Annotated in this window: 833 protein-coding genes, 8 tRNA genes, 3 other RNA genes, 9 pseudogenes and 3 riboswitches (2 of these 856 running past the window's edge); of the genes and pseudogenes, 404 read left to right on the top strand and 449 right to left on the bottom strand. The window is 68.9% G+C overall.

Going from position 1 to position 899,045, the window contains the following annotated elements:
- From kaiC (ACWH49_RS22715) to ACWH49_RS22690, 6 genes are all read right to left on the bottom strand, one after another.
- Positions 1-1,616, bottom strand: partial view of a circadian clock protein KaiC gene (gene kaiC / locus ACWH49_RS22715; RefSeq protein ID WP_448173509.1) — the 5' portion only. Its footprint begins 112 nt before the window's first position; the window shows 1,616 of its 1,728 coding nt (coding positions 1-1,616); it begins with the start codon at positions 1,614-1,616; its stop codon lies beyond the left edge, outside the window.
- 14 nt (positions 1,617-1,630) lie between these two features.
- Positions 1,631-2,794, bottom strand: coding sequence for an OmpA family protein (locus ACWH49_RS22710; RefSeq protein WP_448173508.1), 1,164 nt, complete (start codon positions 2,792-2,794; stop codon positions 1,631-1,633).
- 26 nt (positions 2,795-2,820) lie between these two features.
- Positions 2,821-4,398 carry an ice-binding family protein gene (locus tag ACWH49_RS22705; protein WP_448173507.1) on the bottom strand — a complete coding sequence of 526 codons (1,578 nt, stop codon included), beginning with the start codon at positions 4,396-4,398 and terminating at the stop codon, positions 2,821-2,823.
- Positions 4,399-4,524: 126 nt separating this feature from the next.
- Complete coding sequence (locus tag ACWH49_RS22700) at positions 4,525-4,740, bottom strand: response regulator transcription factor (protein WP_448173506.1); 216 nt, start codon at positions 4,738-4,740, stop codon at positions 4,525-4,527.
- 10 nt (positions 4,741-4,750) lie between these two features.
- Positions 4,751-5,185 (bottom strand): response regulator transcription factor, encoded by a 435-nt coding sequence (locus tag ACWH49_RS22695; RefSeq protein ID WP_448173505.1) that lies wholly within the window; start codon positions 5,183-5,185, stop codon positions 4,751-4,753.
- Complete coding sequence (locus tag ACWH49_RS22690; protein WP_448173504.1) at positions 5,172-7,295, bottom strand: ATP-binding protein; 2,124 nt, start codon at positions 7,293-7,295, stop codon at positions 5,172-5,174. Before ACWH49_RS22690 ends, ACWH49_RS22695 begins: the two co-directional genes overlap by 14 nt.
- Here ACWH49_RS22690 and ACWH49_RS22685 point away from each other — a divergent pair.
- Entirely contained in the window at positions 7,294-8,196 is a 903-nt protein-coding gene (locus tag ACWH49_RS22685; RefSeq protein WP_448173503.1) for a Crp/Fnr family transcriptional regulator, read from the top strand. The genes ACWH49_RS22690 and ACWH49_RS22685 overlap by 2 nt on opposite strands.
- Positions 8,197-8,264: 68 nt before the next feature.
- Here the strand turns inward: ACWH49_RS22685 and mgtA are convergent, their stop codons facing one another.
- A complete protein-coding gene (gene mgtA / locus ACWH49_RS22680) occupies positions 8,265-11,063 on the bottom strand; it encodes a magnesium-translocating P-type ATPase (protein ID WP_448173502.1) in 2,799 nt (932 codons plus the stop codon).
- The gene (locus tag ACWH49_RS22675; RefSeq protein WP_448173501.1) at positions 11,039-12,475 is read right to left on the bottom strand and encodes a phenylacetate--CoA ligase family protein; all 1,437 of its coding nucleotides are present in this window, start codon (positions 12,473-12,475) and stop codon (positions 11,039-11,041) included. The genes mgtA and ACWH49_RS22675 overlap by 25 nt, the downstream gene beginning before the upstream one ends.
- Positions 12,476-12,633: 158 nt before the next feature.
- On the opposite strand from ACWH49_RS22675, the gene ACWH49_RS22670 reads away from it, so the two are divergent.
- The 3 genes from ACWH49_RS22670 to ACWH49_RS22660 all read left to right on the top strand — a co-directional run bounded on the left by ACWH49_RS22670 (position 12,634) and on the right by ACWH49_RS22660 (position 15,560).
- Positions 12,634-13,614 (top strand): CBASS cGAMP-activated phospholipase, encoded by a 981-nt coding sequence (locus ACWH49_RS22670; RefSeq protein ID WP_448173500.1) that lies wholly within the window; start codon positions 12,634-12,636, stop codon positions 13,612-13,614.
- Positions 13,615-13,812: 198 nt separating this feature from the next.
- Entirely contained in the window at positions 13,813-14,634 is an 822-nt protein-coding gene (gene trhO / locus ACWH49_RS22665) for an oxygen-dependent tRNA uridine(34) hydroxylase TrhO (RefSeq protein WP_448173499.1), read from the top strand.
- Positions 14,631-15,560: a pseudouridine synthase gene (locus tag ACWH49_RS22660; protein WP_448173498.1), complete on the top strand. Its 930-nt coding sequence runs from the start codon at positions 14,631-14,633 to the stop codon at positions 15,558-15,560. The genes trhO and ACWH49_RS22660 overlap by 4 nt, the downstream gene beginning before the upstream one ends.
- On the opposite strand, the gene ACWH49_RS22655 is transcribed toward ACWH49_RS22660, so the two are convergent.
- The 10 genes from ACWH49_RS22655 to rimP form a co-directional block, all read right to left on the bottom strand.
- Entirely contained in the window at positions 15,551-16,351 is an 801-nt protein-coding gene (locus ACWH49_RS22655; RefSeq protein ID WP_448173497.1) for a PRC-barrel domain-containing protein, read from the bottom strand. The genes ACWH49_RS22660 and ACWH49_RS22655 overlap by 10 nt on opposite strands.
- 107 nt (positions 16,352-16,458) lie before the next feature.
- The gene (locus tag ACWH49_RS22650; protein WP_448173496.1) at positions 16,459-17,778 is read right to left on the bottom strand and encodes an MFS family transporter; all 1,320 of its coding nucleotides are present in this window, start codon (positions 17,776-17,778) and stop codon (positions 16,459-16,461) included.
- 95 nt (positions 17,779-17,873) lie between these two features.
- Positions 17,874-19,955, bottom strand: coding sequence for an elongation factor G (gene fusA, locus ACWH49_RS22645; RefSeq protein WP_448173495.1), 2,082 nt, complete (start codon positions 19,953-19,955; stop codon positions 17,874-17,876).
- Between the two features lie 223 nt (positions 19,956-20,178).
- Positions 20,179-20,757 carry an N-acetyltransferase family protein gene (locus tag ACWH49_RS22640; RefSeq protein WP_448173494.1) on the bottom strand — a complete coding sequence of 193 codons (579 nt, stop codon included), beginning with the start codon at positions 20,755-20,757 and terminating at the stop codon, positions 20,179-20,181.
- Positions 20,758-20,872: 115 nt separating this feature from the next.
- Positions 20,873-22,690 (bottom strand): translational GTPase TypA, encoded by a 1,818-nt coding sequence (gene typA / locus ACWH49_RS22635; RefSeq protein ID WP_056469392.1) that lies wholly within the window; start codon positions 22,688-22,690, stop codon positions 20,873-20,875.
- Positions 22,687-23,658 (bottom strand): tRNA pseudouridine(55) synthase TruB, encoded by a 972-nt coding sequence (truB, locus tag ACWH49_RS22630; RefSeq protein ID WP_448173493.1) that lies wholly within the window; start codon positions 23,656-23,658, stop codon positions 22,687-22,689. The genes typA and truB overlap by 4 nt, the downstream gene beginning before the upstream one ends.
- Positions 23,659-23,662: 4 nt before the next feature.
- Positions 23,663-24,028, bottom strand: coding sequence for a 30S ribosome-binding factor RbfA (gene rbfA / locus ACWH49_RS22625; RefSeq protein ID WP_448173492.1), 366 nt, complete (start codon positions 24,026-24,028; stop codon positions 23,663-23,665).
- 71 nt (positions 24,029-24,099) lie between these two features.
- Complete coding sequence (infB, locus tag ACWH49_RS22620; RefSeq protein WP_448173491.1) at positions 24,100-26,949, bottom strand: translation initiation factor IF-2; 2,850 nt, start codon at positions 26,947-26,949, stop codon at positions 24,100-24,102.
- 72 nt (positions 26,950-27,021) lie between these two features.
- A complete protein-coding gene (gene nusA / locus ACWH49_RS22615) occupies positions 27,022-28,500 on the bottom strand; it encodes a transcription termination factor NusA (RefSeq protein ID WP_448173490.1) in 1,479 nt (492 codons plus the stop codon).
- Entirely contained in the window at positions 28,497-29,087 is a 591-nt protein-coding gene (gene rimP, locus ACWH49_RS22610; RefSeq protein ID WP_235580503.1) for a ribosome maturation factor RimP, read from the bottom strand. The genes nusA and rimP overlap by 4 nt, the downstream gene beginning before the upstream one ends.
- Positions 29,088-29,302: 215 nt before the next feature.
- Here rimP and fabI point away from each other — a divergent pair, with 215 nt between their 5' ends.
- Both fabI and ACWH49_RS22600 read left to right on the top strand, forming a co-directional pair.
- Complete coding sequence (gene fabI / locus ACWH49_RS22605) at positions 29,303-30,088, top strand: enoyl-ACP reductase FabI (RefSeq protein ID WP_448173489.1); 786 nt, start codon at positions 29,303-29,305, stop codon at positions 30,086-30,088.
- Between the two features lie 11 nt (positions 30,089-30,099).
- Positions 30,100-31,059: a glucokinase gene (locus ACWH49_RS22600; protein WP_448173488.1), complete on the top strand. Its 960-nt coding sequence runs from the start codon at positions 30,100-30,102 to the stop codon at positions 31,057-31,059.
- Between the two features lie 10 nt (positions 31,060-31,069).
- Here the strand turns inward: ACWH49_RS22600 and ACWH49_RS22595 are convergent, their stop codons facing one another.
- On the bottom strand, positions 31,070-33,343 hold the full coding sequence (locus tag ACWH49_RS22595; protein ID WP_448173487.1) for an Orn/Lys/Arg family decarboxylase: 2,274 nt from the start codon (positions 33,341-33,343) through the stop codon (positions 31,070-31,072).
- Positions 33,344-33,454: 111 nt separating this feature from the next.
- Between ACWH49_RS22595 and ACWH49_RS22590 the strand changes: the two genes are divergently transcribed.
- The 5 genes from ACWH49_RS22590 to ACWH49_RS22570 all read left to right on the top strand — a co-directional run bounded on the left by ACWH49_RS22590 (position 33,455) and on the right by ACWH49_RS22570 (position 35,610).
- The gene (locus ACWH49_RS22590) at positions 33,455-33,886 is read left to right on the top strand and encodes an NfeD family protein (RefSeq protein WP_448173486.1); all 432 of its coding nucleotides are present in this window, start codon (positions 33,455-33,457) and stop codon (positions 33,884-33,886) included.
- Positions 33,887-33,910: 24 nt separating this feature from the next.
- Complete coding sequence (locus ACWH49_RS22585) at positions 33,911-34,828, top strand: SPFH domain-containing protein (protein WP_056469366.1); 918 nt, start codon at positions 33,911-33,913, stop codon at positions 34,826-34,828.
- Positions 34,829-34,848: 20 nt separating this feature from the next.
- On the top strand, positions 34,849-35,217 hold the full coding sequence (locus ACWH49_RS22580) for a DUF2237 family protein (protein WP_056469364.1): 369 nt from the start codon (positions 34,849-34,851) through the stop codon (positions 35,215-35,217).
- A 13-nt stretch (positions 35,218-35,230) separates the two neighbouring features.
- Positions 35,231-35,320: transfer RNA gene (locus ACWH49_RS22575), tRNA-Ser, on the top strand.
- 131 nt (positions 35,321-35,451) lie between these two features.
- Positions 35,452-35,610, top strand: a complete 159-nt coding sequence (locus ACWH49_RS22570; RefSeq protein WP_448173485.1) for a hypothetical protein — start codon at positions 35,452-35,454, stop codon at positions 35,608-35,610.
- A gap of 95 nt (positions 35,611-35,705) precedes the next feature.
- Here the strand turns inward: ACWH49_RS22570 and ACWH49_RS22565 are convergent, their stop codons facing one another.
- A complete protein-coding gene (locus tag ACWH49_RS22565; RefSeq protein WP_448173484.1) occupies positions 35,706-36,614 on the bottom strand; it encodes a serine hydrolase in 909 nt (302 codons plus the stop codon).
- Positions 36,615-36,746: 132 nt separating this feature from the next.
- Here ACWH49_RS22565 and ACWH49_RS22560 point away from each other — a divergent pair, with 132 nt between their 5' ends.
- Positions 36,747-37,007 (top strand): hypothetical protein, encoded by a 261-nt coding sequence (locus ACWH49_RS22560; RefSeq protein ID WP_162247136.1) that lies wholly within the window; start codon positions 36,747-36,749, stop codon positions 37,005-37,007.
- Between the two features lie 24 nt (positions 37,008-37,031).
- Here the strand turns inward: ACWH49_RS22560 and ACWH49_RS22555 are convergent, their stop codons facing one another.
- From ACWH49_RS22555 to glgC, 3 genes are all read right to left on the bottom strand, one after another.
- Positions 37,032-38,489 (bottom strand): DUF3943 domain-containing protein, encoded by a 1,458-nt coding sequence (locus ACWH49_RS22555; protein WP_448173483.1) that lies wholly within the window; start codon positions 38,487-38,489, stop codon positions 37,032-37,034.
- Between the two features lie 77 nt (positions 38,490-38,566).
- Positions 38,567-40,033 (bottom strand): glycogen synthase GlgA, encoded by a 1,467-nt coding sequence (gene glgA, locus ACWH49_RS22550; RefSeq protein WP_448173482.1) that lies wholly within the window; start codon positions 40,031-40,033, stop codon positions 38,567-38,569.
- Complete coding sequence (glgC, locus tag ACWH49_RS22545) at positions 40,030-41,301, bottom strand: glucose-1-phosphate adenylyltransferase (protein WP_448173481.1); 1,272 nt, start codon at positions 41,299-41,301, stop codon at positions 40,030-40,032. The genes glgA and glgC overlap by 4 nt, the downstream gene beginning before the upstream one ends.
- A 201-nt stretch (positions 41,302-41,502) precedes the next feature.
- Here glgC and ACWH49_RS22540 point away from each other — a divergent pair, with 201 nt between their 5' ends.
- The 3 genes from ACWH49_RS22540 (at position 41,503) to glgX (ending at position 48,339) form a co-directional block, all read left to right on the top strand.
- Positions 41,503-43,989 (top strand): glycogen/starch/alpha-glucan phosphorylase, encoded by a 2,487-nt coding sequence (locus ACWH49_RS22540; RefSeq protein WP_448173480.1) that lies wholly within the window; start codon positions 41,503-41,505, stop codon positions 43,987-43,989.
- Between the two features lie 70 nt (positions 43,990-44,059).
- Positions 44,060-46,255, top strand: a complete 2,196-nt coding sequence (gene glgB / locus ACWH49_RS22535; protein ID WP_448173479.1) for a 1,4-alpha-glucan branching protein GlgB — start codon at positions 44,060-44,062, stop codon at positions 46,253-46,255.
- Positions 46,243-48,339, top strand: a complete 2,097-nt coding sequence (gene glgX / locus ACWH49_RS22530) for a glycogen debranching protein GlgX (RefSeq protein WP_448173478.1) — start codon at positions 46,243-46,245, stop codon at positions 48,337-48,339. The genes glgB and glgX overlap by 13 nt, the downstream gene beginning before the upstream one ends.
- 4 nt (positions 48,340-48,343) lie before the next feature.
- On the opposite strand, the gene ACWH49_RS22525 is transcribed toward glgX, so the two are convergent.
- The 5 genes from ACWH49_RS22525 to ACWH49_RS22505 form a co-directional block, all read right to left on the bottom strand.
- A complete protein-coding gene (locus tag ACWH49_RS22525; RefSeq protein WP_448173477.1) occupies positions 48,344-49,411 on the bottom strand; it encodes a sensor histidine kinase in 1,068 nt (355 codons plus the stop codon).
- Between the two features lie 265 nt (positions 49,412-49,676).
- A complete protein-coding gene (locus tag ACWH49_RS22520) occupies positions 49,677-50,819 on the bottom strand; it encodes a branched-chain amino acid ABC transporter substrate-binding protein (protein ID WP_056469305.1) in 1,143 nt (380 codons plus the stop codon).
- 170 nt (positions 50,820-50,989) lie between these two features.
- Positions 50,990-51,370: a hypothetical protein gene (locus ACWH49_RS22515; protein WP_448173476.1), complete on the bottom strand. Its 381-nt coding sequence runs from the start codon at positions 51,368-51,370 to the stop codon at positions 50,990-50,992.
- On the bottom strand, positions 51,367-51,798 hold the full coding sequence (locus ACWH49_RS22510; RefSeq protein WP_448173475.1) for a DNA polymerase III subunit chi: 432 nt from the start codon (positions 51,796-51,798) through the stop codon (positions 51,367-51,369). Before ACWH49_RS22510 ends, ACWH49_RS22515 begins: the two co-directional genes overlap by 4 nt.
- A gap of 6 nt (positions 51,799-51,804) precedes the next feature.
- Positions 51,805-53,265: a leucyl aminopeptidase gene (locus ACWH49_RS22505; RefSeq protein WP_448173474.1), complete on the bottom strand. Its 1,461-nt coding sequence runs from the start codon at positions 53,263-53,265 to the stop codon at positions 51,805-51,807.
- Between the two features lie 43 nt (positions 53,266-53,308).
- On the opposite strand from ACWH49_RS22505, the gene lptF reads away from it, so the two are divergent.
- Genes lptF through ACWH49_RS22480 form a run of 5 tightly spaced genes read left to right on the top strand, consistent with a single transcriptional unit; the run spans position 53,309 to position 58,017 of the window.
- On the top strand, positions 53,309-54,415 hold the full coding sequence (gene lptF / locus ACWH49_RS22500) for an LPS export ABC transporter permease LptF (RefSeq protein ID WP_448173473.1): 1,107 nt from the start codon (positions 53,309-53,311) through the stop codon (positions 54,413-54,415).
- Positions 54,412-55,527: an LPS export ABC transporter permease LptG gene (gene lptG, locus ACWH49_RS22495; protein ID WP_448173472.1), complete on the top strand. Its 1,116-nt coding sequence runs from the start codon at positions 54,412-54,414 to the stop codon at positions 55,525-55,527. The genes lptF and lptG overlap by 4 nt, the downstream gene beginning before the upstream one ends.
- Positions 55,524-55,910 (top strand): sirohydrochlorin chelatase, encoded by a 387-nt coding sequence (locus ACWH49_RS22490; RefSeq protein ID WP_448173471.1) that lies wholly within the window; start codon positions 55,524-55,526, stop codon positions 55,908-55,910. The genes lptG and ACWH49_RS22490 overlap by 4 nt, the downstream gene beginning before the upstream one ends.
- On the top strand, positions 55,907-56,851 hold the full coding sequence (locus ACWH49_RS22485) for a CysB family HTH-type transcriptional regulator (RefSeq protein ID WP_448173470.1): 945 nt from the start codon (positions 55,907-55,909) through the stop codon (positions 56,849-56,851). Before ACWH49_RS22490 ends, ACWH49_RS22485 begins: the two co-directional genes overlap by 4 nt.
- A gap of 17 nt (positions 56,852-56,868) precedes the next feature.
- Complete coding sequence (locus ACWH49_RS22480) at positions 56,869-58,017, top strand: pyridoxal phosphate-dependent aminotransferase (RefSeq protein ID WP_448173469.1); 1,149 nt, start codon at positions 56,869-56,871, stop codon at positions 58,015-58,017.
- A 1-nt stretch (position 58,018) separates the two neighbouring features.
- Here the strand turns inward: ACWH49_RS22480 and ACWH49_RS22475 are convergent, their stop codons facing one another.
- A complete protein-coding gene (locus tag ACWH49_RS22475; protein WP_448173468.1) occupies positions 58,019-59,995 on the bottom strand; it encodes a type IV pilus assembly protein FimV in 1,977 nt (658 codons plus the stop codon).
- 136 nt (positions 59,996-60,131) lie between these two features.
- Between ACWH49_RS22475 and ACWH49_RS22470 the strand changes: the two genes are divergently transcribed.
- Complete coding sequence (locus ACWH49_RS22470; RefSeq protein ID WP_448173467.1) at positions 60,132-60,911, top strand: oxepin-CoA hydrolase, alternative type; 780 nt, start codon at positions 60,132-60,134, stop codon at positions 60,909-60,911.
- A 1-nt stretch (position 60,912) separates the two neighbouring features.
- On the opposite strand, the gene ACWH49_RS22465 is transcribed toward ACWH49_RS22470, so the two are convergent.
- Positions 60,913-61,692, bottom strand: a complete 780-nt coding sequence (locus ACWH49_RS22465) for a class II aldolase/adducin family protein (RefSeq protein WP_448173466.1) — start codon at positions 61,690-61,692, stop codon at positions 60,913-60,915.
- Positions 61,693-61,800: 108 nt separating this feature from the next.
- Between ACWH49_RS22465 and ACWH49_RS22460 the strand changes: the two genes are divergently transcribed.
- Genes ACWH49_RS22460 through ACWH49_RS22450 form a run of 3 tightly spaced genes read left to right on the top strand, consistent with a single transcriptional unit; the run spans position 61,801 to position 64,904 of the window.
- The gene (locus tag ACWH49_RS22460; protein WP_056469270.1) at positions 61,801-62,505 is read left to right on the top strand and encodes a Crp/Fnr family transcriptional regulator; all 705 of its coding nucleotides are present in this window, start codon (positions 61,801-61,803) and stop codon (positions 62,503-62,505) included.
- A gap of 53 nt (positions 62,506-62,558) precedes the next feature.
- Positions 62,559-63,635 carry a phosphotransferase gene (locus ACWH49_RS22455; RefSeq protein ID WP_448173465.1) on the top strand — a complete coding sequence of 359 codons (1,077 nt, stop codon included), beginning with the start codon at positions 62,559-62,561 and terminating at the stop codon, positions 63,633-63,635.
- A gap of 27 nt (positions 63,636-63,662) precedes the next feature.
- Positions 63,663-64,904 (top strand): acyl-CoA dehydrogenase family protein, encoded by a 1,242-nt coding sequence (locus tag ACWH49_RS22450; RefSeq protein ID WP_056469264.1) that lies wholly within the window; start codon positions 63,663-63,665, stop codon positions 64,902-64,904.
- A gap of 13 nt (positions 64,905-64,917) precedes the next feature.
- Here ACWH49_RS22450 and ACWH49_RS22445 read toward each other — a convergent pair whose 3' ends face one another.
- Entirely contained in the window at positions 64,918-65,658 is a 741-nt protein-coding gene (locus ACWH49_RS22445) for a hypothetical protein (RefSeq protein WP_448173464.1), read from the bottom strand.
- Positions 65,659-65,732: 74 nt separating this feature from the next.
- On the opposite strand from ACWH49_RS22445, the gene ACWH49_RS22440 reads away from it, so the two are divergent.
- The 3 genes from ACWH49_RS22440 (at position 65,733) to ACWH49_RS22430 (ending at position 67,224) form a co-directional block, all read left to right on the top strand.
- Positions 65,733-66,425, top strand: a complete 693-nt coding sequence (locus tag ACWH49_RS22440) for a glutathione binding-like protein (RefSeq protein ID WP_448173463.1) — start codon at positions 65,733-65,735, stop codon at positions 66,423-66,425.
- A 17-nt stretch (positions 66,426-66,442) separates the two neighbouring features.
- On the top strand, positions 66,443-66,925 hold the full coding sequence (locus ACWH49_RS22435) for a CreA family protein (RefSeq protein ID WP_448173462.1): 483 nt from the start codon (positions 66,443-66,445) through the stop codon (positions 66,923-66,925).
- A gap of 80 nt (positions 66,926-67,005) precedes the next feature.
- On the top strand, positions 67,006-67,224 hold the full coding sequence (locus ACWH49_RS22430; protein ID WP_448173461.1) for a hypothetical protein: 219 nt from the start codon (positions 67,006-67,008) through the stop codon (positions 67,222-67,224).
- Between the two features lie 15 nt (positions 67,225-67,239).
- Here the strand turns inward: ACWH49_RS22430 and ACWH49_RS22425 are convergent, their stop codons facing one another.
- The gene (locus tag ACWH49_RS22425) at positions 67,240-67,800 is read right to left on the bottom strand and encodes a low affinity iron permease family protein (protein ID WP_448173460.1); all 561 of its coding nucleotides are present in this window, start codon (positions 67,798-67,800) and stop codon (positions 67,240-67,242) included.
- Between the two features lie 305 nt (positions 67,801-68,105).
- Between ACWH49_RS22425 and ACWH49_RS22420 the strand changes: the two genes are divergently transcribed.
- The 6 genes from ACWH49_RS22420 (at position 68,106) to ACWH49_RS22395 (ending at position 81,255) form a co-directional block, all read left to right on the top strand.
- Positions 68,106-75,254, top strand: coding sequence for a HAMP domain-containing protein (locus tag ACWH49_RS22420; protein WP_448173459.1), 7,149 nt, complete (start codon positions 68,106-68,108; stop codon positions 75,252-75,254).
- Positions 75,251-77,764 carry a response regulator gene (locus ACWH49_RS22415; RefSeq protein WP_448173458.1) on the top strand — a complete coding sequence of 838 codons (2,514 nt, stop codon included), beginning with the start codon at positions 75,251-75,253 and terminating at the stop codon, positions 77,762-77,764. Before ACWH49_RS22420 ends, ACWH49_RS22415 begins: the two co-directional genes overlap by 4 nt.
- Positions 77,765-77,846: 82 nt before the next feature.
- Positions 77,847-78,875, top strand: coding sequence for a sulfate ABC transporter substrate-binding protein (locus tag ACWH49_RS22410; RefSeq protein ID WP_448173457.1), 1,029 nt, complete (start codon positions 77,847-77,849; stop codon positions 78,873-78,875).
- A gap of 106 nt (positions 78,876-78,981) precedes the next feature.
- Complete coding sequence (locus ACWH49_RS22405) at positions 78,982-80,625, top strand: FAD-dependent oxidoreductase (protein WP_448173456.1); 1,644 nt, start codon at positions 78,982-78,984, stop codon at positions 80,623-80,625.
- The gene (locus ACWH49_RS22400; RefSeq protein ID WP_448173455.1) at positions 80,622-80,801 is read left to right on the top strand and encodes a hypothetical protein; all 180 of its coding nucleotides are present in this window, start codon (positions 80,622-80,624) and stop codon (positions 80,799-80,801) included. Before ACWH49_RS22405 ends, ACWH49_RS22400 begins: the two co-directional genes overlap by 4 nt.
- Before the next feature lie 10 nt (positions 80,802-80,811).
- Positions 80,812-81,255 carry a MarR family winged helix-turn-helix transcriptional regulator gene (locus ACWH49_RS22395; RefSeq protein WP_448173454.1) on the top strand — a complete coding sequence of 148 codons (444 nt, stop codon included), beginning with the start codon at positions 80,812-80,814 and terminating at the stop codon, positions 81,253-81,255.
- Positions 81,256-81,278: 23 nt separating this feature from the next.
- On the opposite strand, the gene ACWH49_RS22390 is transcribed toward ACWH49_RS22395, so the two are convergent.
- The gene (locus ACWH49_RS22390; protein WP_448173453.1) at positions 81,279-81,932 is read right to left on the bottom strand and encodes a redoxin domain-containing protein; all 654 of its coding nucleotides are present in this window, start codon (positions 81,930-81,932) and stop codon (positions 81,279-81,281) included.
- A 21-nt stretch (positions 81,933-81,953) separates the two neighbouring features.
- On the bottom strand, positions 81,954-85,154 hold the full coding sequence (locus ACWH49_RS22385; RefSeq protein WP_448173452.1) for an adenylate/guanylate cyclase domain-containing protein: 3,201 nt from the start codon (positions 85,152-85,154) through the stop codon (positions 81,954-81,956).
- Positions 85,155-85,390: 236 nt separating this feature from the next.
- Here ACWH49_RS22385 and ACWH49_RS22380 point away from each other — a divergent pair, with 236 nt between their 5' ends.
- Entirely contained in the window at positions 85,391-86,611 is a 1,221-nt protein-coding gene (locus tag ACWH49_RS22380; RefSeq protein WP_448173451.1) for a GGDEF domain-containing protein, read from the top strand.
- Between the two features lie 130 nt (positions 86,612-86,741).
- Here the strand turns inward: ACWH49_RS22380 and ACWH49_RS22375 are convergent, their stop codons facing one another.
- The 20 genes from ACWH49_RS22375 to ACWH49_RS22280 form a co-directional block, all read right to left on the bottom strand.
- Positions 86,742-87,380: a DUF72 domain-containing protein gene (locus tag ACWH49_RS22375; protein WP_448173450.1), complete on the bottom strand. Its 639-nt coding sequence runs from the start codon at positions 87,378-87,380 to the stop codon at positions 86,742-86,744.
- Positions 87,381-87,505: 125 nt separating this feature from the next.
- On the bottom strand, positions 87,506-88,690 hold the full coding sequence (locus ACWH49_RS22370; protein ID WP_448173449.1) for an acetyl-CoA C-acyltransferase family protein: 1,185 nt from the start codon (positions 88,688-88,690) through the stop codon (positions 87,506-87,508).
- Positions 88,691-88,693: 3 nt separating this feature from the next.
- On the bottom strand, positions 88,694-88,984 hold the full coding sequence (locus ACWH49_RS22365) for a DsrE family protein (protein WP_448173448.1): 291 nt from the start codon (positions 88,982-88,984) through the stop codon (positions 88,694-88,696).
- Entirely contained in the window at positions 88,981-90,033 is a 1,053-nt protein-coding gene (locus tag ACWH49_RS22360) for an MBL fold metallo-hydrolase (RefSeq protein WP_448173447.1), read from the bottom strand. The genes ACWH49_RS22365 and ACWH49_RS22360 overlap by 4 nt, the downstream gene beginning before the upstream one ends.
- 107 nt (positions 90,034-90,140) lie before the next feature.
- Positions 90,141-91,868, bottom strand: coding sequence for a thiosulfohydrolase SoxB (gene soxB, locus ACWH49_RS22355; RefSeq protein WP_448173446.1), 1,728 nt, complete (start codon positions 91,866-91,868; stop codon positions 90,141-90,143).
- Positions 91,869-91,901: 33 nt separating this feature from the next.
- Positions 91,902-92,546 carry a sulfur oxidation c-type cytochrome SoxX gene (gene soxX, locus ACWH49_RS22350; protein ID WP_448173445.1) on the bottom strand — a complete coding sequence of 215 codons (645 nt, stop codon included), beginning with the start codon at positions 92,544-92,546 and terminating at the stop codon, positions 91,902-91,904.
- A 12-nt stretch (positions 92,547-92,558) separates the two neighbouring features.
- Positions 92,559-93,350, bottom strand: coding sequence for a sulfur oxidation c-type cytochrome SoxA (gene soxA / locus ACWH49_RS22345; protein WP_056469202.1), 792 nt, complete (start codon positions 93,348-93,350; stop codon positions 92,559-92,561).
- Between the two features lie 64 nt (positions 93,351-93,414).
- A complete protein-coding gene (gene soxZ, locus ACWH49_RS22340; RefSeq protein WP_448173444.1) occupies positions 93,415-93,726 on the bottom strand; it encodes a thiosulfate oxidation carrier complex protein SoxZ in 312 nt (103 codons plus the stop codon).
- 44 nt (positions 93,727-93,770) lie between these two features.
- The gene (gene soxY, locus ACWH49_RS22335) at positions 93,771-94,226 is read right to left on the bottom strand and encodes a thiosulfate oxidation carrier protein SoxY (RefSeq protein WP_448173443.1); all 456 of its coding nucleotides are present in this window, start codon (positions 94,224-94,226) and stop codon (positions 93,771-93,773) included.
- Positions 94,227-94,290: 64 nt separating this feature from the next.
- Complete coding sequence (locus ACWH49_RS22330; RefSeq protein WP_448173442.1) at positions 94,291-95,415, bottom strand: c-type cytochrome; 1,125 nt, start codon at positions 95,413-95,415, stop codon at positions 94,291-94,293.
- Between the two features lie 20 nt (positions 95,416-95,435).
- Entirely contained in the window at positions 95,436-96,758 is a 1,323-nt protein-coding gene (gene soxC / locus ACWH49_RS22325) for a sulfite dehydrogenase (protein ID WP_448173441.1), read from the bottom strand.
- Between the two features lie 64 nt (positions 96,759-96,822).
- Complete coding sequence (locus ACWH49_RS22320; protein WP_056469186.1) at positions 96,823-97,170, bottom strand: ArsR/SmtB family transcription factor; 348 nt, start codon at positions 97,168-97,170, stop codon at positions 96,823-96,825.
- A 239-nt stretch (positions 97,171-97,409) separates the two neighbouring features.
- A tRNA-Arg gene (locus ACWH49_RS22315) sits at positions 97,410-97,486 on the bottom strand.
- Between the two features lie 32 nt (positions 97,487-97,518).
- A tRNA-Pro gene (locus tag ACWH49_RS22310) sits at positions 97,519-97,595 on the bottom strand.
- A 16-nt stretch (positions 97,596-97,611) separates the two neighbouring features.
- On the bottom strand, positions 97,612-98,139 hold the full coding sequence (locus ACWH49_RS22305) for a hypothetical protein (RefSeq protein ID WP_448173440.1): 528 nt from the start codon (positions 98,137-98,139) through the stop codon (positions 97,612-97,614).
- A gap of 15 nt (positions 98,140-98,154) precedes the next feature.
- On the bottom strand, positions 98,155-98,409 hold the full coding sequence (locus ACWH49_RS22300; RefSeq protein ID WP_448173439.1) for a GlsB/YeaQ/YmgE family stress response membrane protein: 255 nt from the start codon (positions 98,407-98,409) through the stop codon (positions 98,155-98,157).
- Between the two features lie 115 nt (positions 98,410-98,524).
- Positions 98,525-102,403 carry an ATP-dependent RNA helicase HrpA gene (hrpA, locus tag ACWH49_RS22295; RefSeq protein ID WP_448173438.1) on the bottom strand — a complete coding sequence of 1,293 codons (3,879 nt, stop codon included), beginning with the start codon at positions 102,401-102,403 and terminating at the stop codon, positions 98,525-98,527.
- 82 nt (positions 102,404-102,485) lie between these two features.
- Positions 102,486-102,875 (bottom strand): VOC family protein, encoded by a 390-nt coding sequence (locus ACWH49_RS22290; protein WP_448173437.1) that lies wholly within the window; start codon positions 102,873-102,875, stop codon positions 102,486-102,488.
- 61 nt (positions 102,876-102,936) lie between these two features.
- Positions 102,937-103,557 (bottom strand): response regulator, encoded by a 621-nt coding sequence (locus ACWH49_RS22285; RefSeq protein ID WP_448173436.1) that lies wholly within the window; start codon positions 103,555-103,557, stop codon positions 102,937-102,939.
- A gap of 8 nt (positions 103,558-103,565) precedes the next feature.
- A complete protein-coding gene (locus ACWH49_RS22280; protein ID WP_448173435.1) occupies positions 103,566-104,921 on the bottom strand; it encodes a cache domain-containing protein in 1,356 nt (451 codons plus the stop codon).
- 186 nt (positions 104,922-105,107) lie between these two features.
- Here ACWH49_RS22280 and ACWH49_RS22275 point away from each other — a divergent pair, with 186 nt between their 5' ends.
- The 13 genes from ACWH49_RS22275 to hemH all read left to right on the top strand — a co-directional run bounded on the left by ACWH49_RS22275 (position 105,108) and on the right by hemH (position 123,235).
- The gene (locus tag ACWH49_RS22275; RefSeq protein WP_448173434.1) at positions 105,108-106,307 is read left to right on the top strand and encodes an ABC transporter substrate-binding protein; all 1,200 of its coding nucleotides are present in this window, start codon (positions 105,108-105,110) and stop codon (positions 106,305-106,307) included.
- Between the two features lie 91 nt (positions 106,308-106,398).
- Positions 106,399-107,274, top strand: coding sequence for a branched-chain amino acid ABC transporter permease (locus tag ACWH49_RS22270; RefSeq protein ID WP_056469168.1), 876 nt, complete (start codon positions 106,399-106,401; stop codon positions 107,272-107,274).
- Between the two features lie 5 nt (positions 107,275-107,279).
- The gene (locus tag ACWH49_RS22265) at positions 107,280-109,208 is read left to right on the top strand and encodes a branched-chain amino acid ABC transporter ATP-binding protein/permease (RefSeq protein WP_448173433.1); all 1,929 of its coding nucleotides are present in this window, start codon (positions 107,280-107,282) and stop codon (positions 109,206-109,208) included.
- Positions 109,209-109,217: 9 nt separating this feature from the next.
- Positions 109,218-109,946 (top strand): ABC transporter ATP-binding protein, encoded by a 729-nt coding sequence (locus ACWH49_RS22260; RefSeq protein ID WP_448173432.1) that lies wholly within the window; start codon positions 109,218-109,220, stop codon positions 109,944-109,946.
- Between the two features lie 31 nt (positions 109,947-109,977).
- Positions 109,978-111,360, top strand: a complete 1,383-nt coding sequence (locus ACWH49_RS22255; protein ID WP_448173431.1) for a CoA transferase — start codon at positions 109,978-109,980, stop codon at positions 111,358-111,360.
- Positions 111,361-111,439: 79 nt separating this feature from the next.
- Positions 111,440-112,780 carry an amino-acid N-acetyltransferase gene (argA, locus tag ACWH49_RS22250; protein ID WP_448173430.1) on the top strand — a complete coding sequence of 447 codons (1,341 nt, stop codon included), beginning with the start codon at positions 111,440-111,442 and terminating at the stop codon, positions 112,778-112,780.
- A gap of 16 nt (positions 112,781-112,796) precedes the next feature.
- Positions 112,797-113,072, top strand: a complete 276-nt coding sequence (locus tag ACWH49_RS22245; RefSeq protein ID WP_056469151.1) for an oxidative damage protection protein — start codon at positions 112,797-112,799, stop codon at positions 113,070-113,072.
- Between the two features lie 61 nt (positions 113,073-113,133).
- The gene (locus tag ACWH49_RS22240; protein WP_448173429.1) at positions 113,134-113,439 is read left to right on the top strand and encodes an H-NS histone family protein; all 306 of its coding nucleotides are present in this window, start codon (positions 113,134-113,136) and stop codon (positions 113,437-113,439) included.
- A 178-nt stretch (positions 113,440-113,617) separates the two neighbouring features.
- Positions 113,618-116,644: an EAL domain-containing protein gene (locus ACWH49_RS22235; protein WP_448173428.1), complete on the top strand. Its 3,027-nt coding sequence runs from the start codon at positions 113,618-113,620 to the stop codon at positions 116,642-116,644.
- A 36-nt stretch (positions 116,645-116,680) separates the two neighbouring features.
- Positions 116,681-118,570 carry a DNA primase gene (locus tag ACWH49_RS22230; RefSeq protein WP_448173427.1) on the top strand — a complete coding sequence of 630 codons (1,890 nt, stop codon included), beginning with the start codon at positions 116,681-116,683 and terminating at the stop codon, positions 118,568-118,570.
- A 316-nt stretch (positions 118,571-118,886) separates the two neighbouring features.
- Positions 118,887-121,085, top strand: a complete 2,199-nt coding sequence (gene rpoD, locus ACWH49_RS22225; protein ID WP_448173426.1) for an RNA polymerase sigma factor RpoD — start codon at positions 118,887-118,889, stop codon at positions 121,083-121,085.
- A gap of 105 nt (positions 121,086-121,190) precedes the next feature.
- Positions 121,191-122,147 carry an adenylate/guanylate cyclase domain-containing protein gene (locus ACWH49_RS22220; RefSeq protein WP_448173425.1) on the top strand — a complete coding sequence of 319 codons (957 nt, stop codon included), beginning with the start codon at positions 121,191-121,193 and terminating at the stop codon, positions 122,145-122,147.
- Complete coding sequence (gene hemH / locus ACWH49_RS22215; RefSeq protein ID WP_448173424.1) at positions 122,144-123,235, top strand: ferrochelatase; 1,092 nt, start codon at positions 122,144-122,146, stop codon at positions 123,233-123,235. The genes ACWH49_RS22220 and hemH overlap by 4 nt, the downstream gene beginning before the upstream one ends.
- On the opposite strand, the gene ACWH49_RS22210 is transcribed toward hemH, so the two are convergent.
- From ACWH49_RS22210 to ACWH49_RS22200, 3 genes are read right to left on the bottom strand one after another with little or no spacing between them, the layout of a single operon-like run.
- Entirely contained in the window at positions 123,236-124,744 is a 1,509-nt protein-coding gene (locus tag ACWH49_RS22210; RefSeq protein ID WP_448173423.1) for a tripartite tricarboxylate transporter permease, read from the bottom strand.
- A gap of 10 nt (positions 124,745-124,754) precedes the next feature.
- Positions 124,755-125,255, bottom strand: a complete 501-nt coding sequence (locus ACWH49_RS22205) for a tripartite tricarboxylate transporter TctB family protein (RefSeq protein ID WP_448173422.1) — start codon at positions 125,253-125,255, stop codon at positions 124,755-124,757.
- A gap of 2 nt (positions 125,256-125,257) precedes the next feature.
- Positions 125,258-126,217: a tripartite tricarboxylate transporter substrate binding protein gene (locus tag ACWH49_RS22200; protein ID WP_448173421.1), complete on the bottom strand. Its 960-nt coding sequence runs from the start codon at positions 126,215-126,217 to the stop codon at positions 125,258-125,260.
- Between the two features lie 117 nt (positions 126,218-126,334).
- Here ACWH49_RS22200 and ACWH49_RS22195 point away from each other — a divergent pair, with 117 nt between their 5' ends.
- The 8 genes from ACWH49_RS22195 to ACWH49_RS22160 all read left to right on the top strand — a co-directional run bounded on the left by ACWH49_RS22195 (position 126,335) and on the right by ACWH49_RS22160 (position 135,470).
- Positions 126,335-127,015: a response regulator transcription factor gene (locus tag ACWH49_RS22195; RefSeq protein ID WP_448173420.1), complete on the top strand. Its 681-nt coding sequence runs from the start codon at positions 126,335-126,337 to the stop codon at positions 127,013-127,015.
- Positions 127,012-128,442 (top strand): sensor histidine kinase, encoded by a 1,431-nt coding sequence (locus ACWH49_RS22190; protein ID WP_448173419.1) that lies wholly within the window; start codon positions 127,012-127,014, stop codon positions 128,440-128,442. Before ACWH49_RS22195 ends, ACWH49_RS22190 begins: the two co-directional genes overlap by 4 nt.
- Positions 128,439-128,858 carry an RNA-binding S4 domain-containing protein gene (locus ACWH49_RS22185; protein ID WP_448173418.1) on the top strand — a complete coding sequence of 140 codons (420 nt, stop codon included), beginning with the start codon at positions 128,439-128,441 and terminating at the stop codon, positions 128,856-128,858. The genes ACWH49_RS22190 and ACWH49_RS22185 overlap by 4 nt, the downstream gene beginning before the upstream one ends.
- A 100-nt stretch (positions 128,859-128,958) precedes the next feature.
- A complete protein-coding gene (gene grpE / locus ACWH49_RS22180) occupies positions 128,959-129,498 on the top strand; it encodes a nucleotide exchange factor GrpE (RefSeq protein WP_448173417.1) in 540 nt (179 codons plus the stop codon).
- Positions 129,499-129,594: 96 nt separating this feature from the next.
- Positions 129,595-131,541, top strand: a complete 1,947-nt coding sequence (gene dnaK / locus ACWH49_RS22175) for a molecular chaperone DnaK (RefSeq protein ID WP_448173416.1) — start codon at positions 129,595-129,597, stop codon at positions 131,539-131,541.
- A 105-nt stretch (positions 131,542-131,646) separates the two neighbouring features.
- A complete protein-coding gene (dnaJ, locus tag ACWH49_RS22170; protein ID WP_056469111.1) occupies positions 131,647-132,798 on the top strand; it encodes a molecular chaperone DnaJ in 1,152 nt (383 codons plus the stop codon).
- Between the two features lie 52 nt (positions 132,799-132,850).
- Positions 132,851-134,524: a phosphoethanolamine transferase gene (locus ACWH49_RS22165; RefSeq protein ID WP_448173415.1), complete on the top strand. Its 1,674-nt coding sequence runs from the start codon at positions 132,851-132,853 to the stop codon at positions 134,522-134,524.
- A gap of 37 nt (positions 134,525-134,561) precedes the next feature.
- Positions 134,562-135,470, top strand: a complete 909-nt coding sequence (locus ACWH49_RS22160; RefSeq protein WP_448173414.1) for a cation diffusion facilitator family transporter — start codon at positions 134,562-134,564, stop codon at positions 135,468-135,470.
- Between the two features lie 9 nt (positions 135,471-135,479).
- Here the strand turns inward: ACWH49_RS22160 and ACWH49_RS22155 are convergent, their stop codons facing one another.
- On the bottom strand, positions 135,480-136,619 hold the full coding sequence (locus ACWH49_RS22155) for a PA0069 family radical SAM protein (RefSeq protein WP_448173413.1): 1,140 nt from the start codon (positions 136,617-136,619) through the stop codon (positions 135,480-135,482).
- 97 nt (positions 136,620-136,716) lie between these two features.
- On the opposite strand from ACWH49_RS22155, the gene ACWH49_RS22150 reads away from it, so the two are divergent.
- From ACWH49_RS22150 to ACWH49_RS22095, 12 genes and pseudogenes are all read left to right on the top strand, one after another.
- Positions 136,717-137,196: a restriction endonuclease gene (locus ACWH49_RS22150; protein WP_448173412.1), complete on the top strand. Its 480-nt coding sequence runs from the start codon at positions 136,717-136,719 to the stop codon at positions 137,194-137,196.
- A 125-nt stretch (positions 137,197-137,321) separates the two neighbouring features.
- Positions 137,322-138,071 carry a DUF4397 domain-containing protein gene (locus tag ACWH49_RS22145; RefSeq protein ID WP_448173411.1) on the top strand — a complete coding sequence of 250 codons (750 nt, stop codon included), beginning with the start codon at positions 137,322-137,324 and terminating at the stop codon, positions 138,069-138,071.
- 984 nt (positions 138,072-139,055) lie between these two features.
- The gene (locus ACWH49_RS22140; RefSeq protein ID WP_448173410.1) at positions 139,056-139,268 is read left to right on the top strand and encodes a helix-turn-helix transcriptional regulator; all 213 of its coding nucleotides are present in this window, start codon (positions 139,056-139,058) and stop codon (positions 139,266-139,268) included.
- A gap of 210 nt (positions 139,269-139,478) precedes the next feature.
- Positions 139,479-139,700, top strand: a complete 222-nt coding sequence (locus ACWH49_RS22135) for a hypothetical protein (RefSeq protein WP_448173409.1) — start codon at positions 139,479-139,481, stop codon at positions 139,698-139,700.
- A pseudogene (locus ACWH49_RS22130) lies at positions 139,697-139,882 on the top strand (helix-turn-helix domain-containing protein); the annotation flags it as partial. The gene ACWH49_RS22135 and the pseudogene ACWH49_RS22130, both read left to right, overlap by 4 nt.
- Positions 139,883-140,251: 369 nt before the next feature.
- Positions 140,252-140,527, top strand: coding sequence for a hypothetical protein (locus ACWH49_RS22125; protein ID WP_448174411.1), 276 nt, complete (start codon positions 140,252-140,254; stop codon positions 140,525-140,527).
- Positions 140,524-141,900, top strand: coding sequence for a replicative DNA helicase (locus tag ACWH49_RS22120; RefSeq protein ID WP_448173408.1), 1,377 nt, complete (start codon positions 140,524-140,526; stop codon positions 141,898-141,900). The genes ACWH49_RS22125 and ACWH49_RS22120 overlap by 4 nt, the downstream gene beginning before the upstream one ends.
- Before the next feature lie 265 nt (positions 141,901-142,165).
- Positions 142,166-142,450 carry a hypothetical protein gene (locus tag ACWH49_RS22115; RefSeq protein WP_448173407.1) on the top strand — a complete coding sequence of 95 codons (285 nt, stop codon included), beginning with the start codon at positions 142,166-142,168 and terminating at the stop codon, positions 142,448-142,450.
- Complete coding sequence (locus ACWH49_RS22110) at positions 142,447-142,989, top strand: hypothetical protein (protein ID WP_448173406.1); 543 nt, start codon at positions 142,447-142,449, stop codon at positions 142,987-142,989. The genes ACWH49_RS22115 and ACWH49_RS22110 overlap by 4 nt, the downstream gene beginning before the upstream one ends.
- Before the next feature lie 53 nt (positions 142,990-143,042).
- Positions 143,043-143,693 (top strand): hypothetical protein, encoded by a 651-nt coding sequence (locus tag ACWH49_RS22105; protein WP_448173405.1) that lies wholly within the window; start codon positions 143,043-143,045, stop codon positions 143,691-143,693.
- On the top strand, positions 143,690-143,920 hold the full coding sequence (locus ACWH49_RS22100) for a hypothetical protein (protein WP_448173404.1): 231 nt from the start codon (positions 143,690-143,692) through the stop codon (positions 143,918-143,920). The genes ACWH49_RS22105 and ACWH49_RS22100 overlap by 4 nt, the downstream gene beginning before the upstream one ends.
- 42 nt (positions 143,921-143,962) lie before the next feature.
- Positions 143,963-144,283: a hypothetical protein gene (locus ACWH49_RS22095; RefSeq protein ID WP_448173403.1), complete on the top strand. Its 321-nt coding sequence runs from the start codon at positions 143,963-143,965 to the stop codon at positions 144,281-144,283.
- Between the two features lie 1,706 nt (positions 144,284-145,989).
- Here the strand turns inward: ACWH49_RS22095 and ACWH49_RS22090 are convergent.
- From ACWH49_RS22090 to cysS, 16 genes and pseudogenes are all read right to left on the bottom strand, one after another.
- Positions 145,990-146,823 carry a hypothetical protein gene (locus ACWH49_RS22090; RefSeq protein WP_448173402.1) on the bottom strand — a complete coding sequence of 278 codons (834 nt, stop codon included), beginning with the start codon at positions 146,821-146,823 and terminating at the stop codon, positions 145,990-145,992.
- The gene (locus ACWH49_RS22085) at positions 146,820-147,401 is read right to left on the bottom strand and encodes a hypothetical protein (protein ID WP_448173401.1); all 582 of its coding nucleotides are present in this window, start codon (positions 147,399-147,401) and stop codon (positions 146,820-146,822) included. The genes ACWH49_RS22090 and ACWH49_RS22085 overlap by 4 nt, the downstream gene beginning before the upstream one ends.
- 476 nt (positions 147,402-147,877) lie before the next feature.
- Positions 147,878-148,087: pseudogene (locus tag ACWH49_RS22080) on the bottom strand (integrase core domain-containing protein); the annotation flags it as partial.
- A gap of 23 nt (positions 148,088-148,110) precedes the next feature.
- Positions 148,111-149,006, bottom strand: a pseudogene (locus ACWH49_RS22075) (IS3 family transposase); the annotation flags it as partial.
- Positions 149,007-149,162: 156 nt separating this feature from the next.
- Positions 149,163-150,206 carry a hypothetical protein gene (locus ACWH49_RS22070; RefSeq protein ID WP_448173400.1) on the bottom strand — a complete coding sequence of 348 codons (1,044 nt, stop codon included), beginning with the start codon at positions 150,204-150,206 and terminating at the stop codon, positions 149,163-149,165.
- Between the two features lie 76 nt (positions 150,207-150,282).
- On the bottom strand, positions 150,283-153,462 hold the full coding sequence (locus tag ACWH49_RS22065; protein ID WP_448173399.1) for a type I restriction endonuclease subunit R: 3,180 nt from the start codon (positions 153,460-153,462) through the stop codon (positions 150,283-150,285).
- A 76-nt stretch (positions 153,463-153,538) separates the two neighbouring features.
- A complete protein-coding gene (locus ACWH49_RS22060) occupies positions 153,539-155,710 on the bottom strand; it encodes an N-6 DNA methylase (protein WP_448173398.1) in 2,172 nt (723 codons plus the stop codon).
- Between the two features lie 56 nt (positions 155,711-155,766).
- On the bottom strand, positions 155,767-156,012 hold the full coding sequence (locus ACWH49_RS22055) for a hypothetical protein (RefSeq protein ID WP_448173397.1): 246 nt from the start codon (positions 156,010-156,012) through the stop codon (positions 155,767-155,769).
- A 583-nt stretch (positions 156,013-156,595) separates the two neighbouring features.
- Entirely contained in the window at positions 156,596-156,790 is a 195-nt protein-coding gene (locus ACWH49_RS22050) for a hypothetical protein (RefSeq protein WP_448173396.1), read from the bottom strand.
- A 254-nt stretch (positions 156,791-157,044) separates the two neighbouring features.
- Positions 157,045-158,262, bottom strand: a complete 1,218-nt coding sequence (locus ACWH49_RS22045) for a tyrosine-type recombinase/integrase (protein ID WP_448173395.1) — start codon at positions 158,260-158,262, stop codon at positions 157,045-157,047.
- A 176-nt stretch (positions 158,263-158,438) separates the two neighbouring features.
- Positions 158,439-158,531, bottom strand: a tRNA-Ser gene (locus ACWH49_RS22040).
- Between the two features lie 49 nt (positions 158,532-158,580).
- On the bottom strand, positions 158,581-159,849 hold the full coding sequence (locus ACWH49_RS22035) for an aspartate kinase (protein ID WP_448173394.1): 1,269 nt from the start codon (positions 159,847-159,849) through the stop codon (positions 158,581-158,583).
- An 85-nt stretch (positions 159,850-159,934) separates the two neighbouring features.
- Positions 159,935-161,236, bottom strand: coding sequence for a tRNA lysidine(34) synthetase TilS (gene tilS / locus ACWH49_RS22030; RefSeq protein ID WP_448173393.1), 1,302 nt, complete (start codon positions 161,234-161,236; stop codon positions 159,935-159,937).
- Between the two features lie 22 nt (positions 161,237-161,258).
- Positions 161,259-162,230 (bottom strand): acetyl-CoA carboxylase carboxyltransferase subunit alpha, encoded by a 972-nt coding sequence (locus ACWH49_RS22025; protein ID WP_056469090.1) that lies wholly within the window; start codon positions 162,228-162,230, stop codon positions 161,259-161,261.
- Positions 162,231-162,269: 39 nt separating this feature from the next.
- Complete coding sequence (locus ACWH49_RS22020) at positions 162,270-162,938, bottom strand: DNA-3-methyladenine glycosylase family protein (protein ID WP_448173392.1); 669 nt, start codon at positions 162,936-162,938, stop codon at positions 162,270-162,272.
- Positions 162,938-164,311: a cysteine--tRNA ligase gene (gene cysS / locus ACWH49_RS22015; RefSeq protein WP_448173391.1), complete on the bottom strand. Its 1,374-nt coding sequence runs from the start codon at positions 164,309-164,311 to the stop codon at positions 162,938-162,940. Before cysS ends, ACWH49_RS22020 begins: the two co-directional genes overlap by 1 nt.
- A 233-nt stretch (positions 164,312-164,544) precedes the next feature.
- Between cysS and ACWH49_RS22010 the strand changes: the two genes are divergently transcribed.
- Genes ACWH49_RS22010 through ACWH49_RS21990 form a run of 5 tightly spaced genes read left to right on the top strand, consistent with a single transcriptional unit; the run spans position 164,545 to position 167,787 of the window.
- Positions 164,545-165,123: a tetratricopeptide repeat protein gene (locus ACWH49_RS22010; RefSeq protein WP_448173390.1), complete on the top strand. Its 579-nt coding sequence runs from the start codon at positions 164,545-164,547 to the stop codon at positions 165,121-165,123.
- Complete coding sequence (locus ACWH49_RS22005; protein ID WP_448173389.1) at positions 165,120-165,692, top strand: peptidylprolyl isomerase; 573 nt, start codon at positions 165,120-165,122, stop codon at positions 165,690-165,692. Before ACWH49_RS22010 ends, ACWH49_RS22005 begins: the two co-directional genes overlap by 4 nt.
- 2 nt (positions 165,693-165,694) lie before the next feature.
- Positions 165,695-166,198: a peptidylprolyl isomerase gene (locus tag ACWH49_RS22000; RefSeq protein WP_448173388.1), complete on the top strand. Its 504-nt coding sequence runs from the start codon at positions 165,695-165,697 to the stop codon at positions 166,196-166,198.
- Between the two features lie 13 nt (positions 166,199-166,211).
- On the top strand, positions 166,212-167,009 hold the full coding sequence (locus ACWH49_RS21995; protein WP_448173387.1) for a UDP-2,3-diacylglucosamine diphosphatase: 798 nt from the start codon (positions 166,212-166,214) through the stop codon (positions 167,007-167,009).
- A 7-nt stretch (positions 167,010-167,016) separates the two neighbouring features.
- The gene (locus tag ACWH49_RS21990) at positions 167,017-167,787 is read left to right on the top strand and encodes a M90 family metallopeptidase (protein ID WP_448173386.1); all 771 of its coding nucleotides are present in this window, start codon (positions 167,017-167,019) and stop codon (positions 167,785-167,787) included.
- Between the two features lie 55 nt (positions 167,788-167,842).
- Here ACWH49_RS21990 and clpA read toward each other — a convergent pair whose 3' ends face one another.
- Positions 167,843-170,149, bottom strand: coding sequence for an ATP-dependent Clp protease ATP-binding subunit ClpA (clpA, locus tag ACWH49_RS21985; RefSeq protein ID WP_448173385.1), 2,307 nt, complete (start codon positions 170,147-170,149; stop codon positions 167,843-167,845).
- Positions 170,146-170,502 (bottom strand): ATP-dependent Clp protease adapter ClpS, encoded by a 357-nt coding sequence (gene clpS, locus ACWH49_RS21980; protein WP_056469063.1) that lies wholly within the window; start codon positions 170,500-170,502, stop codon positions 170,146-170,148. Before clpS ends, clpA begins: the two co-directional genes overlap by 4 nt.
- Before the next feature lie 189 nt (positions 170,503-170,691).
- Between clpS and ACWH49_RS21975 the strand changes: the two are divergent.
- Positions 170,692-170,954 (top strand): annotated as a pseudogene (locus tag ACWH49_RS21975) (cold shock domain-containing protein).
- A gap of 3 nt (positions 170,955-170,957) precedes the next feature.
- Here the strand turns inward: ACWH49_RS21975 and ACWH49_RS21970 are convergent.
- Entirely contained in the window at positions 170,958-172,172 is a 1,215-nt protein-coding gene (locus ACWH49_RS21970) for an acetylornithine transaminase (RefSeq protein ID WP_448173384.1), read from the bottom strand.
- Positions 172,169-173,140, bottom strand: coding sequence for an N-acetyl-gamma-glutamyl-phosphate reductase (gene argC, locus ACWH49_RS21965; protein WP_448173383.1), 972 nt, complete (start codon positions 173,138-173,140; stop codon positions 172,169-172,171). Before argC ends, ACWH49_RS21970 begins: the two co-directional genes overlap by 4 nt.
- A 96-nt stretch (positions 173,141-173,236) precedes the next feature.
- Here argC and ACWH49_RS21960 point away from each other — a divergent pair, with 96 nt between their 5' ends.
- Positions 173,237-174,121 carry a LysR family transcriptional regulator gene (locus ACWH49_RS21960; RefSeq protein WP_448173382.1) on the top strand — a complete coding sequence of 295 codons (885 nt, stop codon included), beginning with the start codon at positions 173,237-173,239 and terminating at the stop codon, positions 174,119-174,121.
- A gap of 9 nt (positions 174,122-174,130) precedes the next feature.
- On the opposite strand, the gene ACWH49_RS21955 is transcribed toward ACWH49_RS21960, so the two are convergent.
- Positions 174,131-175,189, bottom strand: a complete 1,059-nt coding sequence (locus ACWH49_RS21955; RefSeq protein ID WP_448174383.1) for an L-idonate 5-dehydrogenase — start codon at positions 175,187-175,189, stop codon at positions 174,131-174,133.
- A gap of 147 nt (positions 175,190-175,336) precedes the next feature.
- Positions 175,337-176,596 (bottom strand): NADP-dependent isocitrate dehydrogenase, encoded by a 1,260-nt coding sequence (icd, locus tag ACWH49_RS21950; protein WP_448174382.1) that lies wholly within the window; start codon positions 176,594-176,596, stop codon positions 175,337-175,339.
- A 119-nt stretch (positions 176,597-176,715) separates the two neighbouring features.
- On the opposite strand from icd, the gene ACWH49_RS21945 reads away from it, so the two are divergent.
- A complete protein-coding gene (locus ACWH49_RS21945; protein WP_448173381.1) occupies positions 176,716-177,171 on the top strand; it encodes a DUF192 domain-containing protein in 456 nt (151 codons plus the stop codon).
- A 58-nt stretch (positions 177,172-177,229) separates the two neighbouring features.
- Here the strand turns inward: ACWH49_RS21945 and ACWH49_RS21940 are convergent, their stop codons facing one another.
- Together ACWH49_RS21940 and xseA are read right to left on the bottom strand one after the other, a co-directional pair.
- A complete protein-coding gene (locus ACWH49_RS21940; protein WP_056469042.1) occupies positions 177,230-177,811 on the bottom strand; it encodes a superoxide dismutase in 582 nt (193 codons plus the stop codon).
- Positions 177,812-177,922: 111 nt separating this feature from the next.
- Entirely contained in the window at positions 177,923-179,230 is a 1,308-nt protein-coding gene (gene xseA, locus ACWH49_RS21935) for an exodeoxyribonuclease VII large subunit (RefSeq protein WP_448173380.1), read from the bottom strand.
- Between the two features lie 356 nt (positions 179,231-179,586).
- Between xseA and ACWH49_RS21930 the strand changes: the two genes are divergently transcribed.
- From ACWH49_RS21930 to ACWH49_RS21900, 7 genes are all read left to right on the top strand, one after another.
- Positions 179,587-180,228, top strand: a complete 642-nt coding sequence (locus ACWH49_RS21930; RefSeq protein WP_056469035.1) for a MotA/TolQ/ExbB proton channel family protein — start codon at positions 179,587-179,589, stop codon at positions 180,226-180,228.
- A 16-nt stretch (positions 180,229-180,244) separates the two neighbouring features.
- A complete protein-coding gene (locus tag ACWH49_RS21925; protein ID WP_448174381.1) occupies positions 180,245-180,673 on the top strand; it encodes an ExbD/TolR family protein in 429 nt (142 codons plus the stop codon).
- A gap of 12 nt (positions 180,674-180,685) precedes the next feature.
- Entirely contained in the window at positions 180,686-181,741 is a 1,056-nt protein-coding gene (gene lpxK / locus ACWH49_RS21920; protein ID WP_448173379.1) for a tetraacyldisaccharide 4'-kinase, read from the top strand.
- Complete coding sequence (locus tag ACWH49_RS21915) at positions 181,722-181,943, top strand: Trm112 family protein (RefSeq protein ID WP_448173378.1); 222 nt, start codon at positions 181,722-181,724, stop codon at positions 181,941-181,943. Before lpxK ends, ACWH49_RS21915 begins: the two co-directional genes overlap by 20 nt.
- Positions 181,940-182,692, top strand: a complete 753-nt coding sequence (gene kdsB / locus ACWH49_RS21910; protein ID WP_448173377.1) for a 3-deoxy-manno-octulosonate cytidylyltransferase — start codon at positions 181,940-181,942, stop codon at positions 182,690-182,692. The genes ACWH49_RS21915 and kdsB overlap by 4 nt, the downstream gene beginning before the upstream one ends.
- A 160-nt stretch (positions 182,693-182,852) precedes the next feature.
- Positions 182,853-183,506 carry an adenylate kinase gene (gene adk / locus ACWH49_RS21905; RefSeq protein WP_056469023.1) on the top strand — a complete coding sequence of 218 codons (654 nt, stop codon included), beginning with the start codon at positions 182,853-182,855 and terminating at the stop codon, positions 183,504-183,506.
- Positions 183,507-183,521: 15 nt separating this feature from the next.
- Complete coding sequence (locus ACWH49_RS21900) at positions 183,522-184,280, top strand: 3-hydroxyacyl-CoA dehydrogenase (RefSeq protein ID WP_448173376.1); 759 nt, start codon at positions 183,522-183,524, stop codon at positions 184,278-184,280.
- A gap of 71 nt (positions 184,281-184,351) precedes the next feature.
- On the opposite strand, the gene ACWH49_RS21895 is transcribed toward ACWH49_RS21900, so the two are convergent.
- The 14 genes from ACWH49_RS21895 to ACWH49_RS21830 all read right to left on the bottom strand — a co-directional run bounded on the left by ACWH49_RS21895 (position 184,352) and on the right by ACWH49_RS21830 (position 202,943).
- Positions 184,352-185,569 carry a hypothetical protein gene (locus ACWH49_RS21895; protein WP_448173375.1) on the bottom strand — a complete coding sequence of 406 codons (1,218 nt, stop codon included), beginning with the start codon at positions 185,567-185,569 and terminating at the stop codon, positions 184,352-184,354.
- A gap of 21 nt (positions 185,570-185,590) precedes the next feature.
- On the bottom strand, positions 185,591-186,022 hold the full coding sequence (locus ACWH49_RS21890; protein ID WP_448173374.1) for an ExbD/TolR family protein: 432 nt from the start codon (positions 186,020-186,022) through the stop codon (positions 185,591-185,593).
- 9 nt (positions 186,023-186,031) lie between these two features.
- Positions 186,032-186,460, bottom strand: a complete 429-nt coding sequence (locus tag ACWH49_RS21885) for an ExbD/TolR family protein (protein WP_056469014.1) — start codon at positions 186,458-186,460, stop codon at positions 186,032-186,034.
- A 28-nt stretch (positions 186,461-186,488) separates the two neighbouring features.
- Positions 186,489-187,367: a MotA/TolQ/ExbB proton channel family protein gene (locus ACWH49_RS21880; protein ID WP_448173373.1), complete on the bottom strand. Its 879-nt coding sequence runs from the start codon at positions 187,365-187,367 to the stop codon at positions 186,489-186,491.
- A gap of 95 nt (positions 187,368-187,462) precedes the next feature.
- The gene (locus tag ACWH49_RS21875) at positions 187,463-188,074 is read right to left on the bottom strand and encodes an energy transducer TonB (protein WP_448173372.1); all 612 of its coding nucleotides are present in this window, start codon (positions 188,072-188,074) and stop codon (positions 187,463-187,465) included.
- 302 nt (positions 188,075-188,376) lie between these two features.
- Positions 188,377-191,133, bottom strand: a complete 2,757-nt coding sequence (locus tag ACWH49_RS21870; RefSeq protein ID WP_448173371.1) for a TonB-dependent receptor — start codon at positions 191,131-191,133, stop codon at positions 188,377-188,379.
- 238 nt (positions 191,134-191,371) lie between these two features.
- Positions 191,372-194,167 (bottom strand): TonB-dependent receptor, encoded by a 2,796-nt coding sequence (locus ACWH49_RS21865; protein ID WP_448173370.1) that lies wholly within the window; start codon positions 194,165-194,167, stop codon positions 191,372-191,374.
- 363 nt (positions 194,168-194,530) lie between these two features.
- Positions 194,531-196,384: an ABC transporter ATP-binding protein gene (locus ACWH49_RS21860; protein WP_448173369.1), complete on the bottom strand. Its 1,854-nt coding sequence runs from the start codon at positions 196,382-196,384 to the stop codon at positions 194,531-194,533.
- A 10-nt stretch (positions 196,385-196,394) separates the two neighbouring features.
- A complete protein-coding gene (locus ACWH49_RS21855; RefSeq protein WP_448174380.1) occupies positions 196,395-197,837 on the bottom strand; it encodes an ABC transporter permease in 1,443 nt (480 codons plus the stop codon).
- A gap of 5 nt (positions 197,838-197,842) precedes the next feature.
- The gene (locus tag ACWH49_RS21850; RefSeq protein ID WP_056468999.1) at positions 197,843-198,826 is read right to left on the bottom strand and encodes an ABC transporter permease; all 984 of its coding nucleotides are present in this window, start codon (positions 198,824-198,826) and stop codon (positions 197,843-197,845) included.
- 1 nt (position 198,827) lies between these two features.
- The gene (locus tag ACWH49_RS21845; protein WP_448173368.1) at positions 198,828-201,062 is read right to left on the bottom strand and encodes an ABC transporter substrate-binding protein; all 2,235 of its coding nucleotides are present in this window, start codon (positions 201,060-201,062) and stop codon (positions 198,828-198,830) included.
- On the bottom strand, positions 201,059-202,030 hold the full coding sequence (locus ACWH49_RS21840; RefSeq protein ID WP_448174379.1) for an LD-carboxypeptidase: 972 nt from the start codon (positions 202,028-202,030) through the stop codon (positions 201,059-201,061). Before ACWH49_RS21840 ends, ACWH49_RS21845 begins: the two co-directional genes overlap by 4 nt.
- Positions 202,031-202,038: 8 nt before the next feature.
- Entirely contained in the window at positions 202,039-202,581 is a 543-nt protein-coding gene (gene tadA, locus ACWH49_RS21835; RefSeq protein WP_448174378.1) for a tRNA adenosine(34) deaminase TadA, read from the bottom strand.
- Positions 202,582-202,619: 38 nt separating this feature from the next.
- Positions 202,620-202,943, bottom strand: coding sequence for a hypothetical protein (locus tag ACWH49_RS21830; RefSeq protein WP_448173367.1), 324 nt, complete (start codon positions 202,941-202,943; stop codon positions 202,620-202,622).
- A 90-nt stretch (positions 202,944-203,033) separates the two neighbouring features.
- On the opposite strand from ACWH49_RS21830, the pseudogene ACWH49_RS21825 reads away from it, so the two are divergent.
- Positions 203,034-203,150: pseudogene (locus ACWH49_RS21825) on the top strand (putative inorganic carbon transporter subunit DabA); the annotation flags it as partial.
- A gap of 222 nt (positions 203,151-203,372) precedes the next feature.
- On the top strand, positions 203,373-204,323 hold the full coding sequence (locus ACWH49_RS21820) for a fasciclin domain-containing protein (protein WP_448173366.1): 951 nt from the start codon (positions 203,373-203,375) through the stop codon (positions 204,321-204,323).
- Positions 204,324-204,374: 51 nt separating this feature from the next.
- On the opposite strand, the gene guaA is transcribed toward ACWH49_RS21820, so the two are convergent.
- Genes guaA through guaB form a run of 3 tightly spaced genes read right to left on the bottom strand, consistent with a single transcriptional unit; the run spans position 204,375 to position 208,761 of the window.
- Positions 204,375-206,003 carry a glutamine-hydrolyzing GMP synthase gene (gene guaA / locus ACWH49_RS21815; protein ID WP_448173365.1) on the bottom strand — a complete coding sequence of 543 codons (1,629 nt, stop codon included), beginning with the start codon at positions 206,001-206,003 and terminating at the stop codon, positions 204,375-204,377.
- 31 nt (positions 206,004-206,034) lie between these two features.
- The gene (locus ACWH49_RS21810; protein WP_448173364.1) at positions 206,035-207,279 is read right to left on the bottom strand and encodes an MFS transporter; all 1,245 of its coding nucleotides are present in this window, start codon (positions 207,277-207,279) and stop codon (positions 206,035-206,037) included.
- Between the two features lie 9 nt (positions 207,280-207,288).
- A complete protein-coding gene (guaB, locus tag ACWH49_RS21805; RefSeq protein ID WP_448173363.1) occupies positions 207,289-208,761 on the bottom strand; it encodes an IMP dehydrogenase in 1,473 nt (490 codons plus the stop codon).
- Positions 208,762-208,889: 128 nt separating this feature from the next.
- Between guaB and ACWH49_RS21800 the strand changes: the two genes are divergently transcribed.
- The gene (locus ACWH49_RS21800; RefSeq protein ID WP_448173362.1) at positions 208,890-209,411 is read left to right on the top strand and encodes a DUF4124 domain-containing protein; all 522 of its coding nucleotides are present in this window, start codon (positions 208,890-208,892) and stop codon (positions 209,409-209,411) included.
- A 10-nt stretch (positions 209,412-209,421) separates the two neighbouring features.
- Here ACWH49_RS21800 and ACWH49_RS21795 read toward each other — a convergent pair whose 3' ends face one another.
- Together ACWH49_RS21795 and ACWH49_RS21790 are read right to left on the bottom strand one after the other, a co-directional pair.
- Positions 209,422-209,739, bottom strand: a complete 318-nt coding sequence (locus tag ACWH49_RS21795) for an RnfH family protein (RefSeq protein ID WP_448173361.1) — start codon at positions 209,737-209,739, stop codon at positions 209,422-209,424.
- Positions 209,726-210,181 carry a type II toxin-antitoxin system RatA family toxin gene (locus tag ACWH49_RS21790; RefSeq protein WP_448173360.1) on the bottom strand — a complete coding sequence of 152 codons (456 nt, stop codon included), beginning with the start codon at positions 210,179-210,181 and terminating at the stop codon, positions 209,726-209,728. The genes ACWH49_RS21795 and ACWH49_RS21790 overlap by 14 nt, the downstream gene beginning before the upstream one ends.
- Before the next feature lie 47 nt (positions 210,182-210,228).
- Here ACWH49_RS21790 and smpB point away from each other — a divergent pair, with 47 nt between their 5' ends.
- Together smpB and ACWH49_RS21780 are read left to right on the top strand one after the other, a co-directional pair.
- On the top strand, positions 210,229-210,696 hold the full coding sequence (smpB, locus tag ACWH49_RS21785) for an SsrA-binding protein SmpB (RefSeq protein WP_448173359.1): 468 nt from the start codon (positions 210,229-210,231) through the stop codon (positions 210,694-210,696).
- The gene (locus ACWH49_RS21780) at positions 210,689-212,143 is read left to right on the top strand and encodes a cytochrome P450 (RefSeq protein WP_448173358.1); all 1,455 of its coding nucleotides are present in this window, start codon (positions 210,689-210,691) and stop codon (positions 212,141-212,143) included. The genes smpB and ACWH49_RS21780 overlap by 8 nt, the downstream gene beginning before the upstream one ends.
- A 3-nt stretch (positions 212,144-212,146) precedes the next feature.
- Here the strand turns inward: ACWH49_RS21780 and ACWH49_RS21775 are convergent, their stop codons facing one another.
- The 15 genes from ACWH49_RS21775 to ACWH49_RS21705 form a co-directional block, all read right to left on the bottom strand.
- Positions 212,147-213,340, bottom strand: a complete 1,194-nt coding sequence (locus ACWH49_RS21775; protein WP_448173357.1) for a PLP-dependent transferase — start codon at positions 213,338-213,340, stop codon at positions 212,147-212,149.
- Positions 213,341-213,384: 44 nt separating this feature from the next.
- Positions 213,385-214,764 carry an FAD-containing oxidoreductase gene (locus ACWH49_RS21770; RefSeq protein ID WP_448173356.1) on the bottom strand — a complete coding sequence of 460 codons (1,380 nt, stop codon included), beginning with the start codon at positions 214,762-214,764 and terminating at the stop codon, positions 213,385-213,387.
- Positions 214,765-214,807: 43 nt separating this feature from the next.
- Positions 214,808-216,202, bottom strand: coding sequence for a 30S ribosomal protein S12 methylthiotransferase RimO (gene rimO / locus ACWH49_RS21765; protein ID WP_448173355.1), 1,395 nt, complete (start codon positions 216,200-216,202; stop codon positions 214,808-214,810).
- Between the two features lie 17 nt (positions 216,203-216,219).
- On the bottom strand, positions 216,220-216,663 hold the full coding sequence (locus ACWH49_RS21760; RefSeq protein ID WP_448173354.1) for a hypothetical protein: 444 nt from the start codon (positions 216,661-216,663) through the stop codon (positions 216,220-216,222).
- A gap of 56 nt (positions 216,664-216,719) precedes the next feature.
- Entirely contained in the window at positions 216,720-217,754 is a 1,035-nt protein-coding gene (locus tag ACWH49_RS21755) for a M35 family metallo-endopeptidase (RefSeq protein ID WP_448173353.1), read from the bottom strand.
- 41 nt (positions 217,755-217,795) lie between these two features.
- Positions 217,796-218,410: a polyhydroxyalkanoate synthesis repressor PhaR gene (phaR, locus tag ACWH49_RS21750; RefSeq protein WP_056468956.1), complete on the bottom strand. Its 615-nt coding sequence runs from the start codon at positions 218,408-218,410 to the stop codon at positions 217,796-217,798.
- 97 nt (positions 218,411-218,507) lie between these two features.
- Positions 218,508-219,656 carry an ABC transporter substrate-binding protein gene (locus ACWH49_RS21745; RefSeq protein WP_448173352.1) on the bottom strand — a complete coding sequence of 383 codons (1,149 nt, stop codon included), beginning with the start codon at positions 219,654-219,656 and terminating at the stop codon, positions 218,508-218,510.
- A gap of 36 nt (positions 219,657-219,692) precedes the next feature.
- Positions 219,693-220,346, bottom strand: coding sequence for a TetR/AcrR family transcriptional regulator (locus tag ACWH49_RS21740; protein ID WP_056468950.1), 654 nt, complete (start codon positions 220,344-220,346; stop codon positions 219,693-219,695).
- A gap of 14 nt (positions 220,347-220,360) precedes the next feature.
- A complete protein-coding gene (locus ACWH49_RS21735; protein ID WP_056468947.1) occupies positions 220,361-221,167 on the bottom strand; it encodes an enoyl-CoA hydratase-related protein in 807 nt (268 codons plus the stop codon).
- Between the two features lie 80 nt (positions 221,168-221,247).
- Positions 221,248-222,330, bottom strand: coding sequence for a DNA topoisomerase IB (locus ACWH49_RS21730; RefSeq protein WP_448173351.1), 1,083 nt, complete (start codon positions 222,328-222,330; stop codon positions 221,248-221,250).
- A 19-nt stretch (positions 222,331-222,349) separates the two neighbouring features.
- The gene (locus tag ACWH49_RS21725) at positions 222,350-222,676 is read right to left on the bottom strand and encodes a Rho termination factor N-terminal domain-containing protein (protein ID WP_448173350.1); all 327 of its coding nucleotides are present in this window, start codon (positions 222,674-222,676) and stop codon (positions 222,350-222,352) included.
- Positions 222,677-222,877: 201 nt separating this feature from the next.
- Positions 222,878-223,780 (bottom strand): non-homologous end-joining DNA ligase, encoded by a 903-nt coding sequence (gene ligD, locus ACWH49_RS21720; protein WP_448173349.1) that lies wholly within the window; start codon positions 223,778-223,780, stop codon positions 222,878-222,880.
- Between the two features lie 7 nt (positions 223,781-223,787).
- Positions 223,788-224,684, bottom strand: coding sequence for a non-homologous end joining protein Ku (ku, locus tag ACWH49_RS21715; protein ID WP_448173348.1), 897 nt, complete (start codon positions 224,682-224,684; stop codon positions 223,788-223,790).
- A gap of 14 nt (positions 224,685-224,698) precedes the next feature.
- On the bottom strand, positions 224,699-224,926 hold the full coding sequence (locus ACWH49_RS21710; RefSeq protein WP_448173347.1) for a hypothetical protein: 228 nt from the start codon (positions 224,924-224,926) through the stop codon (positions 224,699-224,701).
- Positions 224,927-225,020: 94 nt separating this feature from the next.
- A complete protein-coding gene (locus ACWH49_RS21705; RefSeq protein ID WP_448173346.1) occupies positions 225,021-232,820 on the bottom strand; it encodes an ATP-binding protein in 7,800 nt (2,599 codons plus the stop codon).
- Positions 232,821-233,120: 300 nt separating this feature from the next.
- Between ACWH49_RS21705 and ACWH49_RS21700 the strand changes: the two genes are divergently transcribed.
- On the top strand, positions 233,121-233,396 hold the full coding sequence (locus ACWH49_RS21700; RefSeq protein WP_056468928.1) for a hypothetical protein: 276 nt from the start codon (positions 233,121-233,123) through the stop codon (positions 233,394-233,396).
- A 61-nt stretch (positions 233,397-233,457) separates the two neighbouring features.
- On the opposite strand, the gene ACWH49_RS21695 is transcribed toward ACWH49_RS21700, so the two are convergent.
- The 5 genes from ACWH49_RS21695 to ACWH49_RS21675 all read right to left on the bottom strand — a co-directional run bounded on the left by ACWH49_RS21695 (position 233,458) and on the right by ACWH49_RS21675 (position 237,831).
- Positions 233,458-233,766 (bottom strand): hypothetical protein, encoded by a 309-nt coding sequence (locus ACWH49_RS21695; RefSeq protein WP_448173345.1) that lies wholly within the window; start codon positions 233,764-233,766, stop codon positions 233,458-233,460.
- A 68-nt stretch (positions 233,767-233,834) separates the two neighbouring features.
- A tRNA-Val gene (locus tag ACWH49_RS21690) sits at positions 233,835-233,909 on the bottom strand.
- Between the two features lie 22 nt (positions 233,910-233,931).
- A complete protein-coding gene (locus ACWH49_RS21685; protein ID WP_448173344.1) occupies positions 233,932-236,169 on the bottom strand; it encodes a RelA/SpoT family protein in 2,238 nt (745 codons plus the stop codon).
- Positions 236,166-237,068 carry an alpha/beta fold hydrolase gene (locus ACWH49_RS21680; protein ID WP_448173343.1) on the bottom strand — a complete coding sequence of 301 codons (903 nt, stop codon included), beginning with the start codon at positions 237,066-237,068 and terminating at the stop codon, positions 236,166-236,168. Before ACWH49_RS21680 ends, ACWH49_RS21685 begins: the two co-directional genes overlap by 4 nt.
- Before the next feature lie 52 nt (positions 237,069-237,120).
- Positions 237,121-237,831: an SIMPL domain-containing protein gene (locus ACWH49_RS21675; RefSeq protein WP_448173342.1), complete on the bottom strand. Its 711-nt coding sequence runs from the start codon at positions 237,829-237,831 to the stop codon at positions 237,121-237,123.
- A 159-nt stretch (positions 237,832-237,990) separates the two neighbouring features.
- Here ACWH49_RS21675 and ompR point away from each other — a divergent pair, with 159 nt between their 5' ends.
- Both ompR and ACWH49_RS21665 read left to right on the top strand, forming a co-directional pair.
- Positions 237,991-238,725 (top strand): osmolarity response regulator transcription factor OmpR, encoded by a 735-nt coding sequence (ompR, locus tag ACWH49_RS21670; RefSeq protein WP_448173341.1) that lies wholly within the window; start codon positions 237,991-237,993, stop codon positions 238,723-238,725.
- A 66-nt stretch (positions 238,726-238,791) separates the two neighbouring features.
- The gene (locus tag ACWH49_RS21665; RefSeq protein WP_448173340.1) at positions 238,792-240,120 is read left to right on the top strand and encodes an ATP-binding protein; all 1,329 of its coding nucleotides are present in this window, start codon (positions 238,792-238,794) and stop codon (positions 240,118-240,120) included.
- A gap of 19 nt (positions 240,121-240,139) precedes the next feature.
- Here ACWH49_RS21665 and ispF read toward each other — a convergent pair whose 3' ends face one another.
- Both ispF and ispD read right to left on the bottom strand, forming a co-directional pair.
- Positions 240,140-240,643, bottom strand: coding sequence for a 2-C-methyl-D-erythritol 2,4-cyclodiphosphate synthase (gene ispF / locus ACWH49_RS21660; protein ID WP_448173339.1), 504 nt, complete (start codon positions 240,641-240,643; stop codon positions 240,140-240,142).
- Positions 240,640-241,347, bottom strand: coding sequence for a 2-C-methyl-D-erythritol 4-phosphate cytidylyltransferase (gene ispD, locus ACWH49_RS21655; RefSeq protein WP_448173338.1), 708 nt, complete (start codon positions 241,345-241,347; stop codon positions 240,640-240,642). Before ispD ends, ispF begins: the two co-directional genes overlap by 4 nt.
- Before the next feature lie 98 nt (positions 241,348-241,445).
- Here ispD and mfd point away from each other — a divergent pair, with 98 nt between their 5' ends.
- Positions 241,446-244,892: a transcription-repair coupling factor gene (gene mfd, locus ACWH49_RS21650; RefSeq protein ID WP_448173337.1), complete on the top strand. Its 3,447-nt coding sequence runs from the start codon at positions 241,446-241,448 to the stop codon at positions 244,890-244,892.
- On the top strand, positions 244,889-245,611 hold the full coding sequence (gene serB, locus ACWH49_RS21645; protein ID WP_448173336.1) for a phosphoserine phosphatase SerB: 723 nt from the start codon (positions 244,889-244,891) through the stop codon (positions 245,609-245,611). The genes mfd and serB overlap by 4 nt, the downstream gene beginning before the upstream one ends.
- A 43-nt stretch (positions 245,612-245,654) precedes the next feature.
- On the opposite strand, the gene rraA is transcribed toward serB, so the two are convergent.
- Both rraA and ACWH49_RS21635 read right to left on the bottom strand, forming a co-directional pair.
- Entirely contained in the window at positions 245,655-246,155 is a 501-nt protein-coding gene (gene rraA, locus ACWH49_RS21640) for a ribonuclease E activity regulator RraA (protein ID WP_448173335.1), read from the bottom strand.
- Entirely contained in the window at positions 246,152-246,649 is a 498-nt protein-coding gene (locus ACWH49_RS21635; protein WP_448173334.1) for an Lrp/AsnC family transcriptional regulator, read from the bottom strand. The genes rraA and ACWH49_RS21635 overlap by 4 nt, the downstream gene beginning before the upstream one ends.
- Before the next feature lie 87 nt (positions 246,650-246,736).
- Between ACWH49_RS21635 and yedA the strand changes: the two genes are divergently transcribed.
- Positions 246,737-247,651: a drug/metabolite exporter YedA gene (gene yedA / locus ACWH49_RS21630; protein ID WP_448173333.1), complete on the top strand. Its 915-nt coding sequence runs from the start codon at positions 246,737-246,739 to the stop codon at positions 247,649-247,651.
- Here yedA and ACWH49_RS21625 read toward each other — a convergent pair.
- The 5 genes from ACWH49_RS21625 to ACWH49_RS21605 form a co-directional block, all read right to left on the bottom strand.
- Positions 247,599-249,521 carry a putative bifunctional diguanylate cyclase/phosphodiesterase gene (locus ACWH49_RS21625; protein ID WP_448173332.1) on the bottom strand — a complete coding sequence of 641 codons (1,923 nt, stop codon included), beginning with the start codon at positions 249,519-249,521 and terminating at the stop codon, positions 247,599-247,601. The genes yedA and ACWH49_RS21625 overlap by 53 nt on opposite strands.
- Positions 249,518-250,663 (bottom strand): FIST signal transduction protein, encoded by a 1,146-nt coding sequence (locus ACWH49_RS21620; protein WP_448173331.1) that lies wholly within the window; start codon positions 250,661-250,663, stop codon positions 249,518-249,520. The genes ACWH49_RS21625 and ACWH49_RS21620 overlap by 4 nt, the downstream gene beginning before the upstream one ends.
- 109 nt (positions 250,664-250,772) lie before the next feature.
- Positions 250,773-251,543 (bottom strand): response regulator transcription factor, encoded by a 771-nt coding sequence (locus tag ACWH49_RS21615; RefSeq protein ID WP_448173330.1) that lies wholly within the window; start codon positions 251,541-251,543, stop codon positions 250,773-250,775.
- 176 nt (positions 251,544-251,719) lie between these two features.
- The gene (locus tag ACWH49_RS21610) at positions 251,720-252,433 is read right to left on the bottom strand and encodes a hypothetical protein (RefSeq protein ID WP_448173329.1); all 714 of its coding nucleotides are present in this window, start codon (positions 252,431-252,433) and stop codon (positions 251,720-251,722) included.
- A gap of 26 nt (positions 252,434-252,459) precedes the next feature.
- The gene (locus ACWH49_RS21605; protein ID WP_448173328.1) at positions 252,460-254,178 is read right to left on the bottom strand and encodes a thiamine pyrophosphate-binding protein; all 1,719 of its coding nucleotides are present in this window, start codon (positions 254,176-254,178) and stop codon (positions 252,460-252,462) included.
- A gap of 99 nt (positions 254,179-254,277) precedes the next feature.
- On the opposite strand from ACWH49_RS21605, the gene ACWH49_RS21600 reads away from it, so the two are divergent.
- The 9 genes from ACWH49_RS21600 to ACWH49_RS21560 are packed head-to-tail and all read left to right on the top strand — an operon-like array spanning position 254,278 to position 263,050.
- A complete protein-coding gene (locus tag ACWH49_RS21600) occupies positions 254,278-254,928 on the top strand; it encodes a TetR/AcrR family transcriptional regulator (RefSeq protein ID WP_448173327.1) in 651 nt (216 codons plus the stop codon).
- Positions 254,929-254,973: 45 nt separating this feature from the next.
- Positions 254,974-255,711, top strand: a complete 738-nt coding sequence (locus ACWH49_RS21595) for a phytanoyl-CoA dioxygenase family protein (protein ID WP_448173326.1) — start codon at positions 254,974-254,976, stop codon at positions 255,709-255,711.
- Between the two features lies 1 nt (position 255,712).
- Positions 255,713-256,492, top strand: a complete 780-nt coding sequence (locus tag ACWH49_RS21590) for an ABC transporter permease (RefSeq protein WP_448173325.1) — start codon at positions 255,713-255,715, stop codon at positions 256,490-256,492.
- Positions 256,493-256,540: 48 nt separating this feature from the next.
- Positions 256,541-257,539 carry an ABC transporter substrate-binding protein gene (locus ACWH49_RS21585; RefSeq protein ID WP_448173324.1) on the top strand — a complete coding sequence of 333 codons (999 nt, stop codon included), beginning with the start codon at positions 256,541-256,543 and terminating at the stop codon, positions 257,537-257,539.
- Complete coding sequence (locus ACWH49_RS21580) at positions 257,536-258,381, top strand: ABC transporter ATP-binding protein (RefSeq protein WP_448173323.1); 846 nt, start codon at positions 257,536-257,538, stop codon at positions 258,379-258,381. Before ACWH49_RS21585 ends, ACWH49_RS21580 begins: the two co-directional genes overlap by 4 nt.
- Before the next feature lie 16 nt (positions 258,382-258,397).
- The gene (locus ACWH49_RS21575) at positions 258,398-259,783 is read left to right on the top strand and encodes an enolase C-terminal domain-like protein (RefSeq protein WP_448173322.1); all 1,386 of its coding nucleotides are present in this window, start codon (positions 258,398-258,400) and stop codon (positions 259,781-259,783) included.
- 17 nt (positions 259,784-259,800) lie between these two features.
- The gene (locus tag ACWH49_RS21570; RefSeq protein ID WP_448173321.1) at positions 259,801-260,964 is read left to right on the top strand and encodes a Gfo/Idh/MocA family protein; all 1,164 of its coding nucleotides are present in this window, start codon (positions 259,801-259,803) and stop codon (positions 260,962-260,964) included.
- A gap of 11 nt (positions 260,965-260,975) precedes the next feature.
- Complete coding sequence (locus ACWH49_RS21565) at positions 260,976-262,166, top strand: dihydrodipicolinate synthase family protein (RefSeq protein ID WP_448173320.1); 1,191 nt, start codon at positions 260,976-260,978, stop codon at positions 262,164-262,166.
- A gap of 17 nt (positions 262,167-262,183) precedes the next feature.
- On the top strand, positions 262,184-263,050 hold the full coding sequence (locus tag ACWH49_RS21560; protein ID WP_448173319.1) for a sugar phosphate isomerase/epimerase family protein: 867 nt from the start codon (positions 262,184-262,186) through the stop codon (positions 263,048-263,050).
- A 2-nt stretch (positions 263,051-263,052) separates the two neighbouring features.
- Here ACWH49_RS21560 and ACWH49_RS21555 read toward each other — a convergent pair whose 3' ends face one another.
- The gene (locus tag ACWH49_RS21555; RefSeq protein WP_448173318.1) at positions 263,053-264,306 is read right to left on the bottom strand and encodes an MFS transporter; all 1,254 of its coding nucleotides are present in this window, start codon (positions 264,304-264,306) and stop codon (positions 263,053-263,055) included.
- A gap of 70 nt (positions 264,307-264,376) precedes the next feature.
- Here ACWH49_RS21555 and ACWH49_RS21550 point away from each other — a divergent pair, with 70 nt between their 5' ends.
- Together ACWH49_RS21550 and ACWH49_RS21545 are read left to right on the top strand one after the other, a co-directional pair.
- Entirely contained in the window at positions 264,377-265,222 is an 846-nt protein-coding gene (locus tag ACWH49_RS21550; protein WP_448173317.1) for an AraC family transcriptional regulator, read from the top strand.
- Between the two features lie 143 nt (positions 265,223-265,365).
- Positions 265,366-266,628: a hypothetical protein gene (locus tag ACWH49_RS21545; RefSeq protein WP_448173316.1), complete on the top strand. Its 1,263-nt coding sequence runs from the start codon at positions 265,366-265,368 to the stop codon at positions 266,626-266,628.
- Positions 266,629-266,653: 25 nt separating this feature from the next.
- On the opposite strand, the gene rnhA is transcribed toward ACWH49_RS21545, so the two are convergent.
- Together rnhA and ACWH49_RS21535 are read right to left on the bottom strand one after the other, a co-directional pair.
- On the bottom strand, positions 266,654-267,133 hold the full coding sequence (gene rnhA, locus ACWH49_RS21540; RefSeq protein ID WP_448173315.1) for a ribonuclease HI: 480 nt from the start codon (positions 267,131-267,133) through the stop codon (positions 266,654-266,656).
- Complete coding sequence (locus ACWH49_RS21535) at positions 267,130-267,987, bottom strand: class I SAM-dependent methyltransferase (protein WP_448173314.1); 858 nt, start codon at positions 267,985-267,987, stop codon at positions 267,130-267,132. Before ACWH49_RS21535 ends, rnhA begins: the two co-directional genes overlap by 4 nt.
- Between ACWH49_RS21535 and gloB the strand changes: the two genes are divergently transcribed.
- Positions 267,986-268,765: a hydroxyacylglutathione hydrolase gene (gene gloB, locus ACWH49_RS21530; RefSeq protein WP_448173313.1), complete on the top strand. Its 780-nt coding sequence runs from the start codon at positions 267,986-267,988 to the stop codon at positions 268,763-268,765. The genes ACWH49_RS21535 and gloB overlap by 2 nt on opposite strands.
- Positions 268,762-270,432 carry a transglycosylase SLT domain-containing protein gene (locus ACWH49_RS21525; RefSeq protein WP_056468842.1) on the top strand — a complete coding sequence of 557 codons (1,671 nt, stop codon included), beginning with the start codon at positions 268,762-268,764 and terminating at the stop codon, positions 270,430-270,432. Before gloB ends, ACWH49_RS21525 begins: the two co-directional genes overlap by 4 nt.
- A 9-nt stretch (positions 270,433-270,441) precedes the next feature.
- Here the strand turns inward: ACWH49_RS21525 and recR are convergent, their stop codons facing one another.
- Genes recR through dnaX form a run of 3 tightly spaced genes read right to left on the bottom strand, consistent with a single transcriptional unit; the run spans position 270,442 to position 273,229 of the window.
- On the bottom strand, positions 270,442-271,029 hold the full coding sequence (recR, locus tag ACWH49_RS21520; RefSeq protein ID WP_448173312.1) for a recombination mediator RecR: 588 nt from the start codon (positions 271,027-271,029) through the stop codon (positions 270,442-270,444).
- Between the two features lie 17 nt (positions 271,030-271,046).
- Positions 271,047-271,373 carry a YbaB/EbfC family nucleoid-associated protein gene (locus ACWH49_RS21515; RefSeq protein ID WP_056468836.1) on the bottom strand — a complete coding sequence of 109 codons (327 nt, stop codon included), beginning with the start codon at positions 271,371-271,373 and terminating at the stop codon, positions 271,047-271,049.
- 20 nt (positions 271,374-271,393) lie between these two features.
- Positions 271,394-273,229: a DNA polymerase III subunit gamma/tau gene (dnaX, locus tag ACWH49_RS21510; RefSeq protein ID WP_448173311.1), complete on the bottom strand. Its 1,836-nt coding sequence runs from the start codon at positions 273,227-273,229 to the stop codon at positions 271,394-271,396.
- Between the two features lie 53 nt (positions 273,230-273,282).
- Between dnaX and ACWH49_RS21505 the strand changes: the two genes are divergently transcribed.
- From ACWH49_RS21505 to ACWH49_RS21490, 4 genes are all read left to right on the top strand, one after another.
- Positions 273,283-274,401 carry an AIR synthase-related protein gene (locus ACWH49_RS21505; protein WP_448173310.1) on the top strand — a complete coding sequence of 373 codons (1,119 nt, stop codon included), beginning with the start codon at positions 273,283-273,285 and terminating at the stop codon, positions 274,399-274,401.
- A 4-nt stretch (positions 274,402-274,405) separates the two neighbouring features.
- Positions 274,406-275,968, top strand: a complete 1,563-nt coding sequence (locus ACWH49_RS21500) for a phospholipase D family protein (RefSeq protein ID WP_448173309.1) — start codon at positions 274,406-274,408, stop codon at positions 275,966-275,968.
- 38 nt (positions 275,969-276,006) lie between these two features.
- Positions 276,007-276,103: signal recognition particle sRNA small type (ffs, locus tag ACWH49_RS21495), an RNA gene on the top strand.
- A gap of 98 nt (positions 276,104-276,201) precedes the next feature.
- Positions 276,202-277,953, top strand: coding sequence for a DUF6538 domain-containing protein (locus ACWH49_RS21490; RefSeq protein ID WP_448173308.1), 1,752 nt, complete (start codon positions 276,202-276,204; stop codon positions 277,951-277,953).
- On the opposite strand, the gene ACWH49_RS21485 is transcribed toward ACWH49_RS21490, so the two are convergent.
- Positions 277,933-278,772, bottom strand: a complete 840-nt coding sequence (locus ACWH49_RS21485; RefSeq protein ID WP_448173307.1) for a hypothetical protein — start codon at positions 278,770-278,772, stop codon at positions 277,933-277,935. The genes ACWH49_RS21490 and ACWH49_RS21485 overlap by 21 nt on opposite strands.
- A gap of 640 nt (positions 278,773-279,412) precedes the next feature.
- Positions 279,413-280,183 carry a HEPN domain-containing protein gene (locus ACWH49_RS21480; protein WP_448173306.1) on the bottom strand — a complete coding sequence of 257 codons (771 nt, stop codon included), beginning with the start codon at positions 280,181-280,183 and terminating at the stop codon, positions 279,413-279,415.
- 226 nt (positions 280,184-280,409) lie between these two features.
- On the opposite strand from ACWH49_RS21480, the gene ACWH49_RS21475 reads away from it, so the two are divergent.
- Positions 280,410-281,099, top strand: a complete 690-nt coding sequence (locus ACWH49_RS21475; protein ID WP_448173305.1) for a hypothetical protein — start codon at positions 280,410-280,412, stop codon at positions 281,097-281,099.
- A 50-nt stretch (positions 281,100-281,149) separates the two neighbouring features.
- Here the strand turns inward: ACWH49_RS21475 and ACWH49_RS21470 are convergent, their stop codons facing one another.
- A complete protein-coding gene (locus ACWH49_RS21470; RefSeq protein WP_448173304.1) occupies positions 281,150-283,174 on the bottom strand; it encodes an AAA family ATPase in 2,025 nt (674 codons plus the stop codon).
- A 531-nt stretch (positions 283,175-283,705) separates the two neighbouring features.
- Between ACWH49_RS21470 and ACWH49_RS21465 the strand changes: the two genes are divergently transcribed.
- The 3 genes from ACWH49_RS21465 to ACWH49_RS21455 all read left to right on the top strand — a co-directional run bounded on the left by ACWH49_RS21465 (position 283,706) and on the right by ACWH49_RS21455 (position 285,209).
- The gene (locus ACWH49_RS21465) at positions 283,706-284,341 is read left to right on the top strand and encodes a recombinase family protein (protein ID WP_448173303.1); all 636 of its coding nucleotides are present in this window, start codon (positions 283,706-283,708) and stop codon (positions 284,339-284,341) included.
- Between the two features lie 219 nt (positions 284,342-284,560).
- Positions 284,561-284,866, top strand: a complete 306-nt coding sequence (locus tag ACWH49_RS21460) for a hypothetical protein (protein WP_448173302.1) — start codon at positions 284,561-284,563, stop codon at positions 284,864-284,866.
- A gap of 64 nt (positions 284,867-284,930) precedes the next feature.
- Positions 284,931-285,209 carry a hypothetical protein gene (locus tag ACWH49_RS21455; RefSeq protein ID WP_448173301.1) on the top strand — a complete coding sequence of 93 codons (279 nt, stop codon included), beginning with the start codon at positions 284,931-284,933 and terminating at the stop codon, positions 285,207-285,209.
- Between the two features lie 160 nt (positions 285,210-285,369).
- On the opposite strand, the gene istB is transcribed toward ACWH49_RS21455, so the two are convergent.
- Complete coding sequence (gene istB / locus ACWH49_RS21450) at positions 285,370-286,167, bottom strand: IS21-like element helper ATPase IstB (RefSeq protein WP_448170693.1); 798 nt, start codon at positions 286,165-286,167, stop codon at positions 285,370-285,372.
- Positions 286,157-287,722 (bottom strand): IS21 family transposase, encoded by a 1,566-nt coding sequence (gene istA / locus ACWH49_RS21445; RefSeq protein ID WP_448170694.1) that lies wholly within the window; start codon positions 287,720-287,722, stop codon positions 286,157-286,159. Before istA ends, istB begins: the two co-directional genes overlap by 11 nt.
- Before the next feature lie 141 nt (positions 287,723-287,863).
- Between istA and ACWH49_RS21440 the strand changes: the two genes are divergently transcribed.
- A complete protein-coding gene (locus ACWH49_RS21440; RefSeq protein ID WP_448173300.1) occupies positions 287,864-288,208 on the top strand; it encodes a hypothetical protein in 345 nt (114 codons plus the stop codon).
- Positions 288,209-288,226: 18 nt separating this feature from the next.
- Complete coding sequence (locus ACWH49_RS21435) at positions 288,227-289,138, top strand: hypothetical protein (protein ID WP_448173299.1); 912 nt, start codon at positions 288,227-288,229, stop codon at positions 289,136-289,138.
- A gap of 78 nt (positions 289,139-289,216) precedes the next feature.
- Here ACWH49_RS21435 and ACWH49_RS21430 read toward each other — a convergent pair whose 3' ends face one another.
- Entirely contained in the window at positions 289,217-289,420 is a 204-nt protein-coding gene (locus ACWH49_RS21430) for a hypothetical protein (protein ID WP_448173298.1), read from the bottom strand.
- Positions 289,421-290,040: 620 nt separating this feature from the next.
- On the opposite strand from ACWH49_RS21430, the gene ACWH49_RS21425 reads away from it, so the two are divergent.
- The 3 genes from ACWH49_RS21425 (at position 290,041) to ACWH49_RS21415 (ending at position 291,098) form a co-directional block, all read left to right on the top strand.
- The gene (locus tag ACWH49_RS21425) at positions 290,041-290,283 is read left to right on the top strand and encodes a hypothetical protein (RefSeq protein ID WP_448173297.1); all 243 of its coding nucleotides are present in this window, start codon (positions 290,041-290,043) and stop codon (positions 290,281-290,283) included.
- A 112-nt stretch (positions 290,284-290,395) separates the two neighbouring features.
- A complete protein-coding gene (locus ACWH49_RS21420) occupies positions 290,396-290,539 on the top strand; it encodes a YHYH domain-containing protein (protein WP_448173296.1) in 144 nt (47 codons plus the stop codon).
- Positions 290,475-291,098: a HupE/UreJ family protein gene (locus tag ACWH49_RS21415; RefSeq protein WP_448174377.1), complete on the top strand. Its 624-nt coding sequence runs from the start codon at positions 290,475-290,477 to the stop codon at positions 291,096-291,098. Before ACWH49_RS21420 ends, ACWH49_RS21415 begins: the two co-directional genes overlap by 65 nt.
- A 686-nt stretch (positions 291,099-291,784) precedes the next feature.
- Here the strand turns inward: ACWH49_RS21415 and ACWH49_RS21410 are convergent.
- The 3 genes and pseudogenes from ACWH49_RS21410 to ACWH49_RS21400 form a co-directional block, all read right to left on the bottom strand.
- Positions 291,785-292,099: a hypothetical protein gene (locus ACWH49_RS21410; RefSeq protein ID WP_448174410.1), complete on the bottom strand. Its 315-nt coding sequence runs from the start codon at positions 292,097-292,099 to the stop codon at positions 291,785-291,787.
- Between the two features lie 16 nt (positions 292,100-292,115).
- Positions 292,116-292,466: pseudogene (locus ACWH49_RS21405) on the bottom strand (SOS response-associated peptidase family protein); the annotation flags it as partial.
- Positions 292,467-292,658: 192 nt separating this feature from the next.
- On the bottom strand, positions 292,659-293,804 hold the full coding sequence (locus ACWH49_RS21400) for a nucleotidyltransferase family protein (RefSeq protein WP_448173295.1): 1,146 nt from the start codon (positions 293,802-293,804) through the stop codon (positions 292,659-292,661).
- On the opposite strand from ACWH49_RS21400, the gene ACWH49_RS21395 reads away from it, so the two are divergent.
- From ACWH49_RS21395 to ACWH49_RS21385, 3 genes are read left to right on the top strand one after another with little or no spacing between them, the layout of a single operon-like run.
- Positions 293,803-294,087: a PqqD family protein gene (locus ACWH49_RS21395; protein ID WP_448173294.1), complete on the top strand. Its 285-nt coding sequence runs from the start codon at positions 293,803-293,805 to the stop codon at positions 294,085-294,087. The genes ACWH49_RS21400 and ACWH49_RS21395 overlap by 2 nt on opposite strands.
- Before the next feature lie 41 nt (positions 294,088-294,128).
- The gene (locus ACWH49_RS21390; protein WP_448173293.1) at positions 294,129-294,347 is read left to right on the top strand and encodes a hypothetical protein; all 219 of its coding nucleotides are present in this window, start codon (positions 294,129-294,131) and stop codon (positions 294,345-294,347) included.
- Positions 294,348-294,359: 12 nt separating this feature from the next.
- Complete coding sequence (locus ACWH49_RS21385; protein WP_448173292.1) at positions 294,360-295,217, top strand: hypothetical protein; 858 nt, start codon at positions 294,360-294,362, stop codon at positions 295,215-295,217.
- 54 nt (positions 295,218-295,271) lie between these two features.
- Here ACWH49_RS21385 and ACWH49_RS21380 read toward each other — a convergent pair whose 3' ends face one another.
- The 6 genes from ACWH49_RS21380 to ACWH49_RS21355 all read right to left on the bottom strand — a co-directional run bounded on the left by ACWH49_RS21380 (position 295,272) and on the right by ACWH49_RS21355 (position 306,644).
- Positions 295,272-295,967 (bottom strand): SOS response-associated peptidase, encoded by a 696-nt coding sequence (locus ACWH49_RS21380; RefSeq protein ID WP_448173291.1) that lies wholly within the window; start codon positions 295,965-295,967, stop codon positions 295,272-295,274.
- A gap of 42 nt (positions 295,968-296,009) precedes the next feature.
- Positions 296,010-296,246: a hypothetical protein gene (locus ACWH49_RS21375; RefSeq protein WP_448173290.1), complete on the bottom strand. Its 237-nt coding sequence runs from the start codon at positions 296,244-296,246 to the stop codon at positions 296,010-296,012.
- Between the two features lie 110 nt (positions 296,247-296,356).
- Positions 296,357-298,738: a protein kinase domain-containing protein gene (locus tag ACWH49_RS21370; RefSeq protein ID WP_448173289.1), complete on the bottom strand. Its 2,382-nt coding sequence runs from the start codon at positions 298,736-298,738 to the stop codon at positions 296,357-296,359.
- On the bottom strand, positions 298,735-300,615 hold the full coding sequence (locus ACWH49_RS21365; protein WP_448173288.1) for an HDOD domain-containing protein: 1,881 nt from the start codon (positions 300,613-300,615) through the stop codon (positions 298,735-298,737). Before ACWH49_RS21365 ends, ACWH49_RS21370 begins: the two co-directional genes overlap by 4 nt.
- A gap of 105 nt (positions 300,616-300,720) precedes the next feature.
- Complete coding sequence (locus ACWH49_RS21360) at positions 300,721-303,981, bottom strand: UvrD-helicase domain-containing protein (RefSeq protein WP_448173287.1); 3,261 nt, start codon at positions 303,979-303,981, stop codon at positions 300,721-300,723.
- The gene (locus ACWH49_RS21355; RefSeq protein ID WP_448173286.1) at positions 303,978-306,644 is read right to left on the bottom strand and encodes a PD-(D/E)XK nuclease family protein; all 2,667 of its coding nucleotides are present in this window, start codon (positions 306,642-306,644) and stop codon (positions 303,978-303,980) included. The genes ACWH49_RS21360 and ACWH49_RS21355 overlap by 4 nt, the downstream gene beginning before the upstream one ends.
- A gap of 111 nt (positions 306,645-306,755) precedes the next feature.
- Between ACWH49_RS21355 and trxA the strand changes: the two genes are divergently transcribed.
- From trxA to ACWH49_RS21335, 4 genes are all read left to right on the top strand, one after another.
- Positions 306,756-307,085: a thioredoxin TrxA gene (gene trxA, locus ACWH49_RS21350; protein ID WP_056468802.1), complete on the top strand. Its 330-nt coding sequence runs from the start codon at positions 306,756-306,758 to the stop codon at positions 307,083-307,085.
- 245 nt (positions 307,086-307,330) lie between these two features.
- Positions 307,331-308,593, top strand: coding sequence for a transcription termination factor Rho (rho, locus tag ACWH49_RS21345; protein ID WP_056468796.1), 1,263 nt, complete (start codon positions 307,331-307,333; stop codon positions 308,591-308,593).
- Between the two features lie 97 nt (positions 308,594-308,690).
- Positions 308,691-308,951, top strand: a complete 261-nt coding sequence (locus ACWH49_RS21340; RefSeq protein WP_056468786.1) for a type B 50S ribosomal protein L31 — start codon at positions 308,691-308,693, stop codon at positions 308,949-308,951.
- Between the two features lie 123 nt (positions 308,952-309,074).
- Positions 309,075-310,715 carry a hypothetical protein gene (locus tag ACWH49_RS21335; protein ID WP_448173285.1) on the top strand — a complete coding sequence of 547 codons (1,641 nt, stop codon included), beginning with the start codon at positions 309,075-309,077 and terminating at the stop codon, positions 310,713-310,715.
- Positions 310,716-310,728: 13 nt separating this feature from the next.
- Here the strand turns inward: ACWH49_RS21335 and ACWH49_RS21330 are convergent, their stop codons facing one another.
- Entirely contained in the window at positions 310,729-311,598 is an 870-nt protein-coding gene (locus ACWH49_RS21330; RefSeq protein WP_448173284.1) for an MBL fold metallo-hydrolase, read from the bottom strand.
- Between the two features lie 100 nt (positions 311,599-311,698).
- Here ACWH49_RS21330 and ACWH49_RS21325 point away from each other — a divergent pair, with 100 nt between their 5' ends.
- Positions 311,699-312,589 carry a LysR family transcriptional regulator gene (locus ACWH49_RS21325; RefSeq protein ID WP_448173283.1) on the top strand — a complete coding sequence of 297 codons (891 nt, stop codon included), beginning with the start codon at positions 311,699-311,701 and terminating at the stop codon, positions 312,587-312,589.
- Here the strand turns inward: ACWH49_RS21325 and phoR are convergent.
- The 11 genes from phoR to ACWH49_RS21270 all read right to left on the bottom strand — a co-directional run bounded on the left by phoR (position 312,570) and on the right by ACWH49_RS21270 (position 324,401).
- The gene (gene phoR, locus ACWH49_RS21320) at positions 312,570-313,916 is read right to left on the bottom strand and encodes a phosphate regulon sensor histidine kinase PhoR (RefSeq protein WP_448173282.1); all 1,347 of its coding nucleotides are present in this window, start codon (positions 313,914-313,916) and stop codon (positions 312,570-312,572) included. The genes ACWH49_RS21325 and phoR overlap by 20 nt on opposite strands.
- Before the next feature lie 16 nt (positions 313,917-313,932).
- The gene (phoB, locus tag ACWH49_RS21315; protein ID WP_448173281.1) at positions 313,933-314,670 is read right to left on the bottom strand and encodes a phosphate regulon transcriptional regulator PhoB; all 738 of its coding nucleotides are present in this window, start codon (positions 314,668-314,670) and stop codon (positions 313,933-313,935) included.
- A gap of 11 nt (positions 314,671-314,681) precedes the next feature.
- Entirely contained in the window at positions 314,682-315,389 is a 708-nt protein-coding gene (gene phoU, locus ACWH49_RS21310) for a phosphate signaling complex protein PhoU (protein ID WP_056468767.1), read from the bottom strand.
- A 19-nt stretch (positions 315,390-315,408) separates the two neighbouring features.
- Entirely contained in the window at positions 315,409-316,194 is a 786-nt protein-coding gene (pstB, locus tag ACWH49_RS21305; RefSeq protein ID WP_056468763.1) for a phosphate ABC transporter ATP-binding protein PstB, read from the bottom strand.
- Between the two features lie 9 nt (positions 316,195-316,203).
- Positions 316,204-317,094 carry a phosphate ABC transporter permease PstA gene (gene pstA, locus ACWH49_RS21300; protein ID WP_056468760.1) on the bottom strand — a complete coding sequence of 297 codons (891 nt, stop codon included), beginning with the start codon at positions 317,092-317,094 and terminating at the stop codon, positions 316,204-316,206.
- On the bottom strand, positions 317,091-318,068 hold the full coding sequence (gene pstC, locus ACWH49_RS21295; RefSeq protein WP_056468757.1) for a phosphate ABC transporter permease PstC: 978 nt from the start codon (positions 318,066-318,068) through the stop codon (positions 317,091-317,093). The genes pstA and pstC overlap by 4 nt, the downstream gene beginning before the upstream one ends.
- Before the next feature lie 111 nt (positions 318,069-318,179).
- Complete coding sequence (gene pstS, locus ACWH49_RS21290; protein WP_448173280.1) at positions 318,180-319,220, bottom strand: phosphate ABC transporter substrate-binding protein PstS; 1,041 nt, start codon at positions 319,218-319,220, stop codon at positions 318,180-318,182.
- Positions 319,221-319,348: 128 nt separating this feature from the next.
- The gene (gene glmM, locus ACWH49_RS21285; protein ID WP_448173279.1) at positions 319,349-320,680 is read right to left on the bottom strand and encodes a phosphoglucosamine mutase; all 1,332 of its coding nucleotides are present in this window, start codon (positions 320,678-320,680) and stop codon (positions 319,349-319,351) included.
- Between the two features lie 37 nt (positions 320,681-320,717).
- On the bottom strand, positions 320,718-321,554 hold the full coding sequence (folP, locus tag ACWH49_RS21280) for a dihydropteroate synthase (RefSeq protein WP_448173278.1): 837 nt from the start codon (positions 321,552-321,554) through the stop codon (positions 320,718-320,720).
- A 69-nt stretch (positions 321,555-321,623) separates the two neighbouring features.
- Positions 321,624-323,531: an ATP-dependent zinc metalloprotease FtsH gene (gene ftsH / locus ACWH49_RS21275; protein ID WP_056468748.1), complete on the bottom strand. Its 1,908-nt coding sequence runs from the start codon at positions 323,529-323,531 to the stop codon at positions 321,624-321,626.
- Between the two features lie 153 nt (positions 323,532-323,684).
- The gene (locus ACWH49_RS21270) at positions 323,685-324,401 is read right to left on the bottom strand and encodes an RlmE family RNA methyltransferase (protein ID WP_448173277.1); all 717 of its coding nucleotides are present in this window, start codon (positions 324,399-324,401) and stop codon (positions 323,685-323,687) included.
- A 20-nt stretch (positions 324,402-324,421) separates the two neighbouring features.
- On the opposite strand from ACWH49_RS21270, the gene ACWH49_RS21265 reads away from it, so the two are divergent.
- Positions 324,422-324,898 (top strand): YhbY family RNA-binding protein, encoded by a 477-nt coding sequence (locus ACWH49_RS21265; protein WP_448173276.1) that lies wholly within the window; start codon positions 324,422-324,424, stop codon positions 324,896-324,898.
- On the opposite strand, the gene ACWH49_RS21260 is transcribed toward ACWH49_RS21265, so the two are convergent.
- The 4 genes from ACWH49_RS21260 to carA all read right to left on the bottom strand — a co-directional run bounded on the left by ACWH49_RS21260 (position 324,873) and on the right by carA (position 330,312).
- Complete coding sequence (locus tag ACWH49_RS21260) at positions 324,873-325,331, bottom strand: DUF4149 domain-containing protein (protein ID WP_448173275.1); 459 nt, start codon at positions 325,329-325,331, stop codon at positions 324,873-324,875. The two genes, ACWH49_RS21265 and ACWH49_RS21260, sit on opposite strands and share 26 nt — an antisense overlap.
- A complete protein-coding gene (greA, locus tag ACWH49_RS21255) occupies positions 325,331-325,807 on the bottom strand; it encodes a transcription elongation factor GreA (RefSeq protein ID WP_056468736.1) in 477 nt (158 codons plus the stop codon). The genes ACWH49_RS21260 and greA overlap by 1 nt, the downstream gene beginning before the upstream one ends.
- Positions 325,808-325,880: 73 nt before the next feature.
- On the bottom strand, positions 325,881-329,135 hold the full coding sequence (gene carB / locus ACWH49_RS21250) for a carbamoyl-phosphate synthase large subunit (RefSeq protein ID WP_448173274.1): 3,255 nt from the start codon (positions 329,133-329,135) through the stop codon (positions 325,881-325,883).
- Positions 329,128-330,312 carry a glutamine-hydrolyzing carbamoyl-phosphate synthase small subunit gene (gene carA / locus ACWH49_RS21245; RefSeq protein WP_448173273.1) on the bottom strand — a complete coding sequence of 395 codons (1,185 nt, stop codon included), beginning with the start codon at positions 330,310-330,312 and terminating at the stop codon, positions 329,128-329,130. Before carA ends, carB begins: the two co-directional genes overlap by 8 nt.
- 236 nt (positions 330,313-330,548) lie before the next feature.
- Between carA and ACWH49_RS21240 the strand changes: the two genes are divergently transcribed.
- Positions 330,549-331,460, top strand: a complete 912-nt coding sequence (locus ACWH49_RS21240) for a DMT family transporter (protein WP_448173272.1) — start codon at positions 330,549-330,551, stop codon at positions 331,458-331,460.
- A 6-nt stretch (positions 331,461-331,466) separates the two neighbouring features.
- On the opposite strand, the gene ACWH49_RS21235 is transcribed toward ACWH49_RS21240, so the two are convergent.
- Positions 331,467-331,874, bottom strand: a complete 408-nt coding sequence (locus ACWH49_RS21235) for a GlcG/HbpS family heme-binding protein (RefSeq protein ID WP_056468727.1) — start codon at positions 331,872-331,874, stop codon at positions 331,467-331,469.
- A gap of 166 nt (positions 331,875-332,040) precedes the next feature.
- On the opposite strand from ACWH49_RS21235, the gene ACWH49_RS21230 reads away from it, so the two are divergent.
- Complete coding sequence (locus ACWH49_RS21230; protein WP_056468724.1) at positions 332,041-332,742, top strand: Bax inhibitor-1/YccA family protein; 702 nt, start codon at positions 332,041-332,043, stop codon at positions 332,740-332,742.
- Positions 332,743-332,785: 43 nt separating this feature from the next.
- Here ACWH49_RS21230 and rlmD read toward each other — a convergent pair whose 3' ends face one another.
- Positions 332,786-334,144, bottom strand: coding sequence for a 23S rRNA (uracil(1939)-C(5))-methyltransferase RlmD (gene rlmD / locus ACWH49_RS21225; protein ID WP_448173271.1), 1,359 nt, complete (start codon positions 334,142-334,144; stop codon positions 332,786-332,788).
- Between the two features lie 30 nt (positions 334,145-334,174).
- Positions 334,175-334,277, top strand: a riboswitch (glycine riboswitch).
- An 8-nt stretch (positions 334,278-334,285) separates the two neighbouring features.
- A riboswitch (glycine riboswitch) is annotated at positions 334,286-334,397 on the top strand.
- A gap of 51 nt (positions 334,398-334,448) precedes the next feature.
- Between rlmD and gcvT the strand changes: the two genes are divergently transcribed.
- From gcvT to ACWH49_RS21200, 5 genes are all read left to right on the top strand, one after another.
- Positions 334,449-335,564: a glycine cleavage system aminomethyltransferase GcvT gene (gcvT, locus tag ACWH49_RS21220; protein WP_448173270.1), complete on the top strand. Its 1,116-nt coding sequence runs from the start codon at positions 334,449-334,451 to the stop codon at positions 335,562-335,564.
- A gap of 48 nt (positions 335,565-335,612) precedes the next feature.
- On the top strand, positions 335,613-335,987 hold the full coding sequence (gene gcvH, locus ACWH49_RS21215; RefSeq protein WP_448173269.1) for a glycine cleavage system protein GcvH: 375 nt from the start codon (positions 335,613-335,615) through the stop codon (positions 335,985-335,987).
- A 23-nt stretch (positions 335,988-336,010) separates the two neighbouring features.
- On the top strand, positions 336,011-338,920 hold the full coding sequence (gcvP, locus tag ACWH49_RS21210; protein ID WP_448173268.1) for an aminomethyl-transferring glycine dehydrogenase: 2,910 nt from the start codon (positions 336,011-336,013) through the stop codon (positions 338,918-338,920).
- A gap of 12 nt (positions 338,921-338,932) precedes the next feature.
- Positions 338,933-340,324 (top strand): L-serine ammonia-lyase, encoded by a 1,392-nt coding sequence (locus ACWH49_RS21205; RefSeq protein WP_448173267.1) that lies wholly within the window; start codon positions 338,933-338,935, stop codon positions 340,322-340,324.
- An 84-nt stretch (positions 340,325-340,408) separates the two neighbouring features.
- Entirely contained in the window at positions 340,409-340,831 is a 423-nt protein-coding gene (locus ACWH49_RS21200; RefSeq protein ID WP_448173266.1) for a cupin domain-containing protein, read from the top strand.
- Here ACWH49_RS21200 and ACWH49_RS21195 read toward each other — a convergent pair whose 3' ends face one another.
- Positions 340,832-341,569, bottom strand: coding sequence for a glutathione S-transferase family protein (locus ACWH49_RS21195; protein WP_448173265.1), 738 nt, complete (start codon positions 341,567-341,569; stop codon positions 340,832-340,834).
- A gap of 104 nt (positions 341,570-341,673) precedes the next feature.
- Here ACWH49_RS21195 and ACWH49_RS21190 point away from each other — a divergent pair, with 104 nt between their 5' ends.
- Complete coding sequence (locus tag ACWH49_RS21190; protein ID WP_448173264.1) at positions 341,674-342,891, top strand: polyhydroxyalkanoate depolymerase; 1,218 nt, start codon at positions 341,674-341,676, stop codon at positions 342,889-342,891.
- A gap of 7 nt (positions 342,892-342,898) precedes the next feature.
- On the opposite strand, the gene yjjJ is transcribed toward ACWH49_RS21190, so the two are convergent.
- From yjjJ to ACWH49_RS21160, 6 genes are all read right to left on the bottom strand, one after another.
- On the bottom strand, positions 342,899-344,281 hold the full coding sequence (yjjJ, locus tag ACWH49_RS21185) for a type II toxin-antitoxin system HipA family toxin YjjJ (protein ID WP_448173263.1): 1,383 nt from the start codon (positions 344,279-344,281) through the stop codon (positions 342,899-342,901).
- 99 nt (positions 344,282-344,380) lie between these two features.
- Positions 344,381-347,611: an efflux RND transporter permease subunit gene (locus tag ACWH49_RS21180; protein ID WP_448173262.1), complete on the bottom strand. Its 3,231-nt coding sequence runs from the start codon at positions 347,609-347,611 to the stop codon at positions 344,381-344,383.
- A gap of 1 nt (position 347,612) precedes the next feature.
- The gene (locus tag ACWH49_RS21175; protein WP_448173261.1) at positions 347,613-348,785 is read right to left on the bottom strand and encodes an efflux RND transporter periplasmic adaptor subunit; all 1,173 of its coding nucleotides are present in this window, start codon (positions 348,783-348,785) and stop codon (positions 347,613-347,615) included.
- 100 nt (positions 348,786-348,885) lie between these two features.
- The gene (locus ACWH49_RS21170; RefSeq protein WP_448173260.1) at positions 348,886-349,629 is read right to left on the bottom strand and encodes an MFS transporter; all 744 of its coding nucleotides are present in this window, start codon (positions 349,627-349,629) and stop codon (positions 348,886-348,888) included.
- Positions 349,626-350,738 (bottom strand): chorismate synthase, encoded by a 1,113-nt coding sequence (gene aroC / locus ACWH49_RS21165; protein ID WP_448173259.1) that lies wholly within the window; start codon positions 350,736-350,738, stop codon positions 349,626-349,628. The genes ACWH49_RS21170 and aroC overlap by 4 nt, the downstream gene beginning before the upstream one ends.
- 77 nt (positions 350,739-350,815) lie before the next feature.
- Entirely contained in the window at positions 350,816-351,280 is a 465-nt protein-coding gene (locus ACWH49_RS21160) for a CBS domain-containing protein (RefSeq protein ID WP_448173258.1), read from the bottom strand.
- Between the two features lie 95 nt (positions 351,281-351,375).
- Here ACWH49_RS21160 and ACWH49_RS21155 point away from each other — a divergent pair, with 95 nt between their 5' ends.
- The 3 genes from ACWH49_RS21155 to ACWH49_RS21145 all read left to right on the top strand — a co-directional run bounded on the left by ACWH49_RS21155 (position 351,376) and on the right by ACWH49_RS21145 (position 354,884).
- Positions 351,376-352,689, top strand: coding sequence for an O-acetylhomoserine aminocarboxypropyltransferase (locus ACWH49_RS21155; protein WP_448173257.1), 1,314 nt, complete (start codon positions 351,376-351,378; stop codon positions 352,687-352,689).
- The gene (locus ACWH49_RS21150; RefSeq protein WP_448173256.1) at positions 352,689-353,501 is read left to right on the top strand and encodes an alpha/beta fold hydrolase; all 813 of its coding nucleotides are present in this window, start codon (positions 352,689-352,691) and stop codon (positions 353,499-353,501) included. The genes ACWH49_RS21155 and ACWH49_RS21150 overlap by 1 nt, the downstream gene beginning before the upstream one ends.
- A gap of 102 nt (positions 353,502-353,603) precedes the next feature.
- Positions 353,604-354,884 carry a diguanylate cyclase domain-containing protein gene (locus tag ACWH49_RS21145; protein ID WP_448173255.1) on the top strand — a complete coding sequence of 427 codons (1,281 nt, stop codon included), beginning with the start codon at positions 353,604-353,606 and terminating at the stop codon, positions 354,882-354,884.
- A gap of 15 nt (positions 354,885-354,899) precedes the next feature.
- Here the strand turns inward: ACWH49_RS21145 and ACWH49_RS21140 are convergent, their stop codons facing one another.
- Complete coding sequence (locus tag ACWH49_RS21140) at positions 354,900-356,153, bottom strand: YihY family inner membrane protein (RefSeq protein ID WP_448173254.1); 1,254 nt, start codon at positions 356,151-356,153, stop codon at positions 354,900-354,902.
- Between the two features lie 19 nt (positions 356,154-356,172).
- On the opposite strand from ACWH49_RS21140, the gene ACWH49_RS21135 reads away from it, so the two are divergent.
- Positions 356,173-356,574 (top strand): DUF2069 domain-containing protein, encoded by a 402-nt coding sequence (locus tag ACWH49_RS21135; RefSeq protein ID WP_448173253.1) that lies wholly within the window; start codon positions 356,173-356,175, stop codon positions 356,572-356,574.
- Complete coding sequence (locus tag ACWH49_RS21130) at positions 356,571-357,971, top strand: FAD-binding oxidoreductase (RefSeq protein ID WP_448173252.1); 1,401 nt, start codon at positions 356,571-356,573, stop codon at positions 357,969-357,971. Before ACWH49_RS21135 ends, ACWH49_RS21130 begins: the two co-directional genes overlap by 4 nt.
- Positions 357,972-357,989: 18 nt before the next feature.
- Here the strand turns inward: ACWH49_RS21130 and gcvA are convergent, their stop codons facing one another.
- Complete coding sequence (gcvA, locus tag ACWH49_RS21125) at positions 357,990-358,922, bottom strand: transcriptional regulator GcvA (protein ID WP_448173251.1); 933 nt, start codon at positions 358,920-358,922, stop codon at positions 357,990-357,992.
- A 138-nt stretch (positions 358,923-359,060) separates the two neighbouring features.
- Here gcvA and ACWH49_RS21120 point away from each other — a divergent pair, with 138 nt between their 5' ends.
- A complete protein-coding gene (locus ACWH49_RS21120) occupies positions 359,061-359,300 on the top strand; it encodes a DUF2917 domain-containing protein (protein WP_056468666.1) in 240 nt (79 codons plus the stop codon).
- A 9-nt stretch (positions 359,301-359,309) separates the two neighbouring features.
- Here ACWH49_RS21120 and ACWH49_RS21115 read toward each other — a convergent pair whose 3' ends face one another.
- The 25 genes from ACWH49_RS21115 to ACWH49_RS20995 all read right to left on the bottom strand — a co-directional run bounded on the left by ACWH49_RS21115 (position 359,310) and on the right by ACWH49_RS20995 (position 383,069).
- Complete coding sequence (locus tag ACWH49_RS21115; protein ID WP_448173250.1) at positions 359,310-359,756, bottom strand: DUF1178 family protein; 447 nt, start codon at positions 359,754-359,756, stop codon at positions 359,310-359,312.
- A 25-nt stretch (positions 359,757-359,781) separates the two neighbouring features.
- Positions 359,782-360,375 (bottom strand): NUDIX domain-containing protein, encoded by a 594-nt coding sequence (locus ACWH49_RS21110; protein ID WP_448173249.1) that lies wholly within the window; start codon positions 360,373-360,375, stop codon positions 359,782-359,784.
- A complete protein-coding gene (locus ACWH49_RS21105) occupies positions 360,372-360,671 on the bottom strand; it encodes a DUF2818 family protein (protein ID WP_056468654.1) in 300 nt (99 codons plus the stop codon). The genes ACWH49_RS21110 and ACWH49_RS21105 overlap by 4 nt, the downstream gene beginning before the upstream one ends.
- Positions 360,672-360,675: 4 nt before the next feature.
- Positions 360,676-362,157 (bottom strand): NADH-quinone oxidoreductase subunit NuoN, encoded by a 1,482-nt coding sequence (gene nuoN / locus ACWH49_RS21100; RefSeq protein WP_448173248.1) that lies wholly within the window; start codon positions 362,155-362,157, stop codon positions 360,676-360,678.
- Between the two features lie 16 nt (positions 362,158-362,173).
- On the bottom strand, positions 362,174-363,655 hold the full coding sequence (locus ACWH49_RS21095; protein ID WP_448173247.1) for an NADH-quinone oxidoreductase subunit M: 1,482 nt from the start codon (positions 363,653-363,655) through the stop codon (positions 362,174-362,176).
- A gap of 20 nt (positions 363,656-363,675) precedes the next feature.
- Positions 363,676-365,712 (bottom strand): NADH-quinone oxidoreductase subunit L, encoded by a 2,037-nt coding sequence (gene nuoL / locus ACWH49_RS21090; RefSeq protein WP_448173246.1) that lies wholly within the window; start codon positions 365,710-365,712, stop codon positions 363,676-363,678.
- A gap of 6 nt (positions 365,713-365,718) precedes the next feature.
- Positions 365,719-366,036 carry an NADH-quinone oxidoreductase subunit NuoK gene (gene nuoK, locus ACWH49_RS21085; RefSeq protein ID WP_056468642.1) on the bottom strand — a complete coding sequence of 106 codons (318 nt, stop codon included), beginning with the start codon at positions 366,034-366,036 and terminating at the stop codon, positions 365,719-365,721.
- On the bottom strand, positions 366,033-366,671 hold the full coding sequence (locus ACWH49_RS21080; RefSeq protein WP_448173245.1) for an NADH-quinone oxidoreductase subunit J: 639 nt from the start codon (positions 366,669-366,671) through the stop codon (positions 366,033-366,035). Before ACWH49_RS21080 ends, nuoK begins: the two co-directional genes overlap by 4 nt.
- A gap of 42 nt (positions 366,672-366,713) precedes the next feature.
- Positions 366,714-367,211: an NADH-quinone oxidoreductase subunit NuoI gene (gene nuoI, locus ACWH49_RS21075; protein WP_056468637.1), complete on the bottom strand. Its 498-nt coding sequence runs from the start codon at positions 367,209-367,211 to the stop codon at positions 366,714-366,716.
- A 22-nt stretch (positions 367,212-367,233) separates the two neighbouring features.
- Positions 367,234-368,331 (bottom strand): NADH-quinone oxidoreductase subunit NuoH, encoded by a 1,098-nt coding sequence (nuoH, locus tag ACWH49_RS21070; RefSeq protein ID WP_056468634.1) that lies wholly within the window; start codon positions 368,329-368,331, stop codon positions 367,234-367,236.
- 2 nt (positions 368,332-368,333) lie between these two features.
- Entirely contained in the window at positions 368,334-370,649 is a 2,316-nt protein-coding gene (gene nuoG, locus ACWH49_RS21065; RefSeq protein WP_448173244.1) for an NADH-quinone oxidoreductase subunit NuoG, read from the bottom strand.
- A 4-nt stretch (positions 370,650-370,653) separates the two neighbouring features.
- Positions 370,654-372,021: an NADH-quinone oxidoreductase subunit NuoF gene (gene nuoF / locus ACWH49_RS21060; RefSeq protein ID WP_448173243.1), complete on the bottom strand. Its 1,368-nt coding sequence runs from the start codon at positions 372,019-372,021 to the stop codon at positions 370,654-370,656.
- A complete protein-coding gene (locus tag ACWH49_RS21055; RefSeq protein WP_448173242.1) occupies positions 372,018-372,503 on the bottom strand; it encodes an NADH-quinone oxidoreductase subunit NuoE family protein in 486 nt (161 codons plus the stop codon). The genes nuoF and ACWH49_RS21055 overlap by 4 nt, the downstream gene beginning before the upstream one ends.
- Positions 372,500-373,753, bottom strand: a complete 1,254-nt coding sequence (locus ACWH49_RS21050) for an NADH-quinone oxidoreductase subunit D (protein ID WP_448173241.1) — start codon at positions 373,751-373,753, stop codon at positions 372,500-372,502. Before ACWH49_RS21050 ends, ACWH49_RS21055 begins: the two co-directional genes overlap by 4 nt.
- Positions 373,753-374,346, bottom strand: coding sequence for an NADH-quinone oxidoreductase subunit C (locus tag ACWH49_RS21045; protein ID WP_448173240.1), 594 nt, complete (start codon positions 374,344-374,346; stop codon positions 373,753-373,755). Before ACWH49_RS21045 ends, ACWH49_RS21050 begins: the two co-directional genes overlap by 1 nt.
- A 76-nt stretch (positions 374,347-374,422) precedes the next feature.
- Entirely contained in the window at positions 374,423-374,902 is a 480-nt protein-coding gene (locus ACWH49_RS21040; RefSeq protein WP_056468617.1) for a NuoB/complex I 20 kDa subunit family protein, read from the bottom strand.
- A 27-nt stretch (positions 374,903-374,929) separates the two neighbouring features.
- Positions 374,930-375,289: an NADH-quinone oxidoreductase subunit A gene (locus tag ACWH49_RS21035; RefSeq protein WP_448173239.1), complete on the bottom strand. Its 360-nt coding sequence runs from the start codon at positions 375,287-375,289 to the stop codon at positions 374,930-374,932.
- Positions 375,290-375,382: 93 nt separating this feature from the next.
- Positions 375,383-375,467 (bottom strand) — tRNA-Leu (locus ACWH49_RS21030).
- 170 nt (positions 375,468-375,637) lie between these two features.
- A complete protein-coding gene (gene secG / locus ACWH49_RS21025; RefSeq protein ID WP_448173238.1) occupies positions 375,638-376,066 on the bottom strand; it encodes a preprotein translocase subunit SecG in 429 nt (142 codons plus the stop codon).
- 43 nt (positions 376,067-376,109) lie between these two features.
- Positions 376,110-376,850 carry a triose-phosphate isomerase gene (gene tpiA / locus ACWH49_RS21020; protein WP_448173237.1) on the bottom strand — a complete coding sequence of 247 codons (741 nt, stop codon included), beginning with the start codon at positions 376,848-376,850 and terminating at the stop codon, positions 376,110-376,112.
- 26 nt (positions 376,851-376,876) lie between these two features.
- Positions 376,877-377,863 carry an NAD(P)H-quinone oxidoreductase gene (locus ACWH49_RS21015; protein WP_448173236.1) on the bottom strand — a complete coding sequence of 329 codons (987 nt, stop codon included), beginning with the start codon at positions 377,861-377,863 and terminating at the stop codon, positions 376,877-376,879.
- Positions 377,864-377,873: 10 nt separating this feature from the next.
- The gene (gene pnp, locus ACWH49_RS21010) at positions 377,874-380,006 is read right to left on the bottom strand and encodes a polyribonucleotide nucleotidyltransferase (protein WP_448173235.1); all 2,133 of its coding nucleotides are present in this window, start codon (positions 380,004-380,006) and stop codon (positions 377,874-377,876) included.
- A 203-nt stretch (positions 380,007-380,209) separates the two neighbouring features.
- Complete coding sequence (gene rpsO, locus ACWH49_RS21005) at positions 380,210-380,479, bottom strand: 30S ribosomal protein S15 (protein ID WP_056468601.1); 270 nt, start codon at positions 380,477-380,479, stop codon at positions 380,210-380,212.
- Positions 380,480-380,673: 194 nt separating this feature from the next.
- Positions 380,674-381,825, bottom strand: a complete 1,152-nt coding sequence (locus ACWH49_RS21000; protein WP_448173234.1) for a pyridoxal phosphate-dependent aminotransferase — start codon at positions 381,823-381,825, stop codon at positions 380,674-380,676.
- Entirely contained in the window at positions 381,825-383,069 is a 1,245-nt protein-coding gene (locus tag ACWH49_RS20995; protein WP_448173233.1) for a branched-chain amino acid ABC transporter substrate-binding protein, read from the bottom strand. The genes ACWH49_RS21000 and ACWH49_RS20995 overlap by 1 nt, the downstream gene beginning before the upstream one ends.
- Before the next feature lie 132 nt (positions 383,070-383,201).
- Between ACWH49_RS20995 and ACWH49_RS20990 the strand changes: the two genes are divergently transcribed.
- Positions 383,202-383,654 (top strand): Hsp20/alpha crystallin family protein, encoded by a 453-nt coding sequence (locus tag ACWH49_RS20990; RefSeq protein ID WP_448173232.1) that lies wholly within the window; start codon positions 383,202-383,204, stop codon positions 383,652-383,654.
- Between the two features lie 10 nt (positions 383,655-383,664).
- Here the strand turns inward: ACWH49_RS20990 and tsaD are convergent, their stop codons facing one another.
- The 5 genes from tsaD to ACWH49_RS20965 form a co-directional block, all read right to left on the bottom strand.
- Positions 383,665-384,693 carry a tRNA (adenosine(37)-N6)-threonylcarbamoyltransferase complex transferase subunit TsaD gene (gene tsaD / locus ACWH49_RS20985; RefSeq protein ID WP_448173231.1) on the bottom strand — a complete coding sequence of 343 codons (1,029 nt, stop codon included), beginning with the start codon at positions 384,691-384,693 and terminating at the stop codon, positions 383,665-383,667.
- A gap of 41 nt (positions 384,694-384,734) precedes the next feature.
- Complete coding sequence (locus ACWH49_RS20980; RefSeq protein ID WP_448173230.1) at positions 384,735-386,885, bottom strand: peptidase domain-containing ABC transporter; 2,151 nt, start codon at positions 386,883-386,885, stop codon at positions 384,735-384,737.
- A 2-nt stretch (positions 386,886-386,887) separates the two neighbouring features.
- Complete coding sequence (locus ACWH49_RS20975; RefSeq protein WP_448173229.1) at positions 386,888-388,147, bottom strand: HlyD family efflux transporter periplasmic adaptor subunit; 1,260 nt, start codon at positions 388,145-388,147, stop codon at positions 386,888-386,890.
- A 9-nt stretch (positions 388,148-388,156) separates the two neighbouring features.
- On the bottom strand, positions 388,157-388,369 hold the full coding sequence (locus ACWH49_RS20970; RefSeq protein ID WP_448173228.1) for a hypothetical protein: 213 nt from the start codon (positions 388,367-388,369) through the stop codon (positions 388,157-388,159).
- 156 nt (positions 388,370-388,525) lie between these two features.
- A complete protein-coding gene (locus ACWH49_RS20965; protein WP_448173227.1) occupies positions 388,526-389,239 on the bottom strand; it encodes an autoinducer binding domain-containing protein in 714 nt (237 codons plus the stop codon).
- A gap of 76 nt (positions 389,240-389,315) precedes the next feature.
- On the opposite strand from ACWH49_RS20965, the gene ACWH49_RS20960 reads away from it, so the two are divergent.
- Entirely contained in the window at positions 389,316-389,780 is a 465-nt protein-coding gene (locus tag ACWH49_RS20960) for a hypothetical protein (protein WP_157615759.1), read from the top strand.
- Between the two features lie 169 nt (positions 389,781-389,949).
- Positions 389,950-390,243 carry a hypothetical protein gene (locus ACWH49_RS20955; RefSeq protein ID WP_448173226.1) on the top strand — a complete coding sequence of 98 codons (294 nt, stop codon included), beginning with the start codon at positions 389,950-389,952 and terminating at the stop codon, positions 390,241-390,243.
- A 12-nt stretch (positions 390,244-390,255) separates the two neighbouring features.
- Here the strand turns inward: ACWH49_RS20955 and kdpE are convergent, their stop codons facing one another.
- The 13 genes from kdpE to uvrB all read right to left on the bottom strand — a co-directional run bounded on the left by kdpE (position 390,256) and on the right by uvrB (position 405,873).
- Positions 390,256-390,951, bottom strand: a complete 696-nt coding sequence (gene kdpE / locus ACWH49_RS20950) for a two-component system response regulator KdpE (RefSeq protein ID WP_448173225.1) — start codon at positions 390,949-390,951, stop codon at positions 390,256-390,258.
- The gene (locus ACWH49_RS20945; RefSeq protein WP_448173224.1) at positions 390,948-393,668 is read right to left on the bottom strand and encodes a DUF4118 domain-containing protein; all 2,721 of its coding nucleotides are present in this window, start codon (positions 393,666-393,668) and stop codon (positions 390,948-390,950) included. The genes kdpE and ACWH49_RS20945 overlap by 4 nt, the downstream gene beginning before the upstream one ends.
- Positions 393,669-393,681: 13 nt before the next feature.
- The gene (kdpC, locus tag ACWH49_RS20940) at positions 393,682-394,257 is read right to left on the bottom strand and encodes a potassium-transporting ATPase subunit KdpC (protein WP_448173223.1); all 576 of its coding nucleotides are present in this window, start codon (positions 394,255-394,257) and stop codon (positions 393,682-393,684) included.
- A 15-nt stretch (positions 394,258-394,272) separates the two neighbouring features.
- Entirely contained in the window at positions 394,273-396,399 is a 2,127-nt protein-coding gene (gene kdpB, locus ACWH49_RS20935; protein ID WP_448173222.1) for a potassium-transporting ATPase subunit KdpB, read from the bottom strand.
- Positions 396,396-398,117: a potassium-transporting ATPase subunit KdpA gene (kdpA, locus tag ACWH49_RS20930; protein ID WP_448173221.1), complete on the bottom strand. Its 1,722-nt coding sequence runs from the start codon at positions 398,115-398,117 to the stop codon at positions 396,396-396,398. Before kdpA ends, kdpB begins: the two co-directional genes overlap by 4 nt.
- A 124-nt stretch (positions 398,118-398,241) precedes the next feature.
- Positions 398,242-398,580: an ISC system 2Fe-2S type ferredoxin gene (gene fdx / locus ACWH49_RS20925; protein WP_056468556.1), complete on the bottom strand. Its 339-nt coding sequence runs from the start codon at positions 398,578-398,580 to the stop codon at positions 398,242-398,244.
- Between the two features lie 14 nt (positions 398,581-398,594).
- Positions 398,595-400,451, bottom strand: a complete 1,857-nt coding sequence (gene hscA / locus ACWH49_RS20920; protein WP_448173220.1) for a Fe-S protein assembly chaperone HscA — start codon at positions 400,449-400,451, stop codon at positions 398,595-398,597.
- A 4-nt stretch (positions 400,452-400,455) separates the two neighbouring features.
- Positions 400,456-400,974: a Fe-S protein assembly co-chaperone HscB gene (gene hscB / locus ACWH49_RS20915; RefSeq protein WP_448173219.1), complete on the bottom strand. Its 519-nt coding sequence runs from the start codon at positions 400,972-400,974 to the stop codon at positions 400,456-400,458.
- Between the two features lie 55 nt (positions 400,975-401,029).
- Positions 401,030-401,353 carry an iron-sulfur cluster assembly protein IscA gene (iscA, locus tag ACWH49_RS20910; protein ID WP_056468547.1) on the bottom strand — a complete coding sequence of 108 codons (324 nt, stop codon included), beginning with the start codon at positions 401,351-401,353 and terminating at the stop codon, positions 401,030-401,032.
- Between the two features lie 5 nt (positions 401,354-401,358).
- Entirely contained in the window at positions 401,359-401,745 is a 387-nt protein-coding gene (iscU, locus tag ACWH49_RS20905) for a Fe-S cluster assembly scaffold IscU (RefSeq protein ID WP_056468544.1), read from the bottom strand.
- Positions 401,746-401,754: 9 nt separating this feature from the next.
- Positions 401,755-402,969 carry an IscS subfamily cysteine desulfurase gene (locus tag ACWH49_RS20900; RefSeq protein ID WP_448174376.1) on the bottom strand — a complete coding sequence of 405 codons (1,215 nt, stop codon included), beginning with the start codon at positions 402,967-402,969 and terminating at the stop codon, positions 401,755-401,757.
- Between the two features lie 58 nt (positions 402,970-403,027).
- Complete coding sequence (gene iscR / locus ACWH49_RS20895) at positions 403,028-403,561, bottom strand: Fe-S cluster assembly transcriptional regulator IscR (RefSeq protein ID WP_056468539.1); 534 nt, start codon at positions 403,559-403,561, stop codon at positions 403,028-403,030.
- Between the two features lie 200 nt (positions 403,562-403,761).
- Positions 403,762-405,873 carry an excinuclease ABC subunit UvrB gene (uvrB, locus tag ACWH49_RS20890; protein ID WP_448173218.1) on the bottom strand — a complete coding sequence of 704 codons (2,112 nt, stop codon included), beginning with the start codon at positions 405,871-405,873 and terminating at the stop codon, positions 403,762-403,764.
- A gap of 87 nt (positions 405,874-405,960) precedes the next feature.
- Between uvrB and ACWH49_RS20885 the strand changes: the two genes are divergently transcribed.
- The 5 genes from ACWH49_RS20885 (at position 405,961) to ACWH49_RS20865 (ending at position 410,558) form a co-directional block, all read left to right on the top strand.
- Entirely contained in the window at positions 405,961-407,163 is a 1,203-nt protein-coding gene (locus tag ACWH49_RS20885; protein WP_448173217.1) for an amino acid aminotransferase, read from the top strand.
- Positions 407,164-407,319: 156 nt separating this feature from the next.
- A complete protein-coding gene (locus ACWH49_RS20880) occupies positions 407,320-408,675 on the top strand; it encodes a polyhydroxyalkanoate depolymerase (protein WP_448173216.1) in 1,356 nt (451 codons plus the stop codon).
- Entirely contained in the window at positions 408,672-409,253 is a 582-nt protein-coding gene (gene rsxB / locus ACWH49_RS20875; protein WP_448173215.1) for an electron transport complex subunit RsxB, read from the top strand. The genes ACWH49_RS20880 and rsxB overlap by 4 nt, the downstream gene beginning before the upstream one ends.
- Positions 409,250-409,945, top strand: coding sequence for an endonuclease III (nth, locus tag ACWH49_RS20870; RefSeq protein WP_448173214.1), 696 nt, complete (start codon positions 409,250-409,252; stop codon positions 409,943-409,945). The genes rsxB and nth overlap by 4 nt, the downstream gene beginning before the upstream one ends.
- A gap of 7 nt (positions 409,946-409,952) precedes the next feature.
- Positions 409,953-410,558: a GAF domain-containing protein gene (locus tag ACWH49_RS20865; protein WP_448173213.1), complete on the top strand. Its 606-nt coding sequence runs from the start codon at positions 409,953-409,955 to the stop codon at positions 410,556-410,558.
- Between the two features lie 21 nt (positions 410,559-410,579).
- Here the strand turns inward: ACWH49_RS20865 and ACWH49_RS20860 are convergent, their stop codons facing one another.
- From ACWH49_RS20860 to ACWH49_RS20845, 4 genes are read right to left on the bottom strand one after another with little or no spacing between them, the layout of a single operon-like run.
- Complete coding sequence (locus ACWH49_RS20860; RefSeq protein ID WP_448173212.1) at positions 410,580-411,350, bottom strand: ABC transporter ATP-binding protein; 771 nt, start codon at positions 411,348-411,350, stop codon at positions 410,580-410,582.
- The gene (locus ACWH49_RS20855; RefSeq protein WP_448173211.1) at positions 411,347-412,366 is read right to left on the bottom strand and encodes a FecCD family ABC transporter permease; all 1,020 of its coding nucleotides are present in this window, start codon (positions 412,364-412,366) and stop codon (positions 411,347-411,349) included. Before ACWH49_RS20855 ends, ACWH49_RS20860 begins: the two co-directional genes overlap by 4 nt.
- The gene (locus ACWH49_RS20850) at positions 412,366-413,262 is read right to left on the bottom strand and encodes an ABC transporter substrate-binding protein (RefSeq protein WP_448173210.1); all 897 of its coding nucleotides are present in this window, start codon (positions 413,260-413,262) and stop codon (positions 412,366-412,368) included. Before ACWH49_RS20850 ends, ACWH49_RS20855 begins: the two co-directional genes overlap by 1 nt.
- Positions 413,263-413,275: 13 nt before the next feature.
- Positions 413,276-415,153: a TonB-dependent receptor domain-containing protein gene (locus tag ACWH49_RS20845; protein ID WP_448173209.1), complete on the bottom strand. Its 1,878-nt coding sequence runs from the start codon at positions 415,151-415,153 to the stop codon at positions 413,276-413,278.
- A gap of 77 nt (positions 415,154-415,230) precedes the next feature.
- Positions 415,231-415,473, bottom strand: a riboswitch (cobalamin riboswitch).
- Positions 415,474-415,522: 49 nt separating this feature from the next.
- Here ACWH49_RS20845 and ACWH49_RS20840 point away from each other — a divergent pair.
- The 5 genes from ACWH49_RS20840 to ACWH49_RS20820 all read left to right on the top strand — a co-directional run bounded on the left by ACWH49_RS20840 (position 415,523) and on the right by ACWH49_RS20820 (position 417,597).
- The gene (locus ACWH49_RS20840; protein WP_448173208.1) at positions 415,523-415,762 is read left to right on the top strand and encodes a cell division protein ZapB; all 240 of its coding nucleotides are present in this window, start codon (positions 415,523-415,525) and stop codon (positions 415,760-415,762) included.
- On the top strand, positions 415,759-416,070 hold the full coding sequence (locus tag ACWH49_RS20835; protein WP_448173207.1) for a cell division protein ZapA: 312 nt from the start codon (positions 415,759-415,761) through the stop codon (positions 416,068-416,070). Before ACWH49_RS20840 ends, ACWH49_RS20835 begins: the two co-directional genes overlap by 4 nt.
- 37 nt (positions 416,071-416,107) lie before the next feature.
- Positions 416,108-416,286: non-coding RNA, 6S RNA (gene ssrS, locus ACWH49_RS20830), on the top strand.
- Positions 416,287-416,314: 28 nt separating this feature from the next.
- Positions 416,315-416,782: an EVE domain-containing protein gene (locus ACWH49_RS20825; RefSeq protein ID WP_448173206.1), complete on the top strand. Its 468-nt coding sequence runs from the start codon at positions 416,315-416,317 to the stop codon at positions 416,780-416,782.
- Entirely contained in the window at positions 416,779-417,597 is an 819-nt protein-coding gene (locus ACWH49_RS20820; protein ID WP_448173205.1) for a sulfite exporter TauE/SafE family protein, read from the top strand. Before ACWH49_RS20825 ends, ACWH49_RS20820 begins: the two co-directional genes overlap by 4 nt.
- A 19-nt stretch (positions 417,598-417,616) precedes the next feature.
- Here ACWH49_RS20820 and ACWH49_RS20815 read toward each other — a convergent pair whose 3' ends face one another.
- Positions 417,617-418,666, bottom strand: coding sequence for a GGDEF domain-containing protein (locus ACWH49_RS20815; protein ID WP_448173204.1), 1,050 nt, complete (start codon positions 418,664-418,666; stop codon positions 417,617-417,619).
- Positions 418,667-418,940: 274 nt separating this feature from the next.
- Here ACWH49_RS20815 and ybiB point away from each other — a divergent pair, with 274 nt between their 5' ends.
- The 3 genes from ybiB to ACWH49_RS20800 are packed head-to-tail and all read left to right on the top strand — an operon-like array spanning position 418,941 to position 422,301.
- Entirely contained in the window at positions 418,941-419,903 is a 963-nt protein-coding gene (gene ybiB, locus ACWH49_RS20810) for a DNA-binding protein YbiB (RefSeq protein WP_448173203.1), read from the top strand.
- Positions 419,904-419,962: 59 nt separating this feature from the next.
- The gene (locus tag ACWH49_RS20805) at positions 419,963-421,096 is read left to right on the top strand and encodes a sterol desaturase family protein (RefSeq protein WP_448173202.1); all 1,134 of its coding nucleotides are present in this window, start codon (positions 419,963-419,965) and stop codon (positions 421,094-421,096) included.
- Positions 421,084-422,301, top strand: coding sequence for an NAD(P)/FAD-dependent oxidoreductase (locus ACWH49_RS20800; protein ID WP_448173201.1), 1,218 nt, complete (start codon positions 421,084-421,086; stop codon positions 422,299-422,301). The genes ACWH49_RS20805 and ACWH49_RS20800 overlap by 13 nt, the downstream gene beginning before the upstream one ends.
- On the opposite strand, the gene ACWH49_RS20795 is transcribed toward ACWH49_RS20800, so the two are convergent.
- The 10 genes from ACWH49_RS20795 to ACWH49_RS20750 are packed head-to-tail and all read right to left on the bottom strand — an operon-like array spanning position 422,302 to position 431,399.
- Positions 422,302-423,051, bottom strand: coding sequence for a sulfite exporter TauE/SafE family protein (locus ACWH49_RS20795; protein WP_448173200.1), 750 nt, complete (start codon positions 423,049-423,051; stop codon positions 422,302-422,304).
- Between the two features lie 22 nt (positions 423,052-423,073).
- Positions 423,074-424,702: a thiamine pyrophosphate-binding protein gene (locus ACWH49_RS20790; protein ID WP_448173199.1), complete on the bottom strand. Its 1,629-nt coding sequence runs from the start codon at positions 424,700-424,702 to the stop codon at positions 423,074-423,076.
- Positions 424,703-424,712: 10 nt separating this feature from the next.
- Entirely contained in the window at positions 424,713-425,693 is a 981-nt protein-coding gene (locus ACWH49_RS20785; protein ID WP_448173198.1) for a Bug family tripartite tricarboxylate transporter substrate binding protein, read from the bottom strand.
- Between the two features lie 45 nt (positions 425,694-425,738).
- On the bottom strand, positions 425,739-427,469 hold the full coding sequence (locus ACWH49_RS20780) for an L-aspartate oxidase (protein WP_448173197.1): 1,731 nt from the start codon (positions 427,467-427,469) through the stop codon (positions 425,739-425,741).
- A complete protein-coding gene (locus tag ACWH49_RS20775) occupies positions 427,466-428,080 on the bottom strand; it encodes a fumarate hydratase C-terminal domain-containing protein (protein WP_448173196.1) in 615 nt (204 codons plus the stop codon). The genes ACWH49_RS20780 and ACWH49_RS20775 overlap by 4 nt, the downstream gene beginning before the upstream one ends.
- A 13-nt stretch (positions 428,081-428,093) precedes the next feature.
- Positions 428,094-428,969, bottom strand: a complete 876-nt coding sequence (locus tag ACWH49_RS20770) for a fumarate hydratase (protein WP_448173195.1) — start codon at positions 428,967-428,969, stop codon at positions 428,094-428,096.
- 9 nt (positions 428,970-428,978) lie between these two features.
- Positions 428,979-429,965, bottom strand: coding sequence for a Bug family tripartite tricarboxylate transporter substrate binding protein (locus tag ACWH49_RS20765; RefSeq protein WP_448173194.1), 987 nt, complete (start codon positions 429,963-429,965; stop codon positions 428,979-428,981).
- Between the two features lie 23 nt (positions 429,966-429,988).
- The gene (gene sdhC, locus ACWH49_RS20760; protein ID WP_448173193.1) at positions 429,989-430,342 is read right to left on the bottom strand and encodes a succinate dehydrogenase, cytochrome b556 subunit; all 354 of its coding nucleotides are present in this window, start codon (positions 430,340-430,342) and stop codon (positions 429,989-429,991) included.
- Positions 430,342-430,686: a succinate dehydrogenase gene (locus ACWH49_RS20755; RefSeq protein ID WP_448173192.1), complete on the bottom strand. Its 345-nt coding sequence runs from the start codon at positions 430,684-430,686 to the stop codon at positions 430,342-430,344. Before ACWH49_RS20755 ends, sdhC begins: the two co-directional genes overlap by 1 nt.
- Positions 430,683-431,399 carry a succinate dehydrogenase/fumarate reductase iron-sulfur subunit gene (locus ACWH49_RS20750; RefSeq protein WP_056470955.1) on the bottom strand — a complete coding sequence of 239 codons (717 nt, stop codon included), beginning with the start codon at positions 431,397-431,399 and terminating at the stop codon, positions 430,683-430,685. Before ACWH49_RS20750 ends, ACWH49_RS20755 begins: the two co-directional genes overlap by 4 nt.
- An 85-nt stretch (positions 431,400-431,484) precedes the next feature.
- Here ACWH49_RS20750 and ACWH49_RS20745 point away from each other — a divergent pair, with 85 nt between their 5' ends.
- The 4 genes from ACWH49_RS20745 to ACWH49_RS20730 all read left to right on the top strand — a co-directional run bounded on the left by ACWH49_RS20745 (position 431,485) and on the right by ACWH49_RS20730 (position 433,649).
- A complete protein-coding gene (locus ACWH49_RS20745; protein ID WP_448173191.1) occupies positions 431,485-432,381 on the top strand; it encodes a LysR family transcriptional regulator in 897 nt (298 codons plus the stop codon).
- 165 nt (positions 432,382-432,546) lie between these two features.
- Complete coding sequence (gene rpsU, locus ACWH49_RS20740; protein ID WP_056468472.1) at positions 432,547-432,759, top strand: 30S ribosomal protein S21; 213 nt, start codon at positions 432,547-432,549, stop codon at positions 432,757-432,759.
- Positions 432,760-432,861: 102 nt separating this feature from the next.
- Positions 432,862-433,308, top strand: a complete 447-nt coding sequence (locus tag ACWH49_RS20735) for a GatB/YqeY domain-containing protein (RefSeq protein WP_448173190.1) — start codon at positions 432,862-432,864, stop codon at positions 433,306-433,308.
- The gene (locus tag ACWH49_RS20730; RefSeq protein ID WP_448173189.1) at positions 433,305-433,649 is read left to right on the top strand and encodes a TIGR01244 family sulfur transferase; all 345 of its coding nucleotides are present in this window, start codon (positions 433,305-433,307) and stop codon (positions 433,647-433,649) included. The genes ACWH49_RS20735 and ACWH49_RS20730 overlap by 4 nt, the downstream gene beginning before the upstream one ends.
- A gap of 6 nt (positions 433,650-433,655) precedes the next feature.
- Here ACWH49_RS20730 and pmbA read toward each other — a convergent pair whose 3' ends face one another.
- Positions 433,656-435,053 (bottom strand): metalloprotease PmbA, encoded by a 1,398-nt coding sequence (gene pmbA, locus ACWH49_RS20725; RefSeq protein ID WP_448173188.1) that lies wholly within the window; start codon positions 435,051-435,053, stop codon positions 433,656-433,658.
- A gap of 116 nt (positions 435,054-435,169) precedes the next feature.
- Here pmbA and yjgA point away from each other — a divergent pair, with 116 nt between their 5' ends.
- From yjgA to ACWH49_RS20710, 3 genes are read left to right on the top strand one after another with little or no spacing between them, the layout of a single operon-like run.
- A complete protein-coding gene (gene yjgA / locus ACWH49_RS20720) occupies positions 435,170-435,718 on the top strand; it encodes a ribosome biogenesis factor YjgA (protein ID WP_448173187.1) in 549 nt (182 codons plus the stop codon).
- Complete coding sequence (gene mog / locus ACWH49_RS20715) at positions 435,715-436,323, top strand: molybdopterin adenylyltransferase (protein ID WP_448173186.1); 609 nt, start codon at positions 435,715-435,717, stop codon at positions 436,321-436,323. Before yjgA ends, mog begins: the two co-directional genes overlap by 4 nt.
- 9 nt (positions 436,324-436,332) lie before the next feature.
- Positions 436,333-438,027, top strand: a complete 1,695-nt coding sequence (locus tag ACWH49_RS20710) for a FecR domain-containing protein (RefSeq protein ID WP_448173185.1) — start codon at positions 436,333-436,335, stop codon at positions 438,025-438,027.
- Positions 438,028-438,054: 27 nt separating this feature from the next.
- On the opposite strand, the gene cysE is transcribed toward ACWH49_RS20710, so the two are convergent.
- Entirely contained in the window at positions 438,055-438,834 is a 780-nt protein-coding gene (cysE, locus tag ACWH49_RS20705) for a serine O-acetyltransferase (RefSeq protein ID WP_056468447.1), read from the bottom strand.
- A gap of 78 nt (positions 438,835-438,912) precedes the next feature.
- Positions 438,913-439,653 carry an RNA methyltransferase gene (locus ACWH49_RS20700; protein ID WP_448173184.1) on the bottom strand — a complete coding sequence of 247 codons (741 nt, stop codon included), beginning with the start codon at positions 439,651-439,653 and terminating at the stop codon, positions 438,913-438,915.
- A gap of 111 nt (positions 439,654-439,764) precedes the next feature.
- On the opposite strand from ACWH49_RS20700, the gene ACWH49_RS20695 reads away from it, so the two are divergent.
- The 12 genes from ACWH49_RS20695 to ACWH49_RS20640 all read left to right on the top strand — a co-directional run bounded on the left by ACWH49_RS20695 (position 439,765) and on the right by ACWH49_RS20640 (position 453,693).
- Complete coding sequence (locus tag ACWH49_RS20695) at positions 439,765-440,802, top strand: inositol monophosphatase family protein (RefSeq protein ID WP_448173183.1); 1,038 nt, start codon at positions 439,765-439,767, stop codon at positions 440,800-440,802.
- Between the two features lie 22 nt (positions 440,803-440,824).
- Complete coding sequence (locus ACWH49_RS20690; RefSeq protein ID WP_448173182.1) at positions 440,825-442,999, top strand: FUSC family protein; 2,175 nt, start codon at positions 440,825-440,827, stop codon at positions 442,997-442,999.
- Complete coding sequence (gene mutS / locus ACWH49_RS20685; protein WP_448173181.1) at positions 442,996-445,587, top strand: DNA mismatch repair protein MutS; 2,592 nt, start codon at positions 442,996-442,998, stop codon at positions 445,585-445,587. Before ACWH49_RS20690 ends, mutS begins: the two co-directional genes overlap by 4 nt.
- Positions 445,584-446,408 carry a peptidase gene (locus ACWH49_RS20680; RefSeq protein ID WP_448173180.1) on the top strand — a complete coding sequence of 275 codons (825 nt, stop codon included), beginning with the start codon at positions 445,584-445,586 and terminating at the stop codon, positions 446,406-446,408. The genes mutS and ACWH49_RS20680 overlap by 4 nt, the downstream gene beginning before the upstream one ends.
- Positions 446,408-447,238, top strand: a complete 831-nt coding sequence (locus tag ACWH49_RS20675; RefSeq protein WP_448173179.1) for an alpha/beta fold hydrolase — start codon at positions 446,408-446,410, stop codon at positions 447,236-447,238. Before ACWH49_RS20680 ends, ACWH49_RS20675 begins: the two co-directional genes overlap by 1 nt.
- Before the next feature lie 47 nt (positions 447,239-447,285).
- On the top strand, positions 447,286-448,938 hold the full coding sequence (locus ACWH49_RS20670; protein WP_448173178.1) for a CTP synthase: 1,653 nt from the start codon (positions 447,286-447,288) through the stop codon (positions 448,936-448,938).
- 13 nt (positions 448,939-448,951) lie between these two features.
- A complete protein-coding gene (gene kdsA, locus ACWH49_RS20665) occupies positions 448,952-449,809 on the top strand; it encodes a 3-deoxy-8-phosphooctulonate synthase (protein ID WP_448173177.1) in 858 nt (285 codons plus the stop codon).
- 30 nt (positions 449,810-449,839) lie between these two features.
- Complete coding sequence (gene eno, locus ACWH49_RS20660) at positions 449,840-451,123, top strand: phosphopyruvate hydratase (protein ID WP_448173176.1); 1,284 nt, start codon at positions 449,840-449,842, stop codon at positions 451,121-451,123.
- A 21-nt stretch (positions 451,124-451,144) separates the two neighbouring features.
- Entirely contained in the window at positions 451,145-451,423 is a 279-nt protein-coding gene (ftsB, locus tag ACWH49_RS20655; RefSeq protein ID WP_448173175.1) for a cell division protein FtsB, read from the top strand.
- Positions 451,424-451,461: 38 nt separating this feature from the next.
- Entirely contained in the window at positions 451,462-452,085 is a 624-nt protein-coding gene (gene pnuC, locus ACWH49_RS20650) for a nicotinamide riboside transporter PnuC (protein WP_448173174.1), read from the top strand.
- Positions 452,082-452,735: an AAA family ATPase gene (locus ACWH49_RS20645; RefSeq protein ID WP_448173173.1), complete on the top strand. Its 654-nt coding sequence runs from the start codon at positions 452,082-452,084 to the stop codon at positions 452,733-452,735. The genes pnuC and ACWH49_RS20645 overlap by 4 nt, the downstream gene beginning before the upstream one ends.
- Before the next feature lie 100 nt (positions 452,736-452,835).
- The gene (locus ACWH49_RS20640) at positions 452,836-453,693 is read left to right on the top strand and encodes a zinc ribbon domain-containing protein (RefSeq protein ID WP_448173172.1); all 858 of its coding nucleotides are present in this window, start codon (positions 452,836-452,838) and stop codon (positions 453,691-453,693) included.
- A 27-nt stretch (positions 453,694-453,720) separates the two neighbouring features.
- On the opposite strand, the gene hslO is transcribed toward ACWH49_RS20640, so the two are convergent.
- Positions 453,721-454,695, bottom strand: coding sequence for an Hsp33 family molecular chaperone HslO (hslO, locus tag ACWH49_RS20635; RefSeq protein WP_448173171.1), 975 nt, complete (start codon positions 454,693-454,695; stop codon positions 453,721-453,723).
- Entirely contained in the window at positions 454,692-455,216 is a 525-nt protein-coding gene (locus ACWH49_RS20630; RefSeq protein WP_448173170.1) for a gamma carbonic anhydrase family protein, read from the bottom strand. Before ACWH49_RS20630 ends, hslO begins: the two co-directional genes overlap by 4 nt.
- Positions 455,217-455,302: 86 nt before the next feature.
- Between ACWH49_RS20630 and ACWH49_RS20625 the strand changes: the two genes are divergently transcribed.
- Both ACWH49_RS20625 and ACWH49_RS20620 read left to right on the top strand, forming a co-directional pair.
- On the top strand, positions 455,303-456,103 hold the full coding sequence (locus ACWH49_RS20625) for a ferritin-like domain-containing protein (protein WP_448173169.1): 801 nt from the start codon (positions 455,303-455,305) through the stop codon (positions 456,101-456,103).
- A 10-nt stretch (positions 456,104-456,113) separates the two neighbouring features.
- Positions 456,114-457,637, top strand: coding sequence for a M81 family metallopeptidase (locus tag ACWH49_RS20620; RefSeq protein WP_448173168.1), 1,524 nt, complete (start codon positions 456,114-456,116; stop codon positions 457,635-457,637).
- An 11-nt stretch (positions 457,638-457,648) separates the two neighbouring features.
- Here ACWH49_RS20620 and ACWH49_RS20615 read toward each other — a convergent pair whose 3' ends face one another.
- Positions 457,649-458,248 carry a MarC family protein gene (locus ACWH49_RS20615; RefSeq protein WP_448173167.1) on the bottom strand — a complete coding sequence of 200 codons (600 nt, stop codon included), beginning with the start codon at positions 458,246-458,248 and terminating at the stop codon, positions 457,649-457,651.
- A gap of 37 nt (positions 458,249-458,285) precedes the next feature.
- Entirely contained in the window at positions 458,286-459,083 is a 798-nt protein-coding gene (locus tag ACWH49_RS20610; RefSeq protein ID WP_448173166.1) for an alpha/beta hydrolase, read from the bottom strand.
- Between the two features lie 20 nt (positions 459,084-459,103).
- On the opposite strand from ACWH49_RS20610, the gene ACWH49_RS20605 reads away from it, so the two are divergent.
- From ACWH49_RS20605 to ACWH49_RS20585, 5 genes are all read left to right on the top strand, one after another.
- Positions 459,104-462,322: an efflux RND transporter permease subunit gene (locus ACWH49_RS20605; RefSeq protein ID WP_448173165.1), complete on the top strand. Its 3,219-nt coding sequence runs from the start codon at positions 459,104-459,106 to the stop codon at positions 462,320-462,322.
- Positions 462,323-462,326: 4 nt separating this feature from the next.
- Positions 462,327-463,562 carry an efflux RND transporter periplasmic adaptor subunit gene (locus ACWH49_RS20600; RefSeq protein WP_448173164.1) on the top strand — a complete coding sequence of 412 codons (1,236 nt, stop codon included), beginning with the start codon at positions 462,327-462,329 and terminating at the stop codon, positions 463,560-463,562.
- Complete coding sequence (locus ACWH49_RS20595) at positions 463,559-465,034, top strand: efflux transporter outer membrane subunit (RefSeq protein ID WP_448173163.1); 1,476 nt, start codon at positions 463,559-463,561, stop codon at positions 465,032-465,034. Before ACWH49_RS20600 ends, ACWH49_RS20595 begins: the two co-directional genes overlap by 4 nt.
- Before the next feature lie 96 nt (positions 465,035-465,130).
- A complete protein-coding gene (locus tag ACWH49_RS20590) occupies positions 465,131-466,195 on the top strand; it encodes an AI-2E family transporter (protein WP_448173162.1) in 1,065 nt (354 codons plus the stop codon).
- Between the two features lie 87 nt (positions 466,196-466,282).
- On the top strand, positions 466,283-467,179 hold the full coding sequence (locus ACWH49_RS20585) for a YihY/virulence factor BrkB family protein (protein ID WP_448173161.1): 897 nt from the start codon (positions 466,283-466,285) through the stop codon (positions 467,177-467,179).
- Positions 467,180-467,239: 60 nt separating this feature from the next.
- Here the strand turns inward: ACWH49_RS20585 and ACWH49_RS20580 are convergent, their stop codons facing one another.
- On the bottom strand, positions 467,240-468,793 hold the full coding sequence (locus ACWH49_RS20580; protein WP_448173160.1) for a methyl-accepting chemotaxis protein: 1,554 nt from the start codon (positions 468,791-468,793) through the stop codon (positions 467,240-467,242).
- A 33-nt stretch (positions 468,794-468,826) separates the two neighbouring features.
- The gene (locus ACWH49_RS20575) at positions 468,827-469,348 is read right to left on the bottom strand and encodes a cache domain-containing protein (protein ID WP_448173159.1); all 522 of its coding nucleotides are present in this window, start codon (positions 469,346-469,348) and stop codon (positions 468,827-468,829) included.
- Positions 469,349-469,521: 173 nt separating this feature from the next.
- Between ACWH49_RS20575 and ACWH49_RS20570 the strand changes: the two genes are divergently transcribed.
- Entirely contained in the window at positions 469,522-470,157 is a 636-nt protein-coding gene (locus ACWH49_RS20570; protein WP_448173158.1) for a glutathione S-transferase family protein, read from the top strand.
- 11 nt (positions 470,158-470,168) lie between these two features.
- On the opposite strand, the gene ACWH49_RS20565 is transcribed toward ACWH49_RS20570, so the two are convergent.
- The 3 genes from ACWH49_RS20565 to ACWH49_RS20555 all read right to left on the bottom strand — a co-directional run bounded on the left by ACWH49_RS20565 (position 470,169) and on the right by ACWH49_RS20555 (position 472,119).
- Entirely contained in the window at positions 470,169-470,732 is a 564-nt protein-coding gene (locus ACWH49_RS20565) for a hypothetical protein (RefSeq protein WP_448173157.1), read from the bottom strand.
- Positions 470,733-470,805: 73 nt separating this feature from the next.
- On the bottom strand, positions 470,806-471,279 hold the full coding sequence (locus ACWH49_RS20560) for a YciI family protein (protein ID WP_448173156.1): 474 nt from the start codon (positions 471,277-471,279) through the stop codon (positions 470,806-470,808).
- Positions 471,280-471,288: 9 nt separating this feature from the next.
- On the bottom strand, positions 471,289-472,119 hold the full coding sequence (locus tag ACWH49_RS20555; protein WP_448173155.1) for a DUF2189 domain-containing protein: 831 nt from the start codon (positions 472,117-472,119) through the stop codon (positions 471,289-471,291).
- 80 nt (positions 472,120-472,199) lie between these two features.
- Here ACWH49_RS20555 and ACWH49_RS20550 point away from each other — a divergent pair, with 80 nt between their 5' ends.
- Both ACWH49_RS20550 and ACWH49_RS20545 read left to right on the top strand, forming a co-directional pair.
- Positions 472,200-473,312 carry a DUF1615 domain-containing protein gene (locus tag ACWH49_RS20550; RefSeq protein ID WP_448173154.1) on the top strand — a complete coding sequence of 371 codons (1,113 nt, stop codon included), beginning with the start codon at positions 472,200-472,202 and terminating at the stop codon, positions 473,310-473,312.
- Positions 473,313-473,379: 67 nt separating this feature from the next.
- Positions 473,380-474,216 (top strand): alpha/beta fold hydrolase, encoded by an 837-nt coding sequence (locus tag ACWH49_RS20545; protein ID WP_448173153.1) that lies wholly within the window; start codon positions 473,380-473,382, stop codon positions 474,214-474,216.
- Between the two features lie 26 nt (positions 474,217-474,242).
- On the opposite strand, the gene ACWH49_RS20540 is transcribed toward ACWH49_RS20545, so the two are convergent.
- Together ACWH49_RS20540 and ACWH49_RS20535 are read right to left on the bottom strand one after the other, a co-directional pair.
- Complete coding sequence (locus ACWH49_RS20540; protein WP_448173152.1) at positions 474,243-474,617, bottom strand: hypothetical protein; 375 nt, start codon at positions 474,615-474,617, stop codon at positions 474,243-474,245.
- Between the two features lie 46 nt (positions 474,618-474,663).
- A complete protein-coding gene (locus ACWH49_RS20535; RefSeq protein ID WP_448173151.1) occupies positions 474,664-478,059 on the bottom strand; it encodes an ATP-binding protein in 3,396 nt (1,131 codons plus the stop codon).
- 92 nt (positions 478,060-478,151) lie between these two features.
- Between ACWH49_RS20535 and ACWH49_RS20530 the strand changes: the two genes are divergently transcribed.
- The 3 genes from ACWH49_RS20530 to ACWH49_RS20520 are packed head-to-tail and all read left to right on the top strand — an operon-like array spanning position 478,152 to position 480,750.
- Complete coding sequence (locus tag ACWH49_RS20530; protein ID WP_448173150.1) at positions 478,152-479,399, top strand: hypothetical protein; 1,248 nt, start codon at positions 478,152-478,154, stop codon at positions 479,397-479,399.
- A gap of 18 nt (positions 479,400-479,417) precedes the next feature.
- Complete coding sequence (locus tag ACWH49_RS20525; RefSeq protein ID WP_448173149.1) at positions 479,418-480,422, top strand: hypothetical protein; 1,005 nt, start codon at positions 479,418-479,420, stop codon at positions 480,420-480,422.
- A 25-nt stretch (positions 480,423-480,447) separates the two neighbouring features.
- On the top strand, positions 480,448-480,750 hold the full coding sequence (locus ACWH49_RS20520; RefSeq protein WP_448173148.1) for a hypothetical protein: 303 nt from the start codon (positions 480,448-480,450) through the stop codon (positions 480,748-480,750).
- A 22-nt stretch (positions 480,751-480,772) separates the two neighbouring features.
- Here the strand turns inward: ACWH49_RS20520 and ACWH49_RS20515 are convergent, their stop codons facing one another.
- Positions 480,773-481,906 (bottom strand): mechanosensitive ion channel family protein, encoded by a 1,134-nt coding sequence (locus ACWH49_RS20515; protein ID WP_448173147.1) that lies wholly within the window; start codon positions 481,904-481,906, stop codon positions 480,773-480,775.
- Between the two features lie 176 nt (positions 481,907-482,082).
- Between ACWH49_RS20515 and ACWH49_RS20510 the strand changes: the two genes are divergently transcribed.
- From ACWH49_RS20510 to ACWH49_RS20500, 3 genes are read left to right on the top strand one after another with little or no spacing between them, the layout of a single operon-like run.
- Complete coding sequence (locus ACWH49_RS20510) at positions 482,083-482,460, top strand: hypothetical protein (protein ID WP_448173146.1); 378 nt, start codon at positions 482,083-482,085, stop codon at positions 482,458-482,460.
- Positions 482,460-482,720 (top strand): DUF5985 family protein, encoded by a 261-nt coding sequence (locus ACWH49_RS20505; protein ID WP_056468356.1) that lies wholly within the window; start codon positions 482,460-482,462, stop codon positions 482,718-482,720. The genes ACWH49_RS20510 and ACWH49_RS20505 overlap by 1 nt, the downstream gene beginning before the upstream one ends.
- 12 nt (positions 482,721-482,732) lie before the next feature.
- The gene (locus ACWH49_RS20500) at positions 482,733-482,996 is read left to right on the top strand and encodes a DUF5985 family protein (RefSeq protein WP_448173145.1); all 264 of its coding nucleotides are present in this window, start codon (positions 482,733-482,735) and stop codon (positions 482,994-482,996) included.
- Positions 482,997-483,017: 21 nt separating this feature from the next.
- Here ACWH49_RS20500 and ACWH49_RS20495 read toward each other — a convergent pair whose 3' ends face one another.
- From ACWH49_RS20495 to ACWH49_RS20475, 5 genes are all read right to left on the bottom strand, one after another.
- The gene (locus tag ACWH49_RS20495; RefSeq protein ID WP_448173144.1) at positions 483,018-483,923 is read right to left on the bottom strand and encodes a c-type cytochrome; all 906 of its coding nucleotides are present in this window, start codon (positions 483,921-483,923) and stop codon (positions 483,018-483,020) included.
- On the bottom strand, positions 483,920-484,087 hold the full coding sequence (locus tag ACWH49_RS20490; RefSeq protein WP_448173143.1) for a hypothetical protein: 168 nt from the start codon (positions 484,085-484,087) through the stop codon (positions 483,920-483,922). Before ACWH49_RS20490 ends, ACWH49_RS20495 begins: the two co-directional genes overlap by 4 nt.
- On the bottom strand, positions 484,084-484,851 hold the full coding sequence (locus ACWH49_RS20485) for a hemerythrin domain-containing protein (RefSeq protein ID WP_448173142.1): 768 nt from the start codon (positions 484,849-484,851) through the stop codon (positions 484,084-484,086). Before ACWH49_RS20485 ends, ACWH49_RS20490 begins: the two co-directional genes overlap by 4 nt.
- Positions 484,852-484,954: 103 nt before the next feature.
- Positions 484,955-486,286, bottom strand: a complete 1,332-nt coding sequence (locus tag ACWH49_RS20480; protein ID WP_448173141.1) for a mechanosensitive ion channel family protein — start codon at positions 486,284-486,286, stop codon at positions 484,955-484,957.
- On the bottom strand, positions 486,279-487,214 hold the full coding sequence (locus ACWH49_RS20475) for a histone deacetylase family protein (RefSeq protein WP_448173140.1): 936 nt from the start codon (positions 487,212-487,214) through the stop codon (positions 486,279-486,281). Before ACWH49_RS20475 ends, ACWH49_RS20480 begins: the two co-directional genes overlap by 8 nt.
- Positions 487,215-487,250: 36 nt before the next feature.
- Between ACWH49_RS20475 and ACWH49_RS20470 the strand changes: the two genes are divergently transcribed.
- The 4 genes from ACWH49_RS20470 to mltB all read left to right on the top strand — a co-directional run bounded on the left by ACWH49_RS20470 (position 487,251) and on the right by mltB (position 492,446).
- Positions 487,251-488,195, top strand: coding sequence for an AAA family ATPase (locus tag ACWH49_RS20470; protein ID WP_056468337.1), 945 nt, complete (start codon positions 487,251-487,253; stop codon positions 488,193-488,195).
- The gene (locus ACWH49_RS20465) at positions 488,192-489,196 is read left to right on the top strand and encodes a DUF58 domain-containing protein (protein ID WP_448173139.1); all 1,005 of its coding nucleotides are present in this window, start codon (positions 488,192-488,194) and stop codon (positions 489,194-489,196) included. Before ACWH49_RS20470 ends, ACWH49_RS20465 begins: the two co-directional genes overlap by 4 nt.
- 89 nt (positions 489,197-489,285) lie before the next feature.
- The gene (locus ACWH49_RS20460; protein WP_448173138.1) at positions 489,286-491,292 is read left to right on the top strand and encodes a transglutaminase family protein; all 2,007 of its coding nucleotides are present in this window, start codon (positions 489,286-489,288) and stop codon (positions 491,290-491,292) included.
- A gap of 29 nt (positions 491,293-491,321) precedes the next feature.
- Entirely contained in the window at positions 491,322-492,446 is a 1,125-nt protein-coding gene (gene mltB, locus ACWH49_RS20455; protein ID WP_448173137.1) for a lytic murein transglycosylase B, read from the top strand.
- Between the two features lie 22 nt (positions 492,447-492,468).
- Here mltB and ACWH49_RS20450 read toward each other — a convergent pair whose 3' ends face one another.
- The 8 genes from ACWH49_RS20450 to ACWH49_RS20415 all read right to left on the bottom strand — a co-directional run bounded on the left by ACWH49_RS20450 (position 492,469) and on the right by ACWH49_RS20415 (position 506,345).
- Entirely contained in the window at positions 492,469-493,707 is a 1,239-nt protein-coding gene (locus ACWH49_RS20450; RefSeq protein ID WP_448173136.1) for a serine/threonine-protein kinase, read from the bottom strand.
- Between the two features lie 96 nt (positions 493,708-493,803).
- A complete protein-coding gene (locus ACWH49_RS20445) occupies positions 493,804-494,223 on the bottom strand; it encodes a hypothetical protein (protein WP_448173135.1) in 420 nt (139 codons plus the stop codon).
- Positions 494,224-494,374: 151 nt separating this feature from the next.
- Positions 494,375-495,388, bottom strand: coding sequence for a transglutaminase family protein (locus ACWH49_RS20440; protein WP_448173134.1), 1,014 nt, complete (start codon positions 495,386-495,388; stop codon positions 494,375-494,377).
- Entirely contained in the window at positions 495,388-497,880 is a 2,493-nt protein-coding gene (locus tag ACWH49_RS20435; RefSeq protein WP_448173133.1) for a circularly permuted type 2 ATP-grasp protein, read from the bottom strand. Before ACWH49_RS20435 ends, ACWH49_RS20440 begins: the two co-directional genes overlap by 1 nt.
- A gap of 48 nt (positions 497,881-497,928) precedes the next feature.
- Entirely contained in the window at positions 497,929-501,351 is a 3,423-nt protein-coding gene (locus ACWH49_RS20430; protein ID WP_448173132.1) for a transglutaminase family protein, read from the bottom strand.
- A gap of 49 nt (positions 501,352-501,400) precedes the next feature.
- Positions 501,401-502,393 (bottom strand): alpha-E domain-containing protein, encoded by a 993-nt coding sequence (locus ACWH49_RS20425; protein ID WP_448173131.1) that lies wholly within the window; start codon positions 502,391-502,393, stop codon positions 501,401-501,403.
- 22 nt (positions 502,394-502,415) lie between these two features.
- Positions 502,416-503,852, bottom strand: a complete 1,437-nt coding sequence (locus ACWH49_RS20420) for a circularly permuted type 2 ATP-grasp protein (RefSeq protein ID WP_448173130.1) — start codon at positions 503,850-503,852, stop codon at positions 502,416-502,418.
- Positions 503,853-503,906: 54 nt separating this feature from the next.
- Positions 503,907-506,345, bottom strand: coding sequence for a DNA internalization-related competence protein ComEC/Rec2 (locus ACWH49_RS20415; RefSeq protein ID WP_448173129.1), 2,439 nt, complete (start codon positions 506,343-506,345; stop codon positions 503,907-503,909).
- Between the two features lie 48 nt (positions 506,346-506,393).
- Between ACWH49_RS20415 and ACWH49_RS20410 the strand changes: the two genes are divergently transcribed.
- Positions 506,394-506,858, top strand: coding sequence for a RidA family protein (locus tag ACWH49_RS20410; RefSeq protein ID WP_448173128.1), 465 nt, complete (start codon positions 506,394-506,396; stop codon positions 506,856-506,858).
- Positions 506,855-507,340 (top strand): disulfide bond formation protein B, encoded by a 486-nt coding sequence (locus ACWH49_RS20405; RefSeq protein WP_448173127.1) that lies wholly within the window; start codon positions 506,855-506,857, stop codon positions 507,338-507,340. Before ACWH49_RS20410 ends, ACWH49_RS20405 begins: the two co-directional genes overlap by 4 nt.
- 10 nt (positions 507,341-507,350) lie before the next feature.
- Here ACWH49_RS20405 and ACWH49_RS20400 read toward each other — a convergent pair whose 3' ends face one another.
- The 5 genes from ACWH49_RS20400 to ACWH49_RS20380 form a co-directional block, all read right to left on the bottom strand.
- Positions 507,351-507,866, bottom strand: coding sequence for a pyridoxamine 5'-phosphate oxidase family protein (locus ACWH49_RS20400; protein WP_448173126.1), 516 nt, complete (start codon positions 507,864-507,866; stop codon positions 507,351-507,353).
- A 114-nt stretch (positions 507,867-507,980) separates the two neighbouring features.
- Positions 507,981-510,296: a DNA topoisomerase IV subunit A gene (gene parC, locus ACWH49_RS20395; protein WP_448173125.1), complete on the bottom strand. Its 2,316-nt coding sequence runs from the start codon at positions 510,294-510,296 to the stop codon at positions 507,981-507,983.
- Positions 510,297-510,335: 39 nt separating this feature from the next.
- Complete coding sequence (locus ACWH49_RS20390; RefSeq protein ID WP_448173124.1) at positions 510,336-511,961, bottom strand: long-chain fatty acid--CoA ligase; 1,626 nt, start codon at positions 511,959-511,961, stop codon at positions 510,336-510,338.
- 17 nt (positions 511,962-511,978) lie between these two features.
- Positions 511,979-512,497 carry a GNAT family N-acetyltransferase gene (locus tag ACWH49_RS20385; protein ID WP_448173123.1) on the bottom strand — a complete coding sequence of 173 codons (519 nt, stop codon included), beginning with the start codon at positions 512,495-512,497 and terminating at the stop codon, positions 511,979-511,981.
- Positions 512,494-514,467: a DNA topoisomerase IV subunit B gene (locus ACWH49_RS20380; RefSeq protein WP_448173122.1), complete on the bottom strand. Its 1,974-nt coding sequence runs from the start codon at positions 514,465-514,467 to the stop codon at positions 512,494-512,496. Before ACWH49_RS20380 ends, ACWH49_RS20385 begins: the two co-directional genes overlap by 4 nt.
- Positions 514,468-514,525: 58 nt before the next feature.
- Between ACWH49_RS20380 and ACWH49_RS20375 the strand changes: the two genes are divergently transcribed.
- The 5 genes from ACWH49_RS20375 to ACWH49_RS20355 all read left to right on the top strand — a co-directional run bounded on the left by ACWH49_RS20375 (position 514,526) and on the right by ACWH49_RS20355 (position 519,000).
- Positions 514,526-515,485: an aldo/keto reductase gene (locus tag ACWH49_RS20375; protein ID WP_448173121.1), complete on the top strand. Its 960-nt coding sequence runs from the start codon at positions 514,526-514,528 to the stop codon at positions 515,483-515,485.
- Between the two features lie 10 nt (positions 515,486-515,495).
- Complete coding sequence (locus ACWH49_RS20370; protein WP_448174375.1) at positions 515,496-516,092, top strand: class I SAM-dependent methyltransferase; 597 nt, start codon at positions 515,496-515,498, stop codon at positions 516,090-516,092.
- On the top strand, positions 516,089-516,970 hold the full coding sequence (gene dapA / locus ACWH49_RS20365) for a 4-hydroxy-tetrahydrodipicolinate synthase (protein ID WP_448173120.1): 882 nt from the start codon (positions 516,089-516,091) through the stop codon (positions 516,968-516,970). The genes ACWH49_RS20370 and dapA overlap by 4 nt, the downstream gene beginning before the upstream one ends.
- Before the next feature lie 83 nt (positions 516,971-517,053).
- On the top strand, positions 517,054-518,202 hold the full coding sequence (gene bamC / locus ACWH49_RS20360) for an outer membrane protein assembly factor BamC (RefSeq protein WP_448174374.1): 1,149 nt from the start codon (positions 517,054-517,056) through the stop codon (positions 518,200-518,202).
- A gap of 18 nt (positions 518,203-518,220) precedes the next feature.
- Entirely contained in the window at positions 518,221-519,000 is a 780-nt protein-coding gene (locus tag ACWH49_RS20355; RefSeq protein ID WP_448173119.1) for an MBL fold metallo-hydrolase, read from the top strand.
- Between the two features lie 84 nt (positions 519,001-519,084).
- Here the strand turns inward: ACWH49_RS20355 and ACWH49_RS20350 are convergent, their stop codons facing one another.
- The 3 genes from ACWH49_RS20350 to ACWH49_RS20340 form a co-directional block, all read right to left on the bottom strand.
- Complete coding sequence (locus ACWH49_RS20350) at positions 519,085-519,441, bottom strand: hypothetical protein (RefSeq protein ID WP_448173118.1); 357 nt, start codon at positions 519,439-519,441, stop codon at positions 519,085-519,087.
- Between the two features lie 147 nt (positions 519,442-519,588).
- The gene (locus ACWH49_RS20345) at positions 519,589-520,083 is read right to left on the bottom strand and encodes a hypothetical protein (RefSeq protein WP_448173117.1); all 495 of its coding nucleotides are present in this window, start codon (positions 520,081-520,083) and stop codon (positions 519,589-519,591) included.
- 13 nt (positions 520,084-520,096) lie between these two features.
- On the bottom strand, positions 520,097-521,236 hold the full coding sequence (locus ACWH49_RS20340) for a JmjC domain-containing protein (protein ID WP_448173116.1): 1,140 nt from the start codon (positions 521,234-521,236) through the stop codon (positions 520,097-520,099).
- A 24-nt stretch (positions 521,237-521,260) separates the two neighbouring features.
- Here ACWH49_RS20340 and ACWH49_RS20335 point away from each other — a divergent pair, with 24 nt between their 5' ends.
- Positions 521,261-521,782, top strand: coding sequence for an FKBP-type peptidyl-prolyl cis-trans isomerase (locus tag ACWH49_RS20335; RefSeq protein ID WP_448173115.1), 522 nt, complete (start codon positions 521,261-521,263; stop codon positions 521,780-521,782).
- Positions 521,783-521,794: 12 nt separating this feature from the next.
- Here the strand turns inward: ACWH49_RS20335 and ACWH49_RS20330 are convergent, their stop codons facing one another.
- From ACWH49_RS20330 to ACWH49_RS20305, 6 genes are all read right to left on the bottom strand, one after another.
- Positions 521,795-524,905: an efflux RND transporter permease subunit gene (locus ACWH49_RS20330; protein WP_448173114.1), complete on the bottom strand. Its 3,111-nt coding sequence runs from the start codon at positions 524,903-524,905 to the stop codon at positions 521,795-521,797.
- Positions 524,902-526,119, bottom strand: coding sequence for an efflux RND transporter periplasmic adaptor subunit (locus tag ACWH49_RS20325; RefSeq protein WP_448173113.1), 1,218 nt, complete (start codon positions 526,117-526,119; stop codon positions 524,902-524,904). Before ACWH49_RS20325 ends, ACWH49_RS20330 begins: the two co-directional genes overlap by 4 nt.
- A 151-nt stretch (positions 526,120-526,270) precedes the next feature.
- Positions 526,271-526,720, bottom strand: coding sequence for a dUTP diphosphatase (gene dut, locus ACWH49_RS20320; protein ID WP_056468255.1), 450 nt, complete (start codon positions 526,718-526,720; stop codon positions 526,271-526,273).
- Positions 526,717-527,940 carry a bifunctional phosphopantothenoylcysteine decarboxylase/phosphopantothenate--cysteine ligase CoaBC gene (gene coaBC, locus ACWH49_RS20315; RefSeq protein WP_448173112.1) on the bottom strand — a complete coding sequence of 408 codons (1,224 nt, stop codon included), beginning with the start codon at positions 527,938-527,940 and terminating at the stop codon, positions 526,717-526,719. Before coaBC ends, dut begins: the two co-directional genes overlap by 4 nt.
- Positions 527,940-528,752 carry a signal peptidase I gene (lepB, locus tag ACWH49_RS20310; RefSeq protein ID WP_448173111.1) on the bottom strand — a complete coding sequence of 271 codons (813 nt, stop codon included), beginning with the start codon at positions 528,750-528,752 and terminating at the stop codon, positions 527,940-527,942. The genes coaBC and lepB overlap by 1 nt, the downstream gene beginning before the upstream one ends.
- Positions 528,753-528,835: 83 nt before the next feature.
- Entirely contained in the window at positions 528,836-529,402 is a 567-nt protein-coding gene (locus ACWH49_RS20305) for a TlpA family protein disulfide reductase (RefSeq protein ID WP_448173110.1), read from the bottom strand.
- Between the two features lie 76 nt (positions 529,403-529,478).
- Here ACWH49_RS20305 and egtD point away from each other — a divergent pair, with 76 nt between their 5' ends.
- Complete coding sequence (gene egtD / locus ACWH49_RS20300; RefSeq protein ID WP_448173109.1) at positions 529,479-530,441, top strand: L-histidine N(alpha)-methyltransferase; 963 nt, start codon at positions 529,479-529,481, stop codon at positions 530,439-530,441.
- Between the two features lie 175 nt (positions 530,442-530,616).
- On the opposite strand, the gene alaS is transcribed toward egtD, so the two are convergent.
- On the bottom strand, positions 530,617-533,256 hold the full coding sequence (alaS, locus tag ACWH49_RS20295; protein WP_448173108.1) for an alanine--tRNA ligase: 2,640 nt from the start codon (positions 533,254-533,256) through the stop codon (positions 530,617-530,619).
- A gap of 190 nt (positions 533,257-533,446) precedes the next feature.
- Here alaS and ACWH49_RS20290 point away from each other — a divergent pair.
- Positions 533,447-533,600 (top strand): annotated as a pseudogene (locus tag ACWH49_RS20290) (arginase family protein); the annotation flags it as partial.
- An 18-nt stretch (positions 533,601-533,618) separates the two neighbouring features.
- Here the strand turns inward: ACWH49_RS20290 and ACWH49_RS20285 are convergent.
- From ACWH49_RS20285 to dacB, 5 genes are all read right to left on the bottom strand, one after another.
- Positions 533,619-534,542: a GGDEF domain-containing protein gene (locus tag ACWH49_RS20285; RefSeq protein WP_448173107.1), complete on the bottom strand. Its 924-nt coding sequence runs from the start codon at positions 534,540-534,542 to the stop codon at positions 533,619-533,621.
- A 40-nt stretch (positions 534,543-534,582) separates the two neighbouring features.
- Positions 534,583-535,851, bottom strand: a complete 1,269-nt coding sequence (locus ACWH49_RS20280) for a DUF1996 domain-containing protein (protein ID WP_448173106.1) — start codon at positions 535,849-535,851, stop codon at positions 534,583-534,585.
- Between the two features lie 406 nt (positions 535,852-536,257).
- A tRNA-Gly gene (locus tag ACWH49_RS20275) sits at positions 536,258-536,331 on the bottom strand.
- Positions 536,332-536,362: 31 nt separating this feature from the next.
- A complete protein-coding gene (locus ACWH49_RS20270) occupies positions 536,363-537,499 on the bottom strand; it encodes a glycosyltransferase (protein WP_448173105.1) in 1,137 nt (378 codons plus the stop codon).
- Between the two features lie 66 nt (positions 537,500-537,565).
- The gene (gene dacB / locus ACWH49_RS20265) at positions 537,566-539,050 is read right to left on the bottom strand and encodes a D-alanyl-D-alanine carboxypeptidase/D-alanyl-D-alanine endopeptidase (protein WP_448173104.1); all 1,485 of its coding nucleotides are present in this window, start codon (positions 539,048-539,050) and stop codon (positions 537,566-537,568) included.
- A gap of 126 nt (positions 539,051-539,176) precedes the next feature.
- On the opposite strand from dacB, the gene trmB reads away from it, so the two are divergent.
- The gene (gene trmB / locus ACWH49_RS20260) at positions 539,177-539,875 is read left to right on the top strand and encodes a tRNA (guanosine(46)-N7)-methyltransferase TrmB (RefSeq protein WP_448173103.1); all 699 of its coding nucleotides are present in this window, start codon (positions 539,177-539,179) and stop codon (positions 539,873-539,875) included.
- Here the strand turns inward: trmB and ACWH49_RS20255 are convergent.
- On the bottom strand, positions 539,872-540,696 hold the full coding sequence (locus ACWH49_RS20255; protein WP_448173102.1) for an undecaprenyl-diphosphate phosphatase: 825 nt from the start codon (positions 540,694-540,696) through the stop codon (positions 539,872-539,874). The two genes, trmB and ACWH49_RS20255, sit on opposite strands and share 4 nt — an antisense overlap.
- 170 nt (positions 540,697-540,866) lie before the next feature.
- On the opposite strand from ACWH49_RS20255, the gene ACWH49_RS20250 reads away from it, so the two are divergent.
- The 8 genes and pseudogenes from ACWH49_RS20250 to ACWH49_RS20215 all read left to right on the top strand — a co-directional run bounded on the left by ACWH49_RS20250 (position 540,867) and on the right by ACWH49_RS20215 (position 551,126).
- Entirely contained in the window at positions 540,867-541,529 is a 663-nt protein-coding gene (locus tag ACWH49_RS20250; RefSeq protein WP_448173101.1) for a TetR/AcrR family transcriptional regulator, read from the top strand.
- Between the two features lie 8 nt (positions 541,530-541,537).
- Positions 541,538-542,704, top strand: coding sequence for an efflux RND transporter periplasmic adaptor subunit (locus ACWH49_RS20245; protein WP_448173100.1), 1,167 nt, complete (start codon positions 541,538-541,540; stop codon positions 542,702-542,704).
- A 4-nt stretch (positions 542,705-542,708) separates the two neighbouring features.
- On the top strand, positions 542,709-545,879 hold the full coding sequence (locus tag ACWH49_RS20240) for an efflux RND transporter permease subunit (RefSeq protein ID WP_448173099.1): 3,171 nt from the start codon (positions 542,709-542,711) through the stop codon (positions 545,877-545,879).
- 35 nt (positions 545,880-545,914) lie between these two features.
- Complete coding sequence (locus ACWH49_RS20235; RefSeq protein WP_448173098.1) at positions 545,915-546,580, top strand: protein-L-isoaspartate O-methyltransferase family protein; 666 nt, start codon at positions 545,915-545,917, stop codon at positions 546,578-546,580.
- The gene (locus ACWH49_RS20230; RefSeq protein ID WP_448173097.1) at positions 546,580-546,915 is read left to right on the top strand and encodes a rhodanese-like domain-containing protein; all 336 of its coding nucleotides are present in this window, start codon (positions 546,580-546,582) and stop codon (positions 546,913-546,915) included. The genes ACWH49_RS20235 and ACWH49_RS20230 overlap by 1 nt, the downstream gene beginning before the upstream one ends.
- Before the next feature lie 45 nt (positions 546,916-546,960).
- Entirely contained in the window at positions 546,961-548,367 is a 1,407-nt protein-coding gene (locus tag ACWH49_RS20225; RefSeq protein ID WP_448173096.1) for a TolC family outer membrane protein, read from the top strand.
- 123 nt (positions 548,368-548,490) lie between these two features.
- Positions 548,491-549,905 (top strand): annotated as a pseudogene (locus tag ACWH49_RS20220) (DUF1800 domain-containing protein).
- A 21-nt stretch (positions 549,906-549,926) separates the two neighbouring features.
- Complete coding sequence (locus ACWH49_RS20215) at positions 549,927-551,126, top strand: DUF1501 domain-containing protein (RefSeq protein ID WP_448173095.1); 1,200 nt, start codon at positions 549,927-549,929, stop codon at positions 551,124-551,126.
- A gap of 20 nt (positions 551,127-551,146) precedes the next feature.
- On the opposite strand, the gene ACWH49_RS20210 is transcribed toward ACWH49_RS20215, so the two are convergent.
- The 5 genes from ACWH49_RS20210 to acs form a co-directional block, all read right to left on the bottom strand.
- Positions 551,147-551,593: an SRPBCC family protein gene (locus ACWH49_RS20210; protein ID WP_448173094.1), complete on the bottom strand. Its 447-nt coding sequence runs from the start codon at positions 551,591-551,593 to the stop codon at positions 551,147-551,149.
- 52 nt (positions 551,594-551,645) lie between these two features.
- Positions 551,646-552,950 carry a lipid IV(A) 3-deoxy-D-manno-octulosonic acid transferase gene (gene waaA, locus ACWH49_RS20205; protein WP_448173093.1) on the bottom strand — a complete coding sequence of 435 codons (1,305 nt, stop codon included), beginning with the start codon at positions 552,948-552,950 and terminating at the stop codon, positions 551,646-551,648.
- Positions 552,947-553,933 carry a lipopolysaccharide heptosyltransferase I gene (gene waaC, locus ACWH49_RS20200; RefSeq protein WP_448173092.1) on the bottom strand — a complete coding sequence of 329 codons (987 nt, stop codon included), beginning with the start codon at positions 553,931-553,933 and terminating at the stop codon, positions 552,947-552,949. Before waaC ends, waaA begins: the two co-directional genes overlap by 4 nt.
- Positions 553,934-554,039: 106 nt before the next feature.
- The gene (locus ACWH49_RS20195) at positions 554,040-555,440 is read right to left on the bottom strand and encodes a phosphomannomutase/phosphoglucomutase (RefSeq protein WP_448173091.1); all 1,401 of its coding nucleotides are present in this window, start codon (positions 555,438-555,440) and stop codon (positions 554,040-554,042) included.
- 71 nt (positions 555,441-555,511) lie between these two features.
- Positions 555,512-557,482, bottom strand: a complete 1,971-nt coding sequence (gene acs, locus ACWH49_RS20190; RefSeq protein ID WP_448173090.1) for an acetate--CoA ligase — start codon at positions 557,480-557,482, stop codon at positions 555,512-555,514.
- 150 nt (positions 557,483-557,632) lie between these two features.
- Between acs and ACWH49_RS20185 the strand changes: the two genes are divergently transcribed.
- Complete coding sequence (locus ACWH49_RS20185) at positions 557,633-558,250, top strand: TIGR00645 family protein (protein ID WP_448173089.1); 618 nt, start codon at positions 557,633-557,635, stop codon at positions 558,248-558,250.
- Here the strand turns inward: ACWH49_RS20185 and nhaA are convergent.
- The gene (gene nhaA, locus ACWH49_RS20180; protein ID WP_448173088.1) at positions 558,222-559,397 is read right to left on the bottom strand and encodes a Na+/H+ antiporter NhaA; all 1,176 of its coding nucleotides are present in this window, start codon (positions 559,395-559,397) and stop codon (positions 558,222-558,224) included. The genes ACWH49_RS20185 and nhaA overlap by 29 nt on opposite strands.
- Positions 559,398-559,451: 54 nt before the next feature.
- Between nhaA and ACWH49_RS20175 the strand changes: the two genes are divergently transcribed.
- Positions 559,452-560,990: a fumarate hydratase gene (locus ACWH49_RS20175; protein ID WP_448173087.1), complete on the top strand. Its 1,539-nt coding sequence runs from the start codon at positions 559,452-559,454 to the stop codon at positions 560,988-560,990.
- Between the two features lie 16 nt (positions 560,991-561,006).
- Entirely contained in the window at positions 561,007-561,273 is a 267-nt protein-coding gene (locus ACWH49_RS20170) for a hypothetical protein (RefSeq protein ID WP_448173086.1), read from the top strand.
- A 57-nt stretch (positions 561,274-561,330) separates the two neighbouring features.
- On the opposite strand, the gene ACWH49_RS20165 is transcribed toward ACWH49_RS20170, so the two are convergent.
- The 3 genes from ACWH49_RS20165 to ACWH49_RS20155 are packed head-to-tail and all read right to left on the bottom strand — an operon-like array spanning position 561,331 to position 565,143.
- The gene (locus ACWH49_RS20165; protein ID WP_448173085.1) at positions 561,331-562,581 is read right to left on the bottom strand and encodes a glutamate carboxypeptidase; all 1,251 of its coding nucleotides are present in this window, start codon (positions 562,579-562,581) and stop codon (positions 561,331-561,333) included.
- Positions 562,582-562,609: 28 nt separating this feature from the next.
- Positions 562,610-564,220: a WS/DGAT/MGAT family O-acyltransferase gene (locus ACWH49_RS20160; RefSeq protein WP_448173084.1), complete on the bottom strand. Its 1,611-nt coding sequence runs from the start codon at positions 564,218-564,220 to the stop codon at positions 562,610-562,612.
- Positions 564,221-564,231: 11 nt separating this feature from the next.
- Positions 564,232-565,143: an alpha/beta fold hydrolase gene (locus ACWH49_RS20155; RefSeq protein ID WP_448173083.1), complete on the bottom strand. Its 912-nt coding sequence runs from the start codon at positions 565,141-565,143 to the stop codon at positions 564,232-564,234.
- Positions 565,144-565,263: 120 nt separating this feature from the next.
- On the opposite strand from ACWH49_RS20155, the gene ACWH49_RS20150 reads away from it, so the two are divergent.
- The gene (locus ACWH49_RS20150) at positions 565,264-565,962 is read left to right on the top strand and encodes a low temperature requirement protein A (RefSeq protein ID WP_448173082.1); all 699 of its coding nucleotides are present in this window, start codon (positions 565,264-565,266) and stop codon (positions 565,960-565,962) included.
- Positions 565,950-566,156 (top strand): hypothetical protein, encoded by a 207-nt coding sequence (locus ACWH49_RS20145; RefSeq protein WP_448173081.1) that lies wholly within the window; start codon positions 565,950-565,952, stop codon positions 566,154-566,156. The genes ACWH49_RS20150 and ACWH49_RS20145 overlap by 13 nt, the downstream gene beginning before the upstream one ends.
- 60 nt (positions 566,157-566,216) lie before the next feature.
- Here the strand turns inward: ACWH49_RS20145 and ACWH49_RS20140 are convergent, their stop codons facing one another.
- The 4 genes from ACWH49_RS20140 to ACWH49_RS20125 all read right to left on the bottom strand — a co-directional run bounded on the left by ACWH49_RS20140 (position 566,217) and on the right by ACWH49_RS20125 (position 568,913).
- On the bottom strand, positions 566,217-566,486 hold the full coding sequence (locus tag ACWH49_RS20140) for a GlsB/YeaQ/YmgE family stress response membrane protein (RefSeq protein ID WP_056468150.1): 270 nt from the start codon (positions 566,484-566,486) through the stop codon (positions 566,217-566,219).
- A gap of 152 nt (positions 566,487-566,638) precedes the next feature.
- Positions 566,639-566,956: a hypothetical protein gene (locus tag ACWH49_RS20135; RefSeq protein WP_448173080.1), complete on the bottom strand. Its 318-nt coding sequence runs from the start codon at positions 566,954-566,956 to the stop codon at positions 566,639-566,641.
- An 86-nt stretch (positions 566,957-567,042) separates the two neighbouring features.
- The gene (gene xerD, locus ACWH49_RS20130; protein WP_448173079.1) at positions 567,043-567,945 is read right to left on the bottom strand and encodes a site-specific tyrosine recombinase XerD; all 903 of its coding nucleotides are present in this window, start codon (positions 567,943-567,945) and stop codon (positions 567,043-567,045) included.
- A complete protein-coding gene (locus ACWH49_RS20125) occupies positions 567,942-568,913 on the bottom strand; it encodes a tripartite tricarboxylate transporter substrate binding protein BugE (RefSeq protein WP_448173078.1) in 972 nt (323 codons plus the stop codon). The genes xerD and ACWH49_RS20125 overlap by 4 nt, the downstream gene beginning before the upstream one ends.
- 112 nt (positions 568,914-569,025) lie before the next feature.
- Between ACWH49_RS20125 and ACWH49_RS20120 the strand changes: the two genes are divergently transcribed.
- On the top strand, positions 569,026-569,928 hold the full coding sequence (locus tag ACWH49_RS20120) for an AEC family transporter (RefSeq protein ID WP_448173077.1): 903 nt from the start codon (positions 569,026-569,028) through the stop codon (positions 569,926-569,928).
- Here ACWH49_RS20120 and ACWH49_RS20115 read toward each other — a convergent pair.
- The 3 genes from ACWH49_RS20115 to queG form a co-directional block, all read right to left on the bottom strand.
- A complete protein-coding gene (locus tag ACWH49_RS20115; protein WP_448173076.1) occupies positions 569,912-572,179 on the bottom strand; it encodes a TonB-dependent receptor in 2,268 nt (755 codons plus the stop codon). The genes ACWH49_RS20120 and ACWH49_RS20115 overlap by 17 nt on opposite strands.
- 88 nt (positions 572,180-572,267) lie before the next feature.
- Positions 572,268-573,146, bottom strand: coding sequence for a phytanoyl-CoA dioxygenase family protein (locus ACWH49_RS20110; protein WP_448173075.1), 879 nt, complete (start codon positions 573,144-573,146; stop codon positions 572,268-572,270).
- Positions 573,143-574,261: a tRNA epoxyqueuosine(34) reductase QueG gene (gene queG, locus ACWH49_RS20105; protein ID WP_448173074.1), complete on the bottom strand. Its 1,119-nt coding sequence runs from the start codon at positions 574,259-574,261 to the stop codon at positions 573,143-573,145. Before queG ends, ACWH49_RS20110 begins: the two co-directional genes overlap by 4 nt.
- On the opposite strand from queG, the gene tsaE reads away from it, so the two are divergent.
- On the top strand, positions 574,262-574,738 hold the full coding sequence (gene tsaE / locus ACWH49_RS20100; protein WP_448173073.1) for a tRNA (adenosine(37)-N6)-threonylcarbamoyltransferase complex ATPase subunit type 1 TsaE: 477 nt from the start codon (positions 574,262-574,264) through the stop codon (positions 574,736-574,738).
- A 29-nt stretch (positions 574,739-574,767) separates the two neighbouring features.
- On the top strand, positions 574,768-576,114 hold the full coding sequence (locus tag ACWH49_RS20095) for an N-acetylmuramoyl-L-alanine amidase (RefSeq protein WP_448174373.1): 1,347 nt from the start codon (positions 574,768-574,770) through the stop codon (positions 576,112-576,114).
- On the opposite strand, the gene ACWH49_RS20090 is transcribed toward ACWH49_RS20095, so the two are convergent.
- The gene (locus ACWH49_RS20090) at positions 576,111-576,971 is read right to left on the bottom strand and encodes an alpha/beta hydrolase (protein WP_448173072.1); all 861 of its coding nucleotides are present in this window, start codon (positions 576,969-576,971) and stop codon (positions 576,111-576,113) included. The genes ACWH49_RS20095 and ACWH49_RS20090 overlap by 4 nt on opposite strands.
- Positions 576,971-577,678 (bottom strand): TetR/AcrR family transcriptional regulator, encoded by a 708-nt coding sequence (locus ACWH49_RS20085; RefSeq protein WP_056468123.1) that lies wholly within the window; start codon positions 577,676-577,678, stop codon positions 576,971-576,973. The genes ACWH49_RS20090 and ACWH49_RS20085 overlap by 1 nt, the downstream gene beginning before the upstream one ends.
- Before the next feature lie 163 nt (positions 577,679-577,841).
- Here ACWH49_RS20085 and ACWH49_RS20080 point away from each other — a divergent pair, with 163 nt between their 5' ends.
- The 16 genes and pseudogenes from ACWH49_RS20080 to ACWH49_RS20005 all read left to right on the top strand — a co-directional run bounded on the left by ACWH49_RS20080 (position 577,842) and on the right by ACWH49_RS20005 (position 594,341).
- Entirely contained in the window at positions 577,842-578,708 is an 867-nt protein-coding gene (locus ACWH49_RS20080; RefSeq protein WP_448173071.1) for a fumarylacetoacetate hydrolase family protein, read from the top strand.
- A 3-nt stretch (positions 578,709-578,711) separates the two neighbouring features.
- Positions 578,712-579,509, top strand: a complete 798-nt coding sequence (locus ACWH49_RS20075) for an alpha/beta fold hydrolase (RefSeq protein WP_448173070.1) — start codon at positions 578,712-578,714, stop codon at positions 579,507-579,509.
- A gap of 2 nt (positions 579,510-579,511) precedes the next feature.
- Positions 579,512-580,807, top strand: a complete 1,296-nt coding sequence (locus tag ACWH49_RS20070; RefSeq protein ID WP_056468116.1) for a metal-dependent hydrolase family protein — start codon at positions 579,512-579,514, stop codon at positions 580,805-580,807.
- A gap of 11 nt (positions 580,808-580,818) precedes the next feature.
- Positions 580,819-582,102, top strand: coding sequence for an amidohydrolase family protein (locus tag ACWH49_RS20065; protein ID WP_448173069.1), 1,284 nt, complete (start codon positions 580,819-580,821; stop codon positions 582,100-582,102).
- On the top strand, positions 582,099-583,046 hold the full coding sequence (locus ACWH49_RS20060; RefSeq protein WP_448173068.1) for a branched-chain amino acid ABC transporter permease: 948 nt from the start codon (positions 582,099-582,101) through the stop codon (positions 583,044-583,046). Before ACWH49_RS20065 ends, ACWH49_RS20060 begins: the two co-directional genes overlap by 4 nt.
- Positions 583,047-583,069: 23 nt before the next feature.
- Positions 583,070-584,215 carry a branched-chain amino acid ABC transporter permease gene (locus tag ACWH49_RS20055; RefSeq protein ID WP_448173067.1) on the top strand — a complete coding sequence of 382 codons (1,146 nt, stop codon included), beginning with the start codon at positions 583,070-583,072 and terminating at the stop codon, positions 584,213-584,215.
- Positions 584,212-585,465 (top strand): ABC transporter substrate-binding protein, encoded by a 1,254-nt coding sequence (locus ACWH49_RS20050; RefSeq protein ID WP_448173066.1) that lies wholly within the window; start codon positions 584,212-584,214, stop codon positions 585,463-585,465. The genes ACWH49_RS20055 and ACWH49_RS20050 overlap by 4 nt, the downstream gene beginning before the upstream one ends.
- 20 nt (positions 585,466-585,485) lie before the next feature.
- On the top strand, positions 585,486-586,313 hold the full coding sequence (locus ACWH49_RS20045) for an ABC transporter ATP-binding protein (RefSeq protein ID WP_448173065.1): 828 nt from the start codon (positions 585,486-585,488) through the stop codon (positions 586,311-586,313).
- A pseudogene (locus ACWH49_RS20040) lies at positions 586,313-586,807 on the top strand (ABC transporter ATP-binding protein); the annotation flags it as partial. The gene ACWH49_RS20045 and the pseudogene ACWH49_RS20040, both read left to right, overlap by 1 nt.
- A gap of 516 nt (positions 586,808-587,323) precedes the next feature.
- Complete coding sequence (locus tag ACWH49_RS20035) at positions 587,324-588,538, top strand: Tm-1-like ATP-binding domain-containing protein (protein WP_448174372.1); 1,215 nt, start codon at positions 587,324-587,326, stop codon at positions 588,536-588,538.
- 12 nt (positions 588,539-588,550) lie between these two features.
- A complete protein-coding gene (locus ACWH49_RS20030) occupies positions 588,551-589,381 on the top strand; it encodes a phosphoenolpyruvate hydrolase family protein (protein ID WP_448173064.1) in 831 nt (276 codons plus the stop codon).
- Positions 589,382-589,393: 12 nt separating this feature from the next.
- Positions 589,394-591,085, top strand: coding sequence for a flotillin family protein (locus ACWH49_RS20025; RefSeq protein WP_448173063.1), 1,692 nt, complete (start codon positions 589,394-589,396; stop codon positions 591,083-591,085).
- Between the two features lie 3 nt (positions 591,086-591,088).
- Positions 591,089-591,529 carry an SRPBCC family protein gene (locus ACWH49_RS20020; protein ID WP_056468096.1) on the top strand — a complete coding sequence of 147 codons (441 nt, stop codon included), beginning with the start codon at positions 591,089-591,091 and terminating at the stop codon, positions 591,527-591,529.
- Positions 591,529-592,992, top strand: a complete 1,464-nt coding sequence (locus ACWH49_RS20015; RefSeq protein ID WP_448173062.1) for an SRPBCC family protein — start codon at positions 591,529-591,531, stop codon at positions 592,990-592,992. Before ACWH49_RS20020 ends, ACWH49_RS20015 begins: the two co-directional genes overlap by 1 nt.
- Positions 592,993-593,016: 24 nt before the next feature.
- Entirely contained in the window at positions 593,017-593,382 is a 366-nt protein-coding gene (locus ACWH49_RS20010; protein WP_448173061.1) for a VOC family protein, read from the top strand.
- A 17-nt stretch (positions 593,383-593,399) separates the two neighbouring features.
- Entirely contained in the window at positions 593,400-594,341 is a 942-nt protein-coding gene (locus ACWH49_RS20005; protein ID WP_448173060.1) for an alpha/beta hydrolase, read from the top strand.
- Here ACWH49_RS20005 and ACWH49_RS20000 read toward each other — a convergent pair.
- Positions 594,331-594,984, bottom strand: a complete 654-nt coding sequence (locus tag ACWH49_RS20000; RefSeq protein WP_448173059.1) for a DedA family protein — start codon at positions 594,982-594,984, stop codon at positions 594,331-594,333. The genes ACWH49_RS20005 and ACWH49_RS20000 overlap by 11 nt on opposite strands.
- A 47-nt stretch (positions 594,985-595,031) precedes the next feature.
- Positions 595,032-596,252, bottom strand: coding sequence for an HD-GYP domain-containing protein (locus tag ACWH49_RS19995; protein WP_448173058.1), 1,221 nt, complete (start codon positions 596,250-596,252; stop codon positions 595,032-595,034).
- A gap of 225 nt (positions 596,253-596,477) precedes the next feature.
- Between ACWH49_RS19995 and mutL the strand changes: the two genes are divergently transcribed.
- Together mutL and ACWH49_RS19985 are read left to right on the top strand one after the other, a co-directional pair.
- Positions 596,478-598,316 carry a DNA mismatch repair endonuclease MutL gene (gene mutL / locus ACWH49_RS19990; RefSeq protein WP_448173057.1) on the top strand — a complete coding sequence of 613 codons (1,839 nt, stop codon included), beginning with the start codon at positions 596,478-596,480 and terminating at the stop codon, positions 598,314-598,316.
- A gap of 31 nt (positions 598,317-598,347) precedes the next feature.
- The gene (locus ACWH49_RS19985; RefSeq protein WP_448174371.1) at positions 598,348-599,208 is read left to right on the top strand and encodes an alpha/beta hydrolase; all 861 of its coding nucleotides are present in this window, start codon (positions 598,348-598,350) and stop codon (positions 599,206-599,208) included.
- 18 nt (positions 599,209-599,226) lie between these two features.
- Here the strand turns inward: ACWH49_RS19985 and ACWH49_RS19980 are convergent, their stop codons facing one another.
- The 8 genes from ACWH49_RS19980 to ACWH49_RS19945 form a co-directional block, all read right to left on the bottom strand.
- Positions 599,227-599,667, bottom strand: a complete 441-nt coding sequence (locus ACWH49_RS19980; RefSeq protein ID WP_448173056.1) for a type IV pilin protein — start codon at positions 599,665-599,667, stop codon at positions 599,227-599,229.
- Between the two features lie 14 nt (positions 599,668-599,681).
- Positions 599,682-603,017 (bottom strand): pilus assembly protein, encoded by a 3,336-nt coding sequence (locus ACWH49_RS19975; protein ID WP_448173055.1) that lies wholly within the window; start codon positions 603,015-603,017, stop codon positions 599,682-599,684.
- A 26-nt stretch (positions 603,018-603,043) separates the two neighbouring features.
- Positions 603,044-603,628 carry a pilus assembly PilX family protein gene (locus ACWH49_RS19970; RefSeq protein WP_448173054.1) on the bottom strand — a complete coding sequence of 195 codons (585 nt, stop codon included), beginning with the start codon at positions 603,626-603,628 and terminating at the stop codon, positions 603,044-603,046.
- Entirely contained in the window at positions 603,625-604,359 is a 735-nt protein-coding gene (locus tag ACWH49_RS19965) for a PilW family protein (protein WP_448173053.1), read from the bottom strand. The genes ACWH49_RS19970 and ACWH49_RS19965 overlap by 4 nt, the downstream gene beginning before the upstream one ends.
- A complete protein-coding gene (gene pilV / locus ACWH49_RS19960) occupies positions 604,356-604,898 on the bottom strand; it encodes a type IV pilus modification protein PilV (protein WP_448174370.1) in 543 nt (180 codons plus the stop codon). Before pilV ends, ACWH49_RS19965 begins: the two co-directional genes overlap by 4 nt.
- A gap of 5 nt (positions 604,899-604,903) precedes the next feature.
- Positions 604,904-605,479, bottom strand: a complete 576-nt coding sequence (locus tag ACWH49_RS19955; RefSeq protein WP_448174369.1) for a GspH/FimT family pseudopilin — start codon at positions 605,477-605,479, stop codon at positions 604,904-604,906.
- Between the two features lie 194 nt (positions 605,480-605,673).
- Entirely contained in the window at positions 605,674-606,237 is a 564-nt protein-coding gene (locus tag ACWH49_RS19950; protein WP_448173052.1) for a GNAT family N-acetyltransferase, read from the bottom strand.
- Between the two features lie 3 nt (positions 606,238-606,240).
- Entirely contained in the window at positions 606,241-606,624 is a 384-nt protein-coding gene (locus ACWH49_RS19945) for a GFA family protein (protein ID WP_448173051.1), read from the bottom strand.
- 64 nt (positions 606,625-606,688) lie between these two features.
- Between ACWH49_RS19945 and ACWH49_RS19940 the strand changes: the two genes are divergently transcribed.
- The 5 genes from ACWH49_RS19940 to ACWH49_RS19920 all read left to right on the top strand — a co-directional run bounded on the left by ACWH49_RS19940 (position 606,689) and on the right by ACWH49_RS19920 (position 610,519).
- Positions 606,689-607,930, top strand: coding sequence for a pseudouridine synthase (locus ACWH49_RS19940; RefSeq protein WP_448173050.1), 1,242 nt, complete (start codon positions 606,689-606,691; stop codon positions 607,928-607,930).
- The gene (locus ACWH49_RS19935; RefSeq protein WP_448173049.1) at positions 607,927-608,418 is read left to right on the top strand and encodes a TspO/MBR family protein; all 492 of its coding nucleotides are present in this window, start codon (positions 607,927-607,929) and stop codon (positions 608,416-608,418) included. The genes ACWH49_RS19940 and ACWH49_RS19935 overlap by 4 nt, the downstream gene beginning before the upstream one ends.
- 63 nt (positions 608,419-608,481) lie before the next feature.
- Positions 608,482-608,844, top strand: a complete 363-nt coding sequence (locus ACWH49_RS19930) for a hypothetical protein (RefSeq protein WP_448173048.1) — start codon at positions 608,482-608,484, stop codon at positions 608,842-608,844.
- Positions 608,841-609,929: a PHA/PHB synthase family protein gene (locus ACWH49_RS19925; RefSeq protein WP_448173047.1), complete on the top strand. Its 1,089-nt coding sequence runs from the start codon at positions 608,841-608,843 to the stop codon at positions 609,927-609,929. The genes ACWH49_RS19930 and ACWH49_RS19925 overlap by 4 nt, the downstream gene beginning before the upstream one ends.
- Positions 609,926-610,519 carry an N-acetyltransferase family protein gene (locus tag ACWH49_RS19920; RefSeq protein WP_448173046.1) on the top strand — a complete coding sequence of 198 codons (594 nt, stop codon included), beginning with the start codon at positions 609,926-609,928 and terminating at the stop codon, positions 610,517-610,519. Before ACWH49_RS19925 ends, ACWH49_RS19920 begins: the two co-directional genes overlap by 4 nt.
- A 12-nt stretch (positions 610,520-610,531) precedes the next feature.
- Here the strand turns inward: ACWH49_RS19920 and ACWH49_RS19915 are convergent, their stop codons facing one another.
- Positions 610,532-611,116, bottom strand: a complete 585-nt coding sequence (locus ACWH49_RS19915) for a DUF1579 domain-containing protein (protein ID WP_448173045.1) — start codon at positions 611,114-611,116, stop codon at positions 610,532-610,534.
- A 94-nt stretch (positions 611,117-611,210) separates the two neighbouring features.
- Between ACWH49_RS19915 and miaA the strand changes: the two genes are divergently transcribed.
- From miaA to ACWH49_RS19895, 4 genes are read left to right on the top strand one after another with little or no spacing between them, the layout of a single operon-like run.
- The gene (gene miaA / locus ACWH49_RS19910) at positions 611,211-612,158 is read left to right on the top strand and encodes a tRNA (adenosine(37)-N6)-dimethylallyltransferase MiaA (protein WP_448173044.1); all 948 of its coding nucleotides are present in this window, start codon (positions 611,211-611,213) and stop codon (positions 612,156-612,158) included.
- Positions 612,155-612,814, top strand: coding sequence for an ABC transporter ATP-binding protein (locus ACWH49_RS19905; RefSeq protein WP_448173043.1), 660 nt, complete (start codon positions 612,155-612,157; stop codon positions 612,812-612,814). Before miaA ends, ACWH49_RS19905 begins: the two co-directional genes overlap by 4 nt.
- 11 nt (positions 612,815-612,825) lie before the next feature.
- Positions 612,826-615,348, top strand: a complete 2,523-nt coding sequence (locus tag ACWH49_RS19900) for an FtsX-like permease family protein (RefSeq protein ID WP_448173042.1) — start codon at positions 612,826-612,828, stop codon at positions 615,346-615,348.
- A gap of 55 nt (positions 615,349-615,403) precedes the next feature.
- A complete protein-coding gene (locus ACWH49_RS19895) occupies positions 615,404-615,982 on the top strand; it encodes a cysteine hydrolase family protein (RefSeq protein WP_448173041.1) in 579 nt (192 codons plus the stop codon).
- On the opposite strand, the gene ACWH49_RS19890 is transcribed toward ACWH49_RS19895, so the two are convergent.
- Positions 615,907-616,482 (bottom strand): M48 metallopeptidase family protein, encoded by a 576-nt coding sequence (locus ACWH49_RS19890; protein ID WP_448173040.1) that lies wholly within the window; start codon positions 616,480-616,482, stop codon positions 615,907-615,909. The two genes, ACWH49_RS19895 and ACWH49_RS19890, sit on opposite strands and share 76 nt — an antisense overlap.
- Before the next feature lie 63 nt (positions 616,483-616,545).
- Here ACWH49_RS19890 and ACWH49_RS19885 point away from each other — a divergent pair, with 63 nt between their 5' ends.
- Entirely contained in the window at positions 616,546-616,899 is a 354-nt protein-coding gene (locus ACWH49_RS19885; protein WP_448173039.1) for a DUF1304 domain-containing protein, read from the top strand.
- Between the two features lie 71 nt (positions 616,900-616,970).
- Positions 616,971-617,969, top strand: a complete 999-nt coding sequence (locus tag ACWH49_RS19880; protein WP_448173038.1) for an extracellular catalytic domain type 1 short-chain-length polyhydroxyalkanoate depolymerase — start codon at positions 616,971-616,973, stop codon at positions 617,967-617,969.
- Here the strand turns inward: ACWH49_RS19880 and ACWH49_RS19875 are convergent.
- Both ACWH49_RS19875 and ACWH49_RS19870 read right to left on the bottom strand, forming a co-directional pair.
- Positions 617,948-618,625, bottom strand: a complete 678-nt coding sequence (locus ACWH49_RS19875) for a hypothetical protein (RefSeq protein WP_448173037.1) — start codon at positions 618,623-618,625, stop codon at positions 617,948-617,950. The genes ACWH49_RS19880 and ACWH49_RS19875 overlap by 22 nt on opposite strands.
- 122 nt (positions 618,626-618,747) lie before the next feature.
- Positions 618,748-618,942: a DUF2805 domain-containing protein gene (locus ACWH49_RS19870; RefSeq protein ID WP_448173036.1), complete on the bottom strand. Its 195-nt coding sequence runs from the start codon at positions 618,940-618,942 to the stop codon at positions 618,748-618,750.
- A gap of 39 nt (positions 618,943-618,981) precedes the next feature.
- Here ACWH49_RS19870 and ACWH49_RS19865 point away from each other — a divergent pair, with 39 nt between their 5' ends.
- Positions 618,982-620,052: a lipocalin-like domain-containing protein gene (locus ACWH49_RS19865; protein ID WP_448173035.1), complete on the top strand. Its 1,071-nt coding sequence runs from the start codon at positions 618,982-618,984 to the stop codon at positions 620,050-620,052.
- A gap of 14 nt (positions 620,053-620,066) precedes the next feature.
- Here the strand turns inward: ACWH49_RS19865 and ACWH49_RS19860 are convergent, their stop codons facing one another.
- The 4 genes from ACWH49_RS19860 to ACWH49_RS19845 form a co-directional block, all read right to left on the bottom strand.
- Positions 620,067-621,674: a DHA2 family efflux MFS transporter permease subunit gene (locus ACWH49_RS19860; protein WP_448173034.1), complete on the bottom strand. Its 1,608-nt coding sequence runs from the start codon at positions 621,672-621,674 to the stop codon at positions 620,067-620,069.
- A gap of 19 nt (positions 621,675-621,693) precedes the next feature.
- Positions 621,694-623,043: an HlyD family secretion protein gene (locus ACWH49_RS19855; protein WP_448173033.1), complete on the bottom strand. Its 1,350-nt coding sequence runs from the start codon at positions 623,041-623,043 to the stop codon at positions 621,694-621,696.
- A 52-nt stretch (positions 623,044-623,095) separates the two neighbouring features.
- On the bottom strand, positions 623,096-624,538 hold the full coding sequence (locus tag ACWH49_RS19850) for an efflux transporter outer membrane subunit (protein WP_448174368.1): 1,443 nt from the start codon (positions 624,536-624,538) through the stop codon (positions 623,096-623,098).
- A 138-nt stretch (positions 624,539-624,676) separates the two neighbouring features.
- Positions 624,677-625,159, bottom strand: coding sequence for a MarR family winged helix-turn-helix transcriptional regulator (locus ACWH49_RS19845; protein ID WP_056468017.1), 483 nt, complete (start codon positions 625,157-625,159; stop codon positions 624,677-624,679).
- A gap of 109 nt (positions 625,160-625,268) precedes the next feature.
- Between ACWH49_RS19845 and ACWH49_RS19840 the strand changes: the two genes are divergently transcribed.
- From ACWH49_RS19840 to ACWH49_RS19825, 4 genes are all read left to right on the top strand, one after another.
- The gene (locus tag ACWH49_RS19840; RefSeq protein ID WP_448173032.1) at positions 625,269-627,092 is read left to right on the top strand and encodes an ABC transporter transmembrane domain-containing protein; all 1,824 of its coding nucleotides are present in this window, start codon (positions 625,269-625,271) and stop codon (positions 627,090-627,092) included.
- Between the two features lie 139 nt (positions 627,093-627,231).
- The gene (locus ACWH49_RS19835) at positions 627,232-627,909 is read left to right on the top strand and encodes an OmpA family protein (protein WP_448173031.1); all 678 of its coding nucleotides are present in this window, start codon (positions 627,232-627,234) and stop codon (positions 627,907-627,909) included.
- Between the two features lie 71 nt (positions 627,910-627,980).
- Positions 627,981-628,799 (top strand): thymidylate synthase, encoded by an 819-nt coding sequence (locus tag ACWH49_RS19830; protein WP_448173030.1) that lies wholly within the window; start codon positions 627,981-627,983, stop codon positions 628,797-628,799.
- A gap of 74 nt (positions 628,800-628,873) precedes the next feature.
- Positions 628,874-629,122: a hypothetical protein gene (locus ACWH49_RS19825; protein ID WP_448173029.1), complete on the top strand. Its 249-nt coding sequence runs from the start codon at positions 628,874-628,876 to the stop codon at positions 629,120-629,122.
- Between the two features lie 16 nt (positions 629,123-629,138).
- Here the strand turns inward: ACWH49_RS19825 and ACWH49_RS19820 are convergent, their stop codons facing one another.
- The 4 genes from ACWH49_RS19820 to ACWH49_RS19805 all read right to left on the bottom strand — a co-directional run bounded on the left by ACWH49_RS19820 (position 629,139) and on the right by ACWH49_RS19805 (position 631,951).
- Positions 629,139-630,215: a hypothetical protein gene (locus ACWH49_RS19820; RefSeq protein WP_448173028.1), complete on the bottom strand. Its 1,077-nt coding sequence runs from the start codon at positions 630,213-630,215 to the stop codon at positions 629,139-629,141.
- A 75-nt stretch (positions 630,216-630,290) separates the two neighbouring features.
- Positions 630,291-631,325, bottom strand: a complete 1,035-nt coding sequence (locus tag ACWH49_RS19815) for a hypothetical protein (protein ID WP_448173027.1) — start codon at positions 631,323-631,325, stop codon at positions 630,291-630,293.
- A 90-nt stretch (positions 631,326-631,415) separates the two neighbouring features.
- Positions 631,416-631,655 (bottom strand): hypothetical protein, encoded by a 240-nt coding sequence (locus ACWH49_RS19810; protein WP_448173026.1) that lies wholly within the window; start codon positions 631,653-631,655, stop codon positions 631,416-631,418.
- A gap of 35 nt (positions 631,656-631,690) precedes the next feature.
- Positions 631,691-631,951, bottom strand: coding sequence for a hypothetical protein (locus tag ACWH49_RS19805; protein ID WP_448173025.1), 261 nt, complete (start codon positions 631,949-631,951; stop codon positions 631,691-631,693).
- Between the two features lie 73 nt (positions 631,952-632,024).
- Between ACWH49_RS19805 and ACWH49_RS19800 the strand changes: the two genes are divergently transcribed.
- Together ACWH49_RS19800 and ACWH49_RS19795 are read left to right on the top strand one after the other, a co-directional pair.
- Positions 632,025-632,249 (top strand): hypothetical protein, encoded by a 225-nt coding sequence (locus ACWH49_RS19800; RefSeq protein ID WP_448173024.1) that lies wholly within the window; start codon positions 632,025-632,027, stop codon positions 632,247-632,249.
- Between the two features lie 200 nt (positions 632,250-632,449).
- Entirely contained in the window at positions 632,450-632,653 is a 204-nt protein-coding gene (locus tag ACWH49_RS19795; protein WP_448173023.1) for a hypothetical protein, read from the top strand.
- Positions 632,654-633,205: 552 nt separating this feature from the next.
- Here the strand turns inward: ACWH49_RS19795 and ACWH49_RS19790 are convergent.
- Together ACWH49_RS19790 and ACWH49_RS19785 are read right to left on the bottom strand one after the other, a co-directional pair.
- On the bottom strand, positions 633,206-633,577 hold the full coding sequence (locus ACWH49_RS19790; protein ID WP_448173022.1) for a hypothetical protein: 372 nt from the start codon (positions 633,575-633,577) through the stop codon (positions 633,206-633,208).
- Positions 633,578-633,895: 318 nt separating this feature from the next.
- A complete protein-coding gene (locus tag ACWH49_RS19785) occupies positions 633,896-634,615 on the bottom strand; it encodes an SHOCT domain-containing protein (RefSeq protein WP_448173021.1) in 720 nt (239 codons plus the stop codon).
- Positions 634,616-634,958: 343 nt separating this feature from the next.
- Between ACWH49_RS19785 and ACWH49_RS19780 the strand changes: the two genes are divergently transcribed.
- Complete coding sequence (locus tag ACWH49_RS19780; RefSeq protein WP_448173020.1) at positions 634,959-635,390, top strand: hypothetical protein; 432 nt, start codon at positions 634,959-634,961, stop codon at positions 635,388-635,390.
- Between the two features lie 31 nt (positions 635,391-635,421).
- On the opposite strand, the gene ACWH49_RS19775 is transcribed toward ACWH49_RS19780, so the two are convergent.
- The 17 genes from ACWH49_RS19775 to ompA form a co-directional block, all read right to left on the bottom strand.
- Positions 635,422-635,865, bottom strand: a complete 444-nt coding sequence (locus ACWH49_RS19775; RefSeq protein WP_448173019.1) for a thermonuclease family protein — start codon at positions 635,863-635,865, stop codon at positions 635,422-635,424.
- A gap of 46 nt (positions 635,866-635,911) precedes the next feature.
- Positions 635,912-636,130 carry a hypothetical protein gene (locus tag ACWH49_RS19770; protein WP_448173018.1) on the bottom strand — a complete coding sequence of 73 codons (219 nt, stop codon included), beginning with the start codon at positions 636,128-636,130 and terminating at the stop codon, positions 635,912-635,914.
- A 1-nt stretch (position 636,131) separates the two neighbouring features.
- A complete protein-coding gene (locus tag ACWH49_RS19765; protein WP_448173017.1) occupies positions 636,132-636,314 on the bottom strand; it encodes a hypothetical protein in 183 nt (60 codons plus the stop codon).
- On the bottom strand, positions 636,311-636,922 hold the full coding sequence (locus ACWH49_RS19760) for a hypothetical protein (RefSeq protein WP_448173016.1): 612 nt from the start codon (positions 636,920-636,922) through the stop codon (positions 636,311-636,313). The genes ACWH49_RS19765 and ACWH49_RS19760 overlap by 4 nt, the downstream gene beginning before the upstream one ends.
- Positions 636,919-637,512 carry a hypothetical protein gene (locus ACWH49_RS19755; protein WP_448173015.1) on the bottom strand — a complete coding sequence of 198 codons (594 nt, stop codon included), beginning with the start codon at positions 637,510-637,512 and terminating at the stop codon, positions 636,919-636,921. The genes ACWH49_RS19760 and ACWH49_RS19755 overlap by 4 nt, the downstream gene beginning before the upstream one ends.
- 2 nt (positions 637,513-637,514) lie before the next feature.
- Positions 637,515-637,949, bottom strand: a complete 435-nt coding sequence (locus ACWH49_RS19750; RefSeq protein ID WP_448173014.1) for a hypothetical protein — start codon at positions 637,947-637,949, stop codon at positions 637,515-637,517.
- The gene (locus ACWH49_RS19745; protein WP_448173013.1) at positions 637,946-638,176 is read right to left on the bottom strand and encodes a hypothetical protein; all 231 of its coding nucleotides are present in this window, start codon (positions 638,174-638,176) and stop codon (positions 637,946-637,948) included. The genes ACWH49_RS19750 and ACWH49_RS19745 overlap by 4 nt, the downstream gene beginning before the upstream one ends.
- Positions 638,177-638,516: 340 nt before the next feature.
- Positions 638,517-638,774, bottom strand: coding sequence for a hypothetical protein (locus ACWH49_RS19740; RefSeq protein ID WP_448173012.1), 258 nt, complete (start codon positions 638,772-638,774; stop codon positions 638,517-638,519).
- Between the two features lie 243 nt (positions 638,775-639,017).
- The gene (locus ACWH49_RS19735) at positions 639,018-641,435 is read right to left on the bottom strand and encodes a phage/plasmid primase, P4 family (RefSeq protein WP_448173011.1); all 2,418 of its coding nucleotides are present in this window, start codon (positions 641,433-641,435) and stop codon (positions 639,018-639,020) included.
- Complete coding sequence (locus ACWH49_RS19730; protein ID WP_448173010.1) at positions 641,432-641,779, bottom strand: hypothetical protein; 348 nt, start codon at positions 641,777-641,779, stop codon at positions 641,432-641,434. Before ACWH49_RS19730 ends, ACWH49_RS19735 begins: the two co-directional genes overlap by 4 nt.
- Positions 641,780-641,833: 54 nt before the next feature.
- Complete coding sequence (locus ACWH49_RS19725) at positions 641,834-642,115, bottom strand: hypothetical protein (RefSeq protein ID WP_448173009.1); 282 nt, start codon at positions 642,113-642,115, stop codon at positions 641,834-641,836.
- Entirely contained in the window at positions 642,112-642,327 is a 216-nt protein-coding gene (locus ACWH49_RS19720; protein WP_448173008.1) for a helix-turn-helix transcriptional regulator, read from the bottom strand. Before ACWH49_RS19720 ends, ACWH49_RS19725 begins: the two co-directional genes overlap by 4 nt.
- A 107-nt stretch (positions 642,328-642,434) precedes the next feature.
- Complete coding sequence (locus ACWH49_RS19715) at positions 642,435-643,712, bottom strand: tyrosine-type recombinase/integrase (RefSeq protein WP_448173007.1); 1,278 nt, start codon at positions 643,710-643,712, stop codon at positions 642,435-642,437.
- Between the two features lie 172 nt (positions 643,713-643,884).
- Positions 643,885-644,255: a transfer-messenger RNA gene (ssrA, locus tag ACWH49_RS19710) on the bottom strand.
- A gap of 12 nt (positions 644,256-644,267) precedes the next feature.
- Entirely contained in the window at positions 644,268-644,936 is a 669-nt protein-coding gene (gene gph / locus ACWH49_RS19705) for a phosphoglycolate phosphatase (RefSeq protein ID WP_448173006.1), read from the bottom strand.
- Positions 644,933-645,634, bottom strand: coding sequence for a bifunctional 2-polyprenyl-6-hydroxyphenol methylase/3-demethylubiquinol 3-O-methyltransferase UbiG (gene ubiG, locus ACWH49_RS19700; protein WP_448173005.1), 702 nt, complete (start codon positions 645,632-645,634; stop codon positions 644,933-644,935). Before ubiG ends, gph begins: the two co-directional genes overlap by 4 nt.
- Before the next feature lie 89 nt (positions 645,635-645,723).
- Positions 645,724-646,383, bottom strand: a complete 660-nt coding sequence (ompA, locus tag ACWH49_RS19695; RefSeq protein ID WP_056467995.1) for an outer membrane protein OmpA — start codon at positions 646,381-646,383, stop codon at positions 645,724-645,726.
- Between the two features lie 282 nt (positions 646,384-646,665).
- Between ompA and gyrA the strand changes: the two genes are divergently transcribed.
- The 13 genes from gyrA to ACWH49_RS19630 all read left to right on the top strand — a co-directional run bounded on the left by gyrA (position 646,666) and on the right by ACWH49_RS19630 (position 660,902).
- Entirely contained in the window at positions 646,666-649,332 is a 2,667-nt protein-coding gene (gene gyrA / locus ACWH49_RS19690) for a DNA gyrase subunit A (RefSeq protein ID WP_056467993.1), read from the top strand.
- Positions 649,332-649,943, top strand: a complete 612-nt coding sequence (locus ACWH49_RS19685; RefSeq protein WP_448173004.1) for a hypothetical protein — start codon at positions 649,332-649,334, stop codon at positions 649,941-649,943. Before gyrA ends, ACWH49_RS19685 begins: the two co-directional genes overlap by 1 nt.
- A gap of 85 nt (positions 649,944-650,028) precedes the next feature.
- Complete coding sequence (gene pheA, locus ACWH49_RS19680) at positions 650,029-651,141, top strand: prephenate dehydratase (protein ID WP_448173003.1); 1,113 nt, start codon at positions 650,029-650,031, stop codon at positions 651,139-651,141.
- Positions 651,142-651,154: 13 nt separating this feature from the next.
- Positions 651,155-652,039 carry a prephenate dehydrogenase gene (locus ACWH49_RS19675; RefSeq protein ID WP_448173002.1) on the top strand — a complete coding sequence of 295 codons (885 nt, stop codon included), beginning with the start codon at positions 651,155-651,157 and terminating at the stop codon, positions 652,037-652,039.
- Positions 652,040-652,070: 31 nt separating this feature from the next.
- Entirely contained in the window at positions 652,071-654,080 is a 2,010-nt protein-coding gene (locus ACWH49_RS19670; protein WP_448173001.1) for a bifunctional 3-phosphoshikimate 1-carboxyvinyltransferase/cytidylate kinase, read from the top strand.
- A 148-nt stretch (positions 654,081-654,228) separates the two neighbouring features.
- A complete protein-coding gene (rpsA, locus tag ACWH49_RS19665) occupies positions 654,229-655,947 on the top strand; it encodes a 30S ribosomal protein S1 (protein WP_448173000.1) in 1,719 nt (572 codons plus the stop codon).
- A 21-nt stretch (positions 655,948-655,968) separates the two neighbouring features.
- The gene (locus tag ACWH49_RS19660; protein ID WP_056470881.1) at positions 655,969-656,301 is read left to right on the top strand and encodes an integration host factor subunit beta; all 333 of its coding nucleotides are present in this window, start codon (positions 655,969-655,971) and stop codon (positions 656,299-656,301) included.
- 75 nt (positions 656,302-656,376) lie between these two features.
- Positions 656,377-656,688: a LapA family protein gene (locus tag ACWH49_RS19655; protein WP_448172999.1), complete on the top strand. Its 312-nt coding sequence runs from the start codon at positions 656,377-656,379 to the stop codon at positions 656,686-656,688.
- Complete coding sequence (gene lapB / locus ACWH49_RS19650; RefSeq protein WP_448172998.1) at positions 656,678-657,829, top strand: lipopolysaccharide assembly protein LapB; 1,152 nt, start codon at positions 656,678-656,680, stop codon at positions 657,827-657,829. Before ACWH49_RS19655 ends, lapB begins: the two co-directional genes overlap by 11 nt.
- Positions 657,829-658,764 carry a D-glycero-beta-D-manno-heptose-7-phosphate kinase gene (rfaE1, locus tag ACWH49_RS19645; protein ID WP_448172997.1) on the top strand — a complete coding sequence of 312 codons (936 nt, stop codon included), beginning with the start codon at positions 657,829-657,831 and terminating at the stop codon, positions 658,762-658,764. Before lapB ends, rfaE1 begins: the two co-directional genes overlap by 1 nt.
- Positions 658,761-659,756 (top strand): ADP-glyceromanno-heptose 6-epimerase, encoded by a 996-nt coding sequence (gene rfaD / locus ACWH49_RS19640; RefSeq protein ID WP_448172996.1) that lies wholly within the window; start codon positions 658,761-658,763, stop codon positions 659,754-659,756. Before rfaE1 ends, rfaD begins: the two co-directional genes overlap by 4 nt.
- Positions 659,757-659,858: 102 nt before the next feature.
- Positions 659,859-660,398 (top strand): ComEA family DNA-binding protein, encoded by a 540-nt coding sequence (locus ACWH49_RS19635; protein ID WP_448172995.1) that lies wholly within the window; start codon positions 659,859-659,861, stop codon positions 660,396-660,398.
- 192 nt (positions 660,399-660,590) lie between these two features.
- Positions 660,591-660,902 carry a ComEA family DNA-binding protein gene (locus ACWH49_RS19630; protein WP_448172994.1) on the top strand — a complete coding sequence of 104 codons (312 nt, stop codon included), beginning with the start codon at positions 660,591-660,593 and terminating at the stop codon, positions 660,900-660,902.
- 3 nt (positions 660,903-660,905) lie between these two features.
- Here the strand turns inward: ACWH49_RS19630 and ACWH49_RS19625 are convergent, their stop codons facing one another.
- Complete coding sequence (locus ACWH49_RS19625; RefSeq protein WP_448172993.1) at positions 660,906-662,099, bottom strand: patatin-like phospholipase family protein; 1,194 nt, start codon at positions 662,097-662,099, stop codon at positions 660,906-660,908.
- Complete coding sequence (dnaE, locus tag ACWH49_RS19620) at positions 662,096-665,602, bottom strand: DNA polymerase III subunit alpha (RefSeq protein ID WP_448172992.1); 3,507 nt, start codon at positions 665,600-665,602, stop codon at positions 662,096-662,098. Before dnaE ends, ACWH49_RS19625 begins: the two co-directional genes overlap by 4 nt.
- Before the next feature lie 41 nt (positions 665,603-665,643).
- Here dnaE and ACWH49_RS19615 point away from each other — a divergent pair, with 41 nt between their 5' ends.
- Together ACWH49_RS19615 and egtB are read left to right on the top strand one after the other, a co-directional pair.
- Positions 665,644-666,384 (top strand): sulfurtransferase, encoded by a 741-nt coding sequence (locus tag ACWH49_RS19615; RefSeq protein ID WP_448172991.1) that lies wholly within the window; start codon positions 665,644-665,646, stop codon positions 666,382-666,384.
- A gap of 51 nt (positions 666,385-666,435) precedes the next feature.
- Positions 666,436-667,731 (top strand): ergothioneine biosynthesis protein EgtB, encoded by a 1,296-nt coding sequence (gene egtB, locus ACWH49_RS19610; RefSeq protein WP_448172990.1) that lies wholly within the window; start codon positions 666,436-666,438, stop codon positions 667,729-667,731.
- A gap of 10 nt (positions 667,732-667,741) precedes the next feature.
- On the opposite strand, the gene ACWH49_RS19605 is transcribed toward egtB, so the two are convergent.
- From ACWH49_RS19605 to ACWH49_RS19595, 3 genes are read right to left on the bottom strand one after another with little or no spacing between them, the layout of a single operon-like run.
- Complete coding sequence (locus ACWH49_RS19605; RefSeq protein WP_056467952.1) at positions 667,742-668,446, bottom strand: DUF599 domain-containing protein; 705 nt, start codon at positions 668,444-668,446, stop codon at positions 667,742-667,744.
- Positions 668,447-668,501: 55 nt separating this feature from the next.
- The gene (locus ACWH49_RS19600; RefSeq protein ID WP_448172989.1) at positions 668,502-668,912 is read right to left on the bottom strand and encodes a DoxX family protein; all 411 of its coding nucleotides are present in this window, start codon (positions 668,910-668,912) and stop codon (positions 668,502-668,504) included.
- Between the two features lie 49 nt (positions 668,913-668,961).
- A complete protein-coding gene (locus tag ACWH49_RS19595; protein ID WP_448172988.1) occupies positions 668,962-669,699 on the bottom strand; it encodes a pirin family protein in 738 nt (245 codons plus the stop codon).
- Positions 669,700-669,814: 115 nt separating this feature from the next.
- Here ACWH49_RS19595 and ACWH49_RS19590 point away from each other — a divergent pair, with 115 nt between their 5' ends.
- The 4 genes from ACWH49_RS19590 to ACWH49_RS19575 all read left to right on the top strand — a co-directional run bounded on the left by ACWH49_RS19590 (position 669,815) and on the right by ACWH49_RS19575 (position 673,113).
- A complete protein-coding gene (locus ACWH49_RS19590) occupies positions 669,815-670,870 on the top strand; it encodes a LysR substrate-binding domain-containing protein (RefSeq protein ID WP_448172987.1) in 1,056 nt (351 codons plus the stop codon).
- 2 nt (positions 670,871-670,872) lie between these two features.
- The gene (gluQRS, locus tag ACWH49_RS19585; RefSeq protein WP_448172986.1) at positions 670,873-671,775 is read left to right on the top strand and encodes a tRNA glutamyl-Q(34) synthetase GluQRS; all 903 of its coding nucleotides are present in this window, start codon (positions 670,873-670,875) and stop codon (positions 671,773-671,775) included.
- Between the two features lie 85 nt (positions 671,776-671,860).
- Complete coding sequence (locus tag ACWH49_RS19580; RefSeq protein ID WP_448172985.1) at positions 671,861-672,208, top strand: FKBP-type peptidyl-prolyl cis-trans isomerase; 348 nt, start codon at positions 671,861-671,863, stop codon at positions 672,206-672,208.
- Between the two features lie 23 nt (positions 672,209-672,231).
- Complete coding sequence (locus tag ACWH49_RS19575; protein ID WP_056467941.1) at positions 672,232-673,113, top strand: transglutaminase family protein; 882 nt, start codon at positions 672,232-672,234, stop codon at positions 673,111-673,113.
- Positions 673,114-673,179: 66 nt separating this feature from the next.
- Here ACWH49_RS19575 and ACWH49_RS19570 read toward each other — a convergent pair whose 3' ends face one another.
- Both ACWH49_RS19570 and orn read right to left on the bottom strand, forming a co-directional pair.
- On the bottom strand, positions 673,180-674,754 hold the full coding sequence (locus ACWH49_RS19570) for a DEAD/DEAH box helicase (protein WP_448172984.1): 1,575 nt from the start codon (positions 674,752-674,754) through the stop codon (positions 673,180-673,182).
- 357 nt (positions 674,755-675,111) lie between these two features.
- A complete protein-coding gene (orn, locus tag ACWH49_RS19565) occupies positions 675,112-675,672 on the bottom strand; it encodes an oligoribonuclease (protein WP_448172983.1) in 561 nt (186 codons plus the stop codon).
- A 44-nt stretch (positions 675,673-675,716) separates the two neighbouring features.
- On the opposite strand from orn, the gene ACWH49_RS19560 reads away from it, so the two are divergent.
- Both ACWH49_RS19560 and rsgA (ACWH49_RS19555) read left to right on the top strand, forming a co-directional pair.
- Positions 675,717-677,000, top strand: a complete 1,284-nt coding sequence (locus ACWH49_RS19560; RefSeq protein WP_448172982.1) for a M48 family metallopeptidase — start codon at positions 675,717-675,719, stop codon at positions 676,998-677,000.
- Positions 676,997-677,902 carry a ribosome small subunit-dependent GTPase A gene (gene rsgA, locus ACWH49_RS19555; RefSeq protein WP_448172981.1) on the top strand — a complete coding sequence of 302 codons (906 nt, stop codon included), beginning with the start codon at positions 676,997-676,999 and terminating at the stop codon, positions 677,900-677,902. Before ACWH49_RS19560 ends, rsgA (ACWH49_RS19555) begins: the two co-directional genes overlap by 4 nt.
- A 9-nt stretch (positions 677,903-677,911) precedes the next feature.
- Here the strand turns inward: rsgA (ACWH49_RS19555) and ACWH49_RS19550 are convergent, their stop codons facing one another.
- From ACWH49_RS19550 to rpsP, 6 genes are all read right to left on the bottom strand, one after another.
- A complete protein-coding gene (locus ACWH49_RS19550) occupies positions 677,912-678,901 on the bottom strand; it encodes a CobD/CbiB family protein (RefSeq protein ID WP_056467926.1) in 990 nt (329 codons plus the stop codon).
- A gap of 31 nt (positions 678,902-678,932) precedes the next feature.
- Positions 678,933-679,616 (bottom strand): CoA pyrophosphatase, encoded by a 684-nt coding sequence (locus ACWH49_RS19545; RefSeq protein WP_448172980.1) that lies wholly within the window; start codon positions 679,614-679,616, stop codon positions 678,933-678,935.
- Positions 679,617-679,680: 64 nt separating this feature from the next.
- Entirely contained in the window at positions 679,681-680,034 is a 354-nt protein-coding gene (gene rplS, locus ACWH49_RS19540) for a 50S ribosomal protein L19 (protein WP_448172979.1), read from the bottom strand.
- Positions 680,035-680,145: 111 nt separating this feature from the next.
- A complete protein-coding gene (gene trmD, locus ACWH49_RS19535) occupies positions 680,146-680,904 on the bottom strand; it encodes a tRNA (guanosine(37)-N1)-methyltransferase TrmD (protein WP_448172978.1) in 759 nt (252 codons plus the stop codon).
- Positions 680,905-680,914: 10 nt separating this feature from the next.
- Positions 680,915-681,520: a ribosome maturation factor RimM gene (rimM, locus tag ACWH49_RS19530; RefSeq protein WP_448172977.1), complete on the bottom strand. Its 606-nt coding sequence runs from the start codon at positions 681,518-681,520 to the stop codon at positions 680,915-680,917.
- Between the two features lie 23 nt (positions 681,521-681,543).
- Positions 681,544-681,792 carry a 30S ribosomal protein S16 gene (gene rpsP, locus ACWH49_RS19525; RefSeq protein ID WP_056467912.1) on the bottom strand — a complete coding sequence of 83 codons (249 nt, stop codon included), beginning with the start codon at positions 681,790-681,792 and terminating at the stop codon, positions 681,544-681,546.
- Between the two features lie 202 nt (positions 681,793-681,994).
- Between rpsP and ACWH49_RS19520 the strand changes: the two genes are divergently transcribed.
- Both ACWH49_RS19520 and ACWH49_RS19515 read left to right on the top strand, forming a co-directional pair.
- On the top strand, positions 681,995-682,537 hold the full coding sequence (locus tag ACWH49_RS19520; protein WP_448172976.1) for an N-acetyltransferase family protein: 543 nt from the start codon (positions 681,995-681,997) through the stop codon (positions 682,535-682,537).
- Positions 682,534-683,001, top strand: coding sequence for a TM2 domain-containing protein (locus ACWH49_RS19515; protein ID WP_448172975.1), 468 nt, complete (start codon positions 682,534-682,536; stop codon positions 682,999-683,001). The genes ACWH49_RS19520 and ACWH49_RS19515 overlap by 4 nt, the downstream gene beginning before the upstream one ends.
- Here ACWH49_RS19515 and ACWH49_RS19510 read toward each other — a convergent pair.
- The 12 genes from ACWH49_RS19510 to murJ form a co-directional block, all read right to left on the bottom strand.
- The gene (locus tag ACWH49_RS19510; protein WP_448172974.1) at positions 682,971-683,984 is read right to left on the bottom strand and encodes an anion permease; all 1,014 of its coding nucleotides are present in this window, start codon (positions 683,982-683,984) and stop codon (positions 682,971-682,973) included. The genes ACWH49_RS19515 and ACWH49_RS19510 overlap by 31 nt on opposite strands.
- A 3-nt stretch (positions 683,985-683,987) precedes the next feature.
- Positions 683,988-684,635, bottom strand: coding sequence for a DUF47 domain-containing protein (locus ACWH49_RS19505; RefSeq protein WP_448172973.1), 648 nt, complete (start codon positions 684,633-684,635; stop codon positions 683,988-683,990).
- Between the two features lie 89 nt (positions 684,636-684,724).
- Positions 684,725-685,393: a deoxynucleoside kinase gene (locus tag ACWH49_RS19500; protein ID WP_448172972.1), complete on the bottom strand. Its 669-nt coding sequence runs from the start codon at positions 685,391-685,393 to the stop codon at positions 684,725-684,727.
- Positions 685,393-685,749, bottom strand: coding sequence for a DMT family protein (locus ACWH49_RS19495; RefSeq protein WP_448172971.1), 357 nt, complete (start codon positions 685,747-685,749; stop codon positions 685,393-685,395). Before ACWH49_RS19495 ends, ACWH49_RS19500 begins: the two co-directional genes overlap by 1 nt.
- Entirely contained in the window at positions 685,743-686,210 is a 468-nt protein-coding gene (gene folK / locus ACWH49_RS19490) for a 2-amino-4-hydroxy-6-hydroxymethyldihydropteridine diphosphokinase (protein ID WP_448172970.1), read from the bottom strand. The genes ACWH49_RS19495 and folK overlap by 7 nt, the downstream gene beginning before the upstream one ends.
- A gap of 34 nt (positions 686,211-686,244) precedes the next feature.
- Positions 686,245-687,390 carry a serine hydrolase domain-containing protein gene (locus ACWH49_RS19485; protein ID WP_448172969.1) on the bottom strand — a complete coding sequence of 382 codons (1,146 nt, stop codon included), beginning with the start codon at positions 687,388-687,390 and terminating at the stop codon, positions 686,245-686,247.
- Positions 687,391-687,400: 10 nt separating this feature from the next.
- The gene (gene pcnB, locus ACWH49_RS19480; RefSeq protein ID WP_448172968.1) at positions 687,401-689,017 is read right to left on the bottom strand and encodes a polynucleotide adenylyltransferase PcnB; all 1,617 of its coding nucleotides are present in this window, start codon (positions 689,015-689,017) and stop codon (positions 687,401-687,403) included.
- A gap of 7 nt (positions 689,018-689,024) precedes the next feature.
- Positions 689,025-689,696 (bottom strand): histidinol-phosphatase, encoded by a 672-nt coding sequence (locus ACWH49_RS19475; protein ID WP_448172967.1) that lies wholly within the window; start codon positions 689,694-689,696, stop codon positions 689,025-689,027.
- Positions 689,693-690,364, bottom strand: coding sequence for a DnaA regulatory inactivator Hda (hda, locus tag ACWH49_RS19470; protein WP_448172966.1), 672 nt, complete (start codon positions 690,362-690,364; stop codon positions 689,693-689,695). The genes ACWH49_RS19475 and hda overlap by 4 nt, the downstream gene beginning before the upstream one ends.
- Positions 690,361-691,422 carry an AI-2E family transporter gene (locus tag ACWH49_RS19465; protein WP_448172965.1) on the bottom strand — a complete coding sequence of 354 codons (1,062 nt, stop codon included), beginning with the start codon at positions 691,420-691,422 and terminating at the stop codon, positions 690,361-690,363. Before ACWH49_RS19465 ends, hda begins: the two co-directional genes overlap by 4 nt.
- A gap of 89 nt (positions 691,423-691,511) precedes the next feature.
- Positions 691,512-692,396, bottom strand: a complete 885-nt coding sequence (locus tag ACWH49_RS19460; protein ID WP_448172964.1) for a SirB1 family protein — start codon at positions 692,394-692,396, stop codon at positions 691,512-691,514.
- Positions 692,397-692,406: 10 nt separating this feature from the next.
- The gene (gene murJ, locus ACWH49_RS19455) at positions 692,407-693,963 is read right to left on the bottom strand and encodes a murein biosynthesis integral membrane protein MurJ (protein ID WP_448172963.1); all 1,557 of its coding nucleotides are present in this window, start codon (positions 693,961-693,963) and stop codon (positions 692,407-692,409) included.
- Positions 693,964-694,071: 108 nt separating this feature from the next.
- Here murJ and rpsT point away from each other — a divergent pair, with 108 nt between their 5' ends.
- Positions 694,072-694,377, top strand: a complete 306-nt coding sequence (gene rpsT, locus ACWH49_RS19450) for a 30S ribosomal protein S20 (protein ID WP_056467875.1) — start codon at positions 694,072-694,074, stop codon at positions 694,375-694,377.
- A gap of 65 nt (positions 694,378-694,442) precedes the next feature.
- Here the strand turns inward: rpsT and ACWH49_RS19445 are convergent, their stop codons facing one another.
- A complete protein-coding gene (locus tag ACWH49_RS19445) occupies positions 694,443-694,772 on the bottom strand; it encodes a DUF3579 domain-containing protein (RefSeq protein ID WP_448172962.1) in 330 nt (109 codons plus the stop codon).
- Between the two features lie 140 nt (positions 694,773-694,912).
- Between ACWH49_RS19445 and ACWH49_RS19440 the strand changes: the two genes are divergently transcribed.
- The 5 genes from ACWH49_RS19440 (at position 694,913) to kynA (ending at position 699,872) form a co-directional block, all read left to right on the top strand.
- The gene (locus ACWH49_RS19440) at positions 694,913-696,127 is read left to right on the top strand and encodes an acetylornithine/succinylornithine family transaminase (RefSeq protein ID WP_448172961.1); all 1,215 of its coding nucleotides are present in this window, start codon (positions 694,913-694,915) and stop codon (positions 696,125-696,127) included.
- A complete protein-coding gene (gene argF, locus ACWH49_RS19435) occupies positions 696,124-697,056 on the top strand; it encodes an ornithine carbamoyltransferase (protein ID WP_448172960.1) in 933 nt (310 codons plus the stop codon). Before ACWH49_RS19440 ends, argF begins: the two co-directional genes overlap by 4 nt.
- A 76-nt stretch (positions 697,057-697,132) precedes the next feature.
- Entirely contained in the window at positions 697,133-697,756 is a 624-nt protein-coding gene (gene kynB, locus ACWH49_RS19430) for an arylformamidase (RefSeq protein WP_448172959.1), read from the top strand.
- Complete coding sequence (gene kynU, locus ACWH49_RS19425) at positions 697,756-699,030, top strand: kynureninase (protein WP_448172958.1); 1,275 nt, start codon at positions 697,756-697,758, stop codon at positions 699,028-699,030. The genes kynB and kynU overlap by 1 nt, the downstream gene beginning before the upstream one ends.
- On the top strand, positions 699,030-699,872 hold the full coding sequence (gene kynA, locus ACWH49_RS19420; RefSeq protein ID WP_448172957.1) for a tryptophan 2,3-dioxygenase: 843 nt from the start codon (positions 699,030-699,032) through the stop codon (positions 699,870-699,872). Before kynU ends, kynA begins: the two co-directional genes overlap by 1 nt.
- 23 nt (positions 699,873-699,895) lie before the next feature.
- Here kynA and ACWH49_RS19415 read toward each other — a convergent pair whose 3' ends face one another.
- Positions 699,896-701,410 (bottom strand): Do family serine endopeptidase, encoded by a 1,515-nt coding sequence (locus ACWH49_RS19415; RefSeq protein WP_448172956.1) that lies wholly within the window; start codon positions 701,408-701,410, stop codon positions 699,896-699,898.
- A gap of 114 nt (positions 701,411-701,524) precedes the next feature.
- Entirely contained in the window at positions 701,525-702,250 is a 726-nt protein-coding gene (locus ACWH49_RS19410; RefSeq protein ID WP_448172955.1) for a DUF3047 domain-containing protein, read from the bottom strand.
- Positions 702,251-702,421: 171 nt separating this feature from the next.
- Here ACWH49_RS19410 and ACWH49_RS19405 point away from each other — a divergent pair, with 171 nt between their 5' ends.
- Positions 702,422-703,147 (top strand): Crp/Fnr family transcriptional regulator, encoded by a 726-nt coding sequence (locus tag ACWH49_RS19405; protein ID WP_448172954.1) that lies wholly within the window; start codon positions 702,422-702,424, stop codon positions 703,145-703,147.
- Here the strand turns inward: ACWH49_RS19405 and ACWH49_RS19400 are convergent.
- The 3 genes from ACWH49_RS19400 to ACWH49_RS19390 are packed head-to-tail and all read right to left on the bottom strand — an operon-like array spanning position 703,114 to position 705,631.
- A complete protein-coding gene (locus ACWH49_RS19400; RefSeq protein WP_056467848.1) occupies positions 703,114-703,545 on the bottom strand; it encodes a hypothetical protein in 432 nt (143 codons plus the stop codon). The two genes, ACWH49_RS19405 and ACWH49_RS19400, sit on opposite strands and share 34 nt — an antisense overlap.
- Positions 703,542-704,945 (bottom strand): ATP-binding protein, encoded by a 1,404-nt coding sequence (locus ACWH49_RS19395; protein ID WP_448172953.1) that lies wholly within the window; start codon positions 704,943-704,945, stop codon positions 703,542-703,544. Before ACWH49_RS19395 ends, ACWH49_RS19400 begins: the two co-directional genes overlap by 4 nt.
- A complete protein-coding gene (locus tag ACWH49_RS19390) occupies positions 704,942-705,631 on the bottom strand; it encodes a response regulator (RefSeq protein ID WP_448172952.1) in 690 nt (229 codons plus the stop codon). The genes ACWH49_RS19395 and ACWH49_RS19390 overlap by 4 nt, the downstream gene beginning before the upstream one ends.
- A gap of 27 nt (positions 705,632-705,658) precedes the next feature.
- Between ACWH49_RS19390 and ACWH49_RS19385 the strand changes: the two genes are divergently transcribed.
- Both ACWH49_RS19385 and ACWH49_RS19380 read left to right on the top strand, forming a co-directional pair.
- On the top strand, positions 705,659-707,041 hold the full coding sequence (locus tag ACWH49_RS19385; protein ID WP_448172951.1) for a TAXI family TRAP transporter solute-binding subunit: 1,383 nt from the start codon (positions 705,659-705,661) through the stop codon (positions 707,039-707,041).
- Positions 707,038-708,402: an NAD(P)/FAD-dependent oxidoreductase gene (locus ACWH49_RS19380; protein ID WP_448172950.1), complete on the top strand. Its 1,365-nt coding sequence runs from the start codon at positions 707,038-707,040 to the stop codon at positions 708,400-708,402. The genes ACWH49_RS19385 and ACWH49_RS19380 overlap by 4 nt, the downstream gene beginning before the upstream one ends.
- 12 nt (positions 708,403-708,414) lie before the next feature.
- On the opposite strand, the gene ACWH49_RS19375 is transcribed toward ACWH49_RS19380, so the two are convergent.
- A complete protein-coding gene (locus ACWH49_RS19375; protein WP_448172949.1) occupies positions 708,415-709,479 on the bottom strand; it encodes a hypothetical protein in 1,065 nt (354 codons plus the stop codon).
- A gap of 200 nt (positions 709,480-709,679) precedes the next feature.
- Between ACWH49_RS19375 and ACWH49_RS19370 the strand changes: the two genes are divergently transcribed.
- From ACWH49_RS19370 to ACWH49_RS19355, 4 genes are all read left to right on the top strand, one after another.
- Positions 709,680-711,485 carry an aminopeptidase P family protein gene (locus ACWH49_RS19370; RefSeq protein WP_448172948.1) on the top strand — a complete coding sequence of 602 codons (1,806 nt, stop codon included), beginning with the start codon at positions 709,680-709,682 and terminating at the stop codon, positions 711,483-711,485.
- 158 nt (positions 711,486-711,643) lie between these two features.
- Positions 711,644-711,826: a hypothetical protein gene (locus ACWH49_RS19365; RefSeq protein ID WP_448171050.1), complete on the top strand. Its 183-nt coding sequence runs from the start codon at positions 711,644-711,646 to the stop codon at positions 711,824-711,826.
- A 136-nt stretch (positions 711,827-711,962) separates the two neighbouring features.
- Positions 711,963-712,898, top strand: a complete 936-nt coding sequence (locus tag ACWH49_RS19360; protein WP_448172947.1) for an ROK family protein — start codon at positions 711,963-711,965, stop codon at positions 712,896-712,898.
- Between the two features lie 153 nt (positions 712,899-713,051).
- Positions 713,052-713,282 (top strand): hypothetical protein, encoded by a 231-nt coding sequence (locus ACWH49_RS19355; RefSeq protein ID WP_448172946.1) that lies wholly within the window; start codon positions 713,052-713,054, stop codon positions 713,280-713,282.
- A gap of 7 nt (positions 713,283-713,289) precedes the next feature.
- Here ACWH49_RS19355 and ACWH49_RS19350 read toward each other — a convergent pair whose 3' ends face one another.
- The 6 genes from ACWH49_RS19350 to ACWH49_RS19325 form a co-directional block, all read right to left on the bottom strand.
- The gene (locus ACWH49_RS19350; protein ID WP_448172945.1) at positions 713,290-714,078 is read right to left on the bottom strand and encodes a LytR/AlgR family response regulator transcription factor; all 789 of its coding nucleotides are present in this window, start codon (positions 714,076-714,078) and stop codon (positions 713,290-713,292) included.
- Positions 714,078-715,151: a sensor histidine kinase gene (locus ACWH49_RS19345; RefSeq protein ID WP_448172944.1), complete on the bottom strand. Its 1,074-nt coding sequence runs from the start codon at positions 715,149-715,151 to the stop codon at positions 714,078-714,080. The genes ACWH49_RS19350 and ACWH49_RS19345 overlap by 1 nt, the downstream gene beginning before the upstream one ends.
- A 122-nt stretch (positions 715,152-715,273) precedes the next feature.
- Complete coding sequence (locus tag ACWH49_RS19340) at positions 715,274-718,000, bottom strand: zinc-dependent metalloprotease (protein WP_448172943.1); 2,727 nt, start codon at positions 717,998-718,000, stop codon at positions 715,274-715,276.
- 105 nt (positions 718,001-718,105) lie between these two features.
- Positions 718,106-719,770 carry an energy-dependent translational throttle protein EttA gene (ettA, locus tag ACWH49_RS19335; protein WP_448172942.1) on the bottom strand — a complete coding sequence of 555 codons (1,665 nt, stop codon included), beginning with the start codon at positions 719,768-719,770 and terminating at the stop codon, positions 718,106-718,108.
- Between the two features lie 97 nt (positions 719,771-719,867).
- Positions 719,868-720,332: a YybH family protein gene (locus ACWH49_RS19330; protein WP_448172941.1), complete on the bottom strand. Its 465-nt coding sequence runs from the start codon at positions 720,330-720,332 to the stop codon at positions 719,868-719,870.
- Positions 720,332-721,330 carry a bile acid:sodium symporter family protein gene (locus ACWH49_RS19325; RefSeq protein WP_448172940.1) on the bottom strand — a complete coding sequence of 333 codons (999 nt, stop codon included), beginning with the start codon at positions 721,328-721,330 and terminating at the stop codon, positions 720,332-720,334. The genes ACWH49_RS19330 and ACWH49_RS19325 overlap by 1 nt, the downstream gene beginning before the upstream one ends.
- Before the next feature lie 84 nt (positions 721,331-721,414).
- Here ACWH49_RS19325 and ACWH49_RS19320 point away from each other — a divergent pair, with 84 nt between their 5' ends.
- The 5 genes from ACWH49_RS19320 to ACWH49_RS19300 all read left to right on the top strand — a co-directional run bounded on the left by ACWH49_RS19320 (position 721,415) and on the right by ACWH49_RS19300 (position 728,107).
- Positions 721,415-724,015, top strand: a complete 2,601-nt coding sequence (locus ACWH49_RS19320) for a serine/threonine-protein kinase (protein ID WP_448172939.1) — start codon at positions 721,415-721,417, stop codon at positions 724,013-724,015.
- Positions 724,016-724,166: 151 nt separating this feature from the next.
- Positions 724,167-725,552 carry a DEAD/DEAH box helicase gene (locus tag ACWH49_RS19315; RefSeq protein WP_448172938.1) on the top strand — a complete coding sequence of 462 codons (1,386 nt, stop codon included), beginning with the start codon at positions 724,167-724,169 and terminating at the stop codon, positions 725,550-725,552.
- Between the two features lie 7 nt (positions 725,553-725,559).
- The gene (locus ACWH49_RS19310) at positions 725,560-726,243 is read left to right on the top strand and encodes an NAD(P)H-binding protein (protein ID WP_448172937.1); all 684 of its coding nucleotides are present in this window, start codon (positions 725,560-725,562) and stop codon (positions 726,241-726,243) included.
- Positions 726,240-727,478, top strand: a complete 1,239-nt coding sequence (locus tag ACWH49_RS19305; protein ID WP_448172936.1) for an MFS transporter — start codon at positions 726,240-726,242, stop codon at positions 727,476-727,478. The genes ACWH49_RS19310 and ACWH49_RS19305 overlap by 4 nt, the downstream gene beginning before the upstream one ends.
- Complete coding sequence (locus ACWH49_RS19300; RefSeq protein ID WP_448172935.1) at positions 727,475-728,107, top strand: RluA family pseudouridine synthase; 633 nt, start codon at positions 727,475-727,477, stop codon at positions 728,105-728,107. Before ACWH49_RS19305 ends, ACWH49_RS19300 begins: the two co-directional genes overlap by 4 nt.
- A 19-nt stretch (positions 728,108-728,126) precedes the next feature.
- On the opposite strand, the gene rsgA (ACWH49_RS19295) is transcribed toward ACWH49_RS19300, so the two are convergent.
- A complete protein-coding gene (gene rsgA, locus ACWH49_RS19295; protein WP_448172934.1) occupies positions 728,127-729,251 on the bottom strand; it encodes a ribosome small subunit-dependent GTPase A in 1,125 nt (374 codons plus the stop codon).
- Positions 729,252-729,730: 479 nt separating this feature from the next.
- Here rsgA (ACWH49_RS19295) and ACWH49_RS19290 point away from each other — a divergent pair, with 479 nt between their 5' ends.
- Positions 729,731-730,633 carry a Tim44 domain-containing protein gene (locus ACWH49_RS19290; RefSeq protein ID WP_448172933.1) on the top strand — a complete coding sequence of 301 codons (903 nt, stop codon included), beginning with the start codon at positions 729,731-729,733 and terminating at the stop codon, positions 730,631-730,633.
- Entirely contained in the window at positions 730,630-731,391 is a 762-nt protein-coding gene (locus ACWH49_RS19285) for an SDR family NAD(P)-dependent oxidoreductase (protein WP_448172932.1), read from the top strand. The genes ACWH49_RS19290 and ACWH49_RS19285 overlap by 4 nt, the downstream gene beginning before the upstream one ends.
- Before the next feature lie 118 nt (positions 731,392-731,509).
- On the opposite strand, the gene ACWH49_RS19280 is transcribed toward ACWH49_RS19285, so the two are convergent.
- A complete protein-coding gene (locus ACWH49_RS19280; protein WP_448172931.1) occupies positions 731,510-732,247 on the bottom strand; it encodes a 2OG-Fe dioxygenase family protein in 738 nt (245 codons plus the stop codon).
- A 127-nt stretch (positions 732,248-732,374) separates the two neighbouring features.
- Between ACWH49_RS19280 and ACWH49_RS19275 the strand changes: the two genes are divergently transcribed.
- Positions 732,375-735,200, top strand: a complete 2,826-nt coding sequence (locus tag ACWH49_RS19275; protein ID WP_448172930.1) for a DUF3857 domain-containing protein — start codon at positions 732,375-732,377, stop codon at positions 735,198-735,200.
- A gap of 12 nt (positions 735,201-735,212) precedes the next feature.
- Here the strand turns inward: ACWH49_RS19275 and ACWH49_RS19270 are convergent, their stop codons facing one another.
- From ACWH49_RS19270 to ACWH49_RS19260, 3 genes are read right to left on the bottom strand one after another with little or no spacing between them, the layout of a single operon-like run.
- Positions 735,213-735,437, bottom strand: a complete 225-nt coding sequence (locus tag ACWH49_RS19270; protein ID WP_448172929.1) for an RNA-binding S4 domain-containing protein — start codon at positions 735,435-735,437, stop codon at positions 735,213-735,215.
- Entirely contained in the window at positions 735,434-736,432 is a 999-nt protein-coding gene (locus ACWH49_RS19265; RefSeq protein WP_448174367.1) for an LLM class flavin-dependent oxidoreductase, read from the bottom strand. Before ACWH49_RS19265 ends, ACWH49_RS19270 begins: the two co-directional genes overlap by 4 nt.
- Positions 736,433-736,437: 5 nt before the next feature.
- Positions 736,438-736,893 carry a cupin domain-containing protein gene (locus ACWH49_RS19260; protein WP_448172928.1) on the bottom strand — a complete coding sequence of 152 codons (456 nt, stop codon included), beginning with the start codon at positions 736,891-736,893 and terminating at the stop codon, positions 736,438-736,440.
- 271 nt (positions 736,894-737,164) lie between these two features.
- Between ACWH49_RS19260 and ACWH49_RS19255 the strand changes: the two genes are divergently transcribed.
- The 3 genes from ACWH49_RS19255 (at position 737,165) to ACWH49_RS19245 (ending at position 741,762) form a co-directional block, all read left to right on the top strand.
- Entirely contained in the window at positions 737,165-737,374 is a 210-nt protein-coding gene (locus ACWH49_RS19255; protein ID WP_056467777.1) for a cold-shock protein, read from the top strand.
- A 141-nt stretch (positions 737,375-737,515) separates the two neighbouring features.
- Positions 737,516-738,547 carry an NADP-dependent oxidoreductase gene (locus ACWH49_RS19250; protein WP_448172927.1) on the top strand — a complete coding sequence of 344 codons (1,032 nt, stop codon included), beginning with the start codon at positions 737,516-737,518 and terminating at the stop codon, positions 738,545-738,547.
- Between the two features lie 143 nt (positions 738,548-738,690).
- Entirely contained in the window at positions 738,691-741,762 is a 3,072-nt protein-coding gene (locus tag ACWH49_RS19245; protein ID WP_448172926.1) for a PAS domain-containing protein, read from the top strand.
- A gap of 6 nt (positions 741,763-741,768) precedes the next feature.
- On the opposite strand, the gene ACWH49_RS19240 is transcribed toward ACWH49_RS19245, so the two are convergent.
- From ACWH49_RS19240 to ACWH49_RS19225, 4 genes are read right to left on the bottom strand one after another with little or no spacing between them, the layout of a single operon-like run.
- Entirely contained in the window at positions 741,769-743,862 is a 2,094-nt protein-coding gene (locus tag ACWH49_RS19240) for a M3 family metallopeptidase (RefSeq protein WP_448172925.1), read from the bottom strand.
- Between the two features lie 42 nt (positions 743,863-743,904).
- The gene (locus tag ACWH49_RS19235; protein WP_448172924.1) at positions 743,905-744,378 is read right to left on the bottom strand and encodes a hypothetical protein; all 474 of its coding nucleotides are present in this window, start codon (positions 744,376-744,378) and stop codon (positions 743,905-743,907) included.
- A 43-nt stretch (positions 744,379-744,421) separates the two neighbouring features.
- Positions 744,422-745,780, bottom strand: a complete 1,359-nt coding sequence (gene gorA, locus ACWH49_RS19230; protein ID WP_448172923.1) for a glutathione-disulfide reductase — start codon at positions 745,778-745,780, stop codon at positions 744,422-744,424.
- 45 nt (positions 745,781-745,825) lie between these two features.
- Complete coding sequence (locus ACWH49_RS19225) at positions 745,826-746,098, bottom strand: hypothetical protein (RefSeq protein WP_448172922.1); 273 nt, start codon at positions 746,096-746,098, stop codon at positions 745,826-745,828.
- A gap of 98 nt (positions 746,099-746,196) precedes the next feature.
- Here ACWH49_RS19225 and ACWH49_RS19220 point away from each other — a divergent pair, with 98 nt between their 5' ends.
- From ACWH49_RS19220 to ACWH49_RS19205, 4 genes are all read left to right on the top strand, one after another.
- Complete coding sequence (locus ACWH49_RS19220; RefSeq protein WP_448172921.1) at positions 746,197-746,751, top strand: YaeQ family protein; 555 nt, start codon at positions 746,197-746,199, stop codon at positions 746,749-746,751.
- An 84-nt stretch (positions 746,752-746,835) separates the two neighbouring features.
- Positions 746,836-747,114, top strand: coding sequence for a GNAT family N-acetyltransferase (locus ACWH49_RS19215; RefSeq protein WP_056467751.1), 279 nt, complete (start codon positions 746,836-746,838; stop codon positions 747,112-747,114).
- A 1-nt stretch (position 747,115) separates the two neighbouring features.
- A complete protein-coding gene (locus tag ACWH49_RS19210; protein ID WP_448172920.1) occupies positions 747,116-749,782 on the top strand; it encodes a DUF924 family protein in 2,667 nt (888 codons plus the stop codon).
- Positions 749,783-749,839: 57 nt separating this feature from the next.
- A complete protein-coding gene (locus ACWH49_RS19205; RefSeq protein ID WP_448172919.1) occupies positions 749,840-750,862 on the top strand; it encodes a GGDEF domain-containing protein in 1,023 nt (340 codons plus the stop codon).
- A gap of 12 nt (positions 750,863-750,874) precedes the next feature.
- Here the strand turns inward: ACWH49_RS19205 and ACWH49_RS19200 are convergent, their stop codons facing one another.
- Both ACWH49_RS19200 and ACWH49_RS19195 read right to left on the bottom strand, forming a co-directional pair.
- Positions 750,875-751,573, bottom strand: coding sequence for an ABC transporter ATP-binding protein (locus tag ACWH49_RS19200; protein WP_448172918.1), 699 nt, complete (start codon positions 751,571-751,573; stop codon positions 750,875-750,877).
- Positions 751,566-752,837: a lipoprotein-releasing ABC transporter permease subunit gene (locus tag ACWH49_RS19195; RefSeq protein ID WP_448172917.1), complete on the bottom strand. Its 1,272-nt coding sequence runs from the start codon at positions 752,835-752,837 to the stop codon at positions 751,566-751,568. The genes ACWH49_RS19200 and ACWH49_RS19195 overlap by 8 nt, the downstream gene beginning before the upstream one ends.
- A 45-nt stretch (positions 752,838-752,882) precedes the next feature.
- Here ACWH49_RS19195 and ACWH49_RS19190 point away from each other — a divergent pair, with 45 nt between their 5' ends.
- The 9 genes from ACWH49_RS19190 (at position 752,883) to ACWH49_RS19150 (ending at position 762,063) form a co-directional block, all read left to right on the top strand.
- Positions 752,883-753,824, top strand: coding sequence for a hypothetical protein (locus ACWH49_RS19190; protein ID WP_448172916.1), 942 nt, complete (start codon positions 752,883-752,885; stop codon positions 753,822-753,824).
- Positions 753,821-755,602 carry a single-stranded-DNA-specific exonuclease RecJ gene (gene recJ / locus ACWH49_RS19185; protein WP_448172915.1) on the top strand — a complete coding sequence of 594 codons (1,782 nt, stop codon included), beginning with the start codon at positions 753,821-753,823 and terminating at the stop codon, positions 755,600-755,602. The genes ACWH49_RS19190 and recJ overlap by 4 nt, the downstream gene beginning before the upstream one ends.
- A gap of 88 nt (positions 755,603-755,690) precedes the next feature.
- Positions 755,691-757,295 carry a hypothetical protein gene (locus ACWH49_RS19180; protein ID WP_448172914.1) on the top strand — a complete coding sequence of 535 codons (1,605 nt, stop codon included), beginning with the start codon at positions 755,691-755,693 and terminating at the stop codon, positions 757,293-757,295.
- Positions 757,295-758,404, top strand: coding sequence for a PQQ-dependent sugar dehydrogenase (locus ACWH49_RS19175; protein WP_448172913.1), 1,110 nt, complete (start codon positions 757,295-757,297; stop codon positions 758,402-758,404). The genes ACWH49_RS19180 and ACWH49_RS19175 overlap by 1 nt, the downstream gene beginning before the upstream one ends.
- A 75-nt stretch (positions 758,405-758,479) precedes the next feature.
- Positions 758,480-759,331, top strand: a complete 852-nt coding sequence (locus tag ACWH49_RS19170) for a 3',5'-nucleoside bisphosphate phosphatase (protein WP_448172912.1) — start codon at positions 758,480-758,482, stop codon at positions 759,329-759,331.
- The gene (locus ACWH49_RS19165; protein ID WP_448172911.1) at positions 759,328-760,260 is read left to right on the top strand and encodes a DMT family transporter; all 933 of its coding nucleotides are present in this window, start codon (positions 759,328-759,330) and stop codon (positions 760,258-760,260) included. The genes ACWH49_RS19170 and ACWH49_RS19165 overlap by 4 nt, the downstream gene beginning before the upstream one ends.
- 4 nt (positions 760,261-760,264) lie before the next feature.
- Complete coding sequence (locus tag ACWH49_RS19160; RefSeq protein WP_448172910.1) at positions 760,265-760,906, top strand: L-threonylcarbamoyladenylate synthase; 642 nt, start codon at positions 760,265-760,267, stop codon at positions 760,904-760,906.
- Between the two features lie 50 nt (positions 760,907-760,956).
- Positions 760,957-761,850, top strand: a complete 894-nt coding sequence (locus ACWH49_RS19155; RefSeq protein WP_448172909.1) for an SPFH domain-containing protein — start codon at positions 760,957-760,959, stop codon at positions 761,848-761,850.
- Positions 761,851-761,874: 24 nt separating this feature from the next.
- Complete coding sequence (locus ACWH49_RS19150; RefSeq protein WP_448172908.1) at positions 761,875-762,063, top strand: hypothetical protein; 189 nt, start codon at positions 761,875-761,877, stop codon at positions 762,061-762,063.
- A gap of 9 nt (positions 762,064-762,072) precedes the next feature.
- Here the strand turns inward: ACWH49_RS19150 and folE2 are convergent, their stop codons facing one another.
- The 4 genes from folE2 to xseB form a co-directional block, all read right to left on the bottom strand.
- Complete coding sequence (gene folE2 / locus ACWH49_RS19145; RefSeq protein WP_448174366.1) at positions 762,073-762,888, bottom strand: GTP cyclohydrolase FolE2; 816 nt, start codon at positions 762,886-762,888, stop codon at positions 762,073-762,075.
- A gap of 88 nt (positions 762,889-762,976) precedes the next feature.
- Positions 762,977-764,884: a 1-deoxy-D-xylulose-5-phosphate synthase gene (gene dxs, locus ACWH49_RS19140; protein ID WP_448172907.1), complete on the bottom strand. Its 1,908-nt coding sequence runs from the start codon at positions 764,882-764,884 to the stop codon at positions 762,977-762,979.
- A 16-nt stretch (positions 764,885-764,900) separates the two neighbouring features.
- Complete coding sequence (locus ACWH49_RS19135; protein ID WP_448172906.1) at positions 764,901-765,794, bottom strand: polyprenyl synthetase family protein; 894 nt, start codon at positions 765,792-765,794, stop codon at positions 764,901-764,903.
- Positions 765,791-766,063 carry an exodeoxyribonuclease VII small subunit gene (gene xseB, locus ACWH49_RS19130; protein ID WP_448172905.1) on the bottom strand — a complete coding sequence of 91 codons (273 nt, stop codon included), beginning with the start codon at positions 766,061-766,063 and terminating at the stop codon, positions 765,791-765,793. The genes ACWH49_RS19135 and xseB overlap by 4 nt, the downstream gene beginning before the upstream one ends.
- A gap of 217 nt (positions 766,064-766,280) precedes the next feature.
- Here xseB and ACWH49_RS19125 point away from each other — a divergent pair, with 217 nt between their 5' ends.
- The 4 genes from ACWH49_RS19125 (at position 766,281) to ACWH49_RS19110 (ending at position 769,711) form a co-directional block, all read left to right on the top strand.
- Complete coding sequence (locus ACWH49_RS19125; RefSeq protein ID WP_448172904.1) at positions 766,281-767,393, top strand: aromatic ring-hydroxylating oxygenase subunit alpha; 1,113 nt, start codon at positions 766,281-766,283, stop codon at positions 767,391-767,393.
- A gap of 13 nt (positions 767,394-767,406) precedes the next feature.
- Positions 767,407-768,300: a DMT family transporter gene (locus ACWH49_RS19120; RefSeq protein WP_448172903.1), complete on the top strand. Its 894-nt coding sequence runs from the start codon at positions 767,407-767,409 to the stop codon at positions 768,298-768,300.
- Positions 768,300-769,163 carry a sulfurtransferase gene (locus tag ACWH49_RS19115; RefSeq protein WP_448172902.1) on the top strand — a complete coding sequence of 288 codons (864 nt, stop codon included), beginning with the start codon at positions 768,300-768,302 and terminating at the stop codon, positions 769,161-769,163. The genes ACWH49_RS19120 and ACWH49_RS19115 overlap by 1 nt, the downstream gene beginning before the upstream one ends.
- A gap of 113 nt (positions 769,164-769,276) precedes the next feature.
- Entirely contained in the window at positions 769,277-769,711 is a 435-nt protein-coding gene (locus ACWH49_RS19110) for a universal stress protein (protein WP_448172901.1), read from the top strand.
- A 25-nt stretch (positions 769,712-769,736) separates the two neighbouring features.
- Here the strand turns inward: ACWH49_RS19110 and ACWH49_RS19105 are convergent, their stop codons facing one another.
- Positions 769,737-770,609: a dienelactone hydrolase family protein gene (locus tag ACWH49_RS19105; RefSeq protein WP_448172900.1), complete on the bottom strand. Its 873-nt coding sequence runs from the start codon at positions 770,607-770,609 to the stop codon at positions 769,737-769,739.
- Positions 770,610-770,704: 95 nt separating this feature from the next.
- Between ACWH49_RS19105 and ACWH49_RS19100 the strand changes: the two genes are divergently transcribed.
- Positions 770,705-772,237 (top strand): Ppx/GppA phosphatase family protein, encoded by a 1,533-nt coding sequence (locus tag ACWH49_RS19100; RefSeq protein ID WP_448172899.1) that lies wholly within the window; start codon positions 770,705-770,707, stop codon positions 772,235-772,237.
- Here the strand turns inward: ACWH49_RS19100 and sixA are convergent.
- Genes sixA through ACWH49_RS19075 form a run of 5 tightly spaced genes read right to left on the bottom strand, consistent with a single transcriptional unit; the run spans position 772,234 to position 777,404 of the window.
- Positions 772,234-772,695 carry a phosphohistidine phosphatase SixA gene (gene sixA, locus ACWH49_RS19095; protein WP_448172898.1) on the bottom strand — a complete coding sequence of 154 codons (462 nt, stop codon included), beginning with the start codon at positions 772,693-772,695 and terminating at the stop codon, positions 772,234-772,236. The two genes, ACWH49_RS19100 and sixA, sit on opposite strands and share 4 nt — an antisense overlap.
- A 1-nt stretch (position 772,696) precedes the next feature.
- On the bottom strand, positions 772,697-774,790 hold the full coding sequence (gene ppk1 / locus ACWH49_RS19090; protein WP_448172897.1) for a polyphosphate kinase 1: 2,094 nt from the start codon (positions 774,788-774,790) through the stop codon (positions 772,697-772,699).
- Positions 774,791-774,833: 43 nt separating this feature from the next.
- The gene (locus ACWH49_RS19085; protein WP_448172896.1) at positions 774,834-775,658 is read right to left on the bottom strand and encodes a phosphatase PAP2 family protein; all 825 of its coding nucleotides are present in this window, start codon (positions 775,656-775,658) and stop codon (positions 774,834-774,836) included.
- Positions 775,648-776,445 (bottom strand): metallophosphoesterase family protein, encoded by a 798-nt coding sequence (locus ACWH49_RS19080; protein ID WP_448172895.1) that lies wholly within the window; start codon positions 776,443-776,445, stop codon positions 775,648-775,650. Before ACWH49_RS19080 ends, ACWH49_RS19085 begins: the two co-directional genes overlap by 11 nt.
- A complete protein-coding gene (locus tag ACWH49_RS19075) occupies positions 776,442-777,404 on the bottom strand; it encodes a diacylglycerol/lipid kinase family protein (RefSeq protein WP_448172894.1) in 963 nt (320 codons plus the stop codon). Before ACWH49_RS19075 ends, ACWH49_RS19080 begins: the two co-directional genes overlap by 4 nt.
- A gap of 169 nt (positions 777,405-777,573) precedes the next feature.
- On the opposite strand from ACWH49_RS19075, the gene ACWH49_RS19070 reads away from it, so the two are divergent.
- From ACWH49_RS19070 to ACWH49_RS19050, 5 genes are all read left to right on the top strand, one after another.
- Complete coding sequence (locus tag ACWH49_RS19070; RefSeq protein WP_056467682.1) at positions 777,574-777,795, top strand: hypothetical protein; 222 nt, start codon at positions 777,574-777,576, stop codon at positions 777,793-777,795.
- A gap of 116 nt (positions 777,796-777,911) precedes the next feature.
- Positions 777,912-779,657: a circadian clock protein KaiC gene (gene kaiC / locus ACWH49_RS19065; protein WP_448172893.1), complete on the top strand. Its 1,746-nt coding sequence runs from the start codon at positions 777,912-777,914 to the stop codon at positions 779,655-779,657.
- Position 779,658: 1 nt separating this feature from the next.
- Positions 779,659-779,985 carry a circadian clock KaiB family protein gene (locus ACWH49_RS19060; protein WP_448172892.1) on the top strand — a complete coding sequence of 109 codons (327 nt, stop codon included), beginning with the start codon at positions 779,659-779,661 and terminating at the stop codon, positions 779,983-779,985.
- Positions 779,986-779,988: 3 nt separating this feature from the next.
- Complete coding sequence (locus ACWH49_RS19055; RefSeq protein ID WP_448172891.1) at positions 779,989-780,333, top strand: circadian clock KaiB family protein; 345 nt, start codon at positions 779,989-779,991, stop codon at positions 780,331-780,333.
- On the top strand, positions 780,330-782,576 hold the full coding sequence (locus ACWH49_RS19050; protein WP_448172890.1) for an ATP-binding protein: 2,247 nt from the start codon (positions 780,330-780,332) through the stop codon (positions 782,574-782,576). The genes ACWH49_RS19055 and ACWH49_RS19050 overlap by 4 nt, the downstream gene beginning before the upstream one ends.
- Before the next feature lie 21 nt (positions 782,577-782,597).
- Here ACWH49_RS19050 and ACWH49_RS19045 read toward each other — a convergent pair whose 3' ends face one another.
- Both ACWH49_RS19045 and polA read right to left on the bottom strand, forming a co-directional pair.
- On the bottom strand, positions 782,598-783,800 hold the full coding sequence (locus ACWH49_RS19045; protein WP_448172889.1) for an MFS transporter: 1,203 nt from the start codon (positions 783,798-783,800) through the stop codon (positions 782,598-782,600).
- Positions 783,797-786,517, bottom strand: coding sequence for a DNA polymerase I (polA, locus tag ACWH49_RS19040; RefSeq protein WP_448172888.1), 2,721 nt, complete (start codon positions 786,515-786,517; stop codon positions 783,797-783,799). Before polA ends, ACWH49_RS19045 begins: the two co-directional genes overlap by 4 nt.
- A 59-nt stretch (positions 786,518-786,576) precedes the next feature.
- On the opposite strand from polA, the gene ACWH49_RS19035 reads away from it, so the two are divergent.
- The 7 genes from ACWH49_RS19035 (at position 786,577) to ACWH49_RS19005 (ending at position 792,360) form a co-directional block, all read left to right on the top strand.
- Positions 786,577-786,903: a hypothetical protein gene (locus ACWH49_RS19035; protein WP_448172887.1), complete on the top strand. Its 327-nt coding sequence runs from the start codon at positions 786,577-786,579 to the stop codon at positions 786,901-786,903.
- A gap of 3 nt (positions 786,904-786,906) precedes the next feature.
- Positions 786,907-787,893 carry a homoserine kinase gene (locus tag ACWH49_RS19030; RefSeq protein ID WP_448172886.1) on the top strand — a complete coding sequence of 329 codons (987 nt, stop codon included), beginning with the start codon at positions 786,907-786,909 and terminating at the stop codon, positions 787,891-787,893.
- Positions 787,890-788,723 carry a BPSS1780 family membrane protein gene (locus ACWH49_RS19025; protein WP_448172885.1) on the top strand — a complete coding sequence of 278 codons (834 nt, stop codon included), beginning with the start codon at positions 787,890-787,892 and terminating at the stop codon, positions 788,721-788,723. Before ACWH49_RS19030 ends, ACWH49_RS19025 begins: the two co-directional genes overlap by 4 nt.
- Complete coding sequence (locus ACWH49_RS19020) at positions 788,720-789,466, top strand: SDR family oxidoreductase (protein ID WP_056467654.1); 747 nt, start codon at positions 788,720-788,722, stop codon at positions 789,464-789,466. The genes ACWH49_RS19025 and ACWH49_RS19020 overlap by 4 nt, the downstream gene beginning before the upstream one ends.
- A gap of 202 nt (positions 789,467-789,668) precedes the next feature.
- On the top strand, positions 789,669-791,369 hold the full coding sequence (locus ACWH49_RS19015) for a hypothetical protein (protein ID WP_448172884.1): 1,701 nt from the start codon (positions 789,669-789,671) through the stop codon (positions 791,367-791,369).
- Between the two features lie 108 nt (positions 791,370-791,477).
- A complete protein-coding gene (locus ACWH49_RS19010) occupies positions 791,478-792,173 on the top strand; it encodes a mobilization protein (protein ID WP_056467646.1) in 696 nt (231 codons plus the stop codon).
- Positions 792,166-792,360, top strand: a complete 195-nt coding sequence (locus ACWH49_RS19005; RefSeq protein WP_448172883.1) for a hypothetical protein — start codon at positions 792,166-792,168, stop codon at positions 792,358-792,360. Before ACWH49_RS19010 ends, ACWH49_RS19005 begins: the two co-directional genes overlap by 8 nt.
- 8 nt (positions 792,361-792,368) lie before the next feature.
- On the opposite strand, the gene ACWH49_RS19000 is transcribed toward ACWH49_RS19005, so the two are convergent.
- Both ACWH49_RS19000 and ACWH49_RS18995 read right to left on the bottom strand, forming a co-directional pair.
- On the bottom strand, positions 792,369-792,983 hold the full coding sequence (locus ACWH49_RS19000) for a hypothetical protein (RefSeq protein ID WP_448172882.1): 615 nt from the start codon (positions 792,981-792,983) through the stop codon (positions 792,369-792,371).
- 13 nt (positions 792,984-792,996) lie between these two features.
- Positions 792,997-795,375 (bottom strand): UvrD-helicase domain-containing protein, encoded by a 2,379-nt coding sequence (locus tag ACWH49_RS18995; RefSeq protein ID WP_448172881.1) that lies wholly within the window; start codon positions 795,373-795,375, stop codon positions 792,997-792,999.
- A gap of 97 nt (positions 795,376-795,472) precedes the next feature.
- On the opposite strand from ACWH49_RS18995, the gene ACWH49_RS18990 reads away from it, so the two are divergent.
- Complete coding sequence (locus tag ACWH49_RS18990; RefSeq protein WP_448172880.1) at positions 795,473-796,087, top strand: cation transporter; 615 nt, start codon at positions 795,473-795,475, stop codon at positions 796,085-796,087.
- A 13-nt stretch (positions 796,088-796,100) separates the two neighbouring features.
- On the opposite strand, the gene mdtD is transcribed toward ACWH49_RS18990, so the two are convergent.
- Positions 796,101-797,468, bottom strand: coding sequence for a multidrug transporter subunit MdtD (mdtD, locus tag ACWH49_RS18985; protein WP_448174365.1), 1,368 nt, complete (start codon positions 797,466-797,468; stop codon positions 796,101-796,103).
- A 161-nt stretch (positions 797,469-797,629) separates the two neighbouring features.
- On the opposite strand from mdtD, the gene ACWH49_RS18980 reads away from it, so the two are divergent.
- Positions 797,630-798,607, top strand: coding sequence for a GMP reductase (locus ACWH49_RS18980; protein ID WP_448172879.1), 978 nt, complete (start codon positions 797,630-797,632; stop codon positions 798,605-798,607).
- 25 nt (positions 798,608-798,632) lie between these two features.
- Complete coding sequence (locus tag ACWH49_RS18975; RefSeq protein WP_448172878.1) at positions 798,633-801,473, top strand: valine--tRNA ligase; 2,841 nt, start codon at positions 798,633-798,635, stop codon at positions 801,471-801,473.
- On the opposite strand, the gene ACWH49_RS18970 is transcribed toward ACWH49_RS18975, so the two are convergent.
- Positions 801,415-802,392 carry an NAD(P)-dependent oxidoreductase gene (locus ACWH49_RS18970; protein ID WP_448172877.1) on the bottom strand — a complete coding sequence of 326 codons (978 nt, stop codon included), beginning with the start codon at positions 802,390-802,392 and terminating at the stop codon, positions 801,415-801,417. The genes ACWH49_RS18975 and ACWH49_RS18970 overlap by 59 nt on opposite strands.
- A gap of 102 nt (positions 802,393-802,494) precedes the next feature.
- Here ACWH49_RS18970 and galU point away from each other — a divergent pair, with 102 nt between their 5' ends.
- On the top strand, positions 802,495-803,361 hold the full coding sequence (galU, locus tag ACWH49_RS18965; RefSeq protein WP_448172876.1) for a UTP--glucose-1-phosphate uridylyltransferase GalU: 867 nt from the start codon (positions 802,495-802,497) through the stop codon (positions 803,359-803,361).
- 8 nt (positions 803,362-803,369) lie between these two features.
- Here the strand turns inward: galU and ACWH49_RS18960 are convergent, their stop codons facing one another.
- The 4 genes from ACWH49_RS18960 to ACWH49_RS18945 form a co-directional block, all read right to left on the bottom strand.
- The gene (locus ACWH49_RS18960) at positions 803,370-803,597 is read right to left on the bottom strand and encodes a sulfurtransferase TusA family protein (protein WP_056467621.1); all 228 of its coding nucleotides are present in this window, start codon (positions 803,595-803,597) and stop codon (positions 803,370-803,372) included.
- Between the two features lie 23 nt (positions 803,598-803,620).
- Positions 803,621-804,178 (bottom strand): NUDIX domain-containing protein, encoded by a 558-nt coding sequence (locus ACWH49_RS18955; protein WP_448172875.1) that lies wholly within the window; start codon positions 804,176-804,178, stop codon positions 803,621-803,623.
- A complete protein-coding gene (cysM, locus tag ACWH49_RS18950) occupies positions 804,175-805,107 on the bottom strand; it encodes a cysteine synthase CysM (RefSeq protein ID WP_448172874.1) in 933 nt (310 codons plus the stop codon). The genes ACWH49_RS18955 and cysM overlap by 4 nt, the downstream gene beginning before the upstream one ends.
- A 57-nt stretch (positions 805,108-805,164) precedes the next feature.
- A tRNA-Leu gene (locus ACWH49_RS18945) sits at positions 805,165-805,249 on the bottom strand.
- Between the two features lie 94 nt (positions 805,250-805,343).
- Between ACWH49_RS18945 and ACWH49_RS18940 the strand changes: the two genes are divergently transcribed.
- A complete protein-coding gene (locus ACWH49_RS18940; RefSeq protein WP_056467612.1) occupies positions 805,344-805,931 on the top strand; it encodes a rhomboid family intramembrane serine protease in 588 nt (195 codons plus the stop codon).
- A gap of 1 nt (position 805,932) precedes the next feature.
- Here ACWH49_RS18940 and ACWH49_RS18935 read toward each other — a convergent pair whose 3' ends face one another.
- Together ACWH49_RS18935 and ACWH49_RS18930 are read right to left on the bottom strand one after the other, a co-directional pair.
- Complete coding sequence (locus tag ACWH49_RS18935; protein WP_448172873.1) at positions 805,933-806,832, bottom strand: 2-hydroxyacid dehydrogenase; 900 nt, start codon at positions 806,830-806,832, stop codon at positions 805,933-805,935.
- Positions 806,833-806,843: 11 nt separating this feature from the next.
- Entirely contained in the window at positions 806,844-807,734 is an 891-nt protein-coding gene (locus tag ACWH49_RS18930) for an SDR family oxidoreductase (protein ID WP_448172872.1), read from the bottom strand.
- Positions 807,735-807,808: 74 nt separating this feature from the next.
- On the opposite strand from ACWH49_RS18930, the gene ACWH49_RS18925 reads away from it, so the two are divergent.
- The 5 genes from ACWH49_RS18925 to ACWH49_RS18905 all read left to right on the top strand — a co-directional run bounded on the left by ACWH49_RS18925 (position 807,809) and on the right by ACWH49_RS18905 (position 812,095).
- Positions 807,809-808,846 carry a CDP-6-deoxy-delta-3,4-glucoseen reductase gene (locus tag ACWH49_RS18925; protein ID WP_448172871.1) on the top strand — a complete coding sequence of 346 codons (1,038 nt, stop codon included), beginning with the start codon at positions 807,809-807,811 and terminating at the stop codon, positions 808,844-808,846.
- 9 nt (positions 808,847-808,855) lie between these two features.
- The gene (locus ACWH49_RS18920; RefSeq protein ID WP_448172870.1) at positions 808,856-809,425 is read left to right on the top strand and encodes a cytochrome b; all 570 of its coding nucleotides are present in this window, start codon (positions 808,856-808,858) and stop codon (positions 809,423-809,425) included.
- The gene (locus ACWH49_RS18915) at positions 809,422-809,976 is read left to right on the top strand and encodes a YceI family protein (protein ID WP_448172869.1); all 555 of its coding nucleotides are present in this window, start codon (positions 809,422-809,424) and stop codon (positions 809,974-809,976) included. The genes ACWH49_RS18920 and ACWH49_RS18915 overlap by 4 nt, the downstream gene beginning before the upstream one ends.
- Positions 809,977-810,056: 80 nt before the next feature.
- Positions 810,057-811,085, top strand: a complete 1,029-nt coding sequence (locus ACWH49_RS18910) for a CsgG/HfaB family protein (protein WP_082549198.1) — start codon at positions 810,057-810,059, stop codon at positions 811,083-811,085.
- Between the two features lie 11 nt (positions 811,086-811,096).
- Entirely contained in the window at positions 811,097-812,095 is a 999-nt protein-coding gene (locus tag ACWH49_RS18905) for a Bug family tripartite tricarboxylate transporter substrate binding protein (RefSeq protein ID WP_448172868.1), read from the top strand.
- A gap of 48 nt (positions 812,096-812,143) precedes the next feature.
- Here the strand turns inward: ACWH49_RS18905 and ACWH49_RS18900 are convergent, their stop codons facing one another.
- The gene (locus ACWH49_RS18900) at positions 812,144-812,851 is read right to left on the bottom strand and encodes a PEP-CTERM sorting domain-containing protein (protein ID WP_448172867.1); all 708 of its coding nucleotides are present in this window, start codon (positions 812,849-812,851) and stop codon (positions 812,144-812,146) included.
- Between the two features lie 238 nt (positions 812,852-813,089).
- On the opposite strand from ACWH49_RS18900, the gene ACWH49_RS18895 reads away from it, so the two are divergent.
- The 13 genes from ACWH49_RS18895 to fabG are packed head-to-tail and all read left to right on the top strand — an operon-like array spanning position 813,090 to position 824,533.
- Positions 813,090-813,359, top strand: coding sequence for a phosphopantetheine-binding protein (locus tag ACWH49_RS18895; RefSeq protein ID WP_448172866.1), 270 nt, complete (start codon positions 813,090-813,092; stop codon positions 813,357-813,359).
- A 10-nt stretch (positions 813,360-813,369) separates the two neighbouring features.
- Positions 813,370-814,002, top strand: a complete 633-nt coding sequence (locus tag ACWH49_RS18890; RefSeq protein WP_448172865.1) for a hypothetical protein — start codon at positions 813,370-813,372, stop codon at positions 814,000-814,002.
- Entirely contained in the window at positions 813,999-815,372 is a 1,374-nt protein-coding gene (locus tag ACWH49_RS18885) for an AMP-binding protein (protein WP_448172864.1), read from the top strand. The genes ACWH49_RS18890 and ACWH49_RS18885 overlap by 4 nt, the downstream gene beginning before the upstream one ends.
- Entirely contained in the window at positions 815,369-815,683 is a 315-nt protein-coding gene (locus ACWH49_RS18880; protein ID WP_448172863.1) for a 3-hydroxyacyl-ACP dehydratase FabZ family protein, read from the top strand. The genes ACWH49_RS18885 and ACWH49_RS18880 overlap by 4 nt, the downstream gene beginning before the upstream one ends.
- On the top strand, positions 815,680-816,729 hold the full coding sequence (locus tag ACWH49_RS18875) for an acyl-CoA synthetase (RefSeq protein WP_448172862.1): 1,050 nt from the start codon (positions 815,680-815,682) through the stop codon (positions 816,727-816,729). Before ACWH49_RS18880 ends, ACWH49_RS18875 begins: the two co-directional genes overlap by 4 nt.
- A complete protein-coding gene (locus ACWH49_RS18870; RefSeq protein WP_448172861.1) occupies positions 816,701-817,336 on the top strand; it encodes a LolA-related protein in 636 nt (211 codons plus the stop codon). Before ACWH49_RS18875 ends, ACWH49_RS18870 begins: the two co-directional genes overlap by 29 nt.
- 5 nt (positions 817,337-817,341) lie before the next feature.
- Positions 817,342-819,744, top strand: coding sequence for an MMPL family transporter (locus ACWH49_RS18865; RefSeq protein ID WP_448172860.1), 2,403 nt, complete (start codon positions 817,342-817,344; stop codon positions 819,742-819,744).
- A 45-nt stretch (positions 819,745-819,789) separates the two neighbouring features.
- Positions 819,790-820,617 (top strand): polysaccharide deacetylase family protein, encoded by an 828-nt coding sequence (locus ACWH49_RS18860; RefSeq protein ID WP_448172859.1) that lies wholly within the window; start codon positions 819,790-819,792, stop codon positions 820,615-820,617.
- Positions 820,614-821,342 carry an SAM-dependent methyltransferase gene (locus ACWH49_RS18855; protein WP_448172858.1) on the top strand — a complete coding sequence of 243 codons (729 nt, stop codon included), beginning with the start codon at positions 820,614-820,616 and terminating at the stop codon, positions 821,340-821,342. Before ACWH49_RS18860 ends, ACWH49_RS18855 begins: the two co-directional genes overlap by 4 nt.
- Entirely contained in the window at positions 821,339-822,523 is a 1,185-nt protein-coding gene (locus ACWH49_RS18850) for a beta-ketoacyl-[acyl-carrier-protein] synthase family protein (protein WP_448172857.1), read from the top strand. Before ACWH49_RS18855 ends, ACWH49_RS18850 begins: the two co-directional genes overlap by 4 nt.
- A complete protein-coding gene (locus tag ACWH49_RS18845) occupies positions 822,520-823,320 on the top strand; it encodes a beta-ketoacyl synthase chain length factor (protein ID WP_448172856.1) in 801 nt (266 codons plus the stop codon). Before ACWH49_RS18850 ends, ACWH49_RS18845 begins: the two co-directional genes overlap by 4 nt.
- Entirely contained in the window at positions 823,317-823,796 is a 480-nt protein-coding gene (locus tag ACWH49_RS18840) for a hydroxymyristoyl-ACP dehydratase (protein ID WP_448172855.1), read from the top strand. The genes ACWH49_RS18845 and ACWH49_RS18840 overlap by 4 nt, the downstream gene beginning before the upstream one ends.
- Positions 823,793-824,533: a 3-oxoacyl-ACP reductase FabG gene (gene fabG / locus ACWH49_RS18835; protein ID WP_056467564.1), complete on the top strand. Its 741-nt coding sequence runs from the start codon at positions 823,793-823,795 to the stop codon at positions 824,531-824,533. Before ACWH49_RS18840 ends, fabG begins: the two co-directional genes overlap by 4 nt.
- A gap of 20 nt (positions 824,534-824,553) precedes the next feature.
- Here fabG and ACWH49_RS18830 read toward each other — a convergent pair whose 3' ends face one another.
- The 13 genes from ACWH49_RS18830 to ACWH49_RS18770 form a co-directional block, all read right to left on the bottom strand.
- On the bottom strand, positions 824,554-825,333 hold the full coding sequence (locus ACWH49_RS18830) for a glycosyltransferase family 2 protein (RefSeq protein ID WP_448172854.1): 780 nt from the start codon (positions 825,331-825,333) through the stop codon (positions 824,554-824,556).
- Positions 825,330-826,061 carry a lysophospholipid acyltransferase family protein gene (locus ACWH49_RS18825; protein WP_448172853.1) on the bottom strand — a complete coding sequence of 244 codons (732 nt, stop codon included), beginning with the start codon at positions 826,059-826,061 and terminating at the stop codon, positions 825,330-825,332. Before ACWH49_RS18825 ends, ACWH49_RS18830 begins: the two co-directional genes overlap by 4 nt.
- 8 nt (positions 826,062-826,069) lie before the next feature.
- On the bottom strand, positions 826,070-826,945 hold the full coding sequence (locus ACWH49_RS18820) for a MipA/OmpV family protein (protein WP_448172852.1): 876 nt from the start codon (positions 826,943-826,945) through the stop codon (positions 826,070-826,072).
- On the bottom strand, positions 826,942-827,967 hold the full coding sequence (locus ACWH49_RS18815; RefSeq protein ID WP_448172851.1) for a chorismate transformation enzyme, FkbO/Hyg5 family: 1,026 nt from the start codon (positions 827,965-827,967) through the stop codon (positions 826,942-826,944). The genes ACWH49_RS18820 and ACWH49_RS18815 overlap by 4 nt, the downstream gene beginning before the upstream one ends.
- On the bottom strand, positions 827,964-829,295 hold the full coding sequence (locus tag ACWH49_RS18810) for an NAD(P)/FAD-dependent oxidoreductase (protein WP_448172850.1): 1,332 nt from the start codon (positions 829,293-829,295) through the stop codon (positions 827,964-827,966). The genes ACWH49_RS18815 and ACWH49_RS18810 overlap by 4 nt, the downstream gene beginning before the upstream one ends.
- Before the next feature lie 50 nt (positions 829,296-829,345).
- Complete coding sequence (locus ACWH49_RS18805) at positions 829,346-830,062, bottom strand: ABC transporter ATP-binding protein (RefSeq protein ID WP_448172849.1); 717 nt, start codon at positions 830,060-830,062, stop codon at positions 829,346-829,348.
- A gap of 17 nt (positions 830,063-830,079) precedes the next feature.
- Positions 830,080-830,856, bottom strand: coding sequence for an ABC transporter ATP-binding protein (locus tag ACWH49_RS18800; RefSeq protein ID WP_448172848.1), 777 nt, complete (start codon positions 830,854-830,856; stop codon positions 830,080-830,082).
- 13 nt (positions 830,857-830,869) lie between these two features.
- Complete coding sequence (locus tag ACWH49_RS18795; RefSeq protein ID WP_448172847.1) at positions 830,870-832,036, bottom strand: branched-chain amino acid ABC transporter permease; 1,167 nt, start codon at positions 832,034-832,036, stop codon at positions 830,870-830,872.
- A 95-nt stretch (positions 832,037-832,131) separates the two neighbouring features.
- On the bottom strand, positions 832,132-833,055 hold the full coding sequence (locus tag ACWH49_RS18790) for a branched-chain amino acid ABC transporter permease (protein WP_056467546.1): 924 nt from the start codon (positions 833,053-833,055) through the stop codon (positions 832,132-832,134).
- A 253-nt stretch (positions 833,056-833,308) separates the two neighbouring features.
- Positions 833,309-834,625 (bottom strand): replication-associated recombination protein A, encoded by a 1,317-nt coding sequence (locus ACWH49_RS18785; protein WP_448172846.1) that lies wholly within the window; start codon positions 834,623-834,625, stop codon positions 833,309-833,311.
- Positions 834,622-835,245, bottom strand: coding sequence for an outer membrane lipoprotein chaperone LolA (gene lolA / locus ACWH49_RS18780; protein ID WP_448172845.1), 624 nt, complete (start codon positions 835,243-835,245; stop codon positions 834,622-834,624). Before lolA ends, ACWH49_RS18785 begins: the two co-directional genes overlap by 4 nt.
- Positions 835,242-837,614, bottom strand: coding sequence for a DNA translocase FtsK (locus ACWH49_RS18775; protein WP_448172844.1), 2,373 nt, complete (start codon positions 837,612-837,614; stop codon positions 835,242-835,244). The genes lolA and ACWH49_RS18775 overlap by 4 nt, the downstream gene beginning before the upstream one ends.
- Before the next feature lie 17 nt (positions 837,615-837,631).
- The gene (locus ACWH49_RS18770; RefSeq protein WP_448172843.1) at positions 837,632-838,300 is read right to left on the bottom strand and encodes a Crp/Fnr family transcriptional regulator; all 669 of its coding nucleotides are present in this window, start codon (positions 838,298-838,300) and stop codon (positions 837,632-837,634) included.
- A 220-nt stretch (positions 838,301-838,520) separates the two neighbouring features.
- Between ACWH49_RS18770 and trxB the strand changes: the two genes are divergently transcribed.
- The 3 genes from trxB to rpmG all read left to right on the top strand — a co-directional run bounded on the left by trxB (position 838,521) and on the right by rpmG (position 840,009).
- Complete coding sequence (trxB, locus tag ACWH49_RS18765) at positions 838,521-839,471, top strand: thioredoxin-disulfide reductase (protein WP_056467534.1); 951 nt, start codon at positions 838,521-838,523, stop codon at positions 839,469-839,471.
- A 124-nt stretch (positions 839,472-839,595) separates the two neighbouring features.
- Positions 839,596-839,829: a 50S ribosomal protein L28 gene (gene rpmB, locus ACWH49_RS18760; RefSeq protein ID WP_056467531.1), complete on the top strand. Its 234-nt coding sequence runs from the start codon at positions 839,596-839,598 to the stop codon at positions 839,827-839,829.
- A 12-nt stretch (positions 839,830-839,841) separates the two neighbouring features.
- Positions 839,842-840,009, top strand: a complete 168-nt coding sequence (gene rpmG / locus ACWH49_RS18755) for a 50S ribosomal protein L33 (protein WP_056467528.1) — start codon at positions 839,842-839,844, stop codon at positions 840,007-840,009.
- A gap of 134 nt (positions 840,010-840,143) precedes the next feature.
- Here rpmG and ACWH49_RS18750 read toward each other — a convergent pair whose 3' ends face one another.
- Both ACWH49_RS18750 and ACWH49_RS18745 read right to left on the bottom strand, forming a co-directional pair.
- Positions 840,144-841,367, bottom strand: coding sequence for a DesA family fatty acid desaturase (locus ACWH49_RS18750; RefSeq protein ID WP_448172842.1), 1,224 nt, complete (start codon positions 841,365-841,367; stop codon positions 840,144-840,146).
- A gap of 125 nt (positions 841,368-841,492) precedes the next feature.
- On the bottom strand, positions 841,493-842,752 hold the full coding sequence (locus ACWH49_RS18745; RefSeq protein WP_448172841.1) for an RsmB/NOP family class I SAM-dependent RNA methyltransferase: 1,260 nt from the start codon (positions 842,750-842,752) through the stop codon (positions 841,493-841,495).
- A gap of 19 nt (positions 842,753-842,771) precedes the next feature.
- Here ACWH49_RS18745 and ACWH49_RS18740 point away from each other — a divergent pair, with 19 nt between their 5' ends.
- Positions 842,772-843,017, top strand: a complete 246-nt coding sequence (locus ACWH49_RS18740) for a DUF1653 domain-containing protein (RefSeq protein ID WP_448172840.1) — start codon at positions 842,772-842,774, stop codon at positions 843,015-843,017.
- Positions 843,014-843,670 carry a DUF1345 domain-containing protein gene (locus tag ACWH49_RS18735; RefSeq protein WP_448172839.1) on the top strand — a complete coding sequence of 219 codons (657 nt, stop codon included), beginning with the start codon at positions 843,014-843,016 and terminating at the stop codon, positions 843,668-843,670. The genes ACWH49_RS18740 and ACWH49_RS18735 overlap by 4 nt, the downstream gene beginning before the upstream one ends.
- Before the next feature lie 7 nt (positions 843,671-843,677).
- On the opposite strand, the gene purN is transcribed toward ACWH49_RS18735, so the two are convergent.
- A complete protein-coding gene (gene purN, locus ACWH49_RS18730) occupies positions 843,678-844,304 on the bottom strand; it encodes a phosphoribosylglycinamide formyltransferase (RefSeq protein WP_448172838.1) in 627 nt (208 codons plus the stop codon).
- Positions 844,305-844,347: 43 nt separating this feature from the next.
- Between purN and trpS the strand changes: the two genes are divergently transcribed.
- Complete coding sequence (gene trpS, locus ACWH49_RS18725; protein ID WP_448172837.1) at positions 844,348-845,343, top strand: tryptophan--tRNA ligase; 996 nt, start codon at positions 844,348-844,350, stop codon at positions 845,341-845,343.
- A gap of 9 nt (positions 845,344-845,352) precedes the next feature.
- On the opposite strand, the gene ACWH49_RS18720 is transcribed toward trpS, so the two are convergent.
- Genes ACWH49_RS18720 through ybaK form a run of 5 tightly spaced genes read right to left on the bottom strand, consistent with a single transcriptional unit; the run spans position 845,353 to position 848,601 of the window.
- Positions 845,353-846,648, bottom strand: a complete 1,296-nt coding sequence (locus ACWH49_RS18720; protein WP_448172836.1) for a tryptophan--tRNA ligase — start codon at positions 846,646-846,648, stop codon at positions 845,353-845,355.
- Positions 846,645-847,034: a glutaredoxin family protein gene (locus tag ACWH49_RS18715; protein ID WP_157615713.1), complete on the bottom strand. Its 390-nt coding sequence runs from the start codon at positions 847,032-847,034 to the stop codon at positions 846,645-846,647. Before ACWH49_RS18715 ends, ACWH49_RS18720 begins: the two co-directional genes overlap by 4 nt.
- 17 nt (positions 847,035-847,051) lie before the next feature.
- Complete coding sequence (locus tag ACWH49_RS18710; protein WP_448172835.1) at positions 847,052-847,405, bottom strand: RidA family protein; 354 nt, start codon at positions 847,403-847,405, stop codon at positions 847,052-847,054.
- Positions 847,402-848,055, bottom strand: coding sequence for a glycerol-3-phosphate 1-O-acyltransferase PlsY (plsY, locus tag ACWH49_RS18705; protein WP_448172834.1), 654 nt, complete (start codon positions 848,053-848,055; stop codon positions 847,402-847,404). Before plsY ends, ACWH49_RS18710 begins: the two co-directional genes overlap by 4 nt.
- A 60-nt stretch (positions 848,056-848,115) precedes the next feature.
- Complete coding sequence (gene ybaK, locus ACWH49_RS18700) at positions 848,116-848,601, bottom strand: Cys-tRNA(Pro) deacylase (protein WP_448172833.1); 486 nt, start codon at positions 848,599-848,601, stop codon at positions 848,116-848,118.
- Between the two features lie 72 nt (positions 848,602-848,673).
- Here ybaK and ACWH49_RS18695 point away from each other — a divergent pair, with 72 nt between their 5' ends.
- The 5 genes from ACWH49_RS18695 (at position 848,674) to ACWH49_RS18675 (ending at position 852,742) form a co-directional block, all read left to right on the top strand.
- Positions 848,674-849,474, top strand: a complete 801-nt coding sequence (locus ACWH49_RS18695; protein WP_448172832.1) for a TSUP family transporter — start codon at positions 848,674-848,676, stop codon at positions 849,472-849,474.
- Positions 849,471-850,184, top strand: coding sequence for a phosphatase PAP2 family protein (locus tag ACWH49_RS18690; protein ID WP_448172831.1), 714 nt, complete (start codon positions 849,471-849,473; stop codon positions 850,182-850,184). The genes ACWH49_RS18695 and ACWH49_RS18690 overlap by 4 nt, the downstream gene beginning before the upstream one ends.
- The gene (locus ACWH49_RS18685; protein WP_448172830.1) at positions 850,181-850,420 is read left to right on the top strand and encodes an acyl carrier protein; all 240 of its coding nucleotides are present in this window, start codon (positions 850,181-850,183) and stop codon (positions 850,418-850,420) included. The genes ACWH49_RS18690 and ACWH49_RS18685 overlap by 4 nt, the downstream gene beginning before the upstream one ends.
- Positions 850,417-851,640, top strand: a complete 1,224-nt coding sequence (locus ACWH49_RS18680) for a beta-ketoacyl-[acyl-carrier-protein] synthase family protein (RefSeq protein WP_448172829.1) — start codon at positions 850,417-850,419, stop codon at positions 851,638-851,640. Before ACWH49_RS18685 ends, ACWH49_RS18680 begins: the two co-directional genes overlap by 4 nt.
- A 70-nt stretch (positions 851,641-851,710) precedes the next feature.
- Positions 851,711-852,742 carry an isocitrate/isopropylmalate dehydrogenase family protein gene (locus tag ACWH49_RS18675; protein WP_056467489.1) on the top strand — a complete coding sequence of 344 codons (1,032 nt, stop codon included), beginning with the start codon at positions 851,711-851,713 and terminating at the stop codon, positions 852,740-852,742.
- Positions 852,743-852,757: 15 nt separating this feature from the next.
- On the opposite strand, the gene ACWH49_RS18670 is transcribed toward ACWH49_RS18675, so the two are convergent.
- Complete coding sequence (locus tag ACWH49_RS18670; RefSeq protein WP_056467486.1) at positions 852,758-853,015, bottom strand: hypothetical protein; 258 nt, start codon at positions 853,013-853,015, stop codon at positions 852,758-852,760.
- A gap of 48 nt (positions 853,016-853,063) precedes the next feature.
- Between ACWH49_RS18670 and ACWH49_RS18665 the strand changes: the two genes are divergently transcribed.
- Positions 853,064-853,687 carry a rhomboid family intramembrane serine protease gene (locus ACWH49_RS18665; RefSeq protein WP_448172828.1) on the top strand — a complete coding sequence of 208 codons (624 nt, stop codon included), beginning with the start codon at positions 853,064-853,066 and terminating at the stop codon, positions 853,685-853,687.
- A 7-nt stretch (positions 853,688-853,694) separates the two neighbouring features.
- Here ACWH49_RS18665 and ACWH49_RS18660 read toward each other — a convergent pair whose 3' ends face one another.
- Positions 853,695-854,486 (bottom strand): IclR family transcriptional regulator, encoded by a 792-nt coding sequence (locus ACWH49_RS18660; protein WP_448172827.1) that lies wholly within the window; start codon positions 854,484-854,486, stop codon positions 853,695-853,697.
- A gap of 104 nt (positions 854,487-854,590) precedes the next feature.
- Between ACWH49_RS18660 and ACWH49_RS18655 the strand changes: the two genes are divergently transcribed.
- Positions 854,591-856,270, top strand: coding sequence for a GMC family oxidoreductase (locus tag ACWH49_RS18655; protein WP_448172826.1), 1,680 nt, complete (start codon positions 854,591-854,593; stop codon positions 856,268-856,270).
- Entirely contained in the window at positions 856,267-857,598 is a 1,332-nt protein-coding gene (locus ACWH49_RS18650; protein ID WP_056467474.1) for an MFS transporter, read from the top strand. The genes ACWH49_RS18655 and ACWH49_RS18650 overlap by 4 nt, the downstream gene beginning before the upstream one ends.
- Positions 857,599-857,601: 3 nt before the next feature.
- On the opposite strand, the gene gshA is transcribed toward ACWH49_RS18650, so the two are convergent.
- Complete coding sequence (gene gshA / locus ACWH49_RS18645) at positions 857,602-859,155, bottom strand: glutamate--cysteine ligase (protein WP_448172825.1); 1,554 nt, start codon at positions 859,153-859,155, stop codon at positions 857,602-857,604.
- Between the two features lie 146 nt (positions 859,156-859,301).
- Here gshA and ACWH49_RS18640 point away from each other — a divergent pair, with 146 nt between their 5' ends.
- From ACWH49_RS18640 to ACWH49_RS18630, 3 genes are all read left to right on the top strand, one after another.
- The gene (locus ACWH49_RS18640) at positions 859,302-860,204 is read left to right on the top strand and encodes an SDR family oxidoreductase (protein ID WP_448172824.1); all 903 of its coding nucleotides are present in this window, start codon (positions 859,302-859,304) and stop codon (positions 860,202-860,204) included.
- 18 nt (positions 860,205-860,222) lie between these two features.
- Entirely contained in the window at positions 860,223-860,825 is a 603-nt protein-coding gene (locus tag ACWH49_RS18635; protein WP_448172823.1) for a hypothetical protein, read from the top strand.
- A 174-nt stretch (positions 860,826-860,999) separates the two neighbouring features.
- Entirely contained in the window at positions 861,000-862,178 is a 1,179-nt protein-coding gene (locus ACWH49_RS18630; protein ID WP_448172822.1) for a GGDEF domain-containing protein, read from the top strand.
- Here ACWH49_RS18630 and ACWH49_RS18625 read toward each other — a convergent pair.
- From ACWH49_RS18625 to tauA, 4 genes are read right to left on the bottom strand one after another with little or no spacing between them, the layout of a single operon-like run.
- On the bottom strand, positions 862,175-863,947 hold the full coding sequence (locus ACWH49_RS18625; RefSeq protein WP_448172821.1) for a SulP family inorganic anion transporter: 1,773 nt from the start codon (positions 863,945-863,947) through the stop codon (positions 862,175-862,177). The two genes, ACWH49_RS18630 and ACWH49_RS18625, sit on opposite strands and share 4 nt — an antisense overlap.
- 29 nt (positions 863,948-863,976) lie before the next feature.
- A complete protein-coding gene (locus ACWH49_RS18620) occupies positions 863,977-864,846 on the bottom strand; it encodes an ABC transporter permease subunit (protein WP_448172820.1) in 870 nt (289 codons plus the stop codon).
- A complete protein-coding gene (locus ACWH49_RS18615; protein ID WP_448172819.1) occupies positions 864,839-865,627 on the bottom strand; it encodes a taurine ABC transporter ATP-binding protein in 789 nt (262 codons plus the stop codon). Before ACWH49_RS18615 ends, ACWH49_RS18620 begins: the two co-directional genes overlap by 8 nt.
- A 16-nt stretch (positions 865,628-865,643) precedes the next feature.
- Entirely contained in the window at positions 865,644-866,639 is a 996-nt protein-coding gene (gene tauA / locus ACWH49_RS18610; RefSeq protein WP_448172818.1) for a taurine ABC transporter substrate-binding protein, read from the bottom strand.
- A 234-nt stretch (positions 866,640-866,873) separates the two neighbouring features.
- Between tauA and ACWH49_RS18605 the strand changes: the two genes are divergently transcribed.
- Positions 866,874-867,278, top strand: coding sequence for a DoxX family protein (locus ACWH49_RS18605; RefSeq protein ID WP_448172817.1), 405 nt, complete (start codon positions 866,874-866,876; stop codon positions 867,276-867,278).
- A 15-nt stretch (positions 867,279-867,293) separates the two neighbouring features.
- Here the strand turns inward: ACWH49_RS18605 and pdxR are convergent, their stop codons facing one another.
- Positions 867,294-868,829 (bottom strand): MocR-like pyridoxine biosynthesis transcription factor PdxR, encoded by a 1,536-nt coding sequence (gene pdxR, locus ACWH49_RS18600; RefSeq protein ID WP_448172816.1) that lies wholly within the window; start codon positions 868,827-868,829, stop codon positions 867,294-867,296.
- Positions 868,830-868,941: 112 nt separating this feature from the next.
- Between pdxR and ACWH49_RS18595 the strand changes: the two genes are divergently transcribed.
- The 14 genes from ACWH49_RS18595 to ACWH49_RS18530 all read left to right on the top strand — a co-directional run bounded on the left by ACWH49_RS18595 (position 868,942) and on the right by ACWH49_RS18530 (position 883,670).
- Positions 868,942-869,340 carry a nuclear transport factor 2 family protein gene (locus ACWH49_RS18595; protein ID WP_056462922.1) on the top strand — a complete coding sequence of 133 codons (399 nt, stop codon included), beginning with the start codon at positions 868,942-868,944 and terminating at the stop codon, positions 869,338-869,340.
- A gap of 11 nt (positions 869,341-869,351) precedes the next feature.
- Complete coding sequence (locus ACWH49_RS18590) at positions 869,352-870,803, top strand: NAD(P)/FAD-dependent oxidoreductase (protein WP_448172815.1); 1,452 nt, start codon at positions 869,352-869,354, stop codon at positions 870,801-870,803.
- 128 nt (positions 870,804-870,931) lie between these two features.
- Positions 870,932-872,518, top strand: coding sequence for an ABC transporter substrate-binding protein (locus ACWH49_RS18585; protein WP_448172814.1), 1,587 nt, complete (start codon positions 870,932-870,934; stop codon positions 872,516-872,518).
- Positions 872,519-872,617: 99 nt separating this feature from the next.
- Entirely contained in the window at positions 872,618-872,872 is a 255-nt protein-coding gene (locus ACWH49_RS18580) for a hypothetical protein (RefSeq protein WP_448172813.1), read from the top strand.
- Between the two features lie 28 nt (positions 872,873-872,900).
- The gene (locus tag ACWH49_RS18575) at positions 872,901-874,190 is read left to right on the top strand and encodes a phospholipase D-like domain-containing protein (protein WP_448174364.1); all 1,290 of its coding nucleotides are present in this window, start codon (positions 872,901-872,903) and stop codon (positions 874,188-874,190) included.
- Positions 874,191-874,274: 84 nt separating this feature from the next.
- Positions 874,275-875,249 carry an ABC transporter permease gene (locus ACWH49_RS18570; RefSeq protein WP_056462911.1) on the top strand — a complete coding sequence of 325 codons (975 nt, stop codon included), beginning with the start codon at positions 874,275-874,277 and terminating at the stop codon, positions 875,247-875,249.
- Positions 875,246-876,139 carry an ABC transporter permease gene (locus ACWH49_RS18565; protein WP_448172812.1) on the top strand — a complete coding sequence of 298 codons (894 nt, stop codon included), beginning with the start codon at positions 875,246-875,248 and terminating at the stop codon, positions 876,137-876,139. Before ACWH49_RS18570 ends, ACWH49_RS18565 begins: the two co-directional genes overlap by 4 nt.
- A complete protein-coding gene (locus ACWH49_RS18560; RefSeq protein ID WP_448172811.1) occupies positions 876,139-877,158 on the top strand; it encodes an ABC transporter ATP-binding protein in 1,020 nt (339 codons plus the stop codon). Before ACWH49_RS18565 ends, ACWH49_RS18560 begins: the two co-directional genes overlap by 1 nt.
- Entirely contained in the window at positions 877,155-878,189 is a 1,035-nt protein-coding gene (locus ACWH49_RS18555) for an ABC transporter ATP-binding protein (RefSeq protein WP_448172810.1), read from the top strand. Before ACWH49_RS18560 ends, ACWH49_RS18555 begins: the two co-directional genes overlap by 4 nt.
- Positions 878,190-878,192: 3 nt before the next feature.
- Positions 878,193-879,854, top strand: coding sequence for an amidohydrolase (locus ACWH49_RS18550; protein ID WP_448172809.1), 1,662 nt, complete (start codon positions 878,193-878,195; stop codon positions 879,852-879,854).
- Positions 879,855-879,864: 10 nt separating this feature from the next.
- The gene (locus ACWH49_RS18545; protein WP_448172808.1) at positions 879,865-880,869 is read left to right on the top strand and encodes a CobW family GTP-binding protein; all 1,005 of its coding nucleotides are present in this window, start codon (positions 879,865-879,867) and stop codon (positions 880,867-880,869) included.
- Positions 880,870-880,902: 33 nt separating this feature from the next.
- The gene (locus ACWH49_RS18540; RefSeq protein WP_448172807.1) at positions 880,903-881,532 is read left to right on the top strand and encodes a class I SAM-dependent methyltransferase; all 630 of its coding nucleotides are present in this window, start codon (positions 880,903-880,905) and stop codon (positions 881,530-881,532) included.
- Between the two features lie 34 nt (positions 881,533-881,566).
- Positions 881,567-882,496, top strand: a complete 930-nt coding sequence (locus ACWH49_RS18535) for an SMP-30/gluconolactonase/LRE family protein (protein WP_448172806.1) — start codon at positions 881,567-881,569, stop codon at positions 882,494-882,496.
- Position 882,497: 1 nt separating this feature from the next.
- Positions 882,498-883,670, top strand: coding sequence for an HPP family protein (locus ACWH49_RS18530; RefSeq protein WP_448172805.1), 1,173 nt, complete (start codon positions 882,498-882,500; stop codon positions 883,668-883,670).
- Positions 883,671-883,835: 165 nt separating this feature from the next.
- Here the strand turns inward: ACWH49_RS18530 and ACWH49_RS18525 are convergent, their stop codons facing one another.
- From ACWH49_RS18525 to ACWH49_RS18515, 3 genes are read right to left on the bottom strand one after another with little or no spacing between them, the layout of a single operon-like run.
- Positions 883,836-884,771 carry a dimethyl sulfoxide reductase anchor subunit family protein gene (locus ACWH49_RS18525; RefSeq protein ID WP_448172804.1) on the bottom strand — a complete coding sequence of 312 codons (936 nt, stop codon included), beginning with the start codon at positions 884,769-884,771 and terminating at the stop codon, positions 883,836-883,838.
- The gene (locus ACWH49_RS18520) at positions 884,768-885,544 is read right to left on the bottom strand and encodes a 4Fe-4S dicluster domain-containing protein (RefSeq protein WP_448172803.1); all 777 of its coding nucleotides are present in this window, start codon (positions 885,542-885,544) and stop codon (positions 884,768-884,770) included. Before ACWH49_RS18520 ends, ACWH49_RS18525 begins: the two co-directional genes overlap by 4 nt.
- A complete protein-coding gene (locus ACWH49_RS18515; RefSeq protein ID WP_448172802.1) occupies positions 885,541-888,474 on the bottom strand; it encodes a molybdopterin-dependent oxidoreductase in 2,934 nt (977 codons plus the stop codon). Before ACWH49_RS18515 ends, ACWH49_RS18520 begins: the two co-directional genes overlap by 4 nt.
- Before the next feature lie 134 nt (positions 888,475-888,608).
- Between ACWH49_RS18515 and ACWH49_RS18510 the strand changes: the two genes are divergently transcribed.
- The 10 genes from ACWH49_RS18510 (at position 888,609) to ACWH49_RS18465 (ending at position 897,400) form a co-directional block, all read left to right on the top strand.
- Positions 888,609-889,529, top strand: coding sequence for a LysR family transcriptional regulator (locus tag ACWH49_RS18510; RefSeq protein ID WP_448172801.1), 921 nt, complete (start codon positions 888,609-888,611; stop codon positions 889,527-889,529).
- A 222-nt stretch (positions 889,530-889,751) separates the two neighbouring features.
- Positions 889,752-890,606, top strand: a complete 855-nt coding sequence (locus ACWH49_RS18505) for an STAS domain-containing protein (protein WP_448172800.1) — start codon at positions 889,752-889,754, stop codon at positions 890,604-890,606.
- Between the two features lie 3 nt (positions 890,607-890,609).
- Positions 890,610-890,999, top strand: a complete 390-nt coding sequence (locus tag ACWH49_RS18500; RefSeq protein ID WP_448172799.1) for an STAS domain-containing protein — start codon at positions 890,610-890,612, stop codon at positions 890,997-890,999.
- Positions 890,989-891,387, top strand: a complete 399-nt coding sequence (locus tag ACWH49_RS18495; protein ID WP_448172798.1) for an anti-sigma regulatory factor — start codon at positions 890,989-890,991, stop codon at positions 891,385-891,387. The genes ACWH49_RS18500 and ACWH49_RS18495 overlap by 11 nt, the downstream gene beginning before the upstream one ends.
- Before the next feature lie 4 nt (positions 891,388-891,391).
- Positions 891,392-892,405 (top strand): SpoIIE family protein phosphatase, encoded by a 1,014-nt coding sequence (locus ACWH49_RS18490; protein WP_448172797.1) that lies wholly within the window; start codon positions 891,392-891,394, stop codon positions 892,403-892,405.
- Positions 892,406-892,417: 12 nt separating this feature from the next.
- Positions 892,418-893,287, top strand: a complete 870-nt coding sequence (locus ACWH49_RS18485; RefSeq protein ID WP_448172796.1) for a sensor histidine kinase — start codon at positions 892,418-892,420, stop codon at positions 893,285-893,287.
- The gene (locus tag ACWH49_RS18480; RefSeq protein WP_448172795.1) at positions 893,284-895,263 is read left to right on the top strand and encodes a response regulator; all 1,980 of its coding nucleotides are present in this window, start codon (positions 893,284-893,286) and stop codon (positions 895,261-895,263) included. The genes ACWH49_RS18485 and ACWH49_RS18480 overlap by 4 nt, the downstream gene beginning before the upstream one ends.
- Positions 895,244-895,588 (top strand): response regulator, encoded by a 345-nt coding sequence (locus ACWH49_RS18475; RefSeq protein ID WP_448172794.1) that lies wholly within the window; start codon positions 895,244-895,246, stop codon positions 895,586-895,588. Before ACWH49_RS18480 ends, ACWH49_RS18475 begins: the two co-directional genes overlap by 20 nt.
- A gap of 176 nt (positions 895,589-895,764) precedes the next feature.
- On the top strand, positions 895,765-896,568 hold the full coding sequence (locus ACWH49_RS18470; RefSeq protein WP_448172793.1) for an SDR family NAD(P)-dependent oxidoreductase: 804 nt from the start codon (positions 895,765-895,767) through the stop codon (positions 896,566-896,568).
- An 85-nt stretch (positions 896,569-896,653) separates the two neighbouring features.
- Positions 896,654-897,400 (top strand): glutathione peroxidase, encoded by a 747-nt coding sequence (locus ACWH49_RS18465; protein ID WP_448172792.1) that lies wholly within the window; start codon positions 896,654-896,656, stop codon positions 897,398-897,400.
- A 7-nt stretch (positions 897,401-897,407) separates the two neighbouring features.
- Here ACWH49_RS18465 and ampC read toward each other — a convergent pair whose 3' ends face one another.
- On the bottom strand, positions 897,408-898,604 hold the full coding sequence (gene ampC / locus ACWH49_RS18460; protein WP_448172791.1) for a class C beta-lactamase: 1,197 nt from the start codon (positions 898,602-898,604) through the stop codon (positions 897,408-897,410).
- 423 nt (positions 898,605-899,027) lie between these two features.
- Between ampC and ACWH49_RS18455 the strand changes: the two genes are divergently transcribed.
- On the top strand, positions 899,028-899,045 hold the 5' end (the start) of the coding sequence (locus ACWH49_RS18455; RefSeq protein WP_448172790.1) for a DNA cytosine methyltransferase. Its footprint extends 1,197 nt past the window's final position; the window shows 18 of its 1,215 coding nt (coding positions 1-18); it begins with the start codon at positions 899,028-899,030; its stop codon lies off the right edge, out of view.

The following is an 899,045-nucleotide window of genomic DNA, read 5'->3' as shown; positions in this document are numbered from 1 at the left end:
TTCTCGGTGCGCTTGGCCACCAGCTCGATCTGCAGCGACTTCAGGCGCACTTCCAGTTCGGCCTCTTCGGCGTCCAGCCGCACCCGCTTGAGTCGCGCGGCGACTTCGGCCGTCTCGGCGGCCAGCCGCACGGCACGCTCCTTCTCCCAGCGCAGCGTTCCCATCAGCACCTCGCCGCCGGCGGTGTAGATGTCGGCCAGGGTCACGCCGTCGTCGCCGAGCACCAGTTCGCGAACCTGGTTCGAATGCGCGGTGCCGCGCGACTTGATGATGGACAGCCCGCGATTGCGTTCGCCGGCCTGCACGAGATAGCTGAGGTGGATCCAGGTGTCGGCGAGCGTCGAGACGTGCAGCGGCGAGCCGGAGCCGACGCCGCCGCTGAGCTCGTCCAGCAGGCTGGTGCAGACGAGCGTCATCCCGTCGGCCTTCGACCAGTCGATCAGCCGCTCGGCGACGCCATGCGCCGTCAACTCGTTGCCGGCCTTCGACAACGTCGACACCGGATCGATCACGAGGCAGCGCGCCCCGTGCGCCAGCGCCAGGTCCTTGATCCGCACCAGGAAGGTCTCCGCGCTGCCGGTGATCGCGCGCGCCGAGACCATCTGCAGCAGGCCACTGGCGACATAGCGTTCGAGCTGGATGCCGACCGACGCCAGGTTGCGCACGACCTCGCTGCCGTCCGAGTCGAAGCTGACGAAGAGCGTGCGCTCGCCGCGCGCACAGGCGGCTTCGGCGAACGCGCCGCTCAGCGTGGTCTTCGCCGTGCCGGGGAACCCAGTGACGAGCACGGTCGCGCCGCGGTAGTAGCCGCCGCCCAGCATCGTGTCGAGGCGCGCCACGCCGCTGCCGACCCGTTCGGTGCTGACCAGCGCGTCGACACGCCCGAGCTTGCGCGTGATGGCGACGTCGAACCCGGCCGGGCCGATCACGAACGGCGATTCGTTCTCGTCGAACGTGGAGCCGCGGTACTTCAGCACCCGCAGGTTGCGCTGCGAAACACCCAGCGCGACGTTGTGGTTCAGCGCGATCGCGCAATCGACCATGAACTGCATGAAGGCGTACGGCTGCTCGCCGATGCCGCGGTGGAAGTCGCCGTCCGCCTTGGCGGTGATCAGCGCGGTGAATCCCGAGCGGTTCAGCCAGTCGTGCAGGCGGAAGACCTCGCGCCGCCGCGCGGCGGCGTCGGGCATCAGCTCGAGCATGTTGTCCAGCGCGTCGAAGACGATGCGGTTGGCACCCATCGCGCGCGCCTTCACTTCCAGCACGGCCAGCATGCCACCGAGGTCGAAGCCGCCGGACTGCACCAGGTCCGCCGGCGGCTGGGCGTCGACGAAGGCGAGCCGTCCCGGCTGCAGCGCATCGAGCGCCCAGCCGAAACCGGCGAGGTTGGTGGCGATGCGGGTCGGGCTTTCCTCGAACGCGACGAAGATGCCCGGCTCGTCACGGTACCTGGCGCCGTGCACGAGGCTCTGCATCGCGAAGATCGTCTTGCCCGAACCCGGCCCGCCCACCAGCAAGGTCGTGCGTCCCCGCGGCAGGCCGCCGCCGCTGACCTGGTCGAAGCCGGCGATGCCGGTGAGCGCCTTGTGCAGCGGCGCGGCGGGAGTAGTGTCCACGAGAGGCGCCTTGCTCAGCGCGTGCCGGTCACTTCGACCTCGACCCGGCGATCGGGCTGCAGGCAGGCGATCAGGCGGGCGGTGGGCAGGCTGCCCCGGCAGTCCTCCGGCTTCGTGACCGGGGCCGACTCGCCCTGCCCGACGACCGAGACCTTCGCCGCGTCGACCCCGCCCTGCGCCACGAGGTATTGCTCGACCGCCTTGGCGCGCCGCAGCGAGAGGGCCTGGTTGTACGACGGCGAGCCGAGGCGGTCGGTGTGGCCCTCGACCTTGATCACCTCGAAGCGCGTGCCGTTCAGTTCCTTCGCGAACCGGTCCAGCGCCGCGCGGCCTTCTGGCTTCAGCATCGACTGGTCGAAGGTGAACAGCGAGTCGGCGGCGAACCGCACGCGGCGCCGCTCGGCGACGACCGGCACCGGCGCCGGCGCCGGAGCGGGCGGCGCGATGGCGACCACGACCGGCTCCGGCATCGGCGCCGGAACCACTTCGGCGACTCGCGCGGGGCGTGACGCGGACGTCGGCGTGCGACCGATCGGGATCACCAGGCTCACCGAGAACAGGTTCACGTCGCCGCGGTTGCCGACGGCGTCGTTGATGCGGTAGCGCTCCGCTTCGGCGCGCACCAGGAACGCGGGCGTGACCTCGTACTGCAGGCCGGCGCCGAACTTGTAGTTGGCCGCGTGCTTGGAAGGGCTCGTGTTCAGCACCGAGACCGCGCCCGAGCCGCTGAAGGTGTCGCGGGCGTAGGCGTACTGCGCGCCGACGCGCCCGATCACCGACAGGCCGCCGACCACGGGCAAGGTCCCCACCAGGTCGAGGTTCACGCCCTGCAGCTTGATCTGGCCGTTCAGCGCGCCGGCTGGCACGGTCGTCGACGTGAAGCCGAACTTGCCGAGGTTGAAATAGCCCGCCTCGAGCGCGAGGTTCTTGTTGAACTGGTAGCCGCCGAAGACCTTGTATCCGGTGTCGTGCTCGTCGCGCGTCATCGACGTGGTGGTCAGGCCGGCGCCCAGCAGCGTGGCGGTGATGCGCGGCTCGTCGATGCGGGCGCGGGATTGGCCGAGTGCCAGGCCGCCGTAGTAGTAGGCATCCTGGGCACCGGCCGTCGTGGCTGTCATCGCGCCCAGGGCGCCAATACCGGCCAGCCCGAGCAGGTGCATGGTGTTGAGTTTCTTCATCTTGTGCTTTCGATCGGGGCTCGGGGTCAGGGGGCGACGATGGTGGTGTTGACCATCGTGACGGAGGCCGTGAGGCCGAGCGCACGCCCGGTGAGGGTCGTCTGGACGGTCTGGCCGGCGGTCGAGATCGTCACGCCGGCCGGCGCGATGATCGTGCCCGCCATCGCGCTGCCGTCCTCGATCCGGGCCGCGCTGCCGACCTGCCAGAACACGTTGCCGGCCTGTGCGCCGTTGATCAGCATGACCCGGCGCGGCGTGGCGGCGATGCCGACAGTCAGCGCCGCGGCGCTCTGGAACACCCAGACCGCGCCGGTGTCGCCTTGCGCATCGAGCGTCAGGTCGCCGGTCGTGACCGCGAACGTGCCGCCGGCGGACGTGTAGACCCCCGGCGTCAGCACCAGGCCGCCCAGCTGGCCGGCGCCCGGGTCGCTGCCCGCCGGCAGTGCGGCGAGTTCGTTGTACGCGGCCAGCGCGTCGGCCCGCGCCTGCGTGGCGATCGTCATCGACGCCGCGGTCCCCGGTGCGGGCGGAGCGCAGTAGACGCTGCCGTTCACGGCGCCCACGTTGAGAGGCGTCTGCGTGTAGACCGCGTTCGCGTCGTGGAAGCCGGTCATCAGCGTGCAGGCCGCCGTGGTGCCGAGGTGGCCGCCGACCACCGTGTTGATGCCCTGGTTGGTGACGCCCGCGGCGCCGCCGAACGCACCGAAGGATGCCGCCGAGCGCAGGTTGACCGGCGCGAGGCAGGCCTGCGAACCCGTCGCGAAGCTCCAGGTCCGGTCGGCGACCAGCGCGTTGCCGGCCAGGTCCTTGACGCCGTTGGTGCCCGACTTGATGGTGACGACTTGAGTGGCAGCGGCCGCCCACCCGTTCGAGTCGGTCGGCACGAAGCTGGCCACCTGGCTCGGCGCGTCGTAGCTGACCGTGCCGGGCACCGCGACGCCGTTGACGCTGACACCGAAGGTCGCCGTGGTCAGCGTCGTCGCATCCATCGGCTCGCTGAACGTGGCCGTGGCCGACTTCGTCCGGCAGACGGCGGTGCTGCCGTCGGCCGGCGTGATCGAGGTGACGGTCGGCGCCACGAGGTCACCGATGCCGCTGGTGGCGAACGACCACGTGTGGCTGCCGGCGGCGGGTGCAGCCGCGGTGTTGCCGGCCAGCGTGTTGCCGCTCGCGTCGGTGGCGGCTGCGGATACCGTCGCGGTGAACTGGCTGTTGCTGGCCAGCGGGGCCCCGGTCGGCGTGAACGTGGCGGTGCGCGCCGCCGCCGAATAGTCCACCGTGCCGGCCACCGCCGCGCCAAGCGTGGTGTTCGTGACGGTGAAGCTGGCGGCCGTGATCGTCGCCGGGTCCATCGCTTCGCTGAAGGTCGCGGTGATGCGGGTGTTGGTCGCGACGTTGAGCGCGTTGGCGCCCGGCACGGTCAGCACGACGGTCGGGCGCGTGGTGTCGGCGACGGTCGGCGTGGCGGCGGTGACGACGGTCGCCACGGCCGGACTCCCCAGCACGGGGTCGAGGCCGCCACCGCCGCAGCCGGCCACGAAGACCGGCAGCAGCGCGAGGATCAGCGCGGCTCGAGAGGGGAAGATGCTGCGATACAGGTTCATGGGGTCTTCTCTGCGGAGGGCCGCTTCAGGCGATCGGGATCAGGGGCTGTCGAATGCGGGCACCGAGGGGCGCGCCGGTCATGAACAGTAGTGACAGACCGCGCGCCGGGGCATACGTATGCGTACCTACAGGCCGTGAAGACCTGACAGGGACTCGATGCTCATGCGCACGAGTTCGGGGAGATGGCGTGCTTCCATCTTGCGCATCACCTGGGCCCGGTGGATCTCGATGGTCCGGAAGCTGCCGCCCAGCTCGCGTGCAATCAGCTTGCTGCTCAGGCCGGTGACGAGGAGGTCGAAGACCTCGCGCTCGCGCGGGGTCAGGGTCTCGAAGCGGGCCACGACTAGCGGGTCAGGCAGTCGACCCGGGGGCAGCGCCCGGTCGGCGTGACGGGCTCCGGCGCGGTGAATGCGCTCGACCAGCGCGGAGGCGTCGAACGGCTTCTCGATGAAATCGGCGGCGCCGTTGCGCATCGCAGTTGACCGCCATCTCCAGGTCGGCGGCGCCGCTGATGAACACGACGGGCAGGTCCACACCGCGGCGCACGAGCAGGTCGTGCAGGTCGAGGCCCGACATGCCAGGCATCTTCACGTCGAGCAGCAGCACATCCGAGGACGCCAGGTCGGCATGGCCGAGCAGTTCGGCCGGGGAGCCGTAGCAGGTCACGTTCATACCGGCACCGGTCAGCACGCGGCCGAGCAGGTCGCGCATGAAGCCGTCGTCATCGACCGCGACGACGTGGATCGCGGGGGCGACCGCCCGCACAGCCGACTCACGGCCTCGCATGGCGATGGCTTCGAACCCTCGAGAGCAGGCCCTCGAGCGCCGGCAAGTCGATCGGCTTGGTGAGGTAGTCGTCGAACCCGGCCGCGCGCGCCAGGGCGATCGCCTCGGGCAAGGCGTCGGCGCTGAGGGCGACGATGGGGATGCCGGCCGCGCCGATGCGCAGTCTGAGCGTTCGAATCACGTCGAGACCGTGTCCGTCCGGCAGATTCATGTCGAGCACGATCAGGTCCAGCGTCAGGGCGGACACCATCCGTACCCCGCTGGCCGCGGTATCCGCATGGTGCATCTCGACGTGACCCAGGTGCGCCATCATCCGGTCGAGGACCAGTGCGTTGACCGGATCGTCCTCGATGTACAGGACGCCCAGCGAGGTGGCGGCGGAGGCCGGCGTTGCGGCCGTCGCCAGACCGGCAAAGTCGGTTTCCTGAGCCGCATCGCCGTCGTGCTCGGCGGCCCGCAGCGTCACGGTGAAGCAGGACCCGGTGCCGGGTTCCGATTGAACCGACAGTTCGCCGCCCATCGCATCGACCAGCGCCCGGCTGATCGACAGCCCCAGACCGGTACCGCCGCGCTTGCCGCTCGCGGACAGTTGACTGAACGGCTGGAACAGCCCGGGCAACAGGTGGGCGTCAATGCCCCGACCTTCGTCGATCACGTCGATCGCCGACCGATCTGCGGACACCTGGCGCACGTTCACGCGAACGCTGCTTCCCGCGCGGCTGCACTTGAGCGCATTGCTCAGCAGATTCAGCAGCACCTGGGTCAATGCGCGCATGTCGGCGCACACCGCATCCGCGCCCGGCGCGACGGTCCATTCGACGCCGACGCCACGCTGGCGGGTCTCGGGCTCCATGAGGCCGATGCATCGCCTGACGACGCGCCGGGTCGAGACCGACCGCAGATCGACACGTTCCCGACCTGACTCGAGTCGGGCCAGGTCCAGCATGTCGTTCACCAGGGCGAGCAGGTGCGTCGCAGCGCGCTCGATCTGCGTGGCATAGAGGGGCGTGTCGGTGGCGTCGCGCGCGAGGATCTGCGAGAAGCCGAGCACGGCATTCAGCGGCGTGCGCAGTTCGTGACTGACCCTGGACACCAGTTCGCTGCGCAACTGCGCCGATCGCTGGGCGCTGTCTCGCTGGAGCCGCAGGGTCATGTCGGCCTCATGACGCTGTTGTTCGTGGGCGACCGAGGCACTGACGTCGCGCGCCGTTCCGCGAAACCCCACCAGCCTGCCGCCATCGTCCAGCTGCGGAAGCGCCGAGAACGACAGGTAGCGTTCGTCCGGAGCGACGCCCACTGCGATCGTGGCGCGCACGATGCCGCTCCGGCGGGTGAGCAGCGCGTGAAAGGTGGACGGCGGTTGCAGCGCCTGGCCCCGCCCGTCCAGCAACGGGCCATCGGGCAGCAGGGTGCCTTCGGTCAGCAGCTCGTCGCCAAGGTGCGCGGCCAGGTGGGCGGCACTCCACTGCACGTGGTGGTCGATGTCGGCGTCCCAGAGCCAGTCGCCGGAGGCCAGCGCGATGTCGGCCAGTCGGCGCTGATGCGCGCGCAAGTCGAGCGTCGACCTGCGCGCGGCGATCAGCGCCTCCACCGCATGCCCCATGCCCCTCAGCGCGCGCCGGACGGCGCTCGACAAGCGGCGCGGCCGGGTGTCGATCACGCACAGCGTGCCCAGCCGGACGCCGCCGAACGTCAGCGGCTGACCGGCGTAGAACCGGATGTGAGGCGCGCCCGTGACCGACGGGGTGTCCGCGAATCGCGGGTCGGTCCTGGCGTCCTCGACCTCGAACAGCCGGTCGTGCGCGACGGCGTGCGCGCAGAAGGAACTCGCGATCGGCGTTTCCGTGGCGAGCAGCCCGATCGACGACTTGAACCATTGCCGCTTGCGATCGAGCAGGCTGATCAGGGCAATCGGACAGCCCGCCAGCACGGCGGCCGCATCGGCCAGCCCATCGAAGCCCGGTTCGGGGGCACTGTCGAGAATGCCCAGACCGCGAAGCAACGCGACGCGTCGGGCCGCGTCGTGCGCGTGCCCCGCCGCCGCCGTCGGCGCGGCGTCGGCCGGGGCCGAGCCCCCGATGAACGCTGCGCCGAACACTGCTTGATCCATGTCGCCTTCCCCTGGAGTTGATGCGGGCGACAGACGGCTGTCGGCCGGGCCGGGACGTTGCAGCAAACCACCCCGGAAATCTAGCGGTCACCGCCCAGATCGCGTGCGTCAAAAAACGTGGCCGAAAGTGGACGGGCAGCCGCAAAAGAGCGCAAAGTCGGCCATGACCGAGATCCCCTGCACGGAGTGCCCGCTGCGACCGCTGCCGCTGTTCGTCCAGCACACCGACGAGGAACTGCGACTGGTGCAGTCACTGAAGCGTCGCGAATTGCGCCTGCGGGCGGGCGAGACGTTGATTCAGGAGGGCCAGACCGACGCGCCACTGTTCACCTTGCTGTACGGATGGGCGTTCCGGTTCAAGACCTTGCGTGACGGTCGTCGACAGATCCTCGGCTTCCTGATGGGCGGCGACTTCATCGGCGTGCAGCAGAAGATGGGCGACGCCTCGGCCCACGGCGTCGACACGCTCACCGACGCGTTGTTCTGCGTCTTCCAGCGAGATTCGCTGTGGGAGCTGCACCGTGGCTCGCTGTCGATGGGTTTCAACATCACGTGGCTGGCGGCACACGAGGAGTCGATGCTGGACGAGACGCTGCTGTCCGTCGGTCGACGCAGCGCGGATGAGCGGGTCGCCAGCCTGCTGATTCTCCTGTTCAAGCGCGCGGCGGCGCTGCAGGCGGACGGCGGGGCGTCCGGCGTGCCGTTTCCGCTGACTCAACAACACATTGCCGACGGCCTCGGTCTGTCGCTGGTCCACACCCACAAGACCTTGCGCAAGCTCGAGAAGCGCGGACTGCACCGGATCGAGAACGGCCGTCTTCGCCTGTTCGACATCAAGGCGATGGCGCGCCTGGCGGAGTTGTACGGCGACGGTCGGCCCCCTGCCCGTCCTCTCGTCTGATCCGGCGAAGGATCGCGCGCCGCGCAGAACCACGAAACGGGGTCGGCCGAAGTCGATGTCGTCGGGCGCTACTGCCAGCCACGGCGGCGAAGGTAGATGCGCTTCATCGCCGTCGCCAGGGCGCCATAGGCCAGCAGCATGGCCACCAGCCAGCCGAAGTACGCGCTGGGCAACGGGACGAACTTGAAGTAGCCCGCCAGCGGACCCATCGGCAGGAAGATGCCGACCGCCACGATGGCCAGCGTCGTGAGAGTCAGCGGCGTGGCGGCGCGGCTCTCCACGAACGGCAGCTTCGGCGTGCGCAGCATGTGGACGACGAGCGTCTGCGTCAGCAGCCCGACGACGAACCAGCCCGATTGGAACAGCGCCTGATTCGCCACGCTGTCGGCCGCGAACACCCACCACATCAGCGCGAACGTGGCCAGGTCGAACAGCGAGCTGACCGGCCCGAAGAACAGCATGAAGCGGCCGATGCCCCGCGGGTCCCAGGCGATCGGCTTCTCCACGAGTTCCGGATCGACATGGTCGAACGGAATGCCGGTCTGCGCGATGTCGTACAGCAGGTTCTGCGTGAGCAGCTGCAGCGGCAGCATCGGCAGGAACGGCAGGAAGGCGCTGGCGACGAGCACCGAGAACACGTTGCCGAAGTTGGAACTCGCGGTCATGCGGATGTACTTGAGCATGTTGCAGAAGGTGCGGCGACCTTCGACGACGCCCTCGTCCAGCACCATCAGGCTCTTCTCGAGCAGGATGATGTCGGCCGCCTCCTTCGCGATGTCCACGGCCGTGTGGACCGAGATGCCGACGTCGGCCGCGCGCAGTGCAGGCGCGTCGTTGATGCCGTCGCCGATGAACCCGACCACGTGGCCGTTCCGCCTGAGCGCCTTCACGACGCGCTCCTTGTGCAGCGGTGCGAGCTTGGCGAACAGCCGGTGGCGTTCGACCGCGCCGGCGAGCTCGCCCTCGCTCATCGACTCGATCTGTGCGCCGAGCAGCACGTCTCCCGCTGCGTCGCCGTCGACCAAGCCGACCTGCCGGGCCACGCTGGCCGTGACGAACTCGTTGTCGCCACTGAGCACCTTGACGTGCACGCCGTGCGATGCCAGTGCCTGCAGGGCCGGCGCGGCGGAGTCCTTCGGCGGATCCAGGAAGGCGACATAGCCGATCAGCGTCAGCCCGGCCTCGTCGGCGACCGAGTAGACGGTCTGGTCGGGCGGCAGGCGTTTGACGGCGACGGCGATGACGCGCAGCCCCTCCTGGTTCAGCCCTTGCGTGACGTGTTTCAGCTGCGCCAGCACGGACGGGTCGAGCGCGCCGTCCTGTGCCGTGGAGCCGCTGCCGGTGCGCACACGGGTGCAGGCGGCCAGCACTTCCTCCACGGCACCCTTGCAGATGAGCTCGTGGTGCTCGTCGCGCTCGGACACGACCACCGACATGCGCCGGCGCTCGAAGTCGAACGGAATCTCGTCGACCTTGCGGTAGTCTTGCGTGAGCTTGAGCTCGGCCGGCAGTTCCACATGCGCGAGCACCGCGCGATCGAGCAGGTTCTTCAGCCCCGTCTGGTAGTGGCTGTTCAGGAACGCGAAATTCAGCGCGTCGCCGGACGGGTTGCCGAACGCGTCGGTGCTCCTTGCCAGGGCCACCTGGTCCTGCGTGAGGGTGCCGGTCTTGTCGGTGCACAGCACGTCCATCGCGCCCAGGGTCTGGATCGCGTCGAGCCGTTTGACCACGACCTTGCGGCGCGACAGCATCACGGCCCCCTTGGCCAGCGTGGAGGTCACGACCATCGGTAGCATTTCGGGGGTCAGGCCGACGGCCACCGAGAGTGCGAACAGCGCGGCCTGCAACCAGTCGCCCTTCGTGAGGCCGTTGATCAGCAGCACGATCGGCACCATCACGAGGCCGAACCGGATCAGCAGCCAGCTCACGCCGTTCACGCCGGCCTGGAACGCGTTCGGCTCCGCCTCGGTCGCCACCACCCTGGATGCGAGCGCGCCGAAATAGGTGCGCCGCCCGGTCGCCACCACCACGACGGTGGCGGACCCGGAGACCACATTGGTGCCCATGAACGCGAGATTGCTCTGAGCGAGCGGCTCGTCGGTGTCGCCAAGGCGCTCGGCGTGTTTCTCGACCGGCAACGATTCGCCGGTCAGCGCCGCCTGCGCGACGAACAGGTCCTTGGCGATGAGCACCCGGCAATCGGCCGGAACCATGTCGCCCGCGGCCAGCACCACGAGGTCGCCACGCACGACCTTCCGGATCGGGATCTCCAGCTGTCGGGAGGCTGCGTGGATCGCCGGATCTCCTGTCGGGGCGGCCCCGCGCCGGATGACCAGCGCGGTGTTGCCCACCAGCGCGACCAGGTGTTCGACGGCCCGCCGGGAGCGCCCTTCCTGTGCGAACCGGATGAGCGTGCTGAGCCCTACCATCACGCCGATCACGACGGTTGCGCGCCGATCCGCGCTCAGGTAGGACACGGTGGCCAGTACCGTCAGCAGGAGGTTGAACGGATCCTTGTAGCAGTGCCAGAGGTGAACCCACCAGGACACCGGCCGGTCGTGCTCGACATCGTTGACGCCGCCATGCGCCAGCCGCGCGGCCGCTTCGCGCACGCTCAATCCGTCGGCGTGTGAGTCGAGCCGGGCGAGTGCACCTGCCGGTGTGTCGTGCGCGACGAGGAGCAGCGACCGGGTCAGTTCGGCGCCCGCGGTGCCTGCCGGTCCGTGACCGGCGAAGGCGTCCACCAGCGGATGCCGGCCGAAGTGCCGCCGCGTGCGGCGTCGACGCAGGAAGCCACTGAACCGTCGGGTCAGGCGGCCCCAGTCTCCCGCCCCGCCTGCGCTCAGGTCGGCACCTGGGCGTGGCATGGTGCAACGGTGCGTTGGGACAGCGTGACGATGCGCTTGATCTTGCCGGTGCGTCCCGGCTGTGCCGGCTCGCCACAGCGGCACCGGATGCGCAAGCCGGGCGCGCCCTGCTCCGCCAGGAACGCCGCGAGCATCCGACCGGCGCGTTGCAGCGTGTCCCGGGCCGTGCCGCCCTGCAGCCCGGACCGCAGCAGCAGGTCCCGGGGTCCCTGCTGGACGAGCTGGAAGTCGAAGAGTCCGGCCTCGTCCTCGAGCACCGTGCTCAGTGCGAGCGGCGACACTTGCACCAGGCGGTCCTTCGCTGCCGAGAAGCACAGCGTGTCGTCGCTGCGGCCCTCGACCTCGATGCGCGGGAGATGCGAGCCGCACGCGCACGCCGTGGCATGGAGGGTCACCCGGTCGCCGAGGTCGTAGCGGATCAGCGGCTGCACATGGTTGGCCAGGTTGGTCAGCAAGGTCGTCGCGCCCGCAATGCCCGGCGGCACCGCGGCGCCGCGTTGGTCGACCGATTCGAGGATCGCCCAGTCGCTGTTGAGGTGCAATTGGCCGAGCCGGCATTCGGACGCGAGCGACAGGAACTCGGAGGCGCCGTAGCTGCTGGCCACCGGGCAGTCGAACGCATCAGCGACAAAGCGGCGCATCGACGGCGTGACCGTCTCGCCCCCCAGCCACACTTCGTTCAGGCCCACGCGCAGCCGCCCGGCACGTCGTTCCGCGGCCAGCAGCACTGCGGCGCTCGGGTAGGTGGCCAGGCTTGTCGGCCCCCATGCATTCAACCGGGCCACGAGCTCCGGCATCGGCAACAGCAGCGAGACGGCGAGCATGCGTGCGCCGAGCAGCGGGTTCAGGCGACGCAGCCGCTCGATCGACACGATGCTCGCGAAGTGCCCGCCGATGGCGCCGACGAACGCCGTCCTCGCCTGCATGCCCCACGGGTCCCACCAGCCCTGGAACGGGCGCAGCGCCGGCCGGCGCAGTCCCTCGAGCGCGTCGTAGGTGGCCATCGCCGCACTGTCCTGGACGAAGACACCAGGCTCGCCGCTGCTGCCGGAGCTCTCCCACACCGTGTAGCGCCCGAGGAACGGCGCGGCGATGCGCGTCGGGTCGGCGACGAATGCGCGCAGCGCAGCCAGGCGCAGATCCGGGTCGCAGACCCAGTCCGCGAACCGGGCCATCAGCTGGGCCTTGTGCATGACCGGAAGGGATTGCAGCGAGAGCGTGGACATCTCGCGCCCGCGCAGCAGGCGCCGGTACAACGGCGAATCGCGCGCCACAGCGGCCAGCAGCGCGGTCAGCCGCGCCCGGCGACGGGTGTCGAGCCCGGCGTCGTCGGCCAGCGACGCGGCCGCGACGTCCGCGGCGAGGGCGCAGGATCGCCAGGCATCGAACGGCGGCAATGCGGTGCCCAGCACGCTCACCCCTCGAGGAACGCGACGGTCTGCAGGTTCCAGACGTTCAGCATATTCAGCATTCGAGCACTGCCCCGCGCCCGCCGGTTGCGCTGGATCAGTCCGGACGAACTCCTGTCATGCCGAAATGGCGCTCGCCGAGCCACCTCGTACCTCACCTCATGGCCCTTCCACCCCCACCTCGTTCGTCGGCTTCCGGGCAGCGTCCGCTGCGCGTGCTTTCGCTGGCCGGAGGGGGCTTCCTGGGGCTGTACACGGCTGTCGCGCTGGAGGCGCTCGAGGCGCGGGCCGGTGTTCCGCTGGCGCGCCGCTTCGACCTGCTGGCGGGCACCTCGATCGGCGGTGTGCTCGCGCTCGCGCTGGCGTTCGAGATCCCGATGTCGCGGCTGGTGACCCTGTTCAAGACGCACGGGCCGGATGTCTTTTCGGGGCGCTCGATGCCCACCGGCACCCTGGGCCGGCTGCTGGACCTGAGCCGCTCGGTCCTCGGGCCGAAATACTCGGGCGAGCCCTTGCGCAACGCGCTGCGCGCCCACCTCGGCCACCAGCGGCTGGAGGACGCGCTGCACTCGGTGGTGATACCCGCCGTCGACGTCGAGCGGTGCCGGACCAAGATCTTCAAGACCCCGCACGCGTTCGCTTCGCGCGGCGATGGCGAGTTCCGCGCCGTGGACGTCGCGATGGCCGCCTGCGCCGCGCCCGCCTACTTCCCGGCGGTCCGGGTCGGCGAGCGGCTGTACGCCGACGGCGGGCTGTTCGCGGTCGCGCCGGACCAGGTGGCGCTGCACGAACTCGAGCACTTCATGAAGATGGATCCGCACCGGGTGTCGATGCTGTCGATCGGCACCGCGACCGCGCACTATCGGCCGGCATCAGGCGTGAGCGACGATGCCGGTGCCGTCGGGTGGCTGGCCGATGGCCGGCTCGTGCTCACGCTGCTGTCGGCCCAGCAGCAGCACGTGCAGGCGATGCTGGAGGACCGCCTGGGCGATCGCTATCTCCACCTCGACGCCGACTGGCCGCCCGAGGCGGGCCTGGGGATCGACGTGGCGACGCCGGCAGCGATCGCGACGCTGAGCGGGCTGGCCGAAGCCACGGTCCGTGACGCGCCGGCGCAGCGCCTGGCCGCATTCCTGGCGTGAGCGGCCGAGAGCCGACCCGCGCCCTGCCTCAGAGCCAGACCCAGATCTTTCGCAACCAGGCGGGCGTGCGGTCGGGTTTGGGCTGGTAGTGTTGGCGCAGGAACTGGTGCATCAGGTACCTCCTTGGATGTCGGTACTGTATTTGCATACAGTACCGGACGCAAGCTCTCCAGCATCCACCGGCAGAATGGCGCCCTGATGACACCGCTGCCCGACCTGTTCCATATCGCCTTCTACCGGTTCGTGCGGCTCGGCGATCCGCAGCGTGCCGCTGCCGTGGTGCGCGAGCTCGGCAATGGCCTGCACGGCAGCGTGCTGCTGGCAGCGGAAGGGATCAACGGCATGCTGGCCGGCCCGGCCGCGGTGCTCGACCGATTCGAGTCCGCGCTGCGCAGCGACAGCCGGCTCGGTGGGGTGTTTGCCGGCCTTTCGTTCCGCCGCACAGTTTGCGCCGTCGCACCGTTTCGCCGCCTCAAGGTCCATGTGCGCGCCGAGGTGCTGCCGCTCGGCGTGCCGGAGGTCGACCCGGTCGGCCGGCGCGGCCTGCAGCTCGATCCGGCGCAGTGGCGTGCGCTTCTGGACCTGCCCGGCGCAGTGGTCATCGACAACCGCAACGGCTTCGAATTCCGCCTCGGTCGATTTCGCGGCGCGCTCGACCCGCAGGTCGGCAACTTCCGCGACCTGCCCGACTTCGTCGCCGCGCACGCGGCCGAGTGGAAGGCCGAGCGCCGCCCGCTCGCGATGTACTGCACCGGCGGCATCCGCTGCGAAAAGACCGCCGTGTGGATGCGGGACGCGTTCGGCCTGGAGGTCGCGCAGCTCGAGGGCGGCATCCTGCGCTACCTGGCCGAGGTGCCGGACGCGGACCGGGACTGGCAGGGCGAATGCTTCGTCTTCGACAACCGCCTCTCGCTCGACGCGGCGCTGCGGCCCGGCACCGCCCGCCTTGTCGACGTCTACGGCCACGCGCCGGATGAAGCCTGGCGCCTGGCGCGGGCGCGCCGGCTCGCCACCGCATGACGACGCCCGCTCCGCTGCCGACCCGCGACGGCGTCGGCGCGAGTTGCGTGGTGCTGCCGGACGGACCGTGGCCGACGATCGCGGCGTTTCTGGTCGCGCGTTTCGCACGGGTCGCGCCGCAGGCGTGGACCGAGCGGATCGCTGCCGGCCGGGTGGTCGACGCGGCCGGCGAACCCGTGACGGCCGACCGGCCCTACCAGCGCGCGCTGAAGGTGTACTACTACCGCGATCCACCGGCCGAAGCCGAGTGGCCGCAACCGGAGACGCTCGTCTATCGCGACGCGCACATCGTCGTCGCCGACAAGCCGCATTTCATGCCGGTCACGCCGTCGGGGCGACACCTGCACCAGACGCTGCTCGTGCGGCTGAAGCGCAGTCTCGGGATCGACACGCTGGCGCCGGTCCACCGCATCGACCGCGAGACGGCGGGGCTGGTCCTGTTCACGATCGACCCCGCGACACGCGGAAGCTACCAGCGCCTGTTCGCCGAGCGCGATGTCGACAAGCGCTACGAGTGCATCGCGCCATGGCGTGCCGAGGCGCCCCCTTCATTCGTCCGCCGCAGCCGCCTCGTCGACGATCCGGCGCACTTCATGCGGATGACCGAGGTCGACGGTGAGCCGAATGCCGAAACCGGCGTTCGGGTGATCGAGAGGCGCGACGCGCTGGCGCGCTACGAGCTCACGCCGCGCACCGGCAAGCGCCACCAGCTGCGCGTGCACTGCGCGGCGCTGGGCATGCCGATCGTGGGCGACCGCATCTACCCTGCCCTGCACCCTGCCGATACCGACGACACGGCCGATCCGCTGCGCCTGTTGGCCGCGTCGCTGGCGTTCACGGACCCGGTGACCGGCGCGACGCGCCGCTTCGAGAGCGCTCGCCGCCTGGAATGGCCGGACGACGCGTCAGCGGGCCGTCACCAGTAGCCGGTGCGGTCGTAGTGGCGATAGATCTCGGTCTCCTGCGCGCGATCGGGCGGCAGGGTCGGGTCCCATTCGGGCGCGCTTTCGATCGCGGCGCGGGTCATGTTCACCGACACCGTGTTCTCGGCCCAGCTGACTTCCTGGATCCAGCCCGGCGCAACCAGCACCTGGTGCCCGGCCCACCAGTTGCTCGTGTCGATCACGAGATAGCGGATCGCCCAATCGGTTTCGTCGACGATGAAGCCTTGCACGTGGCCGATCTCGCCGTCCTGCGCCTTGATGTGGTAGCCGGTCACGTCCTTGCACGAGCGCAGGTGCGGGTCGTCGTCGGCATGCTGAGCGGCCTGCTCGGCCGCCAGCGCGCGCTCGGTCTCGAGCACACCGACGCCGGAGAGTGCCGCCGGCGGCGCCATGCCGGCCTCGGGCAACATCATTCCGGGCAGCGCGCCCGCGCCCCAGATCCCGACGCTGTCCCAGTACGGCGCGTAGCCGTAATAGCCGAGGTAGTCGGCCTCGTGCTGGCGCGAGACCGGCTTGTCGGTGTCGATGTCCGGGCTGTTGCGCACCTGCTCGCGCGTGATCGACACCGGCAGCACGTGGGCCGCCTCGTCCGGCCGCCCGATCGCGTGCGGCGAGATCAGGACCTTGCGGCTTTGCAGCCAACTGCCCGTCTCGACGATCAGGTAGCGCACGACCCAGCGGTCGTCGTCGAAGTAGAAGTCCTTGATCGAGCCGACGTCGCCGTCGGTCGCGCGCAGCGCGTAGCCCTGCAGGTCCTTGAGATTGCGCAACATGGGTTCCCCTTCTCGTTCCGGTGCGACGAGTCTGCGGAGCAGACCGCGGCGGGTCTGTCGGCAGCGAGGGCCCTGCCCGGTAGGAGCGGGCCTACGCGCGGCCCGCGTCAGTGGTCGTGGTGCAGGTAGCTGCCATGCCGCGGCAGCCGCAGCGCGACCAGGAACGCGATCACCATCATCACGGTCACGTACCAGTAGAACGCCGGTTCATGGCCCGCGTCCTTCAGGTACAGCGCCACGTATTCGGCCGAGCCGCCGAAGATCGCGTTGCCGATCGCGTAGGCCAGGCCGACGCCGAGCGCGCGGATCTCGGGCGGGAACATCTCGGCCTTCACGATGCCGCTGACCGAGGTGTAGAAGCTCACGATCGCGAGCGCCAGCGTGATCAGCGCCCCGGCCATCAGCGGCGATGTCACCGCCTGCAACGCGCTCAGGATCGGCACGGTGCTGAGCGCGCCGAGCGCGCCGAACAGCAGCATGTTGTTGCGCCGTCCGATGCGGTCGGACAGCGCGCCGAACAGGGGCTGCATGCACATGTAGAGGAACAGCGAGACCGTCGACACGGTGGTCGCGGTGCGCGGCGTCATGTGGACCGAGTTCACCAGGAATTTCTGCATGTAGGTGGTGAAGGTGTAGAAGATCAGCGAGCCGCCGGCGGTGTAGCCGAGCACCGTGAAGAAGGCGGCCTTGTGGTGGCGGAACAGCTCCGCCATCGTCCCGGCCCCCTTGCTGCCACGAGTCTCGGCCGTCGTGGTCTCGTGCAAGGTGCGGCGCAGCAGCAGCGCGATCACCGCCGTGATCGCGCCGATCACGAACGGGATGCGCCAGCCCCAGGCCTTGAGTTCGGCGTCGGTGAGGAAGGTCTGCAGCAGCACCACGACGAGCGCGGCAAGCAGCTGCCCGCCGATCAGCGTGACGTACTGGAACGACGAGAAGAAGCCGCGCCGGCCCTTCAACGCGACCTCGCTCATGTAAGTGGCGGTCGTGCCGTACTCGCCGCCGACCGACAAGCCCTGCACCAGCCGGGCGAACAGCAGCAGGCCCGGCGCCCACGCGCCGATCTGCGCGTAGGTCGGCAGGCAGGCGATCACCAGCGAGCCGCCGCACATCATCACGACCGAGATGACCAGCGAGGTCTTGCGGCCCTTGCGGTCGGCGATGCGGCCGAACAGCCAGCCGCCGATCGGCCGCATCAGGAAGCCGAGCGCGAACACGCCGGCGGTGTTGAGCAGCTGAACCGTCGGGTCCGACTTGGGGAAGAACGCCGGCGCGAAGTAGAGCGCGCAGAAGGCGTAGACGTAGAAATCGAACCACTCGACCAGGTTGCCGCTGGACGCGGCGAAGATCGCGAAGATGCGGCGGTTGCGCTCTTCCGGGGTGTAGATGCCGGCCGTACCGGCCGCGGGTTGGGCAAGGATGCTGGACATGTCGCAAAGTATCCGCGTGTGCCCGCGCCGAGGCCAGCACGGAAACAAAAAACTGCAGAAGGCGCTTGCACGCCCCCTGCAGCGGTGGTCCCTCGTCAGGCGGCGATCAGCTCGGCCGACACGCTGGCCGGCGCCGCCGCGTAGTGGTCGAACTGCATCGAGTACTGCGCGCGTCCGGAAGTGAGCGCGCGCAGGTGGCCGATGTAGCCGAACATCTCCTTGAGCGGCACCTGCGCATCGACGACCGCGGCGTTGCCGCGCGGCGCCTGGCCGCGCACCGAGCCGCGCCGGCGATGCAGGTCGCCGATCACGTCGCCGAGGTGCTCGGTCGGCGTGATCACCTCGACCGCCATCACCGGCTCGAGCACCTGCGGCGCGGCGCGTCTGGCGGCGTCGCGAAACGCCGCGACGGCGGCGAGTTCGAACGCCAGCGTCGACGAATCGCGCTCGTGGAACGCGCCGTCGAGCAGCGTGGCCTCGAAGTCGATCAGCGGGAAGCCCGCGACCACGCCGGCCTCCGCGGCACGCCGCACGCCCGCCTCGACCGCCGGCACGTACTCGCGCGGGATCGCGCCGCCCACGCTCGCGTTCGCGAAGCGCACGCCCTCGCCCCGCGCCAGCGGCGCGAGTCGCAGCGTGACCTGCGCGAACTGCCCGGGCCCGCCGCTCTGCTTCTTGTGCAGGTGCGTGACCTCCGCGCCCTGGGTGATCGTCTCGCGGTAGGCGACCTGCGGCCGCCCGACGCCGACGTTCACGCGGTGCCGCGCGCGCAGCTTCTCGACCGTCACCTCGAGCTGCAGTTCGCCCATGCCGGACAGGATGGTCTGGCCGGATTCGGCGTCCTGCCGCACGCGCAGGCTCGGGTCTTCCTTCACGAGCGCGTGCAGCGCCTTGCCGAGCTGCTGCTGGTCGGCCTGCGTGCGCGGCTCGATCGCGACGTCGATCACCGGCTCGGGGATCGCGATCTGCTCGAGCACCAGCGGATGCGCGCGGTCGGCGGCGCCGTTGCCGGTCAGCGTCTGGCCGGTCAGCGTGTCCTTCAGGCCGACGAGGGCCGCGATGTCCCCCGCTTCGATCTGCGCGCGCTCGGCATGCTTGTCCGCGTGCACCTCGTACAGGCGCGAGACGCGCTCGGTCCGGCCGGTGCTGGTGTTCAGCACCGTGTCGCCGGCCCGCAGGCGCCCGCGGTAGACCCGCACGAAGGTCATCGTGCCGTGGTCGTCGGTCACGACCTTGAACGCGAGCGCGGCCAGCGGGCCGTCCGGGTCGGCTTCGGGCTGGGTCGCCTCGCCCGCGTGATCGCGGTCGGCTTCGCCGGGCGCGGGCAGGTAGGCCACGATCGCGTCGAGCAGCGGCTCGACGCCGCGGTTCTTGAACGCCGAGCCGGCCAGCACCGGCACGAAGGTCCCCGCCAGCGTGCCGCGGCGGATGCCCGCGCGCAGTTGCGCCGCCGAGGGCTCGACGCCGTTCAGCCAGGCCTGCAACAGGGCGTCGTCCTGCTCGACGACCGCCTCGACCAGGCGCGCGCGCCAGACCGCGGCCTGCTCGCGCAGGTCGTCGGGGATGGGCTCCACACGCACCGGCTCGCCGGCCACGCCGCTCCACAGCAGCGCGCGCGGCTCGACCAGGTCGATCACGCCGCGGAACGCGTCTTCCGCGCCGATCGGCCACTGCAGGACCAGCGGATGCACGCCGAGGCGCTCGCGCATCATCTCCACGACACGCGGGTAGTCCGCGCCGACGCGGTCGAGCTTGTTGATGAAGGCCAGGCGCGGCACGTGGTACTTGTCGGCCAGGCGCCAGTTGGTCTCGGTCTGCGGCTCGACGCCGGCCACGCCGTCGAACACGACGACCGCGCCGTCGAGGACGCGGAGCGACCGGTTCACCTCGATGTTGAAGTCGATGTGCCCCGGGGTGTCGATCACGTTGATCTGCGCGCCCTGCCAGAACACGGTCGTCGCGGCGCTGTTGATCGTGATGCCGCGCGCCCGCTCCTGCGGGTCGAAATCCATCGTGGTGTTGCCGTCGTGGACTTCACCGACGCGGTGGTTCTCGCCGGTGTAGAACAGGATGCGTTCGGTGGTCGTCGTCTTGCCGGCATCGACGTGGGCGATGATGCCGATGTTGCGCAGCGCGGTGGCGCGGCGCGGTGTCTTCGAGTTGGTCTTGGTGTTCATGCGAATCTCTCGGGTGCCTGAAGGCCGGAGCCCAGGCGAAGAGATTCGCGCGAGGCTCAGCCGCTGACTTGCGAAACGGTGTTTGCCAGGACGGCGCCAAAGGGCGAGCGCAAGCTCCCCGCACTTCGGCGGGTCCGAATCGTGGCAATCAGCTTGTCGAAGGTGCGGGAGGGACGCATGGTGGCGAGATGGGTTCGGTCACGTTGAATTCAAGAACGATCGTTCAGGAATTCAATGCGGAAGCGGAGGATAGCGCAACGCGTGCGTCCTTGCTGGTGGCGGCCAGGTCGAACTCGACCCGCACCACGGTCGCGTCACCGGGGATTCGCCGAAGCGTCGCGCCGAGGTGGCGCGCGAGCAGGATCATCGCGTTGTTGCCCCAGAGCACGTCGCCGAAGAGGCGCCGCACGCCGTGCCGGCGCGCTTGCACGGCCAGGCGCGTGAGCAGTTCGCGGCCCAGGCCGGCGCCCTGCCAGGCATCGGCGATCGCGATCGCGAACTCGGCGTCGGCGCTGTCGGCCCGCATCACATAACGGGCGTCGGCGACGATCGCCGAGCCGCCGACAGGCCGCGCGACGAACGCGACGTGGTGATGCTGGTCCACGTCCGCCATCGCGCGCGACTGCTCCGGCGAGAGCTCGCGCAGCCCGAAGTGGAAGCGGCGGTAGCGCGAGACTTGCGACAGGGCGTTGACGAACAGGCGTTCATCGGTCGCGTCGCCGGGGTGGATCGGCGAGAGTGCGACTTCGCGTCCGTCGCTGAGCGCGATCGTGACCGGAATGGATGCGGGCGGGGAATGCATGGTTGCATGGTCGTGCCACGCGAGCCCCTTCGCAAACGATCCTTTCGCACTTCTCGCATTCCACTAAGGCATGCAAAACGGCCCCGAAGGGCCGCTTTCAGAACGCGATGTCAGTTCACGCGCCGACGCGCGAGGCCTTCTTGCGGTCGTGTTCCTTCAGGTGGCGCTTGCGGATGCGGATCGATTTCGGCGTGATCTCGACCAGCTCGTCGTCGGCGATGAACTCGACCGCGTACTCGAGCGTCAGGATGATCGGCGGCGTGATCTTGATCGCGTCCTCCTTGCCCGAGACGCGGAAGTTCGTCAGCTGCTTGCCGCGCACCGCGTTGACCACGAGGTCGTTGTCGCGCGAGTGGATGCCGATGATCATGCCTTCGTACAACGGGTCGCCCGCCTTGACGAACATGCGGCCGCGGTCGTCGAGCTTGCCGAGCGAATACGTCACCGCTTCGCCGTCGTCCTGGCTGATCAGAACGCCGTTCTTGCGGCCCTCGATCTCGCCCTTGTAGGGCTCGTAGCTGTCGAAGATGTTGCTGATCAGGCCGGTCCCGCGCGTCAGGTTCAGGAACTCGTTCTGGAAGCCGATCAGGCCACGCGCCGGGATCTTGTAGTCCAGGCGCACGCGGCCCATGCCGTCCGGCTCCATGTTCGTGAGCTCGCCCTTGCGCTCGCCCAGCGCCTGCATCACGGCGCCCTGGTGCTGGTCCTCGACGTCGGCGGTCACGGCCTCGATCGGCTCGAGGCGCTCCTCGCCCTCCTGGCGGAACACGACGCGCGGCTTCGAGACCGCGAGTTCGTAGCCCTCGCGGCGCATCGTCTCCAGCAGGATGGTCAGGTGCAGTTCGCCGCGGCCCATCACCTCGAAGATGCCGTCCTCGTCGGTCTCGCGCACGCGCAGCGCGACGTTGCTTTGCAGCTCGCGCTGCAGGCGATCCCACAGCTGGCGGCTGGTGACGAACTTGCCTTCACGGCCCGCCAGCGGCGAGTTGTTGACGCAGAAGTTCATCGTCAGCGTCGGCTCGTCGACGTTGAGCATCGGCAGCGGCACCGGGTTCTCGATGTCGGTCAGCGTGACGCCGATGCCGATGTTCTCGATGCCGTTGATCAGCACGATGTCGCCGGGGCCGGCCTCGGTCGCCTGCTGGCGCTCCAGGCCCTCGAACTTCAGCACCTGGTTGACGCGGGCGTTGAACGGCGTGCTGTCCGGGCCGCTGAAGACGGCGACGTTCTGCATCGGCTTGAGCGTGCCCTGGTTGATGCGACCGATGCCGATGCGACCGACGTAGGTGGAGTAATCGAGCGAGCAGATCTGCAGCTGCAGCGGCGCGTCGGCTTCGCCGCCGTGCGCGGGCACGTGGCTCAGGATGGTGTCGAACAGCGGCGCCAGCGTGGTGCCCACTTCGCCCTGCGTCATCGTCGCCCAGCCGTTCAGGCCCGAAGCGAAGACAACGGGGAAGTCGAGCTGCTCTTCGGTCGCGCCGAGCTTGTCGAACAGCTCGAAGGTCGCATTGATCACGTAGTCCGCGCGTGCGCCGGGGCGGTCGACCTTGTTGACGACGACGATCGGCTTCAGGCCGAGCGCGAGCGCCTTCTTGGTGACGAAACGGGTCTGCGGCATCGGGCCTTCGACGGCGTCGACCAGCAGCAGCACCGAGTCGACCATCGACAGCACGCGCTCCACTTCGCCGCCGAAGTCGGCGTGGCCCGGGGTGTCGACGATGTTGACGTGCGTGCCCTTCCACTCGACTGCGCAGTTCTTCGACAGGATCGTGATGCCACGCTCCTTCTCGAGGTCGTTGTTGTCCATCACGCGTTCGGCGACCTTTTCGTTCTCACGGAAGGTGCCGCTCTGGCGCAGCAGCTGGTCGACCAGCGTGGTCTTGCCGTGGTCGACGTGGGCGATGATGGCGATGTTGCGGATCTGGCGGGTCATGGTGTGGCAGCTTTCACTTCTCTTGGATTCAATTCTGGGGACGCGAGAAGGCCTTGCACCTCCACGGGGCTGAGCAGCCTGGTCGAAATCAGTTCACCGGCACTGATGTGCGCGCCGCCGAGGAAGGCCTTCGGCTCCGGGCCGTAGACGCGAACGTGGGCGGCGTCGGGCAACGCGGTGCGGCGGCGCAGGCCGGTCAGGAAGCGGCCGGCGTCTTCGGTGTCGAGGCGCACGACCGGCCAGTCGGCCAGCAGCGCGTCTGCGTCCATCAGCGCGGCGGCGCGTTCGCTTTCGGACATCGCTTCGAGCTGCTCCAGTGTCAGCGCGCCGGCCAGCGACAACGCGCCGCTGCCGGTGCGGCGCAAGGCGCTCAGGTGCGCGCCGCAGCCAAGCGCCGCGCCGATGTCTTCGGCGAGCGTGCGGATGTAGGTGCCTTTCGAGCAGCGCACGTCGAGCGTCCAGGTGTCATTCCCGCCACCGACGATGTCGATCGCGTGAATCGTCACCGCGCGCGCTTCGCGTTCGATCTCGATGCCGGCGCGCGCGTATTCGTAAAGCGCCTTGCCGTCGCGCTTCAGCGCGGAATGCATCGGCGGCACCTGCTGGATCGGCCCGGTGAAGCGCTCGCACGCGGCCTGCAGCCGCGCGCGGGAGACGTTCACCTCGCGCGTCTCGATCACGTCGCCCTCGGCATCGGCCGTGGTCGTCGTGATGCCGAGCTTCAACGTCGCGAGGTAGCGCTTGTCGGCGTCGAGGCTGATCTGGGAAAACTTGGTCGCCGCGCCGAAGCACAACGGCAGCAGCCCCGTCGCGAGCGGATCGAGCGTGCCGGTATGGCCGGCCTTCTCGGCGCGGTACAGGCGCTTGGCTTTCTGCAACGCATCGTTGCTCGACAGGCCGAGCGGCTTGTCGAGCAGCAGCACGCCATGCACGGCGCGCCGGGGAATGCGGATGCGTTGCGGCTGCATCGGTTCAGTCGTCCTTGGCCCGCGTCGAGTTGGCCTTGGCGATCAGCTCGCTCAGCTCCAGCGCGCGCTCGGTGGTGCGGTCGAACTTGAAGTGCAGCGTCGGCACGGTGTGGATCTGCAGGCGCTTGAACAGGCCGTTGCGGATGAAGCCGGCGGCCTCGTTCAGGCCGGCCTCGCACTCGACCGGGTCGCCGATGAGCAGCGAGAACAGGATCGTCGCGTGGGCATAGTCGGGCGTGACCTCGACCGCGTTGACCGTGACCATGCCGATCCGCGGATCCTTCAGATCGCGGATCAGCTCGGCCACATCGCGCTGGATCTGGTCGGCCACGCGGAAACCGCGGTTGGGGATGGAGCGTTTATGTCGCATGGATGGGTGCCTTCAAACACAAACCCCGCCGTCTTGTGGAGGGCGGGGTTCGGGACGAGACCAAAACCGCCTTACAGCGTTCGGGCCACTTCCTTGACCTCGAAGAATTCGAGCTGGTCGCCTTCCTTGATGTCGTTGTAGTTCTTGAGCTTGATACCGCACTCGAAGCCCGACGCCACCTCGCGCACGTCGTCCTTCAGGCGGCGCACCGATTCGACCTCGCCGGTGTAGACGACGACGTTTTCGCGCAGCAGGCGGAACCGCGCGCCGCGACGGACCAGGCCCGCCGTGACCATCGAGCCCGCGACCGTACCGATCTTGGACGCCACGAACACCGTGCGGATCTCGGCCGTGCCGATGACCTCTTCGCGCTGCTCGGGAGCCAGCATGCCGGTCATCGCCGCCTTCACCTCGTCGACCGCGTCGTAGATGATGTTGTAGTAGCGGATGTCGACACCGTTGTTCTCGGCCAGCTTGCGCGAGCCGGCATCGGCGCGCGTGTTGAAGCCGATGATGACGGCCTTCGAGGCGATCGCCAGGTTGACGTCCGACTCGCTGATGCCACCGACCGCGGCGTGCACGATCTGCACCTTGACCTCGGCCGTGCTGAGCTTGAGCAGCGATTGCGCCAGCGCTTCCTGCGAGCCTTGAACGTCGGCCTTGATGATCAGCGGCAGGGTCTGGGTCGCGCCCTGGCCCATCTGCTCCATCATGTTCTCGAGGTTCGCGGCCTGGCGCTTGGCCAGCTTCACGTCGCGGTACTTGCCCTGGCGGAAGGTCGCGATCTCGCGCGCACGGCGCTCGTCGCCCAGCACCATGAACTCGTCGCCGGCCTGCGGCACTTCGGTCAGGCCCTGGATCTCGACCGGGATCGACGGGCCGGCCTCGGTGATCGGCTTGCCGTTCTCGTCCAGCATGGCGCGAACGCGGCCGAAGCTCGAGCCGGCCAGCACCACATCGCCACGCTTGAGCGTGCCGCTTTGCACCAGAACGGTCGCGACCGGGCCGCGGCCCTTGTCGAGCTGCGCTTCGATCACGATGCCCTTGGCCATCGAGTCCTTCGCGGCCTTCAACTCCAGCACTTCGGCCTGCAGCAGCACCTGCTCGAGCAGCTTGTCGATGCCCTGGCCGGTGCGCGCCGAGACCGGCACGAACGGCGAATCGCCACCGAAGTCCTCCGGCACGACCTGCTCGGCCACCAGCTCGGACTTCAGGCGCTCGATGTTCGCGTCGGGCTTGTCGATCTTGTTCATCGCGACGACGATCGGCACGCCGGCCGCCTTCGCGTGGTGGATCGCTTCCTTGGTCTGCGGCATCACGCCGTCGTCCGCCGCGACCACCAGGATCACGATGTCGGTCGCCTTGGCGCCGCGCGCGCGCATCGCCGTGAAGGCCGCGTGACCCGGCGTGTCGAGGAAGGTGATCATCCCGCCCGGCGTATCGACGTGGTACGCGCCGATGTGCTGGGTAATGCCGCCGGCCTCGCCCGCCGCCACCCGCGAGGTGCGGATGTAGTCGAGCAGCGAGGTCTTGCCGTGGTCGACGTGGCCCATCACGGTCACGACCGGGGCGCGCGGGAGGCTTTCGTGCGCGGCGTCGGTCACTTCCTCCTCGAGGAACGCGTCGGGGTCGTCGAGCTTGGCCGCGAGCGCGGTGTGGCCCATTTCCTCGACCACGATCATCGCGGTTTCCTGGTCCAGCTGCTGGTTGATCGTGACCATCTGGCCCAGCTTCATCAGCTGCTTGATGACCTCGGACGCCTTGACCGACATCTTGTGCGCCAGGTCGGCCACGCTGATCGTCTCCGGCACGTGCACTTCCTGCACCTGGGCTTCCTGCGGGGCGACGAAGGTCGATTGCGAACCGTCGCTGCGCTCGCCGCGGCGGCCGACGCGCGGTGCGCGCCAGCCCGGGCGGTTGCCACCGGCCGGTGCGCGCTGGCCCGGCTTCAGCGCCGTGCGCTTCTTGGCGTCGTCGGCCCAGCTCGACGAAAGCTTCTCGGACTTGACGGCCTTCTTGTCGCCCGGCTTCGCGACCGCGGTGGTCGTGGCGGCGCCGGGCGCGCCGACCTTCTTGTGGATCGTGCCCTTGATCTCGGTCGCGGCCGGCTTGACCTCTTCCGGCTTCTTCGCGACCAGCACCTTCTTCGGCGCATTCATCATCGCGCGGATGGCGGACGCCTCGTCCTCGGCGGCCTTGCGGCGCTTGGCCAGGTCGGCGGCGCGCTGCTTCTCCTCGTCGACGACGTCGGCGGCCTTGATCACGCGCAGCGCGGGCTTCGGCGCCTCGACCGGCGCCGGTGCGGGCGCTTCGGCGGCCTTGGCGGCATCCGCCTTGGCTTCCTCGACCGTCTTGGGTTTGGGCGGCGGTGCGACGGCGGCGGCCAGCGCAGCGGCGGCCTGCTCGGCGGCGAGCTTGGCGGCGGCTTCACGGGCGGCGGCAGCGGCAGCTTCGCGTTCGCGGGCCTCCTGCTCCTCGCGCACGCGGCGCTTCTCGGCCAGGTCGGCCTCCTGCTGGCGCAGCAATTGCGCCTGGGCCTGGGCCTCTTCCTCGCGGCGGGCGAGTTCGGCGTCGCTGATCACCGGCTCGGCCGGTTCCTCGACGGCGGGTGCCGCATCGTCGCGCTTGATGAAGGTGCGCTTCTTGCGAACTTCCACCTGGATCGTGCGGGCCTTGCCGGAGGAGTCGGCCTGCTTGATCTCGCTGGTCGATTTGCGGGTCAGCGTGATCTTCTTGCGCTCGGCGCCGGCGGCGGTGCCGTGGGTCGCGCGCAGGTGGTCGAGCAGGCGTTCCTTGTCCGACTCGGTCAGCGAGTCGTCCGTCGACGCCTTCGTGACGCCAGCCGACTGCAGCTGCTCGAGCAGCGCCGCGGCGGAGCGATTGAGCTCGGCGGCGAGTTGGGCGACGGTGGTCGAAGCCATGTATTGCGTTCCTTGGTGTTGCGTCTGCAGTCTGTCGTTCTAGCGGGCCGGCGTGTCAGGCGTGCGGCTGGTTCAGGTGGTGAACCAGTGTTCACGCGCCTTCATGATCAACGCCTTGGCCTGCGCCTCGTCGACCTCGGTCATCTCGACCAGCTCGTCGACCGCCAGGTCGGCCAGGTCGTCGCGCTTGTGCACGCCGCCCACGGCCAGCTTGCCGATCAGTTCCGGCGTCAGGCCTTCGAGGTCGCGCAGGTCCTGCGAGACATCGTCGACGCCCTCTTCCCTGGCCAGCTCCATCGTCAGCAGCGCATCCTTGGCACGGGTGCGCAGCTCGTTGACGGTGTCCTCGTCGAAGCTCTCGATCTCGAGCATCTCCTGCATCGGGACGTAGGCGACTTCCTCGAGGCTGGCAAAGCCCTCGTTGATCAGGATGTCGGCGACTTCCGCATCGACGTCCAGCTTCTCGACGAACAGCTTGCGCACGTGGTCGGACTCGGAGGCCTGCTTGGTGGCCGACTCTTCCGCCGTCATGATGTTGATGCGCCAGCCGGTCATCTCGGAGGCCAGGCGCACGTTCTGGCCGCCGCGGCCGATCGCGATCGCGAGGTTTTCCTCGTCGACGACGACGTCCATCGCGTGGCGCTCCTCGTCGACGACGATCGACTGCACGTTCGCCGGCGCGAGGGCACCGATCACAAATTGGGCCGGATCTTCCGACCACAAGACGATGTCGACGCGCTCGCCGGCAAGCTCGTTGGTCACCGCGTTGACGCGCGAACCACGCACGCCCACGCAGGTGCCGATCGGATCGACCCGCTTGTCGTGCGAGACCACGGCGATCTTGGCGCGCGAGCCCGGATCACGAGCGCAGCTCTTGATCTCCAGCAGGCCCTGTTCGATCTCCGGCACTTCCTGCGCGAACAGTTCGATCATGAAGCCCGGCGCGCTGCGGCTGAGCAGGATCTGCGGGCCGCGCAGGGTCGGGTCGACCTCGGCGATGAACGCGCGAACGCGGTCGCCGGAGCGCAGGTTCTCCTTCGGGATCATCTCGCTGCGGCGCAGGCGCCCTTCGATGCGACCCTGCTCGACGATGATGTCGCCCTTGTCCAGACGCTTGACGGTGCCGACGAAGATCTTCTCGCCGCGCGAGAGGAAGTCGGTCAGCAGCTGCTCGCGCTCGGCGTCGCGGATCTTCTGCAGGATCACCTGCTTCGCGGCCTGCGCGCCGATGCGGCCGATCGAGACGGACTCGACCGACTCCTCGATGTAGTCGTCGACCTCGATGTCGGGGATCTGCTCCTGTGCTTCGAACAGCAGGATCTCCGAGTCGGGCAGCTGCAGGCCGGCTTCGTTCGGCACCACGTGCCAGCGGCGGAAGGTCTCGTATTCGCCGCTCTCGCGGTCGACCGACACGCGCATGTCGACCTCACCGCCGTGCAGCTTCTTCGAGGCTGACGCAAGCGCCGCTTCGACCGCCGCAAACACGACTTCCAGATCCACGCTCTTTTCGCGCGAGATGGCGTCCACCAGCATCAACAATTCGCGGTTCATTGAATACGACCTCCGTCAACTTCATCGTCGGGGAGCCCTGCACCGGCCGCGACTTCGGGGGCGGCGAAACGCCGGCCCTTGAAATCGACCACCGGCACCAGGTGTGCCTCCCGTACTTCGTCCAGTGAAAAATCCAGGGCTTGATCCGTCTCGGGCGCGTTCGCCGCGGCCGCTGCGCGCTTCACGCCGCGCGTGGGCTTGGGCGCGTCGAGCACGAGCCGCCAGCCTTCGCCCAGCGCCTGCAGCTCGCCGCTGAACTTCTTGCGGCCCTTGAACGGCAGCTTCAGCGTGATCTCGACCTGCTGGCCGGCAAACCGCGCGTAGTCGGCGGCCTTCTTCAGCGGCCGGTCCAGACCCGGCGACGAGACTTCGAGGCGCTCGTAGGCACAGCCTTCGACCTCGAGCACGTGCTGCAGCTGGCGCGTGACCTTCTCGCAGTCGTCGACCGTGATGAACGCCTCCGACGGGGGCAAATTGTCGATGTAGACACGCAGCAAGCCGCCGGCGCTCTTTTCAGCGTCGACCAGGTCGTAACCCAAGCCCGTCACAGTGCGCTCAACGGCACTTTGCCAATTCGTCAAAAGCACGTCCCAATCAGGAAAGCCCAAAAAAAAAGGGCTGGATGAATCCGCCCAAGATCGCTCTAGTATCTAACCAGTAACAAGACCAGTTCTAGCTATCTAGCAAAACGAGGATTGTACTCCGGGGTGCGGGTACAGGCAAGCGTCGGCGCTGTCAAGACGCATAAGTCGCGTCCGGGGCCATGCCAAAATCCGCCGCCACACGACACTGGGGTGACCACATGGGATTTCTGGCCGGCAAGCGCTTTCTGATCACGGGCGTGCTCTCCAACCGCTCCATCGCCTACGGCATCGCGCGGGCCTGTCGCCGCGAGGGCGCCGAACTGGCGTTCAGCTACGTCGGCGAGCGCTTCAAGGACCGCGTCACGGAATTCGCGGCCGAGTTCGATTCGAGCCTGGTTTACGACTGCGATGTCGCCAGCGACGAACAGATCGACGCGATGTTCGCCAACCTGGCCCGGACCTGGCCGCAGTTCGACGGCTTCGTCCACTCGATCGGCTTCGCGCCCAAGGAGGCGATCGCCGGCGACTTCCTCGACGGCCTGTCGCGCGAATCGTTCCGCATCGCGCACGACATCTCGGCCTACAGCTTCCCGGCGATGGCCAAGGTGGCCGCGCCGCACCTGCGCCCCGGCGCCGCGCTGCTGACGCTCACCTACCTCGGCGCGCTGCGCAGCATGCCGAACTACAACACGATGGGCCTGGCCAAGGCCTCGCTCGAGGCGAGCGTGCGCTACTTGGCGGCCTCGCTCGGGCCGAAGGGCGTGCGCGTCAACGGCATCTCCGCCGGGCCGATCAAGACGCTGGCCGCTGCGGGCATCAAGGGCTTCGGCAAGATGCTCGAGGCCTCGGCGCATTCGCCGCTCGGGCGCAACGTGACGATCGACGACGTCGGCAATGCGGCGGCGTTCCTGTTGTCCGACCTGGCGGCCGGCATCACCTCGGAAATCACCTACGTCGACGGCGGGTTCAGCCAGGCGACGCTGGGCGGCCTGGCGGACGCCTGACGAGTCCCGACATGACCGGACTGGCCCGAGTCCTCGGCGACGTCGGCGGCACCAACGCCCGCTTTGCCTGGCAGGACGGCGACGGCGCGCCGCTGCGCGACATCGCGACCATCCCGACCGCCGACCACCCCTCGATTGCGGCCGCCCTCGCCCACTACCTGCACGGCCTGGAGCGCGCCGCGCCGCCCTGGTGCGCGATCGGCATCGCCAACCCGATCACCGGGGATCATGTCCAGATGACGAACAGCCACTGGTCGTTCTCGATCGAGGGGGTCCGTCGCGAACTGGGCTTCGAGCGGCTGGTGGTGATCAACGACTTCACGGCGCTGGCGCTGGCGATCCCGGATCTGGCGCCGGGCGACCTGCGGCAGCTCGGCGGCGCCGCGGCCGTGGATGGCGGGCCGATCGCGCTGGTCGGTCCGGGGACCGGGCTGGGCGTGTCCGGCCTGGTGCCGGGCAGCGAGGCCGGCCGCTGGGTCGCGCTGCAAGGCGAAGGGGGTCACGTGACGCTGGCGGCGACGAACGACCGCGAGGCCGCAGTGTTGGGCGTGCTGCGCAAGCGCTTCGGGCACGCGTCGGCCGAGCGTGCGGTGTCGGGGCAGGGGCTCGAGGCCCTGCATGCGGCGCTCTGCACCCTGGACGGCGCCGACGATGCCACGCCGCCGACCGCCGCCGAAATCAGCCGGCTCGGGCTGGCGGGCAGCGATGCGCGCTGCGTCGAGGTGCTCGACCTGTTCTGCGCCTTCCTCGGCAACGTGGCCGGCAACCTCGCGCTCACGTTGGGGGCCCGCGGCGGCGTCTACATCGGCGGCGGCATCGTGCCGCGGCTGGGTGATGCGTTCGCGCGCTCGCGCTTTCGCGCGTGCTTCGAGGACAAGGGGCGCTTCCGCGGCTACCTCGCGTCGATCCCCGTCTACGTGATCCACGCCGAGGTATCGCCCGCGCTGCTCGGGGCAGCGCGGGCGCTCTAGTCAGGCCGCATCAGGCAGCGCCGTCCGCGGCGACGCAGTCGACGAAGTAGAGGTGATTGCCGGTGTCGTCGCCGGACTCGACCAGGCCGTGCACATCGGTGTCGAAGCCCGGGAACGCGGCGTTGAACTCGCGCGTGAATTTCAGGTAGTCGACGATCTTCTTGTTGAAGCGCTCGCCCGGGATCAGCAGCGGGATGCCCGGGGGGTACGGCGTCAGCAGCGAGGTCGTGATGCGGCCTTCGAGTTCGTCGATCGGCACGCGCTCGGTCTTGCGGTGCGCGATGTAGGCGAACGCGTCGGTCGGCTTCATCGCCGGCTGCAGGTCGGACAGGTACATCTCGGTGGTGAGCCGCGCGATGTCGCCCTTGGCATACATCTTGTGGATCGCCTGCGACAGGTCCTTGAGGCCGACGCGCTCGTAGCGCGGGTGCGCGGCGCAGAACTCCGGCAGGATGCGCCACAGCGGCTGGTTGCGGTCGTAGTCGTCCTTGAACTGCTGCAGCGCGGTCAGCAACGTGTTCCAGCGGCCCTTCGTGATGCCGATCGTGAACATGATGAAGAACGAGTAGAGGCCCGTCTTCTCGACGATCACGCCGTGCTCGGCCAGGAACTTGGTGACGATCGCGGCCGGGATGCCGGTATCGGCGAACTTGCCGGACATGTCCAGCCCGGGCGTGATGATCGTGCACTTGATCGGGTCGAGCAGGTTGAAGCCCTCGGCCAGGTCGCCGAAGCCGTGCCACTTGGCGCCGGCCTTCAGGATCCAGTCCTCGCTCTTGCCGATGCCTTCCTTGGCGATCCTGTCCGGGCCCCAGACCTTGAACCACCAGTCCTTCTTGCCGTAGTCGGCCTCGACCTTGCGCATCGCGCGGCGGAAGTCCATCGATTCGGCGATGCTCTCCTCCACCAGCGCCGGGCCGCCCGGCGCTTCCATCATCGCGGCGGCCACGTCGCAGCTGGCGATGATCGCGTACTGCGGGCTCGTGGAGCTGTGCATCAGGTAGGCCTCGTTGAACAGGCTGCGGTCGAGCTGGCGCTCGGTCGAGTCCTGAACCAGCACCTGCGAGGCCTGGCTGATGCCGGCGAGCAGCTTGTGGGTCGATTGCGTGGCGAACACGAGCTGGTTCTTCGGGCGCGCGCGCTTGCGGCCCATCGCGTGGAAGGTGCCGTAGAAGGTGTGGAACGCGGCGTGCGGCAGCCAGGCCTCGTCGAAGTGCAGCGTGTCGATGTAGCCGTCGAGCGAGTGCTTGATCGTCTCGGTGTTGTAGAGCACGCCGTCGTAGGTGCTTTGCGTCAGCGTCAGGATGCGCGGCTTCACGCCCTTGACGTCGGTGCCCTTGAGCAGCGGGTTGGCGGCGATCTTCTTCTTGATCGCGGCCGGCGAGAACTCGCTCTCGGGGATCGGGCCGATGATCCCGTAATGGTTGCGCGTGGGCCGCAGGAACACCGGCACCGCGCCGGTCATGATGATCGCGTGCAGGATCGACTTGTGGCAGTTGCGGTCGACCACGACCACGTCGCCCGGCGCGACCACGTGGTGCCAGACCATCTTGTTCGAGGTGCTGGTGCCGTTGGTGACGAAGAAGCAGTGGTCGGCGTTGAAGATGCGCGCGGCGTTGCGCTCGCTCTGCGCGATCGGGCCGGTGTGGTCGAGCAGCTGGCCGAGCTCGTCGACCGAGTTGCAGACGTCGGCGCGCAGCATGTTCTCGCCGAAGAACTGGTGGAACATGCGCCCGACCGGGCTCTTCAGGAACGCCACGCCGCCCGAGTGCCCCGGGCAGTGCCACGAGTACGAGCCGTCCTGCGCGTAGTCGACCAGCGCCTTGAAAAACGGCGGCGCCAGACCGTCCATGTAGCTCTTGGCCTCGCGGATGATGTGGCGCGCGACGAACTCCGGCGTGTCCTCGAACATGTGGATGAAGCCGTGCAGCTCGCGCAGGATGTCGTTCGGCAGGTGCTGCGAGGTGCGCGTCTCGCCGTAGAGGTAGATCGGCACCTCGGCGTTCTTGAAGCGCACTTCCTCGATGAACTTGCGCAGGTTCAGCACCGCCGGATCGAGCTCGGGGCCGGCGGTGAACTCTTCGTCGTCGATCGAGAGGATGAACGCGCTCGCGCGGCTCTGCTGCTGCGCGAACTGCGACAGGTCGCCGTAGCTGGTCGCGCCCAGCACCTCGAAGCCCTCTTTCTCGATCGCGGAGGCGAGCGCGCGAATGCCCAGGCCCGAGGTGTTCTCGGAGCGGAAGTCCTCGTCGATGATGACGATCGGGAAGTTGAAACGCAGCATGGGCGGGCCTCGAGTGCGGGGGCGTGGAAAAAGCGCGAAGCGCGAAGTGTAGGGCCAGCAGATGACGCGCCGGCCTACACTGCAGCCGGGCCCCGCCCGAAGGACAACACCATGAATTTTTCGATCGCCACGCTGTGGTGGGTTGCGGCCGGCATCGCGGTGGCGGCCGAGCTCGCGACCGGCACGTTCTACCTGCTGATGATCGGTCTCGGTCTGGCCGCCGGCGCCGTCGCCGCGCAGCTGGGTTTCGGGCTGACGACCCAGGTGCTCGTCGCGGCCTTGCTCGGCGGCGGCGCCACCGCGCTGTGGCACTGGCGCCGCTACAACCAGCCGCAATCGGCGCCCGCGCGCGAGAACCGCGACGTCAACCTCGACATCGGCGAGCGCGTCACCGTCACCGCCTGGGCCGCCGACGGCACCACCCGGGTCCAGTATCGTGGCTCGGGCTGGACGGCACGGCTCGCGCCCGGCGCACCGGCCGCGCCCGGTGTGCACCTCGTCAGCGCCGTCGAAGGCAACTGGCTCGTCCTCTCACCGCTCTGACATCACTCCGCTTCGAAAGTCCCCATGGAAGTCGCGCTCATCCTCGCGGTCATCGCCGCCCTCTTCGTCATCCGCACGATCAAGATCGTGCCGCAGCAGAACGCCTGGGTCGTCGAGCGGCTCGGCAAGTACGACCGCACCCTGACGCCCGGCCTCAAGTTCGTCGTGCCCTTCATCGAACGAGTGGCCTACAAGCACTCGCTGAAGGAAGTGCCGCTCGACGTGCCGAGCCAGGTGTGCATCACCAAGGACAACACCCAGCTGCAGGTCGACGGGATCATCTACTTCCAGGTCACCGACCCGATGCGGGCGAGCTACGGCTCGTCCAACTACATCTCCGCGATCACGCAGCTGGCGCAGACACTGCTGCGCTCGGTGATCGGCAAGATGGAGCTGGACAAGACCTTCGAGGAGCGCGACCACATCAACATGTCCGTGGTCGCGGCGCTCGACGAGGCGGCGACCAACTGGGGCGTCAAGGTGCTGCGCTACGAGATCAAGGACCTGACGCCGCCGGCCGCGATCCTGCACTCGATGCAGGCGCAGATCACCGCCGAGCGCGAGAAGCGCGCGCTGATCGCCGCCTCCGAGGGCCGCAAGCAGGAGCAGATCAACATCGCCACCGGCGAGCGCGAAGCCTTCATCGCGCGCTCCGAGGGGCAGCGTCAGGCCGAGATCAACAAGGCGCAGGGCGAGGCCGCGGCGATCGTCGCGGTGGCGGACGCGACCGCCGAAGCGATCCGCAAGGTCGCCGAGGCGATCCGCTCGCCCGGCGGCGAGCAGGCGGTTCAGCTCAAGGTCGCCGAGAAGGCGGTCGAGGCCTACGCGCAGCTCGCGCAGAAGAACAACACGATGATCGTGCCCGGCAACATGAGCGAGGTCTCGGCGCTGATCGGCACCGCGATGGCCCTGATGAAGGGCAAGGCGCCCGGCGGCGCCTGAGCCGCCAAGGAAGAACGACGATGGCTTTCAATGTCCTCGGCACCGCGCTGGTGCCCTGCTCCTACGACCCGCTGACCGGCTTCTACCGCGACGGCTGTTGCAACACGGCCGAAGACGACACCGGCAGCCATGTGATCTGCGTCAAGGTGACCGAGGAGTTCCTCGAGTTCTCCGCGCGGCGCGGCAACGACCTGTCCACGCCCCGCCCGGAGTACCGCTTCCGCGGGCTGCACGCCGGCGACCGCTGGTGCCTGTGCGCGCTGCGCTGGCGCGAAGCCTTCGACGCCGGCGCCGCCCCCGCGGTCATCCTCGAATCCACCCACGAGCGCGCGCTCGACTTCGTCCCGATCGCGTGGCTGCGCGCGCATGCGCTTCATCCGGTAGGCTAAACTCGCGGCCTCCGGAGAGGTGGATGAGCGGTTTAAGTCGCACGCCTGGAAAGCGTGTGAGGGGTAAAACCCTCCGCGGGTTCGAATCCCGCCCTCTCCGCCAGATCGCCAGGGAAAACGGGCCTTCGCGGCCCGTTTTTTGTCGGTCCAGGTCTAAGGAATCCGTCGATGAAGTCTGCGCTCGCGATAGCGGCGGTTCTGGCACTGGCCGCATGCGGATCAAGGGAGCCCGTCATGGCCAAGTTGGTGGATTCTCGGCCCGGATCGTCGATGACCGGCGTGACGAACACGACATGTACATATCGGTACAGCGATGTCCGCGGCGACCATGAGGTCAAGAAGTCCCTGGCCAAGGAAGCGACCTGCCCGCCCTCGATCAAGGTCGAGCGTTGAGTTCTGAGCGGGGCCAACGCACGCTCATCACCCGCTCAGGCCAGATTGCCAGAAGACACGGGCCCACCACGGGCCCGTTTTGCATGCGGTGACGCTCAGGCCGTCTGCATCTTCTTCTTCGACCGCCCGCCCGCCTTGGACACCCGCTTGACCGGCCCGCTGCTGCCGAACTCCGGCGTCAACGTCTGCACCGGCTCCGCACCGGCGACCAGGCGATTCACGTTGAGCGCGTCGAGCGTGCGCCCGGTGCCGGCGGCGGCGTCCATCAGCACGACGAGCACAGTGCGGCCGGCGGAGCGCAGGCGCATCACCAGGCAACGGCCGGCTTCGTTGGTGAAGCCGGTCTTGGACAACAGGATGTCCCAGCCCTTTCGCCCGACCAGGTGGTTGGTGTTGCGGACCAGATCGGCCTCGCCGTGGGGCTGCTCGGTGCGCTGTGCCTGGCTGGTGATGCGCGCGATGTCGGGATAGGCGGACGCGGCCGACACCACGGCGACCAGGTCGGCGGCGGTCGATCGGTTCTCCGGCGACAGGCCGGTCGGCTCGGCCAGCGTCGTGCGAACGAGGCCGAGCGCAGCGATCTTCTGACGGGCCGCGTCGAGGAATGCCGGCATGCCGCCGGGGAAGTGACGCGCCAGGCTCGAGGCGGCGTGGTTGTCGGACGCGAGCAGCGCGCGCTCCAGCAGCGAACGGCGGGTGTAGCGGTGACCGACGGGCACGCCGCGGCGGGTGTGCTTCAGGGTGTCGAGGTCGTCGGTGCCGATCGTCAGCAACTCGTCCGGGTCCTGCTGCGCGTCGAGCACGACCATCGCGGTCAGCAACTTCGTCAGCGAGGCCATCGGCGCGATGTCCTGCGAGTTCTTCTCGACCAGCACCTGGCCCGTCGCCTCGTCGACAACCAGCGCGCGGCTCGAATACAGGGGCAGTTCGGCGGCGCTGCCGGCCCGGGCGACGAGGAGCAGCGCGACGACCAGCATGGCGCGGCGGAAGGAGGTGACGGTCATGGCAGTGTCCCGGTGATCACTGCTTATCGGCACGCCGCGCCAGGGCTTGAGCGCGCGCGCCCTTCGTGACCGGCATCACGTCCTACACCACAGAACTGCGCGCCATTCCTAGAATGCCGGTCATTCGGCGAGGTGACGATGTGGCGATCCCATGACTTCCAACAAAGTTGGTGCGACGATTTCGCGCGCTACTTGCTGGCGTTGCGGCCCTCGATGTCGACGCGCGAAGCGCAGCCGATCGCCCGGCGGTTCTACGACAGTTCGCTGAACTTCGACCCGCACGAGGCGGTCCGCATGGCGCTGAACTCCAACCTGATCCGGCGTTCCGACGCGCACGGATCCTGGGACGGCGACACCTCGCCGGGCATCTTCGATCGGCGCGCCGCGCCCTGAGTCTCGGGGGCGGCCCCGCGGGGCTTACTTGGGCGCCCGCCAGTCGACCGTTCCGAAGGTGTCCAGCCCCAGCAGCGTGTAGTACACGCCCACCGTCGCGACGGTCTGCACCCGGTCCGGCGCCACCGGGAAGTTGGCGTGCCGGTGCGACCACGCGTACTTGACGCCGATGGCATGACGGCCGTGCACGCGCCAGGTCAGCGCCGCGTCGACGCGCGACACGTCGTCCGCACCCGCGCCGCGGTTGGCGATTCGACCCATGAAGTACTTCTGCGCATCCAGATCGAACGACACCGTCGAGCCGGCGATCGCCCGCATCGACACGCCGATGCGCGGCGCGACGCCGTAGTGGTAATCGCGGTCGTCGGCGGTCGGCCTCCAGGCGCTCGCGGCGGAGTAGCCCAGGCCCGCCATCAGCGTGCCCTGCAACGCCAGCGATTCGCGGGCCCACCACTGGCCGGTGGTGCCGATCGAGACCGCCGTGGTCGACAAATGGAAGAGCTGCGGCGCCAGGTAGTCGTAGTTGGCGTACAGCCCCCAGATGCCGCGGTAGTTGGCGCCGACCGCGTAGTCGGTGCCGACCAGCAGGCCGCGGCTGCTGACGATCTCGATGCCGTTCGCACTCGTCGCGGCGGCGCGGAAGTTGAAATAGTCGAATGGCCGGGTGTAGGTGTAGCCGGGCGAACCGGGCAAGCCGTAGTCCATCGCGAAATCGATCTCGCCGGTGTTGCGCTCGACGTTGTCGGCCGCCTCGGTTCCGCGCACGCCGCGGTTCGCACCGATGCGCAGCCGGGCGTAGTAGATCGGGTCGTGGTCGTCGAAGCTGCTCTCGAAGCGGTCGCCGAACACCAGGCGGTTGAATCCGTAGGACGGCGACACGGCCGCCGCGCCCCAGGCGCGCCATGCGTACGGCACTTCGCTGCGCCGGTTCAGCATCAGCCGCGCCATTCGGTACAGCGGTTCGCCGAGAAAGCTGCCGGCGATGCCGCTGGCGATCTGGTCGTTGCGCGACGGTGGCGTCTGCTCGCCGGTGATCTCCCACCAGACGCTGCCGAGGAACGCATAGCCCGACGATTCCCAGTAGCCCAGGCCTGCCGACCGGGCGGCCGTGTGGTAGATCGAGCCCTGGTAGGGATGGGCGAACTGGTTGATCGAGAACGGGTCGTTGTCGACCACCCAGGGGCCGCGCAGGTTGCGCCGGATCGAGGCGCCGCTGACGTCGTAGTCGGTCGAACCGCTGAAGCGACGGTTGTAGCGGTTGAGCAGGAAGTCGAAGCCGATGATCTCGGCGGCCGGGATCGCGTAGCTCTTCGCCGCTGCGGGAGCCGCGCCCTCTGCGGCGGCCGCAGCCGACGCGGCACCGGCCGGGGGAACGGGATCGCGGAGCGTCGGGGCGGCCTGTGCGAAGGCGCTGCCGGACGAGCACAACACCCCGCCGACAAACAGGATGACGGAGTTCGAGCGTGTGCGTTTCGTAACCATTCGTCATTCTTGGCGAATGGCCGCGCGCGCCGTGTGGGGCGCCACCGCAATTTCGGGGGTGAAATCGTCCTACGCGGTCAATCTGCCCTGTTGCGGAGCGAGACCAGGTCGCGGTAGAGCGCCATGTATTTCTGTGCGGCGCCTTCCCAGGAGAAGTCCTGTGCCATCGCGCGTGCCATCAACTGCTTCCAGCGCGCCGGCTGGGCGTAGGTGGCGATGGCGCGCTGCAGTGCGCCATCGAGCGCTGCCGGGGTCGCCGCATCGAAGCTGAATCCGGTGGCACGATCGGCCTGCACGGCTTCGTCGGTGGCGTCGACCACGGTGTCGATCAGGCCGCCGACGCGCCGCACGACCGGCAGCGTGCCGTAGCGCAGCCCGTAGAGCTGCGTCAGCCCGCAGGGCTCGAAGCGCGAGGGCACCAGGATCGCGTCGGCCCCGGCGACCAACCGGTGGGCGAAGGCCTCGTCGTAGCCGATGCGCACCGAGACCGCGCCCGGGTTGGCCCGGGCGGCGGCGACGAACGCGGCTTCGAGCGCGGGGTCACCGGCACCCTGCAGCGCGAGTTGGCCGCCCCGCTCGAGCAGCCCGGGCAACGCGCCGAGCACGAGGTCGAGGCCCTTCTGCGACGTGAGCCGGCTGACGACGCCGAACAGCGGCGCATCGGCGCGCGGCGCCAGGTTGAGTTCCGTCTGCAGCGCGAACTTGCAACGTGACTTGCCGGCGAGCTTGCCCGGCGCATAGCGCGCCGCGATCGCGGTGTCGGTGGCCGGATTCCAGACCGCGCCGTCGACACCGTTCAGCACGCCGCTCACGTCGGCGCCGCGGCCGCGGATCACGCCGTCGAGGCCGAAGCCGAACTCGGCCGTGCCGATCTCGCGGGCATAGGTCGGGCTCACGGTGGTCACCCGGTCGGCGAACTTCAGGCCGGCCTTCATGAAAGACACCTGCTGGTGGTACTCGAGACCGGTCGACGCCATGAATCGCGAACCCAGCCCGAGCAGCGCGAAATCGCCTTGCGGGAACAGCCCCTGGTACGCCAGGTTGTGGACCGTGAACACCGAGGCAGCGCTGGCGGGCGGGTGGGCCTCGAGGTACGCGCAGGCCATCGCGGCATGCCAGTCGTGCGCATGCAGCACGTCCGGCCGCCAGGCCGGGTCGAGCTCGCCCGATGCCAGGTGCGCGCCGACCCAGCCCAGCAGCGCGAACCGCTCGGCGTTGTCGGCCCACTCGTCGCCGTCGGGGCCCTGATACGGCCCGCCGGCGCGGCGATACAGCAGCGGCGCATCGATGACGTAGACGGGCACGCCGCTGTCCGGCATCCGGCCGAGCCGCAGGCCGACGCGGGCCGCACCGAAGCAGGGGCCGATCTCGCCGACCGGTCGCTGATCGCGCACCGCGTCGGCGATCGCGGGCAGGCCCGGCAGCACGAGCCGGACATCCGCGCCCTGCCCGATTAGCGCCTGCGGCAGCGCCCCCAGCACATCGGCCAGGCCACCGGTCTTGACGAGAGGGAACACCTCGGCCGCGACATGCAGGACCCTCATGCGAGCGTGAGCTTGTCGAGCATCTCGCGGGTGACCAGCGTGATGCCGTTCTCCGAACGGTAGAAGCGTTCGTTGTCGCGCACCGGGTCCTCGCCGATCACCATGCCGTCGGGGATGGTGCAGCCGCGATCGATCACGGTGCGCGTCAGCCGTGCATGGCGCCCGACCTGCACGCCCGGCAGCAGCACCGACCAGCTGACGACCGAATGCGAATGCACGCGCACGCTCGAGAACAGCACCGAGCGGTGCACGTTGCCGGAGACGATGCAGCCGCCCGAGACGACCGATTCGATCGCCATGCCGCGGCGGTCGTCCTGGTTGTGCACGAACTTGGCCGGAGGGAGCTGCGCCTGGTACGTCCAGACCGGCCAGCGGGTGTCGTACAGGTTCAGCAGCGGGTCGGTCGCGGTCAGGTCGATGTTGGCGTCCCAGTACGCGTCGATCGTGCCCACGTCGCGCCAGTACGGCTCTTCGTTGACGCGCGTGCCGACCGCGCTGAGCGAGAACGGGTGTGCGGACGCGTTGCCGTTGCGCACCGCGCGCGGGATGATGTCCTTGCCGAAGTCGTGGCTGGACTCCGGGTCGTTGATGTCGCGCTCCAGCTCCTTGTAGAGGAAGCGCGCGTTGAAGATGTAGATGCCCATGCTCGCGAGCGAACGGGTGTCGTCGCCGGGCAGGGTCGGCGGCTCGGGCGGCTTCTCGACGAAGTCGGTGATCTTGTAGTGCTCGTCGATCGCCATCACGCCGAACGCGGTCGCCTCGGCCCGCGGCACCGCGATGCAGCCGACGGTGCAATCGCGCCCCTTGGCCACGTGGTCGGCCAGCATCAAGGCGTAGTTCATCTTGTAGATGTGGTCGCCGGCCAGCACGACGATGTAGTCGGCACCGTAGCTCGCGAGGATGTCCTGGTTCTGGTAGACGGCGTCGGCGGTGCCGCGGTACCAGCTCTCGTCGTCGGTGCGCTGCTGCGCCGGCAGCAGGTCGACGAACTCGTTCATCTCGCTCTTCAGGAACCCCCAGCCGCGCTGCACGTGGCGCAGCAGGCTGTGGCTCTTGTACTGGGTGATGACGCCGATGCGGCGGATGCCGGAATTCAGGCAGTTCGACAGCGCGAAATCGACGATGCGGAACTTGCCGCCGAAGTAGACCGCGGGCTTCGCGCGGCGATCGGTCAGGCTTTTCAGCCGGCTCCCGCGCCCCCCGGCCAGTACCAGCGCCACGGCGCGTTTGGGAAGGTCCAGGCTCAGGGCCAGTTCGTCGGGCGTCATCGCGTCATCTCCTCGGTCTCGTCGTCATTGTGGGCCGGCCGGCGCACACCCTAAGTGTGGCCATTTTTGTGCTCGCGCAACACTCACGATCTTCCCCTATCGGGGTCGGCGCACGCTGCGGGGCACGGGCGCAAAAATTGCGTTGCCATGATTCGACCGCAGGTCGTGCGATGAGACACTGACCGGCATGGCAATTTTCAGATGATGAAGGATCCGACAGTGATACCCAATTTCCAGCCTTCGACGCTCGGCGTCACCAGCGGCACCGCGCGCAGCGTGGCCACCGGTGTTGAAGAAGAATTGCTCGACCACGTCGGCGTCGCGCCGGCGAGCGCCACCCCCACCGACCTGATGCAGGCGGTCTCGCAGGTCGCGCGCCAACGGCTCTCGCAGCGCTGGGTTCGCACGCAGCAGCAGCAGACCGATGACAAGGCGCGCCGCGTCTACTACCTGTCGATGGAATTCCTGATGGGCCGCACCCTGGGCAACGCGCTGGCCGCGCTCGACCTGCAGGGCGAAGCCGCCGCTGCGCTCGCCGCGCATGCGCAGCGCCTCGAAGACGTCGCCGATCGTGAGCCCGATGCCGCGCTCGGCAACGGCGGCCTGGGCCGGCTCGCGGCCTGCTTCCTCGACTCGATGGCCACGCTCGGCCTGCCGTCATTCGGCTACGGGATCCGCTACGAGTACGGCATGTTCGCGCAGGAAATCAAGAACGGCGCACAGATCGAGCATCCCGATCCCTGGCTGGAGGACGGCACGGCGTGGGAGTTCCCGCGTGCCGCCATCACGTACCCGGTGCGCTTCGGTGGCTGGGTCGAACATACCGGCAGCGGCCCCGACGCGCGCGCGCTCTGGCGCCCCAGCGGCGAGGTCGCCGCCAAGGCCTACGACATGGTGATTCCCGGCCACGGCACCGACAAGGTCAGCACGCTGCGCCTGTGGAAGGCCGCCGCGCCGGCGCACATCGACCTGAACGCCTTCAACACCGGCGACTACGCGCGCGCCGCCAGCGCCAAGAACGAATACGAGAACATCTCGTGGGTGCTGTACCCGAACGACAGCACGCCCGCCGGCCGCGAGCTGCGGCTGCGCCAGGAGTACTTCTTCGTCGCCGCGTCGATGCAGGACCTGATCGATCGCCACCTCGCCGAGCACGGCACGCTGGCGAACCTGGCCGAGAAGGTCGCGATCCACCTGAACGACACCCACCCGGCAATCGGCGTGGCCGAGTTGATGCGCGTGTTGTGCGACGACCACGGCATGCACTGGGAGCAGGCCTGGACGATCTGCGTCAAGGTGTTCTCGTATACCAACCACACGCTGATGCCGGAGGCGCTCGAGACCTGGCCGGTGGCGCTGATGCAGCACGTGCTGCCGCGCCACCTGGAGATCATCTTCCGCATCAACCAGGACCTGATGGACCTGGCCGCGGCGCACCGGCCCGGCGATGTCGGGTTCATGTCGAGCGTGTCGCTGATCGACGAAGGCGGCGAGCGTCGCGTGCGCATGGCGAACCTGTCGATCGTCGGCAGCCACAAGGTCAACGGCGTCTCGGCGCTGCACTCCGACCTGCTGGTGCAGACGATCTTCAAGGACTTCGCCAGCCTGTGGCCGGAGCGTTTCACGAACATGACCAACGGCGTGACACCCCGCCGCTGGCTCGCGCAGGCGAACCCCGGCCTGTCCGACCTGCTGGACCGCACGCTCGGCAAGAGCTGGCGGCTCGACCTCGACAAGCTCGCCGAACTGAACAAGGTCAAGGCGAGCCCGGGTTTCCGCGACGCCTTCATGACCGTCAAGCGCCACAACAAGGCACGCCTGGCCGCGCTGATCGAACGCAAGACCGGCGTGCGCGTCGACCCGGCCAGCCTGTTCGACGTGCAGGTCAAGCGCATCCACGAGTACAAGCGCCAGCTCCTCAACGTTCTGCACGTGGTGACGCGCTACCAGGCGATCCTCGCGCAACCGGAGGCGGACTGGGTGCCGCGCACCGTCATCTTCGCGGGCAAGGCGGCGTCGAGCTATGCGATGGCCAAGAACATCATCCGGCTGATCCACGATGTCGGCAGCGTCGTCAACACCGACCCGCGCATCGGCGACAGGCTCAAGATCGTCTTCGTCCCGAACTACGGCGTCTCGGTGGCGGAGACGATCATGCCGGGCGCCGACCTGTCCGAGCAGATCTCCACCGCCGGCACCGAGGCCTCGGGCACCGGCAACATGAAGCTCGCGCTGAACGGGGCCCTGACGATCGGCACCGACGACGGCGCGAACATCGAGATCCGCCAGAACGTCGGCGACGACAACATCTTCATCTTCGGCCTGAAGACCCCCGAGGTGCAGGCGCTGAAGCAATCGGGCTACCAGCCGATGCGCTACTACGAAAGCGTGCCGGGCCTGAAGATGGTGCTCGACGCGATCGCCGGCGGCGCGTTCTCGCCGGACGAGCCGGGCCGATACCGCGGCCTGGTCGACTCGCTGCTCTGGGGCGGCGATCACTACCTGCTGCTGGCGGACTACGAGTCCTACGTCGCGACGCAGGCCCGCGTCGATGCGCTCTACCGCGAGCCGGGCGCCTGGGCCGAGCGCGCCATCGCCAACGTGGCCGGCATGGGAGCGTTCTCGTCCGACCGCACGATCCGCGAGTACGCGAAGCAGATCTGGGGCATCGCGCCCGAATCGCGCTAGTCCGATCGCCCGTGGCGGCGCTACGATGCGTCGCACCGAGCCTGCACCTTTCCGGCTTCGCGCCCACGACATGCTTTCCGACTCCGAGATCGACGCGTTTCGCCACGCGACCCACAACGACCCGTTCGCCGCGCTGGGCATCCACGCCGACCGCGACGGCCAACTCTGGCTGCGTGCGATGCTGCCGGGTGCCTCGCAGGTCGCCGTGCTCGATGCGAGCAACGGCGAGCTGATCGGCGCCCTCGCCCGCCGGCATGCCGACGGGCTGTTCGAAGGGCCGCTGACCATCACGGTGCGGCCGAACTACCGGCTCCAGGTGCGCTGGGAGGACGGCCGCTCGACGATCGTCGACGACCCCTACCGCTTCCCGCCGGTGCTCGGCGAGCTCGACGTCTGGCTGCTCGGCGAGGGCACGCACCTGCGGCCGTTCGAGGTGCTCGGCGCCACCCAGCGGGTGCTGCTGGGGGTCGCCGGCACCAGCTTCGCCGTCTGGGCGCCGAATGCGTCGCAGGTCAGCGTGGTCGGTGACTTCAACCACTGGGATGCCCGCTGCCACCCGATGCGCCTGCGACGCGAGTGCGGCGTCTGGGAGATCTTCCTGCCCGGCGTGATCGCCGGCGCCAAGTACAAATACCAGCTGCGCGCCGCCGACGGCCGCGTCCTGCCGCAGAAGGCCGATCCATACGCGCTGCAATCCGAGTTGCGGCCGGCCACGGCCAGCGTCGTCGCGCGCATGCCGGCCGTGGTGCCGCCTTCCGAGGCGCGACGCCGGGCGAATGCACTCGACGCGCCCGTCAGCATCTACGAGGTGCACCTGGGCTCGTGGCGCCGTCACCATGACCACACCAGCGGCCCCGATGGCCGCTACCTGAACTGGGACGAGTTCGCGAGCCTGCTCGTGCCCTACGCGCGCGACATGGGCTTCACGCACATCGAACTGCTGCCGGTCTCCGAGCATCCGTTCGACGGTTCGTGGGGCTACCAGCCGATCGGGCTGTACTCGCCGACCTCGCGCTTCGGTGATGCGGCGGGGTTCAAGCGCTTCGTCGAACGCTGCCACGCCGAGGGTTTGGGGCTGCTGCTCGACTGGGTGCCGGCGCACTTCCCGTCCGATGCGCACGGCCTGGCCGAATTCGACGGCACGCACCTGTACGAATACGCCGATCCGCGCGAAGGTTTTCACCAGGACTGGAACACGCTGATTTACAACTTCGGCCGCACCGAGGTCAGCAACTTCATGGTCGCCAACGCGCTTTATTGGCTCGAGCGCTACGACGTCGACGGGCTGCGCGTCGATGCCGTCGCCTCGATGCTCTACCGCGACTACAGCCGCCAGGCCGGCGAGTGGGTGCCGAACGTGCACGGCGGTCGCGAGAACCTGGAGGCGATCGCGTTCCTGAAGCGCATGAACGAGATCGTCGGCACCGAGCGGCCGCAGGCAGTCACGCTCGCGGAAGAATCGACCGCGTTCCCTGCCGTCTCGCGCCCGGTCCATGCCGGCGGCCTGGGCTTCCACTACAAATGGAACATGGGCTGGATGCACGACACCCTGCAGTACATGCAGCGCGATCCGATCCATCGCCGTCACCACCAGGGCGAGATGAGCTTCAGCCTGGTCTACGCGTTCAACGAGAACTTCGTGCTGCCCCTCTCGCACGACGAGGTGGTGCACGGCAAGGGCTCGATGCTCACCAAGATGCCGGGTGACCGCTGGCAGAAGTTCGCCAACCTGCGCGCGTACTACGGCTACATGTTCGGCCACCCCGGCAAGAAGCTGCTGTTCATGGGCTGCGAGTTCGCGCAGGAACGCGAGTGGAACCACGACCGCAGCCTCGACTGGCACCTGCTCGACGACCCGTTGCACGACGGCGTGCGCAAGCTGCTGCGCGACCTGAATGCGCTCTATCGGGCGACCCCGGCGCTGCACGAGCGCGATTTCACGCCCGACGGCTTCGAGTGGCTCGACCACCAGGATGCCGAGAAATCGGTGCTGAGCTTCGTGCGGCGCGGCGAGGCCGACGACGCGCTCGTGGTGGTGGTTTGCAACTTCACGCCGACGCCGCACCGCGCGTACCGCGTCGGGGTGCCGCGACCGGGCGTCTACCGCGAGTGCCTGAACACCGACTCCGAGCACTATGGCGGCAGCAACGTCGGCACGCCGCTCGGCGCCGCGACGGCGCAGCCGGTACCGCTGCATGGCCGCGCGCAATCGATCGTGATCGACCTGCCCCCACTGGCCACCGTGATGTTCGAATGGAAGGCCTGAGCCGGCTCGGCAGCGGCCGCTCCTGGCCCCTGGGCGCCCACGCCGACGATCGCGGCGTCAACTTCGCGGTGTTCTCGGCGCACGCGCAGGCGATCGACCTGTGCCTGTTCGACGCCACCGGCACCCGCGAGATCGAACGCCTGCGTTTGCCCGGGCACACCGGCGATGTCTGGCACGGCCGCATCGACGGCGCCGCCGCGGGCCTCGTGTACGGCCTGCGCGCGCACGGACCATGGCGGCCCGACAAGGGCCACCGCTTCAACCCGAACAAGCTGCTGCTCGATCCGTACGCCCGCGAGATCGTCGGCAGCTTCGACTGGTCGGACCTGCACTTCGACGCCGACCGCGTCCACCCGCGCCAGATGGACCCGCGCGACAACGCCGCGACCGCACTGAAGGCGCGCGTGGTGCGCGACCGCCACGACTGGGCCGACGACCGCCCGCCGGACACGCCGCTGGCGGACACGGTCCTGTACGAGATGCACGTCAAGGGCTTTTCCAAGCTGCACCCCGACGTGCCCGAGGCCCTGCGCGGCACCTACGCGGGGCTCGGGCACGGCGCCTCGATCGCGCACCTGAAGCAGCTCGGCGTCACGGCCGTCAGCCTGCTGCCGGTGCACCAGCGCATCGACGAGGAACGCCTGGTCAAGATGGGCCTGACGAACTACTGGGGCTACAACACGATCGGCTTCTTCGCCGTCGAGCCGCGGCTCGGCAGCACGCCGCACGACGCGGCCGCGACGCGCGCCGAATTCCGTGCGATGGTGGCGGCGCTGCATGCGGCCGGCATCGAGGTGATCCTCGATGTCGTCTTCAACCATACCGCCGAGAGCGACGCGCTCGGCCCGGCCGTCTCGTTCAAGGGACTGGACAACGCCACCTACTACCGCCTGCCGCCCGACGCACGCAGCGCCTACGACAACTACACCGGTTGCGGCAACACCGTCGACCTGCGTCACCCGCGCGTGCTGCAGCTGGTGATGGACTCGCTGCGCTACTGGGTCGAGGAGATGCACGTCGACGGCTACCGCTTCGACCTCGCACCCGTCCTCGGCCGTGGCGACGAGGGCTTCATGCGGCAGACGGCCTTCTTCGCCGCGGTGGCGCAGGACCCGGTGCTGGCCGGCGTCAAGATGATCGCCGAGCCCTGGGACCTGGGCCCGGGCGGCTACCAGGTCGGCGGCTTTCCGAACGGCTGGGCCGAGTGGAACGACAAGTTCCGCGACGACATGCGGGCGTTCTGGCTTCGCCACCCGGCCACGCGCGGCGGCTTCGCGCAGCGGCTGTGCGCGTCGAGCGATCTGTACGAGGCACGCGGCCGGGCCCCGGCCGAGTCGGTCAACTACGTGATCTCGCACGACGGCTTCACGTTGCGCGACCTGCTCAGCTACAACGAGCGCCACAACCTCGCCAACGGCGAAGACAACCGCGATGGCACCGGCCACAACCTGAGCTTCAACGCCGGTGTCGAGGGGCCGAGCGACGACCCGGCCGTCAACCAGCTCCGCGGACGGCTGCAACGCGCCGTGCTGGCGACGCTGCTGCTGGCGCAAGGCACACCGATGCTGTGCGCCGGTGACGAACTGGGCCACACCCAGTCCGGCAACAACAACCCTTATTGCCACGACAGCGAGATCACCTGGATCGACTGGTCCAGCGCGGACGCGGACCTGCTCGAGTTCACCGCCCGACTGGTCCGCGTGCGCCGCCTCGCCCGGCCGTTTGCGAACCGCTGGTACAGCGGCCTGACCGACCCGCTCGGCCTGCACGACATCGCCTGGCTGACGCGCGACGGCGAACCCTTGCAGGGCGTCGCGTGGAGCGATCCGGACAGCCGCGTGCTGGGCTGCCTGATCGGCGAGCCCGGCCGTGCGGCGGCGCCCTTGCTCGTGCTGGTCAACGCCGGTGCTGCCGACACGCAGTTCCTGCTGCCGGCCGGGGTGTGGGAAGTCATCGTCGACACCACCGAGCCGACCGGTCGTGGCGCCTGGCACGGCCAGGGCGAGGTCGCGCTGCCCCTGCCGGCGGGATCGTTGCTGCTACTCGCCGCAGCCGGCGCTGGCATCCGGCTCGACGGGTGTTGAGCCGCTAGCCGAGCTGACCCAGGTCGCTCCGGCGCTCGACCAACGAGCTCGGGAATGAGATGGTGAAGACGCAGCCCACCTGGGGCAGGTCCTTCACCGAAAGCGTGCCGCCCATCGACTCGACATTCTGTCTTGCGATCGACAGCCCGAGACCCAGCCCGGTGCGGTCAGCGCCCAGCTGAGTAAAGGGCAGGAACATCGTCTCCGCGTGATTGGGCGCGAGGCCTCCGCAATGGTCCTCGACGTCGATGTAGACACGGTCGTCGATGTCATACGCGATGAGGTGAACCGCGGTGTTCCGGTGCGTGAACTTGAATGCATTGCTGAGCAGGTTGCCCAGGGCACCCAGCAGCAGGTCCCGGTTCGCCTCGACCCGCAGAACCGGGTCCACGGTGGCGACGATGAGCTCGCATCCACGGACATCCGCTTCCAGCTGCGCAGCGGTTGCGGCGTCGATGATGAGTGACGACAGCGAGAAGATGCTGGTCGGAATCGCCGTCGCGCTTCGCGCGCGGACTTCAGCCAACGAACTGTCCACCAGGGCGCGCATCGACGTGAGACTGCGCTTCAAGACGGAACCGGTGGCACCGGCAAGAGACAGGCTTCCGATTTCCATCGCACGCACCGAGAGATTCGCAATTTGCAGGGCGTTGCGGAGCTCGTGCGCGAGATAGGCAAGCCGTTCGTTCGCCTCCGTCGACAGACGTTCGGCCACGGCAGAGTCGCGCTGTGTACTGAACTCCGACACGGCGTCCGCGATGGCGTTGTCCAGGCAGCGGTTCAGCGTCCTGAACTCGGACACCTGGAAAGGCGCATCCCGCTCCTCGGCGAGCTCGGTGATCGCCTGGCACAGGTCGCCGTAGTCATGCACGACCTGGTCGACCGAGAAGCCCAGACCCAGCAGCGCCTTGCCGTGCGCCATGGCGCCCACCCCGATCTCGGATGGCGCCTCGACATCTCCACCCGAACTTCCGGACACTTCCACGCTGAGCGCGGCGTTCCCTTCATCCTCGGCAATCAGCGTGCGGATCAGCTGGTCCAGAAAGAGCGGAATGCCGTTGACCAGTTGCATGTCGGTCGCATTTCGCTGGAGGCGCCGGCGCACCTTCGTACTGCAGCGACCGATCAGTTCGCTGCGGTTGTTCGTTAAAAACTCATGAAGCAATGGGAGCCCTGACGTTGACGGGGCCACGCGGAAGCGGTGCGTACTGGGGATCTTCACGTCCCGGAGCGAGCCAGTCTGTACGGCACCGAACAAATGAAGGCGGCCTCCCCGCCCGGCTGGAATCAAAAGGGGCGCCCGAAGGCGCCCCAGAGCTGCAGAGCGAGGTGTTCGCTTAACGAACGACCGCGATCTGGTCGCGCTTGTCACCCTTGTAAGTGAACAGCGTCAGCGCGCCGTTCTTGATGTCGCCCTTCTCGTCGAACGCGATCGTGCCGGTCACGCCCTTGTAGCCGGCCGTCTTCGCCAGCACCGGCAGGTAGACCTTCGGATCGGCCGAGCCGGCCTTGACCATCGCGGCGACCATCACGTTGGTCGCGTCGTACACGTACGGTGCGTAGACCTGGACGTCGATGCCGAACTTCTTCTTGTAGTCGGCGCGGAACTTCTCCATCCCGACCTTCTGCTCGCCTTCGACACCGCCGGCTTCGGCGCAGACGACCTGGCCGTCGGCCATCGCGCCGCCCGCCAGCTTCGGCAGTTCGCTCGAGCAGATGCCGTCGCCGCCCATGAACTTGGCGTTGATGCCGAGTTGCTTCATCTGGCGGATCATCGGACCGGCCACGGCGTCCATGCCGCCGAAGAAGACCACGTCCGGCTTCTTCGACTTGATCTGGGTCAGGATGGCGGTGAAGTCCGTCGCCTTGTCGGTCGTGAACTGGGTTTCAGCGATCGCGCCGCCGGAGGCCTTGACGGCCTTGGTGAACTCCTCGGCGACGCCCTGGCCGTACGCGGTGCGGTCGTCGATCACGGCGATCGTCTTGCCCTTCAGCTCCTTGACGGCGTACTTGCCGAGGGTGCTGCCCAGGTGCACGTCGTCAGCGACCACGCGGAACGCGGTCTTGAAGCCCTGGCGGGTGTACTTCGGGTTGGTCGCCGACGGCGAGATCTGCGGAATCCCGGCATCCGAGTAGATCTTCGAGGCCGGGATCGTGGTGCCGGAGTTCAGGTGGCCGATCACGCCGGCGACCTTCGCATCCGCCAGCTTCTGCGCCACGGCGGTGCCCTGCTTCGGGTCCGCGCCGTCGTCCTCGGCCAGCAGTTCGAGCTTGACCTTCTTGCCGCCGATCGTCACGCCCTTGGCGTTGAGTTCGTCGATGGCCATGCGGGCACCGTTCTCATTGTCCTTGCCGAGGTGGGCGATGGCGCCGCTCGTCGGGCCGACGTGGCCGATCTTGACGACCATGTCCTGCGCGTACGCAGAAGCACCGACCATCACCAGCGCTGCGGCGACGATCGTGTTCAGTTTGACTTGCATGCAAAAACCTCCGATTGGAATGTTCAAGGAAACGGTTGATATCTCAACGGGCGACACAATACCGCAAAAGAATCGCAATCCCTATAGTGGTGAATGCTCGGTCGCCCGCCGCCTGCGCGCCTCGGCGAAGGGCCGCCGAAAGCCGTCAGGGTCAACCCACAACGCGCGGGTCAGCGAGTGCGATGACGGGTCAGTTCCTGGGCCACCGCACGGGCCACCACATCACGCAAGGTCGATGCCAGCTCGCTGCGGGCCTCGCGCACCACGCTGTCCGCGGCGCGCGTGAGCAGCGGGGTCAGGATTTCCCGCAGCCGGTAGTCGAGCATCAGGTCCATCTGGCGCTGCAGGTCGTTGAGGATGCGCTGGGTCAGCTGCTCCTCGGTGATGGACAACGGCGCCGGCAACGGCATCGCGACCTCCGGTGTCGCGGTCGTGGCCGGCTCAGCCAATGGCTCCGGGGCCGGTCCCGACGCCGGCGCGGCCGATGCACCCGGCCATGCCACCACTTCCGTCAGCGTCGGCACGCGGTCCGGCGGCAGCGGCGAGTTCACGCGGCCACCTCGTGCTTCTGGATCGCGTACCCGCGGGTCGCGTAGTGGCGCCAGCGCGCGCGCGCGGCGGTTCGTTCCACCTCGTCGGCCGAGACGATCTCGACCAGCTTGCCGAAGCTCTCGAACCCGGCGGGCGCATCCGGGCCGAGGTTGATCAGGACGTCGTGGTGACCGGGCTGGCTCGCATCCTGGGCGAGCCAGACACGGGTCGCCCGCAGGCGCGGTTCGATCGCCTGGCCCGGCCGCAGCATCACGTGCGGCAGGAACTCCAGGTCTTCGAAGGTCCAGAGCGCGCGGTCGAAATGCGCGAGCGCCGGCGCCGGACCGGCCAGCACGACGGTGGCACCCATCCGGTGTGCCTTGCGCACCAGCCGGCAGGTATAGGCGGTGCGGTCGGGCACGTTGAAATGGAAGCTGACCTCGGTCACGGCACCTCACGCCGCCTGTGCGAGCACGAAGTGGGTCAGCAAGGGCACCGGGCGGCCGGTACCGCCCTTGGCGGCACCCGACTTCCAGGCGGTGCCCGCGATGTCCAGGTGCGCCCACGGGTACTTGCCGGTGAAGCGCTTCAGGAACATCGCCGCGGTGATCGCGCCGCCGGGGCGGCCGCCGATGTTGGCCATGTCGGCGAAGTTGCTTTTCAGCCCGGCGTCGTATTCCTCGTCGAGCGGCATGCGCCAGCACGGATCCAGGCCCTTGGCGCTGGCCGCCTGCATCTGCTCGGCGATCTTGTCGTCCGCAGTGAACAGCCCCGAGTTGTGGTGGCCGAGCGCGATCACGCAGGCGCCGGTCAGCGTCGCCACGTCGACGACGACCGCGGGCTTGAAGCGCTCGGCGTAGGTCAGCGCGTCGCACAGGATCAGCCGGCCTTCGGCGTCGGTGTTCAAGATCTCGATGGTCTGGCCGGACATGCTGGTGACCACGTCGCCCGGCTTGACCGCGTTGCCGCCCGGCATGTTCTCGCACGACGGGATGATGCAGACCAAGTTCAGCTTCGGCTTGAGTTCGGCGATCGCGCGCAGCGTGCCGAGCACGCTCGCGGCGCCGCCCATGTCGTACTTCATCTCGTCCATCTCGGCGCCCGGCTTCAGCGAGATGCCGCCGGTGTCGAAGGTGATGCCCTTGCCCACCAGCACCACCGGCGCCTGCGACTTCGGGGCGCCGTCGTAGCGCGCCACGATGAAGCGAAGCGGTTCGTCGGAGGCCTGCGCCACCGACAGGAACGAACCCATGCCGAGCTTTTCGCAGGCCTTGCGGTCGAGCACCTCGACCTTCAGCGCGTACTCCTTGCCGAGCTTCCTCGCGACGTCGGCCAGGTGGGTCGGCGTGCAGTGGTTGCCCGGGCGGTTCGCCCATTCGCGCGCCAGGTTGACGCCGGCGGCGATTGCGTGCCCACGGGCCAGGCCCTGCTGCACCGGCTTCACGTCGGCCTTCGCGCACAGCACGGTGACCTTGTCGATCTTCGACGCGGCCGGTGCGCTCGGCTTGGTATGGCGGTAGAGGTAGGTGCACTCGCGCGCCGCGGTGACGACCGCCTCGGCGTGCGCATCGCTCAGGGCGCCGGCGCCCGCCAGGCCGACGGCGACGTGCTTCGCGCCGCTGCCCTTCACCTGGTTCAGTCCGTGCATCAACGCGGCCTTGAACGCTTTCACGGTCGGCGCGCCGGCCGCCGCGAACACGACGCGGGCGGCGCGCACGCCCGCCGGGCGGTGCAGGTACAGGCTCTTGCCGGCCTTCAGCGCCAGGTCGCCTTGCGCGATCGCGTCGCTCAACGCGTTCGCGAGCGCCGGGTCGAGGCTGGCGTCGACCGCCTCGCCGACGACGACAAGCACGAGCGCGTCGCAGGCCAATGCGGCCAGGTTGTCCGGAGCAGAAATCTGATGACGAAAGTCCATAATCACCCGTCCCATGAGAGCAGGACATTGAGACAAGCCGACGATGTTATTCGATTCCACCCTGCGCCGAGACCTGGCCCGCAACTTCGGGGCGACCCTGGTCGTGATCCTCACTATCGTGCTGACGATGATGCTGATCCGTACCCTCGGCCAGGCGGCCGGCGGGCAGGTGGCGCCGCAGGACGTGGTCCTGCTGCTCGGTTACGTCGCGCTCGGCCACCTGCCGACGATGCTGGCGCTGTCGCTGTTCATTGCCGTGGTCGCGACGCTGACCCGCATGTACCGCGAGAGCGAAATGACGATCTGGTTCGCCAGCGGCGTCGGCCTGACGCGCTTCGTGCGACCGGTCCTGCGCCTGGCCTGGCCGGTGCTGCTGGTGATCGGCGTGCTGGCCCTGTTCGTCTGGCCGTGGCAGAACCAGCGCGGCGTCGAGCTGAAGGAGCGCTTCGAGCGCCGCTCCGACCTGTCGCGCGTGGCTCCCGGGCAATTCCAGACCTCGAGCGACGGGACGCGCGTGTTCTTCATCGAGCGCGACACGAGTGACGCGCGGATCGGCAAGAACGTGTTCATCCTGAGCACGCAGCCGAACGCCGAGTCGGTCACGTCGGCACGCAGCGGGCGCATCGAACTGGTCGGTGACGACCGCTTCCTGCAGCTCAGCCGGGGCCAGCAGAACGAGGAGAACCTGAAGACCGGCGAAAAGACGCTGGCGCGCTTCGAGGGCTACAGCGCGCGTGCCGGCGAACGCGTGATCTCGAGCATGGACAACCTGCCGCCGAAGGCCCGCACGAGCCTCGACCTGCTGCTGCAACCCACGCCACGTCACCAGGGCGAACTGGTCTGGCGCCTCGGCCTGCTGCTCGGCGCCGCCAACATGGTGCTCCTGGGGATCGGCCTGTCGGCCTCGAACCCGCGCCGCGCCAGCAACTGGAACCTGCTGTTCGCGCTGCTGACCTTCGCGATCTACTACAACGTGATCAACCTGTCGCAGGCCTGGGTCGCGGGCGGGCGCATCGGCATGGGCAGCGCGCTGCTGCTGGCGCATGGCGGCGCGTTCGCGATCGCGCTCGGCCTGCTCTGGTGGCGCGACGACGCCAACCGGCGTGGCGCCTGGCGGGCCCGCCTGGCCGCGCGGGCGGTGCCGGCATGAAGACCGTCCGCCAGCTGTTCTATGTCGACATCGTCACCGCGGTGGCATTCGTCGCGCTCGCGTTCCTGTCGCTGTCGTTCTTCATCGACTTCATCGACCAGCTCGGCGATGTCGGCCCCGCCTACTCGGTGCTGCAGGCGACGCTGTACTCGCTGCTGCTGGTGCCGGGCCACTTCTACGAGGTCGCGCCGATCGCGGTGCTGATCGGCACGATCTACACGCTGGCGCGGATGGCGCAATCGTCCGAATACACGATCCTGCGCACCGGCGGGCTGGGGCCCGGGCGGGCCTTGTCGCTGCTGGCGGTGCTCGGGCTGGTGTTCGGCGTGCTGACGTTCGTGGTGGGCGACTACCTCGCACCGCTCAGCGAGCGCCAGGCCGGCCAGGTGCAGGCGCTCTACAAGGGCGGCGTCAAGCTCGGCCGCTCGGGCGCCTGGCTGAAGGACCACGCGACCACGCCCGAGGGTGAGCGCAACTACTCGATCAACGTCGGCTCCGCCGGACCGAAGGGCCTGCTGAACGACATCCGCATCTTCGAGTTCGACGACGGCAACCGCCTGCTGCGGCGGATCGCCGCGGCGCGCGCGCAGGTCGACCCGAAGACCCAGGCCTGGGCGCTGCAGGATGTGACAGTGACGCGCTGGATCGATGCCGGCGATGGCGCCGGTGCGCGCCAGGTGCCGGAGCAGAAGCTGCCCGAGCTGGCCTGGAACAGCCGGCTGTCGTCGGCCGTGGTCGCGGCGACGGTGTCGCCGGTCAGCGCGATGTCGACGATCGACCTGGCACGCTACATCGGCCACCTCGCCGAGAACGAGCAGGCCGCGCAGATCTACCAGATCCAGTTCTGGAAGCGCGCGCTCTACCCGTTCGCCTGTCTCGTGATGGTCGGCCTCGCGCTGCCCTTCGCGTACATGCATGCGCGCGCCAGCGGCATCAGCCTGAAGGTGTTCGGCGGCATCATGCTGGGCATCAGTTTCGTGTTGCTGAACAACGTGGCGGGGCACCTCGGGCTGCTGCGAAACTGGACACCGTGGATGGTGGCGGCGGCGCCGAGCGCGCTGTACCTGCTGCTGTCGCTGGCGGCCTTCAGCTGGCTGGTGAGGTACCGATGAAGCGCGGTCTGCTGTTGTTCGCGCATGGAGCGCGCGACCCGAACTGGGCAATCCCATTCCGCGCCGTGGCCGAGCGCGTGAGGGCGCGCGATGCCGCACTGGTGGTCGAACTCGGCTTCCTCGAATTCATGACGCCCACGCTTGGGGAGGCCGGCGCAGCGCTCGCGGCTGCGAGCTGCACGCAGGTCGACGTCGTGCCGCTGTTCCTCGGCGCCGGCGGCCACGTGCGCAAGGACCTGCCCGATCTGCTCGCCGCACTGCGCACCGCCTGCCCCGGCACCGACTGGCGCCTGCGCCGCGCGATCGGCGAGATCGACAGCGTGATCGATGCGATGGCCGTCGCGGCCCACGACCTGACGAACGAACCGCCGCCACCGCCATGAACCTGCACCAGTTCCGCTTCGTCCAGGAGGCCGCGCGCCGCGACCTGAACCTGACCGAGACCGCGAAGGCGCTGTTCACCTCGCAGCCCGGCATCTCGAAGGCGATCCTCGAACTCGAGGCCGAGCTCGGCGTCGACATCTTCGCGCGCCACGGCAAGCGCCTGCGCCGCATCACCGAGCCCGGCCGCGAGGTGCTGAAGAGCATCGAGGTGATCATGCGCGAGGTCGGCAACCTCAAGCGCATCGGCGAGGAGTTCTCGATGCAGGACGCCGGGACGCTGTCGATCGCCACCACGCACAGCCAGGCGCGCTACTTCCTGCCCGAGCCGGTCGCGCAACTGCGCAGGCGCTTTCCGAAGGTCAACATCAGCATCCACCAGGGCTCGCCCGAACAGGTGGCGCGGATGGTGCGCGACGAGGTCGCCGACATCGGCCTGGCCACCGAGTCACTGGCCGATGTGCCCGAGCTCGTCACGCTGCCCTGCTACGAATGGCGGCACGCGGTCGTGATGCCGGCCGGGCATCCGCTGTCGCAGGTCGAGCGGATTTCGCTGGAAGACCTGGCGCTGCTGCCGCTGGTCTCGTACCACCCGTCGTTCAGCGGCCGCACCCGCGTCGACCAGGCCTTCGCGGCACGCAACCTCAAGCCCAACATCGTGCTGGAGGCCATCGACGCCGACGTGATCAAGACCTATGTGCGGGTCGGCCTGGGCGTCGGCATCGTCGCCGAGATCGCGGTGCGCGACGACCCGCCGGGCGGCGACCTGGTCGCGCGACCGGTCGGTCACCTGTTCGGCAACAACGTCACGCGGATCGCGTTCAAGCGCGGCGCGTACCTGCGCAACTTCGTCTACGCCTTCGCCGAGATGCTGTCCGATCGACTGAACCGCAAGCTGATCGACGGCGCGATGGCCGGCGGTGGCGACGACTACCAACTCTGACTCCCCTCCACTCCCACATGACTCCTGCCATCACCAGCCGCCTGCCGCACGTCGGCACGACGATCTTCACCGTGATGTCCGCGCTCGCGACCGAGCACGGGGCCGTCAACCTCGGCCAGGGCTTCCCGGATTTCGATTGCGACCCGGCGCTCGTCGACGCGGTCGCCGCGGCGATGCGCAGCGGCCTGAACCAGTACCCGCCGATGGCCGGCGTGCCGGCGCTGCGCGATGCCGTGAGTGCCAAGATCGCCGCGCTGTACGGCCGCCACTACGACCCGGTCAGCGAGATCACGATCACCGCCGGCGCGACCCAGGCGATCATCACCATCATCCTCGCGATCGTGCACCCGGGCGACGAGGTGATCGTGCTCGACCCGTGCTACGACAGCTACGAGCCCAACATCGAGCTGGCCGGCGGCACGCCGGTCCACGTGCCGCTGACGCCGGGCACCTTCGAGCCCGATTTCGGGCGCATCGCCGCCGCGATCACGCCGCGCACGCGCGCGATCATCGTCAACACGCCGCACAACCCGAGCGCCACTGTCTGGTCCGCTGCGCACATGGCGCGGCTCGCCGGGTTGCTGCACGGCACCGACATCCTGGTGATCGCGGACGAGGTCTACGAGCACATGGTCTACGACGGCGAACTGCACCAGAGCGTCGCCCGCTTTCCGGAACTCGCCGAGCGCAGCTTCGTGGTCTCGAGCTTCGGCAAGACCTACCACGTGACCGGCTGGAAGGTCGGCTACGTGGCCGCGCCGGCGCCGCTGATGGCCGAGTTCCGCAAGGTGCACCAGTTCAACGTGTTCACCGTCAACACGCCGGTGCAGCACGGGCTGGCGACCTACATGGCGGACGCGTCGCGCCACCTCGCGCTGCCGGCGTTCTACCAGCGCAAACGCGACCTGTTCCGCGCGGGCCTGGCCGCGACGCGCCTGCGCGTGCTGCCGAGTACCGGCAGCTTCTTCCAGTGCGTCGATTACTCGGCCGTGAGCGAACTCCCGGAAGCCGATTTCTGCCGCTGGCTGACCACCGAGATCGGCGTCGCGGCGATCCCGCTCGCGGCCTTCTACCAGGGCGGGTTCGAACAGCGGATCGCACGCTTCTGCTTCGCGAAGAAGGACGAGACGCTGCAACTCGCGCTGACGCGGCTGGCCAAGCTCTGACTCAGCGCACCCTGTCGTCGGGCGTCGGCTCGTTCGGCAGATCGAGGTGGAAGTCGATGAAGCCAGGCTTCGCGGCGTCGCCGCGCCCGGGTTCGGACGCCGTGGCGGCCTGGTTGGACGCCAGGTTCAGATCGACCGGCAGCGTTGCCGTGTCGGCGTACTCCGAAGCCGTCGAGCCCGACGTCGCGCTCAGGCGCGACACCGGCTGCTCCGCCGAGTCGTCGAGCGGCAGCAGCAGGTCGACACCGGTGCTCGGCGGCACGCCGCCGCTCTCGGCCAGGTCACGCGCCACCGCGTACAGGAACAGCAGTTCGCGGTAGGCCGGCAAATCGAAGGTGGCATCGCCCTTGTTGCGACTCAACAGCGAGGCGTCCAGCGTCTGCATCACGCGGGTCGGCGCCGACCAGAGCGACTGCAGTCGGTCGATCGTCTCCGGGTAGTCGACCAGCGAGCGACCTTTCTGCGGATCGGCCTCGAAGTCGGGCGCGTAGGCGTTGAAGCGGCGGTTGAAGCGTTCGCGGATGCGTTCGTACGCCGCGGAGTCGCCGAGCCGGCGGTGGATTTCCAGCAGCTTCAGGTACGGCAACGGGCTGTTGCCGCCGTCGGTGCGCACGTGGCTCATCAGCAGCTCGATCGCGGCATCGTCCTGGCCGAGCACGACGAAAAACTCGGCCTGCTGCTCGAGGTCCATCAGCTCCTCGACCGACAATTCGCGCGGCGGCACGACGCCTGTCGCCAGCGGCGGTTCCTCTTCGTGCGGGAATGTCGGCACCTCGAACACGTCGTCCGTCGCCAGCGGCGCCGCGGCCGATTCGGCCGCGATCGACGGGACGGGCACCGGCACCGCAGCCGCGGGCGCCACCGTCAACGGCGCATCGGACGGCGCTGGCGTCGGCACCGGGCCGGACCACCACTGCGCCGACCGTGTGCCGCGCGTCTGGCGCCAGAACAGCAGCGCCACCAGCAAGGCCAGCAGCGCCACCAGGCCGGCGAGCAGGTACACCAGCGGGTTGGCGAAGCGTTCGGACTCGGCGTCCTTCAGGCGTGCCTGCAACGCGAGCAGCGAGGCCTGCGTGGCCTGCGAGTTCTTGGCCAGCTTGGCCATGCTGTCTTCCAGCGCCTGGATGCGCTGGCGCTCGGCGGCGAGCTGTTCGGCCGGCGACTCCGCTTTCGCGGCGGACGCGGCGTCCGCCGCCGGTGCGCTCGCCGCGCTGGCTGCCGCGGCGAGTGCGGTCGCCGCGGGCGCCGGTACCGCGGGTGCGGATGCTGCGCGTGCGATGACCGGCGCCGCCGTTTCGAGCTGCAGGCGCGGCCCGGTGGTCGTCGCCCGTGCGGTCGTGTTCGGTTGGCGCGCTGCGACGGTGCTGCTGCGCGGCTTGGCCGGCTGCGCCGTGACGCCGTCGCGCGCGGCGCGACTCACGGTCACCGGCGCGGACGGACGCGGACGGCTGCGCGGCGTGGCGCCGTCGCGCGGCGTGTCGTCCGCGCTGCGCGGTCGCGGTGCCGCGGTGCTGCGCGGGACGGCGTTGACGATCGCCGAAGTCTGCGGCTCGGCACGCGGCGGCACCGGCTCCGTGAACGCGGTCTGAGGCGCGTTGATCAGCGGCGGGTCGACGAACGCGACGAACCGCCGCGTCACCTTGGCCTGACAGCCGACGGTCACGCTGACCGTGACGACCGGCTCGTCGATCAGCGCGCTGGTCGTGATGCGAACGGTGCGCTCGCCGGCCTCGGGCGGCCCGTCGACGCTGACGCGGACCTGTCCCTGCGCGAGCCGGTTGTCGCCGGATTGAACCTCGGCCGAAACGCACTCCGCCGGCAGCGCCTCGTCGGGCTCGAGCCGGACGACCGCGCTGAAATTCAGCGGCTGGCCCAGCTGGGTGGGATTGCTGATGCGCCCGAAGCCGATGGCCTGCGCGGAGGACACCGCCAACCACAGTGCGGAGCCGATCGCGGTGAAGGTCAGAACTGCGCGCATGCGTGATCGGCGTTGGTGGGCGTGGGGGCTGTCTAGGGGTCGAGGGACTCTAGCATGAAGTAACAATTGCACGCCCTCGTGGCGCCCGAGAGACGCGTGACAGAATTCCGCAACAACGCCCCGGTCGGAGCACTTAATGACAGCCACCCTCCTCTCCGATCAGCGCGGCCCCGCCCTCGTGTTGACGCTCAGCGACCCGGCCACGCGCAATACGCTGTCGCACGAGGTCATCGCCGCGGCCATCGAGGCGCTGAACCGCGCCGAATCGGATGCCGAGATCCGGGCGGTCGTCCTGTGCGGCGACGGCGGTCATTTCTGCGCCGGCGGCAACCTGCAGGGGCTGCTCGAACGCCGGCGCAGTGGCCCGCCGGCCCAGGTGCGGATGCTCGAGCACCTGCATCAGCTTGTCGAGACGCTCGGTGCGTGCCCCAAGCCCGTGATCGCGGCGGTCGAAGGCGCGGCCGCCGGTGCCGGCTTCTCGCTCGCGCTGGCCTGCGACCTGATCGTCGCGGCCGACGACGCGCGTTTCATCCTGTCCTACGGCCGCATCGGCCTGTCGCCCGACGGCGGCGCGACGTGGCAGCTGCTGCAGGCGCTGCCGCGGGCCCAAGTGCAGCAGATGATCTGGCTCGGCGAGCCGGTGACGGCGCAACAGCTGCACGCCAGCGGGCTCGTCAGCGCGGTGGTGGACAAAGGCCGCGCGATCGACACCGCGCTGCGCCTGGCCGAACGCGTCGCCGCGATGGCGCCGAACGCACTCGCCAGCGGCAAGGCGCTGTTGCGCGAGGCCGGCGGCCGCACGCTGGCGCAGCAACTGGACGCCGAGCGCGACCACTTCGTCGAGAACCTGTTCCACGCCAACGGCGCGGAAGGCCTGAACGCGTTCCTCGAGAAGCGCGCGCCGAAATTCGGCTAGTTCAGGTTCGGTAGCCCGGGTCGGCCTTGTCGAGCCTGCGCAGCAGGCCCGGCCACGCCAATGCGCCGCCGCCCATGCCGCGCGTCACCTGCTTGGCCTGCTGCTGGGCGCCGGCGATGATGCGCGGGTCTACCGGGATCAACTCGCCCCCGCCGGCCTGCGCGCGAACCTGGATGGTGCAGACCGTCTCGAACAGGTACATGTTCAGGAACGCGTCCGGGATCGTCGCGCCGAGCGTCAGCAGCCCGTGGTTGCGCAGCATCAGGAAGCTGTTGTCGGGGCCGAGGTCGGCCACCAGGCGCGGCTTCTCGTCGTCGCGCAGCGCCACCCCCTCGTAGCCGTGGTAGCCCAGGCTCGACAGCACGAAGATCGACTGTTGCGAGATCGGCAGCACCCCGCCCTTCTGTGCCGACACCGCGATGCCGTTCAGCGAGTGCACGTGCAGCACGCACTGCGCATCGTGGCGGGCCGCGTGAATCGCGCTGTGGATCGTGAAGCCGGCGGGGTTCACGTCGTACGGCGATTCGTCGAGCTTGTTGCCTCGCGCGTCGATCCTGATCAGGCTCGACGCGGTGATCTCGTCGAACATCAGCCCGTACGGATTGATCAGGAACTCGTCGTGCCGGCCCGGCACGCGGGCGCTGATGTGGGTGAAGACGAGGTCGTCCCACTTGAACATCGCGACGAGCCGGTAGGCGGCCGCGAGGTCGACGCGGGTCTGCCATTCTTCGGGGCTGACCTGGCCCTTGCGGCTGGGGATTTCGAGGGTGAGCGGGTTCATGGCGATGTCTCCGTGTGGTGCGGTTCAAGGGCCGCCCGAGCGTCATTCACGCGTCATACACAATAGGCCGGCGCGGCGGCATGATGCTGTCACATCAGCGACTCACTCATGAATACCCCGGTTCTTACAATCGCCGAACGCTCCAACATAGACGCCGGCTCTTGGTTCTCAAAACTCTCCCAGCCCCTGCGCAACGCGATCCTGTCGCGCGCGGTGGTCAGGCGTTTGCAGGACGGCGCGATGCTCTCGGCGCGCGGCGGCCCGGCCGAAGAATGGTGCGGCGTCGCCAAGGGCGCGGTGCGTGTCAGCTCGGTCTCGCTGTCCGGCAAGCAGGTCACGCTGACCTATGTCGAGCCCGGCACCTGGTTCGGCGACATCTCGCTGTTCGACGGGCTGCCTCGCACCCACGACTCCAACGCCCACGGCGAAACCACGCTGCTGGTCGTGCGCAAGGCCGACTTCAAGGAACTGCTGTCCCAGCACACCGAGTTGTACGAGGCGTTGCTGCGCCTGAACTGCCGCCGCCTGCGGTTGATGTTCGATGCGGTGGAAGACCTGAACACCCGCCCGCTGGCCTCGCGCCTGGCCAAGCAGATCCTGCTGCTGGCGCGCAGCTATGGCATCGCGCAGGGCGAGGAGATCCGGATCGGCCTGCAGCTCGCGCAAGAAGATCTGGCGCAGCTGCTCGGCGCCTCGCGCCAGCGCGTCAACCAGGAGTTGAAGGGCTTCGAGCGCGACGGTGCGGTGCGGATCGAACCGACCCGGCTGGTGGTGCTGTCCAAGGAAAAGCTGCTCGCGATCTCGAGCAAATAGCGAACCGGCGTGTCGCGTCGGTTTACCGATAGTCCTTCATACGAATTGACGCCATGGAAGCCAACACCGGGACCAAGCCCGTCGCCGAATCGCACGCCTTCGACGTCGGTGCGTTGCAGTCGTTTCTGGCGGCGAACCTGACGGGCTTCGACGGCCCGCTGACGGTCGAGCAGTTCAAGGGCGGCCAGTCCAACCCGACCTACAAGCTGATCACGCCGGGCGCGTCCTACGTGATGCGCTCCAAGCCGGGCCCGGCCGACAAGCTGCTGGCCTCGGCCCACGCGATCGACCGCGAATTCACCGTGATGAGCGCGCTGCATGGCACCGACGTGCCGGTGCCGAAGATGCACCTGCTGTGCGAGGACGAATCGGTGATCGGCCGCGCCTTCTACGTCATGGAGTTCATGCCCGGCCGCGTGCTGTGGGAGCAGTCGCTGCCCGGCATCGAGAAGGCCGACCGGGCCGCCTACTACGACGAGATGAACCGCGTGATCGCGGCGCTGCACAACGTCGACGTCGCGAAGGTCGGCCTCGCGAACTACGGCAAGCCCGGCAACTACTTCGAGCGCCAGATCGGCCGCTGGACCAAGCAATACCTGGCGTCGATCACGCAGCCGATCCCGGCGATGGACGCGCTGATCGAGTGGCTGCCCGCGCACATTCCGGCCAGCGCGCGCGACGAGACGCAGGTCTCCGTCGTGCACGGCGACTACCGGCTCGACAACGTGATGTTCCACCCGACCGAGCCGCGCGCGATCGCGGTGCTCGACTGGGAGCTGTCGACCATCGGCCACCCGCTCGCCGACTTCAGCTACCACTGCATGTCGTGGCACATCCAGCCCGGGCAGTTCCGCGGTCTCGGCGGGCTCGACCTGGAGGCGCTCGGCATTCCCGACGAGAAGCGCTACGTGCGCCGCTACTGCGAGCGCACCGGGCGCGCCGACCCGGACGCCGTGATGGCCGACTGGAACTTCTACCTCGCCTACAACATGTTCCGCCTCGCCGGCATCCTGCAAGGAATTGCGAAACGTGTCGAGATGGGGACAGCGTCGAGCGCGCAAGCAAGGCAAGCTGGCGCCGGTGCGAGACCGCTCGCAGAAATGGGTTGGGCGCTGGCCCAGCGTGCCTGATACCCAAACACCCGAGGAGACACCAAGATGGATTTCGCCTACTCACCCCGCGCCGTGGAACTGCAGACCAAACTGCTCAAGTTCATGGACGACTACATCTATCCGGCCGAATCGAAGTACGAGGCCGAGATCGCCGCGAACACCGCGGCCGGCAAGCGCTGGACGCCGCTGCAGACGATCGAGGACCTGAAGCCCAAGGCGCGCGCGATCGGCCTGTGGAACCTGTTCCTGCCGCCGACCGCCGGCGGCGAAGGCTCCGCGCACAACGGCCGCGACTTCGGCCTGTCCAACAGCGACTACGCGCCGCTGGCCGAGATCATGGGCCGCGTGCCGTGGTCGAGCGAGGTCTTCAACTGCTCGGCGCCCGACACCGGCAACATGGAGACGATCGAGCGCTACGGCAAGGAAGAGCACAAGAAGCAGTGGCTGGAGCCGTTGCTGGACGGCAAGATCCGCAGCGCGTTCGCGATGACCGAACCGGCGGTCGCATCGAGCGACGCGACCAACATCGCGTCGAAGATCGAGCGCCAGGGCGACGACTACGTCATCAACGGCCGCAAGTGGTGGATCAGCGGCGCCGGCGACCCGCGCTGCCAGATCTACATCTTCATGGGCAAGACCGATTTCGAGGCACCGCGTCACGCCCAGCAGTCGATGATCCTGGTGCCGGCCAACACGCCCGGCATCAAGGTGCTGCGACCGCTGTCGGTGTTCGGCTACGACGACGCGCCGCACGGCCACATGGAGATCACCTTCGACAACGTGCGTGTGCCGGCCTCGAACATCCTGCTCGGCGAAGGCCGCGGCTTCGAGATCGCGCAAGGCCGCCTCGGGCCGGGCCGCATCCACCACTGCATGCGCTTGATCGGCCTGGCCGAGCGCTCGCTGGAGCTGATGTGCAAGCGCGCGTCGTCGCGCGTCGCGTTCGGCCGCACCGTGGCCGAGCAGGGCGTGACCCGCGAGCGCATCGCCGAAGCGCGCTGCCGCATCGACATGGCGCGCCTGTTGACGCTGAAGGCCGCGTGGATCATGGACGTCGCCGGCAACAAGACCGCCAAGGCCGAGATCGCGATGATCAAGGTCGTCGCACCGAGCATGGCGCTGCAGGTGATCGACTGGGCGATGCAGGCCCACGGCGGCGGCGGCGTCTGCGAGGACTTCCCGCTCGCCGGCTTCTACGCGGGTGCCCGCACGCTGCGCTTCGCCGACGGCCCGGACGAAGTCCACCGCAACGCGATCGCGAAGCTGGAACTCGGCAAGTACGCCTAAGGGCGACGCGCGCTCAGCGCGCGTCGTCTATCGCGCTGCCGGGCGGGAAGCTCTGCCAAGCGGTGCTGCGGCCGGTCGGCTCCGGTGCCCGGCCGGCCTCGCCACCGACCACGCGCAGCGCCTGCAGCACGCCGATTTCGAACAGCGCGAGCGTCGCCGCCACCGCCTTCGGATCGGGCGCGTCGAGTTGCGTGCGCAAATAGGCGCGGCCGCGCAACGTCATCAGCACAAACGGCGGCTCGGCGCGCAGCAGGCCGTGCGCCGCCTGCTCCAGTGCCGTCGCAAGCGGGCCTTCGATCCACGCCAGCCCGGTCTCCGGCACGCTCGCCACGGCGCCGAAGTGGCTGCGCAGGTTTTTCAGCGTCGTCAGGTTGACCTTCGGGAACATCACCAGCCAGCGCATCTCCTCGGGCGTCTGGGTGCCGATCTGCGTCTGCACGTTGTCGGTGAATTCCTCGAAGGTCTTGCGCTCCAGCGAGTCCATCAGCGGCCGCGACAGCACCAGCATCTGCGCGTCCGACGACAGGTCGAGTTCCATGCGCAGCCGCAACTCGTGGCCGCGGATGTAATCGCGCTGCGGCGGGCCCCATTCGATGCGCCAGGGCCGTCCCTCGAGCTTGCCGTCGATCACGAACCCGTCTTCGCCGCGCGCACGCTTGAACCCGTAGCCGCGCTGCAGGGCCCAATCGGAAACGAGCGTCAGATCCCGCTCATGGCCCTGCCGGGAGAACAAGCGCTTGAACGATTCGAGCATCGGTGCGCCCAATCAACTAGAGTGAATGTCCCGCACGACTCAGCAGCAAAGGCGTCATCGGCATGGATATGAACATGATCGAAGTGTATTCGTGGGCCACGCCCAACGGGCACAAAGTTCACATCATGCTGGAGGAATGCGGCCTGCCGTATCGCGCGCACGCCGTCGACATCGGCGCCGGCGACCAGTTCACGCCCGAGTTCCTCGCGATCAGCCCGAACAACAAGATCCCTGCGATCGTCGACCCGCAGGGCCCGGACGGCCAACCGATCTCGCTGTTCGAGTCGGGCGCCATCCTGATGTACCTGGCGGGCAAGACCGGCCGCTTCCTGCCCGAGAGCACCCGCGGCCGCTACGAGATGCTCGAATGGCTGATGTTCCAGATGGGCGGCGTCGGGCCGATGCTCGGCCAGGCGCATCACTTCCGAATCTACGCGCCCGAGAAGATCGAGTATGCGATCAACCGCTACACCAACGAAGCCAAACGTCTGTACGCCGTGATGAACCGGCGGCTCGCGCAGAGCAAGTACATCGCCGGCCCCGACTACACGATCGCCGACATCGCGATCTTCCCGTGGCTGCGCTCGTGGAAGAACCAGGGGATCGACTGGACCGACTTCCCGCACCTGAAGGGCTGGTTCGACGAGATCGCCGCCCGGCCCGCGGTCAAGCGCGGGGTCGAGGTGCTCGCGGCACAGCGCAAGCCGCTGGTCGACGACAAGGCGCGCGAGACCCTGTTCGGCGCAACCCAATACCGCACGCGTTGAACCTGCCCGGAGCATCGATGAATCAGCCCCTGCGTTGCGCCGCCATGGCGCTTGTCCTGGTCACCGTCGCGCAGGCGCCGCGCGCCGAGCCCATTGGCGAGGTCGATACCGTCTTCAAGCTGATCGGTCCGGACCACAAGATCGTCGTCGACGCCTATGACGACCCGAAGGTGTCGGGCGTGACCTGCTACGTGTCGCGCGCGAAGACCGGCGGCCTGTCCGGTGCCGTGGGCCTGGCCGAGGACAAGGCCGACGCGTCGATCGCCTGTCGGCAGGTCGGGCCGATCGGCTTCGTCGGCAAACCGCTGGCGCAGCAGGAGGAGATCTTCAACGAGCGCCTGTCGGTGCTGTTCAAGAAGCTGCGGGTCGTGCGGATGGTCGACAAGAAGCGCAACACGCTGGTCTACCTGACCTACTCGGATCGGGTCATCGAGGGGTCGCCGAAGAACAGCGTGACGGCGGTTCCGGTGGATCGAGCCACGTCAATCCCCATGAAGTAGTTGGCGAAGCTTGCGGTCGGCGGCACGCGCAATGCGCGTCGCATTGCCTAGAATTTGTGTCCCCATTCACGCCGAGTTCAATGTCCAAGTCCGTGCCGCCGAAGCCGACCGTTCCTACCGCAGATCGCCGCGCGGGCGTGGACCGGCGTCGCGCCGACGGCCTGCCGCCGGGAAAGCACGAACGGCGGCGCGGGATCGAGTCGCGCAAGCCCGAGGTGATCGAGCTCGACATGAGCAATTCGGAATGGGCCGCATTGAGCGACGGCGCCACTGCACCCTTGCCGAAGAAGCGCGCCTGAGCGCCCTGCCCGGGTTCAGCGTCCGCCGGCGCCGGCAGCGCTCGCGTTGACCAGGGTCGGCATCGGGACGCGGTCCCGGTCGGTCGGCATGCCCTCCTCGTCGATCGAGTGCGTTTCCTTGCCCTTGCCGCCATTCTTCGCGCGCGCGGCCAGGCGGACATAGAAATCAGCCACCTCGCGCAGGTCCTGCTCGTCGAGGTCCTCGATCCCGATCATGCGGTTGCTGGCCTGCTTGGTCGCGGCCAGCAGCTCGTTCAGTTTGAGGTGCAGCGCGATGCTGTCCTTGTTCTGGCTTTGCTGGATCATGAACACCATCAGGAAGGTGATGATGGTCGTGCCGGTGTTGACGACGAGCTGCCAGTTCTCCGAATAGCGGAAATAGCGCCCGGTCAGGCCCCACACCAGGATCGACAGCAGCGCGAGCGCGAACGCGACCGGCGAGCCGGCCCAGCGCGTCACGCGCGAGGCGAAGCGATCAAAGGCGCTGAGCACGGCCGAGCGCTTGGCGTACGAGACGGTGTTGGTCTCGGGCATCGATCCGACGGCGTCGGAATCACGGTCGACGGTCTGCTCCATGGTCTCTCCCGCAATCTCTCATTTCGGGCAGTCTGGTTCCGGGGCGGTCGCGGACAGGTCGGCCCGCGGGTGAATCGGCCGTAGGACGACGGCGCTCGCAGCGGGGCCCTTCACCAGGGAATCTCCGGTCAAACCGCAGCCTGAATCACAACTGCGTGCGCCGTCGTGTAGGACAAGGCCGCGTCGTGCCGAGCGCCGGCACGCCGGTGTGGTGTCCGATCCCGGCTGATGCGTCCGCACGCCCCACTGGAGTGCGCGTTGCACACCAATAATTGTTGCCGCACCGTAACTCGTCGGATCAGATCATGCAGGCACTCAAACCGGCGGTCAGACTCAACAAGCGCGCGAACGGAGTCGAGCGCGCCGGCGGCGGGACCAGCGGGCGATCGAACGGCGACGACGCGCGCTCACGCCAGATTCTGCTGGCGCTCACCGCCTTCCGTGACGGGGAGTTCGCCGTGCGCCTGCCGGCCGACTGGGACGGCATCGACGGCCAGATCGCGACCGCGTTCAACCAGACCATTGCCCATGAGGCCCGCATCGCCGCCGAGGTGGCGCGGCTGAGTGCCTCCGTCGGCAAGGAAGGCCGCCTGAAGCAGCGCATGTCGCTGCCCGGCTCGCTCGGCGGCTGGGCGACCAAGATCGACTCGATCAACACGCTGATGGACGACCTGGTGCGGCCGACCGCCGAGATCGCGCGCACGATCGGCGCCGTCGCGAAAGGTGACCTCAGCCAGGCGATGGAGCTCGAGGTCGACGGCCGCATCCTGAAAGGCGAATTCCTGCGCTCGGCCAAGCTGGTCAACACGATGATCGAGCAGCTCTCGGTCTTCACGTCCGAGGTGACGCGGGTCGCGCGCGAGGTCGGCATCGAAGGCAAGCTCGGCGGCCAGGCCAAGGTCAAGGGCGTCTCCGGCGTGTGGAAGGAACTGACCGACTCGGTGAACCAGATGGCCGGCAACCTGACGGCCCAGGTGCGCAACATCGCCGAGGTGACGATCGGCGTCGCCAACGGCGACCTGTCGAAGAAGATCACCGTCGACGTGCGCGGCGAGATCCTGCAGCTGAAGGAGGCGACCAACACGATGGTCGACCAGCTGCGCTCGTTCGCGTCCGAGGTCACGCGGGTGGCGCGCGAGGTCGGCACCGACGGCCGGCTCGGCGGCCAGGCGGTGGTGCCGGGCGTCGCGGGCACGTGGAAAGACCTGACCGACTCGGTCAACGCGATGGCGACCAACCTGACCGCCCAGGTGCGCAACATCGCGACCGTCACGACCGCGGTCGCGCGCGGCGACCTGTCGCGCAAGATCACCGTCGACGTGAAGGGCGAGATCCTGGAGCTGAAGGAGACCATCAACACGATGGTCGACCAGCTGAACGGCTTCTCGTCCGAGGTCACGCGCGTGGCGCGCGAGGTCGGCACCGAAGGCCGGCTCGGTGGCCAGGCCGAGGTGCCGGGCATCGCCGGCACCTGGAAGGACCTGACCGACTCGGTCAACTCGATGGCGTCGAACCTGACCGGCCAGGTCCGCAACATCGCGGGCGTCGCGACCGCGATCGCCAAGGGCGACCTCTCGTCCAAGATCACCGTCGAGGTCAAGGGCGAGATCCTCGCGCTGAAGAACACCATGAACACGATGGTGGACCAGCTGAACGGCTTCGCGGGCGAGGTCTCGCGCGTGGCGCGCGAGGTCGGCACCGAAGGCAAGCTCGGCGGCCAGGCACAGGTGCCGGGCGTGGCCGGCATCTGGAAGGACCTGACCGACAACGTCAACTTCATGGCGTCCAACCTGACCGGCCAGGTCCGCAACATCGCCGACGTGACCACCGCGGTGGCGAACGGCGACCTGTCGAAGAAGATCACCGTCGACGTGCGGGGCGAGATCCTGGAGCTGAAGAACACCATCAACACGATGGTCGACCAGCTGGGCGGCTTCGCATCGGAAGTGACGCGAGTCGCGCGCGAGGTCGGCACCGAAGGCAAGCTCGGCGGCCAGGCCGAAGGCCGCGGCGTCGCCGGCATCTGGAAGGACCTGACCGACTCGGTGAATGCGATGGCGACCAACCTGACCGGCCAGGTGCGCAACATCGCCGAGGTGACGACCGCGGTCGCGAACGGCGACCTGTCGAAGAAGATCACGGTCACGGTGCGCGGCGAGATCCTGGAGCTGAAGGACACGATCAACACGATGGTCGACCAGCTCAACGCGTTCGCCGGCGAGGTCTCGCGGGTGGCGCGCGAGGTCGGCACCGAGGGCAAGCTCGGCGGCCAGGCGGCCGTGCCGGGCGTGGCCGGCACCTGGAAGGACCTGACCGACAACGTCAACTCGATGGCCTCGAACCTGACCGGCCAGGTGCGCAACATCGCCGACGTGGCGACCGCGGTCGCGAACGGCGACCTGTCGAAGAAGATCACCGTCGACGTGCAGGGCGAAATCCTGGAGCTGAAGAACACGCTGAACACGATGGTCGACCAGCTCAACGGCTTCGCGTCCGAAGTGAGCCGCGTGGCGCGAGAGGTCGGCACCGACGGCAACCTCGGCGGCCAGGCGGTCGTGCCCGGCGTGGCCGGAACCTGGAAGGACCTGACCGACAACGTCAACTTCATGGCGTCGAACCTGACCGGGCAGGTGCGCAACATCGCCGACGTCGCGACCGCGATCGCGCGCGGCGACCTGTCGTCGAAGATCACCGTCGAGGTCAAGGGCGAGATCCTGGCGCTGAAGAACACGCTGAACACGATGGTCGACCAGCTCAACGGCTTCGCATCGGAGGTGACGCGGGTCGCGCGCGAGGTCGGCACCGAAGGCAAGCTCGGCGGCCAGGCCGAGGTGCCCGGCGTGGCCGGCACCTGGAAGGATTTGACCGATTCGGTCAACGCGATGGCCACCAACCTGACCGGCCAGGTGCGCAACATCGCCGAGGTGACGACCGCGGTCGCGAACGGCGACCTGTCGAAGAAGATCACCGTCGACGTGCGCGGCGAAATCCTGGAGCTGAAGAACACGATCAACACGATGGTCGACCAGCTCAACGCGTTCGCCGGCGAGGTCTCGCGCGTCGCGCGCGAGGTCGGCACGGAAGGCAAGCTCGGCGGCCAGGCCGACGTGCGCGGCGTGGCCGGCACCTGGAAGGACCTGACCGACAACGTCAACTCGATGGCGTCCAACCTCACGGGCCAGGTCCGCAACATCGCCGAGGTCACGATCGCGGTGGCCAACGGCGACTTGTCGAAGAAGATCACCGTCGACGTGCGCGGCGAGATTCTCCAATTGAAGGAGACGATCAACACGATGGTCGAGCAGCTGCGCTCGTTCGCGTCGGAAGTGACCCGCGTGGCACGCGAGGTCGGCACCGATGGCAAGCTCGGCGGCCAGGCGCAGGTGCCGGGCGTGGCGGGTACGTGGAAGGACCTGACCGACAACGTCAACTCGATGGCCTCTAACCTGACAGGTCAGGTGCGCAACATCGCCGACGTCGCGACCGCGATCGCGCGCGGCGACCTGAGCCGCAAGATCACCGTCGACGTGAAGGGCGAGATCCTGCAGCTGAAGGAGACCATGAACACGATGGTCGAGCAGCTCGGTGCGTTCGCGTCCGAGGTGTCGCGCGTGGCGCGCGAGGTCGGCACCGAGGGCAAGCTCGGCGGCCAGGCCGCGGTGCCGGGCGTGGCGGGCACGTGGAAGGACCTGACCGACAACGTCAACTCGATGGCGTCGAACCTGACCGGTCAGGTCCGCAACATCGCCGAGGTCACGATCGCGGTGGCCAACGGCGACCTGTCGAAGAAGATCACCGTCGACGTGCGCGGCGAGATCCTGCAGCTGAAGGAAACGATCAACACGATGGTCGAGCAGCTGCGCTCGTTCGCGTCGGAAGTGACGCGCGTCGCCCGCGAGGTCGGCACCGAAGGGCGCCTGGGCGTGCAGGCGGTCGTGCCCGGCGTGGCCGGCACGTGGAAGGACTTGACCGACTCGGTCAACACGATGGGCGCGAACCTGACCGCCCAGGTGCGCAACATCGCCGAGGTGACGACCGCCGTCGCGCGCGGCGACCTGAACCGCAAGATCACGGTCGACGTGAAAGGCGAGATCCTGGAACTGAAAAACACCATCAACACGATGGTCGACCAGCTCAACTCGTTCGCGGGTGAAGTGACGCGCGTGGCGCGCGAGGTCGGCACCGAAGGCAAGCTCGGCGGCCAGGCGCAGGTCTCGGGTGTCGGCGGCACCTGGAAGGACCTGACCGACAACGTCAACTTCATGGCGTCCAACCTGACCGACCAGGTGCGCGGAATCGTCAAGGTCGTCACGGCGGTCGCCAACGGCAACCTGAGCCAGCGCCTGACCGTGCAGGCCAAGGGCGAGGTCGCCGCGCTGGCCGACACGATCAACAACATGACCGACACGCTGGCGACGTTCGCCGACCAGGTGACGAACGTGGCGCGCGAGGTCGGCGTCGACGGCCGGCTCGGCGGCCAGGCCAACGTGCCGGGCGCGGCCGGCACCTGGAAGGACCTGACCGGCAACGTCAACCTGCTCGCCGCCAACCTGACCACGCAGGTGCGCGCGATCGCGGAAGTCGCCACCGCGGTGACCAAGGGCGACCTGACCCGCTCCATTCAGGTCGAGGCCAAGGGCGAGGTGTCCGAGCTGAAGGACAACATCAACACGATGATCTCGAACCTGCGCGAAACCACCGAGCGCAACCGCGAGCAGGACTGGCTCAAGACCAACGTCGCCAAGTTCACCGGCATGCTGCAGGGGCAGCGCGAGCTGCAGACCGTCAGCCGCATGCTGCTCAGCGAACTGGCGCCGCTGCTGTACGCGCAGCAAGGGACGATCTACCACCTCGGCGAGACCGGCGCCGACGCCCGCCCGCGGCTGACGCTGCTGTCGAGCTACGGCCAGTCCGGCAGCATCGCACCGGCCGAGACCATCCGCCTCGGCGAAGGCCTGGTCGGGCAGTGCGCACTCGAGAAGAAGCGCATTCTGCTGGGCGGCGTGGCGCCGGACCTGATCACGATCTCGTCGAGCCTGATCGAGGCGCGGCGCGTCAGCGTCGTCGTGCTGCCGGTGCTGTTCGAGGGGCAGACCAAGGCGGTCATCGAGCTGGCCTCGGTCCAGGAGTTCAGCAGCGGCTCGCTGGCCTTCCTCGAACTGCTGACGCAGAGCATCGGCGCGGTGTTCAACACGATCGAGGCGACCATGCGCACCGAGGGCCTGCTGTCGCAATCGCAGCAGCTCACGGTCGAACTGCAGTCGCGCCAGAGCGAGCTGCAGGAGACCAACGAACAGCTCGGCACCAAGGCGCGGCTGCTGGCCGAGCAGAACGCCGAAGTCGAGCGCAAGAACGCCGAGGTCGAGCAGGCCCGTTACGCGCTCGAGGAGAAGGCGGCCGAGCTGGCGCTGACCTCGAAGTACAAGTCGGAGTTCCTCGCCAACATGTCCCACGAGCTGCGCACGCCGCTGAACTCGATCCTGATCCTGAGCCAGCAGCTGGCCGGCAACGCCAGTGGCAACCTGTCGGACAAGCAGGTGGAGTTCTCGCGCAACATCAACTCGTCGGGCTCGGACCTGCTGCACCTGATCAACGACATCCTCGACCTGTCGAAGATCGAGTCGGGCACGGTCACGGTCGAGATCGAGGAGATCCCGTTCGTCGGCCTGCGCGAGACCATCGAGCGCAACTTCCGCCATGTGGCCGAGGCGAAGAACCTGCCGTTCCACGTCCGCTTCGCGGACGACCTGCCGCGCGCAATGGAGAGCGACACCAAGCGGCTGCAGCAGATCCTGAAGAACCTGCTCTCGAACGCGGTCAAGTTCACCGCCCACGGTCGCGTCGAGGTGCGGGTGGCAATGGCCGACGAGGGCTGGAGCCCCGACCACCCGGTCCTGAAGAACGCCGGCGAGGTGATCGCGTTTGCGGTCGAAGACACCGGCATTGGCGTGCCGCCCGACAAGCAGCGCCTGATCTTCGAGGCCTTCCAGCAGGCCGATGCCGGCACCTCGCGCAAGTACGGCGGAACCGGCCTGGGCCTGGCGATCAGCCGCGAGCTGGCGATGCTGCTGGGCGGCGAGATCAAGCTGCACAGCGTGCACGGTCAGGGCAGCACCTTCACGCTGTACCTGCCGCTGCGCTTCGCCGACCCCGACGGCAAGCGCATCGCCGCGCCTGCGCCGGGCACCAGCGAACCCCCGGTCTCGCACGCGTTCAACGTGCTCCCGCTGACGCGCGAAACGCAGGTGATCGACGACCGCGAACAGATCGCCCCCGGCGACCCGGTGCTGCTGATCATCGAGGACGACCCGCACTACGCGCGCATCGTGCTCGGACTGGCGCGTGACCGCGGCTTCAAGGGCCTGGTCGCCCTGAAAGGCGCGCAGGGTCTCGCGCTGGCGCACCAGTTCCGCCCGCTCGCGATCTCGCTCGACATCTACCTGCCCGACATGCTGGGCTGGACGGTGCTGAACCAGCTCAAGCTCGACCCGACCACGCGCCACATCCCGGTGCAGATGCTCAGCGTCGCCGAAGAGGACCGCAATCACGGCCTGGCGCACGGCGCGTTCGCGTACATCGTCAAGTCGCCGACCAGCGACGGCATGGAGCGCGCGCTCGACCGCATCAAGGAGTTCGTCGAGCCGCGCACGCGCCGCCTGCTGGTCGTCGAGGACAACGACAACGAGCGCGCCGCGATCGAGGCCCTGCTCGGCCACGACGACATCGAGCTCAGCACCGCCGCCACCGGCGAAGAAGCCCTGAAGGCGATGCGCGAGCGGCCGTTCGACTGCGTGGTGCTCGACCTGCGGCTGCCCGACATGTCCGGCTTCGACCTGCTCAAGCAGATCCAGGCCGAGCCGGCACTCGGCGACATGCCGGTGGTCGTCTACACCGGCAAGGACCTGAGCGCGGACGACACGAAGCTGCTGAAGACGATGTCGAAGAGCATCATCCTGAAGGACGTGCAGTCGCCCGAGCGCCTGCTCGACGAGACCGCCCTCTTCCTGCACCGCGTCGTGTCGCAGCTGCCGGCGGACAAGCAGCAGATGCTGCAGCGGCTGCACAGCACCAACGAATCGCTGAAGGGCCGCAAGGTGCTGGTGGTCGACGACGACGCGCGCAACATCTTCGCGCTGACCTCGCTGCTCGAGAACCAGGAGATGGACGTGATCGCGGCGACCAACGGCCGCGACGCGATCCGCCTCGTCGAGGAGACGCCCGATATCAGCCTCGTGCTGATGGACATCATGATGCCGGACATGGACGGCTACGAGACGATGCGCCAAGTCCGCCTGCGGCCGGCGTTCCGCAACCTGCCGATCCTGGCGCTGACCGCCAAGGCGATGAAGGGCGACCGCGAGAAGTGCCTCGACGCCGGCGCCAGCGACTACATCTCCAAGCCGGTCAACACGGCGCAACTGCTGTCGTTGATGCGGGTGTGGCTGTTCAGATGAGCGCCGTCTTTGCCGACGACGGCGTGCCCGCGCCGCCGCCCGATGCGGCGGACGGGCCGATCAACATCCTGATCGTCGACGACGAGCCGGCCAACCTCGTCGTGCTCGAGACGGTGCTCGACGATCCGTCCTACCGCCTGGTGCGCGCCGAATCGGCTGACCAGGCGCTGATGGCGCTGGTGCAGGAAGAGTTCGCGCTGCTGGTGCTCGACGTGCGGATGCCGGGCATGAACGGCCTGGAACTCGCGCAGCTCGTCAAGGAACGCCGCAAGACCGCGTCGGTGCCGATCATCTTTCTCACTGCGTACTACGACAAGGACCAGCACGTGCTGGAGGGCTACCAGACCGGCGCGGTCGATTTCCTCAGCAAGCCGGTCAACGCTGCCGTGCTGCGCTCGAAAGTCGCGGTGTTCGCGGAGCTGCACCGCAAGAGCCGCGCCCTGGCCCGCGCCAACCTGGCGCTGCGCGGCGAGGTCGAGGAGCGGCGCCTCGCCGAGGAGCAGCTGCGCGAGCTGAACCGCACGCTCGAGCAGCGCGTCACCGAGCGCACCGATGCGCTGCGCGTGGCCGACAAGCAGCTGCGCGACATGATGGGCAGCATCTCCGACGGGCTGCTGATGCTGGACACCGACTGGCGCTTCACCTACGCGAACGAGGAAGGCGCGCGCGTCGTCGGCGTGCCGGTCGAGCAGCTGCTGCACACCTGCATCTGGGATCTGTCGGCGCGCACGCTGAGCCTGGCGGCGCGCCGCGCCGTGCTGCAGGCGATGGCCTCGCGCCAGACCGTGACGTTCGAGGAGTTCTTCCCGGCACCGGTCGCCCGCTGGCTGCAATGCCACTGCTACCCGTCCGAGATCGGCCTGTCGGTCTACTTCCTGGACATCACCGACCGGCGCGAGGTCGAGTCCCGCCGCGAGGCCCTGCTCGAGGCGGAACGCGCGGCGCGCACCGAGGGCGAACGCGTCGCCCGCGCGAAGGAGGAGTTCCTCGCCTCGCTGAGCCACGAGCTGCGCACGCCGCTCGCGGCGATCCTCGGCTGGACCTCGATCATGCGGCGCGACAAGATCGACACCGCCACCGTGCACCGCGGCATCGACGTGGTCACGCGCAACGCCCAGGCCCTGTCGCAACTCGTGGCCGACCTGCTCGACGTGAGCCGCATCGTCTCCGGCAAGCTCAGCCTGCGCGCCGAGGCGGTCGACCTGAACCGCATCGCGACCACCGCATCCGACACCGCCCGCCCGGACGCCGAGGCGAAGGGTGTGCGCCTCGTCAACGCGTTGTCGTCGACCGCGCTCGAACTGGTCGGCGATTCGGCGCGGCTGCATCAGGTGGCGTCGAACCTGCTCGGCAACGCGGTCAAGTTCACGCGCGCCGGCGGGACCGTGACGGTCGCCACCGCGGCCACGCAGGACGGGGTCGAACTGCGCGTCAGCGACACCGGAGAAGGCATCGCGCCGGACTTCCTGCCGCATCTGTTCGAGCGTTTCACGCAGGCCGACGGCTCGGCCGCACGCCAGCAAGGCGGGCTCGGCCTGGGGCTGTCGATCGCGAAGAACCTGGTCGAGATGCACGGCGGCCGCCTCAGCGCCTTCAGCGCCGGCATCGGAAAAGGCGCGGTGTTCACGGTCTGGCTGCCGCCGGCGACGAGCGGCGACGCGTTGATCGAGTCGGCGCGTCCGGCGGACACCGGCGCACGCGCCGTCGGCGAGATCGACCTGCGCGACGTCGCGATCCTGCTGGTCGACGACCACGAGGACGTGCTGGAGGTCGAGTGCCGCCTGCTCAGCGCGAGCGGCGCGCGCGTGACGACCGTCAACAACGCCGCGTCCGCGCTCGACCGGTTGCGGCAGGAAGGTTTCGACCTGCTGCTCAGCGATCTCAGCATGCCCGGCATGGACGGCTACGAACTGATCCGCCGCGTCCGGGGCGACCTGCGCCTGACGCCCGGCATGCTGCCGGCTGCGGCCGTGACCGCTTTCGTGCGCGCCGAGGACCGTCAGCTCGCGCTGAACGAGGGCTACCAGGGCGTCATCCAGAAGCCGGTGGTGCCGAACGACATGCTGCGCCTGGTGGCCGGCCTGCTCGAGTGGCGCGACGAGCCGGCCGGTCGCATCGCGCGCGCGGCGCCGGTCGTGCCCGCGCGCGAGCTGCGCGCATTGCTGGTCGAGGACAACGAGGAACTGCAGGAGCAGATGAACTGGTTCCTCGCCGAGGAGTCGGTGCAGGTCACCACCTGCGGCTCCGCGGAGGCGGCGCTGGAGGCACTGGCCCGCGACGAGCCGTTCGACCTGATCGTCACCGACGTCAGCCTGCCCGGCATGTCCGGCGTCGACCTCGCGCGCCGGGTGCTGGCGGGCCAGCCCGATGCGCGCATCGTGTTCTCCACCGGTTACGACCTGGGCGGCCAGTTGTCCGGGCTCGGGCCCCACGTACGGGTGCTGCTGAAGCCGTTCGAGCCGGAGGACCTGAGCCGGGTGGTCGACGAGGTGCGGCGCGCGCTGCCGTAGAAAAGCAAAGCAGGATTTCGTGGTTCACGGCGGCGCGTGCGCTGCCTAGAGTGAAGGTCTTCGATCAACCGGCCCTCGCTCCATGAACCCGATCGCCTTCTTCTCGCGCCGCGCGCTGACCTTCGCCGCGGCCGCCGCCCTCTCGCTCGGTGCGCTGCCCTCGCGGGCCGACACGACGCTGCTGAATGTCAGCTACGACCCGACCCGCGAGCTGTACCAGTCCTTCAACGCGTCGTTCGCGAAGCAGTGGAAGGCCAAGACAGGCGAGACCGTGACGATCCGCCAGTCCCACGGCGGCTCGGGCAAGCAGGCGCGCTCGGTGATCGACGGGCTCGAGGCCGACGTCGTGACGCTGGCCCTCGCCTACGACATCGACGCGATCCACGACCACGGCAACCAGCTCCCTGCCGACTGGCAGAAGCGCCTGCCGAACAACGCCTCGCCCTACACCTCGACGATCGTGTTCCTGGTCCGCAAGGGCAATCCGAAGAAGATCACCGACTGGGTCGACCTGGCGCGCAGCGGTGTCGAGGTGATCACGCCGAATCCCAAGACCTCGGGCGGCGCGCGCTGGAACTACCTCGCGGCCTGGGGCTACGCGCTGAAGCAGCCGGGCGGCAACGCCGAGAGCGCGAAGAATTTCGTCAAGCGCATCTACGCCAACACCAGGGTGCTCGACTCCGGCGCGCGCGGCTCGACCACCACCTTCGTCGAGCGCGGCATCGGCGACGTGCTGATCGCCTGGGAGAACGAGGCCTACCTGTCGGTCAAGGAACTGGGCGCGGACAAGTTCGAGATCGTCACGCCGAGCCTGTCGATCCTGGCCGAGCCGCCGGTCAGCGTCGTCGACAAGAACGTCGACAAGCGCGGCACGCGCAAGGTCGCGACCGCCTACCTCGAGTACCTGTACTCGCCCGAGGGCCAGGAGATCGCCGCGAAGAACTACTACCGCCCGCGCGATGCGAAGGTCGCCGCGAAGTACGCGACGCAGTTCGAGCCGATCAGGCTGCTGACGATCGACGGCGATTTCGGCGGCTGGCGCAGTGCGCAGAAGGCGCACTTCGACGACGGCGGCGTGTTCGACCAGATCTACGCGCCCGGCGCGAAGTGATTCGTGGCTCGCCCAAGCGCAGCACCGATCGCAGCGCGCCCACCCAGGGTATCCACCCTCGGCATCCCGAATCGATCGTACTATGGTTGCGTCCGCAACTATTTGGATGTCCATGCCCTTGACCCACACCATCGAGGATCGATGGCCTCTGCGCGTTCCGGTGCTGATCGCCGGCGGCGGCCCGGTCGGGCTGGCGCTGGCCGCGCTGCTGGGCCGCTACGGCGTGGCGTGCCTGGTGGTCGAGGCGGATGCGTCGTATTGCGAGGGCAGTCGCGCGATCTGCATCTCGCGGCGCTCGCAGGAGATCATGGGCTGGGTCGGCGCGGACCGCGCGCTGGTCGAGAAAGGGCTGTCGTGGACCGGCGGCCGCAGCTTCTTCCGGGATCGCGAGGTGCTGCATTTCCGCATGCCGAGCGAACCCGGCGAGCGCTTCGCGCCGATGGTCAACATCCAGCAGTTCTACGTCGAGGAGTTCGCCGCGCGGGCGGCGCGGGAGACGGGTGACCAGGTCGACATCCGCTGGTCCAGCCGGGTCGTCGACGTGCAGCAGCACGCCGACCATGCCGAAGTGACCATCGCGACGCCGGACGGTGAGCAGCATGTCGTTCGCGCGGACTGGCTCGTCGCGTGCGATGGCGGCCGCAGCACCGTGCGCGAGCGCAGCGGGCTGGCGTTCGAGGGCATGCAGTACGAAGGCCGCTACGTCATCGTCGACATCGAACAGGCGACCGCGCGTCCGGTCGAGCGGCTGGCGTGGTTCGATCCACCGTCGAACCCCGGCTCGACGATCCTGATGCACCGCCAGCCCGACAACGTGTGGCGCATCGACTACCAGATCGCCGACGACGAGGACGCCGCCGAAGCCGTCAAGCCCGAGAACGTGCTGCCGCGCGTGCAGAGTCACCTGCAGATGATCGGCGAGACCGCGCCGTGGAAGCCGCTGTGGATCTCGATCTACAACGCCAAGTGCCTGACGCTCGACCGCTATCGACACGGCCGCGTGCTCTTCGCCGGCGACGCCGCGCACCTGGTGCCGATCTTCGGCGTGCGCGGCCTGAATTCGGGGCTGGACGACGCCGGCAACCTGGCGTGGAAGCTTGCGCTGGTGGTCGGTGGCCAGGCCGACGCGGCGCTGCTCGATTCGTATTCGTCCGAGCGTGTCCACGCGACGCGTCAGAACATCCGGTACGGCGCGAAGAGCACCGAGTTCATGGCGCCGCCGCATGCGGGCTTCACGCTGATGCGCGAGGCCGCGCTGCGGCTGGCGGGCGAGAACGAGACGGTGCGATCGCTGATCAACCCGCGCCAGTCGACGCCGATCAGCTACGCGGGGTCGCCGCTGAACCTCCCGTCCCGCACGCCACAGCCCTCGCCCGGTCCCGGCGAAACCGCGCCGGACGCGCTGGTCGGCACGCGGCACCTGACGCAGTTGTTCGGGCACGGCTTCGTGGCGCTGCTGTTCAGCGACACGCCGGTGCCGGACTTCATCGGCGGCCTGGAAACGGGCCAGGGCCTCGCCGGCCTGACCGTGTGGCGCCTGTCGCGCACGCCCGTCGGCGACCCGACCGCCGAACTGCACGACGCCACGGGCGACGCGCGGCGGCGCTACGGCGCCGCCGAAGGCAACCTCGTGCTCGTGCGGCCGGACGGCTACGTCATGGCGCGCTGGCCCCTCGCCGATGCCGCGGCCGTGAACGCCGCGCTCGCCCCCTATCGTTCGCCGCCGACGTCCGACGGAGAATCCGCATGACCGGCGACGACCTGGATCGCGGCTACACCGCCCTCAGCGAGGCGCTGGGCCGCGTCGGCGAGGACAGATCGGCCCTGCTGCTGGCCACGCTGAGCCTCGCGCTGCTGGCGCGCGAGGACGACGTGCAAACCGTGCTCGACCTGATCGCGCAGGCGGAACGGCTGGCGTCGACGTGACGGAACCGCGATGAGCCGCGTACCGCTGCAACGCACGCTGACCCACCGCCTGCACACCTTGCACAAGCTCAGCGACCGAGTGAGCCAGGCGGCCTACCTCACCGATGCCCGGATGTCGATGAGCGAGGGCCGCTGCCTGGCCGCGATCGGCGCGTTCGAGCCGCTGTCGATCCGCGACCTGGCGCAGCACGCCAACCTCGACAAGGGCCAGGCCAGCCGCGCCGCGCAGGCGCTGGTCGACGCGGGCCTGGCGCGCAAGACCGCCGACGTGCAGGACGGCCGCGGCGTGCAGCTGACGCTGACCGCGCGCGGCTGCACACGCTGGCAGCGCGTGATGGCCCTGATCGAACGGCGCAACGCCGAGATCTTCGGCTGCCTGAACGCCGACGAGCGCCGGCTTTTCGGCGACGCGCTGGACCGCCTGATCGAGCGGGCGAGGAGCCAGCTGCCCTGACCGGCGCGGATCTGGCGCCGGGCCTAGTGCGCCACGCCGCGCGCGGCCTCGAGGATCGTGGCGTCCGACGGCACCTTGCCGATGCCGGCCAGGCCGTCGGCCTGGCACTCGATGTCGGCCCAGCGGACGATGCCGTCGCGGTCGATCATGAACAGGGCCTTGAGCTGCGGCCACTGGCGCTCGATGTCCCCCTGATCGGCCGCCGTGCAGACGTAGCCGTCGCGCTCGGTCAGCACCTTGGCGGCCTCGCCGAGCGGCAGCGGTTCCGGAAACTCGCCGAACGGGTTGACCCGGACCTGCTCCAGCGCCTGCAGCATTTCCGGCGTGGGCTCCGGCTTGGGCACGCCAAACGCACGGTGGGTCGTCAGCGCGGGGTCCGAGGCCAGGCGCAAGCGGGTCGGACGGAACTTGAAGTAGAGCCGCGCATGCTCGGGGTCGGTCGCGACGACAGCGAGCGTCTCGACGCCCAGCGCCTTGAGCCGATCCTCGAGCGCGCCGAGCTGCACCAGCTGACGCCGGCAGAAAGGACACCACAGGCCGACCATCAGCGCCAGGAACAACGGGCTGCGGCCGCGGTAGTCGTCGAGCGACACGGTCGCGGCATCGGCCACGGCCGGCAAGGCGAAATGCGGGGCGGGCTCGCCCGGCGCCAGGGGAGAACGGATCGCGGTGGTCATGTTGCAAGCTCCTTCCGACGGTCAGCACAGGAACGGAAGCACCATCAGCGCGTCGGGCTCGACGCCGGCACGCTCGCAGACGGCCTGCGCCTTCGCCAGCAGCGCCTCGGCCTCGGCCGCGCGACCGGCATCGAGGTACAGCGTCGCCAGTCCATCGTAGCAAGGGAACAGGAGTTGAGGTTCGTCGATCTGCTCAGCCAGCGCAAGCGCTTCCTGATAGGCGGCGAAGGCGCGGCCGGCGTCGCCGTGGCATTGGTGGATCTGGCCGAGCACGACCAGCGGCACGGCCAGGTGCTCGACCAGGCCGAGCCGCCGATCCAGGTTGATCGCCGCCTGCGCCGCGTCGATGCCCTCGGCATCGCAGCGGTTGGTCAGCGCGCAGTAGGCCACCGCCAGGTTCGCGTACAGGCGCGATTCGAAGCCCAGGTCGCCGACCCGCTGCGCCGCCTGCAGCCCGCGCAGGCAGGTGTCGATGCCGCGCTGCGGATCGAGCGTCGCGTACAGCACGCCGAGGTTGGTGTAGCCGCGGCAGGCGGCGTGCAGCATCTCCTGCGCTTCCGCCTCGGCCACGGCGGTCTCGATGTGCATTACCGCCTCGGCGGTGCGCCCGAGGCGGGCGAGCGCGACGCCCAGCGTGTTGCGCGCCGCGGCGTGGACCTCGCCGGCCTCGCGGCTGCGCGTGGCGTCTGCGGCCGGCAGCTCGGCCAGCGCACGCTGCGCCCACTCGACCGCGGTGTCGTGCTCGCCGCCACGAAACGCCAGGCGGCCCATCTCCTGGAAAAGGTGTGCCCGCTCGATCGGGTCGCCATGCGCACCGAGCACGGCCAGGCCGTCGCGAAAGCAGGCGCTCGCGCGTTCGCGGTCGCCGGCGTCCCAATGCAGGCCGCCGGTCTTGCGCAGCACGCGGGCGTGCCGCGTGCCCTCGCCGCTTGCGTGCGCCGCCAGGATCACGCACTCGAACTGCGCGAGCGCTTCGGCGCGACGCCCCTGCAAGGCCAGCAGGTCGGCGACGCGCTCGCGCGCGTCGAGTTCGGTGGCCGCGCGGGCGGCATCCGGCACGAGCGCCGGCCCGGCGTCGACCAGCGTGCGCAGCGCGCGCTCGCAATGGCGCAGCGCGTCCTGGTTGGCGTAGACCGCGCGGGCCCAGTCGGCGGCCGCGAGCAGGTAGCGGGCCCCGCGCAGCGGGTCGCTCGAGAGGCTCCAGTGGTGCCCGAGCGCCTCCAACTCGGCCAGGCGCCGCGGAGCATGGGCTTCACCGGCTGCGGCCAGGGCCGACGCCTCCAGCGCCGCCCCGGCGCGGCCGTGCCACTCGGTGCGCCGCGTCAGCAGCAGGTTCTGGTAGACGACCTCGTGGAGCAGCGCATGCGTGAAGCGCCAGCGCGTTGCGTCCGCGTCGGCCGCATGGATCAGCCCGTGCGCGGCGAGCCGCGGCAGCGCGGCCGCCGTCGCCGCCGGATCCGCCGCCACCCGCTGCAGCAACGGGGCATCGAACTCGGCGCCGAGGATCGCGGCCTCCTGCAGCGCGCGTCGCTCGCCGGCGTCCAGGCGATCGACGCGCGACAGCAGCAGACCGTACAGTGTCGGGGGCACCGCCGCGACCGACGCGCTCGGCCCGCACACCCAATGACCTTGCTCGCGGTGCAGCGCGCCCGCGTCGACCAGGTTGCGCACGACCTCCTCGACGAACAGCGGGTTACCGCCGGCCCGCGCGACGACATGGTCGCGCAGCGCGAGCAGCGTGGTGTCCGACGCGGGCGTGGCGCCGAGCAGCGCATCGACCAGCGTGCCGGTGGCGGCGTCGGCCAGCGCTTCCAGGCGGATCACCGCGGCGGCGACGCGCGTTCCCGGCCAGGCCGGCGCATCGGCACGCTGCGTGAGCAGCAGCATCAGCGGCCGGTCGGCCAGCTGGTCGACGATCCGCCCCAGCAACGCGACCGAGGCCGCATCCGCCCACTGCAGATCGTCGACCACGATCAGCAGCGCCTGCTGCGCGAGCCGGCGCTCGATCAGCGCGCGCGCCGCCAGCGTGATCTGGCGCTGCAACTGCTCGGGCTCGATCTCCTGGGGCCCCGCGGCCCCGAGGCCGAGCAACCAGCTCAGGACCTGCGCGACCGTCGCGCTCTCCCGCGCATCGGCACCCAGCGCCGCGAGCCCGGCGTGAAGCTTGCGTTGCGCCACCTCGAGCGAGTCGGACTCGTCGACCCGGTACGCATCGCGAAACAGCGCGGCGAACGTGCCGTAGGTCGGCTCACCGAGCGACGTGCAGGCGATGCGCCGCAGCGCCATCTCGCGCAGGGTGCCCGCCGCGTCCAACCGCGACAGCCACTCGGCGATCAGCCGGGTCTTGCCGACGCCGGCCTCGCCGATCACCCGCACGACCTGCGCCTGCCCCGCCCGCGCATGCTCGCACGCCGCCCGCAGGGTCTCGAGCGCGTCGTCCCGACCGACCAGCGGCGCGCGAAGGCCGAGCGCTTCGAGGCCGCGCGCCGGGCCGGCCGCTTCGGCCACGTCGATCAACCGGTGCACGCGCAAGGGCTCCGCCCGGCCGCGCACCTCCAGCGAGGTCGCGGCCTCGAACACGCAGCGATCGCGCACGATCGCCTGCGTGGCTGCCGAGACCAGCACCGCCCCCGGCGCGGCCGCGGTGAGCAGGCGCGACGCGCAATTGACCGTGTCTCCGGTGACGGCGTAGCCCGCCCCGGCGCCGCTGCCGAGGCTGCCGGCGACGACCGGGCCGGTGTGGACGCCGATGTGCAGCGTCACCGCCCGGCCGAGGCGCGGGTTCCATTCGCGTCCGAGCGCCTCGACCCGACTCAGCAGCTCGCGCGCGGCCAGCAGCGCGCGCAGCGGGTCGTCCTCGTGGGCGTGCGGGGCGCCGAACACGGCCATCACGGCGTCACCGACGAATTTCTCGACGAAACCGTCGTAACGCGCGATGACCTCGGCCATCGTCGCGAACAGCGCGTTCTGGAACGCGCGCACGGTCTCCGGGTCGAGCCGTTCGGCCAGTGACGTGAAGCCGGTCAGGTCGGCGAACAGCACCGTCACCTGACGACGGTCGGCCTCCTGTTCGGCCGGCGGCGGCGGCGGCGCCGCCGCGACGGCGCGATCGCCCGGCGTGACCGCGCCGCGAATCGGCTGCCGGGCGCCGCAGCCCGGGCAGAACGCGAAGGCCGTCTCGCACGCGAAGCCGCAGGAAGGACAGGGGCAGGTCGTGGTCATGAAGACTCCCGACCCGGATGCTGCGCCAGTTCAGGCGCGCGCGCCACCCGAGCGTCGCGCGGCGACGAGGCGGAGACGCGTGCGGGCGATCGGCCTCAAGGAAGCGGCAATGCACGATTCGTGACGCTTTTCCAGCCTTCCGCGGCCGCCCCGATGCGCTACCGTCAGGAACAGGTTCAGGTTCGCGTCCGGCGTCCGAAAACCCGTCGCAGTCCCCACCTTCCCGCCGTTCCCGCATGCACATCGACATCGCCACGCTCCTGATCGGGATGACCGTCTGCATGATCACGATGGCCGTGGCCCTGCCGGCGGTGATGGGCGAGGTCAACCAGGCGGCGCGCCGTGCGCAGGCCGGCATCCTGATGCAGGCCTGCGGCTGGGCGCTGCTGCTGCTCTCGGGCCTGTTCGCGCCCGGCTCGCTGGCGGACCTGACAGCGTCGTCGTTCGCGATGGCCGGGCTGGCCGGCGGCCTGGCGCTCAACGCCACGGCGTTCGACCTGTGGTGCGGTCGCCCCGCCCACGACCGTGCGCCGGCGGTGATCGCGATCGTCCTGCCGGTCGGCTACGCCGTCGGGTTCTCGAGCTACGCGTTCCGCGTCGGCTGGGCCAACGGGCTCCTGACGCTGCAGATGGCGCTCGTGGCGATCGCGCTGTGGCGCAAACCTGCCGTGACCGTCGGCCGCTGGCGCTACCTGCTGTTGTTCAGCCTGGTCGGCCAGATGATCGTCACCGCCGGGCGCGGGGTGCTCGGCGCGTTCTTCACCGAGAGCTACCCGACCTTCCTGGCGCCCCACCCGATCAACCTCGCCTTCGCGCTGATGGCGAATGCGACGACGGTCCTGTCCTTGGTGGCGATCCTGCTCGCGCACCGCGACGAGGCCGCGCGCGAGCTGCAGCGCCTGGCGACCGAGGACGGCCTGACCGGCGTGCTGAACCGACGCGCCTGGGTCGCGTCGGCGACGACCGCGCTGTCCCTGAGCGAGCGCCACGGCCACCCGGTGGCCGTGCTGATGATCGACCTCGACCACTTCAAGCGCATCAACGACGCCCTGGGGCACGACGCCGGAGACCGCGCGCTCACGTTCGTCGCCCGGGCCCTGCGCGCCGCCGTCCGCAGCGGCGACCTGGTCGGGCGCTATGGCGGGGAGGAGTTCTGCGTGCTGATGAACCACGCCGACCTGCAGGCCACGATCGCGTTCGACGCGCGGATGCGTACGTTCCTGGGCGAGGCCGCCAAGGGCGAGCTGGGGTTCGAGCTCAACTACAGCGCCGGCATCGCCACCCGCGAGGGCGTCGAGGACAGCCTGGCGGCCATGCTCAAGCGCGCCGACGACAACCTCTACGCTGCCAAGCACCAGGGCCGCGCGCGCACGCTCGATTCGGCCGGGCTGAGCGTGCACGACACGATCACGCGCAACTCGGGGAACTACGCGGCAATCGCGGCGGCGTCCGGCTGAGGCGCTCCCGCCGCAGGGTCGGCCTGGCCCGCAGTCACACGCACGCCCGCAGGCGCAGCGCGTCGGACGCCGCGGCGCCGGAGGCGGTGTTGTCGAAGATGCACCAGCGGTCCGCGTCGCCGGACCAGCGCTACAGCTCGGCCGCGCGGGCCTGCAGCCAGGCGTCGCCGTAGGCCGAGTAGTAGGTTCGCGGCGAGCCGTGCCAGCGGTGGTAGACGACCGCGCCCGCGCCGTCGCCATGCGGGCCGAGCCAGCCGCCGGGGACCGCGGCGGCCGGCCACCGCGCCGGGTCGGCCGCCACCCGGCCGACGTGGAGCTTGACCAGCAGGCGATCGGCGGTGGGCTCGAACCAGGTCGCGTGCCGCGGCTCGCAGACGACCGCGCCCTCGAACAGGCGCGCCAGCAGCTCGAAGAACGTGCGCACCGGCCGGGGCTCGAACACCTGCGACGGCGGCAATTGAACCAGCAGCACGCCGAGCCGATCGCCCAGTCCGGACACTTCGTCGAGGAACCGCGTCAGCGCTGGCCGCGCGGCGCGCAGCCGCTGGTCGTGCGTGATCGTGCGCGGCAGCTTGACGGCGAAGCGGAAGCCGGCCGGCGTCTGCGCCGCCCAGCGCGCGTAGACCTCGGGCCGATGGCTGCGATAGAACGAAGTGTTGATCTCCGCGCCGTTGAGCACGCGGGCATAACGCGCGAGGTGGCTGCCATCGCCGGGGAAGGCGTCTGCCGACGCGCGTGGAATGCTCCAGCCCGCCGTGCCGATGCGCACGGGGGGCGACCCGCGCTTCGATGTCGAGGCACCGGTGGATGCCGTCCGAGCGGCAGAGATCGAGCGACGCGCCACGTCGATGGAAGCGTCGCCGAGATCCAGTGCTGCGCCTTGCCGGCGGGTGGTCAGAGCCGCTCGAACACCGCCGCGATGCCCTGGCCGCCGCCGATGCACATCGTCACCAGCGCGTAGCGGCCGCCGCTGCGGTGCAGCTCGTAGACCGCCTTGGTCGCGAGGAAGGCGCCGGAGCAACCGATCGGGTGGCCGAGCGCGATCGCGCCGCCGTTCGGGTTGACCTTCTTCATGTCGAACTCCAGCCCGCGTGCGACCGCGATCGCCTGGGCCGCGAAGGCTTCGTTGCTCTCGATCACGTCCATCTGGTCGAGCGTGAGGCCACCCTTCTTCAGCGCGAGCCGGGTCGCGGGAATCGGCCCCTCGCCCATGATCTCGTTGGGCACGCCGGCCACCGCGTACGACACCAGCCGCGCCATGGGCTTGTGGCCGGCGGCAGCCGCCACGGCGGCATCGGCAAGCACGAAGAACGCCGCGCCGTCGTTGATCCCGGAGGCGTTGCCGGCGGTGACCGAGCCGTCCTTCTTGAATGCGGGCTTGAGCTTGGCGAGCGACTCCACGGTCGTGCCCGCCTTGACGTGCTCGTCGGTGTCGAACACGACCTCGCCCTTGCGCGTCTGCTTCACGATCGGCACGATCTGCGACTTGAATCGACCCTCCGCGATCGCCGCGGCCGCCTTGCGGTGCGAGTCGGCGGCGAGCGTGTCCTGCTCCTCGCGCGTGATGCCCCACTTGGTCACCAGGTTCTCGGCGGTGATGCCCATGTGCCCGACGCCGAACGGGTCGGTCAGCGTCGCCACCATCATGTCGAGCATCTTGGTGTCGCCCATGCGCGCGCCGGTGCGCATCGCAGGCGAGAGGTAGCCCCCGCGGCTCATCACCTCGACGCCGCCGCCGACGCCGTAGTCGCAATCGCCGAGCAGGATGTTCTGCGCCGTCGTCACGATCGCCTGCAGGCCCGACGAGCACAAGCGGTTCACCGACATGGCCACCGAATCCATCGGCAGCCCGGCCTGGATCGCGGCGACCCGCGCCACATAGGCGAAGCGGCCTTCGGTCGGGATGGTGTTGCCGACCGTGACGTAGTTGATCGCCTTGGGGTCGACGCCCGAGCGGCCGACGGCCTCCTTCATCACGCTGCCCGCCAACTCGGCCGGCTCGATATCCGCCAGGGCGCCACCGAACGTCCCGATCGCCGAACGCGCCGCGCCCAGCACCACCACATCACGTTTGCTCATGCTTCATCTCCTCGCAGGTCCAGTCTCGGATGGTATCGCCGCTCTGCCGTACGGCTGACCCTTGGTGTCCTTGGCACCTTCGAGCAGGAACTCGATGCCGGGGCCGTGGGCGACAACCACGATCTTCGCTGTCGGATCGGCGTCGGGGTGGTTCCGGATGTTGTTCATCGCTCGACTCGCCTGGGCCAATCCTTCGGACAGGTGGTAGACGACCTTGACCGGGCCATCCGCTGCAAACGCGCCCGCCCACAGCAAGAGCCCGAACCCGAACAAGAGGGTGCGAATTGCCTTCATGGTGGCTCCGAGAGCGATGGCTTGGCGGACTGCGGCGGGGCCGATGGCCTGATCGAACTCAGCGCCTCGCGTTCGACATTGAGGTAGGCCTGGTACGCGTTGCGGCGATTCGCCACATCGAACGCGGGCAGTCCCGAGAAGCGGGACCAGTCGATGCGTCCATAGGCTGCATCGAAGTCCAGGCCATCGTCGAATGCAGCGGCGATCTGGTCCCTGAGGTAGACGAGGTAGTCGCGCGTGAGCGCCAGATCGGCCACGGCGTTCGTCGACTCCGGTCCGTGGCCGCCGACGACGATGCGGGGATTGAACCGGAGCACCCGGTCGATCGCCTGGATCCAGGCGGACACGTCGGCATCGGCGACGAACGGGATCCGTCCCGTGAACATCAGATCACCGACGAACAGCACGCCGTCTTCTTCCACCATCATCATCAGGTCTTCCGGCGTATGGGCCGGCCCGGCATGCACGAGGCGGAACGTGAGGCCGCCCATCCTGAAGACGGTGTCGTCGCCGACGAACCGGTCCGGCACGACGATGCGGGTGAGGTCGTTCACCCACGGCAACAGCGATTGCCTGCGCTCCGCCAGGCGCGCGGCAGGCGCGTCGGTGGCCAGGTAGTCGCGCACGAGTTCATGCGCCCAAACATCGACGCCCGGCTTCTTGAACGCCTGCAGACCGTAGAAGTGATCGGCGTGGTAGTGGCTGATGACGACACGGCGCACCGGTTGACTTGTCGTCTTCGCGATAAGATCCGCCAGGCGCTTTCCCAGCGCCGGTGTGCCCAGTGCGTCGAACACCACGACGCCCTCGGTGGTGACCACGAAGCCCGCGTTGGAGTTGAACCCTTCATTTGCGCTGGAAACCATCCCGGCCTGACCGAGCACGTAGTAGCTGTGGGGCGCGACTTGAGTGACCTGCATCGGCACGGCGACCGGCTCGAACTCGCTTGCCGCGGCGGCTGCAAGGTCGGGTCTCGCAAGGCTCCCGACGGCGACCGCCAGGACCGCCAGGACCGCCATGAGTGACGAGCGCCATGCGAACAGGTGCATCACAGCCGCCCTCTTACGGGAGGTAGACCTTCGACCACGAAGGACAGGCCGATCCAGGGGCGCAGACGGGTCGTGTTCATGGGGATCTCGGATCGACGCCGAGCGACTCAGGCGCGCGCGATTCCGGGATTGCCGTCGACGCCGACGAGCCTGGGCTGATTGAGCACCGGCGCCTTGATGACTTTCTGGTCGCGCAGGTACTGCTCCACGATGTTCCAGATCGGCTCGCCCTTGGCGCCTTCGGCGACCGGGGCCCAGCCGGCCACCTTGTAGGTCTTGCCTGCGTCGATCGGCTTGCCCTTGAGCCGCATGTCGGAGATGCGCGATCCCGCCTTCTCGCCGGGCGCGCAGGTGTATTGCAGACCACCGATGCGAACCATGTCGCCGCCTTGCTGGTAGTACGGGTCCGGATTGAAGAGGTTGTCGGCCACGTCCTCGAGAATCGTCTTGATCGTCTCGCCGGTCATGTCGGTCAGCGTCGTGTACGGGTAGGTGATCGCGAGCTGATCCATCATGAGTTCGCGCGTGATCTTCTGGCCCGGCAGCAACGAGGTGCCCCAGCGGAAGCCGGGCGAGAACGCGATGTCGGCGCCCTTCACGTCCATCAACGCATCGACGATCAGCTGATCCCAGGTCCCGTTGAAGTTCCCGCGTCGGTACAGCAGGCCCTCGCTGACGGCCAGCGTCTCGCCCAACTTGTCGGCATAGGGCGCGCGGACCTTGTCGATGTGCGCCTGCATCTCCTTGTCCGCGGGCAAGAGGTTCGAGAACACCGGCATCAGCTTGTAGCGGAAGTCCTGGACGCGCCCGTCGCGCACGTCGAAGTCGAGCACGCCGAGGAACTTGCCGTTCGATCCGGCGTTCGTCACCAGCGTCTGACTGCTGCGGTTCTTGACGACGACAGGCGCGGGCACGCCGTCATGCGTGTGTCCGCCCAGGATCGCGTCGATGCCGACCACCCGAGAGGCCATCTTCAGGTCCACATCCATGCCGTTGTGCGACAGCACGACGACGACCTTGGCGCCCTTGGCGCGAACTTCGTCCACGACCTTCTGCATGTTCTCGTCCTGGATGCCGAACGACCAGTCGGGTACCAGGTAGCGCGGGTTGGCAATCGGGGTGTAGGGAAACGCCTGCCCGATGACGGCCACCTGAACGCCGTTCATCTGCCGCATCGCGTAGGGCTCGAACACGGGATCGCCGAAGTCTGCAGTCTTGATGTTCTGCGCCAGGAACGCGATTCGGCCCTTGAAATCCTTCTCGACGATTTCCTGAACGCGCTTCGCCCCCAGAGTGAACTCCCAATGCGAGCTCATCATGTCGACGCCGAGCAACTTGCAGGCGTCGACCATGTCCTGACCGTTCGTCCACAGCGCCGTGGCCGAGCCCTGCCAGGTGTCACCGCCATCGAGCAGCAGGGCGTGCGGCCGGGTGGCGCGAACCTTCTTGATCAGCGTGGCCAAGTGCGCGAAGCCGCCTACCTTGCCGAAGGTCTGCGCGGCCTGGTCGAAGTCCAGGTACGTGAAGGCATGCGCCTTCGCCGAGCCGGGTGCAATCCCGAATTCCTTGAGCAGAGACTCACCCACGAGGTGCGGTGCCTTTCCGACGGCACCCGCCACGCCCAGGTTCACGCTGGGTTCGCGGAAATAGATCGGCATCAGCTGCGCATGGCAGTCGGTGAAGTGCATGAAGCTCACGTTGCCGTAGGCCGGCAGTTCGTAGAGCCGCTCGGAAGCGCCGGCCTCGGCAGCGAGTACCGCGCGATGTTCGAGGGTCATGCCGGCCGCCGAAGCCAGCGCGAGGATCTGCATGAAATCGCGTCGACCGATGTTCATCTGTTTTTCCTTGGCGCAGCGCTGCGCCGATTCCTATTGGTTGACGGGCGACTTCGGGTCGAGCAGCAGGGCCATCAGGTCCTGCATCTGCTTCTCGCTCAGCAGCTTCTCGTGGCCGAAACGCGGCATTCCCGAGCAGGCGTTGTAGGCCTTGGCGTTGTAGAGCTTGCCCCAGGTGTACAGGACGATGGGTGCCGATGCCGGGTCCGCCGGGTCCTTCACGCCGCGAAGCTTGCCGTAGTGGTAGAGACTCGGGCCCAGCGTGCCATAGGAGATCTCCGCCTTCGCCATCTGATGGCAGTTGTAGCAGTTGCCACCGTTGGCCGAACCGGGCGGATCGGACCATGTCATGCCGCGTCCGTTCTGGGCAAGCTTCTCGCCTTCCTTCCAGTCGCCCAGATAGCGGCCTGCCGCCGGTGGCTTGACGCTGGCGAGCGCCTCGGCTTCGAGCTTGCGCGCCACCTCGGGCGCCGGAGGCGTCGGCCCCGAACACGCCTTCTGCACCGCGTCCTGGTCGAGGCGATCGAGCTTCGCCTGCCCCTGATCCCTGAACGAGGACTTGATCATGCTCAATGCGAGCTGGTCGTAGTCGACCGGCGCAGGCGTGGACGCGCAGCCCGCCGCGATCACCACTGCTGCGGCGGCGAACGCCGTCACTACCCTGTACTTGATCGTCATGGATGTCTCCTCTCAGCGCTTCAACGCAGGTGCGATCGATGCAGCGCCCTGGGCGGTCACACCCATGTAGACGCCGAGGGCCACGGTGGCGTCGGAACCGTAGCCCGGGTAGGGAAAGCGTTGCTGCCTGAAGCAATCGTTCAGGCGCCGCTGCATGCCCCACAACTCACCGCTCGACACGCGGTACGCCGGCCACGCGCCGAAACCGGCTCCGGCGCCCTTGGCGGTCGTCAGGTCGGGCAGATCCTGCAAGCGGATCCGCTTGTCCTGCTGGCCATGGCACGACGCACAGGCGAAGTCATAAGGACCGGCACGAAAGAAGAAGATGCGCTTGCCCGCTTCATACATGTTCCGTTCTTCGACGTGCGATTGCGGCACAGCGAACTTCAGGCCGGCGGACTCCGAGGAAATCCACGCCACCAGACTCTCGATGTTGGCTTGCTCACCCTTTCCGAACGGTGTCCTGGCGATCGCCGCGGCGTCAAGACCCTGAAGGTCTTGCATGCAGGTCAGCAGCCTCGACTCGAGGTCCTGGACCCGACCCGTGTCCTTGAAGTAGCGCGGAAGGGTCACGAACGTCCCTTTGACAACGCCGGGGCCGAGGCCGAGGTCGCATTGCTGCAGCGAGGCATTCTTGGGGCCCCTCGCCTTCTTCCAGAGTTCCTCGCCTTTCGCTTCCCAGAGTTCGGCCGGGTTTCCGTCGGCCAGCAGCGCGCGGTACTGCGCAATACCGTCGCTCGCAGTCTGCGCGGACGCGTGAGAGACGACGAGCAGCGCGGTGGCTGCGGCGAACAAGACCTTCATTCTGAGTCTCCTGCGGCGCTGCGAACGCCTTGTTGTAAGGACAAGCTGCGCAATCGCGTCTCGATCAGGCGATCGCGACTTCGTCGGTTCGCGTGTCGCCGGTGTTGTCCGTCCAGGTCACCGACACCTTGTCGCCCGCCTTGGCGCCCTTGAATCGGAATTGAAGGTACGGGTTCTGCGAGATCGCCTGGCCCCACTTGGCCGTCATCACCGTCTTGCCGCCGCTCGAGGCCTTGACGTCGTTGATGTAGTGCGCCGGGATCATCTTGCCGGCGCTGTCCTTGCGCAAACCGGTTTCCATCGGATGCGACATCAATACACGCACGTCGGTCAGGCCGTCTTTCATTTGAGCGCGAATGCGCATCGGGTCACCCATGAATCTGTCTCCTGGTGAATGGTGTTGATATGGGAGCGAGTGGGTCAGCCGCCGCAGCCGCCGAGCGTGACCTTGGTCTCGCGAAAGGCCGAGTAGAGCTTGCCGTCAGCCTTGACGACGGCGTAGACGTTCGAGCTCTGGCCCATCTTGGTCCGCACCGACATGAAAGGCTCCGTGCCATCCGGAATGGTGAAGGTCGCGGTCAGCGGATTCGGATTCTTCTCGACCAGGATGTAGATCTCCTGCGTCTTGGGGATGTTGCTGGTCACGGCGACAGGCACCACCGCGCCGTTCTCTGCAATGTCCGGCGAGGTGATCACGATGTCCTTGCTGTCCACGGGTTTGCCGCCCAGGGCCTTGAGGGCGTCCTCCATGGTCTTGGCATCGAAACCCGGAGCGTCTGCTGCCAGTGCTTGTTGCGTCGTCAGCATGCCGCAACTCACCAGCATGGCGAGCAAGCCGCCTTGCTTCAGGATGTCTCGTCTCGTGGTCGTCTTCATGTCAAGCCTCTCCTGGCGTTCGAAAGTTGATGTGCGAGGGAAATACGTTCGGGAACTTCGCGAGCTACTTGGCGCCGCCCGCGATCCACTGTGCAAGCGCCCTCGCATCCGCCTCGTTCAGTTGCGCCTGCTCGGGCATGGGAATCGGGCCCCACACGCCCTGTCCACCTTTGCGAATCTTCCCCGTCAGGTAGTCCACGATGTCGGCCCGCCCCGCATACTTCTTTGCCACCGCCTCGAAGGCAGGACCGACGATCTTGTTCGCCACGCCATGGCAGGCCGTGCACGAGTTCGCCTGTGCGAGGCCAAGCCCCGCGGAGGTTCCGCCCGACCCCGAGGGCGTTGACGCAGCAGCCCGCGCGGCTGCGGGCGAGACCGTCTGGGCCGGCGCAGGGATCAGGACGCCGACCTTCTGTGTGCGAGAGGGCGCGGCCGTGTCCGTACCGCGAGCCGGACCGAACGGCCTGACCTGCTCGGAGATGTTCCCGTTCGAGTTGCGTGCGTCGTCCGGCAGGGACGATCCGATCCTGCCTTCTACCGGGCAGTCCTTCATGCACAGCGGATTGCTGACATCGCCCTTGCCGCGCACCTCCCACATGTCCTTGTAGAAGACCTTGCCGTTGCGATTGGGAAGGCGGTTCTGCACCTCGGCAATGTTCTTGTCGGACAGCGTGAAGTCGGCCGGCACGATCTCACCGAGGTTCAGGATGTACGCGAGCACGCCATAGACCTCGTCCGGCGTCAGCGACTTGGGCGCGTTCCACGGCATCGCGCGGTGGATGTAGTCCCACATCGAAGAGAGCTTCGAGACCTTCATCAGCGTGGTGCGATGCGGGTAGCCCGGGTGCGAAAGAAAGTAGGTGTGCCCGGTTTCGATGTCCTTCCTGGAGGTGCCGCCGACGATCGGCGTGAAGACCGAGTTCGACTCACCGAACGCGCCGTGGCAGGACGCGCACTTGCCGTCCCAGATGTCGGCGCCCATGCTGACGCTTCCGGCGCCCTCGGGGAGTCCCTTGAAGTCCCCGCGCACGTCGATGTCCCATGCCTTCACTTCGGCAGGCGTCGCCGTGCGACCGATCTGGTTCATGCCCGATTTGACCGCCGGATCGGCCCACGCCGAAGCAGAAACGGTCAGCGCGAAGAAGACAGCCGTGCGGACCGGCGGGGCGACGAGGAATCCGAACTTCATGCGGTTCGCTCCGACAAGGCTCAGTACATCTGCACGTTGGAGACATCGCCTGTCTCCGCCACGCGCCACGATTGGATTGCGTTGTTGTGATAGATCGACCTCGTGCCTCGGACCGCGCGGAGCTGATTGATCTTCGGCTGCACATAGCCGGTATCGTCCACGGCGCGGGACTGCAGGATCGCCGGCGATCCATCCCACTCCCAGTCGATGTTGAAGCGCGTCAGCGCCTTCGACAGGATCGGCCCTTCCAGCCGCGCCGTCCGCCAGTTGCGACCGCCGTCGACGCTCACGTCGACCCGCTTGACCTTGCCGCGACCCGACCATGCCAGACCGGTGATGTTGTAAAAGCCCCTGTCGAGCAAGGTCTGCGATCCCGATGGTGTCGTGATGACCGACTTGCACTCCTGCACCGACGTGAACTGTCGGTACATGCCGTTCGGCATCAGGTCGACATAGTGGATCTCCTCGTCTTTCGTGAAGAACGGTTGATCGCCGACCTCGATGCGCCGCAGGTACTTGACCCAGCTGACGCCCTGAACACCGGGGACGACAAGGCGCAACGGGTAACCGTTCTCGGGTCGAAGCATTTCGCCGTTCATGCCCCACGCGACGATCGCGTCATCGAGGGCGTTCGCCATCGGGATGGTGCGCGTCATCGACGATCCGTCAGCTCCCTCGGCCAGCAGATACCGGCCCACCTTCGTGTCCGCACCGCAGATCTCGAGCAAGGTCGACAGCCTGACCCCCGTGAACTCGGAACAGGAGATCATGCCGTGGGTGTATTGCACGCTCGGGACCGCCGAGTTGCCCCACTCCATCGCGCTGTTGGCCCCGCATTCGATGAAGTGGATCCGCGACACCGAGGGCAGCCGCATCAAGTCGTCCATCGTGAACACGCGCGGCTCGCGTACCAACCCATTGAGCATCAGACGATGCTGCGAGGGATCGATGTCCCACCAGCCCTGATGGTGCCGCTCGAAGTGAAGTCCGCTCGGCGTGATGATGCCGAACAGGGACTGCAACGGACAGAACGACACCGATGCCTGGGGCACCTGCGTCAACCCAGGGCTCTGTCGACGCTGGATGTTCTTCTCCCACTTCGACGGATTGCCATAGCCGGTCGCAGCGACGGGCTGACCCAGCCCCGTCGAGTGCGGTGGAAGTTGCAGGATGGCCGGATCGCCGTCGCCGACAGCCGGGGCCGCGAGCGCCGATTTCGCGCCGACGGCGCCGGCGCCCATGGCGAGGGCCTTGCCCATGAAGCTGCGCCGAGCCTTGCGCGCCTCCTCCAGCAGTGCCGGCGGCAACTGCCCTTCGGGCGCCTTCAGGATGCGTCCCGACATCTTCGTCTCGTGACTCGACATGTACCATCTCCGCAGGGGTCTGAGACCCGAACCGATGCGCCGCTCAGCGCAACTCTTCGATCAGCTCTTTGAAACTTCGCTTGAGCACCTTGTTGCCGTCCAGCTCGCCCGACACCCTGACGCAGACTGTTCGGCAGATCTCCGTCAGCGTGGCGTCCGAGACCGCGTAAAAGGCCATCGCGCCGTCCCGACGACGCTTCAACGCGCCAGCCTGGTACATCATGTTCAGGTGCCTGGACACGTTCGTCTGAGTCATCCCGGTCTCTTCGACGATCTGACCCACCGACCGCTCCTGCTGACAGATGGAGTGCAGGATGCGCAGCCGAGCCGGCTCGGCCAATATCGAGAAGTAGCGAGCCACCGACTCGAACACCTCACTCATCTCGTCCATGACATTGGCTCCCCGATCTTCAGCGATGCGTGATCGTATGCGCACCGGCGCACGTACGCATAGGTGATTTCACTCACTTTTCGAACAGCGGCATTGCGCTCCAACGCAGCCACGGTGAACCTTACGGAGCTGCCTCCTGAATCTGCGAATGCAGGCGGCTTCAAGAGCGCTTGGTGAGCGCTGAGCGTCGGTCGCGGTGAAGCGCGCCGGTCCCTGGGGAGGCTCGGCGACGCAATGAGTGGCCAGCCCGGAGGGACTCGAACCCCCGACATCCGACTTAGAAGGTCGGTGCTCTATCCAGTTGAGCTACGGGCTGGTGGAGGGGGCTGCTGAGAGCCGGAGAAAAGATGGTCGGGGCGGCGGGATTCGAACTCGCGACCTACTGGTCCCAAACCAGTTGCGCTACCAGGCTGCGCTACGCCCCGAACTCGCAGATTGTACTCAGTGCGCCGCTGCACCCGAGGGCGCGGGCAGCATCAGCTGTCTCGATACCGCCACGCATTGCTGGATGTGCTGCTCGGCGACGAACTTCAGCGACGAGAACGTCAGCGCGGCGGACACGGCCTGGCCTGCGATCGGCACGTACTTGGCGGCCTGCTGGGTCGTCAGGCGCACGCCGACGAGTTTCAGCAACTTCATGATCAGTTCGCGCGTGACGAGCCGGCCCACCAGCATGCCGCTGCCGGCCGAGATCGCCTTGTAGACGACGACCCGGCGGTCCGGGGCGAGGCGCTCGATCTGCTCGGGCGTCAGGCCGAAGGCGCGGTTGATGTCGGGGATCAGCTTCATCAGCACGGCGACGTCGGTCACCCAGTCCACGCCCGGGATCGGCACCATCGAGACACCCGCCGCGACGGCCGCGCGCTTGGTGACCAGGCGTCGGCACTGCTTCACGACGGCGTCGATCTCGGCCGGTGAGTCGGGCACGACGACCCATTCGGCGGGCACGGTGCGGTCGGGGCGGGACATCGGGTCGCTCCGGCCTCAGTTCGAGGTCGGCCCCTTGAGCTTGCTGACGATGAACAGCAGCACGATCGCGCCGACGATCGAGGCGATGAAGCCCGCCGGCTGGCCGTCGGTGTACCAGCCCATCGCCTTGCCGGCGAAGCCCGCGAGGAACGAGCCGGCGATGCCCAGCACCGCCGTCAGGATGATGCCCAGGCTCTGCGTGCCGGGCAGGATGGCCCGCGCGATCAGACCCACGACGAACCCGATGATTGCCATCCACACGTAACTCATGCACCGCTCCTTCAGAGAAATGACGCACCGCCTCGGACGCCCCATGCGCCCGACCCGCGGCACCGCGGCCCCAATGTAGCGCAAGGTGCGTGCCGGAAGATGACAGCGTCCTTCCTCAGGAAGCCAGCTGCGTCCACGCCTTCTCGAGCCGCTTGACGCTGACCGGCTGCGGCGTGCGCAGCTCCTGCGCGAACAGGCTGACGCGCAGTTCCTCGAGCAGCCAGCGGAATTCGTCGAGACGAGCATCGGCCACGCCCTTGCGCTCCGCCAGATGGCGCCAGTAGCGCGATTCGATCGGCCGCAACTCGGCCAGGCGCTGCGCATCCCGGGCGGGGTCGGCACGCTGCTTGTCCAGACGCATCACGATCGCCTTCAGGTAGCGCGGCAGGTGCGCCAGCTGAGCCCACGGTGTATCGGCGACGAAGCGCTTCGGGACAAGCCGGCCGAGTTGCGCGGTGATGTCGTCGGTGACGTCCTTGGGTGCGCGCGCGTCCTTCAGCTTGCGCAATGCCGCGGTGTGTTCGAGCAGGATCGTGCCGGCACTGCGTGCGACCTCGTTCGCGATCAGCGTCAGGCGGCCGCGCCCGTTCTCGATCGTGCGCGCGAACGCCGCGGCATCGGTCGGCAGCGCGTCGGCGAGGAACGCGCGGTCGAGCGCGACGTCGATGATCTGGTCGCGCAGTTCGTCGGCGCTGCCCTGGCTGACAAGCAGGTACGCGACGCTCATCTTCTGCAGGTCGGGGATGTTCTTCTCGAGGTACTTCAGCGCGTCCCTGATCTGCAGCGCGATCAGCCGGCGCAGCCCGGCGCGGTGCTTGCGCGCGGCCACGTCGGGCTCGTCGAACACCTCGATCTCGACGTGCGTGGCCTTGTCGATCAGCGCCGGAAAGCCGATCAGCGACTGGCCGGCCTTGCGGATCTCCATCAGTTCGGGGAGCTCGCCGAAGGTCCAGGCGGTGTACCTCTCTGCCGCCACGCTCGGCGCCTCGGCACGCGTCGGCTTGATGATCGCCGCGACATTTCTGCCCTGTGGTGCCGGTGGCGCGGCCGGCGCATCCAGCTTCAGCGCGGCAAGCGCCTGGAACGCCGAGCGCGCCTGCCCGCCGAGCTCGGCCTTCAACGCCGCCAGGTTGCGCCCGGTGCCGAGCTGGCGGCCGTGCTCGTCGTTGATGCGGAAGTTCATCAACAGGTGCGGCGGCACCTGCTCCAACTTGAAATCGGCGCGCTTGATGTCGAGCTGCGTCCTGTCGCGCACGTGCTTCAACAGCACGTCGTGCAGGCTGCCGTTGCCGAATTCGACCGCCTCGACGAACGCCTGCGCGTAGTCGGGCAGCGGCACCAGCCGCGAGCGCGGCCGCTGGTGGAGCGTCTTGACCAGCGCGAGCACCTTGTCCTTCAGCATGCCGGGCACCAGCCACTCGCAGCGCTCGTCGTTCACCTGATTCAGCGAGTAGATCGGCACCGCGACGGTCACGCCGTCCTTCGGATCGCCCGGCGAGTGGAGGTAGGTCGCGCTGCAATCGACGCCGCCGAGGCGGATCGTCTTCGGGAACGCGTTGGTCGTGATGCCGGCCGCCTCGTGGCGCATCAGTTCCTCGCGGGTCAGCAGCAGCAGCCGCGGCTGGCGCTTGACCTCCTCGCGGTACCAGCGCTCCATCGAATGGCCGCTGCAGACGTCCGCCGGCAGCTGCGCGTCGTAGAACGCGTGGATCAATTCGTCGTCGACCAGCACGTCCTGCCGACGCGACTTGTGCTCCAGCTCCTCGACCTGCGCGATCAGTTTGCGGTTGGCGGCGACGAACGGCAGCTTCGTCTCCCATTCGCCGGCCACCAGCGCCTCGCGGATGAAGAGTTCGCGCGCGGCGACCGGATCGACATTGCCGAAGTTGATGCGCCGGTTGCTGTAGATCACGATGCCGTACAGCGTCGCGCGCTCCAGCGCGATCACCTCGGCCGCCTTCTTCTCCCAGTGCGGCTCGAGCAGCTGCTTCTTGATCACGTGCGCGCCGATGCGCTCCAGCCACTGCGGCTCGATCGCCGCGATGCTGCGGCCGAACAGCCGCGTCGTCTCGACCAGCTCGGCCGCGACGATCCAGCGCCCCGGCTTCTTCGACAGGTTCGCGCCCGGGTGCTTGTAGAAGCGGATGCCGCGCGCGCCGAGGTACCAGTCCTCGTCCTCGCTCTTGCAGCCGATGTTGCCGAGCAGGCCCGCGAGCATCGACAGGTGGATCTGCTCATAGGTGGCCGGCGCGCCGTTCAGCCGCCACTTGTGCTCGGCCACCACCGTGTGCAGCTGCGAGTGGATGTCACGCCATTCGCGCACCCGGCGCGGCGAGATGAAGTTGTCGCGCAGCAGCTGCTCCTGCTTGCGTTGCGACACCTTGTGCTCCCCCTGCCCGCCCTTCGCGTCCTCGAGCCACTTCCAGAGCTTGAGGTCGCCGATGAATTCGCTCTTCTCGTCGTCGAACTTCTTGTGGGCCGCATCCGCCGCCTGCTGGTGCTCGAGCGGCCGGTCGCGCACCTCCTGAACGCTGAACGCGGCGGCGATGATCAGCACCTCGGTCAGCGCATCGCGGGTGCGCGCCTCCAGGATCATGCGGCCGACCCGCGGGTCGAGCGGCAGCCGCGCGAGCTCGCGGCCGATCGGCGTCAGTTCGTTGAAGTCGTCGACCGCGCCGAGCTCGGCGAGCAGCTGGTAGCCGTCGGCGATCGCGCGCTTCGGCGGCGGCTCGAGAAACGGGAAGTCCTCGACCGTGCCCAGACTGAGCGATTTCATCCGCAGGATCACGCCGGCCAGCGACGAGCGCAGGATCTCGGGGTCGCTGAACTTCGGCCGCCCGGCGAATTCCTTCTCGTCGTACAGGCGGATGCAGATGCCGTCGCTGACCCGCCCGCAACGCCCGGCCCGCTGGTTCGCCGCGGCCTGGCTGATCGGCTCGACCAGCAGTTGCTCGACCTTGTTGCGGTAGCTGTAGCGCTTGACCCGCGCGGTGCCGGCGTCGATCACGAACTGGATGCCCGGCACCGTCAGCGAGGTCTCCGCGACGTTGGTCGCGAGCACGATGCGGCGCGCGCTGTGCGGCTCGAAGATGTGGTCCTGCTCCTGCTGGCTCAGGCGTGCAAACAAGGGCACGACCTCGACGCCCGGCGGGTGGTGCTTGCGCAGGTGATCGGCCGCCTCGCGGATCTCGCGCTCGCCGGGCAGGAACACCAGCACGTCGCCGGTGCCAGCGGGGCCGGACGACCCGCTCCCAGTCCCTCGCCAGAGTTCGTCGACGGCGTCGCGAATCGCGTCGTTCAGGTCGTACTCGCGGCTTTCCTCGAAAGGACGCCAGCGTTGTTCGACCGGGAACAGGCGGCCCGAGACCTGGATGACCGGCGCCGGCCCGTCCTTCGACGCGAAGTGGTTCGCGAACCGGTCGGCGTCGATCGTCGCCGAGGTCACGACGATCTTCAGGTCGGGCCGGCGCGGCAGGATCTGCCGCAGGTGGCCGAGCAGGAAGTCGATGTTCAGGCTGCGTTCGTGGGCCTCGTCGATGATGATCGTGTCGTAGGCGCGCAGCAAAGGGTCGGTCTGCGTCTCCGCGAGCAGGATGCCGTCGGTCATCAGCTTGACGCTGGCGCCGGGCTGCAGCCGGTCCTGGAAGCGAACCTTGAAGCCGACGATCTCGCCCAGCGGCGTCTTCAGCTCCTCGGCGATGCGCTTGGCCACGCTCGACGCCGCGATCCGCCGCGGCTGCGTGTGGCCGATCAGCTTGCCGGTATTCGCCCTGCCGCGACCGAGTTCGAGCGCGATCTTCGGCAGCTGGGTGGTCTTGCCCGAACCGGTCTCGCCGCAGACGATGACGACCTGGTGGGCCGCCATCGCGCGCGCGATCTCGCTGCGCCGCGCCGAGACGGGCAGCGACTCCGGATAGGTGATGGGCGGCAGCGCATTCGCCGGGCGCGGCCCGGCAGCGACAGCGGGCGCGGGGTGGGCCTGGTGATTCGACATGCAGGCCGGATTATCGGAGATGCGGCGTCGGCGCGGACCGCCCCTCCCGCTTCGCCGCCGCGCGCGCCGGCGGCGCCGCTCTTCAGCCGCCGGGCATCGCGTAGGTGATGACGTTCAGCGTCGCTCCCTGCGGGTCCGCGATGACCGCGAAACGGCCCACCGACGGGATGTCCGCCGGCGGCATCATCACCTTGCCGCCGAGCGCGACGACCTGCCTCACCAGCGCGTCCACGTCGGCCACCGTCACGTACGGCACCCAGGTCGGACGCAGGCCCGGTGGCGAGCCCGGCGGCATGCCCATGATGCCGCCGATCGCGGCATCGCCGACCTTGACGACGTGGTAGGGCATGCCCATGTTCATCGCCTCGAGCTTCCAGCCGAACAGCTGCGCATAGAAGGCGGTTGCGGCGGTGGGGTCGGTGGACATCAGCTCGCACCAGCTGAACGCCCCCGGGGTCTGGAATGCATCCATGAGCAGGCTCCGTTGAACGAGGCCCCGATGCTGCGCCGCCGGGCGCAGCGCGTCAACGCGCCTAGAGCGTCGTCCAGCCGTTGGAGACGGCGATCTTCAGCAGGTCGCTCGGCGAATCGACGCCGAGCTTGCGCCGCAGGCTCAGGCGGTGCGTCTCGACGGTCCGCACGCTGATGTCCAGCTCGCGCGCAACGAGCTTGTTGCTCTTGCCGTGCGCGAGCAGCAGCAACACCTCGTGCTCGCGGGCGGTCAGCTGCGGCATGCTGTTGGCGCCGGGCTGCAGCACCAGGTCGGAGATCTGCGCGCTGAAGTAGTTGCCGCCGGCGCAGACGGCACTGATGGCCGACAGGATCTCCTCGGTCGGCGATTCCTTCAGCACGTAGCCGCGCGCGCCGGCGCGCATCGCGCTGAGCACGTACTCGCGGTTGTCGTACATGCTCAGCATCAGAACGCGGATCGCGGGATGGCGCGACCGCAGGTGCGTGGCGAGTTCGATCCCGTTCATGCCGCGCATGCCGACGTCGACCAGCATCAGGTCGGGCGCGAGGCGCCCGGCCAGCGCCAGCGCCTCGTCGCCGCTGGCCGCCTCGCCGATCACCTCGAGGCCGGCGACCACCGCGAGGCGCGCGCGCAGCCCGTCGCGCACCAGTGAGTGGTCGTCGACGATGACGAGACGAACCATCGGCTGGGTCATGCGACGGCGGTGAGCGGGAAGCTGGCGGTCAGCGCGGTGTGCCCCGGGTGCGAGATCAGCTGGAAGGTGCCGCCGTTGCGCTCGACCCGCTCACGCATGTTGGTCAGGCCGATCCCGCGGTCGCGGCTCTGCTCGATGTTCTTGACGTCGAAGCCGACCCCGTCGTCGGTGATGCGCAGCTCGAGCCGGTCGCCGGCGTCGTCGAGCCGGATGTCGATGTGCTTGGCCTGCGCGTGCCGCTCGACATTGCGCAGCGCCTCCTGCGCGACCCGGAACAGGCTCACCGCCTGCAGTTCGGGCAGCCGCTCCTCGTGCACTTGCGGCGAGACGCGCACCTCCAGCCCGCTGCGCTGCGCGAGCTCGTTGCCGATGTGCTCGAGCGCTGCCGGCAGGCCGAGGTCGTCGAGCAGTGCCGGGCGCAGGTCGTGCGAGATCCGGCGCACCTCCCCGATCGCCTTCGACAACGCCGAGATCTCGCGGTCGATCGCGGTCACCGGCGCGTCGCCCGGGTGCGCGAGGCGGTGGCCGACGAGTTCGAACTGGTACTTGATTGACACCAGCAGCTGGCAGATGTGATCGTGCAATTCACGCGAGACGCGCGCCCGCTCCTCCTCCTGCGAACTGACGACGCGGTGCGCCAGCGCCTTGAGCTTGCGGTCGGCCTGGCGTTGCTCGCTGATGTTGAGCGCCAGGCCGCCGGTGAACACTGCCAGCGCGGCGATCACCGCCACCGCGGCGAGCCCGACCAGCGTCTGGCGCACGCTCGCCAGCAGGTTGCCGCGCAGCCTTGCAGCGGCGGCGTCGACGTCGTCAAGGTAGATGCCGGTGCCGAGCATCCAGCCCCAGCGCGGCAGGTAGACCGAGTAACCGAGCTTGCGCTCGATCTTGCCAGTCGACGGCTTGGGCCACAAATAGCGCTGGAACCCGCCGCCCTCCTTGGCGCGTGCGATCAGCTCGCGGATCACGTAGGTGCCGTCGGCATCGCGCATGTTCCACAGGTTGGTGCCGACGAGCTCGGGCTGGCGCGGATGCACCAGGTTCAGGCCGTCGTCGGCATAGGCGTAGAAGTAGCCATCGTCGCCGAAGTTCATGCTGGACAGGATCGCCTTGGCCTGCTCCTTGGCGGCCTGGTCGTCGCGGCCGGCGCCGTACAGGTGGTCGATCGAGGTCAGCGCCAGCGCAATGTAACTGTGCAGTTCCTCGCGCTTGGTGCTGAGCAGGACGTCTTCGAGCACCTGGGCCTGCTGGCGTTCCAGGCGCTGCGTTTCCACCACCAGCAGCCCGCCGATCACCGCGATCGCGAGCAGCAGCGGGGCCACCGCCAGCATCAGGATCTTGGCCTTCAGTTTCATATGCAAGATTGTGCTGCGGCGCGGCGACAGGCGCGGTGCTCGGGTCTTCCCTTATGCAGAACTACGCAGTGCACCCTAGCAGTGATGCGCATGCACGGTCTTGCACGCCACCCGGATAATTACAGTGCGTTGCAACCCGGCTCGGCCGGGGCAGCCTGCCTCACTCAACCCGCTGGAGACATACGAATGATGCGTTTCACCAAGATTGCCACCGCCGTCGCCCTGGCGTCGATGGCCTCGCTCGCCGTCGCTGCCGATCCGATCAAGATCGGCGTCGACGGTCCATTCACCGGCGGCTCGTCGTCGATGGGCGTCAGCATGCGCGACGGCGTGCGCCTGGCCGCCAAGGAAATCAACGATGCCGGCGGCGTGCTCGGCCGCAAGATCGAACTGGTCGAGCGCGACGACGAGGCCAAGAACGAGCGCGGCGTCCAGATCGCCCAGGAGCTGATCAACAAGGAGAAGGTCGTCGCGGTCGTCGGCTACATCAACACCGGTGTCGCGCTCGCTTCGCAGCGCTTCTTTCAGGAAGCCAAGATCCCGGTGATGAACAACGTCGCCACCGGCACCGTGATCACCAGCCAGTTCGCCAAGGACCCGGAAAACTACGTTTTCCGCAACTCGGCCAAGGACAGCATCCAGGCGCCGATGATCGTCGAGGAGGCCATCACCCGCCGCGGCTTCAAGAAGGTCGCGATCCTGGCCGACTCGACCAACTACGGCCAGCTCGGCCGTGAAGACCTCGAGAAGGCCCTGTCCGCCAAGGGCATCAAGCCGGTCGCCGTCGAGAAGTTCAACATCAAGGACGTCGACATGACGGCCCAGCTGCTGAAGGCCAAGGAAGCCGGCGCCGAAGCCGTGCTGACCTACGGCATCGGCCCCGAGCTGGCGCAGATCGCCAACGGCATGACCAAGCTCGGCTGGAAGGTGCCGCTGATCGGCTCGTGGACGCTGTCGATGGCCAACTACATCGACAACGCCGGCCCCGGCGGCGAAGGCGCGCGCATGCCGCAGACCTTCGTCCAGGAGCCGACGAACCCGAAGCGCCAGTCGTTCATCATCAATTATCTGAAGACCTTCAACCCGAAGAACGCCCGCATGGACTCGCCGGTCTCGGCCGCCCAGGGCTACGACTCGGTCTACCTGCTCGCCGCGGCGATCAAGCAGGCCGGCAGCACCGAGGGCCCGAAGATCAAGGCCGCGCTGGAGGACCTGAAGACGCCGGTCGAAGGCGTGGTCACGACCTACAACAAGCCGTTCTCCAAGACCGACCATGACGCGATCACCGCGAACATCCCGGTGTTCGGCGAAGTCAAGGGCGGCAAGGTGATCTATGCCTATCCCGAAGACCAGAAGAAGGCATCCGTCGTCCAAGTGAAGAAGTAAGCTCCGCTTCCGGCTTCCCGCCGCCCCGGGCCCCTCGGCCTGCGGCGGCGTCTTCTTGTGCCCACGCCGGCCTCGCCCGGAGAGTCTCATCATGCAAATCCTGACCCAACTGATCTTCTCCGGCATCGCGCTGGGGATGATCTACGCCGTCATCGCGTTCGGCTACCAGCTGACCTTCGCGACCAGCGACACCCTGAACTTCGGCCAGGGCGACGCGCTGATGCTCGGCGCGCTGGTCGGCCTGACGCTGGTCGGCCTCGGCGTGAACTACTGGCTGATGATCCCGCTGGTGTGCCTGTTCGGCGCATTCCAGGGCGCGGTCGTCGAGCGCATCGGCGTGCGGCCGGCGATCAAGATCAAGAGCGAGTTCGGCTGGATCATGTCGACGATCGCGCTGGGCATCATCTTCAAGAACGTGGCCGAGAACGTCTGGGGCCGCGACGACCTGAAGTTCCCGTCGCCGCTGCCGGAGTCGCCGCTGAAGTTCCTCGGCGCCAACGTTCTGCCGATGGAAATTCTGGTCGTCGTCGGCGCGGTGCTGATGATGCTGGCGGTCGAGGTCTTCAACCGCAAGTCGATCTACGGCAAGGCCGTGGTCGCGACCTTCAACGACCGCGACGCGGCCAAGCTGATGGGCATCAACACCGGGCTGGTGATCACCTTCTCGTATGCGCTGTCGTCGATGAGCGCGGCGTTCGCCGGCGTGCTGATCGCGCCGCTGACGCTGACCGGTGCGACGATGGGCGCGGTGCTGGGCCTGAAGGCCTTCGCGGTCGCGATCATCGGTGGCTTGACCAGCGGCATGGGCATCATCGTCGGCGGGATCATCCTCGGCATCGCCGAGACGACCACCGGCTTCTACATCAGCACCGGCTACAAGGACGTGCCGGGCCTGGTGCTGCTGCTGATCGTGCTCGCGGTGCGCCCGCAGGGCCTGTTCGGCAAGAGCGTCATCAAGAAGGTCTGACCAAAATGAGCCGCAACCTTCTCATCGCTTCCATCGTCGGCATCGCCGCGCTGATGCTGTTCCCCGTTCTCGTCACGAACCCGTACAACGTCCACCTCCTCGAGACGATCCTGATCTACGCGATCCTGCTGTTCGGTCTGGACATCGTGGTCGGCTACACCGGCCAGGTGTCGCTCGGCCACGCCGGTCTGTTCGGCGTCGGTGCCTACACCGCCGGCGTGATGTTCATGAAGCTCGGGGCGCCGATCTATTTCACGCTGCCCGCCGCGGTGCTGGTCACCGCCGGCTTCGGCGCGCTGCTGGCGCTGCCGGCGCTGCGCGTCACCGGCCCGTACCTGGCGATGGTGACGCTCGCGTTCGGCACGATCATCCAGATCCTGATCAACGAGATGACCTTCCTCACCGAGGGACCGATGGGCATCAAGCTGCAGAAGCCGAGCCCGTTCGGCCACCAGCTCGACGAGCGCGAGTTCTACTGGCTGGTCGCAGTGCTGATGGTGATCTCGCTCATCGTGGTGCACCGCATCCTCCGGTCGCACCTCGGGCGCGCGTTCGAGGCGCTGCGTGGCAGCCCGGTGGCGTCGGACTGCATGGGTGTCTCGGTGTACCGCTACAAGGTCTATGCGTTCGTGATCAGCGCCGGCTTCGCCGGCCTGGCGGGCGGTCTGTACTCGTATTCCGAACAATACATCTCGCCCAATTCGTACAACTTCGAGCTGACGGTGCTGTTCCTGCTCGCGGTGATCATGGGTGGGCGTAAGAATCGGATCGGCACGATGATCGGTGCCGCCATCATCGTGCTGCTGCCCAAGCTGCTCGACGACGTCGAGATGTTCCGCTACGTCTCTGTGGGACTGGCCGTGCTGGTGGCGATCGTGGCGGTCATCGGCATTCAGCGTGGGCGCCTGACGCCGAAGCAGATGGCGATTCCCGTCGTCGGCAGCATCGCGCTGGCGGCACTGTCGTTCTGGCTCAAGACGATGACCGACTGGCGACTGTCGATCTTCGGCGTGATCATGCTGTTCGTCGTGTACTACCTGCAGGACGGCATCGTCGGCTTCGTCCGCAACGCGCTGAACATCAAGCGCCAGCAGCCCGACGCGCAAGTGGCCGGCGCGCCGCTGGCAGGCGCCGACGCGGTCTCGACCACCGCGACAGCTGGCGCCGGCGGCGAGATCCTCACCGCCAAGGGCGTGCTGATGCAGTTCGGCGGCCTGAAGGCGCTGAACAACGTCGACCTCAGCATCAAGCGCGGCACGATCCACGGCCTGATCGGGCCCAACGGCTCGGGCAAGAGCACGATGATGAACGTACTGACCGGCATCTACGTGCCCACCGCCGGCGCGATCTCGTTCGCCGGCGACTCGGTGGTCGGTCGCACGTCGTCCGACATCGCGCTGTCGGGCATCGCTCGCACCTTCCAGAACGTGCAGCTGTTCGGCGAGATGACGGCGCTGCAGAACGTGCAGGTCGGCCTGCACCACACCTTCGACAGCAACCTGCTCGACGTGGCCGTGCACACGCCGCGCTACCTGCGCGAGAGCAAGGCCGCGACCGACCGCGCGATGGGCCTGCTGCAGTTCGTCGGCCTGGCCGACCTGGCGTTCGAGGAGGCGCGCAACCTGCCCTACGGCAAGCAGCGCCTGCTCGAGATCGCCCGCGCGCTGGCGCTCGACCCGCAGCTGCTGCTGCTCGACGAGCCGGCCGCCGGCCTGACCGCGCCGGACATCAAGGAGCTGATCAGCTTCATCCGCAAGATCCGCGACCACGGCATCACCGTGATCCTGATCGAGCACCACATGGACGTGGTGATGAGCATGTGCGACACCGTCTCGGTGCTCGACTTCGGCCAGAAGATCGCCGAAGGCAACGCCGCGCAGGTGCAGGCGGACGAGAAGGTCATCGAGGCTTACCTCGGCGGCACGGCCGCTTAAGGACACATCATGCTGACCATCAACAATCTGTTCGCCGGCTACGGCAAGGTGCAAGTGCTGCACGGCGTCTCGATCGAGGTGCCCAAGGGCAAGGTCGTCACGCTGATCGGCTCGAACGGTGCCGGCAAGACGACGACGATGCGGGCGGTGTCCGGGATGATCGCGCCGACCGCCGGCGAGATCACGCTGAACGGCAAGCGCATCGACGGCCTCGAGTCGTTCCACATCGCCAAGCTCGGCCTGGCGCATTCGCCGGAAGGCCGGCGCGTCTTCGCGACGATGACCGTGACCGACAACCTGACGCTCGGCGCCTTCCCGCGCCTGACCGGCAGCCGGCCCAAGGGCGACGTCAAGGCCGACCTGGAACGCGCGCTGGAGCTGTTCCCGCGCCTGAAGGAGCGGCGCGAGCAGCTCGCCGGCACGCTTTCGGGCGGCGAGCAGCAGATGCTCGCGATGGCACGCGCGGTGATGCTGAATCCCGAGGTCGTGCTGCTCGACGAACCGTCGATGGGCCTCGCGCCGATCCTGGTCGCCGAGGTCTTCAAGATCATCGCGCGGCTGAAGAGCGAGGGCGTGACGATGCTGCTGGTCGAGCAGTTCGCGTCGGCGGCGCTCGGCGTCGCCGACTATGGCTACGTGCTCGAGAACGGCCGCATCTCGGTGCACGGCGCGGCCGAGAAACTGCGCGACGACCCAGCCGTGAAGGCCGCGTATCTCGGCGGCGGGGGCGGTCACTGACGCCAGCGGTGTCGCGGCCTAAGATGGCCGCATGACCCTGGCCGTCGAATCGATCTGGCGGGACGCGGGCCTGCCGGCGGACGCGCTCTCCCATCTCGACCTGAGGGGCGCCGAACCCGCCCTGCCCACGTCGTTCGCGGTCGGCACGGCCGCGCAGGCGTCACTGGCCGCCGCCGCGCTGGCCGCCGTGGAGATCGGCCGCTCTCGCCATGACGTTCACCAGCGGGTGGCGGTCGACATGCGGCGCGCCGCGCTCGAATGCGCCTGCCGCTTCACGCTCGATGGTCGGGTGCCCGAGCTGTGGGACCCGATCGCCGGGCTGTACCGGTGCGCGGACGGCTGGCTGCGCCTGCACACCAACTTCGCGCACCACCGCGACGGCGTGCTGCGCCTGCTCGGCCTGCCGCCGGGGCCCGACACGCCGCGTGCCGAGGTGGCGGCCGCGCTGCGGGAGCGCGACGCGTACGCGTTCGAGCAGCACGCGGCGGACGCCAAGCTCGTGGTCGCCGCGTTGCGCAGCGTCGACGAGTGGGATCGTCATCCGCAAAGCGCCGCAGTGGCCGCGCACCCGCTGGTGGAGCTCGAGCGGATCGGCGATGCGCCGCCGTTGCCGTGGCCGCAACTGGCGCGCGACGCGCCCCCGCTGGCCGGCATGCGCGTGCTCGACCTGACCCGCATCCTCGCCGGCCCCGCCGGCGGCCGCACGCTGGCCGCCTACGGTGCCGACGTGATGCTGGTCAACGCGCCGCACCTGCCGAACATCGAGGCCATCGCCGACACCAGCCGCGGCAAGCTGTCAGCGCTCGCCGATCTGCGCGACCCCGCCGGGCGCGAGGCCTTGGCCGCCGTGGTTCGCGACGCCCACGTCTTCATCCAGGGCTACCGCCCCGGAGGCCTCGCGGCCCTCGGCTTCGGGCCGGCGGAGCTCGCGGCGCTGCGCCCGGGCATCGTCATCGTCTCGTTGTCGGCCTACGGCGAGACCGGGCCGTGGGGCGGACGCCGCGGCTTCGACTCGCTGGTGCAGAGCGCCACCGGCTTCAACCTGGCCGAAGCGAAGGCGGCCGGCGCGACGGAACCGAGGGCGCTGCCGGTGCAGATTCTCGACATGGCGACCGGCTTCCTGATCGCCTTCGGCGCGCAAGCCGCACTGCTGCGCCAGCAGCGCGAAGGCGGCAGCTGGCGGGTGCGCGTGTCGCTGGCCCGCACGGGACTGTGGTTGCGCAGCCTGGGTCGTGTGGCGAACGGATTCGACGCGCCGCCGCCGGACTTCAGCGAGATGATGGAAAAGACCTCGTCCGGCTGGGGCGACCTCACGGCGATGCGCCACGCCGCCGAGTTCTCGCACACGCCGGCGCGCTGGCGCCGACCCTCGGTGCGGCCCGGCACCGATCCGCTCGCCTGGCCTGCGCGTTGAGCGAGCCCTCGAGCCGGCCGGGTACCGGCACGCGTGACAGAATCGCGTCCGCCATCCCCACCAGTGAGTGCCGCGCGCCGTGAGTCTCGTCTTTCCCCACACCTTCGTGCCCTGGTTCCGCGCCGTGGCGCCGCACATCCATGCGTACCACGGCAAGACCTTCGTCGTCGCGATCACCGGCGAGCTGATCGCCGCGGGCAAGCTGAGCTCGTTCGCCCAGGACCTGGCGATCCTGCACGCGATGGGCATCAAGCTGGTGCTGGTGCACGGCTTCCGGCCGCAGGTCAACGAGCAGTTGCGCTCGAAGGGCCACGAGGCGCGCTACAGCCACGGGCTGCGCATCACCGATGCCGTCGCGCTCGACTCGGCTCAGGAGGCCGCGGGTCAGTTGCGCTTCGAGATCGAGGCCGCGTTCTCGCAGGGCTTGCCGAACACGCCGATGGCGAACGCGATCGTGCGGGTGATCTCGGGCAACTTCCTGACCGCGCGGCCGGTGGGCATCGTCGACGGCGTCGACTTCATCCACAGCGGCGTCGTGCGCAAGGTCGACGGCGCGGCGATCCGCAAGGCGATCGACACCGGCGCGATGGTGCTGCTGTCGCCGTTCGGCTTCTCGCCGACCGGCGAGGCCTTCAATTTGACGATGGAAGACGTGGCCACCAGCACCGCGATCGCGCTGCAGGCGGACAAGCTGCTGTTCATCACCGAGGTGCCAGGCATCTACGAAGACATGAACGATGCCGAGAGCCCGATCGACACCGAGCTCGCGCTCGCCGATGCCGAACGCCTGCTGACCAGCCTGCCGCGGCCCGAGAAGCCGACCGATCCGGCCTTCTACCTGCAGCACTGCGTGCGCGCCTGCCGCGGCGGCGTGGAGCGTTCGCACATCCTGCCGTTCGCGATGGACGGGGCGCTGCTGATGGAGGTGTTCACCCACGACGGCATCGGCACGATGGTGGTCGACGAGAAGCTCGAGAGCCTGCGCGAGGCGACCTCCGACGACATCGGCGGCGTGCTGCAGCTGATCGAGCCGTTCGAGCAGGACGGCACGCTGGTCAAGCGCAGCCGCACCGAGATCGAACGCGACATCGGCCACTACACCGTGATCGAGCACGACGGCGTGATCTTCGGCTGCGCGGCGCTCTACCCCTACCCGGAAGCCCGGACCGCCGAAATGGCCGCGCTGACCGTGTCGCCGCAGGTGCAAAGCCAGGGCGACGGCGAACGGATTCTCAAGCGCGTCGAACAGCGCGCCAAGGCCATGGGCCTGGACAGTATCTTCGTGCTCACGACGCGCACCATGCACTGGTTCATCAAGCGCGGCTTCAATCAGGTCGATCCGGATTGGCTGCCCGAAGCGCGCAAACGCAAATACAACTGGGATCGGCGCTCGCAGGTGCTGGTCAAGAAACTCGGCTGAGGCAAGGAGAAAACTGATGGCCCGAATCGTTCAATGCATTTATCTCAAGAAGGAAGCCGAGGGCATGGATTACGCCCCCTACCCGGGCGAACTCGGCAAGAGAATCTACAACCAGGTCAGCAAGGAAGCTTGGCAGGCCTGGATGAAGCACCAGACCATGCTGGTGAATGAGAACCGCCTGAATCTCGCGGACCAGCGTGCCCGACAATATCTCGCCCGGCAAATGGAGAATTTCTTCTTCGGCGGCGGCGTCGAACAACCCGCCGGGTATGTGCCGCCGACCGGCGCTTGAATACGCGCCGGCCCGTCGAATAGAATATTCCGGTAAATCACAATAACCCGGAGGGTTCGACATGGCCACGCTGCAGGAACTGATCGCACAGAAGGAAGCGCTCGAAGCCGAGATTGCGCGGACTCGCGAGAAAACCCGCAGCGATGCGATCGCGCAAGTCCGCGCGCTGATGGAAGAACACCGCCTGACCATCAGCGACCTGTCGACGCGGGCCGTCGTCAAGACCCGCGCCGGCAAGGGCGCGAAAGTCGCCGCCAAGTACCGCGATGGCGCCACCGGCGACACCTGGAGCGGCCGGGGCCTGCAGCCCAAGTGGCTGAAGGCGGCGGTCGCCGCCGGGCGCAAGCTGTCCGACTTCGCCGTCTAGCGCGACCCCTCGGTCATGACCACCCAAAGCCACCCCTCGGTGGCTTTTCTTTTGGTCCGCTGCCGATCGTTGGGCAACCCCGTGAACCGGGGGCCTTTCCCGGGGTGATTTACCCGCTGTCGACGGGGCAAGAACGCGACGTTGACTTACATTTACGCACAAAGTTCAGTCGACCCACGTGCCCGCCGTCCGCCCCCTCAAGTTGCCTTCGGCGCCCGCCACGTTGTGGGGTTCGCGTGCGTGGGCCGCGCGCTCCCTGTGGGTCCTGGTGGCGTGCTACCTGGGCGGACGCGCCGCGCTGTCGATGCCTTCCATCGACGGCCACCTCAGCCTCATCTGGCCGCCCGCGGGGATCGCATTGGCGGCACTGCTGCGGTTCGGTACGGGCCTGTGGCCGGCGGTGGGCCTGGGCACGTTCGCAGTGGCGTGGTCCGCGGGGCACCCACCCTGGCTCGCGGCACTGATTGCCGCGAGCAACACGGCCGGCCCGGTGGTCGGTGCCTGGTTGCTGCAGCGCCGTGGCCTGCACCCGGCACTCGATCGCCGTCGCGACCTGTGGCTGTTCGCGGCGATCGGCGTCGGCCTCGCGGCCGCCATCGGCGCGTTGGGCCATATCGCGGCGCTCGCGCTCGGCGGCGCCCTCGACGGCCCGGACATGCTGCGCGCCGGCGCGGCGGCCTGGGTGGGCAGCGCGATGGGAACGATGCTGGTCGGCATCCCGCTGCTGACGCTGTCATGGGCCGCCTGGCGGCAGGCGGTCGGCGATTGGCGCTGGCTGCAAAGCGCCCTGCTCATGGCCGCCGCCGTCGCAAGCGCGCTGCTGCTGACCTTCTTCACCGAGCCCGGCCAGGGCATGCAGTCGCCGCTGTTCTTCCTGCCGCACCTCGTGCTGTGCGCGCTGGTGGCGCGCAGCGGCCTGTTCGCGGCATCGACGGCGGCACTGGTGCTGACGGCAGGCACCGTGATCGCCGCCGCCTCCGGCGTGGGCGCGTTCTACCGGCACGATGGCACCGACGAAATGTGGCTGCTGGTGGGGTATGCCTGCAGCCTGCTGGCCATCCCGATGGTCGCCACGGCGCTGGCCGGGGAGATCGCCGCGAACGAGCGCCGTTGGCAGATGGCGCTCGATGTCTCGGAGATCGGCATCGGCGAATGGGACGTGGCCGGTGGCCGCATGGAGCTCTCGTCGCGCTGGCTGGCCTTGCTGGGCCACCGCATGCAGCCGTTCGGTCACAGCCTGGACGCGTTCTGGACGCTGGTGTACCCGGACGACGCACGCGCGGTTCGCGAGGCGGTGGAATCGCTGCAGCAACGCCGGGAACTCACCTGCCGCGTCGAATGCCGCATGCAGTGCCGCAACGGCCGCTGGAAGCCGTTCGAACTGCACGCGCTGGTCTGCGAGCATGGACCCGGCGGCGAACCGCTGCGCGTGATCACGACGGCGCGAGACATCAGCGACATGCAGTCCGCGCGCGAGTCGCAAGCCGTCTCGGACAGTGTGTTCCGGCATCTCCATGAAGGGCTGCTGATCACCGACGCGCAGCACCGCGTCGTCGATGCCAATCCCACCTACGTCGAGATCACCGGCTACAGCCGCGAAGAACTCCTCGGCACCGTGCCGGAACTGATCAACCAGGCGTCGGCGAATGCCGAGCACCGCGCGCGCCTGGCCGCGATCTTTGTGGCGCTCTTCGCCGAAGGCGCGTGGCGCGGCGAATTGCCGCACCACCGCCGCAACGGCGAGCCGTGCCTGCTGCAGTTGGCCATCAGCACGGTGCGGCCGGCGGCTGGCGAACCGGTGCGCAATCACGTCGTCACGGTGGTCGACATCACCCACACGCGCCGACAGCTCGAACAGCTGCAGCGCCAGGCCCACTTCGACGAGCTCACCCGGCTGCCGAACCGCGTGCGCCTCGCGCAGATGCTGCAGGGGGCGATGCAGACCAGCCGGCGCGAAGGCTCGCTGCTGACGGTGTGCTATCTCGACCTGGACCACTTCAAGCCGGTCAACGACCGCTTCGGCCACGACGCCGGCGATCGGCTGCTGGTCGAGCTGGCCAACCGCATGCGCCGCTCGCTGCGCTCGTGGGCCGGCGGCGACGACGTGGTCGCGCGCATCGGCGGCGACGAGTTCGTGCTGCTGCTGCGCACCGCCACGCTCGAAGAGAGTCGCCACGCCGTCGAGCGCGTCCTGAACCAGGTCTGCCAGCCCTACGGGCTGGGCGTGGGCGCCGGGCCGGTGCTGGTGACCGCCACGATCGGCGCCACGGTGTTCCCGCTCGACGGGGCCGACGCCGAGACGCTTTTGCGCCACGCCGACCACGCGATGTACGGCGCCAAGCAGGCCGGCCGCAACGGCTACCTGTTCTTCGACGCCGAGCATGACCGCCGCGCCGAGGCGCGCTTCGTCGCGCTCGGCCGGGTGCAGGAGGCGCTCGACGCCAACGAGTTCCGGCTGTTCTTCCAGCCCAAGGTCGACATGCGCAGCGCCAAGGTGCTCGGCGTCGAGGCGCTGCTGCGCTGGAAGCATCCGGAGCAAGGCGTGGTGTCGCCGGCGCAATTCCTGCCGCTGATCGAGAACACCGGGCTGTCGATCAGCGTCGGCAACTGGGTGCTGCAGCAGGGCATCGACCAGCTCGCGCGCTGGCTGCGCATGGGGCTGGACATCACGGTCAGCATCAACGTCTCGGCCCGGCACCTGCAGGAGCCGCTGTTCGCGCAGCATCTGGCGGGACTGCTGTCGCGACATCAGGCGCCGGTCGCGCACCGCCTGATCCTCGAGGTGCTCGAGACCGCCGCGGTGGCCGACGTCGACTACACCTGCGCGCTGATGGAGGAGTGCCGCGCGCTCGGGGTGCGGTTCGCGCTCGACGACTTCGGCACCGGCTACTCGACCTTCACCTACCTGAAGCGCCTGCCGATCGACATGCTCAAGATCGACCGCTCGTTCGTGCTGAACATGCTGGACGACCGGCAGGACCTGGCGATCGTGGAGGGCGTGATCGGCCTGTCGCACACCTTCGGCTGCTCGGTGGTCGCCGAAGGCGTGGAAACGCGCGCGCAGGCCGAGCGGCTGATCGCGATCGGCTGCCCGACCGGCCAGGGCAACGGCATCGCCGCAGCGATGCCGGCCGACCAGGTGGCCGACTGGGTGCGCGACTACGACGGGATGCCGGAAGCGGCCGAACTCTTCGCGCCGGCGTGAACCGGCCCGGCCATTGACGCGGCGGTAGACTGTCGCGTGATCCCGCCCGCCTTCATCCAGGACCTGCTCTCGCGCGTCGACATCGTCGAGATCGTGGGCCGCCACGTGCAGCTGAAGAAGGGCGGCGCGAACCTGATGGGGCTGTGCCCCTTCCATGGCGAGAAGTCGCCGAGCTTTTCGGTCAGCCCGAGCAAGCAGTTCTATCACTGCTTCGGCTGCGGCGCGAGCGGCGACGCGATCAAGTTCCTGACCGAGTACAGCGGCATGAGCTTCCTCGACGCGGTGCGCGACCTCGCCCAGCAGGCCGGCCTGCAGGTGCCCGAGGAAAACGTCTCGGCGGCCGAGCGCGATCAGGCGGCGGCCCAGAAGCAGCGGCGCAGCACCCTCAGCGACGTCCTCGCCAAGGCCGCCGACGCGTACCGCAAGCACCTTCGCCAGAGTCCGCGCGCGATCGATTACCTGAAGGGCCGCGGCCTGAGCGGCGAGATCGCCGCGCAGTTCGGCCTGGGCTACGCACCTGACGGCTGGCGCAGCCTGGCCAGCGTGTTCCCGAGCTATGACGATCCGCTGCTCGAAGAGAGCGGTCTCGTGATCGCGAAGCTGTCGGATGACGAGGCGGCTGGGCCGAGCGCCGGGCCGCCCCAAGGTCCCAATTCCCCCGGGGGATCGGACGACGTACCCACCGGCCGAGGGGCTCCATCCACGAAGCGATACGACCGCTTCCGCGACCGCATCATGTTCCCGATCCGCTCGGTCCAGGGCGACGTGATCGGCTTCGGCGGGCGCGTGCTCGATCGCGGCGAGCCCAAGTACCTGAACTCCCCGGAAACGCCGGTCTTCAGCAAGGGCCGCGAGCTTTATGGTCTGTTCGAGGGCCGCGTGGCGATCCGCCAGCGCGGCTACGCCCTGGTCGTCGAGGGCTACATGGACGTGGTCGCGCTGGCCCAGTCGGGCTTCGGCAACGCGGTGGCCACGCTCGGCACCGCGTGCACACCGGACCACCTGCACAAGCTGTTCCGCTTCACCGAGTCGGTGGTGTTCAGCTTCGATGGCGACAAGGCCGGGCGCCGCGCCGCCGGGCGCGCGCTCGAGGCCAGCCTGCCGCACGCGAGCGACACGCGCACGATCCGCTTTCTCTTCCTGCCGCCCGAGCACGACCCCGATTCGTACGTGCGCGAGTTCGGCGCCGAGGCGTTCGAGGCGTGCATCGCGCAATCGGTGCCGCTGTCACGCCAGCTGATCGAGGCGGCCGGCGAAGGCTGCGATCTGGCCACCGCCGAGGGCCGCGCCCACATGCTCGCGAACGCCAAGCCCTGGTGGAGCGCCCTGCCCGACGGCACGCTGAAGCGCCAGCTGCTCGCGGACATCGCCGCCGCCGCGCGCGACGACGTCGACCAGCTGGCGCGCCAGTGGGGCCACGCGCCGGTGCGCCCTGCCGCCCACGCGGCGCCGCCGTCGCGGCCGCCGGCGCGCCGTCCCGGCCGCGTCAGCAAGGGTGCGGCGAACCTGCTCGACCGGGCGATCTGGCTGCTGCTGCAACGCAGCGAGGTCTGGGCCCGGCTCGACGGTGGCGCCCATGACCTGCTGGCGGGCCAGCCGGCGCCCTACGACGCGCTGTTCGGCGCGATCGAGCGCTGCGTCCACGAGCACGGGCCGCTCGCGCCGGCAGCCATGCTGGACGAGTTGCGGGCCCAGGCGCCGCCGGACGACCCCGGCGCGGCCGCGGTGCTGGCGCGGATCGCCGCGTTCCACGATCCGGAGCCAGAGGCCGACATCGGCCACGAGCTCTCGCTCGTCGTCACCAAGCTGCGCCTGAACGCGGTCGACGAGGAGCTGAAGTCGCTGTTCGATTCGGGGGCGCAATCGCCCGATTCGCTGCGCCGCAGCCGCGAGCTGATGGATGAGCGCCGGCGCCTGAAAGCGTGATTGCCATTGGCAAATTGCGGGGCGTGGCGGTATAATCCTCGGTTGACGTTAGCGCGGCTAAGCGTGACAGCAGCACCTCCAGGCCCCGGCCACCCTTTGAACGAGGGTCCCCCAGCGGGTTTCAGGCCAAATTTTCCTGCAAGGACTGCACGCCAAATGATCACCCGAGCTTGCCCGCAGGGACCCGCCGATGCGACCGACGTCGCCGCGGCGTACCACGCCGTTGTCGGCCCGCCGGACTTGATTTGCGCGCGATCGTGCGCAAGTCGATGAATGGGCTGTCGCAACGTCGGCCTCACACCATCCAAGGATTTGCATGACCGCGAAGAAGACCGCCCCCGCCGCCCCTGCGCCCGAAACCAAGAAGGCCGCCGCCGCGAAGCCCGCGGTCGCGTCCACGAAGAGCGTCGCGAAGGCCACCAAGCCGGTCGCCAAGGCCGAGCCGGTCGCCAAGGGCAAGCCGGGACGCAAACCCAAGGTGGACGAGAAGGCCAAGAAGGGCGAGGACAGCGACGTCGACCTGTCCGACCTCGAGTCCGACCTGGAAGGCGAGCCCGAAGTCGAGGCCGCCACCGACGAGACCAAGGTCAAGGCCAAGCCGCTGCGCATGAAGGTGTCGCGCGCCAAGGAGCGCGCGCTGATGCGCGAATTCGGCCTCGAGGAGACCGCGCTCACCGAAGAGGAAGCCACCAAGCGCCGCCAGGAGCTGAAGACGCTCATCAAGATGGGCAAGACGCGCGGCTTCCTGACCCACCAGGAAATCAACGACCACCTGCCCGAGAAGCTGGTCGACAACGAGATCCTCGAGGCGATCGTGTCGATGCTCAACGACATGGGCATCGCGGTCTACGAGCAGGCGCCCGATGCCGCCACGCTGCTGATCGCCGGCGGCGGCACGACCACCGCCACCGAGGAAGAAGCCGAAGAAGCCGCCGAGGCGGCGCTGTCGACCGTCGACAGCGAGTTCGGCCGCACCACCGACCCGGTGCGCATGTACATGCGCGAGATGGGCACGGTCGAGCTGCTGACGCGTGAGGGCGAGATCGAGATCGCCAAGCGCATCGAGGGCGGATTGCAGGCGATGATGTACGCGATCAGCGCCTCGCCGACCACGATCGCCGAGATCCTTAGCTACGCCGACCGCATCCGCGCCGGCGACATGAAGATCTCCGAGGCCGTCGACGGCTTCGTCTCCGAAGACGAGGCCGACGACTACGTGGCCGAGGAAGACGTCGACTTCTTCGACGAGGAAGACGACGACGACGGCCAGGGCGGCAGCAAGGCGCTGACCAAGAAGCTCGAGGAGCTGAAGACCGCGGCACTGGTCAAGTTCGAGACGCTCGGCGTCAACTTCGACAAGATGCGCAAGGCGTTCGAGAAGGACGGCTACCAGTCGCCGGCCTACAACAAGGCCCAGCAGGCGATCAGCAGCGAGCTGATGACGATCCGCTTCACGGTCAAGACGATCGAGAAGCTGTGCGGCATCCTGCGTTCGCAGGTCGACGACGTGCGCCGCTACGAGCGCGAGCTGCGCAAGATCCTGGTCGACAAATGCGGCATGCCGCAGGAATACTTCATCAAGCACTTCCCGCCGAACATCCTGAACCTGAAGTGGGCCGAGAAGGAAGTCGCCGCCGGCAAGCCTTACAGCGCGATCCTCGCGCGCAACCTGCCGCCGGTGCAGGAGCTGCAGAAGAAGCTGACCGACCAGCAGGCGCGCGCCGTGGTGCCGCTCGACGACCTCAAGCGCATCAACAAGCGCATGAACGAGGGCGAGAAGGCCAGCCGCGACGCGAAGAAGGAGATGATCGAGGCCAACCTGCGCCTGGTGATCTCGATCGCCAAGAAGTACACCAACCGCGGCCTGCAGTTCCTCGACCTGATTCAAGAGGGCAACATCGGCCTGATGAAGGCGGTCGACAAGTTCGAATACCGCCGCGGCTACAAGTTCTCGACCTACGCGACGTGGTGGATCCGCCAGGCGATCACCCGCTCGATCGCCGACCAGGCGCGCACGATCCGCATCCCGGTCCACATGATCGAGACGATCAACAAGATGAACCGCCTGTCGCGCCAGCACCTGCAGGAATTCGGCTTCGAGCCGGACGCCCCGACGCTGGCCGAGAAGATGGAGATCCCGGAAGACAAGATCCGCAAGATCATGAAGATCGCGAAGGAGCCGATCTCGATGGAGACCCCCATCGGCGACGACGACGATTCGCACCTGGGCGACTTCATCGAGGACACCAACAACACCGCGCCGATCGAGGCCGCGATGCAGGCCGGCCTGCGTGATGTGGTCAAGGACATTCTCGATTCGCTGACGCCGCGCGAGGCCAAGGTGCTGCGCATGCGCTTCGGCATCGAGATGTCGACCGACCACACGCTGGAGGAAGTCGGCAAGCAGTTCGACGTGACGCGCGAGCGCATCCGCCAGATCGAGGCCAAGGCGATCCGCAAGCTCAAGCACCCGAGCCGTTCGGACAAGCTGCGCACCTATCTCGACACGCTGTAAGTCGGGCGTTCGACCGCAAGGCCCCGTGGCAGCACGGGGCCTCTTTCGTTGGCGCCGCGGCCGCCGCCCTTAAACTCCGCGGATGGCCCGCCCCGCGCATTCCGCATGACCCAGATCGTCGAACGGTCCGTCCTGTTTGCCGACCTGCGCGGCAGCACCTCGATGTACGAGACGCTCGGCAATGCCGACGCCACCGCGGTCGTCACGCAGAGCGTGGCGCTGCTCGCGCAGATCGTCGGCCACCATGGCGGGCGGGTCGTCAAGACCCTCGGCGACGGCTTGATGGCGATGTTCGACGGGCCGGCGCAGGCGGTGGGGGCGGCCGTCGAGCTGCACGAATCGCTGGAGCGCATCGGCTCGCCCGCAGGCTCGGGTCGATCGGTGCCGCTGAAGCTGCAGGTCGGCCTGGCGCATGGCGAGGTGATCGAGATGTCCGGCGACGTCTTCGGCGACGCCGTCAACGTGGCGGCCCGCCTGCTCGATCACGCCGGCGACAACGAGACGCTGGTGACGGCGGTCGTGCTCGGCGCGCTGCCCGAGCTGGAGCAGGCGCGCTTCCGCAGCCTGGACCGCATGCAGCTGCGCGGCAGGGTCGAGCCGGTGCACGTGTACCTGCTCGAGGGCTCGCGCCGCTTCGGCGACACCGCGACCACGGCCTACGGCGAGATGCTGGTGTTCTCGCCGGAGCCGGAGGGCATCCGCCTCGTCTGGCTCGATCAGAACCGGATCTACGCCGGCCCCAGCCTGCCGGTGATCCTGGGCCGCAGCCCGCAGGCGACCTACATCATCGACGACACCCGGGTGTCCCGCTCGCACGCCCGGATCGTCTGGCACGGCGGCACCTTCCAGCTCACCGACCTCTCCTACAACGGAACCTACGTGCGCTTCGACCACGACCCGGAAATCATCGGCCTGCGCCGCGGCAGTTGCACGCTCCACGGCAGTGGCACGATCGGTCTGGGCGCGCCGCCGTCCGATCCGGCCAGCCCGTGCGTGCGCTTCGAGATCCTGAAGTTCGCCGACACGCACCGCGGCCCGCCGTCCGAGTTCGGCGCCCGATGAGCTTCGCGCCCGAACCGGCCTACCGCCACGGCGACCCTTCGCGCACGGCCGTCCTGCTCTGCAACCTGGGCACGCCCGACGCGCCGACCCCGGCGGCGGTGCGCCGCTACCTCGCCGAATTCCTGAGCGACCGGCGCGTCGTCGAGATCCCGCGCCTGCTCTGGCTGATGATCCTGCACGGCGTGATCCTGCGCACGCGCCCCGCCAAGTCGGCCCGCAAGTACGCCAGCATCTGGACGCCGGAAGGCTCCCCGCTGAAGGTCTGGACCGAGAAGCAGGCCAAGCTGCTGCGCGGCTACCTCGGGCAGCGCGGCCACACCGTCACGGTGCATTACGCGATGCGTTACGGCAGTCCATCGATCGCCTCGGTGATGGACGAGCTGAAGGCCCAGGGGGCGACGCGCGTGCTCGTGCTGCCGCTCTACCCCCAGTATTCGGCCACGACGACCGCCAGCGTCGGCGACGCCGTCTACGCCTGGGCGCAGCAGGCGCGCCACGTGCCGGAACTGCGCTTCGTCAACCGCTACCACGACGACGCCGGCTACATCGCCGCGCTCGCCAAGCGGGTCGAGGACCACTGGATGTCGCACGGCCGACCCGACAAGCTGCTGCTCAGCTTCCACGGCGTGCCGCGGCGCACGCTCGCGCTCGGCGACCCGTACCACTGCGAGTGCCTGAAGACCGCACGGCTACTCGGCGAACGGCTCGCACTGGGCAAGGACGACATGGTCGTGACCTTCCAGAGCCGCCTCGGCCGCGCCGAGTGGCTGCAGCCTTACACCGAGCCCACGCTGATCGCGCTCGCCCAGCAGGGGGTCAAGCGGGTCGACGTGCTGTGCCCCGGCTTCACCTCCGACTGCCTCGAGACGCTCGAGGAGATCGACCAGGAAGGCCGCGCGGCCTTCTTGAAGGCAGGCGGCGCGGAATTCAACTACCTGCCCTGCCTGAACGACCAGCACGAGTGGATCGCGGCGCTGGCGGGGGTTGCGATCCGCCACCTGCAGGGCTGGCCGACGACCGTGGCCGACGACCCGGAAGCGCGCGAGAAGCAGCGCCGGCGGGCGCTGGCCGCAGGCGCGGCGGCCTGATCAGCCCTCGCCCGCCACCACCGGCCGGCGCTTGCGCAGCAGCTTCATCGCACGCGGCAGCACCAGCACCGCCAGCACGACAATCAGCAGGCTCAGCGAACCGGGCCGCTCGACGAACACGCTCCACTTGCCCTCGCCGATCGACATCGCGTTGCGCATTTGCGCTTCGGCGAGCGGCCCGAGGATCATGCCGATCACGACCGGCGCGGCCGGGAAGTCGAAGCGCCGCATCACCAGCCCGAGCAGGCCGATCGCGTACAGCAGCACCAGGTCGAACGCCGACTGGCGCATGCCGTAGACGCCGACCGTCGCGAAGATCAGGATGCCGGCGTACAGCTGCGCCTTCGGCACCTTCAGCAGCTTGACCCACATGCCCACCAGCGGCAGGTTCAGCACCAGCAGCATCACGTTGCCGATGTAGAGCGACGCGATCAGCGCCCACACCAGCGCGGAGTTCTTGTCGAGCAGCTGCGGCCCCGGCTGGATGCCGTAGTTCTGGAAGGCGCCGAGCAGGATCGCGGCGGTGTTCGAGGTCGGGATGCCGAGCGTCAGCAGCGGGATCAGCGTCGCGGTGATCGCGGCGTTGTTGGCCGCCTCGGGGCCGGCCACGCCTTCGATCGCGCCGACCGTGCCGAACTCCTCCGGGTGCTTGGACAGCTTGCGTTCGGTCGCGTAGCTGAGGAAGGTGGGGATCTCGCTGCCGCCGGCCGGGATCGTCCCGAACGGGATGCCGATCGCGGTCGCGCGCAGCCACGCCGGCCACGAGCGCTTCCATTCCTCGCCGGTCATGTGGACCTTGCTCAGCTTGTTCTGCGTGTCGACGACCTTGCCCTCGTACAGCATCACGTACAGCGCCTCGGCGACCGCGAACAGGCCGACCGCGATCAGCACGACCTCGATGCCGTCCATCATCTCCGGCACGTTCAGCGTGTAGCGGGCCTGGCCGCTGATCTGGTCGAGGCCGATCAGCCCGATCGCCAGGCCGATGAACAGCGAGGTCATGCCGCGCAGCGTGCTCTTGCCGAGCACCGCGCTGACCGTCACGAACGCCAGCATCATCAGCATGAAGTATTCGGGCGGACCGAGCAGCACCGCGTACTTGGCCACCACCGGCGCGGCGACCGTGACGACGATCGTGCCGATCGTGCCGGCGACGAACGAGCCGATCGCCGCGGTCGCGAGCGCGGCCCCGGCGCGACCGTTCTTGGCCATCTTGTTGCCTTCCATGGCGGTGACCATGGAGCCGGCCTCGCCGGGCGTGTTGAGCAGGATCGAGGTCGTCGAGCCGCCGTACATCGCGCCGTAGTAGATGCCGGCGAAGAAGATCATCGAGCCGGTGGGTTCGACCTGCAACGTGATGGGCAGCAGCATCGCCACCGCGGTGGCCGGGCCGATGCCGGGCAGCACGCCGATCGCGGTGCCGATCGTGCAACCGGCCAGCGCCCACAGCAGGTTGATCGGCGTGCCGGCGGTGATGAAGCCTTGGAGGAGTTGGTGCCAGATGTCCATCAGGGTTCCATCAGATCCAGCCGCTGCCGGTCAGGCCGGGCAGGTTGATCGCCAGCAGCTTGGTGAACATCCAGTACACCGGCGCCGCGATGCAGGCGCCGATCAGCGCGTCCTTGACGAACGCCATCGGTGACCAGTCCGGCGCGCCTTGCGACGCCTTGTAGCCACGCACCGCGAGCACGAAGCACAGCGTGCAACTCAGGATGAAGCCGATGCGCGTGATCAGCAGCGCGTTGAGCAGCATGCCGGCGGTGACCCAGCCGAAGCCGGGCCAATAGCCGCGCTCGTCGCCCGAGGGCTCCTCCATCTCGCGAAAGCCGCCGCTGACGGATTCCCAGATCAGCAGGCCGCCGCACAGCGCGAGCGCGACCGCGACGACCCAGGGCACGAAGTTCGGCCCGACGCCGCCGTAGCCGGCCTCGGAGCTGATCTGCGTGGCACCCACGGCCATCACCGCCGCGAGCACCAGCGTCCCGACGCCGATCAGCGTCTGCGGCAACCGGGCGGTCATGCTTACACCATGCCCGACTTGTGCATGATCGCGCGCAACGACGCGAACTCGTCGTCGACGAACTTGTCGAACGCCGGGCCGGTCAACAGCGCCGGGGTCCAGCCGTTGCGCTCTATCGCCTCGGCCCAGGACTTGTGCTTGGTCGCGGTCAGGATCATGTCGGTCAACGCCTTGCGCTGCTCCGGCGTGATGCCAGCGGCGCCGTACACGCCGCGCCAGTTGCCGATCACGACGTTGTAGCCCTGCTCCTTCATCGTCGGCACGTCGACGCCCTTCAGGCGCGTCTCGGAGGTCATCGCGATCGCGCGCATCTTGCCGGTGGTGATGTACTCGGAGAACTCCGACAGGCCGCTGCCGCCGACCGTGACGTTGCCGCCCAGGATCGCCGCGGTCGCCTCACCGCCTCCACGGAACGCCACGTAGTTGATCTTGGCCGGGTCGACACCGACCTCGCGCGCCAGCATCGCCGCGGCGATGTGCTCGGTCGATCCGCGCGAACCACCGCCCCACTTGACGCTGCCCGGGTCCTTCTTGAGCTGCTCGACCACGTCCTTCATCGACTTGAGCGGCGAGTTCGCCGGCAGCACGAAGACGTTGTACTCGCTGATCAGGCGCGCGATCGGCGTGGCCTGCGAGAGCTGCACCGGCGGCTTGCCGGTGATGATGCCGCCGAGCATGACGGCGCCCATCACCATCAGCGTGTTGCCGTCGCCCTTGGCGCTGTTGACGAACTGCGCCAGGCCGATGGTGCCGGCCGCGCCGCCCTTGTTGTCGAAGCTGACGGTGCTGGCGGCACCGGAGTCCATCAGCGCCTTGCCGAGCGCGCGGCCGGTGGTGTCCCAGCCGCCGCCCGGGTTGGCGGGGATCAGCATCTTGAGGTTCGCTGCTGCCCACGCGGGCAGGGGCAGCGCACTCGCTGCGGCGAGCGCGGCGAGGGATTTGAGGAAAGTATCGCGACGCATCATGAGTCTCCAGTAGGCGTGAATGGCACCGATGGTCGATGCTCGCGAGCCAGCCTGTCAATCGGCTGTCGACCGGCCTAGGGGAAACACGAAGCCCGCGCCTGCTACCGTTGCCGCATGAAGCTGCTGCTGATCGAAGACAACCTGGCGATGCAGACCACGCTGCAGCGGACCTTTCAGCGCCGCGGCATTCAGGTGGTCTGTTGTGCCGACGGTGCACGCGCGCTCGACCGCTGGCAGGCCAGCGTGCCCGACGTGGTGCTGCTGGACCTGAGCCTGCCGGGGCTCGATGGGTTGCAGGTGCTCGAGCAGGCGCGCGTCGCCGGTCTGAAGACGCCGGTGCTGATCCTCACCGCACGCGGCACGGTCGGCGACCGCATCCTCGGCCTGAATACCGGCGCCGACGACTACCTGCCCAAGCCGTTCGACCTCGACGAGCTGGAAGCGCGGGTGCGCGCCCTCGCCCGCCGCCACGCGAGCGCCGCCGACGCCGAAGCCGACGCGAGCCCCGAATACAGCGGCCTGCGCTGCGATGCCGACAGCGGCGCGATCTACTACCGCGGCGAGCCGCTCGAACTCGCACCGCGCGAAGCCGCGCTGCTGCGCGCGGTGCTGGCGAAGGCCGGCCAGGCGGTGAGCAAGGAGCGCCTGTCCGAACTGGTGTTCCCGGGCGAATCGCAGGTGCAGTCCGACGCGATCGAGGTCGTCGCCTACCGCCTGCGCAAGAAGCTCGCCCACACCGGCGCGCAGCTCGTGACCCTGCGCGGCCTGGGCTATCTGCTGAAAGCGGCGGCGTGACCGGAGCGGGTCGCCTGTCGCTGCGCGGCCGGCTGCTGGTCGGCATCCTGGTGCCGGTGCTCGGCGTGGTGGCGATCAACACCGTCAGCCTGTACCGGCAGGCGCTGCGCTCGGCCGACACCGCCTACGACCGCACGCTGCTCGCGTCGGCCAAGACGATCGGCGAAGACCTGGAGGTGATCGGCGCGGGCGCCGACGCCCACCTCGGTGCGACCGTGCCCTACTCGGCGCTCGAGCCGTTCGAGGCCGACAACCGCAGCCGCATGTTCTACAAGGTCAGCGGCTTCCGCGGCGAGATGGTGTCCGGCTTCGCGGATCTGCCGGGTTGGAAGGGCCAGGTGCCGGCCAAGGGACCCTACGCCGCACTGGTCGACTTCTACGACGACGTCTACCAGCAGCAGCCGGTGCGCGTCGCGGTGCTGCTGCAGCCGGTGGCCGGCGCCGAGGGTCGCGGCATGGCGACGATCCAGGTCGCCGAGACGCTGGAGCTGCGCCAGACGCTCGCGCGCCAGATCCTGATCGACACCCTGTGGCGCCAGGCCGCGCTGATCGCGCTGATCGCGGGCGTCGTCGTGCTCGTCGTGCACCGCGCGACCCGGCCGGTACGGGTGCTCAGCGAGCGCATCAACGCCCGTCACGCGAACGACCTGACGCCGATCGCGCTCGGCAATGCGCCGCGCGAGTTGCTCCCGCTGGTCGACGCGACCAACCAGGTGATGGCGCGGCTGGGCCACCTGCTCGATCACCAGAAGCGCTTCGTGCGCGACACGTCGCACCAGCTGCGCACGCCGCTGGCGGTGCTGAAGACGCAGGTGCAGTCGGCGCTGCGCGGCGATGTCGAGCCGGCGCAGGCGCTGACCGAGATCGACCATACCGTGAACCGCGCGACCGAGCTCGCCAACCAGATGCTCGCGCTCGCCAAGGTCGAGCAGCTGCGCCAGCAGGGTGACGCGCCCGTGACCGACTGGGCCGAGATGGTGCGCGCGGTCGCGCTCGACCTGGCGCCGCTGATCGCCGAGCGGCACATCGACTTCTCGCTCGAGACGGTGCCGGCGCCGGTGCGGGCGCACGAGTGGGCGCTGCGCGAGCTGGCCCGCAACCTGCTGCACAACGCCGTCAAGAACACGCCCGCCGGCTCGCGCCTGGCGGTCTCGATCGTGCGCGACGCGCACCACGCGGCGCTGACGATCGCCGACAGCGGCCCCGGCATTTCCCGCGCGCAGCGCGAGCGCCTGTTCCAGCCGTTCGCGGCCGGGGCGCCGGGCCACGACCTGCGGCACGGGTCCGGCCTGGGGCTGGCAATCTGCCAGGAGATCGTCCTGGCGCTCGGCGGCGCCCTCGCCCTTGACAACCGCACGATGCGCGCCCAAGTTCAAGGGCTGGACGCCACCGTGCGGCTCCCGCTCGCCGACAATCCGCCTCGATGAAAGAATCTCCCCGAACCGACAAGGTCCGACTCGACAAATGGCTCTGGGCCGCCCGCTTCTTCAGGACCCGCAGCCTGAGCGCCGACGAGATCGGCCGCGGCCGGGTGCAGGTCAACGGCCAGGCGGCCAAGGCCTCGCGCGAGGTGCGGGTCGGTGACCTGATCGCGTTGAAGCAGGGCGCCGTCGCCCGCGTGGTGTGGGTGCGGGCCGCCACCGAACAGCGTGGCTCCGCGACGCTCGCCGCCGAGATGTTCGAGGAAACGCCGGAAAGTCTCGAGCAGCGCACCCGCCAGGCGCTGGAGCGCCGCGTGAATACCGAACCGTCGCTCGCCATCGAGCAGGGCCGCCCGACCAAGCGCGACCGGCGCCAGTTGGCCGACTGGAACCGCTGGAGCGCGTCGGTCGAGCCGGAATGAAGGCACCGGCCGAGCGATCGGCCTCAAATAATCCTGCAATCCCCTCTTGAACCTGAGGGCAATCGCCCCACGTGGGCGACTACGGAAACCCTTGCACGCCATGACGAACATCGACCCGACCTTTTCTTCCCCGCCCGCCCCCGAGTCCGCCGACCCGAGCACGGCCCAGGACAGCGCGGCCGCCAACGCCGACACCCGGCTGCAGGAGCTCGAGGCCAAGCACGCCGAAGTGGCCGATGCCTACCTGCGTGCCAAGGCCGAGGCCGAAAATACCCGCCGGCGCGCGGAGGACGAGATCGCCAAGGCGCGCAAGTACGCCGTCGAGGGCTTCGCCGACAGCCTCCTGCCCGTGAAGGACAGCCTGGAGGCCGCGATCGCGCTGCCCGACGCCACGCCCGAGCAGATGCTCGAAGGCGTTCATGCCACGCTGCGCCAGCTGGTCTCGGCGCTCGAGCGCAACAAGGTCGTCGAGATCAATCCGGCGGCCGGTACCAAGTTCGACCCGCACCAGCACCAGGCCATCAGCGTCGTGCCCGCCGCACAGGAGCCCAACACGGTGGTGACGGTGCTGCAGAAAGGCTACCTGATCGCCGACCGCGTGCTGCGCCCGGCGCTCGTCACCGTCGCGGCCTCTGCCTGACGAAAGCCGCGAGAAGTCCACAGGTTCAGGCTTGAAAGCCCACACCTTATCCACACGTTAAGAACAACTCAATCCAGTCTCCAGGAGCACACCATCATGGCCAAAATCATCGGCATCGACCTCGGCACCACCAACTCGTGCGTGTCGATCATGGAAGGCAACACCACCAAGGTGATCGAGAACAGCGAGGGTGCGCGCACCACGCCGTCGATCGTCGCGTACCAGGAAGACGGCGAGATCCTCGTCGGCGCCTCGGCGAAGCGCCAGGCCGTCACCAACCCCAAGAACACGTTGTACGCGGTGAAGCGCCTGATCGGCCGCAAGTTCACCGAGAAGGAAGTGCAGAAGGACATCGACCTGATGCCCTACAAGATCGTCGCGGCCGACAACGGCGACGCGTGGGTCGAAGTGCGCGGCAACAAGCTCGCGCCGCAGCAGGTCAGCGCCGAGACGCTGCGCAAGATGAAGAAGACCGCCGAGGACTACCTGGGCGAGACTGTCACCGAGGCCGTGATCACCGTGCCCGCGTACTTCAATGACGCGCAGCGCCAGGCCACCAAGGATGCCGGTCGCATTGCCGGCCTGGATGTGAAGCGCATCATCAACGAGCCAACCGCGGCCGCGCTCGCGTTCGGCCTCGACAAGAACGAGAAGGGCGACCGCAAGATCGCCGTGTACGACCTGGGCGGCGGCACGTTCGACATCTCGATCATCGAGATCGCCGATGTCGACGGCGAGAAGCAGTTCGAGGTGCTGTCGACCAACGGCGACACCTTCCTCGGCGGCGAAGACTTCGACCAGCGCATCATCGATTACATCGTCACCGAGTTCAAGAAGGAGCAAGGCGTCGACCTCACGAAGGACGTGCTCGCGCTGCAGCGCCTGAAGGAAGCGGCCGAAAAGGCCAAGATCGAGCTGTCGTCGAGCACGCAGACCGACATCAACCTGCCGTACGTGACGGCCGATGCCTCGGGCCCGAAGCACCTGAACATCAAGCTGACGCGCGCCAAGCTCGAGGCCCTGGTCGAGGACCTGATCGAGCGCACGATTGCCCCGTGCCGCACCGCGATCAAGGATGCCGGCGTGGCGGTCGGCGCGATCAACGACGTGATCCTGGTCGGCGGCATGACCCGCATGCCAAAAGTGCAGGAGAAGGTCAAGGAGCTGTTCGGCAAGGAGCCGCGCAAGGACGTGAACCCTGACGAAGCGGTCGCCGTCGGCGCCGCGATCCAGGGCCAGGTGCTCGCCGGCGACCGCAAAGACGTGCTGCTGCTCGACGTGACGCCGTTGTCGCTGGGCATCGAGACGCTCGGCGGCGTGATGACCAAGATGATCAAGAAGAACACCACGATCCCGACCAAGTTCGCGCAGGTGTTCAGCACCGCCGACGACAACCAGCCGGCCGTGACGATCAAGGTCTACCAGGGCGAGCGCGAGATGGCCTCTGGCAACAAGAGCCTGGGCGAGTTCAACCTCGAAGGCATCCCGCCGTCGCCGCGCGGCATGCCGCAGATCGAAGTGAGTTTCGACATCGACGCGAACGGCATCCTGCACGTCGGCGCGAAGGACAAGGGCACCGGCAAGGAAAACAAGATCACGATCAAGGCCAACTCGGGCCTGAGCGAGGCCGAGATCGAGCAGATGGTCAAGGACGCCGAGATGAACGCGGCCGACGACAAGAAGAAGCTCGAGCTGATCCAGGCCCGCAACTCGGCCGACGCGATGATCCACAGCGTCAAGAAGAGCCTGGCCGAGCACGGCGACAAGCTCGAGGCCGGCGAGAAGGAGAAGGTCGAGGCTGCCCTGAAGGACGCCGAGGAATCGCTGAAGAGCGAGGACAAGGCCGAGATCGAGGCCAAGACCGAGGCGCTGATGACCTCGAGCCAGAAGCTGGGCGAGAAGATCTACGCCGAGTCGCAGGCCGCAGCCGCTGCGGCGGGTGCCGGGGACCAGGCACAGCCGCAGGCCGAGGCCGCCTCCGCGAAGCCGGCGGCCGACGACAACGTCGTCGACGCCGAGTTCAAGGAAGTCAAGAAGGGCTGATTGGCCCAACACTGACCCTCGCCGGTTTCGGGCGGAGCACGCGGCTCCGACCGGAACCGGCGTTGGTGCTTGAAGCGAATACCGAATCGACGGAGCCCGGATTTCATGGCCAAACGCGACTACTACGAAACGCTGGGGGTGGCGAAGAACGCCAGCGAAGACGACATCAAGAAGGCCTATCGCAAGCTCGCGATGAAGCACCACCCGGACCGCAACCAGGGTGACGATGCGAAGAAGTCGGAAGAGAAGTTCAAGGAGGCCAAGGAGGCCTACGAGATGCTCACCGATCCGCAGAAGCGGGCCGCGTACGACCAGTACGGCCACGCCGGCGTCGACCCGAACATGGGCCGCGGTGCCGGCGGCCCGGGCGCGGAAGGGTTCGGCGGCTTCGCCGAGGCCTTCGGCGACATCTTCGGCGACATCTTCGGCGGCGCAGCCGCGGGCGGGCAGCGCCGCGGTGGTGGTCAGCAGGTGTTTCGCGGCAGCGACCTGAGCTATGCGATGGAGATCACGCTCGAGGAAGCGGCGCACGGCAAGGAAACCCAGATCCGCATCCCGTCGTACGAGACCTGCGAGACCTGCAAAGGCAGCGGCGCCAAGCCCGGCACCTCGCCCAAGACCTGCAGCACCTGCCACGGCCAGGGCACGGTGCACATGCGCCAGGGCTTCTTCAGCATCCAGCAGACCTGCCCGCACTGCCATGGCACCGGGAAGATCATCCCCGAGCCCTGCACCACCTGCAGCGGCCAGGGCCGGATCAAGAAGAACAAGACGCTGGAGGTGAAGATCCCCGCCGGCATCAACGAGGGCATGCGGATCCGCTCCAGCGGCAACGGCGAGCCGGGCACGAACGGCGGGCCGGCGGGTGACCTCTACATCGAGATCCGGATCAAGCAGCACGAGATCTTCGAGCGCGACGGCGACGATCTGCACTGCACCGTGCCGGTCGGCCTGACGACCGCGGCGCTGGGCGGCGAGATCGAGGTGCCCACGCTCGGCGGCAAGGCCGAGATCGAGTTGCCCGAGGGCACGCAGCACGGCAAGACTTTCCGCCTGCGCGGCAAGGGCATCAAGGGCGTGCGTTCGAGCTACCCGGGTGACCTGTACTGCCACGTGAGCGTCGAGACGCCGATCAAGCTGACCGAACACCAGCGCAAGCTGCTGAAGGAACTGGACGAGTCGTTCCGCAAGTCCGGCGACCGGCATTCGCCGAACGCCAAGACGTGGACCGACCGCGTCAAGGACCTGTTCAAGTAAATCGCCGGCTGTCCGGTCGGCCTGGACGGCCGGCCGACCGACAATCACGGGCATGACGCAGCGCAAGACCTTCTCCGGCTTGTCCAGCAGCGCCGCTGCGGGAGGCGGCTGGAATCCGTGGACGCTGGCGGTGCTGGCGGGCCTGTGGATCGCTGCGCTGCCGAACTGGCCGCTGTGGCAGGCGCTGCTGGCGCTGCCCGAGACCCAGTCGGCCCGGGGTGCGCTGTTCTTGATCGGCTTCGCCGCGATGGTCGCCGCGGTCAACGCGCTGTTGCTCACGCTGTTCGCCTGGCGCGTCACGATCAAGCCCGCGATCGCGTTCATGCTGCTCGCCGCCGCGTTCGGTGCGCACTTCATGGGCAGCTACGGTGTGGTCATCGACACCACGATGATGACCAACGTCGTGCAGACCGACCCGCGCGAGGTGCGTGACCTGCTGAACCTGCGCATGCTCGGCAGCGTGGTGCTGCTGGCCGCATTGCCGCTCCTGCTGCTCTGGCGTGCGCCGGTGCGGGGACTGGGCGTGCTGCGGCAAGCCGGTCGCAACCTCGCCGGCCTGCTCGCGCTGGTGATCGTGCTGGCCGCGTTGCTGTTCGCGCTGTTCGCCGACCTGTCGGCGACGATGCGCAACCACAAGTCGATGCGCTACCTGATCAACCCGGTGAATTCGCTCTATGCACTGGTCGACCTGGGCCTGAAGTCGAAGGCGCGTCCTGCCGGCCCGCCGCTCGCGATCGGGGCCGACGCACGGGTGCTGGCACGTGCGCCGGGCGGCAAGCCGCCGCTGGTGGTGGTCGTCGTCGGCGAGACCGCGCGGGCCGATCACTTCGCGCTCAACGGTTACGCGCGGCCGACCAACCCCGAACTCGCCAAGCTCGACGTCACCAGCTTCCGCCAGGTCATGTCCTGCGGCACCAACACGGCGGCGTCGTTGCCGTGCATGTTTTCGTCGCTCGGCAAGCAGGGCTTCGAGTCTCGCGATCGCGACCACGAGAACCTGCTCGACCTGGTGCAGCGCGCCGGCATGGCGGTGCTCTGGCTCGACAACCAGGCCGGCTGCAAGGGCCTGTGCGAGCGCGTGCCGAACGCCTTCGCGCATGACCCCGTCGCCGGCGCGCCGGCGCTGCCCGCGAACTTGTGCGATGGCGAAGATTGCCTGGACGCCGCGCTGCTGCACGGCCTCGATGCGCGCCTGGCCGCCCTGCCGGCCGACCGCCGTGGACGCGGGGTGCTGCTTGTGCTGCACCAGATGGGCAGCCACGGCCCGGCGTACTACAAGCGCAGCCCGCCCGACCGCAAGCCGTTCATGCCCGAGTGCACGACGAACGTGTTGCAGCAGTGCGGGCGCGACCCACTCGTGAATGCCTACGACAACTCGATTGCCTACACCGATCACGTGCTGGCCCAGACGATCGGCTGGCTGCGCCAGCAGTCGGCCTACGACACGACGATGCTCTACCTGTCCGACCATGGCGAATCGCTGGGCGAGAACAACCTCTACCTGCACGGGCTGCCGTACGCCGTCGCGCCAATCGAGCAGAAACACGTGCCGATGATCCTGTGGCAAGGGCCGCACGCCAGCGCCCAGACGGCCTGCGTCCGGGGCAGACGCGACGTGCCGCTGACGCACGACAACCTCTTTCACACGACCCTCGGACTGCTCGGCATTGCGGCGGTCGAGTACAAACAGCCCTTCGACGTACTCGCCGGTTGCCGCGCCCCCTGACGACGGGCGTGTGCCCCGGCTTCAACACGGGAGCACCATGTCCGCGCAGGCCGATTCACTCAGGTCGATCTTCTATGCCCTCGCCGCCAACTTCGCCATCGCGATCGCGAAGACGGCCGGCGCGGTGTACACCGGCTCGGCCTCGATGCTGGCCGAAGCGATCCACTCGTTTGCCGACTGCGGCAACCAGGCCCTGCTGATCTGGGGCCTGAAGGAGGCCAAGCGCGGTGCCTCGCCGGACCATCCGCTCGGCTACGGCCGGGCGATCTACTTCTGGAGCTTCATCGTCGCGCTGATGCTGTTCAGCATGGGCGGCCTGTTCTCGATCTACGAAGGCGTGCACAAGCTGCACGACAGCGGTCCGGTGAAGTACGCATGGGTGGCGGTCGGAATCCTGAGCTTCGGCATCGTGGCCGAATCGGTCTCGCTGTGGGGCGCGCTGCGCGAGATCAACAAGGAGCGCGGCGACATGGGCCTGTGGCGCTGGTTCCGGACCTCGCGCCAGAGCGAGCTGCTGGTGATATTCGGCGAGGACATGGCCGCCCTGGGCGGCCTCGTGGTGGCGCTCGGCTTCATCGGCTTGGCGATGGTCACCGGCAACCCGATGTGGGACGCGGTCGGCTCGATCTGCATCGGCGTGCTGCTGGTGCTGGTGGCGGTGCTGGTTGGCGTGGAGGTCAAGGCGCTGCTGGTCGGCCAGAGCGCGGAGCCCACCGTGCTGGCCGCCATGCGCGCGCATCTCGAGGCGCAGCCCCAGGTGGCCCAGGTGTACAGCCTGATCACGCAGCAGCTGGGCAGCGAGATCATGGTGGCGGTGAAGGCGAGGATGCACCCGCTCGCCTCGGACGTGGCGCTGATCGAGGCCATCAACGGCATCGAGCGCAGCCTGCGCGGTGCATTCCCGAGCACGCGGTGGATATTCTTCGAGCCCGACCTGCGCGATTGAGGCGCGACCTCAGCCGAACAGGTCCTGCTGACCGTCCGCGCGCGACTTGATCGGACGGCGGAACTGCGTCAGGTCGAGCGCGATGCGCTCGCCATCGAGACCGAAACGCGCGATCGCCTTGCGCAGGCGCTGCTGCAGCAGTTGCGCCCAGACGCCTTCGCCCTTCATGCGCGAGCCGAAGCTGGCGTCGTAGTCACGGCCGCCGCGCATCTCGCGCACGCGCGCCATGACCCGCGCCGCGCGATCCGGGAAGTGCTGATCGAGCCACTGCTGAAAGATCGGGTTCACCTCCCAGGGCAGGCGCAGCACGATCCCGAACGCCGAGCGCGCGCCGGCCGATGCCGCGGCCTCGAGCACGCGCTCGAGCTCGGGCTCGTTGATGAACGGGATCAGCGGCGAAACGCTGACACCCACCGGTACGCCTGCCTTCGACAAGGTCTCGATCGTCCGCAGGCGGCGCTGCGGCGACGCCGCGCGCGGCTCGAGGATGCGCGCCAGCGCCGGGTCGAGCGAGGTCACCGACACGTAGACCGCGACCAGCCCCTTCTGAGCCATCGGCGCGACCAGATCGAGATCGCGCTCGATGCCCGACGACTTGGTGACGAGCGAGAACGGATGCGCGCACTCCGACAGCACCTCGATCACCTGCCGGGTGATGCCGAGCTTGCGCTCCACGGGCTGGTACGCGTCGGTCGCCGAGCCGATGTTCAGCCATTTGGGCACGTAGGTGCGGCTCGAAAACGCCTCGCGCACTTTCTCGGCGGCGTTGACCTTGGCGATGATCCGGGTCTCGAAATCCAGCCCCGGTGACAGGTTCAGGTAGCTGTGCGTCGGCCGAGCGAAGCAATAGACGCAGCCGTGCTCGCAGCCGCGGTACGGATTGATCGACAGGTCGAACGCAATGTCCGGCGAGTCGTTGCGTGACAGGATCGACTTGACCCGCTCCTCGATCACCGAGGTCGCGGGGGGCACCCGCTCTTCGCTCGCCTGCTGGTCGAGCGTGCCCCATCCGTCGTCGTACGCTTCGGTCGACTGCTTCGCATAGCGGTGCTCGATCGCCCACACCGTCCCCCGCCCCTTCGTCGGGCCCTGGGACCGCCCCACTGCGTCCTCGCGCTCGCTGCCGCTGATTCGCCGACTCTCATTCATGCTGTAAATATATACAGTATTTGCCGCTGTCGGTTTGCACCAACTGTTGCAAGCGCCCGGGCCATGCCCGGCGAGCGCTCGATATGCTTGCGGCTCGATGCCGAACAACTCCGTCCTCGTTGGCGTTCCGCTGCTGCTGGGCGGCCTGGCCAGCGCCGCCTGGTGGATCTGGCGCCGGCGCCGCGGGAACGCCGGGCTCGCGCCCGCGCCGCGCAGGAGTGCGCCGGACCTGCCCGATCGCGAATTCGACGCGGTGGTCGTGCAGGCGTTCCAGCGCCAGGGCTATCAGCTGATCGATGGCGGCAAGGGCATCCGGGCGCTGACGCTGCGGCGGGATCGCGAGACGTATCTGGTGCAGTGTCGGCATCGGCACGTCGCGAAGGTGGGCGTCGACGCCGTGCAGGCACTGCACCGAGAAATGACCGCGTGCGGCGCCAACGGCGGCTTCATGCTCACCGAAGGTCGGTTCTCGCGCGAGGCGACCGCCCTCGCGGCCAGTTGCAACGTCCGCTTGCTCGAGGGCTCGGCCCTGCACGGACTGCTCGAATCGAGCCGCCCGAAGCGTCACGGCGCGTAACGTCGCCGCGCCTTGTCCGACAGGGCGGCCGGCAGACCGCTCACGCGCGCCGACGCCCCATGCCCACAAGCCGGGCTTGATGCGAATCCTAGAGTGTGGCCACTCCCAACTCCATGCCACACCCCATGAAACTCGTCCAAAAGCTCCTGCTCGCATGCATCCCTTTGGCTGCCTTGGCCGCGTGCGGCGGCGGTGACACCGAGGACCGCCTCGACGTCGCCGACCCGGTCGTGCGCTTTGTCCACGCCGCGCCTGCTGCGCCGAACGTGACGCTGTACCGCGCGGCCATCGCGCAACCGGATGCGACCAGCGTCAGCTACCTGTACGCGTCGAACTACTTCGACGTCGATCTCGGTGTATCGGACTGGTCGGTGAAAACAGCCGTAGGCGGCGTCGAGGTCGGCACGGTCAGCATCGACCCGCAGCGCGGCACCAAGTACACGATCGTCGCGCTGCAAACGTCCGCGACGAGCGCCGGGACCTACCTGATCACCGACCCGTACAACAAGGCGCTCACCAGCGACAGCACGCACCTGCGCGTGATGAACGCGTCGTACAACGCCGCCAGCGTCGACGTCTACATGAACACGCCGGGAACCGACATCGCGACCGTGACGCCCAAGATCTCCGGCACTGCATTCAACACCGCCGGCCCGGCCACCGGCAACGATTCGGCTGACATCCCGGGCGGCACCTACCAGGTGACGATCACCGCAGCCGGCACGAAGACGGTGTTGTTCAAGGGGCAGCTCAGCTTCGCGAACAACCAGGACCTGCTGATCCTGACGGTGCCCGACGCGAGCACGGCCAGCGGCGTCAGCGCGCTGGTGAAGGTGGAAGGCACGGCGGGCGCCGCGCCGATCGCGGCGATCTGATCGACTACCGGAAATGCGAAACGGGCCCGCGAGGGCCCGTTTGCATGCTGTCTGGCGGAGTCGGAGTCGTACCAATGTCCTCCTGCAAGCCGCGTAGATGCTACGTTTCGGCTTGGCACACTCGTCATAAGTCCCCCAGCTAGTCCCCCGCTTGCTTTCAGCTGCCCCCGCGGCGCAGCGCTTGCGCCGCGCCCGTCCTGCGCGCCAGCCTGACGGCTGAAATTCGCGGCCGTCGCTCTACGACAACAGTGTGAAGAAGGTGGACCGCCACGAGTCCACGCGCCCGCGCCAAAGAATTGGTCGGCCTCGCGCAACATGAACGCTGTCGTGACCTCACCGGCGGTCGTCTTGGCTACGTCGATGGCAGTCTCAAAGTGCTCCGCGGGAATCGCGGCCAGCGCCTGGAAGCGGCTGCTGTCGGACTTGGGGGACGCCGATTTCTGCGAGGGTGGTGCCTCACTGGTCGCAGCATGCGACGAGTGCTTGTTAGCGCCGCGCTTCTCGCCATCAGCGACCGTCGCCCGCGTGCCGTTCTCGGCCGACTCAATCAGCATCTCCCCGCGGGCGTGCGCCGACCCCATCACGCGGAAGCCGGGGGTCGTGGCTCGTCGACTAGCGCCAATCCGTTCAGCGGCACTCAAGCCCCACTGCGGGGCTTCCCCAATGGAATCGTGAGTTAAGAGACCTCCCCCATTCGTCGCCCACAAAGTTCGGGCCAGAGGCAATTTATAAATGGCCTCGGACTTCTGTCGTTAGCCGCCAAGAAAAGTTCTTGGGGCTTCAAAACTATATGTAGTTGCATCATTGGCGCAGGCCTTCTCTACCCGGCGTTCTCTCTTATTACGACCAAGTTGAGAGGTTCAAGTGATCGTCCTGAAGACAGCACAGGCGGTCACCCGATCGGTGTTCATCGCATCAAGGAGTTAGTCCATGACAAAGCCAAGTTCCTTCCTTCCCGAAGTGGGGTTCATCCGAGAGCCGGTGGTGCTCGCCCACGTCAGCGTCGGCCGCACGAAGTGGCGCGAACTCGTGAACGACGGGGACGCACCAGCGCCGATCCGGCTGTCCGAGCGCGTGTCTCTGTACGACGCGACGGCCATCCGCCGCTGGATCGCGGAGCGCGCGGCAGGAACACCGCTCACCAGCATGTCGACCACCGCAAAGGCGAGCGTTGCCGGAGCGGACCACCCGGCATGAAGGCGCCCGCCGACGACCGGCGCCTCCGAGAAGCCTGGCTTCTCGAGAGAACCACTCGTTGGCCCGACACCTTTGAAGCTGCAATGTCCGACCCGATACGCAGCAGCCTGGTCCGCCTCAGGGCGGCACGTTTGATGAAGACCAATCCAGCGAGCGCGCAATGCACTCGGCCCGCCTTCGACATGAAGCGCGCAGCCGCGGGAGACTTTGATGACTGATGCTCCAAAGAACTTCAGCGCAATCGGCAACGCCGTCATGGCGAACATCGCCGGCCAGCGCGACGCCAATCAACTGCTGTTCTCAATTCGCGAGGGGTGCGCTCCTGCCGACCTTCTTCTGGACGCGCTCGACCACGGTCAAAAGGCGGGCGAGGCGGAGTACATGCGCGCCTTTGCCCGCACGGTGCAGAAGGCGTTGGAGCACGGCCGGTGAGCAATGCGGTCACGACACTTTGCAGACCGTTGCGGGTTTCAGCCACGCAGAAGTCTGTTGTCATGTGCCTAGCGGACCGGGCGGATAACCAAGGGTATGCGTGGCCGTCCATCCCCAGCATTTGCGAGTGGACGTGCCTGCAACGCACCTCTGTCATCGACGCAATCAAGGTGCTGGTGAGCTCAGGTCTGTTGGCCGTATCGAAGGGTCGTCACAACTCGAACGAGTACACCTTGCAGCTGGCTGCGATAGCGACGGCAGTGTCCACACGGCCGGATGAGATGTCCGCCAAACGGACTAGTCCGGGAGACGTACTAGTCCGGGAGACGGACTACCAGAAGTCCGGGAGACGGACTACACACGTCCGGGAGGCGGACCACAGTAGTCCGGCAGACGGACCTAAAGCATCAAGAACCGTCAGTGATTCGCCAGAAGAAGCAAAGAAAGGGGCTATCGCCCCTTCGTCGCTGGCTCCCGCCCGCAACGTCACTGAGCGGCTTGCTTGCCCTCACCAGCGAATCCGCGATCTGTACGCGGAACGCCTTCCGGGCTTGCCTCAGATTCGCAAGTGGGACAGCGATCGTGAGCGCGCCCTGCGCACCCGGTGGGCGGATCAGGCCCAGGAAAAGGGTTGGAAGACGGTCGACGAAGGGGTTGAGTGGTTTGGGCGATTTTTCGATGCGGTCGGCGAGAACGACTGGGCGATGGGTCGCAGGGGTCGCGGCAAGGATCACGAGACCTGGGAGTGCAACATCGACTTCCTCCTGTCGCCCAAGGGCTTCCGCCGGATCATTGAAACGGCCGGGCGTGAAAGGCAAGCCGCATGAGCGACCGCGCGGAGCTCGACGCAATAGCCTACGAGGCGCCCATGTCGCCGGCACTCGTGTCCACCGAGGCGGAACAAGGCGTCTTGGGTGGCTTGCTGCTGGACAACGGCGCCTATGACCGCATCGGCGACGTACTCCGGCCCGACTACTTCCACGCCGAACAGCATCGCCGCATCTACTCCACTATCACTCGTATGCTGGTGGCAAACAAGCCGGCCGACATCCTGACCGTCTTCGAGGAACTCCGCGCCCACGGCGTCGCTGACAGCCTGAGTTACCTCAACGCGCTGGCGCAGAGCGTGGTCAGCGCAGCGAACATCCGTCGCTATGCCGGCATCGTCGTCGAGCGCTGGAAGGCCCGGCAGTTGATGAGCGTGGGCATGCGCGCCGTCGAGATTGCCCAGGACGCCACGACCGGCATTGACGAGCGCATCGACCAGATGCAGGGCGAGATTGGCAAGCTGTCGGAGCAGGCGGCGCAGCGCGAATCCGCCTCGCTCGACGAAGCGATGGTCCGCGCCATCGACCGGATCCAGCAGCGCGCCGAAGGCAACATCCGAGTGTTCCCGACCGGCCTGCACGACCTCGACCGCATGCTCGGCGGCGGGATTCGGCCGGGCAACCTCGCGATCCTCGCTGCGCGCCCCAGCATGGGTAAGACGGCGCTCGCCGTCTCCATTGCGTTGGCGATGACGAAGGACAGGGGCGTCGGCTTCTTGTCGCTCGAGATGAGCGAAGAGGAACTCATGGACCGGGTTGTCGCCGGGCTCGGCCACGCAGACCTTGACGATGTGCAGCGCCCTGCCAATGCGCCGGACACCTTCTGGACGAAGATCACGGACGCTGCCGAAGCGGGCGCGGGTCGCGGCTTTCACATTGACGATCAGGGCGGCCTGACATTGCATCAGGTCTGCGCCAAGGCGCGGAACATGAAGCGCAAGTATTCGATTGACGTGCTGATCGTCGATTACCTGCAATTGATGTCTGGCACGGATACGAAAGTGAGCCGCGCATACCAGCTTGAGGAAATCACCCGGGGCTTGAAGTCGCTCGCGAAGTCGCTCGGCATCGGCGTGATCGCGCTAGCGCAGGTGAACCGCAGGGTCGAAGGCGACATGCCTGGGCTGGCTGACTTGAAGGACTCGGGCGCCATCGAGCAGGACGCCGACATCGTTGCCTTCATCCATCGCCCGATTCAGGTGGATCCGACGTTGGGGTCGGAGTGGAAGCGCTTCTCAACGCTGCGGGTCGCCAAGAACCGGCAAGGCCGCACGGGCGACATACACCTGAGCTACATCGGTAACGAGACGCGGTTTGCCGGCTGGTCGGGCGAGATTCCTGTCAAGCGCGCCAGCGCAAGGCGAGACCTTTGAGAGATGTCTTTTCCCCCGTCGATGCTTCGCCCATGTTTCAGCGCGAAGGCCGTTTCTATGCTGCCGGTCATGTGCACCGCGACCTGGCTCAAGACCGTTGGAATTCTGTTCGCCGCCGCCCCGCCGGTTGTCGTCTGGCCGGCCGAGCGCAGGCGGGTCGTGCGCGGTCTCAGCGGGAATGTCATCGATCCCGACGACCTCCCGCTGCGCTTCGCTCCCACGGCGCCGCAGCACCGGCACGACGAATCAGAAAGGGAAACTCCACATGAAACCCGAATCGACAGTCTTCGACCCCCCGCACTCGATGGACCCACGGAGCCGTAAGCGCCGGGAGAAGGCAATCGCGAGAGCACAAGTCCTGCTCGGCCAAGTCCTACCCTTCGAGCGAACCGGGCTCCGCGCCAGCGTGGCCAGCCAGCCCGCCGATGTTGTCAGCGCAGCCCGGGCGCAGTACGACGAACTTGTGGCCGCGATCCGCAAACAGACAGTCGACCCGTCGCCGCGCATCGTCAAGATCAAGAAGGACGGCACCGCGGAGTTTCGGTGGTGACGAAGGCGCATCCGCGCAAGCGCCCGAAGATCGACCACGACGCGGTCGAGCGCGACTACCGCCTCGGCCAGTACACGCTCCGCGAACTCGGCTCGATGCATGGGTGCAGCCATCAGGCCGTCGCCAAGCTGGCGAAGACCGGCGGGTGGTCGCAGGACTTGTCCAAGGTGGTTCGCGCCGCGACGAACGCGAGCCTCATTCAAGAGGCCGTCAATCAGGCAGTTGCCAAGAATGGACAAGAAGTTGCCAGCGCCGTGCAGGTTGCCGCGGAACTCAACAAGTCGATCATCCTCGGTCAGCGCTCCCGACTGGCGGAAGTGGCGGCTGTCGCGGATGCCGCCAAGACCGCCCTGCTCGCCTTACTGCCCAGTGTTGCGAACCTGCGCGACGCAGCGACCGCGATGGCGGCGACGGAGTCATGGTCCCGGGTTGTCAGATCGGTGATTGATCAAGAGCGCGTCGTCTTCAAGCTCGACGACAACGACGGCGGACAGCCGCTCACCCGCGTCGTGATGGTCCCGCAAAAGGACCAACAGTAGGTCACAGCGCGTCGCCCACAATTTTCCGCAACTGCCCGTCTATGGTTCAAGGCATGAGCAGCAAAACTGAATCGCAACGCGGCAAAGGCAAGACAAATCGCCGCATCCCATGGGACGCAGTCGAGCGGGACTATCGCACCGGCGCCTACACGCTCCGCGAACTCCAAGCACGGCACAGCGTCGACAACAGCTCGATCGCACGCCGGATGCGCCAGGACCGGGCAATTGACCCGACGCGATGGGCCAAAGACTTGACGGAAGCCGTTCGCCAGGCCACCCAAGATCGCCTATTGCGCGAGACGATTGCCAGCACCGCAGAAGGCGCCGCCGCAACTTGTCAGCAGACTTCCCGGCACCAACAAGTGGCTGACGAGGCGACGGTCAACACCGTTGCGACAGAGAACACCCGGATCCTGTTGTCGCACCGCAGGTCGCTTGCAAGACTCGCAGTCGACGCAGATCGCCTGCAGGAGTTCGTTGCAAAGACGGAGGTCGCGGACCTTGCTTCCCTTGGCAGAGCGGCCAACGCCCTTGAGACGCTCGGCCGCCTGCGCCGCATGATCATCGAGCGAGAGCGTGAGAGCTTCGGCATCGACGCCGTCTCCACGAAGCCGCTCCGCGACATCAGCGACGAGGAACTCACCGCCCGACTGAATGCGCTGCTGGCTCAGACCGTCACGACAAGCGCCCGGAGGACAGCATGAGCGGCTTGAACCTCGACGCGCTCGGGCCTGACGACCGCGCTGCGGTGCTCGAAGTCATCGGCGAGCTTGAGCGCCGCAACATCCGCTGGCCCTGTTGGGGTTGCCGCCTGCTGCACATGGCCGCTGGCGATCCCGCCGACACCTCCTATTTTCGAACCTGTGTCCACGCCGAACCCGCTGGCGTGCTGCACGAGGACGCGCTGCGCGAACTCTCGCCCAGTGCCTAGAGCGAGAGACCTTCCCTCACCCAACTCCAAAAGGAACACACCATGCTTCGATTCCGCAGCCCAGACTCAGAAAGCCTCATTTACCTTGCCACTACCGCTGGCCACACCGCCGTGGTTCCCGCAGAGTTCGGCGAGCCGCCGCAGTTGTTTTACCGTGACGCGATCTTGGCCGGGGCTGAGGTGAGCGGTACCCTTTCCGGAGAGCTTCAGAAGACCGCCCTGCTGCTGAGCGCTGACAAGCACGAACGCGAGACCGCTGACGCCCAAAAGGCGGCCGATGCGGCTCGCGACCCCCGGTGGTTCCAGCGGATGGTCCAAGACGACCCGCGTAGCGCGTCGCATCGGCGCCCCGCCCCGGTCTGACTGACGGCCGCAGACGCACCAGGCCTCCGACATCGAAGCGCGCATTCTCGAAGCGCGTCAGCGGCTGGTGCGCCCGCATCGGGCCATCCAGGCAGCAATTGCGAACGCGCCGCCGACGCCTCCCTGTTGGCGCAGCCGGGCCGACTGGCTGGACTGGTTGGCCCTGACCTACACGGCAGGGCTTCCGATCACCCGCCACCGCGACGTGGGCAAGTTCAAGGGCCAGCGCGAAGGGACTCTCGTGGCCTGCTCGACATAGATCACTGCGTCTCGTGCCTCCCCAAGTTCAAGGCGGAGATGCAGCAATACGGCCGATGCGTCCCCAGCGCGGCAGAACAAGAACGAGAGCTCAAACGCCGTCAACGACGTGTTGATGTTCGCCTTCGACTACACGGCGAAAAAACTGTGGATCGGCAAGAACTGAACGTGGCAGTCTTCTGGCGACCCTGCCGCCGGCACCGGACCGGCGTGGACGTTCACGGTTGCTGGACCAGTAACCTCCGAACTGCGCCGCGGCAACAACTCGGCCGCGGCATTCGTCGCTGTCCTGAACTGCGGCGCAACGGGGTTCGTCTATGCGCCGCCAAGCGGATTCGGCGCTCTCTGATTTCGTGGTGTGGCACCTCACGTTCGCGTGAGAGCTCGCGCGGGAGGCGGACCCCGGCGGCGAGCTTCTTTTCAGTGACGCATGGGGCGGAAGGCGTCAAAGGTATCCTGCCTCCGCGAGGTCAACGTAATAGTCGCCCTTCACGAAGTCTCGGTAGTAGCGGTACGCGCTGTACGCCAAGCACGCACCCAGCCACACGAAGCAGCCGTCGACGAGCATTTCGGGCAGTTGCGTGCAGGCCGGGACCGCGGGGCGGCAGACAACATTAAACATTGACTGAGCGGCCCAGAGCACTATTAGGGCAGGCATTCCATACAGAAGCGGTGCGAGGCAGCGGAACTGGCTGAGACGTTGGCGTCGGCGTGGCATTAGATGGTTCCTCCTATAACCGCCATCCTCTCGCCGGAGAGGGTCAGTCGACATCCCCTGCGTTGGGGGTCGGCAAGCTCATCCCATGAGCTACTGGCTTGGTAGGCGGCATCGATGCATATGGGGGGTTTGGCGCGTTCAAGCGGCACGAACGATGAGCACCGCGGCAGAGGGTGAAACCCGTCCTGAGTTCCGAGTCTCGATCTGCGAGACTTCGAGACTTCGGCTGCGCTTGATCGAAGGGTCGAGCCCGCTGCAGTCTCGAGATGCAGCACGCCGGTCAGCGCAATGCTCCGGTGCCCGAAGTCGGCGCGATGCTCGCTCGGGGATTTCCGCAACTGGAGATCCCCCAATCACATCGAGACTCTCGAGAATCCGTCTATCCGCATTTAAGGCTCAGAACGGCCGTTGCTACGACTGCAATGTGGCTAATCTCTGCGCAGGAACTGCATGTGCAATTGAACTGACCCAAGAGCGTGAACGATTGAGATGCACCGCTGACCACTTACAGGCCCGATGTGACGGGGGGGAGACGACACGGCTGGCAACGTCGTTGCGGCTTGCCGTCACAACTGCGCTCGTCATCTCATGCAGTCTGCGCCGAATCCTATTAGGTACAGGGCATATGAAGCCAAACAATTGCGTCACGGCTGCTGGCACACGAGCGAGGTTCGACTGCCAATCGCGTGCCGCCATTCCGTCTCAGTGGCTAACAGCCGCTTGGGGTGGACTATTCAGACGCCTTTGGCGAGCCGCGCAGTCCGTTGATAGCGTCGATCTTCTCAGATGCGATTTGGGCAGCTGCCTGCTGCCGCAGCTTTCTCACCGCGCTAGAAATATCGCCGTCGCCGCCGCGACGCAAACCCGTTGCTGGCGTGGAATCCCGAAACGCGTTGTAGCCACTTCCCTTCTCAAACATCTCGGCAAGAAAGGCACGTCGATTGCTGTCTTCGATATCGATCGCAACGGCTTGTCGCTGCTCCAACGCACCTATACGTGCCTCGATTCGACGCTGACCGTCGAGCACGCGGTCAAGCGCATTGGTGACAGGATCATTTGTTGACTTGACGGGGGCTACCGCTTCCTTCATTTCCAGCACGGTCGCGATTCGCGCCTCCAATTCAGGCCATGCCTTCGCAAAGCTCTTCTCTAGCCGAGCGTTATCGAGCGGGGCGACACATCGACCGTTGAGTGTCTTTACCAACTGGAGCACGTCTCGATGTTCCATTCTTGTTGACTGAAAAAAACTAAGAGGACTCACGATGTCGCGCGGTTCGATGCCCACACACACGGTACACACTCGCGACGCATCTACGGCGGCCACTCCACCGGCCTCATACATCAGCCATTCACTTGCCATTGCTTCTGCGGTGAGGAAAAAGATGCCAACTCCATTAGTGCTCTGCAAGGCATCTCTTATCGACGTCAGCCACGTTGCCCCCTTGTCAATGCTTTCGCTCGATATCCAAGGCTGCAACTGCTGAACGACGTCCGGCAGCCACTCGTGAAACACCTTCGCAGCGGCATGACTCTTTTCGCCGGACCAGCTCAGGAACAACTTCATTCAGTGTCTCCTATCGTCATATTCTGAAGGGCTTGTGCGTCGAGTGCCGCAGCCGATGCTTCGGTTTGCAGAACCGACTGGTAGTCGAACTCAATGAATGCTGCGGGATCCGTCCTAAGCGTCGCCCAATCGAAGTCGTAGCGCTCCTCTAATGGCCAGATCGGGACCTTGACTCGGAAGTAACCGCCTACAGCTGGGTGAGTTCCATCTCCCGGCCCGTAAGTCACGCTGTAGTCCCGATCCAAATGATCGCCAAACTGAGAGTACAAGAGAGCCACCAGAGCACAGCAAGCTTCCACAACGTGCCCAAAGGTCGCCGCCTCAATCTCGGAGTGTGAGTCGTGCTTCGCGTCGTTGTAGGCCTTGTACCAAGGTAGTCTACGATCAGCGGTTGCCCACGGCCTGAATGGCGAACGGGCCCTGCTTCCACCATCCCAGCTTGGCAGAAACACTTGGTACTGAGAAAGCTTGTGCGTCACCTCTAGTTTTCTGTAGTGCCGCATGTTCCAGCGATCCCCTCCCGTTGGTTTAAACCCGTTCTCACGAAGAACTGCTTTGCAGTTGGACTCGATGTCCATGCATACGCGCATTAGCAGCGCGTGGATCCGATAGGACGTGCAACTCGCATTCGATTCGGCGGGTTGGACATAGTCGAATAGCTCCAATAGGTCTTTCTGCACAAGCAAGTACGTACCGAAGTATCGAGCAGCGGACTCAGCGAATCGCGGATCAGAAACGTAAGTTCCACGCGCGAACGGCCATTCGCCCTTGAGGTTGGGTCGAATCGTTCTATATGCAGGTTTCGGGATTGGCATGGGTCGTCGGGCGCTTTAGGCTTTAGTGCATCTACGGTCTAGCGGACCGGTGCGGATGGCATTTTCGGCCTCGTGATTCTCAGTGTATGCCTGTGGCAGGGCTACCGAGCTTTCTGCGCCGCCGCTCTCGCGCGCACAGGCGTTACCAGACACCAAACCTCGCGCTGACAGCCAACATACCCCGATTGACCTGCCCCCATCCGCCGTACCAATGTTGCGGCAGGAGTCCTGGTTGAAGGTTACTGGATCTCGTTGTTGGCTGGTGTGATCTGTTGAGCAGCATTGCCGGCATGCCGGCGATGCTGCTCGGCGAACCGGGCCGGTGGCATACGCCCAATGCTCCCGTGAGGCCGCGCCTCGTTGTAGTCGAGGCGCCATGCCGCGATCTCTTTGCGCGCTTGATGCAGCGTCTGGAACCAGTGCTCGCGTCGCGGAACCGGCCGTTGAAGCTCTCGATGTAGCCGTTCTGCATGGGCCGTCCTGGCTCGATCAGGATGTGTCGAATGCCATGGCTCTGTGCCCAGGCAATGAACGCTCGGCTGGTGAACTCTGGCCCGCTGTCGGTCCTGACGGCAGCCGGGTAGCCCCGGAACCGGGCGGCTTGGTCCAGCAGCCTGATCACGTACTGACCGCTGATGCCGTAGTCCACTGCAATGTCCACAGCCTCGTGGCTGAAGTCGTCGGCCACGGTCAGGCACTTAAGCCGTTTTCCATTGGCCAGGCTGTCGCTGACGAAGTCCATGCTCCATACCTCGTTGACCTGGGCGGCGATGTTCAACGGCCTGCGCTCGGCGGGTGGCCTGCGCACCTCCTTGCGCTTGCGCACTGTCAGGTTGGCCTCCGTGTACAGCCGGTACACGCGTTTGTGATTGGCGCCAGGGAAGTCCGGTCGCAACAGGTCGTGCACGCGCCGGTATCCGAAGCGACGGCGTGTGTGCGCGATCTCCACGATCTTGGTCTTCAGCGCCATGGTCTGGGCGCTGGCTACCGGCGCGTGCCGGTAGCTGTCACGGCTTAGCCCCACAAGTCTGCACGCGTGCCGCTCGGACATCTGATGCTCGTTGATCAGTCGCTCGATGGCTTGCCGCTTGACCTGTGGGGCTATCTTCTTACGCCCAGGACGCTCTTGAGCGCATGCATGTCCAGATGCGCCTCGGCCAGCAAGCTCTTGAGCTTGGCGTTCTCCGACTCCAGCTCGCGCAGCCGCTTCGCGTCCGACGCCTCCATGCCGCCGAACTTGGCGCGCCACTTGTAGAACGTCGCGTCCGAGAACCCGCCCTTGCGACAGATCTCGACCACCGCCATGCCGGCCTCGGCCTGCTTGAGGAACCCGATGATCTGTTCCTCTCTGAACTTGCTCTTCCTCATGTCCGCCATTCTCCGGGGTGGCGGACTCCTGCTACTTCAGGTTGGTATGGCTGGGAGGGTGCAGGTCACTTGGACACAAACTCGGACCCCGGGCGCGAATCAGCCTCTCAGACATAGGCCCGTCTACGCAGGCTTGCGCTACTTCTTGTGGGCGCCTCAGTCAGCGATCGATAAACCGCCGTACCAGCGCATGACGTTGTCATGCAGGGTCTCAACTGCCTTGATATCCGCCGGTGTTATGTCGTCGAAGCCCGCATGACTTGAGTGCGCAGCGATCCTGGTCAGGCAATTCAAAGCCTCGAATTGCCGAAACACCCAATCGGCCTCGAGCTCAAGGCTACTCTTCACCTGCTTCAACAGGTCGCCCAGAGTCTTCTTCTTCGCATCAAGGCCACCTAGCTGGCGTCGGAGGTAGTAGACGGACACTACTGCCTCGGAACAGCGTCGAATTTGTGTCAGTTTTTCTCTTGCGCTGCCAGACCGCATGGATCGACTGAGTTCTACGACCTCGCGTTGAACAAGATACTCCCACTCAGGCAATGTTCTTGCTACGAAATCATGATTCGTCGATTCAAGCTTATCTTCTAATTGGTGGCTAGGTGCAGCTCGCGCTTGAATAGCAGCGATGGCCTGTTCACCCAACTGGATAGTCTGGGTGAAGCTTTCAAGCACCGTCTGCGCGAGGAGGGCTTCCGATTGACCGTTGCCAATCTGTGGGTGGCCAATAGCTGTAGCTAAGCTGCGCTTTCGATCCCGAGTACCCACCCAATCCACCAGCAGGTATTGCACGACCGGGAGGCAATCCGGCCCGCCGACGTCCCTGATGGCTTTCAATATCTCGGGCCGAAGTGGTTCGCCTTCGTTTTGGGCTATCGTTTGCAGCAGCGATAGTACCAACGGCTCGACAGTCTTTAGGGCCACACCCTCACGGTAGATCTTAATCAGCGCCGACCGATCTCTCACAATGTCATTCAGCATTCGGGAAAGCAGATGATTAGATGACCCTTTGGTATAAACAATGAGCCGCACTACCTCATACAAAAGGAAGTACTTGCCGTCATGCATCGCCCTCTCAACCACCGGCAATGCTTGGGATGCATTCCCGGCATCCAGTAATGCCTTGAGCGCTAGGTTGGCTGCACTGGAGTCACCTTGCTGAATGCGGGCTATTTGGCGTTGAATTTCGGCAGACAAAGTCACTGCATTACTCTTGTAGTTTGCGGTTGAGTACTATTGGCCGACGCAAGCTGCGTAATCCCGAAACGGCTCGAAGCTTTCACAATGGCATCCCACCGGGATGGTGATCGTACAAGTGAGCATAGGCCCGCGCCATCTTTTCCATTCGAATCTCCTTGCTATATTGCGCCGGCAGCCGCCGCATCTCCATTTTCAGCGTCTGCATCACCCCCGCTTTCGCCTGCTGCTTCTCCCTCCAGTCCAGCACCAACTTCTCCCGCTTTAGCGTTTCCAGCAGCTCACGGCACACCTTCTTGACCTCCACCTCCTCGGCCTTGGTAAGCACCGGCTCGGGCTTGGTCAAGATATCAAACAGCGCCAGCTCTTCCTCGGTCAGCCCTTCGGCAATGCCACGCTGCTCCTCGGCAGACAGCGCGTGGGCAAAGTCCTTTAGCTCGGCAAAGAACGCCTCGACGTTCTGGCTGCCGGCGTTGTAATCATCGATCAGCTTCTGAAACTTCTCGGCCAGATCCATGCGTGATGCGTTGGCAGCCACCATCTGCGCCAGCTTGCCTTCGATCAGGGCCTTCAGCTTCTCGGCCTCGGTGCGCTTGTGGCCCTGGGCGAACTTGGCCTGCAGCGCGGCAAAGTCGATCTCCGACAAGTTCACCAGCGCCTGCGGGTTGCTGGCCGGGCCGATGCGGTAGCTCTCTGTGGCGATGGAGTCGTTGAGCAGCGTCTCCACATCGCCCATTACGGTGGAGATGTCGGGCGGGTCGCCCAACGCCTTGATCTTTGCCGCGAGGTACGACACCAGCACTGACAGCGGCGCCAGGCGATTGGCCAGCGGGTCGGGCAGGATGGCCTTGAACATCCGCGCCACCCGGCTGGCCAGTTGCAGGAAGTGCTTCTTGTCGGCCTCGGTAGCCAGGATGGCCTCCACCGCATCGTCGATCAGGCCGATGCGCACAAAGCCCTGCGCAGCGGCAATGGTCTCCAGTGCCACGCCACGCATCTGCGCGAAGCCGGCCACCTCGTTCAATGCGGATTGCAACGCCGCCACCAGCTCGGCCTTGTCGAGGATAGGTCCGCCTTCCTGCCCACCGCCGGCTTCTGGCCGGGCGTAGGTAGCCAGCGCGCTCTGCAGCGCCCGGAAGATGCCCACGTAGTCCACGATCAAGCCCGACTGCTTGCCCGGCGCCACGCGGTTGGCCCGAGCGATGGTCTGCATCAGCGTGTGCGCCCGCATGGGTTTGTCCAGGTAGATCGTCGAGCAGGTCGGCACGTCGAAGCCGGTGATCCACATGGCGCAGACGAACACCAGCCGCAGGTTGTCCTTCTCGTCCTTGAATTTCTCGTCCAGGCCGTCCTTCAGCATCCGCAGCCGGTGAGGCACGATGTCGAGGCCCTTGGCCTTGAGGTCTTCCACCTCGTTCTGGCCCTGGCTCACCACCACGGCCATGTCGGTGGTTTCCATGAGATGGATCCGGGCAATCAGCGCCTCGCGCGAGTCACCCGTTGCAGGAACCAATGCCGTCCAGAGCCGCGCGATCTCGGCCTGCCAATGAGCCTTCACCTTGTCGTACATGCGCACTGCCGTGGCCTTGTCAATGCATACCATCATTGCCTTGCCGCGGTATCCGCGACCGGTGAAATGCGCCACCAGGTCCTTGGCGATGGCCTCCAGCCGGTCTTCGCGAGTGATGATGTGGTACTCGCGTCCGAACTCGCGCTCCAACTTGTTCTCCTGCGCCTCGTCCAGCTCGGCCGCTTCCAGCAACGCCTCCAGTTCGCGGTTCAGTTCCCGGTTGGTGAGCTGCACCTCGGGGATGCGGTTCTCGTAGTACAACGGCACGGTGGCGCCGTCTTCGATCGAGCGGGCGAAGTCGTAGACGCTGACGTAGTCGCCGAACACGTCGCGCGTGCGCTCTTCTTCGCCCTTGATCAGCGGCGTGCCGGTGAAGCCGATGAAGCCGGCGTGTGGCAACGCGTTGCGCATATTCAGCGCAAAGATGTCGTACTGACTGCGGTGCGCCTCGTCGGTGATGACGATCACGTCCGACCGGTCCGACAACATCGGGTAGGGCTGCCCCGGCTCGTTCCTGAACTTCTGGATCAACGTGAAGATGTAGCGTTCGTTGCCGCGCAGCAGCTCCTTTAGGTGCTCTCCGCTGGAGGCGCGCACGTCCTCACGCGCAGTGGCGCCGGTGGCCTTGAAGGTCTTGCTGATCTGGACGTCCAGCTCTTCGCGGTCGGTCACGATCACAAAGGTGCAACTGCCCAGCACCTTGCGCAGCACTTTCTGCGTGAAGAACACCATTGACAGGCTCTTGCCTGAGCCCTGGGTGTGCCAGAAAACGCCGAGGCGCTTGCGTTCCAGCTTTTCCGTCTCACGCAACTCCACCAGACGGGCGATCGACTTGTTGACGCCCAACACTTGGTGGTTCTTGGCCGTCTTCTTCACCAGGCCGCCCTTAGCCTCCTCGAAGACGGTGAAGTTCTCGATGTAGTCCAGCAGCCTCGCCGGCTCCAGCAGGCCGCGCAGGGCGCGCTCCAGGCTAACCTTGCCGGCCTCGTCCTCGTCGGCCACGCGCTTCCAATCGAAGAAGTGCTCCCAGCCGCTGGTGAGCGTGCCAACCTTGGTGTCCGAGCCATTGCTCAGCAAGATGAAAGCGTTGGGGTGGAAAAGCTGCGGCACGCTCTGGCCGCGGTAGTCGCGCAGGTTGTCGTCGAAGGCACTCTTCAGCGGCACGGCCGGCTTCTTCAGCTCGATGAACACCAGCGGGAGGCCGTTGACGAAGGCCAGCAAGTCGCAGCGGCGGCGGTACATGTCGCCTGCCACCCACATCTGCGAGGCCAGGAAGAATTCATTGTTGGCCGGCGTGGCCCAGTCCATCACACGCAGCGTCTCGGTGCTGTGCCCGCCGTGCTCGTCGGGCACCTTCACCTTCACGCCGTCTTTCAGCAGCCGGTAGAAGTCGCGGTTGGCGTTGACGGCGATCTGCTTGGATCGGTCCTGGGAAAGCTGCTCGACGGCCTGCGCGTAGGCGTCGGCCGGCAGGCCGGGGTTCAGCGCCACCAATGCCGCGCGCAGGCGGCGAGCCAGGATGACGTGGGATGCGCTCTCACGCCCCTCGCTGCTGAGCTCGCCGAAGGTCTCGGCGTACAGGTTCTTGAAGCTCCAGCCCAGCGAGGTCAGCAGGTCGATCGCCGGCATCTCGACGAGGGCCAACTCACCGTAACCGGCAGAGACCTCTTTAACGTTGTGCGCTGTGGTCATATGGAAGGGGCCAGATCTCAATCGACGCGCTTACGCTCAAGTCTGCCTTCCCGCCAGTGCCGAGTTTGAGCATCGCTCAAAAACTGACGGGCTCGGCAACCGGCAGATCCAACATGCCGAGGGTGATGTCGGGTCGAAATGCAACTTTAGTGAAGGCCTCGACGGCGGCACCAAGGGCGTGGGTCAGTTCAACAACCAGTCCCGTGGTGAGCCCAGCATCCATGTCGAGATCACCATCGAAGCAGACCTCATTCAAAAATGTCTCTGTTTGAAAGTTCTTGATGCCGGTTGACTGCACCTCATACTGACCCATAACTCCATTCTCATAAAGATACTGGAGAAAGAAATACATCGTCCAAGGATCGACTTGCGCGCGATCCGGTACGAGCCGCTTGCAAAAACTTGCGCATACGAGTGGCTCGGGACTGGAGGCAATCATCGCGTCGGTTACCACTGCGCTTCGGCCCGTGGCGACTTCCTTCCCCCCACCGGAAACCTCAAGAACAATGTCACCCTGTGCCAATTGCCGAGATCGGAGCTGCGACGGCTTGATGTAACGAACGGGGCAAGTATTGAGTTCGCCCAGCATGACCCTCGGAATGTCGGTTCCGCGAATGACGCGAACAGCCTCGGTGCTTTCGTCCGTCTTTGCGGCGTCTCCCCATGTACCGCCGATGTAGCTAGAGAACAAGCTCCGGAGTGTCTGCCCCTGTTTCCAGCCTCGAAAGCGCTTCACCGTCAGAAGGGTCGCGTAGGACAACAGAAGCGTTCGATCAAGGGGAAGCTCTTGGCCAAGTCGCGCAAATGCGAGTGCGCTCTTTGTCTTCACGTCAAGTAGCCCGTCGTTCACGTCCTCAGCCGCTTCTTCAGGCGTGTTGCCATCCTCGCCACGTCCTGCGTTTTCAACGTACAGCTTTGGATTGAGGCTGTATCCCTTCGCCCTGACGGCCGAAAGCGCGACTCGTTTGCAGAATCCCTGCATGTCGGCGTAAGGCGGCGCCCCCTGCTCTCCTCTAAAACTTCGGACGACGCCAGCAATCTGCTCGACTTGGTCATCAGTCAACTCGCGAATCGCCGTATCAACTTGCCGAAATACCTTCCTAGCGTCGATGAACAGGATTTGTTCGGCTCGCGGACTAGATCGCTTCCCGTTGTCAAAGAACCATAGGGTGCACGGCAAACTTACGGTGTAGAAGAGATTCGCGGAGGTGAGAAGAACAACGTCCACCACCTTCGTCTCGATTAGTGCTTGGCGGATCTGCTCCTCTGCGTCTGCGGCAGAGTTGTGCATCACAAAGCCAGCGCGGCCCGTATCGTTCAACGACGACAGGAACAACTGAATCCAGAGGTAGTTAGCATTGTCAGCCGAGGGCATACCAAGCGGGAGTCGACGATCGTCCTTCAAGCGATCCCAGTTGACAGCAGAGACATTGAAGGGTGGATTGGCCATCACGAAATCAAAGCGGCCAAAGGCGTTGTGTGGGTCTTCGTAGTAAGTGTTGGCCTCACGCACGTCGCCCGAGAGGCCGTGCACCGCCAGGTTCATCTTCGCCAGCTTGACGGTGTCGCTGGCTTTCTCGGTGCCGAACACCGTGAGCTCGCGGGTAGCGTTTTTCTGGTGTCGCTGTACAAAGGCGGCGCTCTGCACGAACATGCCGCCTGAGCCACAGGCGGGGTCGAAGATCCGGCCGTGGAAGGGTTGCAGGATCTCGACGATCAGCCGCACGATGCTGGTGGGCGTGTAGAACACGCCGCCTTTCTGTCCCTCCTTTAGCGCGAAGTTGCCCAGGAAGTATTCGTACACCTTGCCGAAGGCGTCGCCCTCCAGGTCCAGCGGGGCCAGCAGGCGCAGCAGTTCCACCAGCGTGGCGTTGGGCAGCAGGTTGTAGCCGCGCGGCAGCACGCCCTTCAGCTCGGGGTTGTGCTCTTCAACCAGCGCCATGGCGGTGGCGATGGCCTTGCCCAGGTTTGCGCCCTCGGTCAGCGTCAGCAGGTTGCCAAAGCGAGCGGGCTCGGGCAGGTAGAGCACGCCCTCGGCCTGGTAGTCCATCGGCTCCCGCTCGTCGTCGGGGATGCCCTTGGCGTTGAGGATCGGGGCGCAGTCGGAGAAGCGCTTGTCGGCGTAGCGCAAGAAGATCAGCCCCAGCACCGGGGTGGAGAACTCGGACGGCTTCAGGCCCGTGTTGGCCCAGAGCTGGTCGGCGGTGCCCCAAAGGCGGTTTTCAATGGCGACGAGGTCAGATGACATTGGCAGTTAGGGGCCTTCGCGGGAAACCGCAAGTATTCCCGATGTCGCCCTGCGGGTCACCCCTGGTCAACCACCAAGCGACTCTGCCCCATTGCCCGTACCACTTCCTGCGCCAACTCGTGGGCGTTGTGGGCCGGCGCGACCGTGGGATGCGCCAAGTCCCTGATGATCTCGCCTTGCCGTCCCTCCGTCACGCCACCGTAGCTGTAGAAGGTGGTCAGCACGCCCTCATGACCCAGGTTCTGGCTCCAGGCCTTGGACTGCTCGGGTGTCTGGCACACGGTCTCGCCAAGCTGCGCCATGGTCCGGCGGGAAGCTGTGCGGGTAGTACGGTAGGCCGGCCGCCACAAGGGCTTGCCTGAAGATCGCTCGGATCGGCGACGCGGTGCTCCACGCCTTGCGGTCGATACCGGTCGCGTCGAAGTGGCGCGTCACGCCCAGCTCGACGCACGACGCCGGGAACAGCAGGTCGTCTTTGCCCCACAACTTGTGCTGGCGCAGGTACGCCACCCAGTCCTCAAAGATCTGCCGCACCTCTGGCCCCACGGGGAAGAAGTAGGTCGTGAAGCGCTTGCTGAACCTTGTGGCCACGTCGCGCGCGTCCTGGTAGACACTGCGGCGGCAAGGTCGTGGTGCTTCAGCCGCAGCGTCGCGAGCGCGCCATCGTGGGCGCCAGTCAGCAGCGCAAGGTCCACCAGTGCACGGTGGCGGCGCGCGATTTCGGTCGCGGCCGGCATGGTGGGGATGACATGCTTGATCTGCTCCAGCGTCGGCGCCGGGCGCTCACGGCGGGCCGTGGCCACGCGCGTGTCCTTTGTCCGACAGGTTGAAGTACTCGGCATCCGAGTAGTTCAGGCGCGACTTGTAGCCCGGCTGCAGGGCCAACTACCGGCAGAAGCGCTTTAGATTAGCGAGGGTCGAGTTCAGGGTCGCCTTGCTCAGCTTTTGGCCGGTGACCCGGCTGTCGCGCTCGGCTAGGCGGCACTTGAACGCCACCGCCCGCTCGTAGTGGAAGGCGCGGAAGTCGCGGTGCTGGGTGTCGGTCTCGAAACGCGTCAGGGCCTTGGCTACGGCGTCCACTGAGTCCTCGCTTTGGCGTTCGGCCTCCTTCAGGAATGCGAAGTACTGGCGCTTGATGCGCTCGTTGTCAGGGTGGTGCGTTTGTATGGTCTGGTGCGTCCTCCGTGAAGTCACTGTTTACGAGAGGCTGGGTTCTCCTGCCTATTCGCAATGGACTTGTTGCCTACGGAACGAAAGCCTCCGACGAATGGGTATTCCCCGAGGTCGCCTTGCAAGAACAGCTTTCCCCAAACGAACAAACTTTAGCCAGACCCCTACGCCGCTTTGAGGCTCGTGACCTTCGCGCCCTTGCGCAGCGAATCGAGGTGATCGGCCCACGCCTGCATCATCTGCCTCCGCGCCGGGAGGTAGGTCGCGAAGTTGTACGCGGCCGACACGTCGTCACGCTCCATGTGGGCGAGTTGAAGTTCAATGTGCGCGTGGTCGTAGCCCTGCTCGTGCAGGATCGTCGACGCGACACCCCGGAACCCGTGCCCGGTCATTCGGCCTGCGTACCCCATCCGCTTCAAGGCGCCGAGGATAGTTCCGTTGCTCATCGGCTTCTCGTGATCGCGCTCGCCCGGGAACAGTAGCCCGCTGAGCCCTTTGAGTTCGAGCAGGCATCTTAGAGCGTCGACCGCCTGCGACGACAGCGGCACGATGTGGGGCGTCTTCATCTTCATGCGGCTGGCGGGAATGCGCCATTCCGCCCCATCGAGGTCGAATTCGTCCCACCGCGCCTCGATCAACTCACTGGTTCGGACGAACGTCAGCGCCATCAACTGCATGGCGAAGCGCGTGAAGGGCGAGCCGGGATAGGCTTCGATCTTCCGCAGGAGCTCGGGCATCTCCTTGGCGTCGACTCGCGCGAAGTGCTGCTTGTCCCGAGGCTTGAGCGCCACGCTGGGCTTCACGTCCTTCGACGGGTTGCGCTCGATGGCTCCGTGGGCCAGTGCGTACTCGAAGACTTGGCCGCAGGTCTGCCAGCAGCGACGGGCGATGTCGTTCGCTCCGCGGCTCTCGATCTTTTTCGCCATCGCCAGCAACTGCGGCGCCGTGATGTCGCCGACAGGCTTGGCGCCCAGCGACGGGAAGACATCGGCCTCAAGGCGCCGGATGACATAGGCGGCGTGCCTGGTGGACCGCGGACCCTTCCAGTGCTCGTACCAGGCGCGGGCGACAGACTCGAAGGTGTTGCCCATCTTGAGCGAGTCGGCCAGCTTGGCATCCTTCTTCGCCTGGACCGGGTCGGCGCCGGACTTGAGGGTGTCCCGCGCCTTGTCCCGATCCCGGCGGGCGCTGGACAGGCTTACGTCCGGGTAGCTCCCAAGCGCCAAGCGCTTCTCCTTGCCGGCGAACCTGTACTTCCAGCGCCAGTGCTTCGAGCCGCTCGGCTGGACTTCCAGATACAGGCCGCCGCTGTCAGCGAAGCGCTCGCGCGCTCGTTGCGGGGGGCATTTGGCGTTCTTGCAGGCGGCGTCGGTCAGGGCCAAGGTGGGGGACTTTCTGAGAAAGTGGGGGAATTGGCCTCCCCGTTCCCCCAAATGTGCCCCCACTCGGATGCGGCTGTCAACGACCCGTCCCGACGGCTAACGAACGAAAAAGCCCCGACAGTCGGGGCTTTCAGGTGCTAAGCCCGACTGCTGTCGGCACTCAGCGAATCTATCCTTGGCGGAGTCGGAGGGATTCGAACCCTCGATGCAGGTTTTGCCCACATACTCCCTTAGCAGGGGAGCACCTTCGGCCACTCGGTCACGACTCCACGCTCAGTTTCTGAGCAGCCCGCATTGTAACTGCGAAACCGGCGCCGATCAGGCGGCCGACTGTTCCAGATCGAAGGCCTTGTGCAGGGCGCGCACCGCGAGCTCCATGTACTTCTCGTCGATCACGACGCTGGTCTTGATCTCGCTCGTCGTGATCATCTGGATGTTGATGCCCTCTTCGCTGAGGACGCTGAACATCCGGCTGGCGACGCCGACGTGCGACCGCATGCCGATGCCGACGATGCTGACCTTGCAGATCTTCGCGTCGCCGACGATCTCGCGTGCGCCGGTGACCGGCACGACTTTTGTCTTGAGCAGGTCCATCGTGCGCGCGTAGTCGTTGCGGTGCACGGTGAACGAGAAGTCGGTGCGGCCGTCGTGCGAGACGTTCTGGATGATCACGTCGACATCGATGTTCGCTTCGGCCACCGGGCCGAGGATCATGAAGGCGATGCCCGGCTTGTCGTTCACGCCGAGCAGGCTGATCTTGGCTTCGTCGCGGTTGAAGGCGATGCCGGACACAACGGCTTGTTCCATTTTTACGTCTTCCTCAAAGGTGATCAGGGTGCCCGAACGGGCTTCCTCGTCGATGTCGATGTCCCACGGCGTGAAGCTCGAAAGCACGCGCAGCGGCACGCGGTACTTGCCGGCGAACTCGACCGAGCGGATCTGCAGGACTTTGGAACCCAGGCTCGCCATTTCGAGCATTTCCTCGAAGCTGATGGTCTTCAGGCGGCGTGCCTCGGCGACGATGCGGGGGTCGGTGGTGTAGACGCCGTCCACGTCGGTGTAGATCAGGCACTCGTCGGCCTTCAGCGCCGCCGCGACGGCGACGGCCGAGGTGTCCGAGCCGCCGCGGCCGAGCGTGGTGATGTGGCCGTCCGCATCGACGCCCTGGAAGCCGGTGATCACGACGACCTTGCCGGCCGCGAGATCGGCGCGCACGCGGGCGTCGTCGATGCTCTCGATCCGCGCCTTGGTGTACGACGAATCGGTGGCGATCTTCACCTGCCATCCCGCGTAGCTGACGGCATCGATGCCCTCGGCCTGCAACGCGATCGCCAGCAGCCCGGACGAGACCTGCTCGCCGGTCGCGGCGATCATGTCCAGTTCGCGAAGCAACTGCGCGGTGGTTCGTTCCGGAGACAACTCCTTCGCGAGGCCGAGCAGGCGGTTGGTCTCGCCGCTCATCGCCGACGGAACGACCACCATCTGGTGCCCGGCGCGGGCCCATTTGGCAACGCGCTTGGCGACGTTGCGGATGCGCTCCGGCGAGCCCATCGAGGTGCCGCCGTACTTGTGGACTGTGAGGGCCATGAGTTGAATCTGATCGAGAGCGATGACAAGGTCTCGCGCACAGGCGAGCCTTCGATTCTAGCGTTTCGCTCGACGCCTCTTGACCTCAGCGCGCACTGGAATCGGGCAGCCACGCCAGCGACACCAGCGACTGCCCCGGAAGCCCGACCACGCGCGCGTCGATGCCGAGGCCCGGCACGAACACCAGTTGGGTGCCGCTGTAGAGCAACGGGCCGGCCCGCTCGTCGTCCGGGATCGCGGCGGCCTGATATTGCTTCTTCAGGCTGCGCGGCGGCCGGCCGGCGCCGGCCTGGAATGTCTCGCCGCCGACGCGCGGCTGCAGCACGAGCCGCCCGAGCCAGGCCAGCGGCACGCCACCCTCCTTCACCCGCGCCACCGTCAGAGTCCCGCCCCACCCGGGCAGCGAGAACCGTCCGACGCGCTGCACGGACAGGCTCGTCTCGCGCGGGCGATTGGTCGGGCTTGCCGCGGCGGGCAAGAAGCTCAGGCGATCGCGATAGGCGCGCAGTGCGCCGCCGGGCACCGGCCAGCGGGCCGGGCGCGCCTTGGCCAGTTCCGCGAGCAAGCGTTCGATCAAGCTGGCGGGCGCAGGGAGGCTCAAGCCCCGACGCAGCCAGACGCGCAGCGCATTGCCCCGGCGTGCCGGCGACAGTGCGACCCATCGGCTGATGATCAGGTCGCGCTCCGGAGCGGCCTGCGCCAGATCGTGCGCGGCCACCTCGTCGAGCACTGCGCACGCCTGCTGCGCCCAGGCGGCCGAGTCGGCGAGCGTCGCCTCTGCGTGCTCGAATGCGCCGGTGAGTGCCGGCCACACCGTGTGGCGAAGCCGGTTGCGCGCAAAGCGTGGGTCGCTGTTGCTCTCGTCGTCGATGTACTTCAGCCGATGGCGCCGCGCATAGGCCTCGATGTCGGCCCGCGGCCGCTCCAGCCATGGCCTCTGCCAGATGATGCCGTCGCGCACGATCCGGCCAGGCATGCCCGCCAGTCCCGTGACGCCGGCGCCGCGCAGTGCCTGCAGCAGGAAGGTCTCAGCCTGGTCGCGCCGGTGATGTGCGAGCAGCACGATCTCGGCGCCATGCGCGATCGCCAGCTCGCGCAGCGCACGGTAGCGCGCCTGCCGAGCCCAGGCCTCGACGCTGTCGCCGTGGACGGGTCGTTCGACGATGCGGGCCGCCGCGAAGGCGATCGGCAGACCGCGCCGCGCCCAGCGCGCGCATTGCGATTCGACATGCTCGAGCCAGACGTCGGCGTACGGGCTCAGGCCGTGGTGAACGTGCAGCGCAATCACCTGCACGTCGTCGATCGCGGCCTGCCGGACGGTGGCGTGCAGCAGCGCCATCGAATCGCGGCCGCCACTGCAGGCGACGGCGATGCGGCGCTCTGTCATCGCGGGCCGCGAGCGAACAGGCTCAGCGTTCCTTGGTGTCGGTGAAGCGGCCGTAGGATTGCAGGCGTTCGTAGCGGCGCTGCAGCAGTTCCTTGGGCTTCAGGTCGCTGACCTGGCGCAACGCATCGTTCAGTGCACGCTTCAGGAACGCGGCCATCTGCTTGGTGTCGCGGTGGGCGCCGCCGACCGGCTCGTTGATGATCTTGTCGACCAGGCCGAGCGCCTTCAACCGGTGCGCGGTGATGCCCAGTGCATCGGCCGCATCCGAAGCGCGCTCCGACGTCTTCCACAGGATCGACGCACAGCCTTCCGGCGAGATCACCGAGTAGATCGAGTACTGCAGCATCAGCAGCTGATCGCCGACGCTGATCGCCAGCGCGCCGCCGGAGCCGCCCTCGCCGATGATCGTGACGATGATCGGCACCTCGAGTTGCGCCATCTCGAAGATATTGCGGCCGATCGCCTCCGACTGGCCGCGCTCCTCGGCGCCGATCCCCGGGTACGCGCCCGGCGTGTCGACGAAGGTGAAGACCGGCAGGCCGAACTTCTCGGCGAGCTTCATCAGCCGCAGCGCCTTGCGGTAACCCTCAGGGCGCGACATGCCGAAGTTGCGCAGCCCGCGCTCCTTCGTGTCGCGGCCCTTCTGGTGGCCGATCACCATGCAGGCCTGCCCGTTGAAGCGCGCGAGGCCGCCGACGATCGACTGGTCGTCCGCGAACGCGCGGTCGCCGTGCAGTTCCTGGAAATCGGTGAAGATCTCGCCGACGTAGTCGAGCGTGTAGGGGCGCTGCGGATGCCGCGCGATCTGCGTCACCTGCCAGGGCGAGAGGCTCGAATAGATGTCCTTGGTCAGCTGCAGGCTCTTCTTGCCGAGCCGGTCGATCTCTTCGGAGATGTCGACCGCGGATTCGCTCTGCACATAGCGCAACTCTTCGATCTTCGATTCGAGCTCTGCAACCGGCTGCTCGAATTCGAGGAAATGGCGTTTGCTCATTCGTGTATTCCTTCGTGGGCGAAGGCGACTATCACAATGTCAGTAGTCTACCGGCAGCGGATCGAGGCTGCGCCAAAGGTACCAGGTCGCGACCGAGCGGAACGGCGCCCAGGCATCGCCGACCTCGCGCGCCTCGGCCCGCGAGACCGGCTCGCCGCTGAAGTAGTTGACGCTGATGCCCTTGATCAGCCCGACGTCGTCGAGCGGCAGCACGTTCGGTCGCATCAGGTGGAAGATCAGGAACATCTCGGCCGTCCAGCGGCCGATCCCGCGGATCGCGACCAGCTCGTCGATGATGGCTTCGTCGTCCATCTGCTGCCATTGGCCCACATGAACCGCGCCCGATTCGAAGTGCGCCGCCAGATCGCACAGGTATTCGACCTTGCGCGCCGACAGGCCGGCGCCGCGGATCGCCGTGGTCTCCAGCGCCAACACCGCCGCGGGGGCCAGCCGGGTCGACGGCCCCTGCATCAGCGCAGCGAAGCGGTTCCACACCGATTGCGCCGCGGCCACCGAGATCTGCTGGCCGACGATCGACCGCGCCAGCGTCGTGAACGCGTCGCCGCGGCTCTGCAACCGGCCTTCGCCGAGCTGCGGGATCAACTTGCGCATCACGCGGTCGCGCTTGCAGAGGTGGCGGCAGGCTTCGTCCCAGTAGTCGGGCGTGACCTCGGCCGCAGGTTCGGCCCTGACCGCGCGCGTCGACATCAGGACTTGACCCAGGTGGTGCCGCTGGCCGAGTCCTTCAGCGCGATGCCTTGCGCGAGCAACTCCTGGCGGATTTGATCGGCGAGCGCGAAGTCGCGCGCCTTCTTGGCGGCGTCGCGCGCGGCGATGCGGGCGGCGATGTCGACCTCGTCGACGCCACTGCCCGATTGCAGGTAGGTGCGCGGCGACTGCTGCAGCACACCGAGCGTCGCGGCCAGCGCCTTCAGCAACGCGGCGGTGTCGAGCGCCCGCGTGCGGTTGAGTTCATTGGCCAGTTCGAACAGCACGGCGACCGCGATCGGGGTGTTGAAGTCGTCGTTCATCGCCGCACGGAAGGTCGCGGCCTGCGGCTGCTGCCAATCGATGGCGGCGTCCGGGACGTCGAGGCCGTCGAGCGCGGTGTACAGGCGGCGCAGCGACGCGCGTGCGTCATCCAGGCTCGCGTCGCTGAAGTTGAACGGGCTGCGGTAATGGGTGCGCAACATGAAGAAGCGGATCGTCTCGCCGTCGTACCGCTTCATCACATCGCGGATGGTGAAGAAGTTGCCGAGCGACTTCGACATCTTCACCTGGTCGACATTGAGCAGGCCGTTGTGCGCCCAGACTGTCGCCGGCGGACGCCCGGTCGCGCCTTCGCTCTGCGCGATCTCATTTTCGTGGTGCGGGAACTGCAGGTCCGCGCCGCCGCCATGGAGGTCGAACTGCTCGCCGAGCAGCGCGCAGGCCATCGCGGAGCATTCGATGTGCCAGCCGGGACGGCCGGGGCCGTAGCCGGACTCGTATTTCGCGTCGGCCGGCTCCTCCGGCTTGGCCGCCTTCCACAGGACGAAGTCGAGCGGGTCGTCCTTGCCGTCGAGCACCGCCACGCGTTCGCCCGAACGAAGCTCGTCGATCGACTTGCCCGAGAGCTTGCCGTAGCCTGGGAACTTGCGCACCGCGTAGTTGACGTCCCCGCTAGCTGACTGATACGCCAGGCCGCGACTTTGGAGCCGGCCGATCATCGACAGCATCTGCGGCACGAATTCGGTCGCGCGCGGCTCGTGGGTCGGACGCAGGACGCCGAGCGCGTCGAGGTCGGCGTGCATCTCGCCGACCATCTCGTCGGTCAACGCGCGCAACGGCATGCCACGCTCGACCGCGCGGCGGATGATCTTGTCGTCGATGTCGGTGATGTTGCGCACGTAGGTGACCTGGAAACCGAGCGTGCGCAGCCAGCGGTAGATCAGGTCGAACGCGATCATCATCCGAGCGTGGCCGACGTGGCAGAGGTCGTACACCGTGATGCCGCAGACGTACATGCGGACGTGGTTCGGCTCGATCGGCGTGAAGGTCTCGAGTTGCCGCGAGAGCGTGTTGTGAATGCGTAGCGTCATGGACCGATGGCACTTTCGGACCGGCGCATCGTGGCAATGCCCGGTCGGGTAACCAGATTCTCGTTGGGGTGTCGTGCAACTCCGGGCCACAGGCCGCGTGCGGTTCGCACCGCGCGCGTCTCGGCCAGAAGGCCTGCACTACAATCGTTTCAGTATAGCGGGCAGCCTGACAATCGCTGCACGTCGGCGCGGCCGGCGACGCCACGCGACGCCCTGCCCGCCCCTTCGTACCCATGCACCAAACGCCGTTCACTTCGCGCCGCCTGCTCGCCCGCCTCTCGCTGGCAGTGCTCGTCGCGGCGGCATTCCCTGCGCGCGCCGACGAGCTGGCCGACGTGCAACGTCTCTACTATGCCGGCCAGGCCGCCACGGCCATGCAGCGTGTAGACCAGGCCCTGGCGACCAACCCGCGCGATCCGCAGATGCGTTTCCTGAAGGGCGTGATGCTGACCGACGCGAAGCGCAACATGGAAGCGATCGCGGTGTTCCAGAAGCTCAGCGACGAGTTTCCCGACTTGCCGGAACCGTACAACAACCTCGCCGCGCTGTACGCAGCGCAAGGCGACTACGCGAAGGCACGCGCAGCGCTCGAGCAGGCGTTGCGCATGAACCCGAACTACGCGACCGCGCACGAGAACCTGGGCGACGTGTACGCTGCGCTGGCCGCGCAGTCGTACGCGCGCGCGCAGAAACTCGACCCGGCGAACGTGACCGTCGCGCCGAAGCTGGCGCTGGTGCGCGACCTCTACAAGCGTGCGGCCCCCGTCGCCTCGGCCGCGTCCGCCGCCTCGACCTCGAAAGGAACCCCATGAACCTGAATCCCCTCCGTTTTGTCGGCCGCGCTGCAGTGGTGTTCGCGTTGTGCAGCGGCCTGGCGGCGCAGGCGCAGAAGGTCAAGCTCGCGACGACCTCGGGCGACATCGTGATCGAGCTCGACGCGGCCAAGGCGCCCAAGACCGTCGACAACTTCGTCAAGTACGTCAAGTCCGGCCACTACGACGGCACGATCTTCCACCGCGTGATCCCGACCTTCATGATCCAGGGCGGCGGCATGACCGCGGACATGAAGGAGAAGACGACGCGCGAGCCGATCCCGCTCGAGAGCCGCAACGGCCTGAGCAACGTGCGCGGCAGCGTCGCGATGGCACGCACCGGCGACCCCAACTCGGCCACCGCGCAGTTCTTCATCAACGTGCAGGACAACCCGCGTCTCGACGCCGCGAACGCCCGCGACGGCAACGGCTACGCCGTGTTCGGCAAGGTCGTCTCCGGCATGGACGTGGTCGACAAGATCCGCGAGACGCCCACCGGCAGCCGGCCGCCGCACGACGACGTCCCGACCACGCCGATCACCATCAAGAAAGCCACCCTGGAGAAATGACCATGAGCACCCAAGTCGACCTCGAAACCAGCAAGGGCACGATCCGCGTCGAACTCGACGAGACCAAGGCACCGATCTCGTCCAAGAACTTCCTCGAGTACGTGGACGCCGGCCACTACGACGGCACCATCTTCCACCGCGTGATTCCCGGGTTCATGATCCAGGGCGGCGGCTTCGAACCCGGCATGCGCCAGAAGTCCACCCGCGCGACGATCCTGAACGAGGCCAACAACGGCCTGAAGAACGACCGCTACACGCTGGCGATGGCCCGCACCTCGGCGCCGCATTCGGCGAGCTCGCAGTTCTTCATCAACGCGACCGATAACAACTTCCTGAACTTCACGGCCGAGACCGCCTCGGGCTGGGGCTACGCGGTGTTCGCGAAGGTCTTGTCGGGCAGCGAGGTCGTCGACGCGATCGAGAAGGTCCGCACCGGCAGCAAGGGCGGTCACGGCGACGTCCCGCTCGAGGACGTCGTGATCGTCAAGGCGTCGCGCGTCGCCTGAACCCGCCCGCGCCGTGACCGACGCGCTCGTGGCGCGCGAGATCGCCGCACCGGCAGCCTGGCTGCGGATCGATTTCATCAGCGATCTGCACCTCGCCGCGGAGACGCCTCGCACCTTCGACGCGTGGCAGACCTACCTGCTCAACACCGTGGCCGATGCGGTGTTCATCCTCGGCGACCTGTTCGAGGCCTGGATCGGCGACGATGCGCGCCACGAAGGCTTCGAGGCCCGTGGCGCGACGGTGCTCACCGCGGCGGCGTCGCGCCGGCCGGTTCACTTCATGGTCGGCAACCGCGACTTCCTGCTCGGCGACGAGATGCTCGCCGCGTGCGGCGTCGTGCCGCTGGGCGATCCGACGGTGCTCGCCGCGTTCGGCAAACGGACGCTGTTGACCCATGGCGATGCCTGGTGCATCGGCGACCTGCCTTACCAGCAGTTCCGCCGCCAGGTGCGCGATCCGGGCTGGCAGGCCCACGTGCTGGCACGCCCGCTGGCGGAGCGGCGCCTGATGGCGCGCGGGCTCCGTTCGGAGAGCGAGCGCCAGGCGATGGCGCATGAAGGCGAATGGTTCGACGTCGATGCGCCCACAGCGTTGCATGCCATGACCGAGAGCCGGGCCACCACGCTGGTCCACGGGCACACCCACCGCCCCGCCACCGAGACATGGCGACCGGACGCCGTGCGCCACGTGCTCAGCGATTGGGATCTCGACCACGCCGGCGCGCCGCGCGCGGAAGTGCTGCGCTGGGAAGCGGGCAACCGCTGGACGCGGATGCCGCCCGCCGTCGCCACTGTCGTCGGCACGCGTTGAGGCCCGCATGCGCGACTGGCTGACGCGCTGGCGCAGGGCGCGGACGCTCGAGCGGCGCGCGATTCCCGACGCGCTGTGGGCGCTGACGCTCGCACGCTTCCATTTTCTGACTTGGCGCGACGCAAACGACCTCGCCACGCTGCGCGAGATGACCACGCTGTTCCTCGCGGACAAGGAATTCACGGGCACGCACGGCCTCGAAGTCGACGACGAGATGGCGGTCGCGATCGCGGCGCAAGCGTGTCTTCCGGTGCTGCGTCTCGGCTTGCACTGGTTCGACGGCTTCAAGGGCATCGTCGTGCACGCCGATGCGGTGGTCGCGCAGCGTGAGCATGTCGACGACGCCGGCGTCGTTCACCAGTACGAGGAAGAGCTGACCGGGGAAGCCATGCATGGCGGCCCGGTCATGCTGGCCTGGCGCGATGTCGAAGAGGCGGGCGAATCCGCCGAGGAAGGCTACAACGTCGTGGTGCACGAGTTCGTCCACGTGCTGGACATGCGCGACGGGGCCGCCGACGGCGTCCCGCCGCTGCCTGACCGCGCGAGCCAGGATGCCTGGATCGCGGTGCTGGATTCGGAATACGACGGGTTCTGCCAGCGAGTCGACGCGGGAGAGGCCACACTGCTCGACCCCTACGCCGCCGAGGCGCCGGAGGAATTCTTCGCGGTCGCCTCCGAGGCATTCTTCGTCGCGCCGCATGACTTGCGCGCCGAGCACCCGCGCTTCTACGAGCTGCTGCGCGGCTTCTTCGGCCAGGACCCGGCGGCCCACGCCTGACGCCTGGCCATGAAAAAGGGGCCCGAGGGCCCCTGGTGTCGAACGCCGCGCCGCGTCAAGCCGTCGCCGGCTCGGCCTTGGGCTTGTCGATCTTCTTGACCGGCTGGATGTCGAGCACCGGCTTGCCGTCGGCGTCCACGTCGACCGTCAGGCGGCCACCATCGACCAGGCGGCCGAACAGCAGTTCGTCGGCCAGTGCCCGCCGAATCGTGTCCTGGATCAGGCGCTGCATCGGCCGTGCGCCCATCAGCGGATCGAAGCCCTTCTTCGCGAGCTGCTTGCGCAACGCGTCGGTGAAGGTGACCTCGACCTTCTTCTCGCCGAGCTGGCTCTCGAGCTGCAGCAGGAACTTGTCGACCACGCGCAGGATGATCTCTTCGTCGAGCGCCTTGAAGCTGACGATCGCGTCGAGCCGGTTGCGGAACTCGGGCGTGAACAGCTTCTTGATGTCGGCCATCTCGTCGCCCTGCTCGCGCGAGTTGGTGAAGCCGATCACAGCCTTGTTCATCGTCTCGGCGCCGGCGTTGGTCGTCATGATGATGATGACGCTGCGGAAGTCGGCCTTGCGGCCGTTGTTGTCGGTCAGCGTGCCGTGGTCCATGACCTGCAGCAGCACGTTGAAGACATCCGGGTGCGCCTTCTCGATCTCGTCGAGCAGCAGCACGGCGTGCGGCTTCTTCGAGATCGCCTCGGTCAGCAGCCCGCCCTGGTCGAAGCCGACATAGCCGGGGGGCGCGCCGATCAGGCGGCTGACCGCGTGGCGCTCCATGTACTCGCTCATGTCGAAGCGGATCAGCTCGACGCCCAGGATGTAGGCGAGCTGCTTCGCGACCTCGGTCTTGCCGACGCCGGTCGGTCCGCTGAACAGGAACGAGCCGATCGGCTTGTCCGGCCGGCCCAGGCCCGAGCGCGCCATCTTGATCGCGGCGGAGATCGCCTCGACCGCCGGCTCCTGGCCGAACACGACGCTGTTCAGGTCGCGATCAAGCGTCTTGAGCTTCGAGCGGTCGTCGTTCGACACCGCCGCGGGCGGGATGCGCGCGATCTTCGCGACGATATCCTCGACCTCGGCCCGGGTGATGGTCTTCTTCTGCTTGCTCTTGGGCAGGATGCGCTGCGCCGCGCCGGCCTCGTCGATCACGTCGATCGCCTTGTCCGGCAGGTGCCGGTCGTTGATGAACTTGGCCGACAGCTCGGCCGCGGCCTGCAGCGCGCCGACCGCGTACTTGACGCTGTGGTGCTCCTCGAAGCGCGACTTCAGCCCCTTCAGGATCTCGACCGTCTGCTCGACCGACGGCTCGACCACGTCGACCTTCTGGAAGCGCCGCGACAGCGCCGCGTCCTTCTCGAAGATGCCGCGATACTCGGTGAAGGTGGTCGCGCCGATGCACTTCATCGCGCCCGAGCTGAGCGCCGGCTTCAGCAGGTTGCTCGCGTCCAGCGTGCCGCCCGAGGCCGCGCCGGCGCCGATCAGCGTGTGGATCTCGTCGATGAACAGGATCGCGTTCGGCTGGTCCTTCAGCTGCTTGAGCACGCCCTTCAGGCGCTGCTCGAAGTCGCCACGGTACTTGGTGCCGGCCAGCAGCGCGCCCATGTCGAGCGAATAGACGTTCGACTCGGCCAGCACCTCCGGCACGTCCTTCTGCGTGATGCGCCAGGCCAGGCCCTCGGCGATCGCGGTCTTGCCCACGCCGGCCTCGCCGACCAGCAGCGGGTTGTTCTTGCGCCGCCGGCACAGGATCTGGATCACGCGCTCGACCTCGTGCTCGCGGCCGATCAGCGGATCGATCTTGCCGTCGCGTGCCATCTGGTTCAGGTTCTGCGTGAACTGGTCGAGCGGCGAGCCCTTGCCTTCGCCCTCTTCCTTTTCGGTCTCGGTACCGCCCGCGCTGCCCTCGCTCGGCTTGGCCGGCTCGGGCGGATCGCTCTTGCGGATGCCGTGTGCGATGAAGTTGACGACGTCCAGACGTGTCACGCCCTGCTGGTGCAGGTAGTAGACGGCGTGCGAGTCCTTCTCGCCGAAGATCGCGACCAGCACGTTCGCGCCGGTGACTTCCTTCTTGCCCGAGCCGGTCGACTGCACGTGCATGATCGCGCGCTGGATCACACGCTGGAACCCCAGCGTCGGCTGCGTGTCGACCTCGTCGGTGCCGCCGACGGTGGGCGTGTTTTCCTTGATGAAGCCGGTCAGGCTCTTGCGCAGGTCGTCGGCGTTGGCCGAGCACGCGCGCAGAACCTCCGCGGCGGAGGGGTTGTCGAGCAGTGCCATGAGCAGGTGTTCGACCGTGATGAACTCGTGGCGCTGCTGGCGCGCCTCGACGAACGCCATGTGCAGGCTGACTTCAAGTTCTTGGGCAATCATGCGGCCTCCATAATGCATTGCAACGGGTGGCCACCGCGGCGTGCGGCAGCCAGCACCAATTCAACCTTGGTCGCGGCGACGTCCTTGGTGTAGACGCCGCACACGCCACGCCCGTCATGGTGAATCTTCAACATGATCTGGGTCGCGGTTTCGAGGTCGCGTTTGAAATACTCCTGCAGCACCATCACGACGAACTCCATCGGCGTGTAGTCGTCATTGAGCAGGACCACCTGGTACATGCGGGGTGGTTCCGTCTTTGCAACCTTGCGCTCGACGACGACCGCCCCTTGCCCGTCGTCGGGCTTGGGTGGCGCCACCGGGGGCGCAGCGGGTGGGGTCGGTTCGTCGGGCATGGATTCATTCTATCGAGTTGACGCTGGAGCGCTTCAGCCTTTCCATATTGCACTGACACGGGCTTCTGCAAGGGCCGAACAGCGTCAAGGATGCGGCGCCCGGGAGTGTTTCCGTTCTTGACAGGCGATTTGGCACGGCCGGAAAATTGTGACGCGCGTCACGAACGCTGCCGCGCGGGAGGGGACGACATGGCCACAGGCACCGTCAAGTGGTTCAACGACGCCAAAGGGTTCGGTTTTATCGAACCCGAGGCTGGGGGGAAGACATCTTCGCCCACTTCTCCGCGATCCAGATGGAGGGGTTCCGAACCCTGAAACAGGGCGGCCGCGTCCGGTTCGAGATCGTGCAGGGCCCGAAGGGGCAGCTGGCCCAGAACATCTCGCCGATCGACTCCGCCGACGACGCCGAGGCCGCGCCGGCCGCCCCGTCCCCGTTGCCGGACGCCGCCTGATCCTTACACGGCCAAACCCGCCGCGCTGATCGCCGCGGTCAGGCCATCGACCATCAGGTCGACTTCGTCGGCGGTGACGGTGAGGGCCGGCATGAAGCGCAGCACCGACGGGCGCGGCGCATTGAGCAGCAGACCGGCGCCATCGGCGGTGCCCTCCAGCGCGAGGTGTTCGCGAGCGTGGGCCACGACGGCCGCCGCCAGGGGTTGACCGAGGTCGAGCGCGCGCAGCAGCCCGACGCCGCGCGCCGATCCGGCCCTGCAGCGATCCGACAACTCCCGCAGCCGAACGCCGAGGTGCTCGCCGGTCGTCCGCACCCGGTCCAGGAAACCATCCGCCATCACCTCGTGCAGCACCGCCAAACCGACCGCGCACATCAGCGGGTTGCCGTTGAAGGTTCCGCCCTGGTCCCCATGAGCGAACACGCAGGCGTCGCGCCGCGCCAACAGTGCGCCGATCGGGACGCCGCCGCCGAGCCCCTTGGCCAGCGTCATCACGTCCGGCACGACGCCGAAATGCTGGTAGCCGAACAGGCGGCCCAGGCGCCCGATACCGGTCTGGACTTCGTCGAAGATCAGCAGCAGCCCGTGCCGGTCACACAGCGCACGCAGGCCGTGCAGGAACTCCGGCGTCGCCTCCTGCACCCCGCTCTCGCCCTGCACCGGCTCCAGCATGATCGCGACCGTCTGCCGGCCGATCAGCGCCTGCACCGATGTCAGATCGTTGAGCCGGGCCTTCGGGAAGCCGTCGACCTGCGGCGAGAACATCCGGTCCCAGCCCGGCTTGCCCGACGCCGACATGGTCGCCAGCGTGCGGCCATGGAAGGCGTCGGCGAACGTGATGATTTCATGGGCGCCGCCGCGGTGCAGGCGCCCCCACTTGCGCGCCAGCTTGATCGCGCCCTCGTTCGCTTCGGCCCCGCTGTTGGTGAAGAACACCTGGTCGAAGTCGCTGTGCCGGCACAGCAGGTCCGCCAGCGCGATGGCGGGCTCGTTGTGGAAGGCCGGGCTGGGCGTGAGCAGCAACGCGGACTGCCGCGCCAGCGCGTCCCGCACGCACGCGGGCGCGTGACCGAGCGTGTTCACGGCCCAGCCCTGGACGAAATCGAGGTAGCGACGACCCTTTTGGTCCCACACCCAGCTGGCGTCGCCGCGCACGAAGACCAGGTCGGGGCGCGGCGTGATGTCCATCAAGCGCGATGGGTCGAGCGCGCGCTTCATGCGGCACACCGCTGGATGTTCGGTTCGGTGCGCGCACGAACCGATTCGAGGCCGAGCATCAAGCCGAGGTTCTGCACCGCGGCCCCCGCCGCGCCCTTGCCCAGGTTGTCGAAGACCGCGCTCAGCAGGAGCTGGCCCTGTGCGTCGTCGCCGAACACGGCCAGCTGCAGCGCGTCGGTGCCGTTGAGCGCCTGCGGGTCGAGCGTCGTCAGCGAGTCGGTCGCCTCCGCATCCAGGACGTGCACCTCGGGGTGTTCGCGATAGCGCTCGGCCAGCAGTGCCCGCAGTGCCTGCGGCGTCGACGCCCCCTGCAGCATGTCCGCGTGCAGGCCGATCGTCAGCGCGATGCCCTGACGGAAGCTGCCGTAGGACGGCACGAAGATCGGTCGGCGCGCGAGGCCGGCGTGGAGCCGGATCTCCGGCACATGCTTGTGCCGCAACGCGAGCGCGTAGGTCTGGAACGCCGGCGGCCGCTCGCCCGCCGGGCCTTCGTGTGCCTCGATGCCCTCGCGTCCGCGCCCGGAATATCCCGAGACCGCGTGGATCGTCAGCGGCGCGTCGCCGCGCAGCACGCCGGCCTCGACCAGCGGCCGAAGCAGCGCGATCGCCCCGGTCGGGTAGCAGCCCGGGTTGCTGACGCAGCGCGCTTGCGCGATCTGTCCGGCTTGCATGGCCGACAGTTCCGGCAGGCCGTAGGTCCAGCCCGGGTCGACGCGGTGTGCCGACGAGGCGTCGATGACCCGCACGCGCGGATTGCGGATGCCGGCCACGGCCTGACGCGCGGCCTCGTCGGGCAGGCACAGCACGGCGACATCGCAATCGTCGAGCGCCGCGGCACGCGACAGCGGATCCTTGCGCTTCTCGTCCGGGAGGGTGACGAGTTCGATGTCGTTGCGCCCGGCCAGTCGGGCCACGAGCTGCAAGCCGGTGGTGCCTTGGTTGCCGTCGATGAAAACGCGTGGCGTCATGGGGGGCTCCTGGGTCGATGCCGCAAGATTGCGGCCGCTCGGAAGATTGGTAAAGTTGAATGTTCTGACGCTGATGTTCACAACTGCTGAATCCACGTGCGACACCTCAATCTCGATCAACTGCGTACTCTCGTGACGATCGCGGACCTCGGATCGTTCGCGGCCGCCGCCCGCACCCTGCATCTGGCCGCGCCGACGGTGAGCCTGCACGTCGCCGAACTCGAATCGCGTCTGAACGCCGCGTTGCTCTTGCGTCAACGCCAGCGCGTGGTGCCCACCGGGATCGGAGAAGGCTTGATCGAACGCGCCCGGCGCCTGCTGGCCGACGCCGATGCGGCGGTGGACGATGTCGCCCGACAGGTCGACGGGCGCGCCGGCCGCGTGCGGCTGGGCGCGTCGACCGGCGCGCTGGCCTGGCTGCTGCCCAAGGTGCTCGAAACGATGGGACGCGAGCACGCCGGCATCGACGTGCAGGTCGCGGTGCTGACCTCACGCGAAGCGCTGTCGGGGGTTCAGGAGGGCACGCTCGACATCGGCCTGGTCGCCCTGCCCCAGGCCGATGTGGTCGGCGTGCAGATCGTGCCGTGGCGCCGCGATCCGGTGCTGGCCTTCGTCCCACGGGGTTGGGCCGCGCCACGGACGATCACGCCGGGCTGGCTCGCCGCGCGGCCGCTGATCGTCAACGACGCCAGCACCCGGCTGCACCGCATGACCATGGACTGGTTTGCCGCCGCCGGCGAGCAGCCGAAGGCGCGGATCGAACTCAACTTCAACGACGCGATCAAGAGCCTCGTCTCGGCCGGCTATGGCGCAGCGCTTCTGCCGCGCGAGGAGGGCGCAGCGGACGTCGATGACCGCATGGTCATCGCCCCGCTCGCCCCTCGGCTGTGGCGACCGCTGGGGGTGGCCTGCCGAGCCGGCCAACCCGAACCGGCGACGCGCCAACTGCTCGACGCGCTGGCGGCCATCCGCCAGCGCTGATCGCGGTGATCAGGCCGTCTCGGCCGCAAAGTCGAGCAGCACCTTCATCGCACGCTTGCGGTCGCCGGCCATTTCGAAGGCCTCACGGGCGCGCGACAGCGGGAACGCACCGCTGATCATCGGCCGCATGTCCACCCGGCCTTCGTTGATCAAGCGCACGGCCAGCGCGAACTCGGCGTGGAAGCGGAAGCTGCCGCACAGGCTCAGTTCCTTCGCGACGATCATGTTCTGGGGCACGGACACGTCGCCGCCCAGGCCGAGTTGCACCACCACGCCGCGCGGGCGCATCGCCTCGAGGCCAGCGCGCAACGCCCGCTCGTTGCCGCTGCACTCGAACATCACGTCGAACGTGCCCTTGTCCGCGCTGTAGCGCTCGACCCAGGCCGGCGTCTGTGCGACGTTCAGGGTGACGTCCGCCCCCATCGCGCGGGCGATCGCCAGCGTCTCGTCGGTCAGGTCGACCGCGGTGATCTCGGCGGCGCCGTGGATGCGCGCGGCCGCGACGGCCAGCGAGCCGATCGGGCCACATCCGGAGACCAGCACCCGCTTGCCCAGCAGCGCACCGGCCCGCTGCACGCCATGCAGCGCCACCGAGAACGGTTCGGCCAGCGCGGCGTGCTGCAGCGGCACGTGCGCCGCCACCGCCTCGCACTGCAACGCATCGCAAAGAAGCAGGTTGCGGAACGCGCCTTCGACATGCGGGTCGCGCATCGCGCTGCCGTAGAAGCGCATGTCGAGGCACTGGTTCGGCAGACCTTCCAGGCAGTACTTGCAGCGCGAGCACGGGCGGCTCGGGTTGACCGCGACCTTGTCGCCCGGCTTGACGCGCGTGACGTCCGCAGCTACAGCCGCGACCGTGCCAGCCACTTCGTGACCGAGGATCATCGGCCGCTTGATGCGCACCGTGCCGAAACCGCCGGCGTGGAAATAATGAAGGTCCGACCCGCAGATGCCGCCGTAGCCGACCTGCACCAGCACCTCGCCCGGGCCGAGTTCGGCCACGTCCTGCTCGACGACGCGCAGGTCGTCCGGCGCCTGGATCACCAGGCAGGTGCAGCGCATGCGCAGGGGTCGACCGGCATCCGGGTCCGTTTCGTTTGCGGTGGAACGCATGACATCTCCTGAAGGCGACGCGCGCAAAAAAAGAAACCCCTGACGTTTTCGACGAAATCAGGGGTTGCTCGGGACCGCCTCAGCGGACGGCGCTGAAATGCCTCACATGTGATCGATCATCACCTGACCGAAGCCCGAGCACGAGACCTGGGTGGCGCCGTCCATCAGGCGCGCGAAGTCGTAGGTGACCTTCTTCGATGCGATCGACTTCTCCATCGAGCTGATGATCAGGTCGGCGGCCTCGACCCAGCCCATGTGGCGCAGCATCATCTCGGCCGACAGGATCTCGGAGCCGGGATTGACGTAGTCCTTGCCGGCGTACTTCGGCGCGGTGCCGTGGGTGGCCTCGAACATCGCGATCGAGTCCGACAGGTTCGCACCCGGCGCGATGCCGATGCCGCCGACCTGGGCCGCCAGCGCATCGGAGACGTAGTCGCCATTCAGGTTCAGCGTGGCAATCACCGAGTATTCGGCCGGGCGCAACAGGATCTGCTGCAGGAAGGCATCGGCGATCGAGTCCTTGATGACGATTTCCTTGCCCGTCTTCGGGTTCTTGAATTTCATCCACGGGCCGCCGTCGATCAGCTCGGCGCCGAATTCCTTCTGCGCCAGCGCATAGGCCCAGTCGCGGAAGCCCCCTTCGGTGAACTTCATGATGTTGCCCTTGTGCACGATCGTGACCGAGGGCTTGTCGTTGTCGATCGCGTACTGGATGGCCTTGCGCACAAGGCGCTCCGTGCCCTCGCTCGAGACCGGCTTGATGCCGATGCCGGACGTGTTCGGGAAGCGGATCTTCTTGACGCCCATTTCCTCCTGCAGGAACTTGATCAGCTTCTTCGCCTTGTCGCTGCCCGACTCGAATTCGATGCCGGCGTAGATGTCTTCGGAGTTCTCGCGGAAGATGACCATGTGGGTCTTCTCCGGCGACTTGACTGGCGACGGTACGCCGGCGAAGTACTGGATCGGGCGCAGGCAGACGTACAGGTCGAGCTCCTGGCGAAGCGCGACGTTCAGCGAGCGGATGCCGCCACCGACAGGGGTGGTCAGCGGGCCCTTGATCGAGACCACGTAGTCCTTCACGGCCGAGAGCGTCTCGGGCGGCAGCCACACGTCCGGACCGTACACCTTGGTCGACTTCTCGCCCGCGTAGACCTCCATCCAGTGGATCTTCTTCTTGCCACCGTAGGCCTTGGCCACGGCCGCGTCGACCACCTTGATCATCACCGGGGTGATGTCGGCGCCGGTGCCATCGCCCTCGATGAACGGGATGATGGGCTGATCGGGCACGTTGAGCGAGAAATCGGCGTTGACGCTGATCTTCTGCCCGTTTTCGGGCACCTTGATGTGCTGGTACATGGGGATGAGGCTCCGCTCGGTGGTAGTCGACACTTGATTTTCAATTCTATGTCAGCGCCGCCGTCGGCCCACCTGCGGGGCCGCCGCGTTGATAATGAGCCGAGCCACTTCAAAGCCCTCCCACCATGATTCGCACGCCCCTGTTCCGCAGCCTGTTCGCCCTGCTGATCGCGTTAGCCGCGACTGTCGCGGCGGCGCAGACCGGCCCGCAGAAACTCCAGGCGATCAAGCTCAGCGCAGGCATGCACGTGATCCGGGCCGAGGTGGCGCAGACGCCCGAGGAACACAGCATCGGCCTGATGTTCCGCACCTCGATGCCGACCAACGACGGGATGCTGTTCATCTTCGACCGGCCGGGGCAGCAATGCTTCTGGATGAAGAACACGCTGCTGCCGCTGTCGGTCGCATTCGTGGCGGACGACGGCAGCATCACCAACATCGAGGCGATGAAACCGCAGACGCTGGACAGCCACTGCTCCACCAAGGAAGTGCGCTACGTGCTCGAGATGAATGAAGGCTGGTTCGCCAAGCGCGGCATCAAGCCGGGCATGAAGCTGCAAGGCGCCCCCTTCAAGCACTGACTTCACCACGAAAAAAGGGGTCGGCTGAGCCGACCCCTGTCGTGTCAGGCGCGCAAGCTTACGCGAAGTTCTTCGCGGCGAAATCCCAGTTCACCAGCGAGTTCAGGAAGGTCTCGACGAACTTCGGGCGCAGGTTGCGGTAGTCGATGTAGTACGCGTGTTCCCACACGTCGATCGTCAGCAGCGCCTTGTCCGCCGTGGTCAGCGGTGTGCCGGCGGCGCCCATGTTGACGATGTCTACGCTGCCGTCGGCCTTCTTGACCAGCCAGGTCCAGGCCGAGCCGAAATTGCCCACGGCGCTCTTGGTGAATGCCTCCTTGAAGGCCGCGTAGCTGCCCCATTTGGCGTTGATTGCCTCGGCCAGCGCACCGGTCGGCTCACCGCCGCCCTGCGGCTTCATGCAGTTCCAGAAGAAAGTGTGGTTCCAGATCTGGGCCGCGTTGTTGTAGACGCCGCCACTGGACTTCTTGATGATCTCTTCAAGGGTCATCGACTCGAACTCGGTGCCCTTCTGGAGATTATTCAGGTTCACGACATAGGCGTTGTGGTGCTTGTCGTGGTGGTACTCAAGCGTTTCCTTGCTCATCGCAGGAGCGAGTGCGTCGTGGGCATACGGCAGGGGCGGCAGGGTGTGTTCCATCGTGGACCTCTTCGGTAAGTGGCGGTATCGGTGCGCAGAGTCGCAGCGTCGGAACATTGTAGGCAGCTTGGCGCGGCGTCGCCGGACGCGGCGATGCCGGCCGACACGCGCTCAGGCGCTTGTCCGACCGGGCAGCTCCGTGACGACGACACCCACGGTGCCGTCGTGCAGCACGGCCTGCAGCGACTCGCCCTGCGTCAGCTCGTGGACCGACCCGATCGGTCTGCCCTCGGAGTCGCTCAGCCAGGCGTAACCACGCGTCAGCACCTGTTTCGGATCGAGTGCGCGCAGCCGCGCCGCGACGTGGGCGAGGCGCTGGGTTCGCCTGTCGAGTTCGCGCTCGACACCGCGCCGCAGGGCCGCTTGGAGCTGCGCCAGATGCTGGCGCTGCTGCTGCGCGACCCGCAGCGGCAGCGCGTCGAGCCGATGAGCCAGGACGGTCAGCTGCTCGCGCTGCGCACGCACGACCTGGCCCGGTCGAGCGAGTCGCACGGCGATGCGGTCGAGCCGCTGGGCCTGCTCGTCGAGCGCCGCGTGAACGCGCCGTTGCACGATCCCTTCATAGACGGCCAGCCTGTTCGACAACGCCTCCCGCGTCGGTGCCGCCAGCTCGGCAGCGGCTGTCGGCGTGGGCGCGCGCAAATCGGCGGCGAAATCGGCCAGGGTGACGTCGGTCTCGTGTCCGACACCGCAGACGACCGCCATCGAAGCGGAAGCGATCGCGCGCACCACCTGCTCGTCGTTGAAGGCCCACAGATCTTCGAGCGAGCCGCCACCGCGGCACACGATCAACGTATCGACCTCGGCGCGGCGTGACGCCAGTCCGATCGCCTCCACCAGCGCCGCCGGCGCGCCGGGCCCCTGCACGGCGCTGGGATAGATCACGACCGGCAGATGCGGAGCACGCCGCGCGAGTGCGGTCAGCACGTCCTGCAGCGCGGCGGCGCCGAGCGAAGTGACCACGCCGATCGCCCGCGGGTAAGGCACCAGCTCGCGCTTGCGCGCCGGATCGAACAAGCCTTGCGCCTCGAGCCGCGCCTTGATCCGCAGGAACTGTTCGTAGAGCGCACCCGCCCCGGCGGCCTGCATCGCCTCCACGACGATCTGCAGTTCGCCGCGCGCCTCGTAGACGCCCAACCGTCCGCGCATCTCGACCAACTGCCCTTCGCGCGGCGCGAAAGCCAGCAGCGACGCCGCCCGGCGGAACATCGCGCAGCGCAGCAGCGCCGCGCCGCCCTCGGCGTCCTTGAGGTTGAAGTAGCAGTGTCCGCTGGCGGCGCGCGTGAAGCCGGAGATCTCGCCCCGGACGCTGCAGACGCTGAAGCGCCCGGCCAGCCAGTCCCCGACCTCGCGCACGAGCGCTGCGACACTCCACGGCGCTCGCGCAGCGGGTGTCGCGAAACCGTCAATCACCGGCAAACCCAATGCCGGCGCGGGTCGAGAACTCCACAAGTCGACTGGACGCGGGCTGGCGCGCCGAAGATCGTGTCACAAGCCAGTCACAATTACGCAAGTCGTTGATTTTCAACAAATTTTCTCTGCCTAAACTTTGTGCAATCTGTCCTGGGCCACGTCAGTGCGGGCCTTGGCGCGCGATGCAGCCCGGTTGCCCACAAAGTTATCCACAGTTGCAGTGGATGTCTGTGCGGCACTTTTCGTGCGAAGCCAAACAGGGCGGTGCGTCGCTGCAACGCTGCCGGCGCGCCCGCGTCGCGGGGGAGCTTCGGGCCATAATCGCGCGTCCTGAAAACCCCCTCGTCACCGAAAGGGCGCGATTGTTTTCGATCATACAAGCCGCTGGCTGGCCGATCTGGCCCTTGCTCCTGTGTTCCATTGCGGCCGTCGCGCTGGTCCTGGAGCGTCTTTCCAGCCTGCGGGCGTCACGCGTCGTGCCGCCGCGCTTGCTCGACGAGGTGATCTCCGTCACACGGGCGCACCTGCCGGCTGCGGACGTGGTCAACAAGCTGGCCGACAACTCGGTGCTGGGTGCCGTGCTGGCCACCGGGCTTCGCGCGGTGATTGCCGAGCCGCGCACCAGCGAGGCCGCGTTGCGCGGCACGTTCGAATCGGCCGGCCGCGCCGCGGTGCATCGGCTGGAGCGCTACCTCAACACGCTTGGATCGATCGCCTCGGCCGCCCCGCTGCTGGGGCTCATGGGCACGGTGATCGGCATGATCGAGATCTTCGGCTCGCAGTCACCGACCGGCAACAACCCCGCCCTGCTCGCGCACGGCATCTCGATCGCCCTCTACAACACCGCCTTCGGCCTGATGATCGCGATCCCGTCGCTGATGTTCTACCGCTACTTCCGCGGCCTGGTCGACACGTACACGCTCGACATGGAACAGGCCGCCGACCGCCTGGTGCCGCACCTGATGCGCTTCGTGGTCGATCGCCGTCAACCGCCGGCAGGGTGAAGGTGCGCCGATGCCGATGAACTTCCGCAAGGCGCGGCCCGAGGAGCCGGAGATCAACCTGATCCCGTTCATCGACGTGCTGCTGGTCGTCCTGATCTTCCTGATGCTGTCGACGACCTACTCCAAGTTCACCGAGCTGCAGATCACGCTGCCGGTGGCGGACGCCGACAAGCTGCGCGAGCGGCAGCGCGAAATCATCGTGGCGGTCTCGGCCGACGGGCGCTACAGCATCAATCGCAGCCCGGTCGAAGGCCGCAGCATCGAAGCGCTGACCGCCGCGCTCACCGCCGCGGCCGCCGGCGCTAGCGACATGGTCGTCATCGTCTCGGCCGATGCGACCGCAGCGCACCAGAGCGTGATCAACGTGATGGACGCGGCGCGGCGCGCGAACCTGCCGCGCCTGACCTTCGCGACGCAGAACTCGTCGGGCGGCGACGCGCGCTGACGCGGCGCAGCGGTGAGCGCCCATCCCGCGCCGAGCTGGCCCGAGCGCCTCGCGCGTGCGTGGCTCACCCGAGGACCACTCGCCTGCGCGCTGTGGCCGCTGTCGTTGCTCTTCGGCGCAGTCACCGCGCTGCGTCGTGCGCTCTATCGCAGCGGCTTGCTGAAGACGAACCGCCTGTCCGTTCCGCTGGTCGTCGTGGGCAACCTGATTGCCGGCGGCGCGGGCAAGACGCCGACCGTCATCGAGCTCGTGGCCCAACTGCGACGCCGCGGCTATACCCCCGGGATCATCTCCCGCGGCTACGGCGGCAGAGCCACCGGCCCCACGGAGGTGACGCGCGCATCGGCTGCGACGCAATCCGGTGACGAGCCCCTGCTCATGCACCTGCGCACGGGCGCCCCGCTGGTGGTCGGGCGCGATCGGGTCGGCGCCGCCGGGTGGCTGCTTCGACGGCATCCCGACGTCGATCTGATCATCAGCGACGACGGCCTGCAGCACCTGCGCCTCGGGCGCGACGCGCAGGTGCTCGTGTTCGACGACCGAGGTGCAGGCAACGGCTGGCTTCTGCCCGCCGGCCCGCTTCGCGAATCCATCCCGGCGGCGGTTCCGGCGCGCAGCCTGGTGCTCTACAACGCCGCGCATGCGTCGACCCCGCTGCCCGGCGCACTCGCACGGCGCTCGCTCACCGGCGCCCTGCCGCTCGACAGCTGGTGGCGCGGCGAACCCGCGTCGGTCGAATCCTGGACGGGCCTGCGCGGGCGCCCGCTGATCGCCGCCGCCGGTCTTGCGCGCCCCGAGCGCTTCTTCGCCATGCTGCGCGAACGGGGGTTGACGATCACGCCCCTGCCGCTGCCCGATCACCACGACTTTGTCGCCCTGCCCTGGCCGAGTGACACTGCCGATGTGATCGTCACCGAAAAGGACGCCATTAAGCTCGACCCGAGCCGGCTCGGCGCCACGCGGGTCTGGGTCGCGCCGCTAGACTTCGACCTCGATGCGCCCTTCGTCGACGCCCTGACTGCCCTGCTGCCACCACCCGTACCCCGCCATGGAAACTCGCCTGCTTAATCTGCTCGTCTGCCCGATCTGCAAGGGACCGCTCGAGCACCTTCGCCCGCCGCAGCAGGCCAGCGTCGAACTGGTGTGTCATGCCGACGGACTCGCCTTTCCGGTGCGCGACGGCATTCCGGTGATGCTGGAAGCCGAGGCCCGCTCGCTCGACGCGGCAACGACACCGCCGGCCTCCGCCCCCACCCCGCCGGCCGCATGAATTTCACGGTACTCGTGCCGGCGCGGATGGCGTCCACGCGCCTGCCCGGCAAGCCGCTGGCCGACATCGGCGGCGAGCCGATGATCGTGCGGGTTGCGCACAACGCAGCCCGGTCGGCGGCGCAGCGCGTTGTCGTCGCGGCGGACGACGCCCGCATCGTCGCGGCGTGCGCCGCGCACGGAGTCGAAGCGCTGCTGACGCGGGACGACCACGCGACCGGCAGTGACCGGCTCGCCGAAGCGTGCGAGCTGCTGGGCCTCGACGGGGCCGACCTGGTCGTCAACGTCCAGGGCGACGAGCCGCTGCTCGAACCGTCGATGGTGGACGCCTGCGCTGCGCTGCTCGCGCAGCATCCCGACTGCGTGATGAGCACCGCGGCCCACGCGATCGACGGCACCGACGAGCTCGACAACCCGAACGTCGTGAAGGTCGTGCTCGACGCGACGGGACGTGCGCTCTACTTCTCGCGCGCGCCGATCCCGTGGTGGCGCGATGCCCGTGCCGCCGGCCTCCCGACGCTGCCTGCCTATGCGCCGCTGCGCCACATCGGGCTTTACGCGTACCAGGCCGGCTTTCTGCGGCGCTTTCCGCAATTGTCCGTCAGCCCGCTCGAGCAGATCGAGGCGCTCGAGCAGCTGCGCGTGCTGTGGCACGGCGAGCGCATCGTCGTGCATGTGAGCGGATCGCGGCCCGGACCCGGCGTCGACACCCCCGAAGATCTGGCGCGCGTGCGCGCGCTCTTCGGGTAGCGCGACACCCGGTCGACGCCTCGCGCAGCACGTGTTTTCCCGCGGCCGCGCGTCAGTTTCGTGCGGGGGAGCGCATGTTATTCTCGACGCGAAACATGCCCCGCCCGTGCCGCACGCGCTTGCGGTGCGCACACGAGACACGAGAACGAGGCCACAACCCATGAGACTGATTCTGCTGGGCGCCCCCGGTGCGGGCAAAGGAACCCAGGCGACTTTCATCTGCAAGAAATACGGCATCCCGCAGATCTCGACTGGCGACATGCTTCGCGCTGCCGTCAAGGCCGGCAGCGAGATGGGGCTGGAAGCGAAGAAGGTGATGGACGCGGGCGGCCTGGTCAGCGACGACATCATCATCGGGCTGGTCAAGGAACGCATCGCCCAACCCGACTGCGCTAACGGCTTCCTGTTCGACGGCTTTCCGCGCACGATCGTGCAGGCCGATGCGATGAAACAGGCCGGCGTCAAGCTCGACCTCGTGCTCGAGATCGACGTGCCCGACGAAGCCATCATCGAGCGCATGAGCGGCCGTCGCGTGCATCAGCCCTCCGGCCGCACCTACCACTTGAAGTTCAACCCGCCGCGCGTGGCGGGCAAGGACGATGTCACCGGCGAGGACCTGATCCAGCGCGCCGATGACGAAGAAGCCACGGTGCGCAACCGCCTCGAGGTCTACAAGAAGCAGACCCGGCCGCTGGTCGACTACTACTCGAACTGGTCCGCCAGCGGCGAAGCAGGCGCACCGCGCTACCGGAAGATCAGTGGCACCGGCAGCGTCGACGAGATCACCGCACGCGCGCTCGCCGCGCTGGCCTGAGCGAGGAACGGGACCATGGAGATTCAAGGCAAGGTGTTCATCGTCACGGGCGGCGCGTCCGGTCTCGGCGAAGGCACGGCACGGATGCTGGCCGCGAACGGCGCGACCGTCGTCATCGCCGACCTGCAGGCGGACAAGGGGGAAGCGCTGGCGAAGGAACTCGGCGGTGCGTTCGTCCGTTGCGACGTGAGTCAGGAGGCCGACGGCCAGGCGGTCGTCGCCAAGGCGGTGAGCCTGGGCAAGCTGGTGGGCCTGGTGAATTGCGCGGGCATCGCGCCGGCCGCGAAGACCGTCGGCAAGGACGGCGCCCATGCACTGGGGACGTTCGCCAAGGTCGTCACTGTCAACCTGGTGGGCAGCTTCAACATGATCCGCCTCGCCGCCGAAGCGATGAGCAAGAACACGCCGGAGAGCACCGGCGAGCGCGGCGTGCTGATCTCGACCGCCAGCGTGGCGGCCTATGACGGCCAGATCGGTCAGGCGGCGTACTCGGCGTCGAAGGGCGGCGTCGTCGGCATGACCTTGCCGATCGCCCGCGACCTGGCACGCAACGGCATTCGCAACATGACGATCGCGCCGGGCATCTTCGGCACGCCGATGCTGTTCACGATGCCGCAGGAGGTGCAGGACGCACTGGCCGCGAGCGTGCCGTTCCCGAGCCGCCTGGGTACCCCGGCAGACTATGCGAAGCTCGTGCACCAGATCGTCACCAACGAGATGCTGAACGGCGAAGTCATCCGCCTCGACGGCGCGATCCGCCTCGCACCGAAGTGACCGCTCCGACCCGCCCATGAAAAAAGCGGCCCCGAGGCCGCTTTTTTTGTGTCGACGACCTGCGAGCCCGATCACGAGGCCTTGGCACGCCGCGCGTAAAGCGCCCACAGGCGCGCCAGATCGCTCGTGCCGTCAGCGCCCGACACGGTCTTGAGCGTGGCCTGTGCCTTGCCGTTCTCGCCTGCGACGAGCTGCGCGATCGCCAGATGCAGCTTGGCATCTTCCGGTCGCTTCAGCCCGCCCTTCGCGATGCCTTGCTGCATCATCTGCAGGCCCTGAGCCTTCTTGCCTTCGTAGACCTGGTTCATGCCGATCGCGACCAGGTCGTTCCCGTCCTTCGCGGCGAGCGCCTGCTTCTCGTCCTCGGCGGCCGTCTTCTTCGCTTCGTCGATGCGCTTGTTGACCAGATCGCGCAGGCGCTTGTGACGCTCGGCCTCCGGGCCGGTCCCGAGTACCCCGGCCGCGAAGCCCTTGTCGATCACCTGCTTCGCTTCGGCACCCGATCCGGCTTGCAGCGCAAGCTGGGCCATCTCGGAATAGTCGTTCGCGGCGGTCATGCTGCCGGTGGCGAGCGAGAGCCGGTAGGTGTCGAGCGACAAGCGATCGGAGAAGTTCGGCTTGCGTTGCAAACGGCTCAGCAGACTGACCCAGTATTCCTTCTTCGGGTAGTACATGACCAGACGCTCGAGCGCGAAGGCCTCGCTCGCGACATCCTTCTGGCGGACGGCGGCGTTCATCAGCAGATTGATGCGGTCCTCGGCCGGCGTGGCGCCGTTGCGCTCGGCCGCTTGGATCTCGGCCATCAGTTCCTTCGACGCCCCAGCCAGGTCCCCGGACAGGTACTGCGTCTGGATCATCAGCGTGCGGTTGGCACTGCTGGTGCCGCCCTCGCGGAAGTACCGCGCATACCACTGCTGCGCCTTCGCGTACTCCTTGGCGCGGTAGTAGCTTCCGGCGATCGACTCGATCATGCGCAGCTTGTCGGCACCGCCCACGCTCGCGCCCACGGTCTCGAAGGCTTTCGCCGCCGTGTCGGCATCGCCCGCGCCCGACGCGGCGGCCAGGCGCATGCGCTCGACCATCAGGTTCTCGCTCGCGCTCTTGCCGCCCACTGCGTCGGCCTCACGCACCTTGGCAAGCGCCTCGCGGAACTTGCCGCCCTTGATGAGGGCCTCGGCGGCCTGCAAGGGTTTGCCGACCTCGGGCCGCATGCCGGATTGGGCGTGCGCCGCACCGAACACGAGCGCGGCGGCGGCCGCGACGATCAATCGCTGGAACTGTCTGTTCATACGCTCGCTTCTCGTCCTCGATTACTTGACGAACTGTTCGTTGCCGATCATGCCGAGCTTGGTCACGCCCAGGCGCTGCGATTCGGCCAGCACCTCGGCGACGTACTTGTACTCGACGAGTTTGTTGGGCCGCACATGGACCTCGGGCTGATCGGGCTGCGCCGCCGCGTCTCGCAGCTTCACCTCGAGCGCGTTGCGGCTAGGCACCGTCTCGCCGTTCCACAGGATCGTGCCGTCGAAGTCGATGTCGATCGTCACGACCACCGGCTCCTTGGTCGGCGGCGGCGGGTTGCCGGCCGGCATGTTCAGGTTCACCGAATGCAGCTGCACCGGGATCGTGATGATCAGCATGATGATCAGCACCAGCATCACGTCGATCAACGGCGTGGTGTTGATGTCCATCATCGCTTCCGGCTCGCCGGAGCTGCTGCCCGAACCTACGTTCATTCCCATCGCGTTCTCCTAGCCCTTGGGCGGCGGTTCGGTGACGAAGCTGATCTTCGAGATCGCCGCGCGCTGGCACGCGAAGACCACCCGGCCGATCGACTCGTAGCGCGCCTTCTCGTCACCGCGAATGTGCACTTCCGGTTGCGGGTTCAGTACCGCGACCGTCTTGAGCTTCTGGAACAGCGTCTCGTTGTCGGGCACGAGGCGCGCATTCCAGAACACGTCGCCGTCCTTGTTGACCGAAATCTCGATGTTCTCCGGCTTGGTCTGGCGCGCGATGTTCGTCTCCTTGGGGAGCGTCATCGGCACGGTCTGGGTGACGACCGGGATCGTGATCAGGAAGATGATCAGCAGCACGAGCATCACGTCAACCAGCGGCGTCGTGTTGATCGCGGAGACGACTTCGTCTTCGTCCCCATCGCTGGAACCTATGTTCATCGCCATGGCGAGCTCCTTGTTCGCTTCGCCGCGATCAGCGGCGCGCGCCGATCTTCGCGCCCATCAGGATGCCGTGCAGGTCGGCGCCGAAACCGCGCACCGCTTCCATCGTCACCTTGTTGCGGCTGACCAGCCAGTTGTAGCCAAGCACCGCCGGGACCGCGACCGCCAAGCCGATGGCGGTCATGATCAGCGCCTCACCGACCGGGCCGGCGACCTTGTCGATCGACGCCTGGCCAGCGATGCCGATGGCCGTCAGCGCATGGTAGATGCCCCAGACCGTGCCGAACAGGCCGACGAACGGCGCGGTCGAACCGACGGTCGCCAGGAAGCCCAGTCCGTCCTGCAAACGATTGCGCACGTCGTCCACGCTGCGCTGCACGCCCATCGTGACCCATGTGTTGCGGTCGATGTTGTCAGTCAGCGAGCCTTCGTGGTGGTCACCAGCCTGGATGCCGCTTTCCGCGATGAAACGGAACGCGCCGTTCGGCTTCAGCGTCTTGACGCCTTCGTTCAAGCTGACCGACTTGAAGAACGTGTTGCGCACCGACTTCGCTTCCTTCGACAGCTTGAAGCTCTCGAACAGCTTGGTCAGCAGGATGTACCAGCTGCCCAGGCTCATCAGCACGAGCAGGATCAGCACGAAGCGCGACACGAAATCGCCCTGCGCCCACAAGGCGCCCAGGCCATACGGGTTGTCGACGGTCTCCTTCGTGGTGGTCGCGTCGGCGATGGGGGCCGGCGCCGCGGCAGGCGCAGGTGCGGCGTCGGAAGCCGGGGCGGCTACGACCGCAGCCGAGGCACCCGACGCGGGCGCTTGCGCGAATGTCGGATCACTCAGGAAGATGCCGGCGACGAGCGCCAGCGCGGCGAGGATGGACTGCGGCCGCTTAAAGGAAGTAAACGAGGTCATCTTGGAGACTCCTGACAAAGATCTGAAGGCAATCGAATTATTTCGGGAATGACGATGCATGCCGTCGACTCGGACGGCCGCATGCACCGGACGTCTTACTCGAGCTTGAAGTCGAAGTCCTGAATGGCCTTGACTTCGGTGTCACCCGTGGTGGTGCACCCGTACTGCATCATCGCGGTCCGAACCGCCGATTCGTACACGCCGCGTGGCGTGGCGGACAGGATGTCGACCGCAATCACCTTGCCGCCGCGGATCGTCGCCTGTGCGCGCACGCTGCCGGTGATGCCTTCGCGAGCCGCCTTGATCGGCGTCTTCGGCGGGACCATCTGAGGGCAGACGACGCCGATGGACATCACGGCGGGAGGCGCAGGCGCCGGTGCCGGCGGGGCTACCGGGGCGGGAGGGGCTTGCGGCTTGATGTCGACCGGCGCAGGCGGCGTCGGCGACGGCGCGACCGAGATGGTCGGCTGCGGCGGTGGCGGCGTGGCGATCTGGACTTCCGGCGGGGGAATGTACGGCGGCGGCGGGGCCTCGAGCTTCGGCGGCGGCGGCAGCACCACTTCGGGCGGCGGCGGCGGCTTCTTGATCTCTTCGATCACCTTGGTCTCGATCGGCGCGCGGACGACGTCGACGACCTTCTTGGCCAACCCGGTGACCAACGCGTAGACCAGCAACGCGTGAAACAGGATGACAACCGAAAGCCCCACCAAGTGGCGGCGAGGGTCCGCTTGTCGCTGCGAGAAATTCATGTTCTGGGATCTCCAGATATGGTGACGTGAATCAGAAAAAAGCGAACCTTAGCATTCACAGGCTTGTGGCCGTGTAGGCGGACATCTGGAAGTGCCGCCAGCAACGCAGCGCGCATTCTAGCCATCTGCAAGAGTCGTTCCGGGTTGCGCGACCCGAGGAAACCCGCAGGGTTCGACCCGCATCGTTCAGACACGCAGCCGCGTCGCAGACACAGAAAGGGGCTCCGAAGAGCCCCTTTGAAGTCTTGCTTGCCAGGTGGTTACTTGAACGAGTACTTCAGGCCCAACGTGAAATACGTGCCCATCGCGCCCGACGAGTCCATCGGGTTGTAGTTGATGCCGCCGTAGGTGACGGTATCCAGCGGCGCGACCCGGTTGAACAGGTTGTTGATCGAACCATAGATCTGCAGGTTCTTGTTGACGTTCCAGCGGCCTGAAAGGTCCACCGTGTAGAAGCTCGGCAGCTTGGCGCAGTCGGTGTTGCCGTCAAGGCGCTCAAGTGAAAGGCACGTCGGGTCGCTGTTGTCACCGACGTTCTTCATGCTGCTGCGCCAGTTCACGGTAGCCGTCATGCCAACGGTCGCCGTTTCCCAGGTGGTGGACAAATTGACCTTGTCCCGCGGCGTACCAGCGCAGTTGGACACGTCGCAATTGCCATGCGTGCCGACGAAGTCACGCTTCGTGCCGTCGACAGTGATGTCCTCCCAGGTGGTGAGGCGCGTCCAGTGCAGGTCGGTTCTGAAGTTGCCGATATCCTGGATCTTCCAGCGGTATCCGACGTCCACGTCTACACCCGCAACCTTGGAGCCACCCAAGTTTGCGAACGGGGCGTACGCCACGATGATGCTGCCGGAATTCGGGATGCCCGGCAGGTTGTTGTCGGACCGGACGACATCAGGCCTGTTGAGCGCTTCCTGGAACGAGATCGTCTGGATATTGTTGGTCTTCTTGACTTGCCAGAAATCGGCACCAAAGGTCAATCCCCTCACAGGCTCGGCGACGAAGCCGAGGTTGAAGTTCTTGGACTTTTCCGGCTTCAGGTTGGGATTGCCCTGGCTGATGCCGCCCGCGGCGCTGCCGGTGCAGTCCGCAGCCACAGCGCCAGGCGCCGCCACACCACCCGGGCAACGGATCGGGTCGTAAGCCCCGCTCGAAGCGAAGGTCGCTTGAGCGGTCGGGCTCGACTCCGCCGGATTGGGCGCGCGAAACCCTTCCGAATAGGACGCGCGCAAGAGCAATTGGGGAATCGGCGTGAACTTGACCGCAAGCTTCGGCGTCGTTGCGCTGAAGCTGTCGTAATGGTCATACCGCACTGCGCCAGTGATCTCAACGCTCTTGAGCACAGGTACCAGCAGCTCGCCATACGCCGCCCAAACCTTTTCATCACCAAAAAAACCGTTGTAGCTTGCGAACACGGACCCGTCTTCGCTCCCGCTGAGCGACGGTGCCTTGAGGCTCAGCTTGCGGAATTCCGTTCCCAAAGCCACCGCCATCGCGCCGCCTTCCAGGTTCATCAACTCGCGAGAGGCACGGGCGTCGATGACGTCGAGTGTCGTCTTGCTCGCACTTGTGGCGCGAGTGAGAATCGATGCGCGTTGTGCGTCCGTGTTGAGGCCCGCATTGGCGCCCATCCGGTAGCCGAAGGTCGGACTGGCAGGATTGTTGAACGCATCGATCACGCCTTGGACGCGGAGCACCGAGTAGACTTGATCGAGCTTGGACTCGCTGTGCACCACGCCTGCGTCGATGTCCCAACCTGCAGCCGTGCCCTTGACGCCGACCATGAGACGCGTGACATCCACATCATTGGTGCGACGCTGCGGGCCGAATTCGCCGAACGCATAGCGGAAGCGCGCCGGAATTCCGAACGGGTTGTCAGGATGGCTGGCCGCAAGCGTCAGCTCCGGCACGTTGATGCCGGTGCCGTAACCGCGGAGTCCGTACGGCCCGACAATGGTGCCGGGCGTGGTGAGATTGCTGACGTCGAAGCCGGTCTTGTTCTTCGCGTAGCTCAGTTCGGCGGAGGCTTCCCAATCGTTGCTGAGGGCGAGCGTACCGCGGGCAAAGATCGACAGATTCTCCAGGCTCGGTTGGAAGCTGCGGAGCTGGCCAACGTCATACGAGCAGCCGGCGTCGCCGGCGATCGCCGGGCTGACCGCCCCACGCAGTGCGGTCGTGCAGGGCGAGATCAGTTGGTACGCGCCGCTGCTGGTACCGTTGCGGACATAGCCCGCCACGCTGGGGCTCACCGTGTTGCCGATCCGGTAGCCCGGCGTCCATTGAGTCGCGAGGGCGTCATAGCCCCATGGACGCACGTCGCCCTTGCCGATGTACTCGCGATCGCGATCGCGATAGTGAATTTCGCTGTTCCGCGACGCTTCGATATTGACGAATGCGTTCCACTTGTCGGATGCGATGTCGCCACCGCCCACGATGACTGCGGCCTTCGCTCTGTTGCCATCGCCGTACCTGGAGGTGCCCGCCTCCGCCTTGCCGATCGCACCCGAGAAGTTCTTGCGCAGGATGATGTTCACCACACCCGCCAGTGCATCCGATCCATAGATGGCCGACGCGCCATCCTTCAGCACTTCGATTCGCTCGACGGCCTCCAACGGGATCGTCGACAGGTCGGTGAACATTTTCTGGAAGTCGTCGGCGCGCGGGTACGGTGCGAGACGGCGACCATTCACCAGGACCAGAGTCGCATTGGCGCCCAAGCCACGCAGAGAAATCGCGGTCGCCCCTGCGGCGAAGCCGTTGCCGAAACCGGTCGGCAGCGAACCCTGCCCATCAAGCGCCAACGATTGCAGGTATTCCGTCAAGGTGGCCTTGCCGGAATTGCTGATTTCTTCCTTCGTGATTGTCTGGACCGGGTTGGCACCCTCCACATCGATGCGCTTGATGTTCGAGCCGGTGACAGTGACGCGCTCCAATTGGGCTTGTTGTGCCAAAGCAGGCAGCGCGTATGCGGCCAGAGCTGTCGCGACGGCCAAGCTAACGGGATTGAGTTTGAGCATTGAAGGGTTCCTGAAGGGGTTGAGAAGGAATCGCGGCAGCAAGACGCGGGCCACAGTGAACCGTTGTTAAGAACCGCGACGTTCTGTAAGTGAATTGTCACGTCGTGTTTTGCGCATCGCGTTCAGGGTATTCCTGCACGGTCGTCAAAAGGCGACGCAACTGGTGATCCAAAGATGGACGGCCCATGAAAAAAGGCGACAGCTTGCGCCGTCGCCTTCAGGTGGGACTACGTCACCGTCAGAAGGTGTACTTCGCGCCCAGCGTGAAGAACCGACCGACCGCACCAGCCTGATGCCAGGTCTGGTTGTAGTTGATGCCATAGGGGATGGCGAGATAGGCGTCAAAGGGTGCCTTGCGATCGAAGAGATTCTGAATCGAGATGTTGATGTCCAGATTCTTGATCGGGGTCCACTTCGCGAACAGGTCGAAGGTCGTGAACGATGGCAAGCGGCAGTCATTGAACGGCTGCCCCGCGGGCGTGAACACGCCGCAGTTGTATTGCCCAGCATCCGCGTAGAACACCCCCGTGTTGCCGTTGGCGATCACGCCGGGACCGGCCGATTCGGATACCTCCCCCTTGTGGTCGATCATCTTGATCGACGCGACGTAGTTCATCGAACCGGTCACCGTCCACGGGCCGCGATCCCACGTCAGGGAGAAGGTTGCCTTGTCCTTCGGCGTTCCCGCACCTGCGCTAAGCGATAGCGGACCGTGGGTGCCCGCGTAGTCGAGCGTATTGCCTTCCGAATCGGTGCGGCTGAACTTGTTGACGTGCGTCCAGTTCAGTTGCGCCGCAAGTTTGCCGGCCTCACCCAGGCTCATCTTGTGGCGGATCTCCACATCGATGCCATCGGTCTTCGTCGCGTTAGCGTTGCGATAGAAGCCGGTCAAGGTCGACAGGTTGCCCTCGTTGTCGTAGTACATGAACGAATTGGCCTGAGCACCGGGAAGCTGCGCCGATATCAGATTCGGCGTACCAAGCGTCCCGTCACAGGAAGCAAGACACGCGCCGCTCGGAATGATCGAAGCCGGGTCCGCAGATACGATCTCGTTCTTGCGATCGATTTTCCAGTAATCGATGGTGGCGCTGGTGCCGGCAAAGGGTTCGAGAATCAACCCGAGCGTGTAGCTCTTGGCCTTCTCCGGCTTAATAGACGAATTGCCTTGCGACAGGATGCCATAGCCCGTGAAACCGAAGCTGGATCCACCGCTCTCAGCGGGGCCGGGGGCCCGGAACGCTTCCGCATAGGTGCCTCGAATCGCCACTTGGTCGATTGGCTTGATCTTGAAGCCGACCTTCGGAGTCACGGAATCCCCAACGTCGGAGTAGTGGTCGTAGCGCGCGGCGCCGGTGAGCTCCAGCCATTTCGCCACCGGAGCACTCAATTCACCGTAAACGGCGCTGACACGGCGCGAGGCATTGAATGCCGAGTAGCCCAGCCCGACGATGGCGCCGGTGTCGGTTCCCGGTACCGGCGGGGTGTTGGCCGTTTCCCAGCGCGTTTCCGCGCCGAGTGCGATGCCCAGGGCGCCGCCCGGCAGTGCCATCAGCTCGCGCGATGCCTTGATGTCGATCGATTTGATCGAGCTAGTCGGCACGTTCTCCAACGTCGGCGACACCGCGGCCAAAACGCTCGGAGCCGTCGTGTTCGGGCTGTTGATTCGATAGGTTCCGTTGGTGAGCGCCGCTTGCATCGCGTCCCAGTTGATATAGCCGTAGTTGTCGTTCTTCAAGCGGCTCTTGATGTAGGCTGCACCAACATCGAAGTCCCAGCCCCACGCATTGCCCTGCAGGCCCTGGACCAAGCGCAACACCTGGTTATCGGTGCGTTGATCACGCCCGCCCAACTCAAGAGGCGCATAAGCCAAGGTGCGATCGGTTCCCGTGGGATTGTCGGGATGCGACGCCGGCAAGAGCATCAGGCCGTGCGTGACGAGCGGATTGAAAGGATCGCCCGGCTTGTACACACCGCCGTCATTGTTGCCGCCCAGCGTGCCATTCGATCTGGACTTCGAGTTGAAGAATCCAACTTCCAGGTACGCGGTCAGCGAGGGCGAGAACTGAAGGGTGCCTCGGCCGAAGAAATTGATTCGGTCAAGTGCGGGTTGCACCTCGGAATCCCGCAGGAAGTCGTAGCGGCACAAACCTGAGGTCGGATCCTTGTCGGCCGCCGCGCAGCTGAGGATGTTGACCCGCGTGCCGGTGCCGCCCGGCGGGGTTCGCATGACGCCGTACGGAGAAGTGGTTGACGGCGTCCCAGCCCCCAGGTACGACCTGATCGTGCCGTTCGTCGTATCGTAGTACCCGAGCGAAGTCCGATTGCTCGACCCGATGAAGCCGCGATCCGTCGACCAGATGTTCTTCTGCTGCGACGCTTCGAGGCTGAAGAAGACGTTGTACTTGTCCGTGTCGATGTTGCCGAAGCCCAGCGTGCCGAACGCTCGCGTGGTCTGGCCATCGCTGTGGCCCGTTTGACCATACGAACCGCCAATCGACGCGCCCGTGTAGTTGCTGCGAAGAATCACGTTGACGACACCACCCACGGCGTCTGCACCGTAGATGGCCGAAGCACCGTCCTTCACCACTTCGATGCGATCCACTGCTTCGAGCGGAATGGAGTTGAGGTCCACGAAGTTGCGCGTGCCGTCGTCGGCCAAGCCGTACGTCGTCATGCGCCGGCCATTGACGAGAACCAGCGTGGAATTGACGCCGAGACCGCGCAGCGAAATCGCCGACGAGCCGGACGCGAATCCGTTGGAGAACGACGAGGAAATCGAGCCTTGGCCGTCCGCCGTGATGCCGCGCAGCACCTCCTGGATCGACTGTTTGCCCGTCTTTTCGATGTCGCTGCGCGACAGCACTTGCACAGGGGAAGCAGTCTCGGTATCGGTGCGTTTGATGTTCGATCCGGTGACCGTGACGCGCTGCAGTTCCTGCGTAGCCTGTTGCGCGATCGATCCGGGACTGTACAAAGCAGCGGAACCACTGAACGCGATCAGTAGGCTTCTGGCCAGCGCTGTTCTCTTGAGCATCGGGAACTCCTGAAGGAAGGTTGCACAAAAAACGCCGCATCGAGCAAGCCGCATACCAGCTTTGTGAACTGGTCGTGACCCGTCTGCGAATGCGTGTAAAGGAATTGTCCCTGACGTAATTGCGCGAGCCGCCTAAGGGTAAACGTGTAGCGGTGCTTTGTGCTGCTCGCCAAGGACCACCACGTCTGCGGTCGAAGCGGCCGAAACGCAATACCGATGCGGGCTACAGCCACGAAGCGTGACAGCTCAAACGCGGATTTGGACCTCCGTCGCGCCGAACCCGCTGGCAATCCGAAGGTATGCTTTACGTTTCACGTTGGATCGAAGCAACACCCACTCACTCGTGAAAAGTTTCACGTAGGGCTATTCGGGCTGCCCCGGGAACACAAATCGCGGCACGGCTGCCAGCAAGGTGCGCGCATATGCCGAACTCGGCTCATGCAGAACTGTGCTCGTCGTACCGGTCTCCTCGACCCGGCCCCGATTCATGACCACGACCGTGTCTGCGGTGTACTCCACCACCCCGATGTTGTGCGTGATGAAGAGGTACGACACCCCGAGCTCCCGCTGCAAGTCGCGCAGCAGGTTCAGAATCTGCGCCTGGACTGACACGTCGAGCGCCGACGTCGGCTCATCGCAGACGATCAGCTTCGGCGCGACCGCGAGCGCGCGTGCGATCGCGATGCGCTGGCGCTGCCCGCCTGAAAACTCGTGCGGGTAGCGCTGCAGCACATCGCGGCGCAGTCCGACCTGATCGACCAAACGCTCGACGCTGGCGCGTCGAGCGGCGGCGGTCATGTCCGGCCGCAACGCCTGCAGCCCTTCGCCGAGGATCTCGAGCACGCGCATGCGCGGGTTCAACGAGGCAAACGGATCCTGGAAGATGATCTGGATCTGCCGCCGGGCTGCGCGCAGGGCCTCGCCCTCCAGTGCAAACAGGTCTGCACCGTCGAAGACGGCCTGCCCGGCGATCGTGGCCTGGCCGCGCAGCAGCTGCACGATCGCCTTCCCGGTGGTCGTCTTGCCGCAGCCCGATTCGCCGACGAGCGCCAAGGTCTGCCCCGGAGCGATCGTGAACGACACGTCATCGACCGCAAGGAAGGCACCACTCGCGCGCTGGAGCAAGCCCCGGCGTATCGGGAAACTCACGTGGAGGTTGCGAACGTCGAGCAGCGGGGCGGCAGCGCTCGCCTGTGCGCGCGATGGCGCCTCGAAGCGCAGCGTGGACGGTTCGCCGCGGTCGATCGCCGCCGGCGCGGTCGCGCCGTCTGCGTACAGCAGGCACCGCACCTGCCGATCCGCCAGATCGATCAGCAGCGGCGGCGTGTTGCGACACGCTTCGACCGCACGATCGCAGCGCGGTGCGAATCTGCAACCGTCGAACGTCTGCCACAACGGCGGCACCATGCCGGGAATCGCCGCCAGCGCATCGCCGCGCCTGGCGCTGTCGGGCAGCGCACGCAGCAGCAGGCGCGCGTACGGGTGCTTCGGCGACGCGAAGAACGCATCGGCCCCGCCGACTTCGATGATCTGCCCCGCGTACATCAGCGCGACCCGGTGCGCCATGCCGGCCACCACCGCCAGGTCGTGCGTGATCAGCAGCAGGCCCATGCCCTGCTCTTTCTGCAGCCGCTTCAGCAGGTCCAGGATCTGCGCCTGGATCGTCACGTCAAGTGCCGTGGTGGGTTCGTCGGCGATCAGGAAGTCGGGCTCGGACGCCAGCGTCATCGCGATCATCACCCGCTGCTTCTGCCCGCCGGACATCCGGAACGGGTAGTCGTCGATGCGTCGCTCGGGCTCCGGGATGCCGACCTTGCCCAGCCAGTCGATCGCCTTCGCGCGCGCCGCGGCACCGCGCAGCGCCGTGTGGGCCTGGATCGCCTCGACGATCTGGTCACCGATACGCATCACCGGATTCAGGCTGGTCGACGGCTCCTGGAAGATCATGCCGATGCGTCCGCCGCGCACCGCCCGCATGCCGGACTCGGGCAGCGCCAGCAGGTCGGCGCCGGCCAGCGCGACCTCGCCGCGCGCGACCCGGCCGTTCTCGGGCAGCAGCCGCATCAGCGCGAGCGCCGTCATGCTCTTGCCGCAGCCCGATTCGCCGACCAGCGCAAAGGTCTCGCCGCGCTCGATCGCCAGGCTCAGCCCGTCGATCGCCTTGACCAGCCCGGCCTCGGCGTCGAGCTCGACCGCCAGATCGCGCACGTTCAGCATCGGGCAGACCTCATGCGTCGACCGCCTTGCGCCACTTCGGCCGGAACGCCCGCGACCGCGGATCGAACGCGTCCCGCACGCCATCGGCGAACAGGTTGGCCGCGAGCACCAGCGTCACCATGAACCCGAACGCCGCGGCGAACGACCACCACACCAAGGGGTCACGGCTCATCTCGGTGCGGGCCAGGTTGATCATGCCGCCGAAGCTGTTCATCGATGGGTCGACGCCCACGCCCACGTACGACAGCACGGCCTCGTACAGGATCAGCGCCGAGAAGTCGAGCACCGTCGTGATGATGATCAGGTGCACCACGTTCGGGTACACGTGCCTCGCCATGATGCGCAGCGGGCGCACGCCGAACGCGGTCGCCGCCTGCACGTACTCGAGCTGCGCGAGCTTCATCGTCTCGGCGCGCAGCAGGCGGCACAGCGCCGCCCAGCCGGTCAGGCCCAGGATCACGCACAGCATGAACAGGCGCACGTCGGCGCGCTCGGCGCCGGTCTCGAAGAGGTCGGGATGGGTGTCGATGAAGACCTGCATCATCAGCACGCAGGCGGCGATCAGCAGCACGTTCGGGATCGAGGACAGCAACGTGTAGAGGTACTGCACCACCTCGTCGACCCAGCCGCGCAGGTAGCCCGACACGATGCCCAGCCCGACCGCGAGCGGCAGTGTCGCGATGGTCGACAGCGTGCCGATCACGAACGCGGTGCGGATGCTCTTCAGCGCCTGGTAGAACACGTCGTTGCCGGTGCGGTCGGTGCCGAACACGTGGTAGTGCTGCGCCAGCGCCGCGAGCGGGCCGAAGACCATGCACAGCAGCAGCACCGTGACCAGCACGGCACGCCACGGCAGATCGGTGTGGCCCTGCATCACGTCGCGCCAGCCTCGGCGGAGGTCGGTTCGATGGACCCGCGCGACCACGGCAGACACACCCAGCGCGGCGATGCCGGCAAGCATCGCGCCGAACGCGAGGCCGACGCCTCCCCGGAGCAGCACGTCCTGCAGCCATTCCGTTTCGTCGCGCAAGCGTTCGCCGCCGTGCAGCAGACGTGGGTACGTGCGCTGGATCTCGCCGTCGACGGCGATCGAATCCTTGGTGAACCCGCGCATCGCCAGCGGCGCCGAGTAGGACGTCTCCCGCCCGTCGATCTGGCGCGCGAGCAGCACGTCGAGCAACGATTCGGTGCGTGTTCCGTACGCCTGCTGCTGCATTGCGCCGGCGCCCGGCGCCTGGGCCAGTGCGCGCCGGAAATGAACACTGTCGATCACCGCCACCGCGAAGAACAGCACCAATACGACGCCGGAGCACATGGCGGCGCGGTCGCGCAGCACCTTGAGCCAGGTGGCTTTCAGGTTGTCGCTGCGAGCGATGCGCAGCCCGTACAGCACCAGCCCGAGCAAACTGGCGATCACCACCACGTCCGACCACAGGACGACGATCTTGGGCAGCAGCATCAGGCCAGCCTCACCCGCGGGTCGACCAGCGTGTAGGCCACGTCGATGACGATGTAGCTCGCGATGTAGATCAGCGAGCCGACGAACACCATCGAGCGCACGATCGCGAAATCCTGCCCGGTGATCGCCTCGATCACGTACGAGCCCAGCCCCGGGATGCCGAAGAAGCTCTCGAACACCAGGCTGCCGAGGAAGACGTACGGCAGGTAGCTCCCGGCACTCGTCAGGATCGGGATCAACGCGTTGCGCAGCACGTGACCGAACAGCACCCTCGGTTCCGCCAGGCCCTTGGCGCGAGCGGTGCGCACGTAGTCGCGTCCCAGTTCCTCGAGGAACATCGCGCGGTACAACCGCCCTTCACTGCCCAGCCGCGAGAGCAGCGAGAGCATCACGGGCAGCACGAGGAACCGGGCCGCGTCCCAGCCGGACTCGAAGCCCGAGATCGGGACCAGATGGAACACCCGCGAGAACAGGAACTGCCCGACGATGATGTAGAACAGCGCGCTGATCGACAGCATCAGCACGCAGGTCACCACGCCCCAGAAGTCGATCGCCGAGTGCCTGAAGAACACCAGCAGGAGCGCGAAGCCGACGCTCGCGACGATCTGCAGCAGGAACAGCGGCACCGCGAGCTGCAGGCTGATCAGCATGCGGGTCGCGATCTCGTGGCCGATGTCGGTCGCGCTCTTCGAATCGGAGCGGCCGAAGTCCAGCGCCAGCAAGGACACCGACCGGTCCCAGAACACCGTGTCGGTCGCCTGGCGCGTGCCCTGCGCCTGAGCGTTCCAGTACAGCGGCTTGTCGTAGCCGCGCTCGACCTTCCACTTCTCGATCTGCTCGTGGGTGACGCGCTTGCCGCCGATGTTCAACCGCGCCATGTCGTCCGGCGTGTTGACGGTGAAGAACAGCATGAAGGTCACGAGGTTCACGCCGATCAGCACCAGCACGCCGTACAGGCAGCGCCGCACGAGGTAGTTCAGCATGTCAGGCCTTCGCCTCGGCGGCGCGCAGGCCACGGGCCGTCATGCGCTCGCGCGCACGGAACGCGCGGCGCGCGATCCAGGCGAGCAGCAGCACGCCGAGCGCCATCAGCCCCAGCGGCCAGACCTTCGGCCGGTTCCATTCCGCCTGCAGGCGTGCGCGCATCGGTGCGTCGACCTTGTAGTACAGCGCGCGGTCGTTCGTGAACAGGCCGTATTTCGCGTCGCCGACCCACTTCTGGTACGCGCCGGCCGAGTAGGGGAAGTAGCCGAACGCCCACGGCGCGTCGCGACGCAGGATGTCGACCATCTCGTCGACCAGCTTCTGTTTGGCCGGCCCGTCGTCGAGCAGCGCGAGCTGCTTGTAGCGTCGGTCGAACTCGGGATTCTCGTAGTTCGCGGTGTTCTCGCCCTCCACCTTGGCCTTGGAGTTCGGGCCGTAGAAGAGGAACAGGAAGTTCTCGGCGTCCGGGTAGTCCGCGAACCAGCCCCACCAGAAGATCTGCTGCTTGCCCTTGAGCATCTTCTCCTGGAACTGGTTGTAGTCGGTCGCACGGATCTCGAGCTGCACGCCGACCTTGGCGAACTGCTTGACCATCCAGTCGAGCTCGGCACGGTACTCGGGCGTCGGCACGCGCTGGTAGTCGTAGTTCAGCACGAGCGGCTTGCCGGTCCTCGCGTCGCGCCCGTCCGGGTAGCCGGCCTCGGCGAGCAGCTGCTTCGCCTCGGCGATCGAGCGGCGCACCGGCTTGCCGTCGACCATCCTGTGCGTGACCGGGTTGATGTCGCCCGGCGTGCCGTGGCGCGAGCCGAACGTCCCGCCCGGCAGCGGCCCCATGGCCGCCTCGCCGGCCTTCTGGGTGAAGACGCGGCCGTAGCCCTCCTCCCAGTCGATCGCGATGCTGAGCGCGTGGCGCAGTTTGCGGTTCTTCTCCTGCTGCTCCGGTGTGTCGCCCTTGCCGACGACCGGGTCGAGCCAGTTGAAGCCGAGGTACCAGTTCTGCGGTTCGACGCTCTTCGGGAAGCGCATGCCGCGCTCCTCGAAGCGCCGCTTCACCTCGTCCGAATCGTTGGCATCTGCGAGGAAGTCCGGGCCCCAGTCGTTGCGCTCTATTTCCGGCACGTCGAGGAAGCCTTGCGTGAACTTCGCGCGCAGCGGCGTCTTGTCCTTCTCGGTGTTGAAGACGAGCTTGTCGAGGAACGGCAAGCGCTTGCCGCAGTCGTCGAGCAGGCCGAGCTCCTCGTCGCCGGGCATGCCCTCGCACGGGTAGGTGGCGCCGTGGTAGTTCGGGTTGCGCACCAGCACGTGGCGCCGGTCGGGGTCGTACTCGACGGCCATGAACGGGCCGCTGCCGACCGGCCAGACGTCGAGCGTCAGGCTGTTCTTCGCCATGCCGGGCTGGGCATAGAACTTGTCCGCCTCCCACGGCACCGGCGCGGTGAAGGTCATCGTCATCCAGTACTTCCACTGCGGGTACTTGCCCTTGATGCGGATGCGGTACGTGTACTTGTCGAGCGCCACCGCGCCGGCGAGCGGGTACTGGCGGAAGTCGAGGAACGGCTTGTCGAGGGCCGCCGGATCGCCGCCCTGGCGCAGCTTCCTGTCCTCGGCCCGGATCAGCTCGCCATAGTCCTTCAGGCCGATCACGTACTCAGAGAAGATGCCGAAGATCGGCGTCTCGATGCGCGGCGTCGCGTGGCGCTTGAGGGCGTAGACGAAGTCGTCGGCGACGACCTCACGCGTGCCGGTCTTGTCGAAGTCCAGCGGCGAATGCTTGTCGCGCACCTGCGCCGCCGTCATTGCGTGGTACAGGTAGGCACCGTTCGCGTCGGTCGCAAAGGCCGGGTGCGGCGCGTAACGCATGCCGTGCTTGATGTGGATGTCGTAGACGCTCTCGGCGACCCGTTCGCCGGGTGCATCGGCGGGCAGCGGCTTGCCGTCCTTGTCGAGGTAGCGCGGCTCGGCCAGCGCCTCGGCGGCCTTCGGCACCACCACGTAGGGGCGCTTCAGGTAGTGGTACGCGTACGGTGCCTCGTAGATCGAGTACATGTACGGCACCTCGTTGACCGCGTAGGACGCGGTCGGGTCGAGGTGGCGCGGCGAGCGCTCCTGGAACGCGATGAACAGCGTGTTGGTCGATTCGCTGCCCTTCGGGTTCGGGCTGTTGTCGCATCCGGCCGTCAGCGCCGCGATGCCGATCGCGAACGCGCCCAGCGCAGCGCGCGCCGTTCGGTTCATGCGTGTGCCGCGTGAGCGTGCACGTGGTCGTGCGCGGGCCCGCCGGCATGGCGGTGCTCCCAGCCGATCAGCACGTTGCGGCCGTCGACCAGCAGCGTCACGCGCGCACCGACCGGCATCGTCACCTTGGTCGGCACGTGGCCGAACGGCAGGCCGGTGAGGATCGGCGTCTTCGTCAGCGTGCGCAGGTGCGCGACGACGGTCTTCATCGAGAACCCGCGGTCGTGCGGCGCCTTGCGCCAGGCGCTGAACTCGCCGAGCACGATGGCCTTCTGCGCGTCCAGCACGCCGGCCTGGTGCAGCTGCAGCAGATTGCGTTCGACGCGGTATGGGTGCTCGTTCACGTCCTCGAGAAACAGCACGCCCCCCTTGATGCGCGGGAAATACCGCGTGCCGAGCATCGAGTTGACCATGCACAGGTTGCCGCCCCACAAGGTACCGCGCGCCTCCAGCCCGTCGAAGCCGGCCTCGGTGCGGAAGCCGACCGCTTCGAGCGCGCCGCTCATCGCCTCGAGGAAGCAGTCGCGGGTGATCTCGTCGACGCCGCCGGCGTCCTCGCTGCGGCCGAAATCGTCGGCGGCCAGCGGCCCGGCCCAGGTGATCGCGTCGGCGCCGAGCTTGGGCTGGGCGAGCAGGCCGAGCTGCAGCGTCGTCATGTCGCTGTGGCCGACCCAGCGTGTGCCGTGCGCGATGCTGTGCGCGATGGCCTTCCAGTCGATCCGGTCGAGCAGCCGCGTGAGGCCGTAGCCGCCGCGCGTGGCCATCGCGATGCTCGGCGCCGCGGCGGCGATGCGGTGCAGCGCGTCGAGCCGCACCTCGTCGTCGCCGGCGAAGCGCCGGTGGCGCGCACGCGCGGCGGCGTCGATCTGGACGTCGAAACCGAGTGCCTTCAGGCGCTTTGCGGCCAGGGTCAGCGGCGCGGAGCGCACCAGCACGCCCGCAGGCGAGAACAAGGTCAACAAGGTCATCGGTTCGGTCACGGTGAAGGCGGCTCGCTGGCGAGCTCGGTGGCCTCGCCGGCCGGGATATCGGGCGCTTCGGCGGCCGGCCGCGGCGCGTCGAGCGGGTTGGCACGGCGCTGCCGGTACTGCTCGCGGCGCTCCGCGAAGAAGTCGCGCAGCACGGCGCCGCATTCGTCGGCCAGCACGCCGCCTTCGACCGCCGTGTGGTGGTTCAGCTGCGGCTGCGCGAACAGGTCGACGACCGAGCCGGCCGCGCCGGTCTTCGGGTCGCGCGCCCCGAAGACCACGCGCTTGAAGCGCGCGTGCATCAGCGCCATCGCACACATCGCACAGGGCTCGAGCGTCACGTACAGCTCGCACTCGGGCAGACGGTAGTTCGAGACCAGCTGCGCGGCGTGGCGCAGCGCGACGATCTCGGCATGCGCGGTCGGATCGTGCTCGGTGATGGGTCGGTTGTAGCCGGTGGCGATCACCTGCCCCGCGCGCATGATCACCGCGCCCACCGGCACCTCGCCGACCAGCCACGCGTTGTGGGCCTGGTCGAGCGCGATGCGCATCGCGTGCTCGTCGGCGGCGGGATTCGGCTCCGTCACGATCAGGGCGCGGCGCGCGCGCCGCGGTCGGCGCCCTGCTGCAGTGCCCGCTCGGTGCTCTGCTTGAACTGCTGCTGGATGTTCTGCGCCTGCTGCGGCACGGTCAGGCCGGTCGTGTCGGCGGCCACGCCCCCGGGCATGCCGCCGGGGATCGCGAGCGTCGCGCCGTCGCGGTCACCGGTGCCCGTGACGCCGGCCGTGCCGGCGGCCTGGTTGATGCGCGTCGAGACGCCGCTGCTGCTGATGGCCTGCAGCTGCTTCTTGCCGACCGTGCCGACGATCGCCAGCACGATCAGCAGCGACAGCACTCCGAAGATCATGCGCATGTCTCACCCCCGTTTTGGTCGCGAATTGTCGCCATGCCGGGGATTATCCAGGAGCCTGCCAGCCATGGCAGCGGAGGTTCGTCAGCATCGCACGGGTCCCGCGGCAACAAGCTTCTGCAAAACGCGGTGGCCGGCCGCATCGGCGTGTTCGAAGGCGACGGCAGGGACCTTCGCATCGGGCGGGCGCAGCAGTCGCTGGTTGCTGGGACGCAGTGAAAGCCTGCGGAGCGGACGAGTCTCTTCCGGCGAATCGGAGAACGCAAAAGTCGGGCAGTCGCAAGGGAATTGCGAGCTGAATACCATTCAGTTGCTTTTGAGACTCGTCAGTTCACTAATTGAACTATTCAGTTCTGAGCATCGGTTTTCGGAGCCTGTCGCTGTCGAGGGCCGCAAACCCGCCCGCCGATTCAATCTTCAAGGAGAGACACGATGAAACGATGGTTCAAGTATCTGGCTGCACTCGGCCTGGTTGCGTCGCTCGCTGCCTGCGGAGGTGGTGACGACGAACATCCCGCTCCGGGCAACATCGCCGAGGTCGCGCAGTCGAACAACCTCACGGCGCTTCGCGCGGCAGTGACGAAAGCAGGGCTGGCGACGGCGTTGACCGACCCGAACGCCAGCCTGACGGTCTTTGCCCCGACCGATGCGGCTTTCAGTGCACTCGCGACGAAACTGGGGTTCGCCAGCGCAGGCGCACTCGTCGACGCCCTTCCGGCCAGCACGCTGGCGAGCATCCTGACGTACCACGTCCTGCCCGCCAGGAAGTCGGCAGCCGACCTGGCGGCAGGCGGCGCCATGCAGCCGACGCTGTACACGTTCGAGGGCACGAGCGCCAAGTTGACGCTGTCCACGACCGCCGGTGTCCAGATCAGCGACGCTGCCCTCACCTCGGCCAACGTCACCACGGCGGACGTGCCGGCCAGCAATGGCGTCGTTCACGTCATCGACAAGGTGCTGGTGCCACCCGGTGTGCTCAACATCGTTCAGATGGCGCAGGTCAACCCGATCTTCTCCACGTTGGTCGGCGCGGTCGTCACCGCCAACCTGCAAGGCACGCTCAGCGGCTCCGGCCCTTTCACCGTGTTCGCGCCCACGAACGACGCATTCGCCGCGATCCAGACGACCGTCGCCGGGCTGTCGACCGCGCAGCTGGCCCAGGTCCTGACGTACCACGTGCTGCCAACCCAGGTGCTCGCGGCAAACATTCCCTTCGGCACCCCGGTAACGACCGTGGAAGGCGAAACGATCACCATCAACGCCGGCACGCCGCCAACGATCACCGACAAGACCGCCACGCCGGCTCCCATCGTCGCGACGGACGTGCGTGCCAGCAACGGCGTGATTCACGTGATCGGCAAGGTCCTGATTCCGACGCTGTAGGGTCGTCGCCTGCCATCCCGCCGCCTCGGATCAGAACGGCTTTCCCGGCCCCTATTCCCATTCGATGGTGGCGGGCGGCTTGCTGGAAACGTCGTAGGTGACGCGATTGATGCCGCGCACCTCGTTGATGATGCGGCCCGAGACCTTCTTGAGCAGCGCGTACGGCAGTTCGGCCCAGTCGGCGGTCATGAAATCGCTGGTCTGCACGGCGCGCAGCGCGACCACGTAGTCGTAGGTGCGGCCGTCGCCCATCACGCCGACGCTCTTGACCGGCAGGAACACCGCGAAGGCCTGGCTGGTCAGCGCGTACCAGCTCTGGCCGCTGGCGGGGTCGATCGTGTTGCGCAACTCCTCGATGAAGATCGCATCGGCGCGGCGCAGCAGGTCCGCGAACTGCGGCTTCACTTCGCCGAGGATGCGCACGCCCAGCCCCGGGCCGGGGAACGGGTGGCGGTAGACCATGTCGTGCGGCAGGCCGAGCGCGACGCCGAGCTCGCGCACCTCGTCCTTGAACAGTTCGCGCAGCGGCTCGAGCAGCTTCAGGCCGAGCTGCTCGGGCAGGCCGCCGACGTTGTGGTGGCTCTTGATCGAGGTCGCCTTCTTGGTCTTGGCGCCGCCGGACTCGACCACGTCCGGGTAGATCGTGCCCTGCGCCAGCCACTTGGCACCCTTGACGGCCGATCGGCCGTCAACTCCAAGCCTTTCGCCTTCGGCCTTGAGCTTCGCTGCCTCGGTCTTGAAGACTTCAACGAACTCGCGGCCGATGATCTTGCGCTTCGCTTCCGGGTCGGTCACGCCGGCCAGGTGGCCGAGGAACTGCGCGCTGGCATCCACATGGATCACCTTCGCGTGCAGCTTGCCCGCGAACATCTCCATCACCATCTTGCCTTCGTTCAGGCGCAGCAGGCCGTGGTCGACGAACACGCAGGTCAGCTGGTCACCGATGGCGCGGTGGATCAGCGCCGTAGCGACGCTCGAATCGACGCCGCCCGACAGGCCGAGGATCACCTCCTCGTCGCCGACCTGCGCGCGAATGCGTGCGACCGCCTCGTCGACATAGCTGCCCATCACCCAGTCGGGCTTGGCCTTCGCGATCTCCAGCACGAAGCGGTTGAGCAGCTCGCGGCCCTGCACGGTGTGCGTCACCTCGGGGTGGAACTGCACGCCGTAGTAGCCGCGCGCCTCGTCGGCCATGCCGGCGATCGGACAGCTGGGCGTGCTGGCCATCAGCTTGAAGCCCGGCGGCAGCGCGGTGACCTTGTCACCGTGGCTCATCCAGACCTTCAGCATGCCGTGGCCCTCGGCGGTCGAGAAGTCCTCGATGCCCTGCAGCAGCTTCGTGTGGCCGTGCGCGCGGACTTCGGCGTAGCCGAACTCGCGGTGATCGGCGGCCTCGACCTGGCCGCCCTGCTGCACCGCCATCGCGAACATGCCGTAGCAGATGCCGAGCACCGGCACGCCCAGGTCCCACACCGCCTGCGGCGCGCGCAGTTCGTGGTCCTCGTAGGTCGAGGCGTGGCTGCCGGACAGGATGATGCCCTTCGGGGCGAACTCGCGGATGAACGCTTCGCTGACGTCGTTCGGGTGGATCTCGCAGAACACGTGCGCCTCGCGCACGCGACGCGCGATCAGCTGGGTGACCTGGGAGCCGAAATCGAGGATCAGGATCTTGTCGTGCATGAGGTGGTGGTGTGAAGTTTCGACTCGGAGATCACGCGGCGGCGAGCGCCTGCCGTTTGCGGCGCTCGCCGCGGAAGTGACGCAGCGCGATCAGCATCGACGCCGCCTGCAGCGCGGCGCAGAAGTAGAACGGCGCGCCGATCTTCCAGTCGCCCCGCGGCAGGTGCGAGACGGTCGCCAGCAGCGGTGCGCCGATGGCCGGCGCGATCACCGCCATCATGCTGTTCAGCGACGCCACGGCGCCGGCGGTGCGGCCCTGCGTCTGCGGGTCGGCGGCGTTGGAGATGATGCTCTGCATCGCCGCGGTGGACGCGAAGCCGAGCACGTTGACCAGGATCGCCGCGATCAGCATCCAGCCTTCCGTGGCGGCGCCGCACGCGAGGTAGAAGACGATCGACGACACCAGCCCCATGATCGCCAGGCGCTGCGGCGAGAAGCGCTTCAGCAGCCGGCCGAGCAGCACGCCTTGCACCAGCACCGACATCAGGCCGATCGCGAACAGCGACCAGCCGTTCTGCGTCGGCCCCCAGCCGAACTTGAAGGTGGTGTAGAGCACCCAGGAAGTGTGGGTCATGAACTGCACCAGGCCGCTGAGCGCGATCACGAACACCAGCGAGCCCACGCCCTTCAGTTCGCGCAAACCGCGCAGCGACGTGATCGGGTTGGCCTCGCGCAGCACGAAAGGCTGGCGCCGCTCGACCGGCAGCGATTCCGGCAGCACGAAGTAGCCGTACAGCCAGTTCAGGCAGGCCAGGCCCCCGGCCACGAAGAACGGCAGGTGCAGGTTGATGCCCCCCAGGATGCCGCCGAGCACCGGCCCGAGGATGAAGCCCATGCCGAGCATCGCCCCGAGCTTGCCGAAGGCCTGGGCGCGCTGCTCCGGCGCGGTGATGTCGGCCACGTAGGCATTGGCCACGGCGATGTTCGCCTGCATCGCGCCACTGAACAGGCGCACCACCAGCAGCATCCACAGCGCGGTCGCCAGGCCGGTGATGAAGAAGCTCAGCGCGAAGCCGCTGAAGCCGATCAGCAGCACCGGCCGCCGGCCGTACCGGTCGGACAGACGCCCGAGGATCGGCGATGCGAAGAAGTTGGCGATGCCGAAGGCGATCGTCACCGCGCCGTACCAGAACGCCTGCTCGGCCTGCGAGGTCGTGAACGTGCCGACCAGCGGCGGCAGCACCGGGATGATCAGGCCGACCGCGATCATGTCGATCAGCACGGTCGCCATGATGAAGGGCATGGCCGCCTGGCGGCCCGCGCGGGCTTGCTTCATGCGCAGCCCCTATTCCATGCGGTAGTTTGGCGCTTCCTTGGTGATCTGCACGTCGTGCACATGGCTCTCGCGCATGCCGGCCGACGAGATCTCGACGAACTCGGCCTTGTCGTGCATCTCGGCGATGCTCGCGCAGCCGCAGTAATGCATCGAGGCGCGCAGCCCGCCGGCCATCTGGAAGATCACCGCCACGACCGAGCCCTTGTACGGCACCTGGCCCTCGATGCCCTCGGGCACGAGCTTGGTCGTGTTCGGGTTGTTGCTGCCCGACGCATCCTGGAAGTAGCGGTCGGCCGAGCCCTGCTGCATCGCGCCGATCGAGCCCATGCCGCGGTAGCTCTTGTAGGTGCGGCCCTGGTACAGGATGGTCTCGCCAGGCGCCTCTTCGGTGCCGGCGAACGCGCCGCCCATCATCACCGTGTCCGCGCCGGCGGCGATCGCCTTGGCCAGGTCGCCGGAGTAGCGCACGCCGCCGTCGCCGATCAGCGGCACGCCGCTGCCCTTGAGCGCCTTCGAGACCTGCTCGATCGCGAAGATCTGCGGCACGCCGACGCCGGTGACGATGCGCGTGGTGCAGATCGAGCCCGGGCCGATGCCGACCTTGACCGCATCGGCCCCGGCCTCGACGAGCGCCAGCGCGGCCGCGCCGGTGGCGATGTTGCCGCCGATCACGTCGACGCTCGGGAAGTTCTTCTTGACCCAGCGCACGCGCTCGATCACGCCGGCGCTGTGGCCGTGCGCGGTGTCGACGACGATCGCGTCCACCCCGGCGCGCACCAGCAGCTCGACCCGCTCCTCGGTGCCGTCACCCACGCCCACCGCCGCGCCGACGCGCAGCTTGCCCATCGCGTCGCGGGCGGCGTTCGGGAAACTGGTCTGCTTGGTGATGTCCTTCACCGTCATCAGGCCGCGCAGCTCGAACTCGGGGCTGACCACCAGCACGCGCTCGAGCTTGTGCTTGTGCATCAGGGCCTTGCCGTCCTCGATCGTCGCCGACTCGGGCACCGTGACGAGGCGCTCGCGCGGCGTCATGATCTCGCTGACGGGCGCGTCGAAGCGCGATTCGAAGCGCAGGTCGCGGTTCGTGACGATGCCGACCACCGTCTTGCCCTGCAGCACCGGGAAACCCGAGACGCCGTGCTGGCGGGACAGCTCCATCACGGCCCGCACGGGGGTGTCCGGCGTCACCGTGATCGGGTCGCGCAGCACGCCGGATTCGTAGCGCTTGACCCGCGCGACCTCGGCGGCCTGCTGCTTGGGCGTCAGGTTCTTGTGCACGATGCCGATGCCGCCCTCCTGCGCCAGCGCGATCGCGAGGCGGGCCTCCGTCACCGTGTCCATCGCCGCGGAGACCAGCGGCAGGTTCAGGCGGATGTTGCGGGACAGGGGGGTCGACAGATCGGTGTCGCGAGGCAACACCCGGGAGAACGCTGGCACCAACAACACATCGTCGAAGGTGAGCGCTTTGCCAAGAAGGCGCATGGGAAAAGCTCCTGACGCAAAAGCGAATTATACGGACAGCCGATGCGCGTACTAAGCCACGCTTGGCAACCCGCGGCCTAGTCGGTCGGCGGGCCGCCGCATACACTCGCGCTCATTACAGTTCACGAATGAACGCCATGGCTCGTTGGAACATCGTCCTGCTCGCTGCGCTGCTCGGCCTGACCCTCGCCGTCCCCGCGTCGGCGCAGTGGAAGTGGCGCGACAAGGCCGGTCACACCCAGTACAGCGACCTGCCCCCGCCTCCGGGCACGCCCGAGAGCGCCATCCTGCAGCGCCCACGCGGCGGCAGCACGGCCGCCGCCCCGCGTGCGCCGATGGCGGCGGCCGCACCCGCCTCCGCCGCATCGGCCGCCCTGCCGCCCGCCGCCCGCGCCTCCGATCCGGAGCTCGAAGCCCGCCGCAAGAAGGCCGAACAGGAGATCGCGGACAAGAAGAAGGCCGAGGAAGATCGCATCGCCGCCGCGCGCGCAGAGAACTGCGGCCGGGCGAAGGAGGCGCTTCGCACGCTTGACAGCGGCATCCGCATGGCGCGCGTCAACGAGAAGGGCGAGCGCGTCGTGCTCGACGACGCCGCCCGCGCCGCCGAAACCAAGCGCGCCGAGTCCGCGGTCGCGAGCGACTGCAAGTAGGACGCGGCGCTCAGCGGCGCGGCGTGACCTGCGCGCGCTGGCGCCGCCGCCGCGCCTCCATCGGATCGACGCGAAGCGGCCGGTAAAGCTCGACCCGGTCGCGGTCCCGCAGCACCGCGTCCCGCGTACAGAACGCGCCCCAGATGCCGACCGGCAGCGTCTCCAGCGCGGCTTGCGGATGGCGCGCCTGCAGACCGCTGGCTCGAACGGCATCGGCCACCGTGGCGCCGGCCGGGAGCCGCAGTTCGACCTGGTCGACCTCGCCCGCGCGCGGGCTGTAGGCCACGCTGATGTTCAGGCCGGGCGCGGCGGCCTCAACGCTCGCCATAGACCTGCTCCGCCCGCTTGACGAACGAATCGACGAAGGTGTTGGCGATGCGGTCGAACACCGGGCTGATCAGCGCGTCGAGCGCGGCATTGGCGAAGCTGTAGCGCAACTCGAACTCGATCTTGCAGGCCTTGGCGTTTGCCCCGCCGTTGCTCGGCACCGGCACGAAGCGCCAGGTGCCGTCGAGCAGCGAGAACGGGCCGTCGACCAGCTTCAGCGTCACGCGCTCGTCGGCGGCCTGCACGTTGCGGGTCGTGAAGGCCTGGCGCACGCCGAGGTAGGACAGGTGCAGCCGCGCGGTCACGCCGTCGGCATGGGACTCGAGGACTTCCGCCTTCTCGCACCAGGGCAGGAACTTCGGGTAGTCGGCCACCGCGGTGACGAGCGCGTACATCTCGCGCGGCGAGTACCAGAGCAGGACCGACTTCTTGACATGCTTCATACAATGGCGAAATTGTATTGGGCACATCCGGCCCCACCTGAGTGCCCATGTCCATCGCCGAAAACCGCCGTGCCCATTTCGATTACCACCTCGAGGAACGCCACGAGGCCGGGATGGTGCTGCAAGGCTGGGAGATCAAGGCGATCCGCGCCGGCCAGGTGCAGCTGACTGACGGCTACGTGGTGATCCGCGACGGCGAGCTCTTCCTGATCGGCTGCCGGATCAACGCGCTGCGCAGCGCGTCGACCCACGTCAGCCCCGAGGCCGACCGCACCAAGAAGCTGTTGATGCGCAAGGAAGAGATCAAGCGACTGATCGGCAAGGTCGAGCAGAAGGGCTTCACGCTGGTGCCGCTGAACCTGCACTTCAAGGGCAGCCACGTGAAGGCCGAGATCGCGCTCGCCAAGGGCAAGGCCGAACACGACAAGCGCAACACCGAGAAGAAGAAGGACTGGGAGCGCGAGAAGGGCCGCCTGATGCGCCACAAGGTGTCGTCCAAACCCAGCCGTGACTGATTCCACCGCCGCCGCCGTCGTCCGGTTGCGCGAGATCGCCGACCTGCCCGGCCCGCGCGGCTGGCCGATCGTCGGCAACGCGTTCCAGATCGAACGCGCGCGCCTGCACCAGAACGCCGAGGCCTGGAGCCGCGAGTACGGGCCGTTCTTCCGCTTCAAGCTCGGCCCGCGCACGCTGCTGGGCGTCGCCGACCATGAAGCGCTGAGCGCGGCGCTGCGCGACCGGCCGGACGGCTTCCGCCGCACCAAGCACCTCGAGACCATCGGGCTCGAGATGGGCATGACGCCCGGCGTGTTCTCGGCCAACGGCGACACCTGGAAGCGCCAGCGCCGCATGGTGATGGCCGGCTTCGACCCGACCCACGTGCGGGCGTACTTCCCCTCGTTGCTGAAGGTCACGCAGCGGCTGCGCCAGCGCTGGACGCGCGCAGCGGCCGGGGGCGCGGCGATCGACCTGCAGCCCGAACTGATGCGCTTCACGGTCGACGCGATCGCCGGCCTCGCGTTCGGGGCCGACGTCAACACGCTGGAGTCGGATGACGAGGTCATCCAGCGCCACCTCGACAAGATCTTCCCGGCGCTGTTCAAGCGCGTGTTCGCGCTCGTGCCGTGGTGGCGCTGGTTCCCGCGCGCGGCCGACCGCGAACTCGAGCGCAGCATGGCCGCGGTCAACCAGGCGATCGCCGGCTTCATCGCGCAGGCACGGGAGCGGCTGGCGGCCGATGCAGCGCGACGCGCGCTGCCGCCGAACCTGCTGGAGGCGATGATCGTCGCGGCCGACGCCGGCGCGCGCGATGGCGCCGAGACGATCAGCGACCGCGAGGTCGCCGGCAACGTGCTGACGATGCTGCTCGCCGGCGAGGACACCACCGCCAACACGCTCGCCTGGCTGATCTACCTGCTGCACCGCCATCCCGAGACGCTGCAGCGCGCCCAGCGCGAGGTGCGTGATCTGGGGCTCGACGCCGCCGCGTTCACACCCGACCACCTGGCCGCGCTCGATTACCTCGAAGCCTGCGCGCACGAGACGATGCGGCTGAAGCCGGTCGGCCCGTTCCAGGTGATCGAGGCGCTGCGCGACACCGCGATCGCCGGCATCCGCGTCCCCAAGGGCACGAGCGTCTGGTGCGTGATGCGCGGCGACAGCCTGAGCGAGCGCCACTTCCCCGAGCCGCTGGCATTCAGGCCCGAGCGCTGGCTGCCGGAAGGCGGCGCGGGTTCGGCCAGTTCGGCCAAGCGCGTATCGATGCCGTTCGGCGCCGGGCCGCGCGTCTGCCCCGGCCGCTACCTCGCGCTGCTCGAGATCAAGATGGCGATGGCGATGTTGCTGAACCACTTCGACATCGACGCCGTGACGACCCCCGACGGCGGCGAGGCCGAGGAACTGCTGTCGTTCACGATGATGCCGGTCGGCCTGCGGATGCGGCTGCGCGCGCGCGCCGACTGAGCGTCAACCGTCCAGCGCGGCCAGCGCCTGCCTCGAGTCGGCGATCAGGTCGTCGACCGCCTCCAGGCCGAGCGAAAAGCGGACCAGCGTGCCGCGCCAGCGCGGCTTCTTGCGCATCATCGACAGGTCGTACGGCACGACCAGGCTGACCGGTCCGGCCCACGAAAAGCCGATCTTGAACAGCCGCAGCGCGTCGACGAAGGCATCGACCTGTCGCGCCGTGTAGCGCTCGTCGAACACCACTGAGAACAGGCCGGCCGACTGAGTGCACAGCCGCGCCCAGTGCTCGTGCCCGGGCGAGCCGCTCAGCGCCGGATGCAGCACCTGCGCGACCTCGGGCCGCGTCGCCCACCACTGCGCGAGCGTCCGCCCGGCGCGGTCGGCCGCGGCATAGCGCAGCGGCAGGCTCGGCAGCGCGCGCAGCAGCGCCTCGACATCGTTGGCGCCGACGCCCCAGCCCATCCGCATGTGCGCGGCGTTCAGCCTCAGGTGCAGGGCGGGATCGCGGGTCGTCACCGAACCCATCAGCACGTCGCCGCCACCCGAGGGGTACTTGGTCAGCGCGTGGGCCGAGACGTCGACGCCCAGTCCGTCTTCCAGTTCGAACGGGTTGAAGGCGAGCCCCGCGCCCCAGGTGTTGTCGAGCGCGACCAGCGCGCCCTTCGAGCGCGCGGCGCGCACCAGGTTCGGCACGTCGGGGAATTCCATCGTCACCGAGCCGGGCGGCTCGATCCAGACCAGCTTCGTCCGCGGCGTGACGCTGGCGGCGAGCGCGTTCGCGTCCATCGGGTCGTAGAAGCGATGCGCGATGCCCCAGCCGGCGAGCTCGTGCCGCGCGAGCTCCTTGTTCGGGTTGTAGGCGTTGTCGGGGATCAGCACCTCGTCGCCGGCGCGCAGCAGCGCCACGTCGGTCAGCGCGATCGCAGCCAGGCCGCTGGGCACCAGCACCGCATGCGAAGCGCCTTCAAGCGTCGCAATCCGCTCCTCGAGCGTGAAGGTTGTCGGCGTACCGTGCAGACCGTAGGTATAGCCGACCTTCTCCTTCCAGTTGCGCGCGCGCATCGCGGCGACGTTCGAGAAGATCACCGTCGAGGCCTTGAACACGCCGGGCTGCGGTGCGCTGAAGCCCGCGGGCGGCTGGTACGGGTGGTGGATCAGGGTCGTCTCGATCGACGGTTCGGGGGCGCGCTCGTTCATCGGGTTCTCGTCTGGGGACAGGCGGTCAGTCTATTCGAGCGGATTCAAACCAGCGGTTCGAGCGCTGCGAACAGGCTGGGGAGCAGCTCGCTCACGGTGGGGTGGATGAACATCGTCTGCGTGATCCGGGTGTACGGCAGGTCGGCGGCCATGGCGAGCAACAGCAACTGCACGACCTCGTCGGCCTCGATCCCGAACAGCGCAGCGCCGAGGATGCGCTCCGTCTGCGCGTCGACCAGCACCTTCATGAAGCCGGTCGTCTCGCCGCGCTCGCGCGCGCGGCCGACGCGTGCCATCGGGAAGGTCGCCACCCGGGCCGCACGGCCGCTCTGGCGCACTTCGGCTTCGCTCATGCCGATGCGGCCGAGCGGGGGGTCGGTGTAGAGCGCGTAGGCGCTGATGCGGTCCGAGACGCGACGCGTGCCGCCATCGAGCAGGTTGGCGGCGACGATCTCGTGGTCGTTGTACGAGGTGTGCGTGAACGCGCCCCTGCCGTTCACGTCGCCGAGCGCCCAGACGCCCGGCGCGCTGGTGCGCAGCTCGTCGTCGACGGTGATGAAGCCGCGCGCGTCCGTAGCGATGCCGGCCGCGGCGAGACCGAGGTCCGCCGTATTGGGCACGCGGCCAACCGCGAGCAGCAGGTGGCTGCCGTCGATCGCCTGCGTACTGCCCGCAGCATCGAACGCGACGCGCACGCCCGAGCCCTGCCGCGCCATCGAGAGGTTGGCCGCGCCGACCTGCACGTCGATCCCCTCGCCTTCCAGCAACGCACGCACCGCGGCGCTCACTTCGGCGTCCTCGCGGCCGATCAGCCGCGGGCCGGCCTCGATCACCGTGACGCGGCTGCCGAAGCGGCGGTACATCTGTGCGAACTCGAGCCCGATGTAGCTGCCGCCGACGATCACCAGGTGATCGGGCAGGAAGTCGACCGCCATCATCGAGGTGTTGGTCAAGTACGGCACGTCGCGCAGCCCGGGCCAGTCGGGCACGCTGGGCCGGCCGCCGGTGTTGACGAAGATCTTCGGCGCGCTCAAGTCGTCGGCACCGACACGCACCGTGTTCGGCCCGGTGAAACGCGCTTCGCCGCGGATGAGCTGCAGCGTCGGCAGGCCGCCGAGCCAGGTCGTCAGCCCGTTGATCGACTCGGCGACGACCGCGTCCTTGCGCGCCTTGACGGCCCGCATGTCGACCGCGACCTCGCCGCCGATCGACACGCCGTAGCGCGCCGCCGTGCGCGCCACATGCGCGGCGCGTGCGCTGGCCACCAGCGTCTTGGTCGGGATGCAGCCGTCGTTGACGCAGGTGCCGCCGAGGTGCTCGCGCTCGATCAATGCCACGCGCTGGCCGCGCTGCGCGAAGCGTGCCGCCAGCGAAGGCCCGGCCTGGCCGGCACCGATGACGATCGCGTCGAATTCCTGGTTCATCGCGGCTCCCGCAGTGGAAGCCGTGGACTCTACTGCGCGCGCCTCAGATCGGCACGCCGACCAGGTCGTGCCCCTGCGTGCCGACGATCTTCACGCGCGTGAACTCGCCGACTTTCAGTGTCTTGGACGCCTTCTCGGGCGGCAGCAGCTTCACGCTGCCGTCGATCTCCGGCGCATCCGCATACGAGCGGCCCACGCCGCCCTTGCGGCCCATCGCCGGCGCCGCGTCGACCAGCACCTGCATCGTCGCGCCAACGCGCTTGGCGAGCTTGGCGGCCGACACGGCTTCGGCCACCGCCATGAAGCGCGCGCGGCGCTCCTCGCGCAATTCGATCGGCAGCATGCCCGGCAGGTCGTTCGCCGTCGCGCCGTTCACGGCCGAATACGCGAACGCGCCGGCCCGGTCGATCTGCGCCTCGCGCATGAAATCCAGCAGGTGCTCGAACTCGGCCTCGGTCTCGCCCGGGAAGCCGGCGATGAAGGTGCTGCGGATCACGATCTCGGGGCAGGTCTCGCGCCAGCGCTGCAGCCGCTCCAGGTTCTTCTCGCCGTTGGCCGGCCGCTTCATGCGCATGAGCACATCGGGGTGCGAGTGCTGGAACGGCACGTCGAGGTACGGCAGGATGGCGCCGCTGGCCATCAGCGGCAGGATCGCGTCGACGTGCGGGTACGGATAGACGTAATGCAGCCGCACCCACGCGCCGTGCTTCGCAGCGAGTTCGGCGAGCCTCTCGCACAGATCGGTCATGTGGGTCTTGACCGGCCGGCCGTCCCAGAAGCCGGTGCGGAACTTGACGTCGACCCCGTAAGCACTGGTGTCCTGGCTGATGACCAGCAGCTCCTTGACGCCGGCCTCGAACAGGCGCTGCGCCTCGCCGAGCACGTCGCCGATCGGGCGCGAGACCAGGTCGCCGCGCATGCTCGGGATGATGCAGAACGAGCAACGGTGGTTGCAGCCCTCGCTGATCTTCAGATAGGCGTAGTGGCGCGGCGTGAGCTTGACGCCCTGCCCCGGCACGAGGTCGACGAACGGGTCGTGCGGCTTCGGGCTGTGAAGGTGGACCGCGTCCATCACCTCGTTCGTCGCGTGCGGGCCGGTGACGGCGAGCACGCTGGGGTGCATCTGACGCACCAGGTTGCCGCCGGCCTCGCCGGCCTTGGCACCGAGGCAGCCGGTGACGATGACCTTGCCATTCGCGGCCAGCGCCTCGCCGATCGTGTCGAGACTTTCCTTGACCGCGTCGTCGATGAAGCCGCAGGTGTTGACGATCACCAGGTCGGCGCCGGCAAACGTCTTCGAGGTGTCGTAGCCCTCGGCACGCAGCTGCGTCAGGATCAATTCCGAGTCGGTCAGCGCCTTCGGGCAGCCGAGCGAGACGAAACCGATCTTCGGGGCGGGGGTGGTGGTGGGACGGAGGGCGAGCGTGGGGTCGGTCATCCCGCCATTTTCGCCGATCAGCGAGCGGGCAGGACCTGGACCTCCAGCGCGGGGCAATCGAGCTTCGCCGGCACCATCGCGTCGCGCTGGCGCGGCGGACCCGTGGACACGTCGAATAGCGTCATGCGTGGCGTGACCCGGTAGCGGCCCGGCGCGGTGAAATCGAAGGGCTGCGCGAGGTCGACGCTCGCGTGCCGGCTGCGGCCAGCGGCGATGGCCACGTACTCGTCGGCAGCCGGATCGCCGCGCTTGACCATCGGGCCGGTGTAGCGCAGCAGGTTGCCGTTGTGCATGACCTGGACGTAGGGACCGAACCAACCCTCGAATGGCGTGGCCCAGTTCAGCACACGCACCGCGGCCGGGCCGCGGTTGGTGAGCGTGAAGCGCATCGGCACCGGCTGGCCGGCCTCGATGCGAGCCGGTGCGGAGAGCTTGCAGACGAGGTCAGGCGCGGCCGACACGGACATTGCCGAGAAGGAGATCGCCAATCCGGCGATCAAAGCGCGCCGCTTCGGCCTCACGGCCGCGACGGCGTGTTCTCGGCGAAGTATTCGTGGCTGTCAGCGTTGTCGAGCGCCTTGGCCGGATCGCTGATCGCCAGCGAATTGGCCGCCGACTGCCCGTACGCCCAGTCATCGGTGCTGGCGACGACATTGAAGTGCGACATCTCGTGGACCAGCGTGCCGCCCTTCGAATCGGTGCCGGTCATCGGCGCGTTCCAGAAGGCTCCGCAGAGGTAGATCTTGTACGGCTGCGTGGGGTAAACGTAGGCGTACACGCTGGGCTTCTTGCACTTGCAGTCGAGCACCAGCGCCTGCGACGTGAACGCGCTCTGTTCGGCCGCGAAATGCGATCTCGCAGTATTCCACCCGGCATTGCTGAACGCACCGAACCACGTGGTGTAGCGCGCCGTGGCCGACGGCGTGGCGCTCAGGTAGGTGTTGGCCGACGTCGCGTAACTGGATGCGGCGGCCACCGCCTCGACCAGCAGATTCTTCTGTGACGCCGAGCAGTTGCCGGTGTACGAGATCGACGAACCAGTTGCCGACGGTGCTGGCGGATTCGCCGCCACCTTCCCGCTGCGCCCCTCGAGCCACACGTAGAGCGGCGCCGACGTCTTCAGCGTCGCCTCGTCGTCGTGCTTGCCGCGGCTCACGTACTCGATCGCGTAGCGCCCGCTCTGCGACAAATCGTAGGCGCCGGTCAGTTCGGCCTGGAAGCTGATCGACTCGCCGGGCTGCAGCTTGACCTTGTCGTTCGCGCCCGGCGCAGCGCGCTTGACCAACGGGCCGAGGTAGTCGACGATCTGGTCGTCGCGCGTGACCTTGAACAGCGGGCCTTCGAGCTCGTCGCCCGGCAGCTGCCACTTCAGCAGGTTGACCGGGTGGCGCGCCGTGTTGGTGACGGTGACCGTCACGTTGACGTCGACATCGCCCCGCAGCACCGGCGTCGGCACCGTGAGCCGCACGTCGATGGTGGCGGGCGCCGCCTGGGCGAGCGCGGCAGCGGCGCACAGGATGGCGGCAAGAGAAGTCTGGGGGTAACGCGACATGGACAGGCTCCTGGTCAGTGGTGGCGGTAGGACGGTGCGCTTCAACGCTTCGGTGGCTTGAACCCCGGCATGCCCGGGAACAGGGCGCCGGCCTGCTTGGCCATCTGCTCCTGCATCTGCGAGAACATCTTGCGCGACTGTTCCATGTAGTTGCCCATCAGGTTCTGCACGACCGGGGCCTGGCCGTTGAGGAACTGGGACCACATCTCGGGCGTCTGCGCGGTCGGGTCGAGCAGGCCCTTGGACTGCTCGGCCAGGCGGGCCTGGATCTCGGTGAAGGTCTGCAGGTTCTTCTCGAGGTAGGAACCCATCATTCCCTGCATGGAGTGGCCGTAGAAGCGGATGATCTGCGCCAGCATGGGCGCCGAGAACATCGGCACGCCGCCGCTCTCCTCCTCGAGGATGATCTGCAGCAGGATGCTGCGGGTCAGGTCCTCGCCGGTCTTGGCGTCGCGCACCTCGAAGCTCTCGGCCGACAGCACCATCGCCTTCACGTCGGCGAGCGTGATGTAGCTGCTGAGCTGGGTGTCGTAGAGCCGCCGGTTCGGGTACTTCTTGAGGACGCGCGGGCCGCCGGTGGGGACCGGGGCCGCATCGGCGGGAGCGTCAGGCTCGGCGCTCGCGACCGACTTCACTGCGCGGCGGGACTGGGCCATTCGGCGTCTCCTGGGTCGTTGTGCAACTGCACAATGATTCTAGGAGGGCCCCCGGCCCGGCTCCGGAGGGTTTTCCCGCTCGATGCGCGCGCCGCGTTCAGGGTTGGTACTTCCAGGCGCCGTTCTCGATCTTGACCATCACGCGGGCGCGCTGGTCGAGGCCGAGGTGGTCGGTCTTGGACATGTTGAAGATGCCGTGCGCGCCGTGCACCTCCTTGGTGTTCTCGAGCGCATCGCGCAGCGCGGCGCGGAACTCGGGCGTGCCCGGCTTGGCCGTCTTCAGGGCGTTGGCGACCGCCACCTGCATCAGCATGCCCACGTCCCACATGTGACCGCCGAAGGTCGAGACCGAGCCCTTGCCGTAGGCCGCCTCGTACTTCGCGACATAGTCGAGCGCCGACTTCTTCACCGGGTTGCTCGCCGGCAGCTGCGCGGCCACCAGCACCGGGCCCGACGGCAGCAGCGTGCCCTCGACGTCCTTGCCGCCGACGCGCAGGAAGTCGTTGTTCGCGACGCCGTGGGTCTGGTAGTACTTGCCGGCGTAGCCGCGCTCCTTCAGCGCGCGCTGCGGCAGCACCGCGGGCGTGCCCGAGCCGGCCACCAGCACCGCGTCCGGCTTGGCGGCGACGATCTTCAGCACCTGGCCGGTCACGGACGTGTCGGTGCGGGCGTAGCGCTCGTTGGCGACGATGGTCAGCCCCTTCAACGCGGCGGCCTTCGAGAACTCCGCGAACCAGCCTTCGCCGTAGGCGTCGGCGAAGCCGATGAAGCCGACCGTCTTGACGCCGTTGTCGGCCATGCTCGCGGCGATCGCGAGCGACATCATGATGTCGTTCTGCGGCGTCTTGAAGACCCAGCGCTTCTTCGCGTCGACCGGCTCGACGATGCGGGCCGACGCGGCCATCGAGATCATCGGCGTCTGGTTCTCGGCGACGACGTCGATCATCGCCAGCGAGTTCGGCGTGACGGTCGAGCCGAGGATCACGTCGACCTTGTTCTCGGTGATCAGCTTGCGGGTGTTGCTCACCGCCATCGTCGTGTCGGACGCGTCGTCGAGCACGATGTAGTTGATCTTCTGCCCGCCGATGGTCTGCGGCATCAGCGCGACCGTGTTCTTCTGCGGGATGCCGAGCGACGCGGCCGGGCCGGTGGCCGAGACGGTGACACCGACGTTGACGTCGGCGTGGGCCAGCGTGGCCGCCGCGAAGGTGGCGGCCAGGGCGATCAGGGTCTTCTTCAGCTTCATGCAATGTCTCCGGTGTTCAGAAGGGGAAAGGGTGTCTCAGGCGCGCCGTGCGACGCGCTTGGCGCTGGCCGGTTGCGGGCGAGGCTGCGACCCGGCGACCTGCACCGAGTTCAACCCGCCGAAGAAAAGATCCGCGACGATCGGCGCCATCGCCGCGTGGGTGAGCTTGCCGCCGGGCTGCAGCCACGTGAACATCCAGTTCATCATGCCGAACAGCAGCATCGTCACGGGCTTGTGCAGTTCGGTGGCGCGCAGATCGGGCCGGCTCTCGGCGATCGCTTCGGCGAACGCATTGACGACCTCGCGCTGGCCGTCCAGCACGCGCTCGCGGTCGGCCGGCTCGAGGAATTTGACGTCCTCGGTCAGCACGCGGTGGGCCGCCTGCGCGTGCGCATAGACCTCGAGAAAGCTCGCGATCAGCGCCCGCACGCGCGCCTGCGGATCGAGCGGCTGCTGCTGCGCCTGTGCGACCAGTTCCTTCAGGCGGCCGACGTGGTCCTCGGCGATCTCGACCAGCAGTTGATACTTGTCGCGCACGTAGTGGTAGAGCGAGGGCTTGGACACGCCGCAGGCGAGCGCAACCTGGTTCATGGAGGTCGCGGTGTAGCCCTGCCGCGCGAACAGGTCCGCCGCGCGCGCGAGGATCTCCTCGCGCTGCGTGTCGTAGCCGGGGGCGCGACCGCGGGGCATCGGGCGGGGAGCGCTCAGCGGTCCGTGAAGGTCGCCGGGCGCTTCGCGATGAACGCGGCCACGCCTTCGAGGTAGTCGTGCGACGCGCTCAGGCGGCTCTGCCAGCGGCCTTCGTTGTCGAGCGCTTCGGCGTAGCCCAGGTGCATGGCCTGGTCGAGCGCCGCGCGCGTGGCCGCCAGGGCGGCGACGGGCATCGCCGCCAGGCGTTCGGCGGTGGCGCTCACCTCGGCGGCGAACGCCGTGTCGTCGACGCACTTCCAGATCAGGCCGATGCGCTGGGCTTCCTCGGCCGGCAGCTTGTCGCCTGTCATCGCCAGCGCCAGGGCATTCGCGCGGCCGACCAGTCGCGGCAGCAGCCATGTCCCACCGGCATCGGGCACGAGGCCGATCTTCGAGAACGCCTGGATGAAGCTGGCCGAGCGGGTGGCGATCACCAGGTCGCAGCCGAGCGCGATGCTGGCGCCCGCGCCGGCCGCCACGCCGTTCACCGCGGCGATCACCGGCACCGGCATCGCCCGCAGGCGCAACGCCAGCGGCTTGTAGAAGCGTTCGATCACGTTGCCGACGTCGGTCGGCCTGGCCCCCGGCGTGAGGTCCGGCGCGACGGCCGGGTCGGCCAGATCCTGCCCGGCGCAGAAGCCGCGGCCGGCGCCGGTGAGCACCAGACAGCGGACCGACCGGTCGCCTTCGACGGCGGACAACGCGGCGGCCAGTTCCTCGTGCATCTGCGACGTGAAACTGTTCAGCGCCTTCGGCCGGTTCAGCGTGATCGTGCACACCGCGCCGGACCGCGCGCTCAGCACCAGGGAATCGTCGGACATCATGGGTCTCCAGCGGCGGACCGAGTGCGCACCCGCAGCGCGTGGCGCGTCAACATACTCGACCGACCGGTCAGTAAAGTTTAGTTCGGTTTGCGGTCGGTCGAGCGGCCGCGCGACCGAGGGCTTACCCGCGGATGCCGCAGCAGCGCGAGCAGGCCGCGCTCGGGCGCCGACAAGCCCGCGCGACGCACCGGCGACAGCGGCGCGATGGCGTCGCCCTCACCCGTCAACAGGCCCAGCACGCGCGGGTGCACGTAGGCCTTGCGGCACACCGCCACCGTGTTGCCGAGCCGGGCCGCCACGTCGCTGAGCAAGCGCTTGGCGCCGGCCAATGTCGGCTTGGCGGCCTCGGCCGGATCGAGCGCGCACCACAACTGCAGCGCCAGCACGCTGCCGTGCCAGGTGCGGAAGTCCTTCGCGGTGAACTCGCCGTCGCTGGCGGTGCGCAGGTAGTCGTTGACGTCGGACGAGCCGACGACGTGCGGTACGCCCTGGTCGTCGAGGTACTGGAACAGTTCCTGCCCCGGCAGCGCCTGGCACCGCCGCACGACGCGCGCGACCCGCCGGTCGCCCAGGCGGACCTGGTGCTCCACGCCGCTCTTGCCGCGAAAGCGCAGCGTCAGCGCCTCGCCCCTGACCCGGGCGTGACGATTGCGCAGCGTGGTCAGGCCATACGATCCGTTGCTGCGCGCGTACTCGTCGTTGCCGACCCGCATGAATGTCGTGTCGAGCAGGCGCACGATCGCGGCGATTACGGTGTCGCGCAGCACCTGCTGGCCGACCGGCGCCGACAGGTCGCGTTGCACGCGGGCGCGGATGCGCGGCAAGGCGCTGCCGAACTCGGCCAGGCGCTCGAACTTGCTGTCGTCGCGGGCGCTGCGCCAGTCGGCGTGGTAACGGTACTGCTTGCGGCCGCGCGCGTCACGCCCGGTTGCCTGCAGGTGGCCATGCGGCAGCGGGCAGATCCAGACCTTCGTGTAGGCCGGCGGGATTGCCAGCTTGCGAATCCGCTGCAGCTGCTCGGCATCGCGCAGCGGTCGGCCGTCCGGCATCACGTAGCCGAAGCCGGTGCCCCGCTTGACACGGCGGATGCCCGGCGTGTCGTCGCTGACGTAGACCAGCCCGCGCGGCGCGGCCGGCAGCGCCTGGTCCGCTACGCCCACGGCAGGCCGGCCGACGCCCTCACCGTTCGAGCGCCTTGGACAACTCGGCCTTGTTCATCCGCGAGCGGCCCTTGACGCCGCGTTCGCTCGCTTCGTTGCGCAGCTGGGCCAGCGTGCGCCCTCCTGCGCCGGAATGCGAGCGCTGCCCGCCCCGCCGGCTGGCGGGCATGTCGTTCACCGACGAGGCGCTGGCGGTCTTCGATTCGCCGTGCTGCGCCCGCTCCTTGTTGACGGTGCGGGCCGCGATCTCCTCGGCGACCTTGTCGCTCTTGCCGCGATCGTGCAGGCTGTCCTTGATGTGCTCGTACTGGCGCTCGCGCTTGGCGCTCCAGGTGTTGCGCGGCATGGTGCTTCCTTTCGCAGGCACGTTGAGGGTGGACGGCCACCGGCGGCCTGTTGTCCGGTGGTTCGCGGACGGGATCGGGATGTTCGGTGGGCTGCGGATCCTCGACCGGCACCACGTCCGGGCCGGGCACGGGGGGTCGCGTCGGCGGCCGGTTCGGCACGTCCGACGGGGTCGGGGGTTCGGTGTGGTCGAAGTGGATCATCAGGTCGTCTCCGCCGGTTCGAAATCGAGGGCCTTCATCGCGCGCGCCAAAGTCTGGCGCGACGCACTGAAGCCGCCCCATGCCGTCTGGTCCAGTCGCAGGCGCGGTTCGACGTTGCGCACGGTCCAGTGCGCACCGCTCTCGACCTGCGCCAGCTCGCTCCAGTCGATCGGCACCGACACGCCCAACCCGGGGCGCGCGCGCGCCGACCAGGCGGCCGCGGTGGTCGAGCCCCAGCCATTGCGCAGGTAGTCGATGAAGATTTTGCCGACCCGGTTGCGCGGTCCGCTCTTTGCGACGAATCGCTGTGGCACGACCTCGGCCATGCGCGCCACGACGGCGTGCGCAACCTGGCGCACCACCTGCCAATCGTGCCGCGGCGCCAGCGGCACGACCACGTGCAGGCCCTTGCCGCCGCTGGTCTTGACCCAGCTCGCCAGCTTCAGCTCACCGAGGAACGCGTGGACGAGCGTGGCGGCCTCGCGCACCTCGGGCCAGGCGACACCCTCACCCGGATCGAGGTCGAACACCATCCGGTCGGCGCGCGGGATGGTTCGCGTCGTCATGTTCCAGGTGTGGAACTCGACCACGTTCATCTGCGCCGCGGAGCGCAAGCCGCGCGCCGCCGCGACCACCAGCAGCGGCTCGTGACCCGGATCGAGGGCCGGATCGAGCAGGTCGATGCCGTCCATCGCGGCGGCAGCGGCGTGCTTCTGAAAGAACAGTTCGCCGGCCACGCCATCCGGCGCGCGCACCAGCGCGACCGGCCGCGCCTTCAAGTGCGGGAGCATGGATGAAGCGACGCGCTCGTAGTAGTCGACCAGTTCGCCCTTGGTGACGCCGCTCGCCGCGTCGATCACGCGCTCGGCGTGGGTGATGGGGGTCGGCTGGTGGGTGGCCATCGTGGCGCTACCCGGTGCGTCGCTTCTTCGCGGACGCGCTCTTGGGGCGTGCGGCTCGAGTTGTCTTGCGTGCCGTCGCGGGTGCCGCGGCGCCCCCTGCCTTGCCCTCCAGGCTGCGCTTGAGCAACTCGGTCAGGTCGATGATGTCGGCCGTCTTGCCGCCCGCCTCGACCGGCGCCTGCGGGACGACCGTTTCGGTGTCGCCGGATGCGACCTTGCGCTTGACCAGCGCCATCACCTCGTCGGTGAAGGAGTCGCGGTAGTCGTCTGCCTTGAACGGCCTGGTCATGTCCTCGACCAGCTGCGTGGCCATCTTCAGCTCCGCCTCGGTCAGGCCGGCCCCCTTGCTGCCCGCCGCAGGCAGGTTCAGCTCGGTCCACGGCTTGATGTCCGCCCCCCAGCGCAGCAGGTTGAGCACCAGCGCTGGCCCGACCGGCACCAGCGCGGCCAGGTGCTGCTTGGTCTGGATCACCACGCGGGCCACGCCGATGCGCTGCGTCTTCGCAAGCGTCTCGCGCAGCAATGCATAGACCTTGGCGCCCTTGCCGGTCGGCGCCAGATAGTAGGGTCGGTCCAGGAAGACGAACGGGATCTCCGCCGCGCCGACGAACGCCTCGATGTCGATCGACTGGGTGGACCGGGGATACGCCGCGGCGATCTCCTCGTCGCTGACCACGACGTACTGGCCGTCCTCGACCTCGACGCCCTTGACGATGTTCGTCTTGTCGATCTCCTTGCCGGTCTTCTTGTTGATGCGTTTGTAGCCGACCGGGTCCATGCTGCGCTTGTCGAGCCAGTCGAAGTCGACGCCGTGGTCGGCGGTCGCGGTGTGCAGACTGACCGGGATGTGGACGAGCCCGAACGCGATGGCGCCCTTCCAGAGGATGCGCGAGCCGGTGGCCATCTCGCGCGTGCGCCTCAGCGCAACTCGTAGCAGCGCATCGCCTGCTGCGGCGACGGCGGCGGCACGATCGCTTGGAGCATGCCGTCGATCGGCGTCGGGCACGGGGTGGCACTGCGCAGCAGGCTGTCGACGATGAAACCGTCTTCCTCGATGACTTCGCCGAGCAGGTGACTGCGGCTGTCGAACAGCAGCGCTCGTGGCGCATCGTCCAGCAGCAACAGGAATTTGGGAGGTGTGTTCATGGCAACGATGCTACGCAGGCCGACCCGCCATCCCCAGTCGTGTCGGCCGGTTTCGACTGTCGGAAACGGCCTACGACGCGCGGCGGGCGAAGGTTCAGGCGATGTCGCGCAGCGCGTCGGCCAGCACGCGCAGTTCTTGCACGACCCGCGCGACGCACGCGTCGATCGCCGCCGGATCGGCATCGGCGGCGCAGCCGTCGGCGAGCGCCTGCGCCGCACGTTGCACCCCCACCGCCCCGAGGCCGGACGCGTCCCGGGCCAGCTGCTGCGCGCAGGCGGCTGCGCCGGCCGCATCGCGCCGATCTCGGGCGATCGCGAACCGGGGCGCGAAATCGGCGTGCCGGCCGCAGAAGTTGGCCAGCAGCCGCTGGTAGAGCTTGTCGTTGCCGCCAACGGCGGCGCGACCCGCGTCCGCATCGAGACACGCCGACGCATCCGTCGAGGCCAGCGGCGACACGGCGACCGGCGCCGCGACCGCCTCGGCCGGCGCCGCCCCGCCGGAGACCCGCACCCAGCGCGCCAGGGTGTCGAACAGCGCCTGCACGTCGATCGGCTTGGCCAGGTGGTCGTCCATGCCGGCGGCCCGCGCCTTGTCCAGGTCGCCGGTCATCGTGCTGGCCGTCAGCGCGATGATCGGCAAGCCGGCGAAGCGCGGATCGCGGCGGATCGCGCGGGTCGCGTCGTAGCCATCGAGCACCGGCATCTGGCAGTCCATCAGCACGCCGTCGAACATCTGCTCGTTCAGCAGCTGCAGCGCCGCCTCGCCGTCTTCCGCGACGCTGACGTGCACGCCCGCATCGGCCAGCAATTCGGTTACGAGTTCCTGGTTGATCTCGTTGTCGTCGGCCAGCAGGATGCGCGCGCCGGCCAGCTGCCCGCGGTGGTCCCGCAGCGACGCCCGCTGGTGCGCACGCAAACCGCCCGCGACGCTGGGCTCCGCCATCGGCGCCTCATTGGTCCCCGGCCCGGCGTTGATCTCCAGGCCGAACCGTCGCGCGATCTCGTCGATGTCGGCGCTGGCGTCGGCGCCCGGCGTCTGGGTCGCCACTCCGAACACCGCTTCGACGTGGAACGCGCTGCCGCGGCCGACCTGGCTCTCGGCCCACAGCCGGCCTCTCATCAACTCGACCAGCTGCCGGCTGATCGCCAGGCCCAGGCCCGTGCCGCCGCGGTGGCGCGCCGTCGACGCATCGCCCTGCTCGAAGGGCTCGAACACGCGCGCGAGCTGCTCGGGTGTCATGCCGACGCCGGTGTCGCGCACGGTGAAGCGCAGGTGGGCCTCGGTGCCCGCACGTCCGGTCAGCTCGACGCCGACCTCCACGCTGCCGCAGTCGGTGAACTTGACGGCGTTGTTGGTCAGGTTCACCAGCACCTGCCCGAGGCGCAGCGGGTCGCCGACGACCACCGCCGGCAGACCCGTCGCTGCGGCGAAGCGCAGCTTCAACCCCTTGTCGGTGGCCTTCAGCCCGACCACATTGGCGACGTGGTCCAGCACCTCCGTGAGCGCGAACGGGACAGTCTCCATGATGACCTTGCCGGCCTCGATCTTCGAGAAGTCGAGGATATCGTTCAACAGCCCGAGCAGCGACTCCGCCGAGCGCTCGACCTTCTGCACGTAGTTGTGCTGCTGCGGGTTCAGGCCGCTGCGCAGCGCGAGGTGGCTCATGCCGAGGATCGCGTTCATCGGCGTGCGGATCTCGTGGCTCATGTGGGCGAGGAACACGCTCTTGGCGCGGTTCGCATCGGCCGCCTCCTGCTCCGCGCGGCGGCGCTCGAGGTTCTCCTCGCGCAACTCCTCGGTGCGTCGCGCCACCAGCTGCTCCAGGCGTTGGTTCGCATGCGCGTTCTCGTAGGCCACCGCGAACTGCAGGCAGATGAGCCCGAGGGTGTCGAGCTGCTGCGGGTCGAGCGTCGTGTGGGCCTGGCGGTTCTCGAGGTACAGCAGACCGCGCGCCTGTCCGCGGTGGCGGATCGGCAGGCCGGCGATGGAGCGGATGCCGTCCGCGCGGACCTTCGGATCGTGACCGAAGCGTGGATGGTGCTGCACGTCGCGCAGCAGCAGCGGATTCAGGCTGTGGGTCAGGTAGTGGTAGACCGTCAGCGCCACGTGACGGTCCTCGCCGCGCGGCGCGTCGTCCTCGAACCACAGACCGTCGGCACCGAAGCCGGCACGCGCGCGCCAGTCCGCATCGTCGCGCCAGAACAGCACGCCACGGTCGGCGGCGGCGTAGCGCCTGATCTGCTCCAGCAACACCCGCGTCAGCCCGGCCGGGTCACGCTCCTGCGCGAGCACCTGGCTGGCCTGCGTGACGATCTGCAGGTCGAGCAACCCGCCGCCGCTCGCGGCAGGACGCGTCGGCACCGGGAGCAGCACGCCGGCACCGAGCAACTGCCGGGTCTTGCCGGTCGCGCCCCAGGCCTCGTAGGCCTGCAAGGCATCGGCGCGGTACGCGGCCGCCGCGCGGAACGCACCGTGGTCTGCATGGAACCCGCCCGCAAGCTCGCAGGCCAGCGCGTGATGGTACGGACGCTGGTGCTGGAGCGAGCGCTCGATCGCGCGCTCGAAGGCGGCGGTGGCGCCGGCCACGTCGCCTTGCGCCCACGCGTGCAGCGCCCACACCAGGTCGTGGGTGTGACCGAAGTTGACGGGCGATTCGGCGGCACGCCGCGCCAGCCAGTCGAGCAGCGGCCGGAGCTCGGCGAGCAGGCGGTCCCGATCCTCGTCGGCCATTCGCAGCGCAGTGCACAACGCCAGCGCATGCACCCAGCGCTGCAGGTAGCCCACGTAGTGGCCCGCCACGCTGTCGAGCAGCCCGGCGGCGCCGCGCGCCTCGCGCAGCGCAAGATCCCAGTCGCCGAACAGCGTCGCGGCCACGGCCTGCCAGGTCGCGAGGTAGGCCCGGGTCGCCTGTTCGGTCGGCCCGGTCTCCACCGCATCGAAGCGCCCGGCGACGCGCGTCTGGCCCGCCATGCAGGCGACGAACTGCCGGTAGGCGATGCGGCAGCCGAGCGGTCCGCGGGCGCGCACGCCGCGCGCGACGCTGCGCAGGCTCTGGGTCACATCGGCAAGGTTCAGCGCGCACTCGAGCGCCACAGCGCCGAGCGTGACCTGAGTCGCGGCCTCGAGCTCGGGCTGGCCGGCCTCACGCGCGAGCTCGTTCGCCTGGCGCGCGTAGCTGCCGCAGCGCTCGAGCGGTTCGAGCCAGTGTCCCAGCAGCAGCGCCTTGCGGTGGTGGACACCCGGCGCGAGCCAGGGCGAGGGATGCCGCGCGAACAGGCGCAAGCCGGCCTGCGCGATCGCGCGGCCGAGCACGAAGTCCTCCGGCGCGTCGCCCAGCGGGATGCACTCGAGCATGGCCAGCGGCAAGGTCGGGAACCATCCGAGCTCGAAGCCCAGGCGCACGGCGCGCAGCCGCGCCCAGGCCGCGATCTCGGCCTGGGTGGCGGAGGCGGCGAGCTGGGCGGCGATGAGCACGGCGCCGATGTGCGCCTGAGCCGAATCGGCCATCGGCTCCAGGTGATCGAAGCGTTCGATGCCGTGCGTGCCGATCAGCGCGCGCAATGCGCGCGCCTCCGCCTCGCGCGCGGCCGACCAGCCGGCGGCCGCGGGAAGCCGCAGGCCAAGCGCGCGGACCGTGCCGAGCCCGAGGATGACCGCGGCCGGATCGTGGCCGCGCCGCGAGAGGGCACCGAGCTGCTGCAAGGTGGCTGGCGCGAGCTGCAGCGGGCTCGGCGCCACGCCGCCGTCGAGCCCGGCCTCCAGCCGCGCGTAGACCGCGTCGGCCTCGTCGTAGCGCTGGAGTCGGCACAGCAAGGCGTGCCTCAACTCGTGGATGCGGTAGCAGCGGGCGGCATCCGGGCGCGCATGGGCAGCGAGCGCGCGGGCGCCCTCCACGCTGCGCAATGCCCGCGCGGGATCGCCCTGCTGCAGCGCGGCGCGTCCGCCGCAGATCAGGCGCTCGACGATCCGTTCGCGCTCGTCGGCGTCCGTCTCCGGCCCGTCGAGCAGTGCGAGCGCCCCCAGATCGTGCTCGGCCACGGCCGCCGGATCGACCGGCGGGACGCGCGCTCCCAGCGCGCGGGCGAACGCGAGATGCCAGCGCGCACGCGCGGGCGGGTCGAGCAGTGCATCCGCGGCCTGCTGCATGCGGTGGTGGCTGAAGCGCAGCGCGGCGGCCCCGTGCGGCGCTGCGATGGAGATCAGCAGGCCGCGCTGGAGCAGCGGCTGCAGCAGTTCGTCGACCCGCTGCACCGGCACGTCGAGCGACGCGGCGAGCAGCGCCACGTCGATGTCGCCGCCCAGGCAGGCACACCCCCCGGCCAACGCTTGTGCGTCGTGCGGCAAGCGCTTGAGCTCGTGCAGAAGGCCGTCCAGCAGGTTCTCGGAGCTCGGCAGCGCCCGCACCGCCGCGGCGTCCCACGTCCACGAATCTCCCGTTCGCTGCAAGTGCCGGGCATCGAACAACTGGCGAACGCATTGCAGCGTGAAGAACGGATTGCCGCGGGTCTTGCGGTGCAACGCTGCCGCCAGCGGCGCCAGCGTGGCGGGCCGCGCATCCAGGACATCGCCGAGCAGTGCGGCGAGGGGTGCGGGGCCCAGCCCGTCGAGGTGGATGGCGGTCACGCGGGTGCCGGCAACGCGCAGCCGGGCGAGCGCCTGGCGCAGCGGATGGCCTGCATCGACGTCGGCGTCGCGCCATGCGGCGACGATCAGCACGCTGCCGCGGCTGTGGTCATTGGCCACCGCCTCCAGCAGTTCGAGCGCGCCGGGATCGGCCCATTGCAAGTCGTCGATGAACAACAGCAGCGCCACGCCGGACAGGCGCACGACGTCCAGCACGCCGCCGATGGCACGGCGCGCGCGGATCGACAGCGGCGTGCCGTCGTCGGCATCGACGGGTGCCGCTTCCCCACCCAGCAGCGGTGCGAGCGCCGGCACCATGCGTTCGAGGAAACCGGCCTGCGCGCCCAGTCGGGACCGCAGCGCCGCGCGCGTCGCCGCGACGCGCCGGGGCGATTCGGACAGCCAGTACTGGGCCACGTCGGCGAGCGCTGCCGTCACCGCGTCCAACGCGCCACGTGGCTGGAACTGATCGTGACCGCCGGCGGCGAAGATGCCGCCGCGCTGCACCACGCTCGGCAACAGGCTGCGCACCAGCGTGGTCTTGCCGACCCCGCCGAAGCCACGAACCGCCACGACCCGCGATGTGTCCGGCGCGCCTGGATCGAACAGGCCGTCCACCAGCGCCTCCAGTCGCGCCCGTTCGGCGCCGCGTCCATGGACATGCAGCGCGGGCGCCGGGGCCGTCCGGTGGCCGCGCGCGCCCGGGACGAAGTCCGTCGCCGCGCGTTCGCCGCGCAGCACCGCAAGAACGAACTCCAGGTCGGGCAACAGGTGTGCCGCGCAGGCGTAGCGTTGCTGCGGGCTCTTGGCGAGCAGCTTGAGCACCACGGCGGCCAGCGCGTCCGGGACCGGTGGCCCGAGCCGCGCTGGCTCGGCAGTGAGCACGGCGTGATGCAGTGCGAGCGGGTCCGTTTCCAAAAACGGCGGCGCGCCGCTGAGCAGCCAGTGCAGCAGCGCGCCGAAGGCGTACCAGTCGGTCTGCGCGTCGATCGTCTCGCCCAATCGACCGGTCTGTTCCGGCGCACTGAACGGCAGCAGTGCTTCGCGCGCGGCGCGGAAGCCGGCGTCTTCGAGGCCGAGCAACGTCAGCGTCTCGCCCGCGGCGTCGACGACCACGACAGACGGGTTGAGGCGGCCGTGCACGACGCCGGCCCGATGCACGCTGTCGAGCGTCCGGGCCAGCGCGATGCCGAGGCGAACGACCTGCCCGACCTCCGCCGGTGTCGACGCGGCGACCGCTGCGCGGGCATCGAGCCGCTCGCCCGCCGGGCGCGACACGATCAGCAGGCCCGAGGCGGCATCGTGGTGCAGCACGCGCGGTACGCCCGCGATGCCTTCGAGCACGTGCAGCGCCTGCGCCTGACGGCGCAGCCGCGCCAGCGCGGCTTCCGACAGGCGCGGCCCGATGGCCACGCTGAACCGGCATGGCACCAGCGCGTCTCCCCAGACTGCGTCGCCCATCAGCAGGTCGGTCTCCTCGGCGGTGATCCGCGGGTCGTTCAATCCCGGCACGGACCAGCGGTCGCTCGCACTGCGCAGGCCCGCGTCGGACCCATCGAGCAGCGCCTCGTAGCCGACGAGGTGGCGCGAGCGCGCGAGCGGCGCCCCCCGGTGCACGCCCCAGCGCGCCGGCAACCGGTCGAGCGTGGGCTCGGACGACGGCGCGGCCGACCCCGGCGCTGCGACGCCGGCCGCCTCGACGACGCAGCCAGGCCCGATCGCGCGCGCCTGCTCCAGCGCCGCTTCCACCATCGCGAGCAAGGCGTCCGCGCGCTGCGGCGGCGCGAACGCACCCTGCCCGATGCAGGCACTGAGGCGCAGCCCGGGTGCGTACAGGCCCAGCGGAAGCGCCACGGTGGTCTGCACGCGCTCGGCGAGTGCCCGGGCCGCGGCGCGGGCGGCGTCGAGGCGCCCTTCGACGGGATCCCACAAGACGAAGCTGTCCGGCCCGGTGCGGGCGCAGCCTCGAGTGCCCAGACCCTGCAGGCGCTCGGCGATGACGCGCAGCAGCTGGTCGCCGATCGCGTGACCGAGGCGATCGTTGACACCTCGGAAATCGTCGATGTCGGCCACGACCGCGACGACCGCGCCGCCCTCACGCGCGAACGCCGCAGCGAGCATGCCTGGCAGCTGATGGCGCGTCGGCAGGCCGGTCAGTGCGTCGTCGGCGAGCGCGGCGCCGGCCTCGCGCCGGATCGTCGCGCGTTCGGCCGTCTGCTGCCCGGCCCATTCCGGCCCGCCGGGGATGTCCAGGATGTGGCCAGTGTCGCGCAGACCGCGCCCACGCATTTCCATGCGCTGGCGCTGCGCATGGACCGCCGCGGCCCGGGCGGGATCGTAGGCGGCACGAAAGACCGTCTCGAGCTGCTGGACGAAGATCAGCGTCGTCGCCGGGAACGCCAGGCGCTCGAACATGTCCCAGGCCTCGCGACCGACCCGCGCGGCCTCGGCGGGCTCGCCGGCCGAGGCCATCAGCCAGGCGAAGTTGGACAGCATCGACGCGACCGTCGCGTTCTCGAGCCGACGGGCCCGCACGGATGCCAGCGCCGCGCCGAACACGGCGCGCATCTCGATCACCGGCGCGCGCCGCACGTCGAGCGCGGCGAGCAGGTTGCGCACCGGGGACAGGATCGCCGGCAGGCAGCCGCTGTGCCGGCCGATGCGGATCGCGATACGGGCGTTCGACTCGAGGCTGCCGATCCCGGCCACGCCGCGTGCGGCGCAATGGGACAGCATCCCGTGGACGTCGCTTCGCCACGCCGCGGCCGCCCGGCTCGAATCGCCGGTCAGCGCACGCAGCAGCGACAGCGACAGATCGGCGGCGCGCTGCGCATCACCTTCCAGACCGGTGACGAGCGCACGCTGGCGCAGCAGCGCCAGTCGGACCTCGCGCGAGACCGGCCCGGCGGCGTCGATCGCGTCCAGCGCATCCATTGCGGCGGCGTACAGGCCTTCGTTCGACAGCACCGTGCAACGCGCGAATGCGAGGCTGATGGCCAACGGGCTGCCGGGCGGGGGATCGAGCCCGATCGCCTCGTCCACGAACGGCGGCAAATCATGGCCGCGGCGTGCGCCATGAAGCGCGTCGAGCGCCAGCGTCAGCGCGCGCGCGTGCCACGCGGTAGCGCGCAGCGCAACGGCAAGTCGTTGGGCGACCGGGGCGATCCGCCAGACCATGTGCGGACCATGGCGCGCGACGAAGCGTTCGGCCTTGTCCAGTTGCGCGACCGGGGTGTCGACCTGCCCGTTCGGCGGGCTGGCGGCGGGCACGCTGTCTGACCGCGCAAACGGGAGGGATGGCTTCAAGAGGCCCGCAGCCTAACGTGAAGTTCGCGACAGTCACAAGGAACCGTGACGCAGTTGGCGCGATTAATTCACCGACCTGTTGCGTCGTTTCCAACCACGCCGCGCGCGTTCGGCACAGATACGACAATGGGGTGCAGATGTCCCTCGGCCGCCCCTTGTTGCCGACCCCCGAGCTGCGGGGTGTTGGCCCGAGAGCGGTTGGTTGACACTGCATTACGATCCTACCCAGACCTGCAGCGCATCTTCACTCCAGCGAGCCCACGGATGGAACCGACCTATTTCGCACAGTACCGCGGCTTCGAGTTTCAGTGCTCTCCCGAGCGACTGGGCGACAACGCCTTCGCGCCGCGGCTGGTGATCTACGACGCATCGGAAGCCGTGACCCTGGAGATCCCGCTCGACGTGCCGACCCCGCCATTCACGAACCCGACCGTCGCCGCCCACCAGGCCTTTGCGCATGGCCGGCGCTGGGTCGATGGCGGCTTCGACGCCGCGATGGCCGCCGCCGCCGGCCGCGGCCCGCAACTGCTCGAACGCTGACTCGCGCAGACGCGTTCGCCACCATCCCGCACGAAGGGCACCGCAAGGTGCCCTTGTCGTTTCAGGCTCCGGCTGCGGGCGGGTCCTCCTCGGCCGGTGACTCGGGATCGAACGGGCGCACGCCGAGACGTCCATTCGCGCGCTCCACCTGCTGGCTCAGCTTGCCGAGCTTGCGGCGCAGTTCGGCCCAGTGGCGGATGCCTTCGTCGACCGGATCGAACGGGTAGTAGCGCTTGTGCGTCCTGTCCTTCGCGGCGGCGAGTGCGAAGCGCACCAGATCGTTCAACTCGAATGCGAGATCGAGCATCTCGCGGCGCGTGTCGGCCACATGGCTGTCGATCAGTTGCTGGCGGCGCGGCGTCATGTCCATTCGGGGGCCCTGAAATGAAAAGAGCCTGTCCCTTGCGGGGCAGGCTCTGATCAGACTTGCGACGTTTTTGGTGGGCGATGAGAGGGTCGAACTCCCGACATCCTCCACGTCAAAGAGGCGCTCTACCACTGAGCTAATCGCCCTAGCCCTCCACTATAGCACAGGCTATTTGCGCCGCACCGAACGCACACCCGCAATGTGCTGAACCAGACCGAGCACGTGCGTGAGACGCGCGGCGTCGGCCACCTCGATCGTGAACGTCATCCACGCGGTACCGCCGCCCGAGTCCTTGACCGACTGGGTCTTCACGCCGGTCACGTTCATCTTCTCCTTGGCGAACAGTTCGGTGATGTCGCGCAGCAACCCCTGGCGGTCCGCTGCCTCGACCATCACGTCGACCGGGTAGAGCGCCGCCTTGTCGCCGCGCGGCGCCCCCCATTGCACCGCGATCACGCGCTCGGGCGAGCGCGCCGCCATCTGCCGGAAGTTGGTGCAGCTCGCCCGGTGCACTGCGACGCCCTTGCCCCGCGTCACGTAGCCGCCGATCGCGTCCGGCGGCGCCGGGCGGCAGCAACGCGCCAGGCTCGTCATCAGCGACTCGACGCCGACCACCAGCACGCCGCTCTTGGGCGCCGTGGTCGACGGTCGGCGCAACGCGATCAGGTCGTCCGGCGTCGGCAGCGCCTCGACCGGGCGCAGCAGCGTCTCGATGTTGCGCAGCGAATACTCGTCCTTGCCGACGACCTCGAACAGGGCATCGGCGTTGCGGAAGCCCAGCTGCGCGGCCAGGTCGTCGAGCTTGATCGCGGTCTTGCCCTCCCGCTGCAACAGCTTCTCGACCGATTCGCGGCCGCGCGCGATGGTCTCCTTCTGCGCCTGCAGGTTGAACCAGGCGCGCACCTTGGCGCGGGCGCGGTGGCTCTTCAGGTAGCCGAGCTCGGCGTTGAGCCAGTCGAGCGACGGGCCGCCCTCCTTCGCGACAATCACGTCCACCGTCTGGCCGCTGCGCAGCGCCGTGTTCAGCGGCACCATCGCGCCGTCGACCCGCGCGCCGCGACAGCGGTGGCCGAGGTCGGTGTGAAGGGTGTACGCGAAATCGACCGGCGTCGCGCCGGCGGGCAGCTCGACGACCGCGGCGGCGGGCGTGAACACGTAGATGCGGTCCTCGGCCGCTCCACCGGCAACCGGGCCGGCAGGGTGCTCCGGCGCCGCGGTGTCCCGCTCCCAGGCCAGCAACTGGCGCAGCACGGCCTTGCGGGCTTCGGCGATGCGCGCCTGCTGGTCCGCATCGGCAACGACGCCGGCATAGCCCTTCGCCCCCGCATCCTTGTAGGCCCAGTGCGCCGCGACGCCGTGCTCGGCGTGCTCGTGCATCGCCTGCGTGCGGATCTGCACCTCCACCGCGCGGTCGTCGTCGTCGAGCACCACGGTGTGCAGCGACTGGTAGCCGTTCGGCTTGGGCCGCTCGATGTAGTCGTCGAATTCGCCGGTCACCGGGCGGAACAGCTCGTGGACGCGCCCGAGCGCCGCGTAGCAGCGCGGCACATCGGGGACGATCACCCGCACCGCGCGCACGTCCAGCACCTGCGTGAAATCGAGGCCCTTGCCCTGCATCTTCTTCCAGATGCTGTAAAGGTGCTTGGGCCGGCCCTGGACCTCGGCCGGCAGGCCGTGCGCGCGCAGATCGTCGGCCAGTCGCAGGCGGAAGCGTTCGACCCGCTGCTCGCGTTCCACGCGGCGCTCGTCGAGCAGGCGCGCGACCTGCTGGTAGCGCTCGGGCTCGAGGAAGCGGAACGACAGGTCTTCCAGCTCCCACTTGATCTGCCAGATGCCGAGCCGGTTCGCGAGCGGCGCGAAGACCTGCAGCGACTCGGCCGCCAGCGCCGGCGTGCACGGCGTCTTCGTCGCCGCGAAGAAGCGCAGGGTCTGCAGTCGCGATGCCAGCCGCAGCAGCACCACCCGCAGGTCACGCGAGAACGCGAGCAGCATCTTGCGCACCCGCTCGGTCTGCTGCGCGCGTGCCTCGGTGCCGAGTTGCGCCTCGCGCGCGGCGCGCTGCAACTGGACCAGCTTGCGGGTGTTGACGACGAGGCTGGCGTGCGACGGACCGAACGCCTTGGCGATCACCTCGTCCGGCTTGGTCAGGTAGTCACCGGCGTACACGAGGTAGGCGGCGGCGCGCATCGCCGGCGCGGCGCCGATGCCCTGCAGGATCGCCGCGACCGCGTCGGCATGCGCGAGCGCGTCCTCGCCGGTGTCGAGCAGGCGCCCGTCGAGCAGTGGCTCGGCGAACGCGCGGGCGCGCACCAGCTGCGCTGCTTCCGCGGCGGCGTCGGGATGCTCGTCGATCAGGTGAACGATGGGCGCGGCATCGCTGCGCGCGTCCAGCACGCCGGTCTTCATGCGGTGGGGTCGGGCTCCAGCAGGAAGCGGCGCACGGCGTCGACCTGCTCTGCCGCGACGAGGGTCGGCGCGTGGCCCACGCCGGCGAATTCGATCAGCCGCGCGCGCGGCCCGCGTTCGGTCATGGCCTGGGCGGTCTCGCGCGCCAGCAGGTCGGATTCGGCGCCGCGCAGCAACAGCGTCGGGCAGCGCACGGCGTCGTAGGCCGCCCAAGTCATCTTCTCGCCGGCAGCGGCGATCTCGGGCGTCATCGCCCGGATCGGCACCGCGATCGCGGGGTCGTAGTGGAGCTTGAAGCCGTCGCCATCGGCCGTCAGCATCGGCCGCGACAGCGCGAGCCATTGCTCGCGCGTGTGCGGGCCGAAAGTCGCGGAGATCGTCTGTAGATAGTCCGCGGCCTCGTCGACGCTGGCCCAGCGCAGCGGCTGGCCGAGGTAGCCGCTGATGCGGCGCAGCGCCTCGAAGCGGATCGCCGGGCCGACGTCGTTCAGCACCAGCCTGGCGATCGGCGTCTTCGGCAGCGACGCGAGGCCCATGCCGATCAGCCCGCCCATCGAGGTGCCGACCCAATGCACGGTCTGCGCATTCAGCCGGGCCAGCAGCGTAACCATGTCCGCCACGTACGCCGGGATCGCGTAGCCGGCCGGGTCGGCCAGCCAGTCGGAATGGCCGCGGCCGACCACGTCGGGGCAGACCACGCGGTACTCGCCGCGCAGTGCGCGGGCCAGCGTGTCGAAGTCGCGCGCCTGGCGGCCGACGCCGTGCACGCACACCAGCACCTTCGGGTTCGCGGCGTCGCCCCACTCCCAGTAGGCCATGCGGTGCAGCCCGCGCGCGCCCAGGCACTGGACGTGATTGAGGCGGGGTTCGTCGGCGGCGCGGCGGTCGGCTTCGTTCATGCCGACGATCGTAAGCCCTGCTCGCGCGCCGCAGCGGCGCCGACGCGGTGCCCTACTTCGTCATCTGCACCGTGCCGTTGACGTTGACCATCACCACGCCCTTGCCCGGCTCGACCGGCAGGGCCTCGTCGGCCGGGGCCGGTGCGGCGCGCGCCGACATCGCCAGCACGCGCGGCATCGGCTGCTGCTCGTTGCTCGACACGTTGACCTCGCGGATCGTGTAGCCGGCATAGCCGAATTGCCGCGCGTACTCGGCGGCCTTGGCGCGGTAGCGCGCGATCGCCTGCGCGGCGACCTCGCCTTCGGAATTCTCGCGCAGCTCGCGCGACAGCGCATAGCCGACACGGTTGATGGTCAACGTCGTGATCCTGCCGGTGAGCTGGCCGATCGCCTGCATGTCGCGGCCCTCGACGATCAATTCGGCGCTGCCCTGCCAGCCATTGGCGGCGCCCTTCGACGTGTAGCGTGGCGAGAGCGAGAAGTTGCCGGTCTGCACCTCGACCTGCCCGGGCCGCGCCGCCTTCTTCGCCTCGGCCAGCGCGGCGTCGAGCGCCTGCTTCAGTTGCGCCTGGACTGCTGCCGCGTCAGGGCCTTCGCGGGTGGTGTTGAAGGTGATGCTCAGCAGGTCGCGCACGACCTCCAGGCTCGCGCTGCTCGACAGGCTGACGACGCCCTGCGGGGGGGGCGCCTCCGCCGACCAGGCGAACGGCGCGACGAGCGCGAGCAGCAGCGCCGCGCCGCGAGGAAGGGAATGCAATGACATGGCGAAACCTCCGTTTGACGATGCAGGCTTATACGTTCAGCCCCGGTCGACGGGGTGAAATCCCGGGGGAAAAGCATTTGTAACAGGTGGTCAAACCGGGCAGAATCGGCTTGGTTTCGTGTCCAAAATCGGCTCTGTTACAAATTTGGAGCTGAATGCATGACCGCTGTTGCCAACCCGCGCCCCGACCGAGTGGTCGTCGTCGATGACGACGCCCGCATTCGCGACCTGCTGCGCCGCTATCTGACGCAGGAAGGTTTCGAGGTGCTGCTCGCCGAAGACGCGAAGGCACTGAACCGCCTGCTGACCCGCGAGACGGTGCACCTGATCGTGCTCGACCTGATGCTGCCTGGCGAGGACGGCCTCTCGATCTGCCGCCGCCTGCGCGCCGCGAACGACCTGACCCCGATCATCATGCTGACCGCCAAGGTCGAGGATGTGGACCGCATCGTCGGCCTGGAGGTCGGGGCCGACGACTACCTGCCCAAGCCGTTCAATCCGCGTGAACTGCTGGCGCGCATCCACGCGGTGCTGCGCCGCCGGCCGACGCTGGAGGCGCCCGGCGCGCCGGCGCTCGAAGCCCAGACGGTGACGTTCGGCCCGTTCGAGTTCGACCTGGCGCTGCGCCGACTGAGCAAGGAAGGCGAGCAGATCGCACTGACGACCGGCGAGTTCTCGATGCTGAAGGCGCTGGTGCGCCACCCGCGCCAGCCACTGTCGCGCGACAAGCTCGCCCAGCTGGCGCGCGGTCGCGAATTCGAGCCGTTCGACCGCAGCCTGGACGTGCAGATCTCGCGCCTGCGCAAGATGATCGAGCCCGACCCGGCACAGCCGCGCTACATCCAGACCGTCTGGGGCGTGGGCTACGTGTTCGTTCCGGACGGCGCGGCGTGAGCGCGTCCGCGAACTGACCAACGGCTCCCTCGGGAGCCGTTGTCCTGTCTGGTAGCCTGAAACCCGATGAAGCCCAAAAAAGTCGCGCTCAGCCTGTTCTGGCGCACCTTCTTCCTGATCGCGCTGCTGCTCGTCGGCGGCGTCTTCGCCTGGACCCAGACCTTCCGGGCGCTCGAGATCGAGCCGCGCGCGACGCAGCAGGGGCAGCAGATCGCGGGCCTGGTGAAGCTGGCGCGTGCGGCGCTGCAATCGAGCGACGGGATCAACCGCGTCGCGCTGATCAAGGGCATCTCGAACCAGGAGTCGCTGCGCCTCGCGCCGCGTGAGCCGGGCGACAAGTGGGAGCCGTACGAGACCGACCGCGTCACACGCGCGATCGGCCAGGAGCTGCGTCGCGAGCTCGGCCCGGACACCGTGGTCGCCGGCTCGGTCAACGGCTCGCCCGGCCTGTGGGTCGGCTTCTCGATCGAGAAGGACCCGTTCTGGCTGCAGGCCGACCCGAGCCGCGCGGGCCCGATCCTGTGGAACACGCTGACGCTGTGGGTCAGCATGGCGCTGCTCGCCACGGTGCTGGGTTCGGCCGCGATCGCACGCCTGATCAACCAGCCCCTGAAGGAACTGAGCTTCGCCGCCAGCCGCATCCGCGAGGGCGAGTTCGACTCCCGGCTCGACGAGAACACGCTGACCAGCGAGATCCGCCAGGTCAACATGGGCTTCAACCGGATGGCGCGCGAGCTCGCGAAGGTCGAACAGGACCGGGCGGTCATGCTTGCCGGCATCTCGCACGACCTGCGCACGCCGCTGGCCCGGCTGCGGCTGGAAGCCGAGATGAGCGTGCACGACGAAGAGGCCAAGCAGAACATGGCGCTCGACATCGACCAGTTGGACGCCATCATCGACAAGTTCATGGACTACGCGCGACCGGGCGACTCGGTGATGATGCCGGTGCACCTCAGCAGCGTCGTAGACCGCGAAATGGCGGCGTTCCGCGACCCGGCGCAGATCCGCATCAGCTCGCGCGTGGCGATCGACACCAAGGTGATGGCCGACGACATCGAGCTCGGTCGCGTATTGCAGAACCTGTTCGAGAACGCGCGCCGCTACGGCCGCTCGACCGACACCGGCATCGCGCGCGTCCAGGTGAGCTACGCCCGCACCGGCCCGTGGGTGATCCTGACGGTGCGCGATTTCGGCCAGGGCGCCGACCCGAAGAAGCTCGCGCAACTGACCACCCCGTTCTTCCGCGGCGACGCGGCGCGCACCGCCGCGACCGGCGCCGGCCTGGGGCTGGCGATCGTCGACAAGGCGGTGCAGCGCATGGGCGGCACGTTCGAACTCGCCAACGCACCGGACGGCGGGTTGATGGCGCACATCCGGCTCAAGAAGGCGCCTTGACCGCCCTGCTCCGGCTGGGTCAGCCCTTCCAGAGCATGCAGATCGCGCGCGCCTCGATCGCCTGGCCGAGCCCGACAGGGCCCATCTTTTCGGCGGTCTTGGCCTTCACGCTGACCTGATCCACCGCGACGCCGATCGCCTGCGCGACGCGCTGGCGCATGCCGAGGATGTGCGGCGCCATCTTCGGCGCCTGCGCGATGATCGTGCTGTCCACGTTGCCGATCAGCCAGCCGGCGCCCCGCACGCGGCGCGCCGCCTCCGCCAGCAGCGCGAGCGAGTCGGCGCCCTTGTACTGCGCGTCGGTGTCGGGAAAGTGGAAGCCGATGTCGCCCATCGCCACGGCACCGAACAGCGCGTCGGTGATCGCGTGGCAGAGCGCGTCGGCATCCGAGTGCCCCATCAGCCCGTGGGTGTGCGGGATCTCGACGCCGCCGAGCACGAGTCGCCGGCCCTCGACCAGCGCATGCGTGTCCCAGCCCTCGCCAATGCGCCACAGGGGTGGTTTGATGCGGGGTCCGTTCATGGGCGTGTTCTCAGCAGTCGTTCGGCCAGCGCGAAGTCGGCTGGCCAGGTGATCTTGAAGTTCTCGGCCGAGCAAGCGACCAGCTTCGGCGCGTGGCCGAGCGCCTCGATCGCGCTGGCCTCGTCCGTGACGTTGGCGCCGGCGTGGTCGAGCGCGTCGCGCAGCAGGCCGATGCGGAACATCTGCGGGGTCTGCGCCTGCCATTTGCCGCGGCGGTCGATCGTCGCGCTGACTCGGCCCTCCTGCTCCGACTTCAGCGTGTCGGCGATCGGCAGCGCGAGCAGGCCGCCGACCGGGTCGTCGATGCAGGCGCCGATCAGCGCATCGATCCACTCGGGGCGGACCAGGCAGCGCGCGGCGTCGTGCACCAGCACCCAGTCGGTCGCGCGCGCGCCGCGGGCCAGCAGCGCGTCCAGGCCGTTGCGCACGGTCTGCGCGCGGGTCGCGCCGCCGACTGCCGCGGCGGTCGCGCCGGTGCCGGCCAGATGTGCAACGTGCTGCGCATCGGCGGGGTTCACGACCACCAGCACCGCCGTCAGCCGTTCGACCTGCTGCAGCGCCGCGAGCGTGTGGCCGAGCAGGCTGCGGCCGGCCAGTGTCGCGTACTGCTTGGGACCACCCGCCGCGGCGCGCTCGCCCACACCGGCGCTGGGAACGAGGGCGTACAGGCGGGGCAGGGCTTCCGGGATGGAGGTCGGCGTCATCGGCGCGCGAATTCTATAATCGACCCCATCGCTCGCCCCGGGGAATGCCACGTCTGAAGGCCCCGCCGGGGCGCTTTGCTTTTTGTGCGCAAGGTTTCATGCAACTGCCCGAGATCGCCCCCGGAAAACGCTTCACGCTGCCCCGCCCCACCGGTTCGGCCGATGCCCTGCTGCTGGCGCGCTTTGCGCAGGCGCAGGCGGCGAAGCAGAAGATCACCGCGATCGTCACCGCCGAGCCGGCGGACACGCAGCGGCTCGAAGCCGAACTGCCGTTCTTCGCGCCGGGCTTGCGCATCGCCGTGTTCCCGGATTGGGAGACGCTGCCCTACGACACCTTCTCGCCGCACCAGGACCTGATCTCGGAACGCCTGGCCACGCTCTGGCGCATCCGCCAGGGCGAGGTCGACGTGGTGCTGCTGCCCGCCTCGACCGCGCTCGTGCGCCTCGCGCCACCGAGCTTCATGGCCGGCTACACCTTCCACTTCAAGCAGAAGGAGAAGCTGAACGAGGCGGCGCTGAAGGCGCAGCTCACGCTGGCCGGCTACACGCACGTGAGCCAGGTCGTCTCGCCGGGCGAGTACGCGGTGCGCGGCGGGCTGATCGACCTGTTCCCGATGGGCTCGCTGGTGCCCTACCGGGTCGACCTGTTCGGCGATGAGGTCGACTCGATCCGCACCTTCGATCCGGACACGCAACGCAGCCTGTTCCCCGTGCCCGAGGTGCGGCTGCTGCCCGGCCGCGAGTTCCCGATGGACGAGGACGCGCGCGCCCGCTTCCGCGCCCGCTGGCGCGAAAAGCTCGAAGGCGATCCCACCAAGGTGCGGCTGTACAAGGACATCGGCACCGGCCTCGCAAGCGGCGGCATCGAGTACTACCTGCCGCTGTTCTTCGACGAAACCGCGACGATCTTCGACTACCTCGGCGACGCAGCCACGCTGGTGCTGCACGGCGAGATCGACACCGCGCTCGCGAAGGTCTGGACCGACACTCGCGAGCGGCACCGCTTCCTCGCCGCCGACCGCGAGCGGCCGATCCTGCCGCCGGAAGACCTGTTCCTGAAGGCCGAGGACTTCTTCGCGCTGTGCAACCGGCATGCGCAGTTGGCACTGCGCGGTCGCGACGAAGTGGCGTGGGCACGCGCCCTGCCCGACCTGAGCGTCGACCGCGGCGCGCCCGAGCCGCTGACGCGCCTGAAGCACCATGTGGCCGATACCGCCTACCGCGTGCTGATCGTCGCCGAGACCGAGGGCCGCCGCGAGAGCCTGCTGGAGTTGCTGCGCGACAGCCAGATCGAACCACCGAGCGTCGCGACGCTGGCGGACTTCCGCGCCGGCGACCAGCATTTCGCGATTGCCGTCGCGCCGCTCGCGCAGGGCTTCTTCTGGTTCGAGCCGGACGACGACATCACGATCCAGTTCGTCACCGAAACCGAGCTGTTCGCGACCTCGCCGACGGCGCGGCGCCGGCGCAAGCAGGAGCAGGTCAGCGACGTCAACTCGCTGATCAAGGACCTGTCGGAGCTGAAGGTCGGCGATCCGGTCGTGCACGCCAATCACGGCATCGGCCGCTACGTGGGGCTGCGCAACATCGACCTGGGCGACGGCAACAGCGAGTTCCTGCACCTCGAGTACGCCGACAAGGCGACGCTGTACGTGCCGGTCGCGCAACTGCACCTGATCGCGCGCTACACCGGCGTGGCCGCCGACGAGGCACCGCTGCACCGGCTGGGCTCGCCGCAGTGGGACAAGGCCAAGCGCAAGGCGGCCGAGCAGGTGCGCGACACCGCCGCCGAGCTGCTGAACCTGTACGCCCGCCGCGCCGCGCGCGAAGGCTTCGCGTTCCGCTTCCAGCCCCACGACTACGAGGCCTTCGCCGCGAGCTTCGGCTTCGAGGAGACGCCGGACCAGCAGGCCGCGATCCACGCGGTGATCCAGGACATGGTCTCGCCGCAGCCGATGGATCGGCTGGTCTGCGGCGACGTCGGCTTCGGCAAGACCGAGGTCGCGCTGCGCGCCGCGTTCATCGCGGTGACCGGCGGCAAGCAGGTCGCGATCCTCGCGCCGACCACGCTGCTGGCCGAGCAGCACTACCAGAATATCGCCGACCGCTTCGGCAAGTGGCCGGTGAAGGTGGCCGAGATCTCGCGCTTCCGCTCCAGCAAGGAAGTCAAGGCGACGCTCGAAGGCCTGGCCGACGGCACGGTCGACATCGTCGTCGGCACCCACGCGCTGATCGGCGACAAGGTCAAGTTCAAGCGGCTCGGGCTGCTGGTGATCGACGAGGAGCATCGCTTCGGCGTGCGCCACAAGGAGGCGATCAAGGCGATGCGCGCCGAGGTCGACGTGCTGACGCTCACGGCCACGCCGATCCCGAGAACATTGGGCATGGCGCTCGAAGGCCTGCGCGACCTGAGCGTGATCGCGACCGCACCGCAGCGCCGCCTGGCGATCAAGACCTTCGTGCGCACCGAGACCAGCGGCACGATCCGCGAAGCGATTCTGCGCGAGCTGAAGCGTGGCGGGCAGGTCTACTTCCTGCACAACGAGGTCGAGACGATCCAGGCGCGCCACGACAAGCTGGCCGAGCTCGTGCCCGAGGCGCGCATCGCGATCGCGCATGGCCAGATGCCCGAGCGCGAACTCGAACGCGTGATGCGCGACTTCGTCGCCCAGCGCCACAACGTGCTGCTGTGCTCGACCATCATCGAGACCGGCATCGACGTGCCGAGCGCGAACACGATCGTGATGTCGCGCGCCGACAAGTTCGGCCTGGCGCAGCTGCACCAGCTGCGCGGCCGCGTCGGCCGTTCGCACCATCAGGCGTATGCGTACCTGATGGTGCCGGACGTCGAAGGCCTGACCAAGGCCGCGTCGATGCGGCTGGAAGCGATCCAGAGCATGGAGGAGCTCGGCTCCGGCTTCTACCTCGCGATGCACGACCTGGAGATTCGCGGCGCCGGCGAGGTGCTGGGCGACAACCAGAGCGGCAACATGATGGAAGTCGGCTTCCAGCTCTACAACGAGATGCTGGCCGAGGCGGTGCGTTCGCTGAAGGCCGGCGTCGAGCCTGACCTGCTCTCGCCGCTGTCCGCGACCACCGAGATCAACCTGCACGCCCCCGCGTTGCTGCCTGATTCGTATTGCGGCGACGTGCACACCCGGCTGTCGTTGTACAAGCGGCTCGCGTCGGCGAACGCCGCGGCGCAGATCGACGCGCTGCTGGAGGAGGTCACCGACCGCTTCGGCAAGCTGCCGCCGCAAGGCCAGACGCTGTTCGACGTCCACCGCCTGCGCGTGCTCGCCAAGCCCTTCGGTGTGACCAAGATCGATGCCGGCACCAAGCTGATGGTGATCAGCTTCCGCCCCAACCCGCCGGTCGACGCGCTGAAGATCATCGAGCTGGTGCAGAAGAACCGCCACATCAAGCTGGCCGGCAACGACAAGCTGCGCATCGAGCGCGACACGCCCGAACCCAAGGACCGCGCGCAATTGATCCGCGACGTGCTGCGCGCGCTCGGCACGCCGAAGCAACCTCAACCCGCATGACATCGACGATGGCTCACGAGTTCGCCCCCGGCTTGTTCGTTCGCGGCTTCGCACCGCGGCTGCGCCTGGCCGACTACAAGCTGGTCGCGTTCGACATGGATTCGACGCTGATCAACATCGAATGCGTCGACGAGATCGCCGCCGCGGCCGGCCGCAAGGCCGAGGTCGCCGCGATCACCGAGGCCGCGATGCGTGGCGAGATCGCCGACTACAAGGAGAGCCTGCGCCGCCGCCTCGCGCTGCTGCGCGGCGTGCCCGAGACGGCGCTGCACGAGGTCTATGCCAACCACCTGCAACTGAACCCCGGCGTCGAGCGCTTCGTTCGGGCCTGCCAGGCGGCCGGGCTGAAGACGCTGCTGGTCTCCGGCGGATTCACCTTCTTCAGCGAGCGGGTGCGCGGCCGGCTCGGCCTGGACTTCGCGCGCGCCAACATGCTGGAGGTCGAGGACGGCGCGTTGACCGGCCGCCTGATCGACCGGCCCTGGGGCGACATCGTCGACGGCGCCGAGAAGAAGCGCGTCGTGCTCGAGGTTTGCGAGCTGATGGGCATCGCGCCGGCGCAGGCGATCGCGGTCGGCGACGGCGCGAACGACCTGCCGATGATGGGCGCCGTCGGCCTGAGCATCGCCTACCACCCGAAGCCTGCGGTGCTGGAGCAGGCGATGCTGTCGATCACGAGCGGCGGCATGGACCGCGCGCTCGAGGTCTTCGGCGCGTGATCGGCGCAGCGCTCCGCCGCGCCGACGGCGTGGCGAGGCGCGGTCAGTCCGCCGCCGGCATCACGACGATGCCATCCTCGTCGGCCACCAGCCACTCGCCGGGGAGCACCCAGACCCCGTGGATATGCAGCGCCACGTCGCGCTCGCCCTGCTGGCGACGCTCGGTCGGCATCGGGATGAGCGCCAACGCGCGAATGCCGATGTCGCATTCGATCAGCTCGGCGCTGTCGCGCACGCAGCCGTCGACGACGACCCCGGCCCAGCCGTTGTTCGCGGCCGCAGCGGCGATGTTGCCGCCGACCAGCGCACGCCGCAGCGAGCCGCCCCCGTCGACGACGAGCACGCGGCCGTGGCCCGGCTCCTCGAGCGCGAGCTTGACGAACGAGTTGTCCTCGTAGCACTTGACGGTCGCGATGGTGCCGGCAAAGCGCTTGCGTCGGCCGAAGTCACGGTAGAGCGGCGGCAGCACACGGAAGCTGCCGTCCGCGTTGGCCTTGTGCGCGTCACACAGGTCGCCGGTCACGAGGTTGGAGGACTTGCTCATGCGTTGGTCACTTTCCGAATCGGCGGTTTCACGTCGCCGGCGAGCGGCGGCAACATCGGCTGGTGCTCGCGGGCCGGGTTGAGGATGATCGAGGTGGCGGTCTCGGTCAACAGGCAGAACTTGGTGACGACCGCGTCGAGATGGCTGACGTCGATCACCGCGATCTCGAGCACCCAGCTGTCGTCGCCGGTGACGTTGTAGGCATTGATGCATTCGGGCGTGCTCTGGATCAGCTTGACCACGCGCGCGTAGTCCGCCCGGCCGACGCGAATGATCGCCCGGATGCCATAGCCCAGCTTCGCCAGGTTCACGGTCGCCCGGTAGCCGCTGATCACGCCCGCCGCCTCCAGCTTTCGCACCCGCTCGGTCACCGCCGGCTGGCTCAGGTGCACACGCCGCCCGAGCTCGGCCATCGTCAGCCGCGCGTCGGACTGAAGTTCGGCGAGGATCCGGGTGTCGTGCGCGTCCAGATCCACGTTCAAGGTCGAAGTCATCAAACTCCTTTGAATCGACGGCATTGTGATCGATGAACCTGCATCGGACCATGGAGACGAGGCAGCGGCCTTCGTATCATCGTCCGCATGAACACGCTTGTCTCGACCTCGACGTCGCGCTCTTCGCCGCCTGGATTCCTGGGCCTGCCACCCCTCCTGCTCGTTTGCCTCGCCGCGACCTGGCTGATCTGGGGCTCGACCTACCTTGCCATCAAACTGGCGCTGCCCAGCTTCCCGCCGTTCCTGCAGATGGGCACGCGCTTCCTCCTCGCCGGCGGGCTGCTGATGGCGTGGATGCGCTGGCGCGGTGCGGCGTGGCCGAACCGGCGACAGTGGCGCAACGCGCTGATCGTCGGCACGCTGATGCTCGGCGGCGGCATGGGCGGGACGGCGTTCGCGGAAGTCTCGGTCGGCTCCGGGCTGGTGGTCGCGTTCATCGCCGTCGTGCCGCTGCTCATCGCGGCATTGAACCTGTGCTGGGGCGTGCGGCCGGGTCGTGTCGAAGTCGCCGGCATCGCGCTCGGACTGGTCGGCGTGCTGATGCTCACGCAAGGCGCGGGCTTCAAGGCGTCGCCGGCCGGCCTGGCGGCCATCGCGATCGCCTGCGCCACCTGGTCGCTCGGCAGCGTGCTCAGCCAGCGTGCACTGCCGCTCGCGCCGGGCGCCACCGGCTTCGCCAGCGAGATGCTGTGCGGCGGCGCGGTGCTGATGCTGCTGTCGGCACTGCACGGCGAGTCGCTGGCGTGGCCGCCGCAGCCGCTCGCCGTCGCAGCGTGGCTCTACCTCGTCGTGTTCGGCTCCCTGGTCGCGTTCAACGCCTACATGCTGCTGCTCGCCCGGGCCTCGGCCGGACTGGCGTCCAGCTACACCTTCGTCAATCCGGTGATCGCGATGCTGCTCGGGGTGGCGTTTGCCGGCGAACACGTGACCGGCTTCGAGTGGGCCGCCGTCACCGTGGTACTCGCGGGCGTATTGCTGCTGCTGTGGCGGCGCAGGGCGTAGACGTCGTGGCCGCCTCGACCGGTGCCCAGCGCGCGAACGAATCGGGCGCACCGAACAGCAGCCCCTGCATCAGCGGACAGCCGGCGTTCAGCAACGCCTCGCGCTGCAACTCGGTTTCGACGCCTTCGGCCAGCACTTCGCAGCCGACCGAGCGGGCCATCGAGACGATGCCGTGCAGCAGTGGCCCGACGCGGTCGCCTTCGATCTCGGCCACGAACGAGCGATCGATCTTGATGCAGTCGACCGGCAGCTGGCGCAGGTAGGTCAGCGACGAATGCCCGGTGCCGAAGTCGTCGAGCCAGATCGACACGCCGAGCGCCTTGATCTGCTTCAGCATCCGGATCGCGAGTTCCACGTCGTGCATCACCGCGGTCTCGGTGATCTCGATCGCGAGCCGATGGGGATCGATACCGGTCCGGGCGAGCATGCGCTCGGCATAGCGCACGAACTCCGGCGTGCGCAACTGGACCGGCGAGACGTTGATCGACACATAGCGCGTGTTGCGCAGGGCTTCGGACAACGCCATCAGCTCGCGGCACGCGGCCACCGAGACGCGCTGGCACAGCGGGCCGATGAGGCCGCTCTCCTCGGCCAGGGCGACGAAGTCGCACGGCGCGACCGGCCCGTAGTGCGGGTGCGTCCAGCGCGCCAGCGCCTCCATGCCGAGGATGCGACGGGTCCCGCCGTCGACGATCGGCTGGTAGGCGACCTGGATCTGGTCGCGCGAGATCGCCGTGCGCAGCGCGCTCACCAGCGAGCGATCGGCCTGACGCCGCGCACGCAATTCGGCGCCGAAGAACCGGGTGGTGTTGCGGCCGCTCTCCTTGGCGACGTACATCGCGGCGTCGGCATGCTTGAGCAGTTGCTCGGCCCCGCCGCCGTCTTCAGGAAAGATCGCGACACCAACGCTCGCCGACACCTCGACCCTGTCCGTGCCGTGCGGCACCGCGGCGGCACAGGCGCGGAGCACCTTGTCGGTCACCGCGGACACTTCGCCCGGCGTGCCCAGCCCCGGCAGCAGCACGACGAACTCGTCACCGCCGAAGCGGCCGACGACGTCGCTGCTGCGCAGGCAGGCGCACAGGCGCCGGGCGACACTTTCGAGCAGCGCGTCGCCGACGTGATGCCCGCAGGTGTCGTTGACGGTCTTGAACCCGTCGAGGTCGATGAACACGACCGCCACGCCGGAACCGCCGGCGCGCGCGACCTCGATCGCGTCGCGCAGCAGGTGGATGAAATGGGAGCGGTTCGCCAGCCCCGTCAACGGATCGGTGCGCGCCAGCTCGCGGGTGCGTTCCTCGATCGCGTGACGGTCGGAGATGTCGAGCACCGTGCCGTCGACCCGCTGGACGCGCCCGGTCTCGTCGGCGTGGGAGCCCATCCGGCACAGGCACCAGCGTTCGCGGCCGCCGCGCGCGACGAAGCGCACCTCGCCCGCGCGCTGCGTCGGCGCCGCGACTGCCTTCGCGAGCATCGCGCGCACGCCGGCGCGGTCGTCCGGCGCGACGAACTGGATCAGGGCCTCGAACGGCATTTGTCGCCGACCGACCTCGAGCTCGAGCAGGTCGGCCAGCTCGTCGGAGATCGTCGTCGCGCCACTGCCGACGTCATGGCTCCAGCTGCCCAGCCCGGCGAGCCGTTGCGCCAGGGACAGGGCCTGTCGGCTGCATTCCAGCTCGTCGGTGACGATCCGTTCCGAATGCGTGACGAGGTAGACCAGCTCATCGGCCTCGCGGTAGGCCCGGTCGATGCCGGACAACAACTCCCGCCACTGCGCCGCACTTTCCGGCGGCTGCGTCGGGTCCAGGCGCAGACGCCGCAGCTGCCGCTGCAACGTGGCGTGGAGCGGCGATGCCAGCGGCGCGTTCATGCTTCGCCGATGGTGGTGAGCGTCAAGGTCATGTTGTGCATGTCGCACGTCGCGCGTTGCCCGCTGGCGATCTCGCCGTACGAGTAGAAGCCGATCTGGCTGGCGCCCGACGGGAGCAACTGCGCGACCAATTCCACCTCGGCGTCGGTCTGTTCGCCGAGCACGACACGGCGACCGATGCAGCTGACGACGATGTTCAGCAGCGGCCGGTCCGCCGTCGCCGGCGTGCACCACGCGCCGAGTTCGTGCGCCGCCTGATCGGCCGCGCGCAACAACTCGCCACGCGCCGCGCGCGACAACTGCACCAGGCTGCCGCGCGGCACGTCGCCCGCGAACGTGATCGATTGCCTGACCCGGTCGATGCCCAGCACGTAGCGGATCAGCGGCGGCTCGCCCTGTGCGCCGCGGTACACGCACAGCGGAAAATGCGCGGCCGATGCCGGCAGGGCGCTCGCGTACCGGCCGAGGTACTGCTCGTAGAGTTCGAGGGCCGGTCGACCGTCGAGCTCGTACACCACGTTGCCCTGCGCATGCGTGACCCGGCGCCGCGGCCCGAAGCCGACGCTGCCGCCGCGGCTGACACTGTGGACCTGCAAGCGTTCACCGTAGAAGCCGATGGCGACCGCGGCGCCGCGCGACGGCACACCCTCGGCGATCACCCAGGTGCGGTCGAAGCGCGTGCCGTCGGCAGCCATGCCGCCGGTCAGCAGCACGCCCGCGGGCAAGCCGTCGAGCAGCCCGCGCACCAGCTCCGACCCGTCCACGAGCAAGCCGTCCGCCAGCGCCAGAACCGCCACCAGCCCGCGGCGCGTTGCCAGGTCGTGCGCCATGCGCCGGCCACCGTCGAAGTCGTGCCCGTCGTTGAAGGCGCTCACGACCGCCAATCGCGAGTGGTCGAAGCGGGTGATCGACACGGCCACCAGCGCATCGCCGATCCGGCCGCCCTCGATCACGGTGTCGCTCGAGGCGCCGGCCAGAAGTGCCCGCGGAAATGCGCGTCGGATCTCGTCGAGCAGCGCGGTCAGCTCGCCCAGTGCGGGCGGGGCGAACAGGAGCACCAGGGTGGCCGTCGAGTCCAGCGCGGTCGGCAGCGGTGCTGACCATCCGGTGGGAGCTTGCCAGGTCAGTACCGCCGAGTCCATGGCGCTAGCTTGCCTTCAAGTCCGGCTGCAGCGGGCACTCTTCCGACAGGGAAATGCAAACAATCGTGGGGCGTCCTCGGCGACGCGCGCCGGGGACGCCCCACGGAGATCAGCCCCCGGTCGGTGCCTCGGTGGCTTGCGCCACTTCGTGGTGCGCGGTCCCGGTTGCATCGGCGACAGCGTGTCCGGAAGCCGGCGGCGCAATCGCTTCAAGGCGGTAACCGACGCTGTAGATGGCCGCGAGGCGGTAGCCGTTCTCCGGGTGCAGGCCCAGCTTCGTCCGCAACCGCGACACATGGGTGTCGAGCGAGCGCGAAGAGACCTCGGCCTCGATCGCCCACACCGCCTCGAGGAGGTGCTTGCGGGACAGCAACCGGCCCATGTTCTGGAACAGGAACAGCGCCAGGTCGAATTCCTTCTGCTTCAGCGTGACCGGCACGCCGTCGACCGTGATCTGTGCGCCGGCCACGTCGAAGCGATAGCGTCCGAACGACACTTCGTTCGGCGGCTGCTGGTGGTACGCGCGGCGCAGCAACGCCTTGACGCGCGCCATAAGTTCGCCGACGCGCATCGGCTTGATCATGAAATCGTCGGCGCCGGCGTTGAGGCCTTCGATCACGTCCGCCTCGGTGTTGCGGTTGGTGACGAACAGCACCGGCACCCGCTCCTGCAGGTTCTCGCGCGCCCAGCGCAGCACCTCGAGGCCGCTGATGTCGGGCACCTGCCAGTCGAGGATCAGCAGGTCGAAGGTCTCGCGCCGCAGCGCGCGCAAGTAGGTCTTGCTGTCGGTGAAGCCGTGGCAATCGTGGCCCATCGAGGCCAGGGTCTGCCGGATCAGGTCCAACTGATCGGGTTCGTCATCCAGAGCCGCTACACGCATTCCATCTCTCCCCGGTTTTGTGTTTCCTGACGTGACGTCACTCGCGCACGGATTTTTGTCGGCACGTCATGGGGGGACTGTAGGCAGATTGACGGCCGAAATGCCACCGCACTGTCGTTGTAGCGTTAACCACTGTCAACCGCGGCGCCAACACCGTGTGGGCTGTGGAGATGGGGCTACGCCGTCGGCAAATCCGGCACGCCCGCACTCGGCAGGACGAGGCGAGTGCGGCGTCCGTTGTCGCCCGTGGACTGCACGGCCTGCCCGCCATGACGCTCGGCCACGCCCCGTGCAAAAAGCAAGCTGGAGGCCACCTTTCGGGACGCCCGCGGCGTCGTCGCCGACGGCGGGCGCGCGGGCGGTGCCACGGGCTCGGCGATCTCGAATACGCCGGCGGCGCCTTCGGCAGCCACATTGCAGTGCACCTCCGATCCAGGCGCGGCCGCGACGACCGCGTCGCGCAGCAGCTTGGCCAGCGCCGCGGCCAGCAGGGCCCGATCTCCGCGCACGCCGATCGATGCGGAGCCGGGGGCCACCTGGATCCGCACGCCGTTCTGATGGGCCGCAGTCCAGGCATCGGCCACGACCTCGACCAGCAGGTCGGTGCAGTCGAACTCGTCGTCATGCAGGGCCTGCCGACGCGCGCGGATCAGGTCCGCGAAGTCGTCGATCGCGTCGAGCGAGCGGCGCGCGTTCGCCTCGATCCGCTCGAGCAGTTGCGACAAGCTCATCGGGTCGGGCTGGATGCGGTGCAGGTCGAGCAATGCCAGGGTCGACGAGTGGCCGGAACGCGCGTCATGGCCCAGGAAGTTCAACGCGTGCTCGAGTTCCTGTTCCGCCGTGGCCGGGCTGGCGGCAGCCGGGTGTCCGGCGTTCGGGGAGCTGTCCATCGTCGCGTCGCTTTCCGGCTGCTCGATCAGCGCCGCGCATCGGCCTGTCGCCGGATCGCGGTCAGGGTGGTGCGCGAGGTGCTCACGTCAGGGTCGAGCTTCAGGTGGAGCAAGGTAGGCTGCTCCGCGGCCAGCGCAGCGGCGAACGCGGGTTCGAACTCCGCCGTCGTCGTGACGCGGCCCGCCGCCCAGCCGTGCGCGCGCGCCAGGGCAGCGAAATCGGGGTTGAACAGATCGCTGCCGCTGACGCGCCCCGGGTACTCGCGCTCCTGGTGCATCCGGATCGTGCCGTAGGTGCCGTTGTCGACCACGATGACGATCAACTTGCCGGCCCCCCGGCCGGCGCCATAGCCGGTGGCGGTCGCCAGTTCCTGGCCGGTCATCAGGAAGTCGCCGTCGCCGGCGATGTTGATGGCCGTGCGGTCCGGGTACAGCAGCGCCGCGGCCACCGCGGCCGGTACGCCGTAGCCCATCGCGCCCGAGGTCGGCGCCAGTTGCGTGCGACCGCCCTGCTGCAGCGCCGGATAGCGGTAGTAGCGGTGCAGCCAGCCGCTGTAATTGCCTGCGCCGTTGGTCAGCACGCTGTCGGCCGGTGCGAGGCGCTGGATCGTCTTGACGACCTCGGCCATGTCGAGCGGCTCGACCGGCGTCGGCACCAGGTTGGCTTCGTAGTCGGCGTGGGCGGCGGCGGTCCACTCGGCCCACGGCAGCTCGGGCGGCGGCGCCAGGGTCTCGAGTGCCTTGGCAGCGCAGGCCATCGCCGCCTGCAGCATCAGGTCGGCGGCGTAGACCCTGCCCAGTTCCTCCGGTCCGGCGTGGATATGGATCAGCTTCTGCTTCGGCCGCGGGGCCTTCAGCAGCGTGTAGCCGCCGGTCGTCATCTCGCCCAGGCGCGCGCCGACGGCCAGGATCAGGTCGGCCTCCGCGACCCGCTGCGCGAGCCTCGGATTGATGCCGATGCCGACGTCGCCGGCGTAGTTCCGATGCCGGTTGTCGAACAGGTCCTGGAAGCGGAATGCGCAACCCACCGGCAGGTTCCAGCCTTCCGCAAAACGCTGCATCGCATCGCAGGCCGCGGCGTCCCAGCCGCTGCCGCCGACGATCACCAGCGGCCGCTGCGCCGCGAGCAGCATCGTGCGCACCTCGCGCAGCGCGCCCGGCGCCGGCCACGCCAGCGCGGGCTCGACGCGCGGCAGCACCGGCACATCGGTCAGGCCCGTCAGCATGTCCTCCGGCAGCACCAGCACGACCGGTCCGGGCCGCCCCTGCATCGCGACATGGAAGGCGCGCGCCACGTACTCCGGCAAGCGCGCGGGATCGTGGATCTCGGCCACCCACTTGGCGAACCCGAGCGTGCCGGGGCCGAACATCTGGCGGTAGTCGACCTCCTGGAAGGCCTCGCGATCACGCTGGTCGCTCGCGACCTGGCCGATGAACAGGATCATCGGCGTGCTGTCTTGGAACGCGGTGTGCAGCCCGATGCTGGCGTTGGTGGCACCGGGCCCGCGCGTCACGAAGCAGATGCCCGGACGACCGCTCAGCTTGCCCTGCGCCTCGGCCATGAACGCCGCCCCGCCCTCCTGCCGGCACGCGATGAAGCGGATGCGCTCGCGGTGCTCGTACAGGCCGTCCAGCACCGCGAGGTAGCTCTCGCCGGGGACCCCGAACACGGTGTCGACACCCTGCTCGATCAGCGCTTCGACGAGGACATGCCCGGCGGGGCGGGCGGGGATGGGATCGGTCATGGAAATCGTGGGCAGCAATCGCGAAGCCGCCAGTGTGCACCGCGGCGATGCGGGTTCACACCGATTTGCACAATTCACTGATTGGTGAATTATTCGCCCATGACGACCGAGAGCGTGGCACTGCCCGAAATCCGCACCCGCGATGCCGACCGCACCCAGCAGGCGATCCTGAGCGCCGCCGTCGCGGAGTTCTCCGACGCCGGCCTGGGCGGCGCACGGGTCGAGCGCATCGCCGAGCGCGCGGGCGTCAACAAGCGCCTGCTGTACTACTACTTCGGCAGCAAGGACGATCTGTTCCTCGCCGTGCTCGAGCAGACCTACGCCGACATCCGGGAGGCCGAGAAGGCGCTGCGCCTCGAGAACCTCGAGCCCGTCACTGCGATCCGCCGGCTGGTCGAGTTCACCTGGGACTACTACCTCGCCAACCCGCATTTCCTGACGCTGCTGAACAGCGAGAACCTGCACAAGGCGGCGCACCTGAACCGCTCGTCGCGCATCCGCGAGCTCAATTCACCGCTCGTGCAATTGCTCGACGACGTGCTGCAGCGCGGCCAGCGCGCCAACCTGTTCCGCGGCGGCGTCGATCCCGTGCAGCTCTACATCTCGATCGCCAGCCTCTGCTACTTCTATCTCTCCAACAACGCCACGCTGTCGACGATCTTCGGTCGCGACCTGCGCGCGCCGGCCGCGCTGGCCGAGCGCCTGTCGCACATGACCGAAGTGATCCTCGGCTATGTACTGCGCAAGTAGCGCCACACGTCTCTAGTCACCAAACGGTTAATTGAGGACGACACGATGGACCCGTTCGACATCGCCTTCTATCGCCGCCAGGGCCACCTCACCGTCAACGGCGTGTTCACCGCCGCCGAGATGGACACGGTCGTGCGCGACATCGAGCAGTGGGGCACGGGCTTCCTCGCCGCGCTGCCGGAGTCGCAGCGCGCCTGGTACGTGGACGGCGGCGTCAGCGCGCGCACGGTGCTGCGCAAGCTCGACAACCCGCACGCGCAGCGCGACGCGGTGCAGGCGCTGGCCCGCGACCGCCGCTTGCTCGACCACGTGGAAGCGCTGATCGGTCCCGGCGTGTCGGTCTACTTCAGCCAGATCTTCTTCAAGCCGCCCGAAGGCGGTGGCCCGAAGCCGGCGCACCAGGACAACTTCTACTTCGGCCCGACCGACCCGGAGGGCATGGTCACCGCGTGGATCGCACTCGACGACGCGACGCTCGAGAACGGCTGCCTGTACTTCGGCGACGGCACCAACCTCGGCCCGGTCTACAAGCACTTCGCGCCCGAGGCCGAGCCCTACAACCTGCAGCTGCCACCGGCGATCCTGGACAAGCAGCCCATGTCGCCGGCGCCGGTGCGCAAGGGCGGCGTGAGCTTCCATCACGGCAACACCTTCCACGCATCGGGCCCCAACCACAGCCAGCAATGGCGCCGCGCCTGCGCGCTGCACTTCGTCTCGAACGACAACGAGTTCGAGTCGCCGGCGCTGCCGTACGACCACTCGCTGAAGTTCCGGGTGTCCTGAGATGCGCTGGCTGCTGCACCCCGCCGCGCGGCCGTTCTGGCTGATCGTGATGCTGCTCGTGCTGTGGGACCTGGTCGTGCGGCTCTTCAAGATTCCGCCGTACCTGGTGCCGCCGCCGCTGGCCGTCGTCAAGCAGCTGGTCGCCGAGTGGCCGATGCTGCTGTCGCAAAGCCTGCCGACGCTGTACGCGACGCTCGGCGGCTTCGCGGCCTCGGCGCTGATCGGCGTGCCGATCGCGATGTGGATCTCGTACTCGCGCACGGTCGAGAGCTTCGTCTACCCGCTGCTGGTGTTCTCGCAGTCGGTGCCCAAGGTCGCGATCGCGCCGTTGTTCGTCGTGTGGTTCGGCTTCGGCATCGTGCCCAAGGTGATCGCGGCGTTCCTGCTCGGCTTCTTTCCGGTCGTCGTGTCGACGGTGCAGGGCTTCAAGTCGGTCGAACCCGACGTGATCGACCTGGCGCGCTCGATGGGCGCCAACCCGCTGAAGATCTTTCTCAAGTTCCGTCTGCCGCAGGCGTTGCCCTCGATCTTCAGCGGGCTGAAGGTCTCGGTCACGCTGGCCGTGGTCGGCGCGGTCGTCGGCGAGTTCGTCGGTTCCAACTCGGGCATCGGCTTCGTGCTGCAGCGCGCGACCGGCACCTTCGACCTGCCGCTGATGTTCGCGGCGCTGGTCGTGCTGTCGACGCTGGGGGTGCTGCTGTTCCTCGTCGTCGAGCTGGTCGAGCGCTGGCTGATGCCGTGGCACGCCTCGCAGCGCCACGACATGAACGCCACCGCCTGAGATTCGTTCGCTTCCCCGTTCATCCACAACGTCAACAGGAGACAAGCCATGAAACGTCGCCATCTGATCCGGGTCGCATGCGCGGGGGCGCTGGCCGGCGCGCTGGTGTCGGGCGCGGTCGCGCAGACACGCGAGAAGGTCACGCTGCTGCTCAACTGGTACGTCTACAGCGAGCACGCGCCGTTCTTCCTCGGCAAGGAGAAGGGCTTCTATGAAGCCGAGGGCATCGACCTCGACATCCAGGAGGGCCGCGGCTCCGCGGTCTCGATCCAGGCCGTGTCCGCCAACTCGGCAACCTTCGGCTACGTCGACGTGCCGACGATGATCCGCGCCGCGACCAAGGGCGCGCCGGTCAAGGCGGTCGGCGTCGCGCTGCAGCTCAGCCCGATGGCGGTGATGGGCCTGGCCGAGAAGCACATCAAGTCGCCCAAGGACATCGTCGGCAAGACCGTCGCGATGACGCCGGGGGATTCGATGAGCCAGATCTGGCCGCTGTTCCTGAAGAAGACCGGCCTGCAGGAGGGCCAGTACAAGGTCGTCTCCGGGGACGGCCAGACCAAGCTGAACGCGGTGATCAACGGCCAGGCCGACCTGCTGCTCGGCTACGTGATGGACCAGAACATCAAGATCCAGGACGCGACCAAGAAGCCGGTCGAGGTGATCCGCTTCGCCGACTACGGCATCACGATGGTCAGCTCCGGCGTGATCGCCCACAAGGACACGCTCGCGAACAAGGCCGACATGGTGCGCCGCTTCATGCGCGCCACGACCCGCGCGTTCGAGGAGACCGAGAAGAACCCCGAAGCGTCGATCGACGCGATGCTGAAGGCCAACGCCAAGGCCGGCCAGCGCGACACGCTGATCGTCGGCATCAAGCTGACCACGCCGCTCTACCACTCGGCCGAGACCAAGGGCCAGCGCCCGCTGCGCGCGTCGATGAAGGACATCAACGACTCGCTCGACCTGCTGGTGCAGTACGGCGGCCTCGATCCGGCCGTGCGCGGCAAGGCCGAGGACTGGGTCACCAACGACTTCCTGCCGAAATGACCGCAGGCGCGAGCAACGTCGTCGCGCTCGGCACTGTCGCGCGCGCGGCCACGGCCGCGTCGACCGCGCCGGTGCTGATCGAGGGCCGCGGCGTCCGCAAGACCTACCGCACCCGCGAGGGCGACACCGAGACGCTGAAGCCGCTGGACTTCAGCATCCGCGCCGGCGAGTTCGTCTCGGTGGTGGGGCCGTCGGGCTGCGGCAAGAGCACGCTGATGAAGATGGTCGCCGGGCTGCTGCCGATCAGCGGCGGCGAGCTCGCGCTGGCCGGCAAGCCGGTGCGCGGGCCGCAGACGGACGTGGGCATCGTGTTCCAGAGCGCGCTGCTGCTGCCGTGGCGGCGCGTGATCGACAACATCCTGCTGCAGGCGGAGATCCGCAACCTGCCGATGGCCGCCGCGCGCGAGCGCGCCGCGGCGCTGATCGAGATGGCCGGCCTGAAGGGCTTCGAGCAGAAGTACCCCTGGCAGCTCTCGGGCGGCATGCAGCAGCGGGTGGCGATCCTGCGCGCGCTGCTGCACGACCCGTCGGTGCTGCTGATGGACGAGCCGTTCGGCGCGCTCGACGCGATGACCCGCGAGCGCATGAACCTCGAGCTGCAGCGCATCTGGATGACGTCGATGAAGACGGTGCTGCTGATCACCCACAGCATCCCCGAGGCGATCTTCCTGTCCGACCGCGTGTTCGTGATGAGCGAGCGGCCCGGGCGCATCGTCGAGGTCTACGACATCGACCTGCCGCGCCCGCGCCCGCTCGACGTGATGGGCACCGAGGCTTTCGCGCATTACGCGCGCCTGCTGCGCGCGCACTTCTACGCGCAAGGCCATCTCGACGCGCACTGATGCGCCGCGCCGCCTCATGACCACCGGCGTCAACGTCGTCGTGCGCGCGGTCGAGCTGCGGGTCCGGCCGGTCCAGCTGCGCCTGCCGTTCCGCTTCGGCGCCAGCACCCTGACGGCGTGCCCACAGCTGTTCGTGCGGGTCGAGGTGGACGTGCCGGGACACTGCAGCGGGCACGGTGTCGCGGCCGAGATGATGGTGCCGAAGTGGTTCGACAAGCGCGCCGGCCTCAGCGCCGAGCAGAACATCGCCGACCTCGCGCAAGCGACCCGCGACGCCGCAGCGGCGTACACCAACGACACGCCCGCCACCTCGTTCGGGCTGTTCGCGCGCCACTACGACGCGCTGATGGTGCAAGGCGACGCGGCGGGCCGCACGGCGCTGTCGTCCGCGTTCGGCCAGGCGGTGATCGACAAGGCCGTGCTCGACGCGTTGTGCCGTGCGCTCGACGTGTCCTTCTTCGAGGCCGCGCATCGCAACGCGATCGGCCTGGTCGACGTCCCCGTCGCGGCCGACATGACCGGCTGGGACTGGTCCGCCTGGCTGCCCACGCTGCAGCCGCTGCGCCGCATCGAGGCGCGCCACACCGTCGGCCTCCTCGACGAACTCGAGGCCGTCCGCTGCGGTGACGACGGCCTGCCGATCAGCCTGCGCGCCGTGATCGAACGCTACGGTCACCGCAGCTTCAAGATCAAGCTCGGCGGCGAGCCGGCCAGCGATCTGCAGCGACTGCGCGCCGTGCTGGGCGTGCTCGACCAGACCGTCGGCGACTACCGCTACACCGTCGACGGCAACGAACAGTACGCGAGCCTCGATGCCTTGAAGGAACTGCTCGCGGGACTGCGTGGCCTGCCGGCACCGCTGTACATCGAGCAGCCGCTGCCGCGCGAACTCAGCCTGTCGACCGCGCTGCCGGCGGACTCGCCCGTCCCGCTGCTGCTCGACGAGGCCGACGGCACGCTCGCCGCCTTTCCGCAGGGCGGCGCGCTCGGCTGGACCGGCGTGTCGAGCAAGACCTGCAAGGGCCTGTACAAATCGCTGATCAACCGCGCGCGCTGCGACCGCTGGAACCTCGAGGACGGCGGCGGCACGGCGCGCTACTTCATGTCCGCCGAGGACCTGACCTGCCAGGCCGGCCTCGCGGTGCAGCAGGACCTGGCGCTGGTCGCGCTGCTCGGCATCACGCACAGCGAGCGCAACGGGCATCACTACGGCCTCGGCTTCGGCGCCGCGCCTGCTGCCGAGCAGCAGGCCTTCGCGCAAGCTCATCCGGACCTCTACGAATGCCACGACGACGCGGCCCGGCTGCGAATCGACCGCGGCGAACTCGCGATCGACTCGCTGTTCCGCCCCGGCTTCGCCCACGGCGCGACGCCCGACTGGGCCGCGACCGAACCTCTCTGACCACAGGAACCACCACCATGGCCATCCAACGACTCGGACTCATCATGCACGGCGTCACCGGCCGCATGGGGACGAACCAGCACCTGATTCGCTCCATCGTCGCGATCCGCCAGGAGGGCGGCGTGCTCCTCTCGAACGGCGACCGCGTGATGCCGGACCCGATCCTGATCGGCCGCAACGCCGAGAAGATCGAGGCGCTCGCCAGAGCGCATGGCATCGAACGCTGGGGCACCAACCTCGACGAGGCGCTGGCCAACCCGGACGACACCGTCTTCTTCGACGCCGGCACCACGCAGATGCGCCCCACCCTGCTGGCCAACGCGATCCGCGCCGGCAAGCACGTCTACTGCGAGAAGCCGATCGCCACCAACCTGAACGAAGCGGTCGAGATCGCTCGGCTCGCGCAGGCATCGGGCCTCAAGCACGGCGCGGTGCAGGACAAGCTGTTCCTGCCCGGACTGCGCAAGCTCGACATGCTGCGGCGTGCCGGCTTCTTCGGCCGCATGCTGAGCGTGCGGCTCGAGTTCGGCTACTGGGTGTTCGAGGGCGACCTGCAACCGATCCAGCGGCCGAGCTGGAACTACCGCAAGGAAGACGGCGGCGGCATGATCCTCGACATGATGTGCCACTGGCGCTACGTGCTGGACAACCTGTTCGGCGAGGTGCAGTCGGTCTCGTGCCTGGGCGCCACGCACATCCAGACCCGCTGGGACGAGGCCGGCCGACCTTACGACGCCACCGCCGACGACGCCGCGTACGCGACCGTGCAGCTGAAGGGCCACAACGGCGAGCCGGTCGTCGCGCAGATCAACATGAGCTGGGTCACGCGGGTGCGGCGCGACGACCTGGTGACCTTCCATGTCGACGGCACGCACGGCTCGGCGGTCGCGGGCCTGTCGTCGTGTCGTGCGCAGTCGCGGGTCACGACGCCCCGGCCGGTCTGGAACCCCGACGTCAAGCAGACGATGAACTTCTTCGACCAGTGGCAGGAGGTGCCCGACTCGATGGTCTACGACAACGGCTTCAAGATCCAGTGGGAGCACTTCATCCGCCACGTCGTCGAGAACGAGCCGTACAAGTGGACGCTGCCCGAGGGCGCGAAGGGCGTGCAGCTGGTCGAGGCCGCGCTGCAGAGCTGGAAGGAACGGCGCTGGATCGACGTGCCGGCGCTGCAGGTCTGACGGGGCGCGCGATGAGCCTGACCCTGAACCTGCCGACCGCCGATGGTCGCCTGCAACGCCACACGCTGCGCGACGCCGCGCCGATCGCGACCGCGCCGCCGGGCACGCGTTTCAACCGGATCGCCTACTCGGCCGCGCATGTCGTCGCCGACCCGCGCGCCGCGATCGACCCGTGGCTGCAATGCGCCGTCGACTGGGACGCCACGATCGCGTACCGGCGCCGCCTGTGGTCGCTCGGCCTCGGCGTGGCCGAGGCGATGGACACGGCGCAGCGCGGCATGGGGCTCGACTGGCCGACCTCGCTCGAGCTGATCCGCCGCTCGCTCGACGCAGCGCGCGACGTGCCCGGCGCGCTGATCGCCTCCGGCTGCGGCACCGACCACCTCGATCCGGTGGCGGTGACCACCGTCGACGACGTGATCCGCGCCTACGAAGAACAGATGGAGGCGATCGAGAAGCTCGGCGGCACGCTGATCGTGATGGCCAGCCGAGCGCTCGCCAAGGTCGCGACCGGCCCGGCCGACTACGAGCGCGTCTACGACCGCGTGCTGCGGCAGGCGAAGCAGCCGGTGATCCTGCACTGGCTCGGCGACATGTTCGATCCGGCGCTGAAGGGCTACTGGGGTCACGCCAACGCGGACGCGGCGATGAACACCGCGCTGGCGGTGATCGACGCCCACGCCGCGAAGGTCGACGGCATCAAGATCTCGCTGCTCGACAAGGACAAGGAGATCGCGATGCGCCGCCGCCTGCCGGCCGGCGTGCGGATGTACACCGGCGACGACTTCAACTACGCAGAGCTGATCGCCGGCGACGGCGCCGGCACGCTGCCGACGCACGGCCGGAGCGACGCGCTGCTGGGCATCTTCGACGCGATCGCGCCGGCCGCGAACGCGGCGCTGGCCGCACTCGCCGCAGGCGACACCGCGCGCTTCCACGCGATCCTGGCGCCGACCGTGCCGCTCTCGCGCCACATCTTTGCGGCGCCGACCCGCTTCTACAAGACCGGCGTCGTGTTCATGGCCTGGCTGAACGGGCACCAGAGCCACTTCACGATGGTCGGCGGGCAGCAGAGCACGCGCTCGCTTGTGCATTTGGCCGAGTTGTTCCGCCTGGCCGACGCGGCCGGGCTGGTCGAGCAACCCGAACTGGCGGTCAGGCGCATGACCCACCTGATGGCGCTGCACGGCGTCGACGCCTGAACGGACGACGACACCGCATGCGCGATTTCTCCACCGACCACCGCTGGCTCTCGATCAACACCGCGACCGTGCGCGCGCAATGGCCGCTCGACCGCATCGTCGACGAGTGCGCGCGCCGCGGCATCCGCGCGATCTCGCCGTGGCGGGATCAGGTCGCGGCCGCCGGCCTCGACAGGATCGCGAACGCGGTGCGCGAGCACGGCCTCGAACTCTCGGGCTACTGCCGTGGCGGCATGTTCCCGGCGGCCGATGCCGCGGGGTTGCAGGCAGCGCTCGACGACAACCGCCGCGCGGTGGACGAGGCGAAGACGCTGGACGCCGCGTGCCTGGTGCTGGTCGTCGGCGCCCTGCCCGGCGCGCTGGCGGGTCGCGCCGTGCACAAGGACCTGACGCGTTCGCGCGCGCAGGTTCACGACGGCATCGCCGCGACGCTCGAATACGCCCGCAGCGTCGGCATGCCGCTCGCGATCGAGCCGCTGCACCCGATGTACGCGGCGGACCGTGCCTGCGTCAACACGCTGGAGCACGCACTCGATCTGTGCGATGCGCTCGATCCGGATCGTTCGGGCGTGCTCGGCGTGGCGGTCGATGTCTACCACGTCTGGTGGGACCCGAAGCTGCAGGCGCAGATCGAGCGCGCCGGCCGCGAACGGCTGCTCGCGTTCCACGTCTGCGACTGGCTGCTGCCGACCCGCGACCTGCTGAACGACCGCGGGATGATGGGCGACGGCGTGATCGACATCCCGCGCATCCGCGGCTGGGTCGAGGCGGCCGGGTTCGCGGGCTACAGCGAGGTCGAGATCTTCTCGGCCGAGGACTGGTGGACGCGCGACGGCGGCGAGGTGCTGGACACCTGCATCGCGCGCCACCGCAGCGCGGTCTGAGCTTACGCGGCAGCCGCCGACTGCGGCGCGGAGCGCGGCAGCCGGCGCGCGCCGCGCACGTTGAACGCGTTGACGATCAGCACGCCCTGCACGATCGCGATGCCCAGCCAGACCAGGCTCGGGTGGTGCAGGTCCATCAGCGTGCCGAACGCCAGCGGCGCGATGGCCTGGCCGATGTCCAGCCCGGAGTAGACGACGCCATAGACCCGGCCGGTCGCGTTCGGCGGCGAGGCACGCTTGACGATCAGGTCGCGCGACGGCCCGGCGATGCCGGCGCCGAAGCCCATCAGGCCGAACAGCACCGGCACCGCGGCGGCCGGGATGTCGGCGAAGCCGATCACGATCGCGATCGTCGCCGCCGTGCCGAAGCCGGCGCCGATGATCCGCTCGCAGCGCGCCGGGTCGGCCGCGAGAAACCCGCCGGCGACCATGCCGCCCGCGCTGCAGACCATGTAGATCGTCAGGCACATCGCGGCCCAGTCGACCGGCACCGCGTGCAGCAGCCGCGCGGCCTCGGGGGCGAACAGCTGCACGCCACTCAGCGCCGCGGCATAGAAGAAGAAGAAGCCGAAGCACATCCACACCGCCGGCAGCTTCATGAACGCGAAGCTGTGCTCGGCCGGCCCGGTGGCGCTGGTCTTGGGGGCCGGGGCCAGGTCGAGCGCCAGCTGCGCCCGGTTCAGCCACAGCACCGCCAGCACGACGAACGCGAGCGCCCCCGCGCAGAACAGCGCGACCCGCCAGCCGTAAGCCAGCGTCAGCGGCACCAGCATCGCCGGGGCGAGCGCCCAGCCGAGGCTGCCGGTGATCCCGTGCACGCTGAATGCATGGCCGAGGCGCGAGGGATGCACCTTGCGGTTCAGCAGCGTGTAGTCGACCGGGTGGAACACGCCGTTGCCGACGCCGGCGACGATTGCGAACAGCGCCAGGGTCCAGTAGCTGTGGCTGGCCGCGAAGCCCCACGCCGCCAGGCCCAGCAGCGTCAGGCCCGCGAACAGCACCGGTCGCGGCCCGAACCGATCGACGACGAAACCCGCCGCGGCCTGCACGATGCACGAGACGACGAAGAAAATGGTCATCAACAGCCCGAGTTCGGCGTAGCTGACCGCGAACGCGTCCTTCAGCCACGGGAACAGCGGCGCCAGCAGGAGCTGGCTGAAATGGCTGATCAGGTGAGCCATGCCGACGAGGCCGATCAGTTGGGCGTCCTGGCGGGCCGGGCGCAGCGGCGGAGTGGGGGCGGCAAGAGAACTCATGCACCGATCTTAAGCAGTGACAGGGCGGCGGGTTTACGATAGCTCGTCAAGTTCTGTCGAGATCCCGCCAATGGCCGCTACCCGCATCCCGCCGCCCGTCGGACCGCTGACGCCGCACCTGTACATGCCCGACGCGGCCCGTCCGGTGCGCGCCAAGCGCCAGCGCCTGAACACCGACACCCGCGTGGTGCCGCACAGCCATCCGTGGGCCCAGCTCGCGGTCTCGGCCACGGGCGTGGTGCGTCTCACCGTCGCGCACGGCACCTACATCGTGCCGCCGTCGCGCGCACTGTGGATCCCGCCGGGCGTCGAGCATGCGGTGTCGGTGGTCGAGGACGCCGACCTGCTGACGCTGTACCTGCACCAGCCGCGCGGGCGGTGCGGGCCGCGGGTCGCCCGGGCGGAGGAAGCGGCGTGGCGTCAATGCCGGGTGCTCGAAGTCTCCGACCTGCTGCGTGCGCTGGTGCTCGAACTGGACGCGACGCCCGACGGCGGCATCGCCGCGCCGGAGGCCGATGCGTTGCGGCGCGAGGCCCGCCTCAGCGCGCTGGTGCTGGACGAATTGCGCCGCGCCCGCCCGGTGCCGCTGGGCGTCGACCTGCCGACCGACAAGCGCCTGCGCTCGCTGTGCGAAGCGGTGCTGGACGATCCGGCCCGCCACGCCACACTCGACGACTGGGCGCGCGCCTGCGGCGCCAGTTCGCGCACGGTCGCGCGGCTGTTCCGCAGCGAACTGGGCACCTCGTTCCTCCAATGGCGCCAGCAGGTGCTGCTGGCCCGTGCCGTGACGCTGGCAGTGCGCAGGTGGCCGATGGCGCGCATCGCGACCGAACTGGGCTACGCCAGCCCGAGCGCGTTCAGCGCCATGGTGCGGCGCTCGGTCGGCGCCCCGCCGAGCCGGTTCCTGGCGTGCTGAGCCGGGCCTGTCACGCCTTGCTACATCCTGCGCGCGGCATCCGACGCCTGTGGGGATTGGCGCCCTGCGGGCCCGCCCCTAGACTTCGCTGATGCGTGGGCTCGGGACCGCCCGATGCACCGACCGCAACCCTGGGAGATCCCTTGCTCACCTCACTGTTCGGCGACCTGGGCGCGGCGCGCGACCCCCTCGGCAAGACGATCGAGCCCGCACCCGGTTTCGCGGCCACGTCGATCATGGAATCGGTCGCGACCGAGGTCAACGCGCGTGGCCAGATCGTCGACCGCCATTCGCACGACCTGGTCGTCACCGGCTCCCCGGCCCAGGCCATCCGCGAGCATTTTGCCGACACCCGCGCCGACCTGGACACCGCCACCTCGCTGATCACGCTGCTCGACCCGACCGGCGTGTGGGCTGCGGCGGTGATCAAGGCGCTGTCCGACGCCGGCGGACGGCCGATCGAGCGGCTGCACCTGCGCGAACCGACGACGCTGCGCACCCTCGCCACCATCGAGCGCACCACGCTCGTGCGGCGCCACGACGATACGCTGCGCATCTACCATGCCGATGTCCGCGCGCCCGGCAGCGAGAACGCCGAGATCCCGATCGCGCTGATGGAGCGCAGCCAGATGACCACCGTGATCATCGGCCCGCTGCAGCCCCACGCGATCGACGCACTGCTGGCCGCGCTTCACAACGCCGCGTTGCTGCCGACCTGGCGCTGCCCCCACCTGCTGTTCATGCTGCCGCCCGCCGCGGTCTGGATCGCCAACAAGATCGACGCGATCGCCTGGCCGACCCGGCTGCACGTGCACGTGCTGAGCGAAACCCTGACCGGCCCGTCATCGGTCTGGAACGCGATGCTCGGCGTCTGGAACCAGGTCCGCGCGCAGACCGGCTGGGAAGCGCCTTCTGGCGGCGCCGGCGCTGCGCTTCACGCCGGTCGACTGGTGACCGCGCCGGCGGCCGAGGTGCCAGGCGTGGCGCGGCCGTCGACGCCGGTGACACCGGTGACATCGGTGACACCAGTATCACTCGATGCGAACCGCGCGCGGCACGCGCTCGCCGGCATGCTCGCACTCGACGGGCTGCTCGGCTGCGCCGCGGTGGACGCCGGCAGCGGCCTGGTGCTGGCGCGCGAATCCCGCGACAAGCCGCCGCTCGACCTCGACCTCGCCGCGGCGTGCGCGGCGCAGGTCCTGCGCGCGCATCGGCAGGCGGCGCGAAGCATGGGCCTGGTCGAGCCGGTCGACGAGGTCATCACCAGCGCCGGTGCGCGCCAGCAAGTGATTCGCGGCCTTGCGCATCACCCCGAGCTGTTCCTGCTCGCGCTGTTCAACAAGCGCCATACCAACCTGGCGCTCGCGCGCTTCCAGATGATGGAAGTCGAGCGCCAGCTCGACTGAGCCGGCGCTTGCGAAGCCTGCGCGCTCAGCGCGCGGCCTCGACCCCCTTGTTCGCCAACGCGTCGGCGCGCTCGTTGCCCGGGTCGCCCGAGTGGCCCTTGACCCAGCGCCACTCGACATGGTGCAGGTTGCGCAGCGCGTCCAGGCGCTGCCAGAGCTCGGCATTCTTCACCGGCTTCTTGTCGGCCGTCTTCCAGCCGCGCAGCTTCCAGCCGTGGATCCACTCGGTGATGCCCTTGCGCACGTACTCGCTGTCGGTGTGCACGGTGACATCGCAGGTGCGCTTGAGCGAATTGAGCGCCTCGATCACGGCCGTCAGCTCCATGCGGTTGTTGGTCGTCAGCATCTCGCCGCCGAACAACTCCTTCTGATGCTCGCCGGTGCGCAGCCAGGCGCCCCAGCCGCCGCGGCCCGGGTTGCCCTTGCAGGCGCCGTCGGTGTAGATCACGACATGCGGGCGCTGGATGGCGGCGGCGGCGGGGAGAGTCTCTGTGCTGATGGTCATGGCGGAGGATCGTTCGAATTCTGATGATGATGGGTCGCGACCACCGGAGCCGGCGCGGAGTTGGGCACGGCACGCTGCGCGCGCACCATGCCCACCAGCCGCATGCCGCGCACGCGCTTGACCGCGACGACGAAATAGACCGCGCCGAACACCGGCCACCAGCGCTCGCCGACCCGCTCCATCCAGGACGAGCGCTCCAGCCACTTCAGCGACGCGACCGGCAGGCGGTAGCAGCCGAAGCGACCGTCCTCGACCTCGAAGCTCAGCAGCCGCAGCCAGTCGCGCAGGCGCCGGTAGCGCAGGAATTCCCCGGCGCTCGGCAGGAACAGGCCGCGCGCACTGCGTGGCCACAGCTGGCGGCGCCAGCGACCAAGGTGCTGACGCAGCCCCCACAGGCTGGTCGGGTTGAACCCGACGATCACGACACGGCCCTCGGGAACAAGCACGCGCTCGACCTCGCGCAATGCCAGATGCGGGTCGCGGGCGAGTTCGAGCGCGTGCGGCAGCACCACCAGATCGAGGCTGTTGCTGTCGAAGGGCAAGGCATCGAAATCGCAATGGAGCGCGACGGCAGCGCGCACCGGCACGGTCGCTTCGCCTTGTAAAGTTTCCGCGGTCGCGCCGTCATGCGCTTGCGGTGGTGCGCCGGCTTCGGCATGCTCCGTGGCGGTCCATCGATGCGGCATGCGATTGGCCCGCAGGGCCTCCAGTTCGGGCAGGCCGAGCTGCAGGGCATGGAAGCCGAACAGGTCGGCCACCGCGACGTCCAGATGGGCTTGTTCCCAATGCAGAACGTAAGCGCCTGCCGGGGTCTTGAGCCAATCGGTCAAACCTATAATCGCGCGTTCCGCCATGAACCTGATTGCCCTGCCCGCCTTCACCGACAACTACATCTGGATGCTCGACGATGGCCAGCGCGCCATCGTGGTCGATCCGGGTGAGTCTGCACCAGTGATCGACGCCCTCGAGTCACGGCAGCTGGCCCTGGCGGCGATTCTAGTGACCCACCACCATGGCGATCATGTCGACGGCGTCAATGCATTGCGCTCGCGCCTGCAGGGGCCGGTGTTCGGGCCGAAGCGCGAACGCATTCCCGAGCCGTATCGGCCGCTGGTCGATGGCGACCGCATCGAAACGCTGGGCCTGCAGTTCGAGGTGGTCGACGTGCCGGGCCACACCAGCGGCCACATCGCCTACTACCTGCCGGACGGCGGCGGCAACGACGGCGCGCCGGTCCTGTTCTGCGGCGACACGCTGTTCTCGGCCGGTTGCGGGCGCCTGTTCGAAGGCACGCCGGCCCAGATGCATCGCTCGCTGTCGCGGCTCGCCGCGCTGCCGGGCGACACGCGCGTCTGCTGCGCGCACGAGTACACGCTGTCGAACCTGAAGTTCGCGCATGCGGTCGAGCCGGCCAACGCCGACATCGCCGCGCACACCGATTGGTGTCTTGCCGAACGCGCGCAAGGCCGGCCCACCCTGCCGTCCTCGATCGCACGCGAGACCCGCATCAACCCCTTCCTGCGCTGCAACGACCCCACCGTCGCCCGCAGCGCCATCGCCCATGGCGGCGAATCCGACGAACCTGTCGCGGTCCTGGCCGCGCTTCGACAATGGAAGAACGATTTCCGATGACGCACCCCATCACGCACGGCCCGTCGGCCCCCTCCCTGTACCGCCGGTTCGCGCTGCTGATGCTGCCCCTACTGCTCGCCGCCTGCGCCACGCCCGGCGGTTCCCCGACCGACAAACCCGCGCCGCCCCCCGTCGCGGCACAACCCGAGACTCCCGCCGTCGCCGCGGCCGCGCCCGCCGCGTCGGCGGCCAGCGCGCCGGCGCCGGTCGAGACCGCGGCCGCCGCGCCGGTGCCGGTCGACCCGCTGCGGCCGGAAGTCCGCCTCGACATGGACGACCGCGCCGCACAGACCGACCTGTGGGAGCGCGTGCGCCGCGGCTTCACGATGCCGGACCTCGACACCGACCTGGTGCGCAACCGCGAGCAGTGGTACGCGACCCGGCCCGACTACGTGCAGCGCATGACCGAGCGCGGCGGCCGCTACATGTTCTACATCGTCGAGGAGCTCGACAAGCGCGGCATGCCGACCGAGCTCGCGCTGCTGCCGTTCATCGAGAGCGCGTACAACCCGCAGGCGATGTCGACCGCGCGGGCCTCGGGCATGTGGCAGTTCATCCCCGGCACCGGAAAGGACTACGCGCTCAAGCAGAACATCTTCCGCGACGACCGCCGCGACGTACTGCAGTCGACCCGCGCCGCGCTCGACTACATGCAGAAGCTCTACGCGATGTTCGGCGACTGGCACCTCGCGCTGGCCGCCTACAACTGGGGCGAAGGCAGCGTGCAGCGTGCGATCGCGAAGAACCAGAAGCTCGGCCTGCCCACCGACTACCTGTCGCTGAAGATGCCGAACGAGACCCAGTACTACGTGCCCAAGCTGCAGGCGGTGAAGAACATCATCGCGCGCCCGTCGGACTTCAACCTGACGCTGCCGCCGCTGAAGAACCACCCGTACTTCCTGAGCGTGCCGATCGAGCGCGACATGGACGTGGCCGTCGCGGTCAAGCTGGCCGGCATGCCGCTCGAGGAATTCCAGTTCCTCAATCCGCAGATGAACAAGCCGGTGATCCTGGCGGCCGGCACGCCGCAGGTGCTGCTGCCCTACGACAACGCCAACCAGTTCGTGCGCCGGTTGCCGCAGCACCGCGGTCCGCTGGCCAGCTGGACGGCCTGGGTCGCACCGAAGACGCTGCGGCCGGCCGAGGCCGCCAAGCAGGTCGGCATGAGCGAGGCGCAGCTGCGCGAGATCAACCGCATTCCGCCGCGCATGCTGGTCAAGGCCGGCTCGACGCTGCTGGTGCCGCGCGGCGAGCAGCGCCAGGCCGACGTGTCGAGCGCGATCGCCGACAACGCGATGATGGCGCTCGCCCCCGACGTGCCGCCGCTGCGCAAGATGTCGCTGAAGGCCGGCCGCCGCGACAGCGTCGCCAGCGTCGCGAAGCGCTACCGGGTCAGCCCGACGCAGGTCGCGCAGTGGAACAGCGTCGGCGCCGGCGCGAGCTTCAAGCCCGGCCAGACCATCGTCGTGTTCGTGGCCGCCAAGAGCGGCAAACCGGCCCACGCGAACCCGACGCGCACCGCGTCGAACGGCAAGGCGACCCGTACGGCGGCCCACGGCAAGTCGACTCGCACCGCGGCGACGACGCGCAAGCCATCCGGCCCCCCGTCGACCCGCGTCGCCGAGGCGCGGCGCAAAGGCGCATCGCGTACCGCCGGCGGCAACTGAAGCGCCGCGTCAGCGGCGGTCGCTCAACGCGTGGGCGATCGTGCCCAGGTCCACGTATTCGAGTTCGCTGCCGATCGGCACGCCGCGCGCCAGCCGCGTCACGCGCAGGCCGCGAGCCTTCAAGGCCTCGGCCAGCACGTGCGCGGTGGCCTCGCCTTCGGCGGTGAAGTTGGTCGCGATAATCACCTCTTCGGTGTGGCCGTCGGTCGCGCGCGCGATCAGCTCGCGCGCGCCGATGTCGTCGGTGCCGACGCCGTCGAGCGGGCTCAATCGCCCCATCAGCACGAAATACAGCCCCCGGTAGCTGCCGGTGCGCTCGAGCGCGGCCTGGTCGGCCGGGGTCTCGACGACGCAAAGCTGGCGCGCATCGCGCGTTCCGTCCAGGCACACGCTGCAGACCGCCGCCTCGGTGAAGGTGTGGCAGCGCTCGCAGTGCCGCACGTTGACGACCGCCGATTCGAGCGCGAACGCGATCCGGCGCGCGCCCTCGCGGTCATGCTGCAGCAAGTGGAACGCCATCCGCTGCGCCGATTTCACACCGACGCCGGGCAGGCGCCGCAGCGCCTCGACCAGCGCGTCTACCGACGGTTCGGCCATGCGGCTCGGCCCGTGGGCTAGAACGGGAACTTCATGCCCGGGGGCATCGGCATGCCCGCGGTCAGCTTGCCCATCTTTTCCTGGCTGACTTCCTCGGCGCGGCGCACGCCGTCGTTGAACGCGGCGGCGACCAGGTCCTCGAGCATGTCCTTGTCGTCGGCGAGCAGGCTCGGGTCGATCGTGATGCGCTTGACGTCGTGCTTGCAGGTCATCACGACCTTCACGAGGCCCGCGCCGGATTGCCCCTCGACCTCGATGTGCGCGAGCTCTTCCTGCGCCTTCTTGAGGTTGTCCTGCATCGCCTGGGCCTGCTTCATCAGCCCGGCCAACTGGTTCTTCATCATCGTGTGTGCTCCAAAAAAATTCAGTGCGGTTTGACCGATCCGGGCACGATCCGCGCGGTCTTGTACTGCGCCATCAGCGCCTGCACCAGCGGGTCGTCGTGGATGACCTGTTCGGCGTGCGCCTGACGGCGCGCGCGTTCGGCGGCGTCACGCTTGGCCGGTGAATCCTCGGCCGGGCCGGGTTCGACCTCTAGGCGCACCGCGCACTGCAGCGACTCCGCCAGCGCGGCCTGCAGCTTCTCGCACGGCGCCGCCGCGCGCAGCGTCTCGCGCTCGACCCGCAGGCGGCACACGATCGGCGTGGCCCGTTCGTCGAGCGCGACGCACTGGGCCTGCATCGCCAGCTCGCGGGTGAAGGCGCTGATGCTGCCGGCGTCGGTCAGACCGCGGACCACCTCGGCCCAGCGCGCACCGAGCGCGGTCGGGGTGAATTCGACCGCCGCGGGCCGCGCGACAGGCGGCGGCGCCGGCGCACGCGCCACGGCGACCTCCTCGCCCTCGAAGGGCGCCTCGTCCATCCAGGGCGGCGGCTCGCTCTCGCGCGCGACCACCCGCAACGCCGGCGCCGGTGCGACCACGGCCGGCTGCGCCGCGGCGGGCGCAGGCGCGGGTGCAGGCGTGGGTGCCACCCGGGGGGGCGCCGAGGCGACGGTGGCCACGGGCGCGACCGGCGGCCGGGCGGCGGTCGCGGTCGGGCGCGCCGCTGCGGCCGGGGCCGCGGTGGACGCGGCAGGCGCCCGCGGCACCGCGCCCTGCCCCTTCGGGCGGAACGCCAGCATGCGCAGCAAGACCATCACCAGGCCGCTGTATTCGTCGGGCGCGAGGCCGAGCTCGGCGCGGCCGTGCAGCGCGATGCTGTAGAGCAGCTGGGTCTCGTCGGCGGCGATCGATGCGGCCAGACGCTGCGCCTCGGGCGCGTCGGGGTCGGACGCGTCGAGCGCATCGGGCACCGCCTGCAGCACGGCCATCTGCTGCAGCAGCGTGGCCAATTCCTCGAGCGTGCCGGCGGCGGACAGGCCGAGCCCGCGCAGCGCGTCGGCGGCGGCCACCAGCGCCGCGCCGTCGGAGGCGGCGACGGCCTCGACGATGCGCACCGCGTGCCCGCGGTCGACCGCGCCGAGCATCTGGCGCACGCCCGCCTCGTTCAACGCGCCCGCCCCGAACGCGATGGCCTGGTCGGTCAGCGAGAGCGCGTCGCGCATCGACCCGCGGGCCGCGCGCGAGAGCAGGCGCAGCGCACCGGCGTCGGCCTCGATCCGCTCCTTCGCGAGCACGTCGGCCAGGTGCGCCTGCACGGTCTGCGGCGCCATCGGCCGCAGGTTGAACTGCAGGCAGCGCGACAGCACGGTCGGCGGCACCTTCTGCGGATCGGTCGTCGCCAGCACGAACTTCAGGTACTCGGGCGGCTCCTCCAGCGTCTTCAACATCGCGTTGAACGCGGTGGTCGACAGCATGTGCACCTCGTCGATCATGTAGACCTTGAAGCGGCCGACGACCGGCTTGTAGACCGCCTGGTCGAGCAGCTGCGAGATCTCGTCGACGCCGCGGTTCGAGGCGGCGTCGAGCTCGACGTAGTCGATGAAGCGGCCCGAGTCGATGTCGCGGCAGGCGTCGCACACGCCGCACGGTTGCGCGGTGATGCCGCCCTGGCCATCGGCGCCGGTGCAGTTGAGCGACTTGGCGAGGATGCGCGAGATCGTCGTCTTGCCGACGCCGCGCGTGCCGGTGAACAGGTAGGCGTGGTGCAGCCGCTGCTGGATCAGCGCGTTGGCGAGCGCCTGCACGACGTGTTCCTGCCCCACCAGCGCATCGAAATTGGGCGGCCGGTACTTGCGGGCGAGGACGACATAGGACATCGAGGCATTCTACGAGGCCCGATAATCCTCGCTTCGCTTCACGCCCTGCCCCGATGAACCCGACCTCCACGCCCGCCACGCTCAGCTACGAACAAGCCGGCGTCAACTACGACCTGATCGACCCGCTGAAGGTCACGGCGCAGCGCGCCGCCGCGGCCACGGCCGGGCACCTGGCGGCGCACGGTTTCACCGAGGTGGCGGCGTCGCGCGGCGAATCGGCCTACGTGGTCGACGTGGGTCCGTTCTACCTGGCCAGCATCGTCGAGTGCCTGGGCTCGAAGGCGCTGGTCGCCGACGAGATGCACGCGCTGACCGGCAAGAGCTACTACGACGGCATCGCGCAGGACACGATCGCGATGGCGATCAACGACTTGATCACGGTCGGCGCCACGCCGCTGGTCGTGCAGGCCTACTGGGCCGCCGGGGGCTCCGAATGGTTCGCGGACGCCCAGCGTTCGCAGGCGCTGGTGGCCGGCTGGAAGCGCGCCTGCGATGTCTGCCGTGTCGCCTGGGGCGGCGGCGAGACGCCGGCGCTGGCCGGCATCGTCGAGGCCGGGCGCATCGACCTCGCCGCCTCATGCACCGGCCTGATCAACCCGAAGACGCGACTGTCGGTCGGTGACCAGTTGGCACCCGGTGACGCGATCGTGCTGCTCGCGTCCAGCGGCATCCACGCCAACGGCCTGAGCCTGGCGCGCAAGCTGGTCGAGCGCCTGCCGCAGGGCTACCTCACCGAGGTGGAGCCGGGCCTGTCGTATGGCGACGCGTTGCTCGCGCCGACGGTGCTCTACTCGCCCGTCACCGAGGCGCTCTACGCGGCCGGCATCACGCCGCACTACTGCGCGAACATCACAGGCCACGGCTGGCGCAAGCTGCTGCGCCACCCCGCCGAGCACCGCTACCGCATCCACAGCGTGCCGGCGGTCACGCCGGTGCTGAAGTTCATCCAGCAGCATGCCGGTCAGGACGACCGCGAGGCCTACAGCACGCTCAACATGGGCGCGGGCTTCGCGATCTTCGTGGCCGCGGCCGACGCGCAGCGCACCGTCGACGTGGCACGTGCGCAGGGCATCGAGGCGCTCGTCGCCGGCCAGGTCGAGGCGGGACCGAAGGAACTGCTGATCGAACCGCTCGGCATCCGCTTCGGCACCGACGACCTGCAACTGCGCTAGGCCGATGCGGTTGGCGTGGGTCGCGTTGCTCGCGGCGCTGCTGAGCGGCTGCGCCGGCGTGCTGCCGCGGGTCGAACGTGTGCCCTCGACGATGCTGACCGCACCGGCCGACGCGCCGCTGGCGCAAGTGGCGCAGGACGCCGGCGCCCCGCCCGGCGAATCCGGCGTCTGGCCGTTGCTCCAGGCCAGCTACGCACTGGATGCGCGGCTGGCGATGATCGAGAACGCGACCACCTCGCTCGACCTGCAGTACTACCTGATTGGCGACGACTCGACCGGCCGCCCGATCCTGCGCGCGCTGCGCGACGCCGCCGCGCGAGGCGTGCGCGTGCGCCTGCTGGTCGACGACCTCTACACCGCCGACATGGACCGCCTGCTGCTCGGGCTGGCCGCCACGCCGAACATCGAGGTCCGGCTGTTCAACCCGTTCATCACCGAGCGGCGTTCGTCGTCGCGCCGGCTGCTGGCACTGGCACTCGATTTCAAGCGCCTGAACCACCGGATGCACAACAAGCTGTTCATCGCCGACGGCGTGATCGCGGTGGTCGGCGGGCGCAACCTCGCCGACGAGTACTTCCTGCGCGGCACGCAGGGCAACTTCATCGACTTCGACCTGACGCTGACCGGCGCTGCGGTGCCCCAGCTCGGCCGCTGGTTCGACCTGTACTGGAACAGCACGCGGGTCTATCCGGTGCAGGACGTGACGCGCGCGGCCGGCGTGCCGCCCGACGAGCCCGCGGTCGCGCGCGCCGTGTTCGACGAGGCCACGCGGGACGATCCGCGCCCCGACGTGCCGATGGCACCCGACTTCTTCGGCGGCCCGGCCTTCAGCACCGGGCTCGCCCAACGCAGCCTGTCGTTCCTGCCGGCCCGCGCCGACGCCTTCGCCGATTCGCCCGACAAGATCGACCCGGCGAACTTCAGCATCGCGGTCGACGACACGCTGACCCACCGCTTCCTGCTGCAGCTCGACGAGGCGCAGAACGAGGTCATGCTGTTCTCGCCGTATTTCATTCCCGGCCGCGAGGCGCTGGCGCGCATCGGCCGTCTGCGCGCACGCGACGTGCCGGTGCGCGTGGTCACGAACTCGCTGGCGGTCAGCGACGAACCGCTGGTCAGCGTCGGGCTCGAGCGCCATCAGCTGGTGCTGCTGAAGATGGGCGTCGACCTGTACGAGCTCAGTTCCAACCGCCTCAAGCTCGACCGCACGATGAAGGGCCTGCTCGGCACCTCGACCGGGCGGCTGCACGCGAAGCTCGGCTTCATCGACCGCCGCATGATGCTGGTCGGCTCGATGAACCTCGACCCGCGTTCGTCCAGCATCAACACCGAGATCGGCGTGCGCGTCGACAACCCGAAGCTGGCCGAGATGGTGCTGGCCGCCTTCAAGGTCGACCAGTTGGCCGGCGTCTATCAGGTCAAGCTGCGCCCGCACGGCATGGGCGTGCGCTGGGTCGCGATCGATGCCGACCGGCCAGAGGAACTCGAGGTGGATCCCGATACGAGCCTGTGGCAGCGCATGCGTCTGATGTTGCTGTCTCTTCTGGTGCCCGAAAGCCAGCTGTAGACCGAAGGACTTCGTGCGCGTCGCCTAGAATACGAAGCGACGGGCCTCCCCGCATGGAAGCGCGGCCAACCGGGTCAGGTCGGGAACGAAGCAGCCCCAACCGTTGCGACCAGTGCCGGGGTCAGGCTCGTCACCTTTCTCCTCCGAAACCTAGTACCAGCGCGGGTCCCAGCAGGGGCGCGGCTCTCCGGCCCGTTCGTGTGTCAGTCCAGTGTGTCACTTCGTAATGCGAAATGAACAAAACTGACCACATGGCAAAGCTACCTGGGCTGTACCTGCGCGGAGGCGTCTGGCAACTCCGCGTCATCATTCCCCTCGACCTTCAAGGTGCCTACGCGGGCCGCTCCAGGGTCATCAAGTCCCTGCAGACCGGCGACTACGAAGAGGCCAAGAGCAAGGCCAAGGCGCTTCATGCCGACTGGGACGCCACGTTCGAGCAGAAGCGCCGGGAGTTGAACCCGCAGCGGATCGAGACGGTGACACCGGAGATGTCCAAGGCGCTCGCCGAACGTGTAGCTGCAGCCCTGCTGCGCAACGATGACACGATCCGGGCCGACCCCAGCGCCGCCGCCCTCTTCCTCGACGCGCTACAGCCGTTCAGGACGCGCAGCAGCCTCCTCATTCCCGTCGATGCACCCTCACCCCTGCCGAAACACTTTGCGGCCTTTGGAGGTGCTCTGGACGGCCTAAGTCATGAGTTGGCGGGCGAACTGGCGGAGGTGAACGCCGGCATGGATCAATACAGCGCCGTGCAGATGGCCCTGCAGCGCATCGCCACGGTGCTGCCGATGGTCAAGGCGGAGGCCCGCTCGATGGGGCTGGAGTTTGACGAGAAGGCGCCGGGCGCCCTCACTGCCCTGCGAGAGTCGTTGAAGGCGTACCGCAGAGCCATGCAGTCCATCTCGGCACGCGATCAGGGCGCGGTGATCGACACCCCCGAGGTGCAGGACCGAGTGAATGCGCCGAAGGTCAAGGCTGTCCGACTGCGCGACGTGCTGCCTCAGTGGAAGGGGTCGAAGACGCGCAAGCCGCAGACCGTCCAGGCAGCGGAGAAGGCGCTCGCGCTATACGAGGAATGCACGGGCAATCCACCCATCACTACCCTCACCCGCTCGCAGGGCGTGGACATGCGGGCGTTCCTGCTTGCGGGTGGCGTTACGGCCAAGACCGCGCGGGACCGCTTCGACTATATCAAGGGCTTCTTGAACTTCGCCTCTCGCGAGTTGGAGTTGCTGCCGCGCAACCCGTGGGAAGGTCTTGCCATCGAGTACACGACGACGACGCCGCGCCGGCCATGGAGCAGTGAGCAACTTGCGGCTCACTTCTCACGGCCACTGCACAGCGCCTATGAATTGCCCACAGCATGGGAGGCCGGCGCTGACGCGGCTTACTGGGTTCCCCTGCTGGGCATCTTCACCGGGGCGCGCATCAGTGAGCTGTGCCAGCTACGAACCGCCGATGTCTCGACCGTCGATAGTGTCGCGGTCCTGCGTATCACTGACGAGGGTGAGGGACAGGGCGTGAAGACTGAGGCGGGCAGGCGCACCGTTCCGGTTCATGCTGAGTTGGTTCGTCTTGGATTCCTCGACTTCGTGGCTGCGATCCGCCAGGCAAAAAGTGTTCAACTCTTCCCCGCCCTTCCTCTACACAAGACGAAAGCCGGTCAGTACTTCTCGGAGTGGTTCGCGAGCACCCGCACACTTGCCGATGGGACGAAGCTGCCGGACTTCCACTCACTGCGGCACACCGTGCGCTCGAAGCTCGCATCGGCAGGCATCGCGGAGCCACTCATCGACACCTTGATCGGGCACGAGGTGAAGGGGAGCACCGGCGCCCGCACGTACACCATGAGAAGTACAGAAGACCTTCAGCGGGCGCTATCGACATTGGCCTATGCAGGCTTGGCACTGCCCAAGGTGTTCGTGAAGCCGGCCGTGGTGACGCGAAAACCAAAGCGGCGCAACTTACGCAAGGACGCGGAGTGAATGAATCTGGCACAGGAGCCGTAGGTAGCCTCCTCCTGTGCTCAAGATGAACACCGCGAAGTCCTCCGTAGGATTACGGCCGGCCGGTTGCCCATGTCGGTAGAAGTGGATCGCATCCACCCACTCCGCGAAAGACCTGAACACCCTCGGCCATGCCTCATCCCGCTGTGTCGCATCCCCGGGCATCGTGGCCTGCGCCGCTGCCAGTAAATCACTACGGATCATGGCGCCGTTGAGGTTCTTGTAGTTCGGAGCGATTACACGCGCCACAACTTCGACTGCCTCGAACACCTCGCGGATCGCGGCACGAGGGTCCATCGGTTCATTCATTGCTGCGAAGGCGGCCTCGTAGTGTTCCCGAGCGGAGGCAAGCTCCTCATGGCCAAGGCCTTTCAGGGTCGCAGTTCGTTGCGCAGCGAAGTCCTCGTCGACAGAAAAGCGGAAGCTCCCGTCGTCATCCATCCGGTAACCGAGATTCTCGTCCGAGAGTACCTTCCTTACGAACGCGACAAAAGATTGGACCTCGTCGGCCCTCACACGAGCAATGTAACGATGGGTCAATGTGAGCGCGGTGAGCACATTAGCGATAGGTGTCCTGTCAAAGAACCAGTCCCACATCGGCGTGCCGTCATTGTGGTTTCGATCGACTTCAATGCCCGCATGCATTCGGAGCATCGAATCGATCCGGTCAGAAAAACCCAGATTGATGACAGCGTGCTCAAACAGTGTTTTTACTCGTACACGAAACCTGGGGCTGTCCCGTCCCACTACGGAACGGTCAAGGTAGCGGTGAATGAATAGAGGGTGGTCAGTCGCCATTAGATGATGGTATCCCCTGTCGGAGCCACTCCATCGCCGCCTCATCAGGCTCCAGCCCCTTCCATCGGTCCTCCCGATGCAACGCCTCGGCCACATTCACAAGGTCTCCAGGGTCCACCCTCGGCCACTGTTCATGCAACTTCTCGGCACACCGCCAAGTCCACTCATGCGCGTTCATTTCGTCGGCTCTTGAATCATGTTCATCGGCCGGCCATCGTAGCGCAACTACTGTATGAATGTACAGTATCGACATGGAGCCCGCGCAGACCCCGTACCGATGCCGTTCGTGGCGCTGCGAGCTACCGCAGGTTGACTCATCGGGGGCCGGAAGGGGCCATGACGTACAGCGACCTCTACCGCTGCAGTGGATGCAGTGCCACGTTCGCGAACCCTGCGGCGTGGCGACAGGCCGTGGAGCCCACTACCCGTCATCCAAGTGCATCCAGAGCGTCCCCTTTCGGGATCGGCCCTTCGATTGACGCGGGGCCGGTGCTGCCGCTGTTGGCCTCGTGGGGCGGCTCGTCCGCGGTCATAGCCGTCCCGAATGCCTACGGGTACAACGAAGCGGACACCACGGCGATCAAGGAGGCCGCAGCTACGGCCAACAGGGCCAAGGGTCAGAAGTGGTGAGGACAACTCCCTACGGACGCTTAGATGGGTCGGCTCGAATCGCGTCACGGTACTCGCGCCATCCTTTCTCATTTGGGACATAGACGTACTTAACAAGTTCGTCGAGCATCTCAGGGAACAGATACAGCGGAGCGTTGAACGCCTGCATCACGTGACGCGAGCGCACTGACTTCCTGGCCCGCACGCCATAGCACGGGTTCTGCCTAACAAGGGCTTCTCGCGCGGGATGATTGGGATTGTCGAGCACAGACTCAAGGTAGCCACCTGAGAGGCGGAATGTGTGCCGGGGGCGGGAATGGCTGAGTTCCAACTCCACCACCGCAGTGTCCAAAATCCGCTGCTCCACACGGTTCAATGTCTTGTCAGTCACTACAAGAACTTGACAGTAGCGACGCAGTTCCCAAACAGCAAGGTCGAGGTCGATTAGGACATGGCCAATGGCGTGGGATGAAACATCGAGGTAGCGATGTTCTCCGTACTTGCCAACATGGTCGATGAACTCCCGTGACCGGTCGCTGAGTTGAACTGCGAAAGGCAGTTGAGCGGTGAGTGCCAGGGCCGCGATGATGTCGTGCCTCACCTTGCTGGCGCGAATGCGATTCACCAGCAGGATGTACTTGAGGTATTTTTCGAGTGCCTGCTGCGAGGACCACATGAACTGAGGCATGAGGTCGGCAGCGTGCGCGAGGCGTGCCGCAAGATAGTCTCTGTCCGCCATGTCGCGGAAAGATCGCCTTGCGAAGTCATTCAGGCGTCGCTCGATGTCGTCGTTGTCCACCATCGCCATAAGTTCAGCGATGTCCTCAGGTGACAGTTTCGCTCGTCTCGATGTTGCCGCGTGACCCGTACTTCGGCCCTGCTTAGTCATTAAGGTCTCCAGGTTTATGGGTCGGTCGCGGGCGGCGTAGTCGGCGACCCGATTTTTGACTGACCTACCTCGTAAGCGGGTTCGCCACTTCGGACGCCCAACTCCTTTAGGTCGAGCCAAGTGAGATAACCTCGACAACATGAATCCGCCCGATTTCCCTCGCCGTTCTAGCGAATCCGTCTGGCGCCGGCGCACCTTGATGCCTAAGAAGCCGAGCCGCTTGTCGAAGTTGTGGAGTGCTTTGAACTCGCACTTCGTCTTGTGGTTTCTGTCCGCTGTGCTGTTGTCCGGACTCTCGTTTTCGTATGCCAAGTGGAGTGCCGAGGCGGAGGCCATTAGGAAAGAGAAGGCCTTGATCATTCGCCTTGACCAGGAAATCGTTCACCGAATGTCGTATGGCACATCGGTAGCCGTACAGATTCAGAGCTTCCGCAAGATGCAGGCTGACGACGAAAAGCGCGTGCACCTGAAGAACGGCAGGGTGATCCTCGGCCGCGTCTTTGGCTTGCCCGATGCCGGATATGTCCTATACCCGGAATTCAAAGAAAGGACGCTTGAGTCGCTCATGCGAGAGTTGGCGACCTACCTACCTGAAAGAGAGAGCAGTTGCATTGTGTGGGCGGCTCATGACGTATGGGAAATGGGACTAAGGTTCCAGGGCATCGACAAACTGGACACGGTTGCTAACAACCTGCAGAGCAATCTAGAAAATGTTGCGAGCATCCGTTGGGGAGTCCTCGCGCTTTGGGGCATACCGGGCCAAGGTAAGGATGTGCAGCCGAAGCGAACAGATTGCGGACCGACTAACGCCGCGCCTAATGCGAAGTGACAGCGGAGCCTAAGCGCGACGCTGGTCTCGCTAGAGTTCCCAACATTGAACTATTGGAACGGGCCTCGGTTACGCAAAAGGTGCTTCGCCAGTCTGGAATTGATGCTGGTGAACAACGCTGCAAATCGTTGCGCGCTCTCGTCGGTAATAACCTTCTCTGGCTCACTCGCCATCTTCTTAAGAAACAGTGCCGCGGGTCGAGTCTTGTGGAACTTGATGTCAAGTGCCCCGAGCGCTGCCTCAAATCGCTTGGCGACTCTGGGCAACTTCGGGTTCAGTTCTAGTTTCTTGCCCTTTAACTCTGCCGCGTAGCTCTCACGCACTAACCGCTCATACACGGCCGAGTCCAGTAGGTCTTCCACATCCGCCTCCAATGGCGAGGGCGCAACGAACGCCTCCGACACGAAGATCACGTTGCTGTCAGCGATGAGCCTGCTCTTGACTAGCTGGTCTCTCGTAGCTCCCGCTTCTTTCTCCTGATCTAGCAGCACCAATACGTTCTGCTGCTCGGAGGTGAGCAAGGCAACCATATACGAGACCTTTTGTGCGCCACCTACCGGGGTGATAGTCAGGTCCAGATTGAGCGAAGGCTTCTCGAGTCCAGCAAGGTATTCGGACGCGCTAGACAAGATCCAGAAGTCAGTGACACCTTCGACGATCAGATTGTTCGATCCAATAAAGAGTCCCTGCGCGATGTTGTAGCCAAGCGCGGCCTGCAGTGGAAACAGCGTGCGCGCATCGCCGGTGGGGTCGTTGGTGACAGTGGTTCCATTCGTCTCATCTATGCTGACCGTGCGGATAGATTCAAGTCGATGCGTCGGGACCATGGATGGCGAATGCGTCGTGTAGACGATTTGATTCTTGAAGTCCTTCTCGAAGTGACCCAGGAGGTCACTTTGCGACCGAGCATGGAGGTACAGACCCGGCTCATCAAGTAGCAGGATTGCATCTTCGGCGGCACCGCCATTCGTGTCTGCGAAGAACGTGACATAGAAGGAGAAGAACCATTGAAAGCCTCTGCTACGTTCATCGAGGTTCACCTCGACCTCGTAAGTCGAACTCGGGTCAGAAACGAGAGTGTCTAGGTGGTGCGCGTCGAGGTTGAACCGGATTTTCAATGCCCGATCTTTCCAAAGCCGGCGAATCTCCGAAGTGACCACTGAGCCAGCACGATTGGCAAGTTGATTGCGAGTCTCTTGGTCGTTTTGCTGAAGCAGGGTTTCCAGTTCCTGCGGCATTAGCCCAGCCACCTTGCACAGTTTCTCGAAGTTCAGGTCAGCAGACGTACGTTGATTCTGAGCCTTACGAGCGAGGTATTCAGCGATGTCTTGATGGCCATGCAAGTCGGGGTACTCATCGACATAGATGAACTTAGGCATCTTGCCGATGACCCACGATCTTGCGGCTGCATGCTTCTCTTCATCGCTGCCGACAAGTTCAGCTAAGTGCTCCAATTCCACTACGATCGAATCTTGCTTTTCGGACAGTTCAGCATCCACTCCAGCTAGAGATTTTCGCAGCGCATTGAGGGCGCCTAACGCCTTCTTGCCCCATGCCGTCCAGTCCGACACTAAGACCATGGAAGCGTCGAACGACGAAGCCGCTTGAGAGAGCGCCGCTTTGCCGGGTTCCTCCAGTTTGTCGGCCAGGGCTTGAACGGCAGGAAAAACCTTTCGGACCTTTGCGGCTACATCGGCGGGAATGAAAGGCAGCGGTACAAGATCGACGAAGCCCACTTCACGCACTTTGCTGTAGCGTCGTGAAACCTCAACTTGCTTGACTTCTTTGGCTCTCGGGAGGATTTCGGCTAACTCGGCTTGCTCATGTGCATCGAGCGACCAAACCGAATCCACTACTTCGGTATCGTCAGTGCATTCCGAAAGCCTCCGATGGCGCGGAAAGTTCTTTATAGGACTTAGGGCAGCAATTCCCTCTGCTGGGTTGAGACTTCGCAGTGCGCGCAACAAGTTCGACTTACCACTTTCATTCCTGCCCAGAATCGCTGTGATCTGTGCCACATCGATCCATCCACTGTCGGTGACGGAGCGGAAGTTTGTGATCTTGAATGACTCCAAGCGCATATACGGTCTCTCTCTGTCCTGTAGGTGACGGAATGTACTTGCAGTACCGCAAGGCGGCCACGCCAAGGCTTCCTGGGTTTGCAGAGAAAATCTGAGCGGTGAGCTCGTGAGTGCTTCCCTGCTGAATCCCCCCGTGCCCCCTCGACTCCCTGGAGATTCAACAGGGCACCCCCCACGCCACAAGGCGACCCGGTCTTTTCCGCGTGCGGTCTGAGTCGGTCGCAACCGGCGGCCGGACGCTCACCGAATCCGTTGTCATTGCCCTGTTCTGGGGGGGTGGGCTCGAAGAGTGCTGACGCCCGGTGAAGGCTTCAAACCCCCACCTTAGGAGAACCACAGGGTTCCCGCTGCTCTTCAATGCTCCCGATGTGGCACTGTCGGAGACTGGCACGACGCGCTTGGGTCCACAAGTTGTCGGTACTGAGCCTGTCTCGGCCACCCCGCTGACAGGTGGCTCACTTCTGCACTTGTGGTAGTTGTGAACATGGCTCACAATATGGCTTGCACTACTGGGCCACCTCAACCATGAACACCGTCTACTACCTTCGCGTCAGCACCAAGGATCAATCCATCGAGTCGCAGCGGACGGCACTTGGCATCACTGACGCTACCGACCCCGACACCGTGTTCATGGATGAGGGGGTCAGCGGCGCAATCGACGCACTCGACCGGCCGGGCTTCGGAGACTGCGCCCGGTACTGCCGAAGGGGTGACGTGCTCAAGGTGACTGCGCTTGATCGACTCGGCCGGAACGCCATCGACGTGCAACAGACGTTCGCCATGCTGATCGGCAAGGGGGTCATCGTCAACGTGCATGGCCTCGGTGTCATCGACGGGGCCTTCGGCACTCTGCTGGTGACGATCCTCTCGGGTGTCGCGCAGATGGAGCGCCAGCGCATCATCGACCGAACCGAGGCCGGCCGGGAGACCGCTAAGAGGCACCTTGCAGAGCACGGCAAGACCCATCGAGGTAAGGCATCACTTGGCCGACCTGTGGGCATCGTAGGTGGATGGGCCGACCAAGCTCCGCGTTACGTTGACCCGGTAAAGGTGGTCGCATGGCGGACGGAGAACAAGGCCAGCATCTCACGCACCAGCATCGAGTTCGGCATCTCGCGCTCGACCGTCAAGAGGTACTGCCAACCGGCCCGCGTTGCCTGAGGGCTCACCGGGCGTAGTCGATTAGGGCCGACCTAAGGAGAACCACACCGATCTGATTCACCCACCTTAGGAAGAACCACACCGCTTCGCCGAGAGGCCACCCGATCGCATTCACCCGAGTGCTGTCCGGTGGCCTCTTCTACGTCAGTCAAGCCATTCCACACTGTGGGAGTGACGATCTGACGGTCTGCCTTTTCCCGATCTTCAATGGAACACCCAATGTCCCCCACCCCGTACACCAACAACACCAACAAAGTCCTCAGCCGCTACATCAAGGCCGCTGACGGAACCACCCTCGTTCTGAACTACCAGCACCGCGAGGCCAACGGCATCCGGTCCGCCATCCAGCGAATCCGCCTGACGGGTGACAAGACGCCCTCACTCGCGCTCATCGCAAGGCGCTCCATCAGCGTCTACCTCGCGCACCTCGAATCGAGCCCTACGGCATTCGCCAATGAGGTTGCTGCGCTTGAGAAGTTGGCTACACGAGTCCCTGACCGGCAACGGTCTTCAACTAAGTCATAACGCGCGTGACCGCACACGACTTCACCCACGCGTCCCATAACTCATCCACTCCGACCACACAACCATGAACAACTTCACCGTCTCTCTCAACGCCGAGCGTTTCCTTCAATGCATGCACAGCGACAGCGTCTCCGATGTAGGGACCTACATGCTGATCCGCGCCCACATGCTTCTCTCTCCAGATCACAGAATGACTAGGGCAGGCATCCATGCAGCACTTCGCACTAGTACTTTTGAAGCCATGGAGTCTGTGGAGGCAGTCATCGCCAAGCATTTCAGAACGCAACCAGACGGGTCGATCTACAGCCCCGACCTCGATGACGCACCAGAAGCGCCGATGTGAGCAGGCCCCCAACCCTGTTCGACAACAGCCGAGTCCATTCATTCCTGGCTCCGTACTACCGCCTCAAGGAACTCCTTGCCGACTACCTGTTGAGTTCCACGTAATCCTGACCCGCCTTTTCCATTCAATAGTGACCCACCCGTATTTGAGCCCCGCGGGCTCACGTTGTGGATAACTTCTTGGTCTTGGACTCCTTCTTGGGTTGGGTTGGTTGGGCTGAACTGTTCTTGAAGCGGTAGCTGTCGTTGCCGGTCTCCAGGATGTGGCAATGATGCGTGAGCCGGTCCAGCAGCGCCGTCGTCATCTTCGCATCGCCGAACACGCTGGCCCACTCGCTGAAGCTCAGGTTGGTCGTTATCACCACGCTGGTCCGCTCGTAGAGCTTGGACAGCAGATGGAACAGCAACGCCCCGCCTGACGCGCTGAACGGCAGGTAGCCCAGCTCGTCGAGGATGACCAGGTCGGCGTACATCAACCGGTGCGCGATCTGACCGGCCTTGCCCGTGGCCTTCTCGAGCTCCAGCGCATTGACCAGCTCGACCGTGGAGAAGAACCTTACGCGCCGATGATGATGCTCGACGGCCTGCACCCCGAGCGCAGTGGCCAGGTGCGTCTTGCCCGTGCCCGGCCCGCCGACGAGCACCACGTTCTGCGCATCCTCTAGGAACTCGCATCGGTGCAGCTGACGCACCAGTGCTTCGTTGACCTCGCTCTGCCCGAAGTCGAAGCCTGCGAGGTCGCGGTAGACGGGCAAGCGCGCCAGCTTCAACTGGTAGGCCACCGAGCGCACCTCGCGCTCCGCCGTCTCCGCCTTGAGCAGCTGCGACAGGACCGGCTGCGCGTCTTCGAAGGCGGGTGCACCTTGTTCGGCCAGTTCCGCTACCGCGTGCGCCATGCCGTGCATCTTGAGTTCGCGCAGCATGATCACGATCGCCGCGCTCGCAGGGTCATGACGCATGGCAGTTCTCCTTGGCCGCGTAGGCGTGCACAGCGGCCTGGGCCTTGCCCCGCAGCGCGTCGTAGCGCAGCACGTTGGCCTGCGGCTCGTTGACCAGGCGCAGAGCCTGCGGCGCGGTCACCGGCGGCGCGGGCGGCTTGCCGTCGAGCAGCCGGTGAAGCACGTTGAGCACATGCGTCTTCGTCGGCACGCCGGCTTCCAGCGCCAGCTCCACCGCGGCGAGCACGGCCTGCTCGTCATGGTGCAGCACCAGCGCCAGGATCTCCACCATCTCCCGGTCGCCGCCGGGTTGTCTGAGCAACGAGCCTTGCAGCCGCCGGAAGCCCTCGGGCAGCTCGGCGAACGGCGCGCCGTTGCGCAGCGCTCCCGGCTTCCTCTGCAGCACCGCCAGGTAGTGGCGCCAGTCGTAGACGGTCTGGCCGCTCGTGTCGTGGCGCCGGTCGATGATGCGAACGTGCTCGCACACGATCTGGCCCTCGGCCGCGACCACGAGCCGGTCGGCATAGGCCCGCAGGCTCACCGGGCGGTTGGCATACGACGCCGGCACGCTGTAGCGGTTGCGCTCAAAGTGCACGAGGCATGTCGGCGAGACACGCTTGGTGTGCTCGACGAAGCCGTCGAAGGCGCGAGGCCGCTCCATCAGGAACGCCTTCTCTTGCGCCCACACGTCGGCAACGGTGCCGGGCAGCCTGCCGTGGCTGATCTCGGCCCACAGCGCCTTGCAGCGTTGCTCGAGCCAGTCGTTCAAGGCGTCCAGCGTCGGGAACGCAGGCGTCGGTTGCCACAGCCTGTGCCGAGCGTCGCGCACGTTCTTCTCGACCTGGCCCTTCTCCCAACCGGAGGCGGGGTTGCAGAACTCGGCCTCGAACAGGTAGTGGCTGACCATGGCCTGGAAGCGCGCGTTGATGTCGCGCTCCTTGCCGCGTCGAACCTTGTCGACGGCGGTGCGCATGTTGTCGTAGATGCCGCGGCGCGGGACGCCGCCCAGCACCTCGAAGGCGTGGTTGTGCGCGTCGAACAGCATCTCGTGGGTCTGCAGCGGGTAGGCCCGCAGCAGGAACGCCCGGCTGTGGCTGAGCTTGAAGTGCGCAACCTGCAGCTTGGTGCGCTCGCCGGCAATGACGGCCCAGTCCTCGCTCCAGTCGAACTGGAAGGCCTCACCCGCGCCGAAGGTCAGGGGCACGAAGGTGCCGCGTCCAGTGGTCTGCTCGACCTCGTGCCGCTGCGCGGTCCAAGCTCTGGCGAAGGCAGCGACGCGGTTGTAGGAACCCGCGTAGCCGAGCACGACGAGGTCGGCGTGCATCTGCTTCAACGTTCGCCGCTGCTTGCGCGACTTGGTCGCCTCGGCCTTGAGCCAGCCCGAGAGTTTGTCGGCATACGAGTCGAGCTTGCTCGGGCTCGCGCGCTTCGCGTACCGGGGCTCGACCGTACCGGCCCGAAGGTACTTCCTGATGGTGTTGCGAGACAGGCCGGTGCGTCGGGCTATCTCGCGGATGGACAGCTGCTCGCGCAGGGCCCACCGCCTGATGACACTCAGTGTCGCCACGTCAATCACTCCTACTGCTCCCTGCCACTCAAAGCAGCAGGTTAGGGTTCTTGCGTGGGTCAGTTTTAAATGGAAATCAGCGGGGTCAGTGGATCACTTCTGGATGGAAATCAACAGCCGCTACTTCCCTAACCAACTCGAAAGAAAACCATGGCCACACTCAACAGCGTCCGCATCGCCTCCGCTATCGGCACCATCCACCCGGATCATCTTCAGACCCTTCTGGCGGACTCCCGATACACGGCCGCTCAAGTCGCAGCAATCGCCGGCACTACACCGGGACGCCTCGCGCAACTCTTTGCAGAGCCCGTGCTGACCCGCCAGCCCCTTAACTGGGTCTCCGAGGCAGTCGTGGGGACACCTTATCCGTACACCGGTCAGTTCGCGGGGCAACTCGCGCAGGTCTACGCCGGCCCCGGGGAACCCGGCTTCACTTGGGGGGCACCCGTGTACGTCTCCGACACCACACGCCCCATTGCTTCCATCAACGACTAAACACATCGAGAACAGACCATGACCTACCAGAGCTACATGATCGGCCAGGACGATCCGCAACCTATCCCTGACGCAATGGCACATCCGCAGTCACAGCACCGCATCGGGGGCACTGTCTCCGTGGTCACGACCATCGACGGCGTTGTCACCGAGACCACTCGCGGGCAGGACCGAGGCAACACCGGGGAACTCCATCCGTACCACGGCACCGACTCCCTCTTGGCATCTGCCCGGCACCCCCTCGGGCTTCCGCTCTATCAGATCGAGGCAACGACGCTGCTGGAAGTGAACGGGGTTCAGGCCCCGGTGTCCTTCTGGGTCAAGGAGGGCGTGCTGCAGAAGAACCAAGACGGTTCATTCACCGAGGCAGCAAGTCGGCCCATGGCTGCTGCGCAGGCCGACACTTCCGGGTTCCATCCCATCGCTGATCACCAGATGGCAATCGTGAACGCTGCACTGGGGGACGTTGATCAGGGCAACCTCGACGGCCTCGCTTCGGTGGCTATGGGCGTTGCAGTGGGTCGCCTCGATGCGTCCGCTCTGTCCCACAAGTTCAGTCAGGTTAGCGGCCACGATGGAGAACAAGGCAGCGGCCGACTCGAATCCATCCGTGCCGTGTATCAACAGCAGGCCGACTCAGCGATCACTTCGCGCTACGGCATCGCCGCCGAGGATCGTGGAGCGTTTTACTCCTGGGCCAAGCAGAACATGCAGGGTCAGCTGCAAGAGGCAGTGATGAAGCAAATGCACTACGCCGATGTCACCGGCTACAAGGCCATCGCGGCCCGCTGGCTGTCTGTCACGCCCCCGAGTGATGCTGCACTGAAGGCTGCGGGCCATCCGGTTCGCATGCAGGGGGGCCAGCGGGAAGTCTTCGTGGCCGGCCAATGGATGCGGCCCGAAGCGGCTGCGCGGATGAGCATGCTGTAGCACCCCCCCAAGAAGCAGGAAAGCCCCCTCTCGGGGGCCTCCTTCAGCACTAGCGTTGGGGACCTGTATCGGCTCGCCTTAGGCGGACTGCGGCTGCCCCTTCAGCCGGGACGCGACAAGGTGCAGACCGAAGCCCCACGCCTCGACCCCATCGCATGTGCTCACGCCGCCGAACATGGGCAGGACATCGAAGGCCATCCCATCAGTCCTTGCCCCCGTGGCGCAAGTGATGAAGATGTCATAGCCGAGGCAATGAGCGATGGTGTTGATCAGGGCGTTCATGTAGTCGGCTTTCAGTAGTGAAGGCCCGGACTCTGAACCACGTTGATCGAAGGGTACAGCCCTGAACGGCGACTGTTCCCGAGTGGGCAGCAATCCACCCGCCAATTCTGTGACCGTCACAGTTTCCGTCACGCTTACGAATTTCGATTGCCGACCGAAAACATCCATCACTTCCAACACCAAGGGGAGCCCTCAGCGGCTCCCTTTTTCATTTCCGAATCGGACTGAACATGAGACCACATCACGCGGATCGCCGCACGCCGTCAAGGCGGATCAAGCAAGCTCGACCACCACCCACAACTCTCGAAGCGGTCATCATCGACGGTGCCCCATGGTTTCGCCTTCGGGACATCCTCAGGGCCACCGAGCATCGCCCCTTCTTCATCCGCAAAAGCATGCTGCCCTTGGCGGGACTGCGGAAGTTCCTTCATGACTCGTACAAACGGCTGGCTCCCGCTGTACTCCACCGCATCAATGCCGTGTGGTGCAACAGCCGCTGATGGCGCAACGGTAGGGAGACACCCGCCGCGATTCGAGGTCAGTCGCTGGTTCTAGGGGGTGACCAGACGTAACAATGAGGCATCATGCACCGCCGCCCTTCGCGGTGTATTGGAGTAGAGATGCGAACGAAGTACCTTGTTATGGCCCTCGCAGTTTTCACGTCTGGCACTGCAGTGGCTGGCGATCATGCGGTAAAGGCGTACATCAAGAAGGACGGCACATATGTCGCTCCTGCGATGGCTACCGACCGCAACGCGACTAAGCTCGACAACTACTCGACCAAGGGGAATGTCAATCCGTACACGGGCAAGGCGGGCACCGTTGATCCGTACAAGGTCGAGCCAATGCGGCTCAAAAAGTAGAAAGGCGCGTGCGTCAAGGAACTGTGGGACGAGCCTTCAAGCACGTCCTGCCCTGGTCCCCTTCGGACCCATCGCACAGACAACTGTGCGGCACAAGTGAGAACGATTCCCCATGAAGAAAGTCATCTCTGCATCAATCGGTGCGCTGCTCATGTCACTCGCCGGCTTTGCAATCGGCCACAGTGGAGGCACTGACTCCGCCGGGTGCCACACGGAAACTGCAACCGGCCTGTACCACTGCCATAAGCCCAAGTGACTTTGGCGTTGCAAGTATCAACACGCCACTTTTAGCGTCAGCGGCGGGTGGACTCTGGGACGGACTGCTACATCCGATCCTGGGGTTCGATCATCTACTCGCTATGGTCTGCGTCGGGGTGGTCAGTGCGCTTCTTGTGCGAACCGCTGTGTGGGCCATGCCCGCTTCGTTTGTCCTTGCGATGGCCCTGGGGGGTATGGCGGGATTGCAGGGTGCCGTCCTTCCCCAAGGCGAGAAGCTAATCGCAGCATCTCTACTCGCGTTGGGGCTCGTCGTCTCTGTCGGACCCTTGCTACCTCGTCACAGACGATTGATGTTCTGGACCGCTACCGCATTCGCGGCAGTCTTCGGTGCCGCACACGGTAACGCGCATGGGCTTGAAATTCCGGGGACTGCCGATCCGGCTGCGTTCACCGCAGGCTTCTTGCTGGGCACGACAGCTTTACATCTAATTGGCGTAGGGATGGGCCTTTGGGCCGACCGCGAGCAACGTCTGATGGCCTTGCGACTTGGCGGGCTGTTTACCGCTGCGCTCGGACTGGGTCTGCTGACGAAGTGAGTCAGCACGCGGGCGGTACACAGGGCAGTTGCGCTACGAGCTGGAGCATCGACAACGTCTCCTCTGGACTGAGCATCGAGGCACTTGGGTAGGAGACGCGCGCTAACCAGACTGCCGCGCCTACGTCGGTCACCTTGCCTGACGCGAGCGCCAGTTCCGTGAACCGTCTACACCACTGCGCTTCGTACTTGTCCACTTGTTCAGGTCCTGGGCCCTTCCCCAAGGAAGCAGTGTCCTTCCCCACATCGGGCTGCAGCGACAAACGCAGACGATACTTGCAGTAGGTTTGACATAGAACAAGCGGGTGCCTTCCGCGCCCAACGCGACCCTTGCAGCGGTCATCGCGTGGGGCGAGGTAGCGTCGCTAGTGAACGCGAGTGTCAGTGCGCGACCAAAATAGTGGGAACGCTGTTTGCGTGCGTCATCCCATGGCTGCATCAACGCCGACGATCGGCGAGGGCGAGTGGCGCGCACGATTCATTTCCGCTATGAGGTCGCTGGACCCTACATCTAGCGACGCAGAGGCCGCGTGGGCAGCTGAAATCGTCTACCTGAACGCGCATCTGCTCAATCCCGAGGAGATGGCGTGGAAGTACGTTGGACTTACCGAACGGCGGTCTGTGAAGCGGACGCCATGAGTCCGTTCGACCAAGGCGGGCCACCATGCAAGGATCAGGCGCGGGCCTTCAGAGCAAGTCAGGCTGGACAGCCGTTGGCCCGTCCGGGCGTGCGTCGTACAAGTCAGTGGGCTGAAGTCGAATCAGCGCCTTCGCTTCTTCCACCGATCCGGTAAGCCAAGTGCGGAAGTCTGCGACCTCCAGTGGCACCACCGTTCGCTTGTCTTGCTGATCCATCGGTAGCAACACCTCCGGCTTGTGGAACCGACTGAGCAGCGGATGCCCGTCGCAGTTCTGCGTGAGCATGCTGTAGCTCTCGAAGACCTCGCCCGTCGCCGGATCGACCCAAGTGTTCCATGCCCGCGAGGTGCCACGGCTGCCCATCGGAGCGCCTGAACGTCCACCACACGTTCTTCCCTGACTCCCAGTTCGGGTAGTCGAATCGCTCGGCAGGAATGAGACATCGCTGACCGCGAGTCCACGGGCCCGCATAGGTCTTCTTCTGGGTCAACTCTTCAGACCTCGCGCAGTTGGTCATCCTCGGTGCGTTGTTGGGCTTCTTGTCCTTGTCGCCGATCAACGCCCACGTCCCGACGACGAGTTCAGGCTCGCCAGCGTGGGACCGAATAAAGGGGCCAATTCCGAACGGGCCGATGCCCGGTCGCCATGTCTTGTCGCCCGTGACGGGCACGCCGAACTCCCACTGGGCGCGAATGATTTCGGCGCGGGTCGGGTGGTAGCGGTTGCACATTCGGCGATGCTACTATCGCGCCTCGTGTGTCACTTTGGTGTTGCACTCACGAAATGGCATCGGCCGCAAACCCGCGCCAGTGCTAGGTTTCAGAGGAAACGAGTCGAGGGTCAGGCTCGTCACCTTCAATTCCCAAGACCCACGCTTGAACGGTCGACGACCCGAGGCGCCGCTCGGATGCTTGATCGGCATTCACCAGCCGAAAAGCGACTTGGACCGTTTGATCAGTTGATGCCGCACGCTGTATCGCCCCGGCACGGGAATCGGCAGGAACGAAGTCCAATATCGGGCACCCACCATGCAGCGATCCAGCATGCCGTGGATCATTCGCAATTCCAACGGGCCGACCAATAAAAGGCCCCGGCGCATCGCCGCCAGTCGTCTCGGCGACGCGCTTTGGACGCCAAAGCGCGGCAGATAGGTCAGCAACGCGTAGAGCGACGCACGCGCGAACGGATTGTCGACTTTGGTCAACGTTCTGTCGTCGTCCAGCAGCTCCGGATAACGCTTCGTCAGGTAGACAGCGTCGAACAACGACGCAAGAAAGCTGGGATGCGGAGGATAGTTCGTCAGATCGTTGAACCATGACGCGGCGATGTAGAGCAACTGAAACTCGGCAGACAGCCGATTCACTGGCCGACCGCGAAAGAGGCTCGGCACAACCCCCACCTGCTGAACTGTTGCGGCGATCAATGCACCGCCATTGAGTCGCAGTGGGGAATCCGCGCCAAACAACTCCGTATGAAGTTCGACCAGCGTCCGCAACGCATCGTTGCGCAACGGTGGACCATGCTGCAGGCCCTCAACTTCCGGAAAGTCCAACCGCCGGTAAGCGCTGGACAGGAGTGCCGCTTCGATGCGCGCATAGCCAGCGCGCGGGACGAGCACATCAACATCACCCATGGGGCGCAGGTGGGGTTTTGGATACAACTGCTCCGCGACCGAGATGCCCTTCAGAAGCGTCACGGGTACGCCTGTAGCGCGGCCCGCGCGCAGCACATCGAGGGCCGTTTCGACCAAGCACTGATGATTCACCTGCGCTGTCAAGTCGGCCGCCACCAAACCAGATTGCCAATCGGCCGGAACCGAAGCACCCGTGGCCTGCGAAGCGTGCCACAGCAGCGGACCCAGCCCACCCTCGAGCACCCACCGAAGCTGACGCTCAGCGTCGGTCAGCAGATCGAACCGCAGCGTCGGCCACACGCCGGCCGCGTGGCTGAGCAACTGCGAAACCAGAGGAAATGGTTCTTTCCGCTCTTTCATCTGAATACGCGGGGTCTGCACCGTGGGCTTTGCCCTCCTGAAATAATGCCGGATCAGCGAGCCGGAGAAGTACATGGCAAAGCCACCCCCCCTCGGCAACCGGGAGGGAATCATGATCCGCGAGCTTGGCAGTGAACTTGTCGCGCTAGACACCATTGAATGCCAGGTGCACCAACTGAACGCAACCGCGAGCTTGATTTGGAAGTCCAAAAGTAGCGGCCTGTCCGAACCGGAGATTGCGGAATGTCTGACGACTGCGTATGAGGTCGACCTCGAGGCCGCCTTGAGAGATGTAGTAACGACTGTTACACAGCTCCGGGCCATTGGGCTGCTCCCGGAACCAAGCGCCGAGTGCTAGAACACAAAGTGTTCTTCGTTGTGCGATCACAGGAGGCATCCATGGATCGAACCTCAGAAACCCGCCGGGATTTCTTCAAGAAGGCGGCGTACGTCGCGCCGGCCATCTTGACGCTCCAGGCTGCTCCTTCGTATGCCAAATCAGGGTCCGAGAAGCCGGACAAAGGACCCAAGGACGGCAAGGGCCACGGGAAGTCGGCAATGGACAACACGAGTTCGATCACCGGCGCACCGCTGTCGTCACAACTTCCGAGCGCTTAACGTTTCGTTCGGTTGGCTGCGGCGTACGTTTCTGTGGCTCGCGAGCTGTCGTTCAGGACGCTCGGACAGCATGTTTCGATTCGATGTGACGACGTCGAAGCAGCAGAATTGCTGGCCTTCTGTTTCTCCGCCATTCGTGACAGTGGTGGGGGCGGTGAAACTGGTTCCACGCCGGTTCTGACCTATCTGGTGCGACGGATTCCTTCCGAGCGGATACAGCTGATTTGCCCGGCAGAACGCAGCGTGGAATGCGAAGGCTGGGACGACGTCCTCTACGCACTTGAGCACGACCTGACCGTATCACTGCAACGCAAGCGACCCGAACTCCTGTTCATTCATGCGGCCGCCCTTGAACGTTCCGGGCGGGCTTACCTGCTCGCGGGAGCGTCCGGAGACGGCAAGTCAACGACTGCCTGGGGTCTCTTGCATCGCGGCTTCAATTATCTCAGCGATGAATTGAGCCCCATTGATGTGAGCACGTTGCGCGTGCATCCCTATCCGCGTGCATTGAGTCTGAAGCGCTTGCCACCGACCTCGCACCCGCTACCTGCCGCGGGTGTACGCCATTTGAAAGACACGGTGCGCATCGGCGCGGAGACCATCCCCGTATCAGGAATGCGGCTCTGCCCTATCGATTCCATCGTGTTCGTCCGGCACGACCGTCTGCGCGCGTCGCCGACGTTGCGAAGGCTGAGCTCGGCAGAGGCCGGCGCACGTCTGTACACGGCGTCGCTGAACGCGCTGGCTCACCCTGATCAGGGTCTGGATGTCGCTCTGCGAACCGCGTCTCGGATGCGATGCTTCGAGCTCGAAGCCGCCGACCTGACGCGCACCTGTGACCTGTTCTGCGAGCAAGTGCCAGTCAGGTAGGAGCGGGAACAACGGCGGCGCACCGCCTGACCCAGGCCGCGCGCAAGCATCTGGCTAGGACGGTCCCAGTTCGCCCTGCGCCGGCACCCCCATGGGATGGACCGGCCCGGCGTCGAATTCACTCGCATCGGTCAGCGTGATCAGCCCGGCCGCCTGCTCGGGCGGGCCGGCGAGCCACAGGTCGGTGTCCTCGGGCGCGATCGGGATCACGCTGCGCTTGTCCTGCCGGTCGGGCGCGAGCTTGGGATCGGGCTTGTGCATCCGCCGCATCAGCGGGTGCGCGTCAGCGTTGAGGGTGAGCATCGTGTAGCTCTCGTGGATCTCGCCGGTCGCGAGGTCGGTCCAGACGTTCCACAGTCCGGCCAGGCCCCACAGCGCGCCGTCGGCGCGACGAAAGCGCCACCAGACGTTCCTGCCGCTCTCCCAGTTCGGCTCGTCGAACGAGGCGGCCGGGATGATGCAGCGCTGCGCGCGCGCCCAGGGCTGCTTGAAGGTGGCCTTCGACGCCAGCTCTTCCGAGCGCGCGTTGCAGGTCGAATAGGTCAGCTTCGGCGTCTTCGCGAACCAGGGGATCAGGCCCCACTGCCCGACGACGAGTTCACGCTGGAACTCGGTCGAATCGCGCGCGGCGCGCAGGAACGCACCGGGCCGCTGCGGGAAGATCTCGCCGCCTCGCCAGGGGTTGCGGCGGTCGATGCGCCAGTGCCGTTCGATCGCGGCGGCATCGGGCGAGACATAGCGGGTGCACATCGGCCCGATTCTCGCAGCGCGTCGCCCCGCCGGGCGCCTGCGTCAGACCGTCGCGCGACGGCGGTCGTGCGGTGTCGCGGCCCCGGCGCGCGGCGGCTCCTGCACCTCCAGCGGCGGCACGGTGTCTTCCCACGCCGTCGAGTGGAAGCTGCGGTTCGGGCCGGCGGCCGACCACTGGGCGCGGCCCCGTTCGAGTCGTTCGTCGCGGCGGGTCAGCCACCAGTCGACGCCGATCCAGGCGGCGAACACGGCGGCGAGCAACAGAACGGCAGTCAGCATCGGGGCTCCTCGGTGCCGCTGCCGGCACGGGGCGAGCGGTCAGGCAGAAATTTAACCAATTGTTGCCCGATTGGAACCCCTGCGAATGGAGGTTTGCGGTTTCGCGACGCTCAGCTGATCTGCTTGAACGCCATCACCGCCTGGTTGCGCAGCGTGCGCAGCAGCGACAGCTCCTTCTCGCCGAGCGCGATCCCGCCGGGCTGGGCCTTGTCGGCATAGATCAGCGCGAAGGGCGCCCCCTTGATCTGCATCGGCAGCAGCAGGAAGGCCGGCGCGTTGACACTGGACCGGTACCACGCAGGCAGCCGCGCGCCGATGTGGGCCACGGTCGCGTCGGCGATCAGGGTGTCCGCGCCTTTGATGCAGACCGCCGCGAACAAGTCGCCGCCCGCCTTCAGCGGCACCTTGAAACCCTTGGCGACCGCCTCGGCCCCTTCGCCGAGACCGAACCGGCCGGTCAGCGATTCGGTGCGCGGGTCGCGCAGGCAGAACACCACGCGGCGAAAGCCGAGCGCGCGGTACATCGTCTCGAGGATCATCCGCAGCACATCGTTGAGCTGGAAGTTCTCGACCATCGTGTTGGTGATGTCCTGGATGCCCGCGGCCAGCACCTCGGCGGCGTTGTCCAGCGGCGTGCGCGGCGGCTGCTGCTCGAGCGTGACGGTGGCCTGCAGCGCGTGGGGCACCAGCGAATCGTCGCGCGGCACCGCGAGCGTGGCCTCGTGGCCGTCGGGCGTCGCGAACAGGCGCCGCGCGGGCGATTTGGCACCGACATGCAGGTTCATCGCCTGCGCCATGCTGACCAGGCGCTGCTGCGCGGTCTCGGCCGCCGCCTGGATGGCGTCGGCGCCGATGCCGAGCGAGCGCGCATAGCGCTTCGCGACGTCGGCCACCTTGGCCTTCGCCTGTTCGGGCTCGCAGCGCAGGATCGCGTCGGTGATCTGGTTCGCGGTGAAGGTCAGCCAGCGCAGCCGCTCGATCGCATCCTGCGGCGCGCGCGACGGGGGCTCGCCGGTCGGCTTGCGCATGCAGCCCTGCAGCGCGGCCGGCAAGCCCCAGGCCTGCGCCACGCCCAGCCCGAGCGCCTCGAAGCTCAGGCCCAGCACGCTGACCGCGGCCGACTCCTCGCCGACGACCGGCGCCGTGCCCTGCCCGCCGGCGGCGACGATGCCGCGCACCTGGCGCGCCTCGTCCGGAAAGTAGTACTCGGTCAGCAGCCGGCCGAGGTTCTGGAACATCGCGCCGATGAAGGCCTCCTCGCCGGAGCGCGTCAGCCCGCCGAGTTCGCTCGCCAGCATGCCGGCCATCAGCGAACGCAGGAACTCCTCCTTCAGCAGGTTGGCGTGGCCCTTGTCGTGCATGTGCTCGAGCAGCACCAGGCTCATCGCCAGGTTGCGGATGCCGGCGAAGCCGACGAGCGCGACCGCACGCGACACGGTACTGATGCTGCCGCCGGCGTTCGAGTAGGTGGCGGTGTTGACCAGGCGCAGCAGCTTGTTGGTGAGCGCCACGTCCTTCAGGATCTCGCTCGACAGGCTCGCCAGGCTTTCGTTCTCGGAATTCGCGACCCGCTGGATGCGGACCACGGAATCGGACAGCGCCGGAAAGTCGCTCTTGTGGCGCATGCGGCGCAACAGGAAGTCGAGCGTGCCGTTCTGGCCCGGCGCCGGCTGGACCGCGTCGGGAGAGGCCGGCGCCGGCGCGAGCCAGCCCTGCAGCGCGTCGCGCAGCGCCTGCGCGCTGGGCCAGCGGCGAGCAGGATCGCGCTCCAGCGCGCGGCGCAGCAGCGCGCGCAGCGCGTCGTCGGCTTCCGACAAGTCGCCCGGCAGGCGCAGGTCTTCGTTTGCGATGCGGCGCATCGCGCGGTACGGGTCGCGCTCGTTGACGAGCTTGGCGCCGCTGAGCATCTCGACCAGCACCAGTCCGGCCGAGAACACGTCCATCGCCGCGGTCGGCGCGCCGCCGCGCGTGGCCTCGGGCGACATGTACCCCGGCGTGCCGACGATCTGGTCGAGCGCGCCCGGATCGTCGAGCCGGGCCGCGATGCCGAAGTCCATCACGCGCGCCCGGCCGCTCGCATCGACCAGGATGTTCGAGGGCTTCAGGTCGCGGTGCACGATGCCGGCGAGGTGCGCGGCCTGCAGCGCGTCGAGCACGCCCGTCATCATCGAGCAGGCCTCGGTGGCCGGCAGCGCACCGCGCGCCTTCAGGTGCTGGGCCAGCGTCGGGCCCGGCACGTACTCGAACACGAGGTACGGTTGGGTGCCGTGCAGGTCCGCCTCGAACACCGGCACGATGTTCGGGTGGGTCAGCCGGCTGACGCTGCGCGCTTCGCGCAGCCACTCGCCAACGGCCAGCGCATCGGCGGCGGCCTCCGGATGCATCAGCTTGACGGCGACCTCGCGCTCGAGGCGGCGGTCGAAGCCGAGCCACACGCTCGCCTGCGCGCCCTCGCCGAGGACACGCTTGAGTTCGAACCGCCCGACGATCATGCCGCGGCGCCCGGCTCGGCAGCGCCGGCCGTCGCGCCCGGCGCGTCAATGTCGGCCGTCACCGCGGCGAAATCGCCGCGTCGTGGCGTGGGAAGCGGAACGCCCTTGCGCAGCGCCTCGCGCGCGGCCTGCAAGGCGTCGCCGACATCGCGGGCGTTGATCCCAAGCGCACGCCCGTAACGTTGCGCCACCTGGCCGATCGCCGCGAGCGCGCGCGGCCCGGTCGGACTCCCGGCGGCCGCGACGGCATCGACCACGTCGTTGGCGGCGCTGGCGGTCAGGCGCAGCACCTCGGCATCGGAATCCGGCCGGCGCACCGGCGCCTCGCGCGGCAGGCGCCGCACCATGTGCATCACGTCGTCGCCGAGGCCCCAGTGGCGGCCCACGGCCGTGCCGAGCGCCTCGATCTCGACCCCGATCACGGCGCAGGACGCGGCCTCCTCGCTCAGGCCGGGCTGCTCGGCAACGTGTGCATCGCGGTTCGCGAGCGCGGGTTTCATCAGCTGCTCGATCTGCTCGGCCTCGTCGGCGAAGTGGTAGCGCAGCATCAGCCGGCCCAGGTTCTGCAGCAGCGCGATCAGGTAGACGACCTGCGCGTCGTAGCCCTTGGGTCGCAGCGCCTGCGCGGTCTGGCCGGCCAGGCGCACGTGGTCGAGCGTGACCTGCAGCGCGGCGGCCTGGGTCTCGTTCAGCGGGCCGGGCCAGGGGCGTAGCGTGTTCGCGGCCAGGCGCACGCCGTTGACGCCGATCAGCGAGATGATCCGCCGCAGCGTCAGCACCGGGCCGTTGCCCTGCACCTGCGTCCCCTGCACCTGCGCGGAGTTGAGCGTGCGCAGCAATTCGAAGCTGAGCGCCATGTCGTCCAGCACCTGGTCGGCGATCTCGTCGGTGCGCTGGCTTTCGACGTTGGTCACGCGGGCGACCCGCGCGGCCAGGCCGGGAAGCGCCGGCAGGTGGCCGACGCTGTGGAGCCGGTCGATCAGCAGGCCGATCGGCCCGCCGCCCTCTTCCGACTGGCTGTCCAGCCACCCGGTCAGCGCACCGAGGAAGGTGCGGGTGTTCTGGTAGCGCAGCCGCTCCTGCCCCGACGTGCAGCGGTTGGCGATCGCGCGCAGTGCCTCCGGGATCGGCAGCGGCGTGCTCCACGGCAGGCGCACCAGCTCGCGCCCGAGCGGCGCGATCCGGCCGATCACGAGCGCGGTGTCGGGCTGGTCGAGCACCGGCTGGCCGGTGAGGAGGTGCTGCAGCAGGATGCCGGCGGCGAGAAGGTCGCGCGCGGCGGCGGCGCGCCGCGCGCGCAGTTCGCCGGGGTCCATCGCCATCGTGCGTTCGATCGAGCGGCCGCGCGCGGCCTCCTGCGCCATGCGGGCGGCGTCGCCGGCCACGCCCAGCCCCATCAGGCTGACCCCGCCGCGTTCGTCGATCAACAGGCTGTGCAGTTGCAGGTCGAGGTGTGCCACGCCGGCATCGTGCGCGAATGCGAGGCCGTGCAGCAGGTCGGTGACCCAACCGACGACCTCGGCCGGCTTCGGGTTGGGGTGCAGCGCCAGCCATTCCTTCAGCGTGATGCCCTGGCTGCGCTCGACGGCGATGAACGGCCAGTGGTCCTGCACGCCGATCTCGGCGACCAGCGCCAGGTTCGGGTGGTCAAGGCGGGAGCCCAGGCGCACGTCGCGCTGCCAGTGTTCGAGCGCAGCCGCGTCGGTCGGCTGCACGCGCGGCAGGCTGAGCATCGTCTCGGCGCCGCTGCGGGGGTCGTGGGCGAGCCAGACCATCGTGCCGGCGCTCTTGCCGAGCAAGCGGCGCAGCTCGAAGCGGCCGAACGCGCGGGTCGGGTTGGCGTGAGCCGGGGATTGGGGCAAGGCGTTGGCGGCCATCGGGACGGTCGTGAAGTTGTCCAATTGGAAACCGGGCCGCACCGTGCCAGTGCACCGATCAGGCGGCGCAACACCGTCCAAATGACTGGATTGGCCGCGCGACCGTCAATCGATCTCGAGCACCGCGCCGCTGCCGGTGATGAAGGCGCAGCGCACGCTCGCGCCGGGCTGCGCGCCGCGCACGGCCGCCCGGTAGCGCAGCAACTGGACGCGGTACTCGTCGAGCTGCTCGGGGGCGTGGGACAGCTTGTAGTCGAGCACCCACCAGGTGGCGCCGCCGGGCTCGTCGAGTCGCACCAGCCGGTCGATGCGCAGCGCCTCGCCGTCCATGCTCACCGGCACCTCGTTGCCCGCCCAGGCGAGCTGTGGGCCGGTGAAGAAGCGGGCCGCGTCGGGACTGCGCAGGATCGTGCGGGCGAGCGCCGCGACGGCAGCGGGGGGCGCGTCGAATTCGGCCGCGGCGGCGTGGGCGAGCTCGGTCCAAGTCGCGTCGTCGGCGGCGTGGGCGCCGGTCGCGGCGGCCCATTCCAGCGCGCGGTGGACCGCCTTGCCCAGCCGCGTGGCGTCGGTGTCCGGCGCGCGCGGCGGGCGGCGTTCGGGTGCCGGTCGCGGCGCGAAGGCCAGGGTCAGCAGCGTGGCGGGCGGCAGCGTCGAATCGTCCGCCTCGGTGTGCGCCGGTTCGATCGGCCAGGCGTCGCCTAGCGGCTCGACCCGTGCCCACCACGGCGCCGCGCCGGCCCGACGGAACGGTTCGGTCGCGCTGAACACCAACCGCTGCCTGGCGCGGGACATCGCGACGTACAGCCCGTTCAGCTCCTCGCGTTGCCGCGCGTCCAGCTCCGCCGCGAGCACGCCCTTCAGCGACTGGGGACACTGCGACTCGGCGTAGACGAACGCGCAGCGCCGCGGCGCCCCGGCCTCGACCGGCCAGTCGATCAGCAACGTGGCGGTCCCGGGATTCTTGGGCTCGGGGTCGGCGTCCATCACGAACACCACCCGCGCCTCCAGCCCCTTCGCGCCGTGCACCGTCAGCAGCTGCACCGCATCGGCATGGCTGGGCGACGCCGCCTTGATCGCGCGGCGCCGCAGCGCGCGGACGAAGTTGTAGGGCGTGGCGTAGCGGGCGCCATCGAGCGTCAGCGCCTGCGCGAGCACGGCGTCGATCGTGTCCAGCGCCGCGGCCCGCTGTACCGGCGGCACCGTCGCCGCGACGCGCTCGCGCAGCCCGCCCTCGTGGACGATGCGGTCGAGCAGGTCGTGCGGCGGCAGCGTGCGCGCCGCCGCGCGCCAGCGCGGCAGCAGCGCGCGGGCGCGTTGCAATGCGGGGCGGGTGTCCACCTCCCCTTCGACAAGCGCCTGCCACCAGTCGCCGTGGTGTTCGGCGAGTGCACGGTGCGCCAGCGCGATCAGGTCGGCGTCGCTGGCGCCGAAGAGCGGACTGCGCAGCGCCTGCGCGAGCGAGAGGCGGTGCCGCGGCGACGCCAGGGCGTCCAGCAGCGCCACCAGATCGCGGGCCTCGGGCGCGTCCATCAGCGCCGTCTCCTCCACCGCGGCATACGGCACCCGGCGCGCACGCAGCGCCTGCGCGACGAAGCGCAACGACTCGCGCTTGCGGCTCAACACGAAGATGTCGCCGGGCGCGACGCCCTCGTCCGCCACCAGGCGAGCGATCGCGTCGGCGACGAGCGCGGCTTCGCGCTCGCGCAGCACCTCCTCGGGCTCGTGGCGCGGCACGCTCAGCGTGTCGCGCCACAGCATCGGCTGGTCGTCGTCGCTCGCGGCGCGCGCCACGCGCGGCGGCCGGGGCACGCGCGGCAGCAGCGCCACGCCGGCAGCCGCGTCGGCGTCCAGCTCGGTCGTGTGCGGCCGGAAGCCGTCGAACTCCCCGCCACGCTGGGCCTGGTCGAACACGGCATTCAACGCCGCCAGCACCTCGGGCCGGTTGCGCCGCGTGTGGTCGCAGGCGAGCATGCTGCCGCCGAGGGCCTCGACGACGAATCGGCGCGCGGCCTCGAACACGCGCGGCTCGGCGCGGCGGAAGCGGTAGATGCTCTGCTTCGGGTCCCCGACGATGAACACGCCCGGCGGCCGCTGCCCGCTCGCACCGCCGCCGGCACCGGCGTAGGCAGCGAGCCAGGCGTGCAGCGCGTGCCACTGCAGCGGGCTGGTGTCCTGGAACTCGTCGATCAGGACGTGGCGGATGCGCGCATCGAGGCGCTCCTGCACCCAGCCGGCGAGCGTCGCGTCGCGCAGCAGCGCGAGACCGCAGCGCTCCAGGTCGGACATGTCGGCCAGCCCCCGGCCCTGCTTGTAGCGCGCGAACTCGGCCAGCAGCACACGGCCGAGCCGCACCATGCGCAGGTGCTCGACGTGGCAGTCGAGCTGGTGGATCTGCGCCGCGATGGCTTCGAGTTCGGTCTGCACGCCGAGCAGTTCGGCGATCTGCCCGAGCTGCTTGCGCGGCGTGCCCTTCTCGGTGAACAGCGCGTCCCAGGCGTGCTCGAAGCGGACCTGCGCTTCGCTCGCCGCGAGCGCGAGCGCCAGGCTGGTGGCGGCATCCCTGGCGCGCGCGCCGCCGAGGCCGAGCGCACGCTCCAGGTCGCGCAACGTCGCCTCCCACGCGGCGCCGAGCAGCGCCTGTGCCGGATGCGAGCCGTCGAGGTGAACCTGCGGCGCCGGAACGCTTTCCTCGAGCACACCGGCGGCGTCGGCGAGCTCGAACTCGACGCGCTTGTCCCACGCGGCCTCGAGCCACTTGCGCGTCTGGGAGCGACCGCGCCGCGCGATCATCGCCGCGTGGTCGGCGCGCAGCGCCGGCTCGGCGAGCACCGCCGCATGGAAGCGGCGGAACACCTCGCCACGGTGGTCGGCCGGGTCCTCGACCAGCTCCATGTCCTGTTGCAGGCCGAGCTCGTCGAGCAATTCCAGCGGCGCCGCCCGCAGCAACTGCGAGAACCAGGCGTGGAAGGTGCGGATCTCGACCGTTCGCCCGCCCGCCAGCAGGCGCGCGTGCAGGGTGGCGAGCTGGGGCGCGAGACGCTCGGCGTCGGCCGGCAACAGGCCGCGCTCCACCAAGGCGCGCACGCGCACCGCCTCGCTCGCGGCGGCACCGAACGCGCGCAGCCATTCGTTGAGCCGGTCGCGCATCTCGCCGGCGGCCTTGCGGGTGAAGGTGATGGCCAGGATCTCGTGAGGCTGCGCGCCGTCGAGCAAGGCGCGCAGGATGCGCGAGACGAGCATCCAGGTCTTGCCGGCGCCGGCACAGGCCTCGACGACGACGCTGCGCCGCGGGTCGCAGGCGAGCGCGTAGAAGGCGTCGCGGGCGATCGGCCGGCCGTCGGCGAGGTAGGCGGGGCCGGTCGTCATCGCGGGACCGCCTTGGTCGCGGCATCGGCGGGCGCCTCGGCCCAGTGATCACGACGGCAGATGCCGCGCGCCGCGCAGTGCTCGCAGGTCGAGCCGACGCCGAGCGCCGGCAGCCCCGCGCCGGCCTGCAGGCGGCGCAGGTCGTGCGCGAGCCCGTCGACGAGCGCGGCGGCGCTGAATTCGACTTCCGGGTGCGGCACCTCCTCGATCCCGCGCGTGCCGTCGAGCGCGAGGTAGCAGGCGGTGATCGGCTGCGTGCCGCGCTCGCGCATCAGCGCAGCGTAGAACGCAAGCTGGGTGTCCTCGAGCGGGTCGCGCACCTTCTCGCGCAGGCTGCTCGCGCTGCCGGTCTTGTAGTCGATCAGCTCGAGGACGGTTTCGCCGGGCGCGCGGCGCTCGTCGATGCGGTCGATGATGCCGCGCAGCTCGATGCCGGTGACGCCGGGCAGCGCCAGCGTCGCCTCCGCTTCGCCGGCAAGCCAGTGCGCGCCCGTCGCGTCGCGTGCATGCAGCCAGGCGATGTAGCGCGGCGCAAAGGTCTCGAACGACGCGGCGAACGGCAGGAAATCGGCATCGGCGATGCCCTGCGCGGCCTGGCTGGTGCGCGCGAGCGCAAGCAGCCGAGCGGTCTCGACGGCGCTCGCCTCGGGTGCCGCCCGCGTGCGGTGGAAGTCGTACAGCACCGTGTGCAGCCAGGTGCCGTAGTCGCGCTTCTCGACTTCGCGTTCGAGTTCGTCGTCCTCCCGCAGCCGCAGCATCGAGAGCGCGAAGAAGCGGTACGGACACGCGCGCAGCGCCTCGCTGGCGCTGGCGGACAGGCGCGCCGGCAGCAGCTCGGGCGCGGCCGGCGCCGTCATGTGGACCGGCGTCGGCGGATGGGCGACAGCGGCGCGCGGGTCGTGCCACGCGGCCAGCGCGCGGCCCCGTTCGGCGAGCGCGAGCGCAAGGCGTTCGACGAGCGGGCTGTCGGCCAGCGGCTCGCTGCCGTCGACGCGGCGGCGCATGAAGGTCACCCGCGGCACCGCGAGCAGCTGCGCGAACGCCAGCAATTCGGCACGCCGGCGCGCCGCCGGGGTCGGCAGGCCCAGCGCGGCCGCGATCGGCTCGCTGACCGGCGTCGTCGCAGGCGGCATCGCGCCGAGACGCTTGTCGTCGGCGCCGGGGACGACGGCGGCCGCGAAGGTGCGCAGCATCGCTTGTGCGAGCGGCGTCACGATCACCTCGGGCGGCGCATCGAATTCGGCCGTCGGCCGGAAGGTGGCCTGCTCGAGCACGCCGTCGACCCAGTGGCGGAATTCGTGGAGTGTCATCACCGCCTGCGCGGCACCCGCCGTCCAGGCCAGCGCGCCGGACGCCGCGGGCGTCAGGCGAAGTGCCAGCAGCACCTGACGGCCGGCGTCGTCGTCGCGCAGCAGGTCGAGCGCGCCGCAACGCTTCAGCGCTTGCGCCAGCGCCGCGAGCCACGCCGGGAGCGGCTGCCGGCGCACCGCGGCCAGTTCCGCGAGCGCTTCGGACGCAGTGGCCCACAGTCGCGCGGCCGGCGGATCGAGCGCAGCGGCATCGAGCGCGGCGGTGCGCGCCAGTTGCAGGCGGCGGCAATTCGATTCGAGCGCGGCGACGGCGTGGTCGGCATCGGTGCGTCCCCACGCGGTGCCGGCTTTCAGCCAGTCGAGCAGTGCATCGGTGCCGGCATCGGGCCGCGCGGCATGCAACAGGCTCATCACCTGCGCCGCGGCGCGGGTCGTCGACAGGGTCCAGCCGGTCTCGTCCAGCAGGCGGACGCGATGGCGCTCGAGCAGCGCGCGGATGCGGCGCACCAGCACGCGGTCCTGCGCGATCAGCGCGACCGGGCTCTCGCCACGCCCGAGGTGCAACAGCACCTGAGCCGCCGCGCATTGCGCCTCGTGCTCGAAGGCGTCGCAGAGGGCGTGCGTCGGCGTGGCATGGTGTTCCATGGAAGGGAACGGGTCGTCTTCAGGCGCATCGGTGTCGATCAGCAGGCACGGCACGCGCGCTTCCCGCATCACCCGGTCGACGAGCGTGTCGGGCCCGCCGGCCTGCACGGCGATCCATGCCGACGGCGCGGCACGTTCGAACAGCCGGTCGGTGGCCGGCGCCGGCGCGACGCTCGCCCACTCGAGCGCAACGCGCGTCAGCAGTCGCTCGCTCGCGCCCGGGCCACCGATCGGCATCATCAACTCGCGCGCCGCGGCCCAGTGGGCGGCGCGCGCCGCCGGCGGGACGGCCGCCGCCGCGCGCGCCATCTCCTGTGCCGTCGCGACGACGATGCGCACCGCCTGCTCGAAGCCACGCTGATCGCGCCGCGCCCACGCCGCACCCCACGTCTGGGCGCGCAGCAGCGCGGAAGCGCTGAGCGCATCGAGCGTCGGATCGAAGCTGAGCTCGCCGGCACGCGGCGCCACAGCAGGGCCCAGGCCCTGCGCGAACGTGCGCGTCGTCTCGATCCGCGGCATCCATCCGCCGTGCCGGGCGAACGCCCCGCGCGCTTCAGGAAGCAACTGCGCGAACGGGACCAGCAGCACCGCATCGATCAACGCGACGCGCTCGACGGCCGCCCAGGCCGCCACGTCGGCCGCGATCGCATCCCAGCGCGGCGCGCGCGCACCGCCGATTTCAAGAGCCCGCCGGACTATCGTTGCCATAGGAATGAAGAGGGGCGCCGAGGGCGCCGTGCACCGCGAAAGTCGGGGCTTTGTGTCAGAATCATTGTGCCTTGCCACCCACTTCTTGCGGTGCAGCCTCGAGGACAAACCATGAGCAGCGAACTGATCAAACACACCTCCGACGCGTCGTTCGACACCGACGTGTTGAAGTCGACCAAGCCTGTGCTGGTCGACTATTGGGCCGAGTGGTGTGGCCCGTGCAAGATGATCGCGCCGATCCTCGACGAGGTCTCGAAGGACTACGACGGTCGCCTGCAGATCGCGAAGATGAACGTCGACGAGAACCGTGACGTCCCCGCCAAGTTCGGCATCCGCGGCATCCCGACGCTGATGCTGTTCAAGGACGGCCAGCTCGCGGCGACCAAGGTCGGCGCCCTGTCGAAAGCCCAGTTGACCGCGTTCCTCGACGGTCATCTATAATTCTGCTCAACGCGGCGGGAGCCGGCGCTTTACCCAAGCCGCCGGTTGTTCTTTGTAGACCTGCCGCCAAGATTTTCGCCCCCACGCCCTGAGGGCTGCCGAAGCGGTTTCGGCGGCCACGACGCCCGAACCGGCGGCGCGTGGAATCGGCACCCCACTCCCGTTGTCGCTCGTTGTTCGCTTCGCGAGCCTGCGTACCCTTGCCGGGGCGTCGGCGCCGCCACTCACCCCGGGGTCACTCGCCCATGCATCTGTCCGAACTGAAACTGATCCACGTCTCCGAGCTCATCACGATGGGCGAGGCACTGGAGATCGAGAACGTCGCGCGCCTGCGCAAGCAGGAGCTGATGTTCGCGATCATGAAGAAGCGCGCCAAGGCCGGCGAGCAGGTGTTCGGCGACGGCGTGCTCGAGGTGCTGCCGGACGGCTTCGGCTTCCTGCGCTCGCCGGACGCGAGCTACATGGCGAGCACCGACGACATCTACCTCAGCCCGAGCCAGATCCGGCGCTTCAACCTGCACACCGGCGACGCGATCGAAGGCGAAGTGCGGGTGCCGAAGGACGGTGAACGCTACTTCGCGCTGGTCAAGGTCGACCGCGTCAACGGCGTCGCGCCCGAGGAGAGCAAGCACAAGATCATGTTCGAGAACCTGACGCCGCTCTTCCCGAAGGAGCAGTTCAAGCTCGAGCGCGAGATCAAGTCGGACGAGAACATCACCAGCCGCATCATCGACCTGATCGCGCCGATCGGCAAAGGCCAGCGCGCCTTGCTCGTTGCCCAGCCCAAGACCGGCAAGACGGTGATGATGCAGCAGATGGCGCACGCGCTGGTGGCCAACCACCCCGACGTGCACCTCATCGTGCTGCTGGTCGACGAGCGGCCCGAAGAAGTGACCGAGATGGTCCGCACCGTGCGCGGTGAAGTGATCAGCTCGACGTTCGACGAACCTGCCGCCCGCCACGTGCAGGTCGCCGAGATGGTGATCGAGCGCGCCAAGCGCCTGGTCGAGATGAAGAAGGACGTGGTGATCCTGCTCGATTCGATCACCCGCCTGGCCCGTGCCTACAACAACGTGCTGCCGTCCTCCGGCAAGGTGCTGACCGGCGGCATGGACTCGAACGCGCTACAGCGGCCCAAGCGCTTCTTCGGCGCCGCACGCAACGTCGAGGAAGGCGGCTCGCTGACCATCATCGGCACCGCGCTGGTCGACACCGGCTCGCGCATGGACGAGGTGATCTACGAGGAGTTCAAGGGCACCGGCAATTGCGAGATCCACCTCGATCGCCGCATGGCCGAGAAGCGCGTCTACCCGTCGATCCTGCTGAACAAGAGCGGCACGCGGCGCGAGGAACTGCTGCTGCAGCCCGAGATCCTGCAGAAGACCTGGATCCTGCGAAAACTGCTGTATCCGATGGACGAGATCGAGGCGATGGAGTTCATCCTCGACAAGATGAAGTCGACCAAGAACAACCACGACTTCTTCGACATGATGCGGCGCGGAGGGTAACGCGCTCGACCCGGGCTATAATCTCGGGTTTTCCGCAATCCGGAAAGTGCGCCGAACGGTTCGGCGTGGCTACCGATCAATCAGCGACGAGGCTCCCATGAAAGAAGGCATTCACCCCACGTACCGCGAAGTCTGCTTCGTGGACCTGTCCAACGGTTTCAAGTTCGTGACGCGCTCGTGCGCGACCAGCAAGGAAACCATCAAGATGGAAGACGGCCGCGAACTGCCGCTGTTCAAGCTGGAGAGCACCAGCGAATCGCACCCGTTCTACACCGGCACGCAAAAGAGCGTCGACTCGCTCGGCGGCCGCGTCGAGAAGTTCCGCAACAAGTTTGCGCACCTGGGCGCGAAGAAGTAATTCCTCTTCTTGCCCCGAAGAAAAGGCAGCTCCGGCTGCCTTTTTTGTTGCCCGAGTTGCTGCATCATTCGCGCCTTGAACTCGCCGAACCCTGCCCTCGTCACCCAACGCGCCGCACAGCGCATGCCGCGCCTGGCCCTGCTGCTGTTCTGCGCGGCCTACGTGATCCCCGGCGTGTTCGGGCGGGACCCGTGGAAGAGCGCCGACATCACAGCGTTCGGCTACATGGTCAACATCGCGCAGGGCCGCACCGGCTGGCTCGCGCCGACGGTCGGCGGCCTGCCGGCCGACGCCGCCCTGCTGCCGTATTGGATCGGTGCCGGCTTCATCAAGGTGCTTGGCCCGTGGGTCGAGCCGGCCCTGGCCGCGCGCATTCCGTTCGCGTTGCTGCTCGTGCTGGTGCTGGTGCTGACCTGGTACAGCACCTACCACCTCGCACGCACCGAGGCAGCACAGCCGCTGCCCTTCGCGTTCGGCGGCGAGGCGAACCCGATCGACTACGCGCGCGCGATCGCCGACGGCGCGCTGCTGGCGCTGATCGCGTCGCTCGGTCTGCTGCAGCTGGGGCACGAGACCACGCCGGAGCTGGCGCAGCTGGCCAGCGTGGCGCTGTTCGTCTACGCGCTCGCCGCGAGCCCGTTCCGCGTGCTCGCGGCGCGCGTGGCGGTGCTGGTCGCCCTGCCCGCGCTCGCGGCCAGCGGCGCGCCGGCGATCGCGGTGGCGCTCGGTGTCGCCGGCGGATTCGTGTGCCGCGCCTCGGGTTACGAGCCGGCGCGACGCTTCGTGCCGTGGGTCGCGGCGGCCACCGTGCTGTCGGCAGGCGCCGCGCTGGCGCTCGGCGCCTGGGCGTGGCGAATCGGCGGCGGCGCCTGGTCGCTCGCGGGCGTCTGGGAGATCCTGCGGCTGCTCGCCTGGTTCACGTGGCCGGCCTGGCCGCTCGCGCTGTGGACGCTGTGGCGCTGGCGTGGCCACCTGTCGGACCGGCACATCGCGATCCCGCTGATCGGCGTGCTCGTCAGCCTGATCGCGTGCCTCGCGATGGGCGGGTCGGAACGTGCACTGATGCTCGGTCTGCCGCCGCTGGCCGTGCTCGCCGCGTTCGCACTGCCCACGCTGCAGCGCAGCACTGCGGCGGCGATCGACTGGTTCTCGGTCTGCTTCTTCACCCTCGCCGCGGCGGCGATCTGGCTGTACTACGTCGCGATCCAGACCGGCGTGCCGGCCAAGGCGGCGGCCAGCATCGAGCGCGTCGCGCCGGGGTACGTGCCCAGCTTCTCCGTGGTGACGCTGGCCCTGGCCGCGACCGGAACGCTGGCCTGGCTGTGGCTTGTCAAATGGCGCACCGGGCGCAACCGGCATCCGCTGTGGAAGAGCCTGGTGCTGCCGGCCAGCGGCGTCTCGCTCTGCTGGCTGCTGGTGATGACGTTGCTGCTCGCGCCGCTCGATCAGGCCCGCAGCTACCGCTCGTTGATCCAGCGCATCGCGCACCGCGTGCCGACCTCCGCCTGCGTCGCGGCGCCGAACATGGCGCGTGCCCAGCTCGTCGCGCTGGAGCACCTCGGCGGCTACCGGGTCGATGCGCGGGAAACGCCCGAAGCGACCCGCTGCGACTACCTGTTGCTGACGGAAACGCGTGCGCGCCCGGCGGCGCCGGGCGCAAACTGGACGCTGCTTGCCCGCGAGCGACGCAACACCAGCGAGGACGAGATCACCGCGATCTACCGCCGCGCCGCGACCCGGCCCGCCGCAACGGCGAACCGCTGAGGCGACGCGTTGCCTACCAGGGCATCTCGCCCTTGTTGACCTTGGCGCCGATATCGAGCGAGAGCGCGCCGCCGGCCGACGGATAGGCGCGGGTCATCGCATCGATCAGCGCCGCGCCGTTGGGTGCCGTCGCCAGGTTCTTCTCGAAGGTCAGCAGGTAGTCCTTCGTGAACGCGATCGCCGTGGCATCGGTCTTCGTGCCGGGCACCATGTGGCCGGGCACGACGATCGCGGGCTGCAGCGCGGCCATCTCGTCCAGCTGTGCGACCCAGGCAGCGCGCTCGGCCGGTGCGCGCGTGTCCGCGGTCCACACGTGCAACTGACCGAACACCGCGATGTTGCCGACGATCGCGCGAAGCGACGGAATCCACGCATACGGGCGGTGCGCCAGCAGGCCGGTCGTGCCGCGGATCTCGATGGTCTCGCCATCGACCGTCAGCGTGCGGCCCTCCAGCGCCTTCGGCAGCACCGGCTTGCGCGGCGCGTTCGCGCCCATTTTCGGGCTCCAGAAAGCGACCTTTCCGGCGTGCTTGGCGCTGAGCTTGGCGAGCACGGCCGGCGTGGCGACCACCTCGGCGTCGGGGAAGAACTCCTTCAACACCTCGACGCCGAAGTAGTAGTCCGGGTCGGCCTGGCTGACGTAGATCGTCTTGAGCTGCCTGCCGCTGTCCAGCACGTTGGCGGCGATGCGCAGCGCGTCGGCGCGGCTGAAGCCCGCATCGATCACCAGGGCCTCCTTGGCGCCATAGACCAGCGCGGAATCGACGTTGAAGCTGGTCGGCCCGGCCGTGTAGACCGTCAGCTGGAGCGGCTGGGCGGCGCCGGCGGCGGTGGTCCCCAGGGCGAACAGCAGGGTCGCGGCGGAAAGCGTGGTGCGGATCATGGGATCTCTCGATCAAGTTGCGATGACAGCAGTTTGATTTCACTTTCTGAATCAATAAACGGCAAAATCCGGGCAGATCTGTTTCGAAATCCGATCGAATATGGACCGACTCACCGCGATGCGGGTGTTCTGCGAAGTCGCGCTCAGTGGCAGCTTCACCGCGACCGCGGACAAGCTCGAGATGTCGCGCGCGATGGTCACGCGCCATGTCGCCGAGATGGAGGACTGGCTGCAGGCGCGCCTGCTGCACCGGACCACGCGCCGCGTGACGCTCACCGATGCCGGCGAGCAGGCGCTGCGCCGCAGCCAGCAGATGCTCGAACTGGCCGCCACCGTCGAGGAGGAAACCGCGGCCGGCGCCGACACCTTGCGCGGCCAGTTGCGCCTGACCTGCAGCATGTCCTTCGCCCACGCCCACCTCGCAGCCGCGATCGCCGCGTTCCTGGCGCTGCATCCGAGGCTGAGGATCGACCTGAACGTCGGCGACAGCGCGCTCGATCTGGTCGAGGCCCGCATCGACCTGGCGATCCGCATCAGCCGCGACCCGGCGCCGCTGCTGATCGCCCGCCCGCTCGCGCCGTGCGATTCCGTGCTGGTGGCGGCGCCGACCTACCTCGCGCTGCGCGGCACGCCGCAGCAGCCGGCCGAGCTCGCGGCGCATCGGTGCCTGAGCCACACCCATTTCGGCAAGAGCACCTGGACGCTGTCGCGCGACGCGCAGGCGCTCGACGTCGATGTCAGCAGCCACTGCACCGCGAACGAGTCGACCGTGGTGCTGCATGCCGCGCTCGCCGGCGGCGGCATCGCGCTGCTGCCCACCTACCTCGCGAACGCCGCGGTGGCCCGCGGCGAATTGCAGGTGGTGCTGGCGGACTGGCGCCTGCCTCCGATGACGATCTACGCGCTCTATGCGTCGCGCCGGCACCTCTCGCCGGCCGTACGCGCCCTGCTCGACTTCCTGGTCGAACGTTTCAGTTCGCCGCCATGGTGAGCGCGGCCACTGGCGCCACGGCCGCACGCACGCGCGCCGCCGGGAACACCAGCCGAAAGGTCGAGCCCTGCCCAACCTCGCTCTGGATGTGCAGCTCGCCGCCATGCCGCTGCGCGACGTGCTTGACGATCGACAGCCCAAGCCCGGTGCCACCCGTGTCACGCGAACGGCTGCCGTCGACCCGGTAGAAGCGCTCTGTGAGGCGCGGAATGTGCTCGCGCGCGATGCCCAGGCCGGTATCGATGACCGCGATCTCGCCCGAGCCATCGGCCAGCACGCGCCAGCTCAGCTCGACGCGCCCGCCCTCCGGGGTGTAGCGCACCGCGTTGTTAACCAGGTTGGTGATCGCGCTGAGCAACTCGGTTTGCGCGCCGGCGATCTGCGCTTCGACCGATGGCGTCGGGAACTTCAGCGTGTGGCGGCCGGCGGAGAGCACGGCCGCGTCGGCCGCCACCTGCGCCAGCAGCGGCCCGAGCGCGACCCAGCGATCGGCATGCGGGCGCGGACTGCCTTCGAGCTGCGCCAGCGTCAGCAGATCACTGACCAGCGTGCCCATGCGGTCGGCCTGCTGCGTCATCAGCACCAGCACGCGCTTGCGCTCGACCTCGGTCAGCGGCAGGTTCGTCATCGTCTCGATGAAGCCGGCCAGCACCGTCAGCGGCGTGCGGATCTCGTGCGAGACGTTGGCGACGAAGTCGCGGCGCATCGCGTCGGAGTTCTCCCGTTCGGTGATGTCCTGCGAGAGCACGATCCGCAGGCCCTCGCCGTAGCCGCGCACCAGCACCGAGAGCGTGCGGCGGCCGCGCGGGTCGGGCATGCGGATCGGCTCGTCGAAGCGACCGCCTTGCAAGTAGGCGACGAAGGCCGGCGCGCGCACCAGGTTCGTCACGCGCTGGCGCCGATCGCGCTGCGGGTCCAGCCCGAAGTGGTCGGCGGCGAGCGAGTTGCACCAGTCGATCTGGTCGCCGGCGTCGAGCAGCATCACGCCGTTCGGCGAGGCCTCGATCGCGGAGAGGAACTGGGTGAGCCGCACCCGCTCGGCCACCGCCGACTGCTCGCGCTGGCGGATCGAGCGTTCGATGCGGTAGCCGAGCTCGCCCCACAGGCCGGCGTCGCGCGGCGCCTGCGTCTCCTGCGAGCCGCGCAGCCAGGTGATCAGGCGGTAGCCGTTCAGGGTGTCGCGCACCCCGATCACGCCGAGCGCGAACGCGAACCCGAGCAGCGCGCCGAACAGCGGGACCGAGTGCCCCGGGATCATCAGCCCGGCGACGCCGCCGAGCACCGTGGCGATCAGCACCGCGACCAGCCGCGGCAGCAACCAGGTCATCGCGCGGACAGTCGAATCAAGCCGACAGCGCGGCAGCCGCGCCGGTCGCGCCGGCCGCGCCCTGCTGGGTCAGGCGGTAGCCGGCACCGCGCACCGTCTCGATCATCGGCGCACACTGCACCGGGCCGAGCGCCTCGCGCAAGCGCTTGACGTGGACGTCGACGGTGCGCTCCTCGATGAACACATGGTCGCCCCAGACCCGGTCGAGCAGCTGCGCGCGGCTGTGCACGCGCTCCGGATGGGTCATGAAGAAGTGCAGCAGGCGGAACTCGGTCGCACCCACCTTGACTTCGCGCGGCTCGCCGTTCAGCTCGCCGCTGACGCGGCGCGTCGCCGGGTCGATCTTCAGCGGACCGACGGCGACCACGCTGTCCAGCGCTTCCGGCGCCTTGCGGCGCAGCACCGCGCGGATGCGGGCCATCAACTCGTTGGTCGAGAACGGCTTGGTGAGGTAGTCGTCGGCCCCGGCGTCCAGGCCCTGGATCTTGTCGGCCTCGTCGGCGCGCGCGGTGAGCATGATGACCGGCAGCTCGCGCGTGCGCGCCTCGCTGCGCCAGCGCTTGGCCAGTGCCAGGCCCGACTGCCCGGGAAGCATCCAGTCGAGGATGATCAGGTCCGGCAAGACGCCATCGACCGCGGCCTGCGCCTGCTCGGCGGTGGCGGCAATGGTGACCTCGAACCCGGCGTGTCGCAGGTTGATCGAGATCAGTTCGGCGATCGCGGATTCGTCTTCGACGACGAGGATGCGGCTCATGGCGTGGACTTTCAACGAACCAGGGATTCCACGTCGCCCACCGAGTTGTGGCGCACGTCGGTGCCCTTGACGATGTAGATGATCTGCTCCGCCAGGTTCTTCGCGTGGTCGCCGACGCGCTCGATCGCCTTGGCGACGAAGACCAGGTCGATGCTCGACGAGATCGTGCGCGGGTCCTCCATCATGAAGGTGATCAGCTTGCGCATCAGGCCCTCGAACTCCTGGTCGATCAGGTCGTCCTGCTTGAGCACCTCGACGGCCTTGTCCACGTCGAGACGCGCGAACGCGTCGAGCGCCTTGCGCAGCTGCGAGACCGCCAGCTCCGATTCGTACGCGAGGTCCTTCACCGGCAGCCGCAGACGGCTCGAGACGCCGCTGTTGAGCAGCCGTTGCACCGTGCGTGCGATTCGTGCCGCCTCGTCGCCGACCCGCTCGAGGTTGGCGATCGTCTTCGAGATCGCGATCAGCAGGCGCAGGTCGCGCGCGGTGGGCTGGCGCCGGGCGATGATGGTCGAGAGGTCGCGGTCGATCTCCATCTCGGTCTGGTTCACGCGTTCTTCGGTCGCCAGCACTTCGGAAGCGATCTCGGCGCTGAAGTTGGTCAGCGCGTAGACCGAACGCGCGACCTGGGATTCGACCATGCCACCCATTTCGAGCACGCGCGTGGAGATGCCGCTGAGTTCGGCATCGAACTGGGTCGAGAGGTGTTTGTCGCTCATGTGAAGTCTCCTTGGCGCTTCAACCGAAGCGCCCGGTGATGTAGTCCTCGGTGTCCTTCTTCTTCGGCTTCATGAAGACCTCGTTGGTCGGGCCGAACTCGATCAGGTCGCCGAGGTACATGTAGGCCGTGTAGTCCGACGAGCGCGCCGCCTGCTGCATGTTGTGCGTGACGATCACGACGGTGTAGTCGCTCTTCAGTTCGTGGATCAGCTCCTCGATCTTGCCGGTCGAGATCGGATCCAGCGCCGAGCACGGCTCGTCGAGCAGCAGCACCTCGGGCTTGATCGCGATGCCGCGTGCGATGCACAGGCGCTGCTGCTGGCCGCCGGACAGGCCCGAACCGCTCTGGTTCAGCTTGTCCTTCACCTCGTTCCAGAGCGCGGCCTTCTTCAGCGCCCACTCGACGCGCTCGTCCATCTCGATGCGCGGCAAGGTCTCGAACAGCTTCACGCCGAACGCGATGTTGTCGTAGATCGACATCGGGAACGGGGTCGGCTTCTGGAACACCATGCCGACCTTGGCGCGGATCAGCGAGACGTCATCCTTCGAGGTCAGGATGTTCTCGCCGTCGATCAGGATCTCGCCCTCGGCGCGCTGGTCGGGGTACAGCTCGAACATCCGGTTGAAGGTGCGCAGCAGCGTCGATTTGCCGCAGCCCGACGGCCCGATGAATGCGGTCACCTTGTGCTCGGGGATGTCCAGGTTGATGTTCTTCAGCGCCTGGAAGCTGCCATAGTAGAAGTTCAGGTTGCGCACGGAGAGCTTGGGCTTCTCGGTGACGGGCAAGTTGACCTTGATGTCCATGGGATGGCCTCAGTGTTTGTTGCGCAGGAACGTGCGCGCCAGGATGTTCAGCACCAGCACGCCGATCGTGATCAGGAACACGCCGGCCCACGCCAGCTTCTGCCAGTTCTCGTACGGGCTCATCGCGAACTTGAAGATCGTGACCGGCAAGCTCGCCATCGGCGAGCCGAGGTCGCTGGTCCAGAACTGGTTCGACAGGGCAGTGAACAGCAGCGGCGCGGTTTCTCCGGCGATCCGCGCCAGCGCCAGCAGGATGCCGGTCAGCACGCCGGCGCGGGCCGACTTCAGCGTCACGGTCATGATGACCCGCCACTTCGGCGTGCCGAGCGCATAGGCCGCCTCGCGCAGCGCGTTCGGAATCAGCGACAGCATGTTCTCGGTCGTGCGGATCACCACCGGGATCACGATCAGCGCGAGCGCGAGCACCCCGGCCCAGCCGGAGAAGCTCTTCATGCGCGCGACGACGACCGAGTAGATGAACAGGCCGATCACAATGGACGGCGCGGCCAGCAGGATGTCGTTGATGAAGCGGGTCACGCTGCCGAGCCAGGTCTTCTGTCCGTACTCGGCCAGGTAGATGCCGGCCAGGATGCCGATCGGCGTGCCCAGCAGCGTCGCGAGCGACACCATCGTGACCGAGCCGAAGATCGCGTTCGCCAGGCCGCCGGTGTCCGATTGCGGCGGCGGCGTCATCTCGGTGAACAGTGACAGCGTCAGCCCGCCCAGGCCGAGCCGCACGGTCTCGATCAGGATCCACAGCAGCCATACCAGCCCGAAGGCCATTGCCGCGAGCGAGAGCGTCAACGCGATCGCGTTGACGCGCTTGCGGCGCTGGTACTTGCCGATGCGCGCGGCGTGCAGCGCCGTGTCGCGCGGCGCCGGGGTGGTCAACGTGTTCATGCGCGTGCCCCTTCGCTCTTCTTGAGTTGTGACAGCAGCAGCTTCGAGCAGGCCAGCACGACGAAGGTGATGAAGAACAGCACCAGCCCGAGGTAGATCAGCGAGGCCTGGTGCAGGCCGGCGCCGGCCTCGGCGAATTCGTTCGCCAGGGCCGAGGTGATCGAGTTGGCCGCTTCGAACAACGACGCCGAGTTCAGCTGGTTCTGGTTGCCGATCACGAACGTGACCGCCATCGTCTCGCCGAGGGCGCGCCCGAGGCCGAGCATGATGCCGCCGACCACACCGGTCTTGGTGTACGGCAGCACGACCTTGAACATCACCTCCCAGGTCGTCGAACCGAGCCCGTAGGCCGATTCCTTCAGCAACGGCGGCGTGACCTCGAACACGTCGCGCATGACCGAGGCGATGAACGGGATGATCATGATCGCCAGGATGATGCCGGCGGAGAGCAGACCGATGCCCACCGGCGGCCCTGAAAACAGCGCGCCGATGTACGGCACGCCGCTGAACACGGCTTGCAGCGGCTGCTGCACGTATTCGGACAGCAGCGGGCTGAACACCAGCAGGCCCCACATGCCATAGACGATCGACGGGATCGCGGCGAGCAGTTCGATCGCGGTGCCGAGCGGGCGCTTGAGCCAGGCCGGCGAGAGCTCGGTCAGGAACAGCGCGATGCCGAAGCTGACCGGCACCGCGATGACCAGCGCGATCAGCGAGGTCATCAGCGTGCCGTAGATCATCACCAGGCCGCCGTACTTGTTCTGCACCGGATCCCAGTCGCTGGTCCAGAGGAACGACAGGCCGTATTCCTTGATCGCCGGCGCCGCGCCGATGACCAGCGAGACGATGATTCCCGCAAGGAGCAGCAGCGTCACCCACGCCGCGCCATGGGCGAGGATCGAGAACAGGGTGTCGGCCCACGGAGCCGCGCGCCGCGGTGCCGGCGGGCGGCCTGACGAGCGGGTACGGTCCATCTTCAGCGGCTCGTTGTACGGTGTCGCGGGGAGTGTAGCGGCCACGTTGCTTCCTCGATTCGATCGGACACGGCAAGGCCGCGCACCGCGCGGCCTTCGAGGGTTAGTCCCTTACTTCGCGGCGACGGTCTTGCCCGAGGCGTCCTTGATGCTGTCGGCCCAGAGCTTGCGCACCAGCACCTTGACGGAATCAGGCATCGGCACGTAGTCGAGGTCAGCGGCCATCTTGTCGCCGTCGGTGTAAGCCCAGCTGAAGAACTTGAGCGCGTTGGTGGCGTTGACCGGCTTGTCCTGCACCTTGTGCATCATGATGAAGGTGGCGGCCGTGATCGGCCACGAATCCTTGCCCGGCTGGCCGGTCAGCACCTGGTAGAACGACTTGTTCCAGTCGGCGTTCGCGGCAGCCGCCTTGAACGTGTCGTCGTCCGGCGCGACGAACGTGCCGGCTTGGTTCTGCAGCAGCGTGAACGACATCTTGTTCTGCTTGGCGTACGCGTACTCGACATAGCCGATCGAGTTCGGCAGGCGCTGCACGAAGGCGGAGACGCCCTCGTTGCCCTTGCCGCCCGCACCGGTCGGCCAGTTCACGGCCGTGCCCTCGCCGACCTTGGCCTTCCACTCGGCGTTGACCTTGGACAGGTAGTTCGTGAAGTTGAACGTGGTGCCCGAACCGTCGGCCCGGCGAACCGGCGCGATCGCGGCATCCGGCAGCGCGACGCCGGCGTTCAGCGCGGTGATCGCCGGGTCGTTCCACTTGGTGATCTTGCCGAGATAGATGTCGCCCAGCACCTGGCCGTTGAGCTTCAGCTGGCCCGGGGCGATGCCCTTGATGTTGACGACCGGCACGACGCCGCCGATGACCATCGGGAACTGGATCAGGCCGTCCTTGGCCAGTTCCTCGTCCTTCAAGGGTGCGTCCGACGCACCGAAGTCGACCGTCTTGGCGACGATCTGCTTCATGCCGGCGCCGGAGCCGACCGACTGGTAGTTGATGCGCGCACCGGTGGCCTTGTTGTAGGCATCGGCCCACTTGGCATACACCGGCGCCGGGAACGACGCGCCGGCCCCGGTCACGTCTTGCGCGAAAACCGCGGAACTGGCGACGCCGAACGCGGCGATCAGGAGGGAGGTACGAATCTTGAAGAGCTTCACGGGCACACCTTTCTGCGGTGATGGATCGATGCCGTGAACTCTATGAGCGCCGTGTGACAGCTCCGTGACAGCGCCGCGAAGCGCCTGTCACAAACGTGCTTTACCGGGCGTCGCTGCGTCTTTCAGGGTCAGCGCAGGGTGTCGGCAATGCGCTCGGCGCTTCGTTGCGCGAGTGCGGCGTCGCGTGCCTCGACCATCACACGGACCAGCGGCTCGGTGCCGGACGGCCGGATCAGCACGCGCCCGGCGTTGCCGAGCTCGCCGCTGACGGCGGCCTGCTCCTGGGCCAGGCGCGGGTTCGAGGCCCAGTCGGTGCCCGGCTGCAGCCGGACATTGATCAAGGTCTGCGGGAACAGCGTGACGTCAGCCAGCAGTTCGGCCAGCGCGCGGCCACTGCGAGACACCGCCTGCAACACCATCAGCGCGCTGACGATGCCGTCACCGGTCGTGTGCTTGTCGAGCGCCAGCAAGTGACCCGAGCCCTCGCCACCGAGTTGCCAGCCGCGCGCCACCAGTTCCTCGAGAACGTAACGGTCGCCGACCTTGGCGCGGACGAAGGCCACGCCGTGTTCGCGCAGCGCCATCTCGACCGCCATGTTGGTCATCAGCGTGCCGACGGCGCCCGGGACCGGCAGGCCCTGGGCCAGGCGGTCGGTCACCATCAGATACAACAGCTCGTCGCCGTTGTAGAGGCGGCCGGCCCGATCCACCAGCTGGAGCCGGTCGGCATCGCCATCGAGTGCCACGCCGTAGTCGGCCCCTTGCGCCTGGACCGCCGCGACCAGCGCCGCCGGGGAGGTGGCGCCGAAGCCGGCGTTGATGTTGGTGCCGTTCGGGCTGCAGCCGATCGCGACGACTTCAGCGCCAAGCTCGTGAAAGACGTCCGGCGCGACGTGATAGGCCGCACCGTTGGCCGCGTCGACGACGATCTTCAGACCCTTCAGCGACAGTTCGCTGCTGAACGTGCCCTTGCAGAATTCGATGTAGCGGCCGCGCGCGTCGTCGATTCGCTTGGCCTTGCCGAGGTTCGCCGAATCGACCCATTGCGGGGGCTGTTCCAGTGCCGCTTCGACCTGCTGCTCCCACGCGTCCGGCAGCTTCTCGCCGCGGGCCGAGAAAAACTTGATGCCGTTGTCGCCGAACGGGTTGTGCGACGCACTGATCACCACGCCGAGGCTCAGGCGCAGTGCGCGCGTCATGTAGGCGACGCCCGGCGTGGGCAGCGGGCCCGTCAGCAGCACGTCGACGCCGGCCGAGGCGAAGCCGGCTTCGAGCGCCGATTCGATCATGTAGCCGGAGATGCGCGTGTCCTTGCCGATCAGCACGGTGGGCCGCGCCTCGCTGGCCTTCAGCACGCGGCCGACGGCATGGCCCAGGCGCAGCATGAAGTCGGCCGTGATGGGCGCCTGGCCGACCGTGCCACGGATGCCGTCGGTGCCGAAGAATGCTCTGCTCGTCATGGGTCTGCCTGCTCTTGTCTCGCTCCCGGAGCGCGGATTATCCGCGCGCCAGGCCGGCGGCCCGCCAGACCTTCAGCGCATCGACGGTGGCTGCCACGTCGTGCACGCGCACGATCGCCGCACCCGACTGCACGGCCGCCAGCGCCGCGACGACGCTCGCCGTCACGCGCTGGCCCACGTCACGCCCGGTGATCGCGCCAAGCGTCGACTTGCGCGACCACCCGACCAGCAACGGCCGGCCGAGGGCCAGCAGTTCGCGCTGCCGTCGGAGGAGGTCAAGGTTGTGCGCGACGCTCTTGCCGAAGCCGATGCCGGGATCGAGCGTGATGCGTTCTGCGGCGATGCCGCGCCCCTGAAGCGCCGCCATGCGCTCGCGCAGGAAGGCCGCAACCTCCTCGACCACGTCGGCGTACTGCGGGCGGAGTTGCATCGACTCGGGCGTACCGCGCATGTGCATCAGGCAGACGCCGCAGCTCGGGTGCGCGGCGACCGCGTCGAGCGCGCCCGGCGCCTGCAGGGCGCTGATGTCGTTGATGATGTCGGCGCCGCGGGCCAGCACCGCGGCCATCACCGCGGCCTTGCTGGTGTCGACCGAGACGGGGCAGCCGAGCGCGAGCGCGGCGTCGAGCACCGGCAGCACGCGCGCCAGTTCCTCGTCCACCGAGACCGGGTGCGAGCCCGGCCGCGTCGACTCGCCGCCGATGTCCAGGATGTCCGCCCCTTCGTCGAGCAACTGCCGGCAATGCGCGATCGCCGCTGCCGTGCTGGCATGCGCGCCGCCGTCGGAGAAGGAATCGGGCGTCACGTTGACGATGCCCATGACCTGCGGGCGCGCCAGGTCGATGCGGTAGCGGGTGGTCTGCCAGAACGTCATCACCGGTCGATCCTGATTCATTATGAGAAACGGGGCCGAAGCCCCGTGTCTGCTAGTCGCGTTCGCCGATCAGGCCGTGGCGGTCGCCGTGCCCGGGGCCGCCGGAGGTTGCGTCGGCGGCACCGTCTTGCTCATCGACGGCGTCCAGTCCTTCGGCGGACGCGGCGGGCGGCCTTCCATGATGTCGTCGATCTGCTCGGTGTCGATCGTCTCGTACTCGAGCAGCGCGTTCGCCATCGCGTGCATCTTGTCCTTGTTGTCCTCGATCAGCTTGCGTGCGACGCCGTACTGCTCGTCGATGATGCGGCGGATCTCGCGGTCCACGGCCTGCATCGTCTGCTCGCTCATCGTCGTGGTCTTGGTGACCGAACGGCCCAGGAACACCTCGCCCTCGTTCTCGGCGTAGACCATCGTGCCCAGTGCGTCGGTCATGCCGTAGCGGGTGACCATGTCGCGGGCGATGTGGGTGGCGCGCTCGAAGTCGTTGCTCGCACCGGTGGTCATCTCGCCCATGAACACCTCTTCGGCGATGCGGCCGCCGAACAGGATCGCGATCGTGCTGAGCATGCGGATCTTGTCGGTGCTGTAGCGGTCGCCTTCGGGCAACTGCATCGTCACGCCCAACGCCCGGCCGCGCGGGATCACGGTGACCTTGTGCACCGGATCGGCCTTCGGCATCAGGCGCGCCACCAGCGCGTGGCCCGACTCGTGGTACGCGGTGTTCTTGCGCTCCTCCTCGGCCATGATCATGGACTTGCGCTCCGGCCCCATCATGATCTTGTCCTTGGCCTTCTCGAAGTCGTTCATCTCGACGACCCGGCCGCTGCGGCGCGCTGCGAACAGCGCGGCCTCGTTGACCAAGTTGGCCAGATCGGCACCCGAGAAGCCTGGCGTGCCGCGCGCGAGGATGTCCGCGCGGATGTCCTGACCGACCGGCACCTTGCGCATGTGCACGTTGAGGATCTGCTCGCGGCCGCGCACGTCGGGCAGCGTCACGTAGACCTGGCGGTCGAATCGGCCCGGCCGCAGCAGCGCCGGGTCGAGGATGTCCGGCCGGTTGGTCGCGGCCATCACGATCACGCCGAGGTTGGTCTCGAAGCCGTCCATCTCGACCAGCATCTGGTTCAGCGTCTGCTCGCGTTCGTCGTTGCCGCCGCCCAGGCCGGCACCGCGGTGGCGGCCGACCGCGTCGATTTCGTCGACGAAGATGATGCAGGGGGCGCTCTTCTTGGCCTGCTCGAACATGTCGCGCACGCGGGCCGCGCCGACGCCGACGAACATCTCGACGAAGTCGGAACCCGAGATCGAGAAGAACGGCACCTTGGCTTCACCGGCGATCGCCTTGGCCAGCAGCGTCTTGCCGGTCCCCGGAGGGCCGACCAGCAGCACGCCACGCGGGATGCGCCCGCCGAGCTTCTGGAACTTCTGCGGGTCCTTCAGGAAGTCGACCAGTTCCTTGACCTCTTCCTTGGCTTCGTCGCAGCCGGCGACGTCGGCGAAGGTGGTCGTGTTGTTGGCCTCGTCCAGCATGCGGGCCTTGCTCTTGCCGAAGCTGAACGCCCCGCCCTTGCCGCCGCCCTGCATCTGGCGCATGAAGTAGATCCACACGCCGATCAGCAGCAGGATCGGGCCCCACGACGCGAGGATGCCCAGCAGCAGCGACGGTTCTTCGCGCTGCTTGACGTCGAACTTGACGTTGTTGTTGATCAGGTCGCCGACCAGGCCACGATCGAGTTGCGTGGCAGTCGTGCGCACGTCCTTGTCGTCGGTGGTCTTGGCGCGGATCTCGGTGCTGCCGCCGCCCACGTCCTGCAGCACGACACTCTTGATGTGCTTGGCGCGGACCTCCTCGAGGAACTCCGAGTAGCCCATCGCGCTGCCCTGGGCCGCGGTTCGATCGAACTGCTTGAACACCGTGAACAGCACGAGTGCGATGACCAGCCAGACCGCAACTTTAGAGAACCATTGATTGTTCACCGCGACTCCATTTTTGGGGCATGACCACAGAGGCAGGGCTCCGCGAGCCGCCATTCCAGCCATTTGTGGACGATTTTAGTCCAGTCAAGGGCCGCAGCCCGACTCATTCTCCCCGGCTGGCGGGCGTGTATCAGGCTGTTCGCCGGGCGGACATCACCCCATGGCGTCCATATCGGCCTTCGGAAATCGACCTTGAGCCGGCACCTTGAGCCCGACCCCGACCAGGAAGGTCTCCGAGGACTTGTCCCGCGACGCCTTCGGCTTGACCGGCTTGACGATCCGGAACGTGCTCTTGAACAACCGGACCAGATCGTTGTAGCCGCTGCCGTGGAACACCTTGCAGACCAGCGCGCCCTGCGGCGTCAGGTGGGCCTGGGCGAATTCGACCGCGAGTTCCACCAAGTGGGAGATGCGGGCGGAGTCGGCACTTTCGATGCCGGAGAGATTGGGCGCCATGTCGGAGACGACCACGTCGACCGGCCGGCCGCCGACCAGCGCCTCGAGCTGCGCCAGCACCTCGTCCTCGCGGATGTCGCCCTGCAGGAACGTGACGCCCTCGATCGGCTCCATCGGCAGCACGTCCATCGCGATGATCGTGCCGTTCAACGCGCCGGCGGCCGCGCCACCGGCGCCGACCTCCTTCGGCGCGAATCGCCGCCGCACGTACTGGCTCCAGGCACCCGGCACCGAGCCGAGGTCGACCACCAGTTGCCCCGGCTTGATCAGGTGCAGCTCCTCGTCGATCTCCTTCAGCTTGTACGCCGCGCGGGCGCGGTAGCCCTCGCGCTGCGCCAGCTTGACGTAGGTGTCGTTCACGTGGTCGTGCAACCACTGCTTGTTCACCTTCTTGCTTTTGGTCTGGGTTTTCATCTGGAAGAGATAATAGGGCGATGACTGCGATCCAACTGACACCCGCCCAGCGCAAGGACCACCGCGCCGCCGCCCATCACCTCGACCCGGTGGTGATGATTGGTTCCGACGGGCTGACGCCGGCGGTCGAGAAGGAAGTGGACGCGGCCCTGAACGCCCACGGCCTGATCAAGGTACGCGTGTTCTCGGACGAGCGCGCGACCCGCGAAACCATCTTCACGACGCTGGCCGACGTGCTCGGCGCGGCGCCGATCCAGCACATCGGCAAGCTGCTGGTGCTGTGGCGGCCGATGCCGCCGAAGGAGAAGGTCGAGCGCGAGGGCCGCGGCTCCGGCCCGCGGATCGTCAAGATCCTGAAGTTCTCGAAGAGCGGCAACCACCGCGCCCAGGTCAAGAAGATCACCGTGGCCGGCAACATGCGCATCGCCGCCGGCGGCGAGTTGAAGCGCGCCGCCAAGCGCAAGACCAGCGTCAAGAAGTCGTCGCAGTCGTCCTGAGCAGGCGCCACGCCAGCGCGAGCACCAGCAGCCCCTTCAGCGCGAAGAAGCCGGCCGAGATGCCGTGCAGCGCGCCGAACGACAGAGTGCCCTGCCCGGCCCGCGCCGCGTCCATCATCGGCAGCAGCGCGAAGTGCCCGGCAACGGTGCAGAACAGCGTGCCCAGCAGCAGCATCAGGCTGGCGGTGAACAGCGAGGGCTGCCCGGCCACGCCGGATTCGCCGGTGCGCCGGCTGCGCTCGAGGACCAGCAGCACGACCGCGAGCGCCAGGCTCAGGTAGGCCTCCTGTTCGAACAGGCGCCCGACGAAACGCCCCGCATCCGGCCGCGCCAGCACGGCGAAGGCCGATGGTGCCGCAATCGCGGCGATGCACACCAGGATGCCGGCCCAGACGCCGGCGATCAACGCCGCGAACCGGGCCGCCAAACGCATCAGGCGTAGCGCACGGCGATGATTTCGTAGTGCCGCACGCCGCCCGGCGCCTGCACTTCGGCCACGTCGCCCGAGGACTTGCCGATCAGCGCTCGCGCGATCGGCGAGCTGATCGAGATCAGCCCCTTCTTCAGGTCGGCCTCGTCGTCGCCGACGATCTGGTAGGTCACGGCGGCGCCGCTGTCCTCGTCCTCGAGGTCGACGGTTGCCCCGAACACCACGCGCCCTTCGGCGTTCAGCGTCTTCGGGTCGATGATCTGCGCGGCCGCGAGCTTGCTCTCGATCTCGAGAATGCGGCCCTCGATGAAGCCCTGCTTGTCCTTGGCGGCCTCGTACTCGGCGTTTTCGGACAGATCGCCCTGGGCCCGCGCCTCGGAGATGGCTTGGATGACGGCGTGACGCTCGACGCCTTTCAGGCGCGCGAGTTCTTCCTTGAGCTTTTCGGCACCGCGAACGGTCAGCGGGATGGTGGCCATGATGTATCGAAACCCTGGGGCAAAAATGAGTCCGCCGCCGGGCGCACCGGCGGCGGAATGGATGAACGCCAGTTTAGTGCAGTTCGCGGTGCAGCTCTTGGAGAGACAACACGACCAGGTCGTCTTCGTGCTTCATGCCTTCCACCGCGGCCTCGCAGCCGGCCATGCTGGTGTAGTAGGTGACGCGGTTGGCCAGCGCCGCCTGGCGGATGTGGCGCGAGTCGGCGATCGCGGTACGGGTCTCGTCCACCGTCGTGAAGACCAGCTGGATCTCGCCGGCCTTGACCATGTCGACGATGTGCGGGCGGCCGTCCTTGACCTTGTTGACCGCCTTGACCGGCACCCCTTCCGCGGCGATCGCCGCGGCCGTGCCCTTGGTCGCGACGATGGCGAAGCCCAGTGCGTGCAAGTCGCGTGCGACGACGACCGCGCGAGCCTTGTCGCTGTTCTTCACGGTGATGCACACGGTGCCCCTGGTCGGCAGTTTCGACCCCGCGCCGAGCTGGCTCTTCAGCATCGCTTCGCCGAACGTGCGCCCGGCCCCCATGACCTCGCCGGTCGAGCGCATCTCGGGCCCGAGGATCGGGTCGACGCCGGGGAACTTGTTGAACGGGAACACCGCTTCCTTGACCGAAAAGTAGGGCGGGATCACCTCGCGCGGCGCCTTGCCGTCCTTGTCCTTCTGGCTCGCCAGGCTCTGCCCGACCATGCAGCGCGCCGCGATCTTCGCCAGCGGCTGGCCGGTCGCCTTCGACACGAACGGCACGGTGCGCGAGGCGCGCGGGTTCACTTCGAGCACGTAGACGATCGCCTGGTCGCCCTCGCCCTGGATCGCGAACTGCACGTTCATCAGGCCGACGACGCGCAACGCCTTCGCCATCGCGATGGTCTGGCGGCGCATCTCGTCCTGCAGCGCCTTCGGCAGCGAGTACGGCGGCAGTGAGCAGGCCGAGTCGCCGGAGTGGATGCCGGCCTGCTCGACGTGCTCCATGATCCCGCCGATCATCACCTCCCGACCATCGCTGATGCAGTCGACATCGACCTCGATCGCGTCGTCGAGGAAGCGGTCCAGCAGCACCGGCGACTTCTCGCTGACGCGCACCGCCTCGCGCATGTAGCGCTCCAGATCCTTGTCGCCGTGCACGATCTCCATCGCGCGGCCGCCGAGCACGTAGCTGGGGCGCACGACCAGCGGGTAGCCGATCTCCTGCGCGAGCGCCAGCGCGGCCTCCTCGGTCCGCGCGGTCCGGTTCGGCGGCTGCTTCAGGCCGATCTCGTGCAGCAGGGCCTGGAAGCGCTCGCGGTCCTCGGCGATGTCGATGCTGTCGGGCGTGGTGCCGACGATGGGTACGCCGGCGCGCTCCAGATCGAGCGCGAGCTTCAGCGGCGTCTGGCCGCCGTACTGCACGATCACGCCGACCGGCTTTTCCTTGTCGACGATCTCGAGCACGTCTTCGAGCGTGACCGGCTCGAAGTACAGGCGGTCCGAGGTGTCGTAGTCGGTCGACACGGTCTCCGGGTTGCAGTTGACCATGATGGTCTCGTAGCCGTCCTCGCGCATCGCGAGTGCGGCGTGCACGCAGCAGTAGTCGAACTCGATGCCCTGGCCAATGCGGTTCGGCCCGCCACCGAGCACCATGATCTTCTTGCGGTCGGTCGGCGCGGCCTCGCATTCCTCGTCGTAGGTCGAGTACATGTAGGCCGTCTGCGTCGCGAACTCGGCGGCGCAGGTGTCGACGCGCTTGTAGACCGGGCGCACGTTCAGCGCGTGCCGGGTCTTGCGCACTTCATGCTGGTGGGTGCCGAGCAGCTTGGCGAGGCGGCGATCTGAAAAGCCCTTCTGCTTCAGGAAGCGCAACTCGTCGGTCGACAGGTCGGCCAGCGTGCGGCCGGCGAGCGCCTGCTCGTGCTGCACGAGTTGCTCGATCTGGGCGAGGAACCACGGGTCGATCGCCGTTTCCTCGAACACTTCCTGCAGGCTCATGCCGATCCGGAAGGCGTCACCGACGTACAGGATGCGCTCGGGGCCGGCCTCGCCGATTTCCTGGACGATCTCCTCGCGGTCGGTGCTGCGTTCGCTCAGGCCGTCGATGCCGGTCTCCAGGCCGCGCAGCGCCTTCTGGAAGCTTTCCTGGAAGGTGCGGCCCATCGCCATCACCTCGCCGACCGACTTCATCTGCGTGGTCAGCTTGGAGTCGGCAGCCGGGAACTTCTCGAACGCGAAGCGCGGGATCTTCGTGACCACATAGTCGATCGACGGCTCGAACGACGCGGGTGTCGCGCCACCGGTGATGTCGTTGCGCAGCTCGTCGAGCGTGTAGCCGACCGCCAGCTTGGCCGCGACCTTGGCGATCGGAAAGCCCGTTGCCTTGGACGCCAGGGCCGAGGAGCGCGAGACGCGCGGGTTCATCTCGATCACGACCATCCGGCCGTCCTTCGGGTTGATCGAGAACTGCACGTTCGAGCCACCGGTGTCGACGCCGATCTCGCGCAGGATCGCGATCGAGGCGTTGCGCAGCAGCTGGTATTCCTTGTCGGAGAGCGTCTGCGCCGGCGCCACCGTGATCGAGTCGCCGGTGTGGATGCCCATCGGGTCGAGGTTCTCGATCGAGCAGACGATGATGCAGTTGTCCGCCTTGTCGCGGACGACTTCCATCTCGTACTCTTTCCAGCCGATCAGCGATTCCTCGATCAGCAGCTCCTTGGTCGGCGAGAGGTCGAGGCCGCGCTTGCAGATCTCCTCGAACTCCTGCGGGTTGTAGGCGATGCCGCCGCCCGATCCGCCGAGCGTGAAGCTCGGGCGGATCACCATCGGGAACCCGTTGCCGCCGGTCTCGATCGCGATGCGCTTCTGCACCGCGAGCGCATCGTCCATCGAGTGCGCGATGCCGGAGCGCGCCGAGCCCAGGCCGATGCCGGTCATCGCGTCCTTGAACTTCAGCCGGTCCTCTGCCTTCTCGATCGCGTGCTCGTTGGCGCCGATCATCTCGACGCCGTATTTCGCCAGCACGCCGTGCTTGTGCAGGTCGAGCGCGCAGTTCAGCGCGGTCTGGCCGCCCATGGTCGGCAGCACCGCGTCGGGGCGCTCCTTGGCGATGATCTTCTCGACGACCTGCCAGGTGATCGGCTCGATGTAGGTGACGTCGGCCATCTCCGGGTCGGTCATGATCGTCGCCGGGTTGCTGTTGACCAGCACGACCTTGTAGCCCTCTTCGCGCAGCGCCTTGCAGGCTTGCGCACCCGAATAGTCGAACTCGCAGGCCTGGCCGATGATGATCGGGCCGGCGCCGATGATGAGGATGGTCTTCAGGTCTGAGCGCTTAGGCATTCTTCTTCTCCGCTTGCTTGTCGGACATCAACGCCGTGAAGCGGTCGAACAGGTAGGAAATGTCGTGGGGCCCCGGCGAGGCTTCGGGGTGGCCCTGGAAGCAGAACGCCGGCTTGTCGGTGCGCATCAGCCCTTGCAGCGTGCCGTCGAACAGCGAGACGTGCGTGGGCCGCAGGTTCGCGGGCAGCGTGCTCTCGTCGACTGCGAAGCCGTGGTTCTGGCTGGTGATGCTGACGCGGCCATCGTCCAGGTCCTTGACCGGGTGGTTCGCGCCGTGGTGGCCGAACTTCATCTTGAAGGTCTTCGCACCCGAGGCCAGCGCCATGATCTGGTGGCCCAGGCAGATGCCGAAGGTCGGGATGCCGGTCTCGATCAGCTCGCGGGTCGCCGCGATCGCGTAGTCGCAGGGCTCCGGGTCGCCGGGGCCGTTGCTCAGGAAGATGCCGTCCGGCTTCATCGCCAGCACGGCGGCGGCGGGCGTCTGCGCCGGCACCACGGTGACGCGGCAGCCGCGGCTGGCCAGCATGCGCAGGATGTTGCGCTTGACGCCGTAGTCGTAGGCGACGACGTGGAACTGCGGCGACTTCTGCGCGCCATAGCCGGCGCCCAGCTGCCACTGGGTCTCGGTCCACTCGTAGGCCGCGGTCTCGCTGACCACCTTGGCCAGATCGAGCCCGCTCATGCTCGGCGCCGCCTTGGCCTTCGCGATCGCGTCGTCGACATGGGCCGGGGTGATCGCCTCGCCGAGCGGCAACGCGAGGATGCACCCGTTTTGCGCGCCGCGGGTGCGCAGCACGCGGGTGAGGCGGCGGGTGTCGATGTTCGCGATCGCGACGGTGCGTTCGCGCTGGAGGTACTGCGCCAGCGTCATGTCGCTGCGGAAGTTCGACGCCCGCAGCGGCAGGTCCTTGATGATCAGGCCCGCTGCGAAGACCTTCTTGGCCTCGACATCCTCCGCGCTGATGCCGTAGTTGCCGATGTGCGGGTAGGTCAGCGTGACGATTTGGCGGCAGTAGCTCGGGTCGGTCAGGATTTCCTGGTAGCCGCTCATCGCGGTGTTGAACACCACTTCGCCGACCGTGTGGCCGGCGGCGCCGACCGAGATGCCGCGGAACACCGTGCCGTCTGCGAGTGCCAGGACGGCCTGGGCTTGGGGGAACAGCAGTTGCGCGGGCACCGGATTCTCCGTTCTGTGCGCGCCCAGCTCTGCCTTCCGAGCCGGGCTCGTCAAGCGTGGAACAGTCGAGAAAACCGCAGGAGTTTTCGTTGGCGAGTGCCGGTGCAATTCCTGAGGAACACCTCTGGGAACCGCACGGTTTTCGCTGGGCGGGTGGGTTAAGGGTAAACCTTCGAATTATAGACCACGCGCCTCGATCGTCCGGGTCCGTCGCGCCCGCCCCGTAGACTCGCCGGGTGGATCGAACCGAACCTCTCGCCGCTGCGGATCCGACCGGCCTCACCGCCTCGCCGAACCACGTGCTGCCGCTGTTGGTCGTGGCCTTCGCCGCCGCGAGTTTCGTCAGCATGGACAGCGTGATCAAGCTGCTCGCGGCCCGCTACGACACCCTCCAACTGAGCTTCTTCCGCTTCGCCGGCGGCTGCGCGTTCGCGGTACCGCTGTGGCTGTGGCGGCGCACGCCGCTGCCGTCGCGCCCCACCTGGCGCCTGCACGCGCTGCGCAGCGTCTGCCTGCTGTTCTCGCTGGTCGGCTACTTCCACGCGCTGACGCAGTTGCCGCTCGCGCTGGCGGTGACGATCTCGTACCTGGCGCCAATTTTTGTCGCGGTGCTGTCGGTCCCGGTGCTGAAGGAGCGGCCGTCGAGCGCGATCTGGCTGGCCCTGACCGCCGGGCTCGCCGGCGTCAGCGTCTCGGTCTGGCCGGAACTGGCGGCCGGCCTCGGCGCGGTCTCGGGCGCGCGCCTGATCGGGATGGCGAGCGCCGCCGCCGCGGCGCTGTCGTTCGCCGGCGTGCTGCTGCTGGCGCGGCGCATGGCCCACCGCGACTCGATCTGGACGATCCTGCTGGTCCAGAGCCTGCTGCCGCTGCTGCTGCTCGCCCTGCCTGCCGCCGTGACCTGGAAACCGGTGCCCGCTGGCGACATCGCGCTCATCCTGCTGGCCGGCGGCCTGGGCACGCTCGGTCTGCTGTGCATCACCTGGGCGTTCACGAAGCTCGAGGCGAGCCGACTGGCGCCGATGGAATACACCAGCTTCGTCTGGGCCGCGCTGCTGGGCTACCTGCTGTTCGGCGAGTTGCCGACGACGACGACAGCCGTCTCAGCGACGCTGATCATCGGCGGCTGTTTGCTGCTCGTACGCAAATAGCGGCGCTCAGAGACCGAGCGCCGCGATGCCGGCTTTGCAGACCTGCGCATCCTCGGTCGACTTGACGCCGCTGACGCCGATCGCCCCGATGCAGTGACCATCGGCCATGATCGGCACGCCGCCCTCCAGCAGGCCCTCGACCGCCGGCACGCTCAGGAACGAGGTGCGGCCCTGGTTGATCATGTCTTCGTAGACCTTGGTCTCGCGCCGGCCCATCGCCGCGGTGCGGGCTTTGGCCGGGGCGATGTGGGCCGACACCGGCGCTGCGCCGTCCAGGCGCTGCAGCCACAGCAGGTGGCCCCCGTCGTCGACGATCGCGATCGTCACCGCCCATTTGTTGGCTTGGGCCTCGGCTTCCGCCGCGGCGGCGATGCGCTTGAGATCGTCGAGGGAAAGGATCGGCTTGCTGTTCATGGTGGGCTTGAAAGATGGTGGAACCGGGCGCAACTGTAGCCCGCGCATCGCGCCGCGGCGGTGCGGGCCAATTTGCCACGGACCCTAAGGGCATGTGCCACGCTGTAACTGCGGAACTAGAATCGATCGAACGGGTCACAGCCCGGGTTACCCACAAGGAGGCTTCATGAATCAACCCCTGCAAACCACTGGCTTCACCGGCTACACCGGCCCGGTGACGTCCGAGGAGCAGCGCAACCGCGTGTTGCGCAACACCTACTGGTTGCTGGCGCTGTCGATGATCCCCACGGTGCTCGGCGCCTGGATCGGCGTGACGACCGGCTTCACCCGCGCCATGGGCCCGGGGATGAGCGCCATCGTGTTCCTGGTCGGCGCGTTCGGATTCATCTTCGCGATCGAGAAGACCAAGAACTCGGGCGCCGGCGTGCCGGTGCTGCTCGGCTTCACGTTCTTCATGGGGCTGATGCTCTCGCGCCTGATCGGCCTGGTGCTCGGCATGAGCAATGGCGCCGGCTTGATCATGACGGCCTTCTCGGGCACCGCGGTGATCTTCCTCGGCATGGCCACGCTGTCGAGCGTGATCAAGCGGGACCTGTCCTCGATGGGCAAGTTCCTGTTCATCGGCGTGATCATGCTGCTGGTGGCGGGCATCGCGAACATCTTCCTGCAGTCGAGCGCGCTGATGGTCACGCTGTCGGTTGTCGCGATCGGCATCTTCAGTGCCTTCATCATCTATGACCTGAAGCGCGTGCGCGACGGCGAGGAAACCAACTACATCAGCGCCACGTTGTCGGTCTACCTCGACCTGTACAACATCTTCCAGTCGCTGCTGTCGATCCTCGGCATCTTCGGCGGCAACCGCGACTGAAGCGGTTCGAATCGAATCGAACGGGGCCTGCGGGCCCCGTTTTTCATGCGCGCTCGAATACCGCCATGCTCTCGACGTGGGCGGTGTGCGGGAACATGTTCACCGCCCCCGCCAGCGCGCAGCGGTAGCCGGCCTGGTGCACAAGCAAGCCGGCGTCGCGCGCCAGCGTCGCCGGATTGCAGCTGACGTAGACGATCCGGCGCGGGGGCGTGTAGCCGGGCGCGAGCGCGGGTTCGGCATGCAGGTCGGCCAGCGCTTTCGCGAGCGCGAACGCGCCTTCGCGCGGCGGGTCGACCAGCCACTTGTCCGCCGTGCCGTACGCCGCCAGGTCGGCCGGTGTCAGCTCGAACAGGTTGCGGGCCGCGAAGCTGGTGGTCCCGGCCAGACCATTGACGAGGGCGTTCTCGCGCGAGCGCTGCACCAGCGTCTCGCTGCCTTCGATGCCAAGCACCTCGCGGGCACCGCGTGCGATCGGCAGCGTGAAGTTGCCCAGGCCGCAGAACCAGTCGATCACCCGCTCGTCGGCGTGCGCATCGAGCAGGCGCAGGGCGCGCGTCACCAGTACGCGGTTGATGTGCGGACTGACCTGGGTGAAGTCGGTCGGCTTGAACGGCATCGTGATGCCGAACTCGGGCAACGCGTAGGCCAGCTCGGGCCCGCCGTCGTCGAGACGCCGCACCGTGTCCGGCCCTTTGGGCTGCAGCCACCATTGGACGCCGTGTTCGGCGCCGAAGGCACGCAGGCGGGCGAGGTCGCCGTCGGTCAGCGGCTCGAGGTGGCGCAGCACCAGTGCGGTCACGTCATCCCCGACTGCCAGTTCGATCTGCGGCAGGCGATCACGCTGGTCCATGCCGGCGACCAGCACGCGCAACGGCATCAGCAGCGCACTGACGTGCGGCGGCAGCACCGCGCAGCTCTCCATGTCGGCCACAAAGCTGGACTTGCGCTCGTGGAAGCCGACCAGCACCTTGTCCTTCTTGGCGACATGCCGCACCGACAGCCGCGCCCGGTAACGGTAGCCCCACGCCGGCCCTTCGATCGGCCGCAGCATCCGCTCGGCCTTGACTTTGCCGAGGTGCCACAGCGCGTCTTCCAGCGCGCGCTGCTTGGTCGCGACCTGCGCGCCGATGTGGAAATGCTGCATCTTGCAGCCACCGCAGGTACCGAAGTGCGGGCAGCGCGGCCGCACGCGCTGCGAACTCTCGTGGCGCAGCGCGGTCATCGTCGCCTGCTCCCAGTTGTTTTTGCGGCGGTTGACGTTGACCTGCACCTGCTCGCCGGGCAGCGCGTCCTCGATGAACACGACCTTGCCTTCGAGGTTATGGGCCACGCCCTGGGCGTCCAGGTCGAGCGATTCGACGGTCAGCCACTCGTCGGTCTGTTGAATCTTCGGGGTTCTCATCGGCCGGCATTATCCGGGCCGCTGCTACACTGGCTGCCGTCAGGAGAGAGCAACCCCGGTTGCCGCCGAAGGCGCAGAGCGAAGTTGGAAACATCGCGCTCGAACGCTCAGGCAAAAGGACTGACAAGCGCTTCAGTCGAAGCGTTCCTCGCTGGAGAGAGGCCCGCCCCGAGCGGGCCCACCGAAGGGGCAAGCGGCGCATCCGCAAGGGCGTGCCGCCAATCTCTCAGGTAAAGCGGACAGCCAGGGCAAGCCGGTGCGATCATGTCGCGTCGGTCCAAAAGACTTGCCCTCGGAGACTGTCATGTCCAACGCGCTTTCCACGACCCCGCTGCACGCGCTGCACCTCGAACTCGGCGCCAAGATGGTGCCTTTCGCCGGCTACGACATGCCGGTGTCGTATCCCGCCGGCATCCTGGCCGAGCACCGCCACTGCCGCGAGTCGGCCGCGCTGTTCGACGTCTCGCACATGGGGCAGCTGCGCCTGATCGGCGACGACGCGGCCCGTGCGCTCGAATCGCTGGTGCCGATGGACGTCGTCGACCTCGCCATCGGCAAGCAGCGCTACGCGTTCTTCACCAACAGTGCCGGCGGCCTTCTCGACGACCTGATGATCACCCGCCGCGACGGTGACCTGTTCCTCGTCGTCAACGCGGCCTGCAAGGCCGCCGACATCGCGCACCTGGTGACGAACATCGGCCACCGCTGCACCGTGCAGCCGCTGCCCGACCGCGCGCTGCTCGCGCTGCAGGGACCGAAGGCGGTCCAGGCGCTGACGCGCCTGAACGCCGAAGTCGCGGCCCTCACCTTCATGACCGGCCGCCACGCCGCGCTGGCAGGCGCCGACTGCTTCGTCACCCGCTCGGGCTACACCGGCGAGGACGGCTTCGAGATTTCGGTTCCAGGCGACCAGGCCGAGGCACTCGCCCGCGCGCTCCTCGACCTGCCCGAGGTGAAGCCGGCGGGCCTCGGCGCCCGCGACACCCTGCGCCTCGAAGCCGGCCTGTGCCTGTACGGCCACGACATCAACGAGACCACCACGCCGGTCGAGGCCGGTCTGACCTGGGCGATCCAGAAAGTCCGGCGCGCGGGCGGTGCGCGCCACGGCGGCTACCCGGGCGCGACGGCGATCGACGCGCAACTCACGGCCGGCGCCAGCACCAGGCGCGTCGGCCTGGTGGGCCTGGAGCGCGTACCGGTGCGCGAAGGCGCCCTGATCGTCGACGCGCACGGCCGCAAGCTCGGCCACGTCACCAGCGGCACGCTGGCGCCGACAGTCAACGAGCCGATCGCGATGGCCTACCTCGCCGCCAACCACGCACTGCCGCATCACGAGGTCTACGCCGAGGTCCGCGGCAAGCGCCAGCCGATGCGGGTGAGTGCCATGCCGTTCACGCCGCACCGCTACTTCCGCGGCTGACCCGGCCCCCTGCCCAATTCCCACCGTCCCGACCCACAGGAGCACCCCATGACGACGATGTACACCAACGACCACGAGTGGATCAACATCGAGGACCACGAAGCCGCCACCGTCGGCATCACCCACCACGCACAGGACGCGCTGGGTGACGTGGTCTTCGTCGATCTGCCGGCCGTCGGCAGCACGTTCAAGAAGGGCGATGTCGCCGGTGTCGTCGAGTCGGTCAAGGCCGCGGCGGACCTGTACATGCCGGTCAGCGGCGAGGTGGTCGAGGTCAACGAGGCCCTGCGCGCCGACCCGTCGCTCGCCAACACCGATCCGCTGGGCAACGGCTGGTTCTTCAAGGTCCACGTGGCCGACATGGCCGAGTTCGAGCAGTTGCTCGACGCCCCCGCCTACGACCTGCTCGTCAAGAACAGCTGAACCGACCCCAAGAAAGCCCCGCGATGTTGATGTCTGCCACCAAGCCCCTGCGCGAGCTCGAGAACGCGTCGGAATTCGTCGCCCGCCACATCGGCATCGAGGCCGACGACGAACGCCACATGCTCTCGGTGATCGGCGCCGCGTCGCGGCGCGCGCTGATCGAGGCGATCGTGCCGCGCGGCATCGTGCGCGGCGCGCCGATGGCGCTGCCCGAGCCCCTGACCGAGGCGCAGGCGCTGGCCGAGCTGAAGGCGATCGCGGGCCAGAACCGGCTGCTGAAGAGCTTCATCGGCCAGGGCTATCACGGCACCCACACGCCGGGCGTCATCCTGCGCAACATCCTCGAGAACCCGGCCTGGTACACGGCCTACACGCCTTACCAGGCCGAGATCTCGCAGGGGCGGATGGAAGCGCTCGTCAACTTCCAGACCCTGGTCTGCGACCTGACCGGCATGGCAATCGCCGGCTCGTCGATGCTCGACGAGGCCACGGCTGCGGCCGAGGCGATGACGCTGGCGATGCGCGTCGGCAAGTCGAAGTCGACGACCCTGTTCGTCGCCGACGACGTGCTGCCGCAGACGCTCGAGGTCATCCGCACGCGCGCCACGCCGATCGGCGTCGAGGTGGTCGTCGGCGCTGCCGAGGACGCGGCGCACGCGCAGGCGTTTGCCGTGCTGCTGCAATATCCGGGCGTGGATGGCGTCGTGCGCGAGCTGAAGCCGATCATCGACGCCGTGCACGCCCGCGGGGGCCTCGCGATCGTCGCCGCCGATCTGCTGGCGCTGACGCTGCTTGCTCCGCCCGGCGAGATGGGCGCCGACATCGTGGTCGGCAACACCCAGCGCTTCGGCATGCCGATGGGCAACGGCGGCCCGCACGCGGCCTACCTCGCCACGCGCGACGAGTTCAAACGCTCGATGCCCGGTCGCCTGGTCGGCGTCAGCATCGATGCGCACGGCGCCCCGACTTATCGCCTCGCGCTGCAGACCCGCGAGCAGCACATCCGCCGCGAGAAGGCGACGTCGAACATCTGCACCGCGCAGGTGCTGCCGGCGGTGGTCGCGAGCATGTACGCGGTCTACCACGGGCCCGACGGACTCAAACGCATCGCGCGCCGCGTCGCGAGCTACACCGCGATCCTGGCCGCGGGGCTGAAGGACATGGGTCGCACGCTGCTCAGCGAAGCCGCGTTCGACACCCTCACCATCAACACCGGCGACCACACCGACGCGCTGCTGCAGGCCGCGCGCGATGCGGGCTTCAACCTTCGGCGAAGCTCGGCCCGCAGCATCGGGGTCACGCTCGACGAGACCACCACGCGCGACGACATCACCGCACTGTGGTCGCTCTTCGCGGTCGGCCACCGGCTGCCCGAGTTCGCGCCGTTCGAGAAAGGCGTCGCCTCGCTGATCCCGCCGGCGCTGCAACGCGCCAGCGCCTTCATGACCCACCCGGTGTTCAACCGCCACCACAGCGAGACCGAGATGCTGCGCTACATCCGCAGCCTGTCCGACAAGGACCTCGCGCTCGACCGCTCGATGATCCCGCTCGGCTCCTGCACGATGAAGCTGAACGCGACCAGCGAGATGATCCCGATCACCTGGCCCGAGTTCGCCAACATCCACCCGTTCGCGCCGCAGGACCAGCTGGCCGGCTACGAACAGCTGCGCGTGCAGCTCGAGGACTGGCTGTGCCAGGCCACCGGCTACAGCGGCGTCAGCCTGCAACCGAACGCGGGCTCGCAGGGCGAGTACGCGGGGCTGCTGGTCATCCGCGCGTTCCACGCGGCACGCAACGAGGCCCACCGCACCATCTGCCTCATTCCCGAATCGGCCCACGGCACCAACCCGGCCAGCGCACAGATGGCGGGCCTGCAGGTGGTCGTCACGAAGTGCGACGCCGAAGGCAACATCGACCTGGCCGACCTGCGCGCGAAGTGCGAGCAGCACAGCGCGAAGCTGGCCTGCATCATGATCACCTACCCGTCCACCTACGGCGTGTTCGACACGCACGTGAAGGACATCTGCGCGCTCGTGCACCAGCACGGCGGCCGGGTGTACGTCGACGGCGCGAACATGAACGCGCTGGTCGGCGTGGCAGCTCCCGGCGAGTTCGGCGGTGACGTCAGCCACCTGAATCTGCACAAGACCTTCTGCATCCCGCACGGTGGCGGCGGGCCGGGCGTGGGGCCGACCTGCGTGGTGGCCGATCTGGTGGCTTACCTGCCGGCGCATCGCGCCGCGGGCATCGGCACCGATGCACAGGTCGGTGCGGTCTCGGCCGCCCCGCTCGGCAACGCCGCGGTGCTGCCGATCAGCTGGATGTACATGCGGATGATGGGCAGCGAGGGGCTGACCGCCGCGACCGAGACGGCGATCCTGTCGGCCAACTACATTGCCGCACGGCTGGCCGATCACTACGACATCCACTTCAGCGGCAACATCGACGGCATCAAGGGCGGCGGCGTCGCGCACGAGTGCATCCTCGACCTGCGCCCCTTGAAAGACGCCACGGGCGGTGCCAACGGCGTCAGCGCCGAAGACGTCGCGAAGCGCCTGATCGACTACGGCTTCCACGCGCCGACGCTGAGCTTCCCGGTCGCCGGCACGCTGATGGTCGAACCGACCGAGAGCGAATCACTGGATGAGCTGGACCGCTTCTGCGACGCCATGATCGCGATCCGCGGCGAGATCGCGAAGGTCGAGTCGGGCGCCTGGCCGCGCGACGACAACCCGCTGAAGGCGGCGCCGCACACCGCCGGCGCGCTGCTCAAGCCCGACTGGCCGCACGCGTACTCGCGCGAAGAGGCGGCCTACCCGCTCGCAAGCCTGCGCCGCAGCAAGTACTGGTCGCCGGTGGGCCGGGTCGACAACGTCTACGGCGACCGCAACCTGTTCTGCGCCTGCCCGCCCCTGTCGGCCTACGAAGACTGAAGACGCAGCGCCATGGCCGTCTCGGTCTTCGACCTGTTCAAGATCGGCATCGGCCCCAGCAGCTCGCACACGGTCGGTCCGATGCGCGCGGCGCGGCTGTTCGTCTCCCGCCTGCAGCACGACGGACATCTCGACGTCACACGGCGCATCTGTGCACAGTTGTACGGCTCGCTCGGCGCGACCGGCAAGGGTCACGGCACGGACAAGGCGGTGCTGCTCGGATTGCTCGGACACGAGCCGGATACCGTCGATGTCGAGCGCATCGGCGCTGCGCTCAAGCAGGTGCGCGAGGCCAAGCGCGTCGCGCTGTTCGGGACGCGCGAGGTGGCGTTCAACGAGAAGACCGATCTGGTCTTCTACCGGCGCGAGACGCTGCCGTTCCATGCCAACGGCATGCGCTTCACCGCCTTCGACGCCGATGGTGGCGAGTTGCTGACGCGGGTCTACTACTCGGTCGGAGGCGGCTTCGTCGTCAGCGACGAGATCGCGCAGGACGGCAGTCGGCAGAAGACGATTGCGCCCGACACCACCGTACTCGCCCACCCGTTCCACAGCGGTGCCGATCTGCTCGGGCTGGCGAAGCAGCACCGCTGCAGCATCGCCGAGCTGATGCGGCGCAATGAACGCCACTGGCGCACCGATGCCGAGATCGACGCCGGCCTGCTGAAGATCTGGGCCGTGATGCAGGCCTGCGTGGCGCGCGGCTGCCAGACCGATGGCGTGCTGCCCGGCGGCTTCAAGGTCAAGCGGCGCGCCGCCGACCTGCACCGCCAGCTGTGCGCCAACCCCGAGGCGGCGCTGCGCGACCCCTTGCAGGTGCTCGACTGGGTCAACCTGTACGCGTTGGCCGTCAACGAGGAGAACGCGGCCGGCGGGCGCGTCGTCACCGCGCCGACCAACGGCGCCGCCGGCATCGTGCCGGCCGTGCTGCACTACTACGCGCGCTTCACCCCCGGCGCGAGCGACCGCGGCGTGATCGACTTCCTGCTGACCGCCGCGGCGATCGGCATGCTCTACAAGGAGAACGCGTCGATCTCGGGCGCCGAGGTCGGCTGCCAGGGCGAGGTCGGCGTTGCGTGCTCGATGGCCGCGGGCGCGCTGTGCGCGGTGCTCGGCGGCACGCCGGAGCAGGTCGAGAACGCGGCCGAGATCGGCATGGAGCACCATTTGGGCCTCACCTGCGATCCGGTCGGCGGGCTGGTGCAGATCCCGTGCATCGAGCGCAACGCGATCGCCTCGGTCAAGGCCATCAACGCCGCGCGCATGGCGCTGCGTGGCGACGGCACCCACCACGTCAGCCTCGACCAGGTCATCAAGACGATGCGCGAGACCGGTGCGGACATGATGACGAAGTACAAGGAAACCGCGCGCGGCGGCCTCGCGGTGAACATCGTCGAATGCTGATCGGCGCCCCTGGCGGGGCATCGCCGCTGGAACACCTTATGCATGCTGCACCTGCACATTTCAACCCGCTGCAGGAGCCGCCCCATGTTGGACAAGACGAGCACGACCTTCTCCCACGTCAAACCGGCCGACACCGCGTGGCGCAGCGACGGCCTGCGTGATTTCTTCCTCTACAAGGACCTGGGAGTGGCGGACGCCACCCACGGCAAGGTCATCGCGCACCTGGTCAAGGCCAACATGGCACCTGAAAAGGGCACGGGCTGGCACCGCCATGAAGCGGACTTCCAGATCGTGATCATGACCAAGGGCTGGGCCAAGTTCATGTACGAGGACAAGGTGACACTTGTCGAGGCCGGCGACTGCGTGCATCAACGCCCGGGCATTGCGCACTACCTGTTCGACTACTCTCCGGACATGGAGTACCTCGAGATCGTCGGCCCGGCCGATTTCAAGTCGATCGACGTGCCGGCCGTGTGCGACGTGCCGGCGCCGACGCCCTGGGTCTGATCAAAAATCCATGTCCAACTCCTCGATGTCGTCCGGCTCGAGTCGGGCGGCGGCGATCCACTCCTTCATCTCGGGCATCGCCATGATGGTCTGGCAGTACAGGATGCAGGGCTTGGTCAGCTTGACGTCGTAGGTCAGGAAGCGCGTGACGACCGGCGCGAACATCGCGTCGGCCATGCCGCGCTGCTTGCCGAAAAGGAACGGGCCGCCGTAGGTGGCGAGGCACTCGGTCCAGATCTCGACGATGCGGTCGATATCCGGTTGCGCGCCGGCCCACACCTTGTGACCCGGAAACCTCCCCTTCAGGTTCATCGGCAGCGACGCGCGCAGGTTAGCGAAACCCGAATTCATCTCGCCGCTGACCGAGCGGCAGTGCGCGCGCGCGATCCGGTCGAGCGGCATCAGCCCGGCGTCGGGCTTGATCTCGTTCAGGTACTGGGCGATCGCCAGCGTGTTCCAGACCTTGGCGCCGTCGTGCGTCAGGCACGGCACGCGGATCGATGGCGCGAGCAGCAGCAGTTCCTTGCGGGCGTCGGCGTCGTCCGGCGAGACCATCACCTCGGTGAATTCCAGCCCGGCAAAGCGCGCCATCAGCCAGCCGCGCAGCGACCACGACGAGTAGTTCTTGCTGCTCAGCGTCAACGAGGCGGTCGGCGGCGCCTTGGCCCGGATGGCGGGTTTGGCGGCAGGCTTGGCCGCCACTTTGGACTTCGGCTTCGAGGGGGACGCAACGGGCATGGCGGGCTCTCCGGCGCTGGTGGGCCGTCTGCGGGTTGCAAGGGATGTGCCACGCTGGCGCAGGAGTTGCATTGACGCTCTCACAGAAGCGACCCGGAGAACGCATGATGTACCAGGCCTACCAGGCTCAGTCCGATCTGATGTGGCCGCTGCGCACCCTGGCCAAGCTGTCGGTGCCGATGCTGCAGGACTCGACGTTCGGCTTCGCCGCGCAGTCGACGTCGCGCCGGATGGCCGCGGCGTGCCGCGTGCTCGAACTGGCCGAGGTCACCCACAAGCGGCCGCCCTGGCGCATCGACAGCGCGATGTCGAAGGGGGAGTCGGTGCCGGTGGTCGAGGAGGTGGTGGCGACCACCCCGTTCGCCACGCTGCTGCGTTTTCGCAAACCCGGCGCGGCATCGCAGCCGAAGGTGCTGGTGGTCGCGCCGATGAGCGGCCACTTCGCCACCCTGCTGCGCGACACCGTGCGCACGATGCTGCAGGACCACGACGTCTACGTCACCGACTGGCACAACGTGCGCGACGTCCCGCTCGCCGCCGGCCGCTTCGGGCTCGACGAATACACCCAGCACCTTATCGACTTCATCGCCGCGCTGGGCCCGAACGCGCACGTGCTCGCCGTCTGCCAGCCGACGGTCGCGGCGCTGTCCGCGGTCTCGATCATGTCGGAGGACCAGCATGCCGCCACGCCGGCGAGCCTGACCCTGATGGCCGGCCCGATCGATTGCCGCATCAGCCCCACCGAGGTCAACAGGCTCGCGACCACCAAGCCGATCGCGTGGTTCGAGAAAAACCTGATCAGCACCGTGCCGTGGCGGCACGGCGGCGGCGGCCGGCGGGTGTACCCAGGCTTCGTGCAGCTGTCCGCGTTCATGAGCATGAACAAGGACCGGCACGTCAACGCGTTCAAGGAGTACTACAAGCACCTCGTTGACGACGAATTCGACAAGGCCGAGGTCACGCGCACCTTCTACGAGGAGTACATGGCGGTGGCCGATCTCTCGGCCGACTTCTACATCGAGACGGTCGACCTGGTGTTCCAGAAGTACGCGCTGCCGAAGGGCGAACTGAAGTTTCGCGGGCGCACCGTGAACCCGGCCGCGATCCGCCGCACCGCGCTGGTCACGATCGAGGGCGAGCGCGACGACATCTGCGCGATCGGCCAGACCCTGGCCGCGCAGGATCTCGCGAGCAGCCTGCGGCCCTACATGCGCACCCACTACGTGCAGCCGAACGTCGGCCACTATGGCGTGTTCAGCGGCAAGCGCTGGCAGAACGCGATCTACCCCCTGGTGCGGGACGTGATCCACATCTCGCGGTAGACCCGGCTCAGATCAGATCGGCGACCGCCCGCAAACGCATGGCGTTCGCGCTGCATGTCCGGCGGAAGGCGGTGCCGATGCGCACATCGATCGCGGCACGGTTCCAGAACGTCAGCGCGGCTGCGCAGGCAGTGAGCCAGGCGCCGCGCTGGGGCGGCAACGGCAGCGGCGGCTCGAATGGGCGCGTCGGCAACTCGCCGCCCGCCAGCGGCGCATAGAGCATCGGCAACATGTCGTAGGCCGGTGCCAGCGTCAGCCCGTCGCTCGGGACAAAGCTGAGGTTGCCGGTGTGCATGTCGGTGTTGGCGATCAGGCGGCCGAACCACCAAAGGTGCCGAACACGTTCGACCGACTCGGCGTCGAGCAGCCCGAGGCCTTGCAAACGCTCCGCGAGCATCACCCAGTCGCTGGTGCCCACCCCGAGGAGTGCCGCATCGAGCGCGGCCAAACTGACCAGCCGGCTCCGGCCGAAGCGGCCCTGGCGGTCGAAGCGCTCGACCTCGAGAAACGTGCGCCCCGCGTGCTCGACGATGCGGCTCTGAGCCGCTGCACCGCCAGGCAACTCGGCCACTGCGTCGAGCGCCAGGTGCTCGCAGACCAGCAGGTCGGACCAGCGCCGCACCGCCGCCGACCGATCGGCCCCGGAGAACTTGACCAGCACATGGGGTGTCCTGCTGCCTGCCTGCTCGCGCAGCGCGGTGAACTTCGGGAATTCGCCGGCGGCACTCGATCCGGCCGCGCCCACGCCGATCGCGAGCTCCGCCATCCGCGCGTACGCCACACCCACCGCACGCGCGCGCAATGGCTCCGGCGGCGCCAGCTTTGTCGATTGCCACTGCTCGAACGCCCGGTCGCCCAGGATCAGGTTGCCGCTCACATCGGCCCCGCTGCGACTGAGCACCCACGCGATGTCGTCGTCGCCCCATTCCTGCGGATTCGAGGAGACGCCGAGTTGACGGTGCTCGGCGCGCGCGAGCTGCCGACCCATGTAGCCCTGCGGGCGCATGTCGTACAGGGGATACGGCAGGCCGTCCCACCAGCCGTCGCGCGATTCCTCGGGCACCGGCCAGCCTGTGCCCGCCAGCGGCAGGCAACTGCCCTGCGGACGCACCAGATCCAGTGCGGCGATGCGTTCGGGCCGCCCGTCGCGGTCGACCTCGTAGAGAGAAAGCGGCGAGAACTCGCCTCGCAGGTCGCGGCGCAGCGCATAGCGGGTCCGGCGCGCCTTGCCAGTGCTGACCAGCAGGCCGTCGTCGAGCGCCTGCAGCATCCGATGCAATGTCGGGATGCTGACGCCGAGCGGGGCGGCAATCTCCGCCGCACCGACGGCGGAGCGTCGCGCCAGCACGCTGGTCAGCTGATCACGAGCGGCTTCGTTCCTCGGGCGCATGCGCCATTATGAAATGATTTCCGAGAAGATAAAAGTATCTAACTACCCCGTACAGGACGTCTGTTGGCAGCGTAGTTTTGAAAAGATCTCTCGCGCAATTCACTCCTTCGATGCCGGCATGTGCGCCGGCATCGATCCTCCCGCGGCCGGGGCATCGTGGCTCGACGCGAAACGCCGCTTCGCCCACGCGGCCAACTGGTCGACATAGCTGTAGAGCACCGGCACGACGATCAGCGTCAGCAGCGTCGAGGTGATCACGCCACCGATGATCGCGCGGCCCATCGGCGCCTGGATCTCGCCACCGTCGTCCAGGGCGAGCGCCATCGGCAGCATGCCGAAGATCATCGCCGCGGTCGTCATCATGATCGGCCGCATCCGCACCAGCCCGGCCTGCAGCAGCGCCTCGGCCACGCTCAAGCCGGTCTTGCGCACGTGGTTCGCGTAGTCGACCAGCAAGATGGCGTTCTTCGTCACCAGCCCCATCAGCATCACCAGGCCGATCATCGAGAACAGGTTCAGCGTCGAGCGGGTCAACAGCAACGCCAGCATCACGCCGATCAGCGCCAGCGGCAGCGACGCCATGATCGCGAACGGCTGCAGGAAGCTGCCGAACTGCGACGCCAGCACGATGTAGATGAACAGCACCGCCGCACCCAGCGCCAGCACGATGCCCTGAAAGGCCTCGGCCTGGTCGCGCGACTGGCCGCCCATGTCGAAGCGGTACCCGGGCGGCAGCACGGTCGAGTCGACCAGCTTCTTCACCTCGGCGCTCACGTCGCCGCTGGGCCGGCCGGTGACGCCGGCATACACCGCCTGGCGACGCTGCAGGTCCTGGCGCTTGATCACCTCGGGGTTGACGACCGGCACCACGTCGGCCACGCGCGACAGCGCGATCGGCGTGCCGTCCTTCGCGTAGGCGATCGGCAGGTTGTCGAGCTGCGCGACGTTCTCGCGCATCGGCTGCGGCAGCCGCAGCTCGACCTCGACCTGCTCGCCGTCCGGCGCCGTCCAGTAGGTCGCGACATCGCCATTGACGAAGCTGCGCAGGCTCGCCGCCAGCTGGGTCGGCGTCAGGCCCAGTTCGCGCGCGGCGTCGGCGCGGATGCGCACCGCGTAGGCCGGCAACCCGGGCTTGACCGAGGTTTCGAGGTCGGTGATGCCCTTGATCTTCGCCATCTTGTCCTGCAGCTTCAGCACCTCGCGGTCGAGCACGGCCGGGTCCGGGCCGAGCAGCGAGATGAAGATCGGCCGCTGGCCGAGCGACACGTCGGCGCCGGGGATCGGCGCCAGACCCTTGCGGATCGCCTCCTCGACCTGCTTCTGCGTCCGTTGGCGCTCGTGCGGCTTGACCAGCTGGATCGTGAGGTCGCCGGTGTTGCGCGAGCCGTTGCCCGTGTCGCCGACGCTCGTGGAGACCATGCGCACCTCCGGCATCGCCCGCACCACGTCCTCGACCTGGCGCATCTTCTCGCTGCCGCGGGTCAGGCTGGTGCCCACCGGCATGCGCACGTTCATGCGGATGTAGCTGTCGTCGGTGTCGGGGATGAACTCCGTGCCGACGACGGTCGACAGCCCGATCGCGGCAACGAAGCTGCCGATCGCGGCCCAGACGACCAACCCGCGCGAGGTGATCGTCGCGAAGCGCAGTCGGCGCGGCTCGGCCATCAACCGGCGTCCCTGCGCGTCGAACGGGTGTCCCCACGCCGGGATCGGCGGGAACCACATCCGGTGCCGACGCCCGCCGAACACCCAATGGATCAGCCGCTCGTAGATGCCATGCATCACGTCGAGCAGACGGTCGGTCGCACGCATCAGGTGGCCGATGACCGGCATCTTCAGCAGCCGGTTGGTCGGCGGCTCGCGCCAGATGCTGGACAGCATCGGGTCGAGCGTGAAGCTGACGAACAGGCTGACCAGCACCGCCGTGACGACCGTGATGCCGAACGGGAAGAAGAACTTGCCGACGATCCCCTTCATGAACGCGACCGGCACGAACACCGCGCAGATCGCGAAGGTCGTCGCCATCACCGCCAGGCCGATTTCCTCGGTCCCCTCGCGCGCCGCGGCCAAGTGGCTCTTGCCCATGTGGACATGGCGCACGATGTTCTCGCGCACCACGATCGCGTCGTCGATCAGCAGGCCGATGCACAGGCTGAGCGCCATCATCGTCATGAAGTTCAGCGTGAAGCCGAACGCGTAGATCGCGATGAAGGCCGAGATCACCGCGATCGGCAGGGTCAGGCCGGTGATGATCGTGCTGCGCCAGCTGTGCAGGAACAGGAACACGATCGCGATCGTCAGCAGCGCGCCCTCGATCAGCGTGCGCTTCACACCCTTCAGCGAGTCCTTGACCCAGTCGCTGTCGGCGTAGACCAGTCGCAGTTCGACGCCGGGCGGCAGCGACTTGCGCATCTCCTCGGTCGCGGCCTTGATGCCGTCGCCGGTCTCGACGATGTTCGCTTCCTGCTGCTTGTAGACGTAGAACGCGATGGCCGGAACGCCGTCGACCCGCGCCAGCGAGTCGGGCTCGCGCTCGCGTTCGACCAGTTCGCCCAGGTCGCCGAGCCGCACGACGAGGTTGCCGCGGTTCGCGATCACGAGATCGCCGAACGCCTTGGCGTCGCGCACCCGCCCCTCGACCCGCACCAGCGCGTCTTCCTTCGCGCTGCTGAGCAGCCCGACCGGCACGTCGGCATTGACCTTCTGCAGCGCCGCGGACACGTCGGCCGGCGTCAGCTGGTAGGCGCGCAGGCGCTGCGGATCGAGGTCGACGCGCACCTGGCGCGTCGTCATGCCGCCCACATCCACGCGGGCCACGCCGGCGACGCGCTCGATGCGCTTGCGCACGGTCTGGTCGGCCAGCAGCGACAGCTCGCGCGCGCTGCGCGTCGGGGCGATCAGCGCGAGCTGCACCGTCGGCTGCGCGTTGTCGCCGTCGAAGCGCGAGATGTAGGGCGCCTTGGCGTCGCGCGGGAAGCCGGGCTGCAGCGCCGAGACCTTGTCGCGCACGTCCTGCACCGCGCGGCTCATGTCGGCGCCGAGCAGGAACTCGACGACCGTCTCGCTGCGCCCTTCGACGCTGTTCGAGCGGATCATCTTGACGCCGGCGATGCCGTTCAGCCCGAGCTCGATCGGCCGGGTCAGTTCGGTCTCGATCGCCTCCGGCGAAGCGCCCGGGTAGGCGACACTGACGAACACGACCGGGATCGACACGTCCGGCATGCGCTCGACGCGCAGCTGGTTGTACGAGAACAGGCCGAGCACGCACAGCGCGGCCATCACCATCGTCGCGAAGACGGGGTTGTTGATCGAGACGCGAGTGAACCACATGTCAGGACGCCTTGCCGGGGGCCGCGGAACTCGCGCTCGCCGCGGGCATGCCGGAGCCGGCGCCCTTTGCGACGACCTTGGCCGGCGCGCCCTCCTTCAGCGTGTCGAAGCGCGCGGCCAGCACCTGCGCGTCGGCCGCCAGGCCCTTGGTCACCTCGACCCGCCCGTTCGACGCATCGCGCCGACCCGTGATCACGAGCCGGCGTACCAGCGCGCCGTTCTCGACCGTCCAGACGAAGTCCTGACCCGATGACTGGCCCACCGACGTGACGGGGACCGTCAGCCGCGGCGCCGGATCGTCCAGCGAGACGAGGGCGCTGGCGTACTGCCCGGCGCGAAATCGCTCGTCGGCATTCGGCAGCAGCACGACGACGCGGATCCCGCGCGTGCCCGCCTCGGCCATCGGCGCAATGCGGTCGATGCGCCCTTCGACAGCCTCGGTCGCCCCTTCGACCCGCACCGCGAGCTTCTGCCCGGGCCGCAGCATCGAGACCTGGTGTGTGCCGACGACACCACCGAGCTCCAACTCCTTCAGGTCGACCACCGTCATCAGCTCCTGCTCGGCGCTGACCTTCTCGCCCGGCACCACGTTGCGCCGGCCGATCACACCGCTGATCGGCGCGACCAGCGCCGCCTCGCGGATGCCCAGCGCCGAGGTCGCGAGCTGCGCCTGCGCCGACTTGAGCTGCGCGCGTGCCGCCTCGAGCGACGCACGCGAGCTTTCCAGCGCGTTCGCCGAGATGAACTTCTGGTTCGCCAGGTCTTCGTTCGACCTGTGGATGCGCTCGGCCTCGGCCATGCGCGCCCGCGCCGAATCGACGCCGGCGGCGCGCTCGGCATTGCGGCTCTGCAGATCGGACAAATCGATCGTGCCCAGGGACTGTCCGGCCTTGACCCGGCTGCCTTCGGCGACCGACAGCGTCAGCAACGTGCCCGCCGCCTTGGCCCGAACCACCGCGGTCCGCGGCGCCATCAGCGGGCCGGAGAACTCGATCCGCTCGGGCATCGCCGCGAGCAACGGCTTGACGACTTCAACGGGGGTGAATTCGAGCGTCACATCGGGCTTCTTGTCCTTGTTGCCGTCGCCGCTTTTGGCACGCGACTGCACCACCCCCACGGCGACGAGCGCGACGATGATCGCGACGCCTCCGCCCACCAGCCACGGCTTGCGCATCGGGCTTTCCTTCCTGTTGTTGTCCAGATTCCGGGCGAGAGTGTAGGCACGGCCCGTCGCGGTACAACCCCTTGTTGCGACAAACTGCAGATTGAAGGGGTCAGGCTGCCGCGGCGCGCGCCCGTCGGTCGAGCACGTCGGCGCGGGCCGAGCAGCCCGTTGCCAACGCCGCCGCGCCGACGGCAGACCAGAACACCGCCAGCCAGGCGCCCTGGAACCAGAACCACGCCACCTCCGCGGCCACATCGACCGCCCAGATCAGCCCGATGGCCGTCTTGCCGTAGCCGAGCGACGCCAGGTACAGCGAGAAGAACGCGTACAGGCTGGTGTGCGGGCACCGTGAAGAACACGCCGGCGAAGAACCACGCGACGACCGGCGCGCAGTACCGCGAGCGCGCCGGGTGCCGCCTCGCCGCCGTGCGGCGCGTCCTTCAACGTCCGCAACCGGGCCGCCGCGACCAAGCGCCGCCTCGCTGATCGGGATCACGCCGGCCGTGCGGACGAACAGCAGCACCGTGACGCCCGCGACCCACCCGTAGCCGGCCGGCACGAAGAAGCCGCAGGCGCTGAGCAGCGCCAACAGCACCGCGATGCGCAGCAGCTGAATGCGGCGGCCGGTGTGGTCGGCCAGCCAACCCCACGCGTGAGGGCTGAACAGCCGGGTCGAGCTCTGCAGGGAGGCGAGCGCTCCGATCGCCAGCGTGCTGTAACCGAGTTGCTGGAACCACAGCGGCGCGTAGGTGCCGAACAGGCCCGCGTACGAGAAGTACGTGAACGACACGGCGCCGAAGGCGAACAGCGTGCGCCGCGGCGGCGCAGCCGCCGACGCGGCGGCGGCGGTCATCCGGCGCGGGTCGGGGCCTGCGCGGGAATCGGCCGGGTGGCCACCACCACATCGCCGCACTGCGCGCGCTGGCGCAGTGCATGGTCCATCAGCACCAGCGCCAGCATCGCCTCGGCGATCGGCGTGGCGCGGATGCCGACGCACGGGTCGTGGCGGCCGAAGGTCTCGACCGTGGCCGGCTGGCCCGCGAGGTCGATCGATTGCCGCGGGCTGCGGATCGAACTGGTCGGCTTGATCGCGAGGCTGACGGCGATGTCCTGCCCGGTCGAGATGCCGCCGGAGACGCCGCCCGCGTTGTTGCTCAGGAAGCCCTGCGGCGTCATCTCGTCACCGTGCGTCGTGCCGCGCTGCGCCACGCTGGCGAATCCGGCGCCGATCTCGACGCCCTTGACCGCGTTGATGCCCATCATCACCTTGGCGATGTCGGCGTCGAGCTTGTCGAACAGCGGCTCGCCGAGCCCGATCGGCACGTTGCGCGCGCCGACGAAGATGCGCGCTCCGCACGAGTCGCCGGCCTTGCGCAACTCGTCCATGTAGGCCTCGAGGCGCGGGATGTCGCTCGCGTTGGCGGCGAAGAACGGGTTGTCCGGGATGTGATCGAGCGACTCGAACGGGATCTCGATGGCACCGATCTGCGTCATGTGACCGAAGAACGTCGTGCCGAACTTCTCCTTCAGCCATTTGCGCGCCACCGCACCGGCGCCGACCATCGGCGCGGTCATGCGCGCCGAGGCGCGGCCGCCGCCGCGCGGGTCGCGCAGCCCGTATTTGTGCAGGTAGGCGTAGTCGGCGTGGCCGGGGCGGAAAGTGTTGAGGATGTTGCCGTAGTCCTTGCTGCGCTGGTCGGTGTTGCGGATCAGCAGGCAGATCGGCGTGCCGGTGGTCAGGCCCTCGTAGACGCCCGACAGGATCTCGACCGCATCGGGCTCGTTGCGCTGGGTTACGTGGCGCGAGGTGCCGGGACGGCGGCGGTCGAGATCGGGCTGGATGTCGGCCTCGCTCAACGCCATGCCGGGCGGGCACCCGTCGATCACGCAGCCAATCGCGGGGCCGTGGCTCTCGCCGAAATTGGTGACGCGGAAGAGTTCGCCGAGGGTGCTGCCGGACATGCGTTGCGCGCTTTCAGGGTGCCAGAACGCCAACACCGCCCGAAGGCGGTGCTGGCACGGGGCTCGATTCTAAGAGTTCAGGAGGTCTGCTCGTCGCGGGGTTCGTTCTCGACCGGCCAGTCGCGGATGTAGGCCTTCAACATCCGGTTTTCGAAGTCCTGGCCGTCGACGACCGCCTTGGCCACGTCGTAGAACGAGATCACGCCCATCAGCGTGCGCTGGCTCATCACCGGCATGTAGCGCGCGTGGCGGCCGAGCATCATGCGGCGCACCTCGTCGATCTCGGTCTCGGGCGTGCAGGTCAGCGGGTGGTCGTCCATCACGCTGCGCACCAGCGTGCCGCCCAGTCCACCGCCGTTCTTGACGATGGCCTGGATCACTTCCCGAAAGGTCAGCATGCCGGTCAATTCGCCGTGGTCCATCACCACCAGCGAGCCGATGTCGCGCTCGGACATCGCGCTGACCGCCTCGTGCAACGCCTGATCGGGCGAGACAGTGAACAGGGTTCCGCCCTTGACGCGGAGAATGTCGCTGACTTTCATGTGGCACTCCCGAGGCGTGGTGTTGAAGTCAATATAGCCCACAATGCCGCGCCAGAACACCCTCGCAACCCAGCGCACGCCACGGGAGACCTCTCATGCCCGGCCCTTCCGATCCCGGTTTCGACACCCTGGCGCTGCACGCCGGCGCCGCACCCGACCCTGCGACCGGCGCGCGTGCCGTGCCGATCCATCTGACCACGTCGTTCGTGTTCGAGAACAGCGAGCACGCGGCATCGCTGTTCAACATGGAGCGTTCCGGCCACGTCTACAGCCGCATCTCGAACCCGACCAACGCGGTGCTGGAGGAACGCGTCGCCGCGCTCGAAGGCGGGACCGGCGCGATCGCCACCGCGAGCGGCCAGGCTGCGATGCACCTGGGCATCGCGACGATCGCCGGCGCCGGTTCGCACATCGTCGCGTCGAGCGCGCTGTACGGCGGCTCGCACAACCTGTTGCACTACACGCTGTCGCGTTTCGGCATCGCGACCACCTTCGTGCGCCCGGGCGACGTCGACGGCTGGCGCGCCGCGATCCGCCCGAACACCAAGCTGCTGTTCGGCGAGACGCTCGGCAACCCCGGCCTCGACGTGCTCGACATCCCGACCGTCGCCGCCCTCGCCCACGACCACGGCCTGCCGTTGATGGTCGACTCCACCTTCACGACGCCGTGGCTGATGAAGCCGTTCGAACACGGTGCCGACCTGCTGTTCCACTCGGCGACCAAGTTCCTCTCCGGCCACGGCACCGTCATCGGCGGCGTGCTGGTCGACAGCGGCCAGTTCGACTGGACCGCGGCGCACAACCGCCACGGCGGCTTTGCCGAATTGGCGCAGCCCTACGACGGCTTCCACGGCATGGTGTTCGCCGAGGAGAGCAGCGTCGGCGCGTTCCTGCTGCGGGCCCGTCGCGAAGGCCTGCGCGACTTCGGCGCCTGCATGAGCCCGCACACCGCGTGGCTGATCCTGCAGGGCGTCGAGACGCTGCCGCTGCGCATGGCGCGGCACATCGAGAACACGCGCAAGGTGGTGCAGTTCCTCGCCGGCCAGAAGTTGGTCGCCCGCATTGGCTACCCGGAGCTCGAATCGCACCCCGACCATGCGCTCGCCAAGCGCCTGCTGCCGCGCGGCTGCGGCTCGATCTTCAGCTTCGACCTGCGCGGCTCGCGCGCCCAGGGCGTCGCGTTCATCGAGGCGCTGAAGCTGTTCTCGCACCTGGCCAACGTGGGCGACTGCCGCTCGCTGGTGATCCACCCGGCGTCGACCACGCACTTCCGCATGGACGACGCGGCGCTCGCGCAGGCCGGCATCGGCGCGGGAACGATCCGCCTGTCGATCGGCCTGGAGGATGCGGACGACCTGATCGACGACCTGAAGCGCGCGCTGAAGGCCGCCGAGAAAGCGGGCGCGTGATGGAACTGGACGTCACCACCTCGGCAGGAACGGCGCCCGCCTATGCCTACACCGGCGGAAAGCCGTTCGACCCGACGCTCCCCTGCGTCGCGTTCGTGCATGGCGCGTTGCACGATCACAGCGTCTGGACGCTGCTCGCGCGCTGGTTCGCGCACCACGGCCATGCCGTGCTCGCGGTCGACCTGCCGGGCCACGGCCGCAGCCGCGGCGCACCGCTGGCGGATGTCGAAAGCCTGGCGGACTGGCTGCTCGCGTTGCTGGCCGCCGCCGGTGTGGCGCGGGCCGCATTCGTCGGCCACAGCATGGGATCGCTGATCGCCCTGGAAGCCGCCAGCCGCGCGCCGGAGCGCGCCAGCAGGCTCGTGATGATCGGCACCGCATACCCGATGAAGGTCTCGCCCGCGCTGCTGGACACGGCACGCGATGCGCCACTGGCAGCGATCGACATGGTCAACGCGTTCTCGCACGCCGGCTTGGCCGCCAAGCCCTCGGCGCCCGGCCCCGGCACCTGGCTGCACGGTGCGAACCGGGCGCTGATGCGCCGGGTCCAGGCCGGGCAGACCGGCGTCAACCTGTTCCACAACGACTTCCAGGCCTGTGATCGATACGGCGGTGGCCTCGACGCGGCCGCCCGCGTGAGTTGCCCCGCGCACTTGATCCTCGGCGACCGCGACCAGATGACCAGCCCGAAGCAGTCGCGCGAGCTCGCGCAGGCGCTGCGCGCCGCGGTCCAGACCGTGCCGGCCGGGCATGCGCTGATGTCCGAGGCGCCGGACGCGGTACTCGCCGCCCTGCGCCGCGCCCTGGCCTGATGGCGCGGCGCACGGCGACGCACGTCGGTAACTCGCAACGGACTTCAGGGCGAATTGAAACCAGTTTGACATTCTGACCGGGCGGCTCGCTACCATCCGCCCATGGTTGCTGCCGCCGATCCGCGCATCACACACATCGAGCGCCTCGTCACGGCGATCGATCTGCCGATCGGCCGCTGGGATCGCGACGCGCGGCTGGTCTTCTGCAACGATCACTACCTGGCCTGGGCCGGCCGGCCGCGCGATCAGTTGCTCGGCCGCACGCTGCAGGAACTGTTCGGCGAGATCGCCTGGGCTGCAGCAGCGCCCGCCTTCATGCAGGCGTTCGAAGGCCACACCCTCACCTACCAGCGCCAGCTGATGCATGGCCCCACGCCGGGCCGCTGGGCGCGCATCCAGGTGTTCCCCGATGCCGACGCGAACGGCACCGTCGAGGCGGTGTTCACGATCGCGACCGACATCCACGACGACGTGATCGCGCGCGAGACCCTGACGGCGACGCAGAAGCGCCTCGACCGCTTCACCGAGAACATCCCCTACCCGCTCACGTACGTCGACCACCAGTTCGTGCTGCGCTTCGTCAACAAGGCGTACTGCGAGGCGACGGGCACGCGGCGCGAGGACCTGCTCGGCCGCCACATCGGCGATGCGCGGGGCGCCCGCCGGTGGGCCGAGCATGCGCCGTATTTCGAGCGCGCGCTGCAGGGCCGCGCGGTGCAGTACACGCGCCTGGTCGACGCGCTGCCGCAAGGCCCGCGCTGGATGCGCACGAGCTACGTGCCCGACCTGGCCGAGGACGGTCAGGTGCTCGGCCTGTACACCGTCACGGTCGACGTGCACGAGCTCACCGTCTCGCAGGAGAAGCTCAAGCGCCGCGTCGAACGCGACGGCCTGACCGACGTGCTGAGCCGGCGCACGATGATGGACCATGTCGAGGCGGCCCTGGTCGAGGCCGAGCGCCAGCCGGTCGCGCTCTACTTCGTCGACCTCGACGGTTTCAAGGCCGTGAACGACCGTCTCGGGCACGCCGAGGGTGATGCGCTGCTGGTGGCCGTGGGACGCGCGCTGCAGGAGGCGGTGCGGGCCGACGACGCGGTCGGGCGTTTCGGCGGCGACGAGTTCCTCGTGCTCGCCCCGGTGCGTGACCACGACGGCGCCCAGGCGCTCGCGGTCCACATGCTGGCTGCCGTCGGGTCGGTCACCGGCAACGGGCCGCTCGGCGGCGTCGTCAGCGCGAGCATCGGCTATGCGCTGGCGCCGCGCGACGCACGCCACCCGCTGACGCTGCTGCAGCTGGCCGACGACGCGATGTACGCGGCCAAGCGCAGCGGCAAGAACTGCGCGATGCACTGCGCGGCGATCGCGTTCGAGTCGACGCGTTAGTCGCGTCGGGCACCCTCAGGGAGGTGCCGACTCGTCGGTCTCCAGCAGTTCCTGCAGGGTCATGGTGTCGAACCCGGCGCGCCGCCACAGGCCGCGCGCCGAGGTGCCGGGGGCCAGCAGCATCAGCGCGATCAGGGGCTGCGCCGGGGTTCGCGCCGGGTCGCACAGCAGCACGAAGCGCGGGTCGTCGGCTTCGTCGAGCTGGCCGATCCAGTCGAACTGCATCAGGGTCTCGAGGATCGGCTCGGTCTGCAACGGATCGATCCGCAGCGTCTCGCCGAGCTGGCCGACGCTCAGGCCGCGCTCGCCGGCCTCGCGCGCGACTGCCAGTTCGCGCAGCACCGCCAGCGCGAGCTGCAGCTTGGCGCCGGGGCCGTCCGGCCAGCGCTTCACGCGCAACTGCAGGCTCGGTGCGTAAGCCGCGATCACGGCGCCGAGCAGCACCATGACCCAGCCGAGGTAGATCCAGATCAGCAGAATCGGCACGGCCGCCAGGGTGCCGTAGATCACGGTGTAGGTCGGCACCGTCTGCAAGTACCAGCCCAGCAGCTTCTTCGCGACTTCGATGCCGACCGCGGTGAACGCGCCGCCGGCGATCGCATGGCGCCAGCGGACGTGGGTGTTCGGGACATAGTGGAACAGGCCGGCGAACGCCACGACGAGCAACAGGAACTCCAGCACCGCGAGCAGCAGCGCGACGCCGCCCGGCAGCACCGCGACCAGCCCCTTCGACGCCGAAATCGCGTACGACGTCAGGCTCAGGCTGACGCCGAGCACGAGCGGGCCGAGGGTTGCCGCCGACCAGTACACGAGCACGCGCTGCGTGATCGGCCGCATCGCGCGCACGCGCCAGATGTTGTTGAGCGTGCGATCGATCGTGAGCATCAAGGCCAGCGCGGCAAACACCAGGAAGACCAGACCGACACTGCCGACACCCTGGGCCTTGCCGGCGAACTGGTTCAGCGCCTTGAGCACCTGGCTGGCGATGTCCTGCGGGACCAGGGTCTGCAGGAAGTACTTCTGCAGCGCCTCCTGGAAGCGCGCGAACATCGGGAACGCCGAGAACACCGCAAGCATCACGGTCAGCAGCGGCACGAGCGAGATCAGCGTCGTGAAGGTCAGGCTGCTCGCGGTGAGGCCCAGGCGGTCCTCGCGGAAGCGGGCGCGAAGCGTGCGAAGGGTGTCGCGCCACGGCCAGGTCTGCAGGGTCTGGACCAGGTCCGGCAGCTCGTCGTGAACTGCCGTCTTGATCGTGGTCGTGAGCTTCATTGCTGGCATCATGCCAGTGATGCAAGCCTCCCCCTCCGCAAGCGCCGGCGCCGCGCCGCCGCTGCCCGCCCCCATCGCCTGGACCCGCGCCGCGGCCGTCGGCAGCGTCATCGCGCTGATCGCTCTCGGGCTCGCATGGGAGCTGTGGCTCGCCCCCACCGGCAGCCGGACGCTCGCGCTGAAGGTCCTGCCGTTGCTGATCCCGCTCGGCGGGCTGCTTCGCAACCGCATGTACACCTACCGCTGGCTCAGCCTGATGGTGTGGCTGTATTTCACCGAGGGCGTGGTGCGCGCGACGAGCGAGCGCGGCGCCGGTGTGTGGCTCGGCACGCTCGAGGTGCTGCTGTGCCTGCTGCTGTTCGCGGCCTGCGCGGCGCACGTGCGCTGGCGCCTGCGCAACGCAAAGGAACAGGACGCATGACGCTGATCGACGAACTGCGTGCTGCCGTCGGCGCGGCCCACGTGCTGGTGGACGGCGACCTCTCGGGCTATGAGATCGACTGGCGCAAACGCTACCGCGGCCGCGCGCGCGCCGTCGTTCGCCCGGGTTCGACGGCCGAGGTGGCCGCCGTCGTCCGCGCGTGCACAGCAAACGGCACCGCGATCGTCCCGCAAGGCGGCAACACCGGCCTGGTCGGTGCGTCGATCCCGGACGACAGCGGCACGCAGGTGCTGCTGAGCCTGACCCGCATGAACCGCGTGCGCGAGATCGACGTCGCGAACCTCGCGATGACGGTCGACGCCGGCTGCGTGCTGCAGAGCGTGCAGGAGGCTGCGGCTGCACGCGGCCTGCTGTTCCCGCTCAGCCTGGCCGCCGAGGGCAGCTGCACGATCGGCGGCAACCTCGCCACCAACGCCGGCGGCACCCAGGTGCTTCGCTACGGCAACACGCGCGAGCTGTGCCTCGGCCTGGAGGTCGTGACCGCATCGGGCGAGATCTGGAACGGACTCACCGGCCTGCGCAAGGACAACACCGGCTACGACCTGCGCGATCTGTTCATCGGCAGCGAGGGCACGCTCGGCATCATCACCGGGGCCACGTTGAAGTTGCACCCGCAGCCGGCCGCCGTGACCACCGCGCTGGCGTCTCTCGCGACGCTCGAAGCCGCCGTCCAGCTGCTGCAGCTCGCCCAGGCGCGGCTGGGTGCCGGCCTCACCGGCTTCGAGGTGATGGGCCGCTACGCGCTCGGCCTCGTCCGCACGCACATGCCGCAGCTCGCGCAGCCGCTGCCGCCGGCCGACTGGACGGTCCTGCTCGAGCAATCGGACAACGAGGGCGAGGCCCACGCGCAGGCGCTGTTCGAGGCACTGCTCGAGACGGCGCTGGACCGCGGCCTGATCGCCGACGCGGCGGTGGCGAGCAGCCTCGAGCAGTCGAACGCGATGTGGCACCTGCGCGAGTCGATCCCGATGGCCCAGGCCCAGGAAGGCGCGAACATCAAGCACGACATCGCGCTGCCGGTCTCGGCCGTCGCCGAGTTCGTGGCAGCCACCGACGCCGCGCTCTCGGCCGGCTTCCCGGGTGTGCGCCTCGTCAACTTCGGCCACCTCGGCGACGGCAACCTGCACTACAACGTGCAGGCCCCCGAGGGCGTCGATGCGACCGCGTTCCTGCGCGACCACGAGCACGCGGTCAACACGCTGGTGTACGACGCGGTTGGCCGCTTCGCGGGCTCGATTTCCGCGGAGCACGGCGTGGGCGCGCTGAAGCGGGACGAACTGGCACAGCGCAAATCGCCGGTGGCGCTGGGGATGATGCGCGCGATCAAGCAGGCGCTCGATCCGAACGGGATGCTGAACCCGGGACGCGTGCTCTGAAGCGTCGCCTCCGAACGTTCAGCTCGACGCTTCCGCCTGCGCCGCGCCGGAGCGCGCCTGCGCCAGCAACCAGGCTGCGAAATCGAGCACCTCCGGCTTGCGCGGCGCGCCGGCCGATTGCACGAGGTAGTAGCTGCGCGGCGACGCGACCGTCTTCTTGAACGGCGCGACCAGCTTGCGTTCCGCAAGCAGCTGCTTCAGCAGCGGGCTGCGGCCCAGGGCCACCCCCTGCCCTGCCACGGCCGCGTTGATCAACTGGTCGAACTGCGAGAAGTGCAGCACGCTGGCGGGCTTCAGCGTGTCCAGCTTCATCGCGCGCAGCCAGATCGGCCAGTCCTGCATGTCGGCGCCGGGGCCGGAATCGAGGTACATCAGCACGTGGTGGCGCAGGTCCTCGGGCGTCTTCAGCGGTCGCGACTTGTCCCGCAACAGCTTCGGACTGCACACCGGCAGCACCACGTCGCCGAACAGCAGCTCGGCGCCGGCATCGATCGCGTCCTCCGACTGGTAGCGGATCGCGAGGTCCACGCCGTCGCGGTTCAGGTTCACCAGCGCATAGCCGGCCGAGATGCGGACGTCGACATCGGGGCGCGACGCGGTGAAGCTGGCCAGCCGCGGGATCAGCCACAGGCCCGCGAACCCGGGCGTCGTGGTCACGACCACGGTCTTCGCACGGCGGTCGCGCTGCAGTTCACCGCCGATCTGATGCAGCCGACCCAGCACATCGGACACGACCTGCGCCAGCGCCTGGCCCTCGTCTGTCAGGCGCAAGGCACGGTGCAGTCGGCGGAACAGCGGCAATCCGTAGTGCTCCTCGAGCGCGGCGATCTGGCGGCTCACGGCCGATTGCGTCAGCGCCAGCTCGTCGGCCGCCTTGGTGAAGCTCAGGTGGCGCGCCGACGCCTCGAAGGCTTCGAGCTGATCGAGCGGCGGCAGGTCGTAGTGGCGCATCAAGGCTCCCGGACAGCGGCATTCGCATTCTAGAACCGCATGCGAGACATTCAAACATACCGTTTGAGCGAGCGGGACGTACGCACGAAACTGCCTTCACGCACCGCATGACGGTGCCTCATGTGAAGGACCAGCACCATGAACACCACCGACCTGCACCCCGCCGCCATCAGCCTGCGCAAGGGCCAGATCCATCGCATCCGCCACGGCACCGGGCAGCGCATCGAGGCGCTGAACGGCTGCCTGTGGGTGACGATCGACAACGACCTGCGCGACGTGTTCGTCTCGCCCGGCGAAGGCTTCAGCATCGACCGGGATGCCGACACGCTGGTCAGCGCGATGGCCGATTCGAGCTTCGTGGTGCTCGAGCCGCTTTGAGCCGCCGGTCTACTGGACCGGATTCTTGAGCGACTCGGGCAGTGCCACGGTGACGATCTCGATGCCCTCGTCGCGCAGCGCCTCGGCATCCTCCGCCGAGGCGTGGCCGCGGATGCCGCGCTCCTGCGCCTCACCGTAGTGGATGCGTCGTGCCTCCTCCGGGAAGCGGTCGCCGACGTCCTCGGTGGACGCGATGGCGTCGCGCATCGCGCGCAGCCAGCGGCCCTGGGCACGGGCCTGCGCGATCTCGCCGGCGGCCGGCGGCGGGCCGACCGCATCGCCGCGCGGCGTGGACACGTTCAGGCGCGGCGCGCTGGGCAGCCGCACGATGGCCTTGTCCTCGCACAACGGGCACGCGATCAGGCCGCGTTCACCCTGCGCAACGAAATCGGCGTCGGACGCGAACCAGCCTTCGAATCGATGTTCGCGCGCGCAACGCAGGTTCAGGACCTTCATCGTCCGGATTATCGGACCGCGCCGCTCACGGCGCGGGCGACCACTCGAGAGGCCAGCGGCCGGCGCGCCAATTCTGCAACCAGAGCAAGCCGATCAGTGTCTTGGCGTCGGTCAGTTCGCCGCGCCGGGCGGCCTCGTCGAGCTGCTCCGCGCTCATCTCGGTGACGTCGAGGAACTCGCCGACATCGAGCCGGCGTTCGCCGAGCGTGAGGCCGCGCGCGAACCAGACCTCGATGCCCTCGTTCGAATAGGCGATCGCGTTGTGCAGGATTCCCGCACGGGCCCATTCGGCGGCGCGATAACCGGTCTCCTCGGCCAGCTCGCGGATGCCGCAGGTCAGCGGCGCCTCGCCGGCGTCGAGCTTGCCGGCCGGGAATTCCAGCATCACGCGGGCCAGCGGGTGGCGCCACTGGCGCTCGACGACGAGGCGCCCGTCCGGCAGCAGCGGCACGACCATCACGGCGCCCGGGTGGACGATGTACTCGCGCTCGGCGTTGCTGCCGTCGGGCAGGCGGACATCGTCGCGGCGAACGTGCAGGAACTTGCCGCGGTATGCCCGTTCGGAGAGCAGCGTCTCCTCGCGCAGGTGGACGTCCCCGGGTGTCGGCGATGCGCTCATCGTCCGCGCCGCAGGTAGCGCCACACGAAGCCGGGGAAGGCGAACGTGAGGAAAGTGAAGCCCAGGGCCGCGTAGAACTCCCAGCCCTGCGGCTGGCGCTGACCGGCACGCGCCTCGAGCGCGAATCCGATCGCGAGCGTCAGACCCCAGAACACGACGAGTTCAAGCAGGCGCCACCCGATCGACTTGGGCGCGTGCGCCGGACCGACGACGAACAGCCGCTCGTTGACGAACGGCAGGTTCGCCGCGACCAGCGCGATCAGCAGCACCAGCCAGACCGCCGGCGTCGAAGCCATCCCGTCAGGTCGCCAGCGCCTTGACGATCGCCTGCACGCACAGCGTCATCAGGCCGCCAGGGAGGATGCCGAAGAACAGCACCGCCGCGCCGTTCAGGGACATCACCGCGCGCACGTCACCGCTGCTCTCGAGCGGGCGCGCATCGGCGGGTTCGTCGAAGTACATGACCTTGATGACCCGCAGGTAGTAGAACGCACCGACCAGCGACAGCACCACCGCCGCCACCGCCAGCACCAGGTAGCCGGTGACGTTGGTGGAGACGAGCGACTGCAGCACGGACAGCTTCGCGTAGAAGCCCACGGTCGGCGGGAGGCCGGCCAGCGACAGCATGAAGATCGTCATCACCAGCGCGAACCACGGGCTGCGCTTGGCGAGACCGGCAAGGTCGGACACCTCCTCGGACTCGAAGCCCTGGCGCGACAGCAGCATGATCATGCCGAAGCTGCCGAGTGTCGTCAGCACGTAGGTGACGATGTAGAACATCGACGACGCGTACGAATTGGCTGCCGAGATCGTGTTGTTGTAGACCACGCCCGAGCACAGGCCGAGCAGCATGAAGCCCATCTGCGCGATGCTCGAGTACGCAAGCATGCGCTTCAGGTTGGTTTGCGCGATCGCGACGATGTTGCCCAGCAGCATCGAGCCGACCGACAGCACGACCAGCATCTGCTGCCAGTCGTAGGCCAGGCCGATCATGCCCTCGACCAGCAGGCGCAGCGTGATCGCGAACGCGGCCAGCTTGGGCGCGCCGCCCAGCAGCAACGTCGCGGCGGTCGGCGCGCCTTGATAGACGTCGGGCACCCACATGTGGAACGGCACCGCGCCGAGCTTGAAGCCCAGCCCCGCGACCAGGAACACGACGCCGAGGATCATCACCGACTTGTTGATCTGGCCGGTGCCGATCGCCTTGTAGACCTCCGGGATCTCGAGCGAACCGGTGGCGCCGTACATCATCGACAGGCCGTACAGCAGGAAGCCGCTCGCCAGCGCGCCCAGCACGAAGTACTTCATCGCCGCCTCGGTGGCGTCGGCGTGATCACGGCGCATCGCGACCAGCGCGTACAGGCTCAGCGACATCAGCTCCAGGCCGAGGTAGATCACCAGGAAGTTGTTCGCCGACAGCATCACCGCGATGCCCAGCAACGAGAACAGGCTGAGCGTGAACAGCTCGCCCTTCAGCATGTCGCGCTCGGCGGCGTAGGGGCGCGCATAGACCAGCGAGATCATCACCGCCACGGTCGCGAAGAAGCCGAGCAGGTGCCCCATCGGATCGGCCACGACCATGCGCTGCATGGCGTAGACGGTCTCGCCGGCGTTGAACGCCGCGAGCTGCATCACCGCGACGACAGCCAGCGAAGCCTGGGTCAGCAGGTAGGTCGGCAGGCGCTTCGGGTGGGTGACCCACAGGTCGACCATAGCGACGACGCAGGCCATCGCGAGCAGCGCGATCTCCGGGTAGACGGCAGGCCAGTTCATTTGATTCATGGCTCTTGGGGCACGCTCAGGGTGAGGGGATCTTGCTGACCGCGGCGTGCTTCAGCAGGTTGTCGACCGACGCGTGCATCGAGTCGGTGAAGGGCTTGGGGTACAGGCCCATGAACAGCACCGCGGCGGCGAGGATCGCGAGCATCGCGAATTCGCGCGCGTCGATGTCGACCAGCTCACGGACGTGGTCGTTCGCGATCGGGCCGAAGTAGACCCGCTTGACCATCCACAGCGTGTAGGCCGCGCCGAACACCAGCGTGGTCGCGGCGATGAAGCCGAGCCAGAAGTTGGCCTTGACCGTGCCGAGGATCACCATCCACTCGCCGACGAAGCCGGCGGTGCCCGGCAGGCCGCAGTTGGCCATCGCGAACAGCACCGCGAACGCCGCGAACTTCGGCATCGTGTTGGCCACGCCACCGTACGCCGCGATCTCGCGCGAATGCACCCGGTCGTAGAGCACGCCGATGCACAGGAACATCGCGCCCGACACGAAGCCGTGCGAAATCATCTGCACGATGCCGCCGGACATGCCGAGCTCGTTGAAGATGAAGAAGCCGAGCGTCACGAAGCCCATGTGCGCGATCGACGAATACGCGACCAGCTTCTTCATGTCCTGCTGCACCAGCGCGACGAAGCCGATGTAGACCACCGCGATCAGCGACAGCGCAATGATGAACGGCGCGAAGTGGTGCGAGGCGTCGGGCGTGATCGGCAGCGAGAACCGCAGGAAGCCGTAGCAGCCGAGCTTCAGCATGATCGCGGCCAGCACCACCGAGCCGCCGGTCGGCGCCTCGACGTGGGCGTCGGGCAACCAGGTATGCACCGGCCACATCGGCACCTTGACCGCGAACGCGAGGAAAAACGCGAAGAACAGGTAGCTCTGCGCCGACATGCCCAGCGGCAGCTTGTGCCAGGTGAGGATGTCGAAGCTGCCGCCCGACTTGTAGTACAGGAAGATCAGCGCCACCAGCATCAGCAGCGAGCCGGCCAGCGTGTACAGGAAGAACTTGAACGCCGCGTAGACGCGCCGCGGCCCGCCCCACACGCCGATGATCAGGTACATCGGGATCAACGTGGCCTCGAAGAACACGTAGAACAGCAGCCCGTCGAGCGCCGCGAACACCCCGACCATCAGGCCCGACAGGATCAGGAACGCGCCCATGTACTGGTTGACGCGGTCGGTGATCACCTGCCACGCGGCGATCACGACGATCACGGTGATGAACGACGTCAGCGGCACGAACCACATCGACAGGCCGTCGACCCCGAGGTGGTAGTGCACGTTGAAGCGCTCGATCCAGTCGAACTTCTCGACGAACTGCATCGCCGCGGTGTCGTTCCTGAACCCGCCGATCAGCGGCAGCGTGACGACGAAGCTCGCGAACGCCGCGATCAACGCAATCCAGCGCACCTGCGGCGCATTCTGGTCGCGCCCGATGGCGAGCAGCACCACCCCCGCGAGGATCGGCAGCCAGATCGCCAGACTCAACAAACCCATGTTCTTGTTCTCCGTGTGGGCTACTTGCCGGCCGAGCCGAGCAGGAACGGCCACAGCTGCCAGGTCATCAAACCGATCACGCCCACGATCATCACCAGCGCGTAGAAATACAGGTACCCGGTCTGCAGCCGGCGACCAATGGCGGCCAGGCCGCCCATCATGCGGGCCGAGCCGTTGATGGCCCCGTCGATGACGGCCTCGTCGCCGCCCTTCCACAGGCCGGTGCCGGTCATGCGCGCCAGGCGGGCAAAGACGTTCTCGTTGATCCAGTCGAGGTAGTACTTGTTCTCGAGCAGACGCTGGATGAAGCCGAAGCGCGCCTGGATCGCCGCCGGGATCGACGGCTTCACGAGATAGAACACGTACGCCGTGACGACGCCGGCGATCGCCAGCCACAGCGGCAGCGAGGTCAGCGAGTGGATGCCCATCGCGACCGCGCCGTGGAACTCCTTGGCAAGTTCTTCCATCGCCGGATGCGCTTCGGCGTTGACGACGATCGCGCCTTTGAAGAACTCGCCGTACAGCATCGGGCCGATCGTCAGGAAGCCGATGATCACCGACGGGATCGCCAGCGCGATCAGCGGCAGCGTGACGACGGCCGGCGACTCGTGCGGGATGTGCGGCTCGTGCGCGTGTCCGTCGTCAGCGTGGTCGTCGTCATGGTGATCGTGCTCGCCGGGGAACGGCTTGTGGCGGAAGCGCTCCTCGCCATGGAACACCAGGAAGTACATCCGGAACGAGTAGAACGCGGTGACGAACACGCCCGCGGCGACCGCGAAGTACGCGAAGCCCGAGCCCCACAGGTGGCTCGCGTGCACGGCCTCGATGATGCTGTCCTTCGAGTAGAAGCCGGCGAAGAACGGCGTGCCGATCAGCGCCAGCGAACCGAGCAGCGAGGTGATCCAGGTGATCGGCATGTATTTGCGCAGGCCGCCCATGTTGCGGATGTCCTGGTCATGGTGCATGCCGATGATCACCGAGCCGGCACCGAGGAACAGCAGCGCCTTGAAGAACGCGTGCGTCATCAGGTGGAACACTGCAACCGAGTAGGCCGAGGCGCCGAGCGCGACCGTCATGTAGCCGAGCTGGGACAGCGTCGAGTACGCGACGACGCGCTTGATGTCGTTCTGGATGATGCCGAGGAAGCCCATGAACAGCGCGGTGATCGCGCCGATGACCATCACGAACGACAAGGCGGTGTCCGACAGCTCGAACAGCGGCGACATGCGCGCGACCATGAAGATGCCGGCGGTCACCATCGTCGCCGCGTGGATCAGCGCGGAGATCGGCGTCGGGCCTTCCATCGAATCGGGCAGCCAGACGTGCAACGGGAACTGCGCGCTCTTGCCCATCGCGCCGATGAACAGGCAGATGCAGGTCACGGTGATCAGCAACCATTCGGTGCCGGGGAACGTCAGCTTCGCGATCTCCGGGCCCTTGGCGAACGCCTCGCCGTAGTTCAGCGTGCCGCCGTAGGCCACGATCAGGCCGATGCCGAGGATGAAGCCGAAGTCCCCGACCCGGTTCACCAGGAACGCCTTCATGTTCGCGAAGATCGCGGTCGGGCGCGTGAACCAGAAGCCGATCAGCAGGTACGAGACCAGGCCCACCGCCTCCCAGCCGAAGAACAGCTGCAGGAAGTTGTTGCTCATCACGAGCATCAGCATCGAGAACGTGAAGAGCGAGATGTAGCTGAAGAAGCGCTGGTAGCCCGGGTCCTCGGCCATGTAGCCAATGGTGTAGATGTGCACCATCAGCGAGACGAAGGTGACCACGACCATCATCATCGCGGTCAGCCCGTCGACGAGAAAGCCGACCTCCATCTTCAGGCCGCCGAGGTTCATCCACTCGTAGATGGTGGCGTTGAAGCGCGCGCCGTCGATGACGGCGAGCAGGGTCTGCACAGAGATGGCGAGCGAGATCGCGACGCCGAGGCAGGTGATCCAGTGCGCGCCCTTGCGGCCGATCTGTTGGCCGAACAAGCCCGCGGCGATGGCGCCGACCAGCGGTGCCAACGGCACCGCCAGCAGCATGTTTTGGGACAGGGTTGCCGACATGCTCGATCAGCCTTTCAGGGTGTCGAGCTCGTCGACATTGATCGTGGCGCGATTGCGGAACAGCACGACCAGGATCGCCAGGCCGATCGCCGACTCGGCGGCCGCCACGGTGAGGATGAAGAACACGAACACCTGCCCGGCCATGTCGCCGAGGTAGTGCGAGAACGCGACGAAATTCAGGTTGACCGCCAGCAGCATCAGCTCGATCGCCATCAGCAGCACGATCAGGTTCTTGCGGTTCAAGAAGATGCCGATCACCGACAGCGCGAACAGGATCGCGCCGAGCGACAGGTAGTGGCCGAGCGTCAGGGTGCCGAGGCTCATTTCTTCTCTCCTTCCGGCATGGCGGGCGGCGGGGGCGGCAGCTCGACCTCGGCCTTCATCTTGACGATGCGCACGCGGTCGGCGGCCTTCACGCGGACCTGGTCCGACGGGTTCTGGTATTTCGAATCCTTGCGGCGGCGCAGCGTCAGCGCGATCGCCGCGATGATCGCCACCAGCAGCAGCACCGCGGCGATCTGCAGCGGGTACAGGTACTTGGTGTACACCTCGATGCCGAGGAGCTTGGTGTTGCCCAGCTTCAGCGCGGCGGCATCGGCCACCGGCGCGTCGGTGAGGCGGAAGCCCGGGATCAGTACCGCGGCCATCTCGAGCGCGATCACGACGCCGACGACCGCAGCCGCCGGAAAGTGCGTCCAGAAGCCCTCGCGCAGTGCCTCGGAGCCGACGTCGAGCATCATCACGACGAACAGGAACAGCACCATCACTGCGCCGACATAGACGAGCACCAGCACGATGGCCAGGAACTCGGCGCGCAGCAGCATCCACACGCAGGCCGCGTTGAAGAACGCCAGCACGAGGTAGAGCGCGGCGTACACCGGGCTGCGTGCCGTGATGACACGGAACGCGGCGAACAGCAGCACGGCTGAGAAGACGTAGAAGAGCGCGGTATCGATCATGGTGTTGTTGTTTGCACAGGGCTCCCCGCCCCGTGGCCGAAGTCAGCGGTAGCGGGCGTCCGCCTCCTTGGCCTTGGCGATTTCGGGCTCGTAGCGGTCACCGACGGCCAGCAGCATGTCCTTGGTGAAATACAGGTCGCCGCGCTTCTCGCCGTGGTATTCGAAGATGTGGGTCTCGACGATCGAGTCGACCGGGCAGCTCTCCTCGCAGAAGCCGCAGAAGATGCACTTGGTCAGGTCGATGTCGTATCGGGTCGTGCGGCGCGAACCGTCGTCGCGCACGTCGGACTCGATCGTGATCGCCATGGCCGGGCACACGGCCTCGCACAGCTTGCAGGCGATGCAGCGCTCCTCGCCGTTCTCGTAGCGGCGCAGCGCGTGCAGGCCGCGAAATCGCGGGCTGAGCGGCGTCTTCTCTTCCGGGAACTGCACGGTGATCGCGGGCGACAGGAAGTGGCGTCCGGTCAAGGCCAGGCCCTTGAGCAGTTCGGTGAGCATCAGGCTCGAGAACAGCTCCTTGATGGATGCGACAGCAGACATGGTGATTCTCGATTCGCTCTCTTCAACGCCAGATGTTCAGCGGCGACTGGATCCACAGACCCACGACCAGCAGCCAGACCAGCGTGATCGGAATGAAGATCTTCCAGCCCAGACGCATGATCTGGTCGTAGCGGAAGCGCGGGAACGTGGCGCGCACCCAAAGGAACACGGTGACGACGCAGAAGGTCTTGCCGAACAGCCAGAACCAGTTCCAGAACCAGGAGGTCTGTTGGATCCAGGCCGGCGTCTCCATGCCGAACAGCGCGAACGACACCGGCGCGTACCAGCCGCCGAGGAACATGATCACCGCGATCGCGGAGATCAGGATCATGTTGGCGTACTCCGCCAGGAAGAACATCGCGAACGCCATGCCCGAGTACTCGACCATGTGACCGGCCACGATCTCGGACTCGCCCTCGACCACGTCGAACGGGTGCCGGTTGGTCTCGGCCAGGCCGGAGATGAAGTAGACGACCGCGATCGGCAGCAGCGGCAGCCAGTTCCACGACAGGAAGGTCAGGCCGCGATCGGCGAGCATCCCCTTGCCCTGGCCGAGCACGATCTCGGTCATGTTCAAGCTGCCGCTGACCATCAGCACCACGACCAGGCAGAAGCCGATCGCGATCTCGTAGCTGACCATCTGCGCCGACGCGCGCAGCGCGCCGAGGAAGGCGTACTTCGAGTTCGAGGCCCAGCCGGCGATGATCACGCCATAGACCTCGACCGACGTGATCGCCATCAGCAGCAGCAGGCCGGCGTTCAGGTTGGACAGCGCAGCGTCGGGGCCGAACGGCATCACGACCCAGGCGGCGAGCGCCGGCATGATCGTCATCACCGGGCCGAGGAAGAACAGGCGCTTGTTGGCCGCGGTCGGGACGATGATCTCCTTGAAGATCAGCTTGACCGCATCGGCGATCGGGGTCAGCAGGCCCAGCGGGCCGACGCGGTTGGGGCCCGGGCGGACCTGGGTCCAGCCGATCGCCTTGCGCTCCCACAGCGTCAGGTAGGCGACGCAGATCATCAGCGGCGCGACCAGCGCGATGATCTTGACGATGGTCCACACGGTCGGCCACAGCGCCCCGAGGTGCGTGCTGCCGAAGCTGGTGATGCTGTCGATCATGCTCAGGCCCTCTCGACCGTCAACGCGCCGAACATCGGGCCGAGCGCGGCGGTGTCCGGATGGCCGGCGGGCACGCGCACGGCCGTGGGCGCCAGCGTGGCATCGACGCGCGCCGGCAGGATCGCCGAAGCGCTGCCTTGCGAGATCCGCACCTTGTCGCCGTCGTTCAGCCCCAGCTGCGCCCACAAGGCAGTCGGCAGGCTGGCTTGCGGCGCACGCGCGTCGGTCGTCAGCTGCAGCGAGGTCGCGCGGCGCACCAGCGCATCGGTCGAATAGATCGGCACGTCGGCGATCCGCTCGAAACCGGCGGGCGCCGGCGTCGCCGTGGCGTTCGACGCGCCCTTGGCGCCCAGGCGCGCGGCGATCGTGGTCACGTCGCCCAGCGCCTCGGCACGCACTTCTTCCGAGGTCTCGAAGTCGAAGCCTTCGAGCTCCAGCAGGTTGCCGAGCACGCGCAGCACCTTCCAGGCCGGGCGCGTTTCGCCCAGGCCCCGCACGACGCCGTGGAAGCCCTGCACACGACCCTCGGCGTTGACGAAGGTGCCGGAGGTCTCGGTGAACGGCGCGGTCGGCAGCAGTACGTCGGCCACGTCGTGCGCGACGTTCTTGAACGGCGTCATCACGACCACCATCTCGGCGGCCTGCATCGCGGCGCTGGCAGCCGCGGCGTTCGCAGCGTCCAGCGCCGGCTCGACGTTCAGCAGCAGGCAGGCCTTGAGCGCGGGGCCGTCGAGCATCGCCGCGGCGTTCATGCCGCCGTTCTCGGGCCATGCGCCGACGAGTTGGGCGCCAACCGTGTTGGCGGCTTCGGTCAGGTAGCCGACGCTCGCGCCGGTCTGCGCGCCGATCCAGTCGGCGACCGTCAGCAAGGCCTGGGCCTGCGGATGCTGCGCGGCAGCGTTGCCGAGCAGCACGGCCTTGCGCTCGCCGCCGAGCAGGGATGCGGCGATCGACTTGGCCGTGTCGGTGACCTCACCCGCCAGCGGTGCCGACGCGCCGGTCGTTGCGCCGATCGCCGCAGCGATGTCGGCCAAGGCCTGGAGCCAGCCGCTCGGCGCGACCGAGGTCTGTGACGCCATCGGCATCAGCCAGTCGTCGTGCGCCGCGTTCAGGCTGTGCACCTGGCCCCCCTTGCGGGCGGCCTGGCGAATGCGCTGCGCGAACAGCGGATGGTCCTTGCGCAGGAACGAGCCAACGACCAAGACGCGCTGCAGGTTGCTGAGCGATGCGATCGTCGTGCCGAGCCAGCGCACGCCCTTCGATGCGGTGAAGTCGGCGTGGCGCAGCCGATGATCGATGTTGTCGCTGCCCAGGCCGCGCACCAGCTTCGCCAGCAGGTGCAGTTCCTCGACGGTACTGGTCGCCGACGCGAGCGCGCCGATGCTGCGCGCGCCGTGGTCGACGCTGATCTGCGTCAGGCCGCGGCTCACGTACTCGAGCGCGGTCGACCAGTCGACCGCCTTCCAGGCGCCGCCCTGCTTGATCATCGGCGTGGTCAGGCGGTCGGTTCCGTTCAGCGCCTCGTACGAGAAGCGATCGCGGTCGGCGATCCAGCACTCGTTGACGTCTTCGTTCTCGAGCGGCAGCACGCGCATGACCTGGTTGGCCTTGACCTGGACGATCAGGTTGGTGCCGGTGCTGTCGTGCGGGCTCACGCTCTTGCGGCGCGACAGTTCCCAGGTGCGGGCGCTGTAGCGGAACGGCTTGCTGGTCAGCGCGCCGACCGGGCAGACGTCGATCATGTTGCCCGACAGTTCCGAGTCGATCGTCTCGCCGGCGATGGTCGTGATCTCGGAGTGTTCGCCGCGATGGATCATTCCCAGCTCCATCACGCCGGCCACTTCCTGGCCGAAGCGCACGCAGCGGGTGCAGTGGATGCAGCGGCTCATCTCTTCCATCGAGATCAGCGGGCCGACGTTCTTGTGGAAGACGACGCGCTTTTCTTCGTCGTAGCGCGTGCTCGACGCCCCGTAGCCGACCGCCAGGTCCTGCAACTGGCACTCGCCGCCCTGGTCGCAGATCGGGCAGTCGAGCGGGTGGTTGATCAGCAGGAACTCCATCACGCCCTTCTGGGCCTGGAGCGCCTTCGGGCTCTTGGTGCGCACGATCATGCCCTGCGTCACCGGCGTGGCGCAGGCCGGCATCGGCTTCGGTGCCTTCTCGACGTCGACCAGACACATGCGGCAGTTGGCCGCGATGCTGAGCTTCTTGTGATAGCAGAAGTGCGGGATGTAGGTGCCGGCGTTGTCGGCGGCATGCATGATCATGCTGCCTTCCGCAACCTCCACCTTCTTGCCGTCGAGTTCGATTTCGATCATGTGTTTACGCGGTGACCGCGACCGGTGCCGCGACCTTCGGGGTCTTGTGCTCGATGAGATGGACGAACTCGTCGCGGAAGTGCTTGATCATCGCGCGCACCGGCATCGCCGCGGCGTCGCCCAACGCGCAGATCGTGCGGCCCTGGATGTTGTCGGACACGGAGTTCAGCAGGTCGATGTCCTGCATGCGGCCCTCGCCCTTGGCGATGCGGTCGACCATGCGGTAGAGCCAGCCGGTGCCCTCGCGGCACGGCGTGCACTGGCCGCAGCTCTCGTGCATGTAGAAGTAGCTCAGGCGCAGCAGGCTCTTGACCATGCAGCGGGTGTCGTCCATCACGATCACCGCGCCGGAGCCGAGCATCGAGCCGGCCTTGGCGATGGCGTCGTAGTCCATGGTCAGCTCGTTCATGATCGCCGCCGGCAGCACCGGCGCCGACGAGCCGCCCGGGATCACCGCCTTCAGCGTCCGACCTTCGCGCACGCCGCCGGCGAGCTCGAGCAGCTTGCTGAACGGCGTGCCGAGCGGAACTTCGAAGTTGCCTGGGTTGCGGACGTCACCGACGACCGAGAAGATCTTGGTGCCGCCGTTGTTCGGCTTGCCGATCGCGAGGTACGGTTCACCGCCGTTGCGGATGATCCACGGCACCGCCGCGAAGGTCTCGGTGTTGTTGATCGTCGTCGGCTTGCCATAGAGACCGTAGCTCGCCGGGAACGGCGGCTTGAAGCGCGGCTGGCCCTTCTTGCCTTCGAGCGATTCGAGCAGCGCGGTCTCCTCGCCGCAGATGTAGGCGCCGAAGCCGTGCGCGGCGTGCAGCTGGAAGCTGAAGTTCGAGCCGACGATGTTGTCGCCGAGGTAGCCGGCGGCGCGCGCTTCTTCGAGCGCCTCTTCGAAACGGTCGTAGACCTCGAAGATCTCGCCGTGGATGTAGTTGTACGCGGTCTTGATGCCCATCGCGTAAGCCGCGATCGCCATGCCTTCGATGACGATGTGCGGGTTGAACATCAGGATGTCGCGGTCCTTGCAGGTGCCGGGCTCGCCTTCGTCCGAGTTGCAGACGAGGTACTTCGGCCCCGGGTACATGCGCGGCATGAAGCTCCACTTCAGGCCGGTCGGGAAGCCCGCGCCGCCGCGGCCGCGCAGGCCCGAGGCCTTGACCTCGGCGATGACCTGCTCGGGCGTCATGCCCTTGCCCTCGCCGGCTTCGAGGATCTTGCGCAGCGCCTGGTAGCCGCCGCGCGCCTCGTAGTCCTTCAGACGCCAGTTCTCGCCGTCGAGGCCGTCATAGATTTGCGCACCGATGTGCTTGCCGTGGAAGCAGGTCTCTGCGCCCGTGGCCTGGAACTTCGAGAGGTCGACGGTTGCGTTCTTCATGCCTTGGCCGCCTTCAGTGTCTCCACGAGCTCGTCCAGCCGCACGTTGCTCATGAAGCTGACCATCTGCCGGTCGTTGACCAGCATCACCGGTGCGTCGGCGCAGGCGCCGAGGCATTCGCTCTTCTGCACCGTGAACAGGCCGTCGGCCGTGGTGCCGCCCTCTTCCACACCCAGCTTGTGGCACAGGTGATCGAGCGCCTGCTGGCCGTCGCGCAACTGGCACGGCAGGTTGGTGCAGACGTTGAGCTTGAACTGCCCCAGCGGCTGCTGGTTGTACATGTTGTAGAAGGTCGTGACCTCGTGCACCGCGATCGGCGGCATGCCCAGGTATTCGGCGATCGCCTTTTCGCTCTCGAGCGAGACGTGCCCCTGTTCCTGCTGCACGATCGCAAGGCAGGCCATCACGGCCGACTGCGCCTGATCGGCCGGGTACTTCGCCACTTCCTTCGCGAAGCGGGCGCGTGTGGATTCCGTGATCACCGGTCGATCTCTCCGAAAACGATGTCCATCGTGCCGATCAGCGCGACCGCGTCGGCAATCATGTGGCCGCGCGACAGTTCGTCGAGCGAGGCCAGGTGCGGGAAGCCGGGCGGACGGATCTTCAGCCGGTACGGCTTGTTCGCGCCGTCGCTGATGATGTAGATGCCGAATTCGCCCTTCGGATGCTCGACCGCCGCATAGGCCTCGCCCTCGGGCACGTGGAAGCCCTCGGTGAACAGCTTGAAGTGGTGGATCAGGTCTTCCATGCCCGACTTCATGTCGAGCCGCGACGGTGGCGCCACCTTGTGGTTGTCGGTGATGACCGGGCCCGGGTTCGCCCGCAGCCAGGTCACGCACTGCTGGATGATGCGATTCGCCTGGCGCATCTCCTCGACGCGCACCAGGTAGCGGTCGTAGGTGTCGCCGTTGACGCCGAGCGCCACGTCGAAATCCATCTTGTCGTAGACGTCGTACGGCTGGTGCTTGCGCAGGTCCCACAGCACGCCGGAGCCGCGCAGCATCGGGCCGGTGAAGCCGAGGTTCAACGCGCGCTCGGGCGTGACGACGCCGATGCCGACGGTGCGCTGCTTCCAGATGCGGTTGTCGGTCAGCAGCGTCTCGTAGTCGTCGACGTTCTTCGGGAAACGCCTGCAGAAGTCGTCGATGAAGTCGAGCAGCGAGCCCTGGCGGTTGTCGTTCATCCGCGCCAGCGATTTGGCGTTGCGGATCTTCGACGCCTTGTACTGCGGCATCGAGTCCGGCAGGTCGCGGTAGACACCGCCCGGGCGGTAGTAGGCGGCGTGCATGCGCGCGCCGGAAACCGCCTCGTACATGTCGAACAGATCTTCGCGCTCGCGGAAGCAGTAGATGAGCATGTTCATCGCACCGCAGTCCAGCCCGTGCGCGCCCAGCCACATCAGGTGGTTCAGCAGCCTCGTGATCTCGTCGAACATCACGCGGATGTACTGCGCGCGGATGGGCACGTCGATGCCGAGCAACCGCTCGATCGCGAGGCAGTAGGCGTGCTCGTTGGACATCATCGACACGTAGTCGAGGCGGTCCATGTACGGCAGCGACTGGATGAAGGTCTTGCTCTCGGCCAGCTTCTCGGTCGCGCGGTGCAGCAGGCCGATGTGCGGATCGGCGCGCTGGATCACCTCGCCGTCGAGCTCGAGCACGAGGCGCAGCACACCGTGCGCAGCCGGGTGCTGCGGGCCGAAGTTCAGGGTGTAGTTCTTGATGTCAGCCATCAGTGAAGGCCACCGTAGTTGTCTTCGCGGATGATGCGCGGCGTGATCTCGCGAGGTTCGATCGTCACCGGCTGGTAGATCACACGCTTTTGCTCGTCGTCGTAGCGCATCTCGACGTGACCGGACACCGGGAAGTCCTTGCGGAACGGGTGGCCGATGAAGCCGTAGTCGGTCAGGATGCGGCGCAGGTCGCTGTGGCCTTCGAAGATGATGCCGTAGAGGTCGAACGCTTCGCGCTCGAACCAGTTGCACGAACTCCAGACCTCGGTGAGCGAGGCGACCATCGGCACGTCGTCATCGGCGCAGAACACCTTCAGGCGCACGCGCCAGTTCTTCGAGACCGACAGCAGGTGCGAGACGACGCAGAAGCGCGGCCCTTCCCAGTCCTGGTCGCGGTAGCTCGAGTAGTCGACGCCGCACAGGTCGATCAGCTGCTCGAACTTCAGATCGGCATGGTCGCGCAGGGTCTGCGCGACGCCCAGGTAGTCGACAGCGGCTACGGTCAGGGTCAGCTCGCCGCGGTCGCGCACCAGCTTCTTGACGCGCTCGCCGAGCACGGCCGCCAGCGCGGCCTCGAGGATGTCGATCTTCATTGGCGCCCCCACCGGCGCAGCGCGCCGAGCCCCCCAAGGGGGCGTTCGCATGTCTTGAGACGGCTCGGCGACATGCTCATGCGCGGGCGATCGTGTTCTCGCGGCGGATCTTCGCCTGCAGTTGCAGCACGCCGTAGAGCAGCGCTTCGGCCGTCGGCGGGCAGCCGGGCACGTAGACGTCGACCGGCACGATGCGATCGCAGCCGCGCACGACCGAGTAGCTGTAGTGGTAGTAGCCGCCGCCGTTGGCGCACGACCCCATCGAGATCACCCAGCGCGGCTCGGCCATCTGGTCGTAGACCTTGCGCAGCGCCGGCGCCATCTTGTTGCACAGCGTGCCGGCGACGATCATCAGATCGCTCTGCCGCGGGCTGGGCCGGAACAGCATGCCGAAGCGGTCGATGTCGTAGCGCGCCGCGCCGGCGTGCATCATCTCGACCGCGCAGCACGCGAGGCCGAAGGTCATCGGCCACAGCGAACCGGTCTTGGACCAGTTGATCAGGGTATCGACACTGGTCGTGACGAAGCCCTCTTTGAGTACGCCTTCAATGCCCATGCTGTTGCTCTCTGGTCAGTCGCCCGATCATTCCCAATCGAGCGCACCCTTCTTCCACTCGTACGCGAAGCCGACGACGAGGATGCCGAGGAACAGCATCATGGCCCAGAAGCCCGCGCTGCCGATCTCGCGCAGCGACACTGCCCACGGGAAGAGAAATGCGATCTCGAGGTCGAACAGGATGAACAGGATCGCGACGAGGTAGTAGCGCACGTCGAACTTCATGCGCGCGTCCTCGAACGCCTCGAAGCCGCATTCGTACGGCGAGTTCTTCGCCTTGTCGGGCCGGTTCGGCCCCATCAGGAATCCGAGCACCTGGGGCGCCACGCCCACTGCTGCACCGATCAGGATGAACAGGATGACGGGCAGGTAGGGTTCCAGATTCATGGGTCACTGCAGGCCCGCGAGAGCCTGCGATAGCTGGAGCGGATCGACCTCGACGCACCCGCGCGAGCGGGGCACTTCGGGATCGAGCAATTTTGGTGCCGTCGGCGAGACTCGAACTCGCACAGCTTTCGCCACTACCCCCTCAAGATAGCGTGTCTACCAATTTCACCACGACGGCCAAGTTCGAACTTCCGATGCGAAATTCTTGCCTGAATCACCTTCCGGATTGCATGAGGACTCGCTCACCGGACAGCTTCGCATTCTAACCTCAAAGACCCGCGATTTCGCCGGTGCGCTGCACTGCAGCAACCAGGCGACGCCCCGTGCGGGGCATGCGGGCGATGGGCTTTACTTGGTCGGCACCGCACCCGCACCCGAGGCCTGAGGCGCTGGCGCCACGGCGGCCGAAGCGGCAGGCGCGATGCCAGCCGGAGCACTTGCGGCACCGGGCACCTGGGCGGCGCCGGTCAGCGTCACGCTTGCGGCAGGCGCGGCGCTGGCCGGGCGGTCCAGCACGCTGCCGGTCGACGGGCGGGCGCGGTCGTTCGAGTAGAACGCCAGCGCCAGCGTGCAGGCGAAGAACACCGCCGCACAGACCGCCGTCGAGCGCGACATGAAGTTCGCGCTGCCGGTCGCGCCGAACAGGCTGCCGGACGCGCCGCTGCCGAACGATGCGCCCATGTCGGCGCCCTTGCCATGCTGGATCAGGACCAGCCCGATCATCACCAGCGCCGCAATGATCTGCAACGCCACCACCAGGTTCAACAACAGGTTCATTCTTCTGACTCCAAAATTCTTCGGCGCGCCGGCGACCCCGAGGTCAACCGGCCGCGCGACAGATCGCGGCGAAATCGCCCGCCTTCAGCGAGGCGCCGCCGATCAGGCCGCCGTCGATGTCGGGCTGCGCGAACAGCGTGGCCGCGTTGTCGGCCTTGACGCTGCCGCCATAGAGGATCTTCATCGTGTCGGCATGCTCGGTGGCCGCCTTCAGCTGCGCACGCAGCAGCGCATGCACCGCCTGCGCCTGTTCGGGCGACGCGGTCTTGCCAGTGCCGATCGCCCAGACCGGCTCGTACGCGACGACGATCTGCGAGATGCAATGGCCGAGCGTGTGGATCACCGCCGACAGCTGGCGCTTGACGACCGCAGCGGTCTGGTCGGCCTCGCGCTCGGCCAGCGTCTCGCCGACGCAGACGATCGGCGTGATGCGGTGCGCCAGTGCGGCCTTGGCCTTGTCGGCCACGGCCTGGTCGCTCTCGGCGTGATAGGCGCGGCGCTCCGAGTGACCCGCCAGCGCGTAGCGGCAGCCGAACTCGGCCAGCATCGCGGCCGAAACCTCGCCGGTGTAGGCGCCCGATTCGTACGCCGACACGTCCTGCGCCCCCCAGCCGATCGCTTCGCCTTGCAGCGACAACGCGACGTCGCCCAGGTACGGGCTCGGCACGCAGACCGCCACCTCGGCGACCCACGGACCGGCGGCCTTCAGGGCCGCCAGCAGTTCCGCGTTGGTGGCGCGGTTGCCGTTCATCTTCCAGTTGCCGACGACGAGTTTGCGACGCATGGCCGAAGCCTCCGAAATTTGCACCATCACCACTCCAGCACCAGCTTGCCGATGTGCTCGTTCGATTCCATCAGCGTGTGCGCCGCCGCCGCCTGCGCGGCCGGAAACACCTTGAAGATCACCGGCTTGATCGCGCCGGATTCGAGCCACGGCCACACCGTCGCGCGCAGCGAGGCGGCGATCGCCGCCTTGAAGGCGATCGGCCGGGGCCGCAGCGTCGAGCCGGTGATCGTCAGCCGTTTGCGCAGCACGACGCCGGCGTCGATCTGTGCATCCACCCCGCCCTGCACGGCGATGATCACCACCCGGCCATCCTCGGCCAGGCACTTCAGCTCACGCGCGACGTAGTCGCCCGCCACCATGTCGAGCACCACATCGACGCCGCGGCCCGCCGTGAGGCGCATCGCCTCCGCGACGAAGTCGGTCTGTCGATAGTTGATCGCGTGATCGGCGCCGAGTTGCATGCAGGCTGCGCACTTGTCGTCGCTGCCCGCGGTGACGATCACGGTCGCCCCCGCGGCCTTCGCGATCTGGATCGCAGTGACGCCGATGCCGCTGGAGCCGCCCTGGATCAGCAGGGTCTCGCCGGCCTTCAGCTTCGCGCGGTCGAACACGTTCGACCAGACGGTGAAGAAGGTCTCCGGCAGGCTGGCGGCCTCGATGTCGCTCAGCCGCTTCGGCACCGGCAGGCACTGCCCGACCGGCGCGACGCAGCGTTCCGCATAGCCACCACCGGCCACCAGCGCACACACGCGGTCGCCGACCTTCAGGCCCGCGGCCGCGAGCGCCTGGGCGTCGCCGCCCTCGATCACGCCCGCGATCTCCAGGCCCGGCAGATCGGACGCACCCGGCGGCACGGGATAGAGGCCCTTGCGCTGCAGTACGTCGGGCCGGTTGACGCCCGACGCCGCGACGCGGATCAGCGCCTCGCCCGCACCCGCGACCGGGTCCGGGCGAGTCACCTCACGAAGCACCTCGGGCGCGCCGAACGACGCGATCTCGATGGCTCTCATCGGGTGCCGATTACTCTTGGACAGGCGCGGGCGCGAACTGCGGCTGCGCGTCGCGGTCGATCAGCGCCTTCATCGACAGCTTGACGCGGCCCTTCTCGTCGGTCTCGAGCACCTTGACCTTGACGATCTGGCCTTCCTTCAGGAAGTCGGTGACCTTCTCGACGCGCTGATGCGCGATCTGGCTGATGTGCAGCAGGCCGTCCTTGCCCGGCATCAGGTTCACGAGCGCGCCGAAGTCGAGGATCTTCGTGACCGGGCCTTCGTAGACTTTGCCGATCTCGACTTCCGCGGTGATCTCCTCGATGCGCTTCTTCGCGAACGCGGCCTTGTCGGCGTCGGTCGAGGCGATCGTGATCGTGCCGTCTTCGCCGATGTCGATCGTGCAGCCGGTCTCTTCGGTCAGCGCGCGGATCGTCGCGCCGCCCTTGCCGATGATGTCGCGGATCTTCTCCGGGTTGATCTTCATCGAGTACAGACGCGGAGCGAACTGCGAGACCTCGGTGTTGGCGCCGCTCATCGCTTCGGTCATCTTGCCGAGGATGTGCAGGCGTGCTTCCTTGGCCTGCGCCAGGGCGACCTGCATGATCTCCTTCGTGATGCCCTGGATCTTGATGTCCATCTGCAGTGCGGTGATGCCGGCGGTGGTGCCGGCGACCTTGAAGTCCATGTCGCCGAGGTGATCTTCGTCGCCCAGGATGTCGGTCAGCACCGCGAAGCGGTTGCCGTCCTTGATCAGCCCCATCGCGATGCCGGCGACATGCGCCTTCAGCGGCACGCCCGCGTCCATCAGCGCCAGGCAGCCGCCGCAGACCGAGGCCATCGACGACGAACCGTTCGACTCGGTGATCTCGGAAACCACACGCATCGAGTACGGGAAGTCGGCCTGGCTCGGCAGCACCGCGACCAGCGCGCGCTTGGCCAGGCGGCCGTGGCCGATCTCGCGGCGCTTCGGCGTGCCGACGCGGCCGGTCTCGCCGGTGGCGAACGGCGGCATGTTGTAGTGCAGCATGAAGTGCTCGGTGTACTCGCCGGCGAGTGCATCGATTTTCTGCGCGTCGCGCGCGGTGCCGAGCGTGGCGGCGACCAGCGCCTGCGTCTCGCCGCGGGTGAACAGCGCCGAGCCGTGGGCGCGCGGCAGCACGCCGTTGCGGATCTCGATCGCGCGCACGGTGCGGGTGTCGCGGCCGTCGATGCGCGGCTCGCCGTTCAGGATCTGGCTGCGCACGATGCCGGCCTCGATCTCGAACAGCACGTTGTCGAGGTCGACCTTGTCGAACGTGACGCCCTCGCCCTGCAGCGACGCGATGGTCGCGGCGGTCACGGCGCGCGTGGCCTGGGTGCGGGCCTGCTTCGAGCGGATCTGGTAGGCCTCGCGCAGCGGCGCATCGGCCAGGGCCTTGACCTTGGCGATGAACGGCTCGTCCTTGGCGGGCGCGGCCCAGTCCCAGGCCGGCTTGCCGGCGTCACGCACCAGTTCGTGGATCGCGTTGATCGCGATCACGCTCTGCTCGTGGCCGAACACCACGCCGCCGAGCATGATCTCTTCGGAGAGCTGCTGCGCTTCGGATTCGACCATCAGCACGGCGGTCTCGGTGCCGGCGACGATCAGGTCCATCTTCGAGTCGAGCAGCTGGGTCTTGCCCGGGTTCAGCACGTACTGGCCATTGACGTAGCCGACGCGCGCGGCGCCGACCGGGCCGCTGAACGGAATGCCCGAGATCGCCAGCGCGGCCGACGAACCGATCAGCGCGGCGATGTCGGCCGAGACTTCCGGGTTCAGCGACAGCACGTGCACGACGACCTGCACCTCGTTGTAGAAGCCTTCCGGGAACAGCGGGCGCAGCGGGCGGTCGATCAGGCGGGACGTGAGCGTCTCAAGCTCGCTCGGGCGGCCTTCGCGCTTGAAGAAGCTGCCCGGGATCTTGCCGGCGGCGTAGGTCTTCTCGATGTAGTCGACGGTGAGCGGGAAGAAGTCCTGGCCCGGCTTCGGGTTCTTGGCCGCGACGACCGTCGCGAGCACCACCGTGTCCTCGATGTTGACGATGACCGCACCGCCCGCCTGGCGGGAGATCTCACCGGTTTCGAGAATGACGGTGTGCTGACCCCATTGGAAGGTCTTGGTGACTTTGTTGAACATGCTCATGCGTGTCTCTCCGGTTGTGGTGTCGTGTCGGACCCTGAACGCGGAACCTCGGGCGGGATGCCATTCCAGGGGTGCTCTCGGCGGAGAACATCGGTGGAATGACACAGCAGCGCCAGCAGTTCCTGCCCCTGACGGTGGGTCGACAGAAAAACGAAGAGCCTGTGCTGGCGAATTCCAGACAGGCTCTCTTGCTGCAACGTCGGTTACTTGCGCAGACCCAGCTTCTGGATCAGGGCGGTGTAACGCGGAGCGTCGCGGTCCTTCAGGTAGGCCAGCAGGCTCTTGCGCTGGTTGACCATCTTCAGCAGACCCCGGCGACCGTGGTGGTCCTTCATGTGGGTCTTGAAGTGCGGGGTCAGGTCGTTGATGCGGGCCGTCAGGATGGCGACCTGCACTTCGGGCGATCCGGTGTCGCCGGTGCCGCGGGCGTGTTCCGCGACGATGGCGGCCTTGTCGATGGTGGCGTTAGACATTTTCTCGTTTCCAGTTCATGAAACCGAGTCACCCAGCCGTCGCCAAAAGGACGTTGTCGCGGAATGCCACGGTTTCGGTTGCGCTCCCTCCTCTTCGCGAGTCCGGGAGCTCCACTTGCGCACACCGGTGAAACCGACCAGTGGCGTGCCTTTGTTTCGCAGCCACACCATGGTGCGAACGCAAAACCTGCGGATTATAGCCCGAGGAAGGACTTCAGGCGCCCCACCCCCTGCGTCAGGCGTGACGGGTCGCGCGAGGCGAAGCACCAGCGCAGCCAGCCCTCGGCCTCGTCGCCGAACGCCGCGCCGGGTGCCAGGCCCAGGCCGGCCTCGACGACCAGGCGCTTGGCCAGGGCCAGCGAGTCGTCGTGGCCGTCGATGCGGAAGAACGCGTACATGCCGCCGTCCGGCGTCGCGACCTGCACGCCCGGCAGCGCCTGGAGCTGCGGCAGCAGCGTGTCGCGGCAGTGCTTGAGCCGCCCGATCAGGCCGGGAACGAAGTCCGCCGCGCCGGCCAGCCCAGCCAGCCCCGCGCGCTGCACGAACACCGGCGCACAGGAGGTGTTGAACTCGATCAGCTTGCCCATCGCCGGCACCAGTGCCGGCGGCAACACCAGCCAGCCGAGCCGCCAGCCGGTCATCAGGAAGCTCTTCGAAAAGCTGTGCGCGACGACCAACCGGTCGTCCGGCTGCGCCACGTCGAGAAAGCTTGGCGCACAAGCGGCCCCCGGCGCGAAGTAGACGCGCTCGTACACCTCGTCCGCGATGATCCAGGTGCCGGTGCGCCGGCAATGCGCGAGGATCGCCTGCTGCTCGGCACGGGTCAGCGTCCAGCCGGTCGGGTTGTTGGGGGCGTTGACCAGCAGCACCCTGGTCTGCGGCGTCACCGCGTCGAGCAGCTGGGCCAGGTCGAGCTGCCAGGCGCCCGCCCTCACGGTCAACGACACGCGCTTGACGTTCGCGCCGAGGATCGCCGGCTGCGCGGTCAGGTTCGGCCACACCGGGACGACGACGACCACCTCGTCGCCCGCGCCGGCGAGCGCCTGCATCGCGAGCATCAGCGCGTTCACGCCCGACGAGGTGACTGCGATGCGGCCCGCATCGATCGGCCCGTGCAACGCCGATGCGTAGGCCGCCAGCGCCTCGCGCAATTCGGGCAAGCCGAGGTTGTGCGCGTAGAAGGTCTCGCCGTCGTTCAGCGAGCGGATCGCGGCGTCGCGGATGAAGGCCGGCGTCGGTTCGTCGCTCTCGCCGAACCAGAACGGCAGCACGTCGGCGCGGCCGAGGCCCGCGTTCGCGACCTCGCGGATCTTCGAGCCGGGGAGTTGTTCGATCACGTCGCGCATCAGAGTCCTTCGGGGCGTTGCATCTGGCAGGTGGTCGCCTGCTCGGTCTGGCGCGGCTCGAAGCGCCGCACCGTGCGGAAGCCGAAGCCGGAGCCCTCATTGTCGTGCGGCACGCCGGCGCTACCGGCCCGCTCCATCACGCTGACGTACAGCGGCTGGATGAACTGATGATCGGCCGCCCGCATCGTGCCCTCGTGCAGCCCGCCCAGGGTGGCCCGATCGACGCTCATGCCCTCGAGCGCCTGCGCGACCGCGACCGCATCGGTGCTGCGCGCGCCCTCGATCGCACCGGCCAGCATCTCGACCATCACCTGCATCCGCGCATGCACGTAGTCGTCAGCCGCCTTCGGGAAGCGTTCGCGGAAGCTGGCATAGAACCGCTCAGACGCCGCGCCGCCGACGTTCGGGTGCCACTCGGCCACTGCCAGCACGCGGTCGACTCCGGCGTCACCGATCGCAGCCGGCGCGCCGAGCGCGTTGCCGTAGAAGGTATAGAAGCGCGCGTCGACGCCCGCCTCGCGCGCCGCCTTGATCAGCAGCGTCAGGTCGTTGCCCCAGTTACCGGTCAGCACCGCCTGCGCGCCGCTGGCCTTGATCTTCGCGGCGTAAGGCAGGAAATCCTTCACCCGACCGAGCGGGTGCAGTTCATCGCCGACGATCCGGATGTCCGGCCGCTCGGCCAGCAGGCTCGCACGCGCCTGCTTGGCCAGCTGCTGACCGAAGCTGTAGTCCTGGCCGATCAGGTACACCTTGTCGATGCGCCGATCGTCGTGCAGAACGTCGGTCAGCGCGGCCAGCCGCATGTCGGCATGCGCATCGAAGCGGAAATGCCAGAAGCTGCACTTCTCGTTCGTCAGCGCCGGGTCGACCGCCGAATAGTTGAGGAACAGCGCGCGCCGCCCCGGCTCGCGCGCGTTGTGCTTGTTCAGCGCGTCGACGAGCACCGCCGCGGCGGACGAGCTGTTGCCCTGCATCACGAAGGCGACGCGCCGATCGAGCGCCGACTTCAGCATCGCCAGCGTCTCCTCGTTGCTGCCCTTGCTGTCGAAGCGCAGCAGTTCGAGCGGCCGCGCACCGCCCGGCAACCAGACGCCGCCGCGTGCGTTGATGCGCTCCACCGCGATCAATAGGTTGCGATGGACCGCCTCGCCGGCGTTGCCGAACGGGCCCGACAGGCCCTCGATCATCGCGATGCGGATCGGCTCGGGTGCGGCGTGTGCGCCCCCGAAGAACAAGCTCGACAACAGCGCGCAGGCGCCCAACACTCTTCGCAGGTTCAGCAATTTCAAGGCCCTTGAAAACAAAAATGCCGCTCCAAATTCAGCGGCATGGTGGCTGCGCGGTGCAGCTTCGAATCCCGATTGTAGGAGCCTCTCATGTTCGTTCTGCCTCTGTCCCGCACCCACTCGCGTGCTGCCTTCGGCCGCGTCGTCGACGACTCGTTCGACCGCTTCTTCCGCAACGCCGTCGTCGCCGAGACTTCGCGCACGCCGGCACTCGACGTGAGCGAGACCGACACCGCCTACATCGTCGCATTCGACGTGCCCGGCGTCACCCGCGAGCAGCTGAAGGTCTCGGTCGAGGGTCGTCGCGTCAGTATCGAGACCGTCGATGTCCCGAAGCCCGACGCCGTTGCCGACGCTCCTCAGGCCGACGCCGCACCGCGCTCGCTCTACCGCGAACGCAGTGTCGCGCGCTATGCCCGTACCGTGAGCCTGCCCGTCGAGGTCGACCAGGCCGCCTCTCAGGCGAAAGTCGAGAACGGCGTGCTGACGCTGACGCTCGCGAAGAAAGTGAAAGCCGGCGCCACCCGGATCGCGATCAACTGAGGGCCGACGCTCAGGCCGCCATCAGCGGCCAGCGCGGCAACACGTTGAACGCGTAGTCGGTCGACTCGGCGGCGCTGCCGCGCTGCAGCCGCATCGCGGCGGCGAGCGCGATCATCGCGCCGTTGTCGGTGCACAGCGCCAGTTCCGGGTAATGGACCCGGATCTGGCGCTTCGCGCATTCGGTATCCAGTTGCTCCCGCAAGCGAGCATTGGCGCCGACGCCACCGGCCACTACGATCCGCGCGCAACCGGTCGCGCGCAACGCCTGCAGCGATTTGCGCACCAGCACGTCGACGATGGCCTGCTGCGTCGCCGCGGCGAGATTGGCCTTGTCCTGCTCGCAGACATTGCCGAGCTTCATGACCTGCGTGCGCACCGCTGTCTTCAATCCAGCGAACGAAAAGTCCAGGTTGCCGCTGTGCAGCAGCGGCCGCGGCAACTCGAACGCACTCGCATCGCCGAATTCCGCCAGCCGCGCCAGCGCCGGTCCCCCGGGGTAGCCGAGCCCCAGCAACTTGGCGGACTTGTCGAAGGCTTCACCCGCTGCATCGTCGATCGTCTCCCCGAGCAGCGCGTACCGGCCGACATCGTCGACCCGCATGAGTTGCGTGTGGCCGCCGGAAACAAGCAGCGCGACGAACGGGAACTGCGGCGGGTCGGCCGACAGGAACGGCGAGAGCAGGTGCCCCTCGAGATGGTGCACGCCGATGGCCGGCCGTTGCAGCGCAGCCGCGAGTGCGCTGGCCACGCCGGCGCCCACCAGCAGCGCGCCGGCCAGACCCGGACCGCGCGTGAACGCGACATAGTCCACATCGTCCAGCGTCGCACCCGCTTCGCTCATCACCTGACGGGCCAGCGGCAGCACGCGCCGGATGTGGTCCCGCGAGGCCAGTTCGGGCACCACGCCGCCATAGGCCTGGTGCATGTCGATCTGGCTGTGCAGCGCATGGGCGCGCAGCAGCGGCGTGCCCTCGCCCGCCGCCTCGACCAGCGCGACGCCGGTCTCATCGCAGGACGATTCGATTCCCAGGATGTTCATGAGCGGGAGTTTAGGTGGCGCGGTCCGGTGCCGCCCGACCGTCACCTCGCGTGGGTGTTGCCGCCCCCGGGCACGCTGCGCAGGTCCTGCGCGACCTTGCCGTCGTTCAACACGATCACGCGGCTCGCGGAGGCGATCGTCTCCGGGCGGTGCGCGACGATGATGCGCGTGAGCTGCAGACGCCGAATGCCCTGGTTCACTTCGCGCTCGCGCTCGACGTCGAGCGCGCTGGTGGCCTCGTCGAGGAACAGGATCTTCGGCCGCTTGTAGAGCGCCCGGGCGAGCAGGATGCGCTGCCGCTGGCCACCCGAGATGCTGGCGCCCATGTCGCCGATCAGGGTGTGGAAGCCCATCGGCATCGCCTCGATCTCGTCGATCACCGCGGCGGTGCGGGCGCATTCGGCGATCCAGTGCGGATCGGCCTGCGGGTCGAAGAAGCTGATGTTGTCGCCGATCGAGCCGGCGAACAGCTGGTCGTCCTGCATCACGGTGCCGATCATGTCGCGCCAGGCGCGCAGCCCGACCCGCGCCAGCGGCACGCCGCCGACGCGGATCTCGCCGGCCTGCGGCGTGTGCACGCCCAGCATCAGCTTCAGCAGCGTCGTCTTGCCGCAGCCGGACGGTCCGACGATTGCGACCGATTCGCCCGGCTCGATCTGCAGGCTCAGACCGCGCAGCACCGCCGGCTCGGATTCGGCATACGCGAACTGGACGCCGCGCAACTCCAGCCGGACCGGCGCGTCGTCGAGCGGTGCGCCGAACTCGAGCTGCGGCTCGGGGGCGGTGAGCACGATGTCGGCCAGTCGCTCGCCCTGCAGCTTCAGCATGCGGACCTCGACCCACTTGTCGATCAGGCCGCTGATGCGGGTGGCGAACTGCTCCTTGTAGGCGATGAACGCGAACAGCATGCCGATCGAGAAGCTGCGGTCCATCACGAGCAGCGCACCGACCCAGACGATCGCGACCCGCTCGATGCCGAACACCAGCTTGTGGCCGACGCTGAATGCCAGGTCGAGCTTGCGCGTCGCGATGTTCGCATTCATCGAATCGACGACCAGGTTCATGAACCTCGCCTGGCGGTCTTCCTGCCGGTTGAACAGCTTGATGGACTGCACGCCGCGCAGCGACTCGAGGAAGTGGCTGGCGCGCTTGGCCTCGAAGATGATCGATTCCTCGGTCGCATCGCGCAGCGGGCGGAAGAACGCCCAGCGCAATGCGGCGTAGACGAGGACGGCGCCGACGGCGATCGCGGTCAGCGTGGTGCTGTAGACCGCCATCATCGCCAGCGTCACGACGACCAGCAACCCGTCGAGCACGGCTTCGATGAAGCTGGTGGTGAGCGTCTGCTGGATCTTCTGGATCGCGCCGAAGCGCGACATCACATCGCCGGTGTGGCGCTTCTCGAACCAGGAAACCGGCAGCCGCATCAGGTGCGCGAACACGTTCGCGAGCCACTGCAGGTTCAGCGTCGTCGACAGGTGCAGCACGGCCCACGAGCGGATCGCGCCAGTCGCCACCTGGAACAGCACCAGCAGCCCGAAGCCCACTCCGAGCGTGACGAGCAGGTCGCGGTCGAGGCTGACGAGCACGCTGTCGACCACCCACTGCATGAAAAACGGCGTCAGCAGCAGGAACGCCTCGAGCGCCAGCGCGAGCGCGAAGATCTGCAGCAGCGAGCGCCGCAGGCCGGTGACGCGGCCGAGCAGCTGGCGCAGCGTCACGGTCTGGCGCTCGGTGCGCGGCTTGAATTCGGCCTGCGGCGTCAGCTCGAGCACCACGCCGGTGAAGTGCCTCGACACCTCGGCGAGCGACAGGCGCCGCACCCCGCGCGCCGGATCGTGGATCACCGCGACGCCGCGGTTCACCTCTTTCAACACCACGAAGTGATTCAGGTCCCAGTGCAGGATGCAGGGCAGCACCAGACCGGGCAGGTGTGCCATCTCGGCCCGCAGCGCGCGCGAGTTGAACTGCAGGCTCCCGGCCAGGCGCACCAGGTCGGCCATCGTCGAGCCCTTCAGCGACATCGGGAAACGCTTGCGCAGGCTCGGCAGATCGCTGTCCAGCCCGTGATGCGCGGCGACCATCGCGATGCAGGCCAGTCCGCATTCGGCGGCCTCGGTCTGCAGCACCATCGGCAGGCGGCTGGCACCGATGCCGATGCGCAGTCCTTCGAGCCAGCGGGGCGGCGACATCGTCAGACCCGCCCGGCGATGCCGAGCACGGGCTCGAACAACCACTCGATCAGGCGGCGCCGGTCGAGCAGCACGTCGGCCTCGAGCTGCATGCCGGGCGCGAGAGCCTGCGCCTGGCCATACGCCGACACGCTCTGCGCCGCGAGCGTCACGGTGATGCGGTAGAGCGGCTCGCCGCCGCGGCTGAGTGCGCCCGGCAACGCCAGCCCGGCCAGCTCGGCGGCCTGCAGCGGCGAGCGCGACACCTGCACCACCTCGCCGGCCTGCTGCCCGAACTTCTGGTACGGGAAGGCCTGGTAGCGCATTTGCACCGGCTGGTTCGCTCGCACGAAGCCGACCGCGCTCGACGGGGCGTACAGGTAGGCCTGCAGCTTGGCGCCGGCCGGCAGCAAGCTGGCGAGCGCGACCCCGGGCGTGACCGTCTGCCCCGGTTCTGCCAGCACGGCGCTGACCATGCCGTCCTGCGGCGCGCGCACCACGATGCGACGGCGGGCTTCCGTTTCCGCGGCCTGTTGCGCCAGGGCCTCCAGGTCACGGTCGATCGCGCCGCGTGCGGCCTGCGCCTGCAGCGGGAGCTCGCGGCGCTGCGCCTGCAGGGCGGCAATCTCGCGCAGGCGTGTGCTGCGCTGGCGCTCGAGCGCCTGCAGCTGGGCCCTGACGTTCAGCACCTCCTCGGCCTTGGCGCGGACCTGCGCGGAGGAGACGAAGTTGTCGTTGCGCAGCGATTCGAACTGGGACTGCGCCTGCTGCGCGAGCGCCAGCCGCTGCATTTGCAGCTCGGTCTCCAGCTTCATCGAAGCCACCTCGCGCTGCATGTCCTCGACCTGGCGATCGAGCGCGGCGGCCTGGTTCTGCTGCAGCAGATCGCGCTGGTGCGCGGTGCCGCGCAGACTCGCACTGCGCGCCGCGATGCTCGATTGCACGGCGCCCTGCGTGTCGCCACTGGGCGTGGCCTGGCTGACGTCGAGGACGAACAGCACGTCGCCGCGGCGCACTGATCGGCCCTCGGCGACGTGGCTCTCGATCACCATCGCCGACTGTGGCGCCATCAGCCGGATGAGCCCGCGATCGGGCACGAGATAGCCGGCCACCCGCGCCTTGCGGGTGTACTCGCCCAGCACCAGATAAGCGCCCACGGCCAGTGCCGCGACGAGCGCGAGCGTGGTCAGCGCCGCGAGCGAGACCGGCCGGATCAGCTGGATGCTGCCGAGCCAGTCGCGTTCGCGGTGTTCGAGGACCTCGGTGCGGAACAGGCCGGCCACCGCCGCGTCTTACCAGCCGCCGCGCGGCGCCTGCACGGACGTGTCGGTCGTCGTGAGCGTCGAGTCGGCGGTCGCCGACCAGCCGCCACGTGGCGCGAGACCGCCGCCGACGAGGCGCAGGTCGGCCGGCGCGAGCTCGACCGGTGCGGCCAGGCCGGACTTGTCGGCACTGCGGCGCGCGGCCGTGTTGAGGGTCAGATCGGCGTGAGTTTTGGTTTGCATGACAGGACTCCGAGAGGTTGGCTGATGCGCTCAACGCGCACGGAGACCATTGCAGCAGAGCGCCGTGAAACGGGTAACTGTCAAGTCTTACAGGGTGGGGCTTGACGCCACAGGCGCCCGCCGGCATGCGGAGCCGGCCGCCCGGGGGCTACCGCGTCAGCGCAGCAGGCCCAGCCGCAACGCCTTCAGCACCGCCTGGTGCTTGTTGACGCACCCCAGCTTGTGGGTCGCGTTGTTGACGTGCAGCGACGCCGTCCGCTCGGTGATTCCGAGCACGTGGCCGACTTCCCACGCCGTCTTGCCTTCCATCGTCCAGCGGAGCGATTCGAGTTCGCGCGGCGTCAGTGAAGGCAGCGCCGGATCGGCCGACGCCGGGATCAGGATGCGGGCGGCGGCATCCTGCGCATGCACCGCGAAGAGTTGCAGGTCGGCCACCATGCGGGTCAGTTCGGCCGGATCGTCCGGCACCGGCCGATCACGGTCGACGCCGAGCAGGAAATGGCGCCCTTCGGGCATGTGCAGTGCCAGGCTGATGCCGTTGCAATAGCCGAAGCGGGCCATCTCCTCCCACAACTCGCCGGCGCCCTTGCCCACGTACGTGGCCTGGTCCCAGATGATCGGCACGCTCTGGCGCTTGCAGTGCTGCATGACCGGATCGCGACGCCAGCTGTCCGGGTCCTCGAACGATTCGCGGTAGGCGCCGGGCGTGTTGTCGACCGTGATGAACTCGGCCTCGCCCAGCATGTGGTCCAGCACCAGCGTGGCGGAAACAGTTTCGAAGCCAAGCCGCCGGGTGAACGACACAAGCTCATCCTTGAACTCGTCGCGATCTCGACTTTTCAGAACCTCGGAGAAGCCACCTTGGAGCATGACGACACTCAGGCCCGCACGCGCGTCGGGTCACACACCGGCAAAACACCGGTGCGCAACCTGTAAACGTTGACAGATGGCAGGCAACGAATCTGTTGCCACACTCTGGACATCATTCAATCACTCTCGAAGAGGTTCGATCATCGACCCGACCACGCTGTCCGCGGCCATGACTCCCGCGTGGATTGTCTACTCTTGGACACCCGTATTGTGGCAGGCCGCCTCGGCACCCCAGCTTCATCTGGTGCACCTGGGCACCCGCGTGTTGACATTTGGCGACGACGACTGCCCCTGCAGTGGCCAGACGCTGTGGGGCGACCAGAATGAGCGCCATGCCGCCGGCGTGGCATGGGACTGGATCGAGGTGCGGCATGGCGTCGTCGCGATGTCCGACCCCCTGGGGATGATCACCAACCTGCGGCTGCTCGATGCGCAGGGCGACGTCATGACCCAGACCCAGGTGGCCGTTCACCTCCATCCCCTGGTGCACGGGCTGCCATGGCAGACCGAGGTTCAACGCGCCCTTGGGAAGCCGTCCTGAGCGTGATTCGTGACACCGATCGAAATGAAAGTGACGCGAATTGCCATCAGTATTTACCCGATATCTCCGCAACTTCCCGCCCGCGAATGGCCAGAACCGAATACCCTGCGGACTCAGTTCGAGCAGCGGCGCGCAGACGTCGTTTTCGATACGAACCGTCGTTGGAGCCATGAAGGAATACCGCCTCGTCGCCTGGCCGCAGTTGCGGCCGCCATTCGATCGCATCGCCTATCGGCGCATGTTGAGCGACATGTCGCATCGTCACATGACGCTCGCCCAGCTCGCCGAGTGCAGCGGCATCCGCCGCCACGAGGTGCGTGCGTTCCTCGAGATGCTCGAAGGCCGCGACCTGATCGCCACACGCGATGCGCTCGTGCCCGATTCGCTGTTCGGCTCGCTGCGCCCGCTGGGCGGCTGGCTGCGCCGTGCGTTGGCGGCGACTCAGCCGCCCCCGGAGCGCTGACCACGCCACCCCTCAGTCGACCAGCAATCGGTACCCGACGCCCGTCTCGGTGATCAGGTGGCGCGGCCGGGCCGGATCGGCCTCGAGCTTCTGGCGCAAATTGGCCATGTAGACCCGCAGGTAGTGGGTTCGATCCCCATGCGCGGGGCCCCAGGTCTCGCGCAACAGGGTCCGGTGCGTCAGTACTCGTCCCGCATTCGCGATCAGCACCCCGAGCAGCCGGTACTCGATCGGCGTCAGGTGGACGACGTTGTCGCCGCGCCGCACGCGACGGGTCGTGAACTCGACCGTCACATCGCCGAACACGAACGTCGATTCGCTCGCATCGGCCCCCTGCCGCTGACGGCGCAGCGCCACGCGGACCCGCGCCATCATCTCGCCGACGCCGAAGGGCTTGGTCAGGTAATCGTCGGCCCCCGCGTCGAGCGCCGCGATCTTGTCGGCCTCGTCGGTGCGCGCGGACAACACGATCACCGGCACCTGCGACCAGGCGCGCAGGTCCCGCAGGAAATCGACGCCGTCGCCGTCGGGCAGGCCGAGGTCCAGGACGATCAGATCGGGCCGCCGCGTGCCGGCCTCGCTCAGGCCGGGCCCGAGCGCATCCGCCTCGAAGACCTGCCAGTCGTGCGCCTCGAGCGCGGCCCGCACGAAACGGCGGATCTGCGGTTCGTCCTCGACGATCACGGCCACGGGACGGCTCGGGTTCATGCGGGCTCGCCCTCCTCGCCCGGCGGCGCCTCGGGCGCCGCGCCGAGCGGCAGCGTGAAGCGGAAGTGCGCGCCGGGGCGGGCCGCGCCCGGGGCGGAATCCGGCGGTTGCTCGACCCCGATGCGCCCGCCGTGCGCCTCGACGATCGCGCGACAGATCGCCAGCCCGAGCCCGACGCCCGGCGTGTGCGACTCCCGCACGCCGCGGGTGAACTTGTCGAACAACCGGTCCGCCGCGCCGGCCGGGAGACCGGGGCCGTCGTCGCTCACCGTGACGACGAAATCGGGCGCGGCCACGTGCGCCGCGATGGTCACCGTGCTGCCGGCCGGCGTGTACTTCGCGGCGTTCTCCAGCAGGTTGGCAATGACGCGCTCGATCAGCACCGCGTCGATCTCGACCAGCGGCAGGCCGGGCGCGAGTTCCACCCGCACGTGGTGGCCCGCCAGCGCGCTCTCGACCGACTGCACTGCGGTGCCGACGACCTCCTCGATCGGCAGCCACTCGCGCTTGAGCTGCACCGTGCCACTCTGCAGGCGCGCCATGTCGAGCAGCTTGTCGACCATCGCATTCATGCGCCGCGCCTCGATGCTCAGCGCCTGCGCGATCTCGCGCGGCTGCGGCGGCAGCGGCGGGGTGCTGGCGGCCAGCGTGTCGGCCAGGCCGTACAGCGCGGCCAGCGGCGTGCGCAGGTCGTGCGAGAGCGCGGACAGCAGCGAGTTGCGCAGCCGCTCGGTCTCGATCTGCAGCGTCGCCTGCTGCGCGACCTCGACGTAGTGAACGCGCTCCAGTGCGATCGCCGTCAGCACCGCGAAGGTCTCGAGCTGGCGCCGCTGCTCGGGAACCAGCAGCACGCGCGCTTGCGCGGGACGCAGCGCCAGAACGCCCCGCGCCCGCATCGGTGCCTGCAACGGCAGATAGCGCCAGGCGCTGCCGGGCAAGGTGTCCGTGCCCAGCCCCGCCGGCTCGCCATGGTCGAGCGCCCACTGCGCGGTGCCGAGGTCGAGCGCCGCGTCGTCGGTCGTCGCGGACGCCGGCATCTGCAGGCAGTCCGCGGCGTCGAGCAGGAACACGTGCGCGGGGCCGCGGAATTCGCGGGCCACCGCGCGCTCGGCGATCTCCACACACTGTTCGGTCACCAGCACGCTGGACAGATCGCGCGCCACCTCGAACAGGGCTCGTGAGCGCGACTCGCGCAGCGTGGCCACGCGGGCCTGCGCACGCAGCCCGGCCGTGAGCTGGCCGGTGACCAGGCCGACGACAAGCATCACGCCGAACGTGAGCAGGTACTGGACATCGCTGACCGCGAACGACAGGCGCGGCGAGACGAAGAAGTAGTCGAATGCCGCCACGTTCAGGAACGCCGCCAGCACCGCCGGCCCGCGGCCGAACCTGACCGCGACGCCGACGACCGCGAGCAGGAACAGCATCACGATGTTGGCGAGATCGAAGACCGGCGCGAGCGGCGTCGCGATCAAGGTGGTCGCGCCGCAGGCCGCAGCCGCCCAGAGGTAGCCCGCGACGGATCGTGGCGTGACCGATTCGTCGCCGCGTGCGTCGCGCGGCGCGCGCCGGACGGCGGCTCCGCGGCCGGCACCCACCTCGACGAGATCGAATTCCGGCGCCAGCGCCGCCAGCCGACGCCCCAGCGCCTCACGCTGCCACCAGCGGCGCGGTGCGTTGTGGCCCATCACCAGCTTGGACAGGTTGTGATGGCGCGCATGCGCGGCCAATGCCTCCGGCACGTTCTGCGCCGACAGCACGGCCGTGGTGGCACCGAGCTCCTCGGCCAGCTGCACGGTGCGAAGGATGCGGTCGCGGTCGGCCGCCGGCAGGCCCTGCAGCGCCGGGGTCTCCACGTACACCGCATGCCAGCTGACCGCGAGCTGTTGCGCCAATCGGGCCGCGCTGCGCACGACATGATCGTCCCCGTCGCGCGGGCCGATGCAGCACAGCAATGCCGCCTCGGTCTTCCAGACCGGCGCGATCGACGCCTCGACCCGGTAGGCCTGCACGTCGCCCTCGACGCGATCGGCCGTGCGACGCAGCGCCAGCTCGCGCAACGCCATCAGGTTGCCCTTGCGGAAGAAGTTCTGCGCCGCGCGTTCGGCCTGCGGCGGGAGGTAGATCTTGCCGGCGCGCAGCCGGCCGATCAGCTCGTCGGCCGGCGTGTCGACCAGCACCACTTCGTCGGCCCGGTCGAACACCTTGTCGGGCAGCGTCTCGTGGACACGGATGCCGGTGATGCCGCCAACCACGTCGTTCAGGCTCTCCAGGTGCTGCACGTTCAGGGTGGTGTACACATCGATGCCGGCGGCGAGCAGCTCGTCGACATCCTGCCAGCGCTTCGGGTGGCGCGAGCCGGCGACGTTGGTGTGGGCCAGTTCGTCGATCAGGATCAGTGCCGGTCGGCGCCGCAACGCGGCGTCGAGATCGAATTCGGGCAGCTCGCGCCCGCGCCAGGCACGCAGCATCGGCGGCAGCACGTCGGTCCCTGCGAGCTGCGCCGCCGTCTCGGCGCGGCCGTGCGTCTCCACCACGCCGGCCACCACGTCGACCCCGCCGGCCTTGAGCTGGCGGCCGGCCGACAGCATCGCGAAGGTCTTGCCCACGCCCGCCGAGGCGCCGAAGTAGATGCGCAGCCGGCCGCGCTCCGCGCGCACTTCCCGCGCCTGAAGCTGCTGCAGGAGGTGATCGGGATCGGGCCGCATCCCGTCCATTGTCGGCCTGCGCTCAGCGTTTTGCTGCGGCGAGCGCCAGGTTCAGCGCCAGCACGTTGACGTGCGGCTCGCCCAGGAAGCCGAGCCGGGACGACTCGGCATGCGCCGCGATCAGCGCCTCGACCTGTGCCGGCGGCCATCCGCGCGCGCGCGCCACGCGCGCCGCCTGGTAGCGCGCCGCGGCGACGCTGATGTCCGGGTCCAGCCCGCTGGCCGAGGCGGTGACCAGGTCGACGGGCACCGCCTGCGCGTTCTGCGGATCGGCGGCCCGCAGCACGGCGATGCGCGCCTTGACGGCGTCCAGCAGCGCCGGGTTTGTCGGTCCCAGGTTCGAGCCGCCGCTGTTCGCCGCGTTGTAGGGCGTCGGCGACGTGGCGGAGGGGCGAGGCCAGAAGTTGCGCGGATCGGCAAACGGCTGCCCCAGCAGCGCCGAGCCAACGATCCGCCCGTCGCGCGCGACGAGACTGCCGGCCGCCTGCGCCGGAAACACGCCCTGCGCGAGCGCGGTGACGACCAACGGATAGACCACCCCGGTCACGACACTGAGCAAGAAGAAGAGCACGAGGACCGGGCGAACGATGGCGGACATGGTGGATCTCCGATCTCAGAACAGGTGGGTCGCGGCGAGCGCGAGGTCGATCAGCTTGATGCCGATGAACGGAACGACCAGGCCGCCCAGGCCATACACGAGCACGTTGCGACGCAGCAGCGCCGACGCTCCGATCGCGCGGTAGCGCACGCCCTTCAACGCCAGCGGGATCAGGAAGACGATGACGACCGCATTGAAAATCACGGCCGCGAGGATGGCCGACGACGGGCTGTGCAGGCGCATCACGTCCAGCGTCTCGAGCTGCGGGTAGGTCGTCGCGAACGCGGCCGGGATGATCGCGAAATACTTCGCCACGTCGTTTGCGATCGAGAAGGTGGTCAACGCGCCGCGGGTCATCAGCAGCTGCTTGCCGGTCTCGACGATCTCCAGCAGCTTGGTCGGGTTGGAGTCGAGGTCGACCATGTTGCCGGCCTCCTTCGCGGCCTGCGTGCCGGTGTTCATCGCCACCGCGACATCGGCCTGCGCGAGTGCCGGGGCGTCGTTGGTGCCGTCGCCGGTCATCGCGACCAGGCGGCCCTCGCCCTGGTACTTGCGGATCAGCGCGAGCTTGGCCTCGGGCGTCGCCTCGGCAAGAAAGTCGTCGACCCCGGCTTCGGCCGCGATCGCGGCGGCCGTCAGCCGGTTGTCGCCGGTGATCATGATGGTGCGGATGCCCATGCGCCGGAGTTCGGCGAAGCGCTCCTTGATGCCGCCCTTGACGATGTCCTTGAGCTCGACCACGCCGAGCGCGCGGGCGCCGTCGGACACCACCAGCGGGGTGCTGCCGCGCCGAGCGACGTCGTCCGCGGCGGCCTGCACGGGCGCCGGCCAGCGGCCGCCCAGCGCCTCGACGTGGCGGCGGATCGCGTCGCCGGCTCCCTTGCGGATCTGGCGCGGCCCATCGGTCGTTGCGAGGTCGACGCCGCTCATCCGCGTCTGCGCCGTGAAGGGCACGAAGCTCGCCCCCAGGCTCGCCATCTCGCGCTCGCGCAGGCCGAACAGCTGCTTCGCGAGGACGACGATGCTGCGGCCCTCGGGCGTCTCGTCGGCCAGCGACGCGAGCTGGGCGGCGTCCGCGAGCGCCGCATCGGTCACGCCCGGCGCGGCGACGAACGCCGACGCCTGGCGGTTGCCGAGCGTGATCGTGCCGGTCTTGTCCATCAACAGCACGTCGACGTCGCCGGCGGCCTCGACCGCGCGGCCCGAGGTCGCGATCACGTTGGCCTGCATCATGCGGCTCATGCCGGCCACGCCGATGGCCGAGAGCAGCGCACCGATGGTGGTCGGGATCAGGCACACCAGCAGCGCGATCACCGCCGTGACCGTCACCGCCGACCCTTGCCTCGCCGTCGCCACGCTGAAGATCGACATCGGCAGCAGCGTCACGACGACGACCAGGAACACGAGGGTCAGGGCGACCAACAGGATGTCGAGCGCGATCTCGTTCGGTGTCTTCTGGCGGCGCGCGCCCTCCACCATCGCGATCATCCGGTCCACGAACAATTCGCCCGGGTTGACGGCGATGCGCACCACCAGCCAGTCCGACAGCACGCGTGTGCCGCCGGTGACGGACGAGAAGTCGCCGCCCGACTCGCGGATCACCGGGGCCGATTCGCCGGTGATCGCGCTCTCGTCGACCGAGGCGACCCCCTCGACCACCTCGCCGTCGAGCGGGATCACGTCGCCTGCCTCGACCAGCACCACGACCCCAACGCGCAACTCGTCCGCCCGCAACGGAATCCATGCGGACCCGTGACGCGGCTCGAGCAGCTTCTTGGCGATCACGCTGCGCTTCATGCCGCGCAGCGATGCCGCCTGCGCCTTGCTGCGACCTTCGGCCAGCGCCTCCGCGAAGTTCGCGAACAGCACCGTGATCCACAGCCACGCGGCGATCGCGAGCACGAAGCCGGCCGCGGCTGCGCCTTCCGAGGCGGCGCCCGGCCCGAACAACGCCTGGGCGCCGATCAGCGTGGTGACGATGCTGCCGAGGTAGACGACGAACATGACCGGGTTGCGCCATTGGACGCGCGGACTCAGTTTGCGCAGCGCGTCGCCGAGCGCCGGCCTCACCAGCGCCGGGTCGAACAGCGCGAATGAACGGGACGGGTTCACCGCATGCATGCCTGATGGATGGTGGCTCATCGCGGCGCTCCCTGCATGACGTGCTCGACGACCGGGCCGAGCGCGAGCGCCGGCACGTAGTTCAACAAGCCGACCAGCAGAACCGCACCGATCAGCAGCGCGACGAACAGCGGTCCATGCGTCGGCAGCGTGCCGGCCGTGACAGGCAGCCGCTGCTTCGCCGCGAGGCTGCCGGCGATGGCGAGCACCGGCACGATCACCGCGAAACGACCGACCGCCATCGCGACCGCCAGCACGACGTTGTAGAACGGCGTGTTCGCGGACAGGCCGGCGAACGCGCTGCCGTTGTTGTTCGCGGCCGAGCTGAACGCGTAGAGGATTTCGGAAAAGCCGTGCGGCCCGGGGTTCGCGATACCGGCCCGGCCGGCCTCGACGCTGACCGCCAGCGCCGTGCAGCCGAGCACGAGGATCGGCGTGACCAGGATCGCGACCGAGGTCATCTTCATCTCGAAGGACTCGATCTTCTTGCCCAGGTACTCGGGCGTGCGGCCGATCATCAGCCCGGCGATGAAGACCGCGAGGATCGCGAACACCAGCATCCCGTACAGGCCCGAGCCGACGCCGCCGAACACGACCTCGCCGAGCTGGATCAGGGCGAGCGGCACCGCGCCGCCCAGCGCGGTGAAGGAGTCGTGCATCGCATTCACGGCACCGCAGGATGCCGCCGTGGTGACGACCGCGAACAGCGTGCTCGCATTGATGCCGAAGCGCGCCTCCTTGCCCTCCATGTTGCCGCCTGGCTGAAACGCGGAGGCCGACTGATCGATGCCGAGCCCCGTGAACTGCAGGTTGCCTGCCTGCTCTGCGGGTGTGGCGATCAGCACCGCGGCGACGAACAGCGCCGTCATCGCCGCGAGCACCGCCCAGCCCTGCCGCATGTCGCCGACCAGCCGGCCGAACGCGAAGACCAGCGCCGCCGGGATCAGGAAGATCGCCAGCATCTGCAATCCATTGGCGAGCGCCGTCGGGTTCTCGAAGGGATGCGCCGAATTGGCGTTGAAGAACCCGCCGCCGTTGGTGCCGAGCAGCTTGATCGCCTCCTGCGAGGCGACCGGGCCCATCGCGATATGTTGCATGCCGCCTTCCAGCGTCCTGACGTCGCGGTAGGCGTCGAAGTTCTGGATCACGCCCTGGCCGACCAGCACCAGCGCGAACACCAGCGACAGCGGCAGCAGCAGGTAAAGCGTGACGCGTGTCAGGTCGGCCCACACATTGCCGACGGCACCTGTCGAGCGCGCAGCAAAGCCGCGGATCAACGCGAACGCGACCACGATGCCGCTCGCCGCGGACAGGAAATTCTGCACCGTCAGCGCGAGCATCTGGGTCAGGTAGCTCATCGTCGTCTCGCCGGCGTAGCCCTGCCAGTTCGTGTTGGTGACGAAGCTGATCGCGGTGTTGAACGCCGAATCGACGCCGATGCCGGGCAGCGCCTGCGGATTGAGCGGCAAGGCACCCTGCAGCAGTTGCAGCGCGAAGACGACGACCATGCCGAGCGCATTGAACGCGAGCAGGCCCATGGCATACGGCTTCCACCCCGCCGGCGCAGCGACGTCCACGCCCGCGAGCCGATAAAGGACGTGCTCGGCGCGCACCAGCGGCGCGAGCCACGCCGGCATTCGCCCGTCCGCGAGCAGGGCAATCCAGCGGCCGGGCGGCCACGCGATCGCCGCGAGCACAGCGAGAAAGACCACCAGCTGGGTCCACGCCGAGGCGTTCATTCGACACCGACCTTTCGAGACACTTCCATGCCTCGAATGGTGGCGACGGCCGCGTCAAATCGGTGTAGAGACTGCGCCGAGGCGCGTCAAGAAAGCATCAAGACCGGCCGCGCTCGCGCGTCGGTCAGTGCCCTTCCTTGGCGTGGTTGATCGTGTACTTCGGAATCTCGATCGTCACATCCTGGTTCGACAGGATCGCCTGGCACGACAGACGTGAATTCGGCTCCAGGCCCCACGCGCGGTCGAGCAGGTCTTCCTCGGCCTCGTCCATCTCGCCGAGCGACGCCAGGCCCTGGCGCACGACGACGTGGCAGGTGGTGCAGGCGCAGCTCAGCTCGCAGGCGTGCTCGATGTTGATGTGATGGTCGAGCAGCGCCTCGCAGATCGACGTGCCGCTCGGCGCCTCGATCTGCGCGCCGTCGGGGCAGTACTCGGCGTGCGGCAGGATCTTGATGATGGGCATGGGGACGATTCTCTTCAGAGCTGGTCGACGCGCTTGCCGGCAAGCGCGACGCGGATGCTGCGGTTCATGCGCTCCGCCGCGAAGGCTTCGGTGCCCTTGGCGAGCACCTCGACGGCCGCGTCGATCGCGTGGTGGTCGGTGCCTTCGCGGCTGGCCTGCAACGCGACGAGCAGCGCCTCGACCTCGTCGCGTTCGGCCGCCGACAGCAGATCGCCATCTGCCGCGAGCGCCGCACGCGTCGCGAGCAGCATGCGCTCGGCTTCGACCCGCGACTCCCGCAGGCTGCGCTCGACCATGTCGGCCTCGGCCGTGCTGAAGCTCTCGGTCAGCATTCGCGCGATCTCCTCGTCGGCCAGGCCGTAGCTCGGCTTCACGGTGATCGCGGCCTCGACGCCGGAGGTTTCCTCGCGTGCGGTGACGTTCAGCAGACCATCGGCATCGACCGCGAAACTGACGCGCACCCGGGCCGCGCCGGCGACCATCGGCGGAATGCCGCGCAGCTCGAAGCGCGCCAGCGAGCGGCAGTCGCTGACGACCTCGCGCTCACCCTGCACGACGTGGATCGCGATCGCGGTCTGGCCGTCCTTGAAGGTGGTGAAATCCTGCGCGCGGGCGGTCGGGATCGTGCTGTTGCGCGGGATAATGCGTTCGACGAGGCCGCCCATGGTCTCGAGGCCGAGCGACAGCGCGATCACGTCAAGCAGCAGCAGTTCGTCGGCGCCGGCGTTGCCCGCCAGCGCGTTGGCCTGGATGGCGGCGCCGAGCGCGACGACTTCGTCGGGGTTCAGGTTGGTCAGCGGCGTCTGGCCGAAGAACTCGCCGACCGCCGCCTGCACCATCGGCATGCGCGTGGAGCCACCGACCATCACGACGCCCTTGACCTCGGCCTTGTCGGTCTTCGCATCGCGCAGCACCTTGCGCACCGCGGCGAGCGTCTTCGCGAGCAGCGGCTGCGCGATGGACTCGAACTGGGCGCGGGTGACCCGCACCGCGAGCTCGCCGCCGGCCAACGGGCACGCCAGCGTCGCATGGTCGGCGGCCGAGAGCTTCTCCTTCGCAGCACGCGCGGCGACAAGCACGGCGCGCTTGTCCTGCGGCGTCTGCGCGTCGAGCTTCGCCTCGGTCAGCGCCCACGCGGCGAGCGCGGCGTCGAAGTCGTCGCCGCCGAGGGCCGAGTCGCCGCCGGTCGCGACCACCTCGAACACGCCGGCAGTCAGCCGCAGCAGCGAGATGTCGAAGGTGCCGCCGCCGAGGTCGTAGACCGCGTACAGGCCTTCCGAGCCATTCTCGAGGCCATAGGCGATCGCAGCGGCGGTCGGCTCGCTGATCAGCCGCAGCACGTTCAGGCCGGCGAGCTGCGCGGCGTCCTTCGTCGCCTGGCGCTGCGCGTCGTCGAAGTAGGCGGGCACGGTGACGACCGCGCCGAACACCTCGTCGTCGAAGGTGTCCTCGGCACGGTATCGCAGCGTCGCGAGGATCTCGGCCGAGACCTCGACCGGCGACTTGATGCCGGCGACGGTGCGCATCTGCACCATGCCCGGCGCGTCGACGAACTCGTACGGCAGCTTGTCGCGGCCCTCGATGTCGTCGATCCCGCGGCCCATGAATCGCTTCATCGAGACCAGCGTGTTGCGTGGATCGACAGCCGCTTCGGCCAGCGCGACCGCGCCGATCTGGCGCTTGCCGTCGGCGAGATAGCGTACGGCGGACGGCAGGATCACGCGGCCGTGTTCATCGGGCAGGCATTCGGCGACGCCGTGACGAACCGCCGCGACGAGCGAGTGCGTGGTGCCGAGGTCGATGCCGATCGCGATGCGGCGCTGGTGCGGATCGGGTGCGCCACCAGGTTCGGAGATTTGCAGGAGAGCCATCGGGCTATTGTCCCAGCGCTTCCAGGCGCTTATCGATGTCGTGCGCAAAGCGCTCGCTGAACATGAGGGCTCTGACCTGCTGTGCGGCGGCGGCGTAATCGTGGCGTTCGTCGAGCGTGGCCTGCAGCGTCGCCAGGGCCGACTTGCCATGCGACGACACCTCGTCGGCCAGCGCCTCGACCTGCGCCAACGTCGCCGCATCGTCGAGCGCCTCGCGCCATTCCATCTGCTGCATCAGGAACGCGGCCGGCATCGCGGTGTTGTTCTCGGCCTCGATCGGCGCGCCGTTCAGTTCGCACAGGTACGCGGCGCGCTTGACCGGGTCCTTCAGGCGCTGATAGGCCTCGTTGACGCGCACCGCCCACTGCATCGCGATGCGCTGGGCGGCGGCGCCCTCGGCCGCGAACCTGTCGGGATGGACCTCGCCCTGCAGGGCACGCCAGCGCGCATCCAGCGCGGCGCGATCCAGCGCGAAGCGCGGTGCGAAGTCGAACAGTTCGAAGTCGGTGCTGGCGAGGTTCATGGGCATCAACAAAAAGGCGCGACCATGGCCGCGCCTTTGCAAGCGGATCGACGGCTCAAACGCGGAACGATTCGCCGCACCCGCAGCGGTCCTTCTCGCGCGGGTTGTGGAACTTGAAGCCTTCGTTCAGACCCTCGCGGACGAAATCGAGCTCGGTGCCGTCGATGTAGGGCAGGCTCTTCGGGTCGACCAGCACCTTGACGCCGTGGCCTTCGAAAACCGTGTCTTCGGGCGCGAAGTCGTCGGCGTACTCGAGCTTATAGGCCAGGCCCGAGCAACCCGTTGTCTTGACGCCCAGCCGCACGCCCACACCCTTGCCACGCTTCGTGATGTAGCGCGAGACATGGCGAGCCGCGGCTTCGGTGAGGGTGACTGCCATGACGTTCAGTGCGCTTTCTTCGCCTTGTAGTCGTTCACCGCCGCCTTGATCGCGTCTTCCGCCAGGATCGAGCAGTGGATCTTGACCGGCGGCAGCGCCAGTTCCTCGGCGATGTGGGTGTTCTTGATCGTCAGTGCCTCGTCGAGCGACTTGCCCTTGACCCACTCGGTGACGAGCGAGCTCGACGCGATCGCAGAGCCGCAGCCGTAGGTCTTGAACTTGGCGTCCTCGATCAGGCCCGTCACCGGGTTCACCTTGATCTGCAGCTTCATCACGTCGCCGCAGGCCGGCGCGCCGACCATGCCGGTGCCGACCGAGTCGTCGCCCTTGTCGAACGAGCCGACGTTGCGCGGATTCTCGTAATGCTCGACCACTTTTTCGCTGTATGCCATGTCGTACTCCTAGTGCTCAGCCCACTGGATGGTGCTGATGTCGATGCCTTCCTTGAACATGTCCCACAGCGGGGACAGTTCGCGCAGCTTGGCCACGCGGTCCTTCAAGGTCGTGATCACGTAATCGATTTCCTCGACCGTCGTGAACCGGCCGATCGTCATGCGCAGGCTGCTGTGCGCGAGTTCGTCGCTTCGGCCGAGCGCGCGCAGCACGTAGCTTGGCTCCAGGCTCGCCGACGTGCAGGCCGAGCCCGACGACACCGCGATTCCCTTGATGCCCATGATCAGCGACTCGCCTTCGACGAAGTTGAAGCTCATGTTGACGTTGTGCGGCACCCGCTGCGTCGGGTGGCCGTTCAGGAACACCTGCTCGATGTCCGACAGGCCGTCGATCAGCCGCTGCGACAGCATGCGGATGCGCTCGCGCTCCGCACCCATCTCGAGCTTGGCGAGCCGATAAGCCTCGCCCATGCCGACGATCTGGTGCGTCGCCAGCGTGCCCGAGCGCATACCGCGCTCGTGGCCGCCGCCGTGCATCTGCGCCTCGATCCGCACGCGCGGCTTGCGCCGCACGAACAGCGCGCCGATGCCCTTCGGGCCGTAGGTCTTGTGCGAGGCCAGGCTCATCAGGTCGACCGGCAGATTGGCCAGGTCGATATCGACCTTGCCGGTGGCCTGCGCCGCGTCGACGTGGAAGATGATCCCGCGCTCGCGGCACATCTTGCCGATCGTCGGGATGTCCTGGATCACGCCGATCTCGTTGTTGACGAACAGCACCGAGATCAGGATCGTATCGGGACGGATCGCCGCCTCCAGCTTCGCCAAGTCGACCAAACCGTCTTCCTGCACGTCGAGGTAGGTGACCTCGAAACCCTGGCGCTCCAGCTCGCGCATCGTGTCGAGCACGGCCTTGTGCTCGGTCTTCAGCGTGATCAGGTGCTTGCCGCGGGTCTTGTAGAACTGCGCCGCGCCTTTCAGCGCGAGGTTGATCGACTCGGTCGCGCCCGAAGTCCAGACGATCTCGCGCGGATCGGCCCCAACCAGCGCCGCCACCTGCTCCCGCGCCTTCTCGACCGTGGCTTCCGCCTCCCAGCCCCACGCATGGCTGCGCGACGCCGGGTTGCCGAAGTGCTCGCGCAGCCAAGGAATCATCGCGTCGACGACGCGCTGGTCCACCGGCGTCGTGGCGCCGTAGTCCATGTAGATCGGGAAGTGCGGGGTCATGTCCATGCGAGTTCGTCCCGGCGGCGCGGTGCGAGACCGCGCTGCCCTGCCTTCGAAATTACTTGTTGAACGCCGCGCCGAGCGCGAAGACGCTGTTAGGCGCGGTGATCTTGATCGGCTTGACGACCGGCTGCGTCGAGATCGCGCGCTTCACCGGGTGCTCCTCGATCGACACGCCCTTCGCGAGCTGCTCGTCGACCAGCTTGCGCAGCGACACCGAGTCGAGGAACTCGATCATCTTGGAATTGAGGCTCGCCCACAGGTCGTGCGTCATGCAGCGGCCCGAGTCTTCGCCCATGCAGTTTTCCTTGCCCGCACAGCCGGTGGCGTCGATCGGCTCGTCGACCGCGACGATGATGTCGGCGACCGTGATCTCCTCGGCCTTGCGGCCGAGCGAGTAACCGCCCCCCGGGCCGCGCGTGCTCTCCACGAGCTCATGGCGGCGCAGCTTGCCGAACAGCTGCTCCAGATACGACAGCGAAATCTGTTGCCGGCCACTGATCGCGGCCAGTGCGACGGGGCCGGTGTGCTCGCGAAGCGCGAGGTCGATCATGGCGGTCACCGCAAAACGGCCCTTGGTGGTCAGACGCATTGAATTTCTCCTTAGCCTGTGTCGGCGGTTGGGGCTGCAAAATGGCCTCTCCGACTCGCTCGACGCCCGGTCTCGGCGGGGCAACCGCTGATTCCGAGTAGTTTCGTCAAGTATAGCCGAAGCTGACAAATTCGGTCTGGATTGGCCGCAGAAGTTCCCTTGACGCAGGTGCGGATTTGGGGCATCCGGGAGCGCTCTGGTCAGCGCCCTCCGGCCAGGGGCACCACGTTGTCGGTGCCAGGGGCGCCGAACGCCTGTTCGCGCAGGTGCGCCAGCTGGTCGCGCACGCGCGCGGCCTCTTCGAATTCGAGGTTGCGGGCGTGGTCGAGCATCTGCTTCTCGAGCAGCTTGATGCGCTTGCTCAAGTCCTTCTCGCTCAAGGCCTCGATCGCGGCCGCTTCGGTGACCGACTTCAGGTCGTCCTTCGCGCCCTTCTCGCTGTAGACGCCGTCGATCAGATCGCGCACCTTCTTGACGACGCTGCGCGGTGTGATGCCCTCGGCCGCGTTATGGGCGATCTGTTTGGCGCGACGGCGCTCGGTCTCGTCGAGTGCCTTGCGCATCGACTCGGTCACCTTGTCGGCATACAGGATCGCGCGGCCGTTCAGGTTGCGCGCTGCGCGGCCGATGGTCTGGATCAGGCTGCGTTCCGAGCGCAGGAAGCCTTCCTTGTCGGCGTCGAGGATCGCGACCAGCGACACCTCGGGAATATCGAGGCCCTCGCGCAGCAGGTTGATGCCGACCAGCACGTCGAAGGTGCCGAGCCGCAGGTCACGCAGGATCTCGACCCGCTCGACCGTATCGACGTCGCTGTGCAGGTAGCGCACCTTCACGCCGTTGTCGGCGAGGTAGTCGGTCAGCTGCTCGGCCATGCGCTTGGTCAGCGTCGTGATCAGCACCCGCTCGTTGATCTCCACCCGGTCCCGGATCTCCTGCAGCACGTCGTCGACCTGGTTGGTCGCGGGGCGCACCTCCACCTGCGGGTCGATCAGGCCGGTCGGCCGCACCAGCTGCTCGACAGTCTGGCCCGACGTCTCCTTCTCGTAGGCCGCGGGTGTCGCCGAGACGTACATCACCTGGCGCATCTTCTTCTCGAACTCCTCGAACTTCAGCGGCCGGTTGTCGAGCGCGCTCGGCAGCCGGAAGCCGTACTCGACCAGCGTGGTCTTGCGCGCGCGGTCGCCGTTGTACATGCCCCCGAACTGGCCGATCAGCACGTGGCTCTCGTCCAGGAACATCAACGCGTCGGCCGGCAGGTAGTCGACCAGCGTCGGCGGCGGATCGCCCGGCTTCGCGCCCGACAGGTGCCGGGTGTAGTTCTCGATGCCCTTGCAGTGGCCGACTTCCTGCAACATTTCCAGGTCGAACCGAGTGCGTTGCTCGAGTCTCTGCGCCTCGACCAGCTTGCCGTTCTTCACCAGCTCGTCGAGCCGCTCGCGCAACTCGGCCTTGATCGTGTCGATCGCGCTCACCACCCGCTCGCGTGGCGTCACGTAATGGCTGCTCGGGTAGACCGTGAAGCGCGGGATCTTCTGGCGGATTCGGCCGGTCAGCGGGTCGAACAGCTGCAGCGACTCGATCTCGTCGTCGAACAGCTCGATTCGAATGGCGAGCTCGGAATGCTCCGCCGGGAACACGTCGATCGTGTCGCCACGCACGCGGAAGGTGCCGCGCGAGAAGTCGACCTCGTTGCGGGTGTACTGCATGCGGATCAGGTGCGCGATCACGTCGCGCTGACCGAGCTTGTCGTGCACGCGCAGCGTCATCACCATCTGGTGGTAGGCGCTCGGGTCGCCGATGCCGTAGATCGCCGAGACGCTGGCGACGATGACCACGTCGCGCCGCTCCATCAAACTTTTCGTGGCGGACAGGCGCATCTGCTCGATGTGCTCGTTGATCGACGAGTCCTTCTCGATGAACAGGTCGCGCTGCGGCACGTAGGCCTCGGGCTGGTAGTAGTCGTAGTAGCTGACGAAGTACTCGACCGCGTTCTTCGGGAAGAACTCGCGGAACTCCGCGTACAGCTGCGCGGCGAGCGTCTTGTTCGGTGCGAACACGATCGCCGGCCGGCCCATCTGCGCGATCACGTTGGCCATCGTGAAGGTCTTGCCCGAGCCGGTCACGCCGAGCAGCGTCTGGAAGCTCAGGCCGTCGTTCAGCCCCTCGACCAGGCCCGCGATGGCGGTCGGCTGGTCGCCCGCCGGCGGGTACGGCTGGAACAGCTGGAACGGCGAATCGGGGTAGGTGACGAACCGGCCTTCGGGCTCGGCGGCAGGAACGGTGGGATCGACGACTTCGGACAGCTCGGCCATGGCAGATAAAATCTCGTGGTTTTCCCTGTCGGGCAACCGGACAGGTTAACGGAAACGCAAACGCTTCTCTACTGACAAGGACGGACCATGTCTACCCTCTTCGCCGCCGTTGAAATGGCGCCACGCGACCCGATCCTGGGCCTGAACGAGCAGTTCAACGCCGACCCGAACCCGGCCAAGGTCAACCTGGGCGTCGGCGTCTACTTCGACGACAACGGCAAGCTTCCGCTGCTCGAATGCGTGCAGGCTGCGGAGAAGATGATGATGGAAGCGCCGAAGGCAAGGGGTTACCTGCCGATCGACGGCATCGCCGCGTACGACAAGGCGGTCCAGGGCCTGGTCTTCGGCGCAGACAGCGAGGCCGTCAAGGCCGGCCGGATCGCGACCATCCAGGCGCTCGGCGGTACCGGCGGCCTGAAGGTCGGCGCCGACCTGCTCAAGCGCATGAACCCGGCTGCCAAGGTGCTGATCAGCGACCCGAGCTGGGAGAACCACCGGGCGCTGTTCGAGGGGGCCGGCTTCGTCGTCGAGCAGTACCCGTACTACGACGCCGTCAGCCGCGGAATCAACTTCGACGGCATGCTCGCGGCCCTGAACGCGGCCCCGGCCGGCACGATCGTCGTGCTGCACGCCTGCTGCCACAACCCGACCGGCTACGACATCACCACCGCGCAGTGGTCGCAAGTGATCGCCGCAGTCAAGGCGCGCGGCCTGGTGCCGTTCCTCGACATGGCCTATCAGGGCTTCGGCGAGGGCATCAAGGAGGACGGCGCGGCGGTCGACCTGTTCATGGCCGCCGGGATCGCGTTCTTCGTCGCGACCAGCTTCTCGAAGAGCTTCTCGCTGTATGGCGAGCGCGTCGGCGCCCTCAGCGTGGTGTGCGACTCCAAGGAAGAGGCCACCCGGGTACTGAGCCAGCTCAAGCGCGTCATCCGCACCAACTACTCCAACCCGCCGACCCACGGCGCCCAGGTGGTCGCCCTCGTGCTGACCACGCCGGCGCTGCGCGAGATGTGGGAGGGCGAACTCGCCGCGATGCGCGTGCGCATCAAGGAGATGCGGGTGGCGTTGCGCGCGAAGCTCGAGGCCGCGGGCCTGAAGCAGGATTTCAGTTTCATCACGCGCCAGAAAGGCATGTTCAGCTACTCCGGGCTGGCCAAGCCGCAGATGGAGCGGCTGCGCAACGAGTTCGGCATCTATGGGGTCGATTCCGGCCGGATCTGCGTGGCGGCGCTCAATTCGCGAAACATCGACGCCACTGTGGCGGCGATCGCCCAAGTCTCGGCCTGAAGCGTGGAGAACGCCCCTGAATGGGGCGCTGATTCGGGTTTGACCCCGCGAGCGGATGCTGCAAGATCGTGCGTGCGCGCCTAGAATGCTGCGTTGCACAAATGCTTTTTGCCGCATGCCCGCGGGCGTGCGCCGAATCACTCACCAGGCCACGAGATGCTGTATCAGCTCTATGAAACGCAGCGCGCGCTGCTGAGCCCCTTCGCCGAGTTCGCCAGCGCGACGTCGAAGCTCTACAACCATCCGCTGTCGCCGTTCGCGCACACCCCCGGTGCGCAACGCGTCTCGGCCGGGCTCGACTTGATGCACCGGCTGTCCAAGGAATACGAGAAGCCCGAGTTCGGCATCAACTCGGTCAAGGTCGACGGCGTCGACGTGGCGGTGCAGCAGCAGGTGGCGATCGAGAAGCCGTTCTGTCGCCTGCTGCGCTTCAAGCGCTTCACCGACAACGTCGGCGTGCTGACGCGGCTGAAGGACCAGCCGACCGTGCTGGTGGTGGCGCCTTTGTCCGGCCACCATTCCACGCTTCTGCGCGAGACCGTGCGCGAACTGCTGAAGGACCACAAGGTGTTCATCACCGACTGGACCGACGCCCGGATGGTGCCGAAGGACGTCGGCCCGTTCCACCTCGACGACTACATCGCCTACGTGCAGGAGTTCATCCGCCATATCGGTCCGGACGTCAACGTCATGTCGGTCTGCCAGCCCACCGTGCCGGTGCTCGCGGCGATCTCGCTGATGGCCAGCCGCGGCGAAGCCACGCCGCGCACGATGACGATGATGGGCGGCCCGATCGACGCCCGCAAGAGCCCGACTGCCGTCAACAACCTGGCGACCAACAAGCCGTACGAATGGTTCCAGAACAACGTGATCTACCGGGTGCCGACCAACTTCCCCGGCGCCGGGCGCGCGGTGTACCCGGGCTTCCTGCAGCACACCGGTTTCGTCGCGATGAACCCGGACCGGCACCTCAGCTCGCACTACGACTACTTCCTCGACCTGGTCCGCGGTGACGACGACAGCGTCGAATTCCACCGCGACTTCTACGACGAGTACAACGCCGTGCTGGACATGCCCGCCGAGTACTACCTCGACACGATCAAGACCGTGTTCCAGGATTTCGCGCTGGTCAACGGCACCTGGAAGGTCGCGGGCGAACTGGTCAAGCCGCAGGACATCGAGACCACCGCGCTGCTGACGATCGAAGGCGAGCTCGACGACATCTCCGGCGCTGGCCAGACCCGCGCCGCGCACGACCTGTGCACCGGCATCCCCAAGACTCGACAGTTTCACTACGACGCCGTCGGCGCCGGCCACTACGGCATCTTCTCCGGTCGCCGCTGGCGCGAGAAGATCTACCCGCGGGTGCGCGATTTCATCGCCAGCCACCAGGCCGCTGACGCCAAGCAGGCGGCCAAGACCGTGGCCGCGAAGCCTGTGGCGCGCGCCGCTGCCGCCAAGCCGGCCGCCCGCAAGCCGGCCAGCAAGAAGGCGGCGCGCTCGGCACGATGAGCATGCCGGCCGGCGCGCTCGACCAGCTCGCGCAAGCCCTGGACGACGCGCTGCCGCAGACGCAGTGCACGCGTTGCGGCTTCCCGGATTGCCGCGGCTATGCCGCGGCGATGGCCGCGGGCGACGCGCCGATCAACCAGTGCCCGCCGGGCGGGACGGATGGCATCGAGCGGCTGGCCCGACTCACCGGGCGCGCGGTGCTCCCCCTGTCGGCCGCTCATGGCGCCGAGGCACCGCGACTGCTGGCCGTGATCGACGAGGACTGGTGCATCGGCTGCACCTTGTGCCTCGAAGCCTGCCCGGTCGACTGCATCGTCGGCGGGCCCAAGTCGATGCACACCGTGATCGATGCGCTGTGCACCGGCTGCGAGCTGTGCGTGCCCGCCTGCCCGGTGGACTGCATCGCGCTCGTGCCGGCCAGCGGCGCGCGCACCGGCTGGCAGGCCTGGAGCGACGCGCAGGCACAGACCGCCCGGCAGCGCTATGCGTGGCATGCCGAGCGGCTGGAGCGTGACGAGCGCGAGCGCGCCGAGCAACTGGCGGCCCGGGCGCCGAACCGCGGCAACGCACGGCCATGAAAGTCGCCGACATCGAGCCGTTCTTCGCGACCCTGAAGGCCGCGAACCCCGAGCCCGAGACCGAGCTCGAATACACCAACGTGTTCGAATTGCTCGCCGCGGTGCTGCTGTCGGCGCAGGCCACCGACGTCGGCGTCAACAAGGCGACGCGCCGGCTGTTCGCTGTCGCCAACACGCCCGCGAAGGTGCTCGCGCTCGGCCTCGACGGGCTGACCGAGCACATCCGAACGATCGGCCTGTACCGCACCAAGGCGAAGAACCTGCTCGAGACCTGCCGGCTGCTGATCGAGCGCCATGGCGGCCGCGTGCCGGGCGAGCGCGAGGCGCTGGAAGCGCTGCCCGGCGTCGGGCGCAAGACGGCCAACGTGGTGCTGAACGTCGCGTTCGGCCTGCCGACGATGGCGGTCGACACGCACATCTTCCGGGTCTCGAACCGCACCGGGCTCGCCCCGGGTCGCAGCCCGCGTGAAGTGGAGGACCAGTTGTTGCGGCGCGTGCCACCGGCTTACCTGGTCGACGCGCACCACTGGCTGATCCTGCACGGACGCTACGTCTGCCAGGCCCGCCGACCGCTGTGCGAGCAGTGCGCGGTCACGCGCTGGTGCGACGCGTTCCCGGCGATCGCCCAGGGTCGCGTCGCCGCGACATGCGCACAGAGATCGCCCGCGCCGAGCGCGGTTCGCGGTCGATAATCGGCACATGCCGGACCAACCTGCCGACCTGCAGACCATCTCGGGCCGCCTCGAACGCGGCGAGATCGACAGTGCGCAATACCTGGAACAGCTGATGCGCTTCGTCGCTGCGCAGATCGGCTGCACCCGCGCCGGCTTGCGCCTGTTCATCGACACGCCCGCAGGCCGCGCGCTGCGCAGCGTGGCGATGTACGACGCCGCGCAGGACCGCATGGTCGGTGCGGCGGACATCGTGCACGCCGGAAGCGACCCCTACCTCGAGCGTCTGCAGCACGAAGGCAACGTCACCGCCAGCGACGCGGCGATCGACCCCGTCACGGCCGGCGTGCTGCGCGAGTACGTCGCGGACAACGCCATCGTCTCGCTGATGGACATGAGCTTCTCGGTCAACGGCGTGCTCTTCGGCACCTTCAGTTGCGAGCAGCTCGACAGACGGGTGGAATGGACCCAGCGGCAGCTCCAGTCGCTGCGCAAGATCGCTTCGCGCGCCAGCCTGACCCTGATGCACGTCGTCAACGCATCGGTCGACACGACCCCCGGCGCGCTGTGGGAGACGAGCACGCCGAACCGGCTGGCGACGATGCCGATGCCGCTGGACCTGCCGCCCGAGTAAGCGCGGCGCGGCGGTCCCGCGTCAGTCGTCGCCGAGGTCCGGCACCGCGATCCAGTGCCGTCCGGCACGCTCGATGCGGATGGCGCGGTCGAATACCTCCACCAAGGCTGCCTGCAGACCCGGATCGTCGTTGCGGCCCTGCGCGACGATCGCGCCGCCGGCCATCACCACCAGGGTGTCGGCGAGCAGCGCGAGCGTGAGGTCGTGCAACACGCTCAGCACCGCCGTGCCGGCGGCCGCCTGTCGCCGCATCAGGCGGACCAGCGCGACCTGGTGCGGCGGATCGAGGTGCGTCGTCGGCTCGTCGAGCAGCAGCCACGGCGCATCGACCGCGAGCGCCCGCGCTACCAGCACGCGCTGGCGCTCCCCGCCCGACAGTTCATGCAGCCGGCGCTGCTGCCACGCGCTGCATTCGGCATCCGCCATCGCGCGATCCACACGCGCCTCGTCGTCGGGACCGGGTGCACCGAACAGACCGAGCGCCGGCAACCGCCCGAGTTGCACGACCTCGCGCACCGTCAGCTCGCCGCTGGCCTCGCCTTGCTGCGCCAGCCACGCGATGCGCTGGGCGCGCACGCGTGCGGGGATCGCGGCGAGCGGCCGATCGCCTAGCCGCACCAGACCCGCATCGACGCGCTGCAGCCCGGCGAGCGCACGCAGCAGCGTCGATTTGCCGGCCCCGTTCGGCCCGACGATCGCCGTCCAGCCCCGCGGCGCGGCAAAGCTGAGGTCGCGCAACGCCACGGTGCTGCCCAGCGTGACGCTGATGCGCTCGGCGTGCAGACCGCTCACCGCGCCCGCCCCCGATGCAGCAACCAGATCAGGTAGCCCCCACCGAGCAAAGCGGTCAGCACGCCGACCGGCACCTCCTGCGGGGCGATCAGCACGCGCGCCAGCACGTCGGCGCCCAGCAGCAGCACGCCACCCGCGACCGCGCTCGCAACCAGCGTGTAGCCGTACGGCGCCGGCGCGAAGCGGCGCACCAGGTGCGGCGACACCAGCCCGACGAACGCGATCAGTCCGGCCTGCGAGACCGCCACGCCGGTCGCCAGCGCCAGCACGACGACAAGTGCGAAGCGCAGGCGCGGCAACGCCAGACCGAGGCTGCTGGCGCTGTCGGCGCCGAGGGTCAGCGCGTCCAGCGCGCGGGCGAGCCGCCATGCGGGCGGCAGGCCCAGCACGAGCCCGATCGCCAATGCGGCGCAGCTGGCCCAGCCGAGGTAGCCGGTGCTGCCCAGCATGAAGGCCTGACGGCCGCGCAGCGCTTCGGGCGCGACGCTGGTGACGAGGTCGCTGACGGCCGCCAGCACCACGCCGACCACGACGCCCGCGAGCAGCAGCCGCGTCGTCTGCTGCGCGCCACGCGCGAGCAGGACCGTCAGCAGCACGCCGAGCAAGGCGCCGCCAAAAGCCGCGCCGACCAGCCCGACCCGCGCCAGCGCGTCCGCCGTCGCCAGGCCGATCGCGTGGCCGCCGAGGGCGGCCGCGGCGAGCACCAGCACCACGCCGAGCGACGCGCCAGCCGCGGACCCCAGCAGATACGGGTCGGCCAGCGGGTTGCGGAACAGTCCCTGCGCGGTGGCACCGGCGAGGCCGAGCAACGCCCCCGTCAGCCAGGCACCGAGCGTGCGCGGCGCGCGGATCTGGCCGACGATCAACGCGCCGTCCGGCCCCGACCCGAGTCGGGCCAGCGCGCTGAGCGACCAGCCTTCGCTGCCCGCCGCCAGCCCGCCGACCATCAGCAGCACGCTGGCCAGCGCCAGCCCGACGCCGAGCCTGCGCCTGCGCTGCGCGTCGCTGGCAGCCATCAACGCGCCTGCGGCGCGCGCGCCGCCAGAGCAACCAGGCAATCGGCAATCACCCCGGCAGCCTCGCCCATGCGCGGGCCGGGCCGCAGCAGCAGCTCGTAGCGCGGGCCCGGAAAGCCGCAGCTGCGGCCGTCGCGCAGCGCCTGCAGCACCGCCCAGCCCGGGCGTGACGGCATCGACGCGAGGGCCACCCGATCGGCCATCACGATGTCGGGCTGCAGGCGCAACAGGGTCTCGGGATTGAGCTTCGGGAACGGCCCGAGCTCGGCCGGCAAGGCGTTGACCAGGCCGAGTCGGTCGAGCGTCTCGCCGATGAACGAGCTCGCGCCCGCTGCATAGGGTGTCGAATCCACCTCGAAGTAGACGCGCCGGCCGCGCCATGCGGGTGGCACGCGCGCCGCGGCGGCGCGCGTCTCGGCCTCGATCGCGGCCCAGACCTGCTCGGCCTGCGCCGGCGTGCCGAGCAGGCGCGCGATCGTGGTCAGGCTGCGCTTCACGTCGGCATGGTCGCGCGACTCCAGAACCACGACGCGCATGCCCAGGGCCTCGAGCCGGTCGACCACGCGCGCGGCGCTGGCGACAATCACCAGATCCGGCCGCAGCGCCGCGATGCGCTCGATTTGCGCGTCCTCCAGGCCACCGAGCTTCGGCAACGCGCGCACCGACGCCGGCCAATTCGAGAACCGGTCGGTGCCGACCAGCCGCGCGCACGCCCCGAGCGCGCAGACGCTCTCGGTCGCCGAGGGCAGCAGACTGACGATGCGCTGGGGCGGCGCCGCCAGCTGCACCGTCACGCCGCGGTCGTCGCGCGCTTCGAGTTGCGCCTGCACCGGTGCGGCGAGCACCAGCGCGAGGCCGGCCAGCAGCGCGCGGGCGGGCGTGAAGCGGTTCGTCATCGACAGTGCTCGCTCAGAGACCCTGGCTGTCGTAGCGCACGCCGATCCACGCCTGCCGGCCGACGCCCTGGTAGTCGCGGGCCGGCTCGTATTGCCGGTCGGTCGCGTTCAGCAGCTTCGCCTCGAGCTGCCACTGCGGCGCGAAGCGCCAGCGGGCGCTGAGATCGAGTGTGGTGTAGGCCGCGAGCGTCGCGCTGCCTTCCGGTCGCGCCCCGACCGCGAGCAGCGCGGCGCCGAAGCGCCACGCGCCGAGGTCGTACGCGGCGGTCAGGCTCTCCTGGTGCGCGGCTCGGCGTGCGAGGCGGCTGCCGGTGTCCAGGTCCTTGGCGTCGAGGAAATCGATCGTCGCGCCGACGCGCCAATCCCCCCAGCGCTGCGAGCCGGACAGCGTGACGCCCTGCAGTCGAGCCCGACCGATGTTCGCGGCGCATCCGTAGGGGTACAGCGCCGGATCGGACGAGCACGCGGCCTGATCGGGCTGGTAGGCGATCAGATCGCGGACACGATTGTGGTAGACCGTGACCGCGGCCGCGCTGTCGCCCGCGCGCCAGTCGAGGCCGAATTCGATGCTGCGACCGCGCTCCGGCGTGATCGACGCGACGCCGAAGTCCGGGTAGAACAGCTCGTTGAAGCTGGGCGCGCGGAAGGTCGTGCCAGCGAGCGCGCGCACGCGCCAGCCCGTGGCAATCTGCATGCCCCAACCCAGGCGCCCGGTCGTCTCGCCCCCGTAGACCGAGTTCTGGTCGCGGCGCAGGTCGGCCTGGAGGCTCTGCCGGCCGAACTGTCCGCTGTAGCCCAGCACGAGCGCATCGTTGATGCGCTTCTGGTCGTAGACGGCCGTCTCGGCATGTTCGTCGCGCCGCTCGTAGGCGACGACGAACTGCTGGCCGGTTCGTGGCGTCCACGCGGCCTGGCCGGTGAACTGCTCGCGCCGGGTGCGGAAGCGGTCGACCGTGCTGCCGCCGCTCTTCAGGTCGTCCTCGTTGCGCGACAGCTGCGCGCTGGTGGTCCATGCGGGATTCAGCACGCCGCGGTAGTCGAGCGCCGCGACGCTGCTGCGCAGCTTGTTCCGGAAATCGGGCGATGCCGGATCGGCCACCGAGTAGTCGCTCGCGTCGTACTGCGCGTTCAGGCGGCTCTCGACGACGTTCAGCCCGATGCGGTGGCCCGCCACAGGCGTGACGCCGAGTTGCAGCTGCGCGGTGTCGCGCGTGAAGCCATCGCGGTCCGGGTTGAAGCTGCCGAACTGGTCGCCAGGCTTCAGGGCGGAGACGCCGCGGCTGCTCTCGCGCCCCAGCGCGGCCGCGTAATCGATCCGGCCGCTCGCGCCGCTCACGGCGAGGCTGCCCTGGCGCGATCGCTCCTCGCCGATCGCGCCGCTCGCGGTGAACCGCGGCGCGCCGTCGCCGCGCTTGGTGAAGATCTGCACGACGCCGCCCACGGCATCCGCGCCGTACAGGCTGGAGCCGGGCCCGCGCAGCACTTCGATGCGTTCGATCTGCGCCAGGCTGATCGACTCGAATTCGACCTGTCCCACGGTCGCGGAGCCGACGCGCACGCCGTCGATCAGCACCACCGTGCTGCCGGCGCTCGCGCCGCGGATCAGCACGCTCGCGTTCTGGCCCGGGCCGCCATTGCGCACGACCTGCACGCCGGCCTCGCGGCGCAGCAGGTCCTCGATGGAATCGGCCGTGCTCTGACGGATGCGCTCGGCGTCGATCACGACGACATCGGCGCTCACGCTGGCCAGGGCCTGCGGCTCGCGCGTCGCGGTGACGACGATCGGGTCGAGGCGGCCCTGCGCCGACGAGGGTGTCGCGAACGGCGCGAGCAGGAGGAAGCCGCCGAGGGCGGCGAGCGGCGCATGCAGCGCCGGGGGTCGAAAGGTCATGATGGACAAGCTCTGACGAATGGCAGGCGACCCGCTTCCCCGCGGGCACTTGCGACATGGCCGCGCGCCTCGGTGAGACACGCGTCCGCTCGTTGGCCGGTATCCGGGCTGGCGGAGCGACCCTTGCGACCTTCCCGAAGCCGGACCGGCCTTCAGTGGCATGTGCGCGAGAGCGGAAGCGACGAGGCTGACCCCATCGACTTCGTCCGCCGTACCGTTGCGGGGGCAGCGCAGATTCGAGCGTCGAGGACGTTCTTCTGCTTCCCGTTTAACTGTGCCGACTGAACGCCGGCACGGGCACCAACAGCGGGCATTCTAGTCGGAGCGCGCCTCTACAATGGCGCACCCTTCAGCCCCACGTCGCGCGCCATGTCGAAGATCGAAGAACTCGCCGACCGCGTCGAGCGCCTGCTCCTGCGGCATGCCGAACTGCAGCGCACCAGCACGCTGCTCGAGCAGCAGCTGGCCACCGTGACCCACGAACGCGACAACCTGCGCTCGCGCCTGAACGCCGCGCGCAGCCGCATCGATGCGCTGCTCGAACGCCTGCCCGTGGAAGCCGCGCCCGCCTCGACCGGCACCGACACTCCCGGGAGCGACCGCACATGAAGCAGATGGAAGTGACGATCCTCGGCCAGAGCTACCTGCTCGGCTGCCCCGACGGCGGCGAAGCGGCGCTGATCGAGGCGGTCGGCAACGTCGACCGCGAGATGAGCGCGATCCGCGACGGCGGCAAGGTCAAGGCGCGCGAACGCATCGCGGTGCTGGCGGCGCTCAATCTCGCCTACGCGCTGGCGGGCCGGCCAGCGGCGCGACCCGCGTCGGCGGCGAGCCCCGTCCCGGCGGGCGAAGTCGATATCGACAATCTGATCGCACGCCTCGACCAGGCCCTCGGCGCCGACGGGCAATTGCTCTGAATCCACGCACGCGTCACGCATGCGGCATAGAATGAATTCGTCCGTCGCATCCGCGTGAGTTTTATATTTCCTTGAACCTATGCTCTGTAGAGCAAGGGCTTGGAACATCGCCCGGTTGGTGTGATCGTCTCGCGTCAGATGAACCCGAAGCCGGGCTGACCTCGCCCACCTGAACTCCTGGTTCAGGAATGCGGCTCATGGTTTGCGGCGGACACCTTTCTTTTCCCATTCTCGGTCTCGCACGATGCGTCATTGGCTGATGAAGAGCGAGCCGTCCGAATGCTCGATCGATGATCTGGCTGCGGCGCCCGGTCGCACGGTGCCGTGGATCGGCGTTCGCAACTACCAGGCGCGCAACTTCATGCGCGACGAGATGAGCATCGGCGACGGCGTGCTGTTCTATCACTCCTCGTGTCCCGAGCCGGGCATCGCCGGCCTGGCCGAAGTGGCCAGCACCGCATACCCGGACGCGAGCCAGTTCGATCCGAAGAGCCCGTACTTCGACGCCAAGTCGAAGCCCGACGCGCCGCGCTGGCAGCATGTCGACGTGAAGCTGGCGCGCAAGACGCGGCTGCTCTCCCTCGCCGAGATGCGCGCCGCGCCGTCGCTGGCCACCATGCGCGTGCTCGAGCGCGGCAACCGCCTGTCGATCACGCCCGTCAGCGCCGACGAGTGGCGCGCCGTTCTCGCGCTGCTGAAGAAGCCCGCATGACCGGCGGCCTCGGGGCGCAGCTCGTGCTCGAGCTGCTGGTGCTCGGCTGCTTCACCGGCTTCCTGGCCGGGCTGCTCGGCATTGGTGGCGGCATGCTGCTGGTGCCGTTCATGACCTTCCTGCTGTCGAGCAAGGGCATGCCGGCCGAACACGTCGTCAAGATGGCGATCGCCACCTCGCTGGCGACGATCTGCTTCACCTCGATCGCGTCGGTGCGCGCGCACCACCAGCGCGGCGCCGTGCTCTGGTCGGTGGCGCGTGTGCTCGCGCCCGGCATCGTGATCGGCTCGCTGCTCGGCGCGCAGCTGGCCAAGGCGCTGCCCTCGCCCGTGCTGGCACTGCTGTTCGCGCTGTTCGTCGGCTTCTCGGCCACGCAGATGCTGATCGACCGCAAGCCGAAGCCGTCGCGCCAGCTGCCCGGCACCGCTGGCATGCTCGGCGCGGGCGGCGTCATCGGCCTGTTCGCCGCGCTGGTCGGCGCCGGCGGGGCGTTCGTCTCGGTGCCGTTCATGACCTGGTGCAACGTCAAGATCCACAACGCCGTCGCGACCTCCGCGGCATTGGGATTTCCGATCGCGGTGGCCGGAACGGTCGGCTACATGGTCGCCGGCTGGTCGCTGCGCGACATGCCACCCGGGACGATCGGCTACCTGTACTTGCCCGCGCTGGTGACGATCTCGATCGCCAGCGTGCTCACCGCGCCGTTCGGTGCGCGCACGGCGCACCGCATGGACATGCGCCAGCTGAAGCGGGTGTTCGCGGTGCTGCTGTTCGGCCTCGCGGCCTACATGGTCTACAAGTCGACCCGGCTCTGAACAGGCGACGGGCGCCGCGTCAGGTGGCGCCGAGCTCGAACCGGATGCTGGCCAGCGCGACGTGGTTGCCGCCGCGCTTTTGCGCCTCGCGCAGCGCGGTGTCGGCGGCGTCCATCAGGTCGGCCTCCGAATGCGCGGTGTGCGGAAAGCTCGCGACACCCATCGACACCGTGAACCCGAGGTCGCGCCCTTCGAGCACGACGATCTGCGTCGCGCACTGACGCCGCAGGCCTTCCATGCGCGAGTGCGCGGTGGCCAGGCCGACGCCGGACAGCAGGATCGCGAAGCGGTCTTCGTCGAGGCGACACGAGGCGTCCATTGCCCGGGTGTTGCTGCGCAGCAGGCGGCCGAGCGCCTCGAGCACGCGACCGCGGGCATCGGCGCCGAGTGCCTTGACTGCATCGCTCAGCGGATCGAGCGCGATCGAGACGAGCGCGAACTCGCGATGCTCGCGCGACGACAGGTCGACCTCGCGCCGCAGTTGGTCGTCGAAGTGCAACCGCTGGTACAGGCCGGTGGCGCTGTCGCGCAAGCCGTTGTCGGCCATCTCCCGGCGCTGGGCCTCGGCGGCGACCTGCTGCTGTTCGAGTTGCGCCAGCGCCCGCTGCAACTGGTGCTCGCGCTGGTGCGCGGTGGTTTGCTCGACCCACGCTGCCAGCACATGCCGCGCGGCGGCGCCGTCGGCGCGCGGCAACGGCAGGCGGGTGACGCGGAACTCGCGCTTGCGTCCATCGCGATCGATGCGGTGTTCGCTCAACGTGGGCGCGGCATGGGCAAGCGCGCTCTGTTCGGCAGCGCGCATGGCCGCGGTCTGCGCGGGCTCCAGCAGTTCCGCATCGGCGGCACCCACCATCGCCGCGACGTCGCGTCCGAACAGCGCAGCCATGGCTGCATTCACGTGCAGGTAGCGACCGCTGGCGACGTCCTTGATGGACAGCAGCACATCGACGCGATCGAGCAGATCCATCAGCACGCCCGCGAGCGCCGCTTCCTGGACCCCGAGCGTATCCGCCAGGCGGCGCACGTCCTGGATGCGCTCCTGCGGCAGGGCCGGTGTGCTCTCGTTCATCACTCCATCGTCCTCGGCGGAATCGACCGGGCGTCACGCCGGCGCTTCAACAATCTTGGGCGTGGGGCTGCACGATGGCAAGCGCCACGAGGCGAAAAGCGCAGCCACACCCCTAACTTGATCATAGCCGCGCGCACCAGGTGTGATATTGATCCGGACGCGGCCGCTCGGCAGGTTTTCCGCGGGTCCGGGCAATTCCACCGATCTGTCATGGAATGTTGCAGGCTGGGATTCGGGCCTGAAAATTGCGGACCGCGCTGCGGAGACCAGACGAATGACGATCACCCGCTACATCAAGGAAATCGGCCGCGGCAAGGACGGCGCACGGTCGCTGACCGAAGTGCAGGCGCACGACCTGATGAGCCAGGTGCTCGACGGCCAGGTCACCGATCTCGAAGTCGGCGCGTTCGCGCTGGCGATGCGCATCAAGGGCGAGTCGACCGCGGAGCTGAGCGGCTTCCTGCAGGCGGCGCACGAGCGCTGCATCCCGTTGCGCCCGTCGCGTCCGACGGTGGTGCTGCCGTCCTACAACGGCGCACGCAAGCTGCCGAACCTGACGCCGCTGCTGGCGCTGTTGCTCGCGCAGGAAGGCGCGCAGGTCCTGGTGCATGGGCCGATGAGCGATGCCGGCCGCGTCAGCACCGCCGAGATCTTCCGCGACCTGGGTCTGCCGTTCGCGCGCGACGCCGAGGAGATCGAGAACGGCTGGGCACGGCGCGAGCCGGTGTTCATCGCCACCGCCGACCTGTGCCCGCCGCTCGCGCGCCTGCTCGACGTGCGCCGCATCGTCGGCCTGCGGAACTCCGGCCACACGGTCGCCAAGCTGCTCGCGCCGTGCGCTACCGATGCATCGCTGCGGGTCGTCAACCACACGCACCCGGAGTACGCGACCGCGCTGGCCGAATTCCTTGCGCACACCGGCGCCGATGCGGTCCTGATGCGCGGCACCGAAGGCGAGCCCGTCGCCGATCCGCGCCGCGCCCCGAAGCTCGACGTGTTCATCGGCGGCCAGCGCCGTGCCGACTTGTCGCGTGCCGCCCATGAAGGCGTGCTGACCGGCCTGCCGGTGCTGCCGCGCGAGATCGACGCGGCGACGACGGCCGTCTACATCCAGGCCGTGGTCAGCGGCGAGAAGCCGGCGCCGGCACCGTTGACGCAACAGGTCGACTGCCTGATGCGCGCGTTGGCCGCGATCGAGCGCTCCGCCGTACCGAAGGACCGGCAGGTCGGCGCATAGCGACGCCGGCGCTCCATAATCGCGGCCCATCGACACCGACACAGGCGTGGGAGGGCACGATGAAGCGGGAACTCGACAAGCTCAACAAGCTCAGCGAATCGCACGGCGCGCTGCGGCCCGGCAAGGGGATGGTCTCGGGCGTGATCGCACTGTCGCTGGCGATCCTCTGTTTCCTGGGCGTGCTGGCCTTCCATTGGCCCGAGTACCTGACGACGCCGCAGCTGCGCCGCTCCTACAACGTCGACGTGATGCGCCTGCTGCTGTTCTGGTCGCTGGTCCTGTCCGGCGCGCTGTCGCTGTTCAACATCGTGCGCGGCCGGGCGCGGTGGCTTGCCCTCGGTGCGTTCGTGCTGATCGGCCTGTCGCTCGCGCTCGGCGGGCACAAGGTGCCGGTCAACGACTTCGCCGACAACACGCCCTACATCGGCCTGGACTGGTTCATCCTCGACCTGCTCGGCTCGACGCTGATCTTCATCTTCATCGAGAAGCTGTTCGCGCTGCGCAAGGACCAGCCCGTGTTCCGTCCGGAGTGGCAGACCGACTTTCACCACTTCATCGTCAATCACATGATCGTCGGCTTCGTGCTGCTGGCGACCAACCTGCTGGTGCACAAGCTGTTCGGCTGGGCCGCGCAGGACGGTGTCCGAGGCTGGGTGCAGGGGCTGAACTTCTGGGTCGCGCTGTTCCTGATCGTGCTGGTGGCCGACCTGGTGCAGTACGCCACGCACCGCGCATACCACGAGGTGCCGCTGCTGTGGCGCCTGCACGCGGTGCACCACAGCGTCAAGAGCATGGACTGGCTGGCCGGCTCGCGCCAGCACATCCTCGAGCTGATCATCACCCGCACGCTGGTGCTGGCGCCGATCTACGTGCTCGGCTTCAGCAAGGAGGTCATCGATGCGTACATCATCATCGTCGGCTTCCAGGCGGTGTTCAACCACGCCAACGTGAGCGTGCGGCTCGGCCCGCTGCGCTACGTGATCGTGACGCCCAACTTCCACCACTGGCACCACTCGCAGGACGACGCCGCGATCGACAGGAACTACGCGGCCCACTTCGCGTTCATCGATTACGCGTTCGGCACCGCGGTGAAATCGGACCGCGAGTGGCCCGAGCAGTACGGCGTGGTCGGCGACTACGTGCCGAACGGCTTCTTCAAGCAGCTCGCCTTTCCGTTCGTGTGGCGCGGCTGAGCCCCGAAAGGTTCGACGCGATCGTCGTCGGCGCTGGCGCGGCCGGCCTGCACTGCGCGGCCCTCGCCGGGCAGCGCGGGCTGAAGGTGCTGCTGGTCGACCACGCCGAGAAGGTCGCCGAAAAGATCCGCATCTCCGGCGGCGGGCGCTGCAACTTCACCAACCGCGACACGACCCCGGCAAACTTCCTGTCGGCGAATCCGCACTTCTGCCGCTCGGCGCTGGCGCGCTACACGCCGACGGATTTCATCGCACTGCTGCAGAAGCACCGCATCGCCTGGCACGAGAAGCACAAGGGCCAGCTGTTCTGCGACGACAGCAGCGAGCAGGTCATCGCGATGCTGCTGCGCGAGTGCGAGACGGGCGGCGTCGTGCGCTGGCAACCCTGCGCAGTGCACGGCGTGCGGCACGGCCATGCCGGTTTCGAGCTCGACACCGATCGCGGTGCGGTCAGCGCGAAGCAGCTCGTGATCGCGACCGGCGGCCTGTCGATCCCCAAGATCGGCGCGACCGACTTCGGCTACCGGCTCGCGCGCCAGTTCGGCCACGCGATTGTCGAGACCCGCCCGGCCCTGGTGCCGCTGACGTTCGACCCGGTCAGCTGGGCGCCGTTCGCCGCACTCTCCGGGCTGTCGCTCGAAGCCTCGATCGAGACCGGCGAGGGCAAGGCGCGCACCGCGTTCCTCGAAGACCTGCTGTTCACGCACCGCGGCCTGAGCGGCCCGGCGGTGCTGCAGATCTCCAGCTTCTGGCGCCCCGGCACGCCGATTCGCCTCAACCTCACGCCCGGCCGCGATCTGAATGCCGAGTTGCTGCAGGCGAAACAGTCCTCGCGTCGCAAGCTCGCGAACGAGCTCGCCGAATTGATCCCCAAGCGGCTGGCCGAGGCGTGGCTGGCGCCGACGCCGGACCTGGCCGAACGCACGCTGCCCGAGCAGCGCGATCGCGACCTGGCGCAACTCGCCGCCCGGCTCCAGCGCTGGGAGCTCAAGCCCCAGGCGACCGAGGGCTACCGCAAGGCCGAGGTCACGGCCGGCGGCGTCGACACCCGAGAGCTGAGTTCGCAGACGATGGCCAGCCGGCTGGTGCCGGGCCTGCACTTCATCGGCGAAGTGGTCGACGTGACCGGCTGGCTCGGCGGCTACAACTTCCAGTGGGCCTGGGCCAGCGCGTTCGCGTGCGCCACCGCGCTCACGCCGGCCTGATCACGGGATCGCGATCGCGCGCACCACCAGACTGGTGCCACCGACGATCAGCAGCGCCCAGACCGCCTGCACCGCGCGCCGGGTCGACAGCCGCGCATGCAGCCGGCTGCCGACGAGGTAGCCGATCACCGCGAATGGCAGCAGCGCGAACGCGAGCGGCAGCAGCCCCGCCTGCTGGTAGAAGCCGCTGCCGGTGAACAGCACCAACCGGATCAGCGCGGTGCAGAAGATCAGCACGCCGATCGTCGCGCGCAACATCGCCTTGTCCGTCAGCCGGCGCGCGAGGTAGATCGTGTAGATCGGCCCCCCGGTGCCGTACAGCGCGGTGAACGCGCCGCCCAGCAGCCCCGCCGGCACGGCCCAGCGGGCGGAAACCGGCGTGGGCACCGCGCGGTTCAGCAGGCTCCACGCCGCGTACGCGACGACGAAGCCGCCGAGGCCGAGCAGCAGCCAGCGCTCCTCGACTTGCACCAGCAGCGTCACGCCGGCGACCATGCCGACCGTGACGATCGGCAGCAGCCGCAGCAACTCGGGCCGGCTCAGGTCGCGCCGATGGCGCAGGCCGAGCAGCAGGCCGGTCAACAGGTCGAACACCAGCATCATCGGCACCGCGAAGCGCAGCGGGAAGAACTGCGCCAGCAACGGCACCGCAATGATCGACGAGCCGAAGCCCGTCAGCCCGTACACGACGTAGCCGAGCGTGACGATGGCCGCCGCGGCCAGCAGCGTGCTCGTCGGCAGATCGATCAAGCGCCTGCGCCTTCGCGTCGGGTCAGCGCTTGATCTGCGGCGCCGGAACGCCCTCGATCATCACGTTCAGGCAGGCCGGCAGCCCGCTTGCGTGGGCGCGCTGCGCCGCCGCGGCCATTGCGAGCGGGTCGGTGACCTGTTCGCCGTGGCAGCCGAATGCCTGCGCGACCGCGTCGTAGCGCATCGGGCGCAGTTCGCAGCCGATCAGGCGGTCGGCGCCGTAGTCGCGCAACTGGATCTGGTACTCGGCGTTCCAGCGCGCGTCGTTCCCGATCACCGAGACGAAGCCCAGGCCATAGCGCACCGCCGTGTCGTATTCGGCGATGTGGAAGCCGATCGTGCCGTCGCCCATCACGGCAACCACCGGCGCATCCGCCGCCACCGCGCAACGTGCCGCCAGCGCATAGGGCAGGCCCGAGCCGATCGAACCGGCGACGCCGTTGTTGACCCGGTGCGGTGCGCTCAGGCAGGCCATCGCCCACTGTCCGATCTCGCCGCCGTCGCAGACCAGCACCGCGTCGGGATGGCTGTCGAGCAGCGCCTGCAGCGGGCGCAGCATCTGCACCGGGTGCAGGCGGCCCGGGACCTCGGTGCGGGCGGTGTCCCAGGCCGGCGGCCGGTATGCGAGCGCGCTGCGCACGTCGGCAAGCCAGTCGGTCGCGGTCGAGCGGACCGCGGCTGCGGTCAGCGCCTGCAGCGTCGAGGCCGCATCGGCCAGCGCCGTCACGTCCAGGCGGCTGCCGAGCGCGCGTCGCGTACGCTCGATCTCGGCCGCCTCGGCGTCGACCTGGTGGACGGCCGCCTCGGCCGGGAACGGGGCCTTGCCGAACTTGAGCGTGAAGTCGACCCGCTTGCCGACCAGCACGATGCAGTCGGCCTGCGCCAGCACCTGCGCGAACGCACCGAGGCTCGCGTCGGCGATGCCGCGCGGGCTCTCCATCCCGATCACCGGCACGCCGCTGGCCGCCTCCAGGCCGGCGATCAGCGCGCGGCCGGGGCGCGTCATGCAGGACGCGCCGACGAGCACCATCGGACGCTTGGCCTGCGCGAGCCGCTGCGACAGGTCGTTCGCGACGGCGCGATCGAGCGGCATCGGCTCGGCCGCGAACGCCGCGGCCGCGAGCGGCGCCGGCGTCGCGGCGTTGTCGAGGACGTCGGTCGGCAGGCTCAGGTGCACCGGACCCGGCCGCCCCGAGCGTGCGAGGCGGATCGCCTTCGCGATGTCGCCGGCCACCGCGTCCGCGCTGGCACAGGTCCATGCGGCCTTGACGACCGGCGCGGCCATCTCGGCCTGGCGCATCTCCTGGAAGGCGCCCTGCCCGAGCTGGTCGTTCGGCGCGTGGCCCGACAGCAGCACCACCGGCGCCTCGGCCATCTGCGCCGTGTAGAGCGCCGAGACCGCGTTCGCATGGCCCGGCCCGCCGGTGACCAGCGCGATGCCGACCTCGCCGGTGATGCGTGCGTAGGCGTCGGCCATGTGCACCGTGGTCGCCTCGTGGCGGGTGTGGATGAGTTCGATGCCGGAGTCGAATGCCGCATCGAATATCGGCATGATGTGGTTGCCGGACAGCGTGAAGACGCGGCGCACGCCGGCGGCTTCGAGCGCGCCGATCAACGCGTCCGCACCGCGCTGCTGGGGAGAGGGGCTCATCGGTTCGGTCCTATTTCAGTTCGATCTGCAACTGGCGCCCGAGCCGCTCGTAGACGGCGAACTGGTCGGCCGCGAACTTCTCGGTCTCGGCCGGGCTCAACACCCGCGGGATGCTGCCGGCCTTCTCGGTCGCGGCGATCCACTGCGCGTCTTTCGCAGCACCCGCCAGCATCCCGGCCCAGCGCTCGACCAGCTCCTTGCTCATGCCGGGCGGGCCGTACAGCGCGCTCCAGCCGACGATCGCCTCGAGCTGCGGGTAGCCGGCCTCGCGCGCGGTCGGCACATCGGGCAGGTCCTTCACACGCTCGGGCGTGGTCGTGACGATCGCGCGCAGCTTGCCGCCCTTGATGTTGCCCATCATCGAACTCAGGTTGCCGCAGCTGAAGTCGACATCGCCGGACAGCACCGCGAGCGCGGCCTCGCCGCCACCCTTGTAGGCGATCTGCACCGCGGCGTCCTTGCCGAGCTTGAGCGTGTCGAACAGCAGCTGCGGGCCGAAGTTCAGGATCGTCGCCGGGCCCGAGGTGCTGTAGTTCAACTTGCCCGGGCGCGCGCGCAGCGCATCGGCCAGCTCCTTCAGCGAGCGGATGGCGGAGTCGGATCGCGTGACGCAGACATACGGGTTCAACTCGAGCAGTCCGAGAAAAGTGAAGTCGTTCCACTTGTAGCCCGCCGTCGGCTGCAGCGCCGGCAGCACCGCCTGCGAGCCGACGCGCGCGACCAGCAGCGTGTAGCCGTCCGGCTTGGCATTGCGCACCGCGATCGAGCCGATGCCGCCGCTCGCGCCGGCGCGGTTGACCGGCACGAGCGGCTGGCCGAGCGACTTCTGCGCGACCAGCGCGAGCGCGCGGGCGGCACCGTCGGCGTCGCCGCCAGCGCTGAACGGGATCACGAGCTGGATCGGCTGGTCGGGGTAGCTGCTCGACTGCGCCGCAGCGCCGATGGTGCACGCGGCGAGGCAACTCGCGATGACGCGGTGGTGGGTGGGCAAGCGGTCGTCTCCTGGTGTTGTGATGTGGATCGGCGTGGCGGGCGTTCAGCCGCTCGCTTCGGTCAGGATCGTCTGCCCCGGCTCGACCCGCGTGAAGCGCACCGGCTCGCGCCGCATCGTCAGCTCGTCGCCCGCCTGCGTGACGACGATGTAGGTCGAACTCGGCAAGTCGCCGGCGTCCGGATGGTCCTCGCGGAAGTGCGCGCCGCGCGAGTCCTCGCGCGCCAGCGCGGACGTGGCGATCACGCGGCTGACGGCGATCAGGCTCTTCAGGTTCAGCCAGTCGTGCCAGCTCAGGTTGAAGGCGCGGTCGCCATCGGCCACGCCGACGTGGTCGAGCTGGCGCTCCAGGTCGTCCAGCGTCGCGAGCGCGCGCTGCAGACCTTCGGCGGTGCGCAGGATGCCCACGTCCTCCCACATGCAGTCGAACAGCGCCTCGCGGATCGGCTCGATGTTGCCGGGCGCGTTCGCGAACGGCGCCTCGTGGCGCGCGACGCTGGCCACGATCGCCGCCTCGTCGGCCGCATGCCAGGCGCCTTCGGCGCGCACCCAGGCGGCCATGCGGTCGCCGGCGATGCCGCCGAAGACCGTCGAGTTGGCGACGCCGTTGCCGCCGAGCCGGTTCGCGCCGTGCACGCCACCGGTGTCCTCGCCCGCGGCGAACAGGCCGTGCAGCGCGGTACTGCAATCGGCACTGAACTGCACGCCGCCCATCATGTAGTGGGCGGTCGGCACCACCTCGACCAGGCCGCCGGCGAGGTCGAAGCCGCAGTCGTCGCAGCGCTCGACCATGCCCTTGAACTGCTGGCGCACCTTGTCGGGCCCGAGGTGCGACATCTGGATGTAGACGCCGCCGTTCGGCGAGGTGCGGCCGGCGCGCATCTCCGAGAAGATCGAGCGCGAGACGATGTCGCGCGTCGCGCGCTCGAGCCGTAGGTCGTAGCGGTCCATGAAGCGCTGCTTGTCGCCGTTCAGCAGGTACCCGCCGGCGCCGCGCAGGCCCTCCTCCAGCACGGTGCCGGTCATGCGCGTGCCGGTGCCGGCCAGCAACCCGGTCGGGTGGAACTGCACCATCTCCATGTCGCGCAGCGGCAGGCCGGCGCGCAGCGCCATGGCCAGGCCGTCGCAGGTCTTGTCGCCGGACGGCGTGTGGTACTTATACATGGTCGGGCCGCCGCCGGTGGCGAGCAGCACGGCCTTGGCCTGCACGAACACGAACGCGCCGTCGCGCATGTCGATCATCAGCACGCCGGCCAGCGCGCTGCCGTCGGCCGTCTTGACGAGTTCGATCGCGCGGTGCTCCTCCAGCCGCGCGATGCCGCACGACCAGACCTGCTCGGACAGCCGGTTGATGATCTCGATGCCGGTCAGATCGCCCTTGTGCACGGTGCGGTCGAAGGTCTGGCCGGCGAACGCCTTCTGGTGCACGGTGCCGTCGGGGTTGCGGTCGAAGAAGCAGCCGAGCTCGTTCTCGAGCTCGTGCACGCGCTCGACGGCCTTCGTGACCAGCGTCCACGCCAGGTCCTGGTCGGACAGCCACTTGCTGCCCTCGATCGTGTCCATGAAGTGCCGCTCGACCGAATCGCCGGCCGCCAGCGCGACGTTGTAGCCGCCCTGGACCATGCGGGTGCATCCGCACTTGCCGAGCAGGCCCTTGACCGCGACGGTGATCGACAGCTCCGGCGCATTCTGGTGCGCATGCAGGGCCGCAAACAGGCCGGCGCCGCCCGAGCCGAGGATCAGGATGTCGGTCTGGAGGCGCTTGATCGGTGTCATGACGCCCTCACCCCCAACGCGGCCAGCACCTGCGCGCGTCGCGCCTGCGTGTCGTGGCGCACCACGTCGTAGAGGCTGCCGCCATGGCTGTCCATGCCGACCAGCAGCGGGCCGAAATCGCGGATGCGGAACTTCCACAGCGACTCGGGGTTCAGGTCGTCGAGGTCCACATCCTCGATCTGCTCGACCCAGGTCGTTTCCAGCGCCGCGGTGCCGCCGACGATCGCGAGGTAGGCGCCGCCGAGTTCGCTGAAGGCTGCCGCGGAACCCTCGCGCAATCCTCCCTTGCCGACGATCAGGCGCACGCCGTTCTGCGTCATCAGGGGCCGGGTGAAGCGTTCCATGCGGTCGGAGGTCGTCGTGCCGATGCAGATCGGCTGGTAGCCGGCCGGATAGGCATCGCTGGGCTCGACCTTCTTGACGTTCGGCGCCGTGTGGATGACGGCGTGACCGTTCAGGTCGAAGCGCGTCGTGCGGCCGCGGTCGAACAGGTGGATCTGGGTCGCGTCGCGGATGCCGTAGAGCGTGCGCTGCAGCGTGACCGTGTCGTTGACCCGCAGCGCGCGCACCTGCGCTTCGGTGACGGGCATCTCGAGGTTGTGGTGGGCCATCGTGAACCTCGCTTCAGAAGCCGTAGCTCACGCCGGCCGGCGTGAAGCTCGCGCGGGCGCGCCGTGCGGAATGGCACTGCATGTTGACGGCGATCGGGTTCATCGTGATGTGGGTTGCCGCCAGTTCGATGTGGACCGCGAACGCGGTCGAGTCGCCGCCCAGCCCCTGCGGGCCGACACCGAGCTGGTTGACCGCGGCCGACAGCTGCGCCTCGAGCGCGGCACCCTCGGCGTCGGCGCAGCGCGTGCCGAGTTCGCGCGTGGCGGCGCGCTTGGCCAGCGCGACGGCCAGATCCGACGTGCCGCCCAGCCCGACGCCGACGATCGTCGGCGGGCAGGTCTTGCCGCCGGCGGCGAGCACGCAGTCGATCACGAAGGTCTTGATCGCGTCGATGCCCTCGGCGGGAATGGCCATCTTGAGGAACGAGTTGTTCTCCGAGCCGCTGCCCTTCGGAATCATCTCGATCTGCAGCAGTTCCGGCGTGTCGCTGAAATCGATGTGGATCACCGGCACCTCGATGCCGCAGGACGAATGCTCGTTCTTGCGCGTCAGCGGATGCACGACCGAGCTGCGCAGCGGGTACTCGCGGGTCGCGCGTTCGCAGCCGCGCCGCAGCGCCTGCTTGAGCGCATGGCCGTCGACCTGCACGTCGCGCCCGATCCAGACGTTGTAGATCGGCACGCCGGTGTCCTGGCACAGCAGGTTGTCGGTCTTCTCGGCGACCGCGATGTTGGTCACCATCGTGCCGAGCATCTGCTTCGCCGTCGCACCGGTCTCGGTGGCCTGCAGGCGGCCGAAGCCCGCCTTGATGTCGGGCGGCAGCACCTTCAGCGCGCGGATGTAGAGTTCCTTGGCGGCGTCTTCCACCGCCTGCAGATCGACCTTCATCGCGTCACCTCAGTTCGCCGACAGCTTGCGGTTCTTCACCACCGTGGCCCAGTGCTGGGACTCCTCGTCCATCGCCTTGACGAACTCGGCCGGCGAATTGCCGACCGGCGTCATGCCCTGAACGTACAGGCGCGCCTTGATCTCGGTGGAGGTCAGCGCCTTGACGACATCGGCGTGGATCTTGGCGAGGATCGGCGCGGGCGTGCCGGCCGGCGCGAGCAGGCCGAACCAGCCGGTGTTCTCGAAACCCGGCAGGCCGCTCTCGGACACCGTCGGCACGTCGGGCATCGACGGCATGCGCTGCTTGCTCGTGACCGCCAGCGCACGCAGGCGCCCCTTGCCGAGCAGCGCGGACGCGGCCGCGAAGTTGCCGACCATCATCTGCGTCTGGTGCGCGATCAGGTCGGTGTAGGCCGGCGCCTCGCCCTTGTACGGCACATGGACGATGTCGACGCCCGCAGCGTTCGCGAAGTTCTCGCCGGCCAGGTGCACCTGGCTGCCGACGCCGGCCGAGCCGAAGTTGACCGAACCCGGCTTGGCCTTCGCCTGGGCGATCAGCTCCTTCACGCTGGTCAGCGGCGAGTCGTCGGGCACGACGACGAGCATCGGGCCGCTCGCCACGTTGGTGATCGGCACGAGGTCCTTCTTCGTGTCGAACGGCATCTTCTTGTAGAGCTGCGGGTTGATCGTGATGCTGCCGGTGCCGAACAGCAGCGTGTAGCCGTCGGCCGGCGACTTGGCGACGATGTCCGCCCCCAGGTTGCCGCCGGCGCCGGCGCGGTTGTCGACGATCACCGTCTGCCCCCAGATCTCGTTGAGCTTCTGCGCCATCATCCGCGCGATCACGTCGGTCGAGCCGCCGGGCGCGAAGGGCACCACCAGGCGCACCGACTTGTTCGGCCACGATTCCTGCGCCATGGCGGGCAGCGTCCAGGCGGTCAGCACGGTGGCGGCCAGCAGGCCGGTGAGGGTCGAGCGTCGGGTGGTCATCTTCATGGGGGGTCTCCGTTTTTCTCGAATCAGGACAGAAGCGAAAGCGCGAACGCCATGCCCGCGACGGCGGCGAAGCCGATCGAGCCGGCGATCCAGTCCTTGCGGAGGTTGGACACCTGGCCGAACTCGATGATCAGCAAGCGTACGCCGCCGGTCATGTGCAGGGCGAGCAGGACGACGAGGCCCCACTCGGCGAACTTGAACAGCGGCCGGTCGGTGGCGCGCAGGAAACCGTCCAGCGCCGCAGCGCCTTGCAGCGCATGGCCCAGCGCCCAGAAGTGGATCGGCAGGAACAGCGCCAGCCCGAGGCCCGACAGCCGGTGCATCAGGAAAGCCCAGTACGCGGGATGGGCGCGCGCCCGCTGGTCGTTGCGGCGCATCATGCGACCACCGCCCAGACCGCGCGCAGGCCCGTCACGAGCAGCAGCACGCCGAACGCGCGCGACAGCCACAGCGCAGGGTCTTCGCGCAGGCCCCACCACTCGCGGGCGATGTTCGCCAGGCCGACCGGCACATGCACGGCACACGCCACCACGAAGACGGCGTAGAACGCGCCGAACGCCCAGTTGCCCTGCGTGCGGCCGAGGATGCCGGCTGCGCTCAGCCCGCCGCGCACCGCGTAGATCAGCACGCCCAGGTGCACCAGCACGCACAACGCCAGAACCATCGCGCTGACGCGCTGCCAGTACCAGCGCTTGGCCTGGGCGATCGCGGCGCTGCTCACAGTTCGCCCCGCACCGCGGCCTTCGCGACCTTGCGCTTCAGGCCGGCGATCGACAGCGTCGGTGCCAGCTGCTTGGGGCATCGCTCGGTGCACGAGCCCTGGGTGTGGCAGGCGTGGCAGCCGGCATCGCCGGCGACGGCGCGCAGACGCTCTGTCTGCTGCACGTCGCGCACGTCGTTCACCAGTGTCCAGGCGCGGTTCAACGCGGCCGGGCCGAGGTAGTCCGGGCGCCAGCCGACCACGTCGCACGACGCGTAGCAGACGCCGCAGCCGATGCACTCGATGCCGGCGTTCGCGGCGGCCCGCTCGGGCGAAGCGGGAGCGACCTTCGCGAAATCGTCGGCCCGCGTCGCAGTGCCCTTGAACTGGCCCTTGGCGCGCGCCCACTTGTCGAAGAACGCGCTCATGTCGGTCGCCAGGTCCTTGATGACCGGCAGGTTGGACAGCGGCGCGATCTCGAGCTCGCCGTCGCCAGCGACTTTCGCGACATGGGTGCGGCACGTCCAGCACGCCTTGCCGTTGACAGTCATCGCGCACGAACCGCACATGCCGACGCGGCAGGCGAACCGATAGCTCAGCGTCGGCTCGAGGAAGCGCTGGATGTGGGTCACGACGTCCAGCACCGTCTGGCTGGCTTGGCGCGGCACCTCGTAGCGCGTGAACTCGCCCTGTTGGGCGCCGCGCCAGACCTTGACTGTGAGCATCGTCGACATGGCGCGCATCATCGCGACGTGTCATCGAAAGTTAAAGCGAATTATTCTTCTATCGAGCGATGAAAAAACTTTAGAGTGGCGGACGATGTCGTCCATTCGCACCCTCAGAAGCTTTCTCGCCGTCGCCCGCCTCGGCAGTTTCTCGGCCGCGGGCAAGGAGATCGGGCTGACCGCGGCGGCGGTCGGCCAGCAGATCCGAGCCCTCGAGGACGAGCTGCACAAGGTGCTGTTCGACCGCAGCGGCCGGGCGATCGTGCTCAACACGGCCGGGCGCGGCATGGTGGCACCGGTCAAGGAACTGATCTCGCGCTACGAGGCGCTGGCAGCCGACGAAGCCGGGGAGGCGCTGACCGGCACCGTGGTCATGGGCGCGCTGGTGTCGGCGCTGATGGGCGCGTTCGCCGACAGCCTGTGGTCGCTGACCCGCCAGCACCCCGATCTGGACGTGACGCTGTTTGCGGGCCAGTCCGCGGACTTCGCCGGCCGGGTCGACCGCGGCGAGCTCGACGCCGCCGTCGTCACGCAGCCGCCGATCCGCCTGCCCTCCAACCTGGTGTGGACGCGCCTCTACACCGAGCCGATGGTGCTGATCGTGCCTGCCAAGCCGCATTTCACGGTTCCCGCCGCCGGGTTGGCGATCCTGGCCGACTGTCCGTTCCTGCGCTTCGACCGCCAGACCTGGACCGGCCACCTGGTCGACGAGGTGCTGGCGCAGTGCGGCGCCGCCGCACGCACGCGCATGGAGCTGAACTCACTCGAGGCGATCGTGGCGCTGGTGCGCCAGGGCTTCGGCGTGTCGATCGTGCCGCAGCTGGCCAACCTGCAGTGGGCGCGCGACCGCGCGCTGCGGATCGTGCCGCTGCCGGGCGTGGCGGTGCAGCGTTCGGTCGGCCTGCTGGAACGGCGCCAGCACAGCCGGGCGCGGGTGACGGAGGCGATCAAGGCGTATTTCGCCGCGAACGGCACGCCTGGAGCGCCTTGACGCGGCCAATTGCGGTGGCGGTTGCGTCGGGCTATAATCGACGGTCTTTGCTGGCAAAACCCCGCGTTGCGATTGGCGAGCCCACGAGAACAGGAACTCCGGACCCTCCGGTTTTCGGAACTCGCCGACACCGAGCGCACTTCAATTTCAGGATCAACCCTTTACATGACTACGATTCGCGTCAAAGAAAACGAGCCATTCGACGTGGCACTGCGCCGCTTCAAGCGCACCATCGAGAAGCTCGGCCTGCTGACCGACCTGCGTGCCCGCGAGTTCTACGAGAAGCCCACTGCCGAGCGCAAGCGCAAGAAGGCGGCCGCCGTGAAGCGCCACTTCAAGCGCGTGCGCAGCATGCAGCTGCCGAAGAAGCTGTTCTGACGCGGTCGTAGCGTCGCGGTAGGCGGGTCGCTCTCGATCCGCCGCTGCCCCTGAAGAGCCCGCGCACTGCGGGCTTTCTCGTTTGTGCCGACTGGAGTTGTGATGACCCTCAAAGACCAGATCACCGAAGACATGAAGACGGCGATGCGCGCGAAGGACGCGCCGCGCCTGCTGACGATCCGCGGCCTGCTCGCGGCGCTGAAGCAGCGCGAGGTCGACGAGCGCATCGTGCTCGACGAGGCCGCCGTGATCGCGATCGTCGACAAGCTCGTCAAGCAGCGCAAGGACTCGATCACCCAGTTCACCGCCGGTAACCGGCCCGACCTGGTCGAGAAGGAGAGCGCCGAGCTTGCCGTGCTCGAAGGCTACCTGCCGCAGCGCATGGATGCCGACTCGGTGGCCGCCGAAGTCGCGGCGATCGTCGCCGAGCTGGGCGCCAAGGGGCCGGGCGACATGGGCAAGGTCATGGGCGCCGTGAAGTCGAAACTCGCCGGCAAGGCCGACATGGCCCTGGTATCCGCCGCGGTCAAGAAGGCGCTCGCATCATGAGCGCGCCGCAGGTCCAGCAGCTGAGCGCCGACGTGTGCGTGGCGCCGCAACTCGACACCGCCGCGATGGCATGGGCCGTCCAGGCGGGCTTCAAGAGCGTCGTCAACAACCGGCCCGACTTCGAAGGTGGCCCGGATCAGCCGACCAGCGCCGCGATGGAAGCGGCCGCCCGGGCCGCCGGCCTGCAGTACGCCTACCTGCCGGTCCAACCGGCGGTGCAGACACCCGAGGAAATCGCCCGCTTCGCAGTCCTGCTGGCCGAACTGCCGAAGCCCATCCTCGCGTTCTGCCGCAGCGGCGCGCGCTCCGGCAAGCTTTATCGGGCGGCGACCGGCGGCTGAAACGCCCTACAGCCCGGCGATCTTCAGCCGGTCGATCAGCACCGAGCCGATCGTCTTGCTGCCCATCGTGTAGGCGTCGGCGCCGACCGCCTGGATGCCCTTGAACATCGCCCGCAGGTTGCCGGCGATCGTGATCTCGTGGACCGGGTACTGGATCTTGCCGTTCTCGACCCAGAAGCCGGCCGCGCCGCGCGAGTAGTCGCCGGTCACGTAGTTGACGCCCTGCCCCATCAGCTCGATCACGAACAGGCCGCGGCCGAGCTTCTTCAGCATCGCGTCGAGGTCGTCGCCGGGCTGGGTCAGCCGGCTCGTCAAGGTGAGGTTCTGCGAGCCGCCGGCGTGGCCGGTCGTGCGCATGCCGAGCTTGCGGCCCGAGTAGCTCGACAGGAAGTAGCCCTGCACCGCGCCGGCCGACACCACGTCGCGGGCCACGGTGCGTACGCCCTCGTCGTCGAACGGCGCGCTGCCCTTGCCGCGCAGGATATGCGGGTCCTCGCGAATGTCGATGTGCTCGGGCAGCACGCGCTTGCCCAGGCTGTCCAGCAGGAAGCTGGACTTGCGGTACAGCGCACCACCGCTGGTCGCCTGCACGTAGGCCCCCAGCAGGCCCGCGGCAAGCGACGACTCGAACAGCACCGGCACCTCGCAGGTCTTGATCTTGCGAGACTTCAGGCGCGACAGCGCGCGCCCGGCGGCATAGCGGCCGACAGCCTCGGGCGACGCCATCTCGTCCGACGCACGCATCGAGGTGTACCAGGCGTCGCGCTGCATGTCCTCACCGCGCCGGCCCGGCAACGAGGCGATCGGCGCCACCGACAACGAATGCCGCGAGCTGGCGTAGCCGCCGCGAAAGCCGCGGCTGTTGCCGGCGAAGAAGTGCGATTGCTGCGCGGATACGCCCGCGCCTTCGGAATTGGTGATTCGCCGGTCGACTGCGAACGCCGCGGCCTCGCAGCGCAACGCGATATGCAGCGCCTGCTCGGCATCGACCGCCCAGGGGTGGAACAGGTCGAGGTCGCGGGTCGCCTCGTCGCCGCTGGCGATGTCCTCGGCGTCGGGCAGGCCCGCGGCCGAATCCTCGGCGGTGAAGCGCGCGATGTCGTGCGCCGCGCGCACCGTCTGCTCGAGCGCGGCGCGCGAGAAGTCGGACGTGCTGGCATTGCCGCGGCGCTGACCGATGTAGACGGTGATGCCCATCGACTTGTCACGGTTGCGCTCCACGTTCTCGGTCTCGCCCTTGCGGATCGAGACCGACAGGCCGACGCCTTCGGAGACCTCGACCGCCGCGTCGCTCGCCCCGAGCGAGCGGGCGAGCGCCAGCGCGTCCTCGACATGCTGCTGGAACTGCGCCGGCGCATAGGCAAAGCCGGGTTGTGGGAGGGCCGAGGGCTGGGGGGAGGACATGTGTGGGGATCGAACCGGTCAAAGCGCGGAAGCCGGGTGGCAAGGCGCGGGTGCGGGACTATGATACCGAGCGCACACGGAGTGCCACTTCGTCACGTTCCGCAGACCCTTTCCCGATGCCTTCCTTGCCCGAACCCACCGAAGACGACACGCTGCGCGCCGCGCCGGTGTATTCCTTCGACGAGAAGCCGAGCAAGACTCGCCTCAAGCAGGCCTCGCACGAGTTGCAGGAACTGGGCGAGGCGGTCGTCGCGCTGCCCGATTCGCGCATCGACGCGCTGGAGATCGCCGAAGAGCTGCTCGACGCGATCCGCCAGTTCAAGAAAACCAAGAGCTTCGAGGGCAGGCGCCGCCAGATGCAGTACATCGGCAAGCTGATGCGCAAGCACGAGGTCGAGCCGATCCGCCAGGCCGTGACCGACATGCAGCTCGGCCGCGCCAAGGATTCCCTCGCGTTGCACCAGGCCGAGCGCTGGCGCGCCGAGCTGCTGGCGGACGACGACGCCACCACACGCTGGATCAGCGCCCACCCCCAGACCGATGTCCAGCAATTGCGCAGCCTCGTGCGAGCCGCGCGCAAGGATGCCGCGCTCGTGCCCGAGAAACGCAGCGGGCGCGCCTTCCGTGAGTTGTTCCAGTTCATCAAGGAGCACCCCCTCGAATGAGCGGTCTGGATCCGGTACGCATCGGCCTCATCTCTGTCAGCGACCGCGCATCCAGCGGCGTTTACGAGGACAAGGGAATTCCTGCGCTGCAGGCATGGCTGACGTCAGCCGTGCGCAATCCGATTCACTGGGAAACACGATTGATCGCCGACGAACAGGCCACCATCAGCGCGACCCTGGTCGACCTCGTCGACCGGCAGCATTGCGACCTGGTGCTGACCACCGGCGGCACCGGCCCGGCGCCGCGCGATGTGACGCCCGAGGCGACGCTGGCGGTGGCCGACAAGGTCATGCCCGGCTTCGGCGAACAGATGCGCCAGATCAGCCTGAGCTTCGTGCCGACCGCGATCCTGTCGCGCCAGGTCGCGGTGATCCGCGGCAAGGCGCTGGTGATCAACCTGCCCGGCCAACCGAAGGCCATCGCCGAGACGCTCGCCGGCCTGCCGGCCGCGGCGGATTCGGCCCGGCCAGCGGTGCACGGCATCTTCGCGGCGGTGCCCTATTGCATCGACCTGATCGGCGGCCCGTACCTCGAGACCGACCCGGCGGTGTGTGCCGCGTTCCGACCGAAGTCGGCCCAGCGTCCTCCGTCTGCACCCGCCTGAGGCCGTACGTTGCAACACGCCGTCCGTTCGTCCACCCCGTTCGCCCGCGCCCTGCTCGCGGCGACACTCGTCGCTGCATTTGCGGCGCCGGTGCGGGCCGCGGACACGATGGTCGAATTCGTCGTGGTTCGGGCCGACACGCTGATCGGCCTGTCCAGCAGCGTGCTGGTCTCGCCCACCGCGTGGCGCGAAGTGGCGCGCATCAACAAGATCCCGGACCCGAACCGCATCCTGCCCGGCCAACGCCTGCGCATCCCGGCCCGGCTGCTGCGCGGCGATGCCGTCAGCGCGACGCTGGTCAGCGTCACCGGTGACGTGCGCAGCGGCGATGCGCCGCTCGCAGCCGGCGCCGCGCTGAACGAAGGCCAGTCGGTCCAGACCGGCCCGAACGGCTCGGCCGTGGTCGAGCTGGCCGATGGCTCGCGCGTTCGGCTGCCGCCGTCCAGCCTCGCCGAGGTCGCGGCCAGCCGCAACTTCGGCGGTCGGCTGCCGACCCACGCCGCGGCCAGCGCCGATGACGCGGCTGCCGCCAACGCCCCCAGCCACTGGTTCGCCGGCACGATGCGGGTGCTGCGCGGCTCGGTCGAGGTGTTCGCGACCAAGGTGCTGCGCGCCAAGCCGCTCGAAGTCGTCACGCCGACCGCGGTCGTCGGCGTGCGCGGGACGCAGTATCGGGTCGCCTACGAGGACGCCGCGACACGCCGCACCCATGCGGAGGTACTGGAAGGCGTGGTGGCGTTCGACGCCGCCGGCGCCGCCGGAGGCACCGCGCTGACGGCCGGTTTCGGCGCGTCGACGGACGGCGGGAGCCCGCCTTCCGCACCCACGCGCCTCTTGCCGCCGCCCGACCTGACGGCGCTGCCGGAGCGTTTCGAGCGCCCGATCGTTCGGTTCGCGTTGCCCGGCGAGTCGACGCCACTGCGCGTGCAGGTCGCTGCCGACCCGGCCTTCGACCGCATGGTCAGCGACCAGCAGGTCGCACCCGGCGCCGAAGTGCGCATCGCCGGCCTGGACGATGCCCAGTGGTACGTGCGCGCACGCCGCATCGACGCGCAGGGGATCGAGGGCTTCGATTCGGCGCGCCCGTTCGTGCTGAAGGCCCGCCCCGAGCCGCCCGCCTACCGCGCTCCGCGGGTGAGCGCGAAGCAACCGGTCGGCACCGTCCAGTTCGCCTGGGCACCGAACGTGGATGCGACGCGCGCACGGCTGCAGGTGGCCGAGGACGCAGCGTTCACGCGCGTCGTGGAGGACCGCGACAACCTCGATGCCTCCGCGCTCGAGGCCACGCTGTCGAAGCCCGGCACCTACTTCTGGCGACTGGCCAGCGTGCGGCCGAGCGGCGACCACGGCCCGTTCGGCGACGCCCAGCGCTTCGAGCTGCGCCCGACGCCCGAGCCCGCCGCGGTCGCGCGTTCGGCCGACGGCAACGCGCTCGTCTTCCGCTGGAGCGGCGCCCGTCCGGAAGACAAGCAGCAGGTCGAATTCGCGCGCGACCTCGAGTTCAAGCAGATCGTCACGAGCGCCGAAGTCAGCGGCTCGGAGTGGATCCTGCCGATGCCGGGTTCCGGCGGCCGCTACTACTTCCGCTACCGCAGCGTCGAACCCGACGGCTTCGTCTCGCCGTACAGCGAGAAGGTGCAGGTCGACGTGCCGCGGGACTGGTCCGGCCTGGGCTTGCTGCTGCCGCTGTTGCTGCTGCTCTGAGCACGCGGACGGCGCCGCACGGCGGCGTCACTTCACCATCTGGTTGAAGCGTTCGGCGTCGAACTGCTCGGTGGTGCGCGCGTCCTGCGGCACGCAATCGGGCGTCGGCAACTCGCGCGAGCGCGCCGACAGCTTCTCGATCGCCGCCCACAGCATCGCGATCTGATGCTCGTGGCCCGAGGCGTTGTCGATCAGGCCCTTCATCGCGTGCGCCATCGGGTCGTCGCCCTGGGTGATACCGTAGGCCGAGAAGCCCATCTTCGCGGCGGCGGCCTCGCGCACTGCATCGGCCTCCTTGTGCAGCACGCGGGCCGGGTTGCCGACGGCGGTGGCACCCGGGGGCACCTCCTTCAGCACGACGGCGTTCGAGCCGACGCGCGCGCCGTCGCCGACCGTGAATCCGCCCAGCACCTGCGAGTTGGCGCCGACGATCACGCCGCGCCCCAGCGTCGGGTGGCGCTTGGCGCCCTTCGCCAGCGACGTGCCGCCGAGCGTCACACCCTGGTAGATCGTGCAGTCGTCACCGATCTCCGCGGTCTCGCCGACGACCACGCCCATGCCGTGGTCGATGAAGACGCGCCGGCCGATCGTGGCACCGGGGTGGATCTCGATGCCGGTCAGGAAGCGGCCCAGGTGCGACGTGAAGCGCGCCAGCCAGTGCAGCCCGTTGCGGCGGAACCAGGCCGCGCGCCGATGCAGGACGAGCGCGTGCAGACCGGGATAGCAGGTCAGCACCTCCCAGGCGCTGCGCGCCGCCGGGTCGCGCTCGAGGATGCAGGCGATGTCTTCTCGCAGCCGCTGGAACATGGGGAATCCGGTGAATGGGGTCGGACGCAGTTTATCCGTTGCCCCGCGAACGCGTCGGCGCAGGCCGCGCCGGCCGCGTCAGCGCCGCGCCTTCTCGACCGCCCGCGCCACACCGCGCAGGATGTGCACTTCCTCGTCGGTCAGCTGGGCGCGGTTGACGAGCTGCTGCAGGCGCGGCATGAGCTTGCGCGGCACGGCCGGATCGAGATAGTCGATGTCGATCAGCGTGCGACGCCAGTGGTCGAGCAGGCCCTGCACCGCGGTGTCGTCGGCGCGGTGCGCGTCGACCGTGCGCGGCTGCACCGGGAACCCGCCCAGCGCCTGGCGCCAGTCGTAGGCGAGCAACTGCACCGCCTGGGCCAGGTTCAGCGAGCCGTAGCCCGCCATCGTCGGGATGCTCAGGCAGACGTGGCACCGATACACGTCCTCGTTGCTCATGCCGAAGCGCTCGGAGCCGAACACGAACGCGACCCGCTGCGATTGCGGCGCCAGTTCCGCGAACAGCTCGCGCGGCGCCCGCGTCGGCGGGCCGAAATCGCGCGGCGTCATCGCGGTGGCGCAGGCGAAGTGGATGCCGTCCATCGCGTCGACCAGCGTCGGCACGATCCGCGCGCCGGCGAGCACGTCGGTCGCGCCGCTGGCCATGGCCAGCGCTTCGGGCTGCTGCAGCACGTCGGCGAAGCGCGGCGCCACGAGGACGAGGTCCGAGAAGCCCATCACCTTCATGGCCCGCGCCGCGGCGCCGACGTTGCCGCCGTGGCTGGTGCCGATCAGGACGAAGCGGGTGGGATCGGGGCGATCGGACTGAGGCACGGGCACGGGCAGGCTCGCAGGTAAAATGGCGATTATCCGCAGCGGCCCGTCCGCCGCCCCGCTCTTTCTTCCCGCCAGCCCCGCGTTCGCCGCCTTCACGCCTTCGATAGGTCCGCCATGTCCCAAGCCCTTCACCCGATGCTCAACACCGCCATCAAGGCGGCCCGCAGCGCCGGGGCGATCATCAACCGGGCTTCGCTCGACCTCGACCTGCTGAAGATCACGACCAAGTCCGCCAACGACTTCGTCACCGAGGTCGACCACAAGGCCGAGGCCGTGATCATCGAGACACTGCTGACGGCCTACCCCGGCCACGGCATCCTCGCCGAGGAGTCGGGGCGCGAACACGGCGCGAAGGACAGCGAGTTCGTCTGGATCATCGATCCGCTCGACGGCACCACCAACTTCATTCACGGCTTCCCGGTCTACTCGGTCTCGATCGCGCTGGCGTTCCGCGGCCAGGTACAGCAGGCCGTCGTCTACGACCCGACCCGCAACGACCTGTTCTACGCGTCCAAGGGCCGCGGCGCGTTCCTGAACGACCGCCGGCTGCGCGTCTCGAAGCGGGTGCGGTTGACCGACTGCCTGGTCAGCACCGGCTTCCCGTTCCGCAAGGGCGACAACTTCAAGCGCTACATGCAGATGATGGAGGCCGTGATGCCGGCGTGTGCGGGCCTGCGCCGCCCGGGGTCGGCCGCGCTCGACCTCTGCTACGTCGCCGCGGGGTACACCGACGGCTTCTTCGAGAACGGCCTGAGCCCGTGGGACATCGCCGCCGGCTCGCTGATGGTCACCGAGGCCGGCGGCCTGATCGGCAACTTCACCGGCGAGGCCGACTACCTCTACCAGCGCGAGTGCCTGGCCGCGAGCCCGCGCGTCTACGGCCAGCTGGTGAGCCTGCTGAGCCCGTTCACGCATGTGATCGCGGCCGATGCGCCGGTCGCGCCGGGCGAGACCACGCTCGGCATCACGCCGGAGGACGCGCTCGCCGCAGGCGTCGAGATCGCGCGCGATCCGGCGCCAACGCCCGTCAAGAAGGCCGCCACGCGCATCAGCAAGGAGAGCATGGCGGCCGAGAAGCAGGCCGCCGCCGAGGCCGACCGCAAGGCGGCGCCGCGGTCGCGCTCGCCGCGTGGAGGCGACGCGCCTTTCTGAGCCCGACGTCGGTCGCCGCAGCATGCAGTTGCCGCCGCTGAACCTCGAGGCGATTCCGTCGCTGCGCCATTCGGTGTGGCTGCGCCTGCTGCTCGGCCACCGGGTGCTGAACGGCGTGGCGGTCGGCCTCGGGCTGGCCGTGCTGTCGGTGCTGGTCTTCCTCGTTGCCGGTCCGGTCGTCGCCGCGTCGGCCTCGGTCGGCATGCTCACCCTGAGCATCGGGGACCAGGTTTCGCCGGCGCGCGGCAAGCTGCGCCAGATCGCGCCGCTGCTGTGGCTGGCAGCGCCGCTGACGGCGGCGGTGCAGTTCGCGCACCTCGCGCCCGACCATGTGGACCTGCTGCTCGGCATCGTCGTCGCGCTCGGCGGCTTCATCGGCATGCTCGGAACAGCCTGGGGGCTGCGCGGCGGGCCGCTCGGCTTCGCGCTGCTGCTGGCGATCGTGTTCGCGATGTCCACGCCCCCGCCCGACGACTGGCGCACCGCGCTTACCCATGTCGCCTGGTTCCAGGTCGGCGCGTTCCTGTTCGCGGCCTGGGCCGTGTTCAGCGCGCACGTGCTGAACCTGCGCTTTCGCACGCAGGCGCTGGCCGATGCGATCAACGAACTCGCCGTGATGCTGCGCCAGCAGGGCGCGCGCCTGGCCGCCACCGGTGACCGGCGCGAGAACCAGCTGCGCGCGCTGCTCGGCGAACAGGCCGCTCTGGCCGACAAGCTGCAGACCGCGCGCGACCTGGTGCTCGACCAGCCCGCCAAGCCGGCCGAGCTGCGCCTGACCGGCATGCTGATCGCCGCGATCCGGCTGCGCGAGCAGGCGCTCGCCTGCGAACTCGAACTCGACATGCAACCCGCACGCGGCGGCGCGCCGCCGACGCTGGCGCAAGCGCAGGCGCTCGAATCGCTGTGGGGCGATTTCAGCGCCCACCTCGATCGCGTCTGCTGGTCGCTGTTCACCGGCGGGCAATTGCCGCCGCGCCTGGCCGAATCGTTGCTCGCGCGCACCGCCGAGGCGCACCGCGCCGTCCCGCCGACGCTGCGCAGCGCCGTCGACGCGATGGGCGCCGAGATGCAGAGCCTGTTGCGCCTTGCCGAGCACGGCGGCGACGAGCCGCGCCTCGCGCTCGCCGAGCAGGCGCGCGACTGGCCGCGCTTCCGCACCTCGATGCGCTGGCCGATCGCGCCGCTCAAGCGCGCGATGAGCGGTCACTCGCCGGTGCTTCGCTACGCGCTGCGCGTGACGATCGCGCTGCTGGTCGGCTACACCATCGGCCTGCACCTGCCGTGGGCGGCACACCCGCAGTGGATCCTGCTGACCATCGCGGTCGTGATGCGGACCAACATCGCGCAGACGCTCGAGCGCCGCAACGCCCGCCTGATCGGCACCTTGATCGGCTGCGTGCTGGTGACCGCGCTGCTGAGCCTGAAGCCGAGCGTGCCGGTGCAGTTCCTGGTGCTGGCGATCGGCGCCGGCATCGCGCACGGCTTCGCGCAGGTACGCTATCTGGTCGCCGCCACCGCCGCCACCGTCCTCGCATTGATCCAGGGCCACCTGCTGCACACCGCCGGCGAGTTCGCGCTGTACGAGCGGCTGGCCGACACGCTGATCGGCACCGCGCTGGCCTGGGCCTTCAGCTACGTGCTGCCGGCCTGGGAGCGGCGGCAGCTGCCGGCGCTGCTGAAGCGCCTGCGCAAGGCGCAACTGCAGCATGCCCAGGTGGCGCTCGGCAGCACCGAACTCTCGACCGCGAATGCCGACTGGCGGCTCGCGCGCCGTGAGGTCCACGACAGCCTGGCCGCGATCGCGATCGCCGCGCAGCGCGCGCGTGCCGAACCGCGCGCCGTGCAGCCGCCGCTGGACCTGCTCGAGCGAGTCCAGTTGCGCAGCTACCGCCTGCTGGCGCAGCTCGGCGGCCTGCGCACCTGGCGCGAGCAGCCGCGCGCACTGCCCGACGCGCAGGCGCAGCCGCTGCTCGCGGCGCACCTCGCGCGCATCACCGCCGCACTCGACAACGCGGCGGTGCCGACCGCGACGGCCGCGCCGGTCGAGGCGCGCACCGAAACCATCTCCCCCCACGAAGAAGCCGCGCAACTGCACCAGCGCCTGCGCGACGCCGACGACGAGGCCGCCGCGCTCGGCGCCGACCTGGCCGCCGCGCAGGCCTGGGAACTGGCGCGCGCGCAGGAAAGACAACGATGACCTCGATCACGCCGCCCGCGGGCGCAGCACCGGCGCTGACGCCGATGATGGCCCAGTACACCAAGATCAAGGCCGACTTCCCCGACACGCTCCTGTTCTATCGCATGGGCGACTTCTACGAGCTGTTCTTCGACGACGCCCGCAAGGCCAACCGCCTGCTCGACATCACGCTGACCGCGCGCGGCAGCAGCAACGGCGAGCCGATCCCGATGGCCGGCGTGCCCGTCGTCTCGGTCGACGGCTACCTCGCCAAGCTGATCAAGCTCGGCGAGGCCGTCGCGATCTGCGAGCAGGTGGGCGACGTGGCCACCGCCAAGGGTCCGGTCGAGCGCAAGGTCGTGCGCGTGGTCACGCCCGGCACCGTGACCGACACCGAACTGCTCGCCGACAAGAGCGATGCGCTGCTGCTCGCCGTCGCGCCACAGGACAAGCAGATCGGCCTGGCCTGGCTGGCGCTGACCAGCGGCGAGCTGGGCCTGAGCGAATGCAGCGAGGCCGAACTCGGCGCGTGGCTGGTGCGGTTGGCGCCGGCCGAGGTGCTGGTCGACCGCGATCGTGTACCGGCCGCGTTGAGCGATGCCCGCGTCACCGTCACCCACCGCCCGGCGTGGCAGTTCGACACGTCGCTCGGCCTGCGCAAGCTGTGCGAGCAGCTGCGCACCAGCAGCCTGGCCGGCTTCAATGCGCAGGAGTTGCGGGCCGCCCAGGCCGCCGGCGCCGCGTTGCTGAGCTTCGCCGAGCACACCCAGGGGCAGGCGCTCGCGCATGTCCGCACGCTGACCGTGCAGCGCGCCAGCGACCTGCTCGAACTGCCACCGACCACGCACCGCAACCTGGAGCTGACGCAGACCCTGCGCGGCGAGGACGCACCGACGCTGCTGTCGCTGCTCGACACCTGCCGCACCGGCATGGGCTCGCGCACGCTGCGTCACTGGCTCACCTACCCGCTGCGCGAGCGCCGCGTCGCGACCCAGCGCCACGACGCGATCGACGCGCTGCACCTGACCGGCGTGAGCGAACTGCGCAACGCCCTGCGCGGCATCAGCGATGTCGAACGCATCACCGCACGCATCGCGCTGCGCCAGGTGCGCCCACGCGAGCTGACCGGCCTGCGCGCGACGCTGCACGCGCTGCCGGCGCTGCGCGCGCAGGTACCGCTCGGCGAGGCCACGCTGCTCGACCTGCTCGGCGAGGCGCTGACGCCGCCCGACGAGATCCATGCGCTGCTCGCCGCCGCGATCGCCGACGAGCCCGCGGTGCTGCTGCGTGACGGCGGCGTGATCGCGCCAGGCTTCGACGCCACGCTGGACGAGCTGCGCGGCATCGGCGCGAACTGCGACGCCTTCCTGCTCGCGCTCGAAGCGCGCGAGCGTGCGCGCACCGGCATTGCCAACCTGCGGGTGCAGTTCAACAAGGTGCACGGCTTCTACATCGAGGTCACGCAGGGTCAGGCGAGCAAGGTGCCGCTCGACTACCAGCGCCGCCAGACGCTGAAGAACGCCGAGCGCTTCATCACGCCGGAGCTCAAGACCTTCGAGGACAAGGCGCTGTCCGCGCAGGACCGGGCGCTGGCGCGCGAGAAGCTGCTGTACGAGCAGTTGATCGACCAGCTGCAGGCGCACCTGGAGCCGCTCACGGCGCTGGCCCGCGCGCTCGCGAGCGTCGATGCGCTCGCCGCGCTGGCCGAGCGCGCGACCACGCTGAACTGGTGCCGCCCGGAATTCGTCCGCGAGCCCTGCATCCGCATCGAGGCCGGTCGACACCCCGTGGTCGAGGCGCGCCTGATGGAGACCGGCGGCGTCAACTTCATGCCGAACGACTGCAAGCTCGACGCGGCCCGCAAGATGCTCGTGATCACCGGCCCGAACATGGGCGGCAAGAGCACCTTCATGCGGCAGGTCGCGCTGATCGCGCTGCTCGCGGCGATGGGGTCGTTCGTGCCGGCGCGCGCCTGCCGGCTCGGGCCGATGGATGCGATCCACACCCGCATCGGCGCGGCCGACGACCTGGCCAACGCGCAGTCGACCTTCATGCTCGAGATGACCGAGGCCGCCGCGATCATCCACGGCGCGACCGAGCACTCGCTGGTGCTGATGGACGAGATCGGCCGCGGCACGTCGACCTTCGACGGCCTCGCACTCGCCAGCAGCATCGCCAGCCACCTGCACGACAAGACCCGCGCGTTCACGCTGTTCGCGACCCACTACTTCGAGCTGACCGAGCTGCCGGTCAAGCACGACCGGGCGTTCAACCTGCACGTCTCCGCGGTCGAGAGCGGCGACGACATCGTGTTCCTGCACGAACTGCAACCCGGCCCGGCGAGCCGCAGCTACGGCGTGCAGGTCGCGCGGCTCGCCGGCATGCCGGTCAGCCTGCTGCGCCAGGCGCGCGCGACGCTCGAGGCGCTGGAGGCCAGCAAGCACGCCGCCGACGCGCAGATCGACCTGTTCGCCGCGCCGCCGCCCGCACCCGCCGCGGAAACTTCACGGCTCGACGCGGCGCTCGCCGCGCTCGACCCCGATATGCTCTCGCCCAAAGAGGCGCTGGCAGCCCTCTACGAACTCAAATCCCTCCAAGGAAAATCATGACCTACTGCGTAGGCATCAAACTCGACGCCGGCCTGGTGTTCATGTCCGACTCGCGCACCAACGCGGGCCTCGACCAGATCAGCACCTACCGCAAGATGATGGTGTACGAGCGGCCCGGCGAGCGCTTCATGGTGATGCTGTCGGCGGGCAACCTGTCGATCAGCCAGTCGGTGCGCGAGATCCTGCAGGTCGAGAAGATCGAGGACCGCGACGGCAACCCGATCACGATCTGGAACGCCAGGAGCATGTTCGACGCGGTGCGCGTGCTCGGGGCCGCGGTGCGCCGCGTGCACGACCAGGACGGCGCGGCGCTGGAGCGCGCCGGCGTCGACTTCAACGCGTCGATGATCTTCGGCGGCCAGATCGGCGGCGAGGCGATGCGGCTGTTCCTGGTCTACTCGGCCGGCAACTTCATCGAGGCGACGCGCGAGACCTGCTACTTCCAGGTCGGCGAATCCAAATACGGCAAGCCGGTGCTCGACCGCATGATCACGCCCGCCACGCCGCTCGACGGGGCCGCCAAGTGCGCGCTCGTGTCGATGGACTCGACGCTGAAGTCCAACCTCTCGGTCGGCCTGCCGCTCGACCTGCTGGTCTACGAGGCGCACTCGCTGCACAGCGACCAGATCGTCTGCATCGACGAGCACAACCCGTATTTCCAGATGATCCGCGGCAACTGGGGCCTGAAGCTGCGCGAGGCCTTCGAATCGCTCGAAGACCCGCAATGGGGCAGCGGCCCGACCGCCGTGCCGCTGTGCGTCGCCTCCAAGCGCTACGAGACGATGAAGAAGATCACGCATCCGGACGAGAAGGTCGTGTGATGCCGGGTTCGGCTCTCCGGACCATCGTCTTCTCGCACGCCAACGGATTCCCGGCCGGCACCTACCGGCTGATCTTCGGGGCCTGGCGAGCCGCCGGCTACACCGTTCACGCGATCGAGAAGTACGGCCACGACCCGCGCTTCCCGGTCACCAGCAACTGGCCGCACCTGCGAGCGCAGCTGATCGACTTCATCGAGCACGAAGTCGGCGGCCCCGCTTACCTGGTCGGCCATTCGCTCGGCGGCTTCCTGAGCCTGATGGCCGCGTCGAAGCGCCCCGACCTCGCCAGCGGCCTCGTGATGCTCGACTCGCCGATCCTGTCGGGCTGGAAGGCGCGCGCCGTGCAGGTCGCCAAGGCCGCGGGCATCGGCGAGCGATTCTCGCCGGGCCATGTCTCGAAGCGCCGGCGCCAGCAATGGGACAGCGCCGACGCCGCGTTCGCACACTTCGCCGCCAAGCCGGCGTTCGCGCGCTGGGCGCCCGGCATGCTGCGCGACTACATCGCCGCTGGCACCGAGACCCACGGCACGCATCGGCGGCTCGCGTTCCACCGCGATGTCGAGACCGCGATCTACAACACGCTGCCGCACCACCTCGCGCGCGTGCTGCGCCTGCACCCGCTGCAGTGCGAGATGGCGTTCGTGCGCGGCACCGAGTCGGTCGAGGTCCGCCAGGTCGGCATGCGCGCGACCGAACGGCTCGCCAAGGGCCAGGTCGTCGCGATCGAAGGCTCGCACCTGTTCCCGCTGGAACGCCCGGCCGAGACGGCCGCCACCGTCCTGAAACTGATCGAATCGATGAAGCCGGCGGCGCAGACCCCACGCCTATAATCGCGCTTTACCACCAGAGCATTTGTGTCAAACAGGTGCTGCACACAATGACCAAGTACGTCTTTGTCACCGGCGGTGTGGTGTCCTCGCTGGGCAAGGGCATCGCTTCTGCATCGCTCGCCGCGATCCTCGAATCGCGCGGCCTCAAGGTCACCCTCATCAAGCTGGATCCGTACCTCAACGTCGATCCGGGCACGATGTCCCCGTTCCAGCACGGCGAGGTGTTCGTCACCGACGACGGCGCCGAGACCGACCTCGATCTGGGCCACTACGAGCGCTTCATCAGCACCCGCATGAAGCGCAGCAACAACTTCACCGCCGGCCAGATCTACAAGACGGTGCTCGAGAAGGAACGCCGCGGCGACTACCTCGGCAAGACGGTGCAGGTGATCCCGCACGTCACCAACGAGATCCAGGAATTCGTCAAGCGCGGCGCGGCCGACGTGGACGTGGCGATCGTCGAGATCGGCGGCACGGTCGGCGACATCGAGTCGCTGCCCTTCCTCGAGGCCGTGCGCCAGATGGCGCTGCGCGCCGGTCCGAGCAACTCGGCCTTCGTGCACCTGACCTACGTGCCGTGGATCGCTGCCGCCGGCGAGCTCAAGACCAAGCCGACCCAGCACACGGTGCAGAAGATGCGCGAGATCGGCATCCAGCCCGACGCGCTGCTGTGCCGCGCCGACCGCGAGATCCCCGAGGACGAGCGCGACAAGATCTCGCTGTTCACCAACGTCGCGCCGCAGGGCGTGATCTCGATGTGGGACGTCGACACCATCTACAAGGTGCCGCGCATGCTGCACGAGCAGCGGCTCGACGAGCTGATCTGCATGAAGCTGCAGCTGCTGACCAAGGCCGCCGACCTGCGCCGCTGGGACAAGCTCGTGCACGAGGTCGCGCACCCGAAGCACGAGGTGACGATCGCGATGTGCGGCAAGTACACCGACCTGTCCGATTCGTACAAGTCGCTGAACGAGGCGCTGCGCCACGCCGGCATCCACAACCATGCGCGGGTGAAGATCGAGTACGTCGACTCCGAGACGCTGGGCGACGACAACATCGACCAGCTCGCCAAGTACGACGCGATCCTGGTCCCGGGCGGATTCGGCAAGCGCGGCGTCGAGGGCAAGATCCGCACCGCGCAGTACGCGCGCGAGCACAAGATCCCGTACCTCGGCATCTGCCTGGGGATGCAGGTCGCGACGATCGAGGTCGCGCGCCACCTCGCCGGCCTCGAGGGCGCGAACAGCACCGAGTTCGAGCCCGACACCCCGCACCCCGTGATCGCGCTGATCGACGAGTGGCAGGACAGCGACGGCACGATCCAGAAGCGCGACGCCAACTCCGACATGGGCGGCACGATGCGCCTGGGCGCGCAGAGTTCGGATGTGGCGCCGGGCACCCTCGCCTACCAGATCTACGGCAAGGTCGTCACCGAGCGGCACCGCCACCGCTACGAGGCCAACGAGCACTACCTCGAACGGCTGCAGAAGGCCGGCCTGGTGATCTCGGCGATCACGCAGCGCGAGAAGCTGACCGAGATCGTCGAGCTGCCGCAGTCGCAACACCCGTGGTTCGTCGGCGTGCAGTTCCACCCCGAATTCAAGAGCACGCCGTGGGACGGTCACCCGCTGTTCACGAGCTACGTGAAGGCCGCGCTCGATCACCACCGCGAGGCCACGGCCGAGAAGGTGGCTGCATGAAGGAGGATCAGGCATGAAGCTGTGCGGCTTCGACATCGGCCTCACGCAGCGGTTCTTCCTGATCGCCGGCCCGTGCGTGATCGAGTCCGAGCAACTGCAGATGGACGTCGCCGGGCAGCTCAAGGAGATGACCGCCGCGCTCGGCATCCCGTTCATCTTCAAGAGCAGCTTCGACAAGGCGAATCGCTCGTCGGGCAGCACCTTCCGAGGCCCCGGCATCGACAAGGGCCTGGAGATCCTCGCCAAGGTCAAGCGTGAGCTGAACGTGCCGGTGCTGACCGATATCCACGACGAATCGCAGATCGCCCAGGTCAGCAGCGTGGTCGACGTGCTGCAGACGCCGGCCTTCCTGTGCCGCCAGACCGATTTCATCCGCGCCGTCGCCCAGAGCGGCAAGCCGGTGAACATCAAGAAGGGCCAGTTCCTCGCGCCGCACGACATGAAGAACGTGATCGACAAGGCCCGCGCCGCCGCGCGCGAGAAGGGCCTGCCGGAAGACAACTTCATGGCCTGCGAACGCGGCGCGAGCTTCGGCTACAACAACCTCGTCTCGGACATGCGCAGCCTGGCGATCATGCGCGAGACGAACGCGCCCGTCGTGTTCGACGCGACCCACTCGGTCCAGCTGCCCGGGGGCCAGGGCACGAGCTCCGGCGGCCAGCGCGAATTCGTGCCGGTGCTGGCGCGCGCCGCGATCGCGGTCGGCGTCGCCGGCGTATTCATGGAGACGCACCCCGACCCGGCCCACGCGATGAGCGACGGTCCGAACGCGGTGCCGCTGAAGCACATGCGCGCGCTGCTCACCCAGCTCGTCGCGCTCGACCGGGTGATCAAGACCCAGCCGCTGCTCGAGAACGACTTTTCCTGCTGACCCGATTCCCTGAACCCGGAGAGAACCTGAATGAGCGCCATTGTCGATATCGTCGGTAGAGAAATCCTCGACAGCCGCGGCAACCCGACCGTCGAGTGCGACGTGCTGCTGGAGTCCGGCACGATGGGCCGCGCCGCGGTGCCGTCGGGCGCGTCCACCGGCTCGCGCGAGGCGATCGAGCTGCGCGACGGCGACAAGTCGCGCTACCTCGGCAAGGGCGTGCTCAAGGCCGTCGAGCACGTCAACACCGAGATCAGCGAGGCGGTGCTGGGCCTTGACGCCAGCGAGCAGGCCTTCCTCGACCGCACGCTGATCGACCTGGACGGTACCGAGAACAAGAGCCGCCTCGGCGCCAACGCGACGCTGGCCGTCAGCATGGCCGTCGCGCGCGCCGCGGCCGAGGAATCGGGCCTGCCGCTGTACCGCTACTTCGGCGGCATGGGCGGAATGCAGATGCCGGTGCCGATGATGAACGTCATCAACGGCGGCGCGCACGCCAACAACAACCTCGACCTGCAGGAGTTCATGATCATCCCGGTCGGCGCGCCGAGCTTCCGCGAGGCGGTGCGCTACGGGGCCGAGGTGTTCCATGCGCTGAAGAAGATCCTCGGCGACAAGGGCATCAGCACCGCGGTCGGCGACGAAGGCGGCTTCGCGCCCAGCGTCGCGAGCCATGAAGCGGCGATCAAGATGATCCTGGAAGCGATCGACAAGGCCGGCTACACCGCGGGCTCGCAGATCGCCATCGGCCTGGACTGCGCGGCCAGCGAGTTCTACAAGGACGGCAAGTACCACCTGGAGGGCGAAGGCCTGACGCTGAGCGCGCCCGAGTGGACCGACATCCTCGCGACCTGGGTCGACAAGTACCCGATCATCAGCATCGAAGACGGCATGCACGAGGGCGACTGGGACGGCTGGAAGCACCTGAACGAGCGCCTCGGCTCGAAGGTGCAGCTGGTCGGCGACGACCTGTTCGTCACCAATACCAAGATCCTGCAGCAGGGCATCGAGAAGCGCGTCGCGAACTCGATCCTGATCAAGATCAACCAGATCGGCACGCTGACCGAGACCTTCGCCGCGATCGAGATGGCCAAGCGCGCCGGCTGGACCGCCGTGATCTCGCACCGCTCCGGCGAGACCGAGGACTCGACGATCGCCGACATCGCGGTGGGCACCAACGCCGGCCAGATCAAGACCGGCTCGATGAGCCGCAGCGACCGCATCGCCAAGTACAACCAGCTGCTGCGCATCGAGGAGGACCTCGGCGACGTCGCGACGTACCCTGGCCGCGCCGCGTTCTACAACCTGCGCTGACCCGGTTCGCGCGCCACCGCCATGCGCTACGTCTCGCTCGCGCTGATCGCGCTGATCGGGCTCGTCCAGGCCGAACTGTGGTTCGGCAAGGGCGGCGTGCCGCGCATGCTGGAGCTGCGCGGCAAGCTGGCGGAGCAGCAGGCGGCCAACGCGGCCGACCGCGCGCGCAACGCGCAGCTGGTCGCCGAGGTGAGCGACCTGAAAGAGGGCCTCGAGATGGTCGAGGAGAAGGCGCGCTTCGAGCTCGGCATGGTCAAGCCCGACGAAATCCTGGTGCAGGTGTCGGCGCCCAAGCGCTGATGCACTGCATCGCAACCCGCCGTCCCTGAGGTCCGCCGGTGGAGTCGCTGCTGCATGCGCTGCAGCCCTTTTTCGCGCCGGCCTTCACGCTCTGGGCCACGCCGGTCAGCGCGCTCGAGATCGTCGCGTTCGTGCTCGCGGTTCTGATGGTCGTGCTCAACATGCGCGTCAACCCCGTTGCGTGGCCGCTCGCGATCGTCAGCTCGCTGCTCTACTTCGCGCTGTTCTGGAACAGCCGCCTGTACGGCGACGCGAGCCTGCAGATCTTCTTCGCGGTCGTCGCGCTGTGGGGCTGGTGGCAGTGGCTGCGCGGCACGCAGGCCGATGGCGCCGAGCTGCGCGTGCGCGCCCTGCCCGCGCGCGGCCGCTGGTGGCTGCTCGCCGCCCTCGCCGCGGCCTGGCCCGCGACCGGCCTGTTCCTGAAGACTTTCACCGACACCGACGTGCCCTGGTGGGACGCGTTCCCGACCGCCGCCAGCGTGATCGGCCAGTGGCTGCTCGGCCGCAAGTACATCGAGAACTGGCTGGCGTGGATCGTCGTCAACGTGGTCAGCGTCGGGCTGTTCGCATACAAGGGCCTGTGGCTGACGACCGTGCTCTACACGCTGTTCATCGCGCTGTCGTTCGCCGGCTGGCGGGCGTGGCGACGGATGCTGCCGTGAGCGAGGAGTCCGACACCCCGCGCGGGCTCGTGATCGCGCTGCTCGGTGCCGAAAGCACCGGCAAGACGACGCTCGCCCACGCCCTCGCGCAGACGCTCGCGGGCGAGGGTCGCGACGTCGCCGTCGTCCCGGAATACCTGCGCGAGTTCTGCGACACCCACGGCCGCACGCCGCGGATCGACGAGCAGCGCGGCATCGCCGCCGAGCAGATGCGCCGCATCGCCGCCGCCGCGGCGGCGCATGCGGTCGTGATCGCCGACACCACCGCGCTGATGATCGCGGTCTACAGCGACCAGGTCTTCGGCGACACCAGCCTCTACGCGGACGCGCAGGCCGCCCACGCGCAGGGCTGCGACCTGACGCTGCTGACCGCGCTCGATCTGCCGTGGCAGGCCGACGGCCTGCAGCGCGACGGCCCGCAGGTGCGCGAGCCGGTCGACGCCAAGGTGCGCGCCGCGCTCGCGCGCGCAGCCGTGCCCTACGCGGTGGTGTTCGGCAGCGGCGAGACGCGCGGGGATGCCGCGCTCGCCGCGGTGCGCCGCGCGCTCGCCGGGCCGCCCGCCGAGTCCGGCGCGGCACGCTGGCACTGGCACTGCGAACGCTGCGGCGACGCCGACTGCGAGCGCCACCGCCTGCTGCCGCTCGGCTGAGCCGTCAATCCGCAGCGCCGCCCGCGGGCTCCGCGACGCCCGTTGGTTCCACGCCGCCGAACGCGGCGAGAATGAGCGCGACCCACGACGAGGGAGCTCGATGTCCCGGAGCTGTCTGACCTGCGGTGCCCATCACGCCGACGACGCGAAGTTCTGTCGCGCGTGCGGCAGCCCGCTCCCGATCGCGGCGGGCGCGGCCGCGGCGGCCACCGCACCGTCGTGCCGGGCCTGCGGCCAGCCGATCCGCCCCGGCTCGCGTTTCTGCTCGCAATGCGGCGCCGCGCTGCCGGCTGCCCAGGCGACGGCAGAGCCGCGCGCGGTGCCGCCGCCATCGATCGAGGTGGTCCGCGCGGTGCCGTGGAACCCGGCGGACTCCGCCGCCGCGACCGCCCCGCGCGCCAGCCCGAACCGCCGCCCGCCGTTGATGTGGCCGGCGCTCGGCGGCGGCGCCGTCGTGCTCGCCGCGTTCATGCTGTGGTGGTACGGCGCGATGCGGGTGCCCGAATCGCCGAGCTTCGATGCGTCGCCGCCGCCGGCCGCGCTCGAAGCGATCCGTCCCGCCTCGGCCGCCTCGGCCGAGGCGGCCGCGACCGCAGCGCCGCGCGCCGCGCCTGCCCTCGCCATCGACACGCCCGGCCCCGACGGCATGATCACCGAGACCGCGGACGACGCGGCGCGCCCGGCGCGCACGTCCCGGGCGAATCCGGAACCGCGCGCGCCTGCGACGGTTGCGTCCGACGCCGCGCCGGCGTCCCGTCGCGTTCAAGCGGCCGCGCGCCCGACGCCGCGCGCACCCGCCGCGGCGCCGGCGTTCCGCACCGCCGCGGAGCGCTGCGCCGATCGCAGCCTGGTCGCGCGCTCGATCTGCCAGTCGCGCGAATGCGCGCGCCCCGAGCACGCGAACGAACCGATGTGCCAGCGCATCCGCGCCGCCGAGGACCGGCGCCGCGAGCCCTAGCCGCGCGCAGGTCGCGGTGGCGCCGGCTCAGTGCGTCGCGGTCGAACCCGGCGCCTGCTGGCCGGGCGGCGTGAAGAGCCCACCCACGTCGACCGGATCGAAGTGGTACTTGAGCCCGCAGAAGTCGCACGCGATCTCGACCCGACCCTGCTCCGCGATGATCCCGTCGATCTCCGCCCGGCCCAGGCTCTTGAGCATGCTGCCGACGCGCTCGCGCGAGCAGCTGCACGCGAAGCGCGGGCCGGACTCGTCGCGCAGCGCCGGAAAGCGCCGCAGCGGCTCCTCCCAGAACAGGCGGCGCAGGATCGTGTCGGCATCGAGCGTCAGCAGTTCCTCGCGCGTCAGCGTGCCGGCGAGCAGCGACAGCCGGTTGAACGATTCGTCCAGGCCGATCAGGTCCTCGTTGCGCTGCGCGCCCTGCAGGTTGCCCTCGCCCTGCACCGGCAGGCGCTGGATCAGCAGGCCCGCGGCCACGTTGTCGTCCGCGGCCAGGATCAAGCGCGTGTCGAGCTGCTCCGACTGCAGCATGTAGTGCTCGAGCACCTCGCCCAGGTGCTGCAACGGCTCGCGCTGGTCGCCGTGCAGCGCGACGACGCCCTGGTACGGCTGCTGCCCCGGCCGGCGCGATTTCGGGTCGAGCGTGATCGCGCAGCGGCCCTGGCCGTGCACGTTGAGCATCGCCTCGAGCCGCGCGCTGTCGGCCACCTCGCCGACGACCTTCGCGGTGACGCGGAACGCGAGGTCGTCCTGCACCTCGGCCACCGCGAGCTTGACCGGCCCGTCGCCGAACATCTGCAGCACCAGCGCGCCGTCGAAGCGCAGGTTCGACTGCATCAGCACCCCGGCCGCGGCCATCTCGCCGAGCAGCGCGCGCACCGGCGCAGGGAAGGCATCGGCGGCGTCGGCGCGGCGCGTCAGCACCTCCTGCCAGCCGTCGGTCAGCCGCACCAGCATGCCGCGCACCGGCAAGCCCTCGAAAATGAACTTGTGCAGCTCGCTCATCCGATCTTCTTCAAGCCGCTCGCGAAGCGCCGCGCGTTCTCCACGTAGTGCTCGGCACTGCGTTGCAGGCCGGCGATCTGCTCCGGCGTGAGCTGGCGCACCACCTTCGCGGGCGAGCCGATGATCATCGAGCCGTCGGGGAACTCCTTGCCCTCGGTTACCAGCGCACCGGCGCCGACCAGGCAGTTCCGGCCGATCTTCGCGCCGTTGAGCACCACCGCCTGGATGCCGATCAGCGAGCCGTCGCCGACCGTGCAGCCGTGCAGCATCACCTGGTGGCCGACGGTCACGTTGGCGCCCAGCGTGACCGGGAAGCCCCGGTCCGCGTGCAGCACGCTGCCGTCCTGCACGTTCGAGCCCTTGCCGATCGACAGCAGCTCGGTGTCGCCGCGCAGGATCGCACCGAACCAGACGCTCGCGTCCTCGGCGAGCTCGACGTGGCCGATCACCTGCGCGCTGTCCGCGACCCACGCGCCGGGCGCGAGACGGGGGCGGTGGGCGTCGAGTTCATAGAGGGCCATGCGGGTCACCGGTCGGTCGTTCGGAAGCCCGCGATTCTAGGCGTCGGCCCGTGGCCGCCGCGGGGTGGGGCCTATGATCGCCGCCCATGAGCTTCGACGCATCCGTCCCGGCGCGGCAGCACGCGCTGGACCTCCTCGCGCTGCCCGATCCGCGCGAGAAGGCGATGCGCACGCGGGCCCTGTTCGACGCGCTAGACGCCCTGCCGATGGCCCCGGCCGCGCAGCTCGAACCGACTGGCCCCCTGCCCGGCCGCCCGCCGCTGCCACGCCTGGTGCCCGCCAAGTCGGTGCCCACGCGCTCGCCGTTCACGCTCGACGGCCGCGCCGCGCTGCTGCACGCGGTCACGCACATCGAGTTCAATGCGATCAACCTCGCGCTCGACGCCGTCTGGCGCTTCCCGGGCATGCCACCCGACTACTACCGCGACTGGCTGCGCGTGGCCAGCGAGGAGGCGCTGCACTTCACGCTGCTGCGCGAGCACCTCGTGACGCTCGGCTTCGACTATGGCGCGTTCGACGCCCACGACGGCCTCTGGTCGATGACGCAGCGCACCGCGCACGACCTCACCGCGCGCATGGCGCTGGTGCCGCGCACGCTGGAGGCGCGCGGTCTCGACGCCGCCCCGCCGATGCAGGCCAAGCTGCGCCAGGCCGGCGACCTGCGCGCGGTCGAGATCCTCGACGTGATCCTGCGCGACGAGGTCGGCCACGTCGCGATCGGCAACCGCTGGTACCGCTGGCTGTGCGCGCGCGAGGGCCACGAGCCCGTGTCCTACTACGCCGAACTCGCGCGCCGCTACGAGGCCCCGAAGCTGCGCCCGCCCTTCAACACCGCCGCGCGCCTGGCGGCCGGGTTCACCGCGGCGGAGATCGCCGAACTTTCCTGACGCGACCGACATGACCACCACCACCGTCTTCATCGCCGGCTTCCACCACGAGACCAACACCTTCGCGCCCTCGCCGGCCGACTGGGCCTCGTTCGAGGCCGGCGCCGGCTACCCCGCGTATGCGCGCGGCGACGCGATGCTGACCCAGATGGCGCCGACGGCGCAGGCGCTCGGCGGCTTCATCGGCGAGGCCGTCGAACACGGCTGGGCCCTGCGCCCGTCGGTCTGGGCCGGCGCGATGCCGTCGAACCGCGTCACCGCGGACGCCTTCGCGCGCATCTGCGACGAGATCGTCGAGGACCTGCAGCGCGGCGGCTTCGACGCGGTGTTCATCGACCTGCACGGCGCCGCCGTCGCCGAGGGCGCCGACGATGCCGAGGGCGAGCTGCTGGCGCGCATCCGCGCCGTCATCGGCCCGGCGATGCCGCTGGTCACGACCCTGGACCTGCATGCCAACGTCACCGCCCGCATGCTCGACCAGGCCACCGCGATGACCGCCTACCGCACCTACCCTCACGTCGACATGCGCGAGACCGGCGTGCGCGCGGCGCGCATGCTGGCGCGGCGGCTGGTGCCGGCCGCGGCGGAGCGCGCGCTGCATGCCGAGCGCGTGCTGTTCCTGCTGCCGCTGAACGCGCAGTGCACGCTGATGCAGCCGGCCGCGTCGGTGATCACGCTGCTGGAGCAGATCGAGGCGCAGCACGATGTCGAGCTCAGCTTCGCGATGGGCTTCTCGGCCGCCGACTTCGCCGAATGCGGCCCGGTGCTGTTCGGCTACGGCATCGACCCGGCGCGGGTGCGCGGCGCGGTGCAGCAGCTGCACACCGAGGTCGCGGTGACGCGCCGCGCCGACTGGAAGGTCGAGCTGCTGGAACCCGATGACGCGATCGAACGCGCCATCGCGCTCGCACTCGCGCCCGAGGCCACGCGCCCGGTCGTGATCGCCGACACGCAGGACAACCCCGGCGCCGGCGGCGATGCCAACACCACCGGGCTGCTCCACGCGCTGCTGCGTGCGCAGGCCGGCGCGCGGCTGCCCGGCGGCGTCGCGATCGGCCTGCTGTTCGACCCCGAGGCGGCGCAGGCCGCGTGCGCCGCGGGCGTCGGCGCGACGCTGCCGCTGTCGATCGGCCGTGCCGTCGGCGTCGTCGGCGGGCGCACGACGGAGCCGCCGGTGCAGGCCGCCGCCGCGCGCGTGCTCGCGGTCAGCGACGGCGTCGTCGCGATGCACGGGCCGATGACCGCGGGCGCGACGATGCGGCTCGGGCCGAGCGCGTGCATCGAGGTCGAGGGCATCCGCGTGCTGCTGGCCAGCGCCAAGGCGCAGATGCTCGACCTGGACCTGTACCGCTACCTCGGCGTGGAACCCGAGCAGATGAAGCTGCTGGTCAACAAGAGCTCGGTGCACTTCCGCGCCGCGTTCGCGCCGATCGCCTCGCACATCCTGGTCGCCAAGGCGCCCGGCCCGATGGCCGCCGACCCGGGCGACCTGCCGTGGACGAAGCTGCCCGCCGGGATGGCGACGCGACCCTGACCGACCGGCGCCTACAGCGGCGCCATGAAGTAGCGCTTCAGCCCGGCCAGGATCATCTCGACCGCGATCGCGGTCAGCACCAGGCCCATCAGCTTCTCGAGCGCCGAGACGACCGAGTCGCCGACCAGCCGGCGGATGCGGTCGCACAGCAGCAGCACCGCGCCGGACACCGCCATCGCGCCCCCCAGCGCGCCGACCCAGGAGAGCACCTTGTCCGGCTGGCGCGACGCGAGCAGCAGCACCGTCGCCATCGCCGACGGCCCCGCCAGCAGCGGCACCGCGAGCGGGAAGATCAGCGGCTCGCGCCCCTCCGGCACGCCGTACACGCCACCGGCATGGCCGAAGATCATGCGGATCGCGACCATCAGCAGGATCACGCCGCCGGCCACCTCGAGCGCGCGCTCGGACAGGCGCATCACGTGCAGGAAGCCCTCGCCGAGAAACATGAACGCGACCAGCACGCCGAACGCGATGCCGACCTCGCGCACGGCCACCCCGACGCGGCGCTCCGGCGGCACCGTCCGCATGATCGGGATGAAGACCGGCAGGCTGCCGAGCGGGTCGAGCACCAGCAGCAGCAGGATGAACGCCGAGAGGAAGCTGTGGTCCATGCGGCGCGATTGTGGGGGCCGCGCGCCGCCGCGTCGATCAACCCGCGGGCACCTTGCACCCGGGGTCGCGCGGCAGCGGCATGACATCGAGCGCACGCCCCCACAGCGCGCGCCACGGCGCCCAGTCGTGACCGCCCTGTTCCGTGAACACGTGCGACGGCGGCAACGCGGCGGCAAGCAGCTCGTCGCCCGCCCGGAACCGGTCGTCGAGCCCGTAGCCGAGGTAGAGCGCCGGCCGCTGCGGCGGCTGCACGACACCGGCGTAGGGCTGCAGCCAGCGCCACACGATCGTGTCGATGTCGCCCGGGTCGAGCGCGCCGGTCGGCGCACGCCAGCGCTGCAGGCCGCCCTGCGCCCGCAACTCCTCGGTCAGCGCGCGCTTGCCGAGGTACGGACCGAGCGCGACGATTCCGTCGATCAGTTGCGGCTGCCCTTCCGCATAAATGAGCGCGCCGAACGCGCCGATCGAGATGCCGAGCAGCCAGACGTGGGGGTAGCCCTGCGCGCGCGCCGGGCCGATCACGTCCTGCTGCAGCCGCACGGCGATGCTGCGGTCGCTGTAGTAGCCGACATGCGCGTCGACGATCACGATGTCGGCCGCGATGCCGCGCGCGCGCACCGCCGCGACCATGCCCTCGTCGACGAACTCCTCGGGCCGCGACCACGAGCCCGGCAGCATCACCAGCAGCGTGTCCGGCCGCGCGCTGCACGGTGCGGGCAACCGCAGCGTGCCGATCGGCACCGTCACCGGCCGCCACAGCGCGCAGCCGCCGAGCAATGCCAGGCACACGCCCCCCGCGAAGCGGCGGACTTTCGTGAACGCGTGATTCGTCATATCTGAATATCATCCCGCCAATGGTCCAGCTCGCACTCAGGCGCCCGTACGCCTTCATCGTGATGGCGATGCTGATCGTGCTGGCGACGCCGTTCGCGCTGCTGAAGATGGCGACCGACATCTTCCCCGAGATCGACATCCCGGTCATCAGCATCATCTGGAACTACAACGGCCTGTCCGCGCAGGAAATGGGCCAACGGATCACGGCGCAGAACGAGCGCAGCCTGACGACGACGGTCAGCGACATCGAGCACATCGAGTCGCAATCGCTCGCCGGCATCGCGGTGATCAAGGTCTTCTTCCAGCCCGGCGCGAACATCCAGACCGCGCTGGCGCAGGTCGTCGCGATCGCGCAGACGCAGCTGCGCCAGCTGCCGCCGGGGATCACACCGCCGCTGATCATCAAGTACTCGGCCTCCAGCATCCCGGTGATCCAGCTCGGCCTGTCGAGCCCGGTGCAGCCCGAGCAGGCGCTGTTCGACGCCGCGATCCAGACGCTGCGCCCGCAGCTGATCACGATCCCCGGCGTCGCGGTGCCGTTCCCGTACGGCGGCAAGAACCGGCTGATCTCCGTCGACCTCGACATGGCGGCGCTGCAGGCGCGCGGCATGGCGCCGGCCGACGTTGTCAACGCGATCAACCTGCAGAACCTGATCCTGCCGGCGGGCACCGCCAAGTTCGGCGCCACCGAATACGCGGTGCGGATGAACGGGTCGCCGAACGAGATCGCCGGGCTCAACGACCTGCCGATCCGCACGGTCGGCGGCACCACCACCTACCTGCGCGACGTGGCCTACGTGCGCGACGGCTTCTCGCCGCAGACCAACATCGTGCGCCAGGACGGCGTGCGCGGCGTGCTGCTGTCGGTGCTGAAGAACGGCGGCGCCTCCACGCTCGACATCGTCTCCAGCCTGCGCGCGCTGCTGCCGCAGGTCGCGCAGGTGCTGCCGGCGGACATCAAGATCACGCCGCTGTTCGACCAGTCGGTGTTCGTGAAGGCCGCGGTCAAGGGCGTGGTGATCGAGGCGCTGATCGCCGCGGCGCTGACCGCGGCGATGGTGCTGCTGTTCCTCGGAAACTGGCGCAGCACGCTGATCATCGCGCTGACGATCCCGCTGTCGATCCTCAGTTCGGTGCTGGCGCTGCAGGCGCTCGGCCAGACGCTGAACCTGATGACGCTCGGGGGCCTGGCGCTGTCGGTGGGCATCCTGGTTGACCAGGCGATCGTGACGATCGAGAACATCGAGCGCCACCTGCACATGGGAACGAAGCTGAACGAGGCAATCCTGACCGGCGCGCACGAGATCGGCGCCGCCGCGTTCGTCTCGACGCTGTGCATCTGCATCGTGTTCGTGCCGATGTTCTTCCTGTCTGGCGTCGCGCGCTTCCTGTTCGTGCCGCTGGCCGAGGCGGTGGTGTTCGCGATGGTCGCGTCCTACCTCCTTTCGCGCACGCTGGTGCCCACGCTGGTGATGCTGTTGATGGGCGGGGTGCACGCGGCCCATGCCGCCGACGCCGCGAGCGGCCGGCCGGCCAGTGCGCTGCAGCGCCTGTACCGCCGCTTCGACGCGCAGTTCGAGCGCGTGCGTCGCGCCTACACGCTGATGCTGTCGTCGCTGCTCGCGCACCGCGCGCGCTTCGCGGTCGCGTTCCTCGCGTTCTGCCTGCTGTCCTGCGGGCTGTACCCGTTCCTCGGGCGCGACTTCTTCCCGACCGTCGACGCCGGGCAGATCCGCCTGCACATGCGCGCCGCCACCGGCACGCGGATCGAGGAAACCGCGCGCATCGCCGACCAGGTCGAAGCCGCGATCCGCGAGCTGATCCCGCAGGACCAGCTCGAGACCATCCTCGACAACCTCGGCGTGCCGAACAGCGGCATCAACCTGTCGTACAGCAACGCCGGGACGATCGGCACGCTGGACGGCGAGATGCAGCTCTCGCTCAAGGAAGGCCATCGCCCGACCGAGGAGTTCGTCTCGCTGCTGCGCGCCGAACTGCCCAGGCGCTTCCCCGGGATCGAGTTCTTCTTCCAGCCGGCCGACATCGTCACGCAGATCCTGAACTTCGGCCTGCCGGCGGCGATCGACGTGCAGTTCACGGGCAACAACATCACCGCCAACGCCGCGCTCGCGGCCGAGCTGACCAAGGAGATCCGCCAGATCCCCGGCGCCGTCGACGCGCACGTGCACCAGCGCCTGGACGCCCCGGCCGTCGACCTGCAGGTGGACCGCTCGCGCCTGCAGCAGCTCGGCCTGACGGTGCAGAACGTCGGGCAGAACGTGCTGATCGCGCTGTCCGGCAGCTCGCAGACCGCGCCCGCGTTCTGGCTCAACCCGCAGAACGGCGTGGTCTACAGCATCGCGGTGCAGACGCCGCAGTACCGCGTCGATTCGCTCGACGCGCTGCTGAACCTGCCGGTCGCGTCGACCGGCGCGGCCGCCACGAACAACGGCAGCACGCAGCTGCTCGGCAACCTGGTCGAGGTGGCGCCGGGGCGGCAACCGGCGATCGCATCGCGCTACAACATCCTGCCGGCGATCGACGTCTACGTCAGCGTGCAGGGCACCGACCTGGCCAGTGTGGCCGCCGCGGTGAAGCAGAAGGTCGCGGCGATCGAGAAGAAGCTGCCGCGCGGCAGCCAGGTGGTGATGCGCGGCCAGGTGCAGACGATGGAGGCGTCGTTCATCGGCCTGGGCGTGGGTCTGGCGATGGCGATCGTGCTCGTGTACCTGCTGGTCGTCGTGACGTTCCAGTCGTGGATCGACGCGGCCATCATCATCACCGCGCTGCCGGCCGCGCTCGCCGGCATCGCGTGGATGCTGTTCATCACCGGCACCACGCTGTCGGTGCCGGCGCTCACCGGCGCGATCATGACGATGGGCGTGGCCACGGCCAACTCGATCCTGCTGGTCTCGTTCGCACGTGACCGGCTGCAGGCCGGCGTGCCGCCGCTCTCGGCCGCGCTCGAGGCCGGCGCCACCCGCATCCGCCCGGTGCTGATGACCGCGCTGGCGATGATCATCGGCATGATCCCGATGGCGCTCGGCCTCGGCGAAGGCGCCGAGCAGAACGCGCCGCTCGGCCGCGCGGTGATCGGCGGGCTGCTGTTCGCGACCGTGTCCACCCTGCTGTTCGTGCCGGTGGTGTTCGCCGGCGTGCACCGGCGCCTCGCGCAGCGGCGCACTGCGCAGGTGGGTCACGGCGCGCCGCCCGCACAACCCTTGCCCCAGGAGTCCTGACCCCATGACAGAGCAACGCCACGCGGCGCTGGGCATCCATGCCATCGACGCGGCCGACGGCGAACCCGGCGAGCACCTGAAGCGCCAGCAGGTCGTGCGCCGCGCGAAGCTCCTCACCATCGTCGTGCTGGTGCTGCTCGCGCTCGGCGCCGGCCGCACCGTGTTCAGCCGGCTCGCGAACGCGAAGGCGCTGGAGACCGGCACCGCCGAGCGCGCGGTGCAGTACGTGAAGACCACCACCGTGAAGGGCGGCGATGCGAGCCAGACGATCGCGCTGCCCGGCACGCTGCAGGGCCAGGTGCAGTCGCCGATCGCGGCGCGCGCGAGCGGCTACCTGAAGCGCTGGACCAAGGACATCGGCAGCACGGTCGCCAAGGGCGAGCTGCTCGCCGAGATCGAGACGCCGGAGATCGACCAGCAGCTCTCGCAGGCCGTGGCCGCGCGCCAGCAGGCCGCCGCCAGCCTCGACCTCGCGAAGAGCACGCTCGCGCGCTGGGAGGGCCTGCGCCAGAAGGACGTGGTCTCGCAACAGGAGCTCGACGAGCGCCGCAGCGCCGCGGCGCAGGCCCTCGCGAACGTGGCCGCGGCCGACGCCAACGTGCAGCGGCTGCGCCAGACCGAGGGCTTCAAGCGCATCGTCGCGCCGTTCGCCGGCGTGATCACGCGGCGCAATGTCGACGTGGGCGACCTGATCGACGCCGGCGGCGGCAGCAGCCGCGCCCTCTTCGTGCTGACGCAGGTCGATCCGCTGCGCGTCTACGTCAACGTCCCGCAGTCGTACGCACAACTCGTCAAGCCGGGCCAGAAGGTCGTCGTCACGCAGGGCGAGCTGCGCGGGCAGCCGTTCGAGGGCACGGTCGCGCGCACCGGCGCGTCGCTGGACGCGAGCACGCGCACGATGCAGGTCGAGGTCGCGCTGCCCAATCCGCAGGGCGTGCTGCTGCCCGGCGCCTACGTGCAGGTGCAGCTGCCGCTGCAGGCCACCGCCACGCTTGCGGTGCCGGCGAACACGCTGCTGATCCGCGCCGAAGGCATCCGCGTCGCGGTGCTCGACGCGCAGGGCACGGTGGCGCTGCGGCCGGTGAAGATCGGCCGCAACCTCGGCGAGACCGTCGAGGTGCTCGACGGCCTGAAGCCGGCCGAGGTGCTGGTGCTGAACCCGCCCGATTCGCTCGCCAACGGCGACAAGGTGGCCGTGGCCCCGGCAACGGCGGCCAGCGGCGCCAAGGACGCGCCGTGAGGCAGCCGCGCGCCGGCCTGCGCGCCGCGCTGACCGCCGTCGCCATTGCCCTCGTCCTCGCCCTCGCCGGCTGCGCCACCGGCCCGGCCTACCAGCCGCCGCCGACACCGATGCCGGTCGCCTGGAAGATCGAGCCGCCGTGGCGCGAGAGCGCGCCGGCCGACGCCGCCCCCAAGGGCCCGTGGTGGCTGCGCTTCGGCGACGCCGAACTCGACGCGCTGCAGCGCCAGGCGCTCGCGAACAACGCGACGCTGCAGATCGCCAGCGCGCGGCTCGCGCAGGCGCGCGCGCAGGTCGCGGGCGCGTCCGCCGGGCTGTTCCCGCAGATCGGCCTGGGCGCGCGCGTGCAGCGGCTCAAGAGCTCGGCCAACCGGCCGCTCAGCAACTACGCATCGCCGAACGTCTCGACCGTGCAGGACGACTACGCGCTCGCGCTGACCGTCAACTACGAGGTCGACCTGGCCGGCCGCGTCGCGAGCTCCATCGAGGCGGTGCGCGCGAGCGCCGAGCAGTCGGCGATCGACCTCGAGAACACCCGCCTGCTGCTGACCGCCGACCTCGCCACCGCGTACTTCAACCTGCGCGGGCTCGACGCCGAACTCGACGTGCTCGCCCGTTCGATCGCGCTGCAGCGCCGCGCGCTCCAGTTCGTGACCGCGCGCCACGACGGCGGCGCGACCTCCGGACTCGACGTGGCGCAGCAGCAGGCGCTGCTCGAGAACACGCTGACGCAGGTGGATGTGCTGCGCCGCCAGCGCGACCCGTTCGAGCACGCGATCGCGACACTGACCGGCACGCCCGCGCCGCTGTTCACGCTCGCGCCAAGCGCCGCGTCGCAGGCCGGCATCACGGCGCCGCCTTCGATCGCGCTCGGCGTGCCGTCCGATGTGCTCGAACGCCGCCCCGATGTCGCCTCTGCCGAGCGCGCGATGGCTGCCGCCAACGCGCAGATCGGCGTCGCGCGGGCCGCGTTCTACCCGAGCATCCTGCTCGCGCCGTCGCTCGGCGTCGACAGCCGCGAACTCGCGAGCCTGTTCAACGCGCCCAGCCTGCTGTGGTCGCTGGGCGTGTCGGCGACGCAGACGCTCTTCGACGGCGGGCGCTTCCGCGCCAATGTCGACTTCGCCGCCGCCGGCTACGACGCGACCGTGGCCAACTACCGCCGCGTCGTGCTCACCGCGATGCAGGAGGTGGAGGACGGCATCACCGGCCTGGCCGCACTGGAACGCGCGACCACCCAGGCCAACGCGGCGGTCGCCAGCTCGCGCCGCGTGCTCGAGATGGCGACCAGCCGCTACGAAGGTGGTGCAACGACGTATCTCGACGTGATCAACGCGCAGCAGGCGCTGCTCGGGGTCGAGCGGCAGGCGACGCAACTGGCGAGCCAGCGGCGGGTGACGTCGGTGTTCTTGATCAAGGCGTTGGGTGGGGGCTGGGAAGGGGCGGTGCAGCGGCAATCACCGCCCGGCTGACGGGCACCGCGCAGATCCCTCGGCGCGCGAAGCCAGGAGTCGCACGAGCACAATGTCGCCAACCAAGCCGCCGCTGCCGACGCGCAGATCCATCCGATGCGCTCATCCCACCTCAGCCAACGCTTTTTCCTGCTCTTGCTCGCAGCCGTCTCCGCGGCATTCGCGTGGGTCATTCTTCCGCTGTCCGGCGCGATCATCTGGGCGGTCGTGCTGGCGATCCTCTTCCAGCCCGTGAATGACCTCGTGGCGCGCCGCCTGCACGCGAATACGACACTCGCCTCGCTGGCGACGACGGGACTGGTCGTCGTCGCCGTCCTGGTGCCCGCCATCCTGACCGCCGGCTTCATCGTCCAGGAGGCGCGACAGGTCCAAGCCCAGATGCGGTCCGGCGAAATCGACGTGACCTCCATGTACGAGCGCATGACGTCGGCGCTGCCGTCATGGCTCACGGAGGTGCTGAACGGCGCAGGGCTGAACGACCTGCCAGCCCTGATCGACAGGCTGAAGACGGCCATTGCCGAAGGCGGCCAGCCGATCGCGACGCAGGTCTGGAGTTTCGGCCAGGGGGCGCTCGACTTCTCGATCAGCTTCAGTGTGATGCTCTACCTGCTGTTCTTCCTGCTGAGAGATGGCGGGGCGCTCATCGCCACGGTGCAGCGGGCACTTCCTCTCGAAGCCGAGGTACAACGCCGCTTGTTCGAGCGCTTCGCGGCGGTTGTCCGCTCCACGATCAAGGGGAACATCGTGGTGGCGGCATTGCAGGGCACGCTCGGCGGCGTGGCGTTGATGGTGCTCGGAATCCCTGCGGCCCTGCTGTGGGGCGTCGTGATGGCGTTCCTGTCGCTCGTGCCCGCGGTGGGCGCGGCGCTCGTCTGGGGACCTATCGCGGTCTATCTGCTGATCAACGGGCAGATCTGGCAAGGCGTCACGCTGATCGCGTTCGGGGCGGTCGTGATCGGATTGGTCGACAACCTGCTGCGCCCGGTCCTGGTCGGCAAGCAGTCGAAGATGCCGGACTACCTCGTTCTGATCACGACGATCGGCGGCATTGCGGTGTTCGGCATCAGCGGGTTCGTCGTCGGCCCGCTGATCGCGGCGCTGTTCATCGCCTCGTGGGAAATCTTCGCGGAGTCGCGGCGGGGATCGGATCACCGACCCTGAGCCCCCACACGCGAACAGGTCGGGTGGTCACGACGTCTGTAGGCGGGACCCATCCGGCCTAGACTGTTCGAAAAACGGGGTTCCCGCATGAAGTCGACAACGCCAGCACGGGAGGCCGCGCCCCGCACTTGGCGTTCGGCCCTCACGCGCGTGCTGCATCAGATCACCGCGGACAGGTTGCCGATCATCGCTGCCGGAGTGGCCTTCTATGGACTGCTCGCGATGATCCCGACGATGGTTGCGATCGTGTCGATCGTCGGTATCGCTTTCGACCCGGACTCGATGGCCAAGCAGATCGAGTTCATGAGCCAGCTCCTGCCGGACAAGGCCGCCAACCTCGTGCGCGAGCTGTTGCAGCAGCTCACGAGCGCCGGCCGAGGCGCGCTGGGATTCGGAACGGCGGGCAGCATCGCGTTCGCGCTCTGGACGAGTTCTTCAGGCGTCAGGACGTTGATGCAGGCGCTCAACGTCGCTTACGACCTCGAGGAAGGCCGCAGTCTGCCGGCCCGCATCGGCTTGTCGGTGGTCCTGGCCGCGCTGGTGATCGTCGGCATGCTGTTGTCGCTGACGTTGATCGTGCTGCTGCCGATTGTCGGGAATGCCGTGTCGCTCGGAGATGGCATGCGCACGGCGATCGGCTGGCTGCGCTGGCCGATCGCGGTCGCCTCGTTCTGGATCGGGTTGCTGCTGCTCTACCGCTTCGGTCCCGACCGCGGCCGGACGCCCTGGTCCTGGATGGATCGTGGCGCCGCGGTGGCGATCGCGATCTGGCTCGCGGCGTCGCTGTTGTTCTCCCTGTACGTCTCGCACTTCGGGACGTTCAACCGCACGTACGGGTCGATGGGTGCGGTCGTGGTGCTCCTGCTGTGGTTTTTGCTGTCGGCCTGGGCGGTGCTGATCGGCGCCGAAATCAATTCAGAACTCGCGCAACCGAAGATTGAACCGGGAGACCGGGAAAACACCACTGCTGGCAGTCGCAAGTGACTCCTTTGGGTCCACGAGCGATGCCCGCGAGCGATGGACTTCGGCATACGCATGCGAAGGTCAGTCCAGTACGCGCATGCCCGGTTCGAGCTGGAACGTCGCAATCACCTCCGAGAGCTTGATTGCCTGATCCTTGAGCGATTCGGCAGCGGCCGCCGACTGCTCGACGAGCGCCGCGTTTTGCTGCGTCATCTGGTCGAGCTGGGTCACCGAACCGTTGATCTGGCCGATGCCGTCGCTCTGTTCTGCCGAGGCCGCGGTGATCTGTCCGATGATGTCGGAGACACGCTGCACCGAACTGACGATCTCGGTCATCGTCTTGCCGGCATCGGCGACGAGGCGCGAACCGTCCATGACCTTCCCCACCGAAGCGCCAATCAGGCCCTTGATTTCCCGCGCGGCGTCTGCCGAGCGACCCGCGAGGCTTCGCACTTCGCTGGCGACCACCGCAAAGCCGCGGCCCTGTTCACCTGCGCGCGCCGCTTCGACGGCTGCGTTCAACGCCAGGATGTTGGTCTGAAACGCGATGCCGTCGATCACGCCGATGATGTCGGCGATCTTCTTCGATGACGTATTGATGTCGTCCATGGTGGCCACGACCTGCGAGACGACAGCGCCGCCACGTGCAGCCACTTCGGCTGCGGAACTCGCGAGCTGATTCGCGTGACGGGCCGAGTCGGCCGATTGCCGAACCGTTCCGGTGATTTGCTCCATTGAGCTCGCAGCCTGTTGCAGATTGCTGGCGGTCTGTTCGGTGCGTTGGCTCAGATCCTGATTGCCGGTGGCGATCTCGGCGGATGCCGTACCGATCGATTCCGTCGCCGTGCGCACCGTCCGCATCGATGCGCGCAACTGGTTCACCATGCTGCCAAGCGCGCGGATCAATTCGCCGACCTCGTCTTGGTCTTCGCTGTGCGGATTCACGTCGAGCCGGCCTTGTGCCACCAGGGCCGATGCCTGCGCTGCTCGGTTGATGTTAGCGACGACCCGCCGTTGCGACAGCCACGAAAAAGCAAGCGCACCCGCCACGGCGAGGAAACCCGTCGTCGCCAGGACCCAGCCGGCCAAATGCGCGGCCGATTCGAGTTGCAGCGTGATGTCGGCGGCGCGCTTGCCTACCTTGTCGAGCACGCCGCCGAGCGTCGCGCTCATGGCCTTGAAGTCAGCGTCCGCGGACTGCAGTGCGGCCACGCCCGTGTTGGGATCGATGGTCGAGAGATCGATCGCGTTGTCTGCCGTGGTCTGGTATTTGCCGATCTGGCCGACGAACCTGCGCAGGTCTTTCTGAATCGCATCGTCGACAGCGGCATCTCCAGCCTTCGTGCCGTCGGCGGCGACCGTCGCAAGCGTCGCGGCGAGCTGCGTTCGCTCGGCCTTCACGCCCTTGTCGTCCAGCGACCCGATGATGGTGATCGTGCGGTACAGGCGGGTGTGAACTTCGCCAAGCTGCGTCTGCACCGCGGCAACCTTCGTCAGCGCGGCCACGACCTGCTTGTGCGCGAATTCGCTCTTGTCCTTGTACCAGCCGAGCACGCCGATCGAGGCACCCAGCGTCAGCACGAACATCACGCCCGTTAAGGCAGGTGCCACCATCAGTCGCGTTCGAAGTTTCATTGCATGGTCCGGGTCAAGGTCGGGCGGGCGCCATTACTTGTAGATACCGCCGCAGACGATGGCGTCGTCGAGCCTCTCGCAGTACATGCGCTTGGGCTCGATCTTCTTGCTCACCGGGTTGGTGAACTTGTAGTCCTGCCAGAAGGTGCCCTTGCTAGAGGCAAGTTCGACGCGCTCCTTGACGAAGGCCTTGCCGTCCACATCCTTCAGGTCGATCAGGTTCTTGCCGATCATCTTTTCGTTCGCCCCGTGGGCGCGCACCGTGCCGTCCATGCCGTACACCGTGAGATAGAGATCGCGGTCGCTGAACTGGCCGCCCTTGGTGCTGATCTCGGCATAACCCTTCTCCTTGCCGCTGGATTTGATGAACGCGATGCCCTTCTTGACCATCGCGGTCGCTTCGGGAGCGGTCGCGTTGCCGTCCCCGGCCCACACGGCGACCGGGGTCGCGCTGGCCAGTGTGATGAGAAGGGTTGCGGCGAATATCGATTGGCGCATGACGATGTCCTGGCTGGTTGGATGTGCCCTGTCGCCGTATGCGACGCTCAGGGGCACGGGATTGAACTGTTTGCTCCGGATTCCCCCTGTCTATCGGCATCGCAGCGATGAAGCTGAGCGATAACAGAACCCGGAAGTCGGGTCAGTTCGGTGTTGGTGTCGGGCTCGACGGTGCCGGAAGCGCCAATGGGAAGTAGCATCGATGTGATCGCACCTCGAAGGATTGACCCATGCAACTCATCGGCATGCTCGACTCCCCCTACGTCCGCCGCGTAGCCGTCTCGCTGCAACTGCTCGCCCTGCCCTTCGAGCACCGCTCGATCTCGGTCTTCCGCGGCGTCCCTGAATTCGAGGCGATCAACCCGGTCGTGAAGGCGCCGACGCTGGTCTGCGACGACGGCACGGTGCTGATGGACTCGACGCTGATCCTCGACTACGCCGAGGCGCTGGCCGCCCCGCGCCGCAGCCTGATGCCCGCTGACGTGCCGGCGCGGCAGCACGCGCTGCGCGTGCTCGGCCTCGCGCTCGCGGCCTGCGAGAAGTGCGTGCAGATCGTCTACGAGCACGGCGTGCGTCCCGCCGAGAAGCTGCACCAGCCGTGGGTCGACCGCATCACGCGTCAGCTGCTCACGGCCTGCGATGGGCTCGAAGCGGAGCTGGCGCACCAGCCGCTGGCGGTGACGCGCGAGGCGATCGACCAGGCCGGTGCGACGACGGCCGTGGTGTGGACCTTCATCCAGGCCGTCCGGCCCGAGGTGGTTCCCGCCAGCGCCTACCCGCTGCTGCAGGCGCACACGCGCGCCGCCGAGCAGCTGCCCGAGTTCATCGCGGCGCCGCACGGCGAAGGCGTGTACCGCGCAGCCTGAGCCGCCGCGCCTCAGCGTTCGAGTGCCTGGCCGTCGGGCGTTTCGAGCAGCCCGATCGCCGTCTCGTTGAGCTGCTTGTCGAAGGCGATGGCGCGGTCGTAGCAGTCGCGCAGGATGAGCCGGGCGTGGGCGATCTTCCAGGTATCGGCGGTCTTGTGCAGGTCGCGTGCCTTGCCCATCTCGACGTCCAGGGCGTAGATGGTCTGGGCGAACGGCTCGAGCACCTCGGAGCGCCGGCGGCTCACCGCGGCCAGCGCCACGTGCAGGCCCACCAGGTCGCTCAGCAGCGCACGCATGTCGCGGTCGTAGGCGATGAAGTCGTCGCGCTCCAGCGCGTCGTCGTCCTGCGTGGCCGACCAGGCGATCCAGGTGATCAGGTGACTGCCGGCGGCGAGCTTCTTGGTCAGGTCGACCACGGCCGTGTTGACGGTCCGCGCGAACTCCTGCTCGCGCGACAGCCGGCTCTTCAGGCCCTCCAGCGCCTGGTTGAGCTTGTAGCCGGCCAGCAGCACGACGAGCGCCAACAGGCCCTTGTCGAGCACGATGGTGACGATCTGGTGTTCGAAATCGGACATGGCGCAGTCGAAGCCGAGCGTCCTTCCCGACCTCCCCGGCCGATTCTCGCGCCAATCGGCCCGCCGTGGGGTTTCAGCGGCGGATCTTCGTCACCCGGTCGTGATCGCGGCTGACGAGCATCAGCGCGGCGGAGCCGTAGTACTTGTGGAACTCCGCGACCATTTCGCCGCTGGCGATCACCGGGTCGGTGGCGGTGATCTGCCTGGCCTCCTCGATGTCGGCGACGGCCAGGATGAACAGCCCGCGCCAGCCATCGACACCGTCGAAGGGGCCGGCCAGGGCCAGCTTGCCCTCGGCCGACAGGCGGCTCATGTTGGCGAAATGGCCCTTGAACATCGCATCGCGTTCGGGCCCGGCCGGTACCTTGTTCGGCCCGGTCTTCAGGACGACCAGCACGTAGGCCCGCATCCCGTTCTCGTCCGCGCCGACGGCGCGGGCCAGCGCCGGGTCGTAGGGCGGCTTGTGCGCCGTGGGTGCTTGCGCGGCCGCGTGCAGGTACAGCAGCCACAGTGCCGCGCCGCCGACCAGAACCGGGAGCTTGACCATGCGATTCACCTAGGTGGCATTGGCCACTGCGGCCCGGTACGCGTGCCACGACGCGTGGCCGAGCACCGGCGCCGCCACCAGCAGGCCGAGGAACCACGGCAGCAGCGCGACGACGACGATCGCGGTGATCGTCAGCCCCCACAGCAGCATGACCCCGGGCTGCGCCAGGCACAGCCGGATGCTCGTGATGCCGGCGCTGATCGCATCGGTCTCGCGGTCGAGGATCATCGGCATCGCGACGACGCTGCAGGCGAAGATCAGCGTCGCGAACAGGCCGCCGACGATCAGGTAGGCCACGATGAAGGTCAGGTTCTGCGGGTCGAGCAGCGCCAGCAGCGAGCCCTTGAAGTCGGGCATGCCGTCGAAGCTGAGCGCGAAGACGACGAGCGACGCACGCGCCCACAGCATCTCGATCACGAGCAGCACCGCGCCGAAGATCGCCATCGTGCCGCTGCGCGTGCGCCACGCCACCAGCGAGCGGCCGAGCTGCGGGCGCTCGCCGCGCTCGAGGCGGCGGCTGGTGTCGTACAGCCCCAGGCACAGGAACGGCCCGACCAGCAGGAAGCCGGCCGACAGCGCCAGCACCCAGGCCGGCGCCTGGCGGAACAGCAGCATCAGCAGCCCGCCCATCGCCGCGAAGCAGGCGCCGTAGAACAGGCCGAGCAGCGGGGCCTGCGTGAAATCGCGCCAGCCGAGCTTCAGCCACTGGAACGGTGCCGTCGCGGCGAGCGGGTTGAGCCGGATCGGCGCGGCGTCGACGCGGGCCGCGTCGGCGTTGCCCGCGGCCGGGCCCACGGTGTCGGCGAGGGGTGCCGGGTCGGGTCGGAGCGTCGTGTTCATGGGTGCGGCATCGTTGACCCGCTGCGGCGCGCGTGCAATCGGGCCTTGCCCGAGGCGGCGGTCGGGTTACGCTTGGCCCCATGGGCCTGCCGCGTTCACTGATCTCGTCGCTCGTCGTCGCCGCGAGCGCCCTGGGCGCCGGCTGCGGCACCGCGCCGTCGTCGGCCCCGGTGCCGCCGCGACCGGAGGAGGTGCGCGCGCGCATCGCCGAGTTGCTGCCGGCGAGCGTGCCGGATCGCCCGGGCTGGGCGGTCGACATCTACGCCGCGTTCGATGCGCTGCGCATCGAGCCGAGCCCGGTCAACATCTGCGCGGTGCTGGCCGTCGCGGAGCAGGAATCGACCTACCGCGCCGACCCGCAGGTGCCGGGGCTCGGCAAGATCGCGCGCGAGGAGATCGACCGCCGCGCCGAGCGCGCCGGCGTGCCGCAGATGCTGGTGCAGGCCGCGCTCAACCTGCGTTCGCCCGACAGCCGCACCTGGAACGAGCGCATCGGCGCGGCGCGCAGCGAGAAGGAGCTGAGCAACCTGTTCGAGGATTTCATCGCCCAGGTGCCGCTCGGCCAGCGCTTCTTCGCCGGCTACAACCCGGTGCGTACCGGCGGGCCGATGCAGGTCAGCGTCGAGTTCGCGCAGGCGCACGCGAAGGCGCGGCCGTACCCGTACCGGATGATCGGCTCGGTCCGCGACGAGGTGTTCTCGCGCCGCGGTGGCCTCTACTTCGGCATCGCGCACCTGCTCGACTACCCGGCGCACTACGACCAGCCGATCTACCGCTTCGCCGATTTCAACGCCGGCCAGTACGCGAGCCGCAACGCTGCATTTCAGAGCGCGGTGGCCACGCTCGCCGGTGTCACGCTCGATCTGGACGGCGACCTGATCGCGCCCGGCAGCGACGCCGCCCGGCCGGGCAGCACCGAAGCCGCGGTGCGCGCGCTCGGCCCGCGCCTGGGCGTGCGGGACGACGAGATACGCCGCGCGCTCGAGCAGGAGGCGCGCCTCTCGCTGGAACAGACGCGCGTGTGGACCCGCACCTTCGAACTGGCCGACGCCGCGGCGCGCCGGCCGGTGGCGCGCGCCCTGTTGCCGCGCATCCGCCTGAACAGCCCGAAGATCACGCGCCCGCTGACCACCGAGTGGTTCGCGCGGCGCGTCGACGAGCGCTACCAGCGCTGCCGCGCCAAGGGCGGCTGACCGGGACGGGCATCGGCACGATGGTTGCATCCGGACGGCGTTCCACCCTCTGAAGGAGTCCCTTTCGATGAGCACGATCACCACGCCCGACGGCACCGAGATCTTCTACAAGGACTGGGGTCCGCGCGATGCGCAGCCCATCGTCTTCCACCACGGCTGGCCGCTGTCCTCGGACGACTGGGACGCGCAGATGCTGTTCTTCGTCCGGCACGGCTACCGCGTCGTCGCGCACGACCGGCGTGGCCACGGCCGCTCGGCGCAGGTCGCGGAAGGCCATGACATGGACCACTACGCGGCCGATGCGTCGGCCGTGATGGTGCACCTGGACCTGCGCAACGCGGTGCATATCGGCCACTCGACCGGCGGCGGCGAGGTGGCGCGCTACGTCGCGCGCCACGGCGAACCGCAAGGCCGGGTGGCGAAGGCGGTGCTGGTCAGCGCCGTGCCGCCGCTGATGGTGAAGACGGCGGCCAACCCGGGCGGCCTGCCGATCGAGGTGTTCGACGGCTTCCGCGCGGCGCTCGCGGCCAACCGCGCCGAGTTCTTCGAGGCCGTCGCGGCCGGGCCGTTCTACGGTTTCAACCGGCCGGGCGCGAAGCCCTCGGAGCCGGTCGTTCGCAACTGGTGGCGACAGGGGATGATGGGCTCGGCCAAGGCGCACCACGACGGCATCAAGGCGTTCTCCGAGACCGACCAGACCGAGGACCTGAAGGCCATCGGCGTGCCGACGCTGGTGCTGCACGGCGAGGACGACCAGGTCGTGCCGATCGCCGATTCCGCGCACCTGTCGATCAAGCTGCTGCGCCACGGCACGCTGAAGACCTACCCGGGCTATTCGCACGGCATGCTGACCGTCAACGCGGACGTGCTGAACACCGACCTGCTGGCGTTCGTGAAAGGCTGACGCGCCGCCCGCGCGGTCGGCCGCCCTCAGCCGCCCTGGTGCCGCCCGAGGTGGCCGACCTCGGCGCGGTAGGCGCAGACGCAGGTCGCGAGCGGCGCGTCGGGCCGGTCGAGCATCCAGGCGGTCGGGATCGCGGCGCGTGCGGCGCGGCCGTCGCGCGGCTCGACGCGCAGCCGCTGCTCGCGCAGCAGCGGGTCGCTGTACTCGACGAGCACCTCGTCGGGCGTCATCTCGAAGTGCTTGTGCACCAGCTGCAGTGCGAAGCGGCGCAGGCGCCCGTGGCGTTCGAGCACCTCGCGCAGGTCGGCGAGGCAGGCCATGTCGGCGGCGTCCAGCGGGGGCACGTCGCGCAGGTCCTGCACGCGGGTCCACTGCATCGGAAGAATCGTCAGTCGCGTCATCGTCGCCCCGGTTCGCCTGTCCGATGCGCAGGTTGAGCGCGGCGCGTTATCGCGGCGTTACCGGCGCGGGCGGCACGGTCAGGGACAGGCGTCGCGCCGCGGCCGCGAGCAGCGCGAGGTTGGTCGGGTTGCGCTGGAGGAAGCTGTCGCGGTAGGCGTCGGGCACCTGCGGCAGCGCCCCTTCGACGACCCAGGACCATGCCGTGCGCAGCGCCTGGTCCGCCTCGTCGATCCGGCCGAGCGCCTGGTACGCGAGGACGATGGACCACCACGCCGACGGCAGGTAGGTGTCGGACGGCTGCGTGACGCGCAGTCCCTGCACCGCCGCGTCGACCTCCGCATCGGTCAACGCCTGCGCGCCGAGCAGGTGGTCGAGCCGCAGCACGCGGGCGCGCATCGCGATGGCCGGATGCTCGCGCTCGCTGGCGTCGTCGTGCAGGGCCTGGCAAGCGGCAGCGCCTTCGTCCGGCGGCAGCGCGCGCGCCGCGTCGAGCCGCAGCAGCAGGTGCTGGATCGGGTCGGGCCGCTCGCCCAGCAGCGCGATCGCGTTGGCGATCGACCGTTCGCCGCGGTGACCGAGCGCGTGGTCGATGCGTGCCAGCAGGCACTCGCGGCGCGCGGCGCTCACCGGGATCATCGTCGCGTCGTGCTGCAGCAATTGCTGCGCACGCGCGAACTGGCCCAGGTGGATCAGCAGGTTCGCCTTGTAGTTGGCGGCCAGGCCGAGCCACACCGTGCCGGCGTCGCCGGCGAAGCAGGCGTCGGCCCGCGCGAAGCTGCCGAGCGCCTCGCGGTAGCGGCCGAGCGCGGCCTCGTGCGAGGCGACGTACATCTCGACGGCGCCGCTGGCCGGGCCGAGCGCGTCCCCGAGCGGATCGCCGAGCGCGCGCGCGCTGCGGGCATGGGCCAGCGCCTGCGGCACGTGGCCGAGGTTGCCCTCGATCAGCGCGAGGTTGGAGTTGAGCGTGGCCAGCTCGGCGTAGTCGCCGACCTCGTGCGCGCAGGCGATCGCCGCGCGCAGCGCATCCGCGGTGTCACGCGTGCGTTGCGCGGCCTTGAGCGCATAGGCGTAGTCCGACCAGAAGCGGTGCCGCTGCTCGGCATCGCCCTGCGTCAGCACCAGGTCACGCAACGGCTCGATGGTCTGCAGCGCCGCGTCCGCCCGGCCGGATTGCGACAGCGCCACCGTCAGCAGGCAGGCCGCCTCGAAACGCGGCCACTGCGCACCGAGCCGGGTGGCGATGTCGAGCGCCTCGCGCGCGGCCGCCTCGCCGGCTGCCGCCTGCCCGGCCATCAGGCACGTGGTGGCGCGACCGGTCAGCGCGCGGATGCGCTGGGGCTCGGTGCGGTGGTCGGCGTCGAGCCGCTCGATCAACGGCATCGCGGCGGCGATGCCGCGCACCAGGATCACGCCGGGCACGCTCTCGGCGCGGGCGTCGAACGCCTTGCCGAGCTGCCCGGCACGATCGAAGGCCTCGGCGGCACGCTCCCACAGCACGATCTCGTCGCTGCGGCGCGAGGCCCGCCGCGCCTCGTCGGCGGCGGCGGCGTACGCGTCCCCGGCGCGCGGCCACGCCTGCGCGGCGGCCCAGTGCGGCGCGACGCGCGCGGCGCCGCGGCCGAGCGCATCGAGGCTCGCGGCCAGCCTCGAATGCAGCGACTGCGCGATGGCGGCCGGCAGCGACTGCGCGGCCGCCTCGGCGATCAGGTCGTGCGCCGGACGGCCGTCGCGCAGCAGCTGCGCCTGCTCCAGCTCGCGCCAGGCGTCGACCATGTCGACCGGATGCGTCTCGAGCACGCGCGCGGCCACGTCGGCATCGAAGTCGGCGCCGGCCAGTGCGGCGACGCGCATCAGCCGCAACGCCGGTTCGGAGAGCTGCGCCAGGCGCCGCGCGATCAGCGCGTCGAGCGCGGCGGGAACAGGCAGGCGGTCGGTGTCGGGCGCGGGCGCCGCGTCGCCGAGCGCGAGCAGTGCGCGCAGGGTCTCGAGCACGAACAGCGGGTTGCCGCCGCTGTGGCGCGTCATCGCCCGGCTCCAGCGCCGCGGCTCGAAGCGGGCGAGTTCGAGCGAGGCCAGCAGCGCGGTGACGCCGGCCTCGTCGAGCATCGCCAGCGCGAGCCGGTCCACCGCGCCGGCGGCTGCCGCTTCGAGCCAGCGCTGCAGTGCGGCGGGCATCTCGCGCCCGCGCACGCCGAACACGCGCGCGAGCGGCCGCGGGCCGGCGGGCGCGAGCAGGCATTCGAGGGACGCCTCGTCCGCATGGTGCAGGTCGTCGACGAGCAAGCCGCGCAGGCCGGCCTCGGACGCCGCCGCGAGCGTGGCCGTCCACGCCTGCTGCATGCGCAGCGCGTCGAGTCGGGCCGCGGGCGCCGGGCCGAGCGCCGGCAGCAGGCGCGCCAGCTCGGCGCGCGCCCAGTCGGGCACCGCACCGGCGCCGCGCTCGGCGAGCACGGCGACGATCCGCGCCAGCAGCGCGTACGGAACGCGGGCGTCGCCGGCCTGCGCGCCGGTCAGCAGCACGTCCGGTCGACCGGCGGCCGCGTCCTCGAGCAGGCGGGTCTTGCCGATGCCCGGTTCGCCTTCGAGCAGCAGCGTCGCGCCGTCGGCGATCGCCGCGGCGAGGCGTTCGCGCTGCGGCTCGCGGCCGCTCAGCCGCGGGGGTCGCAGCACGCCGAGCGGCGGCACACTCGTGCGCACGCTGGGCACCCGGGCCTCGTCGGCCGCGCCGATCTGTTCGGCCAGTGCACGCGTCTCGCGGTCGGGCGCCGCGCCGAGCTCACGCTGCAGGCGCTGCCGGCACTGCTCGAAGGCGGCCAGCGCGGCACTGCGGTCGCCGCGCAGGTAGTGCAGCCGCATCACGCGGCGGTGGGCATGTTCGAGCAGCGGCTCCTGGTCGACGAGACGTTGCGCATAGGCGAGCGCCTGGGCGATCCGCTGCGCCTTCTCGTGGCCGGAGGCGAGCTCGGCCAGGTGCTGGCCGACCTCGCGCCGAACCCGCTCGCGGGCCGTCGCGACCCACTCGGCCAGGCCGGTGGAATCGTCGTAGTCCAGCCCTTCGAGCAGCGCGCCGACGCGCGCGCCCGGATCGGCCGCCAGGCTCGCGTAGATCGCCGACAGGTCGTGCGCGAGCCCCTCCGCCAGCCGCAGTTCCTCGAGGCCCGTGACCACCGCGGTGCCGGCGGCGCGCTGCAACTTGAACAGACGCTGGCGCAGGCTGTTGCGCGCCTGCGCGGTCGGCACCTCGGGCCACAGCATCGCGCACAGGTCGGAGCGCGAGCGGCTGCCTTCGATCGCGAGCAGCGCCAGCAGCGCCGCGGCCCGGCGCTCGAGCGCGATGCGCTCGCCCTCGGCGTTCCACAGCACGGCCCGGCCCAGCAGCTCCAGGCGGATCCGCGGGGCATCGCCGTCGGCCGACAGTCGCTGCAGCGGGGTCGAGCACATGCGATCGATCTTAAGACAGGCCATTCGCGGCGCCCGATAACGCCCGGATAACGGCCCGCCGCGACAGTCCACCGCATCGCCAGGAGAAGCCCATGTTCACGATGCTGTTCCGCCTCCTCCCGCACGCGGCCCGTGCCGGCCTGATCGTCACGGCCGCGCTGGCGGGCGCCCACGTGCGCGCCGCCGATCCCTGCGACGGCACGCCGCATTGCCGCAACCTCGGGCCGTTCACGGCCACCGTGGTCGGCGTCAACGTGACGCGGCAGGACAGCGTGACCGCCTACCAGGGCGTGCACACCACGGTGCGCTTCACCAACGTCGGCAACAAGCCGCTGGTGCTCGCCTACCGCGACAAGACCAGCGCCGTCAGCGACAACAACGGCCTGGCCTACCGCTGGTCGTCGAAGGCGACCGGCATCGGCGTCGTCGCGCGCGGCGTGGCCGATCCGCAATTCCAGCTCGCGCCGGGCGAATCGCGTGATGCGTCGTTCGACGGCGTCGTCCAGTACAGCCTGCGGCGGCAGGTCGCGGGCACGGTGTTCCAGCACGACTTCACGATCGTCCAGCTGGCGATGGCCGGCCCGCAGCAGATCCGCGAGGTGCGGGACTACGCCGTGAGCTTCGCGCAGCTCAGCGCCACGTCGGGCGCGGGTGCGGGCGCGGGTGCCGGGCCCGGGGCCGGCGCCGCGATGGCGCGGCCGGCGGCAGCGCCGCAGCGCGCGGTGACCGCTGCGGCGCTGCCGTCGGGCGGCGCGCCGGCCGCGTCGGCGCAGGGCTGCGACGGTGCCGGCGCCTGCCAGGTGCAGGGCCCGGTGCAGGCGAGCGTGGTGCGGGTCAACGTCACCGACTCGGGCGGCGTGACCGCGTACCACACGGTGCGCACGACGCTGCGCCTGCGCAACCTGAGCGACCAGCCGCTGATCCTGGGCTACCGCAACAAGAGCGGCGCGGTCAGCGACAACAACGGCCTCGCCTACCGCTGGTCATCGAAGGCACAGGGGATCGGGCTGGTCGACGCCAACGTGGCCGATCCGCAGTTCCGCCTGGCGCCGGGCGAGGCGCGCGAGGCGTCGTTCGAATCGACGCTGCAGTACAGCACGCGCCGCCAAGTGCCGGGCAACGTGTTCCAGCACGACCTGACGCTGGCGCTGCTGCAGGTCGTCGGCCCCAGCCAGGTGCGGGCCACCAGCGACCTGGCCTTCAGTTTCGCGAACCTGTCGGCCAGCGGCGGGCTGGGCGGCGGCGCCGGCCAGCTGCCGCAGGCGCCGAACGCGGCCACGGCACAGAACATGGAAACGGTGAACAAGGTCGTCGACCTGTTCAAGAGCCTGAAACGCTGATCTCGGGGGAGCATCACCATGTCCACATCGATCCTTCACTGGGCCGCCACGGTTGCATTGGCCGGCGCCCTGCTCGCCGCCTGCGGCAAGGCCGAGCCCCCCGCCCCCGCCCCGGCCTCGACCGCGGCGAAGCCGGCCGCCAAGATCCCCGGCGGCGACGGCGGCGCGAGCGCCGAGGAGGTCGCGAAGCAGGCGCGCGGCGCCCTCGTCTGCCCGCCCAAGGCCACGACGCCGCCGCGCGCGGCCGGCGCGCCGGTCGACGACATGCTGGGCGTGCGCCCGGGCCTGGGTTACGACGAGGCGATGGAGGCGGTGCTGTGCGCGAACCCGCTGCTCGTCGCGACGCCGACCGGCAGCCGCGGCTTCAACCTGAAGGCGCCGCTGGCGTCGACCGTGCGCCAGGGCTTCACCGCGCGCTCGGCCGAGCCGCGCGTGGTCAAGAGCAGCAAGCAGATCATGAAGGAGCTGCAGGACGACGCGATGGCGCGCGGCGGCAACGCGGTGCGCGAGGACCTGAAGCCGGGACAGTCCAAGTGGTTCGTCGCGACGATGGGGCTGCAGGGGCAGGAGCGCGTGCTCGGCGTGACGCGCGAGGAGCGCTTCGCGAGCGAGCAGAGCCCGACGGTCGAATCGGTGCACGCCGCGCTGCTGAAGAAGTACGGCATGCCGAGCCACGACCAGCCGGCCGCCGCGAGCAGCCTGCCGCTGCTGCGCTGGTCCTATGACCCGCAGGGCCAGCTCGTCACGGTCGGCTCGCCGCTCTTCCATCGCTGCACCGGCACCAGCGATCCGAACGGCAGCATGCACGTGACGCCCGAATGCGGCGTGGTCGTGCAGGCCGTGCTGGTCCCGCAGAAGACCAATCCCGAGCTGGTCGACCGGCTCCAGGTCGGCATCGTCGACCAGGCGCTCGGCTACCGGCTGATCGGCGCGACCGAGCAGGGGCTGGCCCAGCTCGACCAGCGCCGCCGCGCGCAGGAGGTCGACAAGGCCGCCAGGAACGGCAAGGCGCCGTCGCTGTGAACAACCGATCCACGGAGGTGATGACATGAACCGATCCACCCTGCGCCGGACCACGACGCTGTTCGCCGCCGCCCCGCTCGCGCTGCTGCTCGGCTGCGGCAACAGCCTGTCCGGCACCTACGGGCAGAAGGGCGGCGTGAACTTCGAGTTCCACTCGAACGGCAAGGTGGAGCTCGACGTGATCGGACCGATCCAGGAGGCGACCTATGTCGTCGAGGACGGCAAGGTCAAGATCACCAACGGCAGCCAGGGCACGATGGTGCTGAAGATCGACGACAAGGGTTGCCTGGACGGCGGCATGATGATGGGCAAGCTGTGCAAGCTGTGAGGCCGGCGGCGCGGCCCGTACGCTAGGCCCGGCGCCAGGCTCGCGCGTCGCCGTCCTCGGGCCGCAGCTCGCGCACGCCGCGGGGCAGCGACGCCACGTGCAGCGTCTGCGTCGGAAACGCGAAACCGATGCCGCGCTCGCCGAGTTCGCGCATCAGCGCGAGGTTGATGCGCTGCTGCTCGTCCATGTAGACCCCGTAGGCCGGGTCGAGCACGATGTAGACGACCTCGTAGTCGAGCGAGCTGGCACCGAAGCCCTTGAAATGCGCGCGGTCGAAGCGCAGGCGCGGGCTCTGCTCGACCAGGCGCCTCACGATGAGCGGGATCTCCTCGGCCTGCTCCGCACTCGTGTCGTAGCTGACGCCGAAGCCGAACACGATGCGGCGTTCCCGCAGGCGCTTGTAGTTGCTGACCGTCTGCTTGAGCAGCTCGGTGTTGGACATCACGATCTGCTCGCCGCCGAGGCTGCGGATGCGGGTGGTCTTGACGCCGACCAGTTCCACGGTGCCGGCGACGCTGCCGAGCACGATGAAATCGCCGACCTCGAACGGCTTGTCGGCCGCGATCGCGACCGAGGCGAACAGGTCGCCGAGGATGTTCTGCGCCGCCAGCGCGACCGCGATGCCGCCGACGCCCAGGCTCGCAATGAACGCGGTGATGTTGACGCCGAGATTGGAGAGCATCGCCAGCAGCACGATCGCCCACAGCAGCGTGCGCAGGCCCCACGAGACGAGCGTGGCGGCCGCGCCGACCGTGGCCGACGGCGTCGCGGCGTGCTTCAGCGCATGGCGCCGCAGGCCGATCGACACGCACCGGTTGGCCCACAGCGCGACCTGCAGGGCCAGCGCGATGAACCACAACTGGCCCACGCGCGAGGACCAGCGATCGGGCAGGTCGAGCATGCCCACGCCGACCAGGATCGCGACGAGCGCGAGCAGCCAGCGGTTGGTGCCGGCCAGCACCTCGACCAGCATGTCGTCGGCGCGGTTCGTGGTGCGTTCCGCGACGCGGGTGAGGTGCGACAGCGCGATGCGCAGCGCCAGCGACATCAGGACATACGCGAGCATGGCCGCGCCGATGCCCAGCGCGAGGCTGGCGAGCGAAACGCCGGCCACTGTCGTGTGGCCGGCCCAGTCGAGAAAGGTCGAGGACTCCATGCCGCGACCGTAGCATCCGGCTGCCGCTTGCATGCCGCACCCCCGCGATGCCGCACCCCCGCATGGGGTTACGGCGGTCACCCGGCCCGCGGTGCGCGCGATACATTTGGCAGAATGTATTACCGGAAAACTCGCGGACCGCCGACGGTGAGGCCGCCCTGCCCATGCACGAGCCGTTGAGCGACGACCTGCGTCGCTTCATCCTCACCAGTGTCCCTTCGGTGCCCTACCTGGAGGCGATCCTGCAGTTTCATGCGCCGCCGCGGGCCCCCCGCTCGGCGGCATCGCTGGCGGCCGCGCTGTACATCGGCGAGCCGGCGGCGCAGGCGCTGATCACGGCGCTGGCGGTCGCGGGGATCGTCCGCAAGCTGCCGCACGACGCCGAGGACCGCCACGAATACGCGCCGGCCGATCCCGCGATGGCCGCCATGATCGACCGCCTCGTGCGCGCCTACACCGGCGATCTCGTCGGCGTGACCCGGCTGATCCACGACGCGACGCAGCGCAGCGCGCAGCGTTTCTCGGATGCATTCAAGTTCGGAAAGGGATCGTGATGGACAAGATCGTCTTCGCCTTGTGCGCCGCCACCGCGGTGCTGTGTGCCGGGCTGCTGCTGCGCGGCTACCTGCGCAGCGGCGCGCGCGGCCTGCTGTGGGCCTGCCTGTGCTTCGTCGGGCTGAGCCTGAACAACGTGCTGCTGATCGTCGACCGCTACGTGTTCACGTCGGTCGACATGTCGCTGTGGCGCCTGTCGATCGCGCTGGTCTCGACGCTGCTGCTGGTCTGCGGCCTGCTGCTGGACCCGGCGCGTTGAGCGGAGGCTGCGATGCATGAATTGCTGCTCGGCGGCATTGCCGTGGCCTCGTTCGTGGCGGGGCTGATCTTCCTGCGCTACTGGCTGAGCACCCGCGACGGCTTCTTCCTGCTGTTCACGGCGTCGTTCTGGCTCGAGGGGCTGAACCGCGTCCACATGGGGGTGACCGCAAGCTGGAACGAGGAGGCCCTGCCGGTGCACTACGTGGTCCGGCTGATCTCGTACCTGCTGATCCTGCTGGCGATCTGGCTGAAGAACCGACCCGGCCGGCACTGACGGCGCCGGCCGGCCGGCGCTTCAGCGCTGGCCGCTGGCGCGCGGCGGCACGCTCTTCAGGTGCAGATAGAGCGCGCGCACGTCGGTGTCGTTCATCGCCTGCAGACCGGCGAACGGCATCACCGGGCTGACCGCGCTGCCGTCGGGTCGCTTGCCGCTGCGGAACATCGCGATCATCGCGTCGGCGTCCGGGTATCTGGCCAGCGCCGAGCCCTCGCCCGGCGTCAGGTTCGCGGCGGCGGGCCAGTCCGGCGGCGCACCCGGAATCTTGCCGCCCGACAGGTGCTCGCCGTGGCAGCCGATGCAGGTGTTGGCCACATAGGCGCCATGCGCCACGGTCACGCCTTCGGGCACGGGGAGTGCGGGCGGCAGCGTGTGGTCGATGCGCTCGGCGGCGTCCTTGACCAGACCGGCCGCATACAGCGCCTTGACCGGCAGCGGGAACGCGATCGTCGCGCCCGGGCCAGGGGCAGGCGGCAGCTGGCGCACGTAGGCGACGACGGCGGCAAGGTCGTCGTCGGTGAGCCGCGCATAGTCCTCGCTCGGCATCACGATGGCCGGGCGGCCGTCGGGCTTGACGCCATGGCGGATCGTGCGCACCCAGTCGAGGGCGGTGTAGGCCGCGACAGCGGCGCCCGGGGCCGGGGTGATGTTGGGCGCGTGCACCAGCAGGCCCTTGCCGTCGTTGACCACGTCCTTGCCGGCCCCGTCGGCGCCGTGGCACTCGGCGCAGTTGCGCGAGACGTAGAGGTACTTGCCGCGCTCGATGGTCGCGGCGTCGCTGCGGTACGGCACCGCGTCGAGCCTGACCTCGACCCGGCGCTGCATCTTGCGCTCGCCGAGTTGCGCGCCGACCACGAGCGCGGCAGCTGCGGTGGCGACGAGGCCGAGCAGCGCGATGCCGCCGCGCTTGAGCCATTTGTTCATTGCAGTGATCCTCGTTGCAGGGCCGCGCCGGCGACGGCGGCGGCCTCGATGTCGCGGGGCGCGGCGTGGCCGGCGCCGTACAGCGCGATGACGCAGAAGGCGATGATCGCGAGCAGCGTCACCGCGCCGGTGCCGGCGCAGGCCTGGTGCGGCGTGGGCTTCATGGCACGGGCACCGGCTCGGGCGCGGCGGCGGGGTCCAGCGTCACGCCGACGACGCGCGCCAGCTTGGTCCAGCCGCTCGCGTCGAGGTGCGGGCGCACGTGCATCAGCACGCCGAGCAGCGCCTCCGGCGGCATCTGCGTCTTCATCGCACCGAACATCCCGGCGCGCTCGGCGGGGCTCAGCGCCGGCACCAGCCAGCGCGCGACCAGCAGGTGCTCCTGCGGCCCGATCGACGCCAGGATGCGCTCGTGGATCGTGTGCAGTTCGGCGTCGCTGTAGTGCGCCCAGAGGGTCGAGGCGTTGACCGTCTCCTCGATCTGCATGTGCTCGAAGTTCTCGGCGACGAACAGCGCGAGGTGCCGGTACAGGCGCAGCGCACGCATGCCGCGCTCCGCCGGGACGGCCGCGGCCAGCGCGGCGGCCTCGGCGCGCAGCATCGCGATCGACTCGAAGTGGTCCTCGTGATCGCCCGCGGTGCGGGCCGAGCCGGCCGGCACGCGGGCCTCGATCGCGCTGTGCAGGAAGTCGTTCTCGTGCTGGATGTGGCTCTGGCACAGCGTCAGCAGGCTGTCGAGCTGGCCCAGCGTGGCGGCGAACTCGTCGGCGTCGTACACGTCGACCCGGCCGACGCGGCACAGCGTGTCGCACATGAAGCTGCGCAGCGCCTTGTGGATGTCGAGGTAGAGGTTGTAGCGCTCCGGCGCGTGCACGGCGGGGGTGGACGAGGCGGCGGCGGGGGCGGTCTGGAAGGCGGTGGTGTTCATGGCGAGGCTCCTTGTCTTGAGGTGCCTCACTGTAGAAATCGGCGCCCGCGCGCACATCGACCGAAGGAGCCATTGGCGCCCCGCCGAGGAGCCATCCGGGGGATCAGCCGGGCGGCGGCGGCGCGCCCGGCGCGGGCGGTTCGGCGGCGGCGGCGCCGGGCGGCGCGTGCATCACCCGCTGCGGGAACGGGATCTCGACCCCCTCGGCGGCGAGCAGGTCCAGCACGGCCAGGTTCACGTCCGAGCGCACGTTGCCCTGCCCGTTCTCGGGGTCGCCGATCCAGAACGCCAGGTTCAGGTTGATGCCGTCGGCGGCGAACTCGCTCAGGTGAACGGCCGGGCCGGGTTGCTCCAGCACCCGCGGCACGGCGCGCATCGCGGCCTCGAGCTTGGGCTGCAGGGCGCGGATGTCGGTGCCGTAGGCGACCTGCACCGCGCTGTTGAGCGCGATCAGCCGGTCGGCCAGCGACGAGTTCTCCACCCGCTGGGTGATCAGCATCTCGTTCGGCACGATCGACTCGCGGCCGTTGAGCGCGCGGATGACGGTGTAGCGGGTGCGGATGTCGCTGATCCGGCCTTCGAATCCATCCACCTTGACCATGTCGCCGATCCGCAGCGAGCGCTCGGCCAGCACGACGAAGCCGCTGACGTAGTTGGCCGCGATCTTCTGCAGGCCCAGGCCCACGCCGACGCCGATCGCGCCGCCGAGCACCGACAGCGCGGTCAGGTCGATGCCGACGGCCGACATGGCCAGCAGCAGCCCGACCACCAGCAGCAGCACACGCACGATGTTGGCGGCCATCTTGCGCAGCGACAGCGTGTTGCCGCTGCCGCGCAGCAGCCGCTTCTCGATCGCCGCGGAGATCCACAGCGCGAGCACCATCACCAGCCCGGCGGTCAGCGTGCCCTCGACAATGTTGCGCAGCGAGACGCGGCTGGCGCCGATCTTCCAGTGCAGGTCGTCCATCGCGTCCATCAGGATCGGCAGCACGCCGGTGACCCACAGCACGACCGCGAGCCACGCCAGCCACGAGATGCTGCGCTCGACGATGCGCACCCAGCGCACGTCCGGGAAGGTGACGCCGAGCACCCGCACGCTCAGGCGGATCACCGCCAGCGAGATCAGCATCGGCACCGCGAGCCGGAACACCGCCGCCTGCGCCGTCGCATGCACCGCGACCTGCGCGGCGAAGGCCAGCGCCAGCGCGAGGATCGGGAACAGGACGCCGTCGATGATGCGGCGGCCGAACCAGATCGATTCGTCGTCCGGCGGCTCGGCGCCGCGGATCAGGCGGACGACGACCCAGGCCAGCAGCAGGCAGCCGGCCAGAACCGCCAGTTCGACCAGCGTGCCCGGCTCGCCGAGCGCGAGCAGCAGCGCTTTCAGTTCGATGCGGCCGAACGGCTGGCCCGCCGCCGCCGCCGCGTCAGACACCGGCGAGCACGCGCAGGTGGGCGGCGACGCTGCGCGCCAGCGCGCCGAGGTTGTAGCCGCCTTCCAGGCACGAGACGATGCGGCCATTGGCGTGGCGATCGGCAACGGCCTTGATGCGCAGCGTCATCCATTCGTAGTCGGCCTCGACCAGGCCGAGCTGGCCCAGGTCGTCCTCGCGATGCGCGTCGAAGCCGGCCGAGACGAAGATCATCTGCGGCCGGAACGCGTCGAGGCGCGGCATCCAGTTGGCCTCGATCAGCTCGCGGACCTCGGCGCCGCGGGTGTAGGCGGGGATCGGCACGTTGACCATGTTCTCGCCCAGCGGCACGCCGCCGCTGAACGGATAGAGCCGGTCCTGGAAGATGCTGACCATCAGCACGCGCTCGTCGCCGGCGATGATGTCCTCGGTGCCGTTGCCGTGGTGGACGTCGAAATCGACGATCGCCACCCGCTCCAGCCCGCGCACGTCGAGCGCATGGCGCGCCGCGATCGCGACGTTGTTGAAGAAGCAGAAACCCATTGTCTCGCTGCGCGTGGCGTGGTGGCCCGGCGGGCGCACCGAGCAGAACGCGTTGCTGGCCCGGCCGTCGAGCACCGCGTCGGTCGCGGCCACCGCGGCGCCGGCGGCGCGCTGCACCGCGGCCCAGGTGCCGGCGTTGGCGCAGGTGTCGGGGTCGAAGGCGTGGCGCGAGTCGTCGCCGCCCAGGTGCTCGAGCGCATCGCGCAACTCGGCCACGTAGCCGCTGGTGTGGGCGTTGGCCACGTCGGTCAGGTCGACCAGGGGCGCCTCGAAGCGCTCGAGCGCGATGTCCAGGCCGGTCGCGAGCAGGTAGTCGTCGATCGCGTCGAGCCGCTGCGGGCACTCGGGGTGGCCGTGGCCCATGTCGTGGCCGCGGCAGTCGGGATGGCTGTAGAAGGCAGTGGTCATCGGCGGCGGTCGGGGCTTTTCGGGTAAGGTTCCTGCATGGACAAACGCGTGGACACTGCCAAGGCGCTCGCCGCACAGCTGACGGCTCTGGTCGACCAGATCGCCACGATTATCGTCGGCAAGCGCGCCCAGATCGAAGACTGCGTCGCCTGCATGCTGGCGGGCGGGCACCTGCTGATCGAGGACGTTCCGGGCGTCGGCAAGACCACGCTGGCCCACGCGTTGGCGGTGTCGCTCGGGCTGCGCTTCTCGCGGACCCAATTTACCGCCGACCTGATGCCCTCGGACCTGATCGGAGTCAGTGTCTACGAACGCAGCAAGGAAACTTTCGTCTTCCACCCCGGGCCGGTGTTCGCGCAGGTGCTGCTGGCCGACGAGATCAACCGCGCCGGGCCGAAGACGCAGAGCGCGCTGCTGGAGGCGATGGAGGAGCATCAGGTCACTGTCGAGGGCGAGACCCGCGCGCTGCCCGAGCCGTTCTTCGTGATCGCAACGCAGAACCCGAGCGACCAGCTCGGCACCTACCCACTGCCCGAATCGCAGCTCGACCGCTTCCTGATGTGCCTGACGCTGGGCTACCCCGACCAGGCCAGCGAGCGCGCGCTGCTCGCCGGGCAGGACCGCCGCGAGGCGATCCACGGCCTGCGCGCGGTGATGACGCCGCTGCAACTCGTCGAGGCGCAGCAGGCGGTGCAGGCGGTGCACGTGTCGGACGCGCTGCTCGACTACCTGCAGGCGCTGATTGCCGCGACCCGCTCGGGCCGCTGGTTCGTCGAGGGCCTGAGCCCGCGCGCCGGCATCGGCGTGCTGCGCGCCGCGCGCGCCCGCGCCCTGCTCGGCCAGCGCGACTACGTGGCGCCCGACGACGTGCAGTACGTGCTGCCCCAGACCATCGCCCATCGCCTGGTGCCCGTCGCCGGCGCCGGCCGCGGCCGGGTCGAGCAGGTGCGCGCGATGGTCGAGGCGGTGGCGTTGCCGTGACGGTCGACGCGGGTCTGGCCCCGCCGGGGCTGAACCCGGCCGCGCACATCCGCGCCCGCTTCCGCGCCTGGATCGACGCGCGCCAGCCGCGCACCGACACGCTGCAGCTGACGCAGCGCAACGTCTACATCCTGCCGACACGCGCGGGCTGGATGTTCGGCGCGACGCTGCTGGTGCTGCTGGTGGCGTCGGTCAACTACCAGCTGAACCTCGGCTACGTGCTGACCTTCCTGCTGGCCGGCAGCGGCGTCGTGTCGATGCACCTGACCCACGCGACGCTGCGCGGTCTCACGCTGCACCTGAAGCCGGTCGCGCCGGTGTTCGCCGGTGACCCGGCGGTGCTCGACGTGGTGCTGACCAGCACGGGCGCGGCGCGCTTCGGCATCGGCCTGAAGGTCTATGGCGCGCCCGAAAACACGCTGACCTGGATCGACGTGCCGGCGCTCGGCCAGGCGCATGCGCAGGTCAGCTTCGTGCCGCCGCGCCGCGGCCGGCACGAGCCGCCGACGCTGGGCGCCGAGACGCGCTTCCCGCTCGGCCTGTTCCGCGTCTGGACGGTCTGGCGGCCGGCGGGGCAGCTGCTGGTCTACCCCGCGCCCGAGCGCCCGCCTGCCGCGTTACCGGCTGCCCGTGCGGTGCCGGGCGGCCCGACCCAGTCGCGCAGCGCCGACGGCGGCGAGGTCGAAGGCGTGCGCGCGTACCGGCGCGGTGACCCGCTGAAGCTGATCGCCTGGAAGAAGGCCGCGAAGACGCTGGACAGCGGCGGCGACCTCGTCAGCCGCGACACCAGCGCGTCGGCCCATCAGGAGCTGTGGCTGGACTGGCAGGCCTGCGGCACGCTCGCGCCCGAGGAGCGGCTGTCGCGCCTGACGGCCTGGACGCTGGCCGCGCACCGTGCCGGCGCGGATTACGGGCTGCACCTGCCCGGCGTCGACATCGCGCCTGCCGACGGCGATGCGCAGCGCCGGCAATGCCTGGAGGCCCTGGCGCTATGGCACTGAGGAATGGCGCCCCTCGACCGGCGGGTACGCCGCTCGATCCCCCGCGGGGATCCGGGCCGGCTTGGGGCGGCCCGGCGCGCGGACGGCTGTTGCCAGATTGGCGGACTCTGCCGCGCGATGCGCGCGACACGCTGTTCCTGCTCGCGGTGATCGGCTGGACGGTGCTGCCGCACGTCTCGCACCTGCCGCTGTGGTGCTCGCTGCTGACCTTGGTGGTGTTGCTGTGGCGCGCACGGCTCGCGCTGGCCAACGCGCCGCTGCCGAACCGCTGGTGGCTGGTTGCGGCGCTCGCGCTGGCAGCCGCCCTCACGTTCTGGTCGCACCGCACGCTGCTCGGCAAGGAGGCCGGCGTCACGCTGGCGGTGGTGCTGATGGCGCTGAAGACGCTCGAGCTGCGCGCGCGCCGCGACGCGTTCGTGGTGTTCTTCCTCGGCTTCTTCATCGTCCTCACGCACTTCCTGTATTCGCAGTCGCTGCCGGTCGCGGCGGCGATGCTGGTGTCGGTCTGGGGCCTGTTGACCGCGCTGGTGCTGGCCCACATGCCGGTCGGCCAGCCGAGCCTTCGCCAGGCGGCGCGTCTGTCCGCGAGAACGGCGCTGTGGGGCGCGCCGATCATGGCGCTGCTGTTCGTGCTGTTCCCGCGCATCGGGCCGCTGTGGGGCGTCCCGCAGGACGGGCAGTCGACCACCGGCCTGTCGAACTCGATGCGCATGGGCTCGGTGGCCGAGGTCGCGCAGGACGACAGCATCGCGCTGCGCCTGCGCTTCACGGGCACACCGCCGCCGCCCGGCACGCTGTACTTCCGCGGGCCGGTGCTGTCGCATTTCGACGGCGCCGAGTGGCGCATCGCGCCGCCCGGCGTCAGCGATTTCGGGCCGGTGCGCCGCAACCTGCGCACCAGTGGCGCGGGCGTGGCATACGAGATGACGGTCGAGCCGTCGCGGTTGACCTCGCTGCCGCTGCTCGAGGCGAGCGTCGACGCGCCGAAGATCGACGGCGTGCGCGTCACCGGCCTGGCCGACCTGGAGTGGCGCACCGACCGCCCGCTGTTCGAGCGGGTGCGCTTCGACGCCGTCGCGTTCACCGACTTCCGCCACGGCCCGACGACGCCGCAGCTCGCGCTGCAGGACCAGCTCGTGCTGCCGCCCGGCTACAACCCGCGCACCCTCGAATGGGCCGCCGCGATGCGCCGCGACCCGCGCTACGCGAACGCCGAGCCGCGCGTGCTCGCGCAGGCGCTGCTCGATCACATCCGCACGTCGAACTACACCTACACGCTCGCCCCCGGCGAGTACGGCCGCGACGCGGTCGACGAGTTCTGGCTCGACCGGCGCGAGGGCTTCTGCGAGCACTTCGCGGCGGCGTTCGTCGTGCTGATGCGCGCGCTCGACGTGCCCGCGCGGGTCGTCACCGGCTACCAGGGCGCGGACCCGATCGCGGTCGACGGCTACTACGTCGTGCGCCAGAGCTCCGCCCATGCGTGGGCCGAGTACTGGCAGCCCGGCATCGGCTGGGTCCGCGCCGACCCGACCGCGGCGGTCGCCCCGGAGCGCATCAACCGCAGCGTGCGGCTGCTCGCGCCGCGCGGCGTCGTCGCCGGCGCGATCGCCAATGTCAGCCCGCAGCTGCTCGAGCGGCTGCGCGGCGGCTGGGAGGCGCTGAACAACCGCTGGAACCAGTGGGTAATGAACTACTCGCGTGGCCAGCAGCTCGACCTGCTGAAGAACATCGGCTTCGACTCGCCGAGCTGGGAGGACCTGACGCTGCTGCTGATCGGCGCGCTGAGCACGCTGGCGCTGGTCGGCGCGGCCTGGGCGTGGTGGGACCGGCACCGCGTCGACCCGTGGACACGCCAGATGGACCGCCTGCGCGCGGCGCTGCAGCGCGCCGGCGTCAGCGCCGCCGCGCACGAGCCGCCCCGCGCGCTGGCCCGGCGGGTGCGCGCGCGCTGGGGTGCCGCCGGCGAGCCGCTGGCGGAACTGCTCGACGCGCTGGAGCGGCAGCGCTACAGCCGCACGACGATCGCGCGGCCCGATCACGCATTGACACGCCGCTTCGTCGCGCACGCGCGTGCGTTGCGCGCCGCGGCGGGCTGATCGGCCGACGCGCCGCCGATAATCGGCGCATGCATCGATTCACCCTCGGCCATCGCATCGCGCTGGCCCTGCTCTCGACCACGCTGCTGGTCGCCGCCGCCGATGCGGCGGCCACGAGCAAGAAGAAGCCGACCGCCGACCACGTCCGCACCGACGACGCCCCCGACATCGTCACCTACGGCCAACGCGAGGACGTGATGCGCTTCGGCGCCGAGCTCGCCGAACGGCGCGGCCTCGACGTGGCGCGCGTGCAGGCGGCGCTGCAAAGCGCGCGCTACCAGCCCGCGGTGACGCGCTTCATCATGCCGCCGCCGGCCGGCACCGCGAAGAACTGGGCCGCCTACCGCGCCCGCTTCGTCGAGCCGATCCGCATCCGTGCCGGCGCGGCGTTCTGGCGCGCGAACGAGAAGTGGCTGCAGCTCGCCGAAGAGCTGTACGGCGTGCCGCCGGAGATCGTGGTCGGCATCGTCGGCGTCGAGACGCTCTACGGTCAGCAGATGGGCGGCTTCCGCATCATCGACGCGCTGACGTCGCTGGCGTTCGACTTCCCGAGCGGCCGCAAGGACCGCGCGCCGTTCTTCCGCAGCGAGCTCGAGGAGTTCTTCGTGATGTGCCAGAGCGAAGGCCTGGACCCGCTGCGGCCGACCGGCAGCTTCGCCGGCGCGCTGGGCATGCCGCAGTTCATGCCGTCGAGCTTCAACAAGTACGCGGTCGACCTGGACGGCGACGGCCGCGTCGACCTGCGCGGCAGTCCGGCCGACGTGATCGGCAGTGTCGCGCACTACCTCGCCGAGTTCGGCTGGCGCCGCGCGCTGCCGACGCGCTTCGACGTCGCGGTGCCGGTCGACACGGGCGACCGCGCGGTGCTGCTGGGCCCGGACATCGTCCCGAGCTTCAGCGCGGCGGAATTCGCCGAACGCGGCGCAGTGCTCGGCGACGCGGTGGCCGCGACCGACGCGCGGCTGGCCGAAGCGGGCGGTGTGGGCAAGCTCGCGCTGGTCGAGGTGCAGAACGGCGACGCGGCGCCGAGCTACGTGGCCGGCACGTCGAACTTCTACGCGGTGACGCGCTACAACTGGTCGAGCTATTACGCACTGGCCGTCATCGAACTGGGTGAAGCGGTAGCGCGCGAACGGGCCCGCACGCCACGCTGAGGCCGCGGCACCGCCCGCCGGTTCAGAGGGCGGCGATGCGCTCGACCTGGCGCTGCAGGAACCGCCCGGCCCGGCCCCAGCGCCCGATCGCGCGCGATTCGACCGGCACGCCGGCGAGCCATCGATCGAGTTCGGCGCGCAGCGCCTCCGCCGACACGCAGCGCTGGCTCGGTTGCTTCGCGAGCGTCTTCAGCACGATGGCGTCGAGGTCACCGGCGAGCGCGTGGCGCAGCCGGGCCGGCGTGCTGCCGCGCTGCCGGGCGATCTCCGGCCCGAGCCTACGCTCGCTCGGCGGACGCGGCACGATGTCGAGGATCGACTGCTCCAGCACGGCGGCACTCTCGATCGTCGGCTCGTCCGGACGATGCCCGCACAGCAGTTCGTAGAGGATCACGCCCAGCGCATAGACATCGCAGGCGGTGGTCAGCGACTGGCCGAGGAGCTGCTCCGGCGCGGCGTACCAGGGCAGCACGGGGTTGCCGGCGAGGCGCGTCATCTCGGTCTCGACCGAGGCGACGCCATCGGGCTCCAGCAGCTGGACCAGCCCGAAGTCGAGCACCCGCACCTCGCCCTGCCGGGTGACCAGGAGGTTGTCGGGGTTCAGGTCGCGGTGCAGCACCAGGTGCGCATGGGCATGCCGGACCGCCAGCACCACCTGCCTGAACAGCAGGACGCGTGCACGGATGCCGAGGCGCCGCCCGTTGCACCAGGCCATCAGCGGCTCGCCGTCGACGAATTCGCGTGCGATCCAGGGCCGGCCGGACGCCGTCACGCCGGCGCCATGCAGGCCGGCGATGTTCGGGTGATTGAGCGCGGCGAGCATGTCGCGTTCGCGCTCGAAGCGCCGGGTGAAGGTGTCGCGCTCGACCGCGCCGGCCTGGCGCGACAGCAGCGTGATGACCTCGCGCGCGGACGCCGCGGCATCGTCGCGCTGCGCCAGCCAGACCTCGGCCGCGTCGCCGTCGGCCATGCGGCGCTGCAGACGGTACGGGCCGAAGCGGCCGCCTTCGCGCCGCGCCGCGTCGCGGGTCTCCTCGCGCCGCGCCGGCCGCGGCGACCGCGGGGACGGCAGGTCCTCGAAGAGATCGCTGTAGGGCGTGCGCGCGCGGTCGTCGAGCATCTGCTGCAGTTGCGGTAGCAGCGGGTGTGCCTGGGCCTCCAGCCGCAACAGCCAGTCCTCGAGCGAGTCGGCATCGAGCGCGGCCGCCAGCTTGTACAGCGCGGAGAGTTGTTGCCAGTCGGCCACCGGGGTCCGGTTCATCGCAGTCGTCGTCGGGTCGAGGTTGATTCGATGAAGGGTAGGTGGCGCACCCGGACGCCGCAATCCGTCATTCGTGGGAACGCGGCACACCGGGCGTCAGGCCAGCGCGAGACCCTCGATGCCGAAGCGGCTGAACTCGTCCACTGTCGGCGTGGCATCGGCGGGAGTCGCCGACACGCGCCGGGCCAGATGGGTCAGATCGGCCAGATCGGCCAGATCCATCATGTCGCCGGGCTCGGCGCGCGGCGCGGGGGCCGCGCGACGCGGCGCGCGCTTCGCGGCGACGCGGCGTTCGGCGATCGCCCGGGCGGCCAGCCAGTCGTCGTAGCCGCCCTCCCCGGCGTCGCGCACGTCGAGCCCGTGCGACAACTCGAAGCTGGAGTCGAACCAACCCGGGCCTTGCGCGGGCTCGAAGGCGGCCTGCGGCGGCTGCTCGCGCAGCGCGCGGTGGACGATCGCGCAGGCCGTGCGGCGGGAGGTCAGGAACGAACGCGGGATGAACTGGAAGCGGGCCATGGTCGAGGTCTCGGACAGGGGTCGATGCGGTGCCCTCAGTGTTGCGGCCCGCCGCGGCGCGGGCCATCCCCGCGAAGGCGGAATGCCGGCGGGGAATCCGGGGGACCGGGACGCTCCCTCCGCCGGGGGCCCCAGGGCGGGCGGATGGCGCTCAGGCCGGGATGACGCTGACCTCGACGTCCATGCGCTGGTCGCCGCCGCCGTAGATCACGCCGCGCAGCGGCACCACGTCGGCGAAGTCGGCGCCCCAGGTCAGCGTGATGTAGCGCTGGTCGGCGAGCTGGCGGTTGGTCGGGTCGAACTCGACCCAGCCGTGCTGCGGCGAATAGGCCGCGACCCAGGCGTGCGAGGCGTCGACCCCCATCAGCCGCGGCATGCCCGGCGGTGGATCGGTCAGCAGGTAGCCCGACACGTAGCGCGCCGGCAGGCCGTGGCCGCGCAGGCACGCCAGCATCAGGTGCGCGAAGTCCTGGCAGACGCCGCGGCGCTGGTACAGCACTTCGTCGACCGAGGTGCTGACGGTCGTGGCGCCGGGCTCGAACTCGAAGTCGTCGTGGATGCGGCGCATCAGCTCGCTGACTGCGTCGAGCCAGGGCCGGTCGCGCGCGAACGACTTGCTGGCGTAATGGCGGGCGCCCTCCGACAACGGCACCAGCGGGGTCGGCTCGCTCATGCTGGCGGGGATCAGGTCGTCCTGCTGCGGCTCGCGGCGGATCGCCTCGCGCACGGCCTCCCAGGCGAGCTCGGCCGGCTGCCGCGCGAGCGTTTGCGACTGTGCCTGTGCCTGTGCCTGTGCCTGTGCCTGCGCCTGCGCCTGCGCCTGTACCTCCGTCCGGGTCTGCATCGCCAAGGACAGCTGCTCCTGCAGCGCAGGCGTCGTCCCATCGACGGGTGGCCGTTCGAGCACCTCGACCAGGCACTCCATCCGCACCTTCAGCATCCGGTGCGCGCCGTGCAGGCCGAAGTGCGTGACCATGTTGCCGAAGCTGTCGAGTTCGTCGCGACGCTCGTCGGCCTTCGGTTCGATCTCGAGCGTGTACGAGAGCACGCGCTGCCAAGGCAGCATGCGCGGCGTCAGCCGCGCCAGCTGCCATGACTGCGAGACCGGCGCCGTGTACGCATACCGCGTCTCGTGGTGAACGGTGTAGCGCTGCGGTTCCATCATCACGCCACCAGCGACAGCACGCTGCGCGACGCGGCATGCTGGAAGAACTTGAGCGTCAGCTCGTCGGAGACCGCGCCGGCGCAGCGGCGCAGCTGTTCGAGCACATCCGCGACGGCCTCGCTCTCGGGATGCAGGTCGTGCGGCGCGAGATCGCGCAGCGCCGCGTGCGCCGGCGCGAGCACGTCGCTGGCGAAGCGCCCGTGGCTGAGCTCGAGCTTGGCGATGTACTCGGCCAGGCCCTTGACCTGGAACGCCAGCGAGCGCGGGTTGGTCTCGTCGCGCATCAGGATGTCGAGCACCGGCAGCCACTCGGGCGCGACCAGGTAGCGGCCGCGGTAGGTGCCGGTCGAGTCGGTCAGCTCGAGCAGCCAGTCCAGGCCGTGCGCGGCGCCGTCGGTCGTCGCGACCTGCAGCGACACGCACAGGTGCGACAGGCGCTCGAGCCGTCGCCCGATCGACAGGAAACGCCATCCCGAGCTGCGGGTCATGCCGTCGAGCACGAAGCCCGACAGCGTCATCATCGACGTGACCGCACGGTCGAGCCAGCTCAGCGCCAGCGGCAGCGCGGCGCCGCGCTGGAACACCGGGTCGGCCGCGAGCTGGTTGAGCGTGCGCCAGTTGTCGGCCGACATGCGGTCGCGCAGGTTGAAGGCGGCACGCTGGAGCTGGCGCAGGCGATTCGCCAGCGCTTCGTCCGGATGGGTCGCGGCACGCAGCAGCGCCACGTTGGCGTCGCTGGTGTCGTGGATCAGACCGAGGCGTTGCGCGAGCACGATGGCCGGCGCGATGGCTTCGCCGGGCTCGGCGGCATGGTCGAGCACGCCGGCGATTGCGACCCGCAGCGCGCGCACCGCGCTGTCGCAGCGCTCGCCGTAGCGGCCGTACCAGAACAGGTTTTCCGCGGCGCGCGACGGCAGGTTGACGCGCGAGCCGACCAGGTCCTCCGGCTTCACCGTCGTCGACAGCAGCGAGAACGCCGCGTTGACCGGCGCCCCCGACTGCACCCAGGTGTCCTTGGAGCGGCCGCCGCGCTGCATCGCGATCACGCGTGAATCGCCGTCGACCGCGACGCGGGTCAGCCCGCCCGGCATCACCCGGTAGCCGTTCGGCGTCGCGACCGCGAACACACGCAGGCCGACGGCCCGGGGCGCGAGCATGTCCGGCGCGCCGCGGGTCGGCGAACGGCGGTCGCCGCGTTCGAGCACCGGCGCCTGCGAGACGTGCACCCACTCCTGCGCGACGAAGCGCTGCGGCCGCGCGGCGACGCGGGCCTTCAGCAGGAGGCGCTCGTCGTGCGACAGGTCGGCGCCGAAGATCGCCGGCTCGCGGGCCGAGCGTTCGAGCGGCTTGATCAGCAGCTTGTCGAGACGCTTCCAGGCGTCGTCGAACGCGGCCGGCTCGCCGAGCCACCAGGTCGCGACCGACGGCAGCTTCAGCGGCTCGCCGAGCAGCTGCTCCGAGAGCTTCGGCAGGTAGCCGAGCAGCGCGCCCGATTCGATCACGCCGGAGCCGAGCGCGTTGCCGAGGAACACCGTGCCGCGACGCGCGCAATCGGTCAGGCCGGCGACGCCGAGCGCGGAGTCGGAGCGCAGTTCGAGCGGGTCGCAGTAGTCGTCGTCCTGGCGGCGCAGGATCGCGTGGACGCGCTTGAGGCCCTCGACCGTCTTCATCCAGACGCAGCCGCTGCGCACCGTCAGGTCGCTGCCTTCGACCAGCGGGAAGCCGAGGTAGCGGGCCAGCAGCGCGTGCTCGAAATAGGTCTCGTTGAACGGGCCCGGCGTCAGCAGCACGACGAGCGGCGCGCCCGCCCTCGTGTCGTCACCGGGCATCGGCTTCGGCGCCCAGTGCAGCAGCGAGTCGCGCACCGCGGCGAAGAACGATGCGAGGTGCTGCACGTTCAGGTCCGCGAACATCTGCGGGAACACGCGCGAGACGACCAGCCGGTTCTCGAGCGCGTAGCCGGCGCCGGACGGCGCCTGGGTGCGGTCGCCGACCACCCACCAGCTGCCGTCGGGCGAGCGCGCCAGGTCGGCCGCGTACTGGAACAGGTGCACGCCACCGGCCGGCCGCACGCCCTTGACCGGGTGCAGGAAGCCGCTGTGACCGAAGATCACCGGCGCCGGAATGGCGCCGCTGCGCAGCAGCGCCTGCGGGCCGTAGATGTCGGCCAGCACGCGGTTCAAAAGGTCGGCGCGCTGGGCGATGCCGGCCTCGATCGCGGCCCACTCGTCGGCGGCCAGCAGCAGCGGCAGCGGATCGACCTCCCAGGGCCGGTCGGCGCCCTGCGGATCGGCGTAGACGTTGTAAGTGATGCCGTTCTCGCGGATCTCGCGCTCCATCAGCGACAGCGTGTCGCCGATCTCGGGCCCGTCGCGCGCCGCCAGCGAGCGCAGGAACGCGTCCCAGTGCGGACGTGGCACGCCCGGCGCCGCCAGCATCTCGTCGAAGCGGCTGCCGGGGACGGCGTAGGCGTCGAGCAGGTCTCTCAACATCGAAGTGGGGCGTCTTTTGTCACGGGGCGCATTGTCGCCCGTGGCGCGTCACCCCGCGGCTCTGCGAAGGTCGAGCGTGAACGGGAAGTTCGGGTTGCGCTCTTCCTTGGGCGCGCTCAGGTAGCCCGGCGTGTGGCCGGTGCGGAAGAAGCGCGCCAGGCGCCGCGCCTCGGCCTCGAGCATGTTGACCGGGAAGGTGTCGTAACTGCGGCCGCCCGGGTGCGCGACGTGGTACTGGCAGCCGCCCATCGAGCGGTGCATCCAGGTGTCGAGCAGGTCGAAGGTCAGCGGCGCGTGCACGTCGATGCTCGGGTGCAACGCGGACGGCGGGTTCCAGGCGCGGTAGCGCACTGCGCCGACGAACTCGCCGACCTTGCCGGTGGGCTGTAGCGGGATCGCGCGGCCGTTGCAGGTCAGCACGTGGCGGTCGCCGACCAGCCCGGTCACGCGCACCTGGATGCGCTCGACCGACGAATCGACGAAGCGCGCGGTGCCGCCGACGGCGCCCTCCTCGCCCATCACGTGCCAGGGTTCGAGCGCGAGCCGCAACTCGACGTTGACGCCCATCGCCGCGAAGTCGCCCAGGCGCGGGAAGCGGAAGTTCAGGTGCGGCGCGAACCACTCCAGCTCGACCGGGTAGCCGGCCGCGTTCAGTTCCTCGCAGACATCCGACAGGTCCTGCCAGATGAAGTGCGGCAGCATGAAGCGGTCGTGCAGCTCGGTGCCCCAGCGCTTCAGGCGTTCGGGGCGGTACGGGTCCTGCCAGAAGCGCGACACCAGCGCGCGCATCAGCAACTGCTGGGTCAGGCTCATGCGGGCGTGCGGCGGCATCTCGAACGCACGCATTTCCAGCAGGCCGAGGCGCCCGGTCGGGCCGTCGGGCGAGTACAGCTTGTCGATGCAGAACTCGGCGCGGTGGGTGTTGCCCGAGACGTCGATCAGCAGGTTGCGCATCAGCCGATCGACCAGCCACGGCGGCACCTGGCCCTGCGTGGCGGTGATGCGCTTGAGTTCGGCGAACGCGATCTCGATCTCGTAGACCGAGTCGTTGCGCGCCTCGTCCACCCGCGGCGCCTGGCTGGTCGGGCCGACGAACAGGCCCGAGAACAGGTAGCTGAGTGCCGGGTGGTTGTGCCAGTACGCGACCATGCTGGCGAGCAGATCGGGCCGGCGCAGGAACGGGGAATCGGCGACCGTGGCGCCGCCGAGCACGAAGTGGTTGCCGCCGCCGGTGCCGGTGTGGCGGCCGTCGAGCATGAACTTCTCGGTCGACAGCCGCGTCTCGTGCGCCGACTGATACAGGTGCGTGGCCTGGTCGACCAGTTCGCCCCAGCTGTGCGCCGGGTGGATGTTGACCTCGATGACGCCCGGGTCGGGCGTGACGCGCAGCAGCGCCAGGCGCGGGTCCTTCGGCGGCTCGTAGCCTTCGAGGATCACCGGCAGGTTCATCTCGAGCGCGGTGTCCTCGACGGCGCAGACGAGTTCGAGGTAGTCCTCCAGCGCGGTCGCCGGCGGCATGAAGACGTACAGGCGCCCGTTGCGCGGCTCGGCGCTCATCGCGGTGCGCGTGACGTAGCCGGCCGACTCGAACTTGCCCGGCGCGCGCGGCGCGGGGCCGGCGGACAGGCTGGGCGAGCGCTCGCCGCTGAGCGCCGCGCGCGAGCGATCGGCAAAGCTGCCCGACGCCGGCGCGCTCGCGGCCGGCGAACTCGCGGCGCCGGCGGTGCCGGCCCCGGCGCCCATCTCGTTCGCGCCGTTCGCGAAACGCAGGCGGCGGTACGGCGGCAGCGGCGCGAAGGGCTGGGTCTGGTCGGGCGGGTAGACCCACGGCAGGTCGGTGTCCTTGGCCCACGGCTGCGAGTCCAGCGGCAGGCGGTAGCCCATCGCCGAGTCGCCCGGGATCAGGTAGCAGCGCTCGGCGCGCAGGAACCACGGGCCGGTCTGCCAGCGCGGCGCGCCGGCGGGGTTGCGCGCCACCGGGAACACGTGGCCGACGACCTTGTCCAGCCCCTGCGTGAAGATCTTGCGGATCCGGTCGCGCTCGAGCGGATCGGACAGGCGCGCGTCGAACGGGTCGACGTTGGTCGGCAGCTTGCGCTCGCGCCACAGGTAGTACCAGGTGTCTTCATAGGCCGGGAACACGTACTTCGGATCGAGGCCGAGCCGCTTCGCGACGCCGGCGAGGAAGCGATGCGCGTGCGCCTCGGTGACGCCGTAGTCCTGGTGCTCGCTCGCGAACAGCTCGGGGTGCGTCCAGACCGGCTCCTTGTCCTTGCGCCAGAACAGGTTCAGCGACCAGCGCGGCAGCTGCTCGCCCGGATACCACTTGCCCTGGCCGTAATGCAGCAGGCCGCCGTCGCCGTACTTGGCGCGCAGCTTGTCCATCAGGTCGGCGCTGAGCAGGCGCTTGGTCGGGCCCATCGCCTCGGTGTTCCACTCGGCGCCCTCGCGGTCGTCGACCGAGACGAAGGTCGGCTCGCCGCCCTGCGTCAGCCGCACGTCGTGCTTGCGCAGGTCGTTGTCGACCTGGTGGCCGAGCGCGTCGATCGCGCTCCACTGTTCCTCGGTGTAGGGCAGCGTGACGCGCGGCGCCTCCCAGACGCGGGTGACCGACATCGCGTGCTCGAAGGTCGTCTCGCACTCGTCGATCGCGCCGCTGACCGGCGCGGCCGAGCCGGGCTCGGGCGAGCACGCGAGCGGGATGTGGCCCTCGCCGGCGAGCAGGCCGGAGGTCGGGTCCAGGCCGATCCAGCCGGCGCCGGGCAAGAAGACCTCGCACCAGGCGTGCAGGTCGGTGAAGTCGATCTCGGTGCCGCTCGGGCCGTCGAGCGATTTGACGTCGCTCTTCAGCTGGATCAGGTAGCCGGAGACGAAGCGCGCCGCCAGGCCGAGGTGACGCAGCAGCTGCACCAGCAGCCAGCCGGTGTCGCGGCAGGAGCCGCTGGCCTTGACCAACGTTTCTTCCGGCGTCTGCACGCCGGGCTCCATGCGCACGAGGTAGCCGATGTCGCGCTGCAGCTTCTGGTTCAGCGAGACCAGCCAGTCGTTGGTCGGTGTCTTCTCGCGCGGCACCTGCGCGAGGTAGGCCGCGAATTCGGGCGTCAGCGGCGCCTTGATCATGTACGACGCGAGCTCGGTCTCGACCTCGGGCTCGTACTTGAACGGGTAGTGCTCGGCCGACGGTTCGAGGAAGAAGTCGAACGGGTTCAGCGTCGCCATCTCGGCGACGAGGTCGATCTCGATCCGGAAGCTCGTGGTCTTGTCCGGGAACACCAGCCGCGCCAGGTAGTTCGACTGCGGATCCTGCTGCCAGTTGATGAAGTGCGTGGCCGGTTCGACCCGCATCGAGTAGCTGAGGATGCGCGTGCGCGAATGCGGCGCCGGGCGCAGCCGCACGATCTGCGGGCCGAGGTTGATCGGCCGGTCGTAGCGGTAGTGCGTGACGTGATTCAGCGCGACGTGGATGGACATGGAGTCTCCGGACGGATGTTCGAGTTCTGGTGGAGAGGTGCGTGAACGCTCAGGCCGCGACCGGCACGAGGAAATCGCGGCTGATGCCGATGCCCAGCGTGCCGACGCGTTCGAGGAACTGCGTCAGGTAGGCGTGCAGGCCGGTCGCGAGGATCTCGTCGATGCGCCCGTACTGCAGGTCGGCCTGCAGCCGGCCGGCCTTGCGCAGCGTCTCGGTCGACTGCTCGTTGGCCACCATCTTCAGGTTGCCCACCACCTCGTGCATGCAGGCCGCGAGAGAACGCGGCATGTCCGGCCGCAGGATCAGCAGCTCGGCCACCTTCTCGGGTCGGATCACGTTGCGGTAGGCCTTGCGGTAGACCTCGAACCCCGAGACCGAGCGCAGGATGCCGGACCAGTGGTAGAAGTCGACCTCGGTATCGCGCGTCGCGGCCGTCTCGCCGGCGCCGTTCTGGCTCTGGGTCTGGAAGCCGTGGTACTCGCTCTCGACGGCGTGGAACTTCACGTCGAGCAGCCGCGCCGTGTTGTCGGCCCGCTCCAGGAAGCTGCCGATGCGCAGGAAGTGGAAGGCCTCGTCCTGCAGCATCGTGCCGACCGTGACGCCGCGCGACAGGTGCGAGCGGAACTTGACCCACTCGAACAGCGTGCTCGGGTCGCGCAGGAAGGACTCGGTCGAGACCATGCGCTGGAACTCGAGCCAGGTCTGGTTCTGCGTCTCCCAGACCTCGGTGGTCAGCGTGCCGCGCACCGCGCGGGCGTTCTCGCGCGCGGCCTGCAGGCAGTTGCGGATGCTCGAGCCGTTCCCTTCGTCGCTGACCATGTAGCGCATCACGCTGTCCGGCGTGACGGCGCCGTAGCGTTTCGCGAAGTCACCGGTCAGTTCGCTGATGCCGAGCAGGCCCTTCCAGCCCTTCTCGGCGTCCTCGGCGGACTGCGGCATCAGCGACGCCTGGTAGTTCACGTCCAGCATGCGCGCGGTGTTCTCGGCCCGCTCCATGTAGCGGGCCATCCAGAACAGGTGATCGGCGGTTCTTGACAACATCGTGTTCTCTCCCTTTCGCCGATCAGGCTTCCAGCACCCAGGTGTCCTTGGTCCCGCCGCCCTGCGACGAGTTGACGACCAGCGACCCTTCCTTCAGCGCCACGCGGGTCAGCCCGCCCGGCACCATCTGCACCTCCTTGCCCGAGAGCACGAAAGGCCGCAGGTCGATGTGGCGCGGCGCGATGCCGCTCTCCACGTACGTCGGGCAGGTCGACAGGCTCAGCGTGGGCTGCGCGATGTAGCCGCTCGGGTTGGCGAGCAGCGCGGTGCGGAAATCCTCGATCTCCGCCTTGGTCGCCGCGGGCCCGATCAGCATGCCGTAGCCGCCCGCCCCATGGACCTCCTTGACGACCAGCTGGTCGAGGTTGGCGAGCACGTAGCTCAGGTCCTCGGTCTTGCGGCACATGTAGGTCGGCACGTTGTGCAGGATCGGCTTCTCGCCGAGGTAGAACTCGATCATCTTCGGCACGTACGGGTAGATCGACTTGTCGTCCGCCACGCCGGTGCCGATCGCATTGCTGAGCGTGACGTTGCCGGCGCGGTAGGCGCTCAGCAGTCCGGCACAGCCGAGCGTCGAATCCTTGCGGAAGACCTGCGGGTCGAGGAAGTCGTCGTCGACGCGGCGGTAGATCACGTCGACCCGCTTCGGGCCCTGCGTCGTGCGCATGTAGACGAAGTTGTCCTTGACGAACAGGTCCTGCCCCTCGACCAGCTCGATGCCCATCTGCTGGGCCAGGAACGCGTGCTCGAAGTACGCGCTGTTGTGCATGCCCGGCGTCAGCACGACGACGGTCGGCTCGTTCACCGAGGCCGGCGCGACCGAGCGCAGCGTCTCGAGCAGCAGGTCGGGGTAGTGCGCGACCGGCGCAACGCGGTGCTGGCTGAACAGCTCGGGGAACAGCCGCATCATCATCTTGCGGTCCTCGAGCATGTAGCTCACGCCGCTGGGCACGCGCAGGTTGTCCTCGAGCACGTAGTAGCTGCCTCTGCCGTCGGCATTGGCGGCGCGGATGATGTCGATGCCGGAGATGTGCGAGTAGATGCCGCCCGGCACATCGACGCCCATCATCTCGGGGCGGAACTGCGCGTTGTTCAGGATCTGCTCGGCAGGCACGTGGCCGGCCTTGATGATCTCCTGGCCGTGGTAGACGTCGTGGATGAAGCGGTTGAGCGCCGTCACGCGTTGCGCGAGGCCCTTCTCCATCTCGGCCCATTCGTGCGCGGGGATCACGCGGGGGATCAGGTCGAACGGGATCAGCCGCTCGTTGCCGTGGCCGTCCTCGTCCTTCGCGCCATAGACCGCGAAGGTGATGCCGACGCGGCGAAAGATGACTTCAGCTTCTTCGCGGCGCGACAGCATCACATCATTGGGTTGCTGTGACAGCCAACGGTCGTAGCCGCGGTAGTGCTCGCGGATCGTGTTGGCATCGGCGCGCATTTCGTCGAAGCTGGGTCTCATAGGCAAGTCTCCTCGGGCACAGGGTAGCAAATTCCAGGCCAATGACGACCTCGATCATTCATGGTAATCGGCGGCGTGATGCCAGTAGCGGCGGGCGACCTCGCGCTCGCACCGGGCCTCGCCGATGGCGCCGTTGCGCCACGTCCAGGCGCCGCAGCCCGGTGTGCTCGCGGTGGCGATGCCGTGCGCCCGATAGCGCTCCACCACCTGCGGCGCGGGGTGGCCGAAGCGGTTGCGGTAACCGGCCTGGAAGACGGCGACCCGTGGCGCCACCGCGTCCAGGAAGGCGTCGCTCGACGAGGTCTTGCTGCCGTGGTGCGGTGCGATCAGCACGTCGCTGCGCAGCGCGCCTGGCACGTGGGCGACGAGCGCCAGTTCCTGTTCGCGCTCGATGTCGCCGGTCAGCAGCACGCTGGGCGCGCCGGCGCCTGCGCCGACGACGCGCAGCACGCACGACATCGCGTTCGATTTCATCGGGCGCGCGTAGTCGTCGATCGGCGGGCGCAGCATCTCGAAGCGGACGCCGTCCCAGTCCCAGGCCTGCCCGGCCTCGCAACGGGTCGCGCGTGGTGCCAGGCGCAGCAGCGGGTGGTCGGGCTCGAGCGAACTCATCAGCTCCTGCACCGGCATCGCCTTCAGCAGTGCCGCGGCGCCGCCGACGTGGTCGATGTCGCGGTGGCTCAGCACCAGCCGGTCGATGCGCGCCTCGCCGCGCGCGCGCAGCAGCGGGAGCACGACCCGCTGGCCGGCGTCGCTCTCGCGCGCGTATTGCGGGCCGGCATCGAACACGAGCAGGTGCGCCCGCGTGCGCACGAGCACCGCGCTGCCCTGCCCGACATCGAGCGCCACCACGTCAAAGCGGCCCTCGGCCGGCACATCGCGCGGCGGCAGCAGCAACGGGATCAGCAGCGGGACGGCGAGCGCCCGCACGCGCCACGGCAGGGGCAGCACGGCGAGCAACGCGCCCGACAATCCGGCGAGTTGCGCCCACGCCGGCGCGACGGGCACCAGCCACACCGCCGCCGGCATCGCGACCAGCGATGCCAGCACGGCATTGAGCCCCTGCACGACCCACGCGCCCACGATCCACAGCGGCACGAACGCGACGCCAAGCAGCGCCAGCGGCGTGATCACCAGCGTGATCACCGGGATCGCGATCAGGTTGGCCGCAAAGCCGACCACCGACACCTGCTGGAAGAACACCAGCGACAGCGGTGTCAGGCCGATCGTCGCGACGAGCTGCGTGCGCAGGTCGGCGCGCCACGCCGTCCACACGCGAGCCGGCCAGCCGCGCCAGCCCGAGACCGGTTCGACGACACGCGTCGCCTGCCCCGGTGCCGACGCCATCAGCAGACCGACCGCACCGAACGACAACCAGAAGCCGGCCTGCAACAGCGCCCACGGGTCGAAGGCGGTGACGGCCACGGCCGCGGCCAGCAGCACCAGGCCCCAGGGCCAGCGCACTCCGGCGCTGCGCGCGAGCGTGACGACCGCCAGCATGCAGATCGTGCGCTGGGAGGGCACGCCCCAGCCGGAAAACACCGCATACGCGCCCGCGCACGCCAGGCCGCCCCACGCGGCCGCGAGCGGCGCCGGACACCACAGCGCCGCACGCCGGCTGCGGGACCAGAGGCGCGCGATCAGACCGCCGGCGAGCCAGGCGAACATCGTGATGTGCAGGCCGCTGATGCTGACCAGGTGGGCGATGCCGGTGTTGCGGTACAGATCCCAGTCCTCGCGCTCGATCGCGCCCTGGTCGCCGACGGCGAGCGCGGCCAGCACGCCGGCGGCGCGGCGGTCGGGCACGCTGGCCTCGATCGCGTCGCGCACGCGCTGCCGCAGCCGCTCGACCGGGTAGCCCGCGGCACGGTGCAGCAACTCGGGCGGCGGTGCGTCCCGCACGCTCGCGGTGGCGCGCACGCCCTGCTCGAACAACAGCAGTTCGTAGTCGAAGCCGTGCGGGTTCATGCTGCCGTGCGGCCGACGCAGGCGCAGCGTGAAGCGCCAGCGTTGGCCGGCGCGCAGCTCGGCCTGCGGCTCGCTCAGCACCGCGTCCTCGTGCTGGCCCTTGAACCAGCCGACGGTCAGCAGCGCCGGCACGGTGACGGGCTGGCCGTCGAGCGTTGCCGCGTCGGTCTCGAACCGGAAGCGCAACCCCGCCGCACTGCGCTGCGGCAGGCCGGCGACGACGCCGCTGACGACCAGGTCGCGGCCTTCGATCGCGGCCGGCAGCGCATCCGCCAGGCGCAGCGCGGCGCGCAGCCCCGTCGCACCATGGGCGGTCAGCAGCACGCCGAGGCAGGCGGCGGCCAGCGCGCCGCGGCCGCGCCAGCCCGCCCAGCCGATCGCACCGCAGCACAGCCCGCCGGCCAGGATCAGCTCGTAGGTCTCCGTGGACCAGAGCCCGCGCTGCTGGAGTTGCAGCGCCACGCCGGCGATCCAGGCACCGGCCAGGAGCACCAGTCGTGCCCCGAACCCGGCTCGTCTCTGCATCGCTGCAGTGTAGGATTTGCGCCTTCCCATCCGACACGCGGCAAAACCATGTCAACGCCCTCCGTCTACGACCGTCTGACCGCCCTCGGGATCACGTTGCCCCCGGCATCGACGCCGGCAGCCGCCTATGTGCCGTTCGTGCGCACCGGCAACCTGGTGTTCGTGTCGGGCCACATCGCGCGGCGCGAAGGCAAGGCCTGGATCGGGCAGCTCGGACGCGACATGGTCACGGCCACGGCCAAGCATGCGGCGCGTTCGATCGCGATCGACCTGCTCGGCACGCTGCACGCGGCGGTCGGCGACCTGAACGACATCGAGCGGATCGTCAAGGTGATGAGCCTGGTCAACAGCACGACCGACTACACCGAGCACCACATGGTCACGAACGGCTGTTCGGAGCTGCTGGCCGAGGTCTTCGGCGACAAGGGCGCGCATGCACGCAGCGCGTTCGGCGTGGCCCAGCTGCCGATGGGCGCGTGCGTCGAAATCGAGCTGATCGCGCAGGTGAAATGAGCCGCAGCGACCGCTTGTTCGCCGGGGTCGCGCTGGTCTGCCTCGCCGCGGTCGGTGCGGCGCTGGTGTCGCAGTACCGCTTCGACATGCAGCCCTGCCCCTGGTGCGTGCTGCAGCGGGTGATCTACCTGGCGATCGCGCTCTCGTGCGTGATCGGCCTGGCGTGGCGCCGCGCCGCAGGGCGAACGGTCGCCGCGGGACTGGGCCTGTTGCTCGCGGTGTTCGGCATCGGCGCGGCGCTCTGGCAGCATTTTAAGGCCGCCGCATCCGCCTCGTGCAACCTGACCTTTGCGGACCAGGTCGTCAGCCTGTGGCTGCACCTCGACAGCCTGTGGCCCGAGGTGTTCGCGCCGCGGGCGAGCTGCGCGGATGCCGCGGTCGACCTGTTCGGCATTCCCTACGATCTGTGGAGCCTGGCGCTGTTCGGGGCCATCGCGATCGCGCTGGCACGCGGGCTGCGCCCCCCCATGCCAGCGCGCTGAACGCGGCGCCTCAGTTCATCCGGATTTCGCCGTGCTCACCGAGGTCGGTGGGCGGCTGGCCGGTGATCGCGGCCTTGGCCATCTTGTAGAGCTGCACGACCTTGCTTTCCTTCACGTCCCAGTAGTTGGCGTGGGTGATCTTGACGCGCACCAGCGCGAGATCGGGGTCGGTGACGCCACCCGGGAACCAGGCTTCGGCCATCTTGCTCCACAGCTGCTGCTTCTTCGCCAGGTCGTCGACGACCGCGGCCGTGCCGGAAACCGACACGTAGCTGTCCGCGCCGGTGTCGGCGTAGCTGACGTTCACGTTCGGCTCGGCCTCGAAGTCGGCGACCGGGTCGCCCTTCTTCGACATGAAGAACCACAGGTTCTGGTCCTCGTCGAGCTTGGAGTTCTGGGTCGTCATCGGCCGCGAATGCAGGTGGCCGTTGTCGTGGCGGGTCGTGAACATCGCGAAGCGGATGTCCTTGATCAGGTCCCACAGCGTGCTGCGGGCTTCGGTGCTGTCGGTGACGGTCTTGTTCATGGGTGGGCCTTTCATGCATTCCATGCGAAAGACCCATTCCACCGTGCGCGGCGCCGCTGCGCGATCAGGCGCGACGCCCGGTGCCTGTAGGACGTGTCCGGTGCGCGGCGGCCGTCACGCGGCGCCGATCACCCGCATCGCCTTGGGCATCACGTCCTGCACGCGACCCTTGCGCGCGCGCTTGCCGACGTAGGCGGCCAGCGCCGTCGGACGCAGCAGCTCGTCCTTCGGCTTGCCGCCGCGGCCGGTGCCGAGCACCTGCAAGCTGGTGCCGAACGCGGCGACGCTGACGAGCGCGTCCTTCGCGTCGAGGTCGATCAGCGTGAGGCCGCGGCCGCCGTTGGACTGCAACTTCAGCTCGTCGAGCGCGAACACCAGCAGCCGGCCCGCGAGCGACAGACACGCGACCTGCGACTGCCCGTCCGCCAGGCTCGGCGGCAGCGGTTTCTCGTCGGCCTCCAGACTCAGGAAGCCCTTGCCGCCGCGCTGCCGGGCGACCAGGTCGCCGACGCGCGCCAGCAACCCGAAACCGCCGGTGCCGGCCAGCAGCAGGGTCTGCTGCGCCGCGCCGGCGAAGTAGTGCGCCGGCTGCGTGCCGGTCTCGAGATCGATCAGCGAGGTGATCGGCTGGCCATCGCCGCGCCCGCCCGGCAACTGTGCGACGGCGGTCGAGTAGACCCGGCCGTTGCTGCCGAACACCAGCAAGGAATCGACGCTGCGGCACGCGAACGTGCCGTACAGCGCATCGCCGGCCTTGAACGCGAGCGTCGCCGCATCGACCTCGTGGCCCTTCAGCCCGCGCACCCAGCCCTTCAGGCTGACGACCACGGTGATCGGTTCGTCGATCACCTTCACCTCCGCGACGGCCTTCTTCTCGGCCTGGATCAGCGTGCGGCGGTCATCGCCAAAGGTCTTCGCGTCCTGCTCGATTTCCTTGATCAACAGGCGCTTCAGCGAGGCCGGGCTGCCGAGGATGTCCTCGAGCTTGGCCTGCTCGGTGCGCAGCCCGGCGAGCTCCTGCTCGATCTTGATCGCCTCGAGCCGCGCGAGCTGGCGCAGCCGGATGTCGAGGATGTCGTCGGCCTGGATCTCGGTGAGCGCGAAGCGCGCGATCAGCGCGGCCTTGGGCTCGTCGCTCTCGCGAATGATGCGGATCACCTCGTCGATGTTGAGCAGCACCAGCTGCCGGCCTTCGAGGATGTGGATGCGCGCGAGCACCTTGTCGAGCCGATGGCGGGTGCGCCGCTGCACGGTGACGGTGCGGAACGCGATCCACTCGGCCAGGATCTGGCGCAGGCTCTTCTGCGTCGGCCGGCCGTCGCTGCCGATCATCGTCAGGTTGATCGGCGCCGAGTTCTCGAGCGAGGTGTGGGCCAGCAGTGTCGTGACCAGGTCCTGCTGCGAGATCGCACGCGACTTGGGCTCGAACACGATCCGCACCGGCGCGTCCTTGCTCGACTCGTCGCGCACTGCGTCGAGCACCGCGAGCACGGTGGCCTTGAGCTGTGCCTGCTCGCTGCTGATCGCCTTCTTGCCGGCGCGCACCTTCGGGTTGGTGAGTTCCTCGATCTCCTCCAGCACCTTCTGCGTGCTGGCGCCGGGCGGCAGTTCGGTGACGACGAGTTGCCACTGGCCGCGCGCCAGTTCTTCGATCTTCCAGCGCGCGCGCACCTTCAGGCTGCCGCGGCCGCTCGCATACGCGGCGCGGATCTCGTCGGTGCTGCTGATGATCTGGCCGCCACCGGGGTAGTCGGGGCCGGGGATCAGCGCGGCGAATTCGGTGTCGTCGAGCCGCTCGTTGCGGATCAGCGCGACCGCGGCCGCGGCCACCTCGCGCAGGTTGTGGCTCGGCACCTCGGTGGCCAGGCCGACGGCGATGCCGCTCGCGCCGTTCAGCAGCACGAACGGCAGGCGCGCCGGCAGCTGCTTCGGCTCCTCGAATTCGCCGTCGTAGTTGGGCACGAAGTCGACCGTGCCTTCGTCGAGTTCGTCGAGCAGCAGCCGCGTGATCGGCGCGAGGCGCGCCTCCGTATAGCGCATCGCCGCCGCGCCGTCGCCGTCGCGCGAGCCGAAGTTGCCCTGGCCGTCGACGAGCGGGTAGCGCTGCGAGAAGTCCTGCGCCATCCGCACCATCGCGTCGTACGCGGCAGTGTCGCCATGCGGGTGGAACTTGCCGAGCACGTCGCCGACGACGCGCGCGCTCTTCACCGCCTTCGGCCCCGCGGCGGTGGTGAACGCCAGCCCCATGCGCTCCATCGAGAACAGGATGCGGCGCTGCACCGGCTTCTGGCCGTCGCACACGTCCGGCAGCGCGCGGCCCTTGACGACGCTCAGCGCGTATTCGAGGTACGCACGCTCGGCGTACTGCGCCAGGCCGACGGCGTCGGTGCCGCCGTCGTCGCCGGCAGTGAGATCGAGTTGTTCTTGCATCGGGATCGTTCGGGCGCCCGTCAGGCGCCGGTGGTCGCGTCAGCGCGGGAAGCGCTCGCGCAGTTTCAGTTTCCAGAATTTGCCGGTCGAGGTGCGCGGCACCGCGTCGATGAACTCGAAGCGGTCCGGCACCTGCCATTTCGCGAAGCCGTGCTGCAGCAGGTGCGCGGCCAGCGCGTCGGCAAGGGGCGCATTCTGCCCCGGTTTGACGACGACGCAGGCCAGCGGCCGCTCGCTCCACTTGGCGTCCGGTACCGCGATCACCGCGGCCTCGGCGATCGCCGGATGCGCCATCAGCGCGTTCTCGAGGTCGACCGAGCTGATCCACTCGCCCCCGGACTTGATCAGGTCTTTCGTGCGGTCGGTGATGCGCACGAAACCCAGCTCGTCCATCGTCGCGACGTCGCCGGTGCGCAGCCAGCCGTCGGGCGTGAACTTGTCGGGCGTGATCGGCACCTCGTGGTACGAGCCGGTGATGAACGGGCCGCGGACCTGGATCTCGCCCATGGTCTGGCCGTCCCACGGCGCGTCCTCGTCGGCCTCGGTGCGGATGCGCACGTCGACCAGCGGCGCCGGCACGCCGGCCATCGCCGCGCGCTTGTAGCGGACCTCGTCGCCGGCGTCCTTCAGCTCGTTGCGCAGGTACGAGATCGTCGCGATCGGCGAGGTCTCGGTCATGCCCCAGCCCTGCAGGATCCACACGCCGTGCTTCGCGAATGCGCGGATCAGCGCCTCCGGCACGGCCGCGCCGCCGACCAGCGAACGCATGCCCTCCGGCAGCTTCCAGCGGCCGGGCTCGGTCGTCAGCGCCTGGTCGAAGCGCTGGATCAGGCCCATCCAGATCGTCGGCACACCCAGCGCGACGGAGGGCGGCTCGAGCTGCATCAGGTCGAGCAGGTCGTCGGGGTGCAGGTGCGGGCCGGGGAAGACGAGCTTGGTGCCGAGCATCACGGCGGCATACGGGATGCCCCAGCAGTTGGCATGGAACATCGGCGTGACCGGCAACACCACGTCGGTGCTGCGCAGCCCCCAGTGATCGGCCAGGCAGCCGACGAAGGTGTGCAGGACCGTCGAGCGGTGCGAATAGGCCACGCCCTTCGGACGGCCGGTGGTGCCGGACGTGTAGCACATCGCGACCGCGTCGTTCTCGTCGTGCGGCGCATAGACGAAGCCATCGGGGTCGGCACCGGCCAGCAGTGCCTCATAGTCGATGAACTCGGCCGGCACCGCGGCGCCGGAGTACGGCACCACGATCACGCGCTCGAACGCATGCAGGTGCGCGAACTGCCGGTACAGCGGCAGCAGCACGTCGTCGACGATCAGGAAGCGGTCCTTCGCGTCGGCCGCGATCCAGCCGATCTCGTCGGGCGCGAGGCGCAGGTTCAGCGTGTGCATCACGCCGCCGGTGGCCGGGATGCCGAAGTAGCACTCGAGGTGCGCATGGTGGTTCCACGCCAGCGTCGCGACCCGTTCGCCCTGCTTCAGTCCGAGCGCCTGCAGGGCCGATGCGAGCGCCCTGCTGCGGCGGTGGAACTCGGCGTAGGTGTGCGTCTTCAACGACTTGTCCGGCAGCCGCGACACGATCTCGTTCGAGCCGAACAATCGCCCGGCGCGCTCGAGCAGGTGGTTGAGCGAGAGCGGCACGTTCATCATCGTCGTCTGCATCGTCGTCTCCGGGGTCGTCAAGCGGGTGCAGTCTGGCGCAGCGCGTGTTCGTGCGCCAGCATGCTCATCACGATCAGCGAATCGTAGCCGTCGGCGGTGCGCACGCTTTCGCGCAGGCGCCCCTCCTCGACGAAGCCTTCGCTGCGGTAGAGCGCCTGCGCCCGCACGTTCAGGCCCTTCACGTCGAGCCAGAACCGGTGCGCGCCGAGATCGCGAAACGCCATGTCCGCGAGCAGCCGCAGGCAGGCGCGGCCGATGCCCCGGCCGTGCAGCGGGGACGCCAGCACGATGCGCTTCAGCTCGATCGAGCGGTGCGGGTTGCGGCAACCCTGCAGGATCACGAAGCCTCCCGACGGGTAGCCCTCGCCCGCCTCGACGATGAAGTGCCTGCTGTCCGGGAAACGGATCGCACCCTCGTGCTGGATGCGCTCCCACGGCGTGATGAACGGCCGGTTCGCGAGGTCCTGCTCGACCGAGATCACGAAGTCCAGGTCCGACAGCATCGTCGGTCGCAGCCGCAGCAACGCGGGCCTCACACGTCCACGTCGACCGAGTCGCCGTGCAGCTCCATCAGGTCACGGCGCGCCTGCGCCTCGCCCTTGCCCATCAGCTTGGTCAGCGCGCTGGTCGTCGCGTCGAAGCCCGCGACGCCGAACTCGGTACGCAGCAGGCGGCGGGTGTCGGGGTTCAGCGTCGTGTCCCAGAGCTGCTCGGCATTCATCTCGCCCAGGCCCTTGAAGCGGCTGATGCTCCAGGCGTTTTCGCGCGCGCCTTCCTTGCGCAGCTTGTCGAGCGTCGCGGTCAGTTCGCCCTCGTCCAGCGCATAGAGCTTGGCCGCGGGCTTCTTGCCGCGCGCCGGCGCGTCGACGCGGAACAGCGGCGGCTTGGCAATGTAGACATGGCCCGCTTCGACCAGCTTAGGAAAGTGGCGGAAGAACAGCGTCAGCAGCAGCACCTGGATGTGCGAGCCGTCGACATCGGCGTCGCTGAGGATGCAGATCTTGCCGTAGCGCAGCCCGCTCAGGTCGGGCATGTCGTTCGCGCCGTGCGGATCGACGCCGATCGCCACCGCGATGTCGTGGATCTCGTTGTTCGCGAACAGGCGATCACGCTCGACCTCCCACGCGTTCAGCACCTTGCCGCGCAACGGCAGGATCGCCTGCGTCTCCTTGTCGCGGCCCATCTTGGCGCTGCCGCCGGCCGAATCGCCTTCGACGAGAAACAATTCGTTCAGCGTCAGGTCGCGGCTCTCGCAGTCGGTGAGCTTGCCGGGCAGCACGGCCACGCCCGAGCCCTTGCGCTTCTCGACCTTCTGGCTCGCGCGCTGGCGCGTCTGGGCGCAGCGGATCACCAGTTCGGCGAGCTTCTTGCCGAATTCGACATGCTGGTTCAGCCACAGCTCGAGCGAGGGCTTGAAGTACGTGGAGACGAGTCGCAGCGCGTCGCGCGAATTCAGGCGTTCCTTGATCTGGCCCTGGAACTGCGGGTCGAGCACCTTCGCCGAGAGCACGAAGCTGGCGCGCGAAAAGACGTCCTCGGGCATCAGCTTGACGCCCTTCGGCAGCAGCGAGTGCATGTCGATGAAGCCCTTGACGGCCTGGAACAGCCCGTCCTTCAGACCCGACTCGTGCGTGCCGCCGGCCACCGTCGGGATCAGGTTCACATAGCTTTCGCGCATCGGCGCGCCGTCTTCCGTGAAGGCCACGCACCACGCGGCGCCCTCGCCTTCGGCGAAGTTCTCGGTCTCGCCGCCGTCGGCGTAATGCGCGCCCTCGAACAGGGGGATCACCGGGTCGGCGTTGAGCGTCTGCATCAGGTAGTCGCGCAAGCCGCCCTTGTAGAGCCAGCTCGTCTTCTCGCCGGTCTTCTCGATCGTCAGCGTGACCGTCACGCCCGGCATCAGCACCGCCTTGCTGCGCAGCAGGTGCGTCAGCTCGGCCTTGGGCAGCTCGGCGCTCTCGAAATACTTGGCGTCGGGCCAGGCGCGCACGGTCGTCCCGCCCTTCCGGTCGCCGGACGCCATCTTGCGCAGCACCAGCGGTTCGATCACGTCGCCGCCCGAGAACGCGAGCTTCGCGACCTGGCCCTCGCGCCACACCGTCACCTCCAGCCGCTTCGACAGCGCGTTGGTCACGCTGACGCCCACGCCGTGCAGGCCACCGGAGAAGCTGTACGCGCCACCGGCCCCCTTGTCGAACTTGCCGCCGGCGTGCAGCCGGGTGTAGACGATCTCCACCACCGGCACCTGCTCTTCCGGATGCAGGCCGAACGGGATGCCGCGGCCGTCGTCCTCGACGCTGACCGAGCCGTCGGTGTGCAGCGTCACGTCGATGCGCTTGCCGAATTCGGCCAGGGCCTCGTCGGCCGCGTTGTCGATCACCTCCTGCACGATGTGCAGCGGGTTGTCGGTGCGGGTGTACATGCCCGGCCGCTGCTTGACGGGCTCGAGACCCTTGAGCACGCGGATCGACGCCTCGCCGTAAGAACTGTTCTGCTTGGTTGCCATGGGCGCGGATTCTAGGAGCCTGCAAGAATCGAGCTGTATGGACTCACAGGACGGAACGATGAAGACGCGCATGACCTACCGTGAACTCGGCCGCTCCGGCCTGCAGGTGTCGAGGATCTGCTTCGGCGGCAACGTGTTCGGCTGGACCGCCGACGAAGCCACCTCGTTCCGCCTGCTCGACGCCTGGGTCGATGCCGGCATGAACTTCGTCGACACCGCCGACGTGTACTCGCGCTGGGTGCCGGGGCACACGGGCGGCGAGTCGGAGACGATCATCGGCAAGTGGCTGAAGCAGACCGGCCAGCGCGACAAGATCGTGCTGGCGACCAAGGTCGGCAAGCCGATGGGCGACGGGCGGGTCGGGCTGGCGCCGGCCTATATCCGCAGCGCCGTCGAGGCCTCGCTGAAGCGGCTGCAGACCGACGTGATCGACCTGTACCAGTCCCACGATGACGACGCGACCGTGCCGCTCGAAGACACGCTGGGTGCGTTCGCCGACCTGATCAAGGCCGGCAAGGTGCGCGCGATCGGCGCATCGAACTACACCGCGCCGCGACTGGCCGAGGCGCTGGCGGTCAGCCAGAAGCTGGGCCTGCCGCGCTACGAAAGCCTGCAGCCGCTCTACAACCTGGTCGAGCGGCCGGCGTTCGAGGCCGAGCTCGAGCAGGTCTGCATCACCCACGGCATCGGCGTGATCAACTTCTACGCGTTGGCCAGCGGCTTCCTCAGCGGCAAGTACCGCAGCGAGGCCGACCTCGGCAAGAGCGCGCGCGGGCAAGGCGTCAAGAAGTACCTGACGCCGAAGGGCCTGGCGGTGCTGGACGCGCTTGACGCGGTGGCGCAGCGCCTGAACGCAACGCCGGCGCAGGTGGCGCTGGCCTGGCAGATCGCGCGGCCGAGCATCACCGCACCGATCGCCAGCGCGACGTCGGTCGAACAGCTCGACGGTCTGGTCGCCGCGGCCCGGCTCGAGCTCGACGCGGACGCGATCCGCACCATCGACGCGGCGAGCGCCTGAGGTGGTCGACGTGCACGGCGGCCAGGCGGCCTCGCGCTGGGTGCAGCGCTGGTCGCACCTTGTCGGCACCGATGCCACCGTGCTCGACGTCGCGTGTGGCGGCGGCCGCCACCTGCGCTGGTTCGCGCAGCGCGGCGCGCGGGTGACCGGGGTCGATCGGGACGCGGCGGCGGTGGCGCCGCTGGCCCACGTCGCCGAGATCGTCGTCGCCGACATCGAGGGCGGTCCGTGGCCGTTCCGTGCGCGGACCTTCGACGCGGTCGTCGTCACCCACTACCTCTGGCGCGAGCGCCTGCCGGACATCCTGGCAAGCGTGGCGCCCGGCGGCGTGCTGATCTACGAGACGTTCGCGGCGGGCAACGAGGCCATCGGCAGGCCGTCGAACCCGAAGTTCCTGCTGCGCCCTGGCGAGTTGCTGCAGGTCGTGGCCGGCTGGCGTGTCGTCGCGTTTGAGGACGGCTTCGAGCCAACCCCCGATCGCTTCGTGCAAAGAATCGTGGCGGTGCGCGACGGCGGCCCGCCGACGCCCGCGCCGCGGCGGTTTCCACTGGTTCCGCCGGCCTCCGGCGCGCAGGTAAAATCTTCGGATTCAGAGGATTCCGCATGAAACCCATTGTTGGCAGCATCGTCGCGCTGGTCACGCCGATGCAGGAGGACGGCAGCGTCGACTACCCCGCGCTGCGCCGCCTGATCGATTGGCACATCGCTGAAGGCACCGACTGCATCGGCGTCGTCGGCACGACCGGCGAGTCGCCGACCGTGTCGGTCGAGGAGCACTGCGAGATCATCCGCGTCTCGGTCGAGCACGCGAAGGGCCGGGTGCCGATCATGGCCGGCACGGGCGCCAACTCGACGGCCGAGGCGATCGAGCTGTCGCGATTCGCGCGCGAGGTCGGCGCCGACTGTTCGCTGTCGGTCGTGCCGTACTACAACAAGCCATCGCAGGAAGGCATCTACCGCCACTTCAAGGCGATCGCCGAGGCCGTCGACCTGCCCATGGTGCTCTACAACGTGCCCGGCCGCACGGTCGCGGACATGCAGGTCGAGACCGCGGTACGTCTGGCCGGCGTGCCCGGCATCATCGGCATCAAGGAAGCCAGCGGCGAGATCGACCGCGCCGCCTGGCTGATCAAGCAGGCGCCCAAGGGCTTCTCGATCTACTCCGGCGACGACAGCACCGCCGTCGCGCTGATGCTGCTCGGCGGCCACGGCAATGTGAGCGTCACCGCCAACGTCGCGCCGCGCGCGATGCGCGAACTGTGCGCCGCGGCGCTGGCCGGCGACGTGAAGACCGCGGCCGCGCTCCACCTGAAGCTGCTGCCGCTGCACAAGAACCTGTTCGTCGAATCGAGCCCTGCGCCGACCAAGTGGGCGATGGCCCAGCTCGGCCTGTGCAGCGCGGCGCTGCGCCTGCCGATCACGCCGCTGACCGAAGCGGGGCAGCAGGTCGTCGGCCACGCGATGCGCGAGTCGGGTCTGCTTTGACCCCCTCGCGCCGAGCGCCCCGTTCCGTTCCCGATCACCGGGGCCGCGCACGGCATCTCGCCGTGCCAGCCGCCCCATTGGAGATGCACCTCGTGACCCGTTCCCCCACTCCCATCGCGTTGGCCATCACGGCGGCGCTGGCCCTCGGCGGCTGCTCCACGCTCGACAGCTTCATGTCCGGCGACAAGATCGACTACCGGACCAACAGCACCGCGCGGACCACCGGGCTCGAGGTGCCGCCCGACCTGACGCAGCTGACGCGCGACTCGCGTTACCAGCAGCCGCAGGGCGGCGCGGTCAGCGCAGCGGCCTACCAGGCCGGCACGCCGGCCGCCAGCGCGGCGCCGACGGCGGCCACGACGATCGCGCCCCAGGCAGCCGGCGACGTGCGCCTCGAGCGCCTGGGCAACGAGCGCTGGCTGCGCACCAGCCTGACGCCCGAGCAGCTCTGGCCGCAGTTGCAGGCCTTCTGGAAGGAGCGCGGCTTCGTCCTGACGCAGGACCAGCCTGCCACCGGCGTGATGGAAACGGACTGGGCCGAGAACCGCGGCAAGCTGCCGCTGGACTTTGTGCGCTCGTCGATCGGCAAGGTGTTCGACGGCGCGTATTCGACCGGCGAGCTCGACAAGTTCCGCACCCGCGTCGAGCGCGGGCCGAACGGCACCGAGGTCTACATCACGCACCGCGGAATGATCGAGGTCTACACCGGCGAGCGCAAGGAAAGCACCGTGTGGCAGCCGCGCCAGCCCGACCCGCAACTCGAGGGCGAACTGCTGTCGCGCCTGATGCTCAAGCTCGGCGCGACCGAGGAAGTGGCAAAGACCGCCACCGCGGCACCGGGTGCACCGGGCGCGCCGGCGCGCGCGCGCATCGTGGCCGGCCAGCCGACCGCGACGCTGCAGGTCGACGACGGCTTCGACCGCGCCTGGCGCCGCGTCGGCGTGGCGCTCGATCGCAGCGGCTTCACCGTCGAGGACCGCGACCGCACGCAAGGCGTGTACTTCGTCCGCTACATCGACCCGAAGTTCGCCGGCAAGGAAGAGCCGAGTCTCCTGTCGAAGATCTTCAGCTTCGGCAAGAAGGACGACGTCGGCAATCCGACGCGCTACCGTGTCGTCGTCAAGGGCGAAGGCGAACGCAGCAACGTGACCGTGCTGACCAGCCAGGGCGCGCCCGAGAACGGTGATGCCGGCAAGCGCATCACGGCGTTGCTGCTCGACGACCTGAAGTAAAGAGGCGCCGCCGGACCGATGCGGTTTTGCAGCCTCGGCAGCGGCAGCGCCGGCAACGCCACGCTGGTCGAGGCGACCGGCGGCATCAGCACCAGCCGGGTGCTGATCGACTGCGGGTTCTCGCTGCGCGAGCTCGAAGCCCGCCTCGCGCGGATCGGACTCGGCTGCGATGACCTCGACGCGGTGTTCATCACGCACGAGCACGGCGATCATGTGGGTTGCGCATTGACGCTGGCGCGGCGCCATGCCCTGCCGGTGTGGATGAGCCGCGGCACCTGGCGCGCGATCGGCCAGCCGGAGCTGCAGGACGGTCTGCTGCGATTCGCGCGCGACCTGCAGGTCATCGAGATCGGCGACTTGCAGCTGATGCCGTATACCGTCGTGCACGATGCCCTGGAGCCGCTGCAGCTGCGCGTGTCGGACGGGGCACGCCACCTGGGCGTGCTGACCGACGCCGGCGCGAGCACGCCGCACATGATCGACAACCTGCGCGGGTGCGACGCGCTGCTGCTCGAGTGCAACCACGACCGCACGATGCTCGCGAACTCGAGCTACCCGGCATCCCTCAAGGCGCGCATCGGCGGACGGCTCGGCCACCTGGCGAACGACACCGCGGCGCAGATCCTCGCCGACGTGCTGCACGGCAGCCTGCGGCATCTCGTGGCGGCCCACCTCAGTGAGCGCAACAACTCGCCGGCACTGGCGCGTGCGGCGCTGGCGGCTGTCTGCGGCAGCGCGGCCGACGACATCATCGTGGCGGACCCGCTGCGCGGCTTCGATTGGCTCGACCTGCGCTGATCGCCCCGTCCGCGCGCCCATGAAAAAGCCGCCCGAAGGCGGCTTTCGCAGAACCGGTTGATCCGAGGGATCGACCGATCTGATTTACTTCTTGACAGCGTCGGCAGCCTTGCCAGCAGCGTCCTTGGCAGCGTCGGCAGCCTTGCCGGCAGCGTCCTTGGCAGCGTCGGCAGCCTTGCCGGCGGCGTCCTTCATCGCGTCGGCGGTCGCAGCAGCGCCAGCCGAAGCCGCACCCATCGCCGAGCTCGCGCCGGCCATGGCTTCCGTGGCAGCCGCCGAAGCGGCGGTGCTGACCGCGCTGGCGGCAGCCGAAGCGGCTTCAGCAACAGCCGGAGCAGCAGCAGCCGAGGCAGCGCTAGCGGCGGGCATTTCTTCCTTCTTGCCGCAGGCGGTCAGTGCAACGGCGGCAAGGAGGGAGGCGAGCAAAAGCGACTTGGTCATAGGTGTCCTCTGAATCATTAGGGGGTCGAACAATTACCGATCATTGTGGGAACCCTAACAGCGCAGAGCCCCAGCGTTCGCAGGCAGAGAAACGCTCGCGCTTTCCAGTGCCTAGCCTCTGATTATAGCCAGCTCTAGGGTCATTCCCTAGAGGCCGGTGACGCTGGCTGGAAAGGCCTCTTCCGAACGTTGCAAAACTGCGTCAATCATTTCCTTGCACCGCAGTTCTTCACCCTTGTCGTGCGCCAGCCGCCCACGGTGGTGCACGGTGTCCGAGAGGCGCACGCTGACGGTGCCGGATGCCAGCAGCACGGTCGGAAACTCGCCGGTGGGCAATTCATTGTTGGTGCGGCAGGTCACGATGTGTGACCAGGTCCGCCGCCACTCGACCCAGCGCGGATGGCGCCGCGCGACGTCGTCGAAGTGGCGCGCGACCACGGTCAGCCGGCGACTGCTCGCGGCCCACTGGGCAAACGACTCGACCACCGCACGCTCGCCCAGCGGCCAGTCGGCGTAATCGTTGTCGCACAGCCAGAGCTCGCGCGCGCCGTGGTTCGCGGCGTCGGCCAGCGCGGCGCGCAACGCGTCGTGAAACTCGCTGCGGGAGGTGATCAGGCCGTTGCCGCCGGGTTCGATGCTCATGTCGTCTCCTGGGTCAGATGTTGGCGGCCCGCAACCAGCCCGCCGCTCGCCACTCCTCCACCAGCGCCTGCGCGTCGAGCCCGAGATCTGCCAGTTCGCGGGCGCTCAGCCGGCGTGCGTCGGCGAGCCGGCGCATCAGCCGCGCATCGCGTCCGGCCGCGCGGAAGGATTCGCCGTTGATGAACACGTGGCGGCCGTCGTACAGCATCCGGGTGCGCTGGTCGAGCACGATGCCCCGCCATTTTGCCGCGTCACCGTCGTCGCCGGTCGCGCTGGTGTCGAACCAGACGCCGCGCTTGGGCTCGCTCAGCACTTCGCCCAAGGCGCAGGCCAGCGCGCTCGGGTCATCCAGCAGGCGCCGCACCGCGTCGGCGGCGAAAGCATGCAGCGCGGGCGGCACGAGCGCAGGCGTTTCGGTGGCGGGCTGCGCCGGGTCGCGGTAGAGCGGGCCGGCGGTGTCGTGGTCGGCCGCATCGATCGCGCGCTGCAGGACGTCGCGCGCGAGCTCGTCGCGGCCGGCAGCCCGAAAGCCGATCGAACAGGTCGTGCACTCGCCTTGCGCGACACCGTCGTGCGCCCAGCCGGGCGGCAGGTACAGCATGTCGCCCGGCTCGAGCAGCCACTCCTGCTCGGGCTCGAAGGCCGCGAGGATCTTCAGCGGCACGTCGGGCACGAGCGCCGGCGAGGCCACGCGGCCGATCCGCCAGCGCCGTCGGCCGTGCCCCTGCAGCAGGAACACGTCGTACGAATCGACATGCGGACCGACGCCGCCGCCATCGCTCGCGTACGAGATCATCAGGTCGTCGAGCCGCGCATCGGGCACGAAGCGAAAGCGGTCCAGCAGCTCGCGGGCAGCGGGCACGTGCAGGTCGAGGCCCTGCACCAGCAGCGTCCATTCGCGCTGCTTCAGCGGCGGCAGCGCGCTGCGCTTCAGCGGGCCCTGGCGTAGCGACCAGCCCGCGCCCTTGTGCACGACGAGTCGCGATTCGACCTCGTCGCGCGTGGCCAATTCGAACAGCTGCGCGCGTTCGATCAACGTGATGCCGCCGGGCACCGCCTGGCGCACCAGCAACGGCTTCTTCTGCCAGTGCCGCCGCATGAAAACCTGGGGCGAAAGCCCGCCCAACAGCGGCATTGCGAGAGAAATGTCCATGGTCGATTGTGCGATCATCTTGCGATGCTCATCACCACACCGTGTGTCGTCAGCCTCACCTGGAAGCTGCAGGACACCACAGGCCAACTCATCGACGAACTGCCTGATCCCGTCGAATTCTTCTACGGCGGCGACGACCTGCTCGCGAAAGTGGAGGAAGCGCTCCAGGACCAGGAATCCGGCTTCACGACCCAGCTTCATCTCGAGCCCGAGCACGCGTTCGGCGACTACGACTCGGCCCTCGTCTGCTTCGAGGACCGCTCGATCTTCCCCGACGCGATCGAGGTCGGCATGCAGTTCGACGGGCTGCCGCCGGGCGCACAGACGCCGGACATGCCGGCCGACGCGGTCTACACCGTGACCGAGGTCTACCCCGGCCACGTGGTGCTCGACGGCAACCACCCGCTCGCCGGCATCGCGCTGCGCCTGGACCTCACGGTGCGCGATGTGCGCGCCGCAACCGAGGAAGAGATCGAAGCCCGCAGCGTCGGCCAGCCGGTGTTCACGGTGATGAACACCGCGCCCAGCGGCACGTCGCTGCACTGAGGGCGTCGATCGTCAGGCCGGTTTCTCGATCGGTGCCGGCGCGCCCTCTTCGCCCTCCGCGGTCGTGATCGGCCCCTTGCCGCTGAAGCGGTCGAGCGCGAGGTAGATCACCGGCGTGATGTACAGCGTGATCGCCTGCGAGAACACCAGCCCGCCGACGACCGCCAGGCCCAGCGGCTGACGCAGTTCAGCGCCGGCGCCGATGCCCAGCGCGATCGGCAGCGCGCCCATCAGGGCAGCCAGCGTCGTCATCATGATCGGCCGGAAGCGCAGCACGCAGGCCTCGCGAATCGCCTCGACCGCGGTCAGGCCGCGGGTGCGCTGCGCGTCGAGTGCGAAGTCGATCATCATGATCGCGTTCTTCTTCACGATGCCGATCAGCAGCAGGATGCCGATGGTCGCGATCAGCGTCAGGTCCTGGCCGAAGAACTTCAGCATCAGCAGCGCACCGACGGCCGCGGACGGCAGGCCGGCCAAGATCGTCAGTGGGTGGATGTAGCTCTCGTACAGCACGCCGAGCAGCACATAGATGACCAGCAGCGCGCCGATGATCAGGATCGCCTGGCTGCCCTGCGAGCTCTTGAACACCGCGGCGTCGCCGCCGTAGGTCGTGATGATCGACGAGGGCAGCTGGATCTGTTCCCGGTACTTCTCGATCTTGGCCGTGGCGTCGCCGAGCGCCGTGCCGGGCGCGAGGTTGAACGAGACCGTCACCGCCTGCAGCTGTCCGACGTGGTTGATCGCGGTCGGTCCGACGGTGCGCTCGACCGTCGTGAAGCTCGACATCGGCACCAGCGTGCCATTGCTCGAGCGCACGTAGATGCCATTGAAGGCGCTCTCGTCCTGCTTGGCCTCCGGCGCGACTTCCATGATGACCTGGTAGCTGTCGGCACTGGTGTAGATCGTCGACACCTGGCGCTCGCCGAACGCGCTGTACAGCGCGTTGCGCACGCTGTTGATCGACACGCCGAGCGTGTTGGCCAGGTCGCGGTCGATCTTCAGCGAGGCCTGCAGGCCCTTGAGCTGCGAGTCGCTCGTCACGTCGCGGAACATCGGGTCGGCACGCATCGGCTCCTGCAGCTTGGTGGCCCAGGTGTTGAGCTCGTCGGCCTTCACGCTCTGCAGGATGTACTGGTACTGCGCCTTGCTCTGCCGGCCGCCGAGCTGCAGGTTCTGGATCGGCCGCATGAACACCGTGATGCCCGGCACCTCACGCAGCTTGCGGCGCAGGCCCTCGACCACCTCCTTCATCGGCGCGCGCTGGTCGCGCGGCTTCAGGTTCAGGAACAGGCGGCCGGTGTTCTGCGCCCCGCCGCCACCGTTGAACGAATTGACGGTGGCGACGTTCGGGTCGTTGCGGAAGATCGTCGCGACGCGGTCCTGCAGCTGCACCATCGCCGGGAACGAGGTGTCCTCGGCCGCCTCGGTGCTGACGCGGATCTGGCCGATGTCCTCTTCGGGGAAGAAACCCTTCGGGATCGTGACGAACAGCCACGCGGTCGCCGCGAAGGTCAACAGTGCCACGGCGCCGACAAGCCAGCGGTGCCGCAGCGCGGCGTCGAGCGAGCGGCTGTAGGCGTCGAGCACGGCGTCGAAGCCGCGCTCGAACTGGCGCACCAGCCAGCCCGGCGGCTTCTTGTGCGCCTCGTCGCTGAGGAACCGGCTGGCCATCATCGGCACCAGCGTCAGCGAGACGAACGCCGACGCGATGATCGCCAGCGTGACCACCACGGCGAACTCGTGGAACAACAGGCCGATCACGCCCGGCATGAAGAAGATCGGGATGAACACCGCGATCAGCGAGGTCGAGATCGAGATGATCGTGAAGCCCACCTCGCGCGAGCCGCGCAGCGCGGCCTGGAACGGCGGGACGCCCTCTTCCACGTGCCGCATGATGTTCTCGAGCATCACGATCGCGTCGTCGACGACCAGCCCGACCGCGAGCGTCAGCCCCAGCAGCGAGATGTTGTCGAGCGTGTAGCCGAAGGCCCAGAGCAGCGCGACCCCGCCCAACAGCGAGACCGGCAGCGACAGCGTCGGGATCACCGTCGCCATGAAACGGCGCAGGAACAGGAAGATCACCAGGACCACCAGAACGATGGTGCCGAGCATGGTGAGCGACACGTCGTGCAGTGCCTCGCGCACCGACACCGAGCGGTCGTTGACCAGCGAGACGCGCACCGATTGCGGCAGCTGCGACTGGAAGTTGGGGAGCGCGCGCTTCACGGCATCCACCACCTTCACGGTGTTGGCATCGGGCTGGCGGTACACCGCAAGCGAGATGGAGCGCTCACCGTTGAAGCTGGCGAATGTCTTGACCGACTCGTAGCTGTCCTCGACCGAGGCCACGTCGCGCAGCCGCACCGGGTTGCCGCCGCGGATGCTGACGATCAGGTCGCCGAACTCCGCCGCATTGCGCAGTTGCCGATTCGCCTGCAGCGTCAGCGTCTGCTGCGGCCCCTCGAGCGTGCCGACGGGGGTGTTGACGTTGGCGGCGCCGAGCGCGGCGCTGAGTTCGTCCAGGCCGATGTTGCGCGCCGCGAGTGCCTGGGGCTGCACCCGCACCCGCACCGCGAAGCGCTTCGCCCCGAAGATCGTCACCTGCGCCACGCCCTCGAGCGTGGAGAGCGTCGGCGAGATCAGGTGTTCGGCGAAGTCGTTGAGCTCGGACAGCTCGAGCGACGGCGAGGTCAGCGCCATGAAGAGCACCGGCGCATCGGCCGGATTGACCTTGCGGTACGACGGCGGCGCCGTCATGTCCTGCGGCAGGGCGCGCTGGGCGCGCAGCAGCGCCGCCTGCACGTCGACCGCCGCGGCCTCGATGTCGCGACCCTCGTCGAATTCGAGCGTCAGATCGGTGCTGCCCAGCGTGTTGCTGGAGCTGATGATCGCCAGGCCCGGGATGGTCGAGAACTGCTTCTCGAGCGGCAGCGCGACCGAGGTCGCCATCGTCTCGGGGCTGGCACCCGGCAGTTGCGCGGACACGTTGATGACCGGCGTGTTGTAGCTCGGCAGCGCCGCCACCGGGATCCTGCCGTACGCGATGACGCCCGCGACGACGATCGCCGCGTTCAGCAGCACCGTCAGCACCGGGCGGCGGATGAAGAGCTCGGACAGGTTCATGGCGTCACCGCCGCGCCGGCACCGGCGGAACTCGCGCCCGTGCCCGGGGCCGACGCCGCGCGCGAGCCGGCCGCGCCGGTGGCGTCGCGCTCGACCACGCGTGCGCCCGGCCGCAGGTTCTGCCGGCCGTCGACGACCACGCGGTCACCCGCCGCGACACCGCTGGCCACCGCATCCGGCCCCTGCGCATACAGCACATCGACGCGCTTGGAGACCGCCTTGTTGTCGCCATCGATCGTGTAGACGATGCTGCCGCGAGGCCCCTGGATCACCGCCGCCTGCGGCACGACGATCGCGTCCTTCAGTGTGCGCACCGCCAACCGGACGGTGACAAAGCCGCCCGGCCAGAGCGCTTCCTTCGCGTTGTCGAACTGCGCCTTGACCTTGACGGTGCCGGAGTTCGCATCGACCAGGTTGTCGACGAACTGCAGCTTGCCGACGACCTCGCCGCGCGCCTCCGGCAGCACCGCGACAACTTTGCCGCCGCCGCTGCGCAGCGTCTGCAACGCGTCGTTGAGATGGCGCTGCGGCAGGCTGAAGCTGACGGCGATCGGGTCGAGCTGCGTGATCGTCACCAGCGCAGCACCAGCCGGCTGCACCGTGCTGCCGGCATAGACGTTGATCGCACCCGCGCGGCCGGCGGCGGGCGCGACGATCCGGTTGTACGAGAGCCCGACCAGCGCGGCCTGGATGGCGGCCTTGTCGGCGGTGACCACCGCCTGCTGCGTATCGACCTGCGTCTGGTTCGTGTCCACCGCGCCTTGCGAGATGAAGCCCTGCGCCAGCAGCTCGCGCGAGCGGGCGAGCTGGCGCTGCGCGTCGCCCAGCGCGGCCTGATCGCGCGCCAGTTGCGCCTTGGCCTTGGCGAGATTGACCTCGTCGGTGCGGGCATCGAGCGTGAACAGCAACTGCCCGGCCTTGACGAACTGGCCCTCGCGGATGTTGACCTGGGTGATCACGCTGGACACCTGCGGTCGGATGTCGACGCTGTTGAGCGCACTGATCATGCCGGTGGCCTCCAGCATCACGTCGACGTTCTTCGCCACGGCGCGCACGCTGCTGACGCTGACCGGTGCGCCCGCACCCGTGGCTGCCCCAGACGCCGGCGCCGCGCCGGACGCCGCAGCGGCCGGCGGCGCCGACTCCTTGCTGCAACCCGCCAGGACGGCGGCCAACACCAGCGCCGCCGTGCCGCGAATCAAGCTCTTGTTCATGCAGATCCCGGTTGGGCGCGGTTCGCCGCGAAGCGCGCCAATTCGTTACAACTTGTGATTCTCGCCAATCGCCGCGCCGCCGACAACGCTCACCGTTCCCGGGGGAAGCCGCTTGGTGCGGCCGCCCGGGACCGAGTTCCGCAACGGCGCTTCAACCCCGCCCGGTCGATCCGAACCCCCCCGCCCCGCGGCCCGAGGCGTCAAACGCCTCGACGACGCGAAATTTCGCCTGCACCACCGGCACGATCACGAGCTGCGCGATCCGGTCCAGCGGCTGCACGATGAACGTCGTCGATCCTCGGTTCCAGCAGCTGACCATCAGCGGCCCCTGATAGTCCGAGTCGATCAGCCCGACGAGGTTGCCCAGCACGATGCCGTGCTTGTGGCCGAGGCCCGAGCGCGGCAGGATCATCGCGGCCAGCCCGGGATCGCCGATGTGGATGGACAGGCCGGTCGGGATCAGCACGGTCTGCCCGGGCTCGATCGGCAGCGCCGAATCGACACACGCGCGCAGGTCCAACCCGGCGCTGCCCGATGTCGCGTAGGCCGGCAGCTGATCGGCCATGCGCGGATCGAGGACGCGGACGTCGACGGTTGTCATCGCACCCCTCCCACGCGGCGCGCGATCTCGGCGACCAGTTGCCGGGCAAGCGTCAACTTGTCGGCGCGCGGCAGCTCGCGCTCGCCATTCGCGTCGACCAGCGTCAGCGCGTTGTCGTCCTGTCCGAAGGTTGCCGGGCCGAGGTTGGCGACGATCAACGGGATGCCCTTGCGCACCCGCTTCTCGCGCGCGTGCGCCAGCAGGTCGTGGCTCTCGGCGGCGAAGCCGACACAGTACGGCGGCTTCGGCAGCGCCGCGACGGCGGCGAGGATGTCCGGGTTCTCGGTCAGTTCGAAGCACGGCGGGCCCTTCTCGCCGGCCTGCTTCTTGATCTTGTGGTCGTTGAAGCGGGCCGGCCGCCAGTCGGCCACCGCGGCGGTCGCGACGAACACGTCGTGCGCGGCCACCGCGCTCAGCGTCGCATCGAACATCTGCTGCGCCGTCATCACATCGATGCGGGCCACGCCCCGCGGCGTGGGCAGGCGCACCGGCCCGGCCACCAGCGTGACCGCGGCGCCCGCCTCGGCCGCGGCGCGCGCGATCGCGAATCCCATCTTGCCGCTGGAATGATTGGTGATGCCGCGCACCGGGTCGATCGGCTCGAAGGTCGGCCCCGCGGTGATCAGCACGCGCCTGCCCGCCAGCAGCTTGGGCTGGAAGTACGCGACCAGATCGGCCAGCAGGTCGGCCGGCTCGAGCATGCGGCCATCGCCGATCTCGCCGCAGGCCTGATCGCCGCTGCCGGGGCCGAGGATCGCGGTGCCATCGGCGCGCAGCTGCGCCAGGTTGCGCTGCGTGGCCGGGTGCGCCCACATCTCGCGGTTCATCGCGGGAGCCACCAGCAACGGACAGCGCTCGATCGGCCGGGCCAGGCACATCAGGCTGAGCAGGTCGTCCGCGCGGCCCTGCACCAGCTTGGCGATCAGGTCGGCGCTGGCCGGGGCGATGACGATCGCATCGGCCTCGCGCGTCAGGTTGATGTGCGCCATGTTGTTGGGCTCGCGCGCGTCCCACTGGCTCGTGTAGACGCGGCGGTTAGACAACGCCTGCAGCGTGACCGGCGTGATGAACTCCTCGGCCGCCTCGGTCATCACCACCTGCACGGTGGCGCCCGCCTTGACCAGCTCGCGGGTGAAATCGGCCGCCTTGTAGCAGGCGATGCCGCCCGACAGGCCGAGCACGATGTGCCTGCCTGCCAGGCCCAGCGATGCAGCCGCCATCAGAGCGCCGTCCACGCGCGCGACATGTCGTGCAGGTTGAACAGCACGCGCACCGCCTTGCCATAGACCTGCTCGTGCGGCAGGAAGCCCCAGACCCGCGAGTCGGAGGAGTTGTCGCGGTTGTCGCCCATCATCAGGTACTGGCCCGCCGGCACCGTGCACTGCCAGGCCGTCGCCCCCTCGGTGCTGCAACTCGCGCCCATGCCGCTGGGCGCCAGGCGGCCCATCACGAACGGGTTGACCTTGATGGTGCGGCTCTTGCTGCCCGCGGTCTCGTCCAGCAGCCATTGCCCGCGGTCCTCGGGCGGCACGTTGGCCCCGGTCCCTTCGCTGACCACCTGCACGTTGAAAGGCGCGCCGTTGACGCTGACCACGCCCCGGTCGAAGCGGACCACGTCGCCGGGCAGCCCGACCAGCCGCTTGACGTAGAACTCGGACACGTCGACCGGGTAACGGAACACCACCACGTCGCCGCGCTGCGGCTGGCCGAACTCGATCGCGGTGTTGGTGAACGGCAGCCGCGGCCCGTAGGCCAGGTGGTTGACGAGGAGGTAGTCGCCGACGCGCAGCGTCGGCTCCATCGAGCCGGACGGCACCTTCGGCCAGTCGGCCACCGCGATCCGGCAGGTGAACATCAGCGCGACGACGACGAACAGCTCGGCGCCGAAGCTGACCCACAGCGGCTTCTTGTCCGGCTCGCCGCCGAGGCGGCGCTTGCGCACCTTCCAGGCGACCCAGCAGGCGCCGGTGGCCAGCGTCGCGAGCGCGAGGATCTCGTTGATCGAGAAACCGAGTTGCAACCCGGCACTCATGGAGTCGACCTGCGGATCTTCATGTCCATGTTCATCTCGTCGGTCCGGTGGGACGGTCGCCGATTATCGACGCGCACCGATGGTCAGGCGGCGCGCGGGGCTGCTGCAAGCAGCGGCTCGACCAGGCCGCGCGCGGTGTCGCCCAGCCAATCGAGCTCGCCGAGCACCGAACTGCGGGCCGTGCCGCCGCGATCGATCAGCACCGTGGTCGGGAACACGCGCGGCGTCCAGGCGGCGGCGGCCTCGCCCTCGCGGTCGAGCAGGATCGGCAGCGAGAACGGCAGCGTCTCGAGGAAGCGCTTGATCTTCGGCACCGGCTCCTGATAGTTGACGGACAGGATCACCAGTCCGGCCTTCTCGTGGCGCGTCTGCAGCAGCTCGAGCGATGGCATCTCGGCGCGGCAGGGTTCGCACCAGCTGGCCCAGAAGTTCAGGACGACCGGCCGGCCCTTCAGCGCGGCGAGGGTCCAGGCCTTGCCGTCCAGGTCGGTCAGCGCGAGGGCCGGGGTCGGCCTGCCGGCAGGCCAGGGCCGAACGACGTAGGCCGCGCGAGCCGGGCCGGCCGCTGCCACCGCGGCAAGCGCCACCGACGCGGTCAGGAAACGACGGCGTGTTGTCCTACTCGGGCCCTGCCCATCCATGGTCTGCATCGGAATTCCAGCCGGTGTAAGGTGCGGGCAACGTTGATCGACACCCGTATGCACGACGATTGCACCACATCCGTCCATGACCCCATTGCGCACGCCCCGATTCATCCAGCGCCATGTCGCCGACACGGCGGCCGACCGCCGCGAGATCGAATCCGGGCTGATGCAGCAACCGGCGCACGCCGCGCCCAAATACTTCTACGACCGCCTGGGCTCGCACCTGTTCGAGGCGATCACCGAGCTGCCCGAGTACTACCCGACCCGCACCGAGGCGGCGATCTTCGCCTCGCACGGCGCGGCGATGGCGCGTCGCATCGGTGCCGGCGCGACGCTGATCGACCTGGGCGCTGGCAACTGCGCCAAGGCGATCCGGCTGTTTCCGCTGCTGGAGCCGAGCCGTTATGTGGCCGTCGACATCTCGGTCGACTTCCTGCACGACGCGCTCAAGCGCGTTCAGCGCGAGCACCCGGCGCTCGACGTCGTCGGGCTCGGCCAGGACTTCTCCGCCACGCTCGACCTGGACGATGACCTGATCGGCACGCGCGGCGTATTCTTCTACCCCGGCTCCAGCATCGGCAACTTCACGCCCGGCGACGCGCTGGCGTTCCTGAAGCGCGTGCGATCGCAGGCACAGGGAGGCGGCCTGCTGATCGGCGTCGACCTGGTCAAGCCGGGTGCGATCCTCCAGGCCGCCTACGACGACGCGCTCGGCGTCACCGCGGCGTTCAACCTGAACCTGCTGCGGCAGCTGAACCGGTTGATCGGCAGCGACTTCGCGCCGGCCGACTGGCAGCACGTCGGGCTGTGGAACGAGTCGGCCTCGCGGGTCGAGATGCACCTCGAAGCGCGCCGCGACCTGACCGTGCGCTGGTCCGGCGCGCAGCGCGATTTCCGCGCCGGCGAGCGCATCCACACCGAAAACTCCTGCAAGTACACGGTCGAGAATTTCGCGACGATGCTGCAGGACGCAGGCTTCGCGGCGCCCGAGCACTGGACCGACGAGCGCGGCTGGTTCGGCGTGTTCTGGGCGCCGGCCGGCTGAACGTTCGTTGTCCGTGTAGACCGTCAGTTCCAGCCGCATACACCCGCCCAGCGGTCGGCGTAGTTGCACAGCGCGGCCATCAGCGCCAGGCCGACGCCCCGCCGTCATCGGGGCCTGTCGCGCCGACCCCATCGGTCAGGCGGACGCCCGAGCCCGGCGGATCACCAGGCTCACATCACACCCGTTCGGCGACCCAGCCATGCACCGACGCGAGTGCGGCATCGAGCTTGCTCGGATCGGTGCCACCGGCCATCGCCATGTCGGGCTTGCCGCCCCCCTTGCCGCCGACCTGCTGCGCGACGAAGTTGACGAGCTCGCCGGCCTTGAGCTTGGCGATGCTGTCGTTGGTCACGCCCGCGGCGATCTGCACCTTGCCGCCCTCGACGGTGGCCAGCACGATCGCGGCCGTCTTGAGCTTGTCCTTCAGCTTGTCCATCGTGTCGCGCAAGGTCTTCGCGTCGGCGCCGGCCAGCATCGCGGCCAGCACCTTGATGCCGTTCACGTCGACGGCGCCGGCCATCAGCTCGTCGCCCTGCGACGACGCGAGCTTGCCCTTCAGCGCTGCGAGTTCCTTCTCGAGCGCGCGCACATGATCCAGCACCTGCGTCAGGCGCGCCGGCACTTCCGCGGGCGACGCCTTCAGCGCGCCGGCCAGCTGCTGCACCGTGCCTTCGAGCGACTGCAGGTAGGCCAGCGCGTTGTCGCCGGTGATTGCCTCGACCCGCCGCACGCCGGCCGCGACGCCACTCTCGCCGACGATCTTGAACAGGCCGATGTCGCCGGTGCGCTGCACGTGCGTGCCGCCGCAGAACTCGCGGCTGCTGCCGATGTCGAGCACCCGCACCTCGTCGCCGTACTTCTCGCCGAACAGCATCACTGCGCCGGATTTCTGCGCCTCCTCGATCGGCATGACGCGGGCATTCGTCGCGGCGTTCGCCAGGATCTCGGCATTGACGATCGCTTCGACCTGCGCGATCTGCGCCTCCGTCAGCGGCCCGTTGTGGACGAAATCGAACCGCGTGCGATCGGCGTTGACCAGCGAGCCCTTCTGCTGCACGTGCTCGCCGAGCACCTCGCGCAGCGCCTTGTGCATCAGGTGGGTCGACGAGTGGTTGCGCACGGTCTTCGCGCGCTGCTCGGCATCGACCTTGGCGGTGAACACGTCGCCGACCTTGATCTCGCCCTCGGCGACGCGGCCATGGTGGCCGAACACCGCCGCCTGGACCTTGATCGTGTCTTCGACCAGGAAGCGCGACGTGGCGTTGCGCAGCTCGCCCGTGTCGCCGACCTGGCCGCCGGACTCGGCGTAGAACGGCGTGTGGTCGAGCACGATCACGGCGTCGTCGCCCGACGTCGCGCTCGCGACGGCACTGCCGTCGACATAGACCGCGGTCACCTTCACGCCGTCGCGCGCCAGCTCGTCGTAGCCGTGGAACTGCGTGACCGCGCCGCTGTATTCCAGCCCCTGCGCCATCTTGAACTTGCCGGCCTCGCGGGCGCGTTTCTTCTGCTCGTCGAGCAGCTCGTTGAAGCGCGCCTCGTCGACCGTGACGCCGCGCTCGCGGCATACGTCGGCGGTCAGGTCGACCGGGAAGCCGAAGGTGTCGTGCAGCTTGAACGCAGTGTCGCCGTCGAGTTGCTTGGAGCCCGCCTTGTCCAATGACGCGAGCGCCTTCTCCAGGATCTCCATCCCGTTCGCGATGGTGCGGAAGAAGCCTTCCTCTTCCTGCTTCAGCACCTCGAACGCGCGCTTCTCCTCGCGGCGCAGCTCGGGGTAAGCGTCGCCCATCTCGTTGGCGAGCGCGCCGACCAGCGTGTGGAAGAACGGCTTGCGCGCCCCGAGCTTGTAGCCGTGGCGAATGGCGCGGCGGGCGATGCGGCGCAGCACGTAGCCGCGGCCCGCGTTGCTCGGGATCACGCCGTCGACCACCGTGAAGGTGCAGGCGCGGATGTGGTCGGCGATCACCTTGAGCGACGGCGACTCGATGTCGCAGTCACCCCCGCCCGCCAGATCGACCGCCTTCTTCGACGCGGCCAGCAGGTTCACGAACGTGTCGATCTCGTAGTTGCTGTGCACGTGCTGCAGCACCGCGGTCAGGCGCTCCAGGCCCATGCCGGTGTCCACGCTCGGCTTGGGCAGCTTGTGCATCACGCCCGCGTCGTCGCGGTTGAACTGCATGAACACGTTGTTCCAGATCTCGATGTAGCGGTCGCCGTCTTCGTCGGGCGAACCCGGCGGGCCGCCGGCGATCTCCGGGCCGTGGTCGTAGAAGATCTCGGTGCACGGCCCGCACGGACCGGTGTCGCCCATCATCCAGAAGTTGTCGGAGGCGTAGCGCGCGCCCTTGTTGTCGCCGATCCGCACGATGCGGTCTGCCGGCACGCCGACGTCCTTGTTCCAGATCTCGTAGGCCTCGTCGTCCTCGGCGTAGACGGTGACCCAGAGCTTTTCCTTCGGCAGCTTGTAGACCTCGGTCAGCAGTTCCCAGGCGTAGGCAATCGCGTCCTTCTTGAAATAGTCGCCGAAGCTGAAATTGCCCAGCATCTCGAAGAAGGTGTGGTGGCGCGCGGTGTAGCCGACGTTCTCGAGGTCGTTGTGTTTGCCGCCGGCGCGGATGCACTTCTGCGCGGTCGTCGCGCGCGAGTACGGGCGGCGGTCGGTGCCCAGGAACACGTCCTTGAACTGGTTCATCCCGGCGTTCGTGAACAGCAGCGTCGGGTCGTCGCCGGGCACGACCGGGCTCGATGCGACGATCGCGTGCCCTTTCGCCTCGAAGAACTTCAGGAAGGTCTGGCGGATTTCGGAAGCTTTCATCCGGCTCTTTCGTTGCTATCTCGTTGGGTACAGCGTGCCAGGCGGGGCCGGCAAACTTTCGATTATAGGAAGGCAGGTGGCCCGGGCCGAGCAGGATGCTGGAGGCGACCACCTGGCAGGTCGGTCATGCCCGCGGCCACCGCACCGTGGGCGTGCGCCAAGGGGTCGCGCAGCGAACGCAGGTGCCCCGGAGATCATCCGCGGCCGCAGCGGATTGAACATCGTCGGCGGCGACCTGGTCGAGATCGCACCGCCCTACGACCCCTCGGGCAACACGGCGCTGTCCGGCGCCAAGCTGCTTGCTCTGCGAGATGCTGTGCGTGCTGCCGGGCGTCGGCCGCCGCTGGGCCGCCTTCGGCAGCCTACTCGTCGTTGGCCGCGCTGACCGGCGCCGCGCCGGGCGCGCCGAAATTCGAGAAACCTGCGCGGCCCTGGGCCTGCGCCGCTGCCGCGAGACCGACGGCGCGGCGCAGCAACGCGTCCGGCTGCGCGCCGTCCTGCGGGTACTGCCCGATGCCGAGCGCGGTCGCGACGCTCAGGTCCTCGCCGGCGACGCGCAGCGGCTGCAGCAGCGACTGCATCAGCTTGGCGCCCACCCGTTCGGCATCGGCCGGCGACAGGATCGACCCGAGCAACACCGCGAAGCTGTCATCGCCCAGCGAGGCCACGACATCGCTGGCGCGCACACCGGCACGCAGGCGCACGCCGACCTTGCGGCGCAGCACGTTCGCCGCCTCGCGACCGTGCCGTGCCTCGGCCGTCGCGAGGCCCTCGATGCGCAGCGCGAGCACGGCCATCGGTGCGGGCTCGCGCTCGCGCAACGCGAGCAGCTGGCTCATGTGCTCGATCAGCTGCTGCTGGTGCGGCAGCCCGGTGTCGAGGTCGGTGGCGTAGGCGGTGCGTGCGTCGCGCTCGAGGCGCTTGCGCTCGATCGCGGCGCGCAGGCGTTGCGGCAGCGACGGCATGGCGAGTTCGGCCGCCACGAGCACGTCCTGCGCGCCGCGCTCCCACCAGGCGAGGACGCGGGCGGGCGCCAGGTCGGCCACGACCACGACGATCGCGATCTCGCGACCCACCTCGGCGGCGATCTCGACCGCCTGGGCGTCGTCGGTCAGCACCAGCGCGTCGCAGGCCTCCTCCGCGAGCCGCGCGAGCACGGCGTCGTGGCCATCGCAACGCAGCACCGCGAACGGGCCGAAGCCCGAGGCCTGCAGGGCCTGCGCCGGCAAGTCCAGCTGGGTGGCGATCGTCAGGTCGCGGCCGCCGCCGGGTTCGGTATCAGTCATCGCGACAGAATACCGCGGCGCGCAGCAGGCGGCGTGACGATCAGTAGATCATCCGACCATCGCCCAGCAGGTGCGAGTGGCAGTCCTTCTTGGCCACCAGGCAGTTCTGGAACCACGCTTCGCTGACATCGTGACGCCAGCCGTTGAACCAGTCGCCATGCGACGAGTAGCCACCCGGCTTGGCCGTGTCGTAGTTGTCGCTGGCCAGCCGCCACTTGAGCGCGGCATCCCGGGTCTTCGCGGTGTAGACGACGTTGAACGAGATCTCCGGCAGGATCACCGGGTGCGAGGCCGGGCAGGCCAGCATCTGCCAACCCCGGGTGCTGGAGGGATCGGGCACGGCCACCGGGTAGCTCATGTGGCTCTTGTGGTCCGGGCTGTCGAGGTTGACGCCGTCCCAGCACTGGGGGAAGAAGATCTCCTGCCACACGGACGCGCCCAGGTCGCAGTTCGGGATCGCGCTGCCGTACTTGTCGTTCTCGCCGAGCGGACCGCCGATGCACTTGAAGCGGTAGGCGAACACGTCGGTGTCGGTGCGCGGCGCCGTCGCGGCAGGGTTGCCGGCCACCATGCGCAGGCCCTGCGGGATGCCGCGGCTGAGCTTGTCGCCGGTGAACACGCCGGCCTTGTAGTAGACGTTGATCTCGTCGGGCGCGACCGGCTTGCCGGTGGCGGTGTCGATCATCGTCGGCACCCAGTACGCCGAGCGGTTGGCGATGCCGCCGCGGCAGGTGCTGTTGCCGAAGGCCAGCAGCGAATCGGTCGTCGAGTTCTCGCTCACGGCCGTGTTGCCGAAGAAGGTGTGCAGATGCGACTGGCCCACCGTGCCCGGGAACACGATCGGATCGATGCGCGCCATCTTCGAGAAGTTGCACGACGTCCGGAATGCACCCAGGTCGCTGTCCGCGGGGCGCTCCGTGGTGGGCATCACCTGGAACAGTCCGCTGCCCGGGCTGCCGGTCGGCAGAGCCGAATAGACGATGGACAGGGCGGAAGCCAGCATCGCGGAACCGGACGTGTCCTTCGCGACCCCGGCGGGCTTGGTCCAGCAGGAAGTGACGCGGTTGTCGGGCCAGTCCGCGCCGAGCGATCCGTTGCACCAGACGCTCTTGTCGAAGACCGTGCCGCTGGTGAACTTGGTGCCGTTCCCCCAGATCACGACGCTCGGCTCGGTCACCCTGCAGAGCTGACCGAACTCGGCGCACTTGACGTAGCCGGCGGTCGGGGCCGGTGCCGTCGTGACCGGCGTTGCCGGCTTGGTCGACACGGCGGCGGCGCTGGCCGCGGGCTTGGGCGCGGCGGCTTTCACGACGACCGCGGGCGCACGCGTTCCGGCAGCACAGCGCCCGAACGGGCTGGTGGTGGCCGTCGACTTGCTGCAGTCGACCGGCGTCGTCGAGAAGGTGAACGTCTTACCGCCGGATCCGGCGTGTGCAATCAGGGGGGGAGCAACAGGCAAAAGGAAGCCGCTGCTGCGAGAGTGATTCGCCGCATGTGGTGTGTCGAGAAGAGGAAGAGAACTGAGGAACGCGAACGTCCGACGGAATGACCAAGTCGCCCGGCGCGGTTTCGGTGAGGGACGTCGTTCTCACGTCACTGCCAAGCGCTGGGCCGAGCGAACTCTATCCGCGGATCGAGTCAGTCCCACGCAACCGACGAAAGTCGATGTAACGCACGCCGGACCGGTGCGTGCAGCCGAGGCAGCGCCTTCAGGCTGGAGCGGGTGAGGGGAATCGAACCCCTGTATGAAGCTTGGGAAGCTGCCGTTCTACCATTGAACTACACCCGCGGCTGGGCGCGATTCTAGCGCGCGGGCGCGCTCAGGCGCTCGCCGTGCGCTGCCCGTCGGCGCCGCGGCCGGCGATGTCGATCACGGTGTCGCGAACCGTGTCGTTGACGCGCTGCAGGCCGCCCGCTGCCACCGCACAACGCCCGCGCTCCGCCATCGCCTCGGCCGCTTGTGGATCGCGCAGCAGCTCGGCGCATTGCCGCACCCAGGCCGCGGCGGCATCGGCCACGCGCAAGTGAAGACCATCGGTCAGTTCCCTGTCGAAGCCGGCATGCGCGAACCGCGAGGCCACCAGCGGACGGCCGTGAACCAGCGCGTCGATCACCTTGATCTGGGTGCCGCCGCCCGACTGGATCGGCGCCACCACCAGCGCCGCACGATCGTATTCGGCCGCCAGCGCATCGACGAAACCGTGGAAATGGATCGCATCGCGGTGCAAGGTCGCCGCCAGGATCGAGGGGTACCTGCCGACGACATGCAACTCGACCTGCGGGAACTCTTCCACCAGCGACGGCAGGACCTCGGTCGCGAACCAGAGCAACCCGCGCGCGTTCGGCGGATGGTCGAAGTAGCCGACCATCAGGATCCGGCCGGGCACCGGCGCCTGGCGCGCGCGGCCGGCGTCCGGCGCGAGCACGGTGTTCGGAACCCAGGACAGCGCACGTGCTTTCAGTCGCGCCCCGTCGGCGGGGTTGACGTACCAGACATGCGCCGCACGGGTCAGCGCCACGCGGGCCGCGAAATTGCGCAGCCCCAGCGCGGCGCGCACCCGCAGCGACACCGGCAGGTTGGGCGAGATCGACTTGAACATGTCGTCCGCATCGACCACCAGACGCGTCCAGGCGCGGAGCGGCACAAACAGCGCCAGGCCGATGTAGCGCGCCACGATGACGTCGTAGCCGCCCGCGCGCACCACGGCGGCGACGTGGCGGCGGATCGCCAGCCGCTGTCCCAGTTGATGCAGCCTGCCACTGCCGCGCGCATAGAGGGCACGCTTGACGCGCCCCGGCTGCCACTCGGTGTCGAGCCGGGTCGACGGGGCGCCGTGGATCACCAGCGTGTCCACCTCGCCCACTTGCAGCAGCGCCTCGCGGATCTGGTGACTGCGGATCGCGCCGCCATAGGAGCGATCGTCGATGTCGGCCAGCGTGAGGTACAGCATGCGCATTTGCGACAATCATCCCATGCGCAGGCGCTGTTCCGGCGCGCCAGGCGTGGCGTCGCGGCGCGCGGTTCAACCGTTCCTGGCGAGCCAGGCCACCATCGCGTCCAGCGCGGGCCGGCCGGCGGCGGGGTCGGCACTGTTGACCATGAGGGCCACCGCATACATCTTGCCGCTCGCCCCGTGGACGTACCCGGCAAGCGCCCGGGTGTCGTTCAGGGTGCCGGTCTTGAGGTACGCCTGGCCGGCGGCGCGGCTGCCGACCAGCCTGCCCTTCATCGTGCCGTCGACGCCGGCGATCGGCAGCGACTCGAAGAAGGCCTGCGCCTGCGCCGCGCGCCAGGCCTTGCGCAGCAACTGCACCAGCGCCCGCGGCTTGGCCCGCTCGCTGTGCGACAGGCCGGACCCGTTCTCGACCTCGATGTCGCCATCGGCCAGACCCTGCTCGCGCAGCCACATGGTCATGGTCCGCTGCGCACCGATCAAGGTGGCCGGCCGCGCCGGAAAGCCGGGCGAGAGGGAAAGCATCAGGTTGCGCGCGCCGACGTTGTCGCTGACCTTGTTGATGTCGCGCACCAGTTCCGTCAGCGGCTTGGAGCGGTCGAACGACAGTGGCTGCACCGGCTCGCCGTCCGACCCGAGCGGGATCGGGCTGACGCCCGGCACCACCGCGGCGGAGACGACCCGGCCGTGCAGAACGCCGCCCGCGGCCGCCCACATCGCCGGCAACGCGCGCGCCGCGATGCCGCTGTCCGGCGGCGGCACGAAACTCACGGTGCGCGTGCCGCACGCCGTGCCCCAGCTCCCGTGGACCAGCACGGTGGCTCGGCCATCCCGACCGCCCTGCCAGATCGGCACGACGCTGCAGCCGCCCCCCATCGACACGCGGTTGTCGATCCGCACGTCGCTGAGCGCCGGCCGCAGGCTCAGCGCCGCCCGGCCGCTGCGCGACGGCTGCACGACCACATCGAGCTGGCCCTCGTCGAGGGTCATCGCATCGGGCCACACATGCCGGGGCTCGCCGGCCGATTGCAACGGCGTGCCCTTGTGGTCGGCCGGCGTGAGCTGGAACGCGTAGCGGTCGAGCACGATGTCGCCCTCGATCTCGCGCAGGCCCTGATCGTGCATGCGCTTGAACCACGCGGCCAGGCCCTGCGACGTGAGCTGCGCGTTGCCGCCGCCGACGATCAGCAGATCGCCGACAAGCTTGCCCTGGGCCAGGGTGCCGAGCGCGAACGCGGAGGTGCGCCAACGGTAGTACGGCCCTAGCAGGTCGAGCGCGGCGAGCGAGGTCACGATCTTCGTCGTCGACGCCATCGTGTACGGCTGCTCGGCATTCAGCGCGAACACGGTGCGTTCGCCGATCACCTCCTGCGCGTACAGGCCGAAGCTCTGCGCGGGCAGGCCGGACGCCTTGATCGCGCCGGCCACCGCCGCCGGCAGGCCGACCGCCGCTTCGCGCGCGGGTGCCGGGCGCCTGGGCGCGGCCTCCGCCGTGGCGCCCAGGGCGACCAGCAGCACGACACCGAGTGCGCAGAGACATGACGGCTTGGACATGGGCGCGAGGCTAGCAGCCGCGGCGCCAGGCCCGCCCCCCGATCGCGTGTGGCCTGTGCGCGTGCGGGGCCATTGCGTGGCCGCCGTCACAATGCAGCCTGCCGAATTTTTGCGCTCACGCCACAGATGACCGACTCGAACGACCCCGCCTCGTTGCCGGAACGCCGCAGCATCCGCAGCTTCGTGGTGCGCGCCGGCCGGATGGGGCCGGGACAGACCCGCGCGCTGGCCGAGCTCGGCCCGCGCTTCGTGCTGCCGTACGCCGCTGCGCCGTTCGACTTCGCGGCGGCCTTCGGTCGCGACGCGCCGCGCGTGCTCGAGATCGGCTTCGGCATGGGCGACGCGACGGCCGCCATCGCGCAGGCGCTCCATGGCACCGACTTCATCGGGGTCGAGGTGCACACGCCCGGTGTCGGCGCGCTGCTCAAGCAGATCGGCGAACGCGGCCTGACAAACCTGCGCCTGCTCCAGCACGACGCGGTCGACGTGCTGCAGCAGATGATCGCGCCGGGCTCGCTGGCCGGCGTGCATGTGTTCTTCCCCGACCCGTGGCACAAGAAGAAGCACAACAAGCGGCGGCTGATCCAGCCCGACTTCGTCACGCTGCTGACGAGCCGGCTCGCGGCGGGCGGCTACCTGCACTGCGCGACCGACTGGCAACCGTATGCCGAGCAGATGCTGCAGGTGCTGTCGGCCGAGCCGGCGCTGCGCAACAGCGCCGACGGCTACGCACCCAGGCCCGAGTACCGGCCGCTGACCAAGTTCGAGAACCGCGGTCTGAAGCTCGGCCACGGCGTCTGGGACCTGGTGTTCGTCAAGCGCTAGTCGGCCCAGGTCACCAGGCCGCTGTACGCGGTGATCAGCACGACGATGCCGAACGCGATCCGGTACCAGGCGAACACGACGAAGGTGTGGGTCGAGATGTAGCGCAGCAGCCAGCGCACGCAGACCCAGGCCGACAGGAACGAGAACAGCAACCCGACGCCGAACAGCGGGATGTCCGCGGCCGACAGCAGCGCGCGCTCCTTGTAGAGGCTGTAGAGACCGGCACCGACCAGCGTCGGGATCGCGAGGAAGAAGCTGTAGTCGGTCGCGCATTTCCGGCTCAGGCCGAGCAGCATGCCGCCGATGATGGTCGCGCCGGAGCGGCTGGTGCCCGGGATCATCGCCAGGCACTGCACCAGGCCGACCTTCAGCGCGTCCATTCGCGACATGTCGTCGACCGTCGCCACGCGCGTTTCAACCGCGGTGCGGCGCTCGGCCCACAGGATGATGAAGCCGCCGACGATGAAAGTGCTCGCGACCACGATCGGCGTGAACAGGTGCGCCTTGATCGCCTTGCCGAACAGCAGCCCGAGCACCACGGCCGGCACGAAGCCGATTGCGACGTTGATCGCGAAGCGCTGCGCCTTCGCGTCGCTGCCCAGCCCCGCCATCGTCTCGCGCAGACGCTGCCAGTAGACGATGATCACCGCGACGATCGCGCCGGTCTGGATCGCGATGTCGAACACCTTCATCTTGTCGTCGTTGAAGCCGAGCAGCGAGCCGGCGAGGATCAGGTGGCCGGTGCTCGAGATCGGCAGGAACTCGGTCAGGCCCTCGACCACGCCCATCACGGCGGCTTTGAACAACAGGATCAGATCCAACGGTGACTCCGGCGATTGAGGACGCGCGATCTTACCGATGCCCCGTGGGGCGGCCCGGTGTCCCTGCCGCCCGCCTTGACCCTGCCGACACGTGCGGATACATTACTGACTGCTCAGTCAGTATGAAATCACCCGCCTCCGTCCGCACGTCTGCGACCGGCCCCGCCTCCGTGCGGCAGCGCCGCAAGGAGGCCCGACCGCAGGAACTGCTGGCCGCCGCGCTGGAGCTGTTCGTCGAACGCGGCTTCGCAGCCACCCGCTCGGAGGACGTGGCCGCGCGCGCCGGCGTCTCCAAGGGCACGCTCTACCTGTACTACCCGAGCAAGGAAGAGTTGCTGAAAGCCGTCGTGCGCGAAAACCTCGGCGCGCTGATCCGCGAGGGCACCGACATCGCGGAGGGCTTCGACGGCGACACCCAGGCGCTGCTCTCGCTGCTGATGCACACCTGGTGGGAGCGCATCGGCGAGACGCCGGCCTCGGGCATCTTCAAGATCATCCTGACCGAGATGGGCAACTTCCCGGACTTCGCGCGCTTCTACATGGACGAGGTGATCGAACCCGGACGCGCCCTGTTCACTCGCGTGCTTCAGCGCGGCATCGATGCCGGCGAGTTGCGCCCGGTCCATCTGTTCGAGACCGTGCACCTGCTGATCTTCCCGACCCTGATGCTGTGCCTGCACCGGCATTCGATCGGCCCGTGCCACCTGCCCAGCCGCGAACTCGATCCGCACCGTTTCATCGACACCCACATCGACACCGTCGTCAACGGCCTGCGGCGCCCGCCCGCAGCGCCCGCCGCCGCCACGCGCAAGAAAGCTCCGCCCCGCTCATGAAACCCTGGATGAAATGGACGCTCGCCCTGGTCGCGGTGGCGTTGGTCGTCGCGCTTGGCGCGCGCATCGTCAAGGGCCGGCGCCTGCAGGCGGCCGCCAACGCCCCCGTCGCCGCGCCGCAGCCGCTGGAACTGGGGCCGGCCGATGTCGGCACGGCGCGCGTCGCGCCGCTGGCGCGCACCCTGGCGGTCTCGGGCGGACTGAAGGCCGTGACCAGCGCAGTCGTCAAGGCGCGGATCGCCTCCGAGGTCAAGACCCTGACGGTCCGTGAAGGCGACGCCGTCAAGGCGGGCCAGGTGGTGGGCCAGCTCGACACCGTCGAGTTCGAGTGGCGGGTCAAGCAGGCCGAGCAGACCGCGCTGGCCGCGCGCACCCAGCTCGACATCGCCAAGCGAACGCTCGCGAACAATCGCGCGCTGGTCGAACAGGGCTTCATCTCGGCCACCGGCCTCGAGACCTCGGTCTCGACCGAAGCCGGCGCCGCGGCCAGCTACCAGGCCGCACTCGCTGCGGCGGAGCTGGCGCGCAAGTCGCGTGCCGACTCGCAGCTGATCGCGCCGATCGGCGGGATCGTGTCGCAACGCTTCGTGCAGCCGGGCGAGCGGGTCGGCGTCGAGGCGAAGGTGATCGAGATCGTCGACCTCTCGCGCATCGAACTCGAGGCGGCGGTCGCGCCGGAGGACGTCGGCGCGGTCCAGATCGGGCAGACCGCCCGCCTGAATGTCGACGGCCTCGCCGAGCCGGCCACCGCGACCGTGGCGCGCATCAACCCGAGCACCCAGGCGGGCACGCGCGCGGTGCTGGTCTACCTGGCGCTGCAGCCGCAGCCGGGGCTGCGCCAGGGCCTGTTCGCGCGCGGCCAGATCGAACTGCAGCGGCGCGACGCGCTGGTCGCGCCGGTGGCCAGCGTGCGAGTCGACCAGGCCCGGCCGTACGTGCTCGCGGTGCAAGGCGGGCAGGTGCGGCAGCGCACGGTCGAGCTCGGTGCGCGCGGCACCGCGCTGATCGACGGCCGCAGCGAACCCGCCGTCGAACTGCTCAGCGGTGCCACCGCCGGCGACGTGCTGCTGCGTGCCAGCGCCGGCGCGCTGCGCGACGGCACGGCCGTCAAGCTGGCCACGCCCGCAGCAGCACCGGCGGCCACGCCCGCACCGACCGGGTCCGCGCCCGGCTGAGCTCATGTGGTTCACCCGCGTCTCGATCGGCAACCCGGTGATGGCCGTGATGGTCATGCTGGCGTTCGTCGTGCTCGGCCTGTTCAGCTACCAGCGGCTGGCGGTCGACCAGTTCCCGAACATCGACTTCCCGACGGTGGTGGTCGTGATGGATTACCCCGGCGCCTCGCCCGAGATCGTCGAGAGCGAGGTCACCAAGAAGGTCGAGGAGGCGGTCAACACCGTCGCCGGCATCAGCTCGCTCTACTCGCGCTCGTACGAGGGCACCTCGGTCGTGATCGTCGAGTTCAACCTCGATGTCGACGGCCGCAAGGCGGCCGACGACGTGCGCGAGAAGGTCGGCCTGATCCGGCCGCTGCTGCGTGACGAGGTCAAGGAGCCGCGCATCTCGCGCTTCGACCCGCAGAGCGTGCCGATCTTCAACGTCGCGCTGCTGTCCACCGACGGCAAGAAGACGCCGCAGGAGCTGACCACCTGGGCCACTCAGGTGCTGCAGAAGAAACTCGAGAACGTGCGCGGCGTCGGCTCGGTCAGCGTGATCGGCGGCACCGAGCGCGAGATCAACCTGTACGTGAAGCCGTCCGCGCTCGACGCGCTGGGGGTCAGCATCGACCAGGTCGTCGCCGCCGTGCGCAGCGAGAACCAGGAGCTGCCGATGGGCTCGCTGCGCTCGCTCGAGCAGGAGCGTGTGGTGCAGATCAACGCGCGGCTGCAGCGGCCCGAGGACTTCCGCGAGATCGTGGTCGCACGGCGCGGTGCCAACGGCAGCCCGGTCAAGCTGTGGCAGGTGGCCGACATTGCCGACGGCCCGCAGGAGATCGACAGCGTCGCGCTGTACAACGGCCAGCGCACCGTGCTGCTGAGCGTGCAGAAATCGCAGGGCGAGAACACGATCGCGGTGGTCGACGGGCTGCAGCAGGCGCTCAAGGAAGCCAAGCCGCTGTTCCCGCCCGGCGTCAGCGTCGAGGTCAACCGCGACAACTCGCGCTCGATCCGCGTCTCGGTTGCGAACGTCAAGCGCACGCTGTTCGAGGGCGCGGCGCTGACGATCCTGATCGTGTTCCTGTTCCTGAACTCGTGGCGTTCCACCGTGATCACCGGCCTGACGCTGCCGATCGCGCTGATCGGCACGTTCCTGTTCATGTACCTGTTCGGCTTCACGATCAACAGCATCACGATGATGGCGCTGAGCCTGTGCGTGGGCCTGCTGATCGACGATGCGATCGTCGTGCGCGAGAACATCGTGCGGCACGTGCAGATGGGCAAGAGCGCGCACCAGGCGGCGCTGGACGGCACCAACGAGATCGGCCTGGCGGTGCTCGCGACCACGCTGTCGATCGTCGCGGTGTTCCTGCCGATCGGCTTCATGGGCGGCATCGTCGGCAAGTTCTTCCACGAGTTCGGCCTGACGATCGTCGCCGCGGTGCTGATCTCGATGTTCGTCAGCTTCACGCTCGACCCGATGCTCTCGAGCGTCTGGCACGACCCGCACTCGGCCGAGCACGACCCGGATGCGCCCCGGGTCACCCGCTACGACAGGACGATCGGCCGCGTCACCCACCTGTTCGACCGGCTGACCAACGCGCTGTCGCGCACCTACCAGCGCATCCTCGGCTGGTCGCTGAAGCACAAGCTGGCGACGCTGGCGATCGCGCTCGGGACCTTCGTCGCGAGCTTCTTCGTGATCCCGCTGCTCGGTGCCGAGTTCGTGCCGAAGGCCGACTTCTCCGAGACCCAGGTCAATTTCTACACGCCGGTCGGTTCGTCGCTCGAGCAGACCGAGGCCCGCGCCAAGCAGATCGACGCGGCGCTGCGCGAGCTGCCCGAGGTCAAGTACACCGTCACGACGATCAACAGCGGCCAGGCTGCCGGCAAGATCTACGGCGCAGTCTATGTGCGCATGGTCGACCGCAAGGACCGCGTGCGCAGCATCGACCAGATGGCGGTGCCGCTGCGCGCCAAGCTCGCGCGCATCCCCGGCATCACGATCACCAACATCGGCACCACCGACCTGGGCGGCGGCAAGAGCCTGCAGTTCTCCGTGCAGGGACCGGACCTGGCCGAGCTCGAGCGGCTGTCGCGCACGATCACGCCGAAGCTGCAGGCGATCCGCGGCCTGGTCGATCTCGACAGCACGCTCAAGCCCGACAAGCCGACCGTCTCGATCGACGTGAAGCGCGACGCGGCCTCCGATGTCGGGCTGAACGTCAACATGCTCGCGACCAGCCTGCGCACGATGATCGCCGGCACCACGGTGGGCAACTGGCGCGCGCCGGACGGCGAGAACTACGACGTCAACGTGCGCCTGAGCCCCGACGCGCGCGTCTCGATCGCCGACCTGCAGCGCACGCCGATCAACGTGCCCGCCGCGGCGGACGGCTCGCCGCGCTCGGTGCGGCTGTCGCAGGTGGCCGACATCCGCGCCTCGACAGGGCCGAACCAGATCAACCGCCGCGACCTGAACCGCGAGATCAACTTCGACGCCAGCGCGTTCGGGCGCAGCTCGGGCGAGGTCTCGGCCGAGATCAAGGCCGTGCTGGACAACGTCGCCTGGCCGCCCGGCTACCGCTACAGCTTCGGCGGTTCGACCAAGAACATGACCGAGTCGTTCCAGTACGCGATCGGCGCGCTGGCGCTGGCGATCGTGTTCATCTACATGATCCTGGCGAGCCAGTTCAAGAGCTTCCTGCAGCCGATCGCGCTGATGAGCGCGCTGCCGCTGACGTTGATCGGCGTCGTCCTGACGCTGCTGGTGTTCGGCTCGACGCTGAACATGTTCAGCATCATCGGCATCGTGATGCTGATGGGGCTGGTGACGAAGAACGCGATCCTGCTGGTCGACTTCGCGATCCGTTCGCGCGCCGGCGACCATGGGGAGCCGCCGCGCAGCCGCGAGGACGCCCTGCTCCACGCCGCGCAGGTGCGGCTGCGGCCGATCCTGATGACGACGCTGGCGATGGTCTTCGGCATGGTGCCGCTGGCATTCGCGCTGTCCGAAGGCTCGGAGCAGCGCGCACCGATGGGCCAGGCGGTGATCGGCGGGGTGATCACTTCGTCGCTGCTGACGCTGGTCGTGGTGCCGGTGATCTATTGCTACCTCGACGACCTCGCCACCTGGGCAAAGCGGCGCTGGCGCGGCACGCCGGCAGGTCTCGCCGCCGAGCCCACGAAATAGAATCCCGGCGCGCCACCCTCTTCCCTGCGACCACCATGAACATCGAACAAGCCCGCTTCAACATGATCGAACAGCAGATCCGCCCCTGGGATGTGCTCAATCTCGGCGTGCTGGAGCTGCTCGCCGTCGTCAAGCGCGAGGATTTCGTGCCGCCCGAGCACCGGGCGCTGGCCTTCGTCGACACCGAGGTGCCTCTTCCGTCTTCCACGAATGGCCAGCAGTGCATGCTGGCGCCGAAGATCGAGGCCCGGCTGCTGCAGGAACTCGCCGTGCACAAGCATGAGCGCGTCCTCGAGATCGGCGCCGGCTCCGGCTACATGGCCGCGCTGCTCGCGCACAAGGCGCAGCAGGTCACGACGCTCGAGATCGACCCCGAGCTGGCCGCCTTCGCGACCGCCAATCTGCGCCGCGCCGGCGCGGCGAACGTCACGGTGGTGATCGCCGACGGCAGCGGCGGCCTGGCCGGCGACGGCCCGTTCGACGTGATCCTGCTCTCCGGCTCGGTCGCCGAGGTGCCGCAGGCGCTGCTGTCGCAGCTCAAGGTCGGCGGGCGCCTGGCCGCGATCGTCGGCAGCGAGCCGGTGATGCGCGCGGTGCTGATCACCCGCACCGGCGACCGGGGCCTGGAGCGCCGCGTGCTGTTCGACACCGTCGCGCAGCGCCTGCGCGGCTTCCCCGAACCGACCCGATTCCACTTCTGATGAAGCAGCTCTCCGGTCGCGACCTTGTCGGCATGAGCACGGCAGCCGGCGCGCCGATGCCGCTGCTGCTCGACGTGCGCGAGCCCTGGGAGTTCGAGCTCGCGGCGATCCGGATCGACGGGCTGGAGACGCGGCTGATGCCGATGAACAGCGTGCCCGCCCGGTTGGCCGAGCTCGATCCGGTGCAGCCCGTCGTCTGCATCTGTCATCACGGCGCCCGAAGTGCGCAGGTCGTCGCATTTCTCGAGCGCCAGGGCTTCGAAGCGGTCTATAACCTCGCGGGCGGCATCGATGCCTGGTCGGCGCAGGTCGATGCAGGCGTCCCGCGCTACTGACAAGAAGACAAGACAAACCCAAACCGAGTTGGAGAGGTCCACCCCATGCCGCTGAGCCACCGCTTCCCTTCCCTGCGCGCCGGTCGTCCGCGTGCGCTCGTGGTGGCGCTCGCCGCCGCGCTGCCGCTCGCCTTCGCCACGCTCGGCGCCCGCGCGCAAAGCCTGCAGGAGCTCTACCAGACGGCGCACGGCTATGACGCCAGCTACCTCTCGGCCCGCGCCAGCCTGGACGCCGCGCAGTACCGCTACGACCAGGCGCGCGGGCTGCGGCTGCCGCAGGTGGGCCTCTCCGTCAACGGCGGCCGGCAGCTCAGCAGCACGCCGGACGCGCCCTCGACCCAGCAGGCCAACAGCAACAACTACGGCGCCAGCGTGAACGGCTCGCAGACGCTGTTCAACCGCGCCAACGACGCAACGATCGCGCAATCGGCCAAGGCCGTCGACGCCTACCGCGCCGACCTGGATGCCGCCGAGCAGGACCTGATCCTGCGCGTCTCGCAGGCCTACTTCGACGTCCTCGCGGCGCAGGACAACCTCGCCACCGCGCGCGCCAGTCTGGCCGCGATCTCCGAACAGGTGGCGTCGGCCAAGCGCAACTTCGAGGTCGGCACCGCCACCATCACCGACACGCGCGAAGCCCAGGCCCGCTACGACCTGGCGCGCTTCACGCAGATCCAGGCCGAGAACGACCTGACCACCAAGCGCATCCAGCTCGACCAGACGGTCGGCCGCAGCGGCGTCGTGCCCAAGCAGCTCGCGGTGCCGATCGCACTGCCGCCGCTGGCGCCGGCGAACATCGACGACTGGGTCGCGCGCGCCGATGCCGAGCACCCGCTGATCCGCAAGGCGCGCACGGCCCTCGAGATCGCCCGGCTCGACACCGACAAGGCCAAGGCCGGCCGGCTGCCCGTCGTCACGCTGAATGCCAGCTACGGCCGCGGGCGCACCGACGTCGCCGGGCAGCTGACCTCGTCGAACCCGCTGGTGCCGGGCTCGAGCCCTTTCGCGTACGGCACGCCGACGACCTCCAGCCAGATCGGCGTGACGCTGAACGTGCCGCTATTCTCCGGCTTCCAGATCCAGAACCGGATCAAGGAAACGCTGGTGCTCGAGGACAAATCGCAGAGCGACCTCGAGAACGCCCGCCGCAGCGTCACGCAGCTGACGCGGCAGCTCTACTACCAGGTCGGCTCGGCCGGCGCGCAGGTCGCCGCACTCGAGGCCGCCGAGTCGTCCAGCAAGCTGGCGCTGGAGGCCACGCAGCTCGGCTTCAAGGTCGGCGTGCGCGTCAACATCGACGTGCTGAACGCGCAGGCCCAGCTGTTCAACACCCAGGCCCAGCTCGCGAAGGCGCGCTACGACCTGATCATGGCCGGCCTGCGGCTGCGCCAGGCGTCCGGTCAGCTCGCCCCGCAGGACGTGGCCTCGGTCGACGCGCTGCTGATCCGCTGAGGACGGCGCCCCCGCGGGCCCACCCGATGCGCGGTAGCCCGGCGCGCCACGTTTCTTGACGGTGCAGACACTCCGCGTGCATGCGGCGCGGGCACACTGCCCACATCCCGACGACGACGCGCCATGCCCAGCACGAGCCCCATCCATGCGGCCATCGCCGCCCACCGCTTCGGCCTCGGCGAGCCCGCGCTCGACGCGATGGCCGCCGACCCTGCACGCTGGTTGACTGCGCAGATCGGTCCCGCCGATGCGCCGCGCGGCGATGGGCTGATGAGCACCGCGCAGGCGCTGGCCTTCGTCGCGGCCGAGCGCGAGGAACGCCGCGCCGCCCGCAGTGCGACCGCCGCCAGTGCGACCGAGCCGGCCGCCGCGCAGGCAGTCGCCGGTCGCTATCGCGACGTGATCGTCGCCGACGCGCGCTCGCGCCTGCTCACCGCGGCCACGACCGCGCGGCCGTTCGCCGAACGCCTGCACTGGTTCTGGGCCAACCACTTCACCGTCTCGCTCGCCAAGGGCAGCACGCGCGGGCTGGTCGGCGCATTCGAGCGCGACGCGATCCGCCCGCACATCGCCGGCTCGTTCGAGCAGCTGCTGTTCGCGTCGACGACGCATCCGGCGATGCTGCGCTACCTCGACAACGTCCAGTCGGCCGGGCCGGGCTCGCCGATCGTCGCGCGCGCCGCCCGCCGGGCACAGCGCATGGACGGAAGCCCGCGCGTCACCGGCCTCAACGAGAACCTGGCGCGCGAGGTGCTGGAGCTGCACACGCTCGGCGCCGAGAGCGCCCGCGCCGGCGTCTACACGCAGGCCGACGTGACCCAGTTCGCCGCGTGCTGACCGGCTGGCGCGTCGGCGTCCAGGACACCGATCCGGCGCGCAACTTCGACCCGGCCTGGCACGACCCCGGGCGCAAGACGCTGCTAGGCCGCAGCTACCCCGAAGGCCCGGACGCGCTGCGCAAGGTGCTGCACGACCTGGCCGCGCATCCGGCCACCGCGCGCTTCATCGCGTCCAAGCTGGCGCGTCACTTCGTCGCGGACATCCCGCCGCCGGCGTTGGTCGATCGCCTGGCCGCCACTTACGAGCGCCACGGCGGCGAACTGGCGCCGCTCTACCGCGCGCTGATCGCCAGCCCCGAGGCCTGGATGGTGCCGGCCGCGAAGCTGAAGACCCCCGAGGAATTCGTGATCTCGTCGGTGCGCCTGCTGCGGCTGAACCCGCGCCTGTTCGACCGCGGCGATGCGCCCGGCCAGAGCGGCGTGATGGCGCTCGGCCAGCGCATCCAGGCCGCGCCGTCACCCGCCGGCTGGAGCGACCGCGCCGAGGACTGGCTCGGCCCCGACGCGGTCTGGAAGCGCGTCGAGTGGTCGACGCGCACCGCCAACCGCCTGGGCAGCAGCGTCGACGCGCGCACGCTCGCCGCGCAGAGCCTCGGCCCGCTGCTCGGCACCGAGACGCGCACGCAGCTCGAGCGCGCTGCCGACGCGCCCCAGGCACTCGCGCTGCTGCTGATGGCCCCCGAGTTCCAACGCCGCTGAGTCGTGAAGAGGAGCAACGCGATGAACCCCGTCGACCCGAACGCCCTGCGCCGCCGCCTGCTCGCCGGGGCACTGGCAGCCGCCGCGCTGGCGCCCGCCGCGACGCTCAGCTTCGCCGGAAGCGGTGCGAAGGACGAACGGCGCTTCGTGCTCGTCATCCTGCGCGGCGGCCTGGACGGGCTTTCGGCCGTGCCGGCGATCGGCGACCCGGACTTCGCTGCCGCGCGCGGCCCGCTCGCGCAGTTCGGCGCCGCGCCGCTGGCGCTGCCGGACACGCCGTTCGCGCTGCATCCGCAGCTCGCGCAACTGCACGCGATGTACGGACGCGGCGAGCTGACCGTGCTGCACGCGGTCGGCCTGCCCTACCGCGACCGCTCGCACTTCGACGCACAGCAGGTGCTGGAGAGCGGCGGCACCCGACCCTACGACCTGTCGACCGGCTGGCTCGGCCGCGCGCTCGCGCCGTCGAATGCGAAGGCGCTCGCGCTGAACACCGCCGTGCCCCTGGTGCTGCGCGGCCCTGGCATCGTCGACACCTGGGCGCCGTCGGTGCTGCCGGACCCGGGCGCCGACCTGGTCGCGCGCCTCGGGCGCATGTACGCGAACGATCCGCCGCTCGCGACCGCGCTGGAACGCGCGCGGCGCCTGCATGCCGAGAACGCGATGGCCAGCGACGCGGTGGCGCCGGGCGGCCCGCGCGGCGGCAACTTCACGGTGCTGGCCACGCGTGCCGCCGCCTTCCTCGGCGCGCCGGACGGTCCGCAGGCCGCGGTGCTCGAACTGGGCGGCTGGGACACGCACGCGAACCAGGCCAACCCGACCGGAGCGCTGACGGGCAACCTGCGGCAGCTGGACGCCGGCTTGGCCGCGCTGCGCGATGGCCTGGTGTCGACCGGCGCATGGAAGCGCACCGTCATCGTCGTGGCGACCGAGTTCGGGCGGGAGGTCGCCGTGAACGGGACGCTGGGCACCGACCACGGCACCGGCGCCGCCGCCTTCGTGCTGGGCGGCGCCGTGAACGGCGGCCGCGTGCATGCGGAGTGGCCGGGCCTGGCGAAGCGCGACCGCAACGACGGGCGCGACCTGAAGATCACCACCGACCTGCGCGCGGTCCTGAGGAGCGTGCTGGCCGATCACCTGCAGCTCGCGTCACGCGCGCTGGACAACGACGTGTTCCCCGGCAGCGGCGCGCTCAAGCACGTCGCCCTGTTGAGGGCCTGAGGCGCCGGCGCCGGTGCGGGTCAGCCGGGGATCTGCGGCTCGACCAGCATCGCGAGCTGCGTCAGCGATTCCTGCCAGCCCAGGTAGCACATCTCGACCGGGATCATCGACGGGATGTCCTCCTGGACGATGCTGAGGTCGGTCCCGCAGGAGACGGCCTTGAACGTGATGGTGGTCGTCATGCCGCCCGCCAGGTTCGGGTCGTCGAAGCGGTCGGTGTAGCGGATCTTCTCCGCCGGCACCAGCTCGAGGTACTCACCACCGAACGAGTGCGCGTGGCCGCTGCCGAAGTTTCGGAACGACATCTTGTGCGTGCCGCCGACTGTCGCCTCGAGGTGATGGACGGTGCAGGTGAAGCCGAACGGCGGCAGCCATTTGGCGACGGCGTCCGGCTCGAGGAAGGCGCGGTAGATGCGCTCCGCGGGGGCACGCAGGACACGGTGAAGGCGGACGGTACCGGTGGACATGGCGAGCGCGCGCGACGGCGCTGGAGTGGCGTGAGGCGCGACCTTACGCCAATCACGCGCGCAAGGACAGACCCGCCCCGGTGACCAGAGGCAACATGCGGCGCGCCATCCGCGCCGCGGCGCCGCGATGGCGCGACGCGAATTCCAGCGCGTGGGCCGACAGCGCTTCCAGCTGCGCCGGCTCTTCGAGCAACGCCACTGCGAGCGCCACGCCCTCGTCCATGTCGGCGACCCGCAGCGAGGCGCCGGCGGCGAGCGACAACTCGGCGGCCTCGCTGAAGTTGAAGGTGCTCGGCCCCAGCACGAGCGGGCAGCCGCAGGCCGCCGCCTCGATCAGGTTGTGGCCCCCCAGCGGCGCGAAGCTGCCGCCCAGCAGCGCCACGTCCGCGGCCGCGTAGTACAGCGCCATCTCCCGCATCGAATCGCCGAGCCAGACCTGGGCGTGCAGCGCGTCGTCGGGGGGCGCATCGGTCCACGTGCTGCGCCGTGCCAGCGTCAGCCCGGCCCCTCGCACGAGGGCCGCGACCTCGTCGAAACGCTGCGGGTGGCGCGGCACGATCATCAGCAGCGTGTCGCCGTGCGGCGCGCGCTGCCAGGCGGCGAGCAGCGGCGCCTCCTCGCCTTCGCGAGTGATCGCGGCGAGCACGACGTCGCGGTTCAGGCGCGCGCGCCAGGCCGCGCCGCGGGTGAGTTGCGCCAGGTCCGGGGTCAGGTCGTATTTCAGGTTGCCGCAGACCTCGACCGCGCGCGCCCCGGCGGCGCGGATGCGCTGCGCGTCGTCGTCGGTCTGCGCCAGCACCAGCGCGACGCTGTCGATGGCAGGGCGCAGCACCGCATTGAACCGTTGACCGCGGCGAAAGCTCTTCTCGCTCAGGCGCGCGTTGGCCAGCACCATGGGCACGCCACCGGCCTGTGCCGCGAGCAACAGGTTCGGCCAGATCTCCGTCTCCATCAGCACGCCGAGCGCGGGGCGGAACTGCGCGATGAAGCGGCGCGTGGCGCCGGGCGTGTCGTACGGCAGCCAGGTCTGGCGATCGCCGTCGCGCAGCAGCGCCTGGCCGGCTTCGCGGCCGGTCGCGGTGCCGTGGGTCAGCAGCAGGCGCATCGCCGGATGCTCGGCCCGCAGCGCGTCGACCAGCGCGGCGGCGGCGCGGGTCTCGCCGAGCGACACCGCGTGCAGCCAGATCCAGCCCGCGCTGGGTGGCTCGGCATAACGGCCGAAGCGCTCGCCGAGGCGCGCGCGGTACAACGGCTCGGCGCGGCCGCGCCACCACAGCCGCAGCGCGTAGGCGGGCTGCAGCAGCCACAGCAGCGCCGAATACAGCGCGCGGGCGCGCGTTTCCGGCCAGGTGCTCAATGCACCGCCTCGCGCACGCCGGCCCAGGCCGCGGCGACCGCGTCCAGCGTCGGCGTCGGCTGCGCCTCGACCGACACCTGGTGCCGATGGCCATGCGCCGGTTGCGGCCCGGTGCGCCACGAGGTGGGGAAGTTGTAGATCTGGACGTGCGGCAGATCGAGCGCGACCGCGATGTGGCTCAGGCCGCTGTCCACGCCGATCACGCCCTGCGTCGCACCGAGCCGATCGGTCAGCGCATCCAGGTTCATCGCCGGCCACACCGCGGCCGACGCGCCGATCGCGGCGGCAATGCGCTGCGCGCGCGCGAGTTCGACCGGGCCGGCGTGCGGCAGCGCGATGCGCCAGCCCTCGGCCGCGGCGCGCTGGCCGAGTTCGATCCAGTGCGCTTCGGGCCAGAGCTTGTCGTCGCGCGAGGTGCCGTGCACGAACACCAGCGTCGGCGTGCTGTCGTCATGCGGCGCCGGTGCCGCGCGCAGGCCGAACACCGGCGGCCCGGCCAGCGCGTAGCCGAGCGCCTGCGCCGCCAGCACGCGCGAACGGTCGAGCGCGTGGATGCGCGGCTCGATGCGGATCGCGCGATCGACCAGCCAGCGCGCCGGCGGCTCGTGGCTCGCGCCGTCGGTGCGGTTGGCCAGGCCGTAGCTGGCGCCGGTCGGGGTGAGCTTCGCGAGTCGCGCGATCAGCGCCGACTTGGTCAGGCCCTGCAGGTCGAGCACCGCGTCGTAGCGGGTCGCCTGCAACCGCGCCTTGAACGCGCGCCACTCGGTCCGCACCGCGGCGGTCCACCAGGCCCTGATCCAGCGCCGCAACGCGCATTCCACGACCGTGTGCACGCCGTCGACGCGCCGCACCAGCGGCGCGAAACCGGGCTCGACGACCCAGTCGATCAGGGCCTCGGGAAACGCGGCGCGGATGTCATGCACCACCGGCATTGCATGCACCACATCGCCGAGCGACGACAGCTTGACGATGAGAACGCGCATGGAGCCCCTCGCCCGATGAGTACATCGGTCGATCCCCCGCGGGGATGCGGGCCGGCTTGGGAGCGGCCCGGCGCTCGACCCGCTGGGGCTCGGCCGCGTCACAGGGTCAGTGCGCCGCGGCGGCGACCTGGGCGTCGGGCTTCACGACGCGCAGCGCGGCCATGAAGTCGGCTTCGATCCGCTTCAGCGCCGCGGCGGTGTGGCCCTCGAAGCGCATCACCAGCACCGGCGTGGTGTTGCTGGAGCGGATCAGGCCGAAGCCGTCCTTGTAGTCGACCCGCAGTCCGTCGATCGTGCCGACCTCGCCCTTCGCGAAATGCGCGGCGAGGAAGGCCTTGTCGAGCAGCTTCTCGACGACTTGCCGCGGCTCGCCCTCGGCGCACGGCACGTTCAGCTCGGGCGTGCTGAAGCTGGTCGGCAGCGCGTTCAGCACCTTGCTCGGGTTCTTGCTGCGCGAGAGGATCTCGAGCAGGCGCGCCGCCGTATACGTGGCGTCGTCGAAGCCGTACCAGCGCTCGGCGAAGAAGATGTGGCCGCTCATCTCGCCGGCGATCGGCGCCCGGGTCTCGCGCAGCTTGGCTTTCACCAGCGAGTGACCGGTCTTCCACATCAGAGGCTTGCCGCCGGCCTTGCGGATCAGCGGCGCGAGGCGCTGCGTGCACTTGACGTCGAAGATGATGGTGCCGCCTGGCACGCGCTTCAGGATGTCGGTCGCGAACAGCATCAGCTGGCGATCGGGGTAGATGATCTGGCCGTCTTTCGTCACGACGCCGAGGCGGTCGCCGTCGCCGTCGAAGGCCAGGCCGAGTTCGGCATCGGTCTCGCGCACGGTGCGGATCAGGTCGGCCAGGTTCTCGGGCTTGCTCGGGTCGGGGTGGTGGTTCGGGAAGTCGCCGTCGACCTCGGAGTACAGCTCGGTGACATCGCAACCGAGCGCGCGCAGGATGCCGGGCGCCGACGCGCCGGGAATGCCGTTGCCCGAGTCGACGACGATCTTCATCGGCCGCGCCAGCCGGCAGTCGCCGACGATGCGCGCGAGGTACTCGGCGCCGATGTCCATCGTAGCGTTGCGGCCGGCGCCGCGCACGTAGTCCTCGGCCTCGATGCGGCGGCGCAGGTCCTGGATCTCGGCGCCGTAGATCGCCTTGCCGGCGAGCACCATCTTGAAGCCGTTGTAGTTCTTCGGGTTGTGGCTGCCGGTGACCATGATGCCGCTCTTGCAACCGCGCCGGCCGCGGGTCGCGGCCACGTAGTACAGCATCGGCGTCGTCACCGCGCCCAGGTCAACCACGTCGAGCCCGGTCGACTGCAGCCCCTTGATCAGCGCAGCGACCAGGCCGGGCCCGGAGAGCCGCCCGTCGCGCCCGACCGCCACCGCACGCTCGCCGGCCTTGACGGCCGCGCTGCCGAACGCCCGGCCGAGGTGCTCGGCGAAGGCGTCGTCGATACCGGCGCCGACGACGCCGCGGATGTCATAGGCTTTGAAACTGGAGGCGCTGACTTGCATGGGACAGGGAGACGTGGAAGGTGCGGCGATTGTAGGGACCGCCTCACCGTTGCCGCGCCCCGCCGTGCCGGTCAGTTGCTCTCGGCCAGCTGATCGAGGATCGCCGGATTCTCCAGGGTCGACGTGTCCTGCGTGATCGCCTCGCCCTTCGCGACCGAGCGCAGCAGGCGCCGCATGATCTTGCCGCTGCGAGTCTTCGGCAGGTTGTCGCCGAAGCGGATGTCCTTGGGCTTGGCGATCGGGCCGATCTCCTTGCCGACCCAGTCGCGCAACTGCTTCGCGATCGCCTTGGCCTCGTCACCGGTCGGGCGCGAGCGCTTGAGCACGACGAAGGCGCAGATCGCCTCGCCGGTCGTGTCGTCGGGGCGGCCGACCACGGCCGCCTCGGCGACCAGGTCGGTGCACGAGACCAGCGCCGATTCGATCTCCATCGTGCCCATGCGGTGCCCGGAGACGTTCAGCACGTCGTCGATGCGGCCGGTGATCGTGAAGTAGCCGGTCTCGGCATCACGGATCGCGCCATCGCCGGCGAGGTAGTACTTGCCCTTGAAATCTTCCGGGTAGTAGCTCTTCTTGAAGCGCTCCGGGTCGCCCCAGATCGTGCGGATCATGCTCGGCCATGGCTTCTTGACGACCAGAATGCCGGCGGTGCCGTTCGGCACGTCGTGGCCGGTCTCGTCGACGATCGCCGCGGCGATGCCGGGGAACGGCAGCGTGCACGAGCCCGGCACCAGGGGCGTCGCACCCGGCAGCGGCGTGATCATGTGGCCGCCGGTCTCGGTCTGCCAGAAGGTGTCGACGATCGGGCAGCGGCCGCCGCCGACATGCTTGTGATACCACTCCCACGCGGCCGGGTTGATCGGCTCGCCGACCGAGCCGAGGATGCGCAGGCTCTTCAGGTCGTAGCGGTCCGGGTGCACCGCGGCGTTCCCTTCGGCCGCCTTGATCAGCGAGCGGATCGCCGTCGGCGCGGTATAGAAGATCGTGACCTGGTGGTCCTGGATCATCTTCCAGAAGCGGCCGGCGTCCGGATACGTCGGCACGCTCTCGAACACGATCTCGGTGCCGCCGAGCGCCAGCGGGCCGTAGGTGATGTAGGTGTGGCCGGTGACCCAGCCGATGTCGGCGGTGCACCAGAACACGTCGTTCGGCTTCAGGTCGAAGGTCCACTTGGTCGTCAGCGCCGCGTGCAGCAGGTAGCCGCCGGTCGAGTGCTGCACGCCCTTGGGCTTGCCGGTCGACCCCGAGGTGTAGAGCAGGAACAGCGGGTGCTCGGCGCCGACCCACTCCGGCTCGCAGGTGGCCGCCTGGTTCTTGACTTCGTCGTGCAGCCAGTGGTCGCGGGCATCGTTCCAGGCGATCTTGCCGCCGGTGCGCTGGTAGACGATCACGTCCTTGACCGTCTCGCAGCCGGGCATCGCGAGCGCCTCGTCGACGATCGCCTTCAGCGGCAACTGCTTGCCGCCGCGCAGCTGCTCGTCGGCGGTGATCACCATCACGGCGCCGGTGTCGGCGATGCGGTCGCGCAGGCTCTGCGCCGAGAAGCCGCCGAAGATCACCGTGTGCGTGGCGCCGATGCGGGCACAGGCCTGCATCGCGACCACGCCCTCGACCGACATGCCCAGGTAGATCGCGACCCGGTCGCCCTTCTTGACGCCGCGCTGCTTCAGCGCGTTGGCGAGGCGGCAGGTGCGTTCGAGCAGCTCGCGATAGGTGACCCGGGTCAACTTGCCGTCGTCCGCCTCGAAGATCAGCGCGACCTTGTCGCCCAGCCCGGCCTCGACCTGGCGGTCCAGGCAGTTGTAGGAGGCGTTCAGCGTGCCGTCCTCGAACCACTTGAAGAACGGAGCGTCGGCATCGTTCAACACCTTCGTGAACGGCGTCTTCCAGCTCAGCAGTTCGCGGGCCTGACGGGCCCAGAAGGCCTCGTGGTCGGCGTCGGCCTCGGCGACCAGCGCCCGGTAGGCGTCCATGCCGGACACGTAGGCGTCCTTCATCGCCGCGGCGGAGGGGGTGTAGACGGGGGTCTCGGATGCGCTCATCGTTCTGTCTCCAAGGTGTAGGGGTGTTCCCCAGACTGCTTTGCCGCGCAGCGTAGGGCGTTGCTCTTACGAAGGGCTTACTCCGGGCGCCGCGAGGCCACATCTACAATTTCGCGCAGTATCTCTCAGCCGTCTTCCCGACGAACCCGCATGGCCCAAGCCCCCGATCCCCTCCGCCCGAACCATGCCGTGAAGCTGCGCCCGCTGCCGGCGTTCATCTTCATGAGCCGCTGGCTGCAGCTGCCGCTTTACCTGGGGCTGATCCTGGCGCAGTGCGTCTACGTGTTCCACTTCCTCGTCGAGCTGACGCACCTCGTGGAAGCGGCGTTCGGCAGCCAGGCCGCGCTGACGGCGCTGGTCGAAGGCATGGGCTACGTGTTTCCGGACGGTCAGTCCGCGAAGCTGACCGAGACCGTGATCATGCTGGCCGTCCTCGCGCTGGTCGACGTCGTGATGATCTCGAACCTGCTGATCATGGTGATCGTCGGCGGCTACGAGACCTTCGTCAGCCGCATGGACCTCGAAGGCCACCCCGACGAACCCGAGTGGCTGAGCCACGTCAACGCCTCGGTGCTGAAGGTCAAGCTCGGCACCGCGATCATCGGCATCAGCTCGATCCACCTGTTGAAGAGCTTCATCAGCGCCGCCAGCATGAAGCCCGAGGTGCTGATGTGGCAGACCATCATCCACCTCGCGTTCCTGCTGTCGGCGATCGCGATCGCCTACACCGACAAGCTGCTCAACGCGTCCGCGCCGCCGGCGCACTGAGCAGCAGCGCGACACCCAGCACCCCGGCGATCAACGAGCCGCCGAGCACGCCGAGCTTGACCTGGGTCTCGTAGGCGGCGTCCTGACCGACAAACGCGAGTCCGCCGATGAACAGGCTCATCGTGAAGCCGATGCCGCACAGCACGCAGACACCGAAGAACTGCCGTGTCGTCGACTCGGCTGGCAGCGCCGCGCCAGTGAGCCGCATCAGCAGCCATGAAGCGCCGAACACGCCGACCGCCTTGCCCAGCACCAGGCCGAGCGCGATGCCGAGCGGGATGCCCTGCGCCAGGGTGGCCAGCGAGACGCCCTGCAGGTTCACGCCGGCGTTCGCGAACGCGAACATCGGGAGCACGACGAAGGCGACCCACGGGTGCAGCGCGTGCTCGGCGGTCTCGAGCGGCGAGCCGCCCTGCGGATCGCGCAGCGGGATCGCCATCGCGGTGACGACGCCGGCCAGCGTCGCGTGGATGCCGGACTTCAGCACGCAGACCCAGATCACCAGCCCGATCACGACATAGGGGCCGATGTTCATCACCCTCGCGCGGTTCAGCAGCACCAGCAGCGCGATGCCGCCGCCCGCCGCGGCCAGCATCGGCAGCGAGAGCTGCGCGGTGTAGAACGCGGCGATCACGACGATCGCGCCGAGGTCGTCGATGATCGCGACCGCCGTCAGGAAGACCTTCAGCGAGGCCGGCACACGCGAGCCGAGCAGCATCAGGATGCCGAGGGCGAACGCGATGTCGGTGGCGGTCGGGATCGCCCAGCCTCGCAGCGCGACCGGGTCGGCGTGGTTCAGCGCCACATAGATCAGCGCCGGCACGATCATCCCGCCAAGCGCCGCGACCGCCGGCAGCGAGGCCTGCTTGACCGACGCCAGTTCGCCGGCGAGGACCTCGCGCTTGATCTCCAGGCCGACGACGAAGAAGAACACCGCCATCCACAAGTCGTTCACCCACAGCAGCAGCGGCTTGGCCAGCACCAGCAAGTCGTTGGCGATGCGGACCTCGCCGCGCAGGCCGATGAACTCGCGGTAAAGCGGGCCGAGCGGCGAATTGCTGACGATCAGGGCGACCACCGCGGCGAGCGCGAGGACGATGCCGCCGGCCGACTCGGAGGCGATGAAGCGCCTGATGCTGCTGATCACGTGAGCGTCCTCGGTTCAGTAAACTTGAGGGGCATTGTCAACGAGCCCACCCCCATGACCACCACGATCCGCTATGCCGACCTCGTCGAGAGCGTCGCCGGCGCGCTGCAGTACATCAGCTACTACCACCCGGCCGACTACATCGCCCACCTCGCGCGTGCCTACGAGGCCGAGCAGAGCCCGGCGGCGAAGGACGCGATCGCGCAGATCCTGACCAACTCGAAGATGTGCGCCGAGGGCCGCCGCCCGATCTGCCAGGACACCGGCATCGTCAACGTGTTCCTGAAGATCGGCATGGACGTGCGCTTCGAGGGCTTCCCGGCCGGCATCGAGGAGGCCGTCAACGACGGCGTGCGCCAGGGCTACCTGAACCCCGACAACGTGCTGCGCGCGAGCATCGTGGCCGACCCGCACTTCGAGCGCAAGAACACCAAGGACAACACGCCTGCGGTGATCCACATGACGCTGGTGCCCGGCAACACGGTGGACGTTCAGGTCGCGGCCAAGGGCGGCGGCAGCGAGAACAAGAGCAAGTTCGTGATGATGAACCCGAGCGACTCGCTGGTCGACTGGGTCATGAAGACGGTGCCGACGATGGGCGCCGGCTGGTGCCCGCCGGGCATGCTGGGCATCGGCATCGGCGGCACGGCCGAGCGCGCGATGCTGATGGCCAAGCAGAGCCTGATGGAAGACATCGACATGTATGAGCTGAAGGCCCGCGGCCCGCAGAACAAGCTCGAGGAACTGCGCATCGAGCTGTGCGACAAGATCAACGCGCTGGGCATCGGCGCGCAGGGCCTGGGCGGGCTGACGACCGTGCTCGACGTGAAGATCGCGACCTACCCGACCCACGCCGCGAGCAAGCCGGTCGCGATGATCCCGAACTGCGCCGCGACCCGCCACGCGCACTTCGTGCTCGACGGCTCCGGCGCCGCCGACCTCGAGCCGCCCAGCCTCGACCTGTGGCCCGACGTGAAGTGGGCGCCCGACTACAACCAGTCGAAGAAGGTCGACCTGAACACGCTGACCAAGGAACAGGTCGCCGCGTGGAAGCCGGGCGACACGCTGCTGCTCAGCGGCAAGATGCTGACCGGCCGCGACGCCGCGCACAAGCGCATCCAGGACATGCTCGCCAAGGGCGAGAAGCTGCCGGTGGACTTCACCAACCGCGTCATCTACTACGTCGGCCCGGTCGACCCGGTGCGCGACGAGGTCGTCGGCCCGGCCGGCCCGACCACCGCGACGCGGATGGACAAGTTCACCGAGATGATGCTCGCGCAGACCGGCCTGATCGGCATGATCGGCAAGGCCGAGCGCGGGCCGGCGGGCATCGAGGCGATCAAGAAGCACCAGAGCGCGTACCTGATGGCCGTGGGCGGCGCGGCGTACCTCGTCTCGAAGGCGATCAAGCATGCCGACGTCGTCGGCTTCGCCGACCTGGGCATGGAGGCGATCTACGAGTTCGACGTCACGGACATGCCGGTCACCGTCGCGGTCGATTCCAACGGCGTCTCGGTCCACGAGACCGGCCCGAAGGAATGGGAAGCCAGGATCCGCTCGAGCATCGGCAAGATCCCGGTCGCGGTGGCCTGAGCGCTCGAGCACGGCCATGGCGATCGAGCCGGCCACGGCGGACGACGCCGGCGCGATCGCGCAGATCCACGTCGACGCGTGGCGCGCGGCGTATGTCGGCATCCTGCCCGACGACCATCTCGCGTCGCTCTCGGTCGACGAGCGCGAGGCGATGTGGCGCGACAACGCGCGGGCGATGCGCTTCTACGAACGGGTGGGGTTCGCTGTCGAGCCGGCGTCTTCGCAGCGCTTCACTCTCGGCGGACGCGCGATCGAGGAACTGCGTTACGCGACCGTCATTTGACGGTCGGCACACGAAGCCGCCTGGGGCGCTCGGCTCGCTCCGCGACCCCCAACGATCTCAAGGCTGCTTGCCGATCTCCGTCAGCAGCCGCGTCACCAGATACAGCCGCGGCACGATCGAGTCGATCTCGATGTATTCGTCACGGGCGTGGTAGCCGAAGCCGGCGAGGCCGAAGCTCTCGACGACGGTCGCCTTGCCGGAGCGCCGCGCGAACGCCGCGTCGGTGCCGCCGCCGGTCATCGGCACCAGGCCGAGCTCGCGGTCCATTTCCTTGTAGATGGCCTGCGCGCGCTCGGCCAGCGCGCGGCCCGGTGCGCCGGCCACGAAGGCCGGGCGCCCCACTTCGAGCTTCGCGGTCGTCACGGTGTCGGGCACCAGCTTGCTGCTCGCGAGCTTCGCCTGCAGCGCCGCGTTGAGCTTCTCCTCGGCGCCCGGCACGGTGATGCGCACGTCGCCCTTCGCGACCGCGAGCTCGGGGATCTGGTTGGTCGCCTTGTTCGAGACCACGTTGGTCCAGTTCAGCGTCGCGCCCGGGATGTCCTTCGCGATGTCGCGGGTCTGCAGCATCTGGTGCGAGATCTCGATGATCGCGTTGCGGCCCATGTCGGGCGCGGCACCCGCATGCGCGGCCCGGCCCTTGACCTCCAGCGTGACCGCGGCGATGCCGGCCGCACCCAGCAGCAGCGACTCGCCCTTCGCGACCGCCTTCGCCGCGGTCGGCTCGAACGACAGCACCACGTCGGCCTGATCCGCGGTGGCCGAGATGAACTCGCCCGATCCGCGCGAGCCGATCTCCTCGTCGGGGTTGAACAGCACGGTCAGCGCGGCGTAGTCCTTCCAGCCCGCGTCCTTCAGGATCTGCAGCGCATGCAGGATGACCGCGATGCCGCCCTTGTCGTCGGCGATGCCGGGGCCGTAGAGCTTGTTGCCGTCCTGCTTGTACGGCTGGCTCTGCAGGATGCCCTTCTCGTAGACGGTGTCCATGTGGGCCTGCAGCACGATCCTGCGCTTGCCGCTGCCGGTGAGCGTGCCCACCACGATGTCGGCGCCGACACCGGGCGTGGCCTTGCGGCGTTCGGTCTTGAAGCCGAGCGCCTTCAGGCGGTCGTCGAGCAGCATGGCGATCTTCGCGAGGCCGTCGACGTCGCTGCTGCCGCTCTCGATCATCACCAGGCTTTTCAGGGTGTCGACGACGGCCGGCTGAGCGGCGGTGGCGGCAGCCATGACCTTCGCGTCCGGTGCGGCGCGGACCGGGGCGTGCCCCAGGGCGAGCGCCGCGGCCATGGCCAGTAGCGAGCTTTTGATCATCGGGAACTCCACGAAACGTCAGGTCAGGTCAGGCACTCGCGGTGCGCTGTCGCGCACGCGGCTTGGCGGCAGGCTTGATGGCAGGCTTGGCCGCGGTCTTCGGCGCCGCCTTGGCGGCCGGCTTGGCCATCGCGCGCGTCTTGCGCGCCGGCGCCCGCGCCCGCTTGGCCGGCTCCGATTCTGCGGCTGGCGCCGTGGCGACTTCTGCCACCTCGGCGACAGCGGCGACCGGCTCGAGCGCCTCGATCTCCCTCAGCCCGACCTTCAACAGCTCGATCAGCTCGTGCGCCTCGGCCTGCGACAGCACGCGCCGGCACGCGGTGATGCCGAACTCCATCGTCCCGGCGTAGCTCTGCACCGTGATGTTCAGCGCCGCCGCGTGGTACGGGATCGAGACCGGGTAGAAGTGCAGCATCTTCGCGCCCGCCATGTACAGCTCCATCGGCAGGCCCGGCACGTTGGAGATCGTGACGTTGCCCATCGCCGGCAGCCGGTTCGCCAGGCCCGAGCGGCCGAACAGCGAGGCCAGGCCGGTCATCAGCCACGGCGAGCCGGTGATCGGCACGTCGGTCCCCAGCACCGGTTTCAGCGTACTGACCACGGCCTTTGCGTCTTCCGACGACGCGTGGATCGCCTTGAAGCGCGCCGCCGGATCGGCCAGGTCGGTCGCCAGGTCGACGCGGATCATCGAGACCTGGTTGTTCATCGAGCTGTCGTCGGCGCTGCGCAGGCTGACCGGCACCGAGGCGATCAGCGACTTGGCGGGCAGCAGGTCGCGCTCCAGCAGAAACTGTCGCAACGCGCTCGCGCACATCGCCATCACCACGGTGTTGACGGTGCCGCCGACGCGCTTGCCCAGGGCCTTCATCTCGCCCAGCGGCAGCGACATCGTCGCGTACGAACGCTGGTTGGTGATCGACGCGTTGAAGATCGTCTTGGGCGCCATGCCGAGGCGCAGGCTGCGGGCGCCGGGCGCGGTCTTGCGTGACGCGACGATCTTCGCGCCGGCACCGATCGCCCGCGCGGCCTTCGGCAGCATCTTCGCGGCCTTCAGGTACTGCTTGGCGGTGTTGGAAACGGCGGCCTGCAGCAGTTCGGCCACGCCGAGCTGGTAGTTCGCCGCGGCGCGGGTGTGGCGCGGCGGCTTGACCTCGCGCACCGCCGGCGACATGTCGTAGAACACCTTCGCCAGTTCGACGCCGGCCTTGCCGTCGATGCCGCTGTGGTGGGCCTTGGTGTAGTAGGCGATCTGGCCATTGCCCAGCCCCTCGATGACGTAGACCTCCCACAGCGGGCGGCTCCGGTCGAGCAGCGTGGCGTGCAATCGGGCGATGAGCTGTTCGAGCTGCGCCATCGAGCCGGGCTTGCGCAGGGTGACGCTGCGCACGTGGTAGTCGAGGTCGACGTCGTCGTCCTCGATCCAGACCGGATCGGTCAGCTCGAACGGCATCTGCGCGAGCTTGCGGTGGAAGATGCTGCACAGGTGGAAGCGCGCGGCGATCATCGCCTTCACGTCCTCGAAGTAGTCGCCCTCGTAGCCGGCCGGCAGCTCGAACAGCATCAGGCTGCCGACGTGCATCGGCGTCTCGGGCGTCTCGAGGTGGAGGAAGGAAGCGTCGACGCTGCTGAGGTGGTCCATGGTTCGTCCTGTCAGGAAATCTTCGGGTTTGCGGTGTGCGCGGTGTGTGCGGCGATCGCGTCGATGAGGCGCGGCCACAGCGAGATCGGCAGCGCGTGGCCCATGCCGGGCACGATGTCGATCCGCGCGCCCGGCACTGCGGCGGCCACGTCCTGCCCGTGCGCGAGCGGCACCAGCGGGTCGGCGTCGCCGTGGATCACGAGCGTGGGCGTGCGCACGCCGGCGAGCGCCTCGCGCCGGCTGCCCGACGCGATGATCGCGGCCAGCTGGCGCGCGACGCCGGGCGGATTCAGGCCGCGATCGAACGCGGCCTTCGCGCGCTCTTCGTCACGCGCTTCGTCGAGCGGGAAGGTGCCGGCGCGCAGCAGGTTCCAGGTCTTGAGGTAGCGCGCGAGGTAGCCCGGGTAGTCGAGCGGCGTCGGCGTCAGCAGCGCCTGCATCGCCTCGGGCGTGGGTGGTGGCAGCGCGGGGTGCCCGCTGGACGCCATGATCGAGGTCAGCGTGCGCAACCGCTGCGGCTGCTCGATCGCCATCGTCTGCGCGATCGCACCGCCCATCGAGACGCCGACGACATGCGCAGCGTCGATCGCCAGCGCGTCGAGCAGCCCGATGGCATCGGCCGCCATGTCGGTCAGCCGATACGGCACCGTGACGGGCTGGCCGAGCAGCGCCGCGTGGAGCAGCTGCCCGATGTCCGGCACGCCGGCCTCGTTGAACTTCGTGGACAGGCCGACGTCGCGGTTGTCGAAGCGCACGACCCAGCGGCCGCGGCCGGCCAGCTCGGCACAGAACGCGTCGTCCCAGCCGATCATCTGCACCCCCAGCCCCATGATCAGAAGCACCGGCGGATGCGCGCGATCGCCGAAGGTGTCGAACGTCAGATCGATGCCGTTGGCACGGATGGAGCGGGCGGCTGAGGGCATGGCGCGGAACGGGAACGGGGCGACCCGTCAGGCTACGCGCTCGCCCGCGTCGCCGGGCGTAGTGGAAACGCGCAGATGCATCGTGGTAGAACCCGCATGCCTCCCGTACCTGCCGATTTCATGCCCCACGACCGCGCCGCGCCGCCGTTCCTCCGCGACCGACACCAACACGCCCGGGTCACCAACGAAGAGCTGTTCTTCGACCTGATCTACGCCTTCGCGGTCACGCAGCTCTCGCATCGACTGCTCGAGCACCTGACGCCGCTCGGCGCGGTGCAGACCTTGGTGCTGTGGTTCGCCGTCTGGCTCGGCTGGCAGTACACGGCCTGGGTCACGAACTGGTTCAACCCCGAGAACCGGGGCATGCGCTTCATGCTGTTCGGCGTGATGCTGCTCGGGCTGGTCATGGCCACGGCGATCCCGGACGCGTTCGGCGCGAAGGGCCTGTGGTTCGCCGTCTGCTACGCGGCGATCCAGATCGGCCGCAGCGCCTTCGTGCGCTGGCGCTTGCGCGACAACGAGGCGCTGCGTCCCAACTTCACACGCATCCTGGGCTGGCTGTGCATCTCGGGCACCCTGTGGATCGCCGGGGGGCTGAGCGACGGCACCACGCGGCTGGGCTTCTGGGCCGCAGCGGTGCTGTGCGAATACCTGTCGCCGATGACCGGCTTTCTGCTGCCCGGTCTGGGTCGCTCCAGCACCTCGGAGTGGACCATCGACGGCGCGCACCTGGCGGAACGCTGCCAGCTGTTCGTGATCGTCGCGCCGTCGATCTGCCCGCCGCGATGGTGCTGCTGGGAGGACCGTTGCTCTATCTGATCGGCAACGCGTTCTACAAGCGCGTCGTCTACGGCTGGTTCCCGCCGTCCCACGTGGCCGGCATCGCGCTGCTGGCGGTCATGGCGCCGGCCGCGCTGGCCACGAGTCGGCTGGTGACCGGGGCGACCAGCAGCATCGTGCTCGTGATCGTCTCGATCTGGCAAAGCCGGCACCCGCCCCGTCCGCCTGTTTGAAGTCGCAAAACGACGAGCCGCAGCCGTAGCTGCGGTCGCCGAAACAGGGAACCCGTCGGGTCAGCGGGCCGTGCCGCGTCGCACGAGGTTCACGATCGCCAGCAGGATCACCGCGCCGAGCAGCGAGACGCCGAGACTGGCGAGACTGAAATCGTTCTGATTGATCGTGCCGGTGCCGAACATCGGCGCCAGAAGAAACCCGCCGAGCAGGGCCCCGATCACGCCGACGACGACGTTCAGGATGACCCCTTGCTGCGCATCGGTGCGCATCAGCATGCTCGCGACCCAGCCGATCAAACCCCCTACTACCAGCCAAATGATGATGTTCATGGTTGCTCCGTTTTTGAACGACCGCCCGATTGCCGGTCGAAGCAAAGAGTACGCAGCGCACCCGGGGCGCGAAGCCGGCCATTCGGCCGAACGCGGGTCGGCGCAGTCCTACCCGGACGACGGCCGCGCGGAGCGGCCGGCGAACCGTCGCCTCAGGCGAGCACGTGCCAGGACAGGCTGTAGGCGCCGACCAGCAGCGCGCTGACGGCGAGATTGGCGACGACGTGACGGGCACCGCGGTCCGGGCGGACGCCGGCGCGGGCCGCCACGCAGCCCCACTCGATCACCAGCAGCAGCGCGCCCGCGTCGAAGGCCTGCAGCCCGGCGCCGAAGCGGAACGCGAGGCCCACCGCCAGCACCCACATGCCGACCGCCAGCACGCTGACGGCGGTGAATTCGTTCCAGGTCGGCCTGCGCAGCTCGATGCCGAACAGGGTCAGGTGGGCCGCGGTGTCGGTGCTGGTCTTCATGACGACGATTCTGGGCGCCGCGTGGGCGTCCCGATGGCGCGAACAGCGGCGCGATCCGCGCGCTTTTCCGGTCGCTCCGGAATCGTTCAGCCGCGCGGGTGATGCTGGGCGTGCAGCGCCTTCAGGCGTTCGCGCGCCACATGGGTGTAGATGGTCGTGGTCGAGATGTCGGCATGGCCGAGCAGCAACTGCACCGCACGCAGGTCGGCGCCGTGGTTCAGCAGGTGGGTCGCGAACGCATGGCGCAGCGTGTGCGGCGACAGCGGCACCTGCACGCCGGCCCGACGCGCGTGCGCCTTGACGAGCTTCCAGAACATCTGCCGCGTCATCGGGCCGCCGCGGCCGGTGACGAACAGCGCGTCGCTGGGCTGCCCCTTCAGGATCGCGGCGCGGCCTTCGGCCAGGTAGCGCGTCAGCCAGGAGTGCGCCTCCTCGCCGAACGGCACCAGCCGCTCCTTGGTGCCCTTGCCGGTGACGCGCAGCGCGCCATCGGACAGGCTCAGGTGCACGCTCTTGAGCGTCACGATCTCGCTGACGCGCAGCCCGCTCGCGTACATGAGCTCGAGCATCGTGCGGTCGCGCAGGCCGAGTGTCGTGTCGACATCGGGCGCGCGCAGAAGTGATTCGACCTGGGCCTCGCTGAGCGTCTTGGGCACGCGCAGCGGCTGCTTCGCGCTGACCAGCCGCAGCGTCGGATCGGCGGTCAGGCGGTGCTCGCGCAAGGCCCAGCGAAAGTAGCGCTTGAAGACCGTCAGCCGCCGGTTGCCGGTCGAGGCGCGGCTGCTGGCGTGGCGCGCGACCGCGTAGCCGAGCAGCTCGGGCTCGCCGGTCGCATCGATCGCGCAACCGTGCTCGGCGGCGAGCCAGTCGGCGTAGAGGGTCAGGTCGCGGCGGTACGCGGCGACGGTGTTCCGCGAGAGGCCGTCCTCGATCCAGAGCGCATCGACGAAGCGCTCGATCGCGGCATGGCTCTCTTCCTTCGGGCTCAATCCAGCGTCAGCTTCTGCAGCGCGACGACCTTCTTGTAGACCTCGTACTCGGCCGCGATCTGGGCCGCGAACTCGCTCGGCGAATTCGCGACGATCAGCGAGCCGGTCTCCTCGATCCGCTTCTTGACGGCCGGATCTTCCAGCGTCTTCTTGACCGCGCCGCTGACCTTGTCGACGACCTCCTTCGACAGGCCCTTGGGCCCATAGATGCCGTAGAAGGCCATGCGGTTGACCGGCTCGAGCCCGACCTCCTTGAAGGTCGGCACGTTCGGCAAAACGGCCAGGCGCTGCGGCGCGGCGACGACGATCGCGATCAGACGGCCGTCCTTGATGAACGGCAGCGCCGACGGCAGATTGTCGAAGATCATCGGCACCTGGCCGGCGACGGTGTCGTTCAGCGCCGGGCCCGCGCCGCGGTACGGGATGTGCGTGACGAAGGTACCCGAAAGGTTCTTGAACAGCTCCATCTGCAGGTGGCCGATGCCGCCGGTGCCGGAACTGGCGAAGCTGTACTTGCCCGGGTTCTTCTTCAGCTCCGCGAGGAAGCCCTTGTAGTCGCGCGCCGGGAAGCTCGGGTGCACGGCGATCACGTTCGGCGTGGCGGCGACGTTGATGATCGGCGTGAAGTCGGTCAGCGGGTTGTACGGGATCTTCGGGTTGATGGCCGGATTCGCGGCCGTGGTCGAGACCGTGGCCATGCCGAGCGAGTAGCCATCGGGTGGCGACTTGGCGGTCTCGGTGGCGCCGACCGAGCCGCCGCCGCCGGCCTTGTTCTCGACGATCAAGGTCTGCCCGAGCGGGCCGCTGATCTTCTCGGAGAGCACCCGGGCGACGATGTCGGTGGTGCCGCCCGGCGCGAACGGCACGACCAGCTTGACCGGCTTGTTCGGATAGGCCTGCGCCCACGCGCCCGTGCTGGCGACGAGCCAGGCGGCGGCGCCGACGGCGATGAGGAATCTGCGTTGCATCAGGTGGATCTCCGGTGATGAACTGATGAATGGCGGCAAGTTTAGGGCCAGCGCGCGCCACCGGGCAGAGCGATCACCCTGCCCCGCGCCGGGGGTGCGGCACACTCGGCGCATGACCCACGCGTGGCTGCTGCTTCCCGACTTCCTCTTGATCGCGCTGGGTGCCGTGCTGTGCCGCCGGACCGCGCTGGACCGCAGCGTCTGGGACGCAGCCGAACGCCTCGTCTACTACCTGCTCTTCCCGGTGCTGCTGTTCGGGTCGATCCTGAAAAGCCCGTTGCAGCCGGGGCAGACGGTCGGGCTGGTCACCGCCTGCGTCAGCGTCACGCTCGTCGGCATCGCGCTGGCGCTGTCGATCGGTTGCTGGCCCGGGGTCGATGCGCGGCGTCATGCCTCGGGCGCCCAGACCGCATACCGCTTCAACTCGTTCATCGCGCTCGCGCTGGCTGAGCGCCTGGGGGGCCTGGCCGGTCTGGCCGCGATGGCGCTGTGCATCGCGCTGTGCGTGCCGCTGGCGAACGTCGCGGCGGTCTGGCCGCTCGCGCGCCATGGCGGGCACCCGTACGGGCGCGAGCTATTGCGCAACCCGCTGATCCTCAGCACGCTCGCCGGCCTGGCGGCAAACCTCGCCGGCCTGAGCCTGCCCGACGCGGTCTCGACCACCTTGCAGCGCATCGGCTCGGCCGCCCTGCCGCTCGGTCTGATGGCCACCGGCGCCGGGCTGCGGGTCGGCGGCCTGAAGAGCGCGCCCGGGCTGGCCGCCGCGCTGATGACGGTGCGTCACGCGGTGCTGCCGGCACTGGCGATCGGGCTGACCGCCGCGCTGGCGCTGAGCGGTCCGCAGCGGCTGATCGTCGTGCTGTTCGCGGCGCTGCCGACGTCGTCGACCAGCTACGTGCTGGCGTCACGCATGGGCGGCGACGGCGGCTACGTGGCCGGGCTGGTCACGCTGTCCACGCTGCTGGGCATGGTCAGCGTGCCGTTCTGGCTCGCCTTGATCAGAACTGCGTCTTGAACTGGATGCCCAGGGTGCGCGGGTCGTTGATGAAGCCGGTCAGGTTGTTGAAGTCGATGCCGCCAGTCGCGACCACCTTGTTGGTGATGTTGCGGGCGAACGCGGCGACCTCGTACTTGCCGTCGTTCCACAGGTAGCCGATGCGCAGGCCGCCCTCGGTGTAGGCCTTGCCGGTGAACTCGACCGACTCGTACAGGAAGAAGTTGACCTTGCTGCGGTAGCTCCAGTCGGTGTAGACGAACCACTCGCCGCCGCTGGCCGTCGGGATCGCGTAGCGGCCGGTGACCGTGGCGATCCACTTCGGCGCATTCGGCAGCGCGTTGCCGTCGATGAAGAAGCTGCCGGCACCGTTCGACGGGTTCGTCACCGTGCAGCCGCCACCGCAGCCGGCCACGACCAGGTTCGGGTCCTTGATCTTGGTGGCGTTGTAGCTGGCGCTGGCCGTGAGCAGCAGGTTCGGCGTCGCGTAGGCGTCGAGGTTCAGTTCGAAGCCCTGGCCGGTGGCCTTCTTCGCGACCTTCAGGGTGTTGCTGTTGCCGCCGCCGCCGACCTCGGTCAGCTGCAGGTTCTTGACGTCGTAGTGGAAGACGTTGAACGAGACCCGGGCACGCTTGTCGAACAGATCGGACTTGATGCCGGCCTCGTACGAGACCGTGTCCTCCTGGCCGGCGATCGACTGCGGGCCGAACAGGCCGGCCGGCTGCACGCTCGAGCCGCGGTACCCGGTGGCGATGCGGGCGTAGACGTTGGTCGCCGGGCTGAGCTTGTACAGCACGCTGATGTCGCCGCTCGGCTTGGAGTCGCTCAGTTCGGCGCTGGTGCCGTTGACCTGGCTGCCGAGCGGAATGGCCGCGGCGTTGCTCACCAGTTCCTTCTTGTCCTTCGTGTAGCGCAGGCCGGCGCGCATGCTCAGCGCCGGGGTCAGGTCGTACTTGAGCGAGCCGAAGGCGGCCCACGAGGTGCTCTTCTGCGTGTCGGTCAGCAGGCTGGTCTGTGCGCCGCCGCCGAGGCTGTCGTAGCCGTGGCTGTCGGAGATGAACTTCTCGTTGAAGTAGTAGACGCCCGCCTGCCAGTTGAGCGGCGCGGCATAGCGCGACTCGACGCGGAACTCCTGCGTCACCTGGCGGTGCCCGTGCAACGCGCCCGCCGTCTCGCTCGGGAACGGGATGAACCCCGGCCCCGACGGCGGCGCGAACGAGGCGCCATAGCCCCCGTCGATGTCGCCGCGGCTGTAGGTGTGCACGCTCTCGATCCCGGTGATCGAGTTCAGCGCGTAGTCGCCGAAGACCCAGCGCAGCCGCGCGCTGCCGCCGTAGCTGGTGATGCGCTGCTCGTTGCGCCCGTCGGTGGAGAACTGGTTCGGCTCGAAGCCGTCGACCAGGTCGTTCGTGCCCGGCTTGATGATGTTGGCGCGGAACACCCGCGCGCTGCCGTCCAGGCTGCGGCCGTGGGCGTTGAACAGAGCGCTGAAATCGCTGCCCGGCTTGTAGAGCAGCTGGATGCGCGCGGCGCGGTCGTCGTAGCCCTCGGTCGTCCGGGTCGGGCCGGGGGCGTAGGTGTTGGTGACCCAGTCGTCGCGGTGCTGGTAGAGCAGCGAGACGCGGGCCGCCCAGGCCGGGCCGAACGCGAAGCTCTTGGCCGCCTCGACGTTGGCGGTGCCGAAGGTGCCGTACGACAGGCTGCCGTAGCCGTCGACCGCGCCGATCTCGGGCGCGACCGAATCGAGCTTGACCACGCCGCCCGGGGTGTTGCGGCCGAACAGGCTGCCCTGCGGGCCGGCCAGCACCTCGACGCGCGACAGGTCGAAGATCGGGAAGCCCTTCAGCAGCGGGCTTTCGAGCACGACGTCGTCATAGACCAGCGAGACCGGCTGCGAGGCGTTCGCGCGGAAGTCGGGGTTGCCGTAGCCGCGGATGTAGAAGCGCGGAAAGGCCCGACCGAACGAGGATTCGATGTTCAGGCTCGGCACCCGACCGGACAGCAGGCGGATGTCCTGGCCCCCGGAGGTCAGCACGTCGAGCTTTTCGCCGGACAGCGTGGAGACCGAGCTCGGCACGTCCTTGATGTTCTCGGTGCGGCGCTCGGCCGTCACCGTCACGGTCTGCAGCACGCCGGCCGCGCTCGCCGGCGCCGCAGGCGGACTGACGGCCTGGGCCAGCGCGCCGGGCACGGCCAGCATCAGCGATGAAGCGGTCAGGCCGGCGTGGCAAAGCTGACGACGTGACGGACGACGGCGGGCGCGGTGGGCCATGGAATCTCCACTGAAAGTTGTCCGGAAAACGTAGCAAGCGATGTGCCACGCGTGAACGAGTGTGAAGATTCCGGTCGGCGCCGACGCTTCAGGAAAACCCGCGAAAAGGCGGATCGTCCCCTCGCCGCTGAATCCAGTTGCTGGCGGGATAGCGGGCGTCGCCGCTGACCGCATGCAAGGTGTACGCGTGGCGCGACTGGGCCGAGCGGTTCGCCTCCGACAGGTGCGGGAACGCGCCGTCGAAGATCACCAGCGACCCGCGCGGCACCTCGATCCATTCGAGCGCCCCCATGTCCCACCGCGGCGCCGGCTGCAGCGCCTCGAGCGCGAGCCGGCCGTCGGCGTCGCGCCGGAACAGCTCCTTCAACCCGCGCCGGTGCTGGCCTGCCAGGCCGCCCAGGCAGCCGTTGCCGCGGTGCGCGTCGTCGATCGCGAACCAGAAGCCGACCACGGTCTCCGGCTCGGTGTGCAGATAGGTCGCGTCCTGGTGGCAATTCACCTCGCCGCCGATGCCGGGCGGCTTGAAGATGTACATCGACTGCACCAGTTTCGGGTCCGCCAGGCCGATCGCCTCGGCCACGGCCTGCAGGCGCGGGCCGCGCGAGAAGGCGTCGAACACCGGATCCAGGTCGTGCATCGCGTGGCCGAGCTTGTTGACGGCGTGGTCGAGCGGCACCTGCAGCCGGCCCTCCGCGTCGAACGCGCCCTCTTCATAGAACACGCCGATGCGGCTCGCCGAGGCCTCGAAGTACGCGTCCTTCGCATGGCGCTGGTCGCGGGTCGAGAACACCGTGCCGGGCGCGTGCGGCGCGTGTTCGGCAACCAGCCGACGGGCCCGTGCGCGCAGCGCCTCGCAGCGCTCGGTGGGCATGAAGCCCTCGATCACCAGCACGCCGTCGCGCGCATAGGCGGCACGCGCCTCGTCGCTCAGGCCGGTGGCGTCGTCGAAGGTGCAGCGGTGGATCATGGTGAAGTCCGTTCCCGGGGTTCCGGCGCCTGGGAGAGCGCCCAGGCGATGTGCTCGCGCACCAGCGTACTGCAAGTGTCGCGCCGGCTCTCGAGCGCCTGGCGCACCGCGGCGTCGCCCTGCGCACCCAACGCGTTGCCGAGCGCCACGGCCAGGTTGCGCTGCCAGCGCTCGAAGCCGATGCGCCGGATCGCGCTGCCCTCGGTGCGGCGCAGGAACTCGGCCTCGTCCCAGGCCCAGAGCTGCAGCAAGGTGCCATGGCCGACCGCCTCGCGCACGTCGAAATCCGGCAGCGCGCTGCGCCGCGCGAACTTGTTCCACGGGCAGGCGAGCTGGCAGTCGTCGCAGCCGTAGATGCGGTTGCCGATCGCGGCCCGGAACTCGACCGGAATCGGCCCCGGTTCCTCGATCGTCAGGTACGAGATGCAGCGCCGCGCATCGAGCCGGTACGGCGCGACGATCGCCGCGGTCGGACAGGCGACGAGGCAGGCGGTGCAGGTGCCGCAGTGCGGCTCGGCCGGCGCGGTCAGCGGCAGCGGCAGGTCGACGTAGATCTCGCCGAGGAAGAACATCGAGCCCGCGTCGCGGTCCAGCACCAGCGTGTGCTTGCCGCGCCAGCCGATGCCGCTGCGGGCCGCGAGCTCCACCTCGAGCACCGGCGCCGAATCGGTGAACACGCGGTGACCGAACGGGCCGACCAGCTCGGCCGCGTGATCAGCCAGTTGCTGCAGCCGCGCACGCAGCACCTTGTGGTAATCCCGGCCGCGGGCGTAGATGGACAGCGCGGCCTGATCGGGATCGGCCAGGCGCCGCCATTCGACGGCCTGCCAGCCGTCGGCCAGCTCGCGCGGCAGGTAGTCCATGCGCGCGGTGATCACGCGCACGGTACCCGGCACCAGCTCGACCGGGCGGGCGCGCTTCAGGCCGTGCGCCGCCATGTAACTCATTGAACCGTGGAAGCCGTTGTCGAGCCACCGCAACAGACCCGGCTCCGCGTCGGACAAGTCCACATCGGCGACGCCGATCTGTGAAAATCCGAGCGATGCAGCGTGCTCGCGCAGCTGCGCGAGCAGTGCGTGAAGCGCTTCCGAATCCCACCGACGAGTGCCCGACATTTGCCGATTCTAGAAACCCGCACGCAATACTGGCCCGACGAGGCCGCCTGCGCTGCCTCGGCCGAGGCCTTGGCGCGCCACGCCGGGCTCGCCGATGCCTTTGTCGAACTGCACGGCCCGCTCGGCGCCGGCAAGACGACCTTCGTGCGCCACCTGCTGCATGCGCTCGGCGTCGAGGGCCGCGTCAAGAGCCCGACCTATACCGTGCTCGAGCCGTACGAGGTGATGCGCGACGGCGCGTCGGTGGCGGCCTCGCACTTCGATTTCTACCGCTTCGACGATCCGCAGGAGTGGGAGGACGCAGGCTTTCGCGATGTGTTCGCCGCCCCTGGCCTGAAGCTCGCCGAATGGCCCGAGAAGGCCGGGGCGCTGCTGCCCGAGGCCGACCTGCAGATCCACATCGACCCGCTGTCGGGCGACGAGCGCCGCGCCCGCTTCGATGCCCGGACGCCGCTCGGCGTGAGCCTGCTGCCGTGAGCACGACACGGCGCCAGGCCCTGCGCTCGATGGGCGTGCTCGCGCTGTCGATCGGTGCGAGCGAGATCGCCTTCGGCGCCAGCATCGTCGCGGTGCGGGTCTGGCCGGCGGCCGACTACACCCGCGTGACGATCGAGTCCGACCAGCCGCTCGCACAGAAGCATTTCATGGCCGAGAACCCGAGTCGGCTCGTGATCGACATCGACGGCCTCGAGCTCAGTCCGGCATTGCGCGACCTGGTCGGCAAGGTCCGCGCCGACGACCCGTTCATCGCCGGCGTGCGCGCCGGCCAGAACCAGCCGCGCGTCGTGCGCCTGGTGATCGACCTGAAGCAGCCGACCGCGCCGCAGCTGTTCACGCTCGCGCCGGTCGCGGCCTACCAGCACCGGCTCGTGTTCGACCTGTACCCGACGCAGGAGCGCGACCCGCTGCTCGCGCTGATCCGCGAGCGCGAAGTCTCGGAGAAACAGGCTGCCAAGGCGGTGCAGGACGCGCTCGGCGAGTTCATCGGCAAGATGGAGCAGCCGCCCGGCACCGCCAACCCGCCGGTCGCGCAACTTCCGCCGGCGCCGGGCGCGGCGCTGCCGCCCATCGCCGCCACGCCGATCCCGCCGCCGCAGGTGCAGACGCCCGCGCCGCTGCCACCTTCGGTGCAGGGCAAGATCGACCGGCTGATCGTCGTCGCGATCGACCCCGGCCACGGCGGCGAGGACCCCGGCGCGAGCGGCCCGAGCGGCCTGCACGAGAAGGACGTGGTGCTGCAGATCGCGCTGCAGTTGCGCGACCGCATCAACGCGATGCCCAACATGCGCGCGATGCTGACCCGCGACTCCGACTTCTTCGTGCCGCTGCACGAGCGGGTACGCAAGGCGCAGCGCGTGCAGGCCGACCTGTTCGTCTCGATCCACGCCGATGCCTTCATCACCCCGCAGGCGCGCGGCGCGTCGGTGTTCGCGTTGAGCCAGGGCGGCGCCAGCAGCGCCGCCGCGCGCTGGATGGCCAACCGCGAGAACGCCGCCGACGCGATCGGCGGCGTCAACGTCAAGGCCAAGGATGCCGCCGTGCTGCGCGCGCTGCTCGACATGAGCACCACCGCGCAGATCCGGGACAGCCTGAGGCTCGGCGGCGAAGTGCTGGGGCAGATCGGCCGGGTCGGCAAGCTGCACAAGGGCAGCGTCGAGCAGGCCGGTTTCGCGGTGCTGAAGGCGCCCGACATCCCGTCGATCCTGGTCGAGTCCGCGTTCATCTCGAACCCGGAAGAGGAAGCCAAGCTGCGCGACCCCGCGTATCAGGCGCAGCTGGTGCACGCGCTCGGCGTCGGGATCCAGCGCTACTTCGCGAAGAACCCGCCGCTGGCCAGATCGCGCCAGCTCTAAGCCAGACGGAGCAGCTGCAGCGCGCGTGCGTGCGTTCGAGATGACGGATCGACCAGCGCCTGCAGCACGCTCATGTGGTTGCGCTGCGGCACGATCTCCGCGCCGATCACCGTGCGCGGCCACCGCTCGGCGATCAGCGCGGACTGGCGCAGGAACTCCTCGCTCTCGTCGCCGCCGACCACCGTGACCATCCGGCCATGTGGCTGCGGCATGAACGCCGGACTCAGACGCCGCGCCGAGGCGGCCGTCAGGTTCAGGTCCGGCGCAAGGAACGGCGCGTGTCGCAGCGGCTCCATCTCGAACAGACCGGAGATCGGCAGCGCCGCCTTCACCAGATCGGCCGGCAGGTCCGGCGCCGCCGCGCGCCAGTCGCACGCCAGCATCATCGCCGCGAGATGACCGCCGGCCGAGTGGCCCGCGACGACGATGCGTCGAGGATCGCCGCCGTACTCGGCCGCGTGCCGGTGCACCCAGGCCAGTGCCCGCACCATCTGCATCACGATCTGCTCGACGCTGACCGCCGGGCACAACGCGTAGCCCGGCAACACCACCATCGCCCCGGCCGCGACGAACGGCGGCGCGATGAAGCTCTGATCCCGCTTGCCCAGCGCGCGCCAGTAGCCGCCGTGGATGTAGACCAGCACCGGCGATCCGGGCGCCGTTGCAGGGAACACGTCGAGCCGTTCGGCCGGATCGTCGCCGTACGCCGCCTCCACCATGAGCGGGCTCGCCGCGCGGGCACGAACGGATTCGTCATACCAATGCGCGAGGATGGCGGGATGCTCCGGAATACGCGCCCGGTTGTTGTACTGCGCGTCGAACCACGCGGGCGAAGGTCGATCAGGGGCCATGTCCATCACGCGACCGCCGGCCGCTTGGCGCCGTTCGTCCTGACACCGTTCGACTTGGCCCGGTGCCGGGCCGGCACGTGGCCCGATTCGCGCAGCGCCGCGTCGATCAGCGCGTCGGCCATCCACAGCGCGACACGCTCGACCTCGCGATCGGGCAGGCCCCAGATGTCCTTCAGGATCACGTAAGGCTCGATGCCGTAGACGACCGACAGCGCCCGGTGCAGCCGGTCGCGCGTCGCCGCGGTCATCAGCGGCGCGAGCGGCTCGATCGCGTGCTGCAGGATGCGCACGCGGTGGCCGCGCCGGTAAGGCTCCTCCTCGAGCAGGCCGGCGCGCTCCAGCGCCCACTGCTCGAGCGACAGCTGCGCGGCCGCGCGCAGCTGTGCCTCGAACTCCTTGAAACGCGGGAAGGTCTGCGCGAACAGTTCGTGCACCCGTTCGCGCCCGCTCGGGTTGTCGGACGCCAGGATCCGAACCGGGCCGAGCGAGCTGTCGATCACCGCGGTGACGAGCGCGCTGCGGCTGGGGAAGTAACGGTAGGCGGTCGCCCGCGACACGTTCGAGCGCACCGCGACCTCGGCCACCGACGGGATGTGACCGCTCTGCCGGATGATGTTCATCGCGGTGTCGAGCAGCAACCGGAAGGTCGCGGCCTTGACGCCGCGCTCGGGCGGTAGCGGGGCCTCGCTCGGCTGGTGCTTCAGGCGTGCCATGGGGTTTGTCCGGGGTCGGGAAGGGATGGCATCGCTTGTAGAGGTCGGGGGTCGGCACGTATGATGCACCGATCCCGATTTGAGACGCAAGTCTCATATTCACCGATCCCGCGTCGGCCGGACTGTCGGCAAGAACCGCGGGGCACCACGGAGACAAGACTCGATGCGCATGGCCAGCTGGCAATGGGGCGGACGCGATCACGTCGGCACGATCTCGCCGGACGGTCGAGAGGCAACGCCGCTCGCGGTCGCCGACCCGGCGCGTGGCGTGCTGGCGTTGATCGAAGCGCTGGCGCGCGGCGAGCCCCTGCCCTCGCCGTCGAGTGCCCGGCTGCCGGTCGAGGTGCTCGCGCTGCGCGCGCCGCTGCCTGTGCCGCTGCGCAGCCTGTTCTGCGTCGGCCGCAACTACCACGCCCATGCGAAGGAACTGGCCGGCACGGTGTTCCGCGAGTCCATGCCGCTCGAGGACCCGTGGCCGATCGTCTTCACCAAGCTGCCGCAGTGCGTGGTCGGCCCGTTCGGTACGGTGCGCCTGCCGGGCGCGCAGGTGTCGGCGCAGATCGACTACGAGTCGGAACTGGCCGTGGTGATCGGGCGCGGCGGGCGCGACATCCCACGCTCGCACGCGATGGACCACGTGTTCGGCTACACCATCGTCAACGACGTGACCGCGCGCGACGTGCAGATGCGCCACCAGCAGTGGGACCTCGGCAAGAGCTTCGACACCTTCTGCCCGATGGGCCCGTGGATCGTCACCGCGGACGAGCTCGATGGCCGTGACACGCGCGTGCGGGGCTGGGTCAACGGCGCGTTGCGGCAGGACGGTTCGACGAAGGACCTGATCCACGACATCCCGAGCCTGATCGAGACCTGTTCGCGCGGCATCACGCTCTACCCCGGCGACGTGATCGCCACCGGCACGCCGGCCGGCGTCGGCATGGGGCTGAAGCCGCCGCAATGGCTGAAGCGCGGCGACGTCGTGCGCATCGAGATCGACGGCATCGGCGTCATCGAGAACCGGTTCGAGTAGGCCATGGCATTCCACCTGATCGACCGCATCGCGGTGGACGACGACGGCGAAGGCCCGGTCGTCGTCTGCGTGCACGGCCTGGGCGGCAGCTCCAACACGTGGACGCCGTTGATGCCGGCGCTGGCGCGCCACCGGGTCATTCGCATCGACCTGCCGGGCAGCGGTCGGTCGCAGCGGGTCGAAGGCGCCCTGTCGATCGAAGGCTACGTCGCCGCGGTGCTCGACGTGTGCCAGCGGCTCGGGATCGAGCGGGCGCACTGGCTCGGCCATTCGATGGGCACGATCGTCGTGCAGCACATCGCCGCGGCGCATCCCAAGCTCGTCGCTTCGGTCGCGCTGTTCGGCCCGCTGATCGCGCCGCCCGACGCGGCACGCACGGCGATGAAGGCGCGCGCCGCCAAGGCGCGCGAAGGCCTGGCCGCGATGCACGAGATCACCCAGGCGTTGCTGAATGCGGCGATTTCCGCGGACACGCGCCAGCGCCTGCCGGTGGCGGTCGCGTTCGTGCGCGAGAGCCTGATGCGGCAGGACGGCGACGCCTATGCGCGCAGCTGCGAGGCGCTGGCCGGCGCGCAGCCGGCCGCGGTCGAGACGATCGCCGCGCCGGTGCTGCTGGTCACCGGCGACGAGGACGGCGTGGCGCCGCCGCAGTCGGTGCGCGCGATGGCCGACCGGCTGCACGCCGCAAGGAACACCCGGGTCGTCGTCTTGCCGCGATGCGGCCATTGGACGCCGATCGAGCGGCCCGAGGACTGCCAGCGCGAGTTGCGCGAGTTCCTGGCCGCCCACGCAAGGAGTTGAGCATGGCCGACGTGATGTTCACCAACGTGCGCGTCTTCGATGGCGGCGGCGAGGCGCCGTTCACCGGCGACGTGCTGGTGCAGGGCAACCGCATCTCGCGCGTCACGCGCACCGGTTTCGGCGCCCGCTCGATGCCGGTCGCCGGCGCGCAGGTGATCGACGGGGCCGGCGCGTTCCTGATGCCTGGCATGGTCGAGGCCCACACCCATTTCTCGTGGAACGACCAGCCGAGTCTCGACGCGATCCAGCGCATGCCGCCCGAGGAGCACATCCTGTGGTGCGCCGAGGTCGCGAAGCGCTACCTCGACATGGGCTGGACCAGCTGCGTCGGCGCCGCCGCCGCGAAGCCCCGGCTGGACGTGGTCACCCGCAACGCGATCAACGACGGCACGATCGTCGGCCCGCGCTACCTCGCCGCCAGCCAGGAGATCACCGTGCCCGGCGGCCTGGGCGACACGACGCAGCCGCACCTGCCGCAGCCGGAGTTCGCGTTCGGCGCGATCGTCAGCGGCGCGGAGGAGATGCGCCGCTGCGTGCGGATGTTCGCGAAGTACGGCGTCGACTCCGTGAAGATCAACCTCTCGGGCGAGTCGATCACCGGCATGCCGAGCGAGATGAGCCAGTTCACCGCGGAGGAGATCCGCGTCTGCGTCGAGGAGGCCAAGGCCTGGGGCAAGCGCGTCGCCGCGCACGCGCGTTCCAGCTGGGCCGTCAAGCAATGCGTGCGGCAGGGCATCGAGGTGATCTATCACGCGAGCTTCACCGACGAGGAGGCACTCGACCTGCTCGAAGCCCACAAGACCGAACACTTCATCGCCCCCGGGCTGGCCTGGCTGATCAACACCTGCCACCACGCCAGCGAGTGGGGCCTGACGCCCGAGGTCACGAAGAAGATGGGCTACCACCGGGAGCTGGAAGCGGCGATCGAGAGCATGCGCGCGATGCGCAAGCGCGGCATCCGCATCCTGCCGGGCGGCGACTACGGTTTCGCGTGGACGCCGCACGGCACCAACGCGAAGGACCTCGAGTACTTCGTCAAGTACGTCGGCATGAGCACGATGGAGGCGCTGCTGTCGGCCACCGCCTGGGGCGGTCCGATGATGCGGATGGGCAAGGTGCTCGGCTACATCCGCGAGGGCTACCTGGCCGACATCCTGCTGATCGACGGCGACCCGCTCGCCGACATCACCGTGCTGCAGGACAAGGCCCGCATCCTGGCGGTGATGAAGGACGGCGAGTTCCACCGCGCGCCCGACGTGCGCGGCGCCGTTCGGTCGACGACGCGCTGGGCCGCGTGAGGAGCATCGCGATGGCAGACACCCTCTTCACCAACGTCCGCATCCTCGACGGCACCGGCCAGAACCCGTTCACCGGCAGCGTGCTGGTCCAGGGCAACCGCATCCGCCAGGTCGGCCGCAGCACCGCGCCGATCGCATCCGGCAACGCCGTGGTGATCGACGGTGCCGGCGCCACGCTGATGCCCGGGATGTGCGAGGCCCACACCCATTTCTCGTGGAACGACGCGGCCACGCTCGCGGCCATCCAGACCATGCCGCTCGAGGAGCACGTGCTGTGGTGCGCCAAGGTCGCGAAGCGCTACCTCGAGGCCGGCTTCACCTCCTGCGTCGGCGCCGCCTGCGCCAAGCCGCGGCTCGACGTGGTGATCCGCAACGCGATCAACGCCGGCCAGATCCCCGGCCCGCGTTACCTCGCCGCGAGCCAGGAGATCACCGTGCTCGGCGGCCTGGGCGACGAGACGCTGCCGCACCTGCCCTTCCCCGAGTTCAGCTTCGGCGTCAACATCAGCGGCGCCGACGAGATGCGCAAGGCGGTGCGGCTGTTCCTCAAGTACGGCGTCGATTCGATCAAGCTGAACCTGTCGGGCGACAACTTCACGCCGCAGTCGCCATCCGAGACGACCTGGATGCTGGACGAGGAAGTGGCGGCCGCGATGCGCGAGGTCAAGATCCGCGGCAAGCGCGGAATCGCCCACGCCCGCTCGTCCGAGAGCGTCAAGCAGGCGCTGCGCCACGGCATCGACCTGATCTACCACGCGAGCTTCGTCGACAACGAGGCGCTCGACATGCTCGAGGCGGCCAAAGATCGGGTGTTCGTCGCGCCCGGCATCGCGATCCTCTACGCGATGCTGTACGAGGCCGAGGCCTTCGGCATCACCAACGCGATGGCCACGCAGATGGGCTACCAGATCGAGTGGGACGCCGCGCAGGAGTCGCTCGCGAAGATGCACAAGCGCGGCATCCGCGTGCTGCCCGGCGGCGACTACGGCTTCGCGTTCACGCCGCACTGTCAGAACGCGCGCGACCTGGAGTTCTTCGTCAAGTACCTCGGCTTCACGCCGATGGAGGCGATCCGCTCGGCCACGCTGTACGGCGGCCAGATCATGATGAAGCCCGACGAGCTCGGCGTCGTCAAGGACGGCTACCTTGCCGACCTGCTGCTGGTCGACGGCGATCCGCTCGCCAACCTGGCGATCCTGCGCGACCCGAAGCGCATCCTCGCGGTGATGAAGGACGGCGTGTTCGCGAAGGCGCCGGCGATCGCCTCGCAGCGCGCGTGGGGCCGGGCCGCATGACGATGACGCGCAAGCAGGGGGCGCTGTGGCTGCTGTTCGGCGGCCCGGTCGTCGTGTTCGCGGCCTGGGCGATTCCGGACAACCCGTCGCTGTTCTTCAAGACGCTGCTGAACGGGTTGACGCTCGCGTCGCTGTACTTCCTGGTCGCCAGCGGCTTCACGCTGGTGTTCGGGCTGATGCGCAACGTCAACCTCGCGCACGGCTCGCTGTACCTGTTCGGCGCCTATGTCGGCTGGTTCGTCGGCGAGCGCACCGGCTCGTGGGTGCTGGCGGTGATCGCGGGCTTCCTCGCCTCGGCGATCCTCGGCCTGGCGATGCAGCTGCTCGTGTTCCGCCACATGCAGGGCCAGGACCTGCGCCAGACGCTGGTGACGATCGGCCTGTCGATCGTGCTGGCCGACCTGATGCTGTGGATCTGGGGCGCCGAGATCTACACCTTCGACCCGCCGTCGTGGATCTACGGCTCGACGACGCTGCCGCTGGTCAACAAGTTCCCGACCTACCGGCTCGCGGTGCTGCTCGCGTCGATCGCGATCGGAGTCGGCCTGTGGCTGCTGCTGGCCCGCACCCGCATCGGCATGATGATTCGCGCCGGCGTCGACGACCGCGGCATGCTCGCGGCCTCGGGCGTCAACGTGCAGCTGGTGTTCGCGCTGACCTTCGCGATCGGCGCGGGGCTGGCCGGGCTGGCCGGCGTCGTCGGCGGCACCGCGCTGTCGATCTCGCCGGGCGAGGACACGCGCTACCTGCTGGCGTCGCTGGTCGTCGTGATCGTCGGCGGCATGGGCAGCGTCGTCGGCGCCGCGATCGGCGCGCTGCTGATCGGGCTGGCCGAGCAGTTCGGCCTGGCCTATGCGCCGACCTACAGCGTCGTGTTCACCTTCGTGATCATGGTCGTCGCGCTGGCGTTCAAGCCGCGCGGGCTGATGGGGAAGAACACGTGAGCGCGGCGCAGTGGCGCAGGGCGATGAATTCGTCGGCGGCGGCGGCCACCGCCGCGCGCGCGTCGCACGGCGCTGTCGTGCAGCCGCTGCGGCCCGCGGACACCGCGCCGCGGCCCTCTGCCGACCCGTATACCTGGCTCGCGAGCCGGCTGCGCACGGTGCGCTGGCGCCACGCGATCGTCGCCGCGTTCGTGCTCGCCTACCCGTTCTTCGCGACGCCGTTCTTCACGTTCCAGATCGGCGCGCAGTCGCTCGCGCTGGGCCTGATCGCGCTGTCGCTGACCTTCCTCGGCGGCTATGGCGGCATGGTGTCGCTCGCGCAGATGACGGTCGCCGGCTTCGCGGCGTACCTGCTGGCGATCTTCGGCAGCAGCAGCAACGCCGCGATCAGCCTGGGCTGGCCGTGGTGGCTGGCGCTGGCGTTCGCGCTCATGCTGGCCACCGTGTTCGCTGCCGCGATCGGCTGGCTCTCGGTGCGCACCGAAGGCATCTACACGATCATGATCACGCTGGCGATCGGCGTCGCGTTCTTCTACCTCGCGCAGCAGAACTACACGCTGTTCAACGGCTTCCAGGGCTTCAGCAAGCTCGCCGCACCCACGGTGTTCGGCATCGACTTCGCACAGCCGATGGCGTTCTACTTCCTGGTGCTGGCGTGCGCGGTGGCGGGCTACTTCTTCGTCAAGCACCTGATCCGCGCGCCGTTCGGCATCGCGCTGCAGGGCATCCGCGACAACCCGCGGCGCATGGCCTCGCTGGGCTTCAACGTCACCGCGCACCGGGTCGGCGCCTATGCGGTCACCGGCTTCCTTGCCGCGGTCGGCGGCGTGCTGATGGTCTGGTACAACGGCCGGATCTCCCCCGGCACGGTGGGCACCGGCGCGATGATCAACATCCTGATCGTCGCCGTGCTCGGCGGCATGCGGCACCCGATCGGCGCGTTCATCGGCGCGATCGTGTTCGTGCTGCTGCAGAACTTCGCGATCGACCTGGTCGACCGCGAACGCTTCAACCTCGTGATCGGCGGCGTGTTCCTCGCCATCGTTCTCTTCTCTCCCGACGGGCTGCTTGGGCTGTGGCAGAAGCTGCGCACTCGCCTGTCGTCGAACCGTGTCACTCACCCGCGGCACAGACCGCATTCATCAACGAAGAGCAGGAGCGAGACATGAGCAAGTACGGCAAGGTATTCGCGCGGAGCCTGATCGGCGCTGCGGCGACGTTCGCGGTGGTCGGCTTTGCGCAAGCCCAGGAAACCCTGAAGATCGGGCTGCTGGCCTCGCTGGAAGGCCCGTTCGCGGCGCCGGGGCAGGATGGCATGCGCGGCGCCGACCTGGCGCTGAAGCAGAAGAACGGCATGGCCGGCGGCAAGAAGATCGAGTTCGTCAAGGTCTCGTCCGACGCGACGCCCGACAAGGCGGTCAACTCGACCCGCAAGGCGGTCGAGCAGGACAAGGTCCAGATCATGATCGGCCCGCTGTCGGGCGACGAAGGCATCGCGGTCAAGAACTACGCGAAGACGCAGCCGAACGTGACCTTCATCAACGGCTCGTCCGGCGCGCAGGCGGCCACGCTGACCGACCCGGCGCCGAACTTCTACCGCTTCAACACCGAGGGCGCGCAGTGGATGGTGGGCCTGGGCGAGCACGCGCTCGGCAAGGGCTACAAGAAGGTCTACCTGATCGCCGAGGACTACGGCTTCCCGTACTCGCAGGTGCAGGGCTTCATGGCCAGCTACTGCGCCAAGGGCGGCAAGGTGCTCGACAAGGCCTGGGTGCCGCTGGGCACCAAGGACTACTCGTCGGTGATCGCCAAGATCCCGAAGGACATCGACGCACTGGTCGTCGTGCTCGGCGGCTCGGACGCCGTCAACTTCCTGACGCAGTACGAGCAGGCCGGTGGCGACAAACCGATGGTCGGCGGCTCGATCACGGTCGACCAGACGGTGCTGAACTTCAAGGGCAAGCGCCGCGAGTCGCTGCTCGGCACCGCCTCGGCCGGGCCGATGGCCGATTCGATCGACACGCCGGAGTGGAAGAAGTTCGTTGCCGACTACAAGGCGAACTTCAAGGACGGCTTCCCGAGCCCGTCGCTGTTCGCCTACCTGTACTACATCAACACCAAGGCTGCGCTCGATGCGCTCGACGCGGTCAAGGGTGACCTGTCCGGCGGCCAGAAGGCGTACCGCGACGCGCTGCAGAAGACCAACTTCAAGGGACCGGCCGGCGACGTGAAGATCGACGCCAACCGCAACGGCGTCGGCACGACCTACATCACCGAGGTGGCCAAGGCGGCCGACGGCTCGTTCTACAACAAGGTCGTCAAGTCGGTGCCGAACATCTCGCAGACGCTCGGCCTGCCGGAAGCGGACTTCAAGAAGATGGGCCTGGGCACCCGCGACGTGCCGGACTGCAGGAAGTAAGTCGGGAAGGCAGCGCGACGATGGCCTCGATCACCTCGCTCAGGACAGCGGCGCCGCGCGGCGCGGAGGCCGCATCGGCGACGAACCCCGGCGGGCAACTGCTCTCCGGCGACGCGCTGACCCTGAGCGGCGTGACGCGGGCCTTCGGCGCGTTGCGGGCCGTCGACGACGTGACACTGAACGTCGCCGCCGGCCAGAAGTACGCGATCCTCGGCTCGAACGGCGCCGGCAAGACCACGCTGTTCAACGCGATCACCGGCGACTTCCCGCCGACCGCGGGCCGGATCCATTTCTTCGGCGAGGACATCACCGACCTGCCGCCGCACGAGCGCATCCGCAAGGGGCTGCGGCGCACCTACCAATCCTCGCTGCTGTTCCGAGACCTGACCGTGCGCGACAACCTGTTCCTCGCGGTGCGCGGCGTCGCCAGTGGCCGGTTCAGCTTCATGCGGCCGCGCGCCCACCAGGCGTCGACCGTGGCGACCGACGACCTGCTCGAGCGCGCGCGCCTGTCGCACATCGCCGACGAGCTGGTCGCGAACCTGGCGCACGGCCAGCAGCGCCAGCTCGAGATCGGCATGGCGCTGGCCGGGGCGCCGCGGCTGATCCTGTTCGACGAGCCGGCCGCCGGCCTGTCGCCGGCCGAGCGCCGTGAGCTCGTCACGCTGCTGACCTCGCTGCCGGCGCACATGAGCTTCGTGCTGATCGAGCACGACCTCGACATCGCGCTGCGCGTCGTCGACCGCGTGACGGTGATGCACAACGGCCGCGTGTTGCGCACGGGTTCGCCGACCGAGATCGAGAACGACGCACAGGTTCAGGCGATCTACATGGGGAGCAAGCACTGATGGCTTGGTTCTCGAAGGAGCGCAACGAGACGAAAGCCCGCGGCCCGGTGCTCGTGGTCGAGGGCCTGGATGTCTATTACGGCCGCGCCCACGCGCTGCAGTCGGTCAACCTCTCTATCGATCACGGCGTGCTCGGCATCGTCGGGCGCAACGGCATGGGCAAGACCACGCTGTGCAACGCGATCACCGGCCTGGTACCGGCGCGCGGCAGCGTGCGCCTGCTCGGCGAGGAGATCCTCGGTCGCGCGCCGAACGAGATCACGCGCCGCGGCATCGCCTACGTGCCGCAGGGCCGGCGCGTCTGGCCGTCGCTGTCGGTCGACGAGACGCTGCGCCTGGTGGCGCGCCACCGGCGCGAGGTCGACCGCGTCTACGCGATGTTCCCGCGTCTCGCGGAGCGCAAGGGCAACGGCGGCGCGCAACTCTCGGGCGGCGAGCAGCAGATGCTGGCGATCGGCCGCGCACTGCTGCTCGAGCCGAAGCTGCTGGTGATGGACGAGCCGACCGAGGGCCTCGCGCCGGTCATCGTCGAGCAGGTCGCGCAGGCGCTGCGCGACCTCGCCGCCGACGGCGAGATCGCGGTGCTGCTGATCGAGCAGAACCTGGGCGTCGCGATGTCGGTGGCCGACCGGATCGGCGTGATGGTGAACGGCCGGATCGCGCAGGAGCTGCCGATCGCGCAGCTCGCGGCCGACCGCGAGTTGCAGGAGCGCCTGCTCGGCGTGCGCTCGGGCGGCCCCGACGACGCCGAACCCGGTATCGCTGCAGCGCCCGCCCCCGACGACGCCGCGCCGATGCAGGTCTACACCGTGCGGCGCGCGCACGGCGACGGCGCGCCGTCGCTCGACAGCGTCGCGCCGAACACGGTGCGCGGCTTCACCCGCTGGAACGCGGGCGGCACGGCCGCGCCGGCCGCCGACATCCCGCGCGCTGCGCCGCCACCCGAGCCGGCGCGCCCAGCGGCCGCGCCGGCACCGCAGGTCTTCGACTTCCCGGTCGCCGCCAGCAGCGTGCGCGCGGCCTACGTCGTCGGCACCTTCGACACCAAGGGCCGCGAACTGTTCTTCCTGCGGCAGTGCCTGGACCGGCTCGGCCTGCGGGTGGTCACGGTCGACCTGTCCACCTCCGGCAAGACGTCAACCGCCAGCGTGCACCCGCGCGAGGTCGCGCGCCACCACCCGCGCGGCGAGACCGCGGTGTTCGGCACCGACCGCGGCGAGTCGACCGCGGCGATGGCGCTCGCGTTCGAGGCCTTCGTCCGCACCCGGCGCGACCTGGGCGGCATCATCTCGGCCGGTGGCTCGGGCGGCACCTCGATGGCGAGCCTTGGCATGCGGGCGTTGCCGATCGGCTGCCCCAAGGTGATGGTCTCGACGATGGCCAGCGGCGACACGCGCCCCTACGTCGGCCCGAGCGACATCTGCATGATGTATTCGGTCACCGACGTGCAGGGCATCAACCGGATCAGCGAGAAGGTGCTCGCGAACGCCGCCCACGCACTGGCCGGCATGATCGCGCACCCTGCCCCGGCCTCGGACATCACCAAGCCGGCGCTCGGCCTGACGATGTTCGGCGTCACGACCCCGTGCGTGCAGGCGGTGACGAAGCGGCTCGAAGCGGAGTACGACTGCCTGGTGTTCCACGCCACCGGCGTCGGCGGCCAGTCGATGGAAAAGCTGGCCGACTCGGGCCTGCTCGCCGGTGCGATCGACGTCTCCACCACCGAGATCGCCGACGAGATCGCCGGCGGCGCGTTGTCGGCCGGGCCGACGCGGCTCGACGTGTTCGCGCGCCACGCCCTGCCCTACGTCGGCTCGTGCGGCGCGCTCGACATGGTGAACTTCGGCGCCTGGGACACGGTGCCCGAGCGTTTCCGCGCCCGCAAGCTGTACCGCCACAACCCGACCGTGACGCTGATGCGGACCACGATCGACGAGAACCGCGCGATCGGCGCGTTCATCGCCGCCAAGCTGAACGCGATGCGCGGGCCGGTGCGCTTCCTGATCCCCGAGGGCGGCGTCTCGGCGATCGACCGGCCCGGTCAGCCGTTCCACGACCCGGAGGCCGACCGCGCGCTGTTCGCGGCGATCGAACAGGATTTCCGCGGCGGCATCGACCGGAAGCTGATCCGCCTGCCGCTGCACATCAACGAGGAGGCGTTCGCCGACGCGCTCGTCGTCGCCTGGCGCGAGATCGCCCAACCCGCGGCCGCGCGCCGCGCCTGACCCGCCCATACCATGCCGCGCATCGCCCGCACCGAACTGCTCGCCCGCTTCCGCGCCAAGATCGCCGCCGGCCAGCCGATCATCGGCGGCGGCGCCGGCACCGGCCTGTCCGCCAAGTGCGAGGAGGCCGGCGGCATCGACCTGATCGTGATCTACAACTCGGGCCGCTACCGCATGGCCGGCCGCGGTTCGCTGGCCGGGTTGCTGGCCTACGGCAACGCGAACGAGATCGTCTGCGACATGGCGCGCGAGGTGCTGCCGGTCGTGCGCCACACGCCGGTGCTGGCGGGCGTCAACGGCACCGACCCGTTCATGATGCCCGAGCAGTTCCTGCGCCGGCTGATCGACCTGGGCTTCTCCGGCGTGCAGAACTTTCCGACCGTCGGCCTGATCGACGGCACCTTCCGCGCCAACCTCGAAGAGACCGGCATGGGCTATGGCCTCGAGGTCGACCTGATTCGCCAGGCCCGCGCACTCGACCTCCTGACCACACCGTATGTGTTTTCCGAGGCCGATGCGCGCGCGATGGCCGGCGCCGGCGCCGACATCGTCGTGTGCCACCTCGGCCTGACGACCGGCGGCGCGATCGGCGCCGAGACCGCGCTGACGCTGGACGACTGCATCGGCCGCATCAACGTGTGGGCGGCCGCCGCCAAGGCCGTCGACCCCGACGTGATCGTGCTCTGCCACGGCGGCCCGATCGCGACCCCCGAAGACGCGCAGACGGTGCTCGCGCACTGCCCTGCGTGTCATGGCTTCTACGGCGCCAGCTCGATGGAGCGGCTGCCCACCGAGGTGGCGCTCACCGAGACCACCCGGCGCTTCGTGCAGATCAAGAGATAACAGGAGACGACCATGTCCGGTTCGCAGTTCGGCAGTTTCATCCTCGGCCTGATCGTCGTTGCGATCGTCGTCGCGATCGTCGTGTGGCTCATGCACTGGCTCTACCTTCGCAGTTCGAAGGAGCGCGCATTCGTGCGCACCGGCCTGGGCGGCCAGAAGGTCGTGCTCGATGGTGGCGCCTTCGTGCTGCCGATCGTGCACGACGTGATCCCGGTCAACATGAACACGCTGCGGCTCGAAGTGAGCCGCGGCCGCGACAAGGCGCTGATCACCAAGGACCGGATGCGGGTCGACGTGATCGCCGAGTTCTACGTGCGCGTCGCGGCCCGGCCCGAGGCGGTCGCCAACGCGGCGCAGACGCTCGGCCTGCGCACGATGGAGCCCGACCAGCTGAAGGAACTGGTCGAGGGCAAGTTCGTCGACGCGCTGCGCACCGCGGCGGCCGAGATGACGATGGAGGAGCTGCACGAGAAGCGCGGCACCTACGTGAAGCGGGTGCGCGAGACCGTGGCCGAGGACCTGACCAAGAACGGCCTGGAGCTCGAAGCCGCGTCGCTGACCCAGCTCGACCAGACCGGCATGGAGTTCTTCAACCCGAGCAACGCGTTCGACGCCGAGGGCCTGACCCGCCTGACCGAGCAGATCGAGCACCGCAAGAAGCAGCGCAACGACGTCGAGCAGGACACGCTGATCGCCATCCGGAACAAGAACCTCGAGGCGGAGAAGCTCTCGCTCGAGATCGACCGCGAGGGCGAGTACGCGCGCCTGAGCCAGCAGCGCGAGGTCGAGATCGCCCGCGCCCGTCAGCGCGCCGAGGTCACGACCGAGCGCGCCCAGCGCGAGCAGGCCGCCGAGGGCGCGCAGATCGCGGCGAAGCAGACGATCGACACCGCGCGCATCCGCTCCGAGCAGACGCTCGAGCAGGAGCGCATCGGCAAGGAGCGCGCGATCCAGGCGGCCGAGATCGAGCGCCGGATGACGATGGAGCTGGCCGAGCAGCAGCGTTCGATCGCGATCGCGCGCGAGAGCAAGGCGCAGAGCGAGGCCCAGGCCGAGGCGGAGATCGCCCGCGCGCTGGCGATCTCGGCCGAGGAGAAGGTGTTCACCGCGCGCGAGGTCGAGATGGCGGAGCGCAAGAAGGCCATCGACCTGATCGGCGCCGCGCAGATCGCCGAGCGCGACGCGCTGCGCCTGACGTCTGCGGCGCAGGCCGAGAAGGCCGCGAGCGCCGACCGCGGCGATGCGGTGCGCGCCCAGGCCGAGGCCGATGCCGACGCCGACAAGATCCGCTCGATGGCGATGCGCCTGCGCGCCGAGGTCGAGGCCGAGGGCCTGCAGCTGATGAACACGGCCCACAACATGCTGAGCCCGGAGGCGCGCATGTCGGCGCTGCGGCTGCGGCTGGTCGAGAAGGCCGAGGGCATCATCCGCGAATCGGTGCGCCCGCTGGAGCGCATCGAGGGCATCAAGATCCTCCAGGTGGACGGGCTCGGCGGCTCGGGCGGCGGCCCCGGCAGCGAGAACGGCCATGGCGGCAACTTCTCGGACAGCGTCGTCAACTCGGCGCTGCGCTTCCGCGCCCAGGCGCCGTTGGTCGACCAGCTGCTGCGCGAGATCGGCATCGAGGGCGGCGACATCCAGCGGCTCGTCGGCAGCGCGAGCGGCGCACAGGCCTCGCTGCCGCCGGCGCCAAAGAAGGACTGATCGATGGTGCAGGTCTACGCCTCCAGCGTCATCGACGCCAGCGCCGACAACGTCTGGTCGCGCATCCGCGATTTCAACGGGTTGCCGCAGTGGCACCCCGCCATTGCCGACAGCCGGATCGAGAACGGCCAGCCGGCCGACCGCGTCGGCTGCATCCGCCACTTTCATCTGCGTGACGGCGGCATGATCCGCGAGAAGCTGCTGGCGCTGTCCGACTACGACTACAGCTGCAGCTACGAGATCCTCGAGAGCCCGATGGGCGTGACGAACTACGTCGCGACGCTGAAGCTGACACCGGTCACCGACGGCGGCCGCTGCTTCGCCGAATGGAGCGCCGAGTTCGAGTGCGACGCGGGCCGCGAGCGCGAGCTGGTCGAATCGATCGGCGGCGGCGTGTTCCAGGGCGGCTTCGACGCGTTGAAGCGCCACTTCGGCGGGCGTTGATGCTGCAGCGCGTCGTCCGCTCCACGGTGATCGATGCGCCGATCGAGCGCGTGTGGGCGGTGCTGCGCGACTTCAACAGCCACGACCAGTGGCACGACGTGGTCGAGTCGAGCCGGATCGAGGGCGACGAGCGCAGCGACCAGGTCGGCTGCGTGCGCAGCTTCAGCCTGCGCGACGGCAACCGCATCCGCGAGCAGTTGCTGACGCTCTCGGACACCGAGCACAAGAGCACCTACTGCATCGTCGAGGCGACCGTACCGCTGCAGCGCTATGTCGCGACGCTGACGCTCAAGCCCATCACCGACGGCAACCGCACCTTCTGGCACTGGGAATCGACCTTCGCGACGCCCCCCGGCCGCGAGCGCGAACTGCGCGACATGGTGGCGCAAGGCGTCTACGAAGCCGGCTTCGCGAACCTGCGCCGCCACCTGGAACGCGGCGGTGACCTGCAGCCGCGCGGCAGTGCCCCGTTGCCCACCGCGCTGTCACTGCCGACGCGGCAGGTGGCCGTGCACCGCTACGGCGGCGCCGACGTGCTGCAGCCCGAGGACGCGCAGGCACCTGCGCCGGCAGCCGGCGAGGTGCGGATCCGTCAGCGCGCGATCGGCGTGAACTACCTCGACGTGTACCTGCGGCGGGGCTGGATCCCCGGCATGCTGCCCCTGCCCGGCGTGCCGGGCATGGAGGCGGCGGGCAGCGTGATCGACGCAGGCGCTGGCGTCGGCGGGCTGCTGCCGGGCGACCGCGTGGCCTACCTCGGCCCGGTGCCGGGGGCTTATGCCGGCGTGCGCAGCGTGCCGGCCGACTGGGTCGTGCGCCTGCCCGCGGCGGTCGAGGACGACGTCGCCGCCGCGCTGCTGCTGAAGGGCATCACCGCCGACTACCTGCTGCGCGACCTCGGCCACGTCGGCCCCGGCACGCGCCTGCTCGTGCACGCGGCCGCCGGCGGCCTCGGCCTGCTGGTGTGCCAGTGGGCGCGGCGCCTCGGTGCGGTCGTGCTCGGCACGGTCTCGACGCCGGAGAAGGCACGGGTCGCGCGCGAGCACGGTTGCGAGCACGTCATCGTCACCGCCGACTACCGCTTCGCCGACGTGGTGCAGCGCACCTGTGGCGGGGCCGACGTGGTGATCGACGGCCTGGGCGACGCGGCCCGCGACGAGAACCTGGCCGCGCTGGCGCGGCGCGGCCACTGGATCAGCCTGGGCCAGGCGACCGGCGCGCTGGCGCCGCTGCCGCCGGATGCGCTGGTCGCCAAGTCGCTGAGCTTCTCGCGGCCGGTCGTGTTCGACTACGTCGCCACGAACGCCCAGCTCGCCGAGCGTGCGCAGCGGGTCTGGGCCGCGCTGGCCGACCGCACGCTGACGCCGCCGCGCATCGAACGCTATGCTCTGGAGGCCGCAGCCCAGGCGCACGCGCGGCTCGAGTCGCGCGGCTCGATCGGCGCGCTGGTCCTGACGGCTTGAGGAGATGACGGGATGATCGTCGGCATGAACCACTTCACCATCGTCGCCGAAGACGAAAGGAAGACGCTCGATTTCTACGTCGGCCTGCTCGGCATGACGGTCGGGCCGCGGCCCGACCTGGGGTTTCCCGGTGCGTGGCTGTATGCCGGCGCGCCGCAGGCGGTGCTGCACATGTACTTCGACCGGCCGGTACCGACGCAGCGCGCCGGCGTGATCGACCACATGGCGTTCACCGCGACCGACCTGCGCGCCGTGAAGGCACGCTTCGACGAGTCGGGCACCAAGTACGACCTGCGCCGCCAGGTCGGCGCCGGCACCTGGCAGCTCTTCACCTACGACCCGAACGGCGCGAAGGTCGAACTCGATTTCGACGCCGCCGAGACGCTCTGACCCTCACCCACACCACCATGCTGCACCCCCAAGCCCGCGCCCTGCTCGACCTGATGGAGCAACGCCAGATCCCGCCCACCCACACGCTGAGCGTCGCCGATGCGCGCGCGTTCTATCGCGAGCGCCGCGGCGTCACCCAGCCCACGCCGCCCGACATGGCGCAGGTGCGCGACCTGCAGGCCAGCGGGCCGCACGGGTCGATCCCGCTGCGCGCATACCGGCCGCTCGGCGCCGCCGACGACGCGGCGCTTCCCGTGCTCGTCTACTACCACGGCGGCGGCTGGGTGATCGGCGACCTGGACACCCACGACACGCTGTGCCGCGAGCTTGCGAACGGCGCGGGCTGCGCGGTGGTCGCGGTCGACTACCGGATGGGGCCGGAGCACCCGTTCCCGGCCGCCGTCGACGACTGCGTCGCCGCGACCCGCTGGGTGCATGCCCACGCGGCCGAATTGCACGTGGACGCGACACGCCTTGCCGTAGGCGGCGACAGCGCCGGCGGCAACCTCGCCGCCGTCGTCTCGCTCACCGTGCGCGACGGCGGCGATCTGCCGATCGCGTTCCAGCTGCTGATCTACCCGGCGACCGATCAGCGCCGCGGCCACGCCTCGCACACCGAGAACGCGCAGGGCTATCTGCTGACCCGCGACACGATGGACTACTTCACCGGCCACTACATCAGGGACCGGGCGCAGTACACCGACTGGCGCGCCTCGCCGCTGCTCCACGAGGACCTGGGGCGGCTGCCGCCCGCGCTGGTGCTGACCGCCGGCTTCGACCCGCTGCGCGACGAGGGCAAGGCCTATGCCGAGCGACTGACCGCGGCGGGCAACCGGGCGAGCTACGTCTGCTTCGACCGCCAGATCCACGGCTTCGTGACCATGGGCAAGGTGCTCGACGAGGCGAACACCGCGGTCGCGCTGTGCGCGGCCGAACTGCGGCGCGCCTTCAGGGCGTGAGGGCAGCCTGCTTGCGGCGCGCCCGCCAGGCCCCCGCGATCACCAGCAGGCCCGGCAGCAGGATCGCGCCCCAGATGATCTTGTCCAGGTGCCGCTGGACCCACGGGATGTTGCCGAACAGGTAGCCGGCCAGCGTCACGCCGCCGACCCACAGCACCGCGCCGACGACGTCGAAGAAGGTGAACTTGCGCCGCGTCATCTGCGCGACGCCGGCCACGAACGGCGCGAACGTGCGCAGGAACGGCATGAAGCGTGCGGCGACGATCGTCACGCCGCCGTATTGCTCGTAGAACGCGTGCGCCTGGTCAAAGGCCTTCTTGTTGAAGAAGCGCGAGCTCTCCCACTGGAACACCCGCGGGCCGAAGTGCCGCCCGATCATGTAGTTGCTCTGGTTGCCCAGGATCGCCGCGGCGATCAGCAGCGCGATCACCAGCGGCAGGCTCATCAGCCCGGCGCCGCACAGCGCGCCGACGACGAACAGCAGCGAATCGCCGGGCAGGAACGGCATCACCACCACGCCGGTCTCGACAAAGATGATCAGGAACAGCAGCGCGTAGACCCAGGCACCGTAGGCCTCGACGAAGGTGCGCAAGTGCACGTCGACGTGCAGGATGAAGTCGAGCAGTTGGTGAAGGATTTCCATGCGGCTCGATTATCGCGGTGCGACGTCGCACCCCCTGCGCGCAGCAGTCAGGCGGCGCTGTCCAGGCCTTCGACGTCGTCGAGCCAGGTGGCGACCGCGGCCGGGAACGCCTGCCCGCCGGCGCCGGCGCGCCAGCGACGGCGCAACTGGTTCGCGCTGGCACGCAGGTTCCAGCGCAGTTCGTTCTGCAGCGCCCACAGTTCGGCACGCAGCCGGCTGTCGGGCTCGGTCAGCTGGCCTAGGAAGTCGAGCTGCTCGGGCGTGATACCGGCGCCGACCAGCATTCGGTGCAGCCGCTCGGCCTGCTCCGCCATGACCTTCAACACGGCACGGCCGGGCGCGTCGAGCGCCGGGGCCGAGTCGGCCGCCGCGGTGTGCCACTGGGTCAGCAGGCCGTCGAGCGTGCGCAGCTGCGCGACCGATTCCGGGATCGTCGCGTCGACCTCGCCATCGGCCGGTGGCAGCGCACGGAGCAGGCGGTGGATCGACGGCACCAGGCTCGGATCGAAGCGCTTGGGGTTGACGCGTAGCAGCAGCGAGACGCGCTGATCGGGCCGCTCGCGGTCGCCATCGAACATCGCGGTGACGACCTCGCACAGCGACAGCAATCGCCCGAGCGGGCTGATCGACTCGCCCGCGAGACCGCGCGGGTAGCCGGCGCCGTCGAGCACCTCGTGGTGCTCGAGCACGGCGCGCGCCACCTGCGTCGGGTACTCGTGGAAGCGCGCGATGAGCATCGAGCCGGTGACCGGGTGCGCGTACAGCGGGCGTCGTTCGTCGCCGCTCAGCGTGTTGCCGGCGTCGAGCAGCTCGGCGTCGATGTGCAGCATGCCCAGGTCGTGCAGCAGGCCGGCACTCGCGGCGACCGTCATGTCGTGGATCGGCGCCCCGCCCTCGCGCACCAGGTGCGCGCAGAGCAGCGCCATCAGGATGCTGTGCTCGAAGATCGCCGGCCGGGTCTCGCGCGCCAGCGTCAGGTGGAACGCGACCGGGCGCGGCAGCGGGATCGCCTCGATCGACTGCAGCAGCATGCTGCGGACCCGCCCGGGCGGCCCCATCAGCGCGAAGAACGGCCAGCGCGCCATCGCCGCCTCGGCCGCCTCGCGCAAGGCCATGCCGCTGACCAACGGGCCGCCTTCGATGCTTTCGTCCAGCGGCGCCGCGAGGCGGTGCACGAGCAGTCGGTCGTGCAGCGTCGCGTCGATCTGGACGCCGCCCTCGAGCAACTTGATGCCCTGGTGGTTGTAGATCGCGCGCGAGGTGGTCACCGGCCGCTTCTGGCCCAGCTGCGTCACCGCGCGCAGAAAGGCGGGGCTTTCAACGGGCGGGGCGACGGCGGTCGATGGGGACGGATCAATCATGGGGTACTGCGGATGACTGAAAGCGCATTGTGACCGAGAGGCGACCCGGCGCGATCCGTCGATTTGGCGCCCCAAGCCCGCCCAATTGGCGGCTTCGGGCGACGCCCCTGTCGCGCTTCCTACAATGCGCCGATGAACGCCGTGCTCCAGCCGCAGCCGCGCCGCCCGATCCGCGAGCTGCCCGACGAACTCGTCAGCCAGATCGCCGCCGGCGAGGTCGTCGAACGGCCGGCCTCGGTGGTGCGCGAGCTGGTCGACAACGCGCTCGACGCCGGCGCGACCGAAATCGCGGTCAAGCTGGTCGCCGGTGGCATCCGGTCCATCGTGGTCGAGGACGACGGCGCCGGCATCCCGGCCGACGAACTGCCCTTGGCGCTGCGCCGCCATGCCACGAGCAAGATCGGCTCGCTGAGCGAACTCGAAGGCGTCACGACGATGGGCTTCCGCGGCGAGGCGCTGGCCGCGATCGCCTCGATCGCCGAGCTCTCGATCGCCAGCCGCACCGCCGACGCCGCCCACGCGCAGCGCCTGGACGCACGCTCCGGCGAGCTGGTGCCGGCGGCGCGCGGCACCGGCACCAGCGTCGAGGTGCGCGAACTGTTCTTCGCGACGCCGGCCCGGCGCAAGTTCCTGAAGACCGAGGCGACCGAGTTCGCCCACTGCGTCGAGGCGGTGCGCCGCCATGCGCTGGCGCGGCCCGAGGTCGCCTTCACGGTGTGGCACGACGGCAAGCTCGCGCAGCAGTGGCGTCGCGCCAGCGCCGAGCAGCGCGTGATCGACGTGCTGGGCGAGGACTTCGTCGCGCAGAGCCGACCACTGGCGATCGAATCGGGCGTGCTGCGCATCGGCGGCCGCAGCGGCACGCCCGAGGCGGCACGCGCCCGCGCCGACCAGCAGTACGTCTATGTCAACGGCCGCTTCGTGCGCGACAAGCTGATCGCCCACGGCGTGCGCTCGGCCTACGAGGACGTGCTGCACGGCGGGCGCCAACCGGCCTACGTGCTGTTCATCGAGATCGCGCCGGACCGGGTCGACGTCAACGTGCACCCGACCAAGGTCGAGGTGCGTTTTCGCGAATCGCGCGAGGTGCACCAGGCGGTGCGGCGTGCGGTCGAGACGGCGCTCGCGATCCCGCGTGCGGGGGCCGTGCCGCCGACCAGCGTCGCGGTCGACGCCGCGAAGCCCACCGCGCCGGCGTTCTTCGCGGGCGCGCCGCGGCGCTACGACGGCGCCCGGCAGGCGTCGCTCGGACTGCAGCAGCTCTCGACGCTGTATGCGCAGGAGTTGCCGGCCCGCTGGAACGGCCAGGCCGCGCCCGGGCCGACCGTGTTCGGCACCGGCACCGGCGACGCGTCGGCGCCCGTCACGCCGGCGGCCGACGCCGAGGGCTGGCCGCTCGGCAAGGCGATCGCCCAGGTCGCGGGCATCTTCGTGCTGGCCGAGAACGCCCATGGGCTCGTGATCGTCGACATGCACGCGGCCCACGAGCGCATCGTCTACGAGCGCCTGAAGGCGAGCCTCGGCAGCGCCGCGATCGAATCGCAGCCGCTCCTGATCCCGGCGACCTTCGCGGCGACGCCGGCCGAGATCGCGACGGCCGAAGCGCAGGCCGACAACCTGCGCGCGCTCGGGCTCGACGTGGCGCCGCTCTCGGCCGCGGTGCTCGCGGTGCGCTCGCAGCCCGCGGCGCTGGCCGGCGGCGACGTGGTCGAGCTCGCACGCAGCGTGCTCGCCGAGCTGGCGCAGTTCGATGCCAGCACGGTGATCCAGCGCGCGCAACACGAGATCCTGTCGACGATGGCCTGCCACGGCGCGGTGCGCGCCAACCGCCAGCTCACGCTCGACGAGATGAACGCGCTGCTGCGCGACATGGAGCGCACCGAGCGCATCGACCAGTGCAACCACGGCCGTCCCACCTGGCGCCAGATCACGCTGAAGGAACTCGACGGCCTGTTCTGGCGCGGCCGTTGAACTTTTCGCAGAGGTCCGCACTCCGTTGGCGATGCCGAATGTCCTGACGACCATCCGCTGGCGCTGGCCGGCCCTGGCGCTGATCGCCGCAAGTGCCACCGCGGGCTGCGTCAGCCTGGACACCCAGCAGCGCAAGTGGATCTTCCAGGCGAGCGCAATCGCCGCCAGCGACGACGGTGCGCGCATCGAAGGCTTCGACGATGTCTGGATCAACCTGTCGGGCCGACCGGGCACCGCCGCGCCGCCGAAGCTGCACGCGCTCTGGCTCGACGGCCCGACGCCCGAGGCGCCGGTGCTGCTGTACCTGCACGGCGCCCGGCGCGACGTGGCGAGCAGCGTGTTCCGCATCCGCCGCATGCGCGAACTGGGCTTCGCTGTGCTCGCGATCGACTACCGCGGCTTCGGGCGCAGCACCGACGAGCTGCCCTCCGAGGCCAGCGTCGACGCCGACGCGCGCGCCGGCTGGGCCTGGATCGCCGCGCACCACCCCGGACGCGACCGCTACATCTTCGGTCACTCGCTCGGTGGCGCGATCGCGGTGCGGCTGGCAAGCGAAGTCGCCGACGCGAAGGGGCTGATCGTCGAGGGCACGTTCACGTCGATCCCGGCGGTGTTCCAGAGCATGAGGTGGGGCTGGCTGCCGATCACGCCGCTGATCACGCAGCGGTTCGATTCGGCCGCCCGCATCGGTCGCGTGAAGGTGCCGGTGCTGGTCGTGCACGGCGCCGAGGATTCGCTGATTCCGCCGGCGCTCGGTCGCGCGCTTTTCGAGCGCGCCACCGCGCCCAAGCAGTTCGTGCTGGTCGAGGGCGGCACCCACTACAGCACCAACGGGCGCGGGCAGGCGCAGTACCGGGAGGCGCTGCGGGCGCTGTACGGCCTCGGAGCGTGAGCGGGCGGCGCGACGCCCTCACCAGCAGCCGGATTCCGACGTGCTGTTGCCCTGCACGCCGAGATGCGTGAGCGTGTAGGTTCCGCACTTGTCCTTGGCCTGGTTGCCGAGCGGGACGGCGCTGGCGGCGAAGGTCGGCAAGGTCGCGGCGGCCGGCGTCGGCGCACTGACCGTCAGCTGGTAATAGGCCGCGCTGCCGGTCTGCACGTTCAGCGGGAACGCCGCGCCCGCATAGCCGAGCGCCGAGGGCACGGTCGAGTACTGGTTGTTCAGGCTGTAGAAGCGTTCCTGGCGTGCCGCCAGGTCGAGCAGCGCGTTCTTTGCGTCGGTGCGGCGCGATTTCAGGACGTACTGGCTGTAGGCGGGGTACGCGATCGCCGACAGGATCGCGACGATCGCGACCGTCACCATCAGCTCGATCAGCGTGAAGCCCGCGCCGCCGGATCGTTGCACTCGCATGGTCGGTCCCTGCCTCAGCGCAGCTGCGCCCAGTTGACGCGCGAGCCGACGCCGGTGGCACCCGGGTCGATGCGCAGCTTCTGCTTGTTGCCATCCTTGTCGACGAACAGCGCCACCGATTCGGTCTTGGTCGACAGCATCGTCAGCGTGCCCACACCGTCGAGCGAGACGCCGCTGGCCAGCGGCGAGTCCAGGAAGAACGACTTCGGCGTGGCGCCGCCGGTGGCGACCGACACCGCCATCGTCCAGCCGGACGCCGGCTGCGCGTTGCACGACAAGGCCTGCGACACGGCCGGTATCGTGGTGTTGACCACGAACACGCCGTTCACGAACACCGGGTTGTAGATCACCTGTTCGGTGGCGCTCGGCAGCGCCACGGTCCAGCCGTACTTCGCGCCGGTCCCGGTGCAGGCGGTCGTTCCGGCCCAGCAGATCGGCGTGCTGGTCACCGTGCGGGTCGGCGGGGTGGTCACCACGCTGGCCGCTGCGATGGTCTGGGTCTGCAGGGAACTCGCGGTGATGGTCTGCGGTGCCGTCAGCCCGAGGAACTGCCCGGTCGCCGGCGCGATCATGTTCCAGGCGCTCGTGTTCCAGTCCCAGATGCCATAGAGCGCCTGGCTGCCGCTGGCGTACGTGGCGGCGCTGGACAGGGTTTGCGGCAGCTGCTGGCCGGTGCCGAAGCTGACGATGAGCCGCGGCTTGGAGCCCGCGCCGCTGGACGGAACCGAGCTCACCTGGACCTTGGTCGTGATCGGCTGGCCGGCCGGCGTCTTGAACAGCGGGCCTGGCGTCACCGCCCAGCTGCCGGGGTCGGAACTCGTGAGGTCGAAGCGCCAGAGATTGCCGAACGCGTCGCCGGCGTAGACGTAGTCGGTGATGTGGTCGCCGTCGAGGTCGGCCGAGGTCACTTGTGCGATGCCGTTGCGGATCGTGACGCCGCCCGACGCGACCGGCCCCGCGCCTGTCGGCAGGTAGCGGAAGGTCCGGGCGCCGGTCGTGCGGTTCACCAGCATGATGTACAGGCCCGCGTCGCCGTTGCTGCTGTTCAACCCGTTGCCGAACAGCACTGCCCAGTCGCCGTTGTGCAGGCGGCGGATCAGCGGGATGCCGACGGTGCTGCCCAGGCTGCTGCCGCAGGCGCCGGTCACGCAGGCGAGCGTGCTGCTGGTCCACTCGCCCATCACGATCGACGCCGCGTTCGTCTGGCTGAACTGGCTCGGGTCGGTGATGTCGAGCGCGAACAGAATGCCGTTGGCGACCGACGTGTTGTTGCCGATCGGCCCGGTCGCGTTGCCGCCGTAGCCGGTCCCGCCGACCAGCCAGGTGTGCCAGGCGCCCGCGTAGAACAGGTCGCCGGTGCCCGGTGTCGCGTCGACGAAGAAGTTGTGCGAGTACTGGGTGTTCGAGAAGTCGAGCGCCGGCGTGGTCGAGTGGATCGTCGAGAGCACTGCCGCCGGCATGTACGCCAGCAGCTCGCGCCCGTCGTTCGTCGCCGCGCTGGCGTTGAACGACCCGCCGCTGTAGAGACCAGCGCGGAAGCCATGCAGGAAGCCGTCGTTCGCGCCGACGTAAACCAGGTTGGTGCGCCCGGCGCGCGCGCTCGCACCCGCCCACGCGGCATAGCTCGTCTCCGCCGCGGTCGCCGACGGGTACAGCGCATCGGCCCAGGTGATCGCATACGGCGAATTCGGCGGGCCGACCCAGATCGGGCTCGAGTTGACGATGTCGCCGAGCACGCTGCCTCGCGTGCGCAGCGTTCCGGCGTTCGCGACCTCGTTGCTGCGATCGCCGCGCAGGTAACGCAACCGCAGGTCGGTGGACGACGCATCGCCGGCGCTCAGCGATGCCTGCTGCGCGGTCGTCAGCGACGCCCACTCGAAAGCGGCACCGGCCGCGCCGTTCCAGGTGAGCATCGCGCGGTCGCCCGACGCCTGCGCCGCGCCGGAGGTCGCGCCGGTGGCGTTGCAGGCGCCGCCGGTCAGCACGCAACTCGCATCCCAGTTCGGCGTGGTCGCCAGCGAGATCGCACCGGTCGTGCTGTTGACGTTGATGGTGGTGGAGGTCAGCCCACCCGAGGCATTCAAGGCCGAGTAATACGCCGCGTAGGCCTGGTTGCCCTGCTGCGTGCGCCCGTTCGGCGGGCTGTTGGCGCCCGCGGAGCCGTTGGCAGCGGTCACCGGCGCGGCCTTGAAGCAGGTGATCTCGTGGACGTTGCTGCCCCAGCCGGTGCCGGCCGAGAAGCCGAAGCGGAAGTTCGCGGGCAACGGTCCGTTGGACGCGGTGATCAGCTTGTCGGTGAGCACCGGGTTGGACGATCCGCCGTTGACGCTGTAGCCGAAATTGAGCAGGCCGTTCTGCGTGATCTTCAGCGTGTAGGTGATCGGGGTCGCGTTGCCCCGCGTCGGCATGTTCGTCGCCTCCTGGTTGTAGAGGCTGACCGTCGACGGCAGTTGGCTGCCCGCCAGGTAGGGATAGTTAAAGGCCAGCGCGGTAGTCGTCTGCCTCGGCTTGCTGCTGTTGCTGTAGTCCCAGACGAAACCGGTCTTGCACGTGTCGTGGACCGCCGCCATCTTGTTGAAGGCGCTGAGGTTCCCGGGGTAGTAGGTCGGGTAAGCGGCATTCAGCGTCGCCCAGTTGGTGCTGCCGGCGCCGCGCAGGCTGATCCGGCCCGGCCGCACGCCGGGCACCGGGCCGAGCGCGTCGGTCGCGCCGGTGTGGGTGTTGTCGTTGGCGTTGGAGAAGCTGCCGAACTCGTCGATGCCGATGCCGATGTAGCCGCCGACGACGCCGTCGTAGACCGCGTTGCCGTTCGAGCATGAATACCCGAGGCTGCCGCCGAGCGCACCGACCGAGATCGGTCTCGGCGACGCCGCGGTACCAGCGTCGACGAGGAAGAAGCCGATGCCGTCCGCCCCCGAGGCCAGTCCGGTGTCGCCGATGAAACCGTTGCCGCCGTAGGTGACCGTCGTGAATGTGACCTGCAGTCCCTGGCTGGACGGGAACATGAAGTTCGACACCACCGCTCCGGTCTGGGAATTGCCGTTCGTGCCCGTGGTCGTGTCGCCATTGGTCAGTCGCAACGCACCGCTGCCCACCGCGTCCGGCAACCGACCGCTGACGCCACCGACCTGGGTCTTGCCCGAGTAATAGGGCAGACCGACGCAAGCGGGGATGGTGCCGGTGTTGTTGCCTGCGGTGAGGCACGCGCCGTTCAGTGCCTTCCAGTTGTAGCTCGACGCAGCCCCGGTCAAGGTGTCGTTGATGACGAGCTGGGCCCGCGCGGGTACGCACAGGGCGAGGCTCAGCAGCGCGATGACGCCGCCGATCCCATGCAATCTGGAGTTCATCATGGTCTTCTGGGGGACATACCGGTTCACTACAAACCTCCGAGGTCTCTGGCGGCCGTCTGCAGCTTGTAGGTGCTTTGCACCACGCTCATGGTGTCGGCGCTGCCGCCGCCGCTGAACGCGCTGACCTGGTACAGCGTGCCGGTGCCGTCCGGCGTCAGCCCGATGTACGAGACGTACAGGCCGGGTGCCGCCTGGTAGTTCACGTCGCCGTTGCTGCCCACGCCGCCGCCGGCGGCGATGTTCATGCTGGTCGACGGCTGGTAGGTGGTCCATGCGGCCCACGGCGTGGTCGCCGGCGCGCTCAGCGGGTTGGAGCACACGGCCAGCGCGTTGATCGGGTTGTTCTGGGTCGAGCAGACCACCGAGAACGCGCCGCCGCCGCCGGTGGAGAGCCACCATTCGCCATACTCCAGCGCGCCCTGCGCCGCCTCGAAGGAGCGCTCCTTGTCGCGGGTGCCGCCGGCCGTCCTTTCCTGCAGCCCGACGCCGCGCACCATCGCGAGCGACAGCAGGATGATCGCCAGCAGGAACAGCAGGCCGACGATCAGGATGACGCCGCGGCTGCCGGCGCGGGAGCCGCGTCGGGAGGGGCGAAGCGGGTGGCGTCTCACAGCGCCCCCATCACGCCGATGTTCTGCACCCAGGTCGCCGAGCCGGTGGCCGCCGCGCCGACCTGGGTGGCGTCGAACTGGCTCGCGAAGGTCAGCCGCACCTGGACCGACTTGACCTGGCCCCACAGACCGGCGGCGGTCACCGCGGAGGCGGACAGGTACTTGTCGATGTTGCCGCTGGCCGAGCTGTCGGTGCCGTAGAGCACCGTCATCCCGGAGACGTTGTTGACCAGCGCCACCGGTGCGTTGCCGTTGACCGCGCATTGCAGCTGGTTGCCCGCATTGATCGTGAAGACGTTGGTCACGAGCAGATTGGCGCCGCCGCTGTTGACGCTGCCCTGGCAGTTCATCAGGCCGTCGCCGCTGGCGCTGACGAAGCGGATGCCGAGCGCGTCGCTGGCGCCGTCGGCGCCGGTGGCGCCGGAGATGCCCTGCCCGGCCGCGAACTGGACCGGCGACTGCGGGTTGTCGTCCACCGGCAGCGCGTCCGTCGGCATGCGCATGCTCGGGTCCGGGTAGTAGCCGGCCAGCTGCACCTCGGTCGTCAGGATCGAGATCCCGAGGCGCTCGTTGTCATGCAGGTTGGCCAGCGCATCCTGGGCCAGGAACGCCGACTTGGCATTGACGAAGATCGCGCCGAGCGCCAGCGCGACGAACAGCCCGATGGTCAGCGCGACCATCATCTCGACCAGCGTCACGCCGGCCTGGTGTCGAACGCGGCCGGGCCTCATGGCGAGACGAACAGCGTGAACGTCGGCGTGCCCGTCTGGGCGGCCTGCGCGCTGGCGGTGTTGGTCGCAACGTACTTCTCGCTCCAGCTCAGGCTGATCTGGCAGGTCACCGGGGCGGTGGTCGAACAGGTCACGGTGCCCGAGTAGGTGGGAAGTTGCGTGCTGAGGTTGCCGGCCCAGGTCTGGACGTCGAGCGCGGCGATCTGCTCCGGCGTGCACGCCGGCGCGGTGCCGGTACAACTGCTCTCGGGCGCGGCGCTCAAGACCCCGCCGGGATCGGAGACCGTCGTTCCGGCGACCGTGAAGCTGGTCGGCGCCTTGCCGCTGGCCCAGTACGACGGATTGGCGTGCATCGCCGCGGCCAGGCTGCCGGCCTGCAACGACAGCAGCGATCGCACCCGCGAGACCTGCGTGTTCGACACCGAGGCGGCCTGCAATTTGGAAACGCCGAGCACGCCGATCGCGACGACCACCAGCGTCACCATCACTTCGATCAGCGAAAAGCCGGCCTGCGCGCCGGACCGCCGGCGACGCGTCATGCGGTTCACGTGCACGATCCGCTCCCGCCCGGCTGCACGGTCTGCTGGCCGACCTGGTTCAGCAGCACGCATTGCGTGGAAGTCGTGCCCGAGGTCGATGCGCGGGCGATGAAGTTGAACGGCCCGGCGCCCAGATTGGACGCGAGCCCCATGCGGCCGAACGTGACGGCGGTCAGCGTCGGGGCCGCGGCGAAGGTGTCGCCGCCGGACCACCCCTGGCGGCGCCGCAGAATCACGTCGGCGCCGTCGATCGTGGCGGAGGCGTTCTGGTCGTAGAACACGATCCAGCCGTTCTGCCAGCTGTTGTCGGACAGGCACGTCGTGCCGTCGGTGCTCGGGCAGATGCTGACCGCCTGTCCGCGTTTCATCGCCTCCGAACGAGCGAATTTCAGATCCATCCGAAAAGTGCTGATCTGACTGGCAACCCGATTTCTTTGGATCATGTCGCGCAACGGTGGCGCGGCCAACGCCAGGCAGACGGCGATCAGCGCGACGACGGTCAGAACTTCGACCAGACTGAAACCGCGTGACGGGAGATGCTTAAAAGCACTCGGTGACTTGGAAATTTGGTTGCGTGACATCGACAACGAGGAGCCATTTCATGGAATGTGCAAATCGTATCGACGATGTATCAATACACGCTCGTGCGTATTGCACGCGCGCCGGTGGAGCGCCGGGCGTCGACGTGCAAATTTGGCGCTTGCCTACGGCGCAACAGCGAGGGCTTTCTTAGTTTGCATTTGTTGTCATTTTTGGAAATGACAACTTGCAATGCTCACGCCGGCAACGTCAGGTTCACGTCGTCATCGGCCAGCAGTCCGAAGACCCGCGTATCGTGCGCCACGCCCTTCGTCACCCAGCGGCGGCGCAACGTACCTTCGTGCACGAAACCGATCTGGCTCAGCAAGGCGCACGACGCCTCGTTGAGCGGGTTGACCTCGGCCTCGATGCGCCGCACGCCGACCGAAAACGCGTGAACGCACAAGGCCTGGATGGCCTCGCGCATCAACCCCTGACGCCAGTGGCTGCGGCCGAGCACGTAGCCGAGTTCGACGCGCGCACTGCCCTCGTCGAACTTGAACAGCAGCATCGTGCCGACGACCTTGGCGTCCGATGCCCGTTCGAGCACGTACTGCTGCGCGGTGCCGGCCGCGGCCAGCGCGTCCATCCGCTTCAGCCACGCCGCGGCGTCGTCCAGCGACTGCCAGTGCGCATAGGGCAGGTAGCGCGTGGTGTGCGGGTCGCCATTCACCGCCATCAGGTCCGCCAGGTCGGACGCCACGATCGGCCGGATCAGCAGGCGCGCCGTGCGGACCGGGGCGATGAGGGGAAACGGCATGGCTCAGCGTGGACCGGGCCGGTCGTCCCAGGTGAACGACCTCCAGGTGTCGGCACCGTCGAGCAGCCGGATCGGGACGTTGCCGATGACGGCCGGGTCGAAGTTGCGGATGTTCACGCCCATGCGCCGGTAGCGCACCGTGTCGATCGGCTCCCAGTGCGTGGTGCATCCGCAGGTGCGGCAGCGGATGGTGCGCAGCGTGCGATCGCCCTGCACATAGGCGTCGGTGTGCGCCCGGTGGCCGATCACCTTCACGGATTCGATCGGGTAGTAGGCCCACAGCGTGCCCAGCCGCCGGCAGATCGAGCAGTTGCAGTTCGTCAGCCGGCGCGGGCGGCGCGGAATCTCGATGCGGACAGCGCCGCAGTGACACGTGGCGGAGAGCATGGCCCGAATCGTCGCACATCTGCCGGCGCCGGCAGGCACCGGACGACCATGCTCCAATCGCGCCATGGCCACGATCAAACTGAAGAAGCCCGCCGGCACCGGCGGCGCCGCGCCTGCCCCGGACCGCCCGCCGGTGCGCGGCGTCGGCGCCGGTGCGAAGGGGGCGCGACCGACGCTCGCGCAGGCACAGGCACAGCGCGCAGAGCGCGAAGCGCGCTACCAGGAGCAGCTCAGGCAGCGCTTCGGCGAACGGCCGCCCGAGTCGTTCACGCGTCGTGGCGAGGGCGCGCCGACTCCGCCGCGCCCTGCCCCGCGCGCGGCGCCTCGGTCGGCGCCGCCGCAGCGCGGCGCGAATACCGCATTCGGCAGCCGGGCCGAGCCCCGCGGCACCGAGCGCCCGCCGGCGCCCGCGCCCGGCCGATCGCCGGCGCAGCGGCCTGCGCCCCGCGTGGAGCCACGGCCGCCGGCGCGCCCGCCGGGCCGGCCCGATCCGCGCGCAGCGCGTCGCAGCCCCCGCGACGACGATGACGACGACCGCTTCGAGCACACCGAACATGCCCCGGGCAGCATGCGGCTGTCCAAGCGCATGAGCGAACTCGGCATCGCCTCGCGCCGCGAAGCGGACGAGTGGATCGCCAAGGGCTACGTGCGGGTCGACGACCAGATCGTCAGCACGCTCGGCTCGCGCGTGCTGCCGCACCAGCGCATCACGATCGACGCCAAGGCGAAGTTCCAGCAGGCGCAGCGCGTCACCGTGCTGATCAACAAGCCGGTCGGCTATGTCTCGGGCCAGGCCGAAGACGGCTACGAGCCCGCCGTCGTGCTCGTCACCCCGGACCGCCTGTGGCGCGAGGACCATTCGGGCACGCGCTTCCTGCGCTCGCACCTGAACCACCTCGTGCCGGCCGGCCGGCTCGACATCGATTCGGTCGGCCTGCTGGTGCTGACCCAGGACGGCCGGATCGCGAAGCAGTTGATCGGCGAGGACAGCGAGATCGAGAAGGAGTACCTGGTGCGGGTCGCGTCGGTCGATCCGCGCGGCCTGTCCGACGCGGGTCTTGCGCTGCTGCGCCACGGCCTGGAACTCGACGGCGAGGAACTGCGGCCGGCGCATGTCGAATGGGTCAACGACGACCAGCTGCGCTTCGTGCTCACCCAGGGCAAGAAGCGGCAGATCCGGCGCATGTGCGAGGCCGTCGGCCTGCAGGTGCTCGGCCTCAAGCGCGTGCGGATCGGCAACGTGATGCTGGGCGACCTGCCGACCGGGCAGTGGCGTTACCTGCGTGCGGACGAGCGTTTCGAATGAGCGACGGCTCCGCCGCGCGCTGGGGTGTTCCGGCGCTGATCGTCGTGGCCACGGCCGCGACCGCCGCGCTCGGCGCCGCCGCATCCATCGACGCACAGGCCTACTACGCCAGCCTTCGGCAACCGGCGTGGGCGCCGCCCGCCTGGCTGTTCGGTCCGGTCTGGACCGCGCTGTACCTGATGATGGCCGCGGCCGCCGTCCTCGTCGTGCGCCGGCTCGGTCTGCCGGCGGTGCGCCCTGCCCTGGCGCTCTATGCGCTGCAGCTGGGGCTCAACGCGCTCTGGACCTGGCTGTTCTTCCGCTGGCACCAGGGCGCGCTGGCCAGTGCCGAGGTGTTGATGCTGCTGCTCGCGATCGTGCTGACGGCACGCGCGTTCTGGCGCGCCCGGCCGCTGGCGGGCGGGCTGCTCGTGCCCTACCTGGCCTGGGTCGCGTTCGCGAGCGCGCTGACCGTGTCGGTCTGGCGACTGAACCCGACGATGCTGTGAACGGGTGAGCGCCTCGGGTATTCGCTAGCGGCGCGGGCGGCGGATTCTGTCGAAACTCGGGCCATGACCGAACCCGTTTCACTCGACCCGTTCGCCCTGCTGCGCGGCCTCGTTTCCCGGCTCGAAAAGGGCATCAACACGCGGGCCCACCCGCTGATGCAGACCGACGCCTTCGCCCGCAACGCCAACCGCGCGATGGGTGCGGCGCTGCTCGCGAAGAAGCTCGCGAAGGACCTGACGCAGCGCTACTTCGAAGTGCTCAACGTGCCCAGTCGCACCGACGTGCTCGCGCTCGGCGACCGCGTGCAGGCGCTCGAGGACCGGCTGATCGAGATGCAGCACACGCTGGACCAGATCGCCGGCCGCGAGGCGCCGCGCCGCCCGGCGCTGCCCGCCCCGACGCGCACCCGCAAGCCGAGGCCATGAGCAGCGCCGCGTCGAAGTCTGCCGCCACCGCTTCGATCGCCGCGCGCATCCGCACCGAGGTCGACCGCGCACTTCAGCGCGGCATCAAGGGCCTGGAGTACATGTCCTCCGGCGGCCCGGCACTCGGCGTGACGCCGCGCGACCTGCTCCAGCAGCGCGGCACGCTGGCGCTGTACCACTACAGGCCGATGACGGACGAGATCTACCGCGTGCCGCTGCTGCTGGTGATGGCGGTGACCAACCGCGGCTACATCCTCGATCTGGCGCCCGGCCAGAGCCTCGTCGAGTACCTGCTGAAGGCCGGGTACGACGTGTTCGTGATCGACTGGAACGCCCCGCGGCCGGACGAGAAGCACCTGCGCCTCGAGGACTACGTGCAGGATTTCATCCCGGACAGCATCGCCCGCGTGCAGCGCGCCAGCGGCGTCGACGACGTCACGCTGGTCGGCTACTGCATGGGCGGCCTGCTGTCGACGCTCCACACGGCGCTGAATCCGAAAGGCCCGGTCAAGAACCTCGCGGTGTTCACGACCCCGATCGATTTCAGCGCGATGAAGCTGTTCTCGAGCTGGAGCGACAGGCGCCACTTCGACGTCGACAAGCTGGTCGACACGCTCGGCAACGCGCCGCCCGAGATGATCTACCGCTCGTTCGACATGCTGCGGCCGGCCGACAGCATCGCCGGCAAGGTGCAGCTGCTGGACAACCTGTGGAACGACGAATTCGTCAAGGGCTACCGCATGTTCGACCGCTGGGCCAGCGACATCCTGCCGCTCCCCGGCGAGTTCTTCCGCCAGACCACGAAGGAGTTGATGTGGGCCAACAAGCTGGCCACGAACCAGCTCGTGCTCGGCGGCAAGAAGGTCGACCTCGGCAAGATCAAGGTGCCGGTGTTCCACGCGGTCGCCGAGCACGACCACATCGTCCCGTACGACGCGGCCCGGCCGCTGGTCGCGATGGTCGGCTCCAAGGACAAGGAAGAGGTCGTGCTCAAGGGCGGCCATGTCAGCGTCGTGGCCGGGGCCCATGCCGTGAAGCGGCTGTGGCCTCGCCTCGACGCCTGGTTGGGAAAGCGATCCACATGATTTCAGGCACACGTTCCTATCCCCGCAGCGTTTCCAGCGGCGGCGGCCCCGTCGAGTTCCGGCTGCTGACGGCGGACGACGGCGACGCCGTCCTCGCGTTCGCGCGCACCCTGTCGGCGCACGACCTGCTGTTCCTGCCGCGGGACATCAGCCAGCCGAAAGTCGTCGGCGCGTGGATGGACGCGACGCGCGACGGGCACATCGTCACCGTGCTGGCGATGCGCGGCCATGCCATGCTGGGCTGCGCGACGCTGGTCCGCGACGAGTTGTCCTGGTCGCGGCACGTCGGCGAACTGCGCGTGATCCTCGAGCCGGCGTCGCGCGGTGTCGGGCTCGGCGGCCAGCTGACGCAGGAGATCCTGGCGCTCGCGGTCGAACTCGGCCTGGAGAAGCTGACCGCGCAGATGACCGTGGACCAGCGCGGCGCGATCGGCGTCTTCGAAGGCCTGGGCTTCCGCGCCGAGGCGCTGCTGCACGATCAGGTGAAGGACCGCGACGGTCGCACCCACGACATCGTGATCCTCAGCCACGATGTCGCGAAGTTCCAGGCGCAGATGGCGGCCTACGGGGTGACGCAGGCGGTCGAGTGACCGAGCGGCGCGCTACTTCGGGCTGACCGCGTCGCCCGCCGGCCAGGTGGTGTCGCCGAGGCGCTTCAGGCGCATCTCGAAGATCCGCAGCGGCGGCTGGCCGGCGACGATCCGGTCGCCGACCTCGACGAAGTCGTCGCCCTTCACGACCGCGCTGTAGCGGATCGTCGCCTGCGGCCCGGCCGGGATCTCCCAGACGTAGCCGTCGCTCGTCGGCGTGATCACGAAATCCCCGGCCATGCCCATCGCATGCGAGTGGAACCGATAGGCCTTGGTGTTGACGTCGTACGAGATCGTCGCGAACGCATTGAAGCTCGGCCGCCCGTCGGGCTCGTAACCCTTGCCCTCGATGACCTTGATCGAGCCGTCGAGCATCGGGCCGATGCGTTCGGTCTGCGTGATCTCGTGCTTGGTCCCCGACGGCAGCAGCGTCCAGGCCGGCCCGCGCCAGGCGCCGTCCATGAACGCCAGCGCCTTCATCGCCTCGCGCTGCGCCGCGATCAACGCGGCCGAGTCCGGCCGCCCCTGCGCGAGCGCGGTCGAGGTGCTGCCGAGCGCGAGCACGGCGACGACGAGGTAAAGGCGGAAGGCGTGCATCGGGTTCTCCGGTTGTCCTGGCCCCGTCGATGATGCCAGCGATGCCGGCCTGCTACCCTTGACCGATGCATCTCGAATCACTGCCGCGCGCCCGATGAGCCGCTTCTCCTACCTGTGCCTTGCCGGCCCGACCGCCTCGGGCAAGACGGCCGCCGCGCTCGCGATCGCCACCGCGTGGCAGAACACGCGGCCGGTCGAGATCGTCAGCGTCGACTCGGCGCTGGTCTACCGCGGCATGGACATCGGCACCGCCAAGCCCAGCGCCGCCGAACGTGCGCAGGTGCCGCATCACCTAATCGACCTCATCGAGCCGAGCGAGGCCTATTCGGCGGCGCGCTTCGTCACCGATGCGCATCGGCTGATCGCCGAGATCACGGCGCGGGGCCACCTGCCGCTGCTGGTCGGCGGCACGATGCTGTACTTCAAGGCGCTGTTCGACGGGCTCGATGCGATGCCCGCGGCGGATCGCGGCGTGCGCACCGCCATCGCCGAACAGTTGGAACGCGACGGGCTGCCCGCGCTGTACCGCGAGCTGCAGCGGGTCGACGCGCTCACGGCCGCGCGCCTGAAGCCCGCCGACCAGCAACGCATCCAGCGCGCGCTCGAGGTCTACCGCGTCAGCGGCCAGCCGCTGTCGTCGTTCCACACCGAGAAGGTGGCGCTCGCGCACGCGCCGTTGATCTCGCTCGAGCCGGACGATCGCGCGTGGCTGCACGCGCGCATCGAGCAGCGCTTCCACCAGATGCTCGACGCCGGCCTGGTCGACGAGGTGCGCACGCTCGGCGAGCGCGGCGATCTCGACGCGGACATGCCGTCGATGCGCTGCGTCGGCTACCGCCAGACCTGGGAGGCGCTGGTCGCCGGCGACCTGTCGGCGCTGCCCGAGCGCGGCGTCGCGGCGACGCGCCAGCTGGCCAAGCGCCAGCTGACCTGGTTGCGCAGCCTGCCGCAACGCCACCGCGTGGCCTGCGACGCCGCCGACGCCACGGACAGCGTCGTCATGCTGGCGAGCCGGCTGGCCGCGGATCTCGTTCGCGCATGAGCGCGGGCGCGCCGCTGCTCGAGGTCGAGGCGCTCGCGAAGCGCTACGGCGAGACCACGATCTTCCGGAGCGTCGATCTGCAGGTCGCGCACGGCGAGTTCGTCGCGGTCATCGGCGAATCGGGCGTCGGCAAGTCGACGTTGCTGAACTGCATCGCCGGGCTGGACACGATCGCCGACGGTCGTGTGCGGCTCGCCGGCACTGAGGTCACCGCGTTGACCGAGCCCGAGCAGGCACTGTTCCGGCGCGTGCAGGTCGGCTTCGTGTTCCAGGCCTTCCACGTGCTCCCGCACCTGAGCGTCGCGCACAACGTCGGCCTGCCACTGCTGCTGCAGGGTCGACCGGACGAGGCGCGCGTCGACGCGGTGCTCGCCGCGGTCGGCCTGGCCGGGCTCGGCGCGCGACTCCCGCAGACGCTGTCCGGCGGCCAGCTGCAGCGCGTCGCGATCGCGCGCGCGCTGGTGCACCGGCCGGCGCTGATCCTCGCCGACGAGCCGACCGGCAACCTCGATCCGACGACCGCCGAGCGCGTGCTGGACCTCCTCTGTGCCGAAGTGCGGCGCGAAGGCGCCGCCTGCGTGCTCGTGACCCATTCGCGCGCCGCCGCGGCACGCGCCGACCGGGTGCTGACCCTGACCGCGAACGGCATGCGGTGAGGGGCCGCCGCATGCTCCTGGGCCCGTTGCTGCGCGAACTCTCCTGGCCCGAGCTGCGCCACCACCCGTGGCGCAACCTCGCGGCGCTGCTCGCGGTGATGCTCGGCGTCGCGCTGGCGTTCTCGGTGCAGCTGATCAACCAGTCGGCGCTGAGCGAGTTCAGCTCGGCGGTGCGCGCCGTCAATGGCGTGCCCGACTTCGAGCTGCGCGCCGCGGTTGGCAAGGTCGGCAGCGGCTTCGACGAAACGCTCTACGAACGCGTCGCGCGCCATCCGCAGGTCGCCAACGCCAGCCCGGTGATCGAGATCGACACCTACGCGTTCGACGCGCAGGGCCAGCGCGTGCCGCTCAAGATCATCGGGCTCGACGCACTCGTCGCCGGGACGCTGGCACCCGCGCTGATGCCCCGCCCGGTCGCCGGCACGGATCGCTTGTCGCTGCTCGCCCCCGACGCGCTGTTCCTGAACGCACAGGCGCGGCGCCGGCTCGCCGGCACGTCGCTGCGCGTGCAGACGCCGGGCGGCAGCGCGACGTTCAAGGTCGCGGGCGACATCGCCGCCGAAGGCGCACCGGTCGCGGTGATGGACATCGCCGGCGCGCAGGCCACGTTCGGCTGGCTCGGCCGCGTCGGTCGCATCGACGTGCGGCTGCGCAGCGGGGCCGACCGCGCCGCGGTGCTGCGCGAACTGGCGCTGCCGCCGGAGCTGCGCGCCGCCGCGCCCGACGAGGCCGCGCAGCGCGTCTCGAACGTCTCGCGCGCCTACCGCGTCAACCTCACCGTGCTGGCGCTGGTGGCGCTGTTCACCGGCGCGTTCCTCGTGTTTTCGATCCTGTCGCTGTCGGTCGCCAAGCGCCAGCCGCAACTCGCGCTGCTCGGTGTGCTGGGGCTGAGCGGGCGCGAGCGGCTCACGCTGGTGCTGGCCGAGTCGGCGCTGCTCGGCGCCCTCGGCAGCGCGCTCGGCATCGCGCTCGGCACGGCCCTGGCGGCGCTCGCGCTGCGGCTGCTCGCGGGCGACCTCGGCGGCGGCTACTTTCCGGGCGTGGCGCCGGCGCTGCAGTTCGACGCCGGCGCCGCGCTCGTCTATGGCGCGCTCGGCATCGCCGCGGCCTTGATCGGTGGCTGGCTGCCGGCGCGCGACGCGCAGCGCCTGGCACCGGCGCAGGCACTGAAGGGGCTGGGCGCCGGCGGTCCTCCGGTCGGCGCGGTATGGCTGGGGCCGGCGCTGCTGCTGACCGGTGTCGCGCTCGCGCTGCTGCCGCCGATCGCCGGCATTCCGCTGGCCGCCTACCTGGGCGTGGCCTGTCTGCTGCTGGGCGGCATCGCGTGCGTGCCGGGCAGCGTCGCGGTGCTGCTGCGCAGCATCGCACCGCCGACGAACGCGCTCGCACTGCTCGCCGTGGAGCGCGCGCGCCACCAGCGCCAGACCGCGACCATCGCGGTCGCCGGCGTCGTCGCGAGCCTCAGCCTGGCGGTGGCGCTGACCGTGATGGTCGCGAGCTTCCGCGAGTCGGTCACTCAGTGGCTGGACACCGTGCTGCCGGCCGATCTGTACGTGCGCGCCGCCTCGTCGCTCGGCGCCGGCGAGGTCGCGACGCTGCCGGCCGACCTGCCGCGCCGCAGCGCCGCGATCCGCGGCGTCGATCGCGCCGAGGCGCAGCGTGTGCTGAAACTGCAGTTCGATCCGGCGCGCCCGGCCGTCGTGCTGATCGCGCGGCCGCTCGACGATCCGGCGCGGCGCCTGCCGCTGGTCGGCGAACTGGTCGACGCGCCACCCGGGGCCACCGCGGTGTTCGTCAGCGAGGCGATGGTCGACCTGTACGGCGCCCGCCCCGGCACGCAGCTGCAACTGCCGCTGGCGGGCCGCCCGAGTGTCTACGTGCGCGGCGTGTGGCGCGATTACGCGCGCCAGCACGGCGCGCTGGCGATCGACGCGGCCGACTACCGCCGCCTGAGCGACGACACGCGCGTCAACGACCTCGCGCTGTGGTTGCAGCCCGGCGCCGATGCCGCCGCGGTGCAGCGCGACCTGCGCGTGCTGGCCGGCACGCTCGGGCTCGACGGCGCGCTGCTCGAGTTCGCCTCGGTCGGCGAGATCCGCGTCACGTCGCTGCGCATCTTCGACCGCAGCTTCGCGGTCACCTACTGGCTGCAGGCCGTCGCGATCGCGATCGGCCTGTTCGGCATCGCGGCCAGCTTCTCGGCGCAGGTGCTGGCGCGGCGCAAGGAGTTCGGCCTGCTCGCGCACCTGGGGCTGACACGGCAGCAGGTGCTCGCGGTCGTCGCCATCGAAGGCGCGGTCTGGACCGCCGCCGGCGCGCTGCTCGGGCTGCTGCTCGGGCTGGCGGTCAGCGTGGTGCTGGTCAAGGTCGTGAACCCGCAAAGCTTCCACTGGACCATGGATCTGCTGTTGCCGTGGGCGCGGCTGGCCGCCTTGTGTGCGGCGGTGGTGATCGCCGGCACGCTGACCGCGTGGCTCGCGGCCCGGCGCGCGGCGACGCGCGACATGGCGCTGGCGGTCAAGGAAGACTGGTGACCGGGCCTCGCTGGCCGCTTAGACTGTCCGCTCTCAACCTCGAAGGAGCAGCACCATGGCGAGCGTGCGCGCGGGCAGCAAGAGCGTCCTGATGGTGGTGGACGTGCAGGTCGGCGTGGTCGCCGAGGCCTGGCAGGCGCCGCGCGTCGTCGCGAACGTCGCGCGCGCCGTCGAGCGGGCACGCGCCCGGCAGGTGCCCGTGATCTGGGTGCAGCACGCCGACGCGGAACTCGTCCACGGCAGCCCGGAATGGCAGTGGGTGCCCGAGCTGGTGCCGGCCGAGGGCGAGCTGCGCATTCACAAGCACTTCAATTCGGCGTTCGAGCAGACCGGGCTCGACCATGAACTCGAGCGGCTCGACGCGGCCCGCATCGTGCTGGCCGGCGCGGCCACCAACTGGTGCATCCGCGCGACGGCCTACGCCGCGCTCGAACGCGGCTACGACCTGACGCTGGTCAGCGACGCGCACACCACCGGGACGATGGCGTTCGACGACGGCACGACGATCGACGCCGCCGATGTGGTGCGCGAGCTCAACGTCGCGATGCGGTGGCTCAGCTACCCGGGCCGGACCAACGGCACGGCGACCGCCGAGGCGGTCGATTTCTCCGCGACCGCCGGCCACAGCGGCTGACCGCTCGCCTCGGCCTGCATCAGCGCGAGCCGCAGGTCGAGCTCGAACTGGTGGTAGTCGGGCTCCATGTGCGTGCACAGCGCGTAGAACGCGCGGTCGTGTGCGCGCTCCTTCAGGTGCGCGAGCTCGTGCACGACGATCATCCTCAGGAACGCCTCGGGCACGCTGCGGAAGATCCCGGCGATGCGGATCTCGCGCTTCGCCTTGAGCTTGTTGCCCTGGACCCGCGCCACCGTGGTGTGGGTGCCGAGCGCGTTGGCGATCACGTGCAGCCGGTTGTCGAACACCACCTTGGCCAGCGGCGCCGCGTTGCGCAGGTAGCGGCTCTTCAGCGCCGTCGTGTAGTCGTACAGCGCGCCGTCGGTGCGCACGCCGTGCGGCGCGCCGTAGCGGCGCTGCAGCCGCTCGGCCAGCACGCCCTGCGCGATCAGGTCGCGCGCCTGCGCCTGCAGCTCGGCCGGGTAGCCGCCGAGGTAGTTGGGCGTGGGCAGCGTCGTCATCGGGGCGCCAGCATACCTGCGCATCGTCGACACTACGGCACCCAACAAGGAAAGGTGAAGCCGATGATCGCGAACGTGCTGGTGGGGCTGGTGGCGCTGATCCACCTCTACATCGTCGTGCTCGAAATGGTGCTGTGGGACAAACCGTTCGGGCGCAAGGTGTTCGGCAACAGCGCCGAGTTCGCGACCGCATCGAAGGTCCTGGCTGCGAACCAGGGCCTGTACAACGGCTTCCTCGCCGCCGGGCTGCTCTGGGGCCTGAGCATGGGCGCGGCCGGCCAGCCGGTGCAGCTGTTCTTTCTCGGCTGCGTGATCGTCGCCGGGCTCTACGGCGCGATGACCGTGGGGCTCAAGATCCTGTTCGTGCAGACGGTGCCGGCGGCGCTCGCGGTGGCCGCGATCCTGCTGGCGCGCTGACGGCCAGACCGATGGCCCGGCGCGCGCGGAAGCCTCCGTGGGCAGGCGCGTTCCAGCGCACGCTCAAGGCGATGACGCGCGCGACATTGCGCGCGAGCCGGCGCGCCGTCGTGCAGGCGACTGCAAAAAGCGCGCGGACGAACGCCAGGCCGGTCCCGGCCGGGCGCCCGGCGGCCCGATCGAGCGCCGCGCGAGCGACGAAGGCAAGCGCCGGCCCCTGGGCGACCGGCGTCGCCGTCGGCCCGGCCGGCGCCCGCCGCTACCGCTGGTGGCGGCCACCCGGCACCGGCCGCAAGACGCCGCTGCCGCTGCTCGTCATGCTCCACGGCTGCGACCAGGATGCGCCCGCGTTCGCACGCCTCACGCGGTTGCAGACGCTCGCGACGCGCGAAGGCTTCATGCTGCTCTTCCCCGAGCAGGAGCGTCTGGCCAACGCGCATGGCTGCTGGAACTGGTTCGACACGCGCCATGGGCGCGCCCAGGCCGAGGCGGCCAGCATCGTCGCGGCGGTCGACCAGGCCTGCGCGCTGCATGGGGCCGACCGGACACGGGTCGCGATCGGCGGGCTGTCCGCCGGCGCCGGCATGGCGTCACTGGTCGCGCTGCAGCACCCGGGGCGATTCCAGGCGGTCGTCATGCATTCAGGCATCGCGCCGGGGGCGGCACATTCGACCGCCACGGCCTTGAGTGCGATGCGCGGCCGGCGGCGGCCCGGCCCGTGGCCGCACGCGCCGCTGCTGCCGCCGCTGCTGGTGATCCAGGGCCTGTCGGACCCCATGGTCGCGCCGCCGAACGGCCGCGCCGCCGCGCAGGCCTGGGCCGAGGCCCTGGGTGCAAGCGCGGCGGCGACGCGCACCGTGCAGCGCGGCACCCGCCGCGCGATGGACGTGACCGATTTCAAACGCGCGGGCCGCGCCCTGGTGACGCTGTGCGAGGTGCGCGGCCTCGGCCACGCCTGGAGCGGCGGTGCTGCGGGCCAGCCCTACAGCGACCCGACCGGCCCGGATGCCGGCCGCATGCTGTGGGCGTTTGCCAATCGCTGCTTCGCTCAGTCGGCCGCGAAGCAATAGAACAGGCCGGCGCCGCCGGTGGCCTTCAGCGCGTCGGGGCTGCAGCCGCGAGACATGTGCGAGGAGTTCCACGATTTCGCCGGCACGCTCTCGTCCAGTCCGGTCTTGTCGTGGTGGCCGAGCATCGCCGAGCCTTCGCCGCTCTGCGTCCAGTTGCCGCAGGTGGTGTTGACGTTGCCGGCGATGAAGGTGCCGTCCGGCTGCGAGCCGGTCAGCACGTCGTGCATGTTGGGCGTGTCGCCCCGGCCGTTGACGATGGCACCCGACTCGGTCAGCGCGGTCTGCTTGTTGAGGTTGTTGGTGCCATGGAGGTTGGCCACGTCGGTCGCGACGACCACGCCCTTGGCGTTGGTCCACGGGCCCTTGCCGATGCGGTCGCGGGCGTTGACGCCCGGCACATTGGCCGTCGGCTGCTGGCTCAGGTAGGCGCGCCAGGTGCGGTTGCCGGCGCCCGCGGCGCTGGCGAGTTTCTGGCACTGCGCGTCGGCACCCGCGAGGCCGCCCAGGTCCGCGCCCTTGCCAGGACCGGCGCTGGTGACGAAGAAGCTCATGCCGGTCTTGCCGGTCGACATGCTGCCGCACGCGGCCAGGACGGCGACCGCGACGGCCCCGGCGGCGACGGTCCACTTGCGGTTCGGCTTGTTCGTTTGCAGCATCTTGTTTCTCCTCTGGGGTGATGAATTCGAGCGGTGAAGTCTGCCGCAACGCGGCGCGCCCGCAGACTAGGGCAAAGACCGACGCGACTCAAGCGTCGGAGCAGATCGAAGGGACAAGGAATTCAGCGCCCGCGCGCGCGTACGCTCCAGGTGCGGAAGGCGTTCGGCGTGAGAGCACGCCGCAGCAGCGCGACCAGCTGGCCTTCGTTGAGGCCGTGCGCCATCAGCACCGCGTTGAACGGCGGACGGTCGTCCCAGGCGGTCGCGATCACGCGCTGGATCTCGGCGGGGGTCAGGCGCGGAACGGGTTTGGCCATGCGCCGCATTGTGACGCCATGCTGTGCGATGCTCGCCCGATGGACCGACGCTCCCTGCTGCTGTGGCTCGCCGCGACCCCTGCGCTCGCCGCGGCGGATGCGCCCGACGCGATGCGCTTCCCGGTCGACTTCGGCGCGCACCCGGCCGCGCGCACCGAATGGTGGTACGTGACAGGCAGCCTGCAGGCGGACACGAGACTGTGGGGATTCCAAATCACGTTCTTCCGCTCGTCGACCGGCATCGGCGCCGGCGCGCAGAGCCGCTTCAATCCGGCCCAGCTGCTGTTCGCGCACGCGGCGGTGACCGACCTCGAAGGTCGACGCCTGCGGCACGACCAGCGCATCGCGCGCGCCGGCTTCGGCATCGCACAGGCGCGCGCCGACGACACCGACGTGGTGCTGCGCGACTGGCGCCTGGCGCGCACGCCCTCGCCTGCCGCCGCCGACCGCAGCCGCTACGCGGCCTTCGTCGCGAGCGACAGCGCGGGCTTCACGCTCGACCTGCAGCTCGATTCGGCCCAGCCGGTGCTGCTGCAGGGCGACGCCGGCCTGTCGCGCAAGGGCCCCGCGGCGGGCGACACCAGCCGCTACTACAGCGAACCGCAGCTGATGACCCGCGGCACGCTGACGCTCGACGGCCGCGCCACGGCCGTGACGGGCCGCGCCTGGCTGGACCACGAGTGGAGCGACGCGTTCGTGCCTGCCGGCGCGGTCGGCTGGGACTGGATCGGCATGAACCTGGACGACGGCAGCGCGCTCACCGCGTTCCGCCTGCGCCGTGCCGACGGCGGCAGCGTCTACGCCGGCGGCAGCCTGCGACGCGCGGGCGACGCGGTGCGCAACTTCGCGTCCGGCGAGGTCGGCTTCACACCCGGCCGCGTCTGGGAAAGCGCGAGTTCGCGCGCGCGCTACCCGGTCGAATGGACGATCGCGACGCCGGCGGGCCGTTTCACGGTGGCCGCGCTGCTCGACAACCAGGAACTCGACAGCCGCGGCAGCAGCGGCGCGATCTACTGGGAGGGCCTGAGCGACCTGCGCGACGAATCGGGCCGCCGCGTCGGCCGCGGCTACCTCGAGATGACGGGCTACGCGGCGGCGCTGCGCCTGTAGCTGCGCGCATCGGGTCAGTGGGCGCCGCCGCCGCCCGCGCCGCCGCCCGGCTTCGGCTTCGCGAACCAGATCACCGCGATCAGCGCGAAGAACAGCAGCGAGGACATGTAGAACACGTCGGTCACCGCCATCGTGTAGGCCTGCTGGTCGATCAAGCGGTTCATGTTCGCGGCGGCCTGCTCCGTGCTCAAGCCGGTGGCCGCGAGCTGCGCGGCGAACTGCGTCGCACTGACATTGGTCGCGTTGATCTGCTCCGCGAGCTGGGCGTGGTGCAGGATCGCGCGGTTTTCCCACAGCGTCGTGAACAGCGAGGTACCGACCGCGCCGGCGGTGATCCGCACGAAGTTGGACAGGCCCGCTGCCGAGGGCATGCGGTCCGGCGTCAGCCCCGAGAACACGATCGCCTGCAGCGGGATGAAGAAGAACGCCATCGCCGCGCCCTGCAGGATCGTCGGGATCAGGATCGTGTAGAAGTCGGCCTGCGTGTTGAAGTTCGAGCGCATCCACAGCACCGCGCCGAAGCCGACGAAGGCCACCGTCGCGAGCTTGCGCGGATCGATCTTGCTGACGTTCTTGCCGACCCACGGCGACAGGATGATCGCCAGGATGCCCACCGGCGCCGTCGCGAGGCCGGCCCAGGTCGCGGTGTAGCCCATGTACTGCTGCAGCCACAACGGCAGCAGCACCACGTTGCCGAAGAACAGCCCGTAGGCGATCGACAGCGAGGCCGTGCCCATCGTGAAGTTGCGGCGCGCGAACAGGCGCAGGTCGACGACCGGGTGCTTGTCGGTCAGCTCCCAGGCCAGGAAGAACAGGAACGCGACCGTCGCCGTCACCGCGAGGATGATGATCTGGCCGGAGTTGAACCAGTCGAGCTCCTTGCCCTTGTCGATCATGATCTGCATCGCGCCGACGAACAGCACGAGCAGCCCCAGGCCGACGTAGTCGAGCGGCACCTTGCGCGGCCCCGGGTCGCGCTTGTGGTAGATCGACCAGGTCAGCCCGGCCGCGATGATGCCGACCGGGATGTTGATGTAGAAAATCCACGGCCACGAGATGTTGTCGGTGATCCAGCCGCCGAGCAGCGGGCCGGCCACCGGCGCGACGAGCACGGTCATCGCCCACATCGCCATCGCGGTGCCGGCCTTCGCGGCCGGGTAGCTCGCGAGCAGCAGCGTCTGCGACAGCGGGATCATCGGCCCGGCGACGAAGCCCTGCATCACGCGGAACGCGATCAGCATCGGCATGTTCGGCGCGAGACCGCACAACCACGACGCGATCACGAACAGGATCACGCTCGCGGTGAACAACCTCACCTGGCCGAAGCGCTGCGTGAGCCAGCCGGTCAGCGGCACCGAGATCGCGTTCGCGACCGCGAACGAGGTGATCACCCAGGTGCCCTGCGACGGGCTCACGCCCAGGTCGCCCGAGATCGCCGGGATCGAGACGTTCGCGATCGACGTGTCGAGCACGTTCATGAAGGTCGCAAGCGACAGCGCGACCGTGCCCAGCACGAGCTGGCTGCCGGTCAGCGGCGGGAACGCAGTATGCGGGCGCGGCGCGGCCGGCGGCGCCGGCGGCGCGCCGGTCGGGGCCGGCAGGGCGGCGGAAGTCGACGACATGGTCAGGCGCTCCGGCGCATCACTTCAGGTGAACGGCCGGCGGCACGGCGGCGATCGTCGCGACCGCCGCGGCGGCCGACACCGGACCGGCCGCGGAGGCCGTCAGCGGAGCCGACTTGGCCCTGGCGCCGCGGGCGACGGCCGGCGCGCTCACCTTGCCGCCATTGGCCGCGATGATGCGGCGCACTTCGGCATCTGCAGCACTGTTGTTCTGGTCGAAGACGCTGGTCTGCGCGACCGTCGACGGCCGCGACGCGTCGGCCAGCATGCGGCCCTCGGTCTTGCTGATGTCGACCTTCGCGTCCATCGACAGGCCGACGCGCAGCGGGTGCTCGACCAGGTCCTTGGGATCGAGCCTGATGCGCACCGGCACGCGCTGCACCACCTTGATCCAGTTGCCGGTCGCGTTCTGCGCCGGCAGCAGCGCGAATGCCGCGCCCGTGCCCGCGCCCAGGCCTTCGATGCGGCCGTTGAACTCGACCTTCTTGCCGTACACGTCGGCCTCGAGCGTCACCGGCTGGTCGATGCGCAGGTTCTTGAGCTGGCTTTCCTTGAAATTGGCCTCGACCCAGACCTGGTTCAGCGCGATCACCGACATCAGCGGCGCACCGGCCTGCACGCGCTGGCCGAGCTGCACGCTGCGCTTGGCGATATAGCCGTCGACCGGCGCGAGCAGGTCGGCGCGCTTGAGCGCCAGATAGGCCTCGCGCACCCGCGCCGCCGCGCGCAGCACGTTGGGGTGCTGCTCGACGGCAATGCCATCGGTCAGCGTCTGGTTCGAGCTGAGCTGCTCCTTCGCGGCGAGCACCGCCGATTGCGCGGCGACCACGCCGCTCTTGGCGGCGGCGAGCTGCGAGGTGGAGTGGTTGAACTCCTCCTTGCCCACAGCGCCGGTGGCCACCAGCGGGGCGCGGCGGGACACGTCGTCCTGCGCGCGCGCGACCTCGCTCTGCGCGCGCGCCAGGTCGGCCTGGCGCAGCGCGATCTGCGCCTTCAGGGTGCTGTTGTTCGCGTAGAGCGTGCGCACCTCGCGCACGGTCTGCGCCAGCTGAGCCTCGGCCTGGTCGAGCGCGACCTGTGCGTCCGCCGGGTCGAGTTTGACGAGCAGCTGGCCGGCCTTGACGTGGTCGGTGTCGTCGGCGTTGATCGCGACGACGGTGCCGCCGATCTGCGGCGTCAGCTGCACGACGTTGCCCTGCACGTAGGCGTTGTCGGTCGACTCGTAGTGGTTCAGCACCAGCGCCCAGTAGGCGCCATAGGCGATGCCCGCGACGACGACGGCGGCCGCGACGGCCGTGAGTGCGCGCTTGCGCGCCGGGTTGCCGGGCTGCGGGACGGCGGCGGGGACATTGTTATCGGGGGCGCTCATGGTTCGTACTCCGGGAGATTCGTGGGCGTGTTCTTCGGATCGGGCGTGGCGCTTACTGACCGGCCGCCGTGGTCTGCGTGACCGGCTCGGCGTAGCCGCCGCCAAGGGCGCGGATCAGCGCGATCTGCACGTCGAGGGCGCGCGCCTTCAGGTCGGTCGCGAGGCGGCGCTGGTTCAGCACCGTCGATTCGGCGTTCAGGACGGTCAGGTAGCTGCCCAGACCGGCCTTGTAGCGCTGCGTGGCCAGGTCGTAGGCCGACTCGGCGGCGGCCTGCGCCTTGGCCTGCTCGGCCTGCTGGCGCGCGATCGAGCGTACCGAACTGATCTGGTCGGCGGCGTCGTGCACGGCGTCGAGCACGGCGCCGTTGTAGCTCTCGATCGCTGCGTCCAGGTCAGCCGTCTTGCCGCGCAGGTTGGCGCGCAGCCGGCCGGCGTCGAAGATCGGCAGCGTCAGCGCCGGGCCGATACCGTATTGCTCGCTGCCGGAGCGCACGAGGCGGTCGAGGCCGATCGCGTTCAGACCGACGAAGGCCGTCAGGTTGATGTTCGGGTAGAAGCTCGCCTTCGCGTTCTTCACGTCGCTGGTGGCGGCCTCGATGCGCCAGCGCGCGGCGGCGATGTCGGCGCGGCGGCCGAGCAGGTCGGCCGGCAGCGTGTCGGGCACGGCCACCGCCTGCACGGTCCGGAGCGGCACCACCAGGGCGTCGAGCGCATTCGGCGCCTGCGCGGTCAGCGCAGCCAGCGTGTGGCGCGCGAGAGCGACCTGCTCGTCGAGCTGCTCGATCTGCTGGCGGGATTCGGGCAGCAGGCCCTCGCCCTGGCGCAGCTCGACGTTGGTGTCGAGCCCGCCCGAGACGCGCTGGCGGATCAGCGAGAGCGTCTCGTCGCGCTGCTTCAACGCGCGCGCGGCGACGTCGCGCTGCTCGAACAGCCGGCCGAGCTGCACGTAGGTGCGGGCGACGTTGCTGGCCAGCACGATGCGCGCGGCCTGCACGTCGGCCTGCGCCGCGCGCTGCGCGCCGACGGCGGCTTCGATCGCGGCCCGGTTGCGGCCGAAGAAGTCGAAATCGTAGGACGCGCCGATCTGGGCGGTGCCGATCGTGAAGATGCCGCCGCCCAGCGGCGGCGGGTAGATGCCGTTCTTGCTGAAGCGCTGGCGGGTGGCGTCGAACTCGCCGTTGACCTTGAGCCCATCGGCGGATTGCGCCCCGGCGATCACGGCCTGCGCGCGCTCGAGGCGCGCCTGGGCGACCTTGAGACTGGGGTTGCCGGCCAGCGCACGTTCGACCAGGCCGTCGAGCGTCGAATCGCCGAACGCGTGCCACCAGTCGGCCGCCAGCGGCAACGCGCTGGCCACGGCGTTCGCATCGAGACCGACACTGGCCGGCGCGATCGTCTGCGCGACCGGCGCGATGCCGGCGCTGCTCGCGCACCCGCCGAGCGTCAGCACGACGCTGGAGGCGATCGCGACCGCGATCGCGGTGATCGCGGGCAGGCTGGTCCTGGCGCAGCGGACGTGGTCCTGGACCGATTCCAGCACGTGCTGGAGAGTCGCTTCGTTCAATAGTTGTTGTGGCTTCATTTGCTCAGGCAATCAAATCGGTTCAATTCGGGGCGGGTGCGTCGTGGCCGCTCAGCCGGCCTCGCGCATCGCGTCGCCGGCCTCGACCATGCGTTCGAGGTAGTTACGCAAGGCGTGCCATTCGGTCTTCGAGAAACCAGCGAGGTGCGCATTGAGCACCTCGGCCAGCACTGCGGGGACCTCGGCGATGGCGGCCTCGCCGTCGGGCGTCAGCTCGACCTGCACGACGCGGCGGTCCTCGGTCGAGCGCACGCGCTTGCACAGGCCCTTCTTTTCCAGCCGGTCGAGCAGGCGGGTCATCGCGCCGGGATCCTGGTTGAGCCAGCGCGCGAGCTCGGCGACGGTGGCCCCGCCGGTGGCCTGCAGGCGCATCAGCGGGCCCCACTGCGCACTGGTCAGGCCGTGGGCGTCGAGCCGCTTGTCGGCCTGCGAGACGATCGACAGCATGATGCGCTTCATCAGGTAGCCGACGCTTTCCTCGGCGCAATAGCCGGCGGCGCGATAGAAGTCGGCAGGAGGAGCGGTGCGGGTCACGGCGGTCTCGGTTCAACAGGGTTGAGGGAAATATAACTGCCTAGTCAATTATTGTCAAGGCTGTATCTGCCATCGCACGTTCCGGCACCGGCCGCCCTACACTTCCGCCATGTCCCGTTCCATGCCCTCGTTGCCGGCGCCCGCGTCGGCGCCTGCCCGCAGCACTGCGCCCGCGCCCGGACGCAACGTCCGCTCGCTCGGCGGGCTGCGTCCGTTCCTCCGACCGTACCGCGTCAAGATCGCGCTGGCGGTCCTGTTCCTCGTGATGGCGGCCCTGAGCACGCTGGTCTTCCCGGTGGCGATGAAATCGCTGATCGACCAGGGCTTCGTCGCGGCCGAGCCCGGCGAGCGGGTGATGGCGCTGCGCCAGCACTTCGTCGCGCTGTTCGCGGTCGGCGCCGCGCTCGGGCTGTTCTCCGGCCTGCGCTTCTACATGGTCACCTGGCTGGGCGAGCGCATCACCGCCGACCTGCGCAACGCGGTGTACGCGCACGTGGTCACGCAAAGCCCCGAGTTCTTCGAGACCAACCAGACCGGTGAAGTGCTGTCGCGCCTGACGACCGACACGACGCTGGTGCAGACCGTCGTCGGCTCCAGCCTGTCGATGGGCCTGCGCAACGCGGTGATGGGGATCGGCGCGATGGCGATGCTGATCGCGACCAACCCGGTCGTGATGACGCAGGTGCTCGGCATCCTCGTGATCGTGGTGCTGCCGAGCCTGTATTTCGGCCGCCGCGTGCGCAACCTCAGCCGCGCCAGCCAGGACCGGGTGGCCGATTCGAGCGCGATCGCGGCCGAGGTGCTGAACGCGATCCCCGTGGTTCAGAGCTACACCCAGGAGGCGCGCGAGGCGCAGCGCTTCGACGTCTCGACGGAGAACGCGTTCGCGACCGCGGTGCGCCGCACCCGCATGCGGGCCATCCTGGTCGCGTTCATCATCACCGCCACGTTCGGTGCGCTGCTGTGGGGCCTGTACCAGGGCACGCAGGCAGTCGAGCGCGGCCAGATCAGCGCCGGGCACCTGGGGCAGACGGTGATCTACGTGATCATCCTGGTCAGCAGCGTGGCGGTGCTGTCCGAGGTCTACGGCGACCTGCTTCGCGCCGCCGGGGCGACCGAGCGCCTGATGGAACTGCTGCACGTCAACTCGCCGATCGCCTCGCCGGCCAAGCCAGTGGCGCTCGCCGCGACCACGGGTGGCTCGGCGGTGGCGCTTCGCGATGTGACGTTCCGCTACCCGTCGCGACCGCAGCACGCGACCCTGTCGCACTTCAACCTGGACGTCGCACCGGGCGAGACGGTGGCGCTGGTCGGCCCGAGCGGCGCCGGCAAGAGCACGGTGTTCCAGTTGCTGCTGCGCTTCTACGACGTCGGTGCCGGCTCGGTGACCGTCGATGGCGTCCCGGTGCGCGAGGTCGACCTGCACGCGCTGCGCGAGCGCATCGGCATCGTGCCGCAGGACAGCGTGATCTTCTCGACCGACGCGATGGAGAACATCCGCTACGGCCGGCCGACAGCGAGCGACGCGGAGGTGATCGCCGCGGCGCGCGCCGCGTTCGCGCACGACTTCATCACCGCGCTGCCGGACGGCTACCAGACCTTCCTCGGCGAGCGCGGCGTGCGCCTGTCGGGCGGCCAGCGCCAGCGCATCTCGATCGCGCGCGCGATGCTGAAGAACCCGCCCTTGCTGCTGCTCGACGAGGCCACCAGCGCGCTCGACGCCGAGAGCGAGCGCATGGTGCAGGCCGCGCTCGAATCGGCGATGAAGGACCGCACGACCCTGGTGATCGCGCACCGGCTGGCGACGGTGCAGCGCGCCGACCGCATCGTCGTGATGGAAGCGGGCGAGATCGTCGAGACCGGCACGCATGCGGAGCTGGTCGCGTCCGGCGGGTTGTACGCACGGTTGGCGGCGCTGCAGTTCGACCGGTGAGCCGGCAGGCGGCGCGACGCCGCGCGGGTTGCAAGTCGACACGTCCGGTTGCAGCCCCGCGCCAGCGCGGGCATCCAAGCCTCGCCAGAATCGCGCGATGCGCGGCCGATCGGCACGCGCTCGGACAAGGAGCCTTCACATGAACGACAACATCATCATTCGCCCCGTCGCGATGCCGGTGCGCCTCGGCGCACTCGCCCTCGCCGCCCTGCTCACTGCCGGCTGCGCCGACATGAGCGAGCGCCAGAAGGGCACGGCGGTCGGCGCGGGCGTCGGCGCCGGCGTCGGGGCGGTCCTCGGTTCGGCCACGGGCGGCAAGGCCGGCACCGGCGCGGTGATCGGCGGCGCACTCGGCGCGGTCGCCGGCAACCTGTGGTCCAAGCGCATGGAGGACCGCCGCAACGCCATGGAACAGGCCACGCGCGGCACCAACGTCGAGGTCACGCGCACCGAGAACAACGAGCTCAAGCTCAACATCCCGAACGACATCTCGTTCGACACCGGCAGCGCCGCGATCAAGCCGCCGCTGCGCGCCGTGCTCGACCCGTTCGCAAACAGCCTGCGCGACGACCCGACGGCGCGCCTGCTGATCGTCGGCCACACCGACAACACGGGCTCGGCGGCGATCAACAACCCGTTGTCGGTCGAGCGCGCACAGAGCGTGCGCGACTACCTGGTGACGCGCGGGGTCGCGGGCGCACGGGTCGAGACCGCCGGCCGCGGCGACCGCGAGCCGATCGCCAGCAACGCCAGCGACGCGGGCCGCGCGAAGAACCGCCGCGTCGAGATCTTCCTGCGCGAACCGGCATCGAGCTGAGCGCGGCGACGGCAACGGCACCGCGGGCCGGCATGGATAATCGCGGCTCGCCCACGAAGGACGCCGCCGCGATGCCCTCTCCCGACCGCCCGATCCGCTCGCAATACGAAGATTTCATGCGCCACGTGCGCACGCATGGCGTCTTCAAGGCCGACCGCACCGGAACCGGCACCACAAGCGTGTTCGGGCACCAGATGCGCTTCGACCTGCGCGAGGGCTTCCCGCTCGTCACGACCAAGAAGGTCCATCTCAAGTCGATCATCCTCGAGCTGCTGTGGTTCCTGCGTGGCGATGGCAATGCCACCTGGCTGCAGGAGCGCGGCGTGACGATCTGGGACGAGTGGGCCGCGCCAAACGGCGATCTCGGGCCGGTTTACGGCGTGCAATGGCGTTCGTGGCCGACGCCGGACGGCGGTCACATCGACCAGATCGCCGAGGTCGTCAAGCAACTCAAGACCAACCCGGATTCGCGCCGCATCATCGTGAGCGCCTGGAACGTGGCCGAGCTGTCGAAGATGGCGCTGATGCCGTGCCATGCGTTCTTCCAGTTCTACGTCGCCGAAGGTCGCCTGAGTTGCCAGCTGTACCAGCGCAGCGCCGACATCTTCCTCGGCGTGCCGTTCAACATCGCCAGCTATGCCCTGCTCACGCACATGCTGGCGCAGCAGTGCGACCTGGAGGTCGGCGACTTCATCTGGACCGGCGGCGACTGCCACATCTACAGCAACCATGCAGAGCAGGTCGCGCTGCAACTGACACGCGCGCCGCACGCGTACCCGACGCTCCACATCAAGCGCCGGCCCGCATCGATCTTCGACTACGACTACGACGACTTCGAGGTGGTCGGCTACGAGCACCACCCCGCGATCAAGGCGCCGGTCGCCGTCTAGAGCGCGAGCCAGCCGACAGCGCGCTGCGGCGTTGTCCTACAGGTCCGGGCGCGGCCGGATCGAAAAATGGCGGGATGCAAAAAGCCCGCTCCTGCTTCCCGTGGATCGCGCGCTACTGCGCGCGCACGCTGGAGCTGGTGCCCTCGCTGCCGGGACCGATCGCGGTGAAGTGGGCGGTCAGCGGCTTCCCGTACTGCGGCGACGCCGAGCCGGAAGAGGCGGCCGAGAAATTCGTCAAGACCTGGTACGCGCAGGAGAAGATCCGCTCCACCGAGAGCCTGCGCAGGTTCTTCGGCGAACAGGGCCGTCGCAACACCCAGTAGCGCCGGTGGGGGTTGGTCAGGCGCTTCCGGCCAGCCGTCCGATCGCAATCTTCAGCCCGTAGATCAGGAACGGGACGACAAGCGAGGCCATGACCTCCTTGACGATCTTCGGATTGAATGGCCACGTGGAGGCCGCGAGGATCTGGGCCTCGTAGGCACCGAGGACGACCATCGGCTGGTACAGGCGGACGGCGTCGTGGTGTGCGCCTTCGGCCAGTTCCCGCTTGTACGCGCTGCGGGCCAGCGTCCAATGCTGACGCACGACCGTCAACTCACGCTGCTGCGCGGCGACCAGGGCGCGGTGGATGCTCCACACCGACGTGAAGAACAGGGTCAGCGCGACCACGATCAGGATCGAGTAGATGACGAGCGAGCGCACGCTGTGCAAGGTCTCGTACGACTGGAAGAGCAGACTCAGGCAGATGCCGCCGACGAAGGTCAGCGCGACGGTCTGGCCCCAGCGGGCCATCGGCGCCAGCAGCTGACGATCGAACAAATCGAGCTCCAGGCCGGCACCCACCACGCGCGCGAGTCGCCGCGTTCGCTCCACCCCGTCGAAGATTGCCAGCGCCATCAGGCTGAACAGAACGACGTTGGCCGTGACGAGGTACAGCCGCAGCCACGTTTCGTCGATCCGCCAGGAACTGGTGACCCAGAACGAGAAGGCCGCACCGATCGACATGGCGATCACTTCGCCGCGCCGGCTGCGGGCGTGGACCTTGTCGACGATGCCGGGTTCGCTGAATAGTGGCCGAAGCGCGTCGATTGCCAGCGCAAAGCGCCCATGGAGCCACGGATAGATGCCCAGGATGTAGATGATCAGGGTCGGTTCCAGGCCCAGCTTCCAGAGCCCGCGCGGACGGACCGCCGCCTGCCCGCCGGGCGACAGCATCGCCACCGACAACAGCAACGCAAGCAGAAAGACGATGACCGCGGCAAAGGTGTACCGCGACAAACCCGCGTGGGTCACGATCCGATCGACGAGCGACTGAGATTTCGTGGTCATCGAGAGAAAACGCCTCCGAGTCGTGGATGACTTGGAGGCGTTCGTGCCGGAATATCGGTGAACAGAAAACTGGTGGGCTGGGGTCACACGAACTCACCTATGAGCCGTGACTGCCCACTGGTTGAGTTCCTGCAAAAGTTCCTGCGTCGTCGCCTGCCGACTTTAGGCTGAAGCTGAGGGGGTCGCACCCTCACCGTCCTCAGCGAGCTTGGGCCACTCGACGCTGACGATTGAGGCCGTGGTTATCTCCCCGCGAAGTCTGGTTCCGTTGATCTGCATGTACAGCGGTTTCCGATCCCATTCGGCAGTCTTCAGCTTTTCCTTTTGCTTCTGGTCGAGCGCCGTGCCTTTGAAGGTCGCATTGAACTCGATCGAGGTGTCTGTGCTGAACAGCGATAGCCGGACTTGTTCAGGCTGCTGCCAGTCAATCTTTTGAATCCTGTAGTGTCCGTTCAATTGCACAGCTTCCGACTCGGATCGCGGAGCGAGCGCGATGATTCGAGCCTCTTCCCGGGTGAGCTTGACGTCTTGAACTTCGACAGTTGCGGCGTCCCCGGTAGATCTCAAAACATCGTGGCGAACGTCATCAAAATCCTGACTAGCGTACTTCAACTGGGGTCGCTCATTCATTGCGTCGGCCAGGTTTTGCATTCGCTGCGTTTCCTGCTGCGACATAGCAACGGCCTGCTGCGTAGCCGCGTCGACTTTCTTGTCCTCGGAGCGGTGCTTCAAGAAGGCCTTGAACGCCAACGTCGTGCCACCAATGAGCGCGAGTCCCAACACTGCGATCAGTATCTCTTGAGAAGTCATTTTGCCCACCAATGCCGTTGCGAGCTTCTCGGCGTACTCGCCGAGGTCAACCTTGATGAGAGAGCTGCCTTTTTCAACCTTGGCCTTGAACTGAATGCTTCGACGTTCCTCAGCAGTGAGAGAACGGGCATTTGTCGTGTCGTGGACTGCACGGGCATACGCGCGATTCATCGCCTGTTGTAGATGCACCAGGGACTCGGCAATGTCCGGCGTAATCGTACTCTCGTAGCCCTTTCCCTCAAGCTTGATGCTGATGATCGGCCAGGTTGTGAAGCTAATGTCCAGATTGCTGTCCGTCAGTTCATCATGGAGCGCGCTTTGTAGTAATTCGAAGGCTTGATCTTCGTTCGTTATTTCGATCTTCGTTGCCGGAACAGCCGTGACCATCAGATGCCTTGAGGAAGGTAAGACTATCCGAATGTAACTGCTGGCTACCAGACGCGATATCCCATAGACGCGGGAAATGTCGGACAGAATTCACCCGTTCCGCTGCCAGCTGCTCGTCGTGTTGGCGCGCATCTCGTCGTCGTTCTCCGGCAGGTCGCGCACCTCACACGTGCCGGGCACCGTGGAGGCCTCCGGGTGACGCTGCAGCGCCGTCGCCGCGGTCATCAGGTAGCGGGTCTTGCGCAGCTTGCCGGTGCGCTCGTCGCGGATCATCCACAGGTGGAACTCGGTCGGTTTCATGTCGCCGACGATGCGCGACGGGTGGCTCATGGGGTGAGCCATTTGTAGGTCGGCGGTCTGATCAGTCACTCGCTCGCAGAGGGGCGGCCGTCGACCAATTTCATGCTGCGCGCATGCATCAGGGCCCGTTGTGTGTGAAGCTTTTCCAGAACACACACGTATTGCTTGAGCGCCGTTTGCGTATCGGCGTGCCACCGGTCCATTTCGGCGAGGTCGACATCCTGTCCCGCCAGTGCACGTTTGTGAAACTCGCGAGCTCCGGCAGCGAGTCGGTCCCAGCGCTGGCGCGCCGTGTCGAGCAACTGATACAACTGACCCTGGTCCATCGGGAACCTGAAAAATCTGGTTGCGATAGTTTGTCTATCGGAGATAGGATAGTCCGTCGGCAAGAAACTCGCCATGGAAAAAACCGCCAAGGTTTGCTGGCTCCTCCGGTTCGCGACTCATCTGCACAAGATGCATCCGGACTGCGATGGTGTTGCTGCCGCGCAGGCCGCAAAGGACACCTATCCCGAAGCCTCGCACGTTCCGCCCGAAGCTGCGGCAGAGAGGTATTGGCACGCCAAAGGATTGGGAGAGCGCTGGTCGATAGGCACCGACAACGGCCGCAAGCCCGCCGAGTGACCCAGCGCCGCGAGCGCCAGCCGACGCGCCTCGAGTAGCGCGCGCGCCTGCGCTGTTGCTCGGGACCAGGGGAACGGCATGCACAGCCATGTGCAGATCGACCAGTGCGGCCTTGAGTGCGACCAGGGCCTCGGCGTCGACCGTAAACAGGGGTGCCGCGGTGCTCATGTCGGGCCCGCCGATTGCCGACGACGCACATCATGGACACATCGCGTACGGACTGGTGTAAGCGCTTCGCCAACGCGTTGCTGGCGCTCGATGAGACGACCGACCGAGCGGAGGCCGAGTGGTTGGCCCAGGCTGCCTACCCGAGCGCTCGGCTTCTGTCGCCCGAGGATGCGGCCGCCCGTCTTCTGGGTGTGGCGGTGCGCGATCATCGCAATGCGCCGCCACCGGCGCGGTAAGAAGCCTCCAGGGCGTCGACAGCTGCCCAGTCGAGCCAGCGACGTCGACCAGATACCGGTTGCCACCGACGTTGATAACCACCGCGCGGGCCACAGGTTCGCCCAGTGACCCAGCGCCGCGAGCGTTTGCCGGCGCGCCTCCATCAGCGCGCGCGACTGCGCGGCGTTGCTCGGCACAAGCGGTAGGGCGTCCACGGTCAGGCGCAGGTCGACCAGCGCGATTTCTTTCCCCGCGCAGGCTATGCTGAACGGATGGAATGGACTCTTTTCCTCACGGTCGCCGCTCTTGCTGGCCAGCCGCGCATTGAGGGAAAGTGGGACGAACTCGTGACAACAGCCGGAACGTATTCCACCAAGGCGCAATGCGAGGGCCGCGGAGAATCTGTTTTGCGGGTGGTGAAGGCCTCGCGCCCAGCCGCAGCTGTTTCTGTCGACTGCCGACCAGCGGATCCTCGACAACCAGTGGATCCTCGACAACCGACATTGAGATGATTGGGGCCCCGTAGACGCTGGATGCCGGACTCGCTTACCTGCGAATGCACAGTACCTTCGCTATCCGGCGGGACAGAATGCGGGCAGAGCCTCTACGGCTTCACCCTCTGCCTTTAGCATGTGATCAACGTCTCTCATCGATTGACATGCGTCCCATACATCTTTGACAGTCAACACCAGCACCGCCGCTTGGCCGAATCCAGGGACGAAATCTACAACCACTGAACCGATGTTTCGAGCGACGAGACGTCCCATGCGCTGCCTCAGCTCCACGTAAATCGGTTTGAACGTCACCGCGCGGATGTAGTTTCGCATTTCGAGGTTCTGTGCGTGCAGGGACAGCTTCTCCCACGCCCGCTCGTACGTCGCGAACCGCTCTCGCATTACCGTTATCCCGGCATCGACGGCGACGCCTCTGATGTAATCGGCCATCAGTGATGCTCGAGTGGCCTCCACTAGTGGACTTCTCATCGATTCAATTGCAGCATTCACAGCGGCTTCACGTTGTCTCATCGCCCTCGCGGTGACGCTTTCGCCAAACAGACGTTCGCGTAACGAAGGATCTGCACTCGAAAGAAGCGACGAAACGAGTCGGTAGCCGAAAGCGTGCGCATCTGCATTTAAGAGCGTCAGCGCATTCGTGCACAGGAGCAGCGACACAAGAAGTACAAGAGTACTCGTCACTACGCGCGAGCCAACTGGTTTCCGCGACACGGCCGATGAATCAAGTTGATCGCTCATTGAGAACCTTCAGGACTTTGCTGCCAGTACGCGAGCCTTCGCGGCAATGAACTCGTCTGCTGTTAGCGCCCCTGAGTCACGCAGGGCGGCCAGCCGTTCGAGCTGCGCGTAGAGAGGCATTCGCGAGGATTCTGGTCGCGACTTCGCATTGAGCGGCGAGTCAACGTTTTCAGGTTTGACTTCCTTAGTCGGTACGGCAGCAGCAATGAGCGCCTTTATCTCGTCGTCCTCACTCAAGGCCGCCAACCCCACAGCGTTCGAATTGATGTCGTCCACCTGCTCGGCGGACGCGCCTTTAGACAGGAGCAGAGAGATGGCCTTCTTTGAACGGCGAAGAACTGCGTACTGGAGGAATCCTCTACCGGTAGCTAGCCTACCGTGCGGCGAAAACTGTCTCTGAAGAAGTCGCTCCATCGTCGCTACGTCGTCAAACTCCAGCGCATGCTTGAATTCGAGTTCCGCGTCAGTTGCCATTGGTCGCGGCTCAGGGGCGTGCATCGGACCCGAATCGATCACCGCCTTGCTCGTGGCTGACGGGGCGAAAAGCACTAGAAGTACTCCTACTATGCACGCCATACCGCCCGCCAAAAGCAAGTTTTGGCGATCCTGCAGCAATCCGATGTTGAGCACTCTTCCAGAACCAGAAGAGACCGATGGGTCAAAAATTAGCAGGGCATACGCGGCCATGAGCCCGCCAACCACCAACAGAATCTTGCCGATCGATCGCATGCTTATTTTCCCGTGCATGGTTTAGAGGTCGATTCAAACAATCGACACTCTGATGATTGAACTGGTAGAGCGAAGCATGTTCGCCACCCGTCCGCGGCTTTCCGCTTCAGTCACCACGTCGCCACCACCCGGCGAAATGGGGCGCAATGTGCCAGGGCAAATGTCTCACGGGTGCAGGCCTTCCGTATCCCACACTTGAGGGGGTTGGGGGCTCCCAGCTATCTAGTAATAGCGACCGTTGTTGCGGCCTTCCGTCAGCGAAACCGGTCGGTGGCCGACCGGAGAAGCCACGCTGCGCCAAATCGAAATCAGGGGCTAGTGATGCGCTTCAGCATTGGATATGATGAAGTTTGCGAACAACAAAAGGGGGTGGAACTTGAAGCTGCTTGCAACTTGGATGTCGCTGTCGCTCTTGTCACCGCTTGCGTTGGCGCAAGAAGATTGGATCAATATTGCTGCCTCTGACGAGAGCAAGTGGCACGTCAAATCTGGATCCCTTGAATCGACCAAGACGAGAGGCGGAACGCCTATCGCGGTTGTCATAGGCCGGATTTCCAACGAGACAACCAAGCGGATAGATCTGTTCAAGTGGTACGTCCCCATCCAAGATTGCGAGCGCGGCCTGGGAAAGGTCGTCTCGCTGGGTATTGATGGCGAGTACAAGTTTGAGAACGATTTTGTGAATGGCAGCGGAAGCATCGCTACGGCGATGGCTGAAGCAATATGCGGGGCGCAAAAGTACCGAACCACAGAGCGACAAAAAAAGGGAATCTAGTCGCAGGCAGAAGCGGCGTCCCGTGTGTGTACTACCGCGCGTTGCGATTGTGGCGATCTGCTCGCCATTCCCAAGGCGGAGTTGCGGTCTCGTCGCTCCAAAGGCCAACACGTTCGCGGTTAGCCAGTAGTTCCATCGCTCGAATTTGTGGGTCAGTCAGGTAGCGTGTGTAAGCCCACGCCATTCCGGATCGAACCATCGCGGCACTCGCGTCGGTGCCAGCGCAAAACACACGAGCAACGGTGCGTCCGTAGCGGTCCCGGGTCGTAGGTCGAACTTCGGCTCTTGCTTGAAAGCAAAGTTCTGACAGGTGCCGTTTGCTGCGCTGGCCGAAGGCCTGCGACTTCTCTGGCGCGTCTATCTCTGCGAGTCGAACAGTAATATTCTTCTGGCCTTCGTCGCCTGCGCATCGCACCTTGATCGTGTCGCCGTCGGAAATCCCGACGACTGTGCATAGAAGGATGGCGGAAATCATCTCGAGAGTCTGCCAGACGTAGCTCTCGACTAAATAGCGAAAGTAGTTACTCCCGGATCAGCGGTTTCGAATGCAGTGCTTGGGGACTGCCATCTACCTTTGATGTAGCGATTTCGGGGGTGATCGCATCGCGCTGAGGCTCGTACTCGTCCGCGGGTTCGTCGCGCGACGCTTCTGCCCATGCGCGCATAGCGCGCGTCAGTTCAGCGAACGGCGCGCGACGCGTCCGGCGCAACTGTCGGTCGGCGTCGTAGTCGGCGCGCATCTCAGACGACGCGAAAGCGCTCGGTACGTGTCGACGAGTGCTGAGTGCGCCAGGTAGCGAACAGCGCGGCGAGCGCACTGCCGGCGGGCAGCGGCACGCCGCCCTGGGTCGGCTGGAAGGCGTGTCCGTTCGCAGCGGCCCACGCCTGGAAGCGCTGCATGTCAGATTCGCGCGCCGGCGTCATACCGATCTCTCCAGCTGAGTTACCTTCGTGATCAGGCCCTGACGATCTCGGACGATGTCGCTCGTCGTTTCTCGCGGGGGCAAGTGGATGCTGATCGGCGGGAGTTCAGCCGCTGCTGTGTCTTCAGCGGCTGCGGATTCGCGCGTCAGCGACATTTCCTTTAACGCCTCGTCAAGCGTCTTCCCCATCGCCGCTGCAAGCCAGTGGGCCTGCGTCATGGAGGAACCACGGATCTCAAATCGTTGAATTCCTGCGCTCGTGACGCTAAGGCCCATGTCAACGGCGCGACGGACCACGCTGCTGTACTTGCCCCCGTGAACGAACGCGGATCGCAAAGACGGCCGAGGCGCTGCGACCTTGAATCCCACGGTGAGGTTCGCGGGGCGCGCTTCCACCGCACAGGCGACATCAGTCTGTTTGAAATACTCGATCCATTCGCAGACGCTCGAAAACTTCCTGTCGTCACCAGAGAGGCGGTACGCGCCTTCAGCGATGCGCTCGGCTTGCATGCCGACATCGATGGTGAAGGCCAGTGCCTCGTCGAGGCTGTCCCCTTCCGGGCCTGACAGCAGGTAGCGCTTTGCCGAGCTTTGATAGGTGAAGGTCATTCGTCGCTGTCCTTCCGCTGCATATACGTCGAGTGCGCGACGCGCGGCAGCCGCGGTTCACCGGGCCGCTGGGCGGTTTGCACAAGTCCGTTTGACGGCAACAGCGAGCGCGACATGTCGTCAGCGTCGATCGCGTCGGGATCGGTGATCGCGAGCACGATTGCAGGGTTCGCGTCGCCGCGGCGTTGCACCGGTGTGCCCAGCTCCTCGAGACGCACGATTTCCGCCTCTTCGGCCACTTCCAACGCGTGCCGCTGTGCGTAGATCGCCTCGAGCCGCTCGGCCTTGTCCTTCGCGCTCAGACCGTCGGGCACTTCGCTCAGGTGCTTGCACGCGGCCTTCGTCAACGCCGCGGGGCCGACCAGGGCGGCGAGCATGGAGACGGTTAGCGTCCCACCCAGCACGGTGTTCAGTTCGTCGGCCACAACTGCGTAGCGCAAACGTGCGTCGCCCTGTGACGCAGCGTACTCAAAGAACGCGGCAATGCCACGCTGGCGTTCCACGCGTAGCTGCGGTGAGGCTTCGATCTGCGCAGCTTCGGCGTTCAGCGCCGCGATGCACGCGCGCATTTCGGTGATGGTGGCGGTCATGGTCACAGTCCTTGCTGCAGTTGGACGTATTTGTCGCAAGCAGCGATCAGTGCGGTAAGAGGCGCGAGCTCGGCGTTGAGCATGTCCACTTGTTCCTGCACGCACTTGCATCGGTCCTTGAGTGCCAGGCAGCGACGAACTGCCGCGACATCCACGCGACCATCAGCTTGGTCGTGCGCGGACCACGTGAGTAGGTCGGCCATATCGTTGGAGGTCCACAACTGCCGGCCAACAGCGTTCATTCCGAGGTGCACGGCTTGTGCCTCGGCGTCGCGGTCTTCGCGTAGTTCCCGCAGCAGCTGCAACGCGCCATTCATGCCCGCGCGCTTGAGATCGGCGTCGGCACGCAGACGCGCATGTTTCGCCCAGTCGATGCCGCCGACAGGGCGCGCGGGCGGTGCGAACCTGGCGTCTGGGGTGCGTACTGAGCCGCTCATGGCGCGAGCCCCTTGCCGATCGATGCGAGGTACGTGAGTACGTCGCCCGAGTGCACCATCGGGTGACGACGCTCGGTGAAGAACTCGACGCGGACAGGGATTCGGCCGGCCTCGCAGTCCGCGACGAACGCGCGCGGGCTCAGGCCGATGTGCGACGCGACCGACGCAGGGCGCCAGTACAGCTTTCGGCCTGGTGCGGCCTCGGTTCCAAGATCGATGGGTGACATAGGGCGTGAACTCCTGTTGCTTTGCTTCTCGGGTTTCTCACCCGCCAGCAAAGTCTCGGCAGTCACGCATTACTTGTCACGCGGCGCGATTTCGGTCTTCCCGGTCGGGCCCAATCGTGGAGTTCTTAGAAACCAAATCCTGAAGTCGTTTGACGGGGGTGCCTCTTCGTCCCCGCGTGGCTGTGGACCATCGAGGGGCCCCCCGGTTCTCGCTGGGAAGCCGCGCGACGATGGCGCTGCGGCTGGATTGCAGCCCCGTGGCGCGACGATCAGCGCGCGGTCGAGGCCTTGAGGCTGGAGTGCACGCGCGTGGCTCGTAGCGCGTGCAGCGGCGGAGCGGTCAGCGGTCGAGCTCGGCTGCCAGCCACGTGGCGCTGCGCTCGGTCAGGCCGCGCCAAGGGATGACGTCGTCAGGGTCGGCCGGTGTGGACATGGCGCGGGAGATGTACGGCTCACCGAAGTCCGCGTACACAGGCATGCTCCAGCGCTCGCCATCCCAGTACCGGCGGATGTCTGGGTCACGGTCCATGCTCGCGTTAAACCAACCGATACGGGCAGGCTTGATGGTGGCGGCGGTCCAGGGCGTCATCTCGATCATGGTGCGGTTCCTCAGGTCAGCGGCGACAGTGCCGGCAGCGCTAATTTCACGCATCCCGGCAGCGCTCGCCACGTCGGATTTACCGATGGCGCAAGCCGGTGCTACGATGCCTGATCGTTCATAGCTAAGTGAATTTCGTTAGAACGAAATTAGCCGCACAGTTCGGCCATACTGGCGGGCCTCAGTGGTCCTCGGACATTTCCATCTTGAAAAACTTGGTGGAATGAAGTCCGTGGGGGATTACTAGAGCTTCACACCCCCCGTGACTGCCGGGCTGTTCGCAATGGGGTGGGATGCGGACCAGTTGGGACCGCGCAGCCCGATCCCTTGATAGACGCGCTGGCGTGCGCCATCGACCCTCGGTCTGCTCTGCGTGATGCCGGGGAACGCAGCGCGGAGATCGCGCCCCAGTGTCTGCAGAGTTCCCGGGTGCTGCATGCCCTGCCGCGCGCACCAAGTCGTCCACGCCAGATAGAGCGCGCCGGTCTCGATCTCAGCGGTTGCGCCGGTAACGCACTCGTCGCGTACGAACGCAGCGATAGGCGAGCCCAGGTCTGCCAGTTCCTGTGCGGTCCCGGCCGACGACTTCGGCTCGATGAAGTGGCCGCGAGCGTTGAATCGATGCCAGCCGTCGACAGCCCAGGCCAGGATGCCGGGCAGTTCCTGCAGCAGTTTCGCGGTCAGGCCCGGGTCTTCGCGACCGAGAAACGATTCGGCCATTGTCAGGATCACGAACCGCGACGCCATAGCCCCCGATGCGTCGGCGATGCGTGGCAATTCATTAGTGAGCAACACGAACCGCACGCCCATGCGCATCGACAGTGAACTCGTGTTCTTTCGGGCGACGTCAACGCGATCTTCGCCGCTGACCCGCAGCATAGTCTCTGCTACGCGCTTGGCATCGGTCTGGCCGCCTAGGCGTGCGTCGGACACGATCGCGACCTGCTTTCCGATGAGAGGCTGCAGGCCGAAGTCGTTCGCCAGACTTGCCAGCGACGGCCCGGCCACATTGGCCGCGCCCAACATCTCAGTCAGCACGCGCGCGATGGTTCCTTTTCCGGACCGCTTGGGGCCGATGATCAGGAAAATTTTCTGTTGCGATGTGTCGGGGGTCAGCAGGTACCCGAACACCTCTTGCAGCGCCCCGATCGCCTCGGGATCGTTCGGCCACACGGTTTGCAGGAACTGCAGCCAGGCGACCGGCGCAGCGGCCTGCGGCTCATATGCGAACGGGACCGCGTTAAACGCGAAGAATCGCGGCGTGGCCGGCAGCATGGTGCGCGTCTTCAGGTGCAGCAGGCCATTCGCACACGGTAGCAGTTCACTCGCAGGCGCGAGAGGCTCGCCACCGATCCAGTCTGGCGGCGCGTGGTGCGAGTCGAGATGCGCGGCGGCCTTCAACGCGTCCAGCAGATTCGACACCTTCGATTGCGTCGGCCTGTAGTGCGTCTCGCCCTCACGGTCAAGAAAATCGTAGAGCTCGGCCCGAACGTCGGTGGCCGTATCCATCTCGATCCAGCGCGCGGCGTCCCAGCGATAGAACGTGTTTTGCCACGCCTTCAGCGTCGCGCCATCCGCATGCGTGAAACGTCGTTGGATCAGCGCCCGCGCGCCGTTGTAGGGGTCGTCAGGGTTTAGCTCGTAGCGGCGCGGCCGCAGATGCGGAGGCGTCGCGCTAGCACCCGCCGGCAGTTCTTTGGAACCCGAGAAGATCGCGGCCAGATCGTGCGCACCGCGACTGCGCGGGTTCACCCATCCGTAGCCCTTCGCCTTCGTGAAGATAGCCCGATAGTCCGACCGCTTGCCGTCGAACGTCTCCCATCGAAACACGCTCGCGTCATCGAACTTGCCACTTTTAGAGATCGCCTGAAACCAGAGTGCGAAACCCGCATCGCCGAGCCCGCGCAGGTTTTGCCCAGTGCTTATGAACTCTTCGTATGCGTCCATCGGGATCAGTTCAAGGGCTGACCGCAAATCGCCGAGCAGCTGCGTACGTTGCGCTGCATCCATCACGTCTAGGTCGACCGGATGAGCGGGCACAGCCTCGCGAGGTGGTCGCATCGTCAGCGCTGGCAGGGCGAGGCCGCTTGTGATCTCTTCCATGGTGTAGCGCGCCTCAGGTCGCCACTCGACTAAACGACACGGATGCGCGGGGGTGTGCTTTCCGTTCACGCCGAAGGGGAGTCGGCAATAACGCGCAGCCGGTCCCTTCGCGTTGCGGTCGCATAGTCCGGCGGCGATCAGCGCATCCTGCAGCGCCGCCACGCGACCGAGATCAGTGACCGGCTCGGCGAACAGGTACAGCGCCTGATAGTTGCCCGCGCTCGTTTCGATCAGCACCGACGGGGGCAGCGGGTCCAGACGGGCGCGCGGCGCGGCCTTCGTGCCGATGTCGTCAGCGAGTACGCCATAGATCGCCGAACATTGGTCGATCGTGCGACGCCACGCACCGCCCGCGTCTGGCCGGTGAACAGCGAGCGTGAAGTACCAATTCAGCGCCGGACCATCGCACGCCGCGCCGGGGGACCAGGGCCAGCCGCCCCAGATGCCCGTGGCCGGAGGGCCGGCAAACGCGCAGACGGTCGGTCGTTCGTCGGGTGCGAGCGATCCGAAGATCGCAGCGAGAAACTCTGCGTTGCTTGCGGGGGCGCGCACGGTCATGCACCCCCGAACATCGTGGCGGCCGACCCGGGCGGCAACCTAAGCGCAGCGTCGAACTCATGCGGCAGCGTCGGCACGTCGCACCCGAGTTGGGCGTACACCCGTTGCAGTTCGCTCAGCGGGATGCCAGCGCCGGCCGCCATCTCGATCTGTCGCCGGAACTTGGGCGACAGGTGAGCACGCGCGCTGCATGCGTGGCAAACGAACGCGTACCAGCCGCGCGGCTTGCGCTTGCTACGCAGCGTCGAGCATCCGGTGCGGGCGGTCAGTGCGCCGCAGCCGGCGCAGGCGAATCGCGAATAGGCGCCGGCTTGCGCGCCGGCCCCTTGGGCTTGATAATCCATGTGCAAATTCCTTTTTTGACGCCTCAGCCGCTGAACACGGTTTGAGGCGTTTCTTTATTTGGGTTGGGCGTCGCGCCAGCGCAGGACGGCCTCGAGCGGCCAGGCGTTACCGAACGGACCGACGACGGGCGCAGGGAAGTCACCTGAGTCGACAAGGGCCCACAGGGCCGGTGCGCCCATATCGATCAGTCCGACGCGTCCGGGTCGCGGCCGCATGGGATGTCGCCGGCGCATCGCGTTCTGGGCGGCCTGCTCGCGGGTCACCGGCTTAACGCCGATCAACTCGTGAATGCCGATGTGGCCGGTCGGGAGTTCGGGGCGGTGCATGGCGCTCATGCAGCCACCTGAGATTCCGCGATGCGCTGGTTGATCCAACCGTCGACATGACTCTCGGGCCATGCACGGCAGCCCCGCGTGAGCGCCAAACCTTTGGGGAATGTGCCGGCTTTCATGCCGGCGTAGATGCTGGACTTCTTTAGACCGGTCTTGTGCTCGACTTCGGGCAGTCGGACCAGCCGGTCGGAACGTTGAGTGGAGACTGTATGCACTTCTGCGCACCTCTAGGAGTTAGGGTGCACGCAGTCTCGGTATTCAGCGAATCTCTGTCACGCTGCTCGATTTCGTACATATAAATCCAGCACGCATGGCTCGTCTGTCACGCTGCGACTTCGCCCGCCGCACGTAGCTTGTCCAGATAGTCGGCCCACGTCTGCATCATCGCGCGGCGCTGTTCGACGAACTCGGTGCGGTTGTACGCGCGCCCTAGCCCGTCTCGGACCGAGTGTGCGAGTTGCGCTTCGATCACCGACTGATCGACGCCCAAGCGCTCGGCCAGCATCGTCCGGGCCATCGCGCGAAATCCGTGGCCCGTCATCTCATCCTTGGGAAACCCCATGCGACGCAGCGCCGACAGCACCGCGTTATCGCTCATCGGGCGATCGTCGCTGCGAGGGCTTGGGAACACATAACGGCCGTGCCCAGTCAACGGGTGCAGATCGCGCAGCGCCGCGACGGCCTGAGAGGCGAGCGGGACCACATGCGCCGATCCGCTGACCTTTCCCTGCACGGTTCGCTTCATCCGCTCGCTGGGGATCGTCCAAAGTCCGGCGTCGAGATCGAACTCTGACCACTCGGCCTTGCGCAGTTCGCCGGGACGTTGAAACACCAGCGGCGCCACTTGCAAAGCGGTACGCGTGATCGGCATTCCGCGGTATCCGTCAATGGCGCGCAACAGTTCGCCGACGCGCTGGGGGTCGGTGATGGCTGGGTGATGTGTGACGACCACGGGGGCCAGTGCATCGCTCAGTGCGATGGTGGGGTCGCTCTCGCACGCGCCGGTGGCGATACCGTAGCGGAAGACCTGACCACATGCCTGCTTGATCCGGTGCGCGGTCTCGCCGGCGCCGCGAGCCTCGACGCGCCGCAGACACGCCAACATCGCGGGCGCCTTGATGGTGGCGATCTTGTCGCGACCGAGCCAGGGGAAGACGTCCTGCTCGAGACGAATCCGAGTCCGATCTGCGTGGCCTGCGCTGACTTTGGCGGCGTGCACGGTGCTCAGCCACTCACGTGCGACCGCCTCAAACGAGTCGACGGGTGGCAGGCCCGCATCCGCGAGTCGTTGCGCGTGTCGCCCTGCGGATGCCGCGGCCTTGGCGGCCTTGCGCGCGTCGCTGGGGTCAATGCCTTGGCTCACCAGTTTGCGCGCGTCCTCGGCCTTCCTACGCGCTACGGACAGCCCGGTGTCTGGGTACGTTCCCAGGCTAAGGTTCTTTCGGACGCCACCAACCGTGTAGTCCAGGCGCCACCCGTGCGAACCGCCCTTCACGAACAGCCGCAGATAGAGTCCGTCGCCGTCGCTCAAGCGTCCTCGCGGATCGCCCGGCTTGATGCTGCGGATAGTCACGTCGCCGGGTATCAGGTCGCGAGCCATGCAGGAACTTTCGGGGATGCGGTGCCCCGATTATGCGGTTCCTGCCGAAGTTCCTGCGCCGATTGCTGGGTGCCGACGGACGGGCGCGGAACTGTGCGGACAAGAAAAAAGCCCTAAGTCGTTGATTACTCAGGGCTTTTCGTACTCTTACGCACTTCCGCGGAAGTCAATCTGGTGGAGCTGGGGGGAATCGAACCCCCGTCCGAAAACCATCGCCGGGCAGATCTACACGCTTAGCTGGCTGATTTGGTTTTAGATCGGCGGGTCGCGCAGCAGCACGCTACCCACTTTTCGATTCACTAGATTTGATCCTGTGAAGAGTGACCCAACTCAGGACGAGCCAATGTGTATGACTTCGCAGCCTTCAGGTTACCCCTCAGACCCAGCCCATCGGCCAACTGTTGCGAAGCTCACCGGTTTTAAGCGGCGAGGGCGTACGAAGAGTCGTTCGCAGTTACTTTGTTTCCAGTGGATTTACGAGCGAACTGGTGCTCGGCGTGCACTGTTCCGACTCCGTACCTTCGTCGAAGCCAGGTCAGCCCCAGACCGGGTAGTTTAGGTCATCCCGAGCAAACACAAGAGCTCGTCGGCGCTGCGGGCCAAATGATCGGCACCCCAGGCCTCGATGGCCTCGCCCTCGCCCAGGTAGCCCCAGTGGACCGCGATCGTCCGCATGCCGGCGGCGCGCCCGGCCTGCACGTCGCGCAGGTCGTCGCCAACGTAGACGCACTCGGCCGCGGACAGGTCGAGCCGACGGGCAGCTTCGAGCAGCGGTGCGGGGTGGGGCTTGGCGTGCGGCGTGGTGTCGCCGCACACCAGCGTGGCGGCGGGCGGCAGCAGGCCGAGCGCGCGCACCAGCGGGTCGCTGAAGCGCGTCGCCTTGTTGGTCACGATCGCCCACGGCAGCGCGTGCCTGGCCAGCGCGTCCAGCACCGGCTGCATCTCCGGGAACAGGCGCGTCTCCTGCGTCATGCGGGCTTCGTAGCGCTGCAGGAACTCGTCGCGCAGCGCACCGAAGGTTTCGTGGTCCGGGCCGATGTCGAAGGCGCGGCTCAGCATGCCGCGCGCGCCCGAGCCGACCATCGGGCGGAAGTGCGCAAGCGGACGCGGCGCGAGGCCGCGCGCGACGCGCATGTCGTTGCCGGCACCGGCCAGGTCGGGCGCACTGTCGATCAATGTGCCGTCCAGATCGAACAGCACCGCGCGGCAGTTCGGGCCGCTCATGCGGGCTTCCGGCATGCGATCAGGTAGTTGACGCTGGTGTCGCCGGACAACCCATAGCGCTTGGTCAGCGGGTTGTATTCCATGCCGCGCGTGTCGGCCATCTCCAGCCCGGCATTGCGGCACCACTGCGCCAGCTCGCTCGGGCGGATGAAGCGCGCGTATTCGTGCGTGCCCTTGGGCAGCAACTGCAGCACATGCTCGGCGCCGACGATCGCGAACAGGAAGGCCTTGGCGTTGCGGTTGATGGTCGAGAAGAACACCCAGCCGCCCGGTTTGACCAGCGTGCTGCAGGCTTGAACGATCGACGACGGATCGGGCACGTGCTCGAGCATCTCCATGCACGTGACGGTATCGAAACTCGCCGGCACGTCGGCCGCCAGCGCCTCGGCGGCAATCTCACGGTACTCGATGTGGTCGGTGCCGGCCTCGAGCGCGTGCAACTGCGCGACCTTCAGCGGCTTGGCGGCGAGGTCGATCCCGAGCACGTTGGCACCGCGGCGCGCCATCGAATCAGCCAGGATGCCGCCGCCGCAGCCGATGTCGAGCACGCGCCTGCCCTTCAATGGGGCGTGGCGGTCGATCCAGTCGAGCCGCAACGGATTGATCTGGTGCAGTGGGCGGAACTCGCTTTCGGTGTCCCACCAGCGGTGGGCCAGCTCGCTGAATTTGGCGAGCTCTTGAGGATCGACGTTGGTCATGCGGAGGATGTTAGCGAAAGACGCGGCGGCAATAAAAAACCCCGCCGAGGCGGGGTTCCTGATCAGCGGGCCGCGTGGGCCCGGGCTGATTACTTCGTGCTGCGGGTGCCCACGACTTCGATTTCCACGCGACGGTTCTTCGCGCGGCCTTCGGCGGTCTTGTTGTCGGCGACCGGCTGCTTCTCGCCCTTGCCTTCGGTGTAGACGCGGTTCTTTTCGACACCCTTCGACACCAGGTACGACTTGACGGCTTCCGAGCGGCGGACCGACAGCTTCTGGTTGTAGGCATCGGAGCCGACCGAGTCGGTGTGGCCGACAGCGATGATGACTTCGAGATTGATGCCGCCCATCTTGCTGACCAGATCGTCCAGCTTGGCCTTGCCTTCCGGCTTCAGGACCGACTTGTCGAAGTCGAAGAACGCATCAGCGGCGAAGGTAACCTTCTCCGAGGTCGCGACCGGGGCGACAGGTGCCGGGGCCGGAGCAGGCTTCGGTGCCGGGGCAGCGACCGGGGCCGGTGCGGGGGCAGGTGCCGGCGCCGGCGGCTTCAGCGCGCCGTCGCACTCGGCGATTGCCGTGGCCGGAGTCCAGTAGCCATCACGCCAGCACAGCTCATTCGTGCCGTTCTTCCAGGGAAGGTTGCCGCTGCCGTTGACCCAGTTGTCAACCGTCTGCGCAAACGCGCCAGACATGGAAGTTGCGAGGGCAGCGGTTGCAAAGAGCGACGCCACCTTGTTCAGTTTCTTCATGATTCTCCTCTCGAGGGAAGGCGCAGTAGTGTTCTGCAAAACGTCCGAACCGGAATCGGAAAGTACTGGTAAACCCCCGTGCGTTGAACACGTACCCGGGCGCTGACCACCGACCGAGTTATTGTGCCATAGGGCTTTCGCGCAACCTGTTTTTGGCCCCGCGCTACGCGCTCTGGCCCGTTGATGTTGCATCAGCGCTACAAGGAACGGCAATTACAATGATGGGCTGCACTGCGCGCTTGTTCAAGCGCGTGTCACCCTCGGCATTCAAGAAAACAACGCATGACCCAGTTCGCCAAGGAAACCCTGCCGATCAGCCTCGAAGAGGAAATGCGGCGGTCGTACCTCGATTACGCGATGAGCGTGATCGTCGGCCGAGCGCTGCCGGATGCGCGCGACGGCCTCAAACCGGTGCATCGACGTGCCCTGTTTGCGATGCACGAGCTGAACAACGACTGGAACCGGCCGTACAAGAAGTCCGCCCGCATCGTCGGCGACGTGATCGGTAAATACCACCCGCACGGCGACCAGTCGGTCTACGACACGATCGTGCGGATGGCGCAGGACTTCTCGATGCGCCACATGCTGGTCGACGGCCAGGGCAATTTCGGCTCGGTCGACGGCGACAACGCCGCGGCGATGCGTTACACCGAAATCCGCCTGGCGAAGATCGCGCACGAGCTACTGGCCGACCTGGACAAGGAGACGGTCGACTTCGGGCCGAACTACGACGGTTCCGAAAAAGAACCGTTGGTGATGCCAACCCGCCTGCCGAACCTGCTGGTCAACGGCTCCGGCGGCATCGCGGTGGGCATGGCGACGAACATCCCGCCGCACAACCTGAACGAGGTCGTCGACGCCTGCCACCACCTGCTGAAGAATCCCGGCGCTACGATCGACGAGCTGATGGAGATCATCCCGGCGCCGGATTTCCCGACCGCCGGGATCATCTACGGCCTGTCGGGCGTGCGCGACGGCTACCGCACCGGGCGTGGGCGCGTGATCATGCGCGCGAAGTGCCACTTCGAGGACATCGACAAGGGCCAGCGGCAGTCGATCATCGTCGACGAGATCCCTTATCAGGTGAACAAGAAGAACCTGCTCGAGCGCATCGCCGAGCTGGTGCACGAGAAGAAGCTGGAAGGCATCAGCCACATCCAGGACGAGTCCGACAAGTCGGGCATGCGCGTCGTGATCGAGCTCAAGCGCGGCGAAGTGCCCGAGGTCGTGCTGAACAACCTGTACAAGCAGACCCAGCTGCAGGACACGTTCGGCATGAACATGGTCGCGCTGATCGACGGCCAGCCGAAGCTGTGCAACCTGAAGGACCTGATCGAGGTCTTCCTCGAGCATCGTCGCGAGGTCGTGACCCGCCGCACCGTGTTCGAGCTGCGCAAGGCGCGCGAGCGTGGCCACGTGCTCGAAGGCCTGGCGGTGGCGCTGGCCAACATCGACGAGTTCATCGAGACGATCAAGCAGTCGCCGACGCCGCCGGTCGCGAAGGCCGCGCTGATGAGCAAGAGCTGGGATTCGTCGATGGTGCGCGAGATGCTCTCGCGCGTCGCCGGCGACAACCCGGGCGGCCTGCAGGCCTATCGACCGGAAGGGTTGCCGAAGGAATACGGCATCCAGCCGGACGGCCTGTACCGCCTCTCCGACGACCAGGCCAGCGAGATCCTGCAGATGCGCCTGCAGCGCCTGACGGGCCTCGAGCAGGACAAGATCATCGGTGAGTACAAGGACGTGATGGCGCAGATCACCGATCTGCTCGACATCCTGGCCACGCCGGCGCGCGTCACCGCGATCATTTCGGACGAGCTTGCCAGCATCAAGCAGGAGTTCGGCCAGACCAAGGTGGGTGCGCGCCGCAGCACGATCGAGCACAACGCGATGGACCTCGGCACCGAGGACCTGATCACGCCGACCGACATGGTCGTGACGCTGTCGCACACCGGCTACATCAAGAGCCAGGCGCTGTCCGAGTACCGCGCGCAAAAGCGCGGCGGCCGCGGCAAGCAGGCCACGCAGACCAAGGAAGACGACTGGATCGACCAGCTCTTCATCGCCAACACGCACGACTACATCCTGTGCTTCACCAACAAGGGCCGGGTCTACTGGATCAAGGTCTGGGAAGTGCCGCAGGGCTCGCGCAATTCGCGCGGCCGACCGATCGTCAACATGTTCCCGCTGCAGCCCGGCGAGAAGGTCAACGTGGTGCTGCCGCTGACCGACGGCTTCCGCAGCTTCCCGGCCGACCACTACGTGTTCATGGCGACCGCGCAGGGCGTGGTGAAGAAGACCTCGCTCGATGAATTCAGCAATCCGCGCAAGGCCGGCATCATCGCGGTCGACCTCGACGAGGGCGATTTCCTCATCGGCGCCGCGCTCACCGACGGCAAGCACGACGTGATGCTGTTCAGCGACGGCGGCAAGGCCGTGCGCTTCGACGAAAACGACGTGCGACCGATGGGCCGCGGTGCGCGCGGCGTGCGCGGCATGGCGCTCGACGACGGCGTCAGCGTGATCGCGATGCTGGTCGCCGAGGACGAAACCCAGAGCGTGCTGACGGCCACCGAGAACGGCTACGGCAAGCGCACCTCGATCGTCGAGTACACGCGCCACGGCCGCGGCACCAAGGGCATGATCGCCATCCAGCAGAGCGAGCGCAACGGCAAGGTCGTCGCGGCCACGCTGGTGCGTGCGGACGACGAGATCATGCTGATCACCGACAAGGGCGTGCTCGTGCGCACCCGCGTCGCCGAGATCCGCGAGATGGGGCGCGCCACGCAAGGCGTGACGCTGATCGCCCTCGATCAGGGCGCTCAGTTGATCGGCCTGCAGCGCATCGTCGAGAATGACGCCAACGGCGACGGCACGACCGACCTCGCCGCCTCCCCCACCCCTGAACCCAACGGCAGCGCCGAGCCGCCCGCCGAGGAGAACTCCTGATGAAGAAGTTTGTCGTGACAGCGCTGCTCGCCAGCGCTGCGATCGCCCATGCACAGAACACCGCCGCGCCCGCGTCGTCGTCGCCGGCGAAGAAGGAACTGATCCAGAAGCTGATGGTGCTGCAGCAGCCCGGCATCGAGAACGTCGCCCGCGGGCTCGTCGAGCAACCTGCCGCGGCGATGATCCAGGCTGCCGGCCGCGCGCTTCAGCAGGTGCCTGCCGACAAGCGCGAAGCGATCGGCAAGTCGATCGAGGCCGACGTGAAGAAGTACGTCGAGGAGACCAACCCGATGGTGCGCGAGCGTGCCATCAAGCTCGCCCCGTCGACGATCGGCGCGGCGCTCGAAGACAAGCTGACCGAGGACGAGTTGAAGCAGCTGATCGCCTGGCTCGAGTCACCGGTGCGCAAGAAGTACGAGCAGATCGTTCCCGAGGTGCAGAAGAACTTCACCGAGAAGCTGGTCGCCGAGTCGCGTCCGTCGGTCGAGCCGAAGCTGCAGGCGCTCGAGGCCAAGGTCCGCGCATCGCTGGGCGTGCCGCCGGCTGCCGCGGCGTCGGGCGCCTCCGCACCGAAGGCCGCCACGCCAGCCAGGAAGCCTGCCTCCAAGTGATCGCTCGGCGCGGTGCGGCGTCGCCCGCACCGCGCTGACGACCCGTGTATGCGGCACCGCTGCATGCGAGAATTTCAAGCGTCCCATGGCTGAAACCGCCCCCTCCTCGCCCAACGAACCCGAGTTGCTCGCGCTGCGCGGTCGGATCGACAAGCTCGACCGCGACCTGCTCGCGCTGCTGAACCAGCGCGCATCGCTCGCGCTCGAGGTCGGCGAACTCAAGCGGCGCGAGGGCTCGGTGGCGTTCCGTCCCGAGCGCGAGGCCCAGGTGATCGACGGCCTGAAGACCGCGAACCCCGGGCCGCTGAAGAGCGACAGCGTCGCGCCGATCTGGCGCGAGATCATGTCGGCCTGCCGCGCGCTCGAAACGCCGACGCGCGTCGCCTATCTCGGCCCGGCCGGCACCTTCAGCGAGCTCGCCGCCCTCGGATTCTTCGGCTCGACAATCGTCAAGGTGCCGTGTTCGAACGTCGACGAGGTCTTCCACGTCACCAGCGCCGGCGCGGCCGACTTCGGCGTCGTGCCGGTCGAGAACTCGAGCGAGGGCGTGGTCACGCGCTCGCTCGACCTGTTCCTGACCACGCCGCTGTTCATCATCGGCGAGACCAGCCTGTACGTGCGCCACAACCTGCTGCGGCGCGAGAACTCGCTCGAGAACGTGACCGCGGTCTGCGCGCATCCGCAGGCACTCGCGCAGTGCCACGCCTGGCTCAGCCACCACCTGCCGCACGCCGAGCGCCGGCCGGTCGCGAGCAACGCCGAAGGCGCGCGCCTGGCCAGCCTCGACAGCTCGCTGGCCGGCATCGCCAGTACGCACGCCGCGACCGAGTTCGGCCTGCACGTCGTGGCCCCCGCGATCCAGGACGACGCGCACAACCGCACCCGCTTCGCGATCGTCGCGCACCCCCATCAGCATCCGCAGCCCAAGGCGTCGGGTCACGACTGCACGAGCATCGTGGTCTCGGTCGCGAACCGGCCCGGCGCGGTACACGACATGCTGGTGCCGCTGAAGAACCATGGCGTGTCGATGACGCGCTTCGAGTCGCGCCCGGCCCGCTCCGGTCAGTGGGAGTACTACTTCTACATCGACCTGCAGGGCCACCCCGACCAGCCGAAAGTGGCCGCCGCGCTGGCCGAACTGCGGGGCGTGTGCGCATTCTTCAAGCAGCTCGGCACCTACCCGATCGACGTGCACTGACGCCGCGGCCGCCATGTTCAATCAACTCGGTGTGATCGGATGCGGCCTGATGGGCGGCTCGTTCGCGCTCGCGCTGAAGCGCGCCGGGCTGGTCAAGCGCGTGGTGGGCTACAGCAAGTCGCCGTCGACGACCGAGAAGGCCAAGCGGCTCGGCATCATCGACACGATCGCCGAGTCGGCGCTGCTGGCGGTCTCCGGATCCGACATCGTGCTGATCGCGGTGCCGGTGGCCGCAACCGAGTCCACGTTCAAGGCGATCCGGCACCTGATCGAGCCGGGCGTGCTGATCATGGACGTCGGCTCGACCAAGCGCGACGTGGTCGACGCGGCGCGCCGCGTGCTGAAGGAGCACATCGTCTCGTTCGTGCCCGCGCACCCGATCGCCGGCAAGGAATCGGCCGGCATCGGCCACGCGGACGCCACGCTCTACAACGGCCGCCAGGTCATCCTGACGCCGCTGCCGCAGACCTCCCCCGAACTGCTGCAGCGCGCCACCGACTGCTGGGCCGCGATCGGCTCGCAAGTGCTGCGGATGACGCCGGAGAACCACGACGCGGCGTTTGCCGCCGTGAGCCACCTGCCCCACATGCTGGCCTACGCCTACTTCAACTCGGTCGCACGCCAGCCCGCGGGGCGCGACTACCTGTCGCTCGCCGGCCCGGGCTTTCGAGATTTCACGCGGATCGCGGCCAGCGATGTCGCGGTGTGGCGCGACATCCTGATGTCGAATCGCGAGGAAGTCCTGAAACAGACGGCGCGATTCCGCCATGCGCTCGACGCGATGGAGCACGCGATGAAATCGGGCAACCTCGAAGCGCTCGAGGACATGATCCGCGGCGCGTCCGAGGCGCGCAGCGGCTGGCAGATGAACGCTGCCAAGCCGAACTCCAACCGCTAACCTCCGTTCAGCCAAGCAGCTGGGCCGCCGCATGTTCAAGACCCGCTTTCTCGATCTTCCGCCGCTGGCGACTGCCGCGGGCACGGTGCGGCTGCCGGGGTCGAAGAGCATCTCGAACCGCGTGTTGCTGCTGGCCGGGCTGTGCGCCGGCACGACGGTGATCCACGAACTGCTGGACTCTGACGACACCCGCGTGATGCTCGATGCCCTGCGCGCGCTGGGCTGCGGCGTGGCGATGGACGAAGCGGTCGTCCGGATCAGCGGCATCGGCGGCGCCCTGGCGGCGCGCGAGGCCGACATCTTCCTCGGCAACTCCGGCACGTCGGTGCGCTCGGTCACGGCGGCGCTCGCGGTGCTCGCCACGACCCAGGGTGGCCAGTTCGCGCTGCGCGGCGTGCCGCGCATGCACGAACGGCCCATCGGCGACCTGGTCGACGCGCTGCGCCCGCTCGGGTGCGTGATCGACTACACCGGCGTCGACGGCTTTCCGCCGCTGCAACTGGGCGATGGCGCCACGCACGCGCTGAACCTCGAGGCGCCGATCCGCGTCCGCGGCGACGTGTCGAGCCAGTTCCTGACCGGGCTGTTGCAGGCGATGTGCCTCGTGGCGGGCGACCGTGACATCGTGATCGAGGTCGTCGGCGAACTGATATCGAAGCCCTACATCGCGATCACGCTGAACCTGCTCGCACGCTTCGGCGTCAAGGTGCGCAACGAGCAGTGGGTGCGCTTCACGATCCCGCAAGGCAGCCGGCTGTCGTCGCCGGGCTCGATTCCTGTCGAGGGCGACGCCTCGTCGGCGTCGTATTTCGTCGCGCTCGGGGCGCTCGCCGCCGACCCGGCCGCCCCGGTGCGGGTGGAAGGCATGGGCAGCGCGTCGATCCAGGGCGATCTGGCCTTCGTCGGCGCCGCGCAGGCGATGGGCGCGAACGTGCTGCTCGGCGGGAACTGGGTCGAGGTCTCGCGCGGCTCGTGGCCGCTCAACGCGATCACGCTCGACTGCAACCACATCCCCGACGCCGCGATGACGCTCGCCGTGATGGCGCTGTATGCCCACGGCACGACACGCCTGACCAACATCGCCAGCTGGCGCGTCAAGGAGACCGACCGGATCGCGGCGATGGCCACCGAGCTTCGAAAGCTCGGCGCCACGGTCGCCGAAGGCGCCGATTTCATCGAAGTGACACCCCCCGCGACCTGGCAGCCGGCGGCCATCCACACCTACGACGATCACCGCATCGCCATGTGCTTCTCGCTGGCCGCCTTCAATCCGGCCGGGCTGCCGGTGCGCATCCTCGATCCGCAGTGCGTCGGCAAGACCTTTCCCGACTACTTCGAGACCCTGTTCGGCGTCGTCACGGCACGCGAGCGCGGCGTGCCCATCATCACCGTCGACGGCCCGACCGCCTCCGGCAAGGGCACGCTGGCCAGCGCGCTGGCGCAGCGGCTCGGCTATCACTTCCTCGATTCGGGGGCGGTCTACCGTGCGACGGCTCTGGCGGCGATGCGCTCCGGCACCCGCGCCGACGACGAGCAGCGCCTCGCCCAACTCGCGACCAACCTCGACCTGCACTTTCCGCCCGGCCAGATCCTGATGGGCGACCAGGACGTGACCGAGACCTTGCGTCTCGAGGAGGTCGGTGCCCTCGCCTCCAAGATCTCGGCCTTCCCGCTCGTGCGCGCCGCGCTGCGCACGCTTCAACTGTCGTTTCATCGACTGCCGGGCCTGGTGGCCGACGGCCGCGACATGGGCACCGTGATCTTCCCCGGCGCAGACCTGAAGATCTTCCTCACCGCGAGCGCCGCCACGCGCGCCGAGCGACGCTACAAGCAGTTGATTTCAAAGGGAATTTCGGCTAATATCGACAGTCTTCGCGCCGAGCTGGAGGCCCGGGATGCCAGGGATCAAACCCGCGCAGTCTCGCCCCTCAGACCGGCCGCAGATGCGATGTTGCTGGACAACTCGGCATTGACCGTCGAAGCCTCGGTGGATGCAGTGCTGAATGCATGGCAGGATCGGAGACCGTTCAGGGAGACCTGAATGGTCGGCGCAGGCCCTTCAAGGCAACTTGAGTGGTCGCTGAAAGAGTCCGTCGCCCTCCCTCCTGCACCACTCATCCGGCGGTGCGTCAGGGCGGCGGTTGTTCAACCTAACCCCGCGGTTCGCAAGAGCCGCACCGGAAACCTCAATGTCCCAAACCCAGACTGCCGACACCGGCATGGAATCCTTTGCCGCCATGTTCGAGGAGTCGCTGACGCGCTCGGAAATGCGCAGCGGCGAAGTCATCACTGCTGAAGTGGTACGCGTGGAACACAGCTTCGTGGTCGTCAATGCCGGCCTGAAGTCCGAAGCGTATGTGCCCATCGAAGAATTCAAGAACGACCAGGGCGAGCTCGAAGTTCAGCCTGGCGATTTCGTCTCGGTCGCGATCGACGCGGTCGAGAACGGCTACGGCGACACCATCCTGTCGCGCGACAAGGCCAAGCGCCTGGCCTCGTGGCTGTCGCTCGAGAACTCGCTCGAATCCGGCGAGTTCGTGACCGGCACGGTCAACGGCAAGGTCAAGGGCGGCCTGACCGTCCTCGTCAACGGCATCCGCGCCTTCCTGCCGGGCTCGCTGCTCGACACGCGCCCTGTCAAGGACATGTCGCCGTTCGAAGGCAAGACCATGGAGTTCAAGGTCATCAAGCTCGACCGCAAGCGCAACAACGTCGTGTTGTCGCGCCGCGCTGTGGTCGAAGCCTCGATGGGCGAAGAACGCGGCAAGCTGCTCAGCACGCTGCATGAAGGCGCGATCGTCAACGGCGTCGTCAAGAACATCACCGAGTACGGCGCGTTCGTCGACCTCGGCGGCATCGACGGCCTGCTGCACATCACCGACATGGCCTGGCGCCGTGTGCGTCACCCGAGCGAAGTGGTTCAGGTCGGCCAGGAGCTGCAGGCCAAGGTCCTGAAGTTCGACGCCGAGAAGAACCGCGTCTCGCTGGGCATCAAGCAGCTGGGCGACGACCCGTGGCACGGCGTGTCGCGCCGCTACCCGAACGGCACGCGCCTGTTCGGCAAGATCACGAACATCGCCGACTACGGCGCGTTCGTCGAGATCGAGCCGGGCATCGAAGGCCTGGTGCACGTCTCCGAGATGGACTGGACCAACAAGAACGTCGCCCCGAGCAAGATCGTTTCGCTCGGCGACGAAGTCGAAGTCATGGTCCTCGAGATCGACGAAGACAAGCGCCGCATCAGCCTGGGCATGAAGCAGTGCAAGGCGAACCCGTGGGAAGAGTTCTCGACCACCGTGCAGCGCGGTGACCGCGTCAAGGGCCCCGTCAAGTCGATCACCGACTTCGGCGTGTTCGTGGGTCTGGCCGCCGGCATCGACGGCCTGGTGCACCTCTCGGACCTGTCGTGGCACGAGCCGGGCGAAGCCGCCGTGCGCAACTACAAGAAGGGCCAGGAAGTCGAAGCGATCGTGCTGGCCGTCGACGTGGACCGCGAGCGCATCTCGCTGGGCATCAAGCAGCTCGACAGCGATCCGTTCACCAGCTACACCTCGGTCAACGACCGCGGCATGTCGGTGACCGGCAAGGTCAAGATGGTCGACGCGCGTGGCGCCGAGATCCAGCTGAACGACGACGTGACGGGCTACCTGCGCGCTTCCGAAATCAGCCGCGACCGTGTCGAAGACGCGCGCAACGTGCTGAAGGAAGGCGACGAAGTCAACGCCGTGATCATCAACGTCGACCGCAAGACGCGTTCGATCCAGTTGTCGATCAAGGCCAAGGACAACGCCGACAACCAGGAAGCGATGACCCGCCTGGCTCAAACGAGCGAGCGCGAGAACGCCGGCACCACCAGCCTGGGCGCCCTGTTGCGCGCCAAGCTGGACAACCAGAAGGACAACGGCTGAGCCGTTGACTGACTGGTGTCGATGACCCGCTCCGATCTCGTGGCGCAACTGGCTGAGCGATTCAGCCAGCTCACGCACCGTGATACGGAGTTCGCGGTCAAGACGATCCTCGATGCGATGTCCGCGGCGCTCGCCAAAGGGCACCGCATCGAGATCCGCGGCTTCGGCAGCTTCTCGATCAACCGCCGCCCGCCGCGCGTGGGCCGCAACCCGCGCAGCGGCGAGCAGGTGGTGATCCCCGAGAAGCTCGTCCCCCATTTCAAGCCCGGCAAAGCCTTGCGCGAGGCGGTCGACACGCATGTGCCGGTCGGCCCCGAGCCCGCGCCACGCGGGGCTTCGGCCAACGACGCTTGACGCTCGTTGCGCATCGGTCGGCCGGTAGAATCGGCCGCCTGATTCCGATGCGACGCGGCACCCGCCGCACTGCCGATGCGACTTCTTGTCTGGCTCTTCCGGGCCGCCGTCTTCTTCACCCTGTTTGCCTTCGCGCTGAACAACCAGCAGGAGGCCGGCATCCGCTGGTTCTTCGGCCAGGAGTGGCGTGCGCCGATGGTGTTCATCGTGCTGGCCGCGTTCGCGCTCGGCTGTGCCTTCGGCGTGTTCGCGATGGTGCCGAGCTGGTGGAAGCACCGCCGCGTCGCGCGCAAGCACGCACCGGTGATCGAGGCGCGTGCCGAGCTGCCGGTCGTCGCACCGGCCGCCGAGGTCACGCTGCCGCACCCGCCACGCGATGGACTTTGACCTGCAGTGGCTGCTGCTCGGCCTGCCGCTGGCGTTCGCGTTCGGCTGGCTCGCCTCGCGGCTCGACCTGCGTCAATGGAAGCGTGAACAGAAGGATTCGCCGAAGGCCTACTACAAGGGCCTGAACCTGCTGCTGAACGACCAGCACGACAAGGCGATCGACGCCTTCATCGAGGCCGTCCAGCAGGACCCCGACACCTCCGACCTGCACTTCGCGCTCGGCAACCTGTTCCGCCGCCGCGGCGAATTCGAGCGCGCGGTGCGCGTGCACGAGCACCTCCTGAACCGCGCCGACCTGCCGCGCACCGAACGCGATCGCGCGCAGCACGCGCTCGCGCAGGACTTCATGAAGGCCGGCCTGTTCGACCGCGCCGAGGCCGCCTACCAGGCGCTCGAAGGCACGGCCTTCGACACCGAAGCGCGCCTGGCCTTGCTGACGCTGCACGAACGCTCGCGAGACTGGCGTGCCGCCGTGGAGGTCGCGCAGAAGCTCGAGAACCGCGGCACCGGCTCGTTCGCGCCACGCATCTCGCACTACTGGTGCGAGATCGCGCTGGAGGCCGATGCGAAGCATCAGCCGGACGAAGCCGACGCGGCCCTCGAGCACGCACGCGAGGCCGCCCCGCAGGCCGCGCGCCCGCTCGTTCTCGCCGGCCAGCGCGCCGCGCGGCGCGGCGACCATGCCCAGGTGCTCGCGCTGTGGGGCGTGCTGATGGTCGCGCACCCGGCTGCGTTCAACCTCGTGGCCCGGGACTACGCGCAAAGCGCGATCGCGTCGGGCGGCACTGCCGCCGCGATCGATCGACTGCGCGAGTTGTACGACCGCGCGCCGACGATGGACCTGCTGGAGGCCCTCGCGCTGCTCGACCCGGCGCCCGCGCATCAGCGCGCCCGTTTGCTGGAACAGTTGCGCAGCCACCCGACGCTGTCGGTCGCGAAAGCGCTGATCACGCAGACCGAAGCGGCGGCGTTCGACACTGCCGAAACCAAGGCGCTCGGCGACGCGATCGGCCGCGCCGCGAAGCCGCTGCACCGCTACCGCTGTGCCGCCTGCGGCTTCGAGGCGCAGCATTATTTCTGGCAATGCCCGGGCTGCCTGAACTGGGACAGCTACCCACCGCAACGTCTGGAAGACCTCTGATGGCTGCTCATCCCACCCTCGCCGAAGTCCAGCGCTCCCGCGTGCTGGTCGTCGGCGACGCGATGCTCGATCGCTACTGGTTCGGCGCGGTCGATCGCATCTCGCCCGAGGCCCCCGTGCCGGTGGTGCGGGTCAACCGCGAGGAGGAGCGGCTCGGCGGCGCCGCCAACGTCGCGCTCAACGTCAAGACGCTGGGTGCGCAGGCCACGCTGCTGACCGTCGTCGGCGACGACGAGCCGGCGCGCAGGCTGCGGCAGCTGCTCGAGCAGCAAGGCGTCACCGCACTGCTCGGCAGCGACCCTCAGCTCTACACGATCGTCAAGCTGCGCGTGATCGGCCGCTCGCAGCAGCTGATCCGCATCGACTTCGAGAACCAGCCCGACCACGAGGTGCTGTCGGGCATGCTGGCCGACTACGAGCGCGTCCTCCCCGAGCACGGCGCGGTGCTGTTCTCCGACTACGGCAAGGGCGGCCTGACCCACATCCCGCAGATGATCGAGCTCGCTCGCCGCGCGAACAAGCCGGTGCTGATCGACCCCAAGGGCAGCGAGTACGGCCGCTATGCCGGCGCCACCGTGATCACGCCGAACCGGGCCGAGCTGGCGCAGGTGATCGGCACGTGGAGCAGCGAGGCCCAGCTGCACGAGCGCGCCCAGGCGCTGCGCGAGGCCCACGGCCTGGAGGCGCTGCTGCTGACGCGGTCGGAAGACGGCATGTCGCTCTTCGACGCCGCCGGGCACCTGCAGGTGCCGGCGCAGGCACGCGAGGTGTTCGACGTGACCGGCGCCGGCGACACCGTGATCGCGACACTGGCCGCAATGCTCGACGCCGGCCTCAGCCTGCGCGAGGCGATGCCGATCGCCAACCGCGCGGGCGGCATCGTCGTCGGCAAGTTCGGCACGGCGACCGTCAGCTACGAGGAGTTGTTCGCATGAAGATCGTCGTCACCGGCGCGGCCGGCATGATCGGTTCGAACCTGGTCCACGGACTCAACGCGATCGGCATCGACGACGTGATCGCCGTCGACGACCTGACCGACGGCCCGAAGTACCGCAACCTGCTCGGCGCACGCCTGAGCGACTACTTCGACAAGAGCGAGTTCTACGCGCGGTTCGCGAAGGGCGAGTTCGGCCACGTCGATGCGGTGTTCCACGAAGGCGCCTGCTCCGACACCATGGAGCACGACGGCCGCTTCATGATGGACACGAACTACCGCTGCTCGAAGGGCCTGCTCGACGCCTGCCAGGCGCAGGGCACTCGGCTGCTGTACGCCAGCTCGGCTGCCACCTATGGCGGCAGCGCGTCGTTCCGCGAGGAGCCGGAGTTCGAGCGCCCGCTCAACGTCTACGGCTACTCGAAGCTGCTGTTCGACAACGTCGTGCGCCGCATGCTGCCGACTGCCAGCACGCAGGTCGTCGGCTTCCGCTATTTCAACGTCTACGGCCCGCGCGAGCAGCACAAGGGGCGGATGGCGTCGGTCGCGTTCCACCACTTCAATCAGTTCCGCGAGACCGGCAAGGTGCGGCTGTTCGCCGACTACGGCGGCTACGGCCCGGGCGAGCAGAGCCGCGACTTCATCTACGTGGATGACGTGGTCACGGTGAACCTGTGGTTCCTGCAGCATCCCGACCGCAGCGGCATCTTCAACCTCGGCACCGGACGCGCGCAACCGTTCAACGATGTCGCGCTCGCCGCCGTCAACGCCGCGCGCGCACTGCGGGGCGAGACGCCGCTCGCGTTGGCCGCGATGGTGCAACAAGGTCTGGTCGAGTACATCCCGTTCCCCGACGCGCTGGTCGGCAAATACCAGGCCTTCACGCAGGCGGACCCGGCGCGGTTGCGGGCCACGGGTTGCGCCCACGCCTTCGCCGACGTCGCCACCGGCGTCAGGTCGTATGTCGACTGGCTCACACGCGCCACCGTCTGAGCGATATTGCGGCGGGAGGTCAACGCGCAATCACCTGCTTCCGTTGAGGGCTTTGCCGCCGGTCGATCCGGCCGGCGACTCCGCAACAACCGAGGTAGCTCCATGATCAAGAAGATTCTCGCCGCCGTGCTGGCGCTTTTCGCCGCCGCCGCGTTCGCCGCGGTCGACGCCAACAAGGCCACGCAGGCCGAACTCGAAGGCGTCAAGGGCATCGGCCCCGCGATCTCGGCCAGGATCATCGAGGAGCGCAACAAGGGCGCGTTCAAGGACTGGCAGGACATGGTCACGCGCGTCAAGGGCGTCGGCGAAGGCAACGCCGCCAAGTTCTCGACCGAGGGCCTGACCGTCAACGGCACCGCGTTCGCCGGTGCCCCGGCCAAGCCCGCCACGCCGGCCGCGAAACCGGCCGCTCCGGTGGCAGCCAGCGCCGCCGCCCCGGCCGCTGCCGCCAAGCCCACCGAGATGAGCGCCGCCGACAAGAAGGCAGCCGCCAAGAAGGAACGGGAAGAGAAGAAGGCCGCCAAGGCGGCGGCGGCCGAAGAAGCCAAGAAGGCGAAGGCCGACAAGGCGGCTGCCAAGGACGCCAAGAAGCCGGCCGCTGCGGCTTCCGCTGCTGCATCGGCGAGCGCCGCGAAGAAGTAAAGGCCCCCGACGGCGGACCCGTCCGCCCACTCCGAGCCCCGCCGCGCGCGGGGCTTTTTGCGATCGGTCCGACCCGCTTTCGAGGGTCCGTCTTAAGGGTCGCCCCCTGATGGCGATGGTCAGTTCGGCATTGCGTCGAGACACTTCGATCCGGGCTGCAATCCCGCACCGCCCGAACTCTCGGAGACCGTCATGACCGTCGTCAAAGCCATCCTCGCCATCGCCATCACCCTGTTCAGCGCCCTCGCCTTCGCGGCGACCGACGTCAACAAGGCCACCCAGGCCGAACTCGAAAGCATCAAGGGGATCGGTCCGTCGATGTCCGCCCGCATCGTCGAGGCGCGCAAGAGCGGCGCATTCAAGGACTGGACCGACCTGCAGTCGCGCGTGAAAGGCGTCGGTGCGGGCAACGCCGCCAAGTTCTCGGCCGAAGGCCTGACCGTCAATGGCGCGGCGCTGACGGCCACGACCGTGACTGCGGCCGCCGCGACGAAGAAGAAGTAGCCGTCAGGCCGGCAGCGTCCAGCCGAAGAACGCGGCCACGTCATCGCGGCGGTGCCGCGTGTCCGCCACGCCGAGCGCCATCAGCTCGCGCGTGTAGCCCGCTTCGAAGAGGAGGTAGCTGGCCAGCGCCGCGCCCCGGGCGTCGTCGCCGCGGCCTTGCACCCCGATGCCGCGCAACATCGCGCGCACCGGTGCCGGCAGTTCGCCGAGGTGCTTGGCGGCGATGTCGTCCAGGCGCTGGCTCGGCGCGATCACCAGCACCTCGAGCGGCTTCAGGCTGGTGGCGGCGCGCGCCTCGGGCGTCAACAGCGCGAGCGTGCTGTTGATCCGACGCAGGCGCTCGATGTCGACCGCGAGCGCATCGAGGAAGATGTTCGACAGCGCATGGCCGGCGATCTGCGCGAGGTTCGGGTATTCGCTCTGTCCGGCACGTTCGCCGGGCGGCTCGTGCATGCGGCCGGCGCCGACGACCAGGATGCGCTCGCCGCCCAGGTGGACCGCCGGCGAGATCGGCGCGGCCTGGCGCATCGAGCCGTCGCCGCAGTACTCGACGTGATCACCGATCCGCAGGCCGACCGCAGGGAACACGAACGGGATCGCCGACGACGCGAGCAGGTGCGGCACGGTGATCGCGTCGCGCACCGCGATGCGCTGCGAGCGCGTCCACGGTGCGATGTCGCCGAGCGCGTCGTAGAAGGTCACGTGCAGGCCCGAGCCATAGCTCGACGCCGAGACGGCGAGCGCTTTCAGGTGCCCGTCGCGCATCATCCGGCGCGTGCGCTCGGTGTCGACCAGGCGCTTCAGCAGCGACTCCAGCGGCGTGTTGTCCAGCAGCGAGCGTGGGCGCGCGCGGCGCCATCGCGCGATCGCCCAGCCGACCGACATCATCGTCAGCCAGCGCGCGCCGGTGCGGATCACGCCGAACGAATCGGCCCGATAGACCTGCTCGGCCCTGAAGTCCTCCCACACCGCGCCGAGGCTGGCGACCGCAGCGTCGAAATCGTCGGCCCGGCTGGCCAGCGCGGCCGCATTGATCGCGCCGGCCGACGTGCCGGTGATGACGGGAAACGGGTTGGCCGCGCCGAGCTGCCCGCAGTCGCGCCGGATCTGCGCGATCGCCTTCAACACGCCGACCTGATACGCCGCGCGCGCACCGCCGCCGGTCAGCACCAGCCCGGTGGTCGGCGGGATGGTCATTCGTAGACGACGACGGCCTGCCCGTGGTGCGCGCCGGCCCGCCAGCGATCGAGCGCGGCATCGGTCGGATAGAAGCGCGCGGCCTCGCCCAGATCGAGTTCGCCGCTTGCGGCCTCACGGTGCAGCTCGAGCCGCACCGTCAGCCCCTGCGGCAGGTCGCCGTGTTCGGTCGCGATGCACCGCGACGGGAAGTCGCGCAGCACCTCGGCCACCGGCGGCACGCTGCCGTTGACCGCGACGCGCAGGTACTTGCCGAAGCGGCAGCGCGCGCCGGCCAGGTCCCACACGCTGGCCACGGTCAGCCGCAGGCCGCCGGAGAACCGGTCGGGCTGGACCTTGCCCTGCACGATGATCAGCTCGTCGTCCTTGAGCAGCTCCTTGTTCGCGTTCAGCAGGTCCTCGTTCGCGACCGCTTCGATCGCCTCGCTCTTGTCGTCGAGCTTGAAGATCGCGACGCGCCCGCGCTGGCCGTTGATCACGCGCAGGTCGGTGACGATGCCGGCCAGCAGCTGCGGCTCGCGGCTGTCGAGCAGATCGGCGATCTGGCGCTTCGCGAAGCGGCGCACCTCGGTCGCACTCTGGTCGAACAGGTGGCCGGAGAGGTAGAAGCCGAGCGCGCCCTTCTCGAGCGTCAGGCGCTCCTTGATGCTCCACGGCTCCGCGGCGATCAGCGGCGGCTCCTGCGTGCTCGCGCCGTGGTCGTCCTCCCCGCCGAAGTCGAACAGGCCGCCCTGGTCGGCATGCGCGGCCTGCGTGTCGGCCCAGTCGAGCGCGAGGCCGACGCTCGCGAGCATCGCCGAGCGCTCCGGGTGCAACGCATCGAATGCACCGGCCTTGACCAGCGCCTCGACGACGCGCTTGTTGAGCTGCTTGCGGTCGACGCGCGCGCAGAAGTCGAACAGGCTGGTGAACGGCCCACCTTCGCTGCGCGCGCGCACGATCGCCTCGATCGCGCCCTGGCCAGTGCCCTTGACGGCGCCCAGGCCGTACTGCACGACCTTGTCCGAGACCGGCTCGAAGCGGTGCACGCCCTTGTTGACATCCGGCGGCTCGATCGTGATGCCGAAGGTCTTTGCGTCGACGAGCAGTGCGCGAAGCTTGTCGCTGTCGTCCATCTCGACCGTCATGTTCGCGGCGAAGAACTCGGCCGTGCAGTGCACCTTGATCCAGGCCGTGTGATAGGCCAGCAGCGAGTACGCGGCGGCGTGCGACTTGTTGAAGCCGTAGCCGGCGAACTTCTCCATCAGGTCGAAGACCTCGTCGGCGGCTTCCTTCGAGATGTCCTTCTTCGCCGCGCCGTCGCGGAAGATCTGGCGGTGCTGTGCCATCTCCTCGGCCTTCTTCTTGCCCATCGCGCGGCGCAGCAGGTCGGCGCCGCCGAGCGAGTAGCCGCCCAGCACCTGCGCGGCCTGCATCACCTGCTCCTGGTAGACCATCACGCCGTAGGTCTCGCCGAGCACGGACTCGAGCAGCGGGTGCGGATAGCTCACCTCCTCCTTGCCATGCTTGCGAGCGCAGAAGGTCGGGATGTTCTCCATCGGGCCGGGGCGGAACATCGCGTTCAGCGCGAACAGGTCTTCGATGCGGGTCGGCCGCGCGTCCTTCAGCATGCGCTGCATGCCGGCGCTTTCGAACTGGAACACCGACTCGGTGCGCCCGTCGCTGAACAGCTTGTAGACCCGCGGGTCGTCGAGCGGCAGCTTGTCGTAGTCGAAGTCCTTGAACTGCGGCCGGCGCGCCTTGATGAAGTCTTTCGCGAGTTCGAGGATCGTCAGCGTCGCCAGGCCCAGGAAGTCGAACTTGACCAGACCGATCGCCTCGACGTCGTCCTTGTCGAACTGGCTCACCGCGCTGTCGCTGCCCGGCTGCATGTAGAGCGGGCAGAAGTCGGTGATCTTGCCCGGCGCGATCAGCACGCCGCCGGCGTGCATGCCGACGTTGCGGGTGATGCCCTCGACCCTGGTCGCCAGCGCCAGCAGTTCGGCGACTTCCTCCTCCGCCGCCTCGCGCTGCTCGAGTTCGGGCGCTTCCCTGCGGGCGTAGATCAGCCCCGGGTCCGGCTGCTCGGGCACCTTGGCGAGCGTGACCTGCTTGCCCGGCGGCGCCGGGATCAGCTTGGCGATCGAGTCGACATGGCCGTAGCCCATGCCGAGCACGCGGCCGATGTCACGCAGCGCGGCCTTCGCGGCCATCGTGCCGAAGGTCGCGATCTGGCTCACCGCGTCGCGGCCGTACTTCTGCTTCACGTAGTCGATCACGCGGTCGCGGTTGCCCTGGCAGAAGTCGATGTCGAAGTCGGGCATCGACACCCGTTCGGGGTTCAGGAAGCGCTCGAACAGCAGGTTGTATTGCAGCGGATCCAGGCCGGTGATGTTGAGCGAGTACGCGACCAGCGAGCCCGCGCCCGAGCCCCGCCCCGGCCCGACCGGACAGCCGTTGTTCTGGGCCCAGTTGATGAAGTCGGCGACGATCAGGAAGTAGCCCGGGAAGCCCATCTTCAGGATCGTCTGGATCTCGAAGTCGAGCCGCTCCACGTAGCGCGGGCGCTGGCGCTCGCGTTCCGCTTCGTCGGGATAGCGCTGCTTCAGCCGCTCGACCAGGCCCTCGTGCGACAGGATGCTGAAGTAGTCCGCCATCGCGAGCGGCTGGCCGTCGACGATCGGCGTCGGGAAGTCCGGCAGCTGCGGCTTGCCCAGCACGAGGCTCAGGTTGCAGCGCTTGGCGATCTCCACCGTGTTCGCGAGCGCGCTCGGCAGGTCGGCGAACAGCGCCTCCATCTGCGCCTGGCTCTTGAAGTACTGCTCGCGGCTGAAGCGCTTGATGCGCTTCGGGTTGGTCAGCATTTCGCCTTCGGCGACGCAGACGCGGGCCTCGTGCGCGTCGAAGTCGTCCGGCGTCTCGAACTGCACCGGGTGCGTCGCGACGACCGGCAGCTGCAGGCGAGCCGCCAGCGGCACGGCGGTGCGCACATGGGCCTCGTTGCCGGGCAGGCCGGCACGCTGCAACTCGATGTAAAAGCGCCCCGGGAAGTACTCGGCGAACTGCCGCGCGAGCCCCTCGGCGCGCCCGGTGTCGCCTGCCACCAGCGCCTGGCCGACGGCGCCCATCTCGGCACCGGAGAGCGCGATCAGCCCGGCGTTCAACTCGGCGAGCCAGGCCCACTTCACGCACGCCTGCGAGCGCTGCTCGTGCTGCAGCCACGCCCGCGACAGCAACTCGCACAGGTTCAGGTAGCCCTGCCGGTTCTGGACCAGCAGCACCAGCCGGCTCGGCGACTTCTCGCCGCCGGCGGGCTCGAGCCAGACATCGGCGCCGATGATCGGCTTCACGCCCTTCTTGCGCGCGCCGCTGTACAGCTTGACCGCGCCGAACAGGTTGGACAGGTCGGTGATCGCCAGCGCGGCCTGTCCATCGGCCGCGGCGGCCTTGATCGCGTCGTCGATTCGCAGGGTGCCGTCGGCGACGGAAAACTCGGTGTGGGTGCGCAGGTGAACGAAAGCCATTGCCGCATTTTAGGGAGCGCGTGCCCCGTAAAATTTGCGTTGTGGAATCAATTCTGAACATCTCGGCGTACCGCTTCGTCGCTCTCAACGACACCGCGCGATGGCGCGAGAGCATCCGCTCACAAGCGGGGCGCGCCGGCCTGAAGGGCACGGTGCTGCTGGCCGACGAGGGCATCAACCTCGTCCTTGCTGGCGCCGAACCAGGCGTGCGCGATTTCGTGCAGTGGCTGACCGCGCGCGAGCCGTTCGCCGCGCTGCCGCTCAAGGAGAGCTGGTCGGGCACCGAGCCGTTCGGCAAGCTGCTGGTCAAGGTCAAGCCCGAGATCATCCGCATGAACCACCCGACGATCCGCCCGCAGGCGGGGCGTGCCCCGGCGGTCGACGCCAGGACGCTTGCGCGCTGGCTCGATGCGGGCGTGGACGACGGGGGGCGCGAGGTCGTGACGCTGGACACCCGCAACGCGTTCGAAGTCGACCACGGTCGCTTCAAAGGCGCGCACGACTGGCGCATCGACCGCTTCAGCGACTTCCCGCAGGCACTGGAACAGCACCGCGCCGAGCTCGCGGGCAAGACGGTCGTCAGCTACTGCACCGGCGGGATCCGCTGCGAGAAGGCCGCGCTGCTCATGGCGCAGGCCGGCGTGGAGAACGTGCTGCAGCTCGAGGGCGGCATCCTGCGCTACTTCGAGGAAGCCGGTGGAAAGCATTTCGAAGGGGATTGTTTCGTTTTCGACGCGCGGCGGACGTTGAGTGACACACTGGTGCCGGTGCCGACCGCGTAAGGTCCGCTCGTCTGCAACGAATCCTTCGTGTTGACCCACGGAGCCGACGCCATGAAGATCGCCCAACGGCCCGCCGCCCCGGCCCTGCAGCCCGTCGAGCTGGCCCGCGCCTTTGCCGCGGTGCGCGAGCGCACGCTGGCACTCGCGGCCCCGCTGACAGCGGAAGACTGCCAGGTCCAGTCGATGCCAGATGCCAGCCCGACCAAGTGGCACCTCGCGCACATCACCTGGTTCTTCGAGACCTTCCTGCTCGAGCCGCACGAGCCGGGCTTCAAGCCGTTCGACGCCAGCTTCCGCGTGCTGTTCAACAGCTACTACCAGGGCGTCGGCGAGATGCATCCCCGCGTGCAGCGCGGGTTGATCACGCGCCCGACGCTCGCCGAAGTCAAGGCCTACCGGGCGGCCGTCGACGAGCGCATGCAGGCCCTGCTGGCCGCGCGCGGCAGCGAACCGGAACTCGCCGCGCTGGTCACCCTCGGCCTGCATCACGAGCAGCAGCACCAGGAGCTGCTGCTGACCGACATCAAGCACGTGTTGAGCTTCAACCCCACGCATGCTGCCTACGCGCGGCGCTGGCCGATGACGAACGTGCGCGCGCAGCCGCTGCGCTGGTTCGCCCAACCCGGCGGACTGATCGAGCACGGCCACGATCCGGCGCTGGACGGCGAGTTCTGCTTCGACAACGAGACGCCTCGCCACGGCGTCTACACCGCGCCCTTCGAGATCGCCTCGCGGCCGGTGAACTACGGCGAATACCTCGCGTTCATCGAGGACGGCGGCTACCGACGCGCGGAGTTGTGGTTGTCGATGGGCTGGGATTGGGTGCGCAGCGGCGAACGCAGCGCGCCGCTCTACCTGCGCCAGGTCGACGGCACGTGGCTCAATCACACGCTGCAGGGTGCCGTCGAGGTCGACCCGCGCACCCCCGTGTGCCACCTCAGCTACTTCGAGGCCGACGCGTTCGCGCGCTGGGCCGGGGCGCGCCTGCCCACCGAGGTCGAGTGGGAGCAGGCGGCGCGTCGCCTGCGCACGCCCGGCCGGCCGAACTTCGCCGATCGGGGCGCCTTCCATCCATTGCCCGCCGAGAACGACGCCGCCGACGAGCCGATGCAGATGTTCGGCGACGTCTGGGAGTGGACGCAGTCGAGCTACGCCGCGTATCCCGGCTACCGCGCGCTGCCCGGCGCAGTCGGCGAATACAACGGCAAGTTCATGAGCAACCAGTACGTCCTGCGCGGCGGCTCATGCGCCACGCCCGCGGCCCATGTGCGCGCCAGCTACCGCAACTTCTTCCCGACCGATGCGCAGTGGCAGTTCAGCGGCGTGCGGCTCGCGCGCGACCTGTGAACGCGCCTGCTCACGAGGTCAGCACGCTCAGCACCTCGGAGTGGAATTCCCGCTGGTACAGGATGTAGATCACGCCCAGGGTCGCGCCCATGAAGATCAGCGGCGAGAAGAACCAGCCGATCGCGGCGAACGCGAAGTAGTAGCCGCGCAGGCCGTCGTTGAAGGTCTCGGCCGCGAGGCCGACGATGCGGCCGGCCTTGTCGGCGAAGTCGTCACGCGACAGTTTCTCGGTCAGGAACCGCTCCGCCTCCGGCGCCGCGGCGACGAGAAGCGCGCCGAAGGTGTACTGCCGCATCGACCACGTGAAGCGGAAGAAGCTGTAGACGAAGATGCCGAGCAGCAGCATCAGCTTCAGGTCGAAGATCAGCGTGCTGGTGCGTTGTGCGAACGGCAGTTCGCGCACCAGGTCGTTCGCCTTGTCGCCGGCGAGCACCGCGAGCAGGCCGCCGATGATCAGGATCGTGGTCGACGCGAAGAACGACGGGCTGGTCGACAGGTTCTGAATGACGACGCCGTCGATCACCCGCACTTCCCGGTAGGTGGTTTGCAGCATCCACTGCCGGCGCACCGCGTTGGTCGCCGCGAGCACGGAGCGGTTCGACGCCGCGCCGTGCCGCGAGAAGTGGGCGTAACTGCCCCAGCCCACGAAGAAGACGGCGACGGCCGCCCAATCGAGCCAGGGCAGCAACGCCATCACCTTGAACATCAGTTCCATGGGAGGAACTGTAGCAAGCCGCGCCCCGTCGCCGAGGCGGCTTGCGCGCCGACGATCAGTTGCCGCGCTTGGCGTCGATGCTGATCGCGCCGGGGCCGAAGGCCGCGAGCACGAGGAAGCCGCCGGCGATCGAGATGTTCTTCCAGAAGTTGATCTGCTGCATCATGACCTGCTCGGCCGGCACGCCCCAGTAGGCGTGGAAGATGAAGGCGGCGATCACGGTGAACACCGCCAGCGCGAGGGCCGCCCAGCGCGTCAGGAAGCCGAACACCACCGCCAGACCGCCGCCGAGCTCGATGACGATCGCGATCACCGCGGCGACCGACGCCATCGGCAGCCCCTTCGAGGCGATGTAGCCGACCGTGCCCTCGAAGCCGGTGATCTTGCCGAAGCCCGACGTGACGAAGATCAGCGCGAGCAGGATGCGGCCGATGAGGGCCAGGGGATTTTGCAGGGAGTTGAACACGTGAATTCCTTGGTGGAGGTTGGAGGTCGGGAAAGGGGAAGTGGGCAGGTCAATGCAGGTCGAACACGAGCACTTCGGCATCGCGGCCGTGCTCGATCGACAGCTCGCTCTCGTGCTCGAGGCGCAGCGCATCGCCAGCCTGCAGCGCGTGGCCGTTGACCGTCAGGCTGCCGCGCACCAGGTGCACGTACGTCTTGCGGGCCGGGTCGAGCGCCCGCCTGAGGGTCTGGTCACCATCGAACAGGCCGCTGTAAAGCGCGGCATCGGCGTGGATCGTTACCGAACCGTCGCGGCCGTCCGGTGACGCGACCAGGCGCAGCGTGCCGCGCTTGGAGTCGGCGTCGAAGTGCTTCTGCTCGTAGCCCGGCTCGATGCCGCGCTCGGCCGGCTCGATCCAGATCTGCAGGAAGTGCGTGGTGGCGTCCGGCGCATGGTTGAACTCGCTGTGCATCACGCCGCGACCGGCGCTCATGCGCTGCACGTCGCCCGGCTTGATGACGCCGCTGACCTTGGCACCGGCGGCGCCCCCCGGGCCCGGTTGTCCGTTACCCATCGAGTCCTTGTGCGCCAGCTCGCCCGACAGCACGTAGCTGACGATTTCCATGTCCCGGTGACCATGCGTGCCGAAGCCGGTGCCCGGGGCGATGCGGTCTTCGTTGATGACGCGCAGGTTGCCGAAGCCCATGTGGCGCGGGTCGTGGTAGTCGGCGAACGAGAAACTGTGGTGGCTCTTGAGCCAGCCGTGGTCGGCGTGGCCGCGGTCGGAAGCCTTGCGAATGGTGATCATGGTGCGTCGTCCTTTCGATGGAAGGACTTTAGGGCGGTGACCCGGCGGCGTCGAACGCCGCACGTTGAAGTGATCGTTCAAATAAGATGAACGACTTTCCCCACGCGATCGCCCCATGCCCGACAGCCGGAACGTATTGACGCCAGATGCCCTGACGATGATGGACGTCATCGCCCGCACCGGCAGCTTCGCTGCCGCGGCGCGCGAGCTCGGCAAGGTGCCCTCCTCGCTCACCTACAGCGTGCGCCAGCTCGAGGACGCGCTCGACGTGCTGCTGTTCGACCGCCGCTCGCGCCAGGCGCGGCTCACCGCCGCCGGGCAGCAGCTCCTCGAGGAGGGGCGCCGGCTGCTGGAGCAGATGGATGCGGTGGCGAATCGCGTCAAGCGCGTCGCGACCGGCTGGGAGACGCAGCTGAGCATCGCGGTCGACGGCGTGATCTCGCGGCTCACGATGTTCGAGCTGTGCGAGTCGTTCTACACGTTGTGCGCGTCGTCGCAGGTCGCGCGGCCGCGCGCGGCCGCGAAGACCGTGGATCTGGCGGATCCCGCGAACCACAGCGGTCCCGGCACGCGCCTGCGCCTGCGAACCGAGGTGCTGACCGGCACCTGGGAGGCGCTGACGACAGGACAGGTGGACCTGACGATCGGCGTCGGCATGGACCGCACCACCGTGCCCGGCGTGCACATCAGGGAGCTCGGTCAGCTGCCCTTCGTGTTCGCGATCGCACCGCATCACCCGCTGGCCGGCGCGACCCAGCCGCTGAGCGACGCGGAGCTGCTGCGCCACCGCGCGGTCGCGGTCGCCGATTCGGCGCAGCGCATGGCGCCGATGACCGTCAACCTGCTGCCCGGGCAGGACGTGCTGACCGTCAGCAGCATGCAGCTCAAGATCGATGCGCTGCTGCGCTGCATGGGCTGCGGCTTCGTGCCCGAGCCGATGGCGCGCGAGCACATCGCCGCCGGGCGGCTTATCGTCAAGCCGGTGCAGCGCTCGTCGAGCATCGGCCGGCTCGGGTATGCGTGGCGCGTGCCGGACGGCAGCGCGCCGGGCGCGGGCCGCAAGCCGCAGCTCGGCCTGGCACTGAAATGGTGGCTCGCGCAGCTCGAGAGCGCGACCACGCGCCAGGCGCTGCTCGAGCGCCACAGCATGACGCCGATGGCGGGGATGTGAGCGTGGGCGCGGGCTACGTCGGCCGCTTCGCGCCGTCGCCCACCGGTTTGCTGCACGCCGGTTCGCTGGCGGCCGCGCTGGCCTCGTGGCTCGATGCGCGGGCACACGGAGGACGCTGGCTGGTGCGCATCGAGGATGTCGACACGCCGCGTTGCGTGCCCGGCGCGGCCGAGGCGATCCTCGCGCAGCTCGCCGCGTTCGGTCTGCGCCCCGACGAGCCGCCCGTCCATCAATCGGCGCGCGACGCCCACTACGAGGCGGCGCTCGCGCTGCTTGTTGCCGAAGGCTGGGCCTACCCGTGCGGCTGCACCCGTGCGGACATCGCGCAGGCCCTGGCCGCGCGCGGCCAGGTGCGCGAGCGCCACACCGATCTGGTGTATCCCGGCACCTGCCGGGACGGCCTGCGCGGCAAGCCGGCGCGCGCAATCCGGCTGCGTGCGTCGCCGTCGCTCGGCGCATTGGCGGAGCCGCTCGAGATCGAGTGGCACGACCGCCGGCTCGGCGCCCAGCGGCAGGATGTCAGCGCCGCGGTCGGCGATGTCGTGCTGCGACGCGCCGACACCCTCTGGGCCTACCAGCTGGCGGTCGTCGTCGACGACGCGGCGCAGGGCATCACGCACGTCGTTCGCGGCGAAGACCTCGCCGACAACACGCCGCGCCAGATCCACCTGCAGCACGTGCTGGGCGTACCGACGCCGGCGTACCTGCACACGCCGCTCGTACTAGGCGACGACGGCGAGAAGCTCTCGAAGCAGAACGGTGCCACCCCGGTCGTCACCGACCCGCCGCTGCCGGCGCTGCGCGCCGCCGGGCATGCGCTGGAGATCGATGCGGCGGGTGACGACGTTCCGGCATGGCTCGCGTCCGCGACCGCGCAGTGGCGCGCCCGCTGGCCCGATCGCTGACCGCCCCAGCAGACTTCCGCCTACGCTCGCCGCGCCGTGCGCTGGCATGATGTCGGACCCTGTTCAACCCACACGAAAGCGCGCGATGGTCACCACCGATTCCGGCCTCCAGTACGAAGACACCACCGTCGGCTCCGGCGCCACTGCCCAGGCCGGCCAGCACGTCACCGTCCACTACACCGGTTGGCTCTACCAGGACGGCGTCAAGGGCGCGAAATTCGATTCCAGCAAGGACCGCGGCGATCCGTTCGCGTTCGGCCTCGGCGGCGGTCAGGTGATCCGCGGCTGGGACGAAGGCGTGCAGGGCATGCAGGTCGGCGGTACGCGCGTGCTGGTAATCCCGCCGCAGCTCGGCTACGGTGCCCGCGGCGCCGGCGGCGTGATCCCGCCGAACGCGACGCTGATGTTCGAGGTCGAACTGCTCGGCACCTGATCGTCGGCGCCCGATCGATTCCGATGTCCGTGCAATACGAGATCGTCCACACGACGGTCTACCACTACCAGAACCCGGTGACCTTCGGCGAGCACCGGGTCATGTTCCGCCCGCGGGACAGCCATGACCTGCGGGTGCTCGCGACCGACCTGCAGGTCAGCCCCGAAGCCATGGTGCGGATGATCCAGGACCCGCACTCCAACTCGGTCGCGCTGGTGCAGCCGCTGGTGCCGGCCGACGAGTTGAAGATCGTCTGCAGCTTCGCGATCGAGCACGCGCACACCAACAACCTCGAGCTGCCGCTGGCGCCCAGTGCCGAAGTGTTCCCGTTCGCATACAGCCTGGACGAGCGCTTCGACCTCGAGAACTACCTGCGCCCGAACCACGACGATCCGGGCGGCCACCTGACCGCGTGGGCGCGCCAGTTCATCCGCACCGACGGGCTGACCGGCACGCGTGACCTGCTGGTCAAGATGAACGAGTTCATCCGCGTCAACTTCCGCTATGCCGAACGCGACGAGGAAGGCACGCAGACGCCGCAGGCCACGCTGAAGCTGAACAGCGGCTCGTGCCGCGATTTCGCACTGCTGATGATGGAGGCCGCGCGTCGCCTGGGCATCGCCACGCGCTTCGTCTCGGGCTACCTGTACGACCCGGCACTGGACGGCGGCGACGATGCCGGCACGGTCGGCGCGGGCTCCACGCACGCCTGGCTGCAGGCCTACCTGCCGGGTGCGGGGTGGGTGCCGTTCGACCCGACAAACAACCTGCTCGGCGGAAACCAGCTGATCCGCGTCGGCGTCGCGCGCGACCCCTCGCAGGCCGCGCCGATCGCCGGCAGCTGGTACGGCGAACCGGGCGACTACCTCGGCATGACCGTCAACGTGGCAGTGAAACGGCGTTGAGTTCCTGTCATGTCGCCAAGCAAAAGGCCCGCTTCGAGCGGGCCTTTTTTCATGGCGTCGGGACGCTCAGCGCGAGAAGCCGGTCGGGCGACCCTTGAAGCCGCCCTTGCCGGCTGGCGCGCCCGGCTTGCGCGGCGCGAAGGCCGGCTTGTGGTCGACGCGGCCGGTGGCGGCGCCGCGATCGAACGGGCTGTGGCGCGGTGCATCACCGTGCGGCGCACGCGGCTCGAAGCGCGGCGCGGCGTTGCGATCGAACGGAGCCCGATCGCGGGCGGCGAAGCCCTCACCGCCGCGCGGTGCGAAGTTCTCGCCGCGCGGTGCGAAGTTCTCGCCGCGCGGTGCGAAGCCCTCATTGCGGGGCGCGAAGCCCTGCCCGCGGTGCTCGAACGGCTTCTTGCCATAGCTCGGCTTGCCGAACGGCTTGTTGCCGAAGCGGCCGGCGCCTTCCGGGCGCGCCGCGAACATCTTCGGCTCGGGGCTCTTCGGCTCCAGGCCTTCGACCGTCTGCACCGGAATGCTCTGGGTCGTGAACTGCTGGATGCGGCGGATCATGCCGACGTCCATGCGCTCGCCCAGCGTGATCGCCAGGCCGTTGCGGCCGGCGCGGCCGGTGCGGCCGATGCGGTGCACGTAGTCCTCGGCCTTCATCGGCAGGCCGTAGTTGATCACGTGGCTGATGGTCGGCACGTCGATGCCGCGCGCGGCGACGTCGGTGGCGATCAGGATCTTCAGCTGGCCGTTGCGCAGGCCCTGCAGCACGCGGTTGCGGCGCCCCTGCGGGTGGCCGCCGTGCAGCGACGCGACATGGTGGCCCATGTCGGCCAGGCGGTCGGCGAGCCAGTCGGCATCGCGCTGGGTGCTGGTGAACACGACGGCCTGTTCCATCTCCTTGCGGGTCAGGATGTGGTCGAGCAGCGCGTTCTTGTGGTTCACGTTGTCGGCCCAGTGCAGGCGCTGCTCGATGTTCTCGTGCGTGTCGGTGTGCGACGCGACATCGATGCGCTTCGGGTCGCGCAGCAGGTTCTGCGCGAGGCGGCCGACGTGGCCGAGGAAGGTGGCGCTGAACATCACGGTCTGGCGCGCCGCGGGAATCGCAGCGGCGATCGTGTTGATGTCATCGATGAAGCCCATGTCGAGCATGCGGTCGGCTTCGTCGAGCACCAGCATCTCGACGTTCTCGAGCACGGCCTTGCCGGTGTTCAGGTGGTCGAGCAGGCGGCCCGGGGTCGAGATCAGGATGTCGAGCTGGCCGCGCAGCGCGGCGATCTGCGCCGGGTACGGCACGCCGCCGACGACGGTCGCGACACGCAGGCCCGGCACGAAGCGGCCGTAGGTCGCGGCGGCCTTGGCCACCTGCATCGCGAGTTCGCGCGTCGGGCACAGCACGAGGACGCGCGGGCCGTAGATCACGCCGCGTTCACGCTTTTGCGTGGTGTCGGCGCGGGCGGCCAGCACACGCTCCAGCGCGGGCAGGATGAAGGCGGCGGTCTTGCCGCTGCCGGTGCTGGCGGAGACCATCAGGTCGGCGCCGGCGATCGCGGGCGGGATCGCCTGCGTCTGCACTTCGGTGGCGGTCTCGTAGCCGGAAGCGGTCACGGCCTTGGTCAGGGCTTCATTCAGGCCGAGGGTTGCGAACGTCATGGTCTTCTTTCGTCTTCAAACATCGCACGCCCGCACGTCGCCTTGTGGGCACAAGACGTGCGAAAACGCGCCGGTCACCACGCCATGTGGTGACCCAACAAGTCGCTGGGGAGAAGGTCCGAATCAGCACCAGGGCGGCGCCGGATCTCGGGAACAGTCAAAGCGACGGCATCGCCGCCAACCATTCCCGCAAGCGCTGGCAGGCCGCTTGGGTTCGAACAGAGCCTGCCGCGAATGCGGTGGGCGAAGACTCGATGAGGTCAGAGGGGATGAACGAGTCGCCGGTGCGGTCTGGCATGCTCCGGCGAAGCTGCGATTCTACGATGGTTTGGGGTTTTCCCGCAAGAAAATGCGGGATTACTTCGCCAGCAGGTGCTCGCGGTAGTAGACCAACTCGTCGATCGACTCGGTGATGTCGGCCAGCGCCGTGTGCGCCTGCGCCTTCCTGAAACCGACCAGGATCTCGGGCCTCCAGCGCTTGGCGAGTTCCTTCAACGTGCTCACGTCGAGGTTGCGGTAGTGGAAGAACTCCTCCAGCTTCGGCATCGTGCGCGCGAGGAAGCGGCGGTCCTGGCAGATGCTGTTGCCGCACATCGGCGACTTGCCCTTCGGCACGTACTGCTTCAGGAACTCGATCACTTGCGCCTCGGCGCTGGCCTCGTCCACGGTCGAAGCGCGGACGCGGTCGATCAGCCCGCTCTTGCCATGCGTGCCCTTGTTCCAGGCATCCATCGCATCGAGCGTGGCCTCGGTCTGGTGGATCGCGAAGACGGGGCCTTCGACGCGATGCTGCAGGTGCGGGTCGGTAACGACGACCGCGACCTCGATGATGCGGTCGGTGTCGGGGTACAGCCCGGTCATCTCCAGATCGATCCAGATCAGGTTGTCGTCAGCGCGGGCCAGGGGGGTATCGGTCATTCGGTTCTCCTCCGAGGGATTTTCGCAGACCCTACACTTCGGCCATGCAAGCTCCCACTCTCTCGCTGCTGTTCGCCGCGGCGCTGCTCGCCTCGCTGCTGACGAAGTTCTGGCTGGCCACGCGGCAGATGCGGCACGTGGCGGCCCATCGCGGCGCCGTGCCTGCGCCTTTCGCCTCCACGATCACGCTCGCCGCGCACCAGCGCGCCGCGGACTACACGTTGGCGAAAGGCCGGTTCGGGCTGCTGAGCATGGCGTTCGGCGCCGTCGTGCTGCTGGGCTGGACGCTGCTCGGCGGGATCGACGCGCTCAACGTCCTGGTGCGCGACGCCGTACAGCCGCGCTTCGGTGCGATGGCCTACCAGCTGGCACTGCTGGCGGCCTTTGCGCTGATCGGCGGCCTGCTCGATCTGCCGTTCGAGCTCTACAACACCTTCCGCCTGGAGCAGCGCTTCGGCTTCAACCGCATGACCTGGAAGCTGTACCTCGCCGACACGCTGAAGGGCCTGCTGGTCGGCGCGTTGATCGGCCTGCCCGTCGCCGCGCTGATGCTGTGGATCATGGGCGCGACCGGCGGCCTGTGGTGGCTGTGGGCCTGGGGCGCCTGGATGGCGTTCAACGTGGCCGTGCTGCTGCTCTACCCGACCGTCATCGCGCCGCTGTTCAACAAGTTCCAGCCGCTCGCCGACGAGTCGCTCGTCGCCCGCGTGCAGGCGCTGATGGCGCGCTGCGGCTTCGCGGCCAAGGGCCTGTTCGTGATGGACGGCAGCAAGCGCTCGGCCCACGCGAACGCGTACTTCACCGGCTTCGGCGCGTCCAAGCGGGTGGTGTTCTTCGACACGCTGCTGAGCAAGCTGACGGCAGGCGAGGTGGAGGCGGTCCTGGCCCACGAACTCGGCCACTTCAAGCACCGGCACGTGACCAAGCGGATCCTGGCGATGTTCGCGATCAGCCTGGGGGCGCTGGCGCTGCTCGGCTGGTTGTCGACGCAGGCGTGGTTCTATGCCGGCCTCGGCGTGCGGCCGTCGATGAGCGCGCCCAACGACGCGATTGCGCTGCTGCTGTTCCTGCTGGTCACCCCGGTGTTCACGTTCTTCGTGTCGCCGCTGTTCGCGCTGCTGTCGCGCCGCCACGAGTTCGAGGCCGATGCCTACGCCTGCCAGCAAGCCAGCGGCAGCGACCTGGCCGCCGCGCTGCTGAAGCTGCACGAGGACAACGCGGCGACGCTGACGCCCGACCCGGTCTATGTGCGCTTCTACTATTCGCATCCACCGGCGTCGGAGCGGCTCGCGGCGCTGGCGCGCTCGGCCCCGGCACTCGCGGCTTGAGCAAGTTCGCCGCGCTCGACATCGGCCTCGTGGTCGCCGGGCACGGCCGCCACTACGTCGTCGAGACGCCCGAGGGCGAACGTGTCCACTGCCACCCGCGCGGCAAGAAGAGCGATTGCGTGGTCGGCGACCGCGTGCGCTGGCAGGTATCGGGCGACGAAGGCGTGATCGAGCACGTCGAGCCACGCCGCAACCTGCTCTTCCGCCAGGACGAATGGAAGACCAAGTCCTTCGCGGCCAACCTCGACCAGCTGATGGTGCTGGTCGCGGCCGAACCGGTGTTCAGCGAATCCCAGCTCGCCCGCGCACTGATCGCGGCGGAGAGCGCCGACATCCCGGCCCGCATCGTTCTCAACAAGACCGACCTGCCGACGATCGACGCGGCCCGCGAGCGCCTGCGTCCCTACGCGGCCATGGGCATCGAGGTGGTCGAGCTGGCGCTCAAGACCCGCCAGGACGAGGCGCGCGCGGTGCTCGGCCCGCTGCTCGACGGTCGGGCCACGCTGGTGCTCGGCCCGAGCGGCACGGGCAAGAGCACGCTGATCAACCTGCTTGCGCCGGACGCGAAAGCGCAGGTCGGCGAGATCTCCCAGGCACTGAACTCCGGCCGCCACACCACGACCTTCACGCAGTGGTACTGGATCGACGGCAGCAACCGTCGCAGCGCGCTGATCGATTCGCCGGGCTTCCAGGAATTCGGCCTGCGCCAGATCGACGCGAACCAGCTCCCGTCGCTGATGCCGGACCTGCGCGCGCATTCGTCGCAGTGTCGCTTCTACAACTGCACCCACCTTCACGAGCCCGGCTGCGGCGTCCGCGCCGCAGTGGAGCGTGGCGACATCAGCGAATCCCGCTACCGGATCTACGGCGAGATCCTCGCCGAGTTGGTCGACCGGCGCTGAGTCAGCGCCTCAACCGACGAGGTTGGCGAGCGACAGCAGCGCGAGCAGCAGCATCCACAACACGACCGACCGCCACACCAGCCCGACGACGCTGCGCAGGTGGCCCAGCACCGGCGGCATCCCGGGCGTCGAGCCCTCTGCGATCACGGCCTCGGGGGAGACACCCGCCTCGAAGGTCTGCGAGCGGTCGGGCGTGACGCCGGGCGCGGCCGTGCCGCCCAGCTGCACCCCCACGGCGCCTGCGGCGGCGGCCAGGATGATGCCTTCGTTCGGATGCTTCCAGAGCCCGGCATCGCGCCGCCAGCACGTGATCGCCTCCTCGAAGTTGCCGACCACCGCGAAGCCGAAGGCCGTCATGCGTGCGGGCACGAAGTCGAGCGCATTGAACAACCGCTGCGACAGGCCGAGCAGCCGTGCGTTGACCGGCGCGTCGATGGTGCGGCTCTTGAAGGCCCAGTAGCGGCTGGCCAGCTCGGCCATCCGGTACAGCACCGCGCCGGCCGGCCCCAGGCCGAACGAGGACAGCAGCACGAACCAGAAGAACACGCCGAACACATGCCGATGCGCGGCCAGCAGCGAATGCTCGATCACGTGCCGCAGCAGCTCGGTGCGCGGCAGCTCGCTCGCATCGAGATGGCGCCATTCGGAGAGCAGCCGGCGCGCGTCGTCCTCGTCACCGCGATCGAGCGCGTCGCGGATGTCGGTGAAGTAGTGGCTGAACTGGCGAAAGCCCAGCGTCAGGTACAGCACCGTCACGTCCCACGCGAGGGCCAGCAGCACGTTGACGCGGATCAGCCCGAAATGCACGCCCCAGGCGACCAGCGCCGGGAATACGCAGGTGATCGCCCAGACGACCCACGCGTGGTGGTCGCGGCCGGCGTCGAAATTGCGGCCGGTCCAGCGCATCCAGCCGGTCAACGAGTCGTGCACCACGTTGCCGCGCGGCAGTGGCTTGAGTTGCTCGATCAGCAGCGCGAACAGGACGGCGAAGAAACTCATTCGCGCCGATGATACCGACGCAGATCGACGCTCAAGCCGCGAGGAAACGATACAGATTGCGCAGCATCGCCGCGGTGGCTCCCCAGATGAAGTAGCGGCGCGTCTTGCCATCGGCGCCGGCGCTGTCGTAGGGCATCGACAGGAACTCGCGCTGCGCGCCGTTCAGGTCGATCGCGTGTCGCCGGTGGTTGGCCGGGTTCATCAGGAAGCTCAGCGGCACCTCGAACACCTCGGCCACCTCGAACGGATCGGCCGCCACCGTGAAGCCGGGCCGCACCAGCGCGACGACCGGCGTGACGATGAAGCCTGTTCCGGTGGTGTAGGTCGGCATCGCGCCGAGCACGTCGACGAAGGCCGCGTCGAGGCCGATCTCTTCCCGGGCCTCGCGCAGTGCGGTGGCCGCGGCGTCCGCGTCGGTCGGTTCGACGCGTCCTCCTGCGAAGCTGACCTGTCCCGGGTGATCGTTCAGGTGATCGGTGCGCTGCGTCAGCAGCACCGTGAGTTCCTCGCGCTCGACCAGTGCGACCAGCACCGACGCATGCGTCGGCGAGCGTTCGCTGAAACGCGGCTCCTGCTTGATCTCGGGCGTCCACAGCGGCGGCATCAGGAAGCGCTGGCGCACGGACGCCGAGCGCAGCACCTCCGCCGTCAGCGCGGGGAGGTGATCGTCGATGCCGACGACGGGAAGCTGCTGCGGATCGAAGGTGAGTGCCATGAGCGTGGGTCGGAATGCAAAAGGCCGCCCGATTGAGGCGGCCTTCGGGCGTGCGCGGGAGGCGTCAGGCCAGCTTTTCCTTGATGCGAGCCGACTTGCCCGAGCGGCTGCGCAGGTAGTACAGCTTGGCGCGGCGGACGTCGCCGCGGCGCTTGACCTCGATCGACGCGATCAGCGGGCTGTACAGCTGGAACGTGCGCTCCACGCCTTCGCCGCTGGAGATCTTGCGCACGATGAAGCTGCTGTTCAGGCTGCGGTTGCGCTTGGCGATCACGACGCCTTCGAACGCCTGGACGCGCTTGCGCGTGCCTTCGACGACTTTGACGCTGACGATCACGGTGTCGCCCGGGGCGAACGTGGGGATGGTCTTGTTGAGCCGAGCGATTTCCTCGTGCTCGAGGGTCTGGATCAGGTCCATGGGTTCTCCAAAGTGATCATGCCCGCGCGCGTTGATGGAATTGGATGAAGCAGTCGAAACCGGGCGAGCCGGTTCACGCTTCTGCGCGGCAGAGGATCGAAAAGCCTTTGATTATGGCACAAGCCCGGCGAGGAACGTCTCGTCGGCGCGGCTCAGACGCCCGGCGGTGCGTGCCGCGGCGATCAGGTCGGGGCGCCGGCGGGCGGTCATCGCGAGCGACTGCTCGCGGCGCCAGCGGGCGATCTCCGCGTGGTGGCCGGACAGCAGCGCCGCCGGCACCGCGTCGCCCGGGCCGCCACCAGGCAGGACCTCGGGGCGGCTGTAGTGCGGGCAATCGAGCAGGCCGTCCTCGAAGCTGTCCTGTTGGTGCGACTGGGCATCGCCGAGCACGCCGTCCTGCAGCCGCGCAACGGCGTCCAGCAGCGCCAGCGCCGGCAGTTCGCCGCCGGACAGCACGAAATCGCCCAGGCTCAATTCCACGTCGACGTGGCGGTCGATGAAGCGCTGGTCGATGCCTTCGTAGCGCCCGCACAGCAGCACCGCGCCCGGCGACGCGGCGAACTCGCGTACCACGGCCTGGTCGATGCGGCGGCCGGTCGGCGTGAAGTGCACGACCGGCGCCGGCACGGCTTCGGCACGTGCCGCGCGCAGCGCCGCCAGCGCGCGTTCGAGCGGCTCGACCAGCATCACCATGCCCGGCCCGCCGCCGTAGGGGCGGTCGTCGACGCGGCGGTAGGCGTTGTCGGCGTAATCGCGCAGCGGCCAAAGCGTCACGTCGACGCGGCCGGTTTCGAACGCGCGTCGGGTGATGCCCTGCGTCAGATGCGGCGCGAACAGGTCCGGAAACAGCGTGATGACGTCGAAGCGCATGGACCCGCTTCTAGTAGTCCAGGCCCCAGTCGACCGTGATCAGCCGGTTCTCTAGGCTCACGTCGTCGACATAGGCGCCGACGAACGGGATCAGCCGTTCGGCCTCCTGTGCGCTGGCCCCGGCGGGCAGTTCGTCCGGCGCGACGCGCAGCACACTGTGCGGGCCGGTGTCGATCAGTCCCGCCACGGTGCCGATCACGGCGCCGTCCCGGTTCACGACCTTCAGGCCGATCAGGTCGACCCAGTAGAACTCGTCCGGATCGGGCGTCGGGAAGCTGGCGCGGCCGATGAACACCCGCGCGCCGCGCAGCGCCTCGGCGGCGGTACGGTCGGGGACCTCTTGGGCGAGCGCGACGACCACGTCGCCGTGGTCCTTGACCTGGGTGATCTTCAGCAGCGAGGGGATGGTGTCCGCGTCGGCAGGCCGCAACGGGCCGACCTTCTCGGACGGCAGCAGGAACCAGCGACGCGACGAAAAGAGGGCCTGCGGGTCGTCGGCGAACGGCTGGACCTTGATCCAGCCCTTCAGACCCCAGGCGTCGACGATGCGGCCGACCTCGATCGCATCGTCGGGCCACGCGGCATCGGCGCCGCGCGGACGGGGGGCAGCACTCATGGCCTGCGCCCCGGGCTGCGGCTTCAGGCCGCGGTCTTGGCTTGCGCGACCAGGCGCTGCACCGTCGGCGACAGCTGCGCGCCGTTGCTCGTCCAGTGCTCGATGCGGTCGAACGCGATGCGCAGCGGCTGCTCGCCGCCCGACGCCACCGGGTTGTAGAAACCCACGCGCTCGATGAAGCGACCGTCGCGGCGGGTGCGCGAATCGGCGACGACGATGTTGAAGAACGGGCGCTTCTTGGCACCACCACGAGAAAGACGGATCACGACCATGACTGTTCCTGAAATTTAAAATGACCCACCCGTGCGGATTCGATCCCGTCCGAGCCGATCTCCCTTGCACGCCGACCGCTGCCGATCCAATGTCCGACCGCCATCGACCACAAGCTCGCTGGATTGAAAAACGCCGACCACCCGGCCGACCTTCAGCGAAATCGCGCATTATAAACTCAAGCATGGCCCCCACCGACACGACATGAGCGCTCCCGACCTGCTGATCCGCCCGAGCACCCCGGCCGACCTGCCCGCCATCACCGACATCTACGGCTGGAACGTGCTCAACGGCACCGGCACCTTCGAGCTCGAGGCGCCCGAACTGGACGAGATGACCCGCCGCCGTGACGACGTCCTCTCCAAGGGCCTGCCGTGGCTCGTGGTCGAGCGCGCCGGCCGCGTTCTCGGGTATGCGTACGCCAACCATTTCCGGCCTCGCAAGGCCTATCGCTTCTGCCTGGAGGACTCGGTCTACCTCGCTGCCGATGCCAAAGGCCAGGGCCTGGGCCGCCTGCTGCTGGCCGAGCTGATGGCCCGCTGCGAGGCACTCGGCGCGCGCCAGATGCTCGCGGTGATCGGCGACTCGGCCAACCTCGGCTCGGTCGGCGTGCACCGCACGCTCGGCTTCGAGCCGATCGGCGTGATGAAGTCGGCCGGCTGGAAGTTCGACCGCTGGCTCGACGTGGTCCTGATGCAGAAGGCCCTGGGCCCCGGCGACACGACCGCCGCGGTGGACCCGGCGTGAGCGCGGCCGCTTCGGGCTACAAGTCGAAGACGCTCGCGACCTGGATCGCGCTGCTGTTCGGCAGCGTCGGGTTGCACCGCTTCTACCTGCACGGCTTTCGCGATCGCTGGGGCTGGCTGTTCTTCGTGCCGACGATGGTCGGCCTGTACGGCGTGCAGCGCATGCGGGCGCTCGGCGCCAATGACCACTTGGCCTGGGCGCTGATCCCGCTGCTGGGCGCGATGCTGGCGATCGCGATGCTCACCGCGATCGTCTACGGCCTCACCCCCGACGACAAGTGGAATGCCCGCTTCAACCCGAACGGCCCTGCACACCGGATGAACTGGGCCACCGTGATCGGCGTGGCGGCGGCGCTGATCGTCGGCGGCGGCGTCCTGATGGCGACGATCGCCTTCAGCGCCCAGCGCTATTTCGAGTACCAGGCCGAAACGGCTCAGGGCAGGACGGCCAGCCCGATCCAGTAGAACACCCCCGCTACAAAGGCGGAGGCCGGGATCGTGAAGATCCAGGCCCACACGATGTTGCCGGCCACGCCCCAGCGCACCGCGGAGGCGCGCTGCACCGAGCCGACGCCGACGATCGCGCCGGTGATCGTGTGCGTGGTCGAGACCGGCACGCCCAGCGCCGTCGCGAGGAACAGCGTGATCGCCCCGCCGGCCTCGGCGCAGAAGCCGCCGACCGGCTTGAGCTTGGTGATCTTCTGCCCCATGGTCTTGACGATGCGCCAGCCGCCGAACATCGTGCCGGCGCCGATCGCGAGATAGCAGGCCCAGATCACCCAGCTCGGCGGCAGCTTGTCGGTGCCACTGGCATAGCCGCTGGCGATCAGCAGCATCCAGATGATGCCGATGGTCTTCTGCGCGTCGTTGCCGCCGTGGCCCAGGCTGTACAGGCCCGCCGAGACCAGCTGCAGACGCCGGAACAGGTTGTCCACCCGCAGCGGCGAGGTGCGCCGGCACAGGTTGGCGACCAGCACCATCAGCAGCGAGCCGAGCAGGAAGCCCAGCAGCGGCGACAGGAAGATGAACAGCACCGTCTTCCAGATGCCGGCCGCGATCAGCTGGCTGGCACCGGCCTTCGCGATCACCGCGCCGACGATGCCGCCGATCAGCGCATGCGACGAACTGGACGGAATGCCGTACCACCAGGTGACCACGTTCCAGAAGATGGCGCCGATCAGCGCGCCGAACACCACGTGGTGGTCGACGACACCCGGCATCACGATGCCCTTGCCGACGGTCGCGGCGACGTTCAGGTGGAAGATCGCGATTGCCAGCACGTTGAAGAACGCGGCGAACACGATCGCCTGCTGCGGTTTGAGCACGCCGGTCGAGACGACGGTGGCGATCGCGTTGGCGGCGTCGTGGAAGCCGTTCATGAAGTCGAACGCGACGGCCAGGACGACCAGCAGCGCGACGACCCAGAAGGCCGTTTGAACGGTGGTCATGGGTCAGGAGTTTTCGAGAACCACGCCTTCGATCAGGTTCGCCACGTCCTCGCACCGGTCCGAGATCGACTCGAGCAGTTCGTAGATCGCCTTCAGCTTGATCAGCTCGCGAACATCGGTCTCCTCGCGGAACAGCTTCGACATCGCCGAGCGCATCACCCGGTCGGCGTCGGACTCGAGCTTGTCGATCTCCTCGCAGGTCTTGATCGCTGCCTCGGCGGCCTCGGCCTGGCTGATCTTGGGCAGCAGCGAGACCGCATGCTGGACCCGCTCGCAGCACTTCGCGCTGATGTCGCCCAGGCGCAGGATGTCCTCGGTCATCGCCCGCACGTCGTACAGCGACATGGTCTCCGACGCGTCCTGCAGCAGGTCCAGGATGTCGTCCATGGCATTGATCAGGCCGTGGATCTGCTCGCGGTCGATCGGCGTGATGAAGGTCTTGTGCAGCAGCCGGTTGACTTCTGCGGTGATGCGATCGGCCTGGCGCTCGGCGATGCCGACATCGTTCGCGTACTTCTCGCGCAGCGCCGGGTCGCCGTAGTTCTGGATCAGCAGGATGAACGAGCGCGCACCGGCGACGATGAATCCGCCATGCTGGTCGAACAGCTCGAAGAAATTGCCTTCACGCGGCAGCAGCTTGCCGAACAGCATGGTGATCGTCCTCTCCCGGGTGGCGCCGCGCTTGTCACGGAACCGTCATCAAATCGACTCGGCGCGAGTGTACTTGCGGCGTGCGTGCGTCAGCCGAACGGAATCTCGACGTGGGTCTCGAAGAACTCGCGCGGGCCCTTGAACCCGGTCAGTCGCTCCAGCAGAACGGCGAAGTCGCCATCCCGGTCCACCGGATTGAAGCGTTCGGTGCCGATCGCCAGCACCGGCGCGCCGCGGTAGCTGTGGAAGTACTCGACGTAGGCATCGCACAGCCGCTGCAGGTAGTCCGGTGCGATGCCCTGCTCCATCGCGATCGCGCGCTGGCGGATGCGGCGCAGCAGCGTCGGCGGCGCGGCCTGCAGCCAGATCACCAGGTCGGGCTCGCGCACCTGCGGCGCGACCTGGGCGTACATCTGCGTGTACAGGCGCAGTTCCTCGTCGCTGAGGTTCAGACGCGCGAAGATCGCGTCCTTCTCGAACAGGAAGTCGCTGACCACGGCGTTCGCGAACATGCCGGGCTGCGCGACCGCCTGCATCTGCTTGGCGCGCTGGAACAGGAACGCCAGCTGGGTCTGAAACGCGTAGCCCGGCATGTCCTCGTAGAACCGGTCCAGGAACGGGTTGTCCTGGGGTTGCTCGAGCAGCAGATCGGCGCCCAGCAACGCGCCCAGGCGGCGCGCCAGCGTGCTCTTGCCGACGCCGATCGGGCCTTCGATCGCGATGTAGCGGAAGCGCTGCAGTGCCTTGGGCTGAACCATCAACCGCGGAAGATGAAGTACACGGCGCCCACCATGCACAGGCCCGCCCACAGGAAATCGAGCTTGAACGGCTGGTCCATGTAGACCATCGCGAACGGCACGAACACCGCCAGCGTGATGACCTCCTGCGTGATCTTCAGCTGCGCCAGCGATATGCCTCCGGCGAAGCCGATGCGGTTGCCCGGCACCTGCAGCAGGTACTCGAACAGCGCGATGCCCCAGCTGATGATCGCGGCCCAATACCAGGGCTTGTCGGCGAGGTTCTTCAGGTGGCCGTACCACGCGAAGGTCATGAAGACGTTCGAGGCGGTCAGCAGCAGCACGGTCTGCAGCGAGACGGGAATGGCGTTCAGCATGGCGGCAGTTTATCGACGCGCTGCCCGGCAACGTGGGCCAGCAGGACCTTTACGTGACCGCGCCCCGGCACGACCAGATCGGGCGCAATCTCGGCCAGCGGCCGCAGCACGAACGCGCGCTCGTGCAGACGCGGGTGCGGCAGCGTCAGTGCCGGGCCGTCGAGGCGCCGCTTGTCGTGCATCAACAGATCGAGATCGAGCGTGCGAGGCGCGTTGCGGTAGGGGCGCGCGCGGCCGTGGGCGTCTTCGATGCCGTGCAGCGCGCCGAGCAGCGCGCGCGGCGCGAGCGTCGTGCCGAGCCGCACGACCGCGTTCAGGTAGTCCGGCCCGCTGGAATCGATCGGCGCCGTGCGGTAGAGCGACGACGACGCTTGCAGCACCGTGCCGGGCAGGCGGGCCAGCGCGACGAAAGCGGCGTCGAGCGTGGTCCGCGCATCGCCGAGGTTCGCGCCGAGTGCCACGTACGCCGTGGACTGCTGTCGCCGCGCCGGACGCTCAGTCGATCGCGGCATAGACGCCCTGGCGGAACAGCTCGCGCACGTCGTCGAGCAGGCCGGGCGACTGGGTCATGACGATCGCGAACATCGCCTCGGCCGGATCGACGAAGAACGCCGTGCCCGCCGCGCCGCTCCAGCCGTAGCTGCCGACCGAGCCGGGCTCGGTGTGCTCGCCGAGCGCCGTCTTCACGGCGAAGCCGAGGCCGAAGCCGTGCCCCGGCGGCAGCAGGTCGTTGGCGCGCGGGATCGGCCCGAGGTGATCGGCGGTCATGAATTCGACCGTCTTGCGTCCCAGCAGGCGAACGCCTTCGAGGCGCCCGCCGTTCAGCAGCATGCGCGTGAAGCGCGCGTAGTCGGCCGCGGTGGACATCAGCCCGCCGCCGCCGTTCTGCGCCGGCACCGGCACGCGCGGATCGAACACCGGTACCAGCGGCACGCCCTCGGGCGGCGCGGCGAGCGGCTCGGCCAGGCGGTGATGCTGCTCGACCGGTACCTCGAAGCCGGTGTCGACCATGCCGAGCGGGTCGAAGACCTGCGCCTTCAACACGGCGCCCAGCGGTTCGCCGCCGAGCACCTCGACCAGCCGGCCGAGCACGTCGGTCGCGCGGCTGTAGTCCCAGAGCGACCCAGGTTCGTGAGCGAGCGGCAGGCGGGCGAGCTCCGCGACATGGTCGGTGTTGCTGCGCTGGCGCGAGTACAGCTTGGCTTGCGCGTAGAGCTGCCGCACCGGCGACGGCTCGTGGAACTCGTAGGTCAGCCCGGCGGTGTGGCGCAGCAGGTCCTGCACCGTCATCGCGCGCTTGGGCGCCGCGCCGCCGAGACCGACGATCGGGTTCGCGAATTCCGGCAGGTACTTCGCGACCGGGTCGCGCAGCAGCACCGCACCGCGCTCGGCAAACTGCATCAGCGCGACCGAGACGATCGGCTTGGTCATCGAGTAGATGCGGAAGATCGTGTCGGTGCGCATCGGCAGGTCGCGCGCCGGATCCTGCCGGCCGATCGCCTCGAACAGCCCGCACGCGCCGCGGCGTTCGATCAGCACCACCGCGCCGGCGATCCGGCCGGCGTCCACCCACGCGTCGATCGACGCGGTCAGGCGCCGCAGCGCCGAAGCGTTCAGGCCCGCGGCTTCGTTGGGCTTCATCGGCGTTCCCTCAGATGTCGTGGGACGGGTTCGACGGCGTGTCGTCGACCGCCGGCGCGCCCTCGCCGCCCGCACCGGCCGGCTTGCGGCGGCGCCGGCGGCGCTTCTTCGGTGCGTCGCCTTCGGCGGCTGTCGCCGGCGCCATCTCGCTTTCGTCGGTGTCGGTCTCCAGCATGGCCGGGACCGTGGCGACGCGCGGCGTGCTCAAGCGCACGCGGCGTGGCCCGCCTTGCGAGCGCACGGCCTCCAGCAGCTTGCGGCGGCCCTCCTCGTCGGCCAGCGAGAAGTCCTCCCACCAGTTCGCGAGCTCGGCATCGATCTCGCCGGCGTCGCCGCGCAGCCGCAGGAAGTCGAAGCCGGCGCGGAAGCGCGGCTGCTCGATCAGCGTGGCCACGCTGTTGCCCTGGCGCCGCTCGAACCGCGTCTGCATCAGCCAGATCTCGCGCATGTCGGCGGCCAGCTTGCCGCGGCCGGAGATGTCGCCGATGCGGGCGTCGAAGACCGTGTCCACCGCCTGCTGCAGCGCCGGGAACGGCGCCTCGCCCTTGGCCTTGAGCTTCTGCCAGCCATCGAGCACGTCGTGCCAGAGCATGCAGGCCAGCATGAAGCTGGGCGCAACCGGCTTGCCCTCGCCGACCCGGCGGTCGGTGTCGGCCAGGGCGAGCTGCACGAACTTCTCGCGGCCGTCGTGGCGCTGCGCCTCGTCCAGCGCCACGTCCAGCACCGGGAACACGCCGCGGTGCAGGCCCTGCTTGCGCAATTCCTGGATGCTCGCCAGCGCGTGGCCGGTCTGCAGCAGCTTGATCATCTCGTCGAAGGTGCGCGAGGCCGGCACGTTGTCGAGCAGCGCGGCCATCTCCTTGATCGGCGCGCGTGTCCTGGCCTCGATCTCGAAACCGAGCTTCGCGGCGAAGCGCACCACGCGGATGATGCGCACCGGGTCTTCGCGGTAGCGCGTGGCCGGGTCGCCGATCATGCGCAGCAGCTTCTTCTTCACGTCGCCGATGCCGCCGTGGTAGTCGACGACGATCTCGCGCACCGGGTCGTAATACATCGCGTTGATCGTGAAGTCGCGCCGCGCGGCGTCGTCGAGTTGCGAGCCCCAGACGTTGTCGCGCAGCACCCGGCCTTCGGCGTCCACCACGTGACTCTTGCCGGCCAGCTCGCTCTTCGAGGTCTTCTCGTTGCCGCTGACCTGGGACGCCGCCGCTGCATCGACCATCGCGCGGAAAGTCGAGACCTCGATCACTTCGGACAACCCGCGGTCCTGCCGGCCGCGCCCGAAGACGACGTGCACGATCCGAAAGCGCCGGCCGATGATGAAGGCGCGCCGGAAGAGCGCCTTGACCTGCTCCGGCGTGGCGTTGGTCGCCACGTCGAAATCCTTCGGCCGCATGCCGACCAGCAGGTCGCGCACCGCGCCGCCCACGATGTAGGCCTCGTAGCCGGCGTCCGCCAGCGTGCTGACGACCTTGACGGCGCGCTCGTCGACCAGCGACGGATCGATGTGGTGCTCGCTCTTCGGCACCTCGACGCGCTTGCCCGCGGGTGCGGCACCGCTGTCGGGGTCGGCTGCGGCGGCCCTGGGGCCCTTGCCGAGCAGCTTGTCGATGAATTTCTTGATCATGAAGGTGTCAGTCGAACAGTTTCAGGATGCGCCAGCCGCGCGTTTGGGCGACGGTCTGCAGGGCCGGCGTCGGGTTCGTCGCGACCGGGTCGGTGGCGCGCTCCAGCAGCGGCAGGTCGTTCACGGAGTCGCTGTAGACGCTGATCCGGTCGAAGTCGGCCCACTCGCGGCCGCGCTCGGCCAGCCACTCCTGGACACGGGTGACCTTGCCGTCCCGATAGCTCGGTGTCCCCGCGATGCGGCCCGTGATCGTACCCCCGGCGTCGCGCTCCAGTCGCACGGCCAGCAGGTCGGCGATGCCGAACGCGCCGGCGATCGGCGCGGTGACGAAGTCGTTGGTCGCGGTGACGAGCGCGATCAGGTCGCCACGCGCCTGGTGCTCGCGCACCAGGTCCAGGGCCGGTGCGCGCAGTTGCGGGGCGATCACCTCGGCCATGAACTGCCGGTGCGCCGCCTCGGTCTGCGCCGGCGTGCGCGCGCGCAGCGGCTCGGTCGCGAACGCGATGTACTCGTGGATGTCGAGCCGGCCGGCCTGGTACTGCGCGTAGAACGCGTCGTTGCGGCGCGCGAACTCGGCCGCGTCGACCCAGCCGATGCGGACGATGAACTCCCCCCAGGCGTGGTCGGAGTCGATCGGCAGGAGCGTGTCGTCGAGGTCGAACAGGCAGAGATCGCTCATGCCGAACCGCCCTCGGCAAGCATCTGCTTCAGCAGCGGCACGGTGATCTGGCGCTTGGTCGCCAGCGAGAACTCGTCCAGCCGGTCGAGTTGCGCGACCAGGTGCTTCAGGTCCCGCGCGAAGCGGGTCAGCAGGTAGTCCATCACGTCGTCGGAAAGAAAGATGCCGCGCTGGTCGGCCACGCGGCGCAGCGTCGCGCGCACTTCCGCCTCACCGAGCGGCTGGATCGCGAACACATGGCCCCAGCCCAGACGGGTGCGCAGGTCCTCGCGCAGCGGCAGGTCGACCGGCGGCACGCGACCCGCGGCGACCAGCGGCACGCCGCGCGTGGTGGTCTCGACGAAGGTCGCGAAGGCCGCGTGCTGCTGGGCGGCGTCCAGCCCGTCCGCGTCGTCGATCACGACCATCGCCCACGCGTCCTCGTACGGCCAGGGCGCGGGATCGGCCGGGCTGAACCAGCCGGCGCGCAGGCCGTGCGCATCAAGGCGCTGCACCGTGGCCTCCAGCAAGTGCGTCTTGCCGACCCCGCTCGGCCCCCACAGGTAGACCGGTGTCGGCTGCGCCGGCAAGGTCTGCAGATGCTCCACCGCCGCCGCGTTGGCGCCGGGCACGAAGTTGTCGAAACTGCGCGGCGCCTCGAGCCCGATCGCCAGCGGAATCTGCCTCATCCCTGATACAGCTCGCTTTCGACATACGCGGCGCGCAGCCGGCGCACGGCCACCACCAGCACCGAGCTGACCGGCAGCGCGATCAGCACGCCGACGAAGCCGAACAAATGGCCGAACGCGAGCAGCGCGAAGATCACGGTCAGCGCGCTCATGCCGATGCGTTCCCCGACCAGCCGCGGCACGAGCACGAAGTTCTCCAGCAGCTGGCCGGCGCCGAACACCACGGCCACGCCAATCAGGCCGTACCAGCCGGTGAATTGCAGGACGGCAGAGATCAACGCCAGCGTCAGCCCGAGCCCGAACCCGACGTAGGGGATGAAGGCCGCCAGGCCCGTGAACACGCCCACCGGCACCGCCAGGTCGAAGCCGAACAGCGACAGTCCGACGCTGTAGAACACCGCCAGCGACAGCATCACCAGCAGCTGGCCCCGCAGGTACTGCCCGAGCGTCGCGTCGCAGTCGCGGAAGAAGGCGTGCGTGCGCGAGCGCAGGCGCGGCGGGATCAGGTTGCCGGCACGCTGCATCAGGTTGTTCCAGTCCAGCAGCAGGTAGAACAGCACCATCGGCACCAGCACCACGTTGCCGATGATCGCGATCAGGATGCTGCCGCCGATGCGGGCCGAGCTGAGCGCGGTGGCGAGCCAGTCCTCGAAATTGGCGTCCAGGTACTTGAGCGCGAAGGCCTTGATGCTGGCCGTGTCGAGCGCCACGTCGATGCCGAGCCGGGCGAGCCACGGCCCGAGCTGTGTGTTCATGCGCTCGGCCAGTAGCGGGATCTGCTCGCGCAGCAGCGGCAGCTGTTTGGACAGGATCGGCACGATCAGCAACATCACCGCCAGCACCAGCACGATCGCCACGACCTCGACGACGGTGACAGCGAGCGCCCGCGGCACGCGCCGCCGCGCCATGCGCTCGACCAGCGGCTGCAGCACGTAGGCCAGCACCGCCGCGACCAGGAACGGCGTCAGCACCGGCCCGAGCAGCCACACGACGAGCGCGGCGAGCAGGCTCAGGGCGATCCAGGTGACGGTGTGGCGTTGCGCGGGGGTCAGGGTCATGGTGATGGGTGGCGCGGTGACGCCCACCATGGAAAGGGTGCGGGAATTCTACGGGCGCCTCGCGGAAGCCCGCGCAACGGCGTCGACGCTCAGTGCAGCCGCAGCGGCCCCGCGTCGCCGCCCAGCCCGGCCAAGCGCTCGGCGATCTGGTCGCGGTCGGTCGCGTCGAGCGCGTGCTCGAGGTAGTCCGACAGGTCGCGCACCGCCGGCTCCACCAGGCCCAGGTCGGCGTAGAGCAGGCCACGGTCGCGGCGCTCTTCCCACGTCTGCGGCAGCAGCACGACCAGGCGCTCCTGCACCTGCAGCAGGCGCCGCCAGTCGCGCGACCCGCGGTGGATCTCCTTCAGGTTGCGCAGCATCCGTGCGACCACTTCGCGCGCCGTCGCCGCCTGCAGGAACAGGCCCAGCGGCACGTCGAACTCGCCTTGCAGCCCACGGTTGCGCTTGTACGGCGCGAGCAGTTCGTCGAGCTCGTCGCGCGAGAGCGAATGGCCGGTAAACGGGTCGATCACCACCTCGCCCTGCTGCTGCCCGGTCTGCATGCGCAGCTTGATCAGGAAGTGGCCCGGGAACGACACGCCGCGCGCCGTCAGCCCGATCTGCGAGGCCAGCTCGATGTACAGGATCGCCAGCGTGATCGGGATGCCGCGGCGCGTGTGGAGCACGCGGTGCAAATAGCTGTTGTCAGGGTCGTAGTAATGGTTGACGTTGCCGGCGAACCCGAGCTCCTGGAAGAAGAAGCGGTTGAGCCAGCGCAGGCGCTGGACCGGCACGGCATCGGCAGGGAAGCGCTGCTTCAGGCGCGCCGCGAGCGCGTCGATCTCGGCCAGGACCGCCTGCGTGTCGAGCTGCGGAAAGTCGTCCTGCGCGATCGACACTGCGGCCTCCACGAGCGACAGGCTGGCGTCTTCCGCGACGAGAGAGGCGAAGTACTCGAGCGCCGTCGGCGTCTCGAATGTCAAGGGGCCCGGCATGCGTGCCAGTTTAGCCGCGCCGCATGAACTGTTGAAGTTTCAGGCCACTCGCGAGCAGGGCCGCGAAGTAGAGCACCGCCGCGCCGCCCAGGCACAGCGCCAGCCAGCCGATGCGCTCGGCCTGGTGGTTCACGAGACCGACCCAGTCGATCCACCGCTCGGCCCAGAACAGCAACGCGCCGAGCAACGCACTGGCGCCGACGACCCGCAGCGTGAACGGCCACCAGCCCGGCTCGGGGGTGTACGCGCCCGAGCGCTTCAGCCCGGTAAACAGCCAGAACGCATTGATCATCGCGCCCAGGCTGATCGACAGCGCCAGCCCGGCGTGGCCGAGGTACGGGACGAACAGCGCATTCATCAGCTGCGTCAGCACCAGCACGGCGATCGCGATCTTCACCGGCGTGCGGGTGTCCTGCCGGGCGTAATACCCGGGTGCGAGGATCTTGACGCCCACCAGCCCCATCAGACCGACGCCGTAACCCATCAGCGCGAGCGCCGTCTGGTGCACCGCGGCGGCGTCGAACGCGCCGCGCTGGAACAGCACTGCGAGCAGCGCGTTCGGGAACACCAGCAGCGCGACGGCGCACGGCAGCGCCAGCATCAGCACGAGGCGCAGGCCCCAGTCGAGCAGGCCGGAGTAGGCGGCCGTGTCCTTGCGGCCGTTGGCTGCCGAGAGCTGCGGGATCAGCACGACGCCCAGCGCCACACCCAGCAGCGCGGTCGGGAACTCCATCAACCGCGACGCCCAGTCCAGCGACGACACCGCCCCCACGCCCTGGTGCGACGCGATCTGCGTGTTGATCACGACCGAGATCTGCGCGACCGAGACCCCGAGCAGCGCCGGCGCCATCTGCCGCATCACCCGGCCGACGCCCGGATGGCCCCAGGCCGCGCGGATCTTGCCGGGCAGCAGCCCGATGTGCGGCATCGCCCCGACCCGCTTCAGCGCCGGCACCTGGATCGCCAGCTGCAGCACGCCGCCGATCATCACCCCCACCGCCTGCGCGTAGATCGGCTCGATGCCGCGCGCCGCGAACCACGGGCCGAGCCACAGCGCCGCGCCGATCGACGCGAGGTTGAGCAGCACGGGCGTCGCCGCGGGCACGACGAAGCGCTTCCAGGTGTTGAGCACGCCGGCGGCCAGCGAGACCATCGAGATCAGCCCGATGTACGGGAACATGATCTGGGTCATCACCACCGCGCCGTCGAATCGCTGCAGCCCGGCGGCCATCAGCCAGACCATCAGCGGCGCGGCCACCACGCCGACGACGCAGGTGACGACCAGCGCCCAGAACAGGATGGTCGCGACAGCGTCGATCAGCAGGCGCGTCACCTCGTCGCCGTCGCGGGCGCGCGTCTCGCCCAGCACCGGCACGAACGCCTGCTGGAACGCGCCCTCGCCGAACAGGCGGCGCAGGAAATTGGGAATGCGGAAGGCGACGTTGTAGGCGTCCATCCAGGCGCTGTTGCCGAACGCCCCGGCGACGACCACGTCGCGGGCCAGCCCGGAAATGCGCGAGACCAGCGTCAGCAGCGAGATGGTGGATGCGGCTCGCAGCAGATTCATTTGCGGCCGATTATAGGTAGCGCCTGCTCACCGGGCAGACGCGCTTGGCAGCGCCGCCGCGGGAAATGCTATACTCGCGGGCTCTACCCTCATCCAAAGCTACACCACATGGCCACCTCGTCCAAAGCCAAGAAGAAAACCGTCCGCATCGCTTCGGGTCTGAAGCGCGTGCGTCAGGACGTGAAGCTCAACGCCGCCAACACCGCGCTGCGTTCGAAGTTCCGTACCGTCATCAAGAACGTGCAGAAGGCCGTCGTCGCCGGCGACAAGGCCAAGGCTGCCGACCTGTTCAAGACCGCCCAGTCGGTGATCGATTCGGTCGCGGACAAGGGCCTGTTCCACAAGAACAAGGCCGCTCGCCACAAGAGCCGCCTGTCGGCCAAGGTCAAGGCGCTGACCGCTCCCGCTGCCTGATTGAGTTGAGGGTGGAAGAGAAAGGGCTCGCATCGCGGGCCCTTTTCATTGGTGGACCGGATTTCTCAGCCGCCCTTCGGCGGCCGCTCGGGCACCAGGCAGGCCTCGGTGAGTTGCAGCCGGTTGTCGCGGGCGAAGTTCATCACGAAGTCCCAGGCCATCGGCTCGACGCCGCGCAGCGCCTCGCTGACGATCACGCACTTCACGCCGTTGATCACGCGCGGCACGCACAGCGGCGAATAGCCGATGAACGCCCCGATGCCGCCGCGCACGCCGTCCGGCCGGAAGCAGGACATTGCGCCCGCGAGACGCTCGGCCCAGTCGCTGGGGCGAAAGGTGTGCCCCTCCAGCGTGATGCCCTGGATGAAGAATTCGCGTGGCGGAGAAGTGGTCATGCATGCTGTCCCGAGCGCGACATTGTGCCGTGAATGTGTTGCAGTGCAGCACGCTTAGAATTCGGCCGAAGCGGGTCGCCGCGTCTGCCAGCCGGGCGCGCGGACCCGCTTCTTCATTTTTCCCACGGAGTGCCACGACGATGAATGCCCCGGACAAGCTGCCCGCCTCCCCCGAACCCCATGTGATGAAGACCTACGGCCGCCTGCCGCTGGCGCTCTCGCATGGCCGAGGTTGCTGGCTCTGGGACACCCACGGGAAGAAATACCTGGACGGGCTGGGCGGCATCGCCGTCAACACGCTGGGCCACGCTCACCCGAAGCTGGTGCCGGCGCTGACCGACCAGATCGGCAAGATCATCCATAGCTCGAACTACTACCTCGTGCCGCTGCAGGAGCAGCTCGCCGCGAAGCTGTGCGAGCTCTCGGGCCTGACGAACGTCTTCTTCTGCAGCACCGGCCTCGAAGCCAACGAAGGCGCGCTGAAGATCGCCCGCAAATACGGTCACGACAAGGGCATCGACCGGCCCGAGATCGTCGTCTACGAGGCGGCCTTCCACGGCCGCTCGATCGCGACGCTGTCGGCCACCGGGAACCCCAAGGTCCAGGCCGGCTTCGGTCCGCTGGTCGAGGGCTTCGTGCGCGTGCCGCTGAACGACTCGGCGGCAATCGAGAAGGTCGCGGCAACGAACAAGAACGTCGTCGCGGTCTTCCTCGAGGTGATCCAGGGCGAAGGCGGCATCCGCCCGACCACGATCGAGTACCTGCGCGAAGTGCGTCGCATCTGCGATGCCAACGGCTGGCTGCTGATGCTCGACGAGGTGCAGTGCGGCATGGGCCGCACCGGCAAGTGGTTCGCGCACCAGTGGGCCGGCATCCAGCCGGACGTGATGCCGCTGGCCAAGGGCCTGGGATCGGGCGTGCCGGTTGGTGCGATCGTCTGCGGGCCGAAGGCGGCGAATGTGTTCGGCCCGGGCAACCACGGCACCACGTTCGGCGGCAACCCGCTGGCAATGCGGGCCGGCGTCGAGACGATCCGCATCATGGAAGAGGACGGCATCCTGGAGAACGCCGCCACCGTGGGCGCGGCGCTGAAGGCGGGGCTGGAGCGCGAGCTCGCCGGCATCCAGGGCGTCGCCGACATCCGTGGCCAGGGGCTGATGCTGGGCATCGAACTCGACCGCCCGTGCGGGGACATCCTCGGCCTCGCCGCGGAGGCCGGGCTGATGCTGAGCGTGACCGCCGACAAGGTGATCCGCCTGGTCCCGCCGCTGATCCTGAGCGCCGACGAGGCGGCCCAGATCGTCGCGATCCTGTGCCCGATCATCAAGACATTCCTCTCTCAGCCGGCGCCATGAAACCCGGCGACAGCCTGATGAAGCACTACCTGCAGTTCAAGGATTTCCGGGCCGAGGAATACGCCTACCTGTTCAAGCGCGCCGCGACGATCAAGAAGCGCTTCAAGAACTACGAGAAGTACACGCCGCTGGTCGACCGCACGCTGGCGATGATCTTCGAGAAGGCCAGCACCCGCACGCGCGTGAGCTTCGAGGCCGGCATGTACCAGCTCGGCGGCTCGGTCGTGAACCTGACGACCGGGGACAGCCAGCTCGGCCGCGCCGAGCCCATCGAGGACTCGGCCAAGGTCATCAGCCGCATGGTCGACATCGTGATGATCCGCACCTTCGAGCAGACCAAGATCGAGGCGTTCGCGGCGAACTCGCGCGTGCCGGTGATCAACGGCCTGACCAACGAGTACCACCCGTGCCAGATCCTGGCCGACATCTTCACCTTCATCGAGCACCGCGGCTCGATCCAGGGCAAGGTGGTCGCGTGGGTCGGTGACGGCAACAACATGGCCAACACCTGGTTGCAGGCGGCCGATGTCCTCGGCTTCACGCTCCACGTGAGCACACCGGGCGGCTACGAGATCGACCCGCAGATGGCCGGCGTCAGGAACGCCGCCTGCGTGAAGACCTTCAACCACCCGATGGACGCGTGCGCCGGCGCGCACCTGGTCACGACCGACGTCTGGACCAGCATGGGCTACGAGGCCGAGAACGAGGCCCGCATGAAAGCCTTCGTCGACTGGTGCGTCGATGCCGACATGATGGCTGCCGCGCAGCCCGATGCCCTGTTCATGCACTGCCTGCCGGCGCACCGCGGCGAGGAGGTCGAGGCCGAGGTGATCGACGGACCGCAGTCGGTGGTCTGGGACGAGGCCGAGAACCGGCTGCATGCGCAGAAGGCGCTGATGGAGTACCTGGTGCTCGGCCGGATCGGCTGACGACGCGGCGACCGGACCGGGGCGTCCGAAAAAACCGACACCACGGTCGTTCGGCCGGTGCTAACTTCGCACCGCCATGAAAAAGCTCTGGGACATTTCCCCGCCGATCGCGACCGACTCGCCGCTGTTCCCCGGTGACACCGGCTACTCGCAGCAATGGACGGCGCAGATCGGCCCCGGCTGCCCGGTCAACCTCAGCGCGATCACGCTGTCGCCGCACATTGGCGCGCACGCCGACGCGCCGCTGCACTACGGCCCGGGCGCCCCGACGATCGGCCAGGTCGACCTCGCGCCCTACCTCGGCCCGTGCCGGGTGATCCACGCGATCGATTGCGGGCCGCTGGTCCGGCCCGAGCACCTCGCGCACGCCAGCGAGCACCTGCCGCCGCGCGTGCTGGTGCGCACCTGCACGACCGCGCCGACCGCGTGGTCGCCCGAGTTCTCCGCCTTCGCGCCCGAGACGATCGGCTGGCTCGCGGCGCGCGGCGTGCGGCTGGTCGGCATCGACAGCCAGTCGGTCGATTCGGCCGACAGCAAGACGCTCGACAGCCACCACCTGCTCCTGAAGCACGACCTGCGCGTGCTGGAGAACCTCGTGCTCGACGACGTTCCCGCCGGCGACTACGAGCTGATCGCCCTCCCCTTGAAACTGACGATGGCCGACGCGTCCCCCGTGCGCGCGGTCCTGAGAGAACTGTGATGACGACCCCGAGAAACGACTGCCTGGCCCTCGACGCGGCCGATCCGCTGGCCCCGCTGCGCGAAGCGTTCGCGTTGCCCGACGGCGTGATCTACCTCGACGGCAACTCGCTCGGCGCGCTGCCGAAGGCGACTGCTGCGCGCGTCCAGCAGGTCGTGCAGGACGAGTGGGGCAACGGCCTGATCCGCAGCTGGAACACCGCGGGCTGGATCGACCTGGCGCAGCGTCTGGGCAACCAGATCGCCAAGCTGGTGGGCGCCGGCGCGGACGAGTTGATCGTCGCCGATTCGACCTCGACCAACCTCTACAAGGCGCTGAGCACGGCCATCAGCCTGCAGAAGCTCGATGCGCCGGGCCGCGACCTCATCGTCTCCGAACGCAGCAATTTCCCGACCGACCTCTACATCGCCGAGACCCTGGCGCGGGCCCACGGCATGACGCTGGTCCTGATCGACGCGGACGAGCTGCCCACGCACCTGAACGAGCGGCTCGCGGTGCTGATGCTCACCCACGTCAACTACCGCACCGGCCGGATGTTCGACATGGCCGCCGTCACGCGTGACGCCCACGCCGCCGGCGCGCTGATGGTCTGGGATCTGGCCCACTCGGCGGGCGCCGTACCGGTCGACCTGACCGGCGCGGACGCCGACTTCGCGGTCGGCTGCAGCTACAAGTACCTGAACGGCGGCCCCGGCGCTCAGGCCTTCGTGTGGGCCCATCCGCGTCACACGGCGCGCATGGACCGCGAGCAGCTGCGCCAGCCGCTGTCGGGCTGGCTCGGTCATGCCGCGCCGTTCGAGTTCACGACCGACTACCGCCCGGCGCTCGGCATCCAGCGCTTCGTCTGCGGCACGCCGGCGCTGCTGTCGATGTCCGCCCTCGAGTGCGGGCTCGACGTGTTCGCCCGCGCCGAACGCTTCGGCGGCATGGCCGCGCTGCGCCGCAAGTCGCTGGCGCTGACCGACCTGTTCATCGCGTCGGTCGAGGCGCGTTGCGCGGGCCTCGGCCTGCGTCTGGTGACGCCGCGCGAGCATGCGCATCGCGGCAGCCAGGCCAGCTTCGCGCACGAAACGGGCGGCTATCCGATCATGCAGGCGCTGATCGCCCGCGGGGTGATCGGCGACTTCCGCGCGCCCGACCTGCTGCGCTTCGGCTTCACGCCGCTCTACACCCGCTTCGTCGACGTCTTCGACGCCGTCGAGCACCTGCACGCGGTGCTCGACGGCGGCGAGTGGCGCGAGGCCCGCTTCAACCAACGCGCCGCGGTCACGTGATGGGCACGACACCCGACAAGATCGTCGCCGAGGAAGGCGCCCAGCTCGACTTCTCGAAGGAGATGAGCTACGGCGACTACCTGCACCTGGACGCGATCCTGAGCGCCCAGCACCCGCGCTCGCCATCGCACGACGAGATGCTGTTCATCGTGCAGCACCAGACCAGCGAGCTGTGGATGAAGCTGCTGCTGCACGAGCTGACGGCGGCCGTGAAGTGCGTGGCTGCCGACGAGCTCGGCAGCGCGTTCAAGATGCTCGCGCGGGTCAGCAAGATCATGGAGCAGCTGGTCCACGCGTGGGACGTGCTCGCGACGATGACGCCGCCCGAGTACTCCGCGATGCGGCCCTACCTCGGCGCGAGCAGCGGCTTCCAGAGCGCGCAGTACCGCTGCATCGAATTCATGCTCGGCAACAAGAACGCCGCGATGCTCAAGCCCCACGCACACCGGCCCGAGCTGCTTGCGCGCGTCGAGGCGGCGTGGCGCGCGCCGTCGCTGTACGACGAGTCGCTGCGCCTGCTGGCGCGGCGCGGTCTGGCCGTGCCGGCCTCGCACACCGAGCGCGACTGGACCCAGCCGTACCAGGCCAGCGACGCTGTCGAGCAGGCCTGGCTGGTCGCGTACCGCGACCCGAAGGCGCACTGGGACCTGTACCAGCTCGGCGAGGAACTCACCGACCTGGAAGACGCATTTCGCCTCTGGCGCTTCCGCCATGTGACGACGGTCGAACGCATCATCGGCTTCAAGCGCGGCACCGGCGGCACCTCGGGCGTGGGCTACCTGCGCAAGATGCTCGACGTGGTGCTGTTCCCCGAAATCTGGAAGCTGCGCACGGACCTCTGATCCGCGCGCAGACCCGCCCGGGCTCAGCCCAGATTCACCGGCACGAAGATCTTGTCGCCGTCGCGCTGCACCAGCAGCGCAACGCTCTTCGGCTTGGCGCTCAGCACCTGCTTCACGGTGTCGACCGACCGCACCGGCCGGCCGTTGATCGCGAGCAGCACGTCGCCCGGCTGGATGCCGGCCTTCTCGGCCGGTCCGGCGACGTTCTCGATCACCAGACCTTCGTCGATCTTCGACTCGAGGCGCTCGTCGCGCGTCAGCGGGCGCATGCTCAGACCGAGCTGGCCGCGCTGCACGGCGCCGCTGGCGTCGGCCACCTGCGTGGCCTCCGCATCCGCGCCGCCGAGCTTGGCCTCGATGTCGCGCGGCGAGCGGTCACGCCACACCTTCAGCTTGACCTTCTCGCCCGGAGACGACAGCCCGATCAGGCTCGACAGCTCGCCCGAGCGCACCACCGGCTGGCCGTTGACCTCGGTGATCACGTCACCCGACTTCAGGCCTGCCGCCGCGGCCGCGCTGTTCGGCGCGACGTTGGCGACGAGCGCGCCGTCCGGCCGCTTCAACCCGAACGACTCGGCCAGCGCCTGGTTCAGGTCCTGGATCGTGACGCCCAGGCGCGCGTGGCTCGCCTTGCCGGTCGCGACGATCTGGTCCTTGACCTTCATCGCGACGTTGATCGGAATCGAGAAGCTCAGACCCTGGAAGCCGCCGCTTTGCGAGTAGATCTGCGCGTTGATGCCGACCACCGTGCCGGTGCCGTCGAACAGCGGCCCGCCGGAGTTGCCGGGGTTCACCGCGGCGTCGGTCTGGATGAACGGCACGACCGTGTTGTCACCCGGCAGCGAGCGGCCCTTGGCGCTGACGATGCCCTGCGTCGCCGTCTGCTCCAGGCCGTAGGGCGCGCCGATCGCGAGCACCGGGTCGCCGACCTCGAGGTTGCGCGCATCGCCGATCCGCACCGTCGGCAGGTCCTTGGCGTCGATGCGCAGCACCGCGATGTCGGTGGTCGGGTCGGAGCCCAGCACCTTGGCGGTGAACTCGCGCCGGTCGCTCAGCTTGACGGTCACGTCCTTCGCCTCGCGCACGACGTGCGCATTGGTCAGGATCAGCCCGTCCGAGCTGATGATGAAGCCCGAGCCCATGCCGCGGAACGGCACGTTGCCACCGCCTTGCGGGCCGCGCTGCTGGAACCCCGGCATCCCGCGGAAGAACTTGAAGAACGGGTCGTTCTCCATCCCCGGGGGGAGGCCCTGCTCCTCGGCCGAGGTCTTGTGCATGCCGGCGACGGTGACGCCGACCACGGCCGGGCCGAAGGTCTTGACGATCGCGCGGTAGTTCGGCGTGTTCTGTGCCGGCAGCATCGCCACCGGGGCCGGCGCGGTGATGTCCGAGACGGCCTGGTAGGTCGACGGTGCAGCCGGCTGCGTGACGGCGGGCTTGCTCTTGAGCCAGCCGGGCAGATCGATCGCGCCCGCGGTTCCCACCGCCAGCACGCCCGCGGCGACGAGCGCCGCGCTGAGGGGTTTGAGTGGTGACATGTTCGCTCCTTGGCTCGTGGCCGATCGCGGGATATTCCGCATGGCCCAAAGATAGGAGCGCCCGGTTAGGGCACGGTTAGCGCCCGGTTAAGCGGGCGTTAAGTCACCGCCCGTTCAGGGCTTCAGCGTCAGGTCGCCGACGTAGGCCAGCCCCTTGCCATGGGTGTTGTCCGCGTCGGCGCCGACCGCCACCGCCACCACGTCCGGCACGTTGCCCTCGGACTCGTCCTTGAACATGCGCTGGTGGTCGGCGGCGAGGTTGCGCTTCTCGCTGACCCATTGCCCGAGCTTCGCGCTGCCGCTTTGCAGCACCATGAAGCGGATGCGCTTGGTGAACGCGCTGACGAGGTCGGTGTTCGCAGGCAGCTTGTTGTCCCACACGTAGCACAGCGTCTCGGTCGGCACGTCCTCACCGGTGCTGGAGCGCGCGAGCGACAGCTTGGCGCGTTCGCCGAACGGCAGCTTGCTGCCATCGAAGCCGAACGAGACACAGACCTTGGCCGCCGCGTCCTCGCCCGACCGCACCTTCAGGTCGGCCTCGTCGATCAGCTTGTCGACCCGCCAGCGCCACGACAGCGTGGCCTGGTCGGAGACCTTGACCTTCATCGCGTGGACCAGGTTGCCGTACGAATCTTCGGCGGTGACCTTCAGCACCTTCGCGCCGCCCAGTTCGACTATCGAGAACTTGGTTGGCGTCTTGTTCGGCAGCGTGGTGAATTTCCAGGCGGCGGGCGGGTCGCCGGCGGCCGCGGAGGAGAAGGCCGCAATCGACGCGTCGTCGGCCGCCCGGGTGGGCGCCGCGATGCACAGGCCGAGCAGGAGCACAGGGAGGAATCGCATCGGGTCAGTCTCCGGGTGAGTCGACAGGGCTGATCGCGCACGCAGGACCGGCGCGCGGCTGGGTTGTACCAGAGAAGACGCGTTCACGCAGCCCTTGTTCATGGGCCAGAATCCCGACCTGGATACCGACATGTCCGGCCCCTGCCGGCCGCCTCAACGAAAGGCCGTGCCTTGTTTGCGAACCTGCTTGCCGAGCTTCAACGCTATATGCAGGCGGCGCTCGAATCGCCGTCGGAGCTGTTCGCGATCCTGTCGGTCGTGGTCGCCGCCGCCTTCGTGCTGGTCAGCAGCTTCGTCAAGACGATGATCCCGCTGCGCTGGCTGGCCATCGGCAGCAATGTCGGCTTCGTTGCCTACGGCGCGCTGCACCCCTCCTACCCGATGCTGCTGCTGCACGCGACGCTGCTGCCGCTCAATTTCTTCCGGCTCGCCGAGATGAAGCGGCTCACGCGCCGCGTCGAGGCGGTGCGCGCCGAGGGCGAGCTCTCGTCGGTGTGGCTGCGGCCCTATATGCGGGCGGCCAAGATGCGCAAGGGCGCGGTGCTGTTCCACCAGGGCGACATCGGCGACCGGCTCTACATGCTGGCCGATGGCCGGATCGAGCTGGTCGAGACCGGCGGGAGCCTGGCGCCGGGGCAGATCTTCGGCGAGATCGCGTTCTTCTCGCCGGACCGGCGCCGCCGCCTGACGGCCCGCTGCGCCGAACCCTGCACGGTGCTGTCGATCGACGAGAGCACCGTCAAGCAGCTGTACTACCAGAACCCGGCGTTCGGCTTCAAGATGATCGAGCTGGTGGCCTCACGCTTCGCGGCCGACGTCGACCGCGTCAACGCCGACCTGGCGAGGGTGCGCGCGGAGCGCGATCAGCTCGCCGCCAGGCTCGCCGAGAGCGACTGAATCGCCTCTTTCAACTTGGTGCGGGCGACGCCCTGGCACTGCTCGCGGCTCAGGCTCGGCACCGCGTCGAACGCGGTCGCCGACTTGATCGGCGCATAGACCACCTTGGTGCCCTGCACCGGCAGCAACACGACCGGCAGCAGCATCGCGCGCGCGGTGACCACGCAGGTCTTGTTCTCGGTGAAGCCGCCGGTGATCTCGCTGACGAAGCGGAACTTGCGGATCGGGTACAGCTTGGTGACGCGGGCCGGCGTCGTCTCCTTCCAGATCTTCTCGGCCGTCGGTGCGTCGATCAGGAAGCTCGCCGAGTCGTCCAGGCTCATCGGCTTGGGCGGCGCGGCGAAGGCCTGGGTCGCCAGGGTCAAGGTCACGGCCAGGATCGAAACGACAGATTTCATGGTTCGCCTTGCGAAGGTTTGGAAAGAAGCAGGGCGCCCGCCGGCGCTGCGCCCGGTAGTGTAGGCAGAGCCGGCGACGCCGGCGGCATTATGTCGGGAATGGCGGCCGGGAACCGCAGCTCGACCCGCAAGCCGCCGAGCGGCGAGTCGGCGAGCGCGACGCTCGCGTGATGCCGGTCGGCCATGCTGCGCACGATCGCCAGGCCCAGGCCGGTGCCCGCCTCGTTGCCGGGCGCATGGCGGTAGAAGCGGTCGAACACCCGCGCCCGCTCGTCGGCCGGAATGCCCGGGCCGCTGTCGTCGACGCGCAGCCAGCCCGCACCGCCCTCCTCGCCCACGCTCACGTCGACGCGCGCGCCGGCGGGCGCATAGCGCACGGCGTTGTCGACGAGGTTGCGGACCATGATCGCCAGCGCCGCCGCGTCGCCCTGGACGCGGACCGGTGCCTCGGCATGCAGCGCCAGCGTCGTGCCGCGCGTCTGCGCGAAAGGCACCGTCTCGGCCAACGCCGTGCGTGCGACCTCGCCCAGATCGACCGGCGCAAAGGCCGCCAGTGGCGCGCCGGGCTCGGCACGGGCCAGCGTCAGCAACTGCTCGACCAGCCGCGCCGCGCGGTCGATGCCGTCGTTCAGCGCGTCGACGGCGGCCGCCCGGGCGGCGTCGTCGGGCGCGCGCCGCAGCAGCTGCATCTGCAGCTTCAGCGCGGTCAGCGGCGAGCGCAGTTCGTGTGCGGCGTCGGCGACGAAGGCCCGCTGCGCGCCGAGCGACGTGCCGAGCCGCTGCAGCAGCCCGTTCAGCGCCGCGACGAGTGGCGCGACCTCGTCCGGCAGCCCGGCGGTCGGCAGCGGTTGCAGCGACTGCTCGTCGCGCGCGCGAACGCCCTCGGCCACGCGTCGCAGCGGCGCGAGCGTGCGTGCCGCCAGCCACCACACCAGCAGCGCCATCGCCGGCGCGATCACCAGCAGCGGCGCGACGCTGCGCAGCGCCGCACCTGCGGCGAGCCGGCGCCGAGTCTGCAGCGGTTGCGCGACCTGGATCACCCGGTCGCGCGACGCGACGCTGAAGGTGCGCCAGGTGCTGCCGCGCACCGTCACGTCGGCCAGGCCGAGCAGCGCCCGGGTCGGCAGGTCGTCGCGCAGGCGCGGCGGGTAGATCACGCGGCCGTCCGCGGTCCAGATCTGCACGACGAAATCGAGTTCCTCGTCGGCCAGCGTGCTCGCCTGCGCGGGCGCGATCTCGCCCTGGTCGCGCAGCGAGAACGCCATCTGCCGCAGCTGATAGTCGAACAGCGCCTCGGTCTCGGCCAGCACGTTGCGGTAGGTCAGCACCCCCAGCAGCGCGGCGGTGACGACGAGCATGCCCAGCAGCGCAAGCAGCACGCGAACGCGGATCGAATTCATGGCTTGCCGACGAAGTAGCCGACGCCGCGGATGTTCTGGATGAAGTCCGCACCGAGCTTGCGCCGCAGCTGGTGGATGTAGACCGAGACCGCGTTGCTCTCGATCTCCTCGCCCCAGCCGTACAGCCGGTCCTCGAGTTGCGCGCGGGACAGCAGCGCGCCGGGGCGCTGCAGCAGCGCCTCCAGCACGGCGAATTCGCGCGCCGACAGCAGCACCGGCACGCCGTCGCGGGTCACCTGCCGCGTGGCCGGGTCGAGCGTGACGCCGCCGAATGCAAGCGCCGGTTGCGCCCGGCCGCTGTGCCGACGCAGCACCGCGCGGATCCGCGCGCCGAGTTCGTCGAGATCGAACGGCTTGACGAGGTAGTCGTCGGCGCCGGCATCGAGCCCGGCGACCTTGTCGCCGGGGCCGTCGCGCGCGGTCAGGACGATCACCGGCGTGGCGTCCTGGCGCGCCCGAAGCGCGCGCAGCACGGCGAGGCCGCCGTCCGGCGTCGCGTTCGCGCCGCGCGCCGCGCTGTCGGGCAGGCCGAGGTCCAGCAGCACCAGGTCGAAGCGCTCGCTGGCCAGCGTGGCTTGCGCCGACGCCGCATCGCGCACCCAATCGACCGCGTAGCCCTCGAGGCGCAGTGCGCCGCGCAGGCTGTCGCCGATCATCCGGTCGTCTTCCACCAGCAGCAGTCTCATTGGAAAAGCATACGGTATCGTGCCGGCATGCCGGCCACCTTGCGACACACCCTGCTCTCGTTCCGCGACCTGCTCGCGACCTTCGGGCCGTTCATCGTGCTGGCGGCGGCGCTGCTGGTGCTCGCCTACTGGATCCTCGACCCGACGCCCCCGCGCAAGGTGGTCCTGGCCACCGGCACCGAGCAGGGCGCCTATGCCGAGTTCGGCAAGCGCTATGCGCAGATCCTCAAGACCTACGGCATCACCGTCGAGTTGCGGCCGACGCAGGGCGCCGCCGAGAACCTGCGCCTGCTGCAGGACCCGGCCAGCGGCGTCGATATCGCGTTCATGCAGGGCGGTGCCGGCGAGCACCTGCGCAAGGAGGCCGATTCGCTCGCGCCGTCCGACGAAGGCGACGACCACCCGACGCTGGTCTCGCTCGGCAGCCTGTTCTACGAACCGGTCTGGCTGTTCTACCGCACCGACGCGGCCGAGCGCCTGCTGAAGGCGCCGACGCTGTCCAGCCTGTCACAGCTGCCAGGCTGGCGCCTGAACGTCGGCGCCAACGGCAGCGGCGCGCCGAACCTGATGAACAAGCTGTTCGAGGCCAACCGTATAGACCCGAAGGCGCTGACGCTGGTGCGCAAGTCGCAGACGCCGGCCGCGGTGGACCTGATCGGCGGCGACGTGGACGCGCTGGTCTTCGCCTCGGCGCCCGAATCGCTGATGGTGCAGATGCTGCTGCAGACGCCGGGCATCGGCCTGTACGACTTCGCGCAGGCCGATGCCTACTCGCGTCGCTTCCCGTTCCTGACGCCGGTGACGCTGCCGCGCGGCGTGGTCGACCTGGCCGGCGACCTGCCGCCGCGCGACGTGCGCCTGCTCGCGCCGACCGCCACGCTGCTCGCTCGTGCCACCACCCATCCGGCCCTGCTGCAGCTGTTCATGCAGGCGGCACAGCAGATCCACGGCGGCGCCGGCTGGTTCCAGCACAAGGGCGACTTCCCGAAGGCGGGCGGCACTGAGCAGCCGCTCGCCAAGGAAGCGCAGCGCTTCTACGCCAACGGCATTCCGGTGCTGCAGCGCTACCTGCCGTTCTGGCTCGCGAACCTGGTCGACCGGATGTGGCCGGTGCTGGTCTCGATCATCGCGATCCTCATCCCGCTCTCGCGGATGCTGCCGCCGCTCTACCAGTTCCGCATCCGCTCGCGGATCTTCCGCTGGTATGCGCAGCTGCGCGAGGTCGAGGAGGCCGTCGGCAAGCGGCCGGCCGACCAACTGCTCGCTGAACTGGGCGAGATCGAGTCGCGCGTCGAGGAGGTGCATGTGCCGCTCAGCTACGCCGACGAGCTGTACTCGCTGCGCAGCCACATCCAGATGGTCGGCAACCGCCTGCGCATGGCCGACAGCCCGGTGGGAGAGGCCGCGTGAACGACAAGGCCCGCGTGGTCATCGTCGGCTGCGGCTTCGGCGGCATCGAGGCGGTACGCTCGCTGTCGAAGGCGCCGGTCGAGATCACGCTGGTCGATCGCACCAACCACCACCTGTTCCAGCCGCTGCTGTACCAGGTCGCGACGGCCGGGCTCTCCGCACCGGCGATCAGCGCGCCGATCCGCCACACGCTGCGGCGCGAGATGAAGCGCGGCAACCTGACGATCCTGCAGGCCGAGGTCACCGACGTCGACGCCGCGAACCGGTGCGTGCTGCTCGACGACGGCGCCGCGCTGCCGTACGACCACCTGATCGTCGCGGCGGGCGCCACCCACAGCTACTTCGGCCACGACGACTGGGCGGAGTTCGCGCCGGGCCTGAAGACGCTCGACGATGCGTTCAAGATCCGCGCCCGCGTGATCGGTGCGTTCGAGCGCGCGGAGCGCTGCACCGCCGGCACCGAACGCGATGCCGAGCGCGAGGCGTGGATGACCTTCGTCGTGATCGGCGCCGGACCGACCGGCGTCGAGATGGCCGGCACGATGACCGAGATCGCGAACCACACACTGCCGCAGGAGTTCCGTCGCATCGATTCGACCCGCGCCCACGTCGTCCTGCTCGAAGGCTCGGACCGCGTGCTCGGCTCGTTCGTCCCGCAGCTTTCGCGGCGCGCCCGCGAGCAGCTCGAGCGTCTCGGCGTCGACGTGCGCACCGGGTGCAAGGTCATCGGCATCGATGCCGAAGGCGTCACCTACGAGACGCGGGACGGCGACCATGCCAAGATGTGGCGGCTGCCGAGCCGGACGGTGATCTGGGCCGCGGGGGTCGCCGGCTCACCGCTCGGCCGCGCGCTCGCCGCCAGCGCGGGCGCCGTGCTCGACCGCGCGGGTCGCGTGATCGTGAAGCCCGACCTCAGCCTGCCAGACCACCCGGAGATCCTCGTGATCGGCGATCTGGCGTCCGCACTCAGCACGCCCGCCGATCCGTCCAAGGGCAAGCCGACGCCGGTGCCCGGGGTCAGTCCCGGCGCCAAGCAGATGGGACGCGCTGCGGCCCTGAACGTGATCCGGCGTCTGAAGGGCCAGGCGACGCAGCCGTTCCGCTACATCGACTATGGCAACCTCGCGACCGTCGGCCGCAAGGCGGCCGTCGTCGACCTGACCGTGCCCCATTTCGGCGCGCTGCGCTTCTCAGGCTACTTCGCGTGGCTGTTCTGGCTGTTCGCCCACATCTGGTTCCTGATCGGCTTTCGCAACCGGCTCATCGTGATGCTGGACTGGGGCTGGGCGTACTGGACCTACGAGCGCTCGGCGCGCGTGGTGGCAGAGCCACCCTCGCCGCGGCGTGACCCGGCGTCCTGAGCGGCTCGCAGGTCACTTGTCCTTGTCGCGCCCCCGGCCTTCCGGCGGGCCGCCGCGGCCGTGGTCCTGTTGCGCCTCACCGCCCCGGCGGCCCGGCTGGGCCTCGCGCCCCGAGCCGCCGCCCTGCGGTCCGCGCTGCTCGGGCGGGCGCTGCGGCGGTGGCTGCACGCGCTCGGCCTGGGGACGCGGCTGTGCCTGGGCGGGCTGCTCGCGCGTCCGTTCGGGGCGTCCCTGCGGACGCTCCGGCGGCCCGTTCGGGCGCTCCACCTGCGGCCGCGGCGGCTGCACTTGAGGATGCGGCGGCTGCACCTGCGCACGCGCGTGCGACCCCTCGGACGGCTGCGGGCGCTGCGCGTCGCGCGGCGGTGGCGGCACCGGCCGATCCGGGCGCCGTTCGGTGCGGTCCGGCCGCGCGTCGCGCGGCGGTGGCGCCATCGCGCTGGACGGTGCGACCGGGCGCTGGAACTGCTGCTTCGACACCGCTTCGCGCGGCTGGTAGCGGTAGTTCTGCGCGCGCAGTTCGCGCTGCTGCTCCGGCGCACGCGGGTAGCGGTCGCCGGTGTACTTGCGCTGGTAGACCGGCAGCGGGGCCGGGGCCGGCACCGCGCGACGGTCCCAGCGGTCCCAGCCGCGGTGGCGGTTCTCCCAGTCGCGACCCCAGTGATCGCCCCAGCGCGGCGGCGCGTCCGCGCGCCACGATCGGAAGTAGACCGGCGGCCGGCGGTAGTAGCGCACCGGCACCCGCAGCACGAACACCGGCACGTAGGCCGGCTCGACCAGGTACCACGGGCCGTTGTACCAATCGCTCGAGTACCAGTTGTCGTCTGCGTAGACCCAGTACAGGCCGTCGTAGAAGAAATAGTTGGTGCTGGCGCTGGGCGCGTAGTAGACCGGGTAGCCCGGCACCCGCACGAGTTGCGGATACGACGGCAGGTTGATGCCGATGTTCACGCCCGGCAGCGAGATGCCCACGCCGACGCTGACCTGCGCCTGCGCTGCGGGCAGCGCGCCGAACAGCAGCGGCAGCGCCAGCAACAGCGAGGCAGCGGGATGAATGGGACGGTTGTTGTTCCTCATGGAGGCTCCTGTTGACGCACCGGATTCGGCGACGCGCACGTCCACCCGACAAGCGGGCGGCCGCCGTCAGTGTCGGCGAAGCACCGTGGACACGCCACCGGACACCGCGCCGGGGTGCGGTAGCCTCGTTCCTACGCCGGCCCATCAGACTTCTAGAATCCCGACACGCGCCTTCCCGGCCGCCCCTCAGGACACACCGCATGGACACCCGCACCTCCCCCTACCGCCTGCGCATCGAAAAGGTCCGTGATGCGCTGCGCCGCCACGGCCTGGCCGCCGTACTGGTGCCGTCGAGCGACCCGCACCTCAGCGAATACCTGCCCGCGCGCTGGCAGGGCCGGCAGTGGCTGTCGGGCTTCACCGGATCGATGGGGACGCTGGTCGTCACGCTCGAGACCGCCGCGGTGTTCGCCGACAGCCGCTACTGGGTGCAGGCCGAGGCCGAACTCGCCGGGACCGGCACCGAGCTGGTCAAGATCCCGACCGGCAATTCGAGTGCGCACGTCGAGTGGCTCGCGCGGCACGTGCCGGCTGGCGCGACGGTCGGCGTCGATGGCAGCGTGCTCGGCCTGGCCGCCGCGCAGCAGCTGCAGACCGCGTTGACCGCCGCACGCGTTAACCTGCGGACCGACTTCGACGCGCTGGCCGAGGTCTGGCCCGAGCGTCCCGGCCTGCCGGATGCCGCCGTGTACGAACACCGCGCCCCCGAGGCACCCCTGCCGCGCGCAGCCAAGCTCGCGCAGGTGCGCGCGGCGATGGCGCAACACGGCGCGACCCATCACTTCATTTCCACCGTCGACGACATCGCGTGGTTGTTCAACCTGCGCGGCGCCGACGTCAGCTTCAACCCGGTCTTCCTGGCCCACGCGCTGGTGGATGCGCGCGGCGTGACCCTGTTCGTCGCCGACGGCAAGGTCGCACCGCCGCTGCAGGCCGCCCTCGCCGGCGATGGCGTGCGCGTCGCGCCCTACGCGGACGCGACAACCGCCCTGGCGGCACTGCCCGGCGAGGCGGTGTTGCTGATCGACCCGAAGCGCGTGACCTTCGGCGCGCGCAGCGCCGTCAAGGTGCGCGTGGTCGAGGCGATCAACCCGAGCACGCTGGCGAAAAGCCGCAAGACCGACGCCGAGGCCGCCCACGTCCGCGCCGCGATGGCGCAGGACGGCGCCGCGATGTGCGAGTTCTATGCGTGGTTCGAGGCCGCGCTGGCCGACGGCACCCGCAGCGAGCCGATCACCGAGCTGACGATCGACGAGCAGCTCAGCGCGGCGCGCGCCAGGCGCCCTGGGTTCGTCGGCCTGAGCTTCAACACGATCGCCGCGTTCAACCGGAACGGCGCGATGCCGCACTACCATGCGACGCCCGAATCGCACGCCACGATCGAAGGCGATGGCCTGCTGCTGATCGACTCCGGCGGCCAGTACCTGGGCGGCACGACCGACATCACGCGGGTCTGGCCGATCGGCACGATCACCGCCGAGCACCGCCGCGACTACACGCTGGTGCTCAAGGGGACGCTGGCCTTGAGCCGCACCCGCTTCCCGCGCGGCACGCTGTCGCCGATGCTCGACGCGATCGCACGCGCGCCGCTGTGGGCCCACGGGCTCGAGTACGGCCACGGCACGGGCCACGGCGTCGGCTACTTCCTCAACGTGCACGAGGGCCCGCAAAGCATCTCGAAGGCGATCCCCGATGCGACGATGGCGATGGAGCCCGGCATGATCACCAGCATCGAGCCCGGCCTGTACCGGCCCGGCCGCTGGGGCATCCGGATCGAGAACCTGGTGCTGAACGTGCCGGCCGCGACGACCGAGTTCGGCGAGTTCCTCGAATTCGAGACGCTCACGCTTTGCCCGATCGACACCCGCTGCATCGATCGCACGCTGCTGCGTGCCGACGAGATCGACTGGCTCAACGCGTACCACGCGACCGTCCGCGAACGCCTCGCGCCGCTGGTGGACGGGGCCGCGCTGGCCTGGCTGACCACGCGCACCGAGCCGATCTGACGGGGCGGCCGGCGACAGGCGGTCGACGCCCGTCGCGGCAGACTGCAGTCCATCCCGCACCGGGCGCGGTTCATCGCACACCGGTTGGCGCGCGCCGGACCGGCTCCTAGAGTTCGCTCCATCGCATCCCGCGAACGAGCCGAACCAGGAGCCCCACCATGATCAGCCGCCTCACCCTCAGCGCCGTCATCTTCGCCATCGTCGGTACCACCTCGCTGGCATTTGCCGCGACGGTGCGTCACCCGCCCGTCGATGCGCCCGCCGCCGCCAAGCAGGTGCGCGTGGTGCAACTCGAACGCGTCGTCGTCGTCGCCAAGCGCCTCGCACCGGAAGTGCGCTGATCCGCTCCAGCGCGGCACGCGCCGCGCACCGCTCTCCAGGTGTCATGCGCCGGAGGCCCTCCGGACTCCGGGCCTCGGGCGCCTTTTTTTATGGCGCCCGGAAAGCGTGCCGGCAAGCCGCTGCTACCCTCGCCGCATGACGACGAACACCACCGTGACGCCGGCCATCGGCGTCGACCTGGGCGGCACCAAGATCGAGGCGATCGCGCTCGACACGCGAGGCGCGACGCTCTGGCGCGAGCGCGTCCCCACACCGGCCGGCGACTACCACGCGATCCTGGCGACGGTTGCGGCGCTCGTCGCCCGCGCCGAACGTGATCTGGGCGCGAGCGGCTGCAGCGTCGGCGTCGGCACCCCCGGCAGCGCGACGGCTGCCGGGTTGATCAAGAACGCCAACTCCACCTGCCTGAACGGCCAGCCGCTGCAGCGCGACCTGGCCGACACGCTGCAGCGCCCGGTGCGCCTGGCCAACGACGCCAACTGCCTGGCGCTGTCCGAGGCCACGGACGGCGCCGCTGCGAGTGTGCCAGTGTCGTTCTCGGTGATCCTGGGCACCGGCGTCGGCGGCGGCATCGTCGTCGACGGGCGGCTGCTCGACGGGCCGAACGGCCTGGCTGGCGAGTGGGGCCACATGCCGCTGCCCTGGCCCGACGCCGGTGAGCTCGCCGCACCGGCGTGTTTCTGCGGGCGGCGCGGCTGCATCGAGACCTGGCTCAGTGGCCCCGGCATCGCGCGGGATCACGCAGCGCACGGCGGCCCCTCGCTGACCGCGCGCGACATCGGCGAGCGCGCGGCACGAGGCGATGCGGCCTGCGCACAAACACTGCGGCGGCACGAATCGCGCCTGGCGCGCAGCCTGGCGCTGGTGATCGACCTGCTCGACCCGCACGTCATCGTGCTGGCCGGCGGGGTGTCGCAGCTCGACGGCCTGACCGACAACGTGCCGCGGCTGTGGGGCGAGCACGTCTTCAGCGGCGGCTTGCAGGACGCCGTGCGCACGCGGCTGGTGCGCAGTCGCCATGGCGACTCGTCCGGTGTGCGCGGCGCCGCCTGGCTCTGGCGCGAGCGCTGAAGACGGCGCCGGCGGCGTCCATCGCGCTGCATGGCCGTTCGACAGCGGCAATCTGCAGCCTGTCGCAAGTGCCTTGGTGAGCGCGAGGCGAACTCCTAGAGTTCATTCCAACGCGGCACGAACACACCGCGTCATCGAACCAGGAGTTCCACCATGATCGACCGCCTCTTCACCGCCACGCTGACCTTCTGCCTGCTGATCGGCGGCACGCTCGCGATCGGCTCGGCGATGCTCGGCATCGACCAGCCGGTTGCCTCCCCGCGAGCCGCCTCCGCGCCGGCACAGGTCGTCCAGCTCGAGCGCGTCGTGATCGTCGGCAAGCGGCTCGCGCCGACGACCGACGTCGCGCAGTCGGACAGCGAGACCGCCCCGCGTGTCCAGTGAGCACGACTCACATCTGACGAAACACGTGCACGAAGCTGCGGCTGACCGGCAGCACCTCGGCACGACCTTTCAGATGCACCTCGGCGGTCTCGTTCAGGCCCCGCTGGACCTGCGCCACGCGATGCAGGTTGACGATCACCGAGCGATGGATCTGCGCGAAGCGCTCGGAATCGAGTTCCTCCGCCAATTCGCGGATCGTGCGGCGGATCAGCGCCTCGCCGCCCTCCCACACCACCAGCGTGTATTTCTCGTCGGCGCGCAGGTAGATGACCTGCTCGACCGGGATCAGCCGCACGCTCGCGCCGACCGATGCCCGTATCCATTGCAGGTGCGGCGGCGCCGGCGCAGCGGCCGCGCCGCGACGCGCCAGTTCGGCGGCCAGGCGATCCAGCACCGCATCGAGCGCGCCCGCATCGGCCGCTGACGGCGCCGGCTGCGCCAGGCGCTCGCGCAAGCGCGCGACCGTGTCGGCCAGGCGCACCTCGTCGAACGGCTTGACCAGGTAATCGACCGCGCCCTGCGCGAACGCCTGCACCGCGTAGCGTTCGTGCGCCGTCACGAACACGACGTGCGCGCGACGGGACACCGCGCGCGCCGCCTCGATGCCGCTCAGCCCGGGCATGTGCACGTCGAGGAACACGATGCGCGGGGCGTGCGCCTCGAACAGCTCGACCGCCTCGCGGCCGTTGCGCGCTTCGGCGACGACCACCAGTTCGGGCCACAGCCGCGCCAGGTGCACCCGCAGGCGCTCGCGCAGCAGCGGCTCGTCGTCGGCGATCAACGCGGTCGGGTTCATCACGCGACGGGCCCAGGCGGATCGAAGCGGATCGTCGCGCAGACGCCATGCGGGCGCACCTCGCTGAGCTCGAGTTGCGCACCCGCCCCGTAGAACGCCTGCAGCCGGGCACGCAGGTTCGCCAGGCCCGTACCGGGTTCGGCGGTCTCGCGCAGCCCGGCGCCGGTGTCGCTGACGCTGACATTCGCGCGGCCCTGCGCCAGCCACGCGCGCACCTCGATCGTCCCGCCCTGCTCGGCCGGGTCGATGCCGTGGCGGACCGCGTTCTCGACCAGCGTCAACAGCGCCATCGCCGGGAAGCGCAGCGCCGCGAGCTCGGGCGCGATGTCGATCGTGAAGCGCAGGCGGTCCGGCATGCGCATGTGCATCAGCTCGAGGTAGGCGCGCGCGAGCGCGGCTTCGTGGCCGAGCGTGGCTTGCGCATCGTCGAGACGCGGCATCGCGGCGCGCAGGTACGCGATCAGGCTGCGCAGCACCGGCGCGGCCTGCGGCGAGCCGGACTCGACCAGCGCCTGCACGTTGGCGAGCGTGTTGAACAGGAAGTGCGGCTCGATCTGCGCGTGCAGCAGCTTCAGCTGCGCATCGAGCGCCTGGCGCTCGAGCTGGCTCTTCTCGAGCGCGAACTCGAGCTGCTGGTGACGGGCCTGCGCGTCGCGCTCGCGGTAGAGCACGCCGAGCGCGAGCAGCGGCGCGATCGCGAGCACCAGCATCGTGATGACGATGAAGCCGCGCACCAGCCCCGGGTTGCCGGTGAATCGGGCCCACTCGCCGCCCACCAGGCCCATGTACAGCAGCAGCGTGGCCAGCGGAACCGCGAGCACCACGGCGACGATCTGGCTGACCCAGCGCGGCACGCCGGGCACCGGCCACAGCCCGGCCGCCGTGAACGCCATCAGCACCAGCGTCGCGATCAGCAGCAGCCGCCACACCAGGCCGACGTACGAGGTCAAGAAGATCGGGCTGATCAGCGCCGAGATCACGACGACCAGCGCCACCATCAGAAGCAGCCGGCGCGGCGTCAGCGCCGCGATGAACTGGCGCAGCGTGGCGGCCGGAGCGGGCATCGAGGACATGGCCGCAAGCGTACCGCGCAGGCCGCCCGGCGGCGCATCCGGCAAGCCCCGCCGGCGATGAACGACGGGATTCGGGGAGCGAGCCGCGACGAACCCGGCGCGAACGCCGGGCCGCCGCCGCGTCAGGCGCCCGGGCGGGCGATGCGCGCGGCGAGCGACTGCGACAGCATGTCCGCGCTGTCCTGCAGGTGCGCGCGCGCGTCGGCGCTCAGGCTGCCACGCTGCGCGGCGCTGTTCAGCCGCGCGAGCAGCGCCTGCGCCTGCACGCGCATCAGGCTGCGCGCATCGGCGCGGCCGGCGCTGCCCGGGCGCAGCAGGCTGGCGCTGATCCGGTTCAGGTGCTCGCGCTGCAACGCGCGGCGCGGCGCGGGGATGTCGGCACCGGTGTCGAGCTCGCTCCAGATGTCGCGACCGAGCCGGCCATACAGCTCCGACAGCTGCAGCGCACCGCCGCGCGCGGTCGCCTTGCCCTGGTTGTCGAGGATGCGCGCCGCGACATCGTCGCCCATCAGCTGGTTCAGCAGCGCGCGCTGGACGGCCAGCAGGCGATCGGGCACCGAGAATTCGGTCGCGACCGGCGCGGCACCGCGCTCGAGCGCATCGGTGCGCTCCTGGAAGTCCGGCGCGAGGCGGCGTTGCAGCGACGGCGAGACCGGCAGGCTGTCGGCCGCGAACAGGCTGCGCGAGATCTGGTCGATCGCGTCGCGCTGTGCGGCGACCGGCACCGGCTCCAGCGGGTCGCGGCCCGAGCCGGGGAAGTCGCGCAGCGTGCGGACCCCGCCGACCTGGCGCGCCAGCAGGCCCACCGAGCGCGCGACGTCGTTGACCGCGTAGTTCAGCGAACGGCGCAGCACCGCATAGTCGCGGTCGGGCGCGAGCGCGCGGGTCTCCTGGCGCTTGAACAGGTCGCGGGCGATCGCCAGGCGCTTCTTCGCGAATGCGACGGAATCGGAGCCCAGGTCGAACTGCAGCGCATCGGGGTCGATGCCGAGGTAGTTGTCCTCGTCGGTGCCGAAGGCCAGTTCGGGCTCGTTGCTGCGCGCCGCGATGCGTTCGAGCGCGGCCTTCTCGTCGCCTTCGGCCAGCGGCCGGTAGGCGTATTCGATCGCCCAGTAGTCATACGGACCGAGCGTGGTCTGGTACGGCGCGACCGGCCGCGCGCCCGGGCTCGGCAGGTTGACCGGCGCGTACTCCATCACCGAGCCGGTCAGCGCGTGGGTGCGCGTGAACTCGGGGTCGGACAGCTGCGCGTCGGTGTACGCACGCGACGCGCGGAAATTGTGCCGCAGGCCGAGCGTGTGCCCGACCTCGTGCATCGTCGTGTCCTTCAGGTAGGCGAGCACGTAGGCCTCGGCCTCGGGGCTGTCCGGATCGAGATCGCCACGCGCTTCGAGCACGTCGAGCGCGTAGCCGAGCTGGTCGGCGGCCTGGTCGGCGTTGCGGCAGGCGCGCGCGTCGAAGGCCTCGCCATCGGCGGCGCCGCCGAACTGCATCAGCCGCGCCAGTTCGGCCGGGCTGCTGCCGTTCAGGATCTGCGCACGCGAGGCGCGCACGTTGCGCGACGACAGGCTCTCGATGCCGATGTTGGCCGCCAGGATCTCGCCGCTGCGCGGGTCGACATGGCTCGGCCCGATCGCGCCGAAGCGCGGCGCGGCGTTGGTCATCCAGCGCACCGAGGCGCCGCCGTCGAGCGTGTCGAAATCGGCGTCGTCGGGCTGAACCCTGGCCTGCACCGCGTCCTTGAAGCCGATGCGCTCGAAGGCCTTGTTCCATTCCAGGATGCCGGCGGTGATCGTCGCGCGGTACTTGACCGGAATCGTGCGGTCGAGCCAGAACACGATCGGCTTGACCGGCTCGGACAGCGCCGCCGCCGGGTCCTTCTTCTCGAGCCGCCAGCGGTCGACGTGGCGCACGACCGGCGTGCGCGCGAGGTCGTCGCTGAAGTCCCACTGCGACTGCGTGAAGTAGCCGATGCGCGAGTCGGCGGCGCGCGGGCGCATCGGCGCGTCAGGCAGCGCCGTGAAGGTGTAGTTCGCGGTCACGAACAGGCTGCGCGGGTCCGGCACCGCGATCGGCACCGTCGGCACCGGCGCGCCGGGCGGCGTGTTCGGCTGGCGCACCGCGATCGAGCCGGTCGCGAAGTGCTGCATCACCTCGAGCGACAGGCCTTCCGGGCGTACGCGCAGCGCGGTGATCGCCGAGTTGCGCGCGTCGAAGCCGTAGCCTTGGCGGAACGTGCGCTGCAACTGCCCGCCGACCGCGAGCATGTCGTTGATGAACAGCGCATTGCCGTCGACCAGCACCGACTTGCGCTCCGGGTGCGGCTGGCTCGCCACCGGTGTGCTGGCCAGCAGGCTCGGCGAGAACGCCGCCGCCACCGCGCGGCCTTCGGGCGTGCCGGCGCGCGCGGTGAACTCGGTGTTGCGCGCGATCATCTGCACCTGGTTGTAGACGCGCCGGAACTCGACCACGCGCTGGTCGTCCATCAGGCCGCCGAAGATCCCGCCCTCGCCGATGCCCGAAGCAAGCTTGGCGGACAGGAAGAACGGCTTGTTGAAGTCCTGCGGACGCAGCTCGATCCAGACCTTCTCGTCCTTCTGGTAGGTCGTGAGCAGGCCGTCGCTCTTCTTGGCGTCGCGGATCACCGTCGCGAAGGGTTGCGGACTGCCCGGCGGCGGCGCGGCCGGCTGCGGCGTGCCGGGCGGCACGCCCGAGGCGCTCGGGCCGGGCCCGGTCGCGACGCGCGGCGGCGTCGTCGGGCCGGCGGCGGCGCCACCCGTTGCCGTGGGCGTGGCGGGCGATCGCAGCGCCGCGCAGCCGCCCAGCAGGGCGATCGTCAGGGCGGCCATGAGAGGGCGGACAGACCGCGCAGCGGGGTGGTTCATCGTGCAACCCGGAACAGAAAAGAACATTCTGCCAGCGCCGTGTACAGCGGCGCCGGCGCCAAGGTCACTTCACTTGAGGGCCTTGAAGCGCAAGCGGTGCGGGCGCGCACCCTCCTCGCCGAGGCGGCGCTTCTTGTCGGCCTCGTACTCCTGGTAGTTGCCGTCGAAGAAGACCCACTTCGAGTCGCCCTCGCAGGCCAGGATGTGGGTGGCGATGCGGTCCAGGAACCAGCGGTCGTGGCTGATCACCATCACCGAGCCGGCGAATTCGAGCAGCGCGTCTTCGAGCGCGCGCAGGGTTTCCACGTCCAGATCGTTCGACGGCTCGTCGAGCATCAGCACGTTGCCGCCCTGCGCCAGCGTCTTCGCCAGGTGCAGCCGGCCGCGTTCGCCGCCGGACAGGCTGCCCACCAGCTTTTGCTGGTCATTGCCCTTGAAGTTGAAGCGGCCGATGTAGGCGCGGCTCGGCATCACGAACTTGCCGACGACGATGTTGTCGAGGCCGCCCGAGACGTCCTGCCAGACCGTCTTGTCGTCTTCCAGCGTCTCGCGGCCCTGCTCGACGAACGCCATGCGCGCGGTCGGGCCGATCTTGACGGTGCCGCTCGTCGGCTGCTCCTTGCCGGCGATCATGCGGAACAGCGTCGACTTGCCGGCGCCGTTCGGCCCGATGATGCCGACGATCGCGCCGGCCGGCACCTTGAACGACAGGTCGTCGATCAGCACCCGGTCGCCGAAGCTCTTGGTGACGTTCTCGAACTCCAGCACCTCGTGGCCAAGGCGCTCGCCGACCGGGATGAAGATCTCGTTGGTCTCGTTGCGCTTCTGGTAGTCGGTGTCCGACAGCTCCTCGAAGCGCGCCAGCCGCGCCTTGCTCTTGGCCTGGCGGCCCTTGGCGTTCTTGCGCACCCACTCGAGCTCGAGCTTCATCGCCTTGGTGCGCGCGTCCTCGGTCTTCTGCTCCTGTTCGAGGCGCTGTTCCTTCTGCTCGAGCCAGGTCGAGTAGTTGCCCTTGTACGGGATGCCGCGGCCGCGGTCGAGTTCGAGGATCCACTCGGCCGCGTTGTCCAGGAAATAGCGATCGTGGGTGATCGCGACGACGGTGCCCGGGTAGCGCTGCAGGAACTGCTCCAGCCAGTCGACCGATTCGGCGTCCAGGTGGTTGGTCGGCTCGTCGAGCAGCAGCATGTCGGGCTTGCTCAGCAGCAGCCGGCACAGCGCGACGCGGCGCTTCTCGCCGCCGGAGAGCACGCCGATCTGCGCGTCCCACGGGGCCAGGCGCAGCGCGTCGGCGGCGATCTCGAGCTGCAGGTCGGTGTTCTCGCTGCCGCTGGCGGCGATGATGGCTTCGAGCTCGGCCTGCTCCGCGGCGAGCTTGTCGAAATCGGCGTCCGGCTCGCCGTATTCGGCGTAGACCTCGTCGAGCCGCTTCTTGGCGGCCAGCGCGCCGCCGATGCCCTCCTCGACCGCCTCGCGCACGGTCTGGTCCGGGTTCATCACCGGCTCCTGCGGCAGGTAGCCGATCTTCAGGTTCGGCATCGGCGTGGCTTCGCCCTCGATGTCCTTGTCGAGGCCGGCCATGATCTTCAGCAGCGTCGACTTGCCCGAGCCGTTGGTGCCGAGCACGCCGATCTTGGCGCCGGGGAAGAAGCTGAGCGAGATGTCCTTGAGGATCTGCCGCTTCGGCGGCACGATCTTGCCGACGCGGTTCATGGTGTAGACGTACTGGGCCATGGGGTTCCTGTGAAACGGTTCCTGGGAAGCAAAGCGTGCTGCCGGGCGGCAGCAGTTCAACCGCGTATTGTCGCCGCTCCGGCGCCGCGGCGCGCCGTCAGGGCTTGGGCGGCACCGGTTCCTGCCACGCCTCGCCCTTGTCGAAGACGATGCGCCAGATGTCCGGCGCCTCGAGCCGCCAGACCGAATTGAAGCGGGCGATCGGCTTGCCGGCCGGGTCGAGCACCGGGCCGGTCGAGTGCGCGAGCGTGCCGTCGCCGAGCACGACCACGTGGTCGGGCGCCCACGAGAACGGCGCGTCCTTGCCCTCGTAGAACCGCTTCCAGCCGGCCGCGACGGCCGCCTTGCCCTGCAGCACCTTGCCGGGACCGGAGAAGAACACCGCCTGGTCCGACAGGTGCCGCACGAAGCCCGCGTGGTCTCGTTCGGCCATGCTGCGCGCGAACGCGCGTTCGGTGTCCGCCACCTGGCGGGCCAGCGCGTCGAGGTCGGGCGGCGCCGCTGTCGCGCCGCCCGCGACCAAGGACGCCGCCAGGGCGCCCACGATGGTGCTCCTGTTCATCACGCCTCCCCCACGGCCCGCTCGGCGGTGTCGCCCCGCAACGCACGAGCCGCATAACGCTGCGCGAGGACCGCGCAGACCATCAACTGCATCTGGTGGAACAGCATCAGCGGCAGCACGACGGCACCGACCGCGTGGCCCGCGAACAGCACCCGCGCCATCGGTATGCCGCTCGCCAGGCTCTTCTTCGAACCGCAGAACACGATCGTGATCTCGTCGGCCTTGTCGAAGCCCAGCCGGCGCGCCGCGAAGGTGGTGATCGTCAGCGCCAGGCCGAGCAGGATCGCGCAGACCAGCGTCAGCCCCAGCAGCGCCGTCACCGGCATCTGCTGCCACAGCCCCTGGATCACCGCCTCGCTGAACGCCGTGTAGACGACCAGCAGGATCGAGCTGCGGTCGATGTTTCCGAGCACGGCCTTGTGGCGATGCACCCACGCGCCGATCCAGCGCCGCGCCACCTGCCCGGCGACGAACGGCAGCAGCAGCTGCAGCACGATGGCCCTGACCGCGTCGAGCGAGGCCGCCGCGCCGTGCTGCGACAGCAGCAGCCCGACCAGCACCGGCGTCAGGAAGATGCCGAGCAGGCTCGACGCCGACGCGCTGCACACCGCCGCCGGCACGTTGCCGCGTGCCATCGACGTGAACGCGATCGCCGATTGCACAGTGGCCGGCAGCGCGCACAGGAACAGGATGCCGACGTACAGGTCCGGCGTGACCAGCGGCTGCAGCAGCGGCCGCAGCGCGACGCCGAGCACCGGGAACATCACGAAGGTGCACGCGAACACCAGCAGGTGCAGCCGCCAGTGCGTGATGCCGGCCACGATCGCCTCGCGCGACAGCTTGGCGCCGTGCATGAAGAACAACAGGCCGATCGCGACGTTGGTGATCGCATTGAAGGCGATCGCCCAGGTGCCGCTGCAGGGCAGCAGGCTGGCCGCGATCACCACCGCGATCAGCGTGAGCGTGAAATTGTCCGGAATGAAGCGTGAGCGGGGCATCGGGATCGTTGCAGGAGCCGGGCCACGAGCTTACGGCAAGCGGTGCCCCGGCCACGCGCTGCATAGAATCGACCGCGCCGACCCATGAACGACAGCCTCGCCCCGACCGACCCGCCGACCGCGGGACCCCGCCCGGGCGCCCGCTTCGGTGCATGGCAGTTGCGCGAGCCGCTCGGCAGCGGCGGCATGGGCGAGGTCTGGGCCGCGACCCGCAGCGACGGGCTGCACGCCGGCCGCGCCGCGGTGAAGCTGCTGCGCGCGGCGTCACCCGACCCGGCCGCTGCGGCCCTGCTCAGCGCCCGCTTCGCCCGCGAAGGCGAACTGCTGGCGCGCCTCACCCACCCGCACATCGCCCAGTTGCTCGACGCCGGCATCGCGCCCGACGGCACCCGCTACCTGGTGCTCGAATACGTGCAGGGCGAGCGGATCGACCATTGGTGCGACGCGCGCCGGCTCGATCTCCCGAGCCGCCTGAACCTGCTGCTGCAGCTGTGCGACGCGGTCGCGTTCGCGCATGCCAACCTGGTCGTGCACCGCGACCTGAAGCCGGCCAACGTGCTGGTGACCGACGGCGGCCACGTCAAGCTGCTGGACTTCGGCGTCGCCAAGCTGCTGGGCGATGCGCCCGACGAACTGGACCTGACGCGCCAGGGCAGCGCCGGGCTGACGCCGGACTATGCCGCGCCCGAGCAGATCACCGGCGGCGCGGTGACGGTCGCGACCGACGTCTACGCGCTGGGCGTGCTGATGTTCGTGCTGCTGTCCGGCCAGCGCCCCTACGACGCGCCGCGCGGCAACGCGGCGCAACTGGCGCGCGCGATCGCCGAGGCCGAACCGCGCCGCCTCGGCGCCGCCGAGCCCACGAGCACGTTCGGCGGTGACGCGAGCGAGATCGCCGCGGCGCGCTCGACCACGCCGCAGCGCTTGCGTCAGGCGCTGCGCGGCGATCTCGAACACATCGTCGCGAAGGCGCTGCGCAAGCGACCCGCGGAACGCTACGCGTCCGCGCAGGCGCTGGCCGACGACCTGCGGCACTTCCTCAAGCACGAGTCGGTCAGCGCCCAGGCGCCGACCTGGTTCTACGTGACGCGCAAGTTCATCGAGCGGCACACGCTCGGGGTCGCGGCGGCAGGTCTGGTCGCCCTGGCGATCGCCTGCGGCGTGGCCGCCACGCTGTGGCAGGCCAGCGTCGCGCGCGAGCAGGCGGCGCGCGCCACCGCGGAGGCCCGCAATGCCACCGCGATCAAGGACTTCCTGCTCGGCGTGTTCCGCACCAGCACGATCGGCGCAGGCAAGACCACGCAGGACACGACCGCGCGCGAGCTGCTGCAGGCCGGCGGCAAGCGCCTGCTCGACGACGCCAAGCTCGAACCCGGCGTGCGCCTGGAGCTGCTCACCGTCGTCGGCGAGCTGCAGAACAACCTCGGCATGTTCGACAGCGCCGACCCGCTCGAGCAGCGGGCGCTCGCGCTGGCCCGCTCGGTCCACGGGCCGCAGAGCGAGCAGTACATCTACGCGCTGGTCGGCCGCGCGCTGTCGCTGACGCAGCTCGGGCGCGCACAGGAATCGGAAGCGCTGGCGCGCGAGGCGATCGCGATCGTCGAGCGCACCGGACAGCAGTCGCTGGAGGGCTACGCGATCGCGCTCTACCGCGTCGGCGCCAATGCGGTACAGGCCGGCGAACTGCGCAAGGGCATCGCCGACCTGTCGCGCGCGACCGCCGCGTTCGAGAAGTACCAGCCGCGCCATGCGATGCGCTCGATCGCCCACCGCTGGCTCGGCAACGGCCTGGCCCAGCTCGACGACTTCGGCGCCGCCGAGCGCGAGCTGCGGCGCTCGATCGAGCTCAGCGCCAACCAGGTCGACCTGCGGGACTTCGGCACCGGCGCGGGCCACTACGCGCTCGGCCAGTTGTTCGCCCGCGCGGGTCGCTTCGCCGACGCGCAGAGCGAGCTGACGCAGGCGCTGGCGATCTTCGAGCGCACGATGGGGCCACGCCACCGCACCACCGCACTGGTGCGCTGCGAGCTCGGCGTCGTGCTGCACCAACTCGGCCGCCCCGCCGAGTCGCGGGCGATGCTCGCGTCCGCACTCGACATCGCCGGCAGCGACACCTCGCGCCAGGTCGGCAACGCGATGGACCGCGTCAACATCGCGCTGGCGCAAGTCGCCGCCGACGAGCAGCGCCCCGAAGAATCGCTGACCCGGATGGCTGCGGCCGCGAAGCGCTGGGAAGCCCAGGGCGGCGCCCACTGGGCGGCCACCCTGCTCGCGCAGGGCGAGGCCGAGACGCGTGACGGGAACGTCGCCGTGGCCCGGGAGGTCCTGCGCCAGGCGCTGCCGATTCTCGACACGCAACTCGGTCCCAACGCACTGGCGACCCGCCAGGCGCAGGTCGCACTCGGCGAAGCGCTGGAGAGCGACGCGCACGCTGCCGACGACGCGCGCCTGGCGTTCGCGAGCGCGCTCGCCGCCGGCAGCGCGGCATCGCCGACAGGCGACTGGCTGCGCGCCCGCGCCCTGCTCGGCCAGGGTCGGCTCGCACTGGCGACCGACCCCGCCACCGCGCTGCGGCTGGCGCGCGAGGCGCAGGCACTCGTGAAAACCGGCGCGCTTCGCGAGCGTCAGGTGCAAGCCCAGGCCCGCGCGCTCGAGGCACGCGCCGACGCGCAGCGGTTACAATGACCCACCGGCGCAGTCACCAGTCACTGCGCCGACGTCACTTCTGACTGAGCCCACGTCGTCCGCGACGCCACCGCTCGCCACACCCCTCTGCCTGCGACTGGCGCTTCGAAGTACGAGCGACAGGCCGACCTCTCTGTCCGTTTGGAAACCCATGTCCTTTGACGATCTCGGCCTCGCCGAGCCCCTGCTGCGCGCCGTTCACGAATACGGCTACACCACGCCCACGCCGATCCAGGCGCAGGCCATTCCTGCCGTGCTCTCCGGCGGTGACGTGATGGGCGGCGCCCAGACCGGCACCGGCAAGACCGCCGGCTTCGTGCTGCCGATGCTGCACCGCCTGATGGCCACGCCCGCCGTGCGCGATGCCAAAGGCAAGCTGCCGATCCGAGCGCTGATCCTCACCCCCACCCGCGAACTCGCCGCCCAGGTCGAGGAAAGCGTTCGCACCTACGGCAAGCACAGCAAGCTCAGCAGCATGGTGATGTTCGGCGGTGTCGGCATGCAGCCGCAGATCGACAAGCTCAAGCGCGGTGTCGACATCCTGGTCGCCACGCCGGGCCGCCTGCTCGACCACCACCAGCAGCGCACGCTCGACCTGTCGCACGTGCAGATCTTCGTGCTCGACGAAGCCGACCGCATGCTCGACATGGGCTTCATCCACGACATCAAGAAGGTGCTCGCGGTTCTGCCGCCGAAGAAGCAGAGCCTGCTGTTCAGCGCGACCTTCAGCGACGAGATCAAGGCGCTGGCCGACCGCCTGCTGAATGCGCCGGTGCTGATCGAGGTGGCGCGCCGCAACCAGACCAACGACCAGATCGCCCAGAAGGTGCACCCGGTCGGCCGCGAGATGAAGAAGGACCTGCTGATCCACCTCATCAAGGCCAACGACTGGGACCAGGTGCTGGTGTTCACACGCATGAAGCACGGCGCCAACCGTCTGGTCGAGCACCTGCTGAAGGCCGACATCAGCGCGATGGCGATCCACGGCAACAAGAGCCAGACCGCGCGCACGAAGGCGTTGGCCGAGTTCAAGACCGGTGACCTCACGGTGCTGGTCGCGACCGACATCGCCGCGCGCGGCATCGACATCGACATGTTGCCGCACGTCGTCAACTACGAGCTGCCGAACGTGCCGGAAGACTACGTGCACCGCATCGGCCGCACCGGCCGCGCGGGCGCGAAGGGCGAGGCCGTGTCGCTGGTCTGCGTCGACGAGAACGGCTTCCTGCGTGACATCGAGCGCCTGATCAAGCGCGAGATCCCGAAGGAGATCGTGCCCGGCTTCGAGCCGCCGGCCGGCGAGAAGGCCGAGCCGATCGTGCTCGGCCGCATGGTGATCGGCGAAGGCGCCGGCCGCGGCGGTCATCGCCATCACGCTGGCAACGGCGGTGGCGGTGGCCGTGGCGGCCACGGTGGTGGCGGCGGCGGTGGCCGTGGCGGCAGCGGCGGCGGTGCGGCTCGCCCGCAGGGTTCGCGCCCTGCCGGTGGCGGTGGCGGCGGTCGGCCGCCGGCACGTTCCGGCCCGCCGAAGCGCTGAGGCAACGATGGCGCGCCAGGGCGGTACTCGTTCCGCAGGCGCGGTGCGCACCGCGCTGCTGGCCGGTGCGACCGGCCTGATCGGTCGCGCACTGCTGCCGCTGCTGCAGGCCAGCCCGTCATACCGTCAGACGCACGTGCTGGTGCGCCGACCGATGGCCGATGCGGTCCCGGATGAGCGCACCACCATCCATCTCATCGATTTCGCGCAGCTGCCAACGTTGCCGGCGGTCGACGATGTCTACGTGGCGCTCGGCACCACGATCAAGGTCGCCGGTTCGCAGGCCGCGTTCCGCGCGGTCGATTTCGACTGCGTGGTGAACACCGCACGCGCGGCGAAGGCCGCCGGCGCGACGCGCCTCGCGGTCGTTTCGGCGCTCGGTGCGGACGCGCGCTCCGCCGTCTTCTACAACCGCGTCAAGGGGGAGATGCAGGACGCCATCGTTGCGCTCGGCTTCGAGTCGGTCGTCATCGCGCAGCCGTCGCTGCTGTTGGGCGACCGCGCCGCGATCGGCCAGCCGGTGCGCCGTGGCGAGGTCTGGGCCGCGCGCCTGCTCGCACCGGCGATGGGACTCGTGCCACGCGGCGTGCGGCCGATCGCCGCGACGAAGGTGGCCGCCGCGATGCTCGCGGCCACACTCACCGGCGAACCCGGCGTGCACGTGCTGAGTTCGGGGCAGATGCAGGGATGAGCCGGTCGGCGGCAAGCGTGCCGTCTGCGCCGCTGTCGAGCTTTCGCGCCTACATGCGCCTGTGGTACTCGCGCCTGGCGAGCACCAGTGCGAACCAGATGCTGATGGTCGCGATCGGCTGGCAGATGTATGACCTGACCGGCAGCGCGTGGGACCTGGGCCTGGTCGGGCTGCTGCAGTTCCTGCCTGCGCTCCTTCTGGTGCTGGTCGCCGGCCACGTCGTCGACCACTTCAACCGCGCGCGCATCGTCGCGCTGTGCATGGTTGCGCAGACCGGCATCGCGCTGCTGCTCGCCGTCGCGGCGCACCGTCACTGGGCCAGCCGCGACCTGCTGCTGCTGACCTCGGTGCTGCTCGGCACCGTCAAGGCCTTTCAGATGCCGGCGCAGCAGGCGCTGACGCCGCTGCTCGTGCCGGCCGAGGTGCTGCCGCGCGCGCTGGCCTTCAGTTCGATGGGCTCGCAGGGCGCGATCGTCGCCGGGCCGGCGCTCGGCGGCTTCATCTACGTGGCCGGCGCGCAGGCGGTGTATGGCACGTGCGCGCTGCTGTTCGCATGCTCGGGCGCGCTGGTGGCTGGCGTGAACTACGGGCACGTCAAGGCCGTCGCGCGCAACATGGGCTTCGACACCCTGCTCGCCGGCGTGCGCTTCGTGCGCCAGCGGCCGGTCGTGCTCGGCGCCATCTCGCTCGATCTGTTCGCGGTGCTGCTCGGCGGCGCCACCGCGCTGCTGCCGATCTTCGCGAAGGACATCCTGCACACCGGGCCGTGGGGGCTGGGACTGCTGCGCGCCTCGCCGGCGATCGGTGCGTTCGCGCTGTCGCTGCTGCTGGCGCGCTGGCCCGTCACGCGGCATGCGGGGCGCGTGCTGCTCGGCGCCGTGGCCGTCTATGGACTGGCGACGATCGTGTTCGGGCTGTCGAGTTCGTTCGTCGTCTCGATGGTCGCGCTGGTGGTGGCCGGCACGGGCGACATGGTCAGCGTCGTGATCCGTCAGTCGCTGGTGCAGCTGGACACGCCGAACGAGATGCGCGGCCGGGTCAGCGCGGTCAACTCGGTGTTCATCGGCGCGTCCAACCAGCTCGGCGAATTCGAGTCGGGCGTCACCGCGGCGGCGCTCGGGCCGGTCGGCTCGGTCGTGCTCGGTGGCATCGGCACGCTGCTGGTCGCAGGGGTGTGGTTCCGGCTCTTTCCGCCACTGGCGCAGCGCGACGCCCTGGTGGCTCGGCGCCCATGAGCCCGGTCGCGGTGCTGCATGTCGATGCACAGTGCGTCGTCGCGCTGAAGCCGAGCGGCCTGCTGTCGGTGCCCGGCCTCGGGCCGAACGGGCAGGACTGCCTCGCCGCGCGCGTGCAAGCCACTTACGGCGATGCGCTCGTCGTGCACCGGCTCGACATGGCGACCTCGGGCCTGATGCTGTTCGCGCGCGGCGCAGCGGCGCAGCGCGCGCTCAGCGCCGCGTTCGCGGCCCGTGCGGTGCACAAGCGCTATGTCGCGGTCGTGCACGGCGAGGTGGCGGCATCGCACGGCGCGATCGATCTGCCGCTGCTCGCCGACTGGCCGAACCGGCCGAAGCAGAAGGTCGATCACGCCATCGGCAAGCAGTCGCTGACGCGCTGGCGCGTGCTCGCGCACGACGCGAAGCGCGATGCCACCCGCGTCGAGCTCGAGCCCGTCACCGGCCGCGCGCACCAGCTGCGCGTGCACCTGCTCGCGATCGGGCACCCGATCCTCGGCGACGCGCTGTACGCGCCGGCGGACGTGTGTGCGCAATCGGACCGCTTGCTTCTGCATGCGAGCGCGCTGCGCTTCGCCCATCCGGCGACGGGCGAGCCGATCGCGATCGAGTCCGCCCCGCCGTTCTGACCGGCCTGCCGCATCGCCGTCACGCCTCGTCGCGCTTCTGTTTCAGCCGCTCGCGCCCGGCCCGGCCACGCGCCTTCCACATCGCCAGCTGCTGCTGCCGTTCGAGCACGCTCATCGTGTCGCGGCGCGCCTCGCGCAAGAGCTTGTGGTAGTTCCGGACGCGGTCGGGCGGAACGCCCTCGCGCACCGCGCAGCCCGGCTCATCGACATGCTTGCAATCGCGGAAGCGGCATTGCAGCGCCAGGGATTCGATGTCCTCGAACGCCGCGGCGAGTGTGGTCTCGTCGACATCCGGCCGCAGCGCCCGCAGCCCCGGCGTGTCGATCACGCAGGCGCCGCCCGGCAAGCGGTGCAGCGAGCGCGACGTGGTCGTGTGCTTGCCGCGGCTGTCGTGCTCGCGCACGGCGCCGGTGTCCTGCACCGCGCGGCCGAGCAACGTGTTGGTCAGCGTCGACTTGCCGGCACCCGACGAGCCGAGCACGACCAGCGTCTGCCCCGCACCGAGATACGCCCGCAGCTGCTGCACGGTGTACGGGTCGGTGCCGTCGATCGCGAACAGGTCGATGCGTGCCGGCACGCGGCCGCGCAGCGCCTCGATGCGCTCGGCCAGCAAGCCGGGCACGTTCGCGATGACGTCGGCCTTGGTCAGCACGACCGCGGGCGTGATGCCGCCCGGCTCGCTGCCGCCGCCGGCATGCACCAGCGCGAGGTAGCGCTCGAGCCGGCGCGGGTTGAAGTCCTCGTCCAGGCCCATCACCAGCAGCGCGGTGTCGACGTTGCTGACCACCGGATGGCGGCGGCCGTCGGCGTCGCGCCGGTTGATGTGGCTGAGCGGCGGCACGCGCGCCTGCACCCAGACCTGGCCGTGGGGATCGGTCGCGGCCAGCACCCAGTCGCCGACGGCGAGCGCCGTCGCGTCGTCGCTGAGCGCGCGGTTCAGGCGCGGCAGCACCCGGGCGGTCAGTTCGTCCGCGCCGTCGTGCAGGCGCACGGCGTCGCGGTGCACCTCGGTCAGGCGCAGCAGTTCGAGAGGCGGTGTGTCGGTGCCGGCGGCGACGTCGCTCAATGCGACGGCCACCGCGCGCTGCGCCAGCGCGGGCGACAGGCCCAGGGTGCGCAGGCGCTCGAAATCGATGTCGATCATGATGGGGTCTGAACTTTCGTTTCTCGCAGCGCACGGCACGAACGGCCATGCGCGGATCGGCCGGCGGGCCCGAGGGCATGCCGGTCAGCGGAGTGGAAACGTCGGTCGCGCCGAGGGCGCGTGGGTCAGACCCGGGAGGGAGCGGAGAAGCGGGGTCCCGGAAACGGCGGAGCGCAGGTCAGGCGGCGGCCGACGAGGGGGCAATGGCGGTTGGCTTGTCCATGGGGCACCTCCTGCGCAGTTGACGGACCGAGGGTCCGGGCGGTTCGCGAGCGGGGCGCGTCGCGAGGGGCGGAGTCTGCCCGGCAGCCGACGATGCGTCAATCCGCGCCGCGCCCCGGGCTTGTGTTTTCGCAACGCGCCCACAGGTGGGGCGCATCGATGCCGGCGTCGGCCCCGGTTGCAAGAAGGGTCATGCCCGCCTCGTATGATCGTGCCGCTCTCGCCGTGCAGACGGCGCCTATCGAAGGAACGCTCCGATGAAGTCATTGATCCTCGCCCTGTCCGTTGCCGTGATGTCCGCGGGCCTCGCGGTCCCGTTCGATGTGGAAGCGAAACGCCTGGGCGGCGGCTCGTCGGCCGGCATGCAACGCAGCATGCCTGCGCGCACCCCTGCGAACGCCGCTCCGGCCCAGCCGGCTCAAGCTGCGCCCACCGCCCCGGCAACGGCCGGCGCCACCGCGGCTGCCGCTGCGCCGAAGCGCTCGTGGATGGGCCCGATCGCCGGTCTCGCGGCCGGCCTGGGCATCGCCGCGCTGATGAGCCACCTCGGCATGGGCGAGGCGTTCGGCAACATCCTGACGATGGTGCTGCTGGCGGGCCTGGCGTTCGTTGCCATCCGCTTCCTGATGAACCGCTTCGCGCGCGGCAACGCGCCGGCGATGGCCACGCCGAACGGCATGCGCTTCGACCCGGCGACGCCGCCAGCCGGCAACGCGCCGGCCTGGGCGCAACCCGGGTCGGGGTCCGCGTCGGTCGCGCCGCTTGCAGCGGCATCCGCGCTGCCCGCGGGCTTCGATGCGGCCGGCTTCGAACGCATCGCGAAGATGATCTTCATCCGCATGCAGGCCGCGAACGACACCGGTGACCTGAACGACCTGCGCGCGTTCACGACGCCCGAGATGTTCGCTGCCGTCAAGCTCGATCTGCAGGAGCGCGGCAACGCGCCGCAGACGACCGACGTCGTGCGCATCGACGCCGAAGTGCTGGATGTCGCGACCGAAACCGACCGCCAGATCGTCAGCGTGCGCTTCCACGGCCTGCTGCGCGAGGAGAAGGACGGCGTCGCCGCGCCGTTCGATGAAGTCTGGCACCTGGTGAAGCCGGCGGACGGCAGCCGCGAGTGGGCCATCGCGGGCATCCAGCAAGCGCAAGCCGCGTGAGCGGCAGGAAGCTCTTCGTCCTGACCGGCGCCTCGCGCGGCATGGGTGCCGCGCTGGCCGAGCAGCTGCTCGCGCCCGACCACGTGCTGCTGTGCATCGCCCGGCGCCACAACGACGGACTGGCGGCGAAAGCCGGGGCCGCCGGCGTCCGCTGCGAGCAGTGGGCCCTCGATCTGGCGGAGCCGGTCGGCGCAGCAGCGCGGCTGCAGGGCTGGCTCGCCGCGCTCGACGGCGCCTCGTTCGGCACCGCGACGCTGGTCAACAACGCCGCCGCCCTGACCCGCATCGGTCCGGTCGACGAATGCAGCGACGTCGATCTGTCGGCGGCGATGCGCGTCGGGCTCGAAGCGCCGCTGCTGCTGAGCGCCGCCTTCCTGCGCGCGACGCGCTCCTGGACCGGCGACAAGCGCATCCTGAACATCTCCTCCGGCCTGGGTCGCCGCGCGATGGCCGGGCAGGCCTCCTACTGCGCCGCCAAGGCCGGCATGGATCACCTGACCCGCGCGATGGCGCTGGACGAGGCGAATCGCCCGAACGGTGCCAGGCTGGTCTCGCTGGCGCCCGGCGTGATCGACACCGACATGCAGGTGCAACTGCGCAGCGGCGACGCGGCCGGTTTCCCCGAGAAGGCCAATTTCGTCGGGCTGAAGGAACGCGGTCAGCTCACCTCGCCGGCCGATGCGGCCGCGCGGCTGCTGGCCTACCTGGCCCGGCCCGACTTCGGCGCCAACCCGGTGGCCGACGTGCGCGACGCCTGAGCCGCCTCGAGTCAGCGCCCCGCGCTGATCCCGCCGGACGTGCGCGGCTCGAGCGGCTGGGAGAACGCCGACTTCCCGTTCTACGCGACCGTGCGGTTCATGCGCGAGACACAGGGCCTCAAGGAGGCCCCTGGAAGCCGCCGGCGCGGAACGTCAGCACCAGGGTGTCGCGGTGGCCGCCTGTGGCGAGCGGCTGGATCGGCGTGCTCTCGTGGATGACGCGCGTGTCGTCGAGCAGCAGCGTCGTCCACGGCTCGCTCATCGTGAAGCGCAGGCCGGCCGGGCCGTCGGAATCGAACACCCGCGTCTCGCCGCCCTTGATGCCCTCGCGATCGACCAGCAGCACCGCGACCAGGTCGACGCCGTCGCGGTGCGCGCCCTCCGGCGTCGGGCGGCCGATGCCATCGGTGGTGTCGATGCGGAACTGGTGTGCCTCGACGTACCACGGCTGGTCGCCCTTGAGCGCGCCGCAGCGCGCGCTCAACGCGACCAGCAGGCGCCCCCACACCGGCTGCGCGACGACCTCGGGCGCCATCGGCTCGAACCAGCGCTCGAGCCCGCCGTGCAGCGCGTTGTACTCGACCGGCTGCCAGTGCGCGCGATGCGGCACGGGGGTGACCGCCGTGCCTTCGACGACAAAGCACGAGTGCCGCCGCCGCCGGTAGCGGCCACCGTCGCGCAGGTGACCGTCGGGCGGCAGGTCGTCCCACGAGGGGCGCAGCGCGTCGAGTTCATCCGCGCGTGCCGGCAGCAGCGCCCGCAGCGAGGTGGCGTCAAGCACGGCCCGGCCCGTGTCGCGCAGCGCGCTGTCGATCTCGGTGGGCGGGGTCAGCGGAGGGCTCAGCAGCATCGTCATGGCCCGAATGATGCCGTGACTTTGGTGGCCTGCGCGGCCGTCGCGTCGGGCCGGGCGGGCACGCGCCGAGACCGGCCGCGCGGGCCCTGTGCTTCAATCGACGACCACCGCTGCCGGGGCCCGCACCTTGCCATCGATCCGTCCGTTTCTGCGTTGCGCCGCCGGCGCGATCGCCTTGCTGCTGGCGCTGCATGCCGGCGCGCAGGCGCCGGCATCGCCCGCGTCCGCTCCGGCCGAGACGCCGCTGAAGGAGGTGTCGGTCACCGCCGCATCGTTCGCGCGCGGCCTGCCGGTGCCGGCGTGGGCCGACCTGCTGTCGCTGCCCGCACAGCCGAGTGGGCAGCGGCGCGCGCTGACGCTGCGCCTCGACGACACGCACCTGATGGTCGCCGAGACGCCCGTCACGCTGGTCAACATCGCCCAGCAGGCCAACGACGCCAGCGTGCTCGGGCAGATCGGCCAGGCCTCGATCCAGTTCATTCCGCAATACCAGCGGCTGGTGCTGCACAAGGTCGCGCTGCAGCGCGGCGACCAACTCATCGACCACACCGCAACGGCGCCGGTGCGCTTCCTGCAGCGCGAGGCCGGGCTCGAGCAGGGCATCTACAGCGGCGTGATCACCGCGAGCCTGCTGCTGCCCGACGTGCGCGTCGGCGACACCCTGCTGTTGCAGTACTCGATCGAGGGCGCCAACCCGATCTTCGGCGGGCGCTATGCCCAAGGCGTGCCGTGGCAGCGCACGGTACCGGTGCAGACGCGCCGCGTCACGCTCAACCTGCCCGAAGCGCGCACGGTGCAATGGAAGTGGATCGGCGACGGCGCCGTCTCGACCATCGCCCCGGAGATCACGACTCGTGGCGGCATGCGGCGCCTGCGCTTCGAGGAGCGCCAGATGGCCGCCGTCGAGCTCGAGCCGCTGTTGCCACGCGGCACGGTGCCGCTGCGCTGGCTTCAGTTCAGCGAATTCGCCGACTGGGCCGAGGTGGCGCGCTGGGCCGACGGCCTCTTCGCCACCGATGCGGTGCTGCCGCCCGAGTTGACGCCGCTGCTGCAACGCCTGCAGCGCCTGCCCTCGCGCGCCGACCAGGCGTCGCAGGCGCTGCAGTGGGTGCAATCGGAGATCCGCTACTACTCCGTGTCGCTCGGCGAGAGTTCGCACCGGCCGCACACCCCGGCGGAAGTGCTGCGCAACCGCTACGGCGATTGCAAGGACAAGTCGTTCCTGCTGATGCGCATCCTGCAGTCGCTGGGTATTCCGGCGCGGGCCGTGCTGGCGTCACTGGGCGCGCCGCAGGGGCCGGCCAAGGTGCTCGCCTCGCCGACCGCGTTCGACCACGTGGTCGTGCAGGCGCGCCTGGACGGGCGCGACTACTACCTCGATCCGACGCGGCTCGGCCAGCGCGGCGCGCTCGACCGCATGGGCCAGGGCCTCGAGGAGGCGAGCGTGCTGGTGATCGACCCGCGCGAGACCACCGCGTTGTCGACCGTGCGTTCGCCGAACCGGCGCGACATCTTCCGCAGCGAGCTGACCGAGCGCTTCAAGCTCGAGGCGTTCGGCGAGGACGGCGAACTCGAGATGCAGCAGCAGTTCAACGGCGTGGCGGCCGAATCGCTGCGGCTCGGGCTCGCGCGTGTGGATGCGCAGCGCATGCAGCGCGTGCTGTTGACCGGCCTGGAGCGGCGCTACCCCGGCATCACGAGCGTCGGCACGCCGGAACTGCGCGACGAGCCCGAGCAGAACCGCGTGACGATCCTCGCCCGCTTCAAGGTACCGAAGCTCGCGACCGCGACCGACGGCAATTGGGTGATGCGCTTCTTGCCCGCCAACATGCAGGGCACGATCGCGGCGCCCCCGTCGACCACCCGCAACTTCCCGCTGGCGCTGCCGGGCTTCCCGCTGACGGTGCTGTACAGCGCCGAGATGCACTGGCCGGCCAGCGTCGGCGCGATCGTCGAGCCGACCACGCTGCGGCTGAGCAATGCGGGCTTCAACGCCGACGTGACGCGCAGCTTCCGCGGCAATGTCGCGCGCGCCCATCTGCGTTTCGAAACCTCGAGCCCGGCGGTGCCGGCGAAGGACGTGCCGGCGGTGATGTCGGACGCGCGGGCGATGGAGCGCGCGATCGGCGGCGCGATGGTCGTCGCGCGCAACCAGGTCAAGGACGGCGGCTTCCTCGGCATCGGCCGCAAGACGCTGCAGGACAACCTGCGCACGCGCGCGCAGGCCAGCGTCGAGCGCAGCAGCAAGGCCATCGCCGGCGGCCAGCTCGGTGGCGAGGACCTGGCCCAGGCGCTGTGCCTGCGTGCCGACGCGCAGGCCGAACTCGGCCAACCGGCCGAGGCTTACAAGGACGCGCAGGAAGCGGTGCGCCAGGCGCCTGCGGCCGGCGCCGCGTGGTTCTGCCAGGGCAACGCCAACTGGGCCCGCGGCGAGTTCGCCGCGGCCGTCGCCGACTACGGCAAGGCGCTCGCGCTCGGCCACAGCGCCGCCGACGCCTACTTCCGCCGCGGGCACGCGCGCTTCTTCGAAGGCCGCTTCGATGCCGCGGCGCAGGATTTCGCCAAAGCCGCGACCGACCGGGCCGACGCGAACGACCAGGCCTATGCGCGGCTCTGGCAAGCGCTCTCGCTGCAGCGCGCCGGGCAGGCGCTGCCCGCGTCCCTTGCCGCCGTGGCCGATCCGACAGGCGCCTGGCCGCGGCCGGCGATCGCGCTGGTCGCCGGTCGGCTGGCGACAGAGCAATTGCTCGAGGTGATCGCACGCAAGGACGGCGACGACCGCGAACTGGCGCTGGCCGAGGGTTGGTTCTACATCGGCGAAGCGCAGCTCGGGTCGAACCAGCCGGACAAGGCGCGCGAGTCCTTCGCCAAGGCGCGGGCGCAAGGCATCACGCGCGCGGTCGAGCACGCCGCAGCCGGTTTCGAGCTCGAGCGCCTCGGCGCCAAGCCGTGACGCACCGTCCGCTCAGCCTGGCGCCGACAGCACCCTGATCCGCGCCCCGGCCAGGCTGACGACCTGGCCCGCGCGGATCTTGCAGGTCTTGCGCAACTCGTCGCGCCCGTCGACCTGCACGAGGCCGTCGGCCACCATCATCTTGGCGATGCCGCCGCTGGGCGCGAGGCCGGTGGCCTTGAGCAGCGCGTCGAGCGTGATGTGCTCGCCGCGCAGCGGAAAGTCGATCAGGTTCATCGCGACGACCCTTCGAGCCCGAACTCGTGCGCGAGCAGCGCATAGGACGTGCGGCGAACCGCCGGGTCGTGCGCCCAGGTGTTGATCACGATCTCGTCGAGTTGCAGTTCGTCGGCCAGATCACGCAGCTGCGCACCGACCTCGGCGCCGGTGCCGACGAACGCCTTCGCGCGCATCGCCTCGACCGTCGGCCACTCGTCGGGCGTGAAGCCGCGGCGCGCGATCGCTTCGGGCGGCTGCAGCGGGCCGAGCACGCCGCGCGCGCGGTCGACGCGCCAGCGCTCGCGGCCGAGCGCGTGGTGTGCGGCCGCCTCGTGCGTGTCCGCGGCCAGCGCCCAGACGCACACGGTGGCCTGCGGCTGCGGATGCCGCTCGCTCGGCCGGTACAGGCGTCGGTACAGCGCGAGCGCCTCGTCCGCACCCTGCCCGTCGACGAAGAAATACGCGTAGGCATACGGCAGGCCGAAGTGCGCGGCGAGTTGGGCGCCGTAGTTCGAGCTGCCGAGAATCCAGACCTCGGGCGCATGCGGCCCGTGCGGGTGCGCCGCGATGCCCTGGTGCGCCGGCAGCGACGTCCACGCCTGCAGGTCGCGCACCTGCTCGGGGAACTGATCGGCCGCGGCGTGCGCGCTCGGGTTCAGCGCGCGCGCGGTGCGCATGTCGCCGCCCGGCGCGCGGCCGACGCCGAGGTCGATCCGCCCGGGTGCGAGCGCTTCCAGCACGCGGAACTGCTCGGCCACCTTCAGCGCGCTGTAGTGCGGCAGCATCACGCCGGCACTGCCGATGCGGATGCGCGTCGTGCGTGCGGCGATCGCCGCCATCAGGATCTCGGGCGCGCTGCCGATGATGGTCGGCAGGCCGTGGTGCTCGCTGACCCAGAAGCGCGCATAGCCGAGGCGCTCGCAGTGCTGCGCCAGGTCCAGCGTGTCGCGGATCGCAGCGTCCTCGGTGCTGCCGGCGACTGAAACGGACTGGTCGAGCACCGACAGAGTCAGTGTTCTCATGCCGGATGCGTCGGGTCGATCCACTTGACGGACTCGGGCTTCTCGACCGGCGCGATGTCCAGGTTCACCGCGACGGCCTCGCCATCGCTGCGGACCAGCACGCATTCGAGCACCTCGGTCGCGCTGGCGTTGATCTCCTGGTGCGGCACAAACGGCGGCACGTAAATGAAGTCGCCCGGCCCGGCTTCGGCGGTGAACTCGAGCGCGTCGCCCCAGCGCATCCGCGCGCGGCCCTTCACGACGTAGATCACGCTCTCGAGCGGCCCGTGGTGGTGCGCGCCGGTCTTGGCATCGGGGTGGATGTGGACGGTGCCCGCCCACAGCTTGTTGGCACCGACGCGCGCGAAGTTGATCGCCGCCTTGCGGTCCATGCCGGGCGTCTGCGCGGTGTTGGGGTCGAGCGAATCGGCGCCGATCACGCGCACGCCATCGTGCTTCCAGTGGGGTGTCAAGCGGTTCTCCTGTGGCATCGTTGTCGATTCTGGACCACAGACCGCACGCTTGCAGCGCATGGGCATCGACGGGGATGGCGCAGACGCCGTTCTTTTCGTGTACATTCGCCCCACAGTTATACGCAAGACAGTGGTTGTACGAGATTCTTCCCCCTACCTGTCGCGGTTCCGCGGTGGGCGTCGTTAGAAATCCCCCCTGATCGTTTCTTGAGTGTTGCTGCATGCGCTGCATGTGCTGCGCATTATTTGAAAATAGATAGGATAGTTTTCCATGACGACCCAAACCGGTACCGTGAAGTGGTTCAACGAGAGCAAGGGCTTCGGCTTTATCGCTCAAGACGCGGGCGGCGCTGACCTGTTCGCCCACTTCCGTGACATCCAGGGCAACGGCTTCAAGACCCTGCTGGAGAACCAGCGCGTCGAATTCGAAGTCAAGCAAGGCCAGAAGGGCCTGCAAGCCGCGAACATTCGCGTGCTGTAAACCCCCGCAGGGCGCGAGCCCCGCACCAAGAAAACCGCGGTCTGCCGCGGTTTTTTTACGCCTGCCGCGTCCGTCGCGTGGGTGACTCGGCGCATGCATCGGGCGATCTAAGATGCGCAGCCCACGCTACGGAGACAAGACATGAGCACCCTCGCCGCGCTGACCAATCACCAGATCCGCCTGAAGGCCCGCCCGAACGGCCTGCCCACCCGCGACGGATGGGACTTCACGACCGAACCGGTCAACGAGCCCGCCGAGGGCGGCGTGCTGGTCAAGACGCTGGCGATCTCGCTCGATCCGGCGATGCGCGGCTGGATGAACGAAGGCAAGAGCTACATCCCGCCGGTCGCGATCGGCGAGGTGATGCGCGCCGGCGGCATCGGCGAGGTGATCGCCTCGAAGAACGACGCGTTCAAGGTGGGCGACGTGGTCAGCTGCACGCCGGGCGTGCAGGAGTACATCCTGATCCCGGCCGACCAGATCAAGCGCAACGGCCTGTTCAAGATCGACACCCGGCTGGGCACGCCGACGCAGTGGCTGAACGTGCTCGGCATGCCGGGCATGACGGCGTACTTCGGCCTGCTCGACGTCGGCATGCCGCAGCCGGGTGAGACGGTGGTCGTCTCCGGCGCGGCCGGGGCGGTCGGCCAAACGGTCGGCCAGCTCGCCAAGATCAAGGGCTGTCGCGTCGTCGGCATCGCCGGCGGCCCCAAGAAGTGCGAATGGGTCGTCAAGGAACTGGGATTCGACGCCTGCATCGACTACAAGGCCGGCGATCTCAAGAGCGCGCTGCGTGATGCCTGCCCGAAGGGCGTCGACGTGTACTTCGACAACGTCGGCGGCGACATCCTCGACACCGTGATGACGCGCCTGGCGCGCAAGGCCCGCATCGTGATCTGCGGCGCGATCAGCCAGTACAACAACACCACGCCGGTCAAGGGTCCGGCCAACTACCTGTCGCTGCTGGTGAACCGCGCGCGCATGGAAGGCATGGTGGTGTTCGACTACACCGACCGCTTCCCGGTCGCGGTCGCCGAACTCGCCGGCTACCTGAAGGACGGCCGCATGAAGAGCAAGGAAGACGTGGTCGTCGGCCTGAACACCTTCCCCGAGACGCTGCTGAAACTCTTCAACGGCGAGAACTTCGGCAAGCTGGTGCTGCAGTTCGCCTGAGCGCCCGCGCACGACCGCCAAACCGCGCGCCAGTGGCGTTTTCCCGGCGCTGATCGGCGGTTGGCCGGCCGGCGGCCGGACTAGACTGGCGTCCCGGCAGACCAGTGTCGCAGCGGGCGACGCAGCGGCTGCCGCTGCCCTCCATGACCGAACGCCGCGCCCCTCCCGAAGCCGACACGGCCCCGTCCGCGGCGCTGCTCGCCGCGTGGTGCGGTCAATCGCACGACCTGCTCGCGCTGACCGATGCGGCCGGTGCACTGCGCTGGTGCAATCCGGCGTTTGCCTCTGCGACCGGCCTGGCACTCGGCGGCAGTCTCCGCGACCTCGCGGCCGACGACGCGCCGACCCGCTCGACCCTGGACGACGCGCTGCAGCGCGGCCGCGACGGCACGTTCGAGCTCGCGCTGCACGCCGTCGGCGGCGCAGCGCTCTGGGTCGACGCACGCGTGGCCGTGCTCGGCAGCGAGCGTCTCTGGACCTTGTGCGACACCACCCGGCAGCACGAGCTCGCGGCCCGCGCGCAGCATCTTTCGGAGCTGCTCGACATGGCGCAGGAGTTCGGTCGCCTGGGCGTCTGGGAACGCGAGATCCCGTCGGGCAAGGGTCGCTGGGACCGCCACGTGTTCGGCTTCTGGGGCATGACGCCATCGGACGGCACGCCCGACTTCGCGCTGGCGGCCGCGCGTGTCCACCCCGATGACCGGCTCGACGGACGCTACGAGGAGTCCACGCGCACCGCCGGGCGTTACAACGCGCGCTACCGGGTGGTGCAGCCCGACGGCAAATTGCGCTGGTTGCACTCGCAATGGGAAGTGAAGAATTCGCCGCAGGGCCAGCCCGATCGGACCCTCGGCATCATGATGGACGACACGGCCGTCTACGAGCTGGCCCGCTCCCTGGATCACGCCTCGTCGCAGCTGCGGCTCGCCGCCGAACTGGCCGACATCGTGATCTGGCGCCACGACCTGCAAACCGACCGGCTCCACTACAACGACCACGGCTTCAAGGTGCTGCGCATCCCGTACCGCGAAGACGGCCTGTCGTTGGCCGAGGCGCGCTCGTACACGCATCCCGAGGACGTGCACAAGCTCGCTGGCTCGGCCGTGCACTCGCTGCACACCGACGGCCCGGTCGACGTCGAGACCCGCCACCGCTGGCCGGACGGCACATGGCGCCACATGCTCGTGCGGCGCGTCGTCGAGCGCGATGCGAGCGGCAAGCCGGTGGCGTTCGTCGGGATCTCGCTCGACGTGACGGACCAGGTCGAGCGCACCCGCCACGCCGAGCAGATGACGCGCCGGCTCGAGTCCGCCGCACGCGCCGCCCACGTCGGCGTCTGGACCACCCACATCGGCACCATCCAGACCGAATGGAACGAGCAGATGTACGAGCTGTTCGACCGCATCGACGCCGGCCGTCCTCCGCCGACGCTGGCCGAGTGGCTGCGCCAATGCGTGCACCCGGACGACATGGCGCGGGTCGGCAGAGCGGCGCAGGGTTACCTCAAGGGCGCGCGTGGCGGGCTCGAGATCGAGTTCCGCGTCGTGCGCCGCGACGAGTCCATCCGCTGGGTCGTGCTGCGTGGCGACATCGACCGCAGCGATCCGCAGGCGCTGCGCGTGTTCGGCATCGCGATGGACGTCACCGACCGACATGCGGCGCAGGCCGCGCTGCACGCCGTCAGCGAGCGTGCGGCGCTGATCGCCCGCCACGCCGGCATCGGCACCTGGGAGATCGAAGGTGCCAACGGCCCGGGTCTGTGGGACGAACAGATGTTCCGCCTGCGCGGGCTGGAGCCGGCACCCACGGCGCCCGACCGCGAGACGCGACTGGCGCTGGTGCACCCGGACGACCGGGAGGCCAACCTCGACGGCGCGGCCGGCGACAACCTCGACGACGCGACGACCGCCTACGAATTCCGGATCGTGCTGCCCGACGGCCGTTGCCGCTGGCTGGCCTCGAGGTCGGCGGTGCTGCGCGACGCGAACGGTCAGGTGCTGCGCCGCGTCGGCGTCAACTGGGACATCACCGAGGCGAAGAACGCCGAACTGGCCCGCCAGCAGGCGATGCTGGCCGAACGCGAGAGCGAAGCCAAGTCGCAGTTCCTCTCGCGCATGAGCCACGAACTGCGCACGCCGCTGAACGCGGTGCTGGGTTTCACGCAGTTGCTGCAGCTCGACGCGCGGCAGAGTCGCAACGGGGGCCAGGCGGCGCGCCTGGACCACATCCGTTCCGCCGGCGAACACCTGCTGCGCCTGATCGACAACGCCCTCGATCTGTCGAGCCTGCAGAGCGGCACCCTCGCGCTCGACCTGCAGGCGGTGCCGATCGCCTGCGCGATCGCTCAGACGCTGCCGTTGATGACCGAACTCGCGGCCAGGCACGAGGTCGCGCTGCACAGCGCCGCACCGGTCGCCACGGTGCGCGCCGATCCGGCACGGCTTCAGCAGATCCTGGTCAACCTGCTGTCGAACGCGATCCAGTACAACCGCCCGGGCGGGCAGGTGATCGTCGATGGCGAGGTCGACGGCGCCGTCGTGCGCCTGAACGTGCGCGACACCGGCCGCGGCATGCGAGCCGACCAGCTCGAACACCTGTTCGAGCCGTTCAACCGGCTCGGCGCCGAGAACGACGGCATCGAAGGGTCCGGGATCGGCCTGACGATCGTGAAGGCGCTGGTCGAAGGGATGCACGGGCAGATCGCCGTCTCCAGCGTGCCGGGCCGCGGCTCGGTGTTCGAGGTCACGCTGCCGCTGGTGACGACCGACCAGGATGCCGCGCCGCCGAAGCCGCCCGAAACGCCGGAGCCGAGCGCACCGCGCGCGCGCTCGGGCCAGCTGCTCTACATCGAGGACAACGCGGTCAACGTGCTGCTCGTCGAAGAACTCGTGACCAGCCTGTCCGGCCTGCGCCTGGCCGCCGAGGCCACCGGTGCGGACGGCGTCGCGCGCGCGCGCACGCTGCGGCCGGATCTGATCCTGATCGACATGCAGCTGCCCGACTTCGACGGTTTCGAGGTGCTGCGCCAGTTGCGGCAGTACCCCGAGACCGCCGGCATCTCCTGCATCGCCCTCTCGGCCAACGCGATGCCCGAGGACATCGAGCGCGGCCTGGCCGCCGGCTTCGACGACTACTGGACCAAGCCGATCAAGTTCAAGCCGTTCCTCGACGCACTCGACCGGATCTTCCCGCCCGGCGCCGACACGACCCGCTGAGCCGCGCTACTGCGCCTGCGGCACGAGGCCGCGCTGTTTCAGCATCGGCTCGACCGTCGGCGCGCGCCCGCGGAAGGCCCGGTACGCCGCCGCCGGTTCGATCGAGTTGCCGGTCGAGTAGATGAACTCGCGCAGGCGCTGCGCGACCGCGGGGTCGAACGGGTTGCCCGCTTCCTTGAACGCGTCGTAGCCGTCGGCATCGAGCACCTCGGCCCACAGGTAGACGTAGTAGCCGGCGGCGTAGCCCGACCCCGAGAACAGGTGCTGGAAATGCGTGAGCCGGTGGTTCAGGCCGACCACTGCCGGCGCGCCGATGCGCGCGAGCTCGGCGCGCTCGAACTCGACGATGTCCGGCGCCTGCGCATCGGTCAGCGCATGCGCGGCCATGTCGACGAGTGCCGAAGCGGTGTAACGCACCGTCTCGTAGCCCTGGTTGAAGAACCGCGCGTCATGCAGCTTGGCGATGAGCGCGTCGGGGATCGGCTCGCCCGTACGATAGTGGCGCGCGTGGCGCTTGAGCACCTCGGGCTCGGTCAGCCAGTGCTCGAAGATCTGCGACGGCAGCTCGACGAAATCGCGCAGCACGCTGGTGCCCGAGACGCGCTCGTAGGTCACGTTCGACAGCAGCCCGTGCAGCCCGTGGCCGAACTCGTGGAACAGCGTGCTGGCGTCGTCGAAGCTCAGCAGCGTCGGCTCGCCGGTCGCGCCCTTCGCGAAATTGTTGTTGTTGATCACGATCGGCAGCGTGCGCTCGCCGGCCGCGCCGTTTCGCGACTGCTTGCGGAACGAGCTCATCCACGCACCGCTGCGCTTGGTCGGGCGCGCAAAGTTGTCGTGCAGGAACACGCCGATGGCGGCGTCGTCCGCGCCGCGCACCTCGTAGACCTTCACGTCGGGGTGGTACGCGCGCAGTTCCGGCCGCGCGACGAAGCGGATGCCGAACAGCCGTTGCGCGCAATCGAACAGCGCCTCGACCATGCGATCGAGCGGGAAGTACGGCTTGACCGTCGCCTCGTCGAGGTCGTAGCGCACCTGGCGCACCTTCTCGGCGTAGAAGCGCCAGTCCCATGGCTGGATCTGCACCGTCTCGCCGCGGGACAGCGCCAGCGCCTGCAGCGCCTCGAGTTCGGCCGCCGCGCGCGCCTTGGCCGGCTCCCACACCTGAGTCAGCAGCCCGGTCACCGCCGCCTGCTGGCCCGCCATCGTGTCGCTGAGCGCGTAGTCGGCGTAGCTCGCATAGCCGTGCAGACGGGCCTGCTCGTTGCGCAGCGACAGGATTTCGCGCGCGATCGGCCGGTTGTCGTGCGCGCCCGGGTGTTCGCCGCGGGTCGTCCAGGCGCGCCAGGCCTGTTCGCGCAGGTCGCGACGCTCGGAGAAGGTCAGGAACGGCACGATGTGCGAGCGCGACAGCGTGACCAGCAGCGCGTCCGGAAGGCCGCGGTCCAGCGCTGCCTGGCGCAGCGCCGCGCGCACGAACTCGGGCAGGCCGGCCGCGTCGGCCTCGCCATGCAACTCGAGGCGGAAGCCCGCCTCGTCGGCCAGCACGTTCTGGCCGAACTGCGTCGTCAACTCCGCCAGGCGTCCCATGATCCGGGCGTAGCGCTGCTGCTCGGCGGCGCCGAGCGTCGCACCGGCCCGCACGAAGCCGAGGTGGAAGCGCTCCAGCACGCGACGCTGCTCCGGGGTCAGTGCCAGGCCGTCCCGCTCGCGGTACAGCGCGTCGATGCGCGCGAACAGCGGCTGGTGCATCGAGATCGCGCTGTCGTGCGCGGCGAGCACCGGCGCCAGCCGCATCTCGGCGGCCTGCAATGCGGGCGAGGTCTCGCTCGAGGCGAGGTTGTAGAACAGGTTCTCGATCCGGCGCAGCGCGGCGCCGCTGCGGTCCATCGCCGCGATCGTGTTTTCGAAGGTCGGCGGCGCCGGATTCGCGCCGATCGCGTCGACCTCGGCCCGGTGCGCCCGCACCGCCTGCTCGAACGCCGGCTCGAAATGCTCGGCGCGGATCGCCTCGAATGGCGGCAGCCCGTGGGGCATGGTCCAGGGCTGCAGCAGCGGATTGCTCGTGAAGCTGCTGGGGGAATTGCTCGCAGCAATTGACATGGCGCGTCTCGGGGTGGGACAGGCGCCAATTTTACGTGCCGGTCACTTGCCCCTGCGAATCGCCTGCTCGTCCTCGTCGAAGTAGCGGCGATTGTTGCAAGCGGTGCCGAAGGCTTCGCGCTCGGCCTGGTTCGCGAGCACGCGGGCGTTGAAGGCGTCAACCCGCTTCTGATACGCGTCGACGCGCGCGTCGCGGGCCGCCAGCGCTTCGTTGTAGGCGCTGACGGCCTCGGGGACGGTCCGATCGACCGTCTCGAGACGCTGCTTCAGCTCGTCGCCGCTGCGAACGAGTTCGTCCTTCACACCGGTGATCTCGGCCTTCTCCTTCAGCATCTCGGCGTCTTCGGTCTTGACCTTGTTCTGGCGGTTCAGGCAGGCCCGCAATTCGTCCCTGGTCAGGTACGCGCCCTTGGCGCCGCCGAAGCCGCCTTCCTTCTTCGCCGGCTTGTCGGCGGCCATCGCGAGGGACGCCGCGAGCAGCGGCAGGATCATCAACGTGCGGGTGAAATGGCGCATGTCATCGGTCGGAAGTCGGTATGTGGATTGGAGAAGCGCGTCATCATGCCACCGGCTCGCGCATGGTCACGAACTCCTCGGCGGCGGTCGGGTGGATGCCGATGGTGGCGTCGAACACGGCCTTGGTCGCGCCGGCCTTGAGCGCGACCGCGAAGCCCTGGATCGTCTCGCCGGCATCGGCGCCCACCATGTGCAGGCCGACCACGCGGTCGCTGTCGGCATCGACCACCAGCTTCATCAACGTGCGCTCGGTGTTCCCCGACAGCGTGTGCTTGAGCGCCTTGAACTCGCTGCGGAAAACGCGCACCGCGCGGCCCTGCGCGCGCGCCTGCGCTTCGGTCAAGCCGACCGCGCCGACGCTGGGATGCGTGAACACCGCGGTCGGGATCATCGCGTAGTCGACCGCGCGCTGCTTCGCACCGAACAGGTGATCGACCAGCGCCATCGCCTCGGCCAACGCGACCGGCGTCAGGTGGATCCGGTCGATCACGTCGCCAACCGCGTGCAGGCCCGCCACGTTGGTCGCGTAGTGGTCGTCGACCAGCACCGCACCGTTCGGCGCCAGCGCAACGCCGGCCTCCGCCAGCCCCAGCCCGCGCGTGTTGGGCACGCGGCCGGTCGCGTACAGCACCTGGTCCGCCAGCTGCACGCTGCCGTCGCGCAGCGCCACGCGCAGCCGCCCGGTGGCGGCATCGCGCGCGATGCCTTCGACGTCGCTGCCGGTGCGCAGGTCGATGCCCTTCTTGCGCATCTCGTCCGCGACGAACGCGCTGATGTCCGCGTCGAAGCCGCGCAGCACCTGCGTGCCCCGATAGAGCTGCGTCACCTGCGCGCCCAGACCACGGAAGATCGACGCGAACTCGCACGCGATGTAGCCGCCGCCGACGACGAGCAGATGCTGGGGGAACGCCGGCAGGTCGAAGATCTCGTTCGACGTGATGGCCAGCTCGGCGCCCGGCACGGGCGGCACGACCGGGTGGCCCCCGGTGGCGACGAGGATGTGCCGCGCTCGGATCCGCTGCCCGGCGATCTCGACCTCGCCGGGGCCGGCAACGCGCGCGCGGCCGCGCAGCACCTGCACGCCGGCGCCGCCCAGCAGCGATTCGTAGATGCCGTTGAGGCGCGAGATCTCGCGCGCGCGATTCGACTTGAGCAGCGCCCAGTCGAGCACCGGCGTGCTGGCGCTCCAGCCGTAGCCGTGCGCCTCCTCGAACGCCTCCGCGTAGTGGGCCGCGAAGCTGTAGAGCTTCTTCGGGATGCAGCCGAGGTTGACGCAGGTGCCGCCGAGCGGCTTGTCGTCCGCCACCGCGACGCGGGCGCCGCGCTGCGCGGCCATGCGCGCCGCGCGCACCCCGCCGCTGCCGGCGCCGATCACGAACAGGTCGAAGGCTTCGCTTGTCATCGTCGAACTGTACGCGGGCCGCAGCGACGGCGCTGCGGACGGGCCTTAGCGCAGTGCCTGTTCGAGCGCCTCGGCGACGAGCCCATTGATGCCGCCCGCATGCCCCGCCGCCCGCTCGTGCAGGCGCTTCAGCAGGTCGCCGGGCAACTTGCAGGCGAACGGCACCAGGCCGGCGGCGGCGTCGCGGCGGCGCTGTTCGCGCTTGTCCACCGCGTCCGACGCGCCTTGGGCGAAGCGGTCAGGCACGCCTGCGGCCTTCATGCGGCCGTCCAGCTTCTTGGCGAGGTTCTTGACGAGGTCGGTCTTCTTCATGCTCATGGGGGACTCTCTGGCCGGAGACGGTCCGGCGATGCGTCGATTGTCGCGCGGGGCGCTCTGGTCTAATCGGCGGCTCCCTACCCACCCGATTCGACTCCATGGCGCTCAAGGCGATCATCCATAAGGCCCAGCTGCAGATCGCCGACATGGACCGCAACGTGTACGTCGACCACGCGGTGACGATCGCGCGCCACCCGTCGGAGACGGACGAGCGCATGCTGATCCGACTGCTGGCGCTGGCGCTCAACCTGCCGGCCGATGCCGACCACGGCACGCTCGAACTCGCCAAGGACCTGTGGGACGTCGACGAGCCCGCGCTCTGGCACAAGGACCTGACCGGCGAGATCAAGCACTGGGTGGAGGTCGGCCAGCCCGACGACAAGCGTCTGATGAAGGCGAGCGGCCGCGCCGACCGCGTCAGCGTCTACAGCTTCAGCCACAGCACGCCGGTCTGGTGGGCCGGGCTGGCGAACAAGATCACCCGCGCGTCGAACATCGCCGTGTGGCAGATCGACTCGGCCCAGAGCCAGGCGCTCGCGGCGTTCGCGCAGCGCGGCATGCAGCTGCAGCTCAGCGTACAGGACGGCACGGTGTGGGTGAGCGATGGCGAGCGCTCGGTCGAGATCACGCCGCAGCGCCTGAATCCGACCTGAGTCGGACGAGACCCCGATAACCGTGCGCGGACGCGGCCGGGCGAGCCGCCGCACAATGGCTGCGTCCTCACGACACGCGCCACGATGAATCCGCTCCAGATCGAACACCTGCCCGACCGCGGGCGCTTCCAGACCCGCGTCGAGGGCCAGCTCTGCGTCGCCGACTACCGCCTCGCCGACGGCGTGATGGCCGTCACCCACACCGAGGTGCCGCCCGCACTTCAGGGTCGCGGCATCGCCGGCGCGCTGGTCCAGGCATTGCTCGACCACGCGGGCGCCAACGGCCTGAAGGTGCGGCCGCTCTGCTCCTACGCGCGGGCCTACGTGCGCCGCCATCCCGAGTCCGCCGCGCTGCTCGCCTGACATGGGTGACGCCGACCCGGTCGACCCGTACCTCTGGCTCGAAGACGTGCTCGGCGAGCGCGCGCTCGCCTGGGTGCGCGAGCGCAACGCCGTCACCGAGCAGGTCCTGCAGGCACGGCCCGACTATGCGCCGACGCGTGACGCGGTGCGCGAGCTGCTCGACTCGCAGGCACGCATCCCGCAGGTCTCGCGTCGCGGCGAGCACCTGTACAACCTCTGGCAGGACGCGGCGCATCCGCGCGGCCTGTGGCGCCGCACGACGCTGGCCGAGTACCGGCAGCCGGCCCCCGCCTGGGAAACCGTGCTCGACCTCGACGCGCTCGGCGCCGCCGAGGGCGAGAACTGGGTCTGGGGCGGCGCCGTCGGCCTGGCACCACGCCACGAGCGCGTACTGATCTCCCTGTCGCGCGGCGGTGCGGATGCGGCTGTCGTGCGCGAGTTCGACACCGTCGCGAAGGCGTTCGTGCCGGACGGCTTCGTGTTGCCGGAGGCGAAGTCGCAGGTCGAGTGGATCGATGCGGACCACCTCTACGTCGGTACCGACGTCGGCACCGGATCGATGACACGCTCGGGCTACCCGCGCACGATCCGGCGCTGGGCGCGCGGCACTGCGCTGGCCGAGGCGCCGATCGTGTTCGAGGTCGGCGAGACCGACATGCTCGCGACCGTCTCGGTCGACCCCACGCCGGGCCACGAGCGCACCGTGTTCGCGCGGCTGGTCGACTTCTATCACCAGCAGCGCTTCCTGCTCGACGGCGCAGCGTTGCGTGCGCTCGACGTTCCCGAAGACGCGTCGATCCACTTCTGGGGCAGCGCCGGGGATGACGCCGACACGTTGCTGATCGAACTGCGCAGCGACTGGGATGTCGCGGGCCGGCGCTACCCGGCCGGCGCGCTGCTGGCGGCCGCCACCGATGCGTACCTGGCCGGCGCGCGCCGCTTCGATCTGCTCTTCGAACCGAGCGCGACCCGCGCCCTCGCCGGCTTCGCGACGACGCGAAGCCACATCGTCGTCGCCGTCCTCGACAACGTCGCGACGCGCCTGTTCGAGTGGCAGCGCAGAGCCGGTGAGTTCGACCGCCGCGAGATCGATGCGCCCTTTCCCGGCACCCTGTCGGTCGCCGCGCTGCACGACCCGGTACTCGCCGACGACCCGCTCGCCGAGCGCTACCTGCTCACCTACAGCGATTTCCTGACGCCCGACACGCTCTGGCTCGGACAGACCGGCGACGACCGACGCGAGACGCTGAAGACGCTGCCGGCCTGCTTCGATGCGCAAGGGATGCGCGTCGAGCAGTTTTTCGCGACCAGCGCCGACGGCACGCGCGTGCCGTACTTCGTGGTCTGGCCGGTCGGCGTCAGTGCGGCCACGCCCGCCGACGGCAGCACGCCGACGCTGCTGTACGGCTACGGCGGCTTCGAGGTCTCGATCCAGCCCGGCTACCGCCCGGTGTACGGACGGGGCTGGCTGGCCCGGGGCGGCGCGGTGGTATTCGCCAACATCCGCGGCGGCGGCGAGTACGGGCCAGGCTGGCACCGCGCCGCGCTGCGAGAGCACAAGCAGCGCAGCTACGACGACTTCATCGCCGTCGCCGAAGACCTGATCGCGCGCCGCATCACCAGCCCGGCGAGGCTCGGGATCGAAGGCGGCAGCAACGGCGGGCTGCTGGTCGGTGCCGTGCTCGTGCAGCGACCGGAGCTCTTCAACGCGGTCGTCTGCAAGGTGCCCTTGCTCGACATGCGCCGCTACCACCGGCTGCTCGCCGGCGCCTCGTGGATGGCCGAGTACGGCGACCCCGACGTGCCGGAGGACTGGGCCTTCATCGGTCGCTACAGCCCCTACCAGAACGCGCGGCCGCAGGCGCCTTACCCCGAGCTGCTGCTCACCACCTCGACCCGCGACGACCGCGTCCACCCCGGCCACGCCCGCAAGATGGCCGCCCGGCTGATCGACCAGGGCCATGCGGTGCTGTACCACGAGAACATCGAAGGGGGCCACGGCGGCGCGGCCGACAACGGCCAGCGCGCCCATGTGCTGGCGCTGCAGCTGGGCTACCTGTGGCGGCGACTTGGCGACGAGGCCGAGCTGCCGGCCGACGCCCAGGCCGTGCTCGACTTCTGGTTCGGCGCGCCGGACGATCCGGACGCCACCGCTGTCCGCAGGTTCTGGTTCATCAAGGACGCCGCGACCGACCGCACCATCGCCGAGCGCTTCGGCCCGCTCATCGAGCGCGCGCTGCGCGGCGAACTCGCGGGCTGGGCAGCCCGGCCGAAGAGTGCGCTCGCGCAGATCCTGCTGCTCGACCAGTTCACCCGCAACGTCTTCCGCGACACGCCGCGCGCGTTCGCCGGCGACGCGCGCGCGCTGCGCGCCGCCAACGCGATGGTCGGCCAGCGGCAGGACGAAGCCCTGCCACCGGTCTGGCGCAGCTTCGTCTACCTGCCCTTCGAGCACGCCGAGGGCGTGGCGATGCAGGACGAGGCCGTCCGCCTGTTCACGCGGCTGGCCGAAGGCGCCCCCGAACTGAGCAACATGTTGGACTACGCCCACAAGCATCGGCTTGTCGTGCAGCGCTTCGGTCGGTTCCCGCACCGCAACGTGATATTGGGCCGACAATCCACTCCCGAGGAAGTGGCCTTTCTCCGCGAACCCGGTTCGCGTTTCTGACCGGCGCCGCTCACGCGGCGCGTCACCGTTGCGAAGTTGTCAGGGGCGTCCGTACCTATGCGCTATACCCAACCCAAGGACCGCAGCGCCGAGCTGTTGCGCGTTGCGCTCGGCCACATGGGCCGCCATGAAGCCGCCTTCAATCCGACCACCTTCACGCTGTGGTACGAGTACGCCGCCGGCATCAACCCGCCGCTGCAGGCGGCGGTCGATGCACTGCTGAACAGCGGCGCACCGTTCGGCGACGACACCGTCGCGCGGCTGTTCCAGGATCACATCGCGCCGCCCGATGCAGCGGCCGTGCAGCGCATCGGCGTCGACCTGCAGCGCGTGATGTCCGGCATCGTCACCAGCGCCTCCCAGACCGGCACGCGCGCGGGCCTGTTCGGGGCGCAGCTCGACGGCCTGTCCGCAGCCTTGCGTGCCAACGACGTGGCGGCGCTGACGCCCCAGGTCGACCAGGCGCTCATGGGCACGGCCCAGATGAAGAGCTCGGCCGACGCCCTCCAGCAACAGGTCAGCGCCAGCCAGAGCGAGATCGCGCGGCTGCGCACCGACCTCGACCGTGCCCGCGGCGAGGCCCTGCTGGACCCGCTGACCGGCATCCTGAACCGCAAGGGATTCGACGAGAAGATGGCCGCCCTGCTGGCGGCGTCGCCGGCCGAAGGGCAGTCGCACTGCCTGGTGATGTTCGACATCGACCACTTCAAGAAGGTCAACGACGCCCACGGCCACGTGATGGGCGACCGGGTGATCCGCGGCCTCGGCGAGATCCTGCGCGTCAGCCTGCCCGACCCGGGCGACGCGGTGGCCGCCCGCTACGGCGGCGAGGAATTCGCGATCGTGCTGCCGCACAGCACCCTTGCCGACGCGACCCGCCTGGCCGAGCAGGTGCGCGAGCGCGCCAAGGCGATGCGCATCCGCAACCGCAGCACCCAGGAAGTGCTGTTCACCGTGACTATCTCCGGCGGCGTCGCGGCGCTGCAGCCCGGCGACGATGCGCAGGCGCTGATCGCTCGCGCGGATGGCGCGCTGTACCAGTCGAAGAACGGCGGACGGGACCGGGTCAGCTGCGGCTGACCGACGCGCGGATCAGCCGGCCAGCCGCCCGTGCTTCAGCCGAAGCACGCGGCCGCAGCGCGCCGCAAGCGTCTCGTCGTGGGTGACGACGACGAACGCCATGCCCTGGCCACGCGCCAGGCTCAGCATCAGCTCGAACACACCGTCGGCGGTCTCGCGGTCGAGGTTGCCGGTCGGCTCGTCGGCCAGCACGCAGGCCGGGCCGCCGGCCAGCGCGCGCGCGATCGCGACGCGCTGGCGCTCGCCGCCCGACAACTGGGATGGCCGGTGCCGCAGGCGTTCCGCCAAGCCGACCTGCGCCAGCACCGCGGCGGCGCGTTCGCGCGCCTGCGGTTTCAGTTCGCGCCGGATGCGCAGCGGCATCGCGACGTTGTCGAGCGCGCTGAACTCGGGCAGCAGGTGATGGAACTGGTAGATGAAGCCGAGCTGACGGTTGCGCCAGGCGCCCTGCTCGGCCGCGCCCATCGTCGTCCAGTCCCGGCCTGCGAGCTCGATGCGGCCGGCGCTCGGCGCCTCCAGCCCGCCCAGCAGGTGCAGCAGCGTGCTCTTGCCCGAGCCGGAGGCGCCGACGATCGCGACCGTCTCGCCGCGCCGCACCGTCAGGTCCACGCCCTGCAGCACATGCACGTCGAGCGCGGCGTCGCCGCTGCCTTCGGTGAAGCGCATCTGCAGGCCGCTGGCCTGGATCACCGCATCCGCAGGCTCATTCATAGCGAAGTGCTTCGGCAGGTTGCACGCGGCTGGCGCGCCAGCTCGGGTACAGCGTCGCGACGAACGACAGCAGCAGCGAGATCACGACGATCGGCACGATGTCGCCGGCCTGCGGGTCGCTCGGCATGCGGCTGATCAGGTAGACGCTGGACGGCAGGAACGCGACGTGGAACAGGCGCTCGAGCCCCGCGACCAGCCAGCCGACGTTGAACGCGACCAGCAGCCCGAACAGCACGCCGGCGAAGGTGCCGATCACGCCCGACAGTGCGCCCTGGACCATGAAAATGCCCATCACCGAGCGCGGGGTCGCGCCCAGCGTGCGCAGGATCGCGATGTCGGACTGCTTGTCGGTCACCGTCATCACCAGTGTCGAGACGAGGTTGAACGCCGCCACCGCCACGATCAGGGTCAGGATGATGAACATCAGGCGCTTCTCGAGCTCGACCGCCTGGAACCAGTTGTTGTTGGTGCGGGTCCAGTCGCGCACCGCAAATTGCGGCCCGAGCGCCGCCTGCAGCGCGGCACCCACGCGGCGCGCGTCGTTCTGGTTCTTCAGCCGCAGCTGCACGCCGGTCGGCCCGCCGGTGCGGAACAGCTTGCCCGCATCCTCGAGCTGCACCATCGCGAGCGTGCTGTCGTATTCGTAGTGGCCGGCATTGAACACGCCGACCACGTTCAGCCGCTTGGTACGCGGGATCGAACCGGCCGGCGTGAACTGCGGCTCGGGCAGCACCACCGTCACCTTGTCGCCCTCGCGCACGCCGAGCGAACGCGCCAGGTCGATGCCGAGCACGACGTCCCATTCGCCGGGCACGAGGCGCTTGAGCACCGTGTCCTTCAGCTGCGCGGCGATGTCGGTCACGGTCGCCTCGTCGGCCGGCGAGATGCCGCGCACGATCACGCCGCGGATGTTGTCGCTGCCGTTGACCATCAGCGTCTGCGCGGCGATATAGGGGGCGGCGCCGATCACCTCGGCGCCGACCTCGGGCACCGCCCGAATCCGCGCCGCGGTGGCCTGCCAGTCGGCGAGCGCGTTGCCGTCGGCAGCGAGCACCTCGACGTGCGGGATCACCGCCAGCATGCGGTCCTGCACCTCCTGGCGGAAGCCGTTCATCACCGACAGCACGATGATCAGCGCGGCCACGCCGAGCGCGATGCCGAGCATCGACACGCCCGAGATGAAGGAGATGAATGCGTTGCGGCGCCCGGCGCGGCCGGCGCGGGTGTAGCGCCAGCCGATCTGCAGTTCGTAGGGCCAGTTCATGGGGAGGCGATGCTACAGGAGCCCCCGCGCCCGGATAATCGCGCGATGCACCTGTTGATCCCCTTCGCGTCGGGCGAGTCCGAAGCCGCCGCGCACGTGCTGCGCGACCTCGCGCTGCCGAACCTGACGCAGCTGCTCGGCCGCCTGACACTCGCGCAGCGCGACGACGGCGACGCGTATTCCATGTCGCCGCCGCACGAACGTGCGCTCGCCGCCGCGCACGGCTGGCACGGAGACGACGGCCTGTATCCGTTCGCGGCGCAGGCCGCGGCACGCGACGGCATCGCGGTCGGCGACGCGGCCTGGGCGTTCGTCACGCCGTGTCACTGGCTGGTCGGACGCGACCACATCACGCTGCTCGACCCGGCGGCGCTGTTGCTCGACGAGGCCGAGTCGCGCGCCGCCTTCGAGGCGGTCCGCGGCCTGTTCGAGAGCGAAGGCTTCCGCGTCGAGTGGGGAGGCGCGACGCGCTGGTACGCGGCGCACGACAGCTTCGCCGATCTGCACACCGCCTCGCTCGACCGCGCGATCGGCCGAAACGTGGAGCTCTGGCTGCGCGGCGATGCGGCCCGCGCCGCGCCGTTGAAACTGGTTCGGCGATTGCAGAGCGAGCTGCAGCTGCTGCTGTATCCGCATGCGTTGAACGACGCGCGCGAACGGCGCGGCGTGCCGACGCTGAACTCGTTCTGGCTCAGCGGCTGTGGCCGGCCTCAGGCCGAGGCGGCCGACGTCCCGACGGTCGACGATCGCCTGCGCGCGCCGCTGCTCGCCGAGGACTGGATCGCGTGGGCCGAGGCCTGGCGCGCACTCGACGCGGGACCGCTGGCCCAGTTGCTCGTCGCCGCGCGCGACGCGCTCCCCGTCACGCTGACGCTGTGCGGCGAGCGCAACGCGCACCGCTTCGCGGCCGCGCCGCGCTCGGCCTGGCAGGCGCTGCGCGCGCGCTTCGACCGCGTGGAAGCGCACGCCGTGCTGGAGGCGCTGTGAGCAGCGCCCCGGTGTCGCCGACGATCCGCCTGCGCGACGCGCCGCCGCGCGCGGTCTGGGCGCTCGAACAGGCCGGCGTGCCACCGCTGCTCGCGCGCCTGTACGCGGGCCGCGGCGTGCGTGCGGCCGACGAACTCGACGACGGCCTGGCGCGACTGCTGCCGCCCGCGGCGCTGCGCGGCGTGCAGGCGGCCGCGACGCTGCTCGCCGATGCGCTCGCGCAGCAGCGCCGCATCTGCGTGGTCGCCGACTACGACTGCGACGGCGCGACCGCCTGTGCGGTGGCGATCCGCGGCCTGCGGCTGCTCGGCGCCGCCGAGGGCACGCTGCACTACGTCGTCCCCGACCGCGCGGTGCACGGCTACGGGCTGACGCCGGCGATCGTCGATCTGGCGCAGGCGCGGCGGCCCGACCTGCTGGTCACGGTCGACAACGGCATCGCGAGCCTGCAGGGCGTGGCCCATGCGCGCGCACTCGGCATCGACGTGCTCGTCACCGACCACCACCTGCCGGCGCTCCTCGACGACGAGGTCGTGCTGCCCGACGCGAACGTGATCGTCAACCCGAACCAGCCCGGCTGCGGCTTCGCGAGCAAGAACCTGGCGGGCGTCGGCGTGATGTTCTACGTGCTGCTCGCGCTGCGCGCCGAGCTGCGCCAGCGCGGCACGTTCACGGCCGCAGGCGGACAAGCCGTCAACGGTACGCCGGCGCAACCGCGGCTCGACACCCTGCTCGACCTGGTCGCGCTCGGCACGGTGGCCGACGTGGTGCGGCTGGACGCGAACAACCGGCGCCTCGTCGCGCAGGGCCTGCGCCGCATCCGCAACGGCCAGATGCAGCCGGGCGTCGCGGCGCTGTTCCGCGCCGCGGCGCGCGACCCGCGGCGCGCCAGCGGGTTCGACTTCGGCTTCGCGCTCGGGCCGCGCATCAACGCCGCGGGACGGCTGTCGGACATGACGCTCGGCATCGAATGCCTCGTCACCGACGACCCGGCGCGGGCCGCCGCGCTCGCCGCGCAGCTCGACGCGATCAACCGCGAGCGGCGCGACCTCGAAGGCGGCATGCGCGAGCAGGCCGAGGCGCTGCTGGCGCAACTCGTGCAGTCCGACGCCGCCGGCACGCCGGCGGCGCTCGCGATCTTCGACGAGGGCTTCCACGAAGGCGTGGTCGGCATCGTCGCGTCGCGCCTGAAGGACCGCGTGCACCGCCCGACCTTCGTGTTCGCGCGCGGCCAGGACGGCCTGTTGAAGGGCTCCGGCCGCTCGATCCCCGGCTTCCATCTGCGCGACGCACTCGATCTCGTCAGCAAGCGCCACCCCGACGTGCTGGTGCGTTTCGGCGGCCACGCGATGGCGGCCGGCTGCACGCTGGATCATGCGCAGTTCGAGACCTTCGACGCCGCGTTCCGGCGCATCGCGAGCGAGTGGCTGGACGCGGCGACGCTGTCGCGCACGCTGCTGAGCGACGGCCCGCTCGGCATCGAGCATTTCAACGCGCCGACCGTGCGCGAGATCGAGGCGCAGGTCTGGGGACAGGCCTTCGAGGCCCCGGTATTCGTCGACGAGGTCGAGATCGTGTCGCAGCGGCTGGTCGGCGAGAAGCACCTGAAGCTCGCGCTGCGCCTGGCCGGCGAGGGCCGCGGCGCGCCGTTGCGCGACGCGATCTGGTTCGGCCACAGCGAACCGGTGGCGGCAACGGTGCGGCTCGCCTACCGCCTCGGCGTCGACGAGTACAACGGCCGCGAGCGCGTGCAGATGATCGTCGAGGCGATCGCCTGAAAGGCCCTGGATCGCGGCTGGCACGCCTTGCCAGCCGCTGCGGCGCAGGGCAGCATGGGCCGGTCCCCCCGACCGGCACGAGGCTCCCATGGATGTCACCACGCCCCCACCGCTGAACCCGGCACGCCGCCGTGCGCTGCGCGTGCTCTCGTTGACGCCGCTGATGGCCACCGTCGGCCTCGCCGCGTGCGGCGGTGGCGGCGGCAATTCGGGTGGTCCGGCCCCGGGGCCGGCGCCGGGCGTGGCCGGCCCGGCGTGGTGGGGCTTCGGCCGCGATGCGCAGCACAGCGCGCTCGCGGCGATCGCAACGCAGGACCTGAACCGCATCGCATGGACCACACCGATGGACACCGCGCCGCAATACCAGCCGAGCGGCGCGCTGCTGATCCACTACGGCTCGCCGGTCATCACCGCGCTGAACACCGTGATCGTGCCGGTCAAGACCGGCGCGGCCGGCGGCTTCCGCTTCGAGGCGCGCTCGGGCGCCAACGGCGCGCTGATCTGGTCCGGCACCAGCGACTACCTGCTGCCCGCGCACAACTGGGTGCCGAGCTACAACCTCGCGCTGAGCACCGGCAACCGCCTGTACGCGCCCGGCGCCGGCGGCAAACTGTTCGTGCGCGAGGATGCCGATGCCGCGACCGGCGCGCTCACGACCGCGGTGTTCTACGGCGCCGCCGCGTATGCCGCGAACCCAGCCGCGTTCGACAGCACCGTCTTCATCAACACGCCGCTGACGGTCGACTCGGCCGGCACGGTGTACTTCGGCTTCATCGTCACGGGTGCGAACCCGGCCGGGCTGGTCAGCGGCATCGCGCGGATCACCGCCGCAGGCGTCGGCAGCTGGGCCGCGGCGGCCACGCTGGCCGGGGACGCACAGATCGCGAAGGTCGCGACCAATTGCGCGCCCGCGGTCTCCCCCGACCTCGCGACCCTCTATTTCGCAGTGAACCGGGCGGTGGCGGCCGGCGTCGTGCAGTCGGGCTACCTGCTGGCGGTCGACAGCACGACGCTCATGTTGAAGGGGCGGGTCGCGCTGGTCGACCCCGGCGCCGGTACGCCGGCGCGCATCAGCGACGACGGCACCGCGTCGCCGACGATCGGCCCCGACGGCGAGGTCTTCTACGGCGTGCTCGAGAGCAGCTTCGGCAGCCACAACGGGCGCGGCTGGCTGCTGCACTTCGACGCCGCACTGACGGCCCAGCGCGCGCCCGGCGGCTTCGGCTGGGACGACACCGCGTCGATCGTGCCGGCGACGATGGTGCCGTCGTACGCCGGCGCCGCGACCTACCTGCTGATGATCAAGTACAACAACTACGAAGGCGCGGGCAGCGGCGACGGCATCAACCGCATCGCGATCGTCGACCCGACCGCGACACAACTCGATTCGATCTCGACCGTGCAGATCATGCGCGAGGTGCTGACGATCGCCGGCCCGACCTTCGAATCCGGAACCTCCGGACCGGTCAAGGAGTGGTGCATCAATACCGCTGCGGTCGACCCGGCCACCCGCTCGGTGCTCGCCAACAGCGAGGACGGGTACCTGTACCGCTGGAGCCTGGTGACGAACACCTTCACGCAGCGCATCCAGCTGACCAATGGCATCGCCGAGTCGTACACGCCGACCGCCGTCGGCGCGGACGGCGCGGTCTACGCGGTCAACAATGCCGTGCTGTTCTCGATCGCGAGATGATGTCGATGCGCCTGAAGTTCCTCTTGGCGATCGCGGCCTTCGCGTTCGGCGCGGTGCACGCGCACGCGCAAGCGCTGAAGCCGGTCACCATCGCCAGCGGCCTGCGCAACCCGTGGTCGCTCGCCTTCCTGCCCGATGGCCGGATGCTGGTCACCGAGAAGGCGGGCACGATGCGCCTCGTGTCGGCCGACGGTCGCGTCGGCGAACCGGTACAGGGCGTGCCGAGAGTCGAGTCCGGCGGCCAGGGCGGCCTGCTCGACGTGGTGCTCGACCCGAAGTTCGCCGACAACGCGCTGGTCTACTGGAGCTTCAGCGAGGCCGATCCCGAGGGCGGGCGCGGCAACAGCACCGCGGTTGCACGCGGTCGGCTCGACGGCAACGCGCTGCGCGAGGTGCGCGTGATCTTCCGCCAGGCGCCCAAGTTCGCGAGCAGCGCGCACTTCGGCTCGCGCCTGGTGTTCGCGCGCGACGGCCGTCTGTTCGTCACGCTCGGCGACCGCTTCCTGCGTCGGGACGACGCGCAGACGCTGGACACCGACCACGGCAAGATCGTGCGGATCGAATCCGACGGCCGCATCCCGGCCGACAACCCGTTCGTCGGCCGCGCCGGGGCCCGGCCCGAGATCTGGAGCCTCGGCCACCGCAACGTGCAGGGCGCGGCGCTGCATCCGGTGACCGGCGAACTCTGGGCCGACGAGCACGGACCGCAAGGCGGCGACGAGCTCAACCTCGTCGAGCGCGGCAAGAACTACGGGTGGCCCGTGATCACCTACGGCGCGGAGTACGGCAGCGGCGCGAAGATCGGCGAAGGCACGGCCAAGGCGGGCATGGAACAGCCGCTGACCTACTGGGTGCCGTCGATCGCGACCAGCGGTCTCGCCTTCCTGACCAGCGACCGCTACCCGGGCTGGAAGGGCAGCGCGTTCATCGGCGCGCTGAAGGCGCAGCTGCTGGTGCGGCTCGAGCTCGACGGCCGCAAGGTCGTGCGCGAGGAGCGCCTGCTGCAAGGCTTCGGCGAACGCATCCGCGACGTCCGCCAGGGCCCCGATGGCTGGCTCTACCTGCTGACCGACAGCCCCAACGGCCGGATCGTGCGACTCGAACGCTGAGCGCCGGGAGACCCGCGGAGCACGCGGGCCGAGCGTCGTCCCTACAATGGAACGGTGGACCAACCGCCGAGCTGGATGAACGCTGACCTGCACTGCCATTCCGCCGTGTCCGACGGCACGCTCGAACCCGAGGCGCTTGCCGCACGGGCGAAGGCGAATGGCGTGGAGCTGTGGGCGCTGACCGACCATGACGAGATCGGCGGCCAGCAACGGGCGATCGCCGCCGCCGGCGCGCTGGGCCTGCCCTACCTCACCGGCACCGAGATCTCGGTCACCTTCGCCGACGTGACGGTGCACATCGTCGGCCTCGGCGTCGATCCCGACAACGCCGCACTCGCCGCCGGGCTGCATGCCACGCGGGGCGGGCGCCGCGAGCGGGCGATGGAGATGTCCGAGGGCCTTGCGAAGGTCGGCATCCACGGCGCGTACGACGGCGCGCTGCAATACGTCGGCAACCCCGAGCTGATCTCGCGCACGCACTTCGCGCGCTTCCTGGTCGAGACGAACGTCTGCCACGACACCTCCGAGGTGTTCCGCAAATACCTGGTCGAAGGCAAGCCCGGCTTCGTGCCGCACCGCTGGGCCACGTTGCGCAACGCGGTGCACTGGATCACCGACGCCGGCGGGATCGCGGTGATCGCACACCCGGCGCGCTACAAGTTCAGCGCGAACGAGGAGTACGCGCTGTTCAGCGAGTTCAAGGCGCACGGCGGGCGCGGCGTCGAGGTCGTGACCGGCAGCCACAGCAGCGCCGACGCGGTGCGCTATACCGAGACGGCGCTCGAGTACGGCCTGCTCGCCTCGCGCGGCAGCGATTTTCACAGCCCCGATGAAAGCCACATCGACCTGGGCAAGCTGCCGGCCCTGCCGGCGCGCCTGACGCCCGTGTGGACCGCGTTGGAGTCGCGCATCCACGTCCCCGCGTGACGGTGGCTGCGCAGCGCCCGGGCCTCGGCATCGGCCTGGTGCTGATGATGGGCGCGTGCTTCGCGGTGAGCGACACGCTGATCAAGTACCTCGGCGGCTGGCTGCCGGTGCTTTTCCTGCTGTGGGCGCGCTACGCGATCCAGGCGGGCACGATGGCGGTCTGGCTGGCGCGGCAAGGTTGGCGGGGCTTCGCGACGGCGCACCCGCGGTTCCAGTGGATGCGCGGTGCACTGCTGCTGGTGACCAGCGGCATGTCGTTCTTCGGCCTGCAGCTGATGCCGGTGGCCGAGTTCACCGCGCTCGGCATGCTGACGCCGGTGGTCGTGACGATGCTCGCGGCCTGGGTGCTGCGCGAGCCGGTCTCGCGGATGCGCTGGGCGCTGGTATGCGGCGGCTTCGTCGGCGCCGTGATCGTGATCCGGCCCGGCAGCGGCGTGTTCGGGTGGGCTGCGATCTTCCCGCTGCTGATGGCGCTGTGCTACGGCTGCTTCCAGGTGCTGACCAGCCGGCTGGCGTCGCTCGAAAGTCCGTACACGACCCATTTCTACACCGGCTTCTGCGGCGCCGTGCTGGTCACGCCGCTGCTGCTCTTGCACGCCGGCGACTATCTCGCCGCGGCGCAGGCCGTGCCGCCCGCCAAGCTGGTGCTGGTGCTGGGCATCGGCCTGTTCGCGACCGTCGGGCACCTGTGCCTGATCTTCGCGTTCGGGCACGCGCCGATGGCCACGCTGATGCCCTTCATCTATGCCCAGATCGCGTTCGCGCTGGGCGTGAGCTACCTCGTGTTCCGCCACTTGCCGGATGGCTGGGCGTGGGTGGGCATGGCCGTGATCGCGGCGTGCGGCGCCGTGAGCGCCTGGCTGAACGCGCGCCAGACGAGCGCGCAGCGGCCGGCCTCGATCGTCGCGGTCGATACGGCCTACGATTGAGGGCATGTCCCAGTACTTCGAAGTCCACCCCGAGAACCCGCAGCTGCGGCTGCTGAAGCAGGCTGCGCAAATCCTGCACGGAGGCGGCATCGCCGCGATCCCGACCGACTCGAGCTACGCGCTCGTCTGCCACCTCGACGACAAGGCCGCGGCGGAATCGCTGCGGCGCATCCGCGGCGTCGATGACAAGCACCACCTGACGCTGCTGTGCCGCGACCTGAGCGAACTCGCCAGTTACGCGCGCGTCGACAACAAGCAGTACCGGCTGCTGAAGGCGGGCACGCCGGGGCCGTTCACCTTCATCCTCGAGGCGACCAAGGAGGTGCCGCGGCGCGTCTCGCACCCGTCGCGGCGCACGATCGGCCTGCGCGTACCCGAGCACGCGGTGACGCAATGCCTGCTCGAGATCCTGGGCCAGCCGCTGCTCGCGACCACCCTGATCCCGCCCGGCGAGACCGAGCCGATGAACGAACCGGGCGAGATCCGCGACCGCTTCGAGAAGCTGGTGCAGGCGATCGTCGACGCCGGCGCGTGCCCGATGCAGCCGACCACCGTGATCGACCTGACCGGCGCCGCGCCGGAGCTGATCAGACAAGGCCGCGGCGACGCCCGCAAGCTCGGACTGAACCTCGACGAAACGGCTTGACAGCGGTCATCGGTCGATACTAAAGTGATATCACTTTTGGGAGACCTGTCATGCTCGACAAGCCAACTTCACAGGAGCGCGTCGCCACCTCGGCCAACGGCTTCCTCTACGTCATCGTCGGCGTGCTCGCCATGGGGGTATCGGCCGTGCTGTTGCTGAGCCGGCCGTCGCCCGGCCTCGCCGGAATCTTCGGCCTGGGGATGCTGATCGGGGCGTGGTGTCTGGCGGGGCTCTACATGCTGCAGCCGAACCAGGCCGCGCTGCTGATGCTGTTCGGCAGCTACCGCGGCACCGACCGCAGCGACGGGCTGCGCTGGGCCAATCCGTTCTACGTCAAGAAGAAGATTTCGGTCCGGGCGCGCAACTTCAACAGCGAGAAACTGAAGGTCAACGACCTGCGCGGCAACCCGATCGAGATCGCGTCGGCCATCGTCTGGAAGATCGAGGACACCGCGCAGGCCACCTTCGACGTCGACAACTACGAGGCCTACGTGCTCACGCAGGCCGAGTCGGCCGTGCGGCACCTCGCGCTGAGCTACGCCTACGACAATCTCGACGAACCCGGAGACGGCAACCAGCGCGAGATCACGCTGCGCTCGGGGACCGACGAGGTCGCGCTCGCGCTGCGCGCGGAGTTGCAGGCCCGGTTCGCGCAGGCCGGCATCGTCGTCGTCGACGCCAAGCTGACCCACCTCGCCTATGCGCCCGAGATCGCCGGCACGATGCTGCGGCGCCAGCAGGCCGAAGCCATCATCGCGGCGCGGACGAAGATCGTGCAGGGCGCGGTCGGGATGGTCGAACTGGCGCTGAACGGCCTGGCCGAACGAGGCCTGCTCGAGCTCGACGACGAGCGCAAGGCCGCGATGGTCAGCAACCTGCTCGTCGTTCTTTGCTCCGACCACGACGCGACGCCGGTGGTCAACACGGGCACGCTTTACAACTGAGCGTTGGCAGCCTGATCGTCGTTCATGGCCAGCCCCGACAAGAAGTCGTTCCTGCTGCGCATCGACCCGCAGTTGTGGGCCGAGATCGAGCGGCTGGCGGCGGGTGAGTTGCGCAGCGTCAATGCGCAGGTGGAGTACCTGCTGCGCGAGGCGCTGAGGACCCGAACCGGGAAGAACAGGGCGCCCACCGAGCCGCGCAAGCCGCCACGCTGATCCGAAGCTTCAGCGCTCGATGCGCGCGAAGGCGCTGTGGTTGTGGATGGACTCGAAGTTCTCGACGTCCACGCTGTAGCGCCCGATGCGCGCATCGGTGTTCAGGCGCAGCGCCACGTCACGGACCAGGTCCTCGACGAACTTCGGGTTCTCGTAGGCGCGCTCGGTGACCCACTTCTCGTCGGCGCGCTTGAGCATTGGCCAGATCTCGCTCGACGCCGAATCCTCGGCGAAGCGCACCAGTTCCTGCCAGCCGATGTCGCCCAGCAATTCCACGCGGATCGTCACGTGCGAGCGCTGGTTGTGGGCGCCGTAGTCGGAGATCTCCTTCGAACACGGGCACAGCGACTTGACCGGCACGACGACCTCGGCCCATATGGTCACAGGCGCCACGGCACCGGCGGATGACCCGTTGCCGGCGCGCGCCTCGGCGATCCAGCGGCCCTGGTACTCGAGCAGGCTCTGCACGCCGGTGACCGGCGCGCGCTTGCGCAGGAAGAACGGGAACTGCGCGTCGATCACGCCTTCGCTGGCGTGCAGCTTGTCGAGCATCAGTGCCATCTCGGCGCGCAGCGCGGGTGCGTCGAGCGGCTTGTCGAGGCCGTCGAGCCAGGCGACGAAGCGGGACATGTGCGTGCCCTTCTGCTCGGCCGGCAGCGCCACGTCGAGGCTCCAGACCGCCACCGTCGGCGACACGGTGTTGCCGATGCGCAGTTGCAGCGGATAGCGAACGCTCTTGACGCCGACACGCTGGATCGCGAGATGGCGTTCGTCACGCGCGCTCTGCGTGTCGGGAATGTGAAGCGCGTCTTTCAGGTTGGTCATGGATTTCATGGTGTGCCCAGACCCGAAGCATGCCAGCAAATGCCCGGCCGCACGCCGTCGCGGTTTTGAAGCCGCCGTTCGGCGGAATTCAATGGTTGACGGCGGTGCGCACCAGCGCCGGCTTGGCGCCGAAGCGCTTCAGGATCGATTGTTCGATGCCGGACGCGTCGAGGCCGCACTGGGCCATCAGCTTGGCCGGGTCCCCGTGCTCGATGAACGCGTCGGGCAGTCCGAGCATCAACACCGGGATCACGATGCCGGCCGTCGCCAGTGCCTCCTGCACGGCGCTGCCGGCGCCGCCCATCACGCAACCGTCTTCGAGCGTGACGATCGCATCGTGGCTGCGCGCCAGCTCGGCGACGAGTTCGACATCGAGCGGCTTGACGAAGCGCATGTTGGCGACCGCGGCGTCGATGTTCCCGGCCGCGACCAGCGCCGGGTACAGCAACGTGCCGAATGCGAGGATCGCGACGCGCGGGCCGCCCTGCCCGACCGCGCGCGCGATGCTGCGGCGAACCTCGCCCTTGCCGAACGGCAGCTCAGCCAGGTCGGTGCCGGCCGCCACGCCGGCACCGGCACCGCGCGGGTAGCGCACCGCGACCGGGTGATCCTGGCGGAACGCCGTGGTCAGCGCGGCGCGGCATTCGCGCTCGTCCGCCGGCGTCAGCACGCTCATGTTCGGGATGCAGCGCAGGTAGGCGATGTCGTAGTTGCCGGCGTGGGTGGCGCCATCGGCACCGACGAGACCGGCGCGGTCGAGCGCGAACACGACCGGCAGGTTCTGGATCGCGACGTCGTGGATCAGCTGGTCGTAGGCGCGCTGCAGGAAGGTCGAGTAGATCGCGACCACCGGCTTCAGCCCTTCGCAGGCCAGGCCGGCCGCGAACGTGACGGCGTGCTGCTCGGCAATGCCGACGTCGTGGTACCGCTTCGGGAAGCGCCGTTCGAATTCGACGAGGCCGGAGCCCTCGCGCATGGCCGGCGTGATGCCGATCAGGCGCTCGTCGGCAGCCGCCATGTCGCACAGCCAGTTGCCGAAGACCTGGGTGAAGGTCGGCTTGGCCGGCGTGCTCGGCTTGACGATGCCGACCGCCGGGTCGAACTTGCCGGGGCCGTGGTAATTGACCGGGTCCGCCTCGGCCAGCTTGTAGCCGTACCCCTTCTTCGTGACGACGTGCAGGAACTGCGGGCCCTTGAGCTGGCGCAGGTTCTCGAGCGTCGGGATCAGCGAGTCGAGGTCGTGGCCGTCGATCGGGCCGACGTAGTTGAAGCCGAACTCCTCGAAGATCGTGCCGGGCACGACCATGCCCTTGGCATGCTCCTCGAAGCGGCGCGCCAGCTCGAACAGCGGCGGCGCGTTCTTCAGCACCGACTTGGCGGTGTCGCGCGCGGTCGCGTAGAACTTGCCGCTCATCAGGCGCGCCAGGTGGCGGTTCAGCGCGCCGACCGGCGGCGAGATCGACATGTCGTTGTCGTTCAGCACCACCAGCATGTCGGCGTGCGAGACACCGCCGTTGTTCAGCGCCTCGAAGGCCATGCCGGCGCTCATCGCGCCGTCACCGATGATGGCCACGGCGCGGTGGTCCTCGCCTTTCAGTTTCGCGGCCACGGCCATGCCGAGCGCGGCGGAGATCGAGGTCGACGAGTGCGCGGTGCCGAACGCGTCGTACTCGCTCTCGTCGCGGCGCGGGAAGCCCGAGATGCCGCCCAGCTGGCGCAGCGTGGCCATGCGCTCGCGCCGCCCGGTCAGGATCTTGTGCGGGTAGGTCTGGTGGCCCACGTCCCACACCAGCCGGTCGTGCGGCGTGTTGTAGACGTGGTGCAGTGCGATCGTCAGCTCGACGGTGCCGAGGTTGGACGACAGGTGGCCGCCGGTCTGCGACACGCTCTGGACGACGAAATCGCGCAGTTCGGTCGCGAGCTGCTTCAGCTCGGGCCGCGACAAGGTGCGCAGATCGGCCGGGCTGGCGATGGATTCGAGCAGGGTGTGCTTCATGTCGGCTGCACCTTAGTCAGCTTTCGCGCTCGACGACCTTGTCGGCGAGCAGGCTCAACCATGCGGCGTCGCGCAGGCCGCTGCGCGCGAGCGCAGCCTGGGCCTTGTCGCGGAGCTCGGTCGCGTGGCGGCGCGCGGCGTCGAGGCCGAGCACCGTCACGTAGGTCGGTTTGTTGTTGTCGAGGTCCTTGCCCGCGGTCTTGCCGAGCGTGGCGGAGGCTTGCGTCACATCGAGAATGTCGTCGACCACCTGGAACGCCAGCCCGAGCGCGTCGCCGTACTCGCCCAGGGCGTCCCACTGCGCCGCAGTCGCATGGCCGCAGGCCGCGCCCATCAGCACGCTGGCTTGCAAGAGGGCACCGGTCTTGCGATGGTGCATGTCGCGCAGCACGTGCTCGTCGAGCGGGCGGCCGATGCTGGCGAGGTCGATGGCCTGGCCGCCGGCCATGCCAGCGTGACCGGCCGAGCGCGCCAGCAGCGAGCACAGCCGCGCCTGCAGCGGCGCGGGCATCGCGGGATCGTCGTCGGGCGTCAGCACCTCGAACGCCAGCGCCTGCATCGCGTCGCCGGCCAGCATGGCCTGCGCCTCGCCGAACTGCACGTGGACGGTGGGCTTGCCACGCCGGAGCACGTCGTTGTCCATGCAGGGCATGTCGTCGTGGACCAGCGAGTAGGCATGGATCAGCTCGACCGCACACGCCGCACGCATCGCTGCGGCATGCGCGCCGTGGACCGCCTGGGCGGCAGCCAGCACCAGCAACGGGCGCACGCGCTTGCCGCCGTCGAGCACCCCGTAGCGCATGGCCAGGCCGAGGCCGGCCGGCGCGTCGGCAGGCACCCAATTGTCCAGCGCCGCCTCGACGGCCTCGGCCTCGCGGCGCATCCAGATGTCGAATTCGGAGAGCTTCATGCGGCGTTTGACCGGGGCGGCGCGGCGGCGGCGATCAGGGGCTTGAGCTGCCCGTCCTCGAGCACCTTGACCTGCTGTTCGATCGCCTCCAGCCGGGAGCGGCAGAAGCCGAGCAGTTCGGAACCGCGCTGGTAGCTTTCGAGCAGCCGGTCCAGTGGCAACTGCCCCGCTTCCATCGCGCCGACCAGGCGGTCGAGTTCGCCGAGCGCTTCTTCGTAGCTGGCGGGAGCGCTCGATGCTGCGGCGCTGGGGGAGCTTGTCTTTGCCATTTGCCGTATCGTGAAAACCCCTGATTGTAGTCAGCCGGTCGCGCGTGCGAATCCCGAGGATCGCGGACGCCCGTGTCCAAGCGTGACAGTCGCGCAAGGCCTTGCGACCCCGTGCGCGAAGACCCCCCGGGTACAATGACGGTCCTGCCGAGCCTGGCAGTCCTGCGCGTTCCCGAAGGGATGCGGTGTTCAACCACTTAGGAGACTCGCCGGGATCATGTCGGACCTGAGCGTCACCCTGGCAGCGCTCGATCGCAGCGCCTCACAACTCCCGGTCAGCAGCTACTTCGACGACGGCCTGTATCGTCGCGAGATGGCGACACTTTTTGCAGACAATCCGCGCTACCTGGGCCACGAGCTGGCCGTACCCGAGATCGGCGACTACTACGCGCTGCCGCAGGAAGGCGAAGGGCGCGCGCTCGTGCGCACCCAGCGCGGTGTCGAGCTGATCTCGAACGTCTGCCGCCACCGTCAGGCGCTGATGCTGCGCGGCCGCGGCAACACCAAGCGCAACGTCGTCTGTCCGCTGCACCGCTGGACCTACGATCTGGCGGGCCAGCTGGTCGGCGCCCCGCACTTCCCCGACGACCCGTGCCTGAACCTGAACAACTACCCGGTTCAGGTCTGGAACGGCATGGTGTTCGAGGGCAAGGGTCGGGACGTCGCCGCCGACCTGGCCGGTCTCGGCCCCGTCAACGATCTGAAGTTCGAGGGCTACGTGCTCGACCACGTGAAGATGCACGAGTGCGACTACAACTGGAAGACCTTCATCGAGGTCTACCTCGAGGATTACCACGTCGGTCCGTTCCATCCCGGCCTCGGCCAGTTCGTGACCTGCGACGAGCTGCGCTGGGAGTTCGGCCCGCACCACTCGGTGCAGACGGTCGGCACCAAGAACGAGCTCGCGCGGCCCGGCACGCCGGCCTACCGCAAATGGCACGACGCGGTGCTCAAGTACCGCAACGGCGAGCTGCCCAAGCACGGCGCGATCTGGCTGACCTACTACCCGACCGTGATGGTCGAGTGGTATCCGCACGTGCTCGTGGTCTCGACGCTGTACCCGCGCGGCCCGCAGAAGACGCTGAACGTCGTCGAGTTCTACTACCCGGAAGAGATCCACGCCTTCGAGCGCGAGTTCATCGAGGCCGAGCAGGCCGCGTATTGGGAGACCTGCGCCGAGGACGACGAGATCGCGCTGCGCATGGACGCCGGCCGCCGCGCGCTGATGGAACGCGGCGATGACGAGGTCGGCCCGTACCAGAGCCCGATGGAAGACGGCATGCAGCAGTTCCACGAGTGGTATCGCACCGCGATGAAGGACCGGCTCTGAAGAAGAGGTCGGCTTGAATCCCGCGTGGTTGATGGTGTTCGCGTCGCTGCTGTTCGCGACGATGGGCGTGTGCGTGAAGCTCGCGTCGGCGGACTACGCGCCGGGCGAGATCATCCTGTACCGCGGCCTGCTCGGCGCGGTGCTGATCGCGCTGCTCGCACGCTCGCGCGGCGTGTCGCTCAAGACCGGCGTGCCGGCGACGCACTTCTGGCGCAGCCTGACCGGCGTGATCGCGATGTTCCTGTGGTTCTACTCGCTCGGCAATTTGCCGCTGGCGACCGCGATGACGCTGAACTACATGTCGTCCGTGTGGATGGCGCTGTTCCTCATCGGCGGCGCCGCGATGCTGTGCAGCGCGCGGGTCGACGGCCGGCTGATCGGCACCGTGCTGCTCGGCTTCGCCGGCGTCGCGCTGATCCTGCGGCCGACGATCGAGCAGGACCAGCTCTGGCACGGCCTGATCGGCCTGCTGTCCGGCATGATCTCGGCGACCGCCTACCTGCAGGTCACCGCGCTGGCCCGCGCCGGCGAACCCGAGATGCGCATCGTCTTCTACTTCTCGCTCGGCGGCGCGCTGTTCGGGCTGCTGACGACGCTGTACACCGGCATGCACGCGCACACGTGGCGCGGCGTCGCGCTGCTGCTCGCGGTCGGCGGGCTGGCCACCGTCGCGCAGCTGCTGATGACGCGCGCCTACAGCACCGGCCGCACGCTGGTGATCGCGAGCCTGCAGTACCTGGGCATCGCGTTCTCGTTCGGCTATGGCGTGCTGCTGTTCGCCGACCGCATGACCTGGATGGCATTCGCCGGCATGCTGCTGATCGTCGGTGCCGGGCTGGGTGCGACGCTGCTGCGCAGCCGCACGCCGCTGGCCGCCGACGCCACGAACTCGACTCTGGAGTCCTGATGACCCTCGCCCTCAAGACGCTGATCACGGCCGCCGAACTGCAAGCCGCGCTCGCCCGGAACGAACCGTGCGTCCTGATCGACACGAGCTTCGACCTCGTCGACACCGCCGCCGGCGAGGCGGCGTGGCGCGCCGGCCACCCGCCGGGCGCGCTGTACCTGCACCTCGACCGCGACCTGTGCGGCCCGAAGGCCGGCCCGGACGGCGCGTTCCGCGGCCGCCACCCGTTGCCGGCGCGCGCGGAGTTCGCGGCGGTGCTCGGGCGCTGCGGCATCACCCCGTCGACGCCCGTGGTCGCGTTCGACCGGCAAGGCGGCGTCTACGCGTCGCGGCTGTGGTGGATGCTGCGCTGGATGGGCCATGAGAAGGCCGCGGTGCTCGATGGCGGCGTGGCCGCGTGGACGGCCGCCGGCGGCGCACTCGTCACCGCGGCGCCGACGCCGACCGTCGCGGCACCCTATCCGGACCGCCCCGGCCTCGTCGACACGATCGACGCCACGGCGCTCGCGGTCGAGCTCGGCCGGGTGCGCCTGATCGACGCGCGCGCCGGCGAGCGCTTCCGCGGCGAGGTCGAGCCGCTCGACGCTGCGGCCGGCCACATTCCCGGGGCGTCGAACCGCTTCTTCAAGGACAACCTCGGCGCAGACGGCCGATTCAAGCCCGCGGCGCAGCTGCGCGCCGAGTTCGACACGCTGCTCGGCGCCGCCACGCCGCGGACGACCGTGCACCAGTGCGGCTCGGGCGTCACCGCGTGCCACAACCTGCTCGCGATGGAGCACGCCGGGCTCGCCGGCTCGGTCCTGTATCCGGGGTCGTGGAGCGAGTGGTCGGCCGATCCGACGCGGGCCGTCGCACGCGGCTGACTGCGCGCGCGTCGACCCTTGTCCTGGGTCAACAACTCGGGGGATAACGCTCGCCGCCGAACCTGCGGCGGCGCATCATGTCCGAGCGGTTCCGTGACCGCGAAGGAGACGACATGTTCAAGCGCATTCTCGTACCGACCGATGGCTCGGACATCACCTCGAAGGCCATCGACACCGCCATCGCCCTGGCCAAGTCCGTGGGCGCCGAACTCCACACGATCAGCGTGAAGGAGCCGTTCCCGTACAGCGCGATCTCGGAGATGCAGCCGACGCCGCCGCAGGAATTCTTCGACGCGCAGGAGCGCATCGCGACCAAGCGCGTTCAGGCCGTCGTCGAGGCCTGTCGGCAAGCCGGCGTGCCCTGCGAACCGGTCACGGTCGAGGCCCTGCACCCCTGGGAAGCCATCATCGACCACGCCAAGCGGGCCGAATGCGACCTGCTGGTGATGGCCTCGCACGGCCGCCGCGGCGTCACCGCGCTGCTGCTCGGCAGCGAGACGCAAAAGGTGCTGACGCACTCGAATGTGCCGGTCCTGATCGTGCGCTGACGAGGCACCGGCGCGGGTCAACGGGTCAGGCGACGCCGTTGGCCTTCATCCACGCGACGCAGCGCTTCCAGCCGTCCTCGGCCGCGTCCTTCTTGTAGCTCGGCCGATAGTCGGCATGGAAGGCGTGCGGCGCGCCCGGATAGACGACGAACTGCGAGGCCTTCGCGGCCGCATTGCCGGTCGCCAATGTGGCCTTCATCTGGTCGACCGCGGCGACCGGGATGCCCTGGTCCTCCGCGCCGTAGAGCCCCAGCACCGGCGCCTTCAGCTGGCCGACCAGGTCGATCGGGTTCTTCGGCTTCAGTTCGCTCGGTACGCCCTGAAGCTGGCCGTACCAGGCCACGCCGGCCTTCACCGCGGGGTTGTGCGCTGCAAACAGCCACGTGACGCGCCCACCCCAGCAGAAGCCGGTGACGCCAAGCCGGCCGGTGTCGCCGCCGTTGGCCTTCGCCCACGCCACGGTCGCATCCAGGTCGCCCATGACCTGCGCGTCGGGCACCTTGTTGACGACTTCGCTCAGCAGCTTGCCGATCTCGCCGAACGACTGCGCGTCGCCCTGGCGCACGAACAGCTCCGGCGCGATCGCCAGGTAGCCCAGCTTCGCGAACCGGCGCGCCACGTCGGCGATGTGCTCGTGCACGCCGAAGATCTCCGAGACGACCAGCACGACGGGCAGGTTGGTCTTGCCGGCCGGCATCGCGCGGTACGCGGGCATCTTGAAGTCGCCGGACGGGATCATGACCTCGCCGACGGTCAGGCCCGCGCTGTCGGTCTTGATCGTCTGCGCGGTGACCGGCAGCACCGCCGCGGCGAAGCCGGTGCCGACCGCGGCGCGAACGAAGTCGCGACGGCTGCGGTCGCTCGGAATTCCAGGAACATCGGCTGCGTGTGTCGACATGAACGGCTCCGTGACAGGCTGGCGCATTCTAGAAACGCGCCGGTGGGGGCGTCGGCGTCGCTGAAGAACCCCGCGCTTTGCACGGACAATGGGGCATGCACCCCTCCTCCTCCCCTGCCTCCGGCAGCGACGCCCCGCGCTGGCCCGGCCAGCTGGCGGCGATCGACATGGGCTCGAACAGTTTCCGGCTCGAGATCGGCCAGCTGATCGACGGCCGCTACCGCCGCATCGACTACCTGAAGGAAACCGTCCGCCTGGGCGCCGGCCTGGACGCCAACGGCTTGCTGACCGACGCCGCGAGCGCCCGCGGCCTGACTTGCCTGGCGCGCTTCGCGCAGCGCCTGCAGGGCTTCGAGCCGGCGCAGGTGCGCGCGGTCGCGACGCAGACGCTGCGCGAAGCCCGCAACCGCGACGCGTTCCTGCTCGGCGCGCAGGCGGCGCTCGGCTTCCCGATCGAAGTGATCTCGGGGCGCGAGGAAGCGCGCCTGATCTACGTCGGCGTCGCGCGCCTGCAGCCGTCCAGCGTGCCGCGGCTCGTCGTCGACATCGGGGGGCGATCGACCGAGATGATCCTCGGCCACGGCCGCAAGCCGGTCCGCGCGGAGTCGTTCCAGGTCGGCAGCGTCAGCCTGTCGCTGCGCTACTTCGGCGAGGGCCGCTTCACCGAAGGCGCGTTCCGCCGCGCCCAGATCGCCGCGGGCGCCGAACTCGAGGAAGGGCTCGAGCCGTTCGCCGCCGTGCACTGGCAGGAGGCGCTCGGCTCGTCGGGCACGGTCGGTGCGGTCTCGCAGCTGCTGGCCGCGAGCGACGTCACCGATGGTCGCATCACGCCCGATGGCCTGCGCTGGCTGATGGAGCAGTGTTTGCGCGCCGGCAAGGTCGAGAAGCTCGCGCTGCCGGGCTTGAAGGAGGACCGCCGGGCGGTGATCGCCGGCGGCCTGTCGATCCTGTACACGCTGGCCGCGAACTTCGGCATCGCCGAACTGGCGCCGGCGCGCGGTGCGCTGCGCCAGGGCGTGATCTTCGACCTCGACGAACGACATCACGCCACCCGGCTGCCGCAGGACGGCCACGACATCCGCGACGCCTCGGTGCGCGAGTTGCAGCGCCGCTTCATGGTCGACACGCAGCAGGCCGCTCGCGTCACGTCGATCGCGAGCGCGCTGTACGCCGGCGTGCAGCCGAAGGCGGACGCCGAGACGCGGCGCGAGCTGCTCTGGGCCTGTGCGCTGCACGAGATCGGCATGATGGTCTCGCACCACGACCACCACCGCCACAGCGCCTACGTGCTCGACCATGTCGACGCGCCCGGGTTCTCGCAGAGCCAGCTGCGCCGCGTCGGTGCACTGGTGCTCGGCCAGCGCGGCGGTCTGCGCAAGATCGAATCGAGCCTGTCGCGCGACGACTTCGCTTGGCAGGTGCTGTGCCTGCGCCTGGGCGTGATCAAGTGCCATGCGCGCGGCGAGGTCAGCACCGACGCGATGCGACTCAAACGCGCCGGCACGACGGCCGAGCTCAGCGTCGCGCCCGGCTGGGCCGACAGCCACCCGCGCACGCGTCACCTGCTCGAAGAGGAAACCGCGATGTGGGCTCGCAACGGCCCGCTGAAGCTCGAACTTCGAGGCTAGAGGCAGTCCGGCGACTGCACCGCCTGAAGGATCACCTGCGCGCGGTCCTCGCGCTGCCGGCCGCGGATCCACCAGACCGCGCCCTTCTTGATCGTCCAGTTCTGCGGCTGGTCGGACAGCAGGTACGACGCGACGAAGCCCAGCGTCGGCTGGTGGCCCACGATCAGCACCGGTTCGCTCGCGTCCGGCCAGCGCGCGGTCTTCAGCAGCGCCTCGCCGTTGCCGTCCGGGCCGAGCTCGGCCAGCGTCTTGAACTTGCGGCCGAGCGCCTTCGCGGTCTGCTGGCAGCGCAGCGCCGGGCTCACGAGCACGCGGGTCGAGTGCGCGAGGCGCTGGTTCAACCACTCGCCCATGCGCTGGGCCTGGCGTTCGCCCTTCGGCGTCAGCGCACGCGCCAGGTCATCGGTCTCCTCGCGCAACTCGAACGCCTCGGCGTGGCGCCACAGGATCAGGTCCATCTCAACCCCCGCCGTCGGTGTAGCGGGCCACCAGCGCCTGCTGCGCGCTCGGCCCGTCGGTGCCGATCCGTTCGTAGCTGCCGTCGGCGTGCAGTTGCCACGCGTCCTGCCGGTCGTGCAGGTACGGCACCAGGCACTCGTCGATCACGCGCTGGCGCAGCTTCGCGTCGCGCACCGGCCAGGCCACCTCGATGCGGCCGAACATGTTGCGCGCCATCCAGTCGGCGCTGGACAGGAACAGCGCCTGATCGTCCGGCGCGTCGCCCCAGCAGAAGTAGCTGACCCGCGAGTGCTCGAGGAACCGGCCGACCACCGAGCGCACGCGAATGCGGTCCGTGACGCCGTCGATGCCGGGCGGGAGCATGCATGCGCCGCGCACGATCAGGTCGATGTCCGCGCCGCGCTGCCCCGCGCCGACGAGCGCACGCATCAGCGCCGGGTCGGTCAGCGCGTTCACCTTGACGACGATGCGCGCGCGCCGCCCGTCGCGCGCCGCGAGCGCGACCTTCTCGATGTGCGCGAGCATCTGCTTGTGCAGCGTGAACGGCGCCTGCAGCAGCACGCGCAGCGGCTTCGTGCGGCCCAGGCTCGCGAGCTGCTGGAACACCGCGTCGGCGTCGCCGGTCAGGTCGGGCTCGGCGGTGAAGTAGCCGAGGTCGGTGTACAGACGCGCGGTCTTCGGGTTGTAGTTGCCGGTCGACAAATGCGCATAGCGCCGCAGCCGCCCCTGCTCGCGCCGCGTGATCAGCAGCAGCTTGGCGTGGGTCTTCAGGCCGACGATGCCGTAGACCACCTGCACGCCGACCGCCTCGAGCCGCTCGGCCCAGTTGATGTTGGCCTCCTCGTCGAAGCGCGCCTTCAGCTCGACGACGACCATCACCTCCTTGCCGCGGCGCGCCGCCTCGATCAGCAGGTCCATCAGCGGCGACTCGCTGCCGGTGCGGTAGATCGTCTGCTTGATCGCCAGCACGTCCGGATCGTGCACCCCCTCGCGCAGGAACTGCACCACCGGGTCGAAGGACTCGAACGGCTGGTGCAGCAGCACGTCGCGTTCGCGCAGCCGGTCGAACATCGAGGTCTGCCGCGGCAGCGCCTTCTGCGGCCACGCCGGCTCGAACGCGGCGAAGCGCAGCGCGGCGCCCGCGGGCGCGCCGGAATCGTCGCGCACCTGATCGATCAACTGGAACAGCCGCACCAGGTTGACCGGCCCGTTGACGAGGTACAGCGCCGCCGGCGGCAGCGCGAACTGCTGCAGCAGGAACTCGTACAACTCGGCCGGGCAGGTGTTGACGACCTCGAGCCGCACCGCCTGGCCGAAGTGACGCGTCGTGAGCCCCGAGCGCAGCGCCTGGCGCAGGTTCTTCACGTCGCCCTCGTCGACGTCGAGGTCGGAGTCGCGCGTGACGCGGAACTGCGAGAACACCTCGACCTCGCGGCCCGGGAACAGCTCGGCGAGGTGGGCGCGGATCACGCTGGTCAGCAGCACGAAGGCCTGGCGGCCGCCGGCCAGCTTGTCGGGCAACCGGATCACGCGCGGCAGCACCCGCGGGACTTTCACGATCGCGAACGTGTTCTCGCGGCCGAACGCGTCCTTGCCGCCAAGCCGCGCGATGAAGTTGAGCGACTTGTTCGCGACCTGCGGGAACGGGTGCGACGGATCGAGCCCGACCGGCACCAGCAGCGGCCGCACCTCGCGCTCGAAGAACGCGGCGACCCAGCGCCGCTGTTCGGCATCGCGGCTGCCGTGGTTCAGGATCACGATGCCCTGCTGCTGCAGCGCCGGCATCACCTCGTCGTTGAAGACGCCGTACTGATCGTCGATCAAGGCGTGCGCGTCGGCCGCCACCGAATCGAGGTCGCGGGTCGACACGCCCGAGCCGGCGCGCCGCGCCGCCTCCAGGTAGTCGGCCACGCGCACCTCGAAGAACTCGTCCATGTTCGACGAGACGATGCAGACATAGCGCAGGCGTTCGAGCAGCGGCACGTCGGCGCGCTGCGCCTGCGCCAGCACACGCCGGTTGAATTCGAGGATCGCCCGCTCCCGGTTCAGCAACGCGGGCATGGTCGGGTCGCCATGGGCGCGGGCATCGGTCATCCGTCCAGTTTATGAACGATTTGCGACTTCTTCGTGACACCGTTCATGCGCGCCGCGCCCGGTACCAGCGTCCGAGCACGATGCTGGCGATGCAGACCGCGAGCCACGCGCTGCCGCTCGCGAAGCCGGCGAGCACGTCGCTGGCGAAGTGCACGCGCAGGAACATCCGGCTGGCGCCGATCGTGAAGGCGAGCACAAGGGCCGCGATCCAGATCGTCAGGTGCCAGCGCGGTGGCAGCAGCCGCGTCGCGACATAGGCGAGCATGCCGTAGCCGACCACCGCGCCCGAGCTGTGACCGCTCGGGAAGCTGAAGCCGTGCGCCAGCACCAGGCCGTCGTCGTGAAGAGGCCGCACCCGCTCGAACACGTGCTTGAGCGTCTGGTTCAGCAGCCCGTTGCCGGCGATCGCGACCACCCACGCGAAGGCGAGCCAGCGCCGGCGCAGCACGACCAGGCCGATCGCGACGGCGATGCACAGCACGGTCATCGTCGCGACGTCGCCGAGCCGCGTGACCGCCGCGAAGAAGTGCAGCGCCACCAGCGGCACGTCGCGCACGCCCTGCGTGATGAGTTCGTCGGCCGCGCCGAGCGCCGCCTGCGCGTGCAGCGCCTCGGCGATCTCCGCGAACCCCCACGCGCCCGCCACGATCGCGCCGAAGCCCAGCGCGAGCCGCAGCCCGAGAAGCCACGGCGGGGGCGTGGCCACGTGGCCGGGCAGCACGATCAGGCGGTGCCGCACCCACCATGCGATGCATGTCGCCGCGACGACGAGCAACAACGAGACGCCGAAGATCGCCAGCGCATGCGGCGCCGCGACCCGCGCCAGCGCGACGATCGCGGCATTGCCCCCGTCCGCGTCAGCGCCCATCGTTCGACCGCGCCGGAGAAATCGTCGTCACTGCCTGGCAGGTGAAGGCCGGACCGCCGGCCGGGCAGTCCCACTGCTCGATCTGCGCGCCGCGGCCGTCCCAGCGCAGCAGGTTCACCGAGTTCGGCACACCCTCGCGCACCCGCTCCGAGACTGCCGTGCCGGCCTGAACGACCCACAGCGGCCGCGGCACGCCCTCGACGGGCAGCACGTACGGCAGGTGGATGTGCCCGCCCATCACGATGTCGGCACCCGCGGCCGACCAGTGCGCGAGCGCCGCCGCGTGGCCGATCAGCCGGTCGTGCTCGTCTTCGGCGCGCGCCACCGCGGCGGGCTGGTGCACGACGACGACGCGCAGTTGCCCCGGCGCGGCCGCGGCCAGGCGCGCCGCCACGCGTGCCACTTGCGCGTCGTCGACCTCGCCGTTCTCGTGGCGCGCCGGCCGCGTGGTGTTGACGCCGACCACCAGCCAGGCGTCGGAGGCGAACACCGGCTCGAGCTCGTCGCCGAAAGCCGCGCGGTAGCGGGCGTACGGGCGCAGCAAGCGTGTCAGGAGATCGAACAGCGGCAGGTCGTGGTTGCCCGGGATCGCCAGCAGCGGCGCGCCGAGCCGATCGGCGAATGCACGCGCCGCACGGAATTGCGCCGGGCGAGCGCGCTGCGTGATGTCGCCGGAGAGCACCACCAGCGCCGGCCGCTCGCGCTGCGCCAATGCGACGAGCGCCTCGACCACCGGGGCGCGCTCGGTCCCGAAATGCGGGTCCGAGACCTGCAGGAGCACGCTCACGAGCCGCCCTCCCCGTCGTCGAGGCGGCGTGCCGGCGCGAGCAGGTACAGCGGCACCTCCGCGACCTCGAAGCGCAGCGGCGCCCGCATCCACAGCACCTCGCCGTCGACCGCGACCTTGATGCGCCGAATGCCGAATGCCAGCGACGGCTGCACCACCATGCGGTCGAAGCCGAAGGTCTCGACGTCCTCCGCCTCGCCGAGGCTGCCGAGCGCGCCGCGCAGCAGCAGTTGCAGCATCGCGAGCGTGCCGATCGGCCGCAGCATCACGGCCGCCACGCACCCGGTCTCGACACCGCCGCGGGTGTGCACACCGATCTGCTCGAGCTGCAGCCGGTTGTTGCCGACGAACAGCGTGGGCGTGCGCACGTCGCGCGTCTGGCCGCCGCGTTCGATGCGCAACTTCAGCTGACGGTGTTCGCGCAGCAGCGTCACGAGGCCCGACAGCATCGCCACCGGCCGGCTGCGGCCGAAGCGGGCCTTGAAGGCTTCGCGGTCCTGCAGCAGCTCCGGGTACAGCCCGAGGCTGGCGTTGACGAGGAACACCTTGCGGTTGACCAGGCCGATCTGAACCGGTCGCGGCGTGGCCGCGAGCAGCGCCGCGATCGCCGCCGCCGGCTCGGGTGGAATCCCGTGGGTTCGGGCGAAATAGTTGAACGTGCCCTGCGGCATCACACCCATCGCGCAGCCGGCGCCGTGCGCCGCCTGCGCGACGGTGTTGATCGTGCCGTCGCCGCCGACGGCGACGACACCCGAGCCTGCCGCACGTGCTGCGGCCGCGCATTCGCGCGCGACCTGCGCCAGATCCTGCGGTCGCGCGACGTGCAGCTCGGCGCGCCGCCCGGCCAGCGTCAGCGCCGTCTCGATCGCGGCCCGCTTGGTGTCGGCGTCGTTCTGACCGGCAGCGCCGTTGATGACGAATCGAAGCGGAGCATGGGGGTCGAACCGGATGGATGGCATGGAGCAAGGGTGGGCCGCGGCACTGTCCGCCAGGGCGGAGTCTGCCCGGTCGGCGCCGGTCGCGACCCCGCATCTCGTGGGGGCATCGACGAAAGCGGGCGGAACACCGGGCAAATCGCCCCCTGAACGTCATACGACGGTGCTAACGTCCGGCAACCACGGAGGTGCCTTGATCACAACCCCTGCCCCGACCCGTACGGACGCACTGCGCCGCGAGCTGCTCGAAACAGTCGCCGCCTTGCAACGCCGCCGCGCCGATCTCGTCAGCGAGGCGCTGATCGCCGATTACGTGGCGCTCTACTGGCTGGAATGGAACGGCGGCACGCTGCAGCTCACCCAGACCGGCAAGAACGTCTGCGACCAGATGCGCGCCGAGGCTCGGCTGCCGTAGCCCGGGCGGCCCTGTAGGAAGGCTCCTACTGGGCGTTGCGCGAGCGCCCGGTCGACGGTCGACCGGGCCGGCGATAAATTTCGGCCATCTTTCCCCGACCGGGACGATCGCGCCGCATGGCCAAACCTGCGAAGAACAAGTCTGCCGCTGCAGCCCCCGAGGGGCTGGCCAAGAGCCTCACCGGCATCACCGGGCTCGACGAGATCACGAGCGGCGGCTTGCCGCGCGGCCGGCCGACGCTGGTGTGCGGCGCCGCCGGCTGCGGCAAGACGATGCTCGCAGCCGAGTTTCTGGTGCGCGGTGCGATGCAGTTCGACGAGCCCGGCGTCTTCATGATGTTCGAGGAGACCGCAGACGAACTTGCCGCGAACGTCGCGTCGATCGGGTGGGACCTCGTCAAGCTGGAGCGCCAGAAGAAGATCGCGATCGACTTCGTGCGCGTCGAGCGCAGCGAGATCGAGGAAACCGGCGAGTACGACCTCGAGGGCCTGTTCATCCGCCTGGGCCACGCGATCGACTCGATAGGCGCCAAGCGCGTCGTGCTCGACACGGTCGAGGCACTGTTCGCGGGCGTGCCCAACCACGCGATCCTGCGCGCCGAACTGCGGCGCCTGTTCCGATGGCTGAAGGACAAGGGTGTCACCGCCGTCATCACCGCGGAGCGCGGCGAGAACACGTTCAGTCGCTATGGACTCGAGGAGTACGTGGCCGACTGCGTGATCCTGCTCGACCACCGCATCCACGAGCAGATCTCGACCCGCCGCCTGCGGGTGGTGAAGTACCGCGGCTCGCGGCACGGCACCAACGAATACCCGTTCCTGATCGGCCAGCACGGCATTTCGGTGCTGCCGATCACCTCGCTCAAGCTCCAGCATGCGGCACCGCGCGAGCGCGTGCCCACCGGCGTCGCCGGCCTCGACGAGATGCTTGGTGGCGCCGGCGTGTACCGCGGCAGCAGCGTGCTGGTCTCGGGCGCACCGGGCACCGGCAAGAGCAGCCTGGCGGCCAGTTTCGTCGACGCCGCCTGCGCCCGCGGGGAACGCGCGCTGCTGTTCGCGTACGAGGAATCCGAAAGCCAGATGCTGCGCAACATGGAGTCGATCGGCCTGGACCTGCGTCGCTGGGTCGGCAAGGGCCTGCTGCGCATCGAGTCGACGCGGCCCACGCTGCACGGCCTCGAGCAGCACCTCGTCCACATGTACGACCTGGTCAACGAGATCCGGCCCGCGGTGGTGGCCGTCGATCCGATCAGCAACCTCACCTCGCAAGGTGACGACGGCGGGCTCAAGCTCACGCTGATGCGTTTGATCGACTTCTTGAAGACCAGCAACACGACCGCAATGTTCACCTCGCTGACCTCCGACAACGGTGCGGCCGCGCTGGCATCCTCCGAGGTCGGCGTCTCGTCGCTGATGGACACCTGGCTGCTGCTGGCCAACGTCGCCGTCAACGGCGAGCGCACGCGCACGCTGCAGGTGCTCAAGTCCCGTGGGATGCCGCACTCGAACCAGGTGCGCGAGTTCGTCTTCTCGGACCACGGCGTCGACCTGGTCGACGTCTACCTGTTCGGCGACCAGGTGCTCACCGGCACCGCGCGCATCGCCCACGAGGCGCAGCTGAGCGCGGCAAACGACCTGCGCGGCCGCGACCACGACCGCCGGCTGCGTGACCTGGCCAACCGGCGCAAGGCGCTCGATGCGCAGATCGCGGCGATGCGGCTGGAAGCCGACGAGCGCGCCGGCGAGGTGGAGTTCGCGATCGCCCGCGAGAAGTTCGAGGCCGAATCGAGCTCGTCGCGCGCTCGCGAGATCGCGGCGGCCCGGGGCAAGACCCAGGCGATCACCGGTCGACGCAAGGCCTGAAATGGCGACCGCCACCACACCGAAGCCGCGCAAGTCTGCCAGCGCGCCACGTCCGGAGTGGCAGCTGAAGCTCTATGTGGCCGGCAGCACCGCGCGCTCGGTCGCCGCGCTCGAGAACCTGAAGCGCCTGTGCGAGACACACCTGGCGGGCCGCTACAGCATCGAGGTGATCGACCTGCTCGTGAATCCCAAGCTCGCCGCGGGAGACCAGATCCTCGCAGTGCCGACGCTGGTGCGCAAGTTCCCGGAGCCGTTGCGCAAGATCATCGGCGACCTCTCCAACGAAGAGCGCGTGCTGGTGGGGCTCGACGTCAAGCCGGCGGGCTGAACCGTGCCGCAACGCCACCCGCCCGCGACGGCAGCCAGTCCGGCGGTGCAGGCCCCGAGCCCGCAGCAGACCTTTCGTCTGTACGTCATCTCGGCATCGCCGGCGTCCTCCCGGGCGATGGTGAACGCCCGGCGCTTCTTCGAGCAATACCTCCCGGGCGCGCACCGGCTCGACGTGCTGGACATCGCGGAAAACGTCGAGGCCGCGCGCGCCGACCAGATCATCGCGTCGCCCACGCTGGTGCGGTTGACGCCGCTGCCGCGCCGGCGCCTGATCGGCGACCTCTCCGACACCGAGCGCCTGCGCGTGACGCTCGGCCTGGCCCGCCTGACCGGGGGCGCGACATGAACGGCCCGGACTCCGCCCGCCTGAACGCCGAGAACGAGGAACTGCGGCACCGCCTGCAAGAACTCGAGGACACCCTGCACTCGATCCACAGCGGCGATGTGGACGCGCTGATCGTCAACAACGAGATCTACACCCTCGAAAGCGCGCATGCCGCCTCGAACCGGATGCGCCAGGACGTGCTGTCGCAGATGGAGGACGCGGTGTTCGCGTTCGACAACAACGGCCACATCATCTACATGAACAACGCCGCCGAGCTGCGCTACGGCATCGCGTCGGCCGCTGCACTTGGCCGCACCCGCGGCGACGTCTATGCCGAGACGGTGGTGAGCGAGGGGCTGGAGATGCCGTGGGGCGAGCGTCGCGCCGGCGTGGTCAGCGTGCATCACCTGGCCGACGGTTCCGAGATCCACGTGGAATCGATCGTCTCCGACCTGAAGGACGCGAGCGGCGACACCACCGGCACGCTCGCAGTGATGCGCGACGTGACCCGTCGCTGGCGCGCCGACCGGCGGCGCGACGCGCTGGCGCGCCTGAGCGATCGACTGCGCGATGCCGATTCCAGCGACACCGCCGGCTACGAGGCGGCCCGCCTCCTCGGCGAGACGCTGCACGTGAGCCGCGCCGGCTACGGCACCATCGACCCGGAGGCCGAGACGCTGCATGTCGTACGCGACTGGACCGCCCCGGGCGTGGACAGCCTCGCCGGCACGCTCCCCCTGCGTGCGTACGGTTCGTTCATCGACACGCTGAAGGCCGGCGAGCCGGTGACGATCGACGACGTGCGTCGCGATCCGCGCACCGCGGACGCCGCCGCCGCACTGGAGGACCGCAGCGCGCGCTCGTTCCTCAACATGCCCGTGGTCGAGCAGGGCCGGCTGGTCGCGGTGCTGTTCGTCAACGATGCCCGGACGCGCGACTGGTCCGCCGACGATCTGGCGCTGCTGCGCGACGTGGCCGAACGCGCCCGCGGCGTCGACGGACGCCTGCGCAGCGCCGCCGCGCTGCGCGCGAGCGAGCAGCGCCTGCGCGAGGCCAACGAGAATCTCGAGGCGATGGTCGACTCGCGTACCCGCGACCTGATGGTCGCCGAGCACGCGCTGCGCCAGGCGCAGAAGATGGAGGCGGTCGGGCAGCTGACGGGCGGCATCGCGCACGATTTCAACAACCTGCTGGCCGGCATCGGCGGCAGCCTGCAGATCCTGCTGAAACGCCTGCAGCAGCAGCGTTTCGAGGGCAACGAGCGCTACATCTCGATGGGCCTGGACGCGGTGCGCCGCGCCGCTGCGCTGACGCAGCGGCTGCTGGCGTTCGCGCGCCGCCAGACACTCGATCCCAAGCCGACCGACGTGAACCGGCTGATCGCGGGCATGGAGGAACTCATCCGCCGCACCGTCGGCCCGAGCGTGACACTCGAAGTCGTCGGCGCCGGCGGCCTGTGGCCGACCCGGATCGACCCGTCGCAGCTCGAGAACTCGCTGCTCAACCTGTGCATCAACGCACGCGACGCGATGATGCCCGGCGGGGGCCGCCTGACCATCGAGACCGCCAACAAATGGCTGGACGACCGCGCCGCCGCGGAGCGCGAGCTGCCGCCCGGCCAGTACATCTCGCTGTGCGTGACCGACACCGGCAGCGGCATGACCTCCGAGGTGATCAAGCGCGTGTTCGATCCGTTCTTCACCACCAAGCCGCTGGGCCAGGGCACGGGCCTGGGCCTGTCGATGGTCTACGGTTTCGTGCGCCAGTCGGGCGGCCAGGTACGCATCTACTCCGAGCTGGATCACGGCACGACGATGTGCCTGTACCTGCCGCGCTTCGTGGGCACCGCGGAGGACGAGGCGCCGCGTCCCGACGAGGCCGAGATCGAGGAAGGCGAGGGCCAGACGATCCTGGTGATCGAGGACGAGGCAACGATCCGCACGCTGATCACCGAGGTGCTGGTCGAGGCCGGCTACCGCGCACTGAGCGCACCGGACGGACAGGCGGGGCTGCAGGTGCTGCAGACGGGCCGGCGCATCGACTTCCTGATCACCGATGTGGGCCTGCCCGGCGGCATCAACGGCCGCCAGGTCGCCGATGCGGCACGCGTCTCGCGGCCGGCACTGAAGGTGCTGTTCATCACGGGCTACGCCGAGAACGCCGCGGTCGGCAACGGCCACCTGGAGCCCGGCATGTCGGTGCTGACCAAGCCGTTCGAGATCACCGAGCTGGCGCGCAAGGTGCGCGAGATGATGCACGCCTGACGGTGGTGCGCTCCTGCCGGTTCAGCGCCGCAGCGCGCGCCAGGTGGCCAGCGTCGCGAGCAGCGACAGCGCCGCGCAGCCGGCGATCACCGGGGCGTAGCTGCCCTGCGCATCGAACACCCGCCCCGCCAGCCACGGCCCGGCGATGTTGCCGAGCGCCGCGCCGGTGTACAGCGTGCCGATGATCGACGAGACCGCGCGCGCGCCGTAGAGGTCCATGCACAGCGCCGGCATCAGCGAGACGATGCCGCCGTAGCTCAGCCCCATCCACAACGCGAACACCGCCAGCGCCGGGTAGCCGCCGGCCGCGAGCCACAGCAGCATCGCCAGCCCGAGCGAGGCCTGCACGCCGATCAGCGTGCGCGGCCGGCCGATGCGGTCGGCGATGGCGCCGATCGCGAAGCGTCCCACCAGGCTGCCGATGCCGATCAGCCCGACCAGGCCGACCGCGCGCGCATCGCCGATGCCGAGGTCGCGCGCCGCCGCGGACAGGTGTGCGAACGGGATGAACATCGCCGGCGCCGCGAGCACGCACATCGCATACAGCCAGATGAACGACCGGCTGCGCAGCGCCTGCACCAGCGGCGTGCCCGGCACGCTGCCGTCGGCGCGGCGCGCGGCCGCCGGTGCGCGACGCAGCAGCAGCGTCGCGCCGAGCCCGATGACCAGCACGCCGGCCGCCAGCGCCCACATCGCGCCGCGCCACTGCCATTGCGCGATCGCCGCAGCCGCGAGCAACGGTACGCCGAAGGTGCCGGCGCCGATGCCCGCGCTCGCGATGCCGGCCGCCAGGCCGCGGCGGCGCGTGAACCACGGCTGCACGCAGCCGATCGCGGGCGTGTAGACCAGCGCGACGCCGATCCCGAGGCCGATGCCGTATGCCAGCGTCAGCTGCAGCATCGACTGCGCGACGCTGCCGGCGCCGAGCGCGGCGGCGATGCACAGCATGCCGGCGCTGGTGACGACGCGCGGCCCGAACCGGTCGGCCAGCATGCCGCCGAACGCGCCGAGCACGAAGTACAGCAGGCCCGACAGGCCGAACACCAGCGACACGCCGGCGCGGCTGGCGCCGAACGCGCCGGCAAACGATTCGAAGAAAGCCGCGAACGAGTAGACGACGCCGAAGATCACCGCGAGCGCGACGAAACTCGCCCAGACGACGACCCAGCCATAGCGCGGCTCGACCTCGGCGTCAGCCGCCGCCCCGCCGTGGATCGCGGTCAATGCGCCTCGTCCCAGTTGGCGCCGACCCCGACCTCGGCCAGAAGCGGCACTTCCAGCGACGCGATCGAGGCCATGATGCGCGGCACCTCGGCGCGCGCCCAGTCGAGCTCCTCGGCCGGCACGTCGAACACCAGTTCGTCGTGCACCTGCATGATCACCTTGGTCGCGCGCTGCTCGTCGTCGAGCGTGCGCTGCACCGCGATCATCGCGAGCTTGATCAGGTCGGCCGCGGTGCCCTGCATCGGCGCGTTGATCGCCTGGCGCTCGGCCGCGCTCTTGCGCGGGCCGCTGCCGCCGTTGATCTCGGGCAGGTAGATGCGCCGGCCGAACAGCGTCTCGACATAGCCCTTCTGGTGCGCCGAGGCCTTGGTCTCGTCCATGTAGCGGCGCACGCCGGCGAAGCGCTCGAAGTAGCGCTCGATGTAGGTCGCCGCCGCACTGCGCTCGATGCCGAGCGCCTGCGCCAGGCCGAACGCGCCCATGCCGTAGATCAGCCCGAAGTTGATCGTCTTCGCGTAGCGGCGCTGCTCGTTGCTGACCTCGGGCAGCGCGGTGCCGAAAACCTCGCTGGCGGTTGCGCGGTGCACGTCGATGCCCTCGGCGAAGGCCTTCAGCAGCCCCGGGTCGCGGCTCATGTGGGCCATGATGCGCAGCTCGATCTGCGAGTAGTCGGCGCTCAGGATCGAGTGGCCCGGCGGCGGGATGAAGGCCTCGCGCACGCGCCGGCCCTCGGCGGTGCGGATCGGGATGTTCTGCAGGTTCGGGTCGTTGCTCGACAGCCGCCCGGTCACCGCCACCGCCTGCGCGTAGTTGGTGTGGACGCGGCCGGTCGCCGGGTTGACCATCAGCGGCAGCTTGTCTGTGTAGGTGCCCTTCAGCTTCGACAGGCTGCGGTGCTCGAGCAGGCGGGCCGGCAGCGGGTAGTCGGCGGCGAGTTCGGCGAGCACTTCTTCGTCGGTGCTCGGCGCGCCGCTCATCGTCTTCTTCTTGACCGGCAGGCCGAGCTTGCCGAACAGGATCTCGCCGATCTGCTTCGGGCTGCCGAGGTTGAATGGCTGGCCCGCGAGCTCGTAGGCCTGCTGTTCGAGCGCGACCATGCGCTCGGCGAGCTGCTGGCTCTGGCGCGCCAGCAGCGCCGCGTCGATCAGCACGCCAGTGCGCTCGATGCGGCCCAGCACTTCGCTGGTCGGCATCTCGATCTGCTCGTAGATGGTGCGCAGCCCCGCGTTCGCCTCGATCTGCGGCCACAGCGTGCGGTGCACGTGCAGCGCCATCTCGCTGTCCTCGCACGAGTAGTCGGCGGCCATGTCGATCGCCACCTGCGCGAACGGGATCTGGTGCGCGCCCTTGCCGCACAGGTCCTCGTAGCTCAGGCCCTTGCGGCCGACGTGGCGGTCGGCCAGGCTTTCTAGGCTGTGCGCCTTGTGCGCTTCGAGCACGTAGCTCTGCAGCATCGTGTCGTGGGCGTAGCCCCGGACCGCGATGCCGGCGTTCGCGAACACGTGGGTGTCGTACTTGATGTTCTGGCCGAGCTTGGCGGCGGCCGGGTTCTCCAGCCACGGCCGCAGCGCCGCCAGCACCGCGTCGATCGGCAACTGGTCGGGCACGCCGGCATAGGTGTGGCGCAGCGGGATGTAGGCGGCCTCGCCGACCTCGGTCGCCAGCGAGATGCCGACGATCTGCGCGCGCATGGGGTCGAGCGAATCGGTCTCGGTGTCGATCGCGGTCAGCGACGCGGCCTCGATCTGCGCGATCCAGGCCCGCAACCGGTCCATCGTCAGCACGGTCTCGTACTTCTTCTCGATCGTCGGCGCGGCCACGGTCGGCGCCGCTGCGGGCGCGGCACCGGCCGGTTCGAGCTCGCGCTTCATGCTCTTGAACCCGTAGCGGTCGTAGAACGCGGACAGCGCGACCGGATCGATCGGTGCGAACGCCAGCGATTCGAACGCCGGCCAGTCGGCCACATGGCCGGTCAGGTCGCAGTCGGTCGCGACGGTCACGAGGCGGCGGCCCTGCGGCAGCCAGTCCAGCGCCTTGCGCAGGTTCTCGCCGGCGGCGCCCTTCATCGTCGGCGCGGCGGCGATCACGCCGTCGAGCGAGCCGTACTCGCCGATCCACTTGGCGGCGGTCTTGGGGCCGACCTTCTCGACACCCGGCACGTTGTCGACGGTGTCGCCGACCAGCGTCAGGTAGTCGACGATGCGGTCCGGCGCCACGCCGAACTTCTCGCGCACGGCGGCCGGATCGAGCCGCTCGTTGCTCATCGTGTTGACCAGCGTCACGCGGTCGTCGACGAGCTGCGCCAGATCCTTGTCGCCGGTCGACACGATCACGTTGAAGCCCGCGGCCGCGGCGACCTTGCACAGCGTGCCGATCGCGTCGTCCGCCTCGATGCCCGGCACCGAGAGCACCGGCCAACCGAGGAGCTTGACAGCCTCGTGGATCGGCTCGATCTGCGCGGCCAGGTCATCGGGCATCGCGGCGCGGTGGGCCTTGTACTCGGCGTACCAGTCGTCGCGGAAGGTGCGGCCCTTGGCGTCGAACACGCACGCGCCGAGCGCGGCGGGGTGCTGCTCGCGCAGCAGCTTCAGCATCGAGACGACGCCGCGCAGCGCGCCGGTGGGCACGTTGCCGGGCCCGCGGAGGTCGGGCAGCGCATGGTAGGCACGGTAGAGGTAGCTGGATCCGTCGACCAGCAGCAAGGTCTTGTCACTCATGGCGTCATTGTGAAGCAGCGTCGCCCGGCGCCGGCCGGTGCCCGCCCTAGAATGGCCGGATGAACCCGACCCTCGCCCTGGCTCTCCTGTGCATGTGCGCGCCCGCGTGGGCACAGACCGCGCCGGCGGCGGTCCAGCCGCTGCCCGCGGGGGCCACCGAGCGCGGCGAGCCGAACGTCAAGCACACCGTGATCGAGGACGACGGCTCGCGGATCGACGAACTGCGGGTGCGCGGCCAGGTCACGCACGTGGTCGTGACGCCGAAGGTCGGCACCACGAAGAGCTACGAGATCATCGTCGGGCGCAGCGGGCGCGAGTCGGTCGACGGCACCGGCGGCGCCACCAGTGCGATCGGCAAGCGGGTCTGGAACGTGCTCGCTTTCTGAGTCGTGGCGGTCTACACCGACGTTTCCGACACCGACGCCGCCTCGCTCGTCGCGCGCCTGGGCCTGGGTGAACTGAAGACGCTGCAGGGCATCCGCAGCGGGATCGAGAACACCAACTATTTCGTTGACACCGAGCGCGGGCGCTACGTGCTGACGATCTTCGAACGGCTCGGCTTCGAACAGCTGCCGTACTACCTGCACCTGATGAAGCACCTCGCGGAGCGCGGCATCCCGGTGCCCGCGCCGCATGCGGATGCCAGCGGCGCGATCCTGCACAGGCTGCACGGCAAGCCGGCCGCCGTCGTGGACCGCCTGCCCGGCCGCCACCACCTCGCCCCCGACGCGGCCCACTGTGCGAGCCTGGGGGCGATGCTGGCGCGACTGCACCTGGCCGGCGCCGACTTCGAGATGCAGCAGCCGCACCTGCGTGGCCTGGCATGGTGGAGCGAGACGGTGCCGGTCGTGCTGCCGTTCCTGACGGATACGCAGCGCGCGTTGATGGAGAGCGAGCTGGCATTCCAGCAGCACCTGGCCGCGACGCCGGCCTACGCGGCACTGCCGCGCGGCGCGATCCATGCCGACCTGTTCCGCGACAACGTCATGTTCGACGACGGCCCGGACGGCGACCGCCTCAGCGGCCTGTTCGACTTCTACTTCGCCGGCGTCGACACCTGGTTGTTCGACCTCGCGGTGTGCCTGAACGACTGGTGCATCGACCTCGCTTCCGGCCGCCTCGACGAGGCGCGTGCTGCCGCGCTCGTCGCGGCCTACGCCGCGGTGCGGCCGCTGACCGGCGGCGAGCGTCGACTGGTGCCGGCGCTGATGCGCGCGGCCGCGTTCCGCTTCTGGCTGTCGCGCCTGTGGGACCTGCACCTGCCGCGCGACGCCACCCTGTTGACGGCCCACGACCCCGACCACTTCGAACGTGTGCTGCGCGAAAGCGTCGACACGCCGTGGCATCCGGCCGGCCCCGAACCCGAGACTGCATGAGACTTCAGACCGTTCCAGCCCGCCAAGGGGCGCTGTGGGTGCGCCAGGGATTCAAGGCGTTCGCGCGCCACCCGGTCGCGTTCTGCGGGCTGTTCATCCCGGTGCTCGCCGGCATGGTGCTCGTCAACATCCTGCCGATGCTGGTGCTGCTGGCGCTGCCGCTGGTGCCGCTGGTGTCGCTCGGCTTCATGATCGCGACCCGCACCGTGCTCGACGGCGGGACGCCGACCTGGAGCGTGTTCGCCGCGCCGTGGCGCGCGGCGCGGCCGCGGGTGATCGCGCTGGTGCAGCTCGGCATGATCTACGCGTCGGCGCTGCTGCTGATCATGCTGCTCGGCGAACTGATCGACGACGGCACGTCCGAGGTGCTGATCCAGTCCGCCCCGTCCGGCGCCGCGGGCGCGGCCAGCGCGCCGCCGACGCTGGCTGCCAGCCCGAGCGCGCTGTTCGAGCTGCTGCTGCGCCTGACCTTGACCGGCCTGCTCGCGGTGCCGTTCTGGCACGCGCCGGCACTCGTCTACTGGGACGGCCACGGCTGCGCGAAGGCGCTGTTCTCGAGCACGATCGCATGCTGGCGCAATCGCGGCGCGTTCGCCGTCCACAGCCTGATCTGGCTCGCCTGGATCATGGGCCTGGGCATGCTCGGCGGCCTGCTGCTCGCGGTGCTGGGCCAGCCGCAGCTGCTGCTCAGCATCACGCTGCCGATCTCCGCGGTCGTCGCGGTCGTCTACTACGCTTCGCTGTATTTCACCTTCGCCGACTGCTTCGTCGCCTCCGACGGCGACGCGGCGGGCGGCGCCCTTCCGCCCCCCTCGGAGATTGCCCCATGAAGATCGCCATGGTCACCGGAGCCGGCAGCGGCATCGGCCGCGCCACCTCGCTCGCCCTGCTCGCCGCCGGCTACAAGGTCGTGCTCGCGGGCCGCCGCGCCGACGCGCTGAACGAAACGAAGGCCCTGGCCGGTGCGCTCGCCGAGCACGCGCTGCCGGTCCCGACCGACGCCACCGATGCCGCGGCGGTCGCCGCGCTGTTCGAGACGACACGCCAGGCCTTCGGGCGGCTCGACGTGCTGTTCAACAACGCCGGCACCGGCGCGCCGGCGATCCCGATGGACGAGCTGACCGTCGAGCAGTGGAAGGCGGTGGTCGACGTCAACCTGACCGCGGTCTTCCTGTGCACCCAGCAGGCGTTCAAGCTGATGAAGACGCAGAGCCCGCGCGGCGGCCGCATCATCAACAACGGCTCGATCTCGGCCTACGCGCCGCGTCCGTTCAGCGCGCCGTACACCGCCACCAAGCACGCGATCACCGGCCTGACCAAGGCGACCTCGCTCGACGGCCGCGCCCACGACATCGCCTGCGGGCAGATCGACATCGGCAACGCCGCCAGCGAGATGACCCAGCGCATGACCACCGGCGTGCCGCAGGCCAACGGCACGATGATGGTCGAGCCGCGCATGGACGTGAAGCACGTCGCCGACGCGGTCGTGCACATGGCGAGCCTGCCGCTGGAAGCGAACGTGCAGTTCATGACCGTGATGGCGACCAAGATGCCGTTCGTCGGCCGCGGCTGACAGCGCGCCACGACCGATACCGGCTGTGCCTGCTCGCACGCATCAGGCGCCACCCGTCGCCGATCTCGGCCTAAAGTTGCACGCGCGCTGAACCCCGCAGTTGCGGGGGACGGCAAATGTGACAAAACGCACATCGGCCTCAGAATCGGGGGATGCCGACTTTGCCGCCCCGACCGACGTGCGAATCGGAGGCTTCGCGGTGGTGACGGGCACCCCGACCTCCCTCGCCGATTTCGAACCGCTGCTGCTGGCCGAACTGCTGGTGCTGCGCGCGGCTGCCGCCGGGGGCATCGCCAAGGTCGGCTACCGCCGCCCGCGCGGGCCGACGCCCGAGGTCAAGCTGCGCGGCGAGTTCCTCGCGTTCATGGCGCGCGGCGGCGGCGTTGGCGCGCCGGTCGTCGGGCGCCAGCTGCAGATCATGGGCGCCTGCGTGGTCGGCCGGCTCGAGTTGATCGATGCGACGCTGCCGCTGAGCCTGTGGCTGTTCCGCTGCACCTTCGCGACGCCGCCGCAGCTGGGCGGCGCGCAGGTGCGCGGCAGTCTCAGCTTCGGCGACTGCGCGCTGCCGGGGCTGCTCGCCGACGGCTGCCACGTCGACGGGGACCTGGCGCTGAACGCCGGCTGCAACGTCGACGGCGCCATCCGCATCGCACGGGCCCGCATCGGCGGCGATTTCGACGGCGAGCGCCTGTGCATGGGCGACGACGGCGCTGCGCACGCCTGGCGCCAGACCTTCGTGGCCGATGGCGCGCAGATCGGCGGCGACTTCAAGCTGCTCGGCGGCGCCGAGACGATCGGTGAGCTGCGGCTCGTGTCGGCGCGGATCGACGGTGACCTGCGCGCCGCGACCGCGCGCATGACCGCCGACGTCAATGCCGCCGGCGCGCGCGGCGTGGCGCTGAACCTCGACCGCGCGGTCGTGGCCGGCCACGTCATGCTCGATGCAGGGTTCTCGGCCGCCGGCGCAGTGCGCCTGCAGCAGACCCGCATCGGCGGCGACCTCGACTTGAGCGGGGCCGACTTCGACGCGGTCGGCGACGCCGGCTGGGGCGTGGACGGCGCCGCGCTGCGGCTCGACCGCGCCCGGATCGAAGGCACCCTGACGATGCGCCGGCTGCAGAACCCGCTGCAGGGGGCGTCGCTCGCCGACGCGCGGGTCGGCGCGCTCAGCGACGATGCCGGCACCTGGGGCCAGCACCATGTGCTCGACGGCTTCGTCTACCGGCGCTTCGGCTCCGACGCGCCGACCGATGCCGCGATGCGTTTCGACTGGCTGGTGCGCCAGCACGGCGACCATGTCGACCGCGACTTCAGGCCCGACCCCTGGCGTCGCGCCATCGCCGTGCTGCGTGCGAGCGGGCACCGCGCCGCCGCCCGCACGCTGGCGCTGCGCCGCGAGCAGCATCTGCGGGCGATCGGCGCCATCGGTCGCGACACATCCACGCCGGCGCGCGCAGTGCGAAGCGGGATGCACGCGCTGTTCGGCGCGCTTGCCGGGTACGGGCAGCGGCCGTGGCGGCTGCTCGGCTGGGCGATCGTCGCGTGGGCGCTGTGCGGCGCCGCGTACTGGTCGGCGGCGGACCGCTTCGCCCCGAGCCCGGCGCTGCTGCTCGCGGCCCCCCGCCTCGCCGCGTGCCGCCCCGACTGCGCGCAGTTGCCGCTCACGATGCCGACGTTCCAGCCGTTGCTGTATTCGCTGGACGCACTGCTGCCGCTCGCCGACCTGCAGCAGGAGCGGCTTTGGGCCCCGGTGCGCGGCGCCTTTGCGCCCGAGCTCGAAGGGTGGCTGGGCACGCCGCTGCTGCGGCTGCTGAGCTGGGCCGAATCGGCGTGCGGCTGGACCCTCGCGCTGACCGCGCTCGTCAGCCTGACCGGCCTCGCCGACCGCGACCGCCGCGACTGACGCGACTGACGCGAAGCGCCTCGCGTCACCCGCGCGACGCCCGCTCGGGTTCGGATCTTGCTGACCCGCGACAATGCAGAATCGGCCACACCCAAAGGAACTGAACAGATGGCGCACATCCATTTCATCGGCGGCGAAAAAGGCGGCGTCGGCAAATCGCTGACCGCGCGCGTGCTGGCGCAGTACATGATCGACAAGAACATCCCGTTCCTCGGGTTCGACACCGACCGCTCCCATGGCGCGCTGATGCGCTTCTACGCCGGCTATGCCTCGCCGGTGGTGATGGACCACTACGAGGCGCTCGATGTGATCGTCGAGGCCGCCGCCGAACAGCCCGAGCGCCGCATCCTGGTCGACCTGGCGGCGCAGACGCACGAGCCACTGGTCAGGTGGATGGACGATGTGGGCCTGGTCAACATGGCCGAAGAGATGGGCATGACGATCCACTACTGGCACGTGATGGATTCGGGCAAGGACTCGGTCGACCTGCTGCAGCGCCTGCTCGACCGCTTCGGCACCGGCCTGAAGTACGTGCTGGTGCGCAACCAGGTGCGTGGCAACGACTTCTCGGTGCTCGAGCAGTCGGGCCAGCAGCAGCGCGCGCTGGAATTCGGCGCCCGCATCGTCTCGATCAAGAAGCTGCACGACGGCGTGATCCAGAAGATCGACGCCGGCAGCAGCAGCTTCTGGAAGGCCAAGAACCCGCAGGAGCCGAACAGCGGCGGCCTCGGCATGATGGACCGCCAGCGCGTCAAGATGTGGCTGCGCGATGTGTACCGCGAGATCGACGATGTGGGTGTATAGAGCGCTCCTGGCGATCGTGCTGGCCGCTGCGCTCGGCGGCTGCGCCGTCGTGACGATCGCCGGCGCCGCCGCGGGCGCGGCGATCTCGGTCACCGGAGCGGTCGTCTCGACCGGCCTGAAGGTGACCGGCAAGGTGATCGAGAAGACGATCGACGTCGTCACGCCCGGCAGCCCGCCGGCACCGTGACGCCCGCGTCAGAACAGGCCGGCGCCCCCGGCGGCGTCGAGCAGGCTGCGTGACAGCTCGGCCAGCTGGCCATTGACGTCGGACGACGGCGGCGAGCTCGCACGGGCCGTCCACATCAGCCGGCTCGAGGCCACGTCCGTCACGCGCGCGTTCGCCGCGTAACCCTGGCTGACCTGCCCGCCGCCGATGGGTGCCGACACGCCGATGCCGCCGGCCGAATGGCGCCCGAAGCCGAAGCCGCCGATGCCGATCGTGAAGCCCGGGCTGACGCTCTGCGACGCCAGGCCGATGCCGACGCTGAACACCGCGCGCGCGCCGCTGCGTCGCGCCGCCGGCAGGCGTTGCATGTCGACGGTGCCGCCTGGCGGCGCCGGCACCGCATCGCCAGGCGAAGGCAGCAGCGCACGCACCCCGCGCGCGGAGAGGTCGGCGACGACCTGGTCCTCGCAGATGCGCTTGATCACGAGTTCGCCGGTCTCGCAGCTGACGAGTACGGTGGCGCCGCGCAGGTAGCCGACGGGCAGCTCGGTGCTGCGCCACTGCGCGTCGACGGCGGTGCTGGCGCAGCCGCCGAGCAACAGGCCGACTGCGGCCAGCGCGCCGGCAAGGTGGATGAACTTCATGGCAACTCCTTCGTCATGGAATCGGGGTCAGCTTGGCCACCGACAGCGCGAGCCACTTCATGCCGTGCCGGCCGAAGTTGACCTGCGCGCGGGCGTCGACGCCCGTGCCTTCGAGCGTGACGATCACGCCCTCGCCGAACTTGGTGTGGAACACGCTCTGGCCGGAGCGCAGCCCGTGGCTCGGCGCCTTCGGCACCACGGCGGGCGCGCTCGGCACGCCGCGGACATCGCCGGCGCCGACGATCGAGTGCAGCCCGGTGCCGCGCGCCCAGGCCGCCTGGTAGTCGCGCTGGAAGCCCGAGCCGAAGCCCTGGTTGCGCGGCGTGATCCACTTCAGCGCCGCTTCGGGCAGTTCCTCGAGGAACCGGCTCTTGACGTTGTAGCGGGTCTGGCCGTGCAGCATGCGCGTCTGCGAGAAGCTCAGGTACAGGCGCTTGCGGGCGCGCGTGATCGCGACGTACATCAGGCGCCGCTCCTCCTCCAGCCCATCCGGGTCGGCGGCCGAGTTCTCGTGCGGGAACAGGCCCTCCTCGAGGCCGGTGATGAACACGCAGTCGAACTCCAGGCCCTTGGCCGAGTGCACCGTCATCAACTGGATCGCGTCCTGCCCGGCCTGGGCCTGGTTGTCGCCGGCCTCGAGCGACGCGTGGGTCAGGAAGGCGGCGAGCGGCGACATGATCTCGCCGGTCTCGGCGTCGGGTGTCTGCGCCAGCGGCGCGATCGTGCCGCTCGCGGGCTCGGCGCCCGGCGCGTGGAACTCGGCGCGGCCGGCGATGTTGCCGTCGCCATGTTCATCGACCGGCAGCGCGACCGCATCCTTGCCGAAGCCCTCCTGCGTCACGAAGGCCTCCGCGGCGTTGACGAGTTCGTCCAGGTTCTCGAGCCGGTCCTGGCCTTCCTTGTCGGTCTTGTAGAACGTCACGAGGCCCGACGCGTCGAGCATGTGTTCGATGATGTCGCGCAGCGTCAGGCCGCGGGTCTTCTCGCGCATGCCGTCGATCAGCGCGACGAAGGCCTGCAGGTTCGTCCCCGCCTTGCCGCTGAGCGCGCCGACGCTCTGGTACAGGCTGCGGCCCGACTGCCGCGCCGCGTCCTGCAGCTGCTCGATCGAGCGGGCGCCGATGCCGCGGGTCGGGAAGTTCACGACCCGCAGGAAGCTGGTGTCGTCGCTCGGGTTCTCGATCAGTCGCAGGTAGCTGAGCGCGTGCTTGACCTCGGCCCGCTCGAAGAAGCGCAGCCCGCCGTAGACCTTGTACGGCACGCTCGCGTTGAACAGCGCGCTTTCCATCACCCGGCTCTGCGCGTTGCTGCGGTAGAGCAGCGCGATGTCACTGCGCGGCGTGCCCTCGCGGTGCAGTTGCTGCGCCTCCTCGACGAACCAGCGCGCCTCGTCGAAATCGCTCGGTGATTCGCGGACGCGCACCGGCTCGCCCGGGCCGGCCTCGGTGCGCAGGTTCTTGCCCAGGCGGTTGGTGTTGCGCGCGATCAGCTCGTTGGCCGCGTCGAGGATGTTGCCGAACGAGCGGTAGTTGCGCTCCAGCTTGATCACCTGCTCGACCCGGAACTCGCGTTCGAACGCGGCCATGTTGCCGACCTGCGCGCCGCGGAAGGCGTAGATGCTCTGATCGTCGTCGCCGACCGCGAACACCGCGGTCTCCGGGCCGGCGAACATCTTCAGCCACGCGTACTGCAGGCGGTTGGTGTCCTGGAACTCGTCGACCAGGATGTGGCGAAAGCGATGCTGGTAGTGCTGGCGCAGCGCGTCGTTGTCGCGCATCAGCTCGAAGGTGCGCAGCATCAGCTCCGCGAAGTCGACCACGCCCTCGCGCTGGCACTGTTCTTCGTAATTCTGGTAGATCTGCACCTGGACGCGCGACTGCTCGTCCTTGACCTCGCAGTCCTTCGGCCGGTAGCCGTTGTCCTTGGCGCCGGCGATGAACCAGGTCACCTGCTTGGGCACGAAGCGCTCCTCGTCCAGGTTCATCGCCTTGATCACGCGCTTGACGGCCGAGAGCTGATCGGCCGAGTCGAGGATCTGGAAGCCCTGCGGCAGACCGGCCAGCTTCCAGTGCGCGCGCAGGAAGCGGTTGCACAGCCCGTGGAAGGTGCCGATCCACATGCCGCGCACGGGGATCGGCAGCAGCGCGCCCAGCCGCGTCAGCATCTCCTTCGCGGCCTTGTTGGTGAAGGTCACGGCCATCACGCCACCGGGCGAGAGCTGGCCGGTCTGGATCAGCCACGCGATCCGCGTCGTCAGCACCCGCGTCTTGCCCGAGCCGGCGCCCGCCAGGATCAGCGCCGGGCGCGCCGGCAGCGTCACCGCGGCGAGTTGTTCGGGATTCAGGTTGTGCAGCAGCGGCGAGTCGGTGCCGGCATCGAGTTCAAGGGCCATCCGGGCATTGTCGGCGACGGCTGGTCGGCGCGCCGCGCGCGGGGCAGATACCATGGCCGGTCCGCCCCTCCAGGCGCTGCCAGACCCCACTGCCTCGATGTCCGACGCCTGCTGCACCCCTCCCGTTCCGTCCGCCGACCCGGCCTACCGACGCATCCTGTGGATCGCGCTGGCACTGAACGCTGCGATGTTCGTGATCGAGATCATCGGCAGCCTGGAGTCCGGCTCGGTCTCGCTGCTCGCCGACGCGATCGACTTCTTCGGCGACGCGGCAAATTACGGGCTCTCGCTGCTGGTGCTGTCGCGCGCACTGCACTGGCGCGCCCGTTCGTCGCTGCTGAAGGCGGCGTCGATGGCCGGCTTCGGCCTGTTCGTGCTCGGCCGCGCCGCGTGGGCCGCGTGGCATGGCGCGCCGCCCGAGGCGCTGACGATGGGCGCGATCGCGCTGCTGGCGCTGGCCGTCAACGTCGGCGTCGCGGTGATGCTGTACCGCTACCGGAACGGCGACTCGAACATGCGCTCGGTCTGGCTGTGCTCGCGCAACGACGCGGTCGGCAACATCGCGGTGGCGCTGGCGGCCGTCGCGGTGGCGGGCACCGGCGCGGCCTGGCCCGATCTGGTCGTCGCGGTCGGCATGGCCGCGCTGGCACTGAGCAGCGCGTGGGCCTTGTCGCGGCAGGCGCTGGGCGAACTGCGTCGGGCGCCGGCCTGACCGGCCTGGGCCGTCAGGATTCGTCGACCACGGTCGCTCGCACGACGGGCCCCTCGCCGCGGCCGAGCTGGAAGAAGATGCCCGCGGCCAGCGCGGACAGCGCACCCATGCACAGGTAGGTGGCATGGAAGGTGTGGACCACGTTGCTCGGGCCGATGTCGCTGGCGATCGGGATCACCACGGGTGTCGCGAACGCCGCAAGCAGCGCACCGGCCGCGGCCACGCCCAGGCTCATCGACAGCTGCATCACGACCGACAGCAGGCTGTTGCCGCCGCTCGCGCGCGCGTCGTCCAGGTCGCCGAGCGTCAGCGTGTTCATCGCGGTGAACTGCATCGAGTTGCAGATGCCGAACAGCGCGAGGTAGACCAGGATGGCCGCGTGAGGCGTGGCGCGATCGACCAGCGAGAAGCCGGCGATGAAGCCGCCGAGCAGCAGCGTGTTGACGACCAGCACGCGGCGGTAACCGAAGCGCTTGATCACCCGCTCGGCGACGAACTTGATCATCATCGCGCCGATCACCGTCGGCACCATCGTCAGGCCGGCCGCACTCGGCGAATAGCCCAGGCCCACCTGCAGGAACAGCGGCGTCAGGAACGGCATCGCGCCGCTGCCCAGGCGCGCGAACAGGTTGCCGAGGATGCCGACCGAGAAGGTCGGGATCTGGAACAGCGTCAGGCTGAACAGCGGCTTGTCGGCACGGGCCGCGTGGGCCCAGTAGGCCGCCATCGCCGCGAGGCCGCCGATCACGAGCAGGATCGACACCGGCGCGCTGATCGAGTGCTCGCCCAGGCCCTGCAGCCCGAGCGTGACGGCCACGAGCCCGAGCGAGAACAGCACGAAGCCGGTCCAGTCGAACTTCTGACCCGCCGCGCCGCGCAGGTCGGGCATGTAGCGCAGCGCGGCGAACACGCCGATGACGGCGACCGGCAGGTTGATCAGGAACACCCAGTGCCAGGTCGCGACCTCGACCAGCCAGCCGCCCAGCGGCGGACCGACGAGCGGCCCGACCAGGCCCGGGATCGTCACGAACGACAGCACCTTGAGCAGTTCGCTGCGCGGGAACGCACGCAGGATGGTCAGCCGCCCGACCGGCAGCAGCAACGCGCCCCCGACGCCCTGCACCACCCGCGCCGCGACCAGCCACGGCAGCGTCGGCGACAGCGCGCACAGCAGCGAGCCGAGGCTGAACAATCCGATCGCCGCAAGGAAGGTGCGCTGCGTGCCGAACCGGTCGGCCAGCCAGCCCGACGCGGGGATGAACAGCGCGACCGTCAGCATGTAGGCGATGACGATCGACTGCATCCGCAGCGGGCTCTCGCCCAGGTCCTTCGCCATGCGCGGCAGCGCGGTGTTCAGGATCGTGCCGTCCAGCGTCTGCATGAAGAACGCGATCGCGACAACCCAGGGCAGCAGGCGTTTGGTGGTGGGAGAGAGCACGTGGAGGTCGCAGGGGTTCCGGGCGGCGGCCAGTGTAGGGGCGGCGTAGAATTCGGCACCGGGCCCAAATTTTGGCGCCCGGCTTTTTTTTGGGCGGAAAGAACATGGAAATCTTCGACTACGACAACGTGTTGCTGCTGCCGCGCAAGTGCCGCGTCGAGAGCCGCTCCGAATGCGACCCGTCGATCCAGTTCGGCGCCCACCGGTTCAACCTGCCGGTCGTGCCTGCGAACATGAAGACCGTTGTCGACGAGCCCATCACGGAGTGGCTGGCCGCGAACGGCTACTTCTACGTGATGCACCGCTTCGACATCGACAACGTCGCGTACGCCCGCCAGATGCGCAGCAAGGGGCTGATCGTCTCGGTGAGCTCGGGCGTGAAGCCGCCCGACTACGCGGTGATCGACCAGCTCGCGGCCGATGGCGTGGGTGCCGACTACATCACGATCGACATCGCGCACGGCCACGCCGACAGCGTGCAGAAGATGATCGAGTACATCAAGAAGAAGCTGCCGAGCACCTTCGTGATCGCCGGCAACGTCGCGACGCCCGAGGCGGTGATCGACCTGGAGAACTGGGGCGCGGACGCGACCAAGGTCGGCGTCGGCCCCGGCAAGGTCTGCATCACCAAGCTGAAGACCGGCTTCGGCACCGGCGGCTGGCAGCTCTCGGCGCTGAAGTGGTGTGCGCGGGTCGCCACCAAGCCGATCATCGCGGACGGCGGCATCCGCGACCATGGCGATATCGCCAAGAGCATCCGTTTCGGCGCCTCGATGGTGATGATCGGCTCGCTGTTCGCCGGGCACGAGGAATCGCCGGGCCAGACGGTCGAGGTCGACGGCAAGCTGTACAAGGAGTACTACGGCTCGGCTAGCGACTTCAACAAGGGCGAGTACAAGCACGTCGAGGGCAAGCGCATCCTCGAGCCGATCAAGGGGCGCCTGGCCGACACGCTGCGCGAGATGCGCGAGGACGTGCAGAGCTCGATCTCGTACGCCGGCGGCACCCGGCTGATGGACGTGCGCAAGGTGAACTACGTGATCCTGGGCGGGGACAACGCAGGCGAGCACCTGCTGATGTAACTGCGGCCAATACAATTCGGTCACCATGACCGAACTCGCGAAATCCTTCGAACCGCAAGCCATCGAGGCCCGATGGGCACTGAAGTGGAACGAGCCCGGCGCGTTCGCGCCGACGCTCGACCCGGCCAAGCCGTCGTTCAGTATCCAGCTGCCGCCGCCGAACGTGACCGGCACCCTGCACATGGGGCACGGGTTCAACCACACGATCATGGACGCGCTGACGCGCTACCACCGCATGAGCGGGTTCAACACGCTGTGGCTGCCGGGCACCGACCATGCCGGCATTGCGACGCAGATCGTCGTCGAGCGGCAATTGCAGGACGAAGGCCTGAGCCGGCACGACATCGGCCGCGCCAAGTTCATCGAGCGCGTCTGGGACTGGAAGGCGCACAGCGGCAACGTCATCACCTCGCAGATGCGGCGCATGGGCGACACGGTCGACTGGTCGCGCGAGTACTTCACGATGGACGCGACCCAATCGGCGGTCGTCAACGAGACCTTCGTGCGGCTGTACGAAGAGGGCCTGATCTACCGCAAGAAGCGCCTGGTCAGCTGGGACCCGGTGCTGCGCTCGGCGGTCTCGGACCTCGAGGTCGAGAGCGAGGAGGAGGACGGCTTTCTCTGGCACATCCGCTACCCGCTCGCGGACGGTTCCGGCTCGCTGGTGGTCGCGACGACGCGGCCGGAAACCATGCTCGGCGACACCGCGGTGATGGTGCACCCGGATGACGAGCGCTACACCGCCTTCATCGGCAAGCAGGTCACGTTGCCGCTGTGCGACCGCACGATCGCGGTGATCGCCGACGCGTATGTCGACCGCGAGTTCGGCACCGGCGTCGTCAAGGTGACGCCGGCGCACGACGCGAACGACTACGCGGTCGGCCAGCGCCACCACCTGCCGATCATCGGCGTGCTGGCGCTCGACGCGACCGTCAACGACAACGCACCCGAGGCCTACCGCGGGCTCGATCGCTTCGTCGCGCGCAAGCAGGTCGTCGCCGACCTGGACGCGCTCGGCCTGCTGGTCGAGACCAAGAAGCACAAGCTGATGGTGCCGCGCTGCGCACGCACCGGTCAGGTCGTCGAGCCGATGCTGACCGACCAGTGGTTCATGGCGATGACGCAGCCGGGGCGCGACGGCGAGTCGATCGCCGGCCGCGCGATCCGCGCGGTCGAGAACGGCGACGTGCGCTTCGTGCCGCCGCAGTGGGTCAGCACCTGGAACCACTGGATGGGCAACATCCAGGACTGGTGCATCTCGCGCCAGCTCTGGTGGGGCCACCAGATCCCGGCGTGGTACGGCAGTGGGGGCGAGATCTTCGTCGGCCGCGACGAGGCCGAGGCGCGCGCCAAGGCCGAGGCGGCCGGCTACACGGGCGCGCTGCGCCGTGACGAGGACGTGCTCGATACCTGGTACTCGGCCGCGCAGTTCCCGTTCTCCACGCTCGGCTGGCCGGCCAGGACGATCGAGCAGGACCTGTTCCTGCCGTCGACGGTGCTGGTGACGGGCTTCGACATCATCTTCTTCTGGGTGGCCCGGATGATCATGATGACGCTGCACTTCACCGGCAAGGTGCCGTTCCGCAACGTCTACATCCATGGCCTGGTGCACGATGCGCAGGGCAAGAAGATGAGCAAGAGCGAGGGCAACGTGATCGACCCGGTCGACCTGATCGAAGGGGTCGACCTCGACACGCTGATCAAGAAGTCGACGAGCGGCCTGCGCCGCCCCGAGACCGCGCCGAAGGTCGCTGCGCGCGTGAAGAAGGAATTCCCCGAAGGCATGCCCGCCTACGGCGCCGACGCGCTGCGCTTCACGATGGCCAGCTATGCGAGCCTGGGCCGCAACATCAACTTCGACACCAAGCGCTGCGAGGGCTACCGCAACTTCTGCAACAAGCTCTGGAACGCGACCAAGTTCGTGCTGATGAACTGCGAAGGGCAGGACTGCGGGCTGAAGGAGCACACCAAGGCCGAGTGCGCGCCCGGCGGTCCGTTCCACGGCTACATGCAGTTCAGCCCGGCCGACAAGTGGATCAGCAGCGAGCTGCAGCGGGTCGAAGACGCGGTGGCGCATGGGTTCGCCGACTACCGGCTCGACAATGTCGCGAATGCCATCTACGGCTTCGTCTGGGACGAGTACTGCGACTGGTACATCGAGATCGCCAAAGTGCAGCTGCAGACCGGCAGCGAAGGCCAGCAACGCGCGACCCGCCGCACGCTGATCCGCACGCTCGAGACGGTGCTGCGGCTGATGCACCCGATCATGCCGTTCATCACCGCGGAGCTGTGGGAATCGGTCGCGCCGGTCGCGGGGCGCCACATCGAGGGCGGCAGCATCGTCACCGCACCGTATCCGAAGGCACAGCTCGAACGCATCGATGCCGACGCCGAGGCCTGGGTCGCGAAGCTCAAGAACGTGGTCGGCACCAGCCGCACGCTGCGCAGCGAGATGAACCTGTCGCCGGCGGCCCGCGTGCCGCTGTGCGTGGTCGGCGACGACGCGTTCATCGCACAGGCCGAGCCGCTGCTCAAGGCCCTCGCGAAGGTCTCGGAACTGCGTCGCCTCGACAGCGACGCCGCGTTCGCCGACGCGACGCGCAGCGCCGCGGTGGCGGTGGCCGGCGAGTCACGCCTGGCGTGGCTGGTCGAGATCGACGTGGCGGCCGAGACCGAGCGCCTGAACAAGGAGATCGCGCGGCTGCAGGGCGAGGTCGCCAAGGCGGCCGGCAAGCTCGCGAACGAGAGTTTCGTCGCGCGCGCCCCCGCCGCCGTGGTCGCTCAGGAGAATCAGCGCGTCGCCGACTTCACGGCAACTGTGGCTCGGCTGCAAGATCAGTTGGCTCGCCTGGCATCGTCGCCTTGAACGTGCGCGTGGCGTTGGGCGTGGCGCCGAGCATCTCGTCGATGCGGCGCGCCACGGCCCAGGCGCTGCGCAGGCGCGACTCGCGGGTCGTGCTCGCGACGCGGGGCGTGATCTGCAGGTTCTCGATGCCGTGCAGCGGCCGGCCTTCGTCGAGCGCGCCCGGCTCCAGGCTGTCCAGCCACGCCGCCGCCAGGCGGTCGCTGTTGAGCGCGTCGGCCAGCGAGGCCTCGTCGAACAGGCCCGAATGGGCGATGCTGACGATCACCTGATTCGGTTTGCAGAACGGCAGGAAGCGCTCGCCCAGCAGCCCGTGGTAGCGGCTGAAGTAGCTCAGCTGCACGCAGACCGCGTCCGACTGTTCGAGCAGCTCGCGCAACCCCATCGGCTTGACGCGCCAACGCTCGAAGACCGGATCGCTGGCATGCAGAGCGGGGTCGTAGCCGACCATCTTGGAGCCGAAGCCGGCCAGCATCTGCGCCATCACGCGCGCCGACGGCTGCATCCCGACCAACCCGACCGTGGCGGCGCCCAATTCGCGGCCGACCAGCATGCCGTCGGAGCCGACCACCGGCACGCGGCGCAGCATCGACAGCAGCGCGCCGATCATGAACTCGGCCTCGGCCTGTGCGGTGGCCGTCAGCCCCCGCACGACCTCGACCCGGGCCCGAGAGCAGGCGTCCAGATCGATGTTTTCGGCACCGGCGCTGACGCGTCCGACCGCACGCAGCACCGGCGCGTAATGAAGCGCCTGCGCGTCGATCGTGACCGACGGCGGCACGATCAACGCGCGGACGTTGTAGAGGGCTTGGCGGAAGGCGCGCGGGTCGCCGGCGAGCTCCGGCGCGTAACGGATCGCATAGCGCGACTCCAGCCACTGCATGACCTCGGCTTCCAACGATTCGATGATCAGCAGATCCATGCGCGGGCGTGAATTGGTGAGGCTTTGTCCGACGAGCTCCCGGTCAACCACGTGCCAGAATGAAGGCACGACATCAGGGCCAGTGAAGAGGATTGTAAGGAAATGTTAGTCACCAAAGCGATTTTTCCAGTGGCAGGTCTCGGGACCCGATTCCTTCCGGCCACCAAGGCCCAGCCCAAGGAGATGCTCCCGGTTGTCGACAAGCCCCTGATCCAATATGCGGTGGAGGAAGCCTATGCCGCAGGCGTCCGCGAAATGATCTTCGTCACGGGGCGCCACAAGCGCCCCATCGAAGATCACTTTGACATGACTTTCGAGTTGGAGGTAGCCCTCGAACAGGCGGGTAAGCAAGAGTTACTGGATGTGGTCCGCAGCGTGAAGCCCGACGACATGGAATGCATCTATGTCCGCCAGGCGCAGGCGCTGGGCCTCGGCCACGCGGTGCTGTGCGGGCAGCGCCTGGTCGGCAATCACCCCTTCGCGGTCCTGTTGGCCGACGATCTGATGGTGGGCGAAAAGCCGATCCTCAAGCAGATGGTCGAGCAGTACGAGGAGTGGCGGGTCTCGATCCTGGCCGTCCAGGAGGTGCCGCCGGAGCACACGCGGCGCTATGGCATCGTCGACGGCACGCCGGTGACCGATCACCTGATGGACGTGAACCGGATCGTGGAAAAACCTGCGCCGGAAGACGCACCGTCGCGCCTGGGCGTGGCCGGCCGGTACATCCTGACGCCGGGCGTATTTCACGAAATTGCCAATCAGACGCGCGGCGTCGGCGGCGAGATCCAGCTGACCGACGGCATCGCGGGGCTGCTTCGACGCGAGAAGGTGTTCGCGTACCGCTACGACGGCAAGCGCTACGACTGCGGCAGCAAGGAAGGATTCCTGCAGGCCAACGTCGAACTGGCACTTGCCCACCCGACGCTCGGGCCGGGCTTCCGCGAGTTCCTGAAGGGACTGTCGATCTAGCTAGCTAGCTAGCGCCGGCGCAGGAAGTGGATGAACTCGTCGTTGCTGCTTTCCTGCTCGACGAGTTCGTTGCCGGTCTGCCGGGCGAAGGCCTGGAAATCGCGCATCGAGCCCGGGTCGGTCGCCACCACCTTGAGGACCTCGCCGCTGAGCATGTCGGCGAGCGCCTTCTTGGCTTTCAGGATGGGCAGCGGGCAATTCAGGCCGCGCGTGTCGAGTTCTTTCTGGGCGTTCATCGTGTTCCTCGTGTCGGGCAATTCTACGAGCCCTCGGCCGCCGCAGGGCGCGGCGGCAATTCCACCCATTGCGGCGTGATGCCGCGGCCCGTCAGCCAATCGGCCACCGCATAGCCGGTGCCGGCGCGCCAGCACTTGATGTCCTCGGGACGGTAGAGCCGGTACTCGGCCAGCTCCGGCGACAGGACGACCTCGCCTCGCGCGACCGCGTGATACGCGATGATCACCTGGTTCATGCGCTGAAAGTCGTAGACGCCGACCAGCTTCAGCGCGTCCACATCGAGGTTGGTCTCTTCCTTGATCTCGCGCGCGATGCCCTCTTCCGGCGTCTCGCCGGCTTCCATGAAGCCGGTGATCAGCGCGAACATGCGACCTGACCACGCGGCGTTGCGCGCCAGCAGCACGAGACCATCGCGATCGGCGCATTCGACGATCCCGGCCAGCACCGGCGTCGGGTTGTTCCAGTGGGTCCACTCGCAGGCGGGGCAGCGCGTACGCGACTTCTCGCCGCCATCTTCCAGACGCGAAAGAAGTTGCAGCGGCGTCGCGCAGTTCGGGCAGAAGTTGAAGGCGGCACTCATGCGGGGAACACCCCGGTCGACAGGTAGCGATCGCCGCGGTCGCAGACCACGAACACGATCGTCGCGTTCTCGACCTGCTTCGCGACCTGCAACGCCACCCAGCACGCGCCCGCCGCCGAGATGCCGGCGAACAGGCCCTCCTCTGCCGCCAGCCGGCGCGCCATCTGCTCGGCCTCGGACTGGCTGACGTAGATCATCTCGTCGATGAAGGTCGGGTCGTAGATCTTCGGCAGGTAGGCCTGCGGCCACTTGCGGATGCCCGGTATGCGCGAGCCCTCGCTCGGCTGCGCGCCGATCACGCGGACCGCCTTGCTCTGCTCCTTCAGGTAGCGCGAGGTGCCGGTGATCGTGCCGGTCGTGCCCATCGCGCTGACGAAGTGCGTGACGCGGCCCTTGGTGTCGCGCCAGATTTCGGGGCCGGTGGTCTCGTAGTGGACGCGCGGGTTGTCGGCGTTCGCGAACTGGTCGAGCACGCGGCCCTTGCCGTCCTTCTGCATCTGCTCGGCCAGGTCGCGGGCGTATTCCATGCCGCCGGAGCGCGGCGTCAGCAGCAGTTCGGCACCGAAGGCCTTCATGGTCTGCGCGCGCTCGATGCTCAGGTCCTCCGGCATGATCAGCAGCATGCGGTAGCCCCGGATCGCCGCGGCCATCGCCAGCGCGATGCCGGTGTTGCCCGACGTGGCCTCGATCAGCGTGTCGCCCGGCTTGATGTCGCCGCGCTCCTCGGCGCGGCGGATCATGCTGATCGCGGGGCGGTCCTTGACCGAGCCGGCCGGGTTGTTGCCCTCGAGCTTTCCGAGGATCACGTTGCCGCGCTGTTCGTTGTCGAGCCCGGGGATGCGTACCAGCCGCACCAGCGGCGTGTTGCCGATCACGTCTTCGACGGTGTTGTACCTGGGGGCGGCTTTGGATCGCGATGGGGCGCTCATGAACTCTCCTCGGCGGCGATTCTCGCAGGCCGTGCACAGGAACGCTGGATCAGGGATTGGTGCCTCGGGTCGGACTTGAACCGACACGCCTTGCGGCAACGGATTTTGAGTCCGTCGTGTATACCGATTTCACCACCGAGGCCGGTGCTGCAGAGGGCGCGATTCTGCCACAGCGGGGGTCCTGCGGGCGCGCCCTTAGACTCTGCTTCCTCCACGCCCCAACCGGAAGTTCGCGCATGCCGCCGATGCCCCCTGTGACCCAAGCCCTGCTGCTGATCAACGTGGCGGCGTTCTGCATCGATTACTTCCTCGGGCCCTGGTTCACGCGCGCCCTCGCGCTGTGGCCGCTCGGTGGTGGCTTCCTGCCGTGGCAGGTGGTCAGCTACTCGTTTTTGCACGGCAGCATCACGCACCTGTTCTTCAACATGCTCGGGCTGTGGATGTTCGGCTCCGACCTCGAGCGCCTGTGGGGGCCGAAGCGCTTCCTGCAGTTCTACTTCGCCAGCGTGCTGACGGCCGCGCTGACGCAGCTGCTGTTCGCCGCGCTGACTGGCGCGATCTACCCGACCGTCGGCGCGTCCGGCGGGCTGTTCGGCCTGCTGCTGGCGTTCGGCATGATGTTCCCGAACCGCATGATCATGCCGCTGTTCCCGCCGATCCCGATGAAGGCCAAGTACTTCGTCGCGATCTTCGGCGGTCTCGAACTGCTGTTCGGCGTGACCGGCACGATGCAGGGCGTGGCCCACTTCGCGCACCTGGGCGGCATGCTTGGCGGCTTCCTGATGATCCGCTACTGGCAGGGGCGCTCGCCCTTCGGGCGCTGATTCAGTAGCCGCGAGCCCGGTCGACGACCTGCGGCGGTGCCTCGCCGCGTTCGACACATCGCAGGCCGGCGACGAACTGCGCCGCGATCGTCTGCGGTGACGACTGCGCCGCGATGTGCGGCGTGATCGTGATGCCCGGCACGCTCCACAGCGGGTCGTCGGCGGCCATCGGCTCGTGGCGCTGCACGTCGAGCGCGGCGCCGGCGAGGTGGCCGCTGCGCACCGCGGCGATCAGGTCGGGCTCGATGACATGCGCGCCGCGCGCGATGTTGATCAGGTAGCTGCCCACGGGCATCTGCCCGAACGCGCGGGCGTCGAGCAGGCCGTCGGTCTGCGGCGTCAGCGGCAACGCGCAGACGACGATGTCGCTGCTCGCGAGCAGCGCGTCGAGCGACGCACCGGTGCTGCGGCTCCAGCCGGTCACCGCGAAACCCACGGCGCCCAGCAGACGCGCGACCGCACCGCCCATCGTGCCCATGCCGAGCACCGCGACGCGGCTGCGCGCGGCGGCCATCGGGCGGCGCGTCCACGAGCGCTCGCGCTGCAGCGCCTCGTAGCCCTGCAGGTCGCGCACGTGCCGCAGCGCCATCAGCACCACGAACTGCGCGATGCCCTCGGCCTGTTCGGTGTCGACGATGCGCGAGAGGGGCACCGCTGGCGCCAGTTCGGGCACCAGCAGCTTCTCGACGCCGGCCGCGACCGAGCAGACCCACTTCAGCCGCGGCAGCCGCGCCGCCACGCCCGCGGGAAAGCGCCAGCCGAGCACCACGTCGATCCCGGCGAGTTCGGCGTCGGTGATGTCGCGCCGGTAGTCGACCAGTTCGACGTCCGGCGCGATGGCCTGGATCGCGGTCCTGAATGCACCCGCGGGGATCGGATCGGTCAGCAGCAGTGTTTTCATGGTCGGGAGTGTCAGGCGACGAGGCCCTGGTTGACGGTCGGGTAGCGCAGCCGCAGGCGCAGTTCGCGCTTCAGCCGGTCGTTCACGAGCCGGCGCGATTCGCCCATGAAGCTCAGCTGCATCGGCGACATCTCGTCGCTGGCCTGCGCGCGGGCGATGCGCCGCGGCCGCGGCAGGCCTTCCAGGTCGGCGGCGAGATCGAAGTAGTCGCCCATCTTCATCTCGGTGTCGTCGCAGGCGTGCACCACGCGCTGCGGCAGGCCGCGGTGCAGCGCGGCGACGCAGGCGCGCGCGAGATCGTCGGCGTGGATGTGGTTGGTGTACACGTCGTCGGCGGCGGCCAGCACCGGTGTCCCGCGCGCAAGGCGCTCGCGCGGGTGCCCGCCGACGCGGTCGCCGGCGTAGATGCCGGGGATGCGCAGCAGGCTCACATGCGCACCAAATGCACGCCCGTACCAGCGCAGGCGTCGTTCGGCATCGACGCGCCGACGCCCGCGGTCGGTCGCGGGGTTCGGCGCGCGCGTCTCGTCGAACCGCGCGCCATCGCAATCGCCATAGACGCCGCTGGTGCTGCCGTAGACGATGCGCCGCACACGTGCATGCCGCGCCAGCGCCTGCAGCAGGTGCGCGGTGCGCGAGTCCGTCGCGCCGCTGCCGGGCGGCGGCGCCAGATGCAGCACCGCGTCGGCCACCCCCGCCAGGCGCGCCAGCGTGGGCGGCGCATCCAGGTTGCCGACCAGCGGCATGGCGCCCGCCGCGCGCAGTTCGACGCGCCGCGCCGGATCGGAGGTCAACGCGAGCACGCGCCAGCGTCCGCGCAACAGACGGACGACGCGCAGGCCGACATCGCCACAGCCGACGATCAGCAGCGTCGGCCGCTTGAAGCGCGAGGCGCGGTCCATCAAGGGGAGATTCGATGTGCAGGCAAAATCACCGGCTCAGTTTAATGAGATCGCCGCCAGGCGCTCGCCAACCCATGCCCTTCACCGTCACCGTGCAACCCAGCGGCCGGACCTTCTCGGTCGACCGCGACGAACCGATCCTCACCGCCGCCATCCGCCAGGGCGTCGGCCTGCCCTACGGTTGCAAGGACGGCGCCTGCGGCTCGTGCAAGAGCCGCATGCTCGAGGGCCGCGTGATCCACGGCGTGCACCAGAGCAAGGCCCTGAGCCCCGAGGAAGAGGCCGCCGGCTGGATCCTGACCTGCCAGGCCGCGCCGCAAAGCGACGTGGTCGTCGAGGCGCGCACGGTCCCCGGCGCGGGCGAGTTCGCGATCCGCAAGATGCCGTCGCGCGTCACGTCGATCACGAAGCCCGCACCCGATGTCGCGATCCTGCAGATGCAGCTGCCGGCCAACGACCGGCTGCAGTACCACGCCGGGCAGTACGTGGAATTCATCCTGCGCGATGGCTCGCGCCGCAGCTACTCGATGGCCAACGCGCCGCACACGCAGGTCGACAAGCCCGGCATCGAACTGCACCTGCGGCATCTGCCCGGCGGCAAGTTCACCGACCACGTGTTCACCGCGATGAAGGAGAAGGACATCCTGCGCATGGAGGGCCCGTTCGGCAGCTTCTTCCTGCGCGAGGACTCCGACAAGCCGATGATCCTGCTCGCCTCCGGCACCGGCCTCGCGCCGATCAAGGCGATCATCGAGCACCTGCAGTTCAAGCACAGCCAGCGGAACGCGGTGCTTTACTGGGGCTGCCGCAGCAAGGCCGACCTGTACCTGCACGACTGGGCGCTCGAGGCCGCGAAGGCACTGCCGAACCTGAAGTACATCCCGGTGCTCTCCGAGCCCAAACCGGAAGACGCGTGGACCGGCCGCACTGGCCTGGTCCACCAGGCCGTGATGCACGATCACCCGAACCTGATGAACCACCAGGTCTACGCGTGCGGCGCGCCGATCATGGTCGAGTCGGCCCACAAGGACTTCGTCGCCCGGTGCGGTCTGCCCGACGACGAGTTCTACGCCGACTCGTTCACTTCCGAAGCCGACAAGCATGGCGCGTAGCCCCCGCCCATGAAAACCAGCACCGATGCCGGTTCGTATGGCGCCGTCGCCATCGGCCTGCATTGGCTGCTCGCCATCGCGCTCGTCGGCGCGTTCAGCGTCGGCGTCTACATGCACGACCTGCCGTTCTCGCCGCAGCGGCTGCGGCTGTTCAACTGGCACAAGTGGGCCGGCATCACGATCCTCGCGCTGTCCGTGCTGCGTCTGCTCTGGCGCGTGACGCACCGCCCGCCGCCGCTCGCTCCTGCGGTGCTGAACGCGATGCCGCCCTGGCAGTGCCATGCGCACCACGCCACGCACGCGCTGCTGTACGGGCTGTTCCTGGCCGTGCCGCTCGCCGGCTGGGCCTACACCTCGGCCGCCGGCTTTCCCGTCGTGTGGTTCGGCGTGCTGCCGCTGCCGGACTGGGTGCCGGTCGACAAGGCGCTCGCCACCGACGTGCTGAAGCCGCTGCACCAGACGCTCGCCTTCGCGCTCGCGGCGCTGGCCCTGCTGCATGTGGCCGCGGCACTGAAGCACCAGTGGATCGACCGCGACGGCCTGTTCTGGCGCATCTGGCCGCGGCGCGCCCCGCGATGAAGGCAGTGCTGGCTCTGGCACTGGTCGCGGGCGCCGCGCTCGCGCAGCCCGTGGCCACGCTCGACCCCGCCCGCAGCGAGATCACGTTCACGAGCACGCAGATGGGTGTGCCGGTCGAAGGTCGGTTCCGCCGCTTCGACGCCACCATCGCGCTCGATCCCAAGCGACCGGAGACCGGCAGCGTCGGGATCACGCTCGACGCCACGAGCGCGACGCTGGGCATCGCCGAGACCGATGCCGAGCTGCTGAAGCCCAACTGGTTCGACACTGCGCGCTTCGCCCAGGCGAGCTTCCGCTCCACGGCGATCAGGACCACGGGCGCCGGCCGCTACGAGGTGACCGGCACGCTGACCGTCAAGGGCAGCGCACAGCCCCTCGTCGTGCCCGTGACGCTGGTGCAGCAAGGCGCGATGGCCACGGCGACCGGGGCCTTCACGATCAAGCGTCTGGCCTATCGGATCGGCGAGGCGGAATGGGCGGACACGAGCCTGGTCGCGAACGACGTGCAGGTGCGTTTCAAGCTGGTCGTGAACGGCCTGCCGCCCCCCTGATTGCAGGCGAACGGCGCACGACAGCGACCGTAGAATCCGGCGCGCGGCCACACGAGCCGCAGCATTCCGGGAGGCCCTTCATGTTCGTTCTTCACCGCATGGGCGCGGGCACGCTGCTGCTTGCCGCCACCTTGTCGACGGCGCTCGTCGCCAACGCCCAGACCCTCGGGCGCGGCGGCTCGCTCGCCACCGGCGGCGCCGGACCGGACGGCGCGCAAGGCGCGAACGCGCAACTCGAGCGCTGCGATGGGCCCAAGGGCACGCTGGCGGTCGTCGAGCCGCAGAGCCAGGTGCTGTCCAATCTCCAGCGCTACGGCCTCGGCTCGCCGACCGCGGTGCTGCGCATGCTGGTGCAGCAGTCCAACTGCTTCCAGGTGGTCGAACGCGGCGCCGCGATGGGCAACATGATGCAGGAGCGCGCGCTCGCGCAGTCGGGCGAACTGCAGGCCGGGCAGAACATCGGCAAGGGCCAGATGGCGGTCGCGGATTTCATCGTCAACCCGAGCGTGGTGTTCAGCGAGAACAACGCCGGCGGCGTCGGCGGCGCGATCGGCGGGCTGCTCGGCGGGCGTGCCGGCCTGATTGCCGGCGGGCTGGCCGGTGGCCTCAAGTTCAAGGAGGCGCAGACCATGATGCTGCTGGTCGATTCGCGCTCCGGCATCCAGGTCGCAGCGGCCGAAGGCAGCGCGCAGAAGGCGGACTTCGCGCTCGGCGGGGCGCTGTTCGGCGTGGGCGGCGGCGCCACCGGCGGCGGCTACAGCAACACGAACGAGGGCAAGGTGATCGTTGCGTCCTTCGTCGACAACTGGAACAACATCGTCCGCGCGATCCGCGCCAATCCGTCGCTGATCCAGGGCCGCAGCGCCGCCTCGGTCAACAACGCGGCCGCCAGCCCGAAGGCCAATCCGACCGCCGCCGGCGACGTGATGATGCCCAAGATCAACGGCGTCAAGCTGCTGCGCCAGCCGCGCGACGGCAGCCCCGAAGTCCAATCGCTGACCAAGGACGACGAGGTGCTGCTGCTCGGCGAGGAGCAGAACGGCTTCGTCAAGGTCACCGCCTCGCGCGGCGACGGCTGGATCAAGGCCATTCTGCTGCGCAAACCCTGATGGACCTGTCGATGACCCACCCGACCACCTCGCGCCGATCCGCGCTTCGCGCCGCCTTCGCATTCGTTCTGCTGACCGCCGGTGCGGCGATGGCGCAGACCAAGCCGATCCGCTTGATCGTGCCCTACCCGCCCGGCGGCCCGCTCGACATCGTCGCGCGCGCGCTGGCCGAGAAGGTGCAGCCGGTGCTCGGCCCCGTCGTCGTCGACAACCGGCCCGGCGCCGGCGGCAACCTCGGCGCCGACCTGGCCGCCAAGGCCGCACCGGACGGCACGACGCTGGTCATCGGTGCCGTCGCCACGCACGCGATCAACCCGTGGCTCTTCAAGAAGATCCCGTACGACCCGATCCACGACTTCACGCCGATCACCGGCATCGCGCAGGTGCCGAACGTGCTGGTGATGAACGCGCAGACGGCCGACAAGCTCGGCATCCGCCAGGTGGGCGATCTCGTCCGATACGCGAAGGCGCATCCCGGCCAGCTGAACTACGGCTCGGGCGGCAACGGCAGCGCCGGGCACCTCGCTGGCGAGATGTTCAAGTCGCAGGCCGGCGTGTTCATGGTCCACATCCCGTACGCAGGTGGCAACCCGGCGCAACTGGCGCTGCTCTCGGGCCAGGTGGACCTGACCTTCGACAACCTCGCATCGGCGTCGGCCAACATCCGGTCCGGCAAGCTGCGCGCGATCGCCGTGACGACCGCGACGCGGTCGTCCGCGATGCCCGAGGTGCCGACCATCGCCGAAGGCGGCCGCAGCGCGGGCCTCGGCCAGTTCGCGATCAACACCTGGTTCGGCCTGTTCGGCCCCGCCCGGATGCCGGCCGACGTGACGCAGCGGCTCAACAAGGCGTTCGTCGAGGCGCTCGCTTCGCCGGAACTGAAGGCGCGCCTGGGTTCCCTGATGGCCGAGAACGCCGCCTCGACGCCCGAACAATTCGGCGCCTTCGTCAAGGCGGAACTGGCGAAGTACGAGCGGGTCGTCAAAAGCAGCGGCGCCACGGTCGAGTGACCGTGGCGCCGTGGCAGCCCGGCGCTCGCGCGCCCGGCCCGAAGCGGATCAGGCTTCCGTCTTGCGCGCGCTGCGACGGGCGACGAAGCCCATCACGCCGAGGCCGGCGAGCAGCATCGCGTAGGTGCCGGGTTCCGGCACCGGCGTGACGTTGGCGGTGTTGGCGACATAGAACGTCTCCAGACCGCCGGTGGCATCGCTGGCCGCCGCCGACAAGCCGACGTAGTTGCCCTCGAAGCCGCTGCCGAATGCCAGGTTCTGGGCCGAGGCGGCGTCCGACGACGTCAGCCCGAACACGAAGCCCGAGTTGCCGGTGCCGGTGCTGGTCGACGCGAACGAAACCGGCGTGAACGCTGCCGACGTGAACAGCACCGAGCCGTTCGCGCTGTAGATGTTCAGCACCAGGTCGTCGAGCGTGATCGCGCCGCCCGCCGGTTCGCTGGCATTGAACACGACGCGCAGGTCCGTCGCCGAGGTCACGCCCAGGCTGCCCAGGGTCCGCGCCATGGTCTGCGCCTGGGTATCCCCGGTGACGAACTGCGCACCGGTCGCGTCGATGCCGACCGCGCCCGACTCGAAGGTGGAGTTGGCCGGGCTCGTGATCGTCAGCACCGTGTTGACCGAGCCGAGGCCCGTGCCACCGAAGTCTTCGGGGGACACCAGCACCAGCTGGGCGTGGGCGGCGCCGGCGCCGAACAGCAGCGCAGCGGTGACGGCGGCGAGGGGCCAGCGCTTCTTCATCAAGTTCGTATGCATTCGTTTCTCCTGCAGGTTGTGTCGATTCGATGGTCGGGCAGCGCGTCGGCTGCCAGCGAAATTCGAGGCCCCATCTTCTTTGCGGGCTGCCGGAGTTTTGTAGGACAGCGCGCCAAATCCCGGTCGGAGAAGGCGTCCGACGGCGCGGGCACGGGTCCGCTCGCACGGACCGCTTTGGTAGACTCCTCCCCCGCTGACCTGCCGCTTTCCGGCCGTCGCACACGGACTCCACGCACGCATGACCATTGTCCAAACCGATCTCCAGCGCGAAGTCGCCGCCCTGATGGTTGAAGCCCTCAACCTCGATGTGGCGCCTGACAGCATCGACCCAGCCGCGCCGCTGTATGGCGAGGGGCTGGGGCTCGACTCGATCGACATCCTCGAGGTCGCGCTGGTCGTCTCGCAACGCTACGGTTTCCAGCTGCGCTCCGATGACGAGGACAACGTCCGCATCTTCACCTCGCTGGCCAGCCTGACCGAGCACATCGCCGCGCACCGCGTCGGCTGATCGGCCCGCGATGGCACTCCGCCTCGGGTTGCGCGTCGCCGCGATCGTCGGCATCGGCGCGCTCTACGTCGGCGTCTCGCACTGGCTGATGACGCGCGCGCCGGCCTCGCCCTGGAACATGGTGGGCGTGCTTGCGCCGATGCTCGCCGCGATCGCCCTGGGCGCGTGGCGCGCCAACCAGCGCTGGCTCGGCGCGCTCTCGACGGTGCTGCTGGTGGCGCTGTGCGCACAGGCCGTGATCGGGCTGCAGCTCGCGCCGGGGCTGCTCTACATGGCCCAGCACGTCGGCGTCAACGCGATGCTGGCGGCCGGCTTCGGCAGCACGCTGCGCGCGGGCCACACGCCGCTGATCACGACGTTGGCGCGACGGGTGCACCGCAACTTCACGCCCGAGATGCAGGTCTACACGCGCAAATGCACGCTCGCGTGGACGCTCTACTTCGTGGGCATCGCGCTGGTCTCGGTTGCGCTGTATGCGTTCGCGCCGTTCGACACGTGGGCGTTCTTCGCCAACCTGGTCTCGCCGGTCACGGTGGCAGTGATGTTCGGTGGCGAGTACCTGCTGCGCTACCGGCTGCACCCGGAATTCGAGCGCGCCAGCGTGGCCGACGCCATCCGCTCCTACATGCATTCCGCGAAATGAACCGCCGCGAGCCGTTGATCCGGGCCGACGATCTGGGCGCGCCGCTGGCGTGGCGCGACGGCGTGGCGATCTCGCGTGCCCAGTACCTGGCCGACGTCGACGCGCTCGCCGAGCGCCTACCGGCCGCCGGCCCGATGCTGAACCTCACCGGCGACCGCTACCGCTTCGCCGTCGGCCTCGGTGCCGCGCTGCGGCGCGGCCAGAACAACCTGATGCCGCCGAATCACACGCCCGACACGGTGGCCCGGTTGCGCACGCTGTTCCCGTCGACCTACGCGCTCGTCGATGGCGACGCGCCCGGCTGGGACCTGCCGCAGATCCGGCATGGCGACATCGCGCCGGTCGACCTCGATCGCCCGGTGCCGACGATCGCCGCCGACGCGCTCGCCGCGCAGGTGCTGACCTCCGGCTCGACCGGCGCACCCGTGCCGCATGCCAAGCACTGGGGCGGCCTGGTCACCAACACCCGGGCCGGCGTGCAGCGACTCGCCGAGCAGATGGGCCGGGAGACGCTCGCCGGCGTCACCGTGGTCGCCACCGTGCCGGCGCAGCACATGTACGGCTTCGAGTCGACCGTGCTGGTCGCGCTGCTCGGCGGCGCCGCATTCGACACCGAGCGGCCGTTCTACCCGGCCGACATCGCCGCCGCGCTGGCGCGCGCGCCGCGCCCGCGCCTGCTCGTGACGACGCCGTTCCACCTGAAGATGCTGCTCGACGCGCAACTCGCGCTGCCGCCGGTCGACCTGACGGTCTGCGCGACCGCGCCGCTCAGCCCCCAACTGGCGCAGCGCGCCGAGGCGCAACTCGACGGGCCGCTGATGGAGATCTACGGCTGCACCGAGGCCGGCCAGGTCGCGACCCGGCGCCCGACCGCCGGCGCCGAGTGGCGCACCTACCAGGGCCTGGTGCTGAGCGGCGATGGCGCCGAGTCGGTCGTCCAGGGCGGCCACGTGCCGCAGCCGACGATGCTCGCCGACGTGCTCGAGGTCGTCGACGCACAGACCTTCCGCCTGCTGGGCCGCTCGAACGACCTGATCAACATCGCCGGCAAGCGCAGTTCGCTCGGCCACCTGAACTACCACCTGAACTCGATCGACGGCGTGCAGGACGGCGCGTTCTGGCTGCCGCCGGAGGCCGGCGACGGCAGCGTCGTGCGCCTCGTCGCGTTCGTCGTCGCGGCCGACGGCGTGGCCGCGCCGACGCTGCACGAGCGGGTGCTCGCCGCCCTGCGCACGCGGGTCGATGCGGCGTTCCTGCCGCGGCGCCTCGTCGCGGTCGCGGCGCTGCCGCGCGAGCCCGGCACCGGCAAGCTGCCAGCCGGCGCGTTCGCCGCCTGGGCGGCACGCACGCTCGCCGGCGCGCGGGGATGAGCGCGATGCACCGCGTCGAGCTGACGATCCGGGCCGATCATCCGGCCTTCGCGGGCCACTTCCCGGGCGACCCGCTGCTGCCCGGCGTCTCGCTGCTCGCCGAAGTCCTCGAGGCCGTGCTCGACGACGCGGTCATGGCAGCGGCCGTGGGCGAATCGCCGCGCATCGGTGCGGTCAAGTTCCTCGCGCCGGTGCGACCCGGCGCGCACCTGGCCATCACCCTCGAGCCCGGCCCGCGCGGCCTGCGCTTCGAGGTCCGCGAAGGCGAGCGCGTCGCGGCCACGGGCCAGTTCGAGGCCCCGGCGCGATGAGCACGCCGGCGCCGCGCACTGCCGCCGGCTGGACCGCCGAGCGCGAGCGCAGCAACCTGTGGGCACTGCGCCTGATGCGCTGGATCGCGATCACCGCGGGCCGGCCGCGCGCGCGACTCGTGCTGCATCCGATCGCGCTGTACTTCCTGCTGGTCCACGGCAGGGCCCGACGCGCCTCATTGAACTACCTCGTGCGCGTGCTCGGCCGGCCGGTGGGCTGGCGCGACGCGTACCGCCACATCCACCACTTCGCGGCGACCATCCTCGACCGCGTCTATTTCCTGCAGGACCAGTTCGATCGGTTCGAGGTCAGCGCGACCGGCGCCGAGGCCCTGCACGCACCGCTGGATCGCGGGGAGGGCGTGATGCTCGTCGGCGCGCACCTCGGCAGCTTCGAGGCCCTGCGCGCGAGCGCGCAAGGGCGCGGCGCGCGTGTCGCGATGCTGATGTACGAGGACAACGCGCGGCTGCTGAACGCGACGCTCGCCGCCGTGGCGCCCCACGCCGAGCTGCACACGATCGGCCTCGGCCGTGCCGGCGCGATGCTGACGCTGCGCCGCTGGCTCGACGACGGCGGCATCGCCGGCCTGCTCGCCGACCGCACGCTGCCCGGCCACGCCCGCGGTATCGCCGGGCCGCCCCAGGATGCCGCGGCCCCCTTGGGGGGCGGCCGTCGCGAAGCAGCGGCCGGGGGACCCAGGTCCGGCTCGCGCACACTGTGGCTCGACTTTCTCGGCCAGCCCGCGCGCTTCTCGGACGGCCCGTTCCGGCTGGCCGCGATGCTGCGGCGCCAGGTCGTGTTCATGGCCGGGCTCTACCATGGCGGCGATCGCTACGAGCTGCGCTTCGTCGAGCTGGCCGACTTTCGCGCGCCGGCACCCGGCCCCGCGGACCGCGGCACCGGCGCAGCCGACCCGCGCATCGCCGAGGCGATGCAGCGCTACGTGACCCTGCTCGAATCGCTGTGTCGCGAAACGCCGTACAACTGGTTCAACTTCTTCGACTTCTGGTCCGCCGATGACGCTGCCGCACCCGCCTCGCCCTGATCGCCGCCGCGTGCTCGCGGTGGCCGCCGCCTGCGCGGCCGCGGCCTGCCTCCCGGCGCACGCGCAAGCCGCGTTCGACCTCGCGCAGCTGATGCAGTCGCTCGCCAAGGTCAAGGCCGGCGAGGCGACCTTTGTCGAGACCCGCACCGTCGCGATGCTGGAGCGCACGCTCGAATCGAGCGGGCGCCTGAGCTTCGAATCGCCCGACACCTTCGTGCGCGAGACGTTGAAACCGCGGCGCGAGAAGATCGCGATCGTCGGCAACACCGTGACGATGAGCCTGGGTTCGCGCAGCCGCACCGTGCCGCTCGACTCGGTGCCCGAGGCCGCGGTGATCATGGAGGCGATCCGCGGCACGCTGACCGGCAACCGCGACGCGATCGAGCGCCATTTCGCGGCCGCCGTCACGGGCTCGCCGCAGCGCTGGGTGCTGGAGCTCAAGCCGCGCGAGCCGCGGCTGCGCGAACTGGTGATCTCGGTGCGCCTGACCGGCGCGCAGTCGCTGGTGCGCGAAGTCGCGGTCGCGATGGCCGACGGCGACCGCTCGGTGATGGCGATCGAGCCGCTCGCGCCGGGCGCCGCACGGCCCGCCAGCGCGTCGAGCTGAGTCGCGTGACCCCGCCCCGCCCGCTCGCCCGGTTCGCCGCGTTCGCCCGCCGGCGCGCGGTCGCGTTGTGGCTGGTGTTGATGCTGGCCGCCGCCGCCATCACGGTGCGCACCCACTACGTCGCCGACCTGTCGGCGTTCCTGCCGTCGACACCGAGCGCGGAACAGGCGGTGCTGCTCGACCAGCTGCGCGGCGGCATCGCGGCGCGGCTGCTGCTGATCGGCATCGAGGGCGGCAGCGCCGAGCAGCGCAGCGCAGCGTCGCTCGGATTCGCGAACGCGCTGCGCAAGAGCGGTGCGTTCGACGCGGTCCACAACGGCGACAACTCGAGCTTCGAGGCCATCGGCAAATTCCTGTTCGAGCACCGCTACCTGCTGAGCCCCGCGGTCGACGCGCAGCGCTTCACCGTCGACGGCCTGCGCGCCGGCATCGACGAGGCGACCTCGCTGCTCGGCACGCCGGCGGGCGCGGCCGTCAAGGCGGTGATCCTGCGCGACCCGACCGGCGAGACGATCCGCATGGCCGAAGGCATGCTGCCGTCGCAGGCACCGCGCAGCGACGGCCGGGTCTGGATCTCGCGCAGCGCCGAACGCGCCGTGCTGATCGCGACCACCCATGCCGACGGCGCCGACCTGGACGCGCAGGAGCGCACGCTGCAGCTCGTGCGAACCAGCTTCGCGCCGTTCGAGGCGCAGGGACTCAAGCTGGTGCTGTCGGGCTCCGGCACGTTCGCGGTCGCCTCGCGGACCCAGATCAAGGCCGAGGTCGAGCGCCTCGCGATTGCCGGCGGCGTCGCGATCGTCGGGCTGATGCTGCTGGCGTTCGGCGGCTCGCTGCGCACGCTCGCGACCGCGCTGCTGCCGGTCGGCTCGGGCGTGCTGGCGGGCATCGCCGCGGTCAGCCTGATCTTCGGCAACGTCCACGGCATCACGCTCGGCTTCGGCACCACGCTGATCGGCGAGGCAGTCGACTACGCGATCTACTACCTGATCCAGGCGCGCGCCGCGCCGGGCGCCGTGGCGGGCGACGGCGCCCGACGCTGGATCGCCGACAACTGGCCGACCGTGCGGCTCGGCCTGTGGACCTCGGTGTGCGGCTTCGCGGCGCTGCTGTTCTCGGGCTTTCCGGGGCTCGCGCAGCTCGGCGTGTTCTCGATCGCCGGCCTGACCGCCGCGGCGCTGACGACCCGCTGGGTGCTGACCGCGACCTCGCCCGACGGCGCGCCCGGCATGGGCCTGCGCCGCCACCTTGGCCACGCGGCCGGCGCCTGCACCGAACTGCTGCCCCGCTGGCGCTGGCCGCTCGCGGCGCTGGCGCTGCTGGCCGCGTTGACGCTGGCATGGCTGCCGTCGCCGTGGCGCGGCGACCTGTCGTCGCTGAGCCCGGTCGGCGAGGCGAAGATGAAGATCGACGCCGACCTGCGCGCCGACCTCGGCGCCAGCGATGCCGGCACGCTGGTCGCCGTCTCGGCCCCCGACGAAGCCGGCGCGCTCGCCGCCGCCGAGGCGGCCGGCGCGCGGCTCGACAAGCTGGTCGAGTCCGGCACGCTCGCCGGCTACGAATCGCCGGCGCGGATCCTGCCGAGCCCGGCGCTGCAGCAAGCCCGCCGCGATGTGCTGCCGGAGGCCGCGACGCTGAGCGCGCGCCTGGCCGAAGCCACCGTCGACGGCCCGCTGCCGGCGGCCCGCCTCGGCGGCTTCATCGCCGACGTGCAGGCCGCGCGCGCGCAGGCGCTGCTGACCCGCGCCTCGCTGAAAGGCACGCCGTTGTACGCCGCGCTCGATGCGCTGCTGGTGCCCGGAGACGGCGCGCGCCCGTGGCGCGCGCTGCTGAGCCTGCAGGCCGGCGCCAGGCCGATCGACCCGGCGCAGCTGCGCGCGACGCTCGCCGGCGTGCCGGGCGCGCAGGTCATCGACATCGGCAACGAGCTGCGCGGCCTGTATACGCGCTACCTGCACGAGGCGACCGTGCAGGCGCTGCTGGGTGCGGCGGCGGTCTGCCTGCTGCTGGCGCTGCACCTGCGCTCCGTGAAGCGGCTGTGGCGCATCGCACAGCCGGTCGCGGCCGCGGTGCTGATCGTGATCGCGGCGTTCAGCGTCGCTGGCGCGGCCCTCGGCATCCTGCACCTGGTCGGGCTGCTGCTGACGGTCGCGATCGGCTCGAACTACGCGCTGTTCTTCGACCAGATCCGCGCCCAGCAGGACGCCGCACCGCCGGGCACGCCGTGGGTCGTCGACAACGACACGCTGGCCTCGCTGGCGCTGGCCAACCTGACCGCGGTGATCTCGTTTTGCCTGCTCGCGTTCTCGAGCATCCCGGCGCTGTACGCGATCGGCCAGATCGTCGCGCCGGGCATCCTGCTGAGCCTGCTGCTGTCGGCGGCGTTCATCCCGGCGCGGGCGCGCTGAAGGGCCGCGGCGGCGTGTGAAAATCCGGCGCCATTCCTTCATCCGATGCACGCCCCCGCCACCCCCGCCCCATCGCCTGCCCGCTGGCCGCTGCCGCCCCTTCTGAAGGCGAGCGTCGCCTGCCACGTGGGCGCCGCGGCGCTGGCGCTGACGCAGCCGGCGCTGTGGCCGTGGGCGCTCGGTGCGGTGGTGCTCGACCATGCACTGATCACCGGCACCGGGCTGTGGCCGCGCTCGACCTGGCTGGGCGCGAACCTGCTGCGCCTGCCGGCCGTGTCCGCGGCGCGGCGCGAGGTCGCGTTGACGATCGACGATGGCCCCGATCCCGAGATCACCCCTGCGGTGCTCGACCTGCTCGACGCCCACGGCGCCCGCGCGACCTTCTTCTGCATCGCCCGCCACGCCGAACAACACGCGGCGCTGTGCCGCGAGATCGTGCAGCGCGGCCACAGCGTGCAGAACCACAGCTACGCGCACGCCCACAGCTTCTCGCTGCGCGGCCCGGCGGCGCTGCGGCGCGAGATCGGCCGCGCGCAGGACGCGCTCGCCCAGGTCACCGGCCAGCGCCCGCGCTTTTTCCGCGCGCCGGCCGGCCTGCGCAACGTGTTTCTCGCGCCGGTGCTGCACGAGCTCGACCTGCAGCTCGCGAGCTGGACGCGGCGCGGCTTCGACACGGCGCAGCGCGATCCCGACATCGTGCTCGGACGCCTGACCCGCGGGCTGGTCGCCGGGGACATCCTGCTGCTGCACGATCACCATCCGGCGCGCGCCGCGAGCGGCCGGCCGGTGTCGCTCGAGGTGCTGCCGGCCCTGTTGCAGCGATTCCAGACCGACGGCCTGCGGGCCGTCACGCTGCCCGAGGCCTTCGCATGACGCCCGCCCACACCGCTGTCTGGCTCGCGCTGATCGCCGCCGCCAGCCTGCCCTACCGCAGCGCCGGCCGCTTCGCGTGGCATTTCGCGCGCGGCAAGCTGGGCATGGACCCGGTGTTCCGCCACGTGCTGGAGGCGGGTCTGATCCCGCCGCGCGCGCGTGTGCTCGACATCGGCTGCGGGCAGGGCCTGCTGGCCAGCCTGCTGCGCACCTGCGCGCAGTTCGAACACCAGGGCCACTGGCCTGCGGGCTGGGCGCCGGCGCCGGTCGCGGCGCGCGTCACCGGTGTCGCGCTGATGCCGCGCGACGTGCACCGCGCGAAGGCGGCGCTCGGCGACGCGGCCGAGTTCGTCTGCGGCGACATGCGCCACACGCCCTTTCCCGAAGTCGACGCGGTCGTGATCCTCGACGTGCTGCACTACATCAGCATCCCCGAGCAGAACGAGGTGCTCGCCCGGGTGCGCGGCGCGCTGCGCGCGGACGGCCGGCTGCTGCTGCGCATCGGCGACGCGGCGTCGCGGCGCGGCTTCGTCACCAGCCAGTGGGTCGACCGGGTCGTGACCTTCGTGCGCGGCCACCGCGTCGTGCCGCAATACGGTCGCACCCTCGCCGACTGGACGCGGCAGCTCGAGGCGCTCGGCTTCGAGGTGACGCCGCAGCCGATGAGCGCCGGCACGCCGTTCGCCAACGTGCTGCTGGTCGCGCGTGTGAAGGTCGCCCCATGAGCCCGCTCGCGATCACCGCGTGCACGCTGACCACCGCGCTCGGCGCCGGCAATGCCGCGACGCTCGCCGCGCTGCAGGCCCAGCGCACCGGCCTCGCGCCGGTGCGCTTCGAGAACCTGCCGCTGCCGACCTGGACCGGCGAGGTCGAGGGCGTCGACACGGTCGCGCTGCCTGCCGATCTGAGCGATTTCGACTGCCGCAACAACCGCCTCGCCTGGCTCGGCCTGCAGCAGGACGGGCTGCGCGATGCGGTGGCCGCGGCGCGGGCGCGCTGGGGTGCGCGTCGCGTCGGCGTGTTCCTGGGCACCAGCACTTCGGGCTTGCTGCAGACCGAACACGCATATCGGCGCCGCGGCGCGGACGGCGCGCTGCCGGCCGACTTCCGCTACGGCCCGACGCAGAACACCTTCTCGGTCGCCGACTTCGCGGCGCGGGCGCTCGGCCTCGACGGGCCGGCGTGGGTCGTGTCCACCGCCTGCTCGTCGAGCGCGAAGGTGTTCGGCAACGCGGCGCGGCTGATCGAGGCCGGGTTGATCGACGCGGCGCTGGTCGGCGGCGTCGACAGCCTGTGCCTGACGACGCTGTACGGCTTCAACTCGCTGGAACTGCTGTCGACCCAGATCTGCCGGCCGTGGGACGCCGCGCGCGACGGCCTGTCGATCGGCGAGGCCGCGGCCTTCGCGCTGCTCGAGCGCGACGCCACGACGCCCCCGCAGGGCTGGATGCTCGGCCTCGGCGAGAGCAACGATGGTTACCACATGAGCACGCCGCACCCCGAAGGCGCCGGCGCGATCGCCGCGATGCGCGCAGCGCTGGCCGACGCGGGCCTGGCGCCATCCGACATCGACTACATCAACCTGCACGGCACCGCGACACCGAGCAACGACGCCGCCGAGGATGCCGCGGTCGGCACGGTGTTCGGTACCGCCACGCCGTGCAGTTCGACCAAGGGCGCGACCGGCCACACGCTCGGCGCGGCCGGCGGCGTCGAAGCCGCGATCGCGCTGCTAGCGATGCGCCACGGGCTGATGCCGGGCGGGCTCAACGTGCAGCAACGCGACCCCGCCCTGCACCTGGACTACCTGGTCGCCAACCGCGTGTCGCCGGTGCGGCGCGTGCTGTCGAATTCCTTCGGCTTCGGCGGCTCGAACGCCAGCCTGGTGCTGGGAGCCGCATCGTGAGCGGCCTGCGCGTCTGGGTCGACGGCGTCGGCCTCGCGGGCCCGGGCCTCGCGTCGTGGGCGGCGGCGCTCGACGTGCTGCGCGGCACACAGCCTCATGCGACCGCCGCCACCGTGCTGCCGCCACCGGCACGCCTGCCGCCAGCCGAGCGACGCCGTGCCGGCGCCGCCGTCAAGCTCGCGCTGGCGATCGCCGACGAGGCGGTCGCGCAGGCCCAGCTCGACCCGGCAATGTTGGCGACCGTGTTCACGTCCAGCAGCGGCGAAGGCACGAACTGCCACGCGCTGTGCGAGACGCTCGCGACGCCGACGCCGATGGTCTCGCCGACCCGCTTCACGAACTCGGTGCACAACGCCGCCTCGGGCTGCTGGCACATCGCAGTCGGCAGCCGCGCCGCATCGACCAGCCTGTGCGCGTTCGACGGCAGCTTCGGCGCCGGGCTGATCGAGGCCGCGACCAGCGTGGTGCTGGGCCGCACGCCGCTGCTGCTGGTCGCGAGCGATTCGCCCTATCCCGAGCCGCTGCACGCCACGCGGCCGCTGCCCGACCACTTCGGCCTCGCGCTCGTGCTCGCGCCGGCGCCGGGCCCCCGCTCGATCGCGGCGCTGACGATCACGTTGATCGGCGCCGACGAGGCGGTGACGCGTTGCGCCGATCCCGCGCTGGACGAGCTCCGACGCGTGATTCCGGCGGCGGCGGCGCTGCCGCTGCTGCTCGCCCTGGCACGAGAAGGAAGGCCGGGCCGGGTCGTGCTCGGCTACCTCGCCGGCAGCCATCTGCAGATCGACCTCGCATGAGCCTGTCGCCGCAGACGCTGACGCACGACGGCATCGCCGCGCTGATCCCGCACAGCGGCACGATGTGCCTGCTGGACCGCCTCGACGCGTGGAGCCTGGAGCAGGTCGTGTGCCGCGCCGTCGACCACCGTGACCCGGCCCACCCGCTGCGCACGCGCCGCGGGTTGCTCGCGCCCGTCGCGATCGAATACGCCGCGCAGGCGATGGCCCTGCACGGCGCGCTGATCGGGCAGGCGGCGGGCACGCCGGCCTCGCCCGGCTACCTGGCCAGCGCGCGCGGCGTGCGGCTGCACGTGCTGCGGCTCGACGACCTGCCGCAACCGCCGGCGGGCCACACCGACGCGCTGCGCATCGAAGCGGTCCGCCAGGCCGGCGACGCGCGCCAGATCCTCTACGCCTTCACCGTGCACCACGCCGACCGCCTGCTCGCCGAAGGCCGGGCCGCCGTGGTGCTGAACACGCCCGTTGCCGCATGAACACCACGACCCACTCGCGCAAGCGCGCCCTCGTCACCGGCGCCAGCGGCGGCCTCGGCCGCGCGATCGCGCTGCAGCTCGCGCATGACGGCCTGCACGTGATCGTGCACGCGAACAGCCGGCTGGCTGCGGCCGAATCGATCGCCGCCGAGATCACCGCCGCGGGCGGCAGCGCCGAGTCGGTCGCCTTCGACGTCACCGACCGCGCGGCCACGCACGCGGCCTGCGCGACGCTGCTCGACGCCGGCCCGGTGCAGGTGCTGGTCAACAACGCCGGCACGCACGACGACGCCGCCTTCCCGGCGCTGCGGGCCGAGCAATGGGACGGCGTGATCGACGTCTCGCTGAACGGCTTCTTCAACGTCACGCAGCCGCTGACGATGCCGATGATCCGCACCCGCTGGGGCCGCGTGATCAACATCTCGTCGGTCGCGGCGCTGACCGGCAACCGCGGCCAGGTCAACTACGCCGCCGCGAAGGGTGCCCTGAACAGCGCGACCAAGGCGCTGGCGCTCGAGCTCGCGAGCCGCGGCATCACGGTCAACGCGGTCGCGCCGGGCATCATCGAATCGGGCATGGCCGACGGCACGTTCGACAAGGCGATGATCGAGCGCATCGTGCCGATGAAGCGTGCCGGCCGGGCCGACGAGGTCGCGGCGCTGGTGGCCTTCCTCGCGTCCGATGCGGCCGGCTACATCAGCGGGCAGGTGATCTCGATCAACGGCGGGATGGTCTAGCGGCCGGGCCGGGCGTCGGCTCAGAGCTGCTGGAACGGCGGACGGCCCGTCAGGCGGCGCCACAGCAGCAGCGGCAATCGCAACGCGAACTCGAGCATCAACCGGGTGTGCATCCAGGTCAGCAGGACGTTGTCGCGGCCGTACTGGAAATGCGAGACGCCGCCCTCCTCGGCCGTCAGGTACTTGACGGGCGCGGCCAGATTGAGCGGCTTGACGCCGCGCCAGGCCAGACGCACGACGGCCTCGGTGTCGAAATCGAAGCGGCGCATCCACGGCTGGCGCTGCATCACCGCGATCAGCTCGGCGATCGGGTAGACGCGGAAGCCGTACAGCGAATCGTCGATGCCGGCGCCGAGCGTCTCGAGGTTGGTCCAGCCGTTCGAGATGCGGCGCCCGCGCACGCGCAGCAGCGGCGCGGAGGCATCGAACACCGGCCGGCCCAGCACCATGGTCTCGGGGTGGCGCAGCGAGGTCTGCATGAACTCGGGGATCAGCGCGGCGGGGTGCTGCCCGTCGGAGTCCATCGTCAGCGCATGCGTGAAGCCGGCCGCGCGTGCGGCCTGCAGGCCGTGCAGCACGGCCGCGCCCTTGCCGGCGTTGGCGGGCAGCTCGATCAGCCGCAGGCCCGGGTCGGCCGCGGCCATTGCCCGCAGGCCTGCGGGTGTGCCGTCGGTGCTGCCGTCGGTCACGACCCAGACCGGGGTCCACTGCGCCCGCGCCGCCTGGACCGTGGCATAGACCTGCGGGCCGGTGTTGTAGCTCGGGATCAGCACCAGGTGGCTGCGCGACGCCTCGTTCATCGACTCAATTCTTCCGCGAAATACGACTCCAGCCGCTTGAGCAAACCCTGATGGTCGGCCTCGGGCGCGAAACGCCGGCCGAGCCGCACGCGGATCACGACCGGGAACTGCGGCGTGCGCCAGATCGGCCAGCCCTTGCCCAAGTACGGCGACTCGGACTCGATCAACACGGTCTGGATCGGCACCTGCGCCATCTGCGCGATCAGGGTGATGCCGGGCCGGAACGGGTTGATCGGCGGGTGGATGGTGCGCGTCCCCTCGGGGAACAGCACCAGTTGGCCACCTTCCTTCAGGTTGGTCACGCAGCTGCGGATCATGCCGCGCGGCGGCTCGTTGCGGATGTAGCGCGCCAGCCGCGCGCCGGCGCCGAGGAACGGGTTGCGCATCAGGCTCGCGCGCATGATGCAGATGCCGCGCGGGACGCGCGCGATCACCAGCAGCGCGTCGAGCATCGTCGGGTGGTTGGCCGCGATGATCAGGCCGGCGTCGCGCTCGAGCGCGTCGAGCGCGGTGTAGTCGATGCGCATCAGGCCGAGCCACTGCGCACAGGTCCAGAACCCGCGGTAGACCGACGAGATCGCCGCCCGGCCGACGACGACGCCCTGCGCGCGCGACAGGAACGGATACAGCACCGTGCACACGAGGTTCCACGTCAGCGACATCGCCCCGAGGTGGGCGAGCAGCACGTAAAAGAGGATGCTCTGGAAGAGGCGCCGAAGGCTACGCAAACAACACCTCAGTCGGGGCTCGAGACTTGCGCGGACGAGGTTGCCAGGATCCACGAGACGCCGAAGCCGAAGGTCAGTGCGGAACGGCGCCGCACCAGCGGGCTGTCGTCGAAGGTGGCGCCGCGCAGCTGGTCGTAGCGCAGGAACGCGCCCACCCAGGCGTTGCCGAAGCGGCGCGAGCTCGCCGCCAGCGCGCGCCAGCCACCGTAGCCGCCGTGCGCCTGGTAGGCCGGGCGAGTCGCGGTCGCGTAAGCCGGATCGACACCGTAGAAGTAGCTGTGCTGCTTGCGGTCGGCGAACACCGGCCCGGTCAGCACGCCGACGTTCCAGCCGCCGGCCACGCCGCCGAGATCGAGGTTCAGGTTCGGCTCGAAGGTCGTGCCGACGACCCTTGGCGACCGCTCGATCGAGAAGCCGGCGCGCAGCGGAAGGCGCAGGTCGAGCTTCCAGCGGGCCGGGCGCGATCGGGCGAGCGTGATGTTCAGGTTCGGGCCGAGCTCGAACGTGCCGTGCAGGTCGGGCATGCCCTGGCGCGCGTCGTTGTCCGAGCTTTGGGTCGGGGTCGACGCCGCGGCGCTGATGTCGACCTTGACCCGCGCGGAGTCGAACAGCAGCGCGCGCGCCCCGTCGCGGTCGGCCTTCAGCCAGGTGCCGCGGTAGACGATGTAGGGCAGCGGCAGCACATAGGCGTGGCGCTGGTCCGAGCCGCGGTAGTCGGGCAGGCTCAGGCCGGCCACGCCCAGGCCCAGTTCCCACAGCGGCCGCTGGACGCGGGTGCCGGTGCCGGCGTCGACATCTGGTCCGGGCTCGACCGGTTGGGCGTTCGCGATGCCGCCAACCGCAGCGAGCACCAGCGCGGCGATGCGTTCGTTGCGGGTCTTCATGCGGGCGTCTTGCGCAACGCGAAGCCGTGGGCCTCGATCTCGACCAGCAGTTCGCTGCGGCAGATGTCCGCCTGCAGGTAGATGGCGTCGCGCGCGGCGGGCGTGTCGGCCCCGACGGCCTGTTCGAACACCTCGCGAATGACGGCGAGGTCGTCGGCGCGGCGCACGTAGACGGTGTAGCTCAGCGCGTCGGCCGGGAACGGCACGCCGGCCCGCTCGGCAGCGACCTGGCGCACGGTGTCGATGTTCAGCAGGCTCTCCTCGGTCTGACGTTTCACGTCGCCGATGTGAACGGTGGCATGGCCGACGATGCTCGCGGTGCCGGAGATGAACAGCGCGTCGCGGCCGCCCCCTGCGTCCACCAGCGCCGCGCGCGAGAAGGTCGGGCTGCGCGGGCCGTAGGTGTCGGGGTAGCGGTAGGCGCTGACCTGGCGCGGGTTCTCGATCGCCAGCGGTGGCCGACGGCCGGCCAGGAAGTAGACCCGCAGCGGCCCGTCGCGCGTGCCAAGCGCGCACGCGGCGGGCGACCCCTCGAACGCGCTGCGGCGCGCCTCGATGAACGCCTGCTGACGGCCGGCGTTGAACTGCCGGTAGCGCTCGCTGCCGCCGGTCTCGCGGTTGATGTCGGCGAGGTAGTTCCACAGCCGCAGCAGGTTCGGGCTGCGGTTCTGCGCGAGCACCGCAAACAGGTCGGTGTAGGCGCGGTGCGATGCGGCCTGCAGACCGACGGCCTGGTCATCGATCTCGGCCACGCCGTGCAGCCAATCGCCATCGGTCACGAACTGCACGCAGCCGTGCTGCTGGACGGCGCCGACGCAGCCGCCGAGCCACCAGTCGTGCGCAGGGCCCGGGCGTGCGAGCAGCGGGGAGTTCAATGCGGCAGCGTCATGACCGACGACACGTCCGCCGAGCGCATGTGCCGCATCGACCGGCGGCGCGCCTGCGTCCAGCCAGACGCGGCGGAACAGCAGCGGTTCGGTGGCGACAGCGAGTTCGCGTGCGGACGCCGGCACCACACTCACGCGACCGAGCCCTCGACGTCGCGGATGTTGACGCGGCGGCGCTTCCAGGCGCGCACGGTGCGGCCGAGGTTGCCGATCGAAACGATGTAGTACAGCGCCTTCATCACGCGCAGCGACCCCCAGATCGGCGTCTTGCCGAAGATGTCGCCGGCCAGCAGCGACAGCAGCGCCTCCTTCACGCGCAACGGGTTCTGCGGGTACATGAAGAACTCGCGCATCGTCGGGTTGGTCACGCGGAAGATGAACCACGAGAACTCGCGCGGCCCGTGCTGCATGCGCTTGTCGAAGCGGCGCCGCGCCGCGGCATAGGCAGCGGGGCGATCGAGCGCGGTCTCGACCACGTCGGCGCCCTCGAAGGCACTCTGCATCGCCAGGAACACGCCGCTCGAGAACACCGGATCGACGAACGCGTAGGCGTCGCCGAGCAGCAGGTAGCGGTCGCCGCTGCTGCGGGTGCTGCTGTACGAATAGTTGCCGGTGGCGTAGACCGCGTCATCGACCAGCGTCGCGCCGTCGAGCCGCTCGGCCAGTTGTGGACACAGCGCGATCGTGTCGCGCAGGAACTCGGGCAGCGGCCGTTTCTGGCGCGTCTTCAGGTAGTAGGGCCAGCACACCGCGCCGATGCTGGTGGTGCCGTCGGCCAGCGGAATGAACCAGAACCAGCCGTGCTCGAACCAGAAGATCGTGATGTTGCCTTCGAGCTTGCCCTCCAGGCGCTTGGCGCCGGTGAAGTGACCATAGAGCGCCGAGCTGTTGTGCTTGGGGTTCTTTTCCTTGATCTTGAACTGGTTGGCCAGCAGCGTGTCGCGGCCGGAGGCATCGACGATGAACTTCGTGCGCCAGGTCTGGCGCGCGCCGTCGTCGAGCTCGACCTGCACCGTCGCGCCCTCGGCGTCGAACTCGACCGCGCGCACCTGGTGGCCTTCAAGCGTCCGCGCGCCCCGGCGCGCGGCGTTCCTGAACAGGATCTCGTCCATCTCGGAGCGACGCACCTGCCACGCGTACGGCATGCTCTTGTCCCAGGCCTCCGCGAACTCGACGAAGGCCTTGTGGTCGTGGTCGGGCGAGACGAATTCGACGCCCCACTTGGGCATGCCGACCGCGGCGATCTGGTCACGCACGCCGAGCTTGTCGAAGAGCTGAACGTTCGCCGGCAGCAGCGATTCGCCGATGTGGAAGCGCGGGTGGTGAGCCTTCTCCATCACGACGACATCGCGGCCGCGCTCGCCGAGCAGGGCACCGATCGTGGCACCGGCAGGACCGCCGCCGACGACGAGCACGTCGCAGTGGAAATCGGCCGCAGCAGCGGAGGAAGATGGGGTGTTCATGGCCGGCGAATTGTATCGTCAGCCCTCTGGCGCCCCGGGGGGCGCGTGGCCTACTCGCCGAGGTAGGCGGCGCGCACCTTGGGGTCGTTCAGCAGCTGCTTGGCATCTCCGTTCATCGTGACCTCGCCGGAGTCCATCACGTAGCCTCGTGACGCCAACTGCAGCGCGCGGCTCGCGTTCTGCTCGACCAGCAGCACCGTCGTGCCGCGCTGGTGGATATCGTTGACGACCTCGAAGATCTTGTCGACCATGATCGGCGACAGGCCCATCGACGGCTCGTCGAGGAGCAGCACCTTGGGCTGGGCCATCAGCGCGCGGCCCATCGCGAGCATCTGCTGCTCGCCGCCGCTCATCGTGCCGGCGAGCTGGTTGCGGCGCTCCTTCAGGCGCGGGAAGATCGCGAACACCTTGTCGATATCGGCCTCGATCTGCTTGTTGTCGTTGCGGATGAACGCGCCCATCTGCAGGTTCTCGGTGATCGTCATGCGGGTGAAGGTGCCGCGGCCCTCGGGCACCATCACCAGGCCCTGCTTGACCAGGTCCCACGGGCCCTGCCCCTTGATCGACTTGCCGAGGTACTCGATGTCGCCGCCGACCGAGGGCTGGATGCCGGTAACAGCTTTCAGCGTGGTCGTCTTGCCGGCGCCGTTGGCACCGATCAGGCTGACGAGTTCACCCTCCTGAACTTCGAAAGTCACGCCCTTGACGGCCTGGATGCCGCCGTACGCGACCTTCAGCCCGGTGACCTTGAGCAACGTGTTTGCCATGGTGTTCGTTCCCGTGCTCAGTGTTTCTTGTCGCCGGCGCCGAGGTAGGCCTCGATCACCTTCTCGTTCTTCTGCACCTCGGCGGCCGTGCCTTCGGCGATCTGCTTGCCGTAGTCGAGCACGGTCAGGCGATCGCACAGGCCCATCACCAGCTTCACGTCGTGCTCGATCAGCAGGATGGTGCGGCCGTCCTTGCGGATCTGGTCGATCAGCTCGCGCAGCACCAGCTTCTCGCTGGCATTCATGCCGGCGGCGGGCTCGTCGAGCGCGATCAGCTTCGGGTCGGTCGCGAGCGCGCGGGCGATCTCGAGTCGGCGCTGGTCGCCATAGCTCAGCGTGCGCGCCTTGTACTGCGCGAAGCGGCCGATGCCGACGTAGTCGAGCAGTTCCTGTGCGCGCTTGGCGATCGCAGCCTCCTCGGCTTTGAAGCCCGCGGTGCGGAACACCGCGCCGACCAGGCCGGAGCCGGTCCGCACGTGGCGGCCGACCATCACGTTCTCGAGCGCCGTCATCTCGGCGAACAGGCGGATGTTCTGGAAGGTGCGCGCGATGCCGGCTTTGGCGACCTCGTGCACCGCGGTCGGCTTGTACGGCTTGCCGCCGAGCTCGAAGGTGCCGGAGTCGGGCGTGTACAGGCCGGTCAGCACGTTGAAGAACGTGGTCTTGCCGGCGCCGTTCGGGCCGATCAGGCCGTAGACCTGGCCCTTCAGGATCGTGATGCCGACATCGGACAGCGCCTGCAGGCCGCCGAAGCGCTTCGACACGCCTGCCACATGGAGAATGGTTTCGCTCATGGTGGGGCGCTCCTCACTTGGCCGTCGGCACGATGGGGGTGACCGGCGGCGGGATCTGCTCGCCGGGCGCGAGGTGCGCGTGCGGATTCACGGGCAGCGTGTCGGGCGTGACGTCCTGGCCGTGCTCGGGCGACGGCCACAGACCGCGCGGCCGCGACAGCATGATGCCGATCATCGCCAGCGCGATCAGCAGCTGGCGCAGGATCGAGGCGTCGAGCCGCCCGTCGGTCATCGCCTGCAACGGCCCCGCCACGTAGCGCAGCACTTCCGGCAACGCCGCGAGCAGCAGCGCGCCGACGATCACGCCGGGCAGGTGGCCGATGCCGCCCAGCACGACCATCGCGACGATCATCACCGACTCCTGCAGCGAGAACGACTCGGGCGAGATGAAGCCCTGGAAGCTCGCGAACATCGCCCCCGAGACGCCGCCGAAGGTGGCGCCCATGCCGAACGCGAGCAGCTTCAGGTTGCGGGTGTTGATGCCCATCGCCTTGGCGGCGATCTCGTCCTCGCGGATCGCCATCCAGGCGCGGCCGATGCGGCTGCGCTCCAGGCGGTAGCACACGACGATGCCGATCAGCACCAGCGCGAGGAACAGGTAGTAGTAGTTCGTGACCTTCGGGAACTCCATCCCGAACAGCTCCTGGGTCTTGCCGAAGTGGATGCCGAACATCGAGATGTCGTCGATGCCCGTGATGCCTTTCGGGCCGTTGGTGATGTTGACCGGCGCGTCCAGGTTGTTCATGAACACGCGCACGATCTCGCCGAAGCCGAGCGTGACGATCGCCAGGTAGTCGCCGCGCAGCTTCAACGTGGGGGCGCCGAGCAGCACGCCGGCGCCGCCGGCCAGCACCGCGCCGAGCGGGATGATCACCCACCACGGGGTGTGCAGCCCGTTCGGGAACATCGCGGCGATCGCCGGGAACGTGTCGGTCAGCTGCGGCGACGCGAGCAGGCCGAACATGTAGGCGCCGACCGCGTAGAACGCCACGTAGCCCAGGTCGAGCAGGCCGGCAAAGCCGACGACGATGTTCAGGCCGAGTGCCAACAGCACGTAGAGCAGCGCGATGTCGATGATGCGGACCCACGCGTTGCCGGCCTGCTGCGCGAGCAGCGGCAGGATCAGCAGGCCGATCGCGACGACCGCGATCTTGATCGTCTTGTTCTCTTTGAAGTTCATGTCGGGCCTTTCGCCGGGCCGCCCCAAGGAAGGCCCGCACCCCATCGGGGGGCAGTGAACGAAGTGAGCGTGGGGGTCATGTCATCTCCTGCGGGTCAGGCACGGTCCGCCACACGCTCGCCGAGCAGGCCTTGCGGGCGCAGCGTCAGCACGAGGATGAGCACGATGAATGCGAAGATGTCCTGGTAGTTGCTGCCCAGGATGCCGCCGGTGAATGCGCCGATGTAGCCCGCGCCGAGCGACTCGATCAGCCCCAGCAGCACGCCGCCGACCATCGCGCCGGCGAGGTTGCCGATGCCGCCGAAGACCGCCGCGGTGAAGGCCTTGAGGCCCGGCAGGAAACCCATCGTGTGCTGCACCGAACCGTAGTTGGCGGCGTACATCACGCCGGCGAGCGCAGCCAATGCGGCACCGATGATGAAGGTGGCCGAGATCACCGCGTCGGGTCGCACGCCCATCAAGCCGGCGACGCGCGGGTTCTCGGCAGTGGCGCGCATCGCCCGGCCGAGCTTGGTCTTGTTGACCAGGTACATCAGCCCGCTCAGCGTGATCGCGGTGACGACCAGGATCATGATCTGCACGTTGTTGATGACCGCGCCGCCGACGTTGTACGGCTCGCTCGGCAGCAGGATCGGGTAGCTCTTGTAGTTCGGCTTCCAGATGATCATCGCCAGCGTCTGCAGCAGCAGGCTCATGCCCATCGCGGTGATCAGCGGCGCCAGCCGCGGCGCGTTGCGCAGCGGCCGGTAGGCGATCTTCTCGATGCTGTAGTTCAGCACGCAGCAGACGACGATCGCGCAGATCAGCGAGATCAGCAGCATCAGCCAGCCCGGCAGGCCCATGCCGGCCAGCGCGGTGACGACGGTCCAGCTGGTCAGCGCGCCCACCATCAGCACCTCGCCGTGCGCGAAGTTGATCAGGTTGATGATGCCGTAGACCATCGTGTAGCCCAGTGCCACCAGCGCATACACGCTGCCGAGCACCAGACCGTTGATGATCTGCTGGATGAAGGTGTCCATTCGATGTCACTCCTGCGTTGTCGACTCGGGTCGCGGCCCCGTGACGAGCTCGTTGCGATCCGGCGTGCCCGTCATGCGCGGGGCTGATTTGCGTGCCTCATCCAGTAGCAATAATCCGGCCACCGTGAGTGCGCCGGCGGCCCGCCAAGTCAAGCCTGGGTCGGGCGCAGCGGATTCTAGGAGCCGGCGCAGGCGCTACCGACCCTGGCTTTCCCGGTAATGGTGCATCAAATCCGTATCAGGATCGACGCGGTCAACGCGGCTTGCGTGCGGCCTCGTTGAGCTGGCGGAGTTCTTCGAGGCGCTCGCCGATGCGGATCTCGAGCCCGCGATCAACCGGCTCGTAGAAGCGCGGTGCGCGCACGTCGTCGGGCCAGTAGGACTCACCGGCCGCGAAACCGCCAGCCTCGTCGTGAGCGTAGCGGTAGCCTTTGCCGTAGTCCAGCCCCTTCATCAATGCGGTCGGCGCGTTGCGCAGCCGCAGCGGCACGGCGCGCGTGCCGTCCTGCTTGATGAAGGCGCGCACCGCGTTGTAGGCCGCGTAGACCGCGTTGCTCTTGGCCGCGACCGCGAGGTAGACGACCGCCTGCGCGAGTGCCAGTTCGCCTTCGGGTGAGCCGAGCCGCTCGTAGGTCTCGGCCGCGTCGAGCGCCATGCGCAAAGCGCGCGGATCGGCCAGACCGATGTCCTCGGTCGCCATGCGCACAATCCGGCGCGCGGCGTAGCGCGGGTCGACGCCGCCGTCGAGCATGCGCACGAACCAGTACAGCGCGGCATCGGGATCGCTGCCGCGCACGGCCTTGTGCAGCGCGGAGATCGTGTCGTAGAACTGCTCGCCGCCCTTGTCGTAGCGCCGCAGCTGCTCGCCGAGCGAACGTTCGAGCAAGGCTTCGTCGATCTCCTTCACGCCCTCGGCGGTCCCCATCAGGTTCTCGTAGGCGTTCAGCAGGCGGCGAGCGTCGCCGTCCGCATAGCCGATCAGCCGGTCGCGCGCCGGCTCGGTCATCGGCGGTGCGCCGAGCAGCGCCTGCGCACGCGCGAGCAGTTCGCGCAGGTCGTCGTCGCCGAGCGGCTTCAGCACGTGGACGATCGCGCGCGAGAGCAGCGCCGAGTTGACCTCGAACGACGGGTTCTCGGTGGTCGCGCCGATGAAGGTGAACAGGCCCGACTCGACGTGCGGCAGGAACGCGTCCTGCTGCGCCTTGTTGAAGCGGTGCACCTCGTCGACGAACACCACCGTGCGGCTGCCGCCGTGGCGCGCGATCTGCGCGCGCTCGACCGCGTCGCGGATGTCCTTGACACCCCCGAGCACCGCCGAGATCGCGATGAACAGCGCGTCGAAGCCTTGTGCCATCAGGCGCGCCAGCGTGGTCTTGCCGACGCCGGGCGGGCCCCACAGGATCATCGAATGCAGCTTGCCGGACGCGAACGCCACGCGCAGCGGCTTGCCTTCGCCGAGCAGGTGCTGCTGGCCGATCACCTCGTCGAGCGTCTTCGGGCGCAGGCGCTCGGCGAGCGGCGCGTCGAGCTCGTCGTCGAACGGCAGCAGCGGCTCGTCGGCCAAGCTCACGGCTGCTCGACGACGTCCGCGCCGGGCGGCGGCTTGAACTGGAAGGTCTCGGGCGCGATCACCGCGCCGGCCATGAACTGGCTGAATTGCAGCAGCGAGCGCTGGTCGAACGCGTCGACGATCTCGACCGCGGCGAGCTCCTTGCCGCGAAAGCCCACGCGGACCGACTTGAAGCTGCCCTCCTTCGACTTCGGCGTGGCCGAGACCCATTCGAGGCCGTCCTTCGCCGCGTCCTTTGCAGGGACGGGCGCGAGATCGAAGTCCTTGTCGAGAGAACCGCCCGCCAGGAGCGCCGCAGGCGTGGCCCCGAGCGCGGCGCTGAACTTGCGGGAACTCGCCTGGTTCAGGTCGGCGTCGTAGATCCAGACCTTCTGGCCATCGGCGACGATGACCTGCTCGAACGGCTTGGCATACGCGAATCGAAACCGGTTCGGGCGCGCGAACTCGAAGCTGCCGGTCGACGTCTTCTTCTTCGCCCCGTCGGGCGACGTGACGGTCTGGGTGAACTGCGCCCGACCGCTCTTCACGTCGCGGATGAACTCACGCAGCGTGTCGACCGAGTCGGCACGCGCGGCGATCGCGATCAGGCCGAGCGACAGCGCGATCAGGGTTCGTTTCATTCGGCGGGGCGGTTCGGGGCGATGATGTCCCGGTTGCCGTTGGTGGACATGCTGGATACGAGTCCGGACTTCTCCATTTGTTCCAGCAATCGCGCCGCGCGGTTGTAGCCGATGCGCAGATGGCGCTGCACCAGCGAGATCGACGCGCGCTTGTGCTGCAGCACGATCGCGACCGCCTGGTCGTACATCGCGTCGCTCTCGCCGCCGCCCATCACGCCGCCTTCGCTGGTCAGCGCATCCGGACCGTCGTCGAGCACGCCGCCTTCCAGGATGCCCTCGATGTAGTTCGGCTCGCCCTGGCTCTTCAGGTACTCGACGACCCGGTGCACCTCGTCGTCGCTGACGAACGCGCCGTGCACCCGCACCGGGAAGCCGGTGCCCGAGGGCATGTAGAGCATGTCGCCCATGCCCAGCAGCGCCTCGGCGCCCATCTGGTCGAGGATGGTGCGCGAGTCGATCTTGCTACTGACCTGGAAGCTCAGGCGCGTCGGGATGTTGGCCTTGATCAGCCCGGTGATCACGTCGACGCTCGGCCGCTGCGTCGCCAGGATCAGGTGGATGCCACAGGCCCGGGCCTTCTGCGCCAGCCGCGCGATCAGCTCCTCGATCTTCTTGCCGACGACCATCATCAGGTCGGCGAGCTCGTCGATCACGATCACGACGTTCGGCAGCCGCTCCAGCGGCTCGGGCTGTTCCGGCGTCAGGCTGAACGGGTTCGGGATCAGTTCGCCGCGCGCCTTCGCGTCGTCGAGCTTCTTGTTGTAGCCGCCGAGGTTGCGCACCCCCATCTTGCTCATCAGCTTGTAGCGGCGCTCCATCTCGGCCACGCCCCACGTGAGCGCGTTCGCGGCGAGCTTCATGTCGGTCACGACCGGGCACAGCAGGTGCGGGATGCCTTCGTAGACGCTCATCTCGAGCATCTTCGGGTCGATCAGGATCAGGCGCACGTCGCGCGCCTCGGCCTTGTACAGCAGGCTCAGGATCATCGCGTTGATGCCGACCGACTTGCCCGATCCGGTCGTGCCGGCGACCAGGCAGTGCGGCATCTTCGCGAGGTCGGCGACGACCGGGTTGCCGACGATGTCCTTGCCCAGGCCCATCGTCAGCTGCGAGCTCGCGTCGTTGTAGACCGCCGAGCCCAGGATCTCGGACAGGCGGATCGTCTGGCGCTTGGGGTTCGGCAGCTCGAGCGCCATCGTCGTCTTGCCGGGGATCGTCTCGACCACGCGGATGCTGATCAGGCTCAGCGAGCGCGCCAGGTCCTTCGACAGGTTCATCACCTGCGAGCCCTTCACGCCGGTGGCCGGTTCGATCTCGTAGCGCGTGATCACCGGGCCCGGCGAGGCGGCGACCACGCGCACCTCGACGCCGAAGTCTTTCAGCTTCTTCTCGATCAGCCGCGAGGTCATCTCCAGCGTCTCGGGCGACACGCTCTCGGTGCGGCCCGGTGCGGCGTCGAGCAGGTCGACCTGCGGCAGCTTGGTGTCGGCCAGTTCGGTGAACAGCGGCTTCTGGCGCTCCTTGACGACGCGTTCGCTCTTCGGCACCTCGACCACGGCGGCCTCGATCACGATCGGCAGATGGTCCTCGTGCAGCCGGTGTTCGACATCGACGATCACCTCGCGCTCGCGCAGCGCCTGCTCGCCGACCCGCACGTCCTCGGCACGCTCGATGCGCTCGACACGGCGCTCCCGCAGCGATTCCGCCCACGCGCCGATGCGCTCGGCCAGCCGCAGCCACGAAAAGCGCAGCGCCATCGCGATGCCCGCCACCAGCGTGGCGATCCAGAGCACGCCCGAGCCCGCGAATCCCAGCAGTTGCTGACTCAGGTGGCCGAGCGTGTAGCCGACCGCGCCGCCCGCGTGGCCGCCGGCCACCCGACCCTCCCACTGGTACAGGCGGGTCCATTCGAGCGCCGAACTGGCCGCGAGGAGCAGCGCCAGGCCAGCCCAGAACAGCCAGAGCGGGCGCGGCGCGGCAGGCGCGGCCAGCGGCGCTGCCGCGTCGCTGCGCAGCACGCCGGCCAGCGCGCCGAGCCAGGCGCGCAGCGCGACCGCCACGGCCCACCAGACCGAGTAGCCGAAGACGAAGTACGCGATATCCGAGAACCAGGCACCCAGTGCGCCGGCCTTGTTGAGGGGGACCGGGGCGATGCCGGAGGTCGAGAACGCCGCGTCTGCGGCGTTGTGCGTGGCCAGCGCGATGACCGCCAGCAACCACAGCACACCGCCGATCAGCAGTCCGAGCTGGGCACGCCAGCCGGCCGGATGATGCGGCGCGGCAGCGTTGCGCGGGAAGGACGACGAGCCGGGGACGAGGCCACCGGCGGGGTTGCCGTCGGAGCGGAGCGAACCGAGTGGAAAGGTCATCCGCGGATTGTGGCCGATCAGCTCTGCGTCAACTGTTCCTTGATGATGACGGAGCCGTTTTCCTGCGTCTCGATCATGCCGCGTTCCTCGAGGTCCTTCATGACGCGGCTGACCATCTCGCGCGACGCGCCGACGACCTTGGCCAGATCCTGGCGCGAGACCTTGTTGCGGATCGTCTTCACGTCGCCTTCCATCTCGGCCATTTCGAGCAGCGTGCGGGCGACGCGGCCGTACACGTCGAGCAACGCGAGCGACTCGATCTGCCGGTCGGCGCTGCGCAGGCGCTGCACCAGCCCGCGCATGATCGCGTACGACAGGCTCGAGTTCTCCGGCAGGCAGCGCGCGAACTCGGCGCGGCCGAGGATCAGCATGTCGGTCTGGACTTCGGCGCGCACCGTGGCCGAGTGCGGCTCGTTGTCGATCAGGCTCATCTCGCCGACATAGTCGCCCGGCTGGAGCACCGCGAGGATCACCTCACGGCCGCGCGAGTCGGCGGTGAGGACGCGGGCCCGGCCGGTCAGCAGGATGAACAGCGCGTTCGATTTCTTGCCGTGCTCGACGACGATCTCCCCGCGCCGGAACCGGCGTTTGACCACCGCGTCGGCAATGCCCTGCGCCTGGTCGTTGGTGAGGAGCGAAAACAGAGGGACACGCCGAATCAGGTCGAGATTGGACAACATCGCCATGCGGATTTGCCTTTGCTTTTGTTGAAAACGGGCCTGCCATGAACCCACGGCATCTGTGCCAGAGACGCCTCCCTTGCGGACAGTCTCCGAACGAATTCGGGCGCTGCCTACAATTTGTCTATTGTCACCATTAATTTTCGGCGCGCCAACCCGGTCGTCCGGCTGTCAGACTCCCGCATCACCGCGCCGGACGGCCGCCCGAAACCCATCCATTTCTGCCATGAGCACTCCTGACCAACACGCCCGCGTCCTGATCCTCGGCTCGGGGCCCGCCGGCTACACCGCCGCAGTCTATGCCGCCCGTGCCAACCTGAAACCGATGCTGATCACCGGCATCGCGCAGGGCGGCCAGCTGATGACGACGACCGACGTGGACAACTGGCCCGCCGATGTCGACGGCGTGATGGGCCCGGACCTGATGCAGCGCTTCCAGAAGCACGCCGAGCGCTTCAACACGCAGATCGTGTTCGACCACATCAACAGCGTCGACCTCGGCAAGCGTCCGTTCACGCTGCTCGGAGACTCGGGGCGCTACACCTGCGATGCGCTGATCATCGCGACCGGCGCGAGCGCCAAGTACATCGGCCTGCCGTCGGAGGAAGCGTTCATGGGCCGTGGCGTCAGCGGCTGCGCCACTTGCGACGGCTTCTTCTATCGCGGGCAGGAGGTCTGCGTGGTCGGCGGGGGCAACACCGCGGTCGAGGAAGCGCTGTACCTCTCCAATATTGCAAGCAAAGTTCATTTGATCCATCGCCGTGACAAATTCCGCGCCGAACCGATCCTTGTCGACAAACTCCACGCCAAGGTGGCGGAGGGCAAGATGGAACTGCACCTCTGGCAAACGCTGGACGAGGTGCTCGGCGACGGCTCCGGCGTCACCGGCGTGCGCCTGAAAGCCACCCAAGGCGGGGCCACCTCGGAACTGAAGCTGACGGGCTGCTTCATCGCCATCGGCCACGAACCGAACACGTCCATCTTCAAGGGGCAGCTCGAGATGAAGGACGGTTACCTCATCACGAAGAGCGGTCTCGGCGGCATGGCGACCCAGACCAGCGTGCCGGGCGTGTTCGCGGCCGGCGACGTGCAGGACCATGTCTATCGCCAGGCGATCACCAGCGCCGGCACGGGCTGCATGGCAGCACTCGACGCCCAGCGCTTCCTGGAGCAGTGACGGTGTACATGCGCATCTGACCTGCTATACTCGCGGTCTTTGCCGAAATTCCGGTACCGGCGGTGTTTCAAGTCTTGTGAAGTCTTGTGACTAGCGCCGGATCTAATCGTTTAGGAGAAGCGTCATGGCACGCGTCTGTCAGGTCACGGGCAAAGGCCCGATGGTGGGTAACAACGTTTCCCACGCGAACAACAAAACGAAGCGTCGCTTTCTGCCGAACCTGCAGTACCGCCGCTTCTGGGTCGAGGCCGAGAACCGCTGGGTGCGTCTGCGCATCTCCAATGCGGCGCTTCGCCTGATCGACAAGGTGGGCATCGAAAAGGTCCTCGTCGACCTGCGCGCCCGCGGCGAAATCTAAGGAGCACCGATCATGGCAAAAGGTGGACGCGAGAAGATCAAGCTGGAATCCAGCGCCGGGACCGGTCATTTCTATACGACCGACAAGAACAAGAAGACCACGCCCGAGAAGCTGGAAATGATCAAGTTCGATCCGAAGGCACGCAAGCACGTGACTTACAAAGAGACGAAGCTGAAGTAAGCAGGGCACTGCGCTTCACTGAAGAACCCGCCCTGGTGGCGGGTTTTTTGTTGCCCGCCGCATCCATGATGCGGACAAAGGAAAAGGGCCGCGGTCAGCGGCCCTTGGCACGTCGGTAGCGCGCGCTCGGCGCGTCAGGCGTGCGCGGCCCGCAACTTGAGGGCGAACTCCTGCAGCGCCGCGATGCCGCTCTCCTCGGCCTTCTTGCACCAGGCCTGCAGGTCGACGACCAGCTGTTCCGCGGACACGTTGGTGCGGGTCCAGAGCGAGCGCAGTTCCTCGCGCATCGCGACCAGCTTGGCCAGGCCCGGGCTGTGCTCGACCGCTGCGGCGATCTGCGCCTTCAGCGCGTGCGGAATCTTGTCCTCGTCGCGATGCAGCCAGCGCTTGGCCAGTTCCATGTTGGCGAGCTTGGCGGCGCTGGGCTGGCCCTCAGCCTTCAGGCGCGCCACTTCGGCACGGCTCGCGTGGCGCAGGTTGCGCGCGTACTTGGCCATCACCTCGTAGCGGTTGGCGATGATCGCCTCGAGCGTCTTGTCGTCGGCCACGGGCTTGACGGCGCCGAGCTTCAACATCGGCGGGGTCGTGCGCACCTTGGCCAGACCGAGCATCTCCATGCCGCGGATATAGACCCAGCCGATGTCGAACTCGTAAGGCTTGACCGAGAAACGGGCCGACGTCGGATAGGTGTGGTGGTTGTTGTGCAACTCCTCGCCGCCGATGATGATGCCCCACGGCGTGACATTGCGCGACGCGTCCGGCGCCTCGAAGTTACGGTAACCCCACCAGTGGCCGATGCCGTTGATGATGCCGGTGGCCATCACGGGAATCCAGGCCATCTGCACGGCCCAGACGGTGATGCCGATCGCGCCGAACAGCATCAGGTCGAGCAACAGCATGACGCCCACGCCCTGCCAGCTGAAGCGGGTGTAGAGGTTGCGCTCGATCCAGTCGTCCGGCGTGCCCTTGCCGTACTTGACCATCGTCTCGGCGTTCTTGGATTCGGCGCGATACAGCTCCACGCCAGTCAGCAGCAGGGCCTTGATGCCGCGGGTCTGCGGGCTGTGCGGGTCTTCCTCGGTTTCGCATTTTGCGTGGTGCTTGCGATGGATCGCGACGAACTCCTTCGTCACCATGCCGGTCGTGAGCCACAACCACAGGCGGAAGAAGTGGGACGGGATCGCGTGCAGCTCGAGTGCGCGGTGCGCCTGCGCGCGGTGCAGGAAGATCGTCACCGAGGCGATCGTGATGTGCGTCGCGAGCAGCGCGAACACCAGCACCTGCCACCACGAGGCCCCGACCAAGCCATCGGCCAGCCAGTTGACCAGCGCATCCCGAACCATCAGCAACGAATCCATTTTCACCTTTGAGCCCGCTCGACGCGCGGGTGCAGCATTGTAAGGGACGGCCCCCTCGCAAACCCCTTCGAATTGACGGGTTTGATGGCACCTGTTTGAGGCATGTCAAGGCGTTCGGACGAATCTCAATGGCGCTGCCAGACCGCGGCGAAGAAACCGTCTGTTCCATGGCGGTGCGGCCACAGTCGCAGGAAGTCGCCGCGCACCAGACCGTCGGCCTGCGCGACATGCGCCTTGGTCAGCGCCTCGACAGCCGGTACCACCGTGAAATCGCGGCCCCGCTCGGCCGTGAAGGCTTGTGCGATCTCCTCGTTTTCCGCCTCGAGCAGGCTGCAGGTGGCGTAGACGAGCCGGCCGCCGGGCTTCAGCAGCCGTGCGGCACTGGCCAGGATCGCCGCCTGCTTGACGCGCATCTCCTCGATCGCCTGCGGCGTCTGGCGCCATTTCAGGTCCGGGTTTCGGCGCAGCGTGCCCAGTCCCGAACACGGCGCATCGACCAGCACCCGGTCCAGCTTGCCCGCCAGGCGCTTGATGCGGTCGTCGCGTTCGTGGGCGATCTGCACCGGGTAGACGTTCGACAACCCGCTGCGCGCCAGCCGCGGTTTCAGCGACGCCAGCCGGTGGCCGGAGGTGTCGAAGGCATACAGCCGGCCGGTGTTGCGCATCTCGGCCCCCAGCGCCAGTGTCTTGCCGCCGGCGCCGGCGCAGAAGTCGGCGACCATCTCGCCGCGCTTGGCGCCGGTCATCAGCGCAAGCAGCTGGCTGCCCTCGTCCTGCACTTCCACGTCGCCGCGCATGAACACCGCGAGCTTGTGCAGCGCCGGCTTGCTGTTGATGCGCAGCCCGAGCGGTGAATACGGCGTCGGCAGCGCCTCGATATTCTCGGCCTTGAAGGCGGCCTGGACCTCGTCGCGCTTGGCCTTGAAGGTGTTGACACGCAGGTCCAGCCCGGCGCCCTGATTCATGGCCTCGACCAGCGGCCAGAACTCGTCGCCGACGGCCGCCTGCAGCCGCTCGGCCAGCCAGTCGGGCAGGTTGTGGCGCAGCTTGTCCGGCAGCGCGCTGCGATCGACCTGGCTCACCTGCGCCACCCATTGCTGCTCGGCTTCGCTCAGCGCAGCCCGCAGGAAGCCCTCGTTGCCCTGCCACGCGAGGACCGCGAGGCGCCGCTCCATCTCGCCCTTGCCGGATTGGGCGAGGTGCTGGAACAGCAGCCGCTGCCGCAGCACCGTGTAAGTGGTCTCGGCCAGCGTATGGCGCTCGCGGCTGCCCAGCGTCCGGTTCTGGCGGAAGAAGTCGGACACCACGCCGTCGGCCGGGTGCTTGAGCTGCAGGACCTGGTGGATCAGTTCGGTGGCGAGTTCGAGCAAGGCGTTAGGGTGCATCCGCGGATTATCCTTGGCCATGACCGACAACTCCGATCTGCCCGCCCTGCCCGATGTTCCGCTCGGCCGCTACCGGCACTACAAGGGCGGCGAGTACGAGGTCGTCGGCGTCGCTCGCCACAGCGAGACGCTCGAGCCGCTGGTGGTCTACCGGCCGCTCTACAACGCCACCGGCTGGTGGGTGCGGCCGCATGCGATGTTCTTCGAGTCGATCGCGATCGACGGCGTCGCGCGGCCGCGCTTCGAGCCGGTGCCCGGCGCGTGAAACCGCTCGTCGGCCACCTGCGCGCCCACCCGCACCTGGTGGTGTCGGGCGTGCTCGGCGCAGTCGCGGCGTTCGCCGCGACCGGCGTCGACAGCGCCATCGCCCGCTGCCTGGTCGGCTGGAACGTCGGCGTCTGGTTCTACCTGGCGTGGACCGGCTGGACGATGAGCCATTCCGACCAGACCGATCTGAAGCGCGTCGCGGTCGCGCAGGCCGAGGGGGCGACCACGGTGCTGGTGATCGTCGCGTTCGGCGCGATCGCCAGCTTCGGTGCGATCTTCATCGAGCTCGCCGCCGCCAAGGCCAGCGTGCCCAAGCAAGCCTGGCCCCACGTGCTGTTCACGCTCGCGACGGTGACGGGTTCGTGGCTGCTGCTGCCCACCCTCTTCTCGCTGAACTACGCGAGCCTGTACCACGTCAGCGCCGGCGACAACGGCGGCCTGAAGTTTCCCGAGCAGGCGCCGGATTTCGAGCCGGACTACGGCGACTTCCTCTACTTCTCGTTCACCATCGCGGTCGCCTCGCAGACCGCCGACGTGACGATCTCGTCGCGGCCGATGCGCCGGCTCGTCCTGCTGCAGTCGGTGTTGTCGTTCGTGTTCAACACGACCATCCTCGCGTTCACGATCAACATCGCGGCGAGCATGATCTGAGGGGCGCTCAGCGCAACAGTTGCGGCTCGCCCTTGGTGTGCGTGACGATCCCGTGGCTGGTGCGCAGCAGGCCGTGGACGAGCCAACGCACCGCCCTCGGGTACAGCACATGCTCGCGTTCCAGCACGCGCGCGGCCAGCGACTCGGGCGTGTCGGCCGCCAGCACGGGCACCACGGCCTGCGCGATGATCGGCCCGTGGTCGAGCGCGGGCGTGACGAAGTGGACCGTGGCGCCTGCCAGCTTGCAGCCGGCCTCGATCGCACGACGGTGGGTGTGCAGCCCCGGGAACGCCGGCAGCAGCGACGGGTGCACGTTGATCAGGCGCCCTTCGAAGCGCTCGACGAACTCGTCGGTCAGGATGCGCATGAAGCCCGCCAGCGCCACCACGTCCGGCGTGTGCGCCTCGATCGCCCGCGCCAGCTCGGCGTCGAAGGCCGCGCGCGACTCGAACGCGCCGTGATCGACGACCGCGGTCGCGATGCCGTGCTGGCGCGCGAATTCCAGCCCCGCGGCATCGGCCCGGTTCGCGATCACCGCCGCGACGCGCGCATTCCAGCCCTCGGTCGCGCAGGCCCGCACGATGGCTTCCATGTTGGAGCCACGGCCCGAGATCAGAATGACGATTCGCTTCACAGGGCGCGCAGTGTAGCTGTCTGCCCTGCCTAGAATCCTGACGATGAAGCCACGCGTTCTCTCCGGCATGCGCCCGACCGGCGCGCTGCACCTCGGCCATTACCACGGTGCGCTCAAGAACTGGGTCAAGCTGCAGGAGCAGTTCGACTGCTTCTACTTCGTCGCCGATTGGCACGCGCTGACCACGCATTACGAGGATCGATCCGACCTGGAGCGAAACGTCTACGACATGGTCGTCGACTGGCTCGCCGCCGGCATCGACCCCGCGAAGGTCACGCTGTTCATCCAGAGCCGACTGCCCGAGCACGCCGAACTGTTCACGCTGCTCGCGATGGGCACGCCGGTGTCATGGCTCGAGCGCGTACCGACCTACAAGGACCAGATCGAACAGCTGCGCGGCAGGGACCTGGCGACCTACGGTTTCCTCGGCTACCCGCTGCTGCAGGCGGCGGACATCCTGATCTACCGCGCCGCGTTCGTGCCGGTCGGCGAGGACCAGGCGCCGCACGTCGAGATCACGCGCGAGGTGGCGCGCCGCTTCAACCACCTCTACGGCCGGGGAGAGTCGGTGCTGCCGGAGCCGGCCACGCTGCTGACCGAGACCGCCAAGCTGCCCGGCCTCGACGGCCGCAAGATGAGCAAGAGCTACGGCAACGACATCGCGATGCGCGACGCGCCGGCCGAGGTCGAACGCAAGGTCCGCCGCATGCAGACCGATCCCGACCGCGTGCGCCGCACCGACAAGGGCGACCCCGAGCGCTGCCCGGTCTGGCAGTTCCACCGGGTGTATTCGGATGCCGACACCCAGGCCTGGGTGCGCACCGGCTGCACGACCGCAGGCATCGGCTGCCTCGACTGCAAGCAGCCGGTGATCGACGCGATCGTCAAGGAACAGCAGCCGTGGCGCGAGCGCGCCGAGGCCTACCTCGCCAACCCGAAGCAGGTGCAGTGGATCGTCGAGGTCGGGACCGAGCAGGCGCGCGGCGTCGCGCGCGCGACGATGCGCCAGGTGCGCAGCGCGATCGGCCTGAACTATTGAAGCGGCGGATTACTGGGCGGCGAGCGCCGTCAGCGCGTCCGCCACGTCCTGCGCGCTGACGCCCACGCCGTGCGCGACCGGCGCGTCCGGCACTGCGGCGATGCCCTCGGCCTTCAGCCGTGCAACGCACTGACCGGCCTCGCGGCCCGACTCGAACGCATCGCTCTGCAGCAGCACGCGACCGTCCGCGGCCGCCAGCTTGAAGTAGAACTTGCCGTCGGTTTCGCGGTACTGCTTGAAGCTCGGCAAGGCGAGCTTCGCCTTCGCGGCAATCGCCGGCGCGGCCACCGCGACCATGCGGCGCAGTCCGACGGCGTCGCGCAGCTCGGCCAGGAACGGCGCCGCGACGAGCCGCGCCTTGCGTGCGCCTTCGAGCAGCGTCTCCTCGATCCGCTCCGGGTGCGCCATCAGCTCGGCATAGCGCGCGCGCAGCGGTCCCATGTCGCGCTCGATGCGTTCGACCACATGCGCCTTCGCATCGCCCCAGCCCATGCCGGCGGTCAGCTCGGCGCGGAACGCCGCCCGTTCGGCGTCGTCGGCGAACGCCTCGAAGATCGAGACGAGGTGGGCGCTGTCCGGATCCTTCGGCTCGCCGGGCAGCTTCGAGTCGGTGACGACACGCGCGATCGCGTCGCGCAGGCCCTTCGCGCCGCCCTCGAACAGCGGCACGGTGTTGTCATAGCTCTTGCTCATCTTGCGGCCGTCGAGGCCGGGCAGCATCGCCACGCGCTCGTCGACGTTCGCCTCGGGCAGCACGAACAATTCGCGCCCCTGGCCGAAGAGGTGGTTGAAACGCTGCGCCAGGTCGCGCGCCATCTCGATGTGCTGGACCTGGTCGCGGCCCACCGGCACGCGGTGGGCGTTGAACATCAGGATGTCGGCCGCCATCAGGATCGGATAGCTGAACAGGCCCATCGTGATGCCGGCGTCCACGTCCTCGCCCGCGGCCAGGTTCGCGTCGGCCGCGGCCTTGTAGGCGTGCGCGCGGTTCATCAGGCCCTTGGAGGCGACGCAGGTCAGCAGCCAGGTCAGCTCGGGGATCTCGACGATGTCGCTCTGGCGGTAGAACGTGGCGCGCTCGGTGTCGAGCCCGGCGGCGATCCAGGTCGCGGCGATCTCGAGCCGCGAGCGCTCGATGCGCGCCGGCTGGTCGCACTTGATCAGCGCGTGGTAGTCGGCCAGGAAGAAGAAGCTCTCGACGCCGGGCTCGCGGCTCGCGGCGATCGCCGGGCGGATCGCGCCGACGTAATTGCCGAGGTGCGGCGTGCCGGTCGTCGTGATGCCGGTGAGAACGCGTTGGATCATGTCGTGGGCTGAGGTTGAAGAGGCGGCCGTCGTTCGAGCGCATCGGCGATCGCCTGGGCGTTGAAGCCGAGCAGGCGCTGGCCGCGCACCAGCATCACCGGCGTGCCGGGCGCCATCAGCGCGTTGTACTTCGCGGCGCAGGTGGCGTCGCGCTCGATCAGGCATTCGGTGAACGGGACGCGATTCTCGTCGAACCAGGCGCGCGCCGCGGCGCAGTAGATGCAGGTGACCGACGCGATCATGTGGATGTCGCCCGGGCGCGCGACGGCCGCCACCTGGGCGCCCAGGCGCTCGCGGGACCACCACTGGAAGCCCTGCACCGCCGCGCTGCCGACCACCACCGCGGTCACCAGCCCGAGCAGCGAGCGCAGCGGCGTTGCACTCACGGGCGCACCGGGCGCGTTCACACCGCGGCCGTCACCACCATCTCGACGCGCCAGTCCGGCTTCGCGAGGTTGGCCTGCACGGTCGCGCGCGGCGGCGCATCGCCGGGCGCGAGCCAATCTTCCCAGACCTCGTTCATCGTCGGGAAGTCGGCCAGGTCCTTGATGAAGATCTGGCACATCAGGATGCGCGCCTTGTCGGTGCCGGCCTCGTGCAGCAGCTTGTCGATCGCGGCCAGCACCTGCTCGGTCTGGCCGCGGATGTCGGCCGACGCGTCGGCGGCCACCTGGCCGGCGAGGTAGACCGTGCCGTTGTGGATGGTCATCTCGGACAGTCGATCGCCGACGTGGAATCGGCGCAGGCCCTGGGTCATGATTTCGCTCCGTGTTTGGGTGAGGGATGTCGGGTGGCGGCCACCTTCTGGCCGAGCTTGCTTTCGGTGCCCTTCAGCAGCTTGTCGATGTTGGCGCGGTGCCGGTAGATCAGCAGCAGGCCCATCGCCGTGACCGCGACGGCGACCGGACCGCCGCCCCAGATCAGGATTTGATAGAACGGCGCGAACACCGCGGCGACGATCGCCGCCAGCGACGAATAGCGGGTGAACGCGGCGATGATGACCCAGGTCGCCAGCGTCGCCAGGCCCAGCCACGGATTCAGGCCGAGCAGCACGCCGGCCGCGGTGGCCACGCCCTTGCCGCCCTTGAAGTGGAAGAACACCGGCCACAGGTGCCCGAGGAAGGCCGCCAGCCCGACCAGCGCGAGCGTGCCCTCGTACAACCCGTGCGCGGTGCCGAACTGCTGTACCAGCAGCGCCGGCAGGTATCCCTTGAGCGCGTCGAGCAGCAGCGTCACGACCGCGGCGGCCTTGTTCCCGGAGCGCAGCACGTTGGTCGCGCCGGGGTTGCCCGAGCCATAGGTGCGCGGGTCGTTCAGGCCCATCGCGCGGCTGACGATCACGGCGAAGGACAGCGAGCCGACCAGGTAGGCGGCCAGCGTGGCGAGCGCGGGATAGAGGGTCTGCATGGACGATGAGGCGCGTAGTGCGGGGCGGGCGCTATTTTGCGCCCTGCGCCATCGCAGCGATCACAACCCGCAGTTCACCGGCTTCGCGCCGAGCAGGTCGACCAGGACCTGCGGCGCGATCCCGACCAGGTAGCCGCGCCGCCCGCCGTTGATGCAGATGCGCGGCAGCGCCAGCGCCGTCTCCTCGAGGTACACCGGCATCGCCTTGCGCAGGCCGAACGGCGAGGTGCCGCCGACCATGAAGCCGCTGTGCCGCTGCGCCACCTCCGGCTTGCACGGCTCGACCGACTTGGCACCGATCTGGCGCGCGAGGTTCTTGGTGCTGACCTGCTTGTCGCCGTGCATCAGCACGATCAGCGGCTGCGCGCGCTCGTCCTGCATCACCAGCGTCTTGATGACCTCGTGCTCCGGCACGCCGAGCTGTTTGGACGATTCGGCCGTGCCGCCATGCTCGACGTAGTCGTACACATGCTCGGTGAAGGCGATGCCGTGCTCGCGCAGGAACTTCGTCGCCGGCGTCTCGCTGACGTGGGCACCCTTCTTCATCGCGAGTCACGCAGCGGCCTGTTCATGGCGCGCGAGTTTATCCGCCGCGAAAGCGTGGCACAGTGCAGGCCGATGTCGTGGCTGTCCGCTCCCCTGTCCCCGCTGCTGATGGCCGCCAGCCTCGCGATCGTGTTCGGCGCGGGCATCGTGCGCGGGTTCGCGGGTTTCGGTTTCTCGGCGCTCAGCGTGGCCGGGCTTGCGCTGATCGTGTCGCCGGCCCAGGTCGTGCCCGCCATCTTCGTGCTGGAGGTGCTGGCCAGCATCAGCCTGCTGCGCAGCGCCGCCCGCGACATCGACTGGCACTGGCTGAGCTGGCTGATCGCGGGCAACGTGCTGTGCCTGCCGCTGGGCATCCTGCTGCTGGCGTGGCTGCCCGAGACGCCGCTGCGCTTGCTGATCGGCGCGCTGCTCTTGCTCGCGGCGGTGCTGCTGCGCAGCGGCTTCAGCCTCGCGCTGGCGCCGAGCAGGCCGGTGCGGCTCGGCGTGGGCATGGCGTCGGGTTTCGTCAACGGCGTCGCGGCGATCGGCGGCATCGCGGTCGCGGTGATGCTGAGCACCTCGCAGATCGCGCCGGCCGTCATGCGCGCGACACTGATCGCCCTCTTCCTGTTCACCGACCTGTACGCGCTCGCCTGCTCGGCGCTGGTCTCCCTCGGCACCGAGGCGCCGACCGCGCTGCTCGGCGCCGACACGCTGCGCTGGGCGTTGTGGCTCGCGCCGGCGATGCTGGCCGGCATCTGGGCCGGCCAGCGCTCGTTCGTCGGCGTGTCGCCGGCGCAGTTCCGCCGCCACGTGCTGAACCTGCTGATGCTGATCGCGGCGATCAGCGTCCTGCGCGCGCTGGTCGAACTCGTGGGACAGTCGGGCTCATGATGCGCCCGCCCCCGCCGAATTGGACCACCGAGATCGGGCAGCGCATGCGCCGCCACTTCCTGCTCAAGCTGTTCGGCACGACCGCGTTCACCTGGGTGTTCTTCCTCGGCTACTTCCACCTGCTGCGCTACCCGGCGCACGAGGTCGTGGTGATGCCGCTCACCGCACTCGACCACTGGATCCCGTTCCAGCCCTGGACGCTGGGCGCCTACCTGTCGCTGTGGCTGTACGTCGGCGTCGCGCCGGGGCTGCAGCTGACCTTCCGCGAACTGGTGGTCTACGGCCTGTGGGCCGCCGCGCTGTGCCTGACCGGCCTGGGCATCTTCTACGCCTGGCCGACCGCGGTGCCGCCGCTCACCTTCGACGTCTCGGGCTACGCCGGCTTCCGGATGCTGCAGGGCGTCGACGCGTCGGGCAACGCCTGCCCGTCGATGCACGTCGCGATCGCGATCTTCACCGCGGCGCGCATCGAGCACGTGCTGCGTGGCGCCGGCGCCCCGCGGACGCTGCGGGCGCTGAACATCGCCTGGTTCGCGGCGATCGCGTGGTCGACCCTCGCCGTCAAGCAGCACGTGGTGCTGGACGTGCTCGCCGGCGCCGCGCTCGGGCTGGCGTTCGTCGGGCCGTCGCTGCGTTGGCGGCCGGCGGGCGATTTCGCGCGAATTCGTGCGGATATCATCGAGCGCATGCCGACGGATGCCGCCTCATGAGCTCTCTGAAAGAACTTCAGGTCCTGATCCAGGAAAAATTCGGCCTCGACGCCGCCGAGCTCGACCCGCACGCCTCGATGCGCGAGAAAGGCGTCGATTCGCTGGCGCTGGTCGAACTGCTGTTCGCGATCGAGGACCACTTCGGCATCTCGATGTCGGACGAGGATTCGAGCATCGACACGCTGGCCGACCTGGCCGCGGCGGTCGACAAGATCCGGGAAAAGCAGGCGGCGTGAGCGCCGGGATCGTCGTCACCGGGCTGGGCGCGGTCTCGCCGCACGGCGACGAACTGGCCACCCTGTTCGACGCGCTCTGGCACGGCCACTCGGCGATCGCGCCAATCCTCCCGGAGTTGCCCAAGCCCGCGGCGGCCGCCGTGGCGCCCTTCGACGCGATGCGCTGGTTCACCAAGCTGCAGCTGGCCGGCGTCGACCGCGTCAGCCAGCTCGCCGTCGCGGCGGCCGACCTCGCGGTGCGCGATGCCGGCTTCGCGGCCAGCACCGCCGGTGAGGCGGTCGACCCGGAACGGATCGGCCTGTATGTCGGCTGCGGCATGGGCGGGGCCGCGGCGCTCGAAGCCGGCTACCGCGGCGGCGGCGGCCGCGTGCCGCCACTGACGATCCCGGCGTTCATGCCGAACGCGCCGGCCGCGCACGTCGCGATGCGCCAGCGCGTGCAAGGCCCCGTGCTGACCTACTCGGTCGCGTGCGCGTCCTCGGCGGTCGCGATCGCCGAGGCAGCCGCCGCGGTGGAACGCGGCGACGTGGACCTGGCGATCGCCGGCGGCAGCGAGGCGCTGATCGTGCCCGGCGTGGTGCTGGCCTGGCAGGCGATGCAGACGCTCGCGACCTTCGAACCGGGCGGCGCCGCCACGGCGGTTCGCCCGTTCGCCGCCGATCGCAGCGGCTTCGCGCTCGGCGAAGGGGCGGCGTTCCTGGTGCTCGAATCTGCCGCGCATGCACGGCGCCGCGGTGCGCGCAGCTACGCCCAACTCGCCGGTTGGGGCCTGAGCTGCGACGCGACCCACCTGACCAAGCCCGACGCCCCCGGCCAGGCCCGCGCACTGCGCGCCGCGCTGCGCCGCGCCGGCCTGCAGCCGCGCGATGTCGGCTACTGCAACGCCCACGGCACCGCCACGCGCATCGGCGACGCGGTCGAGCGCGAGGCGCTCGCGACGGTCTGGGGCGACGCGCTCGACACGCTCCAGGTCAGCTCCACCAAGGCGCTGCACGGCCACCTGCTCGGCGCCGCCGGCGCGCTCGAGGCGGTGGTCACCGTGCTCGCACTTCACCGGCGCGCCCTGCCGCCCAACGCCCATGGCGCCAGCGCCGATCCCGACTGCCCGCTGAACCTGGTGCGCGAGCCCGGCACGATGGCGCCGCACCTGAACTCGGCCATCACCAACTCGTTCGCCTTCGGCGGCACGAACTCGGTGCTGCTGTTCACCCGGCCCTGAGCGCGCGGTCGCGCAGCGGGCCCGGCGTATGCTTGGTCCGACCGTCCCCCGCACCGGAAGAGAACCGACGATGAGCACCACCATTGCAGCCACCCTGATCCCCGGCGACGGCATCGGGCCCGAGATCGTCGACGCCACGCTGGCCGCGCTCGACGCGCTGAAGGCCCCGTTCGAATGGGACCGCCAGATCGCCGGCCTGGGCGGCGTTCAGACCAGCGGCGACCCGCTGCCTCAAGCGACGCTCGACAGCATCCGCCGCACCCGCCTGGCGCTCAAGGGACCGCTGGAGACGCCGTCCGGCGGTGGCTACCGCTCGTCGAACGTGCGCCTACGCGAGGAGTTCAAGCTCTACGCCAACCTGCGCCCGGCGCGCACACTCATCCCAGGCGGCCGATTCGACAACATCGACCTGGTGGTGGTGCGCGAGAACCTCGAGGGCCTGTACATCGGTCACGAGCATTACGTGCAGATCGACGACGACCCGCATGCGGTGGCGATGGCCACCGGCATCAACACCCGGGCCGGCAGCCGTCGCCTGCTGGAGTACGCGTTCGAGACCGCGGTCGCAACCGGCCGCAAGAAGGTCACGATCGTGCACAAGGCCAACATCATGAAGGCGCTGACCGGCATCTTCCTCGAGACCGGCCTGGAGCTCTACGAACGCAAATACAAGGGCCGGTTCGTGCTCGACACCGTGATCATCGACGCCTGTGCGATGAAGCTGGTGCTGAACCCGTGGCAGTTCGACATGCTGGTCACGACCAACCTGTTCGGCGACATCCTGTCCGACCTGGTGGCCGGCCTGGTCGGCGGGCTGGGCATGGCCCCGGGCGCGAACATCGGCGCCGACGCGGCGATCTTCGAGGCCGTGCACGGTTCGGCGCCCGACATCGCCGGCAAAGGCATCGCGAACCCGACCGCGATCATGCTGGCGGCCGCGCTGATGCTCGACCACGTGAAGCGGCCGGAGCTGGCCACGCGGCTGCGCCGCGCGCTCGACGAGACGCTGAACCTGGACAAGGTGCGCACCGGCGACCTGGGCGGCACGGCGGGCACCGCCGCGTTCACGAAGGCGCTGGTCAGCCGGATTGCGAACGGCTGAGCGGCCGGGCGCCGATCAAATCACGACCGCGCCCAGTTGCCGGGCCACCTCGAGCAACTGCGCATTGATGTCGACCTCGACGCCGCGCACCGGCGTGGCGCCGAGGAAGAAGGTCTCCCGCCCCCGCTGTGCGACGATGCGGAAGCTGTCGGCACCCTGCGAGCGCGCGTAGATCACGGTGTCGCAGGTGTCGGAGATCAGGGCCTTGTTGCCGGTCGTCGATGCGGCTTCGTAGAAATTGCTGCCTCGCGGCGCCTCGGTGAGTATCCACATGGTCGGGTTCTCGATTCGCGGTGAGCGGAACCGTCTAATGTGCCCCAGATGAACGACCTCCCATCACTGTTGAACGACACGCCCGGCGCCGCGGCGATTCTCGCGGCGATGGTGGCCGCGAGCCTGTTCGGCCTCTACCGCTCGCCGGCGCTGATCGAGCGGAATCTGTTCCGCCCGTACTGGCTGCTGCCGCGCCGGCAGTGGCACACGCTGGTCACCAGCGGCTTCCTGCACGCGGACATGACGCACCTGCTGTTCAACGCGTTCACGTTCTGGGCCTTCGGCTTCGGGCTGGAGCGCACGATCGGCACGCCGGCGTTCCTCGCGCTGTATTTGTTCGGTCTGTTCGTCAGCGACGCGGGCACCTGGCTGAAGCACCGCCACGATCCCGAGTACCGCAGCCTGGGCGCGTCGGGCGCGATCCTCGCAGTGCTGTTCGCGTCGATCGTCTACCACCCGGCCAGCTCGATCTTCATCCTGCCGATCCCGGTGCCGATCCCCGCGCCGCTTTTTGCGCTGTGCTACGTCGCGTACAGCTGGTATGCGGCCCGGCAGGCGCGCGGCCGCGTCAACCACGACGCGCATCTGGCGGGTGCGTTCGCCGGCGTCGCGTTCGTCGCGCTGACCGACTGGCCGGCGCTGCTGCACGCGCTGCGCAGCTTCACGAGCTGAATCGTCCCTACAGCAGCGCGCGCATCCGCGCCGCCGCCGCCTGCAGCGCCGGCAGCTGCGCGACCGCCTCGTCGAGCGCCAGGCGCGCCACCGGCCCGTGCACCGCGATGGCCGCGCGGCTGGTGCCGTCGGCACCTTGCACCGGCACTGCCACCGCCACCAGCCCGGCGATGAACTCCTCGCGGTCGCAGGCGTAGCCCTGCTCGGCGATGCGCTCGCACTCGGCGCGCAGGCCCTTGGCCGAGACGATGGTGTTGCGCGTCATGCGTGGCAGCGGCAGCTGCGCGATCAGCGCGTCGCGCGCCGCCTGCGGCATCTGCGCGAGGAACAGCTTGCCGCTCGCGGTGCAGTGCAGCGGCACGTGCGCGCCGACGTCCAGCGTCAGCCGCAGCGGCCACTGCGCCTCGACCCGGTCGAGGTAGAGCACCTGCGCGCCGTCGAGCGTCGTGAAGTTGCAGGTCTCGCCGACCCTGGCGACCAGTTCGGACAGCACCTCGTGGCGCAGGCCGCGCACCACACCGTGATTCAGCGTGTCGAACGCGAGCTGGCGCAGCGCCGGGCCGACGATGAACGATCGCTCGTCGACATCGCGCGCCAGGAATCCGGAGGCCAGCAGCTGGGTGCAGATGCGGTGCGCGGTGCCCTTCGGCAGCGCCAGGCGCGCCGCGAGGTCGGCCAGCGACAGCGCCCGCCCTTCGTTGGCCAGCAGCGACAGCAGCCGCAGGCTGCGCTCGGCCGACGAGCCGGTGGTCGGCTCGGCATCGATCTCGGTGGACGGACTCGGCGGCGCTTTGCTCATTCGGGTAAACGATAAAAATGGAACATTGCGTTCCGAAAACATAGAACCTACGATCCAGCGTCGCGAGCCGGAAAGCGGATCGCATTGTTCCACTCCTCTGCCCCATGAGCGAAGATTTCGATTACATCGTCGTCGGTGCCGGCTCTTCCGGCTGCGTGCTGGCGGCGCGCCTGAGCGAAGACCCTGCCACCCGCGTGCTGCTGCTCGAAGCCGGGCCGGCCGACCGCTCGCTGTGGATCCACCTGCCGATCGGCTATGGCAAGACGATGTGGAGCGACAAGTACAACTGGCGCTTCAGCACCGACCCCGACCCGAACATGAATGGCCGGCGCATCTACTGGCCGCGCGGCAAGACGCTGGGCGGCTCGAGCTCGATCAACGGCCTGATCTACATCCGCGGCCAGCGCGAGGACTACGACCACTGGGCCGCGCTCGGCAACACCGGCTGGGGCTATGACGACGTGCTGCCGTACTTCGTCAAGTCCGAGGGCAACCAGCGCGGCGCGATCCCGCTGCACGGCGGCGACGGGCCGCTGAAGGTCTCGGACATCGGCGCGAAGCACGAGCTGATCGAAGCGTTCATCGGCGGTGCCCAGCAGATCGGCGTGCCGCGCACCGACGACTTCAACGGTGCCGCGCAGGAAGGTGCCGGCTACTACCAGCTGACCACCCACAAGGGCTGGCGCTGCAGCACCGCCAAGGCCTACATCGACCCGGCGCGCGGGCGCCCGAACCTGCGCATCGAGACCGAGGCGTTCGCGGCCGGCCTGATCATGGACGGCACCCGCGCGGTCGGCGTGCGCTACCGGCAGGGCGGCGTGATGAAGGAGGCGCGCTGCACGGCGGAGGTGCTGCTCGCCGCCGGCTCGATCCAGTCGCCGCAGTTGCTGCAGCTGTCGGGCATCGGCCCGCGCGCGCTGCTCCAGAAGCACGGCGTGCCGGTGGTCGTCGATTCGCCCGGCGTCGGCGAGAACCTGCAGGATCACCTGCAGATCCGCCTGAGCTACGAGTGCACCAAGCCCATCACCACCAACGACCAGCTCAACTCGATCGCCGGGCAGATGAAGATCGGCCTGCAGTGGCTGCTGTTCCGCAGCGGCCCGCTGGCGATCGGCATCAACCAGGGCGGCTGCTTCATGCGCGCGCTGAAGGACGCGGACGGCCGGCCCGAGGCGGCCACGCCCGACATCCAGTTCCACGTCGCGACGCTGTCGGCCGACATGGCCGGCGGCAAGGTGCACCCGTACTCGGGCTTCACGATGTCGATCTGCCAGCTGCGGCCCGAATCGCGCGGCCACCTGCGCATCCGCAGCACCGACCCGTTCGAGCCGCCCGAGATGCAGCCGAACTACCTCTCGACCGAGCTCGACCGCCGCACCGCGGTGGCCGGCATGAAGGCGGCCCGCGCGATCGCGGCGTCCGCGGCGATGAAGCCCTACGTCAAGCGCGAGGTCAAGCCCGGCCCGGACGCGACGAACGACGCCGACCTGCTCGAGTTCTGCCGCAACAACGGCGCGACGATCTTCCATCCGACCGGCACCTGCCGCATGGGCAGCGACCCGCTCGCGGTGGTCGACGCGCGCCTGCGCGTGATCGGCACGACCGGGCTGCGGGTCGTCGACTGCTCGGTGATGCCCACGCTGGTCTCGGGCAACACCAACGCGCCGGCGGTCATGGTCGCCGAGAAGGCCGCCGACATGATCCGCGCCGACGCGCGAACGATTTCGACGAGGACGGAAACCCCACGGCCCCGAGTGGCCGACACAACGGAGACAACGCAATGAGCACTGTAGTCAGCACACCGGACGAGAAGGCGGTCCGCAAGGTCGTCATCTCGGCGCTCGTGGGCGCGAGCATCGAGTGGTACGACTTCTTCCTGTACGGCGTGGTCGCCGGCATCGTGTTCAACAAGCTGTACTTCCCCGGCAGCGACCCGGTGGTCGCGACGATGCTGGCCTACACGACCTTCGCGGTCGGCTTCGTGACGCGGCCGCTCGGCGGCGTGATCTTCGGCCACTTCGGCGACAAGATCGGGCGCAAGAGCATGCTGGTGATCACGCTGATGATCATGGGCATCGCGACCTTCCTGATCGGCCTGGTGCCGACTTACGCGCAGATCGGCATCGGGGCGCCGCTGCTGTTGCTCCTGCTGCGGGTGCTGCAGGGCATCGGCCTGGGCGGCGAATGGGGCGGCGCGGTGCTGATGGCCTACGAGTACGCGCCGAAGAACAAGCGCGGCTTCTACGCCTCGCTGCCGCAGATCGGCCTGGCGATCGGCCTGTGCATGGCCTCGGGCGTGGTCGCGCTGCTGTCGTCGCTGCTGACCGACGCGCAGTTCATGTCCTGGGGCTGGCGCGTCGCGTTCCTGCTGTCGGGCGTGATGGTGATCGTGGGCATGTACATCCGCCTGACGATCCAGGAGACGCCGGAGTTCGCCGCGGTGAAGGCACGCAACGCCGAGCTGCGCATCCCGTTCATCGACATGATCAAGCGCTACCCGGGCAACGTGCTCAAGGGCATGGGCGCGCGCTACATCGACGGCGTGTTCTTCAACGTCTTCGGCGTTTTCTCGATCAACTACCTGACCAGCACCATCAAGATCAGCCGCACCGAGGCGCTGCTCGGCGTGATGGCCGCGGCGGTGGTGATGTGCTTCACGATCCCGTTCTTCGGCCGGCTGTCCGACCGCATCGGCCGCCCCAAGGTCTACATGTGGGGCTCGATCATCACCGCGCTGTCAGCCTTTCCCGGCTTCTGGATGATGACGAACTCGGGCGGCAGCACGCTGATGATCTGGCTCGCGATCATCGTGCCGCTGGGCATCCTCTACGCCGCCGTGTACGGCCCCGAGGCCGCGCTGTTCTGCGACCTGTTCGACGCCAAGGTGCGCTACACCGGCATCTCGTTCGTCTACCAGTTCTCGGGCATCTTCGCGTCCGGCATCACGCCGATCATCGCCACCGCGCTGATCAAGTCGGGCGGCGGCGAGCCGTGGCAGCTGTGCATGTACGTGGTCTTCGCCGGACTCGTCTCGGCCCTGTGCGCATGGCTGATCGGCCGCTCGCCCGAGCCAGCCGGCGCGCTGACGCCGGCCCCCGCGCGCGCGCGCTGACGGTCAGGCCAGTGCCGGGCTGCGCTTGCCCGGCACGCCCAGCCGCTCCGGCGACAGGTACTGCTGGCGGTAGATCTCGAACGGCAGGCTGTCGTTGGCCTCGATGCGCTTCTGCTCCTCGACCGAGGCTTTCGATTCGGCGGCAAAGCGGGCCTGCACGTCGTCGCCGAAAGGCAGCGCGAGCAGCGCGTTGCGGGTCTGCAGCGACTGCGCCCGTGTGAAGGCGAGATAGGAACTGTCGAAGTCGCGCGCCATGGCCGCGAGCACGCGCGCCGACGGCGCGGTGTCGGGGTTGCGCAGCGTCTCGCTGGCCGTGGCCAGCGCGTCGCGATAGCCGGTGCCGCGGTGCAACCCGTCCAGGCGCAGCGCGACCGGCGCCAGCGCGGCAAGGATGTCGCCGCCCCATTCCGTCAACGTCACCGCTGCATCGCCGCGTTCCAGGCGCAGGCCGGGTTCGCGGCCGCGCGCGGCGACGCGCTGCTGGTTGCGCGCCAGCGCGGCGATCTCCTCCGGCGTGTCGGGGGGGCTGTCCGCCAGCAGGCAGTGCAGCAGGAACATGTCGAGGAAGCGCATCGTCGGCGAATCGATGCCGACCGGCACGAACGGGTCGAGGTCCATGCAGCGCACCTCCACGTACTCGACGCCGCGCTCGCGCAACGCGTGCAGCGGGCGCTCGCCCGGGAAGATCACGCGCTTCGGCCGGATCGTCCCGTAGAACTCGTTCTCGATCTGCAGCAGGCTGGTGGCGAGCTGGTTGTAATCGCCTCCCGGGTTGCGGATGCCGACCTTCTCGTAGGCCGGGTACGGCTTGGTCAGCGCCACCTGCAGCGAGGCCGCGTAGCTCTCCAGGCTGTTGTAGCTGACCGAGAGCGTCGACTGCGCATCGCTCTGGTAACCCAGCCGGCCCATGCGCAGCGAGGTGCCGTGCGGCATGTGCAGGCTGCCGCTGCCGATCGGCTGCAGCTCGTGCTCGCGCCCGGCGACGAAGCTCGAGCACAGCGCCGGCGACGCACCGAACAGGTACAGCAGCAGGAACGACTCGCGTCGGAAGTTGCGGATCAGCCCGAAGTACTCGTCGGTCGTGATGCCCGGCATCGACCAGTTGTAGTGGATGCCCGAGATCGTCTGCATGCGCCGGCCGTACCGGTGGCCCAGGCCCATGCGGTAGACGCTTTTCGCGCGTCCGACGTTCGACGAACCGTAGCGTCCGATCGGGATGGTCTCGTCGGTCGGCAGCCCGCAGGGCATGCTCGAGACCCACAGCATCTCGTCGCCGAGCTGGCGCAGCGCGCGGTAGCTGAACTGGTGGATCTGCGTCAGCTCGTCCACGCAGGCCTGCGCGCTCGGGTGCACGCCGGTGACGAACTCGAGTTGCGACTCGCTGAAATCGGTGGTGATGTGCGGGTGGGTCAGCGCCGATCCGAGCGCGGCCGGGTGCGGCGTCGCTGCCAGGCTGCCGTCGGGCAGCGCGCGCAGGCTCTCCTTCTCCACCCCGCGGCTCATCGCGCCCAGGCGTGAATCCGGCAATTCCCGCAGGCGTTGGTCAAAACCGCTCATGCGGCATCTCCTCAGAACTTTCTTGGGGCGGACGGTAACAGACCTTGGATTTGCCTGCCCCGCGCGGGGAAGCCGGCCGGGCAGCGGAGAATCGGCGATCAGGCGACGCCCGGGCGCGCCCGCCCGGAACAACCGAGGAGACGAGCATGTTCCAACCCGACTTGATGGCCGGCCAGCGCATCCTGGTCACCGGCGGCGGCACCGGCCTGGGCCAGGCCATGGCCGAGCGCTTCCTGAGCCTGGGCGCCGACGTCGCGATCTGCGGCCGGCGCCAGGCCGTCTGCGAGGAGACGGCCGCGGCCTGGCGCGCGCAGTTCCCGCAGCGCCGGATCGACACCTTCGGCGTCGACATCCGCCACGCGCAGGCGGTCGACGAGATGGTCGAGAGCCTCTTCGCCAGCGGCGGGCTGACCGGGCTGGTCAACAACGCCGCCGGCAACTTCATCGCCCCCACCGAGAGCCTGTCGCCGCGCGCGTTCGATGCGATCGCGGGCATCGTCTTCCACGGCAGCTTCTACGTGACGCAGGCGGTCGGCAAGCGCTGGGTCGCACAGGCCAAGGACGGCAGCTGGCAGCGCGGCCAGCCGATGCGCAGCGTGATGAGCATCATCGTCACCTGGGTCGAGAACGGCAGCCCGTATGTGGTGCCGTCGGCGATGAGCAAGGCCGGCATCGACGTGATGACCAAGTCGCTCGCGACCGAATGGGCGCGCTACGGCATCCGCCTGAACGCGGTGGCGCCCGGCGAGATCCCGACCGAGGGCATGAGCAAGCGCCTGAACCCGGGCGAGCAGCCCGGCGAGCGCAGCATCCGCAAGAACCCGATGGCGCGCCCCGGGCAGATGAGCGAGTTGCAGAACCTGGCCAGCTTCCTGATGGCGCCGGGCCAGTGCGACTGGCTCACCGGCCAGAGCATCGCGATGGACGGCGGCAATGCGCTCGCCACCGGCGGCAATTTCTACGAGTTGCGCGAGTGGAGCGATGCCGACTGGCAGGCCGCGCGCGAGCGCATCGAGGCGCAGAACGCCAAGGACCGCGCGCAGCGCTGACGCGCCCGCCGCCCGCGCATGCGCACCGGATTCGACTTCAGTTCCTGGCAGGGCGTGCTCTCGACGCTGATCGGCATCGTCCTCGTCTCGCTGGTGGCGGTCGGCATCCGGCTGCTGGTGATGCAGAGCGTGCAGATGCGGCGCGAGCGCCAGAACCGCCAGATCAACGAGCGGCTGAAGACGCTGATCACCGCCTACAAGGTGCTCGGCGGCTCGTTCACCGGCGAACTGAGCGTGGACCCGAGCCACCGGCGCGATCGCCGCGCGCGCACCGAGGCGGCCGACGCCCCGCCGCTCGAACCGACCTTCGACGCGACCGACGCGTTCGACCGCCCGCGTCGCATCCGCGACGCCGTCGAGGCCGCGCTGTCCGACATCATCCTGCTCGGCACGGACGAGCAGGTGCGGCTCGCGGCGCGGGCGGCCGAAGAGATGGCCGGCGGCCGGCCGGTCGCGACCGCCGAGCTGGTGGTCTCGCTGCGCACCTTCATTCGTGATGTGCTCGACCTCGAGGCCGTCCCGGTCGATCTGGCGATCCCGAAGCAGGGCCCGCTGCGGTCGGGCGGCAGCGCGCGGGGCGGCCGCGCCGGGGGTGGCACCGGGGGCGGCGGGCGGGCCTGATCGCGCGACACTTTCGCGGGTTGACGTGACTTCCGACACGGGCAGCGCCACGACCGCCCGGCATTGAGCCGCGCGGTGGCAGACTGCCTCGGGCGAGGAACGGCGCCATCCGGCCCGTCCGGCGCCCAGCTTCCGCGCCGACCGCTCGCGCGGTGTCTCGCGGAAGACGCCTTGATGAACCAGCGCAGTATCGATCGACCGGGCGTCGCCGACGCCCCCGAGCCCCCACCGACGGAGAGGATCGAACGCGAGCTGCTCAGCCAGCTCGCGCGGCGCATGCAGCTGTCGGCCTCGACGTCGTTCATCGGCTACGGCTTGCAGGCCATGCTGCTGATCGGCGTGGTGTCGCCGCGGCGGCTGGCGATCTGGGTTGCCGCGGTGGCGTTGTGCGAGGCCTGCAACGGCATCATCGCGTACCGGCTCGGGCGCTCGGTGGAACAGCCGGCCCGACGCGCGCGCTGGCTCGCGCTGCTGCATCTCGGCCTGCTGATGACCAGCATCTCCTGGGGCGCCGTGATGCTGCTGCCGGGCGTCAGCGGTCGGCTCGACGTCCAGACGCTGCAGGGCCTGTGCATCGCCGTCGCCGGGATCATCTCGGTGCACAACCTGGCCTACCACCGCGGTTGCCTGGCGATGTTCAGCCTCGGGTTCGCGCTGCCGGTCGCCTGGGCCACGCTGCTCGACGGCTTCCCGCCCCAGCTGGCACTCGCGGGCGCGGCCCTGGTCGCGATGACGCAGATCTACGGCTGGTCGACCCGCGTGCTGACCTTGAACGTCATCCGCACCAACATCGTCAACGCGCAGATGACGGCCGAACTGCGGCGCGGCCACGACGAGCTGACCGAGTTGACCGCCCGCCTGCGTCGCCTGGCGATGCTGGACCCGCTGACCCAGTGCCTGAACCGACGCGCGCTGATGGAGGAGATGACGCGCGAGCGCGCACGCTGCGAGCGCTACCAGTCGAGGTTCGGGCTGATCATGCTGGACCTGGACTACTTCAAGGCGATCAACGACCGGCATGGCCACGGCGTCGGCGACGCCGTGCTGGTCGCGGCGTCCGCGCGCCTGCGCGAGCAGTTGCGGCCCACCGACTTCCTCGGCCGCTGGGGTGGCGAGGAGTTCATGTGCCTGCTGACGCACGCGTCGGCCGGCGCGGTCCACGAGAAGGCCGAGTCGATGCGCCGCTCGCTCGAGCGCGACGCGATGGACATCGCCGGCATGGTGGTCGAGGTGACGGCCTCGGTCGGCGTGGCGACCTACCGACCCGGCCAGAGCCTGGACGAGCTGATCGAGGCGGTCGACCAGGCGCTGTACCGTGCCAAGGCGTCCGGGCGCAACCGGGTCTGCAGCTAGGCGACGGCCGCGACCGGCGGCGGCAGCGTCTTGCATTCCTCGAAAACGCGCGCGGTGCAGGTCGCGCAGATGCCGCGGTCGAGCCGGTCGAAGATCGTCGCGATCGCGATGCGCTTGGTGGCGAAGATGTGGTCGGCGCCGAGTTCGGTCGTGAAGTTCACTCGTTGCCAGAGTTCGAGCACCGGCGGGCGTGGGCGGTGGAAGTACAGGTCGCCGCCGGCAGCGCGACGCTTGGTCATCTCGTCGCGCCACAATTCCGCCGCCGGCACGTCGATGAAGTTCATGCTCTTGGCCATCACCAGCAGGTGCTTGGCCGGCTCGGCGCGCAGGTCGCGCAGCTGGTCGGCCACGTACGGCACGGCGCCGAAGTAGACCTCGCCTTCCATGCGGATCATCTTCAGCTGCGGGCACTCGGGCAGCGGCGCCGGCACGTCGGCGCGGACGACGAACGGCCGCTCGGGCTCGACGCTGTCGAAGCCCATCACGCGCATGAACGGGCGCGAGGTGCGGTAGAGGTAGGTCACCAGCGACAGGATCGTGCCGAGCAGGATCGCCATCTCGATGCGGATCGTCATCGTCGCCAGCCCGGTCACCAGCGCGATCGCGAAATCCTGGCGGCTGTGCCGCGCCAGGCGCCGCCAGCCCGGGATGTCGAACAGCGACCAGGCGATCACCAGCAGCAGCGCGGCGATCGCCGGCATCGGGATCAGCGCGAGCAGTGGCGCCGTGAACGCGATCAGCAGCAGCAGCCAAAGCGACGCGAACACCGCCGCCAGCGGCGTGCGTGCGCCGGCTTCCAGGTTCGGCATCGAGCGGTTCAGCGAGCCGCACGAGACGTAGGACGAGAAGAAGCCGCCGACGATGTTCGACAGCCCCTGGCCGCGGAACTCGCGGTTCGCATCGATCGCCTGGCCCGAGCGCGCCGCGACCGCCTTGGCGATCGAGATGGACTGGCCGAGCGCGACGATCGTCAGCGCGAACGCGATCGACAGCAGCTCCGGGATGCTGCTGAGGGCGACGCCCGGCCAGTGGAAGCGCGGCACGATCGGCGGGATGCTGCCGACGACCGCGATCGCGCCCCATTGCGGCCACGGCGACACGCTGTTGAGCAGCGCCGCTAGCGCGGTGCCCGCGATCAGGCCGAGCAGCATGAACGGCCACTTCGGCAGCATGCGGCGCAACACCAGCACGGCGGCGAGCGTGAACGCGCCGACCAGCAACGCGCCCGGCCGCAGGTTGTCGAGGTGCTGGCCGATGTGGAGGAACAGCGCGCCGGTGCCGTGTTTTTCGGGGGCCGGCAGGCCCATCAGGTCGGTCAGCGAATGCACCGCGATCAGCGCCGCGGCCCCGGTCATGAAACCGCGCAGGGCCGACGGCGAGATGAAGTTGGCGATCGAGCCGAGCCGCAGAACGCCGATCAGCCACTGCATCACGCCGACCAGCACGGTGACCGCCAGCGCGAGCTGGATGTACGCCGGCGAGCCGACCGCGGCGAGCGGCGCCAGCGTCGCGAACAGCGCCAGAGAATTGGCGTTGGTCGGCCCCGAGACCACGTGCAGGCTGGAGCCGAACAGCGCGGCGATCACGCACGGCACGATCGCGGTGTACAGGCCGTACTCCGGCGGCAGGCCGGCGAGCGCGGCGAACGCGAAGCCCTGCGGCAGCACCAGCAGGGCGCCGAGGATGCCGGCGATCAGGTCGGCACGAAGGGTCAGCTTGTCGACACGGCCCACCCAGGGGCCGAACACGCGCGAGAGAAGTGCGGTCATGGGCCGCTATTGTGCGGCCGGCGAATCGGTCACATGCGTCCCTTCCACGGCACGACAGTTCGCTCGACCCAGCGCATCAGCAGGTCGAACATGTAGGCGACCACACCGATCACGATGATCCCCATGATCACGATGTCGGTGCGCAGGAAGTTCGATGCGTTCAGCACCATCTGCCCGAGCCCGACATTGGCCGCCACCATCTCCGCGGCCACCAGCGTGGTCCACCCGAAGCCGATCGCAATCCGCATGCCGATCAGGATGTCCGGCAGCGCCGACGGCAGGATCACGTGGCGGATCACCTGCCAGTAGCTCGCCCCCATCGAGTACGCCGCGTTGATCTGCTCCTGCGACGCACTGCGCATGCCCGAGCGCGCGGCCAGCGCCAGCGGCGCGAAGCAGCTCAGGAAGATCAGCAGCACCTTGGGCAGCTCGTCGATCCCGAACCAGATGATGATCAGCGGCAGGTACGCCAGCGGCGGCAGCGGCCGGTAAAACTCCAGCGGCGGATCGAAGATCCCGCGCACCACCCGGCTCATCCCCATCGCAATGCCGATCGGGATCGCCGTCACGCACGCCAGCGCGAACGCCGAGAACACCCGGAACATGCTGGCCACGAAGTGCTGCCACAGCGGCTTGTCGTTGGCCGCTCCGGTCAGGTACTCGACGAACTGCTGGAACACCGCCTGCGGCGTCGGCAGGAACAGCGGCTTGACCCAGCCCAGGTTGGTCACCAGCGCCCACAGCGCCAGCAGCGTGACCACCGTGACCACGCTGATGACCGCGCTGTTGCCTTCGCCGGGGACCTTGAACTTGCTGGTCTTCAGCGCGGCGGACTTGGTCGGTGGGGTTGCGGACGGCGCGACCGGCGCCACGGGTACGGCAGAGGCGAGCTCAGGCATGGACGGCCTCCCGGTGGTGGATGATGGACAGGACCTCTTCGCGCATGCGGATGAACTCGGGCTCGGACTTGACCTTGCGCGCATCGCCGTGCGCCAGGAACTGGCGCGAGAACGGCACGTCGTCGTAGGTGTGCGAGATCCGCCCGGGGCTGGGGCTCATCACGATCAGCCGCGTGGCCAGGAACAGCGCCTCCTCGACCGAGTGGGTGATGAAGAACACCATCTTGTTGGACTGCGCCCAGGCCTTGAGCAGGATCTCCTGCACGGTCTCGCGGGTGAACGCGTCGAGCGCGCCCATCGGCTCGTCCATCAGCAGCACGGCCGGGTCGCTGGCCAGCGCCCGGGCGATGCCCACGCGCTGCTGCATGCCGCCCGAGAGCTCGTACACGGCCCGGTCGCCGTACTTCTCCAGCCCGACCAGGCCGAGCTTCTCGTTGGCGATGGCGCTGCGCCGGGCGCTGTCGACGCCGTTCAGCCGCAGCCCGAGCGCGACGTTGTCGCGCACGTTGAGCCACGGCATCAGCGCGTGCTTCTGGAACACGACGCCGCGGTCGGCGCCGGGGCCGGTCACGGGCTGGCCGTCGAGCAGGATCTCGCCGCTGGACGGCGGCAGGAACCCGGCGATCGCGTTGAGCAGCGTGGTCTTGCCGCACCCCGACGCGCCCAGCGCGACGACGAAGTCGCCGTCGCGCATCGTCAGCTTCACCGGCGCCAGCGCCTGCAGCATGCCGCCCTTGACGGCGTAGTTGACCGTGAGGTCGCGGATGTCCAGGGTCGGCATGGCGGCACCGTGCGCGCTACTTGGCCATCGCCTTCTTCACGTACACGTCGGTGACGAACGACGAGTAGTCCGGCTTCACTTCCTGCACCCGGCCCTGCTCCTTCAGGAAGGTGGCCGTCTTGGCCATCGCCTTCGCGACGCCACCGCCGAGCCAGGTCGGCGAGGCCTCTTCCTCGAGAGACAGGTACTTGTACAGGCCCATCGATGCGGACAGGCCCTTCGCGTCGGCCTTCGACCACTTCGCGACCGCCTTGATCTCGGGCGAGTCGTCGGTCCACTTCGCGAGGTTGGCGCGGTAGTCGGCCTGCGCCTTCGCCATCACCTTGACCAGCGCGACCATGAAGCCCTCGTTAGCCGCCGCCCACTTGGCGTTGACGATGACGCTGTCGAAGGTCGGGAACCCGCGCGCGCCGATCTCGCCGCTGGTGGCGATCACCTTGCCGTTGCCCTTGATCTTGGAGAGCACCGGATCCCAGATGAAGGTCGCGTCGATGTCGCCGCGCTCCCAGGCGGCGGCGATCTCCGGCGGGCGCATGTTCATCACGTTGACGCCCTTCGGGTCGACGCCCTCGAGCTTCAGGTCGACCATCAGCTGGTAGTGCGCGGTCGAGACGAACGGCGTCGCGACCTTCTTGCCCTTCAGGTCCTTCGGGCCGGTGATGCCCGCGCCGTTGCGCACCACGAGCGCCTCGGCATCGGCGATGTCGTCGAGGATCCAGAACAGCTTGATGTCCTGCCCCTGGCTCGCCGCCGCGGTGATCGGGCTGGAGCCGGCCTCGCCGATCTGCACGTCGCCCGAGGCCATCGCGCGGATCACGTCGCCGCCGCCGCCGAACATGCGCCAGTTGATCTTGTAGCCAGTCGCCTTCTCCAGCTCGCCGGACTCCATCACCGTGCGCAGCGGCACCAGCATGTCCTGGTGGGCGAACGTCACTTCCTTGGTCTGCGCGAAAGCCGTGCCGACCACCATCCACGCCACTGCAGCGGCGACCAGAGACTTGTTCAACGTCATGGGATTCTCCTGTGCGAATCGGTTTCTCGAAGCATCCGGACGGGGCCGGCTCGAAGCGATGGCGACTGTGCACGCAAGCGCCCCGCACGGGGAAGTACCAGCGACCGCGCGCCCGAGGAGCCAGCCGGCGAGGGCTTACCCTCGATCTGGTGCAGCGCGCGCCGCAGCCGCACTGCCGCGGTGCGTTCGACGCGCCTCTAAGATCGACCCACTTTCCACTTCCACCCACCGACCATGCGAACAGACGACCTCGGCAAACTCCTGCTCCGACTGACCCTCGGCGGCCTGATGATCTTCCACGGCATCGCCAAAGTGATCAAGGGGCCTGCGGCCATCAAGGGCATGGTGGCCGCGGCCGGCTTTCCGGAGCAGCTCGGCTACCTGGTCTACGTCGGCGAGCTGGTCGCGCCGCTGCTGCTGATCGTCGGCGTGCTGACGCGCCCGGCGGCGCTGGTGATCGCGATCAACATGGTCGTCGCGGTGCTGCTAGCCCACTCGAAGCAGCTGTTCACGCTCAATCCGGCCTCGGGCGGATGGGCGCTCGAATTGCAGGCGTTCTTCCTGTTCACCGCGCTGGCGATCGCGCTGATCGGGCCGGGCAGCATCCGCTTCGGCCGGCGCGGCGGCTTCTGGGCCTGAGGCGCGGCCGACGGCTCAGTGGGATGGCGGCGCGGCGCGCTTCTCGCCGCGCGCCTGCGCCAGCTCCGCGGCGGCCAGGCCGAGTGCGCGGATGCCGGCGGCGATCTGTCCGGTCGCGATCGACGACAGCCGCAGCCGGAAGAACGGGCACGGGTACGGCGGCTTGCCGAAGAACACGTCGCCAGCCTCGATCAGCACGCCATGGCTGCGCGCCATCAGCGACAGCTCGCCCGCGTCGACCCAGCCCGGCGCGCGCACCCAGATCGACGCGCCGCCCTGCGGCAGCGTGAACTCGAAATCGGGCAGGTGCTCGCGCAGCGCCTGCGCGGCCAGCGCCAGCCGCTCCTGCATCGCCTGGTTGACGCGCCGCGCGTGCGACTCGTGGTGGCCGAGAGAGAGGAACAGCGCGTACGCGTGCTGCAGGAACGCACTCGGGTGCCGCACCATCGCGTGGCGGATCACCCGCAGCTCCTTGATCAGCGCCCGCGGCGCGACGATGTAGCCCAGCCGCAGCACCGGGGACAGGCTCTTGGATACCGAGCCGACGTAGATCACGCGCCCGGTCTTGTCCAGGCTCTTCAGCGCCGGCATCGGCGTGCCTTCGTACAGATTCTCGGCCTCGTAGTCGTCCTCGATGATCACGAAATCCTGCAGCTCGGCCTTGCGCAGCAGCCACTGGCGCCGCTCCAGGCTCAGCGTCGCGGTGGTCGGGCTCTGGTGCGAGGGCGTGATGAACAGATAGTCGACCGCCGGCAGCGCATCGACGACCAACCCGTCGTCGTCGACCGCGATCTCGACCCACTTCGGGCGCCGCAGCGAGAAGCTGTTGCGCGCGTGCGGGTGGCCCGGTTCCTCCAGCCCGACCCGGATGGTCTCGTCGAACAGCGCGTCGGCCAGCAGGTAGTAGGCGTGCTGGGCACCGACCGTGACGATGATCTCCTCCTTGAGCGCGAACACCCCGCGCTTGGGCAGCAGCCGGGTGCGGATCTGCTCGATCAGGTCGGGCACGTCGTCGGTCTCGAAGTCCGGGGTCCAGTGCGGCAACTGCGAACGCGCCAGGCTGCGCGCGCAGCACTCGCGGAAGTCCTCGGTCGGGAACAGCTGCGGGTCGTAGGTGCCGTAGACGAACGGGTACGGGTAGTCGCGCCAGCGGTCGGGCTTGGACAGCGTCGGCTTGTCCGCCAGCGAGCGCAGCACGCGCTCGTTCCAGGCCGGGGCCGCGCCGGCCTGGCCGCTGGTGCCGACCAGCGGCTCGGCCTGCGCCGCGGACAGCGGCCGCGCGTCCTTCGCGACGAAGACGCCGCTGCGCGGCCGCGCCTCCAGGAAGCCCTCGTCCATCAGCTGCAGATAGGCCGACGTGACCGTGTTGCGGCTCAGGCCGAGCAGCGTGGCCAGCTCGCGCGACGACGGCAGCGGCGCCCCGGCACCGAGCCGGCCATCGAGGATCGCCTGCACCACCGCGAGGCGCAGTCGACCCTGCAGCGGCAACGCCGGCTGCTCGGGCAGCTGGAACAGCGTCGCCCATTGGACGGTGGATCGGGAGGTGGCCATGTGAGGATGCGAGTCTATCGGGGGCTGGCTCGGCCGAATCCGGGCAACTGGCCCTATCGCCGCTCCGACGCTTTCTCTACGCTCTGGTGAATCGATCACCGAGGCACCCCCCATGAGCGACTTCAAACCCGTCACCACCGCCACGCTGGAAGCCTTCAGCGCGGCCTGGAACGCCCACGACATCGACGCGCTGATGGGCTTCATGAGCCCCGACTGCGTGTTCCAGACCGCCGCCGGCCCCGACGCCTGCGGCACCCGCATCACCGGCACCGAGGCCGTGCGCAAGGCCTTCGCTGCCGCGTGGCAGGCGGTGCCGGATGCGCAGTGGCGCAACGGCGTGCACTTCGTCCACGGCGACTTCGGCACCTCGCAGTGGACCTTCACCGGCACGGCCGCCGACGGCAGCCGCATCGAGAGCGACGGCATCGACGTGTTCACGTTCAAGGACGGCAAGATCGCGCTGAAGAACGTGTTCCGCAAGGCCCGGCCGAACCTGCCGGCCAGCAAGTAAGGCGGGCGCCCATGGCCATCGCCTCGCCCGTACCGTTCACCGCGCACGCGACCGCGGCCGACCGGCGCTACGACCCGCAATACGACCCGCTCGTCGCGCCGGACCCGGGCGCGGGACGCGCCTATGCCCCGAGCTGGTGGGTCGCGAGCGCCGGCACGCCGCCCGAGGACGACGGCCCGATCACGCAGGACATCGATGCCGACGTCGTCGTCATCGGCTCCGGCTCGACCGGCATCTCGACCGCCCTCTACCTCGCGAAGGAGCACGGCCTCCGCGCCGTCGTGCTCGAGGCGAACCAGACCTCCTGGGGCTGCTCCAGCCGCAGCGGCGGGCAGGGTCAGAATGCCAGCGGCCGGCTGAAGCGCTCGCAGTGGATCGAGCGCTGGGGAGTGGACGTCGCGAAGCAGCTCGACACCGAGATCCGCACCGGCTTCGAGAACTTCCGGCAGCTGACGACCGAGATCGACTGCGACGCGTTCGACGGCGGCCACCTCTACCTCGCGCACCGCCCCGAGAAGCTGGACTACCTGCGCGGCGAGTCGCGCGTGATGAACGAGACCTTCGGCTACCGGACGCGCATGCTGAGCGCCGAAGAGATCCGCCGCGACTACTGCGACGAGCGCGAGACCGCCGGCGGCCTGCTCGAGGCCGAAGGCGTCGGCATCCATCCGCTGAAGTTCACGTTCGGGCTGATCCGCCAGGCGCGCGCGCTCGGCGCGTCGATCCACCCGGGCAGCCCGGTGCAGGGCTGGCAGACGATCGGCGGCGTGCACCACCTGCGCACGCCCGGCGGCACGGTGCGCGCGAAGCGGGTCGCGGTCTGCACCGGCGGCTACACCGGCCAGGCGCTGAACCCGCTGCTGAAGAACAAGATCATGCCGATCCTGTCCAACAACAGCGTGACCCGGCGCCTCACGGCTGCCGAAGTCGCCGCGTGCAACTTCAAGTCGGAGACCTTCCTGACCGACACGCGCACGCTGCGCTTCTACTACCGGCTGCTGAAGGACGGCGACGGCTACCGCCTGCAACTCGGCAGCCGCAGCTCGGTGACCGGTGCGGAGGCCGAAGACCCGGTCCACCTGAAGCTGCTCACCGACGCGATCGCGCGCAAGTTCCCGCCGCTGGCCGGCATCGCGATCGACTACTCCTGGTGGGGCTGGGTCGACGTGAGCCACGACATGATGCCGCGCATCGCCCGGCCCGATCCGGCGCGCAGCGTCTGGTACGCGGTGGGCTACGGCGGCAACGGCGTGTCGTTCTCGACCTGGGCCGGCAAACGGCTGGCGCAGCGCATGGTCGGCGCGGACGCGGACCAGGCGGTTTTCAAGCTGCCGATCTACGACTCGCCGTTGCCCTACCCGAACGTGCTCGGCCTCGTGGAATCGCAGGCGTTCGCGCCGTTCCGCCGGTTCGGCCAGCGCGTGCTCTACAAGTGGTACTGGCTGCGCGACGAGAAGCTCTGACGCGCGCACTGGCACCATCGAAAGGTGGTGCCTGGCTCCATGTTTCGGCATGTCGCTTGCGAGTTTCCTTCGTTGACAGTCCTCTCGCTTTCACCCACGCTGCGCTTCCCTTCCAGGAGATCTTTCCGATGCTGAGTTTCCCCTTCACCCGCCGCCACGCGCTGGCGCTCGCACTGACGGCCGCCGTGGCGCTGCCGGCTGTCGCCCAGGATCAACCGAAGCGCGGCGGCACGCTGGTGATCGGCAGCACGCAGGTGCCGCGGCACCTGAACGGCGGCGTGCAGTCGGGTGTGGCCACCGCGGTGCCCTCGACGCAGATCTTCGCGAGCCCGCTGCGCTTCGACGACAAGTGGAACCCGCAGCCCTACCTCGCCGAGACCTGGAAGCTCGCCGACGACGGCAAGAGCCTGACGCTGAACCTGCGCAAGAACGCGGTGTTCCACGACGGCAAGCCGGTGACCTCGGCCGACGTCGCGTTCTCGATCATGGCGATCAAGGCCAACCACCCGTTCCAGACCATGCTGGCGCCGGTCGAGAAGGTCGACACGCCCGACCCCTACACCGCGATCGTCCGCATGAGCGTGCCGCACCCGGCCATCGTGCTGGCGATGAGTCCGGCGCTGTGCCCGATCATGCCCAAGCACATCTACGGCGACGGCCAGGACCTGAAGAGCCACCCGCGCAACGGCACCGACGTGGTCGGCTCCGGGCCGTTCCGCGTCACCGAGTTCAAGCCGAGCCAGCGCATCGTGCTCGAGCGCTTCGACAAGTTCTTCCTGCCGAACAAGCCCTACCTCGACAAGGTGATCCTGTCGATCACGCCCGACGCCGCGAGCCTGATCCTCGGCCTGGAGCGCGGTGACGTCCAGATGCTGCCGTTCGTGACGCTGCCCACCGACCTGAAGCGCCTGGCGGCCGACAAGAACGTGACGCTGACGCCGAAGGGCTACGAGGGCATCGGCCCGCTGAACTGGCTCGCGTTCAACACCGCGAAGAAGCCGCTGAACGACGTGAACGTGCGCAAGGCGGTCGCTCACGCGATCGACAAGAACTTCATCGCGAAAGCGCTGATGGGCGGCTTCGCGGTGCCGGCCGACGGCCCGATCGTCGCGACCAGCCCGTTCGCGGTGACGGACGTGGTCAAGTACCCGCTCGACCTGAAGAAGGCCGGCGAGATGCTCGACGCGGCCGGGTACAAGACGGGCGCGGGCGGCGAGCGCTTCAAGCTGACGATCGACTACCTGCCCGGCCAGGACGACCAGCAGAAGAACGTGGCGGAGTACATCCGCGGGCAGCTGAAGAAGGTCGGCATCACGGTCGAGGTGCGCGCCTCGGCCGACTTCCCGTCGTGGGCCAAGCGGCTCGCGACGCACGATTTCGATCTGTCGATGGACCTGGTCTTCAACTGGGGCGATCCGGTCATCGGCGTGGCCCGCACCTACCTGTCGACCAACATCAAGCCGATCATCTGGACCAACACCCAGTCGTACAACAACCCGAAGGTCGACGAGTTGCTGAACACCGCCGGCGGCATCCTCGACCCGGTCAAGCGCAAGGCCTACTACGCCACGTTCCAGAAGATCGTGACCGACGAACTGCCGATCGACTTCATCAACGTGGTGCCGTACCACACGGTCGCCAGCAAGAAGGTCGGCAACGTGCCGATGACGATCTGGGGCCCGATCTCGCCGTACGACGAGGTCTACATGAAGTAAGCGGGCGTCGTCCTACAAAGCGACGCGCTCGCGGCGGACGGCCGCGGCGGTGGACGGCGGTGACAGTAACGACCTGTCATCACCCTCCACTACCGCACCATGATCCGCCTTCACCTCACGCTTGCCGGGCACCGCTTCACTTTCGACAGCGGTGCGTTGCTGGGTCTGGCGGCGCTGATCGGTGTGATCATGCTGTTCACTGCGTACGTCGACGCGCTGCATCACTCGGTCGAGCGCGGCGAACTGCTGCGCCAGGCCCAGCGCGCGGACGCCGGCGTGCGGCGCGAGGCGGTCCGCTTCGATCCCGACCTCTCGCCGCGCACGGTCCGTCGCGTCGCGACGCTGGCGAGGTAAGCGCTTGACCCCGCCCGCGCGGCCGCGCCTGACCATCGCGCAGGGCGTCGGCGTCGGTCTGGCCGGCCTCGCGGTCGGGCTGGCCTGCGCGCTGGTCGTCAGCAATTTCGGTTCGACCGAGAAGAAGCTCGAGAAGCCGCTCGAACGCCTCTACGCCGTCGATGACGCGCAGTTCCGCCGCTCCCTCAGCCTGCTGCTCGGCCCGCCGGTGCTGGAAGGCAACGAGGTCGAAACGCTGCTGAATGGCGACCAGATCTTTCCGTCGATGCTGGCGGCGATCCGCAGCGCGCAGCGCAGCATCACGTTCGAGACCTACATCTACTGGGACGGCGAGATCGGCGCGCAGTTCGCCGCCGCGCTGTCGGAGCGCGCGCGGGCCGGCGTCAAGGTCCACGTGCTGCTCGACTGGATCGGCAGCGAACGCCTCGGCGAGGCCCAGGCCGATGCGATGCGTGCCGCGGGCGTCGAGATCGCACGCTTCCACCAGCCGCACTGGTCGCATCTGCCGCGCCTGAACAACCGCACCCACCGCAAGTTGCTGGTCGTCGACGGCGAGACCGGCTTCACCGGCGGCGTCGGCATCGCCGACAAGTGGTCGGGCCACGCGCAGGACAAGGACCATTGGCGCGACACCCACTTCAAGGCGCGCGGCCCCGTCGTCGGTCAGATGCAGGCGGTCTTCAACGACAACTGGACCAAGGCGACCGCCAACGTGCTGCACGGCGACCGCTACTTCCCGGCGATCGCGCCGCGCGGTGCCGGCCAAGGCATTGCCGCGCAGGTGTTCAGCAGCTCGCCTACCGGCGGCGCCGAGAGCATGCACCTGATGTACCTGCTGGCGATCACCGCGGCGCAGCGCACGATCGATCTGGAGAGCAGCTACTTCGTGCCCGACGACCTGACGGTCAACGCGCTGGTCGCGGCGATGCAGCGCGGCGTGAAGGTGCGCATCATCACGCCCGGCGAGGACATCGATTCGTCCGTCGTGCGACGCGCCTCGCGCGCGCTGTGGGGCCCGCTGCTGATGGCCGGCGCGACGATCGCCGAGTACCAGCCGACGATGTTCCATTGCAAGGTCCTGGTGGTCGACGGCCGGTTCGTCTCGGTCGGCTCGACCAACTTCGACAACCGCTCGTTCCGCCTCAACGACGAGGCGAACCTCAACATCCTCGATGCCGACTTCGCCGCCGCGCAGACGCGCATCTTCGATGCCGACCTGAAACTCTCGCGCCCCGTCACCTTCGTCGCCTGGCTTGCACGCCCATGGCGCGAGCGCCTGGCGGAGCGCCTCGCCTCGGTCATCGGCTCCCAGCTTTAGGGCGCGCGCCAACCCTCTGGCACCACGCGACAGCCGCGGTTGGCACTGTGGCGCGCCGGTGTTCTGCGCTACGCTGCGGCTCGCATGAACATCGCCCGCACTCTGCTGTCGCGCATCCTCCAGGGCCTGGCCCTCGTGCTCGCCGTCGTCGTGCTGAATTTCGTGCTCGTTCACGCGGCGCCCGGCGATCCGGTCGAGACCATCGCCGGCGCGAGCGGCGGCATGAGCCCGGAGCTGATGGCGCAGTTGCGCACCCAGTACGGGCTGGACAAGTCGCTGCCGGTGCAGCTCGGTGTCTACCTCGGCAAGGTGGTCAGCGGCGACCTGGGCTACTCGTACTTCTTCAACACGCCGGTCGTCTCGATGATCGCCGAGCGCGTGCCGGCCACGCTGCTGCTGGTGATCAGCGCGGTGCTGTTGGCATTCGTGGTGGGCACCACGCTGGGCGTGCTGTCGTCGCGCAAGCCGAACGGCGTGCTGTCCCAGTTCATCACGGTGCTGAGCATGGTCGGCTTCGCCGCGCCGGTGTTCTGGATGGGCATCATGCTGGTGATCCTGTTCGCCTCCGTGATCCCGATCCTCCCGGTCTCGGGGATGCGGTCGGTCGATGCCAGCGGTGGTGGCTTCAAGGATGTGCTGGACGTGCTGCATCACCTGGTGCTGCCGACCGTGACGCTCGGGCTGGTCTACCTGGCGCAGTACAGCCGGCTGTCGCGCTCGTCGATGCTCGACGTGCTGGGCTCCGATTTCATCCGCACCGCGCGCGCCAAGGGGCTGGCCGAGCGGGTCGTGATGTACAAGCACGCGCTGCGCAATGCGCTGCTGCCGGTCGTCACCGTGCTCGGGCTGCAGTTCGGCAACGTGATGGCCGGTGCGATCCTGGTCGAGACGGTGTTCAACTGGCCGGGTCTCGGGCGGCTGGCGTTCGACTCGGTGCTGCGCCGCGACTACCCGACGATCCTCGGCGTGCTGCTGTTCTCGTCGATCGTCGTGATCGTGATGAACATCCTGACCGACCTGGCCTACCGGCTGATCGACCCGCGCATCAAGGCCGCATGAACACGATCGTCTCCCCCGCTGCGGGCGTCGCGAACGCGCCGCTGAAGATCGAGCATCCCACGGTCGAGGCGCTGCGCATGTTCCTGCGCAATCCGTCGGCGATCGCCGGGCTGCTGATGCTGGCCCTGATCCTCGCGGTGTCGATCGCCGGCCCGTGGGTCTACCCGGCCGATCCGTTCGAGATCAAGGCCGCGCCGCTGACGCCGCCGTTCACCGAGGAAGCCTGGCTCGGCACCGACTACCTCGGCCGCGACGTGCTGACCACGCTGATCTACGGCGGCCGGGCCACGCTGCTGGTCGGCGCGGTCGCGGCGCTGCTGTCGGTGCTGATCGGCATCACGCTCGGCGCGTTCGCCGGCTACTACGGCGGCAGGGTCGACGCGGTGCTGATGCGTGTCACCGAGTTCTTCCAGGTCTTGCCGGCGCTGCTGTTCGCGATGGTGGTGGTGACCTTGTTCTCGCCGTCGCTGGTCACCGTGACGATCGCGATCGGGATCGTCAGCTGGACCGGCACCGCGCGGCTGACCCGCGCCGAATTCATGAAGTACCGCGGCCTGGAATTCGTGCGCGCCGAACGCGCGATCGGCGCGAAGGACGCGCGGATCATCTGGAAGGTGATCCTGCCGAACGCGCTGCCGCCGCTGATCGTCTCGGCCACGCTGGCGATCGGCGCCGCGATCCTGTTCGAGGCCGGGCTGTCCTTCCTCGGCCTGGGCGACCCGAACCAGATGAGCTGGGGCCTGATGATCGGCTCGTCGCGCCAGTACGTGCTGTCGTGCTGGTGGGCGGTGGCCTTCCCGGGCGCCGCGATCTTCCTGACCGTGCTCGCGGTGAGCCTGATCGGCGACGGCCTGAACGACGCGTTGAACCCCAAGCTGCGGGAACGTTGATGAGCGAACCCCTGCTGAAGGTCGAGGACCTGCGCGTCGAGTTCCAGACCCGCCGTGGCAAGGCGCTGGTGCTGAACGGCGTCGACTTCGAGATCCGCGCCGGCGAGACGCTGTGCGTCGTCGGCGAGTCGGGCTGCGGCAAGAGCATGACGGCGCTGGCGCTGCTGCGCCTGATTCCCTCGCCGCCCGGCCGCATCAGCTCGGGCCGCGTGGTGTTCCAGGGCGAGGACCTGGTCACCGCGAACATCGAACGCATGCGCCAGGTGCGCGGCAACCGGATCTCGATGATCTTCCAGGAGCCGATGACCTCGCTGAACCCGGTGCTGACCGTGGGCGACCAGATCGGCGAATCGCTGCGGCTGCATGCTGGCCTCGATGCGAACACGGCGCGCACCCGCGCGGTCGAGATGCTGCGGCAGGTCGGCATCCCGGCGCCGGAGCGGCGCATCGACGAGTACCCGCACCAGCTCTCCGGCGGCATGCGCCAGCGCGTGATGATCGCGATGGCGCTGGCCTGCCGGCCCGACATCCTGATCGCCGACGAGCCGACCACCGCGCTCGACGTGACCGTGCAGGCGCAGATCTTCGACCTGCTGCGCGACCTGCAACGCGAGAAAGGCACCGCGATCCTGCTGATCACGCACGACATGGGCGCGGTCGCCGAGATGGCCGACCGCGTGATGGTGATGTACGCCGGCCGCGTGATCGAACAGGGCACGACCGCCCAGGTGCTCGGCGCGCCCGGTCACCCGTACACCCGCGGCCTGATCGATTGCCTGCCCGAGCTCGGCAGCAGCCAGGCGGCGGTGAGCGACAGCGACCGTGTCGAGCTTGCCGAGATCGCCGGCGTCGTGCCGTCGATCTGGGAGCTCGGCAGCGGCTGCGCGTTCCGTGAGCGCTGCCCGCACGCGATGCCGCGCTGCGCGCAGGAGGTGCCGCCGCTGTTCGGCCTCGACGGCGACGGCGGCCACGGCGCGGCGTGCTGGCTGCACGCCGCGGACCGGAGGGTCGCGGCATGAATGCACCGGTGAAGAACGACGTGCTGCTGTCGGTCAACGACCTGAAGGTCCACTTCCCGCGTGCCAAGTCGGGCTGGTTCGGCGAGCGCGAAGTGGTCAAGGCGGTCGACGGCGTCTCGTTCGACGTGAAGCGCGGCACGACGCTCGCGATCGTCGGCGAATCGGGCTCGGGCAAGACGACGACGGCGCTCGCGGTGATGCGGCTGTCGCCGGTGACCGCCGGGCGCATCCAGCTCGGCGACACGGATCTCGGCGCGCTCCAGGGCGAGCCGTTGCGGCTCGCGCGCCGCCGGCTGCAGATCATCTTCCAGGACCCGTTCTCGTCGCTGAACCCGCGCGAGCGCGCCGGGGCGGCGGTGCGCGCACCGCTCGACCTGATGAACGTCGGCACGCCGGCCGAGCGCACGGCGCGGGTGGCCGAGCTGTTCACCGCGGTCGGCCTGCGGCCCGAGCAGCAGCACCTGTTCCCGCACCAGTTCTCGGGCGGGCAGCGCCAGCGCATCAACATCGCCCGCGCGCTGGCGACGAACCCGGAACTCGTCGTCTGCGACGAGCCGGTCTCGGCGCTCGACATCGCGATCCGGGCGCAGGTCCTGAACCTGCTCGCGCGGCTGCAGCGCGAGCTCGGCCTGACCTACCTGTTCATCTCGCACGACATGGCGGTGGTCGAGCACCTCTGCGACGACATCGCGGTGATGTACCTCGGCCAGATCGTCGAGCGCGGGCCGCGCAGGGCCTTCTTCGCGAACCCGCTGCACCCGTACAGCGTGGCGCTGATGTCGGCGGTGCCGACGGTGCACGGCGGCCGCACCCGCGCGGCGCAGCGCATCAAGCTGAGCGGCGACCCGCCGAGCCCGATCAACCCGCCGCCCGGCTGCCGCTTCGCCGGCCGCTGCCCGGTCGCCGAGCCCGCCTGCGCCGCCGAGCTGCCCCCGCTGCGCGAACTCGCTCCCGGCCACTGGGTGCGCTGCCGCCGGGTCGAGGTGATCGACGGCGTGCCGCGCGCGCCCCTGCAACTGCCCACCGCCTGAACCATGACGACGACGATCTACTCCGCCCGCAAGATCATCACGATGAACGCGATGCAGCCCGAAGCCACGCACGTGGCGGTGCGCGACGGACGCATCCTCGGCGTCGGTGCGCTCGCCGACCTCGCGGCCTGGGGCGCGCACACGCTCGACGAGCGCTTCGCCGGCAAGGTGCTGATGCCCGGGCTGATCGAGGGCCACTGCCACCTGAAGGAAGGCAGCATGTGGGACATGCCGTACCTCGGCTGGTTCGACCGCCGCGACCCGCAGGGCCGCGTCTGGAGCGGCCTGCGCTCGATGGATGCCGTCGTCGCGTGGCTGGTCGAGATCGACGCGGAGATGGGCGTCGCCGGCAAGGCAGCCAACGCACCGCTGATCGCCTGGGGTTTCGACCCGATCTACTTCGGCGGCGAACGGATGACGGTCGAGCACCTCGATCGCGCCAGCGCGACGCGGCCGATCGTGATCGCGCACGCCAACGGCCACCTGATGAACGTCAACTCGGCGATGCTGCGCCTGGCCGAGATCACGCGCGACAACGAGGTCGAGGGCGTCGTCAAGTTCCAGGGCGGCACGAACGCGGGCGAGCCCACCGGCGAATTGCAGGAGCCGGCCGCGATGTTCCTCGTCGTCCGCAAGATCGGCGATGCCGGCCTGCTCTCGCCGATGACGGTGGCCGGCGTGCGCTCGTTCGCGCGCCTGGCCTGCATGCAGGGCGTGACGACCGCGACCGACCTGGTCAACAAGCTCACCGAGTCGGACATCGCCGTGCTCGAGGAAGCGCTCGGCCGGGAGGACTGCGGCATCCGCATCCTGCCGGCGTTCCAGGCCTTCCACGGCACGCACGGCGCGGCGGCCGGCGCCGAGCACGTCAACGCGCTGAAGGCGCGCAACACCGACAAGCTGCGCTACGGCCTGGTCAAGATGATGCTGGACGGCTCGATCCAGGGCTTCTCGGCGCGGCTGCGCTGGCCCGGCCACTTCAACGGCGCGCCGAACGGCATCTGGGTGATGGCGCCGGCGCAGTACGAGGCCGACTTCGAGACCTACCACCGCGCCGGGCTGCTGATCCACACCCACACCAACGGCGACGAGGCCAGCGAGGCCGCGATCGACGCGATCGAGCGCGTCGTCACGCGCGCGCCGCGCGCCGACCACCGCCACACGCTGCAGCACGGCCAGATGATCGATGCGCCGCTGTTCCGCCGCATGGCCGCGCTCGGCCTGTGCGCCAACCTGTTCGCGAACCACCTCTGGTACTGGGGCGACCAGCACTACGAGATGACGATGGGCCCGGACCGTGCCAACCGGCTCGATGCCTGCGGCAGCGCACTCGCCGCCGGCGTGCCGCTGGCGATCCACTCCGACGCGCCGGTCACGCCACTCGGGCCGCTGTTCACCGCATGGTGTGCGGTGAATCGCGTCACGCCGAAGGGCCGCGTGCTCGGCGCGGCCGAGCGCCTCACGGTCCCGCAGGCGCTGCACGCGATCACGCTCGGCGCCGCCTGGACGCTGAAGCTCGACGGCGAGGTCGGCAGCATCGAGTGCGGCAAGCGCGCCGACTTCTGCGTGCTCGAGGACGATCCGCTCGCCGTCGACCCGGCCGCGCTGAAGGACGTGCGGGTCTGGGGCACGGTGCTCTCGGGCCGGGTGTTCGCCGCGCACTAGGCGTCACGGAATGAGCGCGCTCGCGAAGCGCCTGCCGCTGACCGTCATCGGCGGCTTCCTCGGCGCCGGCAAGACGACGCTGCTGAACCGCTGGCTGCGCGACGCCGGCGGGCAGCGGCTCGCGGTGCTGGTCAACGACTTCGGCGCGCTCAACATCGATGCGGCGCTGATCGCGGCGAACACCGGCGAGACGATCGCGCTCAGCAACGGTTGCGTCTGCTGCCAGATCGGCGACGACCTGAGCAGCGCACTGATCCGGGTGCTCGAATCGGCCGAGCGCTTCGACGCGGTCGTGATCGAGGCGAGCGGCGTCTCCGATCCGTGGCGGATCGCGCAGCTCGGCCGCGCCGACCCGGGCCTCGTGCTGGACGGCGTGATCGTGCTGGTCGACGCCAGCGCCGCGCGCGCCCAGTGGCGCGACCCGCTGCTGACCGACACGCTCGAGCGGCAACTGAGGGCCGCCGACCTGGTCGTCATCAACAAGGTCGACCTGGTCGCGGAGGACGAGCGGGCCGCGCTTCGCACGTGGATCGCTGCGATCGCCGGGCCGGTGCCGGTGTTCGAGACGACCGGGGCCGCGGTGCCGCTGGCGATGCTCAGCGGGGTGGCATTGCCGCAGGCGCACGCCGCTCACCCGGCATCGGCGGCGTGCGACCACGACCACGACCACGACCACGCCCACGTCCAACACAACGGCGCGCACGATCCCGACCACGGCGCACTCTTCGACACCTGGTCATGCCGCCCGGCCGGCGCGTTCGACGCCGCCGCGCTGCGCGCCTGGCTGCGCGCCACGCCGTCCGGCCTGCTGCGGCTCAAGGGCGTGCTGCGCACGACCGACGCGGACGGCAGCGTCGGCTGGTCCGAGCTGCAATTCGCGGGTCGACACGGCGCCTTGCGGCGGGCCGACGAGCCGCGCGACGGCGCCGCGCTGGTGGCGATCGGGCTGCGCGGCCGTCTGCCCGCCGCCGCATTGGCCGAGACCTTCGACCGGGGTGTCAGCGCGGCCACGTAGGATCGCGGGGTTGACCCGATCCCGGAGCCCTCGATGCCGTCCCTGCCCCCGCCGCACCAGGCCGCCCTCGCCCAGTACCGCCGCCGTGCGTCGGTCTACGACGCGGAACTCGCGCTGTTCGAGCCGGTGCGGCGGCAAGCGATCGCGCAGCTCGCGCTGCAGGCGGGCGACACGGTGGTCGACGCGGGCTGCGGCACCGGCCTGAGCCTGCGGGCGCTGCGCACGGCGGTCGGCGCCAGCGGCCGGGTCATCGGCATCGAGCAGTGCCCCGAGATGCTCGCGCAGGCGCGCGACTGCGTCGCGCGGCAGGGCTGGCGCAACGTCACGCTGATCGAGGCGTCGGTCGAGGACGCGCAGATCACGCCCGGAGCCGACGCCGCCCTCTTCCACTTCACCCACGACATCCTGCGCGCCCCGGCCGCCGTCTCGAACGTGATGCAGGCGCTGCGCCCGGGCGCGCGCGTCGTCGCCTGCGGCCTGAAGTGGGCCGCGCCGTGGGCCTGGCCGGTCAACCTGTTCGTGTTCGGCGCGGCGCTGCACTCGGTCACCTCGCTCGACGGGCTGGCCGAGCCGTGGAGCCTGCTGCGCGCGCCGGTGGCCGGGCTGGTGGTGGAATCGGCGATGGCCGGCGCGGTCTTCATCGCGCGCGGCCATCGCCGTTGACGAGAAGCATCGAACAACAGAAGGAGACGACACGATGAAGATCCGCGAGATGGCCACCGGCCTGCAGTTTCCCGAGGGCCCGATCGCGATGCAGGACGGCTCGGTCGTGCTGGTCGAGATCGCGCGCGGCACGCTCAGCCGGGTGCGGCCGGACGGCAGCGTGCACGTCGTCGCGCAGCTCGGCGGCGGCCCGAACGGGGCGGCGCTCGGTCCCGACGGTGCGGTCTACGTCTGCAACAACGGCGGCTTCCGCTGGGGCACCGAGATCGACGGCACGTTCCGCCCGCTCGGCCAGGCCGAGGACTACTCGGGCGGCCGCATCGAGCGCGTCGACCTGAACACCGGGAAGTTCGAGCGCCTGTACGACAGCGTCGAGGGCCTCGGCCTGCGCGGCCCGAACGACATCGTGTTCGACGCGCACGGCGGCTTCTACTTCACCGATCTCGGCAAGGTCCGCGAGACCGAGCTCGACCGCGGCGGCGTGTTCTACGGCCGGCCCGACGGCAGCGCGGCGCACGTGATCGCGCGCCCGGTGATGACGCCCAACGGCATCGCGCTCTCGCCGGACGGCAACACGCTGTACTACGCCGAGACAGAGGGCGCGCGCCTTTGGTCCTTCGACATCACCGCGCCCGGGCGGGTGCGCAAGGACACCTGGCCCTCGCCGCAGGGCGCGACGATGCTGTGCGCCTCGCCCGGCGACCACTGGCAGCGCTTCGACTCGATGGCGGTCGACGCGTTCGGCAACCTGTGCGTCGCGACGCTGATGCACGGCGGCATCAGCATCGTCTCGGCCGACGGCCGGCACCACAGCCACGTGCCGCTGCCCGACCGCTTCGTCACCAACATCTGCTTCGGCGGGCCGGACATGCGCACCGCGTACGTCACGCTGTCCGGCAGCGGCCGGTTGATCGCGATCGAGGACTGGCCGGTGCCGGGCCTGCGCCTGAACCACGAGGGCTGAGATGGCGGCGTCGCAGATCGCCTGGCTGCAGAGCCTGCTGCCGCCGCGCGCCTCGGTCAGCCAGCGCGAGCGGCTGCGCGCCGCCGGCGGCGCGCTGATCGGGATCGCGCTGACCGGGCTGGTCAGCGCCGCGCTGCTCGGTTCGGCGCACGCGGCGCTCTGGCTGATCGCGCCGATGGGCGCCTCCGCGGTGCTGCTGTTCGGCGTGCCGGCCAGCCCGCTGGCGCAACCCTGGTCGATCGTCGGCGGTAACGTCGTCTCGGCCCTGATCGGCGTCGCCTGCGCGAAGCTGCTCGGTCCGCCGGTCGCCGCCGCCGCGGCGGCGATCTTCTTCTCGATCGGCGCGATGTTCGCGCTGCGCTGCCTGCACCCGCCGAGCGGTGCGGTCGCGCTGACGGCCGTGCTCGGCGGAACGGCGATCCACGAGCTCGGCTTCGCCTTCGTTGTCGTGCCGGTCGCGCTCGACAGCGTGCTGCTGCTCGCCGCCGCGCTGGTCTACAACAACCTGACGGGCCGCCGCTACCCGCACGACCAGCGCGCCGAGGCACCGCACCCGCACCGCACCGCCGACGCGCTGCCGACCGCGCGGCTCGGCTTCAGCCCGGCCGACCTGCAGGCCGCGCTGAAGGAATACGACCAGGTGCTCGACGTCAGCGTCGACGACCTCGAAGCGCTGTTCCACCGCACCGAGCAGCTGGCGTTCCAGCGCCGCTTCGGCGCGACGCTGTGCCGCGAGATCATGTCGAAGGACGTGCTCGCGGTCGAGTTCGGTACCGAACTGGCGGAGGCGTGGGCGCTGATGCAGGACCATGCGGTGCAGGCGCTGCCGGTGGTGAACAGGCCGCGCCACGTGATCGGCATCGTCACGCGCTCCGATTTCCTGCGCCATGCCGGGCTGACCGAGCAGCCGACCATCGCGCGGCGCCTGCGCGAGTTCCTCCAGCGCACACCGCACACCCACTCGACCAAGCACGAGGTCGTCGGCCAGATCATGACGGCGCCGGCACGCACCGCGCAGGAGGCGACCCCGATCGTCGACCTCGTGCCGCTGATGGCCGACGTGGGCCATCACCACGTGCCGATCGTCGACGACCAGCGGCGGCTGGTCGGCATGGTGACGCAGACGGATCTGGTGGCCGCGCTCTACGAGGTCGCGCTCGGCCGCGCGTTCTGACCGCCTGCGATCCCGCCGACACCGCATCGGCCAAGGTGATGCAGCGCCTTGGCATGCAGGAGATCGGCTTGCAGCGCTGGTACGGCAAGGACCTCCTCACCTACCGCATCGAGGCCGATCGGTGGACCTCCCCCGCGCCGTGAGCGGCCGCGCGCGGTCCGGCGGTCAGGACACCACCTGGTAGTACAGGTTCTGCGGGTGCTTCGCCTGCGCGAAGAAGAACCAGCGCTCGGCCACCAGCCCGGGCACCTGGCACAGCAGCGCCAGCGCCCACGGCCACAGCGAGCCGGTAACGAGCGCGAGCAGCGCGAACAGCGCCGGCAGCGCGAAGCACAGCACGATGAAGCCGAGGCGCACGTTCTTCAGCACCGCCAGCGTGCGGCCGTGGAAGAACTCGCGCGTGTTGAACGAACCGGCCGACATGCCCATCGACTTCTGCACCAGCCGCGACGCGTCGATGCCGGTGGCCGACTGCAATGTCGACTTGTGCTTCAGCGTCGCGTTGCGGCGCAGCGCGAGTGAACGCGTGACCCACGCGACCAGCGTGACGACGAGCGCGGCCGGGCCGGTCACCGCCAGCAGTGCCGACTCGCCCGCGAATGCCGCGAGCGCGCTCGCCAGCACGAGGCCGGAGGACAGGCCGATCAGCGTGAAGTTGACCAGCGTCAGCGGCTGCGCCCATTCCTGGATGAAGCGCAGGCAGGCGTAGATCATCGCGGTGCAATACCAGAGCAGCGCGGCGAGCGCGATGGCCGCCAGCGGCAGCAGCGCCGCGCTCTTGCCCATGTCGATGCCCGCGCGCAGCGCCAGCCACCACAGCGCGACCACGCCGATGAAGGCCGGCAGCACGATCACCTCGCGCGAGAGCCACGAGGTGCGCCACATCAGCACCGCGCGCCAGGCGCGCTCCGGGCGGCCCAGGTGCGCGAACGACGCGGCCAGGCCGATCAGCAGCATCACGACCGCCAGCATCAGCGACGCGCTGACGAAGCCCGGCGCGATCGCCAGCCCCGCCAGCAGCGCGAGCGCGAGCGTCACGACGAGGCCCTGCGCCGCGCCCGCGATCGTCGTGAAGATCACGACGGAAAAGGCCGGATTCATGTCGACCCCCCGACCTTCTCGGTCTTGCGCCGCGGCAGGTACTGGTTGGCGGGCTGGGTCTCCCATTCCGGCATCAACGAATAGCCGCCGCGCTCGCGGATCGCCTTCGAGACCTCGGAGTCCGGGTCCTTCACGTCGCCGAACAGCCGCGCGCCGGTCGGGCAGGCCTTGACGCAGGCGGGCTTGCGGTCTTCCTTCGGCAGGTGCTCGTCGTAGACCCGGTCGACGCACAACGTGCACTTGGTCATCACCTGGCGCTCTTCGTCGAGCTCGCGTGCGCCGTAGGGGCAGGCCCACGCGCAGTACTTGCAGCCGATGCACTTGTCGTAATCGACGAGCACGATGCCGTCTTCCTTGCGCTTGTAGCTGGCCCCGGTGGGGCACACCGGCACGCACGGCGGGTCCTCGCAATGCAGGCAGCTCTTCGGGAAGTGGATCGTGTCGGTGCCGGGGAAGATGCCGGCCTCGTAGGTCTGAACCCGGTTGAAGAAGGTGCCGGTCGGGTCGGCGCCGTAGGGCTTCTCGTCGGCCAGTGGGCCCGCGGAGCCCGAGGTGTTCCATTGCTTGCACGAGGTCACGCAGGCGTGGCAGCCGACGCAGACGTTCAGGTCGATGACGAGCGCGAGCTGCTTGGCGAGCGTGTCGCCCGGTTCCCAGCGCGCGCTGTCGGCGTTGCCTCGCCCGCTGGCGGAAGCGGGTTGGGGTGAGGGGCTCTGCTCCACGAGCGGGAGAGGGAGCGACGCGCCCATGATGTCCTTGAGCCACTGGATCACGATTTGCTCCTTCCGGCGAAGTAGGTCAACACGCTCGCCGCCTTGCCGAGCACGCCTGGCGCGGCCGGCACGGTGGCGATCTGCGGGAACGACTCCTGCGGCTCCTCCGGCTCGGCGGGCCGGATGCGCACGCGCACGTCGTACCAGCCGGCCTGCCCGGTGATCGGGTCCGAATTGCTGATCGTGTTCGACGCGCTGCCGGCAAACGGCAGCTCTTCCGAAATCAGGTGGTTCAGCAGGAAGCCCTTGCGCGCCTCGTCGGCGCCCGGCGCGAGCTGCCACGCGCCGTCGGCCTTGCCGATCGCGTTCCAGGTCCAGACCGTGCCGGGCTCGACCGCCTCGCTGTAGCGGATCATGCAGCGCACCTGGCCCCACTGGCTCTCGACCCAGCACCAGCCGCCGTCGGCGATGCCCGCGGCCTGCGCGGTCAGCGGGTTGACCTGCAGGTAGTTGTGACTGTGGATCTGGCGCAGCCAGGCGTTCTGCGAGTCCCACGAGTGGTACATCGCCATCGGCCGCTGCGTGATCGCGTTCAGCGGGTAGGCCTCGAGATCGGTCGCGGCCTCCTCGAGCGGCGGGTACCAGAACGGCAGCGGATCGAAGTAGGTGTCGATCCGCTCGCGCAGCGCCTCGGGCGGGCGGCGGCCGGCACTCTTGCCCTGCGCCGCGAGGCGGAAGGTCTGCAGCGTGTCGCTGTAGAGCGCGAGCTGCACCGGGTCGTTGCGCTGGCGCCAGCCCTTGTCCTTCGCGAAATCGAGGTACTCGCGGTTCCAGTTCCGCATGTAGTGCATCGTCTCGGGCATGTGGTACTGGAAGACGCAATCGTTCTTCGCGTACATCTCCCACTGTTTCGGGTTCGGCTCGCCGCGCAGGTGCTCGGTGCCGTCCTTGCCGCGCCAGCCCATCAGGAAGCCGATGCCGGGCGCGGGCTGGAAGTTGACGACGAAGTCCGGGTAGTCCTTGAACTTGCGCGTGCCCTCGGCCGTCGTGAAGGCCGGGAACTTCAGCCGCGACGCCAGTTCGATCAGCACCTCCTGGAACGGCTTGCACTGGCCGGTGACCGGCAGCACCGGCACCCGCACCGAATCGACCGGGCCGTCGAACTCCGAGATCGGCCGGTCGAGCATGCTCATCACGTCGTGGCGCTCGAGGTAGGTCGTGTCGGGCAGCACCAGGTCGGCGAACGCCACCGTCTCGCTCTGGAACGCGTCGCAGACGACCAGGAACGGGATCATGTACTCGCCGGCCTCGTCCTTGCGGTTCAGCATCTCGCGCACGGCCATCGTGTTCATGCTGCTGTTCCAGGCCATGTTGGCCATGAAGATCAGCAGCGTGTCGATGCGGTACGGGTCACCCTTCACCGCGTTGGTGATCACGTTGTGCATCAGCCCGTGGGCGCTGAGCGGGTGCTCCCACGAGAACGCGTGGTCGATGCGGATCGGCGAGCCGTCGGGGTTGATCGCCAGTTCGTCCGGATTGGCCGGGAAGCCGAGCGGCGCGGCGTTCAGCGGCGTGTTCGGCTGGATCATCTCGGGCGAATTGAACGCGCGGTAGTTCGGCACGATGTGGCGCGGGTACGGCGCCTTGTGGCGGAAGCCGCCGGGCGCGTCGATCGTGCCGAGCACGCTCATCAGCACCGCCAGCGCGCGCACGGTCTGGAAGCCGTTGGAGTGCGCCGCCAGGCCGCGCATCGCGTGGAAGGCGACCGGGCGCGCCTGCGTGGTCGGGTGCACCTTGCCCCAGGCGTCGGTCCACGGGATCGGCATCTCGAACGCCTGCTTCAGCGCGGTGTCGCCCATCTCGACCGCCAGCTTGCGGATGCGCGCCGGATCGATGCCGGTGATCGCCGCCGCCCACTCCGGCGTGCAGGTCGCGACGCGGTCGCGCAGCAGCTGGAACGACGGCGCGACCTGGGTGCCGTCGGCCAGCGTGTAGTGGCCTTCGAGCGCCGGATCGCACCCGTCGGCGATGCCCTCGGGGTACGCGTTCAGCACCGTGCCGCTGGTCTTGTCCCAGATCAGCTTGTTGTGCGGGTGCCGGCCGTCCCCGGGCGGGCCCTTCTCGGGGTTCGGGTCGAACGCGAACAGGCCCTGGCGCGCGCAGTCGTCGAGCACCACCAGCTGCGGCGCGTTGGTGAAGCGTTTCAGGAACGCGTGGTCGATCCGGTCGGTGCGGATCAGCTCGTGCAGCAGCGCCATGAACAGCGCACCGTCGGTGCCGGGCTTGATCGGGATCCACTCGTCGGCGATCGCCGAGTAGCCGGTGCGCACCGGGTTGATCGAGATGAAGCGGCCGCCGGCGCGCTTGAACTTGCTCAGCGCCACCTTCATCGGGTTGCTGTGGTGGTCTTCGGCGGTGCCGATCATCACGAACAGCTTGGCGCGGTCCAGGTCCGGCCCGCCGAACTCCCAGAAGCTGCCGCCGATCGTGTAGATCATGCCGGCGGCCATGTTGACCGAGCAGAAGCCGCCGTGCGCGGCGTAGTTCGGCGTGCCGAACTGGCGCGCGAACAGGCCGGTCAGCGCCTGCATCTGGTCCCGGCCGGTGAACAGCGCGAACTTCTTCGGGTCGGTCGAGCGGATCTTCTGCAGCCGCTCGGTCAGCATCTCGAACGCCAGCTCCCACGAGATCGGCTCGAACTCGCCGGCGCCGCGCTCGCTGCCGGGCTTGCGGCGCAACGGCTGCGTGAGCCGCGCCGGCGAGACCTGCTTCATGATGCCGGCCGAGCCCTTGGCGCAGATCACGCCCTGGTTCAGCGGGTGGTTCGGGTTGCCGTCGATGTAGCGCAGCTCGCCGTCCCGCAGGTGCACGCGGATGCCGCAGCGGCAGGCACACATGTAGCAGGTGGTGGTCTTGACCTCGGTGGCCGCGGTCGGCGTCACGGCGGCGAGCGGGTCGTGAAGGGGCTCGCGCGACAGGAACTTGAACACCGGCATCTCCTTGGTTCCGCGCGCGAGAGGCGGCGCGGCGATCCCTCATCGTACCGATTCGAGGTGAAAGGCGAAAGCGCACAATCACGGTCAGACCGATCTGAAAATCAGATCACCTGCCCGGAGCCCGAACCATGCCCGCCTCGCCCGCTGCCGTCTCGCGCCTGCGGCTGAACCTGCGTCAGCTCGAAGTCTTCGTCGCGACCGCACGCGGCGGCTCGACCCGCGCCGCCGCCGAGCGCGTCGCGCGCTCGCAGTCGGCCGCCAGCACCACATTGGCCGATCTCGAATCCGCCCTCGGTGCGCCGCTGTTCGACCGCGTCGGCCGCCGCCTGGTGCTGAACGAGAACGGCCGCGCGCTGCTGCCGCGCGCCGCGTCGATGCTCGACGAGGCGACCGACGTGCAGCAGCTGTTCAGCGGCGAGCACCTCGCGCCGTTGCGGGTCGGCGCGAGCCTGACGATCGGCGAATGCATCCTGCCGGAGCTGGTCGGCGCGTGGAAGACGCGCCACCCGAAGAGCCCGGTGCGCCTGACGATCGGCAACACCAGCGACGTGATCGCGTCGGTCGCGGCCTTCGATGTCGACGTCGGCTTCGTCGAAGGCTCGCAGACCCACCCCGATCTGGTCGTCAAGCCGTGGATGAAGGACGAACTGGTGATCGTCGCGTCGCCGGCCCACCCGCTCGCCGGCCGCACCGTCACGCCGCGGCTGCTGCGCGATGCCGAGTGGGCGCTGCGCGAGATCGGCTCGGGCACGCGCGAGGCGGCCGACCGCTGGCTCGTCGAGCACCTCGGCCACGCCAACGTCGCCTACGAGCTGGGCAGCCCGGAGACGATCAAGCGGCTCGTCGTGGCCGGCACGGCGCTCGGCTTCCTGTCGCGCCACGCGGTCGCGCAGGCGCTGGCGCAGGGCACGCTGGTCGAGCTGAAGACCCGGCTGCCGGCGTCGATCCGGCGGCTGGCGATCGTGCTGCATCGCGACAAGCGGCTCGGCGCCGGCGCGGACGACTTCCTCCGCCATTGCGTCGCGGCGGCGCGGCGGCTCGGGGCGTGAGCAGGGCCTGCCGACGCTGTGGGAGGGCATGCGCGACTCGGCGAACGGCCGCCGGCCAGACGCAAAGCGCAGGCGTAGCCGCGCCTGCCGCGAGCATTTGCAGCGCGGCCGCGCCGCCAGTCGACCGCTGAGGCCCGGGGACCATTTGTGATCCGTATGTGTCTTGCGACGGTCATAATTGCCGCTGCCGCGAGGGGCGGCGCCAATATCGAATGCATGCACATGAACGAAGAATTCCTTCTCATCGGTCAACTACTGCAGGCTGAGCGCGCGCCGATCCTGCAGGCGTGGATCGACGAAATCCGCGAATCGGGCGGTCGCGGGGCGTCCACCAAGACGCTCGCGGCCGACACCGACAAGCTCGTCGACGGCCTCGAACAAGGCTTGCGCAGCGGCAAGCCGCCGGCGGATTTCGAGGGCGCCGCCTGGTCGGCGCTCCGGGAGGCGCTGGAGGACATCTCGACATCGGGTGCGGCCCAGGGCATCACCGCGGCCCAGACGAGCGCCTTCGTGCTCGCGCTCAAGCGACCGCTGTTCGAACGCATCCAGACCCGGTTCGCGAACGATCCGGCCCGCCTGGGCAAGGGCGTCTGGGCGATCTCGACCCTGGTGGACAGCATCTCGCAGCACACGCTGACGACCTACCAGAAGTCCCGCGAGGCGGTCATCGAACGCCAGCAGCAGGAATTGCTGGAGCTCTCGACGCCGGTCGTCAAGCTGTGGGAAGGCGTGCTGGCCGTGCCGATGATCGGCACGCTCGACAGCTACCGGACGCAGCTGGTGATGGAATCGCTGCTGCAGCGCATCGTCGACACGGGCTCGGAGCTGGCCATCATCGACATCACCGGCGTGCCGACGGTGGACACGCTGGTGGCGCAGCACCTGCTGAAGACCGTGACCGCCATCCGCCTGATGGGCGCCGATTGCATCATCAGCGGCGTGCGCCCGCAAATCGCCCAGACGATCGTCCACCTCGGCATCGATCTGCAGGGAATCACGACCAAGGCGTCGCTCGCCGATGCGCTGGCGCTGGCGCTGAAGCGCAGCGGCTACGTCGTGACCCGCACCAAGGCCTGAGCCATGTCCGACGGACAACAGCGAATCCCGATCCTGCGGATGGGCAAGTGCCTGCTGGTGACCATCCAGGTCGACCTGCAGGACCAGACCGCGCTGGCGCTCCAGGACGATCTGTCGGCGAAGATCGATTCGATCGGCGCGACCGGGGTCGTCATCGACATCTCCGCGCTCGAGATCGTCGACTCCTTCATCGGCCGCATGCTCGCGGGCATCTCCGGCATCGCCAGCGTGCTGGGGGCGGCGACGGTAGTCGTCGGGATGCAGCCGGCCGTGGCCATCACGCTCGTCGAACTCGGTCTGTCGCTGGAGGGCGTGAAGACGGCGCTCAATGTGGAGCGCGGCCTGCAGATGCTCGCGTCCGTGGGCGACGAGATCAGTGTCCATGGAGACTAAGGGAACGATTCCGTTGCGCGGCGAGCCGGACATCGTCATCTGCCGGCAGACCGTCCGGAAGCTGTCGCAGGAACTCAAGTTCTCACTGGTCGACCAGACCAAGATGATCACCGCAGCGAGCGAGCTGTCGCGCAACACCGTGGTCTATGGCGGCGGCGGTCACATGCGCTGGGAAATCCAGGCCCAGGGCCTGCGGACTGCGCTGCGCCTGTGGTTCGAGGACAAGGGGCCGGGCATTCCGGACGTCGAACGTGCACTGACCGACGGTTGGACCTCGGGCAAGGGCATGGGCATCGGCCTGTCGGGCAGCAAGCGCCTGGTCAACGAGTTCGCCATCGACACCACCGTCGGCGAGGGCACGTCGGTGATGATCGCCCGCTGGAAATGAGCCTGTGATTCCCCACCTGGCTTGTCCCATGCTCGAGTCAAGCCAGATCGGAGACGCGCGTCGCCAGGCGGCGCGGGTGGCGACCGCCGCAGGCTTCAATCCGTTGACGCTGGGCCGGCTGGCGCTCGTGGTCACCGAGCTCGCCACCAACCTCGTCCGACACGCGCAGGGCGGCCTGCTGTTGATCGGCCTTCGCGCCAACACCGCGGTGGCCACGATCGAAGTGATTGCTGTCGATCGCGGGCCCGGCATGCGCGACATCGAGTATTCGATGTCCGATGGCGTCTCGACCGGCGGCACCGCCGGCACCGGTCTGGGCGCGGTGCGCCGCAATGCGGGGCAGTTCCTGATCTTCTCGAAGCCGGGCATCGGCAGCGTGATCGTCGCGCGCCTCGCGGCAGACGGTTCGCCGCTGGACGGAACCGCGCAGCACGCAGGTTCGTTGGTCCATGCCGGCATCTGTGTCGCGGCCCCGGGGGAGACGGTGTCCGGCGATGCCTGGGCGTGCCGACAGGATGGACACCATGCGTCGCTGATCGTGGCCGACGGACTCGGCCACGGGCCGGATGCGGCGGAGGCCGCCGATGCCGCGATACGGGTCTTCGCGATGCATCCCGGGGCCGACGCCCGCGCCGTGGTCGAACGCTGCCACGCCGCCCTGCGATCGACCCGAGGTGCCGCGCTCGCGTCGATCGACATCGACGTCTCGACCCGGTCCCTGAGCTTTTGCGGCGCCGGCAACATCGCGGCGCGCATCATCAGCGGCGTGCAGGATCGCTCGCTGCTCTCGCAGCACGGGACGGTCGGCGTGCAGATCCGTAAGATTCAGGAAGTCGTCTACGAGCTGCCGGACCACGCGGTGCTCGTGGCCCATTCCGACGGCATCGCCAGTCGTTGGGACTTGAAGGAGGTGCCCGAATTGCTGTCGTCCGACCCGATCATCCTGGCCGCCCACCTGATCCACCACAAACTGCGCGGGCGTGACGACGCGACGGTGGTGGTCATGCAGTGCCACTAGCCGGTGCCCGCCATGGCTGACGCGAACCACTCCGTCGCAGCGCTGGAGGCGGCGCTCGCCGAGCGAGGCGCGGAGCTCGATGCGCTGCGTGAGGAGCTCGAGGAGACGAACCGCGGCGTGGTCGCGCTCTACGCCGAGCTCGATGCGCAGGCCGACCAGCTCCGCCAGGCCACCGAGCTGAAGAGCCGGTTCCTGGCCTACATGAGCCATGAGTTCCGCACGCCGATCGCGTCGTTCCAGAGCTTGACGCGATTGCTCCTCAGCCACGCCGACGGCCCGCTGACGCCCGAGCAGGAGAAGCAGATTCGTTTCATCAGCGACACCGCAGGCGAGTTCTCCGACATGGTGAACGACCTGCTGGACCTGGCCAAGGTCGAGGCCGGCCGTGTCGATGTGAACCCGGCCTGGTTCGAGATGGTCGACCTGTTTTCGGCGTTGCGGGGCATGTTCCGGCCCGTGCTGGTCAATCCGGAAGTGAACTTGATCTTCGAGGAGCCGCAAGGCCTCCCGCGTCTGTTCACCGACGATCGGAAACTGTCGCAGATCCTGCGAAATTTCATCTCCAACGCGCTGAAGTTCACCGTTCAGGGCGATGTGCGGGTCTCGGCGATCATGAATGACGATTCGACGGTCACCTTCGCTGTGTCGGACACCGGCATCGGCATCGCAGCCGAGGCCCATGGCTCGATCTTTCACGATTTCGTGCAGGTCGACTCGCCCCTGCAGAAGCGGCTGCGGGGCACCGGGTTGGGCCTGTCGCTGAGCAAGCGAATCGCGGAGTTGCTGGGCGGAACCGTGGGCTTCTCGAGCGACCTGGGCAAAGGCTCCGTCTTTTGGGTCTCCCTCCCGGCGGAACATCACGCGGGGGCGCCTCCGCCATGAGCAAGGCTGCCGGGTTCAACCCCATCGAGCGAGCCGAACACGTGGTGCTCGTGGTCGACGACGACCCCGTCAGCCGTTACACGACGCTCCGGTGGCTCCAGCACGCCGGCTTCCAGACCCGCGAGGCGAGCACCGGGTCTCGCGGGCTGGAACTGGCGGATGCCACCGTCTCCGCCATGGTGCTCGACGTCAATCTGCCGGACATCAGCGGCTTCGACCTGTGCCGGCTGATCCGCTCGCGCGACGACGCCGACTACCTGCCGGTGCTGCACCTGAGCGCGGCCTTCGTGACAGACGAAGACAAGGTCCGAGGCCTCGACTCCGGCGCCGACGCGTACCTGACCCATCCGGTCGATCCCTCGGTGCTTGTCGCGACGGTCCAGGCGCTCGTGCGCACGCGCATGGCCGAGGGCGCGTTGCGACGGAGCGAGCAGCATTTCCGCGCCATGTACCAGCGTGCGCCGATCGGCATGTGCCTGCTCGACCTGTCGGGCAAGGTGATCGAGGCGAACCCGTGCATGCTCGGTTTTTTGGGGGGCACCGATGACGTCATCGGCCGGCGGCTGGTCGAGTGGGTGCCTCTGGAGTTCCGCGAGGCGGCCCGGGCGTTCCTCGCCATCGAAGCGCTTGCCAGCGACGACGTGCAGTTCCCGCTGCTGCGCGCCGACGGCTCCACGCTGCGGGTGAACTGGTCGATGCTGCCGCTGTTGAAACACGGCGTTCACATGGTCCTGGCGACCGACGTGACCGCGCCGGCCCTGCTCGAGGAGCAGCGCCAGCTGGCGCTGCAGCGCGAGAGGGCGGCCCGGGCGGACGCGGAGCGCCTGGGCCGCATCAAGGACGAGTTCGTGGCCGTGCTGTCGCATGAGCTGCGCACGCCGCTGACCACGATGATCGGCTGGATGCAGATCTTCCGTCGCGGCCCGCTGGATGAAGCCAGGCGGCAGAAGGGCCTCGAGATCATCGAGCGCAACCTCGCGTTGCAGGCGCGGCTGGTGTCGGACCTTCTCGACATGTCCAGCATCAACCTGGGCAAGATGAGGTTGTCGCTGAGCCAGGTGGATGTTCCGGAGCTGATCGACTCGGTCATCGAGGCGTCCGAAGCCTTGATCGCGGAGCGCCGTGTGATCGTCAGCATGCATGTCGATCCTGACTGCCCCGAGATCCGCGCCGATCCGGCGCGGCTGCAGCAGATTGCTTCCAACCTGCTGGGCAATGCGATCAAGTTCTCGGCTGCCGGTGGCAAGATCTCGATCGCGGTGAAGCCCGAGAACGCCGGTCTTCGGATCTCCTTCCTGGACGAAGGCCAGGGGATCCCGACGGAGTTTCTGCCCAACCTCTTCGATCGCTTCTCCCAGGCGGATGCGGGCAGCAACCGGCGGCACGGCGGGTTGGGACTGGGGCTGTCGATCGTGCGCCACCTGGCCGAATCGCACGACGGGACCGTTTCCGTTCGCAGCGACGGCCTGGGGCACGGCGCGAACTTCGATGTGTGGCTCCCGACCGCAGGACCCGGAGGCGATGAGGCGAGCGCCGGACATGTGGAGCCGGACCAGGCGGACGCCGACGCGACGCTCACGGGTGCCTCACTGTTGGTGGTCGAGGACGATCCGGACATCGGCGCAACGCTTTCACTGATCCTGCGCGACCGGGGCGCGAGGGTGCGTGTGGCAACCAACTACGAAGAAGCGCTGACCGAGTTGAGGAGCGAATTGCCCGATGTGCTGCTGAGCGACATCGGCATGCCGGGAAAGGACGGGTACGCGCTGATCGAGGAAATTCGAAACGACGCGGCCCTGCGCCACGTGCCCGCGGTGGCGATCACTTCCTACGCGCGGGAACAGGACCGCGTCTTCGCCCTCGCGAGCGGGTTCAACGCGCATTGTTCGAAGCCCGTGCGGGCGATCGAACTTGTGCATGTGGTTCAGCAACTGATGGCGAACAAGGAGACCCGCCATGGACATCCTCTTCGTTGAAGACAGCCCCGCCCTGCGCTACTCCATCGCGAAGGAACTGCGGTTGCACGGGCACACGGTCCACGAGGCGGAAAGCGCCGAACAGGCCCTGGTCGCCCTGGCCGAGCACGAGGTCGACGTCCTGATCACCGACATCGGCTTGCCGGGCGTATCCGGCGATGTATTCGCCGCGGAAGCGCGCTCGCTGCGACCGACGTTGCGCGTGGTCTTCGCGACGGGACTGGAAAGCATCAAGGCGCCGCACTACCGCGATGCGGGTCCGACCGTGCTGCGCAAACCCTACCAGTGGAACGAGTTGCAAGCCGCCATAGACAAGGCACGCTGAGCCTGCGCCGCTCGCGAAGACGGCGTTGCGCCATCGGTCGATCGCGAGACGAGATGGCCAAGCCGGTCCACACGCCGGCGATCCGCGCCGACGACCACGATGCGCTCCCGCTCGGTGGCGGCGCGGCGGCTCGGGGCGTGAGCTAGGCTCGCACCGAGAACACAGGGAGACTCCCCATGACTGAACACCCGGCCGCATCGGCCCCGGTCGCCGTTGTCACCGGCGCGGCGCGCGGCATCGGCCTCGCCTCAGTGCGCTGGTTCCTCGCGCAGGGCCACCGCGTGGCGCTGCTCGACATCGACCGCGACACGCTGCTGCGCGCCGCCGCCGACATCGGCGAGCCCGCCGCGCGCGTGCTCGCGCTGCACTGCGACGTGGCCGATCCGGCGCAGGTGCAGGCGGCGATCGACCGCGTCGCCGATCACTTCGGCCGCATCGACGCGCTCGTCAACAACGCCGGCGTCGCGGTGTTCAAGACGCTGGGGCAGACGAGCTTCGCCGAATGGCGCCACGTGATGGCGACCAACCTCGACGGCGCGTTCCTCTGCTCGCAGGCCTGCGTGCCGGTGATGCGCCGCACGGGCAGCGGCGCGATCGTCAACATCGCCTCGATCTCGGGCCTGCGCGCGAGCACCCTGCGCGTGGCCTACGGCACCAGCAAGGCCGCGCTGATCCACCTGACCAAGCAGCAGGCGGCCGAGCTCGGCACCGTCGGCATCCGCGCCAACGCGATCGCGCCGGGGCCGGTCGAGACCGAGATGGCCAGGCTCGTGCACACGCCCGCCATCCGCGCCGACTACCACGACGCGATCCCGCTCGGCCGCTACGGCACGCTGGACGAGATCGCCGCCGCGATCGGCTTCCTGTGCAGCCCGGCGGCGAGCTACGTCAACGGCCAGGTGCTGGCGGTGGACGGCGGCTTCGATGCCACCGGCGTGGGCCTGCCCACGCTGCGGCGCGACGCGGCGGCCGGTGGCTGAAGCCGGCCCCAAGACCGCATCCGCATCGCGATCCCCGCGGCCGGCGCAAGATAGCGTTCTTGGACGTTCAACCGAGGAAGATCACATGCCAGAAGCCACCCGCGAGGGACAACCGGTCCCGCAGGTCAAGTTCCGCTACCGCGCAAACAACGAGTGGAAGGAGATCACCTCCGACCAGCTGTTCAAGGGCCGCACGGTCGCGGTGTTCTCGCTGCCGGGCGCGTTCACGCCCACCTGCTCGAGCACGCACCTGCCGCGCTTCAACGAGCTCGCCTCCACGTTCAAGGACAACGGCGTCGACCAGGTGGTCTGCATCGCCGTGAACGACCCGTTCGTGATGGAGGAATGGGCCAAGAGCCAGGAGTGCGACAACGTCTTCATGCTGCCCGACGGCAACGGCGCGTTCACCGAGCAGATGGGCATGCTGGTCGACAAGAGCGACCTGAACTTCGGCAAGCGCTCGTGGCGCTACTCGATGCTGGTGCGCGACGGCATCGTCGAGAAGATGTTCGTCGAGCCCGACGAACCCGGCGACCCGTTCAAGGTCTCGGACGCCGACACGCTGCTGCACTACGTCAACAGCAATGCCCGCGAGCCCGACCAGATCGCGCTGCTGACGCGCGAGGGCTGCGCCTTCTGCGCCAAGGCCAAGAAGGACCTGGCCGAGGCCGGCGTCACCTACGCCGAGGTGCCGCTGCCGCACCACATCCGCACCCGCGCGCTCGGCGCCATCGCCAGGGCCAAGACGGTGCCGCAGCTGTTCGTCAACGGCGAGCTGATCGGCGGCAGCGATGCGGTCGAGGCCTGGGTGAAGCGCCGCGCGGCAGCCTGACGCGCCCTCACTTCGCGGCGGCGGCCGCGAGCCCGTCGAGGATCGCCGCGCCGATGCGCACACGCTCGGCGATGGGGTAGCTGCGGTTCGCGAGCAGCACGACGCCGATGCGCCGGGCCGGCACGAACGCCACGTACGCGCCGAAGCCGCCGGTCGAGCCGGTCTTGTTGAACAGGCGCGGCCCGGCGGGCGGCGTCGCCGTCACCCGCGTGGCCGGGTTGGACTCGTAGAGCAGCTTGCCGGAATTGCCCTGCAGCAGGCGCGGCAACGGCACCGGGTACGGGTACTGCTCCCAGCCCAGCCCCTGCACCGTCCCGCCGACCGCGTAGCGGCCCACCTGCGTGCCCTCGACCGCGCGCCGCACGGGGGTGTCCAGCGCGCTCGCGTCGATGTTGAGTTGCACGAAGCGGATCATGTCCGCCGCGGTCGACTTGACGCCATACGCTTCCGCATCGAACACGCCCGGCGACACCCGCCGCGGCCGGCCCTTGGCATCGTGGCCCAAGGCGTAATCGGGCATCGCGCCGGCCGGCACGCGCACGAAGGTGTGCGCCAAGCCGAGCCGGGGCAACAGCTCGGTCTCGACCGCATCCGCGAACTCCCGCTGCAACGCGAGCGCGGTGAGGTGGCCGAACAGGCCGATGCTCACGTTGGAATAGAGGCGGCGCGCGCCCGGCGGCGCGTCCGGCACGAAGCGCTGGAGGTACGGCACGAGCTGCGCGGCGCTTGCCACCTCGTCAGGCACCTGCAGCGGCAGCCCGCCCGCGGTGTAGGTGCCGAGTTCGAGCAGCGACGCCCGGTCGATCGCCCGCCCGGCCAGCTCGGGCATGAACCGGCTGGGGTGATCCGCCAGCGAGAGCTTGCCGAGCGCCTGCGCATACAGCCCGAGCGTCGCAGTGAAGGTCTTGCTCAAGGAGCCGAGCTCGAACAACGTGGACTCGGTGACCGGCCGATTCGAGGCGCGGGATGCGACGCCGTAGTTGAAGAAGTAGGTTTGGCCGTCGATCGTGACGGCCGCGGCCAGGCCGGGCACTTGGTGGGCGGCCATGACGGGTTTGACGGCCGCGTCGACGAGCGTGCGCAAAGCGGCGGGGTCGGGGGCGGCGGTGGCGGCCGTGGCGGCCGTGGCGGCCGTGGCGGCCGTGGCGGCCAAGGAGAATGCGACGGTAGAGGCCGCAAGCGCAAGTTCTAGGAAGAGAAGCATGCGCGCAATTGTGACGAGTGACATCGACGGGCTTTGGCGTGCGGAACCTCCCGGTGCTGAATCGCAGGCGAATTTGCCGCTAGGTTGCATCACAGCAATTGCGGTTGACCAGGGCGCTGGCCGACGAATGCTCGGTAGCCGGCGCCCGGCCGACACCAAGCAAACCTATAGATGCCGATCACCGAGGCTCAGCAGGGAACGACGCCGTAGTGAGTTGGGGCAGGAGATCGGTCTCGTTGCCACTTCATTCCGATCGTCCCAAGGTATCAGCTATGCTGGATATACGAACAGTGCTTTTGCATGCGGGCTTGGATGTCGGAGCCCTCCAAGAAGAGGCTCTTCGTTGGAGCCCGGACGCCAAAGTTGGGCGCTTGCACATAAACATAGATATATATCTACACATTTTTGTGATAGCATCAAAACATGAAAATTGCAGGTATG

It is taken from the genome of Rhizobacter fulvus (genome assembly GCF_964020785.1).
This window is presented reverse-complemented; position numbering and strand designations above follow the sequence as displayed.

Coding starts and splice junctions, on each gene's coding strand:
- ACWH49_RS22710 (WP_448173508.1), bottom strand. CDS start 2,794: ATGAAGAAACTCAACACCATGCACCTGCTCGGGCTGGCCGGTATTGGC.
- ACWH49_RS22705 (WP_448173507.1), bottom strand. CDS start 4,398: ATGAACCTGTATCGCAGCATCTTCCCCTCTCGAGCCGCGCTGATCCTC.
- ACWH49_RS22695 (WP_448173505.1), bottom strand. CDS start 5,185: ATGCGAGGCCGTGAGTCGGCTGTGCGGGCGGTCGCCCCCGCGATCCAC.
- ACWH49_RS22685 (WP_448173503.1), top strand. CDS start 7,294: ATGTCGCCTTCCCCTGGAGTTGATGCGGGCGACAGACGGCTGTCGGCC.
- ACWH49_RS22690 (WP_448173504.1), bottom strand. CDS start 7,295: ATGGATCAAGCAGTGTTCGGCGCAGCGTTCATCGGGGGCTCGGCCCCG.
- mgtA (WP_448173502.1), bottom strand. CDS start 11,063: ATGCCACGCCCAGGTGCCGACCTGAGCGCAGGCGGGGCGGGAGACTGG.
- ACWH49_RS22670 (WP_448173500.1), top strand. CDS start 12,634: ATGGCCCTTCCACCCCCACCTCGTTCGTCGGCTTCCGGGCAGCGTCCG.
- trhO (WP_448173499.1), top strand. CDS start 13,813: ATGACACCGCTGCCCGACCTGTTCCATATCGCCTTCTACCGGTTCGTG.
- ACWH49_RS22660 (WP_448173498.1), top strand. CDS start 14,631: ATGACGACGCCCGCTCCGCTGCCGACCCGCGACGGCGTCGGCGCGAGT.
- ACWH49_RS22655 (WP_448173497.1), bottom strand. CDS start 16,351: ATGTTGCGCAATCTCAAGGACCTGCAGGGCTACGCGCTGCGCGCGACC.
- ACWH49_RS22650 (WP_448173496.1), bottom strand. CDS start 17,778: ATGTCCAGCATCCTTGCCCAACCCGCGGCCGGTACGGCCGGCATCTAC.
- fusA (WP_448173495.1), bottom strand. CDS start 19,955: ATGAACACCAAGACCAACTCGAAGACACCGCGCCGCGCCACCGCGCTG.
- ACWH49_RS22640 (WP_448173494.1), bottom strand. CDS start 20,757: ATGCATTCCCCGCCCGCATCCATTCCGGTCACGATCGCGCTCAGCGAC.
- typA (WP_056469392.1), bottom strand. CDS start 22,690: ATGACCCGCCAGATCCGCAACATCGCCATCATCGCCCACGTCGACCAC.
- truB (WP_448173493.1), bottom strand. CDS start 23,658: ATGCAGCCGCAACGCATCCGCATTCCCCGGCGCGCCGTGCATGGCGTG.
- rbfA (WP_448173492.1), bottom strand. CDS start 24,028: ATGCGACATAAACGCTCCATCCCCAACCGCGGTTTCCGCGTGGCCGAC.
- infB (WP_448173491.1), bottom strand. CDS start 26,949: ATGGCTTCGACCACCGTCGCCCAACTCGCCGCCGAGCTCAATCGCTCC.
- nusA (WP_448173490.1), bottom strand. CDS start 28,500: ATGAACCGCGAATTGTTGATGCTGGTGGACGCCATCTCGCGCGAAAAG.
- fabI (WP_448173489.1), top strand. CDS start 29,303: ATGGGATTTCTGGCCGGCAAGCGCTTTCTGATCACGGGCGTGCTCTCC.
- ACWH49_RS22600 (WP_448173488.1), top strand. CDS start 30,100: ATGACCGGACTGGCCCGAGTCCTCGGCGACGTCGGCGGCACCAACGCC.
- ACWH49_RS22595 (WP_448173487.1), bottom strand. CDS start 33,343: ATGCTGCGTTTCAACTTCCCGATCGTCATCATCGACGAGGACTTCCGC.
- ACWH49_RS22590 (WP_448173486.1), top strand. CDS start 33,455: ATGAATTTTTCGATCGCCACGCTGTGGTGGGTTGCGGCCGGCATCGCG.
- ACWH49_RS22585 (WP_056469366.1), top strand. CDS start 33,911: ATGGAAGTCGCGCTCATCCTCGCGGTCATCGCCGCCCTCTTCGTCATC.
- ACWH49_RS22580 (WP_056469364.1), top strand. CDS start 34,849: ATGGCTTTCAATGTCCTCGGCACCGCGCTGGTGCCCTGCTCCTACGAC.
- ACWH49_RS22570 (WP_448173485.1), top strand. CDS start 35,452: ATGGCCAAGTTGGTGGATTCTCGGCCCGGATCGTCGATGACCGGCGTG.
- ACWH49_RS22565 (WP_448173484.1), bottom strand. CDS start 36,614: ATGACCGTCACCTCCTTCCGCCGCGCCATGCTGGTCGTCGCGCTGCTC.
- ACWH49_RS22555 (WP_448173483.1), bottom strand. CDS start 38,489: ATGGTTACGAAACGCACACGCTCGAACTCCGTCATCCTGTTTGTCGGC.
- glgA (WP_448173482.1), bottom strand. CDS start 40,033: ATGAGGGTCCTGCATGTCGCGGCCGAGGTGTTCCCTCTCGTCAAGACC.
- glgC (WP_448173481.1), bottom strand. CDS start 41,301: ATGACGCCCGACGAACTGGCCCTGAGCCTGGACCTTCCCAAACGCGCC.
- ACWH49_RS22540 (WP_448173480.1), top strand. CDS start 41,503: ATGATGAAGGATCCGACAGTGATACCCAATTTCCAGCCTTCGACGCTC.
- glgB (WP_448173479.1), top strand. CDS start 44,060: ATGCTTTCCGACTCCGAGATCGACGCGTTTCGCCACGCGACCCACAAC.
- glgX (WP_448173478.1), top strand. CDS start 46,243: ATGGAAGGCCTGAGCCGGCTCGGCAGCGGCCGCTCCTGGCCCCTGGGC.
- ACWH49_RS22525 (WP_448173477.1), bottom strand. CDS start 49,411: ATGCAACTGGTCAACGGCATTCCGCTCTTTCTGGACCAGCTGATCCGC.
- ACWH49_RS22520 (WP_056469305.1), bottom strand. CDS start 50,819: ATGCAAGTCAAACTGAACACGATCGTCGCCGCAGCGCTGGTGATGGTC.
- ACWH49_RS22505 (WP_448173474.1), bottom strand. CDS start 53,265: ATGGACTTTCGTCATCAGATTTCTGCTCCGGACAACCTGGCCGCATTG.
- lptF (WP_448173473.1), top strand. CDS start 53,309: ATGTTATTCGATTCCACCCTGCGCCGAGACCTGGCCCGCAACTTCGGG.
- lptG (WP_448173472.1), top strand. CDS start 54,412: ATGAAGACCGTCCGCCAGCTGTTCTATGTCGACATCGTCACCGCGGTG.
- ACWH49_RS22490 (WP_448173471.1), top strand. CDS start 55,524: ATGAAGCGCGGTCTGCTGTTGTTCGCGCATGGAGCGCGCGACCCGAAC.
- ACWH49_RS22485 (WP_448173470.1), top strand. CDS start 55,907: ATGAACCTGCACCAGTTCCGCTTCGTCCAGGAGGCCGCGCGCCGCGAC.
- ACWH49_RS22480 (WP_448173469.1), top strand. CDS start 56,869: ATGACTCCTGCCATCACCAGCCGCCTGCCGCACGTCGGCACGACGATC.
- ACWH49_RS22475 (WP_448173468.1), bottom strand. CDS start 59,995: ATGCGCGCAGTTCTGACCTTCACCGCGATCGGCTCCGCACTGTGGTTG.
- ACWH49_RS22470 (WP_448173467.1), top strand. CDS start 60,132: ATGACAGCCACCCTCCTCTCCGATCAGCGCGGCCCCGCCCTCGTGTTG.
- ACWH49_RS22465 (WP_448173466.1), bottom strand. CDS start 61,692: ATGAACCCGCTCACCCTCGAAATCCCCAGCCGCAAGGGCCAGGTCAGC.
- ACWH49_RS22460 (WP_056469270.1), top strand. CDS start 61,801: ATGAATACCCCGGTTCTTACAATCGCCGAACGCTCCAACATAGACGCC.
- ACWH49_RS22455 (WP_448173465.1), top strand. CDS start 62,559: ATGGAAGCCAACACCGGGACCAAGCCCGTCGCCGAATCGCACGCCTTC.
- ACWH49_RS22450 (WP_056469264.1), top strand. CDS start 63,663: ATGGATTTCGCCTACTCACCCCGCGCCGTGGAACTGCAGACCAAACTG.
- ACWH49_RS22445 (WP_448173464.1), bottom strand. CDS start 65,658: ATGCTCGAATCGTTCAAGCGCTTGTTCTCCCGGCAGGGCCATGAGCGG.
- ACWH49_RS22440 (WP_448173463.1), top strand. CDS start 65,733: ATGATCGAAGTGTATTCGTGGGCCACGCCCAACGGGCACAAAGTTCAC.
- ACWH49_RS22435 (WP_448173462.1), top strand. CDS start 66,443: ATGAATCAGCCCCTGCGTTGCGCCGCCATGGCGCTTGTCCTGGTCACC.
- ACWH49_RS22430 (WP_448173461.1), top strand. CDS start 67,006: ATGTCCAAGTCCGTGCCGCCGAAGCCGACCGTTCCTACCGCAGATCGC.
- ACWH49_RS22425 (WP_448173460.1), bottom strand. CDS start 67,800: ATGGAGCAGACCGTCGACCGTGATTCCGACGCCGTCGGATCGATGCCC.
- ACWH49_RS22420 (WP_448173459.1), top strand. CDS start 68,106: ATGCAGGCACTCAAACCGGCGGTCAGACTCAACAAGCGCGCGAACGGA.
- ACWH49_RS22415 (WP_448173458.1), top strand. CDS start 75,251: ATGAGCGCCGTCTTTGCCGACGACGGCGTGCCCGCGCCGCCGCCCGAT.
- ACWH49_RS22410 (WP_448173457.1), top strand. CDS start 77,847: ATGAACCCGATCGCCTTCTTCTCGCGCCGCGCGCTGACCTTCGCCGCG.
- ACWH49_RS22405 (WP_448173456.1), top strand. CDS start 78,982: ATGTCCATGCCCTTGACCCACACCATCGAGGATCGATGGCCTCTGCGC.
- ACWH49_RS22400 (WP_448173455.1), top strand. CDS start 80,622: ATGACCGGCGACGACCTGGATCGCGGCTACACCGCCCTCAGCGAGGCG.
- ACWH49_RS22395 (WP_448173454.1), top strand. CDS start 80,812: ATGAGCCGCGTACCGCTGCAACGCACGCTGACCCACCGCCTGCACACC.
- ACWH49_RS22390 (WP_448173453.1), bottom strand. CDS start 81,932: ATGACCACCGCGATCCGTTCTCCCCTGGCGCCGGGCGAGCCCGCCCCG.
- ACWH49_RS22385 (WP_448173452.1), bottom strand. CDS start 85,154: ATGACCACGACCTGCCCCTGTCCTTCCTGCGGCTTCGCGTGCGAGACG.
- ACWH49_RS22380 (WP_448173451.1), top strand. CDS start 85,391: ATGCACATCGACATCGCCACGCTCCTGATCGGGATGACCGTCTGCATG.
- ACWH49_RS22370 (WP_448173449.1), bottom strand. CDS start 88,690: ATGAGCAAACGTGATGTGGTGGTGCTGGGCGCGGCGCGTTCGGCGATC.
- ACWH49_RS22365 (WP_448173448.1), bottom strand. CDS start 88,984: ATGAAGGCAATTCGCACCCTCTTGTTCGGGTTCGGGCTCTTGCTGTGG.
- ACWH49_RS22360 (WP_448173447.1), bottom strand. CDS start 90,033: ATGCACCTGTTCGCATGGCGCTCGTCACTCATGGCGGTCCTGGCGGTC.
- soxB (WP_448173446.1), bottom strand. CDS start 91,868: ATGAACATCGGTCGACGCGATTTCATGCAGATCCTCGCGCTGGCTTCG.
- soxX (WP_448173445.1), bottom strand. CDS start 92,546: ATGACGATCAAGTACAGGGTAGTGACGGCGTTCGCCGCCGCAGCAGTG.
- soxA (WP_056469202.1), bottom strand. CDS start 93,350: ATGAAGGTCTTGTTCGCCGCAGCCACCGCGCTGCTCGTCGTCTCTCAC.
- soxZ (WP_448173444.1), bottom strand. CDS start 93,726: ATGGGTGACCCGATGCGCATTCGCGCTCAAATGAAAGACGGCCTGACC.
- soxY (WP_448173443.1), bottom strand. CDS start 94,226: ATGAAGACGACCACGAGACGAGACATCCTGAAGCAAGGCGGCTTGCTC.
- ACWH49_RS22330 (WP_448173442.1), bottom strand. CDS start 95,415: ATGAAGTTCGGATTCCTCGTCGCCCCGCCGGTCCGCACGGCTGTCTTC.
- soxC (WP_448173441.1), bottom strand. CDS start 96,758: ATGTCGGGACGCATCCTGAAGGCGCCCGAAGGGCAGTTGCCGCCGGCA.
- ACWH49_RS22320 (WP_056469186.1), bottom strand. CDS start 97,170: ATGGACGAGATGAGTGAGGTGTTCGAGTCGGTGGCTCGCTACTTCTCG.
- ACWH49_RS22305 (WP_448173440.1), bottom strand. CDS start 98,139: ATGTCCCGCCCCGACCGCACCGTGCCCGCCGAATGGGTCGTCGTGCCC.
- ACWH49_RS22300 (WP_448173439.1), bottom strand. CDS start 98,409: ATGAGTTACGTGTGGATGGCAATCATCGGGTTCGTCGTGGGTCTGATC.
- hrpA (WP_448173438.1), bottom strand. CDS start 102,403: ATGTCGAATCACCAGGCCCACCCCGCGCCCGCTGTCGCTGCCGGGCCG.
- ACWH49_RS22290 (WP_448173437.1), bottom strand. CDS start 102,875: ATGGATGCATTCCAGACCCCGGGGGCGTTCAGCTGGTGCGAGCTGATG.
- ACWH49_RS22285 (WP_448173436.1), bottom strand. CDS start 103,557: ATGGTTCGTCTCGTCATCGTCGACGACCACTCACTGGTGCGCGACGGG.
- ACWH49_RS22280 (WP_448173435.1), bottom strand. CDS start 104,921: ATGAAACTGAAGGCCAAGATCCTGATGCTGGCGGTGGCCCCGCTGCTG.
- ACWH49_RS22275 (WP_448173434.1), top strand. CDS start 105,108: ATGATGCGTTTCACCAAGATTGCCACCGCCGTCGCCCTGGCGTCGATG.
- ACWH49_RS22270 (WP_056469168.1), top strand. CDS start 106,399: ATGCAAATCCTGACCCAACTGATCTTCTCCGGCATCGCGCTGGGGATG.
- ACWH49_RS22265 (WP_448173433.1), top strand. CDS start 107,280: ATGAGCCGCAACCTTCTCATCGCTTCCATCGTCGGCATCGCCGCGCTG.
- ACWH49_RS22260 (WP_448173432.1), top strand. CDS start 109,218: ATGCTGACCATCAACAATCTGTTCGCCGGCTACGGCAAGGTGCAAGTG.
- ACWH49_RS22255 (WP_448173431.1), top strand. CDS start 109,978: ATGACCCTGGCCGTCGAATCGATCTGGCGGGACGCGGGCCTGCCGGCG.
- ACWH49_RS22245 (WP_056469151.1), top strand. CDS start 112,797: ATGGCCCGAATCGTTCAATGCATTTATCTCAAGAAGGAAGCCGAGGGC.
- ACWH49_RS22240 (WP_448173429.1), top strand. CDS start 113,134: ATGGCCACGCTGCAGGAACTGATCGCACAGAAGGAAGCGCTCGAAGCC.
- rpoD (WP_448173426.1), top strand. CDS start 118,887: ATGACCGCGAAGAAGACCGCCCCCGCCGCCCCTGCGCCCGAAACCAAG.
- ACWH49_RS22220 (WP_448173425.1), top strand. CDS start 121,191: ATGACCCAGATCGTCGAACGGTCCGTCCTGTTTGCCGACCTGCGCGGC.
- hemH (WP_448173424.1), top strand. CDS start 122,144: ATGAGCTTCGCGCCCGAACCGGCCTACCGCCACGGCGACCCTTCGCGC.
- ACWH49_RS22210 (WP_448173423.1), bottom strand. CDS start 124,744: ATGGACATCTGGCACCAACTCCTCCAAGGCTTCATCACCGCCGGCACG.
- ACWH49_RS22205 (WP_448173422.1), bottom strand. CDS start 125,255: ATGACCGCCCGGTTGCCGCAGACGCTGATCGGCGTCGGGACGCTGGTG.
- ACWH49_RS22200 (WP_448173421.1), bottom strand. CDS start 126,217: ATGCGTCGCGATACTTTCCTCAAATCCCTCGCCGCGCTCGCCGCAGCG.
- ACWH49_RS22195 (WP_448173420.1), top strand. CDS start 126,335: ATGAAGCTGCTGCTGATCGAAGACAACCTGGCGATGCAGACCACGCTG.
- ACWH49_RS22185 (WP_448173418.1), top strand. CDS start 128,439: ATGAAAGAATCTCCCCGAACCGACAAGGTCCGACTCGACAAATGGCTC.
- grpE (WP_448173417.1), top strand. CDS start 128,959: ATGACGAACATCGACCCGACCTTTTCTTCCCCGCCCGCCCCCGAGTCC.
- dnaK (WP_448173416.1), top strand. CDS start 129,595: ATGGCCAAAATCATCGGCATCGACCTCGGCACCACCAACTCGTGCGTG.
- dnaJ (WP_056469111.1), top strand. CDS start 131,647: ATGGCCAAACGCGACTACTACGAAACGCTGGGGGTGGCGAAGAACGCC.
- ACWH49_RS22165 (WP_448173415.1), top strand. CDS start 132,851: ATGACGCAGCGCAAGACCTTCTCCGGCTTGTCCAGCAGCGCCGCTGCG.
- ACWH49_RS22160 (WP_448173414.1), top strand. CDS start 134,562: ATGTCCGCGCAGGCCGATTCACTCAGGTCGATCTTCTATGCCCTCGCC.
- ACWH49_RS22155 (WP_448173413.1), bottom strand. CDS start 136,619: ATGAATGAGAGTCGGCGAATCAGCGGCAGCGAGCGCGAGGACGCAGTG.
- ACWH49_RS22150 (WP_448173412.1), top strand. CDS start 136,717: ATGCCGAACAACTCCGTCCTCGTTGGCGTTCCGCTGCTGCTGGGCGGC.
- ACWH49_RS22145 (WP_448173411.1), top strand. CDS start 137,322: ATGAAACTCGTCCAAAAGCTCCTGCTCGCATGCATCCCTTTGGCTGCC.
- ACWH49_RS22135 (WP_448173409.1), top strand. CDS start 139,479: ATGACTGATGCTCCAAAGAACTTCAGCGCAATCGGCAACGCCGTCATG.
- ACWH49_RS22120 (WP_448173408.1), top strand. CDS start 140,524: ATGAGCGACCGCGCGGAGCTCGACGCAATAGCCTACGAGGCGCCCATG.
- ACWH49_RS22115 (WP_448173407.1), top strand. CDS start 142,166: ATGAAACCCGAATCGACAGTCTTCGACCCCCCGCACTCGATGGACCCA.
- ACWH49_RS22105 (WP_448173405.1), top strand. CDS start 143,043: ATGAGCAGCAAAACTGAATCGCAACGCGGCAAAGGCAAGACAAATCGC.
- ACWH49_RS22100 (WP_448173404.1), top strand. CDS start 143,690: ATGAGCGGCTTGAACCTCGACGCGCTCGGGCCTGACGACCGCGCTGCG.
- ACWH49_RS22095 (WP_448173403.1), top strand. CDS start 143,963: ATGCTTCGATTCCGCAGCCCAGACTCAGAAAGCCTCATTTACCTTGCC.
- ACWH49_RS22090 (WP_448173402.1), bottom strand. CDS start 146,823: ATGAAGTTGTTCCTGAGCTGGTCCGGCGAAAAGAGTCATGCCGCTGCG.
- ACWH49_RS22085 (WP_448173401.1), bottom strand. CDS start 147,401: ATGGACATCGAGTCCAACTGCAAAGCAGTTCTTCGTGAGAACGGGTTT.
- ACWH49_RS22065 (WP_448173399.1), bottom strand. CDS start 153,462: ATGACCACAGCGCACAACGTTAAAGAGGTCTCTGCCGGTTACGGTGAG.
- ACWH49_RS22060 (WP_448173398.1), bottom strand. CDS start 155,710: ATGTCATCTGACCTCGTCGCCATTGAAAACCGCCTTTGGGGCACCGCC.
- ACWH49_RS22055 (WP_448173397.1), bottom strand. CDS start 156,012: ATGGCGCAGCTTGGCGAGACCGTGTGCCAGACACCCGAGCAGTCCAAG.
- ACWH49_RS22035 (WP_448173394.1), bottom strand. CDS start 159,849: ATGGCCCTCACAGTCCACAAGTACGGCGGCACCTCGATGGGCTCGCCG.
- tilS (WP_448173393.1), bottom strand. CDS start 161,236: ATGACAGAGCGCCGCATCGCCGTCGCCTGCAGTGGCGGCCGCGATTCG.
- ACWH49_RS22025 (WP_056469090.1), bottom strand. CDS start 162,230: ATGAGCAAACGCCATTTCCTCGAATTCGAGCAGCCGGTTGCAGAGCTC.
- ACWH49_RS22020 (WP_448173392.1), bottom strand. CDS start 162,938: ATGTCGACGCGCGCGGTCAGGGCCGAACCTGCGGCCGAGGTCACGCCC.
- cysS (WP_448173391.1), bottom strand. CDS start 164,311: ATGACGCTACGCATTCACAACACGCTCTCGCGGCAACTCGAGACCTTC.
- ACWH49_RS22010 (WP_448173390.1), top strand. CDS start 164,545: ATGCACCAAACGCCGTTCACTTCGCGCCGCCTGCTCGCCCGCCTCTCG.
- ACWH49_RS22005 (WP_448173389.1), top strand. CDS start 165,120: ATGAACCTGAATCCCCTCCGTTTTGTCGGCCGCGCTGCAGTGGTGTTC.
- ACWH49_RS22000 (WP_448173388.1), top strand. CDS start 165,695: ATGAGCACCCAAGTCGACCTCGAAACCAGCAAGGGCACGATCCGCGTC.
- ACWH49_RS21990 (WP_448173386.1), top strand. CDS start 167,017: ATGCGCGACTGGCTGACGCGCTGGCGCAGGGCGCGGACGCTCGAGCGG.
- clpA (WP_448173385.1), bottom strand. CDS start 170,149: ATGATTGCCCAAGAACTTGAAGTCAGCCTGCACATGGCGTTCGTCGAG.
- clpS (WP_056469063.1), bottom strand. CDS start 170,502: ATGCCCGACGAACCGACCCCACCCGCTGCGCCCCCGGTGGCGCCACCC.
- ACWH49_RS21970 (WP_448173384.1), bottom strand. CDS start 172,172: ATGAAGCGCGCGCTCGACCCATCGCGCTTGATGGACATCACGCCGCGC.
- argC (WP_448173383.1), bottom strand. CDS start 173,140: ATGACGCCACGCGTTTTCATCGACGGCAACCAAGGCACCACCGGCTTG.
- ACWH49_RS21945 (WP_448173381.1), top strand. CDS start 176,716: ATGATTCGCACGCCCCTGTTCCGCAGCCTGTTCGCCCTGCTGATCGCG.
- ACWH49_RS21940 (WP_056469042.1), bottom strand. CDS start 177,811: ATGGAACACACCCTGCCGCCCCTGCCGTATGCCCACGACGCACTCGCT.
- ACWH49_RS21925 (WP_448174381.1), top strand. CDS start 180,245: ATGAACTTCCGCAAGGCGCGGCCCGAGGAGCCGGAGATCAACCTGATC.
- ACWH49_RS21915 (WP_448173378.1), top strand. CDS start 181,722: ATGGAAACTCGCCTGCTTAATCTGCTCGTCTGCCCGATCTGCAAGGGA.
- kdsB (WP_448173377.1), top strand. CDS start 181,940: ATGAATTTCACGGTACTCGTGCCGGCGCGGATGGCGTCCACGCGCCTG.
- adk (WP_056469023.1), top strand. CDS start 182,853: ATGAGACTGATTCTGCTGGGCGCCCCCGGTGCGGGCAAAGGAACCCAG.
- ACWH49_RS21900 (WP_448173376.1), top strand. CDS start 183,522: ATGGAGATTCAAGGCAAGGTGTTCATCGTCACGGGCGGCGCGTCCGGT.
- ACWH49_RS21895 (WP_448173375.1), bottom strand. CDS start 185,569: ATGAACAGACAGTTCCAGCGATTGATCGTCGCGGCCGCCGCCGCGCTC.
- ACWH49_RS21890 (WP_448173374.1), bottom strand. CDS start 186,022: ATGGGAATGAACGTAGGTTCGGGCAGCAGCTCCGGCGAGCCGGAAGCG.
- ACWH49_RS21885 (WP_056469014.1), bottom strand. CDS start 186,460: ATGGCGATGAACATAGGTTCCAGCGATGGGGACGAAGACGAAGTCGTC.
- ACWH49_RS21880 (WP_448173373.1), bottom strand. CDS start 187,367: ATGACCTCGTTTACTTCCTTTAAGCGGCCGCAGTCCATCCTCGCCGCG.
- ACWH49_RS21870 (WP_448173371.1), bottom strand. CDS start 191,133: ATGCTCAAACTCAATCCCGTTAGCTTGGCCGTCGCGACAGCTCTGGCC.
- ACWH49_RS21865 (WP_448173370.1), bottom strand. CDS start 194,167: ATGCTCAAGAGAACAGCGCTGGCCAGAAGCCTACTGATCGCGTTCAGT.
- ACWH49_RS21860 (WP_448173369.1), bottom strand. CDS start 196,384: ATGCTGAACGTGCGCGATCTGGCGGTCGAGCTCGACGCCGAGGCCGGG.
- ACWH49_RS21850 (WP_056468999.1), bottom strand. CDS start 198,826: ATGCTGAACTACCTCGTGCGGCGCTGCCTGTACGGCGTGCTGGTGCTG.
- ACWH49_RS21845 (WP_448173368.1), bottom strand. CDS start 201,062: ATGAACCGAACGGCGCGCGCTGCGCTGGGCGCGTTCGCGATCGGCATC.
- ACWH49_RS21840 (WP_448174379.1), bottom strand. CDS start 202,030: ATGACCTTGTTGACCTTGTTCTCGCCTGCGGGCGTGCTGGTGCGCTCC.
- tadA (WP_448174378.1), bottom strand. CDS start 202,581: ATGCGCATCGCGCTCGACCAGGCCCACAACGCGTGGCTGGTCGGCGAG.
- ACWH49_RS21830 (WP_448173367.1), bottom strand. CDS start 202,943: ATGCGCATGATCTTCGGAGTGCTGTCGCTGCTGATCGTGCTGGCGATC.
- ACWH49_RS21820 (WP_448173366.1), top strand. CDS start 203,373: ATGAAACGATGGTTCAAGTATCTGGCTGCACTCGGCCTGGTTGCGTCG.
- guaA (WP_448173365.1), bottom strand. CDS start 206,003: ATGCACGACAAGATCCTGATCCTCGATTTCGGCTCCCAGGTCACCCAG.
- ACWH49_RS21810 (WP_448173364.1), bottom strand. CDS start 207,279: ATGAAGCAAGCCCGCGCGGGCCGCCAGGCGGCCATGCCCTTCATCATG.
- guaB (WP_448173363.1), bottom strand. CDS start 208,761: ATGCGCCTTCTTGGCAAAGCGCTCACCTTCGACGATGTGTTGTTGGTG.
- ACWH49_RS21800 (WP_448173362.1), top strand. CDS start 208,890: ATGAACGCCATGGCTCGTTGGAACATCGTCCTGCTCGCTGCGCTGCTC.
- ACWH49_RS21795 (WP_448173361.1), bottom strand. CDS start 209,739: ATGGCGAGCGTTGAGGCCGCCGCGCCCGGCCTGAACATCAGCGTGGCC.
- ACWH49_RS21790 (WP_448173360.1), bottom strand. CDS start 210,181: ATGAAGCATGTCAAGAAGTCGGTCCTGCTCTGGTACTCGCCGCGCGAG.
- smpB (WP_448173359.1), top strand. CDS start 210,229: ATGTCCATCGCCGAAAACCGCCGTGCCCATTTCGATTACCACCTCGAG.
- ACWH49_RS21775 (WP_448173357.1), bottom strand. CDS start 213,340: ATGAACGAGCGCGCCCCCGAACCGTCGATCGAGACGACCCTGATCCAC.
- ACWH49_RS21770 (WP_448173356.1), bottom strand. CDS start 214,764: ATGAACCAGGAATTCGACGCGATCGTCATCGGTGCCGGCCAGGCCGGG.
- rimO (WP_448173355.1), bottom strand. CDS start 216,202: ATGACCGACCCCACGCTCGCCCTCCGTCCCACCACCACCCCCGCCCCG.
- ACWH49_RS21755 (WP_448173353.1), bottom strand. CDS start 217,754: ATGTCGCGTTACCCCCAGACTTCTCTTGCCGCCATCCTGTGCGCCGCT.
- phaR (WP_056468956.1), bottom strand. CDS start 218,410: ATGGCCCAGTCCCGCCGCGCAGTGAAGTCGGTCGCGAGCGCCGAGCCT.
- ACWH49_RS21745 (WP_448173352.1), bottom strand. CDS start 219,656: ATGAAGCTGAAGAAGACCCTGATCGCCCTGGCCGCCACCTTCGCGGCG.
- ACWH49_RS21740 (WP_056468950.1), bottom strand. CDS start 220,346: ATGCCCCGCGGTCGCGCCCCCGGCTACGACACGCAGCGCGAGGAGATC.
- ACWH49_RS21735 (WP_056468947.1), bottom strand. CDS start 221,167: ATGTCCGACGATTCCCTGGTGCTGAGCGCGCGGTCCGGCGCGGTGTGC.
- ACWH49_RS21725 (WP_448173350.1), bottom strand. CDS start 222,676: ATGCCGCGCAACACCTGGAGCGCCAAGCGCGAGCGCCAGTACGAGCAC.
- ligD (WP_448173349.1), bottom strand. CDS start 223,780: ATGGCCACCCACCAGCCGACCCCCATCACCCACGCCGAGCGCGTGATC.
- ku (WP_448173348.1), bottom strand. CDS start 224,684: ATGGCCACCGGCTCGCGCATCCTCTGGAAGGGCGCCATCGCGTTCGGG.
- ACWH49_RS21710 (WP_448173347.1), bottom strand. CDS start 224,926: ATGAACACACCTCCCAAATTCCTGTTGCTGCTGGACGATGCGCCACGA.
- ACWH49_RS21700 (WP_056468928.1), top strand. CDS start 233,121: ATGGAACCGACCTATTTCGCACAGTACCGCGGCTTCGAGTTTCAGTGC.
- ACWH49_RS21695 (WP_448173345.1), bottom strand. CDS start 233,766: ATGGACATGACGCCGCGCCGCCAGCAACTGATCGACAGCCATGTGGCC.
- ACWH49_RS21685 (WP_448173344.1), bottom strand. CDS start 236,169: ATGAAGACCGGCGTGCTGGACGCGCGCAGCGATGCCGCGCCCATCGTT.
- ACWH49_RS21680 (WP_448173343.1), bottom strand. CDS start 237,068: ATGAACGAAGCCGACCGCCGCGCCGCCGACGAACCCCGCCTCAATCAC.
- ACWH49_RS21675 (WP_448173342.1), bottom strand. CDS start 237,831: ATGTCATTGCATTCCCTTCCTCGCGGCGCGGCGCTGCTGCTCGCGCTC.
- ompR (WP_448173341.1), top strand. CDS start 237,991: ATGACCGCTGTTGCCAACCCGCGCCCCGACCGAGTGGTCGTCGTCGAT.
- ACWH49_RS21665 (WP_448173340.1), top strand. CDS start 238,792: ATGAAGCCCAAAAAAGTCGCGCTCAGCCTGTTCTGGCGCACCTTCTTC.
- ispF (WP_448173339.1), bottom strand. CDS start 240,643: ATGAACGGACCCCGCATCAAACCACCCCTGTGGCGCATTGGCGAGGGC.
- ispD (WP_448173338.1), bottom strand. CDS start 241,347: ATGACGCCGACCTCCATCCCGGAAGCCCTGCCCCGCCTGTACGCCCTC.
- mfd (WP_448173337.1), top strand. CDS start 241,446: ATGCAACTGCCCGAGATCGCCCCCGGAAAACGCTTCACGCTGCCCCGC.
- serB (WP_448173336.1), top strand. CDS start 244,889: ATGACATCGACGATGGCTCACGAGTTCGCCCCCGGCTTGTTCGTTCGC.
- rraA (WP_448173335.1), bottom strand. CDS start 246,155: ATGAGCAAGTCCTCCAACCTCGTGACCGGCGACCTGTGTGACGCGCAC.
- ACWH49_RS21635 (WP_448173334.1), bottom strand. CDS start 246,649: ATGACTTCGACCTTGAACGTGGATCTGGACGCGCACGACACCCGGATC.
- yedA (WP_448173333.1), top strand. CDS start 246,737: ATGAACACGCTTGTCTCGACCTCGACGTCGCGCTCTTCGCCGCCTGGA.
- ACWH49_RS21625 (WP_448173332.1), bottom strand. CDS start 249,521: ATGAACGCGCCGCTGGCATCGCCGCTCCACGCCACGTTGCAGCGGCAG.
- ACWH49_RS21620 (WP_448173331.1), bottom strand. CDS start 250,663: ATGGACTCGGCGGTACTGACCTGGCAAGCTCCCACCGGATGGTCAGCA.
- ACWH49_RS21615 (WP_448173330.1), bottom strand. CDS start 251,543: ATGCGTGTAGCGGCTCTGGATGACGAACCCGATCAGTTGGACCTGATC.
- ACWH49_RS21610 (WP_448173329.1), bottom strand. CDS start 252,433: ATGGACAGCTCCCCGAACGCCGGACACCCGGCTGCCGCCAGCCCGGCC.
- ACWH49_RS21605 (WP_448173328.1), bottom strand. CDS start 254,178: ATGACCGATCCCATCCCCGCCCGCCCCGCCGGGCATGTCCTCGTCGAA.
- ACWH49_RS21600 (WP_448173327.1), top strand. CDS start 254,278: ATGACGACCGAGAGCGTGGCACTGCCCGAAATCCGCACCCGCGATGCC.
- ACWH49_RS21595 (WP_448173326.1), top strand. CDS start 254,974: ATGGACCCGTTCGACATCGCCTTCTATCGCCGCCAGGGCCACCTCACC.
- ACWH49_RS21590 (WP_448173325.1), top strand. CDS start 255,713: ATGCGCTGGCTGCTGCACCCCGCCGCGCGGCCGTTCTGGCTGATCGTG.
- ACWH49_RS21585 (WP_448173324.1), top strand. CDS start 256,541: ATGAAACGTCGCCATCTGATCCGGGTCGCATGCGCGGGGGCGCTGGCC.
- ACWH49_RS21580 (WP_448173323.1), top strand. CDS start 257,536: ATGACCGCAGGCGCGAGCAACGTCGTCGCGCTCGGCACTGTCGCGCGC.
- ACWH49_RS21575 (WP_448173322.1), top strand. CDS start 258,398: ATGACCACCGGCGTCAACGTCGTCGTGCGCGCGGTCGAGCTGCGGGTC.
- ACWH49_RS21570 (WP_448173321.1), top strand. CDS start 259,801: ATGGCCATCCAACGACTCGGACTCATCATGCACGGCGTCACCGGCCGC.
- ACWH49_RS21565 (WP_448173320.1), top strand. CDS start 260,976: ATGAGCCTGACCCTGAACCTGCCGACCGCCGATGGTCGCCTGCAACGC.
- ACWH49_RS21560 (WP_448173319.1), top strand. CDS start 262,184: ATGCGCGATTTCTCCACCGACCACCGCTGGCTCTCGATCAACACCGCG.
- ACWH49_RS21555 (WP_448173318.1), bottom strand. CDS start 264,306: ATGAGTTCTCTTGCCGCCCCCACTCCGCCGCTGCGCCCGGCCCGCCAG.
- ACWH49_RS21550 (WP_448173317.1), top strand. CDS start 264,377: ATGGCCGCTACCCGCATCCCGCCGCCCGTCGGACCGCTGACGCCGCAC.
- rnhA (WP_448173315.1), bottom strand. CDS start 267,133: ATGACCATCAGCACAGAGACTCTCCCCGCCGCCGCCGCCATCCAGCGC.
- gloB (WP_448173313.1), top strand. CDS start 267,986: ATGAACCTGATTGCCCTGCCCGCCTTCACCGACAACTACATCTGGATG.
- ACWH49_RS21535 (WP_448173314.1), bottom strand. CDS start 267,987: ATGGCGGAACGCGCGATTATAGGTTTGACCGATTGGCTCAAGACCCCG.
- ACWH49_RS21525 (WP_056468842.1), top strand. CDS start 268,762: ATGACGCACCCCATCACGCACGGCCCGTCGGCCCCCTCCCTGTACCGC.
- recR (WP_448173312.1), bottom strand. CDS start 271,029: ATGGCCGAACCGTCGGTAGACGCGCTGGTCGAGGCGCTGCGGCGCCTG.
- ACWH49_RS21515 (WP_056468836.1), bottom strand. CDS start 271,373: ATGATGAAGAACCAGTTGGCCGGGCTGATGAAGCAGGCCCAGGCGATG.
- dnaX (WP_448173311.1), bottom strand. CDS start 273,229: ATGTCCTATGTCGTCCTCGCCCGCAAGTACCGGCCGCCCAATTTCGAT.
- ACWH49_RS21505 (WP_448173310.1), top strand. CDS start 273,283: ATGAACCCGACCTCCACGCCCGCCACGCTCAGCTACGAACAAGCCGGC.
- ACWH49_RS21500 (WP_448173309.1), top strand. CDS start 274,406: ATGCGGTTGGCGTGGGTCGCGTTGCTCGCGGCGCTGCTGAGCGGCTGC.
- ACWH49_RS21490 (WP_448173308.1), top strand. CDS start 276,202: ATGAACAAAACTGACCACATGGCAAAGCTACCTGGGCTGTACCTGCGC.
- ACWH49_RS21485 (WP_448173307.1), bottom strand. CDS start 278,772: ATGGCGACTGACCACCCTCTATTCATTCACCGCTACCTTGACCGTTCC.
- ACWH49_RS21480 (WP_448173306.1), bottom strand. CDS start 280,183: ATGGTGGACAACGACGACATCGAGCGACGCCTGAATGACTTCGCAAGG.
- ACWH49_RS21475 (WP_448173305.1), top strand. CDS start 280,410: ATGAATCCGCCCGATTTCCCTCGCCGTTCTAGCGAATCCGTCTGGCGC.
- ACWH49_RS21465 (WP_448173303.1), top strand. CDS start 283,706: ATGAACACCGTCTACTACCTTCGCGTCAGCACCAAGGATCAATCCATC.
- ACWH49_RS21460 (WP_448173302.1), top strand. CDS start 284,561: ATGTCCCCCACCCCGTACACCAACAACACCAACAAAGTCCTCAGCCGC.
- ACWH49_RS21455 (WP_448173301.1), top strand. CDS start 284,931: ATGAACAACTTCACCGTCTCTCTCAACGCCGAGCGTTTCCTTCAATGC.
- istB (WP_448170693.1), bottom strand. CDS start 286,167: ATGCGTCATGACCCTGCGAGCGCGGCGATCGTGATCATGCTGCGCGAA.
- ACWH49_RS21440 (WP_448173300.1), top strand. CDS start 287,864: ATGGCCACACTCAACAGCGTCCGCATCGCCTCCGCTATCGGCACCATC.
- ACWH49_RS21435 (WP_448173299.1), top strand. CDS start 288,227: ATGACCTACCAGAGCTACATGATCGGCCAGGACGATCCGCAACCTATC.
- ACWH49_RS21430 (WP_448173298.1), bottom strand. CDS start 289,420: ATGAACGCCCTGATCAACACCATCGCTCATTGCCTCGGCTATGACATC.
- ACWH49_RS21425 (WP_448173297.1), top strand. CDS start 290,041: ATGCGAACGAAGTACCTTGTTATGGCCCTCGCAGTTTTCACGTCTGGC.
- ACWH49_RS21420 (WP_448173296.1), top strand. CDS start 290,396: ATGAAGAAAGTCATCTCTGCATCAATCGGTGCGCTGCTCATGTCACTC.
- ACWH49_RS21410 (WP_448174410.1), bottom strand. CDS start 292,099: ATGGGCAGCCGTGGCACCTCGCGGGCATGGAACACTTGGGTCGATCCG.
- ACWH49_RS21395 (WP_448173294.1), top strand. CDS start 293,803: ATGGCAAAGCCACCCCCCCTCGGCAACCGGGAGGGAATCATGATCCGC.
- ACWH49_RS21400 (WP_448173295.1), bottom strand. CDS start 293,804: ATGTACTTCTCCGGCTCGCTGATCCGGCATTATTTCAGGAGGGCAAAG.
- ACWH49_RS21390 (WP_448173293.1), top strand. CDS start 294,129: ATGGATCGAACCTCAGAAACCCGCCGGGATTTCTTCAAGAAGGCGGCG.
- ACWH49_RS21380 (WP_448173291.1), bottom strand. CDS start 295,967: ATGTGCACCCGCTATGTCTCGCCCGATGCCGCCGCGATCGAACGGCAC.
- ACWH49_RS21375 (WP_448173290.1), bottom strand. CDS start 296,246: ATGCTGACTGCCGTTCTGTTGCTCGCCGCCGTGTTCGCCGCCTGGATC.
- ACWH49_RS21370 (WP_448173289.1), bottom strand. CDS start 298,738: ATGATCGTCGGGCGGTTCGAACTCAAGCGTGTCCTCGGCGAGGGCGCG.
- ACWH49_RS21365 (WP_448173288.1), bottom strand. CDS start 300,615: ATGGCCGCCAACGCCTTGCCCCAATCCCCGGCTCACGCCAACCCGACC.
- ACWH49_RS21360 (WP_448173287.1), bottom strand. CDS start 303,981: ATGACGACCGGCCCCGCCTACCTCGCCGACGGCCGGCCGATCGCCCGC.
- ACWH49_RS21355 (WP_448173286.1), bottom strand. CDS start 306,644: ATGGCAACGATAGTCCGGCGGGCTCTTGAAATCGGCGGTGCGCGCGCG.
- trxA (WP_056468802.1), top strand. CDS start 306,756: ATGAGCAGCGAACTGATCAAACACACCTCCGACGCGTCGTTCGACACC.
- rho (WP_056468796.1), top strand. CDS start 307,331: ATGCATCTGTCCGAACTGAAACTGATCCACGTCTCCGAGCTCATCACG.
- ACWH49_RS21340 (WP_056468786.1), top strand. CDS start 308,691: ATGAAAGAAGGCATTCACCCCACGTACCGCGAAGTCTGCTTCGTGGAC.
- ACWH49_RS21335 (WP_448173285.1), top strand. CDS start 309,075: ATGCCGCGCCTGGCCCTGCTGCTGTTCTGCGCGGCCTACGTGATCCCC.
- ACWH49_RS21330 (WP_448173284.1), bottom strand. CDS start 311,598: ATGATCCGCACCACGCTTTCCGCCGCGACCCTGCTGTTCGCCCTGGGG.
- ACWH49_RS21325 (WP_448173283.1), top strand. CDS start 311,699: ATGGACCGACTCACCGCGATGCGGGTGTTCTGCGAAGTCGCGCTCAGT.
- phoR (WP_448173282.1), bottom strand. CDS start 313,916: ATGACCTGGTTGCTGCCGCGGCTGGTCGCGGTGCTGATCGCCACGGTG.
- phoB (WP_448173281.1), bottom strand. CDS start 314,670: ATGAGCCGCATCCTCGTCGTCGAAGACGAATCCGCGATCGCCGAACTG.
- phoU (WP_056468767.1), bottom strand. CDS start 315,389: ATGAGCGACAAACACCTCTCGACCCAGTTCGATGCCGAACTCAGCGGC.
- pstB (WP_056468763.1), bottom strand. CDS start 316,194: ATGGACATCAAGGTCAACTTGCCCGTCACCGAGAAGCCCAAGCTCTCC.
- pstA (WP_056468760.1), bottom strand. CDS start 317,094: ATGAACACGTTGACCACCCCGGCGCCGCGCGACACGGCGCTGCACGCC.
- pstC (WP_056468757.1), bottom strand. CDS start 318,068: ATGGACCGTACCCGCTCGTCAGGCCGCCCGCCGGCACCGCGGCGCGCG.
- glmM (WP_448173279.1), bottom strand. CDS start 320,680: ATGACGAGCAGAGCATTCTTCGGCACCGACGGCATCCGTGGCACGGTC.
- folP (WP_448173278.1), bottom strand. CDS start 321,554: ATGACGTTCTGGCAGACCACCCGCTACCGCATCGACCTGGCGCGCCCG.
- ACWH49_RS21270 (WP_448173277.1), bottom strand. CDS start 324,401: ATGAAAACCCAGACCAAAAGCAAGAAGGTGAACAAGCAGTGGTTGCAC.
- ACWH49_RS21265 (WP_448173276.1), top strand. CDS start 324,422: ATGACTGCGATCCAACTGACACCCGCCCAGCGCAAGGACCACCGCGCC.
- ACWH49_RS21260 (WP_448173275.1), bottom strand. CDS start 325,331: ATGCGTTTGGCGGCCCGGTTCGCGGCGTTGATCGCCGGCGTCTGGGCC.
- greA (WP_056468736.1), bottom strand. CDS start 325,807: ATGGCCACCATCCCGCTGACCGTTCGCGGTGCCGAAAAGCTCAAGGAA.
- carB (WP_448173274.1), bottom strand. CDS start 329,135: ATGCCTAAGCGCTCAGACCTGAAGACCATCCTCATCATCGGCGCCGGC.
- ACWH49_RS21235 (WP_056468727.1), bottom strand. CDS start 331,874: ATGAACAGCAAGCCGATCCTTTCCCTCGACGATCTCAAGCGCATCGCC.
- ACWH49_RS21230 (WP_056468724.1), top strand. CDS start 332,041: ATGAATCAACCCCTGCAAACCACTGGCTTCACCGGCTACACCGGCCCG.
- rlmD (WP_448173271.1), bottom strand. CDS start 334,144: ATGAGAACCCCGAAGATTCAACAGACCGACGAGTGGCTGACCGTCGAA.
- gcvT (WP_448173270.1), top strand. CDS start 334,449: ATGTCCAACGCGCTTTCCACGACCCCGCTGCACGCGCTGCACCTCGAA.
- gcvH (WP_448173269.1), top strand. CDS start 335,613: ATGACGACGATGTACACCAACGACCACGAGTGGATCAACATCGAGGAC.
- gcvP (WP_448173268.1), top strand. CDS start 336,011: ATGTTGATGTCTGCCACCAAGCCCCTGCGCGAGCTCGAGAACGCGTCG.
- ACWH49_RS21205 (WP_448173267.1), top strand. CDS start 338,933: ATGGCCGTCTCGGTCTTCGACCTGTTCAAGATCGGCATCGGCCCCAGC.
- ACWH49_RS21200 (WP_448173266.1), top strand. CDS start 340,409: ATGTTGGACAAGACGAGCACGACCTTCTCCCACGTCAAACCGGCCGAC.
- ACWH49_RS21195 (WP_448173265.1), bottom strand. CDS start 341,569: ATGCCCGTTGCGTCCCCCTCGAAGCCGAAGTCCAAAGTGGCGGCCAAG.
- ACWH49_RS21190 (WP_448173264.1), top strand. CDS start 341,674: ATGATGTACCAGGCCTACCAGGCTCAGTCCGATCTGATGTGGCCGCTG.
- yjjJ (WP_448173263.1), bottom strand. CDS start 344,281: ATGCGCCCGAGGAACGAAGCCGCTCGTGATCAGCTGACCAGCGTGCTG.
- ACWH49_RS21180 (WP_448173262.1), bottom strand. CDS start 347,611: ATGTGGTTCACTCGCGTCTCGATCAACAACCCCGTCTTCGCGACGATG.
- ACWH49_RS21175 (WP_448173261.1), bottom strand. CDS start 348,785: ATGCGCAAGCCGTGGCTGGTGGGCGGAGGCGTCGCGATCATCGTCGCG.
- ACWH49_RS21170 (WP_448173260.1), bottom strand. CDS start 349,629: ATGACCGCCGCCGCCGCGTCGGCGGCTGCGCCGCCGCGGCGCACGCTG.
- aroC (WP_448173259.1), bottom strand. CDS start 350,738: ATGTCCGGCAGCACCCTCGGCGAACTCTTCCGCGTCACCAATTTCGGC.
- ACWH49_RS21160 (WP_448173258.1), bottom strand. CDS start 351,280: ATGAAAGTCAGCGACATTCTCCGCGTCAAGGGCGGAACCCTGTTCACT.
- ACWH49_RS21155 (WP_448173257.1), top strand. CDS start 351,376: ATGCCCGGCCCTTCCGATCCCGGTTTCGACACCCTGGCGCTGCACGCC.
- ACWH49_RS21150 (WP_448173256.1), top strand. CDS start 352,689: ATGGAACTGGACGTCACCACCTCGGCAGGAACGGCGCCCGCCTATGCC.
- ACWH49_RS21145 (WP_448173255.1), top strand. CDS start 353,604: ATGGTTGCTGCCGCCGATCCGCGCATCACACACATCGAGCGCCTCGTC.
- ACWH49_RS21140 (WP_448173254.1), bottom strand. CDS start 356,153: ATGAAGCTCACGACCACGATCAAGACGGCAGTTCACGACGAGCTGCCG.
- ACWH49_RS21135 (WP_448173253.1), top strand. CDS start 356,173: ATGCAAGCCTCCCCCTCCGCAAGCGCCGGCGCCGCGCCGCCGCTGCCC.
- ACWH49_RS21130 (WP_448173252.1), top strand. CDS start 356,571: ATGACGCTGATCGACGAACTGCGTGCTGCCGTCGGCGCGGCCCACGTG.
- gcvA (WP_448173251.1), bottom strand. CDS start 358,922: ATGCGCCACTACGACCTGCCGCCGCTCGATCAGCTCGAAGCCTTCGAG.
- ACWH49_RS21120 (WP_056468666.1), top strand. CDS start 359,061: ATGAACACCACCGACCTGCACCCCGCCGCCATCAGCCTGCGCAAGGGC.
- ACWH49_RS21115 (WP_448173250.1), bottom strand. CDS start 359,756: ATGAAGGTCCTGAACCTGCGTTGCGCGCGCGAACATCGATTCGAAGGC.
- ACWH49_RS21110 (WP_448173249.1), bottom strand. CDS start 360,375: ATGAGCGCATCGCCGACACCCGGGGACGTCCACCTGCGCGAGGAGACG.
- ACWH49_RS21105 (WP_056468654.1), bottom strand. CDS start 360,671: ATGGCTTCGACGCCGGCGGTCTGGCTGGTGCTGCTGATCGCGCTGGTC.
- nuoN (WP_448173248.1), bottom strand. CDS start 362,157: ATGAATCAAATGAACTGGCCTGCCGTCTACCCGGAGATCGCGCTGCTC.
- ACWH49_RS21095 (WP_448173247.1), bottom strand. CDS start 363,655: ATGGGTTTGTTGAGTCTGGCGATCTGGCTGCCGATCCTCGCGGGGGTG.
- nuoL (WP_448173246.1), bottom strand. CDS start 365,712: ATGTCGGCAACCCTGTCCCAAAACATGCTGCTGGCGGTGCCGTTGGCA.
- nuoK (WP_056468642.1), bottom strand. CDS start 366,036: ATGAGCCTCGGCACCCTGACGCTCGGCCACTACCTGTCGCTCGGCGCG.
- ACWH49_RS21080 (WP_448173245.1), bottom strand. CDS start 366,671: ATGATCGATACCGCGCTCTTCTACGTCTTCTCAGCCGTGCTGCTGTTC.
- nuoI (WP_056468637.1), bottom strand. CDS start 367,211: ATGTCTGCTGTCGCATCCATCAAGGAGCTGTTCTCGAGCCTGATGCTC.
- nuoH (WP_056468634.1), bottom strand. CDS start 368,331: ATGATCGACAGCATCACCAGCTTCGGCAGCACGCACCTCGGGGCGCTG.
- nuoG (WP_448173244.1), bottom strand. CDS start 370,649: ATGATCGAAATCGAACTCGACGGCAAGAAGGTGGAGGTTGCGGAAGGC.
- nuoF (WP_448173243.1), bottom strand. CDS start 372,021: ATGAAGAACGCAACCGTCGACCTCTCGAAGTTCCAGGCCACGGGCGCA.
- ACWH49_RS21050 (WP_448173241.1), bottom strand. CDS start 373,753: ATGGCTGACATCAAGAACTACACCCTGAACTTCGGCCCGCAGCACCCG.
- ACWH49_RS21045 (WP_448173240.1), bottom strand. CDS start 374,346: ATGAAGATCGACATCCTCGAGGCCGCGCTGGCGGCCGTGCTCGGCGAG.
- ACWH49_RS21040 (WP_056468617.1), bottom strand. CDS start 374,902: ATGGGCATTGAAGGCGTACTCAAAGAGGGCTTCGTCACGACCAGTGTC.
- ACWH49_RS21035 (WP_448173239.1), bottom strand. CDS start 375,289: ATGAATCTGGAACCCTACCTGCCCGTCATCCTGTTCATCCTGATCGGT.
- secG (WP_448173238.1), bottom strand. CDS start 376,066: ATGAACCTGTTGTTGAACCTGGTGGTGGCGTTGCAGATCATTGCGGCG.
- tpiA (WP_448173237.1), bottom strand. CDS start 376,850: ATGCGTCGCAAACTCGTCGTCGGCAACTGGAAGATGAACGGCAACCGC.
- ACWH49_RS21015 (WP_448173236.1), bottom strand. CDS start 377,863: ATGAGAGCCATCGAGATCGCGTCGTTCGGCGCGCCCGAGGTGCTTCGT.
- pnp (WP_448173235.1), bottom strand. CDS start 380,006: ATGAGCATGTTCAACAAAGTCACCAAGACCTTCCAATGGGGTCAGCAC.
- rpsO (WP_056468601.1), bottom strand. CDS start 380,479: ATGTCTAACGCCACCATCGACAAGGCCGCCATCGTCGCGGAACACGCC.
- ACWH49_RS21000 (WP_448173234.1), bottom strand. CDS start 381,825: ATGCGCGACGTGATCGAACAACTCCCCGGCTCGAAGATCCGCGAGGTC.
- ACWH49_RS20990 (WP_448173232.1), top strand. CDS start 383,202: ATGTTCGTTCTGCCTCTGTCCCGCACCCACTCGCGTGCTGCCTTCGGC.
- tsaD (WP_448173231.1), bottom strand. CDS start 384,693: ATGAACATCCTGGGAATCGAATCGTCCTGCGATGAGACCGGCGTCGCG.
- ACWH49_RS20980 (WP_448173230.1), bottom strand. CDS start 386,885: ATGTCGCCGCCCCGCTGGCTCGAAGGACTGCGCATCGGCATCGGTGCC.
- ACWH49_RS20970 (WP_448173228.1), bottom strand. CDS start 388,369: ATGCAAACCAAAACTCACGCCGATCTGACCCTCAACACGGCCGCGCGC.
- ACWH49_RS20965 (WP_448173227.1), bottom strand. CDS start 389,239: ATGCTCCAAGGTGGCTTCTCCGAGGTTCTGAAAAGTCGAGATCGCGAC.
- ACWH49_RS20960 (WP_157615759.1), top strand. CDS start 389,316: ATGGCAGGCAACGAATCTGTTGCCACACTCTGGACATCATTCAATCAC.
- ACWH49_RS20955 (WP_448173226.1), top strand. CDS start 389,950: ATGAAGGAATACCGCCTCGTCGCCTGGCCGCAGTTGCGGCCGCCATTC.
- kdpE (WP_448173225.1), bottom strand. CDS start 390,951: ATGAACCCGAGCCGTCCCGTGGCCGTGATCGTCGAGGACGAACCGCAG.
- ACWH49_RS20945 (WP_448173224.1), bottom strand. CDS start 393,668: ATGGACGGGATGCGGCCCGATCCCGATCACCTCCTGCAGCAGCTTCAG.
- kdpC (WP_448173223.1), bottom strand. CDS start 394,257: ATGTCCGCCATCGTTCGCCCGGTCCTCGTGCTCTTCTTCTTGCTCAGT.
- kdpB (WP_448173222.1), bottom strand. CDS start 396,399: ATGAGCCACCATCCATCAGGCATGCATGCGGTGAACCCGTCCCGTTCA.
- kdpA (WP_448173221.1), bottom strand. CDS start 398,117: ATGAACGCCTCGGCGTGGACCCAGCTGGTGGTCTTTCTCGCTGTGCTC.
- fdx (WP_056468556.1), bottom strand. CDS start 398,580: ATGCCCATCATCAAGATCCTGCCGCACGCCGAGTACTGCCCCGACGGC.
- hscA (WP_448173220.1), bottom strand. CDS start 400,451: ATGGCTCTCCTGCAAATCTCCGAACCTGGTGGCGCACCCGATCCGCAC.
- hscB (WP_448173219.1), bottom strand. CDS start 400,974: ATGAACCTCGCCAGCACCGACTTCGAACTGTTCGACTTCGCACCGCGC.
- iscA (WP_056468547.1), bottom strand. CDS start 401,353: ATGGCAGTCACCCTCACCGAAGCCGCGGCTCGCCATGTCTCGCGCTAC.
- iscU (WP_056468544.1), bottom strand. CDS start 401,745: ATGGCATACAGCGAAAAAGTGGTCGAGCATTACGAGAATCCGCGCAAC.
- ACWH49_RS20900 (WP_448174376.1), bottom strand. CDS start 402,969: ATGACCCCGCACTTCCCGATCTACATGGACTACGGCGCCACGACGCCG.
- iscR (WP_056468539.1), bottom strand. CDS start 403,561: ATGCGTCTGACCACCAAGGGCCGTTTTGCGGTGACCGCCATGATCGAC.
- uvrB (WP_448173218.1), bottom strand. CDS start 405,873: ATGGCCGAGCTGTCCGAAGTCGTCGATCCCACCGTTCCTGCCGCCGAG.
- ACWH49_RS20885 (WP_448173217.1), top strand. CDS start 405,961: ATGTCTACCCTCTTCGCCGCCGTTGAAATGGCGCCACGCGACCCGATC.
- ACWH49_RS20880 (WP_448173216.1), top strand. CDS start 407,320: ATGCTGTATCAGCTCTATGAAACGCAGCGCGCGCTGCTGAGCCCCTTC.
- rsxB (WP_448173215.1), top strand. CDS start 408,672: ATGAGCATGCCGGCCGGCGCGCTCGACCAGCTCGCGCAAGCCCTGGAC.
- nth (WP_448173214.1), top strand. CDS start 409,250: ATGAAAGTCGCCGACATCGAGCCGTTCTTCGCGACCCTGAAGGCCGCG.
- ACWH49_RS20865 (WP_448173213.1), top strand. CDS start 409,953: ATGCCGGACCAACCTGCCGACCTGCAGACCATCTCGGGCCGCCTCGAA.
- ACWH49_RS20855 (WP_448173211.1), bottom strand. CDS start 412,366: ATGGCTGCCAGCGACGCGCAGCGCAGGCGCAGGCTCGGCGTCGGGCTG.
- ACWH49_RS20850 (WP_448173210.1), bottom strand. CDS start 413,262: ATGACGAACCGCTTCACGCCCGCCCGCGCGCTGCTGGCCGGCCTCGCG.
- ACWH49_RS20845 (WP_448173209.1), bottom strand. CDS start 415,153: ATGACCTTTCGACCCCCGGCGCTGCATGCGCCGCTCGCCGCCCTCGGC.
- ACWH49_RS20840 (WP_448173208.1), top strand. CDS start 415,523: ATGTCGAAGATCGAAGAACTCGCCGACCGCGTCGAGCGCCTGCTCCTG.
- ACWH49_RS20835 (WP_448173207.1), top strand. CDS start 415,759: ATGAAGCAGATGGAAGTGACGATCCTCGGCCAGAGCTACCTGCTCGGC.
- ACWH49_RS20825 (WP_448173206.1), top strand. CDS start 416,315: ATGCGTCATTGGCTGATGAAGAGCGAGCCGTCCGAATGCTCGATCGAT.
- ACWH49_RS20820 (WP_448173205.1), top strand. CDS start 416,779: ATGACCGGCGGCCTCGGGGCGCAGCTCGTGCTCGAGCTGCTGGTGCTC.
- ACWH49_RS20815 (WP_448173204.1), bottom strand. CDS start 418,666: ATGAACGAGAGCACACCGGCCCTGCCGCAGGAGCGCATCCAGGACGTG.
- ybiB (WP_448173203.1), top strand. CDS start 418,941: ATGACGATCACCCGCTACATCAAGGAAATCGGCCGCGGCAAGGACGGC.
- ACWH49_RS20805 (WP_448173202.1), top strand. CDS start 419,963: ATGAAGCGGGAACTCGACAAGCTCAACAAGCTCAGCGAATCGCACGGC.
- ACWH49_RS20790 (WP_448173199.1), bottom strand. CDS start 424,702: ATGAGCCCCTCTCCCCAGCAGCGCGGTGCGGACGCGTTGATCGGCGCG.
- ACWH49_RS20780 (WP_448173197.1), bottom strand. CDS start 427,469: ATGACACCGATCAAGCGCCTCCAGACCGACATCCTGATCCTCGGCTCG.
- ACWH49_RS20775 (WP_448173196.1), bottom strand. CDS start 428,080: ATGGCCCACCACAACCTCGAGATGCCCGTCACCGAAGCGCAGGTGCGC.
- ACWH49_RS20770 (WP_448173195.1), bottom strand. CDS start 428,969: ATGAAGGTCGATCTGCAGGCGGTGGAAGACGCCGCCAAGGAACTCTAC.
- ACWH49_RS20765 (WP_448173194.1), bottom strand. CDS start 429,965: ATGAAGATGACCACCCGACGCTCGACCCTCACCGGCCTGCTGGCCGCC.
- sdhC (WP_448173193.1), bottom strand. CDS start 430,342: ATGCGCCGCAACGACCAGCGGGCGCGCGCCCATCCCGCGTACTGGGCT.
- ACWH49_RS20750 (WP_056470955.1), bottom strand. CDS start 431,399: ATGTCGACGATGCTCACAGTCAAGGTCTGGCGCGGCGCCCAACAGGGC.
- ACWH49_RS20745 (WP_448173191.1), top strand. CDS start 431,485: ATGTCGTCCATTCGCACCCTCAGAAGCTTTCTCGCCGTCGCCCGCCTC.
- rpsU (WP_056468472.1), top strand. CDS start 432,547: ATGACTACGATTCGCGTCAAAGAAAACGAGCCATTCGACGTGGCACTG.
- ACWH49_RS20735 (WP_448173190.1), top strand. CDS start 432,862: ATGACCCTCAAAGACCAGATCACCGAAGACATGAAGACGGCGATGCGC.
- ACWH49_RS20730 (WP_448173189.1), top strand. CDS start 433,305: ATGAGCGCGCCGCAGGTCCAGCAGCTGAGCGCCGACGTGTGCGTGGCG.
- pmbA (WP_448173188.1), bottom strand. CDS start 435,053: ATGTCCTCCCCCCAGCCCTCGGCCCTCCCACAACCCGGCTTTGCCTAT.
- yjgA (WP_448173187.1), top strand. CDS start 435,170: ATGCCTTCCTTGCCCGAACCCACCGAAGACGACACGCTGCGCGCCGCG.
- mog (WP_448173186.1), top strand. CDS start 435,715: ATGAGCGGTCTGGATCCGGTACGCATCGGCCTCATCTCTGTCAGCGAC.
- cysE (WP_056468447.1), bottom strand. CDS start 438,834: ATGTTCCAGCGGCTGCGAGAAGACATCGCCTGCATCCTCGAGCGCGAC.
- ACWH49_RS20695 (WP_448173183.1), top strand. CDS start 439,765: ATGTCCCAAGCCCTTCACCCGATGCTCAACACCGCCATCAAGGCGGCC.
- ACWH49_RS20690 (WP_448173182.1), top strand. CDS start 440,825: ATGCAGTTGCCGCCGCTGAACCTCGAGGCGATTCCGTCGCTGCGCCAT.
- mutS (WP_448173181.1), top strand. CDS start 442,996: ATGACCTCGATCACGCCGCCCGCGGGCGCAGCACCGGCGCTGACGCCG.
- ACWH49_RS20680 (WP_448173180.1), top strand. CDS start 445,584: ATGACCTACTGCGTAGGCATCAAACTCGACGCCGGCCTGGTGTTCATG.
- ACWH49_RS20675 (WP_448173179.1), top strand. CDS start 446,408: ATGCCGGGTTCGGCTCTCCGGACCATCGTCTTCTCGCACGCCAACGGA.
- ACWH49_RS20670 (WP_448173178.1), top strand. CDS start 447,286: ATGACCAAGTACGTCTTTGTCACCGGCGGTGTGGTGTCCTCGCTGGGC.
- kdsA (WP_448173177.1), top strand. CDS start 448,952: ATGAAGCTGTGCGGCTTCGACATCGGCCTCACGCAGCGGTTCTTCCTG.
- eno (WP_448173176.1), top strand. CDS start 449,840: ATGAGCGCCATTGTCGATATCGTCGGTAGAGAAATCCTCGACAGCCGC.
- ftsB (WP_448173175.1), top strand. CDS start 451,145: ATGCGCTACGTCTCGCTCGCGCTGATCGCGCTGATCGGGCTCGTCCAG.
- ACWH49_RS20640 (WP_448173172.1), top strand. CDS start 452,836: ATGTCCCGGAGCTGTCTGACCTGCGGTGCCCATCACGCCGACGACGCG.
- hslO (WP_448173171.1), bottom strand. CDS start 454,695: ATGAGCGAGCTGCACAAGTTCATTTTCGAGGGCTTGCCGGTGCGCGGC.
- ACWH49_RS20630 (WP_448173170.1), bottom strand. CDS start 455,216: ATGGCCCTCTATGAACTCGACGCCCACCGCCCCCGTCTCGCGCCCGGC.
- ACWH49_RS20625 (WP_448173169.1), top strand. CDS start 455,303: ATGAGCTTCGACGCATCCGTCCCGGCGCGGCAGCACGCGCTGGACCTC.
- ACWH49_RS20620 (WP_448173168.1), top strand. CDS start 456,114: ATGACCACCACCACCGTCTTCATCGCCGGCTTCCACCACGAGACCAAC.
- ACWH49_RS20615 (WP_448173167.1), bottom strand. CDS start 458,248: ATGGACCACAGCTTCCTCTCGGCGTTCATCCTGCTGCTGCTGGTGCTC.
- ACWH49_RS20610 (WP_448173166.1), bottom strand. CDS start 459,083: ATGACGAATCACGCGTTCACGAAAGTCCGCCGCTTCGCGGGGGGCGTG.
- ACWH49_RS20605 (WP_448173165.1), top strand. CDS start 459,104: ATGGTCCAGCTCGCACTCAGGCGCCCGTACGCCTTCATCGTGATGGCG.
- ACWH49_RS20600 (WP_448173164.1), top strand. CDS start 462,327: ATGACAGAGCAACGCCACGCGGCGCTGGGCATCCATGCCATCGACGCG.
- ACWH49_RS20590 (WP_448173162.1), top strand. CDS start 465,131: ATGCGCTCATCCCACCTCAGCCAACGCTTTTTCCTGCTCTTGCTCGCA.
- ACWH49_RS20585 (WP_448173161.1), top strand. CDS start 466,283: ATGAAGTCGACAACGCCAGCACGGGAGGCCGCGCCCCGCACTTGGCGT.
- ACWH49_RS20580 (WP_448173160.1), bottom strand. CDS start 468,793: ATGAAACTTCGAACGCGACTGATGGTGGCACCTGCCTTAACGGGCGTG.
- ACWH49_RS20570 (WP_448173158.1), top strand. CDS start 469,522: ATGCAACTCATCGGCATGCTCGACTCCCCCTACGTCCGCCGCGTAGCC.
- ACWH49_RS20565 (WP_448173157.1), bottom strand. CDS start 470,732: ATGTCCGATTTCGAACACCAGATCGTCACCATCGTGCTCGACAAGGGC.
- ACWH49_RS20560 (WP_448173156.1), bottom strand. CDS start 471,279: ATGGTCAAGCTCCCGGTTCTGGTCGGCGGCGCGGCACTGTGGCTGCTG.
- ACWH49_RS20555 (WP_448173155.1), bottom strand. CDS start 472,119: ATGAACACGACGCTCCGACCCGACCCGGCACCCCTCGCCGACACCGTG.
- ACWH49_RS20550 (WP_448173154.1), top strand. CDS start 472,200: ATGGGCCTGCCGCGTTCACTGATCTCGTCGCTCGTCGTCGCCGCGAGC.
- ACWH49_RS20545 (WP_448173153.1), top strand. CDS start 473,380: ATGAGCACGATCACCACGCCCGACGGCACCGAGATCTTCTACAAGGAC.
- ACWH49_RS20540 (WP_448173152.1), bottom strand. CDS start 474,617: ATGACGCGACTGACGATTCTTCCGATGCAGTGGACCCGCGTGCAGGAC.
- ACWH49_RS20535 (WP_448173151.1), bottom strand. CDS start 478,059: ATGTGCTCGACCCCGCTGCAGCGACTGTCGGCCGACGGCGATGCCCCG.
- ACWH49_RS20530 (WP_448173150.1), top strand. CDS start 478,152: ATGTTCACGATGCTGTTCCGCCTCCTCCCGCACGCGGCCCGTGCCGGC.
- ACWH49_RS20525 (WP_448173149.1), top strand. CDS start 479,418: ATGTCCACATCGATCCTTCACTGGGCCGCCACGGTTGCATTGGCCGGC.
- ACWH49_RS20520 (WP_448173148.1), top strand. CDS start 480,448: ATGAACCGATCCACCCTGCGCCGGACCACGACGCTGTTCGCCGCCGCC.
- ACWH49_RS20515 (WP_448173147.1), bottom strand. CDS start 481,906: ATGGAGTCCTCGACCTTTCTCGACTGGGCCGGCCACACGACAGTGGCC.
- ACWH49_RS20505 (WP_056468356.1), top strand. CDS start 482,460: ATGGACAAGATCGTCTTCGCCTTGTGCGCCGCCACCGCGGTGCTGTGT.
- ACWH49_RS20500 (WP_448173145.1), top strand. CDS start 482,733: ATGCATGAATTGCTGCTCGGCGGCATTGCCGTGGCCTCGTTCGTGGCG.
- ACWH49_RS20495 (WP_448173144.1), bottom strand. CDS start 483,923: ATGAACAAATGGCTCAAGCGCGGCGGCATCGCGCTGCTCGGCCTCGTC.
- ACWH49_RS20490 (WP_448173143.1), bottom strand. CDS start 484,087: ATGAAGCCCACGCCGCACCAGGCCTGCGCCGGCACCGGCGCGGTGACG.
- ACWH49_RS20485 (WP_448173142.1), bottom strand. CDS start 484,851: ATGAACACCACCGCCTTCCAGACCGCCCCCGCCGCCGCCTCGTCCACC.
- ACWH49_RS20475 (WP_448173140.1), bottom strand. CDS start 487,214: ATGACCACTGCCTTCTACAGCCATCCCGACTGCCGCGGCCACGACATG.
- ACWH49_RS20470 (WP_056468337.1), top strand. CDS start 487,251: ATGGACAAACGCGTGGACACTGCCAAGGCGCTCGCCGCACAGCTGACG.
- mltB (WP_448173137.1), top strand. CDS start 491,322: ATGCATCGATTCACCCTCGGCCATCGCATCGCGCTGGCCCTGCTCTCG.
- ACWH49_RS20450 (WP_448173136.1), bottom strand. CDS start 493,707: ATGAACCGGACCCCGGTGGCCGACTGGCAACAACTCTCCGCGCTGTAC.
- ACWH49_RS20445 (WP_448173135.1), bottom strand. CDS start 494,223: ATGGCCCGCTTCCAGTTCATCCCGCGTTCGTTCCTGACCTCCCGCCGC.
- ACWH49_RS20440 (WP_448173134.1), bottom strand. CDS start 495,388: ATGATGGAACCGCAGCGCTACACCGTTCACCACGAGACGCGGTATGCG.
- ACWH49_RS20435 (WP_448173133.1), bottom strand. CDS start 497,880: ATGTTGAGAGACCTGCTCGACGCCTACGCCGTCCCCGGCAGCCGCTTC.
- ACWH49_RS20430 (WP_448173132.1), bottom strand. CDS start 501,351: ATGTCCATCCACGTCGCGCTGAATCACGTCACGCACTACCGCTACGAC.
- ACWH49_RS20425 (WP_448173131.1), bottom strand. CDS start 502,393: ATGTTGTCAAGAACCGCCGATCACCTGTTCTGGATGGCCCGCTACATG.
- ACWH49_RS20420 (WP_448173130.1), bottom strand. CDS start 503,852: ATGAGACCCAGCTTCGACGAAATGCGCGCCGATGCCAACACGATCCGC.
- ACWH49_RS20415 (WP_448173129.1), bottom strand. CDS start 506,345: ATGCAGAGACGAGCCGGGTTCGGGGCACGACTGGTGCTCCTGGCCGGT.
- ACWH49_RS20410 (WP_448173128.1), top strand. CDS start 506,394: ATGTCAACGCCCTCCGTCTACGACCGTCTGACCGCCCTCGGGATCACG.
- ACWH49_RS20405 (WP_448173127.1), top strand. CDS start 506,855: ATGAGCCGCAGCGACCGCTTGTTCGCCGGGGTCGCGCTGGTCTGCCTC.
- ACWH49_RS20400 (WP_448173126.1), bottom strand. CDS start 507,866: ATGAACAAGACCGTCACCGACAGCACCGAAGCCCGCAGCACGCTGTGG.
- parC (WP_448173125.1), bottom strand. CDS start 510,296: ATGCAAGAACAACTCGATCTCACTGCCGGCGACGACGGCGGCACCGAC.
- ACWH49_RS20390 (WP_448173124.1), bottom strand. CDS start 511,961: ATGCAGACGACGATGATGAACGTGCCGCTCTCGCTCAACCACCTGCTC.
- ACWH49_RS20380 (WP_448173122.1), bottom strand. CDS start 514,467: ATGGCAACCAAGCAGAACAGTTCTTACGGCGAGGCGTCGATCCGCGTG.
- ACWH49_RS20375 (WP_448173121.1), top strand. CDS start 514,526: ATGAAGACGCGCATGACCTACCGTGAACTCGGCCGCTCCGGCCTGCAG.
- dapA (WP_448173120.1), top strand. CDS start 516,089: ATGAAACCCATTGTTGGCAGCATCGTCGCGCTGGTCACGCCGATGCAG.
- bamC (WP_448174374.1), top strand. CDS start 517,054: ATGCACCTCGTGACCCGTTCCCCCACTCCCATCGCGTTGGCCATCACG.
- ACWH49_RS20355 (WP_448173119.1), top strand. CDS start 518,221: ATGCGGTTTTGCAGCCTCGGCAGCGGCAGCGCCGGCAACGCCACGCTG.
- ACWH49_RS20350 (WP_448173118.1), bottom strand. CDS start 519,441: ATGACCAAGTCGCTTTTGCTCGCCTCCCTCCTTGCCGCCGTTGCACTG.
- ACWH49_RS20345 (WP_448173117.1), bottom strand. CDS start 520,083: ATGAGCATCGAACCCGGCGGCAACGGCCTGATCACCTCCCGCAGCGAG.
- ACWH49_RS20340 (WP_448173116.1), bottom strand. CDS start 521,236: ATGGACATTTCTCTCGCAATGCCGCTGTTGGGCGGGCTTTCGCCCCAG.
- ACWH49_RS20335 (WP_448173115.1), top strand. CDS start 521,261: ATGCTCATCACCACACCGTGTGTCGTCAGCCTCACCTGGAAGCTGCAG.
- ACWH49_RS20330 (WP_448173114.1), bottom strand. CDS start 524,905: ATGAACCTGTCCGAGCTCTTCATCCGCCGCCCGGTGCTGACGGTGCTG.
- ACWH49_RS20325 (WP_448173113.1), bottom strand. CDS start 526,119: ATGAACAAGAGCTTGATTCGCGGCACGGCGGCGCTGGTGTTGGCCGCC.
- dut (WP_056468255.1), bottom strand. CDS start 526,720: ATGACAACCGTCGACGTCCGCGTCCTCGATCCGCGCATGGCCGATCAG.
- coaBC (WP_448173112.1), bottom strand. CDS start 527,940: ATGGCGGCTGCATCGCTGGGCCTGGCAGGCAGGCACATCGTGCTCGGC.
- lepB (WP_448173111.1), bottom strand. CDS start 528,752: ATGAGTGCCGGGTTGCAACTCGGTTTCTCGATCAACGAGATCCTCGCG.
- ACWH49_RS20305 (WP_448173110.1), bottom strand. CDS start 529,402: ATGCAGACCATGGATGGGCAGGGCCCGAGTAGGACAACACGCCGTCGT.
- egtD (WP_448173109.1), top strand. CDS start 529,479: ATGACCCCATTGCGCACGCCCCGATTCATCCAGCGCCATGTCGCCGAC.
- alaS (WP_448173108.1), bottom strand. CDS start 533,256: ATGAAAGCTTCCGAAATCCGCCAGACCTTCCTGAAGTTCTTCGAGGCG.
- ACWH49_RS20285 (WP_448173107.1), bottom strand. CDS start 534,542: ATGACTGATACCGAACCCGGCGGCGGCCGCGACCTGACGATCGCCACC.
- ACWH49_RS20270 (WP_448173105.1), bottom strand. CDS start 537,499: ATGCGCATGCTGTACCTCACGCTGGCCGACATCGACGATCGCTCCTAT.
- dacB (WP_448173104.1), bottom strand. CDS start 539,050: ATGTCCAAGCCGTCATGTCTCTGCGCACTCGGTGTCGTGCTGCTGGTC.
- trmB (WP_448173103.1), top strand. CDS start 539,177: ATGACCGACTCGAACGACCCCGCCTCGTTGCCGGAACGCCGCAGCATC.
- ACWH49_RS20245 (WP_448173100.1), top strand. CDS start 541,538: ATGAAATGGACGCTCGCCCTGGTCGCGGTGGCGTTGGTCGTCGCGCTT.
- ACWH49_RS20240 (WP_448173099.1), top strand. CDS start 542,709: ATGTGGTTCACCCGCGTCTCGATCGGCAACCCGGTGATGGCCGTGATG.
- ACWH49_RS20235 (WP_448173098.1), top strand. CDS start 545,915: ATGAACATCGAACAAGCCCGCTTCAACATGATCGAACAGCAGATCCGC.
- ACWH49_RS20230 (WP_448173097.1), top strand. CDS start 546,580: ATGAAGCAGCTCTCCGGTCGCGACCTTGTCGGCATGAGCACGGCAGCC.
- ACWH49_RS20225 (WP_448173096.1), top strand. CDS start 546,961: ATGCCGCTGAGCCACCGCTTCCCTTCCCTGCGCGCCGGTCGTCCGCGT.
- ACWH49_RS20215 (WP_448173095.1), top strand. CDS start 549,927: ATGAACCCCGTCGACCCGAACGCCCTGCGCCGCCGCCTGCTCGCCGGG.
- ACWH49_RS20210 (WP_448173094.1), bottom strand. CDS start 551,593: ATGTCCACCGGTACCGTCCGCCTTCACCGTGTCCTGCGTGCCCCCGCG.
- waaC (WP_448173092.1), bottom strand. CDS start 553,933: ATGCGCGTTCTCATCGTCAAGCTGTCGTCGCTCGGCGATGTGGTGCAT.
- ACWH49_RS20195 (WP_448173091.1), bottom strand. CDS start 555,440: ATGCAAGTCAGCGCCTCCAGTTTCAAAGCCTATGACATCCGCGGCGTC.
- acs (WP_448173090.1), bottom strand. CDS start 557,482: ATGAGCGCATCCGAGACCCCCGTCTACACCCCCTCCGCCGCGGCGATG.
- ACWH49_RS20185 (WP_448173089.1), top strand. CDS start 557,633: ATGGCCCAAGCCCCCGATCCCCTCCGCCCGAACCATGCCGTGAAGCTG.
- ACWH49_RS20175 (WP_448173087.1), top strand. CDS start 559,452: ATGACCACCACGATCCGCTATGCCGACCTCGTCGAGAGCGTCGCCGGC.
- ACWH49_RS20170 (WP_448173086.1), top strand. CDS start 561,007: ATGGCGATCGAGCCGGCCACGGCGGACGACGCCGGCGCGATCGCGCAG.
- ACWH49_RS20165 (WP_448173085.1), bottom strand. CDS start 562,581: ATGATCAAAAGCTCGCTACTGGCCATGGCCGCGGCGCTCGCCCTGGGG.
- ACWH49_RS20160 (WP_448173084.1), bottom strand. CDS start 564,220: ATGGACCACCTCAGCAGCGTCGACGCTTCCTTCCTCCACCTCGAGACG.
- ACWH49_RS20155 (WP_448173083.1), bottom strand. CDS start 565,143: ATGCCCTCAGCCGCCCGCTCCATCCGTGCCAACGGCATCGATCTGACG.
- ACWH49_RS20150 (WP_448173082.1), top strand. CDS start 565,264: ATGCCCCACGACCGCGCCGCGCCGCCGTTCCTCCGCGACCGACACCAA.
- ACWH49_RS20140 (WP_056468150.1), bottom strand. CDS start 566,486: ATGAACATCATCATTTGGCTGGTAGTAGGGGGTTTGATCGGCTGGGTC.
- ACWH49_RS20135 (WP_448173080.1), bottom strand. CDS start 566,956: ATGAAGACCAGCACCGACACCGCGGCCCACCTGACCCTGTTCGGCATC.
- ACWH49_RS20125 (WP_448173078.1), bottom strand. CDS start 568,913: ATGCAACGCAGATTCCTCATCGCCGTCGGCGCCGCCGCCTGGCTCGTC.
- ACWH49_RS20120 (WP_448173077.1), top strand. CDS start 569,026: ATGACCCACGCGTGGCTGCTGCTTCCCGACTTCCTCTTGATCGCGCTG.
- ACWH49_RS20115 (WP_448173076.1), bottom strand. CDS start 572,179: ATGGCCCACCGCGCCCGCCGTCGTCCGTCACGTCGTCAGCTTTGCCAC.
- ACWH49_RS20110 (WP_448173075.1), bottom strand. CDS start 573,146: ATGATCCACCGCTGCACCTTCGACGACGCCACCGGCCTGAGCGACGAG.
- queG (WP_448173074.1), bottom strand. CDS start 574,261: ATGTCGGGCACTCGTCGGTGGGATTCGGAAGCGCTTCACGCACTGCTC.
- ACWH49_RS20095 (WP_448174373.1), top strand. CDS start 574,768: ATGGGCGTGCTCGCGCTGTCGATCGGTGCGAGCGAGATCGCCTTCGGC.
- ACWH49_RS20090 (WP_448173072.1), bottom strand. CDS start 576,971: ATGGACATGGCCCCTGATCGACCTTCGCCCGCGTGGTTCGACGCGCAG.
- ACWH49_RS20085 (WP_056468123.1), bottom strand. CDS start 577,678: ATGGCACGCCTGAAGCACCAGCCGAGCGAGGCCCCGCTACCGCCCGAG.
- ACWH49_RS20080 (WP_448173071.1), top strand. CDS start 577,842: ATGCGCATGGCCAGCTGGCAATGGGGCGGACGCGATCACGTCGGCACG.
- ACWH49_RS20075 (WP_448173070.1), top strand. CDS start 578,712: ATGGCATTCCACCTGATCGACCGCATCGCGGTGGACGACGACGGCGAA.
- ACWH49_RS20070 (WP_056468116.1), top strand. CDS start 579,512: ATGGCCGACGTGATGTTCACCAACGTGCGCGTCTTCGATGGCGGCGGC.
- ACWH49_RS20065 (WP_448173069.1), top strand. CDS start 580,819: ATGGCAGACACCCTCTTCACCAACGTCCGCATCCTCGACGGCACCGGC.
- ACWH49_RS20060 (WP_448173068.1), top strand. CDS start 582,099: ATGACGATGACGCGCAAGCAGGGGGCGCTGTGGCTGCTGTTCGGCGGC.
- ACWH49_RS20055 (WP_448173067.1), top strand. CDS start 583,070: ATGAATTCGTCGGCGGCGGCGGCCACCGCCGCGCGCGCGTCGCACGGC.
- ACWH49_RS20050 (WP_448173066.1), top strand. CDS start 584,212: ATGAGCAAGTACGGCAAGGTATTCGCGCGGAGCCTGATCGGCGCTGCG.
- ACWH49_RS20045 (WP_448173065.1), top strand. CDS start 585,486: ATGGCCTCGATCACCTCGCTCAGGACAGCGGCGCCGCGCGGCGCGGAG.
- ACWH49_RS20030 (WP_448173064.1), top strand. CDS start 588,551: ATGCCGCGCATCGCCCGCACCGAACTGCTCGCCCGCTTCCGCGCCAAG.
- ACWH49_RS20025 (WP_448173063.1), top strand. CDS start 589,394: ATGTCCGGTTCGCAGTTCGGCAGTTTCATCCTCGGCCTGATCGTCGTT.
- ACWH49_RS20020 (WP_056468096.1), top strand. CDS start 591,089: ATGGTGCAGGTCTACGCCTCCAGCGTCATCGACGCCAGCGCCGACAAC.
- ACWH49_RS20015 (WP_448173062.1), top strand. CDS start 591,529: ATGCTGCAGCGCGTCGTCCGCTCCACGGTGATCGATGCGCCGATCGAG.
- ACWH49_RS20010 (WP_448173061.1), top strand. CDS start 593,017: ATGAACCACTTCACCATCGTCGCCGAAGACGAAAGGAAGACGCTCGAT.
- ACWH49_RS20005 (WP_448173060.1), top strand. CDS start 593,400: ATGCTGCACCCCCAAGCCCGCGCCCTGCTCGACCTGATGGAGCAACGC.
- ACWH49_RS20000 (WP_448173059.1), bottom strand. CDS start 594,984: ATGGAAATCCTTCACCAACTGCTCGACTTCATCCTGCACGTCGACGTG.
- mutL (WP_448173057.1), top strand. CDS start 596,478: ATGAACGCCGTGCTCCAGCCGCAGCCGCGCCGCCCGATCCGCGAGCTG.
- ACWH49_RS19985 (WP_448174371.1), top strand. CDS start 598,348: ATGCCGAATGTCCTGACGACCATCCGCTGGCGCTGGCCGGCCCTGGCG.
- ACWH49_RS19980 (WP_448173056.1), bottom strand. CDS start 599,667: ATGCGAGTGCAACGATCCGGCGGCGCGGGCTTCACGCTGATCGAGCTG.
- ACWH49_RS19975 (WP_448173055.1), bottom strand. CDS start 603,017: ATGATGAACTCCAGATTGCATGGGATCGGCGGCGTCATCGCGCTGCTG.
- ACWH49_RS19965 (WP_448173053.1), bottom strand. CDS start 604,359: ATGAGGCCCGGCCGCGTTCGACACCAGGCCGGCGTGACGCTGGTCGAG.
- pilV (WP_448174370.1), bottom strand. CDS start 604,898: ATGACGCGTCGCCGGCGGTCCGGCGCGCAGGCCGGCTTTTCGCTGATC.
- ACWH49_RS19955 (WP_448174369.1), bottom strand. CDS start 605,479: ATGTCACGCAACCAAATTTCCAAGTCACCGAGTGCTTTTAAGCATCTC.
- ACWH49_RS19950 (WP_448173052.1), bottom strand. CDS start 606,237: ATGCCGTTTCCCCTCATCGCCCCGGTCCGCACGGCGCGCCTGCTGATC.
- ACWH49_RS19945 (WP_448173051.1), bottom strand. CDS start 606,624: ATGCTCTCCGCCACGTGTCACTGCGGCGCTGTCCGCATCGAGATTCCG.
- ACWH49_RS19940 (WP_448173050.1), top strand. CDS start 606,689: ATGGCCACGATCAAACTGAAGAAGCCCGCCGGCACCGGCGGCGCCGCG.
- ACWH49_RS19935 (WP_448173049.1), top strand. CDS start 607,927: ATGAGCGACGGCTCCGCCGCGCGCTGGGGTGTTCCGGCGCTGATCGTC.
- ACWH49_RS19930 (WP_448173048.1), top strand. CDS start 608,482: ATGACCGAACCCGTTTCACTCGACCCGTTCGCCCTGCTGCGCGGCCTC.
- ACWH49_RS19925 (WP_448173047.1), top strand. CDS start 608,841: ATGAGCAGCGCCGCGTCGAAGTCTGCCGCCACCGCTTCGATCGCCGCG.
- ACWH49_RS19920 (WP_448173046.1), top strand. CDS start 609,926: ATGATTTCAGGCACACGTTCCTATCCCCGCAGCGTTTCCAGCGGCGGC.
- ACWH49_RS19915 (WP_448173045.1), bottom strand. CDS start 611,116: ATGCACGCCTTCCGCCTTTACCTCGTCGTCGCCGTGCTCGCGCTCGGC.
- miaA (WP_448173044.1), top strand. CDS start 611,211: ATGAGCCGCTTCTCCTACCTGTGCCTTGCCGGCCCGACCGCCTCGGGC.
- ACWH49_RS19905 (WP_448173043.1), top strand. CDS start 612,155: ATGAGCGCGGGCGCGCCGCTGCTCGAGGTCGAGGCGCTCGCGAAGCGC.
- ACWH49_RS19900 (WP_448173042.1), top strand. CDS start 612,826: ATGCTCCTGGGCCCGTTGCTGCGCGAACTCTCCTGGCCCGAGCTGCGC.
- ACWH49_RS19895 (WP_448173041.1), top strand. CDS start 615,404: ATGGCGAGCGTGCGCGCGGGCAGCAAGAGCGTCCTGATGGTGGTGGAC.
- ACWH49_RS19890 (WP_448173040.1), bottom strand. CDS start 616,482: ATGACGACGCTGCCCACGCCCAACTACCTCGGCGGCTACCCGGCCGAG.
- ACWH49_RS19885 (WP_448173039.1), top strand. CDS start 616,546: ATGATCGCGAACGTGCTGGTGGGGCTGGTGGCGCTGATCCACCTCTAC.
- ACWH49_RS19880 (WP_448173038.1), top strand. CDS start 616,971: ATGACGCGCGCGACATTGCGCGCGAGCCGGCGCGCCGTCGTGCAGGCG.
- ACWH49_RS19875 (WP_448173037.1), bottom strand. CDS start 618,625: ATGCTGCAAACGAACAAGCCGAACCGCAAGTGGACCGTCGCCGCCGGG.
- ACWH49_RS19870 (WP_448173036.1), bottom strand. CDS start 618,942: ATGGCCAAACCCGTTCCGCGCCTGACCCCCGCCGAGATCCAGCGCGTG.
- ACWH49_RS19865 (WP_448173035.1), top strand. CDS start 618,982: ATGGACCGACGCTCCCTGCTGCTGTGGCTCGCCGCGACCCCTGCGCTC.
- ACWH49_RS19860 (WP_448173034.1), bottom strand. CDS start 621,674: ATGTCGTCGACTTCCGCCGCCCTGCCGGCCCCGACCGGCGCGCCGCCG.
- ACWH49_RS19855 (WP_448173033.1), bottom strand. CDS start 623,043: ATGAGCGCCCCCGATAACAATGTCCCCGCCGCCGTCCCGCAGCCCGGC.
- ACWH49_RS19840 (WP_448173032.1), top strand. CDS start 625,269: ATGTCCCGTTCCATGCCCTCGTTGCCGGCGCCCGCGTCGGCGCCTGCC.
- ACWH49_RS19835 (WP_448173031.1), top strand. CDS start 627,232: ATGAACGACAACATCATCATTCGCCCCGTCGCGATGCCGGTGCGCCTC.
- ACWH49_RS19830 (WP_448173030.1), top strand. CDS start 627,981: ATGCCCTCTCCCGACCGCCCGATCCGCTCGCAATACGAAGATTTCATG.
- ACWH49_RS19825 (WP_448173029.1), top strand. CDS start 628,874: ATGCAAAAAGCCCGCTCCTGCTTCCCGTGGATCGCGCGCTACTGCGCG.
- ACWH49_RS19815 (WP_448173027.1), bottom strand. CDS start 631,325: ATGGTCACGGCTGTTCCGGCAACGAAGATCGAAATAACGAACGAAGAT.
- ACWH49_RS19810 (WP_448173026.1), bottom strand. CDS start 631,655: ATGAGCCACCCGTCGCGCATCGTCGGCGACATGAAACCGACCGAGTTC.
- ACWH49_RS19805 (WP_448173025.1), bottom strand. CDS start 631,951: ATGGACCAGGGTCAGTTGTATCAGTTGCTCGACACGGCGCGCCAGCGC.
- ACWH49_RS19800 (WP_448173024.1), top strand. CDS start 632,025: ATGGAAAAAACCGCCAAGGTTTGCTGGCTCCTCCGGTTCGCGACTCAT.
- ACWH49_RS19795 (WP_448173023.1), top strand. CDS start 632,450: ATGGACACATCGCGTACGGACTGGTGTAAGCGCTTCGCCAACGCGTTG.
- ACWH49_RS19790 (WP_448173022.1), bottom strand. CDS start 633,577: ATGGCCGATTACATCAGAGGCGTCGCCGTCGATGCCGGGATAACGGTA.
- ACWH49_RS19785 (WP_448173021.1), bottom strand. CDS start 634,615: ATGCGATCGATCGGCAAGATTCTGTTGGTGGTTGGCGGGCTCATGGCC.
- ACWH49_RS19780 (WP_448173020.1), top strand. CDS start 634,959: ATGAAGTTTGCGAACAACAAAAGGGGGTGGAACTTGAAGCTGCTTGCA.
- ACWH49_RS19775 (WP_448173019.1), bottom strand. CDS start 635,865: ATGATTTCCGCCATCCTTCTATGCACAGTCGTCGGGATTTCCGACGGC.
- ACWH49_RS19770 (WP_448173018.1), bottom strand. CDS start 636,130: ATGCGCGCCGACTACGACGCCGACCGACAGTTGCGCCGGACGCGTCGC.
- ACWH49_RS19765 (WP_448173017.1), bottom strand. CDS start 636,314: ATGACGCCGGCGCGCGAATCTGACATGCAGCGCTTCCAGGCGTGGGCC.
- ACWH49_RS19760 (WP_448173016.1), bottom strand. CDS start 636,922: ATGACCTTCACCTATCAAAGCTCGGCAAAGCGCTACCTGCTGTCAGGC.
- ACWH49_RS19755 (WP_448173015.1), bottom strand. CDS start 637,512: ATGACCGCCACCATCACCGAAATGCGCGCGTGCATCGCGGCGCTGAAC.
- ACWH49_RS19750 (WP_448173014.1), bottom strand. CDS start 637,949: ATGAGCGGCTCAGTACGCACCCCAGACGCCAGGTTCGCACCGCCCGCG.
- ACWH49_RS19745 (WP_448173013.1), bottom strand. CDS start 638,176: ATGTCACCCATCGATCTTGGAACCGAGGCCGCACCAGGCCGAAAGCTG.
- ACWH49_RS19740 (WP_448173012.1), bottom strand. CDS start 638,774: ATGATCGAGATGACGCCCTGGACCGCCGCCACCATCAAGCCTGCCCGT.
- ACWH49_RS19735 (WP_448173011.1), bottom strand. CDS start 641,435: ATGACCGTGCGCGCCCCCGCAAGCAACGCAGAGTTTCTCGCTGCGATC.
- ACWH49_RS19730 (WP_448173010.1), bottom strand. CDS start 641,779: ATGGATTATCAAGCCCAAGGGGCCGGCGCGCAAGCCGGCGCCTATTCG.
- ACWH49_RS19725 (WP_448173009.1), bottom strand. CDS start 642,115: ATGAGCGCCATGCACCGCCCCGAACTCCCGACCGGCCACATCGGCATT.
- ACWH49_RS19715 (WP_448173007.1), bottom strand. CDS start 643,712: ATGGCTCGCGACCTGATACCCGGCGACGTGACTATCCGCAGCATCAAG.
- gph (WP_448173006.1), bottom strand. CDS start 644,936: ATGAGCGGCCCGAACTGCCGCGCGGTGCTGTTCGATCTGGACGGCACA.
- ubiG (WP_448173005.1), bottom strand. CDS start 645,634: ATGACCAACGTCGATCCTCAAGAGCTCGCCAAATTCAGCGAGCTGGCC.
- ompA (WP_056467995.1), bottom strand. CDS start 646,383: ATGAAGAAACTGAACAAGGTGGCGTCGCTCTTTGCAACCGCTGCCCTC.
- gyrA (WP_056467993.1), top strand. CDS start 646,666: ATGACCCAGTTCGCCAAGGAAACCCTGCCGATCAGCCTCGAAGAGGAA.
- ACWH49_RS19685 (WP_448173004.1), top strand. CDS start 649,332: ATGAAGAAGTTTGTCGTGACAGCGCTGCTCGCCAGCGCTGCGATCGCC.
- pheA (WP_448173003.1), top strand. CDS start 650,029: ATGGCTGAAACCGCCCCCTCCTCGCCCAACGAACCCGAGTTGCTCGCG.
- ACWH49_RS19675 (WP_448173002.1), top strand. CDS start 651,155: ATGTTCAATCAACTCGGTGTGATCGGATGCGGCCTGATGGGCGGCTCG.
- ACWH49_RS19670 (WP_448173001.1), top strand. CDS start 652,071: ATGTTCAAGACCCGCTTTCTCGATCTTCCGCCGCTGGCGACTGCCGCG.
- rpsA (WP_448173000.1), top strand. CDS start 654,229: ATGTCCCAAACCCAGACTGCCGACACCGGCATGGAATCCTTTGCCGCC.
- ACWH49_RS19660 (WP_056470881.1), top strand. CDS start 655,969: ATGACCCGCTCCGATCTCGTGGCGCAACTGGCTGAGCGATTCAGCCAG.
- ACWH49_RS19655 (WP_448172999.1), top strand. CDS start 656,377: ATGCGACTTCTTGTCTGGCTCTTCCGGGCCGCCGTCTTCTTCACCCTG.
- lapB (WP_448172998.1), top strand. CDS start 656,678: ATGGACTTTGACCTGCAGTGGCTGCTGCTCGGCCTGCCGCTGGCGTTC.
- rfaE1 (WP_448172997.1), top strand. CDS start 657,829: ATGGCTGCTCATCCCACCCTCGCCGAAGTCCAGCGCTCCCGCGTGCTG.
- rfaD (WP_448172996.1), top strand. CDS start 658,761: ATGAAGATCGTCGTCACCGGCGCGGCCGGCATGATCGGTTCGAACCTG.
- ACWH49_RS19635 (WP_448172995.1), top strand. CDS start 659,859: ATGATCAAGAAGATTCTCGCCGCCGTGCTGGCGCTTTTCGCCGCCGCC.
- ACWH49_RS19630 (WP_448172994.1), top strand. CDS start 660,591: ATGACCGTCGTCAAAGCCATCCTCGCCATCGCCATCACCCTGTTCAGC.
- ACWH49_RS19625 (WP_448172993.1), bottom strand. CDS start 662,099: ATGACCATCCCGCCGACCACCGGGCTGGTGCTGACCGGCGGCGGTGCG.
- dnaE (WP_448172992.1), bottom strand. CDS start 665,602: ATGGCTTTCGTTCACCTGCGCACCCACACCGAGTTTTCCGTCGCCGAC.
- egtB (WP_448172990.1), top strand. CDS start 666,436: ATGAAGATCGCCCAACGGCCCGCCGCCCCGGCCCTGCAGCCCGTCGAG.
- ACWH49_RS19605 (WP_056467952.1), bottom strand. CDS start 668,446: ATGGAACTGATGTTCAAGGTGATGGCGTTGCTGCCCTGGCTCGATTGG.
- ACWH49_RS19595 (WP_448172988.1), bottom strand. CDS start 669,699: ATGATCACCATTCGCAAGGCTTCCGACCGCGGCCACGCCGACCACGGC.
- ACWH49_RS19590 (WP_448172987.1), top strand. CDS start 669,815: ATGCCCGACAGCCGGAACGTATTGACGCCAGATGCCCTGACGATGATG.
- ACWH49_RS19580 (WP_448172985.1), top strand. CDS start 671,861: ATGGTCACCACCGATTCCGGCCTCCAGTACGAAGACACCACCGTCGGC.
- ACWH49_RS19575 (WP_056467941.1), top strand. CDS start 672,232: ATGTCCGTGCAATACGAGATCGTCCACACGACGGTCTACCACTACCAG.
- ACWH49_RS19570 (WP_448172984.1), bottom strand. CDS start 674,754: ATGACGTTCGCAACCCTCGGCCTGAATGAAGCCCTGACCAAGGCCGTG.
- orn (WP_448172983.1), bottom strand. CDS start 675,672: ATGACCGATACCCCCCTGGCCCGCGCTGACGACAACCTGATCTGGATC.
- ACWH49_RS19560 (WP_448172982.1), top strand. CDS start 675,717: ATGCAAGCTCCCACTCTCTCGCTGCTGTTCGCCGCGGCGCTGCTCGCC.
- ACWH49_RS19550 (WP_056467926.1), bottom strand. CDS start 678,901: ATGAGTTTCTTCGCCGTCCTGTTCGCGCTGCTGATCGAGCAACTCAAG.
- ACWH49_RS19545 (WP_448172980.1), bottom strand. CDS start 679,616: ATGGCACTCACCTTCGATCCGCAGCAGCTTCCCGTCGTCGGCATCGAC.
- rplS (WP_448172979.1), bottom strand. CDS start 680,034: ATGGACCTGATCCAGACCCTCGAGCACGAGGAAATCGCTCGGCTCAAC.
- trmD (WP_448172978.1), bottom strand. CDS start 680,904: ATGCGCTTCGACGTCATCACGCTGTTTCCGGACCTGTTCGCGCCGCAT.
- rimM (WP_448172977.1), bottom strand. CDS start 681,520: ATGAGTGCTGCCCCCCGTCCGCGCGGCGCCGATGCCGCGTGGCCCGAC.
- rpsP (WP_056467912.1), bottom strand. CDS start 681,792: ATGGTCGTGATCCGTCTTTCTCGTGGTGGTGCCAAGAAGCGCCCGTTC.
- ACWH49_RS19520 (WP_448172976.1), top strand. CDS start 681,995: ATGAGCGCTCCCGACCTGCTGATCCGCCCGAGCACCCCGGCCGACCTG.
- ACWH49_RS19510 (WP_448172974.1), bottom strand. CDS start 683,984: ATGACCACCGTTCAAACGGCCTTCTGGGTCGTCGCGCTGCTGGTCGTC.
- ACWH49_RS19505 (WP_448172973.1), bottom strand. CDS start 684,635: ATGCTGTTCGGCAAGCTGCTGCCGCGTGAAGGCAATTTCTTCGAGCTG.
- ACWH49_RS19500 (WP_448172972.1), bottom strand. CDS start 685,393: ATGGTTCAGCCCAAGGCACTGCAGCGCTTCCGCTACATCGCGATCGAA.
- ACWH49_RS19495 (WP_448172971.1), bottom strand. CDS start 685,749: ATGCTGAACGCCATTCCCGTCTCGCTGCAGACCGTGCTGCTGCTGACC.
- ACWH49_RS19485 (WP_448172969.1), bottom strand. CDS start 687,390: ATGAAGCCCAACGAAGCCGCGGGCCTGAACGCTTCGGCGCTGCGGCGC.
- pcnB (WP_448172968.1), bottom strand. CDS start 689,017: ATGATCAAGAAATTCATCGACAAGCTGCTCGGCAAGGGCCCCAGGGCC.
- ACWH49_RS19475 (WP_448172967.1), bottom strand. CDS start 689,696: ATGAGCGATCTCTGCCTGTTCGACCTCGACGACACGCTCCTGCCGATC.
- hda (WP_448172966.1), bottom strand. CDS start 690,364: ATGAGGCAGATTCCGCTGGCGATCGGGCTCGAGGCGCCGCGCAGTTTC.
- ACWH49_RS19465 (WP_448172965.1), bottom strand. CDS start 691,422: ATGACCCTGACCCCCGCGCAACGCCACACCGTCACCTGGATCGCCCTG.
- ACWH49_RS19460 (WP_448172964.1), bottom strand. CDS start 692,396: ATGCCGGGCCCCTTGACATTCGAGACGCCGACGGCGCTCGAGTACTTC.
- murJ (WP_448172963.1), bottom strand. CDS start 693,963: ATGAATCTGCTGCGAGCCGCATCCACCATCTCGCTGCTGACGCTGGTC.
- rpsT (WP_056467875.1), top strand. CDS start 694,072: ATGGCCACCTCGTCCAAAGCCAAGAAGAAAACCGTCCGCATCGCTTCG.
- ACWH49_RS19445 (WP_448172962.1), bottom strand. CDS start 694,772: ATGACCACTTCTCCGCCACGCGAATTCTTCATCCAGGGCATCACGCTG.
- ACWH49_RS19440 (WP_448172961.1), top strand. CDS start 694,913: ATGAATGCCCCGGACAAGCTGCCCGCCTCCCCCGAACCCCATGTGATG.
- argF (WP_448172960.1), top strand. CDS start 696,124: ATGAAACCCGGCGACAGCCTGATGAAGCACTACCTGCAGTTCAAGGAT.
- kynB (WP_448172959.1), top strand. CDS start 697,133: ATGAAAAAGCTCTGGGACATTTCCCCGCCGATCGCGACCGACTCGCCG.
- kynU (WP_448172958.1), top strand. CDS start 697,756: ATGACGACCCCGAGAAACGACTGCCTGGCCCTCGACGCGGCCGATCCG.
- kynA (WP_448172957.1), top strand. CDS start 699,030: ATGGGCACGACACCCGACAAGATCGTCGCCGAGGAAGGCGCCCAGCTC.
- ACWH49_RS19415 (WP_448172956.1), bottom strand. CDS start 701,410: ATGTCACCACTCAAACCCCTCAGCGCGGCGCTCGTCGCCGCGGGCGTG.
- ACWH49_RS19410 (WP_448172955.1), bottom strand. CDS start 702,250: ATGCGATTCCTCCCTGTGCTCCTGCTCGGCCTGTGCATCGCGGCGCCC.
- ACWH49_RS19400 (WP_056467848.1), bottom strand. CDS start 703,545: ATGAAATCTGTCGTTTCGATCCTGGCCGTGACCTTGACCCTGGCGACC.
- ACWH49_RS19395 (WP_448172953.1), bottom strand. CDS start 704,945: ATGAATTCGATCCGCGTTCGCGTGCTGCTTGCGCTGCTGGGCATGCTC.
- ACWH49_RS19390 (WP_448172952.1), bottom strand. CDS start 705,631: ATGAGACTGCTGCTGGTGGAAGACGACCGGATGATCGGCGACAGCCTG.
- ACWH49_RS19385 (WP_448172951.1), top strand. CDS start 705,659: ATGCCGGCCACCTTGCGACACACCCTGCTCTCGTTCCGCGACCTGCTC.
- ACWH49_RS19375 (WP_448172949.1), bottom strand. CDS start 709,479: ATGAGGAACAACAACCGTCCCATTCATCCCGCTGCCTCGCTGTTGCTG.
- ACWH49_RS19370 (WP_448172948.1), top strand. CDS start 709,680: ATGGACACCCGCACCTCCCCCTACCGCCTGCGCATCGAAAAGGTCCGT.
- ACWH49_RS19365 (WP_448171050.1), top strand. CDS start 711,644: ATGATCAGCCGCCTCACCCTCAGCGCCGTCATCTTCGCCATCGTCGGT.
- ACWH49_RS19360 (WP_448172947.1), top strand. CDS start 711,963: ATGACGACGAACACCACCGTGACGCCGGCCATCGGCGTCGACCTGGGC.
- ACWH49_RS19355 (WP_448172946.1), top strand. CDS start 713,052: ATGATCGACCGCCTCTTCACCGCCACGCTGACCTTCTGCCTGCTGATC.
- ACWH49_RS19350 (WP_448172945.1), bottom strand. CDS start 714,078: ATGAACCCGACCGCGTTGATCGCCGACGACGAGCCGCTGCTGCGCGAG.
- ACWH49_RS19345 (WP_448172944.1), bottom strand. CDS start 715,151: ATGTCCTCGATGCCCGCTCCGGCCGCCACGCTGCGCCAGTTCATCGCG.
- ACWH49_RS19340 (WP_448172943.1), bottom strand. CDS start 718,000: ATGGCCGCCCTGACGATCGCCCTGCTGGGCGGCTGCGCGGCGCTGCGA.
- ettA (WP_448172942.1), bottom strand. CDS start 719,770: ATGGCCCAGTACGTCTACACCATGAACCGCGTCGGCAAGATCGTGCCG.
- ACWH49_RS19330 (WP_448172941.1), bottom strand. CDS start 720,332: ATGAACAGGAGCACCATCGTGGGCGCCCTGGCGGCGTCCTTGGTCGCG.
- ACWH49_RS19325 (WP_448172940.1), bottom strand. CDS start 721,330: ATGCCCCGCTCACGCTTCATTCCGGACAATTTCACGCTCACGCTGATC.
- ACWH49_RS19320 (WP_448172939.1), top strand. CDS start 721,415: ATGAACGACAGCCTCGCCCCGACCGACCCGCCGACCGCGGGACCCCGC.
- ACWH49_RS19315 (WP_448172938.1), top strand. CDS start 724,167: ATGTCCTTTGACGATCTCGGCCTCGCCGAGCCCCTGCTGCGCGCCGTT.
- ACWH49_RS19310 (WP_448172937.1), top strand. CDS start 725,560: ATGGCGCGCCAGGGCGGTACTCGTTCCGCAGGCGCGGTGCGCACCGCG.
- ACWH49_RS19305 (WP_448172936.1), top strand. CDS start 726,240: ATGAGCCGGTCGGCGGCAAGCGTGCCGTCTGCGCCGCTGTCGAGCTTT.
- ACWH49_RS19300 (WP_448172935.1), top strand. CDS start 727,475: ATGAGCCCGGTCGCGGTGCTGCATGTCGATGCACAGTGCGTCGTCGCG.
- rsgA (WP_448172934.1), bottom strand. CDS start 729,251: ATGATCGACATCGATTTCGAGCGCCTGCGCACCCTGGGCCTGTCGCCC.
- ACWH49_RS19290 (WP_448172933.1), top strand. CDS start 729,731: ATGAAGTCATTGATCCTCGCCCTGTCCGTTGCCGTGATGTCCGCGGGC.
- ACWH49_RS19280 (WP_448172931.1), bottom strand. CDS start 732,247: ATGACGATGCTGCTGAGCCCTCCGCTGACCCCGCCCACCGAGATCGAC.
- ACWH49_RS19270 (WP_448172929.1), bottom strand. CDS start 735,437: ATGAACCTGATCGACTTTCCGCTGCGCGGCGAGCACATCACGCTCGAC.
- ACWH49_RS19255 (WP_056467777.1), top strand. CDS start 737,165: ATGACGACCCAAACCGGTACCGTGAAGTGGTTCAACGAGAGCAAGGGC.
- ACWH49_RS19250 (WP_448172927.1), top strand. CDS start 737,516: ATGAGCACCCTCGCCGCGCTGACCAATCACCAGATCCGCCTGAAGGCC.
- ACWH49_RS19245 (WP_448172926.1), top strand. CDS start 738,691: ATGACCGAACGCCGCGCCCCTCCCGAAGCCGACACGGCCCCGTCCGCG.
- ACWH49_RS19240 (WP_448172925.1), bottom strand. CDS start 743,862: ATGTCAATTGCTGCGAGCAATTCCCCCAGCAGCTTCACGAGCAATCCG.
- ACWH49_RS19235 (WP_448172924.1), bottom strand. CDS start 744,378: ATGCGCCATTTCACCCGCACGTTGATGATCCTGCCGCTGCTCGCGGCG.
- gorA (WP_448172923.1), bottom strand. CDS start 745,780: ATGACAAGCGAAGCCTTCGACCTGTTCGTGATCGGCGCCGGCAGCGGC.
- ACWH49_RS19225 (WP_448172922.1), bottom strand. CDS start 746,098: ATGAGCATGAAGAAGACCGACCTCGTCAAGAACCTCGCCAAGAAGCTG.
- ACWH49_RS19220 (WP_448172921.1), top strand. CDS start 746,197: ATGGCGCTCAAGGCGATCATCCATAAGGCCCAGCTGCAGATCGCCGAC.
- ACWH49_RS19215 (WP_056467751.1), top strand. CDS start 746,836: ATGAATCCGCTCCAGATCGAACACCTGCCCGACCGCGGGCGCTTCCAG.
- ACWH49_RS19210 (WP_448172920.1), top strand. CDS start 747,116: ATGGGTGACGCCGACCCGGTCGACCCGTACCTCTGGCTCGAAGACGTG.
- ACWH49_RS19205 (WP_448172919.1), top strand. CDS start 749,840: ATGCGCTATACCCAACCCAAGGACCGCAGCGCCGAGCTGTTGCGCGTT.
- ACWH49_RS19200 (WP_448172918.1), bottom strand. CDS start 751,573: ATGAATGAGCCTGCGGATGCGGTGATCCAGGCCAGCGGCCTGCAGATG.
- ACWH49_RS19195 (WP_448172917.1), bottom strand. CDS start 752,837: ATGAACTGGCCCTACGAACTGCAGATCGGCTGGCGCTACACCCGCGCC.
- ACWH49_RS19190 (WP_448172916.1), top strand. CDS start 752,883: ATGCACCTGTTGATCCCCTTCGCGTCGGGCGAGTCCGAAGCCGCCGCG.
- ACWH49_RS19180 (WP_448172914.1), top strand. CDS start 755,691: ATGGATGTCACCACGCCCCCACCGCTGAACCCGGCACGCCGCCGTGCG.
- ACWH49_RS19175 (WP_448172913.1), top strand. CDS start 757,295: ATGTCGATGCGCCTGAAGTTCCTCTTGGCGATCGCGGCCTTCGCGTTC.
- ACWH49_RS19170 (WP_448172912.1), top strand. CDS start 758,480: ATGAACGCTGACCTGCACTGCCATTCCGCCGTGTCCGACGGCACGCTC.
- ACWH49_RS19160 (WP_448172910.1), top strand. CDS start 760,265: ATGTCCCAGTACTTCGAAGTCCACCCCGAGAACCCGCAGCTGCGGCTG.
- ACWH49_RS19155 (WP_448172909.1), top strand. CDS start 760,957: ATGCTCGACAAGCCAACTTCACAGGAGCGCGTCGCCACCTCGGCCAAC.
- ACWH49_RS19150 (WP_448172908.1), top strand. CDS start 761,875: ATGGCCAGCCCCGACAAGAAGTCGTTCCTGCTGCGCATCGACCCGCAG.
- folE2 (WP_448174366.1), bottom strand. CDS start 762,888: ATGACCAACCTGAAAGACGCGCTTCACATTCCCGACACGCAGAGCGCG.
- dxs (WP_448172907.1), bottom strand. CDS start 764,884: ATGAAGCACACCCTGCTCGAATCCATCGCCAGCCCGGCCGATCTGCGC.
- ACWH49_RS19135 (WP_448172906.1), bottom strand. CDS start 765,794: ATGAAGCTCTCCGAATTCGACATCTGGATGCGCCGCGAGGCCGAGGCC.
- xseB (WP_448172905.1), bottom strand. CDS start 766,063: ATGGCAAAGACAAGCTCCCCCAGCGCCGCAGCATCGAGCGCTCCCGCC.
- ACWH49_RS19125 (WP_448172904.1), top strand. CDS start 766,281: ATGTCGGACCTGAGCGTCACCCTGGCAGCGCTCGATCGCAGCGCCTCA.
- ACWH49_RS19115 (WP_448172902.1), top strand. CDS start 768,300: ATGACCCTCGCCCTCAAGACGCTGATCACGGCCGCCGAACTGCAAGCC.
- ACWH49_RS19110 (WP_448172901.1), top strand. CDS start 769,277: ATGTTCAAGCGCATTCTCGTACCGACCGATGGCTCGGACATCACCTCG.
- ACWH49_RS19105 (WP_448172900.1), bottom strand. CDS start 770,609: ATGTCGACACACGCAGCCGATGTTCCTGGAATTCCGAGCGACCGCAGC.
- ACWH49_RS19100 (WP_448172899.1), top strand. CDS start 770,705: ATGCACCCCTCCTCCTCCCCTGCCTCCGGCAGCGACGCCCCGCGCTGG.
- sixA (WP_448172898.1), bottom strand. CDS start 772,695: ATGGACCTGATCCTGTGGCGCCACGCCGAGGCGTTCGAGTTGCGCGAG.
- ppk1 (WP_448172897.1), bottom strand. CDS start 774,790: ATGACCGATGCCCGCGCCCATGGCGACCCGACCATGCCCGCGTTGCTG.
- ACWH49_RS19085 (WP_448172896.1), bottom strand. CDS start 775,658: ATGGGCGCTGACGCGGACGGGGGCAATGCCGCGATCGTCGCGCTGGCG.
- ACWH49_RS19075 (WP_448172894.1), bottom strand. CDS start 777,404: ATGCCATCCATCCGGTTCGACCCCCATGCTCCGCTTCGATTCGTCATC.
- kaiC (WP_448172893.1), top strand. CDS start 777,912: ATGGCCAAACCTGCGAAGAACAAGTCTGCCGCTGCAGCCCCCGAGGGG.
- ACWH49_RS19060 (WP_448172892.1), top strand. CDS start 779,659: ATGGCGACCGCCACCACACCGAAGCCGCGCAAGTCTGCCAGCGCGCCA.
- ACWH49_RS19050 (WP_448172890.1), top strand. CDS start 780,330: ATGAACGGCCCGGACTCCGCCCGCCTGAACGCCGAGAACGAGGAACTG.
- polA (WP_448172888.1), bottom strand. CDS start 786,517: ATGAGTGACAAGACCTTGCTGCTGGTCGACGGATCCAGCTACCTCTAC.
- ACWH49_RS19035 (WP_448172887.1), top strand. CDS start 786,577: ATGAACCCGACCCTCGCCCTGGCTCTCCTGTGCATGTGCGCGCCCGCG.
- ACWH49_RS19025 (WP_448172885.1), top strand. CDS start 787,890: ATGAGACTTCAGACCGTTCCAGCCCGCCAAGGGGCGCTGTGGGTGCGC.
- ACWH49_RS19020 (WP_056467654.1), top strand. CDS start 788,720: ATGAAGATCGCCATGGTCACCGGAGCCGGCAGCGGCATCGGCCGCGCC.
- ACWH49_RS19010 (WP_056467646.1), top strand. CDS start 791,478: ATGGCGCACATCCATTTCATCGGCGGCGAAAAAGGCGGCGTCGGCAAA.
- ACWH49_RS19000 (WP_448172882.1), bottom strand. CDS start 792,983: ATGAAGTTCATCCACCTTGCCGGCGCGCTGGCCGCAGTCGGCCTGTTG.
- ACWH49_RS18995 (WP_448172881.1), bottom strand. CDS start 795,375: ATGGCCCTTGAACTCGATGCCGGCACCGACTCGCCGCTGCTGCACAAC.
- ACWH49_RS18990 (WP_448172880.1), top strand. CDS start 795,473: ATGTCCGACGCCTGCTGCACCCCTCCCGTTCCGTCCGCCGACCCGGCC.
- mdtD (WP_448174365.1), bottom strand. CDS start 797,468: ATGCAGACGCTGGACGGCACGATCCTGAACACCGCGCTGCCGCGCATG.
- ACWH49_RS18980 (WP_448172879.1), top strand. CDS start 797,630: ATGGAAATCTTCGACTACGACAACGTGTTGCTGCTGCCGCGCAAGTGC.
- ACWH49_RS18975 (WP_448172878.1), top strand. CDS start 798,633: ATGACCGAACTCGCGAAATCCTTCGAACCGCAAGCCATCGAGGCCCGA.
- ACWH49_RS18970 (WP_448172877.1), bottom strand. CDS start 802,392: ATGGATCTGCTGATCATCGAATCGTTGGAAGCCGAGGTCATGCAGTGG.
- galU (WP_448172876.1), top strand. CDS start 802,495: ATGTTAGTCACCAAAGCGATTTTTCCAGTGGCAGGTCTCGGGACCCGA.
- ACWH49_RS18960 (WP_056467621.1), bottom strand. CDS start 803,597: ATGAACGCCCAGAAAGAACTCGACACGCGCGGCCTGAATTGCCCGCTG.
- ACWH49_RS18955 (WP_448172875.1), bottom strand. CDS start 804,178: ATGAGTGCCGCCTTCAACTTCTGCCCGAACTGCGCGACGCCGCTGCAA.
- cysM (WP_448172874.1), bottom strand. CDS start 805,107: ATGAGCGCCCCATCGCGATCCAAAGCCGCCCCCAGGTACAACACCGTC.
- ACWH49_RS18940 (WP_056467612.1), top strand. CDS start 805,344: ATGCCGCCGATGCCCCCTGTGACCCAAGCCCTGCTGCTGATCAACGTG.
- ACWH49_RS18935 (WP_448172873.1), bottom strand. CDS start 806,832: ATGAAAACACTGCTGCTGACCGATCCGATCCCCGCGGGTGCATTCAGG.
- ACWH49_RS18930 (WP_448172872.1), bottom strand. CDS start 807,734: ATGGACCGCGCCTCGCGCTTCAAGCGGCCGACGCTGCTGATCGTCGGC.
- ACWH49_RS18925 (WP_448172871.1), top strand. CDS start 807,809: ATGCCCTTCACCGTCACCGTGCAACCCAGCGGCCGGACCTTCTCGGTC.
- ACWH49_RS18920 (WP_448172870.1), top strand. CDS start 808,856: ATGAAAACCAGCACCGATGCCGGTTCGTATGGCGCCGTCGCCATCGGC.
- ACWH49_RS18915 (WP_448172869.1), top strand. CDS start 809,422: ATGAAGGCAGTGCTGGCTCTGGCACTGGTCGCGGGCGCCGCGCTCGCG.
- ACWH49_RS18910 (WP_082549198.1), top strand. CDS start 810,057: ATGTTCGTTCTTCACCGCATGGGCGCGGGCACGCTGCTGCTTGCCGCC.
- ACWH49_RS18905 (WP_448172868.1), top strand. CDS start 811,097: ATGACCCACCCGACCACCTCGCGCCGATCCGCGCTTCGCGCCGCCTTC.
- ACWH49_RS18900 (WP_448172867.1), bottom strand. CDS start 812,851: ATGCATACGAACTTGATGAAGAAGCGCTGGCCCCTCGCCGCCGTCACC.
- ACWH49_RS18895 (WP_448172866.1), top strand. CDS start 813,090: ATGACCATTGTCCAAACCGATCTCCAGCGCGAAGTCGCCGCCCTGATG.
- ACWH49_RS18890 (WP_448172865.1), top strand. CDS start 813,370: ATGGCACTCCGCCTCGGGTTGCGCGTCGCCGCGATCGTCGGCATCGGC.
- ACWH49_RS18885 (WP_448172864.1), top strand. CDS start 813,999: ATGAACCGCCGCGAGCCGTTGATCCGGGCCGACGATCTGGGCGCGCCG.
- ACWH49_RS18880 (WP_448172863.1), top strand. CDS start 815,369: ATGAGCGCGATGCACCGCGTCGAGCTGACGATCCGGGCCGATCATCCG.
- ACWH49_RS18875 (WP_448172862.1), top strand. CDS start 815,680: ATGAGCACGCCGGCGCCGCGCACTGCCGCCGGCTGGACCGCCGAGCGC.
- ACWH49_RS18870 (WP_448172861.1), top strand. CDS start 816,701: ATGACGCTGCCGCACCCGCCTCGCCCTGATCGCCGCCGCGTGCTCGCG.
- ACWH49_RS18860 (WP_448172859.1), top strand. CDS start 819,790: ATGCACGCCCCCGCCACCCCCGCCCCATCGCCTGCCCGCTGGCCGCTG.
- ACWH49_RS18855 (WP_448172858.1), top strand. CDS start 820,614: ATGACGCCCGCCCACACCGCTGTCTGGCTCGCGCTGATCGCCGCCGCC.
- ACWH49_RS18850 (WP_448172857.1), top strand. CDS start 821,339: ATGAGCCCGCTCGCGATCACCGCGTGCACGCTGACCACCGCGCTCGGC.
- ACWH49_RS18840 (WP_448172855.1), top strand. CDS start 823,317: ATGAGCCTGTCGCCGCAGACGCTGACGCACGACGGCATCGCCGCGCTG.
- fabG (WP_056467564.1), top strand. CDS start 823,793: ATGAACACCACGACCCACTCGCGCAAGCGCGCCCTCGTCACCGGCGCC.
- ACWH49_RS18830 (WP_448172854.1), bottom strand. CDS start 825,333: ATGAACGAGGCGTCGCGCAGCCACCTGGTGCTGATCCCGAGCTACAAC.
- ACWH49_RS18820 (WP_448172852.1), bottom strand. CDS start 826,945: ATGAAGACCCGCAACGAACGCATCGCCGCGCTGGTGCTCGCTGCGGTT.
- ACWH49_RS18810 (WP_448172850.1), bottom strand. CDS start 829,295: ATGAACACCCCATCTTCCTCCGCTGCTGCGGCCGATTTCCACTGCGAC.
- ACWH49_RS18805 (WP_448172849.1), bottom strand. CDS start 830,062: ATGGCAAACACGTTGCTCAAGGTCACCGGGCTGAAGGTCGCGTACGGC.
- ACWH49_RS18800 (WP_448172848.1), bottom strand. CDS start 830,856: ATGAGCGAAACCATTCTCCATGTGGCAGGCGTGTCGAAGCGCTTCGGC.
- ACWH49_RS18795 (WP_448172847.1), bottom strand. CDS start 832,036: ATGAACTTCAAAGAGAACAAGACGATCAAGATCGCGGTCGTCGCGATC.
- ACWH49_RS18790 (WP_056467546.1), bottom strand. CDS start 833,055: ATGGACACCTTCATCCAGCAGATCATCAACGGTCTGGTGCTCGGCAGC.
- lolA (WP_448172845.1), bottom strand. CDS start 835,245: ATGAAACGAACCCTGATCGCGCTGTCGCTCGGCCTGATCGCGATCGCC.
- ACWH49_RS18775 (WP_448172844.1), bottom strand. CDS start 837,614: ATGACCTTTCCACTCGGTTCGCTCCGCTCCGACGGCAACCCCGCCGGT.
- ACWH49_RS18770 (WP_448172843.1), bottom strand. CDS start 838,300: ATGGCGATGTTGTCCAATCTCGACCTGATTCGGCGTGTCCCTCTGTTT.
- trxB (WP_056467534.1), top strand. CDS start 838,521: ATGAGCACTCCTGACCAACACGCCCGCGTCCTGATCCTCGGCTCGGGG.
- rpmB (WP_056467531.1), top strand. CDS start 839,596: ATGGCACGCGTCTGTCAGGTCACGGGCAAAGGCCCGATGGTGGGTAAC.
- rpmG (WP_056467528.1), top strand. CDS start 839,842: ATGGCAAAAGGTGGACGCGAGAAGATCAAGCTGGAATCCAGCGCCGGG.
- ACWH49_RS18750 (WP_448172842.1), bottom strand. CDS start 841,367: ATGGATTCGTTGCTGATGGTTCGGGATGCGCTGGTCAACTGGCTGGCC.
- ACWH49_RS18745 (WP_448172841.1), bottom strand. CDS start 842,752: ATGCACCCTAACGCCTTGCTCGAACTCGCCACCGAACTGATCCACCAG.
- ACWH49_RS18740 (WP_448172840.1), top strand. CDS start 842,772: ATGACCGACAACTCCGATCTGCCCGCCCTGCCCGATGTTCCGCTCGGC.
- trpS (WP_448172837.1), top strand. CDS start 844,348: ATGAAGCCACGCGTTCTCTCCGGCATGCGCCCGACCGGCGCGCTGCAC.
- ACWH49_RS18720 (WP_448172836.1), bottom strand. CDS start 846,648: ATGATCCAACGCGTTCTCACCGGCATCACGACGACCGGCACGCCGCAC.
- ACWH49_RS18710 (WP_448172835.1), bottom strand. CDS start 847,405: ATGACCCAGGGCCTGCGCCGATTCCACGTCGGCGATCGACTGTCCGAG.
- plsY (WP_448172834.1), bottom strand. CDS start 848,055: ATGCAGACCCTCTATCCCGCGCTCGCCACGCTGGCCGCCTACCTGGTC.
- ybaK (WP_448172833.1), bottom strand. CDS start 848,601: ATGAAGAAGGGTGCCCACGTCAGCGAGACGCCGGCGACGAAGTTCCTG.
- ACWH49_RS18695 (WP_448172832.1), top strand. CDS start 848,674: ATGTCGTGGCTGTCCGCTCCCCTGTCCCCGCTGCTGATGGCCGCCAGC.
- ACWH49_RS18690 (WP_448172831.1), top strand. CDS start 849,471: ATGATGCGCCCGCCCCCGCCGAATTGGACCACCGAGATCGGGCAGCGC.
- ACWH49_RS18685 (WP_448172830.1), top strand. CDS start 850,181: ATGAGCTCTCTGAAAGAACTTCAGGTCCTGATCCAGGAAAAATTCGGC.
- ACWH49_RS18675 (WP_056467489.1), top strand. CDS start 851,711: ATGAGCACCACCATTGCAGCCACCCTGATCCCCGGCGACGGCATCGGG.
- ACWH49_RS18670 (WP_056467486.1), bottom strand. CDS start 853,015: ATGTGGATACTCACCGAGGCGCCGCGAGGCAGCAATTTCTACGAAGCC.
- ACWH49_RS18665 (WP_448172828.1), top strand. CDS start 853,064: ATGAACGACCTCCCATCACTGTTGAACGACACGCCCGGCGCCGCGGCG.
- ACWH49_RS18660 (WP_448172827.1), bottom strand. CDS start 854,486: ATGAGCAAAGCGCCGCCGAGTCCGTCCACCGAGATCGATGCCGAGCCG.
- ACWH49_RS18655 (WP_448172826.1), top strand. CDS start 854,591: ATGAGCGAAGATTTCGATTACATCGTCGTCGGTGCCGGCTCTTCCGGC.
- ACWH49_RS18650 (WP_056467474.1), top strand. CDS start 856,267: ATGAGCACTGTAGTCAGCACACCGGACGAGAAGGCGGTCCGCAAGGTC.
- gshA (WP_448172825.1), bottom strand. CDS start 859,155: ATGAGCGGTTTTGACCAACGCCTGCGGGAATTGCCGGATTCACGCCTG.
- ACWH49_RS18640 (WP_448172824.1), top strand. CDS start 859,302: ATGTTCCAACCCGACTTGATGGCCGGCCAGCGCATCCTGGTCACCGGC.
- ACWH49_RS18635 (WP_448172823.1), top strand. CDS start 860,223: ATGCGCACCGGATTCGACTTCAGTTCCTGGCAGGGCGTGCTCTCGACG.
- ACWH49_RS18630 (WP_448172822.1), top strand. CDS start 861,000: ATGAACCAGCGCAGTATCGATCGACCGGGCGTCGCCGACGCCCCCGAG.
- ACWH49_RS18625 (WP_448172821.1), bottom strand. CDS start 863,947: ATGACCGCACTTCTCTCGCGCGTGTTCGGCCCCTGGGTGGGCCGTGTC.
- ACWH49_RS18620 (WP_448172820.1), bottom strand. CDS start 864,846: ATGCCTGAGCTCGCCTCTGCCGTACCCGTGGCGCCGGTCGCGCCGTCC.
- ACWH49_RS18615 (WP_448172819.1), bottom strand. CDS start 865,627: ATGCCGACCCTGGACATCCGCGACCTCACGGTCAACTACGCCGTCAAG.
- tauA (WP_448172818.1), bottom strand. CDS start 866,639: ATGACGTTGAACAAGTCTCTGGTCGCCGCTGCAGTGGCGTGGATGGTG.
- ACWH49_RS18605 (WP_448172817.1), top strand. CDS start 866,874: ATGCGAACAGACGACCTCGGCAAACTCCTGCTCCGACTGACCCTCGGC.
- pdxR (WP_448172816.1), bottom strand. CDS start 868,829: ATGGCCACCTCCCGATCCACCGTCCAATGGGCGACGCTGTTCCAGCTG.
- ACWH49_RS18595 (WP_056462922.1), top strand. CDS start 868,942: ATGAGCGACTTCAAACCCGTCACCACCGCCACGCTGGAAGCCTTCAGC.
- ACWH49_RS18590 (WP_448172815.1), top strand. CDS start 869,352: ATGGCCATCGCCTCGCCCGTACCGTTCACCGCGCACGCGACCGCGGCC.
- ACWH49_RS18585 (WP_448172814.1), top strand. CDS start 870,932: ATGCTGAGTTTCCCCTTCACCCGCCGCCACGCGCTGGCGCTCGCACTG.
- ACWH49_RS18580 (WP_448172813.1), top strand. CDS start 872,618: ATGATCCGCCTTCACCTCACGCTTGCCGGGCACCGCTTCACTTTCGAC.
- ACWH49_RS18570 (WP_056462911.1), top strand. CDS start 874,275: ATGAACATCGCCCGCACTCTGCTGTCGCGCATCCTCCAGGGCCTGGCC.
- ACWH49_RS18565 (WP_448172812.1), top strand. CDS start 875,246: ATGAACACGATCGTCTCCCCCGCTGCGGGCGTCGCGAACGCGCCGCTG.
- ACWH49_RS18560 (WP_448172811.1), top strand. CDS start 876,139: ATGAGCGAACCCCTGCTGAAGGTCGAGGACCTGCGCGTCGAGTTCCAG.
- ACWH49_RS18555 (WP_448172810.1), top strand. CDS start 877,155: ATGAATGCACCGGTGAAGAACGACGTGCTGCTGTCGGTCAACGACCTG.
- ACWH49_RS18550 (WP_448172809.1), top strand. CDS start 878,193: ATGACGACGACGATCTACTCCGCCCGCAAGATCATCACGATGAACGCG.
- ACWH49_RS18545 (WP_448172808.1), top strand. CDS start 879,865: ATGAGCGCGCTCGCGAAGCGCCTGCCGCTGACCGTCATCGGCGGCTTC.
- ACWH49_RS18540 (WP_448172807.1), top strand. CDS start 880,903: ATGCCGTCCCTGCCCCCGCCGCACCAGGCCGCCCTCGCCCAGTACCGC.
- ACWH49_RS18535 (WP_448172806.1), top strand. CDS start 881,567: ATGAAGATCCGCGAGATGGCCACCGGCCTGCAGTTTCCCGAGGGCCCG.
- ACWH49_RS18530 (WP_448172805.1), top strand. CDS start 882,498: ATGGCGGCGTCGCAGATCGCCTGGCTGCAGAGCCTGCTGCCGCCGCGC.
- ACWH49_RS18525 (WP_448172804.1), bottom strand. CDS start 884,771: ATGAATCCGGCCTTTTCCGTCGTGATCTTCACGACGATCGCGGGCGCG.
- ACWH49_RS18510 (WP_448172801.1), top strand. CDS start 888,609: ATGCCCGCCTCGCCCGCTGCCGTCTCGCGCCTGCGGCTGAACCTGCGT.
- ACWH49_RS18505 (WP_448172800.1), top strand. CDS start 889,752: ATGAACGAAGAATTCCTTCTCATCGGTCAACTACTGCAGGCTGAGCGC.
- ACWH49_RS18500 (WP_448172799.1), top strand. CDS start 890,610: ATGTCCGACGGACAACAGCGAATCCCGATCCTGCGGATGGGCAAGTGC.
- ACWH49_RS18495 (WP_448172798.1), top strand. CDS start 890,989: ATGGAGACTAAGGGAACGATTCCGTTGCGCGGCGAGCCGGACATCGTC.
- ACWH49_RS18485 (WP_448172796.1), top strand. CDS start 892,418: ATGGCTGACGCGAACCACTCCGTCGCAGCGCTGGAGGCGGCGCTCGCC.
- ACWH49_RS18480 (WP_448172795.1), top strand. CDS start 893,284: ATGAGCAAGGCTGCCGGGTTCAACCCCATCGAGCGAGCCGAACACGTG.
- ACWH49_RS18475 (WP_448172794.1), top strand. CDS start 895,244: ATGGACATCCTCTTCGTTGAAGACAGCCCCGCCCTGCGCTACTCCATC.
- ACWH49_RS18470 (WP_448172793.1), top strand. CDS start 895,765: ATGACTGAACACCCGGCCGCATCGGCCCCGGTCGCCGTTGTCACCGGC.
- ACWH49_RS18465 (WP_448172792.1), top strand. CDS start 896,654: ATGCCAGAAGCCACCCGCGAGGGACAACCGGTCCCGCAGGTCAAGTTC.
- ampC (WP_448172791.1), bottom strand. CDS start 898,604: ATGCTTCTCTTCCTAGAACTTGCGCTTGCGGCCTCTACCGTCGCATTC.